General features: G+C 70.7%; 579 protein-coding genes, 3 tRNA genes, 3 rRNA genes and 2 pseudogenes (3 of these 587 cut by a window edge). 323 read left to right on the top strand and 264 right to left on the bottom strand.

What is annotated here, in order from left to right; genetic code table 11:
* Positions 1 to 18 carry the 3' end of an inositol-3-phosphate synthase gene (locus JYK02_RS19780; protein ID WP_207053141.1) on the top strand. It extends 1317 nt beyond the left edge of the window, so the window shows 18 of its 1335 coding nt (coding positions 1318-1335); its start codon lies off the left edge, out of view; its stop codon occupies positions 16 to 18.
* A protein-coding gene (locus JYK02_RS19785; RefSeq protein WP_207053142.1) for a phosphatase PAP2 family protein crosses the window boundary here: on the top strand, positions 1 to 931 show its 3' portion. 5 nt of this gene lie to the left of the window's left edge; the window shows 931 of its 936 coding nt (coding positions 6-936); its start codon lies beyond the left edge, outside the window; it ends in the stop codon at positions 929 to 931. The genes JYK02_RS19780 and JYK02_RS19785 overlap by 23 nt, the downstream gene beginning before the upstream one ends.
* Positions 924 to 2168, top strand: a complete 1245-nt coding sequence (locus tag JYK02_RS19790; RefSeq protein ID WP_207053143.1) for a GtrA family protein — start codon at positions 924 to 926, stop codon at positions 2166 to 2168. Before JYK02_RS19785 ends, JYK02_RS19790 begins: the two co-directional genes overlap by 8 nt.
* The gene (locus JYK02_RS19795; protein WP_207053144.1) at positions 2158 to 3153 is read left to right on the top strand and encodes a hypothetical protein; all 996 of its coding nucleotides are present in this window, start codon (positions 2158 to 2160) and stop codon (positions 3151 to 3153) included. The genes JYK02_RS19790 and JYK02_RS19795 overlap by 11 nt, the downstream gene beginning before the upstream one ends.
* Before the next feature lie 19 nt (positions 3154 to 3172).
* A complete protein-coding gene (locus JYK02_RS19800) occupies positions 3173 to 3754 on the top strand; it encodes a fused DSP-PTPase phosphatase/NAD kinase-like protein (protein WP_207053145.1) in 582 nt (193 codons plus the stop codon).
* An 18-nt stretch (positions 3755 to 3772) separates the two neighbouring features.
* Here the strand turns inward: JYK02_RS19800 and JYK02_RS19805 are convergent, their stop codons facing one another.
* Together JYK02_RS19805 and JYK02_RS19810 are read right to left on the bottom strand one after the other, a co-directional pair.
* Positions 3773 to 4405 carry a sterol desaturase family protein gene (locus JYK02_RS19805; protein WP_207053146.1) on the bottom strand — a complete coding sequence of 211 codons (633 nt, stop codon included), beginning with the start codon at positions 4403 to 4405 and terminating at the stop codon, positions 3773 to 3775.
* Positions 4406 to 4600: 195 nt separating this feature from the next.
* Entirely contained in the window at positions 4601 to 7084 is a 2484-nt protein-coding gene (locus tag JYK02_RS19810) for an efflux RND transporter permease subunit (protein WP_207053147.1), read from the bottom strand.
* A gap of 376 nt (positions 7085 to 7460) precedes the next feature.
* On the opposite strand from JYK02_RS19810, the gene JYK02_RS19815 reads away from it, so the two are divergent.
* From JYK02_RS19815 to JYK02_RS19825, 3 genes are all read left to right on the top strand, one after another.
* Entirely contained in the window at positions 7461 to 9986 is a 2526-nt protein-coding gene (locus JYK02_RS19815; RefSeq protein WP_242588813.1) for an efflux RND transporter permease subunit, read from the top strand.
* Positions 9987 to 10034: 48 nt separating this feature from the next.
* Positions 10035 to 10664: a hypothetical protein gene (locus JYK02_RS19820; RefSeq protein WP_207053148.1), complete on the top strand. Its 630-nt coding sequence runs from the start codon at positions 10035 to 10037 to the stop codon at positions 10662 to 10664.
* A gap of 177 nt (positions 10665 to 10841) precedes the next feature.
* Complete coding sequence (locus JYK02_RS19825) at positions 10842 to 11426, top strand: hypothetical protein (RefSeq protein ID WP_207053150.1); 585 nt, start codon at positions 10842 to 10844, stop codon at positions 11424 to 11426.
* Between the two features lie 176 nt (positions 11427 to 11602).
* Here the strand turns inward: JYK02_RS19825 and JYK02_RS19830 are convergent, their stop codons facing one another.
* Entirely contained in the window at positions 11603 to 11818 is a 216-nt protein-coding gene (locus tag JYK02_RS19830; RefSeq protein WP_207053152.1) for a hypothetical protein, read from the bottom strand.
* Between the two features lie 180 nt (positions 11819 to 11998).
* On the opposite strand from JYK02_RS19830, the gene JYK02_RS19835 reads away from it, so the two are divergent.
* From JYK02_RS19835 to JYK02_RS19880, 10 genes are all read left to right on the top strand, one after another.
* Complete coding sequence (locus JYK02_RS19835) at positions 11999 to 13267, top strand: hypothetical protein (RefSeq protein ID WP_207053154.1); 1269 nt, start codon at positions 11999 to 12001, stop codon at positions 13265 to 13267.
* A 137-nt stretch (positions 13268 to 13404) separates the two neighbouring features.
* Complete coding sequence (glgX, locus tag JYK02_RS19840; RefSeq protein WP_207053156.1) at positions 13405 to 15549, top strand: glycogen debranching protein GlgX; 2145 nt, start codon at positions 13405 to 13407, stop codon at positions 15547 to 15549.
* Positions 15550 to 15584: 35 nt separating this feature from the next.
* Positions 15585 to 16250, top strand: coding sequence for a class I SAM-dependent methyltransferase (locus JYK02_RS19845; RefSeq protein ID WP_207053158.1), 666 nt, complete (start codon positions 15585 to 15587; stop codon positions 16248 to 16250).
* Between the two features lie 235 nt (positions 16251 to 16485).
* Positions 16486 to 16555 (top strand) — tRNA-Trp (locus JYK02_RS19850).
* Positions 16556 to 16823: 268 nt separating this feature from the next.
* Positions 16824 to 17948, top strand: a complete 1125-nt coding sequence (locus tag JYK02_RS19855; RefSeq protein WP_207053160.1) for a slipin family protein — start codon at positions 16824 to 16826, stop codon at positions 17946 to 17948.
* Between the two features lie 126 nt (positions 17949 to 18074).
* On the top strand, positions 18075 to 19370 hold the full coding sequence (locus JYK02_RS19860; RefSeq protein WP_207053162.1) for an AAA family ATPase: 1296 nt from the start codon (positions 18075 to 18077) through the stop codon (positions 19368 to 19370).
* Positions 19367 to 20176 carry a hypothetical protein gene (locus JYK02_RS19865; protein ID WP_207053163.1) on the top strand — a complete coding sequence of 270 codons (810 nt, stop codon included), beginning with the start codon at positions 19367 to 19369 and terminating at the stop codon, positions 20174 to 20176. Before JYK02_RS19860 ends, JYK02_RS19865 begins: the two co-directional genes overlap by 4 nt.
* A gap of 145 nt (positions 20177 to 20321) precedes the next feature.
* Positions 20322 to 22826, top strand: a complete 2505-nt coding sequence (locus tag JYK02_RS19870; protein WP_207053164.1) for a VIT domain-containing protein — start codon at positions 20322 to 20324, stop codon at positions 22824 to 22826.
* Between the two features lie 100 nt (positions 22827 to 22926).
* A complete protein-coding gene (locus tag JYK02_RS19875) occupies positions 22927 to 24744 on the top strand; it encodes an acyl-CoA dehydrogenase (RefSeq protein ID WP_207053165.1) in 1818 nt (605 codons plus the stop codon).
* A gap of 78 nt (positions 24745 to 24822) precedes the next feature.
* Positions 24823 to 26493 (top strand): hypothetical protein, encoded by a 1671-nt coding sequence (locus JYK02_RS19880; protein ID WP_207053166.1) that lies wholly within the window; start codon positions 24823 to 24825, stop codon positions 26491 to 26493.
* A gap of 87 nt (positions 26494 to 26580) precedes the next feature.
* On the opposite strand, the gene JYK02_RS19885 is transcribed toward JYK02_RS19880, so the two are convergent.
* Positions 26581 to 27684, bottom strand: a complete 1104-nt coding sequence (locus JYK02_RS19885; RefSeq protein ID WP_207053167.1) for a hypothetical protein — start codon at positions 27682 to 27684, stop codon at positions 26581 to 26583.
* Between the two features lie 272 nt (positions 27685 to 27956).
* On the opposite strand from JYK02_RS19885, the gene JYK02_RS19890 reads away from it, so the two are divergent.
* Positions 27957 to 28661: a LysM peptidoglycan-binding domain-containing protein gene (locus JYK02_RS19890; protein ID WP_207053168.1), complete on the top strand. Its 705-nt coding sequence runs from the start codon at positions 27957 to 27959 to the stop codon at positions 28659 to 28661.
* Between the two features lie 249 nt (positions 28662 to 28910).
* A complete protein-coding gene (locus tag JYK02_RS19895) occupies positions 28911 to 29291 on the top strand; it encodes a response regulator (protein ID WP_207053170.1) in 381 nt (126 codons plus the stop codon).
* On the opposite strand, the gene JYK02_RS19900 is transcribed toward JYK02_RS19895, so the two are convergent.
* Both JYK02_RS19900 and JYK02_RS19905 read right to left on the bottom strand, forming a co-directional pair.
* Positions 29285 to 31207 carry a sensor histidine kinase gene (locus JYK02_RS19900; RefSeq protein ID WP_347402531.1) on the bottom strand — a complete coding sequence of 641 codons (1923 nt, stop codon included), beginning with the start codon at positions 31205 to 31207 and terminating at the stop codon, positions 29285 to 29287. The genes JYK02_RS19895 and JYK02_RS19900 overlap by 7 nt on opposite strands.
* A 103-nt stretch (positions 31208 to 31310) precedes the next feature.
* Positions 31311 to 31592, bottom strand: coding sequence for a hypothetical protein (locus JYK02_RS19905; protein WP_207053171.1), 282 nt, complete (start codon positions 31590 to 31592; stop codon positions 31311 to 31313).
* Positions 31593 to 31760: 168 nt separating this feature from the next.
* Here JYK02_RS19905 and JYK02_RS19910 point away from each other — a divergent pair, with 168 nt between their 5' ends.
* A complete protein-coding gene (locus JYK02_RS19910; protein ID WP_207053172.1) occupies positions 31761 to 32444 on the top strand; it encodes a response regulator in 684 nt (227 codons plus the stop codon).
* Between the two features lie 7 nt (positions 32445 to 32451).
* On the opposite strand, the gene JYK02_RS19915 is transcribed toward JYK02_RS19910, so the two are convergent.
* From JYK02_RS19915 to JYK02_RS19925, 3 genes are all read right to left on the bottom strand, one after another.
* Entirely contained in the window at positions 32452 to 35514 is a 3063-nt protein-coding gene (locus JYK02_RS19915; protein WP_207053173.1) for a bpX6 domain-containing protein, read from the bottom strand.
* The gene (locus JYK02_RS19920) at positions 35511 to 37325 is read right to left on the bottom strand and encodes an LpqB family beta-propeller domain-containing protein (protein WP_207053174.1); all 1815 of its coding nucleotides are present in this window, start codon (positions 37323 to 37325) and stop codon (positions 35511 to 35513) included. The genes JYK02_RS19915 and JYK02_RS19920 overlap by 4 nt, the downstream gene beginning before the upstream one ends.
* Positions 37326 to 37425: 100 nt before the next feature.
* Positions 37426 to 37890 (bottom strand): hypothetical protein, encoded by a 465-nt coding sequence (locus tag JYK02_RS19925; protein ID WP_207053175.1) that lies wholly within the window; start codon positions 37888 to 37890, stop codon positions 37426 to 37428.
* A 121-nt stretch (positions 37891 to 38011) separates the two neighbouring features.
* On the opposite strand from JYK02_RS19925, the gene JYK02_RS19930 reads away from it, so the two are divergent.
* Positions 38012 to 38470: an SRPBCC family protein gene (locus tag JYK02_RS19930; RefSeq protein ID WP_242588815.1), complete on the top strand. Its 459-nt coding sequence runs from the start codon at positions 38012 to 38014 to the stop codon at positions 38468 to 38470.
* 3 nt (positions 38471 to 38473) lie between these two features.
* Here the strand turns inward: JYK02_RS19930 and JYK02_RS19935 are convergent, their stop codons facing one another.
* The 3 genes from JYK02_RS19935 to JYK02_RS19945 all read right to left on the bottom strand — a co-directional run bounded on the left by JYK02_RS19935 (position 38474) and on the right by JYK02_RS19945 (position 41131).
* On the bottom strand, positions 38474 to 39232 hold the full coding sequence (locus JYK02_RS19935) for a hypothetical protein (protein WP_207053178.1): 759 nt from the start codon (positions 39230 to 39232) through the stop codon (positions 38474 to 38476).
* Between the two features lie 19 nt (positions 39233 to 39251).
* Positions 39252 to 39848 carry a hypothetical protein gene (locus JYK02_RS19940; protein WP_207053180.1) on the bottom strand — a complete coding sequence of 199 codons (597 nt, stop codon included), beginning with the start codon at positions 39846 to 39848 and terminating at the stop codon, positions 39252 to 39254.
* Positions 39849 to 39979: 131 nt separating this feature from the next.
* Positions 39980 to 41131 (bottom strand): AAA family ATPase, encoded by a 1152-nt coding sequence (locus JYK02_RS19945; RefSeq protein WP_207053182.1) that lies wholly within the window; start codon positions 41129 to 41131, stop codon positions 39980 to 39982.
* A 45-nt stretch (positions 41132 to 41176) separates the two neighbouring features.
* On the opposite strand from JYK02_RS19945, the gene JYK02_RS19950 reads away from it, so the two are divergent.
* From JYK02_RS19950 to JYK02_RS19960, 3 genes are all read left to right on the top strand, one after another.
* The gene (locus JYK02_RS19950; RefSeq protein ID WP_207053184.1) at positions 41177 to 41797 is read left to right on the top strand and encodes a hypothetical protein; all 621 of its coding nucleotides are present in this window, start codon (positions 41177 to 41179) and stop codon (positions 41795 to 41797) included.
* Positions 41798 to 41833: 36 nt separating this feature from the next.
* Positions 41834 to 42550 (top strand): YqiA/YcfP family alpha/beta fold hydrolase, encoded by a 717-nt coding sequence (locus JYK02_RS19955; protein ID WP_207053186.1) that lies wholly within the window; start codon positions 41834 to 41836, stop codon positions 42548 to 42550.
* 65 nt (positions 42551 to 42615) lie between these two features.
* Positions 42616 to 43329 carry an esterase family protein gene (locus JYK02_RS19960; RefSeq protein WP_207053188.1) on the top strand — a complete coding sequence of 238 codons (714 nt, stop codon included), beginning with the start codon at positions 42616 to 42618 and terminating at the stop codon, positions 43327 to 43329.
* A 95-nt stretch (positions 43330 to 43424) separates the two neighbouring features.
* Here the strand turns inward: JYK02_RS19960 and JYK02_RS19965 are convergent, their stop codons facing one another.
* The 5 genes from JYK02_RS19965 to JYK02_RS19985 form a co-directional block, all read right to left on the bottom strand.
* Positions 43425 to 44069: a LysM peptidoglycan-binding domain-containing protein gene (locus JYK02_RS19965; protein ID WP_207053189.1), complete on the bottom strand. Its 645-nt coding sequence runs from the start codon at positions 44067 to 44069 to the stop codon at positions 43425 to 43427.
* 110 nt (positions 44070 to 44179) lie between these two features.
* The gene (locus JYK02_RS19970) at positions 44180 to 45586 is read right to left on the bottom strand and encodes an MATE family efflux transporter (protein ID WP_207053190.1); all 1407 of its coding nucleotides are present in this window, start codon (positions 45584 to 45586) and stop codon (positions 44180 to 44182) included.
* 77 nt (positions 45587 to 45663) lie between these two features.
* Complete coding sequence (locus JYK02_RS19975; RefSeq protein WP_207053191.1) at positions 45664 to 47811, bottom strand: beta-propeller domain-containing protein; 2148 nt, start codon at positions 47809 to 47811, stop codon at positions 45664 to 45666.
* Between the two features lie 126 nt (positions 47812 to 47937).
* Positions 47938 to 49110: a TIGR02266 family protein gene (locus tag JYK02_RS19980; RefSeq protein WP_242588816.1), complete on the bottom strand. Its 1173-nt coding sequence runs from the start codon at positions 49108 to 49110 to the stop codon at positions 47938 to 47940.
* Positions 49111 to 49203: 93 nt separating this feature from the next.
* The gene (locus JYK02_RS19985; protein WP_207053192.1) at positions 49204 to 51030 is read right to left on the bottom strand and encodes an Hsp70 family protein; all 1827 of its coding nucleotides are present in this window, start codon (positions 51028 to 51030) and stop codon (positions 49204 to 49206) included.
* A 273-nt stretch (positions 51031 to 51303) separates the two neighbouring features.
* Between JYK02_RS19985 and atpH the strand changes: the two genes are divergently transcribed.
* The 3 genes from atpH to atpA all read left to right on the top strand — a co-directional run bounded on the left by atpH (position 51304) and on the right by atpA (position 55278).
* On the top strand, positions 51304 to 51846 hold the full coding sequence (gene atpH, locus JYK02_RS19990) for an ATP synthase F1 subunit delta (RefSeq protein ID WP_207053193.1): 543 nt from the start codon (positions 51304 to 51306) through the stop codon (positions 51844 to 51846).
* Positions 51847 to 51997: 151 nt separating this feature from the next.
* Positions 51998 to 53479, top strand: a complete 1482-nt coding sequence (locus tag JYK02_RS19995) for a PAS domain-containing sensor histidine kinase (protein WP_207053194.1) — start codon at positions 51998 to 52000, stop codon at positions 53477 to 53479.
* Between the two features lie 251 nt (positions 53480 to 53730).
* A complete protein-coding gene (gene atpA / locus JYK02_RS20000; protein WP_207053196.1) occupies positions 53731 to 55278 on the top strand; it encodes a F0F1 ATP synthase subunit alpha in 1548 nt (515 codons plus the stop codon).
* A gap of 89 nt (positions 55279 to 55367) precedes the next feature.
* Here atpA and JYK02_RS20005 read toward each other — a convergent pair whose 3' ends face one another.
* Positions 55368 to 56216: an HAD family hydrolase gene (locus tag JYK02_RS20005; protein ID WP_207053198.1), complete on the bottom strand. Its 849-nt coding sequence runs from the start codon at positions 56214 to 56216 to the stop codon at positions 55368 to 55370.
* Between the two features lie 216 nt (positions 56217 to 56432).
* On the opposite strand from JYK02_RS20005, the gene JYK02_RS20010 reads away from it, so the two are divergent.
* From JYK02_RS20010 to JYK02_RS20025, 4 genes are all read left to right on the top strand, one after another.
* Positions 56433 to 59030, top strand: coding sequence for a PAS domain-containing protein (locus JYK02_RS20010; protein ID WP_207053200.1), 2598 nt, complete (start codon positions 56433 to 56435; stop codon positions 59028 to 59030).
* A gap of 71 nt (positions 59031 to 59101) precedes the next feature.
* Positions 59102 to 59968: an OmpA/MotB family protein gene (locus JYK02_RS20015; RefSeq protein ID WP_207053201.1), complete on the top strand. Its 867-nt coding sequence runs from the start codon at positions 59102 to 59104 to the stop codon at positions 59966 to 59968.
* A gap of 82 nt (positions 59969 to 60050) precedes the next feature.
* A complete protein-coding gene (locus JYK02_RS20020) occupies positions 60051 to 60944 on the top strand; it encodes a hypothetical protein (RefSeq protein ID WP_207053203.1) in 894 nt (297 codons plus the stop codon).
* A 160-nt stretch (positions 60945 to 61104) separates the two neighbouring features.
* Positions 61105 to 61944, top strand: coding sequence for a hypothetical protein (locus JYK02_RS20025; RefSeq protein WP_207053205.1), 840 nt, complete (start codon positions 61105 to 61107; stop codon positions 61942 to 61944).
* Between the two features lie 66 nt (positions 61945 to 62010).
* Here JYK02_RS20025 and JYK02_RS20030 read toward each other — a convergent pair whose 3' ends face one another.
* From JYK02_RS20030 to JYK02_RS20040, 3 genes are all read right to left on the bottom strand, one after another.
* Positions 62011 to 62700, bottom strand: a complete 690-nt coding sequence (locus JYK02_RS20030; RefSeq protein ID WP_207053207.1) for a nucleotidyltransferase family protein — start codon at positions 62698 to 62700, stop codon at positions 62011 to 62013.
* A 228-nt stretch (positions 62701 to 62928) separates the two neighbouring features.
* Complete coding sequence (locus JYK02_RS20035) at positions 62929 to 63237, bottom strand: CBS domain-containing protein (RefSeq protein WP_207055227.1); 309 nt, start codon at positions 63235 to 63237, stop codon at positions 62929 to 62931.
* A gap of 107 nt (positions 63238 to 63344) precedes the next feature.
* Positions 63345 to 63881, bottom strand: coding sequence for a hypothetical protein (locus JYK02_RS20040; RefSeq protein WP_207053209.1), 537 nt, complete (start codon positions 63879 to 63881; stop codon positions 63345 to 63347).
* Positions 63882 to 64010: 129 nt separating this feature from the next.
* Here JYK02_RS20040 and JYK02_RS20045 point away from each other — a divergent pair, with 129 nt between their 5' ends.
* The 3 genes from JYK02_RS20045 (at position 64011) to JYK02_RS40460 (ending at position 69574) form a co-directional block, all read left to right on the top strand.
* Positions 64011 to 66974 (top strand): hypothetical protein, encoded by a 2964-nt coding sequence (locus tag JYK02_RS20045; protein ID WP_207053211.1) that lies wholly within the window; start codon positions 64011 to 64013, stop codon positions 66972 to 66974.
* A gap of 31 nt (positions 66975 to 67005) precedes the next feature.
* Positions 67006 to 68196, top strand: coding sequence for an OmpP1/FadL family transporter (locus JYK02_RS20050; protein WP_207053213.1), 1191 nt, complete (start codon positions 67006 to 67008; stop codon positions 68194 to 68196).
* Positions 68197 to 68281: 85 nt separating this feature from the next.
* Positions 68282 to 69574: an SEC-C metal-binding domain-containing protein gene (locus JYK02_RS40460; protein ID WP_207053215.1), complete on the top strand. Its 1293-nt coding sequence runs from the start codon at positions 68282 to 68284 to the stop codon at positions 69572 to 69574.
* Positions 69575 to 69578: 4 nt separating this feature from the next.
* Here JYK02_RS40460 and JYK02_RS20060 read toward each other — a convergent pair whose 3' ends face one another.
* Both JYK02_RS20060 and JYK02_RS20065 read right to left on the bottom strand, forming a co-directional pair.
* Positions 69579 to 70748: a cyclic nucleotide-binding domain-containing protein gene (locus tag JYK02_RS20060; RefSeq protein ID WP_207053217.1), complete on the bottom strand. Its 1170-nt coding sequence runs from the start codon at positions 70746 to 70748 to the stop codon at positions 69579 to 69581.
* An 82-nt stretch (positions 70749 to 70830) separates the two neighbouring features.
* Positions 70831 to 72009: a cyclic nucleotide-binding domain-containing protein gene (locus tag JYK02_RS20065; protein WP_347402532.1), complete on the bottom strand. Its 1179-nt coding sequence runs from the start codon at positions 72007 to 72009 to the stop codon at positions 70831 to 70833.
* A 265-nt stretch (positions 72010 to 72274) separates the two neighbouring features.
* On the opposite strand from JYK02_RS20065, the gene JYK02_RS20070 reads away from it, so the two are divergent.
* The 7 genes from JYK02_RS20070 to JYK02_RS20100 all read left to right on the top strand — a co-directional run bounded on the left by JYK02_RS20070 (position 72275) and on the right by JYK02_RS20100 (position 80178).
* On the top strand, positions 72275 to 73591 hold the full coding sequence (locus JYK02_RS20070) for a WD40/YVTN/BNR-like repeat-containing protein (protein ID WP_207053221.1): 1317 nt from the start codon (positions 72275 to 72277) through the stop codon (positions 73589 to 73591).
* On the top strand, positions 73588 to 74229 hold the full coding sequence (locus JYK02_RS20075; RefSeq protein WP_207053223.1) for a hypothetical protein: 642 nt from the start codon (positions 73588 to 73590) through the stop codon (positions 74227 to 74229). Before JYK02_RS20070 ends, JYK02_RS20075 begins: the two co-directional genes overlap by 4 nt.
* On the top strand, positions 74226 to 75467 hold the full coding sequence (locus JYK02_RS20080; protein WP_207053225.1) for a YncE family protein: 1242 nt from the start codon (positions 74226 to 74228) through the stop codon (positions 75465 to 75467). Before JYK02_RS20075 ends, JYK02_RS20080 begins: the two co-directional genes overlap by 4 nt.
* On the top strand, positions 75464 to 76183 hold the full coding sequence (locus JYK02_RS20085; RefSeq protein ID WP_207053227.1) for a c-type cytochrome: 720 nt from the start codon (positions 75464 to 75466) through the stop codon (positions 76181 to 76183). The genes JYK02_RS20080 and JYK02_RS20085 overlap by 4 nt, the downstream gene beginning before the upstream one ends.
* A gap of 158 nt (positions 76184 to 76341) precedes the next feature.
* Positions 76342 to 78750 (top strand): hybrid sensor histidine kinase/response regulator, encoded by a 2409-nt coding sequence (locus JYK02_RS20090; RefSeq protein WP_207053229.1) that lies wholly within the window; start codon positions 76342 to 76344, stop codon positions 78748 to 78750.
* A gap of 169 nt (positions 78751 to 78919) precedes the next feature.
* Complete coding sequence (locus tag JYK02_RS20095) at positions 78920 to 79678, top strand: hypothetical protein (RefSeq protein ID WP_207053231.1); 759 nt, start codon at positions 78920 to 78922, stop codon at positions 79676 to 79678.
* 95 nt (positions 79679 to 79773) lie between these two features.
* Complete coding sequence (locus JYK02_RS20100) at positions 79774 to 80178, top strand: DUF2203 domain-containing protein (protein WP_207053233.1); 405 nt, start codon at positions 79774 to 79776, stop codon at positions 80176 to 80178.
* Between the two features lie 15 nt (positions 80179 to 80193).
* Here the strand turns inward: JYK02_RS20100 and JYK02_RS20105 are convergent, their stop codons facing one another.
* Positions 80194 to 80799: a hypothetical protein gene (locus JYK02_RS20105; RefSeq protein ID WP_207053235.1), complete on the bottom strand. Its 606-nt coding sequence runs from the start codon at positions 80797 to 80799 to the stop codon at positions 80194 to 80196.
* A 159-nt stretch (positions 80800 to 80958) separates the two neighbouring features.
* On the opposite strand from JYK02_RS20105, the gene JYK02_RS20110 reads away from it, so the two are divergent.
* Entirely contained in the window at positions 80959 to 81885 is a 927-nt protein-coding gene (locus JYK02_RS20110; RefSeq protein ID WP_207053237.1) for an NmrA/HSCARG family protein, read from the top strand.
* Between the two features lie 96 nt (positions 81886 to 81981).
* Positions 81982 to 82689: a hypothetical protein gene (locus JYK02_RS20115; RefSeq protein WP_207053239.1), complete on the top strand. Its 708-nt coding sequence runs from the start codon at positions 81982 to 81984 to the stop codon at positions 82687 to 82689.
* Here JYK02_RS20115 and JYK02_RS20120 read toward each other — a convergent pair whose 3' ends face one another.
* Positions 82690 to 82989, bottom strand: a complete 300-nt coding sequence (locus JYK02_RS20120; RefSeq protein WP_207053240.1) for a hypothetical protein — start codon at positions 82987 to 82989, stop codon at positions 82690 to 82692.
* Positions 82990 to 83138: 149 nt separating this feature from the next.
* On the opposite strand from JYK02_RS20120, the gene JYK02_RS20125 reads away from it, so the two are divergent.
* From JYK02_RS20125 to JYK02_RS20135, 3 genes are all read left to right on the top strand, one after another.
* On the top strand, positions 83139 to 84677 hold the full coding sequence (locus tag JYK02_RS20125) for an FAD-binding protein (protein ID WP_207053241.1): 1539 nt from the start codon (positions 83139 to 83141) through the stop codon (positions 84675 to 84677).
* Between the two features lie 129 nt (positions 84678 to 84806).
* On the top strand, positions 84807 to 85724 hold the full coding sequence (locus JYK02_RS20130; RefSeq protein ID WP_207053242.1) for a hypothetical protein: 918 nt from the start codon (positions 84807 to 84809) through the stop codon (positions 85722 to 85724).
* A 113-nt stretch (positions 85725 to 85837) separates the two neighbouring features.
* Complete coding sequence (locus JYK02_RS20135) at positions 85838 to 87025, top strand: tetratricopeptide repeat protein (RefSeq protein WP_207053243.1); 1188 nt, start codon at positions 85838 to 85840, stop codon at positions 87023 to 87025.
* Between the two features lie 28 nt (positions 87026 to 87053).
* Here JYK02_RS20135 and JYK02_RS20140 read toward each other — a convergent pair whose 3' ends face one another.
* A complete protein-coding gene (locus JYK02_RS20140; RefSeq protein ID WP_207053244.1) occupies positions 87054 to 88016 on the bottom strand; it encodes an ornithine cyclodeaminase family protein in 963 nt (320 codons plus the stop codon).
* A gap of 268 nt (positions 88017 to 88284) precedes the next feature.
* On the opposite strand from JYK02_RS20140, the gene JYK02_RS20145 reads away from it, so the two are divergent.
* Entirely contained in the window at positions 88285 to 90315 is a 2031-nt protein-coding gene (locus JYK02_RS20145; protein ID WP_347402533.1) for an ATP-binding protein, read from the top strand.
* A gap of 7 nt (positions 90316 to 90322) precedes the next feature.
* Here JYK02_RS20145 and JYK02_RS20150 read toward each other — a convergent pair whose 3' ends face one another.
* Positions 90323 to 91951, bottom strand: a complete 1629-nt coding sequence (locus JYK02_RS20150; protein WP_207053246.1) for a Sapep family Mn(2+)-dependent dipeptidase — start codon at positions 91949 to 91951, stop codon at positions 90323 to 90325.
* Positions 91952 to 92063: 112 nt separating this feature from the next.
* Here JYK02_RS20150 and msrA point away from each other — a divergent pair, with 112 nt between their 5' ends.
* On the top strand, positions 92064 to 92720 hold the full coding sequence (msrA, locus tag JYK02_RS20155; RefSeq protein ID WP_207053247.1) for a peptide-methionine (S)-S-oxide reductase MsrA: 657 nt from the start codon (positions 92064 to 92066) through the stop codon (positions 92718 to 92720).
* Between the two features lie 169 nt (positions 92721 to 92889).
* Positions 92890 to 94155, top strand: coding sequence for a Gfo/Idh/MocA family protein (locus tag JYK02_RS20160; protein ID WP_207053249.1), 1266 nt, complete (start codon positions 92890 to 92892; stop codon positions 94153 to 94155).
* 6 nt (positions 94156 to 94161) lie between these two features.
* Here JYK02_RS20160 and JYK02_RS20165 read toward each other — a convergent pair whose 3' ends face one another.
* Positions 94162 to 95130, bottom strand: coding sequence for an AraC family transcriptional regulator (locus tag JYK02_RS20165; protein ID WP_242588817.1), 969 nt, complete (start codon positions 95128 to 95130; stop codon positions 94162 to 94164).
* A 55-nt stretch (positions 95131 to 95185) separates the two neighbouring features.
* On the opposite strand from JYK02_RS20165, the gene JYK02_RS20170 reads away from it, so the two are divergent.
* Positions 95186 to 96274, top strand: coding sequence for an alkene reductase (locus JYK02_RS20170; RefSeq protein ID WP_207053253.1), 1089 nt, complete (start codon positions 95186 to 95188; stop codon positions 96272 to 96274).
* 18 nt (positions 96275 to 96292) lie between these two features.
* Positions 96293 to 97138 carry a pirin family protein gene (locus JYK02_RS20175; RefSeq protein WP_207053255.1) on the top strand — a complete coding sequence of 282 codons (846 nt, stop codon included), beginning with the start codon at positions 96293 to 96295 and terminating at the stop codon, positions 97136 to 97138.
* Between the two features lies 1 nt (position 97139).
* Here the strand turns inward: JYK02_RS20175 and JYK02_RS20180 are convergent, their stop codons facing one another.
* Positions 97140 to 97514 carry a DUF962 domain-containing protein gene (locus JYK02_RS20180; RefSeq protein WP_207053257.1) on the bottom strand — a complete coding sequence of 125 codons (375 nt, stop codon included), beginning with the start codon at positions 97512 to 97514 and terminating at the stop codon, positions 97140 to 97142.
* Between the two features lie 226 nt (positions 97515 to 97740).
* Between JYK02_RS20180 and JYK02_RS20185 the strand changes: the two genes are divergently transcribed.
* Genes JYK02_RS20185 through JYK02_RS20195 form a run of 3 tightly spaced genes read left to right on the top strand, consistent with a single transcriptional unit; the run spans position 97741 to position 100249 of the window.
* Complete coding sequence (locus tag JYK02_RS20185) at positions 97741 to 98784, top strand: hypothetical protein (protein ID WP_207053259.1); 1044 nt, start codon at positions 97741 to 97743, stop codon at positions 98782 to 98784.
* Positions 98785 to 98789: 5 nt separating this feature from the next.
* Positions 98790 to 99923: a hypothetical protein gene (locus tag JYK02_RS20190; RefSeq protein ID WP_207053261.1), complete on the top strand. Its 1134-nt coding sequence runs from the start codon at positions 98790 to 98792 to the stop codon at positions 99921 to 99923.
* A 59-nt stretch (positions 99924 to 99982) separates the two neighbouring features.
* Positions 99983 to 100249 (top strand): hypothetical protein, encoded by a 267-nt coding sequence (locus JYK02_RS20195; protein WP_207053263.1) that lies wholly within the window; start codon positions 99983 to 99985, stop codon positions 100247 to 100249.
* Positions 100250 to 100256: 7 nt separating this feature from the next.
* On the opposite strand, the gene JYK02_RS20200 is transcribed toward JYK02_RS20195, so the two are convergent.
* On the bottom strand, positions 100257 to 101027 hold the full coding sequence (locus JYK02_RS20200; RefSeq protein WP_207053265.1) for a class I SAM-dependent methyltransferase: 771 nt from the start codon (positions 101025 to 101027) through the stop codon (positions 100257 to 100259).
* Between the two features lie 215 nt (positions 101028 to 101242).
* Between JYK02_RS20200 and ptsP the strand changes: the two genes are divergently transcribed.
* The 3 genes from ptsP to JYK02_RS20215 are packed head-to-tail and all read left to right on the top strand — an operon-like array spanning position 101243 to position 106534.
* Positions 101243 to 103753: a phosphoenolpyruvate--protein phosphotransferase gene (ptsP, locus tag JYK02_RS20205; RefSeq protein ID WP_207053267.1), complete on the top strand. Its 2511-nt coding sequence runs from the start codon at positions 101243 to 101245 to the stop codon at positions 103751 to 103753.
* A complete protein-coding gene (pfkB, locus tag JYK02_RS20210) occupies positions 103750 to 104706 on the top strand; it encodes a 1-phosphofructokinase (RefSeq protein ID WP_207053269.1) in 957 nt (318 codons plus the stop codon). Before ptsP ends, pfkB begins: the two co-directional genes overlap by 4 nt.
* A 31-nt stretch (positions 104707 to 104737) precedes the next feature.
* Positions 104738 to 106534: a PTS fructose-like transporter subunit IIB gene (locus tag JYK02_RS20215; protein ID WP_207053271.1), complete on the top strand. Its 1797-nt coding sequence runs from the start codon at positions 104738 to 104740 to the stop codon at positions 106532 to 106534.
* On the opposite strand, the gene JYK02_RS20220 is transcribed toward JYK02_RS20215, so the two are convergent.
* Both JYK02_RS20220 and JYK02_RS20225 read right to left on the bottom strand, forming a co-directional pair.
* Positions 106535 to 107752, bottom strand: a complete 1218-nt coding sequence (locus tag JYK02_RS20220; RefSeq protein ID WP_207053273.1) for a GAF domain-containing sensor histidine kinase — start codon at positions 107750 to 107752, stop codon at positions 106535 to 106537. It lies immediately after the preceding gene.
* A gap of 85 nt (positions 107753 to 107837) precedes the next feature.
* The gene (locus JYK02_RS20225; RefSeq protein ID WP_207053275.1) at positions 107838 to 108308 is read right to left on the bottom strand and encodes an acyl-CoA thioesterase; all 471 of its coding nucleotides are present in this window, start codon (positions 108306 to 108308) and stop codon (positions 107838 to 107840) included.
* Between the two features lie 309 nt (positions 108309 to 108617).
* On the opposite strand from JYK02_RS20225, the gene JYK02_RS20230 reads away from it, so the two are divergent.
* Positions 108618 to 110306: a metallophosphoesterase gene (locus JYK02_RS20230; protein WP_242589091.1), complete on the top strand. Its 1689-nt coding sequence runs from the start codon at positions 108618 to 108620 to the stop codon at positions 110304 to 110306.
* 2 nt (positions 110307 to 110308) lie between these two features.
* Here JYK02_RS20230 and JYK02_RS20235 read toward each other — a convergent pair whose 3' ends face one another.
* On the bottom strand, positions 110309 to 111598 hold the full coding sequence (locus tag JYK02_RS20235) for a DUF4032 domain-containing protein (RefSeq protein WP_207053278.1): 1290 nt from the start codon (positions 111596 to 111598) through the stop codon (positions 110309 to 110311).
* Between the two features lie 90 nt (positions 111599 to 111688).
* On the opposite strand from JYK02_RS20235, the gene JYK02_RS20240 reads away from it, so the two are divergent.
* Positions 111689 to 113353, top strand: coding sequence for an alpha-amylase family glycosyl hydrolase (locus JYK02_RS20240; protein ID WP_207053281.1), 1665 nt, complete (start codon positions 111689 to 111691; stop codon positions 113351 to 113353).
* On the opposite strand, the gene JYK02_RS20245 is transcribed toward JYK02_RS20240, so the two are convergent.
* From JYK02_RS20245 to JYK02_RS20290, 10 genes are all read right to left on the bottom strand, one after another.
* Positions 113350 to 114600 carry an imm11 family protein gene (locus tag JYK02_RS20245; RefSeq protein ID WP_207053283.1) on the bottom strand — a complete coding sequence of 417 codons (1251 nt, stop codon included), beginning with the start codon at positions 114598 to 114600 and terminating at the stop codon, positions 113350 to 113352. The genes JYK02_RS20240 and JYK02_RS20245 overlap by 4 nt on opposite strands.
* 16 nt (positions 114601 to 114616) lie before the next feature.
* A complete protein-coding gene (locus JYK02_RS20250) occupies positions 114617 to 115978 on the bottom strand; it encodes an AHH domain-containing protein (RefSeq protein WP_207053285.1) in 1362 nt (453 codons plus the stop codon).
* Positions 115979 to 116059: 81 nt separating this feature from the next.
* Positions 116060 to 117133, bottom strand: a complete 1074-nt coding sequence (locus tag JYK02_RS20255) for a glucodextranase DOMON-like domain-containing protein (protein WP_207053287.1) — start codon at positions 117131 to 117133, stop codon at positions 116060 to 116062.
* A 145-nt stretch (positions 117134 to 117278) separates the two neighbouring features.
* A complete protein-coding gene (locus JYK02_RS20260) occupies positions 117279 to 119477 on the bottom strand; it encodes a hypothetical protein (protein ID WP_207053289.1) in 2199 nt (732 codons plus the stop codon).
* 140 nt (positions 119478 to 119617) lie between these two features.
* Positions 119618 to 120580 (bottom strand): glucodextranase DOMON-like domain-containing protein, encoded by a 963-nt coding sequence (locus tag JYK02_RS20265; RefSeq protein WP_207053291.1) that lies wholly within the window; start codon positions 120578 to 120580, stop codon positions 119618 to 119620.
* A 59-nt stretch (positions 120581 to 120639) separates the two neighbouring features.
* Positions 120640 to 121527, bottom strand: coding sequence for a sugar ABC transporter permease (locus JYK02_RS20270; protein ID WP_207053293.1), 888 nt, complete (start codon positions 121525 to 121527; stop codon positions 120640 to 120642).
* Between the two features lie 2 nt (positions 121528 to 121529).
* The gene (locus JYK02_RS20275; protein ID WP_207053294.1) at positions 121530 to 123578 is read right to left on the bottom strand and encodes an ABC transporter permease subunit; all 2049 of its coding nucleotides are present in this window, start codon (positions 123576 to 123578) and stop codon (positions 121530 to 121532) included.
* 13 nt (positions 123579 to 123591) lie between these two features.
* Positions 123592 to 124815, bottom strand: a complete 1224-nt coding sequence (locus JYK02_RS20280; protein WP_207053295.1) for an extracellular solute-binding protein — start codon at positions 124813 to 124815, stop codon at positions 123592 to 123594.
* 20 nt (positions 124816 to 124835) lie between these two features.
* On the bottom strand, positions 124836 to 125930 hold the full coding sequence (locus JYK02_RS20285; protein WP_207053297.1) for an ABC transporter ATP-binding protein: 1095 nt from the start codon (positions 125928 to 125930) through the stop codon (positions 124836 to 124838).
* Positions 125931 to 126012: 82 nt separating this feature from the next.
* Entirely contained in the window at positions 126013 to 127590 is a 1578-nt protein-coding gene (locus JYK02_RS20290) for an alpha-amylase family glycosyl hydrolase (protein WP_207053299.1), read from the bottom strand.
* Positions 127591 to 128008: 418 nt separating this feature from the next.
* On the opposite strand from JYK02_RS20290, the gene pulA reads away from it, so the two are divergent.
* Positions 128009 to 131410: a pullulanase-type alpha-1,6-glucosidase gene (gene pulA, locus JYK02_RS20295; protein WP_207053301.1), complete on the top strand. Its 3402-nt coding sequence runs from the start codon at positions 128009 to 128011 to the stop codon at positions 131408 to 131410.
* A gap of 85 nt (positions 131411 to 131495) precedes the next feature.
* Here pulA and map read toward each other — a convergent pair whose 3' ends face one another.
* From map to JYK02_RS20310, 3 genes are all read right to left on the bottom strand, one after another.
* Positions 131496 to 132497: a type I methionyl aminopeptidase gene (gene map / locus JYK02_RS20300; RefSeq protein ID WP_207053302.1), complete on the bottom strand. Its 1002-nt coding sequence runs from the start codon at positions 132495 to 132497 to the stop codon at positions 131496 to 131498.
* Positions 132494 to 132730, bottom strand: coding sequence for a hypothetical protein (locus JYK02_RS20305; protein WP_207053304.1), 237 nt, complete (start codon positions 132728 to 132730; stop codon positions 132494 to 132496). The genes map and JYK02_RS20305 overlap by 4 nt, the downstream gene beginning before the upstream one ends.
* Before the next feature lie 168 nt (positions 132731 to 132898).
* Positions 132899 to 133936 (bottom strand): helix-hairpin-helix domain-containing protein, encoded by a 1038-nt coding sequence (locus JYK02_RS20310; RefSeq protein ID WP_207053306.1) that lies wholly within the window; start codon positions 133934 to 133936, stop codon positions 132899 to 132901.
* Positions 133937 to 134174: 238 nt separating this feature from the next.
* Between JYK02_RS20310 and JYK02_RS20315 the strand changes: the two genes are divergently transcribed.
* From JYK02_RS20315 to JYK02_RS20325, 3 genes are all read left to right on the top strand, one after another.
* Positions 134175 to 135980: a serine/threonine protein kinase gene (locus JYK02_RS20315; RefSeq protein ID WP_207053308.1), complete on the top strand. Its 1806-nt coding sequence runs from the start codon at positions 134175 to 134177 to the stop codon at positions 135978 to 135980.
* Positions 135981 to 135988: 8 nt separating this feature from the next.
* Complete coding sequence (locus tag JYK02_RS20320) at positions 135989 to 136453, top strand: DUF2381 family protein (protein ID WP_207053309.1); 465 nt, start codon at positions 135989 to 135991, stop codon at positions 136451 to 136453.
* Between the two features lie 171 nt (positions 136454 to 136624).
* The gene (locus JYK02_RS20325; RefSeq protein ID WP_207053312.1) at positions 136625 to 137605 is read left to right on the top strand and encodes a GntR family transcriptional regulator; all 981 of its coding nucleotides are present in this window, start codon (positions 136625 to 136627) and stop codon (positions 137603 to 137605) included.
* Here the strand turns inward: JYK02_RS20325 and JYK02_RS20330 are convergent.
* A complete protein-coding gene (locus JYK02_RS20330) occupies positions 137589 to 138422 on the bottom strand; it encodes an oxidoreductase (RefSeq protein ID WP_207053314.1) in 834 nt (277 codons plus the stop codon). The two genes, JYK02_RS20325 and JYK02_RS20330, sit on opposite strands and share 17 nt — an antisense overlap.
* An 87-nt stretch (positions 138423 to 138509) precedes the next feature.
* On the opposite strand from JYK02_RS20330, the gene JYK02_RS20335 reads away from it, so the two are divergent.
* On the top strand, positions 138510 to 139406 hold the full coding sequence (locus tag JYK02_RS20335) for a LysR family transcriptional regulator (protein WP_207053316.1): 897 nt from the start codon (positions 138510 to 138512) through the stop codon (positions 139404 to 139406).
* Here JYK02_RS20335 and JYK02_RS20340 read toward each other — a convergent pair.
* Together JYK02_RS20340 and JYK02_RS20345 are read right to left on the bottom strand one after the other, a co-directional pair.
* On the bottom strand, positions 139384 to 140229 hold the full coding sequence (locus JYK02_RS20340; RefSeq protein ID WP_207053318.1) for a DUF5131 family protein: 846 nt from the start codon (positions 140227 to 140229) through the stop codon (positions 139384 to 139386). The two genes, JYK02_RS20335 and JYK02_RS20340, sit on opposite strands and share 23 nt — an antisense overlap.
* 40 nt (positions 140230 to 140269) lie before the next feature.
* A complete protein-coding gene (locus JYK02_RS20345) occupies positions 140270 to 140920 on the bottom strand; it encodes an SRPBCC family protein (RefSeq protein WP_207053319.1) in 651 nt (216 codons plus the stop codon).
* 161 nt (positions 140921 to 141081) lie between these two features.
* On the opposite strand from JYK02_RS20345, the gene JYK02_RS20350 reads away from it, so the two are divergent.
* Complete coding sequence (locus tag JYK02_RS20350) at positions 141082 to 142575, top strand: HAD-IG family 5'-nucleotidase (protein ID WP_207053321.1); 1494 nt, start codon at positions 141082 to 141084, stop codon at positions 142573 to 142575.
* A 20-nt stretch (positions 142576 to 142595) separates the two neighbouring features.
* On the opposite strand, the gene JYK02_RS20355 is transcribed toward JYK02_RS20350, so the two are convergent.
* Entirely contained in the window at positions 142596 to 143054 is a 459-nt protein-coding gene (locus JYK02_RS20355; RefSeq protein WP_207053323.1) for a DUF2267 domain-containing protein, read from the bottom strand.
* A gap of 242 nt (positions 143055 to 143296) precedes the next feature.
* Here JYK02_RS20355 and JYK02_RS20360 point away from each other — a divergent pair, with 242 nt between their 5' ends.
* Positions 143297 to 143785, top strand: a complete 489-nt coding sequence (locus JYK02_RS20360; RefSeq protein WP_431603485.1) for a hypothetical protein — start codon at positions 143297 to 143299, stop codon at positions 143783 to 143785.
* A 200-nt stretch (positions 143786 to 143985) separates the two neighbouring features.
* The gene (locus JYK02_RS20365; protein WP_207053327.1) at positions 143986 to 144282 is read left to right on the top strand and encodes a hypothetical protein; all 297 of its coding nucleotides are present in this window, start codon (positions 143986 to 143988) and stop codon (positions 144280 to 144282) included.
* Positions 144283 to 144380: 98 nt separating this feature from the next.
* Here JYK02_RS20365 and JYK02_RS20370 read toward each other — a convergent pair whose 3' ends face one another.
* The gene (locus JYK02_RS20370; RefSeq protein ID WP_242588818.1) at positions 144381 to 144983 is read right to left on the bottom strand and encodes a transglycosylase SLT domain-containing protein; all 603 of its coding nucleotides are present in this window, start codon (positions 144981 to 144983) and stop codon (positions 144381 to 144383) included.
* A 72-nt stretch (positions 144984 to 145055) separates the two neighbouring features.
* On the bottom strand, positions 145056 to 146228 hold the full coding sequence (locus tag JYK02_RS20380; protein ID WP_347402534.1) for a S1 family peptidase: 1173 nt from the start codon (positions 146226 to 146228) through the stop codon (positions 145056 to 145058).
* Between the two features lie 245 nt (positions 146229 to 146473).
* Here JYK02_RS20380 and infC point away from each other — a divergent pair, with 245 nt between their 5' ends.
* On the top strand, positions 146474 to 147256 hold the full coding sequence (infC, locus tag JYK02_RS20385) for a translation initiation factor IF-3 (RefSeq protein WP_431603486.1): 783 nt from the start codon (positions 146474 to 146476) through the stop codon (positions 147254 to 147256).
* 137 nt (positions 147257 to 147393) lie between these two features.
* On the opposite strand, the gene JYK02_RS20390 is transcribed toward infC, so the two are convergent.
* The 5 genes from JYK02_RS20390 to JYK02_RS20410 form a co-directional block, all read right to left on the bottom strand.
* Complete coding sequence (locus tag JYK02_RS20390; RefSeq protein ID WP_207053330.1) at positions 147394 to 148839, bottom strand: sialidase family protein; 1446 nt, start codon at positions 148837 to 148839, stop codon at positions 147394 to 147396.
* A 153-nt stretch (positions 148840 to 148992) separates the two neighbouring features.
* Positions 148993 to 150336: a DHA2 family efflux MFS transporter permease subunit gene (locus JYK02_RS20395; RefSeq protein WP_242589095.1), complete on the bottom strand. Its 1344-nt coding sequence runs from the start codon at positions 150334 to 150336 to the stop codon at positions 148993 to 148995.
* Between the two features lie 409 nt (positions 150337 to 150745).
* Entirely contained in the window at positions 150746 to 151279 is a 534-nt protein-coding gene (locus JYK02_RS20400; protein ID WP_242588820.1) for a hypothetical protein, read from the bottom strand.
* A gap of 9 nt (positions 151280 to 151288) precedes the next feature.
* On the bottom strand, positions 151289 to 151672 hold the full coding sequence (locus JYK02_RS20405) for a hypothetical protein (protein WP_207053334.1): 384 nt from the start codon (positions 151670 to 151672) through the stop codon (positions 151289 to 151291).
* 5 nt (positions 151673 to 151677) lie between these two features.
* Positions 151678 to 152571: a hypothetical protein gene (locus tag JYK02_RS20410; protein WP_207053335.1), complete on the bottom strand. Its 894-nt coding sequence runs from the start codon at positions 152569 to 152571 to the stop codon at positions 151678 to 151680.
* A gap of 344 nt (positions 152572 to 152915) precedes the next feature.
* On the opposite strand from JYK02_RS20410, the gene JYK02_RS20415 reads away from it, so the two are divergent.
* The 4 genes from JYK02_RS20415 to JYK02_RS20430 all read left to right on the top strand — a co-directional run bounded on the left by JYK02_RS20415 (position 152916) and on the right by JYK02_RS20430 (position 158877).
* Positions 152916 to 154883 (top strand): M3 family metallopeptidase, encoded by a 1968-nt coding sequence (locus tag JYK02_RS20415; protein ID WP_242589096.1) that lies wholly within the window; start codon positions 152916 to 152918, stop codon positions 154881 to 154883.
* A 287-nt stretch (positions 154884 to 155170) separates the two neighbouring features.
* Positions 155171 to 156811: a DUF1592 domain-containing protein gene (locus tag JYK02_RS20420; protein WP_347402535.1), complete on the top strand. Its 1641-nt coding sequence runs from the start codon at positions 155171 to 155173 to the stop codon at positions 156809 to 156811.
* Positions 156808 to 158136 (top strand): DUF1552 domain-containing protein, encoded by a 1329-nt coding sequence (locus JYK02_RS20425; RefSeq protein WP_207053339.1) that lies wholly within the window; start codon positions 156808 to 156810, stop codon positions 158134 to 158136. Before JYK02_RS20420 ends, JYK02_RS20425 begins: the two co-directional genes overlap by 4 nt.
* Before the next feature lie 87 nt (positions 158137 to 158223).
* Complete coding sequence (locus JYK02_RS20430) at positions 158224 to 158877, top strand: CAP domain-containing protein (RefSeq protein WP_242588821.1); 654 nt, start codon at positions 158224 to 158226, stop codon at positions 158875 to 158877.
* Here the strand turns inward: JYK02_RS20430 and JYK02_RS20435 are convergent.
* The 3 genes from JYK02_RS20435 to JYK02_RS20445 form a co-directional block, all read right to left on the bottom strand.
* Positions 158871 to 159809, bottom strand: a complete 939-nt coding sequence (locus JYK02_RS20435; protein WP_347402536.1) for a hypothetical protein — start codon at positions 159807 to 159809, stop codon at positions 158871 to 158873. The two genes, JYK02_RS20430 and JYK02_RS20435, sit on opposite strands and share 7 nt — an antisense overlap.
* A gap of 79 nt (positions 159810 to 159888) precedes the next feature.
* Positions 159889 to 160566, bottom strand: a complete 678-nt coding sequence (locus tag JYK02_RS20440) for a tetratricopeptide repeat protein (protein WP_207055233.1) — start codon at positions 160564 to 160566, stop codon at positions 159889 to 159891.
* An 8-nt stretch (positions 160567 to 160574) separates the two neighbouring features.
* Positions 160575 to 160787 carry a hypothetical protein gene (locus JYK02_RS20445; RefSeq protein WP_207053342.1) on the bottom strand — a complete coding sequence of 71 codons (213 nt, stop codon included), beginning with the start codon at positions 160785 to 160787 and terminating at the stop codon, positions 160575 to 160577.
* Positions 160788 to 160901: 114 nt separating this feature from the next.
* Here JYK02_RS20445 and JYK02_RS20450 point away from each other — a divergent pair, with 114 nt between their 5' ends.
* Positions 160902 to 161507 (top strand): CAP domain-containing protein, encoded by a 606-nt coding sequence (locus JYK02_RS20450; protein WP_207053343.1) that lies wholly within the window; start codon positions 160902 to 160904, stop codon positions 161505 to 161507.
* On the opposite strand, the gene JYK02_RS20455 is transcribed toward JYK02_RS20450, so the two are convergent.
* The 3 genes from JYK02_RS20455 to JYK02_RS20465 form a co-directional block, all read right to left on the bottom strand.
* Positions 161508 to 162341: a dienelactone hydrolase family protein gene (locus JYK02_RS20455; RefSeq protein WP_207053344.1), complete on the bottom strand. Its 834-nt coding sequence runs from the start codon at positions 162339 to 162341 to the stop codon at positions 161508 to 161510.
* Positions 162342 to 162503: 162 nt separating this feature from the next.
* Positions 162504 to 163328 (bottom strand): FKBP-type peptidyl-prolyl cis-trans isomerase, encoded by an 825-nt coding sequence (locus JYK02_RS20460; protein ID WP_207055234.1) that lies wholly within the window; start codon positions 163326 to 163328, stop codon positions 162504 to 162506.
* 191 nt (positions 163329 to 163519) lie between these two features.
* Positions 163520 to 163783: a GlsB/YeaQ/YmgE family stress response membrane protein gene (locus tag JYK02_RS20465; RefSeq protein ID WP_207053345.1), complete on the bottom strand. Its 264-nt coding sequence runs from the start codon at positions 163781 to 163783 to the stop codon at positions 163520 to 163522.
* A 153-nt stretch (positions 163784 to 163936) separates the two neighbouring features.
* Between JYK02_RS20465 and JYK02_RS20470 the strand changes: the two genes are divergently transcribed.
* Together JYK02_RS20470 and JYK02_RS20475 are read left to right on the top strand one after the other, a co-directional pair.
* Positions 163937 to 164980: an AAA family ATPase gene (locus tag JYK02_RS20470; protein WP_207053346.1), complete on the top strand. Its 1044-nt coding sequence runs from the start codon at positions 163937 to 163939 to the stop codon at positions 164978 to 164980.
* A 5-nt stretch (positions 164981 to 164985) separates the two neighbouring features.
* Positions 164986 to 166092, top strand: coding sequence for a GNAT family N-acetyltransferase (locus tag JYK02_RS20475; RefSeq protein ID WP_207053348.1), 1107 nt, complete (start codon positions 164986 to 164988; stop codon positions 166090 to 166092).
* Positions 166093 to 166095: 3 nt separating this feature from the next.
* Here the strand turns inward: JYK02_RS20475 and JYK02_RS20480 are convergent, their stop codons facing one another.
* Positions 166096 to 167532: an MATE family efflux transporter gene (locus JYK02_RS20480; protein ID WP_207053350.1), complete on the bottom strand. Its 1437-nt coding sequence runs from the start codon at positions 167530 to 167532 to the stop codon at positions 166096 to 166098.
* Between the two features lie 221 nt (positions 167533 to 167753).
* Here JYK02_RS20480 and JYK02_RS20485 point away from each other — a divergent pair, with 221 nt between their 5' ends.
* Both JYK02_RS20485 and JYK02_RS20490 read left to right on the top strand, forming a co-directional pair.
* Positions 167754 to 168809, top strand: coding sequence for a DapH/DapD/GlmU-related protein (locus JYK02_RS20485; protein WP_207053352.1), 1056 nt, complete (start codon positions 167754 to 167756; stop codon positions 168807 to 168809).
* 44 nt (positions 168810 to 168853) lie between these two features.
* A complete protein-coding gene (locus tag JYK02_RS20490) occupies positions 168854 to 169234 on the top strand; it encodes a hypothetical protein (protein WP_207053354.1) in 381 nt (126 codons plus the stop codon).
* Here the strand turns inward: JYK02_RS20490 and JYK02_RS20495 are convergent.
* The 4 genes from JYK02_RS20495 to JYK02_RS20510 form a co-directional block, all read right to left on the bottom strand.
* On the bottom strand, positions 169231 to 170379 hold the full coding sequence (locus JYK02_RS20495) for an aromatic ring-hydroxylating oxygenase subunit alpha (protein ID WP_207053356.1): 1149 nt from the start codon (positions 170377 to 170379) through the stop codon (positions 169231 to 169233). The two genes, JYK02_RS20490 and JYK02_RS20495, sit on opposite strands and share 4 nt — an antisense overlap.
* Positions 170376 to 172019: a GH3 auxin-responsive promoter family protein gene (locus tag JYK02_RS20500; protein WP_207055235.1), complete on the bottom strand. Its 1644-nt coding sequence runs from the start codon at positions 172017 to 172019 to the stop codon at positions 170376 to 170378. The genes JYK02_RS20495 and JYK02_RS20500 overlap by 4 nt, the downstream gene beginning before the upstream one ends.
* Positions 172020 to 172124: 105 nt before the next feature.
* Positions 172125 to 172886 carry a hypothetical protein gene (locus JYK02_RS20505; protein WP_207053358.1) on the bottom strand — a complete coding sequence of 254 codons (762 nt, stop codon included), beginning with the start codon at positions 172884 to 172886 and terminating at the stop codon, positions 172125 to 172127.
* A 4-nt stretch (positions 172887 to 172890) separates the two neighbouring features.
* A complete protein-coding gene (locus JYK02_RS20510) occupies positions 172891 to 175740 on the bottom strand; it encodes an FG-GAP-like repeat-containing protein (protein WP_207053360.1) in 2850 nt (949 codons plus the stop codon).
* Between the two features lie 105 nt (positions 175741 to 175845).
* On the opposite strand from JYK02_RS20510, the gene JYK02_RS20515 reads away from it, so the two are divergent.
* Together JYK02_RS20515 and JYK02_RS20520 are read left to right on the top strand one after the other, a co-directional pair.
* A complete protein-coding gene (locus tag JYK02_RS20515; RefSeq protein ID WP_207053363.1) occupies positions 175846 to 176763 on the top strand; it encodes a fatty acid desaturase family protein in 918 nt (305 codons plus the stop codon).
* A complete protein-coding gene (locus JYK02_RS20520) occupies positions 176763 to 177389 on the top strand; it encodes a hypothetical protein (RefSeq protein WP_207053365.1) in 627 nt (208 codons plus the stop codon). Before JYK02_RS20515 ends, JYK02_RS20520 begins: the two co-directional genes overlap by 1 nt.
* Here the strand turns inward: JYK02_RS20520 and JYK02_RS20525 are convergent, their stop codons facing one another.
* From JYK02_RS20525 to JYK02_RS20545, 5 genes are all read right to left on the bottom strand, one after another.
* Positions 177390 to 178613 carry an imm11 family protein gene (locus JYK02_RS20525; protein WP_207053372.1) on the bottom strand — a complete coding sequence of 408 codons (1224 nt, stop codon included), beginning with the start codon at positions 178611 to 178613 and terminating at the stop codon, positions 177390 to 177392.
* Between the two features lie 21 nt (positions 178614 to 178634).
* Positions 178635 to 179960, bottom strand: coding sequence for an AHH domain-containing protein (locus JYK02_RS20530; RefSeq protein ID WP_207053373.1), 1326 nt, complete (start codon positions 179958 to 179960; stop codon positions 178635 to 178637).
* Positions 179961 to 179972: 12 nt separating this feature from the next.
* Positions 179973 to 180371, bottom strand: coding sequence for an STAS/SEC14 domain-containing protein (locus tag JYK02_RS20535; protein ID WP_207053374.1), 399 nt, complete (start codon positions 180369 to 180371; stop codon positions 179973 to 179975).
* A gap of 85 nt (positions 180372 to 180456) precedes the next feature.
* A complete protein-coding gene (locus tag JYK02_RS20540) occupies positions 180457 to 180948 on the bottom strand; it encodes a CinA family protein (RefSeq protein ID WP_207053375.1) in 492 nt (163 codons plus the stop codon).
* Positions 180945 to 182054 (bottom strand): GRAS family protein, encoded by a 1110-nt coding sequence (locus JYK02_RS20545; RefSeq protein WP_207053376.1) that lies wholly within the window; start codon positions 182052 to 182054, stop codon positions 180945 to 180947. The genes JYK02_RS20540 and JYK02_RS20545 overlap by 4 nt, the downstream gene beginning before the upstream one ends.
* Before the next feature lie 430 nt (positions 182055 to 182484).
* Between JYK02_RS20545 and JYK02_RS20550 the strand changes: the two genes are divergently transcribed.
* From JYK02_RS20550 to JYK02_RS20560, 3 genes are all read left to right on the top strand, one after another.
* Entirely contained in the window at positions 182485 to 185265 is a 2781-nt protein-coding gene (locus tag JYK02_RS20550; protein WP_207053377.1) for a TonB-dependent receptor domain-containing protein, read from the top strand.
* 1 nt (position 185266) lies between these two features.
* Positions 185267 to 186550, top strand: coding sequence for a hypothetical protein (locus JYK02_RS20555; protein ID WP_207053378.1), 1284 nt, complete (start codon positions 185267 to 185269; stop codon positions 186548 to 186550).
* 143 nt (positions 186551 to 186693) lie between these two features.
* Positions 186694 to 187203, top strand: coding sequence for a hypothetical protein (locus tag JYK02_RS20560; RefSeq protein WP_207053381.1), 510 nt, complete (start codon positions 186694 to 186696; stop codon positions 187201 to 187203).
* Here the strand turns inward: JYK02_RS20560 and JYK02_RS20565 are convergent.
* The 5 genes from JYK02_RS20565 to JYK02_RS20585 all read right to left on the bottom strand — a co-directional run bounded on the left by JYK02_RS20565 (position 187172) and on the right by JYK02_RS20585 (position 194466).
* Positions 187172 to 188482 carry a sensor histidine kinase gene (locus tag JYK02_RS20565; protein ID WP_242589099.1) on the bottom strand — a complete coding sequence of 437 codons (1311 nt, stop codon included), beginning with the start codon at positions 188480 to 188482 and terminating at the stop codon, positions 187172 to 187174. The genes JYK02_RS20560 and JYK02_RS20565 overlap by 32 nt on opposite strands.
* Positions 188483 to 188568: 86 nt before the next feature.
* Positions 188569 to 189975, bottom strand: coding sequence for a sigma-54-dependent transcriptional regulator (locus tag JYK02_RS20570; protein WP_347402538.1), 1407 nt, complete (start codon positions 189973 to 189975; stop codon positions 188569 to 188571).
* Positions 189976 to 190017: 42 nt separating this feature from the next.
* Positions 190018 to 192438 carry an ABC transporter permease gene (locus JYK02_RS20575; protein ID WP_207053386.1) on the bottom strand — a complete coding sequence of 807 codons (2421 nt, stop codon included), beginning with the start codon at positions 192436 to 192438 and terminating at the stop codon, positions 190018 to 190020.
* A gap of 16 nt (positions 192439 to 192454) precedes the next feature.
* On the bottom strand, positions 192455 to 193198 hold the full coding sequence (locus JYK02_RS20580) for an ABC transporter ATP-binding protein (protein WP_431603500.1): 744 nt from the start codon (positions 193196 to 193198) through the stop codon (positions 192455 to 192457).
* Positions 193198 to 194466 carry an HlyD family secretion protein gene (locus tag JYK02_RS20585; RefSeq protein ID WP_242588823.1) on the bottom strand — a complete coding sequence of 423 codons (1269 nt, stop codon included), beginning with the start codon at positions 194464 to 194466 and terminating at the stop codon, positions 193198 to 193200. The genes JYK02_RS20580 and JYK02_RS20585 overlap by 1 nt, the downstream gene beginning before the upstream one ends.
* A 197-nt stretch (positions 194467 to 194663) precedes the next feature.
* Here JYK02_RS20585 and JYK02_RS20590 point away from each other — a divergent pair, with 197 nt between their 5' ends.
* From JYK02_RS20590 to JYK02_RS20605, 4 genes are all read left to right on the top strand, one after another.
* Positions 194664 to 195770 (top strand): hypothetical protein, encoded by a 1107-nt coding sequence (locus tag JYK02_RS20590; protein WP_207053388.1) that lies wholly within the window; start codon positions 194664 to 194666, stop codon positions 195768 to 195770.
* A 107-nt stretch (positions 195771 to 195877) separates the two neighbouring features.
* Positions 195878 to 197563, top strand: coding sequence for an RCC1 domain-containing protein (locus tag JYK02_RS20595; protein WP_207053389.1), 1686 nt, complete (start codon positions 195878 to 195880; stop codon positions 197561 to 197563).
* 46 nt (positions 197564 to 197609) lie between these two features.
* Positions 197610 to 199157 carry an AMP-binding protein gene (locus JYK02_RS20600; protein WP_207053391.1) on the top strand — a complete coding sequence of 516 codons (1548 nt, stop codon included), beginning with the start codon at positions 197610 to 197612 and terminating at the stop codon, positions 199155 to 199157.
* Positions 199158 to 199355: 198 nt separating this feature from the next.
* A complete protein-coding gene (locus JYK02_RS20605; protein WP_207053393.1) occupies positions 199356 to 199724 on the top strand; it encodes a response regulator in 369 nt (122 codons plus the stop codon).
* 3 nt (positions 199725 to 199727) lie between these two features.
* Here JYK02_RS20605 and orn read toward each other — a convergent pair whose 3' ends face one another.
* The 4 genes from orn to JYK02_RS20625 all read right to left on the bottom strand — a co-directional run bounded on the left by orn (position 199728) and on the right by JYK02_RS20625 (position 202743).
* A complete protein-coding gene (gene orn, locus JYK02_RS20610; protein ID WP_207053395.1) occupies positions 199728 to 200279 on the bottom strand; it encodes an oligoribonuclease in 552 nt (183 codons plus the stop codon).
* A gap of 64 nt (positions 200280 to 200343) precedes the next feature.
* Positions 200344 to 201546 carry a bifunctional alpha/beta hydrolase/OsmC family protein gene (locus tag JYK02_RS20615; protein WP_207053396.1) on the bottom strand — a complete coding sequence of 401 codons (1203 nt, stop codon included), beginning with the start codon at positions 201544 to 201546 and terminating at the stop codon, positions 200344 to 200346.
* The gene (locus JYK02_RS20620) at positions 201547 to 202002 is read right to left on the bottom strand and encodes an archease (protein ID WP_207053397.1); all 456 of its coding nucleotides are present in this window, start codon (positions 202000 to 202002) and stop codon (positions 201547 to 201549) included.
* Between the two features lie 54 nt (positions 202003 to 202056).
* Entirely contained in the window at positions 202057 to 202743 is a 687-nt protein-coding gene (locus tag JYK02_RS20625; RefSeq protein ID WP_207053398.1) for a phosphoribosyltransferase, read from the bottom strand.
* Between the two features lie 136 nt (positions 202744 to 202879).
* Here JYK02_RS20625 and JYK02_RS20630 point away from each other — a divergent pair, with 136 nt between their 5' ends.
* Positions 202880 to 203791, top strand: a complete 912-nt coding sequence (locus tag JYK02_RS20630) for a ribose-phosphate diphosphokinase (protein WP_207053399.1) — start codon at positions 202880 to 202882, stop codon at positions 203789 to 203791.
* An 11-nt stretch (positions 203792 to 203802) separates the two neighbouring features.
* Positions 203803 to 204555, top strand: a complete 753-nt coding sequence (locus JYK02_RS20635; RefSeq protein ID WP_207053400.1) for an enoyl-CoA hydratase — start codon at positions 203803 to 203805, stop codon at positions 204553 to 204555.
* A 78-nt stretch (positions 204556 to 204633) separates the two neighbouring features.
* Here JYK02_RS20635 and JYK02_RS20640 read toward each other — a convergent pair whose 3' ends face one another.
* Positions 204634 to 207381, bottom strand: coding sequence for a M1 family metallopeptidase (locus JYK02_RS20640; RefSeq protein ID WP_207053401.1), 2748 nt, complete (start codon positions 207379 to 207381; stop codon positions 204634 to 204636).
* A gap of 98 nt (positions 207382 to 207479) precedes the next feature.
* Between JYK02_RS20640 and JYK02_RS20645 the strand changes: the two genes are divergently transcribed.
* The gene (locus JYK02_RS20645; RefSeq protein ID WP_431603487.1) at positions 207480 to 208508 is read left to right on the top strand and encodes a lysophospholipid acyltransferase family protein; all 1029 of its coding nucleotides are present in this window, start codon (positions 207480 to 207482) and stop codon (positions 208506 to 208508) included.
* Positions 208509 to 208512: 4 nt separating this feature from the next.
* On the opposite strand, the gene alr is transcribed toward JYK02_RS20645, so the two are convergent.
* Positions 208513 to 209751, bottom strand: coding sequence for an alanine racemase (gene alr / locus JYK02_RS20650; protein WP_347402539.1), 1239 nt, complete (start codon positions 209749 to 209751; stop codon positions 208513 to 208515).
* A gap of 318 nt (positions 209752 to 210069) precedes the next feature.
* On the opposite strand from alr, the gene JYK02_RS20655 reads away from it, so the two are divergent.
* Both JYK02_RS20655 and JYK02_RS20660 read left to right on the top strand, forming a co-directional pair.
* Positions 210070 to 210930, top strand: a complete 861-nt coding sequence (locus tag JYK02_RS20655; RefSeq protein WP_207053403.1) for a sigma-70 family RNA polymerase sigma factor — start codon at positions 210070 to 210072, stop codon at positions 210928 to 210930.
* An 88-nt stretch (positions 210931 to 211018) separates the two neighbouring features.
* On the top strand, positions 211019 to 211675 hold the full coding sequence (locus tag JYK02_RS20660; RefSeq protein WP_207053405.1) for a metallophosphoesterase: 657 nt from the start codon (positions 211019 to 211021) through the stop codon (positions 211673 to 211675).
* 24 nt (positions 211676 to 211699) lie between these two features.
* Here the strand turns inward: JYK02_RS20660 and JYK02_RS20665 are convergent, their stop codons facing one another.
* The 4 genes from JYK02_RS20665 to JYK02_RS20680 form a co-directional block, all read right to left on the bottom strand.
* A complete protein-coding gene (locus JYK02_RS20665; protein WP_207053406.1) occupies positions 211700 to 213271 on the bottom strand; it encodes a serine hydrolase in 1572 nt (523 codons plus the stop codon).
* 135 nt (positions 213272 to 213406) lie between these two features.
* Positions 213407 to 213658: a twin-arginine translocation signal domain-containing protein gene (locus tag JYK02_RS20670; protein ID WP_207053407.1), complete on the bottom strand. Its 252-nt coding sequence runs from the start codon at positions 213656 to 213658 to the stop codon at positions 213407 to 213409.
* A gap of 42 nt (positions 213659 to 213700) precedes the next feature.
* The gene (locus JYK02_RS20675; RefSeq protein WP_207053408.1) at positions 213701 to 214171 is read right to left on the bottom strand and encodes a hypothetical protein; all 471 of its coding nucleotides are present in this window, start codon (positions 214169 to 214171) and stop codon (positions 213701 to 213703) included.
* The gene (locus JYK02_RS20680) at positions 214168 to 214989 is read right to left on the bottom strand and encodes a hypothetical protein (RefSeq protein WP_207053409.1); all 822 of its coding nucleotides are present in this window, start codon (positions 214987 to 214989) and stop codon (positions 214168 to 214170) included. Before JYK02_RS20680 ends, JYK02_RS20675 begins: the two co-directional genes overlap by 4 nt.
* Positions 214990 to 215224: 235 nt before the next feature.
* Here JYK02_RS20680 and JYK02_RS20685 point away from each other — a divergent pair, with 235 nt between their 5' ends.
* Positions 215225 to 216301: a hypothetical protein gene (locus JYK02_RS20685; protein ID WP_207053410.1), complete on the top strand. Its 1077-nt coding sequence runs from the start codon at positions 215225 to 215227 to the stop codon at positions 216299 to 216301.
* Positions 216302 to 216329: 28 nt separating this feature from the next.
* On the opposite strand, the gene JYK02_RS20690 is transcribed toward JYK02_RS20685, so the two are convergent.
* The 3 genes from JYK02_RS20690 to JYK02_RS20700 all read right to left on the bottom strand — a co-directional run bounded on the left by JYK02_RS20690 (position 216330) and on the right by JYK02_RS20700 (position 221084).
* The gene (locus JYK02_RS20690; protein ID WP_207053411.1) at positions 216330 to 217079 is read right to left on the bottom strand and encodes a YIP1 family protein; all 750 of its coding nucleotides are present in this window, start codon (positions 217077 to 217079) and stop codon (positions 216330 to 216332) included.
* A 241-nt stretch (positions 217080 to 217320) separates the two neighbouring features.
* Positions 217321 to 219624, bottom strand: coding sequence for a serine hydrolase domain-containing protein (locus JYK02_RS20695; RefSeq protein ID WP_207053412.1), 2304 nt, complete (start codon positions 219622 to 219624; stop codon positions 217321 to 217323).
* The gene (locus JYK02_RS20700) at positions 219621 to 221084 is read right to left on the bottom strand and encodes a GDSL-type esterase/lipase family protein (RefSeq protein ID WP_242588824.1); all 1464 of its coding nucleotides are present in this window, start codon (positions 221082 to 221084) and stop codon (positions 219621 to 219623) included. Before JYK02_RS20700 ends, JYK02_RS20695 begins: the two co-directional genes overlap by 4 nt.
* Positions 221085 to 221436: 352 nt before the next feature.
* Between JYK02_RS20700 and JYK02_RS20705 the strand changes: the two genes are divergently transcribed.
* Entirely contained in the window at positions 221437 to 221784 is a 348-nt protein-coding gene (locus JYK02_RS20705) for a helix-turn-helix domain-containing protein (RefSeq protein ID WP_277991396.1), read from the top strand.
* 80 nt (positions 221785 to 221864) lie between these two features.
* Positions 221865 to 222230 carry a response regulator gene (locus JYK02_RS20710; protein ID WP_207053417.1) on the top strand — a complete coding sequence of 122 codons (366 nt, stop codon included), beginning with the start codon at positions 221865 to 221867 and terminating at the stop codon, positions 222228 to 222230.
* A gap of 12 nt (positions 222231 to 222242) precedes the next feature.
* On the opposite strand, the gene JYK02_RS20715 is transcribed toward JYK02_RS20710, so the two are convergent.
* Positions 222243 to 222842 carry a hypothetical protein gene (locus tag JYK02_RS20715; RefSeq protein WP_242588825.1) on the bottom strand — a complete coding sequence of 200 codons (600 nt, stop codon included), beginning with the start codon at positions 222840 to 222842 and terminating at the stop codon, positions 222243 to 222245.
* A gap of 102 nt (positions 222843 to 222944) precedes the next feature.
* The gene (locus JYK02_RS20720) at positions 222945 to 224429 is read right to left on the bottom strand and encodes a HAMP domain-containing sensor histidine kinase (protein ID WP_207053420.1); all 1485 of its coding nucleotides are present in this window, start codon (positions 224427 to 224429) and stop codon (positions 222945 to 222947) included.
* Between the two features lie 283 nt (positions 224430 to 224712).
* On the opposite strand from JYK02_RS20720, the gene JYK02_RS20725 reads away from it, so the two are divergent.
* On the top strand, positions 224713 to 225099 hold the full coding sequence (locus JYK02_RS20725) for a serine/threonine protein kinase (protein ID WP_171413405.1): 387 nt from the start codon (positions 224713 to 224715) through the stop codon (positions 225097 to 225099).
* Here JYK02_RS20725 and JYK02_RS20730 read toward each other — a convergent pair.
* The 8 genes from JYK02_RS20730 to JYK02_RS20765 form a co-directional block, all read right to left on the bottom strand.
* Entirely contained in the window at positions 225096 to 226100 is a 1005-nt protein-coding gene (locus tag JYK02_RS20730; RefSeq protein WP_207053422.1) for a glycosyltransferase, read from the bottom strand. The genes JYK02_RS20725 and JYK02_RS20730 overlap by 4 nt on opposite strands.
* Before the next feature lie 2 nt (positions 226101 to 226102).
* Positions 226103 to 226507, bottom strand: coding sequence for a hypothetical protein (locus JYK02_RS20735; RefSeq protein ID WP_207053424.1), 405 nt, complete (start codon positions 226505 to 226507; stop codon positions 226103 to 226105).
* Positions 226508 to 226519: 12 nt separating this feature from the next.
* Positions 226520 to 227197, bottom strand: a complete 678-nt coding sequence (locus JYK02_RS20740) for a hypothetical protein (protein ID WP_207053426.1) — start codon at positions 227195 to 227197, stop codon at positions 226520 to 226522.
* Positions 227194 to 228216, bottom strand: a complete 1023-nt coding sequence (locus JYK02_RS20745) for a hypothetical protein (protein ID WP_207053428.1) — start codon at positions 228214 to 228216, stop codon at positions 227194 to 227196. Before JYK02_RS20745 ends, JYK02_RS20740 begins: the two co-directional genes overlap by 4 nt.
* Positions 228217 to 228263: 47 nt before the next feature.
* On the bottom strand, positions 228264 to 229211 hold the full coding sequence (locus tag JYK02_RS20750) for a hypothetical protein (RefSeq protein WP_207053430.1): 948 nt from the start codon (positions 229209 to 229211) through the stop codon (positions 228264 to 228266).
* A gap of 23 nt (positions 229212 to 229234) precedes the next feature.
* A complete protein-coding gene (locus JYK02_RS20755; protein WP_207053433.1) occupies positions 229235 to 230152 on the bottom strand; it encodes a hypothetical protein in 918 nt (305 codons plus the stop codon).
* Positions 230153 to 230221: 69 nt separating this feature from the next.
* A complete protein-coding gene (locus JYK02_RS20760; protein ID WP_207053435.1) occupies positions 230222 to 231217 on the bottom strand; it encodes a hypothetical protein in 996 nt (331 codons plus the stop codon).
* 70 nt (positions 231218 to 231287) lie between these two features.
* The gene (locus JYK02_RS20765; RefSeq protein ID WP_207053437.1) at positions 231288 to 232313 is read right to left on the bottom strand and encodes a hypothetical protein; all 1026 of its coding nucleotides are present in this window, start codon (positions 232311 to 232313) and stop codon (positions 231288 to 231290) included.
* A gap of 223 nt (positions 232314 to 232536) precedes the next feature.
* Between JYK02_RS20765 and JYK02_RS20770 the strand changes: the two genes are divergently transcribed.
* Positions 232537 to 233583: a pirin family protein gene (locus JYK02_RS20770; protein ID WP_207053439.1), complete on the top strand. Its 1047-nt coding sequence runs from the start codon at positions 232537 to 232539 to the stop codon at positions 233581 to 233583.
* On the opposite strand, the gene JYK02_RS20775 is transcribed toward JYK02_RS20770, so the two are convergent.
* Positions 233584 to 234396: a hypothetical protein gene (locus JYK02_RS20775; RefSeq protein WP_242588826.1), complete on the bottom strand. Its 813-nt coding sequence runs from the start codon at positions 234394 to 234396 to the stop codon at positions 233584 to 233586.
* On the opposite strand from JYK02_RS20775, the gene JYK02_RS20780 reads away from it, so the two are divergent.
* The gene (locus JYK02_RS20780; RefSeq protein WP_347402540.1) at positions 234359 to 235159 is read left to right on the top strand and encodes a DUF5953 family protein; all 801 of its coding nucleotides are present in this window, start codon (positions 234359 to 234361) and stop codon (positions 235157 to 235159) included. The two genes, JYK02_RS20775 and JYK02_RS20780, sit on opposite strands and share 38 nt — an antisense overlap.
* A gap of 5 nt (positions 235160 to 235164) precedes the next feature.
* Here the strand turns inward: JYK02_RS20780 and JYK02_RS20785 are convergent, their stop codons facing one another.
* Complete coding sequence (locus JYK02_RS20785; protein ID WP_207053443.1) at positions 235165 to 235548, bottom strand: phage holin family protein; 384 nt, start codon at positions 235546 to 235548, stop codon at positions 235165 to 235167.
* A 131-nt stretch (positions 235549 to 235679) separates the two neighbouring features.
* On the opposite strand from JYK02_RS20785, the gene JYK02_RS40780 reads away from it, so the two are divergent.
* A complete protein-coding gene (locus JYK02_RS40780; protein ID WP_207053444.1) occupies positions 235680 to 236903 on the top strand; it encodes a glycosyltransferase in 1224 nt (407 codons plus the stop codon).
* Here JYK02_RS40780 and JYK02_RS20795 read toward each other — a convergent pair.
* A complete protein-coding gene (locus JYK02_RS20795) occupies positions 236834 to 238027 on the bottom strand; it encodes a glycosyltransferase (RefSeq protein WP_207053445.1) in 1194 nt (397 codons plus the stop codon). The genes JYK02_RS40780 and JYK02_RS20795 overlap by 70 nt on opposite strands.
* Before the next feature lie 88 nt (positions 238028 to 238115).
* Between JYK02_RS20795 and JYK02_RS20800 the strand changes: the two genes are divergently transcribed.
* From JYK02_RS20800 to JYK02_RS20840, 9 genes are all read left to right on the top strand, one after another.
* Positions 238116 to 239558, top strand: a complete 1443-nt coding sequence (locus tag JYK02_RS20800) for an MATE family efflux transporter (RefSeq protein ID WP_207053446.1) — start codon at positions 238116 to 238118, stop codon at positions 239556 to 239558.
* A 199-nt stretch (positions 239559 to 239757) separates the two neighbouring features.
* Complete coding sequence (locus JYK02_RS20805) at positions 239758 to 240984, top strand: inositol-3-phosphate synthase (RefSeq protein WP_207053447.1); 1227 nt, start codon at positions 239758 to 239760, stop codon at positions 240982 to 240984.
* 4 nt (positions 240985 to 240988) lie between these two features.
* Positions 240989 to 241921, top strand: a complete 933-nt coding sequence (locus JYK02_RS20810; RefSeq protein ID WP_207053448.1) for a hypothetical protein — start codon at positions 240989 to 240991, stop codon at positions 241919 to 241921.
* A 50-nt stretch (positions 241922 to 241971) separates the two neighbouring features.
* Positions 241972 to 243012 carry a Gfo/Idh/MocA family protein gene (locus tag JYK02_RS20815; protein ID WP_242588827.1) on the top strand — a complete coding sequence of 347 codons (1041 nt, stop codon included), beginning with the start codon at positions 241972 to 241974 and terminating at the stop codon, positions 243010 to 243012.
* Positions 243003 to 243836: a hypothetical protein gene (locus JYK02_RS20820; RefSeq protein ID WP_207053449.1), complete on the top strand. Its 834-nt coding sequence runs from the start codon at positions 243003 to 243005 to the stop codon at positions 243834 to 243836. Before JYK02_RS20815 ends, JYK02_RS20820 begins: the two co-directional genes overlap by 10 nt.
* Positions 243833 to 245308, top strand: a complete 1476-nt coding sequence (locus JYK02_RS20825; RefSeq protein WP_207053450.1) for a YcaO-like family protein — start codon at positions 243833 to 243835, stop codon at positions 245306 to 245308. The genes JYK02_RS20820 and JYK02_RS20825 overlap by 4 nt, the downstream gene beginning before the upstream one ends.
* Before the next feature lie 3 nt (positions 245309 to 245311).
* A complete protein-coding gene (locus tag JYK02_RS20830) occupies positions 245312 to 246163 on the top strand; it encodes a sugar phosphate isomerase/epimerase family protein (protein WP_207053451.1) in 852 nt (283 codons plus the stop codon).
* Positions 246160 to 247446 carry a glycosyltransferase gene (locus JYK02_RS20835; RefSeq protein WP_207053453.1) on the top strand — a complete coding sequence of 429 codons (1287 nt, stop codon included), beginning with the start codon at positions 246160 to 246162 and terminating at the stop codon, positions 247444 to 247446. The genes JYK02_RS20830 and JYK02_RS20835 overlap by 4 nt, the downstream gene beginning before the upstream one ends.
* Complete coding sequence (locus tag JYK02_RS20840; protein ID WP_207053455.1) at positions 247443 to 248201, top strand: PIG-L deacetylase family protein; 759 nt, start codon at positions 247443 to 247445, stop codon at positions 248199 to 248201. The genes JYK02_RS20835 and JYK02_RS20840 overlap by 4 nt, the downstream gene beginning before the upstream one ends.
* On the opposite strand, the gene JYK02_RS40785 is transcribed toward JYK02_RS20840, so the two are convergent.
* Together JYK02_RS40785 and JYK02_RS20850 are read right to left on the bottom strand one after the other, a co-directional pair.
* Positions 248194 to 248907 (bottom strand): Imm52 family immunity protein, encoded by a 714-nt coding sequence (locus JYK02_RS40785; protein ID WP_207053457.1) that lies wholly within the window; start codon positions 248905 to 248907, stop codon positions 248194 to 248196. The genes JYK02_RS20840 and JYK02_RS40785 overlap by 8 nt on opposite strands.
* Complete coding sequence (locus JYK02_RS20850; protein WP_347402541.1) at positions 248904 to 250265, bottom strand: restriction endonuclease fold toxin 5 domain-containing protein; 1362 nt, start codon at positions 250263 to 250265, stop codon at positions 248904 to 248906. Before JYK02_RS20850 ends, JYK02_RS40785 begins: the two co-directional genes overlap by 4 nt.
* A gap of 58 nt (positions 250266 to 250323) precedes the next feature.
* On the opposite strand from JYK02_RS20850, the gene JYK02_RS20855 reads away from it, so the two are divergent.
* Positions 250324 to 250761, top strand: a complete 438-nt coding sequence (locus JYK02_RS20855; RefSeq protein ID WP_207053459.1) for a tetratricopeptide repeat protein — start codon at positions 250324 to 250326, stop codon at positions 250759 to 250761.
* A 105-nt stretch (positions 250762 to 250866) separates the two neighbouring features.
* Positions 250867 to 251772, top strand: a complete 906-nt coding sequence (locus JYK02_RS20860; protein WP_207053461.1) for an alpha/beta fold hydrolase — start codon at positions 250867 to 250869, stop codon at positions 251770 to 251772.
* Between the two features lie 22 nt (positions 251773 to 251794).
* Here JYK02_RS20860 and JYK02_RS20865 read toward each other — a convergent pair whose 3' ends face one another.
* The 5 genes from JYK02_RS20865 to JYK02_RS20885 form a co-directional block, all read right to left on the bottom strand.
* Entirely contained in the window at positions 251795 to 252589 is a 795-nt protein-coding gene (locus JYK02_RS20865) for a hypothetical protein (RefSeq protein WP_207055370.1), read from the bottom strand.
* Positions 252590 to 252627: 38 nt separating this feature from the next.
* Positions 252628 to 253695: a nicotinamidase gene (locus JYK02_RS20870; protein ID WP_207053463.1), complete on the bottom strand. Its 1068-nt coding sequence runs from the start codon at positions 253693 to 253695 to the stop codon at positions 252628 to 252630.
* A gap of 21 nt (positions 253696 to 253716) precedes the next feature.
* Positions 253717 to 255588, bottom strand: a complete 1872-nt coding sequence (locus JYK02_RS20875; protein WP_207053465.1) for a hypothetical protein — start codon at positions 255586 to 255588, stop codon at positions 253717 to 253719.
* A 3-nt stretch (positions 255589 to 255591) separates the two neighbouring features.
* Positions 255592 to 256395: a protein phosphatase 2C domain-containing protein gene (locus tag JYK02_RS20880; RefSeq protein WP_207053467.1), complete on the bottom strand. Its 804-nt coding sequence runs from the start codon at positions 256393 to 256395 to the stop codon at positions 255592 to 255594.
* Between the two features lie 180 nt (positions 256396 to 256575).
* On the bottom strand, positions 256576 to 257265 hold the full coding sequence (locus JYK02_RS20885; RefSeq protein ID WP_207053468.1) for an NrtR DNA-binding winged helix domain-containing protein: 690 nt from the start codon (positions 257263 to 257265) through the stop codon (positions 256576 to 256578).
* Positions 257266 to 257552: 287 nt separating this feature from the next.
* On the opposite strand from JYK02_RS20885, the gene JYK02_RS20890 reads away from it, so the two are divergent.
* The gene (locus JYK02_RS20890; RefSeq protein WP_242588828.1) at positions 257553 to 258587 is read left to right on the top strand and encodes a FadR/GntR family transcriptional regulator; all 1035 of its coding nucleotides are present in this window, start codon (positions 257553 to 257555) and stop codon (positions 258585 to 258587) included.
* A 25-nt stretch (positions 258588 to 258612) separates the two neighbouring features.
* On the opposite strand, the gene JYK02_RS20895 is transcribed toward JYK02_RS20890, so the two are convergent.
* Together JYK02_RS20895 and JYK02_RS20900 are read right to left on the bottom strand one after the other, a co-directional pair.
* The gene (locus JYK02_RS20895) at positions 258613 to 259614 is read right to left on the bottom strand and encodes a diacylglycerol/lipid kinase family protein (RefSeq protein WP_207053469.1); all 1002 of its coding nucleotides are present in this window, start codon (positions 259612 to 259614) and stop codon (positions 258613 to 258615) included.
* Between the two features lie 86 nt (positions 259615 to 259700).
* Positions 259701 to 260705, bottom strand: a complete 1005-nt coding sequence (locus tag JYK02_RS20900; RefSeq protein WP_207053470.1) for an SDR family NAD(P)-dependent oxidoreductase — start codon at positions 260703 to 260705, stop codon at positions 259701 to 259703.
* Between the two features lie 312 nt (positions 260706 to 261017).
* Here JYK02_RS20900 and JYK02_RS20905 point away from each other — a divergent pair, with 312 nt between their 5' ends.
* From JYK02_RS20905 to JYK02_RS20920, 4 genes are all read left to right on the top strand, one after another.
* Positions 261018 to 262562, top strand: a complete 1545-nt coding sequence (locus JYK02_RS20905; protein WP_207053471.1) for a PEGA domain-containing protein — start codon at positions 261018 to 261020, stop codon at positions 262560 to 262562.
* Between the two features lie 61 nt (positions 262563 to 262623).
* Positions 262624 to 264045, top strand: a complete 1422-nt coding sequence (locus tag JYK02_RS20910; protein ID WP_207053472.1) for an IgA Peptidase M64 — start codon at positions 262624 to 262626, stop codon at positions 264043 to 264045.
* A 138-nt stretch (positions 264046 to 264183) separates the two neighbouring features.
* On the top strand, positions 264184 to 266184 hold the full coding sequence (locus JYK02_RS20915; protein ID WP_207053473.1) for an Ig-like domain-containing protein: 2001 nt from the start codon (positions 264184 to 264186) through the stop codon (positions 266182 to 266184).
* Between the two features lie 171 nt (positions 266185 to 266355).
* The gene (locus JYK02_RS20920; RefSeq protein ID WP_242588829.1) at positions 266356 to 268542 is read left to right on the top strand and encodes a lamin tail domain-containing protein; all 2187 of its coding nucleotides are present in this window, start codon (positions 266356 to 266358) and stop codon (positions 268540 to 268542) included.
* On the opposite strand, the gene JYK02_RS20925 is transcribed toward JYK02_RS20920, so the two are convergent.
* Positions 268543 to 269088 carry a hypothetical protein gene (locus JYK02_RS20925; protein WP_207053474.1) on the bottom strand — a complete coding sequence of 182 codons (546 nt, stop codon included), beginning with the start codon at positions 269086 to 269088 and terminating at the stop codon, positions 268543 to 268545. It lies immediately after the preceding gene.
* Between the two features lie 218 nt (positions 269089 to 269306).
* Positions 269307 to 270227, bottom strand: coding sequence for a LysR family transcriptional regulator (locus JYK02_RS20930; protein ID WP_207053475.1), 921 nt, complete (start codon positions 270225 to 270227; stop codon positions 269307 to 269309).
* A 103-nt stretch (positions 270228 to 270330) separates the two neighbouring features.
* On the opposite strand from JYK02_RS20930, the gene JYK02_RS20935 reads away from it, so the two are divergent.
* Positions 270331 to 271050 (top strand): type 1 glutamine amidotransferase domain-containing protein, encoded by a 720-nt coding sequence (locus tag JYK02_RS20935; RefSeq protein WP_207053476.1) that lies wholly within the window; start codon positions 270331 to 270333, stop codon positions 271048 to 271050.
* Between the two features lie 15 nt (positions 271051 to 271065).
* On the opposite strand, the gene JYK02_RS20940 is transcribed toward JYK02_RS20935, so the two are convergent.
* Positions 271066 to 271884, bottom strand: a complete 819-nt coding sequence (locus JYK02_RS20940; RefSeq protein WP_207053478.1) for a DODA-type extradiol aromatic ring-opening family dioxygenase — start codon at positions 271882 to 271884, stop codon at positions 271066 to 271068.
* Between the two features lie 97 nt (positions 271885 to 271981).
* Here JYK02_RS20940 and JYK02_RS20945 point away from each other — a divergent pair, with 97 nt between their 5' ends.
* Positions 271982 to 272434, top strand: coding sequence for a hypothetical protein (locus JYK02_RS20945; protein WP_207053480.1), 453 nt, complete (start codon positions 271982 to 271984; stop codon positions 272432 to 272434).
* Between the two features lie 17 nt (positions 272435 to 272451).
* Here the strand turns inward: JYK02_RS20945 and JYK02_RS20950 are convergent, their stop codons facing one another.
* A complete protein-coding gene (locus tag JYK02_RS20950; protein WP_242588830.1) occupies positions 272452 to 272841 on the bottom strand; it encodes a FixH family protein in 390 nt (129 codons plus the stop codon).
* An 89-nt stretch (positions 272842 to 272930) separates the two neighbouring features.
* Here JYK02_RS20950 and JYK02_RS20955 point away from each other — a divergent pair, with 89 nt between their 5' ends.
* From JYK02_RS20955 to JYK02_RS20980, 6 genes are read left to right on the top strand one after another with little or no spacing between them, the layout of a single operon-like run.
* The gene (locus JYK02_RS20955; RefSeq protein WP_207053482.1) at positions 272931 to 273449 is read left to right on the top strand and encodes a hypothetical protein; all 519 of its coding nucleotides are present in this window, start codon (positions 272931 to 272933) and stop codon (positions 273447 to 273449) included.
* Between the two features lie 5 nt (positions 273450 to 273454).
* A complete protein-coding gene (locus tag JYK02_RS20960) occupies positions 273455 to 274102 on the top strand; it encodes an SCO family protein (RefSeq protein ID WP_207053483.1) in 648 nt (215 codons plus the stop codon).
* A gap of 34 nt (positions 274103 to 274136) precedes the next feature.
* Positions 274137 to 275450, top strand: coding sequence for a hypothetical protein (locus tag JYK02_RS20965; protein WP_207053484.1), 1314 nt, complete (start codon positions 274137 to 274139; stop codon positions 275448 to 275450).
* Between the two features lie 31 nt (positions 275451 to 275481).
* Positions 275482 to 275793, top strand: coding sequence for a PadR family transcriptional regulator (locus tag JYK02_RS20970; protein WP_207053485.1), 312 nt, complete (start codon positions 275482 to 275484; stop codon positions 275791 to 275793).
* Positions 275790 to 276902 (top strand): hypothetical protein, encoded by a 1113-nt coding sequence (locus JYK02_RS20975; protein ID WP_207053487.1) that lies wholly within the window; start codon positions 275790 to 275792, stop codon positions 276900 to 276902. The genes JYK02_RS20970 and JYK02_RS20975 overlap by 4 nt, the downstream gene beginning before the upstream one ends.
* Before the next feature lie 2 nt (positions 276903 to 276904).
* Positions 276905 to 277801, top strand: coding sequence for an alpha/beta hydrolase-fold protein (locus tag JYK02_RS20980; RefSeq protein WP_207053489.1), 897 nt, complete (start codon positions 276905 to 276907; stop codon positions 277799 to 277801).
* Position 277802: 1 nt separating this feature from the next.
* Here the strand turns inward: JYK02_RS20980 and JYK02_RS20985 are convergent, their stop codons facing one another.
* The 4 genes from JYK02_RS20985 to JYK02_RS21000 all read right to left on the bottom strand — a co-directional run bounded on the left by JYK02_RS20985 (position 277803) and on the right by JYK02_RS21000 (position 281611).
* Entirely contained in the window at positions 277803 to 278561 is a 759-nt protein-coding gene (locus JYK02_RS20985; protein WP_207053490.1) for an immunity 52 family protein, read from the bottom strand.
* A 4-nt stretch (positions 278562 to 278565) separates the two neighbouring features.
* Positions 278566 to 280023 (bottom strand): Tox-REase-5 domain-containing protein, encoded by a 1458-nt coding sequence (locus JYK02_RS40475; protein ID WP_207053491.1) that lies wholly within the window; start codon positions 280021 to 280023, stop codon positions 278566 to 278568.
* A gap of 63 nt (positions 280024 to 280086) precedes the next feature.
* Positions 280087 to 280839 carry an SIMPL domain-containing protein gene (locus JYK02_RS20995; RefSeq protein WP_207053492.1) on the bottom strand — a complete coding sequence of 251 codons (753 nt, stop codon included), beginning with the start codon at positions 280837 to 280839 and terminating at the stop codon, positions 280087 to 280089.
* 127 nt (positions 280840 to 280966) lie between these two features.
* On the bottom strand, positions 280967 to 281611 hold the full coding sequence (locus JYK02_RS21000) for a hemerythrin domain-containing protein (protein ID WP_207053493.1): 645 nt from the start codon (positions 281609 to 281611) through the stop codon (positions 280967 to 280969).
* Between the two features lie 304 nt (positions 281612 to 281915).
* On the opposite strand from JYK02_RS21000, the gene JYK02_RS21005 reads away from it, so the two are divergent.
* Positions 281916 to 282887, top strand: a complete 972-nt coding sequence (locus JYK02_RS21005) for a 2Fe-2S iron-sulfur cluster-binding protein (protein WP_207053494.1) — start codon at positions 281916 to 281918, stop codon at positions 282885 to 282887.
* A gap of 109 nt (positions 282888 to 282996) precedes the next feature.
* Positions 282997 to 283674 carry an RDD family protein gene (locus tag JYK02_RS21010; RefSeq protein WP_207053495.1) on the top strand — a complete coding sequence of 226 codons (678 nt, stop codon included), beginning with the start codon at positions 282997 to 282999 and terminating at the stop codon, positions 283672 to 283674.
* A 33-nt stretch (positions 283675 to 283707) separates the two neighbouring features.
* Here the strand turns inward: JYK02_RS21010 and JYK02_RS21015 are convergent, their stop codons facing one another.
* Positions 283708 to 286125 (bottom strand): serine/threonine protein kinase, encoded by a 2418-nt coding sequence (locus JYK02_RS21015; RefSeq protein ID WP_207053497.1) that lies wholly within the window; start codon positions 286123 to 286125, stop codon positions 283708 to 283710.
* A 348-nt stretch (positions 286126 to 286473) separates the two neighbouring features.
* Between JYK02_RS21015 and JYK02_RS21020 the strand changes: the two genes are divergently transcribed.
* The 3 genes from JYK02_RS21020 (at position 286474) to JYK02_RS21030 (ending at position 290177) form a co-directional block, all read left to right on the top strand.
* Complete coding sequence (locus JYK02_RS21020; protein ID WP_207053499.1) at positions 286474 to 288246, top strand: S8 family serine peptidase; 1773 nt, start codon at positions 286474 to 286476, stop codon at positions 288244 to 288246.
* 209 nt (positions 288247 to 288455) lie between these two features.
* Positions 288456 to 288860: a hypothetical protein gene (locus JYK02_RS21025; RefSeq protein ID WP_207053500.1), complete on the top strand. Its 405-nt coding sequence runs from the start codon at positions 288456 to 288458 to the stop codon at positions 288858 to 288860.
* 153 nt (positions 288861 to 289013) lie between these two features.
* On the top strand, positions 289014 to 290177 hold the full coding sequence (locus JYK02_RS21030) for a cytochrome-c peroxidase (RefSeq protein WP_207053501.1): 1164 nt from the start codon (positions 289014 to 289016) through the stop codon (positions 290175 to 290177).
* 5 nt (positions 290178 to 290182) lie between these two features.
* On the opposite strand, the gene JYK02_RS21035 is transcribed toward JYK02_RS21030, so the two are convergent.
* The 4 genes from JYK02_RS21035 to JYK02_RS21050 all read right to left on the bottom strand — a co-directional run bounded on the left by JYK02_RS21035 (position 290183) and on the right by JYK02_RS21050 (position 294097).
* Positions 290183 to 291619 (bottom strand): M24 family metallopeptidase, encoded by a 1437-nt coding sequence (locus JYK02_RS21035; RefSeq protein ID WP_207053502.1) that lies wholly within the window; start codon positions 291617 to 291619, stop codon positions 290183 to 290185.
* Positions 291620 to 291724: 105 nt separating this feature from the next.
* A complete protein-coding gene (locus tag JYK02_RS21040; RefSeq protein ID WP_207053503.1) occupies positions 291725 to 292042 on the bottom strand; it encodes a hypothetical protein in 318 nt (105 codons plus the stop codon).
* A gap of 440 nt (positions 292043 to 292482) precedes the next feature.
* A complete protein-coding gene (locus JYK02_RS21045) occupies positions 292483 to 293583 on the bottom strand; it encodes a Kelch repeat-containing protein (RefSeq protein WP_207053504.1) in 1101 nt (366 codons plus the stop codon).
* Positions 293584 to 293761: 178 nt separating this feature from the next.
* Entirely contained in the window at positions 293762 to 294097 is a 336-nt protein-coding gene (locus tag JYK02_RS21050) for a DUF2171 domain-containing protein (RefSeq protein ID WP_242588831.1), read from the bottom strand.
* A gap of 130 nt (positions 294098 to 294227) precedes the next feature.
* Here JYK02_RS21050 and JYK02_RS21055 point away from each other — a divergent pair, with 130 nt between their 5' ends.
* Positions 294228 to 294425: a hypothetical protein gene (locus JYK02_RS21055; RefSeq protein WP_207053505.1), complete on the top strand. Its 198-nt coding sequence runs from the start codon at positions 294228 to 294230 to the stop codon at positions 294423 to 294425.
* On the opposite strand, the gene JYK02_RS21060 is transcribed toward JYK02_RS21055, so the two are convergent.
* A complete protein-coding gene (locus tag JYK02_RS21060; protein ID WP_207053506.1) occupies positions 294416 to 295438 on the bottom strand; it encodes an ABC transporter ATP-binding protein in 1023 nt (340 codons plus the stop codon). The genes JYK02_RS21055 and JYK02_RS21060 overlap by 10 nt on opposite strands.
* A gap of 254 nt (positions 295439 to 295692) precedes the next feature.
* Here JYK02_RS21060 and JYK02_RS21065 point away from each other — a divergent pair.
* The 3 genes and pseudogenes from JYK02_RS21065 to JYK02_RS21075 form a co-directional block, all read left to right on the top strand.
* Positions 295693 to 295878, top strand: a pseudogene (locus tag JYK02_RS21065) (DUF2379 family protein); the annotation flags it as partial.
* 144 nt (positions 295879 to 296022) lie between these two features.
* On the top strand, positions 296023 to 297036 hold the full coding sequence (locus JYK02_RS21070) for an oxygenase MpaB family protein (RefSeq protein WP_207053508.1): 1014 nt from the start codon (positions 296023 to 296025) through the stop codon (positions 297034 to 297036).
* 52 nt (positions 297037 to 297088) lie between these two features.
* On the top strand, positions 297089 to 298228 hold the full coding sequence (locus tag JYK02_RS21075; RefSeq protein WP_207053510.1) for an AAA family ATPase: 1140 nt from the start codon (positions 297089 to 297091) through the stop codon (positions 298226 to 298228).
* Positions 298229 to 298835: 607 nt separating this feature from the next.
* On the opposite strand, the gene JYK02_RS21080 is transcribed toward JYK02_RS21075, so the two are convergent.
* Positions 298836 to 299120 (bottom strand): DUF427 domain-containing protein, encoded by a 285-nt coding sequence (locus tag JYK02_RS21080; RefSeq protein WP_207053511.1) that lies wholly within the window; start codon positions 299118 to 299120, stop codon positions 298836 to 298838.
* A 35-nt stretch (positions 299121 to 299155) separates the two neighbouring features.
* Complete coding sequence (locus JYK02_RS21085; RefSeq protein WP_207053512.1) at positions 299156 to 299983, bottom strand: alpha/beta fold hydrolase; 828 nt, start codon at positions 299981 to 299983, stop codon at positions 299156 to 299158.
* Positions 299984 to 300123: 140 nt separating this feature from the next.
* On the opposite strand from JYK02_RS21085, the gene JYK02_RS21090 reads away from it, so the two are divergent.
* From JYK02_RS21090 to JYK02_RS21125, 8 genes are all read left to right on the top strand, one after another.
* Complete coding sequence (locus JYK02_RS21090) at positions 300124 to 302193, top strand: HEAT repeat domain-containing protein (RefSeq protein ID WP_207053513.1); 2070 nt, start codon at positions 300124 to 300126, stop codon at positions 302191 to 302193.
* Between the two features lie 65 nt (positions 302194 to 302258).
* Positions 302259 to 302723: a hypothetical protein gene (locus tag JYK02_RS21095; RefSeq protein ID WP_207053514.1), complete on the top strand. Its 465-nt coding sequence runs from the start codon at positions 302259 to 302261 to the stop codon at positions 302721 to 302723.
* A gap of 327 nt (positions 302724 to 303050) precedes the next feature.
* On the top strand, positions 303051 to 304544 hold the full coding sequence (locus tag JYK02_RS21100) for a TolC family protein (protein ID WP_242588832.1): 1494 nt from the start codon (positions 303051 to 303053) through the stop codon (positions 304542 to 304544).
* Positions 304532 to 305737, top strand: coding sequence for an efflux RND transporter periplasmic adaptor subunit (locus tag JYK02_RS21105; RefSeq protein ID WP_207053516.1), 1206 nt, complete (start codon positions 304532 to 304534; stop codon positions 305735 to 305737). Before JYK02_RS21100 ends, JYK02_RS21105 begins: the two co-directional genes overlap by 13 nt.
* Before the next feature lie 9 nt (positions 305738 to 305746).
* Positions 305747 to 308944: an efflux RND transporter permease subunit gene (locus JYK02_RS21110; RefSeq protein ID WP_207053519.1), complete on the top strand. Its 3198-nt coding sequence runs from the start codon at positions 305747 to 305749 to the stop codon at positions 308942 to 308944.
* Positions 308945 to 309031: 87 nt separating this feature from the next.
* A complete protein-coding gene (locus JYK02_RS21115; RefSeq protein WP_242588833.1) occupies positions 309032 to 310876 on the top strand; it encodes a cyclic nucleotide-binding and patatin-like phospholipase domain-containing protein in 1845 nt (614 codons plus the stop codon).
* Entirely contained in the window at positions 310873 to 311841 is a 969-nt protein-coding gene (locus tag JYK02_RS21120) for a 3-oxoacyl-ACP synthase III family protein (RefSeq protein WP_207053520.1), read from the top strand. The genes JYK02_RS21115 and JYK02_RS21120 overlap by 4 nt, the downstream gene beginning before the upstream one ends.
* Positions 311838 to 312590 (top strand): lysophospholipid acyltransferase family protein, encoded by a 753-nt coding sequence (locus tag JYK02_RS21125; RefSeq protein WP_207053521.1) that lies wholly within the window; start codon positions 311838 to 311840, stop codon positions 312588 to 312590. The genes JYK02_RS21120 and JYK02_RS21125 overlap by 4 nt, the downstream gene beginning before the upstream one ends.
* On the opposite strand, the gene JYK02_RS21130 is transcribed toward JYK02_RS21125, so the two are convergent.
* Positions 312572 to 313114, bottom strand: coding sequence for a DUF2378 family protein (locus JYK02_RS21130; protein WP_207053522.1), 543 nt, complete (start codon positions 313112 to 313114; stop codon positions 312572 to 312574). The genes JYK02_RS21125 and JYK02_RS21130 overlap by 19 nt on opposite strands.
* A 218-nt stretch (positions 313115 to 313332) precedes the next feature.
* Here JYK02_RS21130 and JYK02_RS21135 point away from each other — a divergent pair, with 218 nt between their 5' ends.
* Positions 313333 to 315603, top strand: coding sequence for a hypothetical protein (locus tag JYK02_RS21135; RefSeq protein ID WP_207053523.1), 2271 nt, complete (start codon positions 313333 to 313335; stop codon positions 315601 to 315603).
* 3 nt (positions 315604 to 315606) lie between these two features.
* On the opposite strand, the gene JYK02_RS21140 is transcribed toward JYK02_RS21135, so the two are convergent.
* Both JYK02_RS21140 and JYK02_RS21145 read right to left on the bottom strand, forming a co-directional pair.
* Entirely contained in the window at positions 315607 to 316149 is a 543-nt protein-coding gene (locus JYK02_RS21140; protein WP_347402542.1) for a DUF2378 family protein, read from the bottom strand.
* A 147-nt stretch (positions 316150 to 316296) separates the two neighbouring features.
* Positions 316297 to 316839: a DUF2378 family protein gene (locus JYK02_RS21145; RefSeq protein ID WP_207053525.1), complete on the bottom strand. Its 543-nt coding sequence runs from the start codon at positions 316837 to 316839 to the stop codon at positions 316297 to 316299.
* Between the two features lie 122 nt (positions 316840 to 316961).
* On the opposite strand from JYK02_RS21145, the gene JYK02_RS21150 reads away from it, so the two are divergent.
* A complete protein-coding gene (locus tag JYK02_RS21150) occupies positions 316962 to 317768 on the top strand; it encodes a 3-keto-5-aminohexanoate cleavage protein (protein WP_207053528.1) in 807 nt (268 codons plus the stop codon).
* Between the two features lie 19 nt (positions 317769 to 317787).
* On the top strand, positions 317788 to 318624 hold the full coding sequence (locus tag JYK02_RS21155; protein WP_207053529.1) for an SDR family NAD(P)-dependent oxidoreductase: 837 nt from the start codon (positions 317788 to 317790) through the stop codon (positions 318622 to 318624).
* On the opposite strand, the gene JYK02_RS21160 is transcribed toward JYK02_RS21155, so the two are convergent.
* A complete protein-coding gene (locus JYK02_RS21160; protein WP_207053531.1) occupies positions 318614 to 319480 on the bottom strand; it encodes a methyltransferase domain-containing protein in 867 nt (288 codons plus the stop codon). The two genes, JYK02_RS21155 and JYK02_RS21160, sit on opposite strands and share 11 nt — an antisense overlap.
* Positions 319481 to 319487: 7 nt before the next feature.
* Positions 319488 to 323036, bottom strand: a complete 3549-nt coding sequence (locus JYK02_RS40480; RefSeq protein ID WP_207053532.1) for a serine/threonine-protein kinase — start codon at positions 323034 to 323036, stop codon at positions 319488 to 319490.
* A gap of 187 nt (positions 323037 to 323223) precedes the next feature.
* Between JYK02_RS40480 and gor the strand changes: the two genes are divergently transcribed.
* Positions 323224 to 324654: a glutathione-disulfide reductase gene (gene gor / locus JYK02_RS21170; protein ID WP_207053533.1), complete on the top strand. Its 1431-nt coding sequence runs from the start codon at positions 323224 to 323226 to the stop codon at positions 324652 to 324654.
* Here gor and JYK02_RS21175 read toward each other — a convergent pair whose 3' ends face one another.
* From JYK02_RS21175 to JYK02_RS21185, 3 genes are read right to left on the bottom strand one after another with little or no spacing between them, the layout of a single operon-like run.
* Positions 324655 to 325125 carry an NUDIX hydrolase gene (locus tag JYK02_RS21175; RefSeq protein WP_207053534.1) on the bottom strand — a complete coding sequence of 157 codons (471 nt, stop codon included), beginning with the start codon at positions 325123 to 325125 and terminating at the stop codon, positions 324655 to 324657.
* Entirely contained in the window at positions 325122 to 326492 is a 1371-nt protein-coding gene (locus tag JYK02_RS21180) for a DUF2380 domain-containing protein (protein ID WP_242589119.1), read from the bottom strand. Before JYK02_RS21180 ends, JYK02_RS21175 begins: the two co-directional genes overlap by 4 nt.
* A 58-nt stretch (positions 326493 to 326550) precedes the next feature.
* Complete coding sequence (locus JYK02_RS21185; protein ID WP_207053535.1) at positions 326551 to 327873, bottom strand: hypothetical protein; 1323 nt, start codon at positions 327871 to 327873, stop codon at positions 326551 to 326553.
* A gap of 203 nt (positions 327874 to 328076) precedes the next feature.
* On the opposite strand from JYK02_RS21185, the gene JYK02_RS21190 reads away from it, so the two are divergent.
* A complete protein-coding gene (locus tag JYK02_RS21190) occupies positions 328077 to 329264 on the top strand; it encodes a phospholipase D-like domain-containing protein (protein ID WP_207053536.1) in 1188 nt (395 codons plus the stop codon).
* Between the two features lie 112 nt (positions 329265 to 329376).
* Positions 329377 to 330033, top strand: a complete 657-nt coding sequence (locus JYK02_RS21195) for an NAD(P)-binding oxidoreductase (RefSeq protein ID WP_207053537.1) — start codon at positions 329377 to 329379, stop codon at positions 330031 to 330033.
* 7 nt (positions 330034 to 330040) lie between these two features.
* Here JYK02_RS21195 and JYK02_RS21200 read toward each other — a convergent pair whose 3' ends face one another.
* The 8 genes from JYK02_RS21200 to JYK02_RS21235 form a co-directional block, all read right to left on the bottom strand.
* Entirely contained in the window at positions 330041 to 330850 is an 810-nt protein-coding gene (locus tag JYK02_RS21200; RefSeq protein ID WP_207053538.1) for a carbohydrate ABC transporter permease, read from the bottom strand.
* A complete protein-coding gene (locus JYK02_RS21205; RefSeq protein ID WP_207053540.1) occupies positions 330847 to 331725 on the bottom strand; it encodes an ABC transporter permease subunit in 879 nt (292 codons plus the stop codon). Before JYK02_RS21205 ends, JYK02_RS21200 begins: the two co-directional genes overlap by 4 nt.
* The gene (locus tag JYK02_RS21210; protein ID WP_207053542.1) at positions 331722 to 333005 is read right to left on the bottom strand and encodes an ABC transporter substrate-binding protein; all 1284 of its coding nucleotides are present in this window, start codon (positions 333003 to 333005) and stop codon (positions 331722 to 331724) included. Before JYK02_RS21210 ends, JYK02_RS21205 begins: the two co-directional genes overlap by 4 nt.
* Positions 333006 to 333061: 56 nt before the next feature.
* Entirely contained in the window at positions 333062 to 333715 is a 654-nt protein-coding gene (locus JYK02_RS21215) for an EcsC family protein (protein WP_207053544.1), read from the bottom strand.
* Positions 333716 to 333751: 36 nt separating this feature from the next.
* Positions 333752 to 335323, bottom strand: coding sequence for an ATP-binding protein (locus tag JYK02_RS21220; RefSeq protein ID WP_207053554.1), 1572 nt, complete (start codon positions 335321 to 335323; stop codon positions 333752 to 333754).
* Positions 335320 to 335784: a response regulator gene (locus JYK02_RS21225; protein ID WP_207053556.1), complete on the bottom strand. Its 465-nt coding sequence runs from the start codon at positions 335782 to 335784 to the stop codon at positions 335320 to 335322. The genes JYK02_RS21220 and JYK02_RS21225 overlap by 4 nt, the downstream gene beginning before the upstream one ends.
* A complete protein-coding gene (locus JYK02_RS21230; protein ID WP_207053564.1) occupies positions 335781 to 339200 on the bottom strand; it encodes a PAS domain-containing protein in 3420 nt (1139 codons plus the stop codon). The genes JYK02_RS21225 and JYK02_RS21230 overlap by 4 nt, the downstream gene beginning before the upstream one ends.
* Positions 339201 to 339458: 258 nt before the next feature.
* Positions 339459 to 340349, bottom strand: coding sequence for a DUF4846 domain-containing protein (locus tag JYK02_RS21235; RefSeq protein ID WP_207055253.1), 891 nt, complete (start codon positions 340347 to 340349; stop codon positions 339459 to 339461).
* A gap of 197 nt (positions 340350 to 340546) precedes the next feature.
* Between JYK02_RS21235 and JYK02_RS21240 the strand changes: the two genes are divergently transcribed.
* The gene (locus JYK02_RS21240) at positions 340547 to 341149 is read left to right on the top strand and encodes a CDP-alcohol phosphatidyltransferase family protein (RefSeq protein WP_207053565.1); all 603 of its coding nucleotides are present in this window, start codon (positions 340547 to 340549) and stop codon (positions 341147 to 341149) included.
* 4 nt (positions 341150 to 341153) lie between these two features.
* Here the strand turns inward: JYK02_RS21240 and JYK02_RS21245 are convergent, their stop codons facing one another.
* The 4 genes from JYK02_RS21245 to glpD all read right to left on the bottom strand — a co-directional run bounded on the left by JYK02_RS21245 (position 341154) and on the right by glpD (position 346124).
* The gene (locus JYK02_RS21245) at positions 341154 to 341363 is read right to left on the bottom strand and encodes a hypothetical protein (RefSeq protein ID WP_207053566.1); all 210 of its coding nucleotides are present in this window, start codon (positions 341361 to 341363) and stop codon (positions 341154 to 341156) included.
* Positions 341364 to 341413: 50 nt separating this feature from the next.
* Positions 341414 to 342187: a hypothetical protein gene (locus JYK02_RS21250; protein WP_207053567.1), complete on the bottom strand. Its 774-nt coding sequence runs from the start codon at positions 342185 to 342187 to the stop codon at positions 341414 to 341416.
* A 183-nt stretch (positions 342188 to 342370) separates the two neighbouring features.
* Positions 342371 to 344185, bottom strand: a complete 1815-nt coding sequence (locus JYK02_RS21255; protein WP_207053569.1) for a S8 family serine peptidase — start codon at positions 344183 to 344185, stop codon at positions 342371 to 342373.
* Positions 344186 to 344429: 244 nt separating this feature from the next.
* Entirely contained in the window at positions 344430 to 346124 is a 1695-nt protein-coding gene (gene glpD / locus JYK02_RS21260) for a glycerol-3-phosphate dehydrogenase (protein WP_207053576.1), read from the bottom strand.
* A gap of 206 nt (positions 346125 to 346330) precedes the next feature.
* On the opposite strand from glpD, the gene JYK02_RS21265 reads away from it, so the two are divergent.
* From JYK02_RS21265 to JYK02_RS21280, 4 genes are all read left to right on the top strand, one after another.
* A complete protein-coding gene (locus JYK02_RS21265) occupies positions 346331 to 346726 on the top strand; it encodes a hypothetical protein (RefSeq protein ID WP_207053579.1) in 396 nt (131 codons plus the stop codon).
* Between the two features lie 191 nt (positions 346727 to 346917).
* A complete protein-coding gene (locus JYK02_RS21270) occupies positions 346918 to 349014 on the top strand; it encodes a TonB-dependent receptor (RefSeq protein ID WP_242589124.1) in 2097 nt (698 codons plus the stop codon).
* On the top strand, positions 349014 to 349769 hold the full coding sequence (locus JYK02_RS21275; protein WP_207053581.1) for a hypothetical protein: 756 nt from the start codon (positions 349014 to 349016) through the stop codon (positions 349767 to 349769). The genes JYK02_RS21270 and JYK02_RS21275 overlap by 1 nt, the downstream gene beginning before the upstream one ends.
* Positions 349766 to 350596: a hypothetical protein gene (locus JYK02_RS21280; protein ID WP_207053583.1), complete on the top strand. Its 831-nt coding sequence runs from the start codon at positions 349766 to 349768 to the stop codon at positions 350594 to 350596. The genes JYK02_RS21275 and JYK02_RS21280 overlap by 4 nt, the downstream gene beginning before the upstream one ends.
* A gap of 55 nt (positions 350597 to 350651) precedes the next feature.
* On the opposite strand, the gene JYK02_RS21285 is transcribed toward JYK02_RS21280, so the two are convergent.
* On the bottom strand, positions 350652 to 350840 hold the full coding sequence (locus JYK02_RS21285) for a hypothetical protein (protein ID WP_207053584.1): 189 nt from the start codon (positions 350838 to 350840) through the stop codon (positions 350652 to 350654).
* A gap of 217 nt (positions 350841 to 351057) precedes the next feature.
* On the opposite strand from JYK02_RS21285, the gene JYK02_RS21290 reads away from it, so the two are divergent.
* The 3 genes from JYK02_RS21290 (at position 351058) to JYK02_RS21300 (ending at position 352866) form a co-directional block, all read left to right on the top strand.
* Positions 351058 to 351480: a hypothetical protein gene (locus tag JYK02_RS21290; RefSeq protein ID WP_207053585.1), complete on the top strand. Its 423-nt coding sequence runs from the start codon at positions 351058 to 351060 to the stop codon at positions 351478 to 351480.
* A 63-nt stretch (positions 351481 to 351543) separates the two neighbouring features.
* Positions 351544 to 351888, top strand: coding sequence for a DUF7577 domain-containing protein (locus JYK02_RS21295; protein WP_120567845.1), 345 nt, complete (start codon positions 351544 to 351546; stop codon positions 351886 to 351888).
* 9 nt (positions 351889 to 351897) lie between these two features.
* Positions 351898 to 352866, top strand: a complete 969-nt coding sequence (locus JYK02_RS21300) for a tetratricopeptide repeat protein (RefSeq protein ID WP_207053586.1) — start codon at positions 351898 to 351900, stop codon at positions 352864 to 352866.
* A 14-nt stretch (positions 352867 to 352880) separates the two neighbouring features.
* Here the strand turns inward: JYK02_RS21300 and JYK02_RS21305 are convergent, their stop codons facing one another.
* Positions 352881 to 353180: a hypothetical protein gene (locus JYK02_RS21305; RefSeq protein WP_207053587.1), complete on the bottom strand. Its 300-nt coding sequence runs from the start codon at positions 353178 to 353180 to the stop codon at positions 352881 to 352883.
* Between the two features lie 31 nt (positions 353181 to 353211).
* Here JYK02_RS21305 and JYK02_RS21310 point away from each other — a divergent pair, with 31 nt between their 5' ends.
* A complete protein-coding gene (locus JYK02_RS21310; RefSeq protein ID WP_207053588.1) occupies positions 353212 to 353412 on the top strand; it encodes a SlyX family protein in 201 nt (66 codons plus the stop codon).
* Between the two features lie 9 nt (positions 353413 to 353421).
* Here the strand turns inward: JYK02_RS21310 and JYK02_RS21315 are convergent, their stop codons facing one another.
* The 7 genes from JYK02_RS21315 to JYK02_RS21345 form a co-directional block, all read right to left on the bottom strand.
* On the bottom strand, positions 353422 to 353868 hold the full coding sequence (locus tag JYK02_RS21315) for a hypothetical protein (RefSeq protein ID WP_207053589.1): 447 nt from the start codon (positions 353866 to 353868) through the stop codon (positions 353422 to 353424).
* A 202-nt stretch (positions 353869 to 354070) separates the two neighbouring features.
* A 5S ribosomal RNA gene (rrf, locus tag JYK02_RS21320) occupies positions 354071 to 354187 on the bottom strand.
* A gap of 183 nt (positions 354188 to 354370) precedes the next feature.
* Positions 354371 to 357337: ribosomal RNA gene (locus tag JYK02_RS21325) — 23S ribosomal RNA — on the bottom strand.
* Positions 357338 to 357631: 294 nt separating this feature from the next.
* Positions 357632 to 357704 (bottom strand) — tRNA-Ala (locus JYK02_RS21330).
* Positions 357705 to 357759: 55 nt separating this feature from the next.
* Positions 357760 to 357836: transfer RNA gene (locus tag JYK02_RS21335), tRNA-Ile, on the bottom strand.
* A gap of 209 nt (positions 357837 to 358045) precedes the next feature.
* Positions 358046 to 359583 (bottom strand): 16S ribosomal RNA (locus JYK02_RS21340).
* The 16S, 23S and 5S rRNA genes sit together here with 2 tRNA genes alongside, the layout of an rRNA operon.
* An 891-nt stretch (positions 359584 to 360474) precedes the next feature.
* Positions 360475 to 361560 (bottom strand): SGNH/GDSL hydrolase family protein, encoded by a 1086-nt coding sequence (locus JYK02_RS21345; protein ID WP_207053590.1) that lies wholly within the window; start codon positions 361558 to 361560, stop codon positions 360475 to 360477.
* A gap of 220 nt (positions 361561 to 361780) precedes the next feature.
* Here JYK02_RS21345 and JYK02_RS21350 point away from each other — a divergent pair, with 220 nt between their 5' ends.
* Entirely contained in the window at positions 361781 to 363082 is a 1302-nt protein-coding gene (locus JYK02_RS21350) for a chloride channel protein (RefSeq protein WP_207053592.1), read from the top strand.
* Positions 363083 to 363192: 110 nt separating this feature from the next.
* Positions 363193 to 364902 (top strand): hypothetical protein, encoded by a 1710-nt coding sequence (locus JYK02_RS21355; protein WP_207053594.1) that lies wholly within the window; start codon positions 363193 to 363195, stop codon positions 364900 to 364902.
* A gap of 20 nt (positions 364903 to 364922) precedes the next feature.
* Here JYK02_RS21355 and JYK02_RS21360 read toward each other — a convergent pair whose 3' ends face one another.
* From JYK02_RS21360 to JYK02_RS21405, 10 genes are all read right to left on the bottom strand, one after another.
* Positions 364923 to 367226: a membrane dipeptidase gene (locus JYK02_RS21360; RefSeq protein ID WP_207053596.1), complete on the bottom strand. Its 2304-nt coding sequence runs from the start codon at positions 367224 to 367226 to the stop codon at positions 364923 to 364925.
* A 79-nt stretch (positions 367227 to 367305) separates the two neighbouring features.
* Complete coding sequence (locus tag JYK02_RS21365) at positions 367306 to 368580, bottom strand: CapA family protein (protein ID WP_207053598.1); 1275 nt, start codon at positions 368578 to 368580, stop codon at positions 367306 to 367308.
* The gene (locus JYK02_RS21370) at positions 368580 to 369338 is read right to left on the bottom strand and encodes a class I SAM-dependent methyltransferase (protein ID WP_207053600.1); all 759 of its coding nucleotides are present in this window, start codon (positions 369336 to 369338) and stop codon (positions 368580 to 368582) included. Before JYK02_RS21370 ends, JYK02_RS21365 begins: the two co-directional genes overlap by 1 nt.
* A gap of 67 nt (positions 369339 to 369405) precedes the next feature.
* Positions 369406 to 370812 (bottom strand): hypothetical protein, encoded by a 1407-nt coding sequence (locus tag JYK02_RS21375; RefSeq protein WP_207053601.1) that lies wholly within the window; start codon positions 370810 to 370812, stop codon positions 369406 to 369408.
* 107 nt (positions 370813 to 370919) lie between these two features.
* Positions 370920 to 371681 carry a serine protease gene (locus tag JYK02_RS21380; protein ID WP_207053603.1) on the bottom strand — a complete coding sequence of 254 codons (762 nt, stop codon included), beginning with the start codon at positions 371679 to 371681 and terminating at the stop codon, positions 370920 to 370922.
* 64 nt (positions 371682 to 371745) lie between these two features.
* The gene (upp, locus tag JYK02_RS21385; RefSeq protein ID WP_207053605.1) at positions 371746 to 372381 is read right to left on the bottom strand and encodes a uracil phosphoribosyltransferase; all 636 of its coding nucleotides are present in this window, start codon (positions 372379 to 372381) and stop codon (positions 371746 to 371748) included.
* A gap of 21 nt (positions 372382 to 372402) precedes the next feature.
* Positions 372403 to 373611 (bottom strand): URC4/urg3 family protein, encoded by a 1209-nt coding sequence (locus tag JYK02_RS21390; protein ID WP_207053606.1) that lies wholly within the window; start codon positions 373609 to 373611, stop codon positions 372403 to 372405.
* Positions 373604 to 374857 (bottom strand): GTP cyclohydrolase II, encoded by a 1254-nt coding sequence (locus JYK02_RS21395; protein ID WP_207053608.1) that lies wholly within the window; start codon positions 374855 to 374857, stop codon positions 373604 to 373606. The genes JYK02_RS21390 and JYK02_RS21395 overlap by 8 nt, the downstream gene beginning before the upstream one ends.
* Positions 374858 to 374923: 66 nt before the next feature.
* Positions 374924 to 376408, bottom strand: a complete 1485-nt coding sequence (gene mmsA / locus JYK02_RS21400; RefSeq protein ID WP_207053610.1) for a CoA-acylating methylmalonate-semialdehyde dehydrogenase — start codon at positions 376406 to 376408, stop codon at positions 374924 to 374926.
* Positions 376409 to 376609: 201 nt separating this feature from the next.
* Entirely contained in the window at positions 376610 to 377050 is a 441-nt protein-coding gene (locus tag JYK02_RS21405) for a hypothetical protein (RefSeq protein ID WP_207053612.1), read from the bottom strand.
* Between the two features lie 269 nt (positions 377051 to 377319).
* On the opposite strand from JYK02_RS21405, the gene JYK02_RS21410 reads away from it, so the two are divergent.
* Positions 377320 to 379059 carry a PilZ domain-containing protein gene (locus JYK02_RS21410; RefSeq protein ID WP_207053614.1) on the top strand — a complete coding sequence of 580 codons (1740 nt, stop codon included), beginning with the start codon at positions 377320 to 377322 and terminating at the stop codon, positions 379057 to 379059.
* Positions 379056 to 379802, top strand: coding sequence for a hypothetical protein (locus JYK02_RS21415; protein ID WP_207053616.1), 747 nt, complete (start codon positions 379056 to 379058; stop codon positions 379800 to 379802). Before JYK02_RS21410 ends, JYK02_RS21415 begins: the two co-directional genes overlap by 4 nt.
* Positions 379803 to 379808: 6 nt before the next feature.
* On the opposite strand, the gene JYK02_RS21420 is transcribed toward JYK02_RS21415, so the two are convergent.
* The 3 genes from JYK02_RS21420 to JYK02_RS21430 form a co-directional block, all read right to left on the bottom strand.
* Positions 379809 to 381038 carry an AAA family ATPase gene (locus JYK02_RS21420; RefSeq protein WP_207053617.1) on the bottom strand — a complete coding sequence of 410 codons (1230 nt, stop codon included), beginning with the start codon at positions 381036 to 381038 and terminating at the stop codon, positions 379809 to 379811.
* A 182-nt stretch (positions 381039 to 381220) separates the two neighbouring features.
* Positions 381221 to 381745, bottom strand: a complete 525-nt coding sequence (locus JYK02_RS21425) for a GNAT family N-acetyltransferase (protein WP_207053618.1) — start codon at positions 381743 to 381745, stop codon at positions 381221 to 381223.
* 251 nt (positions 381746 to 381996) lie between these two features.
* Positions 381997 to 383973: a DUF4091 domain-containing protein gene (locus tag JYK02_RS21430; protein WP_207053619.1), complete on the bottom strand. Its 1977-nt coding sequence runs from the start codon at positions 383971 to 383973 to the stop codon at positions 381997 to 381999.
* Between the two features lie 195 nt (positions 383974 to 384168).
* Here JYK02_RS21430 and JYK02_RS21435 point away from each other — a divergent pair, with 195 nt between their 5' ends.
* Positions 384169 to 384705 carry a hypothetical protein gene (locus JYK02_RS21435; protein ID WP_207053620.1) on the top strand — a complete coding sequence of 179 codons (537 nt, stop codon included), beginning with the start codon at positions 384169 to 384171 and terminating at the stop codon, positions 384703 to 384705.
* On the opposite strand, the gene JYK02_RS21440 is transcribed toward JYK02_RS21435, so the two are convergent.
* Complete coding sequence (locus JYK02_RS21440; RefSeq protein WP_207053621.1) at positions 384686 to 385930, bottom strand: phospholipase D-like domain-containing protein; 1245 nt, start codon at positions 385928 to 385930, stop codon at positions 384686 to 384688. The two genes, JYK02_RS21435 and JYK02_RS21440, sit on opposite strands and share 20 nt — an antisense overlap.
* Positions 385931 to 386124: 194 nt before the next feature.
* Here JYK02_RS21440 and JYK02_RS21445 point away from each other — a divergent pair, with 194 nt between their 5' ends.
* The gene (locus JYK02_RS21445; RefSeq protein ID WP_207053622.1) at positions 386125 to 386898 is read left to right on the top strand and encodes a hypothetical protein; all 774 of its coding nucleotides are present in this window, start codon (positions 386125 to 386127) and stop codon (positions 386896 to 386898) included.
* A 166-nt stretch (positions 386899 to 387064) separates the two neighbouring features.
* Positions 387065 to 387238, top strand: coding sequence for a hypothetical protein (locus JYK02_RS21450; RefSeq protein ID WP_014392946.1), 174 nt, complete (start codon positions 387065 to 387067; stop codon positions 387236 to 387238).
* A 90-nt stretch (positions 387239 to 387328) separates the two neighbouring features.
* Here the strand turns inward: JYK02_RS21450 and JYK02_RS21455 are convergent, their stop codons facing one another.
* The 4 genes from JYK02_RS21455 to JYK02_RS21470 form a co-directional block, all read right to left on the bottom strand.
* Positions 387329 to 388555, bottom strand: a complete 1227-nt coding sequence (locus JYK02_RS21455) for an ABC transporter permease (protein ID WP_431603488.1) — start codon at positions 388553 to 388555, stop codon at positions 387329 to 387331.
* Between the two features lie 21 nt (positions 388556 to 388576).
* A complete protein-coding gene (locus JYK02_RS21460) occupies positions 388577 to 389803 on the bottom strand; it encodes an ABC transporter permease (protein WP_207053623.1) in 1227 nt (408 codons plus the stop codon).
* 151 nt (positions 389804 to 389954) lie between these two features.
* Positions 389955 to 391997 (bottom strand): lysyl oxidase family protein, encoded by a 2043-nt coding sequence (locus JYK02_RS21465; protein WP_207053625.1) that lies wholly within the window; start codon positions 391995 to 391997, stop codon positions 389955 to 389957.
* Between the two features lie 103 nt (positions 391998 to 392100).
* Positions 392101 to 394101, bottom strand: a complete 2001-nt coding sequence (locus JYK02_RS21470) for a lysyl oxidase family protein (protein ID WP_207053627.1) — start codon at positions 394099 to 394101, stop codon at positions 392101 to 392103.
* A 230-nt stretch (positions 394102 to 394331) separates the two neighbouring features.
* Between JYK02_RS21470 and JYK02_RS21475 the strand changes: the two genes are divergently transcribed.
* A complete protein-coding gene (locus JYK02_RS21475; protein ID WP_207053629.1) occupies positions 394332 to 396089 on the top strand; it encodes an MDR family MFS transporter in 1758 nt (585 codons plus the stop codon).
* Between the two features lie 10 nt (positions 396090 to 396099).
* On the opposite strand, the gene JYK02_RS21480 is transcribed toward JYK02_RS21475, so the two are convergent.
* Entirely contained in the window at positions 396100 to 397605 is a 1506-nt protein-coding gene (locus tag JYK02_RS21480; protein WP_207053632.1) for a M20/M25/M40 family metallo-hydrolase, read from the bottom strand.
* Positions 397606 to 397889: 284 nt separating this feature from the next.
* On the opposite strand from JYK02_RS21480, the gene JYK02_RS21485 reads away from it, so the two are divergent.
* Both JYK02_RS21485 and JYK02_RS21490 read left to right on the top strand, forming a co-directional pair.
* Complete coding sequence (locus JYK02_RS21485) at positions 397890 to 398876, top strand: hypothetical protein (protein ID WP_207053634.1); 987 nt, start codon at positions 397890 to 397892, stop codon at positions 398874 to 398876.
* 90 nt (positions 398877 to 398966) lie between these two features.
* The gene (locus JYK02_RS21490) at positions 398967 to 402377 is read left to right on the top strand and encodes a hybrid sensor histidine kinase/response regulator (protein ID WP_207053635.1); all 3411 of its coding nucleotides are present in this window, start codon (positions 398967 to 398969) and stop codon (positions 402375 to 402377) included.
* Positions 402378 to 402380: 3 nt separating this feature from the next.
* On the opposite strand, the gene JYK02_RS21495 is transcribed toward JYK02_RS21490, so the two are convergent.
* A complete protein-coding gene (locus tag JYK02_RS21495) occupies positions 402381 to 402557 on the bottom strand; it encodes a hypothetical protein (RefSeq protein WP_207053637.1) in 177 nt (58 codons plus the stop codon).
* Between the two features lie 697 nt (positions 402558 to 403254).
* Positions 403255 to 406698, bottom strand: a complete 3444-nt coding sequence (locus JYK02_RS21500) for an amidohydrolase family protein (RefSeq protein WP_207053638.1) — start codon at positions 406696 to 406698, stop codon at positions 403255 to 403257.
* Positions 406699 to 406858: 160 nt separating this feature from the next.
* On the opposite strand from JYK02_RS21500, the gene JYK02_RS21505 reads away from it, so the two are divergent.
* Together JYK02_RS21505 and JYK02_RS21510 are read left to right on the top strand one after the other, a co-directional pair.
* Positions 406859 to 407308, top strand: coding sequence for a PaaI family thioesterase (locus tag JYK02_RS21505; RefSeq protein ID WP_207053639.1), 450 nt, complete (start codon positions 406859 to 406861; stop codon positions 407306 to 407308).
* Positions 407308 to 407760 carry a PaaI family thioesterase gene (locus JYK02_RS21510; RefSeq protein WP_207053640.1) on the top strand — a complete coding sequence of 151 codons (453 nt, stop codon included), beginning with the start codon at positions 407308 to 407310 and terminating at the stop codon, positions 407758 to 407760. Before JYK02_RS21505 ends, JYK02_RS21510 begins: the two co-directional genes overlap by 1 nt.
* Positions 407761 to 407772: 12 nt before the next feature.
* Here JYK02_RS21510 and JYK02_RS21515 read toward each other — a convergent pair whose 3' ends face one another.
* Entirely contained in the window at positions 407773 to 408099 is a 327-nt protein-coding gene (locus tag JYK02_RS21515) for a pilus assembly protein N-terminal domain-containing protein (protein WP_207053641.1), read from the bottom strand.
* Positions 408100 to 408427: 328 nt separating this feature from the next.
* Between JYK02_RS21515 and JYK02_RS21520 the strand changes: the two genes are divergently transcribed.
* The 3 genes from JYK02_RS21520 to JYK02_RS21530 are packed head-to-tail and all read left to right on the top strand — an operon-like array spanning position 408428 to position 411346.
* The gene (locus JYK02_RS21520; protein WP_207053642.1) at positions 408428 to 409597 is read left to right on the top strand and encodes a hypothetical protein; all 1170 of its coding nucleotides are present in this window, start codon (positions 408428 to 408430) and stop codon (positions 409595 to 409597) included.
* Between the two features lie 55 nt (positions 409598 to 409652).
* Positions 409653 to 410996 carry a SitA5 family polymorphic toxin gene (sitA5, locus tag JYK02_RS21525; RefSeq protein ID WP_207053643.1) on the top strand — a complete coding sequence of 448 codons (1344 nt, stop codon included), beginning with the start codon at positions 409653 to 409655 and terminating at the stop codon, positions 410994 to 410996.
* On the top strand, positions 410993 to 411346 hold the full coding sequence (locus JYK02_RS21530; RefSeq protein ID WP_207053644.1) for a DUF2019 domain-containing protein: 354 nt from the start codon (positions 410993 to 410995) through the stop codon (positions 411344 to 411346). Before sitA5 (JYK02_RS21525) ends, JYK02_RS21530 begins: the two co-directional genes overlap by 4 nt.
* Positions 411347 to 411353: 7 nt before the next feature.
* On the opposite strand, the gene JYK02_RS21535 is transcribed toward JYK02_RS21530, so the two are convergent.
* Positions 411354 to 411635: a hypothetical protein gene (locus JYK02_RS21535; RefSeq protein WP_207053646.1), complete on the bottom strand. Its 282-nt coding sequence runs from the start codon at positions 411633 to 411635 to the stop codon at positions 411354 to 411356.
* Between the two features lie 235 nt (positions 411636 to 411870).
* On the opposite strand from JYK02_RS21535, the gene JYK02_RS21540 reads away from it, so the two are divergent.
* From JYK02_RS21540 to JYK02_RS21550, 3 genes are all read left to right on the top strand, one after another.
* The gene (locus JYK02_RS21540) at positions 411871 to 413229 is read left to right on the top strand and encodes an RtcB family protein (protein ID WP_207053647.1); all 1359 of its coding nucleotides are present in this window, start codon (positions 411871 to 411873) and stop codon (positions 413227 to 413229) included.
* Positions 413230 to 413305: 76 nt separating this feature from the next.
* Complete coding sequence (locus JYK02_RS21545; protein WP_207053648.1) at positions 413306 to 414241, top strand: TIGR02266 family protein; 936 nt, start codon at positions 413306 to 413308, stop codon at positions 414239 to 414241.
* Positions 414242 to 414271: 30 nt separating this feature from the next.
* A complete protein-coding gene (locus JYK02_RS21550) occupies positions 414272 to 414667 on the top strand; it encodes a VOC family protein (RefSeq protein WP_207053649.1) in 396 nt (131 codons plus the stop codon).
* A 6-nt stretch (positions 414668 to 414673) separates the two neighbouring features.
* Here the strand turns inward: JYK02_RS21550 and JYK02_RS40790 are convergent, their stop codons facing one another.
* Together JYK02_RS40790 and JYK02_RS21560 are read right to left on the bottom strand one after the other, a co-directional pair.
* Positions 414674 to 415414: an immunity 52 family protein gene (locus JYK02_RS40790; RefSeq protein WP_347402543.1), complete on the bottom strand. Its 741-nt coding sequence runs from the start codon at positions 415412 to 415414 to the stop codon at positions 414674 to 414676.
* On the bottom strand, positions 415411 to 416754 hold the full coding sequence (locus JYK02_RS21560; RefSeq protein WP_431603489.1) for a restriction endonuclease fold toxin 5 domain-containing protein: 1344 nt from the start codon (positions 416752 to 416754) through the stop codon (positions 415411 to 415413). Before JYK02_RS21560 ends, JYK02_RS40790 begins: the two co-directional genes overlap by 4 nt.
* A 99-nt stretch (positions 416755 to 416853) precedes the next feature.
* Here JYK02_RS21560 and JYK02_RS21565 point away from each other — a divergent pair, with 99 nt between their 5' ends.
* The 7 genes from JYK02_RS21565 (at position 416854) to JYK02_RS21595 (ending at position 426163) form a co-directional block, all read left to right on the top strand.
* Complete coding sequence (locus JYK02_RS21565) at positions 416854 to 418305, top strand: metallophosphoesterase (RefSeq protein WP_207053652.1); 1452 nt, start codon at positions 416854 to 416856, stop codon at positions 418303 to 418305.
* Positions 418306 to 418485: 180 nt separating this feature from the next.
* Positions 418486 to 420846: a PAS domain S-box protein gene (locus JYK02_RS21570; protein WP_207053653.1), complete on the top strand. Its 2361-nt coding sequence runs from the start codon at positions 418486 to 418488 to the stop codon at positions 420844 to 420846.
* A gap of 106 nt (positions 420847 to 420952) precedes the next feature.
* Entirely contained in the window at positions 420953 to 422035 is a 1083-nt protein-coding gene (locus JYK02_RS21575; protein ID WP_431603473.1) for an IS630 family transposase, read from the top strand.
* 169 nt (positions 422036 to 422204) lie between these two features.
* On the top strand, positions 422205 to 422687 hold the full coding sequence (locus JYK02_RS21580; protein ID WP_207053655.1) for a hypothetical protein: 483 nt from the start codon (positions 422205 to 422207) through the stop codon (positions 422685 to 422687).
* Positions 422688 to 422815: 128 nt separating this feature from the next.
* A complete protein-coding gene (locus JYK02_RS21585) occupies positions 422816 to 424438 on the top strand; it encodes an ATP-binding protein (RefSeq protein WP_207053657.1) in 1623 nt (540 codons plus the stop codon).
* A gap of 382 nt (positions 424439 to 424820) precedes the next feature.
* Positions 424821 to 425141: a cupin domain-containing protein gene (locus tag JYK02_RS21590; RefSeq protein ID WP_207053659.1), complete on the top strand. Its 321-nt coding sequence runs from the start codon at positions 424821 to 424823 to the stop codon at positions 425139 to 425141.
* 122 nt (positions 425142 to 425263) lie between these two features.
* Positions 425264 to 426163 (top strand): MBL fold metallo-hydrolase, encoded by a 900-nt coding sequence (locus JYK02_RS21595; RefSeq protein WP_207053661.1) that lies wholly within the window; start codon positions 425264 to 425266, stop codon positions 426161 to 426163.
* 12 nt (positions 426164 to 426175) lie between these two features.
* On the opposite strand, the gene JYK02_RS21600 is transcribed toward JYK02_RS21595, so the two are convergent.
* Positions 426176 to 428449 carry a sensor histidine kinase gene (locus JYK02_RS21600; protein ID WP_207053664.1) on the bottom strand — a complete coding sequence of 758 codons (2274 nt, stop codon included), beginning with the start codon at positions 428447 to 428449 and terminating at the stop codon, positions 426176 to 426178.
* Positions 428450 to 428722: 273 nt separating this feature from the next.
* Here JYK02_RS21600 and JYK02_RS21605 point away from each other — a divergent pair, with 273 nt between their 5' ends.
* The 3 genes from JYK02_RS21605 (at position 428723) to JYK02_RS21615 (ending at position 433477) form a co-directional block, all read left to right on the top strand.
* Entirely contained in the window at positions 428723 to 430957 is a 2235-nt protein-coding gene (locus JYK02_RS21605; RefSeq protein ID WP_207053666.1) for a tryptophan synthase alpha chain, read from the top strand.
* 145 nt (positions 430958 to 431102) lie between these two features.
* Entirely contained in the window at positions 431103 to 432116 is a 1014-nt protein-coding gene (locus JYK02_RS21610) for a hypothetical protein (RefSeq protein WP_207053668.1), read from the top strand.
* 149 nt (positions 432117 to 432265) lie between these two features.
* Complete coding sequence (locus tag JYK02_RS21615) at positions 432266 to 433477, top strand: peptidylprolyl isomerase (RefSeq protein WP_207053670.1); 1212 nt, start codon at positions 432266 to 432268, stop codon at positions 433475 to 433477.
* A 3-nt stretch (positions 433478 to 433480) separates the two neighbouring features.
* Here the strand turns inward: JYK02_RS21615 and JYK02_RS21620 are convergent, their stop codons facing one another.
* On the bottom strand, positions 433481 to 433978 hold the full coding sequence (locus JYK02_RS21620; protein ID WP_207053671.1) for a hypothetical protein: 498 nt from the start codon (positions 433976 to 433978) through the stop codon (positions 433481 to 433483).
* Positions 433979 to 434188: 210 nt separating this feature from the next.
* On the opposite strand from JYK02_RS21620, the gene ppk1 reads away from it, so the two are divergent.
* On the top strand, positions 434189 to 436354 hold the full coding sequence (ppk1, locus tag JYK02_RS21625) for a polyphosphate kinase 1 (protein WP_207053673.1): 2166 nt from the start codon (positions 434189 to 434191) through the stop codon (positions 436352 to 436354).
* 1 nt (position 436355) lies between these two features.
* Here ppk1 and JYK02_RS21630 read toward each other — a convergent pair whose 3' ends face one another.
* From JYK02_RS21630 to JYK02_RS21645, 4 genes are all read right to left on the bottom strand, one after another.
* The gene (locus tag JYK02_RS21630; protein WP_207053674.1) at positions 436356 to 436928 is read right to left on the bottom strand and encodes a hypothetical protein; all 573 of its coding nucleotides are present in this window, start codon (positions 436926 to 436928) and stop codon (positions 436356 to 436358) included.
* A gap of 127 nt (positions 436929 to 437055) precedes the next feature.
* Positions 437056 to 438198, bottom strand: coding sequence for an App1 family protein (locus tag JYK02_RS21635; protein WP_207053677.1), 1143 nt, complete (start codon positions 438196 to 438198; stop codon positions 437056 to 437058).
* A 31-nt stretch (positions 438199 to 438229) separates the two neighbouring features.
* Entirely contained in the window at positions 438230 to 440083 is a 1854-nt protein-coding gene (locus tag JYK02_RS21640) for a glycoside hydrolase family 15 protein (RefSeq protein WP_207053679.1), read from the bottom strand.
* A complete protein-coding gene (locus JYK02_RS21645) occupies positions 440080 to 441174 on the bottom strand; it encodes a glucose 1-dehydrogenase (protein ID WP_207053681.1) in 1095 nt (364 codons plus the stop codon). Before JYK02_RS21645 ends, JYK02_RS21640 begins: the two co-directional genes overlap by 4 nt.
* Before the next feature lie 172 nt (positions 441175 to 441346).
* On the opposite strand from JYK02_RS21645, the gene JYK02_RS21650 reads away from it, so the two are divergent.
* The 4 genes from JYK02_RS21650 to JYK02_RS21665 all read left to right on the top strand — a co-directional run bounded on the left by JYK02_RS21650 (position 441347) and on the right by JYK02_RS21665 (position 444790).
* Complete coding sequence (locus tag JYK02_RS21650; protein ID WP_207053682.1) at positions 441347 to 441892, top strand: hypothetical protein; 546 nt, start codon at positions 441347 to 441349, stop codon at positions 441890 to 441892.
* 113 nt (positions 441893 to 442005) lie between these two features.
* Positions 442006 to 442923: an ABC transporter ATP-binding protein gene (locus tag JYK02_RS21655; RefSeq protein ID WP_207053684.1), complete on the top strand. Its 918-nt coding sequence runs from the start codon at positions 442006 to 442008 to the stop codon at positions 442921 to 442923.
* 20 nt (positions 442924 to 442943) lie between these two features.
* Positions 442944 to 443705, top strand: coding sequence for an ABC transporter permease (locus JYK02_RS21660; RefSeq protein WP_207053685.1), 762 nt, complete (start codon positions 442944 to 442946; stop codon positions 443703 to 443705).
* 68 nt (positions 443706 to 443773) lie between these two features.
* Positions 443774 to 444790 (top strand): ABC transporter substrate-binding protein, encoded by a 1017-nt coding sequence (locus JYK02_RS21665; protein ID WP_207053686.1) that lies wholly within the window; start codon positions 443774 to 443776, stop codon positions 444788 to 444790.
* Here the strand turns inward: JYK02_RS21665 and JYK02_RS21670 are convergent.
* Positions 444787 to 445215, bottom strand: coding sequence for a hypothetical protein (locus JYK02_RS21670; RefSeq protein WP_207053687.1), 429 nt, complete (start codon positions 445213 to 445215; stop codon positions 444787 to 444789). The two genes, JYK02_RS21665 and JYK02_RS21670, sit on opposite strands and share 4 nt — an antisense overlap.
* 204 nt (positions 445216 to 445419) lie before the next feature.
* Between JYK02_RS21670 and JYK02_RS21675 the strand changes: the two genes are divergently transcribed.
* A complete protein-coding gene (locus JYK02_RS21675) occupies positions 445420 to 446409 on the top strand; it encodes an NYN domain-containing protein (protein ID WP_207053688.1) in 990 nt (329 codons plus the stop codon).
* A 21-nt stretch (positions 446410 to 446430) separates the two neighbouring features.
* Here JYK02_RS21675 and JYK02_RS21680 read toward each other — a convergent pair whose 3' ends face one another.
* Complete coding sequence (locus tag JYK02_RS21680; RefSeq protein ID WP_207053689.1) at positions 446431 to 448476, bottom strand: PilZ domain-containing protein; 2046 nt, start codon at positions 448474 to 448476, stop codon at positions 446431 to 446433.
* Between the two features lie 421 nt (positions 448477 to 448897).
* Here JYK02_RS21680 and JYK02_RS21685 point away from each other — a divergent pair, with 421 nt between their 5' ends.
* Complete coding sequence (locus JYK02_RS21685; protein ID WP_207053690.1) at positions 448898 to 449386, top strand: YkgJ family cysteine cluster protein; 489 nt, start codon at positions 448898 to 448900, stop codon at positions 449384 to 449386.
* A 71-nt stretch (positions 449387 to 449457) separates the two neighbouring features.
* Positions 449458 to 450207 (top strand): hypothetical protein, encoded by a 750-nt coding sequence (locus JYK02_RS21690; RefSeq protein WP_347402545.1) that lies wholly within the window; start codon positions 449458 to 449460, stop codon positions 450205 to 450207.
* 48 nt (positions 450208 to 450255) lie between these two features.
* On the opposite strand, the gene JYK02_RS21695 is transcribed toward JYK02_RS21690, so the two are convergent.
* Complete coding sequence (locus JYK02_RS21695; protein ID WP_207053692.1) at positions 450256 to 452154, bottom strand: ribonuclease R family protein; 1899 nt, start codon at positions 452152 to 452154, stop codon at positions 450256 to 450258.
* A gap of 215 nt (positions 452155 to 452369) precedes the next feature.
* Here JYK02_RS21695 and JYK02_RS21700 point away from each other — a divergent pair, with 215 nt between their 5' ends.
* Together JYK02_RS21700 and JYK02_RS21705 are read left to right on the top strand one after the other, a co-directional pair.
* Entirely contained in the window at positions 452370 to 455264 is a 2895-nt protein-coding gene (locus JYK02_RS21700; protein ID WP_207053694.1) for a serine/threonine-protein kinase, read from the top strand.
* Positions 455265 to 455385: 121 nt separating this feature from the next.
* Positions 455386 to 456108: a head GIN domain-containing protein gene (locus JYK02_RS21705; protein WP_207053696.1), complete on the top strand. Its 723-nt coding sequence runs from the start codon at positions 455386 to 455388 to the stop codon at positions 456106 to 456108.
* Positions 456109 to 456540: 432 nt separating this feature from the next.
* Here the strand turns inward: JYK02_RS21705 and JYK02_RS21710 are convergent, their stop codons facing one another.
* Positions 456541 to 457560: an aldo/keto reductase gene (locus JYK02_RS21710; protein WP_207053697.1), complete on the bottom strand. Its 1020-nt coding sequence runs from the start codon at positions 457558 to 457560 to the stop codon at positions 456541 to 456543.
* A 78-nt stretch (positions 457561 to 457638) separates the two neighbouring features.
* Here JYK02_RS21710 and JYK02_RS21715 point away from each other — a divergent pair, with 78 nt between their 5' ends.
* Together JYK02_RS21715 and JYK02_RS21720 are read left to right on the top strand one after the other, a co-directional pair.
* Positions 457639 to 458340 carry a DUF429 domain-containing protein gene (locus tag JYK02_RS21715; RefSeq protein WP_207053698.1) on the top strand — a complete coding sequence of 234 codons (702 nt, stop codon included), beginning with the start codon at positions 457639 to 457641 and terminating at the stop codon, positions 458338 to 458340.
* A gap of 70 nt (positions 458341 to 458410) precedes the next feature.
* Entirely contained in the window at positions 458411 to 459352 is a 942-nt protein-coding gene (locus tag JYK02_RS21720; protein ID WP_207053699.1) for a hypothetical protein, read from the top strand.
* Between the two features lie 16 nt (positions 459353 to 459368).
* Here the strand turns inward: JYK02_RS21720 and JYK02_RS21725 are convergent, their stop codons facing one another.
* Positions 459369 to 461597, bottom strand: coding sequence for a tenascin-X (locus JYK02_RS21725; protein ID WP_207053700.1), 2229 nt, complete (start codon positions 461595 to 461597; stop codon positions 459369 to 459371).
* A 185-nt stretch (positions 461598 to 461782) separates the two neighbouring features.
* On the opposite strand from JYK02_RS21725, the gene JYK02_RS21730 reads away from it, so the two are divergent.
* The 13 genes from JYK02_RS21730 to JYK02_RS21790 all read left to right on the top strand — a co-directional run bounded on the left by JYK02_RS21730 (position 461783) and on the right by JYK02_RS21790 (position 474933).
* Positions 461783 to 462073 (top strand): hypothetical protein, encoded by a 291-nt coding sequence (locus tag JYK02_RS21730; protein WP_207053701.1) that lies wholly within the window; start codon positions 461783 to 461785, stop codon positions 462071 to 462073.
* A gap of 7 nt (positions 462074 to 462080) precedes the next feature.
* Positions 462081 to 462407 carry a hypothetical protein gene (locus JYK02_RS21735; protein ID WP_347402546.1) on the top strand — a complete coding sequence of 109 codons (327 nt, stop codon included), beginning with the start codon at positions 462081 to 462083 and terminating at the stop codon, positions 462405 to 462407.
* A 308-nt stretch (positions 462408 to 462715) separates the two neighbouring features.
* On the top strand, positions 462716 to 464452 hold the full coding sequence (locus JYK02_RS21740) for a serine/threonine protein kinase (RefSeq protein ID WP_242588837.1): 1737 nt from the start codon (positions 462716 to 462718) through the stop codon (positions 464450 to 464452).
* Between the two features lie 72 nt (positions 464453 to 464524).
* Positions 464525 to 465478 (top strand): glutathione synthase, encoded by a 954-nt coding sequence (gene gshB, locus JYK02_RS21745; protein ID WP_207053702.1) that lies wholly within the window; start codon positions 464525 to 464527, stop codon positions 465476 to 465478.
* Between the two features lie 2 nt (positions 465479 to 465480).
* Positions 465481 to 466260: a methyltransferase gene (locus JYK02_RS21750; RefSeq protein WP_207053703.1), complete on the top strand. Its 780-nt coding sequence runs from the start codon at positions 465481 to 465483 to the stop codon at positions 466258 to 466260.
* 114 nt (positions 466261 to 466374) lie between these two features.
* The gene (locus JYK02_RS21755; RefSeq protein WP_207053705.1) at positions 466375 to 466881 is read left to right on the top strand and encodes a DoxX family protein; all 507 of its coding nucleotides are present in this window, start codon (positions 466375 to 466377) and stop codon (positions 466879 to 466881) included.
* 111 nt (positions 466882 to 466992) lie between these two features.
* On the top strand, positions 466993 to 468723 hold the full coding sequence (locus tag JYK02_RS21760) for a CapA family protein (RefSeq protein WP_207053707.1): 1731 nt from the start codon (positions 466993 to 466995) through the stop codon (positions 468721 to 468723).
* Between the two features lie 215 nt (positions 468724 to 468938).
* Positions 468939 to 470213: an MFS transporter gene (locus JYK02_RS21765; RefSeq protein ID WP_207053708.1), complete on the top strand. Its 1275-nt coding sequence runs from the start codon at positions 468939 to 468941 to the stop codon at positions 470211 to 470213.
* A 28-nt stretch (positions 470214 to 470241) separates the two neighbouring features.
* Positions 470242 to 470679 (top strand): SRPBCC domain-containing protein, encoded by a 438-nt coding sequence (locus tag JYK02_RS21770; RefSeq protein ID WP_207053709.1) that lies wholly within the window; start codon positions 470242 to 470244, stop codon positions 470677 to 470679.
* Between the two features lie 71 nt (positions 470680 to 470750).
* Complete coding sequence (locus JYK02_RS21775; protein ID WP_207053710.1) at positions 470751 to 471770, top strand: alpha/beta fold hydrolase; 1020 nt, start codon at positions 470751 to 470753, stop codon at positions 471768 to 471770.
* A gap of 7 nt (positions 471771 to 471777) precedes the next feature.
* The gene (locus JYK02_RS21780; protein ID WP_207053711.1) at positions 471778 to 472686 is read left to right on the top strand and encodes an AraC family transcriptional regulator; all 909 of its coding nucleotides are present in this window, start codon (positions 471778 to 471780) and stop codon (positions 472684 to 472686) included.
* 15 nt (positions 472687 to 472701) lie between these two features.
* Positions 472702 to 473118, top strand: a complete 417-nt coding sequence (locus JYK02_RS21785; protein WP_207053712.1) for a VOC family protein — start codon at positions 472702 to 472704, stop codon at positions 473116 to 473118.
* Between the two features lie 33 nt (positions 473119 to 473151).
* Positions 473152 to 474933: an alkaline phosphatase D family protein gene (locus JYK02_RS21790; protein WP_207053713.1), complete on the top strand. Its 1782-nt coding sequence runs from the start codon at positions 473152 to 473154 to the stop codon at positions 474931 to 474933.
* A gap of 4 nt (positions 474934 to 474937) precedes the next feature.
* On the opposite strand, the gene sitI6 is transcribed toward JYK02_RS21790, so the two are convergent.
* Positions 474938 to 475663 (bottom strand): SitI6 family double-CXXCG motif immunity protein, encoded by a 726-nt coding sequence (sitI6, locus tag JYK02_RS21795; RefSeq protein WP_207053714.1) that lies wholly within the window; start codon positions 475661 to 475663, stop codon positions 474938 to 474940.
* Between the two features lie 6 nt (positions 475664 to 475669).
* Positions 475670 to 476320 carry a SitA6 family polymorphic toxin lipoprotein gene (gene sitA6, locus JYK02_RS21800; RefSeq protein ID WP_207053715.1) on the bottom strand — a complete coding sequence of 217 codons (651 nt, stop codon included), beginning with the start codon at positions 476318 to 476320 and terminating at the stop codon, positions 475670 to 475672.
* Positions 476321 to 476435: 115 nt separating this feature from the next.
* Here sitA6 and JYK02_RS21805 point away from each other — a divergent pair, with 115 nt between their 5' ends.
* Entirely contained in the window at positions 476436 to 478292 is a 1857-nt protein-coding gene (locus JYK02_RS21805) for an alkaline phosphatase D family protein (protein WP_207053716.1), read from the top strand.
* Here JYK02_RS21805 and thrA read toward each other — a convergent pair.
* Positions 478289 to 480745 carry a bifunctional aspartate kinase/homoserine dehydrogenase I gene (gene thrA / locus JYK02_RS21810; RefSeq protein WP_207053718.1) on the bottom strand — a complete coding sequence of 819 codons (2457 nt, stop codon included), beginning with the start codon at positions 480743 to 480745 and terminating at the stop codon, positions 478289 to 478291. The two genes, JYK02_RS21805 and thrA, sit on opposite strands and share 4 nt — an antisense overlap.
* Before the next feature lie 440 nt (positions 480746 to 481185).
* Here thrA and JYK02_RS21815 point away from each other — a divergent pair, with 440 nt between their 5' ends.
* Entirely contained in the window at positions 481186 to 481470 is a 285-nt protein-coding gene (locus JYK02_RS21815) for a hypothetical protein (RefSeq protein WP_207053720.1), read from the top strand.
* Positions 481471 to 481536: 66 nt separating this feature from the next.
* Here JYK02_RS21815 and JYK02_RS21820 read toward each other — a convergent pair whose 3' ends face one another.
* Both JYK02_RS21820 and JYK02_RS21825 read right to left on the bottom strand, forming a co-directional pair.
* On the bottom strand, positions 481537 to 483036 hold the full coding sequence (locus JYK02_RS21820; protein WP_207053722.1) for a M16 family metallopeptidase: 1500 nt from the start codon (positions 483034 to 483036) through the stop codon (positions 481537 to 481539).
* A gap of 2 nt (positions 483037 to 483038) precedes the next feature.
* A complete protein-coding gene (locus JYK02_RS21825) occupies positions 483039 to 484445 on the bottom strand; it encodes a M16 family metallopeptidase (protein ID WP_207055266.1) in 1407 nt (468 codons plus the stop codon).
* A gap of 132 nt (positions 484446 to 484577) precedes the next feature.
* On the opposite strand from JYK02_RS21825, the gene JYK02_RS21830 reads away from it, so the two are divergent.
* The gene (locus tag JYK02_RS21830; RefSeq protein WP_207053724.1) at positions 484578 to 485411 is read left to right on the top strand and encodes a B-box zinc finger protein; all 834 of its coding nucleotides are present in this window, start codon (positions 484578 to 484580) and stop codon (positions 485409 to 485411) included.
* Positions 485412 to 485420: 9 nt separating this feature from the next.
* Here the strand turns inward: JYK02_RS21830 and JYK02_RS21835 are convergent, their stop codons facing one another.
* Together JYK02_RS21835 and JYK02_RS21840 are read right to left on the bottom strand one after the other, a co-directional pair.
* Positions 485421 to 486152, bottom strand: a complete 732-nt coding sequence (locus tag JYK02_RS21835; RefSeq protein ID WP_207053726.1) for a hypothetical protein — start codon at positions 486150 to 486152, stop codon at positions 485421 to 485423.
* Between the two features lie 348 nt (positions 486153 to 486500).
* Positions 486501 to 487283: a hypothetical protein gene (locus JYK02_RS21840; protein ID WP_207053728.1), complete on the bottom strand. Its 783-nt coding sequence runs from the start codon at positions 487281 to 487283 to the stop codon at positions 486501 to 486503.
* A gap of 110 nt (positions 487284 to 487393) precedes the next feature.
* Here JYK02_RS21840 and JYK02_RS21845 point away from each other — a divergent pair, with 110 nt between their 5' ends.
* Positions 487394 to 487834, top strand: coding sequence for a CBS domain-containing protein (locus tag JYK02_RS21845; protein WP_207053730.1), 441 nt, complete (start codon positions 487394 to 487396; stop codon positions 487832 to 487834).
* A gap of 5 nt (positions 487835 to 487839) precedes the next feature.
* Here JYK02_RS21845 and dnaA read toward each other — a convergent pair whose 3' ends face one another.
* Positions 487840 to 489198 (bottom strand): chromosomal replication initiator protein DnaA, encoded by a 1359-nt coding sequence (dnaA, locus tag JYK02_RS21850; protein ID WP_207053732.1) that lies wholly within the window; start codon positions 489196 to 489198, stop codon positions 487840 to 487842.
* A gap of 290 nt (positions 489199 to 489488) precedes the next feature.
* Between dnaA and JYK02_RS21855 the strand changes: the two genes are divergently transcribed.
* Positions 489489 to 491180, top strand: coding sequence for a hypothetical protein (locus JYK02_RS21855; protein WP_207053734.1), 1692 nt, complete (start codon positions 489489 to 489491; stop codon positions 491178 to 491180).
* On the opposite strand, the gene JYK02_RS21860 is transcribed toward JYK02_RS21855, so the two are convergent.
* Entirely contained in the window at positions 491158 to 491592 is a 435-nt protein-coding gene (locus tag JYK02_RS21860) for a GNAT family N-acetyltransferase (RefSeq protein WP_207053735.1), read from the bottom strand. The genes JYK02_RS21855 and JYK02_RS21860 overlap by 23 nt on opposite strands.
* A 219-nt stretch (positions 491593 to 491811) precedes the next feature.
* On the opposite strand from JYK02_RS21860, the gene rpmH reads away from it, so the two are divergent.
* From rpmH to JYK02_RS21900, 8 genes are all read left to right on the top strand, one after another.
* On the top strand, positions 491812 to 491964 hold the full coding sequence (rpmH, locus tag JYK02_RS21865; RefSeq protein WP_120526629.1) for a 50S ribosomal protein L34: 153 nt from the start codon (positions 491812 to 491814) through the stop codon (positions 491962 to 491964).
* A 15-nt stretch (positions 491965 to 491979) separates the two neighbouring features.
* Positions 491980 to 492399: a ribonuclease P protein component gene (gene rnpA / locus JYK02_RS21870; protein ID WP_207053737.1), complete on the top strand. Its 420-nt coding sequence runs from the start codon at positions 491980 to 491982 to the stop codon at positions 492397 to 492399.
* Entirely contained in the window at positions 492396 to 492614 is a 219-nt protein-coding gene (yidD, locus tag JYK02_RS21875) for a membrane protein insertion efficiency factor YidD (RefSeq protein ID WP_120526631.1), read from the top strand. The genes rnpA and yidD overlap by 4 nt, the downstream gene beginning before the upstream one ends.
* 52 nt (positions 492615 to 492666) lie before the next feature.
* Positions 492667 to 494487 (top strand): membrane protein insertase YidC, encoded by a 1821-nt coding sequence (gene yidC, locus JYK02_RS21880; protein WP_207053739.1) that lies wholly within the window; start codon positions 492667 to 492669, stop codon positions 494485 to 494487.
* Complete coding sequence (locus JYK02_RS21885; protein ID WP_207053740.1) at positions 494484 to 495281, top strand: hypothetical protein; 798 nt, start codon at positions 494484 to 494486, stop codon at positions 495279 to 495281. The genes yidC and JYK02_RS21885 overlap by 4 nt, the downstream gene beginning before the upstream one ends.
* Before the next feature lie 61 nt (positions 495282 to 495342).
* The gene (locus tag JYK02_RS21890) at positions 495343 to 495570 is read left to right on the top strand and encodes a hypothetical protein (RefSeq protein WP_207053741.1); all 228 of its coding nucleotides are present in this window, start codon (positions 495343 to 495345) and stop codon (positions 495568 to 495570) included.
* Positions 495571 to 495612: 42 nt separating this feature from the next.
* Complete coding sequence (locus JYK02_RS21895) at positions 495613 to 496950, top strand: tRNA modification GTPase (protein WP_207053742.1); 1338 nt, start codon at positions 495613 to 495615, stop codon at positions 496948 to 496950.
* A gap of 77 nt (positions 496951 to 497027) precedes the next feature.
* Entirely contained in the window at positions 497028 to 497636 is a 609-nt protein-coding gene (locus JYK02_RS21900; protein ID WP_207053743.1) for a Uma2 family endonuclease, read from the top strand.
* Between the two features lie 4 nt (positions 497637 to 497640).
* Here the strand turns inward: JYK02_RS21900 and JYK02_RS21905 are convergent, their stop codons facing one another.
* Positions 497641 to 498672 (bottom strand): general secretion pathway protein GspE, encoded by a 1032-nt coding sequence (locus JYK02_RS21905; RefSeq protein WP_207053744.1) that lies wholly within the window; start codon positions 498670 to 498672, stop codon positions 497641 to 497643.
* A 292-nt stretch (positions 498673 to 498964) separates the two neighbouring features.
* Between JYK02_RS21905 and JYK02_RS21910 the strand changes: the two genes are divergently transcribed.
* Positions 498965 to 499561, top strand: coding sequence for a cysteine dioxygenase (locus JYK02_RS21910; RefSeq protein ID WP_207053745.1), 597 nt, complete (start codon positions 498965 to 498967; stop codon positions 499559 to 499561).
* 6 nt (positions 499562 to 499567) lie between these two features.
* Here JYK02_RS21910 and sppA read toward each other — a convergent pair whose 3' ends face one another.
* Positions 499568 to 501364 carry a signal peptide peptidase SppA gene (gene sppA / locus JYK02_RS21915; RefSeq protein WP_207053746.1) on the bottom strand — a complete coding sequence of 599 codons (1797 nt, stop codon included), beginning with the start codon at positions 501362 to 501364 and terminating at the stop codon, positions 499568 to 499570.
* A gap of 287 nt (positions 501365 to 501651) precedes the next feature.
* Between sppA and JYK02_RS21920 the strand changes: the two genes are divergently transcribed.
* Positions 501652 to 502638, top strand: a complete 987-nt coding sequence (locus JYK02_RS21920; RefSeq protein WP_207053748.1) for an aldo/keto reductase — start codon at positions 501652 to 501654, stop codon at positions 502636 to 502638.
* Between the two features lie 20 nt (positions 502639 to 502658).
* Here the strand turns inward: JYK02_RS21920 and JYK02_RS21925 are convergent, their stop codons facing one another.
* Entirely contained in the window at positions 502659 to 503069 is a 411-nt protein-coding gene (locus tag JYK02_RS21925; RefSeq protein WP_207053749.1) for a hypothetical protein, read from the bottom strand.
* A 230-nt stretch (positions 503070 to 503299) separates the two neighbouring features.
* Here JYK02_RS21925 and JYK02_RS21930 point away from each other — a divergent pair, with 230 nt between their 5' ends.
* The 8 genes and pseudogenes from JYK02_RS21930 (at position 503300) to JYK02_RS39795 (ending at position 511791) form a co-directional block, all read left to right on the top strand.
* The gene (locus JYK02_RS21930; RefSeq protein ID WP_207053750.1) at positions 503300 to 506125 is read left to right on the top strand and encodes a M16 family metallopeptidase; all 2826 of its coding nucleotides are present in this window, start codon (positions 503300 to 503302) and stop codon (positions 506123 to 506125) included.
* A gap of 12 nt (positions 506126 to 506137) precedes the next feature.
* Positions 506138 to 506599 carry a macro domain-containing protein gene (locus JYK02_RS21935; protein ID WP_207053751.1) on the top strand — a complete coding sequence of 154 codons (462 nt, stop codon included), beginning with the start codon at positions 506138 to 506140 and terminating at the stop codon, positions 506597 to 506599.
* A 38-nt stretch (positions 506600 to 506637) separates the two neighbouring features.
* Entirely contained in the window at positions 506638 to 507315 is a 678-nt protein-coding gene (locus JYK02_RS21940; protein WP_207053752.1) for a glutathione S-transferase family protein, read from the top strand.
* A gap of 111 nt (positions 507316 to 507426) precedes the next feature.
* Entirely contained in the window at positions 507427 to 507981 is a 555-nt protein-coding gene (locus JYK02_RS21945) for a hypothetical protein (RefSeq protein WP_207053753.1), read from the top strand.
* Positions 507982 to 508463: 482 nt separating this feature from the next.
* Positions 508464 to 510305 (top strand): tRNA uridine-5-carboxymethylaminomethyl(34) synthesis enzyme MnmG, encoded by a 1842-nt coding sequence (mnmG, locus tag JYK02_RS21950; RefSeq protein WP_207053754.1) that lies wholly within the window; start codon positions 508464 to 508466, stop codon positions 510303 to 510305.
* A gap of 76 nt (positions 510306 to 510381) precedes the next feature.
* The gene (rsmG, locus tag JYK02_RS21955; protein ID WP_207053756.1) at positions 510382 to 511035 is read left to right on the top strand and encodes a 16S rRNA (guanine(527)-N(7))-methyltransferase RsmG; all 654 of its coding nucleotides are present in this window, start codon (positions 510382 to 510384) and stop codon (positions 511033 to 511035) included.
* Between the two features lie 55 nt (positions 511036 to 511090).
* Positions 511091 to 511348: pseudogene (locus tag JYK02_RS39790) on the top strand (helix-turn-helix domain-containing protein); the annotation flags it as partial.
* On the top strand, positions 511327 to 511791 hold the full coding sequence (locus JYK02_RS39795) for a hypothetical protein (protein WP_347402547.1): 465 nt from the start codon (positions 511327 to 511329) through the stop codon (positions 511789 to 511791). The pseudogene JYK02_RS39790 and the gene JYK02_RS39795, both read left to right, overlap by 22 nt.
* Here the strand turns inward: JYK02_RS39795 and JYK02_RS21965 are convergent, their stop codons facing one another.
* The 3 genes from JYK02_RS21965 to JYK02_RS39800 all read right to left on the bottom strand — a co-directional run bounded on the left by JYK02_RS21965 (position 511792) and on the right by JYK02_RS39800 (position 513008).
* On the bottom strand, positions 511792 to 512079 hold the full coding sequence (locus JYK02_RS21965; RefSeq protein WP_207053758.1) for a hypothetical protein: 288 nt from the start codon (positions 512077 to 512079) through the stop codon (positions 511792 to 511794). It abuts the gene before it with no gap.
* Between the two features lie 129 nt (positions 512080 to 512208).
* The gene (locus JYK02_RS21970) at positions 512209 to 512766 is read right to left on the bottom strand and encodes a hypothetical protein (RefSeq protein WP_242589143.1); all 558 of its coding nucleotides are present in this window, start codon (positions 512764 to 512766) and stop codon (positions 512209 to 512211) included.
* Positions 512724 to 513008, bottom strand: a complete 285-nt coding sequence (locus JYK02_RS39800) for an SDR family NAD(P)-dependent oxidoreductase (RefSeq protein WP_242588839.1) — start codon at positions 513006 to 513008, stop codon at positions 512724 to 512726. Before JYK02_RS39800 ends, JYK02_RS21970 begins: the two co-directional genes overlap by 43 nt.
* A gap of 99 nt (positions 513009 to 513107) precedes the next feature.
* On the opposite strand from JYK02_RS39800, the gene JYK02_RS21975 reads away from it, so the two are divergent.
* From JYK02_RS21975 to JYK02_RS22010, 8 genes are all read left to right on the top strand, one after another.
* A complete protein-coding gene (locus JYK02_RS21975) occupies positions 513108 to 513500 on the top strand; it encodes a VOC family protein (RefSeq protein ID WP_207053760.1) in 393 nt (130 codons plus the stop codon).
* Positions 513501 to 515226: 1726 nt separating this feature from the next.
* Positions 515227 to 515439 carry a hypothetical protein gene (locus tag JYK02_RS21980; RefSeq protein WP_207053762.1) on the top strand — a complete coding sequence of 71 codons (213 nt, stop codon included), beginning with the start codon at positions 515227 to 515229 and terminating at the stop codon, positions 515437 to 515439.
* A gap of 954 nt (positions 515440 to 516393) precedes the next feature.
* Positions 516394 to 517194, top strand: a complete 801-nt coding sequence (locus JYK02_RS21985; RefSeq protein ID WP_242588840.1) for a ParA family protein — start codon at positions 516394 to 516396, stop codon at positions 517192 to 517194.
* Between the two features lie 34 nt (positions 517195 to 517228).
* Positions 517229 to 518137 (top strand): ParB/RepB/Spo0J family partition protein, encoded by a 909-nt coding sequence (locus JYK02_RS21990; protein WP_207053764.1) that lies wholly within the window; start codon positions 517229 to 517231, stop codon positions 518135 to 518137.
* Positions 518138 to 518140: 3 nt separating this feature from the next.
* The gene (gene bacM / locus JYK02_RS21995; RefSeq protein ID WP_014400844.1) at positions 518141 to 518587 is read left to right on the top strand and encodes a bactofilin BacM; all 447 of its coding nucleotides are present in this window, start codon (positions 518141 to 518143) and stop codon (positions 518585 to 518587) included.
* 2 nt (positions 518588 to 518589) lie between these two features.
* Entirely contained in the window at positions 518590 to 519150 is a 561-nt protein-coding gene (locus JYK02_RS22000; protein WP_207053766.1) for a hypothetical protein, read from the top strand.
* Between the two features lie 48 nt (positions 519151 to 519198).
* Positions 519199 to 519648: a CoA-binding protein gene (locus JYK02_RS22005; RefSeq protein ID WP_207053768.1), complete on the top strand. Its 450-nt coding sequence runs from the start codon at positions 519199 to 519201 to the stop codon at positions 519646 to 519648.
* A 264-nt stretch (positions 519649 to 519912) separates the two neighbouring features.
* Positions 519913 to 520104 carry a hypothetical protein gene (locus JYK02_RS22010; protein WP_207053770.1) on the top strand — a complete coding sequence of 64 codons (192 nt, stop codon included), beginning with the start codon at positions 519913 to 519915 and terminating at the stop codon, positions 520102 to 520104.
* 85 nt (positions 520105 to 520189) lie between these two features.
* On the opposite strand, the gene egtD is transcribed toward JYK02_RS22010, so the two are convergent.
* Positions 520190 to 521212 (bottom strand): L-histidine N(alpha)-methyltransferase, encoded by a 1023-nt coding sequence (gene egtD, locus JYK02_RS22015; protein WP_207053772.1) that lies wholly within the window; start codon positions 521210 to 521212, stop codon positions 520190 to 520192.
* A gap of 7 nt (positions 521213 to 521219) precedes the next feature.
* Entirely contained in the window at positions 521220 to 522554 is a 1335-nt protein-coding gene (egtB, locus tag JYK02_RS22020; RefSeq protein WP_207053774.1) for an ergothioneine biosynthesis protein EgtB, read from the bottom strand.
* A gap of 322 nt (positions 522555 to 522876) precedes the next feature.
* Here egtB and JYK02_RS22025 point away from each other — a divergent pair, with 322 nt between their 5' ends.
* Positions 522877 to 523266 carry a response regulator gene (locus tag JYK02_RS22025; protein ID WP_242588841.1) on the top strand — a complete coding sequence of 130 codons (390 nt, stop codon included), beginning with the start codon at positions 522877 to 522879 and terminating at the stop codon, positions 523264 to 523266.
* A 15-nt stretch (positions 523267 to 523281) separates the two neighbouring features.
* On the opposite strand, the gene JYK02_RS22030 is transcribed toward JYK02_RS22025, so the two are convergent.
* Entirely contained in the window at positions 523282 to 523551 is a 270-nt protein-coding gene (locus JYK02_RS22030) for a hypothetical protein (RefSeq protein WP_207053778.1), read from the bottom strand.
* A gap of 312 nt (positions 523552 to 523863) precedes the next feature.
* Between JYK02_RS22030 and JYK02_RS22035 the strand changes: the two genes are divergently transcribed.
* The 3 genes from JYK02_RS22035 (at position 523864) to JYK02_RS22045 (ending at position 525394) form a co-directional block, all read left to right on the top strand.
* On the top strand, positions 523864 to 524373 hold the full coding sequence (locus JYK02_RS22035) for a hypothetical protein (RefSeq protein ID WP_207053780.1): 510 nt from the start codon (positions 523864 to 523866) through the stop codon (positions 524371 to 524373).
* A 126-nt stretch (positions 524374 to 524499) separates the two neighbouring features.
* A complete protein-coding gene (locus JYK02_RS22040; protein ID WP_207053782.1) occupies positions 524500 to 524880 on the top strand; it encodes a helix-turn-helix domain-containing protein in 381 nt (126 codons plus the stop codon).
* Positions 524881 to 524908: 28 nt separating this feature from the next.
* Positions 524909 to 525394: a cupin domain-containing protein gene (locus JYK02_RS22045; RefSeq protein WP_207053784.1), complete on the top strand. Its 486-nt coding sequence runs from the start codon at positions 524909 to 524911 to the stop codon at positions 525392 to 525394.
* Positions 525395 to 525402: 8 nt separating this feature from the next.
* Here the strand turns inward: JYK02_RS22045 and JYK02_RS22050 are convergent, their stop codons facing one another.
* From JYK02_RS22050 to JYK02_RS22085, 8 genes are all read right to left on the bottom strand, one after another.
* Positions 525403 to 526116, bottom strand: a complete 714-nt coding sequence (locus tag JYK02_RS22050) for an immunity 52 family protein (RefSeq protein ID WP_207053786.1) — start codon at positions 526114 to 526116, stop codon at positions 525403 to 525405.
* A 12-nt stretch (positions 526117 to 526128) separates the two neighbouring features.
* A complete protein-coding gene (gene sitA5, locus JYK02_RS22055; protein ID WP_207053788.1) occupies positions 526129 to 527478 on the bottom strand; it encodes a SitA5 family polymorphic toxin in 1350 nt (449 codons plus the stop codon).
* Positions 527479 to 527567: 89 nt separating this feature from the next.
* On the bottom strand, positions 527568 to 530417 hold the full coding sequence (locus JYK02_RS22060; protein WP_207053790.1) for an Ig-like domain-containing protein: 2850 nt from the start codon (positions 530415 to 530417) through the stop codon (positions 527568 to 527570).
* 126 nt (positions 530418 to 530543) lie between these two features.
* Complete coding sequence (epsA, locus tag JYK02_RS22065) at positions 530544 to 531332, bottom strand: exopolysaccharide biosynthesis glycosyltransferase EpsA (RefSeq protein ID WP_207053791.1); 789 nt, start codon at positions 531330 to 531332, stop codon at positions 530544 to 530546.
* Positions 531333 to 531342: 10 nt separating this feature from the next.
* The gene (gene epsB, locus JYK02_RS22070) at positions 531343 to 533487 is read right to left on the bottom strand and encodes a GH44 family glycoside hydrolase EpsB (RefSeq protein ID WP_207053792.1); all 2145 of its coding nucleotides are present in this window, start codon (positions 533485 to 533487) and stop codon (positions 531343 to 531345) included.
* Positions 533488 to 533553: 66 nt separating this feature from the next.
* A complete protein-coding gene (epsC, locus tag JYK02_RS22075; protein WP_207053793.1) occupies positions 533554 to 534090 on the bottom strand; it encodes a serine O-acetyltransferase EpsC in 537 nt (178 codons plus the stop codon).
* A gap of 5 nt (positions 534091 to 534095) precedes the next feature.
* Complete coding sequence (gene epsD, locus JYK02_RS22080) at positions 534096 to 535133, bottom strand: exopolysaccharide biosynthesis glycosyltransferase EpsD (protein ID WP_207053794.1); 1038 nt, start codon at positions 535131 to 535133, stop codon at positions 534096 to 534098.
* Positions 535130 to 535651, bottom strand: coding sequence for a hypothetical protein (locus tag JYK02_RS22085; RefSeq protein WP_242588842.1), 522 nt, complete (start codon positions 535649 to 535651; stop codon positions 535130 to 535132). Before JYK02_RS22085 ends, epsD begins: the two co-directional genes overlap by 4 nt.
* Positions 535652 to 535822: 171 nt before the next feature.
* On the opposite strand from JYK02_RS22085, the gene epsE reads away from it, so the two are divergent.
* Positions 535823 to 537046, top strand: a complete 1224-nt coding sequence (gene epsE / locus JYK02_RS22090; RefSeq protein WP_207053796.1) for an exopolysaccharide biosynthesis GT4 family glycosyltransferase EpsE — start codon at positions 535823 to 535825, stop codon at positions 537044 to 537046.
* Here epsE and JYK02_RS22095 read toward each other — a convergent pair.
* The gene (locus JYK02_RS22095) at positions 537043 to 537735 is read right to left on the bottom strand and encodes a hypothetical protein (protein ID WP_207053797.1); all 693 of its coding nucleotides are present in this window, start codon (positions 537733 to 537735) and stop codon (positions 537043 to 537045) included. The two genes, epsE and JYK02_RS22095, sit on opposite strands and share 4 nt — an antisense overlap.
* 490 nt (positions 537736 to 538225) lie before the next feature.
* Here JYK02_RS22095 and JYK02_RS22100 point away from each other — a divergent pair, with 490 nt between their 5' ends.
* Positions 538226 to 538774, top strand: a complete 549-nt coding sequence (locus tag JYK02_RS22100) for an RNA polymerase sigma factor (protein ID WP_207053799.1) — start codon at positions 538226 to 538228, stop codon at positions 538772 to 538774.
* A gap of 1 nt (position 538775) precedes the next feature.
* On the opposite strand, the gene JYK02_RS40485 is transcribed toward JYK02_RS22100, so the two are convergent.
* Positions 538776 to 540026, bottom strand: coding sequence for a mechanosensitive ion channel domain-containing protein (locus JYK02_RS40485; RefSeq protein WP_207053801.1), 1251 nt, complete (start codon positions 540024 to 540026; stop codon positions 538776 to 538778).
* A 198-nt stretch (positions 540027 to 540224) separates the two neighbouring features.
* On the opposite strand from JYK02_RS40485, the gene JYK02_RS22110 reads away from it, so the two are divergent.
* On the top strand, positions 540225 to 540860 hold the full coding sequence (locus JYK02_RS22110) for a hypothetical protein (protein WP_207053803.1): 636 nt from the start codon (positions 540225 to 540227) through the stop codon (positions 540858 to 540860).
* A complete protein-coding gene (locus JYK02_RS22115; protein ID WP_207053805.1) occupies positions 540861 to 541316 on the top strand; it encodes a hypothetical protein in 456 nt (151 codons plus the stop codon). It begins immediately after the preceding gene.
* A gap of 18 nt (positions 541317 to 541334) precedes the next feature.
* On the opposite strand, the gene wzy is transcribed toward JYK02_RS22115, so the two are convergent.
* Complete coding sequence (gene wzy / locus JYK02_RS22120) at positions 541335 to 542903, bottom strand: exopolysaccharide repeat unit polymerase (RefSeq protein ID WP_242588843.1); 1569 nt, start codon at positions 542901 to 542903, stop codon at positions 541335 to 541337.
* Positions 542904 to 543016: 113 nt separating this feature from the next.
* Here wzy and epsH point away from each other — a divergent pair, with 113 nt between their 5' ends.
* The 4 genes from epsH to JYK02_RS22140 are packed head-to-tail and all read left to right on the top strand — an operon-like array spanning position 543017 to position 545616.
* Positions 543017 to 544270: an exopolysaccharide biosynthesis glycosyltransferase EpsH gene (epsH, locus tag JYK02_RS22125; protein WP_347402548.1), complete on the top strand. Its 1254-nt coding sequence runs from the start codon at positions 543017 to 543019 to the stop codon at positions 544268 to 544270.
* 7 nt (positions 544271 to 544277) lie between these two features.
* Positions 544278 to 544697 (top strand): hypothetical protein, encoded by a 420-nt coding sequence (locus JYK02_RS22130; protein ID WP_347402549.1) that lies wholly within the window; start codon positions 544278 to 544280, stop codon positions 544695 to 544697.
* A 48-nt stretch (positions 544698 to 544745) separates the two neighbouring features.
* The gene (locus JYK02_RS22135; protein ID WP_207053809.1) at positions 544746 to 545186 is read left to right on the top strand and encodes a hypothetical protein; all 441 of its coding nucleotides are present in this window, start codon (positions 544746 to 544748) and stop codon (positions 545184 to 545186) included.
* Entirely contained in the window at positions 545161 to 545616 is a 456-nt protein-coding gene (locus JYK02_RS22140; protein ID WP_207053811.1) for a MerR family DNA-binding protein, read from the top strand. Before JYK02_RS22135 ends, JYK02_RS22140 begins: the two co-directional genes overlap by 26 nt.
* 5 nt (positions 545617 to 545621) lie before the next feature.
* Here JYK02_RS22140 and epsU read toward each other — a convergent pair whose 3' ends face one another.
* The 10 genes from epsU to JYK02_RS22190 form a co-directional block, all read right to left on the bottom strand.
* A complete protein-coding gene (epsU, locus tag JYK02_RS22145) occupies positions 545622 to 546833 on the bottom strand; it encodes an exopolysaccharide biosynthesis GT2 family glycosyltransferase EpsU (RefSeq protein WP_207053812.1) in 1212 nt (403 codons plus the stop codon).
* Positions 546834 to 546891: 58 nt separating this feature from the next.
* On the bottom strand, positions 546892 to 548388 hold the full coding sequence (gene epsV / locus JYK02_RS22150) for a PCP family exopolysaccharide biosynthesis protein EpsV (protein WP_207053813.1): 1497 nt from the start codon (positions 548386 to 548388) through the stop codon (positions 546892 to 546894).
* A complete protein-coding gene (gene epsW / locus JYK02_RS22155) occupies positions 548385 to 548792 on the bottom strand; it encodes an exopolysaccharide biosynthesis response regulator EpsW (RefSeq protein ID WP_207055269.1) in 408 nt (135 codons plus the stop codon). The genes epsV and epsW overlap by 4 nt, the downstream gene beginning before the upstream one ends.
* 23 nt (positions 548793 to 548815) lie before the next feature.
* Positions 548816 to 548992, bottom strand: a complete 177-nt coding sequence (locus JYK02_RS22160) for a hypothetical protein (RefSeq protein WP_207053814.1) — start codon at positions 548990 to 548992, stop codon at positions 548816 to 548818.
* A 10-nt stretch (positions 548993 to 549002) separates the two neighbouring features.
* The gene (gene epsX / locus JYK02_RS22165; RefSeq protein WP_207053815.1) at positions 549003 to 550331 is read right to left on the bottom strand and encodes an exopolysaccharide export protein EpsX; all 1329 of its coding nucleotides are present in this window, start codon (positions 550329 to 550331) and stop codon (positions 549003 to 549005) included.
* Positions 550332 to 550335: 4 nt separating this feature from the next.
* Entirely contained in the window at positions 550336 to 550971 is a 636-nt protein-coding gene (gene epsY, locus JYK02_RS22170; RefSeq protein ID WP_207053816.1) for an exopolysaccharide export protein EpsY, read from the bottom strand.
* Positions 550972 to 550985: 14 nt separating this feature from the next.
* Positions 550986 to 552539 (bottom strand): exopolysaccharide biosynthesis flippase, encoded by a 1554-nt coding sequence (gene wzx, locus JYK02_RS22175; protein ID WP_242588844.1) that lies wholly within the window; start codon positions 552537 to 552539, stop codon positions 550986 to 550988.
* Between the two features lie 116 nt (positions 552540 to 552655).
* A complete protein-coding gene (gene epsZ / locus JYK02_RS22180) occupies positions 552656 to 554128 on the bottom strand; it encodes an exopolysaccharide biosynthesis polyisoprenyl-phosphate hexose-1-phosphate transferase EpsZ (RefSeq protein WP_207053817.1) in 1473 nt (490 codons plus the stop codon).
* A gap of 293 nt (positions 554129 to 554421) precedes the next feature.
* On the bottom strand, positions 554422 to 555852 hold the full coding sequence (gene fdhD / locus JYK02_RS22185; RefSeq protein ID WP_207053818.1) for a formate dehydrogenase accessory sulfurtransferase FdhD: 1431 nt from the start codon (positions 555850 to 555852) through the stop codon (positions 554422 to 554424).
* A complete protein-coding gene (locus tag JYK02_RS22190) occupies positions 555849 to 557102 on the bottom strand; it encodes a molybdopterin molybdotransferase MoeA (protein ID WP_207053819.1) in 1254 nt (417 codons plus the stop codon). The genes fdhD and JYK02_RS22190 overlap by 4 nt, the downstream gene beginning before the upstream one ends.
* Before the next feature lie 156 nt (positions 557103 to 557258).
* Here JYK02_RS22190 and mobA point away from each other — a divergent pair, with 156 nt between their 5' ends.
* Entirely contained in the window at positions 557259 to 557864 is a 606-nt protein-coding gene (mobA, locus tag JYK02_RS22195) for a molybdenum cofactor guanylyltransferase (protein ID WP_207053821.1), read from the top strand.
* Positions 557865 to 557867: 3 nt separating this feature from the next.
* Here mobA and nrfD (JYK02_RS22200) read toward each other — a convergent pair whose 3' ends face one another.
* Genes nrfD (JYK02_RS22200) through fdh form a run of 3 tightly spaced genes read right to left on the bottom strand, consistent with a single transcriptional unit; the run spans position 557868 to position 563141 of the window.
* Positions 557868 to 559082: an NrfD/PsrC family molybdoenzyme membrane anchor subunit gene (nrfD, locus tag JYK02_RS22200; RefSeq protein WP_207053823.1), complete on the bottom strand. Its 1215-nt coding sequence runs from the start codon at positions 559080 to 559082 to the stop codon at positions 557868 to 557870.
* Positions 559082 to 559876 carry a 4Fe-4S dicluster domain-containing protein gene (locus JYK02_RS22205; RefSeq protein WP_207053825.1) on the bottom strand — a complete coding sequence of 265 codons (795 nt, stop codon included), beginning with the start codon at positions 559874 to 559876 and terminating at the stop codon, positions 559082 to 559084. The genes nrfD (JYK02_RS22200) and JYK02_RS22205 overlap by 1 nt, the downstream gene beginning before the upstream one ends.
* Positions 559877 to 559880: 4 nt before the next feature.
* Entirely contained in the window at positions 559881 to 563141 is a 3261-nt protein-coding gene (gene fdh / locus JYK02_RS22210; protein ID WP_277991399.1) for a formate dehydrogenase, read from the bottom strand.
* Positions 563142 to 563445: 304 nt separating this feature from the next.
* Here fdh and JYK02_RS22215 point away from each other — a divergent pair, with 304 nt between their 5' ends.
* The 16 genes from JYK02_RS22215 to JYK02_RS22290 all read left to right on the top strand — a co-directional run bounded on the left by JYK02_RS22215 (position 563446) and on the right by JYK02_RS22290 (position 581026).
* Positions 563446 to 563820, top strand: coding sequence for a response regulator (locus JYK02_RS22215; protein WP_207053829.1), 375 nt, complete (start codon positions 563446 to 563448; stop codon positions 563818 to 563820).
* A 143-nt stretch (positions 563821 to 563963) separates the two neighbouring features.
* Complete coding sequence (locus JYK02_RS22220; RefSeq protein WP_207053830.1) at positions 563964 to 564575, top strand: DUF2378 family protein; 612 nt, start codon at positions 563964 to 563966, stop codon at positions 564573 to 564575.
* 135 nt (positions 564576 to 564710) lie between these two features.
* Positions 564711 to 565709, top strand: a complete 999-nt coding sequence (locus tag JYK02_RS22225) for an SDR family NAD(P)-dependent oxidoreductase (protein ID WP_207053831.1) — start codon at positions 564711 to 564713, stop codon at positions 565707 to 565709.
* A gap of 186 nt (positions 565710 to 565895) precedes the next feature.
* Positions 565896 to 566492 carry an outer membrane beta-barrel protein gene (locus JYK02_RS22230; protein ID WP_207053832.1) on the top strand — a complete coding sequence of 199 codons (597 nt, stop codon included), beginning with the start codon at positions 565896 to 565898 and terminating at the stop codon, positions 566490 to 566492.
* A gap of 118 nt (positions 566493 to 566610) precedes the next feature.
* The gene (locus JYK02_RS22235; protein ID WP_207053833.1) at positions 566611 to 567573 is read left to right on the top strand and encodes a protein kinase; all 963 of its coding nucleotides are present in this window, start codon (positions 566611 to 566613) and stop codon (positions 567571 to 567573) included.
* A gap of 455 nt (positions 567574 to 568028) precedes the next feature.
* Complete coding sequence (locus JYK02_RS22240; RefSeq protein WP_207053834.1) at positions 568029 to 568679, top strand: cytochrome c3 family protein; 651 nt, start codon at positions 568029 to 568031, stop codon at positions 568677 to 568679.
* Entirely contained in the window at positions 568667 to 571705 is a 3039-nt protein-coding gene (locus JYK02_RS22245; protein ID WP_207053835.1) for a TAT-variant-translocated molybdopterin oxidoreductase, read from the top strand. The genes JYK02_RS22240 and JYK02_RS22245 overlap by 13 nt, the downstream gene beginning before the upstream one ends.
* On the top strand, positions 571702 to 573126 hold the full coding sequence (nrfD, locus tag JYK02_RS22250) for an NrfD/PsrC family molybdoenzyme membrane anchor subunit (RefSeq protein WP_207053836.1): 1425 nt from the start codon (positions 571702 to 571704) through the stop codon (positions 573124 to 573126). Before JYK02_RS22245 ends, nrfD (JYK02_RS22250) begins: the two co-directional genes overlap by 4 nt.
* Positions 573123 to 573653: a DUF3341 domain-containing protein gene (locus tag JYK02_RS22255; protein WP_207053838.1), complete on the top strand. Its 531-nt coding sequence runs from the start codon at positions 573123 to 573125 to the stop codon at positions 573651 to 573653. The genes nrfD (JYK02_RS22250) and JYK02_RS22255 overlap by 4 nt, the downstream gene beginning before the upstream one ends.
* Positions 573650 to 574510 (top strand): c-type cytochrome, encoded by an 861-nt coding sequence (locus JYK02_RS22260; RefSeq protein WP_207053840.1) that lies wholly within the window; start codon positions 573650 to 573652, stop codon positions 574508 to 574510. Before JYK02_RS22255 ends, JYK02_RS22260 begins: the two co-directional genes overlap by 4 nt.
* A 1318-nt stretch (positions 574511 to 575828) precedes the next feature.
* A complete protein-coding gene (locus JYK02_RS22265) occupies positions 575829 to 577019 on the top strand; it encodes a hypothetical protein (RefSeq protein ID WP_207053842.1) in 1191 nt (396 codons plus the stop codon).
* Positions 577016 to 577375 (top strand): hypothetical protein, encoded by a 360-nt coding sequence (locus JYK02_RS22270; protein ID WP_207053844.1) that lies wholly within the window; start codon positions 577016 to 577018, stop codon positions 577373 to 577375. Before JYK02_RS22265 ends, JYK02_RS22270 begins: the two co-directional genes overlap by 4 nt.
* Positions 577372 to 578403 (top strand): cytochrome c oxidase subunit II, encoded by a 1032-nt coding sequence (gene coxB, locus JYK02_RS22275; protein ID WP_207053846.1) that lies wholly within the window; start codon positions 577372 to 577374, stop codon positions 578401 to 578403. The genes JYK02_RS22270 and coxB overlap by 4 nt, the downstream gene beginning before the upstream one ends.
* Complete coding sequence (locus JYK02_RS22280; RefSeq protein WP_207053848.1) at positions 578384 to 579991, top strand: cbb3-type cytochrome c oxidase subunit I; 1608 nt, start codon at positions 578384 to 578386, stop codon at positions 579989 to 579991. The genes coxB and JYK02_RS22280 overlap by 20 nt, the downstream gene beginning before the upstream one ends.
* A complete protein-coding gene (locus JYK02_RS22285; protein ID WP_207053850.1) occupies positions 579981 to 580610 on the top strand; it encodes a cytochrome c oxidase subunit 3 in 630 nt (209 codons plus the stop codon). Before JYK02_RS22280 ends, JYK02_RS22285 begins: the two co-directional genes overlap by 11 nt.
* Before the next feature lie 11 nt (positions 580611 to 580621).
* Positions 580622 to 581026, top strand: coding sequence for a cytochrome C oxidase subunit IV family protein (locus JYK02_RS22290; protein ID WP_347402550.1), 405 nt, complete (start codon positions 580622 to 580624; stop codon positions 581024 to 581026).
* Between the two features lie 3 nt (positions 581027 to 581029).
* Here the strand turns inward: JYK02_RS22290 and JYK02_RS22295 are convergent, their stop codons facing one another.
* Positions 581030 to 581578 (bottom strand): hypothetical protein, encoded by a 549-nt coding sequence (locus tag JYK02_RS22295; protein ID WP_207053855.1) that lies wholly within the window; start codon positions 581576 to 581578, stop codon positions 581030 to 581032.
* A 259-nt stretch (positions 581579 to 581837) separates the two neighbouring features.
* On the opposite strand from JYK02_RS22295, the gene JYK02_RS22300 reads away from it, so the two are divergent.
* The 8 genes from JYK02_RS22300 to JYK02_RS22335 all read left to right on the top strand — a co-directional run bounded on the left by JYK02_RS22300 (position 581838) and on the right by JYK02_RS22335 (position 588487).
* Complete coding sequence (locus tag JYK02_RS22300; RefSeq protein WP_207053856.1) at positions 581838 to 582719, top strand: AAA family ATPase; 882 nt, start codon at positions 581838 to 581840, stop codon at positions 582717 to 582719.
* Between the two features lie 141 nt (positions 582720 to 582860).
* Positions 582861 to 585155, top strand: a complete 2295-nt coding sequence (gene mbhE / locus JYK02_RS22305; protein WP_207053857.1) for a hydrogen gas-evolving membrane-bound hydrogenase subunit E — start codon at positions 582861 to 582863, stop codon at positions 585153 to 585155.
* A 6-nt stretch (positions 585156 to 585161) separates the two neighbouring features.
* Complete coding sequence (locus JYK02_RS22310) at positions 585162 to 585611, top strand: MnhB domain-containing protein (RefSeq protein WP_207053858.1); 450 nt, start codon at positions 585162 to 585164, stop codon at positions 585609 to 585611.
* On the top strand, positions 585608 to 585976 hold the full coding sequence (locus JYK02_RS22315) for a sodium:proton antiporter (protein ID WP_207053859.1): 369 nt from the start codon (positions 585608 to 585610) through the stop codon (positions 585974 to 585976). Before JYK02_RS22310 ends, JYK02_RS22315 begins: the two co-directional genes overlap by 4 nt.
* A complete protein-coding gene (locus JYK02_RS40490) occupies positions 585976 to 587343 on the top strand; it encodes a complex I subunit 5 family protein (protein ID WP_207053860.1) in 1368 nt (455 codons plus the stop codon). The genes JYK02_RS22315 and JYK02_RS40490 overlap by 1 nt, the downstream gene beginning before the upstream one ends.
* Positions 587340 to 587837: a Na+/H+ antiporter subunit E gene (locus tag JYK02_RS22325; RefSeq protein WP_207053861.1), complete on the top strand. Its 498-nt coding sequence runs from the start codon at positions 587340 to 587342 to the stop codon at positions 587835 to 587837. Before JYK02_RS40490 ends, JYK02_RS22325 begins: the two co-directional genes overlap by 4 nt.
* Positions 587838 to 587849: 12 nt before the next feature.
* The gene (locus JYK02_RS22330) at positions 587850 to 588137 is read left to right on the top strand and encodes a monovalent cation/H+ antiporter complex subunit F (RefSeq protein WP_207053863.1); all 288 of its coding nucleotides are present in this window, start codon (positions 587850 to 587852) and stop codon (positions 588135 to 588137) included.
* On the top strand, positions 588134 to 588487 hold the full coding sequence (locus tag JYK02_RS22335) for a cation:proton antiporter (RefSeq protein ID WP_207053864.1): 354 nt from the start codon (positions 588134 to 588136) through the stop codon (positions 588485 to 588487). The genes JYK02_RS22330 and JYK02_RS22335 overlap by 4 nt, the downstream gene beginning before the upstream one ends.
* Here the strand turns inward: JYK02_RS22335 and JYK02_RS22340 are convergent, their stop codons facing one another.
* The 4 genes from JYK02_RS22340 to JYK02_RS22355 are packed head-to-tail and all read right to left on the bottom strand — an operon-like array spanning position 588488 to position 591443.
* Entirely contained in the window at positions 588488 to 588958 is a 471-nt protein-coding gene (locus tag JYK02_RS22340; RefSeq protein ID WP_207053865.1) for a hypothetical protein, read from the bottom strand. It abuts the gene before it with no gap.
* Between the two features lie 3 nt (positions 588959 to 588961).
* Positions 588962 to 589900 (bottom strand): proline dehydrogenase family protein, encoded by a 939-nt coding sequence (locus tag JYK02_RS22345; RefSeq protein WP_207053866.1) that lies wholly within the window; start codon positions 589898 to 589900, stop codon positions 588962 to 588964.
* Positions 589901 to 589936: 36 nt separating this feature from the next.
* Positions 589937 to 590821, bottom strand: coding sequence for an alpha/beta fold hydrolase (locus JYK02_RS22350; protein WP_207053867.1), 885 nt, complete (start codon positions 590819 to 590821; stop codon positions 589937 to 589939).
* The gene (locus JYK02_RS22355; protein ID WP_242588846.1) at positions 590814 to 591443 is read right to left on the bottom strand and encodes a lysophospholipid acyltransferase family protein; all 630 of its coding nucleotides are present in this window, start codon (positions 591441 to 591443) and stop codon (positions 590814 to 590816) included. Before JYK02_RS22355 ends, JYK02_RS22350 begins: the two co-directional genes overlap by 8 nt.
* Before the next feature lie 279 nt (positions 591444 to 591722).
* Here JYK02_RS22355 and JYK02_RS22360 point away from each other — a divergent pair, with 279 nt between their 5' ends.
* From JYK02_RS22360 to JYK02_RS22415, 12 genes are all read left to right on the top strand, one after another.
* On the top strand, positions 591723 to 592220 hold the full coding sequence (locus JYK02_RS22360; protein WP_242588847.1) for a hemerythrin domain-containing protein: 498 nt from the start codon (positions 591723 to 591725) through the stop codon (positions 592218 to 592220).
* Positions 592221 to 592400: 180 nt separating this feature from the next.
* Positions 592401 to 592925, top strand: coding sequence for a cell wall protein (locus JYK02_RS22365; protein WP_207053870.1), 525 nt, complete (start codon positions 592401 to 592403; stop codon positions 592923 to 592925).
* 132 nt (positions 592926 to 593057) lie between these two features.
* Positions 593058 to 593921, top strand: a complete 864-nt coding sequence (locus JYK02_RS22370; RefSeq protein ID WP_207053871.1) for a tryptophan 2,3-dioxygenase — start codon at positions 593058 to 593060, stop codon at positions 593919 to 593921.
* A gap of 123 nt (positions 593922 to 594044) precedes the next feature.
* The gene (locus JYK02_RS22375; protein ID WP_158616884.1) at positions 594045 to 594221 is read left to right on the top strand and encodes a hypothetical protein; all 177 of its coding nucleotides are present in this window, start codon (positions 594045 to 594047) and stop codon (positions 594219 to 594221) included.
* Positions 594222 to 594348: 127 nt separating this feature from the next.
* The gene (locus JYK02_RS22380; protein WP_207053873.1) at positions 594349 to 594909 is read left to right on the top strand and encodes a Uma2 family endonuclease; all 561 of its coding nucleotides are present in this window, start codon (positions 594349 to 594351) and stop codon (positions 594907 to 594909) included.
* 13 nt (positions 594910 to 594922) lie between these two features.
* On the top strand, positions 594923 to 596053 hold the full coding sequence (locus tag JYK02_RS22385) for a hypothetical protein (protein WP_207053876.1): 1131 nt from the start codon (positions 594923 to 594925) through the stop codon (positions 596051 to 596053).
* A 68-nt stretch (positions 596054 to 596121) separates the two neighbouring features.
* The gene (locus JYK02_RS22390) at positions 596122 to 597582 is read left to right on the top strand and encodes a response regulator (RefSeq protein ID WP_207053878.1); all 1461 of its coding nucleotides are present in this window, start codon (positions 596122 to 596124) and stop codon (positions 597580 to 597582) included.
* A gap of 27 nt (positions 597583 to 597609) precedes the next feature.
* Positions 597610 to 598029, top strand: a complete 420-nt coding sequence (locus JYK02_RS22395; RefSeq protein ID WP_207053879.1) for a type II secretion system protein GspG — start codon at positions 597610 to 597612, stop codon at positions 598027 to 598029.
* A gap of 152 nt (positions 598030 to 598181) precedes the next feature.
* Complete coding sequence (locus tag JYK02_RS22400; RefSeq protein WP_207053880.1) at positions 598182 to 599540, top strand: universal stress protein; 1359 nt, start codon at positions 598182 to 598184, stop codon at positions 599538 to 599540.
* A 140-nt stretch (positions 599541 to 599680) separates the two neighbouring features.
* Positions 599681 to 600265, top strand: a complete 585-nt coding sequence (locus tag JYK02_RS22405) for a sigma 54-interacting transcriptional regulator (protein ID WP_207053881.1) — start codon at positions 599681 to 599683, stop codon at positions 600263 to 600265.
* 141 nt (positions 600266 to 600406) lie between these two features.
* Positions 600407 to 600862, top strand: a complete 456-nt coding sequence (locus JYK02_RS22410; protein ID WP_207053882.1) for a hypothetical protein — start codon at positions 600407 to 600409, stop codon at positions 600860 to 600862.
* A 131-nt stretch (positions 600863 to 600993) separates the two neighbouring features.
* A complete protein-coding gene (locus JYK02_RS22415; protein ID WP_207053883.1) occupies positions 600994 to 601410 on the top strand; it encodes a hypothetical protein in 417 nt (138 codons plus the stop codon).
* Positions 601411 to 601564: 154 nt separating this feature from the next.
* Here JYK02_RS22415 and JYK02_RS22420 read toward each other — a convergent pair whose 3' ends face one another.
* On the bottom strand, positions 601565 to 602230 hold the full coding sequence (locus JYK02_RS22420; RefSeq protein WP_242588848.1) for an SCO family protein: 666 nt from the start codon (positions 602228 to 602230) through the stop codon (positions 601565 to 601567).
* A gap of 159 nt (positions 602231 to 602389) precedes the next feature.
* Here JYK02_RS22420 and JYK02_RS22425 point away from each other — a divergent pair, with 159 nt between their 5' ends.
* Genes JYK02_RS22425 through JYK02_RS22435 form a run of 3 tightly spaced genes read left to right on the top strand, consistent with a single transcriptional unit; the run spans position 602390 to position 605276 of the window.
* The gene (locus tag JYK02_RS22425) at positions 602390 to 602704 is read left to right on the top strand and encodes a hypothetical protein (RefSeq protein ID WP_207053884.1); all 315 of its coding nucleotides are present in this window, start codon (positions 602390 to 602392) and stop codon (positions 602702 to 602704) included.
* Positions 602704 to 603540 carry a cytochrome c oxidase subunit II gene (locus tag JYK02_RS22430; protein ID WP_207053886.1) on the top strand — a complete coding sequence of 279 codons (837 nt, stop codon included), beginning with the start codon at positions 602704 to 602706 and terminating at the stop codon, positions 603538 to 603540. The genes JYK02_RS22425 and JYK02_RS22430 overlap by 1 nt, the downstream gene beginning before the upstream one ends.
* Entirely contained in the window at positions 603537 to 605276 is a 1740-nt protein-coding gene (locus tag JYK02_RS22435) for a cytochrome c oxidase subunit I (RefSeq protein WP_207053887.1), read from the top strand. The genes JYK02_RS22430 and JYK02_RS22435 overlap by 4 nt, the downstream gene beginning before the upstream one ends.
* On the opposite strand, the gene JYK02_RS22440 is transcribed toward JYK02_RS22435, so the two are convergent.
* Positions 605273 to 606730 (bottom strand): glycosyltransferase family 87 protein, encoded by a 1458-nt coding sequence (locus JYK02_RS22440; protein ID WP_347402591.1) that lies wholly within the window; start codon positions 606728 to 606730, stop codon positions 605273 to 605275. The two genes, JYK02_RS22435 and JYK02_RS22440, sit on opposite strands and share 4 nt — an antisense overlap.
* 117 nt (positions 606731 to 606847) lie before the next feature.
* Between JYK02_RS22440 and JYK02_RS22445 the strand changes: the two genes are divergently transcribed.
* From JYK02_RS22445 to JYK02_RS22475, 7 genes are all read left to right on the top strand, one after another.
* Entirely contained in the window at positions 606848 to 607720 is an 873-nt protein-coding gene (locus JYK02_RS22445; RefSeq protein WP_207053891.1) for a hypothetical protein, read from the top strand.
* Between the two features lie 67 nt (positions 607721 to 607787).
* Positions 607788 to 608351 (top strand): hypothetical protein, encoded by a 564-nt coding sequence (locus JYK02_RS22450; RefSeq protein ID WP_207053893.1) that lies wholly within the window; start codon positions 607788 to 607790, stop codon positions 608349 to 608351.
* Complete coding sequence (locus JYK02_RS22455) at positions 608348 to 609340, top strand: c-type cytochrome (protein WP_207053895.1); 993 nt, start codon at positions 608348 to 608350, stop codon at positions 609338 to 609340. The genes JYK02_RS22450 and JYK02_RS22455 overlap by 4 nt, the downstream gene beginning before the upstream one ends.
* Before the next feature lie 104 nt (positions 609341 to 609444).
* Positions 609445 to 610557, top strand: coding sequence for a LysM peptidoglycan-binding domain-containing protein (locus JYK02_RS22460; protein ID WP_207053897.1), 1113 nt, complete (start codon positions 609445 to 609447; stop codon positions 610555 to 610557).
* A 131-nt stretch (positions 610558 to 610688) separates the two neighbouring features.
* Positions 610689 to 611900 (top strand): AAA family ATPase, encoded by a 1212-nt coding sequence (locus JYK02_RS22465; protein ID WP_242589158.1) that lies wholly within the window; start codon positions 610689 to 610691, stop codon positions 611898 to 611900.
* Positions 611897 to 612463, top strand: a complete 567-nt coding sequence (locus JYK02_RS22470) for a hypothetical protein (protein WP_207053900.1) — start codon at positions 611897 to 611899, stop codon at positions 612461 to 612463. The genes JYK02_RS22465 and JYK02_RS22470 overlap by 4 nt, the downstream gene beginning before the upstream one ends.
* Before the next feature lie 387 nt (positions 612464 to 612850).
* The gene (locus tag JYK02_RS22475; protein WP_207053901.1) at positions 612851 to 614062 is read left to right on the top strand and encodes a hypothetical protein; all 1212 of its coding nucleotides are present in this window, start codon (positions 612851 to 612853) and stop codon (positions 614060 to 614062) included.
* Here the strand turns inward: JYK02_RS22475 and JYK02_RS22480 are convergent, their stop codons facing one another.
* Positions 614063 to 614566, bottom strand: coding sequence for an arsinothricin resistance N-acetyltransferase ArsN1 family A (locus JYK02_RS22480; protein WP_207053902.1), 504 nt, complete (start codon positions 614564 to 614566; stop codon positions 614063 to 614065).
* Entirely contained in the window at positions 614563 to 615342 is a 780-nt protein-coding gene (locus JYK02_RS22485) for a hypothetical protein (protein WP_207053903.1), read from the bottom strand. The genes JYK02_RS22480 and JYK02_RS22485 overlap by 4 nt, the downstream gene beginning before the upstream one ends.
* A 228-nt stretch (positions 615343 to 615570) precedes the next feature.
* Here JYK02_RS22485 and JYK02_RS22490 point away from each other — a divergent pair, with 228 nt between their 5' ends.
* From JYK02_RS22490 to JYK02_RS22505, 4 genes are all read left to right on the top strand, one after another.
* Positions 615571 to 615996 (top strand): nuclear transport factor 2 family protein, encoded by a 426-nt coding sequence (locus tag JYK02_RS22490; protein ID WP_207053904.1) that lies wholly within the window; start codon positions 615571 to 615573, stop codon positions 615994 to 615996.
* 179 nt (positions 615997 to 616175) lie between these two features.
* Positions 616176 to 616991 carry a hypothetical protein gene (locus tag JYK02_RS22495; RefSeq protein WP_207053905.1) on the top strand — a complete coding sequence of 272 codons (816 nt, stop codon included), beginning with the start codon at positions 616176 to 616178 and terminating at the stop codon, positions 616989 to 616991.
* Positions 616992 to 617071: 80 nt separating this feature from the next.
* Positions 617072 to 617644 carry a YceI family protein gene (locus JYK02_RS22500; RefSeq protein ID WP_207053906.1) on the top strand — a complete coding sequence of 191 codons (573 nt, stop codon included), beginning with the start codon at positions 617072 to 617074 and terminating at the stop codon, positions 617642 to 617644.
* A complete protein-coding gene (locus JYK02_RS22505) occupies positions 617641 to 618444 on the top strand; it encodes a Rieske 2Fe-2S domain-containing protein (protein ID WP_207053907.1) in 804 nt (267 codons plus the stop codon). Before JYK02_RS22500 ends, JYK02_RS22505 begins: the two co-directional genes overlap by 4 nt.
* Before the next feature lie 52 nt (positions 618445 to 618496).
* On the opposite strand, the gene JYK02_RS22510 is transcribed toward JYK02_RS22505, so the two are convergent.
* From JYK02_RS22510 to JYK02_RS22520, 3 genes are all read right to left on the bottom strand, one after another.
* Positions 618497 to 619561 carry a CBS domain-containing protein gene (locus JYK02_RS22510; RefSeq protein WP_207053909.1) on the bottom strand — a complete coding sequence of 355 codons (1065 nt, stop codon included), beginning with the start codon at positions 619559 to 619561 and terminating at the stop codon, positions 618497 to 618499.
* Positions 619562 to 619685: 124 nt separating this feature from the next.
* Positions 619686 to 620795, bottom strand: a complete 1110-nt coding sequence (locus JYK02_RS22515; RefSeq protein ID WP_207053911.1) for an ArsA family ATPase — start codon at positions 620793 to 620795, stop codon at positions 619686 to 619688.
* Positions 620792 to 621745, bottom strand: a complete 954-nt coding sequence (locus tag JYK02_RS22520; protein WP_207055272.1) for an ArsA-related P-loop ATPase — start codon at positions 621743 to 621745, stop codon at positions 620792 to 620794. The genes JYK02_RS22515 and JYK02_RS22520 overlap by 4 nt, the downstream gene beginning before the upstream one ends.
* 389 nt (positions 621746 to 622134) lie before the next feature.
* On the opposite strand from JYK02_RS22520, the gene JYK02_RS22525 reads away from it, so the two are divergent.
* On the top strand, positions 622135 to 622554 hold the full coding sequence (locus JYK02_RS22525; RefSeq protein ID WP_207053913.1) for an STAS/SEC14 domain-containing protein: 420 nt from the start codon (positions 622135 to 622137) through the stop codon (positions 622552 to 622554).
* A 22-nt stretch (positions 622555 to 622576) separates the two neighbouring features.
* Here JYK02_RS22525 and JYK02_RS22530 read toward each other — a convergent pair whose 3' ends face one another.
* Positions 622577 to 623260 carry a hypothetical protein gene (locus JYK02_RS22530; protein ID WP_207053915.1) on the bottom strand — a complete coding sequence of 228 codons (684 nt, stop codon included), beginning with the start codon at positions 623258 to 623260 and terminating at the stop codon, positions 622577 to 622579.
* Positions 623261 to 623426: 166 nt separating this feature from the next.
* On the opposite strand from JYK02_RS22530, the gene JYK02_RS22535 reads away from it, so the two are divergent.
* Complete coding sequence (locus JYK02_RS22535) at positions 623427 to 623849, top strand: STAS/SEC14 domain-containing protein (RefSeq protein WP_207053917.1); 423 nt, start codon at positions 623427 to 623429, stop codon at positions 623847 to 623849.
* A 93-nt stretch (positions 623850 to 623942) separates the two neighbouring features.
* Here JYK02_RS22535 and JYK02_RS22540 read toward each other — a convergent pair whose 3' ends face one another.
* From JYK02_RS22540 to JYK02_RS22560, 5 genes are all read right to left on the bottom strand, one after another.
* Positions 623943 to 624344 carry a hypothetical protein gene (locus JYK02_RS22540; protein WP_207053919.1) on the bottom strand — a complete coding sequence of 134 codons (402 nt, stop codon included), beginning with the start codon at positions 624342 to 624344 and terminating at the stop codon, positions 623943 to 623945.
* A 123-nt stretch (positions 624345 to 624467) separates the two neighbouring features.
* A complete protein-coding gene (locus JYK02_RS22545) occupies positions 624468 to 626744 on the bottom strand; it encodes an RCC1 domain-containing protein (protein WP_207053921.1) in 2277 nt (758 codons plus the stop codon).
* Positions 626745 to 626811: 67 nt separating this feature from the next.
* Entirely contained in the window at positions 626812 to 629226 is a 2415-nt protein-coding gene (locus JYK02_RS22550) for an RTX toxin (RefSeq protein WP_347402551.1), read from the bottom strand.
* Positions 629227 to 629812: 586 nt separating this feature from the next.
* On the bottom strand, positions 629813 to 631123 hold the full coding sequence (locus JYK02_RS40495; RefSeq protein WP_207053923.1) for a serine/threonine-protein kinase: 1311 nt from the start codon (positions 631121 to 631123) through the stop codon (positions 629813 to 629815).
* Between the two features lie 115 nt (positions 631124 to 631238).
* The gene (locus JYK02_RS22560) at positions 631239 to 632453 is read right to left on the bottom strand and encodes a serine/threonine-protein kinase (RefSeq protein WP_207053926.1); all 1215 of its coding nucleotides are present in this window, start codon (positions 632451 to 632453) and stop codon (positions 631239 to 631241) included.
* A gap of 231 nt (positions 632454 to 632684) precedes the next feature.
* On the opposite strand from JYK02_RS22560, the gene JYK02_RS22565 reads away from it, so the two are divergent.
* Positions 632685 to 633062 (top strand): helix-turn-helix domain-containing protein, encoded by a 378-nt coding sequence (locus tag JYK02_RS22565; RefSeq protein WP_207053928.1) that lies wholly within the window; start codon positions 632685 to 632687, stop codon positions 633060 to 633062.
* Positions 633063 to 633217: 155 nt separating this feature from the next.
* On the opposite strand, the gene JYK02_RS22570 is transcribed toward JYK02_RS22565, so the two are convergent.
* From JYK02_RS22570 to JYK02_RS22585, 4 genes are all read right to left on the bottom strand, one after another.
* Positions 633218 to 635026: a serine/threonine protein kinase gene (locus JYK02_RS22570; RefSeq protein ID WP_207053930.1), complete on the bottom strand. Its 1809-nt coding sequence runs from the start codon at positions 635024 to 635026 to the stop codon at positions 633218 to 633220.
* On the bottom strand, positions 635023 to 635892 hold the full coding sequence (locus JYK02_RS22575) for a DUF2381 family protein (RefSeq protein ID WP_207053932.1): 870 nt from the start codon (positions 635890 to 635892) through the stop codon (positions 635023 to 635025). Before JYK02_RS22575 ends, JYK02_RS22570 begins: the two co-directional genes overlap by 4 nt.
* Before the next feature lie 101 nt (positions 635893 to 635993).
* Positions 635994 to 636749 carry a DUF5953 family protein gene (locus JYK02_RS22580; protein ID WP_207053934.1) on the bottom strand — a complete coding sequence of 252 codons (756 nt, stop codon included), beginning with the start codon at positions 636747 to 636749 and terminating at the stop codon, positions 635994 to 635996.
* Positions 636746 to 637477: a DUF6310 domain-containing protein gene (locus JYK02_RS22585; RefSeq protein ID WP_347402552.1), complete on the bottom strand. Its 732-nt coding sequence runs from the start codon at positions 637475 to 637477 to the stop codon at positions 636746 to 636748. The genes JYK02_RS22580 and JYK02_RS22585 overlap by 4 nt, the downstream gene beginning before the upstream one ends.
* Positions 637478 to 637835: 358 nt before the next feature.
* Here JYK02_RS22585 and JYK02_RS22590 point away from each other — a divergent pair, with 358 nt between their 5' ends.
* From JYK02_RS22590 to JYK02_RS22610, 5 genes are all read left to right on the top strand, one after another.
* Positions 637836 to 638285 carry a helix-turn-helix domain-containing protein gene (locus tag JYK02_RS22590; RefSeq protein ID WP_431603490.1) on the top strand — a complete coding sequence of 150 codons (450 nt, stop codon included), beginning with the start codon at positions 637836 to 637838 and terminating at the stop codon, positions 638283 to 638285.
* 138 nt (positions 638286 to 638423) lie between these two features.
* On the top strand, positions 638424 to 640004 hold the full coding sequence (locus JYK02_RS22595; RefSeq protein ID WP_207053941.1) for a GAF domain-containing sensor histidine kinase: 1581 nt from the start codon (positions 638424 to 638426) through the stop codon (positions 640002 to 640004).
* Between the two features lie 67 nt (positions 640005 to 640071).
* Complete coding sequence (locus JYK02_RS22600) at positions 640072 to 640446, top strand: response regulator (RefSeq protein WP_014400722.1); 375 nt, start codon at positions 640072 to 640074, stop codon at positions 640444 to 640446.
* Positions 640446 to 643247, top strand: coding sequence for an ATP-binding protein (locus JYK02_RS22605; RefSeq protein WP_207053943.1), 2802 nt, complete (start codon positions 640446 to 640448; stop codon positions 643245 to 643247). Before JYK02_RS22600 ends, JYK02_RS22605 begins: the two co-directional genes overlap by 1 nt.
* Positions 643244 to 645277, top strand: coding sequence for a response regulator (locus JYK02_RS22610; protein WP_207053945.1), 2034 nt, complete (start codon positions 643244 to 643246; stop codon positions 645275 to 645277). Before JYK02_RS22605 ends, JYK02_RS22610 begins: the two co-directional genes overlap by 4 nt.
* Positions 645278 to 645287: 10 nt before the next feature.
* On the opposite strand, the gene JYK02_RS22615 is transcribed toward JYK02_RS22610, so the two are convergent.
* Positions 645288 to 646865 (bottom strand): LVIVD repeat-containing protein, encoded by a 1578-nt coding sequence (locus JYK02_RS22615; protein ID WP_207053947.1) that lies wholly within the window; start codon positions 646863 to 646865, stop codon positions 645288 to 645290.
* A gap of 117 nt (positions 646866 to 646982) precedes the next feature.
* Here JYK02_RS22615 and JYK02_RS22620 point away from each other — a divergent pair, with 117 nt between their 5' ends.
* On the top strand, positions 646983 to 647741 hold the full coding sequence (locus JYK02_RS22620) for a hypothetical protein (RefSeq protein ID WP_207053948.1): 759 nt from the start codon (positions 646983 to 646985) through the stop codon (positions 647739 to 647741).
* A 23-nt stretch (positions 647742 to 647764) separates the two neighbouring features.
* Here JYK02_RS22620 and JYK02_RS22625 read toward each other — a convergent pair whose 3' ends face one another.
* Positions 647765 to 649441, bottom strand: a complete 1677-nt coding sequence (locus JYK02_RS22625) for an LVIVD repeat-containing protein (RefSeq protein WP_207053949.1) — start codon at positions 649439 to 649441, stop codon at positions 647765 to 647767.
* Between the two features lie 116 nt (positions 649442 to 649557).
* On the opposite strand from JYK02_RS22625, the gene JYK02_RS22630 reads away from it, so the two are divergent.
* The 4 genes from JYK02_RS22630 to JYK02_RS22645 all read left to right on the top strand — a co-directional run bounded on the left by JYK02_RS22630 (position 649558) and on the right by JYK02_RS22645 (position 653717).
* Positions 649558 to 650661, top strand: a complete 1104-nt coding sequence (locus JYK02_RS22630; RefSeq protein WP_207053950.1) for an AAA family ATPase — start codon at positions 649558 to 649560, stop codon at positions 650659 to 650661.
* A complete protein-coding gene (gene truB, locus JYK02_RS22635; RefSeq protein WP_207053951.1) occupies positions 650658 to 651554 on the top strand; it encodes a tRNA pseudouridine(55) synthase TruB in 897 nt (298 codons plus the stop codon). The genes JYK02_RS22630 and truB overlap by 4 nt, the downstream gene beginning before the upstream one ends.
* Positions 651555 to 651566: 12 nt before the next feature.
* Positions 651567 to 652007, top strand: coding sequence for a GNAT family N-acetyltransferase (locus tag JYK02_RS22640; protein ID WP_207053952.1), 441 nt, complete (start codon positions 651567 to 651569; stop codon positions 652005 to 652007).
* Between the two features lie 207 nt (positions 652008 to 652214).
* Positions 652215 to 653717 (top strand): hypothetical protein, encoded by a 1503-nt coding sequence (locus tag JYK02_RS22645; protein WP_207053953.1) that lies wholly within the window; start codon positions 652215 to 652217, stop codon positions 653715 to 653717.
* Between the two features lie 119 nt (positions 653718 to 653836).
* Here JYK02_RS22645 and tkt read toward each other — a convergent pair whose 3' ends face one another.
* Entirely contained in the window at positions 653837 to 655894 is a 2058-nt protein-coding gene (tkt, locus tag JYK02_RS22650; protein WP_207053954.1) for a transketolase, read from the bottom strand.
* 286 nt (positions 655895 to 656180) lie between these two features.
* Here tkt and JYK02_RS22655 point away from each other — a divergent pair, with 286 nt between their 5' ends.
* Positions 656181 to 656768 carry a hypothetical protein gene (locus JYK02_RS22655; protein ID WP_207053956.1) on the top strand — a complete coding sequence of 196 codons (588 nt, stop codon included), beginning with the start codon at positions 656181 to 656183 and terminating at the stop codon, positions 656766 to 656768.
* Here the strand turns inward: JYK02_RS22655 and JYK02_RS22660 are convergent.
* Both JYK02_RS22660 and JYK02_RS22665 read right to left on the bottom strand, forming a co-directional pair.
* A complete protein-coding gene (locus tag JYK02_RS22660; RefSeq protein WP_207053958.1) occupies positions 656765 to 657970 on the bottom strand; it encodes a vWA domain-containing protein in 1206 nt (401 codons plus the stop codon). The genes JYK02_RS22655 and JYK02_RS22660 overlap by 4 nt on opposite strands.
* A gap of 23 nt (positions 657971 to 657993) precedes the next feature.
* On the bottom strand, positions 657994 to 658842 hold the full coding sequence (locus tag JYK02_RS22665) for an AAA family ATPase (RefSeq protein WP_207053960.1): 849 nt from the start codon (positions 658840 to 658842) through the stop codon (positions 657994 to 657996).
* 108 nt (positions 658843 to 658950) lie between these two features.
* Between JYK02_RS22665 and JYK02_RS22670 the strand changes: the two genes are divergently transcribed.
* The 6 genes from JYK02_RS22670 to JYK02_RS22695 all read left to right on the top strand — a co-directional run bounded on the left by JYK02_RS22670 (position 658951) and on the right by JYK02_RS22695 (position 664513).
* Complete coding sequence (locus JYK02_RS22670; RefSeq protein WP_242588851.1) at positions 658951 to 659586, top strand: vegetative protein; 636 nt, start codon at positions 658951 to 658953, stop codon at positions 659584 to 659586.
* 131 nt (positions 659587 to 659717) lie between these two features.
* Positions 659718 to 660263 (top strand): hypothetical protein, encoded by a 546-nt coding sequence (locus JYK02_RS22675; protein WP_207053962.1) that lies wholly within the window; start codon positions 659718 to 659720, stop codon positions 660261 to 660263.
* Between the two features lie 367 nt (positions 660264 to 660630).
* On the top strand, positions 660631 to 661740 hold the full coding sequence (locus JYK02_RS22680; RefSeq protein WP_207055275.1) for a 3-oxoacyl-ACP synthase III family protein: 1110 nt from the start codon (positions 660631 to 660633) through the stop codon (positions 661738 to 661740).
* A gap of 45 nt (positions 661741 to 661785) precedes the next feature.
* Complete coding sequence (locus JYK02_RS22685; RefSeq protein WP_207053963.1) at positions 661786 to 662403, top strand: DUF2378 family protein; 618 nt, start codon at positions 661786 to 661788, stop codon at positions 662401 to 662403.
* A gap of 36 nt (positions 662404 to 662439) precedes the next feature.
* Positions 662440 to 662961, top strand: a complete 522-nt coding sequence (locus JYK02_RS22690) for a hypothetical protein (RefSeq protein WP_242588852.1) — start codon at positions 662440 to 662442, stop codon at positions 662959 to 662961.
* Positions 662962 to 663073: 112 nt separating this feature from the next.
* Complete coding sequence (locus tag JYK02_RS22695; RefSeq protein ID WP_207053964.1) at positions 663074 to 664513, top strand: hypothetical protein; 1440 nt, start codon at positions 663074 to 663076, stop codon at positions 664511 to 664513.
* A gap of 11 nt (positions 664514 to 664524) precedes the next feature.
* On the opposite strand, the gene JYK02_RS22700 is transcribed toward JYK02_RS22695, so the two are convergent.
* On the bottom strand, positions 664525 to 665007 hold the full coding sequence (locus JYK02_RS22700; protein ID WP_207053965.1) for a nuclear transport factor 2 family protein: 483 nt from the start codon (positions 665005 to 665007) through the stop codon (positions 664525 to 664527).
* A gap of 59 nt (positions 665008 to 665066) precedes the next feature.
* Here JYK02_RS22700 and def point away from each other — a divergent pair, with 59 nt between their 5' ends.
* On the top strand, positions 665067 to 665491 hold the 5' portion of the coding sequence (gene def / locus JYK02_RS22705) for a peptide deformylase (protein WP_207053966.1). 115 nt of this gene lie beyond the right edge of the window; only the first 425 of its 540 coding nucleotides appear in the window; its start codon is at positions 665067 to 665069; its stop codon lies off the right edge, out of view.

A 665491-nucleotide genomic window follows, 5' to 3' on the forward strand; every position in this document is an offset into this window, starting at 1 on the left:
CTCCCGCTCGCCCGATAAGAACGCCTCCGCGTTCAAGTGGCTCGTCACCGTCCTGGCGATGGGCCACTTCGCGTTGGTGGTCTCCACCGGTCGGGTCCGGTGGGAGCACGTCGCGGCGGACCTGCTGCTGGTGGTGCTGGCGCATGCCGGCGCCGGCCCGCGGCGGTTCCTCCGCGGCGCGTTCCCGCTGTGGCTGACCGGCATGATTTTGGACAGCCAGGCGCTGTGGCTGGGGGTGCGCGGCACCATCCACACCGGCGACCTGTGGAACCTGGAGAAGCTGCTGTTCCCCGCGCCGGGCGGCACGCACTGGCCCGAGTGGTGGTCGCGCCACCCGAACACGTTGCTGGACCTGCTGTGCGGCTTCGCCTACGCGGCCTACATCTACGAGGTCTTCCTCGTGGCGCTGTGGTTCTTCTTCAAGAAGGACGCGCGCTTCGAGCAGCTCTGCTGGGCCTTCTTCGTGGTGAACGCCATTGGCGTGGTCGTCTACGTCCTCTACCCCGCGGCGCCCCCCTGGTACGTCCTGAAGTACGGGCCGGGGCTCGCGAACCTGGCGGCGCCGCCCAGTCCGGCGGGCACCGCGCGCTTCGATGCCTTCTTCGGCATCCACTACTTCGCGAACTTCTACGCCCGCAACCCCAACGTCTTCGGGGCCATGCCGTCGCTGCACGCGGCCTATCCGCTGATGATGGTGCTCGTGCTGTGGCACAAGGGCCCCGCCTGGCGGGTGGGCACCGGTCTGTTCGCGCTGCTCGTCGCCTTTTCCGCTGTCTACCTCACGCACCACTACGTGCTCGACGTGCTCGCGGGAGTCACCGCGGCGGTCGTGGCCTTCGTCGTCGTGAGGGCTGTCTTCGCAAGACGGGCCCTGGGTTCGCCCTCCGTGGCGCCCGTGACCCTGCCGTCTGGAGGAAACACCCGTGCATGACAACGTCCTGGCATTGCTGAGCGGAGACCTGTCCCCCTCGGCGCGCATCTGGACCGCCCTGGCGCCCGCGCTCTTCGCGGTCGCCTACTTCCTCGTGGGGCTGGTGCTGTTCTGTATCCGGTGCGCCATCAAGGGCATCCCGAGGGACGCGGAGACGCTGACGCGCGGCAAGTCGGTGCTGGTGGGCTTCTTCCTGCGCCACTACTTCTTCTGGGTCATCCAGCCGCTGTGGCGGGTGCTCCTGCGCTCGGGGCTGCCGGCCAACGCGCTGTCCATGCTGTCGGGCCTCTTGGGCGTGTCGTCCGGCGTGGCGGTGGCGGCGGGCCGCTTCGCGCTGGGCGGCTGGCTGTTCCTCTTCGCGGGCGTGCTGGACGTGATGGACGGCCGCGTGGCGCGCACCCGCAAGGAGGCCAACCCCGCGGGCGCGGCGCTGGACTCCGTGCTGGACCGCTACGTGGACTCGGCCATCCTCATGGGCCTGGCCTGGTACTACCGGGACACCTGGGTGCTGTTGCCCGCGCTGGGGGCGCTGATGGGCTCCTCGCTGGTGCCGTACGTGCGCGCCAAGGGCGAGGGCCTGGGCGTGAGCGTGCGCGACGGCGCGATGCAGCGGCTGGAGCGGGTGCTGTTCCTGGGCGTGGGCACGGCGCTGTCGCCCATCCTGGAGGCGCTGTTCTGGCCGGAGCAGAAGCACCCCATGCACTGGCTGGCGGTGGCGGGCCTCGTCTTCGTGGCCGTGCTGAGCAACGTCACGGCGGTGTCGCGCTTCCGCACGCTGGTGCGGGCGCTGACGCCGAAGAAGCCGGTGCAGCCGCGCTCGGGCGTGGCGCTGTTCGGCTTCAACGCGGCGGCGGGCGCCATCGCCACGGCGGTGGACTTCGTCGCGGTGCTGGGCATGGTGGAGTGGGGGGGCATGTCTCCTGTGTGGGCCACGGTGGCCGGCTGCGTGCTGGGCGGCGTGGTGAACTACTCCATCAACCGGGTCATCACCTTCCGCAGCCGGGGCGCGGTGGCGCCGCAGTTGGCGCGCTACACGCTGGTGAGCGCGACCAGCGCGCTGCTCAACGCGGGCGGCGTGGCGCTGCTCACGCTGCACCCGCAGCTGGCGTACACGCTGGGCTGGTGGGTGGTGCGCGGGGTGGTCTACTTCGCGTGGAACCTGCCGCTGCAGCGCGACTACGTCTTCAACGACAACGCCTCGGGTGAGCTCCTGGAGCAGCGGCCCCATGCGGCGTGACACGCGCGCCCGCGGCTTGAGGGCCCTGCTGGTGGGGGCCCTGCTTTCACTTCCAGGGGTGGCGGCGGCGGGCGGCGTGCTGGGGTTGTCCTACAACTCCAGCGACCGGTACGGAGAGAGCTTCACCTTCGTGGCGGACACGGACGACGGCACCTACGTGACGGTGAACCTGTCGGTGACGAACATCGGCCCGGGGTCGCGCACGGGCATCTGCCGCGCCACGGTGCTGCAGCCGGGCAAGCCGGTCTGGTCCGCGCAGAAGCGCCTGGGCGCCAATGACTGGGGCTACAACCCGGCGTTGGATCAGCTCACCCTGGGCGAGTGCACCGCCCGGGCCACGGACACGGGCCTGACGGTGGAGGCGCCCCTGGACAACGGCCGGGTGAAGCTGGAGTACGCGAAGAAGGCCGAGCCGTGGTCGCCGGACGGCTCCGTGGTGGAGGAGGGCAAGGACCGCTACCGCCACGAGGTGGTGCTGGCCGGCAGCCCCGTGAAGGTGAAGCTCCAGATTCCCCTGCGGGAGACGGTGACGCTGCAGGGTGGCGGGTACGTGGACCACTCGCGCAGCACGGTGGCGCCGGCCAAGCTGGCGAAGCGCTGGGTGCGCTTCCGCGCGCTCAAGGGGCCGCCGTACGCGGTGGTGCTGGGGCGCGAGGGCCAGGGCGGCGACTACGCGCCCGTGTACCTCTGGGAGGACCACGGGGACGCGAAGCAACTGGAGTCCTTCACGCTCACGCAGACGGGTGAGAAGGCGAAGAGCACCTGGCGGGCGGAGTTCACGGACCGCGACGGCAAGCCGGCGCTGACGCTCAAGGGCACGTCGCTTCTGCAGCGCAGCGCGCCGGTGGAGTCGCTGGGCGTGCTGAGCGGGCTGGTGCGGCCGATGGTGGGCTCGCCGGTGACGTACCTGCTGCGCGGCGTGATGGAGCGTCCGGGCAAGGCGCCGGTGGACGGGCTGATGGAAGTGACGCTGGAAGGCGAGTAGCAGGCAGGGGATTGCAAGCGTGAGCGAGTCGTTGCTGCGGTCGGTGCATCACGTCCCCGGGGTCCGGGGGTTCGTGCGCAAGCAGGTGCTGCGGGTGGTGGCGCGAGGGGTGGAGTGGACCACCAAGCTCCCCGGCAAGCGCGCCCTCAACGTGTCCCAGGTGAATGCGTGGCTGCACGTGGGCGGCAGCGTGTCCCGCGCGCGCTACGGCGAATTGAAGGCCCGGGGCATCACCTGCGTCATCGACCTGCGCGCGGAGCGCAGTGACGACCGCGAGGCGCTGGCGGCGCTGGGCATCGAACTGCTGAACCTGCCGGTGACGGACCGCTATCCGCCGTCGGTGGAGCAGCTGTCGCAGGGCGTGCGCTGGGCGCTGCCCAGGCTGGACGCGGGCGGCGTGCTGTACGCGCACTGCGAGCACGGCGTGGGCCGCGGGCCGCTGATGGGGCTGGCGGTGATGGTGGCCCGGGGCTGGGACGCGCCGGAGGCGTACCGGACGGTGCGAAAGGCGCGCTGGCAGGCGACGCTGAACGACCGGCAGCTGCGGGGACTCGCGGACTTCGTGGCCGCGTGGACGGGCGTGCCGGAGCAGGCCGCGTAGCAGGCGCGCGTCGCCGCCTCACGCCTTCACGCCGGAGCGGGTCTCCTCGCCTGACGCATCCTTCCCGGAGCGCTTGGGGGCCCGTCCACCGCTGCCCATCAGGGTGTCCATCCACCTGTTGCTGATGCCGAAGTTGCGGTCCGGCGTCGCGAAGTGGTGCGCCATGTGGTGCGCGCGCAGCGCCTTGCCCCAGGCCGTGCGCGGCGTGCGGTGGTGCGTGGCCCAATGGAGGGTGTCGTAGGTCACGTAGCCCCAGACGATGCCCACGAAGTACGGAATCATCTGCACCGGGTGGCCCACCCACCACAGCAGCCCGCCAATGAGGGACGACAGCGGGACGGTGACGATGAGCGGCATCACCAGTCGCTGGGCGTCGTCCGGGTACTTGTGATGGTAGCCGTGGGCAATCTCATGCACCCGCCGGGTGAGCGGGCCTTTGCCCTCCCAGTGGAAGGCGAACCGGTGGATGCCGTACTCCATGAGGATCCACGTCAGCAGCCCCAGCGGGACGAAGAGCACGCTCATCCCCACCGTCGTCCGTCCCCTCGCCAGGCTCCACCCGAGCAGGCCCACCGTGAGCGGGCCGTAGAGGAGGACCGGCACCGCGGGGTGCAGCTTGGAGGCCGCCTCCATGAAGGCATTCTCGAACATCCGGCCAGATTGATGCCTGAAGTATGGGCGCCCCATACCGCGTGAAGATTGGGCTGGGGACTCCCGGGCGCCCATGCCCGTTCGTCTCTCCGCAGTGTCGGCTGGCGGAACGGCCCCGGCCCCTCCGGGCGCAATGAAAAAGGCCCCGGCGGGATGTGCCGGGGCCTCCTTGCCTGCGACGTCCGCTTTCGCGCGTCAGCTCTCCGCGGGGCGCTCGGTGCCGTCGCCGCTGGCGGGGGTGGAGGCGGCGCTGTGCTTGTTGCGCCAGCGGTCCACCAGCAGCAGCAGCGCCGGGAAGCCCACCAGCACGATGACCATGTTCACCGCGAAGCCCAGGTTGGCCAGGTCGCCAATGGAGTTGAGGCCCGGGTGCTTGGCGAACACCAGCGCCAGGAAGCCGATGGCGCTGGTCAGCAGGCCGCCCGTGATGGCTCGGCCTGTCTCCGCGTACACGGTGGTGAAGTCCGCGCCCGGTTCACCCAGGCGCTCGATGAGGTGCACGCCCGCGTCCACGGTCGTGCCGATGAGCACCGGGATGACCACGATGTTGAGGTAGTTGAACTGCAGGCCCATGAGCGCCATCAGGCCCACCAGCGCCGCGATGGAGAGCAGCGTGGGCAGCATGCAGATGACCGCGTTGCGCAGGGAGCCCAGCGTCAGCCACATGGCCACGAAGACGCTGACCACCGCGGCCACCAGGATGCGCGGCCCCTCGGAGGCCACCATGTCCAGGATGTCCGCCAGGATGAGCGCCTCGCCCGCCGCGGACACCTGGCTGCCGTCCGGCATCTGGAGGTTGCGCACCTCCTTGGTGAAGCGCCGCGTGCCCACGCCGTCCGACAGGCTCACGTTCGCGTAGACCAGCACCACGCCGCCCTTCTGGCCGGCCGCCGGCTCGAACTGGCGGCGCAGGCTCACCGGCAGGTCTTCCCGCGTGAAGGGCTGCGCGGCCGTCATCTTCACCGCGCGCAGCAGGTCGTCACGCTGGGCCTTGTCCACGCGCTCCGGGTCGATGCGCTGGAGCTTCTTGTGGATGGACTGGAGCAGCGCGTGCTTCTCCTCCTGCTGCTGGGGCACCAGGTCCTCCAGCGCGCCCACGAAGTCGATGGTGGAGTCCTTGCCGAACTTCGCCTTGCGCGCCTGGAGCTGGTTCACCACCTCGCGCTCCATGGCCTCCGAGTCCGTCAGCACCACCACCGGCGTCGCCGAGTAGCCCAGGATGTGGTCGATGCGCCGGTCCAGCCGCACGCTCGGCAGCGTCACGTCATCCAGCTTCGTGGAGTCGTAGTTGAAGCTCACCCGGTACGCCTGGCTGATGAGCCCCACCAGCGCCACGCCGATGACGACCACCACCGCGCGGTAGCGGCGCGGCAGGAAGCGCGCCAGCAGCGCCATGGGCCCGGACTGCGACTGGTGCTCGCGCGGCACCCAGCCCCAGCGCGACACCAGCCCCAGGAGCGCCGGGAGGATGAGCAGGTAGGACGCCACGCTCACCAGCATGCCCACCGCCGCGATGACGCCGAACTCGTGGAACGCCCTGAACTCCGACAGCGACAGGCTCAGGAACGTGAGCGCCGCCACCAGCGCGGAGATGAGCGCGGAGAAGCCCGTGTGCCGGAACGTCTCACGCACCGCCTCCTCCGACGTCATGCCCTCCGAGCGCAGCGTGCCCCACCGGCCCAGCAGGTGGATGCCGTGCTCCACGCCCAGGCCGCCCAGCACCGCGCCCAGGAAGGCGGTCAGGAGATTTACCTGCCCGTACGCCACGCCCACGAAGCCGTAGGTCCACGCGAGGCCCGCGACCACCGGCACCATGGTGAGGCCCACGGACAGCGCGCTGCGGAAGTGGAAGACGAGGTAGGCCAGGAGCAGCACCAGGGCCAGCGTGGACGCGCGCGCCAGGTCGCCGGTGATGACCGCCTGCTGGTCGATCTTCTTCTTGAACGTGCCGGTGATCTCCGTGTGGAAGCCGGGGCCGTACTTCGACAGGTCCTGCTTCGCCAGGTAGTCCTCCACCTGGGTGATGACCGTCTTGGAGTAGCCCAGGTCCGCGGACGAGCCCTTGGCCTTGAGCAGCATCACCACCATGCGCTCCTGCGGATCCAGGTAGTACAGGCCGCCCTGCCCCGCGAGCCGCATGTTCGCGCCGCCGGTGTACTTCTTCTGGATGTCGCTGAAGTCCAGCGACGGCGGGGGCTCCTCCTCCAGCCGCACGAAGAGCGGGTTGGCCTGCTCCTTCTCCCACGCGAAGCGCGCGTCGATGCGCTCCTCGATGGTCTTCAGGTCCGGCAGGTCCACGTAGTAGAGGCCGTGCTCGTCGAAGAACTGGCTGGGCCGCTGCGCGTTGACGAAGCGGATCTCCGACAGCGTCGCCAGCTTCGGCGCCATGTCATCCACGAACTGCTTGAGCTGCTCCGGCTCCGCGCCGATGCCGGCCACCACCACGTTGCCCTGGCCGCCGAAGCGCGTGCGCAGCTTGTCCAGGTCCTTCACGGACTGGAAAGTCTTGGGCAGCAGGTTGGCCAGGTCCGCGTTGAGGCGCAGGTCTCGCGCGAAGAAGGTGCCCATGCCCGTCAGCACCAGCGTCACGAACAGCGCCACCCAGGGACGCTGGTGGCTGCGGGCCGCCAGGGAGCCCATCGCCGCCTCGAACCGTCCGGACCACCGCGTCTCACTCATGGATGTGATTTCCTGCTGTAGGCCCGCGCCGTGACGGCCGGGGCAACCTTGAGCCCGGACGAACCGGGCCGCTCACGCGTATATGCCCCGAGCCACCGTGCGTCCAGGCATCGCCCCGGGGCCTCCGCCGGCCGCATGCCCGGCGCGGGGAACAAACAACGCATGAACAAACCGCGCCATGTATGCCGCCCACGCGCGCGTCATGCCAGGGGATCCGCTCCCCTCTGAGGCTTGAGGCATTTTGCCCCACACTCCGGTGCCGGGCGTTCGGGCGGGCTTCCCTGTCGCGCCGTGGTGCCGGGGGTCCGTGGCATGGGCAGCTTTTGCTCCAGCACGAGCCGTTTCAGGCAGCAGGCGCCCCCTGGGAGCACGGTCCATGGCCACACCCCCGTCTTCACCATCGGAGCGCACGTGGATGCACCGGGTGGAGCGCACGATGGGTGCGCTGGCCGCGCACAACCATCGCCGCCCCGTCACCGCGCTCGTCTGCGCGCTCCTGCTGTCCGTCGTGGGCCTGCTGTCCGCCCGCCACCTGTCCCTCAACGCGAACCTCGTGGGCCTGCTGCCGGATTCGTTCGAAAGCGTGCAGGCCATCCACACGCTGGAGGAGCGCTTCGGCGCCCAGGGGTGGGTGGTGGTGGTGGGCGAGGACGCGGACCCCGCGCAGCTCAAGCGGTTCGCGGACGACCTGGCGCCGAAGCTGGAGGCGCTGCCGGGCATCCGCTACGTGGAGATCACCCGCCCCAGCAGCTTCTTCCGCGGCCATGCGCTCTACTTCCTGTCGCCAGAAGATTTGAAGGAGGTGGAGCGCCGCATCGACGCACGCCTCACGTGGGAGCGGCAGCATGCCAACCCGCTCTTCGTCTCGCTGGATGACGCGCCGGCCCCGTCGCTGGACTTCAGCGACCTGGAGAAGAAGTACGCCGGCGGCGCGGTGACGCGCCTGTCCAGCCATCCCAGCGACTACTACCTGGATGCCTCCGCGCGCCGCGTGGTGGTGCTGGCCAAGCCCGAGACGTCGTCCGCGGACCTCGCCTTCTCCACGAAGATCGTCGAGGAGGTGCGGGGCGTGCTCAAGCAACAGGACCTGTCGAAGTACGGCCCCGGCTTCCACACGGAGATCACCGGCTCCTTCCAGAAGAAGATGGATCAGCAGGCGCAGATCACCCGCGACGTGGCGGTGTCCTCGACGGTGGCCACGGTGCTGGTGCTGCTCTACCTGTTCCTGCACTTCCGCAGCGCGCTGTCGGTGGGGCTGGTGCTGGCGCCGGTGGGCGCGGGGCTCGCGTGGACCTACGGCCTGGTGGCCATGGCGTACGGGCAGGTAAATCTCCTGACCGCCTTCCTGGGCGCCATCCTGGGCGGCCTGGGCGTGGAGCACGGCATCCACCTGCTGGGCCGCTACCTCGCGCTGCGCGGAGAGGGCAGGTCCTCCGAGGACGCCACGCGCGAGGCGTTCACGCACACGGGAGGCGCGGCGCTGGTGTCCGCGCTGGTGGCGGCGCTCACCTTCTTCGTGCTGGGCACCTCCCAGCTCCGGGCGTTCCGCGAGTTCGGCGTCATCGCGGGCGTGGGCATGCTGGTGCTCGTGCTCGCGTACGTGGTGGTGCTGCCGGCGGTGCTGGGGCTGGTGGCGCGCTGGGGCTGGACGCCACGGGCGTCCTCCACGGAGACGACGGAGGCCCCGCTGGGCCGCGTCATCATCCACCGGCGCGGGCTGCTCACCGCCGTGTCCGTGCTCGTCGTGGCGGGCCTGCTCACGCAGCTGCCGCGCCTGCGGTTCGACTACGACATCTCGTCGCTGCAGGACCAGCGCCTGGACTCCTTCGTCCTGGACCGCGCCGTCAACCAGCTCATCGGCTATTCGCAGGTCCCGCTGGTGGTGCTCACGAACTCCCGCGGCGAGGAAGCGGCGGTCGTCCAGCAGCTCCAGGCGCGCAAGCAGCAGCGGGGCGCGGACTCCACGGTGGACTTCGTCGCGGCGCTCGCGAGCCTCGTGCCGGACCGGCAGCAGGAGAAGCAGGCCATCCTGGAGGACATCGGGGAGCTGCTGAAGCGCGTGCCCGAGGGCCAGCTCACGCCCCAGCAGCGGGAGCAACTGGAGGAGCTGCGCGTGCAGGTGCGGGCGAAGCCCTTCACGGAGGCGGACCTGCCGCGCAGCGTGCGCCAGCAGTTCGAGGGACGCGGAGGGCCGGGCACCGGCTTCGTGCTGGTGTATCCGTCCGCGGATCAATCCAACGGACAGGCCATGCGCCAGCTGGCGAAGGAGGTTCGCGGGGTGAAGCTGCCGGACGGCCGGGCCGCGGTGGTGGCGGGCGAGGCGATGGTGCAGGCGGACATCTTCGACACGGTGGCGCACGAGGCGCCGTACATCCTGCTGGGCTCCACGCTCACGGTGCTGCTGGCCATGTGGATCACCCTGGGCGGCCTGCGCACCGCGCTCCTGTGCCTGATGCCCACGGTGGTGTCGCTGTTCGCGGTGCTGGGGCTGATGCCGCTGCTGCACATGGAGTTCAACTACCTCAACATCCTGGTCATCCCGGTGCTCATCGGGACGACGGTGGACGCGGGCGTGCACCTCATCACGCGGCTCGCGTCGCAGAGCAGCGACTTCGTGCGGGTGTACTCGGAGACGGGCAAGGCCATCTGCGGCGGCCTGCTCACGAGCGCGGTGGGCTTCGGCGCGCTGCTGCTCGCGGACCACCCGGGGCTCAACTCCATTGGCGCGCTGGCGAACGTGGGGTTCGGCATGAACCTGCTCATCATGCTGGTGACCTTCCCGGCGCTGCTGCTGGTGCTCTCCGAGCGCAAGCGGCGCCACCGTGCGGTTTCCCCGCGTCCCCGGGATGCGCACCTGTTGGAGGAAGGCCGGGGTCCTCATCGGCCCACGCCCTCCCACTAGGCCGAGGCGTCGTCCGCCCGGCCGTGCACACCGGCAAGGAGCGGGACGATGTCTCAGCAATGGATCTGGATGAGTCTGGCGGCCGGCACGCTCGCGCTGGGCACCGCGAACGCGCAGGTGGATCCGAACTCCGCGGGCGCCATCACCACGGGCCAGCCGAACCCGGGGGCCCCTCCGGGCACCGTCGCCCCCACCGCTCCCGCGGGCAGCCCCATCAGCAGCCCGTACACGGAGCCCCTCGGCAACCCCACCGGCACGGCCAACCCGGGCATCGGCGGCAGCGGCAGCGGCAGCAGCACGGGCGCGGTGATTCCGCAGCCGTACAGCGCCCAGCCGTTCGTCTCCGGCACCTCGCCTGCCACCCTGCCGCCTGGCACCGGCACCACGGTGGCGGGCTCGACGGGCTCCACCGCCACCACGGGCGCGCTGATGCCGCCCGCCACGACCGCTCCCGGCACCACGCTGCCGGGGACCTCCACCAGCATCGTGACGCCCGGCACTCCGGCGGGCACGATGTCCAGCACGGGCGTGGTGCTGCCGCCCGCCACCGGCACCACGCCGCCGGGCATCACGGGCTCCCAGCAGCCCACCACGCTGTCGCCGGACAGCAACACGTCCAGCAACTCCGTGACGCCGCCAGGTGGCGGCGACGTGACCAATGGCACCGTGGGCCCTTGAGCGTGCATTCCGGCGAACAGCACCGGGCATGCAACCCTCCCATTCCCCCCTCCCGAGCCGTTCCCAGGGCAGGCAGGCGGATGAGCCACCCCTGCACACACCGTCCGGTCTGCTCACCTTCGGTCCTGCAGGCAGTCGGGACCTTTCAAGCAGTCACACTCAATCGGGGGAATCCACATGAAGAAGTTCCTGAAGACCCAGCTGACGGTGGCGGCGGTTCTCGCGGGCGCGCTCGCGCTCGGCACGGGCTGTAAGTCGGATCAGTCCGCGACGCGCGGCACCGAACCGACACCGGCTTCCGACTCCACCACGGGCTCGGGCATGGACACGACCGGCACCGGGACGGACACCTCGGGCTCCGGCACCACCACCACGCCTCCGCCCAGCAGCGGCGGCTCCGGCTACGACACGGGCAGCACGTCGCAGGACTCGACGATGCCGCCCTCGGACTCCAGCACGGGCGGCTCCGGCGCGATGGATGACTCCGCGCAGCCTCCCGCCAGCGACGACAGCAGCACCATGGATCCGGGCACCGGCGGCGCGGGCACCGGCGAGGCCGAGCCGGGCGTGCACGACGGCGAGATGACCGAGCCGGGCACGGGCGGCTCCGGCACGTCCGCGGACGACAGCGCCATCCCGGACGACAGCACGCTGCCCAACGACTCCACGCTCGACCCGAACAGCTCCGGCGCCAAGGGCAACATGAACACGCCGACGCCGGACTCCACGGGCACGCTGTCGCCCAACAGCACCACCCGCTAGACCTCTTCACCCCTTCCGCCGTGACACCCACGGCGGCACGGTGACTTCCAGCGAGCGCCCGCGACCTCCACGGTCGCGGGCGCTTCGTTTTTTGGCTTCAGGCCACGACAACAACAAGACCCCGCCGACGCCCGGGAGGCGTCAGCGGGGTCCGTGGAACCACGGGGCCTGGAGGCTCAGGTCACCTTGACGCCCGGCGAATAGGGCTGGCCCACCGGCTCGATGATGCGCGGGCTGCCGTTGTCACCCGGACCGTTGCCGGGACCGCCACCCGGGTCGAAGGTGGACGGCACGTGGTGTTCACGCCGCTCCTCCTCCTCGGTGACAGCTTCGCGCGCCGGTGAGGGAGGCAACTCCTCCAGGGGGATGTGCAGCACGTCCTTCTTGCTCATGATGAACGCCTCCTTTCCCCTCTCAGGTTGGGGCGCTCGGGGGCATTCCGCCACCGGGCGCTCCCCTGCCCGCCCGCCCCCCTGCCCCGGAAGTTGTCGCTCCTGGATGACAGGGAGCAGCCTGGGGCTTATCCAAAGAGGTCCAGGCAGCGTCCACCCCAACCCGAGAGCATCCACCCCATGAAGCTGTTGCTGGCAGGCCGACGAGGAGCAAGCGACCCGCTGTTCGCCCCCCCGGAGGCGCCCCTGCTCTGGCTGCGGCGCGTGGAGACGTGGGTCCAGCAGGTGGCCGAGGGCGTGCTGGAGGGCAGCCGCATCGAGGACGGCCCCCAGGGCGCGCCCGTGCTGCGCCTGCGCCTGCACCCGGCCGCGCCGGAGGTGTCGCTGCTCGCGGCGACCCAGGAGCGCATCGTCGTGTCCGCGGAGACCAACGCCGTGGGCCCCGGCTACCACCGCTACCTGGTGGACCTGCTCAAGAACCTGGGCGAACTGCACAGCATCTCCTGGGCACCGCCGGATGAGGACGCGGGCGTGGGCGACGCCACGGGCTACTTCCACACCGGCGACGCGGGCCCCATCGAGGAGCACTTCCTGGGGTGGCTCCAGCACTCCGTGGGCCAGGTGCTGCGCATGCGCAGCCTGGGCAACTCCGGCTTCGCGCTGTCCATGCGCTTCGGCCACACCTTCCAGCACCCCGGCGCGCTGCTCACGCCGCTGGGCCCTCGTGACGAGCGCTGGCTGCGCACCGTGCACGAGGAGCCGCGCCAGGGCACGGACGTGTTCCCCTGGTGGAACCCCGGCGTGGACGCACTCGAGCGCTTCAACCGCGCCCTGTGCCGTCTGTGGACGGACGTCGTGTGGCGCCCGCCGCTGCTGGAGGAGGAGCGCCAGCGCCTGCGCGACGTGGCCCGGCTGCTGGAGCAGGCGTGGCGCGCGGACCCCACGCTCCCCTACCCGTGGCGCGAGTGGCAGGAGGTGCTCGGCTATCTGGGCATGGGCGGGACGGTCGCGGAGGAGGTGCACCGCCGGGCCCTGGAGTCGCCCGGCGTCGGGCCTCCGATTGGCTACCGGCGGGGCTCCGTGCAGGTGGCGCTCCCCGAGGGCTGGGAGATCCGCATCCCCGGCTCCCTGGCGGAGACGCGCCTGCAGGACGGAAGCTGGGTGGCGCGCGACCATCGCCGCACCGTGCGCGTGGTGCCGCTGGAGGACTCCGCGGAGGAGCAACTGGCGCCCACCAGCCCGGAGCGCAAGGCCCTGGAGCTGGAGCACCACGGCGCCCGCGTCAGCGGCCGCGCGTCCCTGCACGTGGGCCCCGGCGAGTGCCGGCTGACGGCCCTGTGCCGCTCCGGCAACCGCCGCGCCCTCTGCGTCGTCAGCTTCGATGATCCGGACGAGCAGGACTGGGCCCTGGGCACCTGGCGCTCGCTGGACCACGCCGTCGCCGCCTGACGCGGGGCAGGTCGTTTCAGCACCTACCACTTGTCAAATCGCTGCCCGGTGGACAGTCAGCGCACCCGGACGTCTTGCCGCACAGCGCAGTCGCACCCACCTTCCGCGGGCACTTCCCCACGGAATCGAGTGAGACGATGAGCAGCAAGCGGGAGATCTGGCCGGGCAAGCCCTGGCCGCGCGGCGCGACCTTCGACGGGTCGGGCACCAACTTCGCGGTCTATTCACAGGTCGCCACGCGCGTGGAGGTGTGTCTCTTCGACCGGGCGGACCCGACGCGGGAGATTGAGCGCTTCGACCTGCCGATGAGCACCGAGTTCGTCTGGCACGGCTACGTGCCGGACCTGGAGCCCGGGACGCTGTACGGCCTGCGCGTGCACGGCCCCTACGAGCCGGAGAAGGGGCACCGCTGCAACCCGCACAAGCTGCTGGTCGACCCCTACGCCAAGGCGCTGTACGGCGAGGTGGACTGGAAGCAGCCGGTGTTCGGCTACCCCCTGGAGCATCCGAAGAAGGACCTGATGCGCGACGAGCGCGACAGCGCGGCCGGCATGCCCAAGGGCGTGGTGGTGAGCGACTTCTTCGACTGGGGCAATGACCGGCGCCTGGACATCCCGTGGCGCAAGACGGTCATCTACGAGGCCCACGTGCGCGGCCTCACCATGCAGCACCCGGGCGTGCCGGAGCACCAGCGCGGCACCTACGCGGGCCTGGGCTCGCCGGCCATCATCGAGCACCTGCAGAAGCTGGGCGTCACCGCGGTGGAGCTGCTCCCGGTGCACGAGTTCGCGGACGACTCGTTCCTCAACGACAAGGGCCTGTCGAACTTCTGGGGCTACAGCACGCTGAACTACTTCTCCCCGGAGCAGCGCTACGCCAGCCGCAAGACGCCGGGCGGCGCGGTGGCCGAGTTCAAGTCGATGGTGAAGTCGCTGCACGCGGCGGGCATCGAGGTCATCCTCGACGTCGTGTACAACCACACGTGCGAGGGCAACCACCTGGGGCCCACGCTGTCGTTCAAGGGCATCGACAACGCGTCGTACTACTGGACCATGCCGGAGGCGCGCCACTACCTGGACTTCACCGGGTGCGGCAACAGCCTCAACGCCTCCAACCCGCAGACGGCGCGCTTCATCGTGGACTCCTTGCGCTACTGGGTGGAGGAGATGCACGTGGACGGCTTCCGCTTCGACCTGGCCACGGTGCTGGGCCGCGGCGGCAAGGGCGGCTACGACCCGAACGCGCCCATCTTCCAGATCATCAACCAGGACCCGGTGCTCTCCCGCGTGAAGCTCATCGCGGAGCCGTGGGACGTGGGGCTCGGCGGCTATCAGGTGGGCGGCTTCCCGTCGCCGTGGCACGAGTGGAACGGCAAGTACCGGGACGCGCTGCGCAAGTACTGGAAGGGCGACGAGAACCAGGCCGCGGAGGTGGGCTACCGGCTCACCGGCAGCGCGGACCTGTTCGCGGCGGCGCGCCGCAGGCCGCAGGCGTCCATCAACTTCGTCACCGCGCACGACGGCTTCACGCTGCACGACCTGGTCACGTACAGCAGCAAGCACAACGAGGCCAACGGCGAGCACAACCGCGACGGCGCGGATGACAACCAGGCGTGGAACTGCGGCGTGGAGGGAGAGACGGACGACACGAACATCATCTCCCTGCGCGAGCGCCAGAAGCGCAACCTCCTGGCGTCGCTGTTCCTGTCCACCGGCGTCCCGATGATTGTCGCGGGCGACGAGATGGGCCGCACGCAGAAGGGCAACAACAACGCCTACTGCCAGGACAACGAGCTGTCGTGGGTGGACTGGAACCTGGACAAGACGCGCCTGGACCTCCTGGAGTTCACGCGCAAGCTCATCCAGTTCCGCCACGGGCAGCCGGTGCTCCAGCGCCGCCGCTTCTTCCAGGGCGAGCACCTGTGGGAGTCCGAGCACAAGGACCTGGCGTGGTACCGGCCCGACGGCTCGGAGATGGGGCCGGAGGACTGGCAGAAGCCCTTCGTGCGCTCGCTGGCGTTCCTCCTGGGCGGCGACGCCATCCCCACGCCGGACGAGCGCGGCCAGCGCGTCAACGGCGACTCGCTGCTGGTGCTGCTCAACGCGCACCACGACATGGTGGAGTTCACGGTGCCGCCGCCGGGCGAGGGTGGCGCGTGGCGGCTGGAGCTGTACACGGCGGACGACAAGCGCGGCGACGAGGAGATGAAGCCCGGGAAGTTCCAGATGGCCGGGCGCTCGCTGGCGGTGTTCCGCAAGCCGGGGAGCAACAACACGCCGTGATAACGTGCCCGCGCTTTTGATCAGGAGCGCACGGTATGGAGGCAGAGGGAGACGGCGGCCGGAGTGAAGAGGCCGCCGTCGCGAAGGTGTACGGGGAGATCGCCTCCGCCTACGAGGTGCTCTACCCGTCCCTGCATCGCTACGGGGACCGCGTGGAGCGCTTCCTCGCGGGCGTGGTGAAGCCGGGGATGCGCGTGCTGGACGTGGGCTGCGGCCCGGCGCTGCACACGCGCGGGCTGGACGCGTCCGTGGACGTGGTGGGCCTGGACGTGGCGCCGGAGATGCTGGAGCTGGCGAAGCGTGCGCGGCCGTCCGGCACGTGGCGCGTGCACAGCTACCTGGACCCCGTGCCCGCGGAGCTGGGCCTCTTCGACGTGGCGCTGGCCATTGGCTGCCTGGACTTCTGTGACGACCTGCCGCGCGTGCTGGGCCACCTGGGCCGCGCGCTGAAGCCGGGCGCGCGGCTGCTCTTCACGGTGCTGGAGCGCCGTCAGGGCCTGGAGGCGCACGAAGAAGCCACGCGCCGGGTGCGCACCGCGGACACGGACGTGACGCTGCACCTGTGGAGCGCGGTGGAGACGGCGAGAGCGCTGGACATCGCCGGGCTGCGCACGGACTTCTACCTGCACGCGCCCGGCTGGGAGCTGCTCGCGGAGGAGCGCACCATGTGGTTCGGCTGGTGGTACGTGACGAAGGGCTGAAGCGCTCCGTCAGGATTTTCGCACGCTCGCGTCTGCTGGCCCCGTCGGCGAACTTCAGGGGGCGCACGGGGTTGTCCCGAGGCGTTCGATTGCATGCGGGGGCGCTTTGCGCCGGGGCATGGAATTCGGACGTTCCTCACGGCCATCACTCCCGGGTGTTCCCGCCGCTATCGAAGGCCGTACCGGTCGCGCGCCACCGTGAGGCGCGCATCGCGGCCCTTTGCTGGGCACAACACGAACTAGCTCAACGGTAGAGCACGAGACTCCAGATCTCGGTGTCGAAGGTTCGAATCCTTCGTTCGCCTGGACCCCGTCGTTTTTCGCTGGTGCCAACGCGAGTCCACCGCGTCCTCCTCCCCACGCCGCACACTGGCCGGTCGCCAGGGCTTCCGAAGACGTCCGTGCCGTTCGCGGAAGCTCCGGTCGCCGTCCGTGACCGGCATCCGGTGCGGTCGCTCGGGAGGCTGAACGCGGCCCTGGACGGCCTGTTCGCGGGAAGCGCCCGTGGGGCGGCGGGGTCCTTTTCTCCAGCAGCGGAGCCGCACTCTTTTCTTGTCGTCGAGGTGACGTGTCATGGGCATCGGTCGGGTGGAAGTGGCGCAGAACGAGCGGCTGTTCGTCGTGGTGAACGGGCGGGCGGAGCAGTACCTGGGGCCGGGCCGGCACTGGGTGGTGCGTCCCTTCCAGCACGTCCGCTTCGAGCGCGTGCCGCTGGAGCCACCCGTCACCCGGCTGGACGAGGCGAAGCTCGCGTTGGTGCCGGAGAAGGACCTCCAGGTGCTGGAGCTGGGCGCGGACGAGCGCGCGGTGGTCTTCCATCACGGCCAGCCGGTGCGGTGGCTGGGACGGGGACAGCACCAGGTGTGGACGGCGCAGCGGCTGCCCGGTCGTACCGGTCGGCCCGAGTCGCCCACCGTGCGGGTGGAGCGCGTGGACGTGTCCGGCGTGGCGACGGCGCCTCCGAGCGACGAGGTGCGCGCGCTGATTCCGGCCAGCGACTACGTGGAGGCCACGGCGACGGAGGGCACGGTGGCGCTGCGCTACGTGGACGGCGTGCTGGACGCGGTGCTGCCGCCGGGCCGTCACGCGGCGTGGACGGTCGCGCACAAGGTGCAGTTCGCGGTCATCGACCTGCGCGAGCGGCTGCTCCACGTCACCGGCCAGGAGGTGATGACGAAGGACCGCGTGACGCTGCGGCTCAACCTGTCCGCGGCCTACCGTGTGGTGGACGCGCGCCGGCTGGCGGTGGTGGCGCGGGCGCCGGATGAGATCCTCTACCTGGCCATGCAGCTGGCGGCGCGCGAGGCCGTGTCCACGCGCACGCTGGATGAACTGCTCGCCGCGCGCGAGGGGGTGTCGCAGGAGCTGTACGCGCAGGTGAAGTCGGGGGCGGAGGGCGTGGGCCTGGAGCTGCTGCGCTTCGGCATCAAGGACGTGGTGCTGCCGAAGGAGATGAAGGACCTGCTCAACCGGGTCATCCAGGCGCAGAAGGAGGCGGAGGCCAACGTCATCCTGCGGCGCGAGGAGACGGCGGCGACGCGCTCCATGGCGCAGACGGCGAAGGTGCTGGCGGAGAACCCGCTGCTCGTGCGGCTCAAGGAGCTGGAGGCGTACAAGGACCTGGCCGCGAAGGTGGGTCAGGTGCACCTCGTGCTCGGAGAGGGCGCGGTGCCCACGCTGCAGCTCAAGGGCGGCTGAGGTTTCTGTGAGAATCGAGGCCCTCGGACCGGAAGCACGGTCCGAGGGCCTTCGTGCGTTCGGAGGGTCCCGTAGGGATATACCTACGGGTTGACCCCTCCCCCCGTTTCGGGCGAGCTAGGGCGCATGTACGTGAAAGAGGTCCACCTCTCCAACATCCGGTCCATTCAGGAACTGACGTGGACGTTGCCGGATCAGCCGGGCCCTGGGTGGCACGTCATCATCGGTGATAACGGATCGGGCAAAAGCTCGTTTCTTCGGGCGATCGCTTTGACGCTGGTTGGCCCCAGGGAGGCGCTTGCGCTCCGGCAGGACTGGGACGAATGGCTTCGATGGAATGAATTGAGCGGATTCACCCGGCTCCAGCTTGCTCCAACGTCTGGCTACGATCTCGTTGTTGGAACATCTGAGTCTCCTGATGACCCGTATCTCCTCAGCCTGAGATTCTTGCGCACCCCCCAGCAGGCTCGGCCTGTTCATTTCCTGTCGGCTACCCCGGACCCAAAGAGTTCTGCTTGGGAAAATGGCTCGGGCTGGTTCAGCGCTTCATACGGTCCGTTCCGACGATTTACTGGCGGCGACACAGAGCAGGAAAAGCTCTTCCAATCGAATCCCAAGCTGGCCCGTCACCTGTCCGTCTTCGGTGAGTCCGTCGCACTCTCTGAAAGCCTTGAGTGGCTCAAGCTCCTCCAGTTCAAGAAGCTGGAGAAAGATCCCGAGGGGAATCTGCTTGAGTCCTTGCAGCAGTTCATCAACCAGCCCGACTTCCTGCCCAATGAAGCTCGGCTCGAATCGATCTCTTCCAAGGGGGTTCGCTTCGTTGATGGCAACGGCTGCGAAGTCCTCGTCGAGAACCTGAGCGATGGCTATCGCTCCATCTTGAGCATGACTTTCGAGCTGATCCGCCAGCTCGCACGCGCCTACGGCGCCGACAAGATTTTCGCACCCGGAGATCCAACAACCATCATTGTCCCCGGTGTCGTTCTGATCGATGAGATCGACGCGCACCTGCATCCCGTGTGGCAGCGCCGGGTCGGCCACTGGTTCCGGGAACACTTCCCGAACATCCAGTTCATCGTCACGACGCACAGCCCGCTCATCTGCCAGGCCGCGACCGTGGGCAGCGTGTTCCGCCTTCCAAGGCCGGGCAGTGACGAAGAAGCGGGCATGGTCATGGGAGTCGCACTGGACCGCCTTCTCTACGGCAACGTCCTGGACGCATACAGCACCGGAGCTTTCGGCGACGTTCCCCTTCGCTCTCCTGAAGCGCTGGAGAAGCTTGAACGGCTCGCCATCCTCAACCAGAAGGAACTCGCGCAGGGTCTGTCCTCCGAAGAGCAGGCCGAACAGCAGCAACTGCGCGCGCAGCTTCCCACTGCATCCAGCGCCCTTCCGTCCGACACGGAGGTGCCGCAGCCTTGATCCACCTCCCGAACCTTCCGCTGCCGGAACCCGCCAACACGCAGCTCACGGGCTATCAGCAGGAAATCGACTCACTCCCCGATTACGCGACGCGCGTCGAGCGCGCAAAAGAGCGTTTCAGCAGCCTGAACAAGAAGGGCCATCCGACCTTCGACACCGTCAAGGCGACCCTGTCGAAGATGTGCGTGGGGGTCCAACGCTGTGCCTACTGCGAGGACTCGCTGGCCGATGAGGTGGAGCACATCTGGCCCAAGACTCTGTATCCGGAACTGACCTTCGCCTGGATGAACTACCTGTACGCCTGCGGTCCCTGCAACGGGCCCAAGAACAGCCGCTTCGCGGTCTTCGCCCAGGGCACAGGCGTCCATACGGACGTGGGTCGCCGTCGCAACGCACCCGTGGTTCCTCCCGTCCCGGGCACGCCCGTGCTGCTGGATCCTCGCGTGGAGGATCCCATGGACTTCATGAGCTTGGAGCTTCGGGAGACGTTCCTCTTCACCGCTACTGCGGCACCGGGCACCGCAGCGTACGAGCGCGCGAAGTACACCATCGAGACTCTCGGCCTGAACAGCCGCGAAGCGCTCCCGCGTGCACGCTTCCACGCCTATCGAGACTTCTTCGCGCACTTCAAGGGGTACGTCCAAGAGCGTGCCCACGGCCACGCTCCCGAGCACCTCCAGCACCTCGCGCAAGACATCCAGACACGGCAACACGCCACGGTCTGGCGGGAGATGAAGCGGCAGCACCTGCTCATCCCGGAGCTGAAGCGCCTGTTCGAAGCCGCCCCCGAAGCCCTGGGCTGGTAACGCCTGACCCTGTGGCCCTGTGGCCACGGGCCCGCGCCTGGACTGTCTCCCGCCGCCCCCACTCACAGCCTTCTCAGAGGGGAACCGGGGTTGGCCCGGGGGCTGCAATGTCCCCGGGCACACCCTGAAACCAAGGTTCCCGACCATGCGAGTCCTGCTCGCCGCGCTCTTCGTCTGTCTTCTGGCCGCCCCGGCCACAGCTCAGCAACCCTGTCCTCCGGCGGCTTCGCCCACCGCGGGCGTCGCCCAGGGCACCCTCGTGGCTCGCTTCCGTGCGCAGCCCGACACCGCGTGCCCGGACACGGAGCCGCGCACCTTCAGCCTCAAGCACACGGAGGTGGACGCGGAGGTCAGCGGGTTCCTCGCGTCCGTCACCGTGACGCAGGTGTTCGAGAACCCCTACTCCGCGCCGCTCGAAGCGCTCTACGTCTTCCCGCTGCCGGAGCTGGCCGCCGTGGACGGCATGGAGATGCACCTGGGCAACCGCATCATCCAGGGCGTCATCCAGACCCGCGAGCAGGCCCGCGACACCTACGAGCGCGCCAAGGCCGAGGGCAAGACGGCCGCGCTGCTCGACCAGGAGCGCCCCAACATCTTCACCCAGTCCGTCGCCAACATCCTCCCCGGTGAAACCATCCGCGTCCGCATCCACTACGTGGAGCGCCTCACCTACGACGCGGGCACCTACCGCTTCAGCTTCCCCATGGTCGTGGGCCCCCGCTTCATCGGCGGCCAGCCGCTGCCCACGCGCCAGGGTGAAGGCGAGGAGCCCGACACCACCACCGTCCCCGACGCGAGCCGCATCTCGCCTCCGGTCATCACCGACACGCGCAGCGGCCACGACATCCAGCTCACCGTGCGCCTGGACGCGGGCCTCCCGGTCCACTCGCTGCGCTCCACCACCCACCGCGTGGACGTGAAGCGCGATGGAACCTCCCGCGCCACCGTGAGCCTGGGCCGTGACGACCGCATCCCCAACAAGGACTTCATCCTCGAGTACGTCGTCGCCGACGCGCTCATCCGCCCCGCCGTCCTCATGCACCGCGACCCCGGCGCGGACCACGGCTACTTCCTGGTGATGCTCAACCCGCAGCTGTCCCCCACCGAGAAGGAGATCGTCCCGCGTGAGCTCTACATGGTGCTCGACACGTCCTGCTCGCAGTCCGGCCTGGCCATCGAGAAGTCCAAGGCCATCACGAAGGAAGTCCTCAACCACCTGATGCCGGAGGACACCTTCCAGGTCCTCAACTTCGACACGCAGGTGACCAAGTTCGCGCCCACCGCCGTCCCCGCCACGCCGGAGAACATCCAGAACGCCCTGCCCTACGTCGCCAACTTCTGGGGCGGTGGCGGCACCGACGTGAACATCGCCGCCCGCGAAGCCATGCTGCCCCCGAACGACCCGGCCCGCCTGCGCATGGTGCTCTTCATGACGGACGGCCTCATCGGCGCGGACGAGCAGGTGCTCGGCACGCTCCAGGAGCACCTGCGCGAGGAGACGCGCATCTTCTCCGCCGGCGTGGGCTCCAGCACCAACCGCTACCTCATCACCAAGATGGGTGAGCTGGGCCGCGGCGCCTCCACCCTCGTCAACCTCAACCGCCCGGAGGAGGACGTCGCCCGCGAGTTCGAGCAGCGCATGCGCGGCCCCGTCCTCACCTCGCTCGTCGTGGACACCGAAGGCCTGCCCGTGAGCGACGTGTACCCGAAGTCCGTGCCGGACCTCTTCGCCGGCCAGCCGCTGTTCCTCGTGGGCAAGTTCACCGGCACCGGTGACGGCCTCCTCCGCATCTCCGGCCGCGTGCGTGGCCAGGTCCGCCATTTCGACGTCCCCGTGCACTTCCCCGAAGTCGCCCCGGAGCACGACGCGCTCAAGAGCCTCTGGGCCCGCCAGCGCATCGAGGAGCTCACCGTGGAGGGCTACCGTGGCGAAACGCCGGAGATCATCCAGGGCATCACCGACACCGCGCTCCAGTACCACCTGATGAGCCGCTACACGTCCTTCGTCGCGGTGGAGCAGGTGGCGCGCACGAACCCCGACGGCGAGACGGTCCGCGAGATGGTCCCCGTGCAGCTCCCTGACGGCATGGTGGCGGGCGCGCTCAGCCGCGAGGAGATTCCGCCCGGCGACCCCATCATCTCCGTGCGTGCCCCGCGCAACGCCCGCCGCGTCACCGCGTACTTCCCCTTCGGCCTGGTGAAGCCGCTCACGTTCGACAACCTCAGCCGTTCGTGGCGCGGCCGCTTCCTCGTGCCGCTGGGCATCGAGGATGGCTACTACACCGTGTTCATCATCGCGGAGCTGGCGGACGGCCGCGTGGAGCGCAGCGAGGTGCGCTACCGCCTGGACTCGAAGGGCAACGACTTCGACGTCGTCCTCTCCCAGAAGGAAGTGGCGCCCGGTGACACGCTGACGCTGGACGTGGACGCGGTGGAGGCCACGCAGGAGGTCAGCGTGTACGGCGACCTCTTCGGCGAGGACCAGCAGCTCTTCGACACGCAGGACCGCCTGCGCTTCACCAACGCGCTGGTCATCCCCCAGGGCACGCCGGCCGGCACGTACGAGCTGGTGTTCGTCGCCCGCGACGCCGCCGGCAACCGCTTCGAGCGCCGGGAGACGCTGCGCGTCATCCACGCTCGGCGTGACTGACCCGCGAATCAATCTCGGGTACCCTGGCGGTCCGTTTCCGGCCCCGCGCCTTCACCGGCGCGGGGCTGTTTCATTCGCCCAGGCCGCGAGGAGTCTTCCGATGTCGTCGTCGTCCCTGCACTACACGCCCAACCTCCGCGATATTGAGTTCAACCTCTTCGAGTTCCTGGACATCGGCCACACGTCGCTGGGCAAGGGCCCCTTCGGGGACCTGGACGAGACGGCGGCCCGGCAGACGCTGGAGACCTTCGCCCAGCTGTGCACGCAGGAGCTGGCGAAGAGCTTCGACGAGTCCGAGCACAACCCGCCGAAGCTGGAGAACGGCCAGGTGAAGCTGCCCCCCGGCCTCAAGGCCGCGATGGGCGCCTACTACGACGCGGGCATGCACCTGCTGGAGACGCCCACGCACCTGGGCGGCCTGGGCGCGCCGCCCTCGCTGGGCTGGGCCGCGTTCGAGCTGCTGCTGGGCTCCAACCCCGCACTGGCGTTCTTCACGCTGGGCAACCTGCTCGCGCGCGTCATCGACCGGCTGGGCACGGACTCGCAGAAGAAGCGCTTCCTGCCGCACATCCTGGACAAGCGCTGGAGCGGGTCCATGGTGCTGACGGAGCCGGACGCGGGCAGCGACGTGGGCGCCGCGCGCACCAAGGCCCGTCACGTGGACGGCGACGTCTGGGAGATTGAAGGCGTCAAGCGCTTCATCACCAACGGCGAGTCGGACATCGCGGAGAACATCATCCACATGGTGCTCGCGCGGCCGGACGGTGCGGCGCCGGGGACCAAGGGCCTGTCGCTGTTCGTGGTGCCCAAGTTCTGGGTGAACGAGGACGGCAGCCTGGGCGAGTTCAACAACGTCGTTTGCACGAAGCTGGAGAAGAAGATGGGCCTCAAGGGGTCCGTCACGTGCGAGCTGACGTTCGGCGACGGCAAGCCCACGCGCGGCCTCTTGCTGGGTGAAGTGCACGACGGCATCCGGCAGATGTTCCACATCATCGAGAACGCGCGCATGGCGGTGGGCCTCAAGTCCATGGCCGCGCTGTCCGCGGGCTACTACCGCGCGCTGTCGTTCGCGAAGGACCGCGTGCAGGGCAGCGACCTGGCGAAGGCGCGCGACAAGTCCGCGCCGCGCGTGAACATCCTCCAGCACCCGGACGTGCGCCGCATGCTGATGGCGCAGAAGGCGCACGCGGAAGGCCTGCGCGCGCTGGCGCTGTTCACCGCGTCCGTGCAGGACCAGGTGGAGCTGCAGGGCGGCCACCGCTCCACGGCGGCGGGCGAGGCGGACGTGCTCAACGACATGCTGCTGCCGCTGGTGAAGGGCTACGGCTCCGAGAAGGCGTATGAGCTCCTGTCCCTGTCGCTGCAGGTGCACGGTGGTTCGGGCTTCCTGACGGACTACCCCGTCGAGCAGTACATCCGGGACCAGAAGATCGACTCGCTCTACGAGGGCACCACGCACATCCAGGCGCTGGACCTGCTGATGCGCAAGGTGGCGCGCGACGGCGGCGCGACGCTGATGGGCCTGCTGGAGCGCGTGCGCGCGACGGCGGACGGCGACGAGGGCGGCGCCGAGCTGAAGATCGAGCGCGCCGCGCTGGGCGAGGCGGTGGGCCACCTGCAGACGCTGCTCGGCACGCTGATGGGCAAGCTGGGCGAGTCCGTCTACCACGTGGGCTTCCAGGGCAACCGCGTGCTGTTCGCGGTGGCGGAGGTCATCATCGGCTGGCTGCTGGTGCGCCACGCGGCCGTGGCGCTGGACCGGATGAAGACCAACCCCGGCGACAAGGCGTTCTACGGCGGCAAGGTGGCCAGCGCCCGCTGGTACTGCCACGAGGTGCTGCCCGGCATCGCGCACGCCGCGCGCATGGTGGAGCACGGCAACCTGGACCTGATGGACGTGCCGGAAGAGTCGTTCTAGGCGCGCGGGCCCCGGGGCCACGGGTGTGGCTCCGGGGAGACGGTCCGGCTGGCCCGGCGTTCGCAATGGGGGTGGAGCATGATGCTCTCCACCCTCACCGCGCTGACCCTGGCCGCCACCGTCACCAACACCGAGACCGTGCACGACCTGGAGCCCTTCGGCGGCCACGTCGTCGCGTGCACCGAAGGCGGCCTGGAGCTGTTCACGTCGGCCGGCGGCTCCGTGCGCGTGCTCACGGTGGAGGACGGGCTGCCCAGCCACTACTGCCGCGCGCTGGAGTCCACGGGCGACCGGCTCTTCGTCGCCACGGATGAAGGGCTGGTGTCGCTGGACACGCGCTTCCACGTGACGCCGGTGCTGGACGTGCGCTGGCAGGCGCTGCCCCCCGCCGAGGACGCGAGCACCCCGGACTACGTGAGCCGGCTGGAGTCCCTGGCAGCGGTGCTGACGCCGGGCCCCGCGTACACGGCGTTCTCACCGCGCTTCGCGGGCACGGCGGAGGGGCGCCTGTTCGAGCTGGGCACCCAGCGCGCGTGGTCACTGCCGGGACCGGTGCGGTTCATCTCGGACACGCAGGACGGCGTGGACGTGGGCACCACCGAGGGCGCGTTCTCCATCAGCGCCAGTGGCCGGCTCACCGCCATGCGCAACGTGCCCACCGGTCCGCTGTCGTTCGCGGTCACGGAGCAGGGCGTGCGCATCGTGGGCAGTCACGGTGAGGTGCACGCGTGGGAGACGGAGTCCGTGCCGCTCCAGGCCGTGAGCGTTCCCAAGGGCGCCACGGTGTTGCGCGAGGGTTGGGCGGGCACGCGGACCTCCGGCGTGTTCGTCCAGGGGAAGAAGGGGTGGAGCCGCGTGACGCCCACCGGGCAGCTCTGCGGCAATCACATCACCGCGCTGGCCCGGCATCAGGGACGGCTCGTCGTGGGCACGTTCGACCGGGGCGCCTGCATCCAGCGCGAGGACGGAAAGTGGCAGACGGTCCGCGCGCCCTCGCTCCCCAGCGACCAGGTGCTGGGCATCACCAGCGACGGCGTGAACCTCTACGTCGCGACCACGTATGGCCTGGGCTTCCATGACGGCAAGGCGTGGACGCAGGTGGCGTATGGGGCTCGCAACCCCGTGGCCCTGGGGAAGCTGTCCGTCCTCAACGTGTCACAGGTGGACGGAGGCGTGGCGCTGGTGGATGGCCGGGGCGTGTCCCTGATCACTCCGGGCACCGCTCCCCTGTCGCTGGTGAAGCGGATGCCGCTGCCGAAGGAGTGGAGCAAGCATCCCTCCGTCGGAGAGGGCGCGGGCCGCTTCCTGTGGATGGGCAGCGAGGACCGGGGCCTGCTGCGCTGGGACGGAGAGAAGTGGCAGCGCTTCCATGACGGCCGCGACCTCACGGACAACTGGATCACCGCGCTGTCCACCGACGCGCAAGGGCGCGCGGTCGCGGGCACCTGCCAGGACGGCTTCAGCTACTTCGACGGCGCGAAGTGGACCCGCGTGCGCACCGCGCCCGGTCTGCCCTCCCCCGCCGTCGTCTCCGCCGCGCTCGTGCCCGGAGGCGCGGTGGTGGGCACGCTGCTCGGCGCGTCGTACTTCGACGCGGGCACCGGGGAGGTGCACGCCCTGCCGAAGCTCGCGGATCCGCGCGTCTACGCGGTGCTCCCGGAGGGCGACGCCGCCCTCTTCGGCACCGAGGGCGGGCTGTCCAGCGCGGCCTGGAAGCCCCTGACCGCTCCCGCGCTCACCCAGCGCTGAGAGGAGGACGCCCTGCCGGCGGCGAGCCGGCCCAACTGGTCCGACAGTCGGACCAGTTGGTCCAGGTCGGCCACCCGGCCCCGTGGCTTATCCCGGTTTCTGCGCCGCGCCACGCGACGCCAGCTCGCGCTCCACGTACAGGCGCAGGATGTGCATGAAGTCCTGCGCGTTCGTCACCACGCCGAACGCCTGGTGCGTGCCGCGGTCCTTCAGCTTGCTCACCACGAACTCGGACGAGTCCACGCAGATGGTGGGCAGCTCGCGCAAGCTGCCGTCCTTCTCCGTCACGAACGCGGGCAGCATGTTGCCCGTCGCGATGGCGTGCAGCGCCGTGGCGACGAGCACCGCCATCGTCGCCTTCACCGCGTGCCGGCGCATCGCGTCCTGCGCCGCCAGGTTGTCCGTCACCACGTCCGGCAACGGCCCGTCGTCCCGGATGGAGCCCGTCAGCACGAACGGCACCCCGTGCTTCACGCACGCGTGCATGATGCCGTTGGTGATGACGCCCGCCTCCACCGCCTTCGCGATGGAGCCCGCCTGCCGCACCCGGTTGATGGCGCGCATGTGCAGCCCGTGCCCGCCCGACGTCGCCTCGCCCGCGCCGCTCATCCCCAGCGTCGTGCCGTAGATGGACGCCTCGATGTCGTGCACCGCCACCGCGTTGCCCGCGAGCAGCGCCCCCACGAAGCCGTTCTCCACGAACCACGTCATGTCCGCGCGTGCCCGCGAGTGCACCAGCGCCGGCCCCGTCACCCAGATGGGATAGCCGCCCCGCTCGCGCTCCTCCACCAGCAGCCGCGCCATGTGCGCGTAGTCGATGGGCTTCTCGCGCGACACCTCGCTCGTCATGAACTTGAACTCGCCCTCCCCCTCCTCCAGCAGGTAGGCCATGTTCACGTAGACGCCTTCGCGGCCGTCCTCCGCCTTGCCCACCACCACGCGCTCGCCCGCGCGCACCCGCCGGCCCTCGCGCACCCAGAGCTCGCCCTGGGCGTCCAGCACCAGCGCGCCGTCCATGCGCGGCTCGCGCGGCATCCGCCACCGCCCGTCCACCCGCACGTACGTGGGCAGGTTCGTCGTCGTGAAGAAGCCCTCCGGCAGCACGCCGTCCGCCGGCGCCGGGGTGAAGCGCGCGTCCGGGAAGCTGGCGAAACGCGCCGCCGTGAAGTCGGGATGAGCAATGGTCGTCACCCCGCCACCATGCGCGGGCCCTCCCACCCGTTCAAGCGTGGCGCACCCCGCCATCCCCTTGGAATGTTTCCCCTTTCATAAGGCCCACCCACCTGGACGCACCCCGTCATGACGACGGTCCGGGCCGCGAAAGCCCCGGGAATCACGCTCCATGTGCGTGTCTGGAGTGAAAAGCAGGTGGGGACGCAACCTCGGTTCTTGAACGGCGAGAATGGAAGCAATCGCAGCCGGTGACCGAGGTCGGGTCACTGCTCCCCTTCCCGGAGCCCCCCATGAGCTACCGCATTCAATCTGGCGACACCCTGTCTGGTCTGGCGAAGCGCTACGGCACCTCCGTGGACGCGCTGATGAAGGCCAACCCGGAGATCCAGAACAAGGACCTCATCTACACGGGCAAGACGCTGAACATCCCCGGCTCGCGCGACAGCTTCGAGCCCGGCACCCAGGGCCAGGGCGTGCGCGGCGGCGGTTCCGGCGGCTCCAGCGGCGCGGGCAACGTGACGGCGCCTCCGGGCGGCGCGGGCCCGGGCACGCGCGGCCCCGGTGGCAGCCCGTTCGACATCGCGATGTCGCACATGGGCAAGAACGCCGGCTCGCTGAAGCTGGAGCAGACGGGCGTGGGCGCGGACATGGAGGACTGGGTCCCCAACAACGTCAACTGCGCCAACTTCGTCTCCGCGTGCCTGGAGCAGGCCGGGCAGATCAAGGACAGCCAGCACAGCGCGTCCGTGATGACGCTCCAGGGGAACCTGGACCGCGACCCGAACTTCAAGCGCGTGGACCTGAAGGACGCGAAGCCCGGCGACGTCGTGTCCATGAAGGTGGGCAGCGGCCAGCACGTGGTGATGTTCGCGGGCTGGAAGGACGGCAAGCCCCAGTTCATCGGCTCCAACAACGTGAACTCGGACGGCTCGCAGCGCATCAGCCTCACGTCGATGAACTACCCCATCATGTCCGTGCACCAGTACCAGGGCTGAACAGACCCTGACGGCCGTGGTCCCCCGGTGGGGCCTTCGCCTTCCGTGCCCTGAGCGCCGGAAGGGGGAGGCCCCATCCGCTTTTCCAGGGGCCTGTCCCGGCCACCGGCCCGGAGGGCCGCCTGCCCTCGCGGGCACCCGGAGTGGCGCCGGCTTCACATTGCACGTGGCCTAGCGTCCAGGGTTGGACGTTCCCTGGACAGGGGGTCTTTGCGGACGTGGCCAGACGGGGGGAGTCTTCCCAACGCCATGCGAAGCCTCATCCTCCTCGTAGAAGACCATGTCGACAGCCGTGAGATGCTGGAGGAGTTCCTCACGCTGGAAGGGTTCGCCGTGGAGGTCGCCGGCAACGGCCTGCACGCCTGGGAGCGGCTGCGTCGCGGCCCCACGCCGGACGTGATGCTGCTGGACCTGATGATGCCGGTGATGAGCGGCTGGGAGCTGATGGAGCGCGTGCAGAAGGAGCCGCGCCTCAAGAACCTGCCCGTCATCGTCGTGTCGGGCGCGGGCGCCACGCGCCCCGTGCCCCAGGGCATCCGGGCGTCCATCCCCAAGCCGCTGGACCTGGACGACCTGATGCGCGCGCTGGAGCCGTTCCGCTCGCAGGCGCACTTAGCCGCCGCCTACTGAGCCGGCGCCGCGGCGGTTGGCGCCTCGCGGGGCAGGACCACCCGGAAGACGGTGCCCTCGGACGCGCGCGAGCGCACCTCGATGCGGCCGCCGTGGCCCTTCACCACCTGTTCGACGATGTAGAGCCCCAGCCCCAGGCCGCCGTGCGTGTTGCCTCCCGCGCCGCGCCGGAAGGGGTCGAACAGGCGCGGCAGCAGGTCCGGCGGGATGGGGTCTCCGCCGTTCTGCACCTCCAGCACCACGTTCGCGTCCGCGTCCGTCAGCGTGAAGCGCACGGGGGTCTCCGGCGGGCTGTACTGGAGCGCGTTGCCGCCCAGGTTGCTCACCACCTGGAGCAGCCGGTCCGCGTCCCACGCGCCGTCGTAGCGGCCCGGGCCCACCGTCAGCGTGAGCGAGCGCTCCGGCCACGCCGCCTCCAGCTCCTCCACCGCCTGGCGCACCACCATGCGCACGTCGCCAGGCACCCGCTCGATGGGGATGCCGCCGCCCAGCCGGCTGCGGGTGAAGTCGAGCAGCTCCGAAATCATCCGCGCCATGCGCTCGCCGGAGCGCGCGATGCGGGACACCGCCTTGCGGTCGCGCTCCTGGAGCGCGTCGCCGTGCAGGAGCTTGGTGACGGACAGTTGGATGGCGTTGAGGGGGTTTCGCAGGTCGTGGCTGACGATGGCGATGAGCCGCTCGCCGAACTGCGCCGCCTCGCGCGCCGCCTCCTCCGCGCGGCGGCGCTCGGTGACGTCCACCAGCGTGACGACGCCCGCGACAATCTGGTTGTCCCGGTCACGCACGGGCGCGCTGGAGCCCAAGAGGTGCGCGGTGGTGCCGTCCGGCCGGCGCACCTGGAGCGGCTCCGCCTGGCGCGTCTCGCCGGTGCGCAGCGCGCGCGCCATGGGCCACGCGTCGTCCGCCAGCGGCTCGTTCTCCGCGGTGAACATCTGGTGGGAGGACTCGTAGTCGGCGAGGCTGCCCGAGGGCCGGAACGGATGGCCCAGCAGTGACTCCAGCGCGCGGTTGCCCAGGAGCAGCCGGCCGCTGGGCGCCTCCGCGATGAGCACGCCCGCGGGCAGTTGGTCCAGCACCGCCGCCAGCCGCGCGCGCTCCGCCTCGATGGTGGCCAGCAGGCGCTGCCGCTCCGCTTCCGACTGACGGCGCTGGGTGATGTCCAGCACCGTGGCGGCGCGGCCCACGCGGCGGCCCGTCGCGTCCCGCAGGGACGTCACGTGCACGAACGCGGGGAAGCGGCTGCCGTCGCGGCGCAGGTGCAGCGCTTCGTATTCGTGGAACGGCTTGGAGCCGGCCGCGGCCATGTGCCGGGGCAGCGCGCCGCGGGACTCGGGCGCCACCAGGTCCTCCAGCTTCAGGCCCTTCAGCGCCTCCGGCGGCTGCCCGTGCATGCGCGCGAGCGCGGGGTTCGCCGCCACGAACGTGCTGTCCTCCGCGCCCATCACCGCCACGCCCACGCCCAGGTGCGTGAAGATGTCCTCCCAGCGCCGGGGGCCCGTCGCGTCCGGAGCGCCCTGCTCGCGCGCCGCTTCGGCCGCCTCGCGCGATGCCAGCAGCCGGGCCTGGACGTGGGCCTCCAGCGCCGAGGCCTCCACCGCGTCCACGGCGTCGTGGAAGCGCTCCACCTGGGCGTCCCCGTCCGGGCCGCCACGGCCCTGCTCGCGCCACAGCCGCAGCACCGTATCGCGCAGGCGCCGGAAGTTCGTCGTCGTGGGGTGCCCGTTGGAGCCCTGCACCAGCAGCGACAGCTCGCGCGCCAGCGTGTCGGCGACGCGCGCGTCCGGGTTCGCCATCCGGGCCGCCACCGCGGACAGCGCGTGGGAGAAGGTGTCGCCGGAGCCGGGCGCTTCGTGGAGCCATGCGTCCTGGAGGACGTCGCGGGACTGGAAGAGGAAGTCGGCGAGGGACAGGGGCACGGTGCGCGGACTCGGGGCGAGGGGCCTTGGGCAAACCGGAGCGAAGGGGCCCCACCCACTTAGGCTCCAGCCTCCGCTGCGACAAGGACCGTCTGCCCGCGTGTCAGGAGGAAGGCGAACGGACGAGGCCCAGGGGCCGCAGGGCGGTCAACCGCAGGAGCCCCGTGCCCGGCTCCACGCGGTAGCGGACCTGGAAGCCGCAGGCGAGCACCACCGCGCCCTCGCGCCCCGACGGCGTCAGCGGCAGGGACGGCATCCGGCTGACGAGCGCCCCCAGCTCCCCCTGGAGGCGCTCACGCACCGCGGGCGGACACGCCGTGAGCGTGCGCACCACCGGGGGTTCCAGTTGGCAGCGGTAGGCCATGAGCGCCGCGAAGGTGTGCATCTACAGCGTACCTGCAAGATGACAGTGAGGCGGTGATATGGGCGGTCGGGACGCGGACCGTCCGGGAGGAACAGTCCCCGGGGCGCACTGTCGGACAGGCAACGCTGGGGTTCCCGGCAGACCCGGGTGCACTTCAAGAAACCGAGGAAAAGCGGGTCGAATCGGGGGATGGCCCTGGGCGTCCGTCACCTGCTGCTCGTCGAGGACGATCGGACGTGGCGGGAGGGAGTGGACCAGGCCGCGCGCGAGGCGGGCTTCCAGGTGTCGTCCGTGGCGGACGGCACGGAGGCGCTGGACTGGCTGCGTCATCGTCCGCGCGCGCAGCATCCGGACCTCATCCTGTTGGACCTGGTGATGCCGGGGCTGGACGGATGGGAGCTGTACGGCCGGCTGCGCACGGACGCGCGGCTGCGGCACCTGACGGTGATGATGATGTCCTCGGCGCAGGGCACGCCGGACGTGCCGCTGCACGGCGTCGCGGGCTTCCTGCACAAGCCGCCTCGGCCGGAGGCGCTGGTGCGGGAGCTGGCGGAGCGGCTGCGCGAGCTGCCCGGGCGCCAGGAGCCGCCGCGCATGCCGTATTCGCTGCGGCTGCCGGACGAGTCGCTCTACGCGCTGCACGCGCTGCCGGCCCCGGTCCGTCACGCGGTGCGCGTGCACCTGTTGCGCGCCGCGGAGCTGTCCGCCACGGAGCTGCCGCTGGCGTCGTCGTGGCTGATGGCGCTGCACAGCGAGCAGCCCTCGCTGCTGGTGACGGTGGAGGGCGTGCGCGTGGTGCTGGAGGTGGACGACGCCGCCTGCGCGCTGACCGCGCGCATGGTCATCGTGCCGAGCCACCTGCGCCACTCCTGACGCGGGCTCACACCACCGGCACGCGGTGGACCTCTCCGGACGTCAGGTCCAGCCACACCACGCGGCCGAACAGGTCGTGGATGGCGCACCACTCCTCCGTGAGGCGCACGACCTGGGGCGGGGTGCCGGAGAACTCCACCGACGCGCGGGTGTGGCCGGCGAGGTCGCGCAGGATGGCCGTGTGCAGCTCACCCTTCTGGAAGCGCGTCACGGTCCAGGCCTGCCCGAGCACCGCGCCCACGCGCGCCTCGCCCTGCTGGGACGGGAGGTGGAAGCGCCGCACGGCGATGGGGGCCAGGTAGGACCAGTCCCTGGGCTCCTCGCCCTCGGCCAGCGCGATGCGCCCGGCCACCACTTCGCCGTCGGGCGTGAGCGCGAGCGCGTCCGGCGTGGCCTCCAGGTTCGGAATGTCCGTGCGTCCACGCAGGGTGGGTCCGCCCGCGAGCACGTAGCTCCAGCGCTCCAGCCGTTCGAAGTCCTGGCCCGGGGAGAGGTGCAGGACGAGGAAGGACAGGTGCTGCGCGTCCACGGCCAGCTTCAGCACGGTGCCGCCCACCTGGGACACGCGCCACAGGGAGCGAGGCTCGGCGGCGAGCGTGTCCACCATGCTCACGGTGTCGCGCATGGCGGTGAACCACCGTTCGCCGTCATAGGTGGGGGCCCACGCGTCCAGCTCCGCGTCGCACCAGCGCGTGGCCCGGCGCGCCACCAGGTCCAGCCGTGACACGCGCCACAAATCGCCCCGGCGCGCCAGCGAGAGCGCACGGTTTCCCTGCGTGGAGGCGACCAGTGAGAACGCCGGCACGTCGAAGTTCGCGAGCGTGCGTCCGTCCGGGCCCACCAGCCGCGCGCCCGCTTCTCCCAGCGCGAGCAGCACGCGCTGGCCCGGCAGCACCACGGCGTCATGCACGGCGTGGGCGCCCGCGTCGTTGCGGTCCATCCACACGCGCACCGGAGGCAGGTCGTTCTCTTCGGCCCAGGGGCGCCGGTGGGAGTGCCGCGGCGTCGGCAGGTCCGTGCGCAGCGCGGCCAGCGCGGGGGTGTTCAGCAAGCGCAGCTGGATGATGCACCGGGCGCGGGAAGGGAGGGCTTCTGTCGCTTCGTCACGCAGCAGCGCGCGGACCGTGGGGACGAGGAGCGGGTCCCGGGCAGCATTGGCCTCGCGCAGCAGCTCCGTGGCGAAGGCCATGCGCTCCGGGGCGCGCGCGGGGGTGTCATCCGACAGCAGGGTCTGGACGTCCTCGCGCGCGGCGCCGAAGCCGTCCGGGAACCCGAGCGCCAGGCGCGCCAGGAGCTTCGCGCCGCTCTCGCCCCCGGCGTGGATGCCGTGGTGCACCCAGGCCCGTGCGATGTGGCGCGCGGAAGGGACGGGCCACACGGCGTCCACGGCGCGAGCCCAGTCACCGGCCTCCGCGAGCGACTCGCCCCACAGGATGCGCAGGGCCTGGGCTTCCGCGGGGTGGGTCTTCTCCAGGCGCAGCACCGCGTCCGCGAACACGCCCGAGCGCCGTGCGATGGACACCGCGCGCTGCACGTCCTTCGCGAGGAACCACTGGCGCACGACGAGGCTCGCGGGGAGGCCGCGGCCTTCGGCGAGCTCCGCGGCGAGCTGGAAGCGGCCGTGGCGCTCCAGGAAGGAGACGGCCTCCTCGGTCGCGGCCAGGAGTTCCGCGAGGACGAAGGCGGCCTCGTCGATGCGGCCTTCGCGCTCCAGGCGGCGGAAGGTCTCGCGGTAGCGCTCGCGCAGCGCCTGCAGCACGGCAGGGCCACTGGCGAACACCCGCGCGGCGCCGCTCTGGCCGTGGGGTTGGATGCGCAGTTGCTCGCGAGGTCCGGGGACTCCGAGCGCCAGCTTCGCGCGTTCGTCCAGGTCCGTGCCCAGGGGGATGGCGTGGCGCAGGGCTTCGTCGAGCTTGCCCTCCTCGAAGAGTTCGAAGAGGCGGCGCAGGTAGTCCCCCTGGCGCTGCCCCACGAGCCGCCCCAGCGGCGTGTTCTGGAGCATCCACGACTTGAGCTGCTCGATCGCGCCCGGGCCTTCGGGCTCTGCGGGACGAGAGCCCTGCTGTGAAGCCGTGGAGTTTTCGCCCCCGCGCATCCCGGCGAGGAGCCGTGAGAACCAGCCCGGCCGAGCACCGGGGCCTGATGCAGCGGACGCGGAGCCCGAGCCGGAGAACGCGCTCCGCAGACGATCGAGCCATCCCGAGCGGCCCGCTGGCACACCGTCCTCGTCCGCGCGGAAAGCCTGGCGCAGCCGTGAGAAGAAGCCCTCACGGCGTACTGTCATCGAGCCTGAAGACGCGTTCTCGGACGGTCCGCTGAATGCCTGGCGCAGCCGTGCGAACAGGCCTTCACGGCGCACAGCACTTTGCGACGTGCTCGCGGGTGCTGCATGAAATGCTCGTCGCAACCGTGCGAACAGGCCTTCACGGTGGACGGTCAGCGTGGCTTCACCGGGCTTCGGGGAGAAGGCGCGCCGTAGCCGTGCGAAGAAGCCCTCTCGCACCACCGGGACTTCCTTCCCGGCCATGCGCGCCAGCATGCGCTCTGCTTCGGGCGCGAGCGCGGGCACCTTCGCTCCGAACGACTCACGCGTAGGCGGAGGCAGGGGCTCCAGCGCACTCTGCATGGGCGGAGGCGGAGCCCCCAGTCCCTTCACCTGCACGCGCCGCCACTCCGACACGTCCAGCCATGCGCCCGGATCCACCTGGCGCAGCTCTCCAGGCGCGTACATCCGCGCGGTGCCCGCGTGCACCAGCACGACGGCTCCCATCGGCGGTGCCAATCGCTCACGCTCCTTCGCGCTCAGCGGCGCGCTGGAGAGCACTCCGGCCTCCATCACCAGGGGCAGTCCGGGCGCGGCCTCCACCGCGCTCTTGCACGGCGCCGCCAGCTTCAACAGGTGCCCTCCCGCCAGCGCCCAGACCGTGGCGCCGGGCCTCCACGCCGCCAGCACGCGGCGGCGTGCCTCGGCCTCTCCCAGCGTTCCGGGATGGAACCACCAGGCCGCCACCACCACCGTGCCCCGATGCACATGGGCACGAGGACGCACGGCTCCGGACGCACGACTCACGGCGTGGCCTCCGGAAAGGAGCGGTACAGCAGCGCCTGCTCCATCAGGTCCCACAACACGAACTCCCCCGCCTGCGTCAGCCACCCGAACACCGGCTGCCCATGGCTCGCCGCGGCCTGCTCCACGGGGCCACTGGCCACCGCGAGCACCCGCGAAGCCTCGCGAGAGATGAAGTGGAACGTGCGTTGATCCGGAGCCAACGCGAGCATCCCGGGTGGAGACGGAACAGGAGGCTTCACCACGCCCACCACACGGTAGCCCTCGGGCACGGGGATGACCGACACGCCCGTGTCCAGGAACAGCCGCCAGTCCTGGTCCTTGTCACGCACCGCGAGCAGCCCCGCGTCCGGATGTGTCCCCGACGGCGCATAGCCGAAGTACGCCTCGCCCTGCCGTGCATTGAGCGGAACCTGGCGGACCGGATCCTCCCCCAGCACCTTGAGCCGCGAGATGATCGCCCGCCCCGATCCTACGGACTGGGGCCGCAGCACGCAGACCGGGCGCGAGTTCACCTCCGCCATCGCGGAGACCTGCTCCTCCTCCACTCCGAGCGCCGAGGTCCCCGACGAGGACGGAGGCGCCAGCGAGAACAACCGCTCCTGGCCATCCTTCAACCACAGGTGCTCCTGCCCTCGAGGATCCACCCAGCTCAAGAGGTTCAACGGCAGCGCGCGGGCCACCATGTCCGGCCGCGAGAGAGCATCCGTCGCGTGGTAGCGCGCCTTGCGGAACCCGTGCGGCGTCTGCACCTGCCCGTGCATCACGTACGTGTCCTGGTGGCGCGCGAGCACCAGCAACCCACCCTTGGTGCGCCATCCCGCCGCGATGACCTGCTGCCCGGAAGGCACCTGCACGCGCCGGGGCTTGGGCAGGGTGGCGCGCGGAGAGTGCGGCACCGCCATGGCCTCGACGCCGCCATTCGCGGAGAACAGCAGCACGCGCCGGCCATCTCCGGAGAAGGCGAAGCTCATGAGCCGGCTCGCCTTGCGCGGCAGGAACGCCGACGACGAACGGTTCGAATGGAACGGGTTGCGCAGCAGGCGCAGGCAGTCCTCCGGAGGAGGAAGCTCCAGCACCACCGAACGCGGCACACGCGCCGAGGGCCGCACGTCCACGGCAAGCCGGTGCGCGCCGGGCTCCATCGGCTCGGAGACCTCCACGCGGGACATCCCCTCCGCGCCCTCAAGGCGGCCCAGGCGCGAGGACCCCACGAGCCACACATCCTCGGGTGCTCGGGAGAGGTCCAGCGCCTCGCGCCACGTGGACAGGTGCACCGCGGACGCGGGCATGGGGGAACGGGCTTCAAGCCACGCAAGGAGCGACGTACCACTCAGCCCGGTATGGGTGGCACGGGCAGGGTCCGCCTGGAGCGCGCCCCAGGTGAACGCCGCGCCCACGGCCTCCGCCCGGCGCGCGAGCACGACCAGCAACGCGAGGTGCGCGATGCGAGGCAGGCCCAGTTGATCCGGGCCCACGTCCAGCAGCACCACGGTGCGGCGAGCCCCCTGCGGCTGACGGAACGCGGGCTTGAGGAAGGACAACTCCCCGAACGCCGCGCGCCGAACCAGTTCCTCCGGTGCCTCCAAAGCCCAGAGCCATTCACTGACAAGCAGCCGCTCGAAGTTCCCCCGGCGAGAGAGCCCGTCATAGCCCTGGGGCTCACCACCCTCTGCCTCCCCGCGAGGCCGCAACGTCCCAAGCGCCGCCGACAACCGCGCCACATGCGGTCCCAGGTGCCGCGCCAGGTCCTCCGGGAAGAGAGCCAACTGCGTCGCCCAGGGACGCAGCGCGGGAGGAAGCGCGGTCGTCACGAAGCGGCCTCCGCGCGCACAGCGGGCCACCACGCGGTCAGCAAAACGCGCGCAACGGGCCTGGCCGCCGCGAGCCATGACGTGGGCAGCATCGCGCCCGTCACGAAGCCGCCTCCGCGCCACCATTGGCGGACAGCCACGCGGTCAGCGAAGCACGCGCAACGGACTTCGCAGCGCCCACGGAGACGAGCACTCCCGATGCGGGCAGCACCGCGAGCGGCGCATCGCCGTGCCCCGCGAGCAGCGCCCGCTCCAGCAGCGATGGCGCCACGTCTGGCTCCAGCGCGCAGGGCAAGAGCAGCGCGGGCGCCAGCGGGTCACGGCCCAGGTACACCGCGCCGTCCACCCAGGGCAGTGACGTGGCAGGCCCCAGCAGCACGAGCACGTCCTGCCCTGCGACCCCGCTCCACGACGCCAGCACCGCGTCCTCCGCCCGGAGGGCTCGGCGTCCCAGCGCGAGCGCCACGGGCCCTACTCCGGCCACGGCCAGGGGCTCCAGGGGCAGGAGCCTCGGGCGCCAGCGCACGGGGAGCCCCGTGACGGCTGGTTCCGGTGGCGCCCTCATGACGCCCTGCTCCCGCGCCCGTTGATCACACCGCCACTCTAGAACGCCTCCCACCGGCGGCGAAGCGGCGTGAGCGCTTCCCCCTATACAGCGGGCGGGGCCGTTGCCCATGCTCCCCGGCATGAGCACGACCCGGATCCACCACCACGTGAAGGCCCCTCGCTCGCGCGTCTACCGCGCCCTGATTGACGCCCGCGCGGTCGCGACATGGATGGTGCCCGACGGCATGACCAGCCACGTGCACACCTTCGAGCCCCACGAGGGCGGCGCGTTCCGCATCTCGCTCACCTACGACGCGCCCACGGCGACCGGCAAGACGACCGCGCACACCGACACGCACCACGGCCGCTTCGTGAAGCTCGTGCCGGACGAACTGGTCATCGAGACCACCGAGTTCGAGTCCTCCGACCCCGCGCTCCAGGGAGAGATGCGCATCACCTTCACGCTCACCGACGCGCAAGACGGCGGCACCGACCTCGTCGCCGTGCACGAAGGACTTCCGTCCGTCGTGTCCCCCTCCGACAACGAGCTGGGCTGGCGGATGTCCCTCGCCAAGCTCTCGCGCTACGTCGAGCCGTGAGCCTCAGCGCCACGACAGCTCACGCGCCGTCGCCACCTTCGGCAGGGCGCGGTACTCCTCCGTCAGCACGAACCCGTCCCCCATGTTGGTGACGCGGGTGAGCGCGTAGAAGTCCTGGAAGCGGTACTCCGCGCTCGCCTGCCGCAGCAGTCCCTGCTTCAGCTCCTCGACGCTGCCCTCCCCGTCCCGCTTCAGGGCCGGGCCCGCCAGCGTCGCGAGCGTCGCGTTCGCCGCGCGGAACGTCGCGCTGATGGGCTCGGCCTCCACCGCGCGGCTCACCGCGACCAACGCCACCAGCCGGCCGTCCGCGCCGAACGTCACCCACATGTTCCGGATGGGCGCCTCGCGCTTCAGGCCCGGGAACAGCGACGCCGGCACGTCCGCGCAGTCCAGGTCCCCCTGACTGCGCGGCACCGTGCACGTCACCCCGTTCACCCGCGCCCACTCGAGCAGCGCCTCGCGCGTCGTCTGCTCCAGGTCGAACCCCAGCGCGGGCCGGGCCAGCGCGGCGCTCTCTCCCCGGTGGGCGGCCGCGAAGCGCTGCCTCGCGGCCTCCTTCTGCTCGGGGCTCTGCTTCACGTCGTACCCCAGCGGGCACCCCGCCGCGGACGCGGCCTGGGGCATGGACATCCCCATCCACTTCAGGAGCGGCCGGCCGGACGGCGTATGGGCAAAGCCCATCACCGCCGTGAACAGCACGGCAACCCCCACAATGGAAACCAGCACGCGGCGCATGGCGCGCGTGAGAACGAAGCGGGTCATGGTGCCCTCCAGGTGTTGGCTACTTGCCGACGATGGACGCCTTGAACGCCGCGTCCGTCACGATGGGAGCGAAGCAGGAGGACACGTCCGCGCTCGTCACGCCGTTGTCCACGAGCGCCGGCACCACCATGTTCGCGATGAAGTAGTCGTACTGGGAATTGGTGATGGCCATGCCCAGGTGCGCCGCCGCCATGTTCTGCGGGCCCGCGTACGTCTTGCCATCCGTGTACTGGATGGATTCCGGACCGCCATAGGCATACACGAGGAACGCCGCGAGCTTGCCCTCGAACGTGGCCGCGTCGTCCGCGTAGGCCGGGCCCTTGCTGGCGTCACCGATATGGGTGAAGGACTCGCCCAGGTTCGCCGTGCCGTTGATGCCCTTCAGCTCCGCCAGCGTCTTCGCGATGATGGACTTGTTCACCGCGACGAACGCGTTCGCGCCGAAGGTGTCCCACGCGTTCTTGTTGCTGCTCGTGCAGCGCAGCGACGTGCCCGGCCCGGTGCCCGTGGGCATGTAGCCGGTGCCCGCGTCAGGCATGTTGTTGTCGTCATCGTCGCCACAGCCCGCCAGCAGGGCCGCCGAGGCAATGGCCAGCGCCGCGAAGGTGTTTCGCATGAAGTGTCCTCCCGTGGATGGAATGCCTTCGGCACGCCGCACCGAAGGCGGCCGTCCCGCTGGCAGCCACCAATACGGAGCCCCGGATGCGTTGGATTCCACCGGATTTCCGGAAGGACTTCCGAACCGCTTCACGCCGCGCGATTACTCACGTCCTCCAGCACCGCCGCCACCGCGCCGCGCAACGCGCGCAACGACTCCGGCAGCGCATCCGGCGCGAAGCCCGCGTCCATCTCGCGCGCGACCCCTTCCAGCTTGAGCCGCCACGCGGCCACCGCGTCCGCGTCCGCAGGCCGGGCCTCCAAGAGCGCATGCCCCGCCTGCGCGATGCGCTGGGCCCGGGCCAGGGGCCCCGCGCTCGCCTCCAGCGCCGCGGCCGGCAGCGCGGGGTTCTCCGACGCGGACAGCACGTCGCGCAGCACGTCACGCGCCAGCGCCTGCGCCTCCTTCGTGGGCACCGCGTAGACGAGCGGCCACAGGTCCGCCACGCCCGGCGTCGTGCGCCCCGCCAGCGCCGCGGCCGCCGCCACCAGCCGCTGCACCTTCACCGCGCGCCGGTCCGACAGCGCGATGCCCGCCGCGCGCAGCGTCCGCAGCGCCTGCGCCAGGTGCGGCCGCACCGGCCCCAGGTCCGCGCCGCGCGCCGCCCGGGCCACCACGTCCAGCGAAGCGAGCGACGCCACGCGCGGGGCCGCGTCCGCCCACAGCGACGCGCCCCCCTCCAGCAGCTCCTCCAGGCGCGGGTCGGGCACCGGCTCCACGAAGATGCGCGCCAGGAAGCGATCCGCGAACGCGGCCAGCGCGTCGTCCTCCGGCAGCGCGTTGGACGCGCCCACGCACACGCGCAGCGGAACCTGCATCCGCGTGTGGCCGCGCCGGAAGGTGCGCTCGTTGAGCAGGCCCAGGAGCGTGTTGAGGATGGCGGTGGAGCCCAGGAAGACCTCGTCCAGGAAGGCCACCTCCGCCTCCGGCAGCATGCCCGCCGTCTCCGTCTCCACCAGCCCCTCGCGCAGCTTGCGCAGGTCCACCGGCCCGAAGATTTCGGACGGCTCCGTGAAGCGTCCCAGCAGGTACTCGAAGTAGGAGCCGCCGAGCGCGCGTGCGGTCCTGCGCACCGCCTCGCTCTTGGCCGTGCCTGGGGGCCCCACGACGAGCAGGTGCTCGCCCGCCACCGCCGACAGCGCCACCAGCTCCACCATCGCCTCGCGCTCCACCAGCCCCCGGCTCGCGTCGGTAAGCGCGTCGCGGACCTCGGCTGCCGCGACCTCGAAAGTTACGGACATGCCCGCAAGCCTAGCCTCGCCCCCGGTCCGGCATACAGTGGCGGCATGGATACGAAGTGGAAGTGGCTGGCGCTGGCGGGCGTGCTGCTCGCCGGGCCGGCGGGTGCGGACGGGTGGCACGGCTATGCCTCCGTGGGCGCGGGCATCACCCTGGATCATTTCAGCGACTGGCGCGCCAAGGGCCCCGCGCTCCAGGCCTGGCTCGCCGTGGAGACGCCGCCCGGCCTGTCCCTGGGCGCCGTCTTCGAGACGACGCAGACCTGGGGCCAGCAGTTCGCGGAGGCCAACAACCCCTCCGAGCTCAGCCACGTGCAGTTGGACTACACCGCCGTGGGGCTGGAGGCCCGGCTGCGCTTCCTGGGCGACAAGCCGGTGACGCCGTGGGTGGGCGCGCGGCTGGCGAAGAGCTGGTCGCAGCCCTTCACCCCCAACAGCATGGGCCAGCTGCGGCGCGAGGACTTCGACGTCACCAGCATGGCCTTCCGCGTGGGCGTGGACGGCTGGATTTCAGACCGGTGGGGCATCTCCATCGCCACCGCCCTCCAGTTCTGCGACGTGAAGTTCACGAAGGACGCGGACGACACCAGCGCCAGCGCGGGCGTCAGCGTGAACATGTGCGCCAAGCCGCTCCAGAGCATCGTCGCCGGGCCCGTGCTGCGCTTCTAGCGGACGCGGGAACGGGGACGGATACAGTGCGCGCCCATGAACGCGCCGCTCGCCACTCCCGCCTCCGGTCCCCGCTGGCTCTACCTGCACGGCTTCGCCTCCGGCCCCCTCTCCGCCAAGGGCGTCTGGCTGGACGCGTACTGGGCGAAGCAGGGCATCACGCTGGAGCGCCTCAACCTGCGCGTGCCGTCGCTGGAGCACCTGAGCCTGCACACCATGCTGGACACCGTGCGGGACGCGCTGGGCGCGCCGAACGACCGCGCCGTCCTCATCGGCTCCAGCATGGGCGGCTACGTCGCCGCGCGCACCGCAGAGGCCGACCCGCGCGTCGGCGCGCTGGTGCTGCTGGCTCCCGCCTTCCACTTCGTGGAGCAGCTCCAGCGCCGCCTGGGCCCCAAGGCCTGGGCGGAGTGGCAGCGCACGGGCTTCCTGGAGACGGACGACCACGCGGAGAAGCGCCGCACGCGCGTGCACCACGGCATCATGCAGGAGGCCCAGCTCCTGGACGCGAAGCGCGGCCCCTGGCCCGACGTGCGCGTGCCCACGCTCATCGTGCACGGTCGACAGGACGACACCTGCGACGTGCGCTATTCGCGCGAGTGGGCGAAGGGCAAGCGCCACGTCCGGCTGGTGGAGGTGGATGACGGCCACGAGCTGACCGCGTCGCTGGAGCTCATCGCGCGGGAGGCGGATGTCTTCCTCTCGCCATGGCGGGGTGTGGAGCCCGCCCGACAGGTGTTCACTGGCGGCTGACCCGAGCAGGTCCCGTGTGGCCGCCTCGCTCGCGCCGCGAACGCGCCGGTTAAGGTGGCGGCCCTATGAACCGTGAATACCACCGCTGGCACAGCCCGAGGTTGAACCGGGACATGGAAGCGCTGGTGTACGGGCACTCGGGCGAGCCCGTCATCCTGGTGCCCACGAGCAAGGGCCGCTTCTACCAGGCCGAGGACTTCGGCCTCATCGGCGCCATCGCGGACTGCATCGCCGCGGGCCGCTACGTCGTCCTGTGCGTGGACTCGGTGGATGAAGAGTCCTGGTACAACAAGGACGTCGCCCCCGCCGTGCGCGTGGCCCGCCATGCCCAGTGGGAGGACTACCTCGTCCATGAGGCGGTGCCGCTCGTGCGCGGCCGCTCCACCGGAGGCCGCCTCACGCTCGCCGGGTGCAGCCTGGGCGGCTTCCACACGTACAACGTGGGCCTGCGCCACCCGGACGTCTTCCAGCGCCTCATCTCCATGGGCGGCAAGTTCGAGACGGAGGACTTCCTCGACGGCCACCACGACGAACAGGTGTACTTCCACACCGCGCCGCAGTGGCTGCCCAACCTGCACGACACCGGCCGCCTGTCCGCCCTGCGCCGCGTGGAGATGACCCTGGCCGTGGGCGAGCACGACTTCTGCCGCCCCTCCAACGAGAACCTCTCCAAGGTCCTCTGGCAGAAGGACATCCGCAACGACCTGTCCATCTGGAACGGCGGCACCCACGACTGGCCCGTGTGGCGGCAGATGATCCGCCAGTACCTGCCGGCCTGAAGCGCCACGCATCTCCAAGGTTTGGACACGACAAAGCCTCCGGTCGACAAGGACCCGGAGGCTCGCGTGATGCGCACCGTGAGGAGCCGGAAGGGCTACTCGATGGGCATGAACACCTTGAAGCCGGTGCGGCCGTTGTTCGTCGTGTTGCGCTCGATGAAGTCGCTGGCGGACGAGTGGCCGTCGCCCAGCGTCACCGCCGTGTGGCCGTAGATGCTGCCCAGGCGCGTGGAGGTGGCCTCCCAGGTGAGCACGAGGCCCGGAATCTTCAGCGCCTCCTCCAGGGACATGTCCACCTGGCGGAACTTGTCGCGCGGCAGGTTGTTGTCGATCTGATTGCCGTTGCCGGACACGCCGATGCCCATCGAGTTGCGGATGGCCCGGCTCACGCCCGTCGCGCACAGGCCCTGGCTGCTGTAGCCGCCCATGCCCATGGCCGCCGCGCGCGCGGCTTCCGCCAGCCGGCGACCCTTCTCGGTCCCGCCGGTGGGGGCCACGCCCATGGGGCCGCCCACGTCCGCGCCGCCGCCCACGCCGTTGCCGCCACCGCGCACACCCTGACGGCCACCGCCCGCGTCGAAGCTGTCACGGCCGGAGTGGCCAATGCGCAGCGTCCGGCCGGAGAAGATGAGGTCGGGGTTCGAGATGTTGTTGTCGCGCGCCAGCTTCTGCACGGAGGTGCCGAAGCGCTGCGCGAGCGCGGAGAGGGTGTCGCCAGGGCGGATGCGGTAGTTGGACATGTAAGCTCCTGCGCCAATTCTCGGGACTTCCCGATCCAGGTTGCGGCCGTTTCCAAGATTCTTGGAGTTTTCAGCCGCACTGGAAGCCTACACCGAACCGCCCTGCCCTCTCAGTTCTCCAGGGGCCGGAGGGTGCCGGCGCTGACGCGCCAGAAGCGCCACAGCACGGCGGCGGCCACGGTGATGAGCCCCGCGCACAGGCCCCACCAGATGCCCAGCACGCCCATGCCCAGGTGGAAGCCCAGCAGCAGGGTCAGGGGCAGGCCCACGGCGTAGTGGCCCACGATGTTGGCGATGAAGGTGAAGCGCGTCTGGCCGGCGCCGCGCAGCACGCCCGCGCCCACGCCCTGCACGCCGTCGAAGACCTGGAAGATGGCGCTCACCATGAGCAGGGGCAGCAGCAGCGGCAGCACCTCCTCCGGCGCTCCGGCCAGCTTCGCCAGGCCGCGGGGGAAGAGCGCGAACACCAGCCCGCCCATGGACATCACCACCGCGCCCAGGGCGAAGGCCATCAGCCCGCTGCGCCGGGCCTGCGGCGTGTCGTGCGCGCCCACGGCCCAGCCCACGCGCACGCTGCCCGCGTTGCCGATGCCCAGCGCCATGGTGAAGGTGAGGCTGGCGAAGGAGAGGGCAATCTGGTGCGCGCTCACGCTCACCGTCCCCAGCTTCGCGGCCAGCACGCCCGCCAGCGCGAAGACGCCCACCTCCGCCGCGATGTGCAGGCCAATGGGCAGCCCCACCCGGAAGGCCCGGAGCTGGTCCGCCTTCACCGGCTTGCGCGACGGCGTGCCCGGCACCGCGATGGCCTGCACCGCCCGCGCGACGATGAGGACCTCCATCGCCGTGCACAGGAGCGTGGACAGCGCCGCGCCCGCCGCGCCCATGGCCGGCACGTGGGTGAGCGGCCCCGCCCATTCCGGCAGCGACGCGCCGCCGAAGACGAACAGCGGCACCAGCATCACGTTGACCACGTTGGCCAGCACGGCGGACACCACCAGCGGCCGGGGCATCCCGATGGCCTGCAGGTACGCGCGCACCGTGAGGAAGATGAGCATCAGGGGCAGGCTGGGCGCGCGGAAGTGCAGGAAGGCGCGCACCTGGACGATCTGCTCCTCCGCCACGCCCACCCACGGCAGGCCGGCGGGGGCGGTGATGAGCACCGCCCACAGCACCACGCCCACGAAGGCGGACAGCCACACGCCCTGCCAGAGCACGTCCCGGGCGCGGCGCGGGTTGCCGGCGCCAATGGCCTGGGACACCAGCGGGTCCACGCCCATCATCAGCCCCATGCCGAAGCTGCTGACGGCGAAGAAGAGGGCGTGGCTCAGGCCCACCGCCGCCAGGGCGGACGTGCCCGCCCGGCCGACGATGAAGGTGTCCGTCACACTCATGAGGGACTGGCCGGCCTGCGCGATGCACAGGGGGATGGCCAGTGCCAGCAGCGCGCGCAGCTCCCCCCGGATGCCGCGGGCCGGGGGGGTGGACGACAGGGAGGGCTCGGCGGCTTCGGGCGGCATGGCGGGCCTATAGGAAAGGGAGCGCGTTGGCGCAAGCGACGCACTCCCCCTTCCCGCCTGACTGCCCTCCCACCCCGTCAGGGCGTGCTGACGGGGAACGGCACGGTGACCAGCGGCGTCTGGAGACTGCCCACCTTCGACACGCGCACCCCCGCGTCGCTGATGGCGTAGACGTAGTCATCCGCCATCACGCTGCGGCGCACGTCCGGCGTGTAGTAGTAGCTCCACTGCGGCATGTTCACGGTGCGGAACAGGTCCGACATGGGCACCGCGCCCACCGGGGAGATGCCCGCCGCCAGGTCCACGCGGAACACGCGCAGCTCCGTGCGGAAGTTGGACCAGTAGCTGTCGGAGGACGTGTAGGACCGCGAGTAGTCCGTGAACGGGATGGCCACCAGCCCCTTGGCCGCGAAGTAGTTGAAGGCCTTGTGCTCGTAGAGGGCCTCGCTCCAGCCATAGGCCTCGCCCACCAGCTGCGTGGCGACCTCCTTCGGGTGCGCCAGGTCGCTCGCGTCGAAGAGGGACAGCTTCAGGGTGCTGGTGCCGCAGCAGGGGCCGCCCGTGGGCTCCGTGTGGATGCCCAGCGTCAGCAGGTGGTGCTCGCCCACCGGGTGCATGTACGTGGAGAAGCCGGGCACCTTCAGCTCGCCCACCTTGCGCGGGTGGGCGGGGTCGCTCAGGTCGAAGGTGAAGAGCGGATCCACCTGGAGGAACGTGACGACGTAGCCGCGGTTGCCCACGAAGCGCGCGCTGAAGATGCGCTCACCCTCGGCCAGGTCCTCGCTGCGGCCCAGCTCCTTCAGGCGCCCGTCCTTCACGCCCAGCGTCGTCACGCGGCTGGCCGTCGTCGTGCGGCCCCACCACCAGTCGGCGTGCTCCGGCTCCGGGAGGCGGGTGGTCACCGTGGTGGCCATGCGCAGCACGCCCTCGTGCTCGTCCATGGCGAACTGGTCCACGGGCACGCCCTCCACCGTGCCGGAGCCCGCGTACACCGCGCGGCCCGGCTGGCTCACGTCGAACTTGTGCAGGTAGGTGAAGTCCTTCTGCCCGGGCAGCGGCCACCACCAGTAGTGCGAGTGCGCCAGGTACAGCGACTCCTTCGACGCGTACACCGTGCCCGGCTCCGCCACCAGGCTGGTGCGCCCCGGCGCCGCCGTGCGCGCGTCCAGGTCCAGCGAGGCCACCGTCACGAAGCCCAGCGCGGAGGGCGCGTTGCTCCGGTAGAAGTCACCGCAGGACGTGGGCAGCGCCGTCGTCACGCCCGCCGCGTCCACGTGCCGGCCCGCGGGCAGCCACTGGTCCAGCGTGTTGGCGCGGATGGCCTTCTCGTTGCTCTTGATGAGCGCGTCGATGGCCTTCGTGAGCTTGTCCTCGTCCTGGTAGAGCTCCTCCGAGTAATCCACCCAGAACTTCACGCCCTCCGGCCAGCGGAACGCGTCCGACAGCACCAGCCGCACGTTGCTGTCCACGCGGCGCGCCTGGTTGAAGACGCCGGGCAGGTAGACCTGATCCACCACCGTGGGGTGCGCCACGTCCGACACGTCCACCGTGGTCACCTTGGTGCTGTCGGCGTTGTAGAAGCCGCAGCCGAAGCCGACGCAGGCGATGTCCATCATGGGCACCATGCCCCCGCCCACGCCGCCGCCCCTCGTCGGGACGCCCGGCAGGGACTGCGCCACCTGCGAGATGATGACCAGCCGCTGCTTCTCGTCGAGCAGCATCTCCCGGGGCCAGCCCTCCACCTCCAGCGTGGAGGCCAGCGTGAGCTGCTCCGCGGGCCACGAGCGGTGCGCGTACAGCCGGTTGCCCGACAGCACGAAGATGCGCGTGCCGTCGTTCTGCACGAAGTCGGACTCGTGCACGCCCTCCACCTGGTTGTTGGTGCCGGTGGAGTCCTTGGGCGCCTGGCCGCCGCCGCCAGCGGACGCGTTGCCGCCGCCCGCCGAGTCCTCCGCCGTGGGCATGGGCCCGAAGACGACGCCGCCGCGTCCCCGGCCGAAGCGCTCCCAATAGCCGGGCTTCTGCTGCTCCAGGCTCGCGCGCATCTGCTTCGTCGCGGAGTCCTCGATGTAGCGCTCCAGCGCCGAGCACTCGTTGAAGGACTCCAGCTTCAGCGACTGCTGCACCGGTTCGTTGTCCAGGCCCTCCGGCGCCTTGCCCTCACCGCCGCCACACCCCACCGCCAGGAGCGTGAGCCCCACCGTTCCGAAAAGACTCCAACGCATGCGTGATTCCTCCCGCGAAAGCCTCGCGGGGCGCAGCGCTTTGCCACGCCCATGCCAGGGGGGAATCACGTAGCGTCTGTGTGTGATTGCGGGGGGTTGGAGCGCGCGCGAGGGCCCGCGCCGCTCTCAGAAACCTGAGGCGCGCACGGTGCCCGCGGTGGGAAAACCGAGGGTCTGGGGCACGAAGCGCACGAAGCGCTGCTGAAGCTGCGCGTCCATGCCCTCCAGCCGCAGGCCCATGCCCGTCTGCGAGCGGAACGCGCCGCCCATCCCGGGCGGGTTGCACCACGCCACCACGGCCTGCGCCTCGCACGGCGTGCGCTGCCCGGCCATCACCAGGCGCAGGGACAGCCGCGAGCCCTCGCGCGCGGGCGTGAGCGTGCGCACGAAGAGGCCCTGGGGGCTGGCGTCGTGGCTGAAGCCGCTGAGCGTGGGGCCTCCCGGCGTGTTGAACTCCACCACGGTGAAGAAGGGCACGCGCTCCGCGGCCCGCAGCGGCACCGTGCCCGGCGACAGGCGCGCCATCACCTTGGCCAAGAGCTCGTCCGCGCCCAGCTGGCGCTTGAGCAGCAGCGGCGCGCCGCTCAGCTCCTGCGCGCGCTCCAGCACGTCCGGCGCCTCCTCCACGCGCGACATCAGGACCAGCGGCTTGCGCGCGAACTGCTCGCGCAGACGCGTGGCCAGCGACAGGGCCTCGCGCGGCAGCCGCGACACGTCCACCACGAAGCCGTCCAGCTTGTCGCCGTGGGCGGTGGCCTGCGCCGCCGCGTCGTCCAGGTCCTTGGCGTAGAGCACGTGCAGCCCCTCGTGCTCCAGCGCTCCGCCCAGGAAGGTGTGCAGGAAGCGGCCGCCCTCCACCAGCAGCACGCCCCGCCCGCGCGGCGGCCCCGTCCAGGCGCGCTCGCGCGACAGGCGCACCGCGGCCACCTTCGCCGCCAGCGCCTCCTGGCTCACCGGCTTGGGCAGGAAGTCGTCCGCGCCCGCGCGCCCGCAGTGCATCACCTCGTGCGGCTCATCCGCGGCGGTGAACATCACCACCGGCACGTTGCGCCCGGCCGGGTGCGCCTTCACCGCGCGGCAGGCCTCGTCCCCCTGGAGCTTCTCCAGGTGCAGGTCCATGAGGATCAGCGCCGGCGTCCGCTGCGCGAGCTCCGTGAGGCACGCATCCGCCCCCTCCAGGCCCACCACGTCGCAGCCCATGCGCGACAGGTGCAGCCGCATCACGTCCCGCGCCGTGCGCGAGTCGTCCACCACGAAGACCAGGTCTCTCGGGCGGGGAGAAAAGCCGGGGGTCATCATGACTCCCGGAGATAAGCGGACTCCGCGAAAGGCACCACGGACCCGGCGCCAAACCGTGCGCTGGTGGACGCCTTTTCCGCGTGGCGCAAGACGTCAGCCACGGGGCTCGGCGCGACCGGACAGAAGCTTCGTGAGCTGGCGGGCAATCAGGGCGCACTGCGCGGCGTCCCCGGCGGCCAGCGCGTCCTTGCCGCCCACCAGGAGCTGCTGCACGGTGCCCACGGCGGTCTCCGCCTCCGGGCTGGGGTTCTCCCGGGCGCTCTGCTGGAGCAGGCGGGCGAGCTTCTCCCCGCGCTCCAAGAGCTTGCGGAAGGTCTCCTCCGCCTTGCGCGCGTCCACCACGCCCTGGGCCTGCGCGTAGCTGGATTGCTCCTGGCCCAGCTTCTCCGCCTCGCCCTGCGGCAGCGTGGCGCGGGCCTCCAGGCGCACCAGCTCCATGTTGCCGGAGGTCAGGTCGGTGGCCTTCACCGCGAGGATGCCCTCGCCGGACAGCTCGAAGACGACCTCCAGCGGCGTCTCTCCGCGCGCGGCGACGTGCAGGTTCTTGAGGACCACCTCGCCCAGCTTGTGGTTCTCGTCCTGGAACTCGCTCTCGCCCTGGTACACGGGGATGCGCGCTTCCGCCTGGCCGGAGGTGCCCGGGAAGAAGATGTCGCGCGCCACCACCGGCACGCCCGTGTTCTTGGGGATGAGCCGCTTCACGCGGCCGCCCATCACGCCCACGCCCAGGCTCTGGCTGGCCACGTCCAGCAGCAGCGCCTGGCCCGCCTGACGGACCAGCTCATCCGCCTGCACCGCGGCGCCCAGCGCCACGGCCTCGTCCGGGTGCACGTCCGTGGAGGGCGCGCGGCCGAAGAAGTCCGCCACCAGCCGGCGCACCAGCGGCACGCGCGTCATGCCGCCCACCAGCAGCACCACGTCCACCGAGCGCGGATCCATCCGCGCCTCCGCCATCACGCTCTTGCACACGTCCAGGCAGCGGCGCGACAGCGGCTCCGACAGCGTCTCGAAGAAGCTGCGCGTGAGCGCGGTGTTGATCTCCGTGAAGCGCTTGGAGCCGGAGGTGTGGTCGCCCAGGCCGGACACGGAGATGGTGGCCTCCTCGGACTCGGTGAGTTCGCGCTTGGCCGCCTCCGCCGCCACCTTCAGGCGCCGCAGCGACTGCGCGTCCTTGGAGACCGCCTCCTGGAAGGAGTCCTCCACCTGCGCGAGCAGCCACTGGACGATGCGCTGATCAAAGTCCTCGCCGCCCAGCGCGTGGTCGCCGCCCGTGGCCTTCACCTCGAAGACGCCCGCCTTCACGTCCAGGATGGACACGTCGAAGGTGCCGCCGCCCAGGTCGAAGACGAGCGCGCTGCCCTCGAAGCCGCGCGACAGGCCGTACGCCAGCGCCGCCGCGGTGGGCTCGTTGACCAGCCGCACCACCTCCAGCCCCGCGATGGACGCCGCTTCCCGCGTGGCCTGGCGCTGGTTGTCGTCGAAGTTCGCGGGGACGGTGATGACGCACTTGCGCACGTCGCGCCCGAAGTGGGCCTGCGCGTCCAGGCGCAGCTCGCCCAGGATGAAGGCGGACACCTGCGCCACGGGCAGCACGCGGCCGGACAGCTTCACGCGCACGTCGCCCGTGGGGCCGGCCACCAGCGGGTAGGGCACCACCGCCTTCGCCTGCTGCACCAGCTCCGGCGTGTAGCGGCGGCCCAGGAAGCGCTTGGTGGCCCACACCACCGCGTCCGGGTGCTCCTCCGCCAGGGCCTGGGCCGGCTGCCCCACCAGGCGGTCGCCCGCCCGGGTGAGGCCCACCACCGAGGGCGTGAGGCGTCCTCCCGAGCGCGAGGGGATGAGGCGCGGACGGCCGTCTTCCACGGTCGCCACGACGCTGTTGGTGGTGCCCAGGTCGATGCCGATGACAGGTTCTTGCATGGCGAGGGGTGGGTCCCACGCTACGGGTAAGGGCCCACTTCCGCCAAGTCCTGTCGCACCCAGCCCGTCCGCTGCCGGGCGCCGGGCTGCCTCACGGGGCCCCCTTGAGCTCCAAGGACGGCCACCGGCGCACATCCGGAGCGCCCACCCGTGCACGCTTCCCCGCCCGCTCCCCCCTCCAGACCCCGGAAATCCCCGGGCGGCCACGGGCTCCAGCGCATGGCACCGGCATCATTGCCGCCAGGGACGCCCCATGCTAAGGGCGCCAGCGTCATGGTGAACGTCTCCATCGCCCGCCGCTACGCCCGCGCCATCCTCGACGTCGCAGCGGAAGGCAACCGCACCGACGCCGTCGCGGAGCAGCTCAACGCCTTCGCCGCCGTCGTGGGCAAGAGCCCCGACCTGTCGGACGTGCTGCTCAACCCCGCCTACAGCCGCGCCCAGCGCAGCCGCGTGGTGGAGGCCATCCTCCAGTCCATGCCCTCCCCCGCGGAGCCCGCGCTGGCCAACGCGCTGCGCCTGCTGGTGGACCGCAACCGCCTGGGCTACCTGCCCGACATCGCCCGGCTCTTCCGCGACATGGCGGACGCCCGCGCGGGCCGCGTCCGGGGCCAGGTCACCAGCGCCGCGCCGCTGTCGCCCGACGCCGTCACCCAGCTCCAGAAGTCGCTCCAGCAGCTCACCCAGCGCAACGTGGTGCTGGAGACCCGCGTGGACCCCTCCGTGCTCGGTGGCGTGGCCGCCCAGGTCGGTGGCACCCTCTACGACGGCACCCTGCGCACCCAGCTGGAAGAGATGCGCCGCCAGCTGAAGTAGCCGCACCCCTGCGACTCCCGGTGCGGCTGACGTGCCGGGTTGTCCGGGTTGCCCCGCAGTCCTAGTCAAACCTGTATTTCCCGTTGGCTCCGGGAATGGGTATACTTCTGGTCAACGCGGACAAGCCCGCGTTTTCCGAGACGACCCGCCCATGCCGCAGCCTGTGTTCCAACGGCTTCCCGGAGCCCTTCCGTCCCCGGGGATTCCCGAGGAGACCCTGCCCTTCCTGGGAGCGCTGCTCAACGCGCCGGGTTGGGGGGTGGCGCTGGTGGACGGCGACTCCCGCCTCGTCTGGATGAACGACCTGCTGGCGCAGCTGTGCGGCCGGCCGTCGGCGCTCTGCGCGGGGCGCTTCCTGTCGGAGGCCTGGCCGGGCCTGGCGCCGCCGCTGTCGCCGCTGCTGGCGCGGGCGCTGTCCGGCGAGCGCGTGGCGGAGGAGCTGGTGTCGGGCCGCTTCGGCGAGGTGGGCACGCTGCGCCACCTCACCGTGAGCGCGATGCCGGCGGCCCCCGCGGGCGTGCTGCTGCTCCTGCGTGACACCTCCACCCGGCTGCGCGAGGACGCGGAGCTGCGCGCCAGCGAGGAGCACATGCGCTCCATCGTGGAGATCTCCTGCGACGGGTACTTCTTCCACGACCGCGGCCACTTCCTGGAGATCAGCCCCGGCCTGGGGCGCCTCCTGGGCTATTACGAGACGGCGGAGCTGATCGGCCGGAACATCCTGGACTGCGTGGCGCCGGAGTTCCGCGCCCCCGCCCGCGACGTGATGGAGCGCGGCGTGGAGGCCCCGTACGAGCTGGCGGTGCTCCACCGCGACGGCCGCCGCATCCCCGTGGAGGTCATGGGCCGGCCGGCCACCTTCCAGGGGCGCGCGGTGCGCATGGGCGCGGTGTGGGACGTGAGCACCCGCAAGGCCACCGAGGAGCGGCTGATGCGGATGGAGCACTTCCGCGACCAGTTCCTGGACGCGGCGGGGGACGGCTTCAAGGCGCCGCTCCAGACGCTCCAGTACGACGTGCTCGCCCTCCAGCACGCTGCGTCCCTGCCGGAGGACCTGACGGAGCAGGTGGGGCGGGTGGGCCAGGGCGTGCGCCGCGTGGAACGGCTGATCCGCCAGCTGCTGGACTTCACCCGCGCCCGGCTGTCCAACGGCCTGCCCGTGCACCCCACCTCCATCCACCTGGGCCAGCTGGCCGAGCGCGTGGTGGCGGACCGGCGCACCGCCCACCCGGGCCGCGACCTGCGGCTCGTCACCCAGGGCGACCTGAAGGGCACCTGGGACGGCGAGCGCCTCTTCCAGTTGATGGACTCGCTGGTGGGCAACGCCCTGCACCACGGCCCGGTGTCCTCTTCCGTGGTGCTCCAAGTACACGGGCGCTGGGACGGGGTGACGGTCCAGGTGCACGACCCGGACTGCCGGGTGCCGCCGGAGTATCAGGGCACCCTCTTCGAGCCGTTCAAGCACCGCGCCGTCTGCGCCGCGGACGACGGGCTGGGGCTGTCGCTCTTCATCGTGCGGCAGATCGCCCTGGCCCACGGCGGGCGCATCTCCGTGGAGTCAGGCGCGGCGGACGGCACCCGCTTCATCGTGTGGCTGCCCCGCGAGGACGCCCCCTCCACGTCCGGCCCCTGAAGGCTCGGGCGGGTCTCCGTGGAGCCGTGAGCGCCGGGGGCGCCGGGCATGGGGGCGGGCGGGGCCTCCCCCGTCCGGGCCGCCGGCTTACGTCCGCGATAAAGGGGTCCGGGGGTCGGGGAAGTCGCGGGCGCGTGGTGCGTTGCGATGGGACCGGTGCCCGTGATAGGGGGCCACCCGGTACATCAAGATTCGCGGCGGCCATCCCCGTTCTCCTCCGGCCGCCCCCTCCGCAAGGACGCTAGACGCCCATGGAAATCCGCGCCGACGAGATCAGCAAAATCATCCGGGAGCAGATCAAGGACTACGGCAAGAAGGTCACCGTCGCCGAGACCGGCACCGTGCTGACCGTGGGCGACGGTATCGCCCGCGTGTACGGCCTGGAGGGCGCGCTCGCCGGTGAGCTGGTGGAGTTCGCCAACGGCGTGCAGGGCCTGGTCCTCAACCTGGAAGAGGACAACGTCGGCGTCGCCATCATGGGTGAGTTCAAGGACATCCGCGAGGGTGACACCGTGAAGCGCACCGGCCAGATTGCCTCCGTGCCGGTGGGCAAGGGCCTGCTGGGCCGCGTGGTGAACGCGCTGGGCCAGCCGGTGGACGGCAAGGGTCCCATCGAGGCCACCGAGCACCGCCGCCTGGAGGTGAAGGCGCCCGGCATCGTGAAGCGCAAGTCCGTGCACGAGCCCCTGCAGACGGGCATCAAGGCGCTGGACGCGCTGGTGCCGGTGGGCCGCGGTCAGCGCGAGCTCATCATCGGTGACCGCCAGACGGGCAAGACGGCCGTCGCCATCGACGCCATCATCAACCAGAAGGGCCTGGGCGTTTACTGCATCTACGTCGCCATTGGTCAGAAGCAGTCCACCGTCGCGCAGGTGGTGGAGAAGCTGACCAAGCACGGCGCCATGGAGTACACGACGGTCGTCGCGGCGAACGCGTCCGACCCGGCGCCCATGCAGTACTTCGCCCCGTACGCGGGCGTCGCCATCGGCGAGTACTTCCGCGACAACAAGATGCACGGCCTCATCGTGTACGACGACCTCTCCAAGCAGGCCGTGGCGTACCGCCAGCTGTCCCTGCTCCTGCGCCGCCCGCCGGGCCGCGAGGCGTACCCCGGCGACGTGTTCTACATCCACAGCCGCCTGCTGGAGCGCGCCGCCAAGCTGTCCGACGAGGAGGGCGCGGGCTCCCTCACGGCGCTCCCCATCATCGAGACGCAGGCGGGTGACGTGTCCGCCTACATCCCGACGAACGTCATCTCCATCACCGACGGGCAGATCTTCCTGGAGACGGACCTGTTCTTCTCCGGCGTCCGCCCGGCCATCAACGTCGGTCTCTCCGTGTCGCGCGTGGGTTCCGCGGCGCAGATCAAGGCCATGAAGCAGGTCGCGGGCTCCATGAAGCTGGAGCTGGCGCAGTACCGCGAGCTGGCCGCCTTCGCCCAGTTCGGCTCCGACCTGGACAAGGCCACGCAGGAGACGCTGGCGCGCGGCGCCCGCATGGTGGAGCTGCTCAAGCAGGGCCAGTACGAGCCGCTGTCCGTCGAGCGCCAGGTCATCCAGATCTACGCCGCGACGAACAAGGACGACGCCGGCAAGCGCGGGTGGATCCGCAACGTGCCGGTGGGCGACGTGGTCCGCTGGATGAAGGAGATGCTCGAGTTCGTGGACAGCAAGTACCCGAACATCGTCTCCGAGCTGGTCTCCAAGCGCGAGCTGACCGCCGAAATCAAGGCGAACATCAACAAGGCGCTGGCCGAGTTCAACGACCTGTTCCAGCCGACCCCGGGCGCCAAGGTCTAGTCTTTCGCGCCCCACGCGCGGTGCCGTAACGACAGCCCCGTCCTCCCTTCACCGGGAGGCGGGGCTTTTCGTTTGTCCCCGGAGCCCCTTCAGCGCAGCCGGGGCAGGATGGCGCGCAGGCTCTTGTCCGCGCTGCCGCGCGCGCCCAGGCGCTGCACGGCGGCGCGCTCGTAGGGCATCACGTTGGCGCGCTCCACCAGTTGCACGTGCGCGCCCAGCGCGGCGGGCATGGCCAGGTCCAGCTCGAAGATGTCGCCCGCGACGAGCGTGGACTCCGGGCCCGTGTGCGTGGCGTCCCAGATGCGCTTGAGCGCGGAGAAGTAGCGCCCGCGGCGCAGGTACACCGGCCGGCCCAGCACGCCGTCCAGGTGGAGCGCCTCCGGCAGCGCGTCGAAGCGGGCGTCCTTCGGCTGCGTGTCCTCCAGCTGGAACTTGCGCGCGTCGCCGAAGACCTTCAGCCGCTCGCGGCCCTTGGGGGCCAGCTTGTCCAGCTTCGCCTCCACCAGCTCCGTGTGCGCGTTGGTCACCACGGACACGGGCAGGCCCGTGGCCAGCAGCGCCTCCAGCACCTCCTTCGCCTCCGCCTTGAAGGCCGTGGCCGAGTGCCGGTACGCGTCCCGGTACAGCGTCTGCACCGTGTCCGTGCGCACGGCTTCGTCGTCGCCCTTGCCGAAGCGCTGGAGCAGCCGGTGCGCGGTGCAGGTGGCCGTCAGGTAGGGGTCCGCGGTGGCCGGCGCCACGATGCGCCCGGACACCTCCCAGCCGTACTGGTCCACGCCCTCATGCAGCGCGGCGACCTCCTCCGCCCACGCCTGGGACGCGTCCTGTCCCAGCACCCCGTACAGCGCTTGCTGGAAGTGCTGGAGGAAGGGCTCGCCCTCCGCCAGCACGTCCGTGAAGGTCCCATCGAAGTCCAGCACCACGCACGCGATCGCCATCCACCGGTCCTTGAAGCCCGGCCGTCCGAAGCACGGCCGTGAACGAAAGCCCCGAATGACGCCCCGTCGGCGGCTCCGAATCAAGCCCCCTGCCCTGCCCGCGGGTGGAGGCAGGTGCCAACTCCCGGAAAGCCGGGTCCAACCCGGGTCGGGTGGTCCCGCATCGTTGCCACCCCCACCCTTGAATCTCCCGCGGGGGAGGGGGGCTCCGCGCTCATGTCCGAGCCGACTGGCACCTTTCTGGCGGAGTCCACACCCGTACCGCAGGAGTGGCTGCGCACGGTGCTGCAGCTGCTGCCCGTGGGGGTGGTCATCGTGGACACGGCGGGCCGCCTGCTCGCGGCCAACGCCGCCGCGAACGCGCTGTGGGGACAGCCCGCGCTGACGGGGATGCGGCTGGAGAACTTCGGCGGCTTCGAGGCGTACTGGCCCGGCACCGGCAAGCGGCTGCGCGGCGAGGACTGGGCCGTGGCGCGCACGCTGAAGAGCCGGCAGACCGTGTCCAACGAGGAGGTGGACATCGTCGGCAAGGACGGCGCGCGCCGCACCATCCTCAACTCCGCCGCGCCGCTGTACTCGGCCGAGGGCCAGCTGGTGGGCGCGGTGAACATCAACGTGGACATCACCGAGCGCAAGGCCACCGAGCGCGCGGAGTTCTTCGTCAGCGAGGCGAGCCGGCTGCTGGCGGAGTCGCTGGACTGGGAGACGACGCTCAAGGCCGTGGCGCGGCTGGCCACGCTGGAGTGGGCGGACTACTGCATGGTGGACGTGCTGGGCGCGGATGGCGAGCTGCACCGGCTGGCGCTCAGCTCGAGGGACCCGCGCAAGCAGGCGCTGCTGGACCAGACGCTGGGCTTTCCGCCGAAGGCGGGCTCCGGCTCGCCGCTGGCCCAGGTGCTCACGCGGGGCAAGCCCGTGCTCGTCGCGGACATCACGCCCCAGTGGCTGGACGCGGCGTCGCGCTCGCCCGAGCACCGCCGGCTGCTGGATGCGCTGGCGCCGCGCTCCTCCATGCTGCTGCCGCTGGCGGTGGGGCAGCGGCGCTTTGGCATCATCAACCTGGTCTCCGCGTCCCCCGCGCGCCGCTACACCCGGCGCGACCTGGGGTACGCCACGGAGTTCGCCCGCCGCGCGGCCCTGGCGGTGGAGAGCGCCCGGCTGTACCGCGAGGCCCGCGAGGCCCTGCGCGAGCGCGACGCGTCCGCGGCCATGCTGGAGGCCTTCTTCGCCGCGTCGCCGGTGGGCATGGGCTTCGTGAATCAGGAACTGCGCTACGTGCGGCTCAACAAGGTCATCGCGGAGAACAACGGCATCCCCCTGGAGCGTCACCTGGACCTCACGCCCCGCGAGCTGATGGGCCCGGCGGGCGGCCCCATCGAGGACCTGCTGCGCCAGGTGCTGGAGTCCGAGGTCGCCGTGGTGGACAACCCGGTGCAGTACGTCGCGGGCCCGGAGCCGCGCACCTTCCTGGCCACGTACTTCCCCGTGCGCTCCGGCACGGAGCTGCTGGGCGTGGGCGGCGTGGTGCGCGAAATCACCGAGCAGCGCCGCATGGAGGACCACCTGCGCTTCCTCACGGACGCCACCACCCGGCTGGCCACGTCGCTGGACTGGCGCACCACCGTGCGCAACGTGGCGGAGCTGGTGGTGGCGCAGCTGGCGGACTACTGCCTGGTGGACATGCTGGGCGAGGACGGCGAGCACCTGGAGCGCGTGGAGCGCCGCGCCCGCGACGACGAGCTCCAGGCCCGGCTGGAGAAGTCCATGCCCTACGCGCCGCCCCCCGGCGCCCGCACCGTCCTGCGCCGCGTGCTGGAGACGGGACGCCCGGAGCTGGTGGCGGAGGTGGACGAGGCCGCCATGCAAGCCTTCGCCGTCAACGAGGTCCACCGGGACGTGCTGGAGGGGTTGAGCCCACGCTCGGTGATGGTCGTCCCGCTGATGGCGCGCGGGCGCACGCTGGGCATCGTGAGCGCGGCGACGTGCTCCCCCACGCGGCGCTTCAGCATGCGGGACCTGTCGCAGCTGGAGGACCTGGCCTGGCGCGCGGCGCTCGCGGTGGACAACGCGCGGCTGTACCGGCAGGCCGAGCAGGCCGTGGCCGCGCGCGACGAGTTCGTGGCGGTGGCGACGCACGAGCTGCGCACGCCCCTGTCCGCGCTGCGCCTGCAGCTGACGTCGCTGCAGCGCTCGGTGGACAAGCTGCCCTCGGAGGAGTCCGAGCGGCTGGGCCAGGGGCTCGCGGGGGCGCTGCGGCAGGCGGAGCGGCTGACGCGGCTGGTGACGCACCTGTTCGACGTGGCGCGGCTGGGCACGGGGCAGATGGCGCTGGAGCTGGGCGCGGTGGAGCTGTCCTCGCTGGTGCACGCGCTGGTGGCGCGCATGGAGGAGGCGCTGGCCACGGCGGGCTGCGTGGCGGTGGTGCACGCGGACGCGCCGGTGGTGGCGCTGGCGGACCGGCCGCGCGTGGAGCAGGTGCTGATGAACCTGCTCACCAACGCGATGAAGTACGCGCCGGGCCTGCCGGTGGAGCTGTACGTGGAGCGCGAGGGCGACCGGGCCGTCATCGCCGTGCGGGACTGGGGCCCCGGCATCCCCCCGGAGGCGCGCGAGCGCATCTTCGAGCGCTTCACCCGCAACACCGGCGCGCACGCGCGCGCGAGCCTGGGCCTGGGCCTCTACATCTCCCGGCAGCTTGCCCGCGCGCACGGCGGCGACCTGTTCGTGGAGTCGCCGCCGGACGGCGGGCCCGGCTCGCGCTTCGTGCTGCACCTGCCCCGGTGGAAGAAACCGTCCGGAACGGCCCCGGGGTGAAGCAGGCGGGCGCATGTCGCACGGCGCCCACCTTGCCGCCCACCCCCTCGGGGCCATTACCCTTGCGGGCCATGGACGACGCGCGGACGACAGCAGCGCTCGGACGCTGGCGGTGGCTGCCCTGGGGGCTGCTGGCCGTCGCGGTGACGGTGGCCTCCACGGGCGCGTGGCTGGGCTCGCGCTCGCTCCAGGCGCTGGAGGCCCGGAGCGCGCAACTGGAGCGCGAGGCCGCCGAGTCCGAGGCCCACGTCGCGCAGCTCCAGACGCTGCGGCACGCCATGGAGCGCAGGCTGCGCGCGCTGGAGCGCCAGCAGCAGGCGCAGGAGTGGGGCGGCGCCGCGGCGGAGCTCCAGGCGAAGAACGCGGAGGCCCAGCAGACGCGGCGCGAGGCGGCGCTCGAGGCGCTGGGCAGGTCGCTGCAGGACGCGCTCAAGGCGGGCGACGTGGCGCTCTCCCTGGAGGACGACGCCCTGCGCGTGGAGGTGTCCGAGCGGATCCTCTTCGCGCCCGCGAGCCTGTCGCTCACGCCGGAGGGCGCCGCCGTGCTGAAGCAGGCCGCGGCGGTGTTCCGGGGCCCGCTCATGGACCACCGCGTGGCGGTGGAGGCGCACACCGACGAGGTGCTCCCCGCCACACCGGGCAGCCCCGCCACCACCGCGTGGGAGCTGTCCGCCGCGCGGGCCGTGGCGGTGGTGCGCCAGCTGGGCGAGCGCGAGGGGCTGGCCCCGGAGCGCCTGAGCGCCACGGGCCACGCCGCGCACCGGCCGCTGGTGCCCAACGACAGCCCGCCCCACCGCGCCAGCAACCGCCGCGTCACGCTGCGGCTGTTCCCCACGCCGGTGACCCCGGAGAGCGCGGCCGTGGCCCGCACGGAGCCGCCGTCGCGCCCCCTGAAGCGCCAGGCGAAGGCGAAGGCCAAGAAGACCGCGCAACGCTGACGCGCGGACGCGGTGAATAGACCGCCCGCTCGCACGTCGGGGAAACAGAGGGCTTCTCCCCGCCCCACCCCCGGAGCCTCCCGTGTCCGCCTTCCGCCCCGCGCTGTGCGCCACCTTCGCCGCCGGCCTCCTCCTCGCGGCGCCCGCCGCGGAGGCCCGCTTCGGCAAGAAGTCGCCGGACACCTCCGACAGCAAGAAGGACGACGACGACAAGGGCTCCCAGGTCCACGCCGCGACGCCCATCCGCTCCGGCTCCCGGGACGAGGCCCCCAGCCGCCCTCCTCCCTCGCGCGACGACGACTGCTGCGACGCCGCGCCTTCACGCGGCCGGGCCTCCTACTCCGCGCGCATCTACGGCGACGGCCTCCTGGCCGCCGCGGAGCTGCTGGCCCTCGCCGTGGACGGCGCGGACGACCCGCGGCCCGTGGACATGGCCGTCCGCGAGCAGCGCCCCTCGCAGCCGCTCGACGTGCGCCTGGGCCTCAACGTCGGCGCCATGGGCGGCGGCACCTCCGGGGACGTCTTCCTGGGCATCGAGGGCGAAGCGCTGGGCTTCGCGGTGCAGGGCACGCAGCTGACGCTGCCCACCGACGACGGCACCCGCGGCACGGATGAGCTCCGCCTCGCCGTCGTGCATCTCACCTGGGCCGCCCTGTCCACCGACCGCGTGCGCTGGCGCTTCGAGGGCGGCCTCTCCACCGCCCACGCGCCGGACGTCACCTTCGTGGGCCCCAGCCTCGCCACGTCCCTGGAGGCCTGCCTGGTGGGCCCGCTGGACGTGGAGGCGCGCGTGCAGGGCACCGCCGGCACCTACCGGCAACTGGACGCCAGCGCGGGCCTCGCGGTGCACCTGGGCGCCCTCAACCTGCGCGGCGGCGTGCGCGGGCTCATCCTGGACGACGCGGGCAGGGTGGACGGCGTCCAGCACGTGGACCGCTTCGTGGGCCCCTACGCGGGCGCCGGCTTCGTCTTCTAGGCCCCGGGTGTCCGGGGGTGCACATGCGCCCTTCCGGACACCGTCCCCCACCCCGGGGGCGCTGGTCTCCGGCGGGGTGCTGGGGGTTGAATATTCCGGGCGAGCAGGCGTCCAGATGCGCGCGGCCCATCCCGTGGGCCCATGAAGAGGAGGGGTCGCCGTGGGCTTCTGGAAGACGCTGTGTGCCACGCTTGCTGTCGCTGTCCTGCTGGGGTCCGCGCCCGCGGAGGCCCGCTTCGGCAAGCGCTCCAAGCCGGGCACCTCCGACTCGAAGGGCTCCGACGACAAGGACGACCGCAAGCACGAACACCGCGCCACCCCGGTGGGCCGCCCCTCCGACGCGCCGGTGCGCTCCAGCGTGCGCGCCTCCGGCGTCGGCGTGGGCTGGTTCGACGTGCTCTTCGTCAGCGGCCCGGCCAGCTACCACCGCCGCGCGCGCGTGGCGGCCCCCCGCGGCGCCCGCGCTCCCCGCCCCGCGCCGCTCGTGCACCTGAACGTGCAGGGCAACAGCTTCGGCGACACCGGCGGCGCGCTGGACCTCTTCATGGCCCTGGACGGCCAGCGCTGGGGCATGGACGCGCGCGTGAGCGGCATCGCGCTGGACACGGACGACGGCTCGGACGGCAGCGACCGGCTGACGCTGCTGGACGCGCACCTGACCATCTCGCCGTGGTCCACGGAGCGCGGCCGCTTCCGCCTGGAGGCCGGCATCGCCAGCGCGCACGCGCCGGACGCCATCTTCGTGGGCCCCAGCTTCGCCGCGTCGCTGGCGGCGTGCATCGGCCCGTCGCCCTTCGACGTGGAGGCGCGCATCCAGGCGGTGCCCTTCCCGCACCGTCAGGTGGACATGCAGGCCGGCCTGGCGATGCACCTGGGCGCCCTCAACCTGCGCGGCGGCTGGCGCACCCTGTACCTCAGCGACGCCGGCCAGCTGGACGACGGCGTGGTGCACGCGGACCTGTTCTCCGGTCCCTACCTGGGCCTCGGCCTGTCGTTCTGAAGGCCGCGAGCCTGAAGTAAAAACTCCCGGGATCCCCAGCGGCCCCCGGGAGTGTTCGCGTCCGGGCTACTCCTCCGACGACGCCGCGTAGGACGCCGGGGCCGTGTCCGCCCCGGAGCCGTTGGACGCGCCCGTGCGCTTCATGCGGCGCTTGGGCGGCGGGGCCAGCTTGGGCTCCATGCTGAAGACGCGCCCGTAGATTTCAGGCGTGTTGATGTTCACGATGACGCCGGGGTCCTTCACGTTCAGGCGGCGCGGGTTCAGCGCCTTGAGCGCCGCCTCCAGGTCCTCGCCCTCCGCCTCGAACAGCTTGCGCGCCGCGCCCCGGGACAGCACCACCGGCCAGCCCGTGGCGTTGTCGTACTCCGGCCGGATGGCCATGACGCCGTCGGTGCCGCCGCGCTCCATGTCCTTGAGCATGGACTTCACGGTGGTGACGCGCAGCGCCGGCATGTCCACCGGGTGCAGCAGCATCACGTCCGCGTCCTCGGCCATGGCCGCCTCCAGCCCGGCCTTCACGGACGCAAGCAGGCTCTTCTCCCAGTCCCTGCTCGTCACCAGCTCCAGGCTCGGGTGCTGTTCGCGCACCATCGCCTCGTCGCTGCCCACCACACCCAATACCCCGCACCCCGCCTTCCCGAAGGTGGACGCCAGCGACTGAAGGAAGCTCTTGCCTCCCTCGTGCTCGATGAGCGCCTTGGGGTGGGACATCCGCCGGGCCTTGCCCGCCGCCAGGATGATCGCCACTGCCTTCATGACCCGCCTCCTCGCCCTCGACGGAAAGCCGGGGGCACCGCCAACAGGCTGTTGACCTCCTTCCGGGATTGCAGCCCGCCCGCCAGTACGAGTCGTCAGACAGCCGCCAGTCACACGAGGAGGTGTTGGCTGTCGGCCCATTCGGCAAGGGCCGGTGTCCACCAGCGGTCAGGCGGCCTGGGCCCCAGGCTTCCCCTCCCCCGCGGCGGATGGCCCTGTCAGGGTCCTTCAGTGCAGCCAGCCGCTGGAGGCCGCCAGGCGCAGCGGGGCGGCCGTCTCCACGGTCGTTTCTTCCGGCGCTTCCAGCGCCTTGACGGTCAGAATTTCAGCCAGGCGGGCCAGCGGACGGCGGCGGGCCACGCGGTGCAGCTCGTCCTCGGTCACCTCGCCCAGCAGGTCGCCCCCACGCCCCTCCACCACGGGCAGCACGTGCACGCCGTGGCGGTACATCTGCTGGAGCGCTCCCAGGACGGTGTCCTCCGGGAACAGGGTGATGGCGCGGGAGACGAGGTTCTGGAACTCAGGGCTGCGGCACATCGACACGTGAGGCCTCCGGTGCTCGGCGTTCGGGCGCCGTGTGCCGGAGGGCCTTAGCAATCCGCTTGCCGACCCCCGCGAGCCCCCTTTTCCGGGAAGCCGCCCGCCTACTTCTTCGGCGCGGGCTTCACCGACTCCACCATCTTGCGGAAGCCCTTCTCCGCGCCGTTCACCGTCTTCTCCGGCCCGGTGAGCTTGTAGAAGACCGCGCCCTCCGGCCCCTCCACGATGGCGCCGCGCAGCTTGTAGTTCGGCTTGGGCGTGGACGGGCCCATCATGGGGCCGCCGCCCGCGTACGTGCCCTTCACCTCCACCGTGGTGACGGGCAGCCCGTTCACCTTCTCCTGCTTCGTCTTCGCGTCCTTGTCCTCCAGCGGCTTGCCGTCGGGCTTCTGGAACTGCGCCACCCAGCGCTTCACGTTCGCGTCCACCGCGCCGCCCTGGCCCTGACCGAAGTAGAAGACAGCCAGTTCCGCGTCTTCCGCGTCTCCCTTCGCCGCGGGCACCTTGTACGTCGCCGCGCGCATGGGACGCGTGGGCTGGGTGGCCCACTCCGCGGGCGCACTCCACGTCAGACCTCCGGCCTCCTCCGCGCTCGCGCCCATCGCCACGGCCAGCACCAACACAGTTAGCAGTCGTTTCATGGGCCGCAGCGTAGCCCTGATCCAAGGTGACTCGGCGCGTCAATCCCTCTCACTTTGTGACCGGGGGAGGGCGTGCTACTCACTGACGTGTTTCCAGCAGTTCACCTTGGGCTGGAGGGGATTCCCACCATGAAGAAACAGTTGTTCCTCGGGGCCATGGCCCTGGGAGCCGTTGCCTGCACGCCGGAGATCGCGCAGGACGCTCCGAATACGAACGTCGGCCTGGCGGAGTTCGACCCCACGGGTTCTCCCGCCGTCGTCCCCTCTCCCAACGACCTGGCCATTGACCGGGCCACGGGCAAGGTGAACGCGCCCATCAACCCGGCGGCGTCCCCGGCGGAGCAGGAGTTCACGCGCGACTACCTGAACTCGCTGAACGGCTTCCCGACGTCCGCCATCGCGTCCACCAAGGTGCAGGACCTGGACGCGTTCACGGTGAACGCGAAGACGGTCATCTTCATCGACCTGTACGCGGGCACGCCGCTGGCGAAGAAGCCGGTGACGCCGACCATCGCGTACAACGAGGACACGGACCTCATCAACCTCATCCCCCCGGTGGATCCGAACACCGGCCTGCCGGCGTGGCCGAAGGGCGGCCGCTACGCGGTGGCGCTCATCGGCGGTGAGAACGGCCTGAAGACCACCTCCGGCAACCCCATCATCGGGTCCGCGACGTGGGCCTTCGCCAGCTCAGAGAAGCCGCTGGTCACCTGCGAGGACCTGACCTCGCCGGACTGCGCCCCGGCCACGGAGATCATCCCCTCCACGGAGACGGATCCGGCCAAGCGCCTGGCGGCCCAGACCAAGAGCGCCCTGCAGCTGGAGCAGCTGCGCCGCGGCTACGCGCCCCTCATCGAGGGCCTCGTCGCCAAGGGCTTCAAGCGCGAGGACGTCGTCCTCCTGTGGACCTTCAGCGTCATCAACCAGCCGGAGGCCACCATCAGCCTGGCCCCCACGGCGCGGCTGCCCGCCCCCATCATCCCCTTCCCCAACAACCTGATCCGCAAGCCGGACGGCAGCGGCCTGGAGTTCCCGGTCCCGACGACGCCGGGCCTGCAGCAGGACCTGTTCACGGGCCTGAACACCCTGGACGGCTTCTCCACCACGGGCGCCATCGTGTCGGAGAACGGCGACACCGTGGGCGTGCTGGACGGCACCCAGTTCCGCGAGGCCGCGGACGGCCCGGCTCCCAAGGTGGATCCGGCGTCGCTGGCCGCGGGCGTGAAGTTCTTCAAGGTGAACAACCAGGACAAGGGCACCCAGCCGGACGTGGCGCTCTGCCTGGTGAACAAGACCGGTGACTGCGGCACCAGCGTCGGCACCGCCGGCGTCGTGGACGTGCCCCAGCAGCTGCAGATCGTCCCGAAGGCGCCGCTGGATGGCGCCACCGAGTACGGCGCGGTGCTGACCACGGACCTGAAGGACGACAAGGGCCGCAACGTGGCCCCGGCCACGGCCTTCGCGCTGCTGCGCCTGTCCAACCCGGTCTACGACGAGGTCGCCGACAAGAGCCTCATCTCCTCCGTGCCCAAGGACCTGGCCAAGCAGCTGGAGCCGCGCCGCAAGCTGCTCAAGCCCTACTTCGACAAGGTGACGGCGTCGGAGAAGGACGGCGGCCTGGGCATCCCGCGCTCGAAGATCGCCCTGGGCTGGAACTTCACCACCCAGAGCACCACGTCCATCCTGAACCAGCTGTACGCGCTGCCCGGCGTGGTCGGCTACCCCGCGGCGCCCAACTACGTCCTGCCCATCACCACGCAGGTGAAGGGCGCGATGACCGGCGCGGGTCTGCCCAACGAAAACATCAGCGCGGTCTACGAGGTGCAGGCCAACTCGCCGCTGATGCTCACGGGCCCCTTCGGCACGCTGAACCCGGACCCCACCAAGCTGCGCCCCACGCGCTACCCGTTCATGCTGTTCGTGCCGACCGGCGAGGCCCCCACCAACGGCTGGCCGGTGCTGGTGTTCGGCCACGGCCTGACGAGCAACCGCACCGCGGTGCTCGGCGTGGCCAACAAGATGACCGGCGCGGGCTACGCGGTGGTCGCGATGGACGCCGTCTACCACGGTGAGCGCACCAGCTGCGTGGGCTCGGCCGCGGTGCTGCCCACGCCGAACCCGGTGGGCGACGACGCCGCGTGCGCCAACCCCCAGACCCAGCGCTGCGAGAACAACCCCGCCAGCCTGTCCTACGGCCGCTGCGTGTCGCGCACGCCGACGACCGCCGCGGACTGCAGCGCCTCCGCGCTCCCGCAGAACGTGCCGGCCGACGTGTACTGCTCCAGCGTCATCTCCCCGTCGCAGGGCCGCTGCGTGGCGGAGACCAACCGCTGCGAGGGTGGTGACTTCCTGCGCAACGCGCAGGGCGTCCCGTCCATCTCCGGCTGGAACTTCCTGAACCTGGGCAACCTGTTCACCACGCGCGACAACTTCCGCCACCACGTGGTGGACTTCGGCCAGTTCCTGCGCGTGCTCAACAGCCAGGAGCTCAACACGGCCGTGAAGCTGAACGCCGCGCAGGTGGACTACCTGGGCCAGAGCCTCGGCGGCATCATGGGCACCATGTCCACCGCGGTGTCCTCTCGCGTGCGGCGCTCGGTGCTCAACGTGGCCGGTGGCAACCTGGCCGGCGTGCTGCTGACCGCGCCCGCCTTCGGGCCGCAGCGCACCGCGTTCCTCACGTCGCTGGCCCAGGCGGGCGTCACCCCGGGCAGCCCCGCGTTCGACACGTTCATCAGCCTGGCGAACACCATCCTGGACCCGGCGGACGCGCGCAACTACGCGTACCTGCTGGACAACAACGCGGCGGCCGGCACGGACGTCAACGTGCACCGCGCGTTCATCCAGTACATCGAGGGCGACGAGGTCATCCCGAACCCGAACACGCTGGCGCTGATCAACGCGGCCAACCGCACGGGCGCTCCGCGCACGGTGGCCTCGTACATGTTCCCGGCGTCCAACCCGCTCGTTGGCGCCGTCCCGGCGTCCGCGCGTCACGCGTTCCTCAACAACCCCGGCATCCCCGAGGCACTGCGCAACGCGGCCCAGGACCAGATCATCGGCTTCCTGGCGACCGGCAAGCTGGCGCAGTAACGCGACCCACTGAGAGAGGAATCCAACACCCATGAAAAAGACACTCTCCCTCGTGGCAATCCTGGCGGCCGGTACGAGCCAGGCCGCGGGCTTCCAGATCGACACCCAGGGCGCGCGTGCCACCGGCACGGGCGGCGCGGCCACGGCATGGCTGGAGGACTCGTCCTCCATCTATTACAACGTGGCCAACATGGTCGGCGTGAAGACGCTGGACATCACGCTGGGCGACACGGGCATCCTCCCCAGCATCAAGTTCCAGCGGCCGGGCCAGGAGGCGGAAGGGCAGCGCACCACGCTGTCGCCGCCCCCGCACCTGTTCGTCGTCTACAAGCCGTTCGAGAAGGCGGCGTTCGGCGTGGGCGTGTTCACGCCCTACGGCGCGCGCAGCCGCTGGGAGGAGGGCTTCAGCGGCCGCTTCCGCGGCTACGAGTCCTCGCTGGCGACGTACTACATCAACCCGTCGTTCGCGTACGAGCTGCACCCGCGCTTCCGCTTCGGCGCGGGTCTGGACATCGCGCGGGCCACGATTGAGCTGACGCGTGGCCTGGACTTCGTGAACAGCGAGGGCTCCATCCACCTGGGCGGCGCGGACTGGGGCTCCGGCTTCAACGTCGGCGTGCAGGCCAAGCTGCTGGACAACCTGGACATGGGCCTGCACTACCGCAGCGCCGTGGACATCCAGTTCAAGGGCAAGGCGGACTTCCAGAACATCCCGGCGGAGTTCCAGAGCCGCCTGACGGACCAGAGCGCGAGCGCGGACGTCACCCTGCCGTCCACCGTGACGGCGGGCCTGGCGTACCGGCCGCTGAACAACCTGATGCTGGCGTTCGACGCGAGCTGGGTGGACTGGTCCTCGTTCGCGGAGCTGGCCATCCGCTTCGAGAACCCGGCCATCGACAACCCGCTGCCCAAGCGCTGGCGCGCGAAGTGGAAGTACGCGCTGGGCGCGGAGTACGGCGTGACGGAGGCCCTGCAGGTTCGCGCGGGCTTCGTGTACGACCCGTCCCCCAGCCCCAACAGCACGCTGACGCCGGACCTGCCGGACGCCAACCGCATCAAGGTGACGGCGGGCGTGGGCTACCAGTTCCGGCCGTTCCGCGCGGACCTGGGCTACCAGTTCGTCGCGCTGGCGGACAAGGTGAGCACGGCGCCGGGCATCCCGGCGACGTACTCCGGTTCCGCGCACGTGTTCGGCCTGACGCTGGGCTTCAACCCCCAGTAACCCGCTGAACGCATCCTGAAGCACCGGGGCGCCCGGTCCCTTCCGTTCATGGAAGGGCCGGGCGCTTTCGCTTACGGTGCCGCCCGTGAGCCCTTCCAAGCCCGGCCGCAACGACCCGTGCCCCTGTGGCAGCGGGAAGAAGTACAAGGCCTGTCACGCCGCCGAGGACCGCGCGAAAGCCGCGCCGCCTCCCTCCCCCACCCCCGCCCATCCGCTGAAGCAGGACCTGGAGGCGGCCATGTCGCTCCTGGGTGACGCGGACGTGTCCCGCCTGTCGCAGGCGCTGGAGCACCTGGGCGTGCTGCTCCAGGCCGCCGGGCCCCAGCCGGGGCTGAGGTACGACGACAAGGCCTTCAGCGACCACGTGGGCCAGGCGCTCGCGAAGCTGGCGGCGCAGGAGGGCCTGGATGCCATGGCGGCGCGCAACAGCCTGCGCGTGGGCGTGGTGCGCGAGCTGGGCACGCGCGGCTTCCAGGAGAAGCTGGGCGCGGGGCTGCTCGCGCAGGCGGCGAAGGGCGGGCGCACGCCGGAGGAGCGGCGGGCGCTGTGCGTGGGCGCGCTGCTGGCCACGGCGGCGAAGAAGACGGGCAAGGTGCGGCCGGAGGACAACCCGGTGCTGGACGTCGTCTTCGACGTGCAGTTCCGCGAGTGGAGCCAGAAGCACGCGGAGGTCGTGCGCAAGTACGAGTCCCTGGTCGCGGGCATGGAGCAGGAGGACCTCACGCCCGAGGCCGCGGAGGCCCTGCAAAAGGCGGAGGCCGGCGAGCTGGACGCGCTGGTGAAGCACGTGCAGGCGGACCCCGCGCTGGTGGAGCGCATCTCGCGCGAGGCGAAGGAGCGCGCGCAGCGGGTGGAGGCGAAGCTGCGCGACCCCGCCACGCCGTCCGTCTTCTCCCCGGAGGAGGAGCTGTGGCTCACCGTCGTGCTGTGGGAGCCGCTGCGCGCGATGAAGTCCCAGCCCAAGGAGCCGGAAGGAAGGCGGCAGGTCATCGCGGGGCTGTTGCGCGCGGTGAAGGGCGCGGTGGATCCGGAGTTCCTCGAAGGGATGCTGGAGCGGATGCGCGCGGGGGCGAAGGACCCTGCGGCGGACGAGCCCACGCGCGAGTGGCTCACCGACGCGGCCATCGCCTTCGAGGCGGAGCCGGCGCGGCTGGTGCTGGCGGCGCTGCTCACCGCCCGGCAGGAGGCGCGGGGGCGCAGCGCGGAGGAGATGGTGGCGCTCGCGGACCTGAAGGCCCTGCCCGCGTGGACGCCGGAGCAGCTGGAGCCCTACCGGATGCTGCTGGAGAAGGAAGGCCGCGCGGCCGCCGCCTGGCGGATCCGCCGCGCGCAGGACTGGCTGCACGAGCACCCCGTGCAGTTGGACGCGGCGGACTGAGGCGCTAGACGAACAGCGCCTTCGCGGTCTGCTGGAGGCGCTCCGTGCCCATGCGCATGAGCTGGCCCTTGAGGCCGGGCTGGCTCACGACGTGCCGCTCGAAGGCGGCGCGCTCCAGGCGCAGCACCACGCACGGCGTCTTCGTGCGCACCGTCGCGGACACGGGCTTGTCCAGCAGCAGCGAGATTTCGCCGAACACGTCGCCCTCGCGCAGCTCCGGCAGCAACACGATGCGGCCCGGCTGCTCCAGCGTCAGCTGCACCTGGCCGCGCAGGAGCAGGTAGAACGCGTCCCCCGGCTGCCCCTGCGTGAGGAGCACCTGGCCCGCGGGGACGACGCGCAGGTCGAACTCGCGCGACATCGCCTGCTTCAGCGCGGGCGACAGGTTGGTGAACAGGGGGCTCGTGCGCAGCAGGTGGTCCACCAGCCGGCGCTGGTAGAAGGCCTGCACCGCCGCCTCCACCTCCGGGTGCGTGGCGCTGACGCGGGCGAGCGACTGGCGCTTGAACTCCAGCAGCACGGAGCGCTCACGCACCTCCACGCTGGCCAGCCTGGGCCCCTCCGACACCAGCGCCACCTCGCCGAAGAAGTCCCCCGGCCCCAGCGTGGCCACCACCTGGCGCGCGTTGCCCTCCACCCGCCGCGCCACCTCCGCGCGCCCCTCCACCAGCGCGAACATGGAGTCGCCCGGCTGCCCCTCCTCCACCACGCGCTGGCCCGGCCAGAAGGCGCGCACCTCCAGCGCCTCCACCAGCGCCACGAAGGCCTCGCGCCCCACGCCGGAGAGCACCGGCACGCCGGGGTCCTTGCCGTCGGAGACCCAGGCGAAGGTCGGCGCCAGCGCGCCGGGCGGCAGGGCGAAGCGCTCCGCCAGGGTGCGCACCGTCTGGGGCCTCGCGCCCCTGAGGCCCCGCGACAGCACCGTGGCGGCCACCGCGCGCAGCAGGTTTCCCGCGCGGGCCCAGGCGAGCGCCGCGTCGTCGTAGGCGCGGGCGGCCTCCGGGGTGCGCTCCAGCCACTCGAGCAGCTCCGCGACGCGCTGGTGCACCTCCGCGTCCTCCGGCTCCGCGCGCAGGGCGTCCTGGTAGCCGGCCAGCGCCGCTTCCAGCTTCCCTCCGGCGGCGAGCGTCGCCGCCTGGGCCTTCAGGGACCGCGCGTGTGGGGAGTCCGCCATGCGGGCCTCTGTAACCCAGCCGCGTGGCGCACGCATCCGTTCGGAGGTCCCGGCGGGGTGTCCGGTGTCACCCCTGGGACCTTCAGCTGCTCAAATCCCGCACCCGCTCCGCCAGGCTCTGCGTGAAGAGGCGGTAGATGCGCAGGGCCGCGGCCTCGTGCGTCTCCAGGAAGTATTGGAAGTCCGTCCGGGTGACGCGCAGGGCCCGGACCACCGTGTGCGCGCGCACGTGCGCGGACACCGGGCCGTCGAGGATGAGCGAAATCTCTCCCAGGAACGCCCCCGGCCCCAGCATGTTGAGCTGGCGCGCGTCCGGGCCCGGGCCGGTGGACACGCTCACCATGCCCTCCAGCAGCACCACCAGCCCCATCCCCTTGGCGCCCTTCTCCAGCACCGTCGTCCCCGCCGGCAGCAGCATGGGCCGGGCCAGGCGGTACAGGTCGCGCATGTCTTCCAAAGACAGACCATCGAAGATGGGAATGGCTTTCAGATAGCCATAGCCATCCACCACCGGCGGCGCCTTCTCCGCCGCGGCCGCGCCCTCCGGCGCCGAAGCGAGCCCCAGTTGCTGGAGCAGCCGCGCCTGCTCCGCCTGGAGCAGCAGCAGCCCCGCGCCCGTCGCGTGCTTGATGCCGTCCGCCAGGAGCACCAGCGCGCGCCACGTCGCGCCCTCCGCGTCCAGCAGCTCGCACATGCGCAGCACGGCTTCCGGCCGCTGCGGGTCGTCCGCGGGCACCGCGCGCAGCATCTCCAGCTCCGCGTGCGCGTTGCCCAGCACCCGGAACACCTGCGCGGCCTCCATGGGCCGGTGCATGCGGCCCAGCAGGTGCGCCAGCGACTCGCGCGCGCCCAGCGCCTGGTACAGCGACAGCGCCTGCTCCAGTGAGCCCGCGCGCTCGAAGGCCGCCGCCGCGCGGGCCTGCTCGCCCACCCTCAGCCACGCCTCCGCCGCCAGGAGCGGCGCTCCCGCCTGTTCGTACAGCGGCGCCGCACCTGCGTCGTCTCCGTCCGACTCCAGGAGCCGCGCCGCGCCCGCGAAGTCGCGCGCCTGCCGCAGCACCTCCACCAGCCGGGTGCGCGTCTCGGCGGGCACCGCCAGCGCCTCCTCCAGGACCCGCTCGCGATGCCCCGCCCCCATCGCCTCGTAGGCGCGCACCGCCTCCTCCACCGCGCCCTTGAGCACCCGCGCCCACACCCCGCGCGTGACGCTGGAGCCAGGGCCCACCGCCACGTCGCCCGCCTTCGAATCGTCTGGAGTCACGGCCTTGTCGTTCCCCCCGGCCCCACTGGCGCACAATGGCTGCCATGCCTGGGTCCGGGACCTGGATGGCGTAGCATCCTGAAACAGGGAAAGCCAGTCATCACCGGTAAGAGCGGCAGGCATTGGACGCGGGGTCCCGCGCGCGGATTGGGGGCGTGGAACCTGAGAGGTTGGCTTCCTGCTGAGCAGGAGCCGCACGCGCCGCTATGCATGCGCGGGCCGGGCGTTATCGTGGAGACCCATGGGCCCTGCCCCGGAGCGCCGGATGCGAATGCCACGAATCACGGGGGGTTGGAGGGCGGCGGCGGTGGCCGGCCTGCTGGGGTCCAGTGGAGCCTGGGCGCACGCGGGCCTGCCGGAGACGTCCAACGTCACCCTGCGCAAGGGCCACCCCGAGGACGCCTTCGTGGGCGCCACGTTCGGCGCGGTCATCTCGCGCGACAGTGGGCGGACGTGGCGCTGGGTGTGTCCGGATGCCATGGGGTACGGCGGCTGGCGCCCGGAGTCCTTCGTCTGGCGCGAGTCGGGGGAGCTGCTGGCGGCCACGGGCAACGCGCTGCTGTCCTCGAAGGACGGCGCGTGTTCGTGGGCGTCGCACCCGGCGTTCAAGGACACGTGGGTGACGGGGCTCGCGGTGCACCCGTCGGATGACTCGGTGCTGTACGTGGCCACGGGCCGCTCCACGTCGGCGACGAACGGGGTGTTCCGCTCGGAGGACGGCGGGGAGACGTGGCGGGCGCTGCCGCTCCAGCGCGCGGGCGTCCTCTTCTCCACCGTGCGCGTGTCCACGGCGGATCCGCGCACGCTCTACGTGTCCGCGTCGGACACGACGCGCATGTACCTGTTCCGCAGCGATGACGCGGGCGAGACGTGGGAGGAATTGCCCCAGGCGTTCCCGGACCTGGTGCGCCCGTTCGACTTCGTGGTGACGGCCACGGACCCCACCGACGCGCAGGGCGTCTGGGCGCGCGTGTCCGCGCAGGGCGCCACGCACATCCTCCACAGCACGGACGGCGGACGCACCTTCGCCATGCGCTCGGGCGCGGGCATCGACGACGTCTTCGTCAACATGGACGTCTCCGCGGACGGCGGCACCGCGTGGGTGTCCACGTACAACTCCTTCTTCCGCAGTCAGGCGGGCGGCGCCTTCGTCAAGCTGGGGCTGCCCACCGGCAACGCGTGCGTGACGCGCGTGGGGGACGTCCTCTACGGCTGCGGGTCGCCGTGGCTGCATGACTGGTCGCTGGCGCGCTCCAGCGACGAGGGCACCACCTGGGATCCGCTCTTCAGCCTGGAGCAGATTCAAGGCAGCCATCAGTGCCCCGTGGGCACGCCCGTGCGGGAGCTGTGCCCTTCGCGCTGGCCGCAAGTCGCGGAGACGATTGGCGCGCCGCTCTATCCAGACGGCGTGCCGGACGCGGGCGTGCCGGATGCCGGCGTGCAGCCCCCCGTGGACGCGGGCACGCCCACGAACCCGAAGCCGTCCTCCGGCTGCGCCGCCGCGCCCGCGGGCACGCTGCTCCCCCTGTTCCTCCTTCCCCTGTTGCGTCGCGGCCGGCGGCGCGAGGACCCTTGCCCATGAAGATGAAGACGTCCCTGACGTGGAGCACCGCCGCCGTCGCGCTGCTCGCGCTGAGTGCCTGCAACGGCGACGACGAGACGGAAGCCACCGCGTGCGACGAGCCGCTGTACGCGGGCGGCGCCACGGACGAGGCGTGGCGCACGCTGGTGGATGCGCGCAACCAGCCCCAGGACAGCTCGCGCGCGGTGACGCTCGTGTCGCCCGGGTCCGGGCAGTCCTACTTCACGGACCAGGCCGCGCCGCTGTGGCAGTGGACGTCGCCGCTGCGCGCGTCGCTGGAGCGGCCCGGCCGCACGGTGCCTTCGTTGGAAAACCACCCGCGCGAGTCGAAGCGCTCGGTGCTCGCGTGGCTGGGTCAGCTCGTGCTGCCCACCGCGGAGGCCCACCTGCCGCCTTACACGGGCGACCTGTACTGGGTGAAGGTCTTCGCGCAGGGGCGCGAGTGCCCCATCGCGCAGGTGTTGACGTCCGAGTTGCAGTGGCAACTGGATGACGGCTCCTGGCAGTCGGTGAAGGACGCGGCGGAGAAGACGCTGTCCGTGCAGGTGGAGAGCGCGTACCTGGTGCAGAACCGCATCACGGAAGGTCCCTACACGCTGGGGTCCCCCGTGCCCTTCACGATGGGGATGGCCAGGTGAGGCGCGGGCTCTGGCTTTGCGCGCTGGCGCTGGCCGCGTGCAACGACGGCGCGCTCCGGGCGGAGGGCTCGCTGGAGGTGCCCGCGCTGACGTACGCGGATCCAAACCCGTGGACGCGCGGAGGCTCGGCGGTGCCGCCTCCGGGCCCTGCCGGGCGGCTGCTGGTGACCAACAGCCTGGATGACTCCGTGAGCCTGCTGGACATGGACGGGCTGGGGACGCCGGGCTGGAGCGAGCTGGCGCGCGTTCCTGTGGGGCTCAACCCGGTGGAGCTGGAGGGGCCGCACCACACGGCGGTGTCTCCCGCCGGGGACTTCTATTACGTCGGCATCTCCAACTACGTGCCCGGCGGCGGATCCGGTCCGCACGGTGCGCATGGCACGGGCACGGCGGATGGCTACTGCCTGAAGCTGAGCGCGAAGGACAACCGGCTGGTGGCGTCCGCGCGCGTGGACCGCAACCCCGGGGACGTCATCGTCAGCGCGGATGGGCGCACGCTGTACCAGACGCACTTCGACCTCCTGCGCATCGCGGACGTGGCGCGGCAGGGCGGGCCGGAGGAGGACATGGTCGCGCGCATGGCCATCCTCGACGCGGAGACGATGGCGGTGAAGGCGCGGGTGAAGGTGTGCCCCGCGCCGCACGCGGTGCGCCTGTCCGCGGACGAGCGCACGGCGTACGTGGCCTGCTGGTCGGACGAGGTCGCGGTGGTGGACCTGGCGGCGGAGGGCATGCCGGTGACGCGCGTGAAGGTGGCATCGGGCGCGGGCACGGCGACGAACCCGCGCCACCAGCCGTACGCGCTGACGGTGTCACCCACGACGGGGGACGTGTGGGTCAGCTCGCTGGCGAGCAAGCAGGTGCAGGTGCTGGAGCCCGCGACGCGCACGATGAACCCGGCGCGCACGGTGTACCTGCGCGGCGCGCCCATGTTCGGCGCGTTCACGAAGGACGGGAGCACGCTGTACCTGCCCTATCAGCAGGAGGACGCGGTGGCGGTCATCGACGCGGCGACGTCCACGGTGCTGCGCACGGTGCCGCTGTCGCAGGCGGGCTGTCTCAACGTGCACCAGTTCATGCTGACGCCGGACGAGCGCCACGGGCTGGCGGTCTGCGAGGGGGACCACATCGGACCGGGCACGCTGCACGTGGTGGACCTGGCGGAGGGCACGGTGGTGTCCACGGTGAAAATGGGCATCTTCCCGGACTCGGTGAGCCTGTTGCGGGGGCAGCCATGAGGGGCGTGCGTGGAGGCGTGGCGGCGCTGCTCGTGGGCGTGCTGGCCGGGTGTGGCGGCGAGGACGAACCCCAGGCCGCGGCGGACTTCGGCGAGGCGCTGTTCCAGGACGCGCGGCTGTCGGAGAGCACGTTCAACCGCTTCTCGTGCGCGACGTGTCACGTGACGACGCCGGAGGCGCCGGCGGGGCGCATGGACTCCGGCCATTCGCTCTACAACGTGGCGGCGAGGCCGAGCTGGTGGGGCGGCTACGAGACGCACCTGCTGGACGCGGTGAACTTCTGCTACGTGAACTTCATGCGCGGGGTGACGAAGCTGGAGGCGGAGGATCCGCGCTCCCGCGCATTGTATGAGTACCTGTCGCGGATCAGCCCCGACGCGCAGGCGCCCGCGCTGCCGTTCACGGTGGTGAAGGACATCCAGGACGTGCCCCGGGGCGACGCCGCGCGAGGCGAGGCGGTGTACCGGGCGGCGTGCCAGAACTGCCACGGCGCGACGCACACGGGCGAGGGACGGCTGACGGAGCTGGCGTCGCTGCTGCCGGAGGTGACGCAGGACTACGACCGGCTCTTCCCAGGCATCCCGCACGCGCAGGTCGTCATCGAGAAGGTGCGGCACGGCCAGTTCTTCGGCGTGGGAGGCAACATGCCGCCCTACGGCACGGAGGCCCTGTCCGACGCGGACCTGGGCGCGCTGCTCACGTACCTGGGTTTGTAGCTGCCCGGCGGCTGTTCCCTGGCCGGCGCACAGGCAAGGAGGGAGGCGCAGGGCCTCCCGCCCCTGCCCATGCGCTCCGGGCCGCCTCACCTCTAAAGCCACTCATGGCTTCGTCGGGTTCACAGGAGCGGGGCCCCTCCGCGGAGGGGCGCACGTCCATGAGGGGCAGGGCTCCCTCGTCCCTGGCGGAGTTGCTGGACCTGGACCGCGAGGCGCTCGTGGAGGAGTGGGCCGCACGGGTGGCTCCCCTCTTCACCTCCTTGCGCCTGTCACACGAGCAGATCGTCGACGCCCTGCCCGCCTTTCTCGATGATCTGCACGCCGCGCTCGTGCACGCGGAGGAGGAGCCTGACGGGGCCCCGCTCCGGCACAGCGAGGCCGCCGGAGCCCATGGCCGTCAGCGCCTGCGCCTGGGCGCCGACGTGACCCTGCTCACACGCGAATACGCCCTCCTGCGCGACTGCATCCTCACGCGGGCCGAGCGCCTGGACCTGGACGTGCCGCTGTCACACGTGCGCGTGCTCTGCGCCTCCATCGACGCCGCGCTCGCCCAGGCCGTCATCCCCTTCGCGTGCGACAGCGCCGAGCGCCACCACGCGGAGGCCGAGGAGCGCGAGCGCTTCTTCCAGCTGTCCCCGGACATGTTCTGCATCGCGGGCATGGACGGGTACTTCAAGCGCGTGAACACGTACTTCGTCCACGTGCTCGGGTGGACCGAGGCGGAGCTCTACCAGCACCCGTTCATGGAGCTGGTCCACCCCGATGACCAGGAGTCCACCCGCGCGGAGATGCGCAAGCTGTCCCATGGCATCCCCACCCTGCGCTTCGAGAACCGCTTCCGCGCGCGCGATGGCCGTTACCGTTGGCTCGCGTGGGCGTCGCGCCCCGTGCCCGAGCTGGGCCTCATCTACGCCGCCGCGCGCGACATCTCCGAACAGAAGGCCGTGGCCCAGGAGCGCGAGCGCCTGCTGGAGGCCGTGCGCGAGAGCGAGGCCCGCTTCCGCAACATGGCGGACCACGCCCCCGTCATGCTGTGGGTGACGGACATGCTGGGCGGCACGACCTACATGAACCGGGGCTGGTATGCCTTCACCGGCCAGACGGAGGCCACGGGGCTGGGCTTCGGCTGGCTCGACGCCCTCCACCCCGACGACGTGGAGCGCACGCGGCGGACCTTCATGGACTCGAGCCAGGACCGGCGGCCCTTCCGGCTGGACTACCGGCTGCGCGGCACGGACGGCCAGTACCGCTGGACCGTGGACACCGGCTCGCCCCGCTTCGACACGGAGGGGCAGTTTCTGGGCTACATCGGCAGCGTCATCGACATCAGCGACCGCAAGCAGGCGGAGCTGGAGCGCGAGGCCCTGCTGTCCCGCGAGAGCGCCGCGCGCAAGGAGGCGGAGGAGGCCAACCAGCTCAAGGACGAGTTCCTCGCCACCGTCAGCCATGAGCTGCGCACGCCGCTCACGGCCATCCTTGGCTGGGTGCAGCTCCTGCGCACCGGCCACCTGCCCGAGTCCCGCCGCGAGCGCGCGCTGGAGACCATGGAGCGCAACGCGCGCGCGCAGGGGCAGCTCATCGAGGACCTGCTCGACGTCAGCCGCATCGTGTCCGGCAAGCTCAAGCTGGACGTGGAGCCGGTGGACCTGTCCGCCGTGGTGCAGCAGTCGCTGGAGTCCGTGCGGCCCGCGGCGGACGCGCGCGGAATCCAGGTGCTGGCCACGGTGGACACCTCCAGCAGCGTGATGGGCGATACGCAACGGCTCCAGCAGGTGGTGTGGAACCTGCTGTCCAACGCGGTGAAGTTCACGCCCCGCGGAGGCCGCGTGCGGCTGGTGGTGGCGCGGCGGGACTCCTCCGTGGAGCTCACCGTGGAGGACACCGGCCAGGGCATCCCCTCGGCCTTCCTCCCCCACGTCTTCGAGCGCTTCCGCCAGGCCGACAGTGGCACCACGCGCAAGACGGGCGGGCTGGGGCTGGGGTTGTCCATCGTGCGGCACATCGTGGAGATGCACGGCGGCACCGTCTCCGCCGCCAGCGAGGGCGAGGGCCGGGGCGCCACCTTCACCGTGCGCCTGCCCCTGTCCGTCACGCAGCGGCGCGACCCCGCCATGCCCCCGTCGCCCCGGCCTCCGGCGCTCGGCCGGGTGTCCACGCCTCCGCCGGAGCTGGGCGGGGTGCGGGTGCTGGTGGTGGACGACGAGGAGGACGCGCGCGAGCTGTTGCGCACGTTGCTGGAGGACAGCGGAGCCGAAGTGGCCACCGCGGGCTCCGCGGCGGAGGGGCTCCAGGTGCTCCAGGCGGAGCACCCGGACGTGCTCGTCTCCGACATCGGCATGCCGGGCACGGATGGGTATGGCTTCATCGCGCAGGTGCGCGCGCTGTCCGACGAACAGGGAGGCCGCACCCCGGCGGTGGCCATCACGGCCTACGCCCGCTCCGAGGACCGCACCCGGGTCCTGCGCGCCGGCTTCCAGAGCCACGTGCCCAAGCCCGTGGAGCCCGGGGAGCTGCTCGCCGTGCTGGCCTCGCTCGCGGGCCGCTACCAGCCGCTGCCCACGGCGTGACAGGCGATCAACCTGTCCGACTGTCGGACAGGTTTCCGCCCTGCCCACCCGGCCGCTCCGCTCCACGTGCCACGTAGGACGGCGGACACCGCGCGACGCATCCTCCTGGCCAGCGGGCGGGGGCAGGGCTTACCTTGTCTTCATGCGTCCGCCGCCTGGACAACTGGCGATGTTCGACGCCCCGGCGCCCGGGCGGGACCCGGCGCGCGCACTGCCCTCTCGCGAGGACGCGCTGCCCCGGGCCGCGGAGCTCGCGCGGCGGGTGTCCGCCCTGCTGGGCCTTCCCGTCCACCTGCGCCTCACCGACAACCGCGCCACCCTGGTGAGCTTCCGCCGCCTCCCCGATGGCGTGCGCCTGCGCCTGCACCACCTCTTCCTGGACGCACCCGACACCGTCGTGCGCGCCCTGGCCCTCTACGTGGCCGGTGACACCGCCGCCCGCGAGGTGCTGGAGGCCTTCAGCCACGCCCACCAGGGCCAGGTGCGCCGGGAGCGCAGGCCCGGCGCCCCCCTGCGCACGCGCGGCCGCTGCTTCGACCTCAAGGCCGTCCACGCCCGGCTCGACGCGGCGTACTTCGACGGGCGCGTGCACGGCGTGGAGGTGGGCTGGGCCCGCCGCCCGGGCCGCCGCACCCGCCGCACCATCCACCTGGGCGGCTATGACGCGCGCCTGCGCGAGGTGCGCGTCCACCCCGCGCTCGACCGGCCCACCGTGCCCGCCTTCGTCGTGGACTTCATCGTCTTCCACGCCCTGCTCCACGCGGACCTCGCCACCACCGACGCGGGCCAGGACGTCCACGACGGCGGCACCGGCCGCTGCGCCGCGGAGCACACGCCCGCCTTCCTCGCCCGCGAGGCCGCCTTCCCCCTGCGCGAGGCCGCCTGGCGCTGGCTCCTGGAAAACCTGTCATCGCTGCGGCGCGGCTGACCTGTTCCAGACATGTCGACACGGCTGTGACACGCCCCGTGTCCCCCACCGGGAAGGTGGTGGCGGGCGGGGGGCGCACACTGCATGCTGTCCCGATGCGCTTTTTCAGCGTGGAAGAGGCCAGCCGGCTGGTGCCGTTGCTGACGAAGACCTTCGGGCGCGTGCGCCCGTGGGTGGAGCGCGTGCAGAAGCTGGCGGAGCTGCTGGACGGCCCGGTGGATCCACGCGAAGCCGACGCGATGATCCCCCTGCGCGAGGAGCGCGAGCAACTGCTGGAGCGCATCCGCGGCGAGCTGGGCCCGCTCCAGGAGATGGGCCTGGAGATCAAGGGCGCGGACGGCCTGGTGGACTTCCACGCACGGCGCGGCGAGGAGCCCGTCTACCTCTGCTGGCGCTACGGCGAGGACGCCGTGGCGCACTGGCATGACCTGAAGGCGGGCTTCTCCGGACGCCGCCCCATCGACAGCCCGGACGACTTCGAGCCCACCTACCTCAGCTGACGCGCACGGAAGGGCTCACGTCCCCAGGCTCTGGTGCAGCAGGCCCAGCTTGTTGCGCGCGGACAAGAGCTGCTGACGCAGCGACTCCGCCTGCCGGCCGATGTCCGCGAATTTCGCCTCCTCCGCCGCGGCGGACAGCGTGGCCGCCTCGTCCGCCACCTCCGCCATGCGCGCCTGGAGCGCGGTGAAGACCTCCGTCAGCCGCGCGTCCTCCTCCGCCGTGCGCGTGGGCTGCTGGCGCAGCGCCGCGAACTCCTGCATGCGCCCGTTGAGGTCCGCCGCGCTCTGCCCCAGCGCGCCGTAGCGCGTGAGCAGGTCCTTGAACACCTCCGTGCGCTGCTGCAGCTCCTGCGCGCGCATGTTGACCGCGTCCGCCTGCGCCTGCTGCCGGTTGCGCACGCCGGTGATGGCCTGCACCAGCGCGCCCACTCGCAGGCGCAGGGCGTCGTCCAGGTCCGCCAGGTCCTTGAGCGTCTTCGACGCGCGCTCCAGCTGCTTCTCCGACGTCAGGGGAGCCTCCTTGAGCTGCTCCGACAGCGCCTCGAAACGCAGCAATTCGGCGTCGAGCGCCTGGGCGGCGGAGACCAGCTCGGAGGGCGGGGGGGTGTCACGCTTGCTCATGGGGCGGGGAGGATGCCATGCCCCCTGCTCCTCCCTCACGGTCGCCTGCCTGCCTCGGGAGCCTGTGCTCGGGGGCGGACAGTGCGGCCCCGGGGCCTCGCCAATACAGGGGGGCGTCTCCAGTTTTCCGTGACACGTCGCGTCCGGAGGTCTGAACCCATGCCCGTGGATTTCTCCATCACCGTGCTCGTCACTGGCGCCACCGGCCAGCAAGGCGGTGCCGTCCTCCGCAAGCTCGCCGACCGGGGCCACCACGTGGTCGCGTTGGTGCGGGACGTGGATGCTCCCGCCGCCCGCGCCCTGCGCAGGCCCGGCGTGACGCTGGCCCTGGGTGACTTCGACGACCCCGTCTCCCTGGAGAGCGCCATGCGCGGCGTGGACGCCGTCTACGCCATGGCCACGCCCTTCGGCGGCGGCGGCGTGGACGCGGAGGTCCAGCACGGCAAGAACCTGGCGGACGCGGCCAAGCGCTCCAACGTGCGGCACTTCGTGTACTCCTCCGTGGCGGGCGCGTCGGAGCTCACCGGCATCCCGCACTTCGACAGTAAGCACGCGGTGGAGCTGTACCTGCGGCGGCGGGACATGCCCTTCACCATCCTGGCCCCCACCTTCTTCATGGAGAACCTCCTCCGCCCGCCCACGCGCGACCTGCTGGCGGCGGGAAAGCTGTCGCTGGGGCTGTCCCCCACGCGCGGCCTGCAGATGGTGGCGGTGGAGGACCTGGCCGGCTTCGCGCTGCACGTGCTGGGAGACCCGGAGCGCTTCATCGGCGAGCGCCTGGAGGTCGCCTCCGACGAGGTCACCGGCCAGCAGGCCGCCGCGCTGCTCTCCATGGTGAGCGGCCACCGCATCCACTTCGAGCAGATCCCCCTGGACCAGCTCCAGCAGCAGAGCGAGGACCTGGCGGCCATGTTCGACTGGCTGGATCGCGTGGGCTACCACGCGGACATCCTCACCCTGCGCAACAGCTACCCGCGCGTGAGCTGGCAGACCTTCGAGACCTGGGCGCGCCACCAGGACTGGGACTTCGTCAAGGCGCCCGCCTGGCCCGCCACCGCCGCCGAGCCGGTGACGCCCCAGACGTAGCGGTCCCGTCAGCCCGCCCGCTGCCCGGGTGGGAGCACGAGGCATGTCGCCCCCTGAACACCGCGCGCCCTACTTTGAAACCGGAGGAGGCATGCGATGCGAGGAGTATTGGGACTGGGGGCCCTGGCGTTGAGCCTGATGGCGGGCTGCGCGGCGGAGACGAAGCTGCGGCCCACGCCGGAAGCGGGGATCCTCCAGAACGGCAAGAGCAGCGCCATCACGGAGACGCAAGGGGTGCGGCTCACGGCGGACGGCGCGGCGTGGAAGGGCTCCCCGTCCGACCTGGAGCGCCGGGTCACCCCCGTCTATGTCCGCCTGGAGAACCACGGGCAACGCGCGCTGCGGATCAAGTATCCGGACTTCGCGCTGGTGGGGCAGGAGTCCCACTTCCGCTACAGCGCGCTGCAGCCCCTGTCGCTCCGTCAGGCGACGTCCTCCCGGGAGCAGGAAGCCCCCGCGCGCTACGTCCCGGCGATGTACCCCCGGGGCAGGCTGTGGGTGGGCGGAGGCTACGGCTACGGGCCGTGGGGGGGCTGGGGACCGGGGTGGTACGGCGGCCCCTTCTACTCCCCCTACTACTACTACCCGCCGTATTACGAGGAGCCGCTGCCCACCCGGGACATGCTCAACAACGCGCTGCCGGAGGGCACGCTGGAGCCCGGCGGCACGCAGGAGGGCTTCCTCTACTTCCAGGGCGTCGCCCGCCGCGAGGACGCGGTGACGCTCCAGGTGAAGCTGGTGGACGCCCAGACGGAGCAGCCCTTCGGCATGCTCGACATCCCGTTCCAGGTGAGCACGAAGTAGCTAGTGCAGCAGCGTGCTGGGCGGCGCGTAGGGTGAGCGCCCCCCGTCGTGCGCCAGGTCGAGCAGCGGCGCTTCCTCCGGCTGCCCCAGCTCCCGCCGCACGTCCGCGCCTCGCAGGGGCAGGCTCATGAGCGGCCCCAGCAGGAACAGGTCCAGCGCTCCGGCCAGGAGCGGCACCAGGCCCGTCAGCGCCACCATCGCGCCCCGGGGCGTACCGCTGCCCAGTCCGCCCAGCACCATGCCCGTGCCCGCCAGAATCCGAAGCCACCGCCCGTTGCGCGACACGATGAAGCCGACCATGAACACCTCCCCACGCCGAAGATGAACACTCGGCAGGGGGCGACCACGGCCGGTGTCCACCCGGCGACCTTCACCGTCCGGGGCCCGTCCGCCCGCTCGCCGCCCGGGTGACCAGCGGGGGGACGCCCTGGCGGGCATACTGCGGCGCCGTGAGCGAAACCGAAGCGAAGGCCCCGGTAGCGCCTGGCCTGGAGGCGGCCCTGGCCGCGTGGCGGGAGGCCGTGGGCGAGGCGCACGTCGTCGTGGATCCCGAAGCGCTGGAGGCCGCCCAGACGGCCACCTTCGCCACCACCCAGCGCATCCCCGCCATCGTGCGGCCCGCGGACACCGCGCAGGTGCAGGCGTGCCTGCGCATCGCGTCCGCGCACCGCGTGCCGGTGTACCCGGTGAGCGCCGGCCGCAACTGGGGCTACGGCTCGCGCGTGCCTTCGGGGGACGGCAGCGTGCTGCTGGACCTGGGGCGCATGAACCGCGTCGTCGCGCACGACGAACAACTGGCGTACCTCACCGTGGAGCCGGGCGTGACGTTCCGCCAGGCCGCCGCGTACCTGCGCGAGCGGAACTCCTCCAACTTCATCACCACCATCGGCGGCTCACCGGACGCGAGCCTCGTGGGCAACGCGCTGGAGCGCGGCGACGGACGCGGTCCCAACTCGGACGTCTTCCAGCACGTGTGCGCGCTGGAGGTCGTCCTGCCCACGGGCGAGATCATCGAGACGGGCCATGCGCGCTTCCCCGGCTCGCGCGCCGCGCCCGTGTTCCGCTGGGGCCTGGGCCCGGTGCTGGACGGCCTGTTCAGCCAGTCGTCCTTCGGCGTGGTGACGCGGATGACGTTCTGGCTCGCGCGCAAGCAGCCCTGGCTGCGCGAGTTCGTCTGCGCGGTGAACGACGACGCGCAGCTGTGGGACTTCGTGGACCGGCTCCAGGCGCTGGCCATGGACGGCACGCTCAAGGGCAGCTTCTTCTTCTGGAACGACATCAAGGCCTTCAGCGTCACCCAGCAGTACCCCTACGCCGCCGTGGGCCGCACGCCGCTGCCGGACTGGGCGCGCGAGAAGTTCCGCGAGGGCTTCGGCCGCTGGGCCATCAGCGGCACCCTCACCGCCCCGGACGCGGAGTTCGGCGCGCTCCTGGAGAAGCGGCTCGCGCGGGCGCTGGAGGGCGCCTTCCGCCCGCTGTCCTTCGGACCGGAGGTCCTGGACGGCGACGGCGGCTTCCAGGGCGTGCCCTCCGAGGCGAACCTCGCCATGACCTACTGGCGCAAGCGCACGCCCCAGCCCGAGGACCCGAACCCGGACCGGGACCGCTGCGGCTTCATCTGGTGCTGCGTCGCCGTCCCCTTCACCGGACCGGAGGCGAAGCGCGCCACGGACATCGCGGACCGCGTGCCCCGCCTCTTCGGCTTCGAGCCCAACCTGGCCCTCCTCGCCTTCTCCCCGCGCTGCCTCTACCTCATCACCGCGCTCGCCTATGACCGCGACGCGAAGGGCGAGGACGCCCGCGCCCAGGCCTGCTACCGCGCCCTCACCCGCGAGCTGGCGGACGCCGGGTACCACCTGACCCGAGCCGGACTCCAGGCCCGGGGCGCCACACCGGCCGTGCGGGACGACTCCACGGAGGTGCGCCGCAGGCTGAAGGCCGCGCTCGACCCCGAGGGAATCCTGGCTCCCGGGAGATCCGAGTCCTGATGTCTCAAGAATGTCTCAGGTGGATCAGCGAAGAAAAAGAGGAGCGGAAACTTTCTGGGGGGCGCGGCCGATAAAGTCTCAAGTCGCAAGATTCCCCACCGCGCCTCGCGCCGCCGGAGCCCCCCTTCCATGTCCATCGAGACCAACCGCTACCGCCCCGTGTTCCGGCACAACACCACGACGCCGCCGGCGAACGGGACGCAGGTCCGCAAGGAAGTGCAGGCCCACAAGGAAGGCCGCGCGCAGGGTGAGGCGACCATCAACCTGAACCGCAACGCTCAGGGCAACCGCGTCACCACCAGCAAGCAGGCCAACGCGCAGACGACGGCGGACATCCACAAGCAGTTGGAGACCAGCCGCTTCGAGCAGACGGTGGCGCAGGGCGAGTGGAACAAGAGCTACGCCGCGGCCTCCGGCTCGCACACCTCCGGTGACGTGAACGGCAACTTCCACAACACGGTGGAAGGCCAGGTGCTGGCGGCGGACGTGGCGGCGCAGGGCAACATCTCCATCGACCCGCGCCACGGCAAGATTGGCGCGCAGGGCTCCGTGGACGCGCGCGCCGACCTGGTGCGCGGCTCCGTGGAAGGCCACGCGGACAGCGCGCTGGGCCGCTCCGAGTGGGGCGCCGAGGGCAACGTGGGCGCCGAGGCGACGGCCACGGGCCAGGTGGTGCTGGATCCGCTGCACGGCCAGGCCGCGGCCTCCGTGCACGGTGAGGCCTTCGCCGGCGCCCGCGCCAGCGCGGAAGTCTCCCAGGACATCGGCCCCGCGACGGTCACCGCCGGCGCGGAGGCGTTCGCCGGCATCGGCGTGGAGTTCGAGGCCAACGTCGGCCTGAAGGACGGCAAGCTGTCCGCCAACTTCGACGTGGGCGCGGCGCTGGGCATCGGCGCCAGCCTGGAGTTCGGCTTCTCCGTGGACGTGGGCAAGATTGGCGACACGGCGAAGAACGTCGTCGAGGGCGTGGGCAACGCGGTGCAGAACGTCGGCGAGGGCCTCAAGAACGTCGGCGAGGGCATCAAGAACGTGATGAAGCACTGGTAGTCCCAGCGGCCTTCTCACCTGACGCTCCCCCCAGGGCCTCGTCCATCCGGGCGAGGCCCTTTCCTTTTCCCCGTTGCTCGACAGCCCCTGCCCCCTGGGGGACACTTTCCATCATGAACTCTCTGGAAACCCTTCTCGCGCAGGGCCAGGTCGCCCAGGCCAGGGCCGAGGCCGAGAAGCTCCTCGCGAAGAACCCCCACCACCGCGACGCGCTGGTGGTGATGGCCAAGCTGGCGCTGGTGGAGAACAAGGTTCCCCAGGCGGAAGGGCTCCTGGCCAAGGCGGAGGCCCAGGGCGCCACCGCGGAGACGGGGCTCGTGCGCGCGAACATCGCCGCGCAGAAGGGCCAGCTTGACGCCGCCCTCAAGGCCTACCAGGGCGTGCTCGCGCTGGAGCCCCAGCGCGCCGAGGCGCATTTCGGCAAGGGCATGATGCTGATCAAACAGGACCAGGCGCCCCAGGCGCTGGAGGCCCTGTCCCAGGCCGCGAAGCTCGCGCCCCAGAACCCGGTGTTCCGCTACCGGCTGGGCCAGGTGCAGTTGGAGGCGGGCCAGGCGGACGCGGGGCTCGCCACGCTGCGCGAGGTCCTCACGCTGGCGCCGCGCTTCGTGCCCGCGTACCTCAGCCTGTCGCACGCGCTGTCCGCCCAGGACAAGCTGGTGGACGCGCGCAAGGTGCTGGAGCAGGGCCTCAAGGCGGTGCCCAACCAGCCGCGCCTGCTCGCGTCCGTGACGGTGCTGTCCATGGCGCTGCGCGACCTGCGCACGTCCTACCAGGCGGCCTCCGCGCTCGCGGCCCAGCGCCCCAAGGACGCGGACGCGCAGGCGAACCTGGCGCAGCTGATGCTGGCGCGCGGGCAGATCGAACAGGCCCGGCACCTGTGCCAGACCATGGCGTCGCTGGGCGTCGCCAGCGAGTCGCTGAAGATGGCGGAGGCCACCTGCCACGAAGCGCAGGAGCCGCCCGCGTACGACAAGGCCATCAGCGCGTACGAGCAGGGCATGGGGCTGGCGCCGGACGGCTGGCGCGCGGCGAACAACCTGGGCCAGCTGCTGCTGCGCGTCCCCGCGGAGCCGGCGAACGCGAACCTGCCGCGCGCCGTGACGGTGCTGGAGGAGGCCGTGCGCCGCGCCCCGGACCGCCCGGAGCCGCTGCTCAACCTGGCGCTCGCGCAGGCGCGCCTGGGCCAGGAGAAGAAGGCGAAGGAGCTGGTGCAGCAGGTGCTCGCCATGCCGCTGGCGGAGGACACCGACCTGCACGAGGAGGCCGTGCGCCTCTCCCAGACGCTCGCGAAGGCCTGAAGTCCGCGCTCCGGGATGCGCGCCCGCGCTACGCGTTGAAGTCGAGCGTGGGCACGTCCTCGTCGCCGGACGCCGCCTGGTACACGTGCCAGGCGGTGGCCAGGTCCTGGAAGGGCAGCCCCACCCCGGAGAACACCGTCACCTGCTCCGGGGACGTGCGCCCGGGCTTGAGGCCCGCGAGGACCTCGCCCAGCTCCGCGTGGATGGCGGCCTCCGTGAGCCCCACCGCGCCCGCCGCGCCGGTGGAGACGGTGAGCCCCCGGTGGTCGCAGAGGAACAGCGACTGCTCCAGCAGCTCCCGGGACAGCTCCGCCTTGCCGGGCTCGTCCGCGCCCAGCGCGGTGATGTGCGTGCCCGGCTGGACCATGCCCGCGTGCAGGAAGGGCTGGTGGCTCCACGTGGCCGTCACCACGATGTCCGCGTCCGCGACGGCGTCCGCCACGGACGTCTCCACGCGGATGGGCAGGTTCAGCTCCTGGTACATGCGCTGCGCGTAGGCGTTCGCGTGCGCGATGTTGGTGTCGTAGACGCGCACCTGGCTGAGCGTGCGCACCAGCCGCAGCTGCTTGAGCTGGAGCACGCCCTGGCGGCCGGCGCCAATCACCGCCACGCGCGTCGCGTCCGGCCGGGCCAGCACGTCCGCGGCCAGCGCGCCCACCACGCCGGTGCGCACGGCGGTGAGGTGGCCGGAGTCCATCACCGCGAGCAGCCCTCCCGTCACCAGGTCGTGCAGGTTCACCACGCCCTGGATGGCGGGCTTCTGCCCGGGGAACTTCGCGTGCACCTTCACGGTGTACGCGGGGATGCCGGGCACGCAGCCGGGGAACATCACCAGCGCGCTGCCCTCCGCGTGCAGCGGCGCGCGCACGCGTTGCGGGGCCACCGTGCGGGCCAGGACGTCGGTGCGGAAGGCCTCGCGCAGGTCGTCCAGCAGGAGGAGCGCCTGGATGTTGCGGGCCACGGCGGAGCGGTTGAGCAGGAGGGTGGGCATGCTTTGCCGGCCACCCTACCCGAGCGCCCGCATGCCCTGGAGCGCGAATGTCCTCCAGGGCGGCCGAGCGCACGAAGGTGAACGGCGCACCGGGCGGTGCGTCCGAGGCCCGGCCCGGCACCGGCGGCCGAGGGCTCGGGGCGGAGGTCCCCGTCGGACGGAGGGGCGAAGCGCGGCGGAGCCACCGTGCGCAGCCTTCGCGCGAGGGGCGGCGCGGCCGGGCGATGGCCTGGGGAGACTGGCGATGCAGGAGCCGGATTCACACTCCGTGGACGAGCATGCGCGCAGCGAGCCCCGCCTGTCGGGGGCGGAGTTCCTGCGCGCGAACCACGACGTGCTGCTGACGGACTGGCAGCAGGCGGTGCTGGAGCACCTGGGCCACAAGGTGCCCGCACGCCAGCCCTGGCTCATCGACCACCTGCCGGAGCTGCTCTCCTCGCTGGCGGACGCGGTGGAGCACGGACCGGAGGCGCTGGATGAGCGCCTGGAGATGGTGCACACGGTGGCCCGGCTGGACGAGGGCTTCGACCTGGGCGAGGTGGCGCACGAGTACGCGCTCCTGCGCCGCTGCATCCTCCACCGCCTGGAGACGCAGGGACAGTGGCTGCGGTCCGGCGACCTCACGCGGATGGAGGTGATGCTCGACCGGCTGGTCACCCGGACGATGACGTTCTTCTGGGAGATGAAGCAGCGCATCCTCCAGACGCTGGACCGCATGGCCGAGGCGACCCTGGACGACCCGGACATGGAGACGCTCCTGGAGCGCCTGCTCACCCGGCTGATGGAGGCCGCGCTCACCGTGAACACCGCGGCGGTGATGATGCTGGAGGGCGACGAGCTGGTGGTGCGCGCCGCGGTGGGCCTGGTCACCGACGAGGTGAAGGGCCTGCGCGTGTCGGTGGGGCAAGGCGTCAGCGGGCTGGCGGCGCTGGAGCGGCGGCCCTTCTTCGTCCGCTCGGCCTCCACCGACCCGCGCGTCCTCCTGGAGCCGCTGCGCCGCGCGGGGCTGCGCGCGCTGTACGGCCTGCCGCTCATGGACGGCGAGCGGCTGCTGGGCATGGCGTACATGGGCTCGCGCACGGCCTTCGCCTTCTCCGACTCGGACGTGCGGCTCTTCCACGCCGTCACGGAGCGGGCGTCCGGACACATTGCCCAGGCGGAGCTGCACGCGCGCGAGCACGCGGCCCGCAAGGAAGCCGAGCGGTCGCTGGCGCTGCTGGACTCGATGCTGGAGGCGGCGCCCGTGGGCATCGCGTTCCAGGACCATGAGCTGCGCTACCTGCGCATCAACAGCACCCTCGCGCGCATCAACGGCCACTCCGTGGAGGAGCACCGGGGCCGCACGCTGCACGAGATGGTCAGCGGCGGCGTCGCGGGGCCCGTCGAGCAGTCGCTGCGGCAGGTGCTGGAGACGGGGCGGCCCGTGCGGGACGCGCTCATCGAAGCGCCGGATCCCGTGCACGGCGGCCCGGGCGCCTGGCGCGCGGACTACTTCCCGGTGCGCACCCCGGGCGGGGTGCTGCTGGGGGTGGGCGTCACGGTGGTGGACATCGCCGACCACAAGCGCGCGGAGGCCGCGCTCCAGCAGGCCATCGACTTCCGCGAGGAGCTCATCGCCGTCCTGGGCCACGACCTGCGCAACCCCCTGCACGCGGTCAACGCGTCCGCCTTCATGCTGGGGAAGGTCCCGGACCTGGACACCACCGCGCGCCGCTCCGTGGACCGCATCCGCAAGGCCACGGCGCGGATGACGCGGATGATCAACGACATCCTCGACTTCGCGCGCAGCCGCCTGGGCGGGGGCATCCCGGTGACGCGCCAGCGCGTGAACATGGTGGAGCTGTGCCAGGGCGTGCTGGACGAGCTGCAGGTCGTCTACCCGGAGCGGCCCCTCACGCTGGAGGTGAGCGGGGACGACCTGTGGGGGGAGTGGGACCCGGACCGGGTGACCCAGGTGCTGGGCAACCTGGTGGTGAACGCGCTGCAACACGCGAGGAACGACACGCCCGTCCTCACCACGCTCACCGCCGAGGTGACGGACGTGGTGATGCGCGTGTGCAACGAGGGCGACCCCATCCCGGAGGAGCTGCTGCCGCACCTGTTCGACCCGTTCAAGGGCTCGCGCCAGCCGGAGCAGGGCAACAAGCACCGCAGCCTGGGGCTGGGGCTCTACATCGTCAGTGAGATCGTCCAGGTGCACCAGGGCAGCGTCCGCGTGGAGACCGGCCCCGAGCAGGGCACCATCTTCACCGTGCGCTGGCCCCGCGTGCCTCCGCCGCGGGGCTACCTGCCGCCGTGAGCGGGCGTCACGGCGTGGCCTTCACCTCGGACGCGGGCGCGATGGCCAGCGTGTGCACGGCCTCCGCGAGCATGCGCGTGCTCAGGTCCAGCGTCTCCAGCGCGATGGACTCGTCCGGGGCGTGGCCGGTGTAGGGCTCCTTGGGGAACGCGGGCCCGAAGTCCACGGCGCGGGGAAACAGCCGCGCGTAGGTGCCGCCCCGGATGGAGCCCGGCACCGCGTCCGGCTCCTTGCGCTGCCGCTGGTAGATGCCCATCAGCGTCTTCACCAGCGGGCCGGACGTGTCCGCCACGTGCGGGTCGCCGATGTAGCGGTTGGGACCCTCCTTCACCCGGCCGCCGGAGTCCTCGCCCGCGCGCTTCGCGGCGGCGTCCAGCGCGGCGTTGAACGCGGCCGCGTCCTGGCCCTGCGGCCGGCGCATGTTGACGCCCAGGGACACCGTGCCGTCCTTCACGCGCAGCACCGTGGGCGCCACGAGCAGCGGCCCCATGAGGGCGTCCTCGTACTTCAGGCCCAGCTTGTCGCCGTGGTGGTCGCCGTCGAAGCGCTTCGCCACCACGCGCAGCAGCGCCGCGATGCCGTTGTCCTCCAATGACAGACGCGAGGCCACGGCGGACAAATCCCAGAGCGCGTTGTGCCCCTCGTCCGCGGTGGACGAGTGCACGGCCACGCCGTGGACGGTGAGCACCACGGTGTTGCCCTCGCGCTTCGCCTCGGCCTTCAGGTCCTTGCGCGCGGGGGACTCCGCCACGATGGCGGCCTTCACGGCGGCGAGCACCGCCTCCGGCGTCTGGCCCTTCACGGGCTCCAGCTTCAGCGTGGCGGTGCCGGGCACCTGGGTGAGGAACTCGCCCGCGCTCACGTCCACGGCGCGCGCGACGGTGCCCTCCTTCGGCGTCGTGAGCGCGGTGCCCACGGGCGCCTCCAGCGTCCACGCGACGAAGCCGGACTGCGCGGCCATCACCGGGTAGCCGGAGTCCACGGAGATGACGTGCGTGGGCTTGGGCTGCGTGGCCGCGTACTTCTGCATGCCGGACCAGTCGCTCTCCTCGCCGTTGCCGATGATGATCAGCACCTTGCCCTGCGGCTTGAGGCCCAGGTCCTTCGCCATGGCCAGCGCCACGAGCCCGGAGGCGATGGGGCCCTTGTCGTCCTCCACGCCCCGGCCGTACAGGCGGCCCTTCTCCACCACCGGCTTGAAGGGCGCGCGCTTCCACTCATGCGCGGGCGCGGGGACGACGTCGCCGTGGAACACCAGGCCCAGCAGCGGCTCGCCCTCGCCCCAGGACAGCTCGAAGACGTCGTTCTCGCCCACGGTGCGGAAGCCGAAGCCGCGCGCCTTCGCCCAGGCCTCCAGCGCGCGGCCCATGGCGGCCATCTCCGGGTTCTTCGCGGCGGGGGCCTCGCTGCTCACCGTCTTGAAGCGGACGAGCGTCTGCGTGAGGGCCACCACGTCGTCCAGCGCACACGCCTGGACGTAGGCGGCGTAACGCTCCGCGGCGGAAGCGCCCTTCAGGGCGGTGTCGGAGAAGCGGGCAGCGCGGGCGGCGGGCTTGCCGGCGCAGCGGGGGTCCTTGGCGGCGAGGGCGGCGGCGGGCGCCAGGAGGCAGAGGGCGGCGAGGAGGCGGGTGCGCATGGGAGGGCTGGGAAACCGCCGGGCGGGCGGAGCATTCCTGGTGGGACGGGGGGCAGCGGGGCGGCCGTGCGTCGGGCGTGAAAATCGGGGAGGCCGGGGCTAAAGCTAGAGCATGTTCTTCACGTCCCCGAAGAAGTTGAGGCTCCCCACTCCCCAGGAGGCGCTGCCGGGCCGTCCGCAGGAGATGCCGGTTCCGCAGAAGCACACCGTGCTGGGCACCCCGCTGAAGGGGCCGGTGCCGGAAGGCTTTGAGACGGCCGTCTTCGGCATGGGCTGCTTCTGGGGGGTCGAGCGCAAGTTCTGGCAGGTGCCGGGCGTGTACTCCACCGCGGTGGGCTATGCGGGCGGGGTGACGCCGAACCCCACGTACGAGGAGGTCTGCTCCGGCCTCACCGGCCACAACGAGGTCGTGCGCGTGGTGTACGACCCGAACAAGGTCACGTTCGCGCAGTTGCTGAAGGTCTTCTGGGAGAACCACGACCCGACGCAGGGCATGCGCCAGGGCAACGACGCGGGCACCCAGTACCGCTCCGGCATCTACTACGCGAACGACGCGCAGAAGCGCGCCGCGGAGGAGACGCGCCAGAGCTACCAGGGCGCGCTCAACGCCAAGGGCCTGGGTGACATCACCACGGAGATCCTCCCGGCGCCGGCCTTCTATTACGCCGAGGACTACCACCAGCAGTACCTGCAGAAGAACCCGGGCGGCTACTGCGGCGTCGGCGGCACCGGCGTGAGCTGCCCCATCGGCGTGGGCGTCAGCGCCTGACGTGGCCTCAAGCGGGGCCCGGTGTCTTCCGGACACGGGCCCCGCCTGCTTCTCAACGCTCGTCCCCTCCTCCCTGTCCTGCACCGCACTCGGGCCGCGCTTCGCCTGCCCTGGAGTGCCACCGCGTGCGATGGGCTGACGCCACACGAGGCACGGAGGAGTCCCCCACATGATGGACGACGCACCCCGGCTGTGGACCCGCAGGCGCATGCTGGGGGCCACGGGCGGCCTCCTCACCGCGAGCGCGTGGATGCCCCCGGTGCTGGCCGCCGCGCCGCAGCCGGTGAAGCTCCCCGACATCTTCGCCAGGACGGAGCGCGAGCGCCCCGGTCCGCCCAACCCGCAGCCGGAGAACGAGCGCGTGGGCTGGGCCGTCGTCGGCCTGGGGCACCTGTCGCTGGAAGAAATCCTCCCCGCGTTCGGACAGATGAAGCGCGGCCGGCTGGTGGCGCTGGTGAGCGGCGACCGCGCGAAGGCGCAGGCCATCGCGAAGCAGTACGGCGTCGCGGACAAGGCCCTCTACGACTACAAGTCGTTTGATCAGCTCAAGGACAACCCAGAGGTGCAGGCCGTCTACATCGTCCTGCCCAACAGCATGCACGCGGAGTTCACCGTGCGCGCGGCACAGGCGGGCAAGCACGTCTTCTGCGAGAAGCCCATGGCCAACACGTCGGCCGAGTGCCAGCAGATGATCGACGCGTGCAAGAAGGCGGACCGCAAGCTGGGCATCGCGTACCGGCTCCAGTACGAGCCGCACCACCGCGCGGTCATCCAGATGGCGCGCAACAAGGAGCTGGGCACGCTCAAGCTCTTCACCGCCAACAACGGCCAGAACCAGGGCGACCCCAACCAGTGGCGCCACAAGAAGGCCCTGGCCGGAGGCGGCGCGCTGCCGGACGTGGGCATCTACTGCCTCTCCGCCGCGCGCTACTTCAGCGGCGAGGAGCCCACGGAGGTGCAGGGCTTCAGCTACAGCACGCCCAATGATCCGCGCTTCAAGGAGGTGGAGGAGTCCTTCGCCTTCCACCTGCGCTTCCCCTCCGGCTTCCAGGCGCACTGCACCAGCCACTACAGCACGCACGAGACGAAGGACCTGCGGCTGATGGGCACGGACGGCTGGGCGTCCATGGACCCCGGCTTCTCCTACAGCGGGCTGCGCCTGCGCGTGGGCACGAAGTCCAAGTCCTTCCCCAAGGCGGACGACACGGTGGAGCGCAGCTTCAGCCAGCCCAGCCAGTTCGCTCGGGAGATGGACCACTTCTCGCGCTGCGTGCAGGAGAACGTCGTCCCACACACGCCGGGCGAGGAAGGCCTCGCGGACATGCGCATCATCGAAGCGCTCTACCGCTCCGCGCAGGAGGGCAAGGCCGTGAAGCTGGAGGCCGCGAAGAAGCTGGATGCCTTCCGCGGCCCACCTCCGAAGGAAGAGGCCTGAAGCCTCTCAAGACGCCCGGCGGTGGCTGCGCCGGTACGCGCCGGGAGCCGTCCCGTCCCAGCGCTTGAAGGCCCGGTTGAAGGACGCCTCGCTCTGGTAGCCGATGGCCGGAGCGACCTCGCTCAAGGGCAGCTCGCTTTCGCGCAGGAGCTGGGCGGCCTTGATCATCCGCCACCCCACCAGGTACTCCAGCGGCGGCTCTCCCACGAGCTCACTGAAGCGCGCGGCGAAGCCGGACCGGGACATGGCCACCGCGGACGCGAGGCTCTCCACGGTCCAGGGCTCCTGGGGGCGCTCGTGGATGAGCGCCAGCGCCTTGCCAATCTGCGGGTCCCCCAGCGCCCGCATGCCGGCCTCCCGGCACGAGCCCTCCGACTTCATGATGTGCGCCCGCAGCGCCTGCACCAGCAGGATGTCCGCGAGCCGGCTCATGATGACGGTGGCCCCCGGGTGCGACGACGCGCTCTCCGTCAGCAGGAGCTGCACCGTGGACGCCAGGGACGGCGCCGTCGCCGCGTCGTCCGCGGCCAGGTGGATGACGTGGGGCAGCTCCTTGAAGAGCAGCGTGCGCGGCGCGACCCCCAGTTGGAACGTCGCCGCGACCAGCGTGGTCCGCTCGCCGTCACCGCCCAGCCGGATGGAGCCCTTGCCGCGGGCGTTCGCGCAGGCCCCGCGCTCCAGGACGTGGACGGGGCTGTCCTCCGCGTCGCGCAGCGTGTGGCCTCCGCCATGCGGCAGCACCGCCAGGTCCCCCGCGCACAGCTCCAGGGCGCCCGGAACACCCTCCACCTCCAGCCGGGCCCCGCCGCGCGCCACGAGGACGATGTGCGCGCCCGGGGCCGTCCCGAACTGGAGCCCCCACGGGGCGAACAGCTCGAACCGGCCGTGCATCCGGGTGGACAGGCGCAGGGTGTCCAGGACCTCCGCCAGGACATCCGCCCCCTGCTGCTCCAGGGTGTATGGACGATCGGTCAATTTGTTTGGACTGGATGCCATGGCACGTCCATAGCGCCTGGAGCATTAACCGGCCATGGCAAACACCTCCAAGCTCCTCTCCCCCTTCCGTCTGGGCCGGCTCGAACTGAAGAACCGGCTGGTGATGGCGCCCATGACCCGCAGCCGGGCGCTCGTCGACGGCAACGTCCCCAACCCGCTGGCGGTGACCTATTACGTCCAGCGGGCCTCCGCGGGCCTCATCGTCACGGAGGGCACCCAGGTCAGCCCCCAGGGCGTCGGCTACATCCGCACACCGGGCATCCACTCGCCGGAGCAGGTGGCGGGCTGGAAGAAGGTGACGGACGCCGTGCACGCGGCGGGCGGCGTCATCTTCGCGCAGCTATGGCACGTGGGGCGCGTCTCGCACCCGGACTTCCACGGCGGTGAGCTGCCGGTGGCGCCCTCCGCCATCGCGGTGGAGCAGGACGTCTTCACCTTCCAGGGCAAGAAGCGCGCGGTGGCGCCCCGGGCCCTGGAGACGCACGAGCTGCCCGGCGTCGTCGAGCAGTTCCGCCAGGCCGCCCGCAACGCGAAGGAGGCGGGCTTCGACGGCGTGGAGCTGCACGGCAGCAACGGCTACCTGTTGGATCAGTTCCTGCGGGACAGCTCCAACCAGCGCACGGACGCGTACGGCGGCAGCATCGAGAACCGGGTGCGCTTCCCGCTGGAGGTGGCGCGCGCGGTGGCGGAGGTCTGGGGCGCGGAGCGCGTGGGCTACCGGCTCCACCCGCAGAACTTCCCCTACGGCGGCATGACGGACTCCACCCCCGTGGAGACCTTCACGCACATCGCGCGGGAGCTGGGCAAGCTGGGCCTGGGCTACCTGCACGTGACCGAGGCCGTCACGGGCCCCGCCGCCGTGAGCGCCGAGCAGCGCATCACGCCGCACATCCGCAAGGCCTTCCCGGGCACGGTCATCGCGAACGGCGGCTACGACGCGCAGGCCGGAGAAGCGGTGCTGGCGCGCGGCGAGGCGGACCTCGTGGCGTACGGCGTGCCGTTCCTCGCGAACCCGGACCTGCCGGAGCGCTTCCGCCGGTCCGCGCCGCTCAACACGCCGGACGCGGCGACCTTCTTCCAGGGCGAGGAGCAGGGCTTCACCAGCTACCCGGCGCTCACCTGAGCCCGGAGGGGAACCGTCATGAGCACGCAACGAAGGCTGGAGCGGATCATCCATCTGCCCGAACCCACGCAGGGGCAGTTCGGGCCCGCGCACACGGTGGTGCCGGTCATCTCACCGGAGGACTACGCGCGGTCGGATCCGTTCATCCTGTTGATGGACGACCGCATCGACGGAAAGCCGATTGGCGGGCCGCACCCGCACGCGGGCTTCGAGACGGTGACCCTGGTGGTGAAGGGCGGGATGACCCACGACAGCGGCAAGCTGGGTGAAGGGGACGTGCAGTGGATGACGGCCGGCAGTGGCGTCATCCACGGCGAGGGGCTGGAGGGAGACCTGGGCCAGGCGCGCATCCTCCAGCTCTGGCTCACGTTGCCGAAGGCGCAGCGCTGGGTGCCGGCGGGGTTCCAGGACCTGCCGTACGCGGAGCTGCCGGTGCGGCGCGAGCCGGGCGTGGAGGTGCGCGTGTACAGCGGCACGTCGGGCGCGGTGCGTTCGAAGACGAAGAACTACGTGCCCGTCACGCTGGCGGAGTTCCAGTTGGAGCCGGGCGCGTCCGTGGAGCAGGACCTGCCCGCCTCGTACAACGGCTTCTTCCTCGTGCTGGAGGGCGAGGTCGCGGTGGGGCCGGACCGCCGGTCGCTGAAGCCCGGGCAGGTGGGCTGGCTGGACCGGCCGGTGTCAGGAGGGGACAGCACGGTCCGCGTCACCGGGACGACGCGGGCGCGGGTGCTGCTGTACGCGGGCCAGCCGCAGCGGGACCCGCTGGTGAGCCACGGGCCGTTCATCGGGGACACCCAGGCGGACATCCTGAGGTCCATCGAGGGGTACAGCGCGGGCCGCTTCGGCCCACCGCCGCCGAGGTAGGTCAGCGGCTCTCGACGGGGGCCGGCGCCAGGGTGGCGGCGGCCGTCGCGCCGGCGTTGGCGCGCTCCAGGTGCGGACCCAGTTGGCCGGTCAGCATCAGCGCGGCCATGCGGAAGTCGGAGATGAGCGACCAGAGCGGGTACTTGAAGGTCGCGGGCCGGTTGTGCTCGATCTTGAAGTGGCTGGCCCACGCGAAGCCGTAGGCGCACACCAGGGCGGCGGGAATCAGGGCGCCGCGCCCGGTGACGGCGGCGGTGACGCCCAGGCCCACGCCCAGGCTGGTGCCGGCGAAGTGCAGCCAGCGTGTCGACGCCTGCGAGTGCTCGCGCAGGTAGAACGGCCAGAACTCGCCATAGGTCTGGATGCGGTCGGACATGAGGTGAAGTTGTGTCCAGCTGCCTGCCTCCCGTCAACCCATGCGGGGCTCTTCGTGCCCGCACCGACACCGTCCGGCCCTGGAGGCCCGGCAGCCGGCAGGAGGGCAACCGGGCGGTCCTCGACGCGTCCTGTCGTTTTCGGGCGGTCCGGGAACAATTCAGCGCGGGCGGCGGAGGCCGGGAAGAGGCGCGGAATGCGCGTGTCGTGAAAGACTCGGGGCGCGCATGAGTGACTGGACGCCCAAGCTGAACCCGACGGTGGACCTGCGGCGGCTTCCGCTGAACGCGGAGGAGGGCTTCGTGCTGTCGCGGCTGGACGGCCATACGCGGGAGAAGGACCTGCCCGCGCTGACGGGCTTCCCGCCGGACAAGCTGCGGGACATCCTCGCGAGGCTGGTGTCGCAGGGAGCGCTGCTGCCGGGCACGGAGGCCGTGAACACCGTGGTCCCGCCCACGGTGGAGCCGCGCGCGCCGACGCTCGACGCGAGCGACACGGAGCCGCTGCCGGAAGCGGAGGCCCCGGTCGATTCCGACGACGAGGCCGGTGCCACGGACGACGTGCCCGAAGCGGTGCTGGGTGATTACCGCAAGCTCTTCGAGACGCGGCTGCACGGACTGCCGGAGGACCAGCGGGTGGCGCTCGCGCACGGAGCGGAGGACCCGGAGCTGTCCGCGCTGTGCTTCGACCCGGTGCCCGCCGTCATCAAGGCGGTGCTGGAGAACTCACGGGTCGGGCTCGCGCATGCACGGCTCATCGCCAGGCACCACCGCAACCCGGTGGGGCTGGAGGCGCTGGTGGCCCGCGCGGCGTTCGCATCGGACACGGGCGTGCGCCGCTTCCTCGTGCGCAACCCGCAGTTGCCGGTGGCCCTCTTCCGCCGCCTGTGGGCGATGCGCCGCCTGATGGAGCACCACAAGCTCACGGTGGACCGCGACGTGCCAGAGCAGACGCGCCGCACCGCGAGGGAGCTGCTGCGCCAGCGCTTCTCCACCGGCCCGTCCGAGGAGAAGGTGGAGCTCATCCTCAACACGGAAGGCCGGGCCCTGGGCGTGCTCGTGGGCATGCCGGTGGACGGCAAGACGACGTCGCTGTTGTGTGGCCGCACGTACCGCTCGCCCATGCTGGTGCAGAACATCGCGCGCTGGAGCGCCGCGCCGCCCGCGCTCATCGCGCACCTGCTCAAGCAGGAGCTGGTCCGCCGTCAGCCCCAGTTGCGCATGATGCTCGCGCGCCACCCCAACGCCCCCGCTGACGCGAAGCGCGCCTGAGCCCCATGCCCCACGCCGAGGCCCGGGTCGTCCACTCGCTGAAGCAACACCTGCTCAAGCACGGGCTGCGCGAGTCGCGCGTCCTGCACCTGCTGGTGGACGCGCATCCGTCGTATGTCCGCAGCCCGTTCGCCCGGGCGCTGGAGCCCATGACCCAGCTCACGCTGGAGGACACGCGGCCCGACATCCTGTGCAGCGTGGCGCGGCCCGAGGGCGTCCTCGTCACCGGCATCGAGGTGAAGGCCTCCGAAAGGGATTGGGCTCACGGCCTGGGCCAGGCGCACACGTATCGCCCGAGCGTCCATCACGCCTACCTCGCCCTGCCCACGCCCGCGGGCAAGCTCCGCGCCCCCACGCTCGCGCAGGCGCGGCGCATCGGTGTCGGCATCCTCGCGCAGGACGCGAAGGACTGGGTGGAGGTCGTTCCCCCCGAGGACCCCTCCCCGCTGCCCCGCGCCGTCAGCCAGGCCTCCTCCCTGCTCGAAGGCGTCCCCGCCGCGCGCAGCCTTCAGCTCAACCATCCGCTCAACTACCTCGCGGCCGCGTTCCTCGCGGACCGTGGCCCTGCGTGCCGGTCGTTGCTGGACTCGCTCGAGGCTCACTGGAAGGCCCTGCGGACCGAGGGGACCCGGCGTCACGCCGCGACGGGAGCCAGCACGCTCGGGCTCCTGGACCTGGACTGGAAGCCGACGGTCGAGGGCCGGGCCGTGGCGGACCTCCTGGCCGCGCTCCACTTCGACCCGGACGCGCGCTACGAGAAGCGACAGCGCTTGCTGGAGGTCCATCCGGCCTTCGCCGCCGTGGCGCGCTTCGTCCTCATCCGTCAGCCCGCGGTGCGCCTCATCCACCGGACGCTCCTGGACCACGGCGGCAGCCTCACCCTGCCGAAGCTGGCCGTGGCCGCCGGCCGCGAGGACCTCGCGCTGGCGACGGCCCTCTTCCTCGCGGATCCGTCCATCGAGCTCAAACCCGGCCTGCGCGGCCCGGACATCTATCCGTCCAATGTCTTCAAGCTGAAGCAGAACCTCTGGCACGCGGGCCTGCTCGACACCAAGGCCCACGGCTCCTCCGGCAAGAAGGCCACCGTCTACCGGCCGGAGGAAGACGTCTGGGCCCTGCCCCGCGACAAGCGCTCTTGACTACAGCTGTAGCCATGGCATATCCGCTCCTGACTACAACTGTCGTCAGGAGGGATGCCATGGCCATGGACAGACCCGGTTCCGAAGTTCCGTCGTTCCTCCGGGAAGGGCTGGGCTGGCTGTTGGCCCTGCTGCTGCTGCTCGCGCTGCTGCCGTCCCTGCACCTGGGCGACGCGCTGCGCGCTGGCGAGGACACGGCCCGCGTCTGGTGGAAGACCGCGGCCACGATGCGCCGTCACGCAGCGCCGTTCGTCCTCGCGGAGCTGGAGTCGTGGTGGCACGAAGCGCTGGCGGCCCGGAGCGCGCCTCGGCCTCCGCGCGCGTGACGCGGCTTCAGGGCTTGCGCGCGGTGATGAGCGGCTGGTTGAAGCCCGTCTCCTCCGGCGTGTACCAGCGCGGATCCACGAGCCCCGCCTTCGTCAGCGCCTGCTCCAGCTCCACGGGTTGCAGCAGCCGGTAGACGCCGGTGTGCTCGGTGGTGTGCCAGATGCCGGACTCCTGGCGCAGGATGAACTGGCGCACCGTGTACTGCTTCTCATCCACCGCCCAATCCCAGACCTGGAAGAGCACGCGGCGGCCCAGCGGTGTGTCCAGCACGCGCTCGGCGGTGAAGCGCGGCCGCTTCTCCAGCAGCGCCGTGTGGTCGCGCAGGCTCGCCACCAGCAGGCCTCCGGGCACCAGGCGCGACGCCATCGCGGTCGCGGCGTCGTCCAGGTCCGAGTCCTCCAGCAGGTGCGCCATCGCGTTGTCGCACGACATCACCACGTGGAAGGTGCCCGGCACCTGCCAGTCCAGCATCCGCATGTCCGCCACGCCGGTGGTGATGCTCACGTGCATGGCGCGGGCTTCCCGCTCCGCGCGCGCCACGGCCGAAGGACTCAGGTCCGTGGCGTGCACCGCGTAGCCGCGTGACGCCAGCCCCAGCGCCTGCGTGCCGATGCCGCACGCGCAGTCCAGCACCCGGCGCGGCGGCGGCATCCCCGAGCGGCGCAGCAACGCGTCCAGCACCGCGCCCTGCCGGTCCACCGACTGCTCCCAGTCCGCGAAGAGCAGGTGGTACTCCTCGGCCAGCCCTTCGTAGAAGTCCAGGACGCTGTCAGACATGACGGCCTCCCCTTTAACACCCCCATGCGGGCCGTCACGCGCGCGGACGCCGGACGTCGCCTGTCCGTCATGTCGCTGGCGGGAGGTCTTCCCCTCTGTGAGCTGTTACCCGGAAGACGGGACTCGGGAAGCCCGCGCGCCATGGGCGGACACCGGGCAGGATGCACCGTCGTTCCCCGCGTGAAGCACGCGCGCACCCGAAGCAAGGAGCCCCGATGTTGACGCTGACGCCGTCGCAGGTCCGGCTGGGATGGACCGCCTCGGACAAGGCGGAGGCCATCCGCCTGGTCGGACAGGTGATGGTGGAGTCCGGCTTCATCTCGCCCGGCTACGTCGACAGCATGCTCAAGCGCGAGCAGGTGTCCGCGACCTTCCTGGGCCACGGCATCGCCATTCCGCACGGCCTGCCGGAGGCGCGCGACCTGGTGCTCCAGACCGGCGTCGTCGTGGTGCAGTTCCCCGCCGGGGTCGCCTGGAGCCAGGACGGCCATGCGCGCCTCGTGGTGGGCATCGCGGCGAAGTCCGATGAGCACCTCCAGGTGCTCGCCAACCTCACCGGCGTGCTGGGCGACGAAGCCCGCTCCGAAGCCCTGGCCTCCACGCGGGACACCGCCGCCATCGTGCAGGCGCTCAACGGCTCAGACGCGGAGCTGGAGCTGGACCCGGAGGAGCCACACGCCGCTCCCGTGCTCGACGGCCACGCGATCCAGGTCCTGTCCCCCTCGCCGCATGGCCTGCATGCGCGCCCCGCCACGGTGCTGGTGGAGGTGGCGCGCCGCTTCCGGGCGGACGTCACCGTGCACCACGAAGGGCGGCAGGCGAACGCCCGCAGCCTCCTGTCGCTTCTGCAGTTGGGTGCGCGAGGCGGCACGACGCTGACGCTCACGGCGGCGGGGGACGACGCGGACGCGGTGCTCCTCGCGCTGCGCGACGCCTTCGACGCGGGCCTGGGCGAGGCCACCGCCCACGCCACCCCTCCGGCGGCGCCGCCCGCGCCCACCGTGGTGCTCGACTACGAGGGAACGCTGGTCGCGGGCCTGTCCGCGTCACCGGGCATCGCGGCCGGGCCCGTGTGGGCCTTCCAGCGCGAACGGCTGGAGGTGGAGGAGCGGGCCGTCGACTCCGCGCGGGAACACCTGCTGCTGGAGGAGGCGCTGGCCGGAGCGGCGGCGGAGCTGCGCCAGTTGCACGAGGGCTTCCTGCTGAAGGCCGGAGCGCAGCGGGCCGCCATCTTCAAGGCGCACCTGGAGCTGCTGGACGACCCGGGGATGCTGTCGGAGACGCACGGCCTCATCGACACGGGGCTGAGCGCGGGCGCGTCCTGGCGCCGCGTCTTCGAGAGCCGCGCGCAGGCGCTGGCCGCGCTGGACGAGCCGGTGATGGCCGCGCGCTCCGCCGACCTGCGGGACGTGGGCCGGCGCGTGCTGCGGCCGCTGGCGAAGGTGCTGGAGGGCGAGCCCACCTTCCCGGACCATCCCGTGGTGCTGCTGGCGGAGGACCTGGCGCCGTCGGACACCGCGAAGCTGGACCCCGCCATGGTGCTGGGCCTGTGCACGGCGAGCGGCGGCACCACGTCGCACACGGCCATCATCGCGCGCTCGCTGGACCTGCCGGCGGTGGTGGCGGTGGGGCCGTCGGTGCTGGACCTGCGCAACGGACAGCACTGCATCCTGGACGGGGACGCGGGCGTGCTCGTGGTGGGCCCGTCGGAGCGGGACCGGACGAAGGCCGCGCACCAGCGCGATCGGATCCGCACCCGGCGCGAGGAAGAGAAGCTGGAGCGCTACCGGCCCGCCATCACGCTCGACGGCAAGCGCGTGGAGGTGGCCGCGAACATCAGCGAGGCCGCGGACGCGCGAAAGGCCGTGGACGCGGGCGGCGAGGGCGTGGGGCTGATGCGCACGGAGTTCCTCTTCCTCAAGCGCGACGAACCGCCCTCCGAGGAGGAGCAGTTCCACGCGTACCGGACCATGGTGCGGGCGCTGAACGGCCTGCCGCTCATCCTGCGCACGCTGGACATCGGCGGAGACAAGCACGTGCCGTATCTGTCGTTGCCGGCGGAGGAGAACCCGTTCCTCGGCGTGCGCGGCATCCGGCTGTGCTTCGAACGGGAGGACCTGTTCCGCACGCAGCTGCGCGCCATCCTGCGAGCATCCAAGGAGGGCCCGGTCCGCATCATGTATCCGATGGTGGCGATGCCGGAGGAACTGGCGAAGGCCCGCGCCATCACCGAGTCCGTGCGCCGCGAGGTCGGCGCGGATCCGGTGGAGACGGGCATCATGATTGAAGTGCCCTCGGCGGTGATGATGGCGGAGCGGCTGGCGCGCGACGTGTCGTTCTTCTCCATCGGCACGAACGACCTGACGCAGTACGTGCTCGCGATGGACCGGCAGCATCCGGTGCTCGCGCCCCAGGCGGACGGCCTGCATCCGGCCGTGCTGCGCATGGTGGACCTCACGGTGAAGGCGGCGAGGCGCGCGGGCATCTGGGTGGGCGCGTGCGGCGGCATCGCCGGAGATCCGTCCGGCGCGGTGGTGCTGTCCGGCCTGGGCGTGACGGAGCTGAGCGTGGCCATCCCCAGCATCCCGGCGGTGAAGGCGCTGCTCCGGGGCATCTCGATGGCGGACGCGGAAGGGCTGGCCCGCCAGGCGCTGGAGTGTGGCAACGCCGCGGAGGTGCGTGGCCTGGTGCGCGGCCTGGTGGCCCGGAACGGAGCGAAGGCGTGAGGCCGACGAAGCCGGGGGTGGTGACGGTCACGTTGAACGCGGCCATCGACCAGACGCTGGAGTGTCCGGGGTTCACGGCGGGCGCGGTGAACCGCGTGGTGGCGGAGACGCGCACGCCCGGGGGCAAGGGCATCAACGTGGCGGCGTTCCTCGCGGGAGGTGCCCGGCCGGTGACGGCGGCGGGCTTCCTGGGCACGGACAACGTGCCGCTGTTCGAAGCGCTGTTCCGCGAGCGAGGCATCCAGGACCAATGCATCCGGCTGCCCGGCTCCAGCCGGGTGAACATCAAGGTCGTGGACCGCACGAGCGGCGCGGTGACGGACCTGAACCTCCCCGGCCTGCGAGTCCCGGAAGAGGCGCTGGCCGCGCTGCTGGAGACGCTGGACGCGCTGGCGGAGGAGAACGGCTGCTTCGTGCTGTCAGGCAGCGTGCCCGCGGGAGTGCCCGCGTCCATCTACGCCACGCTGACGGAGCGCCTGCACGCGAAGGGCGCCCTCGTGGCGGTGGACACGAGCGGAGAGCCGCTGCGCCAGGCGGTGGCCGCGAAGCCGGACTTCGTGAAGCCGAACGCGCACGAACTGGGCGAGCTGGTGGAGCGACCGCTGAGGAACCCAGGCGAAGTGGCGCGAGCCGCGAGGGAGCTGCACGCGGGAGGCATCGGGCTGGTGGTGGTGTCGCTGGGAGCGGACGGAGCGCTGTTCGTCTCGGACGAAGGCGCATGGCGAGCCCTGCCGCCCCCGGTGGAGGTGGCGAGCACGGTGGGCGCGGGAGACGCGTTGGTGGCGGGAGTGCTGGCGGCAAGACTGGACGGCCACGACCTGGAGACCTGCGCGAGGAGGAGCACCGCCTTCGCCGCGGGGAAGCTCGCGAAGGTGGGCCCGGTGCCGCCAACGCCGGAGCGCGTGGCGGAGCTGCTCTGCGCGGTGCGGATGCACCCACTGGGCCCGGCCTGAGAAACAGCGGCACGACAAGGACTCGACGACGATGGCGAAACTGGTGGCGGTCACCGCCTGTCCCACGGGCATCGCGCATACCTTCATGGCAGCCGAGGCGCTGCGCCGCGTGGCGGACCTCAAGGGCCATGAGCTCTCGGTGGAGTCGCGCGGCGCGGAGGGCGTGCGCACGCCGCTGGATGAGGCCGTCGTGGCGCAGGCCGACGCCGTCATCCTCGCCACGGACATCACCGTGGATGAGTCACGTTTCCAGGGCAAACCCCTGGTCCGCACCTCGACAGCCGTGGCCATCCGCGACACCGAGCGCATCATCGACGAGGCCGTGGCCCGCGCCACGCTGCACCGCAAGACCGCCGAGCCCTCCACCGACGCGACCTCCCGCAAACCCGTCGCCCCGGAGCCCGAAGCACCACGCCGCGCGGACACGTCCGCGCCCACTCGCACGCCTCCGCCCTCCACGCCCATGGGCACGCTGGTCGCGGTGACGGCGTGCCCCACCGGCATCGCGCACACGTTCATGGCCGCGGAGGCGCTCACTCGCGCGGCGCGTGCCCGGGGCTATGCCATCCGCGTGGAGACCCAGGGGTCCGTGGGCGCGAAGAACACGCTGACCTCGGAGGAGATCGCCCAGGCGGACGCCGTCATCATCGGCGCGGACACCCATGTCTCCACGGAACGCTTCGCCGGCAAGCGCCTGCTCCAGACCTCCGTGGGCGAAGCCCTGAAGCAGGCCGACCGCGTCGTGGAGCAGGCCCTCGCCCTGCCCCCACCGTCAGGCTCCACGCCCTCCCTCCCCGCCGCTCCCGTCCGCGCCGAACCCACGGGCGCGTACAAGCACCTGCTCACGGGCGTGTCGTTCATGCTCCCGTTCGTCGTCGCGGGCGGCCTGCTGCTGGCCCTGTCGTTCGTCTTCGGCATCGACGCGTACAAGCAACCCGGCACGCTGCCCGCCGCGCTGAAGGGCATTGGCGACGCGGCCTTCGCGCTCATGGTCCCCGCGCTCGCGGGCTACCTCGCGTACTCCATCGCGGACCGCCCCGGCCTCGCGCCGGGCTTCATCGGCGGCATGCTGGCGAACCAGCTCGACGCGGGGTTCCTCGGCGGCATCGCGGCGGGCTTCCTCGGGGGCTACGTGACGCGCCTGCTGCGCGACCGCATCCGCCTGCCCGCGAACCTGGAGGGCCTCAAGCCGGTGCTCGTCCTGCCGCTCCTGTCCGCGCTCATCGTCGGCCTGCTGATGACCTACGTCATCGGCGCGCCCGTGGCCGCGCTCATGGGCGCCCTCACCCGCTTCCTGCATGGCCTGTCCGGCACCAACGCCGTGCTCCTGGGCCTGCTGCTGGGCGCGATGATGGCCGTCGACACCGGAGGCCCCATCAACAAGGCCGCCTATGCCTTCGGCGTGGGCCTGCTCGGCTCCAACACGTTCACCCCCATGGCCGCGGTGATGGTCGCGGGCATGACGCCGCCCCTGGGCATCGCCCTGGCCACCGTGGTCTCGAAGCGCCGCTTCACCCTCCAGGAGCGCGAGGCCGGCAAGGCCGCCGCCGTGCTGGGGCTCGCCTTCATCACCGAGGGCGCCATCCCCTACGCGGCCCGCGACCCGCTGCGCGTCATCCCCGCCATGGCCTTCGGCTCCGCCGTCGCGGGCGCCGTGTCCATGGGCTTCGGCTGCGCGCTGCGAGCCCCCCACGGCGGCGTCTTCGTCTTCGCCATCCCCAACGCCGTGCAGCCGCTGGGCCCCTACGTCCTGGCGCTCGTCGCCGGCACACTGGCCACCACGCTGGCGCTCGTCGTGCTCAAGCGCCCCCTGCCGGACGCGGGCTGATCAACACCCGCGCGGCAGGTGCACCCGGAAGGTCGTGCCCGCCTCGGCCGTGGACGCCACCTCCACCTCGCCGCCGTGCGCGCGGACGATCTGATTCACGATGAAGAGGCCCAGCCCCACGCTGCGGTGCTCGCTGCCCTCCGTGGTGCCCCGGGTCATCGGCTCGAAGAGCACGGGCAGCAGCGCCTGCGGGATGGGCGTCCCCGCGTTCGTCACCGCCAGCATCACCTCCCGCTCGTCGCCGCGCGCCTCCACGCGGATGTGCGCGCCCGGAGCGCTGTACTGCACGGCGTTGGTGAGGAGGTTGGTCAGCACCTGCGCGATTCGGTCCGGGTCCCACTTCCCGCACCCGTTGCCCTCGCACACCAGGTCCAGCGTGCGCCCCTGCGCGGTGAGCCGCACCTCGTCCACCACCTGCTCGGCGACCTCATGCAGGTTCATGGGCTGGGGCTTCACCGGCAGGGGCATGCCCGTGCGCACGTGGGTGAAGTCCAGCAGGTCGCGGATGAGCCGGTTCGCCCGGTCCGACGAGTCCAGGATGCGCCGCAGCCCGCGCCGGGCCCGGTCATCCAGGTCGTTCCTGCGCATCAGCGTCGCCGCCGCCAGCGAGATGGCGTTGAGCGGGTTGCGCAGGTCGTGGCTGACGATGCCCATCAGCTGCTCGCGCAGGACCGACGCCTCGTGGGCCCCCAGCAGCTGCGAGTCGCGGTCGGAGAGCACCTCCTCCTGCTCCAGTTGGTGGCCCACCAGCTCCCCCAGGTGGCGGAAGATCTCCAGCGTCTCGTCGGTGAGGTCCGCGGGCCGCGAGTCCAGCGCGCACATCACGCCGAAGAAGTCCCCGTTGCGCCGGTACAGCGGCACCGCGATGTAGCTCTCCACGTTGTACATCTTCGGCGCGGGGTGGTTCTGGAAGACCGGGTCCTGGCTGGCGTGGTTCACGCGCAGCGGCCTCCCCATGTTCCGCACGGTGTTGCAGAACGTGGTGCTGACGACCAGCGTGTCCCCGGCCTTCAGCCCGAAGCCCATCTCATCCAGCACCGCGCAGCACGTCCACGACTCCGGCGTCACGCGCGCAACCACCGCCAGGCGCAGCCCCGTGGTCCGCGTCAGCACCCGGAGCACCGTCTTCACCGCTTCGATGCGCCCTACGGCTTCCACATCCGCGGAGACGGAAACCGGGGGACGGATGTGGGAGTGGGCGGGCTGGGAAGGGCTCATGAAGTTCCTCACGGCCGAGTCTATCCAGCACGCCGGAGCGATGCTCATGGACTTCGGTCCATGGTGGCACGCGCCCGCTCGCGAACTACGCCTGCCCCCCAGCCATCCGACCCTCGAGCCGCTCGATGGCCGCGCGCACCGAGGGTGGCACCGGCACCTTCTCGTGCGTGGCGTAGCGCAGCGTCACGATGATGGAGCCGCCGCGGGTGTAGAGGACGCCGTCGTCCGCGCCCGCCACCGCGTGCTCGAAGGTGATGGAGGAATTGCCCACCCGGGTGACGCGCGCGCCCGCCACCAGGTTCACCGGGAACACCACCGGCTTGAGGTAGTCCGCGTGCGTGTTCGCCAGGATGGGGCCCACCCCGTCCGCCGTCGTCGTGTCCGCCCCCGCGCCGGACGGCCCCACCAGCCCGACGCGGGCCATGTACGCGATGCGCGCGGACTCGAACCAGGTGAACGTGCGGGCGTTGTTCACGTGCCCGTACGCGTCCATCTCGCTCCAGTGCACGGGGAAGGGCACGACCACGGGGAAGTCCTTCAGGGAAGCATTCGACATGTCCCCAGGCTCTCAAGGACCGTCCCGCCAGGGAACGGAAACCACGCCTGCCTGCCCTCCAGGAGCCCGGGGCAGACATGCTAAGCCAGGGGTCCATGGCTCTCCGGTCCACGCTGGCGCCGCCCGCCTTCCCGTCCCTTCCCTCCGCCGTCCGGGGTCCTCGCGATGGCCGGTGAGCCCGTGCGTCCGGACGGGGACCGCCGCTACGACCCGCCCGCGCCCTGGGAGGAGCAGGGCCCCACGCCTCCGCCGCACATCGTGCGCGAGCGCGGCAGCGCCACCGCCACCAAGCCGCAGAAGCACGCGGACATGGTGCGCTGGCTGCACCCCACGCAGGTGCTGCGCACGGGGCTGGACGCGGTGGTGGCCACGGTGTTCGGCGCGCGAGCGGACCACCGGCTCATCGAGGCGGTGGTGCGTCCGCAGCAGCCCTACTTCGACTACTCGCAGGAGACGGGCGCGGACGGGGACTTCTGGCTCGACTACGTCTCCGACATCGGCGACGGCTGGGACTCCACGTACGCGGTGGCGCGCCTGCTGGCGCTGCCGGAGCTGCGGCTGCCGGAGGAGGACGGCAAGACGGCCCACGTCACGCCGCGAGGCCGCGTGCTGGTGTTCGGCGGCGACGAGGTCTACCCGGGCGCCAGCCGCGAGACGTACGAGGAGCGCACGGTGCAGCCCTACGAGGCCGCCATGCGCCGCTCGCAGGCGCCCCACCCGGACCTGTTCGTCATCCCGGGCAACCACGACTGGTACGACGGCCTGTCCGCGTTCATGCGGCTGTTCTGCGCGCAGCGCTGGGTGGCCGGACGCCGCACGAAGCAGAGCCGCAGCTACTTCGCGCTGAAGCTGCCGAAGAACTGGTGGCTCATCGGCACGGACGTGCAGCTCAACAGCGACATCGACGTGCCGCAGGTGGAGTACTTCCGCCAGGTGGCCGAGCAGATGGGCCCCGACGACCGCGTCATCCTCTGCAACGCGGAGCCCGCGTGGGTGCTGGCGGCCGCGGCCCGGCGCGCCAAGGGCAGCTACCTGGAGAACAACCTGGAGTACCTGGAGGAGAAGGTGCTCGGGCGTCGCATCGCCGTGTTCCTCGCGGGCGACCTGCACCACTACCGCCGTCACGAGGACGACACCGGCCAGCACCGCATCACCGCGGGCGGCGGCGGCGCCTTCATGCACCCCACGCACGCGCCCGCGGCGCCCGTGCTGCGCGACGGCTCCACGCTGCGCAAGAGCTTCCCGGACGAGGCCACGTCGCGGAAGCTCGCGCGCAAGAACCTGTTCCTCATCCGCTACAGCCCGCTGTTCGGGCTCATCACCGGCCTGTGGTACCTGCTGCTCGCGCTGGCGGCCTACGCGGAGGTGGGCTCGCTGGGCATCTCCCGCCTGCCCGAGGTGGTGACGGCGGTGGCCAACAGCATGGTCAACCGGCCCTGGACGCTCATCCTCGGGATGGTGACGGTGGGCGGACTCGCGGGGCTGGCGGACGCGGCGCTGGGGAAGTGGCGCGCGCTGCTGGGCAGCCTGCACGGCGTGGCGCACATCGTGGCGGCGTTCTTCGTCGCCTGGGGAGGCACGTACCTCACGGTGAGCAAGCTGGGCGTGTGTCCGGTGCTGACGCCGGATGGCGCGCACTGCGCGGACGGCTGGCTGCACCTGGCGGGCAAGTTCTTCTTCTCCTGCGCGTTCACCTTCGTGGGCGGCTTCCTCGTGGGCCCGTTCATCACGGGCCTGTACCTCTGGCTGAGCGTGAACTTCTTCGGCGCGCACTCCAACGAGGCCTTCGGGTCGCTCGCGCTGCCGGACTGGAAGAACTTCCTGCGCATGCGCATCGGGAAGGACGGGGCGCTGACCATCTACCCCGTGGGCCTGGAGCGCGTGCCGCGCAAGTGGAAGCCCACCGGCGCGGGCCCCATGTCGCCCGCGTTCGACCCGGACGACCCGAACGCCACCGAGCCGTTCCTCATCGAGCCGCCCATCCGCGTCTGCCGCTGACGCTACCCCTCCGAGCCGGTGACGCGCGACGCGTCCTGCAGGAGCGGCGCGATGCCGGGCTGCTTGCGCGTGAGCGTCACGTAGCCCTGGAGCGCCGCGTCCAGGCCCACGTCGCGCTTGGCGCGCTCGGACAGGAACCACTTGTGCTCCAGCACCTGGCAGTAGAGCTCCGCGGTGTCCGCCGCGCGGCCCAGTTCCTTCTGAAGGCGTGACAGCGTGGGGTGGTAGCGCTCGTCCAGCCAGCGGAACGCGGCCACGCTCAGGGGCACGCTGCGGTCCAGCTTGCGCGTGAGCGTGGCCTTCATCTCCTGCATCTCGTTGAGCAGCAGGCTCGCCTGGCGCTCCTCCGCGACGATGCCGGTAAGCGAGTGCAGCTGGTGCCGGTGGTACTCGCGGTCCGTGACGATGGTGCGCATGCGCAGCTGGCTGCCCTGCCCGCTCGCCAGCAGCTCCACCTCGCCCACGGAGAAGCCCAGGTCGTTGAGCGTGCGGATCCGCTCGTGGATGCGGTAGCTCTCGTGCGGCTGGAGGATGAGCTCGCGATTGATTTCGGCCCACAGCCGCTCGTAGCGCTGGCGGATGCTGGCCGCCGTCTCCTGCCAGGCCTCCAGCTCCTGCGGCAGCTCCTCCGCCAGCTCCACGCGCGCGGCCAGGTCCGCCAGGCCCCCGGCGACGTTCTCCTCCATGATTTGAAGGTCCATCTCCCGCTGGCCGGCGGAGAGCTGCTCGTGCAGCTCGGACGTCTCCGCGTCCACCGCGTACGCCTGCAATTCGCCCGCGTCGCGGCGGAAGAGCACGTTGGAGAGCGAGCAGTCTCCCCAGAAGAATCCGCCCAGGTGCAGCCGCACCAGCAGGCCCGCCATCGCGTCCAGCAGCCGCGACCGGTAGCGCTCCAGTCCCTGGTGCATGAACAGCGCGCGGTACGGCAGCGACGAGGCGAGGTATTGGGTGATCAGCAGCCCGGGCCGGTCGCCTGGCGCGGACTCCAGCCCTTCTTCCGTCTGGACCGCCAGGCCCACGGGACACACCGACGGCAGGCGGCGGTCCTCCAGGCCGCGCAAGAGGTCGTACTCGCGCTGCGCCACGCGCACGGGCGTCTCCTTGAAGGCGTAGATGGTGGCGCCGTAGCTGACGAAGACGACGACGTGCCGGGACAGGCCGCGCGGCACCTCCACCACGCGCGGTGAACGCTCCGTCCACGCCTCCAGCGGCAGCTCCCACGGAAGGTCGAGGAAGTCCGGGTGCTCCTGCCGGATATGCAGGGAATGGAGGCGGCGCGCGGGGTGGGACATGGCGGCCACGAGCCTAGCGTCCGGGTGAGCGCGCGGCATCCGGGGCCCGCGCTGGCCCGCGTGGAACGTTCGCTGTTAGAGGGAGAAGCCATGCGCCCCCTCCGCGGACTCTCCCTCTGTGGCGCGGCCCTGCTGTCGGCCTGCGCCGGTTCCCCGCCTTCGACGCCCGTCACCCCGCCCGCGTCCGGAAACATCACGCTCGCCGCGCCCGCGGGAGACGCGTGGTACCGGGGCGCGGTGTTCTATGAGGTGTTCGTGCGCAGCTTCCAGGACTCCAACGGCGACGGCGTGGGGGACCTGCCGGGGCTCATCTCGCGGCTGGACTACCTGAACGACGGCAACCCCGCGACGACGGACGACCTGGGCGTGGACGCGCTGTGGCTGATGCCGGTGTTCGCGTCGCCCAGCTATCACGGCTACGACGTGACGGACTACGAGCGCATCCAGACGGCGTACGGCTCGCTGGAGGACCTGCAGCGGCTGTGTGACGAGGCGCACCGCCGGGGCATGCGCGTCATCCTCGACTTCGTCATCAACCACACCAGCTCGCAGCATCCATGGTTCGTGGACTCGGCGTCCTCGGCGCGGTCGGCGAAGCGGGACTGGTATCAGTGGCGTGCGAACAACCCGGGCTGGGCGCAGCCGTGGGACATCTACTCGCAGACCAACACGTGGCATCAGCAGGACACCGGCTGGTACTACGGCGCCTTCTGGGGCGGCATGCCGGACCTGAACCTCCAGACGCCCGCGGTCCGCGAGGAGATGAAGCGCCTGGCGACGCTGTGGCTCCAGCGCGGCGTGGACGGCTTCCGGCTGGACGCCGCGCGCTACCTCATCGAGACGGGCAGCGGCGCGGGGCAGGCGGACACGCCGGAGACGCACGCGTTCTGGAAGGAGTTCTCCGCGCACGTGCGCTCGGTGAAGCCGGACGCGGTGCTGGTGGGTGAGAACTGGAGCGAGACGCCGTCGGTGGGGAAGTACTACGGCTCCACGGCGACGGTGCCGGGCGGGGACGAGCTGCCGCTCAACTTCAACTTCCCCATGTCCGCGCGAGTGATTGAAGGCATCAACGGGGGCAACGCCGGGGGCGTGGCGGCGAAGCTGCTGGAGATGAAGAACAATTACCCGGCGGGCGTGGCGGACGCGCCGTTCCTGACCAACCACGACATGGTGCGGCTGGCGACGCAGTTCACGAACGACGGGGCGAAGCTGGGGCTCGCGGCGTCGGTGTTGCTGACGCTGCCGGGAGCCCCGTTCCTCTACTACGGCGAGGAGGTGGGCCTGGGGAACGGCAACGCCAACAACGACGAGTCCAAGCGCACGCCGATGCCCTGGACGGCCGCGGCGGGCGGAGGCTTCACGACGGGCTCACCGTGGTACGCGTTCTCCAGCGGCCGGGAGACGGCGAACGTGGAGGCGCAGCGGAACAACCCGGGGTCGCTGCTGTCGCGTTACCGGGCGCTCATCCACGCGCGCCAAGGCTCGGAGGCGCTGCGCAACGGAGGCCTGCGACTGTTCACGCCGACGACGGGCGTGTCGCGCTCGCTGGCGTTCGTGAGGACGCTGGGAGACGAGCAGGTGCTGGTGGTCCACAACTTCTCCACCGCGCAGGAGTCGGTGGGCCCGTTCGACGTGGAGGCCACGACGGCGGAGCCGCTGTTCCTGGACAACGGCGTGACGCCGCTCACCGGCGGCACGGGAGCGTGGAAGACGAGCGTGCCAGCGCGCGGCACGGGCATCTGGCGGCTGCGCTAGCTGACGACAGGTTGGCGCCACGAACGGGAGAGGTGCCCCTCTCCCGCGTCCTTGAAGCGGCGGATGAGCTCCGCCGCCGCGCCCTTGCCCTGACGGAGCAGCCATTGCAGCTCCGCGGGCATCAGCGCCTTCACGGTGAGCAGCCGGACCTCGCCCCCGGGAATCGAGAAGCGCGAGGGCAGTGAGTCCGTCTCCATGCCAATGAGCACGGCCACGCGGCCCTCGGGAGTGACGAGGGTTTCAGGCATGCCCACGCCATCCACCTCCATGGACAGCGTGCCCTTGGACAGGGTGACGCGGAGCTTCTCGAACTCAGCGACCTCGTAGGCGACACGTTCGAGCAGGTGCACCGGCCAGCTCTTCCACACCTCTCCCAGAGGCTCCGGAGTCTCGATGGCGAGCTCCAGTCCGAAGCCCGCGGTAGGCCGGTCGAGGATGTCGTTGAACGGGTCGGACAGGCCGTCGGTGACGATGAGCATGTGGCCGTCAGGACGTTGCATGGCGGTCCAGTTCTGTCTCTCACCGGGCCACGGGCCGCCCACGACGGGAGGAATGTAGAAGTCGTCCGACATGTCGCCGAGTTCGCGCCACACGGCCGCACGAGCCAATCGAGCCTGGTGCCACAACTCGGCGCGCATCCTTGTCTCCGCTCGGCGAACAGGGTCGAACGTCGGCGGCCCCGTGACCGCTTCGAACTTCGCGCCTGTGATGCCCGCGCGCTCCATCGCGTCCTTGATGTCCTCGGAGACGATGAGCGAGCCCTTCCACTCCGACGGACGAAACACCTTGGCGTCGCCTACCTTCGACGGGTCGATGCGCATGCCTGAAATGGAGAAGAGCTTCCCAACCTTTTCAGGAAGCCCATCCTCCTCGGTCCAGTAGTCCACCTCAGCGGAAGCCTCGGTATCGATGCATGGAAAGGTGCGGAGGGCATTGAGGATGAAGTACGGCCCCGCGTGGGAATCAACCTCGACGGGAATCAACTCCACGTCACCTGGAGCCAGTTCCTGGAAGACGGTGGCCAGCTTCGCACTGACAACCGGGGTACCGAACGCGGCATGGGAGTAGTCATGCGCCTCTCCCTCCACACTTAGCGGGAGCCTGATCAGCCCCTTGAAGTGGGCAGGCTCGCCCACACTGAATTGCCAGGGGTCCTCGAGCTCTCTTCTCCGAGCATCAAGCGGATGCCCCAAGCACCAGAATCCTTCTGCGACACGCTCGTAGAGGTCAAAGTAGTGCGTCGGCATGGGCGGAGTTCCTATGTCACTCCAGGCCAGTGACCCATCGATTCAAGTCCGTCCCTTCCGTTTGAATCTGGTTTGCGAGCCTGCGCAGTACTTTCGTCAAAGCAACACGGCAGTCCTGCATTGTCCTGCATTTTTCCGTCGCGTCCCGCAGAGCAGTGAAGACCCTCTGGTGGTACGCCTCAGGATGTGGACCTCGATGTCCCGGCACACTCACTTTATTCGCGGCATCGTCGAGTGACATCCCCGCCTTATCGAAGATTTCTTGGAACTTTGGCGACCACGGGCCGCCTCGGTTTGTGGCGTTCCAGAACTTGTTGGATGCGATGTGGTGCTCCTGCCCCTTTGCATCCACGCCCGTCGCGACAGGGCCCTTGTCGTCCCGCGCGGACATGGATACAGCGTTCGGCGCCAGCACCAGGGTGATGACGCCCTCGGAGGACACGGCCGCGGACTCCACCTGCGCAGCCGCGCCCAGCCGGACACCCGCGGACTCCGCGGCCACCAGCGCGGCCTGTCCTGAGCCCGGGAGCGTGGCGACCTTCGCCGCGAACGTCTCCGCCGTGCTGCCCACCGCAGCGAGCGCCAACATCACGAACGCCCGCGCCGCGTTCTGCCCCATCACCTCGCCGTACTCCTCTCCCGCGTCGCGAAGCTCATCGAACGTCCGGGCCATCCGCGCCTGTTCGGACAGCTCGATCCACCCCTGGATGAGGTTCCACACCGTGTCGATGCCCAGGTAGGCGATGAGCGCCACGGTCATCGCCGCCGCGAGTCCCTTCGACACGGGCTCCGGCATCAACCACAGCGCCAGGTACACCGTGCCCGTCGCGACGAGGGTCGTGAGCACCGCCCGCGGATCTGTCATCCCCACCAGCGCTTCCGACGTCTCGTCCCACACCGAGTCCAGCGCGATGGCGAACGCCAGCGAGCGCCGCCCGTCCTCGTCCAGAACAGACCCGGCCTCCAGCAACTGGAGACAATCGCCCGGTGTCTGCTTGCGCTGGCACCAACGCCCGTAGGCGCTCGCCAGCTCCCGGTCCGGGTCCTCCACCCGCAGCCGCGCACGCGGGGGCTCATCCACGGAGAGCAGCCCCAGGCGCCCGCGCACGTGGGCATACGCCTTCGTGGAGAACGCGCCCGCGAACCGCCGGTACGCCTCCTCGCGAGGACGCGGGGACACCGGCGCGTCCTCCACCAGCGTCCGCACCGCCTCCGTGAACGCGTCCTCATCCAGCGGCTCGGGTTCCACCTCCGCCCGAGGCACATGGACAACCGGCGCCCCACGTCCCGTCTTCAGCCGGACGCCGCGCGCCGCTGAACATCCCGTGCCCAGCAGCAACAGCAGCACCGCGACCGCCCAGCTCCGGCACGAGGACATGGCTGCCTCCAGGGCATCCATCCTCGGCCGCGCGGGCTCACCTCAACCAGGACCTCCCGCGAGCCCCACGGGAGCCCTCCATCACGGGGCGGGCGACGACGGACCCACGGCTCCCGCATCCACGGCGGGCGCGGCCTCGGGCACACCGGCATCCTCCACCGTGCCCGCCTCCGGAGCAGCCTCCGCCGCCGGAGCCACGGCCTTCCCCGAAGGCACCACCGCGCTCCACGCCGGCTTCGAGGCCCCCAGCACCTCCTCCTGCGTCGTGCCCGGCGCCACCAGCAGGTCCACCACCGGCGACTGTGACGGGTCTCCCTTGCGCCCGCCACCGAAGCGGTCGTTGTACGGCTCGCCCGCCATGATGCCCATGGCCATGAGCTGCTGATTCGCGGTCGTGTCCCCGCCAAACATCCCGCCCAGCGACACGCGCCGGTCGAGGGTCGCGCCCGTCACCGCCACGCCGTAGCCCCAGTCCGCGCTCGCGTGCGAGCCCAGGAAGCGGTCCGGCACCCGGAACATCACCGTGCGTCCGCTCACCTGGATGACCGTGGGGAAGAACACCCGCGCCTCCAGCTCCTGCTCCGTGGCCGCGTTCAGCTCCGACTCCACCTTGCCGCCAATGGGCCCCGTCTTCTTCTCGTAGGCATCCAGCGCCACCTGCCGCCATTGCTTGCGCAGCGACTCGCGCGCCTCGTAGGGACGCGGCGTCAGCACCACCGCCTTCTCCCACCCCGAGTCCGCCGCCAGCGTGAGCCCGCGCCCCGGCAGCGTGTCCGTACGCCCGGACCCCGGCTTGCGGTCCTGGTCCACGTACAGGTCCACGTTGAACGTGTAGAAGCCGTGCCGCGCCCGCTCCGCGACCGTCGCGCCCTCCAGGTCCACCGACTGCGCGCGCGAGGGCTTCGCGATGGGGCGCGCGAACGTCACCTCGAACCGCGTCGCGTCGCCGTCCGCGAACGCCGCCACCGACACCACGTCCAGGTCCCCGGGCCCCAGGTCCGTGCGGCGCGGATACACCAGCTCGCCGTCGCCGTGGTCGTCCCCCACCGGATCCGTCAGCCGGAACAGCAGCGCGTCCTCGCGCGTCTTTCCACCGGAACACGCGGCCAGGGAGGAAGCGAGCAGGAGCGCGGACACGCGGGAACGCACGAACATGGAGGGCACCTCATGCACGAAGGGACGGCCCGTCAGGTGTATCGCGCGGTGCCCCAAACGCAAGGAGCCCGGAGTGCCTTCACAGGCGCCCCGGGCTCCTCCTCTCGTCAACCGCTCGCCCCGCCGGACGCGGGGCGGAAGGTGACTAGAACTGCGCCTTCATGAACGCCTTGACGCGCATGTGGTCGAAGTTGCGCTCCTCCAGGCTGTTCCAACCGCCGTTGCGGTTGGTGAAGCCGCGCGAACCCACCGCCACGCCGTGGTCGGCCGCGATGGTGTCGTCCGCATACTGCACCACGTAGCCGTCGCCGAAGTCGGGACGGAAGGTGCCGAACGCGTACTGGCCCTCCAGACCGAACTCCACGCCGGACAGGATGTAGCGCGCCTTCACCAGCACCTGGTTCTTGTTGTGCTTGCCGGACGCCATCTCGTGGTTGTTGTACGCCTGGAACGCCGTGTTGCCGTCCAGCAGGTCCGCGAAGAACTTCGAGTAGCTCGCGGACACGTACAGGTCGTCCGTGAACTGGTAGCCCGCGCCAGCCGTGAACGTCGTGTAGTCCAGCAGGCGGTCGTCGTCGCCGATGTTGTCGAACGGCTTGAACTGGTAGCCCGTCTCACCCTGGCTGTTCGTGATGACGTCCGGGTTGCGGTAGATGCCGGACGTGCTGTTGCCGGGGCTGTACTCGTTGACCAGCGAGTTGTCGCACGCAGCGCCGCCCGCGCACGCGCCGGACTGGTACGGCAGGAAGCGCGGGTCGTTCATGCGCTTGTCCGACTCGTGGATGTACTTGAACTTGCCGAACACATCGATGCCCTTCAGCACGTCCACGACGTACTTGGCGCGCAGCGCGACCAGGTGCGTCTTCTTGTCCTGGAAGGGCTGGTAGGCCGTGCGGAAGTTGTGGCCCACGCCGGAGTCCAGCTCCGTGCCGGGGTACGTGGTGTTGTTCAGCGACTGCGAGTCGTTGCCGTAGGCCTGCCAGTTGGTGTTGTAGGTGATGAAGGAATACTCACCGCCCAGCTCCAGCGCGCCGTTGGTGTAGACCGGGTTCGCCGTCACGCCCTTCCAGCCGATGGCCGTCTCCGCCATGGGCTCGTCGAAGTCCGTGAAGTCGTTGTCCACGTTGATGGTCGCGACCTGCTGGGCCTCGCTCGTCCAGCCGCCGTAGCCGATGCGGGTGGGGTTGCCCTTGTAGATGCCGTAGGACGCGTTGGACGGACCGGGGAACGCGAAGCTGCCGTCGTGACCTTCCGTGAGGAGCACGTCCGCCTCGCGGCGGCTGGCCATCACCGCCACGTAGTCCGCGCCGATGCTGAACAACTGGAAGTTGAACGACAGGCCCACGTCCAGCGGGTCGTTGAGGGACGCGTTCAGCATGTACGTCTGGTCCGTGTGGTGGCCCGCCAGCACCGCGCTGTAGCCGCCGATGCCGCCGAAGTTCGCCGGCGACAGCACGGGGTCCGCGTTGGAGTACGACGAGTACACCGCGCCGCGCACGTCCAGCCACGAGCCCATGTGCAGGCCCGCCTTGATGCCGCCCACGCCGTTGCGGTAGCGCGGCGTCAGGTCACGGCCGTCGTCGACGTTCGTGTCCTCGGCGTTCACTTCCTGGTCGTTCGCGTACTGGAAGATGCCGCCGACGTCGAACATCTCCGAGGCCGTGTACTTCGCCTGGAAGCCGTACGCCGCGTCACGCGCGTGGAAGGCGCCCGTGCTGAAGTTCGGGCCGGCCCACAAGCGGGGCAGCGAGATGCGCGCCGCGTCCCACGTGAGCTTCCGGTCGAAGTTGGAGCCCTGCAGCATGATGGCCGCCGCGTTGTCGCGGTCGATGTAACGGACGCGGCCGATGACGAACGGGTCGAACTGGCCCAGGTCCGTCGCGCCGATGAGCGCCGAGTCGATGAGGTAGCCCGGGCGCAGCGTCACGGACATGCCGCGCAGCTTGATGTACTGGTTGGAGCGCGGATCGAACTCGCCGCAGTCGCCCGCGGTGCAGTTCGTCGGCGGGTTGCGGCCACCGAAGCCACCGAAGTTCGTCCAGAAGTTCTGGTTGAAGCGGCTGTGGATGCGGCCGTTGACCTCCACCTGCGGGGAGATCTTCGCGTTCAGCAACAGCTCCAGCTCCGTGCCGATGCCGTTGTCGCCGTAGCCCTCACCGGGCACCGTCGTGAAGTTGTAGAGAGCGCCCTGGTCGCGCTGCGTGCCCCAGAGGTACTTCGTATAGGTCGTGCCACCAATGGTGAGCTTGGGGCCGCTGTCCTGCGCCATGGCCGCCCCAGGAATGAGGCCGACCGCCACGGTGAGCGCGCACGCTCCCCGCACCACGTTCTTGCGATTCTTCATGATGTCCGGAAAACCCTTCTGAAAAGCTTTGAACCAGAGGGGGTCGTCCCCTCTCCCGGGCCGCCGCGGGGTCACCACGGCAGCCCTCCCCGTGTCACATCAAACCTTGAAACGGACTGTTTTGAACAGTCCACCGCCGACTACTTCGTCGGCGTAGCAGGCGCGGGCGCCGGAGCGACCGTCGTTCCAGCCGGAGCGGCCGGCGTGGGCGCCGGAGCCGGGGCCGGAGCAGCGGGAGCCGCCGGAGCCGGGGCCGGAGCCGCCGCCGCGCCACCCTGCGCCGCGGGGCGCTTCGCGCCGGAGACCATCTTCAGCGTGGCCTTCTTCGTGGCGGAACCGTCACCCGCGCACTCGTACGCGAGCATGTCGTACTGAGCCTTGATTTCAGAGCTGTCGCCCTTGCCCTGACCCGCGAGCACGTCGATGACGTGCGGATCGCAGTTGAAGTCAGAGCCGCCGCCGAAGCGGTGCTGGCCCTCGTACTCGTTGACGCGGCGGGTGAGCAGGTCGTTGTCCGCGGGGAAGCCCTCGTTGGACTGCATCACGACCTGGTAGCCCCAGGTGGACGGGTCACCGGCGCCCAGGTCCGCGTTCATGATGGTCGCGGTGATCTTGTTGCCGGAGGCGCGCACCTTGGTGGGCACCACGACGGCGCCCTTCATGGCGCCAGCCTTGTTGTTGGCCTCCGCGCGCACGCGCGACGAGCCCTGCGGCGAGATGACGATGACCTTGTCCCAGGCGTCCTCGGGGGCGAAGGACACGTTGAGGCCCGGGGGGCTGTCGGTGAAGCCGCTGCCGGCCTTGTGGTCCGTGTCGATGAAGATGAAGACCTCCTGCACGGAGAAGCCGTCCGCCATCTTCCAGGGGTTCTCCAGCGACGCCTTCAGCTGGATGGTGATGTCGGACTTGTTGCCGCCCTGGTCCAGCGTGAAGCCGGTCAGGTCGAACGAGCCCGGCTTGTACACGGGGTCCGTCGGGTAGGTGTACTTGCCCGGGCCCTTGTCGTCGCCGGTGGGGTCCTTGAAGGACACCTTGTCGGCCAGGGCCGGCGCCGCGGACAGGGAAGCAGCCAGGGTGAGGACTGCGATGCGGGGGTTGATCATGGGGGTGTTTGCTCCTTGCAACGACAGACGAAAAAAGGACCGCGAAGAACGACCGGGGACTAACCCTTCACGCCACCGGCGGTGAGCCCGGAGACGAGGTACTTCTGCAGGAAGAGGAAGAGGATGACGACGGGCACGGACACGATGATGGAGCCGGCCGCGAAGTAGCCCCACTGCTGGCTGAAGCCGCCCACGAAGAAGCGCAGGCCCACCGGCGCCGTGTACATGGCTTCCTGGTCCATGAACGTCGCCGCGAGGATGAACTCGTTCCACGCCGTCATGAAGCTGAACAGCGCCGTCACCGCCACCGCGGGCTTGGCCAGCGGCAGGATGATGCTCCAGAAGATGCGCCCCGGCGACGCGCCGTCCATCAGCGCCGCCTCCTCCAGGTCCTTGGGGATGGTGTCGAAGTAGCCCTTGAGCATCCACACGCTGAACGGGATGGACGTGGTGGCGTACACGATGATGAGCCCCAGCCGGCTGCTGCCCAGGCCCAGCCACTGCACCAGGATGATGTAGAGCGGGATGAGCATCAGCGTGCCCGGGAACATCTGGGACACGAGGAACGCCATCATGCCCGCGCGCTGGCCGGGGAACTTGAAGCGGCTGAAGGCATACGCCGCCGTGCACGCCATGAAGACGCCCAGCACCGTGGTGCCAATGGCCACGATGGCGCTGTTGAGCATCCACTTCGCGAACGGCTGGTCGGACATCACCGACACGAAGTTGGAGACGCTGAAGGACTCAGGCCACGGCGTCACCGCGCGCAGCCGGTCCCAGAAGGTGGGGTTCTCCGGCAGCGTGGCGATGGCCAGGCTCTGCTTGCCGGAGAAGGCCAGGCTCACCACCCAGAGGATGGGGTAGATGGTGAAGAGGGTGAAGGCCACCAGCACCACGTGCAGCGGCAGGTGGGGGATGCCTTCGCGACGTTCGGTGAAGAGCGCCATGGTTACGCGGCCTCCGTGGCGCGGCTCATGCGGTTCTGCACCATGCTGTAGATGAGCAGGATGCCGAAGATGACGGTGGAGTACGCCGCCGCGTAGCCGTGGCGGTAGCGCTCGAAGGCGAACTTGTACGCCTGGGTGACCAGGATTTCGGTGGAGCCGCCCGGGTCTCCGCCCGTCACCAGGAAGATGATGTTGAACATGTTGAAGGTCCACACCACCGACAGGATGACCGCCGGCACCAGCGCGGGCTTCAGCGCGGGCAGCGTGATGGCGGTGAACTGCTGCCACCGGTTGGCGCCGTCCACGCGCGCCGCTTCGTAGAGCTCACCCGGGATGGACTGGAGCGCGCCCAGCGACACCACCATCATGAACGGGAAGGACAGCCAGCCGTTCGTCGCCAGCGCCGTGAAGAACGACGTGAAGGGCGAGTCGAACCACGCCAGGCCCTCGCCGCCGAACATCCGGATGACGTGGTTCACCACGCCGAACTGCTGGTGGAACATGCCCTTCCAGATGAGCGCGGTGATGTAGTTGGGCATGGCCCACGGAAGGATGAGCAGCACGCGGTACACCGGCCGCATCTTCAAGTTGGGCACGTTGAGCGCCAGCGCGAGCAGCAGGCCCACCGTCACGCCGATGGTGACGTTCGTCACCGTCCAGAGGATGGTGAAGAGCAGCGTGTAATAGAAGTTCAGGTAGTTGAAGACGAGCGAGCCGTCCGCCGCGGTCTTCGCGAAGCTGAAGTCGCCCAGGATGTCGACGTAGTTGCGGAAGCCCACCCACAGCTCCGACAAGGGCTGGCTGCTGTTGTAGAGGTTGGCGTCCGTGAACGACAGCGTGATGCCGTAGGCGAAGGGGAAGAACACCAGCACCACCATGCCCACCATGGCGGGCGCGATGTATGCGTAGGCCTGCCGGTACTCCACCGTCGTGCGCACCACCCGGTGCAGTCCACCCAGGCCGATGAACAGCAGCACCGCCAGCCCCAGCGCGCCCAGCGCGCCCAGCGCCTTGCCCGCGTTGCCGCGCACCTGCGCGCCCACCGCCGCCAGCTTGGCCTCATCCGGCGCGCCGGAGTCCGTCAGCTTCCCCAGCGGGCGGCGCATCGCGTCCGCGTCCCACGCGCCGGGCTTCAGCGCCGGATCCGCCTTCAGGTTGTTGCCAGCGATGAGCGCCTGCGCCTTCTCACCGCGCGTGCGCAGCTCCGCGCTGACGGCGTTCTCCGTCTCGCGCAGCTCCGCGTCCAGCGCGCGCAGCGAGTAGACGGTGTAGGAACCCAGGCCCGCCAGGAACAGCGCCGCCGCCACCGCCACGCGCACGCCCTGGCGCGACAGCACGAACACCGCGGCCGCGCACGCCGCCAGGGGCAAGAGGAACGCCAGCAGCACCGCCGTCCACGACGGCACCTCGCCCTTCACCACCACCGGGGAGAGGGTCTCCACGGAGCCCACCACCTGGCCGTCCACCTCCACGGGCGCGGACAGCAGGCGGCTCTGGCCCGCGTCGAGCAGCTCGGACTCCACCTCCGGCTTGCGCGCCCCGCCCTCCTCGCGGTTCGTCTCCACCGCGGCGCGCAGGCGCTGGCCGCGGTCGTACAGCGGCTTCTCGTCGCGAGACAGCTTGCGCGGCGCCGCCTTGTCCCCGGTGTCCTGCGGGAAGGTGGACGCCTCCAGCCGGATGCCGCTGAAGGCGATGACGCGCACGGCACTGCCCGGCACGCCGGGCCAGCCCGCCACCACGGCGCGCACGGCGTCCCCCGAACCGCCCGCGCGCTGCACCAGGTCCACCAGCCCCAGCAGCGACACGGCGGCGGTGCGCTGCTCGCGCTCCGCCGCGCGCTCCTGGTTGGCGCGCGCGAGCAGGCCGTGCGCCAGGAACAGGGACACGCCCAGCGCGAGCGCGAGCCCCACCAGCACGCGCCCCCGGTACCCGCCCGCACCGCCGGCCGGGCCCGGTGCGGCGGGGCCTGTGGCGGCGTCGTTCGGCGGAGTGCGGGCCGGCGTGGGGGCGCCGGCCTGGGAAGGCGACTGCTGCGGGGCGTTCTGGCTCACTTCAGCTCCTCACTTACTTCTTGCGCAGGCCGGCGACGTCCTTCGCCACGCTCTTCTGGGCCGCGTCCAGCGCCGCCTTGGGGGTGGCGGTGTTCTTGAACACGGTGTTCATCGCGCTGGTGGCGGGGGTCCAGACCATGGACATCTCCGGCAGGTTGGGCATGGGCACCGCCACGTCCACCTGGTCCTTCATCGCCTTGAGCAGCGGATCCGCGGACACCTTCGCGTCCTGGTACACGGCCTGGTTGGCGGGGCTCTGGCGGCCCTCGAGGGCCAGCGTCTTGCCGGGGCCCGCGTCCGTGAGGAACTTCGCGAAGTCGTACGCCGCTTCCTTGTTCTTGGACGGAGCGGCCACGTACACGCCCTCCACCGTCATCCAGGGCTTCATCGGCGTGCCCTTGTTCTCATCCAGCGTGGGCAGCCGGGCCAGGCCGTAGCTCACGTCCTTGGAGACCTCGCCCAGGAACCACGGGCCGGAGAACACCATCGCGGCCTTGCCCTCGTTGAAGAGGGAGGTGATCAGCGCGCTGGAGGGCTCCGCGGGGAGGATGCCGTCCTTGTTCTTCCACTTGAGGACCTGCTCCACCGACTTCACGTTGGCGGGCGAGTTCATCGTCGGGGCGTTCTTCGCGTCGAACACGCCGCCGCCGAAGCCGTTCATCACGGCCGCGTGGTAGTAGAAGTCGTTGTACGCGTACGCGAGCCCGAAGCGGCCCGCCTTGGAGTCGGTGAGCTTCTTGGCCATCGTCACCAGCTCGCCGGACGTCTTGGGCGGCGTGGGGACCAGCTTCTTGTTGTAGATGAGCGTGATGACCTTGTAGTTCAGCGGCAGGCCGTACGTCGTCCCGCGGTAGGTCATCGCCTCCATCGTCGTGGGGATGAAGCGCTTCTTCGTGGCGTCATCCAGGAAGAAGTCGATGGGCTCCACCGTGTTGCCCGCTTCAATCCAGCCGCCCAGGCGGTCCTGCGCGAAGATGAAGAGGTCCGGGCCCTTGCCGCGCGGCACGGTGGCGGAGATCTTGTCCGCGTAGGCGTCGTAGGGCACCGCCAGCGTGGTGACCTTGACCTTGCCCTCGTTGGCCTTGTTGTACTCGGCGACCACCTTCTCCAGCGCGGCCTTCTCCTCCGCGCGGTAGGCGTGCCAGAGCACCAGCTCCGTGGCGGCGAAGGACGGGACGGGCAACAGGCCGACTGCGCACAGACAGAGGGCCGCGAGCAACGTTCGCAGGTGCGTCATTGGGAAAATCCTCCGGATATTCAAACGGACAGCCGCAGCTCGGATTCAGCGTCGAAGAGGTGCAGGGACTCCAGCTCCACCGTCACGGGCACGGTGGCGCCGGGCTCCGGGGTGGCCTGGGGCGGCAGGCGGAAGACCAGCGGGTTGTCTCCCAGGCGGGCGTGCACGATGAGCTCGTTGCCCAGGGGCTCCACCAGCTCCACGCGTGCGTCCACGGGTGAGGACTCACCGCGCGCCGTGGCGCCCGCGGCCAGGATGTTGTCCGGACGCAGGCCCACCTTCAGCTTGCGGCCGCCCTTGCCCGCCGTCAGGGGGCGCAGCTTCTGCGGCACGGGCAGCCGGAAGCCGTCGCCGGAAAGCGACGCGCCGTCCGCGTCCAGCGTGGCGGTGAGCATGTTGATGGGCGGCATGCCGATGAACTGCGCCACGAACACGTTGACCGGCTTCTCGTAGACCTCCAGCGGGGTGCCCAGCTGCTGGAGCTTGCCGTCCTTCATCACCGCGATGCGGTGGCCCATGGTCATCGCTTCGACCTGGTCGTGCGTGACGTAGACGGACGTGACCTGGAGCCGGTGCTGCAGCTTCTTGATCTCCGAGCGCATCTGCACGCGCAGCTTCGCGTCCAGGTTGGAGAGCGGCTCGTCGAAGAGGAACACCGCCGGCTTGCGCACGATGGCGCGGCCCAGGGCCACGCGCTGACGCTGGCCGCCGGACAGCGCCTTGGGCTTGCGGTCCAGCAGGTGCGTGATGCCCAGGATTTCCGCCGCCTCGTCCACCAGCTTGTCCATCTCCGGCTTGGGCGTCTTGCGGATCTTGAGGCCGAACTCCAGGTTCTGCCGCACGGTCATGTGCGGATAGAGCGCGTAGTTCTGGAACACCATGGAGACGTCCCGGTCCTTCGGCGGCAGCGCGTTCACCGCGCGCGGGCCAATGGAGATGGTGCCTCCGGAGATCTCCTCCAGGCCGGCGATCATCCGGAGCGCCGTGGACTTGCCGCAACCGGACGGCCCCACGAGGACCATGAACTCATGGTCGCGGATATCGAGGTTGAGCCCCTCGATGACCGACACGTCTCCGTACCGCTTCGCCACGTCCTTGAACGACACGCCGGCCATCAGGCCCTCCAGCAAGAGCCCCGCTCGCGCCGGTGACAACAGCACGTCCGGGTCAGGTTCTGCGCACGCCCCGCCGGGTGCCTCACGGCACGCGTCCGAGGATGCGCGCGGACAGCGGCGGGAGCGCCAGGTCCAGCGTGGCGCCAGCCTTCGTCCGCCCTCCGTTCAGCAGGTCCTCCACCTCGCCGACGCCCGTCCACGCTTCCGGCCACGGCACCGACACCGTGCCCTTCGTCTTGCCGCGGTTCACCGCCACCACCACCGTGTCGCCCGACGCGTCGTCCCGCCGCTGGAAGACATACACATCGCCTTCCGTGGAGAGCGGCGCGTGCACGCCCCGGGACAGGGCCGGGTGCGCGCGGCGGATGGCGATGAGGCGCTTGTAATACTCACGCAGGGACTCGTCGCGTTTCTTGCCCGCGCCCGGCTTCACCGCCTGCTTGCCCCACGGCATGTCGCTGCGGTTCTGCGGCCAGTCTCCGCCCGCGCGGCCCACTTCCTCGCCGTAGTAGATGACCGGGATGCCGGCCGTCGTGAGCTGCAGCGTGGCGGCCAGACGGAAGAGGGGCACGTTGCCCTGGAGCTGGTGCAGCGCCCCGTCCACGTCGTGCGACGACAGGAAGTGCGCCAGGTGGTGCCCCGCCGTCACCTTCGCGCGCGACTGGAGGTAGCGGTCGAACGCCACCGTGCGGCCGCGCCCCTGGATGAAGCCCAGCGCGTTGCCCACGAAGGCGAAGTCGAACCCGGCGTCCATCTCATCCGCGGTGAAGTACGGCGCCAGCGACTCCACGTCGCCGCCCCACAGCTCGCCCAGCAGGAAGAAGTCCGGGGAGACTTCCGCGCGCGTGCGGCGGCGGTGCTCCTTCCAGAAGTCGTGCGACACGTGCTTCACGGTGTCCAGCCGGAAGCCGTCCACGCCGGAGCGCTTCGCCCAGTCGATCTGCGCGTCCAGCAGGTACTTCGCCACCTCCGGGCGCTCCGTCTTGAAGTCCGGCAGGCCCGCCACGCACGACGTCAGGTCGTCCGAGCCGCAGGTGCCCTTGTCCTCGGAGCGCAGCCAGTCCGGGTGGTCCTTCAGGTAGCGCGAGTTGTAGCCCGGGTGGTTGTAGACGACGTCCAGGAGCACGCGGATGCCGCGCGCGTGCGCCGCGTCCACCAGCGCCTTGAAGTCCGCCTCCGTGCCGAAGCGCGGATCCAACGCGTGGAAGTCGTCCGCCCAGTAGCCGTGGTAGCCCCAGTCCGGAAAGCCGGAGCCGGTGACGAAGCCGGGGATCTGCTGGAGCAGCGGCGTCAGCCACAGCGCCGTCACGCCCAGCGACGACAGCTCCTCCAGGTTCGCGGTGAGCCCCTTCAGGTCGCCGCCGTGGAAGGTGCCCGGAGCCTTGGGGTCGCCCTTCTCGTTGTTGGAGGGGTCGCCGTCCGCGAACCGGTCCACCACCACGAAGTACAGCACCTCGTCCGCCCAGGGCCGCGCGGGCTCCTTCCTCGCCGGGGCCGGAGCCACCGGAGCGGCCTCCTTCACGGGTTCAGGGGCGGGGGTCGCCGGTGCCTCCGTGGGGGGCGCGGCGGGCTGCGTCGCGGCGGCCTCTGGCGCGGGTTGCGTCGGCGTGGGGGCCGTGGCGCACCCCGCCAGACACAGGGCGACAAGGCCCTGGAACATCGGGCGCCACCGACCGCGGTGGGAGACAGCGTTCGGTTGTGGGCAGGGGAAGCTGGAGGACATCTGGGCGCGGCACTGTATCCAACAGTCTGGAAATGGGTGAAGGGGCGTCGGAACAATCGGCTGATGCCGCAACGCGCCATGCCCCGGATGTCTTCCTCTGCACATCCGTGTGACGCAAGGCGTGAGCGAGCACGACGGAGCGCGTGATTCCTGCCGCGACGCGTCTTGTTCCTGGGGCCGATTGCATCCGACGTCCTGGGGTGTCTGCGCCGGCTCCAACTCGGATCATCCAGTGGGTCCTGCAAGTCGTGGAACGGGGCCGTGGATCACCGGAGACAGGGGTGACTGCTACGGTGCCGGGGATTTCCACCCCCCTTGGAGGTTTCCCCTGAGAGCTCTCTTCGCAGTTCCCCGCATGACGCGAGCGCTCGCGTTCGGCGGGCTTTTCGCCGCGCTGCTTCCCATGGCGTCGGTGGCGGCGCCCACGTCGGTGACGGTCATTGGCGACCTGCAGACCGAGGCGGGCTGTGCCTCGGACTACAACGCCACCTGCGCGCAGACGGCGCTGACGTACGACGCGGCGGACGACAGGTGGCAGGGCTCGTTCAACGTGCCGGTGGGCACCTGGAAGTTCAAGGTCGCGCTGGACGGCTCGCTGTCGCAGACGTACGGCGGCCCTGGCGGCGCGGACATCGTGCTGAACCAGACGGCGGCGGGCGCGGTGAAGTTCTACTTCGACGCGAACACGCTGTACGCGACGAGCAACCGCTCCGGCACCATCGCCACGGTGGCGGGCTCGTTCCAGAGCGAGCTGGGCTGTCCGGGTGATTGGCAGCCGGACTGCCTGCGCTCGATGATGCAGGACCCGGACGGCGACGGCATCTACACCTTCATCACGAAGGCGCTGCCCGCGGGCAACTACGAGTGCAAGGTCGCGCTCGACGAGAACTGGACCACCGCGTACCCGGGCAGCAACGCGGCCTTCGCGGTGGAGACGGACAACCAGGAAATGGTCATCACCTTCGACTCCGGTGCCTCCAAGAAGGTGACCATCCGCGCGGCGGGGGCTCCGGCGGGCAACCTGCTGCTGGCGCGGGCGCACTGGATTGCGCGCGACACGCTGGTGTGGAGCCCGGAGGTCGCGGTCCCCGCGGGCACGGTGTTCAAGCTGCACACGGCGCCCACGGGCGGCATGACGCTGAACAGCACCGGCGTGCAGGGCGGCACCGTGGCGACGCTGACGGTGGACCCCGCGGGGCTCACCGCCGCGCAGGCCGCGCGCTTCCCCAACCTCATTGGCCGGCCGGTGCTGAAGCTCGCGCAGGCGGACGTGGCCAACGCGGCCGCGTGGCTCAAGGGCCAGGTGGCCGTGTCCGCGACGAACGCCGAGGGCGTGATGCTGGACGCCACCAGCGCGCAGCTCGCGGGCGCGCTGGACGACCTGGCCGCGTATGACGGCCCGCTGGGCGCCACGTTCGACAACGGCGTCCCCACGCTGCGCCTGTGGGCCCCCACGGCGAAGAGCGTGAACCTGCTCCTGTTCGCGGACGGCAGCCCCACGTCCACCTTCACGCGCGTGCCCATGACGGCCGGCGACAAGGGCGTCTGGAGCGCGACGGGCGACGCGGCGTGGAAGAACCGCTTCTTCCTCTACGAGGTGGAGGTCTACGCCCGCAAGGAGGGCAAGGTCGTCACCAACCGCGTCACCGACCCCTACTCGGTGGCCCTCTCCACCAACAGCGAGCTGAGCCAGCTGGTGGACCTGGCGGACCCCGCGCTCGCGCCGCAGGGCTGGAGCACGCTGGCGAAGCCCGCGCTGGAGGCCCCGGAGGACATCGTCCTCTACGAGCTGCACGCGCGCGACTTCAGCATCAACGACCTGACGGTGCCGGAGAACGAGCGCGGCACGTTCAAGGCCTTCACCCGCGAGTCCGACGGCATGAAGCACCTGACCCGGCTGGCGAAGGCGGGCCTCACGCACGTGCACCTGTTGCCGGTGTTCGACATCGCGACCATCAACGAGGACCGCGCCGCGCAGCAGCACCCGCAGGGTGACCTGGTGTCGCTGCCGCCGGACTCGGACCAGCAGCAGGCGGCGGTGAAGGCCGTGGCGGACCTGGACGGCTACAACTGGGGCTACGACCCGTACCACTACACGGTGCCCGAGGGCAGCTACTCCACCAACGCGCAGGGCACGACGCGCACGGTGGAGTTCCGGGAGATGGTGCAGTCGCTCAACCAGCACGGCCTGCGCGTGGTGATGGACGTGGTCTACAACCACACCAACTCCTCCGGGCAGGACGCCAAGAGCGTGCTGGACCGCATCGTCCCGGGCTACTACCACCGCCTCAGCGAAGACGGGAACGTGGAGACGAGCACCTGCTGCCAGAACACCGCGTCCGAGAACGCGATGATGGAGAAGCTGCTCATCGACTCCGTGGTGACGTGGGCCCGGGCGTACAAGGTGGACGGCTTCCGCTTCGACCTGATGGGCCACCACCTGAAGTCCAACATGGTGAAGCTGCGCGCCACGCTGGACGCGCTCACCGTGGCGAAGGACGGCGTGGACGGCAAGGCCATCTACGTCTACGGCGAGGGCTGGGACTTCGGCGAGGTGGCCGGCAACGCGCGCGGCGTCAACGCCACGCAGGCCAACATGGCGGGCACGGGCATCGGCACGTTCAACGACCGCCTGCGTGACGGCGCTCGCGGCGGTGGCCCCTTCAGCGGGCTCCAGGAGCAGGGCTTCATCAGCGGCCTGCTGTCCGACCCCAACGGCACCAACCAGGGCACGGATGCGGAGCAGAAGGACAAGCTGCTGCGCTACAGCGATTGGATCCGCGTGGGCCTCACCGGCAACCTGAAGGACTACTCGCTGGTGGACCGCACCGGCGCGACCGTCACGGGTGAAGGCGTGGACTACAACGGCGCCAAGGCCGGCTACACGCTGGACCCGCAGGAGGTCATCACCTACGTCTCCGCGCACGACAACGAGACGCTGTTCGACGCGGTCCAGTTGAAGGCGCGGCGCGACCTGCCCATGGCGGAGCGCGTGCGCATGCACAACCTGGGCATCTCGCTGGTGGCGCTGGGCCAGGGCATCCCGTTCTTCCACGCGGGTGACGAACTGCTGCGCTCCAAGTCGCTGGACCGCAACAGCTACAACTCCGGGGACTGGTTCAACAAGGTGGACTGGACCTACCAGTCCAACAACTGGGGCGTGGGCCTGCCCCCGGCCGCGGACAACCAGGGCAACTGGGCGCTCTTCGGGCCGCTCTTGGCGGACCCGGCGCTGAAGCCGGCGAACGCGGACATCGTCCGGGCGCGTGACCACTTCGAGGAGATGCTGACCATCCGCAAGAGCTCGCGGCTGTTCCGCCTGCGCACCGGTGACGAGGTGAAGCAGTTGGTGCACTTCGAGAACACCGGACCGGACCAGATTCCGGGCCTCATCGTGATGGCCATGCAGGAGCACGGCACGAACAAGGAGGGCGCGCGCGCCATCGTGCTGTTCAACGGCACGGACGACGCCCAGACGTTCAAGGCGGACGGGTACAAGTCCCTGAAGCTCAAGCTGCACCCGGCGCAGCAGGCGTCCACGGACGCCGTGGTGCGCACGGCGGCGTACGACAAGGCCACCGGCGGCTTCACGGTGCCGGCCCGCACCACCGCGGTGTTCGTCACCGACGACGCGGTGGAGGAGCCGGACGAGTCCGACGGCTGCAACTGCCAGAGCACGGTGCCCGGCCCGCTGGGCGCCACCAGCCTGCTGATGCTCTGCGGCCTGGCGCTGAAGCTGCGCCGCCGCCGGGCGTAGGCCCGGAGGTCACTCGCTGGAAATGAAGCGGGCCCCGGATGCGAAGCGCGTCCGGGGCCCGTGGTGTTTCAGGGGTGGGGAGTCCTCAGGGGACGGTGAGGATCTCCGCGCCCGTGTCGGTGACGAGCAGGGTGTGCTCGAACTGGGCGCTGCGCAGGCCGTCCGCGGTGACGACGGTCCAGTCGTCGTTCCACGTGCGGTGGTCCCAGTGGCCCTGGTTGATCATCGGCTCCACGGTGAAGATCATCCCGGGCTGCATGACGGTGTCCGCTTCCGGCTCGTAGTAGTGCGGAATCTGGAGCGCGGTGTGGAACGTCTCACCGATGCCGTGGCCGCAGTAGGCGCGCACCACGCTGGTGCCGTTCTTCACGGCGTGGGCCTCCACCGCGCGGCCAATGTCGCTGATGGGGCGGCCGGGCTTCACCGCGGCGATGCCGATGTCCAGGCACTCCCTGGCAATCTGGACCAGGCGCTGGTGCTGCGGCTCCACGTTGCCCACCAGGTACGTGGCCGAGCAGTCCCCGTGGACGCCATCCAGGTAGATGGTGATGTCCAGGTTGACGATGTCGCCGTCCTCCAGCGCGCGGCTGTCGGGGATGCCGTGGCAGATGACCTCGTTGACGGAGGTGCAGAGCGACTTGGGGAACTTGTGGTAGTTCAGCGTGCTGGGGTAGCCGCCGCGCTTGAGGTAGGCCTCGTGCGCGATGGCGTCCAGCTCGTCCGTGGTGATGCCCACGCGCACGTGCTGCGCGGTCTCCACCAGCACCTGGGCGGCGGCCTGGCAGGCGCGGCGCATGCGGGCGATGACGTCCGGCGACTTCACGTCCGGCTCGTTGCGCGAGCGCGAGGGCCGGCCGGCCATGGAGTCCGCGTAGTCCGGCCGGGCGATGGTGAGGGGCACCACGCGGCGGGGGCTGACGATGCCCGGGCGGATGCCCTTGCGGTTCGTGTCCGGGCCCTTCTTGCGGGCCTCCACGGTGTCCGCGCCGCGGTGGCACTTCTTGTACTTGGAGCCACTGCCGCACCAGCAGGCGTCATTGGGCCCGGGGAGGACGGCGGGGGCGGTTCGGGGGGTGGCGGTGGTCATCGGGAACCTCGGGAGCTTGTGTCGGTGATGGCGGCCTGGCGGGCGCGGGCCCAGCGGAGCATCTGGGGCTTGAGCCAGAGGCGCGGGCGCCCGGCGCCCAGGTCGAGCACCGGACGGGGCATGTCCGGATAACGGCGCAGGTACGTACTGACGCTGTTGGGGTGGGCCAGGCGCAGGAGGCCCGCCACCTCCTGGGCGTCAATCAGGTCCTTCGTGTTCACCAGGGGGCACATGGGGCGTGTCTATACCCATAGACACCCGGGGATGCACGGTTTCCTTCCAACGCGCCAGGCTGGGGGGCCTGACGGCCAGGGGCCTGCCTGCTTCCGGACACGACAAAGCCCCGGGCTCCATGGAGGAACCCGGGGCTTCGGGACGGCGGGGACGTCAGGTGGGGAGGACTACTCCGCCCACCAGGTCTCGGTCATCACGCTGAAGCCGGTCACGGTGTCCACGTAGATGTGGACGGTGTTGCGGCTCCAGGGGTCGTTCTCGTAGGTGATGATGCAGCCCTTGAACGACCGGCCCGCGATGAGCGAGTCCAGGTTCGCGAAGCCCGCGGTGCGGACCGAGGCGGGGATGAGCGTGTTGCCGTTGACGTAGGCGACGGCGTTCTGGACCGCGGCGCGAACCTCGGCGGCGTCGGCCAGGTTCGGGCGGACGTAGGCGCCGGACGGGACGCTGCTCGGCTCCAGGCCGAAGCAGGTCTTGTCGTCGCGGTAGTAGTGCTGCTCGGACGCGATGTTCCACCAGTCGAAGTGGCGCAGCGTGGTGGCGCCATAGGAGCCGTTGCTGGGGATGGCGTTCACCGCGGCGAAGAGCGCCTCCAGCGGGCGGCTCAGGGTGGCGGAGTTGCGGATGTTGCGGAAGCTCACGTCACCGATGCCCGCCGTGTCGGCGATCTGCTGCGCGGTGGTGAAGGGGCGCGTGTTGAGCAGGTTCACGGCGCCGTTCCACGCGTCCGGCAGGACGTCGTGCAGCTCCGAGTCGTCGATGCTGTTCACCAGGTTGACGATGGCGGTCTGGTCGTCGCGGGAGATGGCGATGCCATCCAGGATGCCGACACAGTCCGCGTCGATGAAGTCCATCGTCCGGGCGCCGCCCTCGAGCTGCTTGAGCCGGGTCGGGCCGACGAGCGGCACGGTGGACAGGTCCGCCAGCGACGTGAACGGCGCGGTGGCGCGGCGGTTCACGATGTTGGTGACCACGTTGCTGGGCAGATAACGGTCGAGCAGCGAGTACGACGCCGTGTTCGCGAACTCGAGGATGCCGGAGCACTCGATGGCCACGTCGACGTTCGTCTGCGTGAGGATGGGCGCCTGCTGCTGCTCGACGGCCGGGGTGGAGGGAGCGGACTCGGAGGGAGTCTCCGCCTGGGGACCGGGGCCGCAAGCGGCGAGCATGCTCACGGCAAGAAGGGCTGTGCCAAGACGACGCATCAGGAACTCCTGAATGAGGGGGAGGTGCTGCGTGAGACGCGGCTCAATACACCAAATCCGTCTGACACATCCCGCTTGTTCAGCGACTTGTTCATGTCACATTTCAGTCACCACCGGCTGATTCCGCTGGGAGCATTCCGCGCGGACATCAGGGTGAGACTTCCTGACGTGAGAACACATGATCCAGGGGTTCTGGCCCGGCTCCAGCTGGACTGACCTTCCAGGTTGAGTGGACTTCATGCGACCCTATGGGTCCATGGGTCCGGAAGTGGCACAGGTGTTCCCGGCGGCGCTCCAGCCCGGTGCGGTGGTGGGGTGCTGGCGCGTGGTGGGGACGTTGGGGGTGGGCGGGTACGGCGCCGTCTATCGGGTGGAGCCGCTGGACGCGCCGGGACGGAGCTTCGCGCTCAAGCTGTCGCTGCATCCGGATCCCGCCCGGGCACTGCGGGAGATGGCGCTGCTGTTGGATCGGGCGTGTCACCCGAACGTCGTCCGGGTGCATGCCACGGGGCGGTGGCCGGACCCGGTGGAGGGGCTGCCGTACTTCGTCATGGACTGCGTGGAGGGGATGGCGCTCCACGCCTGGGCGGAGACGGTCAACCCCACGTTCCGGCAGGTGGCCATGGTGGGAGGCTCGGTGGCCATGACGCTGGGCGTGTTGCATGCCCGAGGGGTGCTGCACCGGGACCTCAAGCCAGAGCACCTGTTGATCCGCACGCGGGGGCAGGTGCCCGTGCTGATCGACTTCGGCGCGGGGGACCAGGCGGGGGCCCTGACGCTCACGACCACCACCCTGCCCCCGGGCACGCTGCACCTGCGCAGTCCGGAGGCCATCCGCTTCCAGCAGCGCCACTGGAGGCAGCCAGAGCTGCGCTATCCCTACAGCGCGGCGGATGACCTGTATGCGCTGGGTGTCTGCCTGTACCGGGCCGTCACCGGCCACTACCCGTTCCCGCCGGACCAGGAGCCGGAGCTGCTGTCGGTGGCCATCACGGAGCGGCTGCCGCCGTCTCCTCGGGACATCAACCCACAGGTGCCGGAGCCCCTGTCGCGGGCCATCCTGAAGCTGCTGGAGAAGGAGCCGGAGCAGCGGCCCCGCACGGGCGAGGCGGCGCATGCAGAGCTGATGCGGGGGCTGCTGTCAGGAGGGGCCACGGCGTTCGAGGCGCACCTCTTCGATGAGATTCCGGGCAAGCCGAATCAGATCCGCCGGCCGGCATGGCCATCGCAGCCCTACCTGACGCCCGCGCCCCGGCCCGCCCCCGTGACGGCAACCCCACGCCGGTTTCCGGCCTGGGGCTGGGTGGGGGTGGTGATGTGCCTGGGGTTGCTGCTGGCGGGACCTGGGACCTGGGAGGTCCTTCCGCGAGGCTGGACTCGCCATACAACCCCAGAGGTTCCAGAGAGGGTTTCCGCCCTGCTTGGTCATAAACTGGCCAGTGAGCCGGACCGCCCGCACAGTGTTCCTGTCGCCACTCCGGCGACCGCTGCCCCCGTGGTGGCGCCGAAAGGGGAACCTGCTCTCGTGACAACCAAGCCGCCTGTTCCGCCGTCTCCGAAGCCCGGTCGCACCCTCAAGGCCGCGGCGATTGCGTCCTGCGTGGCCGGCATGGCCTGCGCCAGCGCGCCCCTGGTGGACCGGCCCACGCCCCCCGCCGAGGACTGTCCAGAGGATGCCAAGGCGGCCATGAATGCGCTGAAGATCACGGGTTACACATGGGCAGCCGTGTTCGACCCGAACACCCGCGCTGACTTCGTCACCGTCCGCGAGGGACGTGCCGCTTTGTACACCCACGGCAGCCAGGGACGTGTGAGGCATAACTCCATGCTCACAGGCACGCTCTACGTCGGCAACAAACGGGTCTACGGCCGTTTCACGCAACTGCGTGAGAGCAGGACCGGTGAAACATTTCCTGTCTGTCTCCAGCTCTGGTTCTTGGATGACAGGACGCGGGGTATTCCACGCAGTGAAGGAGGTGACGAGGACACCGCCGTCGTCCCCAACCTGATCTCCGTGGAGTCCATCTGGCGATTCGACGCATAGGAGTGAGCGTGCTCCTGCTCCTGATTCCGCTCCTCGCAGCCGCGCATGGAGGGGTGTGCGACGAGGACTGTGCCAGCGCAGGGCTGACGGCGATGCTCTCCGAAGACCTCCTGGATCAAAAGGGAGTCCGGGCGCTGGAGGTGAAGACGTCCGAAGCGACCTCCTCGGACCCGATGTTCCAGGTCAGGACCTTCCGCTCCGTGCTCCGGGTTGCTGTGCAGTTGGAGTTTCCCGGGCGGACGTCCCTCCCCGGCAAGGTTTCGAAGGCCAGTCTCAGTGGTCCGAAGCAGCAGGCCTTGAGGGTCGTGGCGACACGCCAGCTCGATCCCACGTCTGAAGCCGGGACTGCCCGGATCATCGTGGAAGCCGAGGCAACTGTCCTGGAAGCTGGCGGTGTCTACACACTGGAGCTGCAGGATCCGGAAGGCACGCGACTGCTCGTCCTGCCAGGGGTGCGGTTTCCGTCCCTCTGAGCACCGGTGGCGCGCCCCCGGGGAGCACTTCGCGCAAACCTGTCCGACAGTCGGACAGGTTTGTGGCGTGAGGCACCCAGGGGTGGCCGGCCACGAGGACGGTGGGCCCGCGCATCCATGTCAGACCCCTCTGGTTGGATGCGCGTGGCGTGGGTGAGGAGGAGGACGGTGATGGAGCGGGTGGGACGCGTGGCGTACGTGGAGGAGCAACTCGAGCGCTACATTTCGCTGGGGATGCTGCCGAGGGGGCAGTTCGCCTCGGAAGAGAAGCTGGCGCGTGAGTTCAACTGCTGCCGGGGCACTGTGCGCGAGGCGTTCCGGCGACTGGCGGCGCGAGGCCTGGTGGTGAAGCACCCCGGTCGCAAGACGCGCGCGGTGGCGCTGGATGAGTCGCTGACGCTGGAGAACCTGGGCCTGGCGCTGCATCACCGGCACACCGAGGAGGGCCGGCGGCTTTTTGAGGGCTTCTTCAGCCTCAAGCGTCAGGTGCTGGTGGAGCTGCTGGCCGACTGCTGCACGAAGGCCTCCGCGTCGCAGGTGGGCCAGTTGGAGTCCGTCTGTTACGCGCTCTCGGACGCGGCGCGCTGGGAGCCTGGTACCCGCTGCGCGCAGCTGGAATTCGAATTGCTGCGGCTGGCGGCCCATGCGGCTGCGCGTCCCGGGCATCTGCTCCTCATCCAGTCACTGCAACGGGCCCTGCGAGGCAACGCGGCCCGGCTGCTGTCCTTCATGGGCGGAGAGTCGCTGCGCGAGTGGGCCCGCTGCGCGATGCACGCCCTCGGCGAGCGCGATGTGGGAACGCTCCAGCACCAGTTGCCGGCGCTGATGAAGGCTTGCGATGAGGGCGTGCTGGACGCTTTTGCTCCTGCACCTCGGGAGGCTGCACTTCCTGAGGAGCCCGAAGCCACCGCGCCAGCCTCCTCTCAAGATGGGGCTTTGGAGGTACGCCCCTGCGTGGAGGAGGCGGTCCCCCTGGCGCCGGACGGTGGGGAGTGTGCCGGGAAACGTGACACTCCTGGCCTTGGGCCACCTGTCCGACTGGCGGACAGGTGGAGGCGATTCGTCCACGGAGGGTGGCCTCCCGCCCGAGCTTCGACCCACCGGCTCCCGTGGACGAGACCGCGGGGCCGTGTGGCTAGAACCCCATCGTGAGTGCGAGCTGCTCCGTGCGGTCCATGTCCGAGGCCACCTGCGCCAGCTTCTCGCGGATGGAGCCGGGTGCGTCCGTTCCCAGGAAGAGCCGCAGCGTCGGGACTCCCGCCGCCACCGCGTCCACGATGGCCTTCGCGGCCTTCCGTGGGTCCCCGGGCTGCGTGCCCGCGGACTGGGCCACCCAGGCTCTCGTGGGGCCCATCGACTCCGCGTAGGCAGGCAGCTCCGGCATCGACCGGAACCCGGGGCCCAGCAGGTTCGTGCGAAACATCCCCGGCTCCACGAGGAGCACCTTCACCCCGAACGGCGCGATCTCCTTCGCCAGCGCCTCGGAGATGCCTTCCAGTGCGTGCTTCGCCGCGCTGTAAGCCCCCGCGCCCGGGTACCCGACCAGCCCGGTCAGACTCGAGACCTGCACGATGATGCCCGTCCGCCGCTCGCGCATGTGCGGCAGCACCGCTCGCGTCATCGACACCGCTCCGAAGAAGAGCGGCTCGAATATCGCTCGCAGCTCCGCTTCGCTCGTTTCCTCCAACGCTCCCAACACCGAGTAGCCCGCGTTGTTCACCAGCACGTCGATGGCCCCGAAGCGCTTCAGCGCCGCGGTGATGGACTCCTGCACCTGCTCTGGCTTCGTCACGTCCAGTTGGAGCGCGAGCACCCGGTCCGGGGCCCTCGCCACCAGGTCATCCAGCTTCCGCGGGTCTCGCGCCGTCGCGACCACGCGCTCGCCCCTGGCGATGACCTCTTCCACGATGTGCCTGCCGAACCCCGTTGACGACCCCGTGACGAACCAGACCCTGCTCTGTGCGTTCATGACTGCCTCCCTGGGCCCTTACCTATGGCCCTCCCCTCCGCTCCGAAACGCGTCGTCTCTGCATTCACTTTGTAGTTACGCTAAGGAATGCGCGACGACCTCTCCGGCCTCATGGCGTTCCTCGCGGTGGCTCGCAGGCGGAGCTTCACCGCCGCGGCGACGGAGCTCCGGGTCACTCCTTCGGCGGTGAGCCAGAGCCTCCGGGCCCTCGAGGAACGCGTCGGGGTGCGGCTCCTCCAGCGCACCACGCGCAGCGTCGGGCTCACCGAAGCCGGCACGCGGTTCCTCTCCCGGCTCGAGCCCGCGATGCTCGGCGTGCAGGACGCCTTCGAGTCCCTGAGCGAGCTTCGCGGCCGGCCCGCCGGCCTCCTGCGTCTGACCCTGCCTCGCTATGGCTACCAGGAGGTACTTGGTCCGCGCCTCGCGGAGTTCCTCACCGCCCATCCCGACATCCGCGTGGACATCCAGTTGGACGACGCGCTCGTCAACATCGTCCAGCAGGGCTTCGATGCGGGCTTCCGCTTCGGCGAGCTCGTGGAGCGCGAGATGATCGCCATCCCGGTGAGCGGTGACATCCCCATGTTCGTGGTGGGGGCGCCGTCGTACCTGGCGGCTCGAGGCAAGCCGAAGCACCCTCGCGACCTGCGCGACCACGACTGCGTCAACTACCGCAGCCGGACCACCGGCGGCATCCTCCCCTGGGGCCTCACCGACGACGGCAAGCGCATCGACGTCGCCGTCGTGGGCCGCGTGGTGGTGGATGACGCGGAGCTGGTGCTGGATGCCGCCGTCGCCGGGCTGGGGCTCGCCTATGTGCCGGAGAGCCGCGCCCGGAAGCTGCTCGCGGAGAAGCGCCTGGTGCGAGTGCTCGAGGCGTACTCCCCCACCCTCCCCGGCTTCTTCCTCTACTACCCGAGCCGGGCCCACGTGCCGCTCAAGCTCAAGGCGCTCATCGACTTCTTCAAGCTGAAGCGGCGGCGCTGATCACGGACAGCGCGGGCGGCGCCAGCCACGGGGCCGCCAGCGCTTCGGCCTCCTCCAGCAACCGCAGGCGCCGGGACTCCTCGGGGAACGGCGCCACCGTGCTCCGGGGGAGCGCGTCGTACGTGCGCCCGTCCAGCACCCGCCCCGCCGCCGCCTTGCGCTTGCCGCCCCACTGCTTGAAGAAGAAGGCGACGCCCGCCGCGGCGCACTGCTCGCGCACGGAGCGCACCCAGTCCGGGTCCAGCGGCCGGGCCTTCGCGCCGCTCTCTCCGCCGACAATCACTCCGTCCACGCCGGTGAAGTCCACCGTGCCCAGGTCCTCCAGCAGCGGCTCGATGGACAGGAACCGCACCCTCGCGGGCGTGGCTTGCAGGTGCTTCACTCGCGGCAGGCCGTACTTCCGGTCCTCCACGCTCACGCCCCACCACACGTTCGGCAGCCTCGCCGCGAACGCGAGCCGCGTGGACAAGAGCCGCTGCATCCGCTCCGCGCGCTTCGTCAGCACCTGGAACGTGTGCCAGCCCGCCAGCGCCATCACCCGCGCCACCGTTTCGATGTACGCCTCCGGGACTTCGTCCAGGAAGAGGTCGCTCATCGAGTTCACGAACACGCGCTTGGGCGCCTTCCAGCGCAGCGGCTCGGCGAGCTTGCCTGGAATCAACTTCAGGTCGAAGCCCTGCTCATACGGGTGGCCCGGCACGCCCCGGAAACGCTCCGCGAAGGTTTCCGCGTAGCAGTGCTTGCACCCGGGGCTCAGCTTCACGCAGCCGCGCACCGGGTTCCACGTCGCATCCGTCCACTCGATCTTGGAGTTGTCAGCCATGGCGTCCGGATGGAACACCCGGCCTGGTTGCCTCCATCCCCTACTTCGCGGGAGGCGTCTCGGGCACGGTCAGCGACTTCGCGCGCTTCTCCACCGCGCGCAGCGTGTCCACCACCGCGTCCTTCTGCCCCACGTTGGCCAGGAACCCGGGGATGGAGCCGGCCGGGTCCACCGTGAACTTGTAGACGACCCAGGAGGTGCCCTCGCCCTTCGGCTCCACCCTCCAGCTGCCCTCGTTCAGCCGCAGGCGCACCACGTCCCTCCTGGCGGGGAACGCGTCCGGCTCCGCCTTCCAGCGCTGCTGGTAGACGCCCGTCCCGTCCGGCGCGACCTTCGACTCCGTCACCACGTGGCAGATGTAGTCCCGTGACGACACCACCGGCAGGTCCAGCCGCGTGTACGTGAGCCGCCCGCCGTCGTCCGTGGGCCGCACCACCCGCGACTCCTTCACGTAGGGCATGAAGAGCCGGTACGACTCCTGGTCCTCCAGCGTCGCCTGGATTTGCGCCGCGCTCGCCTTGAGCTCCCCTTCCGCCCAGATGTCCTTGGCCTTCGTCCCCGGGCGGGGCCGCACCTTGATGAGGAAGGGCGTCGTCGCCACCGTCTCCCATTCCTGTGCCCCCGCCACGCCCGCCGCCAGCACCGCGCCCGCCACCAGGGCCGCGCCCCACCGTCGCGTCATTCCCAACATGTGTCCGCCCTCCGGTCCCGCGCGCTTCCCGGCCCTTCGCGGCGCGTGCGGCACCTGTATCCCATCTTTCCGACACCTGGACGACCCGGGCCTGCCCACGAGCTGACGCGGACACACGGGCCGCTCGACTTTGCGTGGAAGCCTTGGCAAGCCTTGCTCCCATGCGTCCTCACTTCTCCGGTCCCCCGCCCGAGCGCGGCCTGTTCTGCAACCGCACCCTCAACATGCGCGCCATCAAGGCCGTGGGCTACGACATGGACTACACGCTCATCCACTATCGGGTGGAAGCGTGGGAACGCCGCGCCTACGAGTACATTCGCGACCGGCTGGTGGAACAGGGCTGGCCCGTGGCCGACCTGACGTTCGATCCGATGCTCGCCATCCGCGGGCTCATCATCGACACGGCCAAGGGCAACCTCCTCAAGGCCAACCGCTTCGGCTTCGTGAAGAAGGCCCTCCACGGCAGCCGCCCCATGGACTTCGAGTCCCAGCGCGAGGCCTACAACCGCACCGTCATCGACCTGGCGGACCGGCGCTGGGTGTTCCTCAACACGCTCTTCTCCCTCTCCGAGGCCTGCATCTACGCGCAGCTCGTGGACCGCCTGGACGCCGGCCAGCTCCCCGGCCCCATGGGCTACGCGGACCTCTACGAGCACGTGCGCAAGAACCTGGACGCCACGCACATGCAGGGGCGCCTCAAGGCGGAAATCATCGCGGACCCCGAGCGCTACGTCATCGACGACCCGGAGACGCCGCTCGCGCTGCTGGACCAGAAGAACGCGGGCAAGAAACTGCTGCTCATCACCAACAGCGAGTGGGCCTACACGGAGCCCATGATGCACTTCGCCTTCGACCGGCACCTGCCCGAAGGCATGACCTGGCGCCAGCTCTTCGACGTCGTCATCGTCAGCGCGCGCAAGCCCGAGTTCTTCACCACCCGCTCCACCCTCTTCGAGGTGGTGGAGGCCAACGGCGAGGCGCTGCTGCGTCCGCACTCCGGACCGCTGGACAAGTACAAGCCCTACTTCGGCGGCAGCGCGCTGGAGCTGGAGCGGCACCTGGGCCTGTCCGGCGACGAAATCCTCTACGTGGGCGACCACATGTTCGGCGACGTGCACGTCACCAAGAACGTGCTGCGCTGGCGCACCGCGCTCATCCTGCGCGAGCTGGAGGACGAGGTGCGCGCCATCGCCGCGTTCCGAGCCACCGAGGTGCGCATTGGCGAGCGCATGCTCCAGAAGGAGCGCCTGGAGGCGGAGAGCTGCCAGGTGCGCCTGGAGCTGCAGCGCCGCCGCCACCAGTACGGCCCCCGCACGGACGTCGCGGAAGCGGACCTCGTCACGCGCCTCACGGAGCTGCGCACGGAGCTGGAGGCGCTGGACGCGGAGCTGGGCCCCATGGCCCGCGCGGCGGGCGAGCTGTCCAACCCGCACTGGGGCCTGCTCACCCGCGCCGGCAACGACAAGAGCCACCTGGCGCGGCAGGTGGAGCGCTACGCGGACATCTACACGTCGCGCGTGAGCAACTTCCTCTTCGCCACGCCGTTCGTGTACCTGCGCAGCCCGCGCGGCAGCCTCCCGCACGACCCCAGCCTCCCCGGCGGCACCCCGGTGTTCACCACCGGGGACGGCGCGGGCAGCGGCCCCACGGAGTAGGTCAGCGGCCCGGCTGGCGCCTACTGCGTGAGGCGCCAGAGGGCCTGCAGGTCCGCGGGGAGGTTGCTCGCGACCTTGTCCGCCTCGCCTTCCGTAATCTGGTCCTGGAAGGCGCGCAGCACCGCGCGGATCACCACCTCCGCCTTCTCCACGGGCATCTGGAGGTCGTCCGCGACGGTCGCGACCATCTCCTCGCGGCCGAAGCGGTGGGGGCGCGGGGGGCGCTCGTCCGGGGGCGGCAGGAACTCCACCAGCATCCGGGGCAGCTGGGCCTCCAGGTTGCGCGCCCCGTTGGGCATGAGCCGCCGCTCCAGCGCGCTCAGCACCGACACGGCGGCGCACTCGGCGAGCGCGGGGGGCAGGGCGCTCAGGTCGCACAGGTGGTGGAGGAACGCCGCGTAGGTGGCACGGACGTGGGCTTCGTGGCGCCGCGCGTGGCGCTCCTGCTTCTCGGTGTCGGTTTCGTGGGCCTGGGCCATGGGCACACCTCGGGCGAAAGGGGGGACGGGACCTCCCGGAAGGTGGGCACCGGAACCCCGCTCAGCGCCGGGCAGGCAGGCGGGCCCCACCCCCAGACGCCCCACCCCCGCCCGGCCGCCGGGGGAATCTTCAAGAAATGCCGGGGGTTACTGAACACGTGTCCAGACCTCCGAACGGAGGGGGACCTGGCGGAGCCGGGCGTGAACCGGGCATGTCAGACCCCTCGCGTAGAAATGATCGCGTGAGCCACTCGACCCCGCCATCGTCTCCGTCGCGAGTCCTGGAGCAGCGCAACCTCCTGGGAGGCCTGGACCTCCTGCCCGTGATGAGCCGGGGCAAGCGCGCGCGTCAGTTCCACGTGCCCACGGAGAAGAAGCTGGGGTTCGCGGCCGCGCTGGCGCTGGTGGTGGAGCACGGGCGGGAGAAGGCCAAGGAGACGGGCACCACGTCCATGACGCGCTGCCCGCGCTGCGGCCACGTGGGGCCCACGGAGCAGGACTTCGGCTTCCGCATCATGAGCCGGGGCCAGCGCCGTCCGCAGTCCTGGTGCCGAGGCTGCCGCGGCCAGCACCTGGAGCCGGTGAACGCCTCCCAGCCCCGCCCCGAGGACGGCTGGCTGTTCCCGCCGGAGCCCGCGACCAAGCAGAAGGCCAAGGCGAAGACGGCGGGCAAGTCCGGCAAGCCCAAGGCGAAGAAGCGCGCCCGCCGCGACAACGAAGACCTCACCTGAGCCAGGCGTTCCCCTCTTGGTACCGGCCGCATCCGGCGTGATTCCCGCTCTGCGGGACACCGCCGCCCGCGTGCCCCCTGTCATCCCGCGCCACCGGGCGCCCGCGTCCCGGATGCTCCTGGAGCGTCCCCTGTCCCGCCCGTCGCCAGGGATGGCATCACTCCGCCGGGGTCCCTACCTCCATCTCAAAGGAGGACTTCATGTCCGTGCGGACCCGAGTGGCAGGTATCAAGAACAAGCGACGCGTGGATCCCCATGCGGCCCAGGCCAGCGTGCAGGCCAGCAATGGGCGCAAGACGCTGCCTCATGACGAGGCGTTGGCGCAGATGATGGAGAAGGCCTTGAAGCGCGTGACGCTCGGCCCGGCCGCCAGCGACCACGGCCCCCGGCGCAACAACCGGGGCACGGGGCTGCGGGGGCGCAAGAAGGCCCCCAGCCAGATGCACATCAAGCGCGCGGGCGGCCCGCGCGACCGCTCCCGGCTGCACGGGGGCTAGAGCGCGGATGCCTCGGAAATGACGACGCCCCGCGTGGGAGGCGAGAACGCCTTCCACCGCGGGGCGCGGTGCGTCTGGCGGGCTTTGAGGCGCGCCGGTCAGTAACCGACGTAGCCGCTGCCGCTGTTGAGACCCTGGATGCCGGGGACGTTGGACACGGAGCCGTAGCGGGCGATGGAGTAGCGGACGCCCGCGATGATGTTGTCCACCGGGTTGCGGATGTTGTCGTGGCCCGGGAGCTTGTAGGCGTCGAACGTCGGCTGGATGGTCTGCATCAGTCCGATGGACGGCGTGCCCTTCTGGGCGTTGGAGTCCCAGTTGTTGATGGCGTTCGGGTTCCCGCTGGACTCGTGCTGGATGATCTTCGCGATGTCCTGGGGGTTCATCTTGTCCGTCGGGACGCCGTTGGCCTTGAGGATGTCCATGGCCTGCTTGATCCAGTCACCGACCTGGCCCGGGGGCACGTCACCCACGGCCTGCGAGCCCTGCGTCTGCTGCGTCCCGCCCGTCAGGTTGGGCCCGTTGGAGGTGCCCTGCGCCTGGAACTCGTCCTTGCTGCCCGGGATGTTGAGCGTCGCCCCGGCGTAGATGAGGTCCTTGTTGGTGATGTTCGGGTTCGCCTTCACCAGCGAATCCACGTCCGTGTTGTAGCGCTTGGCCAGCGCGCTCAGCGTGTCGCCCGACTTGATCTTGTAGTCCATGGGGGGAAGGACCTTTGTGATTGCCGAAAACGTCGATGCCTGATTCTCGGAAGTTGGTTCGGGGAGTTTCGCCTACACTTGCGGTTTTGTAGGTGCTTTCACGCACCAGAGCAGTCCCAGCAGGACGGCGAGTGTCACCCCCAGGCCGCCGGGGCCGCTGGCGCACCCGCTGGCCTCCCCGGGATTGCCGTCCCCGGGTGTCCCGGGGTCGACAGTGGCTTCACAGGGGGTGAAGCAGCGGCAGGCGTCGTCGCCGTCCACCTCCAGCCGGGCGCACACGCCCCGGTCGCCGCAGGCGGCGTCCTCCGAGCAGGTCCCGCCATAGGTCCCGGCCTGGAGCGCGGGCAGGAGGCACCGGGCGGGTGCGTCCCCGGCGCTGACGCACAGGAGTCCGGAGGGGCAGTCCGCGTCGCTGGCGCAGGCCTCCTGGCAGAGGGCGTCCAGGGGGAACGGGGAGGCCGGGGCCGGGGGCGGGGCCTCCTCCAGGAAGGGGCGGAGGAAGTCCCCCAGGGCGTCCACCCGCACCTGGACGGCCTCCGTCCGGCAGGCCACGTCGCCGCTGACGGTGAGGCCCAGGAGGAGCTCGTTCCCGGGCGGGCCTCCCAGCACCGGGCCTCCGCTGTCCCCCACGCAGGTCATGGCCGGAGCGGGGCCGGCCTGGAAGGCGCTGGCGGTGACGCCCGTCACCTGGAGCCCCCCCTGGCGCCGCTGGCCCGAAGGCCTGGACGCGTCCTTCGTGTCCCCGTAGCCCACCGCCCGCACGGGGTCTCCCGGCGCCACCGGGGCGTCGCTCCCCCCGGGGAGCCGGAAGGGCGGGACGTCCGTTACCGGCACCGCCAGCCTCAGGAGCGCGGCGTCCCAGGCGTGCGTGGCCGGGACATAGCCCGGGTGGGCCACCGCCCGGGTGACCCGCACGAACCGCCCGCCGGGGCCCGGCTCCGGGAGCAGCGTGGGCCCCAGGAAGACCTCATAGGGCCCCGCCTCCCCGAAGACGGCCAGGCAGTGCGCCGCCGTCAGCACCACGTCCGGGGCGATGAGGGCTCCCGAGCACAGGAGCACGGGCGCCTCGCCTCCGCAGCGTGTGCGCCGGGCCACCAGCGCCACCGCCGCCCCGTCCCCGGGTGCGTCCGTGCCCTGGACGAGACCCGGACTCCGGGTGTGGAAGACCTGCCCGGGGGGCTCGCGAGCAGCCGGGCCACAGGCAGGCAGGCAGCCGAGCAGCAGGCAGGCGTGGAGCGCAACCACCCCCGGGGGTCGGCATCCTGTCCGTTGCCGAGCGGACGCGGTGGACCGTTTCGCCATGGGGCGCATCATAGGCAACAGGGGTCATGGGAATGGGGGGTGCCCCGCGTTACCTTGCCCCCGGGGGACGTGAACCGGATAGAGTCCGTTGCACGTCTCCCTGCCCCGAGGGGCGGAAGGCTTGTCTGCCTGCCTTCTCCGCCGGAGGGGACTGCCACATCGAGTGGCCCGCCACATCTTCACGGGTGGTGGGTCTGCAACCCTTTTTGGAGGATGTTCACATCATTCGCGAACAGAGAAACAGCAGCCGGGGTCCCAACAGGGACCAGAGAACCAACCGCCGCATCCGCGCGCGGGAAGTCCGTGTCGTGGGCTCCGACGGTTCGCAGCTCGGGGTCATGACCATCGAGGCGGCCCTGGAAAAGGCCCGCTCCGAGTCGCTCGACCTGGTCGAAGTCAGCCCGATGGCCAAGCCGCCGGTCTGCAAGATCATGGACTACGGCAAGTTCAAGTACGAGGAGAAGAAGAAGGCCTCGGACGCGAAGCGCACGCAGGTGGTCATCCAGCTCAAGGAAGTGAAGCTCCGTCCCAAGACGGAGGAGCACGACTACGAGTTCAAGGTGCGCAACACCCGCCGGTTCATCGAAGAGGGCAACAAGGCCAAGGTCGTCATCCAGTTCCGCGGGCGTGAAATCACGCACAAGGAGTTGGGCAGCGCCATCCTCGATGACGTCATCAAGGACCTGAAGGACGTGGCGGTGGCGGAGCAGCTGCCGCGCATGGAAGGCCGGCAGATGTACATGATCCTGGCCCCCACGCCGAAGGTCGCGCAGAAGGCGCGCGAGCAGGCGCGGCAGGCCGCGGCGGCCGCCCGCAAGTCCCCGCCTCCTGGCGCTGGCAAGAAGCCCCAGGCGCCGGGTGCGCCGGGTGCGGACGCTGCCTCCACGGCCCCGGTCGACGCCGACGGCGGTGGCGACAACGACGCCGACGACACGGACGAAGCGCCGGACGCCGCGCCCGCGACGACGTAAGCCTCACGGGACGCGCAAGGCGTCTCCCCTCACCGGGAGACGCGCCTACGGGCGGTGCCCCTCGGAAGCTGTTCCGAGGAGACCGCCCGCGTTCGTTTCCGCCCTACCGCGCGCCGTCCAGGGTACGCCCTGCCCCGCTAGCCGGGCAGGACCCGGGCGCGCCGGCGGCGGCCCCACTCCATCAGGATGAACGTCACGCCCACCGCGAGCATCGCGCTGGCCCCGCCACACCCGGCGGCCATCGCCTGCTGGGAGGCGGTCGTCGCGCCGCTCACCAGCGTGCCGGGGTCCTGCGGCGGCTCGAAGGAGCCCGAGCCTCCCGTGGCGGTGAGCTGGCGGTCGTCGTCCGCCGGGGCCTGCTTCGCCGCGACGGCCTGCGACTTGAGCGACGACGCGCTGGTGGAGAAGAAGGACAGCCGGTAGCTGGAGCCGGAGGACGGCTCGATGCCGAAGAAGCACACCAGCGGCACGCCCGAGGGCAGCACGTCCGGCGCCGACGGGTAGCCCGCGAAGCCGGACACGGACGCGAGCTCCTTGCCCGCCCCCGGCTTCCCGCTGGAGGACAGCGCGCGGACCCACAGCCGGTAGCCGGAGCCATCGCTGCGCGGCTGGTTGTAGAAGAGGTACAGGCTGCTGCCGGAGCGCACGAGCGCGGGCTGCGTGGCCCAGTCCCCATCCTCCAGCACCCTCACCGCGGAGCCGAAGCTGCTGCCGTTGAAGCGGCGGTACACCAGCCGCTCCGAGTTGTCCTTGTAGACCAGGTGCAGGCCGCCGTTGCCGTCCGCCACCGCGCTCATCGCGGCGCCGTGGTAGATACCGTCGGAGAAGGCCGTGCGCGTGGAGGACCACGTGGACACGGCCGCGCTGTCGTCGCGGATCCGGTAGCGCGTGCTGTCGCGCCCGTCATGCGAGCTCCACAGCATCATCATCCGGTTGCCCAGGCTGATGAGCCGCCCGCCGCCGCGCTTGGAGATGTCACGCGCGAGCGCGGACTGCGTGCGGAAGGTGACGCCGCCGTCGCTGCTCACGGAGATGGCCAGTGTGTTGCTGCCGTCCTTCTCCCGGAAGAAGGCCTGCACCCAGAGCCGGCCCTTGGAGTCGCGCGCCAGCTCCGCTCGGTAGTACGCGGTGCTGGAGCTGGTGGAGTCGAAGACGCGCACGGGCTTGTCCGGCAGCCAGTGGTTGCGGGACGCGCTGTAGCGCCACCACTGGAAGTACACGTCGCGGGACGTGGAGCCGCCGATGCCCTGGCTGTCCGGCGTCTCCACCGCGTAGACCAGCGCCACGTCCCGGCCCACCGCCACCAGGTCCGCGCGGTCGTAGGTGGAGCCGTCGTGGATGACGCCCTCCTGCTTCCAGCTGCCGCCGCCGTTGTCGCTGCGGAACAGGCGCAGGCCGTGCCCGTCCTGTCCGCCCTGCTGCACGGCCGCGAGCAGCACGGAGCCCTCGCTGCGGGACACGCGCACGATGTGCCGGTGCGCGGGCAACGTCAGCGCGTTGCCGCCCCGCACCGGAATGGCCGTGGGCGGTGTCGCCGCCGTCATGCCCGCCAGCAGTACGCCTGTGAGTGCAGCCCAACCCATTCCCACCCCCTCCGTTGGTTTCCTCGCCGGGAAACTGGTCGGCGGGGAGGGATGAAAGAAGCTGGGAAAAAGAGTTTCTGCCTGCTCGCCTGCTCCACGACGGGGGCTGACGCGGAAGCCTTGCGACGCGAGGGGCGTCGTTTGCTGGACGCTTCAGCCTCGCGCCGCGGCCCGGCCACCGATGTGTTCGCCCGCATCTGGACGAAGCCGGCGGAAGAGCGGCCCGGCCAGCGACGACACCATGCCGATGGCGAGGAACGGCAGCACGAAGCGCTCCGGCGTGAGACGCACGTCCCCGCCGCCGCGCGCCACGTGCAGCATCAGGCCGCCGAAGCTGATGCCCACGCTCAGCGCCATCTGCTGCGTCACCACCGCGATGGTGGAGCCGTTGCTCACCGACTCCCTGGGGAGGTCCGCGTAGGCCACCGTGTTGGTGGCGGTGAACTGCAGCGAGCGCATGAAGCCGCTGCACACCAGCGTGGCGATGATGAACGGGATGGGCGTCCCCAGCCCGAAGAAGGCGGGCACGGCCGTCAGCGCGGCGGTGAGCAGGTTGGAGGCGATGAGCGTCTGACGGAAGCCCACGCGGCGGATGAGCGCGGGCGCCACCGGCTTGCACATGAAGGCGCCCAGCCCCGTCCCGATGGTGACGAGCCCCGCCTCCAGCGGCCCCCACCCCAGGGCCACCTGGAAGAGCAGCGGCAGGAGGAAGGGCGTCGCCCCCAGGCCGATGCGCACCAGCGCGCCGCCCACCATGCTGGCGCGGAAGGTGTCCACCTTGAACAGGCGCAGGTTGAGCACCGGGTGTGGCGTGCGCAGCGCGTGCCGCACGAAGGCCACGAGCGCCCCCACCGCCACCAGCGTGATGCCGGCCTGCACGGGCCACGGCACCAGGCCGATGCCCACCGTCTCCGCCGCGCCCATCAGCGCGGTGATGGCCACCACGGCGATGGCGAAGCCCTTCGTGTCGAAGGGGCCCGGGTCCGGCTGCTTCAGCGGGGGCACGAAGCGCGCCACGGCCCACATGCCCAGGAGGCCCACCGGCACGTTGATGAAGAAGATCCACGGCCAGTCCGCGACGCCCAGGATGAAGCCCGCGAGCGGCGGCCCCAGCAGCGGCCCCACCAGCGCGGGCATGGTGAACCAGCTCATCGCGGACACCAGCTTCTCGCGCGGCGCCGAGTTGACGACGATGAGCCGCCCCACGGGCGTCATCAGCGCGCCGCCCAGCCCCTGGAGCGTGCGGGAGGCGACGAGCTGCGCGAGCGTCTGGGAGAAGCCGCACAGCACGGAGCCCGCGAGGAACACGACCATGGCGGTCATGAAGACGCGGCGCGGGCCGAAGCGGTCGGCGATCCACCCGCTCGCGGGCGCGAGCACCGCCAGGGCCAGGATGTACGACGTCAGCGCGAGCTTGAGGTGGACGGGGTCCGTGCCGAACGCCACGGACAGCGTGGGCAGCGCGGTGGACAGCGCCGTGGAGTCCAGGAACTCCATGAACAGCGCGCTGGCGACCGCGATGGAGGCCAGCCGGGTGCCTCGGGAGGAGGAGGTACTGGAGGGCCCGGTGGAAGCAGTCGCGGTGGAAACAGACACGTCCCTTCCTATGCACATGCCACGCCGGGTCTGTCACGCCCGTGTGAAGGGCGCGCCGCGCACGGCAGAAGCGCTTGTACTCCCAGCGCGCAGCGATGGAGGCCCACCGGTGAAGAGGACACGGCACCCGGTCCGGAGAGCGGGCGAGCAGGCACGCGGGTCATGGACGCCCGGACCGGCGGGCTCCCTCCGGCCCCACCCGGCCTCAACGGGTCCGACTGTCGGACCCGTTCGTGCCGCCCGGCCAGGCACCAGCGCCCCGGTCACCGCGGTTGCCCAACCTGTCCGACTGTCGGACAGGTTCAGGGCGTCAGGGCTCCGGGGGCTCGTTCCGGGCAGCCTCGGCCAGGGTGCGGGCTTCTTCCCGCAGCTCGCCCAGCCGGACGCGGTGGCGCTGGAGCAGCGCGTCCACCTGGCCGACGCGGACCTGGTCCCCGCGCGCCTTCGCCTCCTGCCGCTCGCCCTCCAACCGGGACACGTCCCGGCCCAGCAGCGTGGCGATGTGCTCCGTCTTCTCCAGCTTCCAGCGTGCCGTCTGGGGCTGTTCCTCGACGATGGGGTCGTTCGCCTGCGGCGGCGCGTTGGCCACCTCCGGCTCCGGCGGCACGTCTCCGGGAGCGGGCGGCACCACCGTGGCGGGGCGGGGCGCGGGCTCCGGCGTCCGCACCGGCACCGCGCGCTTCGGCGCGACCTGGGCGGCCGTCACCGGGCCGGCTTCCCGGGCCGCGGGCGCGGCGGAAGGGGAATGCTCCTCCCGGGCCGGCCACAGCAGCAGTACGGCGACGAGCGCGGCCACCAGCACGCCCACGCCCCCCAGCATCACCCGTTCCCGGTTCCGCATCATCCACTCCCCCTACAGCCGAAGGCGCCAGCCATCACCCTGGCGCTCCACCCGGAAGAGGAACGGCTCCGCGCGCTCCGTTCCTCCCTGCGACACGCGCGCCCGCACGAGCACCGCGTCCGGGTCGCGCCCGTCCACCTTCGCGTCGAGCACGTCCACCAGGCCCATGCCGTGTTCGCGCAGGTCCTTCACCGTCTCCTCGCACGGAGGCACGCCCTGCCCGGTCACCAGCATGGGGCCCAGCACCGCGCAGTCCCCGGACGGCAGGGCCTGGAAGAAGCGGCGCACGGCCGCCTCTCCGGCCTCCGCCTTGGAGGACGTCGTCGAAGTGCAGCCGAGCGCGGCGAGCCACAGCCCCACCGCCCCCACCGCGTGCCTCACCGCGCGCCGTCCCATCCGCTTCAGTAGCAGTTGGGCGCGAACAGCTCGTCGTCCGACGCGGACATGAACTGGTCATCGCAGTAGCCCGACGCCAGCACGTGGCCGTTGCGGACGCAGCCGTCGTGGTTGGTGGCGTCCAGCGTGTACTGGGTGTCGCCGCCGCACCCGCCGCCGCAGCGGCCGAAGCAGTTGCCCATCACCTTGGGGCGCGACCAGTGGTCCGGCTCGCCGCACACCCAGGTGCCGCCGTTCAGGTAGTACTCGTCGCCGCTGCACGTCGTGTGGTCACCCAGCTGGGCGATCTGCTGGTTGCGCGCGTTGTCGAAGCCGCCCACGTTGCAGTCGTGCTTCGCGTACGAGTACCAGTTGTACGTGCCGCCACAGCTGCCCGTGTTCCTGCCACCGCACTTCGCGTAGCTGCACAGCATCGTGTAGCCGCGGCCCTGCTCGCCCATCACGGTGCGCTTGAGCGTGACGCTCGTGGGCTGCTGCGCCCACAGGCCCACCGCGCGGCGCAGGTACATGGCCTCCGGCGCCGCCGCGTCACCCTGCGGCAGGCCCTGGTTGAGCGCCCCGTAGAACGCGCTCAGCGTCTGCCGGTCCTGGCCCACCACCTGCGTGTCCTGCACGTTCGCGTCCGCGAAGCCGTCCAGCGTGGACACGCCCGACGCCGGGTCCATCAGGCCCGTCAGCGTCATGCCGTGCATGCGCACCTCCAGGCGGTACACCCCGGGCTCCACCTCGCGCGAGGCGAAGGACACCGTCTGCCCGTCGTGCGCCCAGGTGCCCTCGGTCACGCCCGTCCCGGAGGTGAGGGACAGCCCCTCGGGGGATGCCGGCGAAGCCTCCGTGCCCGCGCCACCACAGCCCCACAGCAGCAACGCCGCGACCGCACCACCCAGTGCCTTGCGCATCCGTTTCACCCTCCGGCCAGGACAACTTCCAAGAATTCGAGGCGAGCGCGGAATTACCGGGCGACTGGACGGGACTCAAGGCGGGGTGCGTCAGGCAGGGCCCCCGGGCCTTCGGGCGCTACCGGAGGGCCGCCTGGCTGTTCACGGCGGACAGGCGCGGAGGGGCGGGGATGTGGCATGACGGGCCCGCGAAGCAGGTCGTTTCCCCAGTGGAGGAAGTCCCCTTGAGAATCCCCGCGCTCACCGTGGTGGCGGCGCTCGCCGCGACGGGTTGCTCCAACGGCAGCATCACGCAGAACCGCGAGGCCATGGCCCGCATCGCGGCCAACACGGCGAAGCCCCAGATGGCGCCCGCCAAGGGCTCCGAGTCCCTGGCCGGCACGCCGGACGCTTTCAAGGCCCTGTGCAAGGCGGACCTGGAGCGCGCGCAGGCGCAGGTGGCCGCGCTGAAGAAGCTGGATCCGAAGAAGAGCGGCCAGGACGTCCTCAAGGCGTACGACGAGGCGCAGACGGCCATCCTCAACGCGGCCAACCGCTCCAGCCTCACGCACGAGGTGCACCCGGACGCCGCCATGCGCGACGCGTCCCGCGAGTGCGAGCAGCAGGTGGACGCGGCCAGCGTGGCGCTGTCGCAGGACCGCGGCGTCTATGACGCGCTGTCGCTGGTGGACCTGTCCAAGGCGGACGCGGCCACGCAGCACTGGGTGAGCCGCACGCTGCTGGACTTCCGCCGCGCGGGCGTGGACCGGGACGACGCCACGCGCGCCCAGGTGAAGACGCTCAACGAGGAGATTCTGAAGCTGGGCCAGCAGTTCGGGCAGAACATCGCGGAGGACACGCGCAGCGTGGCCTTCACGCCCAAGGACCTGGACGGGCTGCCGGAGGACTACAAGAAGGCGCACGCGCCCGGCGCGGACGGCAAGGTGGTCATCACCAGCAACTACCCGGACTACTTCCCGTTCATGACGTACGCGAAGAACGCGAAGGCGCGCGAGAAGCTGTGGCGCACCTACCGTCAGCGCGCGTTCCCCAAGAACCAGGCGGTGCTCGCGCAGCTCATCGAGAAGCGCAACGCGCTGGCGAAGCTGCTGGGCTACGACAGCTACGCGGCCTTCACGACCGAAACGCGCATGACGCGCACGCAGCAGGCGGCGGCGGACTTCATCGACCAGTTGGCGCAGGCCACGGAGGCCCGCGCGAAGAAGGAGATGGCGGACCTGCTGGCTCGCAAGAAGAAGGACGTGAAGGGCGCCACCGTGGTGGAGCCCTGGGACCAGGACTACTACGAGGACCGGCTGCGCGCGGAGAAGTTCGGGTTCGACTCGCAGGCGGTGCGGCCCTACCTGGAGTACGCGCGGGTGAAGGACGGCGTCATGGGCATCACCTCCAGCCTGTGGGGGGTGGCCTTCCAGCCGGTGAAGGACGCGAAGACGTGGCACGCCGACGTGGAGGCGTACGACGTGGTGGACAACGGCAAGCCGCTGGGCCGCATCTACCTGGACATGCACCCGCGCGACGACAAGTACAAGCACGCGGCGCAGTTCGACCTCGTCACCGGTGAAGAGAACAAGCGGCTGCCGGAGGCCGTGCTGGTGTGCAACTTCCCGCGCCCCGGCGACCTGATGACGCACGACGAGGTGGGCACGTTCTTCCACGAGTTCGGCCACCTGATGCACACCATCTTCTCCGGCCACCAGAAGTGGACGCCCATCTCCGGCATCTCCATGGAGCGCGACTTCGTGGAGACGCCGTCCATGCTCTTGCAGCAGTGGGCGGAGCAGCCGGAGGTGCTCAAGAGCTTCGCCAAGCACCACGAGACGAACGAGCCCATCCCCGCGGAGCTGGTGGAGAAGCTGCGCGCGTCGAAGGAGTTCGGCCAGGGCCTGTACGCGCGCCGCCAGCTGTTCCTGTCCGCGGTCAGCCTCCAGTACTACTCGCGCGCGCCGGGCTTCGACACGACCGCGGTGCTCGCGGAGCTGCAGAAGAAGCTGTCCCCCTTCCGTCACGAGTACCGCGACGGCACCCACTTCGAGCTCGCCTTCGGGCACCTGGATGGGTACTCGGCCGCGTACTACACGTACCTCTGGTCCTCCGTCATCGCGAAGGACCTGGAGACGAAGTTCCAGGAGGCGGGCTACCTGGACCGCGACACGGCCATGCACTACCGCAAGACGGTGCTGGAGCCCGGCGGCTCCAAGCCCGCCGCGGATCAGGTGAAGGACTTCCTCGGCCGGCCGTACGCCTTCGACGCCTACCGCGCGTACCTCGACGGCACCGCGAAGACGACGGGCACCGCCAAGGAAACGAAGTAGTCGCTGTCGCTGCATGAAGCGCCGCGCGCCGCCTGCCCCGTCCTCCGGGGCAGGAGTCGGCGCGCGGTGCCTTCGCGGTCCACGGGCACTGCCCTGCCGCGGAACTCCCCTTCCCCACCCTGTCCCCCGCGCAGGCCCATCCCCGCCCCGGGGACGGAGCCTGGCGTCGCCCTGTCGTCACGCGGGCGCTGGTGAGGGTCTTGCTTTGAAGCGCGCCCGCCGGGGCCTTCCAACGGCCCGGAGGAGGCGTGCACGGGGTGACGGCCTGCGGTCGGAGATGGCGGAGGGTGGGGCTCGCGGCGGCGGTGGTGCTGACCGCGAGCTGCAACGGGTCTCCTCCCAGGGCGCGGGTGCTGCCAGGGCCGGACGCGCCCGGCCCCGTGGATCCGCAGGACGCGCAGTGCCGCTCCAAGGCGCGCGACCCGGGCCGCGTCACGCTGCACCGCCTGAACCGCGCGGAGTACGACAACACCGTGCGCGACCTGCTGGGCGACACGGGCTCACCCGCGCGCGACTTCCCGCCGGACGACCACGGCTTCGGCTTCGACAACAACGCGGACGTGCTCAGCATGTCTCCGCTGTTGATGGAGAAGTACTCGCACGCGGCGCAGGCGCTGGTGGAGGCCGCGTGGGCGCGGGGCGCGTTCGGGGCCTGCGTGCTGGACCCCGCGCAGCCGGAGCCGTGCGCGCGGGAGCTGCTGAAGACCTTCGCGCGCAGGGCGTGGCGCCGGCCCGTCACGAATGAAGAAGTGGAGCGGCTGGTCGCCTTCGTCACGCTGGCCCGGCAGCATGGTGACGCGCCGGAGGTGGGCGTGAAGCTGGCGCTGCGCTCGGTGCTGGTGTCGCCCCACTTCCTCTTCCGCGTGGAGCTGGACCCCGCGCCCGCGTCCACCGCGCCGCACCCGGTGAGCGACCTGGAGCTGGCGAGCCGCCTGTCCTACTTCCTCTGGAGCAGCATGCCGGATGAGGCGCTGCTCCAGGTCGCGGAGGGCGGCCACCTGCATGAGCCGGAGGTGCTGGAGGCGCAGGTGCGGCGCATGCTGGCGGACCCCAGGGCCCGCGCGCTGGTGGACAACTTCGCGGGCCAGTGGCTCTACACGCGCGCGCTGGACTCCGCGCAGCCGGTGTCGCGCTACGGCTTCGACGAGCCACTGCGCGAGGCCATGCGCCAGGAGATGCAGCTCGTCTTCCAGGAGTTCGTCACCGGCGACCACCGGCTCAAGGACCTGCTGGACGCGCCCTTCACCTACGTGAACGACCGGCTGGCGGCGCACTACGGACTGCCCAGGCCGGGCACCCCCGCGATGACGCGCGTGGAGCTGACAGGCCACCCGGAGCGCGCGGGGCTCTTCGGCAAGGGCTCGCTGCTCACCGTCACCGCGAACCCGGACCGCACGTCCCCGGTGAAGCGCGGCGTCTGGGTGCTGGAGCAACTGCTGTGCAAGGCGCCGCCGCCGCCTCCTCCCGACGCGGGCGGGCTGGCCCCGGCGGTGGACCCGACGCTGAACATCAAGGCGCGCATGGCGGAGCACCGCGCGAACCCGGGCTGCTCGGGCTGTCACACGCTGATGGATCCGCTGGGCTTCGGCATGGAGAACTTCGACCCGGTAGGCCGCTGGCGCACGAAGGAGGAAGGCGGCGCGACGGTGGACTCCAGCGGCGAGCTGCCCGGCGGCAAGACGTTCCAGGGCATCGTGGAGATGCGCGCGGTGGTGAAGCAGGACCCGGACCTGTCCGCGTGCATGACGCGCCACCTGCTCACCTACGCGCTCGGGCGCGGCGCGGAAGAAGAAGACCGCTGCACCGTGCGCGACATCTCCCAGCAGGCGGAAGCCCGCGGCGGCCGCCTCACCGACTACATCCTCGCCATCGTCCGCAGCGACGCGTTCCTGCGGCGGCGCGGCGAGGCGGAAGGGCCCAAGCCATGAACCGCACTCCCGTCATGTCCCGCCGGACGCTGCTGCGTGGCATGGGCGCGCTGATGGCGCTGCCCCTCCTGGACGTCATGCGCCCGCGCACGGCCCGCGCCGCCACGCCGGCCCCGCGCCGCTTCGTGGCCTTCTACACGCCGTGCGGCATCCACATGCCCAAGTGGACGCCCGGTGGCGAGGGCGCGGAGTGGTCCCTGACGCCCACGCTCGCGTCGCTGGCGCCGGTGAAGGGGGACGTGCTGGTGCTGAGCGGGCTGGACAACCTGCCCGGCAGGCCAGATGGCGACGGCCACCACGCCGCCGCGACGGCCGCGTTCCTGTCCTGCGTGAAGGCGCGCAAGACGGAGGGCACCAACATCCGCACCGGCATCTCCATGGACCAGGTGCTGGCGAACGCGGTGGGCAAGGCCACGCGCTACCCGTCACTGGAGCTGGGCATCGACCAGGGCAAGGGCATTGGCAACTGCGACTCCGGCTACGCGTGCCCGTACGCCAACAACATCGCGTGGGCGGGGCCGTCCACGCCCGTGCCCAAGGAGACGAAGCCCCGCGCGGCCTTCGAGCGGCTGTTCGCGGACTTCGACCCGGGCGTCACGCAGGAGGAGCTGGCGAAGCGCAAGGCGTACGGCCTGAGCATCATCGACGCCGTGCGCGACGATGCGAAGGCGCTCCAGGGGAAGCTGGGCACCACGGACCGGCGCAAGCTGGACGAGTACTTCACCGGCGTGCGCGAGCTGGAGCTGCGCGTGAACGCGATGGACGGCGCGGGCCCCGCGTGCGGCGCCGTCACCGCGCCCGCGGACACGGAGGACGTGCGCGAGAAGACGAAGGCGATGCTGGACCTCATCGTGCTCGCGTTCCAATGCGACCTGACCCGCACGTGCACCTTCATGCTGGGCAACGCGCGCAGCCAGCGCGTGTATTCGTTCCTGGGACTGTCCGGCGAGCACCACGCGTACTCGCACCACCAGCGGGCCCAGGCGAACTACGACGCGCTGGTGAAGATCGACAAGTGGGAGGTGGAGCAGTTCTCGTACCTCCTCCAGCGCATGAAGGGCGTGCAGGAGGAGGGCGGGACGCTGCTGGACCACAGCGCCGTGTACTTCTCCAGTGAGATCGCCGACGGCAACATGCACGAGCACAAGAACCTGCCCATCCTGCTCGCGGGCCGCGCGGGAGGCGCCATCGCGCCGGGACGGCACATCCGCTATCAGGGCCAGCCGCTGGCGAACCTCTACATCGCGCTGCTGAACATGCTCGGAGTGCCCACGACGACCTTCGGTGACGACGGCACGGGGCCCCTGCCCGGCCTGGGCGCGTAGGGCAGGAAGGCGCTCGGGCACCCCGGGGGCCGCCTGCTGCGCACAGTTCGGCTGCGCGACGGGCGCGCATGCGGAATGATTCCGCGCATGGCTCTTCCTGTGTTCCGTCGCGGGCTCGCCGTGTTGCTGCTGGCCCCGTTGCTCGGTTGTGGTGCCAGCGCGAACGCGCAGCGCCCGGTGTCCTCTTCCACGAAGCAGGCCGCGACGAAGGCCGCCGCGCGCAAGGCGCCTTCGGCCACGCCCGCGCCTCCGGAGGGCACGCGCAAGCCGCTGCCGTCCGCCGCGGAGCTGAAGCGCGACATGGTGGCCGCGCACAACGAGGCCCGGGCGAAGGCCTCACGTCCCACGCCGAAGCCGGCGCTGCCCGCGCTCACCTGGTCCGACGAGGCGGCGCGCAAGGCGGAGTCCTATGCGAAGGAGTGCCGCTTCGAGCACAACCCGGACCGGGGCACCTTCGGAGAGAACCTGGCCGCCGCGACGCCGGACACGTGGAACACCGCGCAGGTGGTGAAGGGCTGGGCGGACGAGTCCGCCGACTACGACTACGCCTCCGGCAAGTGCAAGGCCGGGAAGATGTGCGGCCACTACACGCAGGTGATGTGGCGCACCACGAAGGCGGTGGGCTGCGCGACGCGGCTGTGCACGAAGAACTCGCCCTTCGGAAGCAACGTGAAGACGTGGCAGCTCTGGGTGTGCAACTACGCGCCGCCGGGCAACTGGGTGGGTGAGAAGCCCTACTGAGCCGCGAGCGTGACGACCTCGATGCCGTTCGCCGTGCCCACGGCGAAGCGGCGGTTCGCGGCGTCCATCGCGAAGTGCGGCGGGGGCGGCAGGTGGTGGCGGATGCTGGCCAGCACCTTGCCCGTGTCCAGGTCCTCCCAGCGCTGCACGACGCGGCCGGTGGTGCGGGACACGAGCTTCGGGTGACCGAAGAAGTCCACCACGTGCTCCGCGTCCACGACCATCAGCGGACCCGCGGGCTCCTCCAGCTCCACCTCCGACAGCAGCCTCTTCTCCGTCAGCGAGTACGTGCCCAGGTAGAAGGTGTCGCCGTCGCGGGACTCATCCACGCGGACGAACACGAGCGTGTCCCGTGCCCCGAAGGCCACGGACGTGAAGAACATGCCGCCCTCCACGCCCTCCATCAGCGCCGCGCTGTCCAGCGACGCGGGCTCCTCCAGCGCGCGGGGCACGTCGAACACCGACGCCGCGTCCACCGGGTGCCAGATCCACCCCGCGCTCGCCAGGTAGCGCCCGTCCGGGCTGAACTGGAGCCGTGAGTGGAAGAAGTCCACGGAGGCATCGTCGCGCTTCGTGAGGCGCTCGCCCGTGGCGGCATCCTCCAGCTCCAGCACGCAGTACGACTCCGGGCAGTGCGCCAGCAGCGTGCGTCCGCTGGGCAGCGTGTGCAGGGCCACGGGGTAGTCGTAGACGTGCGCCTGGTAGAAGTCGCGCGTGAGCTGCCGCACCACGCGCGTGCCTTCGAGCAGCAGCCCCGCCGTCCCCAGCGATTCGTACAGCACGCTGTAGCGGCCGTCCGGGGACATCACCGCGCGGTCGAAGCGGTAGGCGTAGCGGATGTGCGGGTCGTCGGTGCCGCCATCCAGGCGGTAGCGCACCATTCCGCCCACCGGGTCCACCAGCGCGTCGCCGCTCCAGCACAGGGAGGACACGGCGCCGGGGGTCTTCAGGGTCTGTCTCTGGAAATCCATGCGCCGGGGACGGGGGTGCCCGGCGCATCCTGACCCGGGCTCAGGCCGGAATCATCGTCAGGAGCTGCTGGGCCTTCGTGCGCAGCTCCTTGTCACTGCCCTTGAGGACCTGCTCCGCGTGGTGGCGGGCCTTCGCCGGCTCACCCAGGCGCAGCGCCAGCGCCAGGTTGAAGTGCGTGGTGGGGTCCTCGGGGTGCGCTTCCAGCACCGGGGCCAGGACGCTGGCGGCGAGCGCCGGGCCTTCCCGCGGCACGTGCTCCAGGTAATGCACCGCCAGGTCGTTGGGCGCGCCCGTGTCCGTGGGCGCCCGCGCGACGGCCTCTTCCAGCAGCGTGCGCACCCGGCCGCGCTGGCCCGCGACGTCCAGCGCCCGCGCGAGCTGCCGCCGGGCCTCCACCGACTCCGGGTCGCGCTGGAGCACCTCCTCGAAGAGGGGCAGCGCGTCCGCCAGCTTGCCGGCGAGCAGCGCCGCCATGGCGTGCAGGCCGATGAAGTTGGGGTTCTCCGGCGCCAGTTGGCGCAGCCGCAGCGCGGCGGCCAGGGCGTTCTGGGTGAGCCCGCCGAGCAGCGACAGGTTGAAGATCTCCTCCCAGAGGACCGCGTCGTCCGGCGCGAACGTCAGCGCGTCCCGCAGCTCCTGGAGCGCGAGCCCCAGGTCCCCCGTCTCCAGATACGCCCGCGAGCGTTCCCACTGCGCGCGGTAGGACTCCTTCGCCATCGTGCCCCTCAGCCCCGGAACATCTTGTGGAACAGCCGCATGAACATGCCCGACCTGGGCGCGGTCTCCGGGCGTCCGGACTGCTGTTGCTGCGCCTGGGACTGGAGGTCCAGCTTCTGCTTCAGCTTCTTGAGGTCCGGGTCGATGGAGAAGGTGCTGAACTCATCGTTCCCTTCAAGGGCTGTCTGGATCTTCCGCGCGCGGGATTCGTCGTGGCTCATGTCGCGTCTCCTGACCGGGCTCCGACCCTAGCACGGGCCACCGGGCCCTCCCCATCCCGGCAGCCCCCCTGTCCGCTTGCCCGCACACCCACCCGCGCGCGGATAATCCCTCCCATGCGACGCCCTTCCCGCTTCCGCCCCCTGCCCGCCGCCGCCCTGCTCACGCCGTTCCTCCTGCTCGCCTGCATCCCTGACGGGGACCCGGACGACTCGACCTCGGACGCGGGCACCCAGGAGGACGGGGGCACCGGCACCAACACCGACGGGGGCACCGTGGAGCTCTCGCAGTTCGCCCGCGACATGCTGGAGGCCCACAACGCGGCCCGCGCCGCCGCGAAGCCCACGCCGTCCCCCGCGCTGGAGCCGCTCACGTGGGACCCCGCCGTGGCGGAGGTCGCCCAGAAGTGGGCGAGCAACTGCGAGTTCGAGCACAACCCGAACCGGGGCAACGCGGGGGAGAACATCGCCTGGTCCAGCCCGAACTACTGGGACACGAAGGGCGTGGTGAAGGCCTGGGTGGATGAGGCGGCGGACTACGACTATTCGAAGAACACCTGCGCCGCGGGCGAGCAGTGCGGCCACTACACGCAGGTGGTGTGGCGCAACACCCGCCGCCTGGGCTGCGCCATGCAGCGCTGCACCCAGAACGGCTCCAGCTCGGACTTCTACGTGTGCAACTACGCGCCGCCGGGCAACTACGTGGGCCAGCGGCCGTACTGATCAACGCTTGAGCGTGCGCGCGAGGAACGCGGATGTCTCCGCCCAGGCGGACGCGGCGGCGCGCTCGTCGTAGCGGGCGCCGGACGGGTTGGCGAAGGCGTGGTCCGCGTCGTACTCCACGACGCGGCTGCGCACGTTGGCCTCCGACAGGGCCTTCTCGAAGGCCTGCACCGTCTCCGGCGGGATGGACTTGTCCTTCGTGCCGAAGATGCCCAGCACCTGCGCCTTGATGGTGGACAGCTCCTGCGGATCCGTCACCGGGTGGCCGTAGTAGATGACCGCGGCGCTCAGCTCCGGGATGGCCATGGCGGTGCGCAGGGACCAGCCGCCGCCGAAGCACCAGCCGATGCTGCCGGTGCGCGTAGCCTGGATGCGCGGGTCGCTCTTGAGGAACGCGTGCGCGGCCAGCAGCGTCTTGGTGGCCTGCGCGTCGTCCACCTGCTTCACCAGCGCGAGCGCCTCGTCGGGGTTGGTGCCCACCTTGCCGCGGTAGAGGTCCACCGCGAGCGCCGCGTAGCCCTCCGCCGCCAGCCGGTCCGCCCAGGCCTGCACGTGCTCGTTGAGGCCCCACCACTCGTGGATGACGATGATGGCGGGCAGGGGGCCCTTCGCGTTGGGCGGCAGGGTCAGGTAGGCCTTGGAGCCGTCGGACAGCTCCACCTGCTGGCCCTTGCGCTCGGGGGCGGCGTCCTTGCGCAGGGTGTGCATGGCCTTGAACTCCTCTTCGGAGACGGCGCCCGTCGCGGACGGCGCGCGCGCCACTTCCGACGGCTTGCCCGTCGCGCAGGCTGTGAACATCAGCGCCGCCGCCAGCACCCACGTGAGCCTCTTCATGTCCGTGTCCTTTCGGGCCCGGACCTGCCCGGGCCGCTGCGTGTGCCTTCCGGGCGTAGCGCGGTGAGGTGCCTGGCGCAAACGCGAAGAGGGCCGGCGCGAGGGAGGCATCCCCCCACGTCCGGCCCTCGTTCTCACCGCTCCCTCATGGGGAGGCGGTCACTACTTCGTCGCGGGGGGCGGCTTGGCGGCCGGGGGCGGCTTCGCGCCGGGGGCCGGGGGCGCGCCCATGCCACCGGGCATGCCGGGCATGCCGGGAGCGCCTTCGGGCGGCTTCACGATCTCGAGCAGCTCCACCTCGAACACCAGGGCGGCGCCGCCGGGGATGTTCGGGGGCGCGCCGCGGTCGCCGTAGGCGATGTCGGAGGGGCACACGAGCTGCGCCTTGCCGCCGACCTTCATCTTCTGGAGGCCCTCGGTCCAGCACTTGATGACGCCCTGGAGCGGGAACTGCGTGGGCTCACCGCGCTTGTAGGACGAGTCGAACTCCTTGCCGTCCGAGAGCGTGCCCTTGTAGTGCACCTTCACGACGTCGGAGGCCTGGGGCTGGGCGCCGGTGCCCGCCTGGGTCTCCTTGTAGATGAGGCCGGACTCGGTCTTCTGGGCGCCGGGCTCCTTCTCCTTCTCCGCGAGGAAGGCCTTGGCCTTCTCCTTCTCCGCGTTGGCCTTGCGCAGCGAACGCTCGCGCGCGAGGTCCTGGAGCTTGGGACCGTAGGTCTCCAGGTCCACGTCGGACTTCTGGCCGGTGACCTGGGCGCTGAGGCCGGCCTTCACGAACTCCAGCTCCTGCGGCGTCATGTCGAACACGCTGATGCTGCGGCCGATGGACAGGCCCAGCGCGTACAGCGTCTTCTGCTCCTCGGTCTGGGGAGCGCCGGCGGCGCCCGCCGTCGTGGTGCCGGTGGCGGAGGTCTCGCCCGGCTTCGCACCCTGGCCCTGACAGGCCGTCAGGCTCAGCATCGCCGCGATCAGGATCGTCTTCTTCATCATGATGTCGTCGCCTTTCCTTTGGCTCAGCGGCGGCCGACCGCCCCCCGCTGCATGCCTGGGGGCGCGGTGTACTACAGAAAGTGCCCGGCATCCTCTTGGGAACCGTGCTTTCCCCGGAAGGGGGCCCGCGCAGGTAGGACAACCGGCCGCCGGCCCCCCAAACCAGCGGAAAGGCTCCGGATTCCCGGCTACCGGGAGGAGCGTCCGCCGAAGGCGGCCTGGGACACCAGGAGCAGGACGATGGCGCCCAGGATGGCGCCGCCAAAGCCGGTGGGCTCCGGGTCACGCCAGTTGGTGCCCCGCCAGACGGACGTGAGGAAGCCGCCCACGAAGGCCCCGGCGACGCCCAGCAGCGTGGTGCCAATGCACCCCAGGCGCTGGTTCCCCGGCAGCACGGCCCGGGCGATGAGCCCCGCGAAGAAGCCGAAGATGATCCACCCCAACAGCCCCATGACGCCCTCCTGCGTGCGGCGAGTGAAGGCCCGCAATGTGGCGCAGGCAGAGCGGGGGCGGAAGTGCGGGTGGAGGTGTTCTTGACCCTTGAGGGGAGCGTGTGGTGCGGTCCTTCGACGATGCAGCGCCCCTGGAGCCCGGGCGGACCCTCGATGAAGAAGACGAACACGCTGACGCGGCTCACCATTGAGAAGTTCCGGAACGTCGCGCCGACGACGCTGGAATTCCGCCCGGGAATCAATGTGCTGCTGGGCAGGAACGCGACGGGGAAGACGACGCTCCTGCGCCTGCTCTCGATGCTGCTGGACGTTCCTGGAGAGCCACTTCAAGACGAACCCCTGAGTGCGAGCTGGCGCGTCATGGGCCGCATCCTCGACTTCGAGCAGACCACCTCCAGAGTGAGGGTTGAGGCGCCAGCGCTTCCCCTTGAACCCGGTGGTACCCCTGAGAGGGGCTCTCTCCCTGGCCTTCAGTACTCGGGGGCGCTGCGCTTTGAACAGGACGGCGATGAAGTCCTGAGAGCCGAATTACTGCCAACGGAGTTGGTGCTCCACCACGCGGGTTCTTCAACGCGTGAAGCACGCCATTCCAGCTCCCCACCCATCACGTCAATCATCGCAAGCCTCTGGAGGAATCAGGGCGAGGCTTCGCTAGAATTGACAAGCAAGCTCTTGCACAGCCGCATCCGGACGTCAGGAAGACTGGACGAAGGCCTGGACCGCTTCAACGAGACAAACCGTCTCAATCCCGAGCCGGACCGGCACACTGCACGACTGAGCAACCTCAAACTCTTCTTCAAACGCGCTGGCGAAGAGGTGTCCCACGAGGAGCTCAGCCATGGCCAGAAGCGCCTGCTCGCCTTTTTTGCTCACGTCGACGCGTCACCGGACCTTGTCATCTCGGATGAGCTCGCGAATGGCCTTCATCACGAGTGGATCTCCGTATGTCTCGATGAAATCGGCGAACGACAAGCCATCCTGACCAGTCAGAACCCGCTGCTGCTGGACTTCTTGCGCTTTGGCGGCATCGAAGAGGTCCGTCGCACCTTCATCCTCTGCGAGCGCATGGGGAGTGCCGCGAATCCGCGGCTCATCTGGCGCAATCTCTCCGAGGATGAAGCCGGGTCCTTCTTCCTCGCCTACCGGACCGGCCTTCAGCGGGTCTCCGACATCCTGCGAACCCAGGGCCTCGAGTGACGGGTATGAGCCCCCTGCGCCGTGCCACCCGGGACGACAACGCCGCGCTGCTGGACCTGTTCGGCGACGTACCCATGACCGGGGACCTGGTGCTCAGCACGCAGCGGTCGCCGGACTACTTCGGCCTCTTCGCCATGCAGCGCGGTGAAGCCGAGGTCTGGGCCCACGGTGAATCCTCCCGCCTGGATGGCATGGGCGCCATCCATGTCCGCGACGGGTGGCTGGAGGGCCAGCCCTGCCGCGTGGGCTACCTGGGGGACCTTCGCACCCGCTTCTCCGCTCGCCGCTCCCGGGGCCTGGCCCGGTTCTATGGGCCCGTCCTGGAGGAGACCTCCCGCCGCCATGGCGTGGACGTCTTCCTCACCGCCGTCATGGCCTCCAATGCCGCCGCGCTCCAGGCGCTCGTGCGCCGTGCCGCTTCCCGGGAGGCGCAGCCGCACTACCACCTGATGCGCGCGTTCTCCGCCGTGTCGCTCCAGTTCGTCCTGCGCCGCAAGCCGCGCCCCAGCCGCTACACCGTGCGCCGGGCCACCGCCGCGGACGTGCCCGCCATGGCCTCACTGCTGGACGCGGACCACCGCTCGCGCCCCTTCGGCTACCGCTTTGACACCGGGGAGCTGGAGCACCGGCTCGCGCGCTGGCCGGGCCTTCGCGTGGAGGACTCGTTCCTCGCGTTCGACCCGGCGGGACAGCTCGTCGGCTGCACCTCCGCGTGGAACCCGGACGCCGTGAAGCGCTACCGCGTGCTCGCGTACCGGGGCGGCATGAAGTGGGTGCGCCGGGGCTTCAACGCGCTCGCCACCGTCACCGGCGCGCCCCGCCTGCCCGCGCCCGGCGGCGACTTCCGCTACTTCTACCTCTCCAACACCAGCATCCCCTCGGAGGACCCTGCCGTCCTGCGCGCGCTGCTGGATGCCGTCTACGCCGCGTTCCACGGCCAGGGCTTCCACTTCTTCACCGTGCAGCAGGACGCCGGTGACCCGCTGGCCCCCGCCTTCGACGGCTTCCTCCAGCGGCGGCTGGACTTCCACCTCTACGCCGTCACGCCCGCCTCGCGCCCCCCGAGGACCTTCCCCGGGGGACGCACCGGCTTCGAAATCTGCCTGCCCTGACGCTCAGACCACGCGCGTCTTCCAGCGCCCTCGCCGGAACAGCACGATGCCCAGCACGGACATCGCCGCGAAGGCCGCCGGCACCGCGAGGTACGCGCCCACCGCGCCCAGGCCCAGCGGCTTCGCCAGCACCCACGCCAGCGGCAGCTCCAGCACCCAGAGACATCCCAGGTCGATGAGCGTGGGCGTCCGCGTGTCCCCCGCGCCGTTGAACGCGGAGGTGATGACCATGCCGTACGCGGCGGAGAAGAAGCTCAGGGAGAAGACGCGCAGCGCCGTCGCGCCCTCGTCCACCACCGCCGCGTCCGTGGTGAAGAACCGCAGCAGCGGATGCGCGAAGATGAAGAACAGCACCCCGATGCTGCCCAGCACCATCAGGTTGTACCGGCCCGCCAGCCACACCGCCTTCGCGCCCCGGTCCGGGTCCCCCGCGCCCATGCTCTGTCCCAGCAGCGTGGCCGCCGCGTTGCCCAGACCCCACGCGGGCAAGAGCGCGAACATCACGATGCGGATGGCGATGGTGTAGCCCGCCAGCGACGTGCTGCCGAACGTCGACACGATGCGCACCAGCACCACCCAGCTGGTCGTGCTCACCAGCGCCTGCACCATGCCCGCGCCCGACAGCCGCAGCATCGCGAGCATCGTCCCGGGCTCCAGCGCCACATGCTCGCGCCGCACCTGGAGCCGGCCGTTGGAGCGCACCAACCGGTAGAGCTGATACGCGACGCCCGCGCTGCGGCCCAGCGTGGTGGCCCACGCCGCGCCCACCACGCCCATCTCCGGGAACGGTCCCCACCCGAAGATGAGGCAGGGCGCGAGCAGGATGTTGAGGCCGTTGGCCAGCATCAGCACGCGCATCGCGATGGCCGCATCGCCCGCGCCCCGGAAGATGGCGTTGATGAGGAAGAGCAGCAGGATGCTCACCACGCCGCCCATCATCACGCGCGTGTAGCCCACGCCGTGCTCCAGCACCCACGGCGAGCCGCCGAGCGCCGCCAGGATGGGCCGCGCGAAGACGATGCCCGCCACCGCCAGCACCGTGGAGATGATGATGCCCAGGCCAATGGCCTGCACCGCCGTGCGCCCCGCCCGCTCCGCGTCCTTCTCTCCGATGCGCCGGGCCACCATCGCCGTGGCGCCGATGCTCAGGCCCATGCCCGCGGCGTAGATGAGGGTGAGGATGCCCTCGGTGAGTCCCACCGTGGCCACCGCCTCCGCGCCCAACCGGCCGACGAAGGCGACGTCCACGACGGCGAACACCGACTCCATGCACATCTCCAGCACCATGGGCACGGCCAGCAGGAAGATGGCGCGCCCGAGCGGCATCCGCGTCAGGTCCTGCTCGGTGCCATGCAGGGCCTCCTTCACCAGGGTCCAGACGCCCTTGTCCACGGGCGCGGGGACCTGGGCGTTCCGGTCCGCCAGGGGTGTCTCTTCCACGGGTGAGGCCTTTCGAGAGCGAGGGGACTTCCTAGCGCGAAACGCCCGCACGTGGCGCCCAGCGACGCGGCTTCCTACGCACCCTGCCACCCACTCCTGACATCTGAAGGTGCCGCACCCACCCCCGGCGGGGCAGCGGGCGAGCGTTGGCTGCCGGACGACGCGTCGCGCCCCGGGACAACATGCCCATTGGGAACCCAGGAGTAGCTTGCTGCCTCCTGATGAGTCCCTCACCCGCGACCGCTTCCCTCCTGCCCACCGCGGTGGGTCCTCACTTCACCCTGGCCTCGTCCGCGCGACTGCTGGGCACCACGCAGGTGGGGCCCGGGGCCATCATCTCGCGAGGCGCCGTCGTGCGCTCGGTGGGGGGCTCCGTGACGCTGGGAGCCTTCTCCGCGCTGCGCGAGGACGCGGTGGTGGTGGGCACTCCCGAGCGCCCCACGTCCATCGGCGAGAAGACCGTGCTCGGTCCGCGCTCGCTGGTGATGGGCGCGCGCGTGGGCTCGCTGTGCGACATCGGCGATGGCGCCGTCCTCATGCCCGGCGTGACGCTGGGCGACCGCTGTCTGGTGGGCGAGGGCACGGTGCTGCCGCCGGGCATGACGGTGCCGGATCAATCCGTGGTGCTGGGCCGGCCGGGACAGGTCCTGCGGATGCTCTCCGCGGAGGACCTGGCCCACCTGCAGCAGCGCCGGGGCGGTGATTTGTCATTGCCCCTGGCTCCATTGACTTCCTTCTCCGCGCGCGACCGCGCCGAGGACGCCCCCATGGGACAGCTGTATGCCTTTCGCGACCGTCACCCCTTCGTCCACCCCACCGCCACCCTCTTCTCCTCCGCGGAGGTGTCCGGCGACGTGGTCATCGGCGCGGGGGCCATCATCGGCGCGGGGGTGAAGATCACCGGCGACCTGAACGGGCCGGTGCGCATTGGCGCGCGGGTGCAGATTTTGGAGAACACGGTGCTGCACCTGCAGCCGGACACGATGCTGGTGCTGGAGGAGGGCGTGGTGGTGGGCCCGGGCTGCGTGCTGCACGCGTGCAACCTGGGCGCGGGCACGGTGGTGGAGCCCGGCGCCATCCTCTGCGAGGGCAGCCACCTGGGGAAGGGCTGCCACGTGGCCGCCGGCAGCTTGGTGAAGGCGCGGGCGGTGTTCCCGGACTACGCGCTGGTGGAGGGCTTCCCCGCGACGCAGGTGGGCACGCGCACGTCACCGCCGGAGCCGCCGCGCTGGGTGCTGCGGCCCGAGGACCTGCCGGGCCTGCGCCGCATGGGGTGAGAGGATTTGCACGGGCCGTGCGTCCTCTGGCAGGGTCGCGGGCCATGGAACCGCTCAACGCAATCATCGAGATCGCGGGCCCGCTGCTGCTGGGGTTGGTCTGTGGTGCGCTCTTCCGCAAGGTCGTGTACCCGCGCATCCTCGAGCAGTTGGGAGAACGGGTCCGGCGGGTGACCACCGCCACCAGCACGGTGTCGCTGGTGGTGCAGATCGGCATCGCGCTGGGCCTGGCGGCCGCGTGCCATGCGTCCCACGCCATGGCGACGCTGATGTGGCTGCACGAGCACCTGCCCTCGCTGCCCTTCGCGCTCACGGAGGGGCTGATCCACTGGGTCTTCCTGGGGGCGACCTTCTTCACCGGCTACTCCCTGGCCCTGATTCCCTCCTCGGGCTCCGAGGAGGCACAGGCCTCCGGCACGGTCTAGACCCAGAAGACCACGTCGCGCTCCGCGTCCTCGGGACCGGGGCCGTGCGCGCCTTCGCGCAGCCAGCGGCGGTAGGCCTCGATGTCCGCGTGGTGCAGGTCCGCCTCCGTGCCGGAGTACACGCCGCCACCGGGGCCGTCCGTCAGTCCCTGACGCTGCGTCTCCATGATGACGACGTCCTGCTGGATGACCTGCCGCGTGTACCAGCGCACCAGCGGCGTCAGCGCTCGGCCCACCCATGCTCCCGGCACGTCCACCGGCAGCCGGTAGCTGATGGCCGTGTACACGAGCGTGTCCGCGGGCCCGATGGGCGTGCACTGCGAGTTGATGGCGAAGCCGCTGTCGCCCCACTGGTAGTCCACGCGCGTGACGTTGGGGACGATGAATTCGTCCGTGTGCACGAGCGGCAGGCCGCGCGGGTTGAACAGCCGCCCCAGGCCCGTGAGCGCGTCCTCCTCCTGGTGGTAGGTCATCCGCACGCGGCCCGCGTGGCGCTTCACGGTGGAGGGCACGCGCTTGCGCGTGGGGTCGCGGAACCAGCCGCGGTGCACGAAGGATGTGTGCGGCACGTCCATGAAGTTCTCCACCAGGTTCGTCACGCCGTTCGAGAAGCGCGTCACCATGAAGTACACGGTCCAGCCGCGCTCGCCCCAGTAGGGCACCCGGAAGGGTTCGGCTCGGGCCTGCGTCACGTCCGCGCCCAGGTAGACGTAGACGAGCCCATCCTGTTCCCGCGTGGGAAAGCGCGCGAGCCTTCCCAGGTCGCACGGCGCGGGCTTGAGGCCTTCGTGCGCGCAGGCGTGCGCGTTTAGCTTCTCGCCGCGCTGGGATGGACCCAGCGCGGGGATCTCCACCACGGCGCCGGACGCGTCATAGACCCAGCCGTGATACGGGCAGCCGAGCCGTCCGTCGAACACGTCGCCCTTCGACAGGCGCGCGTTGCGGTGGAGGCAGCGGTCGCGCAGCGCGGTGGGAGCGCCGTCCGGTCCGCGGAAGAGGACCAGCCCCGTGCCGAACACGGTGCGCGCGAGGGGCTTGTTCGCGGGCAGCTCCGTGGAGAGGCACGCCACGTACCAGAAGTCCTTCAGCGCGCCGCAGCGGTTGAGGTCCGCCTCCGCGTCCAGGTCCACCGTGCGCACCGTCATGACGTCCCTCGAGCGAACCATTCCGTCCAACCGGGCTGGCGGTGCAGATCCACGGGCTTGATGTCCCCCGCGCGCTGTCCCAACTGGATGCACCGGGCCTCGTAGCGCCGGGCCCCCTGTGTCACGCGCACCGCCTGCACGGGACCGAGCTGTCCCAGCTCCCGTGCGTAGCGGTAGTGGTGCCCTTCGCACAGGGCGCGCTCCACGTTCGCGGCGACGGCGTCGGGGGGCTGATCCGTTTCGAGGAACAGGCGATAGGCCGGCGGCGTCCCCCACTCCGGCGCGAGCATGGCGAAGGTGGGACGCGCGGGGCCCAGCGCGGCGTCCAGCACCGTGCCCACTCGCGCGGCGGAGAGCTTTTCTCCCACGAGGTCCGATACCGAGTCCGCGCGTCCGAGGAACCGCAGGCAGGGCGTCGCGTGCACGAAGCCTTCCACCCGGACGAGGTCCCCCAGCCGGTAGCGCAGCAGTCCGCCGGACGTGGAGAGGAGTACCGCATAGGTGCGGCCCGCCGTCAGCTCGTGCGCCAGGAGTGGCCGTGTGTCGGGATGCTCGGGATCCATGAACTCGAGGAAGTGGCTTCGGACCGCGAGCACCGGCGCGGGCGCGTCGAAGAGGGGCACCGTGATGACGCCCTCCGTGGCGAGCAGGCCCTTGCCCTGGACCTCGACACCCGGGAAGCGGCGGCATGCGCTGGCCACGGCGTGCGCGGCCTGGGCGTCCGTCCACATGCTCAAGAGCGCGAGCCCCGGCCACAGCGCGCGAGCGGAGGGCAAGCCTTCCCGCAAGGCAGCGCGGAGCACCTGGGCCCTCGCTGTGTCACGCACGCCCTGGAGCCCCTGCACGAGCACCATCCAGGCAGGGTCTCCAGGCACGGGTGCGCCGTCAGCGTCCTGGCCGGGAGGCCGCAGAGTTCCCCGCTCCAGGTCCTCCGCGAGCCGTTCGCCGTGCCGCTCCAGTGCGTCCATCAGCAGCGTGAGGAAGCTGGGGTTCCAGACGCTGATCAGCGACAGGTTCGAGCACCGCGCCAGGAACCACAGCGTCACGTAACGGCAAGGCTCGACATGCGGAGCCTGGCCCACGATGCCCGGCACGGCGAAGACGCGCGAGAGCAGCGGCTGCAACGGACGCGGGAACCACGCGCTGTCCTCGGCCGAGCCCACGGGGATCCCTCCCGCCGTCCGGTGTTGCCTGCGGCCCAGTGGGGAGATGGACCAGTAGCTGGGACCCTCACGCACCGCGGGGCGGCGCAGGAACACCTCATGCAACATGGGCGCGAGCGCGCGCTGGAACTCGCGCAGCATCCCGTGTGTCACGGGCACGCGCTTGGACGCGCCGGAGGAGCCACCGGACAGCTCGAAGCGCAGCACAGGCTCGCGTGTGAGGATCCGCGCTTCTCCTCGAGCGATGCGCTCCACGTCCTCCGCCACAGTGTCCGGAGTGGACACCGGCACCGCGTCCTGGAACTCCCGAGCCGTGCGGATGCGTCCGAAGTGCGCAACGCGGCCCGCCTGCGCCGTGCCTTCCACGGCGGCCAGGATGCGCGTCAGGCACTCCGCCTGCGCGGCCTCCGGTTCCCGCAGCGCATGACGAAAGCGCAGCGCGGATGGCGTCAGCGCCGCCATCGTCGCGGACAGCATCGTGCGTGAAGTCAGCACGCCCGGGCTCCACACGAAGGCGTCCGCAGCGCGGACGTCGTCATTGCAGCCATCGTCGCGTTCAGCATGCTTCGCGAAGTCAGCACATCAGGTCCCTACGCCGACCCGTGAGGCATCGCGCTCACGGCGGGCCCAGCGGCGCAGCTGGCCCCAGATGCTTCGCGCCAGCGCCCTTGCCAGATCCCAGCCCCGGATCTCCACCAGACACACCAGCTCCTCGCCTTCGGCGTGGCCGGGATTTCGCTCCGCGAAGTAGGCGATGTGCGGATGCGCCGCCGCGTCCCTGTCGATGGGCGACACGCCGTCCCGCACCCGGTAGTGCGCTCCGTCGAAGCGCAGCGTTCCTTTCGCTCCGTCGTACTGCGCGCCGAACCACCGCGTCGCCAGTCCTCGCAGGAACTCCGAGCGCCCTTCCGGCGGCTCCCAGTCCCGGCGTGGATGCGTGCGCGGGAAGTAGTTCACCGCCAGCAGGTAGGTCTTGTACCCGCCCGACAGCAGCAGCCAGTACAGCGGCCTCCACGGCCTCCTCAGCTTGCGCGCGAGCAGCAACCTTCCGAACACCACCTGCAACGTCTTGTGCCCCCACCAGTCCGGGTGGATCACCGTGTCGCCCGAGTACAGCACCTCCGCCCCCTCCTCCTCCGCCACCCGCACCGTGCTGAACCCCACCAACTCCCGGGTGCGCCTCGCGTGCAGCAGGAACACCCACTGCTTCGCGTCCAGGTCCGCGTGGAAACGCTCCGGACTCACGCCCACGTAGCAGCACTGCATCAGCGCCAACATCCGTGCCCGAGTGCTCGCGTCCAGGTCCTCGCGCCGCACCGTGGTGCCCTTCATCGCGGAGAGCATCGCCTCAGCGCCCTCCCCGCTGCGCCGTGGGCGCGGGCGGCTGGCGCACCTCCTGGTAGCGGTCCGCCTCCAACGTCACCTCCTGCGGCTCCGCGCCATACCAGTGGATGACCGCCTTCACCGGCCCCGCGTGCCGCCCCAGGCCGAAGTGCAGCCGCGGATCCGCTGACGCGGAGAAGCCTCCCATCAAGCCCACCTCGCGCACCTGCTCCACGCGCTTGCCGCCCTCCTCGTAGGACAACACCACTCGCGTGCCCACAGCGCTCCGGTGCGTGCGCTGGCCGTCGCCCACCAGCGACAGTCCCACGAAGTGCGCGTCCGGCTTCGCGTCCGTGGCGCTGGCTCGCAGCGTGTTGCGGTACAGCGACACCGGCGCGTGCTGATTCGTGATGAGCACGTCCAGGTCGCCGTCGTCATCCAGGTCCGCCATCAACACGCCTCGCGAGTTGTCCGGAGCGTCGATGCCTACCTCCCTCGCCACGTCCACGAAGTGTCCCGGCCGCGCGTCGCCCAGGTTGAGGTACACGCGGCGCGCTTCGTTCGGATAGAGCACGCGGCCCCGGATGTCGCCCCACTTGTCCGCGTACGTGTGCACCTCCGGGCCGGACTGCATCAGCTTGTGGTTCACGTACCAGTAGTCGTTGCGCTGGCCCGCCGGGATGCGCCACTTCTCCGCGTCCAGCCGCGCGTCCACCATGCCGTTGGCCTGCACCAGGTCCGGCCACCCGTCGTCATCCAGGTCCCCCGCCGCCGCGCCCCAGCCGAAGCGGCGCTCGTTCAGCGCGCCCCGGAAGGTGGCCTCGTCCTTGAAGCGGGGAACGAAGGCGTCCTCGCCGGGCCCCACCATCCACAAGAGGCTGCCCTCCGCCTGGAGCGAGTGGTGCACGTTGGACACGTACACGTCCAACCAGCCGTTGCGGTCGAAGTCCGCCACGCTCGCGTTCATGCCCTTGTACGTGTCCCGGCCAATCTCCCCGAAGCGCTGCCCCACGAGGTGGCGGAAGTGCCGCCCTCCTTCGTTCAGGTACACGTCGTCCGGCCCGAAGTCGTTCGCCACGTAGAGGTCTGTCCACCCGTCGTGGTTCAGGTCCACCGTGCTCACCGCGAGCGACCAGTGCGTCTCCTTCAGGCCCAGCGCCTCCACGTCCTGCTTCTCGAACGTGCCGTCCCCTCGGCCCCGGTAGAGCGCGTTGCGCCCCCCGTTGTTCGCGTCGTGCCAGCCGTCGTGCATGAAGCGCAGCATGCGGCGGTCCCCCGCGTACTCGGGCTCCGGCAGCTTGAAGAGGTTGAGCGGCGGCGCGGGCTGCGGGTAGTCCGGCAGGTGCGTCGTCATCGCGTTGAGCACCAGCAGGTCCAGGTGCCCGTCGCGGTCGTAGTCCAGGAACGTGAGCCCCAGGCTCACCGCGTGGTCCGTCACGCCCGCCGCTTGCGTCACGTCCTCGAAGCCCGCCGTGCCCGTCTCTCGCAGCGTGTTGCGCAACAGGCGCACCGGCCCGAAGGCCACCGCCACCGCGAGGTCCAGGTCCCCGTCCCCATCCCAGTCCACGAACGTCCCGCCGCCCGCCAGGCCCTCTTCCTTGTAGCGCGTGGCGAAGCGCTCCAGCGCGGGCACGGCGACGCGCTCGAAGCGCAGCCCGCCCAGGTTGCGGTACAGGCCCGCGTGGTGCTCCGGCGTACCCAGCGGGTGCGTGAGGAACAGGTCCAGCCGGCCGTCCCCGTCGAAGTCCCCCGTGGCCACCGCGTCTCCCACCGCCACCAGCCACTTGGCGACGTGGGCCACTCGCGGATCCAGCTCCTCCAGCGTGTGCCCCATCCGGGAGTCCAGGCCCGCCTGCTGGAGGTCCTGCGCCTCCAGCTTGAACGTGAGCGGCGCCTCCCGCGTCCCCTGCGCCGCTGACACCGAGTACCCCGTGGCCAGCACCGCCCCCAGCCCGCCCACCACGCCCAGGCGCTTGAGCATGTCCGGGGCCAGGAGCTGGCGCAGCGCCGCGCCCCGCGTGCGCCACAGCTCGCGCGCGTGCATGAACACGAAGCGGCAGGTGGCCACGGTGAGCGCCGCGTAGAAGAACGTGTAGACGCTCTCCTTCAGGTGCAGCACCAGGTCCACGCAGGTGATGGCCAGCGCGACCAGCACCTGCGCCTTGCGCGTCCCCGGCGACGTCGCGGGGTCCGTGAGCATGTAGAAGACGAAGATGAAGAACGACGGTGCGCCGAGCGTGCCCAGGAACAGCACCTCCGGCGGCAGGTGGTGGCGGAGGATGAACGCGCGCAGCGCCGTCTGGAGCGCGTAGAAGCCCAGGAAGCTCACCACCAGCCAGCCGCGTCCCACGCGGAAGAAGAACAGCACCAGCGCCGCCATCACGATGAAGGCCGACAGCGCGACCTCCCCGTTCGCCCACTGATAGGCGGGCGCGGCGGTGATGAGCTCGCGCGTGGTGAGCAGCGACACGGCCACCGCGAACATCGACGGGTTGAAGACGTGCCGCCCCTGGAAGGTCAGCACGTACTTGGAGCCAATGGCCAGCCACACCGGCAGCCACAAGAGCGTGCTCGCGTGCGAGTAGTTCAGCAGCAGCGCCAGCGAGCAGCACGAGATGTACGCGGAGAGCGGCAGCTCCTTGCGCCGCTTGAGCACCCAGCCCAGGACCGCGTCCAGCAGCGTGCCGGAGACGACCAGGAAGGCCATCTGCCCGGGGCTCCGGTTGAAGCCGAAGAAGGTGAAGCCGAGCACGCCGTAGAGCGTGAGCAGCGCCGCGAAGGGCAGCCTCGGGTCGTTCCAGCGGGGGAACACCCAGCCGCCCCACTCCACGCGCGTGCCCGCGAGGGCCGGCGCCGTCGGCACATCCACACTCATGATTGACCGTCCCGATGCACGCGCGGAGCGTGCCGTGCCCGTCTCCGGGTGTCCAATCCCCCCGGGGCTTGCGTCCCGCGCCCATGCGTGGAGTCCTGGCGCCCGATGGTCCCTTCCCTGCCTCGCCGCGCGGCGGTGCCTCGCGAGCTGCTCGTTCCGGCCACGCCTTCAGGCCTGCTGCGCCTGGCCGCCGTCGAGTGGGCGGGGATGGCCTTGGGCTGGGCGGTCATGGCGTGGGCTCCTCCGGTGTTCGCGCCGCTGGCGGTGTTCGTCGTCGCGGGGCGGCTGCATGCGCTGGGCGTCCTGCTTCATGACGCGGTCCACCTGCCTTCGCGAAATCGCGAATGGAGACTGTGTCTGCTGGAGGCCGTCGCGGGGTATCCCATCGCGTCCACGCTGGCGGCGATGCGTTACCACCACCTTCGACACCACCGCGACGCGGGCCTGCCCACGGATCCGTACCGCAAGCCTCCGGAAGGAGGACGCCTGCGCACGGCGTGGCGGTGGCTGCTGCTCGTAGGCGTGATTCCCGGCTGGGTGCTGCGCGGGCCCGTGGGGCTGTGCGCGTGGGGGCTGCCGTTCCTGCGCACGGCGTATGCGCGCGCGTTCCTGCAGGACCGCTCCGGACGCGTGGACACCCGGGAGGTGACGGCGTGTGCCCGGGCGGAGGCGGGGCAGGTGCTGTTCCACCTGGGTGTGCTCGCGCTGGCGGTGCGATGGCCCTCCGCGGTGCTGTGGGGGTACGCGGTGCCCTTGCTGGTGGCGTCGGGGTTCAACGCGCACCGGTTGCTCGCCGAGCACACCGCCGCGCCCGTGCAGGGACGGACGCTGGGGGATGTGTTCGCGTGCACGCGGGACCACGGGCTGGGATGGCTGGGGCGGTTGGGCCTGGCGCCCCGGCACGTGGGGCTTCACGTGGTGCACCACCTGCACCCGCAGGTGTCCCTCACGCACCTGCCCCGGCTTCGCGCGTGGTACGTCGAGCGGTTCCCCCACCACTATCCCCGGCCCCGTTCCTACTGATGCTCTCTTCGTCGACGCGGGTGTTGCTGGCGGTGGCGCTGCTGGTGTGCGCGGGAGCGGCGGTGGCGTTCCGGCACCGGCAGAACGGGCAGGGCGCGCAGGGTGGGCGCATCTCCGGGCCGAAGCTGGCGTGGCTGCTGTACGCGGTGTTCCTCTGGTTCCTCGTGTGCCCGCTGGTGGCGCTGGATGCCGCCGTGCCGGTGGAGGCGCGCATCGTGCTGGGGGCCTTCGCGGTGTCCATGTGGCTGCGCGGGGCCGCGGAGCTCTACATGCTCTACGTGTCGCGCAACTGGCGGCCGCCGTATGGCGTGGGCCATGACCTGGGGTGCATCGCGCTGGTGGGGGCGGGGCTCGCGTACACCGGGGAGAGGTGGGCCGGCGTGCTGGACGGGCGCGACGTGTGGGCGCTGGCGCTGGTGGGGCTGGTGCTGGTGAGCCTGGTGGTCGAGGTGGCCTACGCGGCGCTGTTCCATCAGGCCGTGGAAGGACGCACCACCGGCGAGGACGGCGTGTGGTTCGCGGACGCCGAGCAGGCGCGGTTCCGGCGCATCAACCGGCTGACGCTGGCGCTCAACGTGCCGCTGTATGGAGCGCTGGCGGTGTGGCTGGTGTTCGGGATGCGGTGATCAGACCACGGACTGGCGCCAGGCCTTGGACAGGTGGCCGGGGTGGGACTGGTTGAAGCGGTGGAGCAGCTCCTCCCGGCCGTGCTCCAGCAGGTACGTGAGCTCCCGGGGCATCAGCGTCTTCACGGTGACCAGCCGCACCTGTCCGTCCGGCATCGTGAAGTGGCTGGGGAGCGTGGGGGTGTCCATGCCCAGGAGCACGGCGACGCGGCCGTCCTTCGTCAGGAGCGGTTCGGGCAGGTGCGCTCCGTCCACTTCCATGGAGAGGAGGCCGGTCCTCGCGGGTTCGCGCAGGTGTTCGTGGCCCACCAGCTCGTTGGCGATGCGCTCCAGCAGCGTCACGGGCCATTTCGCCTGGGGCTCATCGGTTTCGAGCGCGAGCTCCAGGCCGAAGCCCACGGAGGGCTCCCTGGTGTCCACGAAGAAGTCGGAGAGGCCGTCCGTCACGAAGAGTGCGCGTCCTTCAGGCCGGTGGATGACGCGCCAGACCTGACGCCTCGCGGGCCAGCCTCCTCCGACGACGATGGGGAGGATGGCGTTTTCATCCAGCGTGCCAAGGGTGCGCCAGAAGGCGGTGCGGGCGGTCTCGGTCCGTTCATAGAGCGCCTGGAGCTTGCGGTTGTGTTCACGCTGTTCCGGACTGACTTCGCTGGGGCCCGTGACTTCCGTGAACGACATCCCCGTGGCACCGGAGCGCTCCAGTGCATCCTTGATCTCCTCGGAGACGATGAGCACACCCGTCCAGCCCCAGGGGCGGAAGACCCTGGCATCACCCACCTTCGTCGTGTCGATGCGCATGCCCATGACGGACCTGTATCGCCCGGTCTTTTCCGGCCGCCCGTCTTCGGGCTTCCAATACAGCACCTCCGCGGACTGCTGATCATCAATGCATCGGAGGGTCCGCGTCGCGACGAGGATGAAATAGGGCTCCGCCTGTCCATCGACATCGACCGGAATGACCTGCACCTCACCAGGCGCCAACTCCGTGAACACGCTCGCGATTCTTCGATGAACAACCGGCGCAGCCCCCACGCTCGTCGTGGAGAAGTCGACGACCCTCCCTGGATGACTGACGGGGATCCGTAGAGGTTCATTGACTTGAACCGGGCATCCATCCGCGAACTGCCAGATGTCATCGATCTCCTGGCCCTGGACGTTCCTGGCTTCACCCGGCAACCAGCGGTCCATCAATTCCATGTCGTCAAAGAGTTCGAAGTACCGCATCGGGATCACTCTTCTTGTGAGTCAGGGTTGGGTAACAAGCAGGTTGAGCGGGGTGTTCTGCGTGGAGATCTCCTGCCCCAGGGATTGCAGCTCCTCTACCAGCGCCTCCCTGCATGTCAGGATGGTTCTGCACCGACCTAAAGCGTCACGCAGTCTTTTGTAGACTGCCTTATGGTACGCCTCCGGATGTGGCCCTTTATGACCGGCAACACGGACGGTGTTCACCTCGTCATCCAGGGACATCCCTGCACGGTCGAAGAGCTCCTGGAACTTGGGCGACCAGGGGCCGCCATCGCGCGTCGCTTCCCACCACTTGTTCGTGGCGATGTGATGCACGCGGACTTCGACGGGGGCGGGGATGTTCGGCCCCTTCGCGGACATCGCTACCGCGTTGGGCGCTAACGCGATCGTCACTGCGCCACTTGCGGACACCGCGACCGCTGAGACTTCCGCCGCGGCCACCAGCCGGAAGCCTCCCTGCTCCGCTCCCACCAGCGCGGCCTGGGCCGAACCCGGCAGCGTCGCGACCCTGGTTGCCAGCGTCCGCGCCGTTCCTCCCAGCGCCGCCATCGCCAGCATCACGAAGGCCCTTGCCGCCTGCTTGCCCATCACCTCGCCGTACTTCTCTCCGGCGTCACGGACTTCGTCGAACGTCTCCGCGTCCTTCACCTCCGCCGCCAGCACCCTCCAGCCCTGGATGAGACTCCACACCGTGTCCCAGCCCAGGTATGCAATCAGCGCCACCGTCAGTGTCGCCGCGACTCCCTTGGACAGCAGCGGCTCCGGGACCAGCCACAGGCTGAAGTACACCGCTCCCGTCGTCGCCAGCAGCGTCACCATCGCCTCGGGGTCCACCATCCCCTCCAAGGCTTCGGCCGTCTCCTCCCATACCGAGTCCAACGCGATGCGGAAGGCCAGCGTCTGCTTGCCCTCCTCATCCAGCGTCAGGCTCCGGTCCAGCAGGCGCAGGCAGTCTCCGGACTGCCGCTTGCGCACGCACCAGCGTCCGTAGGCGGCCTCCAGCTTCGTGCCCGTTTGCGCCACCCGGACGCGGCCCTGCCTTGGATCCACCACGGAGACGACGCCCAGCGACGCTCGCGGACGCTCTGCCCTGGGATTCAACAGCCGGAGCGCTTCCCTCCTGGGGTGCATGGACACCGGCGCTCCTCGCGCCAGCGTTCGCACCGTGTCCTCGAAGGTGTCTTCGTCCAGCGCCACGGGCGGTGTGTCCGTTCGCGGCGTGTACTCACGCGTTCGGCCCTCTCCCGTGTCCAACCTCAGCGCATGTGACGTCGCGCAGCCCGTCACGAACAGCACCCACAGCACGCACAGCCAGCGCGCTGGCATGTCCGTGCGCTCTCAGCCTTGCAGCGCCGCTCCCAGCTCCTCGTCTCCGTGCTTCAGCCAGGTGCGCGCCGCGGACTCCTGCCAGAAGCGGCGGAGGATCTTGTCCGTGCCGCTTCCGGAGGCCACGCGGTTCAACTGCAACGCGACGATCTGGTTCTGCACCAGCTCCGCCACCCGCGTCACGCCGGAGCGCAGGCCGTACTCCTGCACCCGCTTGATGAGGTCCGCGGCCTCCGGCGACGCCGGCCGGAACGTGCGCAGGTCCGCTTCGATCTTGATGGGCTGCCCCGCCACCTCGTCCGTCGCGGCCCGCAGGTCCACCACGAACCGCTGCATCTCCTCCAGCCGGATGTAGCCCTCCAGCGCGAAGCTCACGATGGATTCCGCTCGGTCCACGTCGATTCGATACATCGAGGCCCCCCTTCGTGAGACTGCGTCGACCCTTCTCTCCCATCCAGCGTCCACGTGCCAACGTCCGGAGGGATGAGGCCCCTATTCAGGACTCCACTCGGAGCTGCTCCAGAAGGAGGGCCAGCCCTCGCGCCGCCGCCGCCTGACGCACCTGCCGCCGGTCCCCTTCGAACCGGTGACGCTCCACCACCGCCGCCTTCCCGCGCCGCTGCACCGCGATGAACACCAGCCCCACCGGCTTCGTCTCCGTCCCGCCCCCGGGCCCCGCGATGCCCGTCTCCGCCACCGCCCAGTCCGCCCACGAACGCTCCAGCGCCCCCGCCGCCATCGCGCCCACCGCCTCCGCGCTCACCGACCCGTGCGCCTGCAACAGCGCCAGCGGCACCCCCAACTGCTCGCCCTTCGACTCGTTCGAGTACGGCACGAACCCGCGCTCCACCACCGCCGAGGCCCCCGGCACCTCCGTCAGCGCCGCGGTCATCAGCCCGCCCGTGCACGCCTCCGCCAACACCAGCCGCACCCCTGCCTCCCGGCACCGGCCAATCACCTTCGGCGCCACCGCCTCCAGTTGGCTCATGCGCCCTCCCGGGGCACCGCCGCCAGCACCGACACCAGCACATCCCCACGGAAGGTGATGCCCACCGTGCCCTCCTCCAGGCGCAGCCCCACCGCGGGGTGCACGTCGCCCGGGCACACCGCCTCCAGCCCTCGCCGCGACGTGAAGCCCGCGCGCTGCAACCGCTCCCACCATGCGGGGGCCGGCTCATGGCGCTCGCACCGCTCCGACTCGTTCACCGTGCCCACGATGTCGTCTACCTCCCGGCCGAAGAACCGCTTGATGGCGCGCCGCTCCGCGCCCGGCACCTCCAGCGTATCCAGCAACTGGAACACGCGGGAGAAGTGATGCCACGCATTGATCAACCGTTCACGCGCCGGCGCGCGGTGGTGGTCCACGTGGGGCTCGCACAGCACCACGCCCACCGGCCCCAGCGATGCCAGCCTCGCGAGCACCGCGTCGCGCGCCTCCACGCCCGACGTCTCCTGCTCCGCCACGTGGTGCAGCGCGAACGCCGCGTTCACCACCAGCGGCCGCTTCACGCCTCGCAGCGCCGCCCACGTCGCCGCGTCCAGGTCCTCCACCGGCGACTCCAGCTTCACGAACTCCAGCGACAGCCCCACCTCCTCCGCCACCGCCAGCACCGCGTCGCGGGCCTCCACCAGGCTGGTGCCGCTGGGGTCCACGCCCACCACCGTCAGGTGCTGGGGCAGCGCGTCCGCCTTCGCCAGCGCGCGCAGCAGGTTGCACTCCTGCCGTCCCTGCCCGATGCCCACGTCCAGCAGCGTCGCCTCGGCGTGCCCTCGCAGGAAGTCCGCGAGCAGCGCGTTCGCCACCGCGTCCGCCGCGGACGCCAGCGGCAGGTGCTTCATCAGCCGCCGGAACAGCTCGATCTGCGGCGCGCCTCCGTCCACCTCCGAGGCCCGGTACGGATGCAGTGCCCCCGTCGCTCCCTCCAATCGGCGCGACAGCGCGGTGGCGAACACGGCGTAGTTCTCGTCCTCCGAGATGCGCTCCGCGTCGAGCAATCGATAGAGCTCGGCCAGCGTCTCCACCGCCGCCAACGTTCGCGCTGACAACGCATGGTCCATCGCCCGGAGCAGCAGTTCGTCCTTCGGCGTGCGCATGCGCCCTCCCCGCGAAGCCGTGGCCGTGGCTTCCGCTCGACATGAAAAAGTGTAACGACCGCTCTTGTCGCGGCTCCAGGGGGCGGCACCTCGGGACACGGGGCCGTGCGCGTGTGCACAGCGTGCCCGCCCTCGGGGACGGACTGGCGCGACGCGGGGGGAATGGCAGGGACTGCGCTCTCGGAGGTGGGAGCCCGGAGACTCCGCTCGAGGCGCCCCTGGGAGATGGGACGGGTCGTGAAAACATCCAGCCAGGATCGGGCCCAACAGACGTATGGTTTCGCGTGCCGACTTCCGCCCCGGGCCGGGGAAGCTTCGGACGCCCGTGGCAGAACCCGATGAATGCATGCGGTGTCGCGAACAGACCGGAGCCCTCCGGTGCGGTCGCGAGTGACAGTTTCGTGGGGGGCCGGTGTTGAAGCGCCCGCCCATGTCCTCCCCCCGCGCCGTCCCCCTGGTGCTGGCCCTCGTGCTGCTGTCCGGCGCGACCGCTCGCGCGCAGGGCGTTCCCTCTGGCACCAGCGCGCCTCGCGCCGTGGAGGTGGACGTCCATGCCACCGACGCGGGCCAGGCCCTCTCCGCCGAGGATGCCGCGCGCCTGGGTCTTTCGGCCGACGCGGGCGACGCGACGCTCGTGCCTCCCAGCCTCACCGCCGACTCGACTGCCGCGTGGCCTGAAGGCCTGGAGGGCACGCCGGGCGAGGTGGAGCTGGAGCTGCTGGTGGACGTGGAGGGCCGCGTCGCGGAAGTGAAGGTGACTCGCGCTGCCTCCGAGCCGCGCCTCACCGACGCGGCGCTCGCCGCCGCACCGGGCCTGCGCTTCACCCCGGCCACGCTGGGCGGCACGCCCGTGGCGGTGCGCCTTCCCTTCGTCTACCGCTTCACCCCGCCCGTGCAGGTCCCCGCCTCCACCACGCACCTCACCGGTGAGGTGCGCGCACGTGGCACGCGCCGGCCCCTCGTGGATGCCGCGCTCTTCCTGGACGGCGCGCTCCAGCCCGCCGCCACCACCGACACCCAGGGCCGCTTCGCGCTCGATGTGACGCCGGGCTCTCACACGCTGGAGGTCCGTGCTCCGGGCCATGCGACGACGGCGTTCACGGAGACGCTGACGCAAGGCCAGACGCTCCAGGTCGTCTACCGGCTCCAGCCTCGCGAGGTGAACCCCTACGAGACGGTCGTGCGCGACGAACGTCCTCGCACGGAGGTCACCCGCATCAGCCTGCATGAGCAGGAGATCCGTGAGGTGCCCGGCACGCTGGGCGATCCGTTCCGCGTGGTGATGCTGATGCCCGGCGTGGGCAGCCTTGCGTCTGGCATCAGCTACCCGGTGGTGCGCGGCAGCCAGCCGGCGGCGACGGGCTTCTTCCTGGACGGTGTGCGCATCCCCATGCTGTACCACCTGCTGCTCGGGCCCGCGGTCATCCACCCGGACTTCATCGACACCGTGGACTTCTATCCGGGCACGCCGCCGGTGCAGTACGGCCGCGTGCTGGGCGGCGCGGTGGAAGGGCGCCTCAGCCGTCCCCGCGAGGACCGGCTGCACTTCACCGCCTACGCGGACCTGCTCAACGCGGGTGGCTTCATCGAGCAGCCCTTCGAGTCCACCGGCACCAGCGTCAGCCTCGCGGGCCGCGTGAGCTACTCCGCGCTGCTCATCTCACTGGCGGCCAATGCCTTCCAGAGCGAGGAGGCGGAGCAGCTTCGCGCGGGCTTCTGGGACTACCAGGCGCGCGTCGAGCAGAAGGTGGGCCGGGGCCGGCTGCGCTTGTTCGCGCTCGGCAGCTCCGACGACGTCGGCGTGGCACCGGAGCTGCGGGACAGCGCGGACGGCGGCGGCGTCGTGTCGCGCTTCCACCGCATCGACCTTCGCGGCACGCATCCGGTGGCGGGCGGCGAGGGCGAGGTGGGCGTCACGTTTGGCTGGGACGGCCTGGGCCTCAACGGCGAGCGGACGCGCGACACCGGACAGGAGTTGATCCGCGAGAAGGTGGGCGAATACAGCCTCCAGCAGGCGAGCGTCTCCGCTCGCGCGGGTTGGCGTCGCGTGCTGACGTCCTCGCTGGAGCTGGCCGTGGGCGCGGACGTGGAGCACCGCCGCTCCGCCACCACGCTCATGGGCACGGCTCGGCCTCCGGGCTGGCGCCCCTCTGATGAAGTGGATCCGCTCAAGCGGCCCAGCGCGCTGGCCACCTTCTCCGGTGCGTATGCGTCCGCGACCTGGAAGCCGTCGGAGCGGTGGGTGGTGACTCCAGGACTGCGTGTGGATGCGTACCACCTGGTGCCGGGCATGACCTTCACCGCCGTGGAACCGCGCCTGTCCGTGCGCCACACGCTGACGGACACCCTCACGCTCAAGGGCGGCGCGGGCCTGTTCCATCAGCCGCCCACCGTGCTCGTGCATGTGCCCGCCATCGACACCGCGAGCCTGCGCTATGGCCTCCAGTCCGGCGCGCAGTTCGACGTGGGCGCGGAGTGGAAGGCCTTCGAAGGACTGGAACTGAGCGCGGATGCGTTCTTCAACCCGCTGTCCCGCGCGGTGGAGTTCGACCTGGTGGACGTGGCGGAGAACCGCCGCCGCCGGGGCAGCCTGGGCGAGGACCCCGCCACCACCGGCTACGCCTACGGCTTCGACCTGATGGCTCGTCACCCGCTGGGCCGCCACTGGTTCGGCTGGGTGTCGTACAGCTTCCTGCAGAGCAAGCGGAAGACGCGCTTCGCTCGCATCGGCGACGACAACCGCGTGCTGGAGACCGTGGAGGGCACGCTGCCCTTCGCCTTCGAGCAGGCCCACACGCTCAACGCCGCGCTCAGCTACAAGTTCGGCAACAACTGGACCGTGGGCACGGTGGTGCACTTCAACACCGGCCGCCCGGAGACGGGGCAGATCACCTCGCAGACGCAGCGCTGGGTGACGAACCCGGACGGGACGAACGAATGGGTGCGGCAGGACCTGGACCGCACGCAGCGGCTGTCGTCGTTCTTCCGCGTGGACGCGCGCATCGCGAAGTCGTGGGCCTACCAGGACTTCACCCTGGATGCGTCGCTCGACGTGCTCAACCTCTCCGCGCAGCAGGAGGTGGTGGGCTACGAGTACCGCTTCGAGGGCGGCGACTACGAGGGCTCTCCGCACAAGGACATCCGCCCCGTGCGCGCCCCCATCCGCATCCCCGTCATCCTCCCCCTCTTCGGCCTCAAGGCGACCTACTGACATGCGACGCGCACTCGTCACCTCCCTGGCCCTGCTGGCGTCCGGCTCCGGCTGCGACCGCTACCCCGAAGAGCCCATCTTCGCGTACGGCCGCGCGCTCCAGCGGGACGGCGCGCCGCGCACCGGCGAGACGCTCCACGTGGAGCGCATGCGCGAGGGAGAGGAAGAGGCCTTCCAGCCCTTCGCGACCGTCGTCCCCGACGCCTCCGGCGACTTCACCCTGGAGATGCTCTACGGGGACGCCTCCGTCGAGACGAACACCTCCCGCGGCCGGAGCCGGTTCCGGCTGGCGCTGCCGCTGGAAGCGGACGGCAGCGGCGCCACGCTCGCGTTCTCCTTCCAGGACGACGTGGAGCTGCCCACGGTGCAGGCGTGGGACGCGCACCCGGCCGTGAGCATGGGGGAGCAGGGCCCCCGCGTGGCCTTCCCGCCCGCGCCGCCCGCGCCGCCCCTGCCGGAGACGGCGGACACGCTGGAGCTGGTCACCCAGGACGGCACCGTCATCCCCATCCTGCCCACCACCCCGGAGCCCCTGCTCTGGGTCACGTCCGGCGGCGAGCTGCTCTGGCGCCAGGCGGGCGCCACCTCCCCGTGGACGCCGAGCCCCTATCTGCTGGAGGACTTCGTCAGCCCCCGCGTCCAGCTGCGCGCCGCCAGCGCGGGGACGTGGCTCTTCTCCCCCCTGGGCGGCGAGTCGAGCTCCGTGGACTTCCGGCTGGAGTGGCGCACCGGCGCGGAGCCGCTGCCCGCCGGGACGCTGCGCCCCGTCAGCCGCGGCGCGACGTGCGAGCCGTCCTTCTCCGGTGTCTGTCCATGGACGGATGGCCTGCTCACCCGGGTGGACTTCTGGAAGCAGGAGACCGACCCGCGCTTCTACGGCGTCACCCTCACCCTGCCCCAACCCACCCTGCCCCGCAGGGCGGTGGTGCGCGGGCTGCAATACCTGCAAGGCTATGGTGGCAAGGATTCCCTCATCATCGAGGGCAGCGACGACGGTGAACACTGGCAATCCCTGGCACGCGTCGTCCTGCGGGACCTGAGCTCCACCGAGCAGTCGCTGCTCGACTCCCAGTTCGGCTTCTACATCGAGCCGACGGGAGGGGATTCAGCCTACGGGGACGGGCCGCTGCTGCTGGGCAGGCGGGAGCCTGTCTTCCAGGACGTGCCCCTCTCCAGCGCGGAGCCCGTGCGCTTCGTGCGCTTCTCCGTGGAATCCCTTACCTACGACGGCACGTCCCCACCTGCTGAGTTCTATACCCTCTCCGAGCTGTCCATCTTTGAATAGTCTTTGCGGGAGCCCATCCAACCCACGGAGATTGCTTGGGTGGGATGAAGCCCGGACTTCAGCCCAACCCAATTAATCAAGAAATAAAGGCTGAGCCGTTCTTCTCGTGTAGCTCCGCTCATTCGTGCCCGAGGGAGGGCCCCATGATTGCGCTGACCTGGACGTATGGGCAGCTCCTCAAGGGACTGACGGAGCGGGTGCGCCGGGTGTTGCTGGTGCAGGTGCTCATCCTGGCGCCGGCCTTCGGGGTGCTGGAGCTGAACCCGTCAGGTCCTTCGCACCGGGGGCTGTCGCTGACACGCCTTGCCCTGTGGGGCTGCGCCGTCGGGCTGTTGTGGGCCCGGCACCGGTATGCCGTGGGCGGCGCCCGGGTGGCGTCGTGGCAGCGTGTGCTGTGGGTGACGGCGCTGTGCTGGCTGGGCCAGTGGCTGAGCGACTTCGTCGTGGGAGAGACGCTTCCTCGCTCGCTCCAGCCGTGGCACGCGGCGCGGTGGATCCACGTGGGGTTCAGCGTGCTGTTCTTCTGGGCAGCGACCGCGGTGCTCTACCGGCTGGCCGCGCCGGTCCCTGAGCCGGAGGTCGTCCCCGCCGCTCCCGAGGCCGCGTCCGCGAAGAAGGAATTCACGCGCGCGGAGCGTCCAGCGGGAGCCTGAGCCTCGCTCGGCAGCCCCGGCCGTCGGTGCGGTTCTCCAGGCGCAGGCTGCCCCCGTGGGCTTCGGCGATCTGCCGGCTGAGCGCCAGGCCGATGCCGTTGCCCTGCGGCTTGGTGGTGAAGAAGGGCACGAAGAGGTTCGCGGTGTCGGAGAGGCCGGGGCCTTCGTCCTCCACCCAGACCTCCACGGCGCCGGGCGTGTGCACCGCCCAGGAAACCCAGACACCGCCCGTGCCTCCTTCCGACAGGACCGCGTCCACGGCGTTGCGCACCAGGTTGATGAGCAGTTGCTCCAACTGGTCGCCGTCTCCGGACACGGTGAGGACGGGGCCAGGGCGCACGGCGACGGGACGGCGCGGCTCCAGGGCCACCACGCGCCGCACCCAGGGTTCCACCTCGACGGCGCCCAGGGTCGGCGGGGGCAGGCGCGCGAGCCGGGCGTGGGCGGACATGAAGCGCGACAGGGCCTCCGCGCGGCGCGCGATGATGCCCAGGCCGTGCAGGGTGTCCTCTTCCCAGTCCGCGGGGCGCGGCACCTGGGCGACGGTGTCCCGGAGGGCGTCCGCGATGGAGTGGATGGGGGTGAGGGAGTTGTTGATCTCGTGGCTGAGCACGCGGACCAGCCGGCGCCAGGCTTCGCGTTCCTCCTCGCGCAATGCCAGACGCAGGTCGGTGAGCACGACCAACTGGTGCGGCTGGCCGCCTTCGCGGAAGGTGCCTCGCCAGAGTTCGTAGGGGCCGCCGTCCTGCTGCGCGAAGACGCGCGTGAGGCGGCGGGGGGCGGGGCCTTCCAGCAGCTCACCCCAGCCGAGGGCGTCCGCGTGCTGTCCCAGGAGCTGCGCGCGCGGCAGGCCCACGAGCCGGGCGCCCGCGCGGTTCACCAGCTTGAGGGTGCCGGCGGCGTCGAAGGCGAGCACCGCGACGTCGATGGCCTCCATCACCTGGCCCAGGAGCGCGCCGGCCTCCAGTGCGCCCAGGCGCTGTTCGCGCAGGGTGTCGCCCAGGGCGTTGACCTCCAGCATCACCTCGCCCAGCGGATCCCCCGCGCGTCCGCCCCGGCCGCGCACGGAGTAGTCCCCTTCCCGCAGGGCGGCCAGCAGTCCCGCGACGGTGTGCAGGGGCCGCACGACGCGCTCGCGGACGGCGAGACAGGCTCCGGCGTGGACGCCCACCACGAGCACGGACAGCGTCCAGCGCACCTTCGCGGTGAAGTCCCCCGTCCACAGCAGCGCGAGCGACACGACGACCGCGGGCAGGCCCGCGACGACGGTGAGCCACATCACGCGAACGTCGTGCGGCACCGGCAGCTTCCGTTCGTGCACGTGCTCCGTGACGCTCGGGTCGTGCGGCGCTGGGGGACTGCGTTTCACCTGGCGCCCTTGATGCCGTAGTACTGGAGCCTGCGGTAGAGCGCGCTGCGTGACAGGCCCAGCGCCTTCGCTGCTTCGCTCACGTTGCCGTCGTGCCGGCCGAGGGCTCTCTCAATCAGGTAGCGCTCCACCTCCTCCAGCGTCATCTCCTCCAGGCGCGTGGTCCCTCCGCTCGCGGACCCGGTCCTCTTGAGCAGCAGGTCCTCCGCCTCCACCCGGTCCCCCACCGCCATCAACAACGCGCGCTCCACCGCGTGCTCCAGCTCACGCACGTTGCCGGGCCAGGGGTACGCGATGAGCGCCTCCAGAGCACCCGGCGCCAGGTGGATGTTGGGTCGGCCGTAGCGCTGGCCCTGTGCCGCCAGGAAGTGCGCCGCGAGCAGCGGGATGTCCTCCCGCCGCTCCCGCAGCGGCGGCAGCTGCACCTCCACCGTGTTGAGCCGGTAGAGCAGGTCCTCGCGGAACCTCCCCTCCACCACCGCCTTGCCCAGGTCCACGTTCGTCGCGCTCACCACGCGCACGTCCACGCGCCGCGTCCGCGACGAGCCCACCGGGTGCAGCTCTCCCGTCTGGAGCACCCGCAGCAGCTTCGCCTGCTGCGTGAGCGGCATGTTCCCAATCTCGTCCAGGAAGAGCGTGCCGCCGTCCGCCAACTCGAAGCAGCCGATGCGGTCCGTCTTCGCGTCCGTGAAGGCGCCCTTCACATGGCCGAAGAGCTCGCTCTCGAAGACGCCCTCGGACAGGCCGCCGGAGTTCACCGCGACAAAGGGCCGGTCCGCGCGCGAGCTGGCCGCGTGGATGAGCCGCGCCACCACCTCCTTGCCCGTGCCGTGCTCGCCCGTCACCAGCACCGGCGCAGCCGACGGCGCCACCCGCTCGATGAGCCTGCGCACCGGCTGCATCGCCCGCGACTCGCCCACCAGCGGCGAGCGTCCACCCTGCTCTCGGCGCAGGTGCTGGTTCTCCTCCTCCAGCCGTCGGCCGCGCTTCAACGCCCGGGACAGCTCCAGCTGCGTGCGCAGCGTGGCCAGCAGGCGCGTGTTGTCCCAGGGCTTCTGCACGTAGTCGCGCGCGCCCAGGCGCATCGCCTCCACCGCGCCCTCCACGCTGCCCCACGCCGTCATCACCACCACGGGCAGCAGGGCATCCCGCGCGCGCAGCTCGCCCAGCAGGTCCAGGCCCTCGCGCCCGGACGTCGTGTCGCGCGCGTAGTTCATGTCCATCAACACCAGGTCCACGTCCTCCGCGTCCAGCGTGGCCTTCACGCCCGCGGGGGACTGCGCGCTCACGACCGTGTAGCCGTCGCGCTTGAGAAGGAGCCGCAACGCCTCCAGCACGTCCGGCTGGTCGTCGGCGACGAGGATGCGGGTGGGACGCGGGGCGGAAGCGGCGGGTTCGGACACGGAGGACACCACGGAGCAGGACTGTGCCAGAAAGAGGGGACGTCAGTCGGCCCGGAGCGCGATGATGGGGTCCACGCGCGTCGCCCGTCGAGCCGGCAGCCACGACGCCCCCAGCGCCACCCCGGTGAGCAGCAGCGCCACCCCGCCGAACGTCCACGGGTCATCCGCCGACACGCCATACAGGAGCGAGCCCAGCAGCCGCGCCAGCCCCAGCGACAGGCCCAGCCCCACCGCCACGCCCGTCAACGACAGCCGCAGGCCCTGCGCCAGCACCAGCCGCAGCACGTCCCCCCGCGCCGCGCCCAGCGCCATGCGGATGCCCAGCTCCCGCGTGCGCTGCGACACCGAGAACGCGATGACGCCCGACAGCCCCAGCGACGCGAGCAGCAGCGCGACGCCCGCGAACAGCCCCATCACCAGCGCGGACAGACGCCGCGGGCCCGTGGACTGGTCCATCCGCCGCGTGAGCGGAGACACGTCGAACAGCGGCAGGTCCGCGTCCACCGCGCGCACCTCCGCCTCCACCTGGGCGCGCAGCGCCTCCGGGTTGCCGGACTTCACGCGCACCGCCAGGCCCATGTACCCGGACGGCAGCTGCGACAGCGCGTAGTACGCCGCCGGACGCGAGGGCACGTCCAGGCCCCACTCGCGCAGGTCGTCCACGATGCCCACCACCGTGGCCCACTGCGTGTCGTTGCCGTGCAGCTTCACCCGCTGCCCCACGGCGTCACCCTGGGGCCAGAAGAGGCTCGCGAAGGAGCGGTTGATGACCACCGCCCACGGCGCGTCCGCTCCGTCCGAGTCCTCCAGCAGCCGGCCCTGCCGCAGGTTGACGCGCAGCGCGCGCAGGTAGCCGGGGGTGACGGCGCGGTACTCCACCGCCTTCCACTGCTCGCCCGGCTGACGGGGTCGCCCCTCGATGTCGAAGCTGTTGTCCGAGGAGCCCCCCAACGGGAGGATGTTCGTGAGCCCCGCGGCCTCCACGCCCGGCAGCGCCTGGATGCGCGGCAGCAGGGCCTGCTGGAAGGCGACCTGCTTCGCCCGCTCCGCGTACTGCGCCTTGGGCAGCGCCAGCTCTCCGGCGAGCACGCCGTCGGACACGAAGCCCGCGTCCACACGCTGGAGCGCGAGGAAGCTCTTCACGAACAGCCCCGCGCCCACCAGCAGCACCAGCGCGAGCGACACCTGCGCTACCACCAGCGCAGCGCGCAGCCGGCCCGTGCGGTGGCTGCCCGTGGCCCGAGCGCCCTCGCGCATCGCCGCGTGCAGGTCCGCGCGGCTGGCCTGGAGCGCGGGCACCAGCCCGAAGAGCACGCCCGTGAGCACCGACACCGCCAGGGTGAAGAGCACGGAGGCCACGTCCAGCTTCACGCCCTGGGCCCTCGGCAGGCTGTCCCCCACGGTGGCCACCAGCGCGTCCGTGCCCCACAGCGCCAGCAGCAGCCCCACCGCGCCCGCCACCAGCGACAGCACCACGCTCTCCGTGAGGAACTGCGCCACCAGCCGCGTCCGGCCCGCGCCCAGCGCCGCGCGGATGGACACCTCGCGGCCCCGCGACACCGCCCGCGCCAGGAGGAGATTCGCCACGCTGGAGCACGCCACCAGCAGCACGAAGCCCACCGCGCCCCAGAGCAGCCACAGCGTCTCCCGCACGCCGCCCACCACCTGGTCCTCCAGCGACTTCACGCTCATGGACCAGCCCCACCGCTGGTACTGGCTCACCAGCTCCGAGGGCCGCGCGTTGCCCATGCGCACCAGGTCCGCGCGCGCCGCGTCCAGCGTCACCCCGGGCTTGAGCCGCGCCATCACGCTGAGGAAGCGGTTGCCGCGCCGGGACTCTTCCGCCTGCTCCGGCGTGGGCGCGAAGGGCAGCAGCACCTCCGTGTCCTCCGGGTAGACGCCGCCCGGAGGCAGCACGCCCACCACCGTGCGCGGCACCCCGTCCAGCCGCAGCGTGCGCCCCAGCACCTCCGGATCCTTCGCGAAGTGCAGGCGCCACGCGCCGTCCGTGAGCACGACGACCCCGTCCTGGCCCGGCGTCTCCTCCTCCTGCGTGAAGCCCCGGCCCAGCACCGGCGTGACGCCCAGCGTGGGCAGGAAGGACGCCGTGGCCGCGACGACGCGCAGGCGCCGGGGCGTCTCTCCCCCGGTGAGCGTCATGTTGTCCGGCCGGAAGGCCGCCAGCGACGCGAAGGCCCGCGTGTGCGTGGTCAGGTCCCGGTACTCCGGCACCGAGTTGGACACCTCCTTGAGACCGAAGGCTTCGAAGTTCGGCGCGAGCATCACCAACTGCTCGGGCTGGGCGAAAGGCGGCGGCGTGAGGAGCACGCCCTTCACCACGCTGAACACGGCGCTGTTCGCGCCGATGCCCAGTGCCAGCGTCAGCACCGCCACCGCCACGAAGCCGGGGGCGTTCTTCAGGGAGCGCCACGCGTAGCGCAAGTCACCGAGCAGGTGTTCCATGGCCGTGTCCCCCTCTTCAGCGAAGCTGTTCGTCCTGCACGACGCGGCCGTCGAACAGGCTCACCGTGCGCGTGGCGATGCGCGCGTGCGCCGGGTCGTGCGTCACCATGCAGATGGTGGAGCCCGCCTTGTGCAGGTCGGACAAAAGCTGCATCACCGCCTCGCCGTTCTTCGAGTCCAGGTTGCCCGTGGGCTCGTCCGCCAGGAGGATGAGGGGGTCGCCCGCCACGGCGCGCGCCACCGCCACGCGCTGCTGCTGACCGCCGGAGAGCTGCCCCGGCAGGTGACGCGCCCGGTGCGCCATGCCCACGCGCTCCAGGGCCCGCTCCACGCGCTGCTTGCGCTCCTGCGCGGGCAGGCCTCGGTAGGTGAGCGGCAGCTCCACGTTCTCGAAGACGGTGAGGTCGCCGATGAGGTTGAAGCTCTGGAAGATGAAGCCGATGTGCTGGTTGCGCACCTTCGCCCGGTCCGTGGGCGACAGGTCCAGCACGCTTTTGCCATCCAGCAGGTAGCTGCCGCGCGTGGCGGTGTCCAGGAGCCCCAGCACCGCGAGCAGCGTGGACTTGCCGGAGCCGGACGGGCCCACGATGGCCACCCATTCGTTCTGGCGGATGGTGAGCTGGATGTTGGAGAGGGCGTGCGTCTCCACCTCCTCCGTCTCGAACACCTTGGTGAGCCCGTCGAGCTGGAGCAGCGCCTTGCCCGGCACCGCGCCCGGGGCCACAACCTTCGCGTCGCGGTCGTTCGTCATCGTCGTCATCATCGCAGCCTCACGCGCTCCACCGCATCCCACGCGGTCATGTCCGACAGCACCACCTGATCACCCTCTGCGAGTCCCTGCACGACCTCCACCGCGTTCACCGAGCCCCGGCCCAGCTTCACGGGGATGCGCACCGCCTCGTCGCCGCCGGGCAAGAGCCGGAAGAGCGCCAGCGTGCTCTCCGCCTGCGCTCCCGCTGGACGGCCCACGGACAGCACGTCGTCCAGCCGCTCCAGCTCCACGGTGCCCTCCACGGTGAGGTCCGGCCGGGCGCCCTTGGGCAGTGCGTCCGGCAGCGACACCTCCACGCGCACCGTGCCCTGGCTGGCCGCGGGCGCCACGCGCGCCACGGTGCCCTCGACGATGCCGTTGCGCGTGTCCACCTGCGCCTTGAGGCCCGGGAGGATGTCGCGCGCCTGCGTCTCCGCGATCCGCAGCTCCGCCTTGAGGCGCTCCGGCTTCACCACCTTGGCCAGGAGCACGCCGGGCGTCACCCACTGGCCCAGCTCCAGCGGCAGCTCCTGGAGCACGCCGTCCTCTCCCGCGAGCACCTTCATGGACTCCACCTGCTGGCGGCGGAAGCGCGCCACGGCCTTCAGCCGCTCCACCTGCTCCTGCTGGGAGGCGAGGCGCTGGCGCAGGCTCTGGGACATGACGTCCAGGCGCTGGCGCTCCAACTCCAGACGCTGGCTGGCCTCCTGGGCCTTCTCCTGGGTCTGGCGCGTCTCCAGGTCGCCGACGAAGGACTTCTGGAACAGCGCGGTGTTGGCCTGCGAGCGGCGGGTGGCGTCGGAGGCCTCGGCGGTGAGGGCGGCGACGGTGGCCTGCTGCGACAGCCGCTGCGTCTGGAGCGTTTCGCGCAGCTCCAGGAAGTCGCCTTCGGCGCTCGCGAGCTGGCGTTCGGCCTCCAGGGCCTGGAGCTGCACGTCCGGGTTGGACAGCTCCAGGAGCACCGTGCCGGCGGTGACGGTGGCGCCGGGCCGGACGTGGATGCGCTCCACGCGGCCGGCGGTGTCGGCGGTGAGCCAGCGGATGGACTCGGGCACCAGCGAGCCCGTGCCCTTCACCTGGCGCACCAGCGGGCCGCGCTTCACGGTGTCCAGCCACACCGAGGCCTTGTCCACGGTGGGCGCGGCGGGGCGCAGCCGGGACAGGCCCACCGTCACCGCCACGAGCGCGGCGAGGCCCACGGCGGCCAGGAGGTAGGGTTTGCGGCGCGGCTTGCGAGCCTTCGGGATGTCCACGGCCCGGTGCATAGCGAGCCGCATGCCAGGGCCTGGAGCGGGGACAACCACCCGGAAACAGGGGGATGGCGGCGGGAGTCCCGGGGGCGTTGCCCGGTTGCGCGAAGGGCGCGTCCCAGGAACGAACACCGCGAAGCCGTGCGCTGGGGGTGAATAGGAACAGCGTCAGGCCGTCTGCCTGCTCGATTCAATTCCCACACAATTTCCGAGGAACACCCCCGATGCGCTCCACCGCTCTCCGGGCGCGCGCCAGCCTGCTGCTGGCCGCGACCCTGCTGCCGTTCTCCGCCCTGGCCGACGCGATGTACCTCCAGCTCAAGGACGTGGGCAGCGACGTGGATGCCGCGGGCCTGGCGGCGGCGACGGTGGCGGAGCGGACGCGCTTCGGCATCGAGGAGGCGCTGAAGACGTCCTCCACGCAGGCCATCCTGATGGACGCGCAGCACGAGGGCGCGCCGGACCTGACGCTGAGCGCGAAGGTGACGCGGTCCGGGGAGAAGTACCGGCTGACGTATCAGCTCGCCACGACGCACACGCCGGTGCGCACCAAGACGCTGGCGTATGAGTTCGTCAATCCCAGCCTGAGCGACAAGGGCTCGGTGGCGATGGCGCAGGCGCTGCTGGCGGAGGCGCAGAAGCTGGAGGCCGCGAGCGCGGAGGTGCCGGTGGTGGCGGCGGCGGAGGTGCCGGTGGCCACGGCGGGGGAGTCGGGTTCCAACGGCGACTGGGAGGGGTACTCGCAGCGGTCGGACACGCCGGCGGCGGCGGGGATGGAGCAGGACTCGACGGGGCGCGAGCTGGAGAGCGCGGAGCCGCGCCGCCGGGGCCGTGGCCGGACGAACCTGGACCTGGGTCTGGCGTTGGGCTTCAACAGCCCCTCGGGCATCTTCGGCGGTGAGCTGGAGTACCGCGTGGTGCCGGTGCTGGCCCTCAACCTGAGCGCGGGCGCGGGCGCCTGGGGTTTCCGGGTGGGTCCGCTGGCGCGCCTGTATCCGCTGGGCGAGTCGCGCACGAGCCCGTTCCTGGAGGGAGGCGTGAGCTTCAACCTGGGCAACCGGTCCACGAGCACGCTCACGATTGGCGACGAGTCGGAGCAGTTCACGACGGAGAAGCTGTTCACGCCGGTGGCGACGGTGGCGATGGGCCTGCGTCAGGCGATGGGCCCCATGTACCTGGGCCTGCGCGCGGGCTGGGGCTTCCGCCTGCGTGAGGACAACTGGCGCACGACGGACGGCCGCGACCCGAACGTGTTCGACGACCTGGACATCGCCGCCACCCAGCACGGCGGCTTCCTGTGCAGCGTCACGCTGGGCGTCACACTCTTCTGAGCCCAGGCAGGCTCCAGGGGGAGTTGAAAAGGAATTCATGTGCAACGGGAGAGCCTGTGTATGTTTCGAATCTTGGGTATTCCCGGCCCCAAGACATCGAGACAGACATGCACCAGAATCCTGGTTGTCCCCACCCGACCCGTGGGGCCTCTCCGCGTCTTTTCCTCCCCATCAACGCCCTGCTGGTATCCGTACTGCTGGCCCTTTCCTCCGGCTGTGACGACTCCAAGCCCGACGGGACGGACGACTGTCCGAACCCGTCCGCCGGCTGCGGCCTGCAGGACGCTGGGACTCCAGACGCGGGCAACTTTGACGCTGGAAACCCAGACGCGGGCAACCCTGACGCCGGCAACCCTGACGCCGGCAACCCTGATGCCGGCAGCCCAGACGCGGGCAACCCTGATGCCGGCAACCCTGATGCTTGCAACCCCGACGGCGGAGGGCCCCTGCCTACAGCCCCCACGCTGATCGACAGCTCGCAGTCCGCCACCCAGGCAGTGGCCTGGCAGACGGTCACCTTCCACGTCACCGGGAAGGATGACCAGGCGTGCCCGCTTCAGTTCACCTGGGACGTCAGCGCGGGAACCCTGGGGAGTCCGGTGAACTCCGCCACGACGAGTGACGTGACGTGGACGGCACCGCAATGCGTGCTCTGGGGCTCCGAGGTCACCCTCACCCTGACCGTCACGAACAATGCCCGGCTCTCCACCTCCAGGTCATTCACGGTATCCGTCCCGCAGTGCCGGGGCCCCGTGCTCTCCGCGGCGGGCGTCCACTCGCTGGCCGTGCGCGGCAAGGGCACCGTCTGGGCCTGGGGGAGCAACAGCTCCGGCCAGCTCGGCGACGGGACGTATGCAGGCCACCTCGTCCCCGCGCAGGTGCCGGGGTTCACCCACGCCACGTCCGTAGCCGCCGGCGCCGCCCACTCGCTGGCCTTGCGCGACGACGGCACCGTCTGGGCCTGGGGGAACAATGGAAGCGGCCAGCTCGGCGACGGGACGACGACCGACCGGAATACCCCCGTGCAGGTGCCCGGGCTGACCGGGGTCATCGCCGTGGACACGGACGGTAGCCACTCGCTGGCCCTGCTGAGCGACGGCACCGTCCGGGCCTGGGGGAACAATGGAAGGGGCCAGCTCGGCGACGGGACGACAACCGGCCGTCTCACCCCGGTGCGGGTCCCTGACTTGACCCACATCACCGCGATCTCCGCGGGCAATGCTCACACGCTGGCGCTGCGCGACGACGGCACCGTCTGGGCCTGGGGCTTCAACTTCCACGGTGAGCTCGGCGACGGGACGACGACCGACCGGAATACCCCCGTGCAGGTGACCGGGCTGACCGGCGTCATCGCCGTGGACGCGGGCGACTCCCATTCGCTGGCCTTGCGCGCCGACGGCACCGTCTGGGCCTGGGGGTGGAACGTGAACGGGGAGGTCGGTGATGGGACTGGCACCCAGCGAGAGAGCCCCGTGCAGGTGACCGGGGTCTCGGGTGCCATCGCCGTGACCGCGGGATCCGAGCGGTATTCGCTGGCCCTGCTGAGCGACGGCACCGTCCGGGCCTGGGGGAACAACAGGTTCAGCCAGCTCGGCGACGGGACGACGACCGACCGGAATACCCCCGTGCAGGTGCCCGGGCTGACCGGCGGCGTCGCCGTGAACGCGGGCGGTATCCATTCGCTCGTCCTGCGTAACGACCAGACAGTGTGGGCCTGGGGGTGGAACAGCGATGGCCGGCTCGGCGATGGGACCATGTCTGGCAAAGGTCCCGTCAAGGTCTCCCTGCCGTGACACCCCATGCGCCCAGCGAATCCCGTCCCGGGTAGGCTCGCGCGCCATGCCGGCCTCCCTGCTTGAAGTGTTCCTGGACCATGCCCGTCGTGAGCCCGCGCGTCCGCTGCTCTCCTTCGAGGGCAAGCGCTACTCGCGGGGCCAGTTGGCGGACGCTGTCACCGCGTTCGCCCGGGGACTCAAGGCCCGGGGGCTGGCTCCCGGTGAGCGCGTCGCCCTCTTCCTGGAGAACAGCGACGCGTTCGTCGTCACGTGGCTGGGCGTCCAGGCCTCGGGCTGCGTCGCCGTGCTCGTCAACACCGCTTACCGCCAGGTGGAGCTGGCCCACATCCTCTCCGACGCGGAGGTGAAGGTCTGCGTCACCGGGACCTCGGGTGCCTCGGAGCTGGCTCCGCTTCGCGAACAGCTTCCTTCGCTGCAATGGCTCATCACCGTGGAGCCGCCTCCCACGGACCTCCCCGCGTCACTTCCCACCGTCGCCTTCGATGACATCCTGGCGCAGGGCTCTGCCTCCCGCGTGGAGCTGCCGCTGCCTCGCTCGGAGGACCTGGCCGTGCTGGGCTACACGTCCGGCACCACCGGCCGCTCCAAGGGCGCCATGCTCCAGCACCGGCAGCTGCTCGCCAACGTGCGCGCCGTTACCGAAGCGTGGCGCTGGACGGACGCGGACCGGCTGCTGCTCACCCTGCCGCTGTTCCACACGCACGGCCTCATGGTGGGCCTCCACGGCACCCTGTTCACCGGCGCCAGCGTGGACCTGCGCCGCCGCTTCGTCGCCTCCGAAGCCCTCACCGCCCTGCACGACGACGCGTCCCTCACCCTCTTCTTCGGCGTGCCCACCATGTACGGCCGCCTCCTGGAGGAGTCCCGCCGCACCGGCGTCACGCCGCATCCCCTGCGCCTGTGGGTCTCCGGCTCCGCCCCCCTGAGCCCCCAGTTGTGCCTGGACATCGAGGCGCGCTTCGGCGCCCGCATCCTGGAGCGCTACGGCATGACCGAGACGCTCATGAACACCACCCAGCCCTACGACGGCGAGCGCCGCCCCGGCACCGTGGGCATGCCCTTCCCCGGCCAGGAGGCCCGCGTCGTGGACGTGCGCTCCCGCAAGCCCCTGCCTCGCGGCGAGACGGGCGAAATCGAGGTCCGCGGCCCCCACGTCTTCACCGGCTACTGGCGCCGCCCGGACGCCACCGCCGAGGCCTTCGACGCCGACGGCTGGTTCCGCACCGGCGACCTGGGCGAGTGGGACCCCGACGGATTCCTGCGCATCACCGGCCGGGCCCGGGAGCTCATCATCAGCGGTGGCTTCAACATCTACCCCCGCGAAGTCGAAGAGGTCCTCACCGCGCACCCCGCCGTCGCGGAGGCCGCCGTGCTGGGCCTGCCCGATCCGGACTTCGGCGAGCAGGTCGTCGCCGTCATCGTCCCCCACCCCGGCGCTCCCACCGACGCCCAGGCCCTGGTGGACTGGTGCCGGGAGCGGCTGGCCGCCTTCAAGAAGCCGCGCCGCGTCGTCTTCACCGACGCCCTGCCCCGCAACGCGCTCGGAAAGGTGCAGAAACACGTCCTCAAGGAGCGCCTGGCCGCCTCCTAGAACACCTCGGCCGCCATCCACCCAACAGAACCCACATCGTCCACTGGCCGAAATCGCGGGCGGACCTACCTTCTGCGGCAAGAGAAACCGGAGCCTCCGCGTGAAGTCCCACCCAGCCCGCATCCTGACCGACATACCCCTGGCCCCCAGGGCCGAGGGAGCACCGTCCGGCGTGCGCGCGGTCGAGGTGGTCCACGCATGAAGCGGTTGCTCATCGTCGACGACGAGCTCGCCATCGTGGAGGCGCTCGAGGACATCCTGTCGCTGGAGGGCTACGACATCGTCACCGCCTACAACGGTGACGAGGGGCTCCAGCGGCTCCTGGCCTCGAAGCCGGACCTGGTGCTCCTGGACCTGATGATGCCGGTGATGGACGGCGGAGAGCTGCTGCGCCGCATCCGCGCCCACCCGGACCTGCAGGACCTGCCCGTGGTGGTGATGAGCGCGGGCCGCCTCACGGACGAGGAGCGCCGCGCCAGTTCGCACTTCCTCGCCAAGCCCTTCGAGCTGGACGACCTCCTGGGCACCATCGCGAAGCAGCTGCCCGCCGAAGGGGCACGCGTGTAGCGCTCAGCCCGGCGTCGCGCGGAAGAGGATGTCCCGGTAGTACTGCAGCTCGCTGATGCTGGAGCGCAGGTCCGCGAGCGCGGTGTGCCCGCTGGCCGGCTTGCGCGGCTCCACCAGCGCCGGGTACCAGGCGCGCACCAGCACCTTGAGGCTGGTCACGTCCACCATGCGGTAGTGCAGGTAGCGGTCCACCATGGGCATGTGGTCGATGAGGAAGCGCCGGTCCGTGTGGATGGAGTTGCCCGCGAGGATGCCCTCGCCCAGGTCGCAGTACTCCGCGATGAAGGACGTCACCTCGCGCTCCGCCACGCGCAGGGACGTGTTGGACGCGCGCACCTTCTCCAGCAGGCCGTTCTTCGTGTGCATCTCGCGCACGACGGGCTCCATGCGCTGGAGCATCTCCTCGGGCTGCCAGATGACGCGCTCGAACTCGCCCAGGGGGCGCAGGTCCGGGCCGGTGACGATGACGCCCACCTCGATGATGCCGCAGGTGTTCGGATCCAGGCCCGTCATCTCCAGGTCGAGCCACACCAGGCGCGTGTCACGGGAAGCCATGTCCGAAGAATCCTTGTCGAGAGAGGAGGAAACGTCCCTATAGCAGCCCGGGGCCTCCGTGCACTCACTCCGTGGACGAATCGTCCCGCCGCGTCCGCACGTCCACCTTGGATTCGAGCGTCCGGTGCACCGGGCACAGGTCCGCGATGCGCAGCAGCGTCGCGCGCTGCTCCTCCGTCAGGGGCCCCTCCAGCCGGACGAGCCGCTCCAGCCGGTCCACGCGCCCCACCCGCGACTCGCACTCCGCGCCGTCCTTCGCGTGCACCTTGTCGTGCGACAGGCGCACCCGCACCCGGGTGAGGGGCCAACCCTGACGGTCCGCGTACATGCGCACCGTCATGGACGTGCACGCGCCCAGCGCCGCCGCCAGCAGGCCGTACGGCGTGGGTCCGGAGTCCTGTCCGCCCAGCGCCAGCGGCTCGTCCGCGCGCAGCCAGTGCGGCCCCACGCGGACGTCCTGGGCCAGCCCGCCCTCGGACGCCTCGCGCACCTCCACCTGTCCCTCCGGCAGGGGCTTCGCGCGCTCGCGCAGCGGCGCCACGTGCCGCACGGCCCACGGGCCCAGCAGGTCCGCCGCGAAGGCCGCGTCCGCCGGGTGGGAGAGGAAGTGGTCCGCCCCGTCCAGCACCACCAGGCTCGCGGGCCGCCGCGCGGATGCCGCCAGCCGGCGCGCGTTGTCCAGGCCCACGTAGCGGTCCTCCGGCGCGTGCAGCACCAGCAGCGCGCCCGGGAACGCGCCCAGCGCACCCGACACCGCGCTGGCTTCGATGGCGGCGAGGAACTCGCGCTTCAGCTTCAGCCGGCCGGGCTTCAGGTCCAGTTCCCCCTCCCCGGCCTCGCGCTGCTTGGGGGACAGGAGCGCGAGCACGTCCTTCGCGCCCGCGGGGGCGTTCACCAGCGCGACGGCCGCCACGTCCGGCAGCCGGGGCAGCGCCGCCGCCACCGCCGTGCCGCCCAGGCTGTGTCCCACGAGCAGCCGGGGCACGGGCGCACGAGCGGAGAGCCACGCCGACGCGGCCACCACCGTGTCCACGCTGGGGAGCGTGTCCGGGTGCCCGGCCGTCGCGATGCCGGCGGGGACCTCCGTGAAGTCCAGCCGCAGCACGGAGAAGCCCCGCGACACCAGCGCGCGCGCCAGCGCCTCCGGCCCGGGCGAGTGGCCCAGGCACGCGAAGCACGACACCAGCAGCGCGCTCGCCGCGGGCGCGCCGGGGGGTGACTCCAGCCGCCCCGCGCCGCCGGGGAAATGGACCTGCTGCACGGGCATCTAGAAGTCCACCAGCGCCTCGGCGGTCCACACGCCCTCGGGGCCCTGGCGCACGGAGACGCCGGTGAGCGACGCGCCCGTCACCGCCACGTTCATGCCGTGCCGGGCCTGTCCCGCGCGCTCGCCGAAGCCGTGGCCGAAGAGGTTCAGCCCGTCCAGGCGCACCGCGAAGCACTGGAAGCGCATGCGCCGTCCCGCCATCGCGCCCACCACCGCCCGCAGCCAGTCCGCGAGCAGCTCGTCATGGTCCGCGGACTGGCAGGCCACCTCCAGCTCCTCGTGCGCCTCCACGCTCCGGGGGTCCGTCACCAGCGCGCACAGCCCCAGCGCCGCCATCTCGAAGGCCTGCTCCATGGAGCGGCCCACGCCCCGCACCCCGAGCAGCGCATCGTGCGTGAAGTGCTCCCAGTGCGTCCGCGGCGTGTGCTCCTCCGCATGCACGGTTTCGACGTCCATACGTCCTCCTCGTGTCCTCGTCGTTCCCTGCTTCCTGCGCTCCGGCGCTCCCCGTCAGAACCACCACCCACCCGCCACGTCCGGCGCCACGCTTCCGGTCCTCGCGGGGCCGGCCTCCCGGGCGCGCGTGAGCCAGCGCCGCAGCTCGTCCTGGTTGAGCGCGGGGAAGGCGTCGTAGGCCTCGGAGACCTCGCGCAAGCCGGGGTCCAGCGTCAGCGCGTGCACCGCGTCCGCGCGGCCCCGCACCAACTCCAGCGCGCGCGGCGTCGCCACGCCCACCGCCACGACGCGCTGGCGCACGCCCTGCTGCTTCAGCGCGAGCAGCGCCGCCGCCACGGTGGCGCCCGTCACCATCCCGTCATCCACCAGCAGCACGGTGCAGCCGCGAATCTTCGGCGTGAGGCCGCCCCGCAGCTGCCGGGCCTGGCGCTCCACGTCGTCCACCTCGTCGTGCACGAAGCGCTGGAGCGTCTCCCCCGGCAGCTTCGCCTGGCGCGCGGCCTGGGGGTCCAGGTACAGCCCGCCCCCTTCCGTCACCGCGCCCAGCGTCAGGCGGCTGCCCGGCACGTGCAGCCGGCGCGCGACCCACAGGTCCAGGGGCTTGCCCAGCGCCCGGGCCACCTCGTACGCCACGCGCAGCCCCCCGCGCGTCAGCCCCAGCACGCACACGTCCCCGGAGCGGTAGGGCGTCAGCACCCCCGCGAGCTTCTGTCCCGCCTCCGCCCTGTCCCGGAAACGCATCCGTCAGCCTCCATCCCCCCGACAAGGTGCGCGTCCCCCCGGATCGCGGCGGCGGAGGCTCGGACAGTGGCTCCGCTGGCGGGATGCCCGGGAGGCCAGGGCACCGCGAGCGGGACCCGCGCTAGGGTGTGCACCCATGACGCCATTCGCCCTCGTCGTCGGCAGTGCCAGTCCCCACCTCGGCCGTGCGCTCGCCCAGGCGTCCGGCGCGGCCCCCGTGGGGGTGAAGCAGGAGCGCTTCCCGGATGGAGAACTGCACATCGAGGTGCCCCCGGAGGAGGTGCGCGGCCGCCGCGTCGTCCTCCTCCAGTCCTCCACCCCGCCCGTGGGGGAGCACCTGCTGGAATTGCTGCTGCTCGCGGACGCGTGCTGGCGGGCGGGCGCGGCGTCGATGGAGGCGGTGATTCCGTACGTCGGCTACGCGCGCCAGGACCGGCGGGCCCGGGCCGGTGAGCCCCTGGGTGGCCGGCTGGTGGCCGACCTGTTGTCCCATGGACGCTTCACGCGCGTGTTCACCGTGGACCTGCACAACCCGGCCCTGGAGGGCTGCTTCGGCGCCCCGCTGGAGCACCTGTCCGCGCTGCCGCTCCTGGCGGAGGCGCTGCGCCCCCACGTCACCGACACGTCCGTGGTGGTGGCGCCGGACCTGGGCGCGGTGAAGCGGGCGGAGGCGCTGGCGAAGCTGCTCGGCCGCCCGTGGGCGGTGGTGCACAAGGCGCGGCTGAGCGGCAACGACGTGGAGACGCTGGGCCTGCTGGGCCAGGTGCGCGGCATGCGCCCCATCCTGGTGGACGACATGATCTCCACCGGCGGCACGCTGGCCGCGGCGGCGAAGGAGCTGAAGGGCGAGGGGTGCGTGGATGACTTCATCCTCGCCACCACGCACGCCCTGCTGGTGGGCCCCGCGCTGGAGCGCCTGCACGGCGTGCCGGTGAAGCGGCTGGTCAGCACGGACAGTGTGGAGCCGCGCCAGGGCCTGCCCTTCCCCCACCAGGTGGTGACGCTGGCCCCGCTGCTCTTGCGCGCACTGCGGCCCGACGCGCGTTAGGCTGCCCGGCCATGTCCGACACGCTTCTGACGCAGCTCGACGCCGGAGTCTTCTCCGTCACCTTCAACCGGCCGGAGAAGAAGAACGCCTTCACCCACGCCATGTACGAGGCCGCCACCGCCGCCCTCCAGGAGGCGGAGCGCCGCGACGACGTGCGGGTGGTGCTCCTGTCCGGCGCGGGTGGCGCGTTCACGGCGGGCAACGACATCGGCGACTTCCTGGAGCACCCGCCCACGGGCGAGGACAGCGCGGTGTTCCGCTACCTGCGCGCGCTGGCGGGCATGGCCAAGCCGGTGCTCGCGGCGGTGGAGGGCGCGGCGGTGGGCATCGGCACGACGATGCTCCTGCACTGCGACTACGTGGTGGCCGGGGAGAAGGCGCGCTTCAGCATGCCCTTCGTCAACCTGGGCCTGTGCGCGGAGGGCGCCAGCAGCCTGCTGCTCCCGCGCGCGGCGGGCTTCGCGCTGGCGTCGGAGCTGCTGCTCTTCGGAGACCCGTTCGACGCGGCCACCGCGCTGCGCGCCGGCATCATCAACAAGGCCGTGCCGGAGGCGCAGCTGAAGGAGGTCGCCACCGAGCGCGCCCGCGCCCTGGCCCAGCGTCCCGCCCAGGCGCTCAAGGTGACCAAGGCGCTCATCCGCGGCCCGCAGCGGGAGCAGGTGGAGGCCGCCCTCAAGCGCGAGGGCGCCGAGTTCGTCCAGCGCCTCGCCTCCGACGAGGCGAAGGAAGCCTTCATGTCCTTCATGTCGCGCGGCCGGAAGTAGTCCCGCGCGTTACAGCGACAAGGGCATCACCACCGGGTCCGCGTGCACGTCACGCGGACCCGGCGTCGTTTCATGCGCCTAGCGGGGCGCGGGCGGCGCCTGCGGCGTCTTCGGCTTGCCGGACAGGAACGTGCTGATGCTCGCGCCCTGGGCCTCCTTCAGCGCGATGCACTGGTCGACGACTTCCAGCACCTGGCGCAGCACGCGGTCGGAGCCGGGGACCTGGTCCGTGCGCTTCTCGAAGAAGGTGGCCACCTCCTGGCGCTTGCCCGCGTCGCAGTAGCCGGCGGCCATGTACGGCAGCCGGGAGCCCATGCCCTCCGCCAGCAGGCCCGGCTTGTCCTCGGTGCCCACCAGCGTGTCGAAGTGCGTCTTCACGAACTCCACCGCGGTGTCACGGGTGCGCGGGTCGCGCGACGCGCCGAAGAGCAGCCACAGGTTCTCCCGCATGTCCTGCTTCGGGTCGAGCAGCATCTCCAGGTTCGCCTTCACCAGCTGCGGATCCGTCACGTGGGACAGACCGCCCAGGAGCTGCTGGCGCTGGTAGCGGCTCTTCTCCGCGCGCAGGGCCTCCATCAGCTTCGCGTGCAGGGCCGCGTCGCCGTGCTCCACCGCGATGGCGAGCACCGCGCCCACCACGTCCGGGGCCACCGCCTTGCGGTCCTTGAGCCACGCCTCCGCCAGCGTGCGCGCCTCCGCGACGAGCTTCGGGTCGTTGCCCTCGTTGCCGGCCAGCTCCAGCAGGCGCGGACGCAAGAGGCGCATGTCCTCGCTCTCACCCGTGCGCGGCTTGAAGCCCAGCTTGCGAGCGCGCGGCCCGAAGGTGTCCCGCACGTAGCGGGCGCGGTCCGCATCCTGTGCCTCCGGGATGAGCCGCGACGACACGAGGTCCATCAGCTCCAGGCCCGCCTCCAGCACCTGCCGGTCCGGGTCCTCCGCCACGCCGGTGAGCAGCGGCAGCGCCTCCGCCGCGGGAAGGAGGCCCGCCTGCGCGAGCGCCAGCGAGTCACTGAGCAGCACCACGCGCTCCGCGCGCGACAGCAACATCAGGCCGGACTTCATCAGCTTCGCGCGCGTGTCGTCGGCCAGCCGCAGGCGGTAGTAGCCCGCGCCGTCCGCGTTGGGGAACACCCAGCTCGGGCACGCCTTCGTTTCCAGCGCGACCTCCGCCTTCTCCTCCGTCATCAGCGTGCACGTCGTGGTGGGCTTGCCCGCGCTCGGGTACTTCACGCACACCGGCACCTTCCAGGACTGCGCCTCCGGGGCCTTGGAGCCCAGGCGCACGTAGCGCTGCTGGGTGAGGGCCACGCGCGGCTTGCCGCCGTCGCACAGCAGGGTCGCGGTGATGAAGGGCGCGCCCGTCTGGTCCAGGAAGCTGTTCATCACCTGGGCCACGTCCTTGCCGGACTCCTGCGACAGCGCGTCCAGGAAGTCCTTCGCGGTGGCGTTCTTGCCCGCGTGCGCGCGGATGTAGCGCTGGATGCCCTTCTGGAACACGTCGCGGCCCAGCCACGTCTCCGTCATGGCCAGCACCGCGCTGCCCTTGCCGTAGGTGATGCCGTCGAAGGCGTTCTGGATGTCACCCGCGTCCTGGATGGGCTGGCGGATGAAGCGCGCGGCGACGAGGCTGTCCGCGTCCAGCGCGCCGTTGCGGTCCTGCACGCGCTCCACCGGCGCGTCCCACGTGGGCTGGTACGACTCCACGATGCGCGGGGTCATCCACGAGGCGAAGGACTCGTTGAGCCACAGGTCGTCCCACCACGCCATCGTCACCAGGTCGCCGAACCACTGGTGCGCCAGCTCGTGCACCTGCACGTTCGCGAACGCGCGCTGGCGGCCCACGGAGTCCTCCTCCGGCTTCGCCAGGATGAGGCGCGAGTTGAACGTCACGAGGCCCGGGTTCTCCATGGCCCCGCCCATGAGCGGCACCGCGAGCACGTCCAGCTTCTCGTACGCGTACGGGATGCCGAAGTAGCCCTCCAGGCGCTCCAGGATTTCGGGCGTCACCTTCGCGGCCCACGCGCCTTCATTCGCCCGGCCGCGCGGCGTGATGATGCGCGTCTTCACCTGCTTCTGCCCGGAGTCGCGCGCGGGCAGGAAGTCGAACGGGCCCACGCCGAACGCGATGAGGTAGCTGGGCAAAGGCTGCGTGGGGGCGAAGCGGTAGATGTGCCAGCCGTCCGCGCCCTTCTCGTCCGCGAGCTGCGGCGTGTTGGTGACGGCCACGTTGCCTTCGGGCACGTGGAAGGTGAGCTGCCACGGCACCTTGAAGCCGGGCTCGTCGAAGGACGGGAAGGCGCGGCGCGCGCCCAGCGGCTCGAACTGCGTGTAGATGTACCAGTCGCCGCCCTCGTTGACGCGGAAGGCGCCGGACGTCTCGCGCTCGGACGCGGTGCCCGTGTACGTGAGGTGCAGCTTCGCGCCGCCCACGGCCAGGGGCTTGTCCAGCGTCAGGCCGAGGAAGTCCTCGCCGGCGGAGGAGGCCTTGAGCGTCTGCGTGACGCCGGCCTGCTCCAGCGTGGCCTCCTTCACGATGAGGCCCTTGCCGTGCATCCAGATGACGTTGGTGGCCTTGGCCACCTCCAGCATGACGTCGACGGTGCCTTCGAAGGCCTCCGCCTTCGGATCCATCTTGAGGACGATGGCGTACTTCGTGGGCCGCACGTCGTCCGGCAGCCGCAGCGTGGGGGGAGTGGGTGCGGTGGCTGCCTGGACGGCCGGCGGCGTTTCAACAGCACCCGGAGCGGGAGCGTTGCCCTGTCGGGCACCACATGCCGCAAGGAAGGTTGCGGTGGCCAGGGCCACCGGACGGAGCAGGTTGGGCATGGCCGCGCAGTGTGGACCAGAGCGGCCGGGCAGGGTAGCGACGAGCGTGCGACGCGTGGCCTTGCTGTCAGGTCGTGTTCGCGATGGAGTGCGCCGCCGTGTCCGCTCCCCTCTCCTCGCATCCGCTGCCATCGCAAACGAACACCCCTCCCGAGGGAAAAAGGCCGCCGGAGCACCTGCGCCGCATCATCGGGTCACCGCCGGGCCCCATCGTGGCGTTCCTGACGCGGGGCGTCTGGGCGCTGCTCACGTGGCTGTCACCGGCTGCACGCGATGCGCTGGCGCGCTTCGTCGCGAGCCTGGCCTACACGCTGGGCATCCGCCGCAAGGTGGCGCTGGACAACCTGGCGCAGGCGATGCCGGAGAAGAGTGAGGCGGAGCGCCGCGACATCGCGCGCGGTGCGTACCTCACGATGGCGCGCGTGGTGGTGGAGTCCCTGCCGTCCGGCGACCGGATGACGCCGGACTGGGACCAGCAGGGCATCGAGGGTGAGGAGGCGTGGGCGGCGCTCAAGGCGCACGTGGCCACGGGCAAGGGAGCGCTGCTGGTGACGGCGCACTTCGGCAACTGGGAGCTGGTGGGCCAGATGCTGATCCGCTGGGGCATCCCGCTCAACGCGCTGGTGCGTCCGCTCAAGGGCGCGCTGAACACGCGCATCGCGGTGAACCGGCTGGGCGCGGGCGCGGGGCTCATCTACCCGAAGGGCGCGATCCAGGAGATCACCGACGCGGTGAACCGGGGCGAGTCCGCGTACATGCTGCTGGACCAGGCGCTGCCCGCGAAGTCCGCGGTGTTCGTGCCCTTCTTCGGAAGGCTCGCGTCCACGACGCCCGCGATGGCGGTGGCCGCGGAGCGCACGGGCGTGCCGGTGTTCGTGGTGATGGGCGTGCGGCCTCCGGGCCCGGGCGCGCGGTACAGGCTGGAGGTGGAGGGCCCCATCCTCCCGCCCCAGCCCGGCGAGTTCGCGGATCCCATCACGGAGCACACCGCGCGCGTGACGGCGGCGCTGGAGCGCGCCATCCGCAGACACCCGGAGCAGTGGCTGTGGCTGCACCGCCGCTGGAAGGTGCAGCCTCCGGCGCTCGTGACAGCGCCGTCTCCGGGCCTGACCGAAGGCCCGAAGTAGCGCGCTACTCCACCACTACTCGGCGCAGGTGCGCGCCCAGGCGGGTCACCAGCTCGTAGTGGATGGTCTGCGCCCAGCCGGCCAGGGACTCGGCGGACACGGACTCTTCTCCATCGCGGCCCAGGAGCGTGGCCGTCACCGGGCGCTCGTCGGACGTGGCTCGCGTCACGTCCACCATCAGGTGGTTCATCATCACGCGGCCCAGCACCGCGCACCGCCGCCCGTTCACCAGCACGTGCGCCTTGCCTGACGCGAGGCGCGGATAGCCGTCGTAGTAGCCCACCGGCAGCACCGCCAGACGCGTGGGCTCCGGGCAGCGGTACGTGCAGCCGTAGCCCACGTACGCGCCCGCCGGCAGCCACTTCACCACCTGGCTTTTGCACCGCCACGACAGCACCGGCTTGAGCACCGGCAATTCGCCCAGCACCAGCCGCGCCGACAGCCGCGTCTCCGGCGAGGGCCACAGCCCATACAGCGAGATGCCCACCCGCGCCGCCTCGTAGCGCGCCCGGGGCAGCACCAGCGCCGCGGCGCTCGCGGCGATGTGCCGCTGCAACGGCTTCGCGGGCTTGAGCTGCGCCGTCAGGTGCCCCAGCGCCGTCTCGAACGCGTCCAACTGCGCCAGCGAGTACCCCTGCTCCGTCACGTCCTCCGTGTTGGCGAAGTGGCTGAGCACGCCCACCGGCTCGAACACGTCCGGCGCCTCCGCGAGGAACGCCGTCTCGCGCGGAAGCTGATCCAACGTGAAGCCCTCGCGGCCCAGCCCCGTGTCGATGTGCACGTGCACGCGCAAGGGGCGCGTCAGCTTCGCCGCGCGCAAGGAAGGCACCGCGTCCGCCCACGAGCGGTCCGCCACCACCACGTCGATGCCCTGGTGCGCCAGCACGACGGCCTCCTCCGGAGCCACCGCGCCCAGCACCACCACCTGCCGCGCGGGCAGCCCGTGCGCGGCCTCGTGCGCGCGCACCGTGAGCGCGTCCTGCGGGGCGATGAAGTAGAGGACGTCCACGCCCGCGTGCACCAGCGGCAGCACCTGCGCCAGACCGTGGCCGTAGGCGTTGCCCTTGAGCACCGCGCCCAGCGCCCGGGGCGTGGGACCCGTGGACTCCAGCGCGCGGAACGCCGCCACGTTGTGCTTGAGGTGGGATGCGCTCACCTCCAGCCACGAGGAGTACACCGCGTCACCCGGCCCGACTCCGAGCCCACCAGGCCCACCCGCGAGCCCACCGCCAACTCCAGCCACGTTCACACCTCCGCACCAGCCAACGTCCCTCCCGCCTCTACCAGCAAAGCGCAGGCCATGGGCGGCCGTGGCCGGAGGGCCACAGGAGGCCGGACGCTGGCTGGATGCCGCTCGGGCGGACGAGGGCGCAAGGGGGGCGCCCCACTCGGCCGGGCGGGCGTGCGCGGGTGGACACGCGGGGGGCCGAGCGTGTCCCGGGGGACACCTGACGGGTGGGAGGCGCGACGCGGCATGTCGCGTGACACGGCGGCGCGACAGGGGCCGGTGGTAGTGTCCCCTCCCGTGGCCGCCCCGGAAACGCCCCTAGCCCAGGCCTTCATGACCGCTCGAGGAAAGACGGAGCCGGCAGGCGCCCTCTCCGTCCTCCAGGAGCGGCTGGCCCAGGCCCTGGAAGCGGCCCGCCAGTCCTGGCCGGACATCCCGCTGGAGGGCTCGCGCTTCGCGGCGCACCTGGCCCGGCTGGTGCCCGCGGACGGCCACGAGGACGCCTGGGGCAAGCTGCACATGGCGGACGTGTACCTGGCCCGGGCGGCGGCGGACGGGCTGCCCTCCGCGCTGGCCACGTTCGAGGAGCGCCTCATGCCGGAGGTGGACGCGGCGGTGGCGCGGCTGAAGCTGCCCCCGGCCGGCCTGGACGAGGTCCGTCAGGCCCTGCGGCAGCGGATGCTGGTGGGCAGCGCGGAGGCCCCGGCGCGGCTGGCGGCGTACCCGGGCACCGGGCCGCTCGCGGGCTGGGTGCGCGCGGCGGCGCTGTGGCTGGCGCTGGACTGGCAGCGCCAGCGCTCCGGGCAGGCGCAGTCGGAGGACGGCGACCTGTCCATGCTGGTGGCGCCCGGAGACGACCCGGAGCTGGCGTACCTCAAGCAGACGTACCGCGCGGAGTTCACCGCGTCCTTCCAGGCGGCGCTGGCGGCCCTGTCCGCCCGGCAGCGCAACTTCCTGCGGCTGAAGTACCTGGACGGGCTGGGCATCGACCAGTTGGGGGCGCTCTACGGCGTGCACCGCTCCACGGCGGCGCGCTGGGTGGTGGGCGCGCAGGAGGAGCTGCTGGACGGGACGCGGCAGCGGCTGACGGAGCGGCTGCGGCTGACGCGCTCGCAGCTGGACAGCGTGCTGCGCCTCATCTCCAGCCAGTTGGACGTGAGCCTCAGCCGGCTCCTGCGCACCAAGGCCGAGTAGTAACGCGCCGCGCGAGGCCTCGACTGAAAGTGAGGGCTCCAAGAATCCGGGCCGGGCATTCGTGGCCGGTGCGTTAAAGAGAGGGGAGATGCGAACGCTCTTCATCGGAGATGTGCACGGCTGTTCCGCCGAGCTGGACGCGCTCCTGAAGGCGTGTGACTGGACGCCCGGCGACCGGGTGGTGCTGGTGGGCGACCTGGTGGCGAAGGGGCCGGACTCCGCGGGCGTGGTGCGGCGGGCGCGCGAGCACGGCTTCCAGGCGGTGAAGGGCAACCACGACGCGCACGTGCTGCGCTGGCACGGTGGGCACGCGGCGAAGGGCAAGAAGCTCAAGCCCGAGCACCGGCAGGTGCTGGACACGCTCTGCGCCGCGGACTGGGCCTGGATGGAGCGGCTGCCCTCCTATCTGCACCTGCCGGACCTGAACGTGCTGGCGGTGCACGCGGGGCTGGTGCCCGGGGTGCCGCTGACGGAGCAGAAGGAGGAGTTCCTCTTCAACCTGCGCAGCATCGCGGCGGACGGGACGCCGTCGAAGCGGCTGGAGGCGGGCGAGCCCTGGGGCAGCCTGTGGAAGGGCCCGGAGCTGGTCATCTTCGGCCACGACGCCATGCGCGGCCTGCAGAAGCACCCCTTCGCGGTGGGGCTGGACTCCGGCTGCGTCTACGGCGGCAAGCTCACCGCGTACGTGCTGCCGGAGGGGAAGTTCTACTCGGTGCCGGCGGCCCGCGCGTACATGGCGCTGTAGGCGCGGGCCCTTTCGTGCGCGGGCTCAGGGCTTCGCGCTCAGCATCTTCACGGCCCGCAGGGCGCTCTCGTTCTTCGGATCCGCCTTGAGCAGCTTCTGGTACACGGCGAGCGCCTCCGCCTTCTTGCCGGCCTTCATGTAGGCCATGCCCAGGCCGTCCTGCGCCTCCGCGTCGTCCGGGAAGAGGGCCGCGTTCTGCTGGAACACCTTCAGGCCGTCCTCCACCTTGCCGGACATGAACAGCCCGTAGCCCACGTGGTTGAGCACCGGCGGCGGCAGGCCGCCCTCGCCCTTCGTCTTGCGCGCCCAGGCGATGACCGCGTCCGCACCCTTCACGCGTGAGAGCAGGTCCGCCGTCATCACCGGCGACTTCAGGTGGTCCGGCACGGGCTGCCAGCCGTACTCCGTGACGATGCTCGCGATGAGCCGCTCGAAGAGCAGCACGCCGTTGTCCGAGTTGGCCATCAGCACGATGCCGCTCCCCTTGTTCCCCAGCGTCACCACGTGGGCGGTGAACCCGTCGTTCCACCCGCCGTGCTCGAAGCGGTCCGGCGCGTCGTCCAGCATGTAGCCCAGCCCGTACGGCCCGGACTGCTTCGTAAGCATCTGCTGCGTCATCGCCTGCGACAGCACGCGCTTCGACTTGCCGGCCCGGGCCTTCGCGACCTCCAGTTGAAGCAGCGCCAGGTCGGACGGCGTCGTCCACAGCCCCGCGGGCGCCAGCTCCGGGTAGACCTTCCAGCGGCCCTCCACCGTCTCACCGCTGGCGCGCGTGCCCGCGGCCGTGCGCGCCGCGAGCGCCGGCGGAAGCGGCTGCTCGAACGTGCTGTGCTTCATCCCCACCGGGTCCAGCACCGCTTCCTTCATGAGCTGGGGGAAGGGCTTCTTCATCACGTCCGTCAGCAGTTGCTGGACGACGACGTAGCCGCCGCCGCTGTAGCGGGCCTCCGTGCCGGGCACCCCGTCCACGCGCACGGCCTCCGTGTTCGCGGGCTTCTGGCCGTCGAGGATCTGCTGGACCGTGGGCAGGGGCTCGCCCGCGCCGTAGCCGGGGAAGCCGTGCACGGTGAGCCCCGCGCTGTGGCTGAGCAGCCGGCGCAGCGTCACCTTCTGCTCGCGGGTGAACTCGTTGTCGGGGACCTTCCAGGACTTCAGCGCGTCGTTGACGTTCGCGTCGAGCGACACCCGGCCCTGCTCCACGGCGCGCAGCGCGGCCAGCGCCGTCACCGGCTTGCTGACGGACGCGGCCTGGAACAGCGTCTCCAGCGTGACGGGCTCCTTGCCCCCCGCCTGCGTCACGCCATACGTCTTGCTCCACACGAGCGCGTTGCGGTCATACACCGCCACGCTCAGGCCCGGGATGCCGTACAGCTCCATCCAGCGCTGCACGGAGAGCGCCTGGGGCTTCTCTCCTGGCAGCGCCAGCGGCGCGAGGTTCGCCTCCATCCGCGCGATGCGGGCGGACTCGGCGGGCCGCGCCGTCCACTGCGTGGCGGGCGGCGGAGGGGCCTTGGGTGCGTCGGCCGCCGTGAGCAGGGCGACCGCCGTACAGCCCAGGAACAGCACCGGGACGAAGCGCGGGACGGCGTGGGACATGACGGACTCCGGGGTTGACCCGCGGGAGGGCACCCGCGGAAACGGAAGCTCAACCTACGAAGTCATGGCTGTCCTTGGGCCTTGGCCCGTCCCTGTGTCCGTCATGGTTTCGCCATGACGCGCGCGGGGTTGCCGTCAGTACGGCAGCGCTTCGCCGCGCGCCTGGACGGACGCCACCAGGTCCTGTCGCGCGGAGCCGTAGAGCCCCGCGTCCAGCACGCCCGCGCCGGTGTCCAGCAGCCACAGCTCCAGGGCGCCCGAGCCCCCGGACACCGCCGGGGCCGCCATGGCCACGCTGGTGGCGCCCAGCCCCATGGGCACCACGGCCGCGACGGCGGTCAAACCCATCGCCTTGAGGAAGTTCCGGCGGTTCGAGTCTTCCGACATGACACGCTCCTTCGCTTGGAAAAGCCCCGCCCTCTTCGGGCTTCAGGGTTGAGCAGCCTGCACCTGCGACGCCACCACCGAGAACAGCTCCGGGGCCAGGTGCGCCCTGGACCCCAGCAACAACCGCTCCTCCAGCGCCCGCGACGGGTCCTCGCGCAGCTGCGCGCGCCCACCCGCCACGAGTTCCACCACGTCGCGGTACACCGTGGCCCGCGCGCCGTCCGCCCACGTCACCGTGAAGCCCCGGTAGCCCAGCCCCACGTCCGGCAGGGGTCGCGAGCCTCGCGGCAGCGCATCCACGGCCTCGCGCAGGGCGCGCGACTCGTCGTCGGACAGCGTCCAGGTGGGTGGCTCGCGGCCACTGAAGACATCCACGCTCGCCTGGGCCGCTGACGCCATGGCCTTCTCCTCCGCGCCCGGTCCGTCCGCCGGAGCACCACCCGTCGCGCAGGCCCAGGCTCCCAGAAGCCCCACGCCCGCCGCCACCCAGACGCCTCGCGGTGAACGCTTCACGACACCGTCACGCCGTAGCCGCGGTAGTAACCGCAGAACACCGTGTAGCCGCCGCGGTTGGCCGTCTCCGGGTTGAGGATGAGCTGGCCGGCGTTGTCGGTGTTGCGCGCCGCCGTCCCGCCCGGCTTGTGGCACCAGTGGCTGTTCGCGCAGTAGCGGTACCAGTGGTAGTCGTAGTTCGGCCAGATGACGAGACAGACGTTGTAGTTGGCATCCGCCCGACACGACGTCTGCCACCCATCCCGCACCGCCCCGGTGCCCACCGCCGAGCAACTGATGCTCGTGTACATGGCCCCGGCCGCGCGGCCCGGCTGCGCGAAGGTGTTGGTGCGCAGGTTGCTCGCGAAGTTGTAGCAGTTGTTGTACGGCTGGTACGAGGCACCGTTCCAGAAGCTGAAGTCCGTGTCGCTGGTGAGCGCCGCGGGGTTGCAAATGGTCATCACGCCCTGCACGTCCTGCGACTGGAGGATGACGGACTCCGCCTCCGCCAGCACCGGGCCCGGGTCACGCAGGCCCAGCCGCGCGCTCTCCGCCGAGTGCAGCAGGAAGCGCGAGCTCTCCGCCGCCTCCGGCTGGAACGCGCCGCCCAGGCGCACCACCGGCGGCAGGCCCAGCCGCTTCCAGTCGTCCGCCATGCCGGTGTCCTCGGCGCGCACGATGAAGCCCCGGTAGCCCAGGCCGCCCGTGTCCGCGTCCAGCGGCAACAGCAGCGAGGAGTCCGCGCGGATGCGCTCCGTCAACTGCCGGGCCTCACGCTCCGTCAACGCCCACCGCGGATTGGGACGCCCCGAGAAGATATCCAGCTCGACAGTCACCATGTGACACCTCTGGAGACGCTAGGGATGTCGGTCCTGGATACGCTCAATGCCTCTCAGGGTCCATAGCGGAAAGCCGCTTTTGCTAGTTTTTACGCTATGACGCGATATGACGAATTTGAGCAGGGATTGAAGGATCCGCTCCGGCTCGCTGGATGTGGGCTCCGGGTGTCTTCCGCACGCACCTGGGGCTCTGCCATATTTCATGGAGATCGTCTTTTTCCGGGAGGAGTTCAACATGGTCCGCACCTCGAGCCTCGTCAGCGCCCTGCTCCTCGTCAGCGCCTGCCAGAAGCCCCCGGAGGCCTCCCCGGCCGCGCCGCTCGCGCCGCCCGCGCCGGAGGTCGCGCCGGTGAAGACGGCGCCGTTCTCTCTGTCGGTGCTCCAGGACGCGGCGCCGTCGGGCTGTACGTGGCTGCGCCTGGAGTCGGACGGCGGACGCAGGGCGCTGGTGACGGTGGACGCGGCGTGTGAAGGGCTGCAGCTCGCGTGGAGCGCGGATGGGAAGCACGCGGCGGTGCGGGACCCGGCCGGCAGCGCGCGGGGTCCGGGGCGTGTGTGGCGGGTGGACCTGACGTCCGGGCAGGGGGCGGCGCAGTTGCTGCCGGAGGAGGGGCTGACGGGCGCGGTGGGGTTCGACGCGGTGGGGCGGCTGGTGGCGCTGACGGCGCACACGGGCGAGCTGGTGCGGCGCGACGGCGCGTTCCTCTTCGACGGCCGGCGCATCCCCCTCCCGGAGGAGGACGAGGGCGCGGGCCTGGCGCACGCGTACCGGCTGGAGTCGGGGGCGTGGAAGCGCATCGAGACGGTGGCCACGCGCGGCGACGCGGACGCCGTGTTCGCGCTCACCACGGCGGAGATGCTGGTGTCCTCCACGCTGGGCGGGGACCCGGATGCGCTGGTGGCGCAGGGCCTGGACGAGGGCAGCCAGGACGCGGCCCGGCTGGACGCGGTGGTGCCGCACCGGGGGCACGACGTGTTCGGCGGCTGGGCGCGCCTGGAGTCGCGGGGCGGCCCGCTGTTCGCGTGGCAGACCGCGGGCGAGCAGACCGCGCTGATGATGCCGGTGCGCTGGGAGGTGGAGGACGGCCACCTGGCCGAGCCCGAGGGGCTCGTCCTGCCCGCCCAGGGCCTGGTGCAGGCGATGGCGCGAGGGGACCTGCTGCTGCTCACGGGCGCGACGCAGGTGCGCGTCTACGACGTGGGCTCGAAGCGCCTCGTCGCGTCGCTCAACGGCTTCCACGCCGCGAGGTTCTGGCCGGAGCCGGGTTCGCTGGTGCCGCACGGGGCCACCGCGGCGTCAGGGCAGCGGTAGGCGCGTTCCCCGGCCGCGAGGATGACGCTCAGCCCTGCGCTCCCAGGCCGTTGTTGAAGGCCGCGAACATGAGGGCTCCATAGAAGCCACCGCAGAGGCAGCACGAGAGCACGGGCGCCAGCAGCGCGCCCGCCAGCGCCGTGCCCCAACTGGTGCGGTGCAGCGAGCGGTAGGTGAAGGCGCGCAGGCCCACCGCCCAGAAGGGCGCGGCGTACACGGCGACGAAGGGAATCACGCCAACGATGTACGGCGCCTGCGAGAGCGCGTGCGCGCGCATCGTCACGGAGAAGCCGCGCTCCACGCCGCCCATGCGCAGGATGAGGTGGTCCAGGCCCGCGTTGACCAGCGTCATGCCGGTGCTGACGAAGGGCATCAGCACCGTCCAGGCCGCCATGCCCACCGTCATCCACAGTTTCATGGCCTGTGGGTCATCCACCCCCGCGTTCGCCTCGGGGACCATCCCCAGGATGATGCCGATGATGGCCGTATAGACGATGCCCGTGGTCAGGAAGCCCGCGATCGCGGACAGGAACACGAACTTCATGGAGCTGCCCACGGGCGCATCGGGGTTGATGCCCCGGAGCGTGTTCGTGGGCTGCATCAACAAGCCGTAGCACGTGCGCCAGAACGCCTTGAGCGTGCCCAGCTCCTCGCGCCGGTCCCATGGCAGCTGGCCCAGGGGTTCGCGCTCATGGCAGGTGACGCAGATGGCCCCTTCCGGCCCCTGGCGCAGACAGCGAGCACAGGCGAACGCACCACAGCGAGGGCACGTGGCCACGCTCGCCAACCCAGAATGCAAAGCACAGACCGGCTCGGCGCTGCCAGGAGTCGAAGCCACCAGCAGCGAGGCCCCGCACCGCGAGCACGTCTCCGCGCCGGGGGTGAAGGGGGCCTGACAGGAAGGACAGGAAGGCGTCATCGCCGCGCATCCTCGCACGGCTCGGGCTCCGTCACGCACGAGGCATCAGGGCCCGGGGGGCGGAAACCTGTCCGACTGTCGGACAGGTTTGGGACTGGCGCTATGGCTCGGGTGCTGTCTCTGGATCCACGGGCACCGTGGGCGACGTGCTCCCTGCCTTGTCCTGGGCCGGGGCCACCGCGCCTGGCGCTCGGGGGGCCCTTGCCTCCTGTGCGGCTCGGGCCTGACGGGCTCGCTTTGCCTGGGCCACCGCGGTCTTCGCCGCGCCTGCGTCACCCAGCGCCCGCTCCCGCTTCGCCAGCGCGTCCCACAACTCGGGCGCGTCCGGGTGCAACGTCACCGCGGCTCGCAGGAGGCCTCGCGCTACCTTGGGGGAACGCGTGTCCAGCAGCCGCCTCAGGAAGCCCGCGGGCGACAGCACCAGCGACCCTTCTGGCGTTTCGAATGCCTCGCGCACGTGCGGAATCGCTTCCGGCTCCCGGTCCGCCTCCATCAACCCCACCGCTTGCGCCAGGTGCGCGTCCATCGACTCCGGATGCAGCTCCGTGGCTCGCTCCAGCCAGCGCATCCGGTCCGCGGGCTTCCGCTTCGCCCGGTCCGCCAGCGTCAGCATTTCATCCGTGTAGTCCGGCCGCACCTCGGGGGCCCGCACCGCCGCTTCCTTCAGCGCGGGCCACAGCCGCTCCGGGTCCTTCGCCGCTTCCAGCCGGGAACGCCGCAGCGCCGGCACCTCCGCGCGCTTCCAGCCCGCGACGAAGCGGGCCACGTCGCCGCGCACCGTCGGGCTGAAGCGCTCCGCCTCCGGACACTTCAGCGTCTCGCACGCGGCCAGGTAGTCCGCGAAGAAGCCCGCCGCGCCCTGCGTCCGGTACGCTCGCAGCCGCTCCGCACCCATCGCCTTCTCCACCGTGGCCGCCATGTGCGCGCCCACGCGGATGAAGAGCGACTCCGCGCGCGGCTCGTGCGCGCCGCGGATCCGCTCCATCGCGCCCCGGCCGTCCCTGGCGATGGCCGCCCGGTCGAAGAGCGCCGACACCTTCGTGAACGCCTCCGACAGGTCCGTCTCCGGCGGCAGCGTGCCCGGGCCGCGCGTGGCCCAGTCGTGGTACGCGAGCCCGTAGCTCGCCAGCCGGCCCATGCCTTCGTAGACGACCGCATCCACGGGGTCCGTGAAGTGGCCGCTCCGGCCCGGCGCGCCCTCGTCCAGCACCGTCTCCATCAACCGCAGGGACAGCCGGCGCAGCCGCTTCGCCTCGTCCTCCACGTTGGTGGCCAGCGCGATGGCCGTGTCCTCCGCCGGCAAAATCACCAGCAGCGTCGTCGTCTCCGGCTGCCCACCCGCGTGCGCCACGATGTAGTGGCCCCGCAGCGGATAGGTCGCGAAGCCCATGCCATAATCAGTGATGTGCCCGTCGCGCGTGACCATGGTCGCCTGCATGCGGCCCATCGTCTCGCGCGTCACCAGCGAGTGGTCCAACACCGCGCGAGCGAAGCCCAGCAGGTCCTCCACCGTCGCGCGCGTGCCTCCGCCACCGAAGCGGCTGGTGACGTCCAGGAAGCGCGACGGCTTCAGCGCGGCGCCCGCCACGCGGTAGCCCACCGCCTGCTGCGCGTCGCGCGTGCTGATTTCATCCACGTCCGCGTGGCTCATGTTCGCGGGCCCGAAGACGTGGTCGCGCATGTACTCGCGATAGGACTGGCCGGAGGCGGTCTCCACCGCCGCGCCCAGCAGGTTGAAGCCCCAGGTCGTGTAGAGGTAGCGCGTGCCCGGCTCCGACATGAGCGGCCGGTCCGCGAACATCGCGATGGCCTCCTTCGTCGTCACCGGCTTCGTGTTGTTGCCGGCGCTCGGGCTGTCGTAGGTGGGCACGCCGCCCAGGTGGCCCAGGAGCTGCCGCACCGTCACCGGCCACTGCTTCACCGGGTACTCGGGCACCAGCGTGTGGATGTCCGCGTCCAGGTCCAGCTTGCCCGCCTGCACCAACTGCATCACGGCCACCGCCGTGAAGGACTTGGTGATGGACGCCATGCGGTACGTCGTACGCACCGTGGCCGGCAGCTTCTTCGCCAGGTCGCGGTAGCCGTAGCCGTTCATCCACCGCTGGCCGCCCCGCATCACGCCCACGGACAGGCCCGCCGTGGGGCCCTGCTTCAGGTCCGCGCGCACCAGCGCGTCCAGCGTGCGCTGCACCTCCGGCGGGAACTCGGTGGACTTCGGCTCCGGCGCGACCTTCGCGCCGGACTCCGGCGGGGTCGCGGGCTTCGCGGCGGGCTCGGTCGGCGCGGCCTCTGGCTTCGACGCGGCGGATCCGCTCGATGCGGGCGCCTGCGTCGCGACGGGCACCTGCGCGAACGCGGGCCCTGCTTCCAACAACAGACACAGCGCGACGAAGAGCCGCTTCATGGCACTGCCTCCGCGGTCTGGCCGCTTCCACTGCCCACCGGTGCATCCTCTCTCGAGGTCGTGAGCGCCGGCGCGGGCACCGCGCCCTCGTTCACCCAGCCCGCCAGCAGCGCGTCCGCGACCAGCTGTCCCAACAGGTCCAGCCCCTGACCGCGCGGATGCACCAGGTCCTCGTGCATGAACCCCGCCTGCTGGAAGCGCGCGAGCGAACCCGCTCCGCCCATCGCCGTGTAGAGGTTGAAGAAGCCGCAGCCCTCGGCGAGCGCCACCTCGCGCTCGGCCTGGATGGCGGCCTCCAGGAACGGCCGCTGCTTCAACGGCTTGCCCTTCGCGTGGCCGTCCTGCACCGCGTCCATCGGGCCCACCACCATGCACGCGCTGCCGGGCGCGGCGGCCCGGGCGCGGCGCAGGAGCGTGGCCAGGTCCTGCCTCACGGTGGGCAGGTCCGTGCGCTTCCACTCCAGGCGCTTGGACTCATTGCCGCCCAGGAAGAAGAGCAGCAGCTTCGGGTCGCGCTGCTGAAGCTGCGCCTTCAGCGCGTCCTCCTCCAGCCGGGCGTACAGCGTGGCATCCGCGGACGGCACGCCGAGCATGTCCAGCACGATGCCCGGCGCGTCCTTCTGGAGCACCACGCCCTGCACGATGGCGCCCTTGCCCTCCGCGGTGACGTCCAGCCACTTCGCGCCCTGGGGCAGGTCGAAGGACGTGGTGCGGCTGGCACCGTCCTCCTGGGGCTCCGTGCGCGCGAGCACGCTGCCGTCCACGGACACGACGAGGCGGCCCGCGCCCTTCACGTCCTTCCACCACAGCGTCCCGCGCGGCTCGCCGTCCAGCTTGAAGCGGCCCCGGGCGCGGTTCTCGGTGGCCACGTGGTACACGCCGGTGATGCCGAACGGGTGTGGCGGCGCTCGCAGCTCGCCCAGCGTGCGCGGCTGCCAGCCGTTGCTCACGGCGGCCGTGCGCGACCGTCCACCGTAGGGCGCCATGCGGTCCACCAGCAGCGCGCCCCGGCCCGCGTGGCCGAAGCCCGCCGACAGCTCGTCGCGGACCACGTCCACGATGCGGTCCCCCGCGATGAGCGAGTTGCCGAACGCGGCGACGACCGTGGGCGTCTTCGACGTGCCCTCCCGCAGCCCGTCCAGCGCGCGGAAGAACGGCGTCAGCGCGGACCGCTCGCAGCCGGTGCCGCTCGGCTCGACGCACGGATCCTCCACCGTGCCGCCCGGTGCCTGGAGCCGCGTGGCCAGCGCGTGCAGGTGTCCGGCGCGCTCGGTGGTGGGCGGCAGGGCGCGGAACGCGGAGCGCCCCGTGCTCCGAACCGGCGCGGGCATGCTCGTCGAAGCAGGCACCACCGTGGGAGCAGCGGCCGCCGTCTGCGCACTCGCGGCCTCTCCCGTGGCGGGTCGCGCGGCACTCGCCTCTGGCGGCGGGACGGCGTCCGTCGCGGGAGGCGTCGTCATGGGAAACCGGTGAGGGGGTGTGCGGGACTCGCACCCGGGGAGCAGCGCCCCCGCCAGGACAGCGAGCAACCCCGCCCGCCGGAGCCCCCGCGAGACGTCGGGAACCTTCATGTGGCCCGCGAGCGTAAACGAAAGCCCGGGGGCGCGCATGTTCTGGACCCCACGCTTGGCCGCCTTGCGGGCCGCCCCGCCGTGGCATCCCGGACATCGCATCCGTCCTTCATCACACGCCCTGCCCGGACGCCCGGCGGGAAGGCCGGTTTTTCCCGCGCCCCAGCGCAAATGCAGGGTCCGGCCGCGAACATGGTCCCTTCACATGTCGCGGTATGCCCCCAAATTATCCGCCGCGAATATGGGCAAGAACCGGCTCACAACGTGGACGAAGCTCCACCGGCGATTTGGCGACCACGTGCGCCGCATGCGCAACAGCCGCTCGCTCACGCAAGAGGCGCTCGCGGAGCGCAGCGACCTGTCCGTGGACGCCATCCGCCGCATCGAGCGGGGCGCCTTCTCTCCGTCACTCGACACGCTGGGCAAGCTGTCCGTGGGCCTGGACGTGTCACTGAAGACCCTCTTCCACTCCTTCGACCTGGAGCGCACCGACGGCGTGGCGGAGATCTGCGACTTCCTCGCGTGCCGCTCCGGCTCCGAGCTGAAGCTCGCGTGGCGCGTGCTCCAGGCCATGTTCGACGAGCGCTGAAAAAGCGCGCTCCCGTGCCGGTCGCACCCGGCAGATGTTCCCTGTCACCCCGGCCGCGTTTGCCCTATGCGTCGGGGCTCATGAGCCGCGCGCCTCCCACCCTCCTCCTCGTCGAGGACGACAGCGACCTGCGCGACGCGCTCGTGGAGATCCTCCACGCGGAAGGGCACACCGTCGTCGCCACGGCGACCGGTGACGAGGCCCTCGCGTGGCTTTCAGCGCACCCCATCCCCGCGCTGGTGCTCGTGGACATGTGGACGCCGCGCAAGGACAGCTGGCGGCTGCTGGACGCCCTGCACGGGCAGCCGCGCCTGGCGGACGTGCCCGTCATGGCCATCAGCTCCAGCGAGGAGCGCCACCCCGCCATCCGCGAGGTGCTCTCCAAGCCCTTCGACCGCGACGCCCTGCTCGCCGGGGTGCGCCGGTTCGTGCACGCCCTGCACTGAAGACGGCAGCGCTCAGCCGCCGCGTGACAGCCGCCCCGCGACACCGGGGTCCAGCTTGAACGAGTCGAAGAAGCGGTCCGCGTCCCGCGGCGCGCGCCCCTCCGGGTGCAGCAGCAGTTGCTGGTACAGGCGCGGGCCCACCATGAAGAAGCGGCCGCGGAGGCGGCGCGGACCGGACAGTCCCCCCACCTCCTGGCCCGGGAAGCCGCCCTCCATCTGCAGCGGCTTCGCGCTGATGGCCGTCGCGCCCAGGGCCTCCAGCGCGCCCTGGCTGGCGCGGTCCACCACGTCGCGCGGGCTCACCTGCGCCACGGCCGTGGGCGGGAAGTCCGTATAGGAGACGTAGTAGGCGGTGTCGTCCTGCGTGCGCGCGGCGATGAACGTGTGCAGCGTCACCTCGCCCACGTCCGTGGGCTGCACGCGCCGCTCCTCGGTGACGGGGCCGGGGAACGTCACGCTGAAGCCCCCTTCCGGGGACCGCACGACGGAGGACGGGGTCTCGCGCACGGGCTCGGCGGCGGACACGGGGGGCTCGGTCTGGGTGCGCCCCGCGCACCCGGCCAGCACCAGCAGGGCGGCCAGCGGCACGGCCCGTGGGGAACGCTTCATCATCCAGACGGCTCCTGACATGGAGCCGCAAGGTACGCCCTGCCCTGCCCGGGCGCATCCCTTCGCGTCACCCGGGCACGCTTCAGGCAACGGTTGCCTCCGCCCTCAGTGCATCACGCCGGCGGGCTCCTCGTCGTCGGAGGGAGCGGGCGGCTCCGGCGGGCCGGCGGAGGAGGACACCCGGGCCAGGTGGACGCGGAACACGGAGCCCTGGCCGGGCTGGCTCTCCACTTCAATGCGGCCGCCGTGCGCTTCGATGATCCGCCGCGACACCGACAGCCCCAGCCCCACGCCCGGGGCGCGCTGCTTCGCGTTGCCCGCGCGCTGGAACGGGACGAAGAGGTTCTTCAGGTCCTCCGGCGACATGCCGATGCCCTGGTCCGCCACGGCCACCACCACCTGCTCGGCGTCCCCGCGCACGGACACCTCCACGCGGCTGCCCGAGGGGGAATACTTCAGCGCGTTGCTCACCAGGTTGTTGAGCACCTGCTCCAGCCGGGCGGGGTCCGCGCGCACCAGCACCGGGGTGTCCGGCACCACCAGCTCCAGCATGTGCCCGGAGTCGCCGGACTGGTACAGCTCCACCACGGAGCGCGCCAGCTCGCGCGTGTCGCGCACCTGCGGCTGGAGCTCCAGCTTGCCGGCCTCGATGCGGGTCGCGTCCAGCAGGTCTCCCACCATCTGGTCCAGGCGCGCCACCTGCCGGCGCACCAGGGCCAGCGTGCGCTGCATCCGCTCCGGCGTCACCTCACCGCGGCCGGTCAGCGCCGTGGACAGCTTCAGCGCGGACAGGGGGTTGCGCAGGTCGTGCGCCACGCCGGCCAGGAACGCCAGCTGCTGCTCCTGCTGGTGGGTGAGGCTGTCCGCCATCTCGTTGAAGGTGTGGGCCATGTCGCGGATCTCCAGCGGGCCCTGCTCGGGCGCGCGCAGGTGCCGCCCGCCCCGGCCAAAGCCAGCCATCGCGTGCCGCAGCGCCGTCACCGGCCGCAGCGCGAAGCGCCGCAGCCAGAAGATGACCAGCCCCAGCGTCGTCAGCAGCAGCAGGCCCAGCACCAGCCCCAGCAGGTTGGCCACCTCGCTCCAGTACGTCGCGCTCTGGCGGGCCTCCTGCGCCTGGTCCACGTTGAGCTGGATGAGCCGCTCCAGTGAGCGCAGCGCCGCGTCCAGCGACGCCATCGCCGCCGCGTCGTGCTGGGCCTGGGAGAATCCCGCGCCCAGCGGTGCCTGCTGGGCATGCAGGTAGGCGTAGACCTGCGTCTGCACGTCCGCCACCATGTAGCGCTCCTCCTGGGTGGAGGCGGTGGCGTGCATCTCCACCATCTGGCGGCGCAGGTCGGATTCAATCTGCGGCGGCGAGCGCCCGCGCGACGGGTCCGCGAGGATGGGCGACCCCGGCAGCGCCACCATCCGCGAGTGGACGAGCAGATCCACCTCCAGCTCCTCGGCCTGCCGGACGCCCTCCACGGATTCACTCAGCGTGGAAGCCATCCGCTCCAGGGCGGTGGTCAGCACCACCAGCAGGGTGGCGGCCACCACGGTGAGCAACACCAACCCACCCACCACGGTGGAGAAGAAGGCGCGCAGGCTCATCGCGCCTCCTGTGCGGGCCTCCAGCCAACGTGCCTGGTCATGTTCGGGCATCCTCCCTCCGGACCCTCGCCAACCCCTCTGGTCGCCGCTCTCTTCCTGAGGAAAGCAACAAGCGTCCGATATCGTGGATTCGCACCCGGGTTGCGGGCATGCCCATGCCTGACGTGGCCCTCAAAAGGAGCCGGCCCACCGAGGCCCGGCCATGCTAGTCAGCACGGACACGTGGCTCGACGCGCCCCTCCCCCGTCTTTGGGCGCCCCCCTTGCTTTGATGAGGTCACCCGATGGATCTGCTCGCACCACCGGCCCGCACGCTGAACTTCGACGCCTTCTGGCGCTGGCTCCAGGAGCACACCAACTGCATCCTGCGCTGTGGCTCCCCCGACATGACGTTGTTCGACCATGACGACTTCCACTGGATGCTGATGGAGGAGGAGCGCCAGCACGTCCTCCAGCTCATCAAGGGCAAGTCGCTGGTGGGCGAGATGGTGATGGTGGGCCGTGAAATCTCCGAGGTGACCATCTCCCCGGATCCGGACGCGGATCCGCAGGCGGGGCACTTCCTGGCGGAGCTGATGGGCGGCCCCAAGGAGGACCCGCAGGTGCTGTACCACTTCATCATGGCCCACGGCATCGAGCCGGTCGCCGGCCACCAGGGCTTCAAGCACTAGCGCGCCACGCGCTCGATGGCCTCCACCGCCGCGTGGACGCCGTTGATCCAGGAAGCGGGCCGCGCGAGGGGCCCTTCCTGGAGCCGGGTCTGGAGCAGGGACGCGACCTTCGCCTCCAGCTCCTCGGCGTCCCCCACCCGCTCCGCCTCCTTCAGCCGCAGGGCCTGCCGGTCGTAGAGCCGGGGACGCGCCCAGGCCACCAGCGGCGTCCCGGTGGCCCGGGCCTCCTGCACGGTGTTGTAGCCGCCCGCCCCCACCAGCACGTCCACGCCCCGCAGCACCGCGAGCGCCGGCCAGACGGCCAGCCCCGCCACGTGGGCCGAGGGAACGAGCCACCGCACCGCCGCCTGTTCCCCCAGCGATGCGCGCAGGCGATCCGCCGTCGCCCCGGCCTCCGCCACCTCCTCCGGACGGCCGCAGCCCATCACCGCCACCACGGGCCGCGCGTCGCCATCCTCCAGGCCCAGCCGCCGCCGGGCCTCTTCCCGGGGCAGCAGCGCGTCCGCGTCCAGCAGCAGCCACGGCGCCGTGCGCACCGCGCGCGGGTGGTGCGCGAAGGGCGCGTCCTCTCCGGGCACGACGAGCAGGTCGAACGCGTCCACGGCGCGGGCCACGTCGAAGCGCTCCACGTAGACGGGGTTCAGGTCGCGGTGCACCAGCACGCGCGGCGCACGCACCGTGGGCAGCAGCGCCACCAGCTCACCGGCGAGCCCGCGCGGAAAGGTGTCCACCACCAGCACGTCGGGCGTGGCTTCCGCGAGCCACGCGCCCACCGCCGCCACGGTGGCGGCCTTGTCCTGCCCCGCGTCCACGCGGTGCACGGTGGCGCCGGGCCCCAGCCAGGACTCCAGCGGCAGGCCAGGGGCGAACGGGCTGTTGGTGAGGACCTCCACCCGGTGGCCCCGCGCCACCGCCGCGCGGGCCAGGGCCGCCGCGCGCGTCAGGTGGCCCAGGCCGCCGCCGAGCGCATAAAGGCGCCAGTGCTGACGTCGCCCGGCCACGCTCAGCTACCGCCCAGGTCCTCCTCGAAGGAGGCGTCGTCCTCGCGCCGCACGCTCTCGCCGTCGGCCTCGGTGAAGTCGTCGCGGTCGTGGGTGCTGGAGGACGACGACCCGCCGGAGCCCCGCCACGCGTCGCGGCCGTAGTAGCCGTAGTCCTCGTAGTAGTAGCTGGGGTCGTCCTCGTCGGGGCTGGTGTCGTCCGGGTTGCGGTTCTCGTCGCCGTTGTCGGCGGTGCGCGCGCACGACACGCAGACCGCCTCCCCGCCGTCGAGCGTGCGCAGGTGCAGCGCGCAGATGGGCTTCTGGCAGCGCATGCACTGCATGGACGCCCCGCGCTCACAGGGGTGGGAGAAGAGGAAGCCGGAGGTCTCCAGACACTGCTCGGCGGACGCGAAGGAAGGGGACATGGCTTGGAAGGCTCAGGGCGACGCGGCGCCCGCGGGAGACTGGAGGCGGAAGAGCAGGGCCATGCGCACGGGCAGGTCCAGCGAGGAGAAGCCCAGGCACGCGGCGGCTTCCGGGGACACGGGCTGCTTGGTGGCGAGCACCGTCTTGCCGGACGGGTCGCGCAGGGACAGCTTGCCGTCGCGCACCTTCACGTGGACCTCCTCCGCGCCGGACGCGCCCTTCACGGACGCGCCGCCACCATCGGAGGCCACGGTGTAGAGCACAGCGCCCTGCGCGTCCGTGAGCTTCCACCCGGCGCCCTCGCGCGCGAGCGTGTAGCGCACGGCCGAGCGCGCGGCGTCCTTCACCTGGAACGCATCCGGGCCGCCGGTGACGTAGGCCAGCACCGCGTCGTCCGGACCGGACACCTTGAGCTCGCCGCCCTTCCACTTGTAGCGGGCCAGCTCCTGGTCCTCGCCGTCGACGAGCTTCGCGCCGTCGTCCTTGGGCTTGAGCGAGAAGCGCTCGCGGTCGTCGCCGTCCTTGAACTTGAGCTTGGCGCCGGCCTCCTTCGGCTCGGCGGCGGCTGCGGAGGCGGCAACGGGCGTCGCCTGCGTGGGCTGCGCGCCGGAGGCAGGGGCACCGCCTTGAGAGCAGGCCGAGGCCCCGAGCACACCGAGGCCCACGAGGAACAGGACACGAAGCTTCACGACGTGGACCTCACGTTCCCGGGCTGACCCCGGGAGCTGGAGTGGTTGAGCACCTGGTACAGGCTCAAGAGCATCATCGTCACGGTGCGCGACGCGTCCGGCTCGGCCTCGTCTGCCGGCTCGGCCTCGTCTGGCGGCACCTTGGACGGGGCCCTGGGGGCCTGGGCCACCCAGTCCTCGTCCAGCAGGACGCGCAGTTCCACCCGGTCCTCGGCCACGCGCACCCGCTTCAGCCTGGCACCGGGGGGCAGCCGCACGGCGCCCAGCGCGTGGGCTTCCATGGCCGCGAGCCCCGGGTAGCGCTCCGGCTTCACACGCAGCGCCACCGTCATCAGGCTGCCCCCGCTCCGCTTCTGCTTGGTCTTCGACTTGAGCGCGGTGGTCTTCGTGCGGCGGAGGATCCGCACCTGATCCACCACGGACAGGCGCAGCTCCGTGCCGTCCGCGAACGGGCCCCGCAAGGACAGCCACGGCTGGACGAAGTCCTCGCGGGTCCCCGTGCCGTGCTTCCCATGGTGGACGCGATTGCCCTGCGCCAGGGGGGACGTCAGGTCCAGCGTCACGTCCACGGGCGCCTTCGCGTCCAGGTCCACCTGGAAGCGCTGGAGCAGCGTGGCCAGCAGCAGGCGGCGCTGCTCCTTGTACGGCGCCAGGAACCGCTCCTCCATGAACCGCGACGTCTCCATCAATGGCCCGACCCCGCCCGTGAAGGACACGATGAGCACCATGAAGCCGCCAAACAGCGTCAGGAAACACACGAAGCCGAACAGGACGGACAGTCCTTCCTGCTCCGAGGGCAGCAGCCGGAGGATGACGAAAGACACCACGGCGGCGAGGAGCAGCCCCAGCCCGAGGCGCCTGGCTTTGCGCGCCTGCTGCTCGGGGTCGGGGCCGGGCTGTGCTTCCGGGGCGGGCGGGGGCCGCGGATCCATGGCGCGCAGGTCCCCCAGCACCTCCGCCACGGGCGCGCGCTTCGTGTAGACGCGGGTCTTCTGGGGGGCTTCGCGGTCGAGCGGCACGGGAGGAAAACCTTGTTGGCCGAGCGTAGGAGGCGCCTCCTGACAGGTCAAACCGCCTGTTGGCGCCCCTGCGCCGGGCCCTGCTGCCGCGCGGCGCCCAGCACCTGGTAGAGGCTCAAGAGCATCATCGTCGCGGTGCGCGACGCATCCGGCTTCTCCGCCTCTGCTTTCCGGGCATGGGCCACCCAGTCCTCGTCCAGCAGGACGCGCAGCTCCACCCGGTCCTCGGCCACGCGCACCCGCTTCAGCCGGGCGCCGGGGGGCAGCCGCACGGCGTCCCGTGCACGCGCCTCCTGGGCCAGGAGCCCGGGGTGACGCTCCGGCTTCACGCGCAGCGCCACCTGCAGCAGGCTGACCCCGTCGCGCCGGGCCTTGGTCTTCAACTTGCCGCTCGCGCTGACCTTCGAGCGTTGGAGCGTGCGCACCTGATCCACCACGGTCAGGTGCAGGTGCGTGCCGTCCGCGAACCGGCCCTGCAGGGACAGCCACGGGTCGACGAAGTCCTGGCGGGTCCGGGGCCCCTGGTTCTCCAGGTGGACGCGCTTGTGCCCTTCCACGGCGGACGTCAGGTCCAGCTTCACGTCCACGGGCGCCTTCGCATCCAGGTCCACCTGGAAGCGCTCGAGCAGCGTGGCCACGAGCCGGCGGCGCTGCGCCATCTGGGGTTCCACCCAACGCGGCCCTCCCGCCTTCAGCTCCAGGTCCATCCCAAACACCTTGGACACCACGAGCGTCACGAAGCCGCCGAGGATCATCCCGATGCACAGGAGGATGAGCCCGGCGTGGGACCCGTCCAGCACGAAGCCAAAAACCCCCAGGCCCAGCACGCCGGCAATGATGAGCCCCGTCCCCACGCGCGCGCCCATCTGGAACGCGTTCAGCGGGGGCTTGGGCGGCGGCGCCTCCATGCTCCGCAGGTCCTCCAGCACCTCCGCCACGGTCGCGCGCACCTGGTAGTGCTGGGTCTTCTGGAAGGCTTCGAGGTCGAGCGGCACGGGAGGGGAAACCTTCTGACGGGTCAAACCGGCTGCTGGCGGCCCGGCGGGGCGTTGCGCCGGCGCGTGGTGCCCAGCACCTGGTAGAGGCTCAGGAGCATCATCGTCGCGGCGCGCGCCGCGTCCTGGGGCGCGGGAGGCGTCAGCGCCTTGGGCGCCTTGCCGGGCGGCGGAGCGGGCTTCGTCGTCACGACGCTCCACTCCTGGTCCAGCACGGCGCGCATCGACAGGCGGTCCTCCGCCACGTCCAGCCGCGACAGCACCACGCCCGGGGGAAGCCGCGCGGCCTGCTTCGCGTTCGCGCGCAGGGCCGCCAGCCCGGGGAAGCGCTCCGGCTTCACGCGCAGCCCCACCTGGAGCAGCGTCTTGCCCTTGCGCTTCGTCTTCAGCTTCGTCTTGCCACTGCTGCTGCGGCCGTAGCGCTTGCGCTTCTGCAGGTGGTCCACGGCGGACAGGTGCAGGTGCGTGCCGTCCGCGAAGCGGCCGTGCAGGGACAGCCACGCGTCGGTGAAGTTCTCGCACTCCCACCGGCCCTTCTTGGTCTTGCCCACGGACTTGCGCGCATCGTCGCGCGGCCCCAGGTCCAGCTTCACGTCCACCGGCGCGTTCACGTCCAGGTCCACCTGGAAGCGCTGGAGCAACGTCGCCAGCAGGCCGTAGCGCCGGTTGTCCAGGTCCGTGCGGCCCGCGCGCGCCCGGATGATGAAGAGGGCGATGCCCGTCGCGAAGCTCGCGAAGGCCAGCGGAATCAGGAACGGCGGCAAGATGAACACGACGCTGAGGGCCAGGCAGCTCCAGGCGGCGATCCACAGCCTGCGCCGCTTCTGCTCCGCGCGCGCGTCCAGCTCCGCCAGCGCCTTCAGGTCCGCCAGCACGTCCACCACCGGGCCGCGGGTTTCGTAGACGTACGTCTTCTGGAATTCGGAGGGGTCGAGCGCCACGGTGGGGAGCCTTGGTCAACGGTCAGCGGGAGCAGCCGCGCGGGAGCGTAGGAGTCGCCCCCGGGCAGGTCAAACCGACTGGCGGCGTCCGCGTGCCGCCCGCAGCTTCGCGCGCCGCCGGGCATAGCCCAGCACCTGGTAGAGGCTCAGGAGCATCATCGTCGCGGTGCGGGACGCGTCGTCCTTCTCCAGCGCCTGCTTCCAGAAGGCGGGCGCCTCTGGATCGCCCGCGACCTTCTGGGGCCGCGCCACCCACTCGTCGGACAGCCGGGCTCGCAGCGACATCCGGTCCCCGGCGACGCGCACCCGCTCCAGCTCCACGCGCCGGGGCAGGCGCACGGCGTCGGTGGCGCGGGCCTTGAGCCGCTCCAGGCCGGGGTAGCGCTCCGGCTTCACGCGCACGGACACCTCCAGCCGCGCGAAGCCCTTGCGCTTGGTCTTCGTGCGCGTCTTGCCGCTGGCGCTCGTCTTGGAGCGCTCGCGCTTCTGGAGGTGCTCCACCATGCGGATCCGCAGGAAGGTGCCGTCCGCCAGCCGGGTTTCCAGCAGGAACCACGGGTCGACGAAGAAGCCCGTGTTCCACCAGCCCACCATGTCCTGCCTCACGCGCTTGTCGAGCAGGTCGGGCGGATTCAGGTCCAGCTTGAGGTGCACCGGCGCGTCAGGCCCCAGGTCCACCTGGAGGCGCTGGAGCAGCACCTGGGCCAGCCCGTAGCGGCGGTTGTCCAGGTCGCGCCGCTTGAGCAGGTACCGCCAGAAGAACAGGCCGAGTCCCACGACGAGCAGCACCGCGCCCACCGCGGCCGTCACCTGCACGAGCTGATACCCCGCCTCGGAGAACTGCTCCTCGGCGTTCTCCGCGCCCGCCCACGCGCCGTAGGACAGCAGGGCCATCACCCCGCCGGGAATCACGGTGGACCACCCGCCCCACTCCATCGCGCGGCGCTGGCTCTCCGCTCGGGCGTCCAGTCCGGCCAGGACCTCCAGGTCCTCCAGCAAGTCCGGCACCGGAGCGCGGGCTTGGTAGAGGAAGAACGTGTGGAAACGGCTGACGTTGACCGCCAAGGCGGTGGACTCCCTGCGACGCCCGTCGGGCGGACCCGCGCGCGAGCGTAGGAGTCCACGCGAACAGCGGTCAAACCGCCCTGCGGCCGCGCCGCTTCTTGCGACCCCGCTCCGGCTTCGCGACAGGCGCGCGGCCGGGCCCGGGGGGCGGAGGCGCGGCCGGGGGCAGCGGAAACCGGGCGACGTGGAGCATCTGGTAGAGGCTCAGCAGCAGGCCCGTGACCAGGCGGGACGCGTCGATGCGGTCCATCCGCGCGCGCCAGAAGGCCGCCTCGTCGGGAGCGAGCTTCCCGTCCGAGTGGGGGGACATGCCCCGGGGGAAGCGCGCGCACCAGCGCCGGTCCACCCGGACCTGGAGCCGGAGCTGGTCCGCGGACACCCGCAGCCGGCGGAAGGTCACGCCGTCGGGCAGGCGCACGCACCTGCGGGCCTCCGCCTCCGTCAGGGCCGCGAGCTCCGGGTGCCGGCGGGCCTTCACCCGCAGCCGCACGTCCACGTGCAGCACGTCCCGGTACTGGAGCTTCGTGCGCGTCGGCTTCGTGGGCGTCGGCCGCTCGCGGACCCGGCACCGCCGCTTCTCCACCAGGCCCAGGCGCAGGTGCGCACCGTCCGCCAGCCGCGTCTCCAGCACGAGCCACGGATCGAACTTGGTCCAGGCCGTGCCGTCGCCCGCCGAGGACTTCGGTCCCTCGCGGGAGCCGGGCCCGGTGGAGATGGGCTCCGGGCGCAGCTTCAGGCTCACGGTCCCTTCCGCCGGAAGGTCGCGCTGGAGCCGCCGCAGGAGCACGGCCAGCAGCTCCGGGCGGCGGGTGCGCTCCTCGATGACCACGAGGCGGTCCTCCCGCATGAGGCGCAGGGAGAACCGGTACATGGCCAGCCCGCAGCCCATCCAGAACGCCATGAACCCGGCGATCTGCGGCACGGGCTCCGGGTAGACGAGGCACAGCACCCCGCACATCAGGATGAGCCCCGAGACGACGAGCGAAATCCAGCGCCCCACGTCCCAGTACACCTGCCGGCGCGCGCGCCTCTGGAACGTGTCCAGGAGGCGCAGCACCCGGCCCACCGGCGCCTGACGGAGCTCATGCAGGGGCATGCGGACCTTCTTAGCAGAGGCCCGCCGCCGGCCGTGCAGGCAGGCCGGGCGCCAGGATGCTCGGGCTGTCAGGTAGGATGGAGCGGCCCCAACGGCATCGGGCGCGAGGTGGACCGTGGACGAAGTGAGCCGGAGAGCGGCGCTGAAACTCATCGCGGCGGCGGGCATCACTACTGCTACCGCGGGATGCTCGCGCGGTTCGGGAAAGGCAGAGGAGTCGAAGATGAGTCAGCAGCAGACGCAGCAACCGGAAGCCGTGGTCCGCGTGGATCCGCTCGGGCCGTCACCCACCCCGTGGCGGACGCCGGATCCATTCCTCTTCTGCGTGCACCACGACGACCGCTACCCCCAGGGCAACGAGCAGCTGGGACCGAAGGCGTCGCTCGCGGGCCGGGACATCGGCCAGGACTTCGCGGGGCGGGACGGCTGGAACATGTACCACGGCACCGTCGTGCCGGGCTTCCCGCAGCACCCGCACCGGGGCTTCGAGACGGTCACCATCGTGCGCAACGGGCTGCTGGACCACTCGGACTCGCTGGGCGCGGCGGCGCGCTTTGGCGGCGGCGACGTGCAGTGGCTCACCGCGGGCGGCGGCATCAACCACTCGGAGATGTTCCCGCTGCTCAAGCAGGACCAGGGCAACCACATCGAGCTGTTTCAAATCTGGCTCAACCTGCCGCGCGCCAACAAGATGGTGCAGGCGCACTTCTCCATGCTGTGGGACCACGTCATCCCGCGCCACGAGGCGAAGGACGACGCGGGCCGCACCACGAACATCACCGTGGTGGCGGGCAACCTGCGGGACGTGAAGGCGCCGCCTCCGCCTCCCAAGTCCTGGGCCGCGAACCCGGACGCGGACGTGGCCATCTGGACACTGAAGATGGAGCCGGGCGCGCGCTGGACGCTGCCCGCGGCGTCGCGCGGCACCAACCGGATGCTCTACTTCTTCCTGGGCTCGCGGCTGAGCGTGGGTGGCAAGACGGTGCCGGTGCGCAACGCCATCGAGCTGCGCGCGGACGTGGACGTGGTGCTGGAGAACGGCCCGGAGACGGCGGAGCTGCTGCTGCTCCAGGGCAAGCCCATCGGCGAGCCGGTCGTGCAGTACGGCCCGTTCGTGATGAACTCGCGGCAGGAGATCCAGCAGGCCTTCGCGGACTACCAGCGCACGGGCTTCGGCGGCTGGCCCTGGCCCAGCCATGACCCGGTGCACCCGCGCGAGGAAGGCCGCTTCGCGCGGCACGCGGACGGCCACGTCGAGAAGCCGGCCTGATCAGGGCTTCGCCGGCTTCGCGCCCTCCCACGTGAAGTTCACGGAGGGCGCCTTGACGGCCTTGGCGTCCTTCATGAGGAAGCCCTCCTGGCGCGTGCTCGCGCGCTCCAGGACGGGCTTCAGGGACGCGGGGATGGGCAGCAGCAGGCCCACCACGTACATGTTCCCGCGGCACATCTCCGCCGCGTAGCCGAACGAGATGCGCACCGCGACCTTGTCCCCTTCGACATGGTGGAACGCGACCGAGCGCTTCACGTTGTCCAGGCCGTACTCGAAGCCCACGCAGTCCTCGCCAGCCTGCAGGCTCTGGAGCAGCGCCTCCACGGTCTTCGCGTCCTCGAAGGCCTTGGGGTCGTCGCCGATGTACTTGCGCACGTAGCCGTCCGCCTTGAGGGCCTTGAGGACGTCCTTCTCCGGGAACACGTCCAGCAGGTTGAAGGCGTCCTTGCCCTTGGTCACGTCCCGGGTGACGTAGATGCGGCTCGCGTACGGGTGCGCGCCTCCGGTGTAGCCACCGTTGGAGTCCTCGTAGCTCACGTACGGGCCCACGACGGACAGCACGGTGAAGGACTGCGCGGCCTCCCAGTCGGACGTGTCCTGCGAGGCGTCCACGCCCTCCGTGATGCTGGCCAGGAAGTCCTTCTTGCGCGACTGGAGGCCGAAGACCTCCTTGCCGCCGCGCAGGGCGCGCAGGTCCTTGGAGGACATCTCGAACGTGACGTCGGAGCCAGTGACCTTCCACGTGAGAGACTGGGACTTGGGAGCGGGCGCGGCCGTGAGCAGCGCCACCATCACCACGGAGCTCATGAGCATGCCGGCCATCCTGCCTGAATCCTCCCTGCTCCTGCTCGTCCACGCCCCCGACCTCGACGGTGACTCCCGGCGGATGCGCGCCGTCATCCACGCCCTGGAGCACGCGCTCCCAGGGCTGCATCTGGACTGGACCCGCTCTGAAGCAGAGGGAATCCAGCCGTTGTCCCAGCGGGACGCGTGGCTGGACGAGGCCGCCGAGGACGGCGAGCTGCCCGCGCTCTGCAACGGGGACGAAGACCACCTCGTGACCCTGAGCGGCTGGGAGCGGGCCGGGCACCTGTCTCCCGGGAACGAGCCGCTGTTCGAGCTCCACCTGGAGCTGCCGCTGGACACGCGCGGCATCGCGATGGCGGGGCGGCTGTTGGAGGCCATGGCCGAAAGCTCGCGGGCCTGGTGGGGACGGGTGCTCACCTCGCGCACCGTCGTGGAGCTGTCCCGGCAGGTGCGCCGTCACTGGCAGGACGCACCCGAACCACCCCGGGGGCTGCCGGTGCTCGAACCGCTGGAGATGACGCCCACGCCCGTCGTGCCCCATCACCTGGGCTGGGTGAACTACTGGTCCGCCGCCACCGTGCAGCGGCTCGGGTTCCCGGATCCCTCGCGCGACGCGGAGCTGCTGACCCGTTCGCGCCAGACGGCCTTTGGAGGCTGGCTCGTCCGGCTCACGGACGCACCGCTCGACCTGGACGACCCGGCCCACCTCGACGTCCTGCGGCGGACCTACGCGCGCTTCCCTGCGATCGGCGGACGCGCGGCGCCTTGAGCGGCTCAGTGCGGGAGCTGCTCCCCGACGGTGGAGGCAATCGTCTGGAGCCCGTCGCGGGAGCGGCCCATGGGCTTGTGAGGCAGGGTCCGCAGCCCGGTGAGGCCGATGCCCAGCGAGCCGCCCACCAGCACGCCGCCCATCACGAGCGCGCCTTTGACGGGCCGCTTCGGCAGCGCGAGGGCCGCCGCGATGATCAGCGCGCTCACCCCCGTCATCCCCATCCACAGGCTCGCGCCGAGCAGCAGCGAACTCTTCGCGGTGTTCTTCGCGTCCTCCTTCAGGTCCTTCCGGGCGAGCTCCGCCTCCTTCTTGAGGATGCGTTTGCCCTGCGTGAGGATCGTCGACATCAGGGACGGGCGCTGCTGCGGCTGCTTCTGTTCGTCCATGGCGCACTCCAGTGGGTTGAGAGACCTGGGAGAAAGCTAGGACCGCGCCTCCGGAAGCGAGCGGCAGGGGGGCGGGCAGCGGCTCCTCCTCCCCGTTTGCCGCCGGACCGCTGTCGCGATAGCACCGGGCCGTGGGCTCATCCGGAATCGTCTACGCGTCCTTCGACCGCTTCCCCGCTCCCAAGGGCGCCGCCGTGCACATCCGCGCCTTCGTGGAGGCCCTGGGCGCCGCGTTCGGCCCGGTGGACCTGGTGGCCATTGGCGACGCGCCCGGTGCTCCCCCGCCTGCCCTGGGGGCCCACGTCACCTACCACCCGCTGGGTGCCCGCGGGAAAGACCTCATCTCCCAGGCGCTGACGTTCCGCTCGCACCTGGGGGCGTGGTGGCGGGGCCGGCCGCGCGCGAAGGTCGTCCACGTCCGCTCCATCTTCGAGGGCTACCCCATCGCCCGCCGCAAGGCCGCCCTCACGGACGCGCTCGTGTACGAGGTCAACGGCCTGCCCTCCATCGAGCTGAAGTACCACCACCCCGACGTCGCCGACGACGCGGAGCTGATGCGCAAGCTGCTCGCGCAGGAGGAGGCCTGCCTCCAGGCCGCGGACCTGCTCGTCACCCCCAGCGCCGTCACCGCCGAGCACCTGGTCTCCCGAGGCGCGGATCCGAAGCGCCTGCGCGTCATTCCCAACGGCGTGGACCTGGACGTGTTCCGCTACGCCCCGCCACGCTTCCCGGAAGCCGGGCGTCCGCCGCGCATGCTCTACAGCGGCACCATGACCGCGTGGCAGGGCGTGCACCACGCCATCGAGGCCTGCCGCCTCCTGCGCCGCGACCTGCCGGTGACGCTCACGCTCGTGGGTCCCCTGCGCAAGCACGCGCGCCGCGCCCTCCTGGACCGCTGCGGCGACCTCGTGCTCCAGGGCGCCGTCGAAATCCTCGAGCCCCTGCCCCAGGAAGAGCTGGCCCGGCTGCACCACGCCTGCGACGTCGTGCTCGTGCCACTGCCCGTGAACGACCGCAACTGCGTGCAGGGCTGCTGCCCGTTGAAGCTGCTCGAAGCCATGGCCACCGGCACGCCCGTCGTCGTCAGCGACCTGCCGGTGGTGCGCGCGCTCGCGGAGGCCACCGAGGCCTTCCGCATCCGCCCCGGCTCGCCCAAGGCCATCGCGGAGGCCGTGAAGGACCTCCTCGCGAACCCCGCCCTCGGCGCCTCGCTGAGCGCCAACGCCCGCGCCCGCATCGAGCGCGACTTCCCGTGGGGCCGCGCGCAGGAGGCGCTGGTGAACGCCTACGCGGACGACCTGGGGATCGCGCGAGCCAATACGCGCGACAGCACCGCGGCCTCCGCGTCCGCCTGAAAGCCCGCCTCGATTCGCGCCCGCGCCGCCGCCCCCAGCGCCGCGCGCTTCGCCTCGGGCATGCCCAGCACGTCCAGGCACGCCTGCCCCAGGTGGTTGAGCAGCGCCTTCTCCACGATGAAGCCATTCACCCCGGACTCCACCGCCTCCGGGATGCCGCCCGCGTCGCTGGCGATGACCGGCCGCGCGCACGCCATCGCCTCCAGCAGCGCGTTGGGCATGCCCTCCCACAGGGACGGCTGGAGGTACACGTCACACAGCCGCAGGTGCTCCGCGATGAGCTCCGGGGACTCCAGCGCGCCGGAGATGATGATTCGGGCCGCGTCCTCCGGATGCTCCGCGCGGTAGGCCACCAGGTGCTCCGCGTCGCGGGCGCGCACCTCGCCAATCACCAGCAGGCACGCGGGCCGCACGCGCCGCACCTCCGTGAGCGCGGACAGCAGGAACGGCAGCCCCTTCTTGTGGCGCAGCTCCCCGGAGAAGCCGAGCACCGCCTCGCCCGGCAGGATGCCCAAGCGCTCGCGCAGGGCCGCGTCCGACGGGCCCGGTGAGAACAGCGCCGTGTCCACCGCGTTGGGGATGACCTCCACGCCCGGGTCGCGTCCCAGCAGCATCGCCATCTTCCGGCCCAGGTCCGCGGACGCGGCCGTGAGCACGTCCGCTCGCCCGATCGTCCACAGCAGGCGGGCGAAGTCGCCGGGCGGGAACATCAGCTGATCCACGTCATTGCCGCGCGCGCTGATGACGGACGCCAGCCCCGCGCTCTGGGCGAACACCACCGCGAGGAAGCCCGGCGGGTACAGGTAGTGCCCCCACACCAGGTCGTACTTGCGCCGCGCGTGCAGGTGGCCGAGCACATCGAGCGTGTGCTGCATGGACAGGTCCGCGCTGCCGAACAACCCCAGCCGGTGCAGCGTCACGCCCTTCGCGAACGGAGACACGTCGCCTGCGTCCGGCACCGTCTCCAGCGCCCCGGGCGGCGCCGTGCGCGTCCACGCCACCACGTCCACGCGTGCGCCCAGCCGCACGAGCGAGCCCGCGGTGCGCGCGCCGCTTCGGGCCAGCCCTCCGATGTCAGGGGGGAAGCGCTCGGCGACGAGGAGGACGCGGGGACCGGAAGCCATGCCCTGAATCTACCCGGCCGCGCGCACCGGCAGGCGGGGAACCGCAAGGGATGAAAGGCGGAGGGTGTCTCGTTGCAACGCCCAATCCATGACGCAACCCCCTACCGAATCCTTCTCCCCGGACGCCTCCCCTTCCACCACGGGCGCCAGGGGCCTCCTCGCCTCCCTGTGGTTGGCGGTGAAGGGCTCCACCGAGGACCTGGCCACCGGGCCCGTGGATCGCGCCTTCCTGCTGCTCTCCGTGCCCATGGTGCTGGAGATGGTGATGGAGTCCATCTTCGCCCTGGTGGACGTGCTCTTCGTGTCGCGCCTGGGCGCGGACGCCATCGCCACCGTGGGCCTCACGGAGTCCGTGCTCACGCTCTTCCAGACCGTGCCGCTGGGCCTGTCCATCGGCGCCACCGCGCTCATCGCCCGGCGCATCGGGCAGAAGGACCCGGAGCGCGCCTCGAGCGCCGCCGTGCAGACGCTGGGCCTGGGGCTCGCGCTGTCCGTGCCGCTGGCGCTCGCCGGGGCCCTCTTCGCGCGGCCGCTGCTCGTGGCGCTGGGCGCCGCGCCCGGCGTGGTGGAGCACGGCGCGGGCTACACGCGGCTGATGCTGGGCGGCTTCCCCATCATCATGCTGCTGTTCCTCATCAGCGCCGTCCTGCGCGGCGCGGGGGACGCGGCCACGTCCATGCGCGCGCTGTGGCTGGCCAACTCCGTGAACATCGTGCTCGCGCCGCTGTTCATCTTCGGCCTGGGCCCCGTGCCCGCCATGGGCGTCACCGGCGCCGCGCTGGCCACCACCGTGGGCCGCTCCACCGGCGTGGTGTATCAGGTGTACCGCCTGCTCAAGGGCAGCGGCCGTCTGGAGTTGCGCCGCCGCCACCTGCGCGTGGAGCCGGACACGCTGCGCTCGCTGCTCAAGCTCTCCGGAGGCGCCACGCTCCAGTCGCTGCTGGGCATGTCCAGCTGGCTGGTGCTGATGCGCATCGTCGCCACGTTCGGCAGCACCGCGCTCGCGGGCTACACGCTGGCCATGCGCATCCTGCTCTTCGTGCAGCAGCCGTCGTGGGGCCTGTCCCACGCGGCGGGCACGCTGGTGGGCCAGAGCCTGGGCGCGGGTGACACCGACCGCGCGGAGCGGGCCGCGTGGCGCGCCAGCTTCTACACGCTCGCGTTCCTGGGCGTGGTGGCGGTGGGCTTCCTCTTCTTCGCGGAGCCCCTCATCCACCGCTTCACCACCGAGCCGGAGGTGGCCCAGCACGCCGCGCACTGCCTGCGCATCGTGAGCTGCAGCCTGGCCCTCTACGCCTTCGTCACCGTGCTGCCCCACGCCTTCAACGGCGCCGGGGACACCACCACCCCCACCGTGGTGAACGCCCTGTTCTCCTGGGGCCTCCAGCTGCCGCTCGCGTGGGTGCTGTCCCATCCGCTGGGCCTGGGCCCGTCCGGCGCGTTCATCGCCATCGCCGTCACCTACGGCGCGCTCGGCCTGGCCAGCGCCGCCCTCTTCCGGCGCGGCGGGTGGAAGCTGCGGCACGTCTGAGGCCGCCCTCCACCAGCCGACACTCCCCACCACCCGGAGGCTGAGTTGAAAGCCCCTGGGGAGTGCGGACTTTCCCGAAACTCTCGCGGCGTGTGGGCGCAGCAGGCGCCCCCAGCCACGAGGCTCCTGCCACCCCGGGGGGCCTCCAACGTGTCGCCGCGAGGGCACGGGGATCCACGGTTGGGGAGGGGCTTCACACATGGCGGGCAACGAGCGGCTGGGCGTGGCGGTGGTGGGATTGGGCGGCGCGGTGGCGACGACGGCGGTGGCGGGCATGGAGCTGCTGCGCCGGGGGCGGGTGGACACGCGCGGCCTGCCGCTGGCGGACGTGAAGGGCATGGGGCTGGTGGACTACGGCGCGCTGACGTTCGGCGGCTGGGACCTGTTCGAGGACGACCTCGCGCACGCGGCGCGCAACCACGCGGTGCTGACGGAGGCGCAACTGGAGGCGGTGGCGCCCACGCTGGGGCGCATGCGGCCCTGGCCCGCGGCCTCCAACGCGAAGTTCTGCAAGAACGTCGTCGGCACCGCGGCGAAGAAGGCGCGCACGCTGCGCGAGCAGGTGCAGGCCATCCGCGAGGACCTCATCCGCTTCAAGGAGCACGAGAAGCTGGACCGCGTGGTGGTGGTGAACCTGGCCTCCACGGAGAAGAGCGTGGACCTCACCCGCCCGGAGTTCGCCACGCCGGAGGCCTTCGAGAAGGCCCTGGACGCGAACGACCCGGACATCGGCCCCGCGATGCTCTACGCGTACGCGGCCATCGTGGACGGCATCCCGTTCGCCAACTTCACGCCCAGCGTCGCCGCGGACGTGCCCGCGCTGCGCATGCTGGCCCAGCGCACCGGCGCCCCCATCGCGGGCAAGGACGGCAAGACGGGGCAGACGCTGCTCAAGACGGTGCTCGCCCCCGCGCTGCGCGACCGCGCGCTGCACGTGGAGGGCTGGTACTCCACCAACATCCTGGGCAACCGCGACGGTGAGGCCCTCAACGACCCGGCCTCCAACCAGAACAAGCTCGCCACCAAGGGCGCCGCGCTGGACAGCATCCTTGGCTACAAGGTCACGGACCACGTCGTCTCCATCCAGTACTACCGCCCGCGCGGGGACAACAAGGAGGCCTGGGACAACATCGACGTGACGGGCTTCCTGGGGCAGCCCATGCAGTTGAAGCTCAACTTCCTCTGCAAGGACTCCATCCTCGCCGCGCCGCTCGTCGTGGAGCTGGCGCGCACGCTGGACCTGGCCAAGCGCCGGGGGGAAGGCGGCGTCATCGACGCGCTGGGCTGCTTCTTCAAGGCCCCCATGTCGCAGGACGGCCAGAGCGTGGAGCACGCCATGCCGGAGCAGCAGCGCCGCCTGATGGCGTGGCTGGCCAAGGGCCGCGTGCAGCAGACGGAGCGCACCCCGGAACGCATCAGGGGCTGATGCCATGAACGCACCCGCGCGCGAAACCACGGCCACCGGCCGTCTGGCGGAGCTCCGCCCGCTCCTCTCGGAGCTGATGGACCTCAAACGCATCCGCACCCCGGACCACCCGGACGGCCTGGCGGCGCACGGCTTCCGTCGCGCGTGGGCGGCCCTGGCGTCCGGCATGGACCCGCGCATCGTCGCGCTGCAGGAGACGGCGCGCGCGGTGGCGGCGGTGCGGCTGGGCGGCCTGGACATGGACGTCCTCCAGCGGGCGGGGCTGTCCCCGCAGGAGGCGATGCGGGTGCTGGGCCGGGGGCTGGACGCGGGCTCCCGGCCCATGGATCCACGCCTGCGCGAGCGGCTGTCCGTGGCGCTCGTGCAGACGCCGGAGGAGGCGTGTCACGCGCCGCCGCCCCGGTTCGTGGAGCGGCTGGTGCATCAACCCCGCGCCGGGGCCACGTACCCCGGCCGGCCGCGCATCATGGTCTCTCCGCAAGAGAGCCACGCGGACCACTGCTACGCGGTGGCGGTGGGCGCGGTGCTGGTGGCGCCGTGCTTCGGTGCCTCCCCCGCCCTGCCCTTCGTGGCGGGGCTTTCGCACCACCTGTTCAACGCGGCGCTCCCGGACGCGGGCTACGGCGGCGAGGCCCTGCTGGGCGACCTGCTGGAGCCCGTCATGAAGCGCCTCACGGACGCGGCCCTGGCCACGCTGCCGGAGCGGCTGGCCGGCGTCGTGCGGCAGGCGCTGGCGCTCACCGGCAACGTGGACTCGGCGGAGGCGCGCGCGTTCAACGCGTCGGACGCGCTGGACCGGGTGCTGGAGCTGGAGGCCCACGCGCGAGCCGCGGGCTTCACCCTGCGCCAGGCCCTGGAGGACCTGGAGCTCATCCACCCCGGTCCCCTCCAGACGTTCGGCAACGGCGTGCTGCGTGACGCCGGGGTGTGGCCCTGAGCGGGCCACGGACTCCTGAACCTTCCCCTGAATCTTCCGAAGCAGAGGCGATGACCATGTTCGAGGCGAAGCCGAAGGCCCGCAGGCTGGGCTGGGCGGTGGTGGGGTGTGGCTGGGTGGCGCGGGACTACGTCATCCCGGCGCTCCAGGGCGCGGGCAACGCGCGGCTGGTGGCGCTGTGCGACGCGAACGCGGAGGCGCTGCTGCGCATCCCCGCGGACGACGTCGCCCGGTACACGTCCCTGGGGTCGGTGCTGGCGGACAAGGACGTGGAGGCCGTCTACATCGCCACGCCCAACCACCTGCACGCGGCGATGACGGAGGCGTGCGCGGCGGCGGGCAAGCACGTGCTGTGTGAGAAGCCCATGGCCGTGACCCCGCGTGACGGCCTGCGCATGGTGTCCGCGTGCCAGCGCGCGGGCGTGCACTACGCCACCGCGTTCGACCAGCGCCACCACGCGGCGCACCGCAAGCTGCGCACGCTGGTGAAGGAGGGCGCGCTGGGCACCGTCACCCAGGCGCGCATCCACTACGCCTGCTGGCTGCCCGCGGACTGGACGAAGGACAACTGGCGCATCGACCCCGAGCAGGCCGGCGGCGGCGCGATGATCGACCTGGCGCCGCACGGCCTGGACCTGCTGGAGGTGCTGCTGGGCGACGAGTGGGCGTCGCTCACCGCGATGACGCAGCGGCGCGTGCACGACTACGCCGTGGACGACGGCGCGGTGCTGATGGGCCAGTTCAAGAGCGGCACGCTGGGCCTGCTGCAGGTGGCCTACAACTGCCCGGACGCGTACCCCCGGCGCACGCTGGAGCTCATCGGCACCAAGGCCCGCGCGCTGGCGTACAAGACGATGGGCCAGACGCCCGGCGGCTCCCTGTCCCTCACCGACGCGAGGACGGGCGAGGAGACGCTGCTCTTCCTGTCGCCGGAGGAGGACCGCAGCCCCTTCCTCAACCAGGTGGAGGCCTTCTCCACGTGCGTGCTGGAGGGCCGTCCGCAGCCCTTCGCGCCGGAGCGCGACGTGCGGCTGGTGGGGCTGCTCACGCAGGCGACGCAGGACGGGAAGGCGTTTCCGTCATGTCACTGACCCGCTACGCCTGCACCCACTGCGGCACGTGGCAGCCGGGCTTCCCCAGCACGCCGCCCGCGGGCTGCCCCACGTGCCTGGACGTGCGCAACGCGCTGCCGCGCGACGGCTGGGAGTTCCAGACGGCGGGCCAGGTGTCGGAGCGGCTGGCCACGCACTGGGAGGAGACGGTGCCCGGCATCTGGGGCTTCTCCTGCTCGCCGCCCTTCGGCCTGGGCTCCACGGGGTGGCTCCTGCACCGGCCGGAAGGCAACGTCGCCTTCGAGGGCGCGCCCTGGTACTCGCGGCCCGCGCTGGAGTTCATCGAGGTGATGGGCGGCATCCAGGTGCTGTCCGCGTCGCACCCGCACGGCTTCGGGGCGCTGTGGCAGTTGCAGGAGCGCTTCGACCCGCTGCTCGTGCTGCACCGGGACGCGGTGCCGTACAGCAAGGCCTTCCAGGTGCGCTGGCCGGTGGATGACGAGCAGGAGCTGGCGCCGGGCCTGACGCTGCACTGCGTGGGGGGCCACTACGAGGGCCAGACGGTGCTGTACGACGCGCGCTCCCGCTCGCTCTTCTGCGGCGACGCGCTGAAGGTGGACCTGGACGCGCGCGGCAGGCCCACGGGGCTGTCGTGCCACAAGGGCTTCCACTACGCGATTCCGCTGAGCCACGGCGAGCTGCGCCGCTACCGCGCGGTGCTCAAGCAGCTCCCGTTCGAGAACGTCTTCACCCCGTTCGAGTTCGCCCGCGGCGTCACCCGTGAGCACGCGCTGGCGCTGTTCGACCGGCTGCTCGCGGGGATGCCGCACACCCGTCCCCTGCCTTTGGAGGAACTGTCATGAGCCTTGCCCGAGCCCTGGATGCCTACCACCACGCCGTGTCCACCGGCGCCCTTCAGATGTTCCGCATCGACCCCATCGACCGGCTGGGGATTCCCGTGGCCTCCGCCAGCCTGCGGCTGGGCGACGGTCCGGGCGCGGTGCTGCACGGCAACGGCTACGGCCGCACGGAGGACGAGGCGCGCGTGGGCGCGCTGGGCGAGCTGGTGGAGGAGACCTTCTGCGAGTACGCGATGCAGCGGATGCCGCGCGTGCACGGCAGCTACGCCACGCTCGTGCGCGCCCGGGGCCCCACCGCGGTGGCGGATCCGCTGACGCTGGGGCTGCCCGCGGGCAGTCCGTACACGCCGGACATGCCGCTGGTCTGGGTGGAGGTGCAGCGGCTGTCCACCGGAGAGCGCGTGCTGGTGCCGGAGGAGTTCGTCGCCATCCACCCCGGGCAATTGCAGGGCAAGGCGCCGCTCATCACGCCCATCACCAACGGCCAGGGCGCGGGGCTGACGCGGCCGCAGGCGCTGGTGCACGGCCTGCTGGAGCTGCTCCAGCGCGACGGCAACGGGTTGATGTACCGGGCGATGGACCAGGGCGTGGTGCTGGACCTGGAGGGCGCGGACCTGGCGCCGGACGTGCGCGAGCTGATGGACCGCTACCGGCGCGCGGGCATCGAGGTGATGGCGAAGCTGGCCAGCACGGACTTCGGCATGGTGAACCTGTACGTGGTGGGCCGCGACCTGTCCGTGGGGGACCAGCCGCTGATGGTGACGGGGTGCGGTGAGGCGGCGGACCCGGACCGCGACCGGGCGCTGCGCAAGGCGCTGCTGGAGTACGCCTGCTCCCGCGCGCGCAAGGCGTTCATGCACGGGCCGCTGAGCCACGTGGCCCGCGTCGCGACGCCGGAATACATGGACCGCTTCGTGCCGCAGGTGGACCTGGACGCGGAGGAGCCGCGCGCGCTCAACGCGATGGTGGAGTGGGCGCGGATGCCGGCCGCGTCGCTGCGCGAATTGACGGCGTGCACGCTGATGGTCCGCCAGAAGGTGCGCTTCGAGGACCTGCCCCGCTCGCCCGTGGTGGAGGACCCGTCGCTGCGGTGTGACCACGTGGTGCGGCAACTGCACGCGGCGGGCTTCGACATCCTGGTCGCGGACATGTCGCCGCCGGGCCGCCAGGTGCACGTGGTGAAGGCGCTGGTGCCGGGCCTCGAGGTGGAGACGATGACGTACTACCGCGTGGGCGAGCGCAACGTGGCGCGCCTGCTGGAGCGGCGCGACCCGCTGGTGGGCTTCGGGGCGCCGCCGCCGGGAGCGCAGCCGGTGCGGCTGACGCCGGAGGCCGAGGAGCGGCTGGGCGGACCGTGCTGGTTCAACGTGCGGCTGGCGGAAGCGCGCGTGGGGCGGCTGTACGCGCTCTACCGGGAGCCGGACCGCCACGCGGTGCCGAAGGTGCTCGCCAGCCGTCGCTTCGGGGGGCAGTGAGCCATGGCCCTGCGCTTCGCGTACAACACCAACGGCGTGTCCAACCACCGCTTCGAGGACGCGCTCGGCCTCATCGCGGACAGCGGCTACGACGGCGTGGCCCTGACGCTGGACCACCACCACTTCGACCCGTTCACCCCGGACTTCGAGCGGCGCACGGAGCAGCTCGCCGCGCGGTTGGAGCGGCTGGGCCTGGGGCTGGTGGTGGAGACAGGCGCGCGCTTCCTCCTGGACCCGCGCCAGAAGCACGAGCCCACGCTCGTCACTCCGGACGCGTCAGGCCGGGCGCGGCGGCTGGAGTTCCTGAAGCGAGCGGTGGACGTGTGCGCGACGTGCCGGGGGGAGGCGGTGTCCTTCTGGGCGGGCGTGCCCCGCCCGGGCGTGACGGAGGAGGCCGCGTGGCCCTGGCTGCTGGACGGAGTGGTGCGGCTCTCCGAGTACGCGGCCTTGCACGGCGTGGTGCTCGCGGTGGAGCCGGAGCCGGGGATGCTGGTGGACACGGTGGACGGCTGGCGCCAGTTGCAGGCGCAGGTGCCCGGGGTGCGTCTGGCCCTGGACGTGGGGCACCTGCTGGTGACGCAGGAGCGCACGCCCGCGAAGGCGGTGCGCGAGTTCGCCCCGGTGCTGGGCACGGTGGCGCTGGAGGACATGAAGCGCGGCGTGCACGAGCACCTGCCCTTTGGCGAAGGGGACGTGGACGTGCCGTCGGTCCTGCGCGAGCTGACGCGCGCGGGCTGGGACAAGCTGGTGTGCGTGGAGCTGTCCCGGGACGCGCACCGCGCGCACGAGCTGGTGCCCCGGGCGCTGGAGTGGCTGAAGGCGCGCCTGCCCACGGGCGCGGAGGTGGCGGCGTGAACCGCGTGAACGGGCTGAGGATCTGCTTCATCTCCCGGCGCTTCTTCCCGGCCATCTCCGGGATGAGCGTCTACGCGCTGAACCTGGTGCGGGAGCTGGTGGCCTGCGGGCATGACGTGACGATGGTGAGCCAGTACCGCAACGACCCCGCCGGCATGGCGGTGTACGGGGGCGGGCCGCCGCCGGGCATCCCGGGCGCGCACGTGCTGGGCTGCGAGTCGCGCGGAGAGCAGCGCATCAACCAGGGCCAGCCCGCGAGCTTCGAGCAGGACCTGGAGGAGCTGGTGGACACGGTGGTCCGCGAGCACCGGCGCAAGCCCTTCGACCTCATCCATGCGCAGTACGGCTACCCGTGCGGCCTGGCGGCGCTGGAGGCGGCACGGCGGCTGAGATTGCCCAACGTCGTCTCCATCCAGGGAGGGGACGGGCACTGGGTGGGGACGTGCTGCGGGACGCACAAGCAGGCGATGCTCGCGGTGCTGGGCCACGCGGGGGCGCTGCTGATTGGCAGCAGGTCCTTCGCCGAGGAGGTGAGCGGGCACCACGGCACGCCGCTGGAGCGCTTCACCATCGTCCCCGGCGCCACGGACACGCAGCGCTTCCACCCGAGGAATGAGTCAACGCTGGGAGCGCTGCGCGACGTGCCGGTGTGGCTGTACCACGGCCGGGTGGACGCGCGAAAAGGCGTGATGGAGCTGCTGGACGCGGTTCAGCGCCTGGTGGCGGACGGGCGCAGGTTCCGGCTGCGCGTGTCTGGCATTGGACCGGACGTGGAGGCGGTGCGCGCGAGGGTGGACGCGGAAGGGCTCCGGGACGTGGTGGAGCTGACGGGGGTGTCCACGTACGCCGAGGCGCCGGACCTGTACCGGAGCGGGGACCTGTTCGTGTCGCCCACGTACTCGGAAGGGTTCTCCAACACGCTGCTGGAGGCGATGGCGTCCGGGCTGCCCATCGTGTCGACGCGGGCGGTGGGCGTGGTGGACTGCCTGGAGGACGGACGGGACGGGCTGCTGGTGCCGCCGAAGGACAGCGCCGCGCTGGCGGAGGCGATGGGCCGGCTGATGGACGACGCGCCCTTGCGCAAGCGGCTGGCGGCCACGGCGCTGCGCGAGGTGCGGGAGCTGTACTCGTGGCAGGCGGTGGGGCGGAGGATTCAGGGCGTGTACACGGCGCTGACGGGCACGCGGCCGGACACGCGCTGGACGTACCTGTACGACCCGGCGACGACGCAGGAGCGAGCGGATCCGTCGTGCCGGTTCCGGGCGGCGCCGCACCTGTTATGAGCACGGCCCTGTTCGTGTCACCGCACCTGGACGACGTGGCCTTCTCCTGTGGCGGCACGCTGGCGGCGTTGAAGGCGCAGGGGTGGACGGTGGCGCTCGTCACCGTCTTCACGCGCTCGGTGCCGGAGCCGAAGGGCTTCGCGCTGCAATGCCAGACATCGAAGGGGCTGGGGCCGGAGGTGGACTACATGGCCCTGCGGCGCAAGGAGGACCGGGCCTTCGCCGCCTGCATGGGCGTGGACCACGTGACGTGGGGGGACCTGGAGGAAGCGCCGCACCGGGGCTACGGCTGTCCGGAAGCACTGTTCCAGCCACCGAGAGCCGATGACGTCATCCAGGCCCGGGTGACGGCCTGTCTGAAGCCACTGGTGTGGGAGCTGAAGCCGGACCGGGTGTTCGTGCCCCAGGCGCTGGGAAGCCACGTGGACCACGTGCAGGTGGTGCGGGCCGTGAAGGGCCTGGGCCTGCGCGCGAGCCAGCTCTTCTACTACCGGGACACGCCCTACGCCGTGCGCGAACCCGGGGCGACTCCCGACGCCGCGGTGCCCCCGAGCCTGCGCCCCGTGGCGGTGGACATCACGGAGCACCTGACGAAGAAGGTGGAGGGCTGCGTCCGCTACGGCACGCAGTTGGGCTTCCAGTTCGGAGGCGTGGACAACCTGGCCCGGACGCTCACGGCGTTCCACCGGCAGGAAGCCCAGGCCCGAGGCCAGCCCGGAGCCGCGGAGGTCTTCCTGGCGGACGGCGTCAGCTGAGGAGTCGCAAGGGGTGCAGCAATCCCGCTGCGTCGAGCACCTGTTGAACCTTCGACGCCAGCGCGACGTGGTCTGGATTCGTCACGGTGAACCGTTCCTGCGTGAGGACCACCAGGGTTCCCAGGTCCGCCACGGGCTCCACGCGCACGGGGGCGGGGAGCGGCGGCACGGTCCCTCTCTGGCGGGAGAAGTACATCACCCAGCCAGGGAGGGCCCCCATCTTGGGCCGCGAGGACATGCTCCCGTAATGCTCACTCGAAGTCGCCAAACCAAACTCGGGCTCCCAGACAAGCGCCATCTCCCGAACCACTTGTGAGAGGACGGTCGCGGTCAGGATCCGCTCTGAGAGCGGCCCCTCATCGGGCGGAGACAGGACACAGGACGAAGGGGTCCAGGGATCCGCGGAGCCACACATCCCGGAAACACTGGATGTTTCATCAGGTCGAACGCCCGCCCAGAGCGAGTACTGAAAGGCATCTCCCAGCTGCCAGTCCTTCCTGCTGAAGTGCTTGCGCAGCGAATCCGCATCCGTAGCGACCTGCTTTCGAGACGCCTCCTCAAAGGAGTTCGCTGTTTCGCACCAGCGGTTCCACGTCGGTTCAATGCGGCCCAGGAACCGGAAAAGTGCGGCAGCACGCTGGGCACACTGCTCGACGGTTTCACTCCGTCCCTTCCAATAGGCGCCTGCGAAATAGGATTCAGTCATGGGATGACGACCTTGGCTGGAAGCAGGACGACTTCGATGTCGATGCTATTCCGCTCGAACAGCTTCTTGAGGGCTGTCGCGAACCGCTCCTCCGCGACAAGCCAACGAACAGGAGTGTCCCCGGCCACGCGCAGTTGACGTCTTGCCTGTTCACGAAGGCCCGCTTCTCCCTCGAAGTACTTCTTGAATCCCGATCCCTCATCAAGAAACTTTTCGTAGCCGGGGCCCTTGGCGTCCAGCAGAACGTCCTCCTCCGGGTCGAAGCCATCGAAGTCGACCTCTTCGTCTCCCCGCTTGACCCGGTACGCGGAGCCCTTCGGCGCGCCCGTCACCTGGGCCTGGTAGTCGCGGGCGCGGTTGGACATCGACTCATTCACCTGCACCCACTTGCCTGGGCCTCCTGAGCTGCTGCTCGAAGGCGGCGGGCCATTCGCGGCCATGGTCACCGCCGTGGACGCGAGCGTCACCTCCACCACTGCGCTCACCACCGCCACCGCGCTCACATCCAGCACATGCGCCACGCTGAAGCCCGCCTGCGTCGTGCCCAGCCGCACCGCGTCCGGGAAGCCGGGCAGCAACGTCAGCGCCGACGACAGCCCCACCGTCACGCCATGACTCACCAGCACCGTGACGGCGAGCACGAAGATGCGCGCCACTTCCGGACCCAGGGCCTGCGCGAACACGTCCGCTGCTTCCTCCAGCTCCTGGAACGTCGTAGCCCGGTCCGTCGCTGCCTTCAGCGCACCGCACGCCCTCACCACCGTGAGGAACGACTGCACGCCCACGTACGCCAGGAACACGGCGGCAATCACCGCGGCGGCCTTGGTGAACACAGGCTCCGGTGCCGCGGCCAGCACCACCCAGGACGCAATTGCTCCTGACACCACGGACACGAAGAACGCCGGGTTCAGCGTGTCCTCCAGTGCGTCGCCGATGCTCGCGCGCAGCGGGTCCAACGACATGCCCACCGCGAGCGTCAGCCGGTCCAGCTCGCTGAAGCCCGCGCCATCCTCCAGCAGGGACAGGCAATCCCCCGCGGCCTCATGCGCCCGGCACCACCGTCCGTACCGGTCCCGCAGCATGAATCCCAGGCCCCGGTCCAGCTCCGCGCCCTTCTTCGCGACCGCGCGCACCACCTTCGGGGACCGCACCGTCAGCGGCACCTCCAGCACCAGCCGCGCCAACGCCTCCTCGAATTCCCGAGCGCTGACCGGAACCCGCCGGTCCCAGCTCACCGGCGCGTACGTCCGCGTCCCCTGCTCCGTCCGCAGCCGCACCGTGGGTCCGCTGGCACAGCCCGTCCAGAACACCCACAGCAGCAGCCAGCAGCCAGCGCGTCCCAGCGATTTCGTGCCCACGGCGTGTCATCTACACTGTTCCGAGGACCCAGAATGTCTCCCGGTCCCTGGAGCCAGGATGCCGTCGATTTCGGATGAGACCCACCAGCGCATCACCGACCTCTGCGCCGAGGGAGACGCGGCCGCGAGCGAGGAGGACTTCGAGCAGGCCCTGAAACACTTCAAGGCCGCCCTCGCCCTGATTCCGGACCCCACCCGCGACCATCCGCAGAACACCTGGGTGCGCGCCGCCATCGGCGACATGTACTTCCAGCTCGAGCGCTTCGAGGACTGCTTCAAGCACTTCGTGGAAGCCGTCCACTCCCCGGACGGGCTCGGCAATCCCTTCATCCACCTGCGGCTGGGCCAGAGCGCCCTGGAGCTGGGAGACGAAGCCCGCGCCGCCGATGAGCTGGCCCGCGCCTTCATGGGCGGAGGCGAGGAGCTGTTCGAAGGCGAGGACGCGAAGTACCTGGAGTTCATCCAGTCCCGCCTGCTGCCGCCCGAAGACGCCTGAAGGACCCGGGAACCCGAGCGCTGGTCTCCCCGCATGACCTGGCACTTCACGCGCGTGAGGCATGCACACCCTGAGGCGTGAAGTCGCTCTCATGCGGAGGCGCCAATGACAGGCCAGCAGCCAGACCCCACGACAAGCCCGGCCCAGGCTCCGAGCGCCGCCCGGCCCTTCTTCCCGGAGGGCTTCCGCGAAGGCGACGAGGACGTCAACGGCACGCGGATCCACTTCGTCATTGGCGGCAAGGGCAGCCCCGTCCTCCTGCTGCACGGCTACACGCAGACGCACCTCATGTGGTGGCGCCTGGCGCCGGAGCTCGCGAAGCAGCACACCGTGCTCATTCCCGACCTGCGCGGCGCTGGCGCGTCGGCCGCTCCCGCCCAGGGCTACGACAAGGAGACGATGGCGCGCGACATGCGCGCACTGGTGAAGAAGCTCGGCTTCGACAAGGTCTCCGTCGTGGGCCACGACATCGGCCTGATGGTCGCCTACGCCTACGCCGCCCGGCTCCCCGCCGAGGTCGAACGCCTGGCCCTCCTGGACGCGTTCCTGCCGGGAATCGAGCCCTGGTCCGGCCAGATCATGAGCAGCCGTGACGTGTGGCACTTCTCCTTCAACGGCCCCACCGCGGAGAAGCTGGTGCAGGGGCGCGAGCGCATCTACTTCGACCACTTCTGGACCGACATGGCCGCCAATCCCCAGGCCATCGGCGATGCGGAGCGGCAGGCGTACACGGAGGCCTACGCGGCCCCAGGCCGGCTCCACTCGACCTGGGGCTACTTCCAGGCGATGGACCAGGACAAGAACGACTTCAGCGAGCTGGCCCGCAACAAGCTCCCCATGCCCGTGATGGTCATTGGCGGTGACAAGTCCATGGGCGAACCGCTCGTCGCGCAGGCGCGCGCGGTGGCGGCCCAGGTCGAACCCCACATCCTCCGCGACACCGGCCACTGGGTGACCGAGGAGCGGCCGGAGGAGGTCCGCCAGTTGCTCGGCGACTTCCTCCGGGCATGACACCGGGGCTTCCAGACACGCCTCAGGCCCCGAAGCCCCCCAGCGCCGTGCGGCTGAAGCTGGCCGCGCCCTGGCTGACGCGCACGGCGGACTGGCTGAACACCTGGAACGCCGCGCGGATCTCCTGGGCGCTCTGGCCCGGCGTGAGGATCCACCGGTCCGCGATGCCCATCTCCTGGAACACGCGCCGGAAGTCCGTCACGCCGTCGTCAATGCCCATCGCCGCGACGATGTGGTTCTCCACCCGGTGCAGGTCCTTCACCAGCGCCGCCACGTCCTTCGCCCGGGCCTTCTGCGAGCCCGCGTCCGCGCCGTCGGTAATCAGCAGCGTCACCGTGCGCACCGGCACGCCGTTGCCGCTGAACTCCTGCGCCTTCGCCAGCACCGTGCCCAGCAGCACCACCGCCTGGTCGTACAGCGGCGTCCCCATGTCCGCCGAGTAGTTCCCCGAGTGCATCCGCACCACGTCCTCCAGCGGCCGGAACGGATTGAGCACGTGGCCGTTCAGGTAGCGCGTGTGGAACAGCACGCCGTCCTTCTGCTGGCTCGCCAGCAGCGCATCCAGCACCAGGTTGTGCCCGTCGCACACCGTCTTCGTGTGCCCCGCGTGCGAGATGCTCCCGGAGTCATCCGGCATCACCGTCACCAGCACCACCTCGCTGGCCTGCACGTCGTCCACGTGGATGCCCAGGCCCGCCTGGATTTGCGCCCCCAGGTCCACCACCGTGAGCGTCTGCAGTCCCGCGGGGCTGAGGATGCCCTCCGCGTGCGCGTCCTCGAAGAGCTTCGTGACACCCGTCCCGTTCGCCTTGCTCATGTCCGTGTCTCCCCTCGTGTCCTTGCCAATGCCAGACGTCACGCCAGGTGCAGGTCCGGCCAGCTCGCCAGCGGATCCGTCGACTTCACCAGGTGCATGCCCGCGTCCGCGAAGCGCTTGAGCGCCGCGTCCGCCTGCGGCGTGAAGTCCGCCGCGAAGCCGCCCTTGCCGTCCGGCACCGTCACCGACGACATGCAGTCCGTCAGCAGGTACACCTTGCGAGCCAGCGCCGCGTCCTGCGCGACAATCTCCCCCAGCAGGTCGTCGATGCTGCTCTTCACGCAGTGGCTGGCGGCCTGCCCGCCAATCACCACCGCGTCCGACGTGAGCAGCGTCTTCAGGAACTGCGTGTTGCGCTGCGCGAGCGGCTGGCCGTCATGCCGCATCAGCACCTCCGGCCGCAGCACCGAGTAGTTCTCCGTCAGCGGGTTTCCCCCCTTCACCTCCGCCCACGACTGCACACCCCGAGCGTACGAGTGGAACAGCCGCGCCTCCTGCACCACGCCCGACAGCGCGTGCCCGTCGCTGCCCAGCAGGCAGTGCGGAGGCCACAGGTAGAGCGTGTACTTCCCCGCGCGCTCCAGCTCCTCGCAGTAGAACTTCACCTGCTTGAGCAGCCACGGGTAGTTGCCGCCGCACAGCCACTTCGCCATCGCCGGGTTCGGCCGGGCCTGGCCGCGCTCAATCTGCTCGCGAGTCACTTCACGGTACGGCTGGAGCGGCTGGTCATCCTGGTCCACCCAGAACGACGGGAAGAAGATCTGGTAGGCGAAGTGCGTATCCAGCGTCGCGGTGACGTTCGTCAGCGCGCCCAGGTTCCGGTAGATGAACTCCGCGATGCGGCGGTTGTCGTCGATGGCGCCCCGCCCGCTGCGCCCCGCCACGTACAGCGAGCCGTCCGGGAAGCAGAAGTCCTTCTGCACGTCGATGAGCAGCAGGTGCAGGTTGAAGCGGTCCGTGGCCGCCGCCGTCACGCCCTGCGAGGCCTTCCAGGCCCCGGCCTCCCGCTGGAGCTTCCCGGCGTTCGGCCCGTAGCCGTACTCCGCCGCGTGGTTGGCATTGTAGAACCCGGGCAGCGGCAGTTCCTTCGCATTCGCCTTCGTCATGTCCATCCCCCTGTCTGTGTTTCAAGCCATCCGCAACACGGTGAGGTCCTGAGCCCCCACCACCATCAATCCCTCGCGAGACAGCAGCAGGCCCCGGTCCGCGTCCACGAAAGGCTCCGCGTCCGGGAACTCGCGCACCGCCTCCAGCCGTCCCTGCCGGAGCTCCACGCGCGTCAGCCCCGCGTCCGTGGCGCAGAAGAGCGCGCCCCCCACCGCGCACTTCCCCCGCAGCGTCCCCAGCCACGAGCCGTCCCCCGCGTCGGCCCGGGCGCTCGCGCGCACCGCCCCGTCCGGCCCCAGCAGCACGGCGTGGTGCACCGTGCGGCCCCCGGTCTCCTCCGCGAGCAGCAGCCACACGGAGGTCCCGTCGAACACGGCCTCCGCGTCCAGCAACTGCCCCGACGGCCACGGCAGCGTGAGCCCGTCCCTCAAACCCTTGCGCTCCACGTCGAACAGGAAGGCCCCCCTGAGCCCCGCCGCGCGGTGGAACCCAAGGCCGAACCGGGGCCCCACGAACAGCCGCGTCTGTCCTTGCAGCACGTCGCCCCACCGCTCGGGGCCATACGTGCCGTCCCGCCACAGCCCGCCGCCCACCGCCCAGAACCGGTGGCTGGCATTGGCCGCGAACACCGGCCGGTTCTCACAGACGTCCACGCCCAGGAACTCCGGCCCCCGGCCCGGCATGAACACCGCCACACGTCCGCCCTGCCCCAGCAGCGTGACGTCCCCCTGCACCGCCCAGCGCAGCGACGGATCCAGCGCGCCCACCATCACCGTGCGCCCGTCCTCACGCCGGTACGCGCCGTCCGCGTGGTAGACGAAGCGCACCGTCCCGTCCTCCGCGCTCGCGTGCACCAGCACGCCGCGGGTCGTGAACTTCCGCGTCGCCGTCACCTGCCCGCGCACCGCCGACACCGGCGTGGCCGCCACCGTCGCGTGCGGCTGACACGTGGGACACGAGGCCCGAGCGTGCTCCAGACCGCACGACGCGCACACCGTGAAGCGAAGCCCCTCCAGCACCGGCAGCGGGAACGCGCCGCGCCGGTCCTCCACGAACACCTGGTGGAACAGGTGCAGCAAGTCATCCGGCAGCGATGCCCGGGGCAGCGCGGGCTTGGGATACTGCACGTCCGGATGGAAGACGGTGACGCGCTGGAGCATCCGGCCCACCGCGTTCAGCCGTGACGCACCGGGGGCCTTTGGCTTGTGGATGCCGCCCTGCGGCCCCACGCACAGCAGCGACTGCATCACGGTGACGGCGAAGGCATACCAATCACTCTCCACCGTCGCCGGCCGAGCGGGCGTCAGCGCCTGCGCGCCCGGATCCAACCGCAGCGGGTCCAGGAACTTCTCGGTGAACACCGGGCAGAGGAAGGGACCGAACTGGAAGCTGTCCGCGTCGATGAAGTACGCGTCCGTGCCCACCGTCAGCACGTTCAGGTCGTTGAAGTCCCCCACCACCACGCCGCCCGAGTGCACCGCCCCCAGCACGCGGTGCAGCCCCGCCAGCACCGTCACCGCATCCGCGGCCTTGCCGCCCGCGCGGCGGAAGGCCGGCTCGCTCCACCGGCGCAGCGGCTCCACGCCGTCCAGCTTGCGCATCGCATAGCCCAGCACCTCCACGCCCTTCTTGTCCGTGGCCAGGGCCTGCGGCGTCACCACCCGCGCCGGCAGGCCCGAGGGGAACGCGCGCAGCTTGCGCTGGTGCTCCGCGAGCCGGGCCTTCGCTGCGGCCTGCTCGGGCACGAGCCCCAGGTAGTCCGGGTGCTCGGGCCGCTTGAAGACCTTGAGCGCGCGGCCATCGCCCAGGTCATAGACATCCGCCTCGCCGCCCTTGCCCAGCGCCCGCTGCGGATCCAACCGGACCTTCTTTCCCTCCAGCCAGACGTCCATGGCTCACGCCCTCCCCATCCGGCGGCGCAGCACCACCAGCGTGGTGTCGTCCGTCAGCAGCCCGGGCGAGCGCAACAACCGCCGCTCCGCGAAGTCCGCGCGCACCGACTCGCGGTTGAGCTGCGCCAGCCGCCGTCGCACCGCGTCCGGGTTCGTGAAGTAGCGGTCGTCCGTCCAGAACCGCGACAGCGGCCCCACCGGCTCGTCGCGCTCCGGCAGCCGAGCCCTCTCAAGCCCCAGCAGGTCCCCCACCCCATCCGTGCCCACCAGCAGCGCGTGCACGTCCTCGGTGGGCAGCAGCGCCCGGGGCACCAGCGGCACGTCCTCGCCGCGCAGCAGCGCATACGCCAGATACGGCGGCGCGTTGCCCGGAAACGGCCCCAATGCATGCACCTCGCCGTTGAGCATCCACACCCCGTCCCCTGATGAGAAGACGAGCGTGTGAGCCGGCGTCACCACCGCCCCCACGAGCGTGAAGAGCAGGTCCCCCAGCACGTCCCGCCCCAGCGTGGACACCAAGCCCTCCATCAGCTCCAGCACGTCCCCGCGCAGCCCCGGAAGGAAGTCCGCGCCGTCCACCGCCTCGCCCCGAGCCAGCCGCGCCTGCGCCGCCTGCGCCAGCCGCCGCACTCCCAGCTGTGCCCCCAACTCGCTGCACGGCTGGCTGCCGCATCCGTCCGCCACCACCACCACCAGCCCGTGCTCACTCTCCCGCACGCAGGCGGCGTCCTGGTTGTTGCGCCCCGAACGAGCGTGCTCCCGGCCCTGCACCGAACCCACCGCGACATCGAAGGGCAGCGTGGACATGGCTCTCCCGTGGCCCTCGTAGGGCACGCACGACGCAAGAACCTGCTGGCGAGTGAGCGGCCCCGCGCCGCCCGACTTCGTGTATCTACGACACCAACATAGTGTCCACATGACACGAAGTCAAGGCGACGTGGGACAACCTGTCAGCGGGAGGCGCCAGGTCAGCGGGAGGCGTGGGGGTTACAGCTCGAAGTTGAAGCCGGCCTTCTCGAGCTGTTTGTACTTCCTGTGGTCGAACCGGTAGAGGCGGGCGGCGCGGTGGGAGACGTCCTGTTCCACCTCGTCCAGTTCCTCCAGCAGGTCCATGGCGAGGATCTTCTTGCGGAAGTTGCGCTTGTCGAGCTCGCGCTCCAGGACCGTCTCGTACAGCCGCTGGAGCTGCGACAGCGTGAACTTGGGCGGCAGCAGCTCGAACCCGATGGGCTGGTAGCGCACCTTGCCCTTGAGCCGCTGCAGCGCGGTGGCCAGCACGTCCGCGTGGTCGAACGCGAGCTTCGGCGTGTCCCAGACGGAGAACCACGCCGCCTCGCGCGCGTCGGTGGAGGCCTGGAGGTGGTGCTGGGACAGCTTCACCAGCGCGAAGTACGCCACGGTGATGACACGGCCCCGGGGGTCACGGTCCGGCGCACCGAACGTGTAGAGCTGCTCCAGGTGGCTGGTGCGCAGGCCTGCCTCTTCCTCCAGCTCGCGGCGCGCGGCGTCCTCCAGCGACTCCTCCATGCGCACGAAGCCACCGGGAAGCGCCCACCGGCCCTGGTACGGCTCCACCCCGCGCTGGATGAGCAGCACCTTGAGGTCCTCCTCGTCCAACCCGAAGACGACGCAGTCCACCGTCACCGCCGGGCGCGGGTACTCATAGGTGTGGCTCACGGGGAAACCCTCCGGCCGACATCGTGTCCAGATGACACGGTGCCGGCAAGCGCCTTCGCGCCTGGAGGTGCAGGGCGGCCGGACGGGACTCCAGCCGTTGCCCACGGAGCGGCAGCGGTGGGCCGCGACGAGGCGATTGAGCGGAAACCAGGAAGGTCCATGAACAGCGCCCCCGGCCGGGAGCCGATGTCCGCGGACTGGTCCAACAGTCGGACCAGTTCGCATCGCCCGGCGCCGGAGGGCGCGTCCTCCAGTCCGTCCCGTCCATGTCAGACCCATCTGGTTGGATGCGCGAAGCATCGGCGAGAAGGGCGGCGGAGATGGTGAGGGTGGGGCTGGTGGCGTATGTGGAGAAGCAGATTGAGCAGGACATCGCGCTGGGACGGCTGCCGAGGAACGGGCGGCTGGCCTCGGAGCGGGTGATGGCTGGCTGGTATGGCGTGTGCCGGGGCACGGTGCGCGAGGCCTTGAGGCGGCTGGCGGCACGGGGCCTCGTGGTGCAGCACCCCGGGCGCCAGGCGCGAGCGGTGGCGCTGGACGAATCGCTGACGCTGGAGAACCTGGGCCTGGCGCTGCATGCCGCGCGCTCCGAGGAGGGCCGGCGACTGCTGGAGGGCTTCTTCAGCCTCAAGCGGCAGGTGCTGGTGGAGCTCTTGGCCGACTGCTGCGCGAACGCCTCCGAGTCGGAGGTGGGCCGGTTGGAGTCCGTCTGCTACGCGCTCTGGGACGCGGCGCGCTGGCACCCTGGAGAGCGCTGCGCCCAGTTGGAGTTCGAGCTGCTGCGGCTGGCGGCCCAGGTGGCTGCGCGTCCCGGGCACCTGCTCCTCATCCAGTCTCTGCAACGGGCCTTCAGGGGCATTGCGGCCCGGCTGCTGCCCTTCATGGGTGGCGAAGCCCTGGGCCAGTGGGCCCGGTGCGCGATGCACGCCCTGAGCGAGCGCGACATGCAGACGCTTCAGCACCAACTGCCGCTACTGCTGAAGGCGTGTGATGCGCGGTTGCTCGATCAGGTCGCCCCACGTCCTCGGGAGAATGTCACTCCCGAGCCCCCTGATACGGAGGAGTGCAGCCTCGCCGCCCCTTCGGCGGACACGGCGCGGAATGATGCCCCTTGCGTTGAAACACAGGGCACCTGCGACTCCGTGTCAGCCACTGCGCAGCATGACGCGGCGGAGACATGCCCTCGCGTCGAGGAACATGGCCCTGGCGGCATCACTCCAATCGACACGGCATCGGGAAACCTGTCCGGCGGTCAGACAGGTTCCGACGCTTCGGATCCCGAGGCAGGGCTCACTCACGAGCCTTGCTTCCGCTCCGGATGAGTCAACGGCTCCCTGATCACCGCGGCTAGACGGCGACGAGCCGGCCCAGGCGGCGCCAGTCGACCAGCTGGACGTTCTCCTCCGCCAGGTCGAACTCCAGCGAGCGGCGCATGCCCAGCACGTCGCCGCCCATCTGGAAGGGCACCTCGCGGTCGAAGTCCATCCGCAGGCGCTCCACGAAGAAGTCGTGCATGCGCGGCATGGGGTGCTCGCCGCGCCACAGGCGGAACATGTTGCGCGTGGCCTCCATCACGCCCGCGCCGTACACGCGCACCGACAGCCGGTGCGGCACCGCCTGCGCGAACGGGAACGCCTTGAAGCCAAAGCCCCACTCCGGCGTCGTCGCCGCGCCCGCCACGCCCGCGGGCCCCTGGTACAGGAGCTGCCCCGTCCCGCCGTTGGGCACCGGCCGCACCGCGCCCGTCGCGTCGATGGTCAGCGCGGACGCGCCCAGGTTGTAGACGGAGACGTTCGGGTTGCCCTCGCCGAACAGGTGGCGCGGCACCGTGCGCGTGAACATGGCGCCCAGGTAGCCGCGCAGGCCGGACTGCGCCTTCTTCAGCGGCCCGGCGGAGGCGAGCTGGTTCTTGAAGTCCTGGATCATCTCCGCGTCCCAGCCCGTGCCCGCGAAGGGCGCCACCCGGCCCTCCACACGGACCAGGGAGAAGGGACGCAGGGGCGGCAGGCGCTCGCCGTACGCGGCGATCTGCTTCAGGGCCACGTGGGGACGCGGCGCACCGGTGACTCGGGCCCAGGCGTTGCCCGTGCCCAGGGGCAGCACGCCAATGGCCGGCAGGGCGACGCCCTGGGAGCGCAGCTCGTTGAGCAGGCCGGTGATGGTGCCGTCCCCCCCGCCCGCGAGCAGCAGGCTGGGCGGGTCGTGGCGGAGCTGGTCCACCCACTCCCGCGCCTCTTCCAGGGAACGGGTCAGGGCCACCCGGGCCCGGGGGAGCAGGTCTCTGACGAGCCCGCCCATCCCCTCGGTCCCTTTACGCGCACGCAGATTGACGAGGACGGCGATGTTCATGGCGGGCGCGACTCTTCCCCAGTTCATGTCATGGCCCCGTCACGAAAAGCGCCCCGGCATGGGGACACCCCTTGGGAACATGGTCATCACGCTCCCAGGGCGTGGGCGAGCCGCGCCTCCAGGTATCGCTCGGCCGCACGCCGGCGCAGCGTCACCGCCGCGGCGGCCAGTCCGCCGGCCACCAGCAGCCGCCTCAGCCATGTTTTTCCGGTGCCGTGGTAACCACCCGACACCGAGTCCCCCTCCGCCATGGGCCGGAAGACGTTGCCGGAGGTGGGGCCCTGCCGCTCGTTCTTGAAGTGCAGCACGTCCGTGCCGGACTTCATGGTGCGCTCGAAGGTGCCGGGGAGCAGGTTGTGCATCGCGGAGAAGCTCTTGCCGGAGCCGCCGACCAGGACCTCGTCCTGGGGGTGGCGCAGCACGCGGAGGATGGTGCGGGCCACGCGCTCCGGGGTGTAGACGGGCTCCACGGGGCGGATGCGCCAGCCGGTGTAGTTGGCAGTGTGGCGCCAGAGGGGCGTGTCGATGGCGGCGGGCATCACCGTGCACACGTCGATGCCCGTGTTCATCAGCTCCTGGCGCAGCGACGCGGAGAAGCCGCGCACCGCGAACTTGGAGGCCACGTAGGCGCTCAGGTACGGCGCGGGCACGGTGCCAAAGGTGGAGGACACGTTGACGAGCGTCCCGTAGCCCTGGCGCCGGAACTGGGCCAGCGCCGCGCGGGCGCCGCTCACCGTGCCGAAGAAGTTGGTCTCCATGAGCTGGCGGAACGCCTCGTCCGGCGTCTCCTCCAGGCTGCCCAGCATGTAGACACCCGCGTTGTTCACCCAGCCGTCGAAGTGGCCGAAAGCCTCCACCGCGGCCTCCGCCAACTGCCGCACCGCCGCCGCGTCCGACACGTCCGTGGGCACCATCAGGGCCTGGACGCCGTGGGACTCGCACTCGGCCGCCAGCTCCTCCAGCGGCTCCTCCCGGCGCGCGGCGAGGACGACGTGGGCGCCCTTCTTCGCCAGCAGCAGCGCCGTGGCCCGGCCAATGCCGCTGGAGGCGCCCGTGATGACGATGACCTTCTCTTTCCAGATGCGATCCATGGAGTGGGGTCCTTGTGGCTGGCTCGACGGCCCCCGGAAGGGCCCGAGCGTTCAAAAGGGTCGGTGGGCGACAGGTCCATGACGCCGCACGTCGGAGAAGGTGGGGATGGACAGGACGTCCTACCCGGGCCACCGGCGACTCACCTGGAGGGCAGCCAGCGAGGCAGGGGGCCCGGAATCCGGACGGAGGTCCACATGCGGGACCGGGAGGCAGAGGCCGGGGGTCGCTGGCCTGGAGGGTGGGCAGTCCGGTAGAGGACGGAACGCGGCCTGCAACGCCGGTCCGGCCATCCCTTCCACTCCCTCGTGCCCATGTCCTTCCGACCGAAGCCGTCCGCGTTCGCGCTGCTGCTGTGCCTGCTGTGCGCCACCGCCCTAGAGGCCGCGCCGCAGCGGCTGGTGGTCTCCAGCGGAGACTGCCGGGACGCGGAGCTGAGCGGCCAGTCCAAGGCGTTCTACGACGCCCTGCGCGCCCGCCCCGAGCAGCGCGTGCTGGGCGTCCCCGAGTTCGCCGAGCGCCTCTTTCCCGCGGCCTCGCGCTCCTTCGAGGACCTCCAGCGCCAGCTGGACGCCGCGCAGGACCAGTTCTACGAGGGCCGCAACGCCCGCGCGACCCAGTTGCTGGACGACGCCCTTCGCGACATCCGCCGCCTGCCGCCGGGCGAGCCGCGCTGGAAGCTCTTCGCCCACGCGCAGCTCTTGCACGGGCTCAACCACCGGGCGCTGGGGCGGACGAAGGACAGCGACGCGGCCTTCCTCCAGGTGCTGCGCCTCCAGCCGAAGTACCAGCTGGACCCGGACCAGTACGCCCCCTCCCTCCGGCAGGCCTTCGAGAAGCTGCGCCGCGACCTGGCCCGGATGCCCAAGGTGAAGCTGTCCCTGAAGTCCACGCTGCCTGCGTCGGACGTGTACCTGGAGGGCCTGGGCGTGGGGCAGACGCCGCTCACGCTGGAGCTGCCCGCCGGGGCGTACGAACTGTCCATGGTGAAGGGGGACGCGGTGAGCTTCCCCCGCCAGGTGCAGGCGCAGGGGGCGGACACGCCGCTCCTGGTGGACCTGGCCTATGAGGGGTCGGTGACGGCCGCGCCCTTCCCGTGCCTGGCCGCCTCGGACGGCAACGAGGAGCGCACCTGGAGCCACGCGGTGCGCCTGGGCGGCACGCTGGGCGTGGAAGAGGTCATCGTCGTGCGGCTGGAGCGCCCCAGCAGCGGGCCCAAGTGGTTCGCCGCCACGGTGCTCAACGTCGAGGGCGGGCAGAAGCTGCGCGAGGGCGGCTTCAAGACGCAGGGCCTGGACGCCCCCGGGGAGGCGCTGTCCGCGCTGGTGGACTTCGTCACCACCGGTCGCTCGCCGTCCAACCTCGTGGTGATGAACAGCGCCAACGGCAAGGCGCCCTGGGACGCGGGGAGCCCCCGGGGAACGGCGGCCTCCGGCTCCGGCACGGGCGCGGACCTCACCGCGCCCCACCTCTTGTCGGAGGAAGACGCCCGCGGCGCGGCCGCGCCCCAGACGGGCCTGCGCACGGCGTCGTACGTGGCGGTGGGCGCGGGCGTGGCGGCGCTGGGCGGCGCGGGCGTGGTGCGGCTGCTGGCCCAGAAGGACCTGGACGGCCTGGAGGACCGCCGCGCGGCCAACGGCGGACAGCTCGTCAGCACGGACGCGCGGGCCGTGGCGCTGCGCGACTCGCTCGTGGGCAAGAGCCACCTGATGACGGGGCTGCTCGTGGGCGGGGGCGCGGCGGTCGTCACCGGGGCGGTGCTCTTCCTCGTGTCCTCGCCCGCGAAGGCCCCGCCCGTGACGCTGGGGGTGTCCGCGGACGGGACGGGCGCGGCGGCGAGCGTGTCCGGATCGTTCTGAGGGGACGTTCCAGGCCGGAGGTTCCTTTCCGGGAAGCACCGGGCGCGTAGAGTCGCGCCCCATGCGCGCTTCCCTCCTGCTGTTGCTGCTCACGGCGAGCACCGCCCTCGCCGCGCCCCGGACGTTCCGCGTCGACTACTTCCACACCGGCAACGCCACCGAGGAGCGCTTCAGCCTGGAGCGGCTCGTGGTGGAGCCGCTGCCCTGGCCGGGCCACCCGGCGCGGGCCCTCGACGAGACGAACCTGGGCAAGTACCTCTTCGAGGTGCGGGACCGGGGGACGAACCGGCTCCTGTACTCGCGCGGCTTCGCCTCCATCTTCGGCGAGTGGGAGCTGACGGACGAGGCGAAGGGGGCCCACCGCACCTTCAGTGAGTCGCTGCGCTTCCCCTCGCCGGACCGCCCCGTCCAGGTCGTCCTGAAGAAGCGCGACGCGCAGAACGCCTTCCGCGAAATCTGGTCGGTGGGGGTGGACCCGAAGGACCCCTTCGTGGACCCGTCCTCGCCGCCCGCGCCGGGCCCGCTGCTCAAGCTGCTGGAGAACGGGCCGCCGCAGGACAAGGTGGACTTCCTCATCCTGGGGGACGGCTACACGGAGGCCGAGCGCCCCAAGTTCGAGAAGGACGCGCGCAAGCTGGTGGAGACCCTCTTCAGCTACTCCCCGTTCAAGGAGCGCAAGGCGGACTTCAACGTCTGGGGGCTGATGCCCAAGGCGGCCGAGTCCGGCATCTCGCGGCCGTCCACGGGCGTCCACCGCCGCCCGCCCCTGGGCTCCACCTACGACGCCTTCGGCGCCGAGCGCTACATCCTCACCTTCGACAACGAGGCGCTGCGCGACACCGCCGCGTTCGCGCCCTACGAATTCGTTGAAATCCTGTCCAACGGCAACACCTACGGCGGCGGCGGCATCTTCAACCTCTTCAGCACCGTGGCCGCCGACAGCCTCTGGGCCCCCTACGTGTTCGTCCACGAGTTCGGCCACCACTTCGCGGGCCTGGCGGACGAGTACTACACCTCCGCGCCCATCTACGGCGCCGCGCCCGCGGAGCGGGTGGAGCCCTGGGAGAAGAACGTCACGGCGCTCCACGACCCGTCCCAGCTCAAGTGGAAGGACCTGGTGGCCTCCGGCACCCCGCTGCCCACGCCGTGGAACCAGCCCGCCTATGACGCGCATGCGCTGCAGGTGCAGCAGCGGCGGCAGAAGATCCGCTCGGAGCGCAAGCCGGAGGCGGACATGGACGCGCTGTTCGTGTCGCAGCGGGACTGGGAGGAGAAATTCCTGGGCACGCAGAAGTTCTCCGGGAAGGTGGGCGCCTTCGAGGGCGCGCACTACGAGGCCAAGGGCTACTTCCGGCCCCAGATGGACTGCATGATGTTCACCCGGGACCGGGTGCCCTTCTGCGCGGTGTGTCAGCGCGGAATCACCGAGGTCATCGACCTGTACGCGGGTCCACCGTCCGCTCCAGCACGGAAGAGTCCCTGACTTCCTTTGATTCCCAGGCCCCTGGGCGTCCTTTCGGGTGACAGGGACGTAGCAGGTGGTTGGGCAAATGGACGCCCCTCGGTTTTCGGGTGTAAGGGGGACCGCATCTGGAGTCTGGACCCCATGGGAGGCATTCACATGCTGAAGCGGAGCCTGAAGCGCAGCTGGCTGCCGGCGCTCGTGTCCACCGTGTTCGTCACGGTTGGCACGGGTTGCGGCGACGAGTGTGTCGATCAGTTCGACTGTCGTGACAAGGGCGCGGCCCCCGCGGGTCAGGTCTACGCCTGCGTGGAGAACAAGTGCGAGCTGCGCACGGTAACCACGCCGGGCGAGGACGCGGGTACGGAGGAGGATGCGGGCACCGGGACGGACGCGGGCACCGGCACGGATGCCGGCACGGACGCGGGCACCGGCACGGACGCGGGCACCACGACGGACGCGGGCACGGGCCCCCAGGCCTGCAACCCGGCCTGCTCGCTGACCGAGTCCTGCAACCTGGAGACGAACACCTGCACGCCGTCCAGCGTCACCACGCCGCTGGCGGACACGAGCGCGCAGATCGCCGCGTTCGTCGCGGCCCCGGCGGGCGCGCTGACCACGCCGCAGCCGGTCAGCGGCGCGTTCGTGACCTTCATCAAGCCCGCGGTGGCGGGCAGCGCGGCCGCGGAGGCCGACGGCTTCTTCCTCCAGGCCGAGGCCAACGGCCCGGCGATGTTCGTCCGCGGCTCCGCGTCCACCACGCCGGTGGCCGTGGGTGACCGCGTGACGCTGAACGTCACGGAGAAGGAAATCCTCAACGGGCTCAACGTGGCGAAGACGGTCACGGACCTGACCGTGGTGAGCAAGAACCACGGCGTGTGGAACCTGAGCACCGCGACGCCCGCGGGCCTGAAGGTGGACGTGAACGCGGTCAGCACCTTCGAGGACGCTGGCACGACCAGCACCTACGAGAGCCGCCTGGTCACCGTGTCCGGCAAGCTGGGCGGGACCGGGGCGGGCAGCAGCAGCGGCGCGGCCTTCACCGCCTTCCCGGTCGTCACCACGGGCGAGCCGTCCCCCAGCCCCCTGCTCCTGCGCGTGCCATCCACCGTGTCCTCCTACCTGGACATGGTCGCGGGCTGCGACGTGGCGGTGCCCACCGGCGTCGTCTGGCGCTTCAACGCCCAGCCCCAGGTGTCCGTGTTCGCGCCGGAGCAGCTCAACGTCACCGGCTGCCCGGCCCCGACGCTGGCGAGCGCCTTCGCGACGACGCTCACGCAGGTCAAGGTCTCCTTCAGCCGTTCGGTGGACGCGGCCAGCGTCACCGCGGCGCCGACGCAGTTCACGTTCAGCGGCGGCCTCCAGGCGCAGAGCGCGACGGTCAGCGGCCGGGACGTCCTGGTGACGACCACCGAGCAGGTCCCGGGAACGGACTATACGGTGTCGGTCGCCAACACCGTGAAGGACACGGTGGGCAGCGCGGTCACCACCCCGAACTCGGCGACCTTCAAGGGCTTCCGCACGGGCGCCGTGCTGCGCATCACCGAGGTGCAGCCCAGCGCGACGAACAGGCTGGATCTCGTGGAGCTGCAGGTCATCAGCGCCGGTACGACGGCGGGCCTCCTGCTGCAGCAGGACGTGAACTCCGCCGCGACCCTGGCCACATTCCCGGACGTGAGCGTGGCCAAGGACGACATCATCGTGGTCCACATCAACGGTACGGGCGAGAGCGAGACCACCGCGAAGAACCAGTTCCCCACCAGCAGCAACGCGGCCAACTTCGACACGGCCTGGGACTTCAAGGGCGGGACGACGGACATCACCTTCTCCAGCCGCGTCCTCCTGGTGCGTGACGCGCAGAACGCCATCCAGGACGCGGTGCCCTTCGCGCGCAACGCGCCGAACCAGCCCGGGGCCTTCCCGGGCAACCTCCAGGCCATCCAAGCCGCCGGTCAGTGGTCGCCCGCGGACTGCACCGGCGCGCCGTGCACGACGACCTCCTCGCCCACCGCGGCGGCCGTCTCCGCGGACTGGACCAACGTGCCGGCGAACAACGCGACGCCGGCCAGCAGCACCGCCCGTCGCGTCAGCGCCACGGACACGAACACCGCGGCCGACTGGGCCGTGGGTGCTCCGTCCTGGGGTGTCGCGAATCCGTAGTCGCCGCGTCTGACACCCTGCCGTGACAGAGGGCCGCGTTCCCCCACCGGGGAGCGCGGCCCTTCTTCTTGGATGACAGAGGGGTGTGTCACTCTTGGAAGCAGTGGGGTACACCGCCCGTCATTGCGATGGGCCGTGGTCCCCTTCCGGCATCTGGGCCGGATGACTTCCATGTCCCTCTCGCGCCTCGTCCCACCCCTGCTCGCACTGCTGCTCGCCGCGTGTCCCGGCTCCACGCCGACGAATCCGGAAGGGCCTTCCGACAGCTCCGCCGACAGCGGCGTGCCCGGCGATGGCGGCACGTCTGGCGATGGAGGTGCCTCCACCACCGACAGCGGCGTGCCTTTCGACGGCGGGCTGCCTTCCGACGGTGGCTCGCAAGGTGACGGCGGGCTGCCTTCCGACGGCGGCTCGAAGGCCGACGGCGGCTCGCAGGCCGACAGCGGCGTGCCGAGTGGCGGTGGGGGTGCGACGCTGGAGGTGAACTCCCCGGGGCTGGGGGACGGCCGCGTGGGGGAGCCCTATTCCGCGAGGCTCAGCGCCTCCGGTGGTCAGGCGCCGTTCACCTGGAGCTTCACCGGAACGCTGGCCGCGGGGCTCACCCTGTCCCCGGACGGCGTCCTGTCCGGCACTCCCACCGCCGCGGGCATGACCATCTTCGACGCCAACGTGCGCGACGCGACGGGCGCGACCGCGACCAAGCAGGTGGTGGTCATCGTGCAGCCTCCGCTCACGCTGTTCACCGTGGGGCAATGGAACCTGGAGTGGTTCGGCGCGCCCAACCAGGGCCCGGTGAACTCCACCTCCGACGGCGGCTGGAGCGACGACCTCCAGGTCACGGGGGCGACGAAAGTCATCGGCGGCGCGTGGGCCCACGTCTGGGGCCTGGTGGAGATGGTGGACACCGCGGACTTCAACACGCTCCTGTCGGGGCTGCCGAGCACCTACAACGGCTTCCTCGCCAACAACACCACGTACGTCCTCAGCGGCGCGTCGCAGTACTCCGCCGGCGAGCAGAAGCCCGGCATCCTCTACGACACCACCTTGCTCACCTACCGCGGCGCCCAGGTCATCCTCACGGCGCAGGCCGCGGACTTCGGCGGGCGCCCGCCGCTGCGCGTGGACTTCACCACCCGCGTCCACGGCGAGGACGCGCCGCTGACCGTCATCGTCACGCACATGAAGGCCTTCGAGGACCGGACGTCCTACGACCAGCGCCAGCGCGCCGCGGCCGCCCTCAAGGGCTACCTGGACCAGTGGCTGCCCACGGCGCGCGTGATGGTCATTGGCGACTGGAACGACGACCTGGACCACTCCATCACCACGCAGAACGGCGTCGCGCTGGCCTCGCCCTACCTGAACTTCCTGAACGACCCCACGCACTACACCTTCCCCACGAAGGTGCTGACCGACGCCAACACCCGCACCACCACGGAGTACGACGACGTCATCGACCACACGCTGGTCACCGACGAGGTGGCCGTGGACGCCGTGCCCGGCGGCGTGCAGGTGCTCCGGCCCGACGCGACGATTCCGGACTACGCGCGCACCGTCAGCGACCACTACCCCGTCCTCACCCGCTACGACCTGAGCGGCGTCCCCGGTCCACGCGTGCGGCTCACCGCGCCCCTGGGCGGCACGTTCGTCACGGGCACCCCGCTGACGTTCACGTGGCACTCGGTGGGCATGACCACCGTGCGCATCGAGGCTTCCTATGACGGCGGCCACACCTGGAACGTCGTGACCGCGTCCGTGAGCGCGGCCGCGGGCACCTTCAGGTGGACCGTGCCCGCCGTGGAGAGCGACCTGGTGTGCCTGCGCGTGGTGGACACGGCCAACGCGTCGCGCTTCAGCATGAGCACCCAGCGCATCTGGTTCACGCGCGCGCCGCCCCGGGTCATCATCAACGAGGTGCTCGCCAACGAGCCCGCGCTCCCCGGTGGCACCGCGCACGAGTTCGTGGAGGTCTACAACGCGAGCTCCGTCCCGGTGGACCTGTCCGGCTGGAGCCTCTGGGACGCCATCAACTGGCAGCACTTCTTCGCGCCGGGCACGGTGCTGCAGCCAGGCCGGCCCCTGGTCGTCTTCGGTGGGCCCGCGGGCTTCACGCCCGGCACGCCCGACACGGTCGCGTCCTCCGGCGGGACGCTGAGCCTCAACAACACCTCCGACATCGTGCAACTCAAGCGCGCGGACGGCGGCGTGGTGGACAGCGTGGAGTACTTCAGCACCGTGGACGCGGTGTCCATCAACCGCTCGCCGGACCTGTCCCCGGACGCGGGCTTCGTGCCGCACACCACGCTGACGCCCGGGCGGCAGTCCTCACCGGGCCGGCGCGCGGATGGCGGCGCGTTCTAGTCAGCGCAGCGGCGGGGAGCCGGGCTCGGGCGTCCTGCGCTCGGGCACCGCCTCCACGTCCCGGGCGATCCACTCCTGGCCCTGGTCCTCGTAGGTGACGCGGATCTCATCGCCCTCGGACAGCTCGCGCAGCTGCACGTTCTCTTCATTGCGCCGCAGCCGCGTGGCCTCGTCCACGCGGACCTCCTGCTCCTGACCGCGGCCGTCCACGAAGAGCACCTCGTCGTCGCCCACCCAGGACACCCGGCCCGCGGCCCAGCCCATGGGACGCTGCTGGGACCCGGAGCCGCCCGTTCCCTCGGCGGCGGCCGGAGCGGGGGACGCCTCGCCCTTCACCTCCGCGCCCGCGGCCTTCAGGGCATCCGGATCCACGTGCTCCTTGGAGGCCATCAGCCCGCGCAGCACCTCCGAGCGTCCCTCGCGGTGCTTCGCGGAAGGCCCCGGTGACTTCGCGTCTCCGCCGCCGCACGCCGTCAGTCCCCCGAGGCTCCCGAGCCCCAGGAGGCCCAGCACCAGCAGGCCCGCCGTCCCGCGCATTCCCCGCATTGGCCACGTCCTCCCGCGTCGTGCGAAGCGGCCCGCGTCCTCCATGGATTCCCCCTCCATGGCGGCACGGGCCCGTTCTCTCCTCACGGGGAAGATGCGCTCGCCCCGCCCCTCCGGGAACCACGAAAGTCCGGGCCTGGACCCGGCCCACGGGAACGACGCCCCTCCCGGCAGGAGGGCAGGCAAGCGCGAGCCACCCTGGCCCTGGATGCCCGCCGCTAGCGCGGCGCCTGGCCGCCGCCCAGGAGCCAGTCGCGGACGGCGATGAAGCGCGCCGTGGGGGCCGCGGCCTTGCGCCAGGCGACCCAGAGCGTGCCCCGGGGGCGCCTCGCGGAGCGCCGGCCCGGCTCCGGCGTGAGCGTCACCACGCGCTTCTCCCGCACGGCGGGCGCCACCAGGTAGTCGGGCAGCACCGCCAGCCCCGCGCCCGCCTCCACCAGGGCCAGCATCTCGTCCAGGTTCGCGATGCGGCACACCACCTGCGCCGGCAACGGCTCCCTGGGCCCGAAGGCGGAGCGCCACCAGGGCGCCAGCATCGCCAGGTCCGCGTCGAAGGCGACGAAGCGATGCGCGCCGTAGTCCCGGGCCGTGCGCGGCGTTCCCCAGCGCTTCAGGTACGCGGGCGCGGCCACCGCGACGAACGCCTCCTGCGCCACCGGCCGCACCTCCAGGCCGGGCGCGTCCGGCAGCAGCCCGAGGATGCCCAGGTCCAGCGCCCCCTCCAGCAGCAGCCGGGACACGCGGCTGGGCACATCGAAGCGCACGTCCAGCCGCAGCTCCGGGTGACGCGTCAGCAGGCCCGGCAGGCGGGGCCGCAGCCAGTACCGGAAGAAGGGCCAGGGGCCGCCCAGGGACACCTCGCCGCGCACCGCGCGCTGGGCTTCGGAGGCCTCCTCCAGCGCCGCGTCCAGCGCGGGCAGGTATTCCCCCAGCCTCGCGACCAGGGCGGCCCCCGCCGGGGTGAGCCTTGCCCTGCGCCCCACCCGTTCGAACAACGCCACCCCGGCGTGCCGCTCCAGCGCCTTGAGCTGCTGGCCCACGGCGGACGCGGTGATGCCCAGGCGCGCGGCGGCGGCCGCGTGCGTGCCCGCCCGGCTCACCTCCCACAGCGTCCAGAGCGCTTCGTGATTGCCAAGCATGGCTTCAGTTTATGTGAAGTGCCTCTCGGTTTTCTTGGGAAGGGGCCGGACGTATTCCTCCCCCATCGCCCCTGCATGGACAGGGGCTTGGAGGAGACGTCCCATGGAAGCACTGACCGCCGTGAAGGTGCTGCTCATCGTCACCAGCCACTCGCAGTTCGGGAGCACCGGAGAGAAGACGGGCTTCTGGCTGGAGGAGCTCGCCGCGCCGTACGAGCAGTTCGTGAAGGCGGGAGCCCAGGTGGACATCGCCTCGCCGCTGGGGGGCAAGGCGCCCGTGGATCCGCGCAGCGAGAAGGAGTCCACGGAGGACACGCGCGCCTTCCTCGCGGACGCCGAGGCGACGAAGAAGCTGGCGAACACGCAGGTGCTCGCGCAGGTGAAGGACACGTACGACGCCTACTTCGTGGTGGGCGGGCACGGCGTGATGTGGGACCTGTCGCAGCACGCGCCCACGCACCAGTTGCTGTCCTCGGGCTACGCGCGGGGCGCGGTGGTGGCGGCGGTCTGCCACGGCCCGGCGGCGCTGGTGGGCGTGAAGGGCCCGGACGGCAAGCCGCTGGTGGCGGGCAAGCGCGTGGCGGGCTTCAGCAACGCGGAGGAACAGGCGGCGAAGTTCGACGCCATCGTCCCCTTCCCGCTGGAGACGCGGCTGCGCGAGCTGGGCGCCCGCTACGAGTCCGGCCCGCTGTGGAAGAGCTTCACGGTGCGCGACGGGCGGCTGGTCACCGGGCAGAACCCGGCGTCCTCCGCCGCCACCGCGCGGGAGGTCCTCAAGGTCCTGGCCGAGAAGAAGCAGCAGGCCCCGGCCCCCAAGGGCTGAGGGCCCGCGCCGCCGTCAGCCGAACTGGTAGCCGGAGATGCGCGTCCCCATCATGGCGCCGGCCCAGGCGGTGGTGCCCCGGTCCGCACCGGCGGCACCGGCTGCGACCATCAGGGGGAGCAGGTGCTCCTCGCGCGGATGGGCGAGCCGCGCGTAGGGCGCCTGCGTCCACTGCGTGAGCATCTCGTCGCGGAGGGACACGGGGGCCGTGGCGGCGTCCTGGACCCAGGCGTCGAACTTCGCGGAGACCTCGTGCACGCGAGGGTCTCCGAAGGCGCGCAGGTTGTGGAACGTCAGCCCGCTGCCGATGATGAAGACGCCCTCGTCGCGAAGCGGCGCGAGCGCCCGGCCCATGGCCAGGTGCTCCGCGGGATCCAACCCCTGCTTCAGCGACAGCTGGACGCAGGGGACGTCCGCCTCCGGGTACGTGAGCTTCAGCGGGATGAAGGTGCCGTGGTCGTAGCCCCGCGCGGGGTCCTCCGCCGTGGCGAAGCCCGCCGAGGAGAGCAGCTCCCGCACGCGCGCGGCGAGCCGGGGGTTGCCCGGCGCCGGCCAGGTGATGCGGTACGACTCCGGCGGGAAGCCGTAATAGTCATACAGGATGGGCGGCGCTTCGGACGTCATCACCGTGGGCACGGGCTCTTCCCAATGCGCGGAGATGACGAGCAGCGCCTTCGGCGGTGTGGCAAGGCGCTGGCCCACCTGACGCAGGTAGGTCGCGAGCGACTGGACCTCCGCTTTCGGAAGGCCCATCTCCACGAAGGGCCACGGGCCACCGCCGTGCGGGATGAAGACGACGGGCAGGCGCGAAGGGCTGGAAGGGTCGGTTGGCATGGCGTCCCAGGTGTAACGCGCGGTCTGCCTCCGCGCATGCCGCCGGGCCCTGATGGCTTCTGCTATGAAACAGGGTGGGGACCGTCACGGGGGTTTCATGAAGAGCATCATCGGCTGGGCGCTGGTCGCCTTCGGCGTCATCGGCTTCGGCGTGGAGATCGACAACCTGCGCCAGAACAAGGCGGACCACACGGTCACGGGGTTCATCCTCTCCGCCGTCTTCGTCCTCGGGGGCCTGGCGCTCGTCCGCTCCGCGCGGCGCGCGAAGCTGCCGCCCGAGCTGCGGGATGCGCCCGTGGCGCGGCCCGCCCTGGACTCGCGCGACGTCGAGCGGGCCGTGCTCGCCTGCGCGAAGGAGCACGGCGGCCGCGTCACCATCGCCGAGGTGGCGGCGGCCAGTCAGCTGTCGTTCACCGAAGCCAAGGAGGTGCTCGAGGGCCTGTCTCGCGCGGGCGCCTGCACCGTGGACGTCACGGAGAACGGCGCGTTCATCTACGAATTCAGCGGCCTGATGCCGCGTCAGACGGCTCGTGCGGCGCTCGAGCCCTGAGCGTCGCGGAAGCGGGCCTACCGCCCCAGCTTGAGGGTGACGGTGGCCGAGTCCTCCACCGTCCCCTTCAGCGTGAAGCGCAGCTCCCAGACGCCGGGCATGAAGAGGTCCGCGTCGGACACGTCGAAGGTCCCGGGGTCTCGCGCGGTGACGTGAGGGACCTCGGAGATGCCGTGGTTCATCGCGGGCATCCAGGGCTGCACGGCGAGCACGACACCGGGCACCGGCTTGCCTGACGTGGCGTCGGTGACGCGCACCTGGAAGGTCTGAACGCCTCTTCGCAGCGGCGTCGTCTCCGAAAGGACCTCCACGCGGATCCGGCCGGATGCGCTGGTCACCGTCCCCACGGTGGCGGCCAGGGACGTCGCGCTCCACAACAGCATTCCCATCAGCAGTGCCTTCGTCATTCCCGCCATGTAGCGGAAGAAGCCGTCCCGCGTTCTGCGACAAGGTGTCGCATCGCGCACGCGGCCTGGATGCGAGAGGGTGCGCCGGCATGTCCGCCCCTCCGTCCTCGTCGTGGGTGTTCGTGGTGCTGGGAACCGCGGGGCTGACCGTGTCCGTGCTCGCATGCGCGGCGCTCGCGGCGGTGCTGGACTTCGCCTGGACGGAGGCGCCTCCGGCTCACGCTTCATGGGAGCTGGAGGTACCGCCGCCCGTGCTTGGCCCCCTGCCCGCGCTCACGCTCCGCGATGAACGAGGCCAGCCGCTGGAGCGCGGGCAACTGCATGGTCAGCTCACCCTGCTCCCCTTCACGAGGGGGCCAGGCGCATCCTTCCTGCGACAGGTCCAGGAGCGGCTGGAGGCCGATGGTGTCCCGTTCCGGGTCGTCATCGCGACGCCGCTCGACGCCACGGTGCTCCACCCGGACTGGCAGCGGCTCCAGGACCGCGGGCGCCTCCTGTTGCTGGTGGATCAACGCCTCCAGGTCCGAGGCGTCTACGACCTGATTCAAGGCTCCCCCGAACGCGTCATCACGGACGCGCGCTGCCTGCGCTCCTGCCGCCTCCCATGAAGCCCATGTCCCCTCCTCGCAAATCCCTGCCGTGGCTCGCGCTCGCGAGCGTCCTGCTGGTCGTCGCGCTGCTGTGCATCGCGTGGCCCCACGTTCAACGCGAACGCGCGCGCATCGCCGCGGAGAACCTGCCCCGGTACGGTCCGCTCCCGCGCTTCGAGCTGACCGCGCAGACAGGCCAGCCCTTCTCCGACGCCGACATGCGGGGCCACCTCTACGTGGCGGACTTCTTCTTCACCCGCTGCCCCACGGTCTGCCCGATGCTCACGCAGAAGATGCTGCGGGTGCAGCGGCAGGCACGGGAGCAGGGCCTGGACGTGCGCTTCGCGTCGTTCAGCGTGGATCCGCGTCACGACACACCGGAGCGGCTGACCGCCTATGCGCGCGACCACCGCATCGACACGTCCAACTGGACGCTGCTGACGGGGCCGCTGGACGCAGTGGAGACCACGGTCCTGGAGGGCTTCCGCGTGATGATGGGCCGCGACGCCGACGCGGGCGAGGACGACTTCTTCAGCGTCTTCCACGGCGAGCACTTCGTCCTCGTGGACGCCCGGGGACAGCTCCGCGGCTACTACCGCGTCACCGAGGGCGAGGGAGGATTGGAGGCCCTGCTCCGGGACGCCGCGCTGCTGGCACGGACACAGGAGTGACGACGCGGGCCGCCTCCCGTACCGTGCCCTGGAGATGACCCATCCCGATCCCGCCGTCATGGACCTGCTGGACCGCGTCTACAGCTCGAGCAACAGCGGCTTCGATGACGAAGGCCGCTACAGCCATCGGATTCCCGCCACCTTCACGGAAGCGGATCATGCGCAACTGAAGGCGGCCGGTCTGGTGCCCAATGTCTTCATCCGGTGGGGGCATGACGAGGCCATCGACAGGCTGCGCCAGTCCGCCGCGAAGGTCGACCTGCGTCCGGCGGCCGACGCGTTCGTGGCCTCGATGGTGTCCGCCGGCCTCGCCTGGTTGAGCGTGCTGCCCGCCGCCATCCTGGGACGGGCCATGCCCGTCCACGCCGAGGAGCCCATGGGAGGAGGCAGCTGCCGTGTCTGCTTCTTCAATGCAGGCGCCATCGACGTCACCTACGCCGCGTACCTGCGCCACCTGTCGGGCGGGGACTGGGGTGTGGACCATCCGGTCAACGGCGTGCTCGCCCTGACCGCCGCCATCGACAGACCGCCGTCCTCCTGGCCCCAGCCCACGCCACGGGATGTCTGGGTGTTCCACCAGGTGCTCGAGCTGTTGCGCGGCCTTCCCCCCAAGGCACGCTACAGCCAGGCGCGCACCGCGCTCCACAAGGCCCGGCTGCTGAGCGCCAACCGTCCATCACGCTGCGAGACCGTGCTGGAAGCGCTCGCGTTCATCGGCATTCTCGAGGCACCCGAGCATCCAGGCCTGATGACCCGCTTCACGTCCGCCATCGAGCGCGACCGCCGCCCTTCGACAAACGTCGAGGTGCCCGCGCCGCTGGCGTGGTGGTCGGCGAAGGAGGGCCTCCAGGAGGCGCGGGTGGCCACGCTGTTCGGCCATCTCCCACGACCCGAGGCGGAGCCCCCCGCGCCAACAACAACCGCCACCGTGCGCCGCAAGACGGCCAGTCCGGCGGCGCCCAGGCCCAGGTCCATCGCGGGCCCGCCGACACCGGGCAGCGTGTATGCCATCCAATTCCGCGAGGACCTGTGGGGTGCCGCCTATTGCCACGAGGTGCGCACCGACGGCCGGGGCATCCTGCGAGGCCGGATGGAGTACCTCGACCTGCTCTCCCCCACGCCGCCCACGGCGGAGCAGGTGGCCGGCATCGGCTTCCGGGACCGCCTGAATGGCGAGCGCTGGCAGACCTGGTGCGGCGGTCTCGACAAGACCCCTGGGGTCAAACGCATCGCGGTGGACGTGTCCACTCCAACGCACGTCCAGCCCGTGCCGGAACGCATCCCCACGGGAGGCGCGAGCGAGCTGCGGCACCTCGCGGGCTGGAACTTCAAGTTGCCCGCGGCTTGACTTTAAATCTACATAGGTAGATTTAAGGGGCATGCCACGAACCCGCGCGCTGTCGAATCACGCCCGCTCCGTGCTTGCCGTACTGCTGGAGGCCGGCACGGGCTGGTCGCACGGGTATGAGCTGTGCCGTCTGGCGGACGTGAAGTCGGGCACGCTCTACCCGCTGCTGATCCGCCTCGAAGCCCAGGGCTATCTCGAAGCCGAGTGGCAGCAGCCAGCGGAGGGGGGGCGGCCGCCCAGGCACGCGTATCGCCTGACCCAGGCCGGGGTGCAGCTCGCGCGCGACAATCCGCCAGAGCGCAAGGTGGCTGCTCGCTCCGGCCTTCGCGAGGTCCCGACATGAGCGCCCGGGTCCAACGACGTCTGGCGGAGCTGCTGTGCCGCGCCCTGGAGTCCATCCTGCCGCCGCGGCTGCGCGACTGGGGGCTGGCCATCCGCTACGAGCTTGAGGAAATCCCAGACGACACCCAGGCCCTGTTGTTCGCGCTCGCGAGTGTCCGTGGATTGGCGCCGCGTGCCCTCGGCCTGCGCCTGATGCAGCCCTTCGGCGCGTCGCAGGGCCCGCGTGCCGTCGGTGCACTCTGCGCGGCCGGCGCCGTCGCCATGGGGCTCGTCTACATGACGCTTGCCGGCGCGCCTGTCGGCTACCTCGTCGTCAACGCGGGCGCGCTCGTCCTCGCGCTTGTCCTGCTGGCCCTCGTCGGCCGCATCCCGGAGGGGGCCGGGCGCTTGTCCGGGGCCCTGATTCTCGGCCTCTCGGTCCTGCTGCTCGCCACCGCATTCGTCGGCCTCCGCATCGAAGGGGCCGCTCGCTGGGTCAGGCTCGGTGGCGTGGTCGTGCAACCGAGCCTGGTCCTTCTGCCGCTCATGCTCGCCGGCTTCTCCCGGACGCGCACCCCGCTCGCGACGGCGGGGATGGTCGTTGCCGCGCTGGCCATGGCGCTCCAGCCCGACCGGGCGATGGCGGCCATGATGACCGTGACGCTGGCGACCGTCGCGGCGACGCGCGCGGGCCGGCTGACGGCGCTGGCATTCACGGCCAGCCTCCTGGCGTTCGGGGTGACGCTGCTGCGTCCCGACGCGCTTCCAGCCGTCCCTTTCGTCGACCAGGTCCTCTTCTCCTCCTTCGAGGTCCATGCCCTCGCGGGGCTGGCCGTCATCGCCGGCTCGGCCCTGCTGCTCATTCCTGTGCGCATTGGATGGTCCGGTGCCCCGGACAGCCGCGTGACCTGTCTCGCCTTCGGGTCCGCATGGCTCGCGGCGATCCTTGCCGCCGCGCTCGGCAACTACCCGACTCCGGTCGTGGGCTACGGCGGCAGCGCGATCCTCGGCTACGTCCTGAGCCTTTCGGCCCTGCCGAGGCCGGTGAGTTCGCGGGACGGCGCAACCCCCGCCGCGGCCCACACGCCGCGGGCTTCGCGCGACCTCCACTCCAAGATCGCGCTCGCCTGACCATGCCCCTGCCTCGATTTGGATGGCGGGTTCGATACCTGCTGCCCGTTGTCTTGCTTGCAGCCGTGCTCGGGTTCACGTGGACGCGGCTGACACGCAGCCGCGGCGACCAACGGGCATCATTCACGCCCGCGATTCAGCAGTGCGATGCGCAAGGGCCCCTGCGTTACTGCATCAACACGGCCGCCGGGGGCACCAACGGCGACATCGTCTATCACCACCACGGGCGCAATCTCGACGAGACGATCTGGAACGACGACACCTACTTCACCGGCATGCTGCAGGCGCAATGGCAGGCCACCGGAGCCCTCCCGCCCACGGTCGTGACCGTCTCCTACGGCTCGACCTGGATCCTGACACCGAAGGGGAAGCAGGAGGACAGCGGGCTGCTGGATGACTTCATGTCACGGCTGCCTGCGCTCGAAGCGAAGGTAGGGCGTCCCCGGCGGCGGATGCTGCTGGGCGAGTCGATGGGTGGGCTCAACGTCCTGGTCGCGGGCCTTTCCCATCCGGAGCAGTTCGCGAAGGTCGCGGCGCTCTGCCCGGGCGTCTACGCCGACACGCCGTTCTCCTCTTTCGGCACCATCCGGGCCTCGATGGAGCGCACCGGAGCCGATCCCAAGATCGTGTTCGGAGTCTGGTGGATGGCGCGCAAGTACGTGGCCGACGAAGCCGAATGGCGCCGCGTCTCGCCCCTGGACCTGGTCGAGCAAGCAGGGCCGGACCATCCGGAGCTCTATCTCTCCTGCGGCCTCTACGATGCCTACGGCAACTACGAAGGCACCGAACGTCTGGCCAATCTGGCTCGTGAGCGTGGCGTCAGGACCGAGTGGCACCCGCTCTACGGCGGCCACTGCGCGTCGGACGTGGCCTCGCTGGCCGACTTCCTCGTGAAGTGAATCAGGACACGCCAGGCGACATGAGCCCTGCTCGGGCCAGCAGTTCGCGGACACGTCGTGCCAGCGCGATGTGTTCGGGGTTGGAGACCGTGAAGCGCTCAGGGGTCAGGATGATCAACGTGCCCTGGTCTCCGACAGGTTCGATGCGCACGGGTGCGGGCAGTGGCGGCACCGTGCCGCGGTGACGGGACAGGTAGGTTACCCAGCCCAGCAAGATGTCCGCATTGCCGTCCTTATCGTCCAGCTCCCGATGCATGCGGGACATGGCGGCAACCCATTCAGGCTCCCAGGCCAGGGCCATGCTTCGCACCACTTCGGCTAGAACGGATGCCGTGAAAATCCGCTCCGCATTCGGTCCCTGATTGGGGAGCGACAGGAAACAGGAATTGGAATGCGCTTCCGCGTATCCGCCGCAACGGATGCGAAGGGCCGCACAATCACGACTTGTTCCACCGTTGTCGAACCAGAAGCTGAAGCCCAGGTCCTCGAAAACGGGTCCCCCTCTCTCCCGGTTGACGCCTCGCCGGAACATCTCAGCGAGCAAAGGCATGTCGGGCGGCATCAGGGAATGCGTGCGCGCGTCCTTCCGCGACCTGGCGGGCTTGTACCAGTGAGCCAGGAAAGGGTCGCACTCCGCCAGGCGGTTGAGAAAGCTCGCTGTGCGACGGGCGCATTCCTCGGGAGACTCCTTTCGCGGCCCCCAGTAGGCACCCGCGAAGTAGGTATCTGGATAGGTCTCGGCTTCGAGCTTCACCGTCATGAGGTCATCCACCTAAAGGGAGGGCAGGGGTGTGGACGATTTCGACCCCCACAACACGCGCGTTCTTGAGAAGTTCGCGGAAGGCATCAGCGGCCGCCTTCTCCGCGACGTGCCACCGGACGAGAATACCCGTGCCCCGGACTTTTCGACTCTGCCGATCTGCTTGATCAACGAGCATCTGTGCTCCGGAGTTCCGGAACCACTCCTTTGGCTCCAGGCCTTCGAAGAACTTCGCATACCCAGGCCCTTTTGCCTCAAGCAGGACACCGTCCTTGAAGCCATCAAACTTCACGTCGCCGACCCAGTACGCCTCATCCGCGGAGTGCCCACTGATCTGCTCCTGATAGCGCCGGGCACGCGTGGACATCGACTCGTTGGCGGGCGCCCACTGTCCGGGGCCTTTGGACGGAGCAGCGCCACTGCCAGTCGTGTTTGCGCGGTGGAGGATGATGGCTGCCCCAGGGCCACCGCTCAGTGCCGTCGCCGCGCGTCCTGCGGGTACTGAGACGCGCTCCAGTGCCAACGCGCCTTCCGCTGACAGCGAGAGCACCGGCACCGAGACTTCCGCGCCCAGCGACATCCCTTTCAATGTCCGTGTCGTGGCCGACGCCGCGCCCCAGGTGACGAGCATCCCAGTCGTGAGCCGCGACACTTCTCGGATCTGCTCGCCGCGGGTCATGGACTGGAAGCGTTCCCAGTATGCGGGCGACGACGTGATGAGCGCCGACACACCCGCTGGCAGGTTTCTCAGTCCCGCGATGCTGTCCACCGGACGCGTGAGCACCTGTCCGAGCGCGTGGTACAGCTCCCCGAAGGCGTCCTCGGCTCCGTCCAGCGAGCGGCCGAGGACGTCCGCGTCGTCGTACACTTCCGCCAGGGGCCGCCAGTCCGTCGCCTGGAGCCGCGCATCCACGGCGCGGAAGACGCCGCCCTTGCCGCTGTAGAAGCGGCCCAGCTCGAAGCCATGCGCGCGGAAGGCGCCGTCCTTCCACTCGACGGGGGCCACCTTCTGCTGGGTGCGCCCGCTGAGCGCCCACGCGAGGTAGCCATCCGGCCGCAACACCGCGACCTGCTCGCGAGCAAAGCGCTCCACCCGGCGCTGCAATTCCTCGCGCGAGACTTCGCCTTCCTCCAGCACCTCGCGCAGCAGGAAGCCCGCCGCCATGCGTGGTGGGAAGGACTGCAACGTGACGGGCTTGCCCAGCAGCACTCCCAACAGCCGCGCCGCATGCGTGGGCGTCAGCACTGCTCCCAGGGGACGCTCATCCCGCGCGTCCAGCCCCGCGTCCGTCAGCAACTGCTCCCATGCATCCGCGCGGACGCCTGAACTCGCGACGACGCGACCGGAGCCTGGAGCCCCCATGGACTCCCGGGGTGCGTAGCGCAGGGTCCTGCTGGAGACAGCCTGCGCGCAGCCCGTGAAGAGCATGAGCACGCAGCACCACAGGACTCCCATCCGCATGACGCCACTCCAGGTCCGGACGCAGGTGACGCCGTCCCGACCTGGAGTGTCCTCCACCCGCGACTACTGGATCGCGAAGATGAGCGTCACCTTCGCCTGCACCGTCTGCTCCTCCGGCTGGATGGGCGTGGTGGGCGCGCTTCGCGCTTCCGCCATGTCCATGGCGAAGGTGGCCGGGTACAGGCGCGGCGCTTCCGTCACCGTGCTCGCGTCCAGCACCGAGCCCAGCTTCACGTTCAGCGACGCGGCCAGCACGTCCGCGGACTTCCTCGCCCGCGCCACCGCCTGCCGCAGCGCCTCTCCCTGCACCGCGTCCTGGCGGCTCAGGCCGAAGCGCACGGAGTCCACCCGGTTCGCTCCCGCCGCCAACGCCTTGTCCAGGAGGCTCCCCACCTTGGAGAGGTCCGTCACGTGGACGCTCACCAGGTTGCTCACGCGGTAGCCCTTGAGCTTCGGCTCACCGCCCTGCGGGGGCGACGGCGTGTACTCGGGATAGACGTTGTAGTTGCGCGTCTGCAGGTCCCGCTTCGCGATGCCCGCTCCGGTGAGCGCCGCGAGCACCTTCTCCATCCGCTTCGCGTTCTCCTCCCCCGCGGCCTTCGCGTTCGCGGCGGACGTCTCCACCGCCACGTCGATGAAGGCCTCGTCGGGCTGGGCCTTCACCTCGCCCGTGCCCTCCACGCGCAGCGTGCGCACCTGTGGATCCACGGGCGGCCGCGGCTGCGGTGAACCGGACGGGGGAACCTGCGCCTGCGCCGCGGCCGTGAAGCCCGCGAGCACCACCAACGTCGTCAACATCCTGCGAACAGCGGACATGGCGCCTCCTTCCCAAGGCGGGGGAACCTTCGCGCGGGTCGCGCGAAAGCCCCCTCATACCCCTGGGACGCCCCTGCCCCGGTGGACATTCACCGGGCCCCGGGACATCCAGCGCCGGACGCCCACTTCAGTGCAGCGAGTCGCCCGAGGAGTCGAGCGACATCACCGACTCCAGCGGCTTCCTCAGCGGACGCGGCGCGGCCTTGCGCACCTGGGTCACCGCCTTGCGGCGCGCGACGCGCAGCGCGTCCCGCCCCATGTCCATCACCGCCGCCACCGCGCCCGTCAGCAGGTTGCCCGGGGGCGTGTCCGGCTGGGCCGGGTGCGGGTGCGTGGGCGCGGCCTTCTTCGCCAGCTCCAGCGCCTCGCCCACCTGCCGCAGCTCCTGCGGCTTGAAGGCCTTCTTCACCTCCGGGAAGAGGTACTGCTCCTCCTCCGTCACGTGCGCGCGCACGTTCTCCATCAGCACGTGCACCTTCGCGTCGAAGCGCTCGGACTCCGGCGGCATCGTGTCCAGCTCCGACAGCACCCACTTCACCACGTGGTGCTCCTCCAGCGCGCGCAGCACGTCCGGGGACAGCTCCTCGGAGCGCGCGCGCACGGCCGGGTAGAAGACCTGCTCCTCGATGGCCGCGTGGATGGACAGCTCCCGCACCATCTCGTCCACCAGCTTGCGCTTGTGCGCCAGCGCGTGGTCGCCCGCCTTCTCGAACTTGCGGAACAGCTGCTCCACCGTCTTGTGGTCCGCCTTCAGCAACGTGATGGCATCCATGGGCCGTCTCCCTTCCGTTGAGTCAGGGGCCGCGCATCCCCCGTCGTGAAACCGCTCGGGCCCCTGATGGCCCTGGCGCAGCGCGGCACGGAGTGAAGGGTGGGGATGGATTCCCGGCCGTGCCCACCCCCGCCGCCCTGGCCCCCGCGTCCGGCCGGAGGGCAGGCGGCCAGAAGGCCCCGAGTGTCCGGAACCGGTCGAAAAACCGCACCGGGCCCCACTCCCCGGACGCCCCGGGCGTGCACACCGTGCGCGGCCAGATCGGTCTCGCGCGGGCGGCGGGCAAGGGAACAGGGGCAATACCGTGACGACGAACAGCTTGCGTCTGCGGGTGGCGCGCATCACCCGTGAGGCGGAAGGCATCCAGTCCTACGAGCTCGTCTCCCAGGACGGCGGCGCCCTGCCCGAGTTCGAGGCCGGCGCCCACCTGGACGTGCAGGTGCCGGGCCTCAACGGCATGCGCCAGTACTCGCTCTGCAACGACCCGGGTGAGACGCACCGCTACGTCATCGCCGTGCAGCGCGACGCCAACGGCCGCGGCGGCTCCAGGGCGATGCACGAGAACGTCCACGAGGGCGACGTGCTCAGCGTGAGCGAGCCGGTCAACGACTTCCCGCTCCTGTATGGCCGCAGCTACGTGCTCATCGCGGGCGGCATCGGCATCACGCCCATCCTGGCCATGGCGCGCCTCCTGGAGCGCACGGGCGCGCAGTGGGTGCTGCACTACTGCGCCCGCGACTCGGAGCGCACGGCCTTCAAGGAGCTGCTGTCCACGCCATCCTTCGCGGGCCGCGTGCATATCCACCACGACGGCGGCGACCCCACGAAGGGGCTGGACGTGCGGGCGCTGCTGGCCACGCGCGGCCCGGGCACCCGGCTGTACTGCTGCGGCCCCGCGGGCCTGATGAAGGCCGTGCGCGAGGCGGCCGCGCTGCACAAGTGGCCCTGGGAGAAGGTGCACTTCGAGGCCTTCACCGCGGAGGGCACCTCCGCCACCCACGCCACGGCGGAGGAGGACTTCGAGGTGGCGCTCAAGAGCACCGGCCAGGTGCTGCGCGTGCCGGCCGGCAAGACGGTGCTCAACGTGCTGCGCACCCACGGCGTCAAGGTGGAGAGCGACTGCGAGGCGGGCTCGTGTGGCACCTGCGTCACGCGCGTGTGCGAGGGAACGCCGGACCACCGGGATACGTTCTTCCAGCAGGAAGCCGCCGGGGACGCGAGGATGCTGGTCTGCGTGTCTCGCGCCCGGTCCAAGCGGCTGGTGCTGGACCTGTAGCCAGTTCCCCGAGCCTCGGGGAGCCTGTAACCGGGCCTGGCGTTTTGGAGCGCGCCAGTGCGCGGCGGGCCGCCTATGCTCGCGCCCCGCTCGCACACGAGAGAGGCTGATGAGCGACGGGACGTTGTTCTCCATGGACACTCCGCCCACCGAGGCCCGGTTCCAGAACCGGCTCTGGGTGGCGGACCTGCTGGACCTCACGGGCGCGGCGCTCGTGGGTTGGGGTGCGGTGCGCGCGGCGGAGTGGGTGTCCACGGCCGGTCTGTTGGGGTTCGCCATGGGAGCCGCCTGGCTCCTCCTGTCCTGCGTGGGCGGGCTGACGGGGCTCACCCCGGGCCGTCACGCCCTGGGGCTCAAGCTGGAGCGCGCGGAAGGAAAGGCGCCCGGCCTGGGCGCGGGGCTTTTGCGCGCGCTCACCGCGCCGGTGGAGCTGGTGCTCCAGGTGGTGCTGCAGCGCCGGCCGCTGGATGAACAGCTGGGCGTGCACGCGAGCGTGATTCCCGGCGGCGTGCGCGGCTGGGCGCGCAGCCTGCCCCTGCCGCTGGTGGGGGGGGTGCTGCTCGTCGGCGCGGTGTGGAGCATCGTCACGCCCACGCGCCAGGAGATGCTCCAGTACCTGGACCGCACGCTGACCGGGTGGCACTGCTGCCACGGCACGCGCGAGGTGACGTGGCAGTGCCGCACGTCCCTGTCCCGCGCGGTGCGCAACGCGAGCGGCGGCGACACGGAGGTCGCGGACTTCGTGCGCAACGAGTGCCCCGTGGCCGCCGCGCGGCTGGGGCCCTGAGGCGTAGGGGGCCCGCGGGGCTCCCTTCGGGCTTCAGCGCTTGATCAGCGCGAACATGTCCTCGCCTTCATCGCAGCTCACCCACGCGGCCTTCTTGGGGACGTCGGGCGCCTTCTGGTTCACCTTGAAGTAGCGCTCCTCCACCTTGACCGTGTGCGTCTGGTAGGGGTCCAGCCGCGCCATCCGCGCCTCCATCCGCCTGTTCAGGACGATGACGCAGTTGTGCCAGGTCCGCTGGTCGCTGTTGATGACATAGAGCGTGCGGCCGAAGTCGCTTCCCAGCAGGCCGTCCACCTCCACCTGTCCCAGCAGGCGCGAGCGCTCCACGGGCTTCGGCTCGGGCTTCGGCTCGGGAGTCGCCGCGACCGGCGGGGTGGGCTGCTCGATGGCGCTCGGGGGCAGCGTCGGCCCCGGACGCGCGTTCATCAGCACGAAGCGCGGCTCCTTCGCCTGTTCCGCCTCCTCGTCCAGCCGCAGGGTCATGCTCTGGCGGTTCGGGTTGATGGACACCACCGTCGCGGTCCCCAGCACCGGACGCTTGCGGGTGCCCTTCTGCGGCGGTCCCACCACCTTGAACACCGTGCCCGCGTTGGTGCCCTTGGGCACGTCCGCGTTCACCACGCGCTGGCCGCTGCCCGTCTCGCCGATCTTCGCCACGGGCACGTGCCCGGACACCAGCTCCACCGGACGCGTCGTCACGGGCCGCTTCGTCCCGGAGACGGGCTTCACCTCCGGCGGGGACTTCACCTCGGGCTCGGGCGCGCTCGCCACCACGCCCGCGTCCACGGCGGCCTCGGGAGGCGGCTCCACGGGCGGCGTCACCGCGGGAGGCGGCTCTTCTTTCGGAGGCGCGGCCGCCAGCACAGGCTCGGACGGCGGGAGCGTCTGGGGCACCACGGGCTGCTCGGCCGTGTGCGAGCGGAGCACGAAGGTGGTGATGCCCACGGTGGCGCCCACCAGCAGCAGCGCCGCCACGGCGATCCACGCCACCGGCCTGCGCTCGGACCGCGCCGGCACCGGGCCGGACGCGCTCGGGGAGACAGCGCCCTGGGCCGGTGCGGCCGGCAGGTGCACCGCCGTCGCGCCCAGCGCGGCCGCGTCCACGTCATCGGTGCTGCGCGCCACGCCTCCGGAGCCCGGCGTGCTCCGCGCCACGCCTCCGGAGCCCGGCGTGCTCCGCGCCACGCCACCAGAGCCCGGCGTGCTGCGCGCCACGCCCCCCGAACCCGGCACCGCCGCCGCCGGTCCGGAAGACGGATGGGACACGAACGTGCCCCCCGGCCCCATCGACGGTCCATCCACGTCGATGCGCCCCGTGTGGGGCCTGCCGCTGGCCGGATCCTCCGGAGTCCGCAGCGCCGTGGCACCGAAGGCCGCATCATCCGCGGCCGCGTTGCTCCCGGAGCCCGAGCCGCCGCTGTACAGCGCCGTGCCTGAACCGGCCCGGGGCGCGGGGGACGGCGTGCGCCGCTCGCCGTGCACGCCGGACGTCAGCTTGCGCTGCTCGGCGAAGGCCTCCGGGCAGAGCGCGCGGACGAACTCGCCCACCTCCTCCGCCCCCATGGGGGTGCCCGAGCGCAGCAGCTCCGCGTTGAGCGCCCGCGCGAAGTCGTCCGCCCGCGCGTACCGGTCCGCCGGCGAAGGCGCGAGCGCGCGGCGCAGCACCGCCTCCAGCGAGGGCTCCACGTCCGGACGGAAGTCCGTCAGCGGCGGCACCACCGGGTGCGACATGGCCGCCATCATCTCACCCACGGTGCCGTGGGGAACCAGCCCACGGCCCGCGAGCATCTCCCACACCACCACCGCGCAGGAGTAGATGTCGCTGCGGTGATCCAGCGGCTCCGCGCGGACCTGCTCCGGCGACATGTAGCCCAGCTTGCCCATCACCGTGGACGGCAGCGTGTACTTGCTGCGCGCGGTGGACTTCGCGAGGCCGAAGTCGATGACCTTCACCTCGCCCTCGTACGACACCATCACGTTGTGCGGGGACACGTCGCGGTGGACGATGCCCAGGGGCTCGCCGTCCGTGCCCGTCTTGCGGTGCGCGTACCCCAGGCCCTCCGCCATGCGCTGGCCGACGTAGAGCGCCACCGGCGTGGGCACCGCCCGCCCCTGCACCCGGGCCTGCTCCAGCAGGTACCCCAGGTCCACGCCCGCCACGTACTCCAGCGCCATGTAGTAGGTGCCGTCCGCCTCGCCCATGTCGTACACCTGGGCGATGGAGGAGTGGACCAGGTGCACCAGCACCTTGGCCTCGTGGTGGAACCGGTCCAGGAACTGCCGGTCCTTCACCAGCGCCGGCAGGATGGTCTTCACGATGCAGGGCTTTTCGAAGCCCGCCGCCCCGGACAGCTTCGCCAGGTACACCTCTCCCATGCCGCCCTGGCCCAGGAGGTGGACGAGCTCGTAGCGCCCGAAAAAACGGGGGGACTCTGTGGGTGCGGTGCTCATGACTTGGCGCTCCGGAGCGCAGCACGGACTCCCCCATGGAATCAAGCCGCGCACCACGCGCCTCCCCTTCCTTCCCCCACTCCAGACACCCCTGGCGCGAAAAAGAGAAAGTCCCGGGCCCAACGGAATTCCCGAGGCCGTGTTCCGCCTGACAACAGGTCTGTTGTGCACCCGAGCACGTCCGGGCCGTTCCCGGGTTCAGGAGCCGATGCGCACCGGGCCGGGGATGCGTTCCCTCAGAGCAGCACGCCGCTTCCTTCCCAGGTGAGGGGGGCGGGCACCTCCCGGTCCTCCGCCCTGCGGGGGGCCGCCCTCGGGAGGGGCGTCCTGCTTGGAAGGAGCCGCATCATGAAGCGTTGGGGTTTCGTCGGGTTGCTGGCGCTGGCCGCGTGTGCGCCGGAGTCGTCCACGCGCGCCTCCGCGCAGGGGCAGGTGTGCCCGGGAGTCCTCGCCGGCGGCATCAAGGAGGAGACGTCGGCCCGCCAGGGACTGGACGGAACGCAGCCCTCGCGCACGCATGACGACGGGCGCGAGCCGGTCATCATCCGCTTCCGGCGCAGCGGCGGCACCGGCACCCATGCGGCGGCCGTCACCGCCTCCGGCGCCAGCTTCACCGCGAGCACCGGCGCGAAGGTGAGCGCCGTCTACCGCAACATCCCCGCCGTGGCCGCGCGCGTGTCGCCCGCGGAGCGCTACCTGCTGGAGCGCAGCGACCTGGTGGAGAGCATCGAGGTGGATCAGCCCTGGAGCGCCCAGGGCCTGACGCCCGCGCTCTTCTCGCCGCTGCCGCGCCAGCTGACGGCCGCCACGCTGCTGCCCGGCGACGAGTACACCGAAGGGCTGCGCCTGGTGCAGGCCCCGGAGGTGTGGGACGCCAACGGGGACGGCGTGCTGGACGAGGGCGCGCCCACGGGCCAGGGCGTGAAGGTGTGCATCATCGACAGCGGCCTGGACATGGCGCACCCGGAGTTCCAGGGCGCCGTGGCGGCCAGCCATGACTTCCTGGACGACGACGACGACGCGAACGACCGCGGCAGCAAGGGCCAGTGGGGCCAGGGCCACGGCACGCACGTGGCGGGCATCATCGCGGCGCGCGTGGGCCAGGGCGGCGTCACCGGCCCCCGGGGCAGCCCCGGCGGCATGGTGGGCGTGGCGCCCAACGCGTCGCTGCTCATCGCGCGCGTGCTGGACCTGCAGGGGCACACGCAGATGAGCGTGGTGCTCTCCGCCATGGAGTGGTGCGAGTCCCAGGGCGCGCGCGTCGTGTCGCTGTCGCTGGGCGGCGGCACCGCCACGCGCAGCACGGTGGAGGCGTTCAAGGCGCTCTTGGACCACGGCATGCTGGTGGTGGCGGCCTCCGGCAACCAGAACGGCCCGGTGAGCTACCCGGCGTCCGACCCGTCCGTGCTCGCGGTGGGGGCGGTGGACTCGCGCGAGCGGCGCGCCAGCTTCTCCAACGCGGGCCCGGAGCTGTCGCTGGTGGCGCCCGGCGTGGACGTGCTGTCCACGTTCCCCCGCGGGCTGGGCGCCTTCGCGGAGATGTCCGTGGAGGACGCGTCCCCGCTGTCGCGCTCGCTGTTGTATTCGCCCACGGGTGACACCTCCGGGCGGCTGGTGGACTGCGGCCTGGGGGATTCGCTGGACTCGTGCCTGGAAGCCACCTGTGACGGCTTCGTCGCGTACGTGCGGCCGGGCGCGGTGCCCGTGGATCAGTCCATGGCCAACGTGATGCGGCAGGGCGCGCGCGCCGTCGTCTTCGCCGCCGAGGACGCCCCCGCGGGCGGCTCGGTGGACATCCTCTCCCTGCCGCGCAGCGGCCACTGGGCCCCGGCCGTCAGCGTCAACCAGGCCGCCAGCACCATGCTGCGCCAGCGGCTGGGCGCGGACGCGCGGCTGTCCCTCTTCCCGGTGGACTACACCCACGTGTCCGGCACCTCCATGGCCGCGCCCTACGTGAGCGGCGTCGCCGCGCTCCTGTGGAGCGCCCGGCCGGAGCTCACGCCCCAGCAGGTGCGCGAGGCGCTGGAGGCTTCCGCGCGCGACCTGGGCACCCAGGGCCGCGACCCGCTGTTCGGCCACGGCCTGGTGCACGCGCGGGACGCCTTGCAGCGGCTGCCGTGACGCACGCGATTCTCAAGAGCCGGGAGGCGCGTCCCGGACGCGGAGCGTGGATGTTGAGGAACGGAAAAATGCTCCGCGTGACGAAATCGCGAATGCACTTCTGCGTGGAATGAAAGCGCGCCGGGATTGTACGTGGCGCGCGCCAATGGCTGCCGGGAAGGTGGCCAACCCGGCGCGAAAACCCTTTCATTCTTGAATTGAGGATCTCCATGTTGCGAATTGCTGTTGCCGCCCTGGTCGTTGCCGCTACGGGTTGCGCCTCGTCGAGTGGCGCGGCGGCCGCTGCCAACGCCGGCAACGCCACGGTCACGGGCAGCGTCGCGTACCCCGCGACGGGCCTGCAGGGCGACCCGTGCTCGTCGGTGCGGGTGAAGGTGACGGAGGGTGGCGGCGCGGCCCTGGGCTGGGGCGAGGTGAAGCAGAGCCGCAACAACCGCTGCAGCTTCAACGTGGGCGGGCTGCCGGACGGCAAGGAGCTGAACGTGGAGCTGGTGGTGGACGCGGGCCTCAAGTGCGCCAGCGGCGCGGCGCCCACGGCCACCCCGGGCCCCACGAAGATGACCATCGCCCGGTTCGCGGCGCCCGTGGTCAGCTACAAGCTGGCCTGCGAGTAGCCCTCCGGAAGTCCCATTGAAGTGCTTCACCGTGTGAAGGCCGGGCGTGCCCGAAGTGGGGCCCCCGGCCTTCGTGCGTGGATGGCCGCATGCCCGGCGGGGGGACAGGGACCATTGAAAGCTGAACACAAGGGCGCGAAGCTGCCCCGGCCCATGACTGGTTTCCGTCCGCGTACCGCCGTGCTCGCCCTGGCCCTGCTGGGGGCCGGGTGCGAATCCGAAGTGCCCTTTCCCACCGACGACGAGCTGGACCAGCTCAGCGCCCTGCACACGCAGAGCGCGAAGCCGGAGGTGGACCCCACCAACAAGTGGGGTGACAACGCGGACGCGGCGGCGCTGGGCCAGCGGCTCTTCGAGGACCCGGGGCTGTCGCGCTGCGGGACGGTGTCCTGCAAGAGCTGCCACGCCGGGGAGTCCTACACGGTGGAGACGGCGACGGCGGAGGGCTGCGGAGGCCACCAGTCCGAGCGCAACCCGCCCAGCCTGCTCAACGTGGGCTACAGCCGCTGGTTCATGTGGGACGGGCGGGCGGACCGGCTCTGGTCCCAGGCGGTGCTGCCGCTGACGAACCCCATTGAAATGGACTCGGACGCGACGGTGGTGCGCTCACGGCTGGTGGCGGAGCCCACGTACACGGCGGCGTACTCGGCGCTGTTCGGCAAGGCGCCCGCGGACGAGTCCGACGGCGACCGGCTGATGGCGAACGTGGGCAAGGTGCTGGCGGCGTACCAGCGCACGCTCAACCGCACCGACGCGCCCTTCGACGCGGACGTGCGGCGCTTCCTCCAGGCGGTGGAGGCGGGCACGCAGGAGAAGGACCCGGCGTACCTGGGCCTGAAGACGTTCATGCGCAAGGGCCAGTGCGTGGTGTGCCACAAGGGCCGCTCGCTGACGGACGACAAGTTCCACAACCTGGGGCTGAAGGACTCTGGCGCGGGCAAGCGCGGGCAGGCGGGCGTGGTGGACGCGCTGCTGTCCTGGCAGTTCAACGCCTCTGGCGCCTACAGCGACGCGCCGGGCGGCACGGACGCGGCGCGGCTGCCCACGCTCAAGGCGCAGGCGCAGTCCAAGCCCACGGAGGTGGAGGGCGCGTTCCGCACCCCCACCCTGCGCAACGTGGCGCTCTCCGCGCCGTACATGCACACCGGCGCGGAGAAGACGCTGGAGGACGTGGTCGACTTCTACAACGAGGGCGGCGACCCGGACGGCACCTTCGTGGGCGTGCGCACGGAGACCATCGTCAAGCTGGACCTGAGCAGCGAGGAGAAGCAGGCGCTGGTGACGCTGCTCAAGTCCATGACGGGCGCGGCGAAGTAGGCCGGCTAGCGCACCAGGTGGAAGGACGTCTGCCGCTGGAGGGCCCAGTGCACGGTGCCCTCCGCGTCCACGACGACGTCCTCCTCCTGGGCGGAGCGCACGGGCTGGTCCTTCCATTCCGGGACGGGGCTGGTCGCCTGCAGCTCGATGGAGAACCAGGAGCTGGGCATCACCTGGTGCTCGCCGTTGCCGGGCACGCCCTCCTGGCGGTCCCACATGCCAATCATGGGGCCGGCGCCGTGGCCGTGCAGGCCAATGGGGTGTGAGTACACGCTGCCGTTGATGCCCTCCGACTTCATCTTCGCGAGCGAGGCGCGCAGCACCTCGTTGCCGGTGCGGCCCGGCTTGATCTCCCCCTGGACGATGTCCTGGAGCCGGTTGGAGGCCTTCAGCGCGGCCTTGAGGCCCGCGGGGGCGTCCGTCTCGCCGTCGCGCAGCACGTAGCCCATGTGCTGGGTGTCGGTGTTGAGGCGCAGCGCGGTGACGCCGAAGTCGCAGTGGAGCACGTCGCCGCGCTGGATGACGGGGTTGTCGCCCAGTTGTTCGTCGGTGGCGCCCTGGCGCTGCACGTCCACGTCGGGCTGGAACCAGGTGTCCAGGCCTTCGTCGGACAGCCGCTGGCGCATCCACCACTCCACGTCCTGGGTGGTGGTGGTGCCGGGGGTGATGACGGCGTTGGAGAAGGCGGTCTGGATGAGGTTCCAGGTGTACTTCTGGAGGTCGGCGTAGAAGCGGACCTCGTCGGCGCTCCTCCAGCCGAGCACGTCCAGGGGCAGGCCGCCGGCGGGCTTGAGACGCTTCGTCCAGGCGGGGCCCAGGGCCTGGGTCATGCCTTCGTATTCGCCATGGGTGAGGCCGTCCGCGAAGGCGATGGCGGGGGACACGTCGATGGCGATGGAGTCCGGCTTGCGCTCCTCCACGACCTGCTTGAGGAGCAGCCACTGTTCGGGGCCCAGGAGCTCCGCGGCGCGCTGCGAGCCGCCCCGGTCCACCATCATGGGCGCGCGGCGGGCTTCATAGAGGCCGCCCTGGGTGCTGCCGCCCAGCGCCAGCCGCTCCACGCCCTGGTCGGCGCCGCGGTCGAAGAAGACGTAGATGGTGCGGCGGCGGGCGGAGAAGGTGGTGGGGGAGACGAGCGCCTTGAAGACGGGGTCTTCGTTGTACTCGCGCATGGGGACGACCCACATGCGCACGCCGTACTTGCGCATGAGCTGGGGCACGCCGGTCTCCAGCCGCTCCTGGAGCCACGCCTGCTGACGGGCGGCCTGTTCGCGCAGCGTGCCGAAGGGGCGCACCGGCGTGGCGGGAGCCACTGGGGCCACGGCGGAAGCAGCGGGCGCGGCGGCGACCGGGGCCTCGGGCTTCGAGGGCGCGGCGGGCGCGGTGGCGCAGGCGGAGGAACAGACGAGCGGGACGACGAGCAGGTGTTTCCAGGAGCGCATGGGCGCGCAGTCTGTCACGCCGCTTCAGCGATGCACGGACGGACTGGCATTGGGCAAACCGCGTTGCCAGTCATTCGGGAAAAAGCCAGACATGCTGTCCTGGCTTCACTTCGAATCCGAGGCTCCTGGCGGCGTGGCGCGGGGGCTGACCTTGCGCAGTTCGTGGAAGTGCTCGCGGACGAACCGAGCGGCGTTGAGCAGGGCATCCACGGGGCCCACGCCCACCATGCTGACGGTGATGGGCACCGAGTGGCCGATGACCACGGGGCAATACCAGTCCCCATTGGCATCCTGGGGAATGGGCGCGGGCCGGCCCAGGGTGACGCGGGAGACGTGCTTGCGCCCGTGGTCGTCCTCGAAGGACCAGAAGTCGTCGGCCACCGGGTCGCTGATGGACGCGTGGTGCGGAGGGCCAGGGTTCATGGACGGCTCCTTACCCTGCATCGTCAGGGCAGGCGGTGGAATGGGAGACGCAGGCGTTGATGCGCGAGCACATGCCCTTGCATGCCGCCTTCGAGCCCTGGACGACGGACCAGCAGAGCTGCCGCTGCCACGTCTCGGAGAGGCCCCGGCAGTATGACTCCAAGGCCGCGCCTCCTGCATCACAGGCTTTGAAACAGGAGTCCAGGTCGAACGATCCGGGAGTGGACGCAGGCGGTGGAGCGCAGCCTTCGGGGTTCAGCGCGCAGAAGCTACTGGTTCCGCGCGCATGATCTGCTCGAAGTTCGGTGGGAGGCGAGGAGGCGCATCCACCGCTGGCAAAGAACATCGCGGGCACCAAGAAGCCTATCGCGATGTTGGGTGTTCCACGGGGCATGCAGCATCATCACCCATTCATGATTTTCTTTATATACTGGAAAATCCTAAATTTCAGATTCGACCTGAGCCACGGCCGGAGCGGGGACGTACTCCTCGCTCGTGGCCAGGGTGCCCAGCTCGTTCACTCCGCCCACCACCAGCACCGTGCCCCGGCGCAGCCACAGGGCTCCGGCTTCGCCTCTCGGCTCATGCAGCGTGGGCGCCTGCGTCCATGTGCCTCTTGCTGGGTCGAAGCGCTCCGCGGAGGCCAGCGTGCCTCGCGTGGAGTGCTCGCCTCCCACCACCAGCACCGCGCCCTCTCCTGTCACCAGCGCCGCGTGGTGCTCTCTTGGCACTCCGGGCGCCTCCACCGGCTCCCAGGCGTTGCGCTCCGGCACGTAGACCTCCGCCGTCATCGCCGCCTGCGTCGTGGTGCCTCCCACCACCAGCACGCGTCCGTCCGGCAGCAGCGTCACGGTGTGCCCCAGCCGGTGCGTTCCCGCCGCGCCTCCCATCACTCCCGCCCGCTCCCAGTGGCCCGTCAGCGGGTCGTACAGCTCCGACTGGAGGCCACTCGCGAAGAGCACCTTGCCCGTGCGCAGCACCACCGCCGTCCCCGCGCCGCCTCGCGCGAAGCCGGGCGCCTCCGCCGCGCTCCAGGTCCCTGACGCCGGGTCGAACAGCTCCGCCGAACGCACCGGCCGCAGGTCCACGTCCGTTCCGCCCGCCACCAGCACGCGTCCGTCCGGCAACACCACCGCCGCCGGGTCGTTGCGCGCCTCGGCCATGGACGCCGCTTGCGTCCACACGCCCGTGTCCGGCGCGAACAGCTCCGCGCTCGCCAACGCGCCCACCGTCACGCCGTTGGAGCCACCCACCACCAGCACACGCCCATCCAGCAGCCGCACCGCCGCGTGGTTGCGCCGCGCCGTGCGCAGCGTCCCCGTGGTCCGCCACCGCCCCGTGTCCGGGTCGAACACCTCGCAGGTGCCCAGCGTGCGGCTGCCGTCATGCCCTCCGGCCGCCAGCACCCGCCCGTCCTCCAGCGCGACGTAGGGCAACAGCCGCCGGGGCGTGGACAGCACGCCCGGCACCGGGGACTCCACGCTGCCCGCATCGGCTCGCGGCGCGGGACCGCACGCGAACACCACCCCCAACCACAGCATCGTGACGCAAGATGTCGAAAACCGTCGCATGACCCCACCCGGACGTCTGGCCGAGGGGTTCGTCTACCGCGCCGGTCTGACACCTCGGGCCCCGCAAGGCCTTGTGATTCCAGGGCCTTGCCCTGCCCTCCGGGTTGGAATCCCGGAACTCCCGGAGGCAGGACCCAAGGCTCCCGCATCAGTGCCGCGGGGGACCCACGGGGTCGTTCGTGGGCTCCGCTTCCAGGCCCTCGCTGTGGCGCGGCGGCAGGGCGCCGCCGTCGTCGTCCTCCTCCAGCGTGAGCTGGGAATGGTCCGCCGGCTTGAGGAGGACCTCGTCCCCGGTCACCGCCTCCACGTCGCTGTATTCGACCAGGTAGTCGCGCCGGGGAATGGGGACCAGCCCCTGCTCCAGCTCGAAGTGGGTGTCGCCCACGCCCGCCACCCGGCCCAGTGGATGTCCGTCGGCGGTGCGCACCGACATGCCCTCGCGAACCTCTCCCGCGTGAATCATCGCGTTGCTCCTCGCGCTCATGGGGTCCTCACCAAGAGTGGGGTCGCTCCCGCCGCCGTGCGCGCCACGGCAGGCAGCCCGGTGGGCCCTCGGGCCGCCTTCTTCCACCGCCCCGTTGCGCGGTGCCTAACGTTTCCGCAGGAGGTCCCCCATGCTGATGGAACTGACGAACGAGGAGTCGCGCGTATTGAAGGACGCCGTGGACTCCTCGCTGCACACGCTGCTGGATGAAATCGCCCACGCGGATCAACGCGAGTTCAAGGAGGCGCTGCGCCAGCGCTACGACCGGCTGGCCGCGCTCCAGCGCCGCCTGGAGCCCATCGTGGAGAGCGAACAGGTCTACGCCTGACCTACCGCGCGGCCCGTCTTCGCGTCGAACCGGCGCAGGAACCGTGCGTCATGCCGCAGCCACACCGGGTCCCCGCTCGCGGCGCGGAAGTCTCCGGAGGCTCGCGCCACCATGCGCTCGCCGCCGGTCTCCACCGTCACCCAGACCTCCGCGCCCATGGGCTCCACCAGGTACACGCGCCCTTCGCGAGCATCCGGCGGACGTGCGCCCTGACCGATTTGGAGATGCTCCGGCCTCAGGCCCAGCACCGCGTCGCCGTCGGACAGGCCCAGCGTGGACGGCTTCACCAGGTTGATGCGCGGCGAGCCGAAGAAGCCCGCCACGAAGAGGTTCGCGGGTGCGTCGTACAGCTCGCGCGGCGGGGCCACCTGCTGCACCTCGCCCTGGCTCATCACCACCACGCGGTCGGACAGCGTCATCGCCTCCGCCTGGTCGTGCGTGACGTAGATGAAGGTGGCCTTGAGCTGTTCGTGCAGCTTCTTGATTTCGCCGCGCATCTGCGTGCGCAGGGCCGCGTCCAGGTTGGACAGGGGCTCGTCGAAGAGGAACACCTTGGGCCTGCGCACCAGTGCGCGTCCCAGGGCCACCCGCTGCCGCTGTCCGCCCGACAGCTCCTTCGGCCGGCGCGACAGGAGCGCCTCCAGGCCCAGCACGCCGGACACCTCGCGCACGCGCGCGTCGACGTCCTTCGCGTCCATGCCCGCGACCTTCAGCGGGAACGCCAGGTTCCCGGCCACGTCCAGGTGCGGGTAGAGCGCGTAGCTCTGGAACACCATCGCGATGTCGCGCTCGCGCGGGGACAGGTCGTTCACCAACTGCCCGTCGATGCGCAGCTCACCGCCGGAGAGTTCCTCCAGCCCGGCGATGAGGTTCAACGTCGTGGACTTGCCGCATCCGGAAGGGCCCACCAGCGACACGAACTCGCCGTCCGCGATGTCCAGCGTCACGCCCTTCACCGCCGCCACGCCACCCCGGTACACCTTGCGCACGTCCTGCAGGGACACCGTCGCCAAGGCCGCGCACCTCCCGAAAAGCCCCAGCATCGCCGCTTCCCGCCCCCGCGCGGCCCCATCCCTCTCCGCCCCGTCACATCCGCTACGTGTCGCCAGAGGGTTCGTTACAGGCTCAACAGTTCCCGAGGCCTGCGGACTCACCGCCTCCGAGGCCGCCGCCCTCATGGCCGCGGGCATGGGAGCCACCGGTTCGCACGCCGGCTCCAAGACGGAGGGGTACGACGACTCCCACAACGCCCACCTCCCCGAAATGCTCGCGGCGCATCACCGAAGGCTCGAACAGGCTGGGGGATGCCCTCCACCGGATGTACCGCCACCGGGAAGCAGGTGACTACGACCGCGCACGACAAGAAATGCGCGACGTCCTGTCCGTCGAAGTGGTGCCCCTGTACCGCGAGATCGCCCAGGGCCAACTGGCCGCCATGGCCACGGACGGCTAGGGCGCCACCCGTCACATCCCCTACGTGTCGGGTTTTCCAGGCCGGACGGTTTGTTACAGATTCAACGGTCTTCTAGAGTGGGCCGGGAACGCTGTCCTCCTAGAGAGCCCGCCGCCCATGCCCTTCCTCTTCCGTGGTCAGAACTTGGACGCTCTCCTGGGCGACCCGCTCACCGCGGCCAACAGCCTGTACGGCATCATGAGCGCGGCGGAGCCGCAATTCATGGAGGACCTGCGGCTGCACTGGAAGAAGCACATCCGTGAGACGCCCGGAGTCAACGGCACCGCGTGGCGGCCCGCGCTCAAGGCCTTCTCCGCCATCGAGGGCTACTGGGGCAACTCGCACAGCGACCAGCGCATCGCGAAGGTGCTCTACGGGCCGGGGCACTCGGTGGCCACCCAGGTGGTGACGGGCGTGGGCGCGGCCGCGCAGTTCCTGCGCGACTTCGAGGCCGCTCGCGACGAGGCCTTCTACGTCTTCTTCCAGGCCACGTCCGTGAACGAGCTGGCGGGCGTGTCCTTCAAGGCCACGTACTACCACAAGGACGTGTCCTCCCTGTTCGAGCAGCGCCCGCACAGCGCCATCAAGGCCATCGTGTCCCGCCGGGTCATCGAGACCGCGCAGATCATGCTGCGCATCCTCTACGGCAACATGAACATGGGCTGGGGCAGCCTCTACAGCACGCGCACCCTGTCCACGACGCTGCTGCTGGCGCAGATGCACAACTCCGCGCTGAGCCACTACCAGTCCCACTACACCGGGCGGCGTTGCTACAACCAGAGCGCCGTCGCGTTCACGCTGCTGACGTTCGCGTACATCGTCGCGCAGGCGTGGGTGGACAAGGGCTACGAGTACAACGAGCAGCGCTGGTACTACTTCTGGAAGCTGGTGGGCTCGCTGCTGGGCGTGGACTCGCGCCTCATCGCGGACGACCACGCGGAGGCCGCCACGCTGTGGGACCTCTTCTTCGCGCGCGGCGAGTGCTTCGGTGGAACACCCGCGCCCTACCCCACGACCCTGGACGCCCACCGCATCGACCCGGGGCTGCTCGGGGGCTACTCCGTGCAGCCGGAGGCGAACCTGCTCCAGTGGGTGCCCGCATTCGTCGTCACCCAGCTGCGCAACGTGCCCCGCTGGTACCGCTACATCCGGGGCTGACGCCTCAGCACTCGTGCGTGCGCAGGCCAGATGCAGCGACTAGAGTCGCGCCATGCGCATTACCCACCTTCGGCTAAAGAACTGGCGAAACTTCCTTGAGGCCGATGCTCCGCTGGAGCAGCGCGTTTTCCTCGTGGGTCCCAATGCCGCGGGTAAGTCCAACTTTCTCGATGCCATCCGGTTCTTGCGCGATGTCGCGGATGCACAAGGTGGGCTCCAACGAGCAGTTGCCTCCAGGCGTGGGGTGTCACAGATACGGTCTCTGCATGCGCGCCGGTATCCCAACGTCATGCTCGAAGTCGAAGTCGATCTTGGCGACGGCGAAAGCTGGAACTACCGCCTGGAGTTCACCCAGGACAACCAGCGCCGCCCCATTGTCAAAACAGAAGCTGTGACCTGCGGTTCCAAAACACTTCTGGAACGACCCAACAGTGACGACAAGAAAGACCCTGCTCTCCTGACTCAAACACACCTGGAGCAGGTGAATACCAATCGTGAGTTCCGCGAACTCGCGGACTTCTTCTCCAAGATTCGATACCTCCATCTCGTTCCCCAACTTGTTCGAGAACCAGACCGCTCCACGGGGAGGGTAAACGATCCGTTTGGTGGAGACTTCCTGGAGCAACTGGCCCGCGTACCATCCAAGACACTCAACTCTCGCCTGAAACGCATCACCAGTGCACTTCGGGTCGCGGTTCCGCAACTCCAAGAACTGGACCTGAAGCGCGACGAACGGGGCGTGCCTCACCTCCAAGGCAAGTACAAGCACTGGCGTCCCAATGCCGGTTGGCAGAACGAAACGCAACTTTCGGATGGAACCCTCAGGCTTCTTGGTCTGCTTTGGGCCTTTGTGGATGGAACAGCCCCCTTGCTACTGGAGGAGCCTGAACTTTCGCTTCACACTGCGGTCGTTCGGCATATCCCTCAAATGATGGCCAGGGTGAGCCGCAAGAACGACCGGCAAGTTATTGTCAGTACTCACAGCGCAGATCTCTTGGGGGATGAGGGGATCGGCGGTGAAGAGGTACTCGTGCTGAAACCCCTCAAGGAGGGGACGCAAGTGGATGTCGCTAAATCCGATGACACCATTCGCGCGCTTCTTGAAAAAGGTTCTTCCGTCGCTGAAGCTGTGATTCCCAGAACAGAGCCAAGTGACTCCAGACAACTTGCCTTCTTTGGTGAGGCGCTGTGACTCCAGTGACAGTTGCCGTGGAAGGCCCTACTGACACGGCCATTGTCACGAGGCTCTTACGTCATACAGGCCTCCCCCTTGGCTTTGTTTATGCAACGGGTGGAAAATCGAAGCTCGATGCAAGACTCGTCGGCTTCAATCATGCCGCCAGGAATGAGCCCTGGTTTGTTCTTCGCGATTTGGATCAAGATGCCTCCTGCGCGCCCGAACTCATCAAGAGCCTGCTTCCTGCGCCCAATGCGCGAATGCGGTTGCGGATCGCAGTCCATCAAGGCGAAAGCTGGCTCCTTGCGGATGCTGAGCGCATCGCGCGCTTTCTAGGGGTTCCAGTCAGTTCAATCCCTTCGGCCCCCGATACGCTCTCCAACGCAAAACAGACATTAATCAACTTGGCGCGGCGCTCGCGTTCTCGTGAGGTCCGAGAAGCGCTGGTTCCATCCGAGAACTCGACTGCGACAGTAGGTAAGCAATACACATCTACGATCGCGAGTTTCACCACAGAGGATTGGCGCCCAGGTATAGCTGCTACCCGGAGCGATAGCCTCGCCCGATGCATCCGTGCGCTCCAGACCCTGAAGCGATAAGTACCTGCTGGGCCGCTGACGCCTCAGCGCTCCACCGTGACGCCCTTCCAGAAGGCCACGTAGCCGCGGATGTTGGCCGCGGCCGGCTTGGGCTCCGGGTAGAACCAGGCGGCGTCCGCGTTGGTCTTCCCGTCCACCTCCACGGAGTAGTAGCTCGCCTCGCCCTTCCACGGGCAGTGGGTGTGCGTGGCGCTGGGCTTGAAGTGCTCGCGCACCAGGCTGTCGGGAGGGAAATAGACATTGCCCTCCACCGTCTCAAAGGCGTCGCTCTTCGCGAGCACGACGCCGTTCCATTTCGCCACGGGCATGGGAAAGCCTCCGGATGCGTGTGTGTAACCGCGTGTCAGCCCGCGTGCGCGGCCTGGTTGGATGCGTGCTGCGTGAGGAAGGGGGCGAGCTCCGCGTTGACCAGCGCCGGCTCCTCCACCGTGGACGAGTGGCCCCCGCGCGACAGGCGCACCAGCTTGGAGCCCGGGATGAGCGAGTGGATCCGCTCCGCCTTCGCGGGCACCGTGGCGCGGTCCTCTTCCCCCACGATGACGAGCGTGGGCGTGCGGATGCGCGGCAGCTCGTCCGCGACGGGCTTGCGTTGGATGACGCCGTTGACGGCGCGGTAGATGTCGCGGCGGTTGCCCTTCAGGCGCGCGCGCCACAGCGCCCGCTCCTCCGCGCGGCCCGGGTCGGTGAGGAACGACGTGCCGAACATGATGCGCATCACCGGCGCGGTGACGGGCGCCAGGCCCACGTAGCGCGCGACGAGGTTGAGCGCGGTGTAGCGCGGCACGTTGGTGGGGGGCTCGGGGTCCGCGGAGGTCTCCAGCAGCACCAGCGAGCGCAGCAGGTCCGGCCGGCGCGCCGCGAGCCGCATGCCCACGAAGCCGCCCATGGACAGGCCCACGAAGTGGACCGGGCCCACGCGCATGGACTCCAGGAACGCCACCGCGTCCGCGTACACCGTCTCCATGTCGATGACGGACTCGGGCGGCACGTCGCTCTGGCCCTGACCCCGGTGGTCGTACGCGATGCAGCGGAAGCGCCCGCGCAGGGCCTCCACCTGCGGGTCGAACAGCCGGGTGCTCCACAGAAGGCCGTGGCTGAAGACGACCACGTCTCCGGGGCCTTCGGTGTCCTCGTAATACAGCCGGGTTCCATTCACGGACCGCATGGGCATGGGCACGGCCTCCCTTCGCTCAGGGGGGACCCTAATCCAGGGCTCGCCCGGACCGCAGCCCTCCCTGGGAGGTCGTTGTCCACTGGAGGAGACGGGCTTGCCCGGAGCGCCGCTTGTGCCGCCCGGCGCTTGGGAGGAGCATGGGCGGCACCTTCCGGATGCGCTCCTCTCGCCCTGTCCTTGTCGCCCTCGCGGTGGTGGTTCTCGCGGCGGGCCTGTTCTTCTTCCTGCGTTCCCCGGCCACGACCGCGCCCCCCGCGCCGGTGGCCCAGGCGCCCTCGCCGCCCGTGGACGCGGGGAGCGTCGCCGCGCCCGTGCCGGTGAAGACGGTGGAGGCGCCGCCCGCGAAACCGGCGAATCACTTCGTGGGCTCGCAGGTGTGCGCGGACTGCCACGAGGAGCAGCACACCGGCTGGAAGCACGACTGGCACGCGCGGGCGCTGTCTCCCGCGGCGAAGCCGTACGTGGTGGGCACGTTCAGCGCGAACACGCACTTCCAGGGCGAGTCCAGCGAGGCGTGGATGCGCCGCGACGGAAGCCAGTACCTCATGCGCACCAAGGGCGCGGACGGGAACCTGGGCGAGTGGCCGGTGCAGTGGGTGGTGGGCGGCAAGCGGATGCAGGACCCCATCACGCTCTTGCCGGACGGCCGCTGGCAGGTGATGCCGGTGTACTTCCACGTCACGGGCAAGGGCGAGTGGGTGGACTACTCGGAGAAGAAGCAGGGGGCGCTGTCACCGGACCACCCGTTCTTCTGGACGAACTTCCGCCGCAGCGCGCAGCACGCGTGCCTGGACTGCCACGTGACGGGGCTGGACGCGCGCTATGACCGGGCGGCGCACCAGTGGGAGACGAAGTTCGCGGACGCGGGCGTCGCGTGCGAGTCCTGCCACGGGCCCGGCGGACGGCACGCGGAGTCGCAGCTGCCGGCGGACATCGTCCAGCCGGCGAAGCTGCCGAAGGACGAGTCCTTCGCGGTGTGCGCGCAGTGCCACGGGCCGCGCCGCACGCTGTTCCCCATGCTGGACGCGAAGCACCGCTTCCAGCCCGGCCAGCGCTACGACGCGAGCTATCAGCCCATGGTGCTGCTGGTGGGCAACGACCGCTCCGGGGACTTCTTCCCGGACGGGCGTCCCAGCACCTCCAGCTTCGAGTACCAGGCGCTCATCCAGTCGAAGTGCCACCTGCAGGGCGGGGCCACGTGCCTGACGTGCCACACGGCGCCGCACGACGCGAGCGCGCCCAACGAGGTGAAGAAGCAGAAGCCGGTGGCGGCGCGCACGACGGTGAACGCGACGACGTGCCAGGGCTGTCACCCGGACGTGATGGCGCAGGGGGAGAAGCACACGCACCACAAGGCGGTGGCGGCGCAGGACTGCCTGGCGTGTCACATGCCGCCGGTGGTGTCGGGCGTGCTGGACCACTTCGCGGACCACGCGCTGGACGTGCCGGTGCCGCAGAACACGGCGCGGCACGACGTGCCCAACGCGTGCAACACCTGCCACGCGAAGGAGACGCCGGACGCGATGCAGGCCTCGCTAGTGAAGTGGTGGCCGAAGGCGGAGGCGCGGCAGCAGCGGCGCCTGCGGCTGGCGGACGCGTTCGCCGAGAAGACGGCCGCGCAGAGCCGGGGAGCGCTGGAGGCGGTGCTGGCGGACACGACGGAGGCGGGCACGCTGCGGGGCGCGGCGGCGAGGTTCCTGGCGCGCCGGTTCAAGCACGACGCGGTGCCGGCGCTGCGGACGGCGTTGAAGGGCACGACGGACAGCACGTTGCGCTCGGACATCATCGACGGGCTGGGCGCGGCGAACGCGCGCGAGGCGACGGAGGACCTGGTGCCGCTGCTCCATGACCCCTCGCTGTGGGTGCGGCAGGGCGCGGCGCTGACGCTGGCGGCGTTCGGAGACACGCGCGCGATGCCGGCGCTGCAGGCCCTGGCCACGGAGCCGGAGACGCGCGGGCTGGTGCAGCCGCACGTGATGCTGGGCCAATTGGCCATGCGCAAGCGCGACGTCGTCACGGCGACGCGCGAGTTCGAGCAGGCCCTGGACCTGCAGCCCTACAACGCGGACGTGCTGGTGCGCCTGGCGGACCTGTACGTGGTGCAGGGCAACCCACAGAAGGGCCGCGACCGGCTGGAGGAAGCGCTCCGGTTCGACCCGCAGAACAAGTTCGCGAAGCAGCGCCTGGGCATGCTGCCGGCGCAGTGAAGATGGGTGGAAGAGCAAGACTCCTGGGTGCCTCGTCGCTGCTCCTCGTGGGCTGCTTGCGGCCCATGGCCGCTCGCGAGCGCCTGGCGGATGACCCGTCCATCACGTTCCCTGGCTTCTTCGATGACACCGCTGTCCAGACCGACGCGGATGGTGGAGTCGTTGAACTGACGGGGGCCCTCCTGCGTGCGGTCGAAGTCGCCGCCGACGACTTCCTGGGCCCACAAGATGCCAACACCCTGTGTGTCGACCGGCATGAGTCGCATCGGTACAGGGTCGTTCGGCGGCAGGGGATCATCTTCATCCGGATCGATGAGGATCCCCGGGCCTGTGGCCTGACCGTTCCCGCGCTGCATTCGGGCGCGCAATACGCGATTGGGAGTGATGGCCGGATCCTTCGACGTCTCCGGGATGGCGAGCCGGATGGATCACTGGCGCCGACGGATGCGGGCTCCGGCATCCCGGTTCCCACGTCGGAAGTCGGCCGGTCCTTCGAGGCTCCCGATGGAGCCGTGCCCTTGCCGTTTTAGGCCCAGCGGTCATGACCGCCGTGGCGTGCTGAACAGGGGACCTCCCTTCAAGACAGACGCCTGCTCGGCGCTCGTGACGCACGTTGGCCCTTCGCTTGCCACCGCCCGCGTCAGGACGCGCCATGCCTCTTCGAATCCCGAAGCCCTGTCTGCCTTTGCATCCCTAAGGGGTATCCCGGACCTCCTGTCCCAAGAGGCAGGCCTGTCCATCGACTGCTGAGCACTTCCTCGCCCTGCTGTGTTGTCCATTGGAGCGCCGGGGGGCGCGACCTGTGGCCGGGGGCTGGCCTCGCCCCTACCTGGGGAGCACCCCTTATGAACGCGCTCATGTTCGCAGCCCTGCTGGTCCCCGCCGGGCTCCCCGGCGCCGCGACCGCGCAGCCCGGCTCCGGACACGCCTCGCCGGTCCTCGCGCAGAACACCGCGCCACCGCAACGCGCTCCACCCGCGCCTCCACCACCCGCCGCGCGGACACCGAACCCGGACGACGTGCCGGAAGTGCCACCGCCCTTCCAGGCGAACGTGTCGGATCCGCTGCTCGCGCCCGCACCTCCCGCGCCCCAGCAGCTCCAGTCCTGGAACGAGGCGCTCACGCTCCTGCGCCAGCGCTCCACCGACCTCCAGGCCGCCCTGGGCCAGATTGAAGTCGCCGCGGGCACGTGGCGCGTCGCGCTCGCCAACCTGCTGCCCTCCGTCGGCGGCACCCTGTCCGTCCAGTACAACGTCCTCAACCCGGACGTCCCCGCCGTGGGCGGTGGCGTGGGCGGCGGCGTGGGCGGTGGCGTGGGCAGCGCCGGAGGCTTCAAGCCCACGCAGCTGCTGGGCCTCGGCGTGCTCACCGCCAACGTCCCCGTCGTGGACCTGGCCAGCCTCTACGCCCTGGGCAGCGCCAAGGAGTCGCGGCGCACCGCCGACCTGTCGCTCGCGGAGACGCGCCGGCAGCTCACCCGGGGCCTCGCGCAGGCGCTCGTGTCCGTGTCCTCCACGGAGCGCCTGGCGGAGGTCAACCGCGTCAACCTGCGCACCGCGCTGGAGCGGCTGGCCCTCGCGCAGCGCCGCTTCGAGCTGGGCGCCGGCACCCGCCTGGACGTCGTCCGCGTGGAACAGGACGCCCAGTCCGCCCGCCGCAACGTCGTCACCGGCGATGAGAACCTGCGCCAGGCGCGCGAGTCCCTGGGCCTGGCCCTGGGCACCCCGACCCCCGTGGGCCTCAAGCCGGGGCTGGAATTGAACACGTTCCTCGAGGGCGCCAACGCCGCCTGCCGCACGCTGGAGTCGCTGGACAACCGCCCGGACATCGCCGCCGCGAAGTCGCGCCAGGTGGTGGCCGAGCGCGCCATCGGCGAGGTGAAGCGCCAGTACGCGCCCACCCTGGACCTCACCAGCACCACCACCGCGCTCACCGTCAACCCGGGCTTCGCGGAGGTGCCCATCTGGAACATCGGCGCCAGCCTGGTGCTGCCCTTCTGGGACGGCGGCGCGCGCGAGGGCCGGCTGCGCCAGGCGCGCGGACAACTGGAGCAGGCCCGCGCGGACGTCACCAACCGCGAGCGCAACGTCGCCGTGGAGGTCACCCAGGCGAAGCGCGCCGTGCAGGTGACCCGGGCCACGCGCGACCTGGCGGAGCGCGAGCGCGGGCTCGCGGAAGAGAACGACCGGCTCACCCGCCGCAGCTTTGAAGTGGGCACCGGAACGAGCCTCGAGCTGGTGCAGTCAGCCGGGGCCCTGCGTCAGGCGGAGCTGGAGCTCGTCATCCGAGACTTCCAGTTCCGCCAGGCCCAGGTGGATGCATTCCTGTCGGAGGCGGCATGCGATTGGTGAGGGGCGGTTGGGGCGCGTGGGGACTCGTCCTCGTGCTGGCGGGCGGGTGCAGCGGCGGCAAGGACCCCGGCCAGTCCGCGCCCGGAGGCGGGCCCCAGGCGGGACAGCAGAGCCAGGGCGCCGGCAAGCCCATGCCCGTGCAGGTGCTGGCGGTGAAGCCCGGCCCCGTGCGCGACACCCGCGAGTACGTGGGCACCCTCATCTCCCGCAGCAGCATCACCGTCGTCCCGCAGGTCGCCGGCTACATCCAGAAGATCTCCGTCCGCCCCGGCCAGCAGGTGAAGGCGGGCCAGGTGCTGCTCGTCGTGGATCCGCGCCAGGAGCAGGCCTCCCTGCGCGCCACCCAGGCCCAGAAGGCCTCCGCCGTCGCCAACCGCGAGTTCGCGCGCAGGACGCGTGAGCGCAGCGCGCAGCTCCTCAAGGAAGGCCTCGTCAGCCGCCAGGACTACGAGCAGGCCGTGGCCCAGGCGGCGCAGTCCGAGGCCCAGGCCCAGGCGGCCGAAGCGCAGATTCAAAACCAGCAGGTGCAGCTGGGCTTCTTCAACGTGAGCGCCCCCTTCGACGGCGTCGTGGGCGACATCCCGGTGAAGCTGGGTGACTACGTGACGCCGCAGACAGCGCTCACCATCGTGGACCAGAGCCGCGCGCTGGAGCTGTCCGTGCAGGTGCCGGTGGACCAGGCCGCGCGCGTGAAGATTGGGGAGACGCCCCTGGAGGTCCTCAACGAGGACGGCGAGCCCATCGTCCGCGCGCCCGCGTTCTTCGTCGCGCCCACGCCCAGCGCGAACACGCAACTGGTGGAGGTGAAGGCCGCCTTCGACAACACCGTGGGCCTGCGCGCGGGACAACTGGTGCGCGCGCAGCTCGTCTATGACGTGCGCGACGCCCTGAAGATGCCCACCACCGCCGTCACGCGGCAGGGCAGCCAGGCCTTCGCGCTGGTCGTGGGGGAAGGCGACGCCGGCACCGTGGTGAAGCGCCAGCCCGTCACGCTAGGGCTGGTGGAGGGCAACGACTACGAGGTGCTCAAGGGGCTGGACGCGGGCACCCAGGTCATCATCAGCGGGGTGCAGCAGCTGCGGGATGGCATGCCCATCCAGCCCAAGCCCGCGCAGCAGGCGCAAGGCCAGACGGAAGGCATGCCCCTGCCCCCTGCGCAGGGCATGGGCGGCGGCTCGGACGCGGGTCAGTAAGGGGCTGCCATGTTCACCGACTTCTTCATCAAGCGGCCCGTCTTCTCGAGCGTGCTGTCCATCCTCATCACGCTCGTGGGCGCCATCTCCATTCCCAGCCTCCCCATCGAGCAGTACCCGGAGCTGGCGCTGCCGCAGGTGCAGGTCTCGGCCACGTACACCGGCGCGTCCGCGGAGACGGTGGAGAGCGCCGTCACCACGGTGCTGGAGCGCCAGCTCAACGGCATGGAGGGCATGCGCTACATGTCCTCCACCAGCACCAACGACGGCCAGTCCACCATCACCGCGACGTTCGACCCGTCACGCGACGTGGACCTGGCGGCGGTGGACGTGCAGAACCGCGTCGCCACCGCCACGCCGCAGCTGCCCGCGCAGGTGAACGCGCTGGGCGTCACCGTGCGCAAGGCGCAGACGCAGCTGCTGGTGTCCTTTGGCGTCTACGACAAGGAGAAGCGCTACGACACGGAGTTCATCAGCAACTACGCGGACGTCTTCATCCGCGACGCGCTGTTGCGCGTGAAGGGCGTGGGCGACGTGCGCATCTTCGGCGAGCGCCGCTTCGCCATGCGCCTGTGGCTGGACCCCACGGAGCTGGCCCGCCGCAACCTCACCGCGCAGGACGTGCTCAACGCGCTCCAGGAGCAGAACGTCCAGGTGGGCGCGGGCAAGGTGGGCCAGGCCCCGTCCGCCAAGGACCAGGCGTATCAACTGTCGCTCCAGGTGAAGGGCCAGCTGTCGTCCCCGGACGAGTTCGGCGCCATCGTCATCCAGCGCGGCCAGGACGGCGCCCTGGTGCGCATCCGCGACGTGGGCCAGGTGCAGCTGGGCGCGGAGAACTACCAGCAGCTCTTGCGCTTCAACGGCCAGGACGCGGTGGGCCTGGGCATCACGCAGCTGCCCGGCTCCAACGCGCTGGAGGTCCGCGAGGGCGTGGAGACGGAGTTGAAGCGGCTGTCCGCCAACTTCCCGCCGGGCCTCACCTATCAGGTGGCCTTCGACACCACGGCCGCGGTGAGCGCGTCCATCGAGGAGGTGCTCCACGCGCTGGGCGAGGCCATCCTCCTGGTCATCCTGGTCATCTTCATCTTCCTGCACGGCTGGCGCAGCGTGCTGGTGGCGGTGACGACGCTGCCCGTGTCGCTGGTGGGCACGTTCATGTTCGTCAACGCATTCGGCTTCTCGCTCAACACGCTGACGCTCTTCGGCCTGACGCTGGCCACGGGCCTGGTGGTGGATGACGCCATCGTCGTCATCGAGAACGTGGAGCGCGTCATCGAGCACGACAAGGTGGACGCGAAGGAGGCCACGCACCGGGGCATGCAGCAGGTGGCCGGCGTGGTGGTGGCCACCGCGCTGGTGCTCTCCGCGGTGTTCATCCCGGTGTCCTTCTTCCCCGGCACCACGGGCGCCATCTACCGCCAGTTCGCGCTCACCATCGCGTTCTCCATCAGCCTCTCCGCGCTCGTCGCGCTCACCCTGTCCCCCGCGCTGTGCGCGCGCCTCCTGCGCCCCAACGAGGGCCAGAAGTTCGTCCTGGCGCGCAAGTTCGACCAGGGCATGGACGCGCTCCGGCGCGGCTACGGGAAGCTCCTGCGCCTGATGCTGGGCAAGGCCCGCTGGCTCGTCGTCGGCGTCTTCGCGCTGTTCCTCGTGGGCACGGGCCTGCTCTACCGGGCCACGCCCACGGGCTTCATCCCGGACGAGGACCAGGGCTACCTCATCGTCGCGGTGCAGGGCCCGGAGGGCACGTCCCTGGAGTACACGCGCAACGTGCTCATCCAGGTGGAGGGCATCATCAAGCAGCAGCAGGAGGTGACGCAGATCTTCACCGTGGGCGGCTTCTCGCTCCTGGGCACGGGGTCCAACTACGGCTCGCTCTTCATCAACCTGAAGCCCTGGGAGGAGCGCACGACGCGCGAGTCCAGCGTGGCGGGCCTGGTGGAGCGGCTGCGTCCCCAACTGTCCCAGGTGGGCGGCGCGCGCGTGCTGCCCCTGCAACCGCCCGCCATCCGCGGCGTGGGCAGCGTGGGCGGCTTCGAGTTCGTGCTGGAGGACCAGCAGGGCGGCCGCACGCTGGAGGAGCTGGCGCAGGCCACCCAGACGCTGGTGGGCCGGGCCAGCCAGGAGCAGCAACTGCGCGGCGTGTTCTCCGCGTTCACCGCGGGCACGCCGCAGCTCAACATCGACGTGGACCGGGAGAAGGCCAAGGCGCTGGGCGTGCCGCTGTCCACGCTGTTCTCCACGCTCCAGGTGTACCTGGGCAGCCAGTACGTGAACGACTTCACCTTCGCCAACCGCGTCTACCGCGTGTTCGTGCAGGCCGCGACGCCCTTCCGTGACAACCCGAAGGACATCGGCAGCTTCTACGTGCGCTCGGACACCGGGGCCATGGTGCCGCTGGAGTCGCTGGTGAAGGTGACGCCCATGACGACGGCGCCCAACATCACGCACTACAACCTCTTCCGCTCCGCGAACATCAACGGCCAGGGCGCGCCCGGCGTCTCCACCGGCCAGGCGCTCACCGCCATGGAGCAGGTCGCGAAGCAGGCCCTGCCGCCGGGCTTCACCTTCGAGTGGACGGGCCTGTCACAGGAGCAGAAGAGCGCGGGCAACACCGTGCTCGTCATCTTCGCGCTGGGCATCGTGTTCGTGTTCCTGGTGCTGGCCGCGCAGTACGAGAGCTTCGCCCTGCCCTTCGTCGTCATGCTCGCGGTGCCCGTCGCCATGATGGGCGCGCTGCTGCTGCAGAACCTGCGCGGGCTGGTGAACGACGTGTTCTGCCAGGTGGGGCTGGTGATGCTGGTGGGCCTCGCGTCCAAGAACGCCATCCTCATCGTGGAGTTCGGCGAGCAGCTGCGCGCGCAGGGTCAGGGCGTGGTGGAGTCCGCCATCAACGCGGCGGAGACGCGCCTGCGGCCCATCCTGATGACGTCCTTCGCGTTCCTCTTCGGCGTGGTGCCGCTGATGCTGGCCAGCGGCGCGGGCGCGTCCGCGCGCAAGTCGCTGGGCACCGCCGTCTTCGGCGGCATGCTCTTCTCCACCTTCGTGAACCTCATCTTCATCCCCGTGCTCTACGCGCTGGTGGAAGGGGCGCGCACGAAGGTCTTGAAACACCGCAAGCACGGCAATTCGCCGAGCGGACCGCAGAATCCGCCGCCGCCGTCCATCCCTCCCGAGGGGGAGCCACCGCGACCCCAGCCGGCGTAACGGGGCGTCGCGGAGGACCCGCACAGCGGGCAGGCACTCCGGCGCGCTACCCCGCGCTGGAGCGTCCTGATTATCCTTGGGCGACGCATGGCTTCTCCCCTGACCGTCGATGAGCGGCGTCGGTGGCTGTACACGTTGAAGCAGGCCCCCGCGCTGAGACACACGCGTGCGTCCGTCCTGCTCCACCTGCTGGAGCGGGCTCGACCGGTGGAGCCCCAGCCGGGCGAGGGCATCTGCCGCGAGGGCGCGCCGGTGGACGGCGTCTACCTTCTGCGCTCGGGCGAGTGGCGGGTGATGGCGGCAGGGACGGTGCTGCTGCACCTGCGCGCCGGCATGTCGCTGGGCGTGGAGGCGCTGGCGCGCGGCACGTGGCCCGTCACGGTGACGGCGGAGTCCGCGTCGTCGCACGCGCTCTTCCTTCCCCGCGCGGAGCTGGAGGCGGTGGCGGGAACGCCCCGCTACGCCGGGATTGCGCCACGCGTGGACGTGGTGACGTTCCGCACGCACGGGCTGGAGCTGCCGCCCGCGGTGCTGCCCACGCTGGTGGAGCTGGTGGCGAAGGTGATGGTCCACGACTTCGGGGACCGCGTGCTGCTGGTGCGCGCGGGGACGAAGCGCGCGGAGGGCACGGTGCGCGGCACGGACGGCGTGTTCCGCCGCACGGGGGGCCCGCGCTCGCCGCTGCTCGCGGAGGGCGAGGACTTCGACTGCGTGCTGGTGGAGGGCGCGCCCGTGCCGGAGGGCCTGACGCCGCGCGAGGTGGTGCTGCTGCCGCCCGGCGGTGAGGCGGACGCCGTGGGAAGGCCGGGAGCGCCGGTGCTGCCCACGGTGCTGCTGTCGCCGTGGCGGCCGCAGGTCAGCCCGACGCTGCGCGGGCGCTCGCTGCCGGACGAGGACGGGTGGGACGAGGACGCGCCGCCGCCCGGGTGCCGGCTGCGGCTGGACTGGGAGCGGCTGGTGGTGCGGCCCGGGGATGCACGGCCGCTGGCCGCGCTGGGGCTGGACGCGGGGACGCGGGACGCGCTGTCGCGGTGGGCGCGCGCCATCACGGGACGGCGCGTGGGGCTGGCGCTCAGCGGTGGCGGCGTGTGGGGCTTCTACCACGTGCACCTGTTGCGACGGCTGGCCGCGCTGGAGGTGCCGGTGGACTTCCTCAGCGGCGCGAGCATGGGCTCGCTGGTGGGCGCGTACTACTGCGGCACGGCGCGGGATGGCCGAGAGGGATTGGACGGTCTGCGCAGGCTCCAGCACCGGGCCCGGGGAGGGCACCTGTCCGCCGCGGCGCTGTCCTCGGTGGTGACGACGCAGGCCATGGAGTGGCTGGTGCGCGGCGACCTGGGGGACCTGGCGCTGGAGGAGCTGCCCATGGGCTTCCTGCCGGTGACGACGGACCTGACCACGGGGCGCTGCGTGGTGCTGGAGAAGGGGCCGCTGGCGCTGGCGGTGCGCGCGAGCGGCTCCGCGCCGGGCGTCTGGGCGCCCACGCTCCAGCCGCCCGCGCGCTACGTGGACGGGGCCTTCACCAGCATGGTGCCGGTGGACGTGCTGCTCAACGCGGGCGCGGACCTGGTCTTCTCCAGCAACATCTTCCCCGCGGGTCTGCACCACACAGCGAGGCCGCTGCTGCCCGGAGCGGTGGGGTTGTTCCTCTCCGCGCTCAACCCGGTGGCGCGAGCCAAGGACCTGCTGGCCAGCGGAGCGCTGCTGCTGCACCGCAACGGCGACCTGGAGTCCTCCAGAGGGGACCTGAGATACGACGTGGGCACGCGGGACCATCCGCTGCTCGGATCCATGCGCTTCACGAACGTGGACGAGGTCCTGGACGAAGCCGCGCGAGACATGGGCCTGGAGCAGAAGCTGCTGGAGCTCAAGCAGGCCTGGGAATCGCTGCGGGTGCGAAGGACGCCGTCCGGCGGCAGGAGGGCCGCGTGATTCCGGTCCGCATCCTTGGCACCGCGAGCGTGCTACCCGGTCCTCCAGTGACGACCGCGGAGGTCTGCGCGCGCGTGGGCCGCGACGCGGCGGAGGTGGAGCACAAGACGGGCATCCGCACACGGCACTTCGCTCCGGCGGGGACGCGCGCGGCGGACCTGGGAGCCCAGGCTCTACGAGAGGCTCTGGAGGCGGCGGGGCTTCCGGCGACCGCGCTCAAGCGGATCCTCTTCGTGTCTTCCATGGGCGGCGACGTCACCACTCCGGCCAATGGCAGCCGGGTGGCGGCGGCTCTCGGGCTGTCCGGCACTTGCGACGCGATGGACGTGGGCAACGCGTGCATGGGGTTCCTGAGCGCGTTCGACCTGGCGGCGCGCTCGGTGGCGACGGGGCTGGGGCCGGTGGGCGTGGTGTCCGTGGAGCTGCTGTCTCGCACCACGCGGCCGGAGGATCCGCGCCCCTACCTGGTACTGGGTGACGCGGCGGCGGCGGTCGTCCTGGGCGAGGCGCGGCCCGGCGAGGGCGTGCTGGGCGCGGCATTTGGCAACGACGGCACGCTGCCTCCGGACGTCGTCCTGGAGAACCCACATCAGACCGGCGAGCGCGAAGGCATGCGCTTCCTCACGCCGTCTCGCGACATGACCCGCGTGGCGCTGGGCGCACTGACGCGCGCGGCGTCGGCGGTGCTCCAGGGCGCGGGGCTGACGGTGGCGGACGTCGATTGGGTGCTCACGCACCAGCCGAATGGCAGCATGTTCGCGGCCATTCTGCAGGCGCTGGAGGTCCCAGCGGACAAGAGCGTCACGGTGGTGGACACCGTGGGCAGCGTGGGCTCCGCGTCGCTGGGCACGGGGTTGGATCGGCTGTGGCGCACGCGGCCGGTGAAGCCGGGGGATCGGGTGTTGATGGTGGGCGTGGGCGCGGGCGTGGCGCACGGCGCGGTGCTCTACCGGGTGGGCGGGTGACGGCAACGGCGGTGGCGGCACGGGCCGCGTGGCTGACGACGTTCCGCCTGCTCCAGCGCTACCACCGCTACGACGTGGTGAACCTGGAGCCGCTGCTGCGCCCCGGCGCGAAGCTATTGGTGGGCTACCACGGACGCCCCCTGGCGGTGGACCTGTGCATGCTGACGGTGACGCTGCACGACCACCTGGGCTACCTGCCCCACGGCATCGCGCACGGCGCGTTCGACCGCATCCCCGGCATGAGGCAGGTGGCGGACGGCCTGGGCTTCGTCACCGGTGACGGCCCGCTGCTGGCCGAAGCCGTGAAGAAGGGCGAACACGTCCTGGTCCAACCCGGAGGCACCCGCGAGGGCTGCCGCGACTTCCGGCACCGCTACCGCGTGGACTGGGGCGAGCGGCTGGGCTACCTGCGGCTGGCCGTGCGCTACGGGCTGCCCATCGTCCCCATCGCGGGCCACGGCATGGACGACGCGTACGTGGGCCTGAACGACGGCTACGCGTGGGGCAAGCGCGTGGGGATGCCCGGGCGGTTGCCGCTGTGGCTGGGCGTGGGCGCCACCGGACTGTGGCCACTGTCCCTGCCGTTCCCGGTGAAGATGACCCAGTGGGTAGGTGAGCCCCTGGCAACCCATCTGACCCCGGGCTTCGACGCGGGGGACCGGGAGGCACTGCTGACGGTGCACCGCGAGGTGACGCGCGCGGTGCAGGGGCTGCTGGACGCGGCGCGCGGCTACCAGCGGACGCGGTAGGTGGCGGCGCGGCCCTGGCGGGACTCCACCACGGTGGTGAGCCCCTTCACGCCGGTGGCCAGCGTCGCGTGGTGGCAGATGGAGCCGATGAACTCCGGGTAGGTGCCGCCCTCGCTCACCTTGATGCGGTAGTCCGTGTCCGCCAGCCGCTCCACGTCCACGTGCAGGAAGTTGCTGCCGGAGGCCAGGTTGCGCGACGTGCGCTCCAGCGCGCGCGCGGGGCCCAGCAGCTTCAGCACGGTCTGCAGCGCCCGGCCCATGTTCGTCTCGAAGTAGCCCGAGATGAAGCGCTCGCCCAGCAGCCACTGCGCCTCGTTCATGGTCACGTTCGGGAACAGCTCCGTCGCGACGGTCTGCAACACGCGCTGCCAGACCGCGTTGGGGTACGCGGGCTCCAGCTTCCGGTCCAGGTCCAGCCCGGCGTCCTTGAGCTTCGCGCGCAGCGGACCTTCCAGGCGGCCCTTCAGGGCCAACAGCAGGCCTTCGACCGTATGGCCGAAGACGATCTCGGACGGGTTCGACACGAGGGGATCCTCCGCCGCGGCTCGGGGGATGACGCGGCTGGAAGCCCCTGGTTAGACCGGATCCCGACTTGTGAACAACCCCTACATCCCCGGGGTGATGACGATTTCACAGGGAGACAGACACCCCTCCCTGTTGTCAGACATCCCCCCGGCGGATTCACGGCAATGATTGCCCCTCGGTGCGCGGCACCGGTGGATTCCATGCATGGGGGGAGCGCATGAGCTGGAGCATCACCATTCCCGCGGTGACGTCGTTGGACAGCCTGCTGGGTGACAAGACCCTGGCCCAGGCCCTGGCCCAGGCGGACTGCGGACTGGACAAGCAGGTCCCCCTCCCCGGCGGCTCGCTGTCCCTGGCCGCGGCCCTCAAGGTGCCCATCGAGCTCTTCAACGACCTGGAGGACAAGGACGCCGGAGGTGTCATCGGCAAGGCCTCCGCCGCCGTCAACAGCCTGGAGCTGGACCCGCTCTTCGCCCCCGACGACACCGCGTGCTGGCTGAAATACGCGGCCGAGTTCAACGCCCAGGCGAGCGGCTCGGGCACCTTCCCCTTCGTCAAGCTGAGCGGCGGCGGCTCCATCAACGTGCTGGTGACGGACTACCGGCAGCACCCGCCGACCCGGAGCCTGAAGGACGCGCTCGGCGCGGACGCGAAGACCCTGCGGCTCCCCTTCGTCCTGGAGGACGTGCGGAAGCTCACGCCCGGAGACGCCCTCTCCTTCCAGGCGCGCATCGCCCTCAACGCGGGCGTCACCCTGTCCTGGCCCGCGGTCACCTCCACGGTCGCGTCGGTGCTCGCGCTGGAGGTCGGCGGGAACGCCGCGCTGCAGATCAAGGCGTCCATGGATGCCTCCGTGGGCGCCGCCCTGCGCATCGAGGACGACCTGCGCCTCGTCTTCTCCCGGCCCCAGAAGGACGGCCCCTTCCGCGTCTCCGTCCGCAAGGCGACCACGCGGGACGCCACCCTGGGCGTCAAGGTGAGCGTGGAGCTGGAGGCGTCCTCGCCGCTGCTCGCCGCCATCCTGAGCGCCGGGGCGAACAGCGCGGACGCCCAGCGCGTCACTGAGCTCGTCCAGAAATTCGAGAGCGGGACGCTCGATGAGCCCGGGGTGCAGCTGGCCACCAGGCTGCTCGGCGCGCTCGGCTTCAAGCCGCAGCTGGACAACACGCTGGCCTCGGTCAAGGCCGTCTACGGCAAGCTGCGGACCGCGGTGCAGGACGGCCTGCGCGCGACGCTGAAGGCGGGCTTCGAGTACGAGTACGGCCGGTGCTCGGAGGACACGACGCTCATCGAGCTGGAGCTGCCCGCGGAGGCGATGGCGAAGGTCCACGACCCGCTCATCTCCGGCGACCTGCTGCGCATCCAGCGCGAGACGCAGGACGCGTGGATCCGCCGCTACTTCCACGTGCGGACCACGGAGAAGCACAACACCCTGGCGCTGTGGCTGGGGCCCCTGGCCAATGCCAGACACAACACCACGAAGAAGTACGTCGTGCAGCACGCGTCGCGGGACCACGTGCATGGCCCCCGCCGCTACGCGTTCCAGGGCGCCAGGGCCTACCAGCACAAGGGGTGGCTCGCGTCCGGCCCGGTCCTGCAAGGGTTTGATTTCAACGCGCAGATGAAGGACTTCTCGGACCGGCCCACCGCGGACGCCTTCGAGTACTCCTTCTTCGCCCAGTCGCAGTTCGAGGGCACCGTCCCGCTCGAGGACCTGGTGGACATCGCCAGCGTGTGGGGCGTCCTGCAGGGAGCGCCGCACGACAAGCTCCAGCAGCTCTACGCCTCGGCGCCCGGGGGAAGCCGCGTCAGCGTGCGCCTGGAGCTGCGCATCCCTCCCGGCGCCTTCCGGACGCTGCTGGAGAACATCGGCACGAAGGGCGACGTGGAAGCGCAGCTCTTCGCCAACGCCCTGGCCCGCGCGCTGCCGAAAGAGAACCTGGATGTGCGCAAGACGCCCGCCCTCCGCGAGCGCGTCTACGCCCCGCTCTGGAAGCAGTACCTGACGGACCGCGCGAAGGACTGGGACAAGCAGCGCATCCTGGGGAGCGTGGAGGACTGGCTCAAGCACCTGAGCCCTCCGGCGGCCATCGAGACGCGGAACTGGGAGAAGTCCACGCACGCCGGCGGAGGCCCGACGCCCCGGAGCTTCATGGGCGTGATGGAGAGCGCCTCCCGGTACGGCGGCGACCTGGGCGGCATGCCCTACGGGAACGTCTTCGTCGTGTGGAGCACCCTGACCCGCCAGCTCAAGGCGCTCCAGGCCGCCATCCACGGCAGGCAGGTCCTGCCGGAGGACCCCGCGGACTCGGTCATCACGGATGCGTTCGACGCGCTGGAGGACGCGGGCTCCAACGCGTTCCGGCTCACCGCCACCGTCGCCTGGTTCGTGGAGCTCTCGAAGCTCTGGGGCTTCCGGACGGAGGTCCAGGCCGTGTGTGGCGTCAAGGTCGGCAAGCAGGACGAGCTGGTCCTGTCGTCCGTCTAGGCGCTACCAGCGCATCCGGTACGTCGCGGAGATGCCCTCGCGGGACTCCACCACGGTGGTGAGGTTCTTCACCCCCGTGGTGAGCGTCCCGAAGTGGCACAGGGCGCCGAAGAACTCCGGGTGGGTGCCGGCGTCGTTCACCTTCAGCCGGTAGTCCGAAGGCGCCAGCCGCTCCACGTCCACCTGGATGTAGTTGCTGCCCGACGCCATGTTGCGCGTCGTGCGCTCCAGCGTGCGCGCGGGGCCCACCAGCTTCAGCACGCCCTGCAGCGCGCGGCCCATGTTGGTGGAGAAGTACGCGGAGATGAACCGCTCGCCCAGGTGCCAGTGCGCGCGCGACGCGGGCAGCTCCGGGAAGAGCGTCTCCGAGCCCAGCGCCAGCATCTGGTACCACTGCGCCTTGGGATACGCGGGCTCCAGCTTCCGGTCCAGGTCCAGGCCCACGGCCTTCAACTTCGCTCGCAGTGGACCTTCCAGATGCCCTTGCAGCGCGACGATCAATCCTTCGACCGTGTGGCCGAACACGACCTCTTCCTGCGGACTCACGACGGGAGGCTCCTGCGACACGGCTCGGGGGGAAGCCGCGGATGCGCCCGCCATGGGTAAACGGGAGCGCGTCCGCGAACAACGGATCCGTACATCTCCGGGCGGTGTTTCTTCCACCAGCCGACGGATCAATTCCTGGAAGCCCCGCTACCAGCGCATCCGGTACGTCGAGGAAGTGTCTTCGCGCGCTTCCACCACGGTGATGAGCCCCTTCACGCCGGTGGTCAGCGTGCCGAAGTGGCACAGGGCGCCGATGAACTCCGGGTGCGCGCCGCCCTCGCTCACCTTCAACCGGTAGTCCGTGGGCGCCAGCCGCTCCACGTCCACCCGCAGGTAGTTGCTGCCGGAGGCCATGTTGCGCGCGGTGCGCTCCAGCGTGCGCGCCGGGCCCAGCATCTTGAGCACGCCTTGCAGCGCGCGGCCCAGGCGGGTGGAGAAGTAGGCGGTGACGAACCGCTGCCCCAACTGCCAGTGCGCCTGCGAGGGAGACAGGTAGGGAAAGAGCTCCGCCGCGCCCAGCAGCAGCAGCTGGTGCCACTGCTCCTTGGTGTAGGCGGGCGCCAGCTTCGCGTCCAGGTCCAGCCCCACGGCCTTGAACCGCTCGCGGAGCGGGCCCTCCAGGTGCCCTTCCAGGACGGAGAGCAGGCCTTCGACGGTGTGGCCGAACACGACCTTTTCCGGGGGACGCACGATGGGAAGCCCCTCTCCACGGCGCGGGGATGCGTCCTCCATCGCTAAACGTGATTGGACCCGGGAACAACCCACCCCTCCCTTCGTGCAGCGGGATTTCCACCAGCGGACGAAGCAACTTCATGAACCCCGTGGACGGCGCCATCCATGGCTTCATCCCGCGCATGTTGCTCAAGGCGTGTCTCAACGGAGCCCGCGCGGCGGCGGATCATCCCCGGCTGCCCGTCACCCCGGAAGCGCTCGCGCGCGACGCCGCCGCCTGCCACGCCGCGGGTGCGGGCGCGTTCCACGTGCACCCGCGCGCCGCGCACGGCGGTGAGTCCCTGGACGCGGCGGACATCGGCGTGACGGTGTCCGCCTTGCGCCACGCCTGTCCGGGGGGGCCGGTGGGCGTCAGCACCGGCGCGTGGATCCTCCCGGACGTGACGGCCCGCCACGCGCGCGTCGCCAGCTGGAAGGCGCTGTCCGCCAACACGCGGCCCGACTTCGCCTCCGTCAACCTGTCCGAGCCCGGCTGGGAGTCCATCGCGGACGCGCTGCTCGACGCGGGCATCGGCGTGGAGGCGGGCGTGTGGTTCCCGGAGGACGTCCCCCGGCTCGTGGCGTGGCCGCGCGCGGGGCGGTGCCTGCGCATCCTCGTGGAGACGCAGTCCTCCCAGCCGCAGGCCGCGTGCCGGGAGGCCCAGGTGCTGGTGGACCTGCTGCGCGCCACGGGCCTTCAGCGGCCCCTGCTCGTGCACGGCTCCGAGGGCGGCGCGTGGCCCGTGCTCGATTGGGCCCTGCGCCACGGCTTCGATGCGCGCATTGGACTGGAGGACACGCTCACGCTCCCAGACGGCCGGCCCGCGGAGGACAAAGCCGCGCTGGTGCGCGGGGCCCCCAGGCCGCGCGCGGGGGCTGATCATCTCCCGAGCCCCATCGCAGGGTGATTCCTATGATGGAAGCACCATGCACGTGCCATCAGGAGCAGTCGGATCCCCTCCAACATCGTGGGCGCTCATCCTCGGGGCGTCCTCCGGCTCGGGCGCGGCCATCGCGGAGGCCGTCGCTCGCAGGCCGGGCCTGAACGTCTTCGGCGTGCACCGGGGGCGCTACGCGGACACCGCGCGGGAGCTGGAGTCCCGCGTGCGTGCCCTGGGCCGGGACGTGCACCTGCGGCAGGCGGATGCCTCCACGCCCGAAGCCGCCGAGGCCGGCGCGGACGAGCTGCTCCAGCGCGCGGGCCCTCGCAGCGTGAAGCTGTTCGTGCACGCCATCGCCGGCGCGTCCGCGGGCCACTTCCTCTCCGAGGGTCCGGATCAGCTGCACCCGCGCCGCATCCAGCGCACGTTCGACTGCATGGCGCACTCGTTCGTGTACTGGGCGCAGGCGCTGGTGAAGCGCGACCTGCTGGCCCCGGACGCGCGCCTGCTGGGCCTCCAGAACCCGCTGGACCAGACGCACCTGAACAACACCGGCCTCATCAGCGCAGCCAAGGCCGCGCTGGAGATGTACGTGCGCCACCTGGCCCTGGAGCTGGGGCCCAGGGGCCACCGCGTGAACCTGCTCAAGTTCGGCACCGTGATGACGCCCGCGCTGCGCCACGTCTACTCGCCGGAGGCGCTGGCCCGCCTGGAGGCGCGCCACGCGGCCATGAACCCCGCGGGGCGCATGGGCACGCTGGAGGAGATGGCCCGCTTCGTCACCGTGCTCGTGGGCGACGACGCCGCGTGGTTCAACGGCGCCACCATCGACTTCACGGGCGGCATGACGCTGCGCCTGCTGGACCTGGTGCTCAACCCGTGACGGCCGCCGGAACGCGGAACGTGAGGCAGTAGTAGAACGGTGACACCTGTTCCTCGATGACACCTTCTGCGCCCTGGGGCAGCAGCGCGCGGGGGCTCCTCGCCTCGCGCGTGTAGAACGTGAGGGCGCGGAAGGCGGCGCGCTGGAAGAGCGACGGGCGCAGGCCCGAGTCCAGCTGCTCGTCCACCACCACCAGCGGCGTTCCGGGCATGGCCACGCGCGCCATCTCCCGCAGCGCCACCGCGGGCTGCCGGTAGCCGCCAATCCCTCCCACGTGGAAGACGCGGTCGAACGTCGCGTCGCGGAACGGGAGCGAGTGCGCGTCCGCCACCAGGAGCCGCGTGTCCTTCACGCCCCGGCCCTTGCGCAGGCGCTTCTCGCACTGGGCCAGCATGCCGGTGCTCAGGTCCAGGCCCCACACCTCCACGGGCAGGCCCGGCGGCAGCGAGCCCCGGATGCGCGGCAGGTTCGCGCCCGCGCCCACGCCCACCTCCAGCACGCGCACGGGCTGCCCGTCGTCGCGGGGCTTCAGCGCGCCCAGCTCCAGCCGGCGCATGTACCCATCGCGCATGCGCGACTCGGAGACGGACTGGAACAGCGGCGTGAGCACCGCCGTCAGCGGGTCGTGCAGCGCGGGCAGTCCATCGTAGATGTGGCGCATCAGGCGGTCCGTGCCCTGCACCCGGTCCTCGCGGTACAGCCGCGCGAGCCCGTCCGCCACCTCCCACGTCTCGCCGCAGCCGCCGCAGAGCAGCCGTCCCTCGTCCAGCCGGCCGTCCTCGCTCTGCCCGTGCCACACCAGCTGGCCCCGGCAGTCCGGGCACGCCAGCAACGTCACGTCCCGCTCCCACATCATCGCTTCGTCACCCTGCCGTCCCCTGTTCGGCCAGGGCCCGCGCCAGGTCCTCGCGCGCCCCCAGCCGGGTGAAGTCCTCCACCGCCCGCCGCAGCAGCCCCGCGCGCTCCGGGTCCTCCGGGGGCAGGTGCCGCGCCCACTCCAGCCGCGCGTGCGCCGCCTCGTAGGGCATGCCCCGCGTCTCCGACACGGCGATGCAGCGCTGCCACGCGCGCAGCGCCTTGGGGTGCTTGCCCGCGAGCCACGCCTCGCAGCCGCGCCACAGCCACGCGGCAGGCTCGCCGAAGGGGAACACCCGCGCGAAGTCCTCCACCGCCCGGAGCGCCGTCCGCGCGCTGTGCGTGAGCGCCTGCAGGCCCGGCCCGGGCGTCTCGCGCGCCCACAGCGTGAGCAGCACCTCCGCCACCGCCGTCGCCCCGAAGTAGACGAAGTGCGCCACCGGCTTGCCCGCCGACAGCCGCACCAGCGCCTTCTCCGCCGCCGCGCGAGCGCCCGCCGTGTCGCCCTCGCGCAGGCACAGCAGCGCGAGCGTGCCGTCCACGATGATGCGGTCGGTGGCGCCGCCGTGCGCCTCCGTCCACGCGAGCGCCGGCTCCAGCGCCGCGCGGGCGCGTGCGTGCTCGCCCAGCCGCAGCAGCATGTAGGCCCGGTAGTGCTGGGCCCAGTGCCGCGTCTGCTCCGAGCCCCGGCGCACCGCGGACGCCTCCAGCCAGTCCATCAGCGGCAGGCCCCGCGCGAACTGGCCCCGGTACATGGCGGACACGGTGAGCAGCGCGCGGCACTCCTCCGCCAGCCGCAGGTCCCCCAGCGAGTCCACGATGGCCGTCGCCCGCGCCAGCCAGGTCTCCACGTCCTGCCAGCGCGCCTGGTACACCGCGCACACCGCGTTGCGGTTGAGCACGTAGGCCAGGTCCACCGGGCGGCCCACGCGCTCCGCCACGTCCTGCGCCCGCTTTACCCACGCGTCCGCCACGCGGTGCACCGGCACCGTGCCCGCCACCACCGCCATCACCGTGTAGCCGCGCGCCAGCTCCGGCGTGGGCCCCGCGGGCTCGCACAGGTTGAGCATGCGCAGGCCGCTCCAGAGCACCGGCACCGCTTCCTGCGCGTAGATGAACGCGTCCGTCAGCCGCATGAGCAGCCGGCCCGCCACGCGCCGCGCCTCGCGACGCCGCGTGGAGTCATCCACGTACGCGTCCGGCCGGGCGCTCTGCGCGAGCCGCGACAGCACCTGCCCCAGCGTGCCCAGCACCCACGCCACGCGCGACGTGGGCACCCGCCAGCCGAAGTGCGCGAGCGCGGCCTCCGCGTGTCCCCGGAAGGCCTCCAGGTCACCCAACTGGAAGCGGGCCTCCGCCAGCAGCGCCTCCACGCGGCCCTGCTCCAGCGGCGTGGCCCGGGGCGCGACCGTCAGCGCCCGCGTGAGCAGCGGCAGCGCTTCCCGGCACGCGCCCACCGCCAGCGCCTCCTCGCCAGCGATCCGCGCGTGGTGCGCCTCGCGAGCGCGCTCCCCGGCCTGCCCCCAGTGATACGACAGCGCCGCCGCGTGGCCCGTGGGGTGCGCCGCCTCCAGCGCCTCCGCCACGCGCCGGTGGAGGGCGGGCCGCGCCGCCGGGGACAGGTCCTCCAGCAGCCGCTCCCGCAGCTTGTCGTGCGCGAAGCGCCAGCGGCCGTCGCCCACGTCCAGCACCGCCGCCGCCGCGCAGTCGGTGAGCCACGCCTCCACGTCCACGTCGGGCGCGGCGCGCTCCAGCACCGCCAGGTCCAGCTCCCGGCCCAGCAGCGCCGCCAGGTCCAGCAGCCCCCGCGCCTCCTTCGGCACCTTCTCCAGGCGGCGCTGCACCAGCGCGCGCATGCCGCCCGCCCACACGCGCTGGGGCAGCTCGACGGCACCCAGCCGGTCCAGACCTCCCGCGTCCTCCGCCAGCGCGCGCACCACCTCCACGAGGAGGAAGGGGTTGCCCTCGGACTCGCGGCGCAGCAGCTCCACCACGTCGGGCCGGCGGCCGATGGCGCCCAGCATGGACTCTCCCAGCTGGGCGATCTCCTCCGAGTTCAGCCGGTGCAGCCGCAGCATGCGGGCGCCGGACAGGCGCTCGGGGAGCTGCGGGGACTCGTCGTCGCGGAAGCTGGCCAGCAGGAGCAGCGGCAGCCCCGCCGCCCTCGCCGCGAGCTGCGCGAGCAGTTGGAGGGATTCCGCGTGCGCCTGGTGCAGGTCCTCCAGGATGACCACGGTGGGCTGCGCCAGCCGGGCGAAGAGGTCCTCCACCGTCTGGTGCAGGCGCAGCTGCGCCATGTCCGCGTCCAGCTCCGGGGCGGCGGGCACCTCGCGGCCCAGCAGCGACTCCAGGTCCGGCACCAGCGGCCGGAGCACGCGCGCCTCGCGGTCGGACAGCTCCGTGAGCATGGGCAGCCAGCGCAGCACCGCGCGCCACTCCTGGTACGGCACGCCGCCGGTGTCCACCGCCTGGCCGCGCAGCACCACCGCGCCGCGCACCAGCGCCAGCGAGCGCACCTCCTCCAGGAGGCGCGACTTGCCCACGCCGCTCTCCCCGCCGATGAGCCACGCGGCGCCCTGCCCCGCGAGCGCCGCGTCGAGCACGTCCGTCAGGTGCTCGCGCTCCTTCACGCGGCCCACGAAGCGCGCGGACTGGAGGAAGCTCTCGCGCGTGGCGGCGGACTCGGCGGGCCGGGGCTGACCCACGGCGGCGCACAGCGCGGCGATGACGGCCTCCGCGTCGCGCGGCCTGCGGTGGGCCTCCGGCGCCACCAGTTGCTCCAGCAGGGCCTTGAGCTCGGGCGGGAAGCCCGGCGTCGCGAACACCTGGCCCGCGTGCGGCAGCCGGCCGAAGAACATCTGGCACGCCATGGCGCCGAAGCCGAACAGGTCCGTCAGCTCCGAAGGGGGCTGGTCCTCGAAGAGCTCCGGGGCCAGGTAGCCCGGCGTGCCCGCGGGCTGCGCGCGACGGCCCTGCTGGTCTCGGCCCACGGCCAGGCCGAAGTCCAGCACCTTCACCTGGCCGCGCACCACCAGCACGTTCCCGGGCTTGAGGTCGCGGTGGATGATGCCGCGCCGGTGCAGGTACGCGAGCGCCTGGAGCGTCTGGATGAGCAGCCCCACCTGCGTCATCAGGGGCGCGTCCGAGCCCGCCTCCACCAGCGTGCGCGCGTCCTCCAGGAGGTCCATGGCCAGGTAGGGCCGGCCCTCCGCGTCGAACCCGTAGTCGAGCACGCGGATGACGTTCGGGTGGCGCAGCGACACCAGCGTCTGGAACTCATGGGCCAAGGACAGCGCCATGCCCTGCGTGGCGAAGGCGGAAGGGGTGCCCCGGCCCGGGCGCCGCGCCAGGTCCGCCACCGTGCGGTGCAGCCGCTTGAGCGCCACCAGACCGGACAGCCCGTCCTGCGCGCGCCACACGGTTCCCGCGCCCCCGCGCCCCAGCAGGTCGAGGACGCGGTAGCGGCGCCCCACGACCTCCGGATCCGTGCCCGGAGACGTGTCGGCGTCCGGAACGTCCGTCCGGAGGGAAGTCTGACAGGAAGGGGGGTGAGACATGAGGGGGAGCCGCCCTGCCCGTAAGGATATCCCCCCTTCTCGTGCGGGAGGGGATTGAATGTATCGGGGGGCAGGCGGAGCGGGAGGCGCTTCGGACCCTGGGGAGCAACCCGGCGGGCAGGGCCCGGCAGGGCTCCTTCCCTCTGGCGCGGTGAAACACCATTTCTGGAGACGGAGGAGGACACCGATGGCGGGCTACGACTTCGACTTGTTCACGTTGGGCGCGGGGTCGGGCGGAGTGGCGGCCAGCCGGCGCGCGGGGGCCTCCGGGGCGAAGGTGGCCATCTGCGAGGAGGGGCGCGTGGGCGGCACGTGCGTCCTGCGCGGGTGCGTGCCCAAGAAGCTGCTCGTGTACGCGGCGCACTACCGCTACGACTTCGAGGACGCGGCCGGCTACGGCTGGACGGCGGGCAGCCCCGCGCTGGACTGGAAGAAGCTCCAGGCGGTGAAGGCGAAGGAGCTGGACCGGCTGACGGGCATCTACGGGCGGCTGTTGCGCGACGCGGGCGTGACGCTGGTGGAGGGCCGGGGCCGGGTGGTGGACGCGCACACGGTGGAGGTCGCGGGCAAGCGCTACACGGCGGAGCGCATCCTGGTGGCCACGGGCGGGCGGCCCTACCTGCCGGAGGTGACGGGCATCGAGCACGCGCTCACGTCGGAGGAGGCGCTGGAGCTGCCCGCGCTACCGCGCCGGGTGGCGGTGGTGGGGGGCGGCTACATCGGCGTGGAGTTCGCGGGCATCTTCGCGGCGCTGGGCGTGAAGGTGACGATGTTGATCCGCGGCGACACGGTGCTGCGCGGCTTCGACAACGACATCCGCGCGGCGCTGACGCAGGAGATGCGCAAGAAGGGCATCGACATCCGCCCGGAGACGTTCGTCCAGGACATCGAGAAGCGCGAGGACGGCACGCTCAGCCTGATGACGCGCACGGGGGACACGCTGGAGGTGGACGCGGTGCTGTACTCCACCGGCCGCGTGCCCAACACGAAGGGGCTGGGGTTGGAGGAAGCGGGCGTGAAGCTGGACGCGCGCGGGGCGGTGGTGGTGGACGCGCAGTCGCGCTCGTCGGTGGAGAGCATCTACGCGGTGGGGGACGTGACGGATCGGCTGAACCTCACGCCGGTGGCCATCGCGGAAGGCCGGGCGATGGTGGAGACGCTGTACCGGAACAACCCGGTGACGATGGACCACACGAACGTGCCGTCCGCGGTGTTCAGCCAGCCGCCGGTGGGCACGGTGGGGCTCACGGAGCGCGAGGCCATGGAGCTGCACGGCAAGGTGGACGTCTACGTCTCCAGCTTCCGGCCCATGAAGCACACGCTGACGGGGAGGGATGAGCGGTCGATGATGAAGGTGGTGGTGGAGCGGGGCACGGAGCGCGTGCTGGGCTTCCACATGGTGGGCGCGGACGCACCGGAGATCATCCAGGGGCTCGCGGTGGCGCTGAAGTGCGGCGTGACGAAGAAGCAGCTCGACGCCACGGTGGGCATCCACCCCACGGCGGCGGAGGAGTTCGTGACGTTGAGGGACAAGCGGCCGGATCCGTCGGAGAGCGCCACGCTGCTGGAGCTGGGCCGCGAGGTCGTGGCCACGCCGCCGGGAGATCAGCGCAAGTAGTCAGGCCTCGTCGTCGGGGAGAAGCGTGCGGAGCAGCTCGTCGTCGGGACCGAGCGGGCGCCAGCCGGGGGGCGGCGGATGGGCGAGGAGTGCGTCGCTGGCCTGGCTGACCCGTTGCTCATGGGTGAAGGGAGTGAAACCGGACCAGGATCCGAGGACCAGGGCGACCTCCATGCGGGACTCATCATCCAGCACGGGCGGCCAGCCGTTGGGCAGCCCCTCGGACAGCTCACGGACGAACTGACTGCGCACCAGCCGGGTGAGCCGGTGGGATTTTTCGGCCTCCTCGACCAGCCCCTGGAACACCTGCACTCCCGCGATGTCCCCCTTGCCCAGCGCGTTAGCCAGCTCGACCAACGTCGCCGTGGGACGTGCCTCCGCGAAGGCGGTCAGGGAGTCGTAACCCAACTCGCGGACCCGCTCATACATCCGCGCCGGCCAATTGCCACGCCAGGGATGATCTTCGTTCATCGCCCACTCCAGGGTGTGAAATTCGCGGGGACGCTATAGCGCTCCATCTCCCTTGCGACGAGCTTCAGGATCGCATTCCTCGTCAACCTCCGACCTGCCGCCGTCTCGGCATCGCGCAACGAGCGCATGATCATCCGATTCCATTCGTCAGGCCACATGCGTCCCAGGCGCCAGTCGCCTCCCCCGTGAATTGCCTCATGGTGGGCCTGTTCCAGCCGGACACAGAACTGGTCGATGTCCATGTCTCCCTTGAAGCCGCGCTGCTCGAACCACTCGCGGTGCTCTCGCGGCAGGACGTGATGCTTGGGCGCATCGGACATGCCTGCTCCAGCCTTGCCGGTGACGTGCATGGCTCGAACCTCGGGACTGTCTCCCAGCGCATCACGTACGCCTTTGGGGAGGTCCCGAGGTCCTTGTGCCATCATGACCTGTCCGCCCTGAATGAGGACCGCCGCGCTGGCGGCAGGGACGGAGATGACGCCCGCCTGCACGAGCCTGCGCATCATCTCCACCCACTCGGCGGAAACCACCATCCGCGAGCCCACCACGACTCCACCCGAGCTCATCACGAGGCCCGCGCCAAGCGTCGCGGGAGCAGCGGGCGGCACCCGCGGCAGCGACATCTTCATCGTGGAGATCATCGTCACCATCTCCACCGCCCGCATCGCCGCGATGATCTGCCCGCCGAGCTTCATGGTTGCCCGGGTCTCCTGGTGGAGTGTGTCGAACTCACGGGTCAGCTTCCCCATCAGCTCGGGCATCGTGGTCGCCGCCGCCTCCACCCGCTCCGGGTCCAGGGATGCGAGCTCCGTCAGCGTGGGCTCCATCAACCCCTGCACACGCCGAAGGTCGACGAAGAGCTTCTCGACGCTGCACATCGGGCAGTAGCGGATCACGGCGTCCGCGAGGTGCAGGAAGTCCACCCAGGTGGCCAGCAGCAGCGTCCCGAATTGAGCCGCCTGAAGCTTCGGCCCGGTCATGCGCAGGAGCCCCAGCTCCATGCCCGTGTCGCTGACTTCCGAAGCCGCTCCTGCCAGCGCAGTGGCACTCCCGAGCGAACCACGAAGCCACGTCACCTGCGTGGAGCCATGGTCCAGGTAGCGCGTGAACACGCCATTGAGGCCCCATCCTCCGAGCGTCGGAGGACGGGCCGCCAGCTTGGAGAACGCGGCCTCGACGCCGCCCAGCGAGCCCTTCACGTCCGCGATGCCCGCGAGCACTGCCTCACGCGTTGGTGAGGCATCGCTTTCCCGCGTGCCCTGCCGGCGCAGCCGCTGCTCCGGCCCGGAGAAGGCGGGCGTCCCCATGGGCGTGTAGCCCAGGGTCCTCGGATGCGGCGCGGAGGCACATCCCGTGGCCAGCACCATCAAGACCAGCACAACCGTCCCACTTCGCACCATCACGAGCCCCCTGCCGTCCCACTGTTCAATCCGTCTCCCCCAGCTCGAAGGCGGACGTGCCGGTGTGGTGCTTGCGCTTCGTGAGCTGGTGCTCCTCACGCAGCTGGTTCTCGTAGAAGGGCAGGTGCTCCGCGGTGCGCTGCTTGCGCAGCGCGCGGATGGTCTCGTGCTCCGTGGTGTTGCTGTAGCCGTGCTTCGTGTGCTCGCGCGCGTAGGCCTGGGGCTCCAGCACCATCCGCGTCGGGTAGCGGTTCTGCAGGACGTGGATGAGCTCGTGCCCGTACACGATGAACGCCGGCGCGGGGATGGGGTGCTGCTCTCGGGAGTAGTTGCGCTGCGTGCTGTCACGCAGCCCGGAGCGCAGGCTGAGCCTGGAGCCTCGGCCGGAGGCCTTGCCCGCGAGCCCCGGCGCCGGTTCGCTCAACAGGTAGTCCTCGCCGTGGCCGTCCTCGTCGTACCAGCTGAGCTCCACCTCCAGCTCCCCGATGCGCTTCCCCACGGCATCGCGCCGCGTGCCCAGCTCCGCGTAGGGCTTCGACGACGTCTCCAGACGCTTGCGCAGCTCGCCCCAGGACTCGCTGCCCTGCCGCGCGGACTCCTCCATGCGCGTCAGCTCCTCGCTCATCCCTTCGTACTCGTCCTTGAGGCGCTGAAATTCCTCCGACGTCGCCGTCAGGCGCTGCTTGTTCACCACCACCTTCTGCCGGAAGTTGGCGGACGGCGTGAACGCCTGGGTCAGCACCAGCGTCACCGGCCACTGCGGATCCTCGCGCGTCTCGCGGAGGATCCACCGCATCAGCTCGCGGCCATGCGGACGCGACAGCAGCCGGGCGTGGATGGCGCGCACCTCGCGAAGGCCGCGCGCGTACTGCGCGCCGGTGGGCAGCTTCACCGCGCCCGTGCCCTTCCGCAGCGCGTCCCAGTCCGCGTCCAGCTGCTGCCGGGCCGCGCTCCCCAGCGTCGCGCGGTCCGGCGTGTAGAGCAGCAGGTTCTTCGTGTGGACGTAGTCCACCAGCTCGATGTGCTTCTCCTGGATCTCCACCGCCAGCCGCATCAACAGCAGGCGCGAGGCCTTGGAGCCCGCCAGCCGCTCGCGCTCCAGGTCGAACAGCCGGTACAGCAGGTGCTCCGCCGTATCGAGCGCCTTGAGCCGCGCGTCCACCCACGCCTGCTTGCCGGTGAAGTAGTACGTGGCCTTGCCGCCCCAGCCACTCCAGTCCGCATGGAACGCATCGAGCGCGGCGCAGAACGGCCGGATGAACTCATCCAGCCGCGACACGATGGGCAGCAGCCCCCGGGGCTCCAGGCCCAGGTCCGTCTTGAAGTCCGCCGACGTACTCAACGCCATGTCCGCTCCCGGTGTCCCAGCGGAGCGCGACGCTAGCACGCACCTTTCACCCACTTCGCCGCCGGATGCGCACACTCACTCCGTGGACGGAGAACACTCGCCTCATCCCAACGGATGACATGCCTTCCACGGGTGCCTACCCCTGATGCTCAGGAGGCGCGGGAACGGACGTGGGCAAGGGCGGACGATGGTGGGGGGGAATCATGGGGGCGTTGTTGCTCGCGGGATGTCCGTCCGCGTGCAACACGAAGGAATCGTCTCGCCCATTCCAGCTCACGGGGCAGGTGGGGTCGCGTGGGGCGGGCTTCGCGGCGGCGCTGTACCAGACGACGGGCGTGCGGATGGAACCGCGCAACCGCATCCGGTGGGCGAACAACGGCGCCGTCTTCGACGTGATGGTGGAAGAAATCGGCCGGGCCCGCGCCTCCATCAACCTGGTCATGTTCATCTGGCGGCCGGGCCGTGCGTCCGACCGGATGATTGAAGCACTCGCCGAGCGCACCAAGGCCGGCGTGCACTGCCGCATCCTGGTGGACCCGCTGGGCAGCGGCCCGTTCGAGAAGGAGGTGAAGCCCAGGCTGGAGTCCATCGGCTGCGAGGCGCACCTGTTCCGCCCGCTGCCGGCGGACGAGAACCTGGCGCGCAACCACCGCAAGATCGTCGTGGTGGACGGCAAGGTGGCCATCACCGGCGGGCTCGCCATCCAGGACGAGTGGCTGGGCGAGGCGCGCAACGAGAAGGAGTGGCGCGACACCAACGTGCGGGTGCAGGGCCCGGTGGTGGCGCAGCTCCAGCAGGCGTTCGCGGAGAACTGGCAGGAGACGACGGGCGAGCTCCTGCCCACGACGGACTTCCCCACGCTGTCGGTGGCGCAGCCCGGCCTGGACGCCGCGGGTGAAGGCTGGGCGGCCTTCGTCAGCAGCACGGCGAACCCGGAGGTGACGCGCGCCGAGCGATTGACGCAGCTCATGGTGAAGGCGGCGAAGAAGCGGCTGTGGATTTCGCAGGCGTACTTCACGCCCAACGACGCGCTGACGGCGCTGCTGGTGGAGAAGGCGCGCGCGGGCGTGGACGTGCGGGTGCTGGCGCCGGGGGACAAGAACGACCAGAAGGCCATCACGGTGCTCCAGCGCCAGACCTACGACACGCTGCGGGCAGCGGGCGTGCGGCTCTGGGAGTACCAGCCGTCGATGATGCACGCGAAGACGATGCTGGTGGATGACCGGCTGGTGCTGGTGGGGTCCATCAACTACGACGCGCTGTCGTTCAACCTGCTGGAGGAGGGCTCGCTGGTGCTGGAGGACCTGGAGGCGGCGCGCCAGTTGGAGGCCATCTTCCTGGAGGACCTGACGCACGCAAGAGAGGTCCAGGCCGAGCAGGCCCAGCGCTGAGCCACGGCTGTCCGGTTTCACGCGCGGCCCCGGGAAACAGTGGGCAAGGGGTGGCCGTGTGCGCAAGAAGGGCCTCCGGGGCCAGGCAGGTGACGGCCCGGGAGGCATCGACATGAGCAGCGCAGCTCCTCGTCATCTCTTCGTCGCGGGCGCCACGGGCGCGACGGGCCGCACGCTGATGCGGCAGGCCCTGGCGAAGGGCATCGCCGTGACGCCGCACGTGCGGCCCAGGAGCGCGAACACGGAGCCCGCGAGCACCTGGCCGAAGAAGGCGGTGCTGGAGCTGGCGGACGGGCCCGCGCTGGTGGAGGCGATGAAGGGCAGCACGACGGTGCTCCAGCTCATCGGCACGATGCGCAAGCGCTTCGCGGCCGGGGACACCTACGAGACGAGCGACATCGGCACCACGCGGCAACTGGTGGACGCGGCGAAGGCGGCGGGGGTGGACCACTTCGTGTTGCTGACGTCGGTGGGAGCGGGGAGCCCGGTGGGCGCGTACCTCAAGGCCAAGGCGGAAGCGGAGCGCATCGTCCGCGAGAGCGGCATCCCCTACACGATGGTCCGCCCGCCCGCGCTGGAGGGCGAATACCACGCACCGCCCGGCATCCTGCACGCCCTGGGCAAGCTGCCCCTCCTGGGCAACCTGAAGCCCATGCACCTGGATCAACTGGCCGCGGTGCTGCTGCGAATCTCGGAGCGCCGCGCGCCGCTGGACACCGCGCTGGAAGGCAAGCGCCTCTGGGCGGAGGTCGAAGCGGTAGGCCGGTAGCCCGCGCCTACTCCTTCACCGCGCCGGCCGTGAGCCCGGACACGATGCGCCGCTGGAACAGCACCGTGAGCACCACCAGTGGCAGCGTGGCCACCACGGACGCGGCGGCGATCTCTCCCCAGGGTTCCTTGTACTCGCTGGCGAAGAGGCTGATGGCCACCGGCACCGTGCGCTTCTCCGGCGTGGACAGGAACGTCAGCGCGTAGAGGAACTCGTTCCACGCGAAGATGAAGACCAGGATGGCCGTCGTCGCCAGGCCCGGCGCCGCCAGCGGCAACAGCACCCTGCGGAACGCGCCCACCGGCGTGCACCCGTCCACCCGCGCCGCCCGGTACAGCTCGTCCGGCAGCTGGCGGAAGAACGACGTCAGCACCCACAACGTCAGCGGCAGCGCGAACGTCGTGTACGGCAGCGCCAGCCCCACCAGGCTGTCCCTGAGCCCCACCGCGTTGAGGATGAGGTACAGCGGGCTCACCGTCGCGATGGGCGGGAACATCGACACGCCCAGCGCCGCGGACAGCAGCGGTCCCCGCCCCCGGAACTCCAGCTTCGCCAGCGCGAACGCCGCGGACGCGCCCACCGTGAGACAGAACACCGTCGTCAGCGTCGCCACCACCAGCGAGTTCAACACCGCCCACAGGAACGGCCGCCCGAACAGCACGCTCTCGTAGTTCGCCCCCGTCAGGTGCGAAGGCCACGGCCGCGTCAGCTCGCCGTCCGGCCACAGGCTCGTCAGCACCTGCCAGAGGAACGGGCCCAGGAAGAACGTGAGGAACGCCACCACGGCCAGCGCCGTGCCCAGCCCCGGCCGCTTCATCGCCGCCCCTCCTCGCGCCCCAGCCAGCGCAGCCACACCACCGCCAGCAGCACCACGCACAGGAACGTCGCCACCGACAGCGCGCTGCCGTAACCGAAGTCCCCGGAGCGCATCAGCGTCTTGTACGCGTAGATGCTCAGCGTCTCCGTCGTGTTCGCCGGCCCGCCCTCCGTCAGCACATAGATGGCGTCGAACACGCGGAACGCGTCCAGCGACCGGAACAGCACCGCCAGCAGCAGCGCGGGCTTCAAGAGCGGCAGCGTGATGGACCGGAACTGCCGCCACGTCGAGGCGCCATCCACGCGCGCCGCCTTGTAGAGGTCCTCCGGAATGCCCTGGAGCCCCGCCAGCACCAGCAGCGCCACGAAGGGCGTCGTCTTCCACACGTCCACCAGGATGGCCGCGTGCAGCGCATACCCCGGCGCGCCCAGCCAGTTCACCTCCGCGCCCCCCAGCATCCGGTTGATGAGCCCGTAGTCCGGGTTGAACATCCACGCCCACAGCCTCGCGCTCACCACCGTGGGAATCGCCCAGGGCACCAGCACCGATGCGCGCAGCAGCCCCCGCCCCGGGAACGCGCGGTTGAGCAGCAGCGCCAGCGGCACCGCGAGCAACAGCTCCACCGTCACCGCCACCGCCGTGAAGTACGCCGTGTTCCCCAGCGCGGACCAGAAGCGCACGTCCCCCATCAGGTAGACGTAGTTCTCCAGCCCCGTGAAGCGCCGCTCGCCGAACACCAGGATGAAGCGGTGCAGGCTCAGCCACACCGCCGCCAGCACCGGGTACAGCGCCACCACCGCCAGCACCAGCACGGCCGGCGCCACCAGCAGGTACGCCTGCCGCCGCTCCCGCGCCTGCGAACCCGCGCCCCTCACTCCGCCTCCTCCTTCGGCTGCTCACCCGTCAGGTGATCCACCTGCTTCTGCGCGCGGGTGAGCGACACCTCCGGAGTGCGCAGGCCCGCGACGGCGGCGGAGAACTCGCTCTGGAGCACGTCCGCGATGAGCAGGTAGTACGGCGTCACCGGCCGGGGCCGCGCCCGCGTCAGCGCCTCCTTCAGGCTCGCGATGAATGGCTCCTCGGCGCGCAGCTCCGGGTCGTCATACAGCGCGAGCCTCGGAGGGTTGCGCGCGTAGTGCAGCGCCAGCACGCGGTTCGCCTCCGGCGACGTCAGGTGCGCGATGAGCCGGGCCGCCGCCTTGCGCCGAGCGGGCGACACGTGCGCGTTCACCGCCAGTTGCCATCCGCCCAGCGTCCCCCACCCCGGCTGTCCATCCTTCGTCGGCAGGGGCGCGATGCCCACCTTCCCCCGGATGGGAGAGCCCTCCGCCTGCGCCTCGCTCCACGCATAGGGCCAGTTGCGCATGAACACCGCGCGGCCCTCCTGGAACACGCGCCGGGACTCCTCCTCGCCAAAGCCCGTGACCGTGGGAGGCGACAGCCCTTCGGCGATGAGCCCGTGCAGGTACGCCAGCGCCTCGCGCGCGGCCTCCGTCTCCAGCAGCACGCGCCCGTCCGGTCCCAGCGACTGGCCGCCGTGGCCCCACAGCGCCTCGTACACGTTGCAGGTCAGGCCTTCGTATTGCCGGCCCTGCCACACGTAGCCCTGAAGGCCGGGCGTCTTCGCCATCGCGTCGCGGGTGAAGCGCCGCAGCTCCTCGTAGGTGCGCGGCGCGCGAGGCACCAGGTCCGTGCGGTAGTAGAGGACGCCCACGTCCACGTACCAGGGCACCGCGTACGTGCGGCCGTTCATCACGACGGCGTCCACCGGGCCGGGCAGGAAGTCCTCGCGCAGGCGCGCGGGAGGGAAGTCCTCGGACAGGTCCGCGACCCAGCCCGCGCGAGCGAACTCCGGCACCCAGACGACGTCCGCCACCAGCACGTCGAAGTCCGTGGCCCCGCCCTGCAACGACGTGAGGAAGAACTGGTGCGCCAGGTCCGATGAGTTCGGCAGCGCCTCCGTCACCAGCTCCACGTCCGGGTTGGCGCGCTCGTACTTCGCCAGCAGCTCACGGAACGGCTTCGGGTCGCCCCACAGCGGCTGGAACTTGAAGACGATGCGCGTGCGGCCCCCGGTGCCCGCCTCCTCGGACGAGCGCCGGCACCCTCCCACACAGAGGCCCAGCGCGACGAGGAGGACGAGGAGGCGGCCCATGCGCCCGGATGACTCCAGCGCGAAGGCCCACCGTCAACGACAAGCCCCGCGCCCGGTCATCCAGGCGACATGCCCGGCACGGGCACCAGCGGTCCCGGCCCGGGAGAGAACAGCCGCCGCGCCGTCGCGCCCACCGCGCGGCACGCGAGCGCATCCACCGCGCCGCCCACCAGTCCACCGGCCAGCGGCACCACCTTGGACAGGTTCACGACGCCCTTCTGCGACGCCTTGCTCACCAGCCGGAAGCCCACCGCGCGGTTGATGCTGCTGAGCGCGTGCTTCGGCACGGCCTCCAGCGCGCGCATGCCCAGTTGCTGGCTGACTTCGATGCCGGCCTGCTTCACCACTTCCTTGCCAATGTCCCCCACGATGGCCAGCAGCGTGAGGGTCCGCACGCGGTCCTCCTCCACGTCGTGCCCGTGGATGCGAGCAATGGCGCCAACGAGCCGCGCCTGCACCGCCCACGACACGCCCAGCCCCGCGGGCAGCGACACCGGCAGCGTGAGCAGGCCGCCCAGTCCGGACAGGAAGCCCGTGGTGAACAGCTTCCCCGTCTCCCAGTGGATGAGTGAGTCGATGCGCGCCTCGTGGTTCGGATAGCGCGAGTCCGCCAGGTACTCGTCCGCCAGCCCCGTCGCGCTGCACAGCGGCCCCAGGCCCTCGAAGCCCGCGTCCAGGACGGCGTTCACGACTTCCAGCGGCTTCGACATGCGTCCACCTTCCACCTTGAAACCCGGAGACAACAGTTACTGCGTGTCCCGCACCGGCACGCGAGGCAGGCGCACGGTGAACACCGTGCCCTCCGCCGCGGAGGACTGCGCGTTCACCGTCCCGCCGTGCGCCAGCACCAGCTGCCGCACGATGTAGAGCCCCAGCCCGATGCTGCGCTCGGAGCGGCCCACCGTCGTCCCGCGCTGGAGCGGCTCGAAGATGCGCGGCAGCATCTCTGGCGGAATGGGGTCGCCTCCGTTGCGCACGTGCACCACGACGGCGTCCGGCTCGCCCTGGCTCTCCACGCGCACCGGTGTGGTCTCCGGGCTGTACTTCAGCGCGTTGCCCAGCAGGTTGGAGAGCACCTGCGCCATCCGGTCGGAGTCCCACGTCCCCTGCCCGTCGCCCGCCTGCTCCATCTGGATGGTGCGCTCCGGATGCGCCGTGCGCGCCTCCTCCACCACCTGCAACGTGAGCGCGTGGAAGTCACACGGCGCCGCCTGCACCGGGATGCCGCCGCCCATGCGCGCCTGCGTGAAGTCCAGGAGGTCGCGGATCATCCGCGTGGCCCGCTCCGCCGCGGACAGGATGCGCGCCGCCGCCTTCGCGTGCCACGGCTGGATGTCGTCCCGCCGCAGCATCAGCGACGCGCCGGTGAGGATGGCGCCCAGGGGGTTGCGCAGGTCGTGGCTCACGATGCCAATGAGCTGCTGCTCGAACTCCACCCGCGCCTGCGCCTCGTGCACCAGCTTCTGGCGCTCCTCCTCCGCCCGCCTGCGCTCCGTGATGTCGCGCATGGCGCCCACGATGCGCCGCGCCTTCCCGCTCGCCCCGCGCAGGATGGAGCCCTGCGCCGCCACGTACGCGTACGCCCCGTCCTTGCGCAGCACGCGGTACTCGTCCTGCCACCGGTCCTCGTCGGAATCGAACGCCCGCTGCAGCCCCGCCAGCACGCGCTCGCGGTCCTCGCCGTGGATGTGCCGGCGCCACCACGCGGCGTCCGCGCCCACCTCTTCCAGGGGGAAGCCGAAGACCTCCTCCGTCGCGTCGCCAATCCAGTGCATCGCGTCCGTCTGGAGGTCCAGGTCCCAGATGGCGTCGAAGCTCGCGTGGGCCACCAACTGGTAGCGCTCCTCGGAGCGGCGCAGCGCCTCCTCCGTGCGCTTGCGCAGCCGCACCCCTTCCGCCTCGCGCAGCGCCCGCCGCACGCTGGGGCCCAGCCGCTCCAGCCGGTCCTTGAGCACGTAGTCCGTGGCGCCGCGCTTGAGCAGCTCGATGGCGCGGTCCTCGCCCAGCGCGCCGGACACGAAGAGGAACGGCGTGTCCGGGCACACGGCCTGCGCCGCCTCCAGCGCGCTCATCCCGTCGAAGCCCGGCACGTTGTAGTCGGACAGGATGAGGTCGAACTTCCCCTTCTCCAGCGCCGCGACGAAGGCCGCCCGGCCCGGCACGCACTCCAGCGTCGAGGGCAGGCCGCCCTCCTCCAGCTGCGCGGCCACCAGCTGCGCGTCCAGCGGGCTGTCCTCCAGCAGCAGGATGGACAGCGGCCGCTCCGCCGAAGGCAGCGGGGTCAGCAGCTCCCGTGCGGCACTGCCGCGAGCGCTCACTTGGGGGCTCCGCTCGTGCCGGGCGAGCCCGGAGGCGGCTGGTTCACCACGGCCCAGAACAGCCCCAGCTCGCGCAGCGCGGACACGAAGTCCGGGAAGGCCACGGGCTTCACCACGTAGGCGTTCACGCCCAGGCCGTAGCTGCGCGCCAGGTCCCGCTCCTCGCGCGACGAGGTGAGCATCACCACCGGCACCGCCTTCAGCTCCGGGGCGCCCTTCACCTTCTCCAGCACCTCCAGCCCGTCCACCTTGGGCAGCTTCAGGTCCAGCAGCACCACCGCCGGATGGCCGTCCTGCCGGCCCGCGTACTCGCCCTTGCGGAAGAGGTAGTCCAGCGCCTGTTGCCCGTCGCGCACGACCACGACTTCATTCGCCAGGTGCACCTCCTCCAGCGCGGCCAGCGTGAGCGCCACGTCGTTGGCGCTGTCTTCCACCAGGAGGATTCGCTTCAGCTCGATCACGCGTGCGTCTCGACTTTCTTCTCCGCCGGAGAAGCGCGGGGCAGGGTGAAGGTGAAGGTCGCGCCCTGCCCCACGGCGCCCTCCGCCCAGGTCCGTCCGCCATGGCGCGACACGATGCGCCGCACGTTCGCGAGCCCGATGCCGGTGCCCTCGAACTCCTCGGCCGTGTGCAGGCGCTGGAAGACGCCAAACAGCTTGTCCACGTACTGCATCTCGAAGCCCACGCCGTTGTCGCGCACCCAGACGGTGACCTCGCCGTCCGTCTCGCGCGCCCCCACCTCGATGAGGGCCTCCGGCTTCGGACGCGTATACTTCAACGCGTTGGCCAGCAGGTTGTGGACGACCTGCCGCAGGAGCGCCGGGTCCCCCTCCACCGAGGGCAGGCTTCCCACCCGCCACTCCACCTGCCGCCCGTTCGCCTCCGGCGCGAGGTCGCGCCGGGCCTCCTCCACCAGCTGGCCCAGGTCCACCCGCGACTGGCGCAGCTCCGCCCGGCCCATGCGGCTGAACGCCAGCAGGTCGTCCACCAGCGTGCCGCCCTGCTTCGCCGCGCCCGCGATGGTGGAGAGGTAGCCCTTCGACACGTCGTCCAGCTTCGCGCCAGCCCGCCGCTCCAGCAACTGCGCGAACCCGGTGATGTGGCGCAGGGGCGCGCGCAGGTCGTGCGACACGGAGTAGCTGAAGGACTCCAGCTCCTTGTTCGCCTCCTGGAGCTGGGCGGTGCGCTCGCGCACGCGCCTCTCCAGGCCGGTGTTGAGGTGGCGGATCTCCTCCTCCGCGTGCTTGAGGCTCTCCAGCGTGCGGCGCTCGTCGTCGATGTCCGTGTTGGTGCCGAACCAGCGGGCGATCCGTCCCTCGCCGTCCCGCACGGGCATGGCGCGCGACAGGAACCAGCGGTAGCTGCCGTCCGCGCGGCGCAGGCGGAACTGGTCCTCCCACAGCGTCCCCTCGCGCAGGGACACGTTGAAGCGCTCCTGCACGCGGGCCGCGTCCTCCGGGTCGATGAGGGCGTTCCAGTCCTTCTCCCGCACCTGGTCGGCCGTCGTGCCGGTGTAGTCGTACCAGCGCTGGTTGAACCAGAAGAGGCGCCCGTCCGGCTCCGCCATCCACGCCAGCTGCGGGATGGAGTCCGCCAGCGTGCGGAACTGCTGCTCGCGCTCCTTCAGCTCCGCGGCCAGCGCCTCGATGCGCCGGCGCGCCAGCACCTGCTCCGTCACCTCCCAGGAGACGGACACGATGCCGTCCACCTTGCCCTCCGCGTTGAGCAGCGGCTGGAAGGTGAGGTTGAAGTAGCCCTCGGGTGCATCCTGGCCCACGTCGCGGCCCAGGCGCATGGGCACCTCGCGGCCCTGGTAGGTCGTGCCGGTGCGGTAGACCTCCTCCAGTCGCGCGATCTGCTCCTGCTCCTTCAGCTCCGGCAGGGCCTCGCGCACGGGCAGCCCCAGCAGCGGCCGGGAGCCGGTGAGCTTCAGGCGCAGGTCGTTGGCCATCTCGAAGACGAGCTCCGGCCCGCGCAGCACGGTGATGGCGGCGGGCAGCTGCTTGAGCACCGCGAACAGGTTGCGCCGCTCCGCCTGCGCCGTCTCGTACAGGCGCGCGTTCTCCAGCGCCACGCTGGCCATCTGCGCCAGCTGCACGGCGACCGTCTCGTCCTCCGCGTCGAAGTCGCCCTCCACCTTGTCGGACACCTGCAACAGGCCCAGGTTGCGGCCGTCGTGCCCCACCAGCGGCACCGCGAGGAAGCCCTTCAGGGGCAGCGCGGGCGGCGGCGCGGGCGGCGCGTCGGTGTAGGCCGCGAGCTTGCGCAGCTCCTCGCGGGTGAGGCGCAGCGGCCGGTTCTCCTGGCACACCCGGGCGAAGAGGCCGCGCTCGTCCACCGCCACCTGGGCCGCGCCCGGCGCCAGCGGATCATGCTCCTGCGCGGACAGCGCGGAGAGCGGCTGGGCGTCGCGGCCGTCCACCACCTGCACGGAGGCCTGGTTCGCGCCAATCAGCTTGCGCGCCTTGAGGATGACGAGCTCCAGGATGGCCGGCACGCTGCCGGCCGCGTTGAGCGCCAGGCTCGCGCGCGACAGGCCGCGCAGCTGCTCGGTGCGGCGCAGCTCGCCCGCCATCAGCCGGGCCCGCTCCGCGTCGGCGCGCTTGCGCGCCGTGATGTCCTGCACGGTGCCCACGAAGCGCACCGGCTTGTCGTCCTGGAAGTACGTCCGGCCGGTGGCGCGCACCCAGCGCTCCACGCGGTCCTTCAGCCCCACGGTGCGGTAGGCCACGTCGTAGTCGCCGCGGCCGGTGGGGTCCCAGCTGAGCGCCACCGCGCGCTGCACGGCCTCGCGGTCCTCCGGGTGCAGGCCCGCGAGGAACAGGTCGTAGGACGACTCCGCCTCGGGCGGCAGGCCGAACAGCGCCTTGCAGCGCGCGTCCCACTTGAGCTCGCCCGTCAGGATGTCCATGTCGAAGGTGCCCAGCGCGGTGGCGGTCAGCGCCAGGCGCAGGCGCTGCTCGCTGTCCGCCAGCGCGGCCTGCTGCTTGCGCAGGTCCTGCGCGAGCGCCTCCGTGTGGCGGCGCGCGCGCACGAACTCCGTCACGTCCGTGGCCAGGGTGATGATGCCGGAAGCGGTGCCGTCCAGCTCCACCATCGGGTGGTAGATGACGTTGAAGAAGACGGAGTCCGGCTGGCCGTCGCGCTCCAGCTTCACCTCGAACTCCGGCCGCACGAAGGGCTGCTTCGTGCGCACCACGCCGCGCAGCACCTCCAGGATCTCCGGCTGCGAGGCCATCTCCGGGAACACGTCCAGCAGCGCCTGGCCCGGCGTCACGCGCCGGCCCACCAGCAGCTCGTAGTACGGGTTCGCCAGCTCGAAGACGAAGTCCGGCCCGCGCGTGATGGAGATGCCCACCGGGGCCTGCATGAAGAACGCGTGCAGCCGCTCGCGGTGGACGGCCTCCAGCGCGTGGCGCTCACGCTCGCGCAGCGACTCCTCGCGCAGCTGCACGGCTTCACGCGCCAGGTACAGCTCCACGAACATCGACACCTTGGCCTGCAGGATCTCAGGCCGCAGCGGCTTGCGCAGGTAGTCCACCGCGCCGTGCGCGTACGCGGCCAGCCACTCCTTCTCGTCGCCGTCGCCCGCGGTCATGAGCAGCACGGGCGTGCGGCGGCTGCGCTCGCGCTCGCGCAGCAGGCCCAGCACCTCCACGCCTGTCATGTCGCCCAGGTTCATGTCCATCAGGACGGCGGCGAAGTCCTCGTCCAGCAAGCGCCGCAGGGCCTCGCGTCCGGAGGTGGCCCGCACCAGCCGCTGCCCCAGCGGCGCGAGGATGCCCTCCAGCGCCAGCAGGTGCCCGGGCGTGTCGTCGACGATGAGGATGCTGGCCCCGGGTGGGGACGTGGGCAGGGACACGGCGGCGGAAGGCATGGTGATGGAGGCTCGGGGAGCGGGCTCCCCTTCCCTTTAGGCTGCTTGCAGGCGCGTGGGGGGAGGACGGGCCCTGCTTCGGGACGTCCCCGTTGACGGCAGGACAACACTCCGCGCCGCAACCTGCCTCCTCCCCCCTGTCGATTCCAGCAGAACCCTGTGGAGCTCCTACATTCGCCGCCCTCCCGTCTGCTCGGAGACGCGCCAGGAAAGCGCTCGCCAGGGCATGGCTGTCGCGTGTTTCATGTTTCAGCGCCGCTACGGCGACGGCAGGCGGCGCAGCGACGTCATCGGGAAGGACGCCCAGAAGGGCGTCGCCACGCTGTCCCCCTCCAGGGAGAACCAGGGCCCGTCCCGCCCCGCCAGCACGTGGAAGTCCTGCGCGGGGGTGAAGCCCTGGCCCACCAGCGCCACGCGCTCCCCCTTCGCGTTGGTGGCCACGTCCAGCACGAGCACGGTGTGGCCGGGGCTGCCGCCCAGGACGAAGAAGTCCCCGGGGCGCAGCTGCTCCCGCGTGGGCCGCGCGCCCTCGGCCTGGATGGACAGCGTGCCCGCGTAGGTGAAGAGCAGGTCCAGGTAGTTCCGGAACGCCGCGCGCGAGCTGTCCACCGCGCCGCCCGGCACCCACGTCACCTTCGCGCCGGAGACGCGCGCCCGCTCTCCCGCCGCGTACCGGGGCCAGGACGCCAGGTGGCCGCTGGTGAAGCGGTAGGCGATGCGCTCCGAGTGGCCGGAGGCCCAGCGCCACTCGGCATGGAGGCGCAGGATGGAGTCCGCGCACTGCTGGAGGTTGGCGGTGCCCACGTCCAGCTCCCCCACCGCCGCGAGCCGCGCGTCCGAGCCCGCCAGCACCGTACCGCCCCGGAAGTCGAGCACGGGGGTGCCCTCGGGCCTCAGCGGCAGGCCGCGCAGCCACGCGCCAAAGGAGCCTGCCTCCAGCGGCACGCGCGTGTAGCCCTCCGGAGGCGCGAAGGTCTCCTCCAGCGCGCGCACCTTCACGCCGGCCGTCAGCCATGGATAGCGCGCCCGCTCCTCGGCCGTGGCGACGCGAGGTGCGACCGCCGCCCGTCCGGCCGCTTCACAGCTCGCCAGGGGCAGCGCGGCGGTGAGCAGGGAGGCCAGGATCATCAAGGGACGGAAGGCTCCCATCGCGTTCACGGGGCGGGCTCCAGGGCACGTTGCCGGGGAAATCCCGGGCATTCCCCTGGGACACCGCTCGCAGGCGCCGGGGTTCCCACGAGGCGCGGACCCACGTGGCGCCAGAGGACACCAGGGGAGTTGTTCGCTGGACGCTCGCCACGCCGGACAGGTGCGTCCCGGGTGCCGAGCACTACCTTTTGAAGGTCATGCACCGTCGGGCAAGCCTCGTGCTGCTCAATACGCTGTCCCTGTCGCGACTGCCGCTCGCCGCGGTGTTCATCGCGGTGTCGGACCTGCGCCTGCGGGCCTTGCTGGTGGTGCTGGCGGCGGGGACGGACTTCCTGGACGGCTGGATTGCCCGGCACCGGGGACTGGCCACGCGCCTGGGGGCGCTCATCGACCCGGTGGCGGACCGCGCCTTCATGGTGACGGCCTTCATCGTGTGTCTGCTGGACGGGCTCATCGGGCCGGTGGAGCTGACGCTGCTGCTCGTGCGTGACATCGGCACGGCCATCGGCTTCACCGTCGCCAGGCTGCGGCCGGACATGCGGGCCATCGAGCTCAAGGCGCGGATGCTGGGCAAGCTCGTCACGGCGCTTCAGCTCGCGGTGCTGCTGTGCGTGCTGCTCTACCCACCGCTGGTGCGTCCGCTCGTGGCGCTCGTCGCGCTGCTGTCGCTGGCGTCGGTGGTGGACTACACGCGCGCGGTGTGGCGTCAGCGTCAGCGCCGGGAACTGCCGCCGTCCCGGCCGTCCTCGCGCATTCCCCATGGGCCGACGGGCGCGCCCATGGGGTCCGTGCGGGAGTGACGCGTCACGCGGGCACGGCGCGTGGGATGGACGCCACGGCCAGCCGGGCACGTTCGCGCTCCATGGCGGCGCGCTCGCCTTCGGACAGGGCGTCCCAGACCTCGTCCATCGTGTCGAGCAGCGCGTCTGCTTCCGGTGAATCTCCCCCCGGCGCGCGGGCGCGGACGAGGGCCAACTTGTGCAACAGGGTGCGGTATCGGTCGTAGACCGTCATGGTGGAAACCTCCGCCCCGGAGACGGGGACGGAGCCATGCGGCTGACGGCTCACCGGCGCCGGGTCTCGGCGTCGCGGCGGGCCTCGGAGCCGGTCAGCACGGCGATCTCCCGGGTGTGGCTGCGGCCCACGATGTTCACGGTGGCGCGCACCCGCTCGCCCTCCTTGAGCTCCGTCACGCCGATGTTCTCGCCGTCGCGGACGATGCGCGTCTGGGTGCCGATCTCCAGCGGCAGGCGCAGGCCCTCGTTGTCGATGACGACCTCCTTGGGGGACACCGAGCGCACCGTGCCCCGGTAGATGGCATCCACCACCGCCACGCCCTGCTGCGCGGCGGAGGAGCCCGAGGGCGTCGTCGCGGGGGGAGCCCGCGTGCCCGTGTTGCCCGTCCCCGTGTTGCCCGTGCCTCCCGTGCCCGCGTTCGGATCCGTACCCGGATTCGGAGGCGTCGTGCGCGCCTCGGGGTTCGGCTCCGCGCTGGGGCTGTTCGGATCCGAAGCCGGAGCGTCTCCCGAGCCGCCCGAGCCGCCCGAGCCACTCGGCTGTGCCGGCGTGCCGGTGTCCTGCTGGGGCGCGGCGGAGGGGGCCGTCCCGTCGGGGGCCTGCGTGCCCGTCCCGGAGCCACCGGTCCCTGGCTGCGGCTGCGAAGAGGCCGGAGCCTGCGTTGGAGGAGCCTGTGTCGTGGCGGGCTGCTGGGAGGCGGCGGGGGCCGAGCTGTCCTCGGACGCCGCGTCATCCTCCATGCCGCCAGACTGGGCCCCGGCGCACATCAGCAGGCAGGCCACGCCCGCGATTCCCAATCCCAGCCAGGTGTCTCGCCTCATGCGCGGCGCGCCTCCTTGCGGAGAAGGTGCGCGCTCACACTGCCGGAACCACCGTGCAGGAAGCCGAGCGGTCTTCCGTCCGCTCGCGACGCCACCCCGCGACACGGCGCCTGCCCGGAAAATGAAGACGCCCCCGGTCCCGGTGAAGGGACGCGGGGGCGTGGGGCCCTGCGGGAGCCGCGGCTACGGCAGCGGGAGCGGACCGCCGCCCTGGGGCAGCGTGCGCGCCAGCGCCACGGCCTTGGCCGCCTGCACCAGGCCATGGCCGTACTTCTCATCCACGCCCGGCGCCGTCTTGTCGTCCTGCGCCGTCTTCTCCAGCACCGCGCGCACGTGCGCGGCGCTCAGGTCCGGCCGGGCGCTGAACACCAGCGCCGCGACGCCCGACACGTGCGGGGTGGCCATGGAGGTGCCCGACTCGCGCTGGTAGTCCAGGCCGGTGATGGACACCGTGACCTCCTGGCCCACCAGCCCCTTGAGGGCCGCGCCGGACGCCAGCGACACCGACACCGTGGGCACCCAGTGCGAGTTCGCGGAGCCCAGCGTGAAGGTGCCGTCGCCGTCCTCCTCCACGTTGTTGCCGATGATGACCGCGCGCGCGCCGGCCTGGATGACGTTGCGCGCCTTCTCCTCGAAGAACAGGTCGCCGCGGTCCACGTACGCGACGAAGCCGTCGCACGTGGCCGCCTCACCGCACGACGCGCGGTCCGCGCCCAGGCCGCAGTTGACCAGCCGGCCCGTGTACGTGCCCTGCGCGGTGTACGTGAGCGGAGACGAGGTGACGTTCACCGACGCCGCGGTCAGATGGGACAGCGACGCCGCCCCCAGCACCGTGGCGCTCAGCACGTTCACGCCCGGCCCCACCACGGACAGCTCCTGGCCGTACTGCGAGAAGGGCGCGTACTCGCCCTTCAGGTCCACCGCGCCCACCGCCATCACCGCCGGCAGGTACGCGCCGGGATAGGCGATGCCGCGCTTGCCGTCGTTGCCGCTGGCCGCGATGGACAGCATGCCGTTGCCGTTGTTCCAGACCTTCTCGAACACGGCCTGCTCGTCCTCCTGCGGGTCCGGCGCGCCCAGCGACAGCGAGGCGATGCGCGCCCCTTCCGAGTTGCACCAGTCCACCGCCGCGATGACGTCATCCGTCCTGCCGCCGCCATCCGTGTCCAGCACGCGAGCGACGAGCAGCGACGCGCCCGGCGCCACGCCCACCACGCCGTTGGGATCCTCGCCCGGCCCCACGCGCGCGCCGGAGCCCGCACCGAGCTGCGCCAGGATGGTCGCGGACACGTGCGTGCCGTGGCCGCCGCCCACCGTCACCACGCCCTGGGACACGCTCTGGTCGCTCGGGTCGTCGTCGTTGTCGACGAAGTCCTTGCCCTTGAGGAACGCCGCCTTCAGCTCCGGGTGCTTGCTGTCCCAGCCGCTGTCGATGACGCACACCTTCACGCCCTCGCCCGTGGGCGCGCCGGGGTCGATGACGCCGTCGTTGTTCGCGTCCCACACCAGCGGGGCCTGGACCATCTTCAGCCCCTCGGTGTACTCGCCCACCGAGCCCTGCGTGCTGAACGCGCCCTGCCACGACGCCACCGGCGGCGGCGTGGGCAGCCCCATCGCGTGCACGCGGCGGTTGGGCGTCACGGAGACCACGTCCGGGCGCAGCTTCATCGCCGCGATGGCCGCCGGCGACAGGCGCGCGGACACCATGTGCAGGTTCGGGATGCGGCGCCGCACCGTGCCGCCCTCGCGCTCCACGGCCGCCGCGATGTCCGCCGACGCCGCCAGCGCGCTCGCGGACACCTTCGGCTTGTAGGTGATGATGACCCCGTCCGCCGAGGTGTCCGTGCTCAGCGCGGACACCGCCGGGGTCGGCAGCGCCGCCTCCGCGGTGCCAGGACACGCCTGGGGCTGGATGATGGGGACGGGAACCGGGTCAGAGCCGCAGCCGCTCGCCACCAGTCCGGACAACCCGAGCCCAAGCCAAAGCCAACGCTTCATGGGGTGCATCTCCTTCGTGCCCGGCCAACGTGGGGTACCGCGCCGTGACCCGCTGCCCCCAAAAAAGAGGGGGCCGGGGAGAACGGGCCAACCCTGCTTCCCGTTCCCACGACGATTTAAGCATGGACGCAGGACGACTGCTCGGGCGGCTGTCGTGCGCCCGACGGACATCCGGTGCCGGGCCAACGTGTGGAGTCCAACGCTCCCGCCTGACGCACCGGGCCTGCAAGCCCGGCACGGGACCTCAGGCGTCGGAGGGATCCACGCCGAAGATGCGCTGGGCGTCCACGGCGTAGACCGCCAGCTGCCGCTCCATCTCCGCCGCGTCCCAGCCCAGCAGGGGCGCCATCACCTCCGCGGCGCGGACGGCGGCGGCGCGGCCCTGGTCGCGCGTCTCGAACGCGACCTTGAGCCGACGGATGAGCAGGTCGGCCAGCGTCTGGACCATCTCATGGGTCACGCCCCACACGGCCTCGGCGCGGCGGTACGGCAGGCCCTCCACCAGCGGCTCGGCCAGCATCGGCGTCTCCCGCGTGAGCGCCCACACCGCGCGCCAGCGGCTGCCATACGCGCGCACCAGGTGCTCACCCGTGGCCGCGTCCCCTACCTCCTGTCGAGCCGCCGCGAGCTCCGCGTCCAGCTTCAACAGGTCACCGCCCGGCAGGGGCTGCTCGTGGGTGACGGGCTTCTTGTGCGGCAGGGCCAGGTGGCGCTCCACGGCGTTGACCACGTCGCGGGCCATGACCCGGAAGGTGGTGAGCTTGCCGCCACTGATGGCCAGCACGCCGGACGGGCTCACGTCGATGGAGTGCTCGCGGCTGGCGCTGCCCGCGTCGCTGTTGCCGTGGTAGCCGCTCGCGGCGAGCGGGCGGATGCCGGCCCAGGCGCTGACCATGTCCTCGCGGGTGAGGTGGGCTTCCGGGAAGAAGGCGTTCGCGGAAGCCAGCAGGTAGGCGACGTCCGCCTCGCTCGCGCGCACCTCGGCCGGATGGGCGCGGGTGGCCGTCTCCGTCGTGCCGATGAGGGTGAACGCGTCCGCGGGCAGGATGAACATCACGCGCCCGTCCACGGGGGACAAGAGCGTGAGCGCGTCCCCGATGTTCAGCCGCGAGCGGGGCACGGCGATGTGCACGCCCTTGCTGCCGCGCACCGAGGGGCCCACGTGGGCCTTCTCCGAATCCAGCTTGCGGATCTCATCGCTCCACGGGCCGGTCGCGTTGACGACGGCGCGCGCGCGCACGGTGTGCTCCAGGCCGGTGAGGTGATCCACCACCACCGCGCCCTTCGCCTTGCCGTCCTCCAGCACCAGCCGCTTCACGGACGCGTGGTTGAGCACCACCGCGCCGGCCTCGCTCGCGCCCAGCGCGTTGGCCAGCGTGAGGCGCGCGTCGTCGGTGGCCGCGTCGTAGTAGCGGGCGCCGCCCTTGAGCCCCTCGGCGCGGATGCCGGGCTCGGCCTCCACCACCTGCTTGAGGGACAGGCGCTGATAGGCCTTCACATTCCGGAACAGGGACAGGGCGTCGTACAGCATGAGGCCCGCGTTGAGCTTCCAGCGCGGCACGCGAGCCCCCGCGTACACCGGCCAGATGAACGCCAGCGGCCGCACCAGGTGGGGCGCCAGGGTGAGCAGGCGGCGCCGCTCGATGCTCGACTCGAAGACGAGCCCCAGGTGGCCGTGCTCCAGGTAGCGCAGGCCGCCGTGGATGAGCCGCGATGAACGGCTGGACGTCCCGCTGGCGAAGTCCTCGCGCTCCACCAGGGCCACCTTCAGGCCCCGCAGCGCCGCGTCCCGGGCGGCCCCCGCCCCCGTCACCCCGCCGCCAATGACGAGCAGGTCGAAGGACTCGCTCCCCAGCGAGCGCAGGCGGTCGGCCCGCGAAGGCGGGGCGGGAACCTCCGTGGAAGCAGGCAGCGAACGGACGGCGGATTCGGAACGCACGCCTGGAGTCTATGACGGGAAGTCTTCGGCCGCAGCGGATTCCAATGCGATGCGTCAAGAGGTCCACGGGGTCATGGCACTGGATGGCAGGGCACTGTCCGGCAGCGGGCGCGCGGGTGGGCTTGCGTGTCCTGGGGAGGACGGATAGGCAGGCGGCCGCCTCACCTCCCCCGTCCTGGACGCTCTGCCGCCGCCCCCGAACCGCTGTGTGGGATTCCCGAGACCGACGAGACCTGGCGTTCCTGGGACTGTGGGTCCTGGTGTACGGGCTCGCGGTGGCGCCGGTGCTGCACGCGGTGGTGGGACACGGTGGAGGCCTGGGCGGCCACACCCACGTCCATCGCACCCAGGGTGCGTGTGAGGCTGGGAAGGCCGCGTGTCCGTCGGAGTCCCATCAGGGCAAGGCGGACGGCGAGAAGCGGGGCCACGGCCACCAGCACCTGACGGGCTCGGTGGAGCATCTGCTCGCGGTGGCGGCGAGCTGGGCGGTGTTCCTGCCGCCGAAGCTGCGCTGGGTGTCCTGGCGTGTGGAACCGGCGCGAGGCCCGGAGTGGTCCCCGGGTCAGCGGTTGCGGTCCGCGGCGATGCCGCAGGGCCCATAGCGGCGCCGGGCACTTCGGACTTCCGTAAGGACGACTCGCGAGCATGCGGACCGTCTGGCCTGGGCCAGACCGGGCCTGCGTGAGCGTGTGTCCGCATCCGTCTGTCTTTGTCTTCCAACCCGCACGCCCTGGAGCGCGTCCCGACGCGCGCCGGGGACGTGTCGCTGGCTCGTGCCGTCTCTCCCGTGACCATGTTGCTCATCGCGTTCGCCACGCTCTCGACGAGTCTTCACGCAGCGCCCCTCGCCGCCCAGGAGGAGCCGCGCCTGGAGACCACCAGCCATGCGGTGACAGAAGCCACGGAGGAACAGCAGCAACCCGAGGAGCAACAGCGCAAGCAGCGCTCCACGGTGGTGCGAGGCACGCGTCCGGCACAGAGCGCCTCCGAGGTCACGCTCGGCCGGGACATCCTGGATACGGCTCCGCGCACGAGCGCGACGGACGTGCTCCGCGTCGTCCCGGGCCTCGTGGCCTCGCAGCACAGCGGCGAGGGCAAGGCGCAGCAGCTCTTCCTCCGGGGCTTCGACGCGCTCCACGGCCAGGACGTGGAGCTGAACGTCGGGGGCCTGCCGGTGAACGAGGTGAGCCACATCCACGCGCTCGGCTACGCGGACACCAACTTCGTCATCCCGGAGCTCGTCCAATCCCTGGAGGTGACGGAGGGCTCCTACCGGGCGTTCCAGGGGGACTTCGCGGTCGCGGGAACGGTGCGCATGGACCTGGGCGCGCGGGAGAAGGGCGTGGAGTTCGCGGGCACGCTCGGCCAGTTCAACACGCGCCGGCTCGTCGTGACGGTGCGCCCGGGTGAAGACCCCGGCACCTTCGCGGCGGCGGAGCTCGCGGAGAGTGACGGCTTCGGTCCCCAGCGAGGCTACGGCCGGGCCGCCCTGCTCGCCCAGGCGAACCTGGACCTGGGCCACGGCCTGAGTGCGCGCATCCTGGGAGGCAGCTACGTCACGCGCTTCGACTCTCCGGGCGTGGTGCGCGAGGACGACCTCGAAGCCGGGCGCCGCACGTTCTACTCCGGCTCCTTCCCGCGCCAGGGCGGCACGGTGTCCCGGCATCAGCTCCTCATCGGCGTGGACCTGCCGCGCGAAGGCGCCGCGCGCACGAAGCTGGAGGCCTTCGGAATCCTCTCGGACCTGCGCCTGCGCAACAACTTCACGGGCTATCGGGTGGACGACCGGGGCGACGGCCTGGAGCAGACGAACGGCGGCTCCACGCTGGGCCTGCGCGTCGAACACCGCCGCCAGGTCACCCTCTTCGACCACCCCGTCGCGCTGGAGCTGGGCCTGGGAGGGCGGCGCGATGGCATCCACCAGACGCAACGCCGCTACCGGGAGACGGACGGCACGTTCTTCGCGGACGAAGTGGACGCGGACCTCACGCAGACGGACGTGTGGGGTTACGCCGAAGCAAGGGTGCCCGTGGGCCGCTGGGCCTTCCGGCTGGGAGGCCGGGCGGACGCGTTGGGCGTGGAGGTCTTCGACGCGCTCGCCTTCCGCGACCCGCGCTACTACGACGGGCAGGGCTACTCGCGCAGCGCCTTCGGGATGCACTGGGGCGCGAAGGCCGGCGTCGAATACGCGCTCACGGACACGTGGGCCCTCTTCGCCAGCTACGGGGACGGCTTCCGTTCGCCGCAGGCGCGAAGCCTGGCGGAAGGCGAACAGGCCCCCTTCGTCAACGTTCACGGCGCGGAGCTGGGCACCCGGAAGGACGGAGAACGTCTGTCCTTCCAGGCGAGCGTCTTCGGCTCGCAGGTGGCGGACGACTTCTTCTTCGACCACACGGTGGGCACCACCGTCTTCACGGGAGAGACGCTGCGCACGGGCATTTCCGCGGCGCTGCAGGCGCGTCCGCTCGACGGAGTCACCGCCGCGCTGAGCGCCACGGTGGCGAACGCGACGGTGACGAAGACGGACGCGAAGCTCCCCTACTTCGCGCCCCTGGTCGCGCGAGCGGACGTGGGATGGGAGAAGCCCCTGTCCGGCATCGGCTCCGTGCTGTCCGTGGGAGCGGGCCTCACGCTCATCGGCCCCAGGCCCCTGCCCTTCGACGAATACAGCCGCACGGTGTTCCTCGCGGACGCGCAGGTCGCGCTGCGCAAGGGAGCGCTCGCGTTGCGGCTCGATGTGAAGAACCTGCTCAACACGCGCTGGCGCGACGGCGAGTTCGTCTACAGCTCACGCTTCGACCCCAGCGCCCAGCCCAGCCTCGTTCCAGCCAGACATTTCACCGCGGGGGCGCCACGTGTGGCCTCGCTCACCCTGGAGGTCCACCTGTGATGAACCCGATGGCACTGGCCTTGATCGTGGCCCTGTTGAGCCTGGGCTGCGGCGGCAAGACGGAAGCAGAGCGCCGCACCTTCACCGTGACGATGACGGCGACGGCGCCCACGGCCCCCAACGAGTACGGCTGGACAGTGACGCCCGAAGCCGCGCGGCTCTCGGTGGGCTCCGTGCGCTTCTTCGAGGGCCGCGTGCTGCTGTCGAGCCGCGCCCCGCGCTTCGACTGGTACTCGCTCATCGGAGGCACCGCGAACGCGCACCCCGGCCACTACGTCCCCGGTGACGCGCTGGGAGAGGTGCTGAACGCCCAGACGGTGGACCTGCTCGAGGGTGCCACGCTGGGTGACGCCAACGCGGTCACGGGCGCGTACGGCTCCCTGGAGCTGACGCTCGTGACACCCACGGCGGCCACGGACGCGCAGGACGCGCTCGAGGGCCACCACGCGCGCGTGCGCGGCACGGCGAAGCACACGTCCGGGGCCACGGTGCGCTTCGACGCGACGGTGGACCTGCCCAAGGCCATCGAAGGCGTGCGCTTCGAGCGCGACCTCCAGAAGGAGGCCGGCTTCGTGCGCATCGCGGTGGACCTCGGGAAATGGATGGACCGCATCGACTTCGCCACCGCGTCGCCTCCGGACGCGGCCGGCGTTTCCACCTTCCCCGCCGGAAGCCAGGCCCAGAACGGCCTGGTGCGCGGCGTGGAAGACACCAGCGCCTACGTCGTGACGTGGGTGGAAGGAGCCGCGCAATGAAGCAGCATTGGCTGATGGGAGTGTCCTGCCTCGCCCTGGTCGCCTGCTCGTCGGGTCAGGGCAACGTGACGTTCACCACGTACGGCGAGGACTTCATCGAGAAGCAGATCCCCGCCAGCGCCTTCGAGGACGGCTGGAGCGTGAAGTACGACAAGTTCCTCGTGAAGCTGGGCGAGGTGAAGGTCGCCAACCACGAGGGGGAGATCGCCGCGGAGCAGACCGCCGCGAAGGTCTACGACGTACACCGTCCGGGCCCCGTGGACGTCGCGACGTTCAACGACCTCGCCTCCGAGGAATGGGACGCGGTGAGCTACGCCATCGCCCCCGTCGCGGACGCGACCGCCGGCAACGCGGACGCGGAGGACGTGACGCGGATGAACACCGAAGGCTGGTCTATCTACGTGGAGGGCTCGGCCACCAAGGGCGCGGTGACGAAGCGCTTCCACTGGGGCTTCGCCACGAACACGCTCTACGAGCACTGCGAGAACGAGGACATCGGCAACGGCGTGACGGTGCCCAAGGGCGGCACGGAGACGGTGCAGCTCACCATCCACGGCGACCACCTGTTCTTCGACGACCTCCAGTCGTCCGACGCGAAGATGCGCTTCGACGCCATCGCCGGAGCGGACAGCGTGGGCATCGTCGGTCCGGACGGGGAGATCACGCTCGATGAGCTGGGCCTGGTGGACCTGACCTCGCTGCCGTCGAACCAGTACGGCACGGGAGGCGCGGGCAGCGTGCGGACCCTGCGCGACTTCGTGACGGCGCTCGTGCGCACCGTGGGCCACTACCGCGGCGAAGGCGAGTGCTCACCGCGCGTCCGTTAAGCCAGACCGCCAGAGGGGCCGGCCTGAAATCCACGGCCGGCCTCTCCGGTCCGGGTCAGCGCTTCGAGGAGTCGTCCCCGCCCGTCATGCCGTCCTTCGAGGGCATGGGGGACGGCATGTGCGGAGGACGGTTCGGGTTCATCTGGTTGGCGCGGTTGTCCTGGGCGGACTTGTGCTCCGGGCGCTCGGGGTTCTTCGTGTTGGAGCGCTGATCATTCGGGGTCGGGTTCTTGTGCTTGCTCATCGTTCTGCGTCCTCCCTGTGTCCGGACATGGGCGCCCGGACGGAAGGGACGGTAGGGAGACGCGCCCGGGAAGCGCAGGGGCCCAGGGGGCGCTGCACACTGTCCGGCATCGGTCGCTCGGGCTGTCGTTCCGGGCCCGGGAGCCCCCTGGCGCGGTTTCCTCCGGATGCGGAGGAGGAGGCGGATGCCTACTCCTGAACCCAGGGAGGTACGGCGCGTGAAGACGGTGACCTACGAGCGCAGTGGCCGGACGAACACTGGAGCACAGGCGCTGCGAGTGGAAGGACTGAAGCACCTGCGCGTCCTGGAGCAGGGCGAGCCGGTGGTGGAGCGGGACCTGACGCAGGAGGAGATCCGCCGGCTGGGGCCCTTGCTGGAGACCCTCCAGCGGGAGCCCGAACCCGCGGCCCTCGTGCCCCAGGCCGGAGGCCCGGACGGGCTGGCCGTGACGCTGGCCTTCGAGGACGAGGAGACGCCCCGGCTGAGGCTCGGCACGGAGCGGCTGCCCGCGAAGGGCGCCGGTGCCGGGTATGATCGCCTGCTCGCGGAGCTGGACGCCCTGCTGACGGCGGAGCTGCATGCCCGGGCGCCCCGCCACGCCCATGCCGTCCTGCCGCACCAGCTCCGTCACGACGAATGACGGAAAGCAGGGGAGCAACCGGGGCAAGTTGCCCGGACGGCCCGGTTCTGACAGACAAGAAGCATGAAGCGCGTGCAGTTCTCCGTGCACCGCACGGTCGGAGAGGCACGGATGCTGGCGGGAGCCCTGGAATCGGCCGGGCTCTCGGTCGACATCCGAGGCGAGTCCCTGGTCCCGCTGAGCGGAGAGATTCCCAGCACCGAGGCCTGGGTGGAGCTGTGGCTATGGCCCCAGGAACTGGAGGCCGGGCGACAGGTCCTCGCGGAGCTCCAGGCGAACCAGGAGGCCGCCAACCGTTCGGTGACGTGCCCCCGCTGCGGCGAGGAGAACCCGGCGAACTTCGAGCTCTGTTGGAGCTGTGAACTGGAGCTCCCGTCGGGCCTGCGCCCCCACCTGCGCGCGGTTTAGAAACCCCTCATGAGCGAGCCGACGAACGAACCGGGGCAGCGGACCGGCCGGCGCTGGAACCAGGGCCTCCGGGGCGTCCTCTGGGTCTGCGGGGTGGCGCTCGTCATCCACGTCATCCCCCTGTTCCTGCCCCGCAACATGCCCGAGCAGGAGCTGGCCATCGCCCGGGCCACGGACAACGTGGAGGGCCGTCTTCAGTTCCTGGTGCCCCTGAAGCACAACGACAAGGCCACGGCGGCGGACCTGCGCATGGCGGCGGAGCTCCTCCGCGAAGGAGCCCCGGCGGAAGCGCACGACCTGGCCGTGGAAGCCGAGCGGAGGGACCCGAACGCACTGGAGACCCAGCTCCTGCTCGCGCGCATCTGCGACCGGGAGCGGATGGCCCGGTGCGTGGAGCAGTCGCTCGGAAGGGCCCAGAAGCTCGCGCCAGCGGACCCACGGCCGGAGCTGCTCCGGGCGGACCTGAGCGAGCAGAAGGGCGACGTCGAAGCCGCTACGGCCGCGCTGTCCCGGGCCTTCAGCCGTACCCCCGGAGACCCTCTCGTCGGCGTGCGCTACGGCCGGCTGCTCAGCCGGATGGGACGGCCTGAGGACGCGCTGAAGGTCTTCACCTCCCTGGAGGGCAAGATGCCTGCGGCCCGGCTCCTGGTGGAGCAGGGGCTGGTGCTCACCAAGGAAGGCCGGAGCCGCGAAGCCGTGGGACTCCTGCAGCAAGCGGTGCAGAAGGACCCGAAGCTCGTGGAAGGCCACTACCAGCTGGGCCTCGCCTGGTTCCAGGCGGGCAACGCGGACGCCGCGGAAGAGGCGCTGCGACAGGCGGACCGCCTGGACGTCTCCGACACACGGGCGCTGGGCACCCTCTGCACGCTCCAGGTGAAGGCCGGAAGGCTCGAGGGAGCGCGCCAGACGCGCACGGACCTGGAGCGGCGCTTCCCCCAGCGGATGGACGCCATCCGGGAGCAGTGCCGGCTGCCCTGAAGTTCAAGGGATGCTCAGCGCGGCTCCTGCCCCCGGATTTGCCGGAGCATCCGAGCGGAGGCGATGACCGGCGCGTCCACGGAACCGTCAGCCCGTTCGGTGCGCACCACGGCCTGGAGGAAGGGGATTGCCTCTTCGTCCCGGCCCTGCTGGAAGAGCAGCTCCCCCAGCGCGAACCGGGCGTGGGTGAGGAGGACCAGGTCCTCCGCCGCCAGGGCCGCGTCGATGGCGTCACTCAGCGCGGACTCCGCCAGCTCGGTCTGTCCGCGTCCAAGCAGTTCGCGGGCGCGCTGCAGGTATTCGAGGGTATTCATGGGGCACGGTCCCCGAGCGGAGAAGACGGCAATGGAAGACAAGCGCCTGATCGAGCTGGAAATCCGCTACACGCAGCAGCAGGAGCTGCTGCAAGAGCTGAGCGACGTCCTCTACCAGCAGGGCCGCGTCATCGACGCGCTCCAGGCGGAGCTGGAGCGACTCAAGCGCAAGCTGGACGCCGAACCGGGCCTGGTGGACGCCCGTCAGCAGGAGCGTCCCCCGCACTACTGAGCCAGGCGGCTAGAACTTGTAGCCCAGCCGCAGGCCAATGATGGGATTGGGATCGAGGTAGCCCACCTCGACGCCAATGCTCGCGGCCTTGCCCTGGAGGCCAAAGCCAAACGCCGCATGGGCCTTGAAGGTGTCTCCCTTGAAGAAGATCCACGGGCCCGCCAGGCCTTCGATGTAGACGGTCCGGCCCACCGTCGCGCGAAGCGAGATGTCCAACGGAACGCCAATGATGTTCCCGTCGGTGACGAGCACCGCGCCGAACCGGGCCCCCACGAAGAGTGGGCCCGCGACATGTCCTTCAACGCCCAGCGTGAAGTTGAAGGCCGCGCTCGTGTCCACCCAGTAGTCCGCGCCCACGCCCAGGCGAACGCCAGACTGCTGCGCCGTGGATTCCGTGGGCACCAGCAGGAGCCCCAGCGCGAACAGACCGGCGGCGTAGATTCGAAGCAAATGCATGCGAGAGGCTCCTGTCCAGAGAGGGGGTAGGAGCTCCACTCAAGCAAAAGCAGGCAGGGTCAGGCCAGCCTCAAAGCCAGTCCCCCGTACGTTCGCACCCCGTCGGATCAATCCACGAAGGCACGCACGGTGAAGACAGGCGTCACAAGCCCGCAAAGACAAAGCCCCTGGCGCCTTGCGGCACCAGGGGCTTTCAAAAAGAATCCGGCAGCGACCTACTCTCCCACGCGGTTTCCCGCGGAGTACCATCGGCTCTGGAGGGCTTAACTTCCGTGTTCGGGATGGGAACGGGTGTGACCCCTCCGACATTGCCACCGGAAAAGCGACTGACGGTGCATACGAAGGGTAAGTTGCAAGCTTCCGCTTGAATGAAGCCTCTTCAGAAGTTGAAGAAGCGCGTTTGAGAATAGCTGTCTTCCGGGCGGACGCGACGTACGCGTCCTGGCCTCGGCCTTGGCCCCGAGTCCCTTACTCCCCACGAGGGGGCATGCAAGAGAAGGGGGGAAGTAAGCCGCTCGACTTATTAGTACTGGTTAGCTTAACGCGTTACCGCGCTTACACACCCAGCCTATCAACGTGGTAGTCTTCCACGAGTCTTCAGGGGCTTGCGCCCGGGATACCTGGTCTTGAGGTCGGTTTCCCGCTTAGATGCTTTCAGCGGTTATCCAATCGGCACATGGCTACCCAGCGATGCCTCTGGCGAGACAACTGGTACACCAGCGGTGCCTCCAACCCGGTCCTCTCGTACTAAGGTCAGAGCCTCTCAAGTATCCTACGCCCACAGCAGATAGGGACCAAACTGTCTCACGACGTTTTGAACCCAGCTCGCGTACCGCTTTAATTGGCGAACAGCCAAACCCTTGGGACCTGCTCCAGCCCCAGGATGCGATGAGCCGACATCGAGGTGCCAAACCTCCCCGTCGATGTGAACTCTTGGGGGAGATAAGCCTGTTATCCCCGGAGTACCTTTTATCCGTTGAGCGATGGCCCTTCCATTCAGGACCACCGGATCACTATGACCTGCTTTCGCACCTGCTCGACCTGTCGGTCTCGCAGTCAAGCTCCCTTATGCCATTGCACTCGACGCCCGGTTTCCAATCGGGCTGAGGGAACCATCGCGCGCCTCCGTTACTTTTTGGGAGGCGACCGCCCCAGTCAAACTACCCACCAGACAGTGTCCCAGTCCCGGCTGACGAGACATGGTTAGACACCAGAAATCAACAGGGTGGTATTTCACCGTTGCCTCCACCGAACCTAGCGGCCCGGCTTCAAAGGCTCCCACCTATCCTACACAGTCAATCCCTAGTGTCACTGTCAAGTTGTAGTAAAGGTTCACGGGGTCTTTCCGTCTTGCTGCGGGTAAACTGCATCGGCACAGCTATTTCAATTTCGCTGAGTCCCTCTCCGAGACAGTGCGGAAGTCGTTACTCCATTCGTGCAGGTCGGAACTTACCCGACAAGGAATTTCGCTACCTTAGGACCGTTATAGTTACGGCCGCCGTTTACTGGGGCTTCGGATCATCGCTTCGCCTTGCGGCTGACGAATCCCCTTAACCTTCCAGCACCGGGCAGGAGTCAGACCCTATACGTCGGCTTGTCGCCTTCGCAGAGTCCTGTGTTTTTGGTAAACAGTCGCTACCGCCATTTCTCTGCAACCTCTCTCGGCTTCGGCTGTACGCCTACACCTACCAGAGGCCCACCTTCTTCCGAAGTTACGGTGGAAATTTGCCTAGTTCCTTGGAGGAGAGTTCTCTCAAGCGCCTTAGGATTTTCTCCTCACCCACCTGTGTCGGTTTGCGGTACGGACACCCTGCAGACTCCCTGCGGGACTTTTCTTGGAAGCCGAGCATCAGCGACTTACCCCTTGCGGGGCGCCATGGGGTCTCGGGGATGACTGCCGCGCCTTTATTCGTACGCGACACCCCTACGCCTTTAGACTGACGCAACCACCGGTCAGCTCGCCTAGCTTTCTCCGTCCTCCCTCAGTTCAACGTCTGCAAGATGGCGCAGGAATATTAACCTGCTTGCCATCACCTACGCCTTTCGGCCTCGGCTTAGGACCCGGCTAACCCTGGGAAGATTAACTTGACCCAGGAAACCTTGGGTTTACGGCGAGGGGGTTTCTCACCCCCTTTATCGCTACTCATTTCGGCATCAGCACTCCCAGTCGCTCCAGCAGCCCTTTCGGTCTACCTTCGCTGCAACTGGGACGCTCCCCTACCGCCATGCATGCCAAACATGCATGACCCGAAGCTTCGGCACTAGTCTTGAGCCCCGTTACATTTTCGGCGCGGCCTGTCTTGACCAGTGAGCTATTACGCTTTCTTTAAAGGATGGCTGCTTCTAAGCCAACCTCCTGGTTGTCAATGACCTGCCACATCCTTTCTAGTGTTCACTTAGACTAGATTTGGGGGCCTTAGCTGTCGGTCTGGGTTATTCCCCTCTTGCCAATGGACGTTATCACCCACTGACTGCGTCCCGGGATAACAATTGCCGGCATTCGGAGTTTGATACGGTTTGGTAATCTGGTGAGACCCCTAGCCGTTTCAGTGCTCTACCTCCGGCATTGAATTACCCGAGCCGATACCTAAATATCTTTCGGGGAGAACCAGCTATCACGGAGTTTGATTGGCCTTTCACCCCTACACACAGCTCATCCCAGAAATTTTCAACTTTCATGAGTTCGGTCCTCCATGCGGTGTTACCCGCACTTCAACCTGGCCATGTGTAGATCACCCCGCTTCGGGTTATAATACACGCAACTTAGCGCCCTATTCGGACTCGCTTTCGCTCCGGCTCCACCTATCGGCTTAGCCTCGCTACGTATATTAAGTCGCCGAATCATGATGCAAAAGGTACGCTCTCGCACTGGCTTGCGCCGTAGTGCTCGAACTGCTTGTAGACATGCGGTTTCAGGTTCTTTTGACTCCCCTCACCGGGGTTCTTTTCACCTTTCCCTCGCGGTACTTGTTCACTATCGGTCGCCAAGGAGTATTTAGGCTTACCGGATGGTCCCGGCAGATTCAGACAGGATTGCACGTGTCCCGTCTTACTTGGGTAACCCGCTCAGCTCCAACTGGCTTTCGTGTACGCGACTATCACGCTCTTTGGTGCGTCTTTCCAGGACGCTTCCACTAGCCTGTCAGAGTCCTACCGCGGACCCGCTACCCCACCGCCATTTGCATGACGTTGGTTTGGCCTCTTCCCATTTCGCTCGCCACTACTTTGGGAATCACTCGTTGTTTTCTCTTCCTCAGGGTACTGAGATGTTTCACTTCCCCTGGTTTGCTCTGCAACCCTATGGATTCAGGTTGCAGTAACGCAGCTATTCGCCGCGCTGGGTTTCCCCATTCGGACATCTCCGGATCAACGTTTGGTTGGCAACTCCCCGAAGCTTTTCGCAGCCACCCACGTCCTTCATCGCCTCTTGGCACCTAGGCATCCACCGCACGCCCTTAGTAGCTTACTTGCCCTGATCTCTTGTCGTCACGCCCGCCTCCCGGCGGATTGTCGAAACTCGTGACCAAGGCCCAGACCCCTGCTCTTCGCAGCAGGCCCGGAAGACTTAATTACTTTGCTGTTCTCTTCACTGCTTCTTCTTGTGTGGGAGACTTCGCTTTTGCCCCACCCGGCTGCCTCGCGGCGCCTGGTGAGACTCATTTCGAAGTCGGCACTTCTGTTGAGAACTTCACTCAGCAGAAATTGCAACTTACCCTTCGTATGCACTTGTCAAAGAACGTCCCTGCGACTTCCAGGAAACTTGTGGAGCTGATCGGGTTCGAACCGACGACATCCAGCTTGCAAAGCTGGCGCTCTCCCAGCTGAGCTACAGCCCCGACTCTCGCGTCAGCACCAAGCACTCTTTGTCTTCCCTCCAGTGAGGGAGAAGAGTGGTGGGCCTAGGTGGACTTGAACCACCGACCTCGCGCTTATCAGGCGCGCGCTCTAGCCAGCTGAGCTATAGGCCCAGGGGGCTAAAGCATCGGCGAACCCTACAGCGTCCTTCATTCTCAAAGAGCCGAGCCGCCTTCGCTCGGTCCTTCAAAACCAAACAGCAAGCCCGAAGTTCATAATGGATTGTTTACCGGAAACATTGACCTAGTTAGACCTGACAGCCCGAAGGCTGCTGGTGTTGCCTACTCGCCCGAAGGCTGAGTCCAACACCCGGTCTCCTTAGAAAGGAGGTGATCCAGCCGCAGGTTCCCCTACGGCTACCTTGTTACGACTTCACCCCAGTTACCGAGCACTCCTTGGGCATCTCTTGGTGAGATGACTTCTGGAGCAATCGACTCCCATGGTGTGACGGGCGGTGTGTACAAGGCCCGGGAACGTATTCACCGCAGCGTGCTGATCTGCGATTACTAGCGATTCCGCCTTCATGGAGTCGAGTTGCAGACTCCAATCTGAACTGAGACCGGTTTTCTGCGATTAGCTCCCCCTCGCGGGTTTGCAGCGCTCTGTACCGGCCATTGTAGCACGTGTGTAGCCCTGGTCATAAAGGCCATGAGGACTTGACGTCATCCCCACCTTCCTCCGGTTTAACACCGGCAGTCCCTCTAGAGATCCACTTGCGTGGCAACTAAAGGCGAGGGTTGCGCTCGTTGCGGGACTTAACCCAACATCTCACGACACGAGCTGACGACAGCCATGCAGCACCTGTCTCTCGGTTCCCTTGCGGGCACTCCCTCATCTCTGAAGGATTCCGAGGATGTCAAGACCAGGTAAGGTTCTGCGCGTTGCGTCGAATTAAACCACATGCTCCACCGCTTGTGCGGGCCCCCGTCAATTCCTTTGAGTTTTAGTCTTGCGACCGTACTTCCCAGGCGGAGAACTTAATGCGTTAGCTACGGCACCGCGGAGGTCAACTCCCACGACACCTAGTTCTCATCGTTTACGGCGTGGACTACCAGGGTATCTAATCCTGTTTGCTACCCACGCTTTCGCGTCTCAGCGTCAGTTACCGTCCAGGTGGCCGCCTTCGCCACCGGTGTTCCTCCCCATATCTACGAATTTCACCTCTACTTGGGGAATTCCGCCACCCTCTCCGGCACTCAAGCTCTGCAGTTTCGGGCGCACTTCCTCAGTTGAGCTGAGGGCTTTCACACCCGACTTGCAAAGCCGCCTACACGCGCTTTACGCCCAATAATTCCGAACAACGCTTGCACCCTCTGTATTACCGCGGCTGCTGGCACAGAGTTAGCCGGTGCTTCTTCTCCCGGTACCGTCAAGCCGAAGGATGTTAGCCTTCGGGTTTTCGTCCCGGTCGAAAGTGCTTTACAATCCAAAGACCTTCATCACACACGCGGCGTTGCTGCGTCAGGCTTTCGCCCATTGCGCAAAATTCCCCACTGCTGCCTCCCGTAGGAGTCTGGACCGTGTCTCAGTTCCAGTGTGGCTGATCGTCCTCTCAGACCAGCTACCCGTCGTCGCCTTGGTGGGCCATTACCCCGCCAACTAGCTGATGGGCCGCGGACTCATCTGGTTGTGATAGCTTGTATACAGAGGCCACCTTTTCCCTCAGTCTCCGAAGAGACCGTGGGCTTATCCGGTATTAGCCAATCTTTCGACTGGTTATCCCAGGCATCCAGGCAGATTATCCACGTGTTACGCACCCGTGCGCCGCTCTACTAAGGGTTGCCCCTATTCGCGCTCGACTTGCATGTGTTAGGCACGCCGCCAGCGTTCGTTCTGAGCCAGGATCAAACTCTCCAATTGTTTTCTTGGTTTGCTTGAACCGGCGTTCCCCGAGACCCGGCTAAGGAGTCTCGGCTCGCTGATTCGTCGGCACTTCCCTCTCCGCTGCGCTTTTCAGCGCTGCCTCTCAAGGTGAAGATGCCCTCAAAAAATTGACTGCGGTTTCCGCAATCCATTACTGCTTGGGCTTGCTATTTGGTTTTCAAAGACCGAGCCGCTTGTTGCGGCTTTGTTGCTTGCCGGTTTCTTTGCAACCGGCGGGGTTGCAGCTTCTATTTCAGTTCGCAGTCAGCGTCAACTTCGCTTTTGCGTCCTGCGGGCTGCTTCGAACTTTCTCGGCGCCGTCCAGTGACTTCCGCCGATTTTTCGAAGGGGAGCGGCTTCTACTTCAGCGCCGTCTTCCCTGTCAACCGCTTGCTGTCAGCTTCCTTCACCGCCTGCCGTCCGGAGTGTTGCCTGCCGGACTGCTCTTTTCGGTGGGGCGCGGCTTCTATCTCTTCGCCGCGTTCGCTGTCAACTCGCTTGTTGACTGCCCTATTTCGTTGTCGGTGCTGCGCTCTCTCCGAAGTGCCTTCCGCGCCAGTGCGCGGGCTTCGAAGGGAGGGGCGCGGCTTCTACCTCTTCACCGCGTTCAGGATCAACAACCTTCATCGATCCTTTTCTTCCCCCGCTCACGGTCCGAGGCCCGGGGGCCAGCGGTTCGTTGCGCGGGGGTGCAGTGTCTAACGCTTCGGTTCGACGACGTCAAACCCTCGTTGCATGGGGGCTGATCATTCGTCCTCGAACGAAAAAGGGCCCGCAGGTCGGACGAGCAGCAGGCCGTGGGCCCGAGCGCCCCCATGCTCCACCTGTGACAAGGCCCCCGACCCTTTCATGGGTCGGAGGCCCTGGTGCTGCGGATGCCGCTTCAGCTCACGGCGTCGCAGGGTCGAACGTGGAGATGCTCCAGCCCATGCGCTCGTGGCCGAACTTGTTCCAGTCCGGGTTCTTGCCGTCGACGACCTGGCCGTCGGTGTAGGTCGGCGCCGCCGAGCCGGAGCCGGAGCCGGAGAAGATGTTCACGCTGATGGTGGAGCCCGTGTACGTCGGGTGCGTGTTGTCCGACTGGATGTAGTCGTAGCTGGTGCTGCTGTTCGCCAGGTGGCCGTTCGCGTCGCGCAGCGTGCCGCGCAGGGTGACGCTGATGCGCTGCACGTAGGCGTCCTCGGTCTCACCGGCGCGGTACGCGATGGCCGCGGAATCCACCTGGCCGTCGCCGTTGCGGTCGTAGTCCGACGCCATCATCTCCGCGAAGGCGTCCGCGCACTTGAAGCCGTACTTCGCCGCCAGGTTGCAGGCGCGCCAGTTGCTGCGCGCCAGCAGCGGTAGGAAGTACTGCTGCTTGTTCACCTTCTGGCCCGTCGTCGCGTCCGTGCAGGCCGTCAGCACGTTGTCCGCGTCATAGCCGGGGTAATAGATGTTCGAGATGACCTTCACCTTCGCGGTGGTCGCGTACTGGTTGATGGTCTGCATCGCACGTTCCATGTACGTGGTGCAGGTCGTCAGCGCGTTCTGCAGGCCGCTGTAGTTGCACGTGCCGGTCTGGTCCGTGAACGCGCTGCGCGCCTGCAGGTAGTCGTTGCCACACATCTCGAACATCACGACGCGCGTCCGGGCGTCCTGCATGTACGAGCGCTCGGAGACGATCTTGTTGTTGTAGATGTCGTCCGCCTTCGCACCGGACTTCGTGCGGCGGATGACCTCCACGTTCGTGCCCCACTTCTTCGCCGCGTACTCGCCCTCCACCACCGGGGCCGCGCGACGCGCGACGCTGCCGATGCCGCCGTTGTAGCCGGCGAAGATGGAGTCGCCGTAGGCCACCACCCGGTACGTCTGCGACGCCGAGCGGTTGATGGTCCACGACGTGTTCTGGTTGATGGTGCTGGCCATCGCGGTGCCACTGAGGGTGGTGGCGGCGAGGACGGCGGCGAGGGACAGCCCGCTGCGACGAACGGACATACCGGCTCCTGAAGAGGTAGGGGTTCCCGCCCCGGCAATGGGGAGAGGCCGCGCACGGTACACGGGTTTGACTCTGGAATCACTCCTCAGACCAGAATTAACCCCGCAAGATGTATTCCCTGTTGAACATGAATTCCGCCACGACGCGTCAGAACGGTGTGCCTTCCGCTGACGCGACGCTTCAGATTGACGCGTTGTTTCACGGCTACAGTGCGCGGCCATGAACCTCTCCCGGAGTGCTCGAGCGCTGGGGCAGTGGCTGCTGCTGGGCGCCATCGTGGGAGGCGTGTGCGGCGTGGCGTCCGCGGTGTTCCTGGCGCTGCTGGAGGCGGCCACGGAGTTCCGGCTGGCGCATGAGTCGCTGGTGTACGCGCTGCCCGTGGCGGGGCTCGTCCTGGGCGCGGTGTATGGCCGGTGGGGCGCGTCCATCCGGGGCGGCAACAACCTGGTGCTGGACACGGTGCATGCCGGGGACGCGGTGATTCCCCTGCGCATGGCGCCCATGGTGCTGCTGGGCACGGTGCTCACGCACCTGTTCGGCGGGAGCGCGGGGCGCGAGGGCACCGCGGTGCAGATGGGCGCGAGCCTGGCGGACCAGATTGCCTGGCGCTTCCGCGTGACGCCGGACACGCGGCGCGAGCTGCTGGCGGCGGGCATCGCGGGCGGCTTCGGTTCGGTGTTCGGCACGCCGCTGGCGGGCACGGTGTTCGGGCTGGAGGTCGTGTGCGTGGGCCGCCTGGGCTACGAGGCGCTCCTGCCCGCGCTCACCGCGGCCGTCGTGGGCGACCTGGTGACCCGGGGGCTGGGCATCCACCACACGGCGTATCCGTCGCCCGAGGTGCTGGCCCTGACGCTGCCCGTGCTGGGCCGGTGGCTGGTGTTCGCGGTGGGCATCGCGGGCGTGGCGGTGGCCTTCATCGAGGGCACGCATGGGCTGAAGCGGGTCCTGGAGCGCCGCGTGCCCTGGCTGCCCGTGCGCATGGCGCTGGGCGGCCTGGGTGTGGTGGGGCTCTGGAAGCTCGCGGGCACCAGTGACTACCTGGGCCTGGGCGTGCCCGGCATCCTGCGCGCGTTCGAGGACGCGTCGCTGCCGTGGGGTGCGTTCGCGTGGAAGCTCGTCTTCACGGTGGTGACGCTGGGCGCGGGGTTCCTGGGCGGCGAGGTGACGCCGCTGTTCTTCATTGGCTCGGCGCTGGGCAATGTCCTCGCGCGGCTCCTGGGGCTGCCGGTGGACCTGGGCGCGGCGGTGGGCATGGCGGCGCTGTTCGCCGCGGCGGCCAATACGCCGCTCGCGCTGTCGCTGATGGCGGTGGAGTTGGTGGGCGCTTCCGTGCTTCCCCACGTGGCCATCGTCGCCACGGTGGCGTACCTGCTCACCGGACACCGGGGCATCTATCCGTCCCAGCGCATCGCTCGGAGGAAGCTGGGTGGGCCGCTGCTGGACCGCGTGGTGGCGCTGCGCGACCTGCACGTGGCGCCTCCGAAGCCACCCGCGCCTCCGGCGTCCCCGGGGGACGCATAGGCGTTCCGGGCAGACGCGGGTCCTGAGGCTCGCGCGGGTCCACCGGGCCGGTGGGACGGGGAATGGTCCTTGCTTTGGGGCCTCTCCCGCCGCATGCCCCGGGAGGGCCAATGCCAATGGACTTCGACGTCTGCGTCGTCGGGCAGGGACCGAGCGCGACGTTCTACCTGCACACGTACAACGCCCGGCCGGACCTGCGGGACCACGTCGTCTGGACCAGCCTGAACCCGTGGATGACCCATCCGGTGGAGTCCGAGCGCTTCGGCCGTGGGCGCGATTACTCGCTGGGTCAGAGCGCGTGGATCAACAGCGTGAAGAACCAGCGCGTGCACTCCACCGCGCTGATGCGGCGCGAGGACTTCTACGCCGAGCAGAGTGAGATCCTCTCCCAGGCGCGCACCCAGCGCGGGCTCACCTTCCTCGTGGGATGGGTCCGGAAGCTGGAGGCGCTGCCCACCGGGGGCTACCAGGTGTCGGGCGTCGTCGCCAGACGGGAGGGTGGAACGGAGGAGCGCACCCTGCGGGTGAACAAGGTCCTCCTCATGATGGGCAACGGCGCCGAGCGCGTCCCCACGGCGGAGGACGGCATCCACATCTGGCCCCGGCCGGAGAACAACCCGCGGGTGTTCTCGCTCGATGCGTACATGCGGATGGTGCCGTATGGGTTTGGCCCCAACCATGAGTCGCTGGAGGGCAAGACGGTCGTCGTCCATGGAGGCAACGCCGCCATCGATGCGGTGCAGCAGTCCTTCAACTACGGGATGAACGTGGTGTGGCTCACCCGTGGCGGAGCGCAGGTGCTTCCGGACACGCCGCTGACGCTCGTGGACCTGCTGGCGAGCGGTGGGCGGCTGGGAGACGCCAACTACTACTACACGGACGTGACGGGCATCATCGTGATGAACAAGGGCGGGCGGCTGGGGGTTCGCGTCAACTCCGTGAAGCAGCCCGCCGAGGGCGCGTTCCCGGCACAGAACAACATGGCCTTCGACGCGGACTTCTACGTGTACGCGCTGGGACAGGATGCGCGCGTGGGCCCCACCGGCGTGCAGAAGCTGCTCGCGGACAGCGGGCTCGTCAGCACGCCCATCCAGGACACGGACTTCGAGCCCATCGCCGACCGCAACTTCGTGCTCTACCAGCCCCGGTCTCCCACGGAGCGCTATGACGGCATCCTCGGCCTGCGCAAGCGCAACCCCGCGGGCGGCTACGTCGACATCCTGGGCGCGGCGTCCATCGCGGCGCTGCCGACGACGAGCAGGTACATCCGGCGGCTGAAGTACGGCGTCTACCACCAGGTGGGCGCGGTCCTGGACGTGCGCCAGATTGGCGGCATCCGCGCCGTGATGAAGGCGTACAACGCGCACGTGGAGATGTACTCGGACGCGAGAGGCAGGAAGACGGACCTGCACCTCAACTACTTCGCGGCCATGCCGGACGACATCGCCGCGTTCCTGGCGGCGCGGTACGACATGACGCCCACGTTCGCCAACATGATCACCGACTTCCTGCTGTGGGTGCGCGTCCAGCCCGGCAACACCAATGGCTTCCAGTCCTCCATGGTGAGCCGGATTGAACAGGCGCTCGAGCGCAGCGAGGCCATCTCGCTGGAGTTCGAGACCGCCGCGAAGCGCATCCAGAAGGAATGGGAGACGGTGTTCGGCGTGACGTGGCCGTCCGAGTCCCAGCGCCACCAGAGCATGACGGACCGCGTGTTCGGCCGGCCGGCCCGGCCCGCCCCGCGCCCCCGGGTGAGCGGGGGCAGCCAGACGTGCCGGATCGAGTCCCTGAGCAAGGGCGGGGGCTTCAAGGACTTCTGAAGCCCCGCGCCCGTGACGGGCTACTTGCAGGTGAACGACCAGCGGCAGGTGCCGGATGCGCACTCGCGATCGCTGGAGCACGCCGCGCCCCGGCTCCGCTTGTTGATGCACTTGCCGGAGTTGAGGCCCCACCCGCAGAACTGGTTCGCGCCGCAGTGCGAGTCGCTGTCGCACAGGCAGCTGCCGGTGGGGTTCACGTAGCAGTCCGCGCTGCAGCGGTCGGTGGTGCACTCGCGGTCCGACTTGCACGTCTGACCGTAGGCCTTGGAGCGCGGCGTGTAGCACCAGCCCACCGCGTCGAAGCAGCCTCCGCATGCGCCGGAGAGGCACTGGCCGTCGCGGCTGCACGACGTGCCGTCCGTCTTGCGGTCCACGCAGTCGTTGTCGCTGGGATTGCCCGGGGTGTCCTTCTGGCAGTAGCGGGACGCGCCGCAGTCCCCGTCGTCGTTGCACACGCAGCGGCCGTCGAAGGTGGCGCAGAGCACGGAGGTGCACTGCTCGCTCTGGCACTCGTCGTCGAAGCGGCAGTGCTGGTTCAGCGTCTTGGAGTCCGGCGCGTAGGCCTTGCCGCACACGGTGGGGTAGGCCTTCTCACGCTCGTCCGGCGGCACCCACGGCGCGATGCCGTTCGTATCGATGTCCAATGCGGGGTCCGCCATGCTTCCGTTGCGCGCGGTGCTCGCGGTGCGCTCCCACATGCGGATGAACACCTCCGCCGAGCGGTCCAGCGGCGTGGTGTCCGCGCCCAGGTTGCGCACGTCCTGGAGCAGGTCGGGCAGCAGGCCCACGTGCGCGAGCCCCTGTTCGTCGAACGGCGTGCCCAGGCGGCCCGGGGCTTCGAGGTCCTGCTGGTGGGCCTGCGCGTCCGCCTCCGCCTGGAAGCCCGCGGAGCATGCGCCGTTGGGACCAAAGCGCGGCCGCGTCTGCTGGATGAAGCCGTTGAAGTCCGCGCCGAAGGCCATGGGGACCTTGAGGCCCTGACGGCCGAACTCGTAGGCCTGGGCGAAGGAGCGGCTGGAGCCCTGGCAGTCATTGGCGATGTTCGCGGGCGTGTACGTGCGCGTCTCGTCGTGCGCGGTGCGCAGGCCGAACATGCCGCCCGTGCGGCGCAGCAGCTGCACCACCCAGGCGGGGGTGGTCTTCTCGTTCCCGGCGAGCTTGCCGTTCATCACCTCGCGGAAGTGGCCGTGGCTGATGAAGAGCGGGTAGTAGCGGTTCGCCTGGGAGACGGCGTAGGCGTCGCGCACGCCCTTCTCCGACAGGTGGGCCAGGTCGATGAGCATGCCCTTGTCCATCATCGCCTGGAGCAGTTGCTGGCCGTCCGCGGTGAGCCCCTTCACGTTGCGGCACTGAGCGTCCACGTCGAAGCCGAGCGTGAAGCCGCCGACGGTGAGGCCGCAGTCCGTGTCGATGTGGCAGTTCTCCAGGAACTGCGCGGCCTGGAAGATGGCGTTGTGCGGGGCCGCTCCGCCGAAGCGGTTGTCCAGCTGGTGCACGGGCTGGAGCGTGCGCACGCCCAGCGTGTGGAAGCGGTTGAGCTCCGCCCGCCAGTCCTTCGCGCCGAAGAGCTTGCTGGTCTCGATGGAGAGGACCATGGCGAGCCTACCCTGCGAGATGATCCGCCGCGCGTCCGCGGGCGACAGGGCGATCTCCACCCAGTCATTGGCCGCGTCGAAGGCGTGGGCCATCTGGAGCTGGACCTCCACGTCCATCATCTCGTCGCAGGCGCGCTTGCGGTTCTGCGGGGGCAGCGCTTCGCAGAGGAAGCCGTTGCTCACGGCGGACACCACCACCAGCGACATGCCTCCGTCGTGCGCCTGCTTGAGCCACCCGCCCCAGGACTGCTGGTGGGCGATGGTGTCCCAGCGGGGCCACTCCGTGCCGGGCTGACGGCGGCCCATGTGCAGGCCGGTGTCCCCTTCCGTGCCCTCAATCTTCCCGATGAACTCCGAGCCCACCGCGCCCGCGACGCCAAAGAGCTGCGACAGGACGGGCACGCCGCTCAGGTCCACGCCTCCGGAGTTGGGACACAAGTTGAGCAGGCCGCTCAGGTCCATGCGCACGCGGGCGTGGTCACTCTCCGGCCAGCCGCCGTCACAGGTGTCGAGCGTGCCGTTGACGCCGCCGTGGAACCAGCCGCCGCCGAAGGCCTCCTCGGCGAACATGTGGTGGTGCAGCTCCGCGAAGCCGGGCACGTCCACGCCCTGCTTCTGGGTGGCGGGCCGCGGTGGAGGCTCCAGGTCTTCCGTGGGGGCACAGGACAGCGAGGCCGCCAGCGTCAGGGCCAGGGGACTCCAGCGGAACCATGGGAGGGGATGGGACACGAACGCTCCGGGATGAGGGGGAGCGTTCACATGCTTCAGCTCGGACACCGCGTGCAAGACGCGGCGTCCCAGAGTGTGTTCAAGGCACGGTTTGAGCCGTCAGAGCCCTTCGCCTCAGCTCCGGGGTGGCCACCTGGAACTCCGTGGGCAGCATTCGCAGGATGCGTTCCCGGCGGTAGCGGGCGGTGGTCAGGCGCTGCTCCAGGGCGGCCTTCTCCGCTCGGGTGGCCTTGTCTGGGTTCGTGGTGCGCTGGGTCAGGGTGGCCAACCTCCTGGAGACCTCTTCGATCTCACGGTCGATGAGCACCGGTTGGATGTTCCGTTTGGCCTTGGCCTTGCGGCCCTGGGCGTTGTTCTCAATCCAGACCGGCAGGATGGAGACGTCCGCCAGCGACACCGGGGCTCCGGGCTCCGCCCGGGTCACTCCGACTCTGAGGAGCAGGCTGTCCCTCTTGTCTCCGTCCTTCCCCAGTTGCCCCTTCACGTGCCGGTAGAAACGCGCCTGGTTCGCCACGAGGTTGCCCAGCGAGTACGCGATGAACCCCCGGCGGCCGGACTTCGTCGTGTAGGCCTCCAGCGGCTGGAGCACGTGCGGATGGTGACCGATGACCGCGAAGGCTCCGGCCTCCAGGAAGGACTGCCCCAGTGCTCGGTCCATGGGGTTCGGCGCTTCCGTGTACTCACGTCCCCAGTGCCCCATCACGAACAGCGCGTCACACTTCGTTGCCGCGGCTCGCACTTTCTCCAGCGCCTCCTCCGGCTTCAGGCCTCTTCGTGAGGCGTGCTCCGGATAGGGCAGCAGCGCCACGTGCGGCGCGTCCGCTTCCTTCGGGTTGCTGAAGCCGTTCAGGCTCCTCGTGAAGGACAGGAAGCCCAGCTTCACGCCCCGCACCTCCATGAACACCGGCTCCCAGGCCGCGTCCCTCGTGGTTCCTGTTCCCGTGTGGCGCAGTCCCGCCGCGTCCAGGTGGCCCAGCGTCTCCACCAGGCCTTCCACGTGCTGATCCCTTGCGTGGTTGTTGCCCGTGGACACCACCTTCACTCCGGCGCTGACCAGGGACTGCACCATCGCCGGGGGCGCGTTGAAGACCAGCTCCTTCGTGAAGGCCTTGGCGTTGGCCGTGACCGGCGTCTCCAGGTTCACCACGCCCACGTCCGCCGTGCGCAACACGTCCGACAGCGGCCCGAAGACGTGGTCCCAGCCTTCGTGGTTTCCGCTTCGCGCGTGCGCCTTCGCCACCGACTTCACCTCGCCGTGTGGAATCACGTCTCCGCCAAAGACGAGCTCCACGCGCGCCGGCGCGGCCATCCCCACGAACGGGATGAACAGCAGCAGGGCCCCCCACCCTCGCATCACTCCGGCTCCCGGACCCCGATGAACACTTCGCGATTCCACGGGTCCCGCCGTGTCGTCGCGGGGATGCCGGCCTCGCGCATCCACTCGAGCCAGTCGTCACGGCGGAACAGGCCGAAGCGGTGGCGCTCCTGCGACATGCTCACCGTTCCGTCCGCTTCCCTCAGCAGGTACGCGAACGCCGTCTCGAACGTCTCGTCGTCCGGATCCGGATCCCACGTCCACATGAGGTAGCGCATGCCGCGCCCGTCCGGGGCGTCGTGGCCTCCGGACTCGGTGAGGGGCTCGAAGGTCTCCCGCACGCAGTCCGGCAGGAGCACCACGCTGCCTCCCGTGCGGCAATGCGCGGCGGCCGTGCGGACCGTGGCCCGGGCCGCGTCCCGGTCCACCGCGTACATGATGGCGTCGTGGACCATCACCCGGTCGAACGTGCGCCCCAGCCGCAGGGACGTCATGTCCCCCACGCGGTGCTCGCACTCCGGATTCACGGCGCGGCTCACCGCGACCATCTCCGGCGAGCGGTCCGTCAGCGTCAGCGTGAAGTGCTTCTTCAGGTGGAAGGCCAGGCTTCCACCACCCGACCCCAGCTCCAGCAGCGTGCGCGCGGGGCCCTCCTCCGGACGCAGCATGGGGAGCAGGTCCTCCGCCTCCTCGACGTACTCCTCCGGTGGCGAGAACAGCGGCCACCAGGAGGCGAGGTCTGTGTAGAGCTGGGGCTCCTCCACGGGGGGCGGAATCACGGTGCGCAACGACGCCATGCTGGGGCTTCCTCGGAGGAGACGGTCCACCGTTCTACCGCCCGGACAACCCGTGCGTCCATGAGGCCTAACGGACCTGGATGGCGTCCGCGACCACGTAGGTCCCCGCCGTCACCCAGCGGCTCAGCTGCACCTTGTTCCAGCCCGCCGGGAAGCTCCACGTGCCCAGCGTGTTCCACCGGGCGCCGTTGAGCGTCTGGTTCACCTTCACGTTCGCCAACTGCGTGCCGGATGCGTTCGTGACGATGAAGGGCGCGGCCGTGGAGCGGTCGCTCGCGGCCGTCCACCACGCGTCCACCGTCTTCGTGCCCGCCGCGGAGAGGTAGAACCAGAACGTCGCCGGCTCCGACACCGCCGCGCCCGGAGACACGAGGTAGCTGGTGCCGTAGTAGCCCGCCACGTTCGTGGAGGACGCCCAGCTCGTGCCCGTCAGCTGGATGTAGCCCTTGGTCTGGTCGTTGTTCGCGTTGTTGCTGTCGATGACCAGCCCCGTCGTCGAGCCGCCGCCGGACGTCCACAGGTACGTCACGTCCACCCAGTCGTTGTTCGACATGCCCAGGTCCAGCCAGAACGTCCCGTCCGCGATGTCGATGCCCGCGGGGTTCGACGGCCGGCGGCCGAACTGGTCCAACCCGCCGTTGAAGTTGTCCTGGTACGCCGCCTGCGCCTCCGGCTTGCCCTGCGGCAGCGTCTTCCACATCTCGCGCACGCTGGACGGGTTCCAGTAGTCGTCCTTCGTGTTCCACGGGCCCACGTCCCAGACGGACGTCGTCGCGCACTTCGCCGTCTTCGAATAGCAGACGCGCACCTGGTACTCGCTGCCCCCGTTCGACGCGAGCCCTCGGCGCGACGGCAGCGCCACGAAGCGGTCGTTGCTCTTGATGACGTGGCCGTTCGCCGTCGTGCCGCCCACCAGGCCCTCACGGGTGGCGTAGACGCGGTAGGTCAGCGGCGCGAGCGTCTGGAGGGCTTCCTCCGTGCCGGTGCCTTCACGCCAGGCCTCCAGCTCCACGCCCTGCACCGCCGGGCCGCGGCCACGCTCGTCCGCGATGAGCGCCAGGCGCACCTGCACCTCCGTGCCCGAGCGCGGCAGGCGCACGGCTTCGTCTCCCGTGGCGGTGCGCCACTCGCTCCAGGCGCCTCCGGGGACGCGGACTCGCACGTCCACTTCGACGCCCTGCCCCAGGCCCACCGCTGCCTGGACGCGCGGACGGAAGGTGTCCACGGGCTGGCCGAGCGTGTGTGATGGGAACTCGAAGAGGCCTGTGAGCCGGCTCAGGCCTTCCGGACGGCGCATCACGGCGTTGGGTTCGTAGCGCAGCCCTTCACGCGTGCCCACGAGCTCCGACGTGCCCGTTCCGGTGGAAAGGTTCTCCGTCCAGCGTTGCGCTTCGGGTTCCGCCGCCTCCACGCCCTCCGCGAAGACCGCGCCCAACATCACCGCCATCAGGGTGGACCGCCACGACGCGCGCATGCCTGGACTCCCGGGAAAAGGACAAAAACGTTTAGACCGTTCAACGTTTAAATCCGTCTTTCCCGGTTCTCAAGAGCCAAGGCGTGAAACCGCGTTGGCTCAATGCATCACGTCGCGTTGATGACGGAGCGGATCCACGGCGTGTACGTGGCCACGTTGGTGAACACGGAGAACGTGTCGCACTGGCTGGAGCCGAAGCCGCTCGTAATCCCATACAGCGTGCCGTTGAAGGCCAGGGGTCCGCCGTCGTCCTTGGTGCAGACGTTCGCGGTGGCTCGCGGCGCCGTGCACAGCTCAGCGCCGCTGACGTAGTCGCTGCCCACCAGGTCCCGGCAGGTGGCCGCGGAGGTGACGCTCAGGCTCACGCGCTTGAGGCCATCCGAGGTGGGGCCGGTCTGCGTGCGGCCCCAGCCGCTCGCCGTGTACGTGGCGCCCACGGGCGCGGGCGCGTCCGGCAGCGTCAGCGGCTGGATGGCCTGGGACAGGTTGAAGGGCTGCGCGAGCTGGAGCAGCGCCACGTCGTGGACCGATCCGCTGTAGGACGGGTGCATCACCTTGCGCGATACCGCGCGGTATTGCTCGTCCGCCTCCACCGAGCCCAGCCGCAGGTCCCCCGCGTAGATGCGCATGGACGCGGCCGTGACGCCCTGGACGCAGTGGGCCGCGGTCACCACCCAGCCAGCGCGGATGAGCGTGCCTCCGCAGGTGAACGCGCCCGAGACATGGAGGCGCACCTGATGGGGCAGCTCGTACCGGGCGGCGAGGCTCCCTCCGGTGATGTCCTGCTCCTGGGTGGCGAGCAGCGGGTCCCCACCGCAGGCGAGGAGCCCCAGGGTCATCAGCGCTGATGCGAGACGTGGTGTCTTCATGCGGTGAGACATGAAGGATTCACGTCTCACCGTCAATCTTGCAAAACGAGATTAATCAGCCAGCCTACTTCGTACCGAAGAGGCGGTCTCCGGCGTCGCCCAGGCCGGGGAGGATGTAGCCGTGGGAGTCCAGCTTGTCGTCGATGGCGGCGGTGAAGACGCGCACGTCGGGGTGATGTTCGCGCAGGTTCATCAGGCCCTCCGGACACGCGAGCAGACACACGAAGCGCAGCGAGCCCGGGCGGCTTCGCTTCACGCGCTGGAGCGCCGCCACCGCGGAGTTGCCCGTCGCGAGCATGGGGTCGCAGACGATGACGTCGCGGTCCTCCAGGTTCGCGGGCACGCGGTAGTAGTACTCCACCGCGCCCAGTGACTCCGGGTCGCGGTACAGGCCGATGTGGCCCACGCGCGCGGAGGGGACGAGCTGGAGCAGGCCGTCCAGGATGCCCTGCCCCGCTCTCAGGATGGGCACCAGCACCAGCTTCTTGCCGTCCAGCGCCCAGCCGGTGGTGCGCGCCATGGGCGTCTCAATCTCCTCCTCGCGCAGCTTCAGGTCGCGCAGCGCCTCGTACCCGAGCAGGAGGGAGATCTCCTCCAGCAGCGCCCGGAAGGCCGCCGTGCTCGTGTCCGTCCTGCGCATCACCGTCAGCTTGTGCTTCACCAGCGGGTGATCCACCACCGTGCAGTTCGGGAAGTCCATGCGTCCTCCTTGATTGGATTTTCAGAACACCGTGCCGTCACTGCGGATGCGGATGGGCGGCACGCCACCGGGGCGCAGCTCCGCCGCCACCCGGCGCCCCGCCGTCCACGTCCCGCCCTGGAGCACCTTCGCCAGCGGCAGCTCCTCCGGGGTCAATTCCAGACGCCCGCGCACCAGCGCGGCCACGCGGTCCAGCAGCGCCACCGTCAGCGCGCGCCACTCCACGATGGGCGCGTCGCCCGGGGCATACACCTCCATCGTCAGGCGGGGGTCCTGCGGCACCAGCACGCCCAGGTCCACGAAGAGGCCGCCGTTGCGGTACTCCGGCAGGCCGGTGAGCGCGTCCAGCTCCGTCACCGTCACGCCCGCTTCCGCCAATGGCTCCACCAGCGAGTACGCCAGCCACTGGGACAACTTGTGGAAGGGCACCAGCGCGTCCGCGCTGCCCGGCGGGCCCAGGGCCGGATGCGGCCACACGTCCCCCAGGTTGACGCCGTCCACCGTGGTGCGCCCTGGCCAGATGGGGCCCAGCACGTCCAGCACCGTGCCCAGCACCTCCGTGGCCCGCACGCTGCGGCGGTGCGCGGCCAGCATGTCGAACATGGAGCCCGGCCGGGGCAGCACGCGCGACAGGCCCTGCAAGAGGTGCAGCCGGCCCTCCACGCCCAGCAGCGGATTGGCCTCCGACACCTGGAAGCCGCGCTCCAGTTGCTCGCGCGTCATCCGGCTCAGCGCCTCCGCGTCCGCGCGCAGCGGCCGGTCCGGGTCCGACGAGAAGCCGCCCGCCATGAACATGCGCAGCGACGCGACGGCCAGTCCCTCCGAGCGCACGTACGAGGCGCCCCCGGGCTCCTGGTAGCGCCACGTGGGGCCGCTGCCCGCGTCCAGCAGCACGCTCACCACGCCCAGGTCCACCTTGGCGCGCGCGCGCTCCTCGGGCGGCAGCGAGGCCAGCCGCGCCTCCAGCTGCGCGAGCCGGGGCACCCCTCCCGCGTCGAAGTGCCGCCAGCGGCTGTGCACCGGGATGTCCAGCCGGGGGTACGCCTCGTGCGTCACCGCCAGCACCCGGTCCACCACCGTGGGCAGCCGCGAGGGCTCCACCCGGAAGTACTCCAGCCGTCCGGCGAGCCCCAGGTCCAGCACCTGGTGACAGCGCTCGCGGATGGCCGCCGGGCTGCGCAGCCAGGCCACCGTGGGGGACACCTCCTGCACCCGGATCGCGTCAAGCATCGAGGTCCCTCCCCTTCACCTGCGCCAGCGCTCCCGCGTCCGCCACCGGGCCGCGCGTGAAGTAGCCCGCCGCCTTCTTCGCCTCCATCTCCACCTTCGCGTCCGCGGGAATCAGCCCGTCCGGGATGGGCACCCGTTCGAGAATCTCGATACCCGAGCGCACGATGGCGTCGTGCTTCATGTCGCTCATGGAGATGAAGCGGTGGATGCGCGTGATGCCCAGCCAGTGCAGCACGTCCGGCATCAGCTCCTGGAAGCGCATGTCCTGCACGCCCGCCACGCACTCCGTGCGGTGGAAGTACGTGGCCGCGGAGTCGCCGCCCTCCTGGCGCTTGCGCGCGTTGTAGACGAGGAACTTGGTCACCTCGCCCAGCGCGCGGCCCTCCTTGCGGTGGTAGACGATGAGCCCCACGCCGCCCTGCTGCGCCGTGCGCACGCCCTCCTCGATGCCGTGGACGAGGTAGGGCCGGCAGGTGCAGATGTCGCTGCCGAAGACGTCCGAGCCGTTGCACTCGTCATGCACCCGCGCCGCCAGCGGCACGTCCCGGTCCGCCAGCGAGGCGATGTTGCCAAACACATACAGCGTCAGCCCGCCGATGGGCGGCAGGAAGACGTGCAGGTCCGGGCGGGTGATGAGCTCCGGGTACATGCCGCCGGTGTGCTCGAAGAGGCCGCGGCGCAGCGCGCCCTCCGTGAGGCCGAAGCGCTCGGCGATGCCGGGCAGGTACCAGACGGGCTCCACCGCGGCCTTCACGACCTTCACGTCCCCGTTGGCCGCCACCAGGTCGCCGTCCGCCTTGAGGCGCCCGGCGGCGATGGCCTCGCGCACCTCCGGCATGTTGATGTGGGCGCGGGTGACGGCGATGGTGGGCCGGTAGTCCACGCCCTGCTCGGCGTAGGCGCGGAACACCTGCGACGCCACCGCGCCCCATGGGTCCAACGACACGATGCGCTTGGGGTCGCTCCACGACGGGTACGGGCCCACCTGCGCCGCGGGCGAGGTGTTGGTCAGGTCCGCCTTGTGGTCCTGCGGCAGCTTGCCCGCGGACACCGCCAGCGCGCGGTAGATGGAGTACGCGCCCGAGTGCGTGCCGATGACGTTGCGGTTCGCGGCGTCGGAGAGCGTGGCCACCACCGGGCCCCGGCGCAGCGGCTCCCCTTCGCCCCAGCGCAGGGGGACTCCGGGCGTCTGGCCATCGGGATGGGAGGTGAGGCGAATGTGATTGACCGGCTTCTTGTCAGCCATGGGTGCACCCTCCTTGGGGGGCGCGAAGAAAGGACAGACGTCTGGGAATGGGGCGAAGCGCCTGCGTCAGCTCATCCACGAGCCGTCGGTGCGAGCGGACCACTTGCGCGTCACCTTCTTGAGCTGGCTCCAGAAGTCGAGGCTCGACGGTCCGGTGACGTCCCCGTGGCCGAACTTCGACTCGCCCGTGCCGCCGAAGGAGAACGGTTCGCGAGGTACCGGCACGCCGACGTTCACGCCCACCATGCCGGCCCTGGCGCCCTCCACCACCGTCTGCGCCACCGCGCCGTTGGTGGTGAAGATGGACGCCGCGTTGCCATAGGGCGACGCGTTCTCCACCGCGAGCGCCGCCGACAGCGTGGGCACCCGCACGATGGACAGGACCGGGCCGAACAGCTCCCGCCGCGCGGCCTCCATCTCCGGCCGCACGCCGTCCAGCACCGTGGGCCCCAGCCAGTGGCCGTTCGCGTACGCCTCGCCCGAGGGCCGCTTGCCGCGCCCGTCCAACAGCACGCGCGCGCCGTCCGCCTGGGCCTTGGCGATGGCCGTCTCCAGCCGGTCCACCGCGCCCCGGTCGATGAGCGCGCCCATGCCCGGACCGACCTCCAGCCGCGAGGCACGCCGGACGATTTCATCCACCAGCGGCTGTACGTCCCCCACCGCGAGCATCACGCTGGCCGCCATGCAGCGCTGGCCCGCGCAGCCGGTGAACGAGTCCACCACCGCCTGCGGCGTGAGGTCCGGATCCGCGTCCGGCACGACGATGAGGTGGTTCTTCGCGCCGCCCAGCGCCAGCACGCGCTTGCCGTGGCGGCTGCCCTCCACGTAGACGTGCCGCGCGACGGGAGACGAACCGACGAAGGCCAGGGCCTTCACGTCCGGGTGCTCCAGCAGCGCGTCCACCGCGGGCTTCGCGCCGTGCACGACGGAGAAGACGCCGGGCGGATAGCCCGCCTCCACCATCAGCTCTCCCAGCGCGGTCGCGGTGAGCGGCACCTTCTCCGACGGCTTGAGGATGAAGGCGTTGCCCACCGTGACGGCGATGGGGAAGAGCCACAGGGGCACCATCGCGGGGAAGTTGAACGGGGTGATGCCGGCGACGACGCCCAGGGGCTCGCGGCGGTATTCACAGGTGACACCGCGGCTCACCTCCAGGTGCGCGCCGCTGTCGAGGTTCTGGAGCGACAGGGCGAAATCACAGACCTCCAGCCCCTTGAGCAATCCCGCACGGCCCTCCGCCACCGTCTTGCCGGATTCACTGGCGGCCAGGTGCGCGAGCCTTTCCAGCTGTGACTCCAGCAGCGTGCGGAAGCGTTGCAGGAATTGGGTGCGCTCTCGCAGCGGGGTGACTCGCCAGCCCTGCGCGGCGGCCTTGGCGGCTTCCACCGCCTGGGCGACACCGGAGGCGGCCGTCAGCGGCACGCGGCCGATGAGCGCTCCTGTGTAGGGACTGCGGACCTCCTGCGCGGACGCTCCAGCCGGAGAGACCCACTCTCCGCCCACGAGGTTGCGACAAGAGACAACGCTCTCGGGAAACCGAACAAAGGACACGCGCACCCCCCCGGTGTTGCGTGACAAATGGGCGGCAAGGATAGACGCAAACCCAGAAGCCAGGGCAAGGCGGGGGGCGTCACCGTGTCATTGCTTGATCGGAAGCGATGGATCTCCCCATGTTGCTGTGTCGCAAACCCGACCGATGCACACGGCAGGGATTGCCACGCCCGGGTGCGCGAACGTGCGCGCCGCGCTTCGTCAGGCCTGGGAGAGCATCCGCTGGTGCCGCTCCGACAGCGCGGCGGGGTCGGTGACGGCGCGCAGCTCCGCGATGGCGGTGGCGTCCTCGGTGTCCGGGTTGAGGCCCAGGGAGATGGCCTCCAGGTACAGCTCCAGCGACAGCAGGAAGCGTGAGTCGGCGGTGAGGGGGTCGCCCTGCTCGCGCATCAGCTCGCCGTCCTCACGCACCAGCTTCGCGAGCATGCGCGTGCGCGCGGCGGTGCCGAGCAGGCGCGAGGTGGACTCGGCGTCCGCGAGGACGAGTGCGCCGTACTCCATGCCCAGCACGGTGAGGGCGGTGTCGCGGAGGTGGTTGCGCGCGTCCGCGTACCGCTTCTCCTTCCGGGCCTTGAGGATGCTGGCGATGGCGGCGGCGAACTGCTCGACAGCTCGCTCGATGAAGTCCTTGCGGAGGGACATGGGCCCTGGAGGGTAAGCCCGGACCGGGGCGTCCGCACCTTTCCCACCGTGACGGCACGCCCCTGACACACGAAACCCAGGGGGTTTCGCGCGTTTTCACTGTCTGGTGAGACGACGAGAAAGCGGCGGACCGCACCGCCGGTGTCCGCGTCCCCGCCGGATCCGACGACCAGCCGGGTGGCCCCGCTCCGTATCCATTTCAAGCGCGGATCCACCGGAGCCCGGGGTGATTCGCGCACCCCCCGCCGTCATTCATCTGGAGAGTCATCGTGGGAGCGCCATTCGCTCGCGCACAGCTGCGTCCGTTGTCCGAGGCACCGGTCCTGGAATGGGCGATCCGGTGGGACCTCACAAATCCCGAGCGCATCCGCTGCATCCTCGCCACCGCCGCCGCGCTGGGTTCGCCCGCGCTGCTGCGGCGGGGAGACACGGCGTCGCCGCTGCGGCTGGAGACGCTGGAGCCCGACAGCGGAAGCCTGCACTGGTCCGGGCTGACGGTGGATCCCGGCGCGGATGCGTGGGAGGTGGAGGTGTTCGGTCACGGCTGCGTCTACCGGATGCTCCTGTCCGGCGAGGCGGTGGAGCCGGGGACCTGGGTGACGCCGCTGCCGCGTCAGGTGCTTCAGCTGCGCCGCCGGGCCCACCGGCGTGCTCCCGCGCCGCTGGACCTGCGCGTGCGTTTGCCGCTGCCGGGCTGGCTGGGCCGGGAGCGCGGGGCCGTGGACGTGTCCGCGAGCGGGCTGTCGCTGCGGCTGGGCACGGGAGAGCGCCTCGCACCGGGCCGGGTGCTCCAGCCCATCGAGCTGCGCACGGAGGGAGGCGAGGCCGTGTCGCTGCGCGGGGAGGTGCGCCATGTGACGGGCCGCGCCGACGGTGAGCTCCAGTGCGGGTTCCAGGTGACGCCCCTGACCGCCGAGGACGCGGAGCGCTGGCGGGCGCTGGTGGACCGGGTGCTCCATCCGACGACGCGCACCGATGGGACCCGGGTGGAGGAGCAGTGGCGGCTGTTCAGCGACTCCGGCTACTTCAACCTCGCGGGCCGGTCCGCGGAGGACTTCGAGGCGCGACGGCGGAGCTTCGTGGAGCTGGGCCGACAGGCCGGCTCCATGGGCTCGGTCCTCACCGAGGTGGTGTGGCCTTCCGAGCGCGGCGTGGAGGCGACGCTCTCCGCGATGAAGCCGTACCGCTCCGTGTGGATGGTGCACCAACTGGCGCGGCGCCAGGACGCCACGCGGTTCGAGCGGCTCCGGGGCCAGATGCTGCGCGACGTGTACGTGCGCTGCGTGGAGCACGCGCAGCGGGACCCCGGGTTCCGCTGGCTCGCGGCGTACATCGAGTCGACCGTGCCCTTCACGTACCGCGCGCACGTCGGCTTCGCCGACCGCATGGCGGCGACGGGACGGACGCTGCTGCTGCCCATGCGAATGATTGACGTCGAGTGCGGCCATGCCCCGGCCTCGCCCGTCACCGGACTGGAGCTGGGGCCCGCGACGGACGCGGAGCGGCGGCTGCTGGTGGAGCGGATCGCCCTCACCCGCCCCGCCTGCTACGCCGAGGCGCTGGACCTGCGCCTGGAGACGCTGGACCTGCGGGACGCGACGCGGTCCTGGCAGGCCGTGGGCCTGGAGCGCGAGCGGCACCTGCTGGTCGCTCGCGAGGGCGAGAAGCCGGTGGCGGTGGCCGTGCTGGAGGCGGGACCTCCCGGCACCAATCCCTTCGGGCTGCTGGACTCCGTGCGGCTGTTCGCGCTGTCACCCCGGGCACGGCAGGCCTACCCGGCGCTGATGGACGGCGCGCGCCACTGGTTCGCGCACCGGGGCCGCGACGGCTTCACCTTCCTGGCCGAAGAGGCCGGCGACGTGGAGGCCGCGGGCCTGCACGACCCCGCTCCCGACATGAAGCCCTTCCTGTGGCTCATCCCCGCGGACCTGGCTTCCGAATTCCTCGAGCACATCCACGAGCAGACGGCACCCCGTCCGCACTCACACCCCCAGAAGGAACTGTCATGACCCTCATCCAGACGCACTACCTGCCGCACACGAAGGAAACCCGCGCCCGCCTGGAGACGGATGCCGTCGTGCGCACGCTCCTGTCGCCGGACATCTCGCCGGACCTGATGGCGCGCTTCCTCATCGAGTGGTCCGCCCGGGGCGCGTACATGACCGAGCCCGTGGATGGGTGGATCCGCGGCGCCGGTGAGCGCTGCATCGCGCTGGGACAGGAGAAGGTGGGCCGGCAGCTCATCACCCACGCGAAGCACGAGGCTGGGCACCACCTGATGACCATTCAAGACGCGCGCGTGCTGACCGTGCGGTGGAACGAAAGCCACGCCCAGAAGCTGGACGCGGACGCGCTGGTGGCCCAGGCGCCCACGGCCGCCATGCGTGAGTACCGGCAGGTGCACGACGAGGCCATCACCGGCGACCTTCCGCTGGGCCAGGCGGCCATCGAGTACGAGGTGGGCTACCTGGCGGTGGTGCTGGTGCCGCGCATCCTGGCGAACGTGCGCGCGGTGCTGGGACAGGGGACGCTGGACTCCCTCACCTTCCTGCGCGAGCACGCGGAGGTGGACGTGGGCCACACCGCGCTCAACGAGCGGATGATGGAGGGGCTCCTGAGCACCCACCCCGAGGAGGGCCGGCGGCTGGCGGCGTTCGGCGCGCGCGGGCTGGACTGCTACCTGCGCTTCCTGGACGACTGCCTGGAGGCGGCGCGCCGGAGCCTGTCCGGCGTCACCGCGGCGGCGGCCTGAGGCGACTCACGGGGCCGCGTGGCCCCGTGACTGCCAATACGCGCGCTGCGCCGGTACGGAGACGAGCTCCCGCTCCGGATAGCGCAGCGCGGTCAGCTTCCCTCCGAACACGCAGCCCGTGTCCAGACAGACGGTGTTGTTGACCCACTCGGCCTCCGGCACGGAGGTGTGGCCGTACACGACCGTCGCGGGGCCCTGGTACTGCTGCGCCCAGTCGGCTCGGATGGGCAGACCGAAGGCGTCCGCTTCGCCGGTGGTCTCTCCGTAAAGGGCGAAGTCGCGCACCTCGGGGGTGTCCCGGCCGTGCATGGGCTCCTTCAGGCCCGCGTGGGCCACCACCAGGTGGCCGTCGTCCAGGACGTAGTGCGGGGAGCGGGCCTCGATGAAGTCGGCGACCGCCAGGGAGAACCCGGGCGGCTCACGCTCCAGTTGCTCCAGCGTCATCGCGAGGCCGCGCCCTACGCGCACGTCCTTGCCACGCAGCTTCTTGAGCAACTTGATTTCATGATTGCCCGGCACGCACAGCGCCGTGCCCGCCTCCACCATCCCCATCACCAGCCGCAGCACGTCCGTCACGCCGGGCCCGCGGTCCACCAGGTCGCCCAGGAAGACGACCTTGCGTCCGCCGGGCACGCTCACGTCGAAGCCGGGCGCTCCGTCCGCGCGCGGCGCGACCGAGTAGCCCAGGGACGTGAGCAGGGCATTCAGCTCGTCGAAGCACCCGTGGATGTCTCCGATGATGTCGAAGGGCCCGTGCTCGTCCTGGCGGTGGCTGGGGAGCGGGCGGTGCTCGAACGCCACCGCGTCCGCCGTGTCCGGCGTGAGCACGTGCACGTGCCGGATGCCTTCCTTCGTCAGCCCCTTCAGCGCGTTCTGGAGCTGCTGCACCTGATTGCGCAGGGCTCGGGGGCTGGGGTGAGACCCGGTGCGCGCGCGGTTGCGCTCCAGACAGAGCGCTTCCGGCGTGTCCAGCGCCACCGCGACCAGGGCGACGTGGTGCTCACGCGCCAGGGTCACGTAGTGACGGCGGGACTCGGAGCTCAGGGGCACGCCGTCGATGACGGTGAGCGTGCCCTGCTTGAGCCTTCGTGACACCTCGTCGTGCAGCTTCGTTTCGTCGCCCATGCCGGGCAGCACGTCCTCTGGGAGGAAGTGCGCGTTCGCGAGGGTGGACTTGCCGGAGCCAGACGGACCGATGAGCAGCACGAGCGACTGCTCGGGAATGGGAATCTTCATGATGGGACCACCGGGATGGGGGTCGGCGTGCCGACCGGCGCCCCTTCCGGGGCAGGACGCACGCCATGACTCCGGCGCGCGATCCCCTCCGGTGCCCGGGTCTTCTCGCGAGCCTTCGCGGACCCTCCGGCGTCAGACGGGATGCGCAATCCACGGATGAACGCGTTCCCGCCTGACATGCGTCACTTCATGGGCAGCAGGTACGCTTCCAGGTACACGTCCGGAAGACGGTCGATGTCGCCCTCCGGCTTGCGCTGGTAGCCGCGACGCTCGTACAGGCGCGCGACGCCCTTGGCGCCCCGGCGCACGTGGAGGGAGATGGCGTCCACGCCCCAGCGCTTCGCGAGGGCCTCCGTCTCCGCGAGCAGCGGCTGTGCCAGGCCCTGCCCCTGGAAGCGGACCGAGGTGGCCAGGGCGCGCAGGTCCGCCGTGTTGGGCAGCCAGGCCTCGGTGCCGGGTGCACCGGGCGGGTACAGGGCCACCGTGCCGGCGATCTCGCCGTCGAGTTCCGCCACGAGGATGGTGCACACCTTGCGCCGGGAGGCGACGTCGCGCAGGAACGCCTTGCGCTCCTCGGAGTAGACGACCTCCGGCATCAGCTTCGCGTACTGCGTGGTGTAGGCCTCCACCAGCAGTTCCCCAACCACCTTGTCGTCCTCGGGTCGCGCCTCGCGGAGGATGACCCGATTCGCCACGTCCGTGCTCATGCGCCGCCCTCTAGCATGAGGCCCCGGAGCATGCCTCCGGCATGCACAGCGCCTACACGCCCACCGAGCCCCCGGACATGCGCGTTGTACACCCCGGGTCCGACACGGCCTCTCAACGGGTCCGGCTGGGGCGTCCAAACCTGTCCGACTGTCGGACAGGTTTCCATGGTGCGGCGCTGCCAGGGTGGCTCCGTGCGGAGGCCTGGCCTGTGGGTTTGGTGCGTTGCGGCAAGCTTCCCACTTTGGTCTGGCTACCTCCGCGCCTGCTTCCGGCGCGCGGGGACGGTCACTCGGGCTCGCTGACGGCGCATGCTTCCGAGCGCCCAGGCCACGAACAGCAGGCCTCCCGCGATTGCCGCCGTGCCTCCTCCCCCCGTGCTGCAGCCTCCCGCCTGGGCGTCGGCGACCGTGTCCGGCGTCACGTCGGCGGGGGTTCCGGGCGTTCCCCGCGACGGTCCTCCCGCGGCCTCATCCGGCGCGGGTGCGGTGGTGCCTCCGTCCATTGGCGGCTTCGTTCCCGCGTCCGGCGGCGTGCCCGCGTCGGGCGCCCCGGTGGCGGTCAGTTCCTCGTAACGCTGGATGAGCTTCAGCCTTGCCGCGTCGAACGCGGCTCCGTCGTCCGTCACCCGCGACGCGGCCGGAATCAGGTCCCGGGCCACCTTCCGCGCGAAGGCCGGGTCTCCCGCGTCGCTCACCGCCTTGAGCCACTCGTAGTCCTGCATGCCCTGGCGGATGAGCTTGAGCCGCAGCGAGGCCACCGGCACGTCCGTCTTCCCTCCAATGGCCTCCGGCGTGCCCGGGTAGAAGAGCGTCCCATCCCCATTGCCGTTGAAGCGGTACTGGTCCCTCCACGCCGTGGAGAGCATGCCCACCGACTGGTAGTACAGCTCGCCCGTCGCGCCCTGCAGGAACGTCACCCACTCCATCGCTCGCGCCTTCGCCGCCGACCGGTCCAGCATGTACGACGGCCAGCCCGCGCCCGGCTTGTTCTCCGGCGCGTTGGTCCCATACGCACAGCCGTGGCTCATGCAGCTCTGATACATCCACAACTCGGTTCCCGGACGCTCCAGGAAGCCCGTGTACGTTCCTCGCTGATCCCCCCGGAAGTTCGCTTCCGTGCCGTCCAGGTGGTTCACCAGCGGCACCGCCACGTCCACCTGCTCCTCCAGGCGGTTGGCCTTCAGCTCGCGCGAGTTCGTCGTCAGCATCGTGCGCAGCCCGGGGGCCGCCTGGCGCATCAGCTCCCCCGTCGCGTGCACCTGCTCGAAGCTGGTGCCGTAGGGCGGCTCGTCCCCGAGCTGCACGTAGGCCCGGTCCAGCCAGCCCCGCTCCTGCATGTGCGCCGTGAAGTCCTTCAGGTTCGCGGCGTCGAGCGGGCCCACGTACTCCAGGCTCGTCATCCTCGCGCCCCGCAGCCTCGAAGGCGCGGTCCCGTCCAGGTACGGCCCCCACGTCGCGTCGAAGTCGCTCCACGCGGGCGGCCAGGGCTTGCGCGGGAAGAGGCTGGAGAGCGTGAAGCGGTGCTCCAGCGCCATCCGCTGGTAGCGCGCGAGCAGCGGCTGAAGTTCCTCCGGCGTGCAGTCCTCGCGCCCCGTGTGCGCCCGGCAGACGTGCGGCGGCCAGAGCAGGAACGCCGAGGGCAGCGAGGACGTGCTCGGCAGGGCCGCGTCCACCACCGTCAGACGCGCCGTCACCTGCCGCTGGAAGCCTCCGTCTGCTTCCACCGTCACCGTGCCCACGTAGTCGCCGGGCGGCGCGTCGTGGGGCACGTGCACGTCCACCCAGAGGGCCCGGGCCTCTCTCGCGGGCACGTCGAAGGGGAAGGCGCTGCGCGTCTCACCGGCGACCTCGTCCGTGTCCGGCACCAGCCCGTCCGGCCACGCTCCCACCGGCTCTCCCGCCACCGACGCCTGCTTCGTGGTGACGAGCGCCTCGCGGTACAGCGTCACATCCGGCCCGCTCACCGCCGTGGAGCCGGGGCCCTCCAGCGCGGGCAGCTTCGCGCGGACGCCCGTCAGTCCCGTGTCACCGCCTTGCAGCGCGACCTGGAAGGAGACGAACTCGTTGCGTGCGGCGGTGAGCCGCACCTCGGTGGCGCTGCGGGCGGCGGTCCCCGGCCGCACCTTCACCATCATCCCCTCGCCCCATACGGCGGGCCCGGCCGCGAATACCGGCAGGGCCACGGTCAGCGACAACAGGGCGGCACGGAACGGTCGAATCGAAGGCATGAAGAGACGAACGCGCTCCGGCCCCGCGTGGCTTCCCGCAGCGGCCGTCCCTTGTCAGCCGGACAGGCGGACGGACGGGCCCTCCTGGGCCGGTGTGGTGGGCGTGGACGCTGTCTCCCAAGGCGATGGGCTCCGGACAGATGCCGGGGGCTGGCTTGCTCCCACGCCGGACGCGGTGAGACGCTTTCCGGCCTCATGGCCTGGTTCGAAGACCTCACCCCGTGTTCCGACCCCGGCGAGGGCGGCAAGCCCGTGCTCGCGGTGGGATGGATCGACCACCTGCACCCGTATCCACGCGGGCATGTGTCGCGGCGCTTCGTGATGCGGCTGGTGGAGCTGCTGGATGACCCGTGGCAGCCCCGGCGTTCACTGGGGTGGCACGCCTGCGGCCTGTGCCGGTTCACCGAAGGCCCCCGCACCTTCGAGCTGGAGGATGGCCCTCGCGTGAAGCTGGGCACCAGCAACCTCTTCATCCCCGCGTATGACCGGCTCTACATCGCTCCGTCGATGATGATCCACGCCGTGGACGCGCACGGCTACGCGCCGCCAGAGGAGTTCGTGAAGGCGGTGCTGGTGTGCCCGCCCATGCGCTCGCCGGCGTACCTGGCAGCGCTGCGCGACGTGGCCCCGCCGTGGCTGCTGGAGGCGGGCCCCCTGCCCCGGATGTCCGCGAGCGCCCGGCTGCGGGCCCGGTCGCGCCGCACGCCCCGGCTCATAGGAAGTCGCCGATGAACCACGGGAGCTTCTCCTTCAGCTTCTGAAGCAGGCCCCGCCGCTTCCAGCCGTGCCAGTGGACCTCCGCGGAGTGCGTGAGGTCCTGCTCGAAGGAGGCGGCCAGCTCCTCCGCCAGCACCGGGTCCTCCACCATCACCGAGCCCTCGTCGGTGTGGTTGAGCGCCAGCGGATCCATGTTGGTGGAGCCCACGACGCTCAGCGTGTCGTCCGCGACCAGCGTCTTGGCGTGCATCATGGAGATCTCGTACTCGTAGATGCGCACGCCGGCCTCCAGCAGCCGCGCGTAGGACGCCCGCTGCGCGGCGAGGACGGGGCCCACGTCGTGGTAGCGGCCGGGCACCAGCACCCGCACGTCCACGCCCTCACGGGCCTTGACGATGAGCATGTCGCTGATGGCTTCCGACGGCAGGAAGTACGAGTTGGCGATCCACAGCCGGTGCTTCGCGGACGCGATGGACAGCAGCCACATCCTCGAGGCTTCCGAGAGGAACCGGTGGCCGGTGCTGGCGACGAAGCAGGCCCGCGCGTTGCCCGCGGGGGCGAGCTCCGGGAAGGCCTCCAGCGGCAGGAAGTCCCCGCCGGACTCCTGCCAGTTGCGCGCGAAGGCGAGCTGCATGCCTCGCACGACGGGGCCCCGCACGCGGATGTTGGTGTCGCGCCAGGTCTCCGGCGCGTCGCCGTTGCCCAGCCAGCTGCGCCAGATACCGAAGCCGCCGGTCAGCGCGACCTCGCCGTCGCGAATGACCATCTTGCGGTGCATGCGCGCCCGGAACCTCACCGCGTCCAGGGACGTCACCGCGCCCTGATAGGGCCGGTAGATGCGCACGTCGCAGCCCGCGTCCGCGAGCACGGGGGCCACGACCTCGAAGTTCACGCTGCCGAGCGGATCCACGATGACCCGGCACTGCACGCCGGGGGCGCGCTCGCGCAGCGCGATGAGCAGCCGGTCCGACGGGATGCCCGGACGCCAGATGTAGCTGGCGATGTGGATGCTGGAGCGGGCGGCGCGGATCTCCTCCTCGATGACGTCGAAGACCCGGCCGTTCTGGACCAGCTCCACGCCGTTGCCGGGCTCCATCGGGATGCCCAGCGTCTGCTCGAAGGCGAGCTCGCGCCCGGCCGGGTCCTCCGGCAGCGCGCGCAGGCGCAGGTCCTGTCGGTGGTTCGGGTAGGGACACCCCGCGGCGAGCAGGGCGAGCAGGATGGGCCAGACCAGCCGCACGGCCCGGAAACTAGGGCACGCCCCGCCCTTCCGCATCCACCGTGTGCTTCCGCGTGGAGGAACGGGGTGGATGGAGCCGGGCACCGTCCACCCGCCGACGCTTGAGACATCTGAAACACGAGGCCGGTGGTGCCGGGCGCGTCGCATGCGCACTGCTGGGGGCGGACACGGACGCCCGGGAGGACGGACACGGCATGGGTCGATGGGGGATGGCACCGGCGCTCGGAGCGCTCCTGCTGGTGGGCCTGTGGAGAGCCCCCGTCGCGGTCGCCTCCGTGGAGACGCAGGAGGCCGAGCCCGCCGCGCCCCGGGATGATCCGCAGCCCGCGGCGGAACCTCCGCCGCCTCCGCTGGAGCCCACCGTCCGGGATGCGCCGTTGCTGGACGCGGATCCTCCGCCTCCCGCCGTGCCTCCGCGGGCACTGCGGCCATTCATTCCCCATGGCGAGCCCGACACGGAGGCGCCGTTGTCCGGTGCCACCTGGGCCGCGCATGGCGGGCTCACGCTGCTGCCCCTGGGCACCGTCTGGGCCGCGACCCGCGTGGGCGGTGACACGCGGCTGGGTGCCACCGCCGCGGAGGCCGCCGCGGGCACCGTGCTCGCTTCGCTTCCGGGGCGCTTCCTCTTCGTCCACCCCTCGTATCCGCAGGGCCGGTGGCTGGAGCTGGAGGTGGGCGCGTTCGGCGCCGCCATGGTCGTCACGCCTCCGGTCGCCGCGCTCGGCTCGTGGGGCATGGGCGAGGTCGCGTTCGGCGACAGCCAGGATCGCGGCCACGCGTACCTGGGCGCGCTCGGCGGCGCGACGGTGGGAATGCTGCTGGGCATCGCCGTGCATGAAGGCCTGCGCCACCTGGCGGGCTCCAGCGAACGGCTGGACTTCCTGCGCCGCTACCTCGCGCTGTCGCTCATCGGCTCTGGCGCCACCCTGGGCTATCAGTGGAGCCGCACCCCCACTCCCAGACGTTGACGCGCCGTTTCGCCGCACCGGCGTTTCAATTTTCTTCCCGCGTGCGGCACCTCGCCGCCCCGCCCTCCGCGCCAGCGCGCGAGCCGGCGACAACAGCGCTGGCGTTGTCAGTCCCGGTCCCTAGAGTGCTCCGTGCAGCGCCAACACCACGCAAGGAGACGACACCATGCAGGCTCGCAAGAACGTCCGTCGCATCGCCTTCGTCCTCGCCGCCGCCGCCACCGTGATGGGCCTGGGCATCGCCGCCACGCCGTCCTCCGCCGATGCGCAGGACTGCACGCCCACGTGTTTCAAGAACCCCATCACCGGGCAGATCACCTGTACGTACCCCTGCCCGTAGTCCCGGGCCGGCCACGACCGTGATGAAAAAAGGCCCCACCCGCTTCATGCCGGGTCGGGGCCTTCTTCATGCCCTGGATGCGCGTGCGCGCTACTCCGAGCGCATCGCCTCCACGGGGTCCAGCTTCGCCGCGCGCGCCGCCGGGTAGATGCCGAAGAGCAGGCCCACGCCGCAGCTCATCACCAGCGACACGATGACGGACCACAGGGGCACTTCCGTGGGCAGGTTGATCATCCAGCGCGCCAGGTGCGCCAGGCCCACGCCCAGGGCCACACCCACCGCGCCGCCCACCAGCGACAGCACCACCGCCTCCAGCGCGAACTGCGCGAGGATGCGGTAGCGCTTGGCCCCCAGCGCCTTGCGGATGCCAATCTCGCGCGTCCGCTCCGTCACGGCGACCAGCATGATGTTCAGGATGCCGATGCCGCCCACCAGCAGCGACAGGATGCACACGCCGAAGCTGGCCGCGGACACCGCCGAGGAGAGGTTGTTGAACATCTCCGTGGCGGAGGCGTTGTTGTAGAGGAAGAAGTCATCCGGTTCGTCCGGCTTGAGCCCGTGGCGGCGGCGCATGAGCAGCGTCACTTCATCCTGGGCGCGCTGGAGCACCTCCGGGGACACGGCCTGGATGCTGATGCGGAAGTCGCGCACGCCGAACATGGACGCGAACGTGGACAGGGGAATCATGGCCTGGTTGTCCTGGCTGCCGCCGCCCAGGAACCCGCCCCGGCGCTTGAGCGTGCCCACCACCTGGAAGGTGCGGCCCAGGATGCGGAACTCGCGGCCCAGCGGGTCCATGCCGGGCCACAGCGTGTCCGCCAGGTCCGCGCCAATCACCGCCACGCGCCGGTTGTCCACGAACTCCGCGTCCGTGAAGGGGCGCCCGGTGGCGAGGCTCACCGCGTTGGTGTGGAAGTACTCCGCCGTGCCGGCCCAGACGTGCACGTTGGGGCGCGACTCGCGCTCGGAGGTGGAGGCCTTCTGGCCGCCCTTGGAGTCCTCCCCGGCGGCCTGCAGGATGGAGGGCTGCGTGCGGATGGCGTCCAGGTCCGCGTAGGTGAAGCGCGGCCGGCGCGCGAGCTCCGCGACGGACAGCTCGCCCTGGCCGAAGGGCAGCCGCTGCACCTGGAAGCAGTCGCTGCCCAGCTCCGACATCTGGTCATTCACCTGGTTCTTGAGTCCCTCGATGAGGGCCATCATGGACACCACGGTGGTGACGCCGATGACGATGCCCAAGAGCGTCAGGAAGGAGCGCAGGGGGTTGGAGCGGAACGTGCCGAACGCCAGCCGCACCGTGTCCCAGAAAGCCATCCACATGGTCAGGGTTCTCCCGCTCGCCTAGTCGTGGCGGAGCGCTTCCACGGGGTCGAGGTTCGCGGCGCGCGCCGCGGGCCAGATGCCGAACAGGAGGCCCACCACCGCGGAGAAGCCCACGCCCAGCACCACCGTCATGGGCTGCACCGCCGCCGCCAGGGGCGTGAGGTAGTTCACCAGCCACGCGATGGTCATGCCCACCGCGGTGCCCAGCGCGCCGCCCACCGCGGACACGCTGGCCGCCTCCATGAGGAACTGGAGGATGATGGTGTGCTTGCGCGCGCCCAGCGCCCGGCGGACGCCGATCTCGCGGGTCCGCTCGCGCACGGACACCAGCATGATGTTCATGATGCCGATGCCGCCCACCAGGAGCGTGATGAGGCCCACGCCCGTGGCCGCGCCGTAGAGCGCGCCGGTGAGCTGCTTGTACATGTTGGCCAATTGGTCCGGCCGGTTGATGGCGAAGTCGTCCGGCGCGCCGGGCTTGGTGTTGCGCTCGCGGCGCAGCGTCTCCGTGAGCCGGTCCTGCACGCGGGGGACGTTCTCCTGCTGGTCCACCGCGAGCACCAGGGTCACGTCGCGCTGGGTGCCGAAGTGTCCCTGGAACGCGGTGTACGGGAGCATCACCACCAGGTCCACGTTCTGCCCCAGCACGGTGCCGCGCTCCACGATGACGCCCGCGACGCGGTAGGGGCGGCGGTCCACGAGGATGCGGTGGCCCACGGGGTTGATGCCCGGGAAGAGCACCTTGCCCACCTCCGCGCCAATCACGACGACGGCGGAGCGGTTGTCCACGTCCGCCTGCGTGAGGAAGCGGCCCTGGCCCATCTCCACCGAGGACGTCATGGCGTAGTCAGGGCTGGTGCCCATGGTCTGCACGGAGGCGAGCTTCCGGTTCTGGAAGGCCACCTCCGCGTTGACGAACATCATGGGGGCCACCGCGACGACGTGCTCGGAGGCGTTGCGCAGCGGATCCACCAGGTCCAGCGAGAGCGTCTTGCGGTTGCGGTACGCCCACCAGTCCCCGTTCATCACCCAGGGGAACTTGGACACCTGGAGCGTGTTGGAGCCAATCTTGTTGAGCTGGTCGGCGAAGGAGCTGTTGAGCCCCTGGATGATGCCGACGATGGCCAGCAGGGTGCACACGCCCACGCCGATGCCCACCGTGGTGAGCACCGTCCGCAGCCGGTTGGAGCGCAGCGAGGTCAGCGCGATGCGCGCCCCCTCCCACACGTCGACCCGGAAGTTCACGAAACCACCCCTTCACGCTGGAAGCCGCGCGGCCTGGCGCACCGGGAGGGACCCCGGCGGACGGGCCGCGTCAGGCACTCTACGCCCAGGAGGGCCGCCCATTGCACGCGGCCTTCACCGGACGCCCGTCCGCGGCGGGGTTTCCCGGGCTTCAGGGCAGCACGGTCACCGTGTCACCGGTCAGGCGCACCTTGACGGTGACTTCATTGGGGAGCGTGTCGGCCTCGTCCACGATGTGGTTCTCATCCACGCCCACGCGCACGGTGTACTCGCCGTCCGGGGTGTCGGTGACGTCCAGCCACTGGCAGGGGAGGTCCGCGGTGTAGACGTCCGACCAGCCGGGCGAGATGCCCGTGCCCGGGTCGTACCAACTGTAGGGAAGGCCGTCCGCGCAGTACTGGGTGAAGTCCACCATGTAGAAGCCCTGCTTGCGCCCCACGGACATCGAATTGCCGGAAGCGTCCTTCAGGTCGTAGCCGGCGAAGTTCGTCAGGTGGTGGTGCTCATGGCACTCGTCGTAGACGAAGAGGTCCGGGCGCTCCTCCGGGGAGGGCACCACCAGCGGGCCCGTGCCCAGGTTCATGATGGAGGTGGTGAAGCGAAGCAGGCGCCGCTCGCCGCCCGCGGGCACGCAGCCCTCGCGCACCTCGCACGAGTCCGCCGTGAAGGAGCGCCGGTCGATGTAGAGCGTGCGTGCGAGGACGTCCCGGTCCACCGTCAGGTCCGGCTTGCCGTTGACCGGATCCACCTGGAGGTTGCAGGCCTTCGTCGGGGGCAGCGCGGGCGCGGGCTCCTGGGAGTCCGGCACCGCGCCGCCGCCGTACACCATCACCCGGCCCGGGGTGGCGTCTCCCGAGGGTGCGCCCGCGGGCGTGCCGCTCAGTGAAGGGGACACGCCCACCACCAGGTCGTCGTACCCGTCCCCGTCCAGGTCGCCCGCGGAGGCCAGCCCCAGGTAGTCGGTGCCCATCGACGTCTGGGGCAGGAGGCGGTTGGCGCGCGGCCACGCCCACACCGGCTCCAGCGGACCGGACACGTTCGCGGTGGGGCGGAAGAGATACGCGCGGCCGATGGCGCCGATGACGAAGTCATGGCCCGTGCCGCCCTCCACCATGGCGCCCACGGGGACGGCGGTCTTGCTGAAGGTGATGAAGGACTGTCCGAAGAGCGGGAAGGCCGCGTCGTCCATGGGCTGCCAGGTGACCTGCGGCGCGTAGCCCGGGCTCGCGGCGTCGGACAGGTGCAGGCGCTGGCTGCCGTTCAGGAGCAGCAGCGCCTCCGCGCGGCCGTCTCCGTTCAGGTCGGGCAGCGCGGCGAAGGACTCGGCCTGGCCCGTCCACACCGACTGCGCCGTGAGCGGCCCTTCACAGACGCGAGCGCTGCCCGCCTTGCAGCCCAGGAAGAGCTCCACCGTGAAGTCGTCGTGGGTCACGGCCAGGTCCTGGACGCCGTCCCCGTCCGCGTCGCCCGCGGGGTTGGGGACGCCGGTCAGCGTGCGCACGGCGGTGAAGGCCCCCGCCCCCGCGCCCGGCGTCGCCCGATATACGGTGAGGTTTCCGTCGAGCGTGGAGACGGCGAGCTCGTCCCTGCCGTCCGCGTCCAAGTCCAGCAGCCGCGCGCCACTGAAGCGGACGGTGGTGGAGTCCGGCGCGCGGAACAGCGGCTGGGCCAGCACCTGGGACAGGTCCGGTCCGCCCTTGAAGACGCTGACGCCGTAGGAGGTGGCGACGAGCACGTCCGCGTACGCGTCCCCGTCGATGTCGCCCGTGCTCACCGTCATCCGGTAGCTGGAGGCGCGGGGGCTGGGGTGCACCCACGTCATCGTCGTGGTGACGGGCGTCTTCGAGAAGTCGCGCGCCTCGCCCGCGTACACCATCACGCGGCCGGGGTCCGTCTGGAGGCCCGAGCAGGGCGCGGACGTCACCAGCAGGTCCTTGCGCCCGTCGCCGTTGACGTCGCCCAGCGCCACGGTGCGGCCGAAGCACTCGCGGGGGTTCGCGCCGTCTCCGGTCACCTGCCAGCGCGGCGTCTCGGAGAGGGTGGGGCTGACGGAGGTGCCGCCGTCGTCTTGAGGGCCTGCGTCGGAGCCCGCGTCCGGCACTCCGGCATCCGGCCGGGGCTTTGGATCCTCCTTGCAGCCCGTCAGGGCCAGCACTCCCACCACCACGAAAGACCGCGCGAACCGCATCCGCATGAATTGCTCCCCCAGGGAATGAACCGGCTGGCCTTCCACCAGCCCTGTCCCGAGAGGAGCCCCTGCGCGGAGAAACGATGCGCGCGGCTTTTCTCGCGCCGCCTCAGGGCAGCACGGTCACCGTGTCCCCCTGCAAGCGCACCTTGACGGTGGCCTCGTTGGGGAGCGCGTCGAGCTCGTCGATGATGTGGTTCTCATCCACGCCCACGCGAACGGTGTAGTCGCCGTCCGGCGTGTCCGTGACGTCCAGCCACTGGCAGGCGGTGTCCGCCGTGTAGACGTCCGACCAGCCCGGGGAGATGCCCGTGCCCGGGTCGTACCAGGCGAACGCGGTGCCGTCCGCGCAGTACTGGGTGAAGTCCACCATGTAGAAGCCCTGCTTGCGCCCCACCGACGTGGTGTGGCCCGCCGCGTCCTTCAGGTCGTAGGTGGCGAAGTTCACCAGGTGGTCGTGCTGGTGGCACTCGTCGTAGACGAAGAGGTCCGGGCGCTCCTGCGGGGAGGGCACCACGGCGGGCGCGGTGCCCATGTTCATGATGGAGGTGGTGAAGCGAAGCAGGCGCCGCTCACCGCCCGCGGGCACGCAGCCCTCGCGCACCTCGCAGGAGTCCGCCGTGAAGGAGCGCCGCTCGATGAAGAGTGTGCGGGCGATGACGTCCCGGTCCACCGTGAGGTCCGGCTTGCCGTTGACCGGATCCACCTGGAGGTTGCACGTCTTCGTGGGCATCAGCGCGGGCGCGGGCTCCTGCGAGTCCGGTACCGCGCCGCCGCCGTACACCACCACGCGGCCCGGGGCGCGCGTGCCGTCGTTCTCCTGGGAGAGGCCCACCACCAGGTCGTCGTACCCGTCCCCGTCCAGGTCGCCGGGGCTCACGAGACTGGGGAGCGTGAAGCCCAGCATCGTCTGGGGCACGAGGCGGTTGGCGCGCGGCCACGACCACACCGGCTCCAGCGGACCGGACACGTTCTGCGTGGGGCGGAAGAGGTACACGCGGCCCAGCGAGGCGAGCACGAAGTCGCGGCCCATACCGCCCTCCGCCATGGCGCCCACCGTGGCGCTCTGGGCGGCCACGCTGGGGAAGGCCGGGTCGTCCATCAGCTGCCACGTGGGCGTGGCGGAGTAGCCCTGGACGGAGGCGTCGGACAGGTGCAGGCGCACGCTGCCCCGGAGCCCCACGAGCACGTCCGGCCGTCCGTCCCCGTTCAGGTCCGGAATCCCGCGCATGCTCTCCGCCGTGCCCTTCCACACCGGCTGCGAGGTGAGCGGTCCATCACAGACGCGCGAGCTGCCCGCCTTGCAGCCCAGGAAGAGGCCGTAGCGGGTGTCCTCGTCGGCCAGGGTGATGAGCAGGTCCTGGGCGCCGTCCCCGTCCGTGTCTCCCGCGGGCTGCGCGTAGCCGGACAGCACGCGCACGTTGGTGAAGGGGCCCTCCGCCGCGCCGGGCGTCGCGCGATAGAGGGTGGTGCTGCCAGTGAAGGTCGTGACGAGCAGGTCGTCCAGCCCGTCGCCATCCACGTCCAGCAGCTGCGCGGCGGCGAAGCGCAGGGTCGTGAAGTCCGGCACGCGGAACAGTGGCTGCGCGAACACCTGGGACAGGTCCGGCCCGCCCTTGTACACGCTGACGCCGTAGTAGCTCTTCACCAGCACGTCCGCGTACGCGTCCCCGTCCACGTCGCCCGTGCCCACCACCATCTGGTAGCCCGACGTGCGCGGGCTGGGATGCACCCACGACACGGTGGAGGTGACGGGCGTCTTGGAGAAGTAGGACGCCTCCCCCGCGTACACCATCACCCGGCCCGGGTTCGTGGGGCGGCTGGTGCACGGCGGCGAAATCACCAGCAGGTCCCGGCGGCCATCGCCGTTGACGTCACCCAGCGCCACGCCCCGGCCGAAGCACTCCTGCGGATCCAGGCCATCCCCTTCCACCTGCCAGCGGGGTGTCTCGGAGAGGGTGGGCCCGGCGGTGCCGGCGTCATCCGGAGAGCCCGCATCGGAGCCCGCGTCCGGCACTCCGGCGTCGGGCTGGGGCTTCGGGTCGTCCTTGCAGCCCGCCGCCAGGGACACCAGCATCACGGCGCAGGTCAGCGCACCACGGATCCGCATGTTCACTCCTCGGGAGGACGCGCTCGCGTGCCTGGCGCGCCCGACGTCCGGCATGAAGGGACGCGCAGGATAGGGCCGTGCCCCCGCATCCCCGAAGGACCCTTGCCGGATGAACGGTACTTCCGGTGGATGCCGGACGGGGCATTGCCTCCGGGACGGAGAGCAGGCGGGCAGGCGGGCGTGGCCAGCCTCCACCGCCGTCCCCAGATTCGCGCGGATGCATGCGCGCCATGCCTGAGACCGTCGCCGACACCGCCCTGGACTCCCACGCCGCGCCGGCGTCCGAGCGGTTCAGCCGCTCCCAGAAGGCCTTCACGCTGGCGGGAGCGCTGCTGGGATTGCTGCTGGCGGCGCTGGACCAGACCATCGTCGCCACGGCGGGGCCCACCATCCAGGCGGACCTGCACATCGCGCCGGAGCACTACCCGTGGCTCACCACCGCGTACCTGGTGGCCTCCACGATGATGGTGCCCGTGTGGGGCAAGCTGTCGGACCTGCTGGGCCGGCGCGCGGTGCTGGTGGCGGGCATCGCCGTGTTCCTCACCGGCAGCTTCCTGTGCGGCGCGTCCCGCTCCACGCTGGTGCTCATCCTCTGCCGCGCGGTGCAGGGGCTGGGCAGCGCGGCCCTCTTCACCGGCTCCCTGGCGGTGGTGGCGGACCTGTTCCCGCCGCGCGACCGGGGCAAGTACCAGGGCCTGTTCGGCGCGGTGTTCGGCCTGTCCAGCGTCATTGGCCCGCTGGCTGGCGGCTTCATCACCGACGCGCTGGGCTGGCACTGGGTGTTCTTCATCAACCTGCCGGTGGGCGCGGTCGCGCTGGCGCTCATCTTCCTGCGCATGCCGCCGCTCAAGCCGGAGGGCCTGCACGGCGGGAAGCTGGACCTGCCGGGCGCGGTGGCGCTGGCGGTGGGCGTGGTGCCGCTGCTGCTCGCGCTCAGCCTGGGCCATGGCGAGGCGACGCCCCGGGCGGGAGGGTTCGCGTGGGGCTCCGCGCCCATCCTGGGGCTGTTCGCGCTGTCGGCGGTGGGGCTGGGGCTCTTCGTGTGGCGGGAGCGCCATGCGAAGGAGCCGCTGCTGGAGCCTTCGCTCTTCCGCCTGCGCGCGTTCTCCGCGGGCAACGCGGCGGTGTTCATCATTGGCGCGGTGTTCCTGGCGTCCGTCACCTTCCTGCCGCTGTTCATGGTGAACGTGGTGGGGCTGTCCGCGACGCACTCCGGGCTGACGCTCACGCCGCTGACGCTGGGCGTGGTGGCGGGCAACGTGCTGTCCGGGCAACTGGTGTCGCGGATGGGCCGCTACAAGGCGCTGATGGTGGGGGCGCTGTTGTTCCTGATGGGCGGCTTCGCGGTGATGGCCTTCACGCTGACGCCCGACTCCAGCCAGGCCGAGGTCACGGTGAAGATGGTGCTGGTGGGCCTGGGCCTGGGGCCGTCCATCCCGCTCTACACCGTGGCGGTGCAGAACTCCGTGCCGCCGCAGCGCATTGGCGTGGCCACGTCCGCGACGACGTTCTTCCGGCAGTTGGGCATGACGGTGGGCGTGGCGCTGCTGGGCACCGTGTTCGCGGGCACGCTGGGCCGGGAGATGCAATCGCGCACGCAGCAGGCCGTGCATGGGCTGCGCCCGGACGTGCGTCAGGAATTGCGCGCGTCCGCGCCGGGAGGCCTGGGCGGCGAGGGCGCGCCGCAGGGCCAGCAGTTCCAGCCGGAGCAGGTGAAGGCGAAGCTGCGGGAGGGCTTCGAGGAGGAGCGGCGTCAGGCTCTACAAGAAGGCCCCGAGGCCCGCGCGCGCGTGGACGCGGACGAGGCCCGCGCGCTGTCCACCGTGGACCGCGTGGAGCGCGCGCTCAAGGAATCCTTCACCCGCGCGACGATGGCGGTGTACCGCTTCGCCATCTTCGTCGCGCTGGCGGCCCTGTTCGTCACGCTGCTGCTCCCGGAGCTGCCGCTCCGCCAGGGCGGGCCGCGCAAGGCCCCCGCGGAGTCGTAGCGCCTTTCGGCTACTTCTTCGGCGGCGGAGGCGTGTCCGACTCCGGCGCGGTGGGGCGCGCGAGCGTGCCCGGTGCCTCCGCCAGCGCGTACGCCATCCACGTCACCGCCGCGGTGCTGCGCGACAGGTCCTGCGGGTCCACCTTGTCCAGCGTGTCCGCCATGGAGTGGTGCACGTCGAAGTAGCGGCTGCTGTCCACGCGCACGCCCACGAAGGGCACGTGCGCGGGCTCCATGGGGCTCAGGTCCGCGCCCGTCGCGTGCCCCACCAGGAACCGCGCCGCGCCCAGCCCCTCCAGCGGCGTCAGCCACGGCCGCAGGAGCGCCTCACCGCCCGGGCCCGCGTGCAGGCTCACGCCCAGGGGGCGCCCGCCGCCCGCGTCCATCTCGATGGCGGCCACGTGCTTCGGCAGCTCCTTCGCGTGCGCCTCCGCGTACGCGCGGCCTCCGCGCAGGCCGTTCTCCTCGTTCATGAACAGCACCACGCGCACCGTGCGCCGGGGCGCCTGGGGCAGCTTCGCGATGAGCCGCGCGGCCTCCATCACCATCACCACGCCCGCGCCGTCGTCGTGCGCGCCCGTGCCCACGTCCCACGAGTCCAGGTGCGCGCCCAGGAGCACCACCTCGTCCGGCTTCTCACGGCCCTTCACCTCCGCCACCACGTTGGACGAGTCCGCCTCCGGCAGCTCCGAGCACCCCAGCACCAGCCGCACCTTCACCGCCCCGCCCTGGAGCATCCGGTGCAGCGTGAGCGCGTCCTCCACCGACACCGCCGCCGCGGGCAGGCGCGGGCCGCCTTCGTCGAAGCGCGTGGACCCCGTGTGCGGTGAGCGCAGCGACGCCGTGGCCAGCGAGCGCACCAGCGCGGCCACCGCGCCCTGCTTCGCCGCCGCCGCGGGCCCGCGTCCGCGCAGCCCCGCGAAGCGGCCGTAGTCCGAAGCCTCCGCCATGGTGTGGTTGAAGAACACGATGCGGCCCTTCACCTTGTCACCCAGCGCCGCCAGCTCCTCCAGGGAGTTCACCTCCACCACCTCCGCCGTGATGCCCTCCGGCGGCGTGGGCGCGCTGCCGCCCAGGGCCAGGAGCGCCAGGGGCAGGCCGCGCGTGCGCTCGGACGGGAGGATTTCGCCGTGCTCCTCGCCGCGCACCCAGTGCGGCACCTTCACCGGCTCCTTCCACGCCCGCACCCCGTCCTCCTTGAAGGCGCGCAGGGCCCACTGCACCGCGGCCTCCGCGGACTCGGAGCCGGACAGGCGCGGCCCCACCCCGTCCGTCAGCTCCGCCAGCCGCGCGTACGCATGGCCTTCCGCGAGCGCGGGCCCCACCAGCTTCGCCGCCGTGGCCTGCTGCGCGGCGCTCAGCTTCGTCACGGCCGGGGGCGCCGCCTTCACCGACGACGTGGCCGGCGACTTCGGCGCGGGGTCCTGGGAGGGCGCGGTGGCGGTGTTCTGGGGAGGAGCCGCGGTGATGAGGTGCAGGGCTAGCGAGACGGGCAGGACGAAGGCGGACGTGGACACGCGAATCCTCGAGGGGACCTGAGGTGTTTGTGAGGGCGAGGTGGAAGTCCCAGGGGCCACCGCGCGCCGAGAGGGGGAACGCGGCGCGCGGGGCTCAACTGGGACGTCACGCACCGGTTCCGCGGTTGGGGAACGCGAGGCCCGGTACATACGCCATCTTCCAAGAAGAAGAGGACGTGGGTGCATTCTTTAAAGAAATTCTTCGCAGCGTCAAGGCGGGAAGTGAGCATTGCGACCCGCGGGTGATGTGAGTGTTCACGAGTCCGCGCTACGCAAGACGTCCCATGGCACCCCACCCTCCCGCGCAACGCGAGACGTCCTGCCAGAGCCTGGAGGACCTGGGTGCGTGGCTCGCGGCCCGTGATTTCGGCCGCTTGGAGGATGACGCGCTGCCCATGCTGCTGCTGGCGGTGCATGGGCGGGACTTCACGCGCGACTTCCGCGAGGAGTTCGCCATCGAGGACGACTGGGCCCCCGCGCTGGAGCGCACGGCGCGCGCGGTGGGACGCGCCTTCGACTTCCTGCGCGAGGACGCGGGCATCCCGTACCTGGGGCTCGTGCCCAGACCGGACGCGCTGCCGCTGCTGTGCCGCTTCTTCCACCTGCACCCCCAGCCTCCGCCCGCGGCCCGCATGCGGCTGTCGCACTGGCTCTGGCGCCACGCGCTCTTCGACACCGCGCAGGCCTCGCCCGCCGGAGCGCTCGCGAGCCTCGCGCTCCTCACGCCGGACGTGAACGCCTCCGTGCGCGCGCTGCTGGACCAGTTGGGGCCGCCGCCGCCTCGCGGCTGGGAGCGCTATTCGCAGCCCGGCATGGCGGGGCTCGCGTCGGTGGCGGACCGGGTGGAGGCCACCGCGCTGCTGGCGCTGAAGCCCCGGCACCTGCTCACCGGCGCCGCGCTGGAGCCCGTCCCGCTGCTGGAGATCCAGGGCGCGGTGGCCTTCCTGCCCCTGTTCCCGCCGCCGCTGTCGGGAGGCTCGCCGCCGCCGGGCCCGGGCAGCGACCTGCTGCTCACGCTGGCGAACCAGGTCTTCCATCCGGTGCTCGCGCCGGGCCGGTCCCTGCTGGGGCTGGTGCGCACGGGCGTGACGCCGCCCGTTGTATTCCCCAGCCATGCCCTGCGCCCCGACGCCCTGGCCGCCCTGCGTCAAGGCGACGGAGCGGCGTTCCTGGCGCTGCGGCGTGACGCGCTCGTGACCCACATCCGGGCCTTCATCCGGGCCCGGACGGGCGCGGACACAGGGGTGGGTGCTTCGATTCCGGAGGAATGAACCCCCCGGAATTCTCCGTTGCCCACTCCGGAGGACCGGGGGACAGTGCCGCGACCGGCGGCCGTTCCCCCGACCCGCGGTCTTCCGCTCATGAGCGTGCCCCCTTCCGACACCGAACAGGCCCTGAGGGCCGAGGTCGAACGTCTGCGGCTCCGCCTGCGCGCCGCGGGGCTGGATGACGGAACCGGCACTCCTCCCGCTCCGGAGACGTCGGCGCTCCAGGACCGGAGCGCCGACGAGCGGCTGCGCGTGAAGCGCGAACAATTGCGGCTGGCGCAGGAGGCGGGCGGCATCGGGGTGTTCACGCTGGACATCCCCACCAACCTCATGACGATGACGCCGGAGTTCTGCCGGCTGTACGGCGTGCCCATCATGGACACCGTGCCCGCGACCGTCATCGAGGCGCTCGCGCTGGAGGAGGACCGGCACCGCGTGTCCAACGCGCGCACGCGGGCCGCGGGGCAGGTCCTGCCGTCCGTGGAGTACCGCATCCGCCGGCCGGACACCGGGGAGGTGCGGTGGATCCACCGGCGCGCGTCGCTGGTGTACGACGCGGCCGGCAAGCCGGTGCAATTCATTGGCATCGCCCAGGACGTCACCGAGCAACAGCAGGCTGAAGAAGCGCTGCGATCCGCGAACGAGCGCGTGCAGCTGGCGCTGAACACCGAGGTGATGATTGGCACCTGGGTGTGGGACGTGCCCGACAACCGCGTCGTCACGGACGAGCGCTTCGCGCACTCCTTCTCGCTGGACCCGAAGCAGGCGCGAGAGGGATTGCCCATTGATCAATTCCTGGCATCCGTGCACCCGGAGGACCGGCCCGGCATGGAGGCCGCCGTCGCCCGCGCGCTGAAGGTGGGCGGTTCGTACCGCGCCGAGTACCGCGTGCGCCGCTCCGACGGCGTGCACCGGTGGGTGGAGGCCAGCGGCCACTGCGTCCTCTCCCCGCAGGGCACGCCGCTGCGCTTTCCCGGCGTGCTGGTGGACATCGACGCGCGCAAGCGGGCGGAGCTGCGGCAGGCGGCGCTGCTGGAGATGGCGGACCGGCTGCGCGAGGCCTCGTCGCCGGATGCCGCCGCGCAGCTCGCGATGGAGGTGGTGGGACGGATGCTGGGCGTGCCGCGCGCGGGCTACGGCACGGTGGACGCGGTGCGCGGGCTGGTGCTGATGCACCCGAACTGGGTGGCCTCGCCGGACGTGGCGCGCGTGGAGGGCGTGCACCGCTTCCACGACTACGGCGTGTTCCTGGAGGACCTCCTGAAGGGCGAGATGGTGGCCATCCCGGACGTGCGGGAGGACCCGCGCACGGCGCCCCAGGCGGCCACGCTGGAGCAGGTGGGCATCCGGGCGCTGTTCAACATCCCGCTGCTGGAGCACGGCCGGTTCGTGGCGGTGCTGTTCCTGCACGACGTGCGGCCGCGCCGGTGGACGGAGGAGGAGATCGAGCTGTCGCGCAGCGTGGCGGACCGCGTGTGGGCGACGCTGTCCCGGCTCAAGGCGCTGGCGGAGCTGAAGCGGGCCAACGAGACGCTGGAGCAGCGCGTGGCCCAGCGCACGCAGGAGCGGGACCGCGTGTGGAACGTGTCCCAGGACCTGCTGGTGGTGGGTAGCCTGGCGGAGGGGAAGTTCCTCAGCGTCAACCCGGCCTGGACGCGGATGCTGGGATGGACGGAGGAGGAGCTGCTGGGCCGCACGTCGGAGTGGCTGGAGCGCCCGGACGACTACTCGCGCACGCGCGACGAGGTGTCCCGCCTGGCGGGAGGAAATCCCACGCTGAACTTCGAGAGTTCCTATCGCTGCAAGCACGGCGGCTACCGGCGCATCTCCTGGACGGCGGTGCCGGTGCCGGAGGACGGCGTGCTGTACGCCAGCGGGCGCGACGTCACCGAGCAGCGGCAGACGGAGGACCAGCTTCGGCAGGCGCAGAAGATGGAGGCGGTGGGCAAGCTCACGGGCGGCGTGGCGCACGACTTCAACAACCTGCTCCAGGTGGTGGGCGGCAACCTCCAGCTGCTCCAGCGCGACCTGGCGGGCAACGAGCGGGGCTTGCAGCGGGTGCGCTCGGCGCTGGGGGCGGTGGAGCGCGGGGCCCGGCTGTCCGGGCAGTTGCTGGCGTTCTCGCGGCGGCAGCCGCTGGAGCCGCGCTCGCTGAGCATGGGCCGGCTGCTGCGCGGCATGGACGACCTCTTGCGCCGCGCGCTGGGCGAGGACGTGGAGGTGGAGACGGTCATCAGCGGCGGGCTGTGGAACACGCTGGCGGATCCGCACCAGTTGGAGAACGTCATCCTCAACCTGGCCATCAACGCGCGCGACGCGATGCGGGGCAGCGGGAAGCTGACGCTGGAGCTGAGCAACGCGTCGCTGGACGACCACTACGCGCAGGCGCACCCGGACGTGCTGGCGGGGCCGTACGTGCTGCTGGCGGTGTCGGACACGGGCGGCGGCATGACGCCGGAGGTGCTGGAGCGCGCGTTCGAGCCCTTCTTCACGACGAAGCAGGAGGGCCGGGGGACGGGGCTGGGGCTGAGCATGGTGTACGGCTTCGTGAAGCAGTCCGGCGGGCACGTGAAGCTCTACAGCGAGCCGGGGCACGGCACGACGGTGAAGGTGTACCTGCCGCGCGCGTTCCAGCCGGAGGCTCCGGTGACGGAGGTGGTGACGGGGCCGGTGGAAGGCGGGCGGGAGACCATCCTCGCGGTGGAGGACGACGCGGACGTGCGCGCGACGGTGGTGGAGCTCCTGACGGAGCTGGGCTACCGGGTGCTGCGCGCGGTGGACGGGCAGAGCGCGCTGTCCATCCTCCAGAGCGGCGTGGCGGTGGACCTGCTCTTCACGGACGTGGTGATGCCGGGGCCGGTGCGCAGCCCGGAGCTGGCGCGGCAGGCGAAGGCGCTTCAACCGGACATCGAGGTGCTCTTCACGTCGGGCTACACGGAGAACGCCATCGTGCACGGCGGTCGGCTGGACCCGGGCGTGAGCCTCTTGTCCAAGCCGTACCGGCGCGAGGACCTGGCGCGCAAGGTGCGGACGCTGCTGGACCAGCGGCAGCAGCGGCTCTTGACGCCGAAGCTCCAGTGGCCGGAGCGCGGCTTGGAGCCGAAGGAACCGGCGACGGCGGCGCAGGAGTCCGCGCGGCGGATGCATGTGCTGCTGGTGGAGGACGACGAGGACATCCGCGCGTCCGCCAGCGAGCTGCTGGGCTTGCTGGGGCACGCGGTGATGCCGGTGGCGAGCGCGGAGGAGGCGCGGGTGGCGCTGGCGGCGGAGCCGTTCGACGTGCTGTTCACGGACGTGACGCTGCCGGGCATGTCCGGCGTGGACCTGGCGCGCGAGGTGTCGCTGCGAAAGCCCGCCATGCGCATCATCATCGCGTCCGGCCACGGCCGCGCGGCGCTGGACGGGGATCCGCAGCAGTGGCTGGGCGTGGTGGTGCTGCCCAAGCCCTACGCACTGCCGCAGATCCAACAGGCCCTGGCCCAGGTGGCCGCGACGGCGCGCTGAGGTTCAGCGGCGCTGGCGCTCCAGGAAGGCCAGCATGCGCTCTGTGTTCCCGCGCTCGTGGTCGTCCAGGGACGGCAGGTACTCGCGGACCTCCGCGAGCATGGCTTCCGCGGCGGGCAGGTCCGCGGGGGAGACCTTGTAGGCCCACTGCCAGTACTCCGCTGCGGTGTATGAGTACATCGTCGTATCAAGCGGATGATTGAGATAGGCGCGCAGCGCGCTTCGCACGACCCTCGGGGTCTGCCCCCAATGCGCGGCGCAGAAAAACACCATCCTGGCGAGATCCCGGCGAAGCGCGGCCGACGGCACTCGTCCCGCATGGCGCCGCTCCACTTGCCTGAGGCCGGCACGGAAGCGTGGCCAGTCCCTTGGGGCAAGCGCACTCGTCTCCTCTGCATCCAGAATGTAGGCGCGCCAGCTCTGGTCACGGAAGGACGGATCCTGGAACGCTTTCCTCATTTTCGCGGGCATCTCAGCGGCGTCCCGTTCCAGCTGTATACGGCGCCAGGCCAGAACCCGTTCGCCATGCAATATGACCGGCACGAGTCACAACGGCTCTCTCCTTCCACGCGTCCCGGCATGCTGTCTCCGCCCATATCCGTACAGCGAACGTAGTCGTCGGTGCAGGACTTCCGGACGCGTTCGGTCTCCTTCTCCCGTGCCGCATCCGTCGCCCCAGGCGGCGGCAACGGGTTCGGCTTCCGGGGCCGGGGCGGCTTCATCATCTCCATCTGCTCGCACGCCGCCGCCGAGCCGTTCTTGCACTGGCAATCCACGGTGCTGACGCAGCCCGGGCCTGGCCCCGGGCCCATGGATTGACGGAACTGTCGCGGACCGTTTGCGCAGCCCGCGACCGCTCCCAACAACAACACGACGCCTAATCGCATACCTGTTCGTTGGCGTGCGTGGTGGCCCGGGGGCTCCAGCCCTCGTTGCCGTCCTTCTCGAAGTAGAACTTCGCGCGCGTGCGCTGCCGCGTGCCCACTTCGTTCAGCGTGTTCGCGTCGTACAGGCGCCCGTTCACCATCGTGTAGCGCACCGTGCGGCTGTTGGAGATGTCCTCCAGCGGGTTCCTGTCCAGCACCACCAGGTCCGCCAGCTTCCCCACCTCCAGCGAGCCCAGGTCCTTGTCCATGCCCAGGTGGCGCGCGCCGTTCAGCGTGCCCACGCGCAACGCCTGCATCGGGGACATGCCGCCCTGCACGAACATCGCCAGCTCCCAGTGCGCCGCCAGGCCCTCACGCTGTCCGTGCGCGCCCAACTGCACGCTCACGCCCAGGTCGTTCAGCTCCTTCGCCACGCGGGCCACGTTCTGGTGGTTGAACTCCTCGTCCGGGATCATCACGCGGCGGCGCGAGCGGCCGTCCACCACGCGCCGGGGCACGAACGACAAGAGCCGCGTGTCCTCCCAGACGTTCGTCTTCTGGTACCAGTAGTTCTCCCCCATGAGCCCGCCGTAGGCCACGCCCAGCGTCGGCGTGTAGCCCACCTTCGTGCCCTTCCAGAGCTGGCGCACGTCGTCGTAGATGCGCGCCACCGGCAGCGAGTGCTCCAGCCCCGAGTGCCCGTCCACCACCATGGTCAGGTTGTGCTGGAGCAGCGAGCCGCCCTCGGGCACCACCAGCATGTCCAGCTCGCGCGCGGCCTGGAGGATCTTCTGCCGCTGGTCGCGCCGGGGCTGGTTGTAGCTCTTCACGCTGAAGGCCCCCAGCGCCTTCATCCGCCGCAGGTGCCGGCGCGCGTCGTCCAGCGTGTCGATTTCGACGTGCGCGTCCGCGCTCGCCGCGCCGTACAGGATGGTGCCCGTGGAGAAGATGCGCGGCGACGCGAGCATGCCCGCCTTGCCCAGCTCGCTCGCGGCGAAGATGGTCTCCGAGTTGTTGGACGGGTCGTGCAGCGTCGTCACGCCGAACGCCAGCGACGCCGCCTGCACCCAGCTCTGCTCGGGCATCAGCCCGTCCACGCCCATGGCCCCGTGCCAGTGCACGTCCACCAGGCCCGGCATCAGCGTCTTGCCCTTCACGTCGACAATCTTCGCGGACGCGGGCACGTCCACCTTCCCCACCGGGCCCAGCGCCACGATGCGGTTGCCCTTCACCACCACCACGCCCTGCTCCACCACCTGCTCGCCCTTCATCGTGACCAGCCGCCCGCCCACCAGCGCCAGCGTCCCCTCCGGCACGTCCGACTTCGAGGAGAACGCCACGTCCACCCCGTCCGCCTCCGGCGGCGGCAGCGTCTTCGGCGCACCCTCCACGAACGTGAACGCGTCCTTCAGCGCCCGCGTGTAGAGCTTCGGCCCCAGCGCCCAGTGCAGGGACAGCCGGCCGCCAGGGCTGGACCAGTGCAGGTACTCCCCCGCGTCACGGCTGAGCTGCGTCACCGGCATCGCCTTCGAGTCCGGCCCCACCCGCGCCTCCTTCGCGCCGCGCACGAAGGGCGTCACGTACGCGTTGAAGTTCTCGCGGAAGGCCACCCACCGGTCGTCCGGCGACACGCGCATCTCCAGCGCGCCCCCGCTCGTCAGGTGCGTGCGCGGCTCGCCGCCGTCCAGGCCGATGCTCTGGAGCGTGCGCACGTCCTCCACGTCCTTGGACTCCACGTGCAGGAAGTACACGCGGTCCGACTTCGCGCCGAAGTGCGGCTGCTCCCCGTCCCGCGTCAGCTTGCGCGCCGCGCTCCCGCCCGTGGACGGCACCACGAACAGGCCCGTCTCCCGGCTCCACGTGCCCGGCATCAGGTAGCCGTCGCCCGTCGTCCGGTACACCACCCACTTGCCGTCCGGGCTCATCGCGGGCTCCACGTAGAAGCCCGGCTGCGCCGTCACCACGCGGCCCTCGCCGCCCGTCGTGGACACCACGCGCACCGTGCCCAGCGCGTCGTCGTCCCACGTCGTGTAGACGATGGAGCGGCCGTCCCGGGAGAACGACGGGTAGAACTCCAGGTGCTCGTTCTGCCGCGTCAGCCGGCGCGGCGTGCCCGACGGCAGGTCCTTCACGTACAGCTTGCCCAGCGCCTGGTACACCAGCCTCTTGCCATCCGGTGACACCTGCACCCAGCGCAGCATCTTCACGTCGAAGCGATCCGGCGCCACGGAGCGCGCGCTCTTCACCGCCGCGAACACCGTGCGCGTGCCCTTCACGTGGAAGGGGATGGGCTTCACCTGTTTCGTCGCCACGTCGATGCGGTGCAGCGTCCCGCCCGCCCAGAACACCAGGGACTTGTTGTCCGGCGTCCACGCCATCACCGGGGACACGCCGTGGATGGCCCACGTCTCCTGCATGTCGCGGTCGAGCCCGTCATACAGCGGCCGCTCCGCCCCGGACTTGACGTCCGTGACGTACAGCACGCTCTTGCCGCGCACGCGCCGCACGAACGCCAGCTGCTTGCCGTCCGGCGACGGCGTGGGCCGGATGGAGCCGCCCGGGCCGGTGACGAAGGGCTCCACCTCCTTCGCGTCCAGGTCCAGCCGCTGGATGACGTAGATCTGCTTGTTGGGGTCCTTGTCGTACTCGAAGGTCTTCCCCGGCGTGACGTCCTGGCTGAAGTAGACGTAGCGGCCGTCGGGGGAGAACGCGGGCTCGCCCAGGTCCTTCTGGTCGTTGGCGCGCTCGGTGAGCTTCACGCCCTCACCGCCCGCGCGGTGGTACATCCACACCTCGCCCGCGCCCAGCGAGCGCCGGCCGGTGAAGTGCTTGCGCGCCACGAGGAACTGGCCGTCCGGGCTCCACGCGGGGCTGTTGAGCAGGCGGAACTTCTCCTGCGTCACCGCGCGGGGGTTCTTGCCGTCGCGGTCCATCACCCAGACGTTGTCGCCGCCGCCCCGGTCGCTGGTGAACGCGATGGACTTCCCATCCGGGCTGTAGCGCGGCTGCATGTCCCACGCGGCGCCGGACGTGAGCGCCCGCGCCTCGCCGCCCGCGATGGGCAGCGCGTAGATGTCCCCCAAGAGGTCGAAGAGGATTTCATCCCCGCGCGGGCTCACGTCCACGTTCATCCACGTGCCCTCGCGCACGTCGATGGGCACCTGCGTGGCGGCCACGCCCGGGGGCGCGTCCACGCGCCACTCCTCCTTCTTCGCGTCCGGCTGCTCCGGCGTGGCGACGGGGGCCAGGGTGCCGCCATCCCCCTCGGTCGCCCGGGCGGCGTCGCGCGCGGTCTCCTTCGGCGCGGGCGGCGGAGGGGGTTCCTTCGGAGGCGCTTCGTTCTGGCCTGACGGTGCGGGCGCGGGCGCACCCGCGGGCCTGGGCAGGGGCTGCGCGGCCAGGAGCAGACCGGGGACGAGCAGCGCGAAGCAGAGGGACGAGAGGGGTCGGTTCACCGGAAGTGTCCTCGGGGAAGACGCGGGGCGCGGCATCCTGCCAGGATGCGCGGGTTCACAGGGCGCCCGTGAACCCGCGGACAGGCGGGCGTGTTCCTGGGCGCGGCGTGCCGCGGTGCGTTCCCCCGGCGCGGTCCGAATCTGCTACTGCATCCGGCCTATGTCGGACTTCAGTCTTCCCTCGGACACGGCGGAGCGGCGCGAGAAGCTCTCCATCCTGTTCACCGAGGCGGTGCCCCACAACCACGCGCTCGGGCTGCGGCTGGAAGAGGTGGGTGCCACGGACGCGACGGTGGTGATGCCGTACGCGGACATGCTCGTGGGCAACCCGGAGACGGGCGTGGTGGCGGGCGGCGCGGTGACGACGCTCATCGACGCGGCGAGCGGCACGGCGGTGATGGCGGCGCTCAACGCGTTCGCGGCCATCGTCACGCTGGACCTGCGAATCGACTACCTGCGCCCCGCGCGTCCGGGCCTGCCGCTGACCGCGCGCGCCGAGTGCTACAAGGTCACCCGCCTGGTCGCCTTCGTGCGCGCGCTGGTGCACCAGGGCGACCCGGCGATGCCGGTGGCGTCGTCGCAGGGAACCTTCATGCGGGTGGAGGACTGATGAGCACGCCTTCGCTTCCCCTCGCGGACCTGGTGCGCCAGGTGCGCCAGTCGCGCGAGTACCCGCGCCTCACCGACGCCATCCCCTACACGCGCTTCATGGGCATTGGCGTGGAGAACCTGGCCGGCGAGATGCTCTGCCGCATGCGCTACGCGCCGCACCTCATTGGCAACAGCATCCTGCCCGCGCTGCACGGCGGCACGCTGGGGGCGCTGCTGGAGTCGAGCGCCATCTTCGAGCTGCTGCTCAAGACAGACACCGAGCGCGTGCCCAAGGTCATCTCCACCACGGTGGACTTCCTGCGCTCGGGCAAGGCACAGGACACGTTCGCGAAGGCGTTCATCACGCGGCAGGGGCGGCGCGTGGCCAACGTGCGCGTGGAGGCCTGGCAGGACGACCGCACCCGTCCCATCGCCAGCTCGCACGCGCTGTTCCTGCTGTCGGAGCCATGAGGCTTCGGGCGGCTAGCCGTCCACCACGATGCGGTACGTGCGGCGCTTGCCGTCGCCGCCCCAGACGATGAGGGTGGTGGTCCCCTTCGCCAGCGCGGAGAGCTCCACCCCGTCCTTTCCGGTCGTCCTCACGTCCGCGACGGACGGGTCGCCCAGCGCCACGCGGCTCAGGCCCGGCACGGTCAGCACCTGCTTCGCGCCCTTCTTCAGGGTGAGCGTCTCGTCCGCGGCCGGCGCCTCGTCCCGGGCCGAGGTCTGAGCGGCGGGCTCCTTCGCCCACGCGGGAGCGGCGGCCAGCAGCAGGGTTCCGAACGTCAGGGCCACGAAGCGTGCAGCCATGGATGCGACCTCCAGGTGTGTCTCCGGGGGAATCCGGAGCCGCCCCAGTGTCCCATGCGTGCGCATCCGACGTCTCCCGAGACTTCCGGGAATTACCGCACTGGCGTTGTTACAGCGTGGTTCCCATTTCTACAGGGTTCCTGACGGGTCCTGCGGTGGACAGCGTGCACGGGCGCACGGTGAGCTGCCTTTGAATCCGCCGGGTGGATGACAGGGATTCCGGTCCGGGGTCGCGGTGGGGGCGCGGCAGTGAACGCGAGCGCGCGTCACGGGAGCGCGGCACGTCGCCTGCTAGCTCACGGGAGCGACCACCGACGCGGAGACCCCCATGAGCGAGCGCGAGTCGATGAAGCTGCGGGAGTTGAAGGAAACCGCCCATGCGCTGTACCAGCGGGGGAAGTATGCGCAGTGCGTGGAAACGTATGCGCAGCTGGCCAGGCGGCTGCCGCGAGACGCGAACGTGCGCATCCGGCTGGCGGAGGCCTGTCGCCGCGCGGGCCAGCGGGAGCAGGCCATCGCCGCGTACCGTGAAGCCTCGCAGGTGCTGTTGTCACTGGGTTGCGAGTCCCGCGCGAGGGGTGCGCTGAAGGCCGCGCTGGAGCTGGATCCGCGGGACCCGGCGCTGCAACTGGAGGTGGTGCGGCTGGGCCAGGGCGCGGTGACGCCGACGGAGCTGGAGGACGAGCAGCTCTACCGCTTCGACCGGCTGCCGCCGCCGACGCCGCCGCCCGGGAGGATGCGCGGCGTGCCGCCGCCTCCGCCGCCGAGCTTCGTGCTCAACGCCGCGCAGGAGCCGGCCTCCGCCGCGGGCCTGCCGGTGGCGCCGTCCATCGCGCCGCTGAGCGCCCCGGGCGTGCGGAGCCCGGTGCCGACGAGGATGCAGGGGACGGCCTCCGGGCCGGGGCGGGACGCGGTGCTGCCCCATCCGCGTCCTGTCGCGCTGGCGGGGACGCCCGCGAAGGACACGTCGACGGAGGCGATGTCGCGCTCGATGGCGAAGGCGGCGGTGACGCCGCTTCCGAAGGTCATCGTGTCGATGGGCGCCTTCGCGGATCCGCCGGCCGCCAGCCCCGTGAACGCGCCTCCGAGCATCCCGCCTGTCACGGTGGACAGGCCCGTGCCCCAGAGGTCGCTGCCGTCCGTGCCGCTGGCCCTGCCCGCGCTGCCGCGCAGTCCTCCGAACGTGCCGCCCACGATGATCCCGGAGCGCCCCACGGTGAAGGTCATCCCGCTGCTGAACCGCGCGCCCGGGCCCCAGCCGGTGCCGTCCGCTCCCGCGCCGGTGCCGCACGCGCCCGCCGGCCATCCGCACGCATCAGCGCTGACGGCGCCACCCAATGCGGTGCTGCCGTACAAGCCGGAGATGCGCCGCCTGGCGCCCAACGTGGTGGCGCTGCGTGTGTCGCCACAGGCGCGCTGGGTCATCATCCGTTCGGAGAGTGAGCTTGAAGTGAGCCGTTCGGAGGAGCTCCCCGTCGAGCCGAACGCCGCGCACTGAATTGCATGCTCAAATGCCTCTCGCGGAGCGCCCCTGGCTCCGGGAGGACTTTCGCATGCGGCCCTGGTGGTTGATTCCGCTCCTGCTCGTGCTGCTGACCGGCTGTGGCGGCGTCACGCGGTCGGTGCGTCTGGAGACAGGCAGGGATGCCCCCATCGTGGTGACACCCCGTCCGGGTGCCACGCCGGTGGAAGTGGACGCGGACGACTTCGAGGAAGCCGTCGCGGTGCTGGCCCGGACCGTGCGCCCGCCCACGCATCCTCAGGACGCGGCACGGCGCTTGTGGCAGGTGGAGCCGCGCAGCGGTTCGTACCTGTTCGACCCGCGCAGCCGCCACATCACGCCGATGGCGCCGGGCGAGCACCTGGAAGGCGCCACCTCCAGCGCGGACGTAGAGCTGACGCGTGCGTATCTGCGCTGGTGCGAACGCACGGGCAGGCCGGGCGACTGCTTGCGCCTCCTGGTGGAGGGACCCACGGTCACTGGAGACGGGCGCTACGCCCTGGCCATGGCGCTGGCCCAGGGGGCCGTGCTGGAGGAACTGCTGGAGGCCTTCCAGGACATGGCCGATCCCCAGGCCATGCTGACGACGGTCCTGTGGACGTGGACCACGTACATGGTCCTGCTCGCGGTGCCGGAGCCCTTCTCCAAGGGACTCGCCGCCGTGATGACCGTCACGCTCATCTCCTACGTGGGCGTCGATACCTTCTGGAACCTCATCGTGGGCTTCAAGCAGTTGGTGGAAGCCGCGGACCGGGCCACCACGTTCGGCGCGCTGCGCGAGGCGGGCGAGCGCTACGGCAAGGTCATGGGCCGCAACGCGGCACGGGCTTTCGCCCTGCTGGCCACGGCGGCGATCGGCAGTACTGCCCCCGGCCTGGCGGCGAAGGTCCCCAAGCTCCCTGGAGCCGCCCTGGCGACGGCGCAGGCCGAGTCCCAGCTGGGCCTGCGGTTCGCGGCGATCGCGGAGGTGGAGACGGTGGCGGTGAGCGCCGGGACCGTGACGGTCGCACTCGCGCCCGGCGCGGTGGCCATGGCCGCCAATGGCGGTGGGCCCACGCCTCCCACGGGTGCGCCGAGGGGCTGGGGCTCGTTCAGTGGCTTCAAGAAGGCCCTGGGCCCAGCGGGTCCGGGCAAGGAGTGGCATCACATCGTCGAACAGACCCCGGGCAACGTGCAGCGGTTCGGTCCCCAGGCCCTTCACAACACCGAGAACGTCGTCCCGCTGGACAAGCGCCTGCACATGGATGTCAGTCGCTTCTACTCCTCGATTCTCCGTGTCCTCACGCAGTCGAGTACACAGACCGTACGTCAGTGGTTGAGCACGCAGTCCTACGAAGCCCAGCGTGAGTTCGGTCTGATCGCCATCGAGAACGTGCGGAAGGGAGTCTGGAAATGACGCTGGAGCAACTGGTCGAACAATTCGCGAAGCACGTCGCCGCGCAGACCGACGCCATCCATCGAGGCGATCCTCCCAGGATCGGGAACAAGCACGCCAAAAAGTACAACGCGGCGATCGACCAACTCCTGGCCCATGGCGATGCCGGGAGGGACGCGCTCCTGGTGCTGTTCAAGCACGAGCGCACGGACGTCCGTGCCACGGCGGCGGCCTTTCTGCTCCGCTACCGGACGGCGGAAGCCACCGCCGTCCTGGAGGTGGCTGCGAAGGAGGGCGGCATCGGCGCTATCGATGCCATCATGGCCCTCAAACACTGGCGGGAAGGTACCTGGACCCTGGACCCGGGGTAGGCCCGGCCTACATCGACACGGACTTCTTCGGGTCGATGAGGCTCTGAAGCGGATTCGTCGCCTCCGCGGTCTCCTGCTCCAGGTCCGGCTCGTAGGCGCGGACCTGCGCCTCGCAGTGATTGCTCTTGCGGTTCTGGTGGCAGTGCCGGATGCCGTACACGTGATGGCACCCGCATGGATCCACGCGCTTCTTGGCGCACAGCGACGGATTGAAAACCGGAGCCGCGGTCAGCTCCACCGGCCCCGCCTGCAACGACATCGCCAGCACCATCCCCGTCAAAAACCCCATCGCCCACCCCCTTGATGCACGCTGGAGAAATGGGAATGCCGATCGGATGCCGCAACCCCCAGGCTTGTCTGAATGCCGATCCGTGCACTCCCGGCCGTTCCACCTGTCCGCCCCATCCAATTCCACCCCGGCGGACGCCAGGCAGGCAGCCATGCGTGTGTCCGGAAAGCAGCAGCGTCAGGGATGAGGGAGGGCTTCGTCCCTGCCGCGGGTTCACCCACCTGGGGGATTCACCATGAGCTGGAAGCAACACCTGGAAAAGGTCTCCGAGGGCCACTACGTCCTGCCGCGCACCAAGACGATGCGCGTGCACGCGGACCTGTTCCTCTCCGACAAGCTCCTCTGGGGGGAGGAAGGCAATCCTGAAGCCCCCGCGCTGGAAGACGCCGTCTTCGATCAGGTCGTCAACGCCGCCACCTTCCCGGGGGTCACCCGCGTCGCCGTCACGCCGGACTGTCACGTGGGCTACGGCGTCCCCATCGGCACCATCGTGGAGACGGACGGCACCCTGCTGCCCACCGCCGCCGGGTACGACATCGGCTGCGGCATGGTCCAGCTCCAGACCTCCCTCACCGTGGAGGACGTCGCGGACCCCGCGAAGCGCCGCCAGTGGATCAACGAGGTGACCGAGCGCATCGCCGTGGGCGTGGGCGCCACCCGGGCCCGCAAGCAGCGCAAGCTCAACGAGTCCACCGTCAAGGAAGTGCTCCGGCACGGCGCCAAGGCCCTGGGCCGCAACCGCTCCGTCACCGAGCGCGACTTCATCCCCGTGGAGGACACCGGGGTGGACATCCCCGGGCGTGCCTACGACAAGCGCGGGCAGTTGGGCAGCCTGGGCGGCGGCAACCACTTCACCGAGATGCAGGTGGATGAGCAGGGCCGCGTCTGGGTGATGCTCCACACCGGCAGCCGCGGCTTCGGCTGGAACATCGCCAAGCACTTCTTCGTGGAGGGCGCCGCCCAGCTGGGCCTCAAGAGCCGCAGCGAGGACTTCGTCTGGCTGGACGCGGACAGCGCCCTGGGCCGGCACTACTGGAACCTGCACAACATGGCGGCCAACTTCGCCGTGGCCAACCGGCTGCTCATCGGCGAGGCCGTGTGCGGGGCCCTCGAGGACGTGTTCGGAGGGACGGCGAGCATCTACTACGAGATCAGCCACAACCTCATCCAGAAGGAGGGCGGCAAGTTCGTCGCTCGCAAGGGCGCCACGCGGGCCTTCCCCGCCAGCCACCCGGCCCTCAAGGGGACGACGTGGGAGGCCACCGGGCACCCCATCCTCATCCCCGGGTCCATGGAGACGGGCAGCGCCATCCTCTTCGCGGAACCAGGGGCGGAGAAGTCCATCTACTCGGTGAACCACGGCTCCGGCCGGCGGCTGTCACGCGCCGCGGCGCGCCGGCAGCTCCAGCAGGAGGAGACGGACCGGCGCATGCAGGAGGCCGGCATCCTGCTCAACACCCGCACCACGCCGCTGGACGAGTCCGGGCCCTGCTACAAGAACCTGGACGACGTGCTGGAGACGGTGGAGCAGGCCGGACTCGCCCGGGTGGCCCACCGCCTCAAGCCGGTGGCCTGCATCAAGGGCGCGGACTGAGGGTGGACCTGGCAGGAGGGGGCTCGTGGGAGAGGCCGGGCGGCGCTAGAGTGGGCGTCCGTCTGGAGCCCCACGCATGCCCCCCTCCCCCACTCCCTCCCGGGAAGCCGAGCTGGCGCGCGCCGAAGCCGAAATGGCTCGGCTGGAAGCGCAGCTTGCTGAACAGGTGGCCCGCGCCACCGCCGACGCGGCCGCGCTGACCGAACGGCTTGCCCGCGTGCGGCAGGCCCTGGCCCGGCCGGAGCACACCGCGGACTCGCGCCTGTCCCAGTGGGCCATGCGCCTGGAGGACACCGAGTCCCCCGAGCCCTCCCCGGAGCTCGCGCGCCTGCGGGAGAAGGCCCTGGATGCCCGCGAGGCCGCGCTGGACACGCGCCGGCAGGCCGGGCTGGACCTCCAGTCCGCGCTGCGCGTGCAGCAGGAGGACGCTGGCCGGGTGGAGAAGGCGCTGTCGTCCGCCGAGGCCGACCTCAAGCGCGTGGAGGACGCCGCGAAGGCCCGTGCGGCGGCCGAGGAGAAGGCCCGCCGCGCCGCGGAGGCCGAGACCCAGAAGGTCGTCCCGCCTCCGGGGCTGAAGCCGGCCGGGGCGAAGGCGGTGTCCACGGAGACGCCGACGCGCGCGGAGCGGCTGCCGGCCCGGATGCCCGAGGCCGCCACTCCGGCGAAGAGCGACGGGCGCAAGGCGGGCCGGGTGCGGATGCACACGACCATCGACACGCGCAGCGACTCCAACTTCTTCACCGGCTTCTCCATGGACATCAGCGAGGGCGGCATCTTCATCGCCACCGTGGAGGCGGTGCCGCGCGGCACGCCGGTGGAGCTGGACTTCACGCTGCCGGGAGGCCGGCCGCTGACGGTGAACGGCGTGGTGCGCTGGGCGCGCGACGGCAACGACCGCACGCCGGACCTGATGCCGGGTGTGGGCGTGCAGTTCACCACGCTGCCGCCGGAGGTGGCGCACGCCATCTCGTCGTTCGTGGCCACGCGCGACCCCATGTTCTACCCGGACTGAGCGGCGCTCGGTTCTGCTAGGAAGCCGGGCATGATCGACCACCTGAGCTTCTACGCGACTGACTTCGCCGCCACGAAGGCCTTCTACGAAGCGGTCCTGTCCACGCTGGGCGCGGGCCTCGTGATGGAGATGACGTCCACCTGGGACCCGGAGTTCCCCACGCGCCGCATGGCGGCCTTCGGTCCGCCCCAGCGGCCGGTGCTGTGGATCATCGAGACGAAGACGCCCGTGTCGCCCCGGCACGTGGCCTTCACGGCGAGCGGCCCGGAGGCGGTGGACGGCTTCCACCAGGCGGCGCTGAAGGCGGGCGGCAAGGACAACGGCGCGCCGGGAAAGCGGCCGCACTACCACGCGGGCTACTACGGCGCGTTCGTGTTGGATCCGGACGGCAACAACGTGGAGGCGGTCCACCACGGCGCGCCGTGAAAGGCTTCAGGTGCCCCAGGGGCGCAGGGGCCGGAGCAGCCCCGCGTCCTGGAGGCGCGCCTGGACGTCCGCGGCCAGGGCGACGTGGGCCGGATTGGAGGCGGTGAACTTCTCCGGCGTGAGGGTGATGAGCGTGCCCCGGTTCTCCAGGTGCTCTACCTGCACGGGAGCAGGGAGCGGGGGCACGGGGCCGCGGAAGTCGGCGAAGTACATGACCCAGCCGACGAAGGATCCGGCCTCTGAGAACTGACCGACCTTGATCTGTTCCCGATGCGCGTGGGAGGTCGCGATGCCGACCTCGGGTTCCCACGCGAGCGCCATGGCACGCACCACGCCAGTGAGGACCGGCGCGGTCAGCACACGCTCCGCGACCTGGCCCGTGCTGAGCGCATTGAGGACACAGTTGGAGCTCACGCGCGCCGAGGAACTTCCACAGTCGCCATGGAGTCCCGTGGTTTCTTCTGGGTCTTCGCCCGCCCAAAGCCAGAAGCTAGAGCTGTCACGAAATCGGTTGCTCTTCCGCCCCAGAAGCTTCGCGAGCGTCACGGCATCTGGCTGGACTTGTCGATTTCGTGCCTTCTCGAAGGTCGCTGCGGCTTGATGCCAGCGGCTCCAGGTTGGCTCTAGCTGCCCCATCCCTTTGAGAAAGGATTCCAGGCGCTGGGCGCAGACCTCGATTGGCTCCAGACGAGCCAGCCAGTAGGAGCCCGCATAGTACGTTTCGACCATAGAGCTAGCGTGCCTCATTGGAGCGGCGGAATGGATAGAACTTCAATCGGATAGCGACTGTCCTCGAAGGCTTTGCGGAGAAAATCCGCGAACCGGCGCTCCGCGACAATCCAGCGGATACGTCGGCCGTCTGCGAGGGCAATCTGGCGCTTGGCTTGAGCAAGAATCTTGTCGAAGCCTCGGTAGAACTCCTTCAGCGTCATGTTGTCCTTGATGAACGTTGCATAGCCCGGGCCCTTCGCCTCCAGCAGCACGTCCTCCAAGGGGTCGAACCCGTCGTAGTCCACCACGGTGTCGCCTTCCTGGATCCGGTACGCGGTTCCCTTCGGTGCTCCCGTCACCTGGGCCTGGTAGTCACGGGCACGGTCGGACATCGACTCCGTCACCTGCACCCACTTGCCCGGGCCTCCTGTGCTCCCACTCGAAGGAGGGCCCGTGACAGCCATCGTCACCGCCGTGGACGCGAGCGTGACCTCCACCACTCCGCCCACCACCGCCACCGCGCTCACGTCCAGCACGTGCGCCACGCTGAAGCCTGCCTGCGCCGAGCCCAACCGCACCGCGTCCGGGAAGCCCGGCATCCACGTCAGCGCGGATGACAGCCCCACCGTCACGCCGTGACTCACCAGCACCGTGACGGCGAGCACGAAGATGCGCGCTACCTCCGGCCCCAGTGCCTGCGCGAACACGTGCGCCGCTTCTTCCAACTCCTGAAACGTCGTCGCCCGGTCCGTCGCTGCCTTCAGCGCGCCACAGGCCCGCACCACCGTGAGGAACGACTGCACTCCCACATACGCCAGGAACACGGCGGCAATCACCGCGGCGGCCTTGGTGAACACGGGCTCCGGTGCCGCCGCCAGCACCACCCAGGATGCAATCGCTCCCGAGACCACGGACACGAAGAGCGCCGGGTTCACCGTGTCCTCCAGCGCGTCCCCGATGCTCGCGCGCAGTGGGTCCAGCGACATGCCCACCGCGAGCGTCAGCCGGTCCATCTCTCCAAAGCCCGCGCCGTCCTCCAGCAGGGACAGACAATCCCCCGCGGCCTCATGCGCCCGGCACCATCGCCCGTACCGGTCCCGCAGCATGAACCCGAGTCCCCGGTCCAGCTCCGCGCCCTTCCTCGCGACCGCGCGCACCACCCTGGGTGAGCGCACCGGCAGCGGTACATCCAGCACCAGGCGCGCTAGCGCGTCCTCGAACTCCCGCGCGCTGACCGGCACCCTCCGGTCCCAGCTCACCGGCGCATACGTCCGCGTCCCCTCCTCCGTGCGCAGCCGCACCGTGGGCCCGCTGGCGCAGCCCGTGATCAGCACGAACAGCAAAATCCACACACCGCCATGTGACACTCGCGACACTCCTCGACAGGTGCCTTCTCCCGTCACCCCACCAATGCTATGCGCCTCCAGGCAATCCATTTTTAACGAGAACAACTGGACTTCACCGGGAGAGTCACCTTGAAGCGTATTTCCCTCATCGCGTCCCTGGCCCTGACGGGCGTGCTGTCCGCCTGCGGTCCTGGCGAGACGCTGGAATCACCGCGGGTGCCCGCGCGGGACGTGGGCAGCACCACGGCGGCGCTGGACTGCGCCGCGCTCAGCAAGCCCGTGTATCACCGCGTCCGTCCGTCCTCGGGTGACAGCCTCCTCACCCTCAACGCGACGGAGGCCGCCAACGCGGCCACGACCTACGCGTACACCGAGGACCTGGGCACGCCCTTCAAGGCCGCGAGCGCGTCGGGCACCGGCCTGTCCCCCGTGTACCGGCTCTACAGCCCCAGCCGGGGTGAACACATCGTCACCATCGACGCCACCGAGCGCTCGAACCTCATCGCCTCCGGCTTCACCACCGACGAGGGCGTGGGCTTCTATGCGTCCAGGACGGCGGACACGTGCCTCGTGCCCGTCTACCGCTTCGACAACCCGGGCCTCCGGAAGCACCGCCACGCCGTCACCCAGGCGGAGCGCGACGCGCTCACCACCGCCGGCTGGACCAACGAGGGCATCAAGTTCTACGCCGCGCCTGGCACCGTGGACACGAAGTTCACCTTCGTCGTCATCCCCGACACGCAGCTGGAGGCCGTCTACTACCCCACCCGGCTCACCCACCGCATGCAGTGGATCGCCGACAACCGGACGGCCCAGGACATCCGCTTCGTGATGCACACCGGCGACCTGATGGACTGGGACACGCCGGACCACATCCACTATCAGCGCGCCAGTGACTCGTATCAGGTGCTCGACAACGCCCGGATCCCCTACGCCATCGCCCTGGGCAACCACGACACGGCGGCCGTGTGCCAGGGCGGCAGCGCGTGCCCCGGCAACGTCAACGCCAACCTGCGCAACACCACCACCTTCAACACCTACTTCCCGCTGTCCCGCTTCAAGGCCCTGGGCGGCGTGTTCGAGTCCGGCAAGTGCGACAACGCCTTCCACACGTTCAACGCGGGCGGCCTGAACTGGCTGGTGCTGAACCTGGAGCTGTGGGCCCGCACGGACGCCGTGAACTGGGCGAAGACCGTGCTGGCCCAGTACCCCCGGCACAACGTCATCATCATCACCCACTCGCACCTGAACGGCAGCGGCGGCATCGAGCAGTCCAACGGCGGCTACGGCAACAACAGCCCCCAGTACGTGTTCGACAACCTCATCAAGCAGTACGCCAACGTGCGCTTCGTCTTCTCCGGCCACGTGGGCAACGCCGCCTACCGCACCGACACCGGCGTGAACGGCAACACCGTCTACCAGATGCTCAACACCTTCCACGACGGCACCACCAACCCGACCCGGCTCGTGGAGGTGGACACCGCCGCCAACACCATCAACACCCGCGTCTACGCGCCGCTCACGAACACCGAGCGCGCCGACGGCGTGAAGGCGTACAGCAACGTCAACTGGGTGCGCTGAACCCACGCCGCCACGGCTTCGCCATGCGAGCCCGCTTCCTCCACGAGGGGGCGGGCCTTGTCATCCATGGCAATCCCAGCGGTCGCTTGGTATTGAGACCCGGCCTTGCGTGACAGCCCGCCACCTCCTTGCGGCTCCTCCCTCCCGTTCCTCGCCGGTGGCGGAGAGATGGGGGAACGGATGCGCCAGCAGGACTGGTCCGCGACGCCCCTGCCGCCGCCGGAGGCCTGGCCCCACGCGCTGCGCGCGCTGGTCCGCATGATGCTGGACGCGGCCACGCCCATGTTCGTCGTCTGGGGCCCGGAGCTCTGCTACCTCTACAACGACGCGTACCGTCCCTTCATCGGCGCGCGGCACCCGGCGCTCGGTGAACCCTGCGCGCGGGTGTTGCCGGACGTCTGGCCGGCGCTGAAGCCGCTCCTGGATCGCACCCTCGCGGGGGAGACGGTCGCCTTCGAGGACCTTCCGCTCACCGTCACGTACGAGGGCGTCTCGGAGGAGCGCTGGTTCACGTTCGCGTACGTGCCCGTGCGCGACGACGCAGGCACCGTGCAGGGCGTGTACTGCGCGCCGCTGGAGACGACCGGGCGCGTGCGGGCGGAGCGGGAGAAGCAGGCCACGCTGGCCACGCTGCAGCTGGCGCAGCGCGCGGGCGGCGTGGGCGTCTTCGAGTTGGATCAGGAGACGCGCACCGTCTACACGTCCGAGGAGTTCTGTCACATCTGGGGCCTGCCGGTGCGCCCCGCGTATCCCATCGCGGAGCTCATCGCGCGGCTGCACCCGGACGACCGGCCCCGCATCCGCACCGTGGACGGCATCCTGTCCCAGGGCGCGCTGGAGTACATCGAGTACCGCGTCCTGCGCGACGACACCGGCGAGGAGCGATGGATTGCCCGCCGCGGCGAGGCCCCGCGTGAAGGCGTGCGGCGGCTGCCGGGCGTCGTCTACGACGTGACCGACCAGAAGCGCGCGGAGGCGGCGCTCCAGGTGCTCACCGCCCAGCTGGAGCAGCAGCTCAGCGTGCGCACCGCGGACCACGACCGGCTGTGGCGGCTGTCGCAAGAGCTGATGATGGTGTGTGGGATTGACGGCCTCATCTTCACGGTGAACCCGTCCGCCACGCGCATCCTTGGCTGGACCGAGGCGGAGATGGCGGGCCGGACGGTGAGGGACTTCCTCCACCCGGACGACGTCGAGCCCAGCGCCGCGGAGATGCGGCGCCTGGCCGCGGGCATCACCACGCTGGCCTTCGAGAGCCGCTTCCGTCACCGGGACGGCTCCTACCGGCTGCTGGCCTGGACGGCCGTGCCGGACGAGGGCCGCGTCCACGCCGTGGCGCGCGACATCACCCAGGAGCGCGAGGCGGCCCAGGCGCTGCGCCAGGCCGAGGAGGCGCTGCGCCAGGCCCAGAAGATGGAAGCGGTGGGCCAGCTCACCGGCGGCATCGCGCACGACTTCAACAACCTGCTCCAGGGCATCATCGGATCGCTGGACCTGCTGCAGCGGCGCGTGAGCCAGGGGCGCACGGAGGAGCTGGGCCGCTTCGTCACCGGCGCGAAGGCCTCCGCGCACCGGGCCGCGGCGCTCACGCACCGGCTGCTCGCCTTCTCCCGGCGGCAGCCGTTGGACCCCCGGCCCACGGACGTGAACCAGCTGGTCGCCTCCATGGAGGACCTGCTGCACCGCACGCTGGGAGAGACCATCCAGTTGGAGCTGGCGCTCACCCCCGCGCCGTGGACCACGCTGTGCGACCCGAACCAGTTGGAGAGCGCGGTCCTCAACCTGGTCATCAACGCGCGCGACGCGATGCCCTCGGGTGGACGCCTGCGCATCGAGACCGGGAACGCCCAACTGGAGGTGCCCACGGGCGGCGACCTGATGCCCGGCGCCTACGTGCGCGTGAGCGTCACCGACACGGGCACGGGGATGCCCCCGGAGGTCATCGCGCGCGCGTTCGAGCCCTTCTTCACCACCAAGCCGCTGGGCCAGGGCACCGGCCTGGGCCTGTCGATGATCTACGGCTTCGCTCGCCAGTCGGAGGGCTCGGCGCGCATCGAGAGCGAGCCCGGCCGGGGCACCACGGTGTCGCTGTACCTGCCGCGCTTCCAGGGCATACCCGGCGCGGAGTCTCCGCCCTCGCAGGCCCTGGGCGAGGAGCACCGCGCGCGCGGCGGCGAGGTGGTGGTGCTGGTGGAGGACGAGCCGGTGGTGCGCGCGCTCATCGTCGAGGTGCTCCGCGAGTGGAGCTATCAGGTGCGCGAGGCCGACGACGGTCCCTCCGGCCTGCGCCTGCTGGAGTCCCTGCCGCAGGTGGACCTGCTGTTGACGGACGTGGGGTTGCCCGGGGGCCTCACCGGGCGGCAGCTCGCGGACCTGGCCCGGCAGCGGCGCCCGGCGCTCAAGGTGCTGTTCATGACCGGCTACGCCCAGGCCGCGGCCCAGGCGTCCGGGTTCCTCCAGACGGGCATGGAGATGGTCACCAAGCCCGTAGCCATGGACCTGCTCGTGGCCCGCGTCCAGCGGATGCTGCGGGACGCCTAAACGACCGCGCATGAATCCCGATCGGCTCGGAGGGTAGGCAGGCGCTGGGAGCTGAAGGAAAGGGGCAGGAGCTCGCGCCGTTCGGCCTTGTGTGCGCAAGAACCGGATGAAGAAGCGAGCCCTGCCTCAGGGAAGGCAACAGCTGCGCCTGCGATGTCCTGACCGCAGGCGGCTGATTCGCTGGGGAGAGAGGACTGGCTGCCCGCTCACCCTGCGGCGGTGCCTGGCGGTAGCGAAGGTGGCCAGTGGTCAGTCACGGGCGCAAGCAGCGCGGCAGTTGCTGTGCGCCACGTCCACGGTGGTGTCCGCGGTTCAGCGCTTCCAGAAGTCAGGCCGAGAAGGCCTCTCGGACAGGCGCGCTCAGAATGGGCCACGCAAAGTGGACGAGCGATTTCGGCAGACGCTGCGCCGGGTGCTGGAAGGCACGCCGCAGCAGTCCGGTTGGCGGCGCACGACGTGGACGCGCGAGTTGCTGGTGCGTGAGGTGCAGAGGCGAGGCCGGGTACGCGTCTCGCCCGCGACGATGGGACGCGCCTTGGCCTCGGTGGGAGCCCACAGAAGGCGTCCGCGTCCCGTGGTGCGCTGCCCTTGGCCGGAGCGCCGACGTCGACGGCGCCTCTGGCAGCTGAAATGCCGTGCGGCCTTCGCCCGGCCCGACGAGCCCGTGCTTTTCGAGGATGAAATGGACGTGCACCTCAACCCGAAAATCGGCCCCGACTGGACGTTGCCCGGACAGCGCAGAGAGGTCGTCACTCCCGGCAACAACCAGAAGCGTTTCGTGGCAGGGGCGCTGGATGCGAGCACGGCCCGGATGACTTGGGTGCAGGGGGAGAAGAAGACGAGTGCGCTCTTCATCGACCTGGTGCGCGCCGTGGACGCCGCCTATCCCAGAGCGAAGCGCCTACATTTCATCCTCGACAATGCCGCCACCCACTCCAGCAAAAAGACGCAGAAGGCGCTGGAGGCTCTGGGTGAGCGGCTGGTGCTGCACTTCCTGCCGCCGTACTGCCCGGAGGGCAACCGCATCGAGCGCGTGTGGTGGGACGTGCACGCCAACGTCACCCGCAACCATCGCTGCAAGAAGATGGAGGCGCTCATGACCGAGGTGGACGCCTACCTCGACGCACGGAACACCCAGAAGTCCGCCAGCCCCTTGCTGCGCGTCGCCTCCGCTCGACGCGCAGCTTGAGACCGTTCGAGAATCACGATCGGTCGTTTAGCGCGCAAGCAGGCAGTCACCAGACATCTTCGCGGAATCTTCGTGAACGAAGGTTTGCTTGAACTTCGTGTCAAAGCCGTATGGCCTTCGCGTGACCGTCTCGCCCGTGGGGCGGTCATTTCCAGGAAGGTCTTCCGTGATGAACACCCGTTCGTGGCTGGTGCTGTCGACGCTGGGGTTGTCTTTGTCGGCGCCTCTCGGCGTGGCGCAGACGCGGTCCAGCTACGTCGATGCCACTTCCTACCTGTCCTCCCGGCCGGAGTATCCGGCGTGGCTGGAGCTGCGCTCGAACCTGAAGGCGGACTTCGACGACATCTGTGGGGACACGTTCTGCGAGGGCGACTACAGCAACATCCAGTCGCTGCGCTTCCAGTGTTCGGTCAACAGCAAGACAGGCGTCATCGGGCAGTGCGTCTGGACGTTCGCCGCGAGCAACGAGGAGATCAACCCCACCACGGGGGCCATCACCGTGCAGACGCAGACCTGGACCTGCCAGAGCCCGCTGGCCAGCGGCACCACGATGACCGCGCTGCTGGCGGCGCTCTCCGGCCCGTCGCCCCTCTACGCGACGCTGCCCGGCACGAGCACCACGCTCTACGCCGGCCTGGGTGACTGCCTGTAGAAGGCAACACCGTCTCACGGCGTCAACGCACGTCCCGATCCGGACACCGTGCACGCCTGGCGAGGCCGCGTCTTCGAGGGAGCAGCATTGGACCGTGGCGGGCCCGGCTGATGCAGAGCCGGCCCGCCATGATTCCAGACCTCGCCCAACTCGCTGCCAGGGGAGAATCCGCCACACTCGAGCTGAAACGCTCCACAGGTGAATTGCGCGAGGCGATGCACACGCTCTGCGCCTTCGCGAATGGGCAGGGCGGCCGGGTGCTCCTTGGCGTAAAGCCTGGCGGGGAACTCATCGGTCAGCAGGTGAGCGAACAGACCCTGCATGACATCGCGACCGCGCGGGAGCGCTTCGAGCCCCCGCTCGACCTGCACATCCAGACTGTGGAGGTCACTTCGGGGCGCAGCGTCCTCGTGCTCACCGTGGGCGGTATCAGTGATTCCGTGCCGTATACCTTCGACGGCCGCGCCTACGAGCGGGTGGGAAACACGACCCGCAAGATGGCGCAGGAGCGGTATGAGTTGCTGCTGCTGGAGCGTGCGCACAGCCGTCGCCGCTGGGAGAACCAGGAGGCCGACGAGGTTTCCCTCCAGGAGCTGGACCGCGAGGAGGTGATGCGCATCGTCGAAGCGGCGCGCTCCGCGGGACGGCTCGTGGGACCTGTAGGACGGGGCCTGCCCGAGCTGCTCGACCGTCTTGGCGTCCGCCACAGGGGAAGGCTCTTGCGCGCGGCGGTCGTGCTCTTTGGCAAGACCTTCCTTCCCCACCATCCGCAGTGCGAGCTGCGCATGGCCCGTTTTCGCGGCACCGACAAGACGGAGTTCCTCGATCAACGCAACGTGCGTGGACCGGCGTTCCGGTTGCTTGAGGAAGCCGAGCTGTTCTGCCAGCGGCATTTCCCGTTGGCTGGCCGCATCGAACCAGGCCGACTGCAGCGCGTGGACCGTCCACTCATTCCACCGGATGCGATGCGCGAGCTGCTGGTCAACGCCTTCATCCACCGGGACTACAGCATCGCGGGTGGCGCGGTATCGCTCGCCATCTTCGATGACCGCGTGGAGATCTGGAGCGCGGGGCGGTACCCCAAAGGCATCACGCCTGAATCGCTCGTGCGTCCGCACCTCTCGGTGCAGCGCAATCCCATCATCGCGGAGGTCTTCTATCGGGCGGGGCTCATCGAGAAGTGGGGCCGGGGCACGAACCGCGTCGCCGAGATGTGCCGCGCCGCCGGGCTCTCCACCCCGGAGTTCGCCGAAGTCACGGGCGCCGTGGTCGTCACGCTGCGGGTAAATGTGGGACAGACCCTGTCAGCGGATCGGGGGGAGCTGCCATCCAATTTTGGAGAGCCATCAGCGGATTGGGGGGAGTTGCCATCCGATCGGGGGGGGTTCCCGCCGGCGGATCGGGGGGAGTTCGCGCCGGATCGGGGGGAGTTCGCGCCGGATCGGGGGGAGTTCGCAGCGGATCGGGGGGAGCTCAAGGAGCCGGAAGAAATCGACCCCCAATCTCGGGAAATCATTGAAAAGCTAGGACTCCGGCCCAGAAAGGCGGCCCTGCGCGAAGCCATCCTGGCGCTCACCTCACTTCGGCCCTGGCACCCCGCGAAGCTTGCCAAGGTGCTCCACTTCAGCCCGGACAAGCTGACGGAGCGGCACCTCAAGGCCATGGTCGAAGAGGGTCTCCTCGAACGCACCCATCCTGATAACCCCAAGCATCCCGCCCAGGCGTACCGGGCCGTGCGTCGGGATGGGTGAGGCGACAGCCTTCAGGAGCTCAGCGTCGTCCCCCGGGGCTGCCCGTTCTTCACCACACGCTGGGGCCTCCGGCAGCGGACACCCCGGCCCCGGGGGCGGGCCTGCCGTCCGGTGAGGCAATCCCTATCTTACCGGCGCTTTTCCGTCGGATACCGGACCGGCCCTCGCGGCAGGGGGTGAAACACAGGCCCGGACAATGGCAGAAAGCAAGACAACCCAAGAGGGGGTGGGACCCGGTCCCCCCTGAAGGAGTCCCTGTCGCATGAGCACGATTCTCCGGACCCCACCCCTCGCTGGCGGACGTCCCCCTCGCTGGGACTCGCGCCGCCGGCCCCCGTCCCCTCCGGTCCCCGCTCCCCTTCCCCTCGTGGAGAAGGTGAATTTGGCCCGCGCCTCCACCGACCTGCCGGCGCCTGGCATTGCCCGGACCGTGGGCACCCTCCACGGTCAGCCCATGCACCTGGTGCGGCTGACGGGCACCAGCCCCTGGCACCAGCACGCCACCGGGGATGTCCTCTTCTTCGTCACCCGGGGCGCCCTGCGCGTGGAGCTGCGCGAGCGCGCCGTGGACCTGGAGGAGGGAGACCTGCTCATCGTCCCCCGGGGCGTGGAGCACCGCTCCGTCGCGCCAGGTGAGGCGCTGGTGCTGATGTCGGCCCCGCCGCTCGGCGGTGAGGCAGCCGGGCAGTCTCCCGCCCCCTGACGGACCTTCCGACGCCCCCCAGGCGGGCGAGCCCCTGTCCCGCCCCGGGTGTGGTGATTCCTCCCAGGGGGAGCACGGCGCACTTTTGCCCTGAACGAACGGACCCGGGAGCAGGAGCCGCCATGCGCATCCACCACCTGAACTGCACCACGATGTGCCCGCCTGGCCGGCGGCTCATGGATGGGCGGCGCGGCTTCACCGGCCCGGCGGCGCTCGCCTGCCACTGTCTGGTGTTGGAGACGCCGCGCGGTCTGGTGCTGGTGGACACCGGCTTCGGCCTCAATGACGTGTACGCGCCGCGCGTGCGGCTCAACGGCCTGTTCCGCGACGTGCTCTGCCGCCCCGCCCTGGCGGAGGAGGCCACCGCCATCCGCCAACTGGAGCGGATGGGCTTCCAGGCCAGCGACGTGCGCGACATCGTCCTCACGCACCTGGACTTCGACCACGCGGGCGGCCTGGATGACTTCCCGCACGCGCGCGTGCACGTGCTCGCGGACGAGTACCGCGTGGCCACCGCGCAGAAGAGCTGGCTGGACCGCGCGCGCTTCCGCCCCCAGCAGTGGTCCAAGGAGACGCGCTGGGAGACCTACGTCCCCCACCGCGGCGAGGGCTGGTTCGGCTTCGACTGCGTGCGCGAGCTCACCGGGCTGCCGCCGGAAATCCTGCTGGTGCCGCTGGTGGGCCACACGCTGGGACACGCGGGCGTGGCCATCGACACCGGGGACGGGTGGCTCTTGCACGCGGGCGACGCGTACTTCTACCACGGGGAGATGGACCTGGACCGCTACCGCTGCACCGCGGGCCTGCGCGCGTACCAGAAGCTGATGCAGAAGGACGGGTGGATGCGCTGGTACAACCTGCGCCGGCTGCGCGAGCTGGTGCAACACCACGGCGACCAGGTGAAGGTCTTCTGCGCGCACGACTCGCTGGAGTTCGAGCGGCTGGAGGAGCGCGAGAAGCTGCCCCCGGACTTCCCCATCCAGCCCGGCCTCGTCGCCCCCGTGCCGTCGCTGCACCTCTAGCCAGGACAGACGTCACTGCTGGAGCGGAGGGGACTCCGCCACGGACGTCTCCTCCACCGGCCGGGGGATGCGCGGCAGGTCCACCGTGAAGGTGGCGCCGCGTCCCGGCACGCTGTCCAGGTGGATGACGCCGCCGTGCGCCTCCACGAGCTGGCGGGCGATGTAGAGCCCCAGCCCATAGCCGGCCTCCGCCTCCGCCTTGCGGGAGCGCTCCCGCTCGAAGCGCTCGAAGACGCGGCGCTGGGCCTCCGGCGCGATGCCCACGCCCTCGTCGCGCACGCGCAGCCGCGTGTGCTCCACGTCCAGCGCGGACACCGACACCGTCACCGGGTGCCCCCGGCCGAACTTCAGCGCGTTGGACAGGAGGTTGGTCACCACCCGGTCCAGGCGGATGCGGTCCCACTGCCCCACCTGCCCGGGCTCCACCTCCAGCTTGAGGTCGCAGCCCGCCTGCGCGGCGGCCTCCGCGAAGCGCTCCACCACCTCGCGCGCCAGCTCCCCCAGGTCCACGGGCGCCGCGTCCAGCACCCGCTTGCCGGAGGACAGCCGGGACAAATCCAGCAGGTTGTGGAGCAGCTGCCCCAGCCGCTGGGCCTGTCCTCGCGCGGCCACCAATCCCTGACGCACGTCCTCGTGGCGGCCGGCCGCCTGCGCGCGCTGCACCTTGCTGAGCAGCAATTGCAGCGCATGCAAGGGATTGCCCAGGTCGTGCGCGGTGACGGCGATGAGGTCCACGGCCTCGCGCGCCTCGCGCAACAGCCGCGTGTTCTCCAGCGCCAGGGCCGCGCGGCCGGCCAGTTCCTCCACCAGCACCTGGTCCGCGTGCGTGAAGCGGCGGTGGCCCCGGGCCGTCATCAGCACGAAGGCGCCCAGGGTCTGGCTGCCCGCGCGCAGGGGCACCACCATCGACGACCCGATGGCGACGCGCTCGATGAGCACCAGGTGCTCGTCCGTCTCCGCGGAGGCCTCCACGTCCTGCGGCTCCACCTCCACGTCCAGCTGCGAGCGCCCGGTGCGCATCACCTCCCAGACGACCGGGGGCATGCCCGCACGGGGCGGAAAGCGCCGCAGGGACTCCCAGAGGCTCGCCTCGCGCTCGGGCTGCACGTGCGTCACCGCGCGCGGCCGCAGCTCGCCCGCGGGCGTGAGCAGGTAGAGGATGCAGCCGTCCGCCACCTCCGGCACCAGCAGCCGCGCCACCTCCGCCGCCGTCAGGTCGGGGTCCGGGGACTGATGGAAGACGCGGCCGGCCTCCGCGAGCAGCTCCTGCATCCGCTCGTTGCGCCGCTGCTCGGTGATGTCGCGCGTCACCACGGAGAAGCCCTGTGGCCTGCCGTCCTCGTCGCGCAGCGCGGTGATGGACACCTCCGCCCAGAAGCGCGAGCCGTCCTTGCGCAGCCGCCAGCCCTCCGTGCGCAGCCGGCCGTCCTGCAACGCCCGGGACAGCTCCCGCTCCGGCTTGCCCGCCGCGGCGTCCTCGGACGTGTAGAAGACCAGGGAGGGGCGGCCCAGGATTTCCGCCTCGCTCCAGCCCTTGATGCGCTCCGCGCCCGGGTTCCAGCTGGCCACCCGTCCGCGCGCGTCCAGCAGCACCAGGGCGTAGTCGCGCACGCCCTCCACCAGCGCCTGGAAGCGGTGCGCGCTGGCCGCCGCCTCGCGCTTGAGCGGGTGCAGCCGGCGGTGGAGCACCCACGCCAGCGTCGCCGCCAGCCCCAGCCCCAGCAGGGACGCCACCAGCAGCAGCGCCGTCTCCCAGCGGTCCGTCAGCAGCGCCGCATGGTTCTCCCGCGCCAGCCGCGCCAGCACCTTGCGCTCCAGCCGGGCCTGCGCCTCGCGCACCCGCCCGTGGGCCCGGGCCAGCCGCTCGCGCGCCAGCTTCTGCTCCCGCGGCGTGGGGGTGTCCAGCAGGGCGCGCAGGGCGGTGTCGTGCACCTGCTCGGCCTCACCCACCTCCTCCAGGAGCGCCTGGTCCTCGGCGGCGGTCAGCCGTTCGCGCAGCCGCTGCTCGGTGTCCAGGAAGCGTTGCCGGGCCCGCGCCGTGTCCTGCACGAGCGACTGTCCGCCCGCCAGCAACGCGCTGTTGGCCAGGGACACCTTGTCGCTGAAGGCGCGCCCCAGCTGCCCCACCTCCTGCAGGTCCAGGGAGCGCTCCATCACCCGCGACTGCACGGAGTTGCGCGTCGTCAGCAGCGCGCCCACCGCCATGGCCAGCAGGACGAACGCCAGCACGAGGCTCGCCCCGAGCCCCCACCCGTCCTCCTGTGCCAAGCGCCTGGGACCTGCCATGGGTGTCCCTTCCCCGCCGGACGCACGTGTCCGCTCTCGCCCCCGCGTCCGTTCACGGTGGGGGCCCCCCGCCCCCGCGCCCACCCCCCTCCCCGGTCCACGCGGTGTCCACCAGTGCGCGCCTTCCCGGCGGGCGGGGTGGGACAGTGACGCCTTTCCGACCGCTGGCGACCCACCGGGGCTTGCCGCCGCTTCGCGGGCACCGGTCGGGTCCCCACCCTCGGACGCGGGTCCGATGACGGGCGGGCCCTTCACGGGTGGCGGGAACGGGGCATGGGGCGGACAGGCTGGCTGGCGGGATGGGTGGTCCTCCTGGGGCTGTGGACGGCGTGCGGCCGGACGTTGCCCGACGACACGTCCTCCGGGCTGTTGAGCCAGAAGCCCCCGTCCTTCTGCACGCGCATGACGTGCGAGTCCCAGGGGCTGGACTGCGGCTACGCCATCGACGGGTGCGGCGGCACGCTCCACTGTGGCGAGTGCGCGGAGGGCCAGGCCTGCGGCGGAGGCGGCGTGCCCAACGTCTGCGGCCCCATGCCCTGCGTGCCCACCCCCTGCGCGGCGCGGGGAGCCACCTGCGGCGCGCTTAACGACGGCTGCGGCGGCGTGCTGGACTGCGGCACCTGCGCGACGCCGGAGGTCTGCGGAGGCGCTGGCGTGCCCAACGCCTGCGGGCCCCCGGCCTGTGTCCCCGCCACCTGCGCGGCGCTGGCCAAGAACTGCGGGCAGGTCGCGGACGGCTGCGGCGGCGTCCTGGAGTGCGGCGCCTGCGGACCGGACGAGACGTGCGGCGGGGGCGGCACCGCCAACGTGTGCGGCCGCGCCCCGTGCGTCCCCACCACCTGTGAGGCCCTGGGCAAGGACTGCGGCCCGGTGTCCGACGGCTGCGGCGGCGTCCTGGAGTGCGGCGCGTGCGGCGAGGGGCTCACCTGCGGCGCGGCCGGCGTGGCCAACGTCTGCGCCACGCCCCAGTGTCAGGCGGCCACCTGCGCCACGCTGGGAAGGGACTGCGGCGAGGCTCTGGACGGCTGCGGCGGCGTCCTGGAGTGCGGCGCCTGCGCGGCGGACGCGACGTGCGGCGGAGGCGGACAGGCCAACGTCTGCGGCGCCGGCACCTGCGTGCCCACCACCTGCGCGGCCCTGGGCGTCAACTGCGGCCGGGTGTCCGACGGCTGCGGCGCGGTGCTGGAGTGCGGAGGCTGCCTCGGCTCCGAGTCGTGCGGCGGTGCGGGGGTGCCCAACGTCTGCGGCAAGGCCGCGTGCACGCCGTCCACCTGCCAGGCGCTGGGCAAGAACTGCGGGCAGGTCGCGGACGGCTGCGGCGGGATGCTCGACTGTGGCGCGTGCGCGGAAGGCCAGGCGTGCGGCGGGGGCGGCACCGCCAACGTCTGCGCGGCGCCCGGCTGCCGCCCGGCCACCTGCGGCTTCCTGGGCGCGACGTGCGGCGCGGTGGCGGACGGCTGCGGCGGGACGCTGGAGTGTGGCACCTGCGCGGCGCCAGAGACCTGCGCCGGCACGGGCGTGCCCAACGTCTGCGCGCCGCCGGAGCCGCTCTGCGTGGACCGGGACCTGGGCAGCGCGCTGCCGGTGTCGCTGACGGGCTCCACCGTGGAGGCCCGGGACGACCACGCCGCCTCCTGCGGGGGCGCGGGCGCGCCGGACCGGGGCTACCTGTGGACGGCGCCGAAGGCGGGCACCTTCACCTTCGACACGGCCCGCTCGGCCATCCGGTCCGTCATCGCCGTGTACGCGGACGGCTGCGGCGGCGAGGAGCTGGCGTGCGCGAAGGACGGCATCAGCTACGGCGGCGGGTCCCGGGTGGCGGTGACGCTGACCCAAGGCCAGCGCGTCCTGGTGACGGTGGACGCCCTGGCCGGCGAGTCCTTCACCCAGGGCTCCTTCCAGCTCCACATCGACGAGCTGCGCTCCAGCGAGGCCGGGGCCTGCTTCGACAACATGGACAACGACGGGGACCGCTGGGTGGACTGCGCGGACACCGAGTGCCGCGACGACCCCCGCTGCAAGGGCCAGGGCTGCGCCCACCACGACCTGGGCAGTGCCCTGCCCCTCACCTTCCAGGGGGAGACGGCCCTCTCCGGCGACGGCTTCCAGGGCACCTGCGGCGCGCTGCTCCAGCAGGACCGCGCCCACCTCTGGACGGCGCCCAAGGCCGGCACCTTCGTCTTCGACACCTCCCCCGCCGGGGACCCGGACGCGGGCGGCCACGCCCTGTACCTCCTCACCGGCTGCCGGGGTACGGAGCTGGGCTGCGCCGCGAACCCACATCCCACGACAAAGGACGCCCCGGCGCTGAAGCTCACCCTGGCCCAGGGGCAGACGGTGCTGGTGGTGGTGGACGGCATGGCCCGGCCGGACCGGGACACCCCCATCCGCTACACCCTCCACGTCACCGAGTGGGTCGCCTCCGAGGCCGGCCACTGCCACGACGGGGCGGACAACGACGCGGATGGCCGGGCCGACGACGCGGACCCGGACTGCCGGGAGCCCTGACGCGCTGTGACAAAACCGGGGTGTCCCACCCACCTTCTCAGCAGATGTGAGGTGCTACGCAACTGATCGGCGGCTGCTGCGATAATCCCGGCAAGTCGTCCGCATCCCTTCCCAATTTCCTCGAACTCCGACGAGGGAGCCCCAAATGAGCCTGATCGACCGCGCCCGCAGTGCCGTCAGCAACACCATCCGCCACGTGCAGCAGGACCCCATCAAGGCGGCGAAGGACATCGGGACGCAGGCGAAGAAGGGCTACGACACCTTCAACAAGGTGAAGACGGCCGTGAAGGACGGCTTCGACAACGTCAAGAGCCTGAAGACGGACGGTTTCAAGGCGACGTTGAAGGGCAACGTGGACAAGCTGGTCTCCAAGGCCACGGACCCGAAGACCAAGCTGGACCTCAAGGGCAAGCTGGGCATCGCGGGCGGCGCGGTGGGCACCATCACCAACGCGGTGAAGCTGGTGGGCCAGGCCGGCACGGCCATCGGTGACGTGCGCAACGCCGTGCGCTCCGGCTCCAGCGAGGATTGGAACAAGGCGCTGGGCTCCGTCGCCACCGCCGGCAAGACCGCGGTCAGCACCGTCAAGGGCGGCCTGGAGCTGGCCCGCGACGTGAACAAGTTCGGCAGCGCGTACAAGGCCGCCAGCGGCGCCTTCAAGGCCGCCGTCCCGGGCGCCGGTCCCAAGCTGGCCCGCGCCGCCGCCGGCGCCGCCGCCAAGGCCGCCTTCGAGGGTGGCGCTTCCTCCGCCATCAAGAACGGCGTGCGCACCGCCCTGAAGACCGCCGTCAGCGAGTCCGGCGTGGCCCTGAAGGCCGCCACGGGCACCGCGACCCGCGCCGCCGCCAAGGCCGCCCTGTCCGAGGGTGGCAAGGCCGCCGCCAAGGCCGGCGCGACCGCCGCCGCCAAGGCCGCCGGGGGCACCCTGGCCAAGGCCGCCGGCCGCTTCGCCCCGGGCGCGAACATCGCCATCGCCGCCTTCGACACGGCGAACGCCATCTCCACCCTGCGCGACCCGAACGCCAGCACCACCAAGAAGGTCACGGGCGTCATCACCGCCGTGGGCTCCATCGCCGCCGCCACCAACATCCCGGTGGTCAGCCAGGTGGGCGCCGCCGTCTCCGCGGTCTCCAGCTTCGTCGGCGGCCTGTTCGGCTAAGCAGGACGCAGTGACGTAGAGGGCCCCGGGCTGCAAGAGCCCGGGGTGTCCCCGGAGGGCCCTTTTCTGGTAGGCACCGTGGCCGAGTGAGACGCGCTCGTTTCAATCCCCTCTGGGACCACGGTCGCTACCTGCCAGGAGGCCCTCCGGTGGCCACGAAGAAGAATCCCCCTGAGAAGTCTCCGGCCGCCAAGGCGTCCGGCCCGTCTTCCGCCCCGGCGAAGCCGGCGAAGTCCGCCGCCGCCCCTTCCGGAAGCCCCAAGCCCCCCGCCAGCGCGAAGCCCGCGCAGCAGGCTCCCGCCCCCGCGCCGGTCCCCGTGCACCAGTTGGTGCAGCGGCTGCCCATCGCGCCCGGCCTGGGCCACCAGGCGGACCTGCCGGAGGTGAAGGCCCCGTCGCTGGAGAACCTGAACATCCGCGTGCCCCAGGGCGAGGACCTCACGGAGGAGGACCTGCTGGAGCGCTTCCACGAGCTGGCCCGCGCGAAGGCGCAGGTCCGCCAGCGCGCGGAAGGGGAAGCCCTGGCCATGGGCGACGACGTGCAACTGGACATCCTGGGCTACGCCAACGGCCGCCTCATCCCGCTGAGCACGCGCGTGGGCTACTGGATGGAGCTGGCCCCCCAGGTGATGCTGCCCGGCTTCTCGGAGGTCATCGCCGAGGCCAGCGTGGGCGACAGCGTGGAGGTGGGGCTGGTGCTGCCGGACAACTACCCGGCGGAGCAGCTGCGCGGCATGCCGGCGCGCTTCCTGGTGGACGTGAAGGCCGCGCGCGAGGTGCGCATGCCCGACACGGAGTCGGACGCGTTCCTCCAGCAGCTGGGCCGCGGCTCCACGCATGAAGAGGTCATGAGCTCCATCGTGGAGGAGATGGAGGGCGAGATGGCCGACATGCTCTGGGTGGACGCGCGCAACCGCGTGCTGGACGAGATCGTCGCCCGCTCCAACGTCACCGTGCCCAAGGCGCTGGTGGACGAGGAGATCCGCCGCCGCTGGCAGCAGGCGGAGGGCGAGGTGCTGGCGCAGAAGTTCTTCAGCCTGGAGGAGCAGCAGGAGGCGCTGGACGGCTGGCTGCACCACCCGGGCATCCGCGAAGACGTGGAGCGCCGGCTCAAGATCGCCCTGGTGCTGCGCGCCATCGCGCAGCGGGACAAGCTCCAGCTCACGCCCCAGTACGCGCTGGAGCTGCTGAAGGAGTCCTCGGAGCCCTTCGGCATCACCGAGGCGCAGCTGCGCGAGTCCATGCTGGACCCGGCCGCGTCCGCGCAGATGACCGACGTCGCGTGGCACCTGCTCGCCGTGGAGCACGTGATGACGCAGGCGCGGGTGACCTTCGAGGGCGCCGAGGCCGGGCTGGCCTAGCCGCTAGCCCGCCGGGTTCTTGGGCCCGGCCGGCTGCCCCGGCGCGACGAAGGTGCCCGTCGCCGGGTCGATCTGCCAGGCCGAGTACTGGTGCGTGAGCACGTCGCGCACCTGCCCCTGCTCGTAGCAGACGGAGTAGACGACGAAGACCTCGTTCACGAAGTTGGGGCGGCCGTAGCGGTAGCAGTCCTGGTCGCCCTGCTTCTGGAGCGTGAGCGGGTTGCCCAGCAGGCCCCCCACCTCCTGGGTCGTCATCCCCGCGCGCAGCACCTTGATGCCGTGCGGCGTGACGACGGAGAAGGACGTCCCGTTGAGGCGCCACAGGGAGAAGAACCCCAGGGCGAGCACCACCGGCACCGCGGCGGCCACGAACCAGGTGAAGGTGAAGCGGCTGGACTTCTTCTGGGCCCCCTCACGGAAGGCCGTGAACAGGGCATCCGGGGACGTGTCCGCGGGGACACCCTCCGAGGCGGTCTGAAGCGGGGCGTTGGGAGTGCTCACCCTTCTTGAATGCCGCCACTCTCCGCCGGATTCAAGCGCTGGACTGACAGCGGGGCCACGGCCCGCACGCCCCGCCGGCCACTGCCCGGGGTGTTCAGGGTGGGATACGCCCGGATGTCCGGTACCTGGACGAACGTACGAGTTCACAATCCACGCGGTGCGGGGCTGCTAGAGGGCACACCCTGAGGCTCATCTCGAGGAGTCACCGTCATGGCGAAGCGCGCCGCCGCGAAAAACACCACCCAGAAGACCCTGGACCGGGACGTCGTCCCGCCGGGCATGGAGCTGCCGGACAGCGACCTGTTCTTCAACCGGGAGCTGTCGTGGCTGGCCTTCAACGACCGGGTGCTCCAGCTGTCGGAGTCCCCGGAGGTGCCGCTGATGGAGCGGCTGAAGTTCATCTCCATCTACGCGCGCAACCTGGACGAGTTCTTCATGATCCGCGTGGCGCGGCTGCACGAGCAGATCGCCGCGCGCGTGGGGCGCCTGGTTCCCGACGGCGCGTCCCCGGGTGACACGCTGGACAAGCTGCACACGGGCATCCTGGAGCAGGGCCGGCGCCACGCGGACTGCTTCGAGAAGGTCCTGCGCCCCGCGCTGGCGGAGAAGGGCCTGCGCATCCTGTCCATGAAGGAGCTGGACGCGGACCAGCGCGCGCAGGTGGATCAGCGCTTCCGTGAGCAGATCTTCCCCGTGCTCACGCCGCTGGCCATCGGGCTGGGGCGGCACTTCCCGTACATCTCCAACCTGTCCCTGAGCCTCGCGGTGCTGCTGCGCGACCCGGTGGCGGAGGAGGAGAGCGTCGCGCGGGTGAAGGTGCCCAAGGAGATTCTGCCCCGCTTCGTGCCGCTCAAGGGGGGCACGCTCTTCGTGCCGCTGGAGGAGATCATCGCGCAGCACCTGGGGGACCTGTTCCCCGGGATGGAGGTCCTCAACTGGAGCCTCTTCCGCGTCACGCGCGACGCGGACTTCACCGTGTCCGAGGACGCGGAGGACCTGCTCAAGGCGGTGGAGACGGAGCTGAGCCAGCGCCGCTTCGGGGACGTCATCCGCCTGGAGATCCAAGCGGGGATGAACGCGAAGCTGCTGGAGCCGCTGGTGGAGGCGCTGACGCTGGAGCCCCGGCAGGTGTACGAGGAGCACGGCCTGCTGGACCTGGCGGACGTGATGTCGCTGGCGATGACGCCGGGCTTCTCCGAGCAGCGCGACCCGCCGTGGACGCCGGTGACGCAGGCGCGGCTGCGCACGGACAACGAGTCCCCGGACGGCGGGGGCACGGTGATGTCCGCGATGCGCCGGGGCGACCTCTTGGTGCACCACCCCTACGAGTCCTTCGCCTCCTCCGTGGAGCGCTTCGTGAGCGAGGCGGTGGAGGACCCGGACGTGCTGGCGCTGAAGCAGACGGTGTACCGCACGTCGGACAGCTCACCGCTGGTGCCCGCGCTCATCCGCGCGACGGAGCACGGCAAGCAGGCGGTGTGCATGGTGGAGCTGAAGGCCCGCTTCGACGAGCGCACCAACATCCGCTGGGCGAACGCGCTGGAAGAGGCGGGCGTGCACGTCGTGTATGGGATTCCCAGCCTGAAGACGCACGCGAAGGCCATCCTCATCGTGCGGCGCGAGGGCGAGCGGGTGCGGCACTACGTGCACATCGGCACGGGCAACTACAACCCGAAGACGGCGCGGCTCTACACGGACCTGGGGCTGTTCACCACCGACCCGGACATTGGCGCGGACGTGGCGGACGTCTTCAACTTCCTCACCGGCTTCGGCCGGCCGCGCTCCTTCCGCAAGCTGCTGGTGGCGCCGCTGACCATGCGCGAGGGGTTGCTGGAGGAGATCAAGAAGACGCAGGCGGCGCACACGCCGGAGGCGCCCGCGCGCATCCTGATGAAGATGAACGCGCTGGTGGACCCGGGCATCATCCGCGCGCTCTACGACGCGTCCCGCGCGGGCGTGCGCGTGGAGCTCAACGTGCGCGGCATCTGCTGCCTGCGGCCGGGGGTGCCCGGCGTGTCGGAGAACATCCGCGTCGTCTCCAACCTGGGCCGCTTCCTCGAGCACCCGCGCATCTACGCCTTCGACCGGGGCCCCACGTCGCGCTGCTACATCGGGTCCGCGGACCTGATGCCGCGCAACCTGGACCACCGCGTGGAGATATTGGCGCCCGTGGAGGACCCGGCCCTGGCCGCGCAGGTGAAGGACGTGGTGGAGCGCTGCATGGTGGACACCAGCGGCGCGTGGGAGCTGGGCTCGGACGGCACGTGGCGGCGGCGCACCGCCGCCACGCCCACCGACAAGCGCTCCGCCCAGGGAGAACTCATGGAGCGCGCGCTCCGCATGGTGCAGATGCAGAGCGGCCGCCCCGTGGGGTGAATCAAATCTCGTGGTTCACCAGGTTGAACACCGCCACGCGGTGCGACTGGGGGAACAGCACGATGAACAGGTGGTTCCAGTCAGACGCGCCCGGAGCCACCAGGTACGTGGAGTAGAAGTAGCGGATCTGCACGGGCTCCGTGCCGTTGCCAATCTCCGTGAGCAGGGCCGGGTCCAGCGCCTCGAACTTGAAGAGCGTGTCGGACAGCGTGCTGAACGGCACCGTGCCCCGGTCCTGCCAGGGGAAGTAGCTGTAGTCCTGCGACAGCGCGAACACCGACTCCACCGCGTCCGACAGCGTGGGTGCCTGCGGGGACGACCAGGGGAAGCCGTAGACGTCCAGCGTGCCGTCACACCAGTTGTTGTGCGCGTCGCAGTCGTCGTTGCCGGCCTCCATGATGGACTCGAGCAGCGGCGTCGGACCCTCCCACTCCAGCTCGATCTGGCTCAGCTTCGACTCCACCGTGCGCACGGACTGCGCGGGCTCCGGCGTCGGCTCGGACGGCGTGTTGTCGCACGCGCCCAGGAGCAGCGCGGAGGCCAGCACGGACCACTTCAGGGTGTTTCGCATCATGTTGACGACCTCGGGGGGAATGAAGCGAGGGAGGCCCGCGTCTGCCACAGCCCCCTCCCCACCCTCAAGCGACAACATGGCGCACGCGCGGGTGTCACCGCGCCGTGACGTGTGACGTTGGAAATCTTCAGCCCCGCTCGCCCAGGGCGCTGCGCGCGGCGTCCTCGCGGCGGTGGGCCTCCACCTCCGGGACCTCCTCCCAGCGGATCCACCCGGCGCGCGCCGCGTGCCTCGCGGCGGCCACCGTGTCGTCCACGACGACCAGCTCACTGCCCGCGTCGCGGATGTCCTTCGCGATGGCCTCCATCTGCGCGCCGCGCTTGGAGCTCCCCGGCACGTTGCGGATGTAGACGCAGCGGATGCGGCCCGGGTACTCGCGCACGATGGTGCGGTAGTGCTCCGCGTCCTCCTGGCCGCTGTCGCCAATCAGCACGAAGGGCAGGTGCGCCAGCGTCTCCAGCACGCCGCGGATCTTGTCCAGCTTGTGCCCGTGTCCCCCGCCCGGCGCGAAGCCGTCCCGCGACAGGCCCCAGTCACGCAAGAGCAGCGGGCCAATGGGGATGCGGTGGATGGAGAGGAACTCGTCCAGGTGCTCGTAGAGGTTCCACGGGCTGCTGGACACGTAGAAGATGGGGTTGTCCGCCGTGCCGCTCGCGCCCGCCTGGAGCGCCGCGTAGAACGCGTCCACGCCCGGGAAGGGCAGCCGCACCCGGTGCTCCGTGAGGAACAGCGCCCACGCGCGCTTGAGCGGATCCGTCACCCCCGTGGCGATGACCGTGTCGTCGATGTCGCTGATGACGCCCAGTTCCGCGCTCGTCCCCGCCACCCGCACGGGCGCGGACACGCGCGGCACGCCTTCGGCCTCCGGGGACAGCAGCTCCAGCTCCACCATGTGCCAGCCGGAGCGCACGCCCTCGGGCGGCGGCACCCACAGCTCCAGGAAGCCCTCCTCGTCGGTGACGCCCTCCCAGCGCTTGTCCCCCCAGCGCACCGCCACGTGCGCGCTGGCGATTTCGCGGGTCATGTAGCGCTTGTAGGAGGCCACGGCGCTGCTCCACAGCGTGTGGCGCTGGCGCTGCGGCGTCACCTTGCGCTCCTCCAGCACGCGCGCCTTGATGACCACGCGCTCCGGGGTGCCGTAGCCCCGGTACGGCAGGATGCGCAGCGGCGGGGCGATGCCCAGCCCCTTGCGCACGCGGCGGCTCAGCACGTCGTAGTGGGCGTCCGCCTTCACGGCGAAGCGGAACAGCAGCGGGTACAGTTCGGGCATGGCGGGTGCGCGCGAGTCTACCGTCCCCTCGTCAATCGTGGCGGCCCAACGTCCGGTCCAGGTTGTACGCGGCGCTGATGAGCGACAGATGCGTGAGCGCCTGCGGGAAGTTGCCCATCGCCTCGCCGGACATGCCCGTCTGCTCCGCGTACAGCCCCAGGTGGTTCGCGTAGCCCTGCATCCGCTCGAAGATGAGCCGCGCCTCGTCCAGCAGGTCCGGCCGCACCGGGCTCGCGCGCGTCATCGCCTCCACCAGCCAGAAGCTGCACAGGTTGAAGGTGCCTTCGCTGCCCTCGATCCCATCCAGCTTCTCGTCCGCCTCGTAGCGGAACACCAGGCCGTCCGACGTGAGCCCCCCGTCCCTCGGCGCCTTGCGGATGAGGTCCAGCGTGGAGAGCATCCGCGGATCCACCGGTGACAGGAAGAAGACCAGCGGCATCAGGAGGTTCGCCGCGTCCAGCGCTTCGTGCCCGTAGGCCTGGATGAAGGCGCCCTTCTCCTTGCACCAGCCCTTGTCCATGATCTCCTCGAAGATGGCGTCGCGCGTCTTCAGCCACTTCGAGCGGTTCGCCGGCAGGCTGCGCTTGTCCGCCAGCCGGATGGCCCGGTCCACCGCCACCCAGCACATCAGCTTCGAGTAGACGAAGTGCCGGCGTGAGCCGCGGATCTCCCAGATGCCCTCGTCCTCCATCTGCCAGTGGTCGCACACCCAGTCCACCAGCCGCCGCAGGTGACTCCAGAAGTCATACGAGATGGGCACCGCGTACTTGTTGGACAGGTACACGGAGTCCATCAGCTCGCCGTAGATGTCCAGCTGGAGCTGCTTCGCCGCCAGGTTGCCAATGCGCACCGGCTGCGCGCCGCCGTAGCCGCGCAGGTGCTTGAGCTCCTCCTCCCTGGGCACCGGTGAGCCGTCCAGGCTGAACATCAGCGGCAGGGGCCCGTCCCCGTTCTCCGCGCAGCGCTTCTCCACCCAGCGCATGAACGCCTCGGCCTCATCGTTGAAGCCGATGCGCAGGAACGCGTAGACGGTGAAGGCCGCGTCGCGCAGCCAGCAGAAGCGGTAGTCCCAGTTGCGCGTGCCGCCGGGGGACTCCGGCAGGCTGCACGTGGGCGCGGCGACAATGGCCCCGGTCGGCTCGAAGGTCATCAGCTTCAGGGCCAGCGCGGAGCGCTGCACCATCTCCCGCCACCGCCCCGTGTACTTGCACTTGGACAGCCAGTGGCGCCAGTAGTCCACCGTGTCGCGGAAGAGCTTCTCCGCGGAGTCGTGCGTGTGCAGGTGGTGGTGGCAGCCCTCGATGCCGCCCTCGCGCAGGGTGAAGACCGCGGACTCGCTCTCCTTCAGCGTGAAGTGCGCGACGACACCGTTGCCCTCCTGCTTCAGCGGGACGGGCGTCACCAGTTGCATGCTCAGCGTCTTGGAGACGAAGGCCGCGCCGCCCTTCACCACGTGCGTCTCGTGTTCGTCGCGCGCGTAGTTGAACGCCGGGAAGCACTCCATGCGGAAGGACATCTCCCCGCGCACCACGCGGATGCGCCGCAGGACCTCGCGCCCCTCCGCCCGCGCGCCCCTGCCCAGGGGCATCAGGTCGATGAGCTCCCCCACGCCATTGGGCGTGTAGAAGCGCGTCACCAGCACGTTGGTGTCCGGCCAGTAGAACTGGCGCTTCATCACCCCGTCCGGCTCCGGGGACACGCGCCAGTACCCACCCTTCTCCGGGTCCAGCAGCGCGGCGAAGAGGCTGGGGCTGTCGAAGTGCGGGTAGCACAGCCAGTCGATGGTGCCTTCGTTGCCGACCAGCGCCACCGTGCGGAGGTCCCCGATGACGCCGTGGTCTTCAATGGCCACGCCGCCCTTCAGGTCCTCGTGATGGGGATTCACCGGGCATGCTCCTGGAATGAGATGACGTGTTTGATGCCGCCCTTCGCTTCCACCACCTTCGCGAACTCCGACGGCGGGTGACGCTGGGTGATGAGCGCCTCCACCCTTCCCGGCCACTTCGCGCGGAAGCGGGCCAGGTCCTCCAGCGCCTCACGGAAGTCGCTGTCCGCCGCGTTCACCGTGCCGAACATCACCCGGTTGCCCAGGACGAGCTGCCCCAGCACCTGGTCGCCCTTCAGCTCCAGTGGCTCCTCGCGTCCGGGCACGCCGGTGAAGATGAGCACGCCGTTCTCCTCCAGCACCTGGAGCGAGTCGAAGGCCACCTTCGACGCACCCGTCGCCTCGTAGATGACGGCCACGCCGCCCAGCTGTTTCTTCAAATCCTCCACCGACACCTCCTTCGAGGAGATGTACGGCGCGCCCACCGCCTCGGATGCGGCGGCCTTCTCGTTGGGCTTGGGGCTGCGCGAGTACACCGTCACGTCGAAGCCCCCGCGCATCAGCGCCATGGCCCCCAGCTGCGCCACCGGCCCCGCGCCCAGCACCAGCGCCTTGCCGGGAGCGGGCTTCCACGGCAGGCGGGACTGGATGTGCGCCAGCTCGCGCAGGCCCTTCTCCGCGATGGTGAGCGGCTCGGTGAGCACGGCCACGCCGCGCAAGCTGTCGTCCGCCTTGTGCAGGTAGGCCGCGTCCTCCACGAAGTGCTCTGAACAGAAGCCGTGCGCGCCCTGGATGCCGCGCTCCGTGTAGTCCCCCGTCACGCAGAAGTCCGGGTGGCCGTGGCGGCACGCGGGGCAGTGCGCGTGCGGACAGGGCCGGCGCACCCGGGGCACCACCAGGTCCCCCGGCTTCAGGCCCTGCACGTGCGCGCCCACCTCCATCACCTCGCCCAGGCACTCGTGGCCCAGGATGAGGTGGTCCTCCCCCTTCGGCGCCGCGCCGTGATGGCCCTTGAGGATGTCCTGGTCGGTGCCGCACACGCCAATCTCCAGCGTGCGCACCTTGACCTGGGTGGGCGAGTGCAGCCGCGGTTCGGGAACGTCGAGGACGCGCACCTCGCGCGAGGGAAACATGACGGCGACGGCCTTCATGAGGTGAGGCTCCTTCCGGGCGAAGTGCTGAACGTCCCAGGACAAAGGGGTGCGGACTTGGGACCCCGGCCGCAACAGCCCGGGCCGCCCGCCCGCCTGCCTGGAGGGCGACACTCGCGGGCGCGTGAAACCACTGCCCCCTCGGGGGCGCGCGGGTCTATAGACGCAAGCCGTGCGTGCGCCCACCGCCTACCGACGCAGCCGCGCCACCGCCATCGGTGCCACGGCCTTCCTGATGCTCGCCCTGCCCTTCCTGGTGCTGGGGGTGTTCTTCCTCAACCAGAAGGCGCGCATGGACTTCAGATGCGAGCCCCAGGGCCCGTGCGTCCTCTCCCGCTCCAGTTGGCTGGGAGAGGAGGAGGTGGGCCGCTACGCGCCCGCGTCCATCCAGGGCGTGGAGGTGGCGCGCAGCCGCAGCACCCGCAGCGGCGCCGCGCCCATCTTCCGGGCCCAGCTGCAGACGGCCTCCGGCGTCCAGCCGCTCGCCTACCAGTGGACGGAGGACGAGGCGGAGGCGCGGGCCTACGCGGACACCGTGCGGCGCTACCTCACGGGTCCCCGCACGGACGCGCTCGCGGTGTCCCAGGACCACCGGCGGGCGTCGCTGCGCGTGGGCGGCGCCTTCACCGGCGTGGGCCTGGGCGTGCTCGCCCTCAGCGTGTGGCTGCTCTCCCGCACGCTGGCGCACCGCAGGGCGGAGCGGGCCGCCACGGCCTGAAAAGCAGCCGGCCGGGCAGCGCGGACTTCACTTCCTGTCCTACAGTGAAAGGCGCCTGCCCGCTTCCAGGACCCGCCTGTGCGACCTGGGGGCAGATGAATAGGTTCTGGCGAATGCTTCGACGCCTCATCGAGCGGATGCGGGGCCTGCGCCGGGTGGCGCCCCACCTGCTCCGGCCCGCCCACGTGAACGCGGACCGGGCGAAGATCTCCATCGCCCAGCTGGACCACCACTACGCCAACAAGGTCGTGGCGCTGAAGGACGTGAACCTCAACGTCCGCTCGGGGGAGTTCGTCTGCCTGCTGGGCCCCTCCGGCTGCGGCAAGTCCACGCTGCTCTACGCGCTGGCGGGCCACGTGTCCCCCACGGGCGGCAGCGTGGCCATTGACGGCAAGCCCATCCAGGGGCCCGGGCCGGACCGGCTGCTGATGTTCCAGGAGGCCGCGCTGTTCCCGTGGCTCACCGTGCGCGGCAACATCACCTTCGCGCTGGGCGCCCGGGGCGTGCCGCGCAGCGAGCGCCGCGAGCGGGCGGACACCTTCATCCAGCGCGTGCGCCTGGAGGGCTTCGCGGACACGCTGCCCCACCAGCTCTCCGGCGGCATGAAGATGCGCGCCAGCCTGGCCCGGGCGCTCGCGGTGGACCCCACCGTGCTGCTGATGGACGAGCCCTTCGGCGCGCTGGATGCCCAGACGCGCGTGCACATGCAGGAGCTGTTGCAGTCCATCTGGCTGCGCTCCGGCAAGACGGTGGTGTTCGTCACGCACGACGTGCAGGAGGCCCTGATGCTGGGCACCCGCGTGGTGCTGATGGCGCCCCGCCCGGGCCGCGTGGTGGAGGACCTGGAGATCCACCTGCCCATGCCGCGCTCGCTGGAGGACCCGTCCCTGGACGCCATGGCGCGCGACATCCGTCACCGCCTGCGCGCCGCGGAGGGAGCCCCGCTGGAGGCCCCGCCCGAGGAGCCCCTGCAGCGCCGCACGCGCACCCCGTCCAGCCTGCCACGCACCCGCATCGTGACCAGTCGTTAGAGGCAGCGAGGGACACCGCCATGCTGAAGTGGGCGCAGAAGCTGGGGATGATCGCGCTGCTCTTCGCCGTCTGGGAGGTGCTGTCGCGCTCGGGCGTGTGGAACAAGCACCTGTTCCCCGGGCCGCTGGAGGTGGTGAAGACGCTCCTCGCCATGGCCCGCGACGGACAGCTCGGCGGCGCCACGCTGCGCTCGCTGGGCCGGCTGACGCACGCCTACGTCATGTCGGTGGCCATCGGCGTCCCGCTGGGGCTCTGCATCGCGCGGCTGGCCTTCTTCCGCAACGCGGTGAAGCCGGTGGTGATGGGGCTGCAGGCCCTGCCCTCCATCTGCTGGCTGCCGCTGGCCCTGCTGTGGTTCGGCCTCAACGACGGCGCCATCCTCTTCGTGGTGGTGATGGGCAGCGTGCTGGGCATCTCCATCGCCACCGAGGACGCGGTCAACGGCCTGGATCCGCAGCTGGCGCGCGTGGCCAGCACCCTGGGCGTGCGGGGCCTGCGCTTCTACTTCGGCGTGCTGTTGCCCGGCGCGCTGCCCGGCATCGTCACGGGGCTCAAGCTGGGGTGGAGCTTCGCGTGGCGCGCGCTGCTCGCGGGCGAGCTGCTCTTCGTCTCCGGCGGCCTGGGCCAATTGCTCACCATGGGCCGCGAGCTGATGGACGTGTCGCAGGTGATGGCGGTGATGCTGGCCATCATCCTCATTGGCATCACGGTGGACCGCGTCCTCTTCCAGACGGTGGAGGCGCGCCTGCGGCGCCGCTGGGGACTGACGGCGTCCGTGTGAGCCCCAAGACGCTTCCGCACTCACGGGCATTGAAAAGGGGCGGGGAATCTCCATTAGCGTGACGCACCATGTCTTCCGCGCGTCCGCTGTCCCTGCTGCTCGGCCTCTGCGTCCTCCTGTCCGGCGTCGCCTCCTGCAAGAAGGACACGCCCTCCGGCGCCAACGCGCCCCTGCGCGTGGCCTTCTTCCCCAACATCACGCACGCGCAGGCGCTGGTGGCGAACTCGGAGGGGCTCTTCGGGTCGCAGCCCGGCATGGGCCACGTGGAGGTGCGGCAGTTCAACGCGGGCCCCGCCGCCATGGAGGCGCTGGTGTCGGGCTCCGTGGACGTGGCCTACGTGGGCCCGGGCCCCGCCATCAACACGTACCTCAAGGCCGGCAAGGAGCTGCGCATCATCGCGGGCGCGGTGAACGGCGGCGCGGTGCTGGTGGTGAAGAACGTGAAGACGGCCGCGGAGCTCAAGGGCAAGAAGCTGGCGACGCCGCAACTGGGCAACACGCAGGACATCGCGCTGCGCACCTGGCTCAAGGCCCAGAAGCTGAGCCTGGCCACCGACGCGGGCGGCGACGTGCAGGTGATTCCCATCAGCAACCCGGACATCCTGGCCCAGTACCTCCAGGGCGCCATCGAGGGCGCGTGGGTGCCCGAGCCCTGGGGCGCGCGCATGCTCGCCGAAGGGGGCGGTCACATCCTGGTGGACGAGCGCGACCTCTGGCCGGACAAGCGCTTCCCCACCACGGTGGTGGTGACGACGAAGAAGGTGCTGGAGACGCAGCGCCCGCGCATCGCGGCGCTCCTGCGCACGCACGTGCAGCTCACGGAGCGGTGGCGCGCGGACCCCGCGGCCTTCGCCACGTCGGTCAACGCCGCCTTCGGTCAGCTCACGCGCAAGCCCCTGCCCGCGCCCGTGCTCCAGGACGCGTTCTCCCGCCTGGAGCCGGGGTTGGATCCGGTGCCCGCCGCGCTGAAGGGCTCCGCCGAGCACGCGAAGTCGCTGGGGTTCATCCCCAGCGACGACATCGCGGGGCTCGTGGACCTCAGCGTCCTGGACGAGGTGCGCGGCGGTGGGGCGAAGCCGAACTAGCGCTCGGCGCTGAGGGACAGGGCCACGTTGTCCGTCTTCCCCTCCACCTGGTAGAGGGCCAGGACCTCCTGCCCCTTCTGGGGCTGCTGGTGGATGCGCAGGGCGCTCAGGTCCAGGGGGATGACCGGCCCGGACACGTCCTGCACGTACAGCGTCATCCCGCTGCGCTTCACCACCGGCCCGCTGACCTGGCGCATCCGGTCCGGGTCCGGGGTGAGCTGTCGCACCGTCTGGTTCGGGGAGATGAGGTCCGGGGACGTGGTGGGCACGGTGCTCACCACGTTCGACGGGCTGGTGCTCGCGCGCTCGGCGAGCTGTGACTGGTAGGCGGGGCTCGTGTCCTCGCCCCTGCCAATCTGCGGCTCACGCGCGAGCGAAGGGCCCGCGCACAACAAGAGACCGAGCGTCGGCGCGGCCCACGCCATCGCTCGCCATCGTCTGGGGAATCCGTGCATCATCGTTATACCTCCGTGTCACGGGGGCGCTGCCCCCGGGCCCACACCGCAAACGTAGGGTGGGCAGCACTGAATGTTCAGGGCGGAACACGGACCGTGCGCGCGGCAGCGTCCCCACAGTAGGGTGGAGCGCACGCGAGCCAAGGACCGCTCGCACACGAATACGAGGCACCTTTGGCTGGACGTACCGACGAGCAGCACCGCATCGCACTCTTCATCGACTTCGAGAACCTGGTCACCAACACGGGCATCAGCGCGAACAACTTCGACCTGCAGCCCGCGCTGGACCAGCTCCTGGAGCAGGGCAAGGTCGTCTTCCGCCGCGCCTACTGCAACTGGTCGCGCTTCGAGGACGCGAAGCAGCGCCTGCACGACGTGGGCGTGGAGCTGGTGGACGTGCCCCCCTCCACCCGCGCCGGCAAGAACAGCGCGGACATGCGCCTGGTCATCGACGCGCTGGAGCTGTGCTACGCGCGCGAGCAGATCGACACCTTCGTCATCGCCTCTGGCGACAGCGACTTCTGCCCGCTGGCGTACAAGCTGCGTGAGAACGGCCGCACCGTGATTGGCCTGGCCGTGCGCGAGGCCAGCTCCCAGATGTTCGTGCGGGCGTGCGACCAGTTCATCTACATGAAGCCCAAGCACCGGGGCGAGTCCTCCCACAAGGACAAGGACAAGGACCACGGCGGCCGGGGCTCCAAGTCCGACGAGGGCAAGGGCGGCAAGCGGGGCGGGAAGGGCCACGACAAGGGCCACGAGGGCAAGGGCTCCAAGGAGGGCGCCGAGTCCAAGGGCGGCAAGGGCAAGGCGGAGGTGCCCGCCGTCGCGCGCGAGGTGGTGCAGAGCCTGCTGCGCCGGGCCACGGGCCCGCTCAACCCGTCGCTCGTCAAGGAGACCATCGTCCGCAAGGAGCCGGACTTCGACGAGCGCGACCACGGCTTCTCCACCTTCGCGCGGCTGCTCGAAGCGCTGGAGCAGGAGGGGCTGCTGCGCCGCATCCAGCAGGGGCGCCAGGGCTACATCGTGGGTCCGGACTCGGACTTCGGCGCCCCGGCGCACGAGGGCAAGGGCGGCAAGGGGCGCCACGGCAAGGCGCCCGCCCCGGTGGAGGAGGAGGAAGAGGAGCTGGAGTCCTATCCGGACCCGGACGACGAGGGGCTGTAGGCCCCCCGCCCCTCGAGTCCACTACGCCGCGCGCGGCGTGGTGGACTCGCAGAGGTGCTCCAGGAACTCCGGCAGCAGGCGGGCGGACATCACCCACAGCTTGCCGTCGCCCAGGTCCGCCAGGGACACGCGCTCCGCGTACTCCACGCAGGTGGCCTCCACGTAGTGGACGAACACCTTGCGGTCGCGCGCGCGGTACCACTCCGCCGCCTGGCCCAGCAGCGCCACGAACGCGTCCTGCACCTCCGGCTTCGCGTCGTCCTCCAGCGGCACCAGGCGCACGCCGTCCAGGACGTTGAAGAGGTTGAGGCCCGGCTGCGCGGACTCGAACACCGCGAAGGCCACGGCGCGGCCTTCATGGCGGGCCACCACCAGCTCGCGCTCGCGGGACAGGCCCGCGTCACCCCAGCCGGTGCGCGTGGTCTCCAGGTCGAAGCGCGCGGGCACCAGGTCCAGCGCTTCTCGATAAGCCTCCGGGTGGGTGCTGGCCACGCGGGCGAAGAAGCTGTCGCGCTCCTCCGCGGTCGCCGAGCCCAGGGTGATGTTGGCGGGCTTCGTCCAGACGCTGTCCACCTCGCCCTCCATCAGGCGGAAGGGCACGAGGCACGTCTGGCCGGTGTCCGCGTACCAGGTGGCGAAGTCGAACTTCGTGTAGCGCACCCAGCGCACGTTCGCCTCGCAGTAGGCGAAGAACCACTTCACCTCCGGGTCCGCCTGCGTGGGCTCGTAGCCGCGCAGGTAGATGTCGCGCAGGGCCTCGCGCGCGGTGGAGCGGCTGCCCGGAGGCTGGTGCCGCGCCAGCTGGTGCGCCATCCAGCTGCCCGCGTACGGCTTGAGCACGGACAGCGTGGCCTCCATGCTGCCGTCCTCCGCGGGGCGCGCCACGCGGTAGCCCAGGAGCGGCGCCTCCTGGAGCTTGTCCTGCGTGCGGGAGAACTGGTCGCGCAGGCTGGTGAACTTCTCCGGCTCCTTGCCCGGGAGGCGGAAGTAGCCGGAGCGCTCGAAGAGCTTCCAGGTGGCGTCGTTCCAGTCGCCCTCCACCTTGGTGGACGGATGGGCCTGGGCCTCCACCAGCGCGCGCCACGCGCGGGCCTCCTGCGCGTCCAGGGGCCGCACGCTCACGCCGCAGCGGCGGCCGTGGGGCGTGCTGGAGATGTTGCGCACCTCCGCGCGCAGGCGCACCGGCGCGTGGCCATCCAGGGACACCTGCATCACCGGCAGGCGCAGGCCCGGGTACATCAGGTCCTCGCCCGGCTGCGTGAGGAAGGACAGGCCTTCGTAGGAGACATCCAGCAGGCCGCGGTGCACGTGCACCTGGGGCCAGAGCGGATGGTCGAACTCCAGCGTGCAGGACGCGCTGGCCTGCGTGCGGCGCAGCCACCGGTGGCGGAAGCGCACCAGCGACGTGGGCACCGGAATCACCAGCAGGCCGCCCTCCATGCGCGCCGCGTCCATCTGGAAGTGCACCACGCTGGAGTAGCCGAACGCCTCCAGGGTGAAGGGGCCCACGGGCAGCGCGCCGTGCAGGTTCCAGGCGAACGCGTCCTGGAGCGGCTCGAAGAAGGCGCAGGTGACCTCCGCCACCGCCTGGCCGTCGCGCGAGCGCAGCACGCCGCGGGCCTGCCGGGACGCGAGCGCTTCACAGATGCGCGTGACGCGCTCCGAGCGGTCGATCTGCTCGCGCCACACGGGCCGCGTCTCCGGCGTGAGCAGCTGGCCGTTGTCACGCAGCGACTCCAGCAGCCCCACGATGCGGCGGCCCGCGTCCAGCGGCGGCGCGACGAAGCGCAGGCTCACCTCCGGGCGCATGGCGTTGACGCCAATCACTTCCGCGTCCAGCGCGGTGGCCCAGCGCTCACCCTGCCCCACCACCACGGACGCGGCCTGCCCCTTGCGCGGCACCGCGCGCGACTCCAGGTGCAGCGTGAGGTGCTCCAGCGACAGCTGCACCAGACGCCCGGAAGAGAAGTCCGCGCCAAACGAGGCCGCCGCGCTGAGCTCCGTCCCCACCCGGTATCCGAGGAGGGCTTCGCGGCCGGCCGGCGCGTCGTGAGTGTCCGTGTGCATGGGGGCTCCCTGATGTCCTACGGGGCATGAATCTACGACGTCCGAAGAAACCGTGTTGTCCCCAAGTTGCTGGCGACCCGGGGAACTCGGATTCCCACAGAGTGGAGATCATTCACCCCTTCTGCACTCAGACCTTCGGGCCGTGCCCCTGGCCACGGGCTGGACTGTTTCGCATTGGCTTCTCACGCTCAGAGAATTTCCACCACGGACAGGAGCATGGCCTTTTGAGACAGGTGCAGACCTGTCCCTCCCCTCGGGTCGGGCGCAACCCATGAAATCCAGGTGACTCTGACACATGGAACAGGGGGGATTGTCGCATGTCGGCTGGTGAGACATGGCTCGCCTTGGGGGACGGAGGTCTGGGGTTACACACACGTCGGGGATGACTCGCTCCCCCGCGGGGGGTTATCCCGCACGCGCCATGTCCTCCGCCCTGTCCACCCTCTGCCTCCACTGCGGGATGTGCTGTGACGGCACCCTCTTCACCCAGGTGCCGCTCACGCCCGCCGAGGCGGAGGCCCTGCGCCAGCGCGGCCTGCCACTGGCGGTGAAGGAGGACGGCGCACAGGTGCTGCCCCAGCGCTGCGCCGCGCTGAACGGGCTGTGTTGCACCGTCTATGAGGAGCGCCCGGAGGCCTGCCGCCGCTACCGCTGCCAGCTGTTCACCGCGCTGGCGGAGGGGGAGGTGTCCCTGGAGGAGGCAAAGGGCGTGGTGGACGCCGCGCACGCCAAGGTGGACACGGTGGTGGACGCCGTGGGTTCCGCTGGGGACGGAAGGGGCGCCGTGATGCGCCAGGCGCGGCTGGCCGCGGCCTCGCTGGAGCTGTCCTCCGGGGCGCGCGAGGCCCTGGCGCACGCGGAGGTGTACCTGGACCGTCACTTCCGGGGGCGCTTCCGCCGCTCGGGGTGAAAGCGTGTGTCCGGGCGCCTGACGGGCGGCTAGCGTGGGCGGGGTCCCTCCTCCACCGAGGTCCTTCTTCCGTGAAGACATCCCTGCTGGCCGTGCTGTCCTCCGCCGTGCTGCTCACCGGTGTGCCCGCCGTTGCCCAGAAGAACGATGAGCCCGTGACGTCCGCGCAGGTGGACCTGGACGGGGACGGCAAGCCGGAGGCGGTGTCGCTCACGGCGGAGGGCGGCGGGTTCACGCTGAAGGCGGGCGCGGCCACGGCACAGGGCAACGCGTCCGGCGGTGAGGTGCGCGGCTTCACGGTGGTGGACCTGGCCACGGGCGACAAGTGGAAGGAGCTGGTCGTGCAGTCCCCGGGCATCACGGACGAGGACCACCACGTCCTCGTCTATGGCTACGACGGCAAGGCGTTGAAGCTGCTGGGGGACGTGCACGCGCTGTCGGAGGCGACGGGCAACGGCATCGTCCTGGTCGATACGTGGATGAACTTCTGGCAGAAGCGCGACAAATACACGCTGGACCGCAAGGCGTGGAAGCTGGTGCACGTGCCGCAGGAGCTGTACGCGGTGGGCGTGGACGCCACGTCACCGGGCCTGGAGGCCACGGTGACGAAGCCCTTCCAGTTGAAGCAGGACCGCTCGGGGCACGGGGCCACGGTGGCCGTGACGGCGCAGGGCTCCAAGGTGCGGGTGCTGGCCGCGAGCGTCCCCGCGAAGGCGACGGCGGAGCTCTGGTACCTGGTGAAGTCCTCCACCGGGCTCCTGGGCTGGGTGCTCGGCAAGACGCTGGTGATGTCCACGGAAGGCCTGCCGCGGGCGGGGTGAGTCACCTTCATCACCCCTTCCGGATGTCTGTGTTTCAGCGCGCGGCCGCTACTCCACCAGGGAGAACTCCACGCGTCCCAGTTGCTCATCCGTGGAGACGACCTTCACGGTGATGGGCATGCCCACGGTGAAGGTCCGCGTCTTGCCCACCATGGACAGCTCGCGCGCGTCCGGACGGTAGGGGCCGCCCGCGAGTCCTTCCGCCGGCACCATGCCCTCCACCCACATGCCATCCAGTTGCGCGACCAGGCCGAAGGGCTTCACGCGCACGACGCGCGCGGGGAACTGCTGGCCGATGCGGGTGGACATGAAGCGCGCCTCCAGCTCGTGGTGGCGGTCCACCTCCGCGCGGTTGGCCGAGCGGGCGCGCACGTTGATGTGCTGGGAGAGCTTTTCGATCTCCGGATCCTGGTGCACGAAGTCGCGCCGGCCGTGGAGGTACGCCTTGATGAGCCGGTGCACCGCGAGGTCCGCGTACCGGCGGATGGGCGACGTGAAATGCAGGTACAGCGGCGCGGCCAGGCCGAAGTGCGGGCCCGGCATCACGGTGTAGCGGGACGGGCCCAGCGAGCGGCGCAGCACGGAGCGCAGCGCGGCCTCCGCCTTCGCGCCGGCGATCTGCCGGTCGAACGCGGCCAGCGCCAGCGGGGTGAGCTGCGCGCCGAAGCCCGCCGCGAACCCCGAGTGCAGCGCGAACGCGTTCACGTCCGCCACGCGCTGCGGGTCCGGCTGCTCGTGCACGCGGTACACGGTGGGCACGCCGCGGGTCATCAGCCAGGTGGCGATGGCTTCATTGGCCGCGACCATGAAGCGCTCAATCATGTTGTGCGCGGAGGTGTCCTTCTCCCCGGCAAGGCCAGACACGGCGCCGGTGGCGGTGTCGAAGGTGAAGCGCGCCTCGTCGCGGGACATGGTCATGCCGCCTCGGGCCGCGCGGGACACGGCGAGCCGCGCGGAGGCCAGGCGGAACCAGGGCATGGCCTCGCGCACGGGCTCCATGGCGGGGGACACGGTGCCGTCGTTGAGGAACTCCGCGACCTCGTCGTAGTTCAGCCGCGCCCAGGAACGGATGAGGCTTTCATAGACATCCGCGGCGGTGACGCGGCCGTCGGGGTCGATGCGCAACTCCACGGTGAGGCAGTGGCGCTCCTCGTTGGGGACCAGGCTGAGCCAGTGCGCGGACAGCTCCTCCGGGAGCATGGGGAGCACGCGGCCGGCCAGGTAGACGCTGGTGGCGCGGGCGCGGGCCTCCAGGTCCAGCGGGGAGCCTTCCTTCACGGACTCGCCCACGTCCGCGATGGACACCAGCAGGCGCAGGGCGCCATCCGGGCCCGCGGGCAGCACGGAGATGGCGTCGTCGATGTCGCGGGTGGAGGGCGCGTCCACGGTGACGGTGGGGATGGAGCGCAGGTCGCGCCGGGCGCCGCCCAGGGCGTGGGGCGTCTCCTTCGCGCGGAGGGCCTCCTGGATGACCTCCGGGGGGAAGTCCCGGTGCAGGCCGTGGCGGGCGATGACACGCTCCAGGGAGCGGTCCGCGCCGGGCTCCAGCTTGTAGAGGAGGACGACCTTGCCGTCCGCGATGCGGGCGACGACGGCGTCGTTGTGCTGGACGGGGGTGGAGCCCGGGTCCAGGGGCCAGTCGGTGTTGGACACCTCCTTGTCGATGCGCAGGAAGAAGGCGCCCTTGCGCGACACGACCTCGCCATAGACGACGGTGCGGGTGCGCTCCACCAGCGACAGGCCGGACGCGGTCCACCGGCCCTCGCCGGACGCGGTCACGGTGGCGGAGACGACGTCGCCCGCGAAGAGGGGGTTCAGGTCCGGGGGCGTGATGAAGGCGGACAGCACCTCCGGGGTGCCGGGCTTCTGCACGGTGAGGAAGCCGAAGCCACGGGGATGCACGTCGACGCGGCCAGTGACGGTGCGCGGGGAGGCGGAGGTGTCCATGTCGGCGCCGTCGTAGCCCACGGCGGGGCGAACGTCTCTGTCCGTCCATTTCCAGGGCCGTCCCCCGGTGTCGGACAGTTCGTGCGCGACCCCTCGGGAAACCCTGTCCTCGCCTGGACGGAGGGGCCTGCTCGTAAACCCTGGCATCCGGCCAGAAACGGGGGTCCGGGCCTTTCGCGCAGGTGCCTGCACCGGTGTAGAGTCGGACCCCTTCAATGGCTGGGACGACGCTGACGCTCACTCCGGACGGGTTCCGCGGCCGGGTGTTGGGCAAGTACGAGGTGCTCTGCCGCCTGTCGACAGGCGGGATGGCGGAGATTTTCCTCGCGGCCCAGAAGGGCCTGGCCGGCTTCCGCAAGATGGTCGTGCTGAAGCAGATCCTCCCCGACATCCGCGGCGAGGAGGAGTTCGTCCGGATGTTCCTGGACGAGGCCAAGGTCACCGCCGCGTTCAACCACCCGCACATCGCCCACGTGTACGACCTGGACGTGGCGGACGGCGAGCTGTTCCTCGCCATGGAGTTCGTCCCGGGCGCCACCCTGGTGGAGGTGGCCCGCGCGTGCCGCTCCGCCCACGAGCCCATCCCCATGGGCCTCAGCCTCATGGCCGTGCGCGACACGGCCGTGGCCCTCAACTACGCGCACAGCTTCACCGACCCGCTGGGCCGGCCCTCGCCCGTCGTCCACCGCGACGTCGCCGAGAAGAACATCATGGTGACGTACGAGGGCGTCACCAAGCTGCTCGACTTCGGCATCGCCAAGAGCCTGGCGCGCGCGGGCCGCACGCAGGTGGGCATGGTGAAGGGCACCAGCGGCTACATGTCCCCGGAACAGATCATGGGCGACCCGCTGGACGCCCGCAGCGACCTGTTCAGCCTGGGCGTGGTGCTGCACGAGTGCCTCACCGGCATGCGGCTGTTCTACGCGAAGACCGCGGAAGCGATGATGAACGCGGTGCTCAGCGGGGACGTCACCCCGCCCTCGCGCGTGAACAAGGAGGTGCCGCCGGAGCTGGACGCCATCGTCCTCAAGGCGCTCGCGAAGCGGCGCGAGGACCGCTACGGCTCCACGCTGGAGTTCGCCCGCGCCATCGAGCGCGCCGTGGGCCCGCGCATCTGGCACCCCGAACAGAGCAGCGAGCTGATGCTGCGCCTGTTCGCCGAGCGCCGCGACCAGACCCGCCTGCTGCTCATGAGCGGGCAGTCCACCGGGGATGGCACCTCCAGCGAGACGCAGGTGGCGCAGGTGCTGGCCCGGGGCGCGGAAGTCCCGGAGCCGGTGACGATTCCACCCAACGGGGCGCTGCCGCAGATCTCCTCCACGCTGCCGCCTCGCGCGCCCGCGGCGCCTCCCAAGGCTCCCGCTCCGGCGAAGGCGGCGCCGGCCGCTCCGCTGGGCACGGGCCGCCGCAACACGACGGAGGAGCTGGCCATCCGCAAGCCGGCCCCAGCGCCGTCCTCGCGCCGGGTGTCGCCTCCGCCCGCGCCGCCGCCCACGGATGAGCTGTCCGCGCGGCCCGAGGACTCCGAACCGGGCGTGCGCACCCAGCCGGCCCTGCCGCCGGTGATGCTGGACTCGGCGCTGCGCATCACCGCGTCCCAGGTGACGACGTCCCCCGGTTACGTCGAGGGCGAGACCATCCTCACGCCGCTGTCGCGCGTGGGTGCCCCGCCTCCCGAGGAGCCGAAGGCGCGGCCGCCGGCCTTCGTGCCCCCGCCCGACGAGCCCCGGGCCCGGAGTGGACGCGAAGGGCGGGACGCGGCGAACGGGGCGCCGGAAGATTCCAGGCAGCGCTCCGCCAGGGACTCCGGGCGGGATGCGGAGCCCCGGACCGAGGAGCTGAAGCCAAGGGCTGCACGGGACGCGGAGGACTCGCGGCCCCGTCCGCCGCGTGAAGCCGTCAACGCGCCTCACGAGGACGCACGGCCCAAGCCGCCCCGCGAAGCCTTCAGCGCGACGGGTGAGGATGCACGTGCGCGCCCGGCTCGCAATGGCGCGAATGGATCCGCTGAGGACGCTCGTGCTCGTTCAGCTCGCGATGGTTCGACCAGCAGCGCGGAGGACTCGCGGCCCCGCCCGCCTCGCGGCTCCTCGAACAACGGCCCCGAGGACTCCCGCCCCCGGCCGTCACGGTCCTCCACGCAGGACAGCATCCGCGTCACCCAGCCGCACACCCCGCCGCAGGCCCTGCTGAACGACAACGAGACGGCCATCTCCCGCGTGCCGTCCCTGCCTCCCGAGGAGGCCCCGGAGAAGACGCCCGCGGTCCGAAGCCCGCCTTCCTCCCGCCGCAAGTCCTCGCCTCCCGCCCGCGCCACCCCCCCGGCTCGCGCCGCCGGCCGCCCCACCGAACCTCACGACTTCCTCTCCGAGGCCGAGGCCCCCGCTCCCCGCCGTCGAGGCGGACTCATCGCGGGCGGCATCGTGCTCCTCGCCGTCGCGGGCCTCGGCATCACCGTCGCCCTGGGACTCGACGGCGGCCGCGTGTCCTCGCTGTGGAGCTCCGCTCGCGCGCCGAAGCCGGACGCGAACTCCTCCACAACTTCTCCACCGCCTCCTCCCGCTGAACCCGAGGCCCGGAAGCCCGCCCCCACCGAACCCGCCGCGCCGGAACCCACCACCGCCGTGGCCCAGGCCGAGCCTCCCGCCGACGCCGCGCCCTCGGACCCGGCACCTGCCAGCGACGACCTCGTCGCCCCGCCCACCGACGATGCCTCCGCCGAGGCCCCGAAGACCAAGACGCGCACCCCCGTCCGCAAGGCCAAGCGCGACGCCAGCGACCCGGCCACCGCGCCGGCCCGCGCCAAGCCGCGCACCGCCGCCGCGCCCGCCGACGACACGGAAGCCGACCTCCCGGCTCCGCCCGACACCGCCACCGAAGCGGCCGCGCCCCAGGGCTTCCTCACCCTAGTCACCGAGCCCTCCGCCCGCGTGTCCCTGGGCGGCCGCTCCCTGGGCGAGACCCCCCTCACCAAGGTCGCCCTCCCCGTGGGCAGGCACACCCTGAAGCTCATGGATGGCACCGGCCGGCCCCTGAAGCTCCTCGTGGAGATCAAACCCGACGACACCACCTCCGTCCGGGTCCCCCTGGAGATGCTGGCCAATCCCTGAACCTGTCCGACTGTCGGACAGGTTCCGCCTCCCCAAGCGCAATCGACCTACGGCGTCCTCCGTACCCGAGGCATTCCGCGCGGACGTGTTCCCACGTCCGCGCGCTCGCCCGGAGCCGACCATGAAGGTTTCCTCGCTGTCGCTGATTGCCGCCTGCTGCTTCGCCACCACCGCCTGCACCGCCCACGCGGAGGACGCGGCCAGGCCGTCCCAGGGCTCCGGTGAGACGCGCCAGGTGGAGGACTTCCACGGCGTCTCCGTGGGCCACGGCATGCAGGCGGAGGTGAAGGTGGGCCCCAAGTCCGTCCGCCTGGAGGGCTCCGCGGAGAACCTCTCCCGCATCCAGCTGGAGGTGGAGGACGGCATCCTCACCACGCGCGTGGAGCGCCAGGGCTGGAGCAGGCTCAACGGCCGGGTGAAGATCATCGTGTCCTCGCCCCGCATCGACCACGTGGAGGTCAGCGGCGGCGGCCACATGGACGCGGACGTCACCGCGTCCGACGAGTTCGACGCCGAGGCCAGCGGCGGCGCGGTGCTCACCGTTCGCGGCGTGGACGCCAAGAAGGTGGAGGCCGAGGCCAGCGGCGGCGCTGAAATCACCATGACCGGCCGCGCGCGGGCGCTGGATGCCGAGGTCAGCGGCGGCTCGCAGCTGCACGCCCAGCAGCTCCAGGGCGTCACCACGCTGGACGTGGACGCCAGCGGCGGCGCCATCGTGGAGGCCAACGCCTCCGAGAGCGTCACCGGCGAGGCCTCCGGCGGCAGCGTCGTGCGCTTGGCGAAGCGGCCCCAGAACGCCGACCTGGACGTCAGCGGCGGCTCGCGCCTGGACACGTCGAACTAGCGCTCGCGCACCGGGAAGAGGTTACCCGGGCCCCGGGAGTGACCCGGGGCCCGGACAGGCCCCCCACGAAGCATCAGAGCCGCCGCACACCGGACCTCCAAGGTCATCCGGGCGACCGTGCTCCTTCCACGTGGATGCCGACCGCACAGGTGTGCTGCCGGACAGGCGCGTGGGCCCCATGGAACGCGCTCGAGTGACCGAACGCTTCGCAGTCCCCAAGATATTGGAAGTCCGTCCCAATCCCAAACACCGTCGGTGTCTTTCGCCATCGGACTCGCAGGGCATCCCGCGTCATGCCGTGCCTGCCATCCCGGACAGGCCGTGGGAGCAGGTGCACCGCGCTCACACGGTGCGTCGTTGGTACGCAGCAGGTCGGGTCCATCCAGCGATGATGGAAAAATCCGTACGAATGGGACTCCCTGGGTTACCCGCTCAGCGGGCCGGAGGGAAGCGGTCCGCGTTCTGACGCTCCACCATCCAGCCGGGGTACTCGGGGGGCAGCCGGGAGACGGCGTCCAGCTTCGCGAGCTGCTCGGGGCTGAGGCGCAGCTCGGACGCGGCCAGGTTGTCGTCCAACTGGGCCTGCGTCTTCGCGCCGAGGATGACGGTGGTGACGTGCGGCTGGTGCAGCAGCCAGGCAAGCGCCACGCGCGCCACGGTGGTGCCTGTCTCCTTCGCGACAGTGTCCATCACGTCGATGGCGTTGTACGCGCGCTCGCGGTCCACGGGCGGGAAGTCGAAGGTGGTGCGGCGGGCGCCCTCGGGGCCTTCCGCGCCGCGGCGGTACTTGCCGGACAGGAAGCCGCCCGCGAGCGGGCTCCACACCATCAGGCCCACCTGCTGGTCCTTCATCAGCGGCACCAGCTCGCGCTCCAGGTCACGGCCGGCGATGGAGTAGTACGCCTGGAGCGATTCGAAGCGGGACAGGCCGCGGTGGTCGCTCAGGCCCAGCGCCTTCATCAACTGCCACGCAGCCAGGTTGGACGCGCCCAGGTAGCGCACCTTGCCCTCGCGCACGAGGTCGTCCAGCGCGCGCAGCGTCTCCTCCAGCGGGGTGGCCGCGTCGTAGCCGTGGATCTGCAAGAGGTCGATGTGGTCCGTGCCCAGGCGCTTCAGGCTGGCGTGCACGGAGTCGAAGATGTGGTAGCGCGACAGGCCCACCTCGTTCTGGCCCGGGCCCATGCGGCCGCGCACCTTGGTGGCCAGCACCACCTGCGAGCGCTTCGCCGCCAACGCCTTGCCGAGCAGCGCTTCCGACTGCCCGTACGAATACACGTTCGCGGTGTCGAAGAAGTTGATGCCCGCGTCCAGGCACTTGCCCACCAGCGCGTCCGCCTCCGCCTGGCCCTGCTGCCCGATGTTCTTCCAGTAGCCCTCGCCACCGAAGGTCATGGCGCCGAAACACAGTTCAGAGACAAACAGGCCGGTGCGGCCCAGCGGACGGTAGTGCATGTGCGTGTCACCTTGGGTGGAAGTGAAGGCGGCCCCTCTTAACGTCCGGTGCGTGGCCCCGCAGCAGGAAGGCACGCGATGACGCACGCGCCCCGCTTCGTGGGCTGGGACCTGACGGACCCGTTCGCCCGAGCGCCCCGCCCCGTGGACGAAGCCATCGTGGACGCGGACGGCCGCGTGCGCTTCTCCCAGCGCGTCTGGCCCAGGGCGCCGGACCCGGAGGCGCTCGCGGAGGCCTTCGCCGTGGGACCCGGTGACGTGGTGGTGGTGGACGGACCGCAGGCGCTGGCGAACCCCGGCGCGAAGATGCGGGACGCGGAGCGCAAGTTGCGGGCTCCGGGCCGGACGCCGGACGTGCTGCCCCTGCCCGGCCCACCCTTCGCGGGCTTCGTGCGCGGCGGCGTGCTGCTGTTCGCCGCGCTGCGGGCCCATGCGCGATTGCCCATGCTGGACCTGGACACACCGGAGCTGTCCCGGGCCCGCCTCTTCGAGGCCTTCCCCGGTGCCACCTGGCGCGCGCTGGCTGTGGAGAAGTTGGGGGCAAAGGCCTCGCCCGAGGGACGCGCCCGGAGACAGGCCCTGCTGGAGGCCACCGGTCTGCGCTTCGAAAACGCGGGGACGTGCACGCACGACCAGTTGGACGCGGCGCTCTGCGCCTGGCTGGGCTGGTGCACGCGCGCCCGGCCCGGGGACGTCACCGCGGTGGGCCTGCCCCTCACGCAGGACGCTGCTGGAACATTGCGGGAGGGGCGCATCCTGGATGGGGTCCCTCGGCGGTAAACCACTATTGCCAATTTTACCGTTTAAGCTGTTTTAATCCCTCTCAACTCCAACCGGAGAGGGACGACACATGCGTGGAACATCGTGGAAGGCCGTGACGGTGGTGGTGGGGCTCGTGGGCGCGCCGGTGCTGGCGGAGGACGCGGCCGCCCATCTGCCGTACGGCGTGCCGGTGCCGGAGGGGCAGGAGCTGACGGCGGCGCCGGAGCCCTTCAATGAGACGGTGCACGGCCGGGCGCTTCCCAACACCCAGCCGCAGGCGAACGAGGTGCTGAAGGGCGCGGCGGCGCGGCTGCCGGAGCGCTCCAGCCGCCCGCGTCCGCGCGACCCCATCCCGGACATCTTCCCGGGCTCCGGGGACCGGGGCTTCTGGGTGAACCAGGGCCAGGGCATCTTCGCGGCCAACGACGCGCAGACGGACCTGGTCATCCCGGACAACGCCATCGGGACGACCATCTATGCGCCCACGCACATGCCGGCGGGCAACGTGTGCGTGGAGACGGTGACGGCGCACTGGCGCTACACCGGCATGGCGACGACGGCGCACGCGCACGGCTTCTGGGACCACTGCGGCTTCGACGGCGCCACGGGCTGGCAGACCTTCGAGGGCATGGATGCGACGTGGAAGGGCAAGTACGTGCGCATCTACGACGGCGAGGAGCGCTACTTCACGGAGGTCTACAAGGACGGCGGCGGCTGCGCGCACGGGCTGCTCTACAACTTCACGCAAGGCCTGTGGGAGGAGAAGCTGACGCCCATCTGCGGCAACTCCGGCTTCGCCACGGGCTGGACGATGTGGGAGTCGCACTACCTGATGGACGTGGCGCAGCGCTGCCCCGCGTTCCCGCGCGTGCGCGCCTCCGGCATCCAGGTCTACAACGCGGGCGCGTGGCCCGCGCTCACCACGGGCAACAGCAGCCAGTTGGGGCCCTACGGCCTGTGCTGGACCAACGGCACGTACAACTTCTCCGTCGCCGTGCCCAACAGCGACTGGACCGCGCTGACGCCGTGACGCGCGTCGCGGGCCTTCAGCGCCCGCGCACCGGGTCCTCGTGATGGTCGTGCCCTGGCCCGCCGAACGTTCCGGGCCAGGGTTCCTCCGCGGGCTTCAGGCCGGGGATGGGGAAGCGCCGGAAGCGCGCCTGGCTGGTCGCGTACGGGGGATCGCACTCGCCGCACGTCTCCGCGTCGTCCATCATCACCACGCTGTCCGGCCCCAGTTCCAGGAACTGCGCGGGCGTCGGCGAATCCGACACCGGGCACTGGAACACGTCGCTGCCGTCCTTCGCGCTCACCGCGAACAGCACCGTGCCCCGCGCATCCATGCCCGTGCCCAGCACCACCGTCTCCGGCGGCTGCCCGGGCCACGACGTCCAGCTGGCCAGCCGCACCTCCGGCGCCACCGGCCCCGGCCACCCCTGGAACCCATGCGTCCAGGAGCGCGCGAGCCCCGGCAGCGCGTAGCCCTCCAGCGTCCAGCCGCCCTCGGCGGTGTCCTGCGACGGCGAGGGAATCAGGTGCGCGGACGTCGCCAGCGCGCGGCCCAGCTTCCGGGGGAAGGTCTGCGAACCCACCGGCTGCCCGTCCTGCGTGCTCAGCGCCTGCGTGGAGCGTTCGTTGAGCAAGAGCCCGCTCACGATGGCCAGCTCCCCCGCGGCGAAGGCCTCCGTCTTGCGCCAGCGCGGCACCCCGTCCTGCGAGAACGCCATCAACAGCGTGGGCGCCCCCGGATACAGCGGCGCCCCGTCGTTCTGCGTGGGCCCGAACGCCAGGTACAGGTCGCCCGCCGCGTCGGACGCCACGCCGTACGGGTGCGGGTGGTTGCACTCGGAGAGCAGCGGATCCGCCAGCGCCTGCGCGGACACCATGCCGCCAAAGGCATCCAGCACCACCAGGAAGTAGCGCCGGCACAGCGTGTCGCGCGACGTGCCCGCGGGGTACGCCTCGAAGAGGGCCGCCAGCCGGTCCGGCTGCATCACCCCCAGCCGCGCCATGAACACCGTCGTCAGCCCCTGCGTGAAGTCCGGCCGCGCGGACGCCAGGTCGAACGTCCACCGGGGCGCGCCCGTCACCCGGTCCAAGAGCGACACCTGCCCGGAGTTCGGCAGGTCCATGCACAACAGCCGGTCGTTCCACAGCATGCACCGGCGCCCGGCCACGCTCGCGCGCACCGGCACCGGGCCCGCCGCGTCCAGCAGCGCCGGCACGAAGAAGCCCACCAGCGTCACATCCCCCGTGGGCCCCACCAAGAGGTCGTGCAGCGCCTCGCCGTTGGACTCCGCGTCGTAGGTCCAGTCCGGCACCACCGCCGTCGCGGCGGAGCGCTCGCACACGGAGCCCTTGCACCTGCCCGGCGCCTGGCACGGGCTGGACGGCGAGCACACGAAGTTGTCCGGCGGGTCGCGGCGCTGGCACGTCCCGTCCAGGCACACGTCCGCCACGTCACAGCCGCGCTCGGGGCCGCAGAACGTCCCGTCCTGCGCCTTCGCCAGCGTGCACCCCACCTTCGGGTCGCACGCGCCCACCTGGCACTTCCCGTCCCCCGGACACGGCGGCGCCGGCACCGACGTGCAGCCGTCCAGCGGGCTGCACACGTCCGTGGTGCACGCGTTGCCGTCGTCGCAGACGCGCTCCGTCCCCCGGCACCGCCCCGCCGCGCACGTGGCGCCCTGGATGCACGCGTTGCCCGGGTCGCACGCGGTGCCGTCCGGCAGCTCCGCCTCCACGCACGTCTCCGTCGCCACGTCGAAGGTGGAGGTGTGGCAGGCCACCGGCGTGGGGCAGTCCGGGAAGGGGTTCGCCTCCCCGCGCAGCTCCACCCGCACCTCCCCGCCCCCGGGCGCCCGGCCCACCAGCGTGGCCGTCAGCACCCCGGTCGCCTCCGGCCGGTAGGACAGCCGGACCGGCACCTCGCCCGGCGCCATCCGCGCGGGCAGCCCGTCCGCGGAGAAGGGCGGCGCCAGCGCCGTCCACTCCACGTCCAGCGTCGTGCGGCCCGCGTTCACCACGCGCAGCTCCATCACCCGCTCCACCCCGGGGTAGCTGGGCGGGAACGCCACGGCCTCCTGGGAGACCCGCAGGAGGCTCCGGGCGCCCGTGAGCGGGGGCTGGTCCCGGCAGGCGCCCACGAACGCCAGGAGGGCGGCCAGGGCCATTGCCAGGGCCCTGGGAGGCGGAAGGGCCACCCCCGGCCAGCCCGTTGGAGCCTTCGGAAGCCCCGTCAGGCCCCCACTGCCCACCGTCCGCGTGCGCGCCATCGTGCCTCCTGCCCTGCCTTTACACCCCTCCGCATCCCCGTGTCCCACGGCACCCCACCCCCCGGGGTTTCAGGATTGGGCACTTTCGTGCCTGAGTTTTTTTCAGCCCCAAGGGTTTCGAGGCCCTGCAACCCCCCGGAACGACAGGCCTGTCGCAGGGTACGCTTCTGGCAACGGGCGCGGGGATGACCCTGGCCGGCCCTTCGCACGTTTCTCCAGGATTGCAGGCGTTCACGGTGCTCATCGCCCGGGGCGTGCAGTCCACCGTGGACGGGCTGTCGGCCGAGGTCCGGCAGGCGGTGCTGGCCGAGCTGTTCCGCATGGGCACCGAGGCCTCCGAGAACCACTCGGGGCACACGCCCTGTCCTCCCTACACCCTGCGCCTGGACGTGGCGGACTGCCGGATGCACGTGGAGCTGGACCCCATGCGCACCCGCCTGTCCCTGACCGGCCTCACCCGGCCCCGGCCGCACTAGAGGAACCGTGAACGAGCGGTGGACGTACGGGCAGATGGTGCCCCGGCGCGCGGGCTACGAGGAGAGCTGGGAGCTCACCTACCGCGTGGAGCAGCTCCGGGAGCTGGTGGGCCACGAGCTGCGCCTGGACGCCGGGCTCGCGGCGGAGCTGGACGACACCCTGGCCCGCCTGGTCATGCGCAACCAGCGCCTGCGCGCCCTGCAGCGCATGGTGTCCGCGGAGCGGGAGCCGGAGGACCTGGTCATGCTCCGCGCCGCGCTGGAGGACATGGACCGGCAGCTGCTCCAGGAACTGCCCGGCCTGCTGGACCGGCTGCGCGCCACGCTCCTGTAGCAGCGTGTCCCCGCGCCGGAGGCCTGTCGGTTTCCGACTTGTGCACGGGCCCTGCTTCTTTTCACCAGTCTAATTGGAGTGTTGATCAACTGGTGGAAGCGGTAGGGGAAGCCGAGTTGGGGACAAGTCAGCAAGCTTCCGGATTCATTCACGAATCGGCGATCTGCTACATGTGGGCAAATTGCCGGTTTCCCCCGGGCATCCACAGGGGGGCTTCCAGGCCCCCGGTTGTCCACAGGCCCGTCCACACCTTCCACAGGTGATCCACAGGAACCTGGGGGCATCCTGGAGGCGACGAAGGACCCCGGATGCAACAGCCCTGTTATGGTCCGGCCCGGCTTTTCTCACGACGCGGGCGCCCTTTTTCCAAGGCGCTGGAGGATGGGCTCATCGACTTCCATCGGGGCGAGCGCATCGGGAAGTACGAGGTGCTCACGCAGCTGACCGTGGGCGGCATGGCGGAGCTGTTCCTGGGATACACGTCGGGCCCGGGCGGCTTCCGCAAGTACGTGGTCATCAAGCGCATCCTCCCGGACGCGCGCTCCAATGATCAGTTCGTCCGCATGTTCCTGGACGAGGCGCGCATCACCGCGGCCTTCAACCACCCGAACATCGCGCAGGTGTTCGACCTGGGGGAGGAGGACGACGGGCTCTACCTGTCCATGGAGTTCATCGGCGGGCAGAACCTCAACCAGGTGACGAGCGCGTGCCTGAAGAAGCGCCAGCCGGTGCCGCTGGCCTTCACCCTCTCCGTGGCCCGCGACGTGTGCCTGGCGCTGCACTACGCGCACACCTTCACGTCCCCCGGCGGCGAGGCGAGCCCCGTCATCCACCGCGACGTGGCGCAGAAGAACATCATGGTGACGTACGACGGCACCGTGAAGCTGCTCGACTTCGGCATCGCCAAGGCGAAGAACAGCCTGGAGCGCACCAGCGTCGGCACGGTGAAGGGCACCACCGGGTACATGTCCCCGGAGCAGGTGCGCGGCGATCCGCTGGATGGCCGCAGCGACCTGTTCTCCGTGGGCGTGGTGATGCACGAACTCATCACCGGCGAGCGGCTCTTCGCGGGCAAGACCGAGCGCGACGAGATGGTGAAGATCCTCGAGGACGCCATCCCGTGGCCGTCCGTGCTCTTGCCGCACATCTCCGAGGACATCTCCCGCGTGGTGATGCGCGCGCTGGAGCGCAACGTGGACCGCCGCTACCCGTCCGGGCGGGACATGGCGCGCGCCATCGAGAAGGCGGCCGGCGGCAAGCTGATGGACGCCGAGCAGCGCGCCGCCCTCATGAAGAGCCTCTTCGCGGAGCGCATGGCGGCCACGCGCTCGCTATTGGAGAGCGCGGACGTCACCACCAGCAGCCAGGTGCTGGCGTCGGCGAAGCGGGCGCTCCAGAAGGACGACGGGCCGTACCTGCCGGAGCGCAAGGCCAACGCGCTCAGCGTCGTGGAGGCGCGCAAGAAGGCGGAGATCGCGAAGCTGCGCGCGGAAGGCCCCGGCAGTGACGACACCGCGCCCCCGGTGAAGCGCTCCAAGCTGGGCGCCGTCTGGGCGCTGCTCTCCCTGTCGCTCATCCTGGGCCTGGCCTACGGCGCGTTCCGGCTCACGAAGCTGCTGGAAGCCGAGGAGCCGCCTCCGCCCGACCCCTCGACCCTGGGCGCGATGGTCCCCCTGCGGCCGCGCGAGTCCCCCGCGCCCGACGCGGGCATGGCCACCGCGGAGGCGGACAAGGACAAGGACACGAAGGACGCCAGGGACGCGAAGGACCCCCGGGACCGGGACGACTCCAGCTCCAGCCGGGTCACCGGCCGCAACCGGAAGGGCAAGGGCGAGGTGACGCTCTTCCTGGACGAGCCGGCGGAGGTCTTCCTCAACAACAAGTCCCTGGGACAGGCGCCGCTGGTGAAGCGCTCGCTGCCGGTGGGCCAGGCGGAGCTCGTCCTGGTGGGCGCGGACAAGAAGCGCCGGGTGCTCGCGGTGCCGGTGGAGGCAGGCAAGCCCGTGCGCCTCAACCTGAAGCTGAGGGAGCTGCCGGGCCGCTGAGTTCCGGGGTGGACGAAGGCGCGCTCGAAGGAGCGGCACGGACGGAGGGCGTCCGCTATCTTCCGCCCCCTCATGGCCCTCTCCCTTGGCTTCCTGATGGACCCGCTCGAGAGCGTGCGGGTGGACCACGACACGACGTTCTCGCTGATGCTGGAGGCGCAGCGGCGGGGGCACGACGTCTACTACTTCGAACAGGGGTGGCTGCGCTTCAACGGCCGGTGCTCGGAAGCGCGCATGCGCCGGGTGAAGGTGCGGCGGGAAGTGGGGCACCACTTCGACGTGCTGTCGGAGGACGTGCGGCCGCTGTCGAAGCTGGACGTGCTCTTCCTGCGCAAGGACCCGCCGGTGGACGCGGACTATCTGCACGCCACGCAGCTGGTGGAGCTGTGTCCGGACCGCAAGCCCCTCTTCATCAACAACCCGTCCGGCATCCGCGACGCGAACGAGAAGCTCTTCACGCTGAACTTCCCGGACCTGATGCCGGAGACGCGCGTCACGCGTGAGCTGTCCGTGGTGCTGGAGTTCGCGGCGAAGAACGCGCAGGGCACCATCCTGAAGCCCATCGACGGCTTCGGCGGCAAGGGCATCCTCTTCCTCGCGCCGGGGGACCGCAACGCGCGCTCCATGGTGGAGCTGCTCACGCAGGGCGGCAAGGAGCCCATCCTCGCGCAGGCCTACGTGCCGGAGAGCCGCCTGGGCGACAAGCGCATCATCCTGGTGGACGGAGACCCGGTGGGCGCGGTGCTGCGCGTGCCGTCGGACGCGGACCACCGGGGCAACATGGCCGCGGGCGGCACGCCGATGAAGGCGGAGATCACCGCGCGCGACCTCCACATCTGCCAGCGCCTCAAGCCCGCGCTCCAGGAGAAGGGGCTGACGCTGGTGGGCATCGACGTGCTGGGCGACTACCTCACGGAGGTGAACGTCACCAGCCCCACGGGCCTGGTGGAGGCCAGCCACCTGGACGGCGTCTCCTGCGAGGCGCGCGTGCTGGAAGTGGCCGAGCGGATGCACGGCGCGCGCTGACCGTGGCGCCCGTCAATCCGGAGGACGGCGAGACGCTGGACTCCATTGGCACCGCGGACGTGCGCGTGTTCCAGCGCCGCACGGGCTACCGCTTCACGCTGGACGCGGTGCTGCTGGCGCACTTCGCGGCCTCGGAAGGCGGCGACCTTCCCGGGCCGGTGCTGGAGCTGGGCGCGGGCAGCGGCGTGGTGTCGCTGCTGCTGGTGAAGCAGTTCGGCGTCGCGGGGCCGGTGGATGCGCTGGAGCTTCAGCCTGCGGTGCACGCGCGGCTGACGCGCGCGGTGGCGCTCAACGGGTGCGAGGGCCGGGTGCGGCCGGTGCTCGGGGACCTGCGGCAGGCGCGGACGTTGTTCGTGCCCGGGGCCTACGCGCAGGTGGTGTCCAACCCGCCGTTCCGCCGGGCCGAGGCGGGCGTGGTGAGCCCGGACGCGGAGCGGGCCGTGTCCAAGTCGGAGGTGGCGTGTGACGCGCCCTCCGTGGTCGCGGCGGCGCGGCATGCGCTGAGGCCGGGCGGCGGCGTGAGCCTGGTGTATCCGGCGGCGCGGCTGGCGGAGGTGCTGGGGGTGCTCACGGGCGCGCGGTTGTTCCCCCGGGTGCTCCGCGCCGTGCACGCGCGGGTGGACGCGCCCGCGACGCGCTTCCTGGTGCAGGCGCTGCGGGACCAGGACCGGGGCCTGTCGGTGCGCGCGCCGCTCATCGTGCATGGCGACGGGCCCGGGGGGTACAGCGCGGAGGTGGCGGCGCTGATGGACGTGCCGCTGGCGGAGCGTGAAGGGGCCTGAGTGCCCGGCCGTTGGGCGTGGGGGCTTGCGAGCGTCGGGGCCGGATGCGCGGATGCGTCACAACGTATGGGGCACTTCACCCACCGGACGCCTGCGTCCCGAGAGGAGAGCCCCATGAACGTGGCGATGCTCAACGAACAACCGTCGTTGCTGAAGTCGGCCGCGCTGTTGCCGCCGCGCCTGTCGCTGGGCGCGACGATGATCCACCACGGCCTGGCGAAGCTGAAGAAGGACGGCATCGCGCAGAGCGCGGGCATGTTCGAGCAACTGGGCATCAAGCCCGGCAAGCCGTGGGCGCTGGCCACGGGCATCACGGAGCTGGTGGCCGGGGTGAGCTCCATCCTGGGCATCGCGACGCGCCTCACGGCGGTGGGCGTCATCGTCACGCAGGCCATGGCCATCGCGAAGGTGCACGGGAAGAACGGCTTCGACATGACGAAGGGCGGCTACGAGTTCAACGTGGCGCTCATCGCCATCGCGCTGGGCACGCTGATGCGCGGGCCGGGGCGGGTGTCGCTGCACAGCGCGCTGGAGCGGCGGGTGAAGCGCAAGGAGCTGAAGCACTTCCGGCTGCTGCCGCGTCAGCGCAGGGGCTCGGTGCTGCTCGACGCGCTCGGGTAGGCGGGGCGAGGGCCTTCAGGGGGTGTAGGGGTGTCGCCTGCCCGGCTGCTGGCGAGCCGGGCCCGTGGGTGGCACCCCTGCCCCCGTCCCATCCCGTAAGATGCGCGGGCCATGGCCCCCCCGTCCGTCCTGCTGATGCTGGCGCTCGCCGCGCCCGCCGCGTCCGTCCCCAACTTCTCCACAGCCGAGTCCTCCGCCGCCCGCCTCACCGAAGCGGGCACGGCCTCCGTGCGCTCCGTCATCCGGAACGCGGGACCCGGGAGTCTTGAGGCAGCGGGCCTCGCGTCGGTGCGCAGCGCGATGGGGACCACGACCGTCGCGATGCGGATGCCCGCGGGCCTCGCCCAGGCCGGGTCACCCTCCCCTGCCGCGTCCGAGGCGAACACGGCGCCCGCCACGGGCGCCGCGCAAAGCCAGACAGACTCCCTCTCGGAGGCCGGCCGCATCGCCGTGGAGGCCAGCGTCGGGGCCCTGCGCGCCGCCGCCATCGCGATGCATGGCAAGGCCGCGCCGGGCCTCGCCACCGCCGTGGGCAACCCGGACGAGCACTACGCCCGGGGCGTCGCCGCGCTCCAGTCCAAGGACTCCCGCACCGCCATCACGGAGCTGTCCGCGTGCGTGCAGGCCGCGCCGTCCCGCGCCGACTGCCGCTGGGAGCTGGGCTGGGCCTGGTCCGTGGAAGGCCGCTGGGCGGACTCACTCACGCAGTGGACGCAGGTGCGCGCGCTCAATCCCAACCAGCCGGACCTGGAGGGCGCGCTCACGCAGGCCCGCAACCAGGCCGCGCTCCAGGCCAGGCTCGCGCAGCCCGTGGACAGCACGCCCCGTCCGCCCCCGCCCGCGGGCGCGAAGCTGCGCATCCGCGCCGCCGGTGACCTGATGCTCGGCACCACCGTGCCGGAGGGCTACCTGCCCCCCGAGGGCGGCGGCAGCGTCATCGCGGCCGTGCGCCCCCTGCTGGAGGATGCGGACCTCACCTTCGTGAACCTGGAAGGGCCGCTCTGCGACACCGGCAAGACCACCAAGTGCCGCTCGCCCGCGAACTGCTACGCGTTCCGCTCCCCCACGTCCTTCGGCGAGTACCTGAAGCAGGCCAGCGTGGACGTGGTCTCCACCGCCAACAACCACTCCGGCGACTTCGGCGAGGAGTGCCGCCGCGCCACCGAGTCCACGCTGGACGCGCTGGGCATCGCCTGGAGCGGGCCGCCGGGCAGCGTCGCCACGCTGGAGCGCAACGGCCTGAAGATCGGCCTCGTGGCCTTCCACACGTCCGCGGGCTGCAACCACCTCAACAACCTGCCCACCGCCACCGCGCTGGTGAAGCAGACCGCCGCCACGCACGACATCGTCATCGTCTCCTTCCACGGCGGCGCCGAGGGCGGCAAGGCCCTGCACGTCCCGCAGGGCAAGGAGATGTTCTTCGGCGAGGACCGCGGCGACCTGCGCGTCTTCACCCACGCGGTGGTGGACGCGGGCGCGCACCTGGTGCTCGGCCACGGCCCGCACGTCGCGCGCGCCATGGAGTTCTACCAGGGCCGCCTCATCGCCTACTCCATGGGCAACTTCGCCACCTACGGCCGCTTCAACCTCAAGGGTCCGCAGGGCCTGGGCATGATCCTCGAGGTGGAGCTGGACGCGAACGGCCGCTTCTCCACCGGCCGCATCCTCCCCACGAAGCAGGTCGGTGAAGGCATCACCCAGCCGGACCCGGACGCCAACGTCGTCTCGCTGGTGCGCAAGCTCACCCTCGAGGACTTCCCCGACACGGGCGCCCGCATCGCCGACGACGGCCGCCTCTCTCCGCGCAAGGCGGCCGCCACCGTCACCAACACCGTGCCGTAGCGCCGAGCCTTCCCGACAACGCCGCACCCGCACCCACGGAAGGCCACGCCTTTCGTGGGTGTTTTGCATGTCACGCTTCGCGCATCACCGTCAGGGAATGCGCGCTTTGTTGAAGCCGGGCTGCTGCCTCGGCTGCCATGCGCCTCATTGCGCCTCCAAGCGTGCCGCGCCGTGCAAGGCGCGAGTGCGCGACGTGCGCTAAGACAGACTCCGACGTGCCTGCCCATCGACTGCCACGACTGACTTCGCTGCGCCCGTTCGACTACCCCGGCTACTTCGCGGTGTGGCTGGGCGCGCTCATCTCCAACATCGGCACCTGGATGGAGACGGTGGCGATGGGCGTGTACGTCACGCAGACCACGGGCAAGGCCGAGTGGACGGGCGCCGTCGTCGCGCTGTCGTTCCTGCCCGCGGTCATCCTCGCGCCGGTGGGTGGCGCGCTGGCGGATCGCTTCGACCGTCGCGCGTACGCGGGGCTGGGCGCCATCCTCCAGGCGGCGCTCGCGGCGGTGATGACGGTGCTGGCGTTCCGGGGACAGCTGTCGGTGCCCGTCATCGGCGTCATCTCGTTCCTCAACGGCTGCGTGAGCACGCTCACCTATCCGGCCTTCTCCGCGCTGCTCGCGGAGCTGGTGCCGCCGGAAGACCTGCACCTGTCCACCAGCCTCAACTCCGCGCAGTTCAACCTGGGCCGCATCCTGGGCCCCACGCTGGCCGCGGTGGTGCTGCAGGCGGGCGGGCCCGCGTGGGCGCTGCTCGCGAACACGCTGTCCTTCTTCGCGGTGCTGGTGGCGCTGTGGCGCGTGGTGCCGCCGGCGCGCGACCCGGCCGCGAAGCGCGAGCCGCTCTGGGACGGCATCCGCCGCGGCATCACGGTGGCGCGCGACGACGAGGACATCTCGCTGGTGCTGACGGCCACCTTCTTCGTGGCCGCGCTGGTGGCGCCGTTCATCGGCCTGGTGCCGGTGTTCGCCATCCGCGAGCTGGGCCAGGGCGCGGCGGCCACGTCGCTGCTGGTGACGTGCCAGGGCGCGGGCGCGGTGACGGCGGCGCTGTGCGTGGGCACGCTCGCGGAGCTCTTCGGGCAGCGCAAGCTGCGCGGCTACGCGGCGACTACCATCGCGGTGCTGGCGGGGGTGTACTGGCTGGCGCCCACGCTCCAGGTGGCCGCGGTGTGCATCTTCTTCCTCGGCGCCAACTACCTGGTGCTGATGAGCAGCCTGAGCTCCGCCTGCCAGGGCCGCGTGCCGCGCGAGCTGCAGGCGCGCATGGGCAGCCTCTACAGCATGGTGCTGGGCGCGGGCTATTCGCTGGGCGTCTGGTTCCTGGGCGCGCTCGCGGACCGCATGAACCTGCGCTTCGTGACCATCGGCGCGGCGGCCATCTTCCTGGCGCTGGTGCTCACCACGCGCCTGCTCAAGCCCGCGCGCTTCGAGAACGAGCCCCTGGCCCAGGCGGAAGTCCAGCCGTTCTCCGACAGCGCGCACTGACGCGCGTTTCCCCAAAAAGGGAGTGCCCATGGAGCCGAAGTTCCAGGTGCAGTTGAAGATCCGCAAGCCGGTGGCGCAGGTGTTCGAGGCGGTGGTGAACCCCGCGAAGCTGAGCGGCTACTTCGTGACGACGAGCAGCGGTCCGCTGGCGGCGGGCACCACGGTGAAGTGGAGTTTCGCGGAGGCCCCCGGCGAGTTCGACGTCATCACGCGCGAGGTGATTCCCAACGAGCGCATCGTCTTCGAGTGGCCCGCGGACCGCGGCTCCCTCACGCGCGTGGAGATGACCTTCGTGCCGCTGGACGCAGGCAACACGATGGTGAAGGTGAGCGAGTCCGGGTGGAAGCCGGATGAGAAGGGCTTCGAGGCGTCCTACGGCAACGCGGGCGGCTGGATGCACATGATGGTCTGCCTCAAGGGCTACCTGGAGTTCGGCATCAACCTCCGCGAGGGCGGGGCGCTCTGAAATCCGCGACGCGGGGGAATGTCCTGGCCACACTGCCGTTCCCGCGCGTCCCGTTCCCGCCAAGGAGCCCCATGTCCTCCGTCCGCGTCCCCGCCCTGCTGCTCTCCGCGCTGCTCCTGTCCGCCCCGGCCGCGAACGCGCAGGACGCGAAACGCGCACCGGAGGCGCTGGGCCTGGGCATGGAGGGCTACCCCTACCCCGCCCCGGTGCAGTTCCTGCCCGTGACGCTGGAGGGTCAGGACCTGCGCATGGCGTACATGGACGTGAAGCCCACGGCCAACGCCAACGGGCGCACGGTGGTGCTGCTGCACGGCAAGAACTTCTTCGGCGCGTACTGGAAGGACACCCTCCGCGTCCTCACGGGCGCGGGCTACCGCGTCGTCGTGCCGGACCAGGTGGGCTTCGGCAAGTCGTCCAAGCCGGCCATCGCGTACAGCTTCCACACGCTGGCGTCGCTGACGAAGCAGGTGCTGGACACGGTGGGCGTGAAGCAGGCCGCCGTCGTGGGCCACAGCATGGGCGGCATGCTCGCCACGCGCTTCGCGCTGATGTACCCGGAGGTGACGACGCAGCTCGTGCTGGAGAATCCCATCGGGCTGGAGGACTACCGCGAGTCCGTCCCGTGGAAGTCCACCGAGGACCTCTACCAGGAGAACCTCAAGGCCACGGAGGAAGGCCTGCGCAAGTACCAGCGCGGCTACTACGTGAAGTGGAAGCCCGAGTACGACGAATACGTCCAGGTCCTCTACCGCCAGACGCTCAGCGGCGAGTACCCGCGCCTGGCCTGGGTGTCCGCCGCCACGCAGACGATGATCTACGAGCAGCCCGTGGTGCATGAGTTCCCGAACGTGAAGGTCCCCACGCTGGTGGTGATTGGCCAGGAGGACCGCACGGTGGTGGGCAAGGGCAGCGTGCCGCCCGCGCTGCTGCCGAAGCTGGGGCAGTACCCGGCGCTGGGGAAGAAGACCGCCGCCGCCATCCCGGGCGCCACGCTGGTGGAGCTGCCCAACGTGGGCCACATCCCCCACTTCGAGGCGCCGGAGAAGTGGCACGCGGCCCTGCTGGACTTCCTGCGCAAGGGCTCGAAATAGTCTCCGGATGCATCGTGTCCGGGTGGTGCGCCACGCGTCCGAGCGGGGCGGATGGGAGATGGCGCTGGCCACGCCGCCCCCGGCGCTGGCGCCGCTGGTCCGGGACTACTGCGGCTATCGCGAGGCCATGCCCCAGCCCATGCGCCGGCAGGAGCTGCCCGGCGTGCAGGTGGTGCTCATCCTGGAGTTCGGTCCGCTGCTGAAGCACCTGGACGACGCGGGCCGGGTGACGCGCCACCGCTCCGGCTTCGTCGCGGGCCTGGACGAGCGCTGGAGCACCACCGAGCACGGCGGCGTGTCCCACGGGCTCCAGGTGAACCTCACGCCCCTGGGAGCGCGCAGCGTCTTCGGCGTGCCCATGCACGAGCTGTCCCACCGCGTGACGGGCCTGGAGGACCTCTGGGGCGGCGAGGCGCGGCGGCTTGTGGAGCAGTTGGAGGCGGCGCCGGACTGGGAGACGCGCTTTGCTCGCGCGGACGCCTTCCTGCTCCAGCGCGTGGAGCGCGGCCCGAAGGTGGAGGCCGGGGTGCGGTGGGCGGTGGAGCGCATCCAGCGGACGGGCGGCCAGGTGGACATCGCCACGCTGGCGGAGGAGCTGGGCCACAGCCACAAGCACCTCATCCACCAGTTCCACGAACAGGTGGGGCTGCCTCCGAAACGGCTGGCGCGGCTGCTGCGCTTCGACCGGACGGTGGAGTGCATCAAGGCCGGTGGGCCGGTGCGCTGGGCGGAGCTGGCGGTGGAGATGGGCTACTTCGACCAGGCGCACCTGAACCGGGACTTCCGCCAGTTCACCGGCGGGCCGCCGTCCTCCCTGCTGCGCCGCTCGCTGCCCGACGCGGGCGGCTTCGAATCCGGCTCGCAGGTGAAATCCGTACAAGAAGCGCCGGAGGGGGATGGGCAGGATGCGCGGTGAAAGGAAGACATCGCCATGTCCACGCCCCTGCCCAGCATCTATCCCTTCATCCACTACGCGGACCCGGAGGCCGCCCTGCGCTTCCTGAAGCAGGCCTTCGGCTGCGAGGAGCGGGTCGTCTACCGCAAGCCTGACGGTGCCATCGCCCATGTCGAGCTGACGTTGGGCCATGGGCTCGTGATGTTCGGTGGCGCGGAGGGTGGCCGGCTGAAGATGGCCGCGTCCAGGCAGGTGCCGGTGAAGAACCAGGGCATCTACGTGGTGGTGACGGACCCGGACGCGCTCTACGCGCGGGCGAAGGCCGCGGGCGCGAGCATCGCGATGGAGCTGCACGACACGGACTACGGCTCGCGGGACTTCAGTGCGCTGGACCCCGAGGGGAACGTCTGGAGTTTCGGCACGTACCAGCCGCTCGCCGCGCCCAAGGGGTGAGACAGGAGGGGCCGTCCATGCAAGGCTTTGCCCATGAAGCTCTTGCTGGGACCCATCCTGTACGCCAGGGCGCAGGCCACGCCGGACCCGAAGTCCCATGACGTGTGGAGCTTCTTCGTCAACGTGTTCCTCGACAGCACGTCGGCGAAGAAGCCCCCAGCGTTGCGGCTGTGTTTCAAGGACGCGAAGGGCAAACGGGTCGCGGTGTTCGACCAGGCCACGGCCGCGGTGGACTTCACCGCGCTGCCCAAGAACACCCGGGGCGTGGTGTGGCGCTGGGAGGTCGTCCTGCCGCGCACGGACGTGGCCCAGCGGCTGTCCTATCACTTCGAATCGCCGGAGGAGCCCGGCGTGCCGGTGACCTTCGAGCGTCCGCCGCCGCGAGATGACCGGCCGCTGTCCTCGAAGGTCATCCCGCCAGAGCCGCTGGTGGTGTCGGACGTCGTCGTCCCCGCGAGGGGCGTGTCACCGAACATCGCGTTCTTCTCCTGCAACGGCGCCAGCCGTGCGAGTGATTGGAGCGACCTGGCGCAGCCCTTCGCGCTCTGGGAGCGGATGCTGCAACACCATCAGAAGGACCCGGTGGATCCGGCGAAGACGCCGGGGTTCCAGTTGCTGCTGGGTGGTGGGGATCAGCTCTACGCGGACTCGCTGCACAACACGATGGATGTGTTGAACGCGTTCATGAAGCTGTCCCGTTCGGAGCGGAAGTCGCTGCCGGTTCCGGAGGGGCTGGAGGAGCGCCTGCTGGTGGAATACGTCTGGCTCTACCGGGAGCGGTGGGGCGGGAGCCAGGGCATCGCGCCGTTGCTCCGGCGGGTGCCGGGGCTCTTCATGTGGGACGACCACGACATCTTCGACGGGTGGGGTTCGCACGAGGAGCTCCAGCAGGCGCCCTGGTACCGGGCCATCTACAGCGCGGCGGCGAGGACGTTCGAGGCCTTCCAGCGAGGCTGGTTGGAGCAGCCGGCGCGGGCGCGCGAGCCGGACGACCGGGGCGTGGTGCAACCCGCGCGGCACTACTTCCAGACGTTCTGTTTCTCCACGGCGGACTGCGACCTGGACGTGGTGTTGCTGGACCTGAGGAGCGGGCGGACCAGCCGGGTGATCGAGACCGAAGACGCGCATCCGCAGACCGAGTTCACGGTGATGAGCCGGTCGCAGTGGGACGCGTTCGACGCCTGGAGGGACGAGCACCGCCGGCGGCCGGAGAACGGCAAGAAGGCGAGGCACGTGCTGGTGGTGTCCTCGGTGCCGCTGGTGCACCTGCGCTTCGGGCCGGCGATGGAGCGGATGAGTGGGGGAAGCATGGGGCTGCGAGACGACCTGCTGGACCAGTGGGAGTCCGCGGTGCACCGGGGCGAGCGCACGCGGCTGTTGATGAACCTGTTCTCCTTGGCGAAGAAGTCCTACTGCGCGGTGACGGTGTTGTCCGGCGACGTGCACGTGGGGGCCCGGGCGCGGGTGCGGTCAAGGAACCCGGATCACCTGGTGCCTGCATTGGGCACGGTGGGAGAGGTGTTCATCGAGCAGGTGACGTCCTCGCCCATCGTGCATCCGCCGCCGGGGTGGCTCGCGTTCAAGGGGATGCTGGCGTTGTCGGAGGATTCGAGGGAGGACCTGCCCGGGTTCCTGCACACGGAGCTGTTGCCAGTGGGCAAGGAGCTGTACCTGCGGGACCGCAACTGGCTGTCCATCCGGCTGGAGCGGCCCAAGCACCACGACACGACCGCGCGACCGAAGCTCTGGGTGAAGTGGATCGCGGAGAAGGAGGTCCTGCCCATGGAGGTGGTGGTGGAGCCACCGCCCTTCTGAGGCTTCAGCGGACCGGAAGCTCCCGGAAGGAGATGCCCGTCCAACCGCCCTGCTCCACCGCGTCCTTGAACCGCTCCGTGCCGATGAGGACGGTGCTGTAGTTGCCAACTCGGAACAGGTCCATGTCCGTGGGCAATGAAGCACCGTCGAGAATGGGATCATCCGGAAGACGGAGGCCCAGGCGTCCGCAGGTGGCGCATGGCGGCGCCAGATCCGGCGGGAAACAATCTGGATGCAGCAGGCCTCTGGGTTCGAGCTGGAGTTCGAGGACGTCCGGAGGAGGCTTCTGCCGGAAGTACAACTCTGTCCGACATCCCTGAAGGCCACGCACGCCTGCCGACTGGAGGGCTTCGAGCGTGTCGCGCCGCAGGACGATCAGACAATCCTCAAGTCCAGCGAAGCCCTCGAACTGACCGGAGGCGCGGCCCACCAGCGGGCCGAAATTGGTGCCAGGTGGAAGTCTTGCGTTGGGAGGCGTCAGGGGACGCACCAACTCCCGGAGACGAACCAACTCGGAGAAGGGCTCTGCTCGGGGCTCTTTGAATTCCGCCTCTTCAGGCAGCTCGGACAGGTCGACCCCTGGATAGAACTGGGCGGAGACGCTCCAGGTCGCTCCACATCCGGGGCAGTTCTTCAGGCCGGGCAATCCCCATTTATGCGCGGCATCGATGAGGCCGTTGCGGCGGAAGTTGGCGGTCTTGTCGTGGCGAAGGTGAAAAAACCGGGTCATGGACGGTCAGTTGTACTTCTCGATAGGCCCACCCAGAAGCTGGAAGCGGTAGATGAGTTCCCCAGCGTGTTTGAAGATCTCCGGTGCTTGGGCGTCCTCGTTCTCCTTCCGGAACTCACGCCACGCTTGGTTCCACAATCCTCCTTTTGGTCCTCCACCATGGATGCGTCGGTGGATGTGCACAGGGATGGGGAGGGTGTACTGGTGGATGTCGATGCCTTTACGAGCGAACCACTCCGCGAGGCGCTGTTCCTGCGGGAAGATGTGGTGCTTCTGGAACTGCCCCGCCGGTAGCTGCCTCAGCGGAGGCACGGGCTTGGGTGTCCCGTACCAGGGGAACACCATCACCGGTTCCACATCTCCCGGCAGGCCCATGCTGCCGCCCCAGTTGCGCCGGGGTCCGCTTCCCGGCGCGGGCGCTACGGCTACAGGTGGCGGCCTTGGCGGCAGTCCGCGTGCCAGCACCACCTCTCCGGGCACGTCCTCGCACCGGAAGAAGCCGCAGGCCGTGTCCCCACACACCAGGGTCACACAGGCGTCGCTGCTTGCGTCACCGCACTCGGCTTCGGCTTCGTCCCAGCGCTGCTGAAGCGGCGTGCCGGACGCGCACGCGGCCATCCAGAGCACCATTGCGCAGAATGTCAGGCTTTTCGTCATCATGGAAAGCCTAGCACCTCCACAGCAATCACCTGCCTGCCCATGGACGCTCAGTGGCAATCCATGTCAGGGTTTGGCCCGCTGGACCACAAGGACTCATGAGCCGGGGGAAATCATGGAGCTATTGCTGGGACCCATCCTCTACGCGAAGGAACAGGTGACCTATGACCCTCAGGGTGAGGATACCTGGAGTTTCTTCCTCAACCTGTTCCTGAGAGGCACGGACCCGAAGCAGCCTCTCCCAATGAGGCTCTGCTTCACGGATGAGCAGGGGGCGAAAGTATTTACCTCCGAAGAGGCTCGGCCCGCGGCGGATTTCAGCTGGCTGCAGGGGCATGCATCAGGAGTCGTGTGGCGGTGGGAAGTCATCCTCCCGCGCAAGTCCGAAGCGCGGCGGTTGAAGTACCACTTCGAAGACCCTGCTCAACCCGATCGTCCCTTCTCCTTCCAACCGCCAGCGCTCCCAAAGGATCAAACGCTGTCCTATGTGTTCCCGAAACAGCCTCTGGTTGTGGATGATGTGATTGTCCCCGCCGAGGGGGCGTCACCACGAATCGCGTTCTTTTCGTGCAACGGATCCGAAGATCAAAAGAAGGACGATCAGGACAGTGATGAGTCCCGCGGTCTCTGGGAGAGGATGCTGGATGAGCACCGGTCTGCCCCTGGGCACCCCCGGAAGCCCTCCGGTTTCCAGTTGCTCATCGGAGGTGGGGATCAGGTCTACGCGGATTCAATCCGGGCGTCGATGAATGAAATGAAGCCGATCCGGAAGTTGTCGAACACGCTCCGTGAACCTGTGCCAAACGGCTTCGCGGATCGGGTAATGGCAGAGTACGTCGAGCTGTATCAGGAGCAGTGGAATGGAGCTCAAGGCATCGCGCCGATGCTGGCACGGGTCCCCGGCCTGTTCATGTGGGACGATCACGACATCTTCGATGGCTGGGGATCGTACGAGGATTTGCAGCAGACGCCCTGGTTCCAGGACATCTACAGCGCGGCGGCGCGTGCCTTCGAAGCCTTCCAGATCGGTCACCTGGAGAGTCCCAAAACACCACGGCTGCCCGATGTTGGACCCTGGACGCCTGAGCAGAAGCGCCATTACTTCCAGGCCATGACCTTCTCCAGCAAGGATTGTGACCTGGACGTGGTCATGCTGGATCTTCGCAGCGGGCGCACGAGCCCCCCGGCGAAGGGCAAGACGAAGGGCCGGGGCAATGGCGAGTTTCCGGTGATGAGCGAAGGCCAGTGGAAGGCCTTTGATGACTGGCGGGAAGCCTGTTGTCAGCGCAAGACCAAGAAAGAGGGCTACAAGGCCCATCACATCTTGGTGGTGTCCTCGATTCCCGTGGTCCACCTGCGCTTCAGCAAGGAGTTGGAGAGCCTGGCGGGACGATTCACCGAACTTCGTGACGATATGTTGGATCAGTGGGAGTCGCAGATACACCGGGGGGAGCGCACGCGACTGATCATGGACTTGTTCTCATTGGCCAAGCGGTCGAGCGCCTCCGTGACAGTGCTGTCGGGTGACGTCCACCTGGGGGCCTGGGGTCGCATCCGGTCACGCCATCCCGAGCACCAGTTGGATACCCAAACGGCGGTGGGTGAAGCCATCATCGAACAGATCACGTCCTCTCCCATCAGCAATAAACCTCCGGACCTGCTGCGGTTCCTCGGCATCCTGGCGGCGTCCAAGGACAGCACCGAAAACCTGCACTACTTCCTTCAGACGGAGCTCTTGCCCGTGGGCCACGACCTCTACTTGCGGGAGCGCAACTGGCTGGCAATCCGCGTGGAACCCTCACGACTCGACCCACCCCAGCCAAAGCTCTGGGCCCGCTGGGTCGCGGAGAAAAGCCCCCTCTCGATGGAGGTGGTGGTCGCGCCGCCGCGTCCGTTGCCTCTCAAGAAGGAGTCGCCGAAAGCGGACGGGCTGCTCCCACCCGACGGAACAGCCCGCCCTCCCCTTTCCTAAGGCAACGGCCCCTCCACCAATCGCAACACATCCGCCAGCACCCCCGCCGCCGTCACCGCGGCTCCCGCGCCGTAGCCTCGGATCACCAGCGGCGTGGGGCTGTAGCGCTCCGACAGGAAGCTCAGCGCGTTCTCGCCGCCCTTCACCGCCGCCAGCGGATGCTCCAGCGGCACCGGCACCAGTCCCACGCTCACGCCCTCCGGTCCCACGCTGCCCACGTAGCGCAGCACCTTGCCTTCCTTCCGGTGCGCGTCCACCCGCTTCTGGAAGACCGCATCCGCCTGCGGCAGCCGCGCCAGGAACTCCGGCAGCGGCCCCTTCGCGTCGAACTCCTCCGGCAACAGCGACGCCAGCGCCACCTCCTCCAGCTCCAGCGTGCGCCCCAGCTCACGCGCGAGGATGAGCACCTTGCGCGCCACGTCCGTGCCCTCCAGGTCGTCTCGCGGGTCGGGCTCCGTGAAGCCCTTCTCCATCGCCGTGCCCACCGCCTTCGACAACGGCACCCCGGCCTCCGTCAGCCCCAGGATGAACGACAGCGAACCCGACAGGATGCCCTCCACCCGGTGCACCGTGTCTCCCGTGCGCAGCAGGTTCTTCAACGTGTCGATGACCGGCAGCCCCGCCCCCACGTTCGTTTCGTAGAGGAACCTGCGCTGGTGCCGCACCGCCGTCTCCCGCAGCGCCCTCCAGTGCTCCTGCCGCCCCGCGTTGGCCTTCTTGTTCGCCGTCACCACATGCAGCCCGGACGCCATCAGCGCGGGATAGCCCAGCGCCACGTCCTCGCTGCTCGTGCAGTCCACGAAGATGGGCCGGCCCGGCCTGCGCGCCTTCGCCCACGCGCGGAACGTGTCCAGCGTGAAGCCAGTCTCACTCGCCTCCAGCCGCGCCTTCCAGCCGTCCAGCGCCACGCCCTCCGGCGCCACCAGACTGTGTCTGCTATTGGCAATGGCACACACCCGCAAATCCAACCCATGCGCCCGCAGCTTCGGCGCCTGCTGGTGGATCTGCCGCAGTAGCTCCCCGCCCACCGTGCCCACGCCCGCCACCAGCAGCTCCACCACCTCCGTGGTGCCAAAGGCCTTGCGGTGCACGTGCGCCATCGCTCGCGGCCCGTCCTCGCGTGAAATCACCGCGGAGATGCTGCGCTCACTGGACCCCTGCGCGATGGCCGCGATGCTGCAATCCACGTCCGCCAGCGCGCTGAAGAACGTCCCCGCCACGCCCACCCGGTGCCGCATCCCGTCTCCCACGATGCTCAACACCGCGAGCCCCGGCTGGTGCTCGATGGGGTCCACCTTCCCCGCCTCGCGCTCCACCTCGAACGCATCCTCCAGCGCCAGCACCGCCTTCGCGGCCTCCGCCTCTCCCACGCAGAAGCTGATGGAGGACTCGCTGGAGCCCTGGGTGATCAGCACCACGGAGATGGACGCGCGCGCCATCGCCTCGAAGACGCGCGCCGCCGTGCCGGGCACGCCCTTCAGCCCCGCCCCCGCGATGTTGATGAGCGCGATGTCCGGCAGGAACGACAGCCCGCGCACCGGGTGCCGCGACGACGGCGCCGTGGCCGTCACCCGCGTGCCCGGGTGCTCCGGCCGGAAGCTGTTGCACACGCGCACCGGGATGCCGCGCTCCCTCGCGGGGGCAATGGACTTCGGGTGCAGCACCTTCGCGCCGAAGTAGGCCAGCTCCATCGCCTCCTCGAAGCTCACCTCCTCCAGCGCGAACGCCTCCGGCACCAGCCGCGGGTCCGCGCTGTAGATGCCGTCCACGTCCGTCCAGATCTCCAACAGCCGCGCATCCAGCGCCGCCGCCGCCAGCGCCGCCGAGTAGTCCGACCCACCCCGCCCCAGCGACAGCGTCTTGCCCCGCGCGTCGCCCCCGAAGAAGCCCGGCATCAACATCAGCCCCGGTCCGCCGTCACGAAGGGGCGCGAACCGCGCGCGGATCTCCTCCACCCGGGGCGTGGCCTGGAGCGGATCCCCCGTGCACACCAGCACCTGCCTCGGGTCCACGCTCATGGGCCCAAGACCCCGCGCCTCCAGCAGCGCCGCGAGCAGCAGGCACGACGCCCGCTCCCCCAGCGCGGACAGGTGCGCGAGCACCGTCGGCGAGCACTCCCGCAGGAGCCCCACGCCCTGCAACAGCCCGCGCAGCTCGGCGCCCAGCGCCACCAGCCCCTCCGCCAGCGGCCGCGTCTGCGCGGGCTTCAGGTCCGCGCCCAGCGCCCTCGCGATGGCGGAGTGCGTTTCGTCGAACCGGGCGCAGGCCTCCTGCACGGACTCGCCCTCCTGCGCCACCCTCGCCGCCTCCACCAGCAGGTTGGTGATGCCCGACACCGCGGACGCCACCACCATCACCCGCTCGGCCTTGCGCGCCTGTTCCACCAGCGCCACCACCCCGCGCATCCGTTCCGCATCCGCGACACTGGTGCCACCGAATTTCATCACGCGCATGACACGGCCTCCTCGCGGAACGGCGGAACTCGGGGGCTGGGGGGACTCATCGGAAGCGGGGTCATGCGGGGCCTCTGGGGATTCGACCGACGGGTGTGGGGCAACGAAAAAGCCCCGCGCTCGGGAGGAGCGCGGGGCCGGGTTCGGAAGGGGGACCTTCAAGAGGTCCGCTTCGGAAGTCAGGCGGTCCGTGCTCCGTCAGGAGTCAGGCCGGTGCGAGTGCGAGTCTCGGTCAGGACGGTCCGCACGCGCGCGCCCACGGAGGACGTCGTCCCCTCGTGCCGCTGGCTGCTCCCGCTGCGTCCGGCCATGACGCCCCATCCTAGCCGCTTCCTCGCTCCCAGGTCAGGGGGCAGGCAACCAGCCCACCGTGGTGCTCGGGCGCGGCGCTGCCGACATTCAGCCTGTGTGAGCTGTCCCACCACCTTCCGGAGCAACCCATGACCAGCCGCAAGAAGAGCGACACCGCCCACAAGCCCGGCTTCGCCAAGGACCGCGTGGAGCGGGGGCTGGAGGCGGACGACACCAAGCCCCTGTACGCGGACGACGCCAAGCACTCCACCGAGGAGCAGAAGTTCGCCCTCGACAGCGACGGCCCCGTGGGCGGGCCCATCACCAATCCCCAGAGCGTCCTCGACAACGTGGATGACGAGGAGCGCGAGCTGCAGGGCCGCCGCGCCGCCGACGCCCGCGAGGCCGCCGACAGGGAGCCCACCCGGGAATGAAAAAAACCGGGGCCCCGACACCCGCGTCGGGACCCCGGCTTCAAATCCAGACAGTGAAGCGCCGCGCTACGGAGTCGCCGGCGTCTCCACCAGCGTGAGCTTGCCCAGGTTGAGCGGCGTCACCTGCTCCTGGATGACCAGCGGGTCGCCCACGAGCACCACCTGCATGTTGGCGGGGTCCAGGTAGGACTCGGCCACGCGCTGCACCTCCGCGGCGCTGGCGTTCTCCAGTCCCTGCACGGTGCGCTTGAACTCATCCATCGGCCGGCGGTGGAAGTAGAGCTGCGCGGCGCTGCCGCCCAGGCCCTCCACCGTCTCGAAGGCGCCCGGGAACGCGCGGATGAGACCTTCACGCGCGGCGGCCAGCTCCTTCTCCGTGATGGGGTTGGACTTGATGCCGGCCAGCTCCTTGATGAACTCGTTGAGCGCCGGGCCCGTCACGTCCTGCCGCACGGCCGCGTACGCGGTGAGCGGACCCACGCCCAGGCGCGTGCCCAGGTGCGCGTTGGCGCCGTAGCTGTAGCCCTTGTCCTCGCGGATGTTCATGTTGAGCCGGCTGCCGAAGAAGCCGCCGAACACCGTGGTCGCCAGCTCCAGCGGGTACTCGTCCGGGTGGCCCGAGGCGAGGCCGGGACGGCCCACCAGCACCACCGTCTGCTCCAGGCCCGGCTTGGGCACCACGCGCACCTGCTGACGCGGCGGCGCGGGCGGCGCGGGCGGCGGCTTGGGCGCCACGGCCCCGCCCTTCCACCCGCCGAAGTACTTCTTCCCCCACTCCACGGCCTGCTGGAGCGTCACGTCGCCCGTCATGATGAGCGCGGCGGCGCGAGGGCCGGTGTTCTTCACGTAGAAGTTCTTCGCGTCCGCCAGCGTGAGGGCCTCCACCGTCTTGGGCGTGCCGCCGGACGTGTGGCCATACGGGTGGTCCGCGCCGAACACGGCCTGGTAGTAGGCCTGCTGCGCCAGGAAGTTCGGGTCGCCCATGCGGCGCACCAGCTCACCCAGCTGCTGCTTCTTGCGCCGATCGAAGGCCTTCGCGTCGAAGGTGGGCCGCAGCACGACGTCCGACAGCAGGCCCATCACCGCGTCCACGTTGGTCGTGAGCACGCGCGCGCCCACGAAGGCGCCGTCCGGATCCACCGACAGCGAGGGCGAAACACCCAGGTCCGCGAACGCGTTGTCCAGCGCTACCGTGTCGCGCTTGCCCGCGCCCTCCAGCAGCATGCGGTAGGACAGGTCCGCGATGCCCAGCTTCGCGGCGGGCTCCTGCGACACGCCCGAGGCGAAGGCGATGCCCGCGAACACCAGCGGCAATTCCTTGCGCGTGCTGACGATGACGGTGAGGCCGTTGTCCAGCTTCGCCTGCTCGAACGTGGGCAGCACCAGCTCCGGAGACGGGCCCGGCTTGGGCGGCTGGGCGCGGAAGGCCTCCGCGTCCTGCGCCGGTGTCTGGGGTTGCGGCTGCGCGGCGGGAGCCGTCTCGGCGGGAGGCGTCTCCGCGGGCTTGGTGGTGGCGCAGCCGGCGACGGACAGCGTGAGGAGGGCAGTGAGGATTCGGCGGTGCATGACTAGCGGGCCTCCTTGCCCGGGGCGGAAGACGGCGCGGCCTTGTTGGCGGGCGGCACCGCGTGAAGGACGACGCGGCCGTCGGGGCGCAGCACGTCGTTGGCGAACTGCTTCACCGACGCGGGCGTGACGTCCTGGTAGCGCGCCAGGTCCTGCGCGACGTAGCTGGGCTCGCCCACGAACTGGTTGTACGTCTGGAGCGTGTCGGACTTGCTGCCGGAGCCGCCCACGGCCTGCAGGCCCGCCAACTGGCGCGTGTCATAGCGGGTGCGCGCGCGGACAATCTCTTCCTGCGTGACGCCGTCCTTGCGGACCTCGTCCAGCACCGCGTCGATCTCCTTCTTCAGTTGATCCGTGGTGACGCCGGGCCGGGCCACCGCCTCGATGGAGAAGACGGACTGCGCGCCCTGGCTCTGCTGCACGGCCTCCACGCTCTGCGCCAGTTGCTTGTCCAGCACCAGCCGGCGGAACAGGCGGCTCGCGCGGCCCGTGCCCAGCGCGGTGGCGAGCACGTCCGCCGTCGCGTCCCCGGGCTTCAGGTACGGGGCGGTGAGCCAGGACATGGTGAGCAGGGGCAGCGTGGCCACCTTCTCGTCGTGGCGGATGACCGTCTCGCGCGCGACCTTCACCGGCTGCACGTCCGGGCGCTGGGGCTTGGGGCCCGAGGGCAGCGTGGCGAAGTACTTCTCCACCAGCGCCTTGGCCTTCGCGGGGTCGAAGTCGCCCACGATGGCGAGCGTCGCGTTGGCGGGCGCGTACCACTTGCGGAAGAACGCCTTCACGTCCTCCACCGTGGCCGCGTCCAGGTCCTTCATGGACCCGATCACGTTGCCGGAGTACGGGTGCGGCGCGGGGAACAGCGCCTGCCACGCCTTCTCCTGCGCTTCACCGTAGGGGGCCGTCTCCACGCCCTGACGGCGCTCGTTCTTCACGACCTCCTTCTGCGTCTGGAGGCTCTTCTCCGTGATGGCGTCCAGCAGGAAGCCCATGCGGTCGCTCTCCAACCACAGCGCCGTCTCCAGCAGGTTGCTGGGCACGGTCTCGTAGTAGTTGGTGCGGTCGAAGCTGGTGGTGCCGTTGAGGTCCGTGGCGCCCGCCTGCTCCAGCAGGCCGATGTGCACGTCGTCCGGCACGTGCTTGGAGCCCTGGAACATCATGTGCTCGAAGAGGTGCGCGAACCCGGTGCGGCCCGGCTGCTCGTCGTAGGCGCCCACGTGGTACCAGACGTTGACGGCCACCACGGGCAGCTTGCGGTCCACGGAGAGGATGACCTCCATGCCGTTGGGCAGCGTGTACTTCTCATACGGGATGGCCAGGTTTTCGCGGCCGGGCTCCAGCGGCTTCGCCTCGGGGGTCTGCGCGAGCGCCGGAAGCCCCACGAACAGGGCCGCTGCGGCGAGGGCCTTCAATCGGGACAAGGTTCCTCCACGGTTCAGGTCGGTCTCTCGCGCGCTTAGCACGCGCCCCGGAGCCTGTAAGCCGGAAGGCGACCGGGTGGGCGTCAGGGTGCCGTGTGTTGCTCGCCGTGCGACACTGCGGACATGAGCCTGGAGGTGCCCGCTTCCCAGCAGGTCCGTTGTGCCGTCCACCCGGAGCAGCCCGCGGGCGCCACCTGTACCCGCTGCGGGACCTTCCTCTGCGCGGACTGCGCCACGTCCGTGCCGGGCCTGGGCGTGCGGCTGTACTGCCAGGCCTGCGCGGCGCGCCCGGACGTGAACTACCTGGAGGCCCTGCGCCAGCGCTACTGGGGCAAGCGGGATGAATGGGCGTGGTTGGTGGCCGGCGTGACGCTGCTGCTCTGCGTGGGCGTGGCCGCCGCGCTGGCGCAGTGGGGGCTGCGCGCGACGCGGCAGTCGCTGTTCGCGCTGGTGCTGCTCGTCCCCGTGCCGGTGGGCGTGGCCTTCTTCCTGGGGCAGCGCTGGGCGCGGCACGCGCTGGTGCCCACGCCGCTGGTGATGGCGGTGGCCGCGGACGCGCTGGAGCGCGACGGCCGCTTCCTCTTCTTCCTGTGCGCCATCCCCGGCCTGCTCATCGCGCTGCGCATCCACCGCGACGTGCGCAACCAGCTCTTCTTCCGGCTGCCGGTGTCGTCCGGAGCGCTGAAGCTGTTGTGGGAGCTGCGCTTCAACAACCCGCTGGCGCGTCAGGCCGTGCACTTCGGCTTCGGCGCGGTGTTCATGCCGCTGCTCTCACCCATCGCGGTGATTTGCGGCGTGGTGGCGCTGACGCGCGTGGACCTGAAGGCCACTCCGCCCATCGGCCGCCGGGGACAAGCCATCACCGGCATCGTCCTGGGGCTTGTCAGCCCGGCGGTCTGGGGGTTCTTCCTGGTGCCGATGCTGGACCGGTGGCTGTCCTCGATGGTCTACAAGTAGGGACGGCGGTCAGAAGGAACGGGTCTGCAGCTTGACCTGGGTGCGGATGGCGTCGCGCGCCCGGTCTCCGGCGCCCTGGCACTCGCCGCCCACCTCGTCCAGGCTCCGCTTGGGCCCCGGCCGGGGCCAGTCTCCGTTCTCGTAGCACGCGGACAGGGGCAGCTCCTTCAGCCAGGCATCCTGGTCGAACATCACGCGCAGCGAGCCACCCTCCTCCAGCGTGAGGTCGGAGGCGGCCTCGAAGGACATGGCCGTGCCTTCCGGCAGGTCCAGGTCCATGCCCCAGGCCGCGTCTCCGGCGTGGACGGTCTGGGCCGTGAAGCCGTTCTTCCCCAACACGAAGGCGATCCGCCGGTAGGTCCCGGGAGGGAGCTCCATCACGGCGCCGGAGGCTTCCCCGGACGGCAGGTTGATGCCGAACGGACCCGCGAGCGTCACCGTGGCCGGGGAACCTTCGGACTGCACACACCCGGTGCCTTCAGGGAGCCGGGCGCGCACGTCATCGCAGCCGAGCCCTCCCGCCAATTCCAGACGGATGTCGGACACCCGGACGCTCGCGTCCACCAGATGGAAGCGCATGCCATCGCCCGACTTGATGTCCGGAGGCGTGGGCGGGGACGTCATGGCCCGGACGCTGGAGGCCGGAGCCATCCCGGAAGACGCGCCCAGCAGGTTCGCGTCCAGCGAGAAGATGAGCCGGGTATGGGTTCCGGTGTTACAGCCGGACAGTCCCAGGGTCATCAAAGACAGACACAGCCAACGGGAAGTCATGGACATGGGATTACCGGGGGGATGCGAGGGACAGCTTGGGGCTGGCTTCGATGTTGTGTTTCACGCGTTCCGCGGCGCCTTCGCACGCACCCTCCCCTGTCTCTCCAGGCGCAGCGTGGTGCCGGCCCGAGGCCGGAAGTACGCAACCAGGGAATGGGGGCATGTCGGAAGCAACGCGTCAGGGGGAGCGCTTCCGGCCGGGCGTCCCGATGCGCAGGCCCCGAAGGGCTCGCGAAGCCGCAGCATGCCCCAGCGCCGGGAAAAGAGAACAGCCCTTCCCTGCCCGGGGCATCCATGGAGAGACATTTCACACGGCCGTCATGGACGGGGAGTCAGTCCCATCACGCCGCTGGCTTCGATGTCTCCGCGCAGCCGCTCCGCCGCACCCGCGCAGGCGCCCTGGCCTGTCTCCAGCCGCAGCAGGTCCCCCGAGAAGGTCAGGTCGCCGGACTCCAGACACGCCGCCACGGGTGTTTCCGCGAGCCAGGAGTCCACGAGCAGCCAGCCCTGGAGGCCGGAGCCATCCCCCGCCGAGGCGAAGTCCAGCGGGCCTCGGGGCTCGAAGCGGAGGACCGCGTCGGACTGGAAGTCCACCTCCAGCACCCGGGGCCGTCCCTGCCAGGTGAAGCTCGATCGGGACCGGAAGCTCGGCTCGGTGGACGTCCCCGGTTCCAGCCGGGCCTCGATGCGGGGATAGACGCCCGGGGGAATGGGAAGGCCTCCTCCCCTGAGGGTCAACCCCCGCCGCAGGTCCAGATCCAAAGGGCCCGCCACGGTCAGCCGGCCCGGCCGTCCCTCCGCCGCGTCCTCGCAGCCCATCACCGGGGACAGTGCGTCCCGGTAGTCAGCGCACCGGATGCCCGGCGGCAATTCCAGACGCACGTCGAACAGGGTGACGAAGGCGCTGTCCACGTGGAACGTGAGGCCGTCCGCCGACTCGAGGAAGTACTCAGGGTCCGGGAGGGGCTCGCGTGCCGCGCGCACGCGGTTCGAGTGGAGGCTGAATGACAGCGCATAAACGTCCGGCCCGTCGCCGCACGCGGAAAGACACAGCAAGGCGGCGGCAAGGCCGGAAGCACGCGAGCATGAAAGAGAGGGCATGGCGAAGAAGCCGCAGCATGCCCGGCACCCGGGGGAATGGACAGACAGTCCCGTGTCATCCGTCCACGCGGTGTCCACGCTGAAGGAGGAACCCCGGCAGGAGAGATGCCATGGCAACACAACGAGTGTGTGACGTGATGACACCGGACGTGGAGGTCGTCCGCTCGTCTGATTCCCTGAGGGTCGCCGCGGAGAAGATGCGCGCCCTGAACGTGGGGCCCATCCCGGTGTGTGATGGCGACCAGCTGGTGGGCATCCTCACGGACCGGGACATCGTGGTCCGCGCGGTGGCCCAGGGGCTGGACGCGGAGCGCACCCAGGTGGCGCAGGCGATGACCCGGGGCGTGGAGTACGTCTTCGACGACGACGACCTCTCCCAGGCGGCCCAGAAGATGAGGGCCTCGCAGATCCGCCGCATCCTGGTGTTGAACCGGAACAAGCGGCTGGTGGGCATCCTCGCGCTGGGGGACATCGCGGAGGAGCTGGGGGACCAGGAGGGTGGCAGGACGCTCGGGGCGGTGTCCGCGCCGTCGCAGCCGGCCCAGCACTGAAGCGGCTACATGCCGCCGAGCTTCGTCTCCAATTCCGACAGGTCGCGGTGCACGGCCGCGTCCGTCTCCCGCAGGCCCTCCACCTTGCGCACGGCGGAGATGACGGTGGAGTGGTCCTTGTTGAAGCGCGAGGCGATCTCCGGGAAGGAGCTCTTCGTCAGCTTCCGGCTCAGGTACATGGCCACCTGGCGCGCGTGCGCGAGCGCCTTGTGGCGCCGGTCCTCCTTCAGCGCCTCCACGGTGACCTTGTAGAAGCGGGCCACTTCGCGCTGGATGGCCTCCACGTCCACGGTGCGCTGCGCGGGCAGGATGTCGCGCAGCACCTGGGACGCGAACTCCTCCGTCACCGGCTGCTTCGTGAGGCTGTGCATCGCGGACAGCTTCACGAGCGCGCCCTCCAGCTCGCGCACGTTCTTCTGCACGTGCTTCGCGATGAAGTGCGCCACGGGGTCCGGCAGGTTGAGGCCTTCCTGTTCCGCCTTCTTCTGGAGGATGGCGACGCGCGTCTCGTAGGTGGGCTCGCGGATGTCCGCCATGAGGCCCATGGCGAAGCGGCTGCGCAGGCGGTCCTCCATGCCGGGCACTTCCGCGGGCACCATGTCGCTGGTGAGCACGATGGCCTTGTTGAGGCCGAAGAGCGTCTCGAAGGTGTAGAAGAACTCCTTCTGCGTCTCCTCGCGCTTGCCCAGGAACTGGATGTCGTCGATGAGCAGCACGTCGCACTCTTCGCGGAACTTCCGGCGGAAGTCCGTCATGCGGTGCTCGCGCACGCTCTCCACGTACTCGTTCGTGAACTGCTCGCTGGAGAGGTAGACGATGCGCTGGGTGGGGTCCTTCTCCCAGATGTGATTGCCCACGGCCTGGAGCAGGTGCGTCTTGCCCAGACCGGTGCCGCCGTAGATGTAGAGCGGGTTGTAGTTGTGGCCCGGCCGGTGGGCCACGGCCTGCGCCGCGGCGGCGGGGAGCTGGTTGCTGTCCGCGACGACGTAGGTGTCGAAGGTGAAGCGCGGGTTGAGCCGCGCGGGCCGCATCGAGTTCACCTTGACGGTGGGCGTGGGCGGCAGGTCCGAGGACGACGGCGGGGGACCGACGACGACCTCATAGGCGACGCGGCCCAGGGACGGCTCCAGCCGGGCGAGGTGCGTCTCCAGCATGGAGCGGTAGTGGTCATCCACCCAGTCGCGGAAGAAGCGGTCGGGCACGCCCAGGACCAGGGCGTTCTCGCGCACCTCCATGGGGCGCATCCGCTCCAGCCAGGTGAGGGCGTAGTGCAGCCCCTCCTGGCGGATGGCTTCCAGCGTGCGGGTCCAGATGACGCCGGCACTGGGCAGCGAAGGCGAAGGGACTTGGGCGAGGGCGTTCACGCGGAGGCTCGAAACGCCCGGGGAGGAAGAGGATCCATGGGCGTTCGGCGGTGCTAACACCCGCTCTCCGGCTGATCAAGGAACCGACCTGTAGCACGGATCAGCGGAGGCGCCCTGGCGGGTGGGGATGATCACCCGCGGTGGATCCGTCCGGTGCGGTCCCCCCACCCGACGCGAGCGCCCGCGCTCGCTGTTGATTTCCGGATGTACGACATGCCCCGCGGGGAGGGGTTGTTGTTCGTTCCGTGAATTCAACCTTGCTGCCAGTACGGCATCACAACGGAGCGGCAATGCGGATGCAGTCGTGGTGGAGCGTGGCGGTGGTGGGTTGTCTCATGGGCTGTGGCGGCGCGCAGGAAGGGGATGCGCCGGAGAGCCCGGTGGAGGCCGGAGCGGCGCAGGTGGCGCCCCTTCCGGAGACGGTGGCCGCGGATCCGTCTGGCGAGGCCGCCGGTGGGGACGCAGCCCCCGCGCCCGCGGCCGCATGTGCTCCCGGGGTGGCGCGGGAGGTGAAGCCGCTGTTCCCCTCCGATCGCGTGCCCGGGTCGCCGCTCTCCCTGGAGCCGATTCCCCTGAACCGGACCGACGTGGCGGGCACGCTCTACTTCACGCTGGATGATGGCTCGGGTGACGCGCTCTGGCGCAGCGACGGGACGGACGCGGGGACCCTGCGGCTGACGCCGGCCCCTGGCACGGGTGCGTCGATCCACCACCTGATGGCGGCCGGCGCGCGGCTGTACTTCGAGGTCTACAGCCCCGACAGCGGATCCCAGGTCTGGCGCAGCGACGGCACCGTGGCGGGAACGCAGCCGGCCCGCGAGCTGCCCGCGTGCGCCGACCACCTCGCCGTCTCCGGCTTCCGGGCGCTGGGCACGGGCGTGTCCTTCTTCAACGCCCCCTGCGCGACGGGGGGCGTGGAGCTGTGGCGCACGGACGGCACGGGCGCGGGCACGGTCCGGCTGAAGGACTTCGGATCCGCCGCGACGCTCGTGGGCGAGGAGCACACGGCCACCGGCCGCCTGTTCTTCCTCCAGGACGGGACGGGCCTCCAGTTGTGGCGCACGGATGGGACGGAGGGCGGCACGGTCCGGACCCACGTCTTCGGCGCCCAGGCCCGTCTGGCGCGGATGTTCAAGGTCGGGGACGCGGCGGTGTTCGTCGTCCAGGACCCCGAGACCGGGACGCGGCTGTGGAGCACGGACGGGTCGGCGGACGGAACGCGCCGGCTGAAGCAACTGGACGCGTCCGCGACGGTGGCGCTGAGCGAGGCCCACGTCGTGGACGCCACGGCGGTGTTCGCGCTCGTGAACGACGGCCCTGGCGCGACGGAGGTCTGGAAGACGGACGGCACGCAGGCGGGCACGGCGAAGCTGGGAGCCTTCGCCAAGGAGGGCAAGCTCCTGGGCATCGCGGGGACGTCCGCCGTCATGCTGTCCAGGACCGAGAACGGGAAGCACCTGGTGCTGCGCGGGCTGGCGCTTTCCGGCGGCGGCAGGACGTTCATGGCCACCCTGGACAACCCCTACGCGCACCTGGAGGGGGGCGTCCTGGACGAGGAGGTCGCACGGGCCGGAGGGAAGATCCTCCTCAAGCAGGCCATCTACGTCCACGGCCCCGCGCCCGTGGAGGTCAGCCTCTGGGTGACGGACGGCACCACGGACGGCACCCGGAAGCTCTCCGCGAAGCTGAGCACGCAGGATGAGTACGGCTCGCCGCTCTACGCGACCGGGACGGGCACCGTGTTCTTCACGAGCTGGACGCCGGACGTGGGCTACGGCCCGTGGGTGACGGACGGCACGCTCGAAGGGACCCGGGCGGTGCCCAACGGCTCGCCAGGGAAGCCCGCGCGGGCCGTGGGCTTCCAGCGGGTGGGGGACCGCGTCTTCTTCGCCGGCTTCCCGGGGGCGCCGGGCTACTCGCTGTGGTCCGCGCCGGTGGATCCGTTCTGCTCCGCCACCCCTACGCCGGATCCAGCTTCATGAGGACTTCGGCCGGATCCTCGTGGGGCACGGTGTGGAAGCCACACTTCTCCAGGACGCGGATCGACCCGCGGTTGTGAGCGGCGACCCACGCATACAGCGGCCGGGTGGGCACGAGCGGTAGGAACTTGGAGAGGGCCCGGGTGGCGACGCCCTGGCCCCAGTGCTCGCGGCCGATCCAATAGGCGACGAGGCGCTGGCCGTCCTGTTCCCAGCTGCCGATGTAGCCCACCACCACGCCGTCCATCACGATGGCGCGGTTGATGTTCGCGGGGCGCAGGACGTTCGTGCGCCAGTGGGTCATGAACGCATCGCGCTCCCGCGATTGAAAGCCGGCCATGCGAGCCGCTTCGGGCTCGCGCTGGTGTTCGAAGAACAGGGGGAGGTCTTCATCCGTGATGTCGCGGAGGATCATCCGGGAGACGCTACTTGAACGGGCGGCGCACCCACCGGCTCCTTGCCCCGTCCCTCCTTTTCCTACATGATCGCCCGGTCCACCCGGCGCAGGGCTGCACGGTCGGCGCTGGTGATCCTTGATTGACTTGTCCAGGAAATAGGGTTACGGACGCCCCCTTTCCAATGTACGGGTCGCGCCGGATGGTCCAGGCGCCGCCTTCAGCTCTCAGGAGTCGTTGTGTCCAAGCGCACGTACCAGCCGTCGAAGATCCGGCGCAACCGCGCCCACGGGTTCCGTAAGCGGAATGCCACCAAGGGCGGTCGTGATGTCCTCAAGCGCCGCCGCGCGAAGGGCCGTAAGCGCCTGGTGGTGTCGTCGTTCAAGAAGTAACTGGACGCACGGACGATGGCCGAGGGAGCGGCGCCGCGGGTGCCTCAGGCAACCGACGAGCGCTTCCCCAAGGCCCTTCGCCTGCTCCAGCGGCGTGAGTTCCTGGAGGTCCAGGAGGGCGGTCAGAAGATTCCGTCCGACTGCCTCCTGGCCCTCGTTCAACGCAACTCCCGGGCGCACTCCCGCGTAGGGCTCACCGTCAGCAGCAAGGTGGGCAACGCGGTGGTGCGCGCACGCCTTCGCAGACTGCTTCGCGAGCTGTTCCGCAAGCAGCGCGGGCAATGGCCCCCCGGTCTCGACGTAGTCCTGGTCGTTCGCTCCTCGGCGAAGGAAGCCTCCTTCGCTCAAGTTTCCCGTGCGTTCGACGGCGTCACCCGTAAGCTGCAACGGCTCTTTCCGGCACCTCGGGTGCCCCCTAAAGAGCCCGCCCCATGAGTCCACTCGCCTTCGTCATCGCCCTGCCCATCCGCTTCTACCGGCGGTTCCTGGGGCCGCTGCTGCCGAAGGCGTGCCGGTTCCACCCCTCGTGCTCCACCTACGCCATGCAGGCGCTGGAGAAGCACGGCGGGGTGAAGGGCAGCGCCCTCACCGTCTGGCGCCTGCTGCGCTGCCAGCCATTCCACCCCGGTGGATTCGACCCCGTCCCCTGACGGGTTGCCTCCGCCCGCCCTCCGGCCGTCCTCCGCCGGCACAGGGAAATCCATGACGAACGACCCGCTGTCGCCCCAGTCCAACGATTCGCAGAAGCGGCTGCTTTTGGCGCTCGCCCTGTCCTTCGCGGCGACCGCCGCCTACACCTTCTTCTTCGCCCCCAAGGGGCCGCCGCCGGGCGCGGAAGGCTCGGATGGCGGCGTCGAGGTCGCCGCCACGCTGGACGCGGGCACCCCGGGCATGGCCGCCGTGCCGCCGCCGGGCGCGGGTGGCGAGGACGCCGGCACCCACGCGGAGGCCCCGCCGCCCCCCGCGCGCACCGTGGAGTTCGCCCGGCCGGAGGTGAAGTACACCTTCTCCTCGGAGGGCGCCGGCCTCACCTCCGCCGTGCTCCAGGGCACGAAGATGCGCGAGCAGCAGTCCCTCACCGTCAAGGAGGGCTTCGAGAAGCTCTTCGGCAAGGACATCCCCCCGCCGCCGCAGATGAACGTGGCGCACCCGGTGCCCGGCCAGCCCCTGCCGCTCGCGGTGACGATTGAAGGCAGCGCCCCGCTGGCGGCGAACACCCGCTACGCGGTGCAGGAGGGCCCCACCGACAACGGCGGCAGCGTGGCGTTCACCGGCCGTCAGGGACCGTGGGAAATCACGAAGACGCTCCAGTGGCCGCGCGAGGGCTTCGAGTTCACCTACACGCTCCAGGTGCGCAACACGTCCGCCCAGGCGCAGACGGGCGAGCTCAAGGTGCACTACGGCCGCGCCATCGACCCGGAGTTCGAGCACGCGCCGTCCTTCTTCGGCGGCGTGGGCAACCTGAGCCGCTCCGCGTGCTGGGTGGAGGACAAGCTCCACAACCTGTCCCCGGGTGACAAGCCGCCCGAGGAGACGCGCGGGCCCATCTCCTTCTTCGGCATCAACCAGCAGTACTTCCTGTCCGCGCTCTACCCGCTGGACGGCGCGCTCAACGGCCACTGCACGCTGACCGCCACGCCCACCGCGCGCGAGGTGTCCGCGGGCTTCCCGCTCAGCGTGGCCCCCGGCCAGGTGGCCACGTTCCGCTTCGGCGGCTACGCGGGCCCGAAGGATCCGGACCTGCTGCGGCTGGTGCCCGGCCCGGAGCTGCGCGGCGTGGCCGGCCTGAACACCACGGCGTTCCACCCGATGCTGGAGGACACGGTCGACTTCGGCATCTGGGCGGTGGTCTGCAAGATTTTGCTCGCCGTCATGAAGTTCTTCCACGGCCTCGTGGGGAACTGGGGTGTCGCCATCATCCTGCTCACCGTGGTGGTGAAGCTGGTGCTGCTGCCGCTCACCTACCGCTCCATGGTCAGCATGGAGGCGGTGAAGGTGCTGCAGCCGAAGATGGATGAGATCCGCAAGAAGTTCGCGGACGACAAGGAGCGCCAGAACCTGGAGATCATGAAGCTGTACCAGGAGGCGAAGGTGAACCCCCTGGGCGGCTGTCTGCCGCTGCTCATCCAGATGCCGGTGTGGATCGCGCTGTTCACGTCGCTGCGCAACAGCTTCGAAATCTACGGCGAGCCCTTCTTCGGCCCCATCTGGCGCGACCTCACCTACAAGGACCCGACGTACATCCTGCCGCTGGCGCTGGGCGTGTCGATGATCATCACGCAGAAGATGCAGCCGCAGATGATGGACGCGGCGCAGGCGCGGATCATGACCTGGGTCATGCCCATCATCTTCACGTTCACGCTGCTCCAGTACCCGGCGGGCCTGTCGCTCTACATCTTCACGAACAACGTGCTCTCCATTGGCCAGCAGTGGGGCCTGCGCAAGTGGCTGGACCGCAAGAAGAACCAGACGGGCGGCGGGACGCCGGCGGTCGTCACCGCCGGGGGAGGCAAACGCAAGTGAGCGGGACACAGGGCGTGGCGGGCGGCGGGGACTTCCGCCCCCGGGTGGAGAAGCTGCTCACGGACATCCTTGGGCTGATGGGGTTCCCGGCGCGGTTGGAGCTGCAGGACGCCACCGACGGCAGCCTGTCCGTGGCGCTCCACTTCGAGTCCGGCGCGCCTCCGGGCGTGGAGCCGGGCAAGCGCAGCCAGGTGCTGGATTCGCTCCAGTTCCTGCTCAACAAGATGATCCACCGCCCTGGCGTGGAGCGCCGCTGGGTGATGCTGGGCGCGGGCGCGCACCCGGAGCCCCGGCCTCGCCGCGAGGCAGGGCAGCAGGCGCAGGCCCCGGCCGCCGCTCCGGCCGCGTCCGTGGCGCAGGTGGCGGCCTCCACGCCCGCGCAGCAGCCCGCCCGGGCCGCGGCGCCTGCTCCGGCCGCGCAGCCGCAGCAGCGCAACGCCCGGGGTGGGCAGCCGGCGCAGCAGGCCGCGAAGCCCGCGCAGCCGCAGGCGGCCGCGAAGGGCGCGGAGGCGGACGAGCGCTCGCTGCAGGTCGAGGAGGATCCGGCGTTCCGGGAGGCCGTCCGCAAGCTCGCGGAGAAGTCCGCCAGCCTGGGCCGCTTCTATGCGTTCGCCGCGATGAAGACTGAGGACCGCGCGCGCGTCCTGAAGGCAGTAGAAGGAGTGGGTGGAGTGAAGGTGGCGGCGGAAGGCGAAGGCCGCAACCGACGCGTGGTGTTCACCCCGGCGAAGCCCGCCCCGATGCCCAAGCGGAGCCTGCTGCCGGACGACGACGAGGACGACGTCGACGCCTGAGCGGGTGCCCCTCGAGGGGGCCCGCTCGGAGCCGCCGGCGGGCGCCTGGGACGAGGAGCGAATGGGTAAGTCGAAGGGACTCAAAGACAAGCTGTACGGCGCGGCGGTGCTGAAGATGAGCTTCCGCCTGCGTGGGGACGAAGAGTCCCCGGCCTTCCGCTTCGTCTACCCGGGCGTGCTGCGCGACCTGGAGGTCGACGACGCCGAGGTGGAGAAGTACATCGAGGAGCACCGCGACGACGTGGAGCGCGCCGCTCGCGGCTCCACCCCGCCGCAGGGGCCCCGGTAGGATTCCGGGGCGGGGGCGCGCGCCCGTCCCCCCTGCCCCGCCATGACGCCTGACTCCGCCACCATCGTTGCCCTGGCCACCGCGCCCGCCGCGGGGGCGGTGGGCATCCTCCGGCTGTCCGGGCCGGCCGCGCTGGAGGTGGCCCGTGGGCTCGCGCCCGGCGTTCCCGTGGCCCCGGCTCCGCGCCATGCGTACCTGGCGTCGTTCGTGGACGCTTCGGGCGCGGTGCTGGATGAAGGCCTGTTCCTCTACTTCCAGGCGCCCCGGTCCTTCACCGGCGAGGACGTGGTGGAGCTGCACGCGCACGGCAGCCCGCGCCTGCTGCGGCTGTTGCTCGCGCGGGCGCTGGAGGACGCGCGTGTCCGTCCCGCGCTTCCGGGGGAGTTCACGCGGCGCGCGTTCCTGCATGGCCGCATCGACCTGACCCGCGCGGAGGCGGTCGCGGACCTGGTGGCCGCGGACTCGGAGGCGGCGGTGCGTGCCGCCGCGGCCGGGCTGTCCGGTGCGCTGGCCGAGCGGATCCGCTCGCTGGAGACGCCGCTGCGCGAGCTGCACGCGGACCTGGAGGGCGTCCTCAACTTCCCCGAGGAGGCGGAGGGCGCGGACGCGGAGGCCGGCTCACGCATTGCCTCGCTGCGCTCCGTCGCGGAGGCGCTGCGCGCGGAGGTGGGCCGTGGACGGCTGGTACGTCAGGGCGCGCGCGTGGCGCTGTACGGTCCGGTGAACGCGGGCAAGTCCACGCTGTTCAACCGGCTGGTGGGCGAGGCTCGCGCGCTGGTGGACGACGAGCCCGGCACCACCCGCGATGCGCTGGAGGCCCGCGTCGAGTGGGACGGCCTGGGCGTCACGCTCTACGACACCGCCGGCCTGCGCGAGGCCCCCGGCCGCGTGGAGGCGCTGGGCATCGCTCGCACGAAGGAGCTGCTCGCGGCCGTGGACCTGGCCGTGCTCGTGCTGCCGCCCGGGACTTCGCGGGACGAGGCCGCGTCATGGACGCGCGAGGCCGGCGACACGCCCGTGCTCGCCGTCACCGGCAAGTGCGACGCGATGACCGGGGCTGGAGCCGAGGCCCTCGTCCCGCCGCGCGTCAGCGGCCTCACGGGGGAAGGCGTGGACGCGCTCCGGACCTCGGTGCTCGCGCGGCTCTGGGGCGGTGGCACTCCCTCCGCGGTGGCCCTGGTCTCCGAGCGCCACGCGGACGCCCTGCGTCGCACCGCCGAGGCGCTGGGCCGCGCGGAAGTGGCGTCCCGCGTGTCCACCCTGGAGGTCCTCTCCGGGGAGGTCGGACTCGCGCTGGAGGCCCTGGGCGAGGTGTCCGGAACGAGCGTTTCCGATGCCCTCCTGGACACCCTTTTCCAGCGTTTCTGCATCGGGAAGTAGTGCCTTCGCGGGCGGCGGTCCGCATGTCAGACCCCTCCCTAGAATGCCTCGCGTTCACCGGCGCTCCCCGAGGATTCATGACGGCACTTCAGCAGCTTCAACCCACCTCCCACTCCCTGCTCTCGGCGCTGCCGTCGGGCTGGGTCGGGGAAATCCTCGATGGCGAGCTGGTGGCCTCGCCCCGCCTCTCCGTGGCGTCCGCGCGCGCGGCCTTCATGATGGGCGTGGAGCTGGGAGAGCGCCTGGATCCGCGCCGTGGCGGCAGCGGCCGCTGGTGCTTCCTGCGCGCGCCGGAGCTGCACCTGGGCGAGGACGTCCTCGTGCCGGACCTGGCCGGCTGGCGCCGTGAGCGCGTGGCCGCTCCGCCGGAGCCCGGCGCCGCGTTCTTCACCCTGGTGCCGGATTGGATCTGCGAGGTCCTCACCCCCGCCACCACCGCGCTGGACCGGGCCCGCAAGCTGCCCCTGTACGCGCGGGCCGGCGTGTCCCACGTCTGGCTGGTGGACCCCGTCGCGCGCACGCTGGAGGTCTACCAGCGGCTCAAGCGCGGCTGGCTCCTCACCGCGAGCCACGAGGACGACGCGCTGGTGCGCGCCGACCCCTTCCCTTCCGTTCCCCTGGAGCTGGGCTCGCTGTGGCTCCCGGACGCGGCGGAGGAGATGCCCCGGCTCGTCGCGGTGCCCTGAGCCTTCAGCTCGCGCGCTTGAGGCGCGCTTCCTCGGAGGCGCGCGACAGCCGCCGCACGGCGCGCAGCAGCAGATCCGGATCCACCGGCGCCGCCACGAAGCCGCGCGCATGCACCGCCTGCGCGCGGGGCAGGTCCCGCTCCGGCGCCTTGCCCGCCACCAGCACCTGCGCGCGCAGCCGCTGCACCAGCACCTCCATCGCGGGCAGCGGCGCCACCACCACCTGCGACTCGTCCGCCGTGCACACGTCGCCCGTGCTCGCCACCTTCACCGTGAAGCCCGCCCCGCCCAGCACCTGCACCAGGCCGGCCGCCGCGTCCGCGCCCCAGCCGTACACCAGCACCTGCTCGCGCACCGTCACGCGCGGCGCCGGCGCCGGGGTCGGCATCCAGGCCGGCTCCAGGGGCGCCAGCATGGGCAGGCCGGCGTCCCGCTCGGACTCCCGCGCGGGCTCGTGGACCGGCTCCCGGACAGGCTCCGGAGCCGCCATGTCCGTCAGCTCCGCCAGGGACTGGCCCACCACCAGGGGCAGCGACTCGTCCCACTCCGGCAGGGAGAAGCCCTCCATCCCGGGACGGCGCTGCGGCGTCGCCGGCTCGCCCCGGTACAGCCGCCCGATGGCCCGGCCCAGCGCCGCGTCCGTGGCCAGCCGCGGCACCACGCGCGCCTTGCCGGACACGCTCTTCACCACGTCCAGCGTGGCCAGGCTTGCCGGCGCGGCCAGGGCCACCACCAGCACCTCCCGGACGCCCTGCCCTTCCAGCCGCAGCGGCACCACGCGGTGGGCCTCCGCCACCTTGCACGGAATCAGCCTCGCGAGCGACGCGTCCAGCGGCTGGGCGTCCAGGTCCACCGCCTCCACGCCGGACTGGGCCGCCAGGGCGGACAGCACCGCCTCCGCGGTGCAGAAGCGCTGGTCCACCACCACCTGCCCCAGCGCCACGCCCCACTTGCGCTGGTACGCCAGCGCCGACTGCAACTGCAACGCATCCACCACACCCCGCGCGAGCAGGATGTCCCCCAGCCGCTTCTTCATCGCACGCTCTCCTCCGGCCCCCCTCGGTGCTTCGGCCGGGACGACCTGCCCACCACTCCCTCCCCTCTACGGCAGGAGGGTGTAAATTTACAGCGAAACCGGAGGAGATGGGGTGCAGGTGGGTGCTGGCTGGCTGCTCGGACCCAGAAGACGCCGTACGGCCACGTGTTCCCGCGGTTTCTCCGTCATTCAACGAACCCCGCCCCAATCCTTGAGGGGGGGACGACAAAGCGGACGTTCACCGGAAGACCCGAGGGTGGCCGGATGTCGCAGACGTTCCTAGCCTGTACGCATGGCTGACGCGTGCCTGAGAGAGTTCGTGCGGATGCTCCGCGCGCGCCGCGCCGCCCCCGGGGGATTGGCGGGGGTGGACGCGGAGATGGCGGGGCTTCAGCTGGAGCCGTCCAGCCTCAAGCCCTACCTGCACTTCCTGCCGGGCCGCTACACGCGCAACCTCGTCCACCGCGACGAGGGCATGGAGATCATCCTCAACTGCTGGTCCCCGGGCACGGCCTCGCCCGTCCATGACCATGACGGCCAGGAGTGCTGGTTCAGCATCCAGCGCGGCCAGTTCCTGCTGGAGAACTACCCCTTGCTGGAGGGCGGGACGGAGCCCGGCCTCGCCCGGCTGGGGGCACCGGCGCGGGTGGGGCCGGTGGGCGCCGGTCACGTGGACTTCCGCGACCCGGGCGCCTCCATCCACCGGGTGAGCCTGGCCGGCAACGCCCCGGGCATCACGCTGCACGTCTACGCCGGACCGGTGGCCCGCTGCCTGGTGTTCGATCCGCGCCGCCACCGCTGCGCGTCGCACAACCTGCGCTACCACAGCATCTTCGGGCGGCCGGTGCGGCCCGACGAGGGCCGCGTCTCCGTCCCCCTGCACGTCTGACGCGCGCTACCAGCGCACCTCCGGCACGGGCGCGTAGAGCATGCGCCCCTCCGCGCCCTGCCCCGTGAGGCCCAGCTTCGCGCCCACGCGGTACACGGCGCGCACCTGCTCCAGCACCTGGGACGACAGGACGGCCTGGCTTCCGGCCGCCTCGTCATCGCTGTTGTCCGCTTCGTGCTTGCCCAGGAGCTCCGACAGCACCTGACCGGTGGGCCGGGGGCGCGGGAAGACGACGATGCGGACCGGGGCGTCCTTCTCCAGCTTCGCGGCCTCCTTCGCCAGCTCCAGCGCCTTGGGGTAGCCGCCGAGCGCGTCCACCAGCCCGCGCTCCAGCGCGTCCTCGCCCGTCCACACGCGCCCCCTGGCCACCGACTGGAGCTTCTCCAGCGGCATGTTCCGGGCCTGGGCGGCGCGGCTGGTGAAGTCCAGGTAGATGCTGTCCAGCTCGGACTCCAGCTGCGCGCGCTGCTCCGGGGTGAACTCCTGGTCGGAGGAGGCGAAGGTGGCGTTCTTGCCGAAGGCGATGGTGTCGAAGTTCACGCCCAGCTTCGCCCACAGCTCGGACGTGACGAACTTGCCGTTGTACACGCCGATGCTTCCCGTCAGCGTGCCCGGCTGCGCGACGATTTTATCCCCGGCCATGGCCACGAAGTAGCCGCCGCTGGCCGCGTACGTGCCCATGGTGACGATGACGGGCTTGCCCGCCTCGCGCGCGCGCTGCACCTCGCGGCGGATGGTGTCGCTGGCCGAGTAGCTGCCGCCCGGGCTGTCCACGCGGAAGACGATGGCCTTCACGGACGGGTCCTCCACCGCCTTGCGGAAGGCCGCGGCCACCGTGTCGCCGCCCATCACCTGGCCGCCGGAGAGCGGGTTGGACTGGCTCTTGCCGCGCAGCACCTCGCCCACGCCGTAGATGAGCGCGATGGTGCTGCCCGTCTGGTTCGGCCGGCCCGCGCGCTCCAGGTACTTCTCCACGTAGAGGAACCGAGCGCCCTCCCCGGCTTCCTTCTCCAGCTCGTCGTGGATCTCGTCCCGGTAGCGCAGCCCGTCCACCAGCTTCGCGTCCACGGCCGCCTGGCCCATGAAGGGCGCGCGGTCGATGAGGGCGCGCACCTCGTCCTCGGACAGCTTGCGGCCCTCCGCCACGCCCTTCACCACCTGGTGGAAGAGGCTGCGGCCGTAGGCCTCCGTGGCCTCGCGCTGGTGCTCGCCGTAGGACGCGTCGGTGAAGGTGTTGACGGCGTTCTTGTACTCGGCGCGCTTGCCGAACTCCGGCTTCACGCCGAACTTCGCGAAGGCGTCGCGCGCGAAGGGCGTCTCCATCACCAGGCCGGTGAGCCCCACGTCGCCGGAGGGCTGGATGTAGACGGCGTCGAAGGCGGTGGCCAGGTAGTAGGCGCCGGTGCCGTTGCCCGCCTCGCCGAAGCCGTCCGCGTACGCCACCGCCCGCTTGCCTGACGCGCGGAAGGCCTTCACCGCGTCGCGCAGCTCCTGCACCTGCGCGGCGCTGCCCGGCTGCCCGATGCGCACCACGAGCGACTTCACCCGGGGGTCCGTGCGGGCCTGCTCCAGCCCCTCCACCACGTCCCGCAGCGACGTGGGCTCCTCGCCGAAGGCGCCCGCCAGGGACGTGTCCAGCGTGTACTCCGGCAGCGGCTGCTGCAGGTCCAGCTCCAGCACCAGGTTGGACGGCACGCCGGGCTTGCTCGATGCCGCGAGCATCAGCAGCCCCACCACACCCACCACGAAGAGGATGGACAGCGCCCCGATGAAGGCCAGCGCGCCAATGAAGAAGCGTTTCATCCGGAAGGACTCCTGATGTCGGCGTGCCCGAGGAACGGCCCCGACCTTGAGGCGGCCTACCATCAACGCACGCGCCGGACGACGCTTGCGTGCGGGGCAGTGCCGGGCGGCGGACGGGGAGCCAGGGCCCGCCCGTCCTGGTGGCCGGGGGGCGGGCCGGCACCCGGGCCAGCGCGAGGACCGCCGCGGTGCACACCGTCCTTCCAGGAACCAGGGGCATCCGAGCGTGGACCCGCGGGCGGCAGGCGGGCGCCCACGCGCTTCTTTCCGGCCCCGGGAGGCATGGGATGCAGAAGCGACGGTTGGGCAATTCCGACATGGACCTCACCGCGCTGGGGTTCGGCGCGTGGGCCATTGGTGGCGGCGGCTGGGCGTTCGCCTGGGGCGCGCAGGACGACGCGCAGTCCATCGAGGCCATCCAGCGCGCGCTGGATTCGGGCATCAACTGGATCGACACGGCGGCGGTGTATGGGTTGGGGCACTCCGAGGAGGTGGTGGCCCGGGCGCTGAAGGGCCGGGACACCCGGCCGTATGTCTTCACCAAGTGCGGCATGGTCTGGGATGCGCAGGGCCAGGTCAGCCGCGGGCTCACGGCGGACTCCGTGCGCAAGGAGTGTGAGGCGTCCCTGCGCCGGCTGAAGGTGGATGCCATTGATTTGTATCAGGTGCACTGGCCGGTGGAGTCCGGGGCGGAGCTCGAGGAGGGGTGGACGGCGCTGGCGGAGCTGCAACGGCAGGGCAAGGTGCGCTGGTTGGGGGTGTCCAACTTCAATGTCTCGCAATTGGAGCGGGTGCGGCGCATCGCGCCGGTGACGTCGTTGCAGCCGCCGTACTCCATCATCCACCGGGACATCGAGGACGACGTGCTGCCCTACTGCCAGACGCAAGGCATTGGGGTGATTGTGTATTCACCCATGGCCTCCGGCCTGCTGACGGGCGCGATGACGCGGGAGCGCATCCAGGCAATGCCGGAGGACGACTGGCGCCGCCGCAGCGAGGACTTCCAGGAGCCGAAGTTGTCGCATCACCTGATGTTGGTGGAGCGCCTGCGCGAGGTGGCCGCACGCCATGGCCGTTCTCCCGCGGAGGCGGCCATTGCCTGGACCCTGCGGGAGCCGGCCGTGACCGCCGCCATCGTCGGGGCGCGCAGCGCGAAGCAGGTGGATGGCTTCATCCACGCGGGGGACTTCCGGCTGACGTCGGAGGAGGTCCGCGAGGTGGAGGAGGCGCTGGGCTCCGGCTCCGCGATGGCGCCGGGCGGCATCTACGCCTGAGGGTGATGGAGCACGGGGGCTCAGTGCTCCCCTGCTCCGCTCACGGTCTGCTCCAGGACGTCGATGCGCTCCCGGTCGGAGGCCTGGATCTCCGCGAGGTGGTGGATGGTGCGGCCCACCTGCTCGAGCATCCGGCCATGGGTGCTCTTGAGCCCACCCACTTCACGCGTCAGGAACGAGACCTGCGTCGTGAGGGTATTCATGTTCTCGCGAAGAGATCCGATCTGTTGGTGAAGTACGCCCATCTGCTCGTAGAGAATCCCCGTGTGCTTGAAGAGCACATTCATGTTCGCGGAGAGCCGCTCCGTCTCCTGATTCACCGCCAGAATCGCCGCGTCCGTCCGCGCGTACTGCTCCTTCGCCTCTTCCTGCATCTCGCGGAACTCTGAGAGCATCTGCAGCATCAGGTCCCCGCCCATCGCCTTCGCCATTCCGTTCCCTCCCTGGTGACGCGCGAGTCTCCTACCAACCCATCCTGACATCGGATCCGCGCCAGGATACATGACAACCCGTGAGGTTGGAAACGCGGGACAGGACCTGCCACGGCCCGCCCTCCCCTCTTCGGTGAACGCTTGCCCGTGGGGCTCGGGAATCTCGGGATGGGAGGACCTGGTGGAGCGGTTAGAAGTCCCGTGCCCACTCCTTCGCACCCGAGGACCGCATGACGCGTCGTACCCCGCTCGCCCTGCTGGCCGGCCTGTTCCTGGCGGCCCCGCCCGTGTGGGCCCTGGCCCCGGCTCCCCTCCCGAAGCCGGCCGCTTCCCCGGCCGCGCGCACTGCCTCGAAGCCCGCCTCCCTGAGTCCCGTCGCGAGCGTGGAGGGCATCACCGAATACCGCCTGCCCAATGGCCTGCGCGTCCTGCTCTTCCCGGACCCCACCAAGGCCACTGTCACCGTCAACGTCACCTACCTGGTGGGCAGCAAGCACGAGGGCTACGGCGAGACGGGCATGGCCCACCTGCTCGAGCACCTGATGTTCAAGGGCACGCCCACCACCCCCAACGTGCCCCAGGCCCTCACCGAGCGCGGCGCCCGCCCCAACGGCACCACCTGGCTGGACCGCACGAACTACTACGAGACCCTGCCCGCGTCGGACGACAACCTGTCCTGGGCCCTCGCCTTCGAAGCGGACCGCATGGTGAACAGCTTCATCGCGCGCAAGGACCTCGACAGCGAGATGACCGTCGTGCGCAACGAGTTCGAGTCCGGCGAGAACGACCCGCGCGGCATCCTCTTCAAGCGCACCATGAGCGCGGCGTACCTCTGGCACAACTACGGCAAGGCCACCATCGGCGCCAAGGCGGACCTGGAGCACGTCCCCATCGACCGGCTCCAGGCCTTCTACCGGCGCTACTACCGCCCCGACAACGCGACGCTCGTCATCGCCGGCCGCTTCCAGCCGGAGAAGGCCCTCGCGCTCGTGCAGTCCACCTTCGGCAAGCTCCAGAAGCCCAAGGAGCCCGTGCCCCTCACGTACACCCAGGAGCCCACCCAGGACGGTGAGCGGGAAGTGACGCTGCGCCGCGTGGGCGACAATCAATTGCTCTCCAGCGTCTACCACGTGCCCGAGGGCGCCCACCCCGACTTCGCCGCCATCGAGGTGCTCACCGAGGTGATGGGCGACGTGCCGTCGGGCCGCCTCTACAAGGCGCTCGTGGAGACGAAGAAGGCCGCGCGCGCCGGTGCGTTCAACTTCCAGCTGCGCGACCCGGGCGTCATCGGCTTCAGCGCGGAGGCCCGGCAGGACCAGCCCCTGGCCCCCGTGCGCGAGGGGCTGATCAAGACCGTGGAGGAGGCCGCCAAAACGCCCTTCACCGACGAAGAGGTGAACCGCGCGAAGACCAGCCTCGCGAAGCAGACGGAGCTGCTGCTCAACAACTCCGAGCGCGCCGCCATCCTCCTGTCCGAGTGGGTCGGCGTGGGCGACTGGCGCCTGCTCTTCCTGCACCGCGACCGCATCGAGGCCGTCAAGCCCGCGGACGTCACCCGCGTGGCCGCCACGTACCTCAAGGCCTCCAACCGCACCCTGGGCACCTTCCTGCCCACGCCCAAGCCGGAGCGCTCGGAGCTGCCGCCTCCCGTGGACGTGGCGAAGATGGTGGATGGCTACAAGGGCAAGGCGCTGGTGGCGCAGGGCGAGGCCTTCGACCCCTCCCCCGCCAACATCGAGTCGCGCGTGCGGCGCGGGGAGCTGCCCTCCGGCGTGAAGTACGCGCTGCTCCCCAAGAAGACGCGCGGGGAGATGGTCAACCTCACGCTGGACCTGCACTGGGGCACCGCGGAGGCCGTGAACGGCAAGCTGCCCGCGGCCTCCTACGCCGGCAGCATGCTGATGCGCGGCACGAAGAAGCACACGCGCCAGCAGCTGGCGGACGCGTTCGACAAGCTCAAGGCCCGCGTGGGCGTGGACGGCGGCGCGCTGGGCGCCAGCGTCGGCATCGAGTGCCCGCGCGCGAGCCTGCCGGAGGTCCTCAAGCTCGTGGCCGAGGTGCTGCGCGAGCCCGCCTTCGACCCGAAGGAGTTCGCGCTCCTCAAGCAGGAGCGGCTGGCCTCGCTGGAGTCGCAGCGCAGCGAGCCGCAGCCCCAGGCCTCCATCGCGTTCTGGCGCGTGCTCAGCGCGCACTACCCCAAGGGCCACCCGCTCTACGTGCCCACGCTGGACGAGCGCCTGGCCGACGCGAAGGCCGTCACGCTGGAGCAGGCGCGCGACTTCCACCGCCAGTTCTACGGCGCCTCGCGCGGGGAGCTCGCGGTGGTGGGTGACTTCGACGAGAAGGAGATCACCTCGCTTACGGGCACCCTGCTCGACGGCTGGAAGAGCCCGGTGCCGTACGCGCGCGTGGCCCGGACGTACCAGCCCGTGCCCTCGAAGTCCCTGGTGCTGGAGACGCCGGACAAGGCCAACGCGTACTTCCTCGCGGGACAGTTGCTCCAGCTTCGCGACGACGACGCGGACTGGCCCGGCATGATGATGGGCAACTTCCTCTTGGGCGGCGGCTTCCTCAACTCGCGGCTGGCCACGCGCGTGCGCCAGCAGGACGGCCTGTCCTATGGCGTGGGCAGCAGCCTGTCCGCCGAGGAGCTGGACACCGTGGGCTGGTTCCTCACCTACGCCATCTACGCGCCGCAGAACGCGCAGAAGCTGGAGGCCGCCATCCGCGAGGAGATGACCCGCGCCGTGCAGAAGGGCTTCACGCCGCAGGAGCTGGAGAAGGCGCGCGCGGGCCTGCTGGAGTACCGCCAGTCCGCGCGGGCGCAGGACGGCACCCTGGCGCGGCAGCTCTCCAACGGCCTGTACTTCGGGCGCACGCTCGCGTTCGACGCGGACGTGGAGGCGAAGCTCCAGAAGCTGACCGCCGAGGACGTGCGCAAGGCCCTGTCCAAGCACCTGGACTTCAGCAAGGCCACCGTCGTGCGCGCGGGTGACTTCGCGGGCGCGTCCAAGCAGCAGCAGGCTCCGGTTCCGGCTCCGGCGGCGGCCAACTAGAGTCCGCGGCCCATGCCCGTGCACCTGGTGGAAGGCGACCTGCTGGACCAGCCGGTGGACGCCATCGTCAATGCGTGGAACCGGAACATCATCCCCTGGTGGCTGCTGCTGCCCCAGGGGGTGTCCGGGGCCATCAAGCGCCGGGGCGGCACGGCCCCTTTTCGGGAGCTGGCGCGCGTGGGGCCCATGCCGCTGGGCTCGGCGGTGGTGACCGGGCCGGGGCGCCTGCCCTTCCAGGGCATCATCCACGTCGCGGGCATCAACATGCTCTGGCGCGCGTCCGAGCGGTCCATCCAGGACTCGGTGCGAAACGCGCTGGAGCGCGCGGGGGAGCACGCTTTTCGCTCCGTGGCGTTCCCCATCATCGGCACGGGCTCCGGGAGCTTCAACGAGGACCGCGCGCTGGAGCTGATGCGCGAGGCCCTGGCGGATGCCCCCGCTTTCGACGTGCGCGTGGTGCGCTTCCGCCGTTAGACGCAAGCGCACCTCTTCACACGCGAAGCGAGGGTGACATGATCGACCTGTACACGTGGGGCACGCCGAACGGCTTCAAGGTGTCCGTGGCGCTGGAGGAGCTGGCGCTGCCGTACACCGTGCACGCGCTGGACATCTCCACCGGCGTGCAGAAGCAGCCCGCGTTCCTGGCCATCAACCCCAACGGACGCATCCCCGCCATCGTGGACCGCGCGGAGGGCGACTTCGCCGTCTTCGAGTCCGGCGCCATCCTCATCTACCTGGCGGAGAAGACGGGCCGGCTGATGCCCACGGACGCGAAGGGCCGCTCGCGAGTCATCCAGTGGCTGATGTTCCAGATGGCCGGCGTGGGCCCCATGCAGGGACAGGCCAACGTCTTCTTCCGCTACTTCCCGGAGAAGCTCCAGCCCGCCATCGACCGGTACCAGAACGAGACGCGCCGCCTCTACACCGTGCTGGAGAGCCGGCTGAAGGACCACGAGTACCTGGCCGGGGACTACAGCATCGCGGACATCGCGAACTGGGCGTGGGTGCGCTCGCACGACTGGGCCGGCGTGTCCGTGGAGGGCCTGCCCGGGGTGCAGCGGTGGCTGGCCGCCATCGAGAACCGCCCCGCGTCGCAGCGCGGACTGGACGTGCCCACGCCGCGCAAGCAGGAGGACGCGAAGACCGCCGCGCAGCGCATCGAGGGCGCTCGCGCCCTCATCCAGCGCTGAGGCGCCCTCCCCTCCCCTGCCCCGTCGCATGGACCCGGACATCCGGCCCGGGTGTGCACATGATGGGGCCGTTCAAGGCTCCTGAATCGGGGAGCCCGGGGAGTGGATGACATGCAAGCGGTGCGGAGCCTGGGCCGGTGGGCCGGACTGTGTCTGGCATTGGGACTGTGGGGCGCGTGCACGCCGAGCGGTGGCACCGTGCGCGCGTCGCGGGACAACGTGGCGCCGGACGGCTGCGCGCCGGCCACGTGCTCGCAGGCGATGGTGGCCTGTGGCCGGACGCCGGATGGGTGCGGCGGCTTCATCGACTGCGGCGACTGTCAGGCAGGCACGTGCAAGGAGGGCCGCTGCGTGGCGCCGCCCGTGCCCGCCGAGCCGAAGAAGGACGCCTCCGGTCCCCTCAGCACCTGCACGCCCGGGTGCAAACCCAACGAGTCCTGCGTGGACGACCGCTGCGTCTGCCAGCGCGCGACGTGCGCCACGCGGGGGCTGAAGTGCGGCACCGCGGACGACGGCTGCGGCGGCGTGTTGCAGTGCGGCGCGTGCGTCCCCGCGTGCAGCCCGGATGAGATGGAGTGCTGCGGCGCGTGCATCCCGAAGTCCGAGGGGCGCTGCCCGGAGAACGTGCACTGCCCCAGCCAGTCGAATCCCCCGGCCACCCGCTGACGCCGTGCGGTTCCGGGCCCTCTGTGAAAGGGCCCGGAACCCGGAATGTCAGACCCCCCCGCTATACCCTTCCCCGTCGCGCACACGGGCGGTCCGCCGGCCTCGCTGGTTCGAGTCCGAAAACCCCATGCGCCCTCACCGCACGGGCAGGCGTTGGCTCCCGTGTGTGCGACGCCATGTGAAGGCACGAGGGACGGGGGACTCGTGCAGGCAGGTCCCATGGATGCCATCGCCGTCGACGGGCCAGAGACGCCACCGGTGTGTCCGGCGCGCCCTTGACGGATCCACGATGACTGGTGCGCGCGAGGCGGGCGGCGTTGTTACCCCTCCCACCGTCCGCCTCGCGTGCTCCCGAACTCGGGCACCCATGTCTGTGATTGGGCCAGGGGCAGGGCAGGGGAGGAACCAGCCGGGTGGGCGACGGTGTCCGCTCACCCCGGCTTGCCATGGACGCGTCCGGGCGTGATACCCCCCGGGACGCGATGGAACTCCGATACGACATCGTCGTGGTGGGGCTGGGCCACGCGGGCTGCGAGGCGGCGCTCGCGTGCGCGCGCATGGGCCTGTCCACCCTGGGCGTGACGCTCAAGCGCGAGCGCGCCGCCGTGATGAGCTGCAACCCCGCCGTGGGCGGCACCGCGAAGGGCCACCTCGTGCGCGAGCTGGATGCGCTGGGCGGACAGATGGGGCGCGCGGCGGACCTCGCGGGCACGCACGTCAAGACGCTCAATCCCTCCAAGGGCCCCGCCGTGCAGGCCACGCGCGTCCTCTGCGACCGCGATGCCTACGCCGCCGGCATGCAGGCCGTGCTCTTCGCGCAAGCCAACCTCACCGTGCTCGAGGGCGAAGTGGCCGCCGTCGTCGCGGAGGAGGGGAGGGTGAAGGGCGTGGTGCTGGGGGACGGCACCCAGGTGGTGGCCCGCGCGGTGCTCCTCACCACCGGCACCTTCCTGCGCGCGCTCATGCACGTGGGCGAGCAGAAGGAAGTGGGCGGCCGGCTGGGGGACGAAGCCGCGCGTGGCCTGTCGGAGTCGCTGCACGCGCTGGGCTTCACGCTGGGCCGCTTCAAGACGGGCACGCCCGCGCGCCTGTCCCGCGACAGCATCGACTGGGACGCCGTCACGCCGCAGCCGGGGGACACCGGCGTGCGGCCGTTCTCCTGGCGCACGCGGCTGGAAGAGGGCCTGCCGTTCCCGCGCCAGCCCGCCGTGATGTGCGGCCTCACCGCGACCACGCTGGCGACGCACCAATTGCTGCGCGACAACCTGCACCGCTCGCCGCTGTTCCAGGGGGACATCGTGGGGCGCGGGCCCCGGTACTGCCCATCGCTGGAGGACAAGGTGGTGCGCTTCGCCGCGCGCGAACGGCACCAGGTGTTCCTCGAACCGGAGGGGCCCACGTCGCCGCTCGTGTACCCGGCGGGCCTGTCCACCAGCATGCCCGCGGACGTGCAACTGTCCTTCCTGCGCACCATCCCCGGCCTGTCCCGCGTGGAGGTGGTCCGCTACGGCTACGCGGTGGAGTACGACTACGCGCCCCCCACGCAGCTGCACCCCACGCTGGAGACGAAGGCCGTCGCGGGCCTGTACTTCGCGGGTCAGCTCAACGGCACGTCCGGCTACGAGGAGGCCGCGTTCCAGGGACTGTGGGCCGGCATCCAGGCGGCGCTCGCGGTGAAGGGCGAACCGGCGCTGGTGGTGGGGCGGGATGAAGCGCACGGCGCGGTGCTCGTGGATGACCTGGTGACCCGGGGCGTGGACGAACCGTTCCGCATGTTCACCAGCCGCTCCGAGCACCGGCTCCGCCTGCGCGAGGGCAACGCGGACCTGCGGCTCGCGCGGCACGGATACCGCGTGGGGCTGTTGCCGAAGGAGGCCCTGGAGCGCGCGGAGGCTCGGGCCCACGCGGTGACGGCGGAGGTGGCGCGGCTCAAGCGCACCGGCCTGGCGATGCGGCTCAAGCGCCCGGAGGTGACGTACGCGCAGCTCGCCCAGGAGCGCGAGGACTTCCCGGCCCTTACCCCCGACGTGGCGGAGGAGGTGGAGGTGGAGGTGAAGTACGAGGGCTACATCGCCCAGGCCGCCCGGGCGGCGGCGCGCGAGGCCGAGGCCTCCGACCGCTGGCGCATCCCGGACGCGTTTCGCTTCACGGACGTGCGCGGGCTGAGTACGGAGGCGGTGGAGAAGCTGTCCGCGCACCGGCCCGGGACGGTGGGGCAGGCGCGGCGGATTCCGGGCCTGACGCCGGCCGCGGTGTCCCTGCTGCTGGTCGCGCTCAAGCGCGGGCAGGGGCCGTCAAGTGATCAGGAACAGGGCTGTGGATAACGTGTGGACATTTCTGGGGATGAAATTCTCCTGAGTGATTCCAAGGACTTGAAGGGCCCTTCGGGGTGGAGGTGTTGTGGATAACGCGCGGTTCGCAGATCAGCTGGCATCCGGATGCAGTGCGTTGGGCGTGACGGTGGGGCCGGACGTGGGGCCCCAGCTCCAGCGGCTGATGGCGGAGCTCCTGAAGTGGAACGCGAAGGTGAACCTCACGGCCATCACCGCGCCGGAGGAGGTGCTGGAGAAGCACTTCCTGGACTCGCTGGCGGTGCTGCCGGAGGTGACGGGCGCGACGTCGCTGCTGGACCTGGGCGCGGGCGCGGGCTTCCCGGGACTGCCGCTGCGGCTGGCGCTCCCGGGCCTGGGCGTGACGTTGGTGGACACGGTGGGCAAGAAGATCGCGTTCATCAAGGCCGCCGCCGCCAGCCTGGGACTCACCGGCGTGCGAGGGCTGCACGCGCGCGCGGAAGGCAAGCCGGAGACGGAGGGGATTCCACGCGCGCAGGTGCTCATCGCGCGCGCGTTCATGGACCTGCCGGACTGGCTGAACCTGGCGCCCGCGTACGTGGAGGAGGGCGGGCGCGTGGTGGCGATGCTGGGCAAGGCGCAGACGGACGCGGAGCTTCAGGCGCGGGCCGCGGAGCGGAACCTGCGCGTCGTGTCCGCCCGGGCGTACCGGCTGCCGTTCTCCGGCGCCGAGCGTCAGGTCGCCGTGTTCACGAAGGGGTAGGGCAGGGCGCGGTTCACGAACCTGTCCGACAGTCGGACAGGTTTGGAGCCTCCCGATGCGTGGACCCCACCGGAACGGTGATCCGCTCGGGAGGAATGGCCTGACGTTCCACGGCGTGACGGACTCCTCCCGCAGCCCCGGGCGCGCAGAGCTCGCGCGCTTCCTGCGCAGCCGCCGTGAGCGCTTGCGGCCGGAGGACGTGGGACTTCCCTCGGGTTCGCGGCGGCGGACACCGGGACTGCGCCGTGAGGAACTGGCGCGTCTCACCGACGTGGGCGTCAGTTGGTACACGTGGCTGGAGCAGGGGAGGGACATCCACGTCTCGGAGCCGCTGCTGGAGCGCCTGGTGGTCGCGCTCCGCCGGAGGGGCGCAACGCGCTGTGGGCGCTGTTCATGGATCCGGACCGGCGCGCGAGCATGCCCACCTGGGAGGCCGCGGTGCGCCGGGCGGTGGCGGGGTTCCGGCTGGACGCCGCGAGGGCCGCGGACCGCTCCGAGTTCGACGCGCTGGTTGCACAACTTCAGGCCGCGAGCCCGGAGTTCGCGCGCCTCTGGAGCGAGCACGACGTGGTGGAGACTCCCTCCATGTTGAAGGTCATCCTCCTTCCGGAGCTGGGGCCCATCGAGTTCGAGAACGTCACGCTCACGTACTCGGAGCCGGACGGCCGGGAGCTGCGCGTCTCCTTCTATGCGCCGCGTCCCGGGCCTGGCCTGGAGCGCATGCGGAAGCTGTTTCCGCGCTCGGGCGGAGCCTGATCAGGTCCGCGTGTAGCACTGGATGAGCGTCGTCCCAGTCTTGCCACACTGGCTGGCGGATCCGCCGTCATAGCCCCGAGCGACGCACGCCGAGTAGACGTTCATGGGGATCTTGCAGGGGTTGTTCGTGCTGACCCAACGGTAGACGGTCAGCTCCTGCTCGGCCGTACCGAGGTTCGCGGGCGTCTCGGTCGCGGGGGCCTCGTCGATCATGTCGTCCTGGGGACCGCAGCCGACGGCGAGGGTCGTCACGGCGAGCGCGAACGCGAAACGCAGAGTCTTCTTCATGGGATGGCTCCAGTCATGCCCCGGCCGGGGCGATGGGGCGGTGTCCGGCAGGGGGCTCGGACACCGCCGTGTTTCGAGACGGAGCGGATACGTGGTTCGAAAATCCCGGTTACATCGCGGACCCGCGCATCACGGCGTGAAGCGGATGCCGGTCCATGTCTCGCTCGCGGTCCACAGCCGGTCGGCCCGTTTCGGATCCACGGCGTAGGCCTTCACGCCGCGCCGGACGGTGCACTCCGCGGGCGCGACCTCGGCGATGTCGACGTTCTCGCAGTACACGCCACCCATGCCTTTGAGTTGATCACTGGTCGCGCACCACACGGTGGTCGCCGCGCCCTGCTCGGGGGGCTTCAGCGGCTCCAGCTCGTTGGAGTTTTCGATGGAGGCGCGGACCTCGTCCTCGGACATGGACCGGACCAGCTCCGTGAGGATGCCGCCGGGGTGCATGGCGAACGCGCGCACGTGGTGGGCCTCGCCGCGCGCATCGAGCCCGACGGCGAATTGGATGTTCGCGGTCTTCGACTGCCCGTAGGCGACCCACTTGTCGTAGGGGCGCTGGTGGAAGTGCGGGTCCTCGAAGTCGACGTCGGAGAAGAAGTGGCCGCGTGACGACAGGCACACCACGCGCGCGCCGTTCGCCTGCTTCAGCGCGGGCCAGAGCCGGGCAGTGAGCTGGAAGTGGCCCAGGTGGTTGGTGGCGAGCTGGGATTCGAACCCGCGAGCGCGGCGCGGGCCTTGTCGGGAGTCCGGGCGGGAACGATGACGGTGGCACCGGCGGCCTGGAGCGCGCGGGTGGTCTCCAGTCCGATGCCCGCGCAGCCACCGGTCACGATGGCGACCGTGCCGTCCAAGCGGGTGGTGCCCAGCACCTCGCGAGTCGTGGTGGTCGCGCCGAAGCCGGAGTTCAGGGGCTGCTGTTTCGGGGTCATGGGCACAAGGTGCAGCCCCGGGTCCCGCGCGAAAGGAGCGTCAATTCATCCTATGAGTGGCACCACCCGGCTGCGGATCCCGGAAGGGGAGGGCGGTTCATGGACACGGTGAAGCTGCGAGTCGCGAGACCCGCCAGGGACCTGGACGCGGTGGTGCGCTTCTACGGGGACGGGCTGGGCTTCGAGGTGCTCGGCTGGTTCGAGGACCACGCGGGGTTCGACGGCGTGATGCTCGGGCATCCGGGAGCGCCGTATCACCTGGAGTTCACGGTGGAGCGCGGACACGAAGCGCCGCGAGCCCCCACCGAGGACCACCTCCTGGTGTTCTACGTGCCGGATCCGGAAGCGTGGGTGGCGCGGGTCCACCGCATGGAGGCCACGGGCTTCAAGCCGGTGCCGTCACGCAATCCGTACTGGGACGCGAACGGAAGGACCTTCGAGGATCCGGACGGCTACCGCGTCGTGCTTCAACGCGCCGCCTGGTCCCGCTGAAGCGGGTTCAAGGCAGCGCGAGTTCCACGTGGAACACGGGCGGCCTTCAGTCCGCACACGGACCTGTGTGGAAGGACACCGCGATGTTGGAGGTGTCCGGCTTGAAGCGCTTGATGAAGCGCAGGGCAGGGGACCGGGCGCTCATGCGGTCCCGCATGTTCCACGTGGAACACGCCTCGAGAAGAGGCGGCTCTGGTCGCCCAGACTTCGGCTTTGAGCGTGAAGCGCGGCAGGCCGAACGAGAACAGGCAGAAGGAGACGCCACGCTGGCTGCTCGTTCCGCAATCGGCGTGTGAGGCAGGTGCTTCATGGAATTGAGCGCGGACCATGTTCCACGTGGAACGTCCTGCTCGGCGCTGAATGAGCGCAGGTCGTGAGGCACGCTCTTCACCGGATCCGTTGCTTGAGCCAGCAAGGCTCAAGCGAGTTGCCGCAAGGCCGTCGCGGAGAACGGCGTGACGCCGTGAGCGTGTTCCACGTGGAACGTCTGACTGCTTCTTCATCGCCCATGCTGGATGAGGACCAAGCCAACTCACGGACGGTGGCCACATCGGCTCCGCGATGGAGGCATGAACTCGGCTGTGTGAGCCGGTGCTGCATGGGCGTGTTCCACGTGGAACGTCCCACCATGCATCCATCACCTTGTGCCGAACGAAGCCGAAGCCAACGCACGGTTCGCGGACCGCATCGGATGCGCGCAACGCGAATAACGGTGACGCCGCTCACAAGCAGATGCCGTGTGATGTGAGCGTGTTCCACGTGGAACGCCCTGCCGTGCCTCCATGGCTTCGTGCTGGATGGGCCCGAGCCAACTCACGAACGGTGGCCCCATCAGGTCATCGGATCCGCGATGCGGCATGAGCGTGTTGATGTGAGGTAGCGCTTCATGAGCGTGTTCCACGTGGAACGTCCTGCCGTGCACCCCTCGCCTCGTGCTGGATGGGCCTGCGCAACTCAACGAACGAGGCCCGTGGAGAAGGACGCTGGTTCGTTGGCTGATGCCGCGTGCGCGTGTTCCACGTGGAACGTCGTGACTGATCAGCACCAAGCGATGGCGGATGAGCTCATGTCGCGACACGAGTAGGGGCCACGCTGGATGCCGGACTGACGCCTCATCGTGCACCTATTGAGGAGCGGGCGTGTTCCACGTGGAACGTCCTGCCGAGGCCTCACCAACTGCTGGTAGCCGGGACCCTTGTCGCGACACGGGTAGGGGCCACGCTGGATGCCGGACTGCCGCCTCCTCGATGCGCGTGCCCGTGTTCCACGTGGAACGTCGTGCCGGATCCTCACCAAGCAATGGCGGACGAGTCCATGTCGCGGCACGCGTTGGGACCACGGCGGATAACGGACTGGCGCCTCATCGTGCGCGCGTCGATGCGCGGGCGTGTTCCACGTGGAACGTCGGACCTGGGCGAAGCGCCTTCAACGACGCGGCTCCGGGAAGCGCGGAAGAGATGCCGTCGGGTCGTTCATGTGAAGCGCCTCGCCAGCGCTGCTCGCGGGGGTAAGAGCAGCGGACCTCTCGACGTCCGCATGAGCGTTGAGCACGTGAGGCGATGCGGCTTCAGCAGGTCGTGCCAGAGGCTGAGCAGTGATGGCGTCGGGTCGTTCATCGCTGCGTGGTGAGCGCAGTCGCTTGGGGCGTGTTCCACGTGGAACGCCCAACCACTGGACTGGAGGCAGCGGCATCGCCACGGTCCCGCTACCTCCGTGATGCGCGACCTTGAACGCGGTGTTCGTCGCGCGCGATGTGCAATGGGTGGAAGTCTCAAGATGCGGTCTTCAAGAAGCGCGGCTCCGCGAACTGAAGCCTGACAGCACCTGCCGATGGCTTCAGTCGACCGCGCCGTCGTTCTGCGTGAACGGCCGTCCTTCCATGCGGCTCGTCCGGCGCCGTGAAGCGGGACATCGCATCCGCGACCTGTCCGGGTGCTGAGCCGCGACGATGAGGTTCGCGCCGCGCGCTGGTTCACGCATCCGATGGAGTGCTCCTCAAAAACCGCCAGCCCACGAAACGGAGTCGGGGCCGGTGGAGGCATGCGCCACGCGTGGTGGCTCGCGCGTCCAATGGGGTGCTGCTCAGAAACCGCCAGCTTACGAAATGGAGTCGGGCTGGGTGCCGAGCAGTGACGACGCGGCATGTGCTCGCGTGGTGGTTCGCGAATCCGGTGACGTGCTCTTCAGGAACCGCCAACCGTCGCAACGACGCCGGACCGGATGCCGAACCGCGATGATGGAGACCGGCTCATCCGGTGATGCACTCACCAGGAACCGCCACCCCACCAAGCGGAGCTGGCACGGTGGGGTTGATGCACCGGTGCGTGTTCCACGTGGAACGGCGGGACGGTCAGTGCCCACTCAAATCCGGGAGCGATGGCCGACCTGTCGCCGCGGCGGTCGTGGCCATCGCGGCACCGCGCACACTGACCTCGGTCCCGCGAAAGCGCGGAGTGGGCCAGGGCGGTTGAATGGCGCGTCGGACCGGCGGCCAACCAATGCGCGGTTCTCAGGCGGTCACTCAAAACAGGTGATGGGGCGAGCCCATGAAAAGCGAATGAGGCCCGCGCGTTCCACGTGAAACGGCGGACCCGAAAATCGCCGGGGCCTGAATCCGGACTTCACCCCGCGCGACCCCCCGAAAAAACCAACCACCCGCCGGAATCCATCGCCACGAGCAGCCGGGCAGGCACGCTTCGACCCCCTCCTTCGCGCCTATTCCCGCCACCCAGAGGCCCCCGAGCGAGGGGCCGGGCAGCGGGTGCCGCCTGCTCGCGGATGGGAAATTGATCCGTCCTCGAACCCCGTGCTAGCTGCCTGATCAGGCTCCGATTCGCGCGCACGTCCGCGCGAACCGCGGGCGGGGCCCTGGCGTCAGCCGGGGCGAGAGAGGATGGGCCACGTGGGTCGTATCATCTGCATCTCCAACCAGAAGGGCGGCGTGGGAAAGACCACCACCGCCATCAACCTCGCCGCGAGCCTCGCGTCCGCGGAACGCCGCACCCTGCTGGTGGACATGGACCCCCAGGGCAACGCCGGCAGCGGCCTGGGCCTCAAGCGAGACGCCCTCAACGGCACCGTCTACGACGCGCTCCTCGGCGGCCGCCCCGCCTCCGAGCTCATCCACCCCACCGAGCTGCGCTTCCTCCAGGTCATCCCCGCCACGCCCGACCTCACCGGCGCGGAGGTCGAACTCGTCAACCAGGAGCGCCGCGAGTTCCGCCTGCGCGAAGCCCTGCTGCCGCTCAAGGACAAGTACGACTACATCATCATCGACTGTCCGCCCTCGCTCGGCCTGCTGACGCTCAACGCGCTGGTGTCCGCGGACTCCGTCCTCATCCCGCTCCAGTGCGAGTACTACGCGCTGGAAGGCCTGTCCCAACTCACGCACACCATCGACCTGGTCAAGCAGGGGCTCAACCCCTCGCTGAAGATGGAAGGCATCCTGCTGACCATGTTCGACGCGCGCGCGAACATCGCGCACCAGGTCGTCGACGAGGTGCGCGGCTACTTCAAGGACCAGGTCTTCCAGGCCGTCGTGCCGCGCAACGTGCGCCTGTCCGAGTGCCCGTCCTTCGGCAAGCCGATCATCCTCTATGACATCAAGTCGAAGGGCTGCGAGAGCTACCTGGCGCTCGGGCGCGAGCTGATGCGCCGGGACTCCCCCAAGCCGTCCAAGCGCCGGGTCGCCTGACCGGTCTCCTCCTTATTAGGGGTACCCCTCCATCGTGCAGAAGACCGCAGACACCCAGAAGCGCGCCCTGGGCCGGGGCCTGTCCGCCCTCATCCCCCAGGCCGCCCCCGCCGCTCCGGCGCCCGCCGCTCCGCCGCCGAAGCCCGGCGTGCTCAAGCTGGCCATCGAGTCCATCCACCGCGACCCGCAGCAGCCCCGCCGCCACTTCGACGAGACGAAGCTCCACGAGCTCACCGAGTCCATCAAGGCGCAGGGCCTGCTCCAGCCCATCCTCGTCCGCAAGAACCCGAACAAGGGCGGCGAGGGCTACCTCATCATCGCGGGCGAGCGCCGCTGGCGCGCGTCCCAGGCCGCGGGGCTGAAAGAGATCCCCGCCATCGTGCGAGAGGTCACGGAGGCGGAGTCCTTCGAGCTGGCCCTGGTGGAGAACCTCCAGCGCGCGGACTTGAACCCCATTGAAGAGGCGGACGGCTACCGGCGCCTGGTGGAGGAGTTCAAGCTCACGCAGGAGCAGGTGGCCCAGAAGGTGGGCAAGGAGCGCTCCACCGTCGCGAACGCGCTGCGCCTGCTGGCCCTGCCCCCGGACGTGAAGGCCATGGTGGCGGACGGGTCGCTGAGCATGGGCCACGCGCGCGCGCTGCTCGGCGTGCCCCGGCTGCCGGAGCTCCAGAACCTGGCGAAGCAGGTGACGGAGAAGAAGCTGTCCGTGCGCGACACGGAGCGGCTGGTCCAGCAGGGCAAGTCCGCGAAGGGCGGCAAGGACGCAGGAAAGCCGGCGCCCAAGGTGAGCCCGCAGGTGAAGGCGCTCACCGAGGAGCTGCAGCGTCGGTTGGGAACAAAGGTCCGTCTGTCGGAGAAAAGCCCGGGAAAAGGCACCCTGGAAGTCGACTTCTTCTCCTACGATGACCTCGACAGGCTGTTGAAGCTTCTGAGGAAGGAGTAGGGCGTGGCGCTCCTTGGCGGGAAGAAAGACGAAGCACCCAGCAAGCCCCTGTTCAAACGGGAGGAGGATTTCGTGTCGACGCGTCCGGGTGAGGTTCACACGCTTCTGGGCAAGGGAAGCGAGTTCGAGGGGAAGCTCACCTTCGAAGGTCAGGTTCGAATCGACGGCAAGTTCAACGGGCAGATTGTCACCAAGGACGTGCTCGTCATTGGCGACGGCGCCCGCGTGCAGGCGGAGATCCAGGCCGGCACCGTCATCATCAACGGCACCGTGGAAGGCAACGTGCGCGCCACGCAGCTCATCGAGCTGAAGCAGCCGGGCCGCGTGAAGGGCAACCTGGAGACGCCGTCGCTCTCCATGGACCGCGGCGTCATCTTCGAGGGCTCCCTCAAGATGGAGAACATCGGCAAGGGCGGCGGCAACCCGCCCCCGCCCGGAGAGAAGAAGTAACGGTGCGCGTGTTCGCGTCCAACGCGAGGCGGACCCCGAGGCTCCTGGGCCTCGGGCTCGTCTCGCTCGGCGTCCTGTTCGGCGGCTGCAAGGGCTGCTCGGACGAGAAGCCGTCCGTCGAAGGGATGACGGAGGACGCGGGGCTGCGCTCGGGCGTGAAGGTGCCGCTGCCGCCGGGCTGGTCCGCGCAGGTGGCCACCGACGGCAGCTTCCAGGCGGGCCCTCCCGGCCGCCCGGCGCTGCGTGTGGATTTGAAGCCGGGGCAGGGGGAGGAGATGCCCTCCTCGGAGAAGCTGGCGGACACCGTCCGTCAGCAGATGAAGCAGTTCACGCTGTCACTGGACCAGGAAGAGGACACCCCTTCCTTCTCCCTGCTGCGCGTGACCATGGCCCCGTCCCTGACGGACGGCGGTCTGGGCCCGGAGGCGCCCGCGTTCTTCGGCGCCCGGCGCGTGGGGGACGACCTGTTCCTCTGCGCCAGCCTGCCCGGCGCTTCCACCGAGGAAGTCCGCCTGGCCACCGAGGCCTGCCGTACCATCCAGGTGCAGGCCGCGCCCCGCTGAGCGTCTCACCCGGGCTCGCGGCCTCCTTTGAAGAAGGAGCGCGAACCCATGGACGACTGGCGCAAGAATCTCATCGAAGACGCGGCGGGCATCGACGCGTTGCTCGCGCGCACGAAGCGCATCGCCGTGCTGGGCATCCGTCCGGAAGCCCAGGCGGACAAGCCCGCGCACGCCATCCCGAAGTTCCTCAAGGACCACGGCTTCACCGTGCTGCCCGTGCCCACGCACGGCGAGCAGGGGAGCATCCTGGGTGAGCCCATTTCCGCGTCGGTGAAGGACGTGCCCGGCGAAGTGGATGTGGTGGAGGTGTTCCTCCGGCCGGACGACATCAACGCGCACGTGGACGCGATGCTGGAGAAGAAGCCGTATGCCGTCTGGTTCCAGCTGGGCATCCGCAATGACGCCGCGGCCGAGCGGCTGGCCCGCGCGGGGATCCGCGTGGTGCAGGACCACTGCATGAAGGTGGAGTGGAAGAAGCGCCACCCGGAAGGCCGATAAGCGACAGCGGTGGGGGGCTCGGGAACGTCCTGCGCGTCCCGGGTGTCCCCATTACGTGAGACGGGTGATGTTTCTGGCGACTGGCACGGGGAGGGGATGGACTTCGGGACCGGCCCGGGGTGCAATTCCGTCCACGCCCTGTCAGCTGAGGTCTCCAGGACTTCCCCAAAGCCGTCCGACTTCCTAACCTTAGCTTCCCGGCCTGTGTCGAGCGCCCGCCCGGCCCTGGCCTTCACGCTGTGCCCCCTCGTAAGGAGTCCGCGCATGACGCTCACCGAGATGCTTCCCCTCCCCCTGGCCGCCGTGGAGATCGGGCCCCTGGGTGAGCAGCTAGCAGCGGCGGGGGGCCTGGTCATCACCGCGGCGGCGGCGTTCTGGGCGGCGTGGACGCGCCCGTCGCAGCAGCCGGCCCCGGTGCCGGTGCCCGTGCGCCGCAATCCGCCGCGCCGCCGCTAGGCATCTCCCGCGGCACCCGTCGTCGAAGTTCCGTCTTCGGGCCCTGGCCCGGCGCGCTGGAAGGCAGCGCCGGGCGGCCCCCGTCTCAGCGCTTCATCGCCAGCGAAAGCGCGAAGTCTCCGTCCGCGTCCGTCCACCACGCGGCCAGGTCGAGGCCCGCGTCGCTGAGCTCCGCCTGCACCTGCTCGCGACAGAACTTGCAGCTCACCTCCGTGCGCAGACATTCGCCTTGCGCGAAGTCCACGCGCCGCCCCAGGTCCGCCAGCCACACGGACTGGGCCTTGCGTGAGATGAGCCGCATCTCGATCCACTTGTTCGCTTCGTCGAACGGGGCCAGGTGCTCGAAGGCCTCCGGGTCGAAGTCCGCGTTCAGCTCGCGGTTGAGCACGCGCAGCACGTTGCGGTTGAAGTCCGCCGTCACGCCCGCGCTGTCGTTGTAGGCGGCGAAGAGGCGCTCGCGGTCCTTGATGAGGTCCGTCCCCAGCAGGAGCCCATCCCCCGGCTTCAGTCCCGACGCCAGCTCCCGCAGGAACAGCGCGCGCTGCGCGGGCTTCAGGTTGCCGATGGTGCCGCCCAGAAAGGCGATGAGCCGGCGGCCGCCGCCCGGGATGCGGCCCAGGTGCTGCTCGAAGTCGCCCACCACCGCGTGCACGGTGATGCGCGGGTACTCGCGCGACAGGCTCTCCGCCGCCTTGCGCAGGAAGGCCTCGCTCACGTCGAAGGGCACGAAGCGCTGGAGCTGTCCGGCCGCGTCCATCGCGTCCAGCAAGAGGCGCGTCTTCTCACTGGTGCCGCTGCCCAGCTCCACCAGCGTGTCCGCGCCGCTCAGCCGCGCGACGTCGTCCGCGTGGGCGCGCAGGATCTCCCGCTCGCGGCGCGTCGGGTAGTACTCCGGCAGGCGGGTGATGTCGTCGAAGAGCTGGCTGCCGCGCTCGTCGTAGAGCCACTTGGGGCTCAGCTCCTTGGGGCCGTGGCACAGCCCCTCCAGCACCTCGGCGCGCAGCGCGCGCTGCGCGTCCCCGGGCCTCACGTGCACGTCCACCTTCACGCCCGGCGCCTGGGAGCCGTCCGCGACGCGTGCCTCGCCCTGCTCCGTCCTCATCCTCATGCGACCCTCACCTCACGTCCCGTGCACAGCGAAAGCCGGCGAAGATCTGTCGCCGGATGGGGAAATCCCAGTTGCGGAAGCTGTTGCGCACCGCGACCGGCGCGCTCGCCCAGGCGCCGCCGCGCAGCACCTTGGACGTGTCACCGAAGAAGACCTCCGAGTACTCGCGGTACGGGAAGGCCCGGAAGCCCGCGTACGGCTGGAAGTCGCTGGCGGTCCATTCCCAGACGTCGCCCAGGAGGCCGAAGACGCCGTCCGCGCTGCGCCCCGCGGGGTGGCTGCCCACGGGCGACGGGCCCCAGCGCGTCCCGCCCAGGTTGGCGTGCGCGTCCGTGGGCACGGCATCGCCCCAGGGGTGCGCGCGCGGGACGCCGTCACTGCCCTGCGCGGCCTTCTCCCACTCGGCCTCCGTGGGCAGGCGCTTGCCGGCCCAGCGCGCGTACGCGTCCGCCTCGTACCAGGACACGTGCTGCACGGGTTCGTCCTTGGGCAGCCGCTCCACGGTGCCGAAGCGGCGGCGCAGCCAGACGTGCTGACCCTGAGGACTCCAGAAGAGGGGATGGCGGATCCGCTCCGCCTGCACCCACGCGAAGCCCTTCGGGTCCCACCAGCGCGGGTCCTCGTAGCCGCCGGACTCCACGAACACGAGGAAGTCCCCCGTGGTGACGGGGTGCGCGTCCAGGAGGAAGGGCGCCACGTCCACGACGTGCCGGGGGCGCTCGTTGTCGTAGGCCCACGGGTCGTCGCTGCCCAGGCGCACCGGGCCGCCCGGGATGAAGACCTCGTGCTGGGGCACCGCGCCGGGCTGGGGGCGCGGGGCCTCCACCGGGTGGTACTCCACGTTCGTGATCAGTTGCAGCGTGGCGGCCAGCGTCTCCGCGTGCTGCTGCGCGTGCTGCGCCACCATGCCGAAGACGAAGCCGCCGTGGAGCAGCGGATCCGCGCTGTCCTCGGGCAGCGTCTCCAGGTGCGCGGCCACCGCAGCGCGCACGCGGGTGGCGTAGGCCCAGGCCGCCTCCGGCTCCAGCAGGGGCAGCGTGGCGCGCGTGTTCCGGGGGTGGCGGAAGGCGTCGTAGATGGCGTCGAACGCGGGGTCCGTGAAGGCCGGAGCCCCCAGCGCGCGCAAGAGCCACTGCTCCTCGTAATTGGCCACGTGGGCCACGTCCCACACCAGCGGGGACATGAGCGGCGAGTGCTGCCGCATCAGCTCCGCTTCCGGCAGCGGCGCGAGCATGGCCTGGATGCGTTCGCGCCCCGCCTCCAGCTCCCGCCAGGCACGGACCTTCCAGGGCGTGGCCTCGCGGACACGGGGGATTGGCTGCTCCAGGCTCCTCAGCGACATGGTCGGCCCAAGGTAGGAAGGGGCTCCGGGGCCCGCTAACCCCCCGGGCCCCCCGAGTGGAGGAACCCGTGAGGGAGCACACGTTTGCGAGCCCGCTTCCCCTCCGGGTTGACCCGCAGTCCTAATCAGCGGGGCGGACCCTGTCGGCGAATTCTGGACTGAAAGGTTCGTTTTTGCCCAAACGACGCTGCCGGAGCACGGCTCCCGAACCGCCCGGCGTGGCCGCCCCGGCACCGGGTGAGTCCTTCTCCAGGGCAGACATTTGTCCACCAGTCGTCGGGGTTTCCCGGGAAGGCATGTCCGTATGGGGGAGGGGGTCTCTATGCTGCGGGACATGGTCCAGCCCGTGCCGCACAAGCCCGTGCTCGTGGTGGAGGACGACGAGGATGCTCGCGCCGCCATCGCCGAAATCCTGGAAGCCGAAGGCTACGAGGTGGCCGTCGCCGCCAACGGCCGCGAGGCCCTGGACGAGCTCCAGCACCTGCCGCCGCCCAGCCTCATCCTGCTGGACCTGCGCATGCCGGTGATGGACGGCCCGGAGTTCCTGCGCCACCTGCGCGCGGACTGGCCCCGGCTCAAGGCCGTGCCGGTGCTGCTGCTGTCGGGCGTGGGGACGGAGGCGCTGCCGGACACGGGGGGCCTGTTGAAGAAGCCCATCGTCCCGGACGAGCTCGTGGCCACCGTGGGGCGGCTGTCCGGCCGCACCGCGTGACACAGGACCGCGGGGTCAGCCCACCCGCGTCACCGCGAGCAGCGTGAGCGTGCTGGCGCGCGGGTCCTTCTCGTAGAGCAGCTCCAGGTCGTGGCCCTCCACGCGGTGCCGCGCGGGCCCCGCCACCGAGTCGTGCTGCTTCGACCGCTCCGCCAACCGCGCCAGGGTCTGTTGCAGGGCCTCGAAGGTCTCCGAGGACATGCGCCCCACTTCACGCCACGCAGGCGGCGCGTAGTGGACGCGGTAGGGCAGGACCAGGCGGTTTCTTGCGGAAGACTGGGACACGGGTTCGGTTCCTCGACGCACCTCCGCTCTTGCGAACCGCGTGCCTGCCCGTGGGTGCCGGGAATTCCGGGCACTTTCGCGGTGGGTCATCGCCGACGTCTGAAGAAGTTACGGACTCGTCCAAATCGTAGGGGAAGAAATGACTGTCCGTACGGCAGGTCTGGAAGGGGGATGACAGGGCCCCTGTCCGCCCGTCCGGGTGGGGCTGGGGCGGGCCACCGGTGCGGGGTGCTGCCCCCTTCGGCGCGGGGTGCGCAGCGTTGAACAGACGGGCCCGCTTCCGGCGCCCGCGCCCCCCAAGGAGGCACACCCATGGCGCCGAGGACATCCACCCCCTGGTCGGTGACGAACGGGCTGCTGTTTGGCCTGGCGGCGGGCGTGTTGCTGGCGCTGGCCCAGACGGCGCTGGCGGTGGCCGCGGGCGAGGGGCCGCTCGTGCCGGTGCGGATGAGCGCGGCGGTGCTCTTGGGGCCGCAGGCCTTCACGCCGCAGGTGTCCACGGCGGTGGCGGTGGCGGTGGGGCTGGGGGTGCACCTGGTGGCCGCGGCGGGCTGGGGCGTCGTGTATTCGCTGCTGGACGCGATGCTGCCGGTGGACGGGCGGGGGCGCTGGGAGTTCCAGGCGGCGGTGGGGATGCTCTTCGGCATCTTCGTGTGGCTGGTGGACTTCCAGTTGCTGGCGCGCGGCTACTTCCCCTGGTTCCTGAGCGTCCCGCAGTTCCTCCAGATTGTGTGGCACGCGCTGTTCCTGGGGCTGCCCCTGGCGCTGCTGTTCACGGCGGCCGAGCGCCGGCGCTCGCCCGTGGCGGAACCCACGCCCTGAGAGGGGTCCGGCCCCTGGCGGGAGGTGGGAAAAAACGCCAGAGGTAAGGTGACATGACCCGACCTTCAGGGTTATGCCCTTCGGACGAGGCCATGGAGGCGCTTCGCACCGGGGACTGGCAAGGGCATGGACACTGAACTGGCGGGAATCCTCGGGGCGGCGGCACGGAACGTGCGGGTGAAGCTGGGCCTGACGCAGGCGGACGTGGCGGACCGCATCGGCATGGCGTCGGAGGTGTATGGCCGGCTGGAGCGCGGCCACATGCTGCCGAGCGTCCAGAACCTGCGCCGGCTGTGCGTCGTCCTGAACATCCCGCCGCACGACCTGCTGGGCCTGGGGGACGAGTTCGCGGCCCCGCCGCCGAAGGAGAAGCCCCGGCCGCGCGGTGACGAAGAGGTGCCGGAGATGCGGCGGCTGATGCGCAACCTGCGGCGGCTGACGCCGGTGCAGTTGAAGCTGATGAACCTGGTGGCGTCCGCGATGCAGCAGCAGAAGAAGAAGCCCTGAGAGGGCGCGGCGTTAGACTGGGCTCACCATGGTCGAAGAGCTGGTGCGCAGGCTGGACCTCAAGCCCCACCCGGAGGGCGGCTACTACCGGGAGACGTACCGGGCGGCGTTCCAGGTGCAGACGCTCCGGGGGCGCAGGTCCGCGGGGACGGCCATCTACTACCTCCTGCAGCGGGGCGAGTTCTCCGCGTGGCACCGGGTGGTGGGCGCGGACGAGCTGTGGCTGTTCCACGACGGGGAGCCGCTGGCGTTGCACCTGGTGCACGAGGACGGCCGGCTGGAGTCCACAGTGCTGGGCCGTGACGTGACGCGGGGCCATCAGCCGCAGGTGCTGGTGCCGGCGGGGGTGCTGCAGGCGGCGGAGCCGCTGGGCGCGTACACGCTGGTGGGCTGCACGGTGTCGCCGGGGTTCGACTTCGCGGACTTCGAATTGCCGGACGCGGAGGCGATGGTGTCCCGCCACCCCACGCACGAACTGCTGCTGCGAAGGCTGGCCCGGCCCGCGAAGCGCTGACGCGCGGTTCAGGTGCCCCAGGGGCGCAGGGGCGTGAGCAGCCCCGCGGCCTGGAGGCGCGCCTGCACGTCGGCGGCGAGGGCGACGTGGTCCGGGTTGGAGGCGGAGAATTTCTCCTGCGTGAGGGTGATGAGCGTGCCCCGGTCTGGCAGGTGCTCCACCTGGACGGGGGAGGGCAGCGGAGGCACGGGCCCGCGGAAGTCGGCGAGGTAGGTGACCCAGCCGACGAAGGTGCCGGAAGGGGATGCTGCCACAAGGTCCCGGTGCTGTTCAGAGGTCGCCAGGGCGAATTCGGGTTGCCATGTGAGCGCCATGGCACGCACCACGCGGGTCATGACAGGCGCGGTCAGCACCCGCTCCGCGACTGGGCCTCGGGCCGGCGGTTCCAGCACGCAGACTGAGTTCACATGGGAGGAGGATCCTCCGCAGAAGCCGTTGACCGCAGAGGTCTCGTCTTCGTTCTCGCCCGCCCAGAGCCAGAAGTTGGAGCTGCCGCGAAAACGGTTGCCCTTCCGGCCGAGGAGGCTCGCCAGTATCAGCGCATCCGTCTGGACCTGAAGCTTGCGAGCCTCTTCGTACGAGTCAGCCGCTTCATGCCAGCGGTCCCATGAGGGCTCGAGCGGGCCAAGCTCCCGGAGGAAGGCTTCCAGGTGCCGGGCGCAGGCCTCCACAGGCTCGGGCCGGGCCAGCCAGTAGCAGCCCGCGTAGTACGTCTCGGTCATGGCGCGGGCTCCTCATGGGATGGGAGGGAGTGGCGGGATATGCACGACTTCAATCGCGAACCCAAGGCGGCTGAAGGCTCCGCGAAGGAAATCCGCGAACGGCTTCTCCGCCACGATCCATCGGATTCGTCTTCCATCCGCCAGCTCAAACTGGCGCTGGGCCTGAGATCGCAGTCCATTGAACCCATTGAAGAACTTCTTCAACTGCGCGTCATTCTCAAGGAACTTCGCGTAGCCCTCACCCTTGGCTTCAAGCAGAAGATCCTCCACTGAGTCATAGCCGTCGAAGTCGACCTCTTCGTCCCCCTGTTTGATCCGGTACGCGGAGCCCTTCTGTGCGCCGGTCACCTGGGCCTGATAGTCGCGGGCACGGTCGGACATCGACTCATTCACCTGCACCCATTTACCTGGACCACCCGTGCTCCCGCTCGGAGGCGGGCCCATCGCGGCCATGGTCACCGCCGTGGACGCGAGCGTGACCTCCACCACTCCGCCCACCACCGCCACCGCGCTCACGTCCAGCACGTGCGCCACGCTGAAGCCCGCCTGCGCCGTGCCCAGCCTCACCGCGTCCGGGAAGCCCGGCATCCACGTCAGCGCGGATGACAGCCCCACCGTCACGCCGTGACTCACCAGCACCGTGACGGCGAGCACGAAGATGCGCGCCACCTCTGGCCCCAAGGCCTGTGCGAACACGTGCGCCGCTTCTTCCAGCTCCTGGATCGTCGTCGCCCGGTCCGTCGCCGCCTTCAGCGCCGCGCATGCCTGCACCACCATGAGGAACGACTGCACCCCCACGTACGCCAGGAACACAGCGGCAATCACCGCCGCGGCCTTGGTGAACACGGGCTCCGGTGCCGCCGCCAGCACCACCCAGGACGCAATCGCTCCCGAGACCACGGACACGAAGAACGCCGGGTTCACCGTGTCCTCCAGCGCGTCCCCGATGCTCGCGCGCAGTGGGGCCAGCGACATGCCCACCGCGAGCGTCAGCCGGTCCATCTCTCCAAAGCCCGCGCCGTCCTCCAGCAACGACAGACAGTCCCCCGCGGCCTCATGCGCCCGGCACCACCGCGCGTACCGGTCCCGCAGCATGAACCCCAGCCCCCGGTCCAGCTCCGCGCCCTTCCTCGCCACCGCGCGCACCACCTTCGGTGAGCGCACCGTCAGCGGCACGTCCAACACCAGCCGCGCCAACGCCGCCTCGAACTCCCGAGCACTGACAGGCACCCGCCGGTCCCACGTCACCGGCGCATACGTCCGGGTCCCCCGCTCCGTGCGCAGCCGCACCGTGGGTCCACTGGCGCATCCCGTGAGCAGCACGAACAACACCATCCACACGCCGGCCCTGTGTGCACGCATGCCGTGCAGCATGGGCCCCAAGGACAACGGGGCGGAAGGCCCTCGCGGACCTCCCGCCCCGAAGGGGCACCGCCGTCAATGACAGACGGTCAGTTGTTCTTCACCGTGAAGCTGAAGCTCTGGATGACGAAGTTGTCCACCGCGTCCGTCATCCACACGTCCACCGTGTGCGTGCCGTCCAGCAGCTCGCGCGTGTCCAGCTCCGCGGTCCACGTGCCGTTCGACTGGAGCGTGCCGGCGCGGATGCCCGACCCGTCCCGCGTGAACGCCACGTTCTTGATGCTGCTCAGCGCATCCGTCACGCGCGCCGTCAGCGTCACCACGCCGCTCACCGTGCTGCCCGGCGCGGGCGTCAGCAGCGTCGCCACGGGCGCCTGCGTGTCGTAGCGCACCGTGCGCGTCACGCGCACCGAGCGCAGCGCCTCGTTCGTCACGTCGATGGTCACCGTGTTCACGCCCGACGCCAGCGTCAGCGACGTCTGGATTTCACCGCCGCCGCGCGGCAACTGGAACATCTGGCTGCCAATCTTCACCGTCGTCGCGGACACGGAGGACACCCGGACCACGTACGGCAGCGTGTTGTTCGCGCGAGGCCCGAACGTGGCCCCGTCCGCGGGGTCCGTCGTCACCGTGGGCGTGCCCGAGTCCACGAACACGTGCACCACCGCCTCCGTCACGTTGTTCGCGGAGTCCGTCGCGCGCACCAGGATGCCCTGCTCGCCGAAGTTGGGCAGGCTCACCGGGTGCGTCACCGAGCCGGTGCCGAACTCCAGCAGCGTGGTGTTCACCCACTGCGTCTCCACGCGGGTCGGCGTCTTGTCGTCGATGAGGCTGGTCACGTTCACCAGCCCGCCCACCACCTGCCCGTTCACCGGCGACTGGATGGTGATGACCGGCGGGATGCGGTCCACCGTCAGGTTGATCTGCTTCGTGGTGACGCCGCCCAGGTTGTCGCGGCCCGTGAGCTGGATGATGTTCGGGCCTTCCACCAGCTCCACCGGGATGTAGACCAGACCGCCGCTCAGCTCGGGGTTCACCACCACCGGCGTGCCGCCGTTCACGATGAACGCCGCGTAGGTGATGACCGCGCCGTTGGTGGCCGGCTTCACGAAGCCCCACGCGTTCAGCGTCGTCTCGCGGAGGAACGCGGGCTGGTTGCCCATGATGACCTCCGGCGGCGTGTACGGGTAGGCGTTGATGTTCAACGTCTGCGCCGCCGTGCTGCCCAGCAGGTTCGGGCTGTTCGGCTGCAGCGTCACGCCCGAGTACACCGCGCGGTAGTCCTGCGCGCCCGTGGCCTTCCACGTGTCCGTCGCGATGCTCCACGGCAGGCTGAACACGCCGTCGCCGTCCGCGTCGTCATCCGCGCCAATGGCCACGCCCGCCACGAAGAAGGTCACCACGCCCTTCAGCGGCCCCGTCACCACGGCGTTGTTCGACGCGTTCCGCACCCGCGCGGACAGCAGCGTCGCCTGGCCAATGGTCACGCTCGCGTTCGCCGCGGGCGTCAGGATGGCCGTCGTCGTCGCCACGCCCGTCACCGGAGGAGGCGGCGGCGTGTACGTCTTCGCGCGGGCCGAACCGGACACGCCCGGCGCGCCACCGGAGGCCGCCGTCACCGTGACCTCGGACAGCAGCGAGGGCAGCAGGTTCGCCGGAGCGCGCACCGTCAGCGTCACGGTGGACTCCGCGCCAGAGGCCAGGAACACCGTGGGCCGGCTCAGCGTGGCCGTCCAGCCGGGCAGTCCGCCCGCGGCGCTCAGTGTGTACGTGTCCGCCTGGTAGCCGTGGTTCTTCACCTTGAACGTGTAGGTCGTCTCCGACGTGGCCGGGTCGTAGATGGGGAACATCTTCGTGTCCTCGCCCACCACCGACACCTCCACGCTGAAGTCGCCGAAGCACGCCAGGCCCAGCGACGCGAACGTCGTCGCGATGTCCCGCGCCGCGGAGCCCGGCTCCCAGCCGCCGTCGGCCGCCTGCTTCGTCTTCAGCCACTCAATCGCGTCGAACAGGCGCACGTTGCTCGCCGGCTCCTTGCCCGCCAGGCACAGCGCGTACACGGCGATGCCCGTGGCGAAGTCGTCGGACGCGCCGTTCGGCAGGCGGCCCCAGCCCTTGCCGTTCACCATGGGCATCGCGATGAGCTGGTTCGCCAGCGTCTGGATGGTGGCGGTGTTCACGCCATTGGCGCCCGCTCCCGCGGCCTTCAGGCCCACGATGGCCCACGACTTCTGGAACGTGTACGGCATGCCGTCGTCGAAGACGCCCGTGGTGGCCGTGTTGATGTTGGCCCGCAGGTACGCGGCCGCCTTGTCGATGGCCGCCTGGTACTGCGCCGCCTTCGCCGGGTCCACGCGCTGCTTCGCCTGCGCCAGCGCCACGATGTAGCGCGCGGTGATGGGCACGTTGCCGTGGTTCACCGGCGTGCCGTTGTGGTCCTCGTTCCACCGGCCGCTGGCCTGCTGCATGCCCAGCGCCCAGTTGGCCGCCATCACCAGCGCGCTGCTGTACTGCGTGGACACGTACTGGTCGAAGCCCGCCAGGCCGAACGACGCCCAGCCTGTCTTCGAGTTCGGGAACGAGGTCCCCTGATACAGCCAGTGGCCGGAAGGAAGCTGGTCCGACTTGATGCGGAAGGAGATGGCGTCCAGGTTCTCCTGGAGGGTGCGCCCGTTGGCCGTCGTCTGCGCCATGTTGTAGCCATTGGCCTTGGCGCTCGACATGCCGAACACCGCCGCACCCTGGCGGTGGCAGGCGATGCAGTTCTCATGAGAGGTCCAGTTGGCCACGTCCGAGGCCAGGAACTGGATGGCCTTCTGCGTGGCCTCCGTGTTGGTGGCGGCGGCGGCCGGCAGGCTGAAGGCGGACAACCACAACGCCGCGAACACGACGAGTCGCGCCGCCCAGGAGGGCGACGTACGGAAAACAGCGGATGACATGGGGAGACGTCCAGGGGCCTACGGGTGGGCCCACCTGTCTGGACGAAGTGCCCCGCGACAGGCGTGCGGGGCAAGAATACTCAAGATTGTCTGTAATTGTCCAGGGACGGGGGAATGCAGGAACGCCTACTGACCCCGGGTGCGCTTCCACAGCTCGCGCATCAGGATGACGCCGAACTGCGAGTCATTGAGGATGTAGCGGCGCCACAGGCGCTTGGGCTCGTGGGTGAGGCGGTAGAGCCACTCGAAGCCGGCCTTGGCGATCCACTCGGGGGCGCGCTTGGCGGTGCCGGCGATGAAGTCGAACCCCGCGCCGATGCCGATGGCCACCGTGGGCCCCAGCTTCTGGGCCACCTGGGAAATCCACACCTCCTGCTTGGGGCTGCCCAGCGCGACGAAGAGCAGGTGCGGGTCCTTCTCCCGGATGCGCGCGACAATGGGGTCGTTCTGCGCGTCGCCCGCGTCCAGGTTCACCATGGGCGAGTCCCAGCCCACGACCTCGATGCCGGGGTACTGGGCCTGGAACTGCTTGCCCACCTTCTCCGCGACGCCCGGGCCCGCGCCCAGCAGGAAGATGCGCCACTTGCGCTCGGCGCCCAGCTTCACCAGCGGGAGGATGAGGTCGGAGCCGGCGATGCGCTCCGGCAGGGACACGTCCAGCATGCGTGACGCCCAGACGATGGGCATGCCGTCCACCACGGAGAGGGTGGCCTTCTGGTACGCGTCGCGGAAGCGCGTGTTCGTCTCCGCCAGGACGACGTGGTCCACGTTGGCGGTGAAGACGTAGCCGCCCTGGTGCGCGTCCACCAGCTCGCCAATGGCCGTGATGGCCTGGGGGAAGGTGAGCTGGTCGATGGACAGCTGGCCGATGTTCAGGCGCGGGCGGGAGGAGGCGGGAGCGTGTGCGGTGGTCAAGGCGTCGTCTTCACTTCACCGTGAGGTCCAGCACGGTGATGGAGTAGGGGGGAAGGCGCTGCGAGAGGGCCTGCTCGGCCTTCTTGCCGGTGGCCTGTTCGGTGAAACCGCCGGGCGCGCCCGAGTACCCCATGACGCGCACGGTGTTGAGCGAGCCGCAGCCCTTGAACTCCAGCTGCGCCTGGGCGGGCTGCTCGGGGTCGAAGTTGAGCACCACGGCCGTGAGCTTCTTGCCGGAGGCGTCCCGGGACGCGAAGAGGCTGGTGCCCTCCGGCGCGGTGGTGGCCAGGCCGTTGTCCTGGAAGCGGCCGCCCCTGCCGTCGAAGTCGCGGTACGCGCGGAACGCCCAGAACGTGGGGCTGTTCTCCGCGGGGTACTGCCAGAAGAACGCGGACGTGAGCCCCTGCTGCCCGAAGCGGCCCAGGGCCTCCGCCTGCGCCAGGCCGCCGCTCATGTGCTTCATGGCGCCGAAGTTGTACTCGCCAATGGACATGCCCCGGCCGGGGTAGTTCTCCGCGATCCACTGCTTCACGCGCGGAATCAGCTGGATGGGCTCGGCGATCCAGGACTCGTCCTTGTACGTGGGGTCCCACAGCGCGCGCGTGGAGCGGATCCGCCGCGCGTTGGTGTCCGGATCCGTTGCGCCCTCCAGGCCCAGGCCCACGTTGGTCTGCGGGTAGAAGTGCACGTCCACCACGTCCAGCAGGCGCACGCCGGTCTTCTTCTCGTAGTCGCGCAGCTCGCGCAGGTACCACGCCAGGAGGGGCACGTCGCCGTGGGCGCGGCGGTCGGTGTACGGCGGGCGGCCGGGAGCGAAGTCCGCGGCGGACCAGAAGTAGTTCGTCCAGCCCCACTCCGCGGGACCGGCGATGACCGCCTCCGGATCCGCCTTCCGCACGGCGGTGCCGTAGTCGATGGTGCGCTTGAGCAGCTCGTCGTAGGTGAGCGGCTCGGGGTGCACGTCCCGGTGCGTGGAGCTCCAGAGGGCGGGCTCGTTGTCCAGGATGTACATGTTCACGCCGCGCTTCGCGGACTTGAGCGACTTCACCCACTCGCCAATGAACTCCGGCGGGGCCTGCACGCTGGTGGTCGTGGGCTGGCCGGGCACCAGGGGCGTGCCGTCGCGGCGCACGCCGTTGCCGCCCGCGGGCTCCGTGTCGTCCTGGGCCTGCTGCGGGCCGAACTCGGACACCGGGAAGCCCACGGAGGACGTGTCCTTGGCCACCCAGCCAATCAGCGGCAGCGTGAGCGCGGACTGCACGTTGTTCTTCCGGTTGGACTCCAGGAAGTCATCCGCGCCGAAGCCCAGCTGCACGTTGCGGAAGTACCAGTCGTTGCCGGTGTTCCACGCGCGCCCCAGCTTCCAGTTGTAGCGGGACGTGGGGTTGCCGCCCCAGCGGCGGATGGTGGCGCCCAGCTTCCACTGGTGCGTGTCCGTCGTCTCCTTGTTGCCGTCCAGCGCGATGCCGTAGATGAGCGGGTTGATGGGCTTGGACGGCGCGGTGCAGTCGATGACCATCTTCGACTCGCGGCCGTCGCCCCGGCCCATGCGCCCGCCGCCCGCGGCCCGGGCCGCCGCCACGTCCGGCGACAGCGGCACCAGCGCCACCTTGTCGAAGAGCACCCAGTCCCGGGCCACCTCCTTCGACGCGCGGAACACCAGCCGGTCGAAGGGCTCGCTGCGCGGGTTGAGGACCTCCATGGGCACGACGACCTCCGCCCACTCGCGGTCCTTCTTGACGATGAACTCCGGGCTGATCCGCACGTGCGGGAACGTGGCGGCGCCGGGGGCGTCCAGGCGTACGTCCAGGAACTCGCCGTAGGCCTCCGGCGCGGTGAAGCGGAACGTCAGCGCGCCGTACGCGCCCGGCAGCTTGGGCCGGTAGAGGATCCACCCGCCGTAGTTGAACATCCGCAGGCGCGCGGGCGCCCCCTTGGGCGTCTCACGCGGTGCCCAGCCGATGTCCTTCCAGCCCGCCTGGAGGCCCCCGTCGTAGACGGCCACCGTGTCCGTGGGGGCGGGCGGCGAGGCCGGCTGCGTGGCGTCCTTCGAGGCGCCCTGCTGCGCCATCGCCACGCCCGCGCCGCTGCCCAGCACCGCGCAGGTGAGGATGACGGTGCGCTTCCACCGCGCGTGCTTCGCCCTGTCTGCCATGACCTTCTTCAACGCATCCCCCGGAACGAACCCGGCACAGCGGATCAACTTCAAGCAGCGAGACGGCTACAGCGGGACCTCGTCCAGGTCCTTGCGCGGGAAGATGCGCGCGGGGATGCCCACCGCGACGCTGTCCGGCGGCACGTCCTGGAGCACCACCGCGTTCGCGCCAATGCGCGACCGCGCGCCGATGCGCACGGGGCCGAGGATGCGGGCGCCCGCGCCAATCCAGACGTCGTCCTCGATGACGGGATAGCCGTTGTCCTTGGCGGTGCCCACGGTGTTGTTGCCGTAGAAGCGCACGCGGTCGCCGATGCGCGCGTCCCCGCCGATGACGACGCCCAGGCTGTGCACGAAGTACACGCCCTTGCCCAGCGTCACGTCCTTGCCGATTTCAATGCCCATCACCGCCGTCTGCGCCACGCGCAGCACGTGGTTCACCAGCGGGATGTGCAGGGCCAGCGCCGCCTCGCGCGCGCGGTTGAGCGCGGTGATGCGGTACGAATCACTGGTCAGCACCACCTTGGCGATGGACTTCGCGTCCGACGAACCGGTGGCCGCCTTGGCCATCTCCAGCGCGTCCGAGATGAGGGCTCCGAACATGGCTTTCATCCTTGGGGATTTCCCCGGCCCTGCAGGTAGCGAGCGACGCCCTTGGCCACGCCCCGCCAGCCGCCGGCCTCCGTGCGGGCGCCGCGCAGGTACTCCATGCCGTACGCCACGGAGGTGCCCGCGAACGCGGCGCCCGTGAGCCCCAGCTTGTCCGCGACGGTGGAGGCCTTCACCACGGCCTCCGTCAGCTTGCGGGACGCTTCCGGCGCCACCACCGCGGAGGCGAGCAGCGGGCGCGACAGCAGGTTCGTCTCGAAGAAGAGGCGCCAGGGGTTCACGCCCTTCACGTCCGGGTGCTTCACGGACACGTGGGTGTCGAACATGCCGTAGCGGTGGGCGCGGCGGATCCACTTCTCGAAGCTGACGTGGTCGCTGCCGTGCAGCACGTACGCGTCCGGCGCGAAGAGGAACGCGCAGCCGGCCTTCTCCAGGCGCACGCCCAGCTCCACGTCTTCCGACTGGCCCAGCGTCTTGTCGAAGCCGCCCACGCCCACGTAGTCCGCGCGGGGGAAGGACACGTTGCCCGTGTAGAGGTGGTTGCCGCGCGCCTTCGCGCCGGGGACGGACAGCTCCTCGGCCATGCGGTTGTTGAGGTACGCGTACCAGCGCTCGAAGAGAGGCATCTCCCCGATTTCGGGGTCCGGCCGGATGCGGCCCAGCACCACGTTGCGCGAGCCCGGCGGGTGGTGGGCCAGGTGGCGCGCGAGGAAGTCGGAGGCCACCTGCATGTCGTCATCCGTGACGAGCACCGTGGCGCCCCGCGCGGCCAGCACGCCCCGGTGCCGCGCGGCGGCGGCGCCCGCGTTCTGCTGCACCTCCACGCGCAGGGTGTAGGGCAGCTTGAGCGCGGACAGCGGCCCCTTCACGTCGGAGGCGGAGCCGTCGTCCACCACCACCACCTCGAAGTCCTCGGGCGGCAGCGTCTGGCCGGCCAACTGCTGGAGCAGGCGGGTGATGAGGGGCAGCCGGTTGTACGTGGCGATGACGACGCTGAGCCGGGGGGCCGGGCCAGCGGAGGAGTCGGAAGGGCTCATGGCTTCTTCTTCTTGGCGGCGTCGGCGCGCTTCTGCTTCTTCGTGGGACGCGGGAAGGTGACGCTGCCGGCGAAGCGGTCCTCGCCCACCAGCTCCAGGGTCTTCCGCGCGGAGCCGAAGTCCGTCTCGCCCAGCGTGACGACCAGCAGGGCGGTGTCCGCGGCCAGGGCCAGCGGCAGGCTCGCCGGGTGCGTGAGCAGCGAGTCGATGACCACGATGACCCGCTCGCCCTGCTCCACGCGGCGGCGGACCTCCAGGACCATGCGCGGGGCGCCGGCGGGCTCGATGCCGGTGGCGTCCACCAGGCGCAGAGGCGGCTCCGGGTAGGGCGAACCGGCCTCCATCAGCGCCTGGGCCGCGTCCAGCGCGGGGGAGCCGGGGTGGGCGGGGACGACGACGAGGTAGCTCCAGGCGCGGCGGTCCAGCGCGAACCACAGCCGCGACAGCTCCGGCGAGGGCACGGCGCTCGCGGGCGGGGTCTCCTCGGAGGGTGACGGGGGGCTTGAATCGGCGGACATGGGAGCGCGGACGGTATAACGCAATGAGGCGTCATGACCCAACGACCCGGGCGGGCGGGCAGGCGAAGGAGCGCGCCACCGGTCTGCTGTCACGCCTGACACCCCCACCGCATCCCCTGGCCCCTTCCGGGCGCGGGGAGCGAGGGGGACGCGGCGTGTTATGGATGGGGCGTGCAGAAGATCGGCTACCTGATTCCCGAGTTCCCCGGACAGACCCACATCTTCTTCTGGCGCGAGCTGCAGGCGCTGCCGGGGAAGGGTGTGTCGCCGGAGCTGGTGTCCACCCGTCCGCCGCCCGCGCGCATCATCAGCCACAGCTGGGCCCGCGAGGCCATGTCGCGCACGGAGTACCTGGCGCCGCCGCCGCCCCTGGGCGTGCTGAGCGCCGCGCTGGAGATTGCCCGGGCCATGCCCACGGGCTGGGCGCGGGTGCTGGCCTCCATCGCCCGGGCGGAAGGGCTGGACGCGAAGGGCCGCGCGCAACTGGTGGCGTTCGCGGTGATGGGCGGCCGGCTGGCGTCGCTGGCGCGCGAGCGCGGCTGGACGCACGTGCACGTGCACTCCTGCGCCAACGCGGCGCACGTGGCCATGTTCGCGCACCTGTTGTCGGGGCTCACGTACAGCATGACGCTGCACGGGCCGCTGGACGACTACGGGCCGAACCAGCGGGAGAAGTGGCGGCACGCGAAGTTCGCCTTCGTCATCACGAAGAAGCTCTTGGCGGAGGTGCGTCAGGCGCTGGCCGGGAGCCTGCCGGACCGGATTGAGCTGGCGCCCATGGGCGTGGAGCTGTCGCGCTTCCAGCGCACGGTGGCCTACGAGCCGTGGTCCGGAGAGGGCCCGCTGCGGCTGTTCGCGTGCGGCCGGCTGAACCCGTGCAAGGGGCACGCGGACCTCATCGACGCGGTGGGGATGCTGCGCAAGAAGGGCATCGACGCGCGGCTGTCCATCGCGGGCGAGGACGAGGCGGGCGGCACCACGTACCGCAAGGTGCTGGAGGCGAAGCTCGCGCAGGACGGCCTCACGGACGCGGTGACGCTGCTGGGCGCGGTGAGCGAGGACGTGGTGAAGGACGGCATCCAGCGCTCGCACCTGTTCTCGCTGGCGAGCCTCCAGGAGCCGCTGGGCGTGGCCATCATGGAGGCCATGGCCATGCGCGCGCCGGTGGTGGTGACGGGCGCGGGCGGCGTGAAGGAGCTGGTGGACGACGGCGTGGACGGCGTGCTGGTGCCGCCGCAGGCCCCCGCGGTGCTGGCGGAGAAGCTGGAGAAGCTGGCGCGGGACCCTGCGGAAGCGGTCCGCCTGGGCGAGGCCGGCCGCCGCAAGGTGGAGGAGCAGTTCAGCAGCGAGCGCAGCGCGGACATGCTGGCGCGGATGCTGGACGCGCGGCCCTAACGCACGGCCTTCCAGAAGAACAGGGCGGTGGCGCGCTTGCTGCGTTTGTCGCCCTGCCCGAAGTACGCGGTCGCCGAGTGCACGAAGTCGGCTCGGTAGACGATGAGGCGGTTGAAGACGTTCTCCACCTCCACGTCCTGCACCCACGCGTTCGCGGGCAGCCGCGTCACGCCGAAGGCCTGGGTGAGGTTGGCGCAGCCGGGAGGGCAGGTGTTGCCGCCCAGTCCGCCCGTGGACAGGCGCAGCCGGTAGAAGGACGTGCCCACGTGCCTCACGGGCGGCCGGGGGTGCAGGTAGATGACGCCCGCGAAGTCACACAGCGCCAGCGAGTCCACGTGCGGCTTGGCGGTGGACTCCTTCTCCCCCACCAGTTGCACGTGGTTGTGTGACAGCGAGCCCTGCGCCGGGGCCTCCTGCTTGAGGCCGCGCACGCCGGCCTGTTCGCAAATCCAGCGCTCCACGGGCGCCAGCTCTTCCGGAGTGAGCGCGTGGGGCGCGCGGATGCCGGGCCAGATTTCGGGGCGCCAGGGCGCGCCCTGGGTCCAGTCCTCGCGGGCCAGGTTGCGCTCGTAGACCTCCAGCGCGTTGGGCAGGACGTTGTCCTTGATCCAGTAGTCCCGTCCCAGCTTCGGCTTCCGGTACGGAAGCACGTCGCGGACGGCCGACTCGGGGCGCCGGGTTTCGAGCACGAGGGAATGCCGCCTTCCTGCCTCGCGGCCAGCGCCGGATCCGTCATGGGGTGTGGGGCAGGAGGATCCGGCGCCGGCCGCGGGACAGGGGACGTGTCAGCAAGAACCCTGCCGTGGTTTCACGCGTGTTTCATGCGCCAAACCGGGGCGTTCTGCCCCACGCGCCCACGGGTTCAGCGGATCCGGGGCGTTTTGCCCCACGCGACGCGGGGCCGGTCAATCGCCCCGGAGGGTCTTCGTCGGCAGGAGCTGCTTGGGGTGACGACTGCTGATCATCCCAGCCAATTTGTGTCGGAAACCCCGGGACGCATGCCCCCGGTGGACACCCGAAAGACAGACACTGGATGCATTCGCGACAGCGGCGGTGGAAATCACCGGGTGGGATAGGATTTCCAGACACTCTGAGTAATTCAGGTAAAGGGTGCGAAGCCTTATTTGGAAACCTTTGTCATCATGGTCATGCACGGAACGCGGCTCGGGGGGCACTTCCATGGCTGACAAAGAGATGCAGACGTTCGCGGAGCTGGTCATCCAATTCCGTTCTGGGCTCCTGAAGCACGCCCAGCGCATCCTGGGGAACGCGGCGGACGCGGAGGACCTGGTGCAGCACGCGCTGGACGAGGCGTGGAAGGAGCGGCTGCATCTCCAGGGGGCGGAGGCCTTCCGGGCGTGGACGGGGCGGGTCATCAACACGCGGGCCATCAGCCTGTTGCGCCACCACCGCGCGGAGCAGCGCAAGGCGGTGAACGCGGGCTGGGTGACGGTGCTCGCGGACGACCCGGAGGAGGCCGAGGGCGGCGAGCTCTGGACCTTCATCCAGGAGAAGGACCTGCGCGAGGCGGTGGAGCGCCTGCCGCCGCAGCAGCGGGAGGTGTTCCACCTGCGCGCGCAGGGGCGCTCCTACGTGAGCATCGGCGCCCAGGTGGGCCGCTCCACGGGCACGGTGGGCTGGTGGCTCCACCAGGTGCGCGAACAGCTGCGTGAGCGGCTCCAGCCCATCGCGGAGCAGCGCAAGCTCTCCGTGGGCATGCGGCACTGACTCACACGCGGGCGCTGTTTCCCGTCCGGGCAGGCAGCACGGCTCCGGCCTTCTCCTCCGGGAAGGGCAGGGGCGTGGCCTCCGCGCGCAAGAGCGGCAGCCCGTGCGGCTGGGCCTGGAGCCAGGCCACCAGTTTCTCGCGCACCAGGCAGCGCAGGTCGAACGCCTTGCCGGAATCCGCCGCGCTCACCAGGGCGCGCAGCTTCATGGTGCGCTCGCTCAGGTCCGTCACCTGCAGCCCCTGCACCTTGCCGTCCCACAGCCCGTTGGACTCCTTCTCCAGGATGCGCTTGAGCTCCGCGCGCACCGCGGGCACGTCCGTGCGGAAGTCCACGTACAGCTCCGCCGTGCCCAATATCTCCGGGGACACCTTGCTCCAGTTCTGGAAGGGCTTCTCCAGGAACTGCGTGATGGGGATGACCAGCCGGCGCAGGTCCCACACCTTCACCACGACGTAGGTGAGGGTGATCTCCTCCACCCAGCCCCACTCGTTCTCGATGATGACCGTGTCGCCAATGCGCATGGGCTGCGTGATGGACAGCTGGATGCCCGCCAGCAGCGTGGACAGCGACTTCTGCGCGGCCAGACCAATGGCCAGCCCCGCGATGCCCGCGGACGCCAGCAGCGACACGCCCACGTTGCGCACCGCCTCGAACTGGAGGAGCAGGAGCGACGCGGCCACCAGCACCACCGCCACCTCCACCACCCGCCGCAGGATGGACAACTGCGTGCGCAAGCCCCGCACCCGAGCGACGTCCGTGCCCTCCGGCGACTGAGCGACCTTCTGCTCCACGAACCGCGCCGCCCGGGTGAGGAAGCGCAGCACGAACAGCGCCACCGCCACGATGACCACCGAGCGCGCCCCCAGGTCCACCGCCGCCTCGGCCTCCACCGGCATCCGCAGGAACCGCGCCCCCGCCGCCGCCAGCATCCCCGCCAGCACGAAGCGGATGCTCCCCCGGCCCGCCGCCAGCAGCTCGTCGTCCCAGCCGGACTTCGTCAGCCCCGCGGCCCGGGCACCCACGCGCAGCGTCACCGCCTCCACCAGCCGCCCCAGCCCCCACGCCCCCATGAGCACCACCGCGAGCCCCAGCCACTGCCACGCCGCCAGCGTCCCCATCGGGCGCAGGAACACGGGCGGCAGCAGCTCCAGCAGCGGCGACCGGGGCTCCAGCCCGACCGTCTGGGCGAAGGCCACCCCGGGCCCCAGCAGCAGCACTCCCCACGACCACGGCGTCACGAAACGGCGCACGGCACGCTCCTCATCCGGTAGATGATTTGAACGCAAACAATCATCCCTGGCCGGAGCTGTCCACCGGGGATGACGCGAGACGCCAAGGGCCGGCCGCAGGGCGGACAGGCCCGCTATGACTTTCTTTGAATTCTGGTTTTGTAGTTTTGGCCGTGCTATGCGCTTTCCCGGTTCCCCTCACGGGAGCGGCGAGACGGGATGCGCGGACGGATTGCATGGACGGTGGGCGTGGCGTTGCTGGTGGGCTGCGCCGGCACGTCCTACTTCCAGAGCGGCAGCGAGACCCTCTTCGGCCAGCGGGGCGCGCGGGTCTGGGTGAAGGGCCCCTGGCCGGCGGTGCACCCCTCCGCGGACGTGGACGAGGTCATCGACCAGCTCTGCCCTGCGGTGATGGCGCTGGACCGGGCGAAGGAGCGCGACTACGGCCAGGAGTACTGCGGGCTCATCTACTCGCTGGGCTCCGGGGAGTACTACGCCAGCTGGCCGTCCCCGCTGGGGCGCACGACGCTGGTGGGCGCGGACCTGCACCGCAAGAGCTGCATCGTGCCCTTCGCCGTCCGGGACGACCGGGGCTCGCCCTCCACGCTGGCGGACTTCCACAGCCACCCCTGGTTCCCGTCGGGAATGTCACAGGAGGACCGCTGGAGTCAGTCACAACGTTGGACCCTGCGGGTCCAATTTGATTCAGGATGCACGGTGACGAAGCTGGTCCCGTACAAGGGCGAGGCGCGTCCCGGCGAGGTCTACCTGCGGCAGGGCAAGGCGTGGAAGCTCATCGGGTACATCCACGAAGCGGACAAGGACACGGGCTTCATCACGCCCGTGGAGGACTAGATGGGGCGCGAGGGTTCGGCAGTGCGGCGGGTGGTGGTGAAGCGCGGGCTGGCGGCGCTGCTGGCGTTGCCCCTGTGCGCCTGCGCGCTCTTCACGCGGCCGGTGCGGCCTCCCCATGCGCCGCCCGAGGAGGCGGCCCGCTTCCAGTTCCCGCAGGACCTGCCCGCGGAGGGGCGCACGCAGACGCCCGCCCTCGTCGCGGCCGCCACCCAATTGGCGATGGACGACTTCCGCCCCCTGGACCTCAAGCCGCACAAGGGCGCGACCGCGGACGAGCTGTGCCTCTACCGGCGGGACTCCTTCGACGTGTGGACGGCGCCCGGGCCGGAGGGCGTGATGTTCGTGCGCTTCGTGCCCCGTCAGGACGCGTGCAACTCCGAAGGGCCCGTGACGGACGCGAGCGCCACGTACGCCATCGACACGCGCGGGTGGCGCATCCTGGCCATCCAGCGCTAGGCCAGCGCCAGGCCCGCGCTAGGCCGCCGTCGCGCCGGTGGGCGGGACCTCTTCCGGCGCCGCGCGCGTGAGGCCCAGCACCTTCTCCCGCTGGGGCCACGGCCACGCGCCGGTGACCATGGCCAGCTTGCCCGCGAGCACCGACGCCACGGCCACCTGGAAGGTGCAGATGTACGAGATGATGCCCATGTCTCCGAACACCTGGTTCAGGTAGGACGCCACCACGCCCACGATGACCAGGCACGCGGTCCGGTGTTCCGCCGCGTACGCCCGGTGGTACGAGCGCGCCGCCAGGTACACCGTCACCACCAGGTACATCCACACGCCCGTGAACCCGAACCACCCGCCGAAGGCCAGCAGGCCCAGGAGCGAGTTGTGCGGATGGAAGCGGTACGTGGGGAACACGAACGCGATGTTGGGCAGCGGGTAGGGCTCCAGGAACTCGTGCCCGTAGCCCGTGCCGAACACGGGGTTCGTGTTCCACGTCGCGATGAGGTTGAGGTTCTCGATGTCGCGGTAGTCCAGCTCTCCTTCGGCGTGCTGCCCCTCGATGATGGACTTGAAGGTCTGCACCGGCTTGAACGCGCCGCTGTTCGAGTTCCACCCCACCAGGAAGTACACGACCAGCAGCGGCGAGCACGCGATGAGGCCGCGCGTGAGGGCCTTCTTCAGCGGCGTCCACGGGTTGAAGAAGTACGCCGCCGCCAGCCCGCCCACGAGGCTCACGTACGCGAGCCGGCGGTCGTTGAAGAGCATCCCGATGAACACCAGCACCATGATGATGATGCCGCGGATGGCATGGCCGGACTTCGGCTTCTCCAGCCAGCGCGTGATGCACACGGTGAGCGCGAAGATGAACGTCATCGAGTCGGAGTGGCAGGTCGTGTACTCGACCTCCAGCCCCTGCGCCGGCACGATGACGAGCGCGAAGTAGGTGCTCACCGCGGACTTGGTCAGCGCCGCCGCGATGATGGTCTTCGCCACCAGCGGCCAGTCCTCCGGCCCTCGCAGGCTGTACTGGTACATCATCGCCACCAGCGGGAGCACCGCGGCCTGGTGCCACTGCCAGAGCGAGTTCTTGATGTCCCCGCCCCGCACGATGCCCCACACCTCCATCCACATGATGGAGAAGAAGGACAGCGCCAGCACCACCGCCAGCGGCCGGGGGATGGGCACCACCGGCGGATCGATCTTCGACTTCGTGGCCCGCCGGTAGATGCCAATGCCAATGGCGCCGATGATGAGCCCGTCGATGAGCGGGAAGCGCAGCGCGCCAATGCCCACCAGCTCATGCATCTGGGTGAAGAGCAGCTTGCCCAGGGGGAACAGCGGCGAGGGCCAGAACATCGACTGCGGGCGCTCGGGTGTGTAGTCCACCGCGAGCACCAGGTAGAGCACCGCGATGGCCAGGTAGCGCAGCGGCATCTTCAGGATGCACCACACCACCGTGAGGGCCAGCACGGGCGCCAGCGTGACGATGGGGTCCCCGTTACCCACGGCGGCCGCACCCAGGGTGACGGCGCCCAGGCCCACGACCATGACGATGTACTGGAGCCAGGCGGCGGGGGAGGGTTTGAAGGCGGCCATCGGAGCGAGGGGGAGGCTATATCCCGGGCCCGGGTTGGGATAGATGCGGATGCCGTATGGCTGGCTCCCGACCCCGCGTCCTCCTGATTGCTGAGCTGTGCAACCCAGACTGGGTGAGCGTTCCCCTGGAAGGCTGGTCCCTGGCCAGGGCGCTCGCCGAGGTGGCGGACGTGCACCTGGTCACCCAGGTCCGCAACCGCGAGAACATCCTCAAGCAGGGGCTGGTGGAGGGGAAGGACTTCACCGCGCTGGACTCCACGCCGGTGGAGCGCCCGCTGGAGAAGGTGGGCGAGGTGCTGCGCGGCAAGGCGGGCGTGGGCTGGACGACGGCCACGGCGCTGAGCGTGCTGCCGTACTACTTCTTCGAGGAGCTGCTCTGGCGGCGCTTCGGGGACCGCATCCGCGCGAAGGAATTCGACGTGGTGCACCGCTACACGCCCATCTCCCCCACGACGCCCAGCACGCTGGCGGCGCGGTGCGCGGACGCCGGGGTGCCCTTCATCATGGGCCCCATGAACGGCGGCCTGCCGTGGCCCAAGGGCTTCGGGGACGCGCGCCTGCGCGAGCGCGAGTGGCTGAGCTACATCCGGGACGTCTACAAGCTGATGCCCTTCTACAAGTCGACGCGGCAGAACGCGGCGGCGCTGATGATGGGCTCTCGGGCGACGCGGGCGCAGCTGTCCCAGGAGTACCAGGACAAGGTGGTCTACATCCCGGAGAACGCCATCGACGTGCGCCGCTTCGGCAGCGCGAAGGCGGAGCCGCCGAAGCCCGGCGAGCCGCTGCGGGTGGCGTTCGTGGGGCGCTTCGTGCCGTACAAGGGCATGTCCATGCTCATCGACGCGGCGGCGCCGCTGGTGCGCGAGGGCAAGGTGCAGGTGGAGCTCATCGGCGACGGCGCGGAGATGCAGAACCTGCGCGCGCAGGTGGCCAGGAGCGGGCTGGAGAGCGGCGTGACGTTCGCCGGCTGGGTGAAGCACCAGGAGCTGCAGGGCCGCCTGTCGAAGAACCACATCTTCGGCTTCCCGAGCGTGCGCGAGTTCGGCGGCGCGGTGGTGGCGGAGGCCATGGCGCTGGGGCTGGTGCCCATCGTGATGGACTACGGCGGTCCGGGAGAGATCGTCAGTCCGTCCACGGGCTTCGCGATCCCCATGGGCACGCCGCAGGAGATCGTCGAGCGCGTGCGCGGGGTGCTGGAGAAGCTGGTCGCGGATCCGTCCGTGATTGGCCCCATGGGCGAGCGCGCGCGGGCGCGCATCTTCAAGCACTTCACCTGGAAGGCGAAGGCGGAGCAGGTGCTGGAGGTGTACCGCTGGGTCTCCGGCGAGCGAGGCCAGCCGGACTTCGGCATGCCGCTGGCGGACTGAGGGCGCGGTGAGCCCCTCCCTGCTCCAGCGCGCGGTCCGTGGCTTCGCGGTCTACGACCTGTGCGTCACGCTGCCGTTCGCCACGCCGTGGACCGCGGGCGCGATGCTGGGGGTCATGCGGTGGGTGCACGAGGGACTGGCGCCGGGCGGTGAGCCCATGCCGGCCTTCGCTCCCGTGCACCTGTTCTTCGTCGCCCTCTTCGGCGTGCTCGCCGTCATGTGGGCGCTGATTCGCATCCTCCAGCCCACCGCGCTGCATGGCGCCATCGACACGGTGGGCCGGGGGCTCGTTACCTCGTGGATGGTGCTCGTGCTCTCGCAGGGGGCGACGCGGATCCTTGGCGCGTTCCTCGTGATGGAGGCCGCGGGCATGTTCGTGCAGGGCGCGCTGCTGCTCGGCGCGCGGCGAGTCGCTGCGCCCTCTTGAACGGAGGCCCTTGCCTCTGCACCAAGGTGCAGGGGTTAGGGTCTTCGCATGAACCCTGATTCGTCCCTGCTTCGCCGTGTCGTCTTCGCCAGCGCGCTGTACGACTTCGTCGTCACCGTCCCCTTCGCCACGCCGTGGACCGCGCAGGCGGTGCTGTCGAACCTCCAGTCCGTGCACCAGGCGCTGGGGATGGGCGGTGATCCACTGCCCGCGTTCTCGTCCACGCACCTGTTCTTCGTGGCCCTGTTCGGCACCATCGTGACGCTGTGGTCCGTCGTGCGGCTCTTCCACCCCACCGCGTTCAATGGCGCCATCGACACCGCGGGCCGGGCGCTGTTCTCCACGTGGATGGCGTGGGCCCTCACGCAGGGTGCGACGCGGGTGCTCGTGGGGTTCCTCGTGCTGGAGCTGGCGTGGATGTTCGCCCAGGGCGGTGCCATCCTCGGCGCCAGGAGGTGGCGTGGTGGCATCCCCGCGACGGCCCGTTGAAGCAGGCCCCTTGCGCATCGGAGCGCTCGCCCGCGCGTCGGGCGTGAAGCTGTCCACGCTGCGCTTCTACGAGCGCCGCAAGCTGCTGCTGCCCATGGATCGCAGCGAGAGCGGCCAGCGGCTCTACGGCCCGGAAGCCGCCATCCGCGTGCGCTTCATCCGCCGCTCACAGGAGCTGGGCTTCACGCTGAAGGAGGTGTCCGCCGTCCTCGCCCTCACGGACCGGCGCGGCACCCCCACCCGAGACGTGACCCGCTTCGCGGAGGCCAAGGTGCAGGCCATCGACGCGCGCATCGACGACCTGCGCCGCATGCGCCGCGCCATCACCACGCTGATGGCCGAGGGCTTCTGCCCGCCGGACACCGTGTGCCCCATCCAGGCGTCACTCGGCGCGACGAAGCCCCCGGCGAAGCGGAAGCCCCGCGCCTGAGCGCGCTACCGGCGCTCCGCCTCGCGCGTGGTGCGCACCCACTCGCCCTTCTTCTCCGCGCCGGGGCCGCGAATCATCAGCCACACCTTCCACACCACGTAGATGGGCGCCCACGCCAGGTCCAACAGGCCGCGCGGGCCCACGCCGGACACCCACCAGCCGCGCAGCACGTACAGCGCCAGCGACATCAGACCGAACGACGCCAGCGCGGACGCCGCCACCGCCGTGCCGCCGGACAGCCACACCACCCCGGCCGCCAGCACCGAGCCCGCCACCGTCGCCAGCACCAACTGGCTCAGGGGCGGCACCAGCACGTCCATGGACAGGTCCAGCAGCAGCCCGCTCTTCTGCTTCAGCGCGTCGCTCAAGAGCGGCCAGCCGTGCAGCTTGCGCATCTGCGCGCGGCCACCCTCCCAGCGCTGCCGCTGCGAGCGGCTCTGCTTCTCCGCCGTCACCATCTCGCCCAGCACCTCCGCCTCCCAGGCGTAGTGCACGCGGTGCCCCGCGCGCGCCAGGCGGATGCCGTACTCCAGGTCCTCCACCACGCTGAACGCGTCGTGCGGCACCTGCTTGAGCACCGCGTGCGTGAAGCACATGCCGTTGCCGCGCAGGCCGCAGGACACACCCAGCCGCTCGCGCCCCATGGAGCGCACGCGGTGGAACATGCCCAGGGCAATGGTCATCAGCCGCGTGCGCCACGACGCCGTGGGGTTCATCACGCCGTAGTGCGCCTGCACGCCGTGCGCCCCGTCCTCCAGCCGGCGGGAGAACGCGTGCAGCAAATTCGAGGACACCACCGTGTCCGCGTCCACCACCACCACCGCGTCCGCGAAGCCGTCACGCTGGCTGCGCTCGAAGGCGTGCGCCAGCGCGTAGCCCTTGCCGCGCTTCTCCGCGTCCTGGCGCTCCAGCACCGTGGCGCCCGCTTCCCGCGCCTTCTCCGCCGTCTTGTCGGAGCAGTTGTCCGCCACGACGATGATGCGCCGCAGGTGCGCCGGGTAGTCCACCGCGGACAGGTTCGCCACCGTCCGGGCAATGCCCAGCTCCTCGTTGTGCGAGGGGATGATGACGTCGAACTTCCGCGCCGCCGGCGACGGCGGCACCGGCGCCGCCTTGCGCCCCGACAACAGCGTCAGGAGCAGCAGGTAGCCGCAGCCCACCACCACCGGCAGCAGTCCCACGCACAGCGCCACGTCCACCCAGGTCCAGACCGTCACGACAGTGTCACCCCCGCGCACGCGCCGCCCTTCCCAGGACGGCCGCGCGCTCGAATCCTCAGCGCCGTTCCAGCTCCGCCAGCACCGGCAACTTGAGCAGCCGCTCCACCTGCCACTTTTCCAGCACCCGGCGGCGCAGGATGTCCAACGCCACCGCCGCGAACACCGCCAGCGCCACCCCGCCCACCACACCCGCGATGGCGATGAGCTTCGGGTTCGGCTTGGACGGCTTCTCCGGGAAGAGCGCCGGCAAGAGCACGCTGTAGCGGTGCTTCATCGAAACCTTGGAGATCTCCAGCTCCGTCTGCGCCTGATCCAACCGGCGCAGCTTCTCCTGGTGCCGCATCACCACCATGCGCATCCGGTCCGTGGCCACCGCCACCTCCGGATCATCCGGCGTGCCCAGCATCGCGCCCGCCATCGGGCCACCGAAGCCCGCCGCGCTCGAGGCCTCCGTCGCGGAGTCCACGTCCGTGCCGCCCATGCGCAGGTACTCCTGGATGAGCGACTGCTCCTCGGAGCGCAGGGACGTCAGCTGCGGCGAGTCCGCCTGCATCGTCGCCACGCGCTGCTCCAGGTCGACGATCACCGGGTGCTGCGGGGAGAAGACGACGCGCTGCTCGGCCAGCTGCGCGCGCAGCTCCGTGAGGCGGCGGCTGCGGAACTCCTCCACGTCGCGGATGGCGCGGCGCTTGGCCTGCACCAGGAACTTCAGCTGCGCGAGCGCGTGGTCCGTCTGCAACAGCGCCTGCCGCGCGCTGGCCTGCTTGGGGTCCGCTTCCTTCTTCTTGCGGCGCGCGTCCGCGGCCTTCACCGCGCGCTCCAGGTCGGAGATGGCCTGCTTGATGTTCGCGGCCTCGTTGGCCACCTGGCCCTGGAGGATGTTCACGGACTCGGAGATGGCGCCCATCTCCGACTCGTGGCGCATGTCGAGGAAGTTCTGGGACGCGGCCTCCACGATGTTGAAGGCCATCTGCGGGTCGCTCCAGTCCACCCCGATGGTGACCGTGCCGCTGCCTCCTTCCGCCATCACCGTGAGGCTGGTCTCCAGCATCGCGATGAGCGCCTCCTCCTTGTCCTCGTCGGACATGGGGGGCGGGGCCTTCTTCAGGTACTGCTCCTTCATGCGGCTCATGGGCGAGCGCATGTGGTCCCAGTACTCGATGAGCTTCGCGTGCTTGATGACGGACTTGAGGTTGCCCCGGCTGAGCACCATCTCCCACGCGGCGCGCGTGGGCTGATCCGCCTCCACGGGGATGGAGCGGCCCGGGTTCACCAGCGAGGAGATGATGAGGTTGCGGTACGTCAGCATCCGCGTCTCGACGTGGTACTTGCGCGGCATCAGCTTGGCCGCCAGCGAGCCCAGTCCGCTCATCACCGCGATGATGCACAGGCCCAGGAACCAGTGCCGGAAGATGGCCCTGCGCACGAAGCCCAGCCCGTCGAACAGGAAGCCCCAGTCGATGAGGTCGGCCGGCGCGTTCGTCTCCTCGCGCTCGGGGACGTACGGCGGGGGCGCGGCGGGGCGCGGCGTGCGCGGGGCGGGCGTGGTCATGCGCTGCCCCGGGGAGCGGCGGTCTTCAGCACCTGGCGCACGCGCTTCTCCAGCTCCTCGGGCGTGAAGGGCTTGCCCAGGTAGCCGTTGGCGCCGGCCTCCTCCGCGTACGCCTTGTCCTCCGGCAGGTTGCGCGCGCTCACCATCAGCACCGGGATGTGCGCGATGGCGGGCGTGCGGCGGATGTGCTCGCAGACGTCGTAGCCGGACACGTCCGGCAACGTCAGGTCCAGGCACACGAGGTCCGGCTTGAGCTCGCCCGTCTTCAGGTACTCCATGGCGGCCTTGCCGTTGGGCTGCTCCACCACGTTCTTCACGCCCATCTGCTGGAGCATGTCACGCAGCATGACGCGGAACATCGGAGAGTCCTCCACGAGGAGGACGGTGAGCTGGTTGAGCTCCATCACGTCTGACGCCTTTCCTTCCCTCACCCGAACCCGTACTTGGGCACGAGGACGAGCACGCCATATGCGTACGCCACGTTGAAGAGGGCCACCCAGAGGATGGCCTTCTTCATCCCCCGCCAGGGGTGCGCATCGCGCGCGGCCGCTCCGGGCAGCGCGATGGTGGCAACGAGGACGGACAAGAGGATGAGCTTCGCCATGTCGGGAGCCTCAGAGGATACCCGTTTTCTGGACCGTCAGTCCCAGCGTCGCGGACCACACCGTGCGGGCCGCCTCCACGTCGGGCGAGCGAGTCCATGCCGTGCGGGTGTCCACCTCCAGGGCCACCCACCGGTTCAACGTCCAACCCGCGCCCACACCGCCCACCACCTGCCGGTCCCCCACGGCCCCGCCAACCGCGAAAGCACTGCCTGCGGTCCCGGAAAGCCGGAAGCGCGGCCCCAGCGCCCAGGTGCCGTTCAGCGTCAGGTCGGCCCTTGGGTAGACGAGCCCCGTCAGCCGGTCCACGAAGGGCGTCACCCGCGCGGAGAGCCGGCCGTTGAAGTCCGCCACCCGCGACGGCACCCGGTGGGACACCGCCAGCGTCAGGTCCGGGAGCAGGTCCAGGCGCTGCGCCGGGTCCGCCACCGGGGTGTCCCCGACCTGAAGGGTCGTCAGCCGCCGGCCACCTGACGCGGTGGATGCCGGGGTGACGTCCGGCGTTTCCGGGTCGTCCGTGGCGGCGTCCTCCGTCGCGCGGACGGAGTAGGCCACGCCCACGCCCACCCCGGCCTCCAGCGACGTGCGCCGGTCCAGCCGGTGCGTCCAGGCGCCGGTGAAGGTCGTCACCGTGGCGCGCGCGCCGGTGGAGAAGCGCGAGTCCGTGAAGCCCACCGTGGTGGCCAGGGTGTGCCGGGGCGCGGGGGCGTACCCCAGGGAGAGCTGCGCGCGCGGGCCGTACTGGAAGGGCACCGCCTCCTTCGCCGCGTCGTCCAGGCCGCCGCTGGCGGAGAAGCCCGCGCTGCCGGACAGCCGCCAGCCCGGGCCCAGCCACACCGTCTCCGCCGCCAGCGTCGTCAGCGAGGACAGGAAGAACACCGTGTCCACGCCCTCCGGCAGCGGCTGGATGGGCACGTCCGGGACCGGCGTGTCCCCGGGCACCGTCGGGTCGTCGCCCAGGCCGCCGCCCAGGGGCAGGTTGGTGAAGAGGTTCACCTGGCCCAGCACGAACTCCTGGGTGCCGTGCAGGGTGAGGCCGCGGGACGGCCGCCAGTCCCCCAGCAGGCGCCCCACGTGCTGCACCTCCGTGCGCGGGTTGGTGGTGGCCTCGCGGAAGGAGATGCGCGGCGCGTACTGCACCTCCGCCACCGCGCTGCCGTCGTCGTACTTCAGGCCCACCGTGGGGACGATGTCCATGTCCGCCGCCACGGGGGCGACGGGCTCACCCGTGGCCTGCTGCTCCATGGAGCGCGCGCGGGTGTCCACGCGGGCCGCGGTGCTGTACGTCACGGCGGAGGAGGCCACCTCCAGCCACAGGCTCGCGAGGGCCGCGTCCAGCATCCGGCTACTCCACCACCACCACGTCGCCGGGGCGCAGACGGAAGGTCGCCGCGCGGCCCTCGCCGCGGATGATGTCCTCGTAGCTCACGCGGATGCGCGTGGGCTGCTCGGCCTGCGGGTCCTCCCGGCGCAGCACGAAGATGCGGTCGCGGTGGGCGTAGTCCGTGAAGCTGCCCGCGGCGCCCAGCGCCTGCAGCAGCGTCGCGCCCGGGTCCAGCACGTGCGCGCCCACGTTCGCCACCTCGCCCAGCATCGTCACCGACATGGGGCGCGCTTCCTCCAGCGACACCGTGACGACGGGGTGGTTGATGAAGTCCTTGAGCCGCGTCTGGATCTGCTGCGCCAGCAGGGCCGGCGAGTGGCCCGCGGCCTCCACGTCGTCCAGGAACGTGAGGCTGATGTGGCCGTCCTCGCGCACCTTGGCGCGCGTGGTGAGCGCCTCCTGGCCAAACACCTTCACGTTGAGCACGTCGCCGGGGACGATTCGGTACTCCGCGTCCGACGCGACGGGCTTCTCCTGGTAGTCGTTCACCCAGGTGTACTTGCCCAGGCCGCCGCACGCGGGCAGCAGCATCAGCAGCCCGGCGCACGCGAGGGCGCGGGAGGCGGGACCGCGGAATCGGGACGGGCGGGACGGCATGGCGCTGGGGCTCCTCACGCGGCGGGGGCGGCCGGCACGGCCACCTCCGCTCCATTACCACCGCGCTGGCGCGCCATGCGCACGACCTGCAGCAGTTCCGCGGGGCGCACCGCGCCGGTGCCCAGCACGCCGGCCACGTAGGTGGCGGCCGTCAGCCCCAGCCGGGGCCACGGCGCCAGGCCCGCGCCCAGGAGCACGCGGTCCAGGGCCACGCACACCCCGCACACCCCGGCCGTCTTCGCCACCATGACCAGCGAACGCCGGTCGAAGGAGTTCCTTCCCATGCGGCCGAGGAAGAGCACCGTGACGATGACCTCCGTCAGGAACATGGACAGCGCCGTGGCGGTGGCGCCGCCGGACGGGCCAATGCGCCCGTACAGCCACGGGATGAGCGCCAGGTTGAACAGCGGGTTCACCACCGCGCCCATGGTGGCCGCCAGCGTCACCCACCACTCCTTGTTGGACATGGTGAGCCAGATGCTGCTGACCATGGTGACGTAGGCCATCACGAAGATGGGGGACAGCACGCGCAGGGGCAGCGCCGCGGGCTCGAAGCCGGGGCCGCACATCAGGCGCACCCACAGGTCCGCGCCCAGCACCATGGCCATCATCACCGGCACGGTGAACGCGAGCACGCCCTCCAGCGAGCGGCGCGTCAGGTGCGACAGCTCCTGCGGAGAGCGGGCCGCCGCGCGCGACATCATGGGCATCAGCACCCAGCCGAAGATGGGGGAGATGAGGAACGTGAGGCCCGCGATGCTGAACGCGCCGCCGTACCAGCCCACCTCCTCCTTCGACGCGAGCTTGCCCAACAGCGACATGTCCGTGCGGCCGTTGCACGCCAGCGCCGCCGCGGTGAGGAAGAACGGCAGGCACGCCTTCATCACCTTCTTCGTCGCGGCGATGTCGATGCGGAACTTGAGGTTGAGGTGCTCCTTCGCCAGCTTCCAGCTGATGATGAGCTTCACCGCCTCCGACAGCACCATGGGCACGGCCAGCCACTGCAGGCCCACGCCGAACGCGGCCATCAGCGCCAGGCCGCCGCCCCAGACAATCTTGGTGATGACGTTGGAGACGGACAGGCCCGCGACCTTGCCCTTGGAGTGCAGCAGCGCGGCCATGGACGCGTTGACGACGATGAGCGACTGGGCCACCGCGAACCACTGCACCAGGTGCTGCACCTCCGGGGGCTCGCCGGTGTGGTGGAGCACCAGCGCCAGCGCCACCATGAGGACGAGCGTCATCGCCAGGCGCAGCAGCATGGTGGTGCCGAAGAAGTCGCTCGCGTGGTCCGGGCGGACGGGCACCTCCTTGCGGATGTACGTCTCCAGACCCAGGTTCGTGGCCACGAAGAACGTGGCGGCGAACGCCTCCGACCAGTTGAAGTAGCCGAACGCCTCCGGGCCCAGGTAGCGCGGCATCAGCGCGCGGATGCCCAGCGCGATGGCGTACGTCACCATCAGCGAGCCGCCGAGCTGCAGGGTGCTGCGCACCGCGCCGCGCACTTCGTTCGCACGGGCGCCGTCGTCGGCTTCAGCGGAGGGGGAGATAGGACTGTTCACGGTCATGGATGATGCGGGCCTTCAGGGGGCTGCTGCGCACTCAAGGGGGGGAAGGCCCGCCCCATGGAAAGACAAACGGGCCCGGCGCGTCAACGCCGGGCCCGGGAAGCACACTCCGGTCGCTAGCTTGCCCCGCGACCGGTGATGACCACGGGCACCGTCTGCAGGAGCAGGCGCAGGTCGCCGGTGAGGCTCCAGTGGTCGATGTACTGCATGTCCAGGTACATCCACTGCTCGAAGGAGATCTGGTTGCGGCCGGAGACCTGCCAGATGCAGGTGAGGCCCGGACGCACGGACAGGCGGCGGCGCTGCCACGTCTCGTACTTCGCCACCTCGCTGGGCACCGGCGGGCGCGGGCCCACGATGCTCATCTCACCGCGCAGCACGTTGAGGAACTGGGGCAGCTCGTCGATGGAGAACTTGCGGATGAACCGGCCGATGCCGGTGATGCGCGGGTCGTTCTTCATCTTGAAGACGGGGCCCGTCTGCTCGTTCTGCGCGGCCAGGCGCTCCTTGAGCTCCTCGGCGTTCACCACCATGGAGCGGAACTTCATCATGTAGAACGGCTTGCCGTGCTGCCCCGTGCGCAGCTGCTTGAAGAAGATGGGGCCGCGCGAGGTGAGCTTGATGGCCGCCGCCACCACCAGGAACAGCGGCAGCAGCGCCCACAGCGCCACCGCGGACACCGCGATGTCGAACAGGCGCTTCATGGCCATCTGGTGCGGCTTGGGCGCCACCGCGGCGAAGTGCAGGTAGCCGTCCGCCACCGCGCGGGACTCCACCGGGCGGGCGCGGTCCAGGCGGAACGAGTGCGCCGGCAGCGCGAACGGCACGCCGAAGCGCTCCGCCAGCTTGATGGCCGCCTGCATGGACTCGCCCTGCTTGAGCGTGTTGCCCGCGATGTAGACCTCGCTGACGGGCAGCGTGCGCAAGAGGCGCTCCAGCTCGTCCGCGGGCCCCAGCACGTCCGCCGGCAGGCTGTCGCCGGAGGCGTGGTCCTCCGGGAAGCGCACGTAGCCGAGAATCTTGTGACGGCCGCGCTTGAGCAGGTCCTCGCCCGTGTAGCGGCCCATGGCGCCGGTGCCCACGATGAGCACCTCCTCCGTGGGGGCCTCCTGCGAGGCCACCTGGCGGAAGACGCCCAGGCGCAGGAGCAGCGCCACCGGCCAGAAGATGAAGAGCAGCGGCGCCAGCCCCACGTGGGCCGCCGCCGGCATCGCCAGCTCCAGCACCGCCTGCACCGTCACGACGGCCAGCGTGGTGACGGACACCAGCGCCACGTGGTCCAGCTTGCTGCGCTCGGCGAAGCGCGAGTCATAGAGGCACAGCGCCGTGCCCGTGATGAGCCACACCAGCACCGCCGTCACCACCATGCTGGGCAGCTCCCAGCTCATGGGGAACGTCAGCCCACCGCGCATCCACGCGGACCCCAGCAGCACCCCCACCAGCAGCGCCACGTCCACGGTGAGGTTCAACTTCGCCGCGAAGCCCGGCGCCAGGCGCGGCGGATCGGTGACCTCGGTCGAGGCCGCATTCACCGTCGTCGCGGGAGCCTTGACCTCGGCGCTTGCAGTCGCACTGCTCATCGTGTCCACCCCCCTCTGCTCACGTTCAGGTTTCGCAGAGGATACCGTCTAGGCTAGAAAAGTTTAACCAGGAGGAAATGCAAGACTGCCAAATTGTGCGTCGCGGCGCAACCACTGCTCAGCAAGAAAGACATGACTTCAGGTGAAAACTTGGAGCCATCCGCCGGACGTCTGATGCGACTTTACTTGCCGGGACATTGAAGTCTGGCGAGTCCATTGGATCTTCCGTGGACTCCAAACTGACCCGGCCGGGTCGTCGACTGCATGTACGATGCCGGTCTGACACCTGGCTGCCTGCTCCTTCACCGCGGTGGGTCATGGCGAAAGTCATGAGGGATTCCCGAGGGTTGGAGGTGGGGCTGCAGGCGTTCTGTCGCCGTGTAGACGTTGCAGCGGCCGTTCCTTGAGAACGCGGCCAGCGTCACACCGGCACGCAGGGCCAGGTCGATGGCCAGGGAGCTGGCGGCGGACACGCTGACGACGACGGGGATGCGGGCGCGGGCGGCCTTCTGGACGATTTCGAAGCTGGCGCGGCCGCTGACGGCGAGGACGGTGGGTGCGGTGGGGAAGGGCGGTGTGGGCAGCCGGCGCGGGCTGCGGACGGCGCCGGCCAGGACCAGCGCCCCCACCACCTTGTCCACGGCGTTGTGGCGGCCCACGTCCTCGTGCGCGGCGAGCAGCTCTCCGTTCGCGTCCAGCGCGGCGGCGGCGTGCACTCCGCCGGTGAGCTCGAAGGTGTGCTGGATGTCGCGCAGGCTTTCGGTGGCGCGGGCCACGGTGCGCGCGGAGAGCACGGGGCCGGGCGCCACCACTTCGCACGTGGCCATCAGGTCGTCCACGTCGCGGCGGCCGCACACGCCACACGCGGAGGTGGTGAGGGTGCCGCGCCGGGTGGCCTCCACGCGCTCCACGTCGAGCACGGCACCGGCGGCGGGAACGACCTCCAGCACGTTGCCGTATCCTTCCTCGCCGGGGTGGCCGCAGTGGAAGAGGCTGCCCAGGTCGGAGCCATCTTTAAGGATGCCTTCCGCGAAGAGGAAGCCCACCGCCAGCTCGCGATCATGGCCTGGGGTTCGCATGGTGGTGGCGACGGTGTCGCCGCTCACGCGGATCTCCAGCGGCTCCTCGACAGCCACGCGGTCGTCCTCCGCCGCACGGAGCGTGTCACCGTCGAAGCGGCGCACGTCGCGGTGGGTGACGCCGCGCGGTTCGGGACGAGAGACCTTCCGTGGGGCGGATTGATCACGCAGCCACGCAGTGAGGAAGTCCGCGACGGCGCGTGCATTCACGGGCAGGCGTTGACGCGAGGCGACGGCGGGCGGGAGCGCGGGCGCGTCCGTCACCACGGCGAGCACTTCTGGACGCGAGGCCGCGAGCGGTGCCTCGAGTCCATCACGCCACACTTCCAGCTTCGGGAGCGGGCCGTCCTTCCAGCCCTCCACCAGCAGCAGGTCCACGCGGCCGGCGTCGCGCGCCAGCAGCGCGGGGGACAGGGCTTCGCGGGTGGTGAGCTGCGTGCCGTCCGGCGTGGCGAAGCCGGTGAGCACGGCGCCCGCGGCCTCCAGGCGCGCGGTGTCGCTGCCCTCGCGGTGGAGCGGGTGCGCGTCCGACGAGTGCTTCACGTACGCCACGCGCAGGCCGCGCGAGGTCAGCTCTGGCAGCAGGCGCTCCAGGAGCGTCGTCTTGCCGGCGCCGGACCAGCCGATGACGGCGAGCGCGGGAAGCGGCTTCACGCGGCCTCCACGGGCTGGAAGTCCGGCTGCTCGAAGAGCTGCACGTCCACGGACTCGCCCTCGGCGAAGTCGGCGCGGCCCGCGGGGAGCACGGCCCAGCCCCGGGCGGCCACGTTCTGGAGAATCTGTCCGGCGCCCTGGGGACGCAGGCGCGCCCACGGCTCCGCGCCGTCGTCACGCGCCTCGAGCGCCGAGACGGTGACGAGGTACGTGAGCCCCGCCTGCTTGTGGCGGGACTCGGAGAGGCGGGCGCGGGTGACGCGGCGCTGTTCGAGGACGCCCTGGTGCTTGAAGAGGAGCGGCCGCGCGAATTGATCAAACGCGACGGTGGCGGCGCCGGGGTTGCCGGGCAGCACGACGACGGCGGTGGAGCCCAGGCGGGCCACGGCCATGGGCTTGCCGGGCTTGAGCGCGACGCCGTCCACGAGGAAGCGCGCGCCCATGCGCGTGAGGACGCGCTTCACGCAGTCCTTATCGCCCACGGACGCGCCGCCGGTGGTGATGAGCACGTCGACCTGGGGCGCCAGGTGCTCCAGCTTCGCGTGCAGCTCCGCCTCGTCATCGCGCGAGCGGTCCAGGTGCGTGACGTTCGCGCCGGCCTCGCGGGCGAGCGCGGCCACGAGGACGCGGTTGCTCTCGAAGACCTGATGCGGTTGGGCGGGCTGGCCGGGAGGGACGAGCTCATCCCCGGTGGCGACGACGGCGACGCGCGGCGCGGGGCGCACGAGCGCGGTGGCCTCCCCCAGCGACGCGAGCACGCCGAGCACGGTGGCGTCCACGCGCTGGCCCGCGGCGAACAGCGGCGTGCCGGGCATGACCTCTTCACCGGCGCGGCGCAGGTCATGGCCGGGCGTGACGGAGACGAAGAGGTCCACGTGGGTGCCGTCGTCGGTGGGGCGCGCGGCCTCCTGGCGGACGACAGCGTCGGCGCCGGGGGAGAGGGGGGCGCCGGTGAAGACGCGCGCGGCCTCGCCGGGCTGGAGGGTGCGGCGCGGCAGGTGGCCGGCGTAGACGGTGTCGACGATGCGCAGGCGCGCGGGGCGGTCGCGGTTGGCGCCCCGGGTCTCCTCGGCGCGCACGGCCCACCCGTCCATGGCGGAGTTGTCGCAGCCGGGCAGCGCGCGAGGCGCGGCGATACCAGCGGCGAGGAACCGGCCATGAGCTTCCAGCAAGGGAAGGTGCGCGGGGGCCGCGGGCGCGATGGCATCGAGCGCGGCCAGTCGCGCGGCGGAGAGGGGAGTCAGCGGCATGCGTCCAGAAGGGGAGGCCGGACTCTACGACGGGGTGCGCGTGCCTTGTCCACGGGGGGAACGGGGCCTGCGGCTGCTCCCTCCCTCTGGGGCTTGGCGAAATCCCGGGAGTGACGTGTTTTCCGGCCACGAGGGAGGTGTGTAGGGTCGGCGGACATGGACGGATCCGCGACCTTTCCCGACGTGACGCTGGCCATCCTGGCAGGAGGGCAGGGGACCCGGCTGGGCGGTGTGGCCAAGGGGCTGCTGAGCGTGGAGGGGCTCACGACCCTTGAACGCCTGCGAGCCTTCGGGTCGCATTTCGAGGACGTGCTGCTGGTGGCGAATGTTCCGGAACCGTACGAGCGCTTCGGACTCCGGACGGTGGCGGACGTCGTGAAGGGCAAGGGAGCGCCCGGAGGTGTTCACGCGGCCCTGGGAGCGGCCCACACGTCGTGGGTGTTCGCGGTGGCGTGCGACATGCCGTTCGTCACGGAGGCCGCGGCGAGGGTGGTGTTGGACGCGCGGGCGGAAGACGTGGACGCGGTGTGCTTCGAGCAGGACGGACGCTGGGAGCCGCTCTTCGCGGCCTACCGCAAGGAGCTGGTGACGCGGTGGGGCGAAGCACTGGCGGAGGATCCGTCCATGAAGCGCGTGCTGCTGCGCTTCCGCACGAGGACACTCCCCGTGGACGCACTGCGCACGGTGGATCCGGAGCTGCGCGCGCTGGCCAACGTGAACACGCCAGAGGATTTGGCGCGCTACGGCGTCACGTTGCCTTGAACCTCACGGCTCCGGCTGCGTCACCATGAACCGTGCATACGGTGCCTCGGGCCGTGGCGCCGTGCGTGCCGCGCCCTGGCCCAGCACCGGCAACGGGAAGCTCAGGGGCTTTCCGTCCGACGCGGTCGTGTTCCCATCCACCTGCGCCGCGCCCAGGCCCTGGCGCTGTCCCTGGAACGTGGCCTGCGGGTTCCTCGCGGAGGCCTTGCCCGCCTGGATGATGCCGTAGCGCGCGGCCACGGCTCCCACCGTGGACAGCACGTCCGCCGTCACCTGCTTCCACCTGGACCGCCCCGGCAGCACGTCCACCACCAGCCCCGCCATCGAGCACGTCCGCGACAGCATCCACAGCGCTCCCGAGGCACCCGTGCGCAGCGGCCTGCCCACCTCCGCGACCTGCCGCGCCTCCAGCTCCACCGCCTCGCGCGTGAAGAGCTCCGCCACCTTGCCCGCGATGCGGAAGCGGCGCAGCACGCGCTCCTCCGCTTTCGAATGCGGGAACAAGGACAACAGGCTCCCCGCGCTCGCGGTCGCGGAGGACATGAAGAACAGCGGCAGCGTGCGCCCCACCTGCTGCCACAGCGGCACCGCCGTGTTGCTCACCAGCACCGCCGTGTACCCCGCCAGCGGCAATCCCAGCAGCGCGCCCATACGTCCCGCCACGCGTCCCAGCGTGCCCAGCACCCCGGGCCTCCGCCGCAACACCCACGCCGCCGAGTTCACCGCGCCCGAGCCCGCCAGCACCCACGAGCCCACGCTCATGGGCGACGTGGGCCGGAACACGCGCAGCATGTTCAGGAAGCGCGACGGCCGGCCCAGGTCGTGGATCAACAGCCCCGCGCTCACGATGTCGCCCGCCGTGGCCACCGTGTGACAGCGCTCGGCCAGCCGCTCCAGCCGCCGGCCTCCGAAGGACTCCAGCGCCACCCCGAGCACGCTCGCCGCGCCCGCCACCCCGCCCACGTAGAAGTACGCGGGCACGGTCCAGATCCACAGCGGCTCCTTCAGCACCGGCATGCCGTAGTAGCTCGGAGCCTCCGCGCTGTCCGGCCCGGACCTCGACGGCACCGTGGACAACACGTCCATCCCGTGCCGAGCGGGCTCCGGATCCTTCACCCGCTGCTGCGAACCCTCGCCCTCGAGGATGCCCGCGCGCGAGTCGATGTTGCGCCCGTCCGTCTTGCGCTGAAGCCGGTCCAGCAGCGTGTCGTCGCTCATCAGCCCTCCCGCCCCAGCACCACCGCGCCCACCGCCACGGCCACCATGCCCACCGCGCCCATCGCCACCGACGCCCACGACCGCGCCGCCTTCTTCGTCGGCACCACGGGATCGGGCGGCAGGTTGTAGACCTCCGGCTTGTCCAGCAGCAGGAAGAACGCGTTGAGCCCGCCCGTGCCCGGCTGGTTCTCCGCGTCCTTCCCGTACAGGTACGCGTCCGTCACGCCGCGCTGATGCAGGTCGCGCACCCGCGTCTCCGCTCGCGCGTGCAGTTCGTCCAGGTCGCCGTACTGGATGGACGCCGTGGGACAGGCCTTCGCGCACGCGGGCGTCTGGTCGTCGCCGATGCGGTCGTAGCAGAGCGTGCACTTCCACGCGCGCCCGTCGTCCTCGCGCCGGTCAATCACGCCGAACGGACACGCGGACACGCAGTAGCCGCAGCCGTTGCACACGTCCGGCTGCACGTAGACCGTGTCGAACTCCGTGCGCACGATGGCGCCCGTGGGACACGCCTCCAGGCACCCCGCGCGCTGGCAGTGCTTGCACACGTCCGACATCATCAGCCAGGAGAAGTCCCCCGCGCCCGACGCCTGCCCCTGCAACGGCACCGGCCGCTCCACGAACGCCACGTGCCGCCACGTCGACGCGCCCAGGTGCGCCGTCTGGTCGTACGACATGCCCGTGAAGTGGAAGCCGTCGTCGGGAAGCTGGTTCCACTGCTTGCACGCGACCTCGCACGCCTTGCAGCCGATGCAGAGCGTCGTGTCCGTGAAGAACCCCTTGCGGCTCCCCATGCGCCTATCCCTTCCCCTCGGGTTCCTGTGACTCCGAATGGTCCACTTGCGGCGTCACGTCGCGCGGCACCTCCGGCAGCACGGGCGCGGGCGGCGCCGCTCCCGCCGCGGCCCGCTCGCCCGCGCGCAGCCGTCCCGCGCGCAGGTCCGCCGTGAACGCCTTCGACTCCTGGATGTCCACGTTCTGATCCGCGACGAACGCGGTCAGCTCGTTGGCCCCTTCACCGCGCACGCGCCCCGTGACGCCCCAGTGGTACGGCAGGCCAATCTGGTGCACCTGGCGCCCCTTCACCTTCAGCGGGCGGATGCGCTCCGTGACGAGCGCCCTGCACTCCAGGTCCCCGCGCGCCGTGGCCAGCGTGCACCAGTCCCCGTTCTTCAGCCCCTTCTCGCGCGCCAGCTCCGGGGAGATTTCACAGAACATCTCCGGCTGCAGCTCGCTCAGCCACGACAGCCAGCGCGACATGCCGCCCGCGGTGTGGTGCTCGGTGAGCCGGTAGGTCGTGACGAGGTACGGGTAGCGCGGGTCGCCCCAGGCGCGGTGATAGGGATTGTCCTTGCGCCGCCACTCCTCGCGCGTGGGGCTGCACTGCTGCGCGTAGAGCGGGTTGGGCACCACCGACTCCATGGGCTCGTAGTGCGTGGGCAGCGGCCCGTCCATCATCCCGCTGGGCGCGAAGAGCCAGCCCTTGCCGTCCGCCTGCAGGAGGAACGGATCATTCCCCGCGAGCGTGTCCAGCCCCGTCGCGCCCTCGGGGGGCCGGTACTCCGGCGGCCGGTCCGCGATGAAGTCCGGGACGTCCTCGCCAGTCCACTTCTTCTCTCCGGCGTCCCACCACACGTAGCGCTTGCGCTCGCTCCAGGGCTTGCCGTTCACGTCCGCCGACGCGCGGTTGTAGAGGATGCGGCGGTTGGCGGGCCATGCCCAGCCCCACTCGGGCGCCACCCACGTCTGCTCCTGCCCCGGCTTGCGCCGCGCCGTCTGGTTGACGCCGTCCTTGTAGCAGCCCGAGTAGATCCAACAGCCGCACGCCGTGGAGCCGTCGTCCTTCAACGCCGTGAAGCCGTCCACCGGCTTGCCGTCCGCCACCGTGTAGCCGTTGATCTCCTTGAGCACCGCCTCCGCGGAGGGCTCCGCGTGCGGCCCGTGCGTGGGGTAGTCCCACGTCAGGTCCAGCAGCGGCGCGTCCTTGGGGTCCGTGGAGTCCGCGTAGAGGGCGCGCAGCTTGCGCCCCAGGTGGTAGGCGAAGTGCAGCTCGCTGCGCGTGTCCCCCCTCGGCTCCACCGCCTTGTGATGCCATTGCAGCAGCCGCTGCGTGTTGGTGAAGGTGCCGTCCTTCTCCGTGTGCGCGGCGGCCGGGAAGAAGAAGACCTCCGTGGGGATGTCCTCCGGCCGCACCTGCCCGGACTGCACCTCCGGCGCCGTGCGCCAGAACTCCGCCGTCTCGATGAGGGTGAAGTCGCGCACCACCAGCCAGTCCAGCTTGCGCAGCCCCTTGCGCTGGAGCGCCCCGTTCATGCTGCCCACGGCGGGGTTCTCCCCCATGACGAAGTAGCCCTGGAGCTTCCCGTCCGCCATGTCCGCCACCGTCTGCATGTGCGAGTGGTTCCCCGTCAGCCGGGGCAGGTGGTGGAAGAGGTAGTCGTTGTCCTGGGTGGCCTTGTCCCCGAACCACGCCTTGAGCAGCGACACCGCGTACTTGGGGAACTCACTCCACCAGCCGCTGCCGGACTTGTTGTTGCGGATGTAGTGCTCCAGCCCGTCCGTGGTGGGCTTCGCGTGCGGCATGGGCAGGTAGCCCGGCAGCAGGTTGTAGAGCGTGGGGATGTCCGTGGAGCCCTGGATGGACGCGTGCCCGCGCAGCGCGAGGATGCCGCCCCCGGGCCGGCCGATGTTGCCCAGCAAGAGCTGGAGGATGGCCGCCGTGCGGATGTACTGCACGCCCACCGAGTGCTGCGTCCAGCCCACCGCGTAGCAGAACGCGCTGGTGCGCTCCGGGTTGGAGTTGTCACACAGCGTCCGGGCCACCTGGAGGAACAGCGCCTCGTCCACGCCGCACACCTGCGACACCACCTTCGGCGTGTAGCGGGAGAAGTGGCGCTTGAGCAGCTGGAACACGCAGCGCGGATGCTGGAGCGTCTCGTCGCGGTGCTCCTCGCGGACGTCCACCCGGTGCTCGTGCCCGCCGCCGCCCGCGCCCGGCTCGTCCGTCAGCTCCTTGTGGCCCGCCGCGGGCACGGCGCCCGGCACGTCCTGGTACTGCCAGGTCGCGATGTCATAGCGGTTGTCCTTCGGCTGGAAGCCGCTGAAGAGCCCCTCCAGGTCCTCCGTGTCCTGGAAGCCCTCGCGGATGAGCGTGGCCGCGTTGGTGTACTGCACCACGTAGTCGCGGAAGTACCGCTCGTGCTCCAGCACGTAGTGGATGAGCCCGCCCAGGAACGCGATGTCCGTGCCCACGCGGATGGGCGCGTAGAGGTCCGCCACCGCGCTGGTGCGCGTGTAGCGAGGGTCCACGTGGATGACCTTCGCGCCCCGGGCCTTCGCCTCCATCACCCACTGGAAGCCCACCGGATGGCACTCGGCCATGTTGGACCCCTGGATGAGGATGCAGTCCGAGTGCTGCAGGTCCTGCTGGAACGTCGTGGCTCCACCGCGGCCGAACGTGATGCCCAGACCGGGCACCGTGGACGCGTGTCATATTCGAGCCTGGTTCTCCACCTGCACGACGCCCAGCGCGCTGAACAGCTTCTTGAGGAGGTAGTTCTCCTCGTTGTCCAGCGTCGCCCCGCCCAGGTGCGCCAGCCCCAGCGTCCGGTTCACCCAACGGCCTTCCGCGTCACGCTGCTGGAACGTCGCGTCGCGCGTGCGCTTCACGCGTTCGGCCACCTTGTCCATCGCCTCTTCCAGCGGAATGGGCTCCCACTCCGTGCCGCCGGGGCGGCGGTAGAGGACCTGCTGGACGCGTTGCGTGCCCGTGACCAACTGGAACGTCGCGGCGCCCTTGGGACACAGCCGGCCGCGCGAGATGGGGGAATGCGGGTCGCCCTCGATGTCGAGGATGCGCCCGTCGCGCACGTGCACCTCCTGCCCGCAGCCCACCGCGCAGTACGGACAGATGGACTTCACCACCGCATCCGCGGACTTCGTGCGCGGCTCCAGCGAGCGGCTGCGCGCCGTCATCGCCGTGTCCCCCAGCGCGCGGCCATCCCCGCGGGTGAGCTGCCGCAGCACGGGCCAACCGTTCAACAGGTCGCGGAACTTCAAGGCCGCTCCTCCCCAGTCCGGGCGCGCACGCAGGACCCCGGCCCTCAAGATGGGGACGCGAGGCGGAGGAGGCCAGTGCCGCGAAGGCCGGGGGCCGTGGAGCGAGGGTGGGAGCAAGCGGGCAGGCATGAAAATGCACCGCACGCGAAATCAGACCGGGGGGCTCCAGCCGTTATTTCTCCACGGTGCCAACGCCTCGTCCGGCTCCACCCTCTCCTGGGGCCTTCACACGCCTCCAGGAGGAGCCGGACGACCCACAGCCACGAGATGGCCGGACGTGGCGGAGAGCGAGTGGAGACACTGCATGACAGACAGTGCCCCCCTCATCCTCTTGATCGAGGACGAGGAAGACATCCGGGACGCGGTCGCGACGCTGTTGGAGATGGAGGGCTACCGCGTCGCGCAATGCATCCATGGCGAGGACGCGTGGAAGTGGCTGAAGTCCCATCCCCGCCCGGACCTCATCCTGCTGGACCTGATGATGCCGGTGATGGACGGACAGGCCTTCCTCGCGCGGCTGTCCGAGGAACGCATGCTGGAGGGCGTGCCCATCATCGTGCTGTCCGGTAGCCCCTTCCGTCCGCCGGGCGCGTCGGCGTACCTGCGCAAACCCGTGGCGGTGGATCCGCTGATGGAGGCGGTGCGCCACTTCCTGCCCGCATCCGGGGAAGGCCCGTAAGGACCTCGCACGTCGTGAAACATGTGTCGCGTGGCGCGATGCGGCTTCCATCCAGGACTCGCGATGGAGCGGGACCTGTGGAATCCTCGCGCCCCGTCAGGTCCCCGCCTGGTCCATTCCCCCTCATTCAAAGGACGACGCTGATGCCGCACGGCGCGCTGAATCTCCCCGAGGACGTCGCCCGTGATCTGGAAGCCCGCCTCGCCGCGACGACGCCGGAGGACACGAGCCGCGGCCTGTTCTTCCTGGGCGTGCTGGACGCGGTGCGCTTTCTGGGCGGACCGGAGGCGGTGTCGCGCTGTCTGGAGCAGGTGGGCGAGACCGCCGACTTCATGCCCATGCAGACCTATCCGTTCCCGCGCTTCCTGCGGCTGTCCTACGTCGCGGCCGAGCAGCTCTCGCCGCTCGTGGGCGGCCACGAGGCGGCGCAGCGGCAGATTGGCACGCAGGCGATGCTGGACTTCCTCAACTCCATGTTCGCGCGCGACTTCGTGCAGCAGGCGGGCGGCGACCCGAAGCGGCTCCTGGAGCTGATGCACTCCGGCTACCGCACGGCGCTGAACTTCGGCGAGCGCACCGTGGAGTGGACGGGGCCCACGTCCGGCCGGGTCATCATGAAGCGCTCGCTGATGCCGGTGCCCTACAACGAGGGCATCCTCCAGTCCGCGCTGGAGGTGACGGGCGTGCAGGACGTGCAGGTGCGCGGCCAGGCGCAGTCACTGGTGGACGCCGTCTACGACGTCTCCTGGTCCTGAAGCCCCCGTGCGTCCTGCCCCCCGGCCCGCAGGGCAGCCGGGCGAGGGAGGGACGCGCGGAGCAATTCGGGGGCCTGGCCCGTGCCAGGTCCGCCTGGAAGCCCCACCTCTTCCGCCAGAGAGGGGCGAAAGCGCATGGCGCGTCATGAGGATTTGAGGGGGCAGGTGGCCATCGTCACGGGCGCGTCGAGCGGCGTGGGCTGGCAGTCCGCGCTGCGCCTGGCGGAGGCCGGGGTGCGGCTGTGCGTCACCGCGCGGCGGCAGGCGGCGCTGGAGCGGCTGCGCGTGGAGGTGCTCCAGCGCGGCGGCGAGTGCCTGGTGTGTGAGGGCGACGTCACGGTGGCGGAGGACGTGGAGCGCGTGGTGCGCGAGTGCGTGGCGCACTACGGCCGCGTGGACCTGCTGGTGAACGCCGCGGCGGTGCAGTCCTACGGCGACTTCGACCAGCTGCCCTGGGAGCACATCACGCGCGTGTTCGAGGTGAACTGCTTCGGCTACTTCCGCTTCGCGCGCGCGGTGCTGCCGCACTTCAAGAAGCAGGGCCACGGTCACCTGCTCAACATCCAGTCCATGCTGTCGGCGGGGTCCGCGCCGCTGCTGTCCGCGTATTCGGCGTCCAAGCACGCGACGCTGGGGTGGGCGCAGTCGCTGGAGCTGGAGCTGAAGGGCACGGGCGTCCAGGTGTCCAACGTGCTGGTGCCCTCCGTGTCCACGCCCATGTTCGACCACGCGCCCACGATGCTCGGGAAGAAGCCCGTGCCGGTGCCGCCCACGTACGACGTGGACTTGGTGGCGAAGGCGGTGGTGCGGCTGGCGAAGCGGCCGGGCCGCACGTCGGTGCCGGCGTTCCTCCAGGGGCGGCTGATGCTGTGGCTCAACGGCGTGGCGCCGTCGGTGGGCAAGGCGGTGCTCTCCCGCTTCGGCGCGAGGATGCAGACGACGGACACGCCGCTGTACCGGCCCGAGGGCAACCTCTTCAGCCCCGTGGCCGAGGGCGTGGGCCCCCGGGGCAGCGTGCCGCCGACGCCCGCGTGGAAGCGCTTCACCGCGACGCTGGGCCTGGCGGCGCTCACGGGCGGCGTGGTGGGCGGCGCGGTGCTGGGCGCTCGCGGCCTGGCGCGCGCGGCACGCTGAAAAGGCCTCCGGCCCCCCTCCGTGGCGCGATCAGGATTTTCCTGATCGCGGCCCGGATGGTGTCGTGTCAACGAAGTGGGGTGGTGGCGGCAAAACATCCTCGCGTTGCGGCGGGCTTTGGCTAGAAGGGGCCCCGCATGCGCACCGGGAAGGGTCGGCCGGGCGCGAACGTGAGGAGAGACGTCAATGCGTGGAAACAAGTGGACGGGCCTGGCGCTGGTGGCGGGACTCGCGGTGTCTTCGCAGGCGGTGGCGGCGGAAGAGCCGGACCTGAACAGCAACCCGGGCCGGGCGTCGTCGTTCGGCAACGCGGGCCAGATGGTCATCAGCCAGGAGCTGAACGGCTTCATCGGCTACAACACCGCCTCCGAGGTCTTCCTGGTCCGCCTGGAGCCCTCCGCGGACTACTTCCTCCAGCAGAACCTGTCGGTGGGCGCGTCCGCGCTGGTCGCGTTCGGCTTCGGTGACAGCACGGTCGTGGGCCTGGGCGTGGCGGGCCGCGTGGGCTACCACCTGCCGCTGAGCGAGCGCGTGTCGCTCTGGCCCAAGGTGGGCTTCGGCGTGCAGTTCGGTCACATCCCGGACAACAGCGACGTGAACTTCGTCCTGGACTTCAACGCCCCCCTGCTGTTCCACGTCACGCCGAACTTCTTCGTGGGCGCGGGTCCGCAGGTGCGCGCGCTCATCAGCGACCGCGGCTTCTCGCTGGGCGCGGACCAGGGCAACTTCTCTGGCAGCGACGTGACCATCGGCATCACGACCACGGTCGGCGGTTACTTCTAGCCTCGGGCCTTCCTGGCACCCCGGGCCGCGTGCCCGGGTGCCGGGGAGTCGCAGGACCTGGGACGTAGGCCCGCGTGGGTTGACGTTCCAGGTTGGATGTGTTGGGTTGGAGGGTGCCATGTCCGTGCTTCCGTTCGCCTCCCGGCTGCCCGCGTTCGCCCCCCTGCATCCGCTGGGGAGGGGCCCGCTGGGCGAGTGGGTGTCCCTGGTGTGGCCGCTGGAGCAGGACGCCGCGGACGCGCGCCCGCTGGTGGTGAAGACGTTCCTGCTGGCGTCGGGGCTGGCGCCGGAGACGCGGCGTCCGCTGGAGGAGGCGCTGACGCACGCGGTGCCGCTGCGGCATCCGGGCATCGCGCGGCTCCACGGCTTCCAGGTGGACGCGCGCGACACGCTGACGGTGGTGTCGGACTACGTCCCGGGCTGTTCGCTGGCCACGGCGCGCCGTCGCGTGATGGGGCGTGGCGCGCGGCCGTCGGAGGCGTTCGTGTGCCACGTGGGCGCGGAGGTCGCGGGCGCGTTGCAGGCGGCGCATGGCGCGCGCGTGGTGCACGGGGACGTGCAGTCGCACCGCATCCGCGTGGGGCCCCGGGGTGAGGTGACGCTGACGGACTTCGGGCTGCGGCCCGCGCGTCCGCTGCTGCGCCGCTTCACGTCGCCGTCGCGGCCCGACGTGGTGGAGCTGCCGGTGCGTGAGGACGCGGTGGGCTCGCCGGTGGAGGCGCGGGAGGACGTGCGCGCGCTGGGGCGGGTGTTGCTGGAGCTGGTCGCGGGGAACACGGTGGTGCCGGAGGACGCGGCCGGTGTGGACGCGGCGTTGAGTGGCGTGTCGCCCGCGCTGCGGAACGTGCTGCGGGCAGCGCTGCTGGACGCGCCGGGAGCGACGGACGCCGCCGCGTGGCTCCAGACAGCGCTGCGAGACTGCATGGCGCGCGGCATGACGTGCCATGGGCAGGAGGCGGTGGTGCGCGAGCTGGCGGCCTTGCCGGGCGCGGGTCCGCTGTCGCCGGTGGACGTGTACGTGGGCGCGGCGTCGGTGATGACGGCCTCCGTGCCCGCGCGCGGACGCACGCTGCCGTCCTGAGACGTGTGCGCCGAAGCGCTGTCCTGAGATGCCGGACGCGGGCTTCACGCCGAAGCGCCGTCCTTGGATGCCAAGCGCGGGCTTTGCGACCAAGCGCAGTCCTGAGACGGCGGACGCTGGCTTCGCGCCAAAGCGGCGTCCTGCACCGCCAGGCGCGGGCTTCGCGCCCAGGCCCTGGACGACGGGACACGCAGCCGTGCCTTGAATGGCTCGTGCCAGGGGCTCGCTGAGGCTCGTCGCGCATCGCGGATTGATCACCTACGCGCCTGATGCCGCTCGCGCCCTGCTCCGGGGGGCACACTCCTGTGGGGTGCCGGACGTCGCGCGTCCTGGCCGTGTGAAACGCGACGGGCCGCGCGCCGGCGGCTGGTGGTCTCCGCGAGGCCGCGCCCACAGTCGCGTCCACCTCTCGCGCCCCAACCCGCGGAGGCTTCCTTGCTGGACGGAGGAGGGCCATGGCTCCGCTGTTCCGCCCTGGGACTGACTCGGTGCTGCGGGCGCTCATCGCCCTGGCCCTGGGTGTGCCCGCGGTGTCGCTGGCGGGCCTGCTGCTCCTGGCGCGCAACCCACTGGGCCGGGGCTCGTTCGCGCCCCATGAACAACCGCTCCCGTTCGACCACCGGCACCACGTCGGAGACGAGGGCATCCCGTGCGGCTACTGCCATGAGGGCGCGTGGCGTTCGCCGGTGGCGGGAGTGCCGCCCACGCAGCGCTGCCTGGGCTGCCACGCGCAGGTGTGGAAGGGCAGTGCCCGGCTGGAGCCGGTGCGCGCCAGTGGCTTCGACGGCATGCCGCTTCCGTGGAACCGCGTGCACGCGCTGCCGGACTACGTCTGGTTCAGCCATCAAGCCCACGTGAACAAGGGCGTGGGCTGCGTCACCTGCCACGGCCGCGTGGACACCATGCCGGCGGTGCAGCAGGTGGCGCCGCTCACCATGGGCTGGTGCCTGGACTGTCACCGCGACCCGACGCCCTGGCTGCGCCCCCTGTCCGAGGTCGCGAACCTCACCTGGCGTCCACCCGGAGACCCGCGAGAGACGGGCCGCGCGGTGCAGGCCGCGCTCGACGTGAACCCGAGGACGGACTGCAACACATGCCACTTCTGACCGACCCCGCACGAACGGACACCCCGGACGCGCCCGCGGCGGACGGGACGGAGCCGCCGCGCGCGTGGCGGAGCCTGGAGGAGTGGCACGCGGGAGGACCCGGCCCCGAAGCCGTGTCGCGCGAGCATCCCCCCGGCGCGATGCTCCCTCCCGAGGGCGTGGCGAGGCGCACCTTCCTGCAACTGGCGACCGCGTCGCTGGCGGCTGCGGGCTTCAGCGGGTGCTTCCGTCAGCCGCCGGAGAAGATCCTCCCGTACTCGACGCCGCCGGAGGGACTGACGCCCGGCGTGCCGCTGCACTTCGCCACGGGGCTGGAGTGGAACGGCCGCACGGTGGGCCTGGTGGTGGAGAGCCACGAGGGCCGTCCCTCGAAGGTGGAGGGCAACCCGCTGCACCCGGCCAGCCTGGGCGCGGCGGGCGTCTTCGAACAGGCGTCGCTGCTGGGCCTCTACGACCCCGCGAGGGCCAAGACGTCGCGGCTGCAAGGCGTGGAGGCCGCGTGGAGCACCGTGCGGGACGCGCTGCACAAGCAGGCCGAGCGCCAGGACGGAGGCGCGGGACTGCGCTTCCTGGTGGAGCCCACGGGCAGCCCGCTGGTGCAGGCGTTGTACGCGCGCATCCAGCAGCGCTTCCCGTCCGCGCGGATCATCCCCTGTGGCGAGGCCCTGACGGACGGGAGCCGCGAGGGTACGCGGCTGGCGTACGGCAGGGCGCTGGACGTGGTGCACGACGTGGGGCGCGCGGTGGTGGTGGCGCTGGATGACGACTTCCTCGCCACGAAGCGCCCCGGAAACCTGCGCGCGGCGCGGGACTTCGTGAACGCGCGCAAGCCGGAGGCGATGAACCGGCTGTGGGTCGCGGAGAGCACGCTGACGCTCACGGGCGGTTTCGCGGACGAACGGCTGCGGATGCGGCCGTCACAGGGCGTCGCGCTGATGCTCGCGCTGGCGGCGGAGGTGGGCGCGGGGCTGGGCGCGGAGGCCCCGGCGAATCCCGCGCGCGGCGTCACGCCCGCGTTGGCCTCGGGGCTCGCGAGCCTGCGAGTCCCGCCGGCCGCGCTCACCGACGCCCAGCGCGCCTGGGCCCGAGGCGCGGCGAAAGACCTGCTCGCGCACCGGGGACAGGGCCGGGTGACGGTGGGCGAGCGTCAACCGCCGCGGGTGCATGCGCTGGCCTTCGCGATGGACGAAGCGCTGGGCAATGCGCCCCGGCTGCTCGAACCCGTGGCGCTTCCGGAGGCGAACCCGGAGGCGTTGGGCACGCTCCTTGGGGAGCTGTCCGACGGACGGGTGGACACGCTGATCATCACGGCGTGGAACCCGGCCTGGACGATGACCGTGGACCCGGGCTTCCCGCGTCACCTGGAGCGCGTCCCCTTCCGCCTGTACCACGGCCTCCACGAGGACGAGACGGCGGCGCGCTGCCCCACCTTCGTCTCCGCGACGCACCCCTTCGAGTCCTGGCGCGACGGCCGCGCACCCGACGGCACCGCGTCCGTGCTGCAACCCCTCATCGCGCCCCTGTTCCCCGGCGCGGTCTCCGAGGTGGAGCTCCTGTCCGTCTTCGCGGGCCTGGAGTCACAGAGTCCCTACGACCTGCTCAAGTCCCTGTGGCGCGAACGCTCGGGAGCACCGCGGGACTTCGAGGCGCGCTGGGAGACCTGGCTCGCGGACGGCGTCATCCCCGGCACCCAGGCACCGCCCGCGCGGGCCGTGCTGGACGCGGCCGCGGTGGTGGAGGGCGCGCGAAAGGTCTCGGGTCTGGAGCAGGCCCCCCAGGGCCTGGAGCTGTCCCTGGTGCTGGACTCGCGGCTGTACGACGGCCGCTTCGCGGGCAACGCGTGGCTCCAGGAACTGCCCGACCCGGTGACGAAGCTCACCTGGGACAACGCGGCGCTGCTCTCCCCGGCCACCGCGCGCTCCCTGTCCCTGGAGAAGGGCGACGTGGCGCGCATCGAGCTGTCAGGCCAGGTCGTGGAGGTGCCCGTGCTGGTCCTGCCCGGCCAGCCGGACGACACGGTGACGCTGGCGCTGGGCCACGGCCGCGAGCGCGTGGGACCGGTGGGCCAGCACGTCGGCGTCAACGCGTATCCGCTGCGGTCCAGGTCCGCGCCATGGGGAGGGACCCTCACGCGCATCACCCGCACGGGCCGGCACCACGCGCTGGCGCTCACGCAGGAGCACTGGAGCATGGAGGGGCGCCAGCTCGCGCTCCAGCTCCCGCAGGCGGCCTTCCGCGCGAAGCCCCAGGCGCTCCATTCGCTCCAGGAGGACGGTGAGCGGCTCTATCCGCCCACGGCGCTGCTGAAGAGCGAGCGCCACCAGTGGGCCATGGCCATCGACCTGCACCGGTGCACGGGGTGCAGCGCGTGCATGGTGGCCTGCCAGGCGGAGAACAACGTGCCGGTGGTGGGGCGCGACGGCGTGCTCAAGAGCCGGGAGATGCACTGGCTGCGCATCGACCGCTACTTCCTGGGCGACCCGGACGACCCGGGCTTCATCACCCAGCCCGTGGCGTGCGTGCACTGCGAGGCCGCGCCCTGTGAGTACGTGTGCCCGGTGAACGCCACCGTCCACTCGGACGAGGGCCTGAACCAGATGGTCTACAACCGCTGCATCGGCACGCGGTACTGCTCCAACAACTGCCCCTACAAGGTCCGCCGCTTCAACTACCTGGAGTACCCGCAGCGCGAGCCCCTTACGCGCCTGCGCCAGAACCCGGACGTGACGGTGCGCTCGCGCGGGGTGATGGAGAAGTGCACGTACTGCGTGCAGCGCATCGAGCGGGCCCGCACCGTCGCGCGCTCGGCGCAACGGGACGTGCGCGAGGGCGAGGTCGTCACCGCGTGCCAGCAGGCCTGTCCCACGGAGGCCATCACCTTCGGGGACCTGCGCGCCCCGGAGTCACGCGTGCGCCGCGAGCATGAGGACCCCCGGCACTACAAGCTGCTCAACACGCTGGGCACCCGGCCGCGCACGGTGCACCTGGTGCGCCTGAAGAACCCGGCGCCGAAGGGAGGCGCATGAGCACGGCCGACCCGCAGGTGCCCGCGCCCGGGGATCCGCTCGCCGGGCACCCGCTGCTGGAGGGGCGCCACTCCGACCGCGCCTACAGCGAGTCCCTGCTGGCGTACGTGCACAGCCCGCCGGGCCGGACCTGGTGGACGCTGCTGGGCCTGGGACTGGCCGGCACGGCGGTGCTGACGGTGGCCATCTGCGTCACCCTCTTCGTGGGCGTGGGGACGTGGGGCAACAACATCCCGGTGGCGTGGGCGTTCGGCATCACCAACTTCGTGTGGTGGATTGGCATTGGCCACGCGGGGACGTTGATCAGCGCCATCCTGCTGCTGTTCCAGGAGAAGTGGCGCGGCTCCATCAACCGCTTCGCGGAGGCGATGACGCTCTTCGCGGTGACGTGCGCGGGGCTCTTCCCGCTGCTGCACCTGGGGCGGCCATGGAAGTTCTACTGGCTGGTGCCGTACCCCAGCAGCCTGCGGGCGTGGCCGCAGTTCCGCTCGCCGCTGACGTGGGACATCGCGGCGGTGGGGACGTACCTCACGGTGTCGCTGCTGTTCTGGTTCGTGGGGCTGATTCCCGACCTGGCCACGGCGCGCGACACGGCGAGGACGCCCCGGGCGCGCTTCTGGTACGGGCTGGCGAGCCTGGGGTGGCGCGGCTCGGCGAGGCACTGGCGGCAGTGGCGCACGGGCTACCTGCTGCTGGCGGGGCTGGCCACGCCGCTGGTGGTGAGCGTGCACACCATCGTGTCCTTCGACTTCGCGGTGGCGCAGTTGCCGGGCTGGCACACGACCATCTTCCCGCCGTACTTCGTCGCGGGCGCGGTGTTCAGCGGCTTCGCGCTGGTGCTCACACTGTTGATTCCGGCGCGCAAGGCGCTGCGCCTCGAGCACGTGGTGACGCCGCTGCACCTGGACAACATGGCGAAGGTGCTGCTGGCCACGGGGTGGATGGTGGCCTACGGCTACGTGCAGGAGCACTTCTTCGCCTGGTTCAGCGCGAACCCGTACGAGATGCACGCCACGGAGGCCGAGTTCTCCGGACCCTACGCGCCGCTGTTCTGGATGCAGGTGTTCTGCAACGTGCTGGTGCCGCAGTTGTTCTGGTTCCCCCGGCTGCGAACGAACGTCGCGGTGCTGTGGGGGGCGGCGCTGCTCATCAACGTGGGGATGTGGACGGAGCGCTTCCTCATCGTGGTGGCGTCGCTGAGCATGGACTTCCTGCCCTCGTCCTGGGCGGCGTACCGGCCCACGTGGGTGGACTGGAGCCTGCTGGGCGGCACGGTGGCGTTCTTCGGCACGGCGTTCCTGCTGTTCCTGAAGTTCGTGCCGCCCGTGTCCATGAGCGAGATGAAGGAGCTCCAGCGCGAGGTGGACGCGTCGCTCGAGTTCCGGCGTGAGCAGGGCACCCGGCCCGGTGGGGCGCCATGAACCGCCACTGGGTGCTGGGAGAGTTCGCGTCCAGCGATGCGCTGGTGGCCGCGCTCAAGGGCCTGCGCGCGAGGGGCTTCGAGCAACTGGACGCGCACACGCCGTTCCCGGTGGAGGAGACGTTCGACGCGCTGGGGCTGAAGCGCTCGTGGCTGCCGCTGCTGGCCCTGGGGGCGGGGCTGGGAGGCGCGGTGTTCGCGTACGTGACCCAGTGGTTCACGAACGCCGTGGACTATCCGTTGGACGTGGGGGGGCGGCCGCTGCACAGCGTGCCCACGAACCTGCCCATCACGTTCGAGCTGGCGGTGTTGAGCGCGGCGCTGACGGTCTTCGGCGCGCTGATGGTGTTCTTCGGCTTCCCGCACGTGACGCACCCGGTGTTCGACGTGGAGTCCTTCCGCAGCGCGTCCGTGGACGGCTTCTGGGCGAGCGTGGCGGTGGCCGGCGAGGACGCGCCGAAGGTGGAGGCGGCGCTGCGAGAGCTGGGGGCGCGGCAGGTGTCGGTGGTGGAGGAGGGCGCGCGATGAGGCGCTGGATGCTCACGGTGCTGCTGGGCGGAACGGTCGCGTGCGAGGACACGGATCCGATGGCGTCGCAGCCGCGAGCGGAGGCGTTCGAGGCGAGCACGTTCTTCGATGACGGCCGGGCCATGAGGCCCCTGGTGCCGGGGACGGTGGCGCGGGAGTGGCGCGACCGGGGAGCGACGCAGGGGCTCACGGCGGACGGAGGTTGGGTCCAGGCGGTACCGGTGCCGTTGACGCGGGCGCTGCTGGAGGAGGGGCGCACGGCCTATGAGACCTGGTGCGCGGTGTGCCACGGGCTGACGGGAGACGGGGACGCCATCGTGGCCCGGAAGATGCCGCTGCGCCGGCCTCCGGGGCTCTTCGTGCCGCACGACCACGCGACCCAGGTGGTCTACGGAGTCGCGGAGGGCGAAGCCCCGTACACGGGAACGCAGGCCGTGACCGCGAGGGTGGGGCCCGGAGCGTTCCCACTGCCCGCGAGGGTGGACGGGTGGGGGGCCGTGAGGGACACGGCGGACGCGGGGCGGCCCGGAACGCCGGGCCAGGGCCTGGCGGTCAGCGACGCGGACGCGGCAAGGGCCCGGCAGCACGCCCTCATCGGGCCGCGAGGCCTCGCGATGGAAGGGAGGCTCGACGCGCCCGCGGCGACGGGAGACCTGCCGCACCCGCCAGGCTTCTACTTCGCGGTCATCTCCCAAGGCTTCGGAGTGATGCCCGCATACGGCCCACAGCTGACGCCCCAGGAGCGCTGGGCCGTGGTCGCGTACCTCCGGGCCCTGGGCCGAAGCCAGCGAACCCCCATCACCGCCGCTCCCCCCGAAGTGCAGGCAAGGCTGCGCCAGGAGGTCGGAGCCCCATGACGCCGCCCTGCACCCCCAAGGTCTACACCCACCGTCTGACAAGGCAGACCAAGAGGCGAACCAGGAGCCGCGGCCCAGGTTCAACGGCAACCCCCGTCCAACCAGCCAGTCCAAACTGGTCCGACAGTCGGACCAGTTCCCGCAGCCCAGGTTCAGCATCAACCCCCGTCCAACCACGCGGTCCAAACCTGTCCGACAGTCGGACAGGTTTCCAAGGTGAGCGGCCCACAGGGAGGTCCAGCCGGGCTCCCATGTCGGGATCCCCAGCGCAGAGGCGCTGCCCAGGTTGTCCAAACCTGTCCGACAGTCGGACAGGTTTCCAAAATGAGCCGCCGAAGAGGCGGCCCAGCCGGGCTCTCATCTCGGCATCGTCAGCGAAGGGGAGCCACCCGCGTTGTCCAAACCTGTCGGACAGTCGGACAGGTTTCCAAGGTGAGCCACCGACGGAGAGCCCCAGCCGGGTTCGCACCTCGGCATCCTCGGCGCAGGTGCGCCGCCCGAGCTGTCCAAACTGGTCCGACAGTCGGACCAGTTTTCGCAGGTCGGCACCGATGGGAAGGCCCAGCCGGGTTCCCTCCTCGGCATCGTCAGAGCAGGGAAGCCGCCCGAACTGGTCCGACAGTCGGACAGGTCGCCGAGGTGAGCCGCCGGCGGAGAGCCACTTCTGGGCTCCCATCTCGGCATCGTCAGTACATGCGCGCCGCGCGAGCTGTCCAAACTGGTCCGACAGTCGGACCAGTTCTCAAGGTGCGCCGCTGACGGAGGACTTCAGCAGGGCTTTCATCCCGCCATCGTCAGCGCAGGTGAGCCACCCGAGCTGTCCAAACTGGTCCGACAGTCGGACCAGTTCTCAAGGTGCGCCGCTGACGGAGGACTTCAGCAAGGCTTTCATCCCGCCATCGTCAGCGCGGGGGCGCCACCCGTGCTGTCCAAACTGGTCCGACAGTCGGACCGGTTCTCAAGGTGCGCCGCTGACAGAGAGCCCCAGCCAGGCTCCCATCTCGGCATCGTCAGCGCGGGGGATCCGCCCGGGCTACCCAAACCTGTCCGACTGTCGGACAGGTTTTTGCGTGTTGCCGCCGACGAGGAGGCCCATCCGGGTTCTCACCTCGGCATCCTCGGCGCAGGTGTGCCGCGCGAGCTGTTCGAACGGGTCCGACAGTCGGACAGGTTTTCGCGGGTCGCCGCCGACGGCAGGCCCTTGCTGGGATCTCACTTTCTCATCCGTGGAGACGGACTCTCTGCGCGAGGGCCTGGTCCTTGCGCCATTCGCTGGCTCCGCCGCCTGGTCGCGACCCGGTGAGGAGGTCCGCGCGCGATGACGACTCCTGTGCTCCCACGCTTCGAGGGTGGACAGCGCGCGCTGATCATCAGTGCGGCGCTGGGTGTCGTGGGTCTTGTGGCCACCGCGCTGGGTGCCTTGCTCGACGTGCGTCAGGCCCTGGCGGGGTACCTCTTTGGGTTCACCTACTGGCTGGGCCTGTGCCTGGGCGCGCTGCTGCTGCTCGCCTCCTTCCACGCGTCGAAGGCGCGCTGGCCCGTGGTGCTGCGCCGCGCGCTGGAGGTCACGGCCGCCACCGCGCCGCTGTTCCTCCTGCTCTTCGTGCCCCTGGCGCTGGGAATGCGGCACCTGTACCCATGGGTCGCGCCGCCCTTGGAGCTGGGCGAGCACGCGCTGCATGTGCTCGAACACCGGCGGACCTACAACAACGTGCCCTTCTTCCTGGTGCGCGCGGCGCTCTACTTCCTTCTCTGGGGAGGCGTGGGCCACCTGCTGCACCGCTGGTCCGTGAGCCAGGACGCCACGGGCGACTTGCGCTGGACGCTGTGGCAGCGGCGGCTGGGGGGAGGCTCGCTGCCGGCGCTGGGGCTCACGTTCTCCTTCATGACGCTGGACTGGATGATGTCGCTGGAGGCGACGTGGCAGTCCACCGTCTACGCCGTCCACGTCTTCTCCGGCGCCTTCGTGGGTGCGCTGGCGCTGATCATCGTCGCGGGCGCGGCCACTCGCGACACGCAGCACTTCGGCAGCCTGCTGTCTCCAGGCCACTACCACCGGCTGGGCACGCTGCTGTTCGCCTTCATCTGCTTCTGGGCCTACATCGCCTATTCGCAGTTCATGCTCATATGGGTCGCAGCCCTGCCCGAGGAGGTGAGCTGGTACCGCGTCCGCCTGGAGGACGGCTGGGGCGTGCTGTCTCTGGCTCTGGTGCTGGGCCACTTCGTCATCCCCTTCGCGCTGCTCCTGTCGCGTGAGCTCAAGGCCCGCCCGCGTGTGCTGGGGGCCGTGGCGCTGTGGATGCTCGCGATGCATGCCGTGGATGTGGCGTGGCTGCTGTTCCCCTCGCTCTTCCCGGGAGGCGTCTTCGTTCCCTGGACGGCGCTCACCGCGTGGGTGGGCGTGGGCGGCCTGTCCGTGGCGGCGGCCCTCTGGCTCACGCGCGGCGCCCATCCCGTGCCCGTGGCGGATCCCTACCTCGTCCACTCGCTCCAGGTGCGCCCGCCATGAGCGAACCCCGTCCACCGCCTCCGGAACTGGAGCGGCTGCCTACCGCGTGGCTGCTGCGTGTCGGCGCCGTGGCGCTGGCGCTGCTCGCGGCGGCCAGTGTCGCGGCGTGGGCCCTGTGGATCCTCTGGCGTCCCGAGGCCGAGCGCCCACTCCCGCTTCCTCCAGGCACCCTGCAGATTGGCATGATCGATCCGGTGCCTTTCGCGCTGGACCGGCGCGCGGAGGAACTGAAGGCTCGGCAGCGCGAGCGGCTGGAGGGCTACGGCTGGGTGGACGTGGACGCGGGCGTCATCCACCAGCCCATCGACGCGGCCATGCGTCAACTGCTCTCCGAAGGTGACGGAGGCGCGCGATGAACGAACTCTTGCGTCGCCTCTTCTTCCTCCCGGAGCAGGGCTCCACCTTCGCCGTGGAAGTGGATCACCTGCACTACTTCCTGCTCCTCACCACGCTCGCGGTGGCGGTGGGCATCGGCGCCGTCGGCATCTCCTTCCTCGTGCGTTACCACCGGCGCTCGGCGTCGGACCCCACGCCGCGCGTGGTGGCGCCCGGGTGGATGGAAGGGCTGTTCATCGGCGTGCCGCTGTCGCTGTTCCTGCTCTGGTTCGTCCTGGGCTTCAAGCAGTTCGTCTGGGTGATGAGCCCGCCCCAGGAGTCGCTGGATGTCTACGTCACCGGCAAGCAGTGGATGTGGAAGTTCACCTATCCCGGAGGTCCCAGCGCCATCGACACGCTGGTGGTGCCCGCGGGCCGGCCCGTGCGGCTGCTGATCACCTCTCGGGACGTCATCCACTCCTTCTACGTGCCGGACTTCCGCATGAAGCGCGACGCGGTGCCCGGCCGCTACACCGACCTGTGGTTCGAAGCGCCAAAGCCCGGCCGCCACGGGGTGCTGTGCGCGGAGTACTGCGGGCTGGACCACTCGGTGATGCGCGGCGAGGTGGTGGTGCTGTCGCCCGCGGACTTCGGGGCGTGGCAGGACGCGCAGCGCCGCAACCTGCCCGTGGCCGCGCTGCCCGGCGCCCGCACCCCGGAGTCCATGGCCGTGCGAGGCGAGCACGTCGCCACCGCGCAGGGCTGCCTGCAATGCCACACGGTGACGGGCGCGCCGCACATCGGTCCCACGTGGCTGGGGTTGTACGGCCGAATGGAGCCGCTGGAGGGCGGCGGCGCCGTGCTCGCGGACGAGGCGTACCTCACCGAGTCCATGATGGATCCACTGGCGAAGGTGGTGGCCGGCTACGCGCCCGTGATGCCGGGCTACCACGGCCGGCTGAGCGCGGAGGACTCCGGCGCGCTCGTGGAGTTCATCAAGTCCCTGCGTCCCCTGCGCCCGGGCACCCCCGCGGCCGAGGAGCCCGTCTATGTCCCCACCGGCCGCTGAGTCCTACCTGTCGGACGGCCGCACCCTGTGGTCGTGGCTCACGACGCACGACCACAAGCGCATCGGGGTGATGTTCCTGGTGCTGACGCTCTTCTTCTTCTTCCTGGGCGGCCTGTTCGCGCTGGCGCTGCGCATCGAGCTGCTCACGCCCGGCCGCACCGTGATGGGACACCTGGCGTACAACCGGATGTTCACGCTCCACGGCGTCACCATGGTGTGGCTGTTCATGATTCCGGCCATCCCGTCCGCCTTCGGCAACTTCCTGGTGCCGCTGATGATTGGCGCCAGGGACGTGGCCTTCCCCCGGCTCAACCTGGCGTCCGTGTACCTCTACGTGCTGGGCGCCAGCGTCGCGCTCTGGGGCATGTTCGAGGGCGGCGCGGACACGGGCTGGACCTTCTACACGCCCTACAGCACCACCACGGGCACGGCGGTGCTGCCGGTGCTGGTGGGCGTGTTCATCATCGGGTTCTCCACCATCGTCACCGGGCTCAACTTCATCGCCACGGTGCACACGCTGCGCGCGCCGGGCCTGACGTGGATGAAGCTGCCGCTGTTCGTCTGGGCCATCTACGGCACGTCCATCATCCAGGTGCTGGCCACGCCGGTGCTGGGCATGGTGCTGGCGCTGGTGGCGCTGGAGCGCGTGGTGGGCGCGGGCATCTTCGACCCCGCGCGCGGCGGTGACCCGCTGCTCTTCCAGCACCTGTTCTGGTTCTACAGCCACCCGGCCGTCTACATCATGGTGCTGCCGTCCATGGGCGTCATCAGCGAGGCGGTGAGCGCCTTCAGCCGCAAGAACGCCTTCAGCTACCGGATGATTGTCTATTCCACGCTGGGCATCGCGTTCGTGGGGTTCTTCACCTGGGGCCACCACATGTTCGCGTCCGGCCAGTCCACCTTCGGCTCCGGCGCGTTCGGCGCCATGTCCATGCTGGTGGCCATCTTCACGGCCATCAAGATCTTCTCCTGGCTGGGCACGCTCTACCGGGGCTCCATCGCCATCGAGTCGCCGCTCCTCTACACGCTGGGGTTCATGTTCTTCCTCTTCTTCGGAGGGATGATTGGCGTGGCGTACGCGACCACGTCGCTGAACCTGCACTGGCACGACACGTACTCGGTGGTGGCGCACTTCCACTTCATCATGGTGGGGGCGACGGTGATGGCGTTCCTCGCGGCGCTGCACTACTGGTTCCCGAAGATGTTCGGGCGGTGCTTCCCCGCGAAGCTGGCCAACGGCGCGGCGGTGCTGATCATCTTCGGCTTCATCGCGACGTTCGTGCCGCAGTTCCTCCTGGGGAACCTGGGCATGCCCCGGCGGTACGCGGACTATCCGCCGCACTTCCAGTCGCTGCACGTCGCGTCCACGGCGGGCGCGTCGCTGCTGGCGTTCGGGTTCCTGGCCATCGCGGGGTACCTGGCGTGGAGCCTGCGCCATGGCGCGCTCGCGGGGGACAACCCCTGGGGCAGCGAGGGCTTCGAGTGGCGAAGCGCCTCCCCGCCGCCCACGCACAACTTCTCCACACCGCCCCAGTACCCCACCGGTCCGCACGAGTACTCGCGGGAGGAGGTGCCGCATGCCGCCTGAGGCCGTGACGGAGCACTGGGGCTCCGAGGACGCGCGCAAGCAGGCGGCGTACCTGGGCATGTGGGTCTTCATCGCGACAGAGGTGCTGCTGTTCGCGGCGCTGTTCACGGCCTATGGCGTGTATCGCTCGGTGTACCCGGAGGCGTTCCGCGCCGCGCAGCTCACGATGGAGGTGGGGCTGGGCACGCTGAACACGTTCCTGCTGGTGACCAGCAGCATCCTGGTGGCGCTGGGGGTGCACGCGGTGCGGGGCAACCGGCCGGGGCTGGGCGGCGCGTTGCTGCTGTCGGCGGCGCTGCTGGGCGTGGTGTTCCTGGCGGTGAAGGGCGTGGAGTACGCGCACCACGTGAAGGAGGGTGGGCTGCCGGGAGACGCGTACCGGTTCACGGAGGTGCCGCGCGTGGGCGCGAGCCTCTTCTTCACGCTGTACTACCTGCTGACGGGCGTCCACGCGCTGCACGTGACGGTGGGCGTGGGGGTGCTGACGGTGCTGGGCGTGCGGTCCGCGGCGGGGACGTTCAGCGCGGCGTACGCGACGCCGGTGGAGCTGGGCGGCATGTACTGGCACCTGGTGGATGTCGTCTGGCTGTTCGTCTACCCCATCCTGTACCTGTCATGAGGAGCGGGCCCGTGGCCGAGGACGCGGTGGAGAAGCCGGAGCGTCAGCTGGGAGTGGCCGGCGTGCTCGTCGTGGGCGCGGTGCTGCTCGCGCTGACGGCGCTGACGTACCTGCTGCACAGGCTGCCACACGGCGCGTGGTCGCTGCCGGTGGCGCTGCTCATCGCGGGAGCGAAGGGGCTGTTGATCGCCCTGTTCTACATGCACCTGCGCGAGCAGCGCGCGAGCAACGGACTGGTGTTGCTCACGGCGGTGGTGTTCGTGGCGGTGCTGCTGGCGGTGTGCATGCTGGAGGTGCGCACGCGCTTCCGGCCCACGATTCCACCGGGCCCATTTCCAGTGGAGTCCCTGCCCGGAGCGCTGGTGGACCCGAGGAGCGCCAGGCCCCCGGAGCCCGCGGGCCCCCCGGAGCCGTGAGCGTCAGGTGGGGGCGGCCTTCAGGGCTCGCAGCTGGCGTCGCAGCCGGTCCAGGCGGGTGATCACGTCCCTGAGCGCGGGCACCGTGCCGAGCGCGGCTCCGAACGCGAGGTGCAGGAGGAGCAGCATCGCGGCGGGGGCCTCGCGCGAGAGCGGAGGCGATGCGAAGGGAACCATCAGCCGGAACATCACCGCCCACAGGCCCATGCCGTAGAGGACCCCCAGGCAGAGCGCCGCGACGGCGGTTCCCCTGCGTGGCAGCAGCAGCGCGAAGCCCGTGGCCAGTCCCCCCGCCAGGCTGAAGTGGATGATCAGCCCGAGCAGCACCGCCCAGGCGCCGTGGGCCGTGCCCCCCCGGTAGAACAGCCCCGCCACGAGAAGCGCCGGCCTCCAGGGCTCACCTTGCAGCACCCCCGAGAACGCGCACGCGAGCACCGCCATCCCGAAGGCCCCCAGCGTTCCCGCGAGCGCTCCGGGGAGGACGACATCGCGGACCGGGTTCCACGGCGCCACCGCGAAGTCCACGGCCCGAGCCTGCTTCCGCTTGCTCATGCCTCGCCTCCCGAGCCGCCCAGGGCCGCTCCGGCTTCAATCTAGGAACGGCCCACTCGGGGAGCCCGCCGGATACCGGACCCTGGGGACCCTGGCAGGGCCTGCCCGTTCGCGTGTGTTTGTCACACTGGGAGTGGGGGTGTCTTGCGTGCAGCGGAGCTGGCCGCCCCGAGGGCGTGAAGGACACGCTGCGTTGAGACACATGGGTCGGGGCGGAGCCATGGACGGCCCCTGGGGGGAGGCCGCTAGGCTTCCGGGCGTGATTGCCTCCGTTCGCTTCGAGCACTTCCGGTGCCTGCATCGCGTGCAGCTCGCCCTGGAGCCAATGACCGTCCTGGTGGGACCCTCGGCGTCGGGGAAGACGGCCCTGCTGGAGGGGCTCCAGCATCAGCTCGCGTACGAGCCCTCGGACTTCTGGCGGCGGGATGAGTCGCGTCCGCTGCGCATCGAGTGGACCTACGCGCACGGCGACCGCACGCGCGTGGAGTATCCCTTCAGCGTGATGGACACGCTGCCCGGCCAGGGCCACTCCACGCAGCAGTTGTCGCTGAGCATGGAGGCGCTGCGCGCGGGAGGCTCGTCCGCGAAGGCGACGTGGCTGGAGCGCAAGGGCGGCAACCTCGCCAGCGTCTTCGCGGCGCTGCCCATGTCCACGCGCGACGTCATCTCGCAGGAGCTGGCGAAGCGCGTGCCGTCGCTGTCGGACGTGGACGTGTCACGAGACCTGGAGGACCGCTCCTTCCGCCTGCGCTTCCGCGACCGCTGGAGCCCGGACGTGTGGTTCGGCCCCGAGCACGTCTCCGACGGCGTGCTGTGGCTGCTCGCGTTCCTGGTGCTGCCCTACCAGCGGCCCCTGCCGGAGCTGCTCACGCTGGACGAGCCGGAGCGCGCGCTGCACCCGGGCCTGGTGCGCGAGGTGCTGGAGCTGCTGCGCGCCATGACGCGCGGCGAGTCCACGGGAGGCCAGCCGGTGCAGGTGGTGCTGGCCACGCACTCGCCGGACCTGCTGGAGCACGTGCGTCCGGAAGAGGTGCGCCTGTTGTCGCGCGAGCCCGCGGACGGCTCCGTGCGCGTGCAGCAGGTGCCCGCCACCGCGCTCCACTGGCGGCGCGAGTGCCGGGAGCTGCTGGACACCCTGTAGCACCGGGCCCCCGAGCGGACGCGCTGTCCACCAGCGCACGGCGGCTGCTCCACGAGTGACCAGGGGGCGACGCTCCGTACGAGAGCCGGGCGGTTGTGTGCCGGCGTCGGCGGGCCGCTCCTAACGTGGGCGCCTCCGCCCATGCCCATCCTCCTGCCCATCCTCCTGGCCCTGGCGTGCGCGCCGCTCGCCTACGTCGCGGGCCGGTGGCGTCCGGGCGCGGCGGCGTGGATGGGCGCCGCGGGCGCGCTCGCCGCGATGGGGGCGCTGGTCCATGAGTGGGCGACGCAGGGGCCCACGCGCCTCGTGGTGCCCTGGGCTCCCAGTTGGGGCCTGTCCCTGGAGTTCACGCGCGACGGCCTGTCCGGCCTCTACGCCGCGATGGCGCTGGGCGTGGGCGCGCTCGTCGTCCTGTACTCGCGCGCGTACATGCCGCACCACCTCCACGAGGAGGGCCGGCCCGCGCGCGACGAGGTGCGCTTCCAGGGGCTCCTCCTCGCGTTCATGGCCGCCATGGTGCTGCTGGTCACCGTGGATGACCTGCTGCTGCTCTTCGTCGCGCTGGACCTCACCACCATCATCTCGTACCTGCTCATCGGCTTCGACCGCGAGGACCCCGAGTCGCGCGCCGCCGCGCTGCTGTCGCTGGTGCTCACCGGCGCCACCTCCGTCGTCTTCTTCGCGGGCGCCATGGCGCTGGGGCTCCACTACGGGACGTTCTCGCTGCCGCTGGTCATCGAGCGCGCCGCGCATGACCCCGCGTCCACCGGCGCGCTGGTGTGCCTGGCCGTGGGCGCGCTGGGCAAGAGCGCGCAGGTGCCGTTCCACTTCTGGCTGCCGCGCGCCATGGCCGCGCCCACGCCCGTGTCCTCGTACCTGCACTCGGCGGCGATGGTCGCCGCGGGCGTGTTCCTCCTCCAGCGCCTCTACCCGCTGTTCGCCCCCGCCACGGACGTGCGCGACGGCCTGCTCGCCATCGGCTTCCTGTCCATGGGCATGGGCAGCCTGATGGCCCTGGTGGAGGATCCGTTCAAGCGCGTGCTCGCGTACTCCACCATCGCGCAGTACGGCTACGCGCTGGTGCTGGTGGCGTTGGGGTCCGACGGCGCGCCGCTCTACGTCGCCGTCCACGCGCCGTGCAAGGCCGCCCTGTTCCTCACCGCGGGCGCCGTCACCCAGGTCACCGGCAAGAAGAAGCTGTCGGAGGTCGGCGGCCTGCGCCACGCGCTCCCCGTGCTCGCGGGCGCCAGCGCCGTCGCGGCGGCGGGGCTCTCCGCGCTGCCCCTCACCGCGGGCTTCTTCAAGGACGAGGTGTTCTTCCACGCGCTCGCGCAGCGGGGCCCCGCGTTCATGGCGGCGGGGCTCGTGGGCGCGGGCCTGACGCTCGCGTACACGCTGCGCCTGTGGTGGGGCCTCTTCGGTGGACCGCGCCGCGACGTGCCCGCCGCGCCCCGGCTGCTCGTGGCGCCCGTGGTCGTGCTCGCGGGGCTCATCCTGCTGGGCGGCGTGCTGCCGGGCCTGCTCGTCGCGCCCGCCCGCGCCGCCGGGGCGGCGATGCTGGGCGCGCCCTCCACACTGGAGCTGGCGTACCACCTGGACGCGCGCGCGGAGAACCTGCTCGCGGTGGGGGCCTGGGGCCTGGGCGCGCTGCTCTTCGCCACGCACCGCGCGTGGGCATCCGCGCTCTCCCGCGTGCTGACGGGCGTGTCGCACGTGGGGCCGGAGCGGGCTTATCGCCTGCTGCTGCTCCAACTGGACCGGCTGTCCACGTGGCTGCACGAGAAGGAGGTGCGCGACCTGCGCGACCGGGTGGCGTCCGTGCTGGTGCCCACGGGGCTCCTGGGCCTGACGGTGCTGGGCGTGACGCCGCTGCGCGACCGCTTCAAGGTGGGCACGGTGGGCTGGGCGGACATCACGCTGGTGATGGCGCTGGCGTTCGCGTCCGCCGCCGCGCTGGCCACGCTGCGCGCCAAGGGCCACCTGCGGCTGGTGCTGCTCATCTCCTGCGTGGGCTTCAGCCTGGCCATGGTGTTCGCCTTCGCCGCCGCGCCCGACGTGGCCCTCACCTCCGTGCTGGTGGAGACCACCTTCACGCTGCTCTTCGCGGGCCTGCTGGCGCTGCTGCCCTCCGAGCGCCTCAAGCGTGCACAGGAGGAGGCCCAGAAGCCGCGCGGCCGCGACCGCCTGGCGGCAGGCGTCGCGGGCGCCAGCGCGTTCCTCCTGAGCTGGAGCGCCCTGTCCCATCTCCAAGCGGACCGCGTGGGCGCGCGCACGGTGGAGCTGGCGAAGGCCGCGCACTCGCCCAACGTGGTGGCCGCGGTGCTCACGGACTTCCGCGGCCTGGACACCGTGGGGGAGATGACCGTCGTGGTGGCGGCGCTGCTGGGCGTCACCAGCCTCCTGGGCCTCAACCTGGGCCGCAAGGGGAGGCGCTGAAGGCCCATGCGTTCCTTCGTCCCGCCGCTGTCGCGCCTGCTGCTGTGGCCGTCGTTGATGATCGCCCTGGCGTTCTGGATGAAGGGCGGCGCGTCCGTGGGCGGCGGCTTCCCGGCCGGGGCGCTGGCGGGGCTGGCGGTGCTGCTCCAGTACGTGGTGGCGGGCCGCGACCAGACGCGCCGCTACGTGGCGGTGCGGTACGCGGCGCCGCTGGCGGGCGTGGGGCTCTTGCTCGTGGTGGGCACCGCGTTCCTGCCCGTGCTCGCGGGCTACGCGCCCATGAGCCTCTTTCCCCGCCCGGACCAGCCGGAGCTGGGCGTGGGGGGACTCCACCTGCACACCGCGCTCGTCTTCGAGGGAGGGCTGATGCTCATCGTCTTCGGGCTGGTGGTCACCGTCATCGACCGCTTCGCCCTGCGCACGGGAACGGACGCGGAGGAGGAGTCCGGGCCATGATCCTCATCGCGTCCCTGGCGGTGGGCCTGCTGTTCGCGTGTGGCGTGCGCATGGTGCTGGAGCGCGAGCTGGTGCGCGTGGCGTGCGGCACGGTGCTCATCACCAACTCCAGCGTGCTGCTCATCCTCGCGGGCACCTTCCCGGAGCGGGGAGAGGCGCTGGGTGCGCAGCCGGGCGGGCCGGTGACGGATCCGGTGCTCCAGTCGCTGGCGCTCACGGCCATCGTCATCGGCTTCGCGGTGTCCGCGCTGCTGCTGACACTGGTGCACCGCACGCAGCGGGCGCACGGGTCGCTGCGCACGGACCGGCTGGTGGAGGCGGAGCTCCAGCGCGTGCACGCCGTGGAGAAGGGGGAGGGGCCCTGATGCCGCTCTGGGGACCGCTGCTCCTGCCGTGGGTGCTGGGCGTGGTGCTGGCGTTCCTGGACGGGCGCCGCGCGTGGGTGGCGTGGCTGGCCATCGCGGGGCTCGCGGGCACGCTGGTGTGCACGGTGTGGCTCTTGCCGCAGGCCTGGAGCGCGCAGGCGCCCCAGTTCATCAGCGGGGACTGGCCGGTGGGCGTGGGCATCCGGCTGCGCGCGGATCAGCTCTCCATCGTGTTCGCGCTGGTGTCCACGTCGGTGCTGCTGGGCACGCTCGTGTACGAGCACGTGGCCGGGGGCATCACGTCGCGCAGCTTCCCCGCGCTGGTGGTCTTCCTGGGCGCGGGGCTCACGGGCGTGTTCTTCACGTCGGACGCGTTCAACTTCTACGTCTTCTTCGAGCTGGCGATGACGTCCGCGTTCGCGCTGGCGTCGTACGGGGAGAAGCCCCGCAACCTGCGCGCCGCGTTCACCTTCGTGGTGGTGAACCTGATGGGGTCCACGCTGTTCCTCACCGCGGTGGTGATGCTGTACCTGACCACCGGCACGCTGGACATGCTGTCCATCATCGCGTGGGGCCAGGCGGGGCCGCCCTTCGCGCTGGCGGTGCCGGGCACGCTGCTGCTCTGCGCGTTCGGGGTGAAGCTGGGCTTCTTCCCGTTCCACTTCTGGGCACCGGCCGTCTACCGGGACGCGGGCCCCACGGTGGCGGCGCTGCTCGCGGGGGCGCTGGCCAACATCGGCAGCTATGGGCTCTTGCGCTTCGGCGTGGACGTGATGCCGCAGGTGCTGGCGCAGGCCCGGCCGCTGCTGGAGATATTGGGCGCGGCGAGCATCCTCTACGGCTCCATCCTGGCGCTCTCCCGGCGGGACACGCGCGAGGTGCTGGCGTACGCGTCCATCACGCAGGCGGGGCTCATCATCGCGGCGCTGGGCCTGGACGGACGCGAGGGCCTGTGCGCGGCGGTGGCGCTGGCGCTGGCGGGCTCCGTGGACAAGACCGCGCTGTTCCTCGCGCAGGACCGGGGCGGCGAGCGGGCGCGCCGGGCCTACTCGGTGGCGGCCTTCAGCACGGCGGGGGTGCCGCCCACGGCGGGCTTCTGGTCCAAGGCCTGGCTGTTGCGCGCGGCATTGGAGCAGGGGCACACGCCGCTGGCGGCGCTGGTGGTGGCGGCGAGCGCCCTGTCCCTGCTGGCCCTGTTCCGCGCCTACCAGCGCGAGCGCTGGCTGCGGGAGGGAGCAGCGCTGCACCGGGGCACGGGCGCGGTGGTGTACGCGCTGTCCCTGGCGCTCATCGCCGCGGGCCTCTGGCCGGAGCCGCTGCTGCGAGCCGGGCGCGACGCCATCCAGGGCCTGGGGACGCTGCCATGAGCCTCCGCTCGGTCGCGCACGTGCTGTCCCTGGCGCTCCTGTACGCGGTGCTGGTGGGCAGCTTCCACCCGGTGGACCTGGCGCTGGGCGCGGCGCTGGCCCTGGGGGTGATGCACCTGTTCCCCATGGCGGGGCTGCCGCCGGTGCTGAGCTCCCGCGAGCACTGGCGCCGGGTGCTGCACCTGCCCCGCTTCGGCTGGGCCCTGGCCGTGCTGGTGGTGCGCAGCTGCTTCCACGTGCTCACGGTCATCTTCGGCCGCGCGGAGCTCGCGAACAAAGCGGGCGTGGTGGAGGTCCCCATGGGGGAGCGCACCGCGCGCGGCGTGCAGGTGTCCTCCTGGGTGATGTCCCTGGCCCCGGGCACGGTGCTGCTGGAGCTGGACTGGGAGCGGCGCGTGATGCGCATGCACGCCCTGGACGCGTCGGATCCGGACAAGCTGCTGCGGCAGCAGGACAACTTCTACCAGCGCTACCAGCGCGCGGTGTTCCCCTAGCAGGAGGACCGGATGCACGAGACCTTCTTCACGCTGGCCATCGTGTGGATGGTGGGCCTGCTGGGCGCGCTGGTGCTGCTGGCCTCGCGGCAGCGCTCCGTCGCGGACATGCTCATGTCCGTGGACACGATGGGCCTGGTCATCTGCGCGGTGCTGGGCCTGTACGGCGCCACGCGCGGCGAGCCCGGCTACCTGGACGCGGCCCTGGTGCTGGCCCTGCTCTCCTACGTGCAGACGGTGGCCGGCGCCCGCTACCTGCACCACGGCCGCGCCTTCCACGACGAGGAGGACGGCCGATGATGGCCACCGTCCTGCAATGGGTGGGGGACGGCCTGGTGGCGCTGGGGCTGCTCTTCATCACCTGCGCCGTCATCGGCATCTACCGCCTGCCCTCGGTGCTCACGCGCGTGCACGCCGCGGGCGCCGTGCCCTTCGGCGCGGCGCTGGTCATCGTGGGCGCCACGCTGGCGACGGCGGACGGCTGGCTCCTGCTGCGGGGGCTGCTCGTCGCCGCGTTCCTGATGCTCACCATCCCCAGCTCCGCGCACGCCATCGCCTGGCTGGCGGAGGGACGGCCGGAGCTGGCCCACGACAAGGCCCGGCGCGGGCGCGGGAAGCAGGACCGCACGCCCGAGTCTCCGGGCCGTTGATCAAGCGGTCGCGGACGTCTCCTCCTTCACCAGCCAGCGCATCGTGGCCTCGGTGACGATGCCGAACACCGCCGTCTGCGCGAACAGCCAGACGTGCTCCGCGCGCGACCAGGTGTTCGCGAGCGCCGTCGCCTTGAAGATGGGGAAGGCCGCGCGCTCGAACGCCAGCACCCCCAGACCCAGCAGGACGCCGCTTTGCAGCAGGGTCCACTTCGACGTGCGGCGGCGCACCAGGCCCCAGCCCATTCCCAGCAGGGGGCCATAGCCCGCGCGCAGCGCGAAGGCCCACCGGGATGCCTCGTGCCGGGACATCCTCCGGCGCAACAGCCGGCTCAGCACCTGCCGGGCGATGTGCCGCGCGGCATAGGGGGGCGGGTGGCCCAGCGAGGCATTGCGCACGCTGACCAGCAATCCCAGGGCGCCGGTGCCCACGGCTCCGGCGACATACGCGGCCGCGTAGGGGTCCCTCATGGTCTATCCCTTCATCAGGTTCTTCATCACGAACCACAGGTTGGCCGGGCGCTCCGCCAGCCGTCGCATGAAATACGGATACCAGTGCTTCCCATACGGGACATAGACTTGCACCGGGTGGCCTTCCTTCGCCAACCGCTCCTGCAGGTCGCGCCGGATGCCATACAGCATCTGGAATTCGAAGGCGCCCCTGGGCAGATGCTGGCGCGCGGCGTACTCCAGCGTGGCGTCAATCATCCGCTCATCATGCGTGGCGATGCCGTGATACACGCCGCTGTCCAACAGGATGCGCATGCAGCGCACGAAGTTCGCGTCCACGTCCTTCTTGTCCGGGAAGGCCACGTCGGGACCCTCCAGGTAGGCCCCCTTGCACAGCCGGATGCGCACGCGCTCCGCGCACAGGGTCTTCACGTCCGCCTCCGTGCGCCGCAGGTAGCTCTGGAGCACCGCGCCCACGTGCGGCTCCCCGAACTCCGAGTGCAAATCCCGCACGATGTCCAGGGTCACCTGCGTGACGGCGCTCTCCTCCATGTCCACGCGCACGAACGAGTCCCGCGCCGCCGCGTCCGCCACCACCGCTCGCGCGTTCCGCAGCGCCAGGTTCCGGTCGAACAGCAGGCCGCACTGCGTGAGCTTCAGCGACACACTGGCCTTCACGCCCACCTGGTCGATGCGCGCGAGCAGCCGCTGGTAATGCCGCACCTCGTCGCGCGTCTCCTGTGGGGCGCGCACCGCTTCGTTGAGATGGTCGAAGCTGGCCGTCAGTCCCCTGGCGTTGAGGTCCTTCACCGCCTCCACCGCCTCCTCCAGCGTCTCCCCCGCGATGAAGCGCGACGCCAGCTCGCGAAAGGGTTTGAGCCGCGTGGCCACGTCCTTGAGGTTGGACTGGCGCGACAGGAACAGCAGCGCGGAGCGGGACAACTGGTCGGTGGCCGTGGTCATGTGATGTCTTCCCCCGGCGTTAGAGATAACGCCTGATCAATCCGGGTGCCGCGAGAGGAAGTCGGACACGCGCGCATTGAACGCTTCCGGGTGGCTCATGTACGGCAGGTGACTGGCCGTCTCCAGGAACTCCAGCCGGGCGCCCGGCACGTGCGCCGCCACGTCGCGAGCGGCCGCCGGCGGCACCAGCAGGTCGCGGCCCCCCTCGATGATGAGCGTGGGCACGCGCAGCTCCCGCAGCCGGTGCAGGAAGTCCGCGGCCAGGATGTCGCGCAGCCGCCGCATCAGCTCCAGCGACGACAGGCGCCGGGCCTCGCGGACGATCTCCGCGCGCCCCTCCGGCGGCAGCCACCGGCCACCCAGCACGCGGGCCACCGTGGGCGCGAACACATACGCCAGCGGCCGCGGCGCGCGCACCAGCGTGGACAGCGTCAACGCCAGCCGCCGCACCTTGCGCACGCTGGCCACCGGCGACACCAGCACCAGCGCCTTCACCCGCTCCGGGTGCTCCAACGCATACGCGATGGACAGGAGGCTGCCATAGGAAGACCCCATCAACGCGAAGCGCTCCGGCAGCCACGCCTCCGGGTGGTTGAGCACCGACAGGTTCCACTGCAGCGGCGTGTGCGTCGCGGGCGTCTTCAGCGGCGGCGTCCACAAGAGCAGGTTCCACGCCTGGGCCAGCGGCTCCATGGGCGCGAAGGAGCGGCCACTGGCGCCCAGCCCCGGAAGACAGACCACCGTGCGTGAGACATCCCTGTTGCCGTGGGGAAAGGTGAACAGCCGCACCGGCGTGCCCCGGATGACGCGCTCCTCGCACTCCAGCTGTTCATACCCTTGCTGGATGTCTTCCACGTCCGGCACCAGCGGCGGGACGCGGGTGCGAGTCGATGCGGCGGAGCTGGCGGCGGCGTCAAGCATGGCAGGCCCTCAGGAGCAGGCGCCGGACGCTGGCGGCCACGCGGTCGCGGAAGGCCGCCACGCGAGACTCCGACGCACCCGACGGCGGCGGTTCATGGGGTTCACCCACGGCGAAGGTGAGCTGGACGGGCAGCGGAAGGGGGCCCAATCCCATCACCAGGGGCATGCGGTATTTGTCCTCCGCGGCCAGGCGCACACACCAGCGGTCCTCGTCCGGGGGCCAGAAGAACGTGTCATCCACCCCGAAACCGGCGAAGGGCACCACCGGCACCCCGGCCTGCATGGCCAGCCGCACGAAGCCCAGCGCGCGCTCCCAGCGCAGGCGGTAGCGGCCCTGGCTGCGTTTGAAGGTCTCCCGCGCGCCGCCCGGATAACAGACGACCAGCTGCCCCTCCTGGAGCGAGCGCAGCGCGTTCTCCCGCGTCCCCTCCACGCCGCCCAGCCACGGCAGCACCGTGCGCACGAGGGGAATCTTGAAGAAGCCCCGCTCCGCGAGCCCCAGCGGATAGCGCCCCGTGGCCTGGTGCACGAGGTGGAAGAAGGCCGGCGTCTCGTATCCCCAGACACCGTGATTGCCCACGAGCAGCAGGGGCCCGTTCCTGGGCAGGTGTTCAGCACCCATCAGACGGGCGCGGTGATATCGCGCGGACAGGGCGGCGCCTCGCTCCGCGAAACGGAAGACGGTCTGTCGGACGCTGGTGAGTGGGTTTTCCACGGTGGAGCAGAAGATGCAGCCGCCCTCGCGGACCGGCACCCCGGTAGCAGGCAGGCGGGCAGGGGCTCCACCGGCGCCGTCAGCGCGAAAGGGGCATGCACGCCAGCAGGCTGCCTTTCACCCCGGCGGTCCGGTGGGGAACGGGTGCGGTTGTCTGCCTCCAGGGCCGTGCCGATGCTTGATGCCATGGCCGCCCCATTCGACATCCTCCTGCAGCAACACCGCGAACTGGAGGAGCTGCTGGAGCGGCTGGCTTCGGACACGGACGCGGAGGACCTGGCGCACGGCCAGGAGGCCCTCTCCCGCCTGTTGCGCCTGCACTCCCGGCTGGAGGAGCGCTGCGTCCAGCCGCTGGTGACGCGCGTGGAGGGCCGCACCCGCGCCCGCGAAGAGGCGGAAGACCACCTCACCCTGCGCGAGCTGATGGAGGAATTGCAGGAGCTGACGCCTCGCGGGGTCGAGTGGCAGGCGCGTCTGTTCACTTTGGAAGACCTGGTCGTGGCGCATGTGCAGGCCATGGAACAAGGCGTGCTCCCACGCCTGTCCGCGTCCCTGGACTCAGAGGAATTGGAGGAACTGGGACACGACCTCGCACTGACGTACGAGGAACTGCTGGAGCGCTCGCAGCACCCCCCTGCCTCCGGTCGCGGAGCGTTGTTGGAACCCCTGCATTGGGATGCGTGAGAAGCGCCTGAAAGCGCCGCCGGCCCCCATTTCCCGGGCCTTTCTCATCTGCTGATACGCAGTGGCGTCACAACTTTTTATCGCTTCCTTCGACAATTGCCTTTCTGGAAGGTATTGGTAGTCCGGCGTGCCGGTTCACGCCAAGGCAATGCTCCCCCCTTAAACCGAGGATTGTTCGAAATGTCAGTTGACAAGGCGTTCCGCGAGATGATTCGCAACGAGATTGAAGTGCAGCTCAAGCCCCTGCGTGACGTGGTGTCTCGTCTGGAGTCTGGGACGGCGGACCTGGACGCGCTGCGCAGCGTGGCCGAGCGTCTGGCGCCCCTGGCCCAGGTGGTGGGCCCCCTCTTCGGTGCGAACGCGCCCGCGGCGGGCAAGGCCGGTCGTCGTCCCGTGGGTCGTCCGGCGGGCCGGGCCGCGGTGAGCGCGCCGGTGGCGGCGGTGGGTGGCAAGCGCCGGGGCCGCAAGCCGGCGGCGGCGGAGGGCGGCGCCCGCGAGTGCGCCATCAAGGGCTGCGGCAAGCCCAGCCGCACCAAGGGCTACTGCGCCGCGCACTACCAGAAGCTGCGCATGCTGGAGAAGACCAACCGCCGTCCCAACGAGTGGTCCGACTACGCCAACCCCAACAGCGTGGAGGACATCAAGCTGCCCCGTGGCCGCGCCGCCTCCAAGGCGCTCGCGGAAGCCGCTCAGAAGAACGCTTAAGCAGTTCAGTTGCCCCGGCCCGGGCAGAGGTGGTGGACCCGCTCGTTTCCGTCAGGAAGAGCGTGGCTGGATTGACCGCGCGGAGGATGTGCTTGCGCCGCGAGGGGGTTGGTGTGCATGAGTGCCCGGGCCATGAGCAAACGCGACCTGGAGCCTGGAATCGTCACGGACCTCGCGGGCCGGACGACGTATGGTGATTACCTGCAGCTGGACCGACTCCTGTCCGCGCAGGTGCCCCGCTCCCAGCCTCCCCATCACGACGAGCTGCTGTTCATCGTCCAGCACCAGACGAGCGAGCTGTGGATGAAGCTGCTCATCCATGAGCTGTCCGCCTGCATCCGCTACATCCAGGCGGACCGGCTGGAGCCGTCCTTCAAGATCTTCGCGCGCGTCGCGCACATCCAGCGGATGCTCTTCGAACAGTGGAGCGTGCTGGAAACGCTGACGCCCAACGAGTACCTGGAGTTCCGCGACACGCTGGGCCACGCGTCCGGCTTCCAGAGCTTCCAGTACCGCGCGGTGGAGTTCCTCTTGGGCAACAAGGACGACAACGCGCTGGGGCCCTTCAAGCACGTGCCGGGCGTGCACGCGGAATTGGAGCGGCTGCTGGAGTCGCCGGGCATCTACGACGAGTTCCTGCGCCACCTGTCGCGCATGGGCCACGACATTCCCAGAAGCCACGTGGAGCGCGACTGGCGTCAGCCGTATGAGAAGAGCGCCCAGGTGATGGAGGTGTTCCGGCGCATCTACTCGGACACGGAGAAGCACTGGGACGCGTATGAGATGTGCGAGAAGCTGGTGGACACGGAGGAGCGGTTCCAGCTCTGGCGCTACCGGCACATGATGACGGTGATGCGCATCATCGGCTTCAAGCAGGGCACGGGCGGCTCGTCGGGCGTGGGCTTCCTGCGCAAGGCGCTGGACCTGCGCTTCTTCCCGGAGCTGTGGGACGTGCGCACGTCGCTGGCGCCGCCCGCGAAGCCCCGGGGCACCTGAAACAACTCCGCGCCGCTCGTGCCCCCGCATGCTCCGCGGGCCGGCAGGGGCGGGGTGCCAGCCGGGCCACGGGCTCCCTAGCTTGGGAGAGGTCAAACCCTCTCAACGCGCGAAGGAGCCGCCATGGGTGAGCACGAAAGCCCCCGGAAGGAACCGCAGCTTCCGGAAGACGAACAGAAGAACAAGCGTCAGGCGGGAGACCGCCCCGTCCCCACGCCCGGCCACATTGGCAACCTGCCGGACGACGGCCCGGGCCCGGCAGGCATTGGCATCAAGCTGCCCGAGGGCGGCGGCGACTGAGTGAAACATCCAGGATGTCTCAAGGCCCGGGGGCCCTTCCGGGGCTCCCGGCCACCGGGGTACACCTGTCAGACGGGCATGAGAGTGTCCGGGCATGTCCCTACCTGCTAGGTTCTTCGCCCCAGAGATGACCCGAAAGCCCGCCACCTACGCCGACCTGGAAGCGCTCCCTCCGAATCAGGTGGGGGAGATCGTCAACGGGGAGCTGCACGCGAGCCCCCGGCCGGCGTCGCCGCATGCCTTCGCGGCGATGCAGCTCTCCACCGACCTGAACAATCCCTTCGGCAGGGGCCGTGGGGGGCCTGGCGGGTGGCATTTCCTGTTCGAGCCGGAGCTGCACCTGGGCAAGGACGTCCTGGTTCCCGACATCGCGGGTTGGCGCCAGGAACGGATGGCCAAGATGCCCGACGTCGTGGGATTCACGATGGCGCCGGACTGGCTGTGCGAGGTGCTGTCCCCGTCCACGTCCCGTTTGGATCGGGTCCGGAAGTTGCCCATCTACGCGCGCGAGGGCGTGAAGCACGTCTGGTTGGTGGACCCTTTGCAACGCACGTTGGAGGTCTTCCGGCTGGAAGGCGGCCACTACCTGCTGCTGGGGACCCACGAGGACGCGGAGACCGTCCACGCGGAGCCATTCGAGGCCCTGGCGCTGGAACTTCGCGTCTTGTGGGTAGACATCGCGGAGTAGGCTTCTTCGCACCATGTCCGCGCCCGCCGGAATGACGCTGCTCTTCGAACAGGCCCACATCCTCTGCTACCGCACGTTCGACATCGCGGAGGAGATCGACCTGGAGCGCGCGCGCAAGGCGCTGTCGGAGGACTCGCGCCGCTTGAAGCTGTCGCGCGAGAACAGCCAGTACATCCAGCTGCCCAACCCGCCCGTGGCCTATGAGCTGGGCCGCAGGCCGCTCGCGCTGCGCGACGGGCCCGTCACGGTGGACGCCACCGCGCGCCTGTTCGACCACGGCGCCGCGTCCATCATCCTGCGCGTCCCCGTCGCGCCCGGCACCACCTGGGAGGCCCTCACCCAGGTCGCCGACGAGCTCTATGACAGCCAGGCCCTGGACGACCTGGCGCAAGAGCTGGTGGAGGGCGTGCGCCGCACCATCTCCGCCGCCGTGCAGGGGCCGCACCTCTGGGACCAGAGCGAGAGCTACACCGTCATCTTCGCCGAGCGCATCCAGGGCAACCCCTCCGCCGAGGAGCTGTTCCAGCGCGCGGACATCGCTCGGCTGCTGCTGGGGGAGAGCACCACCGCGCCGCTGGCGCCTCGCGAGCGCGAGGCCGTCACCCAGGTGCGCTTCAGCTACACCGCGCACGACCTGGTCGTCGTGGACTGGAACAGCGCGTTCGTCTACGAGCCGTCCGGCTCGCGCGACATCCCGGACCTCCTGGAGATCGCCAACGCGCAGTTGCTGGAGTTCCGCTACTACGACGAGCGGCTGGACGAACACATCGCGCGCATCCACGACGAGGTTCAGGCGCGCAAGCCCGGCTGGCTCACGCTGTTCCGCAGCCCCTACCGCAGCCTCGCGCGCGAGACGCTGGGCACGCTCGTGGACCTCAACGAGTTCGTGGAGCGGGTGGAGAACAGCCTGAAAATCATTGGCGACTTCTACCTGGCCAAGGTCTACGAGGGCGCGGTGCGCCGCCTGCGCATCCCCGCGTGGCAGGCCTCCGTCACGCGCAAGCAGCAGCTGCTCGCGCAGACCTATGGCCTGCTCAAGGGCGAGGTGGACATCGACCGCTCCCACATCCTGGAGGTGATGATCGTCGCGTTGATCATCCTGGAGATCGTCCTCGCCTTCGGCCGGGTGTTCCAGGATGGGTGAGTCCTGCCCCGGGGTGGGCTGGGCCGGGGCGCGGGGTTGGGCTACGGTGGGCGCATGGAGGTTGCCGCGTGAGCGCATCCAATCCCCTCTTCGGTGACCTGTTGCTCAAGCTGGGTGTCGTCACGCCGGGGCAGGTGCAGGAGGCGCTCGCGCTGCAGGCGCTCACCGGCCAGCGCGTGGGTGAAGCGCTCATCTCCCTGGGCTACGTGTCGCGCGAGCAGATCCAGGACGCGCTGGGCGAGGCCCTGGGCCTGAACCACGAGAAGGGCCCCGCGCAGCCGCCGCTGGGCGAGCTGCTGGTGGGGCTCAAGTACGTGACGCTCGCGCAGCTGGACGAAGCCCTGGCGCGGCAGCGGCGCGACGGGCGGCGGCTGGGGGAGATCCTGGTCGAGCTGGGCCACTGCACGTACAAGCAGATCTACGAAGCGCTGGGCGTGCAGAACCGCATCGTCGGCCGGCAGGACCTGCCGCGTCCCGCGACGGAGGGGCGCCGCCGCGTGGTGGTGGTGGACGACAGCCCGCTGGCGTGCGCGTTCGTGCAGGAGGGGCTGGTGGCGCTGGGCTACGAGGTCCTCTGCTTCCAGGACCCGTACGAGGCGCTGGAGGGCATGGGGCGGCTGCAGCCGGCCATCGTGCTGAGCGACCTGGAGATGCCGGGGCTGGACGGCGTGGAGCTGTGCCGGCGGCTGAAGGAGGGCCCTCGCAGCGCCATCCCCGTCATCATGCTCACCGCCAACGACCGCGAGGCGGAGCGCGTGCGCGGCCTGCGCGCGGGCGCGGACGACTACGTGAACAAGTCCGCGTCCATGGATGAACTGGCGGCGCGCATCGAGAGCGTGGTGCGCCGCACGGGCGAGACGGAGCGCATGCGCAAGCTGTTCGCGCGCTACACGTCCGACGCGGTGGTGGAGGAAATCCTCAAGAGCGCGGACGCGGCGGTGCTCGCCGGTGAGAAGCGCGAGGTGACGGTGCTGTTCGCGGACATCCGCAACTTCACCGGCCTGGCGGAGAGCCTTCCCCCCGAGCAGGTGGTGGCGGTGCTCAACCAGGTGCTGGGCCGGCTGTCGGACGCGGTGCTCACCTGCGGCGGCACGCTGGACAAGTTCCTGGGCGACGGGCTGATGGCCGTCTTCGGCGCGCCGGTGGGCCGCCCGGACGACGCGCTCCGCGGCCTGCAGTGCGCGAAGATGATGATGGAGGCCGTGGCGGAGCTGCGCGCCATGGCGGAGGCCGAGTGGGTGGCCCACGGCCGCGAGGGCCGGCCCCTGGTGCTGGAGCTGGGCGTGGGGTTGAACTCGGGCGTGGTGGTGTCCGGCAACATCGGCAGCGCGCTCCGGGCCGAGTACACCTGCATCGGCGACGCGGTGAACGTGGCCGCCCGCCTGTGCGCGCTGGCCGGACCGGGGGAAATCCTGGTGGGCGAGCGCACGCGCGAGCTGGTGGACGCGAACGAGACCGCCTTCGAGGACCTGCCGCCGGTGCGCTTGAAGGGCAAGCAGCAGCCGGTGCCGCTTTACCGCGCCCTCTGACGCGGCAGGCGGTAGGGTGGACGGGCCATGGCCGCCACCTCCCCTTCGCCCGCCGCCTCCGACAGGTCCCGCCGCTCGCCGCTGCCCTGGGTGGCCGTGGTGTTCGCGCTGGCGCTCGTCGTGGCCCTGGTGCTCACCGCCTTCCGCCGCCGCGACCCCGAGCAGGCGCAGCGAATCCACGCGGACTTCGCCCTCATCCTGGGCGCGCTGGAGCGCTACCAGGCGGACCACGGCGGGCAGCTGCCGGAGGAGGGGAACCTGGACGACATGCTCGTGCCCAGGTACCTCGGCGCCGTGCCCCGGGACCCCTGGGGCCGGCCGTACCAGTACGCCAGCAGCGCGCAGGGCGTGTTCCTGTCCACCTTCGGCCGGGAGAACCAGCGCGGCGGCACGGACGAGAACCAGGACCACACCAACCACGACGGGCACCAGCAGCTGCTGCGCTAGGGCTCGGGCCCCAAGGCTCGGAAGGCGGCCCGCCCCACCCCGGGGAGCAGGCAGGCCGGCATGGACGGCCGCGCGCCACCGGGTGGCCGGCGTGCGCATCCTTCCCGCGAGGGGAGGCTCCAGCGGGCATCGCCTCCTCGGGGGGCCCCGCCATGGCCATCATCTGCGCAACCAACCTGTCCGCCGACGCCGCGCACGCGGCCACCGTCGCGGCGACCCTGGCCAGCCGGCTGGGAGAGCCCTTGCTGCTCCTGGGCGTGGACGACGAGGTCCCCGACGCGGAGGCCCCGGACGTCCTGTCCGCGGCGGAGGGCGGGCTGGCCGCGGAGGCCGCGCGCCTGAGGGGGCTCACGGCCACGGTGGAGCCGCGCATGCAGCGGGGCGCCTCCGTGGAGACGCTGCTGGGCGACGAGGAGTGCAGGAGCGCCCGGATGGTGGTGGTGTCCGCCGGGGGCTGGCGCACCACCCCCTGGCGCAAGACGTCCCTGGCGGAGCGCCTGGCCCGCCACGGCTGCGCCCCGGTGCTGGCGGTGCGCCGGGACACGGCGCTCCTGGACTGGGCCCGGGGCCGGCGCCGGCTGCTGGTGATGGTGGGGGTGGACCCGCGCTCCTCCACCTCCGACGCGGCCATCACCTTCGTGCGGGAGCTGCGGCGCGTGGGCGGGTGCGACGTGCTGGCCACGTACGTGTGCTCGCCGCAGGAGGAGCGCGCGCGGCTGGGCATCCACACCCCCGTGCACGTGGAGCGGCTGGACGCGCGCGAGCGCACCATGGAGGGGTTGGATCCGCTGGTGGAGCGCGTGCTGATGCGCGAGGTGCGTGAGCGCCTGGGCGACGTGGAGGGCGAGGGCCGCGTGGAGGTGGTGCTGGAGCCCGGCTATGGCCGCCCGGCGGACCACCTGCTGCACGTGGCCCACGCGAGGAGCGCGGAGCTGACGGTGGTGGGGATGCACCTGCGCAGCGGCGTGCAGCGGCTGTGGCACGGCTCCGTGTCGGAAGGGGTGCTGCGCCACGCGGAGCGCTCCGTGGCGTGCATCCCCCCCGGCGCGCGCGAGCCGCGCCGCCTCCCGCCGCCCCGAAGCGCGCTGGTGCCGGTGGACTTCACCGTCGCGTCCGTCCAGGCCATCGCGCAGGCGTGCTCGCTGGTGGGCCCGGGCGGCCGCGTGCACCTCTTGCACGTGCACCGGCTCCGGGGCCGCGAGCGGGGCCCCCGGGACTTCCTCGGCGTGCTCCCGGAGCCCGAGGGCGAGCGGGACGTGGTGCTCCAGCGGCTCTGGGCGCAGGTGCCCCGGGACGCCGTCGCGCGGGCGGTGCACTGGAGCGTGGAGGGCGTCAGCGGGGACGACGTGGCCGTCGCCATCTGCCAGGCCACGGAGCGCGAGGGCGTGGACCTGGTCTGCGTGGGCACCTCCTCGCGCCGAGAGGTCGTCCCGGACGTGCTGGAGGAGGCGGTGGCGAAGGAGCTGGTGCTGCGCTGCCGCAAGCCCGTGATGGTGGTGCCTTCCGCCTGACCCGGGAACGGACGTCCAGTGTTCCGGCTTCTCATAAAACGGGTCCCTGATTTTTTCCCGCAAGTAAGGGATTGAACAGGCGACCCGGGAGGGCGTTAGACTTTGGGAGGACCCGCTTTCCCAGAAGGGTAGGGCATCCCGTGGCTCTTCGCGGTTATCGAGAAGAGGACCTCGTCTCCAACCGTGCATCGCTGCTCATCCACGGAGGTACGGAGGACGAGCGCAGGGCCTGGGCGGAGGAAGCCGCGCGCAACTTCGGCGTCCCGCTCACGGAGGTGCGCCAGGCGCCGGAGCTGGCCGGAGCGCTGCGGCAGCCCAACGGCGTGGTGTTCATCGCGGACGTGGCGAAGCTGCCGCTCGACGCCCAGGGCCTCATCCTGCGCTGCCTCCAGATGCAGGAGGAGCGGCCCAAGGTGGTGGTGGGCGTCTCCGGCACCGCGATGGCCGCCCTCACCCGGGGCACGCTGCGCGAGGACCTCCACTACCGGCTGAACCAGGCCCAGGTGGACCTGCAGACGGACGGCCTGCGGGATGCGCTCAAGCGCCGCTGGGCGCAGCAGGCCGAAGCGCTGGCCGCGCGCGCCGCCGCCCTGAAGGCCGCCGAGGAGAAGGAGCGCGCCGCCGCCGCCGCCCGCCGCCCCGGCTCCGTCACCCGCATCCTCCCCAAGCGCAAGGCCCCGGCCGCCGCCGCCCGCAAGGGCGCGCCCCGCAACGCGGTCCGCTGAAACCCACCCCTTGGAGGCCCCAGGACAGGGGGCCTTCAGAGGGGAGCGGGGGTCGGTCCGGGTGGGGGAATGGGTACTACTGGAAAGATGGGCTAGAGTTGTTCCCAGCCGTCTTTCCTCTCCTCTCCGGAGCGAAATCACATGTCCCAGCAAGCCCCTGGCAAGAAGCGTGGTCTGTCCCGTCCCGTGGAAGTCGTCCGCGCGGAGCTCCTCAAGGACCCCGAGACGAAGCGCATCGCGGACGCGGTGGGGATGAAGCTGGAGGACTACGTCGAGCTGGTGCTCGAGTACGCCCAGGACAAGGACAAGGAGCCCATGCTCAACGTCGTGTCCGACGAGGAGCTGAAGGCCAACGGCTTCCCCGTGCACACGGTGGAGGAGGTCGGTGAGTTCCTGGTCGCGGGCGCCAAGGGTGAGCTGCCCGGCCAGGGCAACCCCTTCGCCAAGTCCGAGTTCGAGGCCGGCAAGGGCGGCGCCGCCGGCGCCAAGCCCGCGCTGAACCCCGCGGGCGAGGCGGTCAAGGCGCCCCAGGACGAGGCGAAGCGCCAGGAACTCATGGATCAGCTCAAGAAGGGCGGCGGCGGAACCCGCGGCTGAGGCCCGCCCGGAATCCCCGTGAAATTGATCGGAAATTCGGAGGAAACATTTTCCTCCCCCTTCCGAGAATCCTTTTGCAGCTTCACTTCGGCACACACTCTCCAAACCAGACTTAAGCAGGGGGTATTACCATGGGCGGCATCGGCAAGGTTGTCAGCAGCATCGCGAAGACGGTCAGCAATGTCGCCGGCGGCGTCGCGAACATCGCGGGCAAGGCCCTCAGCTTCGTGCAGAACCCGATGGGCGCCATCACGGGCGGCCTGAAGGGTCTGGCGGGCGGCCTCCTGGACAAGCTCCCGTTCGGCCTGGGCAAGCTGGCCAAGCCGTTCGTGGACAAGTTCATCGACTCCGGCGCGTCCCTGCTCTCCAAGGGCCCCCTGGCCGGTCTGTCCCAGCTGACCAAGTTCGCCCCCACCGTGAAGACCATCGGTGACATCGCGACCACCGTGAAGAACGGCGCGGACAAGGTCGGCGCGCTGGTCTCCCAGCCCGCGCAGCAGAACTTCCAGAACATCATCGCCCACGGGCAGGCTGCGCTCATCAACTGAGCTCCCCGCTGAAGTTGGCGTGACTCAGGCACGAGGGCCAGTGCTCACCGCGAGGTGGGGCTGGCCCTTCGGCTTTGCGGGCCAGCAACGCCCGGGTGGAGCGTGACCCTGTGGGGCGCACCCGGAGTGCGGGCGCGATCAGGAGGGGGGCGGCTCAGCCCTCTTCGCGGGTGAGGCGGAAGGCGTCGGTCTCCAGCTTCTGGGTCGCCTCGGGGTCGGCGCTGTCGTAGTAGCCGCGAATCTCTCCGGTGCCGTCCACGAGCACGAAGTGGGTGCCGTGGAAGATGGAGAGCAGGTCGTCCTCGGCGGCGCCGGGCTCGCGGCCCATGCTGATCTTGAAGCCCTGGACGATGGTGTCCTTGAGGGTGGCGTAGTCGCCGGTGAGGAAGTTCCAGCGGGTGAAGTCCGCCTGGTACTTCTTCCCGTACTCGGCCAGCCGCTCCGGGGTGTCGTAGGCCGGATCCACGGAGAAGGACACCAGCTGGAGGTCCGTCCCCAGCTTCGCGGTGTGGTCCTGCACGCGCGCCATCTTCTGCGTGAAGACGGGGCAGACGGTGGGGCAGCGGGTGAAGATGAAGTTGGCGATGAACGGGCGGCCGCGGAGCTGCTTCAGCCCGAAGGGCTGCCCGTCCTGCCGCGTGAAGGTGAAGTCCGGCAGCGCGCCCAGCCGGGGCGGCGGCTGCGAGCGGCCCTGCACCAGGTCGTGGACCGCCACCCCCATGAAGCCGAGCGACGCCACGGCGATGCCCGCCCAGACCCAGGAGCGGCGGACGGGGCGGGAGCGGGGGGCGGACGGGGAGGAGGGCGATTCGACGGACATGGTCGGCACGTACGGCATCGGCGGGGAGCGCACAAGCGCCGGGCATGCCGGGGTAGGGGCTGGCCGCATGCGAGGCATGAGGGAGAGTGGCCGACCCCCGAGCCGGGGCCGCACGGGGTGCGCCTTGAGGGGACGTTGGGTGCGTGCTAGCCCGGAGGCATGTCGCAGGCCCTCTTCCAGCCCCCGGGTGGACGCGCTTCGCCGGGCGGGAGGGGAGGCTTCCGGTCGCTGGCGGGGCCGTGGCTCGGGCTGCTCGGGCTGCTCGGCGGGCTGATGCCGGCGGTGGCGCTGGCGTGTCCCTCGTGCACGGCCCGGGCACCGGAGTCTCCGGGCGGTGCGGGGGAGCTGCTGCTGGCGCTGATGCTGGTGCCCTTCGCGCTGGTGGGCGTGGGGCTCTGGGCGGCCAGGCGGGCGGGGTCCGGAGCGCCGGAAGCCGAGCGGGCTTCGGCCCCCGTGGAACAGGAGCATCCCTGATGGCGGAGTCCCCTGCGTTGTCCCCCGCGTCCGCGAGCGACGCCGCTCCGCCGGATGCGCAGGCCCCCCTGGCGGTGCCGTCCGCGCGAGGCGCGTGGAGCCTGTCGCCGCCGGAAAACGCGAGCGCGACGGGCGACCGCATCGACGCGCTGCTGGCCACGAACCACGGCTTCGACCTCGCGCTGGCGGCGGTGATGCTCGGGTGGCTGGTGCTGGCGGTGGTGCGCTTCCGGGGCGCGCGGAAGGTGGCGCCGGACGGGGGCACGCGGCGCTCGAGGGCGTGGGTGCTGGGGCTGGCCCTGGGCGTGTTCGGCGTGGTGGACGGCACGCTGTTCCTGGGCTCCGAGCGCTACCTGCGCGAGGTGCTCTGGAACTTCCAGGTCCCCACCGAGGATCCGCGCACGGTGCGCATTGAAATCAACGCGCACCAGTGGTCGTGGGAGGCGCGGTACGCGGGCGCGGACGGCGCGTTCGGCACGAAGGACGACGTCATCACCTGGAACGACCTGCGCGTGCCGGCGGGCGTGCCCATCTGGGTGCAGCTCGTCTCCACGGACGTGGTGCACGGGTTCAGCCTGCCGGCCTTCCGCGTGAAGCTGGATGCCATCCCGGGCCGCGTGAACCAGACCTGGTTCCAGGCCGCGCGCGAGGGCGCGTGGGAGGCGGCCTGCTACCAGCACTGCGGCACCAGCCACTACCGGATGCGCGGCATGCTGACGGCGCTGTCCCCGGAGGCCTACGCGGCGTGGCTGCGCGAGGCGAGCCTCAAGGCCGTGCAGGCCTACGACCCGGATGACACGGCGGCCCACTGGGGCTGGGTGTGGAGGACGCCATGAAGGCGGGGGCGTTCCTGAGGTCGCTCTGGACGACGGACCCCCAGCGCGTGGCGCGGCAGTACCTGTGGGGCGGGTTCCTGTTCCTGTTGGTGGGCGGCCTCTTGGCCATGCTCATCCGCTTCCAGTGGGCGTGGCCCGGGCAGCCGGTGCCGGGGCTCGCGTGGGCGCTGCCCGAGTCGAAGGGCGCGCTGACGCCGCCCGCGTACACGGCCGTGTTCACGATGCACGGCCTGCTGATGATCTTCTTCGCGGTGACGCCGCTGCTCTTCGGGGCGCTGGGGCACTTCGTGCTGCCGCTGGCCATCGGCTCGAAGCAGATGGCGTTCCCCCGGCTGTCGCCGCTCGGCTTCTGGGCGTACGCGGTGGGCGGCGCGCTGATGCTGGTGTCGTTCGTCGTGCGGCTGGGGCCCGCGAGCGCGGGGTGGACGTCGTATCCTCCGCTGGCGACGCCCGCGTTCACGCCGGGGCTGGGGCAGACGCTGGTGACGGTGGCGGTGCTGTGCGTGGGCGTGTCCGCGTTCCTGTACGGGCTCAACTTCGTCGTCACCGTGGTGCGCTGCCGGGCGCCGGGGATGACGTGGGGGCGGCTGCCGCTGGTGGTGTGGGGGCTGTTCTACGGCGCGGTGCTCAACGTGCTGTTCGTGCCGGTGCTGGCGGCGGCCACGGGGCTGCTCCTGCTGGACCGGGTGGCGGGCACGCAGTTCTTCATCGCGGGCGCGGCGGCGGTGGGCGGGGGCGGCGACCCGGTGGTGTACCAGCACCTGTTCTGGCTGTTCGGCCACCCGGAGGTCTACATCCTCATCCTGCCCGCGTGGGGCATGGTGGGGGACTTCGTGGCGTTCTTCAGCCGCAAGCCCGCGCACGGCTACCGGCTGACGGCGGGGGCCATGGGCGCGGTGACGGCGCTGAGCGGCGCGGTGTACGCGCACCACCTGTTCACCAGCGGGATGGCGCCGGTGCTGGGGCGCACGTTCATGGTGCTGACGCTGCTGATTTCGCTGCCCGCGGAGGTGATGTTCCTCAACTGGCTGATGACGCTGTGGCGCGGGAGCGTGCGGCTCACGTCGCCGATGCTCGCGGCGCTGGCGACGATGATTGTCTTCGGCCTGGGCGGCATCACGGGCCTGGCGCTGGGCGCGGTGGCGACGGACGTGCCGCTGCACGGGACCATGTGGGTGGTGGGCCACTTCCACCTGACGATGGGCGCGGCCAGCTTCCTCGCGGTGTTCGCGGGGCTCTACTTCTGGTTCCCGCGCATGTACGGACGCGCGCTGGATGAGCGGCTGGCGAAGGTGCACGTGCTCCTGAGCGCGGTGCTGTTCATCGCTGTCTTCGGCGGGCAGTTGGTGGCGGGCTACGCGGGGCAGCTGCGGCGGCTCTATGACCCGTACCAGTACACGTTCCTCGCGCACCTGCTCACGTTGAACCGGTGGACCAGTTGGGCCGCGTTCGCGCTGGGCACGGTGCAGTTGGTGTTCGTGGTGAACCTGGTGCGGACGCTCGGGTGGGGCCGGGCCGCGGAGCCGAACCCGTGGCAAGTGGGCACGCTGGAGTGGACGGGCATGGGGCCGGGGCCGGCTGGCGTGGTGCTGCGCGGGCCGCATGCGCTGTCGCAACCGGAAGTACAAGAGCAACTGGGTCGCGACTGGATTGGACAGGCGGAGCCGCTGTCCGTGGACGTGCCGGCCGCGGAGCCGGTGGCGCCGCCAGTTCCCGGGGTGGAGGGCGCCGTCTAGCGGTGCTCCCAGAGGTCCACGCCGCCGGTGTCGCCCGTGGGGAAGCGGCGGACGAAGCGCTGCTTGAACCAGGGGCGGCTCTCCGGCGTGAGCTGCCAGGTGCCGCGCCAGCCGAGGATGACGAAGCGGCAGGAGTCCAGCATGACGCGCAGGGCCTGCTGGGCCTCGGGGGCGGAGAGGGCCTCGGCGGTCTCGTCGAAGCGGTCGCCCGCGCTCATGGCGTCCTGGATCATGGTGGCGTAGGTGTCGACGATGGGCGTGGCCCCCATGGGGAGCCGGCCCGCCGCGAGCGCCCAGCCCGGCTCGAAGGAGAAGAGGCACGCCTTGGCGGGCACGTCGGCGCGGAGGTACTTCGCGAGCGCCGTGACGTCCGGCGCCTGCTGCTGGCCACTCTGGAAGACGTGCCACACACCGGGCATGCAAGCCGAGACAAGCATAAGCGCGGCCACGGCCCGTGATGCGGTACGGCCCCAGCGCACGCTGAAGGCGTGGAGCACGGAGGCGCCCAGGCCCGCGAGCACGGCCTCCGACGCGGCGAGGTGCGCGTTGTACTGGTTCCAGTAGGTCCGTGACGCGAGGAACAGGGCCACGCTGAGCAGGAACGCGCAGGCGAAGAAGCGGGCCGCGGGGCGCTGCTCGGGAGGCGCGCGGAAGGCTCGCACGCACGCGGTGCCCAGGCCCACGAGCGCGAGGAGCACTTCGCCCACCCTGCGCTCGTGGAAGATGTCGCGCAGGCGCAGCCAGCGGTCCGGCTCACCGTCCGCGGGGCGCACGGCCTGGAAGGTGATGACGTCGCGAAGGAACTCGGAAGGGGCGAGCGCGGCCAGCGGGCCCACGACGACGGCGAAGGTGGCGAGCGCGGCGAGCACGGTCGGGATTGCCTGGCGCCAGGACTCCTTCCCAGGACGGGCGAACAGCGCGGCGACGAGCCACATCCCCCCGGGAATCTTCACGGAGATGGCGAGGCCCAGCAGCACGCCCGCGCCGATGCGGCGTGCTCGGGAGTGGGGACCGGGGGCGAGCCAGAGGTTCGCGAAGCCCAGGCACAGGGCGTTGAGCAGGGGTTCGAGGAAGGTGCCCCGCTCGACGAGCGCGGCCTCCGGATACGCCGCATACGCGAGCGCGGCCACGCAGCCCGCGAGCGGCCTCCACGCCCGCCACGCGACGCGGCCCGCGAGGAATACGCACAGCGCGCCCACGGCGGCGGCGAGGTAGCGGGTGACGCCATAGGCGGTGGCCGCATCGAGCCCCAGCGTGAGCGCGGCACCGGGAGCCCACAGCAGGAGTCCGCCAGGCGGGTGGACGAAGATGAAGTCGCGGTAGGGCAGGTCCCCGCGCAGCAGGAGCGACGCGGCGGAGAAGTAGACGCCCTCGTCGTAGTCCATGGGGTAGCCCATGGGCCCGGAGCGATGGAAGAACGCCAACGCGCGCAGCACCCAGGCACCCAGCGCCACGATGAGCAACGGCCAGACGTCTGAACCGGGGTTCGTGATTCTCGAAGGGGCTGGAGACATCGATGCTGGCATGTGGGAAGAGCGCAGGCTACCTGACCTGAACCGGGGGATCATGCCATGTCGATTCCAGCAGCGATCGCCGTGTACACGTCGGGCTCGGGAGTCCCCAAGCACGTCTCCGAGCGGCCCTGGCGTGGGGTCGATCACTTCCGGAATGGCGCTCCGACGGGCCTCGGGCAACACCTCCTGAATCGCGTGCAGCAGGTGCATGGCGACTTGCAGGCCGTGGTGCGCGAGCTCATCGATGAGGCTCCCTGGGGCTGGACGAACTGCATGCCTCTGCCCGGGTACACGGAGGTCGAACGCCACACGGAGGAGGACCCCGGACCTCGGGTCGCACCGGACGAGACCGGGCTCGTGGCCTACATCTACGTCTTCGACCTGGAGGCGCGCCGGCTCGACATGTTCTCGACGTACGTCGGGGACGACGGCAAACGGATCAGCTCCGTGCGCTTCTCGCCCACGGGTACGCCCGACCTGCCGGCGCTCGACCTCCTGCCCGAAGAGGCTGTCATCGAACCGCCTCTTCCTGGAGAGGAACTCTCAGCCCAGGCGCTGCAAGACCTCCTCAAAAGCCTGCCAAAGATAGAGGCAGGCGCCACGGTCCTCGACTGGGTGGAGACCCGGGAGCGTCCGGACCGCTCGCTTTCAATCCTGTTCCGGGTGCTCGTCTATGCAGTCGACGATGACAGTGGAGAGGTCGTGCTCTCGCGCCTGGAGGAACAGGATTGGAATGCCGTGCCAGCCTCCGCACGCCTGGAGCCGCATCGCGTCCGGAACTTCCTCGCGGCGCTTGTCGAAGTCGTGAACGAAGAACCGAGCCGGCTCAGTTCCTTCTGGATTGCCGAGCAGGACTCCCTGCGCCGGTCCGGAGCGAGGCAGCGCGGGAGCTTCGTGAAGATCCTGAGGGCACAGGCAGCCCGCGACTGAGAGTCGAGGGGGCCGCCCGGCTTCCTGGTGCTTTCCGCCGGGCCCAGGCATGCGAGAGTCCCACCCCGTGAGCACGAACGAACGGGCCTCGCTGTCCCTCCAACGCGACGAAGGGAACCTCTGGTTCGGGGTCGTCATCGCGCACTCGGCGGCCGCGATGCTCTTCTGCGCGGTGGCCTTCACCGCGGGCTTCTACCGGCTGCGTGGCTTCTGGCCTCCCGCGTCCGCGCGCCCTGGAGTCCTCGTCCCCGCGCTGGCGGGCGGGCTCCTCGTCATCGGGGCGGTGTTGCTGCATGCCTCGCTCCGGCATTCGCAGACGAACCGCCTCACGTTGGCGGGCGTGCTGGGCGCTGGCGTGGCGTTCCTCGCGACGCAGGCGGCGTGGCTGCATGTGCTGTTCTGGTACCGCGACCTGCGCATCCCCGACAGCGGCGTCTTCGGCTCGTCGCTGTATGGCCTGTCGGCGGTGCACGCCGTGCACCTGGGAGTCGTGATGCTGGGGTTGCTGCGCGCGGGACTGCGCATCCTGCGAGGCCAGGAAGCTCGTGCTCCGCTGCGGCGTGCGCTTCCCGGCTGGTGGTGTTCGACGGTGATGTACGGCGTCCTCTTCGCGGTGGTGTACCTCCCATGAAGCCCACTTCCTCGCTCCGCATCCTCGCCGTGCTCGCATTGGGAGCGCTTGCTCCCGCGTGCCGCAAGGACCCGCCCACCTTCGAGCCCCTGAAGCTCGCGGACGGCACCGTCATCCCGGCCGCGACGCTGTCGCGCGGACACGACGTCTACACGCACTACTGCGCGTCCTGTCATGGCGAGAAGGGCGACGGTCAGGGCCCGGCCGGCTCCGGCATGCGGCCTCCGCCGCGCAACTTCCGCCAGGGCCTCTACAAGTTCGGCGGCGTGGCCGCGGGCGAGCTGCCCACCGACGACGCGCTGAAGCGCACCCTGCGCCGGGGCCTGCACGGCACGCCCATGTTCGCGTGGGACGTGCCTCCGGCGGACGTGGACGCCGTGGTGCAGTACCTCAAGACCTTCAGCCCGCGCTGGAAGCAGGAGTCTCCCGGCGCGGCCATCGCCCTGTCCGAGGACCCGTGGAAGGGCCGTGAAGCCGAGGCCGTGGAGCGCGGCCGCACCGTCTACCACGTGGCCGGCAAGGGCAACGCGGGCTGCGCCAGTTGCCACGTCGCGTACCTGCCGCGCGCGGATCTCGCCGCGCTCATGGAGAGCGTCACCGGCCGCAAGGTGAACCTGGCGAACGCGGATCCGTACACCGCGCTGCCTCGGGATTCGGACTACTCGCTCACCGTGGATGCGAAGGGCGAAGCCACGCAGCTGGCGAAGGTGCTGCCGCCCGACTTCCTCTTCCATCGCCTGCGCACCGTGTGGCCCCAGGGCACGCGCGTGGAGGGCCAGCCGTACACCGCGCAGGCCCAGCGCGAGGACCTCTACCGCGTCATGGCCGCGGGCGTCGGCGGCGCGGCCATGCCTTCATGGAAGGGCGCCATCCCGGAGGAAAACCTCTGGGCGCTCGCGTACTACGTGCAGAGCCTCGTCGTGATGCACGACACCTCCGCGGCCCGCGACCTTCAGCAACGGTTGCGTGACTCGAAGGCACAGGAATAACGGATAGATTTAGCAACCTGAAAAGTAGGTCTTCCTGGGAAACTAATTCCCAGCCGTCGCGAAAATCCGGGCACTGCTTTACCTCTTTTCCCGGAGTTTTAACCGTGACGACCTATTCCGTTCGCAGCGGCGACACGTTGAGCGGCCTCGCGCAGCGCTTCAACACGTCGGTGGGCTCGCTCCAGAAGACGAACCACATCGCGAACGCGAACCTCATCCGGGTGGGCCAGCGGCTGACGGTGCCGGACGGGTTCCAGGCGGCGCCGTCCAAGGCGGGCAGCTACACGGTGCGCAGCGGCGACACGCTGAGCGGCATCGCGGGGCGGCACGGCACGACGGTGGGGGCGCTGGCGAAGGCCAATCACATCACGAACCCGAACAAGATCTACGTGGGCCAGCGGCTGACGATTCCGGGCGCGGGCGGAGGTGCGTCGCCGGTGACGTCGAAGCCGCCGTCCTCCGGGGGCGCTTCGTACACGGTGCGCAGCGGCGACACGCTGAGCGGCATCGCGGGCCGGTACGGCACGACGGTGGGGGCGTTGCAGCAGGCCAATCACATCTCCAACCCGAACAAGATCTACGTCGGTCAGAAGCTCACGATTCCGGGCCGCACGGGTGGCACGGGCGGGACGTCGAAGCCGCCTCCGTCGACGGGTGGCGTGGGTGGGACGCCGGGCACGTCGGGCGGCAAGGGTGGGGTGACGGCGGCGCAGTTGCGGCGGATCATGCCGAACCTGTCGCAAGCGAAGGCGGAGCAGTACCTGCCGCACCTGAACAAGGCGATGGCGGAGGCGAACATCAACACGCCCCGCCGCAAGGAGATGTTCCTGGCACAGCTGGCGCATGAGAGCGGCGAGCTGCGCTACATGGAGGAGATTGCCTCCGGCGCGGCGTACGAGGGCCGCAAGGACCTGGGCAACACGCAGCCGGGAGACGGCAAGCGCTACAAGGGCCGGGGTCCCATCCAGCTCACGGGCCGCGCGAACTACCGAGCGGCGGGTAAGGCGCTGGGCATCGACCTGGAAGGGCACCCGGAGCGAGCGAAGGATCCGGACGTCGCGTTCCGCATCGCGGGTTGGTACTGGCAGTCGCGCAACCTGAACAGCTACGCGGACGCGGGCAACTTCCGCGAAGTCACCCGCCGCATCAACGGCGGCTACAACGGCCTCGCGAGCCGCGAGATGTACTACCGCCGCGCGCAGGACGTGCTGGGCTGAGAACCTGTCCGACTGTCGGACAGGTTTGGGGACTCCGGGCCTACGGGCTCGGGGTCCCTCGTCGTTTCTGGAGGACGCTTGCTGGGGGATGGGCGTTCGCGTGCCGGGGGCCGTGAAGTAGGGTGGTGGCGATGCTTGAATCCATCCACCTCAAGAACTTCAAGAGCTTCGCGGACGCGGAAGTGAAGCTCGCGCCGCTGACGGTGCTCGTGGGCGCGAACGGCTCCGGCAAGAGCAACCTGCTGGATGCGTTGCGGCTGGTTCAGCGGCTGGAACTGGGATGGACGCTGACCGAGGCTCTCCAGGGACGCCGTGAGGCGGGGCGCGAGGTCGCTCCCGCTCTGCGCGGTGGAAGCATGGGCCTCGCGCGCTCGGCGAATGCGTTGGTGGAGCTGACGCTTCGCTGGATAGCGGAGCCCGACCTGATGACTCACGGCATGAGAATTGAGGTTCGTGGGGAGCCAGTATTTCGTTGGGAGCGGGTAGCGCTGGATGGGCCAGTCCTAAGAGGATCCTCTCGGATCGCTGTCGATTCAGTGCCTGTCAAAGGCTTGTTTCCATACAACGCACAACCCAGCATTTCGACGGACGAACAGAGCCTCACATTCCTGGTCCCAAACGAGGCTAATCAAAGCGTCTATCGCCAAGCACTTAGTCGGTTCAGTGAGCTGTACGCAGGCCCGGCGACTCAAGTTTTGACGCTTGGGCACTCTCTCTTCCTTGAGGTGATTCCCGCGAGAATGCGCGGCTACTCGCCTCAGCAGGACATCGAGTTGGGGACCGAAGGAGAGAACATCTCGTCTGTGCTCTGGTCCCACTGCGAGCGCCATCCGGACACCCAGCAGGAATGGGTCGACTGGCTCGCCGAGCTGTGCGGTCCGGAAATCGTCGGGCTCGATTTCAGCAGGACCGAGCTGGGTGACGTGATGCTTGTCCTCGTGGAGAAGGATGGGACCCGGACGCCTGCGAGGAGCCTGTCGGACGGGACGTTGCGCTTCCTGGGAACACTGGTTGCATTGAGGACCGTGCAGGAGGGCAGCCTCGTGATTCTGGAAGAGCCCGAGACCGGACTTCATCCGCAGCGAATCCATCTGCTCGTCGAGTTCCTGGAGTCCGTCGTACGTGAGCGAGGTCTCCAGGTCATCCTGACCACGCACTCGCCACAGGTGCTGCAAGCCTTATCCGCCGAATCCCTAAAGAACACCGTGCTCTGCGCTCGTTCCCCGGACCAAGACGGCACGGTGCTGCGCCGCCTGGGCGACCTTCCGCACTTCGAGGAGGTATCACAGCGCTCCAACATCGAGCACCTGTTCACCACGGGCTGGCTGGAGCGCGCATTGTGAAGGTCCTCGTCATTCCCGAGGACCCCACGCGCGACCAGTACATCCTCAAGCCCATCGTCGAGAAGCTCTTCGAGGATCTGGGGCGCAGGGCTCGTATCGAGGTCCTCAAGGATCCACACCTCCGCGGTACTTCCGAAGCGCTCGACAAGAAGATGATCGAGAGCATCGTCGCGGAGAACCCGATGGAGAATTTGTTCCTCCTGATGGTCGATCGGGACGGAGACCGGTTGGGCAACTCCCATCTGGCGAAAGGCCGTGAAGCGGAGCATCCGCATCGGCTCATTGCATGCCTTGCCGTCCAAGAGGTTGAGGTGTGGATGCTCGCGCTGCATCGTGATGCGCTCGGTGTTCCCTGGTCCGAAGTTCGCGCGCACCATGACCCCAAGGAGCACTACGCGGACCCGTTCCTGCGTCAGCAGGGATGGTTGATGCAGGTGGGGAGTGGCCGCAAACGTGCGATGCAGGGACTGGGCGCGCAGTGGCAGGCCCTGCTTACGGTCTGCCCGGAGCTGAAGGACCTCCGCGACCGGTTGCGAGCCTGGCTGGACCGCACTCCCGTCTGAGTGCGTCCGAGCAGGAGGATCCCCGGTCCGGATGGCGGATCCTCCGAACTGCGAAGCCCCTGATTCCAGGTACCTGACGGTGGCGCACCGGGTGCACCACGGGCCGGCTCCTCCTTCCTCGGAGCGAGCCTGATGTCCCGAATCGATGCGCCTGGTAGCAGTCCCCTGTCCCCTGAACCCACGCTTCCTGAACCCGATGCCCCCCTTCGCGTGGGCACGGCCGCGTCCCGCAGGACCTCCGTCAGTGAGAGCAGCGCCTCCGCGCCTTCGCGCAACGAGCTGCGTGCCTATGACGGCCCCTCCACTGCGCCCACTGCACCCCGGACCTCGTCGAACACCGAAGGCCCCGCTGTGTCCGCGCGTGAGCTTCTGGCCATGGGCGGCCGGATGCGTGCTCCTTCCGCTCCTGTCCCCGAGGATGTCTATGCCTCGGTCCGCTCGCACCTGACGCGCAGCCTGTCGAACCCGTTCCTCACGGGCGGCGACTTGAAGGCCACGCACGATGCGCTTGGCTCCGTGCCTCGTGAGGCCTACCGCGCCACGCTGGAGCGCATGGACCGCGATGGCCTGCTCAGCGCCTACGTGTCTCGGATGGATGCTCCTTCGCGCCAGGCCTTCCTTGAACAGGCTGCTTCGAACGGTGTCCTCTCGCGGCGGCCGGGGGACGTGGCGGGGCCGCTCGGCATGCCTGGGCGGCCGGAGATCTTCGTCAATGATCCGAAGCTGCCCTCGGCCCTGCGCGACGCAGTGAACGCCCATGCCACCGACTCGGGCCGCGCAACTGTCGTTGCCTATGACGCCTACCTGCAACGCCATGGTGAAGCCGTGGCCCAGGCGGGCAGCCTCCAGGCCCTTCGCGCGCTCGGGCCTCCTCAGGCGCTGGAGCTTCGCGAGACGTCGCTCGGCCTCTCCTGGTCCGACCCTCGGCGTGAGCGATACGAGGCCGAATGGAAGGCCGGGCTGGGACGTCCTCGGCACTCGCTCGTCCAGGCCTACGCGACCGTCAGCGCCCGCGCGCAGGTCCTCTCCGGTGAGCGGCCCGCCGGGGCCTTCCTCTCCGCCGAAGTGAGCGCGGCCCACGACCTGCTCCACTTCAAGAGCGAGGCCCATGCCTCCGCTCGCGGCACCACCGACGTCCAGACGCAGGCGGGCGTCGCCGCGAAGGCCGGGCCCGTGGGTCTCGAGGTGATGACGGATGCGCACGGCAAGACGGAGACGCAGCTCCAGGTGGACCTGGGCATCGCCAGCGTGAGCCGAGACTCGGAGGGCAAGGTGGAGCTGTCCCTGGGCGCGGGTTCGCATGCCCGCGCCCATGCGACCCTCAACCCCCGCACCGCGGAGTTCGGCGGCGGCATCGCCTTCGAGGCCTCCGACAAGGCCAGCCAGAGCCACGCGGGCCTCAAGCTGGGCTACGGCCTGCGCGGCCTCCCCCCCGAGCGCGCCATCCAGGCCGTCCGGGGCGACATCCCCGGACTCTTCAGCCGCCCCCGGGACCTGGACCCCGGCGTCTCCTGGGACGCCCTGCCCGCGGAGCGCCGGGCCCTCTATGAACGGCAGGGCTGGACTCGCGAGGAGTGGGCCCGGGACTCGCGGCGCTGATCACTTCACGTTCGCGGGCAGCAGCTTCTCCACCACCACGATGTCGTGCCACACACCGTCCAGCGGGGCGTGCTTCTCGTGCACGCCCACCTCCCGGAATCCCAGCCGCCCGAGCAGTGCGCGGCTGCGCACGTTGGTGGCGAAGACGCGCGAGGTGAGCTTGTGGAAGCCCGCTCCTTCCGCTGCACGGATCAGCGCCTGCATCAGGTGCTGGCCCACGTTGCGCCCCCGGGCCTCTGGCGCCACGTAGATGCTGAAGTCGGCGATGCCCGCGTAGCACTCGCGCGGGCTGTACGCGGTGGTGGAGACGTACGCGATGACGCGCCCGTCCTCCTCCGCCACCAGCACCGGGTGACGCTTGCCCAGCCATGCGTCGATGTCCTCGGGCGTGCGCGGGCGCGTTTCGAACGTGGAGGCGCGCTCGGCGAGGGCCGCGTTGTAGATGGCCGCGATGGCGGCCCGGTCCTCCCGCCTGGCGGCCCGGACGGTGGGCGGCGCGGTCATGGCGTGGGCCCGGGCGTGCTCGGCGCCGGTTCGTCCGATGCAGGCTCCGGGCGCAGGGAGTACGCGGTCCACAGCGCGAGGTGCCACGGGACGACGAGCAGGGAGATGCCGTTCGTGAACAAGGCGGACGGGACGGCGATCAGGCTCCAGATGCCCGCCGCCGCCCACAGCACCGGCGAGCTGATGACCTGCAGGTCCCGCGACCGCGAGGCATGGCCCGCCATGGAGAGCACGGTGAAGAGCCAGAGGACCAGACCGATGCCAACCGTCACCTCGGTCGCCGCCGGCATCTCGATGTAGTCGAGGAGGGCCCCCACCCCCATCAGGCTCCCCGACTGGAACAGCAGGCTCACCACCGCCAGGGTGACATCGCCCCCGCTCAGCCCCGGCTCCCTCCCTCCGGAGCGCTTCAACTCCACGAGTTCCGGCGGCAGCTCCAGCGCGTAGGGGTAGCCCAGGGCCAGCAAGGCCTCCTTCGCCGCGTGCCGCACCTTCATCCCGCCCGAGCCCGTGTGGTCCCCCACCGGGTTGTTCCGCTCCAGCAGCCCCAGCAGGAGATCCGCTCGCTCGCGCGGGGATTCGTCCGGCGCGGGTGGCCGGCCCAGCCCCACGATGAGCGCGTCGATGTCCGCGCGCACCATCCCCGGAGAGCGCACCTCCTCCAGCAGCGACGCCAGCGGCGGGAACGACTCCGCCGCGATGGGCGCGGGAAGGTCGGTGGGCGCTTCATCGACGGTGACGGACGGCGGCGCGGAACGGAGGGCTGCCTGGGACATGGGGACTCCTACAGGGACAGTCATCCTCCGGCGAAAGCCCGCGAGCAAGGGGGCCCCCGCTGCCCATGGCTCCCACGAGCGGACAGTGTCGGCGGACCGGGGGCAAGGGGGTGGGGCCTCCGTCCGGAGGACGAGGGAGCAGCCTTGGGAGGCAGGCCACCTTCCCCCCGCGTGCGCACCCTTCCCGGGCACACCCCTTACCTCTCTTGCGACGAACGAGGACTCCCGATGCCGATGGAACGAGCGCAGCGGTTCGTGGACGCACTGCTGAAACTGGAGGAGCACGGCGACATCGAGCCGATGATCGCCCTCTTCACCGACGACGCGCAGGTGAGCAACGTCGCTTCGCCCAGTGTCTTCTCCGGCGTCGACGGCGCCCGCCGCTTCTGGACCGAGTACAAGGGCACCCTGGGCAAGGTGAAGTCCACCTTCCGCAACATGATCGAATCCGGTGACCGCGTGGCCCTGGAGTGGGAGACGCAGGGCACCGCGCACAACGGGGCCGCCATCGCCTACGAGGGCGTCTCCATCATCGAGTGGGACGGCGACCGGGTCCGCCGCTTCTTCGCCTACTTCGACCCGCACGCCCTGGGGCAGGAGCTGGCCCACGGCACCGCGCCTCGGACCGAGGTGCCGTCCACGACGCCCGCGTAACGCGTCACGTCTGGTGGCCCCCGGGGCGTGGCTCCACCTCCCACCCCGGGGTGCACCGTCATCGCAAGGTTCACCCGGATCCTGTGTGCACTTCCGTGCACCGGAGCCTTGAGCCGGGGTAGCCTGGGAAGACAGGGCCCCCGCTTTCGACGGGCCGCGTTGTCCCCCCCCGGAACCCCATGATGACCCGCGTCATTGCCCCCCTCCTGGCCGTCCTGCTCCTGGCGGCCTCCCCCGCTGGCGCGGCCCTCGCGCCGGACGCTCCCGTGCTGGTCGCCGCCGCCAAGCGCAAGCCCGCGAAGCGCAAGCCCGCCCGTCCCGTGCCGCCCCCTCCGCAGGAGGCCGCGCCCACCACCCCCGCCGCGCCGACCCCGGTGACGCCGGACGTGACGCCGCCCGTGTCCGCCACGCAGGAGCCCTCGGGCTCCCCGGGCTCGGCCGGCTCGACGGACTCGTCCGCCACCCAGGGCTCCACGTCGGAGCCCAGCCTGGACTTCGACCTGCTCACGCCGGAGGCGGAGGCCTCCAAGGGCCTGCTGGATCCGGACCTGCAGAAGGACCTGGAGACGCGCCGCACCATGCTCAAGCTGCACCAGGGCCTGGGCCTGGCCATGGCGGGCGGCCTCACCGCGGCCACCGTGCTGGGGCAGATCCAGTTCAGCCGCTCGTTCACGGGCGGCGGGGATGACCGGTCGCTGCTGGCGTGGCACCGGGGCGTCGTCATCGGCACGTCGCTGCTGTTCGCCACCGTGGGCACGCTGGGCGTGCTGGCGCCGGATCCGGTGGAGCGCGCGTTCCAGTGGGACACGGTGACGTTCCACAAGATCTTCATGAGCCTGGCGACCGCCGGGATGATTGCCCAGGCGGTGCTGGGCATCCTGGCCACCCACAGCTACGGCGAAATCACGGAGCCGAAGTACGCCACCGCGCACCAGGTGGTGGGCTATGCCACGTTGGGCTGCGTCGCCGCGGGCATCGTCACGCTCACCTTCTGACCCTCATCCCCCCTGTCGTGAATGTCTCCGCGCGCCGGCCGTTGTGCGGAAGGCAAGCCGTACCCCCTCTGGAGGCCGCCGTGATTGCTCGACGACTCGTTCTGTCCGCTGCCCTGCTGCTCGCGCTCCCCGCCGCCGCGCAGAACGCGAAGATGTACTCGGTGAAGAAGGACGCCAGCTCCCTCACCTACAAGCTCATCCACAAGATGCACACCGTGTCCGGCAAGGCGCCCCCCAGCGAGGGCAAGGCCGTGCTGAAGCCGGACGGCACCCTCCAGGTGGCCGTGCGCGCGCAGGTGAAGGACTTCGACTCGCAGAACTCCAACCGCGACACGCACATGCTGGAGGTGACGGAGGCCTCCAAGTTCCCGCTGGTGGAGGTCAAGGCCGTGGGCACCGGCGTGAAGACGCCCGCCGCGTTCCCGGCCTCCGTGCCGGTGACCCTCAAGGGCAAGCTCACCTTCCACGGCGTGACGAAGGACGTGGAGATCCCCATGACGGTGAAGTTCGACTCCGCCAAGCAGGTGACGGCGGACGGGTCCTTCAAGATCAGCCTGGAGGGCTACAACATCGAGCGCCCCACGCTGCTGCTCGTGAAGGTGGAAGACGAGCTGGTGCTGGAGCCGCACCTCGTCTTCACGGAGGGCACGTGAGCTCGTCGCGCCGCGACTTCTTCAAGAAGATCATCGGAACGGGCGCCGTGGTGGCGGGGCTGCCGGCGTGCGCGCCGGACATCGACCCGGCGCCGGTGCTGGACGTGCAGATGCCGGGGGATGACGGCATCGTGTCGCTGGTGGTGCAGCGCTACCCGGACCTGTCCCGCACGGGCGGGGCGGTGACGCTGCGCTTTCCGGGCGGCTCCGGGCAGGAGAACCTGCTGGTGGTGCACCCGTCCGCGGACACGTACGCGGTGCTGTCCGCCACGTGCACGCACGTGGGCTGCCCCATGGGCTTCGACGGGACAGAGGCCGTGTGCCCCTGCCACCTGTCGAAGTTCGACATCACCACGGGCGAGGTGACGAACCCGCCCGCCAAGGTGGCGCTCAAGACGTACGTGGCCACGTACAACGCGGGCACGCAGGTGCTGAGCATCAACATCAAGGCCGGTGACGACGCCTTCCCCGCGCTGGTGAACGGCACCGTGACGCTGCCGTTCGCCGAGTTCCCGGACCTCCAGAACACGGGCGGCATGGTGAGCGGCCGGCCCACCGGCTACGGAAAGACCATCTTCGTCTTCAAGCTGGAGGACGGGACCTATTCGGCCGTGGACTCCATCTGCCCGCATGCGCAGTGCGAGGTGGGCTTCGAGTCCAGCATCGATGGCCTGCTCTGCCCCTGCCATGCGTCCACGTTCACCAAGACGGGCACCGTCACGCAGGGCCCCGCCACCAGCGACCTGAAGAAGTTCACGGTCACGGCGGACACGTCCAACGTGGTCGTCACCATCGCCTGAGTGTTTCAAAGACGGGAGGCCGTGCATGGCCTCCCGTCCCCGCCGGCCTTGATCAGCGCAGCCGGCTCCAGAACGACCGCCGCGAGGAGATGCGCTCCAGCGCCTCCTGCAGCTCCTCGTCCTGATCCGCGCGGCTGGCGATGTCCCCCAGCGCGATGATGCCCACCAGCCGGTCGTCGGGCTCCACCACGGGGACGCGGCGCACCTGCTTGCGGCCCATCAGCTCGATGACGCCGTGCAGGTCCTCCTCCGGCAGCACCGCCTCCACCTCCTCCGTCATCACGTCCGCCGCGCGCAGGCCGTCCACGGCACGCTGTCCGGTGAAGGCGCGCAGCGCGAGGTCGCGGTCCGTGACCAGGCCCAGCAGCCGCCCGTCCGCGTCCACGATGGGCACCACGCCGCAGTCCTCGTCGCGCATGAGCTGCGCCACCTCGCGCAGCGTGCTGTCGCGGCGGGCGGTGCGCACCGGGCGGGTCATGATGTCGCGCGCGCTGAGCGGCTCGCGGCGCCAGCGGCGGGAGGTGCCGGACGCGGTCGCTGCGTCGCGGGACTCCCGGAGCCGCGGATCCAACGGGAAGCGCTCCTCCCGCTGGGGGGTGAACCGCTCGAGCATGCGCGCGTCCTCGCGGGAAGCGGCGCGGCCCTGCGGCCGGTCGCGCAGCAGGGGCTCCGGGCCGCCGTAGCCGGTGCGGTCCCATTCCCGGTAGCTGGCGCGCTGCTCGGGCATCTCGTAGGCGGTGCCCTCGCCCTGGGTGCGCACGGGGCCGGCGCCGTTGGCGTAGCGCGGGTCGCGGTCATCGCGGCCGTAGGGCCCGGAGGTGCCGCCATCGCGCTCGCCCTCGCGGTCCGCGCGCCACGTGCCAGTGTCGTCCACGTCCGTGCGCACGCGGGCCAGGCGCCACGCGGCGGCGCGGTGGAAGCGCCCCTGGCGGTTGGAGGGCTCCTCGTCGCGCCCCGGGTTCCAACCGCTCACGTCCGACTCCGAGCGCTCGCGCGAGCCCGGCGGCGCCACGTCCGGCGAGCGGTGCGTGGCCATCGCGTCGGTGGGAGGCGTGGAGATGTCCGCGCGCCCCAGGTCATGCCTGCCGTTTCCGTTGCTGTAGTCCTTGGTGCCCATGTGCGTCGCAAGCCTCCTCGACTTGCGAACATGGGAAGCGGGCCGGAACGCGCAAAGCTCCAGCCGTGCAGGTGCGGCGCCGCTCGCCCGTCCGCTCTTGGAGCTCGCGGCCCGCGGCCGGACGTCAGGCGACGGTGAGCGCGTCGCCCAGGTGCACCAGTCCCCGGAAGTCCTCCAGGTCCGCGCCCGCGTCCGGCGCGGCGATGGCCATGGCGCCCCGGGGCAGCCCTTCCGCCAGCCGGGCCAGCAGCGAGCGGTGGGCCTTCGCGCGCGCGTCCTCCACGCCCGCCAGGCGCTCCAGCCCGATGACGGCGTCCGCGTCCGCGGCGTTGCTGGCGTGCGGCTTCAGGTTGGCGGCCGGGGCCAGGCCGTCCTCGCGCGCCCAGCTGCGGTTGAGCACGTAGCCCGCGAAGGGCAGCCCCTTCGCCTGGAGCGTCTCCTGGAAGAACGTGGCCTCGCGCAGCGCGGCGGCCTCCGGCGACGTGACCAGCAGGAACGCCGCGTCCTTCGACGACAGGTGCTCCCGCAGCCGGTCCGCGTGCAGGCGGATGCCGGCGAACAGCCCGCCGAAGGCGGCCACGAAGGAGCGCATCTCCTGCGCGAAGCCCGCGCCGAAGATGCCGTCCAGCACGCGGCCCACCAGCGCCTGCGCGCCCTGCCACAGCCGGCCCGTGCGGCCGGAGTCCGGCCCGAAGAGGGAGATGACCCGGTCATCCAGGAAGCGCGACAGCCGGCCCGGGGCCTCCAGGAAGTCCAGCGCGTGGCGGCTGGGCGGCGTGTCCAGCAGGATGAGGTCGTAGTGGCCCTCCGCGAGGAAGCCGTCCAGCGCCTCCGCGGCGGCGTACTCCTGCACGCCCGCGACCAGCTCCGACAGGAAGCGGTACAGCCGGTGCTCCAGGATGGCGCGCGCGGCGCTCTCCGTGGCGGACAGCCGGCGCACCATGCGCTCGAAGACGACGCGGGGCTCCAGCATCCACACGTCCAGCCGGCCCGTGCCGCGCGGACCGTCCGCGTACAGGCGCTCCGGGGGGACGGTGGTGGGCTCCGCGCCGTTCTCCTTCAGCCCCATGGCCTCCGCCAGCCGCCGGGCCGGGTCGATGGTGAGCACCAGCACCTTGCGCCCGGAGCGGGCCGCGGCCACGCCCAGCGCCGCCGCCGTGGTCGTCTTGCCCACGCCGCCCGCGCCGCACAGGACGATGATCCGCTTGTCGCGCAGCAGTGCGTCCAGGTTCATGGCGTCGCTTCCCGGCCGCCGTGAGACGCGGCCCCTTCGAGTGTGGAACCCAGCAGCTCCGCCAGCCGCTCCACCAGCGCCATGCCCGTCAGCGCCAGCTCCGGCATGCCCCAGTGCGGCACGCCCAGGCCCGCGGCCAGCCGCTGCCGCGCCTCCCTCGCGCGCTCCAGCCGCTCCAGCGCGCGCTGCCCCCGGTGCGGCCCGTGCGTCTCCAACAGCCGCTCCAGCGCCGCGCGCGACTCCGGCGTGAAGGGGTCCTCCGGCATGCGGTTGAGCACCGCCGCGGACAGCGGCAGCCCCACGCCCTTCAGCTCGTCCACCAGCGCCAGCGTCTCGCTGACGGGCAGCGGCTCCGGCAGGGTGGTGACCACCACGCCCGTGCGCGCGGGGTCCTGCAGGAGGTCCAGCCCCTCGCGCACCGCCCGCCCCACGGGCCCGCCCGGCATCAGCGACAGGATGCTCCGGGGCAGCGTGGCCAGCGCCAGCGCGTGGCCGGTGGCGGGCAGGTCCACCACCGTGAGGGGGTGCACCATGCGGCCGTCGGTGTGCTTGCGGCGCACGAGCGACAGCAGCTGGAACATCAGCCCCATCTCCTTCAGCGCCGGCCCCGCCTCCAGGAAGCGCCGCAGGGCCCTGGAGCGCAGCGCGGCTTCCGCCAGCCACTTCGCGGGCAGGGTCTCCTCCAGGAACAGCCGGTGGCCCTCCTGGGCCGACAGGCGCACGAAGGACAGGTTCGCCCCGGCGGTCACCACGCGGGGCCCGGCCTCCTTCACGCCCAGCAGGCCCGCGAGCGTGGACGGGCCGCCCTCGTCCGGGGACAGCTCCGCCAGGAGCACCGGCCGGCCCGTGCGCGCCGCCGCCACCGCCAGCGCGGCGGAGAGCGTCGTCTTGCCCACGCCGCCCTTGCCCGACACGAGCACGGCGCGTCTGCTCCACAAGGACTCCAGCACCACGCTCCCATCCCCCGCGCCAGCGGCGCGACCCTTCACAGTGAGCAAGGAAGCGCGTCCCGACAACCGGCCGGAGATGCGCCCAGGAGCGGCCGTCCGCCTGGCCGCCCTCGGCGGAGCATAGCGGCTTTCCGTTCACTCCCCGTCGGCCCCCCGCGCCGCGCTGACCCGCGCGTGACACAAGGCCCCGCCCCGGGGGCCCCGCGGCTCATGCGGGGCGTCATGACGCGACGTGCGAGGAATGACCCGGCCCCGGAGGACACCCAGGTCGCCGTCCGGAGGGGAACCCGGAGGGTTGTTCGCCGGGACACCCTCTGGAAAGAGGGGTCACGGACTGGTGACGCCCCCCGGGTTTTGGGTACCCTCAGGCCCTCTGCGTGGGAGAGGGCATGGCGGTGCTGCGGGAGTGGGTCTTCGGGACACAGCGTGTCTCGCTGGAGTCCTCCGACATCCTCTGGACGAAGGTCCGAGGCTCGTTTTCAGAGACGGACGTGCGGGAGCTGGTGGACGTGTTCCACGAGCTGGGGGCGGGCCCGGACAAGCCCCTGTACCTCGTCGTGGACCTGAGCAGCTCCGAGGGGCTGTCGGTCGCGCCGCGCAAGTACCTGGCCGAGCACGTGCGCCCCACGTGGTTCCGCGCCGTCGTCTTCTTCGGCGCCAAGCGCACGCACCGGGAGGTGCTGCGCGCGTTGGTGGTGGCGCTCAACTTCACCGGCGACGCGAAGCTGGAGGCGGAGTTCGTGGACTCGGAGGCCCAGGCCCGCGCGTGGCTGGAGGCCCACCGGCGCCGTCAGGAAGGCGCCCCGTAGGGCCGAAGCGTCAGCCGGAGCTTCAGTGGACGGCCCAGCGCTCGGCGATCTCCTCGCACGCGAGCACCACGTCCCCCAGCCGGCGGATGTGCGCGCGCGGCGCGACGAACACCGAACCCGCGAACACGTCCACCACCGTCATCAGCCGGTGGTCCGCCGGGCCCAGCCGGCACAGGTGCTGTTCCGCGAAGCGCTGCAGGAGCGTGCCGATGTACTGCCCGCTCCGCTCGTCCAGCGGGTGCGTCTTGGAGAAGTAGAGCTTCATCAGCCCGACGCGCGGGTTGCCCTGCTTGTCCAGCCGCTGCACCACCACCTCCGGGCGCACGCTGATGGTCACGCCCGCCATCTCCAGCACCGGCGGCTCCGCGCCCACCGCGCTGATGATGGCGTCGTCCAAATCCAGCCAGGGCACCAGGTCCGCGAAGCGCTCCAGCGCCTCGGAGCACAGCTGCATGCGCTGCGCCTCGAACTCCGTCTGCGGCACCGCGCAGGCGAAGCGGCGCTGGGCCTCCCGCAGCACGTTCAAATCCAGACCCCGGCACAGGAAGTCCGTGATGGCCTGGGACGCCTCCGGATAGCGCAGGTACTGGGGCTCCGGCGGGTGCTTCTGGTCGTGGATGATGCGCTTGCGGCGGGCAGGCGTGGCGACCAGGTACTCACCCAGCTTGTTCACCGAAACACGAGGCAGTTCACGGGTTTCCGTCATGAGTTCCCCCTCTGGAAGGCTGTCGGAATAGGTACACAGTACAGAGGGGGTCTGACATCCAATGGACAGCCAGGACTCGCCCGAAAGGGCAGGTTTGCGTCGGGACGCTTCCCCGGGGTGGAGGGGTTGGGCGTAGGGTTCCGCCTGTAGCCGGGGGGAGGACCGCATGGAGCATCAGATTCGCGAGTGGACGTGTGGCGCGCACCGGATCCGCATGACGGCGCCAGACGTGTTGCACACGAAGTACACGGGCGTCGTGGGGCTGCAGGACGCGAAGTGGGCGCTGCGGGTCTACGAGGAGATGGCCGCGAACGGGCCGTTCTACCTGGTGGCGGAGGTGCCCGGGTCGGAGCTGCCGGCCGAGTCGCGCAAGTACCTGGCCAACAACGTGCGCGCGGAGTGGATGCGCTCGGTGGTGTACGTGGGCTCGGACCTGTCGCAGCGGGTGGTGGGCAAGGCCATGTCCGTGGCCATGCTGCTCACCGGCCACGCGGCCAGCTTCGACACGGTGTTCGTGGACACGATGGCGCAGGCCGAGGCCTGGGTGGACGCGCACCGCGTGGATCACGCCCCGCGCCGCGTGGGCTGAAGCGCTCCACGGCCTCTGGACGCGAAGAAGGGCCAGGACGGGGCGGGAAGCCCGGGTCCTGGCCCGTCGTGTTTCCAGGGGCTGCGTGGGCGCTCAGCGCTCGCGGTCCGGCAGGCGGTCCGGGTGGCCGTAGAGGTACACGTCGGACACCGGGTTGGTGCCCGCGTCGCTGCGCGGGCCGTCGCCGTCGGGCATGTCGTCCAGCGAGGCGCCCGGCGCGCGCTCCCGGGGGTCGTACGGGTGCAGGCCGCTGGCGTCGCGCAGGCGCAGGTCGCGGTCGTCCACGTCGTCGTCGGTGCGGGGGCGGATGCCCTTCTCGTCGGCCTCGGTCAGCTCACGGCGGGGCTTGCGCTTGTCGTCCTCCCGCTCGTCGGCCTCGGGGCGCTGCGGCTGCTCATGGAGGGTGTCTCCGCCTTGGCGCGGAGCCGTCGGACGTCCGTAGAAGTCCTCGGTGGGCTGCGGGGGTGCGGGACGCTTGGTGGTGTTGTCGGCCATGAAGGGTTCCCTCCGTCGAAGGAGGTTCTTCATCCACCCCCGCGTCCGGCAACCTGCTCCCGGAGCACGCGCACGGGCCTGGAGGGCAGGCAGCCAGGCATCAGGGCCCTCCCGTGCGCGGCGTCAGGGCGACACGAGGAGGATGCCCCCGGCGAGCGCGGGTGCCTCGTCATCGCCCATGGCTCGCACGTGGCCTTGGCCCAGCTGTCCGGACGTGTTGAGGCCCCAGCACAGCGCCCGGCCGCTGGAGAGCACGGCGCAGGTGTGCTGGCCGCCCGCGGTGATGGCCGTGGCGGGGGCGCCGCCCACGTCGATGAAGGCGGTGCCGGGCGCGGACAGGGAGCGCGTGTTGGCGTAGCCCAGCCGTCCCCGGGCGCCGTTGCCCCAGCACTGGAGCTGGCCGGACTCGAGCAGGGCGCAGGTGTGCTGCGCCCCGGCGGCGACCTGGACGGCGCGAAGGCCGGACGCCAGCGCCACGGCGGTGAGGGGCGTGGCGTAGTCCGGGTTGCCGTTGCCCACCTGCCCGAAGGCATTGGCGCCCCAGCAGCGCACCGCGCCCGTGGTGACCAGGGCGCAGGTGTGCTGCGCGCCCAGGGCCAGTTGCACGGCGGTGCCGCCCACGTCCACGTCTCCCGCGGACGACGGCAACTCGGTGTCACCGACATCGTCGTCACGGTTGTAACCGAGTTGCCCGTAGGCGTTGGCACCCCAGCAGCGCGGACGGCCGGAGAAGAGCAGGGCGCAGGTGTGGTCACCGCCCGCGACCACGTCCTGTACGGGCGCGCCGACGGGGACGTCGGTGGTGGGTGGAGGTTCGTTGTCGCCCAACGGGTCGGTGTGGCCCAGGCCCAGTTGTCCATGCGCGTTGTCACCCCAGCAGCGCACGTGACCGGAGGTGAGCAGGGCGCAGGTGTGGTTGGCACCCGCGGTGATGCGCAGCGCGCGGGCGCCGCCCAGGTCCACGGTGCCCACGCTGGCGATGGGCTCGTCGTCGCCGATGGCGCGCGAGTGGCCCAGGCCCAGTTGTCCCAGCGCATTGGCGCCCCAGCAGCGCACGCGGCCGGTGGAGAGCAGGGCGCAGGTGTGGCCCAGGCCGGTGGCCAGTTGCACGGCCTTCTCCCCCGGGGCGAGGGGCACGGGGCCCTTGGACGCGGGCGTCTCGTCGTCGCCGACGTTGGCGGTGCCGGTGTAGCCAAGCCGGCCCTGCGCGCCGCTGCCGAAGCAGCGCACGGACCCGTCGTTGAGGAGCGCGCAGGTGTGGCTGTCGCCGGTGCGCAGTTGCGCGACGTCCGTGGGGCCACCCGTCTGCAAGGGGGCGTCGGGGAACTGCTGCGCGCCCAGGCGGTAGGTGGCGGTGGTGCGGGCTCCGGCGGCGTCGGTGACCTGGAGGGAGAGGTGGCCCTGGAGGGATGGGGCGTAGTGCTGGAGGACGGTGGGGTTGGCCTGCGTGGTGAAGTCCGGCGCGGGCGTCACGGGCGCGTCCGGGGTGAAGCTCCACGCGTAGTCGAGCGTGCGGGCGGGCTGATCATCCGACACGGTGGCGGCCCACGCGACGTCGGAGGTGCCGGCGAGGCGGGACGCGGCCAGGGCCTTGATGACGGGCGCGAAGAGGATGCGCACGCTGGTGCCCAGCGAGTCCGTGGACAGGTCCGCCGGAAGGACGCGCGTCACGAACGGGGTGCTGATGGAGTGACCCGCCGGGTTCGTGACGGTGAGCGAGTGCGTGTAGTCCGTGGGACTGGGGATGCCGAAAGGGGGCAGGTAGCGGGCGACGAAGGCGCCGGAGGTGCCGGTGAGCGTGAACGTGCCGCTGGAGGGGAGGAAGGAACCGCCGTCGGTCGCGGCGGTGAGCGTGAAGGTGAGGGCCTCGCCGGCGGTGGCCTCGACGAAGAAGGTGACGGTGGCGGGCTGTCCGAAGACGAGCTCTCCGGGAAGCTGGATGCGGGGGATGCGCGGCAGGGTGATGGGCGCGCCGTCGTGGGTGGGCGCGAGCGTGATGGCCACGGCCTCCCGGTCCGCGGCGAGCGTCTGCGTGGTGCTGCCCTGGAAGAGGAGCACGTCGCCGCCGTCGTAGGCCCGCGCGCTGAACGTGAGCGAGCGGTGGCGCGGCAGGGACGGCATGGTGCCGGACCACCCGGAGGGCGAGGGCACGAGGTCGAAGTTCGTGAACAGCGCGCTGTGGCTGACCGCGTCCTCCACGTCGACGCGGATCCGCGCCACGTCCGCGAAGGAGAAGCCCGCCAGCGCGTGCCGTGTCTGGGATTGGGAACCGGTGCTGTCCGTGGAGACGGTGAACGTGACGGAGGCCATGGGCTCCGGCGCGACGGCATCCGTCGTGGGCGACGTGCACGCGGCGGCGGTGCACAGCAGGAGGAGCGCGAGGGCGGCGGGCTTCGTCATGACTCTCACGGAAGGGAAAGCGAAGCGGGCGCCCGGCGTGTGCCGGGCGCCCGCGAGTGTTCAGGGACTACGGGGTCGGGGGCAGGAGCGGGACGTCGCCGAAGGGCAGCTCGTTGTCGCCGATATTGTTGCTGTTGCCATAGCCGAGTTGCCCGAGGTTGCCCCGGCCCCAGCAGCGCGCCTTGCCCGTGGAGAGCAGTGCGCAGGTGTGCTGTCCGACGGAGGCGTTGACCTGGTAGGCCGTCGCCCCGTCCAGGTCCACCGCGCCACCCGGCGTGTTCAGACCCACGTTGACGGGCACGGCGGTGCTGTAGCCGAGCTGGCCGTAGCTGTTGCTGCCCCAGCACCGCACGCTGCCGTTGGAGACCAGGGCGCAGACATGCTCGCTGCCCGCCGACACCTGGAGGGCCGTGAGGCCCACGCCCAGGGTCACGGTCGTCTGGTTCGCGAGGGTCTTGTAGTAGCAGTAAGCCGAGCCACCGTACTCAGGGCACCACGGGACGTAGGACGTGGTGCCGGTGTTCGGGCCCGTCCCCAGTTGCCCGCTGACGTTGCTTCCCCAGCAGACGATGCCGCCGGACTTCTGCAGCGCGCAGGTGGAATAGGCACCCGCGCTGATCTGCGCCACGGGGCCACCGGGCTCGAAGGCGACCTGGCCGGCAGGAGTCTCGGTGTCACCAATGTCCTGGAGGTGGCCATAACCCAGCTGCCCCTGGTTGTTGCGCCCCCAGCACAGCATCTTGCCGGTGGAGAGCAGGGCGCAGGTATGCGCCGCGCCCGCGGTGATGTCAGTGGCGGTGGCCCCGCCCAGGTTCACGTCGCCGGCCTTCCAGGGCTGCTCGTTGTCGCCGACGTTTTCCGTGCTTCCGTAGCCCAGCTGGCCGTTGGTGCCACGACCCCAGCAGCGCACGCTGCCGCCGGCCATCACCGCGCAGGTGTGGTCGCCGCCCGCGGCGATGCGGATGGCGGGACCGCCCAGGTTCACGAAGCCCGCGTCGATGACGGGCTCGCCATCACCGATGTGCTGCGTGCTGTTGTAGCCCAACTGCCCGAAGGTGTTCTGGCCCCAGCAGCGCACGTCGCCCGTGCTCAGCAGGGCGCAGGTGTGGTTGTAGCCCGTGGCCAGCTTCGTGGCCTTGCCCAGTAGGTTCACCGGGCCCTCCAGGTACGGCAGTCGCGACGGAGCGTCACCCAGGTTGTAGCCGTTCGCGTAGCCGAGCTGCCCGTAGTTGCCCTGACCCCAGCAGCGCACGGAGCCATCATTCAGCATCGCGCAGGTGTGACCATTGCCGCCGCGGATGGTGTTGATGCCGTCGAGCGGCCCCTGGGCCACGGGCTCGTCCGGGAACTGGCCCGGCGTGAGCTTGTAGTTGAGGGTGGTGGTGCCGTTGTTCGTGTCGGTCACGGACATCTTCAGGTCGCCCTGAAGCGTGGTGGTGTAGTGCTGGAGGGTGGTGGGATTCGTCTGGGTGGTGAACGCAGGCAGCGGATCCGGCGTGGTGCCGGCCGACGGCGTGAAGGTCCACGCGTAGGTCAGCGCCTCCTCGGGCGTGTCATCCGCGACGGTGGCCGTGAACTTCACGTCCGTGCCGGTGCGCTGGGCATTCAGGCCATTGATGACGGGGTTGAAGAGCACGGCGACGGACGTGTCGATGACGCCGCTGCTGGTCTCCGGAGGCAGCACCTTCGTGGTGAACGTCGTGCTGATGGAGTGCCCGGCCGGATTCGTCACCGTGACGGTGTGGCTGAAGGTCGTCTCGGTGGAGACGGTGGGCGGCGAGTACTGCGAGACGAACGCGCCGGCCGTGTTCAGCAGGGTGATGCCACCGGTGGTGGGCGAGAAGCCGCCGCTGCCCGTCGCGGGCGTGGAGGTGATGGAGTAGGTGAGCGCCTCGCCGACGTTCGCTTCGACGAAGAAGGTGATGTTGCCCGACTGCGCGGAGGCGAAGGCGGAAGGGATGCTGATCTTCTTGATGCGGGGGATGGAGATGTTGGCGCCGTTGGTGGCCGAGGCCAGCGGGATGGTGACGGTCTGGAAGTCGAGGGTGAGGGTGGCGTTGAGCGACCCGGAGAAGAGCGGGGTGCCGGACGCACTGGCCGCGCGGGCCTCGAAGAGCAGGGCCTTGGCCTTGGGAAGGAAGGGCAGCTTGCCGGTCCAGGCCTGGGCGGAGGTGAAGAGGTCGAAGTTCTTGAAGAGGGGGACCTTCGAGCCGGAGGAGACGTCGTAGACGTCGATGCGGATGCTGGCGACGTCGGCGTAGCTGAAGGCCTGCGCGGACACGCGGCCCTTCACCGCCGCGGAGTACAGGTCCTGGGCGCCAATGGAGACGGTGACCTGCGATTGCGTCTGCTCGGACGGCGCGGAGGGGCCTGGCGCCTCGGTGCCCGAGCTGCACGCGGCCATCCACGGCGAGGACAACGACAGCAGCAGCGCGCCCAGCATGCCGCGCGACCGGAACCAACGGGGAGACGTGCTCTTCACGAAGACACTCCTTGGGAAGACAGACAGTGGAGAAGGCCAATGACTCGCACCGGGCACACGCCGGCCTCACGTGCCCGGGCCGGAGCCCGGAGACACGTTTTCCGTGCCGCGCTCGGAGGGAGCGCGGCCGGGGGACGTCACGGAAGACAGAGGGAAAGGACAGGCGTTCGCCGACCCGGGGAGACCTCCCGGCCCTCGGCGGATGTCTGGTGTGCAGCCAGCGACGACGGGAACAGCGCCAGCGGGTGAAAAGACTGTCACGCCTTTTATTGGCTTCCGCGAAAGCGTGTCAATGTCTGGGTTTGCGCTGACTGGCGGGTGGAATGCGTGTCAGTCGCGGCGGACCCGCGCGGTGACAGGAATCGTCATCCCTCCCGGCGCTCGAGCTGGCGGAAGTGGAGCGCGGGGTGACGCACCGGGTTGATGAGTGAAGGGAAACAAGTAAGTCACGGAAGCTTTGTCAAACACCCCAGTGCTCCATGGCGCGCACGGCCCCCGGGAGTGACAGCCATTGACCGGCGGTGGCACCCCGTTGGTCCGGGGGGACTCGGGTGGCGCGGGTCCCAGAATGCCGCGCGGCACGGGCTCACACCGGCTGGTGGCCGTCGTCGTCGTCCTCGAAGTCGTCTCCCGGAACCACCTCATCCGGTCCGGCCAGCTCGTCCAGGTCCTCCACCAGGTCCTGCTGCATGGGCAGGGGTTCCTCGCTCAGGTCCGGCGTCATGTCGTCGCCTCCCAGGAACGGCGGCGGGCGCTCGGTCGCGGCCTCGGCTGACATCGCGGCCTCCTCGGCGGTCAGCTCCGCCGGGTGCAGCCCGCCCTCCAGCAGCTCCGCCTGGTTGCGCCTGCCGGTGGCCTCCCTCGCCGCCGCCTCCACCTCCTCCGCCGCGGCCTGCCGTCCGTACGCGGGCGCGTGCTCGCGCAGCCACTCCCGCAGCGCGGCGGCCAGCTCCGCCCCCGTGGCGAAGCGATCCGCCGGAGCCTGCCGCAGCGCCCGGGCCACCACCGCGCGCAGCCCCTCCGGCACGTCGCGCGCCAGGTGCTCCACCTGCGCGGGCCCCACCAGCGCCATGCGCGCCGCCACCTCCGTCAGGGGCATCCACGTGGGCCCCTGCGCCTGCACCAGCGGCAGGTCCGGCGGCGGGAGCGCCACGTCCCCCTCCTGCGCCAGCGGGTGCGTCCCCGTCAGCACCTCCAGCAGCACCAGCCCCAGCGAGAACAGGTCGCTCCTCGCGTCCACGGGCTCGCGCCGCAGGGCTTCTGGCGACGCGTACGCCACGTCCCCCTTCACCAGCGGGCGGCTGGTGATTTCCCGCCCCGGCAGCGTGGAGAAGGCGGCGGTGAAGTTGGTGAGCTTCACCTCGCCGTGCACGCCCAGGCGCAGGTTCCGGGGGCTCACGTCCCGGTGCACGATGCCCAGCGGCCGGTTCCACTCGTCGCGCAGCGTGTGCGCGTGGTGCAGCGCCTCCGCCACCTCCGACACCACCCACGCGCCGAAGGCCGGAGACATGGGCTTGCGCCGCATGGCCACCAGGTTCAGCACCGTGTCCAGCGACCGGCCCTCCACGTACTCCATCACCACGTGCGGGACGCCCCGGTACGCCTTCAGGTGGTAGACCTTCGCGATGCCCGGGTGGTTGAGCCGGAACGTCAGCTCCACCTCCTCCACCAGCCGCCGGCGCTCCACGAAACCGGACGGGTTGCGCAGCCGCTTGATGACCACCGGGCCGCCCATCCCGCCCCGGTAGCGCCGCCGCGCCAGCATCAGCAGCTCCCCGGTGGCGCGCACCTCCAGCTTGCGCACGAACTCGAAGGCCGTGCCGCCCACCGTGAACAGCACGCGCGGCCGGCGGGGCACGCCGGGAATCTCCTCCGTCGTCGTATCGGGCGTCTTCATGTCCTGCCTTTCAACCTCTAGGGTCGAGCGGGAATCGCTCAACCCCGCAGGTAGCACAAACCCTGTCGCGGGGAAAACCTCCAGGGTTGTGTGGAAGTCACAGGACGCCCGGGGTTCAGCCGCCCCGGCGCAATCCCAGACGCCGCAGCCACTGCTCCCAGCGCCTGCGCCATGCCAGGCGCCGGGCCAGCCACCAGGGCATGGGCGGGGGCATGGGCGCGGCCAGCCCCGCGGACGGTCCGGGCGGCGACGGCACCGGCGGCGTGGGGGCGCTCGAGTGCGGCGGAGCGCCCGGCACGCGCCGCTCGTACGCGCGGGCCCAGCGGCGCAGCTCGCGGGCCTCCTCGTTGCCGTCGAAGTACGCGTCGGACTCCTCCGTGACGGCCTCGTGGGGCGGCGGCGCGTTGAACAGCGGCCGGTCCCAACTGGCCGGGGCTCGCTCCAGCGCGGCGCTCAGGTCGGTATAGAGGTCCGAGCCCATCTGGTAGCGCTGGCTGACGTCCTGGCGCAGCAGCCGCTCGCAGATGTCATTGAGCGCGCGGGGCACGCGCGGGTTGAGCGAGCGCGCCGTCCTCCCCTTGATGGTCTGGATTCCCCCCAGCAGCGCCGCGGCCGGCAGGTCCGGCGGGTAGGGGAAGTCCCCGGTGAGCACCTGGAAGAGCGTGAGCCCCAGCGAATAGAGGTCGTCCGTGGGCTGGTAGACGTAGCGGGCCATGCCCTTGGGGTTGTTCAGCCAGTAGCGCAAGAGCTCCGGGCTGCGGTAGCTGGGCGTGCCCGGCGGGGGCCGGCCGTCGGTGATGGCCGGGGCGCAGGCGTGGTCGCTGGAGCCGAAGTCCACCAGCACCGGCCGCTCGTCCGACGCGCGCACGATGATGTTGCTGCCCTTGATGTCCCGGTGGCGCACGCCCGCGCGGTGGATGAAGTCCAGCGTCAGCGCCAGCTCCGCGAACAGCCGCGCCACCTGCCGCGCGGACGGCTTCGCCTCCACCGCCCAGTCCGACAGCGTGGGACCCTCCACGTAGTCCATGACCAGGAAGAGGTAGCCCGTGCGCGGGTGCGGCCAGCGGTGGTAGCCGCGCAGCGCCACCACGTTCGGGTGGGTCATGCGGTGCAGCACGCTCACCTCCTTGAGCGTGCGCGCGTCCACCTGCGAGCCCTCCTCGGAGTCCTGCGGCCCCTGGAGCGCGAACTTCAGCGCCACGTGGAAGCCCCCGGTCTCCGCCAGGAACACGGTGCCGTAGCCGCCGGTGGCCAGGCGCTTCAACAGCCGGAAGCTGCCCACCACCTCCTGCGGCTGGAGCAGCAGCGGATGTCCTCCCTCCAGGCTCATTGCGGAAGGCCTCCTTCGCCCGAGGGAAGCCGGGCTTCTTCAGGATGTGGGGGGTTCAATCGGAGAGCGGGAACGTGGCTGGGAGGATGCATGCGGGAAAGGCCCCGTTGGACCTCTCAGGTCCATAGCATGGCGGATGCCCCTTGGGGTAGTGTTGGTGCCGTGTCAGGTAGGATGCCGGACACCTGACTTCATGGGAGACACGGTCCGGCCAGGGGTGGGTGAGCGGCAATGAACGAGGAGCTGGCCATCACGGTAGGCACCGCGGCGCGCGAGGCCCGCGAGCGGCAGGGCCTGACCCAGGGCGACGTCGCCAGCCAGGTGGGCATCGCGATGGAGGTCTACAGCCGGATGGAGCGCGGGCGCGTGCTGCCCAGCTCCACCACCCTGCGCAGGCTGTGCATGGTGTTGCGCATCCGCGCGGACACGCTCCTGGGGCTGGACGGGCCCACGCCTCCGGAAGAGGCGCGCACGCTGGCGCTCGCGGACCGGGAGGAGGATCCACCCACCCTGCGCAGGCTGGTGCGCGCGCTCAGGCCCCTGGATGAAGAGGACCTCAAGGCCATGGGGCTCATCATCCAGGGCGCGCTCGCGCTCCGGGAGCGCTAGTCGTTCAAGCTCCGCGCGCGGGCCTCCGAAGGCCCGCGCGTTGTGGGCGACGTCACCCGTGGGATGGGCCGTCGTGGGACAACCCTGGAGGTCATGTCGATTTCAAGGAGGGGCGCGAACTCAAGCGCCTACCCACCACGTCACCGTGGAACCGCTCAGGGCCAGCGGTCCACCACTGTCCCGGCCCCTCGACTGGATCCCTTCACCCTGCCGTCCTTGAACGCCACGGCTTCGTTCTCCACCACGAAGCAAATGGGGTACTCGTCCTGCCCCGGGAGCTTCACGCGGTCGTACCGGACGATGAGGGCCGGCCCATCCACACGCCCCATCTTGTCGGAGAGGTAGTACGCCTTGCCGTAGAAGCGTGTCCCAACAGGGGCGACCGCAAGCTGCCGGTCATCGGTGATGCCTTTGGGGACCACCCCCACCACCTCCCCGCCAGCGGTGAACCATACATTGGCAAAAGCCGCCTGGCGGTCATCCAGCTGAAGGGAGAAGCTGTCCCCTTCCTTCCAGTGAAGTTGCTCCCGCATGGCCTCTTCCGCCCCAGCCGGGCAGGTGAAGCGCTCTGGCCGGATCTGGGCACCCGGACAACCCACCGCCAGCGCCGCGACGAGCGACAGCGACGCGCACTCGACGGCGGCAACGGACTTCTTCGGCGAGCGGGGCGCACGTCCTGGGAGTGAGGCTTCGGGTGCAGGGGTCTTCAAGGCGGATCCTTCCTTCGGGGCAGCGGCGATGGCTGGCCCTGGGGGTGTCACGGACGAAGGGCCAGCGGGCGTCATAGCAAGAGGGGTTGTCCTGGGCGGTGCGGAATGGGGGATGTCAGGAGGAGGGCGTGGAGTCGCGGCGTCGTGCGACCCGGCAGACCCGCCGGGGGCGCTCCCGGACAAGCGCCAGAGGGCCGTGGCCATGACGAGCGCGACGATACAAACGACGCCTGCGAGCCACCTTCCCGCGCGAAGCGGTCGCTCCATCAGGGCCACATGCCGCTTGAGGGATTGCGGCGTGGAGGGCACCACAGGAGCCGCAGGAGTTGGCCCTCCGTGACGCTGTTCAGCGGGCGGATGGACCGGCACGTCATACTCGGCGGAGCGCTCGGCACGGAGATCCGCCAGCTCGCGGCGCAGCGCCTCGGTATCGACCGGACGCTTCTTGGGGTCCCGGGCCAGGATGTTCTCGACGAGGTCGCTCAGTTCCGCGGGCACCCGCGCATTCGTCAGGCGGGGTGGTGGCGGTGGGAGGGCAGGACTGTTCAAGTCGAAGCGCGGGCGAAACTCCGTCGGGCGTGGGTCGGTCAGCAGCTCATGGAGCATGACGCCGACCGCGAAGATTTCGTCGGCGACCTGGAAGGCGTAGCGGGCCCGGTGCTTGTCCTTGTGCTCGCGCAGGAACTTGAACTGCTCGGGCGCGCGATAGCGGTCTGTCCCTGGAGGCAATCCCCCGTCCGTCAGGTCTTCGGCGAGGGTGTAGGTCGCGCAGCTGAAGTCGATGATGACGGGCTCGCCGTCGCTCTTGCGGACGAGGACGTTGGACAGCTTCAGGTCCCGATGCAGGATGCCCCGGCCGTGCATGTACGCCAGCGCACCGGCAAGCTTCTCGAAGACCCCGAGGATTTCGCGAACGGTCGGGTGCTTGCGCTCCGCCCACTCCGCGAGCGTCCAGCCGTCCACGTAGTCGAGCGCGAGGTACAGGTTCCCACTCTCCGCCAGGCCGTATCCCTGTGGCCGGACGATGTTCGGATGGTCCAGCATGAGCAGCGCCGTCAACTCCCGCAGCGTCCGGGCATGGGTCTGCTTGAGGTCGCCGCTGGACTCCCGGTGCTGGGCCACCTTGATGGCCCGGTGCCTGCCGTTCTTCTCGCCCAGGAAGACGAACGCGAAGCCTCCGTCACCGAGTGGCTTGGAGACCTGCCAGCCGTCAATCAACGAACCGGGCGGAATGCGGGGCAGCGTCGCGCTCATCGGGCATCCTCCGCGGCGGGTTTCGGGAAGCGCACGTCTGGAGTCGTGAGCCGCCGCCCCTCATCCCCACGCACCTCCAGGGTGAAGACGAGGTCGGCTTTCGTCTCGGGCACGTCCACGATCGCGAGTAAACGCCCATACCCACCCGGAAGGATTGCCCCTGGCTTCTTGGCTACGAGCCGCGCCCGCAGGGGCATGCCGACTCGCCCCACGAACATCGCTTCCCGGGGTGTCCAGGCAGGGCGGTCAAGGCTGTTCACGAACATCACGTCCGCCAGAATCCAGCCCGCGCCCCGAAAGGCGACGAGCTTGTCCAAAGTAAACCCCTGCTCCGAATCGAGCGTGCCTTTGCGGCGGGACGTCGTGACGCCCTTCTCGTCCACATAGCCAAGGAGCACGAAGTCTTCCGGCTTCGGCGCCGGGGCTTGGGCCGTGGGCTGGCAGGCCGCGTCCGGCGGCTCAGGGCGCTGCACGTCGATCCGAGCGTCCACTTCGGCCGGGTCGGTCACGAGCACGAACGCGGCCCGTGTCGGCGCTCGGCCGTCAGCGAAGAATACCCCGAGCTCCTGCCGCTCGCCCGCACCGAGATTGGCCACGGGCTGAACGATGACGGAACGCTCGCCGGCATCCAGGACGCGGATCCGAGACTCATCGAAGGTCAGCGTCTTCTTCTGGATCGGCGAGGCAAAGAACAGCAGCGTCAGGGTGTCCTGCGCGACATGGACGACAGGCAACGGTTCGGCGGACGTGCTGGCGAGGGTGACGGAGCGTTCCCGCTTGACCCGTGCACCCGGTGCCGGCTCAGCCCCCGCGGCAGCTCCCGAGACGAGCATGAGCGCGAGGGCCAATCTGAAAGGTTGGGGCAAGGGTGCATGACCTCCCGGATGGGAAGACTACCATCGCGGACGCCCGCGCAGTGGGGCTCCTTCCCACGGCCGGAGCCGCGTCCCGGGCCCCTTGCTTGAGGTCAAGGCGCTGCGCGTCCGCCGATCTCGGGGAACCTCTCGTAGGTCCGCTTGAGCATGTCCAGGTGGGCGGGGTTGTCCAGGTCGAGCGGCGCATCGGTGAGCTGCACGACCCAGCCGCCCGATGCCGTGCGCCGCGCCCGTGACAGCAGCTCGGCGTCGCGGGTCGGATCCGGGAACCCGATGGCCCGCGCGGCAGCGGCAGACCAGTAGTTCAGCCACCCGAGGTAATAGGGAATCTCGGGGGCGCGGATGTGCTCGAAGAGCTTGAGGGCTGGCAGGCCCCGGCGTGGGGAAGGGGGGCCTGCCAGCGTGGGGGCAGTCTGATACGCGATGTCCACGGCAGCGTCGTCTGGCGTCGCCTCGCCCCACAACGCGCGTGCCCCTTCCGCTACGCCCTCAAGCACAGCCGCCGCTGATTCGATCACGGGCTTGTTCAATGGCAGCTTCGCGTGCACTTCGAACAGGTCTTGACCACCTGGGCTGAAGAGCCCTGATCTTTCCCTTCCCCAGACCGTCACGGGAAAGCCCTGGTCCCCGTTGCACACGAGCGGGAATCCTCCATCCTCGATCTTTTCCAGGATCCATCCATCACGCAGCGGCAATGCGATAGGACGTCCTCCATTGGAGAGTCTCCACTCCAGCCGCAGGCCGGGAAGCGCCTTCTCCATTCCATGAACGCTCTCGATTGTGCGGCGGTCTCTGCCCACAAGCGCAGGCGCGTAGACGATGAGGCCGAGTCTTTTTCGGGCGGTCATCGTTTGCACCCCGTGACAACAATATCGAGGCTCCGGTCCACCCGTTGAAGCGCGTCTTTGTGCGCCTGGGTGCTCACCCCAAGAACGAAACCATATCCACACATTGCTGCGGCCTTCCGCTCCCTATCCAGTTGCTTGATTTCCTTCTCGATCTCCCGATCCCGGACGAAGTCGCTGTACGTCTCAAACTGATGGGTCTTGATCTCCCACAGCCTGCGAATGCCGACTTGCAGCGCGTCGAAGCGCACACCGCCGACGAGCACGTCCATCCCGGGATAACGGTTGGGTGGGAAGTTGTCGGCACATTCATCATGCGGGTCGTCCTCGCCCGCGTGGGGCACGGGAACCGGTTCGCAGCTTGCGCGGCCCGTCTGGCTCACGGGCACGGGCGGCACCGGGGGCTGCCTGCTCTGTCCCGCTGGGTCGGGCTCCGGCCTGGGCTTGCGGTGCGCTCCGGCTTCCCGGGATGACACCTTCGCTCCTCGTGAGGTCCCAGCTTCCTCGGGGGAAGCATGCCGCAGCTCATACGCGTCCAACGCCTCCTGGATGGCGACGCCGACCACCACCACGCCAAGCACGATGACGGCCCCCACGGCAATCTCCGGAGCCGCCAGCACGCAGAACCCGAGTCCCACGGTCGCGGCATCCGCCGAGGCCACGGTGCATCTTCCGGTGGTGTCGTGGAACTCGAGCCGGTCATGGTCGAGGGTCCGATAGCACTTCTCCACCAGCAGTGGCCAAGGCTGGGACGCCTCACGGACCACGCACCGCCCCCCGTCCGTCCACGGCAACGTGGCTGCTCGCTGGAGGTTGGCGAACCTCGGGTTCCGGGACGCGCGCTCTGCTGGGCTCGGTGCCGACGTGGCGCAAGCCGAGAGGAAGAGCAGGAGTGCGGCGCAGGCGCGCAGTCGCATGGTCACGTCCTTTCAGTCGAGCCAGCGGGTCACGGGACGATGCCGGTCGCACGTGGAGCCCGTCAGCATCCTTGAATAAACAGTATATCTTGAAAATCAGGTGCGCGTCGGCATGGCCCCGAAAACTTGCGCGCCGGGGGAGAGATGCAAGGTTTTGGGGGTGCCCGCCCCGGTGAATGAAAAGCTGAACATGGTGTTTGGAGCCGCCGCGCGTGACGCGCGCCTGCGGTTGGGACTCACGCAGGCGGACGTGGCGGAGCGCGTGGGCATCGCCATGGAGGTCTACAGCCGCATGGAGCGCGGCCGCATGCTGCCCCGGGCCCAGAACCTGCGGCGGCTGTGCGACGTGCTGGCCGTGTCCGCGGACACGCTCCTGGGCGTGGGGCCCGGCGCCTCCCCCGTGTCACCCCGCGCCGCGCCGGCCCAGGAGGACTCCCTGGAGCTGCGGCGCCTGGTGCGCTCGCTGCGAGAACTGGAGCCCCGGCAGCTCAAGGCCGTGGCGCGCGTCGTGCGCACGGTGGTGTCCGTCATGCCCCCCAAGCAGTCTCCGGAACCCCGCGAGCCCCGGCCGACGCCTCGCAAGAAGCCGCTGGCCCCGCCCCGGAAGCGCCGCGCGGGGTAGCACGCGCCAAGGGCAGACAAATGCCGCCGGACTGCAATCGGCTGGCTGCCCGCCTGTCCCCCTGACCCGGGAAACGGGCCTTCGTGAGCGCCCCTCTTACCAATGGCAGACAGGTGGGGTAGCACGGGGCCCAAGGCCATGCTTCCACCCCCGACGCCCGCGGATGAGCCGCGGCGCCTCCAGGCGCTGCGTTCGCTGTGTCTGCTGGACACGCCCGCGCACGAACGCTTCGACCGCATCGTGCGCGCCGCGTCGCACCTGTTCCGGGTGCCCATCGCGCTGGTGTCGCTCATCGACGAGGACCGCCAGTGGTTCAAGGCGCGCCAGGGGCTGGACGCCACGCAGACGCCGCGCGAGGTGTCCTTCTGCGGGCACGCCATCCTCTCCCCCGCCACCTTCGTGGTGCCGGACGCGCTGAGGGACCCGCGCTTCCACGACAACCCGCTGGTGCTGGGCGCCCCCTTCGTCCGCTTCTACGCGGGCCACCCCCTGCGCGCCGCGGACGGCAGCCGCGTGGGCACGCTGTGCCTCATCGACCACCAGCCCCGGGACTTCTCCGACGCGGACCGCGCCGCGCTCGCGGACCTGGCGGGCTGGGCGGAGGTGGAGCTCAACGCCCTGCAGGAGCGCGAGGCCCGCATCGGGCTGATGCAGCAGGAGCGCTTCTTCAAGGTCTCCGTGGACATGCTCTGCATCGCCGCCATGGACGGCACCTTCCTGCGCCTGTCCCAGGCCTGGAGCCGCACGCTCGGCTTCTCCGAGGCGGAGCTCTACAGCACGTCCCTGGTGGACCTGGCCCTGGAGGAGGACCGCGCCGCCACGCTGGGGCACCTGGCCCGCGCGCGCGAGGGCGCCCCCGTCCTCCAGTTCGAGCACCGCGCCCGCTGCCATGACGGCTCCTGGCGCTGGCTCCAGTGGAACGCCGTGCCGGACCCGGAGGAGGGGCTGCTCTACGCCGTCGCCCGCGACGTCACCCAGGCCCGCGCCCTGGAGGAGGAGCGCCAGCGCGTGGAGCGGATGAAGAACGAGTTCATCTCCACCGTGAGCCACGAGCTGCGCACGCCGCTCACCTCCATCCGCGGCTCGCTGGGCCTCTTGTGCGGCGGCGTGGCGGGCCCGCTGGACTCCCAGGTGGCCCAGATGGTGGGCATCGCCCACAAGAACAGCGAACGGCTGCTGCGCCTCATCAACGACATCCTGGACCTGGAGAAGATGGAGTCCGGCCGGCTGGACCTGCACCTGGCCCCCACGGAGGTGGCGCCGCTGCTGGCCCAGGCGCTCCAGGCCCACCAGGGCTACGCGGACGAGTACGGCGTGCGCCTGGAGGCCGTGGTGGACACGCCCCACGCCCGCGCCCGCGTGGACGAGGACCGCTTCATCCAGGTGCTGGCGAACCTCCTCTCCAACGCCATCAAGTTCTCCCCCCAGGGCGAGCGCGTCACCCTGTCGCTCACCCGCGAGGCCGGCGCGCTGCGCGTGGACGTGCAGGATTACGGCCCCGGCATCCCGGAGGCCTTCCAGGCCCGCGTCTTCCAGAAGTTCGCGCAGGCGGACGCGTCCGACACCCGCAGGCGCCCCGGCACCGGCCTGGGGCTGAGCATCGCCCAGGGCCTGGTGGCCCGCATGGGCGGCACCCTGCGCTTCACCACCACCCCGGGGGCGGGCACCCGCTTCTCCTTCGACCTGCCGGAGTGCGAACCCGGGCCGGAAGCGGCCTGAGGGATCCACTTCCCACCGGCGCCCGTAACCCCCGATCCAATCCCCCCTTTCCGGAGCACTCCCTCCCATGGCGAAAATCGAGAAGGTCCTGCTCGTGGACGACGAGGACGACATCCGCACCATCGGGCAGCTCAGCCTCAGCCGTGTGGGCGGATGGAAGACGGTGCTCGCGTCCTCCGGCGCGGAGGCCCTGGAGAAGGCGGGCCAGGAGGGCCCGGACCTCATCCTCCTGGACGTGATGATGCCCGGCATGGACGGGCCCACCACGTTCGGCCGGCTGCGCGCCCAGCCCGCGACCGCGAACACGCCCATCATCTTCATGACCGCCAAGGTCCAGAAGCAGGAGGTGGCGCGCTACCTGGAGCTGGGCGCGGTGGGCGTCATCGGCAAGCCGTTCGACCCCATGACCCTGCCGCAGGAAATCCGCCGACTGGTGCCTTGATGGAACCCCGCCTGTCCAAACGCTCCGCCGCGCTGGCCGCTGGCGCCCTGGTCCTGCTGTGCGCCCTCTTCATCCTGGGCCGCCCGGGCTCCACCGCCGACCATGACCACTACCGCACCCAGCTGCGGCAGCTGCGCGTGGCCACGGCGGAGCTGGAACAGGACGTGCTGCGTCAGCGCGTGGGCATGGCGGAGCTGCACGGCGCCTCCGACCGGGACTTCGACGCGCTGGCCGCCCGCGCCCGCATGCTGCGCACGGCGCCGGGCTTCCTCCCGGACGAGGGGATGCGGTCGCTCAGCGCGTCCCTGGACGCGTACCTGCGCGCGCTGGAGGGCTCGCGCGGGCTGCTGGCGTCGGCCCGCGAGAAGGACCGCCAGCTCTCCGCCCTGCGGGAGGCCTTCCCCGGACAGGTCGCCGCCACCGCCGCCGCGCTGCCCCCGGGCGCGCCGCGTGAACAGGTGGGGGCGCTGGGCGCGGACGTGCTCTTGGCCTTGCGCGCCCATGGAGAGGCCTCCGGTGTCCGCGTGGAGGCGTCGCTCGCGCGCCTGGCCCGGGCGCGTGAGGGACAGACGTTGTCCGCGCCCGCCGTCGCCGCGCTGGACGGCCTGGAGGCCCGCGCGCGGGAGCTGACGGCGCTCCAGCGGGCCGCGGACGCGTCCTTCCAGGCGCTGCTGGACCACGGCGCCACCGGCGAGGCGGAGCGCCTCATCACCACGTACCTCCAGCTCCAGGAGCAGGCCCAGTCCCGCGCGGAGCGCACGCGCATCGTCCTCTTCGGCGTGTCGCTCCTGCTCGTGGGCTACGTCCTCGTCGTGCTGGTGCGGCTGGCCCAGGCGTCCGCGGCGCTGGGGGAGCTCAACCGCGGGCTGGAGGCGCGCGTCGCGGAGCGCACCCAGGCCCTGTCCGCCGCGAGCGCGGAGGCGCGGGCCAGCGACGCGCGCAAGGCCGCCATCCTGGAGGCGTCTCCGGACGGCATCGTGGTGCTGGACGAGTCCGCCCGCGTCGCGGAGTTCAACCCCGCCGCCGCCGCCCACTTCCGCCTGCCGTCCGCGCGGGCGGTGGGCGCGGACTTCCTGACGCTGGCGCTGCCCGCGTCGCTGCCGGCGTCGCAGCGGGAGGCCGTGCACGCCGCGCTCCGCCAGGACACGGTCGCCGCGCGCGTGGAGACGCCGTGCCTGCGCGCGGATGGCGCCGTGTTCCCCGCGGAGCTCACCTTCGCGCGCGTGCACGCGGACGGCCCGCCGCGCACCACCGTCTTCGTGCGCGACCTCACGGAGCGCAAGGCCGTGGAGCGGATGAAGAACGAGTTCGTCTCCACCGTGAGCCATGAGCTGCGCACGCCGCTCACCTCCATCCGGGGCTCGCTGGGCCTGCTGGAGAACGGCATCGTGGGGGAGCTGCCCTCGCAGGCGCTGGACATGGTGCGCATCGCGCGCACGAACACCGAGCGGCTCATCCGGCTCATCAACGACATCCTGGACCTGGAGAAGATGGAGTCCGGGATGCTGGAGCTGAAGCTCCAGCCGCAGACGGCGCAGGACCTGGTGGAGGCCACGCTCGCGGGCGTGCAGGGCATGGCGGAGACAGCGCACGTCACCCTGCGCTCGGACGTGGAGGGCACGCCGCAGGTGAAGGGCGACCGCGACCGGCTCATCCAGGTGCTCACCAACCTGGTCTCCAACGCCATCAAGTTCTCCCCCCAGGGCGCCTCCGTGGTGGTGGCCGCCGGCCTCACGGCGGACGGCCGCGTGCGCTTCAGCGTCACGGACCAGGGCTCCGGCATCCCGGAGGAGAAGCTCCCCCGCCTCTTCGGCCGCTTCCAGCAACTGGACGCGTCCGACACGCGCAGCAAGGGCGGCACCGGCCTGGGGCTGGCCATCTCGCAGGCCATCGTGGAGCAGCACGGCGGCCGCATCGAGGTGTCCAGCCCGCCCGGCCAGGGCGCCACCTTCCACTTCACACTGGAGGCCCTGCGCGTCCCCGCGCCGGCCGCCGGCACCACGCTGCCCGCGGACGAGTCCCGCCACAACGTGCTCATCGTCACCGCGGACGCGGACCTGTCCGCCCTCTTGCGCGGCCTGCTGTCGCACGAGGGCTACCGGGTGGTGCGCGCCGCCACGCTCACGGAGGCCGCGCAGGCGGTGGAGCACGCGCTGCCGGACGCGCTGGTGGTGGACACGCAGATGCCGGACGGCCCGGTGCTGGACTGGGTGCGCCGCCTGCGGGAACAGCCGCGCACGCGCGAGCTGCCCGTGCTGGCCCTGGCCGGACGCTCGCAGACGGGGCCCAAGGACGCGGGCACCGCGCTGCTGGTGGACTGGCTGCCCACGCCCGTGGAGGAAACGCGGTTGCTGAAGACACTGCGTTACGCCATGCGCCAGCCGGGCCAGGCGCGCGTGCTGGTGGTGGACGACGACGCCACCACGCGCCGGGTGCTGTGCGCGCAGTTCGAGCGGCTGGGCGCGCTGTGCATCGAAGCGGCGGACGGGGAGAGCGCGGTGGCGCTCGCGCGTGACACGCCCCCGGACCTCATCGTGCTGGACGTGGGGCTGCCCCGGCTGGACGGCTTCGAGGTGGTGGACATCCTGCGCCAGGGCAAGGGCCGCGCCACGCCGCTCATCGTCTTCACCGGCCGCGAGCTGTCGCGCACCGACCAGCGCCAGCTCACGCTGGGCATCACCCGGCACCTGACGAAGGCCCGCGCTTCCGAGGAGGAGCTGGTGGCCTCCGTGCGGGAGCTGCTCAACGGACTGCTGGCCCGCCGCGACGCCGCGGCCGAGCCTCGAAAGGCGATGCCATGAGCACCGCGCGCAACGACAAGACGCTGCTCTTCCTGGAGGACGACCGCGACCTGCAGGCCCTGGTCTGCGCCTTCCTGCGGGAGAAGGGCTACCAGGTGACGCCCGCGCGCACCGCCGCGGAGGCGCGCGAGGTGCTCCAGTCCAAGCCGGTGGACGCCGCCATCGTGGACGGCCTCCTGCCGGGCATGACCGGCGCGGACTTCATCCGCGAGCTGCGCCAGACGAAGCCCACGCTGCCCGTGCTCTTCGCGTCCGCCTTCTGGAAGGACCTCAAGAGCCACGAACTGCTCACGCGCCAACTGGGCGTGGCGCGCGTGGTGCACAAGCCCTACCGGCCGGAGGAGCTGGCCGTGTGGCTGGAGCAGCTCTTCGCGGTGGCGGAGCCGCCGCCCCCGCCTCCGGAGCCGCTGGAGGACGAGGAGGCGGACGCGGAGCCCGTGGACGACTTCGCCGCGAGCCTGGCCCTCTTGAGCGCGGACTACGGCGCCAGGCTGCCGGAGCGGCTGGCCACGCTCCAGGCGCTGCTGGGCAAGGGGCGCCACGGCGACGCGGCGGCCCTGGAGGAGGCCTACAGCGTCGTGCACAAGCTGCACGGCACCGCGGGCAGCTACGGCTTCCGCGACGTGAGCATCACGGCGGGCGCGCTGGAGGACGTGCTGCGTCCGGTGAAGACCGGCGGGACGCTGGACTGGGCCCAGGTGGACGCGGGCTTCCGCGCGCTGGAGGACCGCGTGTCGCTGCCGGTCCTCGCCCCGGAGCCGGAGCCCGAGGAGGCCGTCGTCGCCGCCATGGGCACGCTGCTGGTGGTGGACGAGGACGCGGCCATCCTCGCGGACGCGAAGCAGATGGGGGACCGCGAAGGCGTGCGCGTGGTGACGGCCCGCACGCCCGAGGAGGCCTGCGCCGCGGTGGAGCGGCAGTGGGTGGACGGGGCGCTCCTGCACATGGGCACGGACGGGCTCGCCACCGCGAGCGCGCTGCGCGCGATGGAAGGCCACCAGTTCCTGCCGCTGGCCTTCTCCAGCGCGAACGGCGGCCTCCAGGAGCGCGTGCACGCGGCGCACGCGGGCGCGTCGCTGTTCCTGCCCCGGCCCTTCACCCAGCAGGACTTCGCCACCGCGGCGGAGCGGCTGGTGGCGGCGCGCAGGCTGGAGCGCGCGAAGGTGATGGTCGTGGACGACGACCCGGAGGCGGTGCGCGCCCTCTCCCAGGCGCTGGTGAGCGACGCGGTGGAGGTGGTGGGGCTGGAGAACGCCTACGGCCTGCTGGACGCGCTCGCGCAGCACCGCCCGGACCTGCTGCTGCTGGACGTGCAGATGCCCGGGCCCAGCGGCTTCGACTTGTGCCGCATCCTGCGCCTGACGCCGGAGTGGCAGGAGCTGCCCATCCTGCTCATCACCACGCAGGTGGGGCTGGAGTTCCGCCTGGCCGCGTTCCAGGCCGGCGCGGATGACTACCTGGCCAAGCCCGTGCTGAAGGAGGAGCTGCGCGCCCGCGTGCACGCCCGGCTGGAGCGGGCCCGGCTGTCGCGCGAGCGCACGGAGCGCGACGCGCTCACCGGCCTCATGCTGCGCCGGCCCTTCGTGGAGGCGGTGGCCACGCGCCTGTCGGAAGCGCGCCGCGGCGACCGGCCGCTGGCGCTGTGCTTCCTGGACGTGGACCACTTCAAGAAGGTGAACGACCAGCACGGCCACCTCGCGGGGGACCGCGTGCTGATGCGCCTGGGGCGCCTGTTGGGAGCGCGCTTCCGCCGCGAGGACCTGCGCGCCCGCTGGGGCGGCGAGGAGTTCGTCGTCGCGCTGCTGGGCGAGTCCGCGGAGAGCGCGAAGGAGATCCTCTCCCGCACGGCGGAGGAGCTGGCGGGGATGGCCTTCGAGAGTGACGCGGGCACGAGCTTCCACGTCACCTTCAGCGCGGGGCTCGCGGTGGCGCCGCAAGACGGCACCACCCTGGACGAGCTCTTGCGCGTCGCCGACGCCCGGCTCTACCGGGCGAAGGAGAACGGCCGCAACCGCATCGAGACGGAGTGACGCCCGCGCGTCACGGCTCCGCCAGCACCAGCAGGCCGCGCGACAGGTCCACGACGTACACGTACCCGTCGCCCGGCACGCGGATGCCGATGGCCCCCTGGTAGAGGCTGCTGGTGCTGAGCGGGTGGGCCTCCTGGAAGGAATCGAAGGAGGCGATCTCCTTCGGGCGCTCGGGGGTGGCCACGTCGAAGACGCGCACGCCCTCGTGGTACCAGGCCACGTAGAGCCGCGTGCCCTTCAGCACCATGTTGTGGATGGACGTCTGCGGGCGCTTCTTCACCTCGCCGATGAGCTTGATGTTCGCGGGGTCGGTGACGTCCAGCACGCGCAGGTGCGCGCCAAAGCGCTCGCCGCCCTCGAAGGCGATGGTGCGCCCGTTGATGGTGCCCACCGCGTTCGCGTGGCTGTACTGGCCCTTGAAGACATACCTGCCCAGCTCGGGCGTCACGTCCGGGCGCTTCACGTCCAGGACCACGTAGCCGCTGGCCGTGTGGTTGACGTAGAGCCGGTCCTGATAGGCGAACGCGTCGTGCGGGTAGCTGGTGAGCCCATCGCCGCGCGGCACGGAGATGCGGCTGAGCAACTGGGGCTCCAGCGGTGAGGCCACGTTGAACAGGAGCGTCTCGGCGTTGGGGGAGGGGGACATGGCGTACAGCCGGTCACCGTCCACGAACACGGTGTGCACGTTGATGGCTTCGCCGGGCAGCGCGCGCACGTACTGGGGATTCGCCGGGTCGGTGATGTCGTAGACGATGACGCCGGAGTTGGCGCTGGCGACGTAGAGCGCGTCGCCCTTGGCCCAGACGCCGTTCCAATAGTTGTCGTTGGGCAGGCTCACGCGGGTGATGAGCGTGGGGTGGGCAGGGTCGCTCACGTCGAAGACGGTGAGGCCGCCAGGCTCGTTCTTGTTCCGGGGCACGGACACCACGTAGGCGTGGCCCTTGGTGACGTAGATGTCCACGGACTCGCCCTGGGGGACGGCGGTCTCGGAGACCAGGCGCAGGGGCTTCGCGCCGGTGCTCGCCTCGCGGTCCAGGTTCATCCGCCACACGTTGAAGGTGCCGGAGTACGTCGCGATGCCGTCGGCGCAGCGCACGAAGCAGCCGGTGATGCGGCCGGGCTCCGGCACGCGGCAGCCCGCGAGCGCGTACAGGGACTGCTTGTTGTTGGCGCTGACGTACTGGCCGGTGATGAAGAACCCCTGCGGCCCCGTCTGCTGGCTCACCAGGGGAAAGCCCAGGAAGCTGGGGGTGGTGTCCAGGCGGAAGCCCGCGCTGAACGAGGTCTCAGGGTCGTAGCGGAAGATGCCCAGGTAGATGCCGGACGGCTCCACGGCGCGCACCGCGTTCAGGTCACAGCCCGCGAGGGGGAAGCTGCTCGGGTCGGTGCAGTTCGCACGCGGCGCGAAGATGTCCGGGTCCTTGCACGGCTCGTCGGATTCCACGTCCACGTAGTCGGTGAGCTCGACGGGCGGCGTTGGATCCGGCGTGCCAGCATCCGGCGCGGCAGGGTCGGTGTCGCTACAGCCGGACAGGGACAGGGCAACGGCGAACAGGCCCGTACCCAGGAGGCGAAGAGAAGAGGTCATGGGGTGGCTGGCTCCAGCTCGTGGCTTCGCGGTCCTCGGCCGACGCGCGAAGCCCTGGAGTCTAGCCCACGCCCCGGAGCGGATGCCGAGCCCCCCATCCGGCGCTAGAAGCCCGCCATGCACCCACGCCGCCCGGACATCGAAGCCGCGCTCACCGACCTGCGCACCCGCGTTCCCGGAGGGACGGTGGTGGACCACTGGAGCAGCGAGCCGCCCTGGCCCACGCCCGAGCAGCAGCGCCTGCGGGAGGCCTGGCGCGACAGCATGGCGGAGGCGCTGGAGGCGGCGCTGACGCGGCAGGCCTTCGAGCCCATCTCCATCCCCGAAGCGCGGAGCCCTCCGGACTGGGAGTGCATCGTCGCTCATGCGCTGGTGCGTCACGGCGGGCCGGTGGCGTCCTACCCCGCCTTCTCGGAGACGCGGCAACGCGACGGGGAGACGTTCATCACGCTCGGCGCGGACTCCGACCAGTTGGTCGTCTACCAGGGGCCCCTGGAGCTCCACGGCCACGTCCACCTGTCGGGGACCGTCGTCGTGCTGGGAGACCTCATCGTCCATGGCGCCCTGATGGATGGGGACCCGGCGGACTCGGGGCTCGTGGTCCTTGGCAATGAACGGGTGCGCGCGCTGTCCGCGGGCGCGGACCACCTCGTGACCGGGGACCTGGAAGTGGAGCTGCTGAGGCCGTCCGGCTCGGGTGGCTCACTGGCCGTTGGCGGAGCGGTCCGTGCCCGGCTGCGGCTGGAGGAGTCCTCGGCCGGTGAGGAGGACCGGCGCTGGCTGGAGCCCGTGCCGTCCAACAAGGTCCTCGACGACGGCTGGGCCTTGTGCCGGGAGGTGGGCAGCGGCCGGTCGAGGGTGCGGCCCCCTCCGTAGGAGGCCGTCCCCCCGCGCCGGGCTCAGGGCTGCTCGGAGAGGATGAGCAGCCCCCGGGCCGTGTCCACGACGTAGAGGAACCCGTCGCCCGGCACGCGGATGCCGATGGCGCCCTCGAACGTGCCGCCCGCGCGTCCCGGATCCGTCTCCCGGTACGTGTTGAAGTACGCGACCTCGCGCGGCTTCGGCGGATGGGACACGTCCAGCACCCGCACGCCCTCCTGGTAATAGGCCACGTACAGCTTCGTGCCCTGGAGGATCATGTTGTGGATGGAGAGCTCCGGGCGCAGGCCGTACTCGCCGATGAGCTTCATGTTCGCGGGGTCGGTGACGTCCAGCACGCGCAGGTGGGACCCGGCGAACTCGCCGCCCTCGAAGGCGATGGTGCGGCCCGCGAAGGTGCCCACCGCGCTCGCGTGGGCGTACTGGCCATCAAAGGCATACCCGCCCAGCGGCAGGACGTGCTCCGCGTCCGCCACGTCGAAGGCCTGGTAGCCGGCCTCCGTGTAGCTCACGTAGAGGCGGTCCTCGTACACGAAGGCGTCATGGGGGCCGCTCACGCTCGTGCCCGGGGACACCCGGTTGAGCTCCACGGGCGCCAGCGGTGACGACACGTCGAGGATGAGCACCGCGTCGCCAGGCGACGGGGCCATGGCATAGAGCCGGTCGCCCTTCACGTGCACGGTGTGCACGTTGAGCGGCTCGTTGGGCACGGCGCGCACGTACCGTGGATCCGCCGGGTTGGAGATGTCGTAGACGACGACGCCGGAGCTGCCGCTCGCGATGTAGAGCGCGTCGTCCTTGGCCCAGACGCCGTTCCAGGACGTGTCCCCGGTGAGCTGCACGGTCTTCGTGAGCACCGGGTGCGCGGCGTCCCGCACGTCGAACACCGCCAGGCCGCCGGGCTTCTCGGCCGTCCCGATGGCCACCACGTACGCGTGCCCCTTCGTGACGTAGACGTCCACCGGCATGCCCATGGGGACGGAGGACTCGGACACGAGGCTGAGGCCGGACGACTCCGCCTCACCGCGCGTCCGCAGGCCCGGGCGGGTCGCGGTGAAGGTGCCCACGATGCCGACCTTCCCCTGCGAGCACTGGACGTAGCAGCCGTTGATGCGGTCGGGGGTGGGCCGGGTGCAGCCCATGAACACCAGGTCCCGGGCCGGCGTGAAGCGCGTGGCGGGGAAGGTGGCCGCGGTGAAGAACGAACCCGCGCCCACCTCCTGCCGTGTCAGTGCCCGGCTGGAGAGGGTGCCCGGCCCGCCGTCGAGCGGCAGCCGGAGGCTGTAGCCGGAGAGGTTGGAGGTGTAGCCGGTGTTGGGGCGGGCATCGAGGAAGTAGTAGCCCGTGGTGTCCAGGTCATCGAACGCGCCCGCCGTGCACGTGGACCGGTTGAAGAGGGACGCGTCGTTACAGATGGCCACCGCGTCACCGACGGCCAGGTTGAAGGCGCAGTCCGAATACGGTCCCCGGTCCACGTGGTCGGTGCGCTCGGGAAGCGCCTCCGCGCCGCCGTCCCAGGTGGCGATGTCCGTACCCGCATCCGGAGCACCCGCATCGGCATCCGGCTCGGGGGCCATGCCCGAGTCCACGGGCGCGTGCGAGCCCGCGTCCACGGTGGGAAGGGATGACGAAGTGGAGCAGCCCGTCAGGGCCAGGGCGGTGGTGAGCAGCAGGAGGCGGTGGGAGCGCGAAGTCATGCCCCTGATACGTCTCCGCCGCGCGGAGTGACTGAAATCCCCGTCATCCCGCAACCATCTTCCGGCACGTGGAGAAGTCCCTTGCGCGCCGGACCGGATAGGCTTGCGCGCACGTCATGCCCCTCACGCGTCTGGACATCGCAGGCTATCGCTCCGTGCGTCAGCTCCACCTGGAGCTGGGGCCGGTGACCGTGGTGGTGGGCCCCAACGGCAGCGGCAAGACGAACCTGTACCGCGCGCTGTACCTGCTCTCGGCGGCGGCGGAGGGGCGGCTCGCGCGCACGCTGGCGGAGGAGGGCGGCGCCCCGAGCGTCATGTGGGCCGGCCCGCGCGACCCCAGGAAACCGGCGCGCGTGCGAGTGACGGTGGACCTGGACGACCTCACCTACGAGCTGCAATGCGGCGTGGTGCCCAACGCGCCCGCCGAGCCGCGCCCGACGATGTTCACGTTGGATCCGGAGGTGAAGGAGGAGCACCTCTGGGCGCACGCTGGAGGCCGGCGGCTGGTGTTGATGGAGCGCAAGGACCGCACGGCCTTCATCCGCGACGCGGACGGCAAGCGCATCACGTTCCCCACGGAGCTGTGGGGCGCGGAGTCGGTGATGGATCAGCTCTCCGAACCGCACCGCTTCCCCCGCCTTGCGGAGGTGCAGCGCACGCTGGGCGCGTGGCGCTTCTACCACCACTTCCGCACGGACCCGGACGCGCTGCCCCGGCACCCGCAGGTGGGCGTGCGCACGCCGGTGCTCGCATCGGACGGACGAGACCTGGCGGCGGCGCTCCAGACCATCTGGGAGATTGGCGACGACCGCGCGCTGGAGCAGGGCATCGACGACGCCTTCCCCGGCGCGAGGCTGGAGATTCGAGCGGAGGAGGGCCGCTTCAGCCTCTTCCTGCACATGCCCGGCCTGTCCAGGCCCATGTCGGCGGCGGAGCTGTCGGACGGCACGCTGCGCTACCTGTGCCTGCTGGCGGCGCTGCTCAGCCCCAGGCCGCCGCCGTTCCTCGCGCTGAACGAACCGGAGACCAGCCTGCACCCGGACCTGCTGGAGCCCCTGGGCCGGCTCATCGCGCGAGCCTCGGAGGACAGCCAGGTCTGGGTGACGACGCACGCGGAGCCCCTCGCGCGAGTCATCGCCGGCAAGACCGGCAGCGCCCCGGTGCACCTGGAGAAAGAGCAGGGCGCGACGACGGTGAAGCGGAACGGGAACGACGAATGACGCCCGGCCTCTACCTCACGCACAAGCCCGTGGGCGCCACCAGCTTCGCCACGGTCCGCGCCTTCCAGGAGGAGGCCCAGGCGACGCGGCCTGGCCGCCGCACGGCGCTGGTCCACGGCGGCACGTTGGATCCGTTCGCGGAAGGGCTGCTCTTGATGCTGGTGGGCCCGGCCACGCACCTCTTCGAACACCTGCACGCCGCGCCCAAGGTCTACGTGGCCCGCGTGGAGTGGGGCACGGAGATGGACACCGGCGACCTGCACGGCCGCCCCGTGCACCAGGGGGGCGCCTCCGCGCTCACGCCCGCGAGCCTCGACGAAGCGCTGCGCCCGTTCCTCGGCTGGACGGAGCAGGTGCCGCCCGCCACCAGCGCCAAGAAGCTCGGAGGCGAGCCCGCCTACCGCAAGGCCCACCGGGGGGAGGCCGTGGACCTGCCCCCGTCGCGTGTGTACCTGCACGCGGCGCGCTGGCTGTCGCACGACCTGCCCCGCGCCAGCGTGCTGGAGCTCACCTGCCGGGGCGGCTACTACGTCCGCGCGTTGGCCCGAGACCTGGGACGCGCGCTCGGCTGCGGCGCGCACCTCTCCGCGCTGAAGCGCACGGCCATCGGTCCGTGGAAGGACCCCGGCCCCGGCCATCGCATCGAGCTGCACGGCCGCGACCTGCTCCCGTGGACCTCCTCCCGCGTCCTCACGGATCAGGACGTGGGCGCGCTGCGCCAGGACCAGTCCATTCCTCTCTCTCCGCTCCAGCCTCCGGACTGGCGCCTCCCGCCGGGCTACCCGGAGCCCGCGGGTCCGGTGCGAGGCTTCCACCAGGGGAAGTTGACCTTCCTGCTCACGCCCCGGGACGGAGCGCTCTGGCCCGAGACAGAGCTGCGCGGCGGCGTCTAGAACGGGCGCCCCATGGCCCCTCCCGACCTGAAGACCGTCGAGCTGACCCCGGAGCGCTGGCCCGACCTCGAGAAGCTCTTCGGCCCCAACGGCGCCTGCGGCGGCTGCTGGTGCATGTACTGGCGCATCCCGGAGGGCGAGCGCTACGACGACGTGCGAGGCCCCGAGGCGAAGCGCCGCTTCAAGGCCCTGGTCGCGAGCGGCGAGGCGAAGGGCCTCCTCGCCTACGCGGACGGCGAACCGGTGGGCTGGGCCACCTTCGGCCCGCGCCGGGACTTCCCGCGCCTGGACCGCGCCCCCAGCTTCAAGTGCGACGACGCGGACGCCGTCTCCTCCGTGCCCTGCTTCTTCATCCACCGCGACTGGCGCAACCAGGGCTACGTCCACGTCGCGGAGCGCCCCGCCGGCAAGCAGCGTGTGCGCAAGGCGCTGCGGCCCGCGCGCCGGAAGTGATGCTTCGGGTCACCACCCCGGGGCGGGGGGGATGGTGACTGTCATCACCGCTGGTGACTGTTGTCACCACCCCGGCTTTCGCGCCGTCGCCGCGTAACCCCATGGAATCATTCAGGGTATGCAGGCAGGCAGGGCTGGCACGACGCGCGCAATAGGTCCCGGCATGACCGCTTCCGCAACGGAAGCCGCTCCTCCCGGAGATTGACCATGTCCTCGATCAAGCACGCCGTCACCACCTCCCTGAACAGCAAGCCGGCCCTGGGCCACAAGGAGCTCGCGGTCCTCAAGGGCTCGGTCTCCGCCGCGAAGCAGAACGCGGAGATGAAGGCGACGCTGAACAACATGAAGGCGCAGATGGAGGGCATGAAGGCGCAGATCGCCGACCTCAAGTCCCACCAGCACGGCGGTGATCAGTTCTCCGCCGGCAGCCGCGGCTGCTGGACGCCCCCCCGCGACAACTGGCAGCCCAAGGACCTGGGCGCCATGATGGAGATGAGCAAGCTGAACCAGACCTCCGGCCCCATCAGCGCGGAGAAGTTCGCGGACAGCATCGAGGCCGCCATCGGGGACCTGGACGGCCAGGCCGCCTCCGGCGAGTACCGCGCCGTCTCCGACTGGGCCGCCAACAACCGCGAGCGCCTCACCCCGGAAGCCCGCCAGGTGATGGACATCTACAGCAAGTACGCGGCGCTCTCCCAGGCGCGCGGCCAGTCCGGCATCCCGCAGGACGACATGAAGAAGATGCTCGCGGAGATGCGCGACGTGGGTGACGCCAGCGCGAAGAAGGCGCTCGCCCACCTGGACAGCAAGACCCACGGCGGCACGGTGTCCGGCCAGGACATGGCCCGCGCCATCTCCCGCGGCACCGCGGACCACGACGGCCAGGCCGCCGGCGCGGAGCTGAAGGAGTTCGAGAAGTGGGCCTCCAAGAACGAGAGCCGCCTGTCCCCGGAGGCCAAGGAGGTCCTGGACGTCTACCGCAAGCACGCCAAGGCCGCGCAGGCGGAGGGCCGCTCCGGCCTCAACGACCGCGAGACCGCCGCCCTCAACCGCGAGCTGCGCAAGGTGGGCGCCGGTGACGTGAGCGCCCGCAAGGCCACGGAGGCGCTCGACAGGGAGCAGGGCCCCATCTCCGGCGAGGACCTCACCGAGGCCATCAAGAAGGGCATCTCCGACAACGACGGCCACTCCTCCACCTCCGAGCTGAAGGAGTTCGAGAAGTGGGCCGCCAAGAACGAGAGCCGCCTCACCCCCGAGGCCCGCGACGTCCTGAAGACCTACCAGGAGGCCGCGAAGAAGGCCGGCCCGGGCGGCATCACGCAGAAGGACGCGGACGCCATGTTCAAGAAGATGGAGGGCTTCAAGACCTTCAGCGACAGCTCCATGCGCAACGCGCTGGAGGTCCTGGACTCCAAGCCGGGCAAGATCACCGGCAACGACCTGACCGCCGCCATCGAGAAGGGCGCGGGCGACCTGGACGGCCAGGCGGCCGGCAACGAGTTCACCGACACGATGAAGTGGGCCCGCCAGAACTACGACCGCCTCACGCCCGAGGCGAAGAAGGTCGTGGACACCTACGAGAAGTACGCCAACCGCGCGAACTTCCAGGGCTCCGTCGGCATCGACCAGAAGGACTTCAAGAAGATGATCAACGAGATGAAGTTCGTCAGCAACCCGCCCCGCACGCGTCCCGCGTTCTACGCGGCCTGAGCTGAAGCAGGGGGGGAAGTGAAGTGGGGGAAAAATTGAAGCAGGGGGGATAGAGGTGCCCCGGACCTTCGGGGGAGGGTCCGGGGCCCTCTCATTTGCGGGCCCGTCTCAGGAGGAACTCAGTGCTTCTTCGCCTTGGCGATGGTGGCCTGCGCTTCCTTCACCACGTTCTCCACGGTGAAGCCGAACTTCTGCTGCAGCGCCTTGATGGGCGCGGACGCACCGAAGCTGCGCATGCCGATGACGCTGCCCGTGTGGCCCACCCAGCGCTCCCAGCCGAACGCCGCGCCCTTCTCCACGGAGACGCGCGCCTTCACGTCCGGGGGCAGCACGCTGTCCTGGTACTCCTGGGGCTGCTGCTCGAACAGCTCCCACGACGGCATGCTCACCACGCGCGCCTTGACGCCCTCGGCCTTGAGCTTCTCCGCGGCCTCCACCACCAGCGCCACCTCCGTGCCCGTGCCAATGAGGATGACGTCCGGCTTGCCGCCCTCCGCGTCCAGCAGCGTGTACGCGCCCTTGGCCACGCCGGAAGCCGGCGCGAACTTCGTGCGGTCCAGCGTGGGCACCGGCTGGCGCGACAGCACCAGGACCACCGGGTGGTGCTGCTGCTGCGCGATGTAGCGCCACGCCTCCGTCACCTCGTTGGCGTCACCGGGGCGCAGCACGATGTTGCCCGGCACCGCGCGCAGCGACATCAGCTGCTCCACCGGCTGGTGCGTGGGGCCGTCCTCGCCCAGGCCAATGGAGTCGTGCGTGAAGATGTGGATGGACGGAATCTCCATCAGCGACGACAGGCGCATGGCGGGGCGCTCGTAGTCACTGAAGATGAGGAACGTGGCGCCGTAGCCGCGCACGTGGCTCAGGTTGAGTCCGTTGACGACGGAGCCCATCGCGTGCTCGCGCACGCCGAAGTGGATGTTGCGCCCCGAGTACTCGCCCGGCTTCATGGACGTGGACGCGGAGATGTACGTCTTCGTGGACGGGTTCAGGTCCGCGGATCCACCCACGAGCCACGGGTAGTTCTTCGCCAGCGCGTTGAGCACCTTGCCCCCGGACTCACGCGTGGCCATGCCCTTCGCGTCCGCGGGGAACACGGGCAGCTCCTTGTCCCAGCCCTCCGGCAGCTCGCGCTTGAGCAGCGCGTCCAGCTCGCGCGCCAGCTCCGGGTGCTGCTTGCGGTAGTCCGCCAGGGACTTGTCCCACGCCTCGCGCAGGCCCTTGCCGCGAGCCCCCAGCCGCTCCTGGAAGCGCTGCTGGACACCGTCAGGCACCAGGAACTGCGCGTCCTCGGGCCAGCCGTAGGCCTTCTTGGTGGCCTTGATTTCGTCCGCGCCCAGCGGCTCGCCGTGGGCGCTGGCGGAGCCCTGCTTCTTGGGCGACCCGAAGCCGATGAACGAGTTGACGATGATGAGCGTGGGCTTGCCGCGCTCGTCCTTGAAGGACTTGTAGGCCTTGGACAGCGCGTCCAGGTCGTTGGCGTCGGTGACCTTCAGCACGCGCCAGCCGTAGCCCTCGAAGCGGCGGCCCACGTCCTCCGTGAAGGCCAGGTCGGTGCTGCCGTCGATGGAGATGTGGTTGCTGTCGTAGATCCAGCAGAGGTTGGGCAGCTTCAGGTGGCCCGCGAGCGACGCGGCCTCGCTCGCCACGCCCTCCATCATGTCGCCGTCGCCGCACAGCGCGTAGACGTCATGGGTGAACAGGTCGAAGCCCGGCTTGTTGAAGTGGGCGCCCAGCCACTTGCTGGCGATGGCCATGCCCACGCTGTTGGACACGCCCGCGCCCAGGGGGCCGGTGGTGGTCTCCACGCCGGTGGTCCAGTGGTACTCCGGGTGGCCCGGGGTGGCGGAGTCCAGCTGGCGGAAGTTGCGGATGTCCTCCAGGGACACGGCCGGAACGTCCAGCACCTTCGCGTCCTTCACGCGCTTCACGCCCGCCAGGTGCAGCAGGCTGTAGAGCAGCATGGACGCGTGGCCGTTGGACAGGATGAAGCGGTCGCGGTCCGGCCAGTTCGGCGTGGCCGGGTCATAGCGCAGCTCCTGCTGCCACAACTGGTAGGCCACGGGCGCCAGCGCCATGGGCGCGCCCGGGTGGCCCGAGTGGGCCTTCTCCACCGCGTCCATCGACAGCGTGCGGATGGTGTTGATTGCCTGGGTATCGATCTTCTCGGTCGTCATGCGGCCTCCCGCGCTGAGCCTGCGTCGCGGGCGCACCATGCCGTAACCAGGGCCGCCGCGCCGCACCAAACGCGCCCGTCCGGGTCCCGCCGGACACAAGGTCCGCGCCCTTGCGTGTGATGGGCCGCGCTACTGCCAGGCGGGCGCAAGTAGCGCCCGGGGTTACAGGCCTCGTGAGGCATCCAGTCATTCCGGCCCTTTGCCGTCTGGCACGACTGCTGCTCCAGGCGGAGGCGCCGGGCCATCGCGTCCCGCGAGGCCCGAGCCATCCAGGAGAGTTGTCCCAATGTTGAGCGCGTTGATTCCGGTGGTGTCGATGTTGGTGGGGGCGGGGACAGGCCCGGCCGTCTCGGGGGCGATGGAGCTGGCGAACCAGGACGTCGTGTCCACGATGCGCAGCGGGCTGGTGCAGCAGGCCGCGTCCCAGGGCCTCGCGGTGGACCCGGACGCCGTGACGTACGTGACGCTCGGCGACTCGTTCCTCGTCCATGGCCCCCCGGTGGGCGCGGACCTCCACACCGCCGAGGAGTTCGCCGCGGGCGTGGACATCACCTTCCTGTACGTCGGGGGCGTCCGCCCGGCCGGCGCGCTGCCCGCGGGCTTCTACCGGGTGCGCGCCACGCTCCCGCTGGGCGCGGAGACGGGACAGGCCCAGTTCATCTCCGGCTCGGGGGTGGTGGTCGGTTCCTCGACCCTGTTCGTCCGCACCACCGCGCAGCAGGACCAGTTCATTCCGGGCTCGTCGGATCCGGGCACCGGGGATTTCGCGACCATCACCAGCACGCACATCTTCCGCGGCCACAGGCAGTACGTGGATGCCGCCGGTTGGACCCCGTACCGGGTCTTCTACTACGAGGTGCTGACCGCCCCTTAACGCCTCGCGGCCGCCCCGCGCGGTGTCTTCCCCCGGGTGAGGTGGTTCACCGCCTCACCCAGTCCCTCCACGGTGAGGGCGAACATGGGGAACACGTTGGCGATGGTCGCGATGGTGCCCGTGCGCCACGACCCGCGCGGCTCCGGGTTGAGCCACACGTTGCGCTCGAAGTGCTGGGCCAGTTGCATCAGCCACGTCAGGCCCTCCAGCCCCTCCTGCCGGTACTGGCCATTCGCATCCGTGCGGATGCCCAGCTCATACGGGGCCATGGACGCATCCCCCACCATCACCAGCTTGTGATGCCTTCCCACCTGCGCGGTGAGCTCCGGCACGGTGATGCCGCCCGTGAGCTGCGGCGTGGCGTACAGCTTCCCGTAGACGCAGTTGTGGAAGTAGTAGGTCCGCAGCTCCTTGAAGTGCGAGGCCTGGCTGGCCACGCTGAACAGCCGGCTCACCAGGTGCGCGTACGGGTCCATGGAGCCGCCCACGTCCATGCACAGCACCACGCGCGTATTGGGCCGGCGCGGCGGACGCGTCACCACCTCCAGCTCGCCCGCGTTCTTCGCGGTGGCGGCGATGCTCTCGTCCACGTCCAGCTCCTCCGCCGCGCCCTCGCGCGCGAAGGCCCGCAGCTTGCGCAGCGCCACCGCCATCTGCCGCGTGTCCAGCACCACGTCGTCGCGGTAGCCCGCGTACTTGCGCGCGCCGGCCTGCCACAGCGCCTGGCCCTGCCGGCCGCCCGTGCCGCCAATGCGCACGCCCTGCCGGGCCACGCCGTTGTTGCCAAAGGCAGACGCGCCGCCCGTGCCCACCCAGCGGTTGCCGCCGTCGTGGCGCTCGGTCTGCTCCTTCAGCCGCTGCTCCAGCTGCCGGCGCAACTCCTCCGGGTCCCACTGCTCCAGGAGCGCCAGCTCCTCCGGGCTCAAATCCTTGCGCTCCTTCGCCTCCTCCAGCCAGGACAGCAGCTCCTCGGTGAGCTTCAGCGCATCGGACGCGACGCCCTGGAAGTGGAACAGGAACGCCTGGTCAAAGGCATCCAGCTGCGTCTCCGAGTGGACCAGGAGCGCGCGCGCCACGTGGTAGAACCCATCCAGGCTGCTGTCATGCAGCCCGGCCTTCAGCGCCCCGGCCAGGGCGAGCGCCTCCTGCGCGCCCACCTTCACCCCGCGCTTTCGCAGCTCGTAGAAGAACGGCAGGAACATGGCGTTGGCCTCCGTGCCGCTCTTTAAGCGCGAGTCCGCCGGCCGCGACCGAAGGCCTCGGCCACCGCCACCAGGTCCTGCTCCTTCTTGAGCAGCGCGCCCAGGAACGGCAGCTGCTCCTCCAGCTTCAGCTCCACCACGCCGTTGGCCTTGAGCACGGAAATCCAGTCCACTAGCTCGCTGGTGGAGGGCCGCTTGCGCAGCCGCGTCATCGCGCGCAGCTCGTAGAAGACCTTGAGCGCCTGGTCCGCCAGCGCCGGGTCCAGCCCCGGGTGGTGCACGTCCACGATGCGCTGCATGAGCTCGCGCTCCGGGAAGTCGATGAAGTGGAACACGCACCGGCGCAGGAACGCGTCAGGCAATTCCTTCTCGTTGTTGCTGGTGATGAGCACCACGGGGCGCTGCTTCGCCACGACCTCGTCGTTCGTCTCGGAGATGCGGAAGCGCATCCGGTCCAGCTCGTGGAGCAGGTCGTTGGGGAACTCCAGGTCCGCCTTGTCCACCTCGTCAATGAGCAACACCACGCGCTCCGGCGAGGCGAACGCCTCACCCAGCGGCCCCAGGCGGATGTATCGCCGGATGTCTCGCACGTCCCCGTCCCCGAAGCGCGAGTCATACAACCGCTGCACGGTGTCGTAGACATACAACCCGTCCTGCGCGCGCGTGGTGCTCTTCACGTGCCAGGTGAGCAGCTTCAATCCCAGTCCCTGGGCAATCGCTTCCGCCAGGAGTGTTTTGCCGGTGCCGGGCTCGCCCTTGACCAGCAGGGGCCGCTGGAGCGTGAGGGCGCAGTTGACGGCGGCCTGCAGGCCCTCGCTCGTGAGGTAGGAGTCGGTGCCGCGGAAGCGAACAGGAGTGGGAACCGGAGTCATGACTGGTTCCTTTAACATCCTGGGGAATGTTTCCATCCTTCCCTGGGCGGTTGGGTGTATATCCTGCCCCACATGGCCCCACTTTCACTTGAGACCGAACTCCGCGACATGGTCCGGCGCGAGTTGCAACTGCAACTGGCCCCTGTTCAGAAGGCCGTGGCCCGGATGGGCAACGGGCTGGATGCGCTGGATGAGCTGCGGGAGATGATCCAACGGCTGGCGCCGCTCTCCAGCCGCCTGGGGGCCGTGGCGGGCGTGCGCACGCCCACGCTGGCGCCGGAGCCGGCTCGCCGCCGGGGCCCGGGCCGTCCGCCGAAGTCCGCCGCCGCGAAGTCCGCGCCCGCCGCGAAGGCCGCGCCCGCCGCGAAGACGCCTGCCGCGAAGTCCGCGCCCGCCGTGAAGACGGCCGCCGCGAAGTCGCCGGGCCGTCCGCCGAAGGCCGCCGCCGCGGAAGACACCCAGGCGTGCGCCGTCGTGGGCTGCAAGCGCCAGAGCCGCTCCAAGGGCTACTGCTCGGCGCACTACCAGAAGCTGCGCCTGCTCATCCGCACCGGCCGCCGTCCGGAGGCGTGGGTGGACGGTGCCCGGCCGCAGTCGGTCCCGGACGTCACGCTGCCGCGCGGTCGCGCGGGCAGCCAGGCGCTGAAGGAATCCGCGAAGCCGGCCGCGCCCGCCGTTCCGCCCAAGCCCAAGGCCTGGGTGCGCAAGAAGGGCTCCAGCGGCGGCATGGTGTCGCTGACCTGACGGGGGACGTCGTCCGTGCGCCTCCCCGCGTGGCGGGTCGCCTGGAGCGACCCGCCGTGCGTGCCCGGGGCCCGACACGCGCTGCTTCCTTCGGTTGACATAGGGCCCGTGGAGGTGTGAATCCCGGCTCCATGAGCGAGCAATATCCAGTCACCGTCGCGGTCCGCCGTCCCGACGGTCAGGTGGAGCAGGTCCGGGTGGGCACGGCGTACAGGAACGGCGAAGGCTTCACGCTGCAGCTGGGTGAGCTGTCCATGAGCGCCACGCCCGTCGCGGCGTCGCAGCCGGCCTACCGCCGCCCCGCGGCCTCGGGCGCCCCGTCCGGTGGTGGCGGTGGTGGTGGCGGCGACGGCACGCTCCTCCCCAACTACGGCCGCAGCAAGGGCGCCCCCGTCTACGGCGCCAGCCTCCAGGACCTGGAGTTCTACGCCAACGGCGCGCGCCGCTCGCTGGCGGACCCCAGCAAGTCCCGGTGGCACGACAAGGAGCGCCAGCTCCTGTCCGCCATCGAGACGGAGATCGCCCGGCAGCGCGGTGAGGGCGGCGGCGGCGAACCGCCCGCGCGTGGCGGCGGCGGAGGCCGGGGCGGTGGCTACGGTGGCGGCGGCTACGGCAACGGCCCGCCGGACGACGACGGCATCCCGCCCCCGGGCGACGACGACAACATCCCCTTCTGAGCAATGCCTCGGACCCCGCGGCCATGGAAAAAATGGCCGCGGAGATCCAATCAGGCACCCGACACGCAATAGAGAGTGGCCAATGTCAGGCACCGTGAGTCTGCTTGACGTCCACTGAAAGTGAATTGACACGCCGCGTGTGATTCATTCCACTTCGGCTGCTTCACTTTTGAAGTGTCTCGCATCCTGCGGATTTTCCTCGCTTCTGGCCCTGTTCTGTCATCGCGTGTACTTCACGGATGAGGCGGCCAAGGGAAGGAAGTCCGTCTTTCCAAGGGCTTAGGCGGTGGCCTGGAACGTGCTCTAGGCACGCATGCCAGGGAATTCATCCCGTCCGGCGATGCTGTGAAATCGCGAGGCCATGGAAATGACCGAACGGGTGTGTGTCGTGGGCGCCGGTTCCTTCGTCCCTACGCGGACCATCTCCAACGAGCGGATCGCCCGGGCGATCCCCGGTTGGTCGGCCGCACGCATCGAGGAGAAGATTGGCATCAAGGAACGCCGCTTCCTCTGGGACTTCGATGAGGAGACGGGCCGCGCCATCCCCCCGCCGGACGACGTGCTGGGGCGCTTCTACCCGGCGACGAACACGGACATGTGCGAGGTCTCCCTGCGCCAGGCCCTGCAGCGCGGCGGCGTGGACGCGAGGGAGCTGGACGCGCTCTTCGTGGTGACGTGCACCCCGGACGCGCCGCACTTCAACCACGACGCCATGGCGCTGCACGAGCGGCTGGGCCTGCGCGAGGACGCCTTCGCGCTGGTGGTGGACGACGGCTGCGGCGGCACGCCCTACGTGCTGGACCTGGTGCGCAAGATGATGGAGGGCGGCCGCTTCCGCACGGTGGCGGTGGTGGCCTCGGCGTTCACCTCGCCGCTGCTCAACCGCGAGGTCTACACGGACGAGCTGCCGCCCACGCCGGGCCGCCCCAAGGCGCTCAATGCCTACCTGTCCATGTATGTCTTCGGAGACGGCGCGGGCGCGGTGGTGCTGCGCAAGCAGGAGGGCGACGAGGACGGCCCCGGCATCCTCTCCTCGTTCTCCGGCAACGCGTACGCGGAGCTGGTGGCGCGCCGGGGCGGCGGCATGCTCAAGCTGCCCTACCAGCCGGGCCGCACGCGCCCGTCCGAGATGGCCTTCGTGGTGGATGGCTTCAAGGTCGCGCGCAGCTACCCGGAGTACATGCAGAAGTGCCTGGACGCGGTGCTCACCCCCGCCGTGCGCGAGCAGGTGAAGCGCTACTACTTCCACCAGCCGAACAAGCGGGTGATGGACGCGTTCGTCACCCGCGCGGGCCTGCCGAAGGAGGCCGTGGCCTGCAACGTGGACCGGATTGGCAACACCTCCGCGGCCGGCATGCTGATTCTCCTCGCGGAGGACCTGGAGCAGGGTCGTGTGGCGCTCGGCAGTGGGGACCTGGTGGTGGTGGCGGCGGTCGGCGCCAACGTCCATTATGGGGCCCAGCTCGTGCGGCTGTAGTGCGCACGGGTGTTCATCTCCTCCCCCCCGGAGATTCCCCCCTCTATGAGTGAGCAGCGCAAGGAAGCATCCGGCCTGGATCCGGCCGTCGCGCAGGACCTGGAGAAACGCCTGGCCCTGGCGACCCCCGACGACACGGCCCGAGGCATGTTCTTCAACGGCGCGCTGAACGCGGTGCGCATCCTCGGTGGCGACGCCGCGGTGGAGAAGTGCCTGGCGGTGGTGCCGGAGAAGAAGTTCGTGGACTTCTTCAACTACCCGGTGTCGGGCTTCCTGAAGCTGTCCTTCACGGGAGCGCAGTTGATGGGGCCGCAGTTGGGCGGCTTCGACGCGATGTTGCGCAAGATGGGCACGCAGGCCACCACGGACTTCCTGTCGTCGGCGGCGGGCAAGACGCTGCTGCTGCTCGCGGGGGACAGCCCCAAGCGGCTGGTGACGAACCTGCCCACGGGCTACCGCGCGGCGGTGAGCTACGGCGACCGCTCCGTGGAGTGGTCCGGCGAGCGCGCCGGCAAGCTCATCATGAAGCGGGACTTCATGCCGCCCGCGTACCATGAAGGCGTGCTCCAGGCCGTCATCGAGGCCCTGGGCGCCCGAGGTGTCCAGGTGAAGGGCCGGCAGACCGGCCCGGTGGATACGGAGTACGCGCTGTCCTGGCAGTGACCGGAGCACGAACCGTCGCGGTCCTGGAGGCTGGGTTTGAACACGACGCGCGAGCAGTCGGGAGCGACGGTGCGGCTGCGGTCCGGCACCGAGTGGGTGTATGCCTTTCGCTCGCAGGAGGACGCCGCCACGCCGCCGGATGAAGCGGTGTGCGCGGCGGCGCCCTTCACGCCCACCGTGAAGCTGGGCGCGGGCCTCTACGTGCCCGTGGGTGACGGCAACTACGAACGCGTGGGCTCGGCCACGGCCTGCTTCCGGCTGACGGACCGCACCTTCACCCCGGGCACGCAGGTGCCGTTCTACGCGCGCTTCCTCCTGCCGGTGGGCGCCTTCACCGCGGCGGGCGAGTGCACGCTCGTGAGCAACGACCAGCCCCAGGCGGGGGTGGTGCTCGCGGGCGGCGCGCTGAAGCTGGTGGAGGTGCCGCCGGGCTTCGTGGGTGGCGTGCTGTCCAACCTCAGCGTGTTCAACCCGCTCAAGCTGCCCGGCTTCGCCACGGGCTCGTACTACACGCTCTACACCTTCCGGAAGGAAGGCCCGGGCACCTCCAGCCCCTGAGCGAAAAGCCCGCGCGCCGGCCCCCTCCCGGCGCGCCCGGATGAAACAGGAATGTCGGGGTTGCCTGGGAGAATACGTCCCTGGCCATCCGACGCCAGCACGAGGGGGACGCATGGAAAGCAGGTGGAATCCGCTCTACGAATCGCTCGGCTACCGGCCGCCAGCGACGGGCAGGGCCGCGCCGGAAGCGCCGCCGCCGGAGGACACGGACCTGCCCCTCCTGGGCCCGGAGGAGCTGGAGGCGCTCAAGTCCGCCTTCCTGCGTGAACCGGAGGACGTGCTGCGCTGGACGGAGAGCGGCCTGGGCGCGAGGGTCACGGTGGGCGCGTTCGTGGAGGTGCTGCGCGAGCTCGAGCTGCTCTTCACGGACCCCGGCCAGTTCCAGGAGCGCCTGGACGCGACGGAGCGCCACGCCCGGCAGGGGACGGGCGGGCTGCCCGTGGACTTCACCTTCCCGCTGAAGACGGAGGAGATCCCCATCGACCCCACGCGCACGCGCTTCGAGCCCCAGGCGGACCTGCGCGGCTGGCTGCTGTTCAGCGGCCCCGTGTGGCTGGAGCAGGGCGCGGCGGTGCGGCAGGCCCCGTTCCGCTGGCACTTCGGCGCGAAGAGCCGCTTCGTCTATCCCATGCGTGAACCGGAGCCGGGGCAGCCGGTGGAGGTCGCGCTCTTCGCGGACTTCGGCACGGGCGAATACGCCTCGCGGTACATCGCCCGGCAACTGGTGATGCGCGGCGAGCGCCTGGACTGCGCGGTCCATCTGGGCGGCGTCTTCTACGCGGGCCGCCAGGGTGAATTCGACGCGCACGTGGCGGAGCCGCTGGAGCCGCTGCTCGGGACGACGTCATTGCTGACGCTGAACGCGCCGCCGGAGATGCGCTCGGGCGCGGGGGCCTACTTCCGCTACCTCGACGAGCGGAGGGGCGCGGGCCGTCGTCACCCGCAAGAGGGCAGCTACTTCTGCCTCGCCGCCGAGCGCTTCCAGCTCATCGGCCTGGACACCGCCTGGTTCGAAGCGGGCCGCCACCGCGAGCCCGCGCTGCTGCAATGGCTGGAGCAGCGCCTGTCGGAAGGACGCCGGCGCGGCGCCATGAACATCCTGCTGAGCCACGCCGCGCCCTACGGGCCGGACGCGAAACAGCTGTCGCCCCTGGTGACGGAGGACCTGCGGGCCCTGGTCGTCGAGCGCGAGTGGGTGGACCTCTGGTGCTGGGGCGGTACCCAGGCCGGCGCGCTGTATGACCGGGCACCCGGCCTGCCCTTCCTCGGCGCCAGCCTGGGCCATGGAGGCTTCCCCTCCGAGCGGCGGGATGCCCCGGACTACCCGGCGGCGCCGGTCCGCTTCTTCGAATCCCGGCCGCGCTTCCCGGAATGGACGGGCGTGCGCCAGGACCGGGGCAACCACGGCCACGCGACGCTCTGGCTCCACGCGGACGGCACGGCGTCGCTGCGCTTCACGGACTGGATGGGACAGGTGCGCTGCGAGGCGACCCTGTCACGCCAGGGCCCCAAGGGGCCGGTGACGCTGAAGACGCTCGACGTGAGGGAGTGAGCCAGGGGCCTTCAAGCCCCTTCGATGCCGCGCTCCTTCATGTACTTGCGCAGCCCCGCCGCCCCCTGGGCGCGCACCTTGTTGTGCAGCAGCGGCGTCCACCCGAGCGCCCAGCCCACGGGCCCCAGCGCCTGCCGCGACCACGTCCAGAAGGGGAACCGGTCCGTGTGGCGGATGATCTTCCCGTCCTTGAACTCGAACGTCGCATCGATGCGGTTGAGCACCTTCCGGCCCGTCTGACCGAAGGTGTAGCGCGCATCCCAGTGGGCACTGCCGGTGCGGTCATCCGCCTGGACCTGGCTGAAGACGAGCTCCAGGTCCTTGCCGCGCTCCAGCAGCATGCGCCACATGGAGGTGGCCCCTGCGTAGCGCAGCCCCTGGAACACGGCGTCGTTGAACTCCACGTCCGGGTGGTAGCAGGCGGCCATTCCGTCCGCGTCGCGGCGCTGGAAAGCCGAATAGAAATCAGTGATGAGCTGGGAGTGCGGGTGCATGCCGCCGGTCTAGCGGAACTGCCGAGCAATGGAAGGGGCCGCATGGCAGAGTCGCGCGCATGGCTCGCGACATCGTCATCTGGCCCCACAAGGTTCTCACCACGTCCACCCAGCCCGTGACCGACTTCGGCCCGGCGCTCGAAACGCTCCTCCAGGAGATGTCGGAGGCCATGGCGGAGGCCAAGGGCATCGGCATCGCGGCCAACCAGGTGGGAGTCCCCCTGCGCGTGGCCATCGTCGGCCGGGAGGACGGCACCCAGTTCGAAATCGTGAACCCCCAGATGCTGTCGAAGGAGGGGAGCGTGAAGCTGGAGGAGGGCTGCCTCTCCGTGCCGGACGTGTGGGAGAAGTGCCCCCGCGTCGAGCGCGTGAAGGTCCGCTACCAGGACAAGAGCGCCCAATGGCACGAACTGGAGGCGGAAGGCCGGCTCGCGCACGTGCTCCAGCACGAAATCGACCACCTGGACGGACACGTCTTCGTGGA

Origin of the sequence: Corallococcus macrosporus, from assembly GCF_017302985.1 — a bacterium.
GTDB classification, from domain to species: domain Bacteria; phylum Myxococcota; class Myxococcia; order Myxococcales; family Myxococcaceae; genus Corallococcus; species Corallococcus macrosporus_A.

Excerpts from the sequence above, each read along its gene's own strand:
- JYK02_RS20935 (WP_207053476.1), top strand. The coding sequence starts at position 270,331 with ATGGAAGCACTGACCGCCGTGAAGGTGCTGCTCATCGTCACCAGCCAC.
- JYK02_RS20625 (WP_207053398.1), bottom strand. The coding sequence starts at position 202,743 with ATGCGTTTCCGGGACAGGGCGGAGGCGGGACAGAAGCTCGCGGGGGTG.
- JYK02_RS21150 (WP_207053528.1), top strand. The coding sequence starts at position 316,962 with ATGAACCCCGTGGACGGCGCCATCCATGGCTTCATCCCGCGCATGTTG.
- JYK02_RS21285 (WP_207053584.1), bottom strand. The coding sequence starts at position 350,840 with ATGAGCAAGCACAAGAACCCGACCCCGAATGATCAGCGCTCCAACACG.
- JYK02_RS21700 (WP_207053694.1), top strand. The coding sequence starts at position 452,370 with ATGGCTGGGACGACGCTGACGCTCACTCCGGACGGGTTCCGCGGCCGG.
- JYK02_RS21730 (WP_207053701.1), top strand. The coding sequence starts at position 461,783 with ATGACCCTGGCCGGCCCTTCGCACGTTTCTCCAGGATTGCAGGCGTTC.
- sitA5 (WP_207053643.1), top strand. The coding sequence starts at position 409,653 with ATGCGGCCCTGGTGGTTGATTCCGCTCCTGCTCGTGCTGCTGACCGGC.
- gshB (WP_207053702.1), top strand. The coding sequence starts at position 464,525 with ATGGCCCTCTCCCTTGGCTTCCTGATGGACCCGCTCGAGAGCGTGCGG.
- JYK02_RS21575 (WP_431603473.1), top strand. The coding sequence starts at position 420,953 with ATGAAGAAGCGAGCCCTGCCTCAGGGAAGGCAACAGCTGCGCCTGCGA.
- JYK02_RS20865 (WP_207055370.1), bottom strand. The coding sequence starts at position 252,589 with ATGAGCAAGGCGAACGGGACGGGTGTCACGAAGCTCTTCGAGGACGCG.
- JYK02_RS20345 (WP_207053319.1), bottom strand. The coding sequence starts at position 140,920 with ATGTTGGGAATGACGCGACGGTGGGGCGCGGCCCTGGTGGCGGGCGCG.
- JYK02_RS20655 (WP_207053403.1), top strand. The coding sequence starts at position 210,070 with ATGACCGCTCGAGGAAAGACGGAGCCGGCAGGCGCCCTCTCCGTCCTC.
- JYK02_RS21790 (WP_207053713.1), top strand. The coding sequence starts at position 473,152 with ATGAAGCTCTTGCTGGGACCCATCCTGTACGCCAGGGCGCAGGCCACG.
- JYK02_RS21475 (WP_207053629.1), top strand. The coding sequence starts at position 394,332 with ATGCCTGAGACCGTCGCCGACACCGCCCTGGACTCCCACGCCGCGCCG.
- JYK02_RS22260 (WP_207053840.1), top strand. The coding sequence starts at position 573,650 with ATGAGGCGCTGGATGCTCACGGTGCTGCTGGGCGGAACGGTCGCGTGC.
- JYK02_RS20325 (WP_207053312.1), top strand. The coding sequence starts at position 136,625 with ATGGAGCGGGTGGGACGCGTGGCGTACGTGGAGGAGCAACTCGAGCGC.
- JYK02_RS21510 (WP_207053640.1), top strand. The coding sequence starts at position 407,308 with ATGAGCACGCCTTCGCTTCCCCTCGCGGACCTGGTGCGCCAGGTGCGC.
- JYK02_RS22430 (WP_207053886.1), top strand. The coding sequence starts at position 602,704 with ATGGCGGAGTCCCCTGCGTTGTCCCCCGCGTCCGCGAGCGACGCCGCT.
- JYK02_RS21600 (WP_207053664.1), bottom strand. The coding sequence starts at position 428,449 with ATGGCAGGTCCCAGGCGCTTGGCACAGGAGGACGGGTGGGGGCTCGGG.
- JYK02_RS20950 (WP_242588830.1), bottom strand. The coding sequence starts at position 272,841 with ATGACGAAGGCACTGCTGATGGGAATGCTGTTGTGGAGCGCGACGTCC.
- JYK02_RS21310 (WP_207053588.1), top strand. The coding sequence starts at position 353,212 with ATGGAAGACAAGCGCCTGATCGAGCTGGAAATCCGCTACACGCAGCAG.
- JYK02_RS21785 (WP_207053712.1), top strand. The coding sequence starts at position 472,702 with ATGTCCACGCCCCTGCCCAGCATCTATCCCTTCATCCACTACGCGGAC.
- JYK02_RS19925 (WP_207053175.1), bottom strand. The coding sequence starts at position 37,890 with ATGAGGGCGCCACCGGAACCAGCCGTCACGGGGCTCCCCGTGCGCTGG.
- JYK02_RS22340 (WP_207053865.1), bottom strand. The coding sequence starts at position 588,958 with ATGAGGGACCCCTACGCGGCCGCGTATGTCGCCGGAGCCGTGGGCACC.
- JYK02_RS21110 (WP_207053519.1), top strand. The coding sequence starts at position 305,747 with ATGTTCACCGACTTCTTCATCAAGCGGCCCGTCTTCTCGAGCGTGCTG.
- JYK02_RS20030 (WP_207053207.1), bottom strand. The coding sequence starts at position 62,700 with ATGAAGGCAGTGGCGATCATCCTGGCGGCGGGCAAGGCCCGGCGGATG.
- JYK02_RS20185 (WP_207053259.1), top strand. The coding sequence starts at position 97,741 with ATGAGTGACTGGACGCCCAAGCTGAACCCGACGGTGGACCTGCGGCGG.
- JYK02_RS21545 (WP_207053648.1), top strand. The coding sequence starts at position 413,306 with ATGCCCCCCTCCCCCACTCCCTCCCGGGAAGCCGAGCTGGCGCGCGCC.
- JYK02_RS21405 (WP_207053612.1), bottom strand. The coding sequence starts at position 377,050 with ATGTCCCTCCGCAAGGACTTCATCGAGCGAGCTGTCGAGCAGTTCGCC.
- JYK02_RS22350 (WP_207053867.1), bottom strand. The coding sequence starts at position 590,821 with ATGCTTGACGCCGCCGCCAGCTCCGCCGCATCGACTCGCACCCGCGTC.
- JYK02_RS22205 (WP_207053825.1), bottom strand. The coding sequence starts at position 559,876 with ATGGGGAGCCGCAAGGGGTTCTTCACGGACACGACGCTCTGCATCGGC.
- JYK02_RS19960 (WP_207053188.1), top strand. The coding sequence starts at position 42,616 with ATGAACCGTGAATACCACCGCTGGCACAGCCCGAGGTTGAACCGGGAC.
- JYK02_RS20090 (WP_207053229.1), top strand. The coding sequence starts at position 76,342 with ATGAGGGGCAGGGCTCCCTCGTCCCTGGCGGAGTTGCTGGACCTGGAC.
- JYK02_RS21040 (WP_207053503.1), bottom strand. The coding sequence starts at position 292,042 with ATGAACCCTGGCCCTCCGCACCACGCGTCCATCAGCGACCCGGTGGCC.
- JYK02_RS22325 (WP_207053861.1), top strand. The coding sequence starts at position 587,340 with ATGAGCCTCCGCTCGGTCGCGCACGTGCTGTCCCTGGCGCTCCTGTAC.
- JYK02_RS20180 (WP_207053257.1), bottom strand. The coding sequence starts at position 97,514 with ATGTCCGACCGCATCCAGACCTATGGCGAGTTCTGGCCGTTCTACCTG.
- JYK02_RS20365 (WP_207053327.1), top strand. The coding sequence starts at position 143,986 with ATGTCCGTGCGGACCCGAGTGGCAGGTATCAAGAACAAGCGACGCGTG.
- JYK02_RS21315 (WP_207053589.1), bottom strand. The coding sequence starts at position 353,868 with ATGCATTTGCTTCGAATCTACGCCGCCGGTCTGTTCGCGCTGGGGCTC.
- JYK02_RS21435 (WP_207053620.1), top strand. The coding sequence starts at position 384,169 with ATGGCCTGGTTCGAAGACCTCACCCCGTGTTCCGACCCCGGCGAGGGC.
- JYK02_RS21535 (WP_207053646.1), bottom strand. The coding sequence starts at position 411,635 with ATGGGGTTTTTGACGGGGATGGTGCTGGCGATGTCGTTGCAGGCGGGG.
- JYK02_RS20710 (WP_207053417.1), top strand. The coding sequence starts at position 221,865 with ATGAGCCGCGCGCCTCCCACCCTCCTCCTCGTCGAGGACGACAGCGAC.
- JYK02_RS20085 (WP_207053227.1), top strand. The coding sequence starts at position 75,464 with ATGAGGGGCGTGCGTGGAGGCGTGGCGGCGCTGCTCGTGGGCGTGCTG.
- JYK02_RS20555 (WP_207053378.1), top strand. The coding sequence starts at position 185,267 with ATGCGACGCGCACTCGTCACCTCCCTGGCCCTGCTGGCGTCCGGCTCC.
- JYK02_RS20670 (WP_207053407.1), bottom strand. The coding sequence starts at position 213,658 with ATGTCGGAAGACTCGAACCGCCGGAACTTCCTCAAGGCGATGGGTTTG.
- JYK02_RS22335 (WP_207053864.1), top strand. The coding sequence starts at position 588,134 with ATGATGGCCACCGTCCTGCAATGGGTGGGGGACGGCCTGGTGGCGCTG.
- JYK02_RS22420 (WP_242588848.1), bottom strand. The coding sequence starts at position 602,230 with ATGTCCGTCGAATCGCCCTCCTCCCCGTCCGCCCCCCGCTCCCGCCCC.
- JYK02_RS20550 (WP_207053377.1), top strand. The coding sequence starts at position 182,485 with ATGTCCTCCCCCCGCGCCGTCCCCCTGGTGCTGGCCCTCGTGCTGCTG.
- JYK02_RS20245 (WP_207053283.1), bottom strand. The coding sequence starts at position 114,600 with ATGCCGACGCACTACTTTGACCTCTACGAGCGTGTCGCAGAAGGATTC.
- JYK02_RS20635 (WP_207053400.1), top strand. The coding sequence starts at position 203,803 with ATGTCCGACACGCTTCTGACGCAGCTCGACGCCGGAGTCTTCTCCGTC.
- JYK02_RS22225 (WP_207053831.1), top strand. The coding sequence starts at position 564,711 with ATGGCGCGTCATGAGGATTTGAGGGGGCAGGTGGCCATCGTCACGGGC.
- JYK02_RS20270 (WP_207053293.1), bottom strand. The coding sequence starts at position 121,527 with ATGGCGCTCTTCACCGAACGTCGCGAAGGCATCCCCCACCTGCCGCTG.
- atpA (WP_207053196.1), top strand. The coding sequence starts at position 53,731 with ATGGAAATCCGCGCCGACGAGATCAGCAAAATCATCCGGGAGCAGATC.
- JYK02_RS19955 (WP_207053186.1), top strand. The coding sequence starts at position 41,834 with ATGAACGCGCCGCTCGCCACTCCCGCCTCCGGTCCCCGCTGGCTCTAC.
- JYK02_RS21755 (WP_207053705.1), top strand. The coding sequence starts at position 466,375 with ATGAACGTGGCGATGCTCAACGAACAACCGTCGTTGCTGAAGTCGGCC.
- JYK02_RS20605 (WP_207053393.1), top strand. The coding sequence starts at position 199,356 with ATGAAGCGGTTGCTCATCGTCGACGACGAGCTCGCCATCGTGGAGGCG.
- JYK02_RS20680 (WP_207053409.1), bottom strand. The coding sequence starts at position 214,989 with ATGGTGACTGTCGAGCTGGATATCTTCTCGGGGCGTCCCAATCCGCGG.
- JYK02_RS20820 (WP_207053449.1), top strand. The coding sequence starts at position 243,003 with ATGTCACTGACCCGCTACGCCTGCACCCACTGCGGCACGTGGCAGCCG.
- JYK02_RS20455 (WP_207053344.1), bottom strand. The coding sequence starts at position 162,341 with ATGAAGAGGCTCACGTGGGTGCTGGCGGCGGCGCTGATGTTCACAGCC.
- JYK02_RS20250 (WP_207053285.1), bottom strand. The coding sequence starts at position 115,978 with ATGTCCTCGTGCCGGAGCTGGGCGGTCGCGGTGCTGCTGTTGCTGCTG.
- JYK02_RS21890 (WP_207053741.1), top strand. The coding sequence starts at position 495,343 with ATGGGTAAGTCGAAGGGACTCAAAGACAAGCTGTACGGCGCGGCGGTG.
- JYK02_RS22270 (WP_207053844.1), top strand. The coding sequence starts at position 577,016 with ATGAGCGAACCCCGTCCACCGCCTCCGGAACTGGAGCGGCTGCCTACC.
- sitA5 (WP_207053788.1), bottom strand. The coding sequence starts at position 527,478 with ATGCGTGCACACAGGGCCGGCGTGTGGATGGTGTTGTTCGTGCTGCTC.
- JYK02_RS20545 (WP_207053376.1), bottom strand. The coding sequence starts at position 182,054 with ATGCGCACGCCGAAGGACGAACTGCTGCTCCGGGCGATGGACCATGCG.
- truB (WP_207053951.1), top strand. The coding sequence starts at position 650,658 with ATGACGCCCGGCCTCTACCTCACGCACAAGCCCGTGGGCGCCACCAGC.
- JYK02_RS21665 (WP_207053686.1), top strand. The coding sequence starts at position 443,774 with ATGTCTTCCGCGCGTCCGCTGTCCCTGCTGCTCGGCCTCTGCGTCCTC.
- JYK02_RS21350 (WP_207053592.1), top strand. The coding sequence starts at position 361,781 with ATGAACCTCTCCCGGAGTGCTCGAGCGCTGGGGCAGTGGCTGCTGCTG.
- JYK02_RS22435 (WP_207053887.1), top strand. The coding sequence starts at position 603,537 with ATGAAGGCGGGGGCGTTCCTGAGGTCGCTCTGGACGACGGACCCCCAG.
- JYK02_RS20910 (WP_207053472.1), top strand. The coding sequence starts at position 262,624 with ATGCGCGCTTCCCTCCTGCTGTTGCTGCTCACGGCGAGCACCGCCCTC.
- JYK02_RS21450 (WP_014392946.1), top strand. The coding sequence starts at position 387,065 with ATGCAGGCTCGCAAGAACGTCCGTCGCATCGCCTTCGTCCTCGCCGCC.
- JYK02_RS20100 (WP_207053233.1), top strand. The coding sequence starts at position 79,774 with ATGCGCTTTTTCAGCGTGGAAGAGGCCAGCCGGCTGGTGCCGTTGCTG.
- JYK02_RS20035 (WP_207055227.1), bottom strand. The coding sequence starts at position 63,237 with ATGTGCCGCAGCCCTGAGTTCCAGAACCTCGTCTCCCGCGCCATCACC.
- JYK02_RS22515 (WP_207053911.1), bottom strand. The coding sequence starts at position 620,795 with ATGAACCTGGACGCACTGCTGCGCGACAAGCGGATCATCGTCCTGTGC.
- wzx (WP_242588844.1), bottom strand. The coding sequence starts at position 552,539 with ATGACCGTGAACAGTCCTATCTCCCCCTCCGCTGAAGCCGACGACGGC.
- JYK02_RS20930 (WP_207053475.1), bottom strand. The coding sequence starts at position 270,227 with ATGCTTGGCAATCACGAAGCGCTCTGGACGCTGTGGGAGGTGAGCCGG.
- JYK02_RS21240 (WP_207053565.1), top strand. The coding sequence starts at position 340,547 with ATGCACCGTCGGGCAAGCCTCGTGCTGCTCAATACGCTGTCCCTGTCG.
- egtD (WP_207053772.1), bottom strand. The coding sequence starts at position 521,212 with ATGAGGATGAGGACGGAGCAGGGCGAGGCACGCGTCGCGGACGGCTCC.
- JYK02_RS21725 (WP_207053700.1), bottom strand. The coding sequence starts at position 461,597 with ATGGCGCGCACGCGGACGGTGGGCAGTGGGGGCCTGACGGGGCTTCCG.
- JYK02_RS21905 (WP_207053744.1), bottom strand. The coding sequence starts at position 498,672 with ATGAAGAAGCGGCTGGGGGACATCCTGCTCGCGCGGGGTGTGGTGGAT.
- JYK02_RS20735 (WP_207053424.1), bottom strand. The coding sequence starts at position 226,507 with ATGTCCCCTTCCTTCGCGTCCGCCGAGCAGTGTCTGGAGACCTCCGGC.
- rnpA (WP_207053737.1), top strand. The coding sequence starts at position 491,980 with ATGGCCGAGGGAGCGGCGCCGCGGGTGCCTCAGGCAACCGACGAGCGC.
- JYK02_RS20855 (WP_207053459.1), top strand. The coding sequence starts at position 250,324 with ATGCCGTCGATTTCGGATGAGACCCACCAGCGCATCACCGACCTCTGC.
- map (WP_207053302.1), bottom strand. The coding sequence starts at position 132,497 with ATGACCACCGCCACCCCCCGAACCGCCCCCGCCGTCCTCCCCGGGCCC.
- JYK02_RS20890 (WP_242588828.1), top strand. The coding sequence starts at position 257,553 with ATGCGCGAAGCATCGGCGAGAAGGGCGGCGGAGATGGTGAGGGTGGGG.
- JYK02_RS22495 (WP_207053905.1), top strand. The coding sequence starts at position 616,176 with ATGATGACCCGCGTCATTGCCCCCCTCCTGGCCGTCCTGCTCCTGGCG.
- JYK02_RS20470 (WP_207053346.1), top strand. The coding sequence starts at position 163,937 with ATGAAGAAGACGAACACGCTGACGCGGCTCACCATTGAGAAGTTCCGG.
- JYK02_RS20595 (WP_207053389.1), top strand. The coding sequence starts at position 195,878 with ATGCACCAGAATCCTGGTTGTCCCCACCCGACCCGTGGGGCCTCTCCG.
- ppk1 (WP_207053673.1), top strand. The coding sequence starts at position 434,189 with ATGGCGAAGCGCGCCGCCGCGAAAAACACCACCCAGAAGACCCTGGAC.
- JYK02_RS21965 (WP_207053758.1), bottom strand. The coding sequence starts at position 512,079 with ATGAAGAAGACTCTGCGTTTCGCGTTCGCGCTCGCCGTGACGACCCTC.
- JYK02_RS20305 (WP_207053304.1), bottom strand. The coding sequence starts at position 132,730 with ATGTGCCCCCTGGTGAACACGAAGGACCTGATTGACGCCCAGGAGGTG.
- JYK02_RS22605 (WP_207053943.1), top strand. The coding sequence starts at position 640,446 with ATGGAACCCCGCCTGTCCAAACGCTCCGCCGCGCTGGCCGCTGGCGCC.
- JYK02_RS22615 (WP_207053947.1), bottom strand. The coding sequence starts at position 646,865 with ATGACCTCTTCTCTTCGCCTCCTGGGTACGGGCCTGTTCGCCGTTGCC.
- JYK02_RS20870 (WP_207053463.1), bottom strand. The coding sequence starts at position 253,695 with ATGACGAAGGCGAATGCGAAGGAACTGCCGCTGCCCGGGTTCTACAAT.
- JYK02_RS20140 (WP_207053244.1), bottom strand. The coding sequence starts at position 88,016 with ATGCCCACCCTCCTGCTCAACCGCTCCGCCGTGGCCCGCAACATCCAG.
- JYK02_RS22565 (WP_207053928.1), top strand. The coding sequence starts at position 632,685 with ATGAACGAGGAGCTGGCCATCACGGTAGGCACCGCGGCGCGCGAGGCC.
- JYK02_RS21470 (WP_207053627.1), bottom strand. The coding sequence starts at position 394,101 with ATGCGGATCCGTGGTGCGCTGACCTGCGCCGTGATGCTGGTGTCCCTG.
- JYK02_RS22365 (WP_207053870.1), top strand. The coding sequence starts at position 592,401 with ATGTCAGTTGACAAGGCGTTCCGCGAGATGATTCGCAACGAGATTGAA.
- JYK02_RS21945 (WP_207053753.1), top strand. The coding sequence starts at position 507,427 with ATGCAAGCGGTGCGGAGCCTGGGCCGGTGGGCCGGACTGTGTCTGGCA.
- JYK02_RS19860 (WP_207053162.1), top strand. The coding sequence starts at position 18,075 with ATGTACGTGAAAGAGGTCCACCTCTCCAACATCCGGTCCATTCAGGAA.
- JYK02_RS22375 (WP_158616884.1), top strand. The coding sequence starts at position 594,045 with ATGGGTGAGCACGAAAGCCCCCGGAAGGAACCGCAGCTTCCGGAAGAC.
- pulA (WP_207053301.1), top strand. The coding sequence starts at position 128,009 with ATGACGCGAGCGCTCGCGTTCGGCGGGCTTTTCGCCGCGCTGCTTCCC.
- JYK02_RS21490 (WP_207053635.1), top strand. The coding sequence starts at position 398,967 with ATGAGCGTGCCCCCTTCCGACACCGAACAGGCCCTGAGGGCCGAGGTC.
- JYK02_RS20575 (WP_207053386.1), bottom strand. The coding sequence starts at position 192,438 with ATGGAACACCTGCTCGGTGACTTGCGCTACGCGTGGCGCTCCCTGAAG.
- JYK02_RS21720 (WP_207053699.1), top strand. The coding sequence starts at position 458,411 with ATGCGTGGAACATCGTGGAAGGCCGTGACGGTGGTGGTGGGGCTCGTG.
- JYK02_RS21860 (WP_207053735.1), bottom strand. The coding sequence starts at position 491,592 with ATGATCCTCCGCGACATCACGGATGAAGACCTCCCCCTGTTCTTCGAA.
- JYK02_RS20215 (WP_207053271.1), top strand. The coding sequence starts at position 104,738 with ATGGCGAAACTGGTGGCGGTCACCGCCTGTCCCACGGGCATCGCGCAT.
- JYK02_RS20660 (WP_207053405.1), top strand. The coding sequence starts at position 211,019 with ATGCGAACGCTCTTCATCGGAGATGTGCACGGCTGTTCCGCCGAGCTG.
- JYK02_RS19935 (WP_207053178.1), bottom strand. The coding sequence starts at position 39,232 with ATGACCCGCTTCGTTCTCACGCGCGCCATGCGCCGCGTGCTGGTTTCC.
- JYK02_RS21550 (WP_207053649.1), top strand. The coding sequence starts at position 414,272 with ATGATCGACCACCTGAGCTTCTACGCGACTGACTTCGCCGCCACGAAG.
- JYK02_RS22595 (WP_207053941.1), top strand. The coding sequence starts at position 638,424 with ATGCTTCCACCCCCGACGCCCGCGGATGAGCCGCGGCGCCTCCAGGCG.
- JYK02_RS22245 (WP_207053835.1), top strand. The coding sequence starts at position 568,667 with ATGCCACTTCTGACCGACCCCGCACGAACGGACACCCCGGACGCGCCC.
- JYK02_RS21200 (WP_207053538.1), bottom strand. The coding sequence starts at position 330,850 with ATGAAGCGGCCGGGGCTGGGCACGGCGCTGGCCGTGGTGGCGTTCCTC.
- JYK02_RS22360 (WP_242588847.1), top strand. The coding sequence starts at position 591,723 with ATGGCCGCCCCATTCGACATCCTCCTGCAGCAACACCGCGAACTGGAG.
- JYK02_RS20515 (WP_207053363.1), top strand. The coding sequence starts at position 175,846 with ATGGTCCCTTCCCTGCCTCGCCGCGCGGCGGTGCCTCGCGAGCTGCTC.
- JYK02_RS21770 (WP_207053709.1), top strand. The coding sequence starts at position 470,242 with ATGGAGCCGAAGTTCCAGGTGCAGTTGAAGATCCGCAAGCCGGTGGCG.
- JYK02_RS20665 (WP_207053406.1), bottom strand. The coding sequence starts at position 213,271 with ATGTCCCACGCCGTCCCGCGCTTCGTCCCGGTGCTGTTCCTGGGCTGT.
- JYK02_RS22525 (WP_207053913.1), top strand. The coding sequence starts at position 622,135 with ATGGCGGTGCTGCGGGAGTGGGTCTTCGGGACACAGCGTGTCTCGCTG.
- JYK02_RS21375 (WP_207053601.1), bottom strand. The coding sequence starts at position 370,812 with ATGCGCGCGTCGTGGCGGTCCACCCTGATGGCGGTGATGTTGGGCGCG.
- JYK02_RS22670 (WP_242588851.1), top strand. The coding sequence starts at position 658,951 with ATGGTCCGGCGCGAGTTGCAACTGCAACTGGCCCCTGTTCAGAAGGCC.
- JYK02_RS22255 (WP_207053838.1), top strand. The coding sequence starts at position 573,123 with ATGAACCGCCACTGGGTGCTGGGAGAGTTCGCGTCCAGCGATGCGCTG.
- mobA (WP_207053821.1), top strand. The coding sequence starts at position 557,259 with ATGGACGGATCCGCGACCTTTCCCGACGTGACGCTGGCCATCCTGGCA.
- JYK02_RS21805 (WP_207053716.1), top strand. The coding sequence starts at position 476,436 with ATGGAGCTATTGCTGGGACCCATCCTCTACGCGAAGGAACAGGTGACC.
- JYK02_RS20905 (WP_207053471.1), top strand. The coding sequence starts at position 261,018 with ATGTCCTTCCGACCGAAGCCGTCCGCGTTCGCGCTGCTGCTGTGCCTG.
- glgX (WP_207053156.1), top strand. The coding sequence starts at position 13,405 with ATGAGCAGCAAGCGGGAGATCTGGCCGGGCAAGCCCTGGCCGCGCGGC.
- nrfD (WP_207053823.1), bottom strand. The coding sequence starts at position 559,082 with ATGAGCGACGACACGCTGCTGGACCGGCTTCAGCGCAAGACGGACGGG.
- JYK02_RS22700 (WP_207053965.1), bottom strand. The coding sequence starts at position 665,007 with ATGCACCCGCACTCCCAGCTCATCACTGATTTCTATTCGGCTTTCCAG.
- JYK02_RS22640 (WP_207053952.1), top strand. The coding sequence starts at position 651,567 with ATGGCCCCTCCCGACCTGAAGACCGTCGAGCTGACCCCGGAGCGCTGG.
- msrA (WP_207053247.1), top strand. The coding sequence starts at position 92,064 with ATGTTCTTCACGTCCCCGAAGAAGTTGAGGCTCCCCACTCCCCAGGAG.
- JYK02_RS21815 (WP_207053720.1), top strand. The coding sequence starts at position 481,186 with ATGACCAGCCGCAAGAAGAGCGACACCGCCCACAAGCCCGGCTTCGCC.
- JYK02_RS20485 (WP_207053352.1), top strand. The coding sequence starts at position 167,754 with ATGAGTCCCTCACCCGCGACCGCTTCCCTCCTGCCCACCGCGGTGGGT.
- JYK02_RS19995 (WP_207053194.1), top strand. The coding sequence starts at position 51,998 with ATGCCGCAGCCTGTGTTCCAACGGCTTCCCGGAGCCCTTCCGTCCCCG.
- JYK02_RS21845 (WP_207053730.1), top strand. The coding sequence starts at position 487,394 with ATGGCAACACAACGAGTGTGTGACGTGATGACACCGGACGTGGAGGTC.
- JYK02_RS19825 (WP_207053150.1), top strand. The coding sequence starts at position 10,842 with ATGAAGAAGTTCCTGAAGACCCAGCTGACGGTGGCGGCGGTTCTCGCG.
- JYK02_RS22230 (WP_207053832.1), top strand. The coding sequence starts at position 565,896 with ATGCGTGGAAACAAGTGGACGGGCCTGGCGCTGGTGGCGGGACTCGCG.
- JYK02_RS20150 (WP_207053246.1), bottom strand. The coding sequence starts at position 91,951 with ATGCGCACCCGCCTCCTCGCCGCCCTCTGCCTCCTGGCGCCCGCCGCC.
- JYK02_RS20630 (WP_207053399.1), top strand. The coding sequence starts at position 202,880 with ATGACGCCATTCGCCCTCGTCGTCGGCAGTGCCAGTCCCCACCTCGGC.
- JYK02_RS21780 (WP_207053711.1), top strand. The coding sequence starts at position 471,778 with ATGCATCGTGTCCGGGTGGTGCGCCACGCGTCCGAGCGGGGCGGATGG.
- JYK02_RS20765 (WP_207053437.1), bottom strand. The coding sequence starts at position 232,313 with ATGCCCCTGCATGAGCTCCGTCAGGCGCCGGTGGGCCGGGTGCTGCGC.
- JYK02_RS20475 (WP_207053348.1), top strand. The coding sequence starts at position 164,986 with ATGAGCCCCCTGCGCCGTGCCACCCGGGACGACAACGCCGCGCTGCTG.
- JYK02_RS20265 (WP_207053291.1), bottom strand. The coding sequence starts at position 120,580 with ATGATCAACCCCCGCATCGCAGTCCTCACCCTGGCTGCTTCCCTGTCC.
- JYK02_RS20120 (WP_207053240.1), bottom strand. The coding sequence starts at position 82,989 with ATGGTCGGCTTCATCGTGTCGCGCAACGGGCGGTGGCTTCGGATTCTG.
- JYK02_RS22280 (WP_207053848.1), top strand. The coding sequence starts at position 578,384 with ATGTCCCCACCGGCCGCTGAGTCCTACCTGTCGGACGGCCGCACCCTG.
- JYK02_RS22385 (WP_207053876.1), top strand. The coding sequence starts at position 594,923 with ATGTCCGCGCCCGCCGGAATGACGCTGCTCTTCGAACAGGCCCACATC.
- JYK02_RS21015 (WP_207053497.1), bottom strand. The coding sequence starts at position 286,125 with ATGAGCACCGCACCCACAGAGTCCCCCCGTTTTTTCGGGCGCTACGAG.
- JYK02_RS21820 (WP_207053722.1), bottom strand. The coding sequence starts at position 483,036 with ATGCACCGCCGAATCCTCACTGCCCTCCTCACGCTGTCCGTCGCCGGC.
- JYK02_RS21630 (WP_207053674.1), bottom strand. The coding sequence starts at position 436,928 with ATGATGCGAAACACCCTGAAGTGGTCCGTGCTGGCCTCCGCGCTGCTC.
- JYK02_RS21190 (WP_207053536.1), top strand. The coding sequence starts at position 328,077 with ATGGGGGCGTTGTTGCTCGCGGGATGTCCGTCCGCGTGCAACACGAAG.
- epsX (WP_207053815.1), bottom strand. The coding sequence starts at position 550,331 with ATGCTGGACGCGGCCCTCGCGAGCCTGTGGCTGGAGGTGGCCTCCTCC.
- JYK02_RS22045 (WP_207053784.1), top strand. The coding sequence starts at position 524,909 with ATGGTCGAAGAGCTGGTGCGCAGGCTGGACCTCAAGCCCCACCCGGAG.
- JYK02_RS22490 (WP_207053904.1), top strand. The coding sequence starts at position 615,571 with ATGCCGATGGAACGAGCGCAGCGGTTCGTGGACGCACTGCTGAAACTG.
- JYK02_RS20700 (WP_242588824.1), bottom strand. The coding sequence starts at position 221,084 with ATGACGACGCCTCCCGCGACGGACGCCGTCCCGCCGCCAGAGGCGAGT.
- JYK02_RS20590 (WP_207053388.1), top strand. The coding sequence starts at position 194,664 with ATGCGCTCCACCGCTCTCCGGGCGCGCGCCAGCCTGCTGCTGGCCGCG.
- JYK02_RS22645 (WP_207053953.1), top strand. The coding sequence starts at position 652,215 with ATGTCCTCGATCAAGCACGCCGTCACCACCTCCCTGAACAGCAAGCCG.
- JYK02_RS22330 (WP_207053863.1), top strand. The coding sequence starts at position 587,850 with ATGCACGAGACCTTCTTCACGCTGGCCATCGTGTGGATGGTGGGCCTG.
- JYK02_RS20955 (WP_207053482.1), top strand. The coding sequence starts at position 272,931 with ATGTCCGCCCCTCCGTCCTCGTCGTGGGTGTTCGTGGTGCTGGGAACC.
- JYK02_RS22425 (WP_207053884.1), top strand. The coding sequence starts at position 602,390 with ATGTCGCAGGCCCTCTTCCAGCCCCCGGGTGGACGCGCTTCGCCGGGC.
- JYK02_RS20495 (WP_207053356.1), bottom strand. The coding sequence starts at position 170,379 with ATGACGGTGCGCACGGTGGACCTGGACGCGGAGGCGGACCTCAACCGC.
- JYK02_RS22135 (WP_207053809.1), top strand. The coding sequence starts at position 544,746 with ATGAACCCTGATTCGTCCCTGCTTCGCCGTGTCGTCTTCGCCAGCGCG.
- JYK02_RS21495 (WP_207053637.1), bottom strand. The coding sequence starts at position 402,557 with ATGTACTCATACACCGCAGCGGAGTACTGGCAGTGGGCCTACAAGGTC.
- JYK02_RS39800 (WP_242588839.1), bottom strand. The coding sequence starts at position 513,008 with ATGACCCCGAAACAGCAGCCCCTGAACTCCGGCTTCGGCGCGACCACC.
- wzy (WP_242588843.1), bottom strand. The coding sequence starts at position 542,903 with ATGGCCGCCTTCAAACCCTCCCCCGCCGCCTGGCTCCAGTACATCGTC.
- JYK02_RS20975 (WP_207053487.1), top strand. The coding sequence starts at position 275,790 with ATGAGCGCCCGGGTCCAACGACGTCTGGCGGAGCTGCTGTGCCGCGCC.
- JYK02_RS20620 (WP_207053397.1), bottom strand. The coding sequence starts at position 202,002 with ATGGACGTCGAAACCGTGCATGCGGAGGAGCACACGCCGCGGACGCAC.
- JYK02_RS22545 (WP_207053921.1), bottom strand. The coding sequence starts at position 626,744 with ATGACGAAGCCCGCCGCCCTCGCGCTCCTCCTGCTGTGCACCGCCGCC.
- JYK02_RS21715 (WP_207053698.1), top strand. The coding sequence starts at position 457,639 with ATGACGCACGCGCCCCGCTTCGTGGGCTGGGACCTGACGGACCCGTTC.
- JYK02_RS40475 (WP_207053491.1), bottom strand. The coding sequence starts at position 280,023 with ATGCGGATGGGAGTCCTGTGGTGCTGCGTGCTCATGCTCTTCACGGGC.
- JYK02_RS19880 (WP_207053166.1), top strand. The coding sequence starts at position 24,823 with ATGATGCTCTCCACCCTCACCGCGCTGACCCTGGCCGCCACCGTCACC.
- JYK02_RS22560 (WP_207053926.1), bottom strand. The coding sequence starts at position 632,453 with ATGAGCCTGGAGGGAGGACATCCGCTGCTGCTCCAGCCGCAGGAGGTG.
- JYK02_RS20390 (WP_207053330.1), bottom strand. The coding sequence starts at position 148,839 with ATGGGTTGGGCTGCACTCACAGGCGTACTGCTGGCGGGCATGACGGCG.
- JYK02_RS21295 (WP_120567845.1), top strand. The coding sequence starts at position 351,544 with ATGAAGCGCGTGCAGTTCTCCGTGCACCGCACGGTCGGAGAGGCACGG.
- JYK02_RS21940 (WP_207053752.1), top strand. The coding sequence starts at position 506,638 with ATGATCGACCTGTACACGTGGGGCACGCCGAACGGCTTCAAGGTGTCC.
- JYK02_RS22400 (WP_207053880.1), top strand. The coding sequence starts at position 598,182 with ATGGCCATCATCTGCGCAACCAACCTGTCCGCCGACGCCGCGCACGCG.
- JYK02_RS20800 (WP_207053446.1), top strand. The coding sequence starts at position 238,116 with ATGACGCAACCCCCTACCGAATCCTTCTCCCCGGACGCCTCCCCTTCC.
- JYK02_RS22665 (WP_207053960.1), bottom strand. The coding sequence starts at position 658,842 with ATGACTCCGGTTCCCACTCCTGTTCGCTTCCGCGGCACCGACTCCTAC.
- JYK02_RS21105 (WP_207053516.1), top strand. The coding sequence starts at position 304,532 with ATGCGATTGGTGAGGGGCGGTTGGGGCGCGTGGGGACTCGTCCTCGTG.
- JYK02_RS21910 (WP_207053745.1), top strand. The coding sequence starts at position 498,965 with ATGGCTGACGCGTGCCTGAGAGAGTTCGTGCGGATGCTCCGCGCGCGC.
- JYK02_RS20530 (WP_207053373.1), bottom strand. The coding sequence starts at position 179,960 with ATGCCAGCGCGCTGGCTGTGCGTGCTGTGGGTGCTGTTCGTGACGGGC.
- JYK02_RS21505 (WP_207053639.1), top strand. The coding sequence starts at position 406,859 with ATGTCGGACTTCAGTCTTCCCTCGGACACGGCGGAGCGGCGCGAGAAG.
- JYK02_RS20920 (WP_242588829.1), top strand. The coding sequence starts at position 266,356 with ATGTCCCTCTCGCGCCTCGTCCCACCCCTGCTCGCACTGCTGCTCGCC.
- JYK02_RS20685 (WP_207053410.1), top strand. The coding sequence starts at position 215,225 with ATGGTCCGCACCTCGAGCCTCGTCAGCGCCCTGCTCCTCGTCAGCGCC.
- JYK02_RS22415 (WP_207053883.1), top strand. The coding sequence starts at position 600,994 with ATGGGCGGCATCGGCAAGGTTGTCAGCAGCATCGCGAAGACGGTCAGC.
- JYK02_RS22535 (WP_207053917.1), top strand. The coding sequence starts at position 623,427 with ATGGAGCATCAGATTCGCGAGTGGACGTGTGGCGCGCACCGGATCCGC.
- JYK02_RS21975 (WP_207053760.1), top strand. The coding sequence starts at position 513,108 with ATGGACACGGTGAAGCTGCGAGTCGCGAGACCCGCCAGGGACCTGGAC.
- yidD (WP_120526631.1), top strand. The coding sequence starts at position 492,396 with ATGAGTCCACTCGCCTTCGTCATCGCCCTGCCCATCCGCTTCTACCGG.
- JYK02_RS21395 (WP_207053608.1), bottom strand. The coding sequence starts at position 374,857 with ATGGCTGACAAGAAGCCGGTCAATCACATTCGCCTCACCTCCCATCCC.
- JYK02_RS21670 (WP_207053687.1), bottom strand. The coding sequence starts at position 445,215 with ATGGCGTGGGCCGCGCCGACGCTCGGTCTCTTGTTGTGCGCGGGCCCT.
- sitA6 (WP_207053715.1), bottom strand. The coding sequence starts at position 476,320 with ATGACGAAAAGCCTGACATTCTGCGCAATGGTGCTCTGGATGGCCGCG.
- JYK02_RS22295 (WP_207053855.1), bottom strand. The coding sequence starts at position 581,578 with ATGAGCAAGCGGAAGCAGGCTCGGGCCGTGGACTTCGCGGTGGCGCCG.
- JYK02_RS21610 (WP_207053668.1), top strand. The coding sequence starts at position 431,103 with ATGAGCCTGATCGACCGCGCCCGCAGTGCCGTCAGCAACACCATCCGC.
- JYK02_RS22655 (WP_207053956.1), top strand. The coding sequence starts at position 656,181 with ATGTTGAGCGCGTTGATTCCGGTGGTGTCGATGTTGGTGGGGGCGGGG.
- JYK02_RS22315 (WP_207053859.1), top strand. The coding sequence starts at position 585,608 with ATGATCCTCATCGCGTCCCTGGCGGTGGGCCTGCTGTTCGCGTGTGGC.
- JYK02_RS40490 (WP_207053860.1), top strand. The coding sequence starts at position 585,976 with ATGCCGCTCTGGGGACCGCTGCTCCTGCCGTGGGTGCTGGGCGTGGTG.
- JYK02_RS20170 (WP_207053253.1), top strand. The coding sequence starts at position 95,186 with ATGGCAAACACCTCCAAGCTCCTCTCCCCCTTCCGTCTGGGCCGGCTC.
- JYK02_RS19940 (WP_207053180.1), bottom strand. The coding sequence starts at position 39,848 with ATGCGAAACACCTTCGCGGCGCTGGCCATTGCCTCGGCGGCCCTGCTG.
- epsB (WP_207053792.1), bottom strand. The coding sequence starts at position 533,487 with ATGGCAGACAGGGCGAAGCACGCGCGGTGGAAGCGCACCGTCATCCTC.
- JYK02_RS20450 (WP_207053343.1), top strand. The coding sequence starts at position 160,902 with ATGCGACGCCCTTCCCGCTTCCGCCCCCTGCCCGCCGCCGCCCTGCTC.
- JYK02_RS21430 (WP_207053619.1), bottom strand. The coding sequence starts at position 383,973 with ATGCCTTCGATTCGACCGTTCCGTGCCGCCCTGTTGTCGCTGACCGTG.
- tkt (WP_207053954.1), bottom strand. The coding sequence starts at position 655,894 with ATGACGACCGAGAAGATCGATACCCAGGCAATCAACACCATCCGCACG.
- JYK02_RS22580 (WP_207053934.1), bottom strand. The coding sequence starts at position 636,749 with ATGACCGCCCGAAAAAGACTCGGCCTCATCGTCTACGCGCCTGCGCTT.
- JYK02_RS21900 (WP_207053743.1), top strand. The coding sequence starts at position 497,028 with ATGACGGCACTTCAGCAGCTTCAACCCACCTCCCACTCCCTGCTCTCG.
- JYK02_RS22685 (WP_207053963.1), top strand. The coding sequence starts at position 661,786 with ATGAGTGAGCAGCGCAAGGAAGCATCCGGCCTGGATCCGGCCGTCGCG.
- JYK02_RS20540 (WP_207053375.1), bottom strand. The coding sequence starts at position 180,948 with ATGAGCCAACTGGAGGCGGTGGCGCCGAAGGTGATTGGCCGGTGCCGG.
- JYK02_RS21345 (WP_207053590.1), bottom strand. The coding sequence starts at position 361,560 with ATGTCCGTTCGTCGCAGCGGGCTGTCCCTCGCCGCCGTCCTCGCCGCC.
- JYK02_RS20010 (WP_207053200.1), top strand. The coding sequence starts at position 56,433 with ATGTCCGAGCCGACTGGCACCTTTCTGGCGGAGTCCACACCCGTACCG.
- JYK02_RS20615 (WP_207053396.1), bottom strand. The coding sequence starts at position 201,546 with ATGCCCGTGCAGCAGGTCCATTTCCCCGGCGGCGCGGGGCGGCTGGAG.
- JYK02_RS22370 (WP_207053871.1), top strand. The coding sequence starts at position 593,058 with ATGAGCAAACGCGACCTGGAGCCTGGAATCGTCACGGACCTCGCGGGC.
- JYK02_RS22220 (WP_207053830.1), top strand. The coding sequence starts at position 563,964 with ATGCCGCACGGCGCGCTGAATCTCCCCGAGGACGTCGCCCGTGATCTG.
- JYK02_RS20970 (WP_207053485.1), top strand. The coding sequence starts at position 275,482 with ATGCCACGAACCCGCGCGCTGTCGAATCACGCCCGCTCCGTGCTTGCC.
- upp (WP_207053605.1), bottom strand. The coding sequence starts at position 372,381 with ATGGACTTCCCGAACTGCACGGTGGTGGATCACCCGCTGGTGAAGCAC.
- JYK02_RS20785 (WP_207053443.1), bottom strand. The coding sequence starts at position 235,548 with ATGGACGAACAGAAGCAGCCGCAGCAGCGCCCGTCCCTGATGTCGACG.
- JYK02_RS20725 (WP_171413405.1), top strand. The coding sequence starts at position 224,713 with ATGGATCTGCTCGCACCACCGGCCCGCACGCTGAACTTCGACGCCTTC.
- JYK02_RS22215 (WP_207053829.1), top strand. The coding sequence starts at position 563,446 with ATGACAGACAGTGCCCCCCTCATCCTCTTGATCGAGGACGAGGAAGAC.
- JYK02_RS19970 (WP_207053190.1), bottom strand. The coding sequence starts at position 45,586 with ATGCCGCCCGAAGCCGCCGAGCCCTCCCTGTCGTCCACCCCCCCGGCC.
- JYK02_RS21660 (WP_207053685.1), top strand. The coding sequence starts at position 442,944 with ATGCTGAAGTGGGCGCAGAAGCTGGGGATGATCGCGCTGCTCTTCGCC.
- JYK02_RS21570 (WP_207053653.1), top strand. The coding sequence starts at position 418,486 with ATGCGCCAGCAGGACTGGTCCGCGACGCCCCTGCCGCCGCCGGAGGCC.
- JYK02_RS21215 (WP_207053544.1), bottom strand. The coding sequence starts at position 333,715 with ATGTCGAAGCCGCTGGAAGTCGTGAACGCCGTCCTGGACGCGGGCTTC.
- JYK02_RS20505 (WP_207053358.1), bottom strand. The coding sequence starts at position 172,886 with ATGCTCTCCGCGATGAAGGGCACCACGGTGCGGCGCGAGGACCTGGAC.
- JYK02_RS22675 (WP_207053962.1), top strand. The coding sequence starts at position 659,718 with ATGAGCGAGCAATATCCAGTCACCGTCGCGGTCCGCCGTCCCGACGGT.
- JYK02_RS21710 (WP_207053697.1), bottom strand. The coding sequence starts at position 457,560 with ATGCACTACCGTCCGCTGGGCCGCACCGGCCTGTTTGTCTCTGAACTG.
- JYK02_RS20430 (WP_242588821.1), top strand. The coding sequence starts at position 158,224 with ATGGCTCTTCCTGTGTTCCGTCGCGGGCTCGCCGTGTTGCTGCTGGCC.
- JYK02_RS19810 (WP_207053147.1), bottom strand. The coding sequence starts at position 7,084 with ATGAGTGAGACGCGGTGGTCCGGACGGTTCGAGGCGGCGATGGGCTCC.
- JYK02_RS21055 (WP_207053505.1), top strand. The coding sequence starts at position 294,228 with ATGCTGATGGAACTGACGAACGAGGAGTCGCGCGTATTGAAGGACGCC.
- JYK02_RS20500 (WP_207055235.1), bottom strand. The coding sequence starts at position 172,019 with ATGCTGTCCGCGACGATGGCGGCGCTGACGCCATCCGCGCTGCGCTTT.
- coxB (WP_207053846.1), top strand. The coding sequence starts at position 577,372 with ATGAACGAACTCTTGCGTCGCCTCTTCTTCCTCCCGGAGCAGGGCTCC.
- JYK02_RS21380 (WP_207053603.1), bottom strand. The coding sequence starts at position 371,681 with ATGAAGACACCACGTCTCGCATCAGCGCTGATGACCCTGGGGCTCCTC.
- JYK02_RS21030 (WP_207053501.1), top strand. The coding sequence starts at position 289,014 with ATGACTGGTTTCCGTCCGCGTACCGCCGTGCTCGCCCTGGCCCTGCTG.
- JYK02_RS22035 (WP_207053780.1), top strand. The coding sequence starts at position 523,864 with ATGGCGCCGAGGACATCCACCCCCTGGTCGGTGACGAACGGGCTGCTG.
- JYK02_RS20715 (WP_242588825.1), bottom strand. The coding sequence starts at position 222,842 with ATGATGAAGCGTTCCCCACGGGCCGTGCCGCTGGCCGCCCTGCTGGTG.
- JYK02_RS20445 (WP_207053342.1), bottom strand. The coding sequence starts at position 160,787 with ATGAGCCACGACGAATCCCGCGCGCGGAAGATCCAGACAGCCCTTGAA.
- JYK02_RS20280 (WP_207053295.1), bottom strand. The coding sequence starts at position 124,815 with ATGACGCACCTGCGAACGTTGCTCGCGGCCCTCTGTCTGTGCGCAGTC.
- JYK02_RS22040 (WP_207053782.1), top strand. The coding sequence starts at position 524,500 with ATGGACACTGAACTGGCGGGAATCCTCGGGGCGGCGGCACGGAACGTG.
- JYK02_RS20895 (WP_207053469.1), bottom strand. The coding sequence starts at position 259,614 with ATGAACATCGCCGTCCTCGTCAATCTGCGTGCGCGTAAAGGGACCGAG.
- JYK02_RS22485 (WP_207053903.1), bottom strand. The coding sequence starts at position 615,342 with ATGTCCCAGGCAGCCCTCCGTTCCGCGCCGCCGTCCGTCACCGTCGAT.
- JYK02_RS21010 (WP_207053495.1), top strand. The coding sequence starts at position 282,997 with ATGAGCGACGGGACGTTGTTCTCCATGGACACTCCGCCCACCGAGGCC.
- sppA (WP_207053746.1), bottom strand. The coding sequence starts at position 501,364 with ATGAAACGCTTCTTCATTGGCGCGCTGGCCTTCATCGGGGCGCTGTCC.
- JYK02_RS21935 (WP_207053751.1), top strand. The coding sequence starts at position 506,138 with ATGCCCGTGCACCTGGTGGAAGGCGACCTGCTGGACCAGCCGGTGGAC.
- JYK02_RS19835 (WP_207053154.1), top strand. The coding sequence starts at position 11,999 with ATGAAGCTGTTGCTGGCAGGCCGACGAGGAGCAAGCGACCCGCTGTTC.
- JYK02_RS20720 (WP_207053420.1), bottom strand. The coding sequence starts at position 224,429 with ATGAGCCTGCGCGCCTTCTTCTCCACCGTGGTGGGTGGGTTGGTGTTG.
- JYK02_RS20130 (WP_207053242.1), top strand. The coding sequence starts at position 84,807 with ATGTCCATCGAGACCAACCGCTACCGCCCCGTGTTCCGGCACAACACC.
- JYK02_RS21420 (WP_207053617.1), bottom strand. The coding sequence starts at position 381,038 with ATGAAGATTCCCATTCCCGAGCAGTCGCTCGTGCTGCTCATCGGTCCG.
- JYK02_RS21090 (WP_207053513.1), top strand. The coding sequence starts at position 300,124 with ATGGGCGGCACCTTCCGGATGCGCTCCTCTCGCCCTGTCCTTGTCGCC.
- JYK02_RS40480 (WP_207053532.1), bottom strand. The coding sequence starts at position 323,036 with ATGTCTCACCCCCCTTCCTGTCAGACTTCCCTCCGGACGGACGTTCCG.
- JYK02_RS19950 (WP_207053184.1), top strand. The coding sequence starts at position 41,177 with ATGGATACGAAGTGGAAGTGGCTGGCGCTGGCGGGCGTGCTGCTCGCC.
- JYK02_RS20060 (WP_207053217.1), bottom strand. The coding sequence starts at position 70,748 with ATGGCGGACTCCCCACACGCGCGGTCCCTGAAGGCCCAGGCGGCGACG.
- JYK02_RS20525 (WP_207053372.1), bottom strand. The coding sequence starts at position 178,613 with ATGCGGTACTTCGAACTCTTTGACGACATGGAATTGATGGACCGCTGG.
- JYK02_RS21095 (WP_207053514.1), top strand. The coding sequence starts at position 302,259 with ATGGCCGCTCGCGAGCGCCTGGCGGATGACCCGTCCATCACGTTCCCT.
- JYK02_RS21445 (WP_207053622.1), top strand. The coding sequence starts at position 386,125 with ATGGGTCGATGGGGGATGGCACCGGCGCTCGGAGCGCTCCTGCTGGTG.
- JYK02_RS20705 (WP_277991396.1), top strand. The coding sequence starts at position 221,437 with ATGGGCAAGAACCGGCTCACAACGTGGACGAAGCTCCACCGGCGATTT.
- JYK02_RS21925 (WP_207053749.1), bottom strand. The coding sequence starts at position 503,069 with ATGGCGAAGGCGATGGGCGGGGACCTGATGCTGCAGATGCTCTCAGAG.
- JYK02_RS22380 (WP_207053873.1), top strand. The coding sequence starts at position 594,349 with ATGACCCGAAAGCCCGCCACCTACGCCGACCTGGAAGCGCTCCCTCCG.
- JYK02_RS19890 (WP_207053168.1), top strand. The coding sequence starts at position 27,957 with ATGAGCTACCGCATTCAATCTGGCGACACCCTGTCTGGTCTGGCGAAG.
- JYK02_RS19905 (WP_207053171.1), bottom strand. The coding sequence starts at position 31,592 with ATGCACACCTTCGCGGCGCTCATGGCCTACCGCTGCCAACTGGAACCC.
- JYK02_RS21305 (WP_207053587.1), bottom strand. The coding sequence starts at position 353,180 with ATGAATACCCTCGAATACCTGCAGCGCGCCCGCGAACTGCTTGGACGC.
- JYK02_RS40790 (WP_347402543.1), bottom strand. The coding sequence starts at position 415,414 with ATGAGGCACGCTAGCTCTATGGTCGAAACGTACTATGCGGGCTCCTAC.
- JYK02_RS20815 (WP_242588827.1), top strand. The coding sequence starts at position 241,972 with ATGACCATGTTCGAGGCGAAGCCGAAGGCCCGCAGGCTGGGCTGGGCG.
- JYK02_RS22570 (WP_207053930.1), bottom strand. The coding sequence starts at position 635,026 with ATGAGCGCGACGCTGCCCCGCATTCCGCCCGGTTCGTTGATTGACGGC.
- JYK02_RS20160 (WP_207053249.1), top strand. The coding sequence starts at position 92,890 with ATGATGGACGACGCACCCCGGCTGTGGACCCGCAGGCGCATGCTGGGG.
- JYK02_RS20005 (WP_207053198.1), bottom strand. The coding sequence starts at position 56,216 with ATGGCGATCGCGTGCGTGGTGCTGGACTTCGATGGGACCTTCACGGAC.
- JYK02_RS21540 (WP_207053647.1), top strand. The coding sequence starts at position 411,871 with ATGAGCTGGAAGCAACACCTGGAAAAGGTCTCCGAGGGCCACTACGTC.
- JYK02_RS21230 (WP_207053564.1), bottom strand. The coding sequence starts at position 339,200 with ATGCCTTCCGCCGCCGTGTCCCTGCCCACGTCCCCACCCGGGGCCAGC.
- JYK02_RS19870 (WP_207053164.1), top strand. The coding sequence starts at position 20,322 with ATGCGAGTCCTGCTCGCCGCGCTCTTCGTCTGTCTTCTGGCCGCCCCG.
- JYK02_RS20535 (WP_207053374.1), bottom strand. The coding sequence starts at position 180,371 with ATGTATCGAATCGACGTGGACCGAGCGGAATCCATCGTGAGCTTCGCG.
- JYK02_RS19805 (WP_207053146.1), bottom strand. The coding sequence starts at position 4,405 with ATGTTCGAGAATGCCTTCATGGAGGCGGCCTCCAAGCTGCACCCCGCG.
- JYK02_RS21085 (WP_207053512.1), bottom strand. The coding sequence starts at position 299,983 with ATGCCCATGCGGTCCGTGAATGGAACCCGGCTGTATTACGAGGACACC.
- JYK02_RS19845 (WP_207053158.1), top strand. The coding sequence starts at position 15,585 with ATGGAGGCAGAGGGAGACGGCGGCCGGAGTGAAGAGGCCGCCGTCGCG.
- JYK02_RS22695 (WP_207053964.1), top strand. The coding sequence starts at position 663,074 with ATGGAAAGCAGGTGGAATCCGCTCTACGAATCGCTCGGCTACCGGCCG.
- JYK02_RS21250 (WP_207053567.1), bottom strand. The coding sequence starts at position 342,187 with ATGAGGCGAGACACCTGGCTGGGATTGGGAATCGCGGGCGTGGCCTGC.
- JYK02_RS21930 (WP_207053750.1), top strand. The coding sequence starts at position 503,300 with ATGACGCGTCGTACCCCGCTCGCCCTGCTGGCCGGCCTGTTCCTGGCG.
- JYK02_RS20240 (WP_207053281.1), top strand. The coding sequence starts at position 111,689 with ATGCGCCCCCTCCGCGGACTCTCCCTCTGTGGCGCGGCCCTGCTGTCG.
- JYK02_RS20925 (WP_207053474.1), bottom strand. The coding sequence starts at position 269,088 with ATGCGGGGAATGCGCGGGACGGCGGGCCTGCTGGTGCTGGGCCTCCTG.
- JYK02_RS20880 (WP_207053467.1), bottom strand. The coding sequence starts at position 256,395 with ATGTCCACGCTGCCCTTCGATGTCGCGGTGGGTTCGGTGCAGGGCCGG.
- JYK02_RS22345 (WP_207053866.1), bottom strand. The coding sequence starts at position 589,900 with ATGACCACGGCCACCGACCAGTTGTCCCGCTCCGCGCTGCTGTTCCTG.
- JYK02_RS21840 (WP_207053728.1), bottom strand. The coding sequence starts at position 487,283 with ATGCCCTCTCTTTCATGCTCGCGTGCTTCCGGCCTTGCCGCCGCCTTG.
- JYK02_RS21255 (WP_207053569.1), bottom strand. The coding sequence starts at position 344,185 with ATGAAGCGTTGGCTTTGGCTTGGGCTCGGGTTGTCCGGACTGGTGGCG.
- JYK02_RS21740 (WP_242588837.1), top strand. The coding sequence starts at position 462,716 with ATGCAACAGCCCTGTTATGGTCCGGCCCGGCTTTTCTCACGACGCGGG.
- JYK02_RS20585 (WP_242588823.1), bottom strand. The coding sequence starts at position 194,466 with ATGCGGCTCGCTATGCACCGGGCCGTGGACATCCCGAAGGCTCGCAAG.
- JYK02_RS21585 (WP_207053657.1), top strand. The coding sequence starts at position 422,816 with ATGATTCCAGACCTCGCCCAACTCGCTGCCAGGGGAGAATCCGCCACA.
- JYK02_RS19855 (WP_207053160.1), top strand. The coding sequence starts at position 16,824 with ATGGGCATCGGTCGGGTGGAAGTGGCGCAGAACGAGCGGCTGTTCGTC.
- JYK02_RS20115 (WP_207053239.1), top strand. The coding sequence starts at position 81,982 with ATGCGAGGAGTATTGGGACTGGGGGCCCTGGCGTTGAGCCTGATGGCG.
- JYK02_RS20945 (WP_207053480.1), top strand. The coding sequence starts at position 271,982 with ATGAAGAGCATCATCGGCTGGGCGCTGGTCGCCTTCGGCGTCATCGGC.
- JYK02_RS20395 (WP_242589095.1), bottom strand. The coding sequence starts at position 150,336 with ATGGAGTTCCTGGACTCCACGGCGCTGTCCACCGCGCTGCCCACGCTG.
- JYK02_RS20915 (WP_207053473.1), top strand. The coding sequence starts at position 264,184 with ATGCTGAAGCGGAGCCTGAAGCGCAGCTGGCTGCCGGCGCTCGTGTCC.
- JYK02_RS21595 (WP_207053661.1), top strand. The coding sequence starts at position 425,264 with ATGCGCATCCACCACCTGAACTGCACCACGATGTGCCCGCCTGGCCGG.
- JYK02_RS22115 (WP_207053805.1), top strand. The coding sequence starts at position 540,861 with ATGGGGCGCGAGGGTTCGGCAGTGCGGCGGGTGGTGGTGAAGCGCGGG.
- JYK02_RS19830 (WP_207053152.1), bottom strand. The coding sequence starts at position 11,818 with ATGAGCAAGAAGGACGTGCTGCACATCCCCCTGGAGGAGTTGCCTCCC.
- epsY (WP_207053816.1), bottom strand. The coding sequence starts at position 550,971 with ATGCCGTCCCGCCCGTCCCGATTCCGCGGTCCCGCCTCCCGCGCCCTC.
- JYK02_RS21175 (WP_207053534.1), bottom strand. The coding sequence starts at position 325,125 with ATGAACGAAGATCATCCCTGGCGTGGCAATTGGCCGGCGCGGATGTAT.
- atpH (WP_207053193.1), top strand. The coding sequence starts at position 51,304 with ATGGTGAACGTCTCCATCGCCCGCCGCTACGCCCGCGCCATCCTCGAC.
- JYK02_RS22445 (WP_207053891.1), top strand. The coding sequence starts at position 606,848 with ATGTCGATTCCAGCAGCGATCGCCGTGTACACGTCGGGCTCGGGAGTC.
- JYK02_RS22630 (WP_207053950.1), top strand. The coding sequence starts at position 649,558 with ATGCCCCTCACGCGTCTGGACATCGCAGGCTATCGCTCCGTGCGTCAG.
- JYK02_RS20695 (WP_207053412.1), bottom strand. The coding sequence starts at position 219,624 with ATGAAGCGGCTCTTCGTCGCGCTGTGTCTGTTGTTGGAAGCAGGGCCC.
- JYK02_RS20400 (WP_242588820.1), bottom strand. The coding sequence starts at position 151,279 with ATGATGCGGAACCGGGAACGGGTGATGCTGGGGGGCGTGGGCGTGCTG.
- JYK02_RS19980 (WP_242588816.1), bottom strand. The coding sequence starts at position 49,110 with ATGATGACCCCCGGCTTTTCTCCCCGCCCGAGAGACCTGGTCTTCGTG.
- JYK02_RS21455 (WP_431603488.1), bottom strand. The coding sequence starts at position 388,555 with ATGTGGATGGCTTTCTGGGACACGGTGCGGCTGGCGTTCGGCACGTTC.
- JYK02_RS20110 (WP_207053237.1), top strand. The coding sequence starts at position 80,959 with ATGCCCGTGGATTTCTCCATCACCGTGCTCGTCACTGGCGCCACCGGC.
- JYK02_RS21115 (WP_242588833.1), top strand. The coding sequence starts at position 309,032 with ATGGCTTCTCCCCTGACCGTCGATGAGCGGCGTCGGTGGCTGTACACG.
- JYK02_RS20900 (WP_207053470.1), bottom strand. The coding sequence starts at position 260,705 with ATGGATCGCATCTGGAAAGAGAAGGTCATCGTCATCACGGGCGCCTCC.
- JYK02_RS20805 (WP_207053447.1), top strand. The coding sequence starts at position 239,758 with ATGGCGGGCAACGAGCGGCTGGGCGTGGCGGTGGTGGGATTGGGCGGC.
- JYK02_RS21025 (WP_207053500.1), top strand. The coding sequence starts at position 288,456 with ATGTTGCGAATTGCTGTTGCCGCCCTGGTCGTTGCCGCTACGGGTTGC.
- JYK02_RS22465 (WP_242589158.1), top strand. The coding sequence starts at position 610,689 with ATGCTTGAATCCATCCACCTCAAGAACTTCAAGAGCTTCGCGGACGCG.
- JYK02_RS20825 (WP_207053450.1), top strand. The coding sequence starts at position 243,833 with ATGAGCCTTGCCCGAGCCCTGGATGCCTACCACCACGCCGTGTCCACC.
- JYK02_RS21100 (WP_242588832.1), top strand. The coding sequence starts at position 303,051 with ATGTTCGCAGCCCTGCTGGTCCCCGCCGGGCTCCCCGGCGCCGCGACC.
- JYK02_RS21920 (WP_207053748.1), top strand. The coding sequence starts at position 501,652 with ATGCAGAAGCGACGGTTGGGCAATTCCGACATGGACCTCACCGCGCTG.
- JYK02_RS20200 (WP_207053265.1), bottom strand. The coding sequence starts at position 101,027 with ATGTCTGACAGCGTCCTGGACTTCTACGAAGGGCTGGCCGAGGAGTAC.
- JYK02_RS21370 (WP_207053600.1), bottom strand. The coding sequence starts at position 369,338 with ATGGCGTCGTTGCGCACCGTGATTCCGCCCCCCGTGGAGGAGCCCCAG.
- JYK02_RS20415 (WP_242589096.1), top strand. The coding sequence starts at position 152,916 with ATGGCGCCCGCCAAGGGCTCCGAGTCCCTGGCCGGCACGCCGGACGCT.
- JYK02_RS20220 (WP_207053273.1), bottom strand. The coding sequence starts at position 107,752 with ATGAGCCCTTCCCAGCCCGCCCACTCCCACATCCGTCCCCCGGTTTCC.
- JYK02_RS20830 (WP_207053451.1), top strand. The coding sequence starts at position 245,312 with ATGGCCCTGCGCTTCGCGTACAACACCAACGGCGTGTCCAACCACCGC.
- JYK02_RS20260 (WP_207053289.1), bottom strand. The coding sequence starts at position 119,477 with ATGAAGAATCGCAAGAACGTGGTGCGGGGAGCGTGCGCGCTCACCGTG.
- JYK02_RS21160 (WP_207053531.1), bottom strand. The coding sequence starts at position 319,480 with ATGATGTGGGAGCGGGACGTGACGTTGCTGGCGTGCCCGGACTGCCGG.
- JYK02_RS19985 (WP_207053192.1), bottom strand. The coding sequence starts at position 51,030 with ATGCAAGAACCTGTCATCGGCATCGACCTGGGCACCACCAACAGCGTC.
- JYK02_RS22410 (WP_207053882.1), top strand. The coding sequence starts at position 600,407 with ATGTCCCAGCAAGCCCCTGGCAAGAAGCGTGGTCTGTCCCGTCCCGTG.
- JYK02_RS21155 (WP_207053529.1), top strand. The coding sequence starts at position 317,788 with ATGCACGTGCCATCAGGAGCAGTCGGATCCCCTCCAACATCGTGGGCG.
- JYK02_RS21280 (WP_207053583.1), top strand. The coding sequence starts at position 349,766 with ATGAAGCAGCATTGGCTGATGGGAGTGTCCTGCCTCGCCCTGGTCGCC.
- JYK02_RS22480 (WP_207053902.1), bottom strand. The coding sequence starts at position 614,566 with ATGACCGCGCCGCCCACCGTCCGGGCCGCCAGGCGGGAGGACCGGGCC.
- JYK02_RS22110 (WP_207053803.1), top strand. The coding sequence starts at position 540,225 with ATGCGCGGACGGATTGCATGGACGGTGGGCGTGGCGTTGCTGGTGGGC.
- JYK02_RS21300 (WP_207053586.1), top strand. The coding sequence starts at position 351,898 with ATGAGCGAGCCGACGAACGAACCGGGGCAGCGGACCGGCCGGCGCTGG.
- JYK02_RS21760 (WP_207053707.1), top strand. The coding sequence starts at position 466,993 with ATGGCCCCCCCGTCCGTCCTGCTGATGCTGGCGCTCGCCGCGCCCGCC.
- JYK02_RS20050 (WP_207053213.1), top strand. The coding sequence starts at position 67,006 with ATGAAAAAGACACTCTCCCTCGTGGCAATCCTGGCGGCCGGTACGAGC.
- JYK02_RS20045 (WP_207053211.1), top strand. The coding sequence starts at position 64,011 with ATGAAGAAACAGTTGTTCCTCGGGGCCATGGCCCTGGGAGCCGTTGCC.
- JYK02_RS20175 (WP_207053255.1), top strand. The coding sequence starts at position 96,293 with ATGAGCACGCAACGAAGGCTGGAGCGGATCATCCATCTGCCCGAACCC.
- JYK02_RS20310 (WP_207053306.1), bottom strand. The coding sequence starts at position 133,936 with ATGCGTCGTCTTGGCACAGCCCTTCTTGCCGTGAGCATGCTCGCCGCT.
- JYK02_RS19795 (WP_207053144.1), top strand. The coding sequence starts at position 2,158 with ATGCGGCGTGACACGCGCGCCCGCGGCTTGAGGGCCCTGCTGGTGGGG.
- JYK02_RS21530 (WP_207053644.1), top strand. The coding sequence starts at position 410,993 with ATGACGCTGGAGCAACTGGTCGAACAATTCGCGAAGCACGTCGCCGCG.
- JYK02_RS20190 (WP_207053261.1), top strand. The coding sequence starts at position 98,790 with ATGCCCCACGCCGAGGCCCGGGTCGTCCACTCGCTGAAGCAACACCTG.
- JYK02_RS22600 (WP_014400722.1), top strand. The coding sequence starts at position 640,072 with ATGGCGAAAATCGAGAAGGTCCTGCTCGTGGACGACGAGGACGACATC.
- JYK02_RS20315 (WP_207053308.1), top strand. The coding sequence starts at position 134,175 with ATGCGACCCTATGGGTCCATGGGTCCGGAAGTGGCACAGGTGTTCCCG.
- JYK02_RS21235 (WP_207055253.1), bottom strand. The coding sequence starts at position 340,349 with ATGGGAGCCTTCCGTCCCTTGATGATCCTGGCCTCCCTGCTCACCGCC.
- JYK02_RS20640 (WP_207053401.1), bottom strand. The coding sequence starts at position 207,381 with ATGCCCAACCTGCTCCGTCCGGTGGCCCTGGCCACCGCAACCTTCCTT.
- JYK02_RS20070 (WP_207053221.1), top strand. The coding sequence starts at position 72,275 with ATGCGAATGCCACGAATCACGGGGGGTTGGAGGGCGGCGGCGGTGGCC.
- JYK02_RS20600 (WP_207053391.1), top strand. The coding sequence starts at position 197,610 with ATGCCGGCCTCCCTGCTTGAAGTGTTCCTGGACCATGCCCGTCGTGAG.
- JYK02_RS19930 (WP_242588815.1), top strand. The coding sequence starts at position 38,012 with ATGAGCACGACCCGGATCCACCACCACGTGAAGGCCCCTCGCTCGCGC.
- nrfD (WP_207053836.1), top strand. The coding sequence starts at position 571,702 with ATGAGCACGGCCGACCCGCAGGTGCCCGCGCCCGGGGATCCGCTCGCC.
- JYK02_RS20465 (WP_207053345.1), bottom strand. The coding sequence starts at position 163,783 with ATGGGGCTGTTGGGGTGGATCATCTTCGGCTTCTTCGCGGGGCTCATC.
- JYK02_RS20460 (WP_207055234.1), bottom strand. The coding sequence starts at position 163,328 with ATGAAGAAGACGATCCTGATCGCGGCGATGCTGAGCCTGACGGCCTGT.
- JYK02_RS21245 (WP_207053566.1), bottom strand. The coding sequence starts at position 341,363 with ATGACGGTCTACGACCGATACCGCACCCTGTTGCACAAGTTGGCCCTC.
- JYK02_RS20410 (WP_207053335.1), bottom strand. The coding sequence starts at position 152,571 with ATGCGCAAGGCACTGGGTGGTGCGGTCGCGGCGTTGCTGCTGTGGGGC.
- JYK02_RS40785 (WP_207053457.1), bottom strand. The coding sequence starts at position 248,907 with ATGACTGAATCCTATTTCGCAGGCGCCTATTGGAAGGGACGGAGTGAA.
- JYK02_RS22060 (WP_207053790.1), bottom strand. The coding sequence starts at position 530,417 with ATGTCATCCGCTGTTTTCCGTACGTCGCCCTCCTGGGCGGCGCGACTC.
- JYK02_RS22680 (WP_207055275.1), top strand. The coding sequence starts at position 660,631 with ATGACCGAACGGGTGTGTGTCGTGGGCGCCGGTTCCTTCGTCCCTACG.
- JYK02_RS21465 (WP_207053625.1), bottom strand. The coding sequence starts at position 391,997 with ATGCGGATGCGGTTCGCGCGGTCTTTCGTGGTGGTGGGAGTGCTGGCC.
- epsC (WP_207053793.1), bottom strand. The coding sequence starts at position 534,090 with ATGTTCGGAGCCCTCATCTCGGACGCGCTGGAGATGGCCAAGGCGGCC.
- JYK02_RS20425 (WP_207053339.1), top strand. The coding sequence starts at position 156,808 with ATGAACCGCACTCCCGTCATGTCCCGCCGGACGCTGCTGCGTGGCATG.
- JYK02_RS21705 (WP_207053696.1), top strand. The coding sequence starts at position 455,386 with ATGAAGGTTTCCTCGCTGTCGCTGATTGCCGCCTGCTGCTTCGCCACC.
- JYK02_RS19945 (WP_207053182.1), bottom strand. The coding sequence starts at position 41,131 with ATGTCCGTAACTTTCGAGGTCGCGGCAGCCGAGGTCCGCGACGCGCTT.
- JYK02_RS20565 (WP_242589099.1), bottom strand. The coding sequence starts at position 188,482 with ATGTGGCTCACCGTCGTCGCGGGCCTGCCCGCGGTCGTCGTGTCGCTC.
- JYK02_RS20840 (WP_207053455.1), top strand. The coding sequence starts at position 247,443 with ATGAGCACGGCCCTGTTCGTGTCACCGCACCTGGACGACGTGGCCTTC.
- JYK02_RS22620 (WP_207053948.1), top strand. The coding sequence starts at position 646,983 with ATGCACCCACGCCGCCCGGACATCGAAGCCGCGCTCACCGACCTGCGC.
- JYK02_RS20520 (WP_207053365.1), top strand. The coding sequence starts at position 176,763 with ATGCTCTCTTCGTCGACGCGGGTGTTGCTGGCGGTGGCGCTGCTGGTG.
- JYK02_RS20995 (WP_207053492.1), bottom strand. The coding sequence starts at position 280,839 with ATGTCCGCTGTTCGCAGGATGTTGACGACGTTGGTGGTGCTCGCGGGC.
- JYK02_RS20875 (WP_207053465.1), bottom strand. The coding sequence starts at position 255,588 with ATGGACGTCTGGCTGGAGGGAAAGAAGGTCCGGTTGGATCCGCAGCGG.
- JYK02_RS20225 (WP_207053275.1), bottom strand. The coding sequence starts at position 108,308 with ATGTCGAATGCTTCCCTGAAGGACTTCCCCGTGGTCGTGCCCTTCCCC.
- JYK02_RS20560 (WP_207053381.1), top strand. The coding sequence starts at position 186,694 with ATGATTGCGCTGACCTGGACGTATGGGCAGCTCCTCAAGGGACTGACG.
- JYK02_RS20290 (WP_207053299.1), bottom strand. The coding sequence starts at position 127,590 with ATGTTCCAGGGCCTTGTCGCCCTGTGTCTGGCGGGGTGCGCCACGGCC.
- JYK02_RS19875 (WP_207053165.1), top strand. The coding sequence starts at position 22,927 with ATGTCGTCGTCGTCCCTGCACTACACGCCCAACCTCCGCGATATTGAG.
- JYK02_RS21195 (WP_207053537.1), top strand. The coding sequence starts at position 329,377 with ATGAGCAGCGCAGCTCCTCGTCATCTCTTCGTCGCGGGCGCCACGGGC.
- JYK02_RS20940 (WP_207053478.1), bottom strand. The coding sequence starts at position 271,884 with ATGCCAACCGACCCTTCCAGCCCTTCGCGCCTGCCCGTCGTCTTCATC.
- JYK02_RS20040 (WP_207053209.1), bottom strand. The coding sequence starts at position 63,881 with ATGAAACGACTGCTAACTGTGTTGGTGCTGGCCGTGGCGATGGGCGCG.
- JYK02_RS22530 (WP_207053915.1), bottom strand. The coding sequence starts at position 623,260 with ATGACGGAAACCCGTGAACTGCCTCGTGTTTCGGTGAACAAGCTGGGT.
- JYK02_RS19820 (WP_207053148.1), top strand. The coding sequence starts at position 10,035 with ATGTCTCAGCAATGGATCTGGATGAGTCTGGCGGCCGGCACGCTCGCG.
- JYK02_RS20135 (WP_207053243.1), top strand. The coding sequence starts at position 85,838 with ATGAACTCTCTGGAAACCCTTCTCGCGCAGGGCCAGGTCGCCCAGGCC.
- JYK02_RS40495 (WP_207053923.1), bottom strand. The coding sequence starts at position 631,123 with ATGAAGACGCCCGATACGACGACGGAGGAGATTCCCGGCGTGCCCCGC.
- JYK02_RS21515 (WP_207053641.1), bottom strand. The coding sequence starts at position 408,099 with ATGGCTGCACGCTTCGTGGCCCTGACGTTCGGAACCCTGCTGCTGGCC.
- JYK02_RS22160 (WP_207053814.1), bottom strand. The coding sequence starts at position 548,992 with ATGGCGAAGCTCATCCTCTTGTCCGTCCTCGTTGCCACCATCGCGCTG.
- sitI6 (WP_207053714.1), bottom strand. The coding sequence starts at position 475,663 with ATGACCCGGTTTTTTCACCTTCGCCACGACAAGACCGCCAACTTCCGC.
- JYK02_RS20350 (WP_207053321.1), top strand. The coding sequence starts at position 141,082 with ATGCGTCCTCACTTCTCCGGTCCCCCGCCCGAGCGCGGCCTGTTCTGC.
- JYK02_RS19910 (WP_207053172.1), top strand. The coding sequence starts at position 31,761 with ATGGCCCTGGGCGTCCGTCACCTGCTGCTCGTCGAGGACGATCGGACG.
- JYK02_RS21390 (WP_207053606.1), bottom strand. The coding sequence starts at position 373,611 with ATGCTTGACGCGATCCGGGTGCAGGAGGTGTCCCCCACGGTGGCCTGG.
- JYK02_RS21680 (WP_207053689.1), bottom strand. The coding sequence starts at position 448,476 with ATGCACACGGACACTCACGACGCGCCGGCCGGCCGCGAAGCCCTCCTC.
- JYK02_RS20255 (WP_207053287.1), bottom strand. The coding sequence starts at position 117,133 with ATGTTCGTGCGTTCCCGCGTGTCCGCGCTCCTGCTCGCTTCCTCCCTG.
- JYK02_RS21635 (WP_207053677.1), bottom strand. The coding sequence starts at position 438,198 with ATGCCCGAACTGTACCCGCTGCTGTTCCGCTTCGCCGTGAAGGCGGAC.
- JYK02_RS21035 (WP_207053502.1), bottom strand. The coding sequence starts at position 291,619 with ATGCGCTCCTGGAAACACCTGCTCGTCGTCCCGCTCGTCTGTTCCTCC.
- JYK02_RS20405 (WP_207053334.1), bottom strand. The coding sequence starts at position 151,672 with ATGGGACGGCGCGCGGTGAGGCACGCGGTGGGGGCGGTGGGGCTGTGG.
- JYK02_RS22660 (WP_207053958.1), bottom strand. The coding sequence starts at position 657,970 with ATGTTCCTGCCGTTCTTCTACGAGCTGCGAAAGCGCGGGGTGAAGGTG.
- JYK02_RS20775 (WP_242588826.1), bottom strand. The coding sequence starts at position 234,396 with ATGCTCATGAGCTCCGTGGTGATGGTGGCGCTGCTCACGGCCGCGCCC.
- yidC (WP_207053739.1), top strand. The coding sequence starts at position 492,667 with ATGACGAACGACCCGCTGTCGCCCCAGTCCAACGATTCGCAGAAGCGG.
- JYK02_RS22540 (WP_207053919.1), bottom strand. The coding sequence starts at position 624,344 with ATGGCCGACAACACCACCAAGCGTCCCGCACCCCCGCAGCCCACCGAG.
- JYK02_RS21520 (WP_207053642.1), top strand. The coding sequence starts at position 408,428 with ATGAGCGAGCGCGAGTCGATGAAGCTGCGGGAGTTGAAGGAAACCGCC.
- JYK02_RS20985 (WP_207053490.1), bottom strand. The coding sequence starts at position 278,561 with ATGACGGTGAAGCTCGAAGCCGAGACCTATCCAGATACCTACTTCGCG.
- JYK02_RS21000 (WP_207053493.1), bottom strand. The coding sequence starts at position 281,611 with ATGGATGCCATCACGTTGCTGAAGGCGGACCACAAGACGGTGGAGCAG.
- JYK02_RS20340 (WP_207053318.1), bottom strand. The coding sequence starts at position 140,229 with ATGGCTGACAACTCCAAGATCGAGTGGACGGATGCGACGTGGAACCCG.
- JYK02_RS21895 (WP_207053742.1), top strand. The coding sequence starts at position 495,613 with ATGACGCCTGACTCCGCCACCATCGTTGCCCTGGCCACCGCGCCCGCC.
- JYK02_RS21275 (WP_207053581.1), top strand. The coding sequence starts at position 349,014 with ATGAACCCGATGGCACTGGCCTTGATCGTGGCCCTGTTGAGCCTGGGC.
- JYK02_RS21075 (WP_207053510.1), top strand. The coding sequence starts at position 297,089 with ATGCGCATTACCCACCTTCGGCTAAAGAACTGGCGAAACTTCCTTGAG.
- JYK02_RS19815 (WP_242588813.1), top strand. The coding sequence starts at position 7,461 with ATGGCCACACCCCCGTCTTCACCATCGGAGCGCACGTGGATGCACCGG.
- mbhE (WP_207053857.1), top strand. The coding sequence starts at position 582,861 with ATGCCCATCCTCCTGCCCATCCTCCTGGCCCTGGCGTGCGCGCCGCTC.
- JYK02_RS21210 (WP_207053542.1), bottom strand. The coding sequence starts at position 333,005 with ATGGGCCGCCTCCTCGTCCTCCTCGTCGCGCTGGGCCTCTGTGTGGGA.
- JYK02_RS21485 (WP_207053634.1), top strand. The coding sequence starts at position 397,890 with ATGGCACCCCACCCTCCCGCGCAACGCGAGACGTCCTGCCAGAGCCTG.
- JYK02_RS20015 (WP_207053201.1), top strand. The coding sequence starts at position 59,102 with ATGGACGACGCGCGGACGACAGCAGCGCTCGGACGCTGGCGGTGGCTG.
- JYK02_RS21580 (WP_207053655.1), top strand. The coding sequence starts at position 422,205 with ATGAACACCCGTTCGTGGCTGGTGCTGTCGACGCTGGGGTTGTCTTTG.
- JYK02_RS21835 (WP_207053726.1), bottom strand. The coding sequence starts at position 486,152 with ATGACCCTGGGACTGTCCGGCTGTAACACCGGAACCCATACCCGGCTC.
- gor (WP_207053533.1), top strand. The coding sequence starts at position 323,224 with ATGGCGGGCTACGACTTCGACTTGTTCACGTTGGGCGCGGGGTCGGGC.
- thrA (WP_207053718.1), bottom strand. The coding sequence starts at position 480,745 with ATGCGCGTGATGAAATTCGGTGGCACCAGTGTCGCGGATGCGGAACGG.
- JYK02_RS20105 (WP_207053235.1), bottom strand. The coding sequence starts at position 80,799 with ATGAGCAAGCGTGACACCCCCCCGCCCTCCGAGCTGGTCTCCGCCGCC.
- JYK02_RS22395 (WP_207053879.1), top strand. The coding sequence starts at position 597,610 with ATGGCCGCCACCTCCCCTTCGCCCGCCGCCTCCGACAGGTCCCGCCGC.
- JYK02_RS21415 (WP_207053616.1), top strand. The coding sequence starts at position 379,056 with ATGACCCTCATCCAGACGCACTACCTGCCGCACACGAAGGAAACCCGC.
- JYK02_RS21045 (WP_207053504.1), bottom strand. The coding sequence starts at position 293,583 with ATGCTGTGGTTGGGGGTGGTGTTCGCGTGCGGTCCCGCGCCGCGAGCC.
- JYK02_RS19895 (WP_207053170.1), top strand. The coding sequence starts at position 28,911 with ATGCGAAGCCTCATCCTCCTCGTAGAAGACCATGTCGACAGCCGTGAG.
- JYK02_RS22265 (WP_207053842.1), top strand. The coding sequence starts at position 575,829 with ATGACGACTCCTGTGCTCCCACGCTTCGAGGGTGGACAGCGCGCGCTG.
- JYK02_RS20355 (WP_207053323.1), bottom strand. The coding sequence starts at position 143,054 with ATGGCCCAGGCCCACGAAACCGACACCGAGAAGCAGGAGCGCCACGCG.
- JYK02_RS21425 (WP_207053618.1), bottom strand. The coding sequence starts at position 381,745 with ATGAGCACGGACGTGGCGAATCGGGTCATCCTCCGCGAGGCGCGACCC.
- JYK02_RS21185 (WP_207053535.1), bottom strand. The coding sequence starts at position 327,873 with ATGGCGTTGAGTACGTCGGCGGACTTCAAGACGGACCTGGGCCTGGAG.
- JYK02_RS20075 (WP_207053223.1), top strand. The coding sequence starts at position 73,588 with ATGAAGATGAAGACGTCCCTGACGTGGAGCACCGCCGCCGTCGCGCTG.
- egtB (WP_207053774.1), bottom strand. The coding sequence starts at position 522,554 with ATGTCGCTGAGGAGCCTGGAGCAGCCAATCCCCCGTGTCCGCGAGGCC.
- JYK02_RS22610 (WP_207053945.1), top strand. The coding sequence starts at position 643,244 with ATGAGCACCGCGCGCAACGACAAGACGCTGCTCTTCCTGGAGGACGAC.
- JYK02_RS20965 (WP_207053484.1), top strand. The coding sequence starts at position 274,137 with ATGACCCATCCCGATCCCGCCGTCATGGACCTGCTGGACCGCGTCTAC.
- orn (WP_207053395.1), bottom strand. The coding sequence starts at position 200,279 with ATGGCTTCCCGTGACACGCGCCTGGTGTGGCTCGACCTGGAGATGACG.
- JYK02_RS22010 (WP_207053770.1), top strand. The coding sequence starts at position 519,913 with ATGACGCTCACCGAGATGCTTCCCCTCCCCCTGGCCGCCGTGGAGATC.
- JYK02_RS20440 (WP_207055233.1), bottom strand. The coding sequence starts at position 160,566 with ATGGCGAAGGAGTCCTACCGCGCGCAGTGGGAACGCTCGCGGGCGTAT.
- JYK02_RS22005 (WP_207053768.1), top strand. The coding sequence starts at position 519,199 with ATGGACGACTGGCGCAAGAATCTCATCGAAGACGCGGCGGGCATCGAC.
- JYK02_RS20370 (WP_242588818.1), bottom strand. The coding sequence starts at position 144,983 with ATGGACTACAAGATCAAGTCGGGCGACACGCTGAGCGCGCTGGCCAAG.
- JYK02_RS21685 (WP_207053690.1), top strand. The coding sequence starts at position 448,898 with ATGTCCTCCGCCCTGTCCACCCTCTGCCTCCACTGCGGGATGTGCTGT.
- epsW (WP_207055269.1), bottom strand. The coding sequence starts at position 548,792 with ATGGAGCTCAACCAGCTCACCGTCCTCCTCGTGGAGGACTCTCCGATG.
- JYK02_RS22455 (WP_207053895.1), top strand. The coding sequence starts at position 608,348 with ATGAAGCCCACTTCCTCGCTCCGCATCCTCGCCGTGCTCGCATTGGGA.
- JYK02_RS20580 (WP_431603500.1), bottom strand. The coding sequence starts at position 193,198 with ATGACGACGATGACGAACGACCGCGACGCGAAGGTTGTGGCCCCGGGC.
- JYK02_RS20960 (WP_207053483.1), top strand. The coding sequence starts at position 273,455 with ATGTCCCCTCCTCGCAAATCCCTGCCGTGGCTCGCGCTCGCGAGCGTC.
- JYK02_RS20770 (WP_207053439.1), top strand. The coding sequence starts at position 232,537 with ATGAGTCAGCAGCAGACGCAGCAACCGGAAGCCGTGGTCCGCGTGGAT.
- JYK02_RS19975 (WP_207053191.1), bottom strand. The coding sequence starts at position 47,811 with ATGCGTTGGAGTCTTTTCGGAACGGTGGGGCTCACGCTCCTGGCGGTG.
- JYK02_RS22100 (WP_207053799.1), top strand. The coding sequence starts at position 538,226 with ATGGCTGACAAAGAGATGCAGACGTTCGCGGAGCTGGTCATCCAATTC.
- JYK02_RS21605 (WP_207053666.1), top strand. The coding sequence starts at position 428,723 with ATGGGGCGGACAGGCTGGCTGGCGGGATGGGTGGTCCTCCTGGGGCTG.
- JYK02_RS22240 (WP_207053834.1), top strand. The coding sequence starts at position 568,029 with ATGGCTCCGCTGTTCCGCCCTGGGACTGACTCGGTGCTGCGGGCGCTC.
- JYK02_RS21270 (WP_242589124.1), top strand. The coding sequence starts at position 346,918 with ATGTTGCTCATCGCGTTCGCCACGCTCTCGACGAGTCTTCACGCAGCG.
- JYK02_RS20230 (WP_242589091.1), top strand. The coding sequence starts at position 108,618 with ATGGTGCGCTGGCTGCACCCCACGCAGGTGCTGCGCACGGGGCTGGAC.
- JYK02_RS21855 (WP_207053734.1), top strand. The coding sequence starts at position 489,489 with ATGCGGATGCAGTCGTGGTGGAGCGTGGCGGTGGTGGGTTGTCTCATG.
- JYK02_RS20095 (WP_207053231.1), top strand. The coding sequence starts at position 78,920 with ATGTTCGACGCCCCGGCGCCCGGGCGGGACCCGGCGCGCGCACTGCCC.
- JYK02_RS22085 (WP_242588842.1), bottom strand. The coding sequence starts at position 535,651 with ATGTCCGCCGATTCAAGCCCCCCGTCACCCTCCGAGGAGACCCCGCCC.
- epsV (WP_207053813.1), bottom strand. The coding sequence starts at position 548,388 with ATGACCACGCCCGCCCCGCGCACGCCGCGCCCCGCCGCGCCCCCGCCG.
- JYK02_RS22025 (WP_242588841.1), top strand. The coding sequence starts at position 522,877 with ATGCTGCGGGACATGGTCCAGCCCGTGCCGCACAAGCCCGTGCTCGTG.
- JYK02_RS22510 (WP_207053909.1), bottom strand. The coding sequence starts at position 619,561 with ATGGGCACCAAGGACTACAGCAACGGAAACGGCAGGCATGACCTGGGG.
- JYK02_RS21080 (WP_207053511.1), bottom strand. The coding sequence starts at position 299,120 with ATGCCCGTGGCGAAATGGAACGGCGTCGTGCTCGCGAAGAGCGACGCC.
- JYK02_RS21985 (WP_242588840.1), top strand. The coding sequence starts at position 516,394 with ATGGGCCACGTGGGTCGTATCATCTGCATCTCCAACCAGAAGGGCGGC.
- JYK02_RS22050 (WP_207053786.1), bottom strand. The coding sequence starts at position 526,116 with ATGACCGAGACGTACTACGCGGGCTGCTACTGGCTGGCCCGGCCCGAG.
- JYK02_RS20980 (WP_207053489.1), top strand. The coding sequence starts at position 276,905 with ATGCCCCTGCCTCGATTTGGATGGCGGGTTCGATACCTGCTGCCCGTT.
- JYK02_RS21695 (WP_207053692.1), bottom strand. The coding sequence starts at position 452,154 with ATGGACACCTCCGCCTCCCCGCGCACCGTCACTGGCCGCGTCGACGTG.
- JYK02_RS22310 (WP_207053858.1), top strand. The coding sequence starts at position 585,162 with ATGCGTTCCTTCGTCCCGCCGCTGTCGCGCCTGCTGCTGTGGCCGTCG.
- JYK02_RS21645 (WP_207053681.1), bottom strand. The coding sequence starts at position 441,174 with ATGAAGGCCGTCGCCGTCATGTTTCCCTCGCGCGAGGTGCGCGTCCTC.
- mnmG (WP_207053754.1), top strand. The coding sequence starts at position 508,464 with ATGGAACTCCGATACGACATCGTCGTGGTGGGGCTGGGCCACGCGGGC.
- JYK02_RS21050 (WP_242588831.1), bottom strand. The coding sequence starts at position 294,097 with ATGAGCGCGAGGAGCAACGCGATGATTCACGCGGGAGAGGTTCGCGAG.
- JYK02_RS20335 (WP_207053316.1), top strand. The coding sequence starts at position 138,510 with ATGCGCGACGACCTCTCCGGCCTCATGGCGTTCCTCGCGGTGGCTCGC.
- JYK02_RS21365 (WP_207053598.1), bottom strand. The coding sequence starts at position 368,580 with ATGCGAGGGTGGGGGGCCCTGCTGCTGTTCATCCCGTTCGTGGGGATG.
- JYK02_RS21020 (WP_207053499.1), top strand. The coding sequence starts at position 286,474 with ATGAAGCGTTGGGGTTTCGTCGGGTTGCTGGCGCTGGCCGCGTGTGCG.
- JYK02_RS21775 (WP_207053710.1), top strand. The coding sequence starts at position 470,751 with ATGTCCTCCGTCCGCGTCCCCGCCCTGCTGCTCTCCGCGCTGCTCCTG.
- epsD (WP_207053794.1), bottom strand. The coding sequence starts at position 535,133 with ATGAGCCCTTCCGACTCCTCCGCTGGCCCGGCCCCCCGGCTCAGCGTC.
- JYK02_RS20490 (WP_207053354.1), top strand. The coding sequence starts at position 168,854 with ATGGAACCGCTCAACGCAATCATCGAGATCGCGGGCCCGCTGCTGCTG.
- JYK02_RS21655 (WP_207053684.1), top strand. The coding sequence starts at position 442,006 with ATGCTTCGACGCCTCATCGAGCGGATGCGGGGCCTGCGCCGGGTGGCG.
- JYK02_RS20795 (WP_207053445.1), bottom strand. The coding sequence starts at position 238,027 with ATGGCTTCCGGTCCCCGCGTCCTCCTCGTCGCCGAGCGCTTCCCCCCT.
- JYK02_RS20330 (WP_207053314.1), bottom strand. The coding sequence starts at position 138,422 with ATGAACGCACAGAGCAGGGTCTGGTTCGTCACGGGGTCGTCAACGGGG.
- JYK02_RS19965 (WP_207053189.1), bottom strand. The coding sequence starts at position 44,069 with ATGTCCAACTACCGCATCCGCCCTGGCGACACCCTCTCCGCGCTCGCG.
- JYK02_RS21355 (WP_207053594.1), top strand. The coding sequence starts at position 363,193 with ATGCCAATGGACTTCGACGTCTGCGTCGTCGGGCAGGGACCGAGCGCG.
- JYK02_RS22355 (WP_242588846.1), bottom strand. The coding sequence starts at position 591,443 with ATGGGTGCTGAACACCTGCCCAGGAACGGGCCCCTGCTGCTCGTGGGC.
- JYK02_RS20195 (WP_207053263.1), top strand. The coding sequence starts at position 99,983 with ATGGCCATGGACAGACCCGGTTCCGAAGTTCCGTCGTTCCTCCGGGAA.
- JYK02_RS21135 (WP_207053523.1), top strand. The coding sequence starts at position 313,333 with ATGAGCTGGAGCATCACCATTCCCGCGGTGACGTCGTTGGACAGCCTG.
- JYK02_RS21180 (WP_242589119.1), bottom strand. The coding sequence starts at position 326,492 with ATGGTGCTGGCCACGGGATGTGCCTCCGCGCCGCATCCGAGGACCCTG.
- JYK02_RS22190 (WP_207053819.1), bottom strand. The coding sequence starts at position 557,102 with ATGCCGCTGACTCCCCTCTCCGCCGCGCGACTGGCCGCGCTCGATGCC.
- JYK02_RS21830 (WP_207053724.1), top strand. The coding sequence starts at position 484,578 with ATGAGCCTGGAGGTGCCCGCTTCCCAGCAGGTCCGTTGTGCCGTCCAC.
- JYK02_RS20810 (WP_207053448.1), top strand. The coding sequence starts at position 240,989 with ATGAACGCACCCGCGCGCGAAACCACGGCCACCGGCCGTCTGGCGGAG.
- JYK02_RS20860 (WP_207053461.1), top strand. The coding sequence starts at position 250,867 with ATGACAGGCCAGCAGCCAGACCCCACGACAAGCCCGGCCCAGGCTCCG.
- JYK02_RS22235 (WP_207053833.1), top strand. The coding sequence starts at position 566,611 with ATGTCCGTGCTTCCGTTCGCCTCCCGGCTGCCCGCGTTCGCCCCCCTG.
- JYK02_RS20285 (WP_207053297.1), bottom strand. The coding sequence starts at position 125,930 with ATGGCCGGCGTGTCGTTCAAGGACGTGGCGAAGCGGTACGGAGACGTG.
- JYK02_RS20235 (WP_207053278.1), bottom strand. The coding sequence starts at position 111,598 with ATGTCCCACCCCGCGCGCCGCCTCCATTCCCTGCATATCCGGCAGGAG.
- JYK02_RS22625 (WP_207053949.1), bottom strand. The coding sequence starts at position 649,441 with ATGACTTCGCGCTCCCACCGCCTCCTGCTGCTCACCACCGCCCTGGCC.
- JYK02_RS22475 (WP_207053901.1), top strand. The coding sequence starts at position 612,851 with ATGCGTGCTCCTTCCGCTCCTGTCCCCGAGGATGTCTATGCCTCGGTC.
- JYK02_RS22285 (WP_207053850.1), top strand. The coding sequence starts at position 579,981 with ATGCCGCCTGAGGCCGTGACGGAGCACTGGGGCTCCGAGGACGCGCGC.
- ptsP (WP_207053267.1), top strand. The coding sequence starts at position 101,243 with ATGTTGACGCTGACGCCGTCGCAGGTCCGGCTGGGATGGACCGCCTCG.
- JYK02_RS20510 (WP_207053360.1), bottom strand. The coding sequence starts at position 175,740 with ATGAGTGTGGATGTGCCGACGGCGCCGGCCCTCGCGGGCACGCGCGTG.